This is a genomic window from Saliphagus sp. GCM10025317 (assembly GCF_042663665.1).
Classification (GTDB): domain Archaea; phylum Halobacteriota; class Halobacteria; order Halobacteriales; family Natrialbaceae; genus Natronosalvus.
Window position 1 is genome coordinate 451,813 of sequence record NZ_JBHTAQ010000007.1, and the last position, 881,423, is coordinate 1,333,235.

Annotated in this window: 875 protein-coding genes, 9 tRNA genes and 17 pseudogenes (1 of these 901 running past the window's edge); 440 read left to right on the top strand and 461 right to left on the bottom strand. The window is 65.0% G+C overall.

Annotated features, from left to right (window positions below; translation table 11 throughout):
• Positions 1 to 298: 298 nt before the first annotated feature.
• Positions 299 to 496: a hypothetical protein gene (locus ACFQS4_RS16765; RefSeq protein ID WP_008013187.1), complete on the bottom strand. Its 198-nt coding sequence runs from the start codon at positions 494 to 496 to the stop codon at positions 299 to 301.
• Positions 497 to 735: 239 nt separating this feature from the next.
• On the opposite strand from ACFQS4_RS16765, the gene ACFQS4_RS16770 reads away from it, so the two are divergent.
• Complete coding sequence (locus ACFQS4_RS16770) at positions 736 to 1,044, top strand: non-histone chromosomal MC1 family protein (RefSeq protein ID WP_253430680.1); 309 nt, start codon at positions 736 to 738, stop codon at positions 1,042 to 1,044.
• A gap of 55 nt (positions 1,045 to 1,099) precedes the next feature.
• On the opposite strand, the gene ACFQS4_RS16775 is transcribed toward ACFQS4_RS16770, so the two are convergent.
• On the bottom strand, positions 1,100 to 1,345 hold the full coding sequence (locus tag ACFQS4_RS16775; RefSeq protein ID WP_254158452.1) for a ferredoxin: 246 nt from the start codon (positions 1,343 to 1,345) through the stop codon (positions 1,100 to 1,102).
• Between the two features lie 230 nt (positions 1,346 to 1,575).
• Here ACFQS4_RS16775 and ACFQS4_RS16780 point away from each other — a divergent pair, with 230 nt between their 5' ends.
• The gene (locus ACFQS4_RS16780; protein ID WP_500194607.1) at positions 1,576 to 2,325 is read left to right on the top strand and encodes a class I SAM-dependent methyltransferase; all 750 of its coding nucleotides are present in this window, start codon (positions 1,576 to 1,578) and stop codon (positions 2,323 to 2,325) included.
• A 44-nt stretch (positions 2,326 to 2,369) separates the two neighbouring features.
• On the opposite strand, the gene ACFQS4_RS16785 is transcribed toward ACFQS4_RS16780, so the two are convergent.
• Positions 2,370 to 3,539 carry a CBS domain-containing protein gene (locus tag ACFQS4_RS16785; RefSeq protein ID WP_500194610.1) on the bottom strand — a complete coding sequence of 390 codons (1,170 nt, stop codon included), beginning with the start codon at positions 3,537 to 3,539 and terminating at the stop codon, positions 2,370 to 2,372.
• A 212-nt stretch (positions 3,540 to 3,751) separates the two neighbouring features.
• Between ACFQS4_RS16785 and ACFQS4_RS16790 the strand changes: the two genes are divergently transcribed.
• Complete coding sequence (locus ACFQS4_RS16790) at positions 3,752 to 4,282, top strand: 50S ribosomal protein L16 (protein ID WP_254158449.1); 531 nt, start codon at positions 3,752 to 3,754, stop codon at positions 4,280 to 4,282.
• 169 nt (positions 4,283 to 4,451) lie between these two features.
• On the opposite strand, the gene ACFQS4_RS16795 is transcribed toward ACFQS4_RS16790, so the two are convergent.
• A complete protein-coding gene (locus ACFQS4_RS16795) occupies positions 4,452 to 5,105 on the bottom strand; it encodes a ribonuclease HI family protein (protein ID WP_500194613.1) in 654 nt (217 codons plus the stop codon).
• 396 nt (positions 5,106 to 5,501) lie between these two features.
• Here ACFQS4_RS16795 and ACFQS4_RS16800 point away from each other — a divergent pair, with 396 nt between their 5' ends.
• A complete protein-coding gene (locus ACFQS4_RS16800) occupies positions 5,502 to 6,083 on the top strand; it encodes a metal-dependent hydrolase (RefSeq protein WP_500194615.1) in 582 nt (193 codons plus the stop codon).
• A gap of 63 nt (positions 6,084 to 6,146) precedes the next feature.
• On the opposite strand, the gene ACFQS4_RS16805 is transcribed toward ACFQS4_RS16800, so the two are convergent.
• Complete coding sequence (locus ACFQS4_RS16805; protein ID WP_500194617.1) at positions 6,147 to 6,989, bottom strand: beta-keto acid cleavage family enzyme; 843 nt, start codon at positions 6,987 to 6,989, stop codon at positions 6,147 to 6,149.
• A complete protein-coding gene (locus ACFQS4_RS16810) occupies positions 6,986 to 7,177 on the bottom strand; it encodes a hypothetical protein (RefSeq protein ID WP_500194619.1) in 192 nt (63 codons plus the stop codon). The genes ACFQS4_RS16805 and ACFQS4_RS16810 overlap by 4 nt, the downstream gene beginning before the upstream one ends.
• Positions 7,178 to 7,305: 128 nt before the next feature.
• Between ACFQS4_RS16810 and ACFQS4_RS16815 the strand changes: the two genes are divergently transcribed.
• From ACFQS4_RS16815 to ACFQS4_RS16825, 3 genes are all read left to right on the top strand, one after another.
• On the top strand, positions 7,306 to 8,277 hold the full coding sequence (locus ACFQS4_RS16815) for a ring-cleaving dioxygenase (RefSeq protein WP_500194620.1): 972 nt from the start codon (positions 7,306 to 7,308) through the stop codon (positions 8,275 to 8,277).
• Position 8,278: 1 nt separating this feature from the next.
• Positions 8,279 to 9,481, top strand: a complete 1,203-nt coding sequence (locus tag ACFQS4_RS16820) for an iron-containing alcohol dehydrogenase family protein (RefSeq protein WP_500194622.1) — start codon at positions 8,279 to 8,281, stop codon at positions 9,479 to 9,481.
• A 65-nt stretch (positions 9,482 to 9,546) separates the two neighbouring features.
• Positions 9,547 to 10,413: an ATP-grasp domain-containing protein gene (locus ACFQS4_RS16825; RefSeq protein WP_500194625.1), complete on the top strand. Its 867-nt coding sequence runs from the start codon at positions 9,547 to 9,549 to the stop codon at positions 10,411 to 10,413.
• A 213-nt stretch (positions 10,414 to 10,626) separates the two neighbouring features.
• On the opposite strand, the gene thsA (ACFQS4_RS16830) is transcribed toward ACFQS4_RS16825, so the two are convergent.
• From thsA (ACFQS4_RS16830) to ACFQS4_RS16840, 3 genes are all read right to left on the bottom strand, one after another.
• A complete protein-coding gene (thsA, locus tag ACFQS4_RS16830) occupies positions 10,627 to 12,294 on the bottom strand; it encodes a thermosome subunit alpha (protein ID WP_500196640.1) in 1,668 nt (555 codons plus the stop codon).
• A 186-nt stretch (positions 12,295 to 12,480) separates the two neighbouring features.
• Positions 12,481 to 12,708, bottom strand: a complete 228-nt coding sequence (locus tag ACFQS4_RS16835) for a hypothetical protein (RefSeq protein WP_500194627.1) — start codon at positions 12,706 to 12,708, stop codon at positions 12,481 to 12,483.
• A gap of 23 nt (positions 12,709 to 12,731) precedes the next feature.
• Positions 12,732 to 13,274 (bottom strand): hypothetical protein, encoded by a 543-nt coding sequence (locus tag ACFQS4_RS16840; protein ID WP_500194629.1) that lies wholly within the window; start codon positions 13,272 to 13,274, stop codon positions 12,732 to 12,734.
• Positions 13,275 to 13,530: 256 nt separating this feature from the next.
• Between ACFQS4_RS16840 and ACFQS4_RS16845 the strand changes: the two genes are divergently transcribed.
• Positions 13,531 to 15,543 carry a cation:proton antiporter domain-containing protein gene (locus ACFQS4_RS16845; protein ID WP_500194631.1) on the top strand — a complete coding sequence of 671 codons (2,013 nt, stop codon included), beginning with the start codon at positions 13,531 to 13,533 and terminating at the stop codon, positions 15,541 to 15,543.
• Between the two features lie 55 nt (positions 15,544 to 15,598).
• Here ACFQS4_RS16845 and ACFQS4_RS16850 read toward each other — a convergent pair whose 3' ends face one another.
• Together ACFQS4_RS16850 and ACFQS4_RS16855 are read right to left on the bottom strand one after the other, a co-directional pair.
• Positions 15,599 to 16,156, bottom strand: a complete 558-nt coding sequence (locus tag ACFQS4_RS16850) for a KH domain-containing protein (protein ID WP_500194633.1) — start codon at positions 16,154 to 16,156, stop codon at positions 15,599 to 15,601.
• A gap of 104 nt (positions 16,157 to 16,260) precedes the next feature.
• Positions 16,261 to 17,070 carry a sulfurtransferase gene (locus tag ACFQS4_RS16855; RefSeq protein WP_500196642.1) on the bottom strand — a complete coding sequence of 270 codons (810 nt, stop codon included), beginning with the start codon at positions 17,068 to 17,070 and terminating at the stop codon, positions 16,261 to 16,263.
• A 239-nt stretch (positions 17,071 to 17,309) separates the two neighbouring features.
• On the opposite strand from ACFQS4_RS16855, the gene ACFQS4_RS16860 reads away from it, so the two are divergent.
• The 3 genes from ACFQS4_RS16860 to ACFQS4_RS16870 all read left to right on the top strand — a co-directional run bounded on the left by ACFQS4_RS16860 (position 17,310) and on the right by ACFQS4_RS16870 (position 19,478).
• Entirely contained in the window at positions 17,310 to 18,176 is an 867-nt protein-coding gene (locus ACFQS4_RS16860; RefSeq protein WP_500194635.1) for a sulfurtransferase, read from the top strand.
• A gap of 152 nt (positions 18,177 to 18,328) precedes the next feature.
• The gene (locus ACFQS4_RS16865; RefSeq protein WP_500194637.1) at positions 18,329 to 18,967 is read left to right on the top strand and encodes a rubrerythrin family protein; all 639 of its coding nucleotides are present in this window, start codon (positions 18,329 to 18,331) and stop codon (positions 18,965 to 18,967) included.
• 187 nt (positions 18,968 to 19,154) lie between these two features.
• Entirely contained in the window at positions 19,155 to 19,478 is a 324-nt protein-coding gene (locus tag ACFQS4_RS16870) for a 4Fe-4S dicluster domain-containing protein (protein ID WP_312910084.1), read from the top strand.
• Between the two features lie 22 nt (positions 19,479 to 19,500).
• Here the strand turns inward: ACFQS4_RS16870 and ACFQS4_RS16875 are convergent, their stop codons facing one another.
• Entirely contained in the window at positions 19,501 to 19,665 is a 165-nt protein-coding gene (locus tag ACFQS4_RS16875; protein WP_253430648.1) for a DUF6757 family protein, read from the bottom strand.
• Between the two features lie 125 nt (positions 19,666 to 19,790).
• Between ACFQS4_RS16875 and ACFQS4_RS16880 the strand changes: the two genes are divergently transcribed.
• Complete coding sequence (locus tag ACFQS4_RS16880; RefSeq protein ID WP_500194640.1) at positions 19,791 to 20,621, top strand: hypothetical protein; 831 nt, start codon at positions 19,791 to 19,793, stop codon at positions 20,619 to 20,621.
• A gap of 12 nt (positions 20,622 to 20,633) precedes the next feature.
• On the opposite strand, the gene ACFQS4_RS16885 is transcribed toward ACFQS4_RS16880, so the two are convergent.
• A complete protein-coding gene (locus ACFQS4_RS16885; protein WP_500194642.1) occupies positions 20,634 to 21,425 on the bottom strand; it encodes a PHP domain-containing protein in 792 nt (263 codons plus the stop codon).
• 259 nt (positions 21,426 to 21,684) lie between these two features.
• Here ACFQS4_RS16885 and ACFQS4_RS16890 point away from each other — a divergent pair, with 259 nt between their 5' ends.
• Positions 21,685 to 21,972: a DUF5789 family protein gene (locus ACFQS4_RS16890; protein ID WP_500196644.1), complete on the top strand. Its 288-nt coding sequence runs from the start codon at positions 21,685 to 21,687 to the stop codon at positions 21,970 to 21,972.
• Positions 21,973 to 22,100: 128 nt separating this feature from the next.
• Here the strand turns inward: ACFQS4_RS16890 and ACFQS4_RS16895 are convergent, their stop codons facing one another.
• A complete protein-coding gene (locus tag ACFQS4_RS16895) occupies positions 22,101 to 23,114 on the bottom strand; it encodes a DUF5784 family protein (RefSeq protein ID WP_500194644.1) in 1,014 nt (337 codons plus the stop codon).
• Positions 23,115 to 23,223: 109 nt separating this feature from the next.
• On the opposite strand from ACFQS4_RS16895, the gene ACFQS4_RS16900 reads away from it, so the two are divergent.
• Positions 23,224 to 23,397, top strand: coding sequence for a DUF5786 family protein (locus ACFQS4_RS16900; protein WP_253438040.1), 174 nt, complete (start codon positions 23,224 to 23,226; stop codon positions 23,395 to 23,397).
• Between the two features lie 55 nt (positions 23,398 to 23,452).
• Here the strand turns inward: ACFQS4_RS16900 and ACFQS4_RS16905 are convergent, their stop codons facing one another.
• The 3 genes from ACFQS4_RS16905 to ACFQS4_RS16915 form a co-directional block, all read right to left on the bottom strand.
• Positions 23,453 to 24,502, bottom strand: a complete 1,050-nt coding sequence (locus ACFQS4_RS16905; RefSeq protein WP_500194646.1) for a YkgJ family cysteine cluster protein — start codon at positions 24,500 to 24,502, stop codon at positions 23,453 to 23,455.
• A 63-nt stretch (positions 24,503 to 24,565) separates the two neighbouring features.
• Entirely contained in the window at positions 24,566 to 24,754 is a 189-nt protein-coding gene (locus ACFQS4_RS16910; RefSeq protein ID WP_500194648.1) for a DUF8028 family protein, read from the bottom strand.
• Positions 24,755 to 25,170: 416 nt separating this feature from the next.
• A complete protein-coding gene (locus tag ACFQS4_RS16915) occupies positions 25,171 to 26,298 on the bottom strand; it encodes a S1C family serine protease (protein WP_500194651.1) in 1,128 nt (375 codons plus the stop codon).
• 173 nt (positions 26,299 to 26,471) lie between these two features.
• On the opposite strand from ACFQS4_RS16915, the gene ACFQS4_RS16920 reads away from it, so the two are divergent.
• The 3 genes from ACFQS4_RS16920 (at position 26,472) to ACFQS4_RS16930 (ending at position 30,314) form a co-directional block, all read left to right on the top strand.
• Positions 26,472 to 27,866, top strand: coding sequence for a tRNA pseudouridine(54/55) synthase Pus10 (locus tag ACFQS4_RS16920; protein ID WP_500194653.1), 1,395 nt, complete (start codon positions 26,472 to 26,474; stop codon positions 27,864 to 27,866).
• A gap of 203 nt (positions 27,867 to 28,069) precedes the next feature.
• Positions 28,070 to 29,248, top strand: coding sequence for an aspartate kinase (locus tag ACFQS4_RS16925; protein ID WP_254158428.1), 1,179 nt, complete (start codon positions 28,070 to 28,072; stop codon positions 29,246 to 29,248).
• A gap of 193 nt (positions 29,249 to 29,441) precedes the next feature.
• Entirely contained in the window at positions 29,442 to 30,314 is an 873-nt protein-coding gene (locus ACFQS4_RS16930; RefSeq protein WP_500194657.1) for a hypothetical protein, read from the top strand.
• A 78-nt stretch (positions 30,315 to 30,392) separates the two neighbouring features.
• Here the strand turns inward: ACFQS4_RS16930 and ACFQS4_RS16935 are convergent, their stop codons facing one another.
• The 9 genes from ACFQS4_RS16935 to ACFQS4_RS16975 all read right to left on the bottom strand — a co-directional run bounded on the left by ACFQS4_RS16935 (position 30,393) and on the right by ACFQS4_RS16975 (position 36,057).
• Positions 30,393 to 30,998, bottom strand: a complete 606-nt coding sequence (locus ACFQS4_RS16935) for a histidine phosphatase family protein (RefSeq protein ID WP_500194659.1) — start codon at positions 30,996 to 30,998, stop codon at positions 30,393 to 30,395.
• Between the two features lie 12 nt (positions 30,999 to 31,010).
• Positions 31,011 to 31,295, bottom strand: coding sequence for a phosphoribosyl-ATP diphosphatase (gene hisE, locus ACFQS4_RS16940; protein ID WP_500194661.1), 285 nt, complete (start codon positions 31,293 to 31,295; stop codon positions 31,011 to 31,013).
• Positions 31,296 to 31,760, bottom strand: coding sequence for a bifunctional nuclease family protein (locus ACFQS4_RS16945; protein WP_500194663.1), 465 nt, complete (start codon positions 31,758 to 31,760; stop codon positions 31,296 to 31,298).
• 141 nt (positions 31,761 to 31,901) lie between these two features.
• Complete coding sequence (locus tag ACFQS4_RS16950; RefSeq protein ID WP_500194666.1) at positions 31,902 to 32,864, bottom strand: DUF7551 domain-containing protein; 963 nt, start codon at positions 32,862 to 32,864, stop codon at positions 31,902 to 31,904.
• Positions 32,865 to 32,872: 8 nt separating this feature from the next.
• Positions 32,873 to 33,145 carry a hypothetical protein gene (locus ACFQS4_RS16955; protein ID WP_500194668.1) on the bottom strand — a complete coding sequence of 91 codons (273 nt, stop codon included), beginning with the start codon at positions 33,143 to 33,145 and terminating at the stop codon, positions 32,873 to 32,875.
• Complete coding sequence (locus tag ACFQS4_RS16960) at positions 33,142 to 34,389, bottom strand: ABC transporter substrate-binding protein (RefSeq protein ID WP_500194670.1); 1,248 nt, start codon at positions 34,387 to 34,389, stop codon at positions 33,142 to 33,144. Before ACFQS4_RS16960 ends, ACFQS4_RS16955 begins: the two co-directional genes overlap by 4 nt.
• Positions 34,390 to 34,562: 173 nt before the next feature.
• Positions 34,563 to 35,141: a pyridoxal 5'-phosphate synthase glutaminase subunit PdxT gene (pdxT, locus tag ACFQS4_RS16965; RefSeq protein WP_500194673.1), complete on the bottom strand. Its 579-nt coding sequence runs from the start codon at positions 35,139 to 35,141 to the stop codon at positions 34,563 to 34,565.
• A 163-nt stretch (positions 35,142 to 35,304) separates the two neighbouring features.
• Entirely contained in the window at positions 35,305 to 35,733 is a 429-nt protein-coding gene (locus tag ACFQS4_RS16970) for an FxLYD domain-containing protein (RefSeq protein WP_500194674.1), read from the bottom strand.
• Between the two features lie 162 nt (positions 35,734 to 35,895).
• Positions 35,896 to 36,057, bottom strand: a complete 162-nt coding sequence (locus ACFQS4_RS16975) for a preprotein translocase subunit Sec61beta (protein ID WP_254158420.1) — start codon at positions 36,055 to 36,057, stop codon at positions 35,896 to 35,898.
• Between the two features lie 91 nt (positions 36,058 to 36,148).
• On the opposite strand from ACFQS4_RS16975, the gene ACFQS4_RS16980 reads away from it, so the two are divergent.
• Complete coding sequence (locus ACFQS4_RS16980; protein ID WP_500194677.1) at positions 36,149 to 36,376, top strand: DUF7472 family protein; 228 nt, start codon at positions 36,149 to 36,151, stop codon at positions 36,374 to 36,376.
• Positions 36,377 to 36,521: 145 nt separating this feature from the next.
• Here the strand turns inward: ACFQS4_RS16980 and priL are convergent, their stop codons facing one another.
• Entirely contained in the window at positions 36,522 to 37,607 is a 1,086-nt protein-coding gene (gene priL, locus ACFQS4_RS16985; protein ID WP_500194680.1) for a DNA primase regulatory subunit PriL, read from the bottom strand.
• Between the two features lie 154 nt (positions 37,608 to 37,761).
• On the opposite strand from priL, the gene ACFQS4_RS16990 reads away from it, so the two are divergent.
• Positions 37,762 to 38,655 carry an alpha/beta fold hydrolase gene (locus tag ACFQS4_RS16990; RefSeq protein WP_500194683.1) on the top strand — a complete coding sequence of 298 codons (894 nt, stop codon included), beginning with the start codon at positions 37,762 to 37,764 and terminating at the stop codon, positions 38,653 to 38,655.
• Between the two features lie 73 nt (positions 38,656 to 38,728).
• A complete protein-coding gene (locus ACFQS4_RS16995) occupies positions 38,729 to 39,754 on the top strand; it encodes an HNH endonuclease (RefSeq protein WP_500194685.1) in 1,026 nt (341 codons plus the stop codon).
• 12 nt (positions 39,755 to 39,766) lie between these two features.
• On the opposite strand, the gene ACFQS4_RS17000 is transcribed toward ACFQS4_RS16995, so the two are convergent.
• Positions 39,767 to 40,189 carry a CBS domain-containing protein gene (locus tag ACFQS4_RS17000; RefSeq protein WP_500194687.1) on the bottom strand — a complete coding sequence of 141 codons (423 nt, stop codon included), beginning with the start codon at positions 40,187 to 40,189 and terminating at the stop codon, positions 39,767 to 39,769.
• Between the two features lie 172 nt (positions 40,190 to 40,361).
• Here ACFQS4_RS17000 and ACFQS4_RS17005 point away from each other — a divergent pair, with 172 nt between their 5' ends.
• Entirely contained in the window at positions 40,362 to 41,600 is a 1,239-nt protein-coding gene (locus ACFQS4_RS17005) for a digeranylgeranylglycerophospholipid reductase (RefSeq protein WP_500194690.1), read from the top strand.
• A 47-nt stretch (positions 41,601 to 41,647) separates the two neighbouring features.
• Entirely contained in the window at positions 41,648 to 42,055 is a 408-nt protein-coding gene (locus ACFQS4_RS17010) for a hypothetical protein (RefSeq protein WP_500194693.1), read from the top strand.
• Positions 42,056 to 42,243: 188 nt separating this feature from the next.
• Here the strand turns inward: ACFQS4_RS17010 and ACFQS4_RS17015 are convergent, their stop codons facing one another.
• Positions 42,244 to 42,744 carry a protein-tyrosine phosphatase family protein gene (locus ACFQS4_RS17015; RefSeq protein ID WP_500194694.1) on the bottom strand — a complete coding sequence of 167 codons (501 nt, stop codon included), beginning with the start codon at positions 42,742 to 42,744 and terminating at the stop codon, positions 42,244 to 42,246.
• Positions 42,745 to 43,010: 266 nt separating this feature from the next.
• Between ACFQS4_RS17015 and ACFQS4_RS17020 the strand changes: the two genes are divergently transcribed.
• Positions 43,011 to 44,639: a hypothetical protein gene (locus ACFQS4_RS17020; protein ID WP_500194696.1), complete on the top strand. Its 1,629-nt coding sequence runs from the start codon at positions 43,011 to 43,013 to the stop codon at positions 44,637 to 44,639.
• A gap of 95 nt (positions 44,640 to 44,734) precedes the next feature.
• Here the strand turns inward: ACFQS4_RS17020 and ACFQS4_RS17025 are convergent, their stop codons facing one another.
• The 8 genes from ACFQS4_RS17025 to ACFQS4_RS17060 all read right to left on the bottom strand — a co-directional run bounded on the left by ACFQS4_RS17025 (position 44,735) and on the right by ACFQS4_RS17060 (position 53,755).
• Entirely contained in the window at positions 44,735 to 46,420 is a 1,686-nt protein-coding gene (locus ACFQS4_RS17025) for an aldehyde ferredoxin oxidoreductase family protein (RefSeq protein ID WP_500194698.1), read from the bottom strand.
• Positions 46,421 to 46,511: 91 nt separating this feature from the next.
• Positions 46,512 to 46,913 (bottom strand): DUF7344 domain-containing protein, encoded by a 402-nt coding sequence (locus ACFQS4_RS17030; protein ID WP_500194701.1) that lies wholly within the window; start codon positions 46,911 to 46,913, stop codon positions 46,512 to 46,514.
• 276 nt (positions 46,914 to 47,189) lie between these two features.
• Positions 47,190 to 47,471, bottom strand: a complete 282-nt coding sequence (locus ACFQS4_RS17035) for a HalOD1 output domain-containing protein (protein ID WP_500194704.1) — start codon at positions 47,469 to 47,471, stop codon at positions 47,190 to 47,192.
• 328 nt (positions 47,472 to 47,799) lie between these two features.
• Positions 47,800 to 48,591 carry a helix-turn-helix transcriptional regulator gene (locus ACFQS4_RS17040; RefSeq protein WP_500194706.1) on the bottom strand — a complete coding sequence of 264 codons (792 nt, stop codon included), beginning with the start codon at positions 48,589 to 48,591 and terminating at the stop codon, positions 47,800 to 47,802.
• A gap of 153 nt (positions 48,592 to 48,744) precedes the next feature.
• Entirely contained in the window at positions 48,745 to 49,731 is a 987-nt protein-coding gene (locus ACFQS4_RS17045; protein ID WP_500194708.1) for a hypothetical protein, read from the bottom strand.
• A gap of 168 nt (positions 49,732 to 49,899) precedes the next feature.
• Positions 49,900 to 50,700: an N-acyl homoserine lactonase family protein gene (locus ACFQS4_RS17050; RefSeq protein WP_500194710.1), complete on the bottom strand. Its 801-nt coding sequence runs from the start codon at positions 50,698 to 50,700 to the stop codon at positions 49,900 to 49,902.
• A gap of 102 nt (positions 50,701 to 50,802) precedes the next feature.
• On the bottom strand, positions 50,803 to 51,939 hold the full coding sequence (locus tag ACFQS4_RS17055) for an ABC transporter ATP-binding protein (protein WP_500194712.1): 1,137 nt from the start codon (positions 51,937 to 51,939) through the stop codon (positions 50,803 to 50,805).
• On the bottom strand, positions 51,929 to 53,755 hold the full coding sequence (locus ACFQS4_RS17060) for an ABC transporter permease (protein ID WP_500196646.1): 1,827 nt from the start codon (positions 53,753 to 53,755) through the stop codon (positions 51,929 to 51,931). Before ACFQS4_RS17060 ends, ACFQS4_RS17055 begins: the two co-directional genes overlap by 11 nt.
• A 221-nt stretch (positions 53,756 to 53,976) precedes the next feature.
• Between ACFQS4_RS17060 and ACFQS4_RS17065 the strand changes: the two genes are divergently transcribed.
• The gene (locus ACFQS4_RS17065; RefSeq protein WP_254158403.1) at positions 53,977 to 54,294 is read left to right on the top strand and encodes a thiamine-binding protein; all 318 of its coding nucleotides are present in this window, start codon (positions 53,977 to 53,979) and stop codon (positions 54,292 to 54,294) included.
• A 142-nt stretch (positions 54,295 to 54,436) separates the two neighbouring features.
• Here ACFQS4_RS17065 and ACFQS4_RS17070 read toward each other — a convergent pair whose 3' ends face one another.
• The 4 genes from ACFQS4_RS17070 to ACFQS4_RS17085 form a co-directional block, all read right to left on the bottom strand.
• Positions 54,437 to 55,594, bottom strand: a complete 1,158-nt coding sequence (locus ACFQS4_RS17070; protein WP_500194716.1) for a thiamine ABC transporter substrate-binding protein — start codon at positions 55,592 to 55,594, stop codon at positions 54,437 to 54,439.
• A 126-nt stretch (positions 55,595 to 55,720) separates the two neighbouring features.
• On the bottom strand, positions 55,721 to 56,035 hold the full coding sequence (locus tag ACFQS4_RS17075) for a hypothetical protein (protein WP_500194718.1): 315 nt from the start codon (positions 56,033 to 56,035) through the stop codon (positions 55,721 to 55,723).
• A 28-nt stretch (positions 56,036 to 56,063) separates the two neighbouring features.
• Positions 56,064 to 56,483 (bottom strand): HIT family protein, encoded by a 420-nt coding sequence (locus tag ACFQS4_RS17080; protein WP_500194719.1) that lies wholly within the window; start codon positions 56,481 to 56,483, stop codon positions 56,064 to 56,066.
• Between the two features lie 186 nt (positions 56,484 to 56,669).
• Positions 56,670 to 57,332 (bottom strand): uracil-DNA glycosylase, encoded by a 663-nt coding sequence (locus tag ACFQS4_RS17085; protein ID WP_500194721.1) that lies wholly within the window; start codon positions 57,330 to 57,332, stop codon positions 56,670 to 56,672.
• A gap of 29 nt (positions 57,333 to 57,361) precedes the next feature.
• Between ACFQS4_RS17085 and ACFQS4_RS17090 the strand changes: the two genes are divergently transcribed.
• Positions 57,362 to 57,523 (top strand): hypothetical protein, encoded by a 162-nt coding sequence (locus tag ACFQS4_RS17090; RefSeq protein ID WP_500194724.1) that lies wholly within the window; start codon positions 57,362 to 57,364, stop codon positions 57,521 to 57,523.
• 19 nt (positions 57,524 to 57,542) lie between these two features.
• On the opposite strand, the gene ACFQS4_RS17095 is transcribed toward ACFQS4_RS17090, so the two are convergent.
• Positions 57,543 to 57,839, bottom strand: a complete 297-nt coding sequence (locus ACFQS4_RS17095; RefSeq protein ID WP_500194725.1) for a DUF6432 family protein — start codon at positions 57,837 to 57,839, stop codon at positions 57,543 to 57,545.
• Positions 57,840 to 57,943: 104 nt separating this feature from the next.
• Between ACFQS4_RS17095 and ACFQS4_RS17100 the strand changes: the two genes are divergently transcribed.
• Together ACFQS4_RS17100 and ACFQS4_RS17105 are read left to right on the top strand one after the other, a co-directional pair.
• Entirely contained in the window at positions 57,944 to 58,888 is a 945-nt protein-coding gene (locus ACFQS4_RS17100; protein WP_500194727.1) for a DUF7093 family protein, read from the top strand.
• A 239-nt stretch (positions 58,889 to 59,127) separates the two neighbouring features.
• Positions 59,128 to 59,511: a DUF5611 family protein gene (locus tag ACFQS4_RS17105; RefSeq protein ID WP_500194729.1), complete on the top strand. Its 384-nt coding sequence runs from the start codon at positions 59,128 to 59,130 to the stop codon at positions 59,509 to 59,511.
• A gap of 352 nt (positions 59,512 to 59,863) precedes the next feature.
• Here the strand turns inward: ACFQS4_RS17105 and ACFQS4_RS17110 are convergent, their stop codons facing one another.
• Positions 59,864 to 60,343, bottom strand: a complete 480-nt coding sequence (locus tag ACFQS4_RS17110; RefSeq protein WP_500194732.1) for a hypothetical protein — start codon at positions 60,341 to 60,343, stop codon at positions 59,864 to 59,866.
• Between the two features lie 98 nt (positions 60,344 to 60,441).
• Here ACFQS4_RS17110 and ACFQS4_RS17115 point away from each other — a divergent pair, with 98 nt between their 5' ends.
• The gene (locus ACFQS4_RS17115; protein ID WP_500194735.1) at positions 60,442 to 60,627 is read left to right on the top strand and encodes a hypothetical protein; all 186 of its coding nucleotides are present in this window, start codon (positions 60,442 to 60,444) and stop codon (positions 60,625 to 60,627) included.
• Positions 60,628 to 60,640: 13 nt separating this feature from the next.
• Here ACFQS4_RS17115 and ACFQS4_RS17120 read toward each other — a convergent pair whose 3' ends face one another.
• Together ACFQS4_RS17120 and trpY are read right to left on the bottom strand one after the other, a co-directional pair.
• Positions 60,641 to 62,188, bottom strand: a complete 1,548-nt coding sequence (locus ACFQS4_RS17120) for a heme-binding protein (RefSeq protein WP_500194737.1) — start codon at positions 62,186 to 62,188, stop codon at positions 60,641 to 60,643.
• Between the two features lie 169 nt (positions 62,189 to 62,357).
• Positions 62,358 to 62,861: a TrpY family transcription regulator gene (trpY, locus tag ACFQS4_RS17125; RefSeq protein WP_254158392.1), complete on the bottom strand. Its 504-nt coding sequence runs from the start codon at positions 62,859 to 62,861 to the stop codon at positions 62,358 to 62,360.
• A gap of 188 nt (positions 62,862 to 63,049) precedes the next feature.
• On the opposite strand from trpY, the gene ACFQS4_RS17130 reads away from it, so the two are divergent.
• The gene (locus ACFQS4_RS17130) at positions 63,050 to 63,901 is read left to right on the top strand and encodes an N-acetylmuramoyl-L-alanine amidase (RefSeq protein WP_500194740.1); all 852 of its coding nucleotides are present in this window, start codon (positions 63,050 to 63,052) and stop codon (positions 63,899 to 63,901) included.
• An 82-nt stretch (positions 63,902 to 63,983) separates the two neighbouring features.
• On the opposite strand, the gene ACFQS4_RS17135 is transcribed toward ACFQS4_RS17130, so the two are convergent.
• Positions 63,984 to 64,355, bottom strand: a complete 372-nt coding sequence (locus ACFQS4_RS17135) for a DUF5518 domain-containing protein (RefSeq protein WP_500194741.1) — start codon at positions 64,353 to 64,355, stop codon at positions 63,984 to 63,986.
• Positions 64,356 to 64,527: 172 nt separating this feature from the next.
• Here ACFQS4_RS17135 and ACFQS4_RS17140 point away from each other — a divergent pair, with 172 nt between their 5' ends.
• Positions 64,528 to 65,496, top strand: coding sequence for an NOG1 family protein (locus tag ACFQS4_RS17140; protein ID WP_312910004.1), 969 nt, complete (start codon positions 64,528 to 64,530; stop codon positions 65,494 to 65,496).
• Between the two features lie 185 nt (positions 65,497 to 65,681).
• Here the strand turns inward: ACFQS4_RS17140 and ACFQS4_RS17145 are convergent.
• Together ACFQS4_RS17145 and arlG (ACFQS4_RS17150) are read right to left on the bottom strand one after the other, a co-directional pair.
• Positions 65,682 to 66,965, bottom strand: a pseudogene (locus ACFQS4_RS17145) (TIGR00341 family protein); the annotation flags it as partial.
• Positions 66,966 to 67,043: 78 nt separating this feature from the next.
• The gene (gene arlG / locus ACFQS4_RS17150) at positions 67,044 to 67,811 is read right to left on the bottom strand and encodes an archaellum stator protein ArlG (RefSeq protein ID WP_500194744.1); all 768 of its coding nucleotides are present in this window, start codon (positions 67,809 to 67,811) and stop codon (positions 67,044 to 67,046) included.
• A gap of 255 nt (positions 67,812 to 68,066) precedes the next feature.
• Here arlG (ACFQS4_RS17150) and ACFQS4_RS17155 point away from each other — a divergent pair, with 255 nt between their 5' ends.
• The 3 genes from ACFQS4_RS17155 to ACFQS4_RS17165 all read left to right on the top strand — a co-directional run bounded on the left by ACFQS4_RS17155 (position 68,067) and on the right by ACFQS4_RS17165 (position 70,850).
• Positions 68,067 to 68,792, top strand: a complete 726-nt coding sequence (locus ACFQS4_RS17155; protein ID WP_500194746.1) for an EthD domain-containing protein — start codon at positions 68,067 to 68,069, stop codon at positions 68,790 to 68,792.
• Positions 68,793 to 68,795: 3 nt separating this feature from the next.
• On the top strand, positions 68,796 to 69,398 hold the full coding sequence (locus ACFQS4_RS17160) for an HD domain-containing protein (RefSeq protein ID WP_500194748.1): 603 nt from the start codon (positions 68,796 to 68,798) through the stop codon (positions 69,396 to 69,398).
• 165 nt (positions 69,399 to 69,563) lie between these two features.
• Positions 69,564 to 70,850, top strand: a complete 1,287-nt coding sequence (locus ACFQS4_RS17165; protein ID WP_500194750.1) for an MFS transporter — start codon at positions 69,564 to 69,566, stop codon at positions 70,848 to 70,850.
• 68 nt (positions 70,851 to 70,918) lie between these two features.
• Here ACFQS4_RS17165 and ACFQS4_RS17170 read toward each other — a convergent pair.
• Positions 70,919 to 72,163, bottom strand: a pseudogene (locus ACFQS4_RS17170) (sensor histidine kinase); the annotation flags it as partial.
• Between the two features lie 449 nt (positions 72,164 to 72,612).
• Between ACFQS4_RS17170 and ACFQS4_RS17175 the strand changes: the two are divergent.
• Positions 72,613 to 74,079, top strand: a complete 1,467-nt coding sequence (locus ACFQS4_RS17175) for a sulfatase family protein (protein ID WP_500194753.1) — start codon at positions 72,613 to 72,615, stop codon at positions 74,077 to 74,079.
• Positions 74,080 to 74,131: 52 nt separating this feature from the next.
• Here ACFQS4_RS17175 and ACFQS4_RS17180 read toward each other — a convergent pair whose 3' ends face one another.
• The 6 genes from ACFQS4_RS17180 to ACFQS4_RS17205 all read right to left on the bottom strand — a co-directional run bounded on the left by ACFQS4_RS17180 (position 74,132) and on the right by ACFQS4_RS17205 (position 79,628).
• Positions 74,132 to 74,722: a dolichol kinase gene (locus tag ACFQS4_RS17180; RefSeq protein ID WP_500196648.1), complete on the bottom strand. Its 591-nt coding sequence runs from the start codon at positions 74,720 to 74,722 to the stop codon at positions 74,132 to 74,134.
• A gap of 58 nt (positions 74,723 to 74,780) precedes the next feature.
• The gene (locus ACFQS4_RS17185; RefSeq protein WP_500194754.1) at positions 74,781 to 75,791 is read right to left on the bottom strand and encodes a DUF7972 family membrane protein; all 1,011 of its coding nucleotides are present in this window, start codon (positions 75,789 to 75,791) and stop codon (positions 74,781 to 74,783) included.
• Entirely contained in the window at positions 75,784 to 75,990 is a 207-nt protein-coding gene (gene sp36, locus ACFQS4_RS17190) for a Sp36 family protein (protein WP_500194755.1), read from the bottom strand. The genes ACFQS4_RS17185 and sp36 overlap by 8 nt, the downstream gene beginning before the upstream one ends.
• An 88-nt stretch (positions 75,991 to 76,078) precedes the next feature.
• On the bottom strand, positions 76,079 to 76,648 hold the full coding sequence (locus tag ACFQS4_RS17195; RefSeq protein ID WP_500194756.1) for a GNAT family N-acetyltransferase: 570 nt from the start codon (positions 76,646 to 76,648) through the stop codon (positions 76,079 to 76,081).
• Between the two features lie 211 nt (positions 76,649 to 76,859).
• Complete coding sequence (glyS, locus tag ACFQS4_RS17200) at positions 76,860 to 78,608, bottom strand: glycine--tRNA ligase (RefSeq protein WP_500194758.1); 1,749 nt, start codon at positions 78,606 to 78,608, stop codon at positions 76,860 to 76,862.
• 168 nt (positions 78,609 to 78,776) lie between these two features.
• Positions 78,777 to 79,628: a CBS domain-containing protein gene (locus ACFQS4_RS17205; protein ID WP_500194760.1), complete on the bottom strand. Its 852-nt coding sequence runs from the start codon at positions 79,626 to 79,628 to the stop codon at positions 78,777 to 78,779.
• 127 nt (positions 79,629 to 79,755) lie between these two features.
• Here ACFQS4_RS17205 and ACFQS4_RS17210 point away from each other — a divergent pair, with 127 nt between their 5' ends.
• Positions 79,756 to 79,923 carry a DUF7556 family protein gene (locus tag ACFQS4_RS17210; RefSeq protein WP_500194763.1) on the top strand — a complete coding sequence of 56 codons (168 nt, stop codon included), beginning with the start codon at positions 79,756 to 79,758 and terminating at the stop codon, positions 79,921 to 79,923.
• 66 nt (positions 79,924 to 79,989) lie between these two features.
• On the opposite strand, the gene ACFQS4_RS17215 is transcribed toward ACFQS4_RS17210, so the two are convergent.
• Positions 79,990 to 80,685, bottom strand: a complete 696-nt coding sequence (locus ACFQS4_RS17215) for an enoyl-CoA hydratase/isomerase family protein (RefSeq protein WP_500194765.1) — start codon at positions 80,683 to 80,685, stop codon at positions 79,990 to 79,992.
• Positions 80,686 to 80,745: 60 nt separating this feature from the next.
• Between ACFQS4_RS17215 and ACFQS4_RS17220 the strand changes: the two genes are divergently transcribed.
• The 4 genes from ACFQS4_RS17220 (at position 80,746) to ACFQS4_RS17235 (ending at position 83,933) form a co-directional block, all read left to right on the top strand.
• Complete coding sequence (locus ACFQS4_RS17220) at positions 80,746 to 81,693, top strand: DUF7114 family protein (RefSeq protein WP_500194766.1); 948 nt, start codon at positions 80,746 to 80,748, stop codon at positions 81,691 to 81,693.
• 90 nt (positions 81,694 to 81,783) lie between these two features.
• Positions 81,784 to 81,855 (top strand) — tRNA-Thr (locus ACFQS4_RS17225).
• Between the two features lie 164 nt (positions 81,856 to 82,019).
• Positions 82,020 to 83,336 carry an outer membrane protein assembly factor BamB family protein gene (locus tag ACFQS4_RS17230; protein ID WP_500194768.1) on the top strand — a complete coding sequence of 439 codons (1,317 nt, stop codon included), beginning with the start codon at positions 82,020 to 82,022 and terminating at the stop codon, positions 83,334 to 83,336.
• A gap of 429 nt (positions 83,337 to 83,765) precedes the next feature.
• Positions 83,766 to 83,933 (top strand): DUF1931 family protein, encoded by a 168-nt coding sequence (locus ACFQS4_RS17235; protein ID WP_253430449.1) that lies wholly within the window; start codon positions 83,766 to 83,768, stop codon positions 83,931 to 83,933.
• 148 nt (positions 83,934 to 84,081) lie between these two features.
• Here ACFQS4_RS17235 and ACFQS4_RS17240 read toward each other — a convergent pair whose 3' ends face one another.
• Entirely contained in the window at positions 84,082 to 85,125 is a 1,044-nt protein-coding gene (locus tag ACFQS4_RS17240) for an MBL fold metallo-hydrolase (protein ID WP_500194771.1), read from the bottom strand.
• A 110-nt stretch (positions 85,126 to 85,235) separates the two neighbouring features.
• On the opposite strand from ACFQS4_RS17240, the gene ACFQS4_RS17245 reads away from it, so the two are divergent.
• Complete coding sequence (locus tag ACFQS4_RS17245; RefSeq protein WP_312909927.1) at positions 85,236 to 85,394, top strand: HVO_A0556 family zinc finger protein; 159 nt, start codon at positions 85,236 to 85,238, stop codon at positions 85,392 to 85,394.
• A gap of 212 nt (positions 85,395 to 85,606) precedes the next feature.
• Here the strand turns inward: ACFQS4_RS17245 and ACFQS4_RS17250 are convergent, their stop codons facing one another.
• From ACFQS4_RS17250 to ACFQS4_RS17270, 5 genes are all read right to left on the bottom strand, one after another.
• A complete protein-coding gene (locus ACFQS4_RS17250; RefSeq protein ID WP_500194774.1) occupies positions 85,607 to 87,922 on the bottom strand; it encodes a transglutaminase TgpA family protein in 2,316 nt (771 codons plus the stop codon).
• Positions 87,919 to 89,088 (bottom strand): DUF58 domain-containing protein, encoded by a 1,170-nt coding sequence (locus ACFQS4_RS17255; RefSeq protein ID WP_500194776.1) that lies wholly within the window; start codon positions 89,086 to 89,088, stop codon positions 87,919 to 87,921. Before ACFQS4_RS17255 ends, ACFQS4_RS17250 begins: the two co-directional genes overlap by 4 nt.
• Complete coding sequence (locus ACFQS4_RS17260) at positions 89,085 to 90,074, bottom strand: AAA family ATPase (RefSeq protein ID WP_500196650.1); 990 nt, start codon at positions 90,072 to 90,074, stop codon at positions 89,085 to 89,087. Before ACFQS4_RS17260 ends, ACFQS4_RS17255 begins: the two co-directional genes overlap by 4 nt.
• 285 nt (positions 90,075 to 90,359) lie before the next feature.
• A complete protein-coding gene (locus tag ACFQS4_RS17265) occupies positions 90,360 to 90,554 on the bottom strand; it encodes a cold-shock protein (protein WP_117362766.1) in 195 nt (64 codons plus the stop codon).
• 123 nt (positions 90,555 to 90,677) lie between these two features.
• Positions 90,678 to 91,268: a DUF7573 domain-containing protein gene (locus ACFQS4_RS17270; RefSeq protein WP_500194778.1), complete on the bottom strand. Its 591-nt coding sequence runs from the start codon at positions 91,266 to 91,268 to the stop codon at positions 90,678 to 90,680.
• A gap of 18 nt (positions 91,269 to 91,286) precedes the next feature.
• Here ACFQS4_RS17270 and ACFQS4_RS17275 point away from each other — a divergent pair, with 18 nt between their 5' ends.
• The gene (locus tag ACFQS4_RS17275; protein ID WP_500194780.1) at positions 91,287 to 91,481 is read left to right on the top strand and encodes a DUF8024 family protein; all 195 of its coding nucleotides are present in this window, start codon (positions 91,287 to 91,289) and stop codon (positions 91,479 to 91,481) included.
• A 42-nt stretch (positions 91,482 to 91,523) separates the two neighbouring features.
• On the opposite strand, the gene ACFQS4_RS17280 is transcribed toward ACFQS4_RS17275, so the two are convergent.
• Entirely contained in the window at positions 91,524 to 92,603 is a 1,080-nt protein-coding gene (locus ACFQS4_RS17280; RefSeq protein ID WP_500194782.1) for a 5,10-methylenetetrahydromethanopterin reductase, read from the bottom strand.
• On the bottom strand, positions 92,603 to 93,373 hold the full coding sequence (locus ACFQS4_RS17285) for a coenzyme F420-0:L-glutamate ligase (protein WP_500194784.1): 771 nt from the start codon (positions 93,371 to 93,373) through the stop codon (positions 92,603 to 92,605). The genes ACFQS4_RS17280 and ACFQS4_RS17285 overlap by 1 nt, the downstream gene beginning before the upstream one ends.
• A 168-nt stretch (positions 93,374 to 93,541) precedes the next feature.
• Between ACFQS4_RS17285 and ACFQS4_RS17290 the strand changes: the two genes are divergently transcribed.
• The 4 genes and pseudogenes from ACFQS4_RS17290 (at position 93,542) to ACFQS4_RS17305 (ending at position 97,396) form a co-directional block, all read left to right on the top strand.
• Positions 93,542 to 94,108, top strand: coding sequence for a DUF6789 family protein (locus ACFQS4_RS17290; protein WP_500194787.1), 567 nt, complete (start codon positions 93,542 to 93,544; stop codon positions 94,106 to 94,108).
• A 69-nt stretch (positions 94,109 to 94,177) separates the two neighbouring features.
• A pseudogene (locus tag ACFQS4_RS17295) lies at positions 94,178 to 95,577 on the top strand (eIF2B alpha/beta/delta subunit family protein).
• 151 nt (positions 95,578 to 95,728) lie between these two features.
• Positions 95,729 to 96,685 carry a D-2-hydroxyacid dehydrogenase gene (ddh, locus tag ACFQS4_RS17300; RefSeq protein ID WP_500194789.1) on the top strand — a complete coding sequence of 319 codons (957 nt, stop codon included), beginning with the start codon at positions 95,729 to 95,731 and terminating at the stop codon, positions 96,683 to 96,685.
• Positions 96,686 to 96,889: 204 nt separating this feature from the next.
• Positions 96,890 to 97,396: a GNAT family N-acetyltransferase gene (locus ACFQS4_RS17305; protein ID WP_500194791.1), complete on the top strand. Its 507-nt coding sequence runs from the start codon at positions 96,890 to 96,892 to the stop codon at positions 97,394 to 97,396.
• A gap of 14 nt (positions 97,397 to 97,410) precedes the next feature.
• On the opposite strand, the gene engB is transcribed toward ACFQS4_RS17305, so the two are convergent.
• From engB to ACFQS4_RS17325, 4 genes are all read right to left on the bottom strand, one after another.
• Complete coding sequence (gene engB, locus ACFQS4_RS17310; protein WP_500194794.1) at positions 97,411 to 98,034, bottom strand: GTP-binding protein EngB; 624 nt, start codon at positions 98,032 to 98,034, stop codon at positions 97,411 to 97,413.
• 91 nt (positions 98,035 to 98,125) lie between these two features.
• Positions 98,126 to 98,296, bottom strand: a complete 171-nt coding sequence (locus ACFQS4_RS17315) for a DUF7576 family protein (protein WP_500194796.1) — start codon at positions 98,294 to 98,296, stop codon at positions 98,126 to 98,128.
• A 150-nt stretch (positions 98,297 to 98,446) separates the two neighbouring features.
• On the bottom strand, positions 98,447 to 99,586 hold the full coding sequence (locus tag ACFQS4_RS17320) for a PGF-CTERM sorting domain-containing protein (RefSeq protein WP_500194798.1): 1,140 nt from the start codon (positions 99,584 to 99,586) through the stop codon (positions 98,447 to 98,449).
• 277 nt (positions 99,587 to 99,863) lie between these two features.
• The gene (locus ACFQS4_RS17325) at positions 99,864 to 100,058 is read right to left on the bottom strand and encodes a cold-shock protein (RefSeq protein WP_006087767.1); all 195 of its coding nucleotides are present in this window, start codon (positions 100,056 to 100,058) and stop codon (positions 99,864 to 99,866) included.
• Positions 100,059 to 100,326: 268 nt separating this feature from the next.
• Between ACFQS4_RS17325 and ACFQS4_RS17330 the strand changes: the two genes are divergently transcribed.
• The 7 genes and pseudogenes from ACFQS4_RS17330 (at position 100,327) to ACFQS4_RS17360 (ending at position 106,629) form a co-directional block, all read left to right on the top strand.
• Entirely contained in the window at positions 100,327 to 101,046 is a 720-nt protein-coding gene (locus ACFQS4_RS17330) for a queuosine precursor transporter (RefSeq protein ID WP_500194801.1), read from the top strand.
• A gap of 154 nt (positions 101,047 to 101,200) precedes the next feature.
• Positions 101,201 to 102,292 carry an aminopeptidase gene (locus ACFQS4_RS17335; protein WP_500194803.1) on the top strand — a complete coding sequence of 364 codons (1,092 nt, stop codon included), beginning with the start codon at positions 101,201 to 101,203 and terminating at the stop codon, positions 102,290 to 102,292.
• 418 nt (positions 102,293 to 102,710) lie between these two features.
• Entirely contained in the window at positions 102,711 to 103,331 is a 621-nt protein-coding gene (locus tag ACFQS4_RS17340; protein ID WP_500194805.1) for a DUF309 domain-containing protein, read from the top strand.
• Positions 103,332 to 103,441: 110 nt separating this feature from the next.
• Positions 103,442 to 104,305, top strand: a complete 864-nt coding sequence (locus tag ACFQS4_RS17345) for a DUF8054 domain-containing protein (protein WP_500194808.1) — start codon at positions 103,442 to 103,444, stop codon at positions 104,303 to 104,305.
• Positions 104,306 to 104,405: 100 nt separating this feature from the next.
• Entirely contained in the window at positions 104,406 to 105,662 is a 1,257-nt protein-coding gene (locus ACFQS4_RS17350) for an aminotransferase class V-fold PLP-dependent enzyme (RefSeq protein ID WP_500194810.1), read from the top strand.
• A 164-nt stretch (positions 105,663 to 105,826) separates the two neighbouring features.
• Positions 105,827 to 106,054: pseudogene (locus ACFQS4_RS17355) on the top strand (DUF8015 family protein); the annotation flags it as partial.
• Between the two features lie 155 nt (positions 106,055 to 106,209).
• On the top strand, positions 106,210 to 106,629 hold the full coding sequence (locus tag ACFQS4_RS17360; RefSeq protein WP_500194813.1) for an iron-sulfur cluster assembly scaffold protein: 420 nt from the start codon (positions 106,210 to 106,212) through the stop codon (positions 106,627 to 106,629).
• A gap of 330 nt (positions 106,630 to 106,959) precedes the next feature.
• On the opposite strand, the gene radA is transcribed toward ACFQS4_RS17360, so the two are convergent.
• Together radA and ACFQS4_RS17370 are read right to left on the bottom strand one after the other, a co-directional pair.
• On the bottom strand, positions 106,960 to 107,991 hold the full coding sequence (gene radA, locus ACFQS4_RS17365; RefSeq protein WP_500194814.1) for a DNA repair and recombination protein RadA: 1,032 nt from the start codon (positions 107,989 to 107,991) through the stop codon (positions 106,960 to 106,962).
• Positions 107,992 to 108,142: 151 nt separating this feature from the next.
• Entirely contained in the window at positions 108,143 to 109,252 is a 1,110-nt protein-coding gene (locus ACFQS4_RS17370; protein ID WP_500194816.1) for an outer membrane protein assembly factor BamB family protein, read from the bottom strand.
• A 145-nt stretch (positions 109,253 to 109,397) separates the two neighbouring features.
• Here ACFQS4_RS17370 and ACFQS4_RS17375 point away from each other — a divergent pair, with 145 nt between their 5' ends.
• The gene (locus ACFQS4_RS17375) at positions 109,398 to 110,330 is read left to right on the top strand and encodes a metallophosphoesterase family protein (RefSeq protein ID WP_500194819.1); all 933 of its coding nucleotides are present in this window, start codon (positions 109,398 to 109,400) and stop codon (positions 110,328 to 110,330) included.
• A gap of 31 nt (positions 110,331 to 110,361) precedes the next feature.
• Here ACFQS4_RS17375 and ACFQS4_RS17380 read toward each other — a convergent pair whose 3' ends face one another.
• On the bottom strand, positions 110,362 to 111,660 hold the full coding sequence (locus ACFQS4_RS17380) for a cytochrome P450 (protein WP_500194821.1): 1,299 nt from the start codon (positions 111,658 to 111,660) through the stop codon (positions 110,362 to 110,364).
• 84 nt (positions 111,661 to 111,744) lie between these two features.
• Here ACFQS4_RS17380 and ACFQS4_RS17385 point away from each other — a divergent pair, with 84 nt between their 5' ends.
• Complete coding sequence (locus ACFQS4_RS17385; protein WP_500194824.1) at positions 111,745 to 112,392, top strand: helix-turn-helix domain-containing protein; 648 nt, start codon at positions 111,745 to 111,747, stop codon at positions 112,390 to 112,392.
• A 32-nt stretch (positions 112,393 to 112,424) separates the two neighbouring features.
• On the opposite strand, the gene ACFQS4_RS17390 is transcribed toward ACFQS4_RS17385, so the two are convergent.
• From ACFQS4_RS17390 to ACFQS4_RS17415, 6 genes are all read right to left on the bottom strand, one after another.
• A complete protein-coding gene (locus tag ACFQS4_RS17390; protein ID WP_500194826.1) occupies positions 112,425 to 112,901 on the bottom strand; it encodes an HPP family protein in 477 nt (158 codons plus the stop codon).
• Between the two features lie 157 nt (positions 112,902 to 113,058).
• On the bottom strand, positions 113,059 to 113,463 hold the full coding sequence (locus ACFQS4_RS17395) for a universal stress protein (RefSeq protein ID WP_500194827.1): 405 nt from the start codon (positions 113,461 to 113,463) through the stop codon (positions 113,059 to 113,061).
• Positions 113,464 to 113,574: 111 nt separating this feature from the next.
• On the bottom strand, positions 113,575 to 114,744 hold the full coding sequence (locus tag ACFQS4_RS17400) for a DUF7118 family protein (protein ID WP_500194829.1): 1,170 nt from the start codon (positions 114,742 to 114,744) through the stop codon (positions 113,575 to 113,577).
• 6 nt (positions 114,745 to 114,750) lie between these two features.
• Entirely contained in the window at positions 114,751 to 115,164 is a 414-nt protein-coding gene (gene hisI, locus ACFQS4_RS17405; RefSeq protein ID WP_500196653.1) for a phosphoribosyl-AMP cyclohydrolase, read from the bottom strand.
• 177 nt (positions 115,165 to 115,341) lie between these two features.
• Positions 115,342 to 115,869, bottom strand: a complete 528-nt coding sequence (locus ACFQS4_RS17410) for a type IV pilin domain-containing protein (protein ID WP_500194831.1) — start codon at positions 115,867 to 115,869, stop codon at positions 115,342 to 115,344.
• 204 nt (positions 115,870 to 116,073) lie between these two features.
• Positions 116,074 to 117,297 carry a DUF7096 domain-containing protein gene (locus tag ACFQS4_RS17415; protein WP_500194834.1) on the bottom strand — a complete coding sequence of 408 codons (1,224 nt, stop codon included), beginning with the start codon at positions 117,295 to 117,297 and terminating at the stop codon, positions 116,074 to 116,076.
• A gap of 182 nt (positions 117,298 to 117,479) precedes the next feature.
• Between ACFQS4_RS17415 and ACFQS4_RS17420 the strand changes: the two genes are divergently transcribed.
• Together ACFQS4_RS17420 and minD are read left to right on the top strand one after the other, a co-directional pair.
• Entirely contained in the window at positions 117,480 to 118,799 is a 1,320-nt protein-coding gene (locus tag ACFQS4_RS17420; protein WP_500194835.1) for a helix-turn-helix transcriptional regulator, read from the top strand.
• A gap of 188 nt (positions 118,800 to 118,987) precedes the next feature.
• The gene (minD, locus tag ACFQS4_RS17425; protein ID WP_500194837.1) at positions 118,988 to 119,899 is read left to right on the top strand and encodes a cell division ATPase MinD; all 912 of its coding nucleotides are present in this window, start codon (positions 118,988 to 118,990) and stop codon (positions 119,897 to 119,899) included.
• A 132-nt stretch (positions 119,900 to 120,031) separates the two neighbouring features.
• Here minD and ACFQS4_RS17430 read toward each other — a convergent pair whose 3' ends face one another.
• Positions 120,032 to 121,000, bottom strand: a complete 969-nt coding sequence (locus ACFQS4_RS17430) for an MBL fold metallo-hydrolase (RefSeq protein ID WP_500194839.1) — start codon at positions 120,998 to 121,000, stop codon at positions 120,032 to 120,034.
• A gap of 102 nt (positions 121,001 to 121,102) precedes the next feature.
• On the opposite strand from ACFQS4_RS17430, the gene ACFQS4_RS17435 reads away from it, so the two are divergent.
• Together ACFQS4_RS17435 and ACFQS4_RS17440 are read left to right on the top strand one after the other, a co-directional pair.
• Positions 121,103 to 124,036 carry a bacterio-opsin activator domain-containing protein gene (locus ACFQS4_RS17435; RefSeq protein WP_500194842.1) on the top strand — a complete coding sequence of 978 codons (2,934 nt, stop codon included), beginning with the start codon at positions 121,103 to 121,105 and terminating at the stop codon, positions 124,034 to 124,036.
• Between the two features lie 106 nt (positions 124,037 to 124,142).
• A complete protein-coding gene (locus tag ACFQS4_RS17440; RefSeq protein WP_500194844.1) occupies positions 124,143 to 124,286 on the top strand; it encodes a rubrerythrin-like domain-containing protein in 144 nt (47 codons plus the stop codon).
• 116 nt (positions 124,287 to 124,402) lie between these two features.
• On the opposite strand, the gene ACFQS4_RS17445 is transcribed toward ACFQS4_RS17440, so the two are convergent.
• From ACFQS4_RS17445 to ACFQS4_RS17455, 3 genes are all read right to left on the bottom strand, one after another.
• Positions 124,403 to 124,699, bottom strand: coding sequence for a hypothetical protein (locus ACFQS4_RS17445; RefSeq protein ID WP_500194846.1), 297 nt, complete (start codon positions 124,697 to 124,699; stop codon positions 124,403 to 124,405).
• Between the two features lie 129 nt (positions 124,700 to 124,828).
• Positions 124,829 to 125,851 (bottom strand): amidohydrolase family protein, encoded by a 1,023-nt coding sequence (locus ACFQS4_RS17450; protein ID WP_500194848.1) that lies wholly within the window; start codon positions 125,849 to 125,851, stop codon positions 124,829 to 124,831.
• A 91-nt stretch (positions 125,852 to 125,942) separates the two neighbouring features.
• Positions 125,943 to 127,169 (bottom strand): HD domain-containing protein, encoded by a 1,227-nt coding sequence (locus tag ACFQS4_RS17455; protein ID WP_500194850.1) that lies wholly within the window; start codon positions 127,167 to 127,169, stop codon positions 125,943 to 125,945.
• A gap of 37 nt (positions 127,170 to 127,206) precedes the next feature.
• Here ACFQS4_RS17455 and ACFQS4_RS17460 point away from each other — a divergent pair, with 37 nt between their 5' ends.
• A complete protein-coding gene (locus ACFQS4_RS17460) occupies positions 127,207 to 127,560 on the top strand; it encodes a hypothetical protein (RefSeq protein WP_500194852.1) in 354 nt (117 codons plus the stop codon).
• A 15-nt stretch (positions 127,561 to 127,575) separates the two neighbouring features.
• Here ACFQS4_RS17460 and ACFQS4_RS17465 read toward each other — a convergent pair whose 3' ends face one another.
• Positions 127,576 to 127,782, bottom strand: coding sequence for a hypothetical protein (locus ACFQS4_RS17465; protein ID WP_500194854.1), 207 nt, complete (start codon positions 127,780 to 127,782; stop codon positions 127,576 to 127,578).
• 139 nt (positions 127,783 to 127,921) lie between these two features.
• Here ACFQS4_RS17465 and purL point away from each other — a divergent pair, with 139 nt between their 5' ends.
• The 3 genes from purL (at position 127,922) to ACFQS4_RS17480 (ending at position 131,402) form a co-directional block, all read left to right on the top strand.
• Positions 127,922 to 130,153, top strand: a complete 2,232-nt coding sequence (purL, locus tag ACFQS4_RS17470; protein ID WP_500194856.1) for a phosphoribosylformylglycinamidine synthase subunit PurL — start codon at positions 127,922 to 127,924, stop codon at positions 130,151 to 130,153.
• 134 nt (positions 130,154 to 130,287) lie between these two features.
• Complete coding sequence (locus ACFQS4_RS17475) at positions 130,288 to 130,872, top strand: response regulator transcription factor (RefSeq protein ID WP_500194858.1); 585 nt, start codon at positions 130,288 to 130,290, stop codon at positions 130,870 to 130,872.
• Positions 130,873 to 130,949: 77 nt separating this feature from the next.
• A complete protein-coding gene (locus tag ACFQS4_RS17480) occupies positions 130,950 to 131,402 on the top strand; it encodes a chemotaxis protein CheW (protein WP_500194860.1) in 453 nt (150 codons plus the stop codon).
• Positions 131,403 to 131,452: 50 nt separating this feature from the next.
• On the opposite strand, the gene ACFQS4_RS17485 is transcribed toward ACFQS4_RS17480, so the two are convergent.
• From ACFQS4_RS17485 to ACFQS4_RS17495, 3 genes are all read right to left on the bottom strand, one after another.
• The gene (locus ACFQS4_RS17485) at positions 131,453 to 131,959 is read right to left on the bottom strand and encodes a macro domain-containing protein (protein ID WP_500194863.1); all 507 of its coding nucleotides are present in this window, start codon (positions 131,957 to 131,959) and stop codon (positions 131,453 to 131,455) included.
• A 128-nt stretch (positions 131,960 to 132,087) separates the two neighbouring features.
• Positions 132,088 to 133,356 (bottom strand): M24 family metallopeptidase, encoded by a 1,269-nt coding sequence (locus ACFQS4_RS17490; protein ID WP_500194865.1) that lies wholly within the window; start codon positions 133,354 to 133,356, stop codon positions 132,088 to 132,090.
• Between the two features lie 185 nt (positions 133,357 to 133,541).
• Positions 133,542 to 134,447, bottom strand: coding sequence for a cation diffusion facilitator family transporter (locus ACFQS4_RS17495; RefSeq protein WP_500194867.1), 906 nt, complete (start codon positions 134,445 to 134,447; stop codon positions 133,542 to 133,544).
• Between the two features lie 197 nt (positions 134,448 to 134,644).
• On the opposite strand from ACFQS4_RS17495, the gene ACFQS4_RS17500 reads away from it, so the two are divergent.
• The 6 genes from ACFQS4_RS17500 (at position 134,645) to citZ (ending at position 138,626) form a co-directional block, all read left to right on the top strand.
• Entirely contained in the window at positions 134,645 to 135,031 is a 387-nt protein-coding gene (locus tag ACFQS4_RS17500) for a fluoride efflux transporter FluC (protein WP_500194869.1), read from the top strand.
• Entirely contained in the window at positions 135,028 to 135,432 is a 405-nt protein-coding gene (gene crcB, locus ACFQS4_RS17505; protein WP_500194872.1) for a fluoride efflux transporter CrcB, read from the top strand. Before ACFQS4_RS17500 ends, crcB begins: the two co-directional genes overlap by 4 nt.
• Before the next feature lie 406 nt (positions 135,433 to 135,838).
• Entirely contained in the window at positions 135,839 to 136,408 is a 570-nt protein-coding gene (locus ACFQS4_RS17510) for a magnesium transporter (RefSeq protein WP_500194873.1), read from the top strand.
• Positions 136,408 to 136,992: a magnesium transporter gene (locus tag ACFQS4_RS17515; protein ID WP_500194876.1), complete on the top strand. Its 585-nt coding sequence runs from the start codon at positions 136,408 to 136,410 to the stop codon at positions 136,990 to 136,992. Before ACFQS4_RS17510 ends, ACFQS4_RS17515 begins: the two co-directional genes overlap by 1 nt.
• Positions 136,993 to 137,041: 49 nt before the next feature.
• Complete coding sequence (locus tag ACFQS4_RS17520) at positions 137,042 to 137,320, top strand: DUF7536 family protein (RefSeq protein WP_500194878.1); 279 nt, start codon at positions 137,042 to 137,044, stop codon at positions 137,318 to 137,320.
• A gap of 157 nt (positions 137,321 to 137,477) precedes the next feature.
• Entirely contained in the window at positions 137,478 to 138,626 is a 1,149-nt protein-coding gene (gene citZ, locus ACFQS4_RS17525) for a citrate synthase (protein ID WP_500194881.1), read from the top strand.
• A 40-nt stretch (positions 138,627 to 138,666) separates the two neighbouring features.
• On the opposite strand, the gene ACFQS4_RS17530 is transcribed toward citZ, so the two are convergent.
• Entirely contained in the window at positions 138,667 to 139,053 is a 387-nt protein-coding gene (locus tag ACFQS4_RS17530; protein WP_500194883.1) for a hypothetical protein, read from the bottom strand.
• A gap of 112 nt (positions 139,054 to 139,165) precedes the next feature.
• Positions 139,166 to 142,045, bottom strand: a complete 2,880-nt coding sequence (locus ACFQS4_RS17535; protein ID WP_500194884.1) for a CARDB domain-containing protein — start codon at positions 142,043 to 142,045, stop codon at positions 139,166 to 139,168.
• 242 nt (positions 142,046 to 142,287) lie between these two features.
• On the opposite strand from ACFQS4_RS17535, the gene ACFQS4_RS17540 reads away from it, so the two are divergent.
• The gene (locus tag ACFQS4_RS17540) at positions 142,288 to 143,052 is read left to right on the top strand and encodes a DUF4397 domain-containing protein (protein WP_500194886.1); all 765 of its coding nucleotides are present in this window, start codon (positions 142,288 to 142,290) and stop codon (positions 143,050 to 143,052) included.
• Positions 143,053 to 143,189: 137 nt separating this feature from the next.
• Entirely contained in the window at positions 143,190 to 143,627 is a 438-nt protein-coding gene (locus ACFQS4_RS17545) for a hypothetical protein (RefSeq protein ID WP_500194889.1), read from the top strand.
• A gap of 10 nt (positions 143,628 to 143,637) precedes the next feature.
• Here the strand turns inward: ACFQS4_RS17545 and ACFQS4_RS17550 are convergent, their stop codons facing one another.
• Positions 143,638 to 145,635 carry an ABC transporter ATP-binding protein gene (locus ACFQS4_RS17550; RefSeq protein ID WP_500194891.1) on the bottom strand — a complete coding sequence of 666 codons (1,998 nt, stop codon included), beginning with the start codon at positions 145,633 to 145,635 and terminating at the stop codon, positions 143,638 to 143,640.
• Between the two features lie 219 nt (positions 145,636 to 145,854).
• Positions 145,855 to 146,412, bottom strand: coding sequence for a hypothetical protein (locus ACFQS4_RS17555; RefSeq protein WP_500194893.1), 558 nt, complete (start codon positions 146,410 to 146,412; stop codon positions 145,855 to 145,857).
• Positions 146,413 to 146,901: 489 nt separating this feature from the next.
• On the opposite strand from ACFQS4_RS17555, the gene ACFQS4_RS17560 reads away from it, so the two are divergent.
• The 4 genes from ACFQS4_RS17560 to ACFQS4_RS17575 all read left to right on the top strand — a co-directional run bounded on the left by ACFQS4_RS17560 (position 146,902) and on the right by ACFQS4_RS17575 (position 152,922).
• Positions 146,902 to 147,756, top strand: a complete 855-nt coding sequence (locus ACFQS4_RS17560) for a hypothetical protein (protein ID WP_500194895.1) — start codon at positions 146,902 to 146,904, stop codon at positions 147,754 to 147,756.
• Between the two features lie 3 nt (positions 147,757 to 147,759).
• Positions 147,760 to 149,481 (top strand): outer membrane protein assembly factor BamB family protein, encoded by a 1,722-nt coding sequence (locus ACFQS4_RS17565; RefSeq protein WP_500194898.1) that lies wholly within the window; start codon positions 147,760 to 147,762, stop codon positions 149,479 to 149,481.
• A 5-nt stretch (positions 149,482 to 149,486) separates the two neighbouring features.
• Positions 149,487 to 150,875, top strand: coding sequence for a cupredoxin domain-containing protein (locus tag ACFQS4_RS17570; protein ID WP_500194901.1), 1,389 nt, complete (start codon positions 149,487 to 149,489; stop codon positions 150,873 to 150,875).
• Positions 150,876 to 151,017: 142 nt separating this feature from the next.
• Positions 151,018 to 152,922, top strand: coding sequence for a plastocyanin/azurin family copper-binding protein (locus ACFQS4_RS17575; RefSeq protein WP_500194903.1), 1,905 nt, complete (start codon positions 151,018 to 151,020; stop codon positions 152,920 to 152,922).
• 273 nt (positions 152,923 to 153,195) lie between these two features.
• Here the strand turns inward: ACFQS4_RS17575 and ACFQS4_RS17580 are convergent, their stop codons facing one another.
• Positions 153,196 to 154,890, bottom strand: a complete 1,695-nt coding sequence (locus ACFQS4_RS17580; protein ID WP_500194907.1) for a PQQ-dependent sugar dehydrogenase — start codon at positions 154,888 to 154,890, stop codon at positions 153,196 to 153,198.
• A gap of 186 nt (positions 154,891 to 155,076) precedes the next feature.
• On the bottom strand, positions 155,077 to 156,177 hold the full coding sequence (locus ACFQS4_RS17585) for a sodium:calcium antiporter (protein WP_500194910.1): 1,101 nt from the start codon (positions 156,175 to 156,177) through the stop codon (positions 155,077 to 155,079).
• 303 nt (positions 156,178 to 156,480) lie between these two features.
• On the opposite strand from ACFQS4_RS17585, the gene ACFQS4_RS17590 reads away from it, so the two are divergent.
• Positions 156,481 to 157,623, top strand: a complete 1,143-nt coding sequence (locus ACFQS4_RS17590; RefSeq protein WP_500194913.1) for a sodium:calcium antiporter — start codon at positions 156,481 to 156,483, stop codon at positions 157,621 to 157,623.
• Between the two features lie 17 nt (positions 157,624 to 157,640).
• On the opposite strand, the gene ACFQS4_RS17595 is transcribed toward ACFQS4_RS17590, so the two are convergent.
• Both ACFQS4_RS17595 and ACFQS4_RS17600 read right to left on the bottom strand, forming a co-directional pair.
• Positions 157,641 to 157,934 carry an ArsR/SmtB family transcription factor gene (locus tag ACFQS4_RS17595; RefSeq protein ID WP_500194916.1) on the bottom strand — a complete coding sequence of 98 codons (294 nt, stop codon included), beginning with the start codon at positions 157,932 to 157,934 and terminating at the stop codon, positions 157,641 to 157,643.
• A gap of 204 nt (positions 157,935 to 158,138) precedes the next feature.
• Positions 158,139 to 159,242 (bottom strand): sodium:calcium antiporter, encoded by a 1,104-nt coding sequence (locus ACFQS4_RS17600; RefSeq protein WP_500194918.1) that lies wholly within the window; start codon positions 159,240 to 159,242, stop codon positions 158,139 to 158,141.
• Positions 159,243 to 159,576: 334 nt separating this feature from the next.
• On the opposite strand from ACFQS4_RS17600, the gene ACFQS4_RS17605 reads away from it, so the two are divergent.
• From ACFQS4_RS17605 to ACFQS4_RS17615, 3 genes are all read left to right on the top strand, one after another.
• A complete protein-coding gene (locus ACFQS4_RS17605) occupies positions 159,577 to 159,879 on the top strand; it encodes an amphi-Trp domain-containing protein (RefSeq protein WP_500194920.1) in 303 nt (100 codons plus the stop codon).
• A 301-nt stretch (positions 159,880 to 160,180) separates the two neighbouring features.
• The gene (locus ACFQS4_RS17610) at positions 160,181 to 161,248 is read left to right on the top strand and encodes an ABC transporter substrate-binding protein (RefSeq protein ID WP_500194922.1); all 1,068 of its coding nucleotides are present in this window, start codon (positions 160,181 to 160,183) and stop codon (positions 161,246 to 161,248) included.
• Positions 161,249 to 161,310: 62 nt separating this feature from the next.
• On the top strand, positions 161,311 to 162,138 hold the full coding sequence (locus tag ACFQS4_RS17615; RefSeq protein WP_500196655.1) for an ABC transporter permease: 828 nt from the start codon (positions 161,311 to 161,313) through the stop codon (positions 162,136 to 162,138).
• 13 nt (positions 162,139 to 162,151) lie between these two features.
• On the opposite strand, the gene ACFQS4_RS17620 is transcribed toward ACFQS4_RS17615, so the two are convergent.
• From ACFQS4_RS17620 to thsB, 4 genes are all read right to left on the bottom strand, one after another.
• The gene (locus ACFQS4_RS17620; protein WP_500196657.1) at positions 162,152 to 162,916 is read right to left on the bottom strand and encodes an ABC transporter permease; all 765 of its coding nucleotides are present in this window, start codon (positions 162,914 to 162,916) and stop codon (positions 162,152 to 162,154) included.
• Entirely contained in the window at positions 162,909 to 163,664 is a 756-nt protein-coding gene (locus tag ACFQS4_RS17625; RefSeq protein WP_500194925.1) for an ABC transporter ATP-binding protein, read from the bottom strand. The genes ACFQS4_RS17620 and ACFQS4_RS17625 overlap by 8 nt, the downstream gene beginning before the upstream one ends.
• Entirely contained in the window at positions 163,657 to 164,931 is a 1,275-nt protein-coding gene (locus tag ACFQS4_RS17630; RefSeq protein ID WP_500194927.1) for an ABC transporter substrate-binding protein, read from the bottom strand. Before ACFQS4_RS17630 ends, ACFQS4_RS17625 begins: the two co-directional genes overlap by 8 nt.
• 209 nt (positions 164,932 to 165,140) lie before the next feature.
• Complete coding sequence (thsB, locus tag ACFQS4_RS17635; RefSeq protein WP_500196659.1) at positions 165,141 to 166,793, bottom strand: thermosome subunit beta; 1,653 nt, start codon at positions 166,791 to 166,793, stop codon at positions 165,141 to 165,143.
• Positions 166,794 to 167,079: 286 nt separating this feature from the next.
• Between thsB and ACFQS4_RS17640 the strand changes: the two genes are divergently transcribed.
• From ACFQS4_RS17640 to ACFQS4_RS17660, 5 genes are all read left to right on the top strand, one after another.
• On the top strand, positions 167,080 to 168,054 hold the full coding sequence (locus ACFQS4_RS17640) for an NAD-dependent epimerase/dehydratase family protein (protein ID WP_500194930.1): 975 nt from the start codon (positions 167,080 to 167,082) through the stop codon (positions 168,052 to 168,054).
• Positions 168,055 to 168,175: 121 nt separating this feature from the next.
• Positions 168,176 to 169,312, top strand: coding sequence for a lysylphosphatidylglycerol synthase transmembrane domain-containing protein (locus ACFQS4_RS17645; protein ID WP_500194933.1), 1,137 nt, complete (start codon positions 168,176 to 168,178; stop codon positions 169,310 to 169,312).
• A 40-nt stretch (positions 169,313 to 169,352) separates the two neighbouring features.
• Positions 169,353 to 170,558: an alpha-1 4-glucan-protein synthase gene (locus tag ACFQS4_RS17650; RefSeq protein ID WP_500194935.1), complete on the top strand. Its 1,206-nt coding sequence runs from the start codon at positions 169,353 to 169,355 to the stop codon at positions 170,556 to 170,558.
• 50 nt (positions 170,559 to 170,608) lie between these two features.
• Positions 170,609 to 171,730 (top strand): substrate-binding domain-containing protein, encoded by a 1,122-nt coding sequence (locus tag ACFQS4_RS17655; protein ID WP_500194938.1) that lies wholly within the window; start codon positions 170,609 to 170,611, stop codon positions 171,728 to 171,730.
• A 4-nt stretch (positions 171,731 to 171,734) separates the two neighbouring features.
• Positions 171,735 to 173,942: an ArnT family glycosyltransferase gene (locus ACFQS4_RS17660; protein WP_500194942.1), complete on the top strand. Its 2,208-nt coding sequence runs from the start codon at positions 171,735 to 171,737 to the stop codon at positions 173,940 to 173,942.
• Positions 173,943 to 174,016: 74 nt separating this feature from the next.
• Here the strand turns inward: ACFQS4_RS17660 and ACFQS4_RS17665 are convergent, their stop codons facing one another.
• The 4 genes from ACFQS4_RS17665 to ACFQS4_RS17680 form a co-directional block, all read right to left on the bottom strand.
• Positions 174,017 to 175,027, bottom strand: coding sequence for an alkaline phosphatase family protein (locus ACFQS4_RS17665; RefSeq protein WP_500194945.1), 1,011 nt, complete (start codon positions 175,025 to 175,027; stop codon positions 174,017 to 174,019).
• A gap of 937 nt (positions 175,028 to 175,964) precedes the next feature.
• Complete coding sequence (locus ACFQS4_RS17670) at positions 175,965 to 176,825, bottom strand: dolichyl-phosphate hexose transferase (protein WP_500194946.1); 861 nt, start codon at positions 176,823 to 176,825, stop codon at positions 175,965 to 175,967.
• An 82-nt stretch (positions 176,826 to 176,907) separates the two neighbouring features.
• Entirely contained in the window at positions 176,908 to 178,539 is a 1,632-nt protein-coding gene (locus tag ACFQS4_RS17675) for a GMC family oxidoreductase (protein WP_500194948.1), read from the bottom strand.
• A complete protein-coding gene (locus ACFQS4_RS17680; RefSeq protein WP_500194951.1) occupies positions 178,536 to 179,072 on the bottom strand; it encodes a gluconate 2-dehydrogenase subunit 3 family protein in 537 nt (178 codons plus the stop codon). Before ACFQS4_RS17680 ends, ACFQS4_RS17675 begins: the two co-directional genes overlap by 4 nt.
• A gap of 103 nt (positions 179,073 to 179,175) precedes the next feature.
• Here ACFQS4_RS17680 and ACFQS4_RS17685 point away from each other — a divergent pair, with 103 nt between their 5' ends.
• Positions 179,176 to 180,798 carry an ABC transporter permease gene (locus tag ACFQS4_RS17685; protein ID WP_500194954.1) on the top strand — a complete coding sequence of 541 codons (1,623 nt, stop codon included), beginning with the start codon at positions 179,176 to 179,178 and terminating at the stop codon, positions 180,796 to 180,798.
• A gap of 137 nt (positions 180,799 to 180,935) precedes the next feature.
• Here ACFQS4_RS17685 and ACFQS4_RS17690 read toward each other — a convergent pair whose 3' ends face one another.
• Positions 180,936 to 181,793: an SOS response-associated peptidase gene (locus ACFQS4_RS17690; RefSeq protein ID WP_500194955.1), complete on the bottom strand. Its 858-nt coding sequence runs from the start codon at positions 181,791 to 181,793 to the stop codon at positions 180,936 to 180,938.
• 187 nt (positions 181,794 to 181,980) lie between these two features.
• Here ACFQS4_RS17690 and ACFQS4_RS17695 point away from each other — a divergent pair, with 187 nt between their 5' ends.
• The gene (locus tag ACFQS4_RS17695) at positions 181,981 to 182,106 is read left to right on the top strand and encodes a hypothetical protein (RefSeq protein ID WP_256498842.1); all 126 of its coding nucleotides are present in this window, start codon (positions 181,981 to 181,983) and stop codon (positions 182,104 to 182,106) included.
• A gap of 170 nt (positions 182,107 to 182,276) precedes the next feature.
• Here the strand turns inward: ACFQS4_RS17695 and ACFQS4_RS17700 are convergent, their stop codons facing one another.
• From ACFQS4_RS17700 to ACFQS4_RS17715, 4 genes are read right to left on the bottom strand one after another with little or no spacing between them, the layout of a single operon-like run.
• Positions 182,277 to 182,780 carry a DUF7500 family protein gene (locus tag ACFQS4_RS17700; protein ID WP_500194958.1) on the bottom strand — a complete coding sequence of 168 codons (504 nt, stop codon included), beginning with the start codon at positions 182,778 to 182,780 and terminating at the stop codon, positions 182,277 to 182,279.
• A gap of 26 nt (positions 182,781 to 182,806) precedes the next feature.
• The gene (locus ACFQS4_RS17705) at positions 182,807 to 183,403 is read right to left on the bottom strand and encodes a flagellin (RefSeq protein WP_500194961.1); all 597 of its coding nucleotides are present in this window, start codon (positions 183,401 to 183,403) and stop codon (positions 182,807 to 182,809) included.
• Positions 183,404 to 183,405: 2 nt separating this feature from the next.
• The gene (locus tag ACFQS4_RS17710; RefSeq protein ID WP_500194963.1) at positions 183,406 to 184,017 is read right to left on the bottom strand and encodes a flagellin; all 612 of its coding nucleotides are present in this window, start codon (positions 184,015 to 184,017) and stop codon (positions 183,406 to 183,408) included.
• Positions 184,018 to 184,019: 2 nt separating this feature from the next.
• Positions 184,020 to 184,622, bottom strand: coding sequence for a flagellin (locus ACFQS4_RS17715; RefSeq protein WP_500194965.1), 603 nt, complete (start codon positions 184,620 to 184,622; stop codon positions 184,020 to 184,022).
• A 621-nt stretch (positions 184,623 to 185,243) separates the two neighbouring features.
• Between ACFQS4_RS17715 and ACFQS4_RS17720 the strand changes: the two genes are divergently transcribed.
• From ACFQS4_RS17720 to arlJ, 6 genes are read left to right on the top strand one after another with little or no spacing between them, the layout of a single operon-like run.
• Positions 185,244 to 186,329, top strand: coding sequence for a FlaD/FlaE family flagellar protein (locus tag ACFQS4_RS17720; protein WP_500194967.1), 1,086 nt, complete (start codon positions 185,244 to 185,246; stop codon positions 186,327 to 186,329).
• Between the two features lie 4 nt (positions 186,330 to 186,333).
• Positions 186,334 to 186,777, top strand: coding sequence for an archaellum stator protein ArlF (gene arlF / locus ACFQS4_RS17725; RefSeq protein WP_500194968.1), 444 nt, complete (start codon positions 186,334 to 186,336; stop codon positions 186,775 to 186,777).
• Entirely contained in the window at positions 186,767 to 187,234 is a 468-nt protein-coding gene (gene arlG, locus ACFQS4_RS17730) for an archaellum stator protein ArlG (protein WP_500194970.1), read from the top strand. The genes arlF and arlG (ACFQS4_RS17730) overlap by 11 nt, the downstream gene beginning before the upstream one ends.
• Entirely contained in the window at positions 187,231 to 187,956 is a 726-nt protein-coding gene (gene arlH, locus ACFQS4_RS17735; RefSeq protein ID WP_500194972.1) for an archaellum protein ArlH, read from the top strand. Before arlG (ACFQS4_RS17730) ends, arlH begins: the two co-directional genes overlap by 4 nt.
• 1 nt (position 187,957) lies before the next feature.
• Complete coding sequence (gene flaI, locus ACFQS4_RS17740; RefSeq protein ID WP_500194974.1) at positions 187,958 to 189,637, top strand: archaellum flagellar ATPase motor FlaI; 1,680 nt, start codon at positions 187,958 to 187,960, stop codon at positions 189,635 to 189,637.
• Between the two features lie 14 nt (positions 189,638 to 189,651).
• Positions 189,652 to 191,376, top strand: a complete 1,725-nt coding sequence (gene arlJ, locus ACFQS4_RS17745; protein ID WP_500194976.1) for an archaellar assembly protein ArlJ/FlaJ — start codon at positions 189,652 to 189,654, stop codon at positions 191,374 to 191,376.
• A 191-nt stretch (positions 191,377 to 191,567) separates the two neighbouring features.
• On the opposite strand, the gene ACFQS4_RS17750 is transcribed toward arlJ, so the two are convergent.
• The 3 genes from ACFQS4_RS17750 to ACFQS4_RS17760 all read right to left on the bottom strand — a co-directional run bounded on the left by ACFQS4_RS17750 (position 191,568) and on the right by ACFQS4_RS17760 (position 193,175).
• Positions 191,568 to 191,714 (bottom strand): DUF1328 family protein, encoded by a 147-nt coding sequence (locus ACFQS4_RS17750; protein WP_253430255.1) that lies wholly within the window; start codon positions 191,712 to 191,714, stop codon positions 191,568 to 191,570.
• Positions 191,715 to 191,927: 213 nt separating this feature from the next.
• Positions 191,928 to 192,722, bottom strand: a complete 795-nt coding sequence (locus ACFQS4_RS17755) for an NAD+ synthase (protein ID WP_500194980.1) — start codon at positions 192,720 to 192,722, stop codon at positions 191,928 to 191,930.
• 382 nt (positions 192,723 to 193,104) lie between these two features.
• Positions 193,105 to 193,175 (bottom strand) — tRNA-Gly (locus ACFQS4_RS17760).
• Positions 193,176 to 193,273: 98 nt separating this feature from the next.
• Between ACFQS4_RS17760 and hemC the strand changes: the two genes are divergently transcribed.
• Genes hemC through ACFQS4_RS17775 form a run of 3 tightly spaced genes read left to right on the top strand, consistent with a single transcriptional unit; the run spans position 193,274 to position 196,067 of the window.
• Complete coding sequence (hemC, locus tag ACFQS4_RS17765; protein ID WP_500196661.1) at positions 193,274 to 194,473, top strand: hydroxymethylbilane synthase; 1,200 nt, start codon at positions 193,274 to 193,276, stop codon at positions 194,471 to 194,473.
• Complete coding sequence (gene cobA / locus ACFQS4_RS17770) at positions 194,466 to 195,269, top strand: uroporphyrinogen-III C-methyltransferase (protein ID WP_500194982.1); 804 nt, start codon at positions 194,466 to 194,468, stop codon at positions 195,267 to 195,269. The genes hemC and cobA overlap by 8 nt, the downstream gene beginning before the upstream one ends.
• A gap of 3 nt (positions 195,270 to 195,272) precedes the next feature.
• Complete coding sequence (locus ACFQS4_RS17775) at positions 195,273 to 196,067, top strand: uroporphyrinogen-III synthase (protein ID WP_500194984.1); 795 nt, start codon at positions 195,273 to 195,275, stop codon at positions 196,065 to 196,067.
• 33 nt (positions 196,068 to 196,100) lie between these two features.
• Here ACFQS4_RS17775 and ACFQS4_RS17780 read toward each other — a convergent pair whose 3' ends face one another.
• A complete protein-coding gene (locus tag ACFQS4_RS17780) occupies positions 196,101 to 197,411 on the bottom strand; it encodes a glycosyltransferase family 2 protein (RefSeq protein WP_500194987.1) in 1,311 nt (436 codons plus the stop codon).
• A gap of 113 nt (positions 197,412 to 197,524) precedes the next feature.
• On the opposite strand from ACFQS4_RS17780, the gene ACFQS4_RS17785 reads away from it, so the two are divergent.
• Complete coding sequence (locus ACFQS4_RS17785; protein WP_500194990.1) at positions 197,525 to 198,682, top strand: CapA family protein; 1,158 nt, start codon at positions 197,525 to 197,527, stop codon at positions 198,680 to 198,682.
• A gap of 503 nt (positions 198,683 to 199,185) precedes the next feature.
• Here ACFQS4_RS17785 and ACFQS4_RS17790 read toward each other — a convergent pair.
• Positions 199,186 to 200,304, bottom strand: coding sequence for a YhjD/YihY/BrkB family envelope integrity protein (locus ACFQS4_RS17790; RefSeq protein ID WP_500194992.1), 1,119 nt, complete (start codon positions 200,302 to 200,304; stop codon positions 199,186 to 199,188).
• Positions 200,305 to 200,421: 117 nt separating this feature from the next.
• The gene (locus ACFQS4_RS17795) at positions 200,422 to 201,879 is read right to left on the bottom strand and encodes an MATE family efflux transporter (protein WP_500196662.1); all 1,458 of its coding nucleotides are present in this window, start codon (positions 201,877 to 201,879) and stop codon (positions 200,422 to 200,424) included.
• A 433-nt stretch (positions 201,880 to 202,312) separates the two neighbouring features.
• Here ACFQS4_RS17795 and katG point away from each other — a divergent pair, with 433 nt between their 5' ends.
• The gene (katG, locus tag ACFQS4_RS17800) at positions 202,313 to 204,496 is read left to right on the top strand and encodes a catalase/peroxidase HPI (protein ID WP_500194994.1); all 2,184 of its coding nucleotides are present in this window, start codon (positions 202,313 to 202,315) and stop codon (positions 204,494 to 204,496) included.
• Between the two features lie 262 nt (positions 204,497 to 204,758).
• Here katG and ACFQS4_RS17805 read toward each other — a convergent pair.
• Positions 204,759 to 204,842: pseudogene (locus ACFQS4_RS17805) on the bottom strand (ribonuclease H); the annotation flags it as partial.
• A gap of 1,275 nt (positions 204,843 to 206,117) precedes the next feature.
• A complete protein-coding gene (locus ACFQS4_RS17810) occupies positions 206,118 to 206,453 on the bottom strand; it encodes a DUF7344 domain-containing protein (RefSeq protein WP_500194997.1) in 336 nt (111 codons plus the stop codon).
• 436 nt (positions 206,454 to 206,889) lie between these two features.
• Between ACFQS4_RS17810 and ACFQS4_RS17815 the strand changes: the two genes are divergently transcribed.
• Positions 206,890 to 208,194: a 5'-deoxyadenosine deaminase gene (locus ACFQS4_RS17815; protein ID WP_500194999.1), complete on the top strand. Its 1,305-nt coding sequence runs from the start codon at positions 206,890 to 206,892 to the stop codon at positions 208,192 to 208,194.
• Positions 208,195 to 208,321: 127 nt separating this feature from the next.
• On the opposite strand, the gene ACFQS4_RS17820 is transcribed toward ACFQS4_RS17815, so the two are convergent.
• Positions 208,322 to 208,516: a XapX domain-containing protein gene (locus tag ACFQS4_RS17820; RefSeq protein WP_253430207.1), complete on the bottom strand. Its 195-nt coding sequence runs from the start codon at positions 208,514 to 208,516 to the stop codon at positions 208,322 to 208,324.
• A 108-nt stretch (positions 208,517 to 208,624) separates the two neighbouring features.
• Here ACFQS4_RS17820 and ACFQS4_RS17825 point away from each other — a divergent pair, with 108 nt between their 5' ends.
• Positions 208,625 to 208,849 carry a MarR family transcriptional regulator gene (locus ACFQS4_RS17825; protein WP_312909723.1) on the top strand — a complete coding sequence of 75 codons (225 nt, stop codon included), beginning with the start codon at positions 208,625 to 208,627 and terminating at the stop codon, positions 208,847 to 208,849.
• 256 nt (positions 208,850 to 209,105) lie between these two features.
• Here ACFQS4_RS17825 and ACFQS4_RS17830 read toward each other — a convergent pair whose 3' ends face one another.
• Positions 209,106 to 209,927 carry an HD domain-containing protein gene (locus tag ACFQS4_RS17830; protein WP_500195002.1) on the bottom strand — a complete coding sequence of 274 codons (822 nt, stop codon included), beginning with the start codon at positions 209,925 to 209,927 and terminating at the stop codon, positions 209,106 to 209,108.
• Positions 209,928 to 210,275: 348 nt separating this feature from the next.
• Between ACFQS4_RS17830 and tatA the strand changes: the two genes are divergently transcribed.
• The 4 genes from tatA to ACFQS4_RS17850 all read left to right on the top strand — a co-directional run bounded on the left by tatA (position 210,276) and on the right by ACFQS4_RS17850 (position 212,898).
• Positions 210,276 to 210,578: a twin-arginine translocase TatA/TatE family subunit gene (tatA, locus tag ACFQS4_RS17835; protein WP_254158287.1), complete on the top strand. Its 303-nt coding sequence runs from the start codon at positions 210,276 to 210,278 to the stop codon at positions 210,576 to 210,578.
• An 11-nt stretch (positions 210,579 to 210,589) separates the two neighbouring features.
• Positions 210,590 to 210,662: transfer RNA gene (locus ACFQS4_RS17840), tRNA-Arg, on the top strand.
• 380 nt (positions 210,663 to 211,042) lie between these two features.
• Complete coding sequence (locus ACFQS4_RS17845; RefSeq protein ID WP_500195005.1) at positions 211,043 to 212,506, top strand: TIGR00341 family protein; 1,464 nt, start codon at positions 211,043 to 211,045, stop codon at positions 212,504 to 212,506.
• Positions 212,503 to 212,898, top strand: coding sequence for a DUF5518 domain-containing protein (locus ACFQS4_RS17850; RefSeq protein WP_500195007.1), 396 nt, complete (start codon positions 212,503 to 212,505; stop codon positions 212,896 to 212,898). The genes ACFQS4_RS17845 and ACFQS4_RS17850 overlap by 4 nt, the downstream gene beginning before the upstream one ends.
• A gap of 19 nt (positions 212,899 to 212,917) precedes the next feature.
• Here the strand turns inward: ACFQS4_RS17850 and ACFQS4_RS17855 are convergent, their stop codons facing one another.
• The 3 genes from ACFQS4_RS17855 to ACFQS4_RS17865 form a co-directional block, all read right to left on the bottom strand.
• Positions 212,918 to 213,589, bottom strand: coding sequence for a DUF2238 domain-containing protein (locus tag ACFQS4_RS17855; RefSeq protein ID WP_500195009.1), 672 nt, complete (start codon positions 213,587 to 213,589; stop codon positions 212,918 to 212,920).
• A gap of 110 nt (positions 213,590 to 213,699) precedes the next feature.
• Positions 213,700 to 214,350 carry a metal-dependent hydrolase gene (locus ACFQS4_RS17860; RefSeq protein ID WP_500195011.1) on the bottom strand — a complete coding sequence of 217 codons (651 nt, stop codon included), beginning with the start codon at positions 214,348 to 214,350 and terminating at the stop codon, positions 213,700 to 213,702.
• A 237-nt stretch (positions 214,351 to 214,587) separates the two neighbouring features.
• Positions 214,588 to 215,607: an aldo/keto reductase gene (locus ACFQS4_RS17865; protein WP_500195013.1), complete on the bottom strand. Its 1,020-nt coding sequence runs from the start codon at positions 215,605 to 215,607 to the stop codon at positions 214,588 to 214,590.
• A 94-nt stretch (positions 215,608 to 215,701) separates the two neighbouring features.
• Between ACFQS4_RS17865 and ACFQS4_RS17870 the strand changes: the two genes are divergently transcribed.
• Positions 215,702 to 217,027, top strand: a complete 1,326-nt coding sequence (locus ACFQS4_RS17870; protein WP_500195016.1) for a nickel pincer cofactor-dependent isomerase, group 22 — start codon at positions 215,702 to 215,704, stop codon at positions 217,025 to 217,027.
• A 64-nt stretch (positions 217,028 to 217,091) separates the two neighbouring features.
• On the top strand, positions 217,092 to 217,412 hold the full coding sequence (locus tag ACFQS4_RS17875) for a cupin domain-containing protein (RefSeq protein WP_500195019.1): 321 nt from the start codon (positions 217,092 to 217,094) through the stop codon (positions 217,410 to 217,412).
• Between the two features lie 45 nt (positions 217,413 to 217,457).
• Here the strand turns inward: ACFQS4_RS17875 and ACFQS4_RS17880 are convergent, their stop codons facing one another.
• The 4 genes from ACFQS4_RS17880 to ACFQS4_RS17895 all read right to left on the bottom strand — a co-directional run bounded on the left by ACFQS4_RS17880 (position 217,458) and on the right by ACFQS4_RS17895 (position 224,657).
• Positions 217,458 to 218,792: an RNA-guided endonuclease InsQ/TnpB family protein gene (locus ACFQS4_RS17880; protein ID WP_500195021.1), complete on the bottom strand. Its 1,335-nt coding sequence runs from the start codon at positions 218,790 to 218,792 to the stop codon at positions 217,458 to 217,460.
• A gap of 241 nt (positions 218,793 to 219,033) precedes the next feature.
• On the bottom strand, positions 219,034 to 223,302 hold the full coding sequence (locus ACFQS4_RS17885) for a DUF7282 domain-containing protein (RefSeq protein ID WP_500195023.1): 4,269 nt from the start codon (positions 223,300 to 223,302) through the stop codon (positions 219,034 to 219,036).
• Positions 223,303 to 223,871: 569 nt separating this feature from the next.
• Positions 223,872 to 223,945 (bottom strand) — tRNA-Ile (locus ACFQS4_RS17890).
• A 67-nt stretch (positions 223,946 to 224,012) separates the two neighbouring features.
• Complete coding sequence (locus tag ACFQS4_RS17895) at positions 224,013 to 224,657, bottom strand: FxsA family protein (RefSeq protein WP_500195026.1); 645 nt, start codon at positions 224,655 to 224,657, stop codon at positions 224,013 to 224,015.
• Positions 224,658 to 224,857: 200 nt separating this feature from the next.
• On the opposite strand from ACFQS4_RS17895, the gene ACFQS4_RS17900 reads away from it, so the two are divergent.
• Positions 224,858 to 225,364: a halocyanin domain-containing protein gene (locus ACFQS4_RS17900; RefSeq protein ID WP_500195028.1), complete on the top strand. Its 507-nt coding sequence runs from the start codon at positions 224,858 to 224,860 to the stop codon at positions 225,362 to 225,364.
• Between the two features lie 55 nt (positions 225,365 to 225,419).
• On the opposite strand, the gene ACFQS4_RS17905 is transcribed toward ACFQS4_RS17900, so the two are convergent.
• Entirely contained in the window at positions 225,420 to 226,526 is a 1,107-nt protein-coding gene (locus ACFQS4_RS17905; protein ID WP_500195029.1) for a geranylgeranyl reductase family protein, read from the bottom strand.
• A gap of 120 nt (positions 226,527 to 226,646) precedes the next feature.
• Here ACFQS4_RS17905 and ACFQS4_RS17910 point away from each other — a divergent pair, with 120 nt between their 5' ends.
• Positions 226,647 to 227,066: a PaaI family thioesterase gene (locus ACFQS4_RS17910; RefSeq protein WP_500195032.1), complete on the top strand. Its 420-nt coding sequence runs from the start codon at positions 226,647 to 226,649 to the stop codon at positions 227,064 to 227,066.
• Between the two features lie 24 nt (positions 227,067 to 227,090).
• Here ACFQS4_RS17910 and ACFQS4_RS17915 read toward each other — a convergent pair whose 3' ends face one another.
• The 5 genes from ACFQS4_RS17915 to ACFQS4_RS17935 are packed head-to-tail and all read right to left on the bottom strand — an operon-like array spanning position 227,091 to position 230,129.
• Positions 227,091 to 227,699 carry a GTP-dependent dephospho-CoA kinase family protein gene (locus tag ACFQS4_RS17915; protein WP_500195034.1) on the bottom strand — a complete coding sequence of 203 codons (609 nt, stop codon included), beginning with the start codon at positions 227,697 to 227,699 and terminating at the stop codon, positions 227,091 to 227,093.
• A 28-nt stretch (positions 227,700 to 227,727) separates the two neighbouring features.
• Positions 227,728 to 227,925, bottom strand: a complete 198-nt coding sequence (gene spt4, locus ACFQS4_RS17920) for a transcription elongation factor subunit Spt4 (RefSeq protein WP_500195036.1) — start codon at positions 227,923 to 227,925, stop codon at positions 227,728 to 227,730.
• Between the two features lie 2 nt (positions 227,926 to 227,927).
• Positions 227,928 to 228,500: a DNA-directed RNA polymerase gene (locus ACFQS4_RS17925; RefSeq protein WP_253430163.1), complete on the bottom strand. Its 573-nt coding sequence runs from the start codon at positions 228,498 to 228,500 to the stop codon at positions 227,928 to 227,930.
• Positions 228,501 to 228,887, bottom strand: coding sequence for a type II toxin-antitoxin system VapC family toxin (locus tag ACFQS4_RS17930; protein ID WP_254158270.1), 387 nt, complete (start codon positions 228,885 to 228,887; stop codon positions 228,501 to 228,503). It abuts the gene before it with no gap.
• A gap of 9 nt (positions 228,888 to 228,896) precedes the next feature.
• Positions 228,897 to 230,129 carry a translation initiation factor IF-2 subunit gamma gene (locus ACFQS4_RS17935; protein WP_500195040.1) on the bottom strand — a complete coding sequence of 411 codons (1,233 nt, stop codon included), beginning with the start codon at positions 230,127 to 230,129 and terminating at the stop codon, positions 228,897 to 228,899.
• A gap of 326 nt (positions 230,130 to 230,455) precedes the next feature.
• Here ACFQS4_RS17935 and ACFQS4_RS17940 point away from each other — a divergent pair, with 326 nt between their 5' ends.
• Positions 230,456 to 231,361: a DUF7351 domain-containing protein gene (locus ACFQS4_RS17940; RefSeq protein WP_500195042.1), complete on the top strand. Its 906-nt coding sequence runs from the start codon at positions 230,456 to 230,458 to the stop codon at positions 231,359 to 231,361.
• A gap of 39 nt (positions 231,362 to 231,400) precedes the next feature.
• Here the strand turns inward: ACFQS4_RS17940 and serS are convergent, their stop codons facing one another.
• The gene (gene serS / locus ACFQS4_RS17945) at positions 231,401 to 232,780 is read right to left on the bottom strand and encodes a serine--tRNA ligase (protein WP_500195044.1); all 1,380 of its coding nucleotides are present in this window, start codon (positions 232,778 to 232,780) and stop codon (positions 231,401 to 231,403) included.
• Positions 232,781 to 233,091: 311 nt separating this feature from the next.
• Entirely contained in the window at positions 233,092 to 233,331 is a 240-nt protein-coding gene (locus ACFQS4_RS17950) for a hypothetical protein (RefSeq protein WP_500195046.1), read from the bottom strand.
• A gap of 370 nt (positions 233,332 to 233,701) precedes the next feature.
• On the opposite strand from ACFQS4_RS17950, the gene ACFQS4_RS17955 reads away from it, so the two are divergent.
• Complete coding sequence (locus ACFQS4_RS17955; protein ID WP_500195048.1) at positions 233,702 to 234,910, top strand: potassium channel family protein; 1,209 nt, start codon at positions 233,702 to 233,704, stop codon at positions 234,908 to 234,910.
• Between the two features lie 15 nt (positions 234,911 to 234,925).
• Here ACFQS4_RS17955 and ACFQS4_RS17960 read toward each other — a convergent pair whose 3' ends face one another.
• The 5 genes from ACFQS4_RS17960 to ACFQS4_RS17980 form a co-directional block, all read right to left on the bottom strand.
• Positions 234,926 to 235,459, bottom strand: a complete 534-nt coding sequence (locus ACFQS4_RS17960) for a GNAT family N-acetyltransferase (RefSeq protein ID WP_500195050.1) — start codon at positions 235,457 to 235,459, stop codon at positions 234,926 to 234,928.
• Between the two features lie 133 nt (positions 235,460 to 235,592).
• Entirely contained in the window at positions 235,593 to 237,365 is a 1,773-nt protein-coding gene (gene argS / locus ACFQS4_RS17965) for an arginine--tRNA ligase (RefSeq protein WP_500195052.1), read from the bottom strand.
• A gap of 84 nt (positions 237,366 to 237,449) precedes the next feature.
• Complete coding sequence (locus ACFQS4_RS17970) at positions 237,450 to 238,331, bottom strand: class 1 fructose-bisphosphatase (RefSeq protein WP_500195054.1); 882 nt, start codon at positions 238,329 to 238,331, stop codon at positions 237,450 to 237,452.
• A 2-nt stretch (positions 238,332 to 238,333) separates the two neighbouring features.
• A complete protein-coding gene (locus ACFQS4_RS17975) occupies positions 238,334 to 239,122 on the bottom strand; it encodes a class I fructose-bisphosphate aldolase (RefSeq protein ID WP_500195057.1) in 789 nt (262 codons plus the stop codon).
• A gap of 225 nt (positions 239,123 to 239,347) precedes the next feature.
• Positions 239,348 to 239,905, bottom strand: a complete 558-nt coding sequence (locus tag ACFQS4_RS17980) for a DUF7409 domain-containing protein (protein WP_500195058.1) — start codon at positions 239,903 to 239,905, stop codon at positions 239,348 to 239,350.
• Between the two features lie 199 nt (positions 239,906 to 240,104).
• Here ACFQS4_RS17980 and ACFQS4_RS17985 point away from each other — a divergent pair, with 199 nt between their 5' ends.
• Together ACFQS4_RS17985 and ACFQS4_RS17990 are read left to right on the top strand one after the other, a co-directional pair.
• The gene (locus ACFQS4_RS17985) at positions 240,105 to 240,959 is read left to right on the top strand and encodes a 3-hydroxyacyl-CoA dehydrogenase family protein (RefSeq protein ID WP_500195059.1); all 855 of its coding nucleotides are present in this window, start codon (positions 240,105 to 240,107) and stop codon (positions 240,957 to 240,959) included.
• Between the two features lie 64 nt (positions 240,960 to 241,023).
• Positions 241,024 to 241,476 carry a hypothetical protein gene (locus ACFQS4_RS17990; protein ID WP_500195061.1) on the top strand — a complete coding sequence of 151 codons (453 nt, stop codon included), beginning with the start codon at positions 241,024 to 241,026 and terminating at the stop codon, positions 241,474 to 241,476.
• Positions 241,477 to 241,731: 255 nt separating this feature from the next.
• On the opposite strand, the gene ACFQS4_RS17995 is transcribed toward ACFQS4_RS17990, so the two are convergent.
• Positions 241,732 to 242,778, bottom strand: coding sequence for a phytoene/squalene synthase family protein (locus ACFQS4_RS17995; protein ID WP_500195064.1), 1,047 nt, complete (start codon positions 242,776 to 242,778; stop codon positions 241,732 to 241,734).
• Between the two features lie 193 nt (positions 242,779 to 242,971).
• Between ACFQS4_RS17995 and ACFQS4_RS18000 the strand changes: the two genes are divergently transcribed.
• Positions 242,972 to 244,114, top strand: coding sequence for an acyl-CoA dehydrogenase (locus tag ACFQS4_RS18000; protein WP_500195066.1), 1,143 nt, complete (start codon positions 242,972 to 242,974; stop codon positions 244,112 to 244,114).
• A gap of 31 nt (positions 244,115 to 244,145) precedes the next feature.
• On the opposite strand, the gene ACFQS4_RS18005 is transcribed toward ACFQS4_RS18000, so the two are convergent.
• From ACFQS4_RS18005 to ACFQS4_RS18025, 5 genes and pseudogenes are all read right to left on the bottom strand, one after another.
• Complete coding sequence (locus ACFQS4_RS18005) at positions 244,146 to 244,460, bottom strand: PadR family transcriptional regulator (RefSeq protein ID WP_500195068.1); 315 nt, start codon at positions 244,458 to 244,460, stop codon at positions 244,146 to 244,148.
• Between the two features lie 91 nt (positions 244,461 to 244,551).
• Positions 244,552 to 244,624, bottom strand: a tRNA-Gln gene (locus tag ACFQS4_RS18010).
• 79 nt (positions 244,625 to 244,703) lie between these two features.
• Positions 244,704 to 244,877, bottom strand: a pseudogene (locus ACFQS4_RS18015) (HNH endonuclease); the annotation flags it as partial.
• Positions 244,878 to 245,507: 630 nt separating this feature from the next.
• Positions 245,508 to 245,936, bottom strand: a complete 429-nt coding sequence (locus ACFQS4_RS18020; protein WP_253430113.1) for a metal-dependent transcriptional regulator — start codon at positions 245,934 to 245,936, stop codon at positions 245,508 to 245,510.
• Between the two features lie 67 nt (positions 245,937 to 246,003).
• On the bottom strand, positions 246,004 to 246,498 hold the full coding sequence (locus ACFQS4_RS18025) for a ferritin-like domain-containing protein (RefSeq protein ID WP_500195071.1): 495 nt from the start codon (positions 246,496 to 246,498) through the stop codon (positions 246,004 to 246,006).
• Between the two features lie 127 nt (positions 246,499 to 246,625).
• Between ACFQS4_RS18025 and ACFQS4_RS18030 the strand changes: the two genes are divergently transcribed.
• Positions 246,626 to 247,252 (top strand): DUF8526 domain-containing protein, encoded by a 627-nt coding sequence (locus ACFQS4_RS18030; protein WP_500195072.1) that lies wholly within the window; start codon positions 246,626 to 246,628, stop codon positions 247,250 to 247,252.
• Positions 247,253 to 247,343: 91 nt separating this feature from the next.
• On the opposite strand, the gene ACFQS4_RS18035 is transcribed toward ACFQS4_RS18030, so the two are convergent.
• Together ACFQS4_RS18035 and infB are read right to left on the bottom strand one after the other, a co-directional pair.
• Complete coding sequence (locus tag ACFQS4_RS18035) at positions 247,344 to 247,736, bottom strand: DUF5811 family protein (protein WP_500195074.1); 393 nt, start codon at positions 247,734 to 247,736, stop codon at positions 247,344 to 247,346.
• A 117-nt stretch (positions 247,737 to 247,853) separates the two neighbouring features.
• Positions 247,854 to 249,659 carry a translation initiation factor IF-2 gene (gene infB, locus ACFQS4_RS18040; RefSeq protein ID WP_500195077.1) on the bottom strand — a complete coding sequence of 602 codons (1,806 nt, stop codon included), beginning with the start codon at positions 249,657 to 249,659 and terminating at the stop codon, positions 247,854 to 247,856.
• A 315-nt stretch (positions 249,660 to 249,974) separates the two neighbouring features.
• On the opposite strand from infB, the gene ACFQS4_RS18045 reads away from it, so the two are divergent.
• Together ACFQS4_RS18045 and ACFQS4_RS18050 are read left to right on the top strand one after the other, a co-directional pair.
• Positions 249,975 to 250,220, top strand: coding sequence for a PRC-barrel domain-containing protein (locus ACFQS4_RS18045; RefSeq protein WP_253430099.1), 246 nt, complete (start codon positions 249,975 to 249,977; stop codon positions 250,218 to 250,220).
• 4 nt (positions 250,221 to 250,224) lie between these two features.
• On the top strand, positions 250,225 to 250,689 hold the full coding sequence (locus ACFQS4_RS18050; RefSeq protein WP_500195079.1) for an NOB1 family endonuclease: 465 nt from the start codon (positions 250,225 to 250,227) through the stop codon (positions 250,687 to 250,689).
• Positions 250,690 to 250,799: 110 nt separating this feature from the next.
• On the opposite strand, the gene ACFQS4_RS18055 is transcribed toward ACFQS4_RS18050, so the two are convergent.
• The 6 genes from ACFQS4_RS18055 to ACFQS4_RS18080 all read right to left on the bottom strand — a co-directional run bounded on the left by ACFQS4_RS18055 (position 250,800) and on the right by ACFQS4_RS18080 (position 254,222).
• Positions 250,800 to 251,177 carry a DUF8048 family protein gene (locus ACFQS4_RS18055; RefSeq protein WP_500195081.1) on the bottom strand — a complete coding sequence of 126 codons (378 nt, stop codon included), beginning with the start codon at positions 251,175 to 251,177 and terminating at the stop codon, positions 250,800 to 250,802.
• Between the two features lie 8 nt (positions 251,178 to 251,185).
• On the bottom strand, positions 251,186 to 251,446 hold the full coding sequence (locus ACFQS4_RS18060) for a MoaD-like domain-containing protein (RefSeq protein WP_500195083.1): 261 nt from the start codon (positions 251,444 to 251,446) through the stop codon (positions 251,186 to 251,188).
• An 83-nt stretch (positions 251,447 to 251,529) separates the two neighbouring features.
• The gene (locus tag ACFQS4_RS18065) at positions 251,530 to 251,808 is read right to left on the bottom strand and encodes a ubiquitin-like small modifier protein 1 (RefSeq protein ID WP_500195085.1); all 279 of its coding nucleotides are present in this window, start codon (positions 251,806 to 251,808) and stop codon (positions 251,530 to 251,532) included.
• A gap of 168 nt (positions 251,809 to 251,976) precedes the next feature.
• Complete coding sequence (locus ACFQS4_RS18070; protein ID WP_500195088.1) at positions 251,977 to 253,086, bottom strand: glycosyltransferase; 1,110 nt, start codon at positions 253,084 to 253,086, stop codon at positions 251,977 to 251,979.
• Positions 253,087 to 253,271: 185 nt separating this feature from the next.
• Positions 253,272 to 253,742: a hypothetical protein gene (locus ACFQS4_RS18075; RefSeq protein WP_500195090.1), complete on the bottom strand. Its 471-nt coding sequence runs from the start codon at positions 253,740 to 253,742 to the stop codon at positions 253,272 to 253,274.
• Between the two features lie 93 nt (positions 253,743 to 253,835).
• Positions 253,836 to 254,222, bottom strand: coding sequence for a DUF7971 family protein (locus ACFQS4_RS18080; RefSeq protein ID WP_500195092.1), 387 nt, complete (start codon positions 254,220 to 254,222; stop codon positions 253,836 to 253,838).
• Positions 254,223 to 254,445: 223 nt separating this feature from the next.
• Here ACFQS4_RS18080 and ACFQS4_RS18085 point away from each other — a divergent pair, with 223 nt between their 5' ends.
• Positions 254,446 to 255,726, top strand: a complete 1,281-nt coding sequence (locus tag ACFQS4_RS18085; protein WP_500195094.1) for an alpha-amylase domain-containing protein — start codon at positions 254,446 to 254,448, stop codon at positions 255,724 to 255,726.
• Positions 255,727 to 256,672: 946 nt separating this feature from the next.
• Here ACFQS4_RS18085 and ACFQS4_RS18090 read toward each other — a convergent pair.
• Positions 256,673 to 257,422 (bottom strand): sugar phosphate isomerase/epimerase family protein, encoded by a 750-nt coding sequence (locus tag ACFQS4_RS18090; protein ID WP_500195095.1) that lies wholly within the window; start codon positions 257,420 to 257,422, stop codon positions 256,673 to 256,675.
• Between the two features lie 83 nt (positions 257,423 to 257,505).
• Between ACFQS4_RS18090 and ACFQS4_RS18095 the strand changes: the two genes are divergently transcribed.
• A complete protein-coding gene (locus tag ACFQS4_RS18095; RefSeq protein WP_500195098.1) occupies positions 257,506 to 258,531 on the top strand; it encodes a Cdc6/Cdc18 family protein in 1,026 nt (341 codons plus the stop codon).
• Between the two features lie 68 nt (positions 258,532 to 258,599).
• Here the strand turns inward: ACFQS4_RS18095 and ACFQS4_RS18100 are convergent, their stop codons facing one another.
• On the bottom strand, positions 258,600 to 259,169 hold the full coding sequence (locus ACFQS4_RS18100) for a GMP synthase subunit A (RefSeq protein ID WP_500195100.1): 570 nt from the start codon (positions 259,167 to 259,169) through the stop codon (positions 258,600 to 258,602).
• Positions 259,170 to 259,261: 92 nt separating this feature from the next.
• On the opposite strand from ACFQS4_RS18100, the gene ACFQS4_RS18105 reads away from it, so the two are divergent.
• Positions 259,262 to 259,399 carry a hypothetical protein gene (locus ACFQS4_RS18105; RefSeq protein WP_253430069.1) on the top strand — a complete coding sequence of 46 codons (138 nt, stop codon included), beginning with the start codon at positions 259,262 to 259,264 and terminating at the stop codon, positions 259,397 to 259,399.
• A gap of 81 nt (positions 259,400 to 259,480) precedes the next feature.
• Here ACFQS4_RS18105 and pan1 read toward each other — a convergent pair whose 3' ends face one another.
• Complete coding sequence (pan1, locus tag ACFQS4_RS18110; protein ID WP_500195102.1) at positions 259,481 to 260,698, bottom strand: proteasome-activating nucleotidase Pan1; 1,218 nt, start codon at positions 260,696 to 260,698, stop codon at positions 259,481 to 259,483.
• Between the two features lie 125 nt (positions 260,699 to 260,823).
• Here pan1 and ACFQS4_RS18115 point away from each other — a divergent pair, with 125 nt between their 5' ends.
• From ACFQS4_RS18115 to ACFQS4_RS18125, 3 genes are all read left to right on the top strand, one after another.
• Positions 260,824 to 261,093 carry a MarR family transcriptional regulator gene (locus ACFQS4_RS18115; RefSeq protein ID WP_500195104.1) on the top strand — a complete coding sequence of 90 codons (270 nt, stop codon included), beginning with the start codon at positions 260,824 to 260,826 and terminating at the stop codon, positions 261,091 to 261,093.
• Positions 261,094 to 261,159: 66 nt separating this feature from the next.
• Positions 261,160 to 262,545, top strand: a complete 1,386-nt coding sequence (gene mre11, locus ACFQS4_RS18120; RefSeq protein ID WP_500195106.1) for a DNA double-strand break repair protein Mre11 — start codon at positions 261,160 to 261,162, stop codon at positions 262,543 to 262,545.
• Complete coding sequence (locus ACFQS4_RS18125; RefSeq protein ID WP_500195108.1) at positions 262,542 to 265,298, top strand: DNA double-strand break repair ATPase Rad50; 2,757 nt, start codon at positions 262,542 to 262,544, stop codon at positions 265,296 to 265,298. Before mre11 ends, ACFQS4_RS18125 begins: the two co-directional genes overlap by 4 nt.
• Positions 265,299 to 265,339: 41 nt before the next feature.
• On the opposite strand, the gene ACFQS4_RS18130 is transcribed toward ACFQS4_RS18125, so the two are convergent.
• From ACFQS4_RS18130 to ACFQS4_RS18140, 3 genes are all read right to left on the bottom strand, one after another.
• Positions 265,340 to 265,774, bottom strand: coding sequence for a DUF7346 family protein (locus tag ACFQS4_RS18130; RefSeq protein ID WP_500195110.1), 435 nt, complete (start codon positions 265,772 to 265,774; stop codon positions 265,340 to 265,342).
• On the bottom strand, positions 265,771 to 266,196 hold the full coding sequence (locus ACFQS4_RS18135) for a DUF7322 domain-containing protein (RefSeq protein WP_254158231.1): 426 nt from the start codon (positions 266,194 to 266,196) through the stop codon (positions 265,771 to 265,773). The genes ACFQS4_RS18130 and ACFQS4_RS18135 overlap by 4 nt, the downstream gene beginning before the upstream one ends.
• 107 nt (positions 266,197 to 266,303) lie before the next feature.
• Positions 266,304 to 266,468 carry a DUF7331 family protein gene (locus tag ACFQS4_RS18140; RefSeq protein WP_500195112.1) on the bottom strand — a complete coding sequence of 55 codons (165 nt, stop codon included), beginning with the start codon at positions 266,466 to 266,468 and terminating at the stop codon, positions 266,304 to 266,306.
• 170 nt (positions 266,469 to 266,638) lie between these two features.
• On the opposite strand from ACFQS4_RS18140, the gene ACFQS4_RS18145 reads away from it, so the two are divergent.
• The 5 genes from ACFQS4_RS18145 (at position 266,639) to ACFQS4_RS18165 (ending at position 274,327) form a co-directional block, all read left to right on the top strand.
• Positions 266,639 to 269,377 (top strand): DNA-directed DNA polymerase, encoded by a 2,739-nt coding sequence (locus ACFQS4_RS18145; protein WP_500195114.1) that lies wholly within the window; start codon positions 266,639 to 266,641, stop codon positions 269,375 to 269,377.
• Between the two features lie 293 nt (positions 269,378 to 269,670).
• Positions 269,671 to 270,576: an ABC transporter ATP-binding protein gene (locus ACFQS4_RS18150; protein ID WP_500195116.1), complete on the top strand. Its 906-nt coding sequence runs from the start codon at positions 269,671 to 269,673 to the stop codon at positions 270,574 to 270,576.
• Between the two features lie 61 nt (positions 270,577 to 270,637).
• Positions 270,638 to 272,068 carry a Fe-S cluster assembly protein SufB gene (gene sufB, locus ACFQS4_RS18155; protein ID WP_500195117.1) on the top strand — a complete coding sequence of 477 codons (1,431 nt, stop codon included), beginning with the start codon at positions 270,638 to 270,640 and terminating at the stop codon, positions 272,066 to 272,068.
• A 1-nt stretch (position 272,069) separates the two neighbouring features.
• Entirely contained in the window at positions 272,070 to 273,278 is a 1,209-nt protein-coding gene (gene sufD / locus ACFQS4_RS18160; RefSeq protein ID WP_500195119.1) for a Fe-S cluster assembly protein SufD, read from the top strand.
• Between the two features lie 365 nt (positions 273,279 to 273,643).
• Entirely contained in the window at positions 273,644 to 274,327 is a 684-nt protein-coding gene (locus ACFQS4_RS18165; protein ID WP_500195122.1) for a hypothetical protein, read from the top strand.
• Positions 274,328 to 274,407: 80 nt separating this feature from the next.
• On the opposite strand, the gene ACFQS4_RS18170 is transcribed toward ACFQS4_RS18165, so the two are convergent.
• Positions 274,408 to 275,064 carry a hypothetical protein gene (locus ACFQS4_RS18170; RefSeq protein WP_500195124.1) on the bottom strand — a complete coding sequence of 219 codons (657 nt, stop codon included), beginning with the start codon at positions 275,062 to 275,064 and terminating at the stop codon, positions 274,408 to 274,410.
• Between the two features lie 297 nt (positions 275,065 to 275,361).
• On the opposite strand from ACFQS4_RS18170, the gene ACFQS4_RS18175 reads away from it, so the two are divergent.
• Entirely contained in the window at positions 275,362 to 277,209 is a 1,848-nt protein-coding gene (locus tag ACFQS4_RS18175; protein ID WP_500195126.1) for an ATP-binding protein, read from the top strand.
• Positions 277,210 to 277,369: 160 nt separating this feature from the next.
• Positions 277,370 to 278,767 (top strand): FAD-dependent oxidoreductase, encoded by a 1,398-nt coding sequence (locus tag ACFQS4_RS18180; RefSeq protein WP_500195127.1) that lies wholly within the window; start codon positions 277,370 to 277,372, stop codon positions 278,765 to 278,767.
• A gap of 75 nt (positions 278,768 to 278,842) precedes the next feature.
• Here ACFQS4_RS18180 and ACFQS4_RS18185 read toward each other — a convergent pair whose 3' ends face one another.
• The 3 genes from ACFQS4_RS18185 to hemB form a co-directional block, all read right to left on the bottom strand.
• Positions 278,843 to 280,324 carry a hypothetical protein gene (locus ACFQS4_RS18185; protein ID WP_500195130.1) on the bottom strand — a complete coding sequence of 494 codons (1,482 nt, stop codon included), beginning with the start codon at positions 280,322 to 280,324 and terminating at the stop codon, positions 278,843 to 278,845.
• A 211-nt stretch (positions 280,325 to 280,535) separates the two neighbouring features.
• Positions 280,536 to 282,191: an ammonium transporter gene (locus tag ACFQS4_RS18190; protein WP_500195132.1), complete on the bottom strand. Its 1,656-nt coding sequence runs from the start codon at positions 282,189 to 282,191 to the stop codon at positions 280,536 to 280,538.
• 497 nt (positions 282,192 to 282,688) lie between these two features.
• Positions 282,689 to 283,699, bottom strand: coding sequence for a porphobilinogen synthase (hemB, locus tag ACFQS4_RS18195; protein WP_500196664.1), 1,011 nt, complete (start codon positions 283,697 to 283,699; stop codon positions 282,689 to 282,691).
• 139 nt (positions 283,700 to 283,838) lie between these two features.
• Between hemB and ACFQS4_RS18200 the strand changes: the two genes are divergently transcribed.
• The 8 genes from ACFQS4_RS18200 to ACFQS4_RS18235 all read left to right on the top strand — a co-directional run bounded on the left by ACFQS4_RS18200 (position 283,839) and on the right by ACFQS4_RS18235 (position 294,283).
• A complete protein-coding gene (locus ACFQS4_RS18200) occupies positions 283,839 to 285,359 on the top strand; it encodes a hypothetical protein (RefSeq protein WP_500195134.1) in 1,521 nt (506 codons plus the stop codon).
• A gap of 101 nt (positions 285,360 to 285,460) precedes the next feature.
• Entirely contained in the window at positions 285,461 to 286,636 is a 1,176-nt protein-coding gene (locus tag ACFQS4_RS18205; RefSeq protein ID WP_500195135.1) for an acyl-CoA dehydrogenase family protein, read from the top strand.
• Positions 286,637 to 286,771: 135 nt separating this feature from the next.
• Positions 286,772 to 287,926 (top strand): chorismate synthase, encoded by a 1,155-nt coding sequence (gene aroC / locus ACFQS4_RS18210; RefSeq protein ID WP_500195138.1) that lies wholly within the window; start codon positions 286,772 to 286,774, stop codon positions 287,924 to 287,926.
• A gap of 109 nt (positions 287,927 to 288,035) precedes the next feature.
• Positions 288,036 to 288,578 carry an NUDIX domain-containing protein gene (locus ACFQS4_RS18215; protein WP_500195140.1) on the top strand — a complete coding sequence of 181 codons (543 nt, stop codon included), beginning with the start codon at positions 288,036 to 288,038 and terminating at the stop codon, positions 288,576 to 288,578.
• Between the two features lie 218 nt (positions 288,579 to 288,796).
• Positions 288,797 to 290,698: a 2-oxoacid:acceptor oxidoreductase subunit alpha gene (locus tag ACFQS4_RS18220; RefSeq protein ID WP_500195142.1), complete on the top strand. Its 1,902-nt coding sequence runs from the start codon at positions 288,797 to 288,799 to the stop codon at positions 290,696 to 290,698.
• 2 nt (positions 290,699 to 290,700) lie between these two features.
• Positions 290,701 to 291,633: a thiamine pyrophosphate-dependent enzyme gene (locus tag ACFQS4_RS18225; protein WP_500195145.1), complete on the top strand. Its 933-nt coding sequence runs from the start codon at positions 290,701 to 290,703 to the stop codon at positions 291,631 to 291,633.
• A gap of 221 nt (positions 291,634 to 291,854) precedes the next feature.
• Entirely contained in the window at positions 291,855 to 293,681 is a 1,827-nt protein-coding gene (locus ACFQS4_RS18230; protein ID WP_500195147.1) for a Rieske (2Fe-2S) protein, read from the top strand.
• Between the two features lie 95 nt (positions 293,682 to 293,776).
• Entirely contained in the window at positions 293,777 to 294,283 is a 507-nt protein-coding gene (locus ACFQS4_RS18235; RefSeq protein ID WP_500195150.1) for a DUF367 family protein, read from the top strand.
• 22 nt (positions 294,284 to 294,305) lie between these two features.
• On the opposite strand, the gene ACFQS4_RS18240 is transcribed toward ACFQS4_RS18235, so the two are convergent.
• On the bottom strand, positions 294,306 to 294,527 hold the full coding sequence (locus ACFQS4_RS18240) for a hypothetical protein (RefSeq protein ID WP_500195152.1): 222 nt from the start codon (positions 294,525 to 294,527) through the stop codon (positions 294,306 to 294,308).
• A 115-nt stretch (positions 294,528 to 294,642) separates the two neighbouring features.
• Here ACFQS4_RS18240 and ACFQS4_RS18245 point away from each other — a divergent pair, with 115 nt between their 5' ends.
• Entirely contained in the window at positions 294,643 to 294,792 is a 150-nt protein-coding gene (locus tag ACFQS4_RS18245; RefSeq protein WP_253429994.1) for a 50S ribosomal protein L40e, read from the top strand.
• Between the two features lie 238 nt (positions 294,793 to 295,030).
• On the opposite strand, the gene ACFQS4_RS18250 is transcribed toward ACFQS4_RS18245, so the two are convergent.
• The gene (locus tag ACFQS4_RS18250) at positions 295,031 to 295,645 is read right to left on the bottom strand and encodes an MBL fold metallo-hydrolase (RefSeq protein ID WP_500195155.1); all 615 of its coding nucleotides are present in this window, start codon (positions 295,643 to 295,645) and stop codon (positions 295,031 to 295,033) included.
• Between the two features lie 237 nt (positions 295,646 to 295,882).
• Between ACFQS4_RS18250 and ACFQS4_RS18255 the strand changes: the two genes are divergently transcribed.
• The 4 genes from ACFQS4_RS18255 (at position 295,883) to ACFQS4_RS18270 (ending at position 298,317) form a co-directional block, all read left to right on the top strand.
• Complete coding sequence (locus tag ACFQS4_RS18255) at positions 295,883 to 296,290, top strand: hypothetical protein (protein WP_500195157.1); 408 nt, start codon at positions 295,883 to 295,885, stop codon at positions 296,288 to 296,290.
• A 73-nt stretch (positions 296,291 to 296,363) separates the two neighbouring features.
• Positions 296,364 to 296,537, top strand: a complete 174-nt coding sequence (locus tag ACFQS4_RS18260; protein WP_500195160.1) for a DUF5786 family protein — start codon at positions 296,364 to 296,366, stop codon at positions 296,535 to 296,537.
• A gap of 33 nt (positions 296,538 to 296,570) precedes the next feature.
• Positions 296,571 to 297,227, top strand: coding sequence for an endonuclease dU (locus ACFQS4_RS18265; RefSeq protein WP_500196666.1), 657 nt, complete (start codon positions 296,571 to 296,573; stop codon positions 297,225 to 297,227).
• 85 nt (positions 297,228 to 297,312) lie between these two features.
• Complete coding sequence (locus ACFQS4_RS18270) at positions 297,313 to 298,317, top strand: LLM class flavin-dependent oxidoreductase (RefSeq protein ID WP_500195163.1); 1,005 nt, start codon at positions 297,313 to 297,315, stop codon at positions 298,315 to 298,317.
• Positions 298,318 to 298,407: 90 nt separating this feature from the next.
• Here ACFQS4_RS18270 and ACFQS4_RS18275 read toward each other — a convergent pair whose 3' ends face one another.
• Positions 298,408 to 298,872: a DUF7992 family protein gene (locus ACFQS4_RS18275; protein ID WP_500195165.1), complete on the bottom strand. Its 465-nt coding sequence runs from the start codon at positions 298,870 to 298,872 to the stop codon at positions 298,408 to 298,410.
• Positions 298,873 to 298,982: 110 nt separating this feature from the next.
• Between ACFQS4_RS18275 and ACFQS4_RS18280 the strand changes: the two genes are divergently transcribed.
• The 3 genes and pseudogenes from ACFQS4_RS18280 to ACFQS4_RS18290 form a co-directional block, all read left to right on the top strand.
• On the top strand, positions 298,983 to 299,771 hold the full coding sequence (locus ACFQS4_RS18280) for an HAD-IIA family hydrolase (protein ID WP_500195167.1): 789 nt from the start codon (positions 298,983 to 298,985) through the stop codon (positions 299,769 to 299,771).
• 66 nt (positions 299,772 to 299,837) lie between these two features.
• Positions 299,838 to 300,896: a S66 family peptidase gene (locus ACFQS4_RS18285; RefSeq protein ID WP_500195169.1), complete on the top strand. Its 1,059-nt coding sequence runs from the start codon at positions 299,838 to 299,840 to the stop codon at positions 300,894 to 300,896.
• A 331-nt stretch (positions 300,897 to 301,227) separates the two neighbouring features.
• Positions 301,228 to 301,620 (top strand): annotated as a pseudogene (locus ACFQS4_RS18290) (class I SAM-dependent methyltransferase); the annotation flags it as partial.
• A 238-nt stretch (positions 301,621 to 301,858) separates the two neighbouring features.
• Here the strand turns inward: ACFQS4_RS18290 and ACFQS4_RS18295 are convergent.
• Positions 301,859 to 302,806 (bottom strand): NAD-dependent epimerase/dehydratase family protein, encoded by a 948-nt coding sequence (locus tag ACFQS4_RS18295; RefSeq protein WP_500195171.1) that lies wholly within the window; start codon positions 302,804 to 302,806, stop codon positions 301,859 to 301,861.
• Between the two features lie 120 nt (positions 302,807 to 302,926).
• Positions 302,927 to 303,373, bottom strand: a complete 447-nt coding sequence (locus ACFQS4_RS18300; protein ID WP_312909603.1) for an acyl-CoA thioesterase — start codon at positions 303,371 to 303,373, stop codon at positions 302,927 to 302,929.
• Positions 303,374 to 303,601: 228 nt separating this feature from the next.
• On the opposite strand from ACFQS4_RS18300, the gene ACFQS4_RS18305 reads away from it, so the two are divergent.
• The 7 genes from ACFQS4_RS18305 (at position 303,602) to purM (ending at position 309,787) form a co-directional block, all read left to right on the top strand.
• Positions 303,602 to 303,739 carry a hypothetical protein gene (locus ACFQS4_RS18305; RefSeq protein ID WP_500195174.1) on the top strand — a complete coding sequence of 46 codons (138 nt, stop codon included), beginning with the start codon at positions 303,602 to 303,604 and terminating at the stop codon, positions 303,737 to 303,739.
• A gap of 109 nt (positions 303,740 to 303,848) precedes the next feature.
• Positions 303,849 to 305,624 carry a TraB/GumN family protein gene (locus ACFQS4_RS18310; protein WP_500195176.1) on the top strand — a complete coding sequence of 592 codons (1,776 nt, stop codon included), beginning with the start codon at positions 303,849 to 303,851 and terminating at the stop codon, positions 305,622 to 305,624.
• The gene (locus ACFQS4_RS18315; protein ID WP_500195178.1) at positions 305,621 to 306,262 is read left to right on the top strand and encodes a zinc metalloprotease; all 642 of its coding nucleotides are present in this window, start codon (positions 305,621 to 305,623) and stop codon (positions 306,260 to 306,262) included. The genes ACFQS4_RS18310 and ACFQS4_RS18315 overlap by 4 nt, the downstream gene beginning before the upstream one ends.
• Positions 306,263 to 306,338: 76 nt before the next feature.
• Positions 306,339 to 307,040 carry a hypothetical protein gene (locus tag ACFQS4_RS18320; protein WP_500195180.1) on the top strand — a complete coding sequence of 234 codons (702 nt, stop codon included), beginning with the start codon at positions 306,339 to 306,341 and terminating at the stop codon, positions 307,038 to 307,040.
• 94 nt (positions 307,041 to 307,134) lie between these two features.
• The gene (locus ACFQS4_RS18325; protein WP_500195182.1) at positions 307,135 to 308,052 is read left to right on the top strand and encodes an acetamidase/formamidase family protein; all 918 of its coding nucleotides are present in this window, start codon (positions 307,135 to 307,137) and stop codon (positions 308,050 to 308,052) included.
• Between the two features lie 146 nt (positions 308,053 to 308,198).
• Positions 308,199 to 308,546 (top strand): DUF7344 domain-containing protein, encoded by a 348-nt coding sequence (locus tag ACFQS4_RS18330; RefSeq protein ID WP_500195184.1) that lies wholly within the window; start codon positions 308,199 to 308,201, stop codon positions 308,544 to 308,546.
• 209 nt (positions 308,547 to 308,755) lie between these two features.
• The gene (gene purM, locus ACFQS4_RS18335) at positions 308,756 to 309,787 is read left to right on the top strand and encodes a phosphoribosylformylglycinamidine cyclo-ligase (protein ID WP_500195186.1); all 1,032 of its coding nucleotides are present in this window, start codon (positions 308,756 to 308,758) and stop codon (positions 309,785 to 309,787) included.
• Positions 309,788 to 309,839: 52 nt separating this feature from the next.
• On the opposite strand, the gene ACFQS4_RS18340 is transcribed toward purM, so the two are convergent.
• The 4 genes from ACFQS4_RS18340 to ACFQS4_RS18355 form a co-directional block, all read right to left on the bottom strand.
• The gene (locus tag ACFQS4_RS18340) at positions 309,840 to 310,619 is read right to left on the bottom strand and encodes a DUF5803 family protein (RefSeq protein ID WP_500195188.1); all 780 of its coding nucleotides are present in this window, start codon (positions 310,617 to 310,619) and stop codon (positions 309,840 to 309,842) included.
• A 9-nt stretch (positions 310,620 to 310,628) separates the two neighbouring features.
• Positions 310,629 to 311,312: a DUF2110 family protein gene (locus ACFQS4_RS18345; protein WP_500195190.1), complete on the bottom strand. Its 684-nt coding sequence runs from the start codon at positions 311,310 to 311,312 to the stop codon at positions 310,629 to 310,631.
• Entirely contained in the window at positions 311,312 to 311,836 is a 525-nt protein-coding gene (locus tag ACFQS4_RS18350) for a transcription factor (RefSeq protein ID WP_254158196.1), read from the bottom strand. Before ACFQS4_RS18350 ends, ACFQS4_RS18345 begins: the two co-directional genes overlap by 1 nt.
• Before the next feature lie 162 nt (positions 311,837 to 311,998).
• A complete protein-coding gene (locus ACFQS4_RS18355) occupies positions 311,999 to 312,553 on the bottom strand; it encodes a tRNA (cytidine(56)-2'-O)-methyltransferase (RefSeq protein ID WP_500195192.1) in 555 nt (184 codons plus the stop codon).
• Positions 312,554 to 312,725: 172 nt separating this feature from the next.
• Between ACFQS4_RS18355 and ACFQS4_RS18360 the strand changes: the two genes are divergently transcribed.
• Complete coding sequence (locus ACFQS4_RS18360) at positions 312,726 to 312,956, top strand: DUF8119 family protein (protein WP_500195194.1); 231 nt, start codon at positions 312,726 to 312,728, stop codon at positions 312,954 to 312,956.
• Positions 312,957 to 313,090: 134 nt separating this feature from the next.
• Here ACFQS4_RS18360 and ACFQS4_RS18365 read toward each other — a convergent pair whose 3' ends face one another.
• From ACFQS4_RS18365 to ACFQS4_RS18395, 7 genes are all read right to left on the bottom strand, one after another.
• Complete coding sequence (locus tag ACFQS4_RS18365; protein ID WP_254158193.1) at positions 313,091 to 313,558, bottom strand: universal stress protein; 468 nt, start codon at positions 313,556 to 313,558, stop codon at positions 313,091 to 313,093.
• A 3-nt stretch (positions 313,559 to 313,561) separates the two neighbouring features.
• On the bottom strand, positions 313,562 to 315,280 hold the full coding sequence (locus ACFQS4_RS18370; protein ID WP_500195195.1) for a VC_2705 family sodium/solute symporter: 1,719 nt from the start codon (positions 315,278 to 315,280) through the stop codon (positions 313,562 to 313,564).
• A complete protein-coding gene (locus tag ACFQS4_RS18375) occupies positions 315,277 to 315,729 on the bottom strand; it encodes a DUF4212 domain-containing protein (RefSeq protein WP_500195197.1) in 453 nt (150 codons plus the stop codon). The genes ACFQS4_RS18370 and ACFQS4_RS18375 overlap by 4 nt, the downstream gene beginning before the upstream one ends.
• A 74-nt stretch (positions 315,730 to 315,803) precedes the next feature.
• Entirely contained in the window at positions 315,804 to 317,777 is a 1,974-nt protein-coding gene (acs, locus tag ACFQS4_RS18380) for an acetate--CoA ligase (RefSeq protein WP_500195199.1), read from the bottom strand.
• 227 nt (positions 317,778 to 318,004) lie between these two features.
• Entirely contained in the window at positions 318,005 to 320,158 is a 2,154-nt protein-coding gene (locus tag ACFQS4_RS18385) for a bacterio-opsin activator domain-containing protein (RefSeq protein WP_500195201.1), read from the bottom strand.
• Between the two features lie 186 nt (positions 320,159 to 320,344).
• Positions 320,345 to 322,309: an acetate--CoA ligase gene (gene acs / locus ACFQS4_RS18390; RefSeq protein ID WP_500195204.1), complete on the bottom strand. Its 1,965-nt coding sequence runs from the start codon at positions 322,307 to 322,309 to the stop codon at positions 320,345 to 320,347.
• A gap of 136 nt (positions 322,310 to 322,445) precedes the next feature.
• Positions 322,446 to 323,498, bottom strand: coding sequence for a KaiC domain-containing protein (locus tag ACFQS4_RS18395; protein WP_500195208.1), 1,053 nt, complete (start codon positions 323,496 to 323,498; stop codon positions 322,446 to 322,448).
• A gap of 214 nt (positions 323,499 to 323,712) precedes the next feature.
• On the opposite strand from ACFQS4_RS18395, the gene ACFQS4_RS18400 reads away from it, so the two are divergent.
• A complete protein-coding gene (locus ACFQS4_RS18400) occupies positions 323,713 to 324,543 on the top strand; it encodes an NAD(+)/NADH kinase (RefSeq protein WP_500195210.1) in 831 nt (276 codons plus the stop codon).
• Between the two features lie 7 nt (positions 324,544 to 324,550).
• On the opposite strand, the gene ACFQS4_RS18405 is transcribed toward ACFQS4_RS18400, so the two are convergent.
• The 3 genes from ACFQS4_RS18405 to aroA all read right to left on the bottom strand — a co-directional run bounded on the left by ACFQS4_RS18405 (position 324,551) and on the right by aroA (position 327,707).
• On the bottom strand, positions 324,551 to 325,273 hold the full coding sequence (locus tag ACFQS4_RS18405; RefSeq protein ID WP_500195212.1) for a DsbA family oxidoreductase: 723 nt from the start codon (positions 325,271 to 325,273) through the stop codon (positions 324,551 to 324,553).
• Between the two features lie 59 nt (positions 325,274 to 325,332).
• Positions 325,333 to 326,142 (bottom strand): DNA-directed RNA polymerase subunit epsilon, encoded by an 810-nt coding sequence (locus ACFQS4_RS18410; RefSeq protein ID WP_500195214.1) that lies wholly within the window; start codon positions 326,140 to 326,142, stop codon positions 325,333 to 325,335.
• A gap of 272 nt (positions 326,143 to 326,414) precedes the next feature.
• Positions 326,415 to 327,707, bottom strand: coding sequence for a 3-phosphoshikimate 1-carboxyvinyltransferase (aroA, locus tag ACFQS4_RS18415; RefSeq protein WP_500195216.1), 1,293 nt, complete (start codon positions 327,705 to 327,707; stop codon positions 326,415 to 326,417).
• Positions 327,708 to 327,809: 102 nt separating this feature from the next.
• Between aroA and trpC the strand changes: the two genes are divergently transcribed.
• The 7 genes from trpC (at position 327,810) to ACFQS4_RS18450 (ending at position 333,277) form a co-directional block, all read left to right on the top strand.
• Positions 327,810 to 328,595, top strand: coding sequence for an indole-3-glycerol phosphate synthase (gene trpC, locus ACFQS4_RS18420; RefSeq protein ID WP_500195218.1), 786 nt, complete (start codon positions 327,810 to 327,812; stop codon positions 328,593 to 328,595).
• Between the two features lie 140 nt (positions 328,596 to 328,735).
• The gene (trpB, locus tag ACFQS4_RS18425) at positions 328,736 to 329,944 is read left to right on the top strand and encodes a tryptophan synthase subunit beta (RefSeq protein WP_500196669.1); all 1,209 of its coding nucleotides are present in this window, start codon (positions 328,736 to 328,738) and stop codon (positions 329,942 to 329,944) included.
• Positions 329,941 to 330,783 carry a tryptophan synthase subunit alpha gene (trpA, locus tag ACFQS4_RS18430; RefSeq protein WP_500195220.1) on the top strand — a complete coding sequence of 281 codons (843 nt, stop codon included), beginning with the start codon at positions 329,941 to 329,943 and terminating at the stop codon, positions 330,781 to 330,783. The genes trpB and trpA overlap by 4 nt, the downstream gene beginning before the upstream one ends.
• A 26-nt stretch (positions 330,784 to 330,809) precedes the next feature.
• Positions 330,810 to 331,610, top strand: coding sequence for a 2-amino-3,7-dideoxy-D-threo-hept-6-ulosonate synthase (locus tag ACFQS4_RS18435; RefSeq protein ID WP_500195222.1), 801 nt, complete (start codon positions 330,810 to 330,812; stop codon positions 331,608 to 331,610).
• 142 nt (positions 331,611 to 331,752) lie between these two features.
• Positions 331,753 to 332,130 carry a helix-turn-helix domain-containing protein gene (locus tag ACFQS4_RS18440; protein WP_500195225.1) on the top strand — a complete coding sequence of 126 codons (378 nt, stop codon included), beginning with the start codon at positions 331,753 to 331,755 and terminating at the stop codon, positions 332,128 to 332,130.
• Between the two features lie 2 nt (positions 332,131 to 332,132).
• Positions 332,133 to 332,429: a DUF7521 family protein gene (locus tag ACFQS4_RS18445; RefSeq protein ID WP_500195228.1), complete on the top strand. Its 297-nt coding sequence runs from the start codon at positions 332,133 to 332,135 to the stop codon at positions 332,427 to 332,429.
• 125 nt (positions 332,430 to 332,554) lie between these two features.
• The gene (locus ACFQS4_RS18450) at positions 332,555 to 333,277 is read left to right on the top strand and encodes a hypothetical protein (protein ID WP_500195229.1); all 723 of its coding nucleotides are present in this window, start codon (positions 332,555 to 332,557) and stop codon (positions 333,275 to 333,277) included.
• A gap of 131 nt (positions 333,278 to 333,408) precedes the next feature.
• Here the strand turns inward: ACFQS4_RS18450 and ACFQS4_RS18455 are convergent, their stop codons facing one another.
• Positions 333,409 to 333,669 (bottom strand): DUF8006 family protein, encoded by a 261-nt coding sequence (locus tag ACFQS4_RS18455; protein ID WP_253429880.1) that lies wholly within the window; start codon positions 333,667 to 333,669, stop codon positions 333,409 to 333,411.
• A 30-nt stretch (positions 333,670 to 333,699) separates the two neighbouring features.
• A complete protein-coding gene (locus ACFQS4_RS18460; protein WP_500195231.1) occupies positions 333,700 to 336,783 on the bottom strand; it encodes an FAD-binding and (Fe-S)-binding domain-containing protein in 3,084 nt (1,027 codons plus the stop codon).
• A 173-nt stretch (positions 336,784 to 336,956) separates the two neighbouring features.
• Here ACFQS4_RS18460 and ACFQS4_RS18465 point away from each other — a divergent pair, with 173 nt between their 5' ends.
• The 4 genes from ACFQS4_RS18465 (at position 336,957) to hpt (ending at position 340,354) form a co-directional block, all read left to right on the top strand.
• A complete protein-coding gene (locus ACFQS4_RS18465; protein ID WP_500195233.1) occupies positions 336,957 to 337,694 on the top strand; it encodes an NAD(P)/FAD-dependent oxidoreductase in 738 nt (245 codons plus the stop codon).
• Between the two features lie 92 nt (positions 337,695 to 337,786).
• Positions 337,787 to 338,941, top strand: coding sequence for a bifunctional phosphopantothenoylcysteine decarboxylase/phosphopantothenate--cysteine ligase CoaBC (gene coaBC, locus ACFQS4_RS18470; RefSeq protein ID WP_500195235.1), 1,155 nt, complete (start codon positions 337,787 to 337,789; stop codon positions 338,939 to 338,941).
• Positions 338,942 to 339,104: 163 nt separating this feature from the next.
• Positions 339,105 to 339,674 carry a DUF7344 domain-containing protein gene (locus ACFQS4_RS18475; RefSeq protein ID WP_500196671.1) on the top strand — a complete coding sequence of 190 codons (570 nt, stop codon included), beginning with the start codon at positions 339,105 to 339,107 and terminating at the stop codon, positions 339,672 to 339,674.
• 110 nt (positions 339,675 to 339,784) lie between these two features.
• The gene (gene hpt, locus ACFQS4_RS18480; protein ID WP_312909557.1) at positions 339,785 to 340,354 is read left to right on the top strand and encodes a hypoxanthine/guanine phosphoribosyltransferase; all 570 of its coding nucleotides are present in this window, start codon (positions 339,785 to 339,787) and stop codon (positions 340,352 to 340,354) included.
• 64 nt (positions 340,355 to 340,418) lie between these two features.
• Here the strand turns inward: hpt and ACFQS4_RS18485 are convergent, their stop codons facing one another.
• The 7 genes from ACFQS4_RS18485 to ACFQS4_RS18515 all read right to left on the bottom strand — a co-directional run bounded on the left by ACFQS4_RS18485 (position 340,419) and on the right by ACFQS4_RS18515 (position 348,294).
• Positions 340,419 to 341,744 carry an ABC transporter ATP-binding protein gene (locus ACFQS4_RS18485; protein ID WP_500195239.1) on the bottom strand — a complete coding sequence of 442 codons (1,326 nt, stop codon included), beginning with the start codon at positions 341,742 to 341,744 and terminating at the stop codon, positions 340,419 to 340,421.
• Positions 341,737 to 342,783: an ABC transporter ATP-binding protein gene (locus ACFQS4_RS18490; RefSeq protein WP_500195241.1), complete on the bottom strand. Its 1,047-nt coding sequence runs from the start codon at positions 342,781 to 342,783 to the stop codon at positions 341,737 to 341,739. The genes ACFQS4_RS18485 and ACFQS4_RS18490 overlap by 8 nt, the downstream gene beginning before the upstream one ends.
• The gene (locus ACFQS4_RS18495) at positions 342,783 to 343,967 is read right to left on the bottom strand and encodes an ABC transporter permease (RefSeq protein WP_500195243.1); all 1,185 of its coding nucleotides are present in this window, start codon (positions 343,965 to 343,967) and stop codon (positions 342,783 to 342,785) included. The genes ACFQS4_RS18490 and ACFQS4_RS18495 overlap by 1 nt, the downstream gene beginning before the upstream one ends.
• A 19-nt stretch (positions 343,968 to 343,986) precedes the next feature.
• On the bottom strand, positions 343,987 to 344,961 hold the full coding sequence (locus ACFQS4_RS18500; protein WP_500195245.1) for an ABC transporter permease: 975 nt from the start codon (positions 344,959 to 344,961) through the stop codon (positions 343,987 to 343,989).
• A 61-nt stretch (positions 344,962 to 345,022) separates the two neighbouring features.
• Entirely contained in the window at positions 345,023 to 346,966 is a 1,944-nt protein-coding gene (locus tag ACFQS4_RS18505; RefSeq protein ID WP_500195247.1) for an ABC transporter substrate-binding protein, read from the bottom strand.
• 575 nt (positions 346,967 to 347,541) lie between these two features.
• Positions 347,542 to 347,616 (bottom strand) — tRNA-Met (locus tag ACFQS4_RS18510).
• Between the two features lie 411 nt (positions 347,617 to 348,027).
• Entirely contained in the window at positions 348,028 to 348,294 is a 267-nt protein-coding gene (locus tag ACFQS4_RS18515; protein WP_500195250.1) for an HAH_0734 family protein, read from the bottom strand.
• Positions 348,295 to 348,461: 167 nt separating this feature from the next.
• Between ACFQS4_RS18515 and ACFQS4_RS18520 the strand changes: the two genes are divergently transcribed.
• The 6 genes from ACFQS4_RS18520 to ACFQS4_RS18545 all read left to right on the top strand — a co-directional run bounded on the left by ACFQS4_RS18520 (position 348,462) and on the right by ACFQS4_RS18545 (position 351,447).
• Positions 348,462 to 348,746 (top strand): 50S ribosomal protein L44e, encoded by a 285-nt coding sequence (locus ACFQS4_RS18520; protein ID WP_254158165.1) that lies wholly within the window; start codon positions 348,462 to 348,464, stop codon positions 348,744 to 348,746.
• A gap of 5 nt (positions 348,747 to 348,751) precedes the next feature.
• Positions 348,752 to 348,925: a 30S ribosomal protein S27e gene (locus ACFQS4_RS18525; protein ID WP_253429843.1), complete on the top strand. Its 174-nt coding sequence runs from the start codon at positions 348,752 to 348,754 to the stop codon at positions 348,923 to 348,925.
• On the top strand, positions 348,922 to 349,722 hold the full coding sequence (locus tag ACFQS4_RS18530) for a translation initiation factor IF-2 subunit alpha (RefSeq protein ID WP_500195254.1): 801 nt from the start codon (positions 348,922 to 348,924) through the stop codon (positions 349,720 to 349,722). The genes ACFQS4_RS18525 and ACFQS4_RS18530 overlap by 4 nt, the downstream gene beginning before the upstream one ends.
• A gap of 19 nt (positions 349,723 to 349,741) precedes the next feature.
• A complete protein-coding gene (locus ACFQS4_RS18535; protein WP_500195256.1) occupies positions 349,742 to 349,921 on the top strand; it encodes an RNA-protein complex protein Nop10 in 180 nt (59 codons plus the stop codon).
• Between the two features lie 6 nt (positions 349,922 to 349,927).
• Positions 349,928 to 350,698 carry a proteasome assembly chaperone family protein gene (locus ACFQS4_RS18540; RefSeq protein ID WP_500195258.1) on the top strand — a complete coding sequence of 257 codons (771 nt, stop codon included), beginning with the start codon at positions 349,928 to 349,930 and terminating at the stop codon, positions 350,696 to 350,698.
• 131 nt (positions 350,699 to 350,829) lie between these two features.
• On the top strand, positions 350,830 to 351,447 hold the full coding sequence (locus ACFQS4_RS18545) for a J domain-containing protein (protein WP_500195260.1): 618 nt from the start codon (positions 350,830 to 350,832) through the stop codon (positions 351,445 to 351,447).
• A 59-nt stretch (positions 351,448 to 351,506) separates the two neighbouring features.
• On the opposite strand, the gene ACFQS4_RS18550 is transcribed toward ACFQS4_RS18545, so the two are convergent.
• Positions 351,507 to 352,286, bottom strand: coding sequence for a DUF7839 domain-containing protein (locus tag ACFQS4_RS18550; RefSeq protein ID WP_500195262.1), 780 nt, complete (start codon positions 352,284 to 352,286; stop codon positions 351,507 to 351,509).
• Positions 352,287 to 352,489: 203 nt separating this feature from the next.
• Between ACFQS4_RS18550 and artA the strand changes: the two genes are divergently transcribed.
• Both artA and ACFQS4_RS18560 read left to right on the top strand, forming a co-directional pair.
• Positions 352,490 to 353,461 carry an archaeosortase A gene (gene artA, locus ACFQS4_RS18555; RefSeq protein ID WP_500195265.1) on the top strand — a complete coding sequence of 324 codons (972 nt, stop codon included), beginning with the start codon at positions 352,490 to 352,492 and terminating at the stop codon, positions 353,459 to 353,461.
• Between the two features lie 4 nt (positions 353,462 to 353,465).
• Positions 353,466 to 354,245, top strand: a complete 780-nt coding sequence (locus ACFQS4_RS18560) for a metallophosphoesterase (protein ID WP_500195267.1) — start codon at positions 353,466 to 353,468, stop codon at positions 354,243 to 354,245.
• Positions 354,246 to 354,260: 15 nt separating this feature from the next.
• Here ACFQS4_RS18560 and ACFQS4_RS18565 read toward each other — a convergent pair whose 3' ends face one another.
• Positions 354,261 to 355,559, bottom strand: a complete 1,299-nt coding sequence (locus tag ACFQS4_RS18565; protein ID WP_500195269.1) for an NAD(P)/FAD-dependent oxidoreductase — start codon at positions 355,557 to 355,559, stop codon at positions 354,261 to 354,263.
• 117 nt (positions 355,560 to 355,676) lie between these two features.
• On the opposite strand from ACFQS4_RS18565, the gene ACFQS4_RS18570 reads away from it, so the two are divergent.
• On the top strand, positions 355,677 to 356,870 hold the full coding sequence (locus tag ACFQS4_RS18570; RefSeq protein WP_500195270.1) for a threonine synthase: 1,194 nt from the start codon (positions 355,677 to 355,679) through the stop codon (positions 356,868 to 356,870).
• An 81-nt stretch (positions 356,871 to 356,951) separates the two neighbouring features.
• On the opposite strand, the gene ahbB is transcribed toward ACFQS4_RS18570, so the two are convergent.
• Positions 356,952 to 358,022, bottom strand: a complete 1,071-nt coding sequence (ahbB, locus tag ACFQS4_RS18575) for a siroheme decarboxylase subunit beta (protein ID WP_500195272.1) — start codon at positions 358,020 to 358,022, stop codon at positions 356,952 to 356,954.
• Positions 358,023 to 358,175: 153 nt separating this feature from the next.
• Here ahbB and ACFQS4_RS18580 point away from each other — a divergent pair, with 153 nt between their 5' ends.
• From ACFQS4_RS18580 to ACFQS4_RS18620, 9 genes are all read left to right on the top strand, one after another.
• Positions 358,176 to 358,622 (top strand): pyridoxamine 5'-phosphate oxidase family protein, encoded by a 447-nt coding sequence (locus ACFQS4_RS18580; protein WP_500195274.1) that lies wholly within the window; start codon positions 358,176 to 358,178, stop codon positions 358,620 to 358,622.
• Between the two features lie 100 nt (positions 358,623 to 358,722).
• Positions 358,723 to 359,787, top strand: a complete 1,065-nt coding sequence (locus tag ACFQS4_RS18585; protein WP_500195276.1) for an anthranilate phosphoribosyltransferase — start codon at positions 358,723 to 358,725, stop codon at positions 359,785 to 359,787.
• Positions 359,788 to 359,882: 95 nt separating this feature from the next.
• Entirely contained in the window at positions 359,883 to 360,398 is a 516-nt protein-coding gene (locus ACFQS4_RS18590; RefSeq protein WP_500195278.1) for a peptidylprolyl isomerase, read from the top strand.
• A gap of 70 nt (positions 360,399 to 360,468) precedes the next feature.
• Positions 360,469 to 360,849 (top strand): ferredoxin, encoded by a 381-nt coding sequence (locus tag ACFQS4_RS18595; protein ID WP_500195281.1) that lies wholly within the window; start codon positions 360,469 to 360,471, stop codon positions 360,847 to 360,849.
• 63 nt (positions 360,850 to 360,912) lie between these two features.
• Positions 360,913 to 362,016: a ComEC/Rec2 family competence protein gene (locus tag ACFQS4_RS18600; RefSeq protein ID WP_500195282.1), complete on the top strand. Its 1,104-nt coding sequence runs from the start codon at positions 360,913 to 360,915 to the stop codon at positions 362,014 to 362,016.
• Positions 362,013 to 362,420 carry a DUF3006 domain-containing protein gene (locus ACFQS4_RS18605; protein ID WP_500195285.1) on the top strand — a complete coding sequence of 136 codons (408 nt, stop codon included), beginning with the start codon at positions 362,013 to 362,015 and terminating at the stop codon, positions 362,418 to 362,420. Before ACFQS4_RS18600 ends, ACFQS4_RS18605 begins: the two co-directional genes overlap by 4 nt.
• 202 nt (positions 362,421 to 362,622) lie before the next feature.
• Positions 362,623 to 363,219: a rod-determining factor RdfA gene (rdfA, locus tag ACFQS4_RS18610; RefSeq protein WP_312909512.1), complete on the top strand. Its 597-nt coding sequence runs from the start codon at positions 362,623 to 362,625 to the stop codon at positions 363,217 to 363,219.
• A gap of 147 nt (positions 363,220 to 363,366) precedes the next feature.
• Entirely contained in the window at positions 363,367 to 365,313 is a 1,947-nt protein-coding gene (locus ACFQS4_RS18615) for an archaea-specific SMC-related protein (RefSeq protein WP_500195288.1), read from the top strand.
• Positions 365,314 to 365,809: 496 nt separating this feature from the next.
• Positions 365,810 to 367,084, top strand: a complete 1,275-nt coding sequence (locus tag ACFQS4_RS18620; RefSeq protein ID WP_500195290.1) for a DNA double-strand break repair nuclease NurA — start codon at positions 365,810 to 365,812, stop codon at positions 367,082 to 367,084.
• 2 nt (positions 367,085 to 367,086) lie between these two features.
• On the opposite strand, the gene ACFQS4_RS18625 is transcribed toward ACFQS4_RS18620, so the two are convergent.
• Positions 367,087 to 367,452 (bottom strand): DUF7113 family protein, encoded by a 366-nt coding sequence (locus ACFQS4_RS18625; RefSeq protein ID WP_500195291.1) that lies wholly within the window; start codon positions 367,450 to 367,452, stop codon positions 367,087 to 367,089.
• Positions 367,453 to 367,819: 367 nt separating this feature from the next.
• Between ACFQS4_RS18625 and ACFQS4_RS18630 the strand changes: the two genes are divergently transcribed.
• From ACFQS4_RS18630 to ACFQS4_RS18640, 3 genes are read left to right on the top strand one after another with little or no spacing between them, the layout of a single operon-like run.
• Positions 367,820 to 370,072 (top strand): bifunctional metallophosphatase/5'-nucleotidase, encoded by a 2,253-nt coding sequence (locus ACFQS4_RS18630; RefSeq protein WP_500195292.1) that lies wholly within the window; start codon positions 367,820 to 367,822, stop codon positions 370,070 to 370,072.
• 41 nt (positions 370,073 to 370,113) lie between these two features.
• Complete coding sequence (locus tag ACFQS4_RS18635) at positions 370,114 to 371,337, top strand: DUF7350 domain-containing protein (protein WP_500195295.1); 1,224 nt, start codon at positions 370,114 to 370,116, stop codon at positions 371,335 to 371,337.
• Positions 371,334 to 372,164, top strand: a complete 831-nt coding sequence (locus tag ACFQS4_RS18640; RefSeq protein ID WP_500195297.1) for a cohesin domain-containing protein — start codon at positions 371,334 to 371,336, stop codon at positions 372,162 to 372,164. Before ACFQS4_RS18635 ends, ACFQS4_RS18640 begins: the two co-directional genes overlap by 4 nt.
• Positions 372,165 to 372,267: 103 nt before the next feature.
• On the opposite strand, the gene ACFQS4_RS18645 is transcribed toward ACFQS4_RS18640, so the two are convergent.
• Complete coding sequence (locus ACFQS4_RS18645; protein WP_500195299.1) at positions 372,268 to 373,068, bottom strand: aldo/keto reductase; 801 nt, start codon at positions 373,066 to 373,068, stop codon at positions 372,268 to 372,270.
• Positions 373,069 to 373,196: 128 nt separating this feature from the next.
• Here ACFQS4_RS18645 and ACFQS4_RS18650 point away from each other — a divergent pair, with 128 nt between their 5' ends.
• Positions 373,197 to 373,598, top strand: coding sequence for a hypothetical protein (locus tag ACFQS4_RS18650; protein WP_500195301.1), 402 nt, complete (start codon positions 373,197 to 373,199; stop codon positions 373,596 to 373,598).
• Positions 373,599 to 373,723: 125 nt separating this feature from the next.
• Here the strand turns inward: ACFQS4_RS18650 and ACFQS4_RS18655 are convergent, their stop codons facing one another.
• Entirely contained in the window at positions 373,724 to 374,509 is a 786-nt protein-coding gene (locus ACFQS4_RS18655) for a hypothetical protein (protein ID WP_500195304.1), read from the bottom strand.
• A 116-nt stretch (positions 374,510 to 374,625) separates the two neighbouring features.
• On the opposite strand from ACFQS4_RS18655, the gene ACFQS4_RS18660 reads away from it, so the two are divergent.
• On the top strand, positions 374,626 to 374,925 hold the full coding sequence (locus ACFQS4_RS18660; protein WP_500195306.1) for a DUF7553 family protein: 300 nt from the start codon (positions 374,626 to 374,628) through the stop codon (positions 374,923 to 374,925).
• A gap of 53 nt (positions 374,926 to 374,978) precedes the next feature.
• On the opposite strand, the gene hisH is transcribed toward ACFQS4_RS18660, so the two are convergent.
• From hisH to ACFQS4_RS18695, 7 genes are all read right to left on the bottom strand, one after another.
• Entirely contained in the window at positions 374,979 to 375,656 is a 678-nt protein-coding gene (gene hisH / locus ACFQS4_RS18665; protein ID WP_500195308.1) for an imidazole glycerol phosphate synthase subunit HisH, read from the bottom strand.
• A gap of 76 nt (positions 375,657 to 375,732) precedes the next feature.
• Positions 375,733 to 376,824 carry a phosphonate ABC transporter, permease protein PhnE gene (gene phnE, locus ACFQS4_RS18670; protein ID WP_500195311.1) on the bottom strand — a complete coding sequence of 364 codons (1,092 nt, stop codon included), beginning with the start codon at positions 376,822 to 376,824 and terminating at the stop codon, positions 375,733 to 375,735.
• Positions 376,821 to 377,642 carry a phosphonate ABC transporter ATP-binding protein gene (gene phnC, locus ACFQS4_RS18675; protein WP_500195313.1) on the bottom strand — a complete coding sequence of 274 codons (822 nt, stop codon included), beginning with the start codon at positions 377,640 to 377,642 and terminating at the stop codon, positions 376,821 to 376,823. Before phnC ends, phnE begins: the two co-directional genes overlap by 4 nt.
• A gap of 30 nt (positions 377,643 to 377,672) precedes the next feature.
• Positions 377,673 to 378,692, bottom strand: coding sequence for a substrate-binding domain-containing protein (locus tag ACFQS4_RS18680; RefSeq protein ID WP_500195316.1), 1,020 nt, complete (start codon positions 378,690 to 378,692; stop codon positions 377,673 to 377,675).
• Between the two features lie 308 nt (positions 378,693 to 379,000).
• Positions 379,001 to 379,594, bottom strand: coding sequence for a uracil-DNA glycosylase (locus tag ACFQS4_RS18685; protein WP_500196673.1), 594 nt, complete (start codon positions 379,592 to 379,594; stop codon positions 379,001 to 379,003).
• 142 nt (positions 379,595 to 379,736) lie between these two features.
• Positions 379,737 to 380,894: a methylmalonyl Co-A mutase-associated GTPase MeaB gene (gene meaB, locus ACFQS4_RS18690; RefSeq protein WP_500195318.1), complete on the bottom strand. Its 1,158-nt coding sequence runs from the start codon at positions 380,892 to 380,894 to the stop codon at positions 379,737 to 379,739.
• The gene (locus tag ACFQS4_RS18695; RefSeq protein ID WP_254158130.1) at positions 380,891 to 381,304 is read right to left on the bottom strand and encodes a cobalamin B12-binding domain-containing protein; all 414 of its coding nucleotides are present in this window, start codon (positions 381,302 to 381,304) and stop codon (positions 380,891 to 380,893) included. Before ACFQS4_RS18695 ends, meaB begins: the two co-directional genes overlap by 4 nt.
• 100 nt (positions 381,305 to 381,404) lie before the next feature.
• Between ACFQS4_RS18695 and ACFQS4_RS18700 the strand changes: the two genes are divergently transcribed.
• Positions 381,405 to 381,824, top strand: coding sequence for an acyl-CoA thioesterase (locus ACFQS4_RS18700; protein WP_500195320.1), 420 nt, complete (start codon positions 381,405 to 381,407; stop codon positions 381,822 to 381,824).
• A gap of 37 nt (positions 381,825 to 381,861) precedes the next feature.
• On the opposite strand, the gene ACFQS4_RS18705 is transcribed toward ACFQS4_RS18700, so the two are convergent.
• From ACFQS4_RS18705 to ACFQS4_RS18720, 4 genes are all read right to left on the bottom strand, one after another.
• A complete protein-coding gene (locus ACFQS4_RS18705; RefSeq protein WP_500195322.1) occupies positions 381,862 to 382,533 on the bottom strand; it encodes a class I SAM-dependent methyltransferase in 672 nt (223 codons plus the stop codon).
• Complete coding sequence (locus ACFQS4_RS18710) at positions 382,534 to 383,433, bottom strand: thiamine-phosphate synthase family protein (protein ID WP_500195324.1); 900 nt, start codon at positions 383,431 to 383,433, stop codon at positions 382,534 to 382,536.
• Positions 383,434 to 383,571: 138 nt separating this feature from the next.
• The gene (gene dcd, locus ACFQS4_RS18715) at positions 383,572 to 384,177 is read right to left on the bottom strand and encodes a dCTP deaminase (RefSeq protein WP_500195328.1); all 606 of its coding nucleotides are present in this window, start codon (positions 384,175 to 384,177) and stop codon (positions 383,572 to 383,574) included.
• Positions 384,178 to 384,317: 140 nt separating this feature from the next.
• The gene (locus ACFQS4_RS18720) at positions 384,318 to 385,040 is read right to left on the bottom strand and encodes a thioredoxin domain-containing protein (protein ID WP_500195330.1); all 723 of its coding nucleotides are present in this window, start codon (positions 385,038 to 385,040) and stop codon (positions 384,318 to 384,320) included.
• A gap of 103 nt (positions 385,041 to 385,143) precedes the next feature.
• On the opposite strand from ACFQS4_RS18720, the gene pth2 reads away from it, so the two are divergent.
• The 3 genes from pth2 to ACFQS4_RS18735 all read left to right on the top strand — a co-directional run bounded on the left by pth2 (position 385,144) and on the right by ACFQS4_RS18735 (position 387,217).
• A complete protein-coding gene (pth2, locus tag ACFQS4_RS18725) occupies positions 385,144 to 385,482 on the top strand; it encodes a peptidyl-tRNA hydrolase Pth2 (protein WP_500195332.1) in 339 nt (112 codons plus the stop codon).
• Between the two features lie 117 nt (positions 385,483 to 385,599).
• The gene (locus ACFQS4_RS18730; RefSeq protein WP_500195334.1) at positions 385,600 to 386,265 is read left to right on the top strand and encodes an alpha/beta hydrolase; all 666 of its coding nucleotides are present in this window, start codon (positions 385,600 to 385,602) and stop codon (positions 386,263 to 386,265) included.
• A 346-nt stretch (positions 386,266 to 386,611) separates the two neighbouring features.
• Positions 386,612 to 387,217 carry a hypothetical protein gene (locus ACFQS4_RS18735; RefSeq protein WP_500195337.1) on the top strand — a complete coding sequence of 202 codons (606 nt, stop codon included), beginning with the start codon at positions 386,612 to 386,614 and terminating at the stop codon, positions 387,215 to 387,217.
• An 84-nt stretch (positions 387,218 to 387,301) separates the two neighbouring features.
• Here ACFQS4_RS18735 and ACFQS4_RS18740 read toward each other — a convergent pair whose 3' ends face one another.
• Positions 387,302 to 388,276, bottom strand: coding sequence for a Gfo/Idh/MocA family protein (locus tag ACFQS4_RS18740; protein ID WP_500195339.1), 975 nt, complete (start codon positions 388,274 to 388,276; stop codon positions 387,302 to 387,304).
• Positions 388,277 to 388,595: 319 nt separating this feature from the next.
• Here ACFQS4_RS18740 and ACFQS4_RS18745 point away from each other — a divergent pair, with 319 nt between their 5' ends.
• Together ACFQS4_RS18745 and ACFQS4_RS18750 are read left to right on the top strand one after the other, a co-directional pair.
• On the top strand, positions 388,596 to 389,024 hold the full coding sequence (locus tag ACFQS4_RS18745) for an RDD family protein (RefSeq protein WP_500195340.1): 429 nt from the start codon (positions 388,596 to 388,598) through the stop codon (positions 389,022 to 389,024).
• A gap of 108 nt (positions 389,025 to 389,132) precedes the next feature.
• Positions 389,133 to 390,335: an AGE family epimerase/isomerase gene (locus ACFQS4_RS18750; RefSeq protein ID WP_500195343.1), complete on the top strand. Its 1,203-nt coding sequence runs from the start codon at positions 389,133 to 389,135 to the stop codon at positions 390,333 to 390,335.
• Between the two features lie 9 nt (positions 390,336 to 390,344).
• Here the strand turns inward: ACFQS4_RS18750 and ACFQS4_RS18755 are convergent, their stop codons facing one another.
• The gene (locus ACFQS4_RS18755) at positions 390,345 to 390,980 is read right to left on the bottom strand and encodes a DUF4013 domain-containing protein (protein WP_500195345.1); all 636 of its coding nucleotides are present in this window, start codon (positions 390,978 to 390,980) and stop codon (positions 390,345 to 390,347) included.
• 162 nt (positions 390,981 to 391,142) lie between these two features.
• Here ACFQS4_RS18755 and ACFQS4_RS18760 point away from each other — a divergent pair, with 162 nt between their 5' ends.
• From ACFQS4_RS18760 to ACFQS4_RS18775, 4 genes are read left to right on the top strand one after another with little or no spacing between them, the layout of a single operon-like run.
• The gene (locus tag ACFQS4_RS18760) at positions 391,143 to 392,465 is read left to right on the top strand and encodes an ABC transporter substrate-binding protein (RefSeq protein WP_500195348.1); all 1,323 of its coding nucleotides are present in this window, start codon (positions 391,143 to 391,145) and stop codon (positions 392,463 to 392,465) included.
• 20 nt (positions 392,466 to 392,485) lie between these two features.
• A complete protein-coding gene (locus ACFQS4_RS18765) occupies positions 392,486 to 393,529 on the top strand; it encodes a carbohydrate ABC transporter permease (RefSeq protein ID WP_500195351.1) in 1,044 nt (347 codons plus the stop codon).
• On the top strand, positions 393,529 to 394,434 hold the full coding sequence (locus tag ACFQS4_RS18770) for a carbohydrate ABC transporter permease (protein ID WP_500195354.1): 906 nt from the start codon (positions 393,529 to 393,531) through the stop codon (positions 394,432 to 394,434). The genes ACFQS4_RS18765 and ACFQS4_RS18770 overlap by 1 nt, the downstream gene beginning before the upstream one ends.
• A gap of 38 nt (positions 394,435 to 394,472) precedes the next feature.
• Positions 394,473 to 395,618, top strand: a complete 1,146-nt coding sequence (locus ACFQS4_RS18775; protein WP_500195357.1) for an ABC transporter ATP-binding protein — start codon at positions 394,473 to 394,475, stop codon at positions 395,616 to 395,618.
• 31 nt (positions 395,619 to 395,649) lie between these two features.
• Here ACFQS4_RS18775 and ACFQS4_RS18780 read toward each other — a convergent pair whose 3' ends face one another.
• Both ACFQS4_RS18780 and ACFQS4_RS18785 read right to left on the bottom strand, forming a co-directional pair.
• On the bottom strand, positions 395,650 to 397,140 hold the full coding sequence (locus ACFQS4_RS18780; RefSeq protein WP_500195360.1) for a flippase: 1,491 nt from the start codon (positions 397,138 to 397,140) through the stop codon (positions 395,650 to 395,652).
• A 433-nt stretch (positions 397,141 to 397,573) separates the two neighbouring features.
• Entirely contained in the window at positions 397,574 to 397,936 is a 363-nt protein-coding gene (locus ACFQS4_RS18785; protein ID WP_500195362.1) for a DUF7344 domain-containing protein, read from the bottom strand.
• A gap of 239 nt (positions 397,937 to 398,175) precedes the next feature.
• On the opposite strand from ACFQS4_RS18785, the gene ACFQS4_RS18790 reads away from it, so the two are divergent.
• Positions 398,176 to 401,655, top strand: coding sequence for a PAS domain S-box protein (locus ACFQS4_RS18790; protein WP_500195365.1), 3,480 nt, complete (start codon positions 398,176 to 398,178; stop codon positions 401,653 to 401,655).
• 146 nt (positions 401,656 to 401,801) lie between these two features.
• On the opposite strand, the gene ACFQS4_RS18795 is transcribed toward ACFQS4_RS18790, so the two are convergent.
• On the bottom strand, positions 401,802 to 402,548 hold the full coding sequence (locus ACFQS4_RS18795; protein WP_500195367.1) for a GNAT family N-acetyltransferase: 747 nt from the start codon (positions 402,546 to 402,548) through the stop codon (positions 401,802 to 401,804).
• 170 nt (positions 402,549 to 402,718) lie between these two features.
• Here ACFQS4_RS18795 and ACFQS4_RS18800 point away from each other — a divergent pair, with 170 nt between their 5' ends.
• The 5 genes from ACFQS4_RS18800 to ACFQS4_RS18820 all read left to right on the top strand — a co-directional run bounded on the left by ACFQS4_RS18800 (position 402,719) and on the right by ACFQS4_RS18820 (position 407,497).
• On the top strand, positions 402,719 to 403,798 hold the full coding sequence (locus ACFQS4_RS18800; protein WP_500195369.1) for a succinylglutamate desuccinylase/aspartoacylase family protein: 1,080 nt from the start codon (positions 402,719 to 402,721) through the stop codon (positions 403,796 to 403,798).
• A gap of 173 nt (positions 403,799 to 403,971) precedes the next feature.
• Positions 403,972 to 404,367 (top strand): succinate dehydrogenase, cytochrome b556 subunit, encoded by a 396-nt coding sequence (gene sdhC, locus ACFQS4_RS18805; protein ID WP_500195371.1) that lies wholly within the window; start codon positions 403,972 to 403,974, stop codon positions 404,365 to 404,367.
• Positions 404,367 to 404,732, top strand: coding sequence for a succinate dehydrogenase/fumarate reductase transmembrane subunit (locus ACFQS4_RS18810; RefSeq protein ID WP_500195374.1), 366 nt, complete (start codon positions 404,367 to 404,369; stop codon positions 404,730 to 404,732). The genes sdhC and ACFQS4_RS18810 overlap by 1 nt, the downstream gene beginning before the upstream one ends.
• A 1-nt stretch (position 404,733) precedes the next feature.
• On the top strand, positions 404,734 to 405,633 hold the full coding sequence (locus ACFQS4_RS18815; protein ID WP_254158106.1) for a succinate dehydrogenase/fumarate reductase iron-sulfur subunit: 900 nt from the start codon (positions 404,734 to 404,736) through the stop codon (positions 405,631 to 405,633).
• Between the two features lies 1 nt (position 405,634).
• Entirely contained in the window at positions 405,635 to 407,497 is a 1,863-nt protein-coding gene (locus ACFQS4_RS18820) for an FAD-binding protein (RefSeq protein ID WP_500195376.1), read from the top strand.
• A gap of 100 nt (positions 407,498 to 407,597) precedes the next feature.
• On the opposite strand, the gene ACFQS4_RS18825 is transcribed toward ACFQS4_RS18820, so the two are convergent.
• Positions 407,598 to 408,797 carry a S1C family serine protease gene (locus tag ACFQS4_RS18825; RefSeq protein ID WP_500195378.1) on the bottom strand — a complete coding sequence of 400 codons (1,200 nt, stop codon included), beginning with the start codon at positions 408,795 to 408,797 and terminating at the stop codon, positions 407,598 to 407,600.
• A gap of 482 nt (positions 408,798 to 409,279) precedes the next feature.
• On the opposite strand from ACFQS4_RS18825, the gene ACFQS4_RS18830 reads away from it, so the two are divergent.
• Complete coding sequence (locus ACFQS4_RS18830) at positions 409,280 to 409,756, top strand: RDD family protein (protein WP_500195380.1); 477 nt, start codon at positions 409,280 to 409,282, stop codon at positions 409,754 to 409,756.
• 188 nt (positions 409,757 to 409,944) lie between these two features.
• Complete coding sequence (locus ACFQS4_RS18835; RefSeq protein ID WP_254158102.1) at positions 409,945 to 410,154, top strand: DUF8527 family protein; 210 nt, start codon at positions 409,945 to 409,947, stop codon at positions 410,152 to 410,154.
• Positions 410,155 to 410,195: 41 nt separating this feature from the next.
• Here the strand turns inward: ACFQS4_RS18835 and nth are convergent, their stop codons facing one another.
• Positions 410,196 to 410,879, bottom strand: a complete 684-nt coding sequence (gene nth, locus ACFQS4_RS18840; protein ID WP_500195384.1) for an endonuclease III — start codon at positions 410,877 to 410,879, stop codon at positions 410,196 to 410,198.
• 189 nt (positions 410,880 to 411,068) lie between these two features.
• Between nth and ACFQS4_RS18845 the strand changes: the two genes are divergently transcribed.
• Together ACFQS4_RS18845 and mvaD are read left to right on the top strand one after the other, a co-directional pair.
• A complete protein-coding gene (locus ACFQS4_RS18845; protein WP_500195387.1) occupies positions 411,069 to 412,178 on the top strand; it encodes a hypothetical protein in 1,110 nt (369 codons plus the stop codon).
• Between the two features lie 117 nt (positions 412,179 to 412,295).
• The gene (gene mvaD, locus ACFQS4_RS18850) at positions 412,296 to 413,282 is read left to right on the top strand and encodes a phosphomevalonate decarboxylase MvaD (RefSeq protein ID WP_500195389.1); all 987 of its coding nucleotides are present in this window, start codon (positions 412,296 to 412,298) and stop codon (positions 413,280 to 413,282) included.
• 394 nt (positions 413,283 to 413,676) lie between these two features.
• On the opposite strand, the gene ACFQS4_RS18855 is transcribed toward mvaD, so the two are convergent.
• From ACFQS4_RS18855 to ACFQS4_RS18865, 3 genes are all read right to left on the bottom strand, one after another.
• Positions 413,677 to 413,985, bottom strand: a complete 309-nt coding sequence (locus ACFQS4_RS18855; RefSeq protein ID WP_500195392.1) for a hypothetical protein — start codon at positions 413,983 to 413,985, stop codon at positions 413,677 to 413,679.
• A 145-nt stretch (positions 413,986 to 414,130) separates the two neighbouring features.
• Positions 414,131 to 415,108 (bottom strand): flap endonuclease-1, encoded by a 978-nt coding sequence (fen, locus tag ACFQS4_RS18860; RefSeq protein ID WP_500195394.1) that lies wholly within the window; start codon positions 415,106 to 415,108, stop codon positions 414,131 to 414,133.
• A 99-nt stretch (positions 415,109 to 415,207) separates the two neighbouring features.
• Positions 415,208 to 415,837: a GNAT family N-acetyltransferase gene (locus ACFQS4_RS18865; protein WP_500195396.1), complete on the bottom strand. Its 630-nt coding sequence runs from the start codon at positions 415,835 to 415,837 to the stop codon at positions 415,208 to 415,210.
• A 194-nt stretch (positions 415,838 to 416,031) separates the two neighbouring features.
• Between ACFQS4_RS18865 and ACFQS4_RS18870 the strand changes: the two genes are divergently transcribed.
• Positions 416,032 to 416,583, top strand: a complete 552-nt coding sequence (locus ACFQS4_RS18870) for a hypothetical protein (RefSeq protein WP_500195398.1) — start codon at positions 416,032 to 416,034, stop codon at positions 416,581 to 416,583.
• Positions 416,584 to 416,593: 10 nt separating this feature from the next.
• Here ACFQS4_RS18870 and ACFQS4_RS18875 read toward each other — a convergent pair whose 3' ends face one another.
• Positions 416,594 to 417,703, bottom strand: a complete 1,110-nt coding sequence (locus ACFQS4_RS18875; protein WP_500195400.1) for a TrmB family transcriptional regulator — start codon at positions 417,701 to 417,703, stop codon at positions 416,594 to 416,596.
• Positions 417,704 to 417,790: 87 nt separating this feature from the next.
• The gene (locus ACFQS4_RS18880; protein WP_500195402.1) at positions 417,791 to 419,899 is read right to left on the bottom strand and encodes an alpha-amylase family glycosyl hydrolase; all 2,109 of its coding nucleotides are present in this window, start codon (positions 419,897 to 419,899) and stop codon (positions 417,791 to 417,793) included.
• A 138-nt stretch (positions 419,900 to 420,037) separates the two neighbouring features.
• Between ACFQS4_RS18880 and ACFQS4_RS18885 the strand changes: the two genes are divergently transcribed.
• The 3 genes from ACFQS4_RS18885 to ACFQS4_RS18895 all read left to right on the top strand — a co-directional run bounded on the left by ACFQS4_RS18885 (position 420,038) and on the right by ACFQS4_RS18895 (position 425,362).
• Positions 420,038 to 422,116 carry a DUF7997 domain-containing protein gene (locus ACFQS4_RS18885; protein WP_500195404.1) on the top strand — a complete coding sequence of 693 codons (2,079 nt, stop codon included), beginning with the start codon at positions 420,038 to 420,040 and terminating at the stop codon, positions 422,114 to 422,116.
• A 169-nt stretch (positions 422,117 to 422,285) separates the two neighbouring features.
• Complete coding sequence (locus ACFQS4_RS18890) at positions 422,286 to 423,611, top strand: cobyrinic acid a,c-diamide synthase (RefSeq protein ID WP_500195406.1); 1,326 nt, start codon at positions 422,286 to 422,288, stop codon at positions 423,609 to 423,611.
• A gap of 266 nt (positions 423,612 to 423,877) precedes the next feature.
• Entirely contained in the window at positions 423,878 to 425,362 is a 1,485-nt protein-coding gene (locus ACFQS4_RS18895; RefSeq protein WP_500195408.1) for a cobyric acid synthase, read from the top strand.
• A 68-nt stretch (positions 425,363 to 425,430) separates the two neighbouring features.
• On the opposite strand, the gene ACFQS4_RS18900 is transcribed toward ACFQS4_RS18895, so the two are convergent.
• Entirely contained in the window at positions 425,431 to 426,561 is a 1,131-nt protein-coding gene (locus ACFQS4_RS18900) for an ABC transporter ATP-binding protein (protein WP_500195411.1), read from the bottom strand.
• Between the two features lie 229 nt (positions 426,562 to 426,790).
• On the opposite strand from ACFQS4_RS18900, the gene ACFQS4_RS18905 reads away from it, so the two are divergent.
• The 5 genes from ACFQS4_RS18905 (at position 426,791) to ACFQS4_RS18925 (ending at position 433,971) form a co-directional block, all read left to right on the top strand.
• Positions 426,791 to 429,271: a glycoside hydrolase family 15 protein gene (locus ACFQS4_RS18905; protein WP_500195412.1), complete on the top strand. Its 2,481-nt coding sequence runs from the start codon at positions 426,791 to 426,793 to the stop codon at positions 429,269 to 429,271.
• A gap of 70 nt (positions 429,272 to 429,341) precedes the next feature.
• Entirely contained in the window at positions 429,342 to 430,676 is a 1,335-nt protein-coding gene (locus ACFQS4_RS18910) for an extracellular solute-binding protein (protein WP_500195414.1), read from the top strand.
• A gap of 77 nt (positions 430,677 to 430,753) precedes the next feature.
• Positions 430,754 to 431,683 carry a carbohydrate ABC transporter permease gene (locus ACFQS4_RS18915; RefSeq protein WP_500195416.1) on the top strand — a complete coding sequence of 310 codons (930 nt, stop codon included), beginning with the start codon at positions 430,754 to 430,756 and terminating at the stop codon, positions 431,681 to 431,683.
• 2 nt (positions 431,684 to 431,685) lie between these two features.
• On the top strand, positions 431,686 to 432,765 hold the full coding sequence (locus ACFQS4_RS18920; protein ID WP_500195419.1) for a sugar ABC transporter permease: 1,080 nt from the start codon (positions 431,686 to 431,688) through the stop codon (positions 432,763 to 432,765).
• 249 nt (positions 432,766 to 433,014) lie between these two features.
• Positions 433,015 to 433,971: a TIGR03557 family F420-dependent LLM class oxidoreductase gene (locus ACFQS4_RS18925; RefSeq protein ID WP_500195421.1), complete on the top strand. Its 957-nt coding sequence runs from the start codon at positions 433,015 to 433,017 to the stop codon at positions 433,969 to 433,971.
• A gap of 124 nt (positions 433,972 to 434,095) precedes the next feature.
• Here ACFQS4_RS18925 and ACFQS4_RS18930 read toward each other — a convergent pair whose 3' ends face one another.
• Positions 434,096 to 434,554 (bottom strand): SPW repeat protein, encoded by a 459-nt coding sequence (locus ACFQS4_RS18930; RefSeq protein ID WP_500195423.1) that lies wholly within the window; start codon positions 434,552 to 434,554, stop codon positions 434,096 to 434,098.
• Between the two features lie 243 nt (positions 434,555 to 434,797).
• Positions 434,798 to 436,219, bottom strand: coding sequence for a heme o synthase (locus tag ACFQS4_RS18935; protein ID WP_500195424.1), 1,422 nt, complete (start codon positions 436,217 to 436,219; stop codon positions 434,798 to 434,800).
• A gap of 292 nt (positions 436,220 to 436,511) precedes the next feature.
• Here ACFQS4_RS18935 and ACFQS4_RS18940 point away from each other — a divergent pair, with 292 nt between their 5' ends.
• On the top strand, positions 436,512 to 436,727 hold the full coding sequence (locus ACFQS4_RS18940) for a hypothetical protein (protein WP_500195426.1): 216 nt from the start codon (positions 436,512 to 436,514) through the stop codon (positions 436,725 to 436,727).
• A 2-nt stretch (positions 436,728 to 436,729) separates the two neighbouring features.
• On the opposite strand, the gene ACFQS4_RS18945 is transcribed toward ACFQS4_RS18940, so the two are convergent.
• Both ACFQS4_RS18945 and ACFQS4_RS18950 read right to left on the bottom strand, forming a co-directional pair.
• Positions 436,730 to 437,890, bottom strand: coding sequence for an ArsA family ATPase (locus ACFQS4_RS18945; RefSeq protein ID WP_500195428.1), 1,161 nt, complete (start codon positions 437,888 to 437,890; stop codon positions 436,730 to 436,732).
• Positions 437,891 to 438,010: 120 nt separating this feature from the next.
• Entirely contained in the window at positions 438,011 to 439,111 is a 1,101-nt protein-coding gene (locus ACFQS4_RS18950) for a pyridoxal phosphate-dependent aminotransferase (protein ID WP_500195430.1), read from the bottom strand.
• Positions 439,112 to 439,212: 101 nt separating this feature from the next.
• Here ACFQS4_RS18950 and ACFQS4_RS18955 point away from each other — a divergent pair, with 101 nt between their 5' ends.
• The 4 genes from ACFQS4_RS18955 to purF all read left to right on the top strand — a co-directional run bounded on the left by ACFQS4_RS18955 (position 439,213) and on the right by purF (position 442,721).
• Positions 439,213 to 439,623, top strand: a complete 411-nt coding sequence (locus ACFQS4_RS18955; RefSeq protein ID WP_500195432.1) for a nuclear transport factor 2 family protein — start codon at positions 439,213 to 439,215, stop codon at positions 439,621 to 439,623.
• Positions 439,624 to 439,721: 98 nt separating this feature from the next.
• Positions 439,722 to 440,348 carry a CinA family protein gene (locus ACFQS4_RS18960; RefSeq protein ID WP_500195434.1) on the top strand — a complete coding sequence of 209 codons (627 nt, stop codon included), beginning with the start codon at positions 439,722 to 439,724 and terminating at the stop codon, positions 440,346 to 440,348.
• A gap of 232 nt (positions 440,349 to 440,580) precedes the next feature.
• Positions 440,581 to 441,066: a metal-dependent hydrolase gene (locus ACFQS4_RS18965; RefSeq protein ID WP_254158077.1), complete on the top strand. Its 486-nt coding sequence runs from the start codon at positions 440,581 to 440,583 to the stop codon at positions 441,064 to 441,066.
• A 182-nt stretch (positions 441,067 to 441,248) separates the two neighbouring features.
• Positions 441,249 to 442,721: an amidophosphoribosyltransferase gene (purF, locus tag ACFQS4_RS18970; RefSeq protein ID WP_500196675.1), complete on the top strand. Its 1,473-nt coding sequence runs from the start codon at positions 441,249 to 441,251 to the stop codon at positions 442,719 to 442,721.
• Positions 442,722 to 442,803: 82 nt separating this feature from the next.
• Here the strand turns inward: purF and ACFQS4_RS18975 are convergent, their stop codons facing one another.
• Complete coding sequence (locus tag ACFQS4_RS18975) at positions 442,804 to 443,367, bottom strand: DUF420 domain-containing protein (RefSeq protein ID WP_500195435.1); 564 nt, start codon at positions 443,365 to 443,367, stop codon at positions 442,804 to 442,806.
• 121 nt (positions 443,368 to 443,488) lie between these two features.
• Entirely contained in the window at positions 443,489 to 444,163 is a 675-nt protein-coding gene (locus ACFQS4_RS18980; protein ID WP_500195437.1) for an HD domain-containing protein, read from the bottom strand.
• Between the two features lie 159 nt (positions 444,164 to 444,322).
• On the opposite strand from ACFQS4_RS18980, the gene ACFQS4_RS18985 reads away from it, so the two are divergent.
• Entirely contained in the window at positions 444,323 to 445,093 is a 771-nt protein-coding gene (locus tag ACFQS4_RS18985) for an alanyl-tRNA editing protein (protein ID WP_500195439.1), read from the top strand.
• Between the two features lie 55 nt (positions 445,094 to 445,148).
• Complete coding sequence (locus ACFQS4_RS18990) at positions 445,149 to 445,553, top strand: DUF7344 domain-containing protein (RefSeq protein ID WP_500195441.1); 405 nt, start codon at positions 445,149 to 445,151, stop codon at positions 445,551 to 445,553.
• 152 nt (positions 445,554 to 445,705) lie between these two features.
• On the opposite strand, the pseudogene ACFQS4_RS18995 reads toward ACFQS4_RS18990, so the two are convergent.
• The 3 genes and pseudogenes from ACFQS4_RS18995 to ACFQS4_RS19005 all read right to left on the bottom strand — a co-directional run.
• A pseudogene (locus tag ACFQS4_RS18995) lies at positions 445,706 to 446,461 on the bottom strand (DUF7001 family protein); the annotation flags it as partial.
• A gap of 107 nt (positions 446,462 to 446,568) precedes the next feature.
• Positions 446,569 to 447,483 (bottom strand): NAD-dependent epimerase/dehydratase family protein, encoded by a 915-nt coding sequence (locus tag ACFQS4_RS19000; protein WP_500195443.1) that lies wholly within the window; start codon positions 447,481 to 447,483, stop codon positions 446,569 to 446,571.
• 84 nt (positions 447,484 to 447,567) lie between these two features.
• Entirely contained in the window at positions 447,568 to 448,494 is a 927-nt protein-coding gene (locus ACFQS4_RS19005) for a sulfide-dependent adenosine diphosphate thiazole synthase (RefSeq protein ID WP_500195445.1), read from the bottom strand.
• 181 nt (positions 448,495 to 448,675) lie between these two features.
• Between ACFQS4_RS19005 and ACFQS4_RS19010 the strand changes: the two genes are divergently transcribed.
• Together ACFQS4_RS19010 and ACFQS4_RS19015 are read left to right on the top strand one after the other, a co-directional pair.
• Positions 448,676 to 449,068 carry an FxLYD domain-containing protein gene (locus ACFQS4_RS19010; protein WP_500195448.1) on the top strand — a complete coding sequence of 131 codons (393 nt, stop codon included), beginning with the start codon at positions 448,676 to 448,678 and terminating at the stop codon, positions 449,066 to 449,068.
• A 71-nt stretch (positions 449,069 to 449,139) separates the two neighbouring features.
• On the top strand, positions 449,140 to 450,657 hold the full coding sequence (locus tag ACFQS4_RS19015) for a flippase (RefSeq protein ID WP_500195450.1): 1,518 nt from the start codon (positions 449,140 to 449,142) through the stop codon (positions 450,655 to 450,657).
• Between the two features lie 234 nt (positions 450,658 to 450,891).
• Here ACFQS4_RS19015 and ACFQS4_RS19020 read toward each other — a convergent pair whose 3' ends face one another.
• The 8 genes and pseudogenes from ACFQS4_RS19020 to ACFQS4_RS19055 all read right to left on the bottom strand — a co-directional run bounded on the left by ACFQS4_RS19020 (position 450,892) and on the right by ACFQS4_RS19055 (position 456,200).
• The gene (locus ACFQS4_RS19020; protein WP_500195452.1) at positions 450,892 to 451,155 is read right to left on the bottom strand and encodes a DUF7314 family protein; all 264 of its coding nucleotides are present in this window, start codon (positions 451,153 to 451,155) and stop codon (positions 450,892 to 450,894) included.
• Complete coding sequence (locus ACFQS4_RS19025) at positions 451,148 to 451,564, bottom strand: DUF7315 family membrane protein (RefSeq protein WP_500195454.1); 417 nt, start codon at positions 451,562 to 451,564, stop codon at positions 451,148 to 451,150. The genes ACFQS4_RS19020 and ACFQS4_RS19025 overlap by 8 nt, the downstream gene beginning before the upstream one ends.
• A 142-nt stretch (positions 451,565 to 451,706) precedes the next feature.
• Complete coding sequence (locus tag ACFQS4_RS19030; protein WP_500195457.1) at positions 451,707 to 452,480, bottom strand: cytochrome b family protein; 774 nt, start codon at positions 452,478 to 452,480, stop codon at positions 451,707 to 451,709.
• Positions 452,481 to 452,486: 6 nt separating this feature from the next.
• Positions 452,487 to 453,281, bottom strand: coding sequence for a cytochrome b (locus ACFQS4_RS19035; protein WP_500195459.1), 795 nt, complete (start codon positions 453,279 to 453,281; stop codon positions 452,487 to 452,489).
• Complete coding sequence (locus tag ACFQS4_RS19040; RefSeq protein ID WP_500195463.1) at positions 453,278 to 454,156, bottom strand: ubiquinol-cytochrome c reductase iron-sulfur subunit; 879 nt, start codon at positions 454,154 to 454,156, stop codon at positions 453,278 to 453,280. The genes ACFQS4_RS19035 and ACFQS4_RS19040 overlap by 4 nt, the downstream gene beginning before the upstream one ends.
• Positions 454,157 to 454,158: 2 nt before the next feature.
• On the bottom strand, positions 454,159 to 454,563 hold the full coding sequence (locus tag ACFQS4_RS19045) for a DUF7318 family protein (RefSeq protein WP_500195465.1): 405 nt from the start codon (positions 454,561 to 454,563) through the stop codon (positions 454,159 to 454,161).
• A 2-nt stretch (positions 454,564 to 454,565) separates the two neighbouring features.
• The gene (locus ACFQS4_RS19050; protein WP_500195467.1) at positions 454,566 to 455,231 is read right to left on the bottom strand and encodes a plastocyanin/azurin family copper-binding protein; all 666 of its coding nucleotides are present in this window, start codon (positions 455,229 to 455,231) and stop codon (positions 454,566 to 454,568) included.
• A 75-nt stretch (positions 455,232 to 455,306) separates the two neighbouring features.
• Positions 455,307 to 456,200 (bottom strand): annotated as a pseudogene (locus ACFQS4_RS19055) (DUF7319 domain-containing protein).
• 84 nt (positions 456,201 to 456,284) lie between these two features.
• Between ACFQS4_RS19055 and ACFQS4_RS19060 the strand changes: the two are divergent.
• From ACFQS4_RS19060 to ACFQS4_RS19070, 3 genes are all read left to right on the top strand, one after another.
• Complete coding sequence (locus tag ACFQS4_RS19060; protein ID WP_500195470.1) at positions 456,285 to 456,944, top strand: helix-turn-helix domain-containing protein; 660 nt, start codon at positions 456,285 to 456,287, stop codon at positions 456,942 to 456,944.
• 72 nt (positions 456,945 to 457,016) lie between these two features.
• The gene (locus tag ACFQS4_RS19065; protein WP_500195472.1) at positions 457,017 to 457,379 is read left to right on the top strand and encodes a DUF7344 domain-containing protein; all 363 of its coding nucleotides are present in this window, start codon (positions 457,017 to 457,019) and stop codon (positions 457,377 to 457,379) included.
• Positions 457,380 to 457,548: 169 nt separating this feature from the next.
• On the top strand, positions 457,549 to 458,034 hold the full coding sequence (locus ACFQS4_RS19070) for a DUF7321 family protein (RefSeq protein WP_500195474.1): 486 nt from the start codon (positions 457,549 to 457,551) through the stop codon (positions 458,032 to 458,034).
• A gap of 17 nt (positions 458,035 to 458,051) precedes the next feature.
• Here ACFQS4_RS19070 and ACFQS4_RS19075 read toward each other — a convergent pair whose 3' ends face one another.
• Entirely contained in the window at positions 458,052 to 458,339 is a 288-nt protein-coding gene (locus tag ACFQS4_RS19075; RefSeq protein WP_500195477.1) for a GYD domain-containing protein, read from the bottom strand.
• Positions 458,340 to 458,457: 118 nt separating this feature from the next.
• Here ACFQS4_RS19075 and pyk point away from each other — a divergent pair, with 118 nt between their 5' ends.
• From pyk to ACFQS4_RS19100, 5 genes are all read left to right on the top strand, one after another.
• Positions 458,458 to 460,215, top strand: a complete 1,758-nt coding sequence (gene pyk, locus ACFQS4_RS19080) for a pyruvate kinase (RefSeq protein ID WP_500195480.1) — start codon at positions 458,458 to 458,460, stop codon at positions 460,213 to 460,215.
• A gap of 68 nt (positions 460,216 to 460,283) precedes the next feature.
• Positions 460,284 to 460,646, top strand: a complete 363-nt coding sequence (locus ACFQS4_RS19085) for a DUF7312 domain-containing protein (RefSeq protein ID WP_500195483.1) — start codon at positions 460,284 to 460,286, stop codon at positions 460,644 to 460,646.
• 50 nt (positions 460,647 to 460,696) lie between these two features.
• A complete protein-coding gene (locus ACFQS4_RS19090) occupies positions 460,697 to 461,269 on the top strand; it encodes an NfeD family protein (protein ID WP_500195486.1) in 573 nt (190 codons plus the stop codon).
• A gap of 57 nt (positions 461,270 to 461,326) precedes the next feature.
• Positions 461,327 to 462,484, top strand: coding sequence for an SPFH domain-containing protein (locus ACFQS4_RS19095; protein ID WP_254158053.1), 1,158 nt, complete (start codon positions 461,327 to 461,329; stop codon positions 462,482 to 462,484).
• Positions 462,485 to 462,607: 123 nt separating this feature from the next.
• Positions 462,608 to 463,225, top strand: a complete 618-nt coding sequence (locus ACFQS4_RS19100; protein WP_500195489.1) for a winged helix-turn-helix transcriptional regulator — start codon at positions 462,608 to 462,610, stop codon at positions 463,223 to 463,225.
• A 157-nt stretch (positions 463,226 to 463,382) separates the two neighbouring features.
• Here ACFQS4_RS19100 and ACFQS4_RS19105 read toward each other — a convergent pair whose 3' ends face one another.
• A complete protein-coding gene (locus tag ACFQS4_RS19105; RefSeq protein ID WP_254158051.1) occupies positions 463,383 to 463,616 on the bottom strand; it encodes a DUF7123 family protein in 234 nt (77 codons plus the stop codon).
• A 270-nt stretch (positions 463,617 to 463,886) separates the two neighbouring features.
• Entirely contained in the window at positions 463,887 to 464,402 is a 516-nt protein-coding gene (gene yjjX, locus ACFQS4_RS19110) for an inosine/xanthosine triphosphatase (RefSeq protein ID WP_500195492.1), read from the bottom strand.
• A gap of 232 nt (positions 464,403 to 464,634) precedes the next feature.
• On the opposite strand from yjjX, the gene ACFQS4_RS19115 reads away from it, so the two are divergent.
• From ACFQS4_RS19115 to ACFQS4_RS19125, 3 genes are all read left to right on the top strand, one after another.
• The gene (locus ACFQS4_RS19115; protein ID WP_500195494.1) at positions 464,635 to 465,615 is read left to right on the top strand and encodes a transcription initiation factor IIB; all 981 of its coding nucleotides are present in this window, start codon (positions 464,635 to 464,637) and stop codon (positions 465,613 to 465,615) included.
• 96 nt (positions 465,616 to 465,711) lie between these two features.
• Positions 465,712 to 466,437 (top strand): type I 3-dehydroquinate dehydratase, encoded by a 726-nt coding sequence (locus tag ACFQS4_RS19120; RefSeq protein WP_500195497.1) that lies wholly within the window; start codon positions 465,712 to 465,714, stop codon positions 466,435 to 466,437.
• A 137-nt stretch (positions 466,438 to 466,574) separates the two neighbouring features.
• Positions 466,575 to 466,979, top strand: coding sequence for a DUF7575 domain-containing protein (locus ACFQS4_RS19125; RefSeq protein ID WP_500195499.1), 405 nt, complete (start codon positions 466,575 to 466,577; stop codon positions 466,977 to 466,979).
• A gap of 15 nt (positions 466,980 to 466,994) precedes the next feature.
• On the opposite strand, the gene ACFQS4_RS19130 is transcribed toward ACFQS4_RS19125, so the two are convergent.
• Entirely contained in the window at positions 466,995 to 468,173 is a 1,179-nt protein-coding gene (locus ACFQS4_RS19130) for a 3-dehydroquinate synthase II (RefSeq protein WP_500195501.1), read from the bottom strand.
• Between the two features lie 220 nt (positions 468,174 to 468,393).
• On the opposite strand from ACFQS4_RS19130, the gene ACFQS4_RS19135 reads away from it, so the two are divergent.
• Positions 468,394 to 468,996, top strand: a complete 603-nt coding sequence (locus tag ACFQS4_RS19135) for a hypothetical protein (RefSeq protein ID WP_500195504.1) — start codon at positions 468,394 to 468,396, stop codon at positions 468,994 to 468,996.
• Positions 468,997 to 469,008: 12 nt separating this feature from the next.
• Here ACFQS4_RS19135 and ACFQS4_RS19140 read toward each other — a convergent pair whose 3' ends face one another.
• From ACFQS4_RS19140 to gdhB, 3 genes are all read right to left on the bottom strand, one after another.
• Positions 469,009 to 470,265 carry a Glu/Leu/Phe/Val family dehydrogenase gene (locus ACFQS4_RS19140; RefSeq protein ID WP_500195506.1) on the bottom strand — a complete coding sequence of 419 codons (1,257 nt, stop codon included), beginning with the start codon at positions 470,263 to 470,265 and terminating at the stop codon, positions 469,009 to 469,011.
• Positions 470,266 to 470,404: 139 nt separating this feature from the next.
• The gene (locus ACFQS4_RS19145; RefSeq protein ID WP_500195508.1) at positions 470,405 to 471,292 is read right to left on the bottom strand and encodes an HpcH/HpaI aldolase/citrate lyase family protein; all 888 of its coding nucleotides are present in this window, start codon (positions 471,290 to 471,292) and stop codon (positions 470,405 to 470,407) included.
• A gap of 43 nt (positions 471,293 to 471,335) precedes the next feature.
• Positions 471,336 to 472,622, bottom strand: a complete 1,287-nt coding sequence (gene gdhB, locus ACFQS4_RS19150) for a glutamate dehydrogenase GdhB (RefSeq protein ID WP_500195510.1) — start codon at positions 472,620 to 472,622, stop codon at positions 471,336 to 471,338.
• 234 nt (positions 472,623 to 472,856) lie between these two features.
• On the opposite strand from gdhB, the gene ACFQS4_RS19155 reads away from it, so the two are divergent.
• On the top strand, positions 472,857 to 473,333 hold the full coding sequence (locus ACFQS4_RS19155) for a MaoC family dehydratase (RefSeq protein WP_500195512.1): 477 nt from the start codon (positions 472,857 to 472,859) through the stop codon (positions 473,331 to 473,333).
• A gap of 101 nt (positions 473,334 to 473,434) precedes the next feature.
• Here the strand turns inward: ACFQS4_RS19155 and gvpM are convergent, their stop codons facing one another.
• The 8 genes from gvpM to ACFQS4_RS19195 are packed head-to-tail and all read right to left on the bottom strand — an operon-like array spanning position 473,435 to position 478,500.
• Positions 473,435 to 473,827, bottom strand: coding sequence for a gas vesicle protein GvpM (gvpM, locus tag ACFQS4_RS19160; protein WP_500195515.1), 393 nt, complete (start codon positions 473,825 to 473,827; stop codon positions 473,435 to 473,437).
• Entirely contained in the window at positions 473,824 to 474,849 is a 1,026-nt protein-coding gene (gvpL, locus tag ACFQS4_RS19165) for a gas vesicle protein GvpL (protein WP_500195517.1), read from the bottom strand. The genes gvpM and gvpL overlap by 4 nt, the downstream gene beginning before the upstream one ends.
• The gene (locus ACFQS4_RS19170; protein ID WP_500195519.1) at positions 474,839 to 475,186 is read right to left on the bottom strand and encodes a gas vesicle protein K; all 348 of its coding nucleotides are present in this window, start codon (positions 475,184 to 475,186) and stop codon (positions 474,839 to 474,841) included. The genes gvpL and ACFQS4_RS19170 overlap by 11 nt, the downstream gene beginning before the upstream one ends.
• Positions 475,183 to 475,653: a gas vesicle protein GvpJ gene (gene gvpJ, locus ACFQS4_RS19175; protein WP_500195521.1), complete on the bottom strand. Its 471-nt coding sequence runs from the start codon at positions 475,651 to 475,653 to the stop codon at positions 475,183 to 475,185. The genes ACFQS4_RS19170 and gvpJ overlap by 4 nt, the downstream gene beginning before the upstream one ends.
• Positions 475,653 to 476,639 carry a hypothetical protein gene (locus tag ACFQS4_RS19180; protein WP_500195523.1) on the bottom strand — a complete coding sequence of 329 codons (987 nt, stop codon included), beginning with the start codon at positions 476,637 to 476,639 and terminating at the stop codon, positions 475,653 to 475,655. Before ACFQS4_RS19180 ends, gvpJ begins: the two co-directional genes overlap by 1 nt.
• Positions 476,632 to 477,531: a hypothetical protein gene (locus ACFQS4_RS19185; RefSeq protein WP_500195524.1), complete on the bottom strand. Its 900-nt coding sequence runs from the start codon at positions 477,529 to 477,531 to the stop codon at positions 476,632 to 476,634. Before ACFQS4_RS19185 ends, ACFQS4_RS19180 begins: the two co-directional genes overlap by 8 nt.
• Entirely contained in the window at positions 477,524 to 477,787 is a 264-nt protein-coding gene (gene gvpF, locus ACFQS4_RS19190) for a gas vesicle protein GvpF (RefSeq protein ID WP_500196676.1), read from the bottom strand. Before gvpF ends, ACFQS4_RS19185 begins: the two co-directional genes overlap by 8 nt.
• On the bottom strand, positions 477,787 to 478,500 hold the full coding sequence (locus ACFQS4_RS19195) for a GvpL/GvpF family gas vesicle protein (protein WP_500195526.1): 714 nt from the start codon (positions 478,498 to 478,500) through the stop codon (positions 477,787 to 477,789). The genes gvpF and ACFQS4_RS19195 overlap by 1 nt, the downstream gene beginning before the upstream one ends.
• Positions 478,501 to 478,856: 356 nt before the next feature.
• Between ACFQS4_RS19195 and ACFQS4_RS19200 the strand changes: the two genes are divergently transcribed.
• Both ACFQS4_RS19200 and ACFQS4_RS19205 read left to right on the top strand, forming a co-directional pair.
• Complete coding sequence (locus ACFQS4_RS19200) at positions 478,857 to 480,557, top strand: methylmalonyl-CoA mutase family protein (RefSeq protein WP_500195528.1); 1,701 nt, start codon at positions 478,857 to 478,859, stop codon at positions 480,555 to 480,557.
• An 81-nt stretch (positions 480,558 to 480,638) separates the two neighbouring features.
• A complete protein-coding gene (locus ACFQS4_RS19205; protein WP_500195530.1) occupies positions 480,639 to 480,812 on the top strand; it encodes a hypothetical protein in 174 nt (57 codons plus the stop codon).
• A gap of 5 nt (positions 480,813 to 480,817) precedes the next feature.
• Here ACFQS4_RS19205 and ACFQS4_RS19210 read toward each other — a convergent pair whose 3' ends face one another.
• The 4 genes from ACFQS4_RS19210 to ACFQS4_RS19225 form a co-directional block, all read right to left on the bottom strand.
• On the bottom strand, positions 480,818 to 481,366 hold the full coding sequence (locus ACFQS4_RS19210) for a metallophosphoesterase family protein (RefSeq protein WP_500195532.1): 549 nt from the start codon (positions 481,364 to 481,366) through the stop codon (positions 480,818 to 480,820).
• 46 nt (positions 481,367 to 481,412) lie between these two features.
• Positions 481,413 to 482,054 carry a class I SAM-dependent methyltransferase gene (locus ACFQS4_RS19215; RefSeq protein ID WP_500195534.1) on the bottom strand — a complete coding sequence of 214 codons (642 nt, stop codon included), beginning with the start codon at positions 482,052 to 482,054 and terminating at the stop codon, positions 481,413 to 481,415.
• Positions 482,055 to 482,111: 57 nt separating this feature from the next.
• The gene (gene hisS, locus ACFQS4_RS19220) at positions 482,112 to 483,413 is read right to left on the bottom strand and encodes a histidine--tRNA ligase (protein ID WP_500195536.1); all 1,302 of its coding nucleotides are present in this window, start codon (positions 483,411 to 483,413) and stop codon (positions 482,112 to 482,114) included.
• A 99-nt stretch (positions 483,414 to 483,512) separates the two neighbouring features.
• Complete coding sequence (locus ACFQS4_RS19225) at positions 483,513 to 484,394, bottom strand: cell division protein CdpA domain-containing protein (RefSeq protein ID WP_500195537.1); 882 nt, start codon at positions 484,392 to 484,394, stop codon at positions 483,513 to 483,515.
• 259 nt (positions 484,395 to 484,653) lie between these two features.
• Here ACFQS4_RS19225 and ACFQS4_RS19230 point away from each other — a divergent pair, with 259 nt between their 5' ends.
• From ACFQS4_RS19230 to ACFQS4_RS19240, 3 genes are all read left to right on the top strand, one after another.
• Entirely contained in the window at positions 484,654 to 484,995 is a 342-nt protein-coding gene (locus tag ACFQS4_RS19230; RefSeq protein WP_500195539.1) for a DUF5789 family protein, read from the top strand.
• A gap of 6 nt (positions 484,996 to 485,001) precedes the next feature.
• A complete protein-coding gene (locus tag ACFQS4_RS19235; RefSeq protein ID WP_500195541.1) occupies positions 485,002 to 485,700 on the top strand; it encodes a CPBP family glutamic-type intramembrane protease in 699 nt (232 codons plus the stop codon).
• Positions 485,701 to 485,761: 61 nt separating this feature from the next.
• Positions 485,762 to 486,910: an AI-2E family transporter gene (locus ACFQS4_RS19240; RefSeq protein ID WP_500195542.1), complete on the top strand. Its 1,149-nt coding sequence runs from the start codon at positions 485,762 to 485,764 to the stop codon at positions 486,908 to 486,910.
• Between the two features lie 201 nt (positions 486,911 to 487,111).
• On the opposite strand, the gene ACFQS4_RS19245 is transcribed toward ACFQS4_RS19240, so the two are convergent.
• The 5 genes from ACFQS4_RS19245 to ACFQS4_RS19265 all read right to left on the bottom strand — a co-directional run bounded on the left by ACFQS4_RS19245 (position 487,112) and on the right by ACFQS4_RS19265 (position 493,638).
• Positions 487,112 to 487,867 carry a diphthine--ammonia ligase gene (locus tag ACFQS4_RS19245; RefSeq protein WP_500195543.1) on the bottom strand — a complete coding sequence of 252 codons (756 nt, stop codon included), beginning with the start codon at positions 487,865 to 487,867 and terminating at the stop codon, positions 487,112 to 487,114.
• Positions 487,868 to 487,910: 43 nt separating this feature from the next.
• Positions 487,911 to 489,338 (bottom strand): DUF373 family protein, encoded by a 1,428-nt coding sequence (locus tag ACFQS4_RS19250; RefSeq protein WP_500195545.1) that lies wholly within the window; start codon positions 489,336 to 489,338, stop codon positions 487,911 to 487,913.
• A 142-nt stretch (positions 489,339 to 489,480) separates the two neighbouring features.
• Positions 489,481 to 490,479, bottom strand: coding sequence for a signal peptide peptidase SppA (sppA, locus tag ACFQS4_RS19255; RefSeq protein WP_500195546.1), 999 nt, complete (start codon positions 490,477 to 490,479; stop codon positions 489,481 to 489,483).
• Between the two features lie 153 nt (positions 490,480 to 490,632).
• Positions 490,633 to 491,514 (bottom strand): coiled-coil protein, encoded by an 882-nt coding sequence (locus ACFQS4_RS19260; protein WP_500195548.1) that lies wholly within the window; start codon positions 491,512 to 491,514, stop codon positions 490,633 to 490,635.
• A gap of 237 nt (positions 491,515 to 491,751) precedes the next feature.
• Positions 491,752 to 493,638: a glycoside hydrolase family 2 protein gene (locus ACFQS4_RS19265; protein ID WP_500195551.1), complete on the bottom strand. Its 1,887-nt coding sequence runs from the start codon at positions 493,636 to 493,638 to the stop codon at positions 491,752 to 491,754.
• A 165-nt stretch (positions 493,639 to 493,803) separates the two neighbouring features.
• Between ACFQS4_RS19265 and ACFQS4_RS19270 the strand changes: the two genes are divergently transcribed.
• A complete protein-coding gene (locus ACFQS4_RS19270; protein ID WP_500195553.1) occupies positions 493,804 to 494,499 on the top strand; it encodes a phosphoribosyltransferase in 696 nt (231 codons plus the stop codon).
• A gap of 115 nt (positions 494,500 to 494,614) precedes the next feature.
• Here the strand turns inward: ACFQS4_RS19270 and ACFQS4_RS19275 are convergent, their stop codons facing one another.
• The gene (locus ACFQS4_RS19275) at positions 494,615 to 496,018 is read right to left on the bottom strand and encodes an MATE family efflux transporter (protein WP_500196678.1); all 1,404 of its coding nucleotides are present in this window, start codon (positions 496,016 to 496,018) and stop codon (positions 494,615 to 494,617) included.
• 350 nt (positions 496,019 to 496,368) lie between these two features.
• Here ACFQS4_RS19275 and mtnP point away from each other — a divergent pair, with 350 nt between their 5' ends.
• A complete protein-coding gene (mtnP, locus tag ACFQS4_RS19280) occupies positions 496,369 to 497,223 on the top strand; it encodes an S-methyl-5'-thioadenosine phosphorylase (protein ID WP_500195555.1) in 855 nt (284 codons plus the stop codon).
• Between the two features lie 16 nt (positions 497,224 to 497,239).
• Here the strand turns inward: mtnP and ACFQS4_RS19285 are convergent, their stop codons facing one another.
• The 5 genes from ACFQS4_RS19285 to ACFQS4_RS19305 form a co-directional block, all read right to left on the bottom strand.
• Positions 497,240 to 498,220: a DUF8108 domain-containing protein gene (locus tag ACFQS4_RS19285; RefSeq protein ID WP_500195557.1), complete on the bottom strand. Its 981-nt coding sequence runs from the start codon at positions 498,218 to 498,220 to the stop codon at positions 497,240 to 497,242.
• Between the two features lie 81 nt (positions 498,221 to 498,301).
• Positions 498,302 to 498,508 carry a hypothetical protein gene (locus tag ACFQS4_RS19290; protein ID WP_253437754.1) on the bottom strand — a complete coding sequence of 69 codons (207 nt, stop codon included), beginning with the start codon at positions 498,506 to 498,508 and terminating at the stop codon, positions 498,302 to 498,304.
• A gap of 81 nt (positions 498,509 to 498,589) precedes the next feature.
• Positions 498,590 to 499,603, bottom strand: coding sequence for a segregation/condensation protein A (locus tag ACFQS4_RS19295; RefSeq protein WP_500195561.1), 1,014 nt, complete (start codon positions 499,601 to 499,603; stop codon positions 498,590 to 498,592).
• Positions 499,596 to 503,186: a chromosome segregation protein SMC gene (gene smc, locus ACFQS4_RS19300; RefSeq protein ID WP_500195563.1), complete on the bottom strand. Its 3,591-nt coding sequence runs from the start codon at positions 503,184 to 503,186 to the stop codon at positions 499,596 to 499,598. The genes ACFQS4_RS19295 and smc overlap by 8 nt, the downstream gene beginning before the upstream one ends.
• Positions 503,187 to 503,243: 57 nt before the next feature.
• The gene (locus ACFQS4_RS19305; RefSeq protein ID WP_500195565.1) at positions 503,244 to 503,561 is read right to left on the bottom strand and encodes a DUF7518 family protein; all 318 of its coding nucleotides are present in this window, start codon (positions 503,559 to 503,561) and stop codon (positions 503,244 to 503,246) included.
• 209 nt (positions 503,562 to 503,770) lie between these two features.
• Here ACFQS4_RS19305 and ACFQS4_RS19310 point away from each other — a divergent pair, with 209 nt between their 5' ends.
• The 7 genes and pseudogenes from ACFQS4_RS19310 (at position 503,771) to ACFQS4_RS19340 (ending at position 511,183) form a co-directional block, all read left to right on the top strand.
• A complete protein-coding gene (locus ACFQS4_RS19310) occupies positions 503,771 to 505,114 on the top strand; it encodes an ABC transporter substrate-binding protein (RefSeq protein WP_500195566.1) in 1,344 nt (447 codons plus the stop codon).
• Positions 505,115 to 505,193: 79 nt separating this feature from the next.
• Complete coding sequence (locus tag ACFQS4_RS19315; RefSeq protein ID WP_500195569.1) at positions 505,194 to 506,177, top strand: branched-chain amino acid ABC transporter permease; 984 nt, start codon at positions 505,194 to 505,196, stop codon at positions 506,175 to 506,177.
• Positions 506,174 to 507,283 (top strand): branched-chain amino acid ABC transporter permease, encoded by a 1,110-nt coding sequence (locus tag ACFQS4_RS19320; RefSeq protein ID WP_500195571.1) that lies wholly within the window; start codon positions 506,174 to 506,176, stop codon positions 507,281 to 507,283. Before ACFQS4_RS19315 ends, ACFQS4_RS19320 begins: the two co-directional genes overlap by 4 nt.
• Positions 507,284 to 507,364: 81 nt before the next feature.
• Positions 507,365 to 508,060: pseudogene (locus ACFQS4_RS19325) on the top strand (ABC transporter ATP-binding protein); the annotation flags it as partial.
• Positions 508,057 to 508,797: an ABC transporter ATP-binding protein gene (locus tag ACFQS4_RS19330; RefSeq protein ID WP_500195574.1), complete on the top strand. Its 741-nt coding sequence runs from the start codon at positions 508,057 to 508,059 to the stop codon at positions 508,795 to 508,797. The pseudogene ACFQS4_RS19325 and the gene ACFQS4_RS19330, both read left to right, overlap by 4 nt.
• Entirely contained in the window at positions 508,794 to 509,597 is an 804-nt protein-coding gene (locus ACFQS4_RS19335) for an SDR family NAD(P)-dependent oxidoreductase (protein WP_500195576.1), read from the top strand. The genes ACFQS4_RS19330 and ACFQS4_RS19335 overlap by 4 nt, the downstream gene beginning before the upstream one ends.
• 191 nt (positions 509,598 to 509,788) lie before the next feature.
• Entirely contained in the window at positions 509,789 to 511,183 is a 1,395-nt protein-coding gene (locus ACFQS4_RS19340; RefSeq protein ID WP_500195578.1) for an FAD-binding oxidoreductase, read from the top strand.
• 29 nt (positions 511,184 to 511,212) lie between these two features.
• Here the strand turns inward: ACFQS4_RS19340 and hisD are convergent, their stop codons facing one another.
• On the bottom strand, positions 511,213 to 512,499 hold the full coding sequence (gene hisD / locus ACFQS4_RS19345) for a histidinol dehydrogenase (RefSeq protein WP_500195581.1): 1,287 nt from the start codon (positions 512,497 to 512,499) through the stop codon (positions 511,213 to 511,215).
• Between the two features lie 107 nt (positions 512,500 to 512,606).
• Positions 512,607 to 513,326 (bottom strand): helix-turn-helix domain-containing protein, encoded by a 720-nt coding sequence (locus ACFQS4_RS19350; RefSeq protein WP_500195583.1) that lies wholly within the window; start codon positions 513,324 to 513,326, stop codon positions 512,607 to 512,609.
• A gap of 186 nt (positions 513,327 to 513,512) precedes the next feature.
• On the opposite strand from ACFQS4_RS19350, the gene ACFQS4_RS19355 reads away from it, so the two are divergent.
• Positions 513,513 to 514,370, top strand: coding sequence for an SDR family oxidoreductase (locus tag ACFQS4_RS19355; protein ID WP_500195586.1), 858 nt, complete (start codon positions 513,513 to 513,515; stop codon positions 514,368 to 514,370).
• A gap of 190 nt (positions 514,371 to 514,560) precedes the next feature.
• Here ACFQS4_RS19355 and ACFQS4_RS19360 read toward each other — a convergent pair whose 3' ends face one another.
• Positions 514,561 to 515,529, bottom strand: coding sequence for a transcription initiation factor IIB (locus tag ACFQS4_RS19360; RefSeq protein WP_312909371.1), 969 nt, complete (start codon positions 515,527 to 515,529; stop codon positions 514,561 to 514,563).
• Between the two features lie 248 nt (positions 515,530 to 515,777).
• On the opposite strand from ACFQS4_RS19360, the gene ACFQS4_RS19365 reads away from it, so the two are divergent.
• The gene (locus tag ACFQS4_RS19365; RefSeq protein WP_500195589.1) at positions 515,778 to 516,281 is read left to right on the top strand and encodes a GNAT family N-acetyltransferase; all 504 of its coding nucleotides are present in this window, start codon (positions 515,778 to 515,780) and stop codon (positions 516,279 to 516,281) included.
• A 148-nt stretch (positions 516,282 to 516,429) separates the two neighbouring features.
• Here ACFQS4_RS19365 and ACFQS4_RS19370 read toward each other — a convergent pair whose 3' ends face one another.
• From ACFQS4_RS19370 to ACFQS4_RS19390, 5 genes are all read right to left on the bottom strand, one after another.
• Positions 516,430 to 517,158, bottom strand: coding sequence for a guanosine phosphorylase (locus ACFQS4_RS19370; protein WP_500195591.1), 729 nt, complete (start codon positions 517,156 to 517,158; stop codon positions 516,430 to 516,432).
• 346 nt (positions 517,159 to 517,504) lie between these two features.
• A complete protein-coding gene (locus ACFQS4_RS19375) occupies positions 517,505 to 517,834 on the bottom strand; it encodes a HalOD1 output domain-containing protein (protein WP_500195594.1) in 330 nt (109 codons plus the stop codon).
• Positions 517,835 to 517,960: 126 nt separating this feature from the next.
• Positions 517,961 to 518,848 carry an ATP-dependent ribose-1-phosphate kinase gene (locus ACFQS4_RS19380; protein WP_500195596.1) on the bottom strand — a complete coding sequence of 296 codons (888 nt, stop codon included), beginning with the start codon at positions 518,846 to 518,848 and terminating at the stop codon, positions 517,961 to 517,963.
• Between the two features lie 160 nt (positions 518,849 to 519,008).
• Positions 519,009 to 519,839 carry a DUF63 family protein gene (locus tag ACFQS4_RS19385; protein WP_500195598.1) on the bottom strand — a complete coding sequence of 277 codons (831 nt, stop codon included), beginning with the start codon at positions 519,837 to 519,839 and terminating at the stop codon, positions 519,009 to 519,011.
• A 68-nt stretch (positions 519,840 to 519,907) separates the two neighbouring features.
• Positions 519,908 to 520,891, bottom strand: a complete 984-nt coding sequence (locus tag ACFQS4_RS19390) for a ribose 1,5-bisphosphate isomerase (RefSeq protein WP_500195600.1) — start codon at positions 520,889 to 520,891, stop codon at positions 519,908 to 519,910.
• A 107-nt stretch (positions 520,892 to 520,998) separates the two neighbouring features.
• Between ACFQS4_RS19390 and ACFQS4_RS19395 the strand changes: the two genes are divergently transcribed.
• Positions 520,999 to 521,172, top strand: a complete 174-nt coding sequence (locus ACFQS4_RS19395; protein WP_500195602.1) for a hypothetical protein — start codon at positions 520,999 to 521,001, stop codon at positions 521,170 to 521,172.
• A gap of 108 nt (positions 521,173 to 521,280) precedes the next feature.
• Here ACFQS4_RS19395 and ACFQS4_RS19400 read toward each other — a convergent pair whose 3' ends face one another.
• Entirely contained in the window at positions 521,281 to 521,502 is a 222-nt protein-coding gene (locus ACFQS4_RS19400; protein WP_500195604.1) for a hypothetical protein, read from the bottom strand.
• A gap of 191 nt (positions 521,503 to 521,693) precedes the next feature.
• Between ACFQS4_RS19400 and ACFQS4_RS19405 the strand changes: the two genes are divergently transcribed.
• The 3 genes from ACFQS4_RS19405 to ACFQS4_RS19415 all read left to right on the top strand — a co-directional run bounded on the left by ACFQS4_RS19405 (position 521,694) and on the right by ACFQS4_RS19415 (position 525,320).
• Positions 521,694 to 523,055 carry a D-aminoacyl-tRNA deacylase gene (locus ACFQS4_RS19405; protein ID WP_500195606.1) on the top strand — a complete coding sequence of 454 codons (1,362 nt, stop codon included), beginning with the start codon at positions 521,694 to 521,696 and terminating at the stop codon, positions 523,053 to 523,055.
• 136 nt (positions 523,056 to 523,191) lie between these two features.
• On the top strand, positions 523,192 to 524,337 hold the full coding sequence (gene ftsZ / locus ACFQS4_RS19410) for a cell division protein FtsZ (RefSeq protein WP_500195608.1): 1,146 nt from the start codon (positions 523,192 to 523,194) through the stop codon (positions 524,335 to 524,337).
• A gap of 257 nt (positions 524,338 to 524,594) precedes the next feature.
• A complete protein-coding gene (locus tag ACFQS4_RS19415; RefSeq protein WP_500195610.1) occupies positions 524,595 to 525,320 on the top strand; it encodes a hypothetical protein in 726 nt (241 codons plus the stop codon).
• A 36-nt stretch (positions 525,321 to 525,356) separates the two neighbouring features.
• On the opposite strand, the gene ACFQS4_RS19420 is transcribed toward ACFQS4_RS19415, so the two are convergent.
• The gene (locus tag ACFQS4_RS19420; RefSeq protein ID WP_500195612.1) at positions 525,357 to 526,142 is read right to left on the bottom strand and encodes a helix-turn-helix transcriptional regulator; all 786 of its coding nucleotides are present in this window, start codon (positions 526,140 to 526,142) and stop codon (positions 525,357 to 525,359) included.
• Between the two features lie 214 nt (positions 526,143 to 526,356).
• Here ACFQS4_RS19420 and ACFQS4_RS19425 point away from each other — a divergent pair, with 214 nt between their 5' ends.
• A complete protein-coding gene (locus ACFQS4_RS19425) occupies positions 526,357 to 536,427 on the top strand; it encodes a cadherin-like domain-containing protein (RefSeq protein WP_500195614.1) in 10,071 nt (3,356 codons plus the stop codon).
• Between the two features lie 143 nt (positions 536,428 to 536,570).
• Here ACFQS4_RS19425 and ACFQS4_RS19430 read toward each other — a convergent pair whose 3' ends face one another.
• Positions 536,571 to 536,906: a 2Fe-2S iron-sulfur cluster-binding protein gene (locus ACFQS4_RS19430; protein ID WP_500195616.1), complete on the bottom strand. Its 336-nt coding sequence runs from the start codon at positions 536,904 to 536,906 to the stop codon at positions 536,571 to 536,573.
• A gap of 142 nt (positions 536,907 to 537,048) precedes the next feature.
• Here ACFQS4_RS19430 and ACFQS4_RS19435 point away from each other — a divergent pair, with 142 nt between their 5' ends.
• Complete coding sequence (locus ACFQS4_RS19435; RefSeq protein WP_500195618.1) at positions 537,049 to 538,455, top strand: geranylgeranyl reductase family protein; 1,407 nt, start codon at positions 537,049 to 537,051, stop codon at positions 538,453 to 538,455.
• Between the two features lie 215 nt (positions 538,456 to 538,670).
• Positions 538,671 to 539,144 carry a hypothetical protein gene (locus ACFQS4_RS19440; RefSeq protein WP_500195620.1) on the top strand — a complete coding sequence of 158 codons (474 nt, stop codon included), beginning with the start codon at positions 538,671 to 538,673 and terminating at the stop codon, positions 539,142 to 539,144.
• A gap of 239 nt (positions 539,145 to 539,383) precedes the next feature.
• On the opposite strand, the gene ACFQS4_RS19445 is transcribed toward ACFQS4_RS19440, so the two are convergent.
• The 5 genes from ACFQS4_RS19445 to ACFQS4_RS19465 form a co-directional block, all read right to left on the bottom strand.
• Positions 539,384 to 540,019, bottom strand: coding sequence for a COG4315 family predicted lipoprotein (locus ACFQS4_RS19445; RefSeq protein ID WP_500195622.1), 636 nt, complete (start codon positions 540,017 to 540,019; stop codon positions 539,384 to 539,386).
• Positions 540,020 to 540,117: 98 nt separating this feature from the next.
• The gene (locus tag ACFQS4_RS19450; RefSeq protein WP_500195624.1) at positions 540,118 to 540,420 is read right to left on the bottom strand and encodes a DUF8036 family membrane protein; all 303 of its coding nucleotides are present in this window, start codon (positions 540,418 to 540,420) and stop codon (positions 540,118 to 540,120) included.
• Between the two features lie 61 nt (positions 540,421 to 540,481).
• Positions 540,482 to 540,775: a winged helix-turn-helix domain-containing protein gene (locus ACFQS4_RS19455; protein ID WP_312909355.1), complete on the bottom strand. Its 294-nt coding sequence runs from the start codon at positions 540,773 to 540,775 to the stop codon at positions 540,482 to 540,484.
• A gap of 73 nt (positions 540,776 to 540,848) precedes the next feature.
• Complete coding sequence (locus ACFQS4_RS19460; protein WP_500195627.1) at positions 540,849 to 542,120, bottom strand: amidohydrolase; 1,272 nt, start codon at positions 542,118 to 542,120, stop codon at positions 540,849 to 540,851.
• A gap of 134 nt (positions 542,121 to 542,254) precedes the next feature.
• Complete coding sequence (locus ACFQS4_RS19465) at positions 542,255 to 542,593, bottom strand: uS10/mL48 family ribosomal protein (protein ID WP_254157954.1); 339 nt, start codon at positions 542,591 to 542,593, stop codon at positions 542,255 to 542,257.
• Between the two features lie 110 nt (positions 542,594 to 542,703).
• Here ACFQS4_RS19465 and ACFQS4_RS19470 point away from each other — a divergent pair, with 110 nt between their 5' ends.
• On the top strand, positions 542,704 to 543,141 hold the full coding sequence (locus tag ACFQS4_RS19470) for a bis(5'-nucleosyl)-tetraphosphatase (protein WP_253437843.1): 438 nt from the start codon (positions 542,704 to 542,706) through the stop codon (positions 543,139 to 543,141).
• Between the two features lie 168 nt (positions 543,142 to 543,309).
• Positions 543,310 to 544,356: a DUF5787 family protein gene (locus ACFQS4_RS19475; RefSeq protein ID WP_500195630.1), complete on the top strand. Its 1,047-nt coding sequence runs from the start codon at positions 543,310 to 543,312 to the stop codon at positions 544,354 to 544,356.
• A 112-nt stretch (positions 544,357 to 544,468) separates the two neighbouring features.
• Here ACFQS4_RS19475 and ACFQS4_RS19480 read toward each other — a convergent pair whose 3' ends face one another.
• The 5 genes from ACFQS4_RS19480 to ACFQS4_RS19500 all read right to left on the bottom strand — a co-directional run bounded on the left by ACFQS4_RS19480 (position 544,469) and on the right by ACFQS4_RS19500 (position 550,329).
• Entirely contained in the window at positions 544,469 to 544,753 is a 285-nt protein-coding gene (locus ACFQS4_RS19480; protein WP_500195633.1) for a MarR family transcriptional regulator, read from the bottom strand.
• Complete coding sequence (locus ACFQS4_RS19485; RefSeq protein ID WP_500195635.1) at positions 544,750 to 544,998, bottom strand: hypothetical protein; 249 nt, start codon at positions 544,996 to 544,998, stop codon at positions 544,750 to 544,752. The genes ACFQS4_RS19480 and ACFQS4_RS19485 overlap by 4 nt, the downstream gene beginning before the upstream one ends.
• Positions 544,999 to 545,591: 593 nt before the next feature.
• A complete protein-coding gene (locus ACFQS4_RS19490; RefSeq protein WP_500195638.1) occupies positions 545,592 to 546,731 on the bottom strand; it encodes an acyl-CoA dehydrogenase family protein in 1,140 nt (379 codons plus the stop codon).
• 65 nt (positions 546,732 to 546,796) lie between these two features.
• Positions 546,797 to 547,975: a DUF7544 domain-containing protein gene (locus tag ACFQS4_RS19495; RefSeq protein ID WP_500195640.1), complete on the bottom strand. Its 1,179-nt coding sequence runs from the start codon at positions 547,973 to 547,975 to the stop codon at positions 546,797 to 546,799.
• A gap of 86 nt (positions 547,976 to 548,061) precedes the next feature.
• A complete protein-coding gene (locus ACFQS4_RS19500) occupies positions 548,062 to 550,329 on the bottom strand; it encodes a cation:proton antiporter domain-containing protein (RefSeq protein ID WP_500195642.1) in 2,268 nt (755 codons plus the stop codon).
• Positions 550,330 to 550,603: 274 nt separating this feature from the next.
• Between ACFQS4_RS19500 and ACFQS4_RS19505 the strand changes: the two genes are divergently transcribed.
• From ACFQS4_RS19505 to ACFQS4_RS19530, 6 genes are all read left to right on the top strand, one after another.
• Positions 550,604 to 551,422: an RIO1 family regulatory kinase/ATPase domain-containing protein gene (locus tag ACFQS4_RS19505; RefSeq protein ID WP_500195644.1), complete on the top strand. Its 819-nt coding sequence runs from the start codon at positions 550,604 to 550,606 to the stop codon at positions 551,420 to 551,422.
• Between the two features lie 182 nt (positions 551,423 to 551,604).
• The gene (locus ACFQS4_RS19510) at positions 551,605 to 553,140 is read left to right on the top strand and encodes an aldehyde dehydrogenase family protein (protein WP_500195647.1); all 1,536 of its coding nucleotides are present in this window, start codon (positions 551,605 to 551,607) and stop codon (positions 553,138 to 553,140) included.
• Positions 553,141 to 553,529: 389 nt separating this feature from the next.
• Positions 553,530 to 553,904, top strand: a complete 375-nt coding sequence (locus ACFQS4_RS19515) for a DUF7344 domain-containing protein (RefSeq protein WP_500195649.1) — start codon at positions 553,530 to 553,532, stop codon at positions 553,902 to 553,904.
• A 71-nt stretch (positions 553,905 to 553,975) separates the two neighbouring features.
• The gene (locus ACFQS4_RS19520; protein ID WP_500195653.1) at positions 553,976 to 554,680 is read left to right on the top strand and encodes a DICT sensory domain-containing protein; all 705 of its coding nucleotides are present in this window, start codon (positions 553,976 to 553,978) and stop codon (positions 554,678 to 554,680) included.
• 201 nt (positions 554,681 to 554,881) lie between these two features.
• Complete coding sequence (locus tag ACFQS4_RS19525; RefSeq protein WP_500195656.1) at positions 554,882 to 555,583, top strand: phosphoglycerol geranylgeranyltransferase; 702 nt, start codon at positions 554,882 to 554,884, stop codon at positions 555,581 to 555,583.
• A gap of 97 nt (positions 555,584 to 555,680) precedes the next feature.
• A complete protein-coding gene (locus ACFQS4_RS19530) occupies positions 555,681 to 557,027 on the top strand; it encodes a cytochrome P450 (RefSeq protein WP_500195658.1) in 1,347 nt (448 codons plus the stop codon).
• A gap of 22 nt (positions 557,028 to 557,049) precedes the next feature.
• Here ACFQS4_RS19530 and ACFQS4_RS19535 read toward each other — a convergent pair whose 3' ends face one another.
• Complete coding sequence (locus tag ACFQS4_RS19535) at positions 557,050 to 557,532, bottom strand: cupin domain-containing protein (protein ID WP_500195660.1); 483 nt, start codon at positions 557,530 to 557,532, stop codon at positions 557,050 to 557,052.
• Positions 557,533 to 557,644: 112 nt separating this feature from the next.
• On the opposite strand from ACFQS4_RS19535, the gene aspS reads away from it, so the two are divergent.
• Positions 557,645 to 558,946: an aspartate--tRNA(Asn) ligase gene (gene aspS, locus ACFQS4_RS19540; RefSeq protein WP_500195663.1), complete on the top strand. Its 1,302-nt coding sequence runs from the start codon at positions 557,645 to 557,647 to the stop codon at positions 558,944 to 558,946.
• Between the two features lie 262 nt (positions 558,947 to 559,208).
• Here the strand turns inward: aspS and ACFQS4_RS19545 are convergent, their stop codons facing one another.
• Entirely contained in the window at positions 559,209 to 560,591 is a 1,383-nt protein-coding gene (locus ACFQS4_RS19545) for a WD40/YVTN/BNR-like repeat-containing protein (protein WP_500195665.1), read from the bottom strand.
• 226 nt (positions 560,592 to 560,817) lie between these two features.
• Here ACFQS4_RS19545 and ACFQS4_RS19550 point away from each other — a divergent pair, with 226 nt between their 5' ends.
• Both ACFQS4_RS19550 and ACFQS4_RS19555 read left to right on the top strand, forming a co-directional pair.
• Positions 560,818 to 561,645: a pantoate kinase gene (locus tag ACFQS4_RS19550; RefSeq protein ID WP_500195667.1), complete on the top strand. Its 828-nt coding sequence runs from the start codon at positions 560,818 to 560,820 to the stop codon at positions 561,643 to 561,645.
• 411 nt (positions 561,646 to 562,056) lie between these two features.
• Positions 562,057 to 564,957: a DUF1508 domain-containing protein gene (locus tag ACFQS4_RS19555; protein WP_500195670.1), complete on the top strand. Its 2,901-nt coding sequence runs from the start codon at positions 562,057 to 562,059 to the stop codon at positions 564,955 to 564,957.
• Between the two features lie 147 nt (positions 564,958 to 565,104).
• Here ACFQS4_RS19555 and ACFQS4_RS19560 read toward each other — a convergent pair whose 3' ends face one another.
• Positions 565,105 to 566,070, bottom strand: a complete 966-nt coding sequence (locus ACFQS4_RS19560; protein ID WP_500195672.1) for an NADPH:quinone reductase — start codon at positions 566,068 to 566,070, stop codon at positions 565,105 to 565,107.
• A gap of 142 nt (positions 566,071 to 566,212) precedes the next feature.
• Here ACFQS4_RS19560 and ACFQS4_RS19565 point away from each other — a divergent pair, with 142 nt between their 5' ends.
• Entirely contained in the window at positions 566,213 to 567,013 is an 801-nt protein-coding gene (locus ACFQS4_RS19565; RefSeq protein WP_500195674.1) for a 4-phosphopantoate--beta-alanine ligase, read from the top strand.
• 201 nt (positions 567,014 to 567,214) lie between these two features.
• Here the strand turns inward: ACFQS4_RS19565 and ACFQS4_RS19570 are convergent, their stop codons facing one another.
• From ACFQS4_RS19570 to ACFQS4_RS19580, 3 genes are all read right to left on the bottom strand, one after another.
• Positions 567,215 to 567,673 (bottom strand): DUF7313 family protein, encoded by a 459-nt coding sequence (locus tag ACFQS4_RS19570; protein WP_500195675.1) that lies wholly within the window; start codon positions 567,671 to 567,673, stop codon positions 567,215 to 567,217.
• 130 nt (positions 567,674 to 567,803) lie between these two features.
• Positions 567,804 to 568,808 carry an NAD(+)/NADH kinase gene (locus tag ACFQS4_RS19575; protein ID WP_500195677.1) on the bottom strand — a complete coding sequence of 335 codons (1,005 nt, stop codon included), beginning with the start codon at positions 568,806 to 568,808 and terminating at the stop codon, positions 567,804 to 567,806.
• Between the two features lie 13 nt (positions 568,809 to 568,821).
• Entirely contained in the window at positions 568,822 to 570,132 is a 1,311-nt protein-coding gene (locus ACFQS4_RS19580; RefSeq protein WP_500195680.1) for a M28 family peptidase, read from the bottom strand.
• 221 nt (positions 570,133 to 570,353) lie between these two features.
• Here ACFQS4_RS19580 and pdhA (ACFQS4_RS19585) point away from each other — a divergent pair, with 221 nt between their 5' ends.
• From pdhA (ACFQS4_RS19585) to ACFQS4_RS19615, 7 genes are all read left to right on the top strand, one after another.
• The gene (gene pdhA / locus ACFQS4_RS19585; protein ID WP_500195682.1) at positions 570,354 to 571,433 is read left to right on the top strand and encodes a pyruvate dehydrogenase (acetyl-transferring) E1 component subunit alpha; all 1,080 of its coding nucleotides are present in this window, start codon (positions 570,354 to 570,356) and stop codon (positions 571,431 to 571,433) included.
• Between the two features lie 205 nt (positions 571,434 to 571,638).
• The gene (locus ACFQS4_RS19590; RefSeq protein ID WP_500195684.1) at positions 571,639 to 572,838 is read left to right on the top strand and encodes a M24 family metallopeptidase; all 1,200 of its coding nucleotides are present in this window, start codon (positions 571,639 to 571,641) and stop codon (positions 572,836 to 572,838) included.
• 163 nt (positions 572,839 to 573,001) lie between these two features.
• Entirely contained in the window at positions 573,002 to 573,853 is an 852-nt protein-coding gene (locus tag ACFQS4_RS19595) for a prephenate dehydrogenase/arogenate dehydrogenase family protein (RefSeq protein ID WP_500195686.1), read from the top strand.
• Complete coding sequence (locus ACFQS4_RS19600) at positions 573,850 to 575,352, top strand: small ribosomal subunit Rsm22 family protein (protein WP_500195688.1); 1,503 nt, start codon at positions 573,850 to 573,852, stop codon at positions 575,350 to 575,352. Before ACFQS4_RS19595 ends, ACFQS4_RS19600 begins: the two co-directional genes overlap by 4 nt.
• 79 nt (positions 575,353 to 575,431) lie before the next feature.
• Positions 575,432 to 576,322, top strand: coding sequence for a 5'/3'-nucleotidase SurE (gene surE, locus ACFQS4_RS19605; RefSeq protein WP_500195691.1), 891 nt, complete (start codon positions 575,432 to 575,434; stop codon positions 576,320 to 576,322).
• A gap of 50 nt (positions 576,323 to 576,372) precedes the next feature.
• Positions 576,373 to 576,603, top strand: coding sequence for a SelT/SelW/SelH family protein (locus ACFQS4_RS19610; RefSeq protein WP_312909324.1), 231 nt, complete (start codon positions 576,373 to 576,375; stop codon positions 576,601 to 576,603).
• Between the two features lie 159 nt (positions 576,604 to 576,762).
• Positions 576,763 to 577,197: a helix-turn-helix transcriptional regulator gene (locus ACFQS4_RS19615; RefSeq protein ID WP_500195693.1), complete on the top strand. Its 435-nt coding sequence runs from the start codon at positions 576,763 to 576,765 to the stop codon at positions 577,195 to 577,197.
• A gap of 218 nt (positions 577,198 to 577,415) precedes the next feature.
• Here the strand turns inward: ACFQS4_RS19615 and ACFQS4_RS19620 are convergent, their stop codons facing one another.
• Positions 577,416 to 577,868, bottom strand: a complete 453-nt coding sequence (locus tag ACFQS4_RS19620; protein WP_500195696.1) for a hypothetical protein — start codon at positions 577,866 to 577,868, stop codon at positions 577,416 to 577,418.
• A 210-nt stretch (positions 577,869 to 578,078) separates the two neighbouring features.
• Between ACFQS4_RS19620 and ACFQS4_RS19625 the strand changes: the two genes are divergently transcribed.
• Complete coding sequence (locus tag ACFQS4_RS19625) at positions 578,079 to 578,396, top strand: hypothetical protein (protein ID WP_500195698.1); 318 nt, start codon at positions 578,079 to 578,081, stop codon at positions 578,394 to 578,396.
• Between the two features lie 106 nt (positions 578,397 to 578,502).
• Here ACFQS4_RS19625 and ACFQS4_RS19630 read toward each other — a convergent pair.
• Positions 578,503 to 578,574: transfer RNA gene (locus ACFQS4_RS19630), tRNA-Ala, on the bottom strand.
• 167 nt (positions 578,575 to 578,741) lie between these two features.
• On the opposite strand from ACFQS4_RS19630, the gene ACFQS4_RS19635 reads away from it, so the two are divergent.
• From ACFQS4_RS19635 to ACFQS4_RS19655, 5 genes are all read left to right on the top strand, one after another.
• Positions 578,742 to 579,707, top strand: coding sequence for a hypothetical protein (locus ACFQS4_RS19635; protein WP_500195700.1), 966 nt, complete (start codon positions 578,742 to 578,744; stop codon positions 579,705 to 579,707).
• Positions 579,708 to 579,918: 211 nt separating this feature from the next.
• The gene (locus tag ACFQS4_RS19640; RefSeq protein ID WP_500195702.1) at positions 579,919 to 580,386 is read left to right on the top strand and encodes a 30S ribosomal protein S15; all 468 of its coding nucleotides are present in this window, start codon (positions 579,919 to 579,921) and stop codon (positions 580,384 to 580,386) included.
• A complete protein-coding gene (locus tag ACFQS4_RS19645) occupies positions 580,387 to 581,652 on the top strand; it encodes an exonuclease (protein WP_500195704.1) in 1,266 nt (421 codons plus the stop codon).
• A complete protein-coding gene (locus tag ACFQS4_RS19650; RefSeq protein ID WP_500195707.1) occupies positions 581,649 to 581,936 on the top strand; it encodes a KEOPS complex subunit Pcc1 in 288 nt (95 codons plus the stop codon). Before ACFQS4_RS19645 ends, ACFQS4_RS19650 begins: the two co-directional genes overlap by 4 nt.
• Positions 581,933 to 582,574 (top strand): 30S ribosomal protein S3ae, encoded by a 642-nt coding sequence (locus ACFQS4_RS19655; protein ID WP_500195709.1) that lies wholly within the window; start codon positions 581,933 to 581,935, stop codon positions 582,572 to 582,574. The genes ACFQS4_RS19650 and ACFQS4_RS19655 overlap by 4 nt, the downstream gene beginning before the upstream one ends.
• A 125-nt stretch (positions 582,575 to 582,699) precedes the next feature.
• On the opposite strand, the gene ACFQS4_RS19660 is transcribed toward ACFQS4_RS19655, so the two are convergent.
• Positions 582,700 to 583,134: a cupredoxin domain-containing protein gene (locus ACFQS4_RS19660; RefSeq protein ID WP_500195712.1), complete on the bottom strand. Its 435-nt coding sequence runs from the start codon at positions 583,132 to 583,134 to the stop codon at positions 582,700 to 582,702.
• Positions 583,135 to 583,240: 106 nt separating this feature from the next.
• Between ACFQS4_RS19660 and ACFQS4_RS19665 the strand changes: the two genes are divergently transcribed.
• The 4 genes from ACFQS4_RS19665 to ACFQS4_RS19680 all read left to right on the top strand — a co-directional run bounded on the left by ACFQS4_RS19665 (position 583,241) and on the right by ACFQS4_RS19680 (position 587,311).
• The gene (locus ACFQS4_RS19665) at positions 583,241 to 583,972 is read left to right on the top strand and encodes a protein sorting system archaetidylserine synthase (RefSeq protein WP_500195715.1); all 732 of its coding nucleotides are present in this window, start codon (positions 583,241 to 583,243) and stop codon (positions 583,970 to 583,972) included.
• Positions 583,973 to 584,173: 201 nt separating this feature from the next.
• On the top strand, positions 584,174 to 585,418 hold the full coding sequence (locus ACFQS4_RS19670) for a HEAT repeat domain-containing protein (RefSeq protein ID WP_500195717.1): 1,245 nt from the start codon (positions 584,174 to 584,176) through the stop codon (positions 585,416 to 585,418).
• A 79-nt stretch (positions 585,419 to 585,497) separates the two neighbouring features.
• The gene (locus tag ACFQS4_RS19675; protein WP_500195719.1) at positions 585,498 to 586,694 is read left to right on the top strand and encodes a phospholipase D-like domain-containing protein; all 1,197 of its coding nucleotides are present in this window, start codon (positions 585,498 to 585,500) and stop codon (positions 586,692 to 586,694) included.
• Positions 586,676 to 587,311 (top strand): phospholipase D-like domain-containing protein, encoded by a 636-nt coding sequence (locus tag ACFQS4_RS19680; protein WP_500195722.1) that lies wholly within the window; start codon positions 586,676 to 586,678, stop codon positions 587,309 to 587,311. The genes ACFQS4_RS19675 and ACFQS4_RS19680 overlap by 19 nt, the downstream gene beginning before the upstream one ends.
• A 1-nt stretch (position 587,312) precedes the next feature.
• Here the strand turns inward: ACFQS4_RS19680 and han are convergent, their stop codons facing one another.
• Positions 587,313 to 589,235, bottom strand: coding sequence for a Hef-associated nuclease (gene han, locus ACFQS4_RS19685; RefSeq protein ID WP_500195725.1), 1,923 nt, complete (start codon positions 589,233 to 589,235; stop codon positions 587,313 to 587,315).
• Between the two features lie 181 nt (positions 589,236 to 589,416).
• Here han and ACFQS4_RS19690 point away from each other — a divergent pair, with 181 nt between their 5' ends.
• Genes ACFQS4_RS19690 through ACFQS4_RS19700 form a run of 3 tightly spaced genes read left to right on the top strand, consistent with a single transcriptional unit; the run spans position 589,417 to position 590,527 of the window.
• Positions 589,417 to 589,914, top strand: a complete 498-nt coding sequence (locus tag ACFQS4_RS19690; protein ID WP_500195728.1) for a Mov34/MPN/PAD-1 family protein — start codon at positions 589,417 to 589,419, stop codon at positions 589,912 to 589,914.
• Positions 589,911 to 590,039 (top strand): hypothetical protein, encoded by a 129-nt coding sequence (locus tag ACFQS4_RS19695; protein WP_500195731.1) that lies wholly within the window; start codon positions 589,911 to 589,913, stop codon positions 590,037 to 590,039. The genes ACFQS4_RS19690 and ACFQS4_RS19695 overlap by 4 nt, the downstream gene beginning before the upstream one ends.
• The gene (locus ACFQS4_RS19700) at positions 590,036 to 590,527 is read left to right on the top strand and encodes an FAD synthase family protein (RefSeq protein WP_500195733.1); all 492 of its coding nucleotides are present in this window, start codon (positions 590,036 to 590,038) and stop codon (positions 590,525 to 590,527) included. Before ACFQS4_RS19695 ends, ACFQS4_RS19700 begins: the two co-directional genes overlap by 4 nt.
• 108 nt (positions 590,528 to 590,635) lie before the next feature.
• Here the strand turns inward: ACFQS4_RS19700 and ACFQS4_RS19705 are convergent, their stop codons facing one another.
• The 5 genes from ACFQS4_RS19705 to ACFQS4_RS19725 form a co-directional block, all read right to left on the bottom strand.
• A complete protein-coding gene (locus ACFQS4_RS19705) occupies positions 590,636 to 591,520 on the bottom strand; it encodes a sensor histidine kinase (protein WP_500195736.1) in 885 nt (294 codons plus the stop codon).
• A gap of 78 nt (positions 591,521 to 591,598) precedes the next feature.
• Positions 591,599 to 592,747, bottom strand: a complete 1,149-nt coding sequence (locus tag ACFQS4_RS19710; protein WP_500195739.1) for a pyridoxal phosphate-dependent aminotransferase — start codon at positions 592,745 to 592,747, stop codon at positions 591,599 to 591,601.
• A 36-nt stretch (positions 592,748 to 592,783) separates the two neighbouring features.
• Positions 592,784 to 593,206: a 6,7-dimethyl-8-ribityllumazine synthase gene (gene ribH / locus ACFQS4_RS19715; protein WP_500195742.1), complete on the bottom strand. Its 423-nt coding sequence runs from the start codon at positions 593,204 to 593,206 to the stop codon at positions 592,784 to 592,786.
• A gap of 189 nt (positions 593,207 to 593,395) precedes the next feature.
• The gene (locus tag ACFQS4_RS19720; protein ID WP_500195744.1) at positions 593,396 to 593,620 is read right to left on the bottom strand and encodes a hypothetical protein; all 225 of its coding nucleotides are present in this window, start codon (positions 593,618 to 593,620) and stop codon (positions 593,396 to 593,398) included.
• Between the two features lie 154 nt (positions 593,621 to 593,774).
• Positions 593,775 to 594,434, bottom strand: a complete 660-nt coding sequence (locus ACFQS4_RS19725) for a GNAT family N-acetyltransferase (protein ID WP_500195746.1) — start codon at positions 594,432 to 594,434, stop codon at positions 593,775 to 593,777.
• Between the two features lie 220 nt (positions 594,435 to 594,654).
• Between ACFQS4_RS19725 and ACFQS4_RS19730 the strand changes: the two genes are divergently transcribed.
• On the top strand, positions 594,655 to 595,980 hold the full coding sequence (locus ACFQS4_RS19730; protein WP_500195749.1) for a dicarboxylate/amino acid:cation symporter: 1,326 nt from the start codon (positions 594,655 to 594,657) through the stop codon (positions 595,978 to 595,980).
• A 104-nt stretch (positions 595,981 to 596,084) separates the two neighbouring features.
• Here the strand turns inward: ACFQS4_RS19730 and ACFQS4_RS19735 are convergent, their stop codons facing one another.
• Entirely contained in the window at positions 596,085 to 596,636 is a 552-nt protein-coding gene (locus ACFQS4_RS19735) for a hypothetical protein (protein ID WP_500195751.1), read from the bottom strand.
• Between the two features lie 189 nt (positions 596,637 to 596,825).
• Here ACFQS4_RS19735 and ACFQS4_RS19740 point away from each other — a divergent pair, with 189 nt between their 5' ends.
• The gene (locus ACFQS4_RS19740) at positions 596,826 to 597,086 is read left to right on the top strand and encodes a hypothetical protein (RefSeq protein WP_500195753.1); all 261 of its coding nucleotides are present in this window, start codon (positions 596,826 to 596,828) and stop codon (positions 597,084 to 597,086) included.
• Positions 597,087 to 597,125: 39 nt separating this feature from the next.
• Here ACFQS4_RS19740 and ACFQS4_RS19745 read toward each other — a convergent pair whose 3' ends face one another.
• Positions 597,126 to 597,596, bottom strand: a complete 471-nt coding sequence (locus ACFQS4_RS19745) for an SPW repeat domain-containing protein (protein ID WP_500196681.1) — start codon at positions 597,594 to 597,596, stop codon at positions 597,126 to 597,128.
• A gap of 204 nt (positions 597,597 to 597,800) precedes the next feature.
• Here ACFQS4_RS19745 and ACFQS4_RS19750 point away from each other — a divergent pair, with 204 nt between their 5' ends.
• From ACFQS4_RS19750 to mutS, 6 genes are all read left to right on the top strand, one after another.
• Positions 597,801 to 600,644 carry an AAA domain-containing protein gene (locus tag ACFQS4_RS19750; protein WP_500195756.1) on the top strand — a complete coding sequence of 948 codons (2,844 nt, stop codon included), beginning with the start codon at positions 597,801 to 597,803 and terminating at the stop codon, positions 600,642 to 600,644.
• Between the two features lie 154 nt (positions 600,645 to 600,798).
• A complete protein-coding gene (gene gvpA / locus ACFQS4_RS19755; protein ID WP_253437521.1) occupies positions 600,799 to 601,086 on the top strand; it encodes a gas vesicle protein GvpA in 288 nt (95 codons plus the stop codon).
• Between the two features lie 9 nt (positions 601,087 to 601,095).
• Positions 601,096 to 602,145, top strand: coding sequence for a gas vesicle protein GvpN (gene gvpN / locus ACFQS4_RS19760; protein ID WP_500195761.1), 1,050 nt, complete (start codon positions 601,096 to 601,098; stop codon positions 602,143 to 602,145).
• A 49-nt stretch (positions 602,146 to 602,194) separates the two neighbouring features.
• Positions 602,195 to 602,761, top strand: coding sequence for a gas vesicle protein GvpO, halophile-type (gene gvpO / locus ACFQS4_RS19765; RefSeq protein ID WP_500195765.1), 567 nt, complete (start codon positions 602,195 to 602,197; stop codon positions 602,759 to 602,761).
• Positions 602,762 to 602,931: 170 nt separating this feature from the next.
• The gene (locus tag ACFQS4_RS19770) at positions 602,932 to 603,273 is read left to right on the top strand and encodes a CHY zinc finger protein (RefSeq protein WP_500195767.1); all 342 of its coding nucleotides are present in this window, start codon (positions 602,932 to 602,934) and stop codon (positions 603,271 to 603,273) included.
• Positions 603,274 to 603,922: 649 nt separating this feature from the next.
• Complete coding sequence (mutS, locus tag ACFQS4_RS19775) at positions 603,923 to 606,766, top strand: DNA mismatch repair protein MutS (protein ID WP_500195770.1); 2,844 nt, start codon at positions 603,923 to 603,925, stop codon at positions 606,764 to 606,766.
• Between the two features lie 118 nt (positions 606,767 to 606,884).
• Here mutS and ACFQS4_RS19780 read toward each other — a convergent pair whose 3' ends face one another.
• The 10 genes from ACFQS4_RS19780 to ACFQS4_RS19825 all read right to left on the bottom strand — a co-directional run bounded on the left by ACFQS4_RS19780 (position 606,885) and on the right by ACFQS4_RS19825 (position 616,441).
• A complete protein-coding gene (locus tag ACFQS4_RS19780) occupies positions 606,885 to 607,061 on the bottom strand; it encodes a 50S ribosomal protein L37e (protein ID WP_253437512.1) in 177 nt (58 codons plus the stop codon).
• Positions 607,058 to 607,285, bottom strand: a complete 228-nt coding sequence (locus ACFQS4_RS19785; RefSeq protein WP_254157817.1) for an LSM domain-containing protein — start codon at positions 607,283 to 607,285, stop codon at positions 607,058 to 607,060. Before ACFQS4_RS19785 ends, ACFQS4_RS19780 begins: the two co-directional genes overlap by 4 nt.
• A gap of 355 nt (positions 607,286 to 607,640) precedes the next feature.
• Positions 607,641 to 608,765 carry a phosphotransacetylase family protein gene (locus tag ACFQS4_RS19790; RefSeq protein WP_500195774.1) on the bottom strand — a complete coding sequence of 375 codons (1,125 nt, stop codon included), beginning with the start codon at positions 608,763 to 608,765 and terminating at the stop codon, positions 607,641 to 607,643.
• Positions 608,762 to 610,858 carry an acetate--CoA ligase family protein gene (locus ACFQS4_RS19795; protein WP_500195776.1) on the bottom strand — a complete coding sequence of 699 codons (2,097 nt, stop codon included), beginning with the start codon at positions 610,856 to 610,858 and terminating at the stop codon, positions 608,762 to 608,764. Before ACFQS4_RS19795 ends, ACFQS4_RS19790 begins: the two co-directional genes overlap by 4 nt.
• 69 nt (positions 610,859 to 610,927) lie before the next feature.
• Positions 610,928 to 611,989, bottom strand: a complete 1,062-nt coding sequence (locus ACFQS4_RS19800) for a metal ABC transporter permease (protein ID WP_500195778.1) — start codon at positions 611,987 to 611,989, stop codon at positions 610,928 to 610,930.
• Between the two features lies 1 nt (position 611,990).
• Positions 611,991 to 612,731, bottom strand: coding sequence for a metal ABC transporter ATP-binding protein (locus ACFQS4_RS19805; protein ID WP_500195781.1), 741 nt, complete (start codon positions 612,729 to 612,731; stop codon positions 611,991 to 611,993).
• 62 nt (positions 612,732 to 612,793) lie between these two features.
• Positions 612,794 to 614,293 carry a metal ABC transporter substrate-binding protein gene (locus ACFQS4_RS19810; protein WP_500195784.1) on the bottom strand — a complete coding sequence of 500 codons (1,500 nt, stop codon included), beginning with the start codon at positions 614,291 to 614,293 and terminating at the stop codon, positions 612,794 to 612,796.
• Positions 614,294 to 614,381: 88 nt separating this feature from the next.
• Positions 614,382 to 614,870 carry a YbaK/EbsC family protein gene (locus tag ACFQS4_RS19815; protein ID WP_500195786.1) on the bottom strand — a complete coding sequence of 163 codons (489 nt, stop codon included), beginning with the start codon at positions 614,868 to 614,870 and terminating at the stop codon, positions 614,382 to 614,384.
• Positions 614,871 to 614,979: 109 nt separating this feature from the next.
• A complete protein-coding gene (locus ACFQS4_RS19820) occupies positions 614,980 to 615,444 on the bottom strand; it encodes a DUF7988 family protein (protein WP_500195788.1) in 465 nt (154 codons plus the stop codon).
• 34 nt (positions 615,445 to 615,478) lie between these two features.
• Positions 615,479 to 616,441 carry a carbohydrate kinase family protein gene (locus tag ACFQS4_RS19825; RefSeq protein WP_500195790.1) on the bottom strand — a complete coding sequence of 321 codons (963 nt, stop codon included), beginning with the start codon at positions 616,439 to 616,441 and terminating at the stop codon, positions 615,479 to 615,481.
• 202 nt (positions 616,442 to 616,643) lie between these two features.
• Here ACFQS4_RS19825 and dpsA point away from each other — a divergent pair, with 202 nt between their 5' ends.
• Positions 616,644 to 617,189 (top strand): DNA starvation/stationary phase protection protein DpsA, encoded by a 546-nt coding sequence (gene dpsA, locus ACFQS4_RS19830; protein ID WP_500195792.1) that lies wholly within the window; start codon positions 616,644 to 616,646, stop codon positions 617,187 to 617,189.
• Positions 617,190 to 617,459: 270 nt separating this feature from the next.
• On the opposite strand, the gene ACFQS4_RS19835 is transcribed toward dpsA, so the two are convergent.
• From ACFQS4_RS19835 to ACFQS4_RS19860, 6 genes are all read right to left on the bottom strand, one after another.
• Positions 617,460 to 618,443 carry a tyrosine--tRNA ligase gene (locus ACFQS4_RS19835; protein ID WP_500195794.1) on the bottom strand — a complete coding sequence of 328 codons (984 nt, stop codon included), beginning with the start codon at positions 618,441 to 618,443 and terminating at the stop codon, positions 617,460 to 617,462.
• Between the two features lie 170 nt (positions 618,444 to 618,613).
• Positions 618,614 to 618,748 carry a transporter gene (locus ACFQS4_RS19840; protein WP_500195796.1) on the bottom strand — a complete coding sequence of 45 codons (135 nt, stop codon included), beginning with the start codon at positions 618,746 to 618,748 and terminating at the stop codon, positions 618,614 to 618,616.
• A 71-nt stretch (positions 618,749 to 618,819) separates the two neighbouring features.
• Complete coding sequence (locus ACFQS4_RS19845) at positions 618,820 to 619,314, bottom strand: DUF6691 family protein (RefSeq protein WP_500195799.1); 495 nt, start codon at positions 619,312 to 619,314, stop codon at positions 618,820 to 618,822.
• The gene (locus ACFQS4_RS19850) at positions 619,311 to 619,793 is read right to left on the bottom strand and encodes a YeeE/YedE family protein (protein ID WP_500195802.1); all 483 of its coding nucleotides are present in this window, start codon (positions 619,791 to 619,793) and stop codon (positions 619,311 to 619,313) included. The genes ACFQS4_RS19845 and ACFQS4_RS19850 overlap by 4 nt, the downstream gene beginning before the upstream one ends.
• 67 nt (positions 619,794 to 619,860) lie before the next feature.
• Positions 619,861 to 621,135, bottom strand: coding sequence for a PD-(D/E)XK nuclease family protein (locus tag ACFQS4_RS19855; RefSeq protein ID WP_500195805.1), 1,275 nt, complete (start codon positions 621,133 to 621,135; stop codon positions 619,861 to 619,863).
• Between the two features lie 109 nt (positions 621,136 to 621,244).
• Positions 621,245 to 622,042, bottom strand: coding sequence for a M14 family metallopeptidase (locus ACFQS4_RS19860; protein WP_500195808.1), 798 nt, complete (start codon positions 622,040 to 622,042; stop codon positions 621,245 to 621,247).
• A gap of 122 nt (positions 622,043 to 622,164) precedes the next feature.
• On the opposite strand from ACFQS4_RS19860, the gene ACFQS4_RS19865 reads away from it, so the two are divergent.
• Positions 622,165 to 622,641 carry an MGMT family protein gene (locus ACFQS4_RS19865; RefSeq protein WP_500195810.1) on the top strand — a complete coding sequence of 159 codons (477 nt, stop codon included), beginning with the start codon at positions 622,165 to 622,167 and terminating at the stop codon, positions 622,639 to 622,641.
• A 180-nt stretch (positions 622,642 to 622,821) separates the two neighbouring features.
• Positions 622,822 to 623,061, top strand: a complete 240-nt coding sequence (locus ACFQS4_RS19870; protein WP_500195813.1) for a DUF2061 domain-containing protein — start codon at positions 622,822 to 622,824, stop codon at positions 623,059 to 623,061.
• Between the two features lie 7 nt (positions 623,062 to 623,068).
• On the opposite strand, the gene ACFQS4_RS19875 is transcribed toward ACFQS4_RS19870, so the two are convergent.
• Genes ACFQS4_RS19875 through lonB form a run of 3 tightly spaced genes read right to left on the bottom strand, consistent with a single transcriptional unit; the run spans position 623,069 to position 626,764 of the window.
• Positions 623,069 to 623,416 (bottom strand): hypothetical protein, encoded by a 348-nt coding sequence (locus ACFQS4_RS19875; protein ID WP_500195816.1) that lies wholly within the window; start codon positions 623,414 to 623,416, stop codon positions 623,069 to 623,071.
• A gap of 32 nt (positions 623,417 to 623,448) precedes the next feature.
• Entirely contained in the window at positions 623,449 to 624,444 is a 996-nt protein-coding gene (locus ACFQS4_RS19880) for a CPBP family intramembrane glutamic endopeptidase (RefSeq protein WP_500195819.1), read from the bottom strand.
• 4 nt (positions 624,445 to 624,448) lie between these two features.
• Positions 624,449 to 626,764 carry an ATP-dependent protease LonB gene (lonB, locus tag ACFQS4_RS19885; RefSeq protein WP_500195821.1) on the bottom strand — a complete coding sequence of 772 codons (2,316 nt, stop codon included), beginning with the start codon at positions 626,762 to 626,764 and terminating at the stop codon, positions 624,449 to 624,451.
• A gap of 165 nt (positions 626,765 to 626,929) precedes the next feature.
• Here lonB and ACFQS4_RS19890 point away from each other — a divergent pair, with 165 nt between their 5' ends.
• The 3 genes from ACFQS4_RS19890 (at position 626,930) to ACFQS4_RS19900 (ending at position 629,043) form a co-directional block, all read left to right on the top strand.
• A complete protein-coding gene (locus ACFQS4_RS19890; protein WP_500195823.1) occupies positions 626,930 to 627,448 on the top strand; it encodes a nicotinamide-nucleotide adenylyltransferase in 519 nt (172 codons plus the stop codon).
• 84 nt (positions 627,449 to 627,532) lie between these two features.
• The gene (locus tag ACFQS4_RS19895; RefSeq protein ID WP_500195826.1) at positions 627,533 to 627,982 is read left to right on the top strand and encodes an SHOCT domain-containing protein; all 450 of its coding nucleotides are present in this window, start codon (positions 627,533 to 627,535) and stop codon (positions 627,980 to 627,982) included.
• A 167-nt stretch (positions 627,983 to 628,149) separates the two neighbouring features.
• Positions 628,150 to 629,043: an SAM hydrolase/SAM-dependent halogenase family protein gene (locus ACFQS4_RS19900; RefSeq protein WP_500195828.1), complete on the top strand. Its 894-nt coding sequence runs from the start codon at positions 628,150 to 628,152 to the stop codon at positions 629,041 to 629,043.
• Positions 629,044 to 629,104: 61 nt separating this feature from the next.
• Here the strand turns inward: ACFQS4_RS19900 and ACFQS4_RS19905 are convergent, their stop codons facing one another.
• Positions 629,105 to 629,482, bottom strand: a complete 378-nt coding sequence (locus ACFQS4_RS19905; RefSeq protein WP_500195830.1) for a HalOD1 output domain-containing protein — start codon at positions 629,480 to 629,482, stop codon at positions 629,105 to 629,107.
• Between the two features lie 93 nt (positions 629,483 to 629,575).
• Positions 629,576 to 631,120 carry a thermosome subunit alpha gene (gene thsA, locus ACFQS4_RS19910; protein WP_500196683.1) on the bottom strand — a complete coding sequence of 515 codons (1,545 nt, stop codon included), beginning with the start codon at positions 631,118 to 631,120 and terminating at the stop codon, positions 629,576 to 629,578.
• Between the two features lie 284 nt (positions 631,121 to 631,404).
• Here thsA (ACFQS4_RS19910) and ACFQS4_RS19915 point away from each other — a divergent pair, with 284 nt between their 5' ends.
• Positions 631,405 to 632,226 carry an amidohydrolase family protein gene (locus ACFQS4_RS19915; RefSeq protein ID WP_500195833.1) on the top strand — a complete coding sequence of 274 codons (822 nt, stop codon included), beginning with the start codon at positions 631,405 to 631,407 and terminating at the stop codon, positions 632,224 to 632,226.
• Between the two features lie 41 nt (positions 632,227 to 632,267).
• Here ACFQS4_RS19915 and ACFQS4_RS19920 read toward each other — a convergent pair whose 3' ends face one another.
• Positions 632,268 to 632,423 carry a hypothetical protein gene (locus ACFQS4_RS19920; protein ID WP_500195835.1) on the bottom strand — a complete coding sequence of 52 codons (156 nt, stop codon included), beginning with the start codon at positions 632,421 to 632,423 and terminating at the stop codon, positions 632,268 to 632,270.
• Between the two features lie 150 nt (positions 632,424 to 632,573).
• On the opposite strand from ACFQS4_RS19920, the gene ACFQS4_RS19925 reads away from it, so the two are divergent.
• Positions 632,574 to 633,638: a M42 family metallopeptidase gene (locus tag ACFQS4_RS19925; protein ID WP_500195838.1), complete on the top strand. Its 1,065-nt coding sequence runs from the start codon at positions 632,574 to 632,576 to the stop codon at positions 633,636 to 633,638.
• Positions 633,639 to 633,869: 231 nt separating this feature from the next.
• On the top strand, positions 633,870 to 634,553 hold the full coding sequence (locus ACFQS4_RS19930) for a plastocyanin/azurin family copper-binding protein (protein ID WP_500195840.1): 684 nt from the start codon (positions 633,870 to 633,872) through the stop codon (positions 634,551 to 634,553).
• Positions 634,554 to 634,662: 109 nt separating this feature from the next.
• Here ACFQS4_RS19930 and ACFQS4_RS19935 read toward each other — a convergent pair whose 3' ends face one another.
• Positions 634,663 to 635,184, bottom strand: coding sequence for an SRPBCC family protein (locus ACFQS4_RS19935; RefSeq protein ID WP_500195842.1), 522 nt, complete (start codon positions 635,182 to 635,184; stop codon positions 634,663 to 634,665).
• Positions 635,185 to 635,234: 50 nt separating this feature from the next.
• On the opposite strand from ACFQS4_RS19935, the gene ACFQS4_RS19940 reads away from it, so the two are divergent.
• Entirely contained in the window at positions 635,235 to 636,395 is a 1,161-nt protein-coding gene (locus ACFQS4_RS19940; RefSeq protein WP_500195845.1) for a sensor histidine kinase, read from the top strand.
• Between the two features lie 388 nt (positions 636,396 to 636,783).
• Here ACFQS4_RS19940 and gatB read toward each other — a convergent pair whose 3' ends face one another.
• On the bottom strand, positions 636,784 to 638,268 hold the full coding sequence (gene gatB / locus ACFQS4_RS19945; protein WP_500195847.1) for an Asp-tRNA(Asn)/Glu-tRNA(Gln) amidotransferase subunit GatB: 1,485 nt from the start codon (positions 638,266 to 638,268) through the stop codon (positions 636,784 to 636,786).
• 405 nt (positions 638,269 to 638,673) lie between these two features.
• A complete protein-coding gene (locus tag ACFQS4_RS19950; protein ID WP_500195849.1) occupies positions 638,674 to 639,732 on the bottom strand; it encodes a M20/M25/M40 family metallo-hydrolase in 1,059 nt (352 codons plus the stop codon).
• 143 nt (positions 639,733 to 639,875) lie between these two features.
• Between ACFQS4_RS19950 and ACFQS4_RS19955 the strand changes: the two genes are divergently transcribed.
• The 3 genes from ACFQS4_RS19955 to ACFQS4_RS19965 all read left to right on the top strand — a co-directional run bounded on the left by ACFQS4_RS19955 (position 639,876) and on the right by ACFQS4_RS19965 (position 642,821).
• Complete coding sequence (locus tag ACFQS4_RS19955; protein WP_500195851.1) at positions 639,876 to 640,208, top strand: hypothetical protein; 333 nt, start codon at positions 639,876 to 639,878, stop codon at positions 640,206 to 640,208.
• 187 nt (positions 640,209 to 640,395) lie between these two features.
• On the top strand, positions 640,396 to 641,355 hold the full coding sequence (locus tag ACFQS4_RS19960) for a zinc-dependent metalloprotease (RefSeq protein ID WP_500195853.1): 960 nt from the start codon (positions 640,396 to 640,398) through the stop codon (positions 641,353 to 641,355).
• 110 nt (positions 641,356 to 641,465) lie between these two features.
• Positions 641,466 to 642,821 (top strand): ATP-grasp domain-containing protein, encoded by a 1,356-nt coding sequence (locus ACFQS4_RS19965; protein WP_500195855.1) that lies wholly within the window; start codon positions 641,466 to 641,468, stop codon positions 642,819 to 642,821.
• A 59-nt stretch (positions 642,822 to 642,880) separates the two neighbouring features.
• On the opposite strand, the gene ACFQS4_RS19970 is transcribed toward ACFQS4_RS19965, so the two are convergent.
• Positions 642,881 to 643,678 (bottom strand): DUF8593 domain-containing protein, encoded by a 798-nt coding sequence (locus tag ACFQS4_RS19970; RefSeq protein ID WP_500195857.1) that lies wholly within the window; start codon positions 643,676 to 643,678, stop codon positions 642,881 to 642,883.
• Positions 643,679 to 643,953: 275 nt separating this feature from the next.
• Between ACFQS4_RS19970 and ACFQS4_RS19975 the strand changes: the two genes are divergently transcribed.
• The 3 genes from ACFQS4_RS19975 (at position 643,954) to ACFQS4_RS19985 (ending at position 647,458) form a co-directional block, all read left to right on the top strand.
• Entirely contained in the window at positions 643,954 to 644,556 is a 603-nt protein-coding gene (locus ACFQS4_RS19975; RefSeq protein WP_500195860.1) for a DNA-3-methyladenine glycosylase family protein, read from the top strand.
• A 201-nt stretch (positions 644,557 to 644,757) separates the two neighbouring features.
• Positions 644,758 to 646,833 (top strand): LVIVD repeat-containing protein, encoded by a 2,076-nt coding sequence (locus tag ACFQS4_RS19980; protein WP_500195862.1) that lies wholly within the window; start codon positions 644,758 to 644,760, stop codon positions 646,831 to 646,833.
• Between the two features lie 76 nt (positions 646,834 to 646,909).
• Positions 646,910 to 647,458, top strand: a complete 549-nt coding sequence (locus ACFQS4_RS19985) for a metal-dependent hydrolase (RefSeq protein ID WP_500195864.1) — start codon at positions 646,910 to 646,912, stop codon at positions 647,456 to 647,458.
• 9 nt (positions 647,459 to 647,467) lie between these two features.
• Here ACFQS4_RS19985 and ACFQS4_RS19990 read toward each other — a convergent pair whose 3' ends face one another.
• The 3 genes from ACFQS4_RS19990 to ACFQS4_RS20000 form a co-directional block, all read right to left on the bottom strand.
• Positions 647,468 to 650,131, bottom strand: a complete 2,664-nt coding sequence (locus ACFQS4_RS19990; RefSeq protein WP_500195867.1) for a heavy metal translocating P-type ATPase — start codon at positions 650,129 to 650,131, stop codon at positions 647,468 to 647,470.
• Positions 650,132 to 650,249: 118 nt separating this feature from the next.
• A complete protein-coding gene (locus ACFQS4_RS19995; RefSeq protein ID WP_500195869.1) occupies positions 650,250 to 651,005 on the bottom strand; it encodes a helix-turn-helix domain-containing protein in 756 nt (251 codons plus the stop codon).
• Positions 651,006 to 651,056: 51 nt separating this feature from the next.
• Positions 651,057 to 651,626, bottom strand: a complete 570-nt coding sequence (locus tag ACFQS4_RS20000; RefSeq protein WP_500195871.1) for a DUF8170 family protein — start codon at positions 651,624 to 651,626, stop codon at positions 651,057 to 651,059.
• Positions 651,627 to 651,828: 202 nt separating this feature from the next.
• Between ACFQS4_RS20000 and ACFQS4_RS20005 the strand changes: the two genes are divergently transcribed.
• The 3 genes from ACFQS4_RS20005 (at position 651,829) to ACFQS4_RS20015 (ending at position 654,040) form a co-directional block, all read left to right on the top strand.
• Entirely contained in the window at positions 651,829 to 652,266 is a 438-nt protein-coding gene (locus tag ACFQS4_RS20005) for a winged helix-turn-helix domain-containing protein (RefSeq protein ID WP_500195873.1), read from the top strand.
• A gap of 131 nt (positions 652,267 to 652,397) precedes the next feature.
• Positions 652,398 to 653,096, top strand: coding sequence for a haloacid dehalogenase type II (locus tag ACFQS4_RS20010; RefSeq protein ID WP_500195875.1), 699 nt, complete (start codon positions 652,398 to 652,400; stop codon positions 653,094 to 653,096).
• Between the two features lie 107 nt (positions 653,097 to 653,203).
• Positions 653,204 to 654,040: an alpha/beta fold hydrolase gene (locus ACFQS4_RS20015; RefSeq protein WP_500195877.1), complete on the top strand. Its 837-nt coding sequence runs from the start codon at positions 653,204 to 653,206 to the stop codon at positions 654,038 to 654,040.
• Between the two features lie 14 nt (positions 654,041 to 654,054).
• Here ACFQS4_RS20015 and ACFQS4_RS20020 read toward each other — a convergent pair whose 3' ends face one another.
• Positions 654,055 to 654,153 carry a C2H2-type zinc finger protein gene (locus ACFQS4_RS20020; protein WP_254157729.1) on the bottom strand — a complete coding sequence of 33 codons (99 nt, stop codon included), beginning with the start codon at positions 654,151 to 654,153 and terminating at the stop codon, positions 654,055 to 654,057.
• A gap of 321 nt (positions 654,154 to 654,474) precedes the next feature.
• Here ACFQS4_RS20020 and ACFQS4_RS20025 point away from each other — a divergent pair, with 321 nt between their 5' ends.
• A complete protein-coding gene (locus tag ACFQS4_RS20025; RefSeq protein ID WP_500195879.1) occupies positions 654,475 to 654,951 on the top strand; it encodes a hypothetical protein in 477 nt (158 codons plus the stop codon).
• A 354-nt stretch (positions 654,952 to 655,305) separates the two neighbouring features.
• On the opposite strand, the gene ACFQS4_RS20030 is transcribed toward ACFQS4_RS20025, so the two are convergent.
• Positions 655,306 to 656,457 carry an acyl-CoA dehydrogenase family protein gene (locus tag ACFQS4_RS20030; RefSeq protein ID WP_500195882.1) on the bottom strand — a complete coding sequence of 384 codons (1,152 nt, stop codon included), beginning with the start codon at positions 656,455 to 656,457 and terminating at the stop codon, positions 655,306 to 655,308.
• A 114-nt stretch (positions 656,458 to 656,571) separates the two neighbouring features.
• Between ACFQS4_RS20030 and ACFQS4_RS20035 the strand changes: the two genes are divergently transcribed.
• Complete coding sequence (locus ACFQS4_RS20035; protein ID WP_500195885.1) at positions 656,572 to 658,545, top strand: 3-hydroxyacyl-CoA dehydrogenase/enoyl-CoA hydratase family protein; 1,974 nt, start codon at positions 656,572 to 656,574, stop codon at positions 658,543 to 658,545.
• Between the two features lie 146 nt (positions 658,546 to 658,691).
• Positions 658,692 to 659,075, top strand: a complete 384-nt coding sequence (locus ACFQS4_RS20040; RefSeq protein ID WP_500195887.1) for a hypothetical protein — start codon at positions 658,692 to 658,694, stop codon at positions 659,073 to 659,075.
• On the opposite strand, the gene ACFQS4_RS20045 is transcribed toward ACFQS4_RS20040, so the two are convergent.
• From ACFQS4_RS20045 to ACFQS4_RS20130, 18 genes are all read right to left on the bottom strand, one after another.
• Positions 659,063 to 659,626: an NUDIX domain-containing protein gene (locus ACFQS4_RS20045; protein ID WP_500195889.1), complete on the bottom strand. Its 564-nt coding sequence runs from the start codon at positions 659,624 to 659,626 to the stop codon at positions 659,063 to 659,065. The two genes, ACFQS4_RS20040 and ACFQS4_RS20045, sit on opposite strands and share 13 nt — an antisense overlap.
• Before the next feature lie 82 nt (positions 659,627 to 659,708).
• Positions 659,709 to 660,515, bottom strand: coding sequence for a CBS pair associated ParBc domain-containing protein (locus tag ACFQS4_RS20050; RefSeq protein ID WP_500195891.1), 807 nt, complete (start codon positions 660,513 to 660,515; stop codon positions 659,709 to 659,711).
• 127 nt (positions 660,516 to 660,642) lie between these two features.
• Positions 660,643 to 662,238 (bottom strand): DHH family phosphoesterase, encoded by a 1,596-nt coding sequence (locus ACFQS4_RS20055; RefSeq protein ID WP_500195894.1) that lies wholly within the window; start codon positions 662,236 to 662,238, stop codon positions 660,643 to 660,645.
• Positions 662,239 to 662,279: 41 nt separating this feature from the next.
• Positions 662,280 to 663,887: an NADH-quinone oxidoreductase subunit N gene (locus ACFQS4_RS20060; RefSeq protein WP_500195896.1), complete on the bottom strand. Its 1,608-nt coding sequence runs from the start codon at positions 663,885 to 663,887 to the stop codon at positions 662,280 to 662,282.
• Positions 663,887 to 665,413: a complex I subunit 4 family protein gene (locus ACFQS4_RS20065; protein WP_500195899.1), complete on the bottom strand. Its 1,527-nt coding sequence runs from the start codon at positions 665,411 to 665,413 to the stop codon at positions 663,887 to 663,889. Before ACFQS4_RS20065 ends, ACFQS4_RS20060 begins: the two co-directional genes overlap by 1 nt.
• Positions 665,410 to 667,446 carry an NADH-quinone oxidoreductase subunit L gene (gene nuoL / locus ACFQS4_RS20070; protein WP_500195901.1) on the bottom strand — a complete coding sequence of 679 codons (2,037 nt, stop codon included), beginning with the start codon at positions 667,444 to 667,446 and terminating at the stop codon, positions 665,410 to 665,412. Before nuoL ends, ACFQS4_RS20065 begins: the two co-directional genes overlap by 4 nt.
• 4 nt (positions 667,447 to 667,450) lie before the next feature.
• Positions 667,451 to 667,756 (bottom strand): NADH-quinone oxidoreductase subunit NuoK, encoded by a 306-nt coding sequence (nuoK, locus tag ACFQS4_RS20075; RefSeq protein ID WP_254157707.1) that lies wholly within the window; start codon positions 667,754 to 667,756, stop codon positions 667,451 to 667,453.
• Positions 667,753 to 668,166, bottom strand: a complete 414-nt coding sequence (locus ACFQS4_RS20080; RefSeq protein ID WP_500195903.1) for a hypothetical protein — start codon at positions 668,164 to 668,166, stop codon at positions 667,753 to 667,755. The genes nuoK and ACFQS4_RS20080 overlap by 4 nt, the downstream gene beginning before the upstream one ends.
• Positions 668,163 to 668,441, bottom strand: a complete 279-nt coding sequence (locus ACFQS4_RS20085) for an NADH-quinone oxidoreductase subunit J (protein ID WP_312909216.1) — start codon at positions 668,439 to 668,441, stop codon at positions 668,163 to 668,165. The genes ACFQS4_RS20080 and ACFQS4_RS20085 overlap by 4 nt, the downstream gene beginning before the upstream one ends.
• Positions 668,442 to 668,503: 62 nt before the next feature.
• Positions 668,504 to 668,965, bottom strand: coding sequence for a NuoI/complex I 23 kDa subunit family protein (locus ACFQS4_RS20090; protein ID WP_253437332.1), 462 nt, complete (start codon positions 668,963 to 668,965; stop codon positions 668,504 to 668,506).
• Positions 668,962 to 670,080 (bottom strand): complex I subunit 1/NuoH family protein, encoded by a 1,119-nt coding sequence (locus tag ACFQS4_RS20095; RefSeq protein ID WP_500195906.1) that lies wholly within the window; start codon positions 670,078 to 670,080, stop codon positions 668,962 to 668,964. The genes ACFQS4_RS20090 and ACFQS4_RS20095 overlap by 4 nt, the downstream gene beginning before the upstream one ends.
• A complete protein-coding gene (locus ACFQS4_RS20100) occupies positions 670,077 to 671,732 on the bottom strand; it encodes an NADH-quinone oxidoreductase subunit D (protein ID WP_500195908.1) in 1,656 nt (551 codons plus the stop codon). Before ACFQS4_RS20100 ends, ACFQS4_RS20095 begins: the two co-directional genes overlap by 4 nt.
• Positions 671,729 to 672,433, bottom strand: coding sequence for an NADH-quinone oxidoreductase subunit B (locus ACFQS4_RS20105; RefSeq protein ID WP_253437324.1), 705 nt, complete (start codon positions 672,431 to 672,433; stop codon positions 671,729 to 671,731). Before ACFQS4_RS20105 ends, ACFQS4_RS20100 begins: the two co-directional genes overlap by 4 nt.
• Positions 672,430 to 672,843 (bottom strand): NADH-quinone oxidoreductase subunit A, encoded by a 414-nt coding sequence (locus tag ACFQS4_RS20110; protein ID WP_312909212.1) that lies wholly within the window; start codon positions 672,841 to 672,843, stop codon positions 672,430 to 672,432. The genes ACFQS4_RS20105 and ACFQS4_RS20110 overlap by 4 nt, the downstream gene beginning before the upstream one ends.
• Positions 672,844 to 673,122: 279 nt before the next feature.
• The gene (locus tag ACFQS4_RS20115; protein ID WP_500195911.1) at positions 673,123 to 673,755 is read right to left on the bottom strand and encodes an AIR carboxylase family protein; all 633 of its coding nucleotides are present in this window, start codon (positions 673,753 to 673,755) and stop codon (positions 673,123 to 673,125) included.
• 36 nt (positions 673,756 to 673,791) lie between these two features.
• A complete protein-coding gene (locus ACFQS4_RS20120; RefSeq protein WP_500195914.1) occupies positions 673,792 to 674,985 on the bottom strand; it encodes a 5-(carboxyamino)imidazole ribonucleotide synthase in 1,194 nt (397 codons plus the stop codon).
• Between the two features lie 70 nt (positions 674,986 to 675,055).
• Positions 675,056 to 676,000, bottom strand: coding sequence for a glycosyltransferase family 2 protein (locus ACFQS4_RS20125; protein WP_500195917.1), 945 nt, complete (start codon positions 675,998 to 676,000; stop codon positions 675,056 to 675,058).
• Positions 676,001 to 676,087: 87 nt separating this feature from the next.
• Complete coding sequence (locus ACFQS4_RS20130) at positions 676,088 to 676,792, bottom strand: class I SAM-dependent methyltransferase (RefSeq protein WP_500195920.1); 705 nt, start codon at positions 676,790 to 676,792, stop codon at positions 676,088 to 676,090.
• A gap of 91 nt (positions 676,793 to 676,883) precedes the next feature.
• Between ACFQS4_RS20130 and ACFQS4_RS20135 the strand changes: the two genes are divergently transcribed.
• Positions 676,884 to 677,021 (top strand): thioredoxin domain-containing protein, encoded by a 138-nt coding sequence (locus ACFQS4_RS20135; RefSeq protein ID WP_254157691.1) that lies wholly within the window; start codon positions 676,884 to 676,886, stop codon positions 677,019 to 677,021.
• Between the two features lie 32 nt (positions 677,022 to 677,053).
• On the opposite strand, the gene ACFQS4_RS20140 is transcribed toward ACFQS4_RS20135, so the two are convergent.
• Positions 677,054 to 677,458, bottom strand: a complete 405-nt coding sequence (locus ACFQS4_RS20140) for a PPOX class F420-dependent oxidoreductase (protein WP_500195923.1) — start codon at positions 677,456 to 677,458, stop codon at positions 677,054 to 677,056.
• A gap of 135 nt (positions 677,459 to 677,593) precedes the next feature.
• On the opposite strand from ACFQS4_RS20140, the gene ACFQS4_RS20145 reads away from it, so the two are divergent.
• From ACFQS4_RS20145 to ACFQS4_RS20155, 3 genes are all read left to right on the top strand, one after another.
• Complete coding sequence (locus ACFQS4_RS20145) at positions 677,594 to 677,875, top strand: MarR family transcriptional regulator (protein WP_500195926.1); 282 nt, start codon at positions 677,594 to 677,596, stop codon at positions 677,873 to 677,875.
• Positions 677,876 to 677,982: 107 nt separating this feature from the next.
• The gene (locus ACFQS4_RS20150; RefSeq protein WP_500195929.1) at positions 677,983 to 678,819 is read left to right on the top strand and encodes an MBL fold metallo-hydrolase; all 837 of its coding nucleotides are present in this window, start codon (positions 677,983 to 677,985) and stop codon (positions 678,817 to 678,819) included.
• A gap of 36 nt (positions 678,820 to 678,855) precedes the next feature.
• Positions 678,856 to 679,581 (top strand): YkgJ family cysteine cluster protein, encoded by a 726-nt coding sequence (locus ACFQS4_RS20155; RefSeq protein ID WP_500195933.1) that lies wholly within the window; start codon positions 678,856 to 678,858, stop codon positions 679,579 to 679,581.
• Between the two features lie 202 nt (positions 679,582 to 679,783).
• Here ACFQS4_RS20155 and ACFQS4_RS20160 read toward each other — a convergent pair whose 3' ends face one another.
• From ACFQS4_RS20160 to ACFQS4_RS20170, 3 genes are all read right to left on the bottom strand, one after another.
• Positions 679,784 to 680,266 (bottom strand): TRAM domain-containing protein, encoded by a 483-nt coding sequence (locus ACFQS4_RS20160; RefSeq protein WP_500195936.1) that lies wholly within the window; start codon positions 680,264 to 680,266, stop codon positions 679,784 to 679,786.
• A 109-nt stretch (positions 680,267 to 680,375) separates the two neighbouring features.
• The gene (locus ACFQS4_RS20165; protein ID WP_500195938.1) at positions 680,376 to 682,106 is read right to left on the bottom strand and encodes a radical SAM protein; all 1,731 of its coding nucleotides are present in this window, start codon (positions 682,104 to 682,106) and stop codon (positions 680,376 to 680,378) included.
• Positions 682,103 to 682,240 carry a hypothetical protein gene (locus ACFQS4_RS20170; protein WP_500195940.1) on the bottom strand — a complete coding sequence of 46 codons (138 nt, stop codon included), beginning with the start codon at positions 682,238 to 682,240 and terminating at the stop codon, positions 682,103 to 682,105. The genes ACFQS4_RS20165 and ACFQS4_RS20170 overlap by 4 nt, the downstream gene beginning before the upstream one ends.
• A 56-nt stretch (positions 682,241 to 682,296) precedes the next feature.
• Between ACFQS4_RS20170 and ACFQS4_RS20175 the strand changes: the two genes are divergently transcribed.
• Positions 682,297 to 682,455: a DUF7559 family protein gene (locus ACFQS4_RS20175; RefSeq protein WP_500195942.1), complete on the top strand. Its 159-nt coding sequence runs from the start codon at positions 682,297 to 682,299 to the stop codon at positions 682,453 to 682,455.
• A gap of 159 nt (positions 682,456 to 682,614) precedes the next feature.
• Positions 682,615 to 683,118, top strand: a complete 504-nt coding sequence (locus ACFQS4_RS20180) for an Hsp20/alpha crystallin family protein (protein ID WP_500195946.1) — start codon at positions 682,615 to 682,617, stop codon at positions 683,116 to 683,118.
• 45 nt (positions 683,119 to 683,163) lie between these two features.
• Here ACFQS4_RS20180 and ACFQS4_RS20185 read toward each other — a convergent pair whose 3' ends face one another.
• Positions 683,164 to 683,841: a helix-turn-helix domain-containing protein gene (locus ACFQS4_RS20185; RefSeq protein ID WP_500195949.1), complete on the bottom strand. Its 678-nt coding sequence runs from the start codon at positions 683,839 to 683,841 to the stop codon at positions 683,164 to 683,166.
• An 86-nt stretch (positions 683,842 to 683,927) separates the two neighbouring features.
• Here ACFQS4_RS20185 and ACFQS4_RS20190 point away from each other — a divergent pair, with 86 nt between their 5' ends.
• Positions 683,928 to 684,935, top strand: a complete 1,008-nt coding sequence (locus ACFQS4_RS20190; protein ID WP_500195951.1) for an NAD-dependent epimerase/dehydratase family protein — start codon at positions 683,928 to 683,930, stop codon at positions 684,933 to 684,935.
• Between the two features lie 44 nt (positions 684,936 to 684,979).
• Here ACFQS4_RS20190 and ACFQS4_RS20195 read toward each other — a convergent pair whose 3' ends face one another.
• The 3 genes from ACFQS4_RS20195 to ACFQS4_RS20205 form a co-directional block, all read right to left on the bottom strand.
• Positions 684,980 to 686,212 carry an NAD(P)/FAD-dependent oxidoreductase gene (locus ACFQS4_RS20195; protein ID WP_500195953.1) on the bottom strand — a complete coding sequence of 411 codons (1,233 nt, stop codon included), beginning with the start codon at positions 686,210 to 686,212 and terminating at the stop codon, positions 684,980 to 684,982.
• The gene (locus ACFQS4_RS20200) at positions 686,209 to 686,973 is read right to left on the bottom strand and encodes a creatininase family protein (RefSeq protein WP_500195956.1); all 765 of its coding nucleotides are present in this window, start codon (positions 686,971 to 686,973) and stop codon (positions 686,209 to 686,211) included. Before ACFQS4_RS20200 ends, ACFQS4_RS20195 begins: the two co-directional genes overlap by 4 nt.
• Positions 686,974 to 687,069: 96 nt before the next feature.
• Positions 687,070 to 687,852 carry a DUF7388 family protein gene (locus tag ACFQS4_RS20205; RefSeq protein ID WP_500195958.1) on the bottom strand — a complete coding sequence of 261 codons (783 nt, stop codon included), beginning with the start codon at positions 687,850 to 687,852 and terminating at the stop codon, positions 687,070 to 687,072.
• 350 nt (positions 687,853 to 688,202) lie between these two features.
• Here ACFQS4_RS20205 and ACFQS4_RS20210 point away from each other — a divergent pair, with 350 nt between their 5' ends.
• The 3 genes from ACFQS4_RS20210 to ACFQS4_RS20220 all read left to right on the top strand — a co-directional run bounded on the left by ACFQS4_RS20210 (position 688,203) and on the right by ACFQS4_RS20220 (position 690,487).
• Positions 688,203 to 688,805: a DUF420 domain-containing protein gene (locus ACFQS4_RS20210; RefSeq protein ID WP_500195960.1), complete on the top strand. Its 603-nt coding sequence runs from the start codon at positions 688,203 to 688,205 to the stop codon at positions 688,803 to 688,805.
• A gap of 133 nt (positions 688,806 to 688,938) precedes the next feature.
• Positions 688,939 to 689,946: an ion channel gene (locus tag ACFQS4_RS20215; protein ID WP_500195962.1), complete on the top strand. Its 1,008-nt coding sequence runs from the start codon at positions 688,939 to 688,941 to the stop codon at positions 689,944 to 689,946.
• A gap of 91 nt (positions 689,947 to 690,037) precedes the next feature.
• Positions 690,038 to 690,487 carry a pyridoxamine 5'-phosphate oxidase family protein gene (locus ACFQS4_RS20220; RefSeq protein ID WP_500195965.1) on the top strand — a complete coding sequence of 150 codons (450 nt, stop codon included), beginning with the start codon at positions 690,038 to 690,040 and terminating at the stop codon, positions 690,485 to 690,487.
• 13 nt (positions 690,488 to 690,500) lie between these two features.
• On the opposite strand, the gene ACFQS4_RS20225 is transcribed toward ACFQS4_RS20220, so the two are convergent.
• The 8 genes from ACFQS4_RS20225 to ACFQS4_RS20260 form a co-directional block, all read right to left on the bottom strand.
• On the bottom strand, positions 690,501 to 691,280 hold the full coding sequence (locus ACFQS4_RS20225) for an ABC transporter permease (RefSeq protein ID WP_500195967.1): 780 nt from the start codon (positions 691,278 to 691,280) through the stop codon (positions 690,501 to 690,503).
• Entirely contained in the window at positions 691,277 to 692,536 is a 1,260-nt protein-coding gene (locus ACFQS4_RS20230) for an ABC transporter ATP-binding protein (RefSeq protein ID WP_500195969.1), read from the bottom strand. Before ACFQS4_RS20230 ends, ACFQS4_RS20225 begins: the two co-directional genes overlap by 4 nt.
• Before the next feature lie 118 nt (positions 692,537 to 692,654).
• Positions 692,655 to 694,421 carry a bacterio-opsin activator domain-containing protein gene (locus ACFQS4_RS20235; RefSeq protein WP_500195972.1) on the bottom strand — a complete coding sequence of 589 codons (1,767 nt, stop codon included), beginning with the start codon at positions 694,419 to 694,421 and terminating at the stop codon, positions 692,655 to 692,657.
• A complete protein-coding gene (locus ACFQS4_RS20240; protein ID WP_254157651.1) occupies positions 694,418 to 694,861 on the bottom strand; it encodes a response regulator in 444 nt (147 codons plus the stop codon). The genes ACFQS4_RS20235 and ACFQS4_RS20240 overlap by 4 nt, the downstream gene beginning before the upstream one ends.
• On the bottom strand, positions 694,851 to 695,186 hold the full coding sequence (locus ACFQS4_RS20245) for a hypothetical protein (protein WP_500195976.1): 336 nt from the start codon (positions 695,184 to 695,186) through the stop codon (positions 694,851 to 694,853). The genes ACFQS4_RS20240 and ACFQS4_RS20245 overlap by 11 nt, the downstream gene beginning before the upstream one ends.
• A gap of 140 nt (positions 695,187 to 695,326) precedes the next feature.
• A complete protein-coding gene (locus ACFQS4_RS20250) occupies positions 695,327 to 697,660 on the bottom strand; it encodes a DNA polymerase domain-containing protein (protein ID WP_500195979.1) in 2,334 nt (777 codons plus the stop codon).
• Positions 697,657 to 697,992, bottom strand: coding sequence for a DUF8156 family protein (locus tag ACFQS4_RS20255; protein ID WP_500195982.1), 336 nt, complete (start codon positions 697,990 to 697,992; stop codon positions 697,657 to 697,659). Before ACFQS4_RS20255 ends, ACFQS4_RS20250 begins: the two co-directional genes overlap by 4 nt.
• The gene (locus ACFQS4_RS20260; RefSeq protein WP_500195984.1) at positions 697,992 to 698,744 is read right to left on the bottom strand and encodes a hypothetical protein; all 753 of its coding nucleotides are present in this window, start codon (positions 698,742 to 698,744) and stop codon (positions 697,992 to 697,994) included. The genes ACFQS4_RS20255 and ACFQS4_RS20260 overlap by 1 nt, the downstream gene beginning before the upstream one ends.
• Before the next feature lie 316 nt (positions 698,745 to 699,060).
• Between ACFQS4_RS20260 and ACFQS4_RS20265 the strand changes: the two genes are divergently transcribed.
• Both ACFQS4_RS20265 and ACFQS4_RS20270 read left to right on the top strand, forming a co-directional pair.
• Positions 699,061 to 699,897, top strand: a complete 837-nt coding sequence (locus ACFQS4_RS20265) for an endonuclease III domain-containing protein (RefSeq protein WP_500195986.1) — start codon at positions 699,061 to 699,063, stop codon at positions 699,895 to 699,897.
• 268 nt (positions 699,898 to 700,165) lie between these two features.
• Positions 700,166 to 700,480: a HalOD1 output domain-containing protein gene (locus tag ACFQS4_RS20270; protein WP_500195988.1), complete on the top strand. Its 315-nt coding sequence runs from the start codon at positions 700,166 to 700,168 to the stop codon at positions 700,478 to 700,480.
• Between the two features lie 65 nt (positions 700,481 to 700,545).
• On the opposite strand, the gene ACFQS4_RS20275 is transcribed toward ACFQS4_RS20270, so the two are convergent.
• On the bottom strand, positions 700,546 to 700,959 hold the full coding sequence (locus ACFQS4_RS20275) for an EamA family transporter (RefSeq protein ID WP_500195990.1): 414 nt from the start codon (positions 700,957 to 700,959) through the stop codon (positions 700,546 to 700,548).
• A gap of 300 nt (positions 700,960 to 701,259) precedes the next feature.
• On the opposite strand from ACFQS4_RS20275, the gene ACFQS4_RS20280 reads away from it, so the two are divergent.
• The 3 genes from ACFQS4_RS20280 (at position 701,260) to ACFQS4_RS20290 (ending at position 703,042) form a co-directional block, all read left to right on the top strand.
• Entirely contained in the window at positions 701,260 to 702,252 is a 993-nt protein-coding gene (locus tag ACFQS4_RS20280) for a transcription initiation factor IIB (protein ID WP_500195993.1), read from the top strand.
• Positions 702,253 to 702,474 carry a transcriptional regulator gene (locus tag ACFQS4_RS20285; RefSeq protein ID WP_500195995.1) on the top strand — a complete coding sequence of 74 codons (222 nt, stop codon included), beginning with the start codon at positions 702,253 to 702,255 and terminating at the stop codon, positions 702,472 to 702,474.
• 112 nt (positions 702,475 to 702,586) lie between these two features.
• Positions 702,587 to 703,042: a response regulator gene (locus ACFQS4_RS20290; RefSeq protein WP_500195996.1), complete on the top strand. Its 456-nt coding sequence runs from the start codon at positions 702,587 to 702,589 to the stop codon at positions 703,040 to 703,042.
• A 118-nt stretch (positions 703,043 to 703,160) separates the two neighbouring features.
• On the opposite strand, the gene ACFQS4_RS20295 is transcribed toward ACFQS4_RS20290, so the two are convergent.
• Complete coding sequence (locus ACFQS4_RS20295; protein WP_500195998.1) at positions 703,161 to 704,549, bottom strand: bifunctional metallophosphatase/5'-nucleotidase; 1,389 nt, start codon at positions 704,547 to 704,549, stop codon at positions 703,161 to 703,163.
• Between the two features lie 111 nt (positions 704,550 to 704,660).
• A complete protein-coding gene (locus ACFQS4_RS20300; RefSeq protein WP_500196000.1) occupies positions 704,661 to 706,520 on the bottom strand; it encodes a MutS-related protein in 1,860 nt (619 codons plus the stop codon).
• A gap of 187 nt (positions 706,521 to 706,707) precedes the next feature.
• Here ACFQS4_RS20300 and fer point away from each other — a divergent pair, with 187 nt between their 5' ends.
• The gene (gene fer, locus ACFQS4_RS20305) at positions 706,708 to 707,355 is read left to right on the top strand and encodes a ferredoxin Fer (protein WP_500196003.1); all 648 of its coding nucleotides are present in this window, start codon (positions 706,708 to 706,710) and stop codon (positions 707,353 to 707,355) included.
• Positions 707,356 to 707,546: 191 nt separating this feature from the next.
• Here the strand turns inward: fer and ACFQS4_RS20310 are convergent, their stop codons facing one another.
• Positions 707,547 to 707,903 carry a helix-turn-helix domain-containing protein gene (locus ACFQS4_RS20310; RefSeq protein ID WP_500196685.1) on the bottom strand — a complete coding sequence of 119 codons (357 nt, stop codon included), beginning with the start codon at positions 707,901 to 707,903 and terminating at the stop codon, positions 707,547 to 707,549.
• A 119-nt stretch (positions 707,904 to 708,022) separates the two neighbouring features.
• On the opposite strand from ACFQS4_RS20310, the gene ACFQS4_RS20315 reads away from it, so the two are divergent.
• Positions 708,023 to 708,724 (top strand): competence/damage-inducible protein A, encoded by a 702-nt coding sequence (locus ACFQS4_RS20315; protein ID WP_500196006.1) that lies wholly within the window; start codon positions 708,023 to 708,025, stop codon positions 708,722 to 708,724.
• Here ACFQS4_RS20315 and ACFQS4_RS20320 read toward each other — a convergent pair whose 3' ends face one another.
• Positions 708,725 to 708,847 (bottom strand): hypothetical protein, encoded by a 123-nt coding sequence (locus ACFQS4_RS20320; protein WP_256548169.1) that lies wholly within the window; start codon positions 708,845 to 708,847, stop codon positions 708,725 to 708,727.
• 121 nt (positions 708,848 to 708,968) lie between these two features.
• Between ACFQS4_RS20320 and ACFQS4_RS20325 the strand changes: the two genes are divergently transcribed.
• Positions 708,969 to 710,117: an ATP-NAD kinase family protein gene (locus ACFQS4_RS20325; protein ID WP_500196010.1), complete on the top strand. Its 1,149-nt coding sequence runs from the start codon at positions 708,969 to 708,971 to the stop codon at positions 710,115 to 710,117.
• 147 nt (positions 710,118 to 710,264) lie between these two features.
• Positions 710,265 to 711,296, top strand: coding sequence for a PhoU domain-containing protein (locus ACFQS4_RS20330; protein ID WP_500196012.1), 1,032 nt, complete (start codon positions 710,265 to 710,267; stop codon positions 711,294 to 711,296).
• An 86-nt stretch (positions 711,297 to 711,382) separates the two neighbouring features.
• Here ACFQS4_RS20330 and ACFQS4_RS20335 read toward each other — a convergent pair whose 3' ends face one another.
• Positions 711,383 to 711,679 (bottom strand): DUF7528 family protein, encoded by a 297-nt coding sequence (locus ACFQS4_RS20335; protein ID WP_500196014.1) that lies wholly within the window; start codon positions 711,677 to 711,679, stop codon positions 711,383 to 711,385.
• Between ACFQS4_RS20335 and ACFQS4_RS20340 the strand changes: the two genes are divergently transcribed.
• A complete protein-coding gene (locus tag ACFQS4_RS20340) occupies positions 711,653 to 711,886 on the top strand; it encodes a hypothetical protein (RefSeq protein ID WP_500196017.1) in 234 nt (77 codons plus the stop codon). The two genes, ACFQS4_RS20335 and ACFQS4_RS20340, sit on opposite strands and share 27 nt — an antisense overlap.
• A gap of 39 nt (positions 711,887 to 711,925) precedes the next feature.
• Here the strand turns inward: ACFQS4_RS20340 and ACFQS4_RS20345 are convergent, their stop codons facing one another.
• Positions 711,926 to 713,170, bottom strand: a complete 1,245-nt coding sequence (locus ACFQS4_RS20345) for an LEA/WHy family protein (protein WP_500196020.1) — start codon at positions 713,168 to 713,170, stop codon at positions 711,926 to 711,928.
• Between the two features lie 199 nt (positions 713,171 to 713,369).
• On the opposite strand from ACFQS4_RS20345, the gene ACFQS4_RS20350 reads away from it, so the two are divergent.
• From ACFQS4_RS20350 to ACFQS4_RS20375, 6 genes are all read left to right on the top strand, one after another.
• Positions 713,370 to 713,555 carry a DUF7525 family protein gene (locus tag ACFQS4_RS20350; protein WP_500196022.1) on the top strand — a complete coding sequence of 62 codons (186 nt, stop codon included), beginning with the start codon at positions 713,370 to 713,372 and terminating at the stop codon, positions 713,553 to 713,555.
• Positions 713,556 to 713,684: 129 nt separating this feature from the next.
• A complete protein-coding gene (locus ACFQS4_RS20355) occupies positions 713,685 to 713,909 on the top strand; it encodes a DUF7123 family protein (protein ID WP_253437200.1) in 225 nt (74 codons plus the stop codon).
• A 167-nt stretch (positions 713,910 to 714,076) separates the two neighbouring features.
• Positions 714,077 to 714,502 carry an SRPBCC family protein gene (locus tag ACFQS4_RS20360; RefSeq protein WP_500196025.1) on the top strand — a complete coding sequence of 142 codons (426 nt, stop codon included), beginning with the start codon at positions 714,077 to 714,079 and terminating at the stop codon, positions 714,500 to 714,502.
• 64 nt (positions 714,503 to 714,566) lie between these two features.
• On the top strand, positions 714,567 to 715,493 hold the full coding sequence (locus ACFQS4_RS20365) for a nitrilase-related carbon-nitrogen hydrolase (RefSeq protein WP_500196028.1): 927 nt from the start codon (positions 714,567 to 714,569) through the stop codon (positions 715,491 to 715,493).
• Between the two features lie 389 nt (positions 715,494 to 715,882).
• Positions 715,883 to 716,590: a GNAT family N-acetyltransferase gene (locus ACFQS4_RS20370; RefSeq protein WP_500196030.1), complete on the top strand. Its 708-nt coding sequence runs from the start codon at positions 715,883 to 715,885 to the stop codon at positions 716,588 to 716,590.
• Positions 716,587 to 717,219, top strand: coding sequence for a GNAT family N-acetyltransferase (locus ACFQS4_RS20375; RefSeq protein ID WP_500196032.1), 633 nt, complete (start codon positions 716,587 to 716,589; stop codon positions 717,217 to 717,219). Before ACFQS4_RS20370 ends, ACFQS4_RS20375 begins: the two co-directional genes overlap by 4 nt.
• 40 nt (positions 717,220 to 717,259) lie before the next feature.
• Here the strand turns inward: ACFQS4_RS20375 and ACFQS4_RS20380 are convergent, their stop codons facing one another.
• Both ACFQS4_RS20380 and ACFQS4_RS20385 read right to left on the bottom strand, forming a co-directional pair.
• The gene (locus ACFQS4_RS20380; RefSeq protein WP_500196035.1) at positions 717,260 to 717,625 is read right to left on the bottom strand and encodes a DUF5658 family protein; all 366 of its coding nucleotides are present in this window, start codon (positions 717,623 to 717,625) and stop codon (positions 717,260 to 717,262) included.
• A gap of 278 nt (positions 717,626 to 717,903) precedes the next feature.
• Entirely contained in the window at positions 717,904 to 719,691 is a 1,788-nt protein-coding gene (locus ACFQS4_RS20385; RefSeq protein ID WP_500196037.1) for an acyl-CoA carboxylase subunit beta, read from the bottom strand.
• A gap of 392 nt (positions 719,692 to 720,083) precedes the next feature.
• Between ACFQS4_RS20385 and ACFQS4_RS20390 the strand changes: the two genes are divergently transcribed.
• A complete protein-coding gene (locus ACFQS4_RS20390; RefSeq protein WP_500196039.1) occupies positions 720,084 to 721,253 on the top strand; it encodes a hypothetical protein in 1,170 nt (389 codons plus the stop codon).
• Positions 721,254 to 721,298: 45 nt separating this feature from the next.
• Positions 721,299 to 721,556 (top strand): DUF8119 family protein, encoded by a 258-nt coding sequence (locus ACFQS4_RS20395; RefSeq protein WP_500196041.1) that lies wholly within the window; start codon positions 721,299 to 721,301, stop codon positions 721,554 to 721,556.
• A 53-nt stretch (positions 721,557 to 721,609) separates the two neighbouring features.
• On the opposite strand, the gene ACFQS4_RS20400 is transcribed toward ACFQS4_RS20395, so the two are convergent.
• The 4 genes from ACFQS4_RS20400 to ACFQS4_RS20415 all read right to left on the bottom strand — a co-directional run bounded on the left by ACFQS4_RS20400 (position 721,610) and on the right by ACFQS4_RS20415 (position 724,168).
• Positions 721,610 to 722,428, bottom strand: coding sequence for an HFX_2341 family transcriptional regulator domain-containing protein (locus tag ACFQS4_RS20400; RefSeq protein ID WP_500196044.1), 819 nt, complete (start codon positions 722,426 to 722,428; stop codon positions 721,610 to 721,612).
• Between the two features lie 98 nt (positions 722,429 to 722,526).
• Positions 722,527 to 723,105, bottom strand: coding sequence for a SprT family zinc-dependent metalloprotease (locus tag ACFQS4_RS20405; RefSeq protein WP_500196046.1), 579 nt, complete (start codon positions 723,103 to 723,105; stop codon positions 722,527 to 722,529).
• A 186-nt stretch (positions 723,106 to 723,291) separates the two neighbouring features.
• Entirely contained in the window at positions 723,292 to 723,621 is a 330-nt protein-coding gene (locus ACFQS4_RS20410; protein WP_500196049.1) for a hypothetical protein, read from the bottom strand.
• A gap of 133 nt (positions 723,622 to 723,754) precedes the next feature.
• Positions 723,755 to 724,168, bottom strand: a complete 414-nt coding sequence (locus ACFQS4_RS20415; protein ID WP_500196051.1) for a DUF7548 family protein — start codon at positions 724,166 to 724,168, stop codon at positions 723,755 to 723,757.
• Between the two features lie 136 nt (positions 724,169 to 724,304).
• Between ACFQS4_RS20415 and ACFQS4_RS20420 the strand changes: the two genes are divergently transcribed.
• Both ACFQS4_RS20420 and ACFQS4_RS20425 read left to right on the top strand, forming a co-directional pair.
• Positions 724,305 to 724,640 (top strand): DUF5798 family protein, encoded by a 336-nt coding sequence (locus tag ACFQS4_RS20420; protein ID WP_500196054.1) that lies wholly within the window; start codon positions 724,305 to 724,307, stop codon positions 724,638 to 724,640.
• Between the two features lie 170 nt (positions 724,641 to 724,810).
• Positions 724,811 to 725,791, top strand: a complete 981-nt coding sequence (locus ACFQS4_RS20425; protein WP_500196056.1) for a PLP-dependent cysteine synthase family protein — start codon at positions 724,811 to 724,813, stop codon at positions 725,789 to 725,791.
• Between the two features lie 42 nt (positions 725,792 to 725,833).
• Here the strand turns inward: ACFQS4_RS20425 and ACFQS4_RS20430 are convergent, their stop codons facing one another.
• The 4 genes from ACFQS4_RS20430 to ACFQS4_RS20445 all read right to left on the bottom strand — a co-directional run bounded on the left by ACFQS4_RS20430 (position 725,834) and on the right by ACFQS4_RS20445 (position 728,522).
• Positions 725,834 to 726,244 (bottom strand): CoA-binding protein, encoded by a 411-nt coding sequence (locus tag ACFQS4_RS20430; protein WP_500196058.1) that lies wholly within the window; start codon positions 726,242 to 726,244, stop codon positions 725,834 to 725,836.
• Between the two features lie 182 nt (positions 726,245 to 726,426).
• On the bottom strand, positions 726,427 to 727,050 hold the full coding sequence (locus tag ACFQS4_RS20435; RefSeq protein ID WP_500196060.1) for an RAD55 family ATPase: 624 nt from the start codon (positions 727,048 to 727,050) through the stop codon (positions 726,427 to 726,429).
• Positions 727,051 to 727,265: 215 nt separating this feature from the next.
• Positions 727,266 to 728,111, bottom strand: coding sequence for a geranylgeranylglycerol-phosphate geranylgeranyltransferase (locus ACFQS4_RS20440; RefSeq protein ID WP_500196062.1), 846 nt, complete (start codon positions 728,109 to 728,111; stop codon positions 727,266 to 727,268).
• 228 nt (positions 728,112 to 728,339) lie between these two features.
• On the bottom strand, positions 728,340 to 728,522 hold the full coding sequence (locus ACFQS4_RS20445; protein WP_500196064.1) for a DUF7511 domain-containing protein: 183 nt from the start codon (positions 728,520 to 728,522) through the stop codon (positions 728,340 to 728,342).
• Between the two features lie 155 nt (positions 728,523 to 728,677).
• Here ACFQS4_RS20445 and ACFQS4_RS20450 point away from each other — a divergent pair.
• Positions 728,678 to 728,752: transfer RNA gene (locus tag ACFQS4_RS20450), tRNA-Arg, on the top strand.
• A gap of 519 nt (positions 728,753 to 729,271) precedes the next feature.
• Here the strand turns inward: ACFQS4_RS20450 and ACFQS4_RS20455 are convergent.
• Complete coding sequence (locus ACFQS4_RS20455; RefSeq protein WP_500196067.1) at positions 729,272 to 730,108, bottom strand: restriction endonuclease; 837 nt, start codon at positions 730,106 to 730,108, stop codon at positions 729,272 to 729,274.
• A 35-nt stretch (positions 730,109 to 730,143) separates the two neighbouring features.
• Between ACFQS4_RS20455 and ACFQS4_RS20460 the strand changes: the two genes are divergently transcribed.
• The 4 genes from ACFQS4_RS20460 to ACFQS4_RS20475 all read left to right on the top strand — a co-directional run bounded on the left by ACFQS4_RS20460 (position 730,144) and on the right by ACFQS4_RS20475 (position 734,759).
• Positions 730,144 to 730,590, top strand: coding sequence for a hypothetical protein (locus ACFQS4_RS20460; RefSeq protein ID WP_500196068.1), 447 nt, complete (start codon positions 730,144 to 730,146; stop codon positions 730,588 to 730,590).
• 284 nt (positions 730,591 to 730,874) lie between these two features.
• On the top strand, positions 730,875 to 731,378 hold the full coding sequence (locus tag ACFQS4_RS20465) for a MarR family transcriptional regulator (RefSeq protein ID WP_500196070.1): 504 nt from the start codon (positions 730,875 to 730,877) through the stop codon (positions 731,376 to 731,378).
• Positions 731,379 to 731,522: 144 nt separating this feature from the next.
• On the top strand, positions 731,523 to 733,019 hold the full coding sequence (locus tag ACFQS4_RS20470) for a restriction endonuclease (RefSeq protein ID WP_500196072.1): 1,497 nt from the start codon (positions 731,523 to 731,525) through the stop codon (positions 733,017 to 733,019).
• Between the two features lie 207 nt (positions 733,020 to 733,226).
• A complete protein-coding gene (locus ACFQS4_RS20475) occupies positions 733,227 to 734,759 on the top strand; it encodes a restriction endonuclease (protein ID WP_500196074.1) in 1,533 nt (510 codons plus the stop codon).
• Here the strand turns inward: ACFQS4_RS20475 and ACFQS4_RS20480 are convergent.
• A complete protein-coding gene (locus tag ACFQS4_RS20480) occupies positions 734,756 to 735,778 on the bottom strand; it encodes a DNA-methyltransferase (RefSeq protein WP_500196076.1) in 1,023 nt (340 codons plus the stop codon). The genes ACFQS4_RS20475 and ACFQS4_RS20480 overlap by 4 nt on opposite strands.
• Before the next feature lie 331 nt (positions 735,779 to 736,109).
• Between ACFQS4_RS20480 and ACFQS4_RS20485 the strand changes: the two genes are divergently transcribed.
• Both ACFQS4_RS20485 and ACFQS4_RS20490 read left to right on the top strand, forming a co-directional pair.
• A complete protein-coding gene (locus ACFQS4_RS20485) occupies positions 736,110 to 736,475 on the top strand; it encodes a hypothetical protein (RefSeq protein ID WP_500196078.1) in 366 nt (121 codons plus the stop codon).
• 2 nt (positions 736,476 to 736,477) lie between these two features.
• A complete protein-coding gene (locus tag ACFQS4_RS20490; RefSeq protein WP_500196081.1) occupies positions 736,478 to 736,738 on the top strand; it encodes a hypothetical protein in 261 nt (86 codons plus the stop codon).
• A 185-nt stretch (positions 736,739 to 736,923) separates the two neighbouring features.
• Here ACFQS4_RS20490 and ACFQS4_RS20495 read toward each other — a convergent pair whose 3' ends face one another.
• Positions 736,924 to 738,546, bottom strand: coding sequence for a hypothetical protein (locus tag ACFQS4_RS20495; RefSeq protein WP_500196083.1), 1,623 nt, complete (start codon positions 738,544 to 738,546; stop codon positions 736,924 to 736,926).
• Positions 738,547 to 738,785: 239 nt separating this feature from the next.
• Between ACFQS4_RS20495 and ACFQS4_RS20500 the strand changes: the two genes are divergently transcribed.
• The 5 genes from ACFQS4_RS20500 (at position 738,786) to ACFQS4_RS20520 (ending at position 741,455) form a co-directional block, all read left to right on the top strand.
• On the top strand, positions 738,786 to 739,055 hold the full coding sequence (locus ACFQS4_RS20500; RefSeq protein ID WP_500196086.1) for a hypothetical protein: 270 nt from the start codon (positions 738,786 to 738,788) through the stop codon (positions 739,053 to 739,055).
• 355 nt (positions 739,056 to 739,410) lie between these two features.
• A complete protein-coding gene (locus ACFQS4_RS20505; protein ID WP_500196089.1) occupies positions 739,411 to 740,019 on the top strand; it encodes a tyrosine-type recombinase/integrase in 609 nt (202 codons plus the stop codon).
• Between the two features lie 204 nt (positions 740,020 to 740,223).
• Entirely contained in the window at positions 740,224 to 740,733 is a 510-nt protein-coding gene (locus ACFQS4_RS20510) for a hypothetical protein (protein WP_500196092.1), read from the top strand.
• A complete protein-coding gene (locus tag ACFQS4_RS20515) occupies positions 740,730 to 741,014 on the top strand; it encodes a hypothetical protein (RefSeq protein WP_500196094.1) in 285 nt (94 codons plus the stop codon). Before ACFQS4_RS20510 ends, ACFQS4_RS20515 begins: the two co-directional genes overlap by 4 nt.
• Before the next feature lie 135 nt (positions 741,015 to 741,149).
• Positions 741,150 to 741,455, top strand: a complete 306-nt coding sequence (locus ACFQS4_RS20520) for a hypothetical protein (protein ID WP_500196096.1) — start codon at positions 741,150 to 741,152, stop codon at positions 741,453 to 741,455.
• Here ACFQS4_RS20520 and dcm read toward each other — a convergent pair.
• Positions 741,436 to 742,650 carry a DNA (cytosine-5-)-methyltransferase gene (gene dcm / locus ACFQS4_RS20525; RefSeq protein ID WP_500196099.1) on the bottom strand — a complete coding sequence of 405 codons (1,215 nt, stop codon included), beginning with the start codon at positions 742,648 to 742,650 and terminating at the stop codon, positions 741,436 to 741,438. The two genes, ACFQS4_RS20520 and dcm, sit on opposite strands and share 20 nt — an antisense overlap.
• Positions 742,651 to 742,824: 174 nt before the next feature.
• Here dcm and ACFQS4_RS20530 point away from each other — a divergent pair, with 174 nt between their 5' ends.
• Both ACFQS4_RS20530 and ACFQS4_RS20535 read left to right on the top strand, forming a co-directional pair.
• On the top strand, positions 742,825 to 743,079 hold the full coding sequence (locus ACFQS4_RS20530; protein WP_500196101.1) for a hypothetical protein: 255 nt from the start codon (positions 742,825 to 742,827) through the stop codon (positions 743,077 to 743,079).
• Between the two features lie 529 nt (positions 743,080 to 743,608).
• Complete coding sequence (locus tag ACFQS4_RS20535) at positions 743,609 to 744,760, top strand: hypothetical protein (protein ID WP_500196104.1); 1,152 nt, start codon at positions 743,609 to 743,611, stop codon at positions 744,758 to 744,760.
• Here ACFQS4_RS20535 and ACFQS4_RS20540 read toward each other — a convergent pair.
• Both ACFQS4_RS20540 and ACFQS4_RS20545 read right to left on the bottom strand, forming a co-directional pair.
• Positions 744,757 to 744,969, bottom strand: a complete 213-nt coding sequence (locus ACFQS4_RS20540) for a hypothetical protein (RefSeq protein WP_500196106.1) — start codon at positions 744,967 to 744,969, stop codon at positions 744,757 to 744,759. The genes ACFQS4_RS20535 and ACFQS4_RS20540 overlap by 4 nt on opposite strands.
• A 273-nt stretch (positions 744,970 to 745,242) precedes the next feature.
• Positions 745,243 to 745,494 (bottom strand): hypothetical protein, encoded by a 252-nt coding sequence (locus ACFQS4_RS20545; protein ID WP_500196108.1) that lies wholly within the window; start codon positions 745,492 to 745,494, stop codon positions 745,243 to 745,245.
• A gap of 184 nt (positions 745,495 to 745,678) precedes the next feature.
• Between ACFQS4_RS20545 and ACFQS4_RS20550 the strand changes: the two genes are divergently transcribed.
• Positions 745,679 to 746,836, top strand: a complete 1,158-nt coding sequence (locus tag ACFQS4_RS20550; RefSeq protein WP_500196111.1) for a tyrosine-type recombinase/integrase — start codon at positions 745,679 to 745,681, stop codon at positions 746,834 to 746,836.
• On the opposite strand, the gene ACFQS4_RS20555 is transcribed toward ACFQS4_RS20550, so the two are convergent.
• Positions 746,833 to 747,843, bottom strand: a complete 1,011-nt coding sequence (locus ACFQS4_RS20555; RefSeq protein WP_500196114.1) for a tyrosine-type recombinase/integrase — start codon at positions 747,841 to 747,843, stop codon at positions 746,833 to 746,835. The two genes, ACFQS4_RS20550 and ACFQS4_RS20555, sit on opposite strands and share 4 nt — an antisense overlap.
• A 622-nt stretch (positions 747,844 to 748,465) precedes the next feature.
• On the opposite strand from ACFQS4_RS20555, the gene ACFQS4_RS20560 reads away from it, so the two are divergent.
• Together ACFQS4_RS20560 and ACFQS4_RS20565 are read left to right on the top strand one after the other, a co-directional pair.
• Positions 748,466 to 750,667, top strand: coding sequence for a TP_0783 family beta-propeller protein (locus ACFQS4_RS20560; protein WP_500196116.1), 2,202 nt, complete (start codon positions 748,466 to 748,468; stop codon positions 750,665 to 750,667).
• A 231-nt stretch (positions 750,668 to 750,898) separates the two neighbouring features.
• The gene (locus ACFQS4_RS20565) at positions 750,899 to 751,039 is read left to right on the top strand and encodes a DUF8139 family protein (RefSeq protein WP_500196687.1); all 141 of its coding nucleotides are present in this window, start codon (positions 750,899 to 750,901) and stop codon (positions 751,037 to 751,039) included.
• A 9-nt stretch (positions 751,040 to 751,048) separates the two neighbouring features.
• Here ACFQS4_RS20565 and ACFQS4_RS20570 read toward each other — a convergent pair whose 3' ends face one another.
• The 4 genes from ACFQS4_RS20570 to ACFQS4_RS20585 all read right to left on the bottom strand — a co-directional run bounded on the left by ACFQS4_RS20570 (position 751,049) and on the right by ACFQS4_RS20585 (position 754,754).
• Positions 751,049 to 751,819, bottom strand: coding sequence for a hypothetical protein (locus ACFQS4_RS20570; protein ID WP_497901570.1), 771 nt, complete (start codon positions 751,817 to 751,819; stop codon positions 751,049 to 751,051).
• Between the two features lie 216 nt (positions 751,820 to 752,035).
• Positions 752,036 to 752,626, bottom strand: coding sequence for an NUDIX hydrolase N-terminal domain-containing protein (locus ACFQS4_RS20575; RefSeq protein WP_500196118.1), 591 nt, complete (start codon positions 752,624 to 752,626; stop codon positions 752,036 to 752,038).
• 285 nt (positions 752,627 to 752,911) lie between these two features.
• The gene (locus ACFQS4_RS20580; RefSeq protein ID WP_500196121.1) at positions 752,912 to 753,598 is read right to left on the bottom strand and encodes a hypothetical protein; all 687 of its coding nucleotides are present in this window, start codon (positions 753,596 to 753,598) and stop codon (positions 752,912 to 752,914) included.
• A 955-nt stretch (positions 753,599 to 754,553) separates the two neighbouring features.
• The gene (locus ACFQS4_RS20585; RefSeq protein WP_500196123.1) at positions 754,554 to 754,754 is read right to left on the bottom strand and encodes a hypothetical protein; all 201 of its coding nucleotides are present in this window, start codon (positions 754,752 to 754,754) and stop codon (positions 754,554 to 754,556) included.
• A 405-nt stretch (positions 754,755 to 755,159) separates the two neighbouring features.
• On the opposite strand from ACFQS4_RS20585, the gene ACFQS4_RS20590 reads away from it, so the two are divergent.
• The gene (locus ACFQS4_RS20590; RefSeq protein WP_500196125.1) at positions 755,160 to 755,957 is read left to right on the top strand and encodes a hypothetical protein; all 798 of its coding nucleotides are present in this window, start codon (positions 755,160 to 755,162) and stop codon (positions 755,955 to 755,957) included.
• Positions 755,958 to 756,084: 127 nt separating this feature from the next.
• Positions 756,085 to 756,231: a hypothetical protein gene (locus ACFQS4_RS20595; RefSeq protein WP_500196128.1), complete on the top strand. Its 147-nt coding sequence runs from the start codon at positions 756,085 to 756,087 to the stop codon at positions 756,229 to 756,231.
• A gap of 447 nt (positions 756,232 to 756,678) precedes the next feature.
• Here ACFQS4_RS20595 and ACFQS4_RS20600 read toward each other — a convergent pair whose 3' ends face one another.
• Complete coding sequence (locus ACFQS4_RS20600; RefSeq protein WP_500196131.1) at positions 756,679 to 758,151, bottom strand: PAS domain S-box protein; 1,473 nt, start codon at positions 758,149 to 758,151, stop codon at positions 756,679 to 756,681.
• Between the two features lie 256 nt (positions 758,152 to 758,407).
• On the opposite strand from ACFQS4_RS20600, the gene ACFQS4_RS20605 reads away from it, so the two are divergent.
• Positions 758,408 to 758,878 (top strand): PaaI family thioesterase, encoded by a 471-nt coding sequence (locus ACFQS4_RS20605; protein WP_500196689.1) that lies wholly within the window; start codon positions 758,408 to 758,410, stop codon positions 758,876 to 758,878.
• Between the two features lie 137 nt (positions 758,879 to 759,015).
• On the opposite strand, the gene ACFQS4_RS20610 is transcribed toward ACFQS4_RS20605, so the two are convergent.
• The 4 genes from ACFQS4_RS20610 to ACFQS4_RS20625 form a co-directional block, all read right to left on the bottom strand.
• Entirely contained in the window at positions 759,016 to 760,365 is a 1,350-nt protein-coding gene (locus ACFQS4_RS20610; RefSeq protein WP_500196134.1) for a M24 family metallopeptidase, read from the bottom strand.
• Positions 760,362 to 762,308: a UvrD-helicase domain-containing protein gene (locus ACFQS4_RS20615; RefSeq protein ID WP_500196137.1), complete on the bottom strand. Its 1,947-nt coding sequence runs from the start codon at positions 762,306 to 762,308 to the stop codon at positions 760,362 to 760,364. Before ACFQS4_RS20615 ends, ACFQS4_RS20610 begins: the two co-directional genes overlap by 4 nt.
• 225 nt (positions 762,309 to 762,533) lie before the next feature.
• On the bottom strand, positions 762,534 to 762,692 hold the full coding sequence (locus ACFQS4_RS20620; RefSeq protein WP_425499167.1) for a DUF7563 family protein: 159 nt from the start codon (positions 762,690 to 762,692) through the stop codon (positions 762,534 to 762,536).
• Between the two features lie 247 nt (positions 762,693 to 762,939).
• Positions 762,940 to 763,125 carry an HVO_0416 family zinc finger protein gene (locus tag ACFQS4_RS20625; RefSeq protein WP_500196141.1) on the bottom strand — a complete coding sequence of 62 codons (186 nt, stop codon included), beginning with the start codon at positions 763,123 to 763,125 and terminating at the stop codon, positions 762,940 to 762,942.
• Between the two features lie 127 nt (positions 763,126 to 763,252).
• Here ACFQS4_RS20625 and ubaA point away from each other — a divergent pair, with 127 nt between their 5' ends.
• A complete protein-coding gene (gene ubaA / locus ACFQS4_RS20630) occupies positions 763,253 to 764,098 on the top strand; it encodes an SAMP-activating enzyme E1 (RefSeq protein ID WP_500196144.1) in 846 nt (281 codons plus the stop codon).
• Between the two features lie 249 nt (positions 764,099 to 764,347).
• On the opposite strand, the gene cofG is transcribed toward ubaA, so the two are convergent.
• The 3 genes from cofG to ACFQS4_RS20645 all read right to left on the bottom strand — a co-directional run bounded on the left by cofG (position 764,348) and on the right by ACFQS4_RS20645 (position 767,648).
• Positions 764,348 to 765,523: a 7,8-didemethyl-8-hydroxy-5-deazariboflavin synthase subunit CofG gene (gene cofG / locus ACFQS4_RS20635; protein ID WP_500196146.1), complete on the bottom strand. Its 1,176-nt coding sequence runs from the start codon at positions 765,521 to 765,523 to the stop codon at positions 764,348 to 764,350.
• 92 nt (positions 765,524 to 765,615) lie between these two features.
• On the bottom strand, positions 765,616 to 766,251 hold the full coding sequence (cofC, locus tag ACFQS4_RS20640) for a 2-phospho-L-lactate guanylyltransferase (RefSeq protein WP_500196149.1): 636 nt from the start codon (positions 766,249 to 766,251) through the stop codon (positions 765,616 to 765,618).
• Between the two features lie 215 nt (positions 766,252 to 766,466).
• Entirely contained in the window at positions 766,467 to 767,648 is a 1,182-nt protein-coding gene (locus tag ACFQS4_RS20645) for a tubulin/FtsZ family protein (RefSeq protein WP_253437123.1), read from the bottom strand.
• A 285-nt stretch (positions 767,649 to 767,933) separates the two neighbouring features.
• Here ACFQS4_RS20645 and ACFQS4_RS20650 point away from each other — a divergent pair, with 285 nt between their 5' ends.
• Positions 767,934 to 768,116 carry a hypothetical protein gene (locus ACFQS4_RS20650; RefSeq protein WP_500196154.1) on the top strand — a complete coding sequence of 61 codons (183 nt, stop codon included), beginning with the start codon at positions 767,934 to 767,936 and terminating at the stop codon, positions 768,114 to 768,116.
• A pseudogene (locus tag ACFQS4_RS20655) lies at positions 768,092 to 768,259 on the top strand (formate--tetrahydrofolate ligase); the annotation flags it as partial. The gene ACFQS4_RS20650 and the pseudogene ACFQS4_RS20655, both read left to right, overlap by 25 nt.
• A 22-nt stretch (positions 768,260 to 768,281) precedes the next feature.
• Here the strand turns inward: ACFQS4_RS20655 and ACFQS4_RS20660 are convergent.
• Positions 768,282 to 769,220, bottom strand: a complete 939-nt coding sequence (locus ACFQS4_RS20660; protein WP_500196158.1) for a complex I NDUFA9 subunit family protein — start codon at positions 769,218 to 769,220, stop codon at positions 768,282 to 768,284.
• 126 nt (positions 769,221 to 769,346) lie between these two features.
• Between ACFQS4_RS20660 and tmk the strand changes: the two genes are divergently transcribed.
• Positions 769,347 to 769,976 carry a dTMP kinase gene (gene tmk, locus ACFQS4_RS20665; RefSeq protein WP_500196160.1) on the top strand — a complete coding sequence of 210 codons (630 nt, stop codon included), beginning with the start codon at positions 769,347 to 769,349 and terminating at the stop codon, positions 769,974 to 769,976.
• Positions 769,977 to 770,009: 33 nt separating this feature from the next.
• Here the strand turns inward: tmk and ACFQS4_RS20670 are convergent, their stop codons facing one another.
• Positions 770,010 to 770,330: a DUF7991 family protein gene (locus tag ACFQS4_RS20670; protein WP_254157515.1), complete on the bottom strand. Its 321-nt coding sequence runs from the start codon at positions 770,328 to 770,330 to the stop codon at positions 770,010 to 770,012.
• 109 nt (positions 770,331 to 770,439) lie between these two features.
• On the opposite strand from ACFQS4_RS20670, the gene pdhA (ACFQS4_RS20675) reads away from it, so the two are divergent.
• Positions 770,440 to 771,486 (top strand): pyruvate dehydrogenase (acetyl-transferring) E1 component subunit alpha, encoded by a 1,047-nt coding sequence (pdhA, locus tag ACFQS4_RS20675; RefSeq protein ID WP_500196163.1) that lies wholly within the window; start codon positions 770,440 to 770,442, stop codon positions 771,484 to 771,486.
• A 78-nt stretch (positions 771,487 to 771,564) separates the two neighbouring features.
• Here the strand turns inward: pdhA (ACFQS4_RS20675) and ACFQS4_RS20680 are convergent, their stop codons facing one another.
• From ACFQS4_RS20680 to ACFQS4_RS20700, 5 genes and pseudogenes are all read right to left on the bottom strand, one after another.
• Entirely contained in the window at positions 771,565 to 773,052 is a 1,488-nt protein-coding gene (locus tag ACFQS4_RS20680) for a dihydrolipoyl dehydrogenase (RefSeq protein ID WP_500191726.1), read from the bottom strand.
• A gap of 70 nt (positions 773,053 to 773,122) precedes the next feature.
• Complete coding sequence (locus ACFQS4_RS20685; protein WP_254157509.1) at positions 773,123 to 773,353, bottom strand: Lrp/AsnC family transcriptional regulator; 231 nt, start codon at positions 773,351 to 773,353, stop codon at positions 773,123 to 773,125.
• 60 nt (positions 773,354 to 773,413) lie between these two features.
• A pseudogene (locus ACFQS4_RS20690) lies at positions 773,414 to 774,097 on the bottom strand (potassium channel family protein); the annotation flags it as partial.
• A gap of 113 nt (positions 774,098 to 774,210) precedes the next feature.
• A complete protein-coding gene (locus tag ACFQS4_RS20695) occupies positions 774,211 to 775,359 on the bottom strand; it encodes an MFS transporter (RefSeq protein WP_500191731.1) in 1,149 nt (382 codons plus the stop codon).
• Between the two features lie 213 nt (positions 775,360 to 775,572).
• Complete coding sequence (locus ACFQS4_RS20700) at positions 775,573 to 776,169, bottom strand: winged helix-turn-helix transcriptional regulator (protein WP_500191734.1); 597 nt, start codon at positions 776,167 to 776,169, stop codon at positions 775,573 to 775,575.
• Between the two features lie 440 nt (positions 776,170 to 776,609).
• On the opposite strand from ACFQS4_RS20700, the gene ACFQS4_RS20705 reads away from it, so the two are divergent.
• From ACFQS4_RS20705 to ACFQS4_RS20730, 6 genes are read left to right on the top strand one after another with little or no spacing between them, the layout of a single operon-like run.
• Positions 776,610 to 778,211: an ABC transporter substrate-binding protein gene (locus ACFQS4_RS20705; RefSeq protein ID WP_500191736.1), complete on the top strand. Its 1,602-nt coding sequence runs from the start codon at positions 776,610 to 776,612 to the stop codon at positions 778,209 to 778,211.
• Positions 778,212 to 778,241: 30 nt separating this feature from the next.
• Positions 778,242 to 779,189 (top strand): nickel ABC transporter permease, encoded by a 948-nt coding sequence (gene nikB / locus ACFQS4_RS20710; protein ID WP_500191738.1) that lies wholly within the window; start codon positions 778,242 to 778,244, stop codon positions 779,187 to 779,189.
• Positions 779,186 to 780,112 (top strand): nickel transporter permease, encoded by a 927-nt coding sequence (gene nikC, locus ACFQS4_RS20715; protein ID WP_500191741.1) that lies wholly within the window; start codon positions 779,186 to 779,188, stop codon positions 780,110 to 780,112. Before nikB ends, nikC begins: the two co-directional genes overlap by 4 nt.
• Positions 780,113 to 780,114: 2 nt before the next feature.
• Positions 780,115 to 781,185, top strand: coding sequence for an ABC transporter ATP-binding protein (locus tag ACFQS4_RS20720; protein ID WP_500191743.1), 1,071 nt, complete (start codon positions 780,115 to 780,117; stop codon positions 781,183 to 781,185).
• Positions 781,182 to 782,237: an ABC transporter ATP-binding protein gene (locus tag ACFQS4_RS20725; RefSeq protein ID WP_500191746.1), complete on the top strand. Its 1,056-nt coding sequence runs from the start codon at positions 781,182 to 781,184 to the stop codon at positions 782,235 to 782,237. Before ACFQS4_RS20720 ends, ACFQS4_RS20725 begins: the two co-directional genes overlap by 4 nt.
• A complete protein-coding gene (locus ACFQS4_RS20730; protein ID WP_500191749.1) occupies positions 782,234 to 782,842 on the top strand; it encodes a hypothetical protein in 609 nt (202 codons plus the stop codon). The genes ACFQS4_RS20725 and ACFQS4_RS20730 overlap by 4 nt, the downstream gene beginning before the upstream one ends.
• A 39-nt stretch (positions 782,843 to 782,881) precedes the next feature.
• On the opposite strand, the gene ACFQS4_RS20735 is transcribed toward ACFQS4_RS20730, so the two are convergent.
• The gene (locus tag ACFQS4_RS20735) at positions 782,882 to 783,079 is read right to left on the bottom strand and encodes a heavy-metal-associated domain-containing protein (protein WP_500191752.1); all 198 of its coding nucleotides are present in this window, start codon (positions 783,077 to 783,079) and stop codon (positions 782,882 to 782,884) included.
• Positions 783,080 to 783,240: 161 nt separating this feature from the next.
• On the opposite strand from ACFQS4_RS20735, the gene ACFQS4_RS20740 reads away from it, so the two are divergent.
• A complete protein-coding gene (locus ACFQS4_RS20740) occupies positions 783,241 to 783,471 on the top strand; it encodes an Lrp/AsnC ligand binding domain-containing protein (protein ID WP_253437094.1) in 231 nt (76 codons plus the stop codon).
• Positions 783,472 to 783,652: 181 nt separating this feature from the next.
• Here ACFQS4_RS20740 and ACFQS4_RS20745 read toward each other — a convergent pair.
• A pseudogene (locus ACFQS4_RS20745) lies at positions 783,653 to 784,194 on the bottom strand (DUF5813 family protein).
• Between the two features lie 209 nt (positions 784,195 to 784,403).
• On the opposite strand from ACFQS4_RS20745, the gene ACFQS4_RS20750 reads away from it, so the two are divergent.
• Positions 784,404 to 784,550 carry a hypothetical protein gene (locus ACFQS4_RS20750; RefSeq protein WP_500191755.1) on the top strand — a complete coding sequence of 49 codons (147 nt, stop codon included), beginning with the start codon at positions 784,404 to 784,406 and terminating at the stop codon, positions 784,548 to 784,550.
• 6 nt (positions 784,551 to 784,556) lie between these two features.
• On the opposite strand, the gene ACFQS4_RS20755 is transcribed toward ACFQS4_RS20750, so the two are convergent.
• Positions 784,557 to 784,946: a DUF7522 family protein gene (locus ACFQS4_RS20755; RefSeq protein WP_500191701.1), complete on the bottom strand. Its 390-nt coding sequence runs from the start codon at positions 784,944 to 784,946 to the stop codon at positions 784,557 to 784,559.
• A 166-nt stretch (positions 784,947 to 785,112) separates the two neighbouring features.
• Between ACFQS4_RS20755 and pan2 the strand changes: the two genes are divergently transcribed.
• Positions 785,113 to 786,339 carry a proteasome-activating nucleotidase Pan2 gene (gene pan2, locus ACFQS4_RS20760; RefSeq protein ID WP_500191757.1) on the top strand — a complete coding sequence of 409 codons (1,227 nt, stop codon included), beginning with the start codon at positions 785,113 to 785,115 and terminating at the stop codon, positions 786,337 to 786,339.
• A gap of 97 nt (positions 786,340 to 786,436) precedes the next feature.
• On the top strand, positions 786,437 to 786,967 hold the full coding sequence (locus tag ACFQS4_RS20765; RefSeq protein ID WP_500196165.1) for a pyruvoyl-dependent arginine decarboxylase: 531 nt from the start codon (positions 786,437 to 786,439) through the stop codon (positions 786,965 to 786,967).
• A 67-nt stretch (positions 786,968 to 787,034) separates the two neighbouring features.
• Here the strand turns inward: ACFQS4_RS20765 and ACFQS4_RS20770 are convergent.
• From ACFQS4_RS20770 to ACFQS4_RS20780, 3 genes and pseudogenes are all read right to left on the bottom strand, one after another.
• Positions 787,035 to 788,953: pseudogene (locus tag ACFQS4_RS20770) on the bottom strand (aldehyde ferredoxin oxidoreductase family protein).
• 232 nt (positions 788,954 to 789,185) lie between these two features.
• Entirely contained in the window at positions 789,186 to 789,368 is a 183-nt protein-coding gene (locus tag ACFQS4_RS20775; RefSeq protein WP_253437063.1) for a DUF1328 domain-containing protein, read from the bottom strand.
• 141 nt (positions 789,369 to 789,509) lie between these two features.
• Positions 789,510 to 791,081, bottom strand: coding sequence for a bacterio-opsin activator domain-containing protein (locus tag ACFQS4_RS20780; RefSeq protein ID WP_500196167.1), 1,572 nt, complete (start codon positions 791,079 to 791,081; stop codon positions 789,510 to 789,512).
• Between the two features lie 87 nt (positions 791,082 to 791,168).
• Here ACFQS4_RS20780 and ACFQS4_RS20785 point away from each other — a divergent pair, with 87 nt between their 5' ends.
• Positions 791,169 to 791,378: an HVO_0649 family zinc finger protein gene (locus tag ACFQS4_RS20785; protein ID WP_500191764.1), complete on the top strand. Its 210-nt coding sequence runs from the start codon at positions 791,169 to 791,171 to the stop codon at positions 791,376 to 791,378.
• A 149-nt stretch (positions 791,379 to 791,527) separates the two neighbouring features.
• Positions 791,528 to 792,157, top strand: a complete 630-nt coding sequence (locus ACFQS4_RS20790; protein ID WP_500191766.1) for an HAD family hydrolase — start codon at positions 791,528 to 791,530, stop codon at positions 792,155 to 792,157.
• On the opposite strand, the gene ACFQS4_RS20795 is transcribed toward ACFQS4_RS20790, so the two are convergent.
• The 3 genes from ACFQS4_RS20795 to ACFQS4_RS20805 all read right to left on the bottom strand — a co-directional run bounded on the left by ACFQS4_RS20795 (position 792,154) and on the right by ACFQS4_RS20805 (position 796,299).
• Positions 792,154 to 792,801, bottom strand: coding sequence for a helix-turn-helix domain-containing protein (locus tag ACFQS4_RS20795; protein ID WP_500191770.1), 648 nt, complete (start codon positions 792,799 to 792,801; stop codon positions 792,154 to 792,156). The two genes, ACFQS4_RS20790 and ACFQS4_RS20795, sit on opposite strands and share 4 nt — an antisense overlap.
• An 80-nt stretch (positions 792,802 to 792,881) precedes the next feature.
• Positions 792,882 to 794,756, bottom strand: a complete 1,875-nt coding sequence (locus ACFQS4_RS20800) for a molybdopterin biosynthesis protein (RefSeq protein WP_500191708.1) — start codon at positions 794,754 to 794,756, stop codon at positions 792,882 to 792,884.
• 85 nt (positions 794,757 to 794,841) lie between these two features.
• A complete protein-coding gene (locus tag ACFQS4_RS20805) occupies positions 794,842 to 796,299 on the bottom strand; it encodes a molybdopterin molybdotransferase MoeA (RefSeq protein ID WP_500196169.1) in 1,458 nt (485 codons plus the stop codon).
• Between the two features lie 91 nt (positions 796,300 to 796,390).
• Here ACFQS4_RS20805 and ACFQS4_RS20810 point away from each other — a divergent pair, with 91 nt between their 5' ends.
• From ACFQS4_RS20810 to ACFQS4_RS20830, 5 genes and pseudogenes are all read left to right on the top strand, one after another.
• Positions 796,391 to 797,215 carry a GIDE domain-containing protein gene (locus ACFQS4_RS20810; protein ID WP_500191772.1) on the top strand — a complete coding sequence of 275 codons (825 nt, stop codon included), beginning with the start codon at positions 796,391 to 796,393 and terminating at the stop codon, positions 797,213 to 797,215.
• A gap of 71 nt (positions 797,216 to 797,286) precedes the next feature.
• Positions 797,287 to 797,694, top strand: a complete 408-nt coding sequence (locus ACFQS4_RS20815; protein WP_500191719.1) for an Hsp20/alpha crystallin family protein — start codon at positions 797,287 to 797,289, stop codon at positions 797,692 to 797,694.
• 75 nt (positions 797,695 to 797,769) lie between these two features.
• Positions 797,770 to 799,372, top strand: a pseudogene (locus tag ACFQS4_RS20820) (ABC1 kinase family protein).
• Positions 799,373 to 799,455: 83 nt separating this feature from the next.
• Positions 799,456 to 800,538, top strand: coding sequence for an enolase-like domain-containing protein (locus tag ACFQS4_RS20825; protein ID WP_500196171.1), 1,083 nt, complete (start codon positions 799,456 to 799,458; stop codon positions 800,536 to 800,538).
• 85 nt (positions 800,539 to 800,623) lie between these two features.
• The gene (locus tag ACFQS4_RS20830) at positions 800,624 to 801,718 is read left to right on the top strand and encodes an aminotransferase class I/II-fold pyridoxal phosphate-dependent enzyme (protein WP_500196173.1); all 1,095 of its coding nucleotides are present in this window, start codon (positions 800,624 to 800,626) and stop codon (positions 801,716 to 801,718) included.
• Between the two features lies 1 nt (position 801,719).
• On the opposite strand, the gene ACFQS4_RS20835 is transcribed toward ACFQS4_RS20830, so the two are convergent.
• Positions 801,720 to 802,283 (bottom strand): DUF8102 family protein, encoded by a 564-nt coding sequence (locus tag ACFQS4_RS20835; protein ID WP_500196175.1) that lies wholly within the window; start codon positions 802,281 to 802,283, stop codon positions 801,720 to 801,722.
• 112 nt (positions 802,284 to 802,395) lie between these two features.
• Between ACFQS4_RS20835 and ACFQS4_RS20840 the strand changes: the two genes are divergently transcribed.
• The 6 genes from ACFQS4_RS20840 to deoC all read left to right on the top strand — a co-directional run bounded on the left by ACFQS4_RS20840 (position 802,396) and on the right by deoC (position 806,911).
• Positions 802,396 to 803,190 (top strand): DNA polymerase sliding clamp, encoded by a 795-nt coding sequence (locus tag ACFQS4_RS20840; protein ID WP_500196177.1) that lies wholly within the window; start codon positions 802,396 to 802,398, stop codon positions 803,188 to 803,190.
• A 113-nt stretch (positions 803,191 to 803,303) separates the two neighbouring features.
• Positions 803,304 to 803,678, top strand: a complete 375-nt coding sequence (locus tag ACFQS4_RS20845; protein ID WP_254157457.1) for a translation initiation factor IF-5A — start codon at positions 803,304 to 803,306, stop codon at positions 803,676 to 803,678.
• Positions 803,678 to 804,526, top strand: a complete 849-nt coding sequence (locus ACFQS4_RS20850) for an arginase family protein (protein WP_500196180.1) — start codon at positions 803,678 to 803,680, stop codon at positions 804,524 to 804,526. The genes ACFQS4_RS20845 and ACFQS4_RS20850 overlap by 1 nt, the downstream gene beginning before the upstream one ends.
• A gap of 267 nt (positions 804,527 to 804,793) precedes the next feature.
• Positions 804,794 to 805,513, top strand: a complete 720-nt coding sequence (locus ACFQS4_RS20855) for a DUF8832 domain-containing protein (protein ID WP_500196182.1) — start codon at positions 804,794 to 804,796, stop codon at positions 805,511 to 805,513.
• 122 nt (positions 805,514 to 805,635) lie between these two features.
• Complete coding sequence (locus ACFQS4_RS20860; RefSeq protein ID WP_500196184.1) at positions 805,636 to 806,136, top strand: DUF5797 family protein; 501 nt, start codon at positions 805,636 to 805,638, stop codon at positions 806,134 to 806,136.
• A gap of 136 nt (positions 806,137 to 806,272) precedes the next feature.
• Entirely contained in the window at positions 806,273 to 806,911 is a 639-nt protein-coding gene (gene deoC / locus ACFQS4_RS20865) for a deoxyribose-phosphate aldolase (RefSeq protein ID WP_500196186.1), read from the top strand.
• A gap of 36 nt (positions 806,912 to 806,947) precedes the next feature.
• Here deoC and ACFQS4_RS20870 read toward each other — a convergent pair whose 3' ends face one another.
• The gene (locus ACFQS4_RS20870) at positions 806,948 to 808,336 is read right to left on the bottom strand and encodes a M28 family peptidase (protein ID WP_500196188.1); all 1,389 of its coding nucleotides are present in this window, start codon (positions 808,334 to 808,336) and stop codon (positions 806,948 to 806,950) included.
• A gap of 214 nt (positions 808,337 to 808,550) precedes the next feature.
• On the opposite strand from ACFQS4_RS20870, the gene ACFQS4_RS20875 reads away from it, so the two are divergent.
• From ACFQS4_RS20875 to ACFQS4_RS20900, 6 genes and pseudogenes are all read left to right on the top strand, one after another.
• Entirely contained in the window at positions 808,551 to 809,015 is a 465-nt protein-coding gene (locus ACFQS4_RS20875) for a universal stress protein (protein WP_500196191.1), read from the top strand.
• An 82-nt stretch (positions 809,016 to 809,097) separates the two neighbouring features.
• Positions 809,098 to 810,861 carry an archaeosine synthase subunit alpha gene (gene arcS, locus ACFQS4_RS20880; protein ID WP_500196193.1) on the top strand — a complete coding sequence of 588 codons (1,764 nt, stop codon included), beginning with the start codon at positions 809,098 to 809,100 and terminating at the stop codon, positions 810,859 to 810,861.
• 73 nt (positions 810,862 to 810,934) lie between these two features.
• Positions 810,935 to 811,045 (top strand): annotated as a pseudogene (locus tag ACFQS4_RS20885) (ArsR family transcriptional regulator); the annotation flags it as partial.
• Between the two features lie 13 nt (positions 811,046 to 811,058).
• On the top strand, positions 811,059 to 811,271 hold the full coding sequence (locus ACFQS4_RS20890) for a hypothetical protein (protein ID WP_500196195.1): 213 nt from the start codon (positions 811,059 to 811,061) through the stop codon (positions 811,269 to 811,271).
• Positions 811,272 to 811,498: 227 nt separating this feature from the next.
• Entirely contained in the window at positions 811,499 to 812,407 is a 909-nt protein-coding gene (locus ACFQS4_RS20895; protein ID WP_500196197.1) for a universal stress protein, read from the top strand.
• Between the two features lie 11 nt (positions 812,408 to 812,418).
• Complete coding sequence (locus tag ACFQS4_RS20900) at positions 812,419 to 813,648, top strand: inorganic phosphate transporter (RefSeq protein ID WP_500196199.1); 1,230 nt, start codon at positions 812,419 to 812,421, stop codon at positions 813,646 to 813,648.
• Between the two features lie 37 nt (positions 813,649 to 813,685).
• On the opposite strand, the gene ACFQS4_RS20905 is transcribed toward ACFQS4_RS20900, so the two are convergent.
• Positions 813,686 to 814,117, bottom strand: coding sequence for a universal stress protein (locus ACFQS4_RS20905; protein ID WP_500196201.1), 432 nt, complete (start codon positions 814,115 to 814,117; stop codon positions 813,686 to 813,688).
• Positions 814,118 to 814,266: 149 nt separating this feature from the next.
• Between ACFQS4_RS20905 and gatD the strand changes: the two genes are divergently transcribed.
• The 3 genes from gatD to ACFQS4_RS20920 all read left to right on the top strand — a co-directional run bounded on the left by gatD (position 814,267) and on the right by ACFQS4_RS20920 (position 816,811).
• Positions 814,267 to 815,535, top strand: coding sequence for a Glu-tRNA(Gln) amidotransferase subunit GatD (gatD, locus tag ACFQS4_RS20910; protein WP_500196204.1), 1,269 nt, complete (start codon positions 814,267 to 814,269; stop codon positions 815,533 to 815,535).
• A 3-nt stretch (positions 815,536 to 815,538) separates the two neighbouring features.
• On the top strand, positions 815,539 to 816,540 hold the full coding sequence (locus ACFQS4_RS20915) for a GNAT family N-acetyltransferase (RefSeq protein ID WP_500196206.1): 1,002 nt from the start codon (positions 815,539 to 815,541) through the stop codon (positions 816,538 to 816,540).
• 136 nt (positions 816,541 to 816,676) lie between these two features.
• Complete coding sequence (locus tag ACFQS4_RS20920; RefSeq protein ID WP_256548168.1) at positions 816,677 to 816,811, top strand: hypothetical protein; 135 nt, start codon at positions 816,677 to 816,679, stop codon at positions 816,809 to 816,811.
• Positions 816,812 to 816,903: 92 nt separating this feature from the next.
• Here the strand turns inward: ACFQS4_RS20920 and ACFQS4_RS20925 are convergent, their stop codons facing one another.
• The 3 genes from ACFQS4_RS20925 to ACFQS4_RS20935 are packed head-to-tail and all read right to left on the bottom strand — an operon-like array spanning position 816,904 to position 819,741.
• Positions 816,904 to 817,179: a ubiquitin-like small modifier protein 1 gene (locus ACFQS4_RS20925; RefSeq protein ID WP_253437948.1), complete on the bottom strand. Its 276-nt coding sequence runs from the start codon at positions 817,177 to 817,179 to the stop codon at positions 816,904 to 816,906.
• Positions 817,180 to 817,234: 55 nt separating this feature from the next.
• Complete coding sequence (locus ACFQS4_RS20930) at positions 817,235 to 818,461, bottom strand: DUF8167 domain-containing protein (RefSeq protein WP_500196209.1); 1,227 nt, start codon at positions 818,459 to 818,461, stop codon at positions 817,235 to 817,237.
• Positions 818,458 to 819,741: a DUF8167 domain-containing protein gene (locus ACFQS4_RS20935; RefSeq protein ID WP_500196211.1), complete on the bottom strand. Its 1,284-nt coding sequence runs from the start codon at positions 819,739 to 819,741 to the stop codon at positions 818,458 to 818,460. Before ACFQS4_RS20935 ends, ACFQS4_RS20930 begins: the two co-directional genes overlap by 4 nt.
• Positions 819,742 to 819,877: 136 nt before the next feature.
• Between ACFQS4_RS20935 and ACFQS4_RS20940 the strand changes: the two genes are divergently transcribed.
• On the top strand, positions 819,878 to 821,065 hold the full coding sequence (locus ACFQS4_RS20940; RefSeq protein ID WP_500196214.1) for an NAD-binding protein: 1,188 nt from the start codon (positions 819,878 to 819,880) through the stop codon (positions 821,063 to 821,065).
• 86 nt (positions 821,066 to 821,151) lie between these two features.
• On the opposite strand, the gene ACFQS4_RS20945 is transcribed toward ACFQS4_RS20940, so the two are convergent.
• From ACFQS4_RS20945 to ACFQS4_RS20955, 3 genes are all read right to left on the bottom strand, one after another.
• A complete protein-coding gene (locus tag ACFQS4_RS20945; RefSeq protein ID WP_500196217.1) occupies positions 821,152 to 821,406 on the bottom strand; it encodes a hypothetical protein in 255 nt (84 codons plus the stop codon).
• Between the two features lie 101 nt (positions 821,407 to 821,507).
• Complete coding sequence (locus tag ACFQS4_RS20950) at positions 821,508 to 822,563, bottom strand: sensor histidine kinase (RefSeq protein ID WP_500196219.1); 1,056 nt, start codon at positions 822,561 to 822,563, stop codon at positions 821,508 to 821,510.
• A gap of 84 nt (positions 822,564 to 822,647) precedes the next feature.
• Positions 822,648 to 823,592, bottom strand: coding sequence for a calcium/sodium antiporter (locus tag ACFQS4_RS20955; RefSeq protein ID WP_500196221.1), 945 nt, complete (start codon positions 823,590 to 823,592; stop codon positions 822,648 to 822,650).
• Between the two features lie 136 nt (positions 823,593 to 823,728).
• Between ACFQS4_RS20955 and ACFQS4_RS20960 the strand changes: the two genes are divergently transcribed.
• The 6 genes from ACFQS4_RS20960 to ACFQS4_RS20985 all read left to right on the top strand — a co-directional run bounded on the left by ACFQS4_RS20960 (position 823,729) and on the right by ACFQS4_RS20985 (position 829,326).
• A complete protein-coding gene (locus tag ACFQS4_RS20960) occupies positions 823,729 to 824,538 on the top strand; it encodes a shikimate dehydrogenase (protein ID WP_500196224.1) in 810 nt (269 codons plus the stop codon).
• Positions 824,539 to 824,616: 78 nt separating this feature from the next.
• Complete coding sequence (locus tag ACFQS4_RS20965; RefSeq protein ID WP_500196226.1) at positions 824,617 to 825,318, top strand: helix-hairpin-helix domain-containing protein; 702 nt, start codon at positions 824,617 to 824,619, stop codon at positions 825,316 to 825,318.
• Positions 825,319 to 825,487: 169 nt separating this feature from the next.
• Positions 825,488 to 827,173, top strand: a complete 1,686-nt coding sequence (gene pabB / locus ACFQS4_RS20970) for an aminodeoxychorismate synthase, component I (RefSeq protein ID WP_500196227.1) — start codon at positions 825,488 to 825,490, stop codon at positions 827,171 to 827,173.
• On the top strand, positions 827,166 to 827,876 hold the full coding sequence (locus ACFQS4_RS20975) for an anthranilate synthase component II (RefSeq protein WP_500196229.1): 711 nt from the start codon (positions 827,166 to 827,168) through the stop codon (positions 827,874 to 827,876). The genes pabB and ACFQS4_RS20975 overlap by 8 nt, the downstream gene beginning before the upstream one ends.
• 30 nt (positions 827,877 to 827,906) lie before the next feature.
• Positions 827,907 to 828,806, top strand: coding sequence for an aminotransferase class IV (locus ACFQS4_RS20980; protein WP_500196231.1), 900 nt, complete (start codon positions 827,907 to 827,909; stop codon positions 828,804 to 828,806).
• Between the two features lie 103 nt (positions 828,807 to 828,909).
• Positions 828,910 to 829,326: a Rieske (2Fe-2S) protein gene (locus ACFQS4_RS20985; protein ID WP_500196233.1), complete on the top strand. Its 417-nt coding sequence runs from the start codon at positions 828,910 to 828,912 to the stop codon at positions 829,324 to 829,326.
• Positions 829,327 to 829,388: 62 nt separating this feature from the next.
• On the opposite strand, the gene ACFQS4_RS20990 is transcribed toward ACFQS4_RS20985, so the two are convergent.
• A complete protein-coding gene (locus tag ACFQS4_RS20990) occupies positions 829,389 to 829,796 on the bottom strand; it encodes a DUF7344 domain-containing protein (protein WP_500196236.1) in 408 nt (135 codons plus the stop codon).
• A gap of 330 nt (positions 829,797 to 830,126) precedes the next feature.
• Positions 830,127 to 830,417, bottom strand: a complete 291-nt coding sequence (locus ACFQS4_RS20995) for a transcriptional regulator (RefSeq protein ID WP_312909065.1) — start codon at positions 830,415 to 830,417, stop codon at positions 830,127 to 830,129.
• Positions 830,418 to 830,516: 99 nt separating this feature from the next.
• Here ACFQS4_RS20995 and ACFQS4_RS21000 point away from each other — a divergent pair, with 99 nt between their 5' ends.
• The 3 genes from ACFQS4_RS21000 (at position 830,517) to ACFQS4_RS21010 (ending at position 832,680) form a co-directional block, all read left to right on the top strand.
• On the top strand, positions 830,517 to 830,834 hold the full coding sequence (locus ACFQS4_RS21000) for a nucleoside triphosphate pyrophosphohydrolase (RefSeq protein WP_500196239.1): 318 nt from the start codon (positions 830,517 to 830,519) through the stop codon (positions 830,832 to 830,834).
• Between the two features lie 113 nt (positions 830,835 to 830,947).
• Positions 830,948 to 831,928 (top strand): nucleotidyltransferase family protein, encoded by a 981-nt coding sequence (locus ACFQS4_RS21005; RefSeq protein ID WP_500196241.1) that lies wholly within the window; start codon positions 830,948 to 830,950, stop codon positions 831,926 to 831,928.
• A 65-nt stretch (positions 831,929 to 831,993) separates the two neighbouring features.
• Positions 831,994 to 832,680 carry a hypothetical protein gene (locus ACFQS4_RS21010; protein ID WP_500196242.1) on the top strand — a complete coding sequence of 229 codons (687 nt, stop codon included), beginning with the start codon at positions 831,994 to 831,996 and terminating at the stop codon, positions 832,678 to 832,680.
• A 20-nt stretch (positions 832,681 to 832,700) separates the two neighbouring features.
• On the opposite strand, the gene ACFQS4_RS21015 is transcribed toward ACFQS4_RS21010, so the two are convergent.
• Together ACFQS4_RS21015 and ACFQS4_RS21020 are read right to left on the bottom strand one after the other, a co-directional pair.
• Positions 832,701 to 833,480 (bottom strand): hypothetical protein, encoded by a 780-nt coding sequence (locus tag ACFQS4_RS21015; RefSeq protein ID WP_500196244.1) that lies wholly within the window; start codon positions 833,478 to 833,480, stop codon positions 832,701 to 832,703.
• 572 nt (positions 833,481 to 834,052) lie between these two features.
• Positions 834,053 to 834,292 (bottom strand): glutaredoxin family protein, encoded by a 240-nt coding sequence (locus ACFQS4_RS21020; protein WP_500196247.1) that lies wholly within the window; start codon positions 834,290 to 834,292, stop codon positions 834,053 to 834,055.
• Positions 834,293 to 834,398: 106 nt separating this feature from the next.
• Here ACFQS4_RS21020 and ACFQS4_RS21025 point away from each other — a divergent pair, with 106 nt between their 5' ends.
• Together ACFQS4_RS21025 and ACFQS4_RS21030 are read left to right on the top strand one after the other, a co-directional pair.
• A complete protein-coding gene (locus ACFQS4_RS21025; protein WP_500196249.1) occupies positions 834,399 to 835,427 on the top strand; it encodes a Gfo/Idh/MocA family protein in 1,029 nt (342 codons plus the stop codon).
• Between the two features lie 262 nt (positions 835,428 to 835,689).
• Positions 835,690 to 835,905: a hypothetical protein gene (locus ACFQS4_RS21030; protein WP_254157391.1), complete on the top strand. Its 216-nt coding sequence runs from the start codon at positions 835,690 to 835,692 to the stop codon at positions 835,903 to 835,905.
• 35 nt (positions 835,906 to 835,940) lie between these two features.
• Here the strand turns inward: ACFQS4_RS21030 and ACFQS4_RS21035 are convergent, their stop codons facing one another.
• Positions 835,941 to 836,258 (bottom strand): hypothetical protein, encoded by a 318-nt coding sequence (locus ACFQS4_RS21035; RefSeq protein WP_500196252.1) that lies wholly within the window; start codon positions 836,256 to 836,258, stop codon positions 835,941 to 835,943.
• Between the two features lie 109 nt (positions 836,259 to 836,367).
• Here ACFQS4_RS21035 and lrpA1 point away from each other — a divergent pair, with 109 nt between their 5' ends.
• The 5 genes from lrpA1 to ACFQS4_RS21060 all read left to right on the top strand — a co-directional run bounded on the left by lrpA1 (position 836,368) and on the right by ACFQS4_RS21060 (position 839,590).
• Positions 836,368 to 836,796 (top strand): HTH-type transcriptional regulator LrpA1, encoded by a 429-nt coding sequence (lrpA1, locus tag ACFQS4_RS21040; protein WP_500196254.1) that lies wholly within the window; start codon positions 836,368 to 836,370, stop codon positions 836,794 to 836,796.
• Between the two features lie 180 nt (positions 836,797 to 836,976).
• Complete coding sequence (locus ACFQS4_RS21045) at positions 836,977 to 837,456, top strand: SRPBCC family protein (RefSeq protein ID WP_500196256.1); 480 nt, start codon at positions 836,977 to 836,979, stop codon at positions 837,454 to 837,456.
• A 103-nt stretch (positions 837,457 to 837,559) separates the two neighbouring features.
• On the top strand, positions 837,560 to 838,495 hold the full coding sequence (locus ACFQS4_RS21050; protein WP_500196258.1) for a DMT family transporter: 936 nt from the start codon (positions 837,560 to 837,562) through the stop codon (positions 838,493 to 838,495).
• A gap of 29 nt (positions 838,496 to 838,524) precedes the next feature.
• Complete coding sequence (locus tag ACFQS4_RS21055) at positions 838,525 to 838,809, top strand: HalOD1 output domain-containing protein (RefSeq protein WP_500196260.1); 285 nt, start codon at positions 838,525 to 838,527, stop codon at positions 838,807 to 838,809.
• Between the two features lie 70 nt (positions 838,810 to 838,879).
• On the top strand, positions 838,880 to 839,590 hold the full coding sequence (locus ACFQS4_RS21060) for a J domain-containing protein (protein ID WP_500196261.1): 711 nt from the start codon (positions 838,880 to 838,882) through the stop codon (positions 839,588 to 839,590).
• Here ACFQS4_RS21060 and hflX read toward each other — a convergent pair whose 3' ends face one another.
• The 7 genes and pseudogenes from hflX to ACFQS4_RS21095 all read right to left on the bottom strand — a co-directional run bounded on the left by hflX (position 839,591) and on the right by ACFQS4_RS21095 (position 843,649).
• Positions 839,591 to 840,919, bottom strand: coding sequence for a GTPase HflX (gene hflX / locus ACFQS4_RS21065; protein ID WP_500196263.1), 1,329 nt, complete (start codon positions 840,917 to 840,919; stop codon positions 839,591 to 839,593).
• A gap of 413 nt (positions 840,920 to 841,332) precedes the next feature.
• Positions 841,333 to 841,593, bottom strand: a complete 261-nt coding sequence (locus ACFQS4_RS21070) for a DUF3194 domain-containing protein (RefSeq protein WP_500196265.1) — start codon at positions 841,591 to 841,593, stop codon at positions 841,333 to 841,335.
• Positions 841,594 to 841,989: a prefoldin subunit beta gene (locus ACFQS4_RS21075; protein WP_253436928.1), complete on the bottom strand. Its 396-nt coding sequence runs from the start codon at positions 841,987 to 841,989 to the stop codon at positions 841,594 to 841,596.
• Positions 841,990 to 842,080: 91 nt separating this feature from the next.
• Positions 842,081 to 842,854, bottom strand: coding sequence for a hypothetical protein (locus ACFQS4_RS21080; RefSeq protein WP_500196267.1), 774 nt, complete (start codon positions 842,852 to 842,854; stop codon positions 842,081 to 842,083).
• Between the two features lie 103 nt (positions 842,855 to 842,957).
• Positions 842,958 to 843,203, bottom strand: a pseudogene (locus tag ACFQS4_RS21085) (KEOPS complex subunit Pcc1); the annotation flags it as partial.
• Between the two features lie 10 nt (positions 843,204 to 843,213).
• Positions 843,214 to 843,348 (bottom strand): DNA-directed RNA polymerase subunit P, encoded by a 135-nt coding sequence (locus tag ACFQS4_RS21090; protein ID WP_252700721.1) that lies wholly within the window; start codon positions 843,346 to 843,348, stop codon positions 843,214 to 843,216.
• A gap of 28 nt (positions 843,349 to 843,376) precedes the next feature.
• On the bottom strand, positions 843,377 to 843,649 hold the full coding sequence (locus ACFQS4_RS21095; RefSeq protein WP_253436920.1) for an eL43 family ribosomal protein: 273 nt from the start codon (positions 843,647 to 843,649) through the stop codon (positions 843,377 to 843,379).
• Positions 843,650 to 843,993: 344 nt separating this feature from the next.
• Here ACFQS4_RS21095 and ACFQS4_RS21100 point away from each other — a divergent pair, with 344 nt between their 5' ends.
• Positions 843,994 to 844,335, top strand: coding sequence for a hypothetical protein (locus tag ACFQS4_RS21100; RefSeq protein ID WP_500196269.1), 342 nt, complete (start codon positions 843,994 to 843,996; stop codon positions 844,333 to 844,335).
• A gap of 165 nt (positions 844,336 to 844,500) precedes the next feature.
• Here ACFQS4_RS21100 and ACFQS4_RS21105 read toward each other — a convergent pair whose 3' ends face one another.
• Together ACFQS4_RS21105 and ACFQS4_RS21110 are read right to left on the bottom strand one after the other, a co-directional pair.
• Positions 844,501 to 844,902, bottom strand: a complete 402-nt coding sequence (locus tag ACFQS4_RS21105) for a hypothetical protein (protein WP_500196272.1) — start codon at positions 844,900 to 844,902, stop codon at positions 844,501 to 844,503.
• A 266-nt stretch (positions 844,903 to 845,168) separates the two neighbouring features.
• Positions 845,169 to 845,891, bottom strand: a complete 723-nt coding sequence (locus tag ACFQS4_RS21110; RefSeq protein WP_500196274.1) for a DUF2103 domain-containing protein — start codon at positions 845,889 to 845,891, stop codon at positions 845,169 to 845,171.
• Positions 845,892 to 846,063: 172 nt separating this feature from the next.
• Between ACFQS4_RS21110 and ACFQS4_RS21115 the strand changes: the two genes are divergently transcribed.
• On the top strand, positions 846,064 to 846,330 hold the full coding sequence (locus ACFQS4_RS21115; protein WP_500196276.1) for a DUF7967 family protein: 267 nt from the start codon (positions 846,064 to 846,066) through the stop codon (positions 846,328 to 846,330).
• Between the two features lie 86 nt (positions 846,331 to 846,416).
• Here the strand turns inward: ACFQS4_RS21115 and truD are convergent, their stop codons facing one another.
• Positions 846,417 to 847,835 (bottom strand): tRNA pseudouridine(13) synthase TruD, encoded by a 1,419-nt coding sequence (gene truD / locus ACFQS4_RS21120; protein ID WP_500196277.1) that lies wholly within the window; start codon positions 847,833 to 847,835, stop codon positions 846,417 to 846,419.
• Between the two features lie 201 nt (positions 847,836 to 848,036).
• Here truD and ACFQS4_RS21125 point away from each other — a divergent pair, with 201 nt between their 5' ends.
• Positions 848,037 to 850,001: a PAS domain S-box protein gene (locus tag ACFQS4_RS21125; protein ID WP_500196279.1), complete on the top strand. Its 1,965-nt coding sequence runs from the start codon at positions 848,037 to 848,039 to the stop codon at positions 849,999 to 850,001.
• Positions 850,002 to 850,040: 39 nt separating this feature from the next.
• Here ACFQS4_RS21125 and ACFQS4_RS21130 read toward each other — a convergent pair whose 3' ends face one another.
• A complete protein-coding gene (locus ACFQS4_RS21130) occupies positions 850,041 to 850,613 on the bottom strand; it encodes a HalX domain-containing protein (protein ID WP_500196281.1) in 573 nt (190 codons plus the stop codon).
• A 567-nt stretch (positions 850,614 to 851,180) separates the two neighbouring features.
• On the opposite strand from ACFQS4_RS21130, the gene ACFQS4_RS21135 reads away from it, so the two are divergent.
• Positions 851,181 to 852,350 (top strand): ABC transporter ATP-binding protein, encoded by a 1,170-nt coding sequence (locus tag ACFQS4_RS21135; protein ID WP_500196283.1) that lies wholly within the window; start codon positions 851,181 to 851,183, stop codon positions 852,348 to 852,350.
• The gene (locus ACFQS4_RS21140; protein WP_500196285.1) at positions 852,347 to 853,132 is read left to right on the top strand and encodes an ABC transporter; all 786 of its coding nucleotides are present in this window, start codon (positions 852,347 to 852,349) and stop codon (positions 853,130 to 853,132) included. The genes ACFQS4_RS21135 and ACFQS4_RS21140 overlap by 4 nt, the downstream gene beginning before the upstream one ends.
• Before the next feature lie 73 nt (positions 853,133 to 853,205).
• Here the strand turns inward: ACFQS4_RS21140 and ACFQS4_RS21145 are convergent, their stop codons facing one another.
• The 4 genes from ACFQS4_RS21145 to ACFQS4_RS21160 form a co-directional block, all read right to left on the bottom strand.
• On the bottom strand, positions 853,206 to 855,692 hold the full coding sequence (locus tag ACFQS4_RS21145) for a DNA topoisomerase I (RefSeq protein WP_500196287.1): 2,487 nt from the start codon (positions 855,690 to 855,692) through the stop codon (positions 853,206 to 853,208).
• A 148-nt stretch (positions 855,693 to 855,840) separates the two neighbouring features.
• Positions 855,841 to 857,478 (bottom strand): winged helix-turn-helix transcriptional regulator, encoded by a 1,638-nt coding sequence (locus ACFQS4_RS21150; RefSeq protein WP_500196289.1) that lies wholly within the window; start codon positions 857,476 to 857,478, stop codon positions 855,841 to 855,843.
• A gap of 63 nt (positions 857,479 to 857,541) precedes the next feature.
• On the bottom strand, positions 857,542 to 858,447 hold the full coding sequence (locus ACFQS4_RS21155) for a phosphatase PAP2 family protein (protein ID WP_500196291.1): 906 nt from the start codon (positions 858,445 to 858,447) through the stop codon (positions 857,542 to 857,544).
• Between the two features lie 64 nt (positions 858,448 to 858,511).
• The gene (locus ACFQS4_RS21160; protein ID WP_500196294.1) at positions 858,512 to 859,192 is read right to left on the bottom strand and encodes a LysE family translocator; all 681 of its coding nucleotides are present in this window, start codon (positions 859,190 to 859,192) and stop codon (positions 858,512 to 858,514) included.
• A 197-nt stretch (positions 859,193 to 859,389) separates the two neighbouring features.
• Here ACFQS4_RS21160 and ACFQS4_RS21165 point away from each other — a divergent pair, with 197 nt between their 5' ends.
• A complete protein-coding gene (locus tag ACFQS4_RS21165; RefSeq protein WP_500196296.1) occupies positions 859,390 to 860,349 on the top strand; it encodes an SDR family oxidoreductase in 960 nt (319 codons plus the stop codon).
• A 72-nt stretch (positions 860,350 to 860,421) separates the two neighbouring features.
• On the opposite strand, the gene ACFQS4_RS21170 is transcribed toward ACFQS4_RS21165, so the two are convergent.
• Both ACFQS4_RS21170 and ACFQS4_RS21175 read right to left on the bottom strand, forming a co-directional pair.
• Positions 860,422 to 861,501 (bottom strand): DUF3267 domain-containing protein, encoded by a 1,080-nt coding sequence (locus tag ACFQS4_RS21170; protein WP_500196299.1) that lies wholly within the window; start codon positions 861,499 to 861,501, stop codon positions 860,422 to 860,424.
• Between the two features lie 80 nt (positions 861,502 to 861,581).
• On the bottom strand, positions 861,582 to 862,256 hold the full coding sequence (locus ACFQS4_RS21175) for a cupredoxin domain-containing protein (RefSeq protein ID WP_500196301.1): 675 nt from the start codon (positions 862,254 to 862,256) through the stop codon (positions 861,582 to 861,584).
• A gap of 159 nt (positions 862,257 to 862,415) precedes the next feature.
• On the opposite strand from ACFQS4_RS21175, the gene ACFQS4_RS21180 reads away from it, so the two are divergent.
• Entirely contained in the window at positions 862,416 to 862,733 is a 318-nt protein-coding gene (locus ACFQS4_RS21180; RefSeq protein WP_500196303.1) for a DUF7111 family protein, read from the top strand.
• Positions 862,734 to 862,749: 16 nt separating this feature from the next.
• On the opposite strand, the gene ACFQS4_RS21185 is transcribed toward ACFQS4_RS21180, so the two are convergent.
• The 3 genes from ACFQS4_RS21185 to ACFQS4_RS21195 form a co-directional block, all read right to left on the bottom strand.
• Positions 862,750 to 863,496 carry an alpha/beta hydrolase gene (locus tag ACFQS4_RS21185; RefSeq protein ID WP_500196305.1) on the bottom strand — a complete coding sequence of 249 codons (747 nt, stop codon included), beginning with the start codon at positions 863,494 to 863,496 and terminating at the stop codon, positions 862,750 to 862,752.
• Positions 863,493 to 864,482, bottom strand: a complete 990-nt coding sequence (locus tag ACFQS4_RS21190; RefSeq protein WP_500196308.1) for a VOC family protein — start codon at positions 864,480 to 864,482, stop codon at positions 863,493 to 863,495. The genes ACFQS4_RS21185 and ACFQS4_RS21190 overlap by 4 nt, the downstream gene beginning before the upstream one ends.
• Positions 864,483 to 864,555: 73 nt before the next feature.
• Complete coding sequence (locus tag ACFQS4_RS21195) at positions 864,556 to 865,494, bottom strand: alpha/beta fold hydrolase (RefSeq protein WP_500196310.1); 939 nt, start codon at positions 865,492 to 865,494, stop codon at positions 864,556 to 864,558.
• A gap of 121 nt (positions 865,495 to 865,615) precedes the next feature.
• Here ACFQS4_RS21195 and ACFQS4_RS21200 point away from each other — a divergent pair.
• Positions 865,616 to 865,687: transfer RNA gene (locus ACFQS4_RS21200), tRNA-Gly, on the top strand.
• A gap of 321 nt (positions 865,688 to 866,008) precedes the next feature.
• Here ACFQS4_RS21200 and ACFQS4_RS21205 read toward each other — a convergent pair.
• On the bottom strand, positions 866,009 to 867,031 hold the full coding sequence (locus ACFQS4_RS21205) for a hypothetical protein (protein WP_500196313.1): 1,023 nt from the start codon (positions 867,029 to 867,031) through the stop codon (positions 866,009 to 866,011).
• 280 nt (positions 867,032 to 867,311) lie between these two features.
• On the opposite strand from ACFQS4_RS21205, the gene ACFQS4_RS21210 reads away from it, so the two are divergent.
• Positions 867,312 to 868,184, top strand: coding sequence for an NAD-dependent epimerase/dehydratase family protein (locus ACFQS4_RS21210; protein ID WP_500196315.1), 873 nt, complete (start codon positions 867,312 to 867,314; stop codon positions 868,182 to 868,184).
• A gap of 32 nt (positions 868,185 to 868,216) precedes the next feature.
• Here the strand turns inward: ACFQS4_RS21210 and ACFQS4_RS21215 are convergent, their stop codons facing one another.
• A complete protein-coding gene (locus tag ACFQS4_RS21215; RefSeq protein ID WP_500196317.1) occupies positions 868,217 to 868,513 on the bottom strand; it encodes a DUF8072 family protein in 297 nt (98 codons plus the stop codon).
• 77 nt (positions 868,514 to 868,590) lie between these two features.
• Positions 868,591 to 869,241 carry a class I SAM-dependent methyltransferase gene (locus ACFQS4_RS21220; RefSeq protein WP_500196319.1) on the bottom strand — a complete coding sequence of 217 codons (651 nt, stop codon included), beginning with the start codon at positions 869,239 to 869,241 and terminating at the stop codon, positions 868,591 to 868,593.
• 191 nt (positions 869,242 to 869,432) lie between these two features.
• On the opposite strand from ACFQS4_RS21220, the gene ACFQS4_RS21225 reads away from it, so the two are divergent.
• Complete coding sequence (locus ACFQS4_RS21225; RefSeq protein WP_500196321.1) at positions 869,433 to 869,831, top strand: hypothetical protein; 399 nt, start codon at positions 869,433 to 869,435, stop codon at positions 869,829 to 869,831.
• Positions 869,832 to 869,961: 130 nt separating this feature from the next.
• Here the strand turns inward: ACFQS4_RS21225 and ACFQS4_RS21230 are convergent, their stop codons facing one another.
• Both ACFQS4_RS21230 and ACFQS4_RS21235 read right to left on the bottom strand, forming a co-directional pair.
• The gene (locus tag ACFQS4_RS21230; RefSeq protein WP_500196323.1) at positions 869,962 to 872,046 is read right to left on the bottom strand and encodes a type II secretion system F family protein; all 2,085 of its coding nucleotides are present in this window, start codon (positions 872,044 to 872,046) and stop codon (positions 869,962 to 869,964) included.
• A gap of 28 nt (positions 872,047 to 872,074) precedes the next feature.
• A complete protein-coding gene (locus ACFQS4_RS21235; protein ID WP_500196326.1) occupies positions 872,075 to 874,033 on the bottom strand; it encodes a type II/IV secretion system ATPase subunit in 1,959 nt (652 codons plus the stop codon).
• Positions 874,034 to 874,225: 192 nt separating this feature from the next.
• Between ACFQS4_RS21235 and ACFQS4_RS21240 the strand changes: the two genes are divergently transcribed.
• Both ACFQS4_RS21240 and ACFQS4_RS21245 read left to right on the top strand, forming a co-directional pair.
• Positions 874,226 to 874,699, top strand: coding sequence for a DUF5793 family protein (locus ACFQS4_RS21240; protein ID WP_500196328.1), 474 nt, complete (start codon positions 874,226 to 874,228; stop codon positions 874,697 to 874,699).
• A 94-nt stretch (positions 874,700 to 874,793) separates the two neighbouring features.
• The gene (locus tag ACFQS4_RS21245; protein ID WP_500196330.1) at positions 874,794 to 875,978 is read left to right on the top strand and encodes an ABC transporter ATP-binding protein; all 1,185 of its coding nucleotides are present in this window, start codon (positions 874,794 to 874,796) and stop codon (positions 875,976 to 875,978) included.
• 26 nt (positions 875,979 to 876,004) lie between these two features.
• Here the strand turns inward: ACFQS4_RS21245 and ACFQS4_RS21250 are convergent, their stop codons facing one another.
• Complete coding sequence (locus ACFQS4_RS21250) at positions 876,005 to 876,355, bottom strand: VOC family protein (RefSeq protein WP_500196332.1); 351 nt, start codon at positions 876,353 to 876,355, stop codon at positions 876,005 to 876,007.
• 78 nt (positions 876,356 to 876,433) lie between these two features.
• Here ACFQS4_RS21250 and ACFQS4_RS21255 point away from each other — a divergent pair, with 78 nt between their 5' ends.
• Both ACFQS4_RS21255 and ACFQS4_RS21260 read left to right on the top strand, forming a co-directional pair.
• Positions 876,434 to 877,942: a hypothetical protein gene (locus ACFQS4_RS21255; protein ID WP_500196335.1), complete on the top strand. Its 1,509-nt coding sequence runs from the start codon at positions 876,434 to 876,436 to the stop codon at positions 877,940 to 877,942.
• A complete protein-coding gene (locus ACFQS4_RS21260; RefSeq protein ID WP_500196337.1) occupies positions 877,939 to 878,616 on the top strand; it encodes a DUF998 domain-containing protein in 678 nt (225 codons plus the stop codon). Before ACFQS4_RS21255 ends, ACFQS4_RS21260 begins: the two co-directional genes overlap by 4 nt.
• Here the strand turns inward: ACFQS4_RS21260 and ACFQS4_RS21265 are convergent.
• On the bottom strand, positions 878,591 to 881,423 hold the 3' portion of the coding sequence (locus tag ACFQS4_RS21265; RefSeq protein ID WP_500196340.1) for an outer membrane protein assembly factor BamB family protein. 1,526 nt of this gene lie beyond the right edge of the window; the window shows 2,833 of its 4,359 coding nt (coding positions 1,527-4,359); its start codon lies beyond the right edge, outside the window; it ends in the stop codon at positions 878,591 to 878,593. The genes ACFQS4_RS21260 and ACFQS4_RS21265 overlap by 26 nt on opposite strands.

Consider the following 881,423-nt stretch of genomic DNA (forward strand, 5'->3'; position numbering starts at 1 on the left):
TGGGATCTGTCACCAGGCACCTGATACCTGGCACCGCCGTCGGTCACAGCCGGGTTCGGTCGGTTCGATTCAGACGATGCGGGCGGGGAACGGGACCGCGGTCACAGCCGAGCCCCCGGTACCGAGGAGCCGACGCGACGTTGGCGTACCCGTTCGATAGCCCACTCTCTCCGGGAGTACACCAACGAGTAGAATATAACCACCACCCTGCGATGACAACCGCCGGGATGTTATCGACCGCATACTCGACGACGAGCGACGCGCTCGAGGGTGAGTCGAAACCGGCCGGCAGTGTGCGTTAGAATTCGTGTTCGACGTCGTCCTCGTCGGCTTTCTGGATGATGATCTTGCCGTCCCTGACACGGACGAAAACCTCGTCGCCGATATCCATGCCCGCGACCGCGAGTTCGTCTTCGTGGAGGTTCAGGTGAACGTTGTGATAGTTGCCGTCGTCGTCTTTCGCACCGCTTGGACTCAGCTTCTTTTTCCGTACCATCGCGGGTTTCTAGCACGAACTTCGCCGTAGGATATACTTAAGTGTTTTCTACGCCACAACCACTGTCTCGCGTTCACACGGGAGAGAGAATCAGTCAGTTCGCTTACCACGGCGTCGTCTACGAGTCTTGCCGAGAGGTGGTGTTCGCTATCCACTTAAAGATACCGGCGCCGTCGGTCGGTTTTCGGGGATATCTTTATAGTAAACCGTGTGCTGGGTTGACACGGAGGTCGAAAACCATGGTACGTGAAGACGGTAAGCGAAACTTTGCACTGCGCGAAAACGGCGGCGACGAATCGAGCGTCTTCTCGGGCAACACGCCCCGACAGGCCGCGTTGAAGGCCGCTCGACGACTCGATCCCGGAAGCAGCGAGGATAGCGCCGACCGCGTCGAACTCCGACTCCGCGAGAAAGGGACGGAGAAGGTCCACATCTACGACGGCTGGGCCTGGGAGGAAGAGGCGCCGGACGACAAGCCGGACTGGATGCCGAGCGATATCACCGAGGCGAACGTCTCGAAGAAGGGCATCGAGCACCTCGACGAGTAAGTCGCACACCACGACGATTTCTTGGCCGACGATGAGCGCTCGAGCGACGGCGTCGTCAGGGGATCAGTTGCTCGCCGTCGTCGTCGTAGATCGTGATCGCGTCGACGGGGCAGGTCCGAGCGGCGAACTTCGCGTCGAGTTCAGCGTCCTCGGGTACGTCGCGGGCGAAGATGCCGTCTTCGACCTCTTCGGACTCCAGCAGGACGGCCTTTCCCGCCGACTTGTCCTTCTCGAAGGCACTCCACTCGGCGACGCACTGGTACATTCCGATGCACGTCTCTTCGTCGAACTCGACTCGCATGCTCGACGGTTCGAGCGGCGAGCGTATATCGATGACGGACGGAGGACGAGAGTGGGTTCACGAACGGTGCCCCGTTCGAACGAACTCGAGGCGGAGGTGAGCGGTTCGGCAGATGGCGGTGAGCGGTTCGGTCGGCGGCGGCAAATACGTGTTGGTTGGTGACGTGTCACACGTTACTTGGGGCCACATATCATCGTGATTTTATCACCATCCGACTCGTCGCCTCGAGCATGGCGATCGACCCACAGCGAGCGAACGATCCGCTCGGTCGGGCGATGTACGATTACCATCGCGGGGTCGACGGAACCCTCCACTATCGCGACGGGACCCGTACTCGGGACGGCAACGTCGAGGGATTCTACTTCCAGCCGCGATCCAAATGGGCCGATCAGACGATCGAACGGCTCGAGCGACTCGCCACCCATGGCGACCCGGTGCTCGACGTGGGGTGCGGGTCGGGCCAGCACGTCCGCTGGTTTGAGGATCGGAGGTGCGTGACGACGGGAATCGACGTCGACCGATGGGCCGTCGCGACCGCTCGAGCGCGCGGTGCCGACGACGTGCTGGTCGGGGACATGTTTGACCTCCCGTTCGAATACGGACAATTTCGGTCACTTCAGTGCGTGGGGACCCAGCTCGGACTGGGCGGCTCCCTCGAGGGGATTTCGGCGCTTCTCGAGGAATTCGCACGAGTGACCGACGACCGCGCGCTCGCGGTGGTCGATAACTACGATCCGCGAGGGCTCGACGAGTCGTTCCTGGGATACCGGTCCGACCCCCGCGACGGGGTCGCCCACCGGTGTTTTCACTTCGAGTACCGTCCGGTGGGCGACGACTCGCAACTGGTCGGCCCGACGCTGCACTTCCTGCTGTGTTCACCCGACCGGTTACGGGAGGCCACGATCGGGACGCCCTGGACGCTCGTGGAGACGCTCGAGCGCGAGGCACACTACGTGGCGTGTCTCGAGAAGGGAGCCTGATATCGCTCAGCCACATGGTTCGTGGTCTTCTAACCCGCGAGCCGTCAGTCGGCCGTACTGACCTCGGCCGACGGGTTCAACGCCCCGCTCTCGCGGATGATGTTCAGCGCGGTCATCAGGTCCGTTCGCGTAATCAGGCCGACGAGATCGCCCTCGCCCCCGGCGTCGACGACCAGGAGCCGACCGATGTCGTCCTGTTGCATCCGCTCGAGGGCCGTCATCGCGTCGGCGTTCGGTTCGATGGTCTTTAACTCGGTGCTCATCACATCCGAGACGGTGAACGCGTCGCGCTCGACGGGCTTGACGTCCCGGGCGTCAGAGAGGGTGACGAGACCGACGAGGTAGCCGTCCTCCAGGACGGGGTAGCCGGTGTGGCGTTCGCTGAACATGCGGCGGATGAGGTCGGCGACGCTGGTCTCGGGAGCTACGGTGTGGAGGTCCGTCGCTGGCGTCATGATATCCGAGACGGTGACGCCCTCGAAGGCGGCCTTCATCGTCACCTGCCGGGACTCGCCGGAGGCGGCGATGTAGACGAAGAAGGCGACGGCGATGAGCAGGACCCGAAAGGTCAGCACGCCGAAGAGGGCCATGAGCACGGCGAACAGTTTACCGACGCTCGCGGCCTGCTGGGTCGCCCTGGCGTAGGGCTGGTTGCGCGCCAGCAGCGCCCGGAGCACCCGTCCCCCGTCCATCGGGAACGCGGGGACCATGTTGAAGATCGCCAGGCCGACGTTCAGGACGGCCAGGTAACCGAGCACGAAGCGTACGCCGTCGAGCGACGTCGGTGTCACGGTAAAGAGGCCGTAGGAGGCGAACCCGACGAGGACGGAGACGATCGGCCCGGCGATCGCGATCGCGAGTTCCTGGCGCCAGTCCTCGGGCATCTCCGAGAGCGCCGCGAGGCCGCCGAGCAGCCAGAGGGTGATCGACTCGATCGGAAAGCCAAAGCGCTGGGCCGTCAGCGAGTGGCCGAGTTCGTGGAGCACGACGCCGACGAAGAGCCCAATCGCGGCCACGAGGCCGAGTATCCACGGCGTCGTCCCGGTGGTGATGGCCTCGCTCGAGATGCCCGCGCCCATCACCTCGTTCAGGAGGTCGGCGACTGGCTCGATCTGGACCCCGATCAGGTACGCGAAGAAGGGGAGCACCAGGAGAAAGGTCACGTCGAGTTTGATGGGAATGCCGAACAGCGACCCGATCCGGAAACTCGTCATGACAGTGACTAACGGGGCAGTCCCCTTAAACGCGCCGTCGATCGGCAGTCGGTGGGGCGTATTTCGGTCGAACTGACGCGCATTTCGGAGCCGAATCGACGGAACGATTGTGAGCGTCCTGGACCGAATCCCGGCCCGTTACACCCGACGGTACCGCAGGAACGGTTCGAAGCCTTTATTCCCGCGGTGGGCCTCGTTCCCACCAAGTAACCATGTCCGACAAACCTGCCTCGATGTACCGGCAAATCGATAAGCCGGCCTACACGCGACGCGAGTACATCACCGGGATCCCCGGTTCGAAAATCGCCCAGCACAAGATGGGCGACACCAGCGCCGAGCCAGAAGACTACCCCGTCCAGATCAGCCTCGTCGTCGACGAGGAGTGCCAGATCCGCCACGGGAGCCTCGAGGCCGCCCGCCTTTCGGCGAACCGACACATGATCAAGAACGCCGGCGAGTTCCAGTACAAGATGATCCTCCGGAAGTTCCCCCACCAGGTCCTGCGCGAGAACAAGCAGGCGACGGGTGCGGGCGCCGACCGTGTCTCCGACGGGATGCGCCAGTCGTTCGGGAAGATCGTCGGCACCGCCGCCCGCATCCAGCGCGGCGAGCGCCTGTTCACCGTCTGGTGTGACGTCGAGGACGCCGATTTCGCGAAGGACGCGTTCCGCCGGGCGTACAACAAGATCACGCCCCCGTGCCGGATCGTCGTCGAGCGCGGCGAAGAGAAGCTGATCTCCTGATCGGTTCCTCGATTTTTGGCGGGTTCGGGTGCTCGAGCGGTCGCTTTCTCGTGTGCGTCGGCTTTCGGATCGTACAACGTTCAATGGACGCCACGGTGAACGAACACGACGAATCTACAGGGGGCATCGTGACCTGTTTGTCACCCTTTCTGTCTGAGAGAATCAACTGCTATCCAGGTCCGAAGGCCGCGATATCAGCTCCCACTGTCGCCAGTGCGTCGGCGGGGTTCGGGTCGCTGTCGGCCAGGTGTGTGTACTGGTGCTCCGGGATGCTCGACAGTGCCGCCGTGACGGCCTCGCTATACGTCTCGACGCCCGGTTCCGTCGGGTCCTCGTCGCCCCAGACGTCTCGGATGACCGTCATCGAGTCGATGTGCACGTCAAGCCTGCGTGGCTCGTAGCGAGCCACCAGTTCGGCGAGCCCGAGCTGGAGGGCGACGTACTCGGCGGTGTTGTTCCCCGTTCGGGAGCCAACGGGTCGGCCAAGACGGGCGAGTTGGTCCCCCGCAGCGTCCACGATGACGGCGCCCGCCCCTGCAGGGCCGGGGTTGCCGCGTGAACTGCCGTCGACGTAGAGGACGAACGTGTCGCTCGTCGGTTCGGGGACGGGTGGACGGGTGAGTCCTGACGCCAGCAGGCTCTCGAGCGCGCGACGCAACTCGGCCGAAGTGGTTTCGGGGTCGAATAGACCACCGTAGCCGGGGATAGCGTCGTCGATGGCGTCGATGGCGGCCGCCATCTCGTAGCCGACGCCCGCGAGCACCTCGTCGACGAGCGTGGCGAGCGGTGAGAGGTGTCCGGCCGAGAGGGGGTCTTCAGTCACGCCACGTGCCCCTCCTGGCTTCGGTTCCGGGCGCTCACACTATCGCCTCCGGATAATCCTGTTGACTGGTCGCACCACTGCATATCGGTCCTCGATGCTCGAGCGGGATAATCTCTTCAGGTGACTCCGGTGGCGGGCCGTTTTGAATCAGTCGCCTCCTCGAACTTCACAGCGGCCGATACAAACGGCCTGCTGAATATAGAGGATTCGTGTAGCAGCGCGCTATCCCGTCGCAATGGCAGTGGCAACGTTATCACTTATTATTTCCCACTATGACTTTCTACGCGAATGGATCGAGCATTCCGCGACAGTGACCGAGAGAATGAAGAGTCGAGAGTACCAATTCTCTCGGTACCTCCCCTCAGTAGACGCTAGAAATACCAGATGGTACAACCATTGGGACACGTTGCTGTCGGATTGCTCTTCGCACTGCCCGCGTGGATTCTCTGGGATGGACGGACGAGCGTCGCATTTATCGCGTTCGTCCTGGTGACGTCGCGCCTGCCAGACATTGACCTCACGTTACAATCACTCGGCCTCCCAGTGAAACACCACGGCGTGACCCACACCGTGGTGTTCGTGGTCGGGTTCGCCATCGTCGTCGGGTTCCTCCTCACTGCTGTGCTCAGTCCGCTGCTCCGTCGGTGGTGGCAGACGTCCGAGGGAGAGGATGTGAGCCGGGAAACGATGTATGTGTTCGTGGTCGGCGGGCTCACACTGGGCGGACTCGGCCACCTGTTGGCGGACGCCCTCGCATCGGACTGGGCCGAACCAATCGAACCGTTCTGGCCGATCTTCGAAACCTCGTTCGAAATCGGCGTCGTCTCGTATGACTCGATGTTGGCGAACCTAGGACTGCTGATCGTTGCGGTCGGACTCCACCTCCCGCTCGTCGCCACGGACGTGTTCCCCCTGGAAACCCGGTTCCGGGAGTGGACGGTGGAACTCCCGGACCTCCAGGACAACGACGGCTATTGATGCTCCACTCTCTACCGAGCGATCACTCCTCACCCGAGGCCAGCGGACCAACACTCGAGGCGTCTACAACCCGAGAATCTCCCGTGCCTGCGCCGGCGTCGCAACCGCCCGCTCGAGTTCCCCAGCGATGCGAACGACCCGCTCGACCAGCTGGGCGTTGCTCGTCGCGAGTTCGCCCTGGCGGTAGTAGACGTTGTCCTCGAGACCGACCCGGACGTGCCCGCCGAGGAGAATCCCCATCGTCGTGAGCGGCAACTGGTGGCGGCCGAACCCGAGCGTGTTGAACAGCGTCCCGTCGGGGAGGTTGTCGACGGCGTTCAGCAGGTTTCGCGGCCGGGGACGCGTGAGCGTGCCGCCGCCGAAGATGAGCGTGGCGTACACCGGGTCGGTCAGGTCGCGGCGCTCGAGCAGGCCGTGGACCTCGTTCAGGTGGCCGTCGTTGAACACCTCGAGTTCCGGTTTGATCCCGCGGTCGTGCATCTCTTCGTGGAGGGCGTCGACCATGCCGCGGGTGTTCTCGCTCGTCAGGTGGTCGTACCGGTTGAGCGGCCCCATGTCGAGCGACGCCATCTCCGGCGGTGGGTCCGTGCGAAGCGGCAGGTGGCGATCCGTAGCGGGCGCGCCGGTCCCGCCCGTCGAGTGCTGGATGACGACGTCGTCGGCGTGCGCTCGCACCGCGTCGTCGATGGCCTGGAACCGCTCGGTGGAAAACGAGCGCTCGCCGTTCGGTTTCCGGGCGTGGAGGTGGACCACGGCGGCCCCCGCCTCTTCGGCGGCCGCGGCGGCGCGACCGATCTCCTCAGGCGTCTCCGGGAGGTTCGGGTTCGCTTCCTTGCCGTGGACGCCGCCGGTCAGCGCCGCGGTGACGATCAGCGGCTCGCCGGCGAGGTAGTCCGCGTAGCTCACGGCTCCGGCACCTTGGCGTGCTCGCGGTAGATCTCGCAGTGAGCCTCGTGCTCGAGGGCGTACCGGTCGTTGCAGATGTCGGCGCGCATCGGCTGGACGAACCGCTCGGCGGCGGTGCAGTACGCCCGCGGCTGGTCGAACCGTCGACCGTCGGCCTCGTCGTGGTACTCCAGGTACGGGCAGGTCATGTGAACCCTTCTCGGGCTGCCCCAATAACGATTCGGCGACGCCGATGTCCGGTACTAACCGCCCCGTCACCCGATAACGCTGGCGTCCGAACAATCATACGTACCTCCAGCCCCTACCAGGACGTACGATGTCACCAACCACGCCGGGAATTCACCACGTGACCGCCATCGCGGGCGATCCGCAACGAAACGCCGAATTCTACGTCGAGACGCTGGGGCTGCGGTTCGTCAAGCGGACGGTCAACCACGACGACACGGGCACGTATCACTTCTACTTCGGCGACGGCGAGGGGACGCCTGGGACGAACGTCACGTTCTTCCCCTGGACCGACAGTGGCCGACGGGGCCAGCTCGGCGCGGGGCAGACCCGGGAGACCGCCTACCTGATTCCCCCCGACTCGGTCGAGTTCTGGATCGACCGCCTCGAGTCGGCGGGCGTCGAGGTCGATCAGAACGAGCGTTTCGGCGAGCCAGTTCTGGGGTTCGACGACCCGGACAGGATCGGCCTCGAGTTCGTCGCCTCGGAACAGGCGCTCGAAGCCGACGCGCAGCCGTGGCCGGAGAGCCCCGTTCCGGCGGAGTATCAGGCACGAGGGTTCCACAGCGTCACGCTCGCCGTCTCGGCGTTCGGGCCGACCGCATCGGTCCTCACGGACGTCCTCGGATTCGAACTCGAGGCCGAGGCGGACGGGCGCCGGCGCTACCTCGCAGCGGGCGGCGGTCCCGGATCGGTCGTCGATCTCGTCGAGACCGACGTGGGGCGCGGGCAGATGGGCGTCGGGACCGTCCACCACGTCGCGTTCGAGGCGGCCGACCTCGAGGAACAGGAGCGCTGGCGGGAGGCGTTCGCCGACCACGGACTGAATGCGACCGAGATTATCGATCGCAAATACTTCCGCTCGATCTACTCCCGCGAACCCGGCGGCGTCCTCTTCGAGATGGCGACGACGGAACCCGGATTCACCGTCGACGAGGACGTCGACGAGCTTGGCTCGGGACTGATGCTCCCGGAGTGGCTAGAAGGCGAACGCGACCGGATCGAGGAACAGCTTCCCGAGTTCGATCCCGAGGCGATTGGGTCCGGGACGGGGGCGAACTGACGTGGCGCGCGACGACCAGTTTCGGTTCGAGTACGAGCCGGGGGTACTGCGGTTCGGCACGGGCTCTGTCGACACCCTGTCGGACGAGCTCGCCGAGCAGGGGTTCGACCGCGCGCTGGTCGTCTGCGGGTCAACAGTCGGCAGTACACCTGAGGTGATCGACCCCGTCGAGCGGGGGCTGGGAGAGCGTCTGGCTGGCGTCTTCGCGGAGACGACCGCGAGCAAGCGTCTGTCGACGGCTGTCGACGGCCTCGAGGCGATGCGCGCGTGCGACGCGGACGTCCTCGTCGGCCTGGGCGGTGGCAGCAGTCTCGACGTGGCGACGGTGATCAGCGTGCTCGCCGCGGACGACCGCGACCCCGCCGAGGCCGGCCGAGAACTCGCCGAAACCGGTTCGATCTCGGTCCCCGACGGCTCGCTGCCGCCAATCGTCGCGGTGCCGACGACGCTCGCCGGCGCCGAGCAGTCGAACGTGGCTGGCGTTACCGCCTCGCCCGAGTCGGGGTTGGTCGACGAACCGGCGAGCGGCGGCGTCTCCGACCGGCGACTGATGCCGCGGGCGGTCGCGTACGACCCGGCGTTGTTCGCGACGACGCCAAAGTCGATTCTCGCTGCGTCCGCGATGAACGGCTTCGACAAGGGCCTCGAGACGCTGTACGCCCGCAACGCGACCCCGATCACCGACGCGACGGCGATGCGCGGCCTGCGATTGCTCCGTGACGGACTGGTGGACCTCGGCGAGCAGCCCGTCGACGAGAACCTTCTGAAGCCGGTCGTCGAGGGCATCGCACTCGTCCAGTACGGCGTCTCGAGGCCCGGGGAGACGACGCTCTCGATTATCCACGCGTTCGGCCACGGGCTGACCCGCACCTACGAGGTCCAGCAGGGCGCCGCCCACGCTATCGTCGCCCCGCGGGTGCTCCGGTACCTGTTCGACCGCGTCGACGCCCGGCGCGACCTGCTGGCCGACGCGCTCGCCCCCGACCGCGATGGCGAGCCGGCGGACGCGGTCGTCGAGGCGGTCGAGGATGTCCGCGAGGCGCTTGCCCTTCCCTCGCGGTTGCGCGACGTCGACGGGCCCGAACCCGAGGAGTTCCCCTCGGTGGCCGAGACGATCCTCGAGGACTCGTTCATGGGCAACGCACCGCCCGGACTCGAACCGACCGCGGACGAGCTCGAGGCAGTCCTTCGGGACGTGTACTGACCACCCGGTGACTGACGAAATCGACGAGGCGCTGGACCTTTTATCGTCTCGCACCCACTACCGGTATGATCGACCTCGCCGTCGCCAACCGGCAGGAGACCTTCAAGCGAATGTGCGACCCTCTCGCCGAACGGGGAATCGCCTGTCACCACGTGCCGGTTCGCGAACGCACGCTCTCGCTGGCCGAGCCGCCATGGACGCCCGACGAGTACGACCTCGGCTTCGTCTACCCCGGTCGGCTGATGGAAGGCGGCGTCGCCGACGCCCTGCTCGAGGTGCCCTGGCTCAACGACATGGAGGCCGTCGTCACGTCCCGGAACAAAGCGGGGGTGCTCGCTCGCCTCGAGCGCGCCGGCCTCCCGGTCCCCGACTCCGTCTACGTTTCCAACCCGGTGAGCGACGAGGAACTGGCGGCCGTCTTCGACCGTTTCGAGCCGCCCGTCGTCGTCAAGCCGAACTCGACGACCCGGGGCGTCGGCGTCGCGAAGGCTCACGACCTCGACTCGTTCCTGGGTATCTGTGAGTACCTCTCGCTGGTCCACGACTACCGGGCGACCGGCGACAAGTCCTTCCTCGTCCAGGAGTACGTCCCCGGCGCGAGCGACTACCGCGTGATGGTCCTCGAGGGCGAGTACGTCGGCGCGGTCGAGCGACGCCTCCCCGAGGGTGCTCGCGCCGACGGCCGGTGGAAGCACAACGTCCACCGCGGTGGGCAGGCCACGGGTGTCGATCTGCCCGACGAATTGCGGGACCTCGCGCTCGCGGTCGCCGACGAACTCGAGATTCCGTTCCTGGGGGTCGACCTTCTGGTGTCGGATGCTGGGGAGGCCGTTGTCAACGAAACCAACGCCCGTCCGACGATCGACGCCGCGACGAAGTACGAACCCGGGTTTTACGACCGGCTGGCGGCGGCGCTCGAGAAGCGGGTTTGAGGCGACCACCGCGAGCGTAGGTACTGCGCGCTCGAGGGGTTAGTTGGCAGCCTGGATTATAACTATAGGTTTTATAGTTGGGTTCGAGGTGACCTCGACGAATCGAGGACGCCAAACGAACCGTTGTCAGATACGAAAATCGGAAAATACGGGCCGACTACGCGGGCGGTACTCGAGAGCGGCAGTGATGGGGAGTGGTGGTGTTGGCCTCGCCTACATCGCGCCGCCCATTCCACCCATGCCGCCCATGCCGCCCATGCCGCCACCCATACCGCCGCCGGGTGGCATCTCGTCCTCGTCGTCGTCGCTGCTACCGCCTTTCAGCTCGCCGGCGGCGATCACATCGTCGATGCGCAGCAGCATGACGGCGGCCTCGGTGGCCGACTCGATGGCCTGAGTCTTGACGCGCAGGGGTTCGTAGACGCCCTCCTCGGCCATGTCGATCGTCTCGCCCGTGTAGGCGTCCAGTCCGGCGGCCGTGTCGCCGCCGTCGTGGGCGCTGCGAAGCTCCACGAGGGAGTCGATGGGGTCGAGTCCGGCGTTCTCGGCGAGGGTGCGTGGGATGACTTCCAGCGCGTCAGCGAACGCCTCGATGGCCAGCTGTTCGCGGCCACCGACGGAGTCGGCGAAGTCGCGCAGGGCCAGCGAGAGTTCGACTTCGGGGGCGCCACCGCCGGCGACGACCTTGCCGTCCTGGAGGGTCGTGCGGACGACGCCCAGGGAGTCCTCGATGGCGCGGTCGATCTCGTCGATGACGTGCTCGGTGCCGCCGCGGAGGATGAGGGTGACGGCCTTCGCGTCCTCGACGTCCTCGACGAAGAGGCGCTGGTCGCCGGCGACGTCCTTCTGGGCGACGCTACCCGCGAAGCCGAGGTGGTCCTCGGTGAGGTCGTCGACACTGTTGACGGCTCGAGCGCCGGTCGAGCGGGCCAGGCGGTTCATGTCGCTGGACTTGACCCGGCGGAGTGCGATGATGCCCTCCTCGGCGAGGTAGTGCTGGGCCATGTCGTCGATGCCGCCGTCGACGAAAACGACGTCGGCGCCGACGTCGACGAGCTGGTCGACCATCTCCTTGAGCTGGGCCTCTTCCTGCTCGAGGAACTGCTGCAGCTGGTCGGGGTCGGTGACGTTGACTTCGGCGTCGATCTCGGTCTCTTTAATCTCGAGGGCGCCGTCGATGAGGGCGACGTTGGCGTCCTCGGCGAAGTAGGGCATGCTGTCGCTGACGCGCTCTTTGTCGATGATGACGCCCTCGACGAGTTCGGAGTTCTCGACGGAGCCGCCGACGACCTTCTCGACTTTGACGTTGTCCGTGTCGACGCCGTCCTCGTCGGCGACGGTCTGGACCGCGCGGACGACGAGTTCCGAGAGGAGGTCCTTCGCGTTCTCGGCGCCCTTGCCGGTCATCGCCGTCGCGGCGATCTGCTCGAGGATCTCCTCGTCGTCTTCGTCGACGTCGATGGCGATCTCCTCGAGTGCGTCGCCGGCTTTCTCGGCGGCCTGGCGGTACCCCTGGGCGAGGGTCGTGGCGTGGATGTCCTGCTCGAGGAGGTCCTCGGCGCGCTTGAGCAGTTCACCGGCGACGACGACGGCGGAGGTGGTGCCGTCGCCGACTTCTTCCTCCTGGGTCTCGGAGACTTCGACGATCATGTTGGCGGCGGGGTGATCGATCTCCATCTCCGTGAGGAGCGTGACGCCGTCGTTCGTGACGACGACGTTGCCCGTCGAGTCGACGAGCATCTTGTCCATCCCCTTCGGGCCGAGTGTCGTGCGTACCGCCTGGGCGACGGCTTTCCCGGCCGTGATGTTCATCGACTGTGCGTCCTTGCCGGACGTCCGCTGGCTGTCGTCGGAGAGGACGATGAGGGGCTGGTTGCCCATTTGCTGCTGTGACATAGTCATGGATGGATTGTTTGCTATTCTATATAAAAGCTTCGCTATTGAGTTTGTCAAATCGACACACAGCGCTCGAGTCTTGCGTTTGTGTGTGACGTCGCTGGCGAGTATATATGTGGCCTGTTGCCGTGCGTCTGGATGGGGTGATGTGGCGACTGGCCAATGGGCCGCTCACTCCTCCCTGCCGTCCGCGGGCACCCAGTCCGGTCGCTCGAGATCGATTACCTCACCGACGCGGTCGACGGTCACCCGAATCGTGATCTCGACTGGTTCACCTCGTCGCGTTCCGTTGCCTCGCAGGACCAGCTGTTCGATGTACCCGTCGTCGGTAACGACGATGGCGAACTCGGCGTTCCGGTAGGGAAACACGTTGGCACTCCCAGTCAGGACGTATCGCATCCCTCGATCGGACCTCGTCGGCGTCACCGTCTCGACGGCGTCGAACAGGGCCCCGGTTCGACCAGCAGTCTGGTGGCCGGGTCCGAAACCTGGGCTCCCGAGTGAACCGTCGTTCGGTTGCCCTCGGTCAGGCGGTATGCGGTCTCGTTACCGCCGGTCCACTGCTCGATCGTTCGCGTCGTCGTCTCGTTCGCGTCTTCGTCCCGTTCGGTGACCTCGACGGTGATTCGTTCGGGGCCGTTGCTCGTGACGACCGCCTCCGATCGTCTGGCCTCGAGCACCGTCCCGTTCGAGTCGGCGTACTCCACCACGGCGGTCGCTTCGTACGATGTCCCCTCGAGACGGTCGACGTGACCGGACCAGAGCGCGATCCAGTCGGTGACGTTGTCCTCGTCGAGTCCGGCGACGTCGGGTCCCTCCGCGGGCTGTACCGGTTCGTCGACGCCGTAGACCTCCCTGTCAACGGAGTCACCGCCGGTCAGGCCGGTACAGCCGGCGAGGAGAACGCAGACGGCGACGAGGAGCACCTGCGAACGGACGGAAGCCCGCGCCCGTGAATCGATCATCGAGTAGCCTCACGAACGACACGCACAAATAGATGGTCACGGAAGAACGGTACGTATAGAGCAGGATCGGGTCGCCATCGAGACGAAACGACACTGTTAATTCCGTTTGGACGAAAGCGGGGCCGAAAGCCGTTGGAAACGTGAACCGACTCGCTTCGCTCAGAAATTGGTAGTCAGTTTTCCGATGCTCGTTCCCCTCTCTTCCGGCCATCCCGGAGTTGTCACGGTTCCAGATTGGCCGCTCGAGGAGCCCGTAATGGTCTTCACCGTCGCGCTGGCGACGTTTCTGTTCGGTCCGCTGGTGATGCGACGGCTCGGTCAGCCGGGCATCGTCGGCATCGTTCTGGCGGGTGCGATCCTCGGGCCGGGCGGGACGAATCTCGTCGCCCACAGCGACGCGATCGTGCTCCTCGGGAACGTCGGACTCATCTACTTGCTGTTTACCGTCGGACTCGAACTCGACCTTCGCCGGTTTCTCGAGGATCCCCGGAGCGCAGCGCTATTCGGGGTTGTGAGCTTCGGACTCCCATTTATCGCCGGCTCGGCGCTCGTGATCGTCGTGCTGGGACTGGACGTACTAGCGGGATTGCTCCTGGCTGCGGTGTTCGCCTCGCACACGCTGCTCGCCTATCCGGTCGTTAACCAGTACGGGATTACCAAAAACCGGGCCGTCACCGCCGTTTTCGGCGGTATTCTCTTCACCGATACGCTCGCACTTCTCGTTCTCGCGCTCGTCAGGGCGGCCGTCGAACAAGGTGGGCTGAGCCTTCTCGTCGCGCTCTCGAAGGTTCTCACGCTCGTGGTCCTGATCGGCGGCATCTGGCTCGTCGTCCCCCCGATTGCGCGATGGTTCTTCCAGAACTTCAGCGAGGAGAGTTACTTCGAGTTCCTCTTCGTCGCCCTCGTCTTCTTCGCGGCGGCGAGTATCGCCGAACTGCTCGAGGTTGCGGCGATCCTCGGCGCGTTCGTCGGCGGCCTGGCGCTCAACCGGCTCGTACCGGAAGCAGGGACGCTGATGCGACGAATCGAGTTCGTCGGGAACGCGCTTTTCATCCCGTTTTTCCTGTTACACGTCGGGATGTTCGTCGACTTCTCGGTCCTCTTCTCGGGAACGCGGACGCTGTTCGTCGCGGCGGTCATTATCGGAGTCATGGTGGCGCTGAAATGGGTCGCCGCGTGGCTCGTCAGCCGGGTACAGGGCTACACCCCGGAGGAGCGAGGCGTGATCTTCGGACTCTCGATCGGACAGGCCGCGGCGGCGCTCGCCATCACGCTCATCGGCTACGACGCGGGGTTGTTCGACGCAGCGATCCTCAACGCCGTGGTATTGATGTTGCTGGTGACGGCCGTCCTGAGCCCGTGGGTGACCAAGCGAGCGGGGAACCAGCTCGCGCTCGCGGGCGACGTCGAACCCGAGGACGAGGTCGACATCGCCTCGCGAATTCTGCTTCCGGTTACCCACGCTGGGGAGCGACAGCGACAGTTGCTCGAGTTCGGGTTCTTACTCCGGGAGTCCACGGCGGCGGATCCGATCCACCTCCTCACGGTGGTCTCGCCCGGTGAGGGGGACCCCGACGACGCCGTCGACGACGTACAGGCAGATCTCGACGAGCTGGCCAGGGTCGGTAGCGGCGCCGAAATTCCGGTCGACACGGAGGTGCGCGTGAACCACAACCCCGCTTCAGGTATCGTCAACGGGGCGATCGAGACACGGGCCGATCTCGTTTTGATCGGGTGGTCGCCGGCCGCTTCTCGGTCGCTCAGCCGGTGGATGTTCGGGAACGTGATCGACCGCGTCTTGCAGGGGACGGAGCTCCCGGTCCACGTCGCTCGGCTGGATACGCCGATCAACACGACGGAGGAACTGTTCGTCGTCCTTCCCCAGGGAATCGACCACCACGAAGGGTTCTTCGAGAGCGTCTACCACGCCAAGAAGCTCGCGAGCGATCTCGGGATCTCGCCGACCGTCCTCGCGGTCGGCGGTCGCGCACGGCAGTACGAGCGGCTGTTCGACCTCGTGGAACCCGACCTGTCGGGGACGTTCGAGGCCGTGGAGTCCTGGGAGGCGCTCCGCCGGACACTCGCCGAGGAATCGGGGCGGAACGACCTCGTGACCGTCGTCTCGGCCAGGCGGGGGGACGTCGGCTGGCACGAGGAACTGGTGTCGCTCCCCCAGCATTTGATCGACCTTCCGCCGCGTTCGTTCGTGCTGATTCACCCACGACGGGACGATCCCGAATACGACCGGCGGTTCCTGCGGTTCGAGTGAGTGCGGGCTCGAGCGAATAAAGAGGGTTGTTCTGCAGACGACACGGAGACGGCGCTCAGGACTCGCTCCCGGGGAAGCGGTGGTACTGCATTCCCTGGTGTTTCATCTCGTTGTGCCGGTCCTCGAGGAACGAGTAGACTGCGCCGTGGGGGGCGCCGTCGAGCAACATCTCGGCCGCAGTCCGGGCGGCGTCGACCTCCGGGGGAGTGCCGATGATGCCGAGCGTCGACCCATAGATGACGACCGAGGCGCCCGAGAGTTCCTCCATGAGTTCGCGAGTGCGCCCGCCCTCGCCGATGAGTCGGCCTTTCTGTCGCTGGAGGTCGTTCTTGTTGCGGGCGGCGGCGTCGATGTCGACCAGATCGAAGAGCATCATGTCGTCGGCGAGCAGGCGGAGCGCGTCGTCGGGGGCGAACCCGCGGCCGATGGCCCGGACGATTTCGGGCCCCTTGAGGCCGCGGACGGGGTCGCCGACGGTCTCGACAGCGACCGATCCGTTCTCGGAGTCGATGTCGAGACGGACCTCGGCTTCGGACTCGATCCGACGCATCGTCTCGCCACCCTCGCCGATGAGAACGCCGATCCGGTCCTGCGGAATCTTCACGTGCTGCATGCCTCGAGTGTACTTCGTCGGGCCGGTTAAGCCCTTTGTCCGTGCGGGACGTCTCCGCACGGTCCGGTTTCGCGTCGTGCACTCACGTGCTCATGAACGTGCGCTCACCCGCTTGCGCCCCGCTCGATCACGCCGTCTCGAGCCTCCCACTCGGTCAGGCTTCCCTCGTAGAAGCCGACGCGCTCGAACCCGAGCCAGCGGAGGACGACGTACGTGTGGCTGATCCGGCGTGCCGTGTTGCAGTAGAGGATCACCCGCCTGTCGGGCGTGATTCCGTGGTCGGCGAACAGGTCCTCGAGGTCGTCCCTGGACTTGAGCCGACGGCGGTCCTCGTCGACGGTCGAGCGCCAGTCGAAGCGGACGGCGCCGGGCAGGTGCCCCGTTTCGAACTCCTCGCGCTCGCGCGTGTCGACCAGGACATGGTCGTCCGAGTCGGGGTCCTCGAGCACGGCCTCGATGGTCTCGGCGTCGACCAGGGGGCTCGTCTCGAGGTCGAGCGGTCGCGCTTTGTAGGTCGTCTCGGTGACCGTCTCGGTCTCCTGGGACGTCTCGTGCTTGCGGGCCCAGCCGCTGTAATCTGTCTCGAGCAGGCGGACGTCGTCGTGACCGTAGAGCTGGAGGGTGACGAGCACCCGGGCGGCGAAGACGCCGTAGGTGTCGTCGTAGACCACGACGGTGTCCGCGGGCTCGACACCAGCCGAACCCAGGAGGGATTCGACGACCGAGTGCCCCGGAAGCGTCCCCGGGTCGTCGCTCTCGCGGTCGCGAAACGCGTCGAACGGGACGTTTAGCGCCCCCGGCAGGTGACCGATGCCGTCGAACTCCCAGGCGTCGCGCACGTCGAGGAGGCGGACCGACGGGTCCTCCTGGTGGGCTTCGAGCCAGTCGACCGAGGCGACGATGGTCTCGCTCATCGACGAGGATTCGTCGTCGAGGCTCCAGAGAGCACCGGTCACGGCAGGTGTCCCCGTCTGACCGAGGTAGCGGCAACAATTTCCGAACCCCGAACTCGATCGGTCGGAAACGCCTCGAGAACGCCGGTCGCGGTCCCGAGGCGCTTCGAAGTGGCGGCAAGATTGGCCAGTATGGTCGAGCGACGACCGTATTGGCCGATTCGCCAGTCGCTTTCTGTGCCGTCTCCATAGTACCGGCCATGGCAGACGACACTTACGCCAACGACGTTCTGGTCACCGCCGACTGGGTGGCCGACCGACTCGACCAGTTCGAGAGCGACGATCCCGAGTACCGGCTGCTCGAGGTCGACGTTGACACCGAGGCCTACGACGAGAGCCACGCCCCCGGCGCCATCGGGTTCAACTGGGAGACCCAGCTCCAGGACCAGACGACCCGCGACATCCTCTCGAAGGAGGACTTCGAGGACCTGCTGGGCAGTCACGGCGTCAGCGACGACTCGACAGTCGTCCTGTACGGCGACAACGCCAACTGGTTCGCTGCCTACACCTACTGGCAGTTCAAGTACTACGGCCACGACGACGTCCGCCTGCTCGACGGCGGCCGCGAGTACTGGCTCGAGAACGACTACCCGACGACCGACGAGGTCCCCGAGTTCTCCGCCGTCGAGTACGATGCGTCCGGCCCGCGCGAGTCCATCCGCGCCTACCGCGACGACGTCGAGAACGCCATCGACAAGGGTCTCCCGCTCGTCGACGTCCGCTCGCCCGAGGAGTTCTCCGGCGAGGTCCTCGCGCCCCCGGGACTGCAGGAGACCGCCCAGCGCGGCGGCCACGTCCCCGGCGCGAAGAACATCTCCTGGGCGGCCGTGACCGACGACGACGGCACGTTCAAGAGCCGCGACGAACTCGAGGAACTGTACGGCGAGGAGGGCATCGACGGCGACGAGACGACCGTCGCCTACTGCCGTATCGGCGAGCGCTCCTCGGTCGCCTGGTTCGCGCTGCACGAACTGCTGGGCTACGAGGACACCGTCAACTACGACGGCTCCTGGACCGAGTGGGGCAACCTCGTCAACGCACCGATCGAGACCGGCGACGGGAGCTGAACGGCGCTGTACTGATCTCGACGTACTCGCGAATTCGAAAGGACGGACGCTCGAGCGCTCGAGTTCGCTCGATTCGCCCATCGCCATGATCGGCGAGAGCCGAACACAGCGATAGAAACACGATTCTCCGCGTCCATCGTTTACGCAGACCCATGACCGACACCGACACCTTCCTCGAAACCATCGAAGACGAGAACCGGACTCCCCTCTCGCGACTCGGCTCCTCGAAGTCGCTGTACGCCGCGACGGAGGGCGACATCGACACCGAACCCGTCCTCCGGGCGGCCGCCGACGCCGAGTACGCCGCCTGGCAGACGTTCGAGACGTGGGCCGACGACGAATCCCACGACGGTGCTCGCCAGGTCTTCGCGGCGGCCGCGAGCGACGAACACGACCACTACGAGACCGTTACCGACCTCCTCGAGGACGACCACGACCCCGAGGACGCGGAGACGCCCGCGCTCCACGAGTTCCTCCGCGGGCGCGAGGACACCGCCTCGCGGCTGGGCGGCCTCCTCGGCCGCATCCTCGCCAGTGACCGCTCGAAGAGCCAGACCGTCGGCTTCTTCGTCGGCAGCGCCGACCCACGGACCGCCCAGGTCTTCCGGGACTTCGGCGACGACCTCGAGACCCAGCGCGAGGCGACGCTCGAGGTGCTCTCGACGGTCTGTGAATCCGAGGACGACTGGAACCGGGCCCAGGACGCCGCGACGGGAGCGATCGAGGCTGCCTACGGCGAGTACGTCGAGACCCTCGAGGGGCTGGGAGCGAACCCGAAGCCGGTCTGTTGAGATCATCGGTTAGCCGGTCACGTTCCCTTCTCATCCAATATATAGGCCACTGCAGCGAAGACTAGTCAAAAACTCGAGAGACGTTCCCGTCCTGCACTTTTAGGCTTGCCTAACTCGAGAGTTCACGACGGAGTATATAAATGGAGGGATACAGTTAAGGGCCCGTCGGACGATGTGGATGTTAGCAATGGCCATTGATCCGCAGTTCCACGAGAATCGAGAGAAAGTCGGCGAGGAGAACGGCGTCGCCGTCTGGGGGCCAGTCGACGAACCCGAACAACTCGGGATCCACGGCACCCACGTCGCCGTCGACTACGACATTTGCATCGCGGACGGGGCCTGCCTCGAGGACTGTCCCGTCGACGTCTTCACCTGGGTCGACACGCCAGGTCACCCCGAGAGCGAGCAGAAGGCCGAACCGACGAAGGAGGCCCAGTGCATCGACTGCATGCTCTGTGTCGACGTCTGTCCGGTAGATGCGATCGACGTAGACGCAGGTCGCACGGCTTGAGAAGGGACGCAAACGGCGTTTTTCACTCCGCGCGATCGACGTTGACCCGTTCTTTCAGCGTCTCGAGCCCGTCTGCCTCGGCGAGCTCCTGCAACCGCTCCCGGAAGTGCTCCTCACAGAGGCCGACCCTGAGCCCGTCGGACTCGGCGGCGAAAGCGGCTTCCTGGTCGCAGTAGTGGCAGTTCATACGGCGTAGTATGGCACCAGTTGCATTGAACCCTCCGTTCTCGTCCGGCGGGCCCACTCCACGTCTGCCGACACGACGCCCCCCAACCCAAACGCGTAAGATGACACCCCCAATACAGGTCAGTAATGCAGGGTGCCCTCCGTGCTGGTCTCGTGATTCTCCTGGTCGTCCTCCTCGCCGGTTGCAGCGCGTTCGGCTCGGGTGTCGAAGACCCCGACCGGGAACCCTACGGCGTCGACGAACCGGTCGATCCGGAGCCCGCGGAGCCGGATGAACTGCTTCCGGGACTCACGAGCGAGGGCGTGACGGATCCACACGGACTGGCCGCGAGTCACGAGAAAACGCTATCCGAACGCAGTTTCAGGATCAACCAGACCGGCAGATGGACCCGACCCAACGGCTCGGTCGCTCGAGAGTACCGGTTAAACGCGACCGTCGACGCTGACGGGTCGACGCTCGGCCACGAGTACGTCAACCCTCTCCACGAGGATTTCGTGATCAGACTGGATTTTTGGCGGGAGAACGAAACCTACGTCCGCGCCCATCGGATGGATGGATCGGTCGCATACGACCGGTCTGATACCGTTCCCGGGCAACTGTTCGGATTGGGAACGATTCGATCGGGTCTCGAGTCGATGGAGAACGTCTCGGTTTCCCGCGCAACTATCGAGGACGACACGTACTACGTCCTCGAGTCGACGGATCCTGACGAGCGCACTTACGACACGGAGAACGTCTCGATGCGGATGGTCGTCCACGAAGCGGGCTACGTGCGGGACTACCGCCTCGAGTACGAGGTCGAGCGTGAGGAGACGCTCACCGTCGTCACCGACCTGTCGACCGCTCGCGTCGGTGACCCCGACCTGAACGTCACGGTTCCGGAGTGGCTCGAGGACGCGAAGGAGGCGACTCGAGACGAGTTAGACGAACCGTCCGAAAACGAGACCGGGCGGTAAGTGACCAGCGGCTCAGACGCTCTCGATGGGTTTCGGTAACTCCAGGGCCTCGTACTCCGCCTGCGACAACCCGGCGACACCCAGTTCCGTCTCGTGAGCGTCCGTCCCCCCGGTCGCGAGCAGGTCGTAGCGCTCGATGGTTTGCTCGACCGGCTCGAGGTCGACCTCGCGACCGTAGGGGTAGGCCAGCTCGACGGCGTCGAGGTCGGCCGCCAGCGCGAGTGCGGATTCGGGATCGGAGTACCGGAGCGGGTGAGCCAGCGAGACGATCGAACAGGCTTCGACGAGAATCTCGCGTCCCTCCGAGAACGACGTGACGTCTCGCGGCACGTAACACGGCCCGTCGTTCCCGATGAGGTGGTCGAACGCTCCCCCGTAGTCGTAGCCCGAATCGGGATGGCTGGCGATGGCTCGAGCGACGTGTGGACGGCCGAAGCCGGTGTCCACCTCGAGACCGAGGTCGATTCCTAGTCGTTCCTCCACGTTCTCGACGATCTTCCGCCCGCGTTCGCGCCGATTCCGCTGAATGCGTTCGGTTTCGGCGACCAGGGCGTCGGTTCGTTCGACGCCGTAGCCGAGCAGGTCGACGCGCTGGCCCCCGTCGGTTTCGACGCGGAGTTCGATCCCCTGGACGAGCGTAACGCCGTCGCGCTCGACGGCCGTTTCGTCGAACGGCTGGAGGCGGTCGTGGTCGGTGATGGCGACGACGTCGACGTCGGCGCGGCGGGCAGCCGCGGGGACGTCGGCGAGCTCGAGGCTGCCGTCCGAGCGCGTCGTGTGCACGTGAAGGTCGGCGTAGGGCATAGTGGGTGCTGACGGCCTGACGTTAAAGCGGTTGTCAGTTCGGACGGACAGCCCGCTCGTCTCGAGGGCCATCGATGAGCACGTCGATCAGACACCGTTACTATATCTTCTATACCAATGGCTAATTCCTCCCTCGAGCAAGAGCGGGGTCGACCGACGGCTACACTCTAGGGTCATTAATGAATCAAAGGAATACGACCCTCCTGGGGGATGTTTATGGACAATATTTATAATTATTGTTCAGGTTGGTCTGGGTGTGATGTTCCGTAACCGAACCGGCGAGTTCATCGACGCCCACGAGTACCCCGCGACCACGGAGGAACTGATCGAGGCCTACGGCGACCAGGACCTCGAACTCCCGAACGGGTCCGAGCAACTCGGCGACGTACTCGGCCGCCTCGAGGGCGAGACGTTCGAGTCCGCCGATGACGCCCAGCTGGCGGTCTACTCCGCGGTGAGCGACAAGGCGGTCGGCCGAGTGGGTTACTCCGACCGGGATCCGACGCCGCTCGGCAGTCCGTACGCGCCCGTGCCGATGTCGTTCTAGGTGCCGTTCGAGCCCATCGTTTTTGGCGGATAGCGAAAGTTGATCGTTACCGAGAATTAGACTCGTTCGAGCATCAGGCTTGTTCGAGTATCAGTCCACGCTCGAGAATCAGACTCGCTCGTAAAGAGTCAACCGACGAACGAAATCGCGTCCTCGAGGTCGAGCGGTACCGACCCCTTCTGATACCCCTCGACACGCCCGTCGGGGCGAGCGCGGTAGACCACCGCGGGCCGGTGGCGGACGTCCGGCTGTTCGCCCCGGACGGCCGCCCAGGCGTCGTCGGGGAAACTCGAGCAGTCCACGAAGAGCGTCGCGCCGCCGCCGTGATTTGCCAACTGGCCGCTGGTCTTCGTCTCCGCGGTGTCCCTGACGGCGGCGACGGGGCCCGCGGCGGCGCGGTTGGCCGGGGGCTGGGGACGGGTGACCTCGACCAGCACGTTCGTGCCGGTCGCGGCGTCCTCGGCCCGGTAATCGAGCGAGTGGCCCGTCGTTACCTCGATTTCGGGCGTGATCTCGTAGCCGGCGTCGACGAGAATCTTCGCCGCGATGAACTCTGCCATCGCCGCGCTCATGCGAACTCGGTCGACGTGTGGGCTCGTGCCGAGTTTGCCCGCCATCACGTCGCGGTAGGGGTCGAGCGCGCCGGTCTCGAGGATTTCTTCGATAAAGCGTGTCGCTTCTCGCCGGCCTGCGTCCGGGAAGCCTGCGGCGTGTTCGCGGAAGAATGCCCGGGTCGACTTGCGGCCGTCTTTGGACATGAATACTGGGAGGAAGAACCACGAGAGGTAGGGGTAGTCGGCCAGCCAGGATTCGCGCTCGTGAAGCGTCGCGAGGAGTTCCCGCTGGGCCCACCGGGCGACCTGGTAGGGGACGTCTTCCCAGGCGAACTTGTCCGTTCGCCACAGCGAGGACGGGGTCTCGGTGTTGCCCATCCAGTAGGCGTCGTCGTCCGAGCGAGCGAAGAGGGCGACGTCGCCGTTGGCCATCTCGAATCGGTGGGTGTCCCACGAACCGCCGATGGCGTACCACGGACCGGCGTCTCGAGCCCCGATATTGCCGTTCAGCGGGTTGAAAATCTCCTGTCTAACGCGCTGGTCGGACCAGCGCTGGGGCGAGTATCGAAAGCGAAGCGGCCGTGCCACGAGCGATCCTACGGACCGAACCGGCATACGTCTTCCTTTCTTCCGAAGTGGTGATGTGAACGACCGTTACATTCATATGGCGATCGTTCCTACAATGAGTGTACTTGCCATGTCAATGGGTGCCTATGACGAAGACGAACACGAGCGCCGCGAACGCCAGGTGTCCCGGGTTGACACCGACTTCGACGACGAACGAACGATCCACGAGGGAACGATCGAGTACGACTCCGGCGACTCCGCCGATGCGTTGCTCGATAAGTTCCGCGAGATAAAGTCGAACTGAGGGCCGCGGCCCATTTTCGACGTTACCGCCCCTCGAGAGCCGTCCGTAGCGACCGCTACTCCTCGCTCGAGTCGGGCCATCCCGGCGTCTCGGGAGCGCCGCGAGCGACTTCGACGGCCTCGCCCTGGGACGGGTCGGCCGACGTCTCCGACGCGCGCTGTTCCCATTCGCGGATGGCCGAACCCGCCCAGGAGTCGGCTTCCAGGACCAGCTCGTACGCCTGGTCGTAATGGGTGTCGGAAATCGCGAGCGTCCCGGGCGCGGAGGCGGCAGCGACGGCGACGAAGGCCGCCCGGTCCTCGGTCGTGAGGTCGCCCGACACGAGGCGCTCGAGCCGTCCCTCGAGGGCGTCGGGATTGGGGTGGACGAACAGCTTCTGGCCGATCGCCTGGGGGCCGAGGAGCAGGCCGTCGGTGGCTTCGACGTCGACGGTGACGCCTTCTTTTCTCCCGCTCCCTTGCTCATCGTCGCTCGAGTCGGCCACATCGTTGCCGCTCGAGTCCTCGAACCGTATCCGCTCGCCACCGATTGCCTCCTCGACGCGTTCGCACTCGGTCTGTTGCTCGAGCGCGACGTTGTGAGCGGGGTACTCTGCACACTCGTCAGGATACAGGTCGTCGCCGTGGATGCGACACTGGAGGGTTTCGGGGTCGAGAAACGTACAGGTCGGCAACCAGTCGGCGTCCTCGCGGCCGAACGGGGCGACCGGCTTCGGGGGCTTCCTGAGTCCGACGAAGAATGCCGGGCGGCCGGCGATGGCGGCGACGTCGTGGCCATCGATCGAGACGGACTCGTCGACCGCGTCGGCCTCCCACAGCCGTGGGATCAGTACGTCGCCGAACCCGGCCTCGAGGAACGCCCGGACCTCGTCGCGGGTGAGCGGCACGAGGTTGTAGACATCGTCGATTGCGTTTCGACGGCGAATCGGGGTGCCATCCGTTCTGGTTTCCGTTCCCGCCTCCGTCTCCGTTTCCTCCGCAGTCTCCTCGTCCGGAACGACGCCCAGGCCACGTCGCTCGTGCTCGATGGCGTCTCGCTGATCGGACTCGAGCAACGGTCGCCAGTCGATGCAACAGCCAGCACAGCCCTGGCAGTACACCTGCATATCGTGTGGTTGGCGGCCCAGGACTATCAATCGCCCACCGAAAATTGGAAAACCGGAAACCCGCTACTGGGGCTGAGACCCCGGATAGTCGTGGCCCACGACGAGCGCGAGCACGTTGAACGCGACGAGCGCGAAGAAGACGCCGAGTCGGGTCGTCGAGTTGAGGCCAGTGAGAAACACTGGCAGGTAAACGAACGGCAGGAGGGTGCCGACCCAGAATCCGACGGTCGTCACGGTCTCTCCGAGGTACATGGTCACGGCATCTCCTGTTTCGGGGGGAATGCGGTCACTGTCGCGTCGGTGGCTCGACGGGTGCGGGGCCCGTCGACCGAACTGGCGCGAGCAGGCGGTACGGTACGGCTCGAGTGAGGGGGATTCATGGCTGAGGCGGGAGCGACAGTTCGAAGTGTCGACACCGGGTCCTATTGTTATCGACCGGTTAACGGACGTCCTCCGTGGATTTCTCTCAGCAACCGGGCGTTTCGAATCCGTTCGTCGACCGATACCGACGCTCACGAGAACTGATCTGTACGGGTGGCTTACTCGAGCGAGGGCCGCGTACTCGAGCGTAGGGATTGCCTTCTCCGGGGGATCGGCGGGTTTCGTTTGAGCCGGTTTGGTCCGATCCGGTTCGATTTGAACGAGTTCAGAACGGATTCAGAACGGATTCAGAATGGACCCAGATCCGGCTCGGGTCGCTCGCCGAGGGTCAACTCGACGGTTCGCTCCTCGCCGTCGCGCAGTACCACGATCGAGACCGTATCGCCGGGGTCGGTCTCGAGGGCGAGATACGTCGAGAGCGCGTGATTGTCCGGGATCGGCTCGCCGTCGATCTCTCGGATTACGTCGCCGCCGACCGGAATTCCGTTCTCGATCTCGCTCGGTTCGAGGACGCCGTCTGCGGGCCCACCGTCCGGCGTCTCGACCACCAGCACCCCCTGGGCGCGCTCGAGGTCGTTGGCCTCGGCGAGCGTGGGATCGACCGGGACGAGACGAATTCCCATGTGAGAGTGGCGGAACTCGCCCTGGTCGACGAGCGCGGGGACCACGCGACGCGAGAGCGCCGCGGAGATGGCGAAGCCGATGTTGTCGCCCTGGGTGGCGTGGACGACGCCGACGACCGCGCCGTTCATGTCCACGAGCGGGCCGCCGCTGTTGCCGGGGTTGACCGCCGCGTCGGTCTGGACGACGTTCGGGTAGGAGAAGTCGTGCCAGCCAGGGGAGACGGCCCGGTTGACGCCGCTGACGATCCCCTGGGACATCGAGCCATCGAGACGGACCGGGTTACCGATGGCGAGCACCTCCTGGCCGACGACGGGCCGTTCCTCGGCGAACGAGAGCGGCGTCACCGACTCGGGAACCTCCTCGAGTTCGACGACGGCCAGGTCGCTGTAGAAGTCGGTACCGATCACCTCGCCGCTCGTCCAGCGGCCGTCGGCGTACTGGACGGAGACGTCGACGTCCGTGTTGCTGAAGACGACGTGGTCGTTGGTCACGAGGTAGCCGTCGCCGTACAGGAACCCCGATCCCTCGCCCTGTGTTGGGATCCGGCTCCCGTCCTGGCCGTTCTCCGCCACGCGGACGAGCGTCACGGCATCGCCCGTGGCCTCGTACACCTCGGTGTACGCCGAGCCGTCGGCCCGGTCTTCCTGGTCGACGTCGATGGTCGTGTTCCCCTGGTCGAACGGCACCGCGCTCGAGGACGAGCCGGGTTCGGCGCAGCCCGCGACGGCGGCGAACGCGCCGGTGGCGGCCATCGAGAGGACGCGGCGACGGCTCGGTCGTGGGTCGGTCATACAGGAGAGACGGGCCAGAGGCGTGTAAAAGTCATCGCCTATCAGTGAACTGGCTTTCCGCGGGGTGTCGGATTATGCTCTCCAGTTTCCCATTCGTGGTCCACGGTTTTGTCGCGACTCGAGTCCGAACGGGAAGGGAAAGCGTGTTACCCCCGGCCTCCCCATACCGGGACATGACGCTCACGGAAGACGCCCGGGCGCTCCTCGCGTCGGGACCGGTCTGTGACGCCTGCCTGGGCAGGCCCGTCGCCGACCGGAGTTTCGGGCTGACCAACGCCGAACGGGGGCGGGCGCTGCGGACGACGGTCGCGCTGGCCGACGACGAGGACTTCGAGCCAGTCGACCCGCTCGACTGCTGGGTCTGTGAGGGGTACTGCGGGACGTTCGACGCCGTCGCCGACACCGTCGTCGCGGCCCTCGAGGGAATCGACTTCGCCACGTACCAGGTAGGAACGCGCGTTCCGCCGCTGGTCGAGGAGAACGACCGCTTGCTCCGCGAGGACGCCGGCTTCGACCTCGACGCGGGCGAGCCGCTGAAACGCGAGTTCAACCGCGAGGTCGGCCGCCGGGTCGGCGCTCGGACCGGGGCCGCGTTCGAGGTCGAGCGCCCCGACGTGCTGGCGGTGATCGACCTCGAGGCGTTCGATCCGTTCGAGGTGCTCGAGAGCGAGAGCGAGATTGAGAGCGAAAGCGCGAGCGAGGGCGACGCAGGGGTGTCCGTGACGAGCCACGCCGTCGACCTGCAGGTCAACCCCGCGTTCGTCTACGGCCGCTACCGCAAACTCGAGCGCGACATCCCCCAGACCGAGTGGCCCTGCCGGGAGTGCGGCGGCGACGGCGTCCAGCTGGGCGACGAGGGCGAGGAACCTTGCGAGTACTGCGGCGGCTCGGGCTACCTCTACGACGAGAGCGTCGAGCAGTTCGTCCGTCCCCACGTCGTCGACGCGATGGACGGCGAGTCCGGCACCTTCCACGGTGCTGGCCGGGAGGACGTCGACGCCCTGATGCTCGGGACGGGTCGGCCGTTCGTCCTCGAGGTGAAACACCCGCGGATACGATCGCCCGATCCGGAAGCGCTCGAGGCGGCGATCAACGAGTCCGCCGACGGGTCCGTCGAGGTCGAGGGACTGCGCCTGGCGACCTACGAGATGGTCGAGCGCGTCAAGGAACACGACGCGAGCAAGCGCTACCGGGCGCAGGTCACGTTCGAGGAACCCGTCGACCAGGCGACGTTCGACGCGGCCCTCAAGGCGCTCGACGGAGCGACCCTCGAGCAGTACACGCCCGAGCGGGTCGACCACCGGCGGGCGAGCCTCACCCGAGAGCGCACCGTCCACGCCATCGAGGGCGACCTGCTTGAGCCGACCCGCGCGGAGGTGTCGGTCCACGGGGAGGGTGGCCTCTACATCAAGGAACTCATCAGCGGCGACAACGGCCGGACGGAGCCGAGCCTGGCGGGCCTGCTCGAGGTCGGCGCCGAGGTGACGGCCCTGGACGTGATCGCCGTCGAGGGCGAGGACGAACCGTTCGAGCGCGACGAGTACTTCCGGGAGTCGTCGTCTGCCTGAGGTCGTTCGCTTTCGTCGTGAGGTCAATTTCCCGCGCCGATTCGACGGACGAAGGCGATCAGTGACGGGGGTCGAGGGGGCTGCTCGAGGCAACCAGACGACGGTAAAAATGCGACGGAGGGACACAGTTATCTGGCCGCTCTGGTAACGGTCTGGCATATGAGCGATGCCACCGTGACGCCGTCGACCGCGCGGGTGAGTCGATGCGCGTCGTAGCCAAGTTCGGCGGGACGAGCCTCGGCAGCGGCGACCGGATCAATCGCGCGGCCGACTCCATCGCCGCCGCCGTCGCCGACGGCCACGAGATCGCCGTCGTCGCCAGCGCCATGGGCTCGACCACCGACGACCTGCTCGAGGAGATCACCTTCGAGGCCGACGACGCCGACCGCGCCCAGATCGTCAGCATGGGCGAGCGAACCTCCGTCCGGATGCTCAAGGCGGCCCTCTCCGCTCGCGGGGTCGACGCCGCCTTCTACGAACCCGGGAGCGAGGGCTGGCCCGTCATCACCGACGAGTTCGGCGAGGTCGACGTCGAGGAGACCAGGCGCCGCGCGGCCGCCCTCTCGGCGGAACTCGGAGACACCGTGCCGGTCATCACGGGCTTCCTTGCGGAGGGGCCAGACGGCTCCGTGACGACCCTCGGCCGCGGCGGGTCGGACACGACCGCGGTCATGCTCGGCAACTACATGGACGCCGACGAGGTCGTCATCGTGACCGACGTCGAGGGCGTCATGACGGGCGATCCGCGGGTCGTCGAGGGCGCCCGTAACGTCGGCGAAATATCCGTCGACGAACTTCGTAACCTCTCGTTCCGCGGCGCGGAAGTCGTCGCCCCCTCCGCACTTTCGTACAAGCACGGACAACTCGGCGTTCGCGTCGTCCACTACCAGCACGGCGACCTGCTGGCCGGCGGGACGAACATCGAGGGCCAGTTCCAGAGCCTCGTGGACATGCGCGAGGAACCCCTGGCCTGTCTCACCGTCGCCGGGCGCGCGATTCGGAACAAACCGGGCGTCTTCCAGTCGCTGTCGGCCGCCCTCGGGGAGAGCGACATCAACATCGACGCCGTCGCCAGCGGCCTCGACTCGGTGACCTTCTACGTCGACGAAGAAGCATCCGAGCGCGCCGAGAACATCCTCCATCGCGAGGTCATCGCCCGGAACGAACTCTCGAGCGTCACCGTCGACGCCCCGCTCGCCGTCGTCCGCGTCACCGGCGGCGAACTCCCGAACCAGCCAGGGGTCATCCAGGGAATCGTCGGCCCGCTCGCGGACGCCCGCATCAACGTCCACGACCTTATCACGTCGGCGACCAGCGTGGCCATCTTCGTCGACTGGGACGACCGGGAGGAGACGCTCGAGATTACGCAGGATCTGTTCTAACGGCGTCACCGAACCGGTAGTAGTCGAGATCGACGACGACCGAATTTGGTCGAGCCGGAAGTGCGGTACGCGAGTCGGACGGTGCAGTACGCGGGGCGCGTTCGGTGGAGCGACGGTGACCGTCCGGACTGACCGACAGTTCGATCGATCGCCGATACGATTTACAATCCGCACCGCTGTGCTAACAATCAGCATGGTCAGCGAACGTGACGCCTCGACGATTCGGCGCCGGACGCTGCTCGCGGCCGCCGGTTCGGTAGGCGGTTCGTCCGTGATCGGAACCGCGTCGGCGACGCGGTCCGAACGCTCGAGTCGACGCTGCCCCGAGGCGACGATCGAACCAGACGCGGCCCCGTGCGACGGTGCGAGCACGGACGGGTGTGCGGACGACCATTCGAAAACGGTCGAACTCAGGGAGCGAGCGAGGGCAGCGATCGAACGCCGGTACGCCACCGTCGGCGACCTGATCGATCGGGGTTTCGTTCCGTACTTCGACGCCGCACGCCTCGAGTCCGAGAACGGGTGGTCACACTGGCTGCACCCGGGCCACATCGGCGACGACGTCGTCCTGGATCCCGACCGTCCCGAGGCGGTCCTCGTCGACAACGAGTTCTGGCGACCCATCGGCGTCATGTTTATCGCCACCGTCGACGGCGACCCGCTCGAGCGGCCGCCCGCGCTCTACGCGCGAGAGGACGCGGAGAGCGAGGGAACCGACGACTCGCCCGCCGCGGAGCGTCGGTGTTCGCCCTGGCACCACCACCGCGGCCTCCCCGGCCGCTTCGCGTGGAAGTACTACCGTCAGGTGTACGAACGCGACTACCGAGAGGGGAACCTCTCGCTCCCGTGTCGGACGCCGTGCATGCTGCACGTCTGGACCGTTCCACACCCCGACGGTACCCACGCTCACGACGCGCCGCCCCCGGCCGAACGCGGCGGCCCGCCGGCCAACGACCCCGGGTTCGAGACCGACGCCGATCCGGACGAGACGCGCCTCGACTGGGACATCCTGCCGGACGACGTGATTCCGGACCGGAAGCCCGGCGAATTTCTCGACTTCTGGTGATTCCCTGCGGAGGGCGCTCGTCGCCCTCAGCTGTTTGGTTCTATCGGCGATCCTCGCGAGATGGGCGCGTCCGCCCCATCAATCGCCAGCGCCTCGAGCGCCGGGGTCGATCCTCGTAATCTGCTCCGGGGTTCCGCGCCGGTAGGTCACCCGGTACACGTCCGGCATCGCCATTTCGCGCCAGAAGTCGAAATCGTATCGGTCGTCGTAGGCACGCAAGATCAGCGCCAGGAGATTTCCGTGGGTGCCGACGATCACGTGGTCGCCGGGCCACCGCTCGAGCGTTCGCTCGACGGCCTCGAGGCCGCGCGCCTGCGCCTCGTCGTTGGATTCGCCACCCGGCCAGGCGAACGTGGGCTCCGTCCAGACTCGCTCGATCGCCGCCTCGAAGTCCTCGACGTGGTCCCCCGCCAGCGCCCGCTCCCGAAACCCGTCATCCGTGACGACGCTCGTTCCGGCGGCGTCGGCAATCGGCTGGACGGTCTCGACTGCCCGTGCGTAGGGGCTCGAGACGACGGCGTCGACGGTGCGGTCGTCACGAGCGAGCACGTTGGCGACCCGAGCGGCGTCCCGTCGCCCGCGCCCGGAGAGTCCTCGTTCGGCCTCCCGGTTCGGCACGTAGGGGGAGTGGGCGTGGCGGACGAAGGTGAGCGTCGTCGGTTCGGTCGTCGGAGAAACAGTCACGAGAAACGGGCGTCAGCGGCGTGCCTCGAGTTCAGCCTCGAGTTCCGAAAGTTCCACGTCCTTCATCGAGAGCAGGACGAGCAGGTGGTAGACGATGTCGGCGGCCTCGTGGGCAATCTCCTCGCGGTCGTCGTCTTTGGCCGCCAGTACGAGTTCCGTCGACTCCTCGCCGAGTTTCTCGAGGACGGCGTTTTCCCCCTTCTCGTGGGTAAAGAGCGACGCCGTGTACGAATCTTCCGGGAGCGTTTCTTTGCGATCCTCGATCACCGCGAACAGGGCCTCGAGCGTGTCGTCCATCTACAGGTCACCGGTCTCGTCGAGGGATTGTAACTGTTCGAACTTCTCGCTGTCGTCTCGCCCGGCCTCGAAGACGCCTTCGGTGACCTCGATCGGGACGTTCGTCCGGGCGGCCAGCGCCAGCGAGTCGCTCGGCCTGGCGTCGACGACGACCGTCTCCCGGGGTGTCTGGACGTGCAGGTCTGCGATGTAGGTGCCGCCCTGCCCGTCGTCGCGCTCGGAGAGTTCGCTCACGACGATCCGGTCGACCCGGCCGCCCAGCTCTTCCATCACGTCGAGCAACAGGTCGTGGGTCAGGGGCCGGCCGATGTCCTCGGCCTCGAGGCCGCGGACGATGCTGGTCGCCTCCTCGAAGCCGATGAATATCGGGACCACGTCGGTCTCCCCCTCGACCCCCAGGACGACGACCGGGACCGGTCCCTGCGGGGTTCCCGCGACGCGAACCGCGTCGATCGATGCCTTCATACGGTCTCTCACGACGGCGGGTGAGAAAAAGAGTAGGTACGCGCTGGCTTCGCCGATTTCGGATGGCCGACGAAGCGATACAGCGTCCGGCGACCGCGTTCGAACGCGGTTCGCGTTTGCGGTTCCTGACTGTGAGGGAGATCAGGAGATGAGCGGCGCGAGCGGGCTCTTCGACCCATCCACACCCGCGACCTCGAGACGCTCGAGTCTATCGACGACCTCGATCCGCCACCCGTTCGTCGAATCGCTCGCGGTCGCGGACACGGGGAGCCACGCCTGCTGACAGCGGAACCACTCGACGACGACGGGCAAGAGCGGAAGCCGACCGCCGTTGGGCGACAACGCGTACTCGCCGAGGCTGATCACGGCCCGTCTCGAGGTACGGGTCGCCGTCTCGGCGGTTCCCGTTCGCACACACTCGACCGTCTCGAGGATGCCGACGGCCCGCAGTCGCGAGAGCGATTCGTCGATGGACCGTTCCACTCGAACGGGGCTCGGATCGTCGCTCGCGTTCAGTCGAGCCGCCGTCGCTGAGAGGAACGTCACCTGCTCGGCCGGCGACAGCTTAGTAGCGAGTTCGATCGCTGTACTCTCGAGCAAGCACAGACAGAGCCCGTCGGGACTCGAAAGGCGTTTGGCGAGCGCGAGGTAGGCGTCCATGACCGCGGATTCGAGGGCGTCGTAGCCGTGAGTCGACATCGTTTCGAACGCGGCACCGACGACGCGATGGCAGAACCCGACGAGATCGCGTCTCTCGTCGATTCGTCGTTCGGCATCCGATTTCGAACGAGCGTTCGCAGCGAAGCCATCAGTTGCACGGGTGCTCGAGTCCCGTTTCCCGACCACGTCCCAGTTGCCTGGCGGGTGTTCCTGACGAACGATCACGTCGTAGTACGGCAATTGCGGGTCGTACCGGCGGAGCGTTTCCCGATACTGTTCGGTGGCCCTGGCAGCCAGTCGGGCGGTCGCTCGACTCTCGAACCGGAGGTCCGCGGCCGGTACCGGACGGTCGCCGTACCGGGCGCAGACGAGCGAATACTCGCCGCCCTCGCTGGCGAGCCCCTCGAGGTGGGTTCGGATGGCCTGGAGCGTCGTGCCGACCATCGCTCTCGTTACCGCCGCACGATCGCTGGCCGTTCGGCGCGGATGAACGGCTCGGCGCCGTCCGCGGCGAACGCGATGCCACCTGACTCCGGCTCGAGGACGGTCCACGCCGGTACCGTCGGGACGTCGTAGTCGACCGGGTCGCCGAATCGGGCCGCTAGGACCCACGTCCGGGCCAGCATGCGGGGGCAGTCGTCGGTCGACGGGCCGGATCTCGTTTCCGCTCGTGCCCGGTCCGATCGGCGCTGTCGTTTCCGGGGACGTGAGTCGTCGCTGCTCACGCGTCGCTCCCCTCCGTAACGATAGTGCTCACCCGCTGGCGATCGAACAACTGCTCGTCCGCGTCGAAGTCGGGATAGCTGTCGCCGTCTTCGTACCCCGGCCACTCGCCGAACTGCTCCGGATAGAGCTGTTTGGCCGTCATCTCGAGCTGGAACAGGTTCATGAGCGGTCCCTGGAACCGCGTTCCCTGCGTGTACACTCGCCCCTCCTGGACCGCGGAGAGGTGGCCACCAATGGAGTGATCCTCGAGATTGGCGCGCAACGCCTCGAGATCCACCGAGGACGTCATCCCCCAGAGCACGAGGAGGACGTCGGGGTCGGCCTCGAGCAGCGTCTCGAAGTCCACCGCGGCGAACTCGCCGGTAATCTCGAGGTCCGCGAACGCGTCGGTCGCACCGAGCGGTCGCGTGTGGGCGTTGTAGTAACCAGCGGCGTTCAACCGGAGGACGGAGACGGCGCTGAGGTCGGTCGGGAGCTGGAGGTAGCCGACGGTCGGACGATCCGCTTTTGTCGGCCGGTCGCGCTCGATCCTGGCGAGGAGGTCAGCGTGGACCGACGCCAGCGCCTCGTATCGGGCTCGTTCCCGGTAGACGGCTGCGACCTGTTCGAACAGTTCCCAGAGCGTGTAGTACTCGTAGTCGGCAGCCCACGCTTCGGGCGGCGTCTGGTGGAGGTTACTGTACTGGTTGCCGAACCACGGCGCGACGGTGTCGGCGATTCGATCGACGGCGTCGCGGTCCCAGCCGTCTTGGGTCGACAGCCAGGCGGGGTCGACGAGGTGGAGGTCGCTGTCCAGTTCGTACAGTCGCTCCTCGTTCGCCCCGTACTGGCCCTCGAGGTCCGCCCACGAGACCGACACGCCCTCGAGGTCCGCGGTGAAGTACTGCATGATCGAGTCGAACTCCTCGGCCCACCACAGCGAGTTGATGCTGTCGCCGTGTCCGAGCGCGACCGCCATGTCGGCGTACCAGGGGAAGACGGTGAAAACGGACTCCGGAACCGCGTCGAACGTCACTTCGCCCACGGGCGCCAGCGTGGCGGTGTAGGATTCGCCTTCGGACCGAGTGGCTTCGCCGTCTGGATCGCCTTCGGTACCCGATCCGGTCGACGTGGACGAACCCCCGTCTCCGTTCCCCTCTTCGGCTAGACAGCCGGAGAGTACGCTACCGCCGAGGACGGTTCCACTGTACGCGATCGCCTCTCGCCGGGTCAGCCCTCGGCGAGTCGCTGCTTCTCTCGACATACGAGTTAGGCTCGCCTAAACCAATATAACTCCCCCGATCTTTAGGCAGACCTAAATATAGTGGATTTGTCGACTCTCCCTCGTGGAGACGGCTCCTCTCGAGCGAACCGTCTTCCTGCGGCGGGAGACGGCGCTGGCCGACTACCGTAGCTGCTGACCCACGTTGTCTCCGCTCATTCGAAAAACGCCAGTTCGTGGATTCGGTCGTCCTGCGTCAACTCGGGGTGAAACGACGTGGCGACGACCGACCCCTGCTGAACTGCAACCGGGCGCCCCTCCCACTCGGCGAGCACCGTCGCGTCGCCGACTCGGTCGATCACCGGCGCGCGGATGAAGACGCCGGGGAACGGTTCCTCGAGCCCTGTGACCTCGAGCGGAGCCTCGAAGCTGTCTTTCTGCCGGCCAAAGGCGTTGCGCTCGACGTGGACATCGAGGAGGTTCAGCGTCTCGACGCGGTCGTCCTGGGCGTCGGCCGCGGCGACGATCAGGCCCGCGCAGGTGGCGAGCAACGGCTTCCCGGCATCGACGTGGTCGACGATTTCCTCGGCGATTCCCTCGCGGTGGACCAGCCGCGAGATGGTCGTCGACTCGCCGCCGGGCATCGCGAGCAGGTCGCACTCGGGCACCACGCCGGCGGTTCGGATCTCGTGGACGACGACGTCCTCGCCTCGAGCCTTGCAGGCGCGTTCGATGGCCGTCGCGTGTTCGCTGACGTTCCCCTGCACCCCGATAACGCCCGCAACCAGTGTCATAGTCGCGGTAGTGGGGGTGGGGAGAAAAAGGACGCGTCACGAATGCGAGACGGCGGACGAGATTCGAGGGAACGACCATTGCGTACGGATTCCTCACCGTGGCGCTCGAAAAATCGAAAGCACCAGAGAACACACGAACGTGCTACAAACACGGAAACAGTGCTCAGTAGCTCGAGACGTCGGACTCGATATCGTAGGTATCGACGCGTTCGGGGTCTTCCGCAGGATACGGCACATCGAACTCCCACTCGCGGTTGGATTCCAGATTGTTCGTCGTATCTTGCCCTTCCGTGATTTGCGTGCCCTCGTCGCCGACGAAATGCACCTCGACAGTCACAAGGTGGATTTCCTCACCCGAAACGTTCTCGAGACGACCGGAGACGCCTGCATCTTCCGCGTCAGCGTTGTACCACTCGTGCTCGAGAATTTCGACGAGGTCGTCGTCCGAACTACTGTCAGATCCATCATCTTCAGGGCTCTCGTTGTCTTCGCCGATTCCGTCTCCATCGTTTCCGTTTCCGGTGTCGTCTGTCGAGCCTTCCCCAAGGTCGCTCCTTCCGTCATCGCTAAACGTACAACCGGAACTCACCATCGAGAGCACAGACCCGCTATACATCAATAGTCTTCGACGATACATATTTGAAGAAAAAACGCCTATGTCAAACCAGTCTCTAACTTTCGTTGCTTACGACCCGCACACGCTGCAAGGCGATGGCGACGTGAACTGGCGTAACGTTGCTCGTCAACGCAGCACTTACGCGACGAACGTCAACAGCTGTACGAGCACGCCGAGCAGGACGCCGAAGGCGATGACCGTCTTCGGATCGATGCGGATCCCGCGGTCGTCCTCGGAGTCGAAGTAGCGAACGAGTCCGGCGCTGGACATCAGCCCGCCGGTGTTCTGTCCTTTATCCATACCTGACCTTACGTCAGCCCCACACTAAGTCTTTCGACCCCGACCGACCCTTCGAAGCACTTTTGATCGCAGCGACGAAATCCACGCTATCATGCTCGAGCGCGAGCGACTCATCGAAATTGGCATCGCGATCCCGATGGTGGCCATCATGATCGGCGCGATGATGGTCGTCGGCGAGAACTACAAGACGAACGGGACGCTCACGCCCGAGGGCGGACAGCTGCTCGTGGGGACGATCATCGGTTTCGTCGTGCTCATGCTGGCAGTCGGCATCGCGCTCGCGTACGTGACGAACGATTCTACCGACGCGTCGGCCTGAGCAACTGACACGTCAGCCTGTAACTCGAGTCGGTTCGTCCCCGTTCGAACCGCCACGCTTCGCGCTCGCTTCTTCGCGTTCGTCTTTTCGCGCTCGTTCCGTCGAGGCACGATCTCCGAGAACCCGCGACGCCAAAAGTCAGTCGTCAGTCGCCTTCGGCCGACTGCCCGCTCTCGGCGCGCCAGTCCTCGAGGTCGTCCTCGTCGGCGTCGTCGAGTCGGTGCTCGTAGTAGGCCATTGGGTGGGGAATCCGCTCGCAGAGGTCGTCCTTGTTCACGCAGTCGCCGTACGATTGCATAGTGGCACACGACGGCGGCGAGTACTCCGTCGGGGAGCTATCGCCCCGGATGTGGTCGGTCTGGTAGCGCGTCATCTCCTCGCCGAAACTCGAGTTGACCCGGTAGAGGTCGACGATCTGATCGGTGGTCATCCCGATACTCGTCAGGAAGGCGGTGATCGCGAACCGCGAGTGGTGAGGCAGGTGCTCGCCTTTCTGGACGTCGTCGAGCAGCGCCTTCATACACGGTGGGAACAGGTCCGGGACGACGGTGTCGATCTCCCGGGTGAGGTCCATCTCGGCCAGCACCTCGCGGATTTCGGCGGCCTCGTCCTCGAGCGCGGCCGCGATCGGTTCGGGCACGTCGAAGGGGAGGCCGTCCTCGACGCGGGTCCGGACGGCCTCGCGGACGAGCGTCAGGAGTTCGGCCTCGGTGATCGGCACCTCGCCGTCGGCGAGCGCTCGGTTGACCAGGCGCCACTCGTCCGCCCAGAGGTCGTCCGCGAGCGGGAGGTAGGCGCCGACGTCGATCCGATACGTTGGGGGGTCGTCGGCGACCGACCGCACCGACGGCCCGAGGTCGAACTCCGCGAGCAGCGTCTCGAGGTCGACCCCGGTCGACTCGACGCTCTTGAGTTCGGTCGTGTCCGTGAAGTCGGCCGTGAACCGATCGAACGCCGTCTCGGCTTCCGCGCGGGCGTACTTTCGAATCAGGACGTTCTCGGCGACCAGCGATACGAGGACGCGCGCCACTGGATAGGAGAGCAGTTCGACGCGGGCGTCGCGACTCGGCTCGCCCGTTCCGCCGTCCTCGAGGGCGGCGACGACGCGCTCGCGGGCGCGCTCGACGACCGCCTGATCCTGCTCGACGACCGTCGCCAGGTCGACCGCCTCGGTGGCGACGGCCTCGCGGGCGGCCTCGAGGAAGGGGTAGCGAGCGTGGAGCCGTTTCATCAATCCATACATTCCGCCGGGGGTGGTTAAACACACGGTTTACCAGTTCGGCCATTTATTTTGCCAGGCCGATGCCAGAACGCGCTCGACCTGGGCCCGGGTCGGCAGTCGGCAGTGGTGTCCGTTCAAGAGGCCCGACGTCGTACCCCGAGGCATGCCACGGGTCACGCGAGACGGCGTGTCGATTCACTACGAGCGCGAGCGAGGGGACGGACGAGGTGAGGGCGTGCCCGTCGTCTTCCTGCAGGGACTGGGCCTCGGGCGCTGGCAGTGGCGCTGGCAGCGCGAGGCGCTCGCCGATGCCGGCGAGTACGACCTGATCGCCCCCGACACACGGGGTACGGATGGCTCCGACGCCGGACTCCTCCCGCTCGTCGGTCGACTCCCGCGGCGCCTCCGGTCGCCGCTCCTGCGATCTCGCCTGAGCTACTCCGTGGGCGGACTCGCCGCCGACCTCGAGGCCGTGCTCGAGGACGCGGGAGTTCGAGACGCCCACCTCGTCGGCCTCGATCTGGGCGGGATGGTCGCCCAGCGCTACGCGCTCGAGTACTCGCGCGCGGCCTCGCTCACCCTGATCGGGACGAGCCACGGCGGGGTCGACGCGATGGCAATGGACGAGGACGTCCTGTCGGAACTCCTCGCGAGCGCCGATTCGCCGCGCGAGACCGCTCGCGAGCGCCTCCGGACACTATTCAGCGAGCGATTCACCAACCGCAACCCCCACCTGCTGGATCGACTGGTCGAGTGGCAACTCGCACAGGCGCCGTCGAACCCGGCGCTCGAGTCCCAGCTGGGAGCACTGACCGGGTTCGACGTGGGCGACCGCCTCGAGGGCATTCGCCTGCCGACGCTCGTGATCCACGGGAGTGAGGATCGGATCGTCCCGGTCGAGAACGGTCGTCTGTTCGAGGCGAAACTCCCGAACGTCCAGTTCCTCGAGCTCGAGGGCGGCTCCCACGCCTGCTTCCTCGAGCAGGCCGACCGGGTGAACGATGTGCTCGAGTCGTTCCTCGCGGAAGTGTCGACGACCACGACGGCGACAGTCTGACGTGACGACGAAGCGCCCGGTCTCGTGCACCGACAGCCGGAGCGTTTTTGCGCCGCCGGCGTGACCACCAGTCGTGGAACCCGACGCTCGACCCTGGCAGGCGGATCGCGAGGCGATCTTCGAACGCGACGATCACGCGTGTCGATACTGCGACAGCGACTCCGGCTCCCGTACCGACTCGTCGTCCTGCCGCGTCGCGGCGGTCGGCGACGTCGCCCTCGAGGGCACGGTTCACGAGAGCGCGCTCGTCACCGTCTGTAACGACTGCTTTCAGACGCTGAACCGCTCCCAGGACGCCGTCTTCGACGATCGAGCGCGCCTCTTCGAGACGATTCGAGACGTGACGAGACGACAGAGCGACGCCATCTCGACCGTCGCCTCGTTCGCCTCCCTCGCGACGCAGTTGCCGGCGGCCATCGAGGACGGCGAGAACGACCGCGCGACCTACGTCACCGCTCGCCAGGACGCCTGCCTCGCACTCGCGATGGTCGACGCGACCCTTGACCCGCTCGAGCGGGCGCCGGCCGAGTCCAATCTCGAGGCGCTCGCGGCGGGGACGGCCGACAGGACGGGTGACGGAACGAGTGACGCGGAGACGGCCGACAGAACGGATGACGGAACGAATGACGCGGAGACGGCCGACAGAACGGATGACGGAACGAATGACGCGGAGACGGCCGACAGAACGGATGACGCAGTGACGACCGACGGCAGCGAAGCGAGCGACGACCCGCCAGCCGAAACGCTCTCGACGGCACTCGAGTCGTTCTGTACCGCAGCACGGAGCCTCCAGCGTGACCTCCGAGAGGTACTCGAATGCTCCGACGGCATCGCGGTCGGACTCGGGTGCTGTTACGGCTGTTTCACGGGGCTCGAGGGCGCGGACGACCCGGTCGTTCTCGACCCGGATTCGTCCCGCCAGTGTCCGACCTGCGGCCTCGAATCGCCTGCCCTCGAGGACTGGCGCGATGGGGACGGCGATCTCGCGTTCGACGCGCTCTACGGCGCGATCAACGACTCGCTCCAGGCGAGTTCGAAGACGACGACGGCGCTCACGGCGCGGACGCAGGTCGTCGCCGAGTGCCTCTTCGAAAAGTGAATGTGAACGCGATCAATACGGCGCGCGCTGCTCCCGAATCACGCCGACGAGTTCGCTCTGTTCATCCGCCAGCAGTTCGCTCAGGTCGTCGAGCGTGATGATCCCCACGAGGGAGCCGCCGTCGTCGACGACCGGCAACCGCCGGACGTTGCGTTCGTTCATTCGTTCGGTCGCGTCGTAGAACCCCGCGTCGACGCCGATCGTGTGGACCGTCCCGGACATGACGTCTTGGACGGTTGCCGATTCGGGGTCGTCGCCGTCGACCAGGACCGCGAGCGCGAGGTCGCGGTCGGTCACGATGCCGACCGGTTCGTCCCCCTCGGTGACGACCACGCTGCCGACCATCTCCTCGTCCATCATGGCCGCAACGTCTCGAATGGAACTGTCCGGCGACGCGGTGACGACGTCGCTCCGGGCGAGCGTCTCGAGTGACATACGTTGTGTTACGGTGTCGAGATACGTAGTACCGCCACCGGTGAGTGCAGGCGTGGCGGCCGGTTCGTTCGAGCGATGGGTGCCAGCGAGTCCATATTCACACGCGACCGTGATGTTCTGCTTGCGAACATAACTGGGTATACTCATAATGCTCCAGCACACTCTGTGGGTTATGAACGGAGATTGCGACGTAGTGATCGCCGGGGCTGGGCCCGCTGGTGCGCAGTGTGCGCGGGACCTGGCCGCCCGCGGGTACGACGTCGTCGTCCTCGAGACGGAGGCGGAAGACGAGTTCCCGAAACAGAGCAACAAGTCGACGGCCGGCACGTTCCCGTCGATGATGGCCTCGTTCGGGATTCCCGACGACGTCGTCCAGCAATTCACCGAATCCGTGGTGCTCGAGTCGCCGAACGACTACTACGTACAGGACCAGCCGGGTGCGGTACTGGACTTCGGGAAGTTCAAGCGGTACCTGGTCGAGGACGGCCGCGAGAAGGGCGCGGAGTACCGCTTCGACTCGAGAGCGACAGCACCGATTACGGAGGGCGGCGAACCCGTCGGCGTCACCTACAGCGGGTCCGAGAAACTCTACGCCGACATCGTGATCGACGCGACGGGCCCCGCGGCGCCGCTGGCGAAGAAACTCGGCGTGAGCGACCTCAAGCGGGAGAACCACGCCATCGGGATCGAGTTCGAACTCGAGGGGATCGAGGTCGACCACCCCGACTACGCCGACCTGACCGACGCGATGATGCTGCGCCTCGACCACGACCTCGCGCCGGGGGGCTACTCGTGGATCTTCCACACCGGCGAGGACACCGCCAAGGTGGGTCTCTGTTACATCCAGAACGAGAGCCATCGCCAGCACGGACGGAACAGCTTCAACATCGATGACTACCTCCAGCACTGGATCGACACCGACCCCCGGTTCGCAGAGGCCGAGCGAATCGAGGGTCGCCAGCACCGCGGATCGGCCCACATCCAGCCCCCCGGCCAGATCCACACCGACCGGTTCATGGCCATCGGTGACACCGTCCCGACGGTCGACCCGCTCTGGGGCGAGGGGATTCACACCTGCATGAAGTCCGGGCGGGCGGCTGCCGTCGCCGCCGACAGCTGTCTCAAACACGGCCAGATCGAGCCCACCGCCGACAACCTCGCGGTCTACGACACGCTCTGGCACCGCGACGTCGCCCCGAACGTGGACACGCGGCTCCTGATGACCCACCTGCTCTACCTCGCCTCGAACGACCGCTACGACGACCTCATGGCGGACCTGAACCGCTTCGACACCGATACGCTGGCCCAGGCCAACAAAGGGAGTCGGCTCGCGCTCGCGAAACTGCTCGGCGTTCGGGACCTGCCGCTGATCGCCCGCGTGCTTCGGGCGCGACGGGAGTGGTACAACTAGGTATCGGGAGGCAATCGGTTTAGGGGCCTCGAGCGCCAACGACCGATATGGATCCGCTGGCGCTCGTTGCGCTCGTTCTCGCCTCGCTGGCGTTTTTCGCCGGCCTCGCCGCGTACGTCTACCGCGACGCCCGCGAGGTGGGAATGTCCAACCCGCGGAAGTGGGCCGTGATCGTGTTCGCGGTGCCGGTCTACGGCGCGATCGTCTACCTGCTCGCTCGGAGCGAACTGGACTACGACCCCGAAACGGATCCCTACCGGGGCGGCGCCGTCAACGTTCATCCCTCGCGGGCCGACGAAGTACCCTGGACGGTTCGGTCGGGAAACGACGAGGGCGTGGGCGAGGGCGAGGGCGGAGACGACGGCGACGACACCGCAGACGAGTGGAACGACCCCGTCCCGCTCGAAGACCTCGAGTCGGCAGACAGTGGTGACCCCGACTGGAACCACGAGTGATCGCAAACCAGTGGCCGCGAGTTGGCGACCGAGAACACGTGTGGCGATCAGCGGTACCTTCACTCGAGACCGCTGCTCGACCTTCGCCGCTGCCTTCTCGCCGGGAACGGTACGCCGAAGCCGGGGCGCAACACGGCGTCTCTTTCGACAGGTACCCGAATAGCTACAGAGCGTCCTCGAACCGGCGCTCAGTCCGATGATTCAGCAGCGAGGTATACGACGGCAAGTTCGTGCAGGGCAGGATTCGGAACCGCGAACGGGCGAGCGTCCTGGACGATCGAGAGCGCAGTCCGGAGTGAACGGTTCTCTTCGACAGCGAGTACCGTCGCGATGATCGTACTACTTCGGGAGATTCCCGCTTTGCAGTGAATCAGGACGGAACCGCTCCGTCGGTAGACTGAGCGGGCAGTATCCACCGCCTCCGCGAATACTTCCCACTCGTTTCCTGAACCGTCGATTAACGGGTGGTGATGCGTCGTGAGCGGGTATCGTTCCGTCGAAACCGACAGCACGAACTCGAATTCTCTCTGGTGGTGTTCCGGAATCGCTGCGAACTTATTGCCGAGGAAGAGGTTTCTGTCGCCGATCCGTCGAATAACCGGACCGTCCTCGACGTACCCGAACGGTCTGATAAGCGGTTTGGAACTACTCTCACGCTCTGCTGAGCCGTCGGGCGTACGGGACTCCACGACAGCTAGTGTTCGAGTCGAAGAAATAAGTGTTCTCGGTACGTCCTCACCGGTAGCGTCGTCCAGTGGACAGGGGTACTCCTTTGCTGTTCAGCAACGCTGACCGGAATAGGGGAGTTCTCGTAAGGAACGCTCCGCTCTTCAGCACGAACCATCTATCGAACGCTGAAACTCGGGAGACACTGCCTTTTCTCCACGACTACAATTCGTATAGTTGATGCGTCGAAACCGTGAGAGTGAACCACCCCCCGGTGCAACCTCGAGCAGTGACCTCCTCGAGTCAGCGCGTCCTCGCCGCCGCTCGCGCCGCGGGGCAGATTGCGGCGGTTCGCCACCGCGTCGAACTCCGGCGCCGTCGTCGCCACCCGCAACTGGCGGCCGCGGTCGTCCTGGGTGCGACGTTCGCGACGCTGTTGCTCGTCGGCACCGTTCCGGTCCCCGTCTACGAGTCCGTCTGGCCAGAACCCGGCGCCTACCACTACGGTACCCTCGTCGGCACCGAGAGCGACCGCGTCCTTGAGCGCACGCGCGAACTCGCGGCAACGGGACTCGTTCTGACGGCGGGCCTGGGCGTGCTGGGGGCGACGACGAGCGACGGCTGGGAGACCCCGCCGACAGAGGCCGTCACCGCGGTCCCGCTCCCGTCGGCCATCGGCGGCGTCCTCGGGGCAGCCCTGCTCGAGCACGGCTGGTTCGTCGCGCCGGCAACCCTGGGAGCTGTCCTGGCGTTCACGGTTGGGACGGGGTCGCCCGCGACGTTCGTCGGCGCAATCGTCGGCGGCGGCGCCATCCTCCTGACCGGCCTGCTGGTCGGAACCGCCGTTGGCGTCACCATCCGGGCCGCCATCCGTCGATCCCCGCGACTCTACAGCTCCCGGTACGCCGTGAGCGTCCTCCTCCTGTTCGTCACGTTCGTCGGGCTCGCTGTCAGCCGTCGGGCCGCCGGCCTGCTCGGCTCGACGCCGCTCGGCTGGTACGGCGACCTCGCGCTGGCGACCACGCCCGGCCTCGAGGCGGGGGCCGTCCAGGCCGGGGCTGCACTGTTCGTCGCTGCCAGCGTGATCCCGCTCGCCCTGGGAACGACCCTCGTTTCCGGCCGCTCGCTGTGGTTCGCCGAGACCGTCCTCGACGACGGCACCGTCTCCGACTCGCGTCCCGGCCGACGAACGCGGTTCGTGGGGCGGGCGCTCGAGGCGCGATTCGGCCGGGCAACGGCGGGAGCGACGGCAGTGGTGTGGCGTCGAATGCGCCGGTCACCGCGGGCGATGCTCTACGTCGTCCTGCCGCTGGCGTTCGTGGGGCCGGTGACCGCCGACGTGTCGTCGACGGCGCCCGCGCTGCTCGCGCCGCTCGTCGTCCTGTACGCCGCCTCGGCCGTCGGCCTCGGGACGACGCTCAACCCCCTCGGGAACGAACGGGTCGCCCTGGCGCTCGTGCGGACGACGCCCGGCGGGCCGGACGCCATCCTCCGCGGGCACGCCCTCGCCGCGCTCGTTCCGGGCGTGCCAGTCGTCACAACCGCTGCGCTCCTCGTCGGTGCCGCCGCCGGCTATCCGCCCCTGACGAGCGTCGGGTTCGCGGCCGCCGCGACGCTGGTGACGATTGGCGGGACGGGCCTCTCGCTCGCCGTCGGCGCCTTCCTTCCGAACCTCGAGGGGCCGACGCCCGCCTCCCTGTCGCCGCCCGAACTGTACGCCATGCTCGCCTACCTCGCTGCGATGGTCGTCGTCGCGAGCCCACTCTTCGTCGGGTTCGGGACGGGGGTCGCCGACTCGCCCGCAGGAGTCGCGGCGACAGTAGCCCTCTGTGGCGTCTTCGGAGGAGTCGTGGGGCTCGGTGGCTATCGATACGCGAGACGGCGGCTCGAGGCGTTCGAACCCGGTGTCGACAGCTGAAACGGCGAAAACGGCGAAAACGGCGAAAACGGCGAAAGTGACGAGAACGGCGAGAACGGCGGAAACGTCGGAAACGGCAGAAACAGCTGAACCCGTCAGTCGTCGCTCGAGACTGCCTCGCCTGCGCCGACGGCTTCCGCCGGGACGGTGCCGTCGTCGTTCCAGCCGCGCTCGGCGTAGTATGCCGAGAGGGCGTCGTCGAATCCCGGAAGTTCGTAGGGCAGTCGGTCGTCAGCCCGGTCCATGCCGCGCCGGTTGTTGAAGTGGCGCTCCATCGCGACGACCTCGCTGCCGACGGCGAGCAGGTCGTCGTAGTCCGCGTCGAGCAGCGTCTCGAGGCGGTCGGCGTCGACGAAGTCCCGGGAGAACTTACACAGGACCGCGCTGTCCTTGATGACGTTGAGGTTCTCCTTCTCGACGACCTTCGGGGGTTTCCCCTCGAGGCCCTCCTTGTCGATGGCCTGGTCCTGGTCGACCAGCGGGTACTCGAGCGAGTAAAACTCGGCGTACATGTGGTCGGCGCCGCGGTTCGAGGTGGCGAAGGACAGTCCCTGGCCGTTGAGCGTGCGGCCGTCGTGGGCGGGGAACTCGAGGCCCTTGACCGACCAGTTGTCGACGCCCAGTTCGTCGTGGATGCGGTCGACGCCCTCGGCCAGGGTGTCGCCGATTCCCTCCCGGTGGGCGATCTTCTCGACGGTCTCGTGGATCAACTCGGCGTCGCCGAATGCGTCCTCGCTCGCGAGGTACGCCGAGACGACGTCGCCCGCGGAGATGGTGTCCATCCCGAGTTCGTCACACAGTTTGTTCGACTGCATCACGTCGACGATGTCGTCCACGCCGGCGTTCGAGCCGAACGCCATCACCGTCTCGTACTCCGGGCCCTCGGTCTCGAGGCCGGATTCCTCGTCCCTGGTCGGGAGTTTGCAGGCGAACGCACACGCCGAGCAGGTTCCCTTCTTGTACTTCTTCTCTTCGACGCGGTCGCCGCTGATGCCCTCGGCGCCCTCGAAGCTCAGTCCCGAGAAGTACCGCGTCGGGAGGGCCTCGACCGTGCTCGCGAACTCGGTCATCGAGGAGGTGCCCTGTCGTTTCATGATGTGGTCGGACTGGGCGGCCTCCCGGTGGACGTCCATCTGAAGAGACGGAATCTCGACGTCGTGCGCCGAATCCCCGTCGAAGGTGATCGCCTTGACGTTCTTCGCGCCGAGCACAGCTCCGAGGCCGCCGCGGCCGAACGCGCGCTCGCGGGAGGTCATGATCGAGGCGAAGCGAACCCGGTTCTCGCCCGCTGGGCCGATGGTGACGGTGTGTTCGGCCTCGAGGCCGTGTTCGGCCTCGATGTACTCACAGAGCTCGCTCGTCTCGGCCCCCTCGAGCGCCGACACGTCCTCGAATTCGACGCCATCGTCCGTGACGTGTACGATCACGAGGTCGTCGCTCTCGCCTGCGACCTCGACGGCGCCGTAGCCCGTCGCCGTGAAGTTCCGCGAGAGGAAGCCCCCGGCGTTCGAGGAGAGCAGGCCGTCGGTTAGCGGCGAGAGCCCGGTCGCCGACATCCGCCCGGTGAAACTCATCGTCGAGTGCTGGAGCGGTCCCGTCGCGAAGAAGAGGCGGTTCTCGGGCCCGAACGGGTCCGCGTCGAAGGGAATCCGATCGTGAGCGAGTTTCGTTCCGACTGCGCGACCGCCAACGTAGCGCTCGAGTACGTCGTCGATCGATTCGGTCTCCCACGAACGGTCCTCGAGGTCGATCGTGAGCAGCGGTCCTCTGGCGTGGTTCATACCTCACTGTGTCACGCGGCCGTGCAAAACGGTACCGGTTGTCGAGTTCGGTCGTAGAGGCTACGACGAGCGGTCGTTGGGGTCGTGGAGGCTACGACGAGCGGTCGTAGGTATCCCGTGGCTCGCCACAGATTGCGTCCATCCGGGCGGCGATGCGTTCCCCGGTTTCGGTGAGGAGGGCCGTCTTCGTCTCCGGGTCGTAGTCGATCGCGTCCGCGTCGGCGAGTTTGGGAATGTGTACGTGGTGGAGCGAGATCGTGATCGACCGGAGGTGGTCGTGCTGGGCGTCCGCGTGGTCGGAGATCGAGTGCAACCGACCACTCGATTCGCGAGCCGAAATTTCCTCGGCCAGTTCCTCGAGGGTCGCCGGGCCGGTCGTTTCCTCGAGGTATCGTACCACCACGCGGCGCCGCTGGTCGGCCAGAAGGTCGAACGCCGAGGTAACTTCGCCGGCCTGCTCGAATAGCGCTGGTGATGGGATGTTCGTCGTCATGTGCTGATCGTACGCTGGGGTTGGGTGGTGACGGGAATAATCTCGGTTCCTACGTGTTTTGATCGGATTTTCCGTACTGTTCGAACCACGTGAACGTTCTTCGAGGACCCGATGATCGACGACTCCCGGACCCGTCGGCCAGAAACCGGGGGCTATTCGTGAACGACGAGTCGCGCTATGCACGCCAGTTGCAGCTCGGAGGGAATCTGTTTGCTTCCCGTTGTGCGTTCGGACGCGCGAGTGCTCTACCTCTCGACCGCCCGACCGCTCGAACGATCAGTCCAGGCGTTCGATTCGAACCGTCCCGGTGCCACTGACGGTGACGTCGAAGCCGTTGCTGACGAAGTGAAACGACTGTCGACTCGACCGGGAGCCGACGCGTTCGAGCAATGCTGGATCGACGTCGTGGTAAAGTGGTCGCAGATCGATCGACGGACAGCCTCGAATCGTCGCCATGGCCTCGGCGATCGACACCGTCGTTTCGCGATTGTCGTCGAGTCGAAATTCATACGTGTCCGTGGAGGGGTCCCGTGCCACGATATCGAGATTAGGGTCCATACTGGTCATTGGTGGATTCCTGTGAGTAGTCCGTTCGAAGGGACCGACGTCCCATCGTTCGAGAGGGACACCAGCGAGTTGTATATACTCGATGGAATAATTCGGCGACGAATCGGCTGAATAGCACGAACGGGAGGCGTTCGAACGCTCGACGGTTTTGTACCAGTCGAATGAATTGCATCGATCGAACAGCACACACTGGTTCGGTAATCTCGAGCGACGAACTCGAGCGACTTTGAAACGATGTCGAACCGCCGAGGACGGCCGTCTCGAGACGGCAGCAGTCACCGATTCCAGCGTCTCGCGTGGCAGAATCGGGGTTTCCCCGTCACTCCATCCGAAACGCGTCCGTGTCCGCCGCGTACTCCGCGTAGAGCGATTCGGCCCACGACCGCGCCTCGGCATCGGTTGTCTCGACGAACGCGCGGGCGATGCCCGACTCGTCGTGGGCCGCAAGGCCCACCCGCTCGTCGAAGAGAAAGAGCTCGAACGGGACGTTTTCGGCGACGTAGACCTCGAACCGGCCGGTTTCGAACGCCTCCATCGCCTCTTCGACGTGTTGTTCGAGGATGATCTCGATGACCTGCTGGTCGAAGATCACCTCGATTTCCGTGCCGTCGAGAATTTCCCGTCGCGCCACGTCGACGTACAGTGGCGAGATGATGCTCGAGAACATCCGGAGGGAGTCCGTCGCTTCGATGAGCTCGGTGATGCGCTTGATGCCGACGTGTGCCTGCCGGTGGCCCGAACAGGTCACGGTCGCGTCGGTGAAGTGCTCGATCGGGAGTTCCGGCGCCGAGTCGTCGATCGTGTTCAAGAACGGCTCGATCCGTCGTGCGGCCTCGAGGTTCGTTCGAAACGTGCGGAGTTCGTCGGCGACGACGTCGCCGAGGCCAGTGCTCTCGAAGCGGTCGGCCGGTTTCTTGACCAGTCCGTGCGCCTCGAGCGCATCGGCCGCCCGGTGGACGGTCGACCGGGCCATCTCGAGCTGGTCGGCCAGTTCGCGGGCCGTCCGCGGTCGGTCGGCCAGCAGTTCCAGTAGCTCGGACCGGGTCATCACCTCCTGGACGAAGTCTCCATTCGAGGGGGGTTCCCGATCGGTTCGCTCTCGGTCAGTCACGTCCGATCACCATCAGAGTGGAACGTTCGTGGGAGCAGTTGCATCCCGGTCGTGGCGAGTCGGCGTCCGTCCGACGGTGCGGTGACGACGTCGCTCTCCGGGCGGTCGTTCTCGCCTTCGCATTTGCGTTCGCTTCCGTTTTCACACGTCCCGTCATTTTCGCCCCCGGCTTTCCAGATGGCACGCGAGCACCGTCTCGAGTCCCTCGAGAAGCGCCCCGACGTCGACGCTCTCGACGTCGGTGGCGTACCCCTCGACGTGTTCGTAGTGCTCCGACCACCGTTCGAGTAATCGGTCTTCGATATTCGCCTCCTGGATCCGCGCGACGATCTTGTCCCGATCGGCGGTCGCGGGATCGGCCCGCAGTCGCTCGAGTTGCTCGCGTGAAACGACGCCCCGTTCCACGGCGGAGACGACGACGCCGGAACTACAGTCTCCCTCCTCGAGTTCGCGCTCCCACGTGGTGACCCAGTTGCCGATGCGGGTCATCTGCTGGGCGCGTCTGAGTACCTCCCGCAGCCGTCCGAGTTCGGAACGGTCGAACGCCGGCGAGTACAGCAGGTCGATGGCGGCGTAGGTGAACAGCATCATGTTGTGACTGTCGTAAATGGCAGTTTCCTCGAGGGACGCCAGCTCGAGGTGGTGGTTCAGCAGGTAGGTGTACTCGATGGCGGTGGTGGTCCGGTCGAGATCGAACCGGAGGAGGTCGCGAAATTCCGGGTACCTGGGTGCCGACTCGAGCCTGTCGTCCACGTGCTCCCAGACCTCGTGGGCGAGTGAGACGGCCGCCGCGTCGATTTCCGGACGCGTCTCGTCGGCCACCCGGTGGTCGAACGGCGCTTTCGTGGCTTCCCGAAACGTGTGTACGTCCTCGTCGCGTTCCGCGAGGTCGTCGAGGATGGTGACGTACAGCGACACCAGCAGCTTGCTCTCTCGGACCTGCTGGCTGTCGTCGGGGCGGACACACGAGAGGGTAATCTCCGGAAAGAGGTAGTAGAGCCACTTCCAGAGGAAGCGATCCCGTTCGTCGACGGTTTCCTCGTAGGTCTCGAGGAGGGCCGAAACGGACGCGGGAAGGGCCGTTCGCTCGATCCGCTCGAGGTGGGTCGTGCCGGTGAGATTTGTGTTCCGTGTGGTCATTATATAGGGAGTCGGTACGACGAAGGACGTTTTTCGGCCCGAGGCGTCACCGAGGGTGCGACTCGTTGGTGTCGTCTACAGAGCGGCGGGTGCGCTATGGGCCATAGTAGCGTGTGACAACCTCATAAATATAACCATGTGTTATTTTGTATTCCCAGGTGACACGACTCACTCGAGCGCGTTCGGCGGGTCCGGAAGGCGTCGCTGTTCGTCTGGATCGTGGTGGACGATAACGTCCGCGTCGGCGACGCGGGCACGATCCTTGATCGCGGCGATCGAGTCGACCGACGCCTCGAGCGACCACGCGAACGAGGCGGCGAGTTCCTGCTCGTAGCCCGCGCGACTGTTCGCCGCGTCGGCCGCGAGGATCGTGGTCCCCGACGCGAGGTCCACCTCGAGCGACTGGTGACCCGGCGTGTGTCCGGGCGTCGGGAAGGCGACGGCCGATCTGTCGCCGAAGACGTCGTACTCGTCCGTGATCGCGATGACGTCCGCGTCGAGTTCCCGGAGGTGGCGGAAGTCGCCCTCGAGGTAGAACAGTCGCTGGGGGCCGTCGGGCCAGAACGCGTAGCGCAGTTCCTCCTTCCGGACGACGACGGTCGCCTCGGGGAACGAATCGAGGTTGCCGGCGTGGTCGGTGTGGAGGTGTGAGAGAACGACCGTGTCTACGTCCCCTGGCTCGTAACCCAGGTCCGCGAGGTGCTCGACCGGGGGCTTCCCCGCCGAGAGATCGATTGTCTCGGCGAACTCGGCCATGTGGGGCGCTCCCTCCGGACCGTACTCGAGCGGCGCCGTCGCCATCTCGTGGCTCACGCCCGTGTCGAACAAGACGAGTCCCTCTGGGTGCTCGAGCAGGTAGCACGGACACCAGCCCACGTAGGGCTCGCCTGGGTTCTGTAGCTGGGTCGCGGCGCTGTTGTCGAAGGTCCACGTCGCCGTGTTCAGCCGGTAGAGTCGCTCGACTGGCATACGTGTCCCTTCGACTCGAGGGTGATGAATCTATCCGGGTGATCGGGTACGGCTGCGTTCGACGCCGTCTGTCTCTGCTCACGCGAGTTTGCCGCTCACCGCTCACTGACCGACGACGTGCGCGTCCCCCGGATCGAATCCGACTCGAACCTCGCCCGAGAGCGGTTCGCGCGTTCGCAACACGACGTCCCGGCCCTGCCAGGCGAGGCGGACGCGCGTGGTCTCCCCGAGGAACTCCGCGCTCTCGACGGTTCCCGCGAACGCGTTGGCCGGGGCCTCGAGCGAGAGGTGTTCGGGTCGAACGCAGAAGGTCAGCGATTCGCCTCGATTCGGCTCGTCGGTCCGGTCAGTCACGACGTCGAACTCGGTTCCGGCGACATCGACTCGAGCCCGCGTCTCGCCGCCATAGCCGTCGGCGTCGACGCCGACGACCTCGCCGTCGAAGACGTTGTTGTCCCCGACGAACTCGGCGACGAAGCGCGTCTGGGGGCGGTGGTAGATCGTTCGCGGCGGGGCGACCTGCTCGGGCGCCCCCGCGCGCATGACGGCCACGCGGTCGGAGATGGCGAGGGCCTCCTCCTGGTCGTGGGTCACGTACACCGTCGTAATCTCCATCTCCCGCTGGATCGCCTTCACTTGGACGCGAAGGCGCTCTCGGAGTTGCGCGTCGAGAGCGCTCATCGGCTCGTCGAGCAAGAGCACGTCCGGGCCGGGTGCCAGCGCGCGGGCGATGGACACGCGCTGTTGCTGGCCGCCGGAGAGTTCGTCCGGGTCGCGGTCGGCCATCCCCTCGAGGTCGACCAGCTCGAGCAACTCCCGAACCCGTTCGTCGTGCGAGACGTTTCCTGGCGGGTCGGTGAAGTTGAGCCCGTAGGCGACGTTCTCGCCGACGGTCATGTGCGGGAACAGCGCGTAGTTCTGGAAGACGACGCCGACGTCGCGATCCTCGGGCGGAACGTCGGTCACGTCCTCGCCGCGGAATCGGACGGTCCCCGCACTCGGCGCCTCGAACCCGGCGACGAGTCGGAGCGTGGTGGTCTTCCCACAGCCCGAGGGGCCGACGAGGGTGAAGAACTCGCCCTCGCGAACGCGGATCGAGACGTCGTCGACGGCCGTCGTCTCGCCGTACGTCTTCGAGACGTCGTCGAGCTCGAGCGCGACGGGAGTGTCCGCGTCGACCGCGTCGGCCTGGTAGTCGGCCACCTGCGCTCGCTCGAGTCCGTTGCGCTCAGAGGCCAACGCGATCACCTCCGAGGCGGTCGATGACGACGAAACTGAACGCGGTGACGACGAGCAAGACGACGCCCATGGCGGTCGCCGGTCCGAGGCGACGTCCGATGAATCGTTCGATCGCGATCGGCATCGTGTACTGGTCGGTGCCGGTCGCGAGGATCACCGTCGCGGAGAACTCCCCCATCGAGATGGCCACCGCGAACGCCGCGCCCGCGACCACGCCGGGCCAGACCAGGGGCAACTCGACGTCGAGCAGTGCCCTGGTTCGAGAGGCCCCGAGTGCGCGAGCGGACTCGAGGAGACTGGGATCGATCGACTCGAGTCCCGGCGCGACGGTTCGGACGACGAACGGGTAACAGGCGACGGCGTGGGCGGCGACGATGGCCACCGCACCCGTGACGGTGATCCGGTAGTGCCAGATTTCGAACCCGAAAACGGGACCGCGGAGCAGGCCGATGCCGACGATGATGCCGGAGACGGCGAGCGGGGCCATGGCGACCACGTCGACGAGTTTTCGCCCGCGGTAGCGCCGCGTCGTCAGTACCGAGACGACGACCCCCATTGGGAGGGAGACGGCGAGTGCCGCGGCGGCGAACAGCAGGGAATTACGGATGGCGGGCCAGGGTCGTACCTGGAACGCCGCCGCGGACGCCTGGCGCTCGAGGAGGAAGCCGTAGTGGGCCAGGGTGAACTCGCCGCCGGGGGTGGTGACGCTCCGGACGAGCAGGCTCGCGATGGGGGCGACGAAGACGAACAGGGCAATCACGCCGTAGACGGCCAGGCCGACCCGCGGGATGAGTTCGCGCGCGGAGAACGCTGGCGGCGCGAGCGACTTTCGGGGGAGCGGTCGGATCGCACTCGAGCGAACCGTGTGTTTCGCCTCGTAGCGGAGGTAGCCGTAGAGTACGCCGAGCGAGATTACCAGTTCTACGATCGCCAACGCGGCGGCTTCGGCGTAGTCGAGGTCCTGGACGAGCTGGTAGACGAACACCTCGACGGTCGACAGCCGGATCCCGCCGAGTGCGAGGACGATGGGAAAGGTGCCGAACGTGAAGACGAACGTCAGGGCCGCGCCCATCAGCGCTGCGGGGTACAGTTGCGGAGCGACCACGTCTCGGAAGGCTCGGAACGGCCCGGCCCCGAGGCTACGGGCGGTCTCGAATGCACTCGCGTCGACGGACTCCCAGGCTGCCGTCGTCACCCGCGCGACCAGCGGTGCGTTGTAGAAGGCGTGGGCGATCAGGATGGCCTCGAGGCTGCCCACGAGCGAGATCGGTCCCAGCCCCAGGGGCTCGAGGACGGCGTTGAGCGTACCGCTCCGGCCGAACGTGGCGTAGAAGCCGACGGCGACCATGATCGAGGGCATGACGAAGGGAAGAATCGTCAGCGAGCGCAGCGTCCGCCGTCCACGAAACCCGTAGCGTGCGAGGAGGTAGGCCATCGGCAGGCCGAGCGCGAGCGAGAGGAGCGTCGAGAGGAGCGCCTGGTAGGCGGTGAAGCCGACGATGCCCAGACGACGGTCGCTCGAGAGCAGGTCCCGGAGGACCTCGAGCGGGGGTTCGCCGGCGAGGAACCGCGCGAAATCGCCGAAGTAGAACGGATCGGTCACCAGATCGGCGAAGACGGTGAGCGTGAGGACACCCTCGACGACGACCGATTCGACGAACACCGTCGCCACGGGGTAGTAAAACATCGCGAGCAACAGGCCGACCGTGACGACGGCCCCGGCGGCGAGCGCCCGGCGCTCGAGGCGGTCGCGGACGGTCCGGTGGCGGATGGGGGATTGACTCGACACGCCGTCGGCGGAGGGCGCCCCTGGCATCGCCGCGCTCGCGTCACCGCCGTCGGGACTCGCACGGTCGGAATCGGTCGTCACGTTGGTACCTCCGTCGGTTGTGGCCGCGTCCGGACTCGAGTCCGGACACATCCGCGCTTCCGGACTCGAGCACGGGGCCGAGAGCGACGCCGGACGCTGAACCGTCCAGAAGGGAACCGACGTCGGCGACCGTCACCACTAACTCCCGCTCGCGCCAACGCTCGACTATGACCGTCTTTGCACTGCTCCGCGTCTCGCCCATCACCGAAGACGACATCACGCCCGACGTGGCCGCCGCCATCGACGCCCTCGAGGAGTTCGACGTCACCTACGAGACGACGCCGATGGCGACGACGCTCGAGGCCGACGACGTCCACGAACTGTTCGCGGCGTGTGCGGCGGCCCACGAGGCCGTCGACCGTGCGCACGTCCAGACGCTCGTCCAGGTCGACGACAAGCGCGAGGTCGAGATGACCGCGAGCGACAAGGTCGACGCCGTCGAGGGCGAACTCGGGCGCGACGCCAGGAGCCAGCGCGAGGAGTGAGGTCGTCGGTGGCGGTGACGGGACGCTCGAGGTGCGCACTGACGCCACGCTCGAGATACGCACCGGCGCTACGCTCGAGGTACGCGGCGAGGGGACGCGATACGGCGGAACAGGGGCGAACATTTCGATTTTCGTTTCGCGCTCAGCGACCGCCGGCGGCCATGCGACTCCAGTCCTCGAGCCACCCCGAGAGGTTGCCGCTGAGTTCCTCGTAGTCGTAGAAGACGGGCTCTTCGGGCTCTCTGGCGTACTCCTCGAACACCTCCGGCAGTTCCGTCTTCTCGTTGGTCGGCCCGGTGACGTTGCGCTCGGCGACGACCGCCTGCACCTCCGGATCGAGGACGAAGTCCATGAACTTGTGGGCCAGGTCGTCGTTCGTCCCGCTCGAAAAGCGGACGACGCCGGAGTAGTTGGCGTAGGACTGTCCGTCGAGCAGCGCGACCCGGTGTTTCTCGAGGTCGTTGCCGAAGCGCTTCGCGTAGACGCGATCGTTCGCGTAGGAAACGATGACCGGGAGTTCGTCGTTCTCGAACTGGGTGTAGACGTCGCTCCAGGAGTCGAGCACGCGGGCGCCGTTGTCGAGCAGGTCCGACCAGTAATCGAGGTAGTCGTACTCGCCGCCCTCGCCGAACTCGTTGAGCGTCCACAGCAAGAACAGGAGTCCCGTCGTGTCCTGCGGGGTCGGGATCCCGATCTGCCCCTCGTAGACCGGATCGAGCAGGTCCTCGAACGTCTCCGGCGCCGGGACGTTACGACCGTCGTAGACGATCGCACAGAGAGCCCGGTAGGTCGGGATCACGCGCCCCTGGGGATCGAACTCGTGTTGCTCGCCAATGTCGTCCGCGTTCTCGAGCTTCGAGCGGTCGGTTTTGGCGAAGAGGCCGCCGTCGGTGTTCTCGTCGACGCGGACGAGGTCGTGGGGACTCGCTCCGTAGTAGAGTTCGGGTTCGATCTCGGCGCCCTCGTTGTAGCGTTCGACGTAGTGGGTGAGTTCGCGCTGGGGCGTGTGCCACTCGAGGGTGGCGTCGTAGCGCTGCTCGAACTCCTCTTTGATCCAGACGCCGGGGCTGTCGCTCGGCGCGTCGACGAACGACGTGTAGGTGGCGACGTGGAGCGTGTTGTCGCCACCGTTGCCGTTGGTATCGCTGTCGTTCGCGTCGCCGTTTCCGTTGGCGCCGTCCCCGTTTCCATTTCCGTTCCCGTTCCCGTTCCCGTTTCCATTCGACGTATTCTGAATGCATCCGGCTACGCCGGCCACCGCGCCGCCAGCCGTACTCGTCAGAAATGCTCGTCGTCTCATTATCCTGTGGTTGAACCGGGTGGTATGTAAGTAGCGTGGTCTCCGAACGACGTGGCACGGCGTACCGGCGTCGCGTGAAGTGACCGGAGTCGTCTAAAGTAGTGTTGCCCCGCGAACGTTCGGCTATCAGAGCAGCTGTTCGTACAGCGGCACGACGAGCGTCCAGAACAGGACGAAGAAACCGCCGGCGGCGATCACGACAAGCCACAGCCGATCGCCGGTGACGGTCCCGGTCGGCGGCCCGCCCGCGACGGCCGCGACGGTCGCGAGCAACAGGAGGAAACAGGTCAGAAAGCTCCCGAGCTCGATCGCTGTGGCGACCGGGTGGGCTCGAAACCGCGCACCGATACCGGCGATCCCGCGCATGGCTCGAGGCTCGCGGTCGAACGAGATAAGATTCCCGGCCTTCGGTCGCAGGCCGGTACGGCCAGCGGTACGCACTGTCCGATGTCGGTTCGCCGCAACGGCTTCAGACCCGTTCGTCGATCGCGGCCGCGATTTCGTCGAGTTCGTCGTCCTCGAGGTCCGGCGTCTCGCCCGCGACGGCGTGAATCGGGCCGCCCCCGTCGCCGTCGAACCGCGGGACGATGTGGCAGTGGACGTGGGGAACCTCCTGGCCGGCAGCCTCACCGTTGTTGAACGCCACGGTCGTCGCCTCGGCGTCGACGGCGTCTTCGACCACCGGCACGAGGCGGTGGATGGTGGCGTACAGATCCGCGGCGACGTCATCGGGGACGTCGTTCAGCCGCTCGTACTCGTCTCTCGGAATCACCAGGGTGTGCCCCGGCGCGAGCGGGTTGGCATCGAGGAAAGCGAACGTCGTTTCGTCTTCGTACACGACCCGCGCGGGAATGTCGCCCGCGACGATCTGGCTGAATATCGTCGACATACGAGACGATGCGACGGCCTGGTCAAAGAACGTTGCCACCGCCGGCGATGGCGGGGTCGGCTCGAGCGGCAACTCTCACTCCGCTCGAGTCGCAGCGGTGCATTCTGGACAGTGGCTTCGCGCTCAGGCAGCAGCTTTGAATCCGGCCAGTAGCTTCGCGTCCAGGCAACGGCTTCGCCACGACAGTCAGCCGTCGACGAGCGCATCGAGTTGCGCCCGCAGGTCCGCACGGTACTCCTCGGGGTCGTACCCCAGTCGGCCGAGCCAGACGTCCTGGTACGAGGGGTGCAGGATCGGCAACAGCCACGCCTCCAGGCGATCACACCACCTGGGCTCGAGCACCGTCTCCAGAAACCCGTCGAGCGAGTCGTCCTCGAACGCCAGCACCGTCGTCGTCGCGTGCTTGCCCGTCGCGAGGATCACGGCGGGGTCGACCTGCTCGAGTTCGGTCAGCAGGTGCCCTCGGCAGGCCGACCGTTCCTCGGCGGTCGGCTCGCGATTCGTCGTCGGATCCTCGGGATCCGCTGGAAAGCACTTCACCGCGTTCGTGTAGAAGGCGTCGTCGCCGTAGCCCACCGCCTCGAGCAGCTCGCGAATGCGTCGACCGGAGTGTCGTGAGGTGTAGGCCATGCCGGTCCAGTTGCCGCCGCGCCAGCGCTCGGCCTCCGGGTTGCCCCGGCCGGGAGCCTCGCCGACGACGAGCACCGAGGCATCGAGCGGGCCGGTCCCCCAGGAGATGCACTCGCGGTGGTCCACGAGGTGGGGACAGCGCGCGCAGTCGGCTTCGAGGACGTGTCGTTCGCTCGGGAACGCGGGGTCGGCGTCGGTCGGCGGCGTCGTGTCTGACACGTTCCGGTGGAGGGGTCGGTCGGGTTTAGGTGGCGCGTTTTTCGCTCGAGATGGATGGGGTTCTCGCGGGGCTCGAGTCGATCAAACTGACCGAGACACTCGAGGTGAGCGAGGTCCTCGAGCCGACCGACGTAATCGAGACAGACAGCTGCCTGACGTCTTCGCCTCGTTCTGGCGCGGTCGGGAGGTAGAAGCGAGAACGCCAGCCACCTAGAACGAAAAACGCTCGCGCAACCGCTCGAGCAGGGAGTCCTCCTCGTCGAGGTCGTTCTCGTCGGGAACGACGCGCTCGTCCGGTTTGATGACCGTCCGGCTCGTCTGGTTGTCGATCACGATGAGCCCGTCGTCCTTGAGCGTCGCGAGCGCCTCCTCGAGGTCGTCGATGCTGACGGCGACCTCGGCTCGAAGCTCGAAGACCGTCATCCCGTTCTCGGTTCGGTCGACGAGCGCGTCGAGCACGGCGACCTCCGTCGTGGACCGGTCCCGAAACTCCCGTTTCGCTCTCATCCGGTCTGCCCTTCGTGACGCTGGGATTTGACGTTTGCCGTTGTCCCACTCGACGGCGGTTCTTGCAGTACGTTTTTTATGGCCTGGGTTGGAACGGTCTCACAATGGCCCTTCGATGTTCGCTGCTCGGACACGACTTCGACGAGACCGAGGTCGACCGCGAGCGCGAAGAACGGGGAAGCGAGGTCGTCGTTACCGTGACCGAGTATCAGCGGTGTCAGCGCTGTGGCGAGAAAAACGTCACCAGCGAGAACACCGAGGTTACCGCACTCGGGCCCGACGCCGCCGCGCGTTCCCCAGACGAATCTGCACCCGACCAGCCCCCGTCTCCCGGGATTGACGACGCATCTGGCGCCGGTCTCGAGGACGGTGAATCGACCGAGGAAGCGGCGACGAGCGCGGGGGATCCCAGTGATACGGCCGAAGTCGAAGCTGAAGCCGGGGCTGCAGACGAGACGACGGATGGGGACGGAGACGCAGACGCAGACGAAGACCTCGAGATCCCCACGGACGAAAACGGCGAACCGATCACCGACGACGCCGAAATTCTGACCGAACCCGACTCCGATGACGGCGACCGGGAACACGGCGAGTGGCCCGAGTCGGACGACGTCGGGCCGCCGGTCGGTTCGGAGGCCGAACCGACCGCCTGGCCCGAGGATGAAGGCGGGGACGGGAACGACTCGTCGGTCGAGTCCGATGGCATCGAGACGACGTTCGTCGAGGAGGACGTGGGCGCGAGCTCGAGCGCGAAAACAAGCGAAACCGAGACCGAAAACGAAGCCACTCGAGACGAATCGGTCACCGACGACGCGGTGTTCGTCGACGCCGAACCGGAACCCTCGCCCCAGCAGTCGGAGTCCTACACCGGCATCACCAGCGCGCAGGCTGCGCCCGACCCGAGCAAAGCCACGACGCAGGGTGGCGCCAACACCGAGTTCTTCTGTCCGCAGTGTTCGTTCGTCGCCCCCGGCGACCGCGGTTCCCTTCGCGCGGGAGACATCTGCCCCGAGTGTCGGAAGGGCTACCTCGGCGAGCGCGAGCGGTAACGCCTCGATCGCCCCAGGTTCGATTTTCCTGATCTCGCTGCGCTCGAGGCCACTCCGTACCTTGCTGTGCTCGAGGCCTCGAACACTGAACAAACCGCTCTCGACGACTCGACCCTCGAGCCTCGAGCCTCGAGCCAGGCGACCTAACCGCGACCGGGACGACGCCTGAACGGACCCCCACCTCACAGCCGCTGGTGGCGATGAAAAGAGGTAAACACTACCCCGTATATGGCTCTGCCATGAAGGAGTACAAGATGCGCCGCGGCGAACATCTCGAGGACCGAATCCCCGACATGAAAGCCACCGTCGAAGACTACTTCGGCTCGATCACGGACACCGAGGAGTTCAAGGGAAGCGACCTCTACGTCGTCGAAGAACCCGACAATCCCGTCTTCGAGCGCATCACAGTCGGCACCGTCCAGTACTCCGGCAAGAAGGACAAACTCGCCGTCGACTTCGTCGAGCGCGACCCCACCGAACTCGGCCCCGACGAACTCGAGGCCGCCGGCGAGGCTGTCTCCGCGAAGAACGACTTCCTGCTCGAAGCCACCGGTCGCGACGCGAAATCCCGACGCGAGTCGCTCAAGCGAGCCGTCGAGGACGATCCGGACCACGATTTCTAACCACCTTTTGCGCTGCGTTCTGGCTCACCGACGGTAGCATAGCTACCGTACGGTTCGCCGTCACTCGGCAAAAGCTGTCTGGCGAGCATACATGCTCGCTGACCTGGGCTCGCTGGGCTCGCCAAGAGACCAAAAACACTCCTCCTTCCCCTGCGGGTCAGTCGTCGGTCCGCTCGCTCGGCGACGCCTCGCTCGCGGTGCAATTACTGGGCCCCACGGCGACCGACCGCCTGCCCTTCCCCGGCTCGCGACCATCGCCTATTCGGCGATGCTCGCTCGCGGCCACGCGGTGGTGATCGCTGTTACTGGGCCCGGTAGGTCGTTCGAGAACTCGAGCCCAAACTGTCCCGATTCACCGATCCTCGCGTCGTTGGTGGACCTCGAGCAACCCGATTCCGTCGTCGCTCTCGCGCACGTCGATCACGTCGCCGACGCGAACCTCGTCGAAGTCCTCGCTCACGATCGAGACCGAGCGACAGCCACTCGCGGCGTCGGGGTCCTCGAGCGGCGCCGAATCGCAGACTCGAGCGCGGAGCCGAATCTCGGGGTGCGTTGACCTGAGTTCCTGGCGAAGGTCGCCCTCGAACGCAAGCGGCTCGTCGTCGGAAACCGTCCCCTCGAGGTCCTCGTGAACGGTTTCGTAGGTCGGCCCGTCAGGGCCGTCGCGTCTGGTGAGGAGCGTGACCGTCCGACGCTCGCCCGTCTCGAGGTCAACCTCGACCCCCTCGATCGTCTTCTCGAGGACGACGACGCGCTCGGCGAGCCCGAGACGATAGAAACAGCCGGCGAGGGCGACGGCGGGGACGCAGGCGAGGAACGCGCGGCGGTTCACACCCGACTCTCGAGGGCGGATCGAAGTGTACTTTTCCCTCTCGTGCTTACCGAGTCGAAATCACTATCACTATCCGCTCGCGGTCGAACCTCCGAGCGATGGACATCCAGACGTTCCTCGCGGCAACCCTCAGCGCTCACGTCGGACTCACGATTTTCGTCACGATTCACGCGAAGTTCACGAATAGAGAACTCGGGAAGTGGCCCTTCGTGACCCTCGCGCTCGGTCTCGCGGGGGTCGCCGGCTACTTCTTTTACGACGAGTCGCCCGACGCGCAGGTATAGGTATAGACCGCACTCAGGCCAGGAACACGTGGCGTGGCCGCTCGGTCAAGATATCGCGGCCCCACTCGACGGTCTCGGCGAACGCGTCGCTGCGGAAGAACGCCATCGCGTCCTCGCGGGCGTCCCAACGGCTAGCGATGAACATGTCGTTCTCGTCCTCGAGATTCGCCAGTAGAGTAGTCTTTCGGTGGCCGTCCATGTCCGCGAGTGCGTCGCCGACCTCCTCGAAGGTTCCGACGAAGTCCCCGCGGTGGTCCGGCTCGACGGCGTAGAACATCCCCATCGTCCCCCAGGAGTCGCCATCGTCGCCCGCCTGTCGGACGATCTCGGGGAGGTCCCCGAGGAAGCCCGCGGCGGTGTTCGCGGCGCGTTCGGTCTCCCAGAGGCTGACGACGGCGGCCTCGCTCTCGTCGCTTCCGTTGCCTTCGGCGTCGTAGACGGCCGTCTTGACATGACTGTCGTAGTGATCGAAGTTCGCCCGGAGGCCCTGGACCTCCTCGAAGAGGTCGTCGACGTCGGCGGCGGAGTAGAGCACCACCGCGTGGACGTCCTCGCCGTGGGGTTTCCCGGCGTAGACGCCGAGGTCCTCGAGTTCGTCGCGGACGTCGCTGTCGTCTCCGTCGTTGCTCCCGTGTGCGTGCCCGTGGCCGCTCGAGTCGCCATGGTGGCCGCTCGATCCATCGTCGCCACCGTGGCCGTGGTGGCCGTGGCTCGAGCCGTGGTCGTGTCCACGTCCGTGTCCGTGCTCGTGCCCGTCTCCCTCGTCCACTTCCTGTGACACTCGCTCGCCCGCCAGGAGCGCCCCCAGATTCTCGGGGGCGAACCGCCGCCCGAAGCGGAACCGGCCGAACTCCCCGAAGCGCGAACTCGAGGGGTCGAACCGCATCTCGTAGAGCAGTTCCTTGATGTCGGCGGGGTCGTCCGCGAACAGCGTCACGCCCCACTCGTGGTCGTCGAGGCCGACGCTCCCGGAGATGATCTGAGTGACGCGACCGGCGTACTTCCGACCGATGTCGCCGTGGCCGGACATGTACTCCGCGCGCTCGTCGAACGACAGGTCGTACCAGTTCCACTCGGCGTCGCGGCGCTTGTCCATCGGGTAGAACGAGACGTACTCGGCGTCGGGAATCTCGGGCTCGAGCCGGGACTCGATGTAGCGGGCGATGCCGGAGTCTGCCTCCCCGTTCTCCTCGAAGTACTCCTCGGACATGTAGCCCGAGACCTCCGTGACCGAGAGGTAGGAGTCGGTGTGCTCGGTAAATTCGGCGAGGGCCGTCCCCTCGAACCGGCGCTCGAGGGCGTCGAGATCGGCGATCGTCGGCCGGAGGTGAAGCACCATGAAATCGGCTTCGTGGCCGATCACGGAGAAGACGGCCGAACCGCCCTCCTCGGCATCGACGTCGGTCAGGGACGTCGCACTCGAGAGGTAGTCGACGCCCTCCTCGAGCGCGCGTGCGCGTCGGCGTTCCGGGGCGTTTCGCCAGGCGTCCCAGTCGACCGACCGGAAGTCGTGCAGCACGTACCATCCTTCCTCGGTCTGTGGCGGTCTGCGTCGGTCCATACGTGGCGCTTCGAGTGCAGCGGTGAATAACGAACGGTTTCCGATTCGTTGGACTGCCCTTGCTATATTTGTTGTATCATAATACTATACGTCCTATAGCAATATTGGCGATCGAATCGGCGCAGAGACGGCGACTCGAGGCGGTCCGGAACTCGACGACTCGAACGAACTACTGCAACTCGATCGAGCGCACGAACGACAGCGCGCGGATGTCGGTGATGACCTCGCCCGGCAGGTCCTCGTCGGTGACGAGGTGGAGTCGGGGTTCGTCGGTGAACTCCGGGTCCTCGCTGATCGTCTGACGGATCGAGATGCCGTGGTCGGCCAGAATCCCCGTCACCGAGGCGACGATGCCCTCCTGTTCGGCGTCGGCGACCTCGACGGAGAGCACCGTCAGGTCGAGGACGGGCGCCAGGTCCATCAGGCTCGGCACCTGCGAGATGTTCTGGAAGATCCGTCGCAACTCGGGGTCCTCCAGGATGACGTCCGTCGTCGAGTCGACGACGCGCCGGTCGACGTCGATTTCGCGAGCGATGCCCGTGTTGGGGATTTCGATTCCGCCCGAGACGACCCGGCCCTCGTCGTTGACCGAGAAGCCCCGCTCCAGGAGGAGGCGGATGACCGCCTGCTGACTCGGCGACCCCTCGAATTTCTCCATGATCTCGTCGAACATGCGTTTTCGCTGGCGGACAGTACGTGCGCCGTCGTATAATGGTAGGTGATCGGCCAGCGGTACCGTCCTCGTGCGACGGTAACGTCCCCTCGAGCCCCGACAGCCACTCGATATCAGACCTATATTCAAAATTCCTATATTTGAACAGACAAAAATTATTTATTTCATTATCTTATATGTGGGATTGCATGGATGCAAACAGGCGAACACTCCTGAAAGCGGCCGGCCTCTCGGTCGGCGGCGCGGCATCGCTCGCGGCGACCAGCACGTCGGCACTCGCGGCCGAGGAGCCGGTCGATCGCTGGGTCGCGGCCGACTCGAGCAACTACTCGTGGGCGGACCGCGGCGTGAACGACATTAACTGGATCGTCGTCCACACGACGGTCGGCTCGTACTCGGGTGCGATCAGCTGGTTCCAGAACCCGGACGCGAACGTCTCTGCCCACTACGTGATCCGAAACTCGGACGGGCACACGACGAAGATGGTCGACGAGTCGAACGTCGCCTGGCACGCCAGCGGCTTCAACTCGAGCGCGATCGGCATCGAACACGAGTGGACCGAATCGCAGGGATACATCTCAGACACGATGTACCAGCGGTCGGCGGCCCTCATCGACTACCTGGCGGACACCTACGACATTCCGAGGAACTACTACACGTCGATGTCGGCGCCGTGTAACGCCAGTGGCGGGATCATCGAGCACCGCCACGCACCGACCAATAGTTACTGCTCGAGTTCGAACGCGACGGCCTGTCCAGGACCCGACTGGTCGGGGTCGCGGCTGATGGACTTCGTGGGCGATGGCGGTGGTGGCGGCGGCGGAAAATTCGAGATGGACCAGACCGTCTACACCACGGCCAACCTCAACGCCCGCGAACAGCCCGGCACCGACTCGACCATCGTCGCGACGATGCCCGAGGGGTCCGCCGGCCGGGTCATGAACGGGCCCGAGTCCGCTGACGGCTACACCTGGTGGGGGCTGCATTTCGAGGCGGACAACATCTGGGGCTGGTGTGCCGAGCCGTGGCTCGAGGCCTGATCCACGGCCACGTCCTCCCACGGCACTCGCGGCGATTATCTGCGGATGGCTGATGGGTCCGAGTGGCGATCCGGGAGCCGCTTCAGGGGTTAACCGCGGCCCCAAGTGCCCCCGCGAGGGCGCTCTCGAGCGCCATGACGAGTGCGAGCACGACGGCGACGAGGAAGATCCCCGCGCCGACTACACTCGAGATGGCGGCCCCGGCGGGGCCGAGCGTGACGCCCGCGATGGCGACAACGAGCGCGAGGATCACGCCGGCGATGATGCCGCCGAGCGAGCCGGCAAGGAGGCCGTGCCAGAACCCGGAGCCGAGGCCGCCGCCGGCGAGGTAGCCCGCGACGAAGCCGCCGATCAGGCCGGCGGTCAACTGGCCGAGGCCGGGGGCGACGACGCCGAAGACACTCAGGACGACGATCGTGAGGAAGCCGATGCCGGCTGCACGCCAGTCTGTCATACCCGGAGAAAGGGGCTCGAGGCGGATATATCGTCCGCCGGAACCGATTGTTCGCCCCGCGAATTCGAGGCCAGTGGTGATTGCGGCGGGGCGAACTGCTCGAGACCGCACCGCTCGCGAGCGACCGCCGCGTATCGAACGACCTTTTAGGCTCCCAGGGGCTAGTATGGGTATGATTTTCGAAGACCTTCCGACCACGCCCACGTCGGAAGAGCTGATCGACAAGGCGTTCTCCCGGGCCTCGCGGGCCGGTCGGGCTCAGAAGGGGCTCGACGCCCAGCAGTCGATGCTCCAGACGGCGGCGAACATCCTCTCGGACAACCTCGAGAACGTCGTCACCTCCTGGCCGGACTTCGAGTACGACGTTCACCCGTTCTACGAGGAGCTGGCCGACGCCATCGTCGACGTCGACCGCCTCCGCCAGAGCCTCTCAGAGGTGATGTGGGCCAGCCGAAAGACCCGCGAGATCCACCAGGAGTACCAGCCGAAGCTGCGAAAGACCGACGTCGACACGGCCAGGAAGTACCGCAAGCAAGCGTTCGCCCGCCTGGCGGACATCGTCGAGCAGGTCGACGACGAACTGCGCTACATCAACGACTCGCGCAACGACCTGCGGGACCTCCCCGAGATCAACCCGGAGGAGCCGACCATCGTCGTCGCCGGTTACCCCAACGTCGGCAAGTCCTCGTTCGTCAACGCCGTCACCAACGCCCGCGGGGAGACCGCCGCCTACCCGTTCACGACGCGGGGTATCGGTCTTGGGCACTTCACCAGCGATCACATACGCCACCAGATCGTCGACACGCCGGGGCTGCTCGACCGGCCGCCACAGGAGCGAAACGAGATCGAGTCCCAGGCCGTCAGCGCCCTCGAGCACCTCGGTGACTGCGTCCTCGTCTTCGTCGACGCCAGCGAGGAGTGTGGCTACCCACTCGCGGACCAGCTCGAGTTGCGCGACGCCATCGCCGACCAGTTCGCGGACCTGCCGGTATTCACGGTCTGTAACAAGGCCGACCGCTCCCGCGACGTCGAGGCCGACTTCTACATGAGCGTCGAGACCGGCGAGAACGTCGACGCGGTGCTCGAGGCCGCCGTCGACGCCATCGGATACGAACCGGAGTTGCCGTCTCGAGATCGCTGACTGGCTCTCCCCTCTCGCGTCTTCTCTCGCGTTCGCTCTTGCGTCTCGAGCGACACGGGTTGCTGGAGCGACGCCGACTGCTGAATCGAGTTCGGTTGCTGGACCGACGTCGTTCCGTCTTCACCCAGGTCCGTCTCGTCGCCGTCGGTCGCCTCCTCGTCGCTGTCGTTTTGCGGACCGATGGAGATGACGTCGACGTACCGGACGTTGACCTCGACGGGGTCGTCGGTCTGTGCCGAGATGCGTTCTTCGAGGTCGGCGGCGATGTCGACGGGGGCCTCTTGTGGCGGGCCGCCGATCGTGACGATCACCCGTTCGGGTCCGCGGAAGGGGAAGTCGTCGGTGAGTTCGATATCCAGGGCGATTAGTTCGTAGGCCGCGTACTGCTCTTGCTCGAGCACTGCCTCGGTTTCAGTGCGGGCGTCGTCCTCGAAGGTGGCCGTCGTGAAGTTCGAGTAGGTGATCCCGCCCAGGAACGTCGAGAAGAGGAGGACGACGATAATCAGGCCGACGACCTGTTTGCGAACACGACGCTCGGCGAGGCCGCGGTCGAAGAGCCGTTCGGGGCGGTAACCGGCGTACCAGAGGGTGAGGAGCCCGGCGAGGTTCACCGACAGGACGTTTACGAGGACGAGGACGGTCGAGCCGACGGCGGCCATCGGTTCGCCCCAGGCGATGGCGATGCCGGCCGCGGCGGCCGGCGGGATGAGGGCGGCGGCGATCATGACGCCGACGAGAGCGACGGAGATGCCCGTCGTGATGCTCACTACGCCGGCGACGCCGGCCCCGAGCGCGACGGCCAGCGAGAGGAGATCCGGGGTGAGGCGCTCTTCGATCTCGCCGACGCCGCTGATGGCGAGCCCCGGCGGCACGATGTTCCCCAGCCTGACGAGCCAGGCGAAGACCGCCGCCGCGACGATCGACAGGGTGACTCCGAGAAGCTGGTACTTGACGCTCTCGGCGAGCAACTCCTCGTCGTTGATCACGGAGCCGACGCTTGCACCCAGGGCGGGCCCGATCAGCGGCGCGATCACCATCGAGCCGACGACCACGGCCGCCGAGTCGAGGAGGAGCCCCGCCGTGGCGACGACGGTGCTGACGACCGTCATTACGACGAACACGTCGAGCGGCGGCGTCAGTTCGGCGGCCTCGGTCCGTAGCTCCTGTCTCGAGATGCGCTCGGACTCGACGTCGCCGGCGTTGTTCTCGTCCTGGAGTGCGTCGAACTCCTCGGATATGACCGTCTCGGCGTCCACGACGACCGTGTAGGCCTCCTCGCCGATGCCGCGGGCGCGCAGCGTATCGAGCGTCGATTCGACCATCCCCGTCGGCAGCGGGATGTAGACGAGCGCCTCGTGGCCGCGGCCGCTGGTTTCGTCCGTGACGACGTAGGGGAGTTCGTCCTCGTCGAGGGCCTTGCGGACGGCCTCGAGTTTTCCCTCCGGAACCGATAGCTGGACGAGTCGCACAGGTGACCCTCAACGGCCGGTCGAATAACCGCTTTGCAAGCGGGTGGCAGTCAATAGCGCTGCAGGCGGCGAAGGCCGTTACCTATCGGACTCGATCCGGACGACCAGCGTCTGCGTATCCCAGCCCGCGTCGACAGTCACCAGCACCGATTCGGAGACGCCGGTCTCGTTGGCCAGCGGGCTAAAGTCGAGTACGGTGGCGTTCTCGCCGCCTGCGTCCGTCGTCCCCGTGGTGTGCTCGAGCGTCACGTTTTCGTTCGCGGAGTCGTTCAGCGAGTAGGTCACGTCGACGCCTTCCTCGACGGGATCGGTCCCCATCGTCAGCGTCAGGGTCTCCTCGCTGGCGTTGACGACGCACTCGTCGGCCGAACACGTCGCTGGTGGCTGGCTGTCGAGCCAGAAGACGACGCGGTGGGCGAACTCGAGCGTTTCCCGCGCTTCGTCGAGGGAGACGGCGACGCGGTGATCGCCGCGCTCGAGCGGGCGGTCGATCCTCACTTCGAGGACCGTCCCCTCGCGCCAGCGGTCGCCGTTAACGACCCTGGTTTCCGGTTCAGCGATGTACTCGCCGTCGAGGACGACCTCGAGGTCGTCGGGCTCGAGGGTCTTGCCGCCGACGTTCTTGACGTAGATCGTGGTCGTTCCGGTCCCGTCGTAGGTCGCGCCCGACTCGGGATCGTTGACGATAGTCAGTTCGGTCGCCAGGACGTCGCGCTCGCGGTCACTCTCGTCTTCGAGGGCGTCCGCGTAGAGGCCGGATTCGGTGACGAGCACGCCGACGGCGAGGGTGGCGACGCTCACGACCGCGATGAAGAGCACGAGGTGGACGAGGGCGGTGCGAGCCATGATCTCGGGACCGTGCCGGGGCTGGTCGCCGCGGCGTTCGCTCGAGAAGCCGAGCGCGACGGGGTTAATCCTACCGGCCGGTCTCGAGGGCCGAGTACGTCGGTCGGACGACGACGGGAGCGCCCGACCGCCACCTCCCGGATGCGTTACGTCCGCCACCCCGGTACGCCACTCCTGACACCCCGGATTCGCCACGCCCGACCCCGACCGCAGTTCAGCACCTTTTTTGAACGGACGCGCCGTCTCTCGAGACGTATGTACAAACACGTCGCGTTGCTGGTCCGGAAGGACGACCTCGGCCACGAGGAGTTCGTCGACTACTGGCAGAACGAGCACACGCCCATCGCCCGCGACATCGAGGGCGTCGTCCGCTACCAGACCGTGCTCCCCACCGAACCCGAGCACGCCGAGTTCGACGGCCTCGCCGAACTCTACTTCGAGACGCTCGAGGACCTCCACGACGCGCTGGGAAGTTCCGGCTCCCGGGACTACGACCCGACGAAGGAGGTCGCCGCCGAGGCCCGCGCGGACGTGGACAACTTCCTCGACCTCGAGGGTCGCCCCCGCTTCATCGGCGAGGAGATCGTTCAGAAGGACGAGACCGACGGCGATACGACGGGCCTGTACAAGCACTCGGCGTTCCTCGTCCGCCAGGAGGGGATGACCCACGAGGAGTTCGTCGACCACTGGCAGAACAACCATACGCCGATCGCCCGCGAGATCGAGGGGGTCGTCCGCTACGCGACCGTCCTCCCCGCCGACCCCGAGAACGCGGAGTTTGACGGCATCGCGGAACTCTACTTCGAGGACCTCGAGGCGCTCTACGACGCCCTCGGGAGCGAAGGCTCCCGGGATTACGATCCCGACCGCGGAAAGGCGAAGGAGGCTCGCGAGGACGTGGACAATTTCCTTGCCATCGAGGAGCGGCCGCGGTTCATCGGTCAGGAGACGCTGCAGGTCGACCGGACGGATGGAGACTGACGGATGAGTGACGACGCCGACCGCAACTACGAGAGCCAGGTCCGCGAGGCCTTCCCCGAACTCGAGGCCATCGCGGACGACGACCTCCGCGAGCAGGTGATCGAGGCGTGGATGCTAGCGCTCGAGCGCGGGGGCTGGCAGGATATCCACGACGTTCCCTACGCCTGGAACATCCACGAGGTCGACAACGTCGAGCACGTCCGCGGGACGACGAAAGTCGCCCTAGAGTCCGCCGAGATCCAGCGCGAGTTCCACGGCGCCGACCCCGACGAGGACGTCCTGGTCGCGGCCTGTCTGCTCCACGACGTTGGCAAGTGCTACGAGTACGTCGACTTCGTCGACGACGACCTGGTCGACCCGGATCCGACCTACTGCAGCGAGGAGATTCCCCACTCGATCTCGGGGTACGCGCTGGCTCACGAGGTCGGCTGTCCGCTCGCGGTCCAGCGGGCGATCCCGCACTTCCTCGGGGAAGTGCCGACCCGGACGCTCGAGGCGGAACTCCTCAAGAGCGCCAACTCGGCGAGTTCGAACGCGATCACCCAGGCGACGATGGGGATCACGCTGAAGGAGTGGGTGGCGGAGTACTCCCAGACGACGGGGTAGGGAATCGGTGCTCGAGTCAGCGCCGTGGGTTCCTGTCACGGTGACGGCCGACGAGTGCTCGCTGCCGGCCGAACTCGCGGCCGTTGTCGGCCGGACGGCTGCTGGCGGACGAACCTGCTGCCGCAACCGATGCGTACTCGTGGCTGGCCCGTCGAGGGTCGGAAAATGGCTCGAGCCGGGGCGGCGCTGTCGCGATCATCACTGGCGGGGCTCGCCCGCTACGACGCACTCGTCCTGACCGCCCTGATCTGGTTTCTCGCGAAGTTTCTCCGGTACGCCTTCCCGCCGCTGTTCGACGCCTTCCAGGCAAGCTACGGGGTCTCGAACGCCGTCCTCGGCACCGCGTTCACCGGCTTCATGCTCGTCTACGCCGCCATGCAATTCCCTTCGGGCGTACTCGCGGATCGAATCGGCGCCGTGAGGGTGATCGTCGGCGGCGTTGTCCTCGCTTCCGCCGGGGCACTCGTCCTGGTCGTCGACTCCCCGTTCGTCGTGCTCGTGGGCGCGATGCTCGTCATGGGGGCCGGTACCGGCGCGCACAAGACCGTCGCCGTCCGCCTGCTGTCGCGGACCTACCCGGAGCGGACGGGCCGCGCGCTGGGGTTTCTCGACACGCTCGGCACCTACGCGGGCGTCGTCGCGCCGACCGCAGTCGTCCTCGTCGCGGGGCTGTCCCTCGCGATCACCGGCTGGCGACTCCTCTTTCTCGTCGCCGGCGCGATCGGGCTCGTCCTGGGGGCGCTCTTTCTCGTTCGGGTGCCGAAGCGGTTGCCGGGGGCTGCTCGAGGCATCGACTCGAGTTCCGGCGAGTCCCGGACGACCGCCTCGAGTTCGCCGTCCGACCCTGGCCTCCGTCGATACGCGAGCCTGTTTCGCGACCGTCGGTTCGCCGCGTTCGTCCTCGCGACGATCTGTTTCTCGTTCACCTACAACGGCCTCGTCGCGTTCGCGCCGCTGTACTTGACGAACGAGGCCGGCCTCGAGTCGGCCACGGCGAACCTCCTCTACGGCGCCCTGTTCGCCGTCAGCATCGTTCAGCTCGCGAGCGGCGAACTCAGCGACCGGGTCGGTACGCTGCCGGTGATCGTCGCCGCGCTGGCGCTGGCCACGGCTGCCACGGTCGCGTTCGTGGCCCTCACGGGAACCGGATCCGCGCTCGCGCTGGGCGTTGCGCTCGTCGGGATCGGCCTGGGGTCTCACGGATTCCGGCCCGTCCGCGGGGCCTACCTCGTCCAGACGATTCCCGACTCGATCGCCGGCGGCAGCCTCGGCGTCGTCCGAACCCTGTTGATGGGTGCCGGGGCGGTCGCGCCTGCCGTCGTCGGCGTCCTCTCGGAAACCGCTGGCTTCCGGCCGGCGTTCTGGCTCCTCGCGGGGACCGTCGCCGTCGCGACGCTCGTCTGTGCTGGCTTGCTCGTGACCGGCTCTGGTGAAACTTTCAACCGTTTATAGGAACTGTGTGCTGCATTTAGAGGATGAGTTCAACACGGCGACCTCGTTTGGTTCATGCCGAATCCGTACTACGCGTCGGGGAGCGTGAACGAGAACGTCGCACTCTCACCGGGGTCCGAGTCTACCCAGATATCACCACCATGGCGTTCGATGATCCGCTCACACACCGCGAGTCCGATGCCGGTTCCATCGTACTCCTCGTGGCTATGTAGTCGATTGAAGACCTCGAAGACGCGATTCGTGTCGCCGGGATCAATACCGATTCCTTCGTCGTGCACCGAGATGATCCACTTGTCTCTCGTTCTCTCAGCCGAGATGTGAACGCGTGGGGGCTCGTCGCCGCTGTATTCGATTGCGTTGTCCAGCAGATTCTGAAACACTTGCCGGAGCTGGTTAGCGTCACCCTCGACTTGCGGGAGCGACTCGGACGTCACGTCGGCGTCGCTTTCTTCGATCCGTAACTGCAGGTCTTTGAGGACCTCGTCAAGAATCGAATCGAGATCGGTCGGTTCGAACGGCTCGCCCTTAGTCTCGATCCGTGAGTACTGAAGCAGCCCTTCGATCATCCTACGCATCCGGTCGGCGCCATCGACGGCGAACGCGAGGAACTCCTCGGCGTCTTCGTCGAACGTGTCACTATAACGTCGCTCGAGCAATTGCAGGTAACTCGATACCATCCGGAGTGGTTCCTGGAGATCGTGAGAGGCTGCGTACGCGAACTGTTCCAACCGCTCGTTGGACTCCTCGAGGTCGGCGACTAACTGTTCGAGTTCCTGCTGAGACTGCTGCAGTTCGATCGCATCCGCGAGAATGTTCGCAACACTCTGGACGAAGGTCACGTCCTCCTCGGAGTACTCCCGCTTTTCGATGTCGTGGGTGCCGAGGATGCCCCACGGGTCGTCGAACGGTCCGATGATGGTGCTGAGACCGCTCTGGACGCCGTGGCTCGTCAACAACTCCGGACCGCTAAAGCGTGATTCCCTCTCAAGGTCTTCGACAACGATGGGATGGTTGTTCGCCAGCGTGTACGCCGCCTGGGAGTCCGCTTCGATTGAGGAGACGGTTGCCTCGCCGACGATCCCGTCGCGCCAGCCGACGCCCTGTCGGAGCAAGAGTTCCTCAGCGTCCGGATCGAGGTCGAGTACCTTGCAGTACTCATTGTCGAGGACGTCTGCCACCTCGCGTGACGCCCGGTCCATGAGTTCATCCAGATCGTCGGTTTCGAGTGCAAATTGCCCGAGATTGGCCACGGTCTGTTGCTGAATGGCGCGGCGTTCAAGTTCGCGTTCGCGTTCCCTGCGGTCGGTGACGTCGGTGACGAGCCCCTCGAACTCGGTGGCTGGCTGCCACCAGACGCGTCCATTGCCGCCGATTTTCTTGGTTTCGAGCCGACCGTGATCGACGAGGCGTTCGAGACGCTCGTAGGCGCTTCGACGGCCGAGGTTGAGTTGGTCGGCTACCTCGGCCGTCGTCAGAGGCGCTCCTCCCACTTCGAAGAGAGTAAGGGTCTCTCGAAGTACGCCCGTCAACTGTGAGTCGGTCATTACTTCAGTTTATTCCGATACCAGCGGATAAATTTTCCGCCGTTGGAGGAAGTATCATTGGTTGAAGAGATTTGGAGGGGCACTCCGTGCAAGATATGCGCTGTGTATTCAGCACGACTGCTTGAACTCATCATCGCTCGAGGATTTCGATACGGCCTCGTGACCAAGTGACCGAGTGACCGACCAGGCTTTTCCCTCCGCTCGATGTATCGAACTCGATGACCGACTCGCCGCCGAACCCGAACGTCCTGTTCGTCCTCACCGACCAGGAGCGATACGACTGTACGGCACCCGACGGCCCACCGGTCGAGACGCCGACGTTCGACCGCCTCTCGAGCCAGGGCGTCCGGTTCTCCCAGGCCGTGACGCCGATCAGCATCTGCACGAGCGCCCGCTCGTCCCTGCTGACGGGGCTGTTTCCCCACGCCCACGGCATGCTCAACAACAGCCACGAGGCGGACGCGATCCAGGCGAACCTCCCGCCCGAGTTGCCGACCTTCTCGGAGCGGCTCCGCGAGAACGGCTACGACCTGACCTACACCGGCAAGTGGCACGTCGGACGCGATCAGACGCCCGAAGACTTCGGGTTCGAGTACCTGGGCGGCAGCGACGTCCACCACGACGACATCGACGAGGCGTTCCGGGAGTACCGCGAGCGCCGCGGCACCCCTCTCGAGGAGACCGACCTCGAGGACGAAATCTACACTCACGGCGATCCCGATAACGGGACCCTCGTCGCCGCGAAGACGCCCGTCGATGTCGAGGACACGCGGGCGTACTTCCTCGCCGAGCGGACGATTGAGGCACTCGAGGCGCACGCCGAGGGCCGAAGTGAGTCTGCAGGCGACGGCGGGTCTCCCTTCTTCCACCGCGCCGACTTCTACGGCCCCCACCACCCCTACGTCGTCCCCGAACCCTACGCTTCGATGTACGACCCTGAGGCACTCGAGCCCTGGGACAGCTACGCCGAGACCTACGCGGGCAAACCGGCAGTCCACGAGCAGTTCCTCCACTACCGGGGCGTCGAGGACTTCGACTGGGACACCTGGGCCGAGGCCGTCGCGAAGTACTTCGGTTTCGTGACGCTCATCGACCAACAGGCGGGACGGATCCTCGAGGCGCTCGAGGACCTCGACCTCGCCGAGGAGACGGTCGTGGTCCACGCCTCTGACCACGGCGACTTCACGGGCTCACACCGTCAGTTCAACAAGGGGCCGCTGATGTACGACGAGACCTACCACATTCCGCTGCAGGTTCGCTGGCCGGGCGTCACCGACCCCGGTACGACTCGCGACGAGCCGGTTCACCTCCACGACCTGGCGGCGACGTTCCTCGAGATTGGCGGCCTCGAGGTGCCTGAATCGTTCCACTCCCGGAATCTCGTCCCGTTGCTCGCGGGCGAGAACCCGGCGTGGCCCGACTCGACGTTCTCCCAGTACCACGGCGAGGAGTTCGGCCTCTACACCCAGCGGATGGTTCGGACGCGCGAGCACAAGTTCGTCTACAACGGCCCCGATCGGAACGAACTGTACGACCTCGAGGCCGATCCCGCCGAACTCCAGAACCTCGTGGATCACCCGGATTACGCTGACGTCCGGGACGCGATGGCCAATCGACTCGAGGAGTGGATGGAGCGAACCGAGGATCCGAACCGCAAGTGGGTGCCGGATACGTTTCGCCGGTAACGGCGCTCGCGACGGATAGCGGTCGGCGCAACCGTCGGCGATACCCGCCGTCTCAGGCTGGCACAATCGCGAGCGCCACCGAACCGAGGACGGCCGCGTACAGCGGAATCGTCAGGTTGTCGTCGACGACGAACTCGCGGACGCGGATGGTGATCCCGTCAGCGATCGTTGCTCCGAGGGCAGCAGCGACGGCGACCAGCGGCGTCTCGAGGAAGAACGGCAGTGCCAGCAGGGTGCTGACGACGAACATCGTGACGAGCGTCTTGCGGTCCTTGAACCGCGTGAGGGTGTCCGCGGAGACGTAGCCCGCGATTGGGTCGCCGATGGCGAGCATCAACATCGCCGGCAGGGCGATGTCCTCGGGAAAGAGGAGGACGACGACCGTCATGCTCACCATGTAGTAGCCGTAGCCCGCGAACTGGTCTTGCTCGTACTCGCGGGTGAGTTTGTCGTAGAGCCACCACTCGAGGCCCGCGTACAGGCGAAGAACCTCAAGGACGACGGCACCGAGTGCGAGAACCACCATCAGGACCTGAAACCGGGGCCACGTTAGCCCCAGCTCGAGGGCCTCCGCGAGAAGATAGAGCGCGACGAGTCCCGACCCGCTGGCGTGGACGAGCCGTCGCTTGAGTTCATCGGCCATCCCGTGGGTGCTCACCGGCCGGCGTATTTAGTTCGTCGATTACGACATCGGTAATTGGTCACCGCTGGGAATCACGGAGGATCAGCGGCCCGATGGCGAGCGTCCGCTTGGCCACCGTCGTGACGCGAAGTATGTACGCCAGCAAGAGGAAGAACGGGACGAGCGTGAGCGTGAACGCGGCGGCGACGAGCCAGAGCAGGTTCTGTACGCCCTGGGTCGTTCCGACGATCGTCATCGCGTCGACGAACGTTACCATCATGCCGCTGACGAGCAACGCCGGCACGCTCGCGTAGAGGATCAGCCGCGAGAGGTTGATCAGTTCCCACTGAAAGTACAGCGTCTTGACGTGCTCGCGAGCGGGGCCGAACATCGCGAGCGACTGGCGAAGGTCCTGGAGGGCGGTTCGCTGGTCCTCGTCGAGTACGTCGGCGTACTCGTCCTCGAGGCGTTCGGTCTGGAAGACCTTCCAGCCGTAGTTGAAGTCGAGGGCGGCGTGGACGACGTCGAACGTACCGAAGCGGGCCCCGTCGAGCTTGTCGGTGACGGTGTCGGCGTTGCCGAGAATGCTGTCGACGAACTCCTCGAGTTCGCCCCTGGCCGTCTCGTTCGACAGATCTGCGGTGGCTTCCTCGAGTGCGGTCGCCCGGTCGCGCGTCGCGACGACGAGCGCCCGGAGGAACGCCGAGGGGTCGGCGGGGGCGGGGTGGCCGGTCAGTTCGGCGACGTAGCCTCGAACGTCCATCGTCGCGCTCATGCGCTGCCGCTGCTCGCCGAGGGGCCCGTTCTCCTGGGAGACGATTAGCTGGCCGATGGTCACGACCAGGGTGGCGGTGGTGATGACCGCCGTGAGCATCGAGGTGAACAGCCCCTCGATGACGGCCCGGTCCTGCATAATCGTCGAGAGCCCTGGCTCGAGTAGTGCTCCGAGCGAGAACAGGGCGAAAAACGCGGCCGTCAGGACCGCGGTGACGACGAGTCGGTTGGCGCCGACGAGCAGCCAGAGCTTGATCCGACTCTCGTCGGCGCGCTCGCGCATCGTGTCGGCGGTGCTGACCTGGTCGTCAGTCATCGTCGTCACCGGTAGGCCGTCGCTTGAAGACGAGGTACTTCGTGCCGCCCTCGGCGTAGTCGATCGTGTCGACGAACTCCCACCCCTTCTGGCCGAACTCGTTGAGCAGGTCTTTCGGATCGGCGGCTTCGCGCATGGTGACCTCTCGAGGCGGCCTGACCGTCTCGTACTCCCACGTCGCGTCCGAATCCGTCACCATACCAGGAATATCGACGAATTCGAACAAAACGGTTGGCCTTGCGCCCGGTCTCTTCCGGTTTCGTCGTCCGCCGTAGGTTCCGTTCGCCTCAATCGGCGTCCAGCACGGCGTTCGGCCCATTCCACTCCCGCTCGAGCAGGCCGTATCGCTCGACGTCGACGTAGTCACCGTCGGCGAACTGCGCCTCGCGGGCGGTCCCCTCGTGGGCGAATCCGAGGCGCTCACACAGACGCCGGGAGGCGTCGTTCGGCGCCATCGCCGTCGCCGATACGCGGTGCAGACGGAGTTCCCGGAAGCCGTACTCGAGGAGGTGGGCGCTGGCCTCGAGGGCGTAACCGTTCCCCCAGGCTTTCGGGTGGAACCAGACGCCGAGGTTGGCGTAGCCGTCGTGCTCGATCAACGGCGAAAGCGAGACGGAGCCGACGGGGTCGCCCGCGAACTCGCCCGGTTTCGGAACGACGAGCAGCGTCGGATCGGCATCGACGTCGCGGTCCCACCGCTCGTCTCGGTAGCGCTCCTCGCTGTAGGGCGTCCTGAAGGCGCTGATGTACCGGCGTACCTTCGGGTGATTCACTCCCTCCTGAAGGAAGGGAACGTCCGATTCTTCGGGCGGTCGTAGCTCGAGCCGATCGGTGCTGATGAACGCCGGTGGTGACATCTGTGTGGATCGATCGCTGCGGTGGCGGTTGGCTCACGAGACGAGGTCACTGGGTGCTCGCGTCGGTACAGTCGACGGGCGTCGAGCGGGTCGAAAACGGCCTCAACGGTCAACGGGGAAAACGGTCATCGGTCAGCTCTACCGTTGGACTCGAGGGATCGCGAGTTAAGTGCTGTGGTGAACGGAGACGGAGCGCCAGCCCTGGTCGAGCCTACGCGAGATCCTCGAATTCGACGTCGCCGGCCCGCAGCGCCGACAGCGCCTCCGGAAGGTCGTCGATGGCCAGTCGCGTCTGGGTCGTCGAGTCCCGTTCCCGAACCGTCACGGTGCCGTCCTCCAGGCTCTCGTAGTCCACCGTGACGCAGAACGGGGTACCGACCTCGTCCTGGCGGCGGTAGCGCCGGCCGATGTTGCCCGAGTCGTCGTAGGTGACCGAGAGGCCCTCGGCTCGAAGGGCCGCGGCTATCTCGTCGGCCGTCGTCTCGAGCTCGTCGTCGTTCTGTAGCGGGAAGACGCCGACGAAGGTCGGGGCGATTTCTGGCTCGAGGGCGAGGTAGGTCCGGTCCTCGCCGTCGACCTCGTCCTCGGCGTAGGCGTGGTGGAGCACGGTGTAGAGCAACCGGTCGACGCCGAAGGACGGTTCGATGACGTGGGGGGTGACGTGTTCGCCCGCGATGGTTTCGTCCTCGACGGCGAAGCCCGTCTTCTCGACGGGGATTTCGTGGCTCTCGCCCTCGAGATCGACCTCGACGATGTCGCCGGAGAACGCCTCACGGTCGCGTTCGGCCAGCGACTCCAGGGCGTCGGCGACTGCGCCGGCGTCGCCGCCGAACTCCGGACCCAGGTAGCTCATGTCGGGGTCGACGGTCGCGCGTTCGACGGTCTGGGGTTCGTCGTACTGGCGGAAGACGGTGAAGCGCTCGCCCGAGCCCTCGGCGTGTTTCGAGAGGTCGTAGTCGCCCCGGTCGGAGAAGCCGGCCAGTTCAATCCAGTTGCCGTCGATCAGGCCCTCGGCGTCCCAGCAATCGCTCGCGTAGTGCGATCGCTCGCCGGCGAGGTGCTGGCGGAACCGGAAGCGATCCACGTCGACGCCGACGGCGGCGTACCACTCGCGGGCGACGCCCAGGTAGTAGGCGATCCACGGGCTGGCGATGGTGCCGCGTTCGGCGGCCTCGCCGATGGTGGTCTCGAGAGTTTCGCCATCATCGGCCTCCTGCTCGGTCGCCGGGTACAGGCGGACGGGAACATCTTCGACCGGTGAGAGGTCCGGGTCGTCGCCCTCCGGATCGACGAACAACTCGAGTTCGGCCTGGGTGAACTCCCGGGTGCGGATGATCGAGCGCCGGGGACTGATCTCGTTGCGATAGGCGCGGCCGATCTGGGTGACGCCGAAGGGGAGCGTGTTGCGGGCGTACTCCTTGAGTCGCGGGAACTCGACGAAGATGCCCTGAGCGGTCTCGGGGCGGAGGTAGCCCGGCTGGGAGTCGCCTGGGCCGATGTTCGTCGCGAACATGAGGTTGAAGTCGTCGATGGCCTGGCCGGCCAGGCCGGCGCCACAGGACGGACAGACGAGTTCGTACTCGGCGACGATCTCCTCGACCTTCGGGATCGGGAGGCTTTCGGCGTCCTCGTACTCGGTGTTGTCCTCGACGACGTGGTCGGCGCGGTGGCTCTCGCCGCACTCGGGACACTCGACCAGCATGTCGTCGAAGGTGTCGAGGTGGCCGGAGGACTCGAAGACGGGTTCGGGCATGATCGTCGGCGCGTCGATCTCCATGTTGCCCTCCTCGACGGCGAATCGATCTCGCCAGGCGTCCTCGAGGTTGCCCTTCAGCGCGGCACCTTGCGGACCGAACGTGTAGAATCCGCCGACTCCGCCGTAGACGTCTGATGACTGGAAGAAATAGCCGCGGCGCTTGGCGAGTTCGGTCAGTTTCTGGCTCGTAGCCTCGTCGCTCATACTCGTCTCGAGCCCCGCCGGACAAAAGTCACTTTCGAGGCTGCGTCACGGGTTCACAGTCGATTCTCGGCGGAGCGACTCGAGCAACTCGCGCAACTCGCGCAACTCGAGGAACGATTGTGGGGTTGGTCGCCTGTAACTCGCCGAATCGGAGGCTGTCGAGGAGTCTCAGTCGTACAGCGACCGCACGAGGTCGATGTCACGGACGATCCCGACGAGGTCGTCGCCGGTGACCATCGGAATCTGCTCGATGTCGTTGCTGATCATCAACTGGGCGGCCCCCTCGACGGGCTTCGACCGCGAGACGGTCACCACGTCCTCGGTCATGAACTCGCTGACCGGACTGGTCGGCAACTCGATGTCGCGAGTGGGAAGCGATCGACTGCCGACACCTTTGACTCCTTCCCAGGAGTAGTCGGCGTCCTGATCCGGGAAGTTGTTGCCCGTCTCCTCTTCGCCTTCGACGATCCGGGCGACGTCGATGACGTCGACCTCGGTGATGACGCCGCTCATCCGCCCGTCGTCGTCGAGGACGACCGCGTACGGGGCGTTCGCGTAGTGGAGTTCGCGCTCCGCGACGGGGAGGGGAACGCCCTCGTAGGTCGTGTTCACGCTCCGGGTGGCGTAGTCGCCGACTTCGCCGTCGGTCTCCGCTTCGCCCGTCGCAATCGCGTGGACGACGTCGGTGACCGTGACGATCCCCTCGAACTCGCCATCCACGACGGGAACGCGCCGCGCACCCTTTTCGACCATCACCCTCGCAACCTCCTCGAGACTCGTCTCCGCCGTCGTGGTCGGTACGTCCTCCATCAGCATGACGAGCTGGTCCTCGTCGGGCTGTTCGATCAGCGTCTCTCGAGAGACGAGTCCGCGGTATTCGGCCGTCCCGTCAGTCGACTGGATGACCGGAACGGAGGAAAACGCCCGCTCCTGAAAGTACTCGAGCACGTCGGTTCGGGTTCCCGGTAGCGAGACGGACACCACGTCGTCGCGGACCGTCATCGCGTCGGCTACGTTCATACCACCTGGGTACGGTCAAAATCGGTATAAAGGCAGTGCTTCTGTGGTTGCTCGCCGCGAGGCTCGACCTCGAGCCTCGTGGACCACATCCGACGAGTTTATATTCGTGTGCGAGTGAACTACTCGCATGGTGGCGAATAACATCTCTGGTGCAGCCGTGTCGGACGACACGGTTCTCGGTTCGATCGACTCCGACGGACGCCGCGATGAGTACGTGATCGCGGACATCTCCGTCGACGATGCGTGGCTCTCGATGCGAGCGGAAGACGCGCCGACGCTCCCGACCTGGCGATAACCTCGCCGTCTGCGACCTCTTCGATTCGACGATTCGACCGTTCGACCGTTCGACCCTTCGCCAGCGCTATCGACGCGTGGCGATTTCGTGCACGTGCGCCTCGAGCAACCGCCCAAATGCCGTCGCCTCGCGTGCCTCCTGTGTGTCTCGATCGGCGTCGTCGCGCAGGCGTTCCTTGAGCACCCGGAGGGTATCGGCCGGATGTGTCGCGATCGACGCCGCGACCGCATGCGGATCGGACTCGATTCTCGACAGCAGCCCCATCCGGAGGGCCTCCTCGGCCTCGAGCACCCGCCCCGTACACGCGACATCGAGCGCGTTCCCCTCGCCAACGATTCGCGGCAGGCGAACCGTCCCACCCCAGGCGCCGAACAGGCCGAACGTGACTCCTGGCTCGCCGAGCGTCGCCCCCGGCGTCCCCACGCGGACGTCGCAGGCCAGTGCCAGCTCGAGTCCCCCTTCCCTGGCCGGCCCGTCGATCCCGGCAACGGTGACGGCGTCCGCGGTCTCGAGCGCTCGCGCGACCCGCTGGCCCAATCGGGCGAACGCCTCGGCACCCTCGCGGTCCAGGTCGGCGACGGTGTCCAGGTCGGCGCCAGCACAGAAGGCCGGCCCCGCTCCCTCGAGGTAGACCACCGGTTCCTCAGCGGCGCGTACGGCCTCCTCGAGGGCCTCGAGGCCGTCGACCGTGAGTGCGTTTCGCGCGGCCGGGCGGTTCAATCGAATCGTCCGAACCGATCCGTCCGATCGACTGTCGATCATGCCACTCGTCGGTGGCACCTTTCCAAAGGTCTTTGCCTGCTCCGCCGTAACCATGCGATGATGGATCGGGTCGATACCTGCCGAGGAGCCGCTCGTGACGCGCTCGCGGACGTCGAACCGGCAGCGCTGCACGACTTTCTCACCGACACCCTCGAGACGACCTCGATGACGCCCGGCGTGTTGACGCTCGCGTCTGCGTCCGTCCTCGAGCGCGCGGAGCCGCGACCGGCGGGCGGCCGGGACTCGAACGGTGGGAAGCACGAGCGAAGCGACGGCAACGCCGAAACGAACGGCGAAACCGCGAGCAGGAAGGGTTCAGGAGTACCCGAGACCGAGGACCGATCGGCCGCCGAATCGGTATACGGCGACTCCGGCAACTCCCTCGAGGGAATCGCCCACCACGCCGCCGGCGTCCAGCTCATTTACGAGGGCCTGCGGCTGACCCGGGCGCTCGCCCACGATGAACCCTGGGCCGAAACCACGGGCGACAGCCCCGCCGACCTCGAGATCCTCGCCGCCGACATTCTCGTCGCTCGCGGCTTCTACCTCCTCGCTCGCACCGACGCCGCCGACACCGCCGTCCGAACCGTCCGCCGCTTCGGTCGCGACCAGACCGCCCGCGCGGACGCCGACGAGACGGACGCCGCCGCTCTCGACGCGAATCTCGAACAGGATGTCCTCGAACTCGCGATCCGAACGGGTGCGACGGCTGCCGACGCCGACCCGACGCCCGAACTGCTCGCGGTCGCCACTGACGTCGCCGACGCCACCGCTACCACCGACACCGGTCTCGCGTTCCTACCGGCTGCAGAGTGCCTCCCGGACCTCGAGGCGCTCGAGGTCGGTTTCGATGATGAGTACGATAGTGAAGGTGAAGAGGAAAGTACAATCGAGGACACGGAAGAAGACGCAAGCGAAGACAATCGCGAACGCAAACGCGACCTCGAGCGACCGCCGGTCGAAACGGAGATTCCGACCGACCGCGTGACGTCCACCGGAGACCACTGAACGGTTCGTTCAGAGACTCTGTCATCCCGACACACACTCAGAGGGGAATCGAAACCCATAAAGACGACTCCGGTCAACCAACGCATGCCTGCCTGGGTAGCTTAGCGGTAAAGCGCGTCCTTGGTAAGGACGAGAGCCCGGGTTCAAATCCCGGCCTAGGCTTCTCACCGATTCTCGAGTTCTTTTCCGAGCGGTCACCTGTGGCGCCACCCTGCGGGATTTTATCAGACTCACAAGGGGACTTTTTCACAATTGAAACGGTTGTTCGACGCGAAAGTTACGGTTAACAGGCCGATAGCAATACGGAACTCCGTGATGGCTGATGTATGCCGAAATTCGACAGACGAAGCGTTATCGTATCCGGATCGGCCCTGTTGACGACTGGCGTCTTCGCGACGGTGGGTTCGGGAAGCGCCGAGAACGACACGGAGAACTCGAGCGACGCGGGTACTGACGGCGACACGGCAGTCGCCGCCGAATCGACGTTCGACGCCGAACCGTCCGACGGCTGGTACTCGTTTTACGCGAATAGCGGCAGTACGCGTGCTGTCTCCGCCGCGAACGAACCGAGCGCACTCGAGGGGGTCGCCTGGAGTTACGGAAACGTAGAGGCGCACGACGGGATTGCCATCAGCGACGGGCGCGTGTACCGCCACGATGGCAACGGTCGGATTCACGCCCTCGATGCCGAAACGGGCTCGCTGCAGTGGGTGAGTCCCGACATCGGAGCCGACGACGGTCCGAACCTCGCACCGGTCGTCGTCGGGGACTGGATCTTCGTCGGCGGCGAGGCGCTGACTGCCCTCGACGCCGACACCGGGTCCGTTCGATGGCGGCAGTGGTTCGGCGAGGGCGACGAGACGCCGTCGGTCTACCAGCCGGAGTTCGCCAACGGGCTGCTCTACGTCTGTGGTGACGACGACGAACGCCTGTACGCGGTCAACCCGGGCGACGGATCGATCGCGTGGGAACGCCATTCGATCGACGAAATCGACGAAGGCGATTCCCTTCTCGGCCGGTTCGACACGTTCCATGCGTACTCGCTGGCCGTTACGGACGAGGCGGTCTACGCGACGGTCGGCATCGGTGGAGACACGGCTCACGTCGTCGCGCTCGACCCGGAGACCGGCGAAACGCTGTGGGTATCCGAGACCGGCTGGTCGTGGCAGATGCGCCCCGTGGCGACCGGTCAGTACGTCCTGATTCACGACGGAAACAGCAGAGAAGTGTTGCTTCTGGACCCGGAAACGGGCGAGACCGTGGGCTCGATTTCGTCCCGCAGGAGCACCTTCGCCGCCACCGACGTCCTCGCGTTCGGGACGACCGGCGAGGACCAGACGCTCCGTGTGACGGACCTCGATACCGAGTCCGGCGGCCCGAGCGAGCGCTGGTCCGTCGACGAGATGCGCCTGTACGGCGATCCGGTCGTCGTGGGGGATACGGTCATCACGATCACGGTCGACTGGAACGGCGACGAGTTCCTCAAGGGGTACCGCGTCGAAGACGGCAGCGAAGCGTGGTGTTTCCACCTCGAGGACGTGCCGAAGTTCGAAGGCAATCACGACTTCCTCCGTGATCACCTCGCGGTCAGCGACGGGACGATCTATCTCGGCGGGGAGGACGGACTGTTCGCGGTTCGTTGAATTCGCCGAGGCGGAGTCGCTTTCACGACCTAGCCGTCTCTCGATACCAGTCGACTCTCGTCGGTGCAAATTGGTTGTCTGTGCCGTCGCTCGTACTGCCCGGGGCTTGAGTCTCGAGTCTCGAGTCTCGGCCCTTGATTATTGGCTCTCGAGTCTCGAGTCTCGAACCGAGTAGCGGAATCGTCTGCTACCCCTGTCGACCAGGTGCCGCGTTCGTGGTGACTCAGAGACCGTCTCGAGAGCGCGCGCGAGCGCGTTCGAGGGCAGTTTGGGCCGATTCGAGGGGGTCCGACGCCCGCCGGAACTTCATTCGACATATACTTTCTGGTGGGTGGTGTGCGTAAAGACGGTCTATCGGGCCGCTCGAGCCCGAATTCGCCGCTCACAAACAGAACCTTTATAGTAGGGAAACGGGAACGGGTATTCTGTATGGCAGACCTTATCGTCAAAGCCGCCGTAAAGGAAGCACTCGATGACAAGAACGTCGCTTCGGACTTCTACGAAGCACTCGACGAGGAAGTGTCCGAGCTGCTCGAGGACGCTGCCCGACGTGCCGAAGACAACGACCGGAAGACGGTCCAGCCCCGCGACCTGTAAGGAACGCCACTGACTATCATTTTATCGAGCGCTACCCGGTGAGCGACGGTTCCAGCTAGCCTGTGTTAGTTTCTATCGAGGAGTGACACGATCAGTTCGACCCTACTCACACGTTGGACGCTCGTCCAGCTCGGGGTGAGATGTGAGGTTAGCGAACGGCGTCCGAGAGCGGCCACCGGCCGTCGGTCAGGGACTCGAGTCGGGATCGCCCGTCGTCCGTGAGTCGGTAGTGGACGCTCGAGGCATCGTCGTCAGCCTCATCTCTTTCGCCGTCGGCGGTCACGGCGCCGCGTTCACGCAGGTGCTCGAGGTGGGCATACGCCTCGCCAGGTCCGTGGAGGATGTGGATGTCCACGAGGTCGCCGAAGAGTCGGGCGCTGATCGTCCAGGTATCTGCGGAGCCGGCGTCGGCCAGCGCGTTCGCGACCCGGTAGGCACGCTCCTCGTGGTGAGCCAGGATGTAGCGAGCGCGTGCTGCGGGGTCGTCGATCGGCTCTCGGTGACCCGGCCAGGCGCGTGAGTAGTCGGACTCGACCAGCGTCTCGAGTGTCTCCACGTACGCCGAGAGCGCTCCTTCGAGGCGGACGTCGGCGCCGCCGACGTTCGGGGTGTACTCGGGGAGGAGGGCGTCGCCGGTGTAGATCTCGTCGGGTGCGTCGGCGGGTACGAAACAGCTTAGGCCGGCCGTGTGTCCGGGTGCGTGACGAACTTCGAGCGCCAGATCGCCGAACGAGAGGTGGTCGCCGTCCTCGAATGCCATCACGTCGACGGATTCGCCGTAGATCCCCATCCCCTCGCCGGCGTCGAGGAACGCGAGGAGTTCCTCGCGCGCGTCACTCGGCATACCCCAGTCGGCGAACAGCCGTCGTTGGCGGGCCTCGAGGTCGTCCCAGGCGTCCTCGTCGTGGGCGATCAGCGGTGCGTCGGCGGCGTGAGCGTGGACGGTCGCCCCGCTCTCGGCCTGGAGCTCGCCGGCGAGGCCGGCGTGGTCGGCGTGGTAGTGGGTGAGGATTATTGCGTCGAGGTCCGCGAACTCGACCTCCAGTTCGCGAAGGCCCGCATTGAGTTCGGCCCGGGTGTCCGGGACGGCGACGCCCGTATCGAGCAGGACGGTCGCCTCGCCGTCGAACAGATACGCGTTGTTGGCCCCCTCGAAGACGGTGTTCCCGAGGGAAATCCGGTGAAACGTCATCAGCTGAGGTTTGGACTCGAGGGGCTACCCTGTTTTGATCTGTCGCAGGCAGCTAGGTCGTTGCACTGGCAAGCCCAATCGGTTTTCTCGACGGAGGCGACCCCCACGATATGGCAACACGCATCGACGACGGACGGCAGTTATTGGTCGCTCTCGAGGGGGAGCCCTGTCCGTCCTGTCGGGCTGGCTCGCTCGTTCGAACGGAGTACAAGGGCAACAGCGCAGTCTGTTGTGAGGAGTGTGGGACGCCGCGGGTTCAGCTTTGGTAATCGCGACGCACTACTGTTTCAGGACGTTGATCGATCGGATCGATGGGACGAACCGAACACGAGGTCTCGGTTCATCTCACCGCTCCGGATACGAGACGTCGTCTCGTCTCACCACTACAGGCTCGACCCACCACTAGTGCCCCTCCAGGCGCCGACTGACGAGTGAAATTGGATGAACGCTATCGGTTTCACCCATAAGGCCTGGAACGGCACTAGCGCCACAGCCGACCGACGAGCGGCGCCTGTTCGCGGGCGAGTGCCGTGACCAGCGAGACGGCCTCGTCGGCCGTGGATTCGTCGACCCCACCGCCGTAGCGAGCCTGCTCGTAGGCGTCCAGCACGCGTCTCGCGCGCGGGTCCGTCAGGCCGACGCGCTCGAGCGAATCGACGTACTGGCGTGGTGATTCCCCACGTTTGCGGGCCCGGAAGCGACGCGCGAGGACGAGCTCGAGGCGCTCGTAGGCCCGGACGGTGTCCTCGGTCGGATCGCCGCGGAAGCCGTGCCAGTAGCGGTTGACCTCGCGGCTCACGAGCGAGCCGACACCGGCACGATGGCCTCCGGCGGCGAGACCGATCAGGAGTGCGACGCCGACGAGGAGGTCGCCGGGAGCGAGCGGGATCAGATCCTCTTCGTCCTCGTCGCTCGAATCGACGCCGCCGGTCCCGCCCGTGCCGTCTCCAGACGGGTTGCCGGGCTGGAGCGGATCCCGGGGACCGCCCGGTCCGCCGGGGGTATCGTTGGTGTCGTTGGTGTCGTTCGTCTCGTTCCCCGACGGGTCGTCGTCGGTGTCGTTCTGATCGAGCAGGTCGTCGATGTCGCCATCGACGTCGGGCACCGACTCGTTCTCTTCCGGGCCGTCGACGGGGACGTCCTCGCTCCCGTTCGTGTCGACGCCCGATTCGTTGTCTTCGCGGGCCTGCTCGAGTCGTTCCTGGTGGGTCGCGTCCCGGGACGAGGAGGGCGTCGGCTCGAAGACGACCCAGCCCTGGTCGGGGAAGTAGACCTCGACCCAGGCGTGGGCGTCGAGCCCGCGGACGACGTACTCGTTGTCGTCGACCTGCTGGCCCGTGGTGTAGCCGGTGGCGTACCTGGCGGGGATACCTTCCGAGCGCAGCATCTGGGTCATCGTCGTCGCGAAGTAGACGCAGTAGCCCTCGTCCATCTCGAGCAGGAACGCCTCGGCGGCGTTGCCGCCGGGGCGGTCGACCTCGAGGGTGTAGTCGTAGCCGTCCTGGAAGTACTGCTCGATGGTAGCGGCCTTCTCGTAGGGCGTTTCCGCGTCGGATTCGGCGAGGATCTCGTCGGTTCGCGCGTCGAACTCGTCCGAGCGGCTCTCGGGCATCTGGAGATAGTACTCCGTGATCGGCTCGGGATACTCCGTCCCGGCCTCGTTGAGGATGGTGGGATCGGCCTCGAGGACTGCGCTCTCGACGTTGTACGTGTCGCCGGCGATGAGCGGTCCGTCGGGCATCGGCTGACCGTGATCGGACACGCGCGTGTGTGCCGTCACGTCGCCGTCGAGTGCGGTCGGATTGGTGGCGACCGGCATCACCTCGAGCTGACGCTCGATGGTAATCGTATGCCTGGCCGTCTCGTACCCCCCGTCCGGTTCGGGGAGGCCGACGTCGTCGTAGGTTGCGTCCGGGCCGCTCCTGATCCACGAATCGCCCGTGTAGCGGTCGTACACCCCCGTTCGCCAGTAGGTGGGCTCCTCGGTCACGACGGTGAAGTGGACCTCCGGCGAGAGGTCGACGCTGCCGGTGATCGTCGACCGATCGGGGTCGCCGTCGACGGCGCCGTCGAGCGTGCCTGGCTCGCTCTCGAGCAAGAACGTGGGGCTGGCGGCCCCGCCGGGGACGAAGGTGATGGTCATCGAGAGGAAGACGATGATCGCGAACATGATCGCCAGGACGTCGGCCTGGGCGATCGAGCCCTCGTGTCGGTCGAGTTCGCCGAACCCGACCGCGGCGATGCCGCCGACGACGCCCACGAGGGTTACGCCGATGCCAGCGTCCGTCGTCAACACGAGAAACAGGAGAGCTACGCCGCCGGGAACGACGCTCAGGACGTACCGTTCGCGCATCGCGAGGTACCACGTGAGAAAGACCGGGGCGGGCGCAAAGCCCAGCGTCCAGATGCCCGCCTCGAGCATCTGAATAAGCGGCATTCCGGTCGCGAGCGTGATCGTGTCCGAGAGGAACTTGCCGGCCTGACCGACTGCGGCTCCCGGCGCGTACCCGGCGGCCTCGAGGTAGTACAGGAAGCCAATCGCCGTCGCGCCCAGACCGATTGCGAGGGCCGTCCGCGGTCGGATCGCGTGGGCGAGAATCGTCGCCGCGAGTATCATCGTGAGCACGAGGAGGTACAGTGATTCCGTGCCGCCGACGGTTCGCGTAATTTCGCTCAGCGTGAAGACGATGGCCGCGAGGAGGACGAGAATGCCCGCCAGTGCGAGGGTCCGAAAGAGCGTCGTCGTCGACCCCTCGAGCGAGGTGGCGATCGAGTTCGGGAGGGTGCGCGTGCTCATGCTGACACCCCCGTGCCGGGCTCCTCGAGGTCGTCACTGGAAGCACTGGAGGAACCAGTACCATCGCTAGTGCCGAATTCACCAGACCCGTCGGCGCTCGAGCCACCGGACCCACCAGACCCGTCGGCAGCTATCGCCGTCGATCCGGCCGAGGGCTCGTCGACGGAGCCGCCGCGACGCCCGCGACGTCCGCGAAGCCGGTCGAACGGAATTTCGTGCCCGTCGACGAGCACCAGGACGCCCGACGCGTCCGCCTGGATGAGGACGTCCGCCTCCCGTCGAATGCGGTCGTCGAGTTCGCCGGGACCGACCACGGCCAGCTGTCGCAACATCTCGAGGTGATGACGTTCGCCCGCATCGGCCTCGAGGGCGCCCTCCACGGTCGAGATGCCGACGGCGACGTCCTCCCTGAGGAGGTACGTCGCCACGCTGGCGACGGCGGCGGCGAGGTCGTCGTCGCGTCCGGGAATGCACTCGCCGACGAGTTCGACCGAACCGACGCGGCCGTCGGCGACGAACTCCTTCACGACGAGTTCGTCGTCGGCTCGTTTGGCGGCGGACTTCCAGTGAATATCTCGAAGCGAATCGCCGCGCGTGTACTCGCGGAGGTGGTCGAACTCCTCGCGGTCGTAGGCGCCAATAGCGTCGTGAAGTAACTGTAAGTCGTGTTTCGCGCCGCCCCGGAGGTCGTGGACCCGGGGATAGACCAGCACCTCGTCGGTCCGGTCGTACTCGAACCGTTGCTCGACGAGTCCGAAGACGTCGCTGACGACGACCGTGACCGGACCGATTTCGTGGACGCCGCGGCGCTCGAGGTCAATCTCGTAGGTGAGCGAGTTGCCGTCGACGAGGGTCGTTTCCCTGACGTTGCCGTCGTCGACCGCCGACACGCCGTCGGAGAGGTCGTCGCGGACGGTAGCCGATAGCGGCGACTCGACGTCGACGGTGAGTTCGACCGTCCGTCGCTCGCCCGGATATCCCTCTCCGGTGGGAACCCGGCGAATGCGCGGGCGGTCGACCCGCGCGGCCGTAATCACACCGGCGACGAGGACGAACGCCAGCGGCGCGACGACCGCGTTGAGCGCTCGCGAGCCGAAACTGGCGGCCATCCAGAGACAGAAGCCGACGACGGCGACGGTCCCCCAGCCGCGTCGCGTGAGTCTCATGGCACGCGGACGTGCTCGAGGGCGTCCTCGACGACGGCTGCACCGTCGGTCTCGCGCCCGTTCGCGTTCGTCTTGATCCGGTGAGCGAAGACGTATGGCGCTTCGTGCTGGATGTCGTCCGGGATGACGTACTCTCGTTTGTCGAGCACGGCCCGGGCCTGGGCCGCTCGCAGGAGGGCGATGGTGCCGCGCGGGCTCGCGCCGATGTGGGCGTGCTCGCGGGTGTAGCCGGCCAGTTCGCTCGCGTACTCCCGGACGGGGGGCTCGACGGCGACGTTGGCCACCGTCTCGCGCGCGCGGACGATTGACTCGAGGTCGGTGACCGGCTCGAGCCCCTCGATGGGGTGGTGACCGACCGTACGACCGAGCATCTCGGCTTCCTCGTCGGTATTCGGGTAGCCGAGCGAGAGTTTCTTCATGAAGCGATCGACCTCCGCGAATGGGAGTTCGTAGGTCCGGTTGGGCTCGATGGCGTTCTGGGTGGCGATGACGACGAACGGGTTCGGCAGCGGGCGGGTGTCGCCGTCGACGGTCACCTGGCGTTCCTCCATGGCCTCGAGCAGGGCCGACTGGGTCTTCGGCGGGGCGCGATTGATCTCGTCGCCGAGGACGACGTTCGCGAAGACGGGGCCGTGCTGGAACTCGAACTCGCGGGTCTTCTGGTTGAAGACGTTGACGCCGGTGATGTCGGAGGGGAGGAGGTCGGGCGTGAACTGGACGCGTCGGAAGCTACAGTCGATCGAGCGCGCGATCGAACGGGCGAGCATCGTCTTGCCGACGCCGGGGACGTCGTCGAGGAGCACGTGACCGCGAGCGAGGATGGTGGTGATGACGTGGTCGACCTCGTCGTCGTGACCGATGATCACACGTGTCACGTTCTCTCGAACCGTCTCGACGAGGTTCGCGACGGCTGAAACGGGGAGTGGGTCGATGGTTCCGAGCTGATTCGTCGTCTCCGGCTGGGATGAAGGATTGGCGTCGGTCATGGTGGCTGCGTGTGTGGAGGCCAGCGTAGCGGGCATACCCTGGATACACGGTCGATAGTGCTTCTTGTGCGATTGATCGACATATGTTTTGTGTCTTTCAGGTAGGATTCAGTCTGTCGACAGGCGCTCGACGGCGCGCCGCGACGCCCGGACGGCTGGATGATAGTGATAGACTCTCGGATTGCCAGCGGGAAATAGTTGTACCTGCCTATATCCGACCCGCAACGCTGTCGGCACTCACAGTGTAACGATCAGAAAACGATACCTCCGTCTGGCTCGACTGACTCAGAGTCGCTCGAGATTCGTCGCGCGCGGGCCTTTGTCGGCCTGCTCGATGTCGAACTCGACTTCCTGCCCTTCCTCGAGGTCAGGGCCGCCAACGTCTTCCATGTGGAAGAACACGTCGTCGTCCGCGTCGTCAGTTTCGATGAATCCGTATCCGCCAGTGTCGTTGAAGAATGCGACCGTACCTTTCGCCATTGCGTTCGTACTAAGTGAGGACGGAAGCATAAAGCTTCTGGAGGTGACACCCGGTCGGTTCGTCACTGCTAATCGCGTGAAGATGGCCTCGAGAGGGGCTGTAGAGTCACAACCGGCGTCAAGTCACCACTCCTTACACGACGGACACACCAGGTCATCCTCGTCTCGCCAGACCCGGTCGACGCTCGAGTCACAGCGATTGCAGGTGTAAGTCCCCCAGGCGTACGTCGAGAGGCCAGCGTCGTGGTCGCTCGACGACGGGTCGGGTTCGTCCGCGTCGACCGTGTTCTGGCTGCTCGAGGCAGTCGTTTTGTTCGACGAGACGGCGGCGGCTGTTTCCTTGGTACTCGCTTCCTCGGTATCCGCTTTCGTGGCAGCTGCCTCCTCGGTATCCGCTTCCGCGGTGTCCGCCGCCGACCCGGACGACCCCTCGTCCTGGCCGTAGTCGGTGAGTCGGCTATCCTCGGTCACGCGTACCGATACGAACGCCCGGGGTTTATATTGTTTGTCGAAGCCGAATCGCCGTTCCCAGACCATCGTTTCGATGCTCGTGATCCGAACGCCGACGAGCGCTGCCCTGGAGCCGGGTCCGAGTTCGAGTTCGAGTTCGAGTTCGAACCCTGACCAGAACCGGTGATAGACGACGCCCCTCGAGCGGCGCCGATCACGCAGGTCCGGACGACCATCGACCAGACCGATATCACCAAGTACCATCGTTGCCAATCGTCGCACATGGTTTCCGCTCCGTTCCTCGACCCGATCGTCAGCAACCTGGTCGAAATGATCAACCTGTTCTCGAACGTCGCCACCGGCGAGGGGCTCGCTCCCCTCCTCTTACTGATCGGGGCGATCCTGGTTGCCTTCAGCATGGGCGTCTTCGGCGTGCTCACCCTCGGCGGACTGGGCAGTCTCTTCTCGCTCGAGTAGGGCGTTTTCTCGCCCAATCCTCGACCTTCCGGCCGGCCCGTCTCACTCCTGTGCCTGCTCGAGCCCCCGCGCTGCCTGCTCGACCGCCACCTCGAGGTCCGGCCCCAGCGGCGACCCGACGACGACGCCGTCGACGAACTCGAGGATCGCCTCGAACCGGTCGGCCACCGTCTCGGGGGTGCCGGCGACGGCGAACGCGTCGATCATCGCGGGGGTAACGGCCTCGAACGCCGCCGAGAGGTCGCCAGCTTCGAGGTGCCGACCGACTGTCTCCACTGCCCCCTCGTCGAGCCCGTGACGCTCGATCACGGGCGGGGCGGCCCCGCCGGCGATGAACGCGACCGGCGGACGGGCGGCCTCCCGCGCTGCGGCCTCCTCGTCGGCGACGCTCACGCTCGAGAAGGCGAGCGCCTCGAACGGGCCGCGGTCGTCGGGACGGTCCGCGAGCCCGAGCTCGAGCTGGTCGGCGGCCCACTCGAGGTCGCGAGGATGGGAGGCGTTGACGAGCACGCCGTCTGCGTGTTTCGCGCTCATCCGGAGCATGTGAGGGCCCTGGGCGCCGACGTAGACCGGGATCTCGGCCGGCTCGAGATTGAGCGAGGCGTCCTGCGCGGTGAACGTTCCGTCGTGGGTGACGGTCTCGCCGGCCCAGAGGTCTCGTGCCACCGAGAACGCCTCGAGGACGCGCCGGAGGGGGCGATCGTGCTCGAAGCCGAGGTTCGACAGTGCCGATCGGTCCCCGGCACCGATGCCGTACACACCACGACCCCCCGAAACCTCGTCGATCGTCGCCATTCGGGCCGCGAGCGTCACTGGGTGATCCTGGAACGGGTTGACGACGCCGGGGCCGAGGGCGATCGAGTCGGTCCGCTCGGCCATCCGCGAGAGTGTCACGAACGGGTCCCGATTGAAGTAGTGGCTGCTCGAGAACGCGACGTCGAAGCCCTCGGTTTCGGCGAGGGCCGCGAGGTCGGAGATCCGGTCCGGCGGATGTTCGGGGGTGAGTTCGATTCCCCAGGTGGGACTCGAGTCGCTCGCGCCGGTCGCGCCGGTCGAGTCAATCGAATCGTTCGAATTTCTCGATCCGCTCGAGTCGCTCGAGGTGGAGTTTTCGGCCGTCATCAGCCGTCGTACCTCCAATCCCGCAACGCCTGGCGAACGAAGTCGCTCTCGAGATCGCGAAAGAGTGCGTCGCTTCCCTCGTGGTTTCCGAAGTCCCAGTCGCGGACGACCACGGCGGGCGTGCCGCCCGCGCCCTCGCCGGTCACCAGGTTCGCCGCCGACGCGAGCTCGTCGACGACCGACTGGACGGTGACGCCCAGTTCGCGGCCGTCACGGTCACGTTCACCCCGCCAGTCGCGACTCGCCGGCATGCCGTCCCAGCCCAGGGCGACGCCGCGCTGGCCGTGGCGAAACGGCCGGCCGCAGGTGTCGGTGACGATCACGGCGACGTCCTCGATCCCGCGCTCGAGCAGTCCGGTCCGGATTCGCTCGGCGCTCGCCGTCGGTCGCTTCGGCAACAGGAGCAGGTCGTGCTCCGGGACGTTCGAGCGATCGATCCCCGCGTTCACGCAGACGTGGCCGAAGCGCGTCTCGGTCAACAGGAAGGGCGCCTCCATCACGAGTTCCGTGCTCTCCTCGAGGACCGCCTGGGCGAACCGGGGATCTTTCTCCTCGCCGGCGATGTCCTCCAGCCGCGCCGCGATCTCTCGGGCGCGCGGGCCTGCTGGGAAGTCGCCGAAGTCCGCCGCCCGGCCCTCCGCTTTGGAGACGACCGTGCTCGCCACCGTCAGCACGTCGCCGGCCTCGAGGTCGACCCGATCGGCGACGAGTCCTGCCAGGTCGTCTCCCGGGCGGATCTCGGGGAGGTCCGGCACCGCGTTGAGTTCCATACTCGAGGGTGGGGTCAGGAGGGTGAAAAACGCACCGTCACCGGCCGCTGTCTCCGGTACGGGGCGGCTTCGCCGAGGGCCGGTACGTTCCGGCCGAGTGACCGATGTCGGAAGGTGCACGCCTCGCGATTAAGGCAACGTCCGTGGTAGGTCACCGTCGTGACCACGATGGCTGTGGCTGACCACCTCCGACGGCTGCGTTCGATTGCCAAGACCGAGGGCCGCTCGAGCGAGGCGGACGACCGTCCACGCGAGTACCACGTCGCCGACGCCGTCGCTCGAGGCGTCCAGGCTGGCTTCGTCGCGACGCTGATCATGACCGCCTTCCGACTGCCGATCCTGCGCTCGCTGCCGCCGTCGGCTAACTTCTGGTCGAAGTACGTGACCGGCGACGATCCGAGCGACCACCCGGTCGCCGGCCTCGTCTTGCACTTCGTCTACGGAATCCAGGCGGGCGCGCTCTTCGGTGCGCTGTTCTCGCTGTACGACGCCGACCGGGCAATCGAACCCGAACAGCGCGGCCTCGTCTGGGGTGCGGTGTACGGGATGGCGCTGTCGGCGTTCGGCTCGCAGGTGATGCTGAAGGAGATCCTCGACATCCGCCTCGAGTCCGACGAACTCGCGCTGTTTCACGCCGGCCACCTGGTGTACGGCCTCTCGCTGGGTGCCTGGGTCGGCTCGCGAACCGAGGGCGTCGAGGATCCCGAGGAGTACGAGTACGGCGACGGCAACTGAGGGGTCGGGTGACGGATGCAGATATTGATCTCCGAAAATGCTACCCCACGAGCACGCCTCGTTTTTCGCATGACCGATTCGACGAACGGCGACGGACCGAGCCACGTCGTCACCGCCTTCCTCCGCAACGCCGGCGAGGTCCTGCTGGCGCGTCGGAGCGACGCCGTTGGCACCTACACAGGGAACTGGGGTGCCGTCTCTGGCTTCGCGGAAGGCGACCCCGACGCGCAGGTTCGCCGCGAAATCGCCGAGGAGACCGGCCTCGAGGACGCCTGCACGCTCGTTCGGTCGGGTCGACCGCTCGAGGTGACCGACGCCGAGATCGGCCGGGAGTGGGTGGTTCACCCCTACCTGTTCGACTGCGACGCCCGCGAGGTCGACCTGAGCGAGGAACACGACGCCCACGAGTGGGTCCACCCGACGGCAATCCTCACTGGCGAGTACGAGACGGTTCCCGGCCTCTGGGCGGCATACGAACGGGTCGCACCCTCCGTCCGCTCGATCGCCGCGGACGCCGACCACGGTGCCGCGTGGCTCTCGATCCGGGGCCTCGAGGTCCTGCGAGATCGAGCGGGACTGCTCGTCGCCGAACGCGAGGACGGGGAACAGTCGCTCGAGGGGAGCGAACCCGAGGGCGGCGTCGACGGAAAAACGGGAGACGCCGAAGACGAGTGGGACGAACTCGCGGCCCTCGCCGAACGCCTGCTCGAGGCCCGCCCGTCGATGGCCGTCCTCCGGAACCGGGTCGATCGGGCGATGGGGACGGCGCTCGAGGCCAGTCGAGAAGGCGACGACGGCGGCGAGGCGAGCAAGGACGAAACCCCGGCCCCGGACGTCGCCGCAGTCCTCGAGGCGACCACCGCCGGCCTCGAGCGCGCCGTGACTGCCGACGACGAGGCCGCGACCCGGGTGGGCCAGCGCCTCGAGGGAACCGTGATGACGCTCTCGCGATCGGGAACCGTGCTCGAGGGGATTCGAGCGAGCGACGCGCGTCGCGTCTACGTCGCCGAATCCCGCCCGGCCTCGAGGGCGTCGGCGTCGCCGAGTCGCTGGCCGACGAGCGCCCCGTGACGCTCCACACTGACGCCGCGGCGGCGTCGCTCCTCTCGCGCGAGTCGATCGATCGAGTCGTCGTCGGAGCCGACACGATCCGTCCCGACGGCGCCGTCGTCAACAAAACCGGCACCAGGGGGCTGGCGCTCGCGGCCGCCCATGAGGAAATCTCCGTGACGGTCGTCGCCGCGAGCGACAAGATCTCGACGCGCGAGGACATTTCCCTTGAGTCCGGCTCCAGGGACACGGTTTACGACGGCGACGCCGCAATCGACGTCACGAATCCGACTTTCGACGTGACGCCCGCCGAGTTCGTGACCGAGGTCGTCACCGAACGCGGCGTTCTCGAAGTTGACGACGTCACGGCCCTCGTCGAGGAGGCACGAGAATTCGCGGTCTGGCGGGAGAAACGATAGACCGAAACCCGCTCGGCTCATACCGACGAGCGGGCGGCGGTGACGAGGAGTTACCCCCACTGAGCCCCGTGTGACGAGGGATTCTATCCTGAGCCGCCCACTCCTACTCGCCGCAGGAACGTTGAACTACCAGTCGTCCGTACCGCCAGTCATGGCTGATTTCGATGCCGCGCCCGATATCGACCTCGAACACCTCGGCGTCCACGCGTCCGTTTCGGCCGTGTTCCCGCCCGAGAAACTGATCGAAACGCTCGAGGACCTCCCCGTGACGGTATCGCTCGTCGAGGACGAGGACCGCAACGACACCGACTGCGAAGCCGTCGTCACCTTCGAGCACCGGGAATGGTTCGCCGACCTCGAGTGGGTTCACTCGGTCCAGGCGGGCGTCGATCGCTTCCCGATGGACGTCTTCGAACGCGATGGCGTGGTTCTCACCAACAGCACCGGCATCCACGACCGAACGGTCGGCGAGACGGTGGCTGGCTACCTGCTGGCGTTCTCCCGACGACTCCACCGTCACGTGGCCAATCAGCAGCGCCGGGAGTGGACCCAACCCGACTGGGACGAGGCGTTCACCCTTCCCGGAACGACGGCCTGTGTCGTCGGCACCGGCACCCTCGGCCAGGGCGTCGCCGAGGTCGCGGGCCCCCTGGGCGTCTCGATGCGCGGCGTCCGTCGCACCCCCGAGGACGTTTCCGGATTCGACGACATCTACACGACCGACGCTCTGCTCGAGGCCGTCTCCGGCGTCGACTTCGTTGTCTCGACGCTCCCGCTGACTGACGAGACACACGGCCTGCTCGACGCCGCCGTCTTCGAGGCCATGGACGATGACGCCTACGTCGTCAACGTCGGTCGCGGCCCGGTCGTCGACGAGGCGGCCCTGATCGACGCACTCGAGGCGAACAAAGTGGCGGGTGCGGCCCTCGACGTGTTCGAGACCGAACCGCTCCCGTCCGACTCGCCCCTCTGGGCGATGGACGAGGTGATCGTCACGCCCCACAGTGCGGCGTTCACTGTCGATTACTACCGGGACATCGCCGGCCTCGTTCGGGAGAACGTTCGTCGACTCGAGGCGGGCGAGGCGTTCACGAACCGGGTGGTGTGAGGAGGTCGACGACGGTGGTGGGGTGCGACGGTGGCGAGACACCACGGTGACGGAGAACCGACGGTGACGAGACACCACGGTGACGGAGAACCGACGGTGACGAGGAACCGACAGTGACGAGGTGCCGATGGCAGTACCGACGACGATGACAGTCGAGTCTGCCTGATCGACAGGCACAGTGGTACCCGTCCCGTACCGATCAGTATGGTCGAAATCCGCCCTGCTCAAGCGACCGACGGCGAGGCCCTCGTGTCGGTCCACGTCGCCGCCGTCCGCGAACTCGGGGCCGCCGCCTACGAGTCAGCGCAGGTCGACGCCTGGGCGGCCAACAAGTCGCCTGACGGCTACCCCGTCGACGTGGATACCGCACACTTCGTCGTCGCCACGCGAAACGGCGCGGTCGTCGGCTTCGGCCACCTCGAGTTCGGCGTAGACGAGGTTCAGGCCGTCTACGTCCACCCCGGCCACGCGCGAACGGGGGTGGGGCGAGCGCTCCTTGACCACCTCGAAGCAACGGCCCGCGCGACCGGACTCGAGCGTCTGACGCTGCTCGCGTCGAAAAACGCCGTCGAGTTCTACGAACGCCACGGCTGGCAGGGGCTCGAGTGGGTCGACCACGAGTCGACCGGTGGCGTCGTCCTCGAGTGTTTGAGGATGGAGAAATCGTTCACTTCGTTTGCCAGGGGAGACGGCGGTGAGACGGACAGCTGACGGCGGACTGGCGTTCAGAAGAATCGGAATAAGTCGTCCCGTTTTTGCGCGTGAAGGTGCGTACGAACCGCCTCCTCGAGCGCGTCGATCTGCCCCCGTTTGGCCGTGATTGGGGCGATCGTGTCCTGCCACTGCTTCCACGGCGGGAGTAGCCCCAGTCGGTCACACAGCTCGTCGAGTCGCTCGTCCCGGTCGTCGACCTTGTCCATCTTGTTGACGGCGACCACCGTCGGCACGTCGAGTTCCCGGAGGAAGTGGAACATCTCGACATCGTAGGGGATCTCGTCCTCGCCGGAGTGGCGGTCGATGATGTCGACGACGCTCTTGCCGTCGACGACGAGGATGCCGACGAGGATCGAGTCAGCGTGGGCCTCGAGGTACCGGACGATGTCCGTCTTGATCTGGTCCTGGCGATCCGCTTCGACGCCGCTCATGAAGCCGAACCCGGGGAGGTCCGTGATGACGAAGTCCTCGGCCGTCCAGTCGTAGTGGTTGGGCGTCCGGGTGACGCCGGGCTTGCCCCCGGTGTCGAATTTGTGGCCCGTAAGCTCTCGCATCAGCGTCGACTTGCCGACGTTCGACCGGCCGACGAGGACGACCTCAGCGTCGCGGTCGGGTCGCGTCTCGAAGGGATTCACGTACTCGCCATCGGGCGGGGCGGGTATAAACGCGACGAGAGCGGGTGAACATGACTGGTCGAGAGTGGGCGAGGCTGGTTCGCCACCGGTGCTACTCGAGCCAACGCTCGAGGCACTCGTCGCTACAGAAGTGCCGGTGGACCACCGCTTCGTCCTCGACGGCAGTGAGTACCCGCTGATCTGGTGTGTCAGCGAGGGACTCTCCACACGTCCGACAGTCCCGTTCGTCGGCCGTTCCGCCATCAGTTCGACACGTGGTCATGCTATTTCGTACCAGGGGCGTGTCACACTTGAACGAACCTGTTGCGGCGGTATCGGCCACCGTCAGGGCCAGGTGCGCTCGAGTGCGTGCGAATCGGGATTTACGATTCCCGACGAGGCGCTTGCTGATTCACGATGAAACCGTCCCGATTCACGACGAGGCTCGACGCCGCCCGATCGCCGCGATCACCAGCGACGTTATCGCGAACCCGGCTACTCCTGCGCCGAAGCCCGGCTGAGCGTCGTCGTTCGCGCCGGCAGTCTCGTCGTCCTCGGGGTCGTCTTCAAGGACGGGGCCGTCGCTCGAGCGGTCGTCTGTCCCAGTCCCGTCGTCGTCCGTTTCGTTGTTGTCGGCGCCATTAGTTTCGTCGCCCTCGTCGTCACCCTTCGTCTCCTCACCATCGGCATCGGATCCATTCCCATCATTCTCGTCTGAATCCGAACTCGAGTCGTTCGTTCCGTTTTCGGATCCTCCATCGCCGTCACCGTTTTCTTCGCCCTCGCCATCACCATCATCGTTACCAGCCGTCTCGTCGACGAGTTGCAAGACGACCGTCACCTGCCCGTGGGAGGAATCGGGCGTGAACGTCCAGCCGCCACCGGCTTCCTCGTACGAGACCGCGTCCGCGACGGGGTCGACGCTCGAGTCCCAGCCGGTGCCGGCGGGTTCCTGCTGGATGTAGCCGACGACCTTGATGCGGTCGGCGTGCTCGCCCTCGACGATGGCCTCGCCGTACTCGACGCTGTCACCTTCTTCGGAGAGGCCGTGGATCTCGATGCAGTGGCTGTCCAGGTAGCCGTCGCCCTGTGGCAGGTCGGAGACGCCGAACTGGTCGGCGTCCAGCGGGCGCTCGTAGTGGTCGTTAAGTGGATACTGGGTGACGAACGGGTCGGCGTGGGAGTGCCACGCGACGGACTCGCCCATCGGGAGCGTGACGGTCGTGTTCGGGACCGTTTCGCCCATGATCGGGTCGCCTGCCTCGTTGACCAGCGTCGTACAGACTTTCGAGGAGCCGTCCCCGAGATACGGGGTTCGGTACTCGTCGCGCGGATTGACGTAACTGATCCAGCTCCCGTCGGCGGCGGCCGCTTCGAACCAGGGGTCCCCACGTTCGGGAACCGGTTCTTCGGCGGCCGGTTCGCTGACGTTCTCCGGACCTGGATCGACGGGGCCAGTGGCAGGTGTGAGCGGCCCCGCGCCAACGAGAGCGCCAACGGTGAGGCCGGCGAGCAAGAGGGTGAGGCCGGCGAGCGATACGACTTTCCAGCGATCGGGTGGCGTGTGCGACATGAGCGTGATTCTGACTCGTCGCCGCTCGAGACTCCTGCGAGCGCGAGCAAGCGGATCTCGAGGCGACGAACGTGGATCAGCCCACGACAATCACCGGTTTGGGTATATCACGCGTACCTGACCGTACGGACTTGATACGTGACGGTACGCCGCGGCTACCGGTCGCTCGAGTCCTTTCAGCAACTGCGTAACTGCGTCCCTTCGAACCTACGGACGCGTCGCTCGCCGGTCGAAAATGGTAAAATGTGAAATCCGGGCGTCGGAACGAAAAGCCGTGTTACAGGCGGGTGACGTTCGTCGCGCGGGGGCCCTTGGGGGCCTGTTCGATGTCGAATTCGATGTCTGTGCCTTCTTCGAGGTCCGGGCCGCCGACGTCTTCCATGTGGAAGAATACGTCATCGTCTGCGTCGTCCGTCGAAATGAAACCGTAGCCGCCTGTGTCGTTGAAGAAATCAACGTTTCCTTTCGCCATTGCTTTTGAACACAGCGCCGATAGACGGATAAGACTTGCGTGGGCCCCGTTCACTCGGGCCTCGATGTAAAAAATTCGATGCCATCGGAATCTCCATTCGTTGTGCCCGATTCGGAACGTGGCACGTTCAGAGGCTCAAATACAAACGTTCTGTCGTCGCACGTAGAAATAATCGCTCTGGCGGGCAAACCCTCCATCGATATTCTCTGAATCACACTCGAGGAAGCGTTTCGCTACGACTTTATCCGCGTACTCGTGAGAAGTGGGTATGACTCAGTCACAGCCTCGGGCCGGGCCGACGGTCGTCCAGGTCTCGCTCATCGCCGTGTTCGTCACGGCGCTGGTTACGGCCCAGGTGACGGCAGCGAAGGTGCTCGCGTTCGAACTGCCAGTAGCGCTCCCGATAGCAGGCAACGAACTCTTCCTGCCAGGGGCCGCGCTCGCGTACGCGCTCACCTTCCTGGCGAGCGATTGCTACTCGGAACTGTACGGACGGAAGGCCGCCCAGGTCGTGGTCAACGTCGCGTTCGCGATGAACTTCCTCCTGCTGGCGCTCGTCTGGTCGACCATCGCGGCCCCCGCCGCGCCGACGAGCATCGATCCGGGGACCTTCGAATCGGTCCTCGGTGCATCGACGAACATCGTCGCCGGGAGCCTGCTCGCGTACCTCGTCAGCCAGAACTGGGACGTCTGGGTGTTTCACGAAATCCGTGAGTACACCGACGGAGACGCCCTCTGGCTGCGCAACATCGTCTCGACGGCGAGCAGCCAGGCCATCGACACCGTGATCTTCGTCTCGGTCGCGTTCGCGCTCGCACCAATGGTCCTCGGCGTCGGTCCCGTCCTCCAGCCCGGGGACCTCGCCGCCCTGATCGTTGGCCAGTACCTCCTCAAGCTCCTGATCGCCCTCCTCGACACTCCCGTCGTCTACGCTGTCGTCGGGTTCGTCCGTTCGAGGGACTCGAGTTCGCCGTCGACTCCCGTCTGAACGACGTGCTCAAGGCCGATCTCGAGCATGCGATAGATTCGGCAAAACTATACTTTCTATAGCAATGGCGGGCGGCTGGTAGTGTCGATACGGACTGCCGGCCCCTCGAGTCGAACCACTGGACGTTTAGTGCCCGACTCGAGTCAGGTGAGGTATGGACGAACGCGTACGCGAACACGCATCGGTGCTGGTCGACTGGAGTGCTCGGATCGAGGCGGGCGACGACGTGGTGCTCTCGGTCGGACCAGAGGCACACGACCTCGCGGTCGCCGTCGCTGCGGAACTCGGCGAGCGGGGAGCGAACCTGCTCACGACCTACGGCTCCGGGGAGGTGAGTCGAGCGTACCTCCAGGCGCACGACGGCGACTTCGACGAGGACCCGGAGTACGAACGCCGCCTCTACGAAGCAGCCGACGTCGTGCTCTCGATCGGGGGCGGACGAAACACGGCGGCGATGGCCGACGTGCCGAGTGAGACCCGCCAGACCTACCGCACGGCGCGCTCGGGGGTCCGCGAGGCGCGCTACGACACCCGCTGGGTCTCGACGGTCCACCCGACGCGCTCGCTCGCCCAGCAGGCCGGGATGGCCTACGAGGAGTATCAGGACTTCGCCTACGACGCCATCCTCCGGGACTGGGAGGCTCTGGCCGAGGAGATGGCGAAGATGAAGGACGTCCTGGACGCCGGATCGGAGGTCCGACTGGTCAAGGAGGGGACGGACCTCACCATGTCGATCGAGGGCCGAACGGCGGTCAACAGCGCCGCGTCCGTCGCCTACGACTCGCACAACCTCCCGAGCGGCGAGGTGTTCACCGCGCCCTACGATACGGAGGGAATCGTCACGTTCGACGTCCCGATGACCATCGACGGCGAGGCCGTCCGAGACGTCCGCCTCGAGTTCGAAGCCGGCGAGGTGGTCGACCACGAGGCCGCCCAGGGCGAGGACGTGCTCACGGACATCCTCGAGACCGACGAGGGTGCCCGGCGCCTGGGCGAACTCGGGATCGGCATGAATCGCGGCATCGACCGCTTTACCGACAGCATCCTCTTCGACGAGAAGATGGGCGACACCGTTCACCTGGCGGTCGGTCGGGCCTACGACGCGTGCCTGCCGGAGGGCCAGACGGGCAACGAGTCGGCCGTCCACACCGACATGATCACAGATATGAGCGAGGAGTCTCGCCTCGAGGTGGACGGGGAAGTTGTGCAGCGTAACGGGACGTTCAGGTGGGAACGCGAGACGTGAGGGAACGAACGTCTCGGAAATCCGAACGGGGAGGAACGACCCGTGAGGAGCGCGAGTTCGAGGCCTGAGCAGGTACTTTTTGATCCAGCTTTTGCGAACGAGTCGCAAAGCGAGAGTGAGACGGTGGGTGCGAGCGAGACGCTCGAGGCAACTGGCAAACGCACGGTTGGGCGGTCCCTACCATCCGCAAACGACCCCATACTCTTGTGATGCGTCCTCGTCGGTTTCCTCACCGCTCGATCGGCGGCGGTGGCCGTCGGCGTGCTCGAGGCGGCTCGATCCGAGGCGACCGACGGCCAGAACAGCCGATCAGTCGATACGGACGGTGGGCTGCTCGTCCCCGCATCGCTGACCTGTCCGCCCCGCCGGAGGCGGCACGTATCCGGCTTTTTATGCGCTCGACCCGATACTTACGGCTATGCGCGACGCGCTCCGGGCCGGCATCGCCATCTACAACGACGGCTACTACCACGCCGCCCACGACGCCTGGGAGGCCCACTGGCTCGACCTCGAGGCGGGCACCGACGACGAGCGCCTGCTCCACGGACTGATCCAGTTCACCGCAGCGATCTACCACGCGCGGAACCGCAACTGGGCGGGGGCGACGGGGCTGGCCGCGAGTGCCCACGAGTACCTCGAGGACCTTCCGGCGGACTACCGCGGGGTCGACGTGGCTGCCGTCTGTCGCTCCCTACGAACCCTCGCGAGCGATCCGGAGGTGATCGAGCGCCGCCGCCCCCCGACCCTCGAATACGCCGGTGCGGCGCTCGAACTGGCGGATCTCGACCTCGAGGCGACGTTCCTGGCAGCGGGCGTCCTGGTCGAGGAGTTCGGCTACGACGAAGCGATCCTCGAGGACGGGGTCGTGTTCGCCCGGGCGGACCTCGAGGACGGACGGGCGACCAGTCGCTTCCTGGCGCTGGTCCAGGACTTCGTCCGCGAACCGGCCGACCGCGCGCTGGTGTACGATCGGCTCTCGGCTCACGTCGAGCGCCGTCGAACGAAGCGGCGGGACGTCGAGGGATTGTTCGATCCGTGATCGTGACCCGTAACCCGTGACTCGTGGCCGCCCAGACGGGCGCGGAGCGAACTGATCTGCACTATTGTACCACCGACGTATTTTTTATCCCACCAGTCGACGTGACGAACATGTCTGCAGGCCTCTCTCGAACGATCGATCGACTGCGCCAGCCCGAGTACACGGGCGAGAATCGGTGCACACCGTGTACCGCCGTCAACGTCGTCATCGCCGGCGTTCTCGCGGTCGCTGTCGGCGCGGTCGTCCCGCTCGCGGGCATCGCGGTGTTCGCCGCGTCCGCCTTCGCGATCTACGTCCGCGGCTACCTCGTTCCCGGGACGCCCGCGCTGACGAAACGGTACTTCCCCGACTGGCTCCTGGCGAAGTTCGACAAGGCGCCGCCTGGGTACGGGCTCGAGACTGACTCCGATCCCGACCCCGACACGACGGCGGGCCACGGACCCGACCCCATCCACGAACGCGAAACACGCCTCACCCCGGAGGAGACGCTGCTCGAGGCGAACGTCGTCGAACCCTGCGTCGACGAGGACGACCTGTGTCTCCGCGAGGACGTCCGACGCGAGTGGCACGAGCGCATGGACGTGGTCCGGGACGGTGACCGGCCCCAGCAACTCGGCCCCCTGCTCGAGGCCGACCCCGGGGCCATCGAGATCAGCGGCGAGCGCCCGGACGATCCGGTGGTCGTCCGCGTCGACGGCTACGTCGCCGCCCGCTGGGAGTCCGACGCCGCCCTCGTCGCCGACCTCGCCGGGCTTGAGGTGCTCGCCGAGCGCGTACCGGGGTGGGAGTCCCTGCCCGCCGACCAGCGGAGCCAGCTCGCGAGCGGACTGCGCGCGTTTATCGACACCTGTCCGGCGTGTGGCGGGGCCATCTCGATCGACGCCGAGACCGTCGAGTCGTGCTGTCGCTCCTACGAGGTCTACGCCATCACCTGCGACGACTGCGAGGCGCGGTTGCTCGAGGTCGACGCCTGATTTCGGGCCCGCTCGAAATCTACCCGGTACCCGTCTCGGGTTGCGGCGAACCTGCAACCGACCGAAGGAGTGTTTTGTCTCCAGCGCCTGTCTTCGCGTAATGAGCCACCAGCACCAGCGCGAAGGCGTCGACCCCCTCGACGTCGCGTCCGTCCGCGAGGACTACCCCATTCTCGAGCGCGAGTTCGACGGGAGTCGCCTCGTCTACCTCGACAACGCGGCGACGACCCAGACCCCGGACCAGGTCGTCGACGCCATGAGCGACTACTACCGCGAATCGAACGCGAACGTCCACCGGGGCATCCACCACCTCAGCCAGGAGGCCTCGATTCTCTACGAAGAGGCCCACGATCGGGTCGCCGAGTTCATCGGGGCGGAGGGCCGCGAGGAGATCGTCTTTACGAAGAACACGACCGAGAGTGAGAACCTGCTCGCCTACGCCTGGGGATTGGCCGAACTCGGTCCCGGCGACGAGGTCATCCTCACGGAGATGGAACACCACGCCTCGCTGGTCACCTGGCAGCAGATCGCCAGGCGCACCGGTGCCGACGTGAAGTACATTCAGATTACGGGCGACGGCCGCCTCGACATGGACCACGCTCGGGACCTCGTCACCGACGACACCGCGATCGTCTCGGCGGTCCACGTCTCGAACGCCCTCGGGACCGTCAACCCCGTCTCGGAACTGGCGGATCTCGCTCACGATCACGACGCCTACGCCTTCATCGACGGGGCACAGGCCGTCCCGAATCGGCCCGTCGACGTCGAGGCCATCGATGCCGACTTCTACGCCTTCTCGGGGCACAAGATGGCTGGCCCCACCGGGATCGGTGTCCTCTACGGGAAACAACACCTGCTCGAGGACCTCGAGCCCTACCTCTACGGCGGCGGGATGATCGAGAAGGTCACCTTCGAGGACTCGACGTGGGCCGACCTCCCCTGGAAGTTCGAACCCGGCACCCCGCCCATCGCCGAAGCTGTCGGCCTCGAGGCGGCGATCGATTACCTCGAGGACATCGGCATGGACCGCGTCTGCGCTCACGAGGAGGAACTGGCGGAGTACGCCTACGATCGGCTGAACGAGTTCGACGACGTCGAGGTGTACGGCCCCGAGCCCGGCCCCGACCGCGGCGGCCTCGTGAGTTTCAACCTCGAGTCCGTCCACGCCCACGACCTGGCCTCGATCATGAACGATCACGCGGTCGCCATCCGCGCGGGCGACCACTGCACGCAGCCGCTGCACGACAAACTCGGCGTCGCGGCCTCCGCGCGAGCATCGTTCTACGTCTACAACACGCGCGAGGAGGTCGACGCGCTGGTCGAAGCAATCGACGGCGCGCGCGAGTTGTTCGCCTGATTTTTCGGCTCGAACGCTCTCTCACGCGAGCGGCACCGTTCGTTACCCTCAGACGAGCGAGTGCGGGTGCCCCGTCGCCTGGGAACGAGTGCCAAACCGAGAAACAATGCAACGATTCGGCTTTTCCCTCGAGCGACGGTAGGTCGGGTGCCGCAGTGAGTACGATGATAGAGACGACTCGCGAGCGACCGGTCGGCAGTCGAATCGTTGCGGCCCTCGAGACCGCCGCTAATGGCGGTTCGAGAGCCTCAAGGTTCGACCTCACGCTTGGGATTATCCCGCTGGCTTACGCGTCCGCGCTCGCCGCGACAATTCCGACCGCATTGTCAGTTCTCCAGTCGCTAGCGGCGGCCTCGACTGTCGGCCTCCTCGCTATCGCCGACGCGTGTTACGTGCGTCCGCCCGAGACGGACGAGCGAGTTGGCGACCACGATCACGACCACGACCGCTCATCTGAAACCCCACCGACCCGCGAACCGGTTCCAGGCCGTTCGCTCCCGAGCGCCCCCGGAACCCTTTTCCACGCCACCGACCTACGTCTCGGCAAATGGGACTCGGCTCCGATATGTACCGGCAGCAGATCCTCGATCACTACAAGAGCCCTCGCAACTACGGGGAACTCGAGGACCCCACGTTCACCCACGTTGGCGAGAATCCGATGTGCGGTGACGAGATCCGCATGGACGTCGTCCTCGCCGACGACGGCGAGACGATCGAACGGGCCGCCTTCTCCGGCGACGGCTGTGCGATCAGCCAGGCGTCGGCGAGTATGCTCTCGACGGAGCTGCCGGGCACCACGATCGACGAATTGCTCGAGATGGACCGCGACGACATCGTCGACATGCTCGGCGTCGAAATCTCGCCGATGCGGATCAAGTGCGCGGTGTTAGCCGAGAAGGTCGCCCAGGACGGCGCCGAGATCTACCGCGGCGAACTCGAGAAGGACAGGACGACGACCGAAGACTGAGCACGCGCGTTTTTACTCGAGTTCGACCTGCAGGCGCCCGCTACTCGTTTGAGACGTTACGAATCAACCGAACGGCGACGATAGGCTTCTGACAACAGATACAACCCCGCCAGAATCGCTAGCACGGCACTGAAGAGTGACAGCGGCCAGAACGTTCCGCTCTCGAAGCCACCTTTGGATGCGAGAGGGCCAGCGAGGAGCATCAGGCTGCCCGCCACAACGGGGATCAGTCCTGCACCTCTGGTGTTTTCCATCGGGAATTTTGATTAGGTATAATTCCGTCAACTGGAAAATTGCTGGGCGTTGGATCGAAGAGAGCTGTAGCCGTGATTACTCGGGCATCAGTCCGCCGTCCTGGACGCGCATGACGGCTTCGCCGTCGGCGAGGTTCGGCGCGTCGACCAGCTTGACGATCCGCTTGTCGCCCTTGGACTTGCGGAGGTACATTCGGAAGGTGGACTTGTGGCCGAGGATGTTGCCACCGATGGGTTTGGTCGGGTCGCCGAAGAACGCGTCGGGGTTCGAGGTGACCTGGTTCGTGACGATGACGGCGGCATTGTAGAGGTTGCCGACCTTGTCGATGTCGTGGAGGTGCTTGTTGAGCTTCTGCTGGCGGTTCGCGAGGTTGCCACGGCCGACGTACTCCGCGCGGAAGTGGGCGGTCAGCGAGTCGACACAGAGCAGGCGAACGGGGAACTCCGAGTCCTCGTGCTCGCCGGCGATCTCTTTGGCTTTCTCGGCCAGCAGCATCTGGTGGTTGGAGTTGAACGCCTTCGCGACGTGAATCTTCTCGAGCATGTCCGCGACGAGTTCGTCGAGTGCGTCCTCGTCGCCCGCCGATCCCTCGATCTCACGGTCCTCGAGGGCGGCGTCGATGGCTTCATCGGGGAGCCCGCGGACCATGTCGTCGATTCGCTCGGGGCGGAAGGTGTCCTCGGAGTCGATGAAGATGACGCTCCCGTGGAGGCCGCCGACCTCTTTGGGAAGCTGAACGTTGACGGCCATCTGGTGGGTGACCTGGGACTTGCCGGCACCGAACTCGCCGTACACCTCGGTGATCGACTGGGTTTCGATACCGCCGCCGAGGAGGTCGTCTACCTCGTCGATGTTCCAGGTGAGTTTGCCGATCTGGTTTCGGCGCTCGAGGACGGTCGATCCGGTCTCGAAGCCGCCGATGTCCGCGGCGTCGCGGGCCGCGCGGACGATGTCGCCCGCGGTGGACTCGCCGACGTCGGCGGTGTTCGACAGTTCGGAGGGTGAGGCGACGGCCAGACTCTGGTAGGAGTCGTAGCCGGCTTCGGTGAGCTTGTCCGCGGTTGCCGGTCCAACGCCGGGAAGGGATTCGAGGTCTACGTCTGCCATACCCGGTCGTTGTGGCGGATGGGGTATAAACCCTCGTTAACAGTAGAGTGGAAGTGAAAGTGATGGACGTGAAGGGGGCGTTCTCGAGCGGGAGGCGAGAGTTTCTATAGGAAGGGGCACGCCGAGGGGCGTACGAGGCGGTACTGTCGGTTCACCGATCGGCGTCCCACGCGAGACAGCGAAGCCGACCCGCCTCGTCCCCGACGAACAGGCGGACGCTCGAGGGTTCGTCGCCGAACGAGTTCGCCTCGAGGGCGGGCGCGGGCGTGCTCGCGATTCCCGCCTCGAGCGGGAGGTGCCAGATAAAGTCCGGATCGTCGGCGTCTACGCCGTAGAGTCCGCCCGACTGGTCGCCGAGCAGGACGATGTCGCCGACCACGATCGGATCGGTCGCGGGCGCGTCGTCGAGCGGGAGGCCGGGCTTCGAGAACAGGAGTCCGCGGAGTTTGCGATTGCCAAACGTCGTGTCGGTCACGTGGAGAGTCTCGTCGTCGGCGGCGACGAAGAGCGTGTCCGCGCCCTCGAGGACGGTCGGCGGCGAGGTGAACGCTCCGTCGATTTTGTAGGTGAACCAGGTCTGGCCCGTCTCCGCGTCGAGTGCGAGGACCGTCCCGCTCTCGTCGGCGACGTAGGCGCGGTCGTCCGCGAGCGCTGGGCCGCCGACGACGACTCCGTCGGCCGGAGCGCGCCAGACTTCCTCGCCCGAGTCACGTTCCATCGCGGCAACCGACTCGTCCTGAACCGCTACGTACACTCGCTCGTCGTCGACGGCGATGGCGCCGACCGGGGGCGCCTCGAGGTCGTTCGTCCAGATTCCCGCGCCCGTCTCTGCGCGAATCGCGGTGATGCCCTCGGCGTCTCCCATCAGCAGCAGACCGTCCGCGAGCGTCGGCGGCGTCGTGTAGAGCCCCGTTCCCTCGCGCGTCCAGGCAGGGTCGCCCGTTTCGGCCTCGAGCGCGACCAGCGCGTCCTCGAGACAGCAGTAGATGCGGCCGTCGGCGGTGGCGGGGGTCAGGAGCGTCGACGCATCCGTCTCGTACACCCAGCGACGCCGGCCCTGGAAGTCGAGCGCGTAGAGGTCTCCACCGGTCGTGCCGACGTAGATACCGTCTCGATCGACGATTGGCGGACAGGCGACGGTCTCTCGGAGGTCGGCCGTCCATCGCTCGACGGGCCGTCGATGAAGTTCGTCGAGGCTCGCATCCACCTCGAGTCGAGCCGTCTTGCGCTCGTTGCCGCGGTACTGGTTCCACTCGGTCACTGCTCGATGCATGTGAGGCGGGGACGATAAGACCGACGGAACGGAGGCTCGCTGCTGGCATCTCGAGTCTCGACCGTCTTCGAGGCTGCCCGAACGACCGCTCCCGCGCGAAGCGTTATCCCGCTCCTCGTGGTTCGCCAGCACGATGGCTCGCCTTCACGCCGGCCAACTGCTGGCTCGCCTCGAGCGCCCGCGGACCCCGGAGCCGACCGTTCTGGCGGTGGGTTCGGACGTACACCTGGCGACCGACGCCACGGGCACGTGGAAGGTCTTTCACCGGACCGAACGCCACCTCCGTGCCGCCGTCCGGTGCGTCAACGAGCGCGACGTCGACGGCGTCCTCCTCGCGGGCGACCTGACGCGAAACGGGACGCAGGCGGAGTTCGATCGCTTCGACGAACTCGCGACGTTCGACCCGCCCACGGTCTCGATTCCGGGCAACCACGACGAGCCGACGACTTTCGACGAACGCGAGTCGCTACCGATCGAGGTTTTCGAGGCGCGTTACACGCCTGACGGTCTCCCGTTCCGGATTCGCGTGGGCGGCCTCGAAGTGATCGGCCTCGACAGCCACGCCGCCGAACCCGACTCGCCCGCCGAGACCTGGGACGGGCGCGTCGACGCCGAGACGCTGATGTGGCTCGACGAGACGCTCGAGACGACGCCCGCCGACTCGACGCTCGTCGCCATCCACCACAACCTCCCCGCGACCGGCGAACTCTACGAGCGCTGGCGCGACGAGTTGCCCGTCGAGGGGCGCGTCCCCGGCTTCTCGAACCCCGAACCCCTGCTCGAGGTGCTCGCTGACCACGACGTCGGCCTGGTGGTCACCGGCCACCTTCACTTCCCGGCGATCGAATCGAGCGGTGGCGTTCGGGAACTCACCGTTCCGGCCGTCTCCTCGTTTCCCCACGCCCTGCTCGTCCTCGAGGTCGACGAACGCGGCACGACCGTTCGCCAGGTGCCCCTGACCGACAGCGACGGCATGGTCGAGTCGATTGCCCACGGCTACGAGAAGGATCGGGTCCTGCTCTCGGCGGCCCAGCACGCGGCGTACCCGCTGCTCGAGGAGTGGTGACCTGGGAACGCGGTGGCACGGTACGTTCCAGCTATCGCCGGACGCGAACCGGGACGGGCCCATCTGGGCGAGACGTCAGCGCCGGCGTCGGCGACCACTGGGTTTCGGGCGTCGCCTCGAGCGAGACCGTCCGCAGGATCGTCGCCAGCGCGAGTCGTAACTCGAGGAGGGCGAACCGGCGGCCGATACAGGCACGCGGTCCGCCGCCGAACGGGAAGTACGCGAAGTCGGGGTAGGCGTCAGGCTCGAGCCACCGATCCGGACGGAACGAACGGGGCGCGTCGAACAGGCGTTCATCCCGGTGGATGCCCCACTGAGGCAGGCAGATTCTCGTACCCGCCGGAATCTCGTAGCCGGCGACCACGTCGTCGACGACGGCCTGGCGGAAGAGGAGGTACGTCGGCGGGTAGAGCCGAAGCGTCTCCTGGATAGCCCGGTCCGTGCGAGGCAACGCGGTACTGGCGTCGACGGTCTCCGGTTCCCGTACTTCCTCGAGCACGCGCGCCTGCTCGTCCGGGTGGGTCGCCAGCAACGCCATCGCGTACGTGAGCGCGATAGCGGTCGTCTCGTGACCGGCGAGCAGCATGGTGAGGAGGTGATCGCGCACCTGCTCGTCCGACATCGCGCCACCGTCGGCCGCCGCGAGCAGCGTCGCACAGAGGCCGTCTCCGGAACCCGGCGACGCCCGTCGACGGTCGAGCAGATCCGCGATGACGTCGTCCAGGTCGTCGACGGCTCGTCGGTAGCGACGATTCGCCGGCGTCGGCACCCAGAGCGGGACCTCGAGGGGCACGCTCGAGGGTTCGAACCGGCCCGTGATGGCGTCAGCGGCGCGGGAAATCGTCCGTATCTCCTCGACGCCATCGACACCGAAGACGACCGACCCGACGATCGACAGGGTGAGCCCTCGCGCCCACTCGTACGCGTCGACGCGCTGGCCGTCAGACCAGCGCTGGACGAACCCGTCCGTTCGTTCGAGGATGACCTCGCCGTACGCCCGCAGCCGACCGGGATAGAACGCTGGCTGGACCTGCTCGCGCCCGCGCTCCCAGGTTTCACCTCGCGCAGTCAGGAGGCCGTCGCCCAGGAGCGGACCGAGCAGGTTCCGTTCACGGGGGTCCTTCTCGTAACGGTCGCGGTCGGTGACGAGGACCCGTTCGACGAGCGCGGGCTCTGCGTAGCAGACGAACGAGAGCCCCGGCACGGAGACGCGAAAGACCGGGCCGTGGTCGGCCACGTCGTCCTCGACGAACCCGAACGGGTCTCGACCGATCGACAGCACGTTCCCGAGCAATGGGAGGCCACCGGGCACGGGTATCGACTCGTTCATACTCGAGCGTGCCGGCGCTCGAGGCGTATCCCTGGTGCCGGTTTGGCACGGTAGTTTATATGTGATTGACGAGCACTTTCCCTCATGCACTACGCTCGCGTTCGTATTCGCGCCCCGGATCCGGAGACGCCCGTGACGGCCCTGGCGGCCCACGAGGACGTCGACGCGGTTCACCTGCTCGCGGGCGGCGTCGCCGACACGGACACGCCGACGTACTCGCTCTCGATCGACGGCAACGCGGCAGCCGTCCGCAGCGTCCTCGAGGCCGAATCCGACACCCTCGAGTGGGACGTCGCCAGCGCCGAAGCGGGATCGGTGTTCGCCTACGTCAGGTTCCGCGCACCGCCGGCGGTCGGCGCGCTTCGAGAGCGACTCACCCGCAAGAGCCTCGTCGTCCTGCTGCCGGCGACGTTCCGGGCGGACGGGAGCGTCGAGCTGACAGTCGTTGGCACCCAGACGGACCTTTCGACGACGCTCACCGACCTTCCGGACCCGCTCGAGGCGACGATTCTCGAGGTCTGCCCGTATCGCGCCGATCGGCTCGTGGGCGGCCGGGCGTTGACCGCTCGTCAGCGGGAGGTTCTGGCCGCCGCGTTCGAGCACGGCTATTACGACGTGCCGCGAACAGCGAGCCACGAGGACCTCGCGGCCGTCCTCGAGTGTGCGCCGAGTACCGTTGGCGAGCACCTGCGAAAGGCCGAGCGACGCCTCGTCGAGAGCGCACTCGAGTGAGCGACTGCACGCGTTCGAGTACGCGAAAGTCGTCAGCTGGTGACAGCCAGTATCGATCGATGGACCCCGACCAGCACCGCCACCGCGAGCACGATGAACGCCCCCTCGAGGACCGTCGAGAGCAGTCCAAGCGAGACGATTAAGGTGGTCGCGCACGCGGGTGGGTGACGGGTGTCTGTCGCGAGCATGCCGCCCGCGGTGGCCGTCGTTGCGAGCACGCCGCTGGTCGCCAGGCGCAGTCCCTCGAGCGAGCCGGGTTCGTGCGCGACGGTCATGGCGGAGTCGCCGGCGACGACGTGGTAGGCGAGCAATCCGGCGACGACGCCGATGAGGTGGCCGCCGACGACGCGCCGCGGACGGGTCGCCTCGCTGCGTTCGAAGAGTGCGAGGACGAACGCCGAGGGGCCCAGGCTCGGAAAGAGGAGGGGGAGGCCAGAGAGCCACGCGAGCGTGCCGGTCACGGCGAGTAACAGGCCGGTGTGAAGCGTCGTCCCCACGCGGTCGTCCATCACCCGCCCTTTCGGACCGGGATAAAAAGGACCGCCGGTTTCGTCCGTCGCTCGAGGGTGGAACCACTATAAAATCTATAGCATTCGCCGCGTGCTCGAGACCCGACCATACCGGAACGACTCGAGGGTGGGCGACGAGTCCGATCCCGGATTCGAGTCAGACGATTGTCACCGGAACTTCGACGCGCCGGGCGACGCCTTCGGCGACGCTCCCCAGCAGCATCCGCGAGACGCCGGAACGACCCTCACTTCCGACGACGACGCCGTCGACGTCGTTCGAGCGCACGTACTCGAGGATGGCGTCGACGGGGGTCCCCTCGAGCACCTCGAGCGCGACGTCACCCGCGTGGCCCTCGGCGAGTCGGCGGGCGTCCGGGAAGAACGCGGGTTCGTCCTGGTCGCGGGCCGCCTCGGCGGTCGGCCCGCCACCGTAGCCCGCCTCGAGGTCGTCGACGACGTGGACTACCGTGATGCTCGACTCCGGAAACGCTGAGAGCGCGTACTCGAGAGCTGCTCGGGCCGGCTCGGAGTCGTCCATGGCAACGAGGAGGTGTCGACTCACATCCGAACCGTCGAGCGCCGCGGTCAAAAATCCTCGCGGGATCCCTGTATCGTTGGGACGGTCGCCGAGCTCGAGGGCTATCCGTTTGTCAGTACTACCCGTCCACGACCGCTACTCCTCTGCGAGCAGTTCCTCGAGTTCCTCGCGTGCGTCTCGAACTCTCTCGAGTTCCGCGTCGATGTCTCGACGCTGGAGGCGTTCGCGTTCGGCCGCCGAGAGCTGATCGAGCGCGCTCGCGGCAGTCTGGAGGCGGTCGTAGTCGTCGTCGAACGTTCGCTCTCGAACCGCGAGCAGGCACTCGACGAGTTCCTGTCCGCCGACGCGTTCGACCAGCGGTCGTCGGTCCCGGATCGCGTACCGCAGGGTCGTCGCGTCCGCGGGCGGCCACGACAGCGTCAGCGGCGTCGCGTCGATCCGCTCGAGGTACGTCTGGCGTGTGGCGATTCGGCGCTTGAGTTCGTCCGGGTCATCGACGTAGTGATCTAGTTTCGACCGGGAGTACCCCGCGTACTCGAGGAGGTCCGGGACCGAGTAGGTGCCCGCGTCGTTTTCCTCGACGTACTCGCGCAGCTCCGGCGGCGGCGTCTCGAAGTCGACGAACGGCCGGAGCCGGCTGCGCTCGAGCAGGTCGAACACCGCCCGTGCAGATTGGTCGTACAGGAACGACTCGAAGGCGTCCCGGATCGACTCGTTGTAGGCCTCGATGGGGTCTCGAAGGCGCTCCACCGGGGCCTCGAGGTCGGCGTCGGCGAGCGAGCGCAGTCGCTGGAGATCGCTGATCTCGTCCTCGAGCGCGTCGACCTGGTCGATCGCCGCCTTCCTCGCGAGCGTCAGTTCTTCCTCGGCGGCCGCGTGCTCCTCGAGCAGGTCGACGAAGCGCTCGGCCGGTTCGAGCGCCGCTTCCGCTCGCTCGAAGTCCGACTCGTGCAGTCGACGCTTGTCGACGGCCTCGAACGACGCCTCGAACGCCTCGCGGTGGGGGAGGTCCGCCGGCAACCCTTCGACCAGCGTCGAGTACTCCCCCTCGAGGTTGATGTAGTGTTGGAACGTCTCCCGGCCGGTGCCGGTCGCCAGGTCGACGTACCGCTCGAGGAGCCTCGCGGCCGTTCGGTAGGCCTCGGCTCCCGTCCCGACGGTCTCGCGGCCGCCGGCCTCGTCGATCGCCGTCTTCGCGGCCTCGAGACGCTCGCTGGCGCGCTCGAGTCGCTCTCTCGCCGCGTCGGCGTCGGCTCTCGGGTCCGATCCGTCGTCCGTCGTCGGATCGTGAGCGGCGTCTGGCATCGGTCCTCAGTCGCCCTCGCTGTCGTCTTCGATGCCATTTTCGCTGTCGCCCTCGCTGCCGTCCCCGTCGTAGACCACGTCCGGATCGAACACCTGCTCACCGACGTGTTCGCCCTCGACCGTCCGATAGAAACACGACCGGTGGCCGGTGTGACAGGCACCCCCGGTCTGGTCGACGAGGTACAGGAGGGTGTCGGCGTCGCAGTCGACGCGCACCTCCTCGACGGACTGTGTGTGGCCGCTCGTCGCCCCCTTCTCCCACAGCTCCTCGCGGCTCCGCGAGTAGTAGTGGGCCGTGCCGGTCTCGAGGGTCGCCTCGAGCGCCGCCGGCGAGACGTATGCGAGCATCAGCACTTCCCCGGAGTCGATGTCCTGCGCGACGGCGGGCACGAGGCCGTCGTCGCCGAAGTCCACGTCGATCCGCCCCTCGAGGCCGGTCTCGTCGGCCCCGCCAGTCCCGCCGCTCCCGCCTCTGGCCGGAGTCGGTTCGGTCATACTCGCTTCGATGACCGTTGGGGCTATGGGTCTTTTGCTGACCGTTGGAGCTCTGGATCTTTCGCTGACTCGCGATGGTCATTGGCAGGTCTTCGGTGGCTATCAGCAGGCCTCGGCCACGACTCGTGCGACCGTCCCGTCCGCATCGGCGAGACGAACCCGCACGACGGCACCCTCAGCGAGCGCCGGCGAGTTCGTCGCGGCGAGACGAATCGTCGCGCGTTCGCCGACAGTCCAGGTCGGATCGGTCGCGGCGTTGAACGGCCCCGAGGGAGAACCGCGAAACCCCGTCGCCCCGACGAACGGCACCGGCGGCTGGTGGGCGAGCGGTTCGCCGTCGACGGTCACCTCGAGCGTCAGGTGGCGGACGTCGAGTGCGTCGCCGCCTGCGTGTTCGAAGACGAGTTCGTTCCGGTCGGCGTCGACCTCGAACTCGATGGCTGCGGTGGCGCTCGAGCCCGACTCGAGCGAGAGCGACCCCATCGCCGTCGCGACGGTTGCCGCCAGCAAGACCGTGATCGCGACGAGCAAGATCGTCCCGACGAATGGGCTGACGGCTCGGTCGCGGCCGCTCTTCAGGTCGGCCGGAGGAGTCAATCGAGCGCCCGGTACGGATCGAGGCGTGGACACGGGCCATCCTGGCCGCGCCATTGGATATAAATGGTCGGACGACTCCCTCAGGAGAGATCGGCACGGCGAGGCGGCGAGTTTTGTGGCACCGCTCGCGCCGATTTCCGGTGGTACTGGCCTGCTGTGGGATGGATTTCTCGAGATAGAGGGTCGACGATGGGTTTCTCGAGGTGCTGGATGGACGAACGGTGTCGCGGCGGGGTGTTACGTGGCCGGCGCGATCGTCACCGTCTCGTCTGCCGTCTCCACTTCGATTTCGTAGTCGCCCGCCGGCGTCGCGAGCCAAAGGCGTCCGTTGCTCCCCGTCTGTCCGACGGCGACGCCATCGAGACGAACGGTCGCCTCGACCGGTTCGCTGGTCTCGAGGTCGGTCACGCGGATCTCCGCGGGCCCGTCTCCGGGGGTTCTGTTCAGGGTGATCGCGACGGTATCTCGCTCCCAGGTATTCTGGTGTTCGATCGGAAGCCGCGAAAGGTCGAGCGACTGGTGTTCGCGGGCGACGGCTTCGGTCGCGCCGTCGATGTAACTGTGCAGGTCGCCGTGACTGTGGGAGAGTTCGATCAGGTAGAGGTTGGGGCTGAACGTCGTGGAGGCAAAGCGGGAGTTCGTGTTGCTATGCACCCACGGATAGCGCTCCTCCGCGTGGCTCTCCGCGTCAGTGAGCGAGTCGAACTGGGACTCACCGTCTCGGTCCCGGTGATCGAAGCGAGTCACCTCCTGGTAAAACTGGCCTCCTGAAACCAGCGAGAGCCGATACCCTTCGGCGCTCGTTTCGATGGTCACTGACGGTGACCGGTCCGCGGTTGAGGCGGCAGCGATCACGGCGCGGGCCTGGCTCTGGTGGGTCGCGATGGTTCCTGCTAGGGGGCGGATGTTTTCGCTCCTGTATCCAGGAACTCGATTGACGTACTCGTGAAGGTCGCGGTACTGCGCTTCTAGCGCGTTCGCCTCGTTGTAGTTGCGCAACACCATCTGCGTGAACTCCTGTTCGGTGATGGTGCCGTTCGCGTACGCCTGGGCGGCCTCTCGCTCTCGTTCGTTCAGGGCCTGCACGCGCGATTCCAGTCTGTCGCGAGACGCGTCGATGAGCTTCGCGCGTTCGTTCGAGTTGGTCGTCTCGTCGAACGCTTGCTCGAACGCGAAGTGGCCGGCGTCCGCGCGGACCTCGTCGTCGGCCGACGCGACAGCCGTTCCGAAATCTTGCGTCGGCGAGGTATACGTGCGCTTACTCTCCTCGGGAACGGTGAGTCGATTCGCCGTGTTCTCGAGTTCGAGGAAGGGGCCGTTCGAGTCGTGCGGCGTCAGGGTCGTCGATTGCGTCTCGGTTCCGGTCGTCGACCCGGGAGCGGGGGCGGCAGCGACCAGCGTCACCGCCGGAAGCGCACAGACCAGTAACAACGCCAGGAGGGCGGGGGACGCCTTGGTCATTAGCCACTGCTATAGAACCCCTGGTACAAAAACCCGCCCGTCTCCGGATCGGTCTGGTGTAGCGACAGATAAAACCGCGTTACGAAACGCCTCGAGAGCGTCGGAGACGGTTTAGAAGCGGAAATAACGTTTTATTGGGGATGGAAAGGGTTTTTTGCCCTGGGAGATACCCGTTGAGACGTATGCGGTTTCCCCGCGCGAGTGTCGTTGCCCTCACGGTCCTCCTCGTGGCCGCCGTCAGTGTCGGCGTCGTGGCCGCGGCCCCGCCCTCCGACCACTCGGCTCACGGACCGTCGTCGCTCGAGCAGTCGTCGCCTGCCCTCCAGGACGACAGCGACGACGATAACGACGGCGACCAGCACCAGCCAGCCGACCCGAAGCAGGTGATCCGGATCAACGTCACGGACAGCGGCGACGCCCGATGGACGATCGAAAGTCGCTTCCTCCTCAAGGACGCCGAGGACGAGGAGGCGTTCCAGTCGTATGCCGCCTCGGTGGCCAACGATGAGCGCGACGTTGGCTACGACGTATCGACGTACGAGCAGTACGTGGCCGCGGCCTCGGAGGTGACCGGCCGCGAGATGGCGCTCGTCGACGCCGGGTACGACGAGCCGCGAATCGAGGAGGTCAATCGAAGCGGTCCGATGGGCGAAGAATCGACCGATCGCGTCGGAGTCGTCGCCTACTCGTTCACGTGGGAATCATTCGCGACGACCGAGGGGAGTGAGATTCACGTCGGTGACGCGTTCGAGACACCGGAGGGTGACGGCTCCTGGCTTCCGGCGCTGAACGCCGACCAGCAACTCGTCATGGATATTCCGTCCAACTACGGGTTCCATTCGCTTCCAAGCGATTTCTCAAGACGGTCCGATGGCGCACTCGTCTGGGACGGTCCGGTGGAGTTCGTCGATGAGGAAGGCGACAAACGAGAATTCGTGTTGCTGCGGGGAGAATCTTCTGGCGACGGGACCGACGGGCCCGACGGGACCGGCGGCGAGACACCGCCGCCCGAGGACCCGGAATCGTGGGCCTCGACAGGCGTCCTCCTCGGCGGCGCCGCCCTCGCGTTGCTTACCGTCGCCGTCGTCGGTGGTTACCTCGTGACTCAGCGCTCGAGTTCGGGTTCAGGTTCGGGTTCGTCCTCAGTTCCTGCCTGGCTCCCGGCCCCCGTTCGTGCCCGAATCGAGGATGACGAACCGGACGCGCAAGACTCCACGACCCCGCCCGTCGCCGCCCCACCGGACGGACCCCTCGAGGAACCCGACGACGGGGGCGGGATCGATCCCGACCTGCTCAGCGACGAAGAGCGGGTGCTTCGACTCCTGCGGGGCAACGGCGGTCGGATGAAACAGGCCTCGATCGTCAAGGAGACCGGCTGGTCGAACGCCAAGGTCTCCCAGTTGCTCTCGAAGATGGACGACGACGACGAGATCGAGAAACTCCGTATCGGTCGGGAGAACCTCATCACGTTACCCGAGATCGATCCGACCGAACTCGATTGACACTCGCGACCTTCTCGACGCTCGCATCCCTTCGACACTGACTCCTTGCGGATCGTCTCGAGCTCTCGACTACTGCTTCCTGCGTCGAGCGCGTCAGTGATCTCGTACTCAGTCGAATTGACACGACTCGAGGCGGTGTGCTCACGATTTAAGGTCCTCCCGCTACACTGTCTGGCTAGTAATCGAGTATGTCTCAAGAGACGGTATACGCCATCGCGAGTGGAAAAGGCGGTGTCGGGAAGACGACGACGACGGTGAATCTCGGGACGGCCCTCGCTCAGGCGGGCAAACGTGTCGCCATTGTCGACGTCGACCTCGGCATGGCGAATCTGGCCGGGTTCGTGAGCCTGAGCCCCGAGTCGACGACGCTCCACGACGTGCTGGCATCCAACGCGTCGATCGAAGACGCCACGTACAACCTCGCCGAGAACATCGTCGCGATCCCGAGCGGAACCGGGCTCGACGACTACGCCGAAACGAGCCCCGAGGGGCTTCGCGAGGTCGTCGAGACGCTTCGTGAGCAATTCGAGTACGTCCTGCTCGACGTCGGCGCGGGCGTGAGCCACGAGACCGTCCTCCCGCTGGGGCTCGCCGACGCCGTCTTTCTCGTCTCCACCCCGGAACCGGCCTCGGTTCACGACGTCAAAAAGACCATCGAGTTGACCGAACGGGCGGGCGGTTCGACGGCCGGGCTGATCGTTACCCGGACGCGCCCGGCGGGTGACGTCTCCTACGAGGAGATCGCCGACCGACTCGACCTGGCCCTCCTCGGCACGATCCCAGACGATCCGCTCGTTCGCGAGAGCGTGTACGCGGGAACACCTCTCGTCGTACACGACTCGGAGAGCCCAGCTGCGGTCGCCTATCGCCGGCTCGCCGCGGATCTCGCCGGTATCGAATCGCCTGACATCCCGGACGACGCCTCGGACGAGGACGCCGAATCCGACGAGTCGACGACGCCCGATCCGTCCTCACCGCTCGCCTCGTCCTCGTCATCCTCGTCGTCCCGGCCGTCGGACGAGGACGCCGAATCGAGCCAGGCGGCCTCCCACGACGATGTCTCGAGCGCGATCACCGAGGCGGAGTCGGACTCGAGCTAGGGGCCGCTGGTTTACCCGTTCAGCAGGGTTCGGTGGTGAGTTTACCTCCTGACGGGGAATACCTTCTCGTCGAAACGGGCTCACTCGAGCGCGTTTGGACGATTGACCGGCCCGCGAACGACGAGTGCTCCGTCAGTCGGCCACGTAGTCGAGATAGCCCAGCACGCCGCGGGCGTTCATCGCGGTCTCGGCGCGCGTCTTTCGCTCGCCCCAGACCTTGACAAATCGCTCGTCAGCGCCTTCGGCGAGTGCGTCGACGACGACCTCGTCGTTCTCGTGCTCGTCCCGCGCGCGCTCCACTCGAGCGACCCACGACTCGAGGACGTCGCCGTAGGTCTCGAGCGCGGCCGCCAGGTTGTCGACCTCGCGTGGGCCGAAGTGGGTGTAGAGGAGGACCGACGGATCGATCTCGCGGATCGTCTCGAGGTCGTCCAGGCAGCCCTCGAGGTCGAACTGTGCGGGCGGGGAGGTCTCGCGAATCGTCTCGAGTGAGGGGACCCAGATGCCAGCGGCGTCGCCGGTGAAGACGGCGTCCATCTCGGGGACCTCGAAGATGGCCTGGTGGGGCGCGTGGCCGGGCGCGTCGTGGACGGTTAATGAGTAGTTTCCGAGGTCGATGACGTCGCTGTCTTCGAATTCCACCACCTGCTCTTCGGGGACGGGTTCGGGGTCGACGTAGAACTCCCACTGGTCGCCGACGGCGGCTTTCGTCCCGGCGACGAGGCGCTCGGGATCGATCAGGTGGGGGGCGCCGACGTGGTGGGCGTAGACGTCGGCGTTCGGACAGGCCTCGGCGAGGAAGCCGGCGCCGCCGGCGTGGTCCAGATGGATGTGGGTGACGACGATGGCCTCGAGGTCCGATCGATCGATTCCGATGGCGTCGAGGGCCTCGAGGATGCGCTCGTGGTTGGTTCCGATGCCCGTCTCGACGACGGCGGGGCGGTCGGCGTCGAGGACGTACGCCGCGCCGTACTCGCTCGTGTCGTACATGCCGGTGTCGAGGAAGTAGAGGTCGTCGCAGTCGCCGGTGTCGACCTCGCGGACGGTTCCGATGTCCGTGTCCGCATCCGTATTCGTATTCGTATCCGCATCCGTGACCATACGGAGACGGCGAGGCCGCGGGCGATAAAACCTGCCCTCGAGGCGGTTCCTGAAACGGCCGTCAGGCGGACTACTATAGTGACTCGACGAGAAGGGCCACCGATGGAACGCGGTACCGGTATCGACGAATCCGCACTGAACACAGCGCTGCTGATCGGCGCCCCGGACTGGATCGAGTCGGTGCGCGCGACTCTCGAGGCGACGGTCCCGGAACTCGAGCCTGTGGCGGTTTCGACGGCCGATTCGGACGATCCGCTCGCGACCTGGGACGGCGGCACACCGATGGTCGTCATCGTCGACACGACCGCGACACCGGACGACGGGTGCTCGCTCGTCGAGCGCGTGCAGTCGCGCTGGCCGTCCCCTCCGGTGGTGACCGTACCGGTCGAGGGCGACGAACGCCTCGCCAGCCAGCACCTCGCGGCGGGCGCGAGCGGCTACGTACCGTTCGACGACCGGGAGTCGCTCCTCCAGGAGATGCTCGACGCGGTCCTCGAGGGCCGGGATGACTCTGGGAGCGACCGCTCTGCGTCTGCCGCTCGCCAGCGGGCTCGCCAGTTCGACGCCATCGCCGACGGATCAGCGGGTGGCGATGGCGGCGAGGCGTCGGTCGCCGGAACGTACCTCTGGGTGCTCGAGGCCGACGGAACGATCGCCGACACCAACCCAGCCGTCCGCGAGCGCCTCGAGACGGGGGCCGATCCGGTCGGCCGCTCGTTCGTGGATCGACGCTACTGGGCGCTCGAGGCTGTCAGCCCGATCGAGTCGGGGCTAGAGGCCGCCCGATCGGGTGCGTACGCGGAGCGAGAGGTGACGCTCTCGCGTCAGAACGGCGAGGAACGAGCACCTGCGGACGGCGAGAAACGAACGTTCGAGCTCTCGTTTCACCCCGTCGAGTCGGGCGATCAGGGGGTGGTGATTCTCGGCCGCGACGTCACCGAACGCGTCGAAACGATCCGCGAACTCCGGCGCTCCGAGGAACTCCACCGGGTGACGCTCGCGCACATGACCGACACGGTGTTGCTCACCGACGAGGAAGGGCGCTTCACGTACGTCTGCCCGAACGTCCATTTCATCTTCGGCTACACCGCCGCGGAGATCCACGAACTGGGAACCATCGACGCCCTGCTGGGCGAGTTCTACGACGAGGAGGCGCTCGCCGAGCGGGGCGTCCTCACGAACGTCGAGTGCACGGCGACCGATCGCGACGGTGACGAACACGCGCTGCTCGTGAACGTCCGCGAGGTCTCGATTCAGGACGGCCGCCGGCTGTTTAGCTGTCGCGACGTCACCACGCGCAAGCAGCGCGAACGCGCGCTCACGTCGCTCCACGAGACGGCTCGCGCCCTCCTGTACGCCGAGTCGGAGGTCGAGATCGCCCAGCGCGTCGTCGACGACGTCGAGGCCGTCCTCTCGCTCCCGTCGGCGGCGGTCTACCGCTTCGATACGGCGGCGAACGCGCTCGAGGCGGCGGCCTGTGCCGGTATCGGCGACCGTGACCGACTCGAGGCGATCCCGTTGGGAGCCGACGACGCGGTCGCGAACGCGTTCGTCGAGGACGATACGCACGTCTTCGAGAGACTCGACCCCTCCGATTCGCCCGTGGACGGGCTTCGAAGCGGCATCATCGTCCCGCTCGCCGACCACGGCGTCTTCCTGGCCGGAACCACTGATCCCGTTACGCTCGACGACGTCACGATCGAGGTCACGGATCTGCTGGCGGCGACCGCTGAGGCCGCCCTCGACCGGGTCGAACGGGACTCACGACTCAGGGCGCGAGATCGGGAACTCAAGCGGCAGAACCAGCGCCTGAGTGCGCTCGATCGCATCAACGAGATCATCCGCGAGATCGGACGGGACCTCGTCCGGGCCGACACCCGCGACGACATCGAGGACGCTGTCTGCGGTCGCCTCACCGACGCCGACCGATTCGCGTTTGCCTGGATCGGATCGCTCGACCCGCGAACCGACGAGATCACGCCTCGTGCCTGGGCCGGCGATGGCCAGGGCTATCTCGACGCACTCGAGACCCTCGCGGCCGATTCGACGGAGTCGGAGCCAACCTCGCGCACGCTCGAGACCCGGTCGCCGACGGTCGTCGAGAACGTCGCGAACGCCCTGCGGGCGGGCGAGTGGCGTTCGCCGGCGCTGACCCGCGGGTTTCAATCCGTCGCCAGCGTCCCCCTCGCGTACGACGAGTTCAGCTACGGAGCACTAACGGTCTACGCCGACCGGCCCGACGCCTTCGACGAGACCGCGCGTGAAGTGCTCCGGGAACTCGGCGAGACCATCGCCTCGGCGATCGGTTCGGTCGAACGAACCCACGCCCTGCTGGGCGGCCGCGTAGCCGAACTCACCTACGAGGCCGACGTCGAGAACACGGGGACGGCGATCGATCGTCTCGCCCGAACCCTCGAGTGCCGGCTCGACCTCGAGGGGGGCATCCAGCGCCTGGAATCGGGCGTGTTGACGTTCGTCACCGTCTCCGGCTGCTCGCCCGAGGCGGTCGTCGACCGAGCCTCGTCCCTGACTGGCGTCGAGGACGCGCACGTCGTCAGCGCGAGTGCGAGTACGAACGCGGACGGAGGCCTCGTTCGGCTCACGCTCTCCGAACTGGCGCTCGCGACCCGGCTGGCCGAACACGGCGGCGTCGTCCGCCGACTCACTGCCGACCCCGACGGCACGACGCTCTCCGTGGACGTGCCGAGTCCGGTCGAAACCGCGTCGGTCGACGACCTCGTCCGATCGACCTACCCCGACGCCTCGCTCGCGACGCGCCGGGAACGGACCGGGCCCCCGACGACCGGTGCCCGCCTCGAATCCGCGGTCCTGGAGTCGCTCACCGACCGCCAACTCGAGGTGGTTCGGACGGCCTACCACGCCGGGTTCTTCGCGACGCCGCGAGTCCAGACCGGTTCGGCCGTCGCCGACTCGCTGGACATCTCTCCGACGGCCTTCTCGAACCACGTCAGGGCGGTCGAGCGAACGCTCTTTTCAATCCTGTTCGATGACTCGTACGCGACGAAGGTTCAATAGTAAACCTGGTGTGTCGAAGAGGGGTTTAGAAATAAACCACCACGCCCATCGGCGTCGGGCAAATATTGCACTACGTGGCCACCGACCGTCGCGTGGCCGACTACCAATGAAGGACGCTCCATACGATCCAGCGGCCGAATCGACCTACGAGTGCCTTGAGTGCGGGGACACGGTCACCACGACGACGAACCCTGGAACCTGCCCCGCGTGCGGGGTCGCCTATCGGAATACGGCGATGCCGATAGAGTAACCGTCGGAGAGTCGCGGAGCCAGCCGACAATTATCGACGTCACGCGACCCGAACGACGAAAACGAACGATCCGCCGTTCTCGCCACGCGGTGCGCGCCGACTGTTGCGGAATCACCTCACGTACCGTCCCCTTGCAATCCCCCGCCTTTACCCGCCTCCACCTCCATTTCACGTTCGTTCCGTCGCTCTGAACGCGTCGATTTCCGATCCGTCGGGTACTCTCGCTTCTCCTCGTCGGGGCGGTTTCGATACATCGCCAGTGCGACGGTAACCGCGGCGATACCGAACAGCACGACCGCTTCGTAAGGATAGGGCGGGCCGCCGACGATGAGAAGGACGATCAGGCCGAGACACGCGCTTCCCATCGCGACTTTCCCGTAGACGTTGAGTTGTCGCAATCCAGCAAGTACCATAGCTTTCGTTACACGTCTCTCGTCAAAAAGATTCCTTCGAGCTGTCAGTATTGGTCCACCGCTCGCTCGAGCGACGGCCGACGGACGACAGCCTCGAGGCGGGTTCAGCCCGCCATTCTCGCAAGACCCTCAGTCGGTGAAGACGACTTGTTTCACGTCGTCGACCCCGGCTCGTCGGACCACCGCCCGGACGGGGTCGCGGACGCCGTCGAGATTCGGCGAGTCCCCGTCGAGGACGAGGACGCGAGCGACCCGTCCCGGCTCGAGCGAGCCGTACTCCAGATCCATCAGGGCGGCCCCGTTGACCGTCGCCATTCGCAGGATTTCGCGCGCGGGGAGGTCCGAGAGTTTGGCGAGGAACTCCATCTCCCGGAACATCGACGGCGAGTTGAGCATCACGTTATCGGTGCCCAGCGCGAGCGTCGTTCGGTCGATCAGTTCCTCGATGGGCGGGAGGCCGACCCCGGTGACGAGGTTCGAGCGCGGACAGACCACGACGGGAATCTCCTCGCGTGCGATCCGCTCGAGGTGGTCGTCCTCGGGGTGGACGACGTGGACCAGGAACTCCGGCTCGAGGTCCATCGCCGGGTGGAGGTCGCTGGGGTCGGCCTCGCCCGCGTGGATGGCGAAGGGCTTGCCAGCGTCGCGGGTCGCCTCGCGCTCGCGGTCGAAGGTGTCGTCGTTGGCCCCGCTGGCCCCGAACCCGTCGCCCGCCTCCATCGCCTCGAGCGATTCGCGGGCGAACGCGTAGGCGTCGATCGCCCGATCCGAGGCGGCCTCCCGCAGCATCTCGACGCCTTCGACGCCGCCCTCCCGGAAGTCGAAACAGGCCGCCGTGCCGCCGCGTTCCATGTACTCGAGCGAGGTTCGGACGGCCGAGACGAGTTCCTCACGGCTGGCGTCTCGAAGCAGGCGATGTTTGAGGCCGTCCGGCGGCGCGACCAGTTCCTCGAGGGTGAGCCCCCCGCCGGCCTCCTTCGCGATGGAGTCGCCGATGTGCGTGTGGGCGTTGACAAACGCCGGGAGCACGACGTCGTCGCTCTCGACCGTTTCCTCCTCGATGGCCTCGATTCGGCCGTCGTCGCCGACGATCAGTCGGCCCTCGACTGGCTCGAGGTCCGCTCCCCGAAGGATCGTTCCGGTGAGTTCCATACCGGTCGTTTCGGTCCGGAACCCTTCAACAGTTCGCGTTTCGATGGGGGTTTCGAGCCCAGTTCATGTGCCGCCCTCGCTCGAGGTGACCTCACTCCACGAACTGATCCAGCGTCGCGTACAACCCGTCGCGCACTTCGGTGACGAGCGGGCCGTCAATGTCGAGGCCCAGCACGTCGACGGCGGCCCGGCCGACGGGTTCGCGGACGTCGTCGGAAGAGTAAACGCCGAGTCGCCACTGGGAGTACTGGGCAGCCCGGAGCGCATCCACGAGCGGGGACTGGCGACCCAGCTGGCGGACGTCGCCGTTGACCAGCACGCGCGTCGTGGACTCCTTCATCGACGGACGAGCGGGGACGTCGATGATGACCGTCTCGGGATCGACGTTCGCCAGGTCGGCGATCTCGCGCTCGAACTCGCGAATCGCCTCGTGGTCGGCCTCGATGATCCCGCCCGGCACGTCGTCGATCTCGGCCCAGACGGCTCGCTTGTACAGGTCGCGGTGGTCGAGGCGCCGGGAGAATTCTTCGGTGGCGTCGCTCGAGCGCAACGCGACGATCAGATCGTGGTCGTCCATCCGTTGGAGGGTGTGAGCGTCCGTCTCCTCGGCCTCGAGCAACTGTTCGCCCGCGCGTCGGAGCATCGCCTTGCTGATGCGAGCGACGCTGTGGCTGTAGACGGTCGGGTTCATCAGCGCGCGAGCGACCAGGAGGCTCTCGGCGGTCTGGACGTTCCCCTCCGCGAGGACGAGTTCGCCGTCGGCGAAGCGAAGTTCGCGAACCAGCCGTCCGTGGTCGATCGTCCCGTAGGGAACGCCCGTGTGGTGGGCATCGCGCACGAGGTAGTCCATTCGGTCGACGTCCAGTTCCCCGGAGACGATCTGCCCGAAGCGGCCGTTGCCGGCGACCAGGTCCGCGACGGCGTCGGGTTCGAGGTCGTGCTCGCGGAGGACGTCACCGATCTCGCCCGCGGCCAGCAGTTCGTGGACGTCGTCGTGGTATCGGCCCGTCTTCCGGTGGGTCAGCTCCTCGAGGTTGTGGCTGAACGGGCCGTGGCCGACGTCGTGGAGGATGGCGGCGGCCTGGACGCGTTCGGCCTCGATGCCGCCGATGCCGAGGTGCTCGAGCGCCTCGCAGGCGAGGTGATAGACGCCGAGGCTGTGCTCGAAGCGGGTGTGGTTCGCGGAGGGGTAGACGAGCGAGACGGTGCCAAGCTGGGCGATGTTCCGGAGGCGCTGGACGGCGGGCGTGTCGAGGAGGTCCCGCGCCACGCCGTCGACCACGATGTGGTCGTGAACGCTGTCCTTGATGGTTTTCATGCCATCGCATTCGGCGCTCTCGTACAAAAATGGACGTATGTGCGGTTCGCGCGAGTCTCCCGGTTTTCTCCCGCGGCCACCGAACCGATACATACCGCTCGAGGCGACGCCATTCGCCCTGCTCCCGTCGCCGCCCGAAATCGCCGCCATCGTGCTGGTGCCAGTCCTCGCCGTGACAGTTCTGGCGTCGCTCGTGTCCCTCGACGCCGCGAAAAACGGTCTCGAGAACCCCGCGAAGTGGTTCGCAGTCGTTCTGGATTCGGCCGGATTCGGCGTCGTCTTCTCCGTGCTCAAGTGGGCGGACTCCACGCGAGACGAGGCGTTTCGGGACCGCACACGCTTCCGGGCGGCTCGGAGAACGGGGATTCGGTGTCGGAACGCGAGGGGGTGAACCGCCAAAGGGCGATTACTGTTCGGCTTCCATCGCGTACTCGAGGAACTTCGGCATCAGGACGGCGTCGAGGACGGCGAGTCCCAGCGCGAGGTAGCGAACGAGGCCCTCGAGGTAGACGATGGCGACGAAGGCGATGATCGCCGCCCCGGAGAGGCCGAGCGCGTAGCGGACCATTGGATTCTCGAACGGGTTCGCCTGCTGCGTATCGGAGGTGCTCATACGAGAGAATCCAGGATGGCCCGGCAAAAGCATACTGGTTCTAACCAGTCGCCAGTGAATAAAAAATCGACGACCCGAGACGATGCACGAACGTGGATATGGAAACCCCTTTACTGTCCCACTTTCACCACCTAGGTGAATGAGCGAAGCCGATTCGGACCACGAACTGATCGTTGCCGAGCTGGGCCGGGAACCCACCCCAGCTGAGGCGGCGCTGTTCGAGAACCTCTGGAGCGAACACTGCGCCTACCGATCCTCGAGACCACTGCTGTCGGCGTTCGAGAGCGAGGGCGAACAGGTCGTCGTGGGGCCGGGCGATGACGCGGCGGTCGTCGCGCTGCCCTCGAGCGGCGGCGCGAGCGAGGACGGAAGCGAGGATGGCGAAACCGAGCGAGGCGAGGATGTCTACATCACCCTCGGCATCGAGAGCCACAACCATCCTTCCTACGTCGACCCCTTCGACGGCGCCGCCACGGGCGTCGGCGGCATCGTCCGGGACACCCTCTCGATGGGCGCCTACCCAATCGCGCTCACCGACAGCCTCTACTTCGGCCCCTTCGAGAACGAGCACTCTCGGTACCTCCTCGAGGGCGTCGTCGAGGGAATCAGCCACTACGGGAACTGCATCGGCGTCCCCACCGTCGGAGGCAGCGTCGACTTCCACCCAGACTACGAGGGGAATCCGCTGGTGAACGTCGCCTGCGTCGGCCTCCTCACCGAGAACCGCCTCGTGACGGCCGTCGCCCAGGAGCCCGGAAACAAACTCGTGCTGGTGGGCAACGCCACCGGCCGCGACGGCCTCGGCGGCGCGAGTTTCGCGAGCGAGGACCTGGCCGAGGACGCCGAAACCGAGGATCGCCCCGCAGTCCAGGTCGGCGACCCCTACGCCGAGAAACTGCTGATCGAGGCCAACGAGGTCATGATCGACGAGAACCTGATCGAGTCGGCTCGCGACCTCGGCGCCGCTGGCCTCGGTGGCGCCTCGAGCGAACTCGTCGCCAAAGGCGGTCTCGGCGCCGAAATCGATCTCGAGCGGGTCCACCAGCGCGAGCCGAACATGAGCGCGCTCGAAATCTTGCTCGCGGAGTCACAGGAGCGGATGTGCTACGAGGTCGCCCCCGAGAACGTCGAACGCGTTCGCGAGATTGCCGAGCGCTTCGATCTGGGCTGTTCGGTCATCGGCGAGGTCACGGCCGACAACTACGTCTGTACCTTTGACGGAGAGACAGTCGTCGACGTTGACGCCGGGTTCCTCGGAGACGGGGCACCGATGAACGACCTGCCGTGGGAGGAGCCGACCGAACCCGAGACCGATCTCCCCGAGACCGACCTCGAGGACGCCTTCGAGGCCGTCGTCGGCTCTCCGAATACCGCCTCCAAGCGGTGGGTCTACCGCCAGTACGACCACGAGGTGGGGGTCCGGACGAGCGTTCCGCCGGGTGACGACGCGGCGGTCGTCGCCGTTCGAGAGACCGATACCGGAATCGACGGGGGAACCGGAACTGGACTGGCCATCTCCGCCGGCGCCGCCCCGAACTGGACTGCCGCGAACCCGAGAGACGGCGCACGCGCAGTCTCCCTCGAGAACGCCACCAACCTCGCCGTCAAGGGGGCGACCCCCCTCGCAGCCGTGGACTGTCTCAACGGCGGAAATCCCGAGAAACCGGACGTCTACGGCGGCTTCAAGGCCATCGTCGACGGCCTCGCGGAGATGTGTGCCGAGCTCTCGGTGCCGGTCGTCGGCGGCAACGTCTCCCTGTACAACGACTCGGTGAGCGGCCCCATCCCGCCGACGCCGACGCTCGCGATGGTCGGCACGAAGGCGGGCTACGACGCGCCAGGCCTCGAGGCGCGCTCCGAGGAGTCGTCGCTCCTCCTGGTCGGCGACGACGCCCTCGAGCGCGATTCCTTCGCCCTCGGGGGCTCCGAACTCCTGGCGCAGTTCGGCGGGAGCGATCGGTTCCCCGACCTCCCCGAGACGCCCACCGAACGGCTCGAGACGCTCGCCACCGTCGCGAACGCCGACTCGACGCTCGCCACCCACGACGTGAGCCACGGCGGCCTCGCGGTGTCGCTCGCGGAGATGGTGACCGCGGACGTCGGTCTCGAAGTGGCGCTGCCGACCGACGACCTGGCGGCGGGACTGTTTCACGAACTCCCCGGACGGGCGGTGATCCAGACGACCGACCCCGACGCCGTGGTCGAGGCGTTCGACGGCGTCGCGCCCGTCGTCGAGCTGGGCTCGCCAACCGCCGACGGGACGCTGTCGATGACAGTTGCGGCGGAGGGCGGAGACGAGACGACCGTCCTCGAGCGAACGGCGGCCGACATCGCCGCTCTCCGTACCGTGCTCGAGACGGAACTCGAGTAGCGACCCGATTGGTTCCAGCTACGTTCGGACCGTTTATTCAGTTCAGCAGCGTTTTCCAGGTCCAACCGCCCGATATATTCATATGGCTCCGTGAGAAGTCTGTCAATCGTCAGCCGATACTGGAGACTATCCCGATGCCATCTGAACCCCACGTCCTGATCGTCGAAGACGAACCCGACCTGGCGACGCTCTACAGCGCCTGGCTCGAGGACGAGGTGTCCGTCGAGACTGCCTACGACGGCACGGACGCCCTCGACGCCATCGACGAGACGGTCGATATCGTGCTCCTTGACCGCCGAATGCCGGGTCTCCCGGGCGACACCGTCCTCGAGACGATCCGAGACCGCGACCTCGACTGTCGCGTGGCCATGGTGACGGCGGTCGAACCGGACTTCGACATCATCGGACTGGGGTTCGACGACTACCTCGTCAAGCCGGTCTCGAAGACCGAGCTCACCTCGCTGATCGACCAGTTGCTGTTGCGCTCGAGCTACGACGACCAGCTCCAGCAATTCTTTGCACTCGCGTCGAAGAAGGCGCTCCTGGACGGGCAGAAAACCGCCGCCGAGCGACGGGCCAGCCAGGAGTACGCCGTTCTCGAGGACCGCCTGGCGGTGTTGCGGGCGACCGTCGACGATACCATGATGGAATTACTGGAGCGGGACGTCTACCGCCGCCTCTGTGAAGATATCTCCAGAACGCCGGTCGCTACCGAGTAGTAGAAGGAAACCGGACGACTGCGACCTGATTAGTTGTCGGAACAGTTATTTTCCAGTGGCGTCTCCGTCTGAACTGAATGACGGAGACTGGCGGCTCGAGCGAGCCGACCGACCGCGTTTCGATACTGCCGTTCAAACTGCAGACGGACGACTACTGCGTCGAATCCGACCGAGTCTCGTCGGTGCTGGGCGTCGGTGACATCGGCGTCGTCGACGACGCCGAGGACCCCTGGAACGCAGGCGAAATCGATGTCGGCGGCGAGCAGATTCGGGTCGTCGACCTCGCTCGCGTGTTCGCGGCGTCGACGGCGTCGATCGATCGATCGAGCGATCCGATGCTCCTCGTGTTCGGCGTCACCGACGACGCCGGCGCCTACTACGGGTGGCTAGTCGACGACGTCGGCATCACTCGGCGGGTCGACCGGGACCGCCTCGAGCCAAATCCGCGGGGTGGTGCGTTCGTCGCGGGTCACCTTCCGCTCGAGGAGGAGACGTACCGCTGGCTCGACGAACGAGCGATTCACGACTAGTTGGGACAGTCGTCGCTGGCCCCAGTTCAGTCTGGGAGCACAGGCTCCAGTCAGCCCCGGAGTCGCCGCGCGACTCGTTGGATTGTCTCGAACTCTCGCTCGTCGTAGGCGATGAATCGCACGTCCTCGAGCGTACTCGGTTCGTAGGCTTGGATCTCTCGAGCGATGATCTCGGCGCCCTCGGCGAGATCGAAGCCGGCGACGCCACAGCCGAGGGCCGGGATCACGAGCGACTGACAGTCCAGCTCGTCGGCGCGCTCGAGGGCGTTCCGGGTGGCGTCCCGAATGCTATCCTCGGTGGCTCGCCCGTCGCCGTAGTGGGGCATCGCCGCCGCGTGGACGACGTACTCGGACTCGAGGTCGTAGGCGTCCGTGACGGCGACTTCGCCGAGGTTGATCGGCCCCTTCGCCATCGCCTCCTCGTTGATCTCGGGGCCGGCCCCGCGCCGAAGCGCGCCGGCGACGCCCGATCCCATCCGGAGGCTCGTTCCGGCGGCGTTGACGAGGGCGTCGGCGGAATGGGCCGCGATGTCGCCCTGGATGACGTCGAAGTCCATGCTCGCGGTACAGTCGTCCTCGTCAAAAATCGTGGGCCGATGCCGGTCCGCTGGCCGTACGGAGGCCGGCCCCCTCGAGTCTCGAGGTCGGAGAGTCGAGACTCGAAACCCGCTCTCGAATCGAGCAGTCAGTAGTCGATGCGCGTAATCTCTTCGACCGGCCACTGGCTCAGGATCTCGACGCCGTTCTCGCGGACGACGACCATCTCCTCGACGCGCACGCCCTGGTTCTCCGCGGGTTCCTGGGTCTCGACGGCCATCGTCATCCCCTCCTCGATCTCGATCGGGTGTTCGGGGGAGAGGCCGCGCCAGATCAGCGGCACCTCGTAGAGCTGGAGGCCCAGGCCGTGACCCCAGTGGTTGGTCGTCATCTGCCAGTGTTCGTCGGCGTCGTAGAAGTCGGCGTGCTCGCCTTCCATGTCCGGGAACCCCTGGCAGATTTCGTCGGTCGTCGCGCCGGGTTCGATGCGCTCGAGGACGTCGTAGAGGTTGTCGCGGGCGATCTCGTAGGCGTCTTTTTGGGCCTGGGTCGGCTCGCCCATGCTGAAGGTGCGGTAGTAACACGAGCGGTAGCCCAGGTAGCCGATGTTGTAGAAGTCGGCGTAGACGAGGTCGCCGGGACGGATCATCCGGTCGGTGGTGTTCGCCTGGTGTTTCGGCCAGGTGTTCGGGCCGGAGGTGACGTAGCCGCCGCCGACGAACGCTCCCTGCTTCCAGAGTTCCTCCGCGGCGGCACCCCAGAGGTCAGTCTCTTTCGCTCCGGGGCGGGCGGTCTCGGTGATTCGCTGGAACCCGGCCTCGCAGATGGCCGCGACCTGGCGCAGACACTCGATCTCGTCGCGGGTTTTGATTTTGCGAGCGTCCTCCATCACCTTCGGGACGGTCCCGGTGTCGACCTCGATCCCGCGGTCCTCGAAGGCGCTCACCAGGCCGGCGTTCCCGACGTCGATACCCAGCACCTCGTCGTCCACGCCGTACTCCTCGAGAGCGGTCGCCACGGTGTCGGCCATCTTCGCCTTGAGGAAGTCACGTGCGGAGTCGCGGCCGGACGCACGGGGGACGTTGCCGAGTCCGGGGCAGGCGTAACGGATGTCCTGGAGCCACGGGCAGTTGAACCGCTGGTTGCTCGCGTGGTCGGCGGTGTCCCAGTGAATTACGTTGCCTTCCTCAGTGAGGACCGTGTAGTGGTCGGCCCCGCTGCCGCCGGTCATTGCCAGGCCGGTAACGTAGCGGATGTTCGGATCCGAGACGAGGAGCATGGCGCCGAGTTCGGTCTCCTGGAGGCGCTCGAGGGCGCGCTCTTTTCGTTCGCGGCGCATCCGTTTGACGTCGATGCGCTCCTCCCAGTCGACGGCCTGAGTCCCGCGCGTTCCCTCCATGAAGTCCCGCTGGTACATACTCGTAGGTCACGAACGATCCCTAAGAAACCTATCGACACGTGGACGGCGTGGATATTACTATATTTTCTATAGTGTAGCGATGCGTTCGAAAATCGACCTCGTCGTCCTCACTGCCCTCGCCACCCTCGAGGGGAGACGGAAGAAACTCGCGGTCGCGGGCTAAGTTCCGAAGGCGAGACCGGTCAAGACTCGACGTGGTCCTTCCACTCACCGATCCCCGAGGGATCGAGGTGAACGTGGGCGTCCCCGACGTCGTCCTGTTCGCGCAGGGCCGTCACGAGCGCCGTCTCCAGGTCGTGGGCGTCCCGCAGGGGCATCTCGCCGTCGACCTCCACGTGGACCTCCACCTCGAGGACCGTCCCGTCGTAGTAGACGGTGAGGTCGTGAATCCCCTGTACGCCCGGGTGGTCTCGGAGCGTCCGGGAGATGGCCTCGCGCTTCTCGCTCGAGGGGGCGGCGCCGACGAGGTAGTCGACGTTCTCGCGGGCGATGGAGACGCCCTGGGAGACGACGATCAGGCTCACGAGGCCGCCCGCGACGGCGTCGAGTTCAGGAACGCCGAAGACGACGCCGAGGACGCCGATCACCGCCGCGAGGGAGGTGTAGATGTCGTTCAGGCAGTCGACCGCGAGGGCGTCGAGTGCGGTCGACCCGATCTCGCGGTTGATCGCCTGCGTGTATCGGTAGACGAGGTACATGTCGGCGATCGCAAACGCCAGCGCGCCGAGCAGGAGGGGACTGAAGCTGACGTCGGTGCTATAGAGGAGCCCCCGAACCGACTGGTTGAGCAGAGAGAGGCCCAGCAGGGCGATGACCGCGCCGACGAACAGCGCCGTCAGGGGTTCGATCCGGTCGTGGCCGTGGGGGTGGGTGTCGTCGGGTTCGTCGTAACTGCTCGTCCCCCACACCAGGACGACGACGCTGGCCACGAGGTCGGCCAGGGAGTGGGCGGCGTCGGCGAGCAAGGAAAAACTGCCGAAGGCGAGACCTGCGGCCCCCTCGACGGCGATTTTGGCGGCGTTGCCGAGGACGTTCACCCAGGCCGCTCGCCTGAAGTCGCGCCGGTGTCGGTGTGTGCCCTCGCTCATACCCGGTTTAGAGTGAGTCTATCCTTCAACGTTGTCACTCGAGTTCGGGACGCCCCGATACGTTCGAATCCACGTGTTTCGACACGCTCATAGGACCCGCATCCAAATCACGGCGTAGTTGGGCGATGGGGCCCGCCTGATCCAACCGCCGACCGTCGCTCGACGACGATCGGCTGACGGTCCCTGGATCAGCCAGCATGTCCGACACCGCACTCACTCGACTCGAGACGCTCGCCCTGATCGCCATCGGTGGCTTCGTCGGGTCGAACCTTCGATTCGTCGCGTTCGGCGCGCTTCCCGAAGAACTCGCCCTCCTCACCGTCAATGTCGTCGGGAGCGCCGTCCTCGGCTTCCTGGTCTACGAGGCCCAGTACCGGGGGCGGATCGACCCGGCGACCCGGATCTTTCTGACGACAGGCTTTCTCTCGTCGCTGACGACCTACAGCGGTTTCGCGCTACAGGCCGGAACCGCCGACGGCCCGCTGTTGTTCGGCGCCGTCGTCGTCGGCAACTACGTGCTCGGCTTTGCCGGCGTCCTCGTCGGGCGGTCGCTGGCTCGAGCGACGGGCGGTGATCGCTCGTGAACGCCGACCTCCCGCTCGTGTTCGCGAACGCGCTGGCTCGACTCGCGGACGGCCTCGAGCCAGCCCACCTCGTCGGCGTCGGTGGTGTCGTTGGCGCGCTCGCTCGTCACTGGGTGTTCCAGCGCCTCTCCTGGGACTCGTTCCCCGTCGCGACCCTCGCGGTCAACGTGCTGGGGAGTTTCCTGCTGGGGCTGGTCACGTTCGCCAATCCTGGACCCGCGACCGCCCAGTTCGTCGGGACGGGAATATGCGGCGCGTTCACGACGTTCTCGACGTTCTCGGTGGAGACCGTTCAGTTGCTCGAGCGCGGAGATCGTCGCCCGGCAGCCATCGCAGCCGGGTCGAACCTGCTCGCCTCGGTGGGCGGGATCTGGCTGGCGTGGTGGCTGGTCACGCTCTGAGCAACGGATCGACGACGGTCGAGCGTACACTGTCGGGTGTTACCACGGACTGTGCGGAGGAAAACGCCTATCAGACTCGTCTCAGTAACGAACGTACATGTTCACGTGGGCCGCCACTCCCGTCGACCGACACCGACGCCGAACTGGGCATCCGGTATGTCCTCACGCACCGGCGGACGGTTCCGTCGGCGAGAGACGCGTCGGTCCGCGTCGCCATCGCTGCTCGCACGTCCGGGGTGAAGTCTATGGGGGCCGCTAAACGGCGATCACCGGGGCCGAGCGGGCGAGAAGTGTTCGAAACCGAGACCAGTGAGGATCGACGTGGGGCGTTCGAGGCCGAAACGAGTGAGTCCGGTACCGTACGCGACGCTCGAGCAACGCCGCGCGGTCGCCCGGAGGCCACCCCATGAGCGCTCGCGAGGAGTTCGTGTCGATCTATCGGGAGACGCTCCCGGTCCTGCTAATCGCGCTCGGTGGCGGGCTCGTGTCCGGCGTCGTCCTCGAGAACCTCCTCGCGAGCGTCGAACGGTTCCCCGGGCTGCTCGTGATGGTTCCAGTCTTTCTCGCTACCCGTGGGAACGTCTACGGCGCGCTCGGGGGACGACTCGCCAGCGGCCTCCACCAGGGGCTGATCGAGCCGCGCTTCTCGTGGGACGAACGCCTGGTCAACGCGGTCGTGGCCTCCTTCGTCAACGGCATCGGCATCTCGGTTGTCATCGCCGTGCTCACGCGACTCGCGCTCGCGGTGCTGGGCTGGGAGTCCGCGGCGCTCTGGGAGTTTCTCGCCATCATGCTCGTCTCGGGCGTGCTCACATCGACCGTGTTGATCTTCGGCCTGCTCCTGGTGCTCTTCGGCGGGTACAAGGCGGGCTACGACCCCGACAACCTGGTCGGCCCCATCGTGACGACGCTGGGTGACATCTTCGGCATGCTCTTTCTCGTCTTCGCCGTCACGCTCGTCGGGGTGATCCCCTAATGTCGATACTCTCCACGAGCGACTCGCTGGGCTCCTGGAGCGCCCGATCGATCGTTACCACGATGTTCCCCCTGCTGGTCGTGCTCTCGATCATCGTCCTCGCGGCTGGGATCACCCTCGACCGCGCAGAAGCGCTCCTCGAAGAGTATCGCGTGCTCGCGATCATGGTTCCCACCATGGTCGGACTCGGCGGTAATCTCGGCGCGATCTTGAGTTCGCGGCTCTCGAGTCGCCTCCACCTGGGCGTCGCGACGTTCGACGTGCGGGATACCGGTCTCTGGGCGAACATCGCCGCCATCCTCGCGCTGGCGGTGACGGTCTTCACGGTGCTCGCGATCGGGTCGTACCTGATCGGTCTCGCGCTCGGTATCGCCGTCGCGCTCCCGACGCTGCTGTTCATCGCCCTGGTCAGCGGACTCTCGATCGCCGTCATCGCCGTCGTCTGCAGTTTCGGTGCGACGTACGCCTCCTATCGGCTCGGGATCGACCCCGACGACCTGACGATCCCGGTCGTGACGAACGTCGTCGACGTCTTCGGCATGCTCATCTTCGTCGGCGTCTCGTGGGTCGTGCTCGGGTTCTGATTTCGTCGAATCCGACGCGACTTTGTACGGCCGGCCGAAAGATCGAGACGTGTCACCGTCACCGGACCGCCCGGAGCGCCCGCCGACAGCGGCTCTGGTCGAGGCCCTCGACGTCAAGCGAAACGCCGTCATCTCGCTGCTCGTCGGCGTCGCGTTTACCGTCGCGGTCTTCGCCTTCTTCGTCGTCATCCCCGGCTCGAGCCAGCAGTCGGGGTACCTGCTCGCGCTCGCGTTCGTCCTCGCGACGACCAGCGCCGGTACCGTCTGGATCGCGCTGACGGTGTACGCCGCCGTCGGTCTCTCGCGGGAACTATTAGCGGACGAATAGTATAGGTCGAATCGATCGTCGACCGAGTGAGAGCCGACCCGAGGCCGACCGTTCGAAATTCTGATCCGATGGATACCGACGCAGGCGTCGGGACGAGTGGCGTGGTGCCAACAGGCAAACGGCAATACTTTTCCAATCCCGCACGAAAGTTCCTGCTATGGCTGACGATCTGAAGAAAGGGCTCGAGGGTGTGTTGGTCGCCGAATCCCAGCTCAGCTCGATCGACGGTGACGCCGGTCGACTGATCTACCGTGGGTACTCGATCGAGGACCTCGCGGAGGGGGCCAGCTACGAGGAGGTACTCTACTTGCTCTGGCACGGCCAGCTCCCCGACGCGGGCGAACTCGAGTCGTTCACCGACGCGATGGTTGCCGAGCGGGCCGTCGACGACGCCATCCTCGAGGCCGTTCGCAGCCTGGCCGAGGCCGACGAGACGCCGATGGCCGCACTCCGGACCGCGACGTCGATGCTCTCGGCGATGGAATCCGAGAGCGACGTCGACGCCGAGGACGCCGAGGCCTCGCTGCGAAAGGGACAGCGGATCACCGCCAAGATCCCGACCGTCCTGGCCGCCTTCGAGCGGTTCCGCCAGGGCGAGGAGCCGGTCGACCCCGATCCCGACCTCGGACACGCGGCGAACTTCCTCTACATGTTCACGGGCGAGGAGCCCGACGACGTCGCCGCCGAGACGTTCGACCAGGCGCTCATCCTCCACGCCGACCACGGCCTGAACGCCTCGACGTTCACCGCGATGGTGATCGGTTCGACGATGGCCGACGTCTACAGTTCGCTGACCGGCGGTATCGGGGCACTCTCGGGCCCGCTCCACGGCGGCGCCAACCAGGACGTCATGGAGGTCCTCTTCGAGATCGAGGAGAGCCACCTCGATCCGCGCGACTGGGTCGAGCAGGCGACCGACGAAGGTCGACGCATTCCCGGCTTCGGCCACCGCGTCTACAACGTCAAGGACCCCCGCGCGAAGATTCTGCAGCGACGAAGCGAGGAACTCGCCGAGACCGGCGACGATACCTGGTACGAGATCACCACGACCATCGAGGACTACCTCACCGAGGAGAAGGGCCTCGTCGAGAAGGGAATCGCCCCCAACGTCGACTTCTACTCCGGGTCGGTCTACTACCAGCTTGGCATCCCAATCGACACGTACACGCCCATCTTCGCGATGAGCCGTGCCGGCGGCTGGATCGCCCACGTGCTCGAGTACCAGCGTGACAATCGACTCATCCGCCCGCGTGCGCGCTACACGGGTCCCGAGGACCAGACGTTCGTGCCGCTCGAGGAGCGGTAGCGGTAGAAAGTTCGATCCGTTTTCGCTCTGACTTTTCCCATCACTCGAGTTGCGTCGCCCGATACCCCGATACGGATTCGACGGCGAGGTAGACCAGGGCCGTGAGCGCGAGTACCGCGAGGCCGACCTGTCGGACGGTGACGGGGCCGAGTGCGGCGTCGCCAGCGACCCACAGGAGCGCGCCGACCAGGAGGAAGACGGCGACGACGGCGACGTACCGCCAGCGGGATTCGGCCGGGACCATGCCGTCGTCGCCGCGCGCAGCCAAGTAGAGGTGCGCGCCGCCGAAGATGATACCGTAGCTCACGAGGAAGGCGACGAGGTATTCGGGACCGTCGGTCGCGAAGTCGAACCTCGAGACAACGGCGAAGATCGCGATCGCCAGGACGACAGCGACGAGATGGACGCGGGTGTCGCGAGAGACCATGAGATCGTATTGTATTTCAGACTATTTGACGTTTTCGAGGACGTGGCCTCGAGAGTAGTTCGGAGGTGTCGGTGTACTCGAGTGCACGGTGACCCCCCCCTCGAAGTGGAGATTATCCGTCGCTCGAGGCGTTGTCGTCTGTGTCTTCGGTTCCATCGTCGGCACTCTCGCCGTCGCCACTACCTTCGGCGTCTGTGCCATCCGTTTGGCCACCTCCTGTGTCGCTCGTCTCGTTCGTATCGTCGGTTGCGTCGCCGTTTTCACTACCTTCGCCATCGGTCTCGCCATCGCCGTCCGTGTTCGCTCCGTCGGCGGTCTCACCACCATCGTCAGTTTCCGCGCCGTCGCCACTACTGGGCTCCTCGCCGTCACCGTACGCACTCGCCGCCTGCGTCGCCACCCGAACCGGCTCCTGATTCCCGAACGCCGACAGGTCGACTGTCCACTCGAGGCGCTCGTCCTCGCTCTGGGGCGTCCATCGGGTGGTGAACGACCCGCCGCCGGCCGCGAGTTCGTTCGGGGGCTGGCTGGACGCAGTCCCCGCGGTGAACGAACTCCCAACGATTATCGGTACCTCGTTGTCGTTCGTGTAGCCGAAGGTCACGTCGTAGCCGTCCCCCGTGGGTGAGACGGACACGACCTCGAGTTCCGGCGGAACCGGGGCGATCGACCCGCTGCAATCGTGGGGGTTCGAGTGGGTCGTCTCGGGACCGACGGCGCTCGGGCCGCCGATTCCGGTGATCGTCGTCCCCAGGACGCCGTAGTCCTGGACGGTGACGGTAGCGCTCGAGTCGTCACCGGAGACGCCGCGTTCGTCGCCGATTTCGAAGACGACGGTGCCGGAGAAGGTGGCGGGGACGTGTTCGCCGATGGTGACGAAGTCTTCGCCGGAGGTCGTTCCGATCCCGTGGTCGGTGTTGAACGCGGTGTGGGCCATAATCGTGTCGCCGTCCTCGAAGGTGCCGGTGACCTCGACGCGCGAGCAGTCGACGAAGGTGACCTCGAGGTCGTCGTCCGCTCCGTCTTCGCCCTCGCCGTCGTCTTCGTCCTCGCCGTCCCCGTCGTCCTCGTCTTCGTCATTTTCGCTGCCGTCGTCGTCCCCGTCTCCACTACCGCCGCCGACCCCGTGAACTGAGACCGTCCGCTCGTCTTGCTCCTCGCCCGCGACGACGGTGATTGGGAACTCGACGTCCTGGCGAACGGGGTACGTTTCGTAGCCCAGCGCGAGCGTCTCCGTCTCTCCGCCGTCGACGGTCACCGACGCCGAATCGACGGTATCGCCGCCGACGACCAGCGAGACGTCCTCGGTCGCTCGCCCGTCGCTCCGGTTCTCGAGTTCGATTGTCGCCTCGAGGCGCTCGCCTCCGGTGACGGGGTCGTTCACCTCGCGAATTCGCGGGACGAGCGCGGGGAGTCCATCGGCGTACACTCGCACGAGGCGGCGGTCGCAGGCCCCGTCGGTCTCCACCGACACGAGAAATTCCACGTTTCGGCGGACGGGATAGGTCTCGTACCCTAACTCGAGGGTCTCGACCGCACCGGGTTCGAGAGACACTCTCTCGCTCGCGACTCGGTCGCCGGCAGCCAGGTGGATGTCTCGCGTGATGGATTCGCTTCCCACGTTCTCGACCTCCGCGAGCACCGAGAGCACCTCGCCCGCCGCGACCGGCGCGTTGGTCTCGAGAATCCGGATCTCGAGGTCGGCCACGCCGTCGGCGTACACCGAGACGGTTCGGTGGTCGGCGTCGTCGCCGGTCGTCACCCAGACGGGAAACTCGACGTCCTGGCGGACGGGGTAGGTGTCGTAGCCGAGGGTCAGCGAGTCCGTCCCGCCGCCGTCGACCGTCACCGAGCGAGCGTCGACCACCTCGCCGCCGACGACCATCGCGACCTCCCTGGTCGCCGCCTCGGAGCCGACGTTCTCGAGGTCGAGGACGAACTCGAGAGGGTCGCCGGCGCCGACCGGGTCGTTCGACTCGCGGATCGAGACGTGCAGGTGGCCGCCGTTGGGTTCGACGGGCGTCCACGGCTGGGCCGTCGTCACGGTACCGTCGCTCGAGCGAACCCAGACGATCACCGGACAGCCGTGGCAGAGCGAGGCGCCGTCGACCTCGAGCGTCGCGGTGTCCGAGGACCCCGAAACCGAGGAGATATCCAGGATGCGGTCGGCGTGGCCGAGCCACCAGACGACCTCCTCGAGGCGCCCCTCGGCGTCGGTCACGTCGATGGCGAGTTCGACCGTCTCTTCGTTGCCAACGGCGAGCCGGCCGGGCACGGGGCGGACCTCCTCGACGGCCGGGCCGCCGTGCCCGCCCTCGGCGACCTCGACGGTCCACTCGGCGGTCGCGTTCGCCCCTTCCTGGACGACGCTCGCTCGAACGGTGTACGTGCCGGGCTCGTCGAAGGTGTACTGCCAGTAGTCACGACCCGTCCAGCCGAAGTACTCCGCCTGCCACGGCCCCATCGACCAGCCGGCGTACTCGTCGTCGACGTACCAGTGTGTGACCCCGCCGTAGCCCTCGGTGTCGTCGGGTTCGGTCTCGAACTGGACCGTCGATCCGGGCGCGACCGTGACCTGCGAACCGGGTCGCACGCGGTCGGCCGGCAGGTCGTCGATGCCGGTCACGGTGACGAGTCGCTCGTCGCTCCCGTCTCGTGTCTCCACGCGGACAGGGAACTCGACGTCCTGACGGACGGGATAGGTCAGGTGGCTGAACTCGAGGTCGCGGGTCTCGCCGCCCTCGAGTTGGAAAATCCACCGTCCACCCACCGGATCGTCGCCCACGAGAAACTCGGCCGTGACCTCGAGTTCCGATGCCGTCGTGTTTGTTACCTCCGCCGTGACGGTCAGGTACTCGCCGGCCTCGACGGGGTCGTTCGTCTCGAGGATTCGCACCGACAGGTCCGTGGCCGTCGCGAGCCCCCCGTCGGTGACCGAGACGAGCACCCCCACGCCGGTGCCGAGTCCCACCAGATAGCCTCTTCGGCGCATGCGAGTGGCTACGCGGGTGAAAGGCAATATATCCCTCTGAATAAATTAGAAATTAACCACGCGACGGTGAGTTTCACGGTCGATGACATCGGTTCGACGAGCCTCCCGTGGCCGGAAACGCGAGTACGTCCTCGCTACGCGAACTGTCACCATCGAGCGACGGTCGTAGGGCGAGACTGCGTTCCGACTGTCACCGCAACTGACGTAGTAGTTTATCCGTTCGCCGTCCGCCGATTCCGACTATGCCACTCTCACGACGACGAACGCTCGCCGCCCTCGGCATCGCCGGCGGGACGGCCACGACCAGCGGGATCGTCTTCGGACGCGGGGAACACGACGACGACGAACGGGAACGTGACCCGGACGACCAGGAGACGAACGGCTCGAGCGAGCGAGGGGCGCCGCTGACTGCCGTCCGCGTCGCCCACCTCTCCCCTGACGCGCCGGGCGTCGACGTCCTCGTCGACGGCGAACGCGTCGTCTCGGGCCTCGAGTACGACACCCTGACACCGTACCTCGAGCTCGAACCGGGCACCGCCACCATCACCGTCACGGCCGCCGACGACGCCGACACCGTCGTCTTCGAGCGCGAGTACTGGTTCGGACAGGCGTTCTACACCGTCGCCGCCATCGGCGAACTCGAAGCCGGAACCATCCGCCCGCACGTCCTGGTCGACGACGGCTCCGTCCTGTTCCGGGCCGTTCACGGCTCGCCAGACGCGCCGGCCGTCGACCTCTACGCCAACGACGGCGACAACCCGATCGTCGAGAACCTCGCATTCGGCGAGACCTCGAACTACGTCGCGATCCCGGCCGCCGAGTACGCCCTCGACGTGCGGCCGGCCGACGATCCCGAAACGTCCGTCGCCTCGGTCGATCTCGACCTCGAGCGTGGCGGCGCTTACACCGGGTACGCGATCGGTGCCCTCGAACCGGGTGACGGTGACGCCGAGTTCACCATTCGAGCGACCCTCGACGGCCCGATGGCTGCGGCGAGCGATCGCTAATCGATGCTCGAAACCGCCGTCACGCGGTTCACTCCTCGGCTGGAGCGCTGCTCCGCCCCCTCGATACCCACTGACGGACTCGAGCGAACCAGGCTCGTGGAAATGTTTTTACGCTTATCTGACGAGTGAGAAACGAGATGGTTCGCCCGCCCGGCGCCCTGTATCGAGGGAGCGAAGTCGCGCTCGCGGTCTTCGTGCTATTCGTCGACGTCGTCCTGCTCGTCAATCGGCCCCTGCCGTGGCCGTCGTGGCCGAAACTGGGTTCCGTGCCAATCGACCCCGAACTCGTGTTACCGGGTGTGCTGGCAATCCTCGTCATTGTCGGCGTGGTGAGGGAAGGACTTGGGCTCCGCGTCGATCAGTTGCTGGCGCTCGGTCTCGGGGCGCTGACGCTCTGGTGGGCGTCACTCAGCCTCTACACGCTCTACGCCGGAACAGGCGGCGGCGTCTTCTTCGGCGGCCTGTTCACCCTCGTCAGCGCCACCCCGCTCGCCGTCGTCGTCCTCGCTCGAGCGGGTATCCGCCGAGACCTCCACCGGCGCCTGGTTGCGTCCGTTCGACGGGTGGGGACCTGACCGATCCGTCTCAATCCCCACCGTCGGCCATCGCCTCGAGCGCTTCGTCGAGCGTCCCGGCCTGAGCCTCCCACAGTGTCGCATAACGTCCCCCGGCCGCGAGCAGTTCCTCGTGGTCGCCGCGCTCGACGACCCGGCCGCCCTCGAGGACGAGGATCACGTCCGCCTCGCGAATCGTCGAGAGACGGTGGGCGATGGCGAGGGTGGTCCGCCCCTCCGTCAGGCGGTCGATCGACTGCTGGATCAGGAGTTCGGTCTTCGTGTCCACTGCGCTCGTCGCCTCGTCCAGGATCAGTATCTCGGGGTCCTGCAGGACCGTCCGCGCGATGGCGATCCGCTGGCGCTGGCCGCCCGAGAGTTTGACGCCGCGTTCGCCGACCCGCGTCTCGTAGCCGTCGGGGAGGTCCTCGATGAACTCGTGGGCCTGGGCGGCCTTCGCGGCCTCGCGAACGGCCTCGTCGGAGGCGTCGAAGTGGCCGTACCGGACGTTGTCCGCGATGGTGCCGTCGAAGAGGAACGTGTCCTGGCTGACGTAGCCGACGGACTCCCGGAGTTCCGCGAGGCGAACGTCGCGGACGTCGTGGCCGTCGACCCGAATCTCACCGTCGTCGACGTCGTAGAGTCGCAGGAGGAGTTTGAGCACGGTCGACTTTCCGGCGCCGGTCGGTCCGACCAGGGCGACGGTGTCGCCCGGTTCCGCCGTGAACGAGACGTCCTCGACGACGATTTCTGCGTCGTCCTGGCCGTCACCGGTGCTGCCGTCGCCGGCACTGCTACCATCGTTCCCGAGACCCCCGTCGCCGGACGCCTCGCTCCCGCCGACGGCCCGCCGCTCGCCGCTCGCGTAACTGAACGTCACGTCGTCGTACTCGACGCGACCAGCGACGTCCTCGAGCGGCTCGGGGTCGTCGGGGTCGGAGACGTACACGGGAATGTCTCGCAGGCCGAAGACGCGCTCGCTCGAGGCCTTCGCGTTCTCGTACTGGTCGACGATGTTCGAGACCTCTGCGAGTGGGGCGACGATCCGCTGGGTCAGAAAGAGGAAGGTGACGAAGTTGCCGACCGAGAGCGTCCCCGAAAAGGGGCCCGGCGCCGCGCCGTTCGTGAGCCAGAGGCCGCCGACGAGGAAGGTCGCAGCGAAAGCGAGGCCGGCAAGCAGTTCCATCCCCGGTCGATAGACGTACGAGAGCTTGAGGACGGCCATCGTGTCGTCGAACAGCCGCTTCGAGGCCTTTCGAACCCGTGAGACCTCGTACGCCTCGCTGGCGGTCGTCTTCGTCAGATCCATCCCCGAGAGGCTGTTCTCGAGGCGGGTGTTGAGCCACCCGACCGAGGACCGCTGACGGACGTACCGGGGCTCGATGACGCGCATGAACCACAGCGTGAAGGCGAACATCACCGGAACCGCGACGAGCGTGACGGTCGCCAGTTGCCAGTTCAGGTAGAAGAGGACGCCCGCGATGCCCCCGACCATCACGAGCAGTCGGGCGGAGTTCATCAGCGCGTTGTCCAGAAACCGCTCTAAGTTTTGGGTGTCGTTGTTGAGGACGGCCATGACCTCCCCGGTCTGCTTGTCGTCGAAGAAGGTCATGTCGAGGTTCTGCATCTTCCGGAAACAGTCGACCCGGACAGCGTGCATGACGCTGTGGGCGAAGAGGTTCGCCGACACCCCGTAGATCCAGGTAAAGAAGGCGACGGCGACGAACGCGCCCGCGATGGCCGTTATCGAGAACCAGAACTGCTCGAGGCTCTCCGTCGGGAGCCACGCGTCGGGGACGACGGGGAGGCTGTAGGTCCCGCCACCCTCGGTGAAGATGGCGTCGATAGCCGCCCCCAGCACCAGCGGCGGCACCAGGCTGGCCATTCGGGCCAGGAAGTTGGCGACCATGCCGACGCTGAACCAGCTCAGCCGACCTGGCCCGTACTCGCGAAAGAGTCGCCAGAGCGGCCGGTCGACGTGCTCCCGGTAGGCGTCGAACGGGGTTTCGTCTTCGTCGTGGGTACTCACTACATGGCCGAACCGCTTCGGAACGTAAACGGATCACGGTTTCGGAAGGACGTGCCTGTTCGATATGGGCTGCCCATCCGTGGAAAATACGCGCCGACGTCGAGGGAGACGCGGCGGCGCTCGGACGGTACGTGTCGGGATCGCGGTCGGGTCCCTGGAAGCCGACGCTGCCTTCTTCGAACCCGGTACGCCCCCGCTAAACGCGACGGAACCCGTCTCCTACCGTGTCTGGGCGTACCCGGCGTACTCTGCGTTTGTGATGACGTCGTGGCGGAGTAGCTCGGTTGCCTCTTCGATCGTCGCCGTGCCCTCGTTGAATCGGCGTCGCAGTTGCTCGAAATCCCGATCTCGATCGAACTCAACGGTGAACTCGAACTCGTCCAGCGTCCAGCCGTTTCGTCTCGCTACCCGCTCCATCGCGTTTCCGAGGGTGGCTTCGAAGCCCTCCGTTTGCCGGTCGGTGTTTGGCTCCTCCAGACCGAGGTAGAGGAACGCGAGGAGGGCGGCCGCTCCGGAGCCGACGGGGAGGGCCTCTCGGCGGTCCTCTTTCCGATCCTCGTCGGCGTCTGCCGACCTGTCGACCGATCCGTGATCCGTCGATCGGAAAACCCACCGTCTATCGTCGGGCTGAAGGTTCTCCCACAGGACCAGGGCGTCCCGGGCGATGGCGTTTCGCACTTGCTCTCTCACGTACCGTCGTTCCGTCTCGTCGTGTTGGGATTCCCCCTGAAGATTTTCGCGCTGGTCGGCAGTGAGGATTCCCGTGTCGGTGGCCATGCCTAAAGATGGCACGTAATACCGCATAATCCTGTGGACCGCTAGAACGAGCTAGATGTCGCGTCACGGGCATCCGAAACGGAGTGACGGTGACTGCGAAGATCACAGTGTCAGCCACGGTCGATCGCTTCGATGAGCACGAAGGTATGGACTGCGAAACAGCCTTCTCGTCGGTTTCGGCTAACGGATCCCTCTCGGCAGTTACGGCCGGCGTTCGGCAGTGTGCCGTTCGAACGGTGCTCATTTCGCGTTCGCTACTCGAGGAAGGCAGTAACTACCTGAACCATAATCAATAAATAAATGTGCTAGTCGTTCACTGAATCAATATATTACACATTGTGTGTGGATGGAAATTACTAATACGCTCTGCATGGCGAGTTAGTATGTGCCATGGCCTACGGTACCAATCCTAAGAAAAGATACAGTTACGGGGTCGTAAACGAAGCTAATCGCCGTCAATTCCAGGAGGCGCTAGGGATCTCGACGCCCGTGGCAGTTTCCGGGCCCGTCCTCGCCGACCTTCGGTCGGAAGTCGAAGACGAGGCGACGGATGAATTAGCGGCGATGGGTCGGAAAGTTGAGGAGGGACTCTCCGAACCGCTCGACGCAGCGTTGCTCGCCACGGAGTTGTCGGAGTTGAAAGACGAGTTCGAGCGGATTCCTGAACTCCGCAATCTCGGCGTCCCGGAGTACGGAGAGACGCCGTACCAGGACCTGACGCCGGCGGCCTGGCGGATCAACGATCACCTGGTGGAGACGGGGTTCTTCGAGAGCGCCGAGGAAAACCTCCCGGCGTTCACATCCGAACATATCCACGCGACCACGAGACAGTTGCTCCGAATGGACTCGTTACCCGGGATGTTGTCCGAACTCGGATTCCCCGACGACGAGCAACTCGCTGTCGTGACGAACATCGTCACCGCCCGCGAGCAACTGTCGTGGTGGCAGCCGACGCCCAACTACCCGCCAGTCGAAGCCGAGGACGATTACGACGAAGGTGTCGCCTACGAGACCGTCGCGCCGCTGCACCACCGCGCGATGGAGGGGGCGCTGCTGTGGATCGACGGACTCGACTGGTGGATCTGGCAACACGAGGTGCTCGTGACCGACGAGATGATCAATCGCGGCGTCTGGGACGTCAAATCGATGCTCGCCGGCGCCTACCTCATGGGCGACGCTGCCAGACGCCTCGCTGAGGGGACGGTCGGCGACGAGGACCTGACGACGCTGATCACCGTGGGCGCTGCGATCATGATCATCGGTCAGGAGTTCCTCGCCGAGGACATCGCCTGGATCGACGACGAGATGCGAAAACCGCTGGACGAAGCGCACGAGGAGGTGTGAACAATGAACCGAATGCTGCAAAACGGAATGGATCACCTGGAGGACGTTGAGGCAATCCGAGAGGGCCCGTACCAAGAGAAACCCGGCGAGTCGAATATCGAACAGTTCGACACCGATCAGATCACCGAGGGAGAGATCACGGAAGAACACCTCCACGAGACGGGCGAACGAACCGACAACTGGCTGATCATGGGCGGCTCCTATGACAGCCAGCGACGGTATCCAGGTGACGAATTGAACCCGGAGAACGTCGGGGACCTCGAGGTCGAGTGGGAGTTCGAGCACGGGGACCCGCCGATGACGGCGTACCAGAACTCGCCGATAATCGTCCAGGGCGATCCCCCGATCATGTACCTCACGTTCGGGCCCGACGAACTACACGCCCTGAATGCACGAACCGGCGAGTTCCTCTGGTCGCACATCTACGAGCCGACCGTCGGGGCGAGTCCCGACACCGCCCCCGCCGAGCGCGGCGCGGCCGTGTTCTGCGACTGGGTGATAAAGAGCACCCTCGATCTCGGCGTGATGGCCGTAGATCGGTACACGGGCGAGGACGTGTGGTACTACAACGGCGCGTGTGCGTACCGGGGCGAGCCCGCCGACGACCTCATGCACGAGGAACTCATGTGGGAGCGCTCCCGCGGGACCACTTCGTCGTGGCCGCCGCTCATCTACGACGGGAAGATCATGAAGGGCAGCTTCGGCGGCGAGTACGGCGTCAGCGGCTTCTTCGACGCGATATCGCTCGAAGGCGAGCCGCAGTGGCGGGTCAACATGACCCCCGAGGAGGAGTGGGTCGGCGACTCCTGGAAGCACGGCGGCGCCACCGCCTGGGCCTCCGGGGCCGTCGACGTCGAGACCGACCAGGTCATCATCCCGTCGGCGAACGCGGCGCCGTGGTACGGTACCGTCCGACCGGGGTGGAACCCTTACTCCGCCGGCAAGGTTGCGGTGAGCACCGAGGACGGCGAGTACCGGTGGCACCACCAGGACGCGCCGCACGACTACTGGGACTACGATTCGCCGAGCCCCGCGCTGGTCTACACCGCCGAGGTCGACGGCGAGGAGCGACGACTCGCCTCGTGGGCCCCGAAGTCCGGCTGGGTCCACACAGTCGACGTCGAGACTGGCCAGCTCGTCCAGCGCAGCGAGGAGTACGTCCAGCACCACAACATGTGGACGATCCCGGGCAAGGAGGATCTGGACAAGATGCCCTGGATCATGCCGTGGCTGGGCGGCGGAACGAACCCCCAGCCCAGTTCCTACCACCAGGAGAGCCGAACGATGGTCGTCACCGGACACAACGAGCCGTGGCGGTGGGCCTGGGAGGACACGTGGTACGAGCCGCCGGGTGAGGGCTTCTCCGGTGTCGCCGAACTCGAGACGACCGAGTACCTCGAGGAGTGGAACGGGTTCTACGGCGTCGTCGCTGGCATCGACCCCGTCAGCGGTGAGGTCAAGTGGCAGGACTGGCACGACGAAGTCGCCCGAGGCGGAACGCTGTCGACCGCGTCCGGCGTGTCGTTCGCCGGAACCCGCGGTGGGGACTTCATCGCCTACGACACGGAAACCGGCGAACGGCTGTGGGCCGACCAGCCCGGCGGCGAAGACGGCGAGGTCGACGGATCGCCCGTCGCCTGGCACGATCCCTACGAGGAGAAGGTGTTCGTCTTCGTTTCGACCCAGCAATCCGGCGTCGCGACCGCGTACTCGGTCGAGGTGTGACAATCATGACTATGCACGATCAACGAGCCGACGACACAGAACTGAAGGTACTCCGGCGAACCGTCCTCAGATCGACCGCGGCGGGCGCGGGACTCGCCGCGCTGAGTGGACGAGCTCTCGGAGACGACGAAGGGGAAGCCGACGAAGATGGGGACGAGGCAGCCGACGAAGCGGAAGGCAACGGCGGCACGGAGGCGGAGTTCGCCGAGGTCGTCGTCGACACCCAGGTTACCGATGGGTCCTCCGTCGAGGTCGAATCGGTGACGCTGCCCGATGGTGGCTTCGTCTCCCTCGTGGATCCCGTGGCCGCTCACGACGAACTGCCGCTCGAGACCATGCCCGATCTGGGGCAGGTCCTCGCAGTTCAGGTTCAAGGCGCCTCCGAGTTCCTCGAAGCGGGCACTCACGAGGACGTCGTGATCGAATTCGAGGAACCCCTGGAAGGAGAGCGGCTCTACCAGGTGTGGGCCCACCAGAATACCACCGGCGACGAGACGCTCTCCTTCATCGAGAGCGCTGGCGAAGAGGACGGACGGTATCCGGAGCCCCAACCCGCAGCGGAAGGGTTCCAAGAGGCCGACGAGATCCTCCTCGAGGGGCGGATCGAAGCGTGGACCGGCGTCGAACCCAACGTGATCAGCGGCCAGTCCAACCCGACCCTCGTCTTCGTCGAAGGGGAAACCTACCAAATTACGTGGGAAAACGCCGACGGGGCGGGACACAACATCGAAATCCGAGACGAGGGCGGCGAGGTCGTCGACGACTACTCGACTGACGTCATGGCCGAAGAGGGCGAGACGCAGACGCTCGAGTTCGAGGCCACCAGCGAGATGGCGCAGTACGTCTGTGACCCCCACGACGATACGATGGTCGGCGATATCGAGATCGAAAGCGAGGAAGATGCGGCGGAGAACGGCGAAGACGGAGCGGAGGACGAGGAGAACGGCGAGGACGACGAGGGGACGGCGGACGAAGAAGCGGAAGAGGAAGCCGAAGAGGGGGATCCAGGCGAGGCGCAAGCGGGCGAAGAGGAGAACGGCGAGGACGAGGAGAACGGCGAGGACGAGGAGAACGGCGAGGACGGAGCGGACGACGGCGAGGAAGCGGAGAACGGCGGGGACGACGAAGGGACGGCGGACGAAGAAGCGGAAGAGGAAGCCGAAGAGGGAGATCCAGGCGAGGTGCAAGCGGGCGAAGAAGGGAACGGGGAGGAAGCGGAGAACGGCGAGGAAGAAACGGAAGATGAGGAGAACGGCGGGGACAGAGCAGACGACGGCGAGGAAGCGGAGAACGGCGGGGAGGGTATCCACCCCACCCAGGAGCCGCCCATCGTCATGGGCGACGTGTACCTGCATCAGCTTCAAGAGGGAATCGAGCTGTCTGACGAGGAATAGGTCGATAAAACACCTCTTTTGTACGCAGATGGAACCCAGCCAGGCCAGCAAAAACGGCGGATAACGGACCACGACAGGCGCGTCGAACGTTACTGACCCAGTAATCGAGCGACCTCACGACACGAACGAACACGATGTGACAATGACCTACCAAAACGACTGGAGCGGTACACTCAGGCGAACGTTCATGAAAGCAGCCGCGGCCACGGGCGTCGCGGTCGGGGCGGGTACGGCAGTCGCGACCCAGGGGGATGCCCTCTCGACCGACATCGAACTCGACGGAGACAGAGGCGGTTGGGAGGGGGCTTCTCCCGACGAGATCAGCGGGGAGACGAATCCGACGCTCGTCCTGGAGGCCGGTACGACGTACACGGTCACCTGGGAGAACGGAGACGGTGAACCCCACAATTTCGTTATCGTCGACGAGGAGGACGAACGACTCGTCTCGACCGATATCATGAGTTCTCGCGGCGAAACGCAGACCGTCGAGTTCGAAGCCACCGAGGAGATGGTCGAGTACTTCTGTGCACCGCACAGGGGATCGATGATCGGCGACGTCGAGATCGTCGGGGGTGACGAAGGGGCTGACGAAGCGGAAGCGGAGGAAGAAACTGACGGCCCGGACATCGAGACTGTCGTCGACATCTCGGGCGAGCCGACGGCAGAGAACCTCGCGGTGGACCCCGACGGCTCGCTGTACTTTAGTATCACCGCCGGTGAGATCCGACGGATCACCGCGACGCAGACCCAGGAGACGGGACTGTCCCTCGACGACGCCGAACTGGTCGGCGAGCTTCCCGGCGATACGCTGGGCGTCGAGGTCGCTCCCGACGGGACGGCCTACGCCGCGGTGCAATCCGGAGAGGAAACGGGCGTCTGGCGAGTGCCCCGTGACGCGTCGGGAACGGAATCGGACGACGGGGGCGAGACCGACGGCGAGGACGAAGCTGACGCTACCGTCGCGACGAGTTCCCACGACGAGTTCGGCGAGATCCTCGTCGACTCGGAGGGAATGACCCTCTACATGTTCGACGAGGACAAACAGGACGCAGGGGAAAGCGCGTGTTACGACGACTGCGAGGAGAACTGGCCGCCGCTGACCGCCGAGGAGGAGCCGGCCGCCGGCGACGGCATTTCGGCCGAACTGACGACGTTCGAGCGCGAGGACGGGGAGACGCAGGTTGCTGCGAACGGCTGGCCGCTTTACTACTTCGCCCAGGACGAGGAAGCCGGCGATGCGAACGGACAGGGCATCGGCGACGTCTGGTGGGTGCTCGACGAGGCCGGCGAGCCGGTGCGCGAGACCGACGACGAGGCGGCGAACGGAGACGAAGCGGAAGACGACGAAGCCGAGGGCGAGGAGGCCGAGGAAGACGAGGAAGCGGAGGTGGACGCCGACGCGGAGGATGCGGAGACCGACGACGAACTGGACGAGACCGCCGACGCGGAATTGTTCGCCATCCTCGGCGTCGAGGACGAGGCCGTCCCGAACGGGATCGCGCACGATCGGCTGCGCGATCGGCTCCTGGTCACGGAGTCTTTCGGCGGGGTGGTCTACGAGGTCCCGCTCGACGCGGACGATCCCGAGAACGCAGCGGCGGTCTGGTTCGAGGACGATCGCCTCTCCACCGAGACGTTCGGCGTCAACGGGCTCACCATCACGCCGGACGACGACGTGTTCCTCGCGGTCACCGACGACGAGGTCGACGGCGAGGAGGCCGGCCGGATCATGCGCGTCCCCGTCGAAGACGACGGAAGCGCGGGAGAGGGCGAGACGTTCGTAGAGGGGCCGGAGGTGCACGGCGCGGACGGGCTCGCGTATCACCCCCTCGACGAGCTACTCTACGTCGCCGCAATTCTCCAGAGCGCGGTCGTACTAGTCTCCTCTAACGGGGAGACCGAATCGGTCGCGACGGCCGACGACGGACTCGTCTTCTGTTCTGACGTGGCGTTCGGAACGGTCCCCGGCCAGTGTAACGACCTGTTCATCTGCAACTTCGCTCCCGAACAGCCGGAGGAGTCGGCGATTCTCCGGTGGTCGCCGTAACCGATCCCCGAGCCGTTCGGGGAGGTTCGGTTATCGAACGGCGATCGAACCGCCGCCGGCGGACTGCTCACTGGATTCCGCGAGCGGACTAACCCGACCGTCACCGTCTCTTCGCTGTCTGGCAGCGCGATTGATAGCTCTTCGGCGGTTCCGTTTTCGCGAAGAAAGAACCACGAGGAGGGCGGGTGCTAAACCCGGATCTGTGATCCGACCTACAGGAACGCGTCGTCCCCGTCGTCGGTTTCGTTGCCGCCGAAGTCATCATCGGTCTCGTTACCGGCCCTCCTCTTTCTCTTCCTCCGCTTCCTCGGCTTCCTCGGCTTCTTCATCCTCGCCCTCGGCACCGGCGTCACCGTCGCTACCGTCGCCATCCGCCTCGACGATCCGGTGGACCTGGCCGGTCTCACCGGTGGGGCCGGTATTTTCGGTAGTGAGTACGTAGACCTCGCCGTCGGAATCCTGGCCGAACGCGAGGATGTTCCGATCAAGCGCGCCCTCCGCGGCGAGATCGTCCGCCTCGACGACTAACCGCTCCATCGGCCAGAGCTCGTCCTCGCCGTCGCCGCTGGCATCCATATCTCCGTCGCCGCCGGCGTCTGTTTCGTTACCTGCGTCGTCGGTCTCGTTGTCGTTGCCGTTGCCGATGTCGTCCCCGTCGCCTTCGTCGTCCATTCCCTCGTCCTCGAGCCACCCTTCGGGCGGTCGTGCGAGGAACAGTGGGCCGCTCCAGTCGCCGAAGACGTACGTTTCCTCGAGGCCCGAGACGGTATCGCCGTCGTAGAGGTGGCCGCCGATGATCGAGACACCGATAGGTTCGCCCTCGTACTCCTGCGGGTACTCGATGACCGGGTCGATCAGTTCCTCACCGCCGCGAACGTCGTCGGGCGTCTCGTCGGGGCAGTCCTCCTCATCGGGAACCTCCTCGGGCGATTCGGTGCTGAAACAGTGAGTACCTTCCTTGACGTTCCAGCCGTAGTTGCCGCCTTTCTCGATCGCGTTGACTTCCTCGAACAGGTTCTGTCCGACGTCGGCCAGCAGCATCCGATCACCGTGGAAATCCATGCTCCCCCAGGGGTTGCGCAGCCCCCAGGCGTACTGCTCCGGAAGTCCCTCGTCGGAATCGAACTCCCCTTGCTCGGCGAAGGGATTGTCCTCGGGAATACCGTACGCCCGGTCGTTGGTCCCGTCGCCGGCGTCGTCGTCCTCCCCCTCGCCGGTTCCTTCGTCGACGTCGATCCGAAGGACGGCACCGAGGAGGTTCTCGGTCGTATCCTGACCGTTGCCGCCCTCGTTCTCGTCGTACCAGTCCTCGACGTGGCCCTCATCGTTGTCATTCGCACCGCCGCCGTCACCCGTGGAGACGTAGAGGTAGCCGTCCGGACCGAACGCGACCATGCCGGAGTTGTGGTTGGGCTGCGGCTCGTCGATCTCTAGGAGCACCTGCTCTGAGTCGGGATCGGCCGACTCGTTGTCGTCGCCCTCGGTCTCGAACTCTGAGAGGACGAAGGTGTGGGACCACTCCTCGGGCGTCTCTTCCCGCGGGGGTGCGCTGTAGCGGACGAAGAACCTGCCGTTCTCCTCGAAGTCGGGGTGGAGCGCGAGTCCCAGCAGGCCGCGCTCGTCGAAGTCCTCCCTCAGGTCGACCATCCGGTCCGAGATGTCGAGGAACGGTTCGTCCTCGAGGCCGTCCTCGCCGTGGACGTAGATCTGGCCGGTCTGGTCGACGACGAACCGTCGGTCGGTCTCCTCGTCGGCGACCTGGAAGTCGACCGGTGCCGTCAGTTCCTCCGCGACGGTCTCGAGTCCGACGGTCGGTCCTTCTTGCAGGAAACCGTCCTCGTTGTCGTCCTGTGCTACCGCCGCCGTCGCCCCGAGACCGGCCACGGTGCCGATCGCCGCCGAGCGGAGCAGCGTCCGCCGGGTCACGTCCGGAACCGTCGGCCGGCCTGTGTTCTCTTGTTCTGACATTATATGTCGGATACGTTGTCGGATGAGTGTCGTCGTCTGCCGATTTGCGTGCGGATCAGTCTGGACACGATTCGGGATAAACAGCGCCGATCGTTCCTCGAACAAGGATCTGTTGTTCGAGACGCTATCGTCTAATAGGGCGTTGAGAACGCCGTATACGGCGCGTACCGGCGGAGTTTTCCGTCCTCAGGCGTAGTTCGCGATCCAGTAGACCCCGTAGAGTGCAAGCAGGAGCGCCCCGCCGGATCGGGTCACCCGTCCCCGGGCCAGCATGGCCGCGACGACGATCAGCGACGCCGCGAAGATCGGCCAGTGGACGGTTAGAACGGCGCCGCCGGTGTCGATCGGGGCCAACAGGGCGACGATTCCGACGTTGGCCGTCACGTAGAAGACCGTACTCCCCACGACGTTTCCCACCGCAAGGTGCGGCCGACCCTGCCTGACCGGTTCGACCGTCAACGCCAGTTCCTCGATCGAGGCGATAAAAGAGAGCACTGTCGCGCCGAACGCGAGTCCCGAGACCCCGAGCGAGACGAAAATCCCCTCGGCGCTGACGACCGTGATTCCGGACCCGACGGTCATGCCGACGGCCGCGAGGACGGCGACGCCGAGCGCGAATCGGCCGCTCCGGCCCTCGAAGTTCGGGACGAACTCGTCCACGTCGAGGTCCACGTCGGCCAGCCACTCGTCGGCCACCGTCCCGTCGCCGTCCGGCTCCACCGCGGGCCCGGCCGCGTCGTCCGGCCGAACGGCCGGCTCGGCTCCGGAGCGGTCCTCCGCGAGGTCGACGACGTTCTCGACCTCCTCCGCGAGCAGGTAGGTCGTCTCCGACCGTCGCTCGAGCCAGTAGATGGCGGCGAGCAGAGGGGCGAACAGGACGAGCAGCGCGGCCCCGCCGGCGCGGCCAATCGTCCCGTCGATCGACAGCGCGAACGCGGGGAGGGGAACGACGAGGATCAACAGGAGGTAGATACGGGGGACGTCCATCCGGAAGGGCACGAACAGCCCTGCGATGCCGACGGCGACCGCGAGGACGAACAGGGCCTCTCCGAACACCGTCCCCAGCGCCAGGGCCGGAAGGTCGACGAAGGCCGCGGTGACGCCGAGCACCGCGTTCTCGAGGTCGACTCCGGCGAGGATGACCGCGAGAAAGAACCCGGAGACGCCGAGCGAGATGGCGCTCTGGGCGACGGCCTCGATGAACACCTCGACGCTGTAGATGACCGTCGCCACGCCCACCAGGAAGAGCGCGACGAGGATCACCAGTTCGGAAGCACCCGCGACCATACGGGCGCCTAGATGCGGAGCGCACACTTAATTCGGCGCCCGCGACCGACCGGAACCGCACCGACGCGCACCGCGTACTGTCACGACGGCACGCGTTCGAAACGTCGATCCGCACCCGTTCCCGATGCGAGTCGCCGGCGATTGGCGTTTGCCCGATGATCTCCGGCAATGGCGGGCCGGCGTCAGGGCCCGTGTATACTCGTTCACTGAACGAGTATACACGCATTTCCGTGTACGATCGTCCAATGAACGTCGCTATACGGGACCAAATCGATAAGGTTGTTTCCGTCGTCTAAAGGCATCATGACGACTGAGGGCGTTCGAATCGGCGCTGTGTTGGTCGCCGCGGTACTCCTCGTCGCTGCGGGCGGGGGCGTCGCCGTAGCGCAAGAAGACGTCGAGTCCGGCGAGGACGAACTGGTCGAGGTGTCGGGCTGGACCGCGGTGGCGGTGCTGCTCGCCGGAACGATCCTCCTGATGGCGAGCATCGAGTTGCTGATCCACGCGCTCGTGCGGACCGCCGTCCGGTTCGGAATTTCGGCGTTTTTGCTCGCGGTGGTCTTCTCCGGTTGGGAGTTCGACAACGTCGCGTTCGGCATCTTCACGGGGTTTCGAGAGATGCAAAACGTCGCGTTCGGACTCGCGATCGGCAACGCCGTTTCGATCTTCGGCCTGACGCTCGCCCTCGGTGCGCTCCTCTTTCCGTTCGTGATCGACGTTCCGAACGATTATCTCGCAATGATGGCTGCTGCGCCGCTCGTGTTGATCCCGGTGATCGTCTCGGGGACGCTGACGCCCGCGCTCAGCATGATGTTCATCATGATGTACGTCGTGATCTTCGCGTACGTTCTCCAACGCGAGCGCCAGATAGACCGGACGTTCATGCAGTCTGAGGAGGTCAAGCGGGCCGTCACGGTTCCGGACGGGCAACGCGACGTCGCGGGGGATCTTCCGTCGCCGCTGCGGCGATTCGCCCGAAAGAAGTGGTTCTGGCCGTCAATGTTGCTGGTTTCTGTCCTTGGAATCGTCATCGGCGCAGAGGGGGCGGCGATCGGCGTCGAGGGAATCCTCGAGACGTGGCACTTGACAGGTACGTTCGTCGGCGTCACTCTCATCACGATCCTCTTCACCATCGACGACATCCTGCTCATCGTCGAGCCGCTTCGGCTGGGGTACCCAGACGTCGCCGTCGGGGGCGTCATCGGCAGCCTGCTCTTCTTCGTGACCGCAAACGTCGGTATCGTCGGCCTGCTGGGCGAGATCCAGTTCCGATCGGAGACGGTGTTCTTCCACCTTCCCGTCCTCCTCGGGTTCACCGGACTGGCGAGTTACTTGCTCTGGCGGGGGAAACTGACGCGCAAACACGGGGTGCTCCTCCTCGGGCTGTACGTCCTCTATCTCCTCGTCAACGTCCGGTTCTTCGCGACGGTACCTCTGGGAGAGTAATCTCACCGTTCGCCTCGCTACTCGGTCGACTGCGCTTCCTGAGACAGCTCCATAGTCTGAAGGACGAACGTTCGTTCGGGCGGCGGAGCGATCCGCAACTCGAGCGACCGGTTCAACTCGTAGTACTTCCGGTTGCCGCGCATGTACCAGTTCACCATCCCGGCCTCCTCGAGGGTCGAGAGGTGGTGCACCGCGGTCTTTCCGTCCATCCCGACCGAGTCCGTCAGTTCAGTGACGTACTTCGGTCGCTGCGAAAGCTCTCGAAGGATCTTCAGCCGCGTGCCGTTTCCAAGCGCGTCGATGAGCGTCATGACCGTGGTTCGACGCCTGCGATACAAAGGATTTTGCCGGTTTTCGTGACTGTTTGAAGTGCGCGCTGGTCGCGCCCGAGGTCGCCGAGCCCGGTTGTTGCCGCTACCGTGTCGCGGGACTCCTCGAACTAAGTCGAGTGGGATAGTAACAGTCTGCGCGTGGTGAACCGCGGACGGCAGAGATCTCTTGCCGTTTTCAGTACGTTAGAGGGGATCGGGGATGGGGACGCCGCCGAAAATGAGGAGGGCGATCCCCCAGTAAGCGACGTACAGCCCAGCCAGCACGTAGCCGTGCCAGCGTCGGATTCGCCCGCTCGAAATGAAGTACGCGGCGAGCCCCGTGAGGATGAGCACCGCGGGGAGGTGGAAGACGAGCACGGACCGGGGAATCACCACGTCCGCGACGAACATGATGATTCCGACGTTCGCCGTCACTGAGAAGATCACGCTCCCGATGACGTGTCCGATCCCGATTTCGGGGATCCCGCGACGGACCGGTTCGAGCGTTAACAGCAGGTTCTCGAACGTCAACGCGAGTGTCATTACGGTCGCGCCGAAGACCGTCTCCTCGATACCCCACGACTCGAGGATCACCTCTGAACTGGCTTCGAGGAGAGTTGCTCCCGCAACGACGCCGATCAGCGCTACCAGCGATAATCCGAGCCAGAAAACGCCTTCGTACGGCTGACCCGCAACGAACCGGTCTTCTGGAATGTCCTCGAGTACCGTCCGAATGTCCACGTCCTCGAGAGTGATTCGATCGATCGGAACGCCGCCGTCGGCTTCGATCCGTTCGGCGATCTCCGAATCCCGGAAGACCGGGACATCGCGTTGGAACTCGCGGATGACGATGTACCCGAACAGGGCAACGAAAATCGCTGTGAGAACGAACCCGTGGACGATCGTCAGCGTACTCACGAGAACGAACGGGGCCAAGACCAGCGGTGACAGCGCGAACAGCAGGAGGTAGTCGCGAGGAATCTCGACCGGAAAGGGCTCGACCAACGCGGCTACTGCCAGCGTGATGCCGGTGATCGCGAGCCCCGTTCCGAGTGCGGTTCCGAGCGCAACCTGCTCCAGCCCACCGGCTCCAAAGACGAGCGCGATGGCCGTATCGTCGAACTCGAAACCGGTGAAGACGATGGCGAGGGCGAAGACGGATACCCCGAGCCCGAGCGCCGCTCGAGTGAGATAACTGATGAGCTTCTCGACGCTGTAGGTCAATAAGACCGCCCCGGCGAGCAGGACGAGGTACGCGAACCACGCTCCCTGCGATTCGACGAACGCTTCGATCAGTTCCCCGACCATGGGGCCACGCACGTCGAGTGCCACCAAATACCTATCATGCCGGGTATAGTCCTCCGCTGAAAATCTCTACACGGAGACGAACGGCGAGCCGACTGATTGGACTAGAGTGATCCGCTCGACGTCTCCACACCGTCAACTATCGGCCATGTCTCCGGTAGACAGCTGAAATCGGTCGCTGGCCGTACGTCTCCCCCACGCCCGACTGGATCGACTCTGGTCCACGTCCAACTGGAATGACACCGACTCGTGATTAGATATCATCTATCTTGTAATTCATCATCCTTTCGTAGGTCACTCGACCATATTTATACCGACAGTCGTGTTATACTATTGTATGAGCGACCGCGTGACGCTTCCCGAAGATCGCGACGACGACAGACGGACAATCACCGATGGGTTCTTCGAGCGAGAGGTGTATCTTTCCCGTCGAGAAACGGCGGCATTCCTGCGCGAACTCGCCGACCAGATCGAATCGGACACGTCGCTGACGATCAGCGCGTCCGACTGGGAGATTCCGTTCGAGTACCGCGAACCGATCGAAGTCGAGATCGAGTTCGCGAAACGCCACGAGGGGGAACTCGAGATCGAACTCGAATTCTCCGAGTCGGTCGAAAACCGGAACATCTCCGTCCGATAGCGCTTTTTCGCGACGGTTGCGAGCACAAGCGGTGTCGACGGAGCGTCCGCTCCTATCGCGACGCGCGTCAGGGCAGCGCTCCGAGGCTGCTCCGAGCGGGCGATGCGGACGTCCGCCAGGACCGCGAGCCGCGGCGCCTCTCGAGATTCGACTTCCAGTAATTACTGCAGAAAAAGATCATTAAACGTTCAAGAATGTGTTGCATAGTAGCATACAACGCTACGAATACCCTCGATAAGGCGCTGGCATTTAAACATTCCACGAAATCGTTTTTTACCCCTCCGGGTGGTCGATTGGCACTATGGGACTCGAGAGACGAACGATCCTCGCGGCGACGGCGGGGGGAGTCGCGAGCACCGTCCTGGCAGGGTGTCTGGCCGAGAACGGTCCGAGCGCGCAGGAATCGCTCGAGCCCGACGTCGACAGCGTCGGGCTGTTGCTCAACTGGAAACCGAGCGGGCTTCACGCGCCGTACTTCGTCGCGGCGGATCGGGGCTTCTACGAGGCGGAAGGGATCGAGGAGGTGACCATCGAGAGTGGCGATGGGTCGGACTTTTCGGCCCAGCAAGCCGGACTGGGGAACGTCGAGTTCGCGATCACGAGCAGCGATCAGATCCTCAACGTCAACAGCCGCGAACTCTCCCCGCTCGCGGTCGGAATCGTGATGCAGCACAACCCGGTGGTTGTCTTCGCGCCCCGGGAGCGCTTCGACGGGCTGTCGGATCCCTCGCAACTGGAGGGGACCACCATCGGTAGCGGTCCCGGAATGGTCCGCCAGATGACCGAGGCGTTTCTCGAACACCACGGCGTCCGCGAGTCCGTCGAGTACGTCGACAGCGGATTCGACACCGTCCAGCAGGTGCTCACGGGCGAAGTCGACGCCGCGGGGGGCGTGTTCGGCGACGTGGTCGACGCCGAGCAGCAGGGGGTCGAGATCGACTCGCTCTCGGTTCAGGAGGCGGTCCCGTCGTACGGCCACCTCGTCGCGACGAGCGAGGAGTTCGCAGTGAACGACCCGGACGCGGTACGGGCGTTCCTGCGTGCGACCGCTCGAGGCGCCGTCTGGGCGACCCAGAACCCGGACGATGCGATCGACGTCGTGGTCGACGCACAGCCCGAACTCGAGGAGGTCCGCGAGAACCAGCGCGAGAAGTGGGAGCTGATGCGCACCGAGTACATGCTTTCGGAGGCCGTTCGCGATCACGGCTGGGGATGGAGCGAGCCCGAACCGTGGGAGTCGACCTACGAAACGCTCGCCGCCGCCGACTTCTTCGCGGACGAGATCGACCCCGGGTCAGTGTGGGAGAACGAGTATCTCGACGGTGACTACGAGCACATCGGCGAGTACGCGGACCTCGCCACGGAGTGATTCGGCGTGCCAACGACGACGCTACCGACCGGCCCGACGCGGCCCGGAACGCTCCTCGAGTCATGACCGACGGGAACCGCGAACGGCGTACCCGGCGAGAGGCGGTGATTTCGACGCCGGAACGCCGATCGATCGTCGTCGACCGGGTCCGTCCCGGCCTCGTTCGTGTCGGACCGCCGCTCGCGACGCTCGCGTGCGTGCTCGCGCTCTGGCAGGGAGCGACGGTCGTTTACGACGTGCCCACCGTCATCCTGCCTTCGCCGATCGACGTCGGCGCGGCGCTCGTCGAAGGGTATCCGACGCTCCTCGCCGACGCCGCCGTCACCGCTGCGACGGCCGCGCTCGGTCTGGGAGGGGGCGCCGCCGTCGGACTGGTGCTAGCGTTCGCGATGACTCGCTCGAGATCGGCCGCCAGGACGATCCTCCCGTACGTCGTCGCGCTACGCATCGCTCCGCTGATCGCCGTCGCGCCGCTGCTGTTCCTCTGGTTTGGGCGGGGAATCCCCGCGAGGGCGCTGCTCGTCGCGACGCTGACGCTGTTTCCGATGACCATAGCGACGCTCGACGGACTGCGCTCGACGCCATCGGCGTTCCTCGATCTCGCGGCGTCCGTCGGCGCGTCGTCGCTCGAGACGTTCCTGCGGGTTCGAGTTCCGGCGGCCGCCCCCAGCGTCTTCGCGGGCCTCAAGATCGCCGCGACGCTCGCAGTCGTGGGAGCGGTGGTCGCGGAGTTCGTCACCCTTCGATCGGGAATCGGTTATCGTGTGTTCTACAGCGCGACGCGGCTCGAGACCGCGACGTCCTACGCCGCGCTCGCAGTGCTCTCGCTGGTCGGCGTCGGATTCTACCTCCTGCCGGCGTTGCTCGAACGGCGCATCTGGACGACGTGATCGGGCGGTCGCCTCAGGCGGCGGCGTACCGATCGACGCCGCGCTGGAGCGCGACCACGCCGCCGTAGAGGACGAGTCCCTCGGCGAGCAGGACGAGTAGCGCCGCGAGCATCGTATCGGTCCGCACGTTCTCGGCAGCCAGCAGGATCAAGAAACCGAGTCCGCCGTCGGCGACGAGCCACTCGGCGATCACCGCCCCCACGACCGCGAGCGTCGTGGACTGCTTGAGCCCGGCGAACACGTCCGGGAGGGCGTACGGGAGCCGAACCCGAACGAACGTATCGACCGGGTGAGCGTTCACGGACCGCAACAGGTCTCGCTGTTCGTCCGGCGTCCGGCCGAGTCCGGCGACCGTGTTGAGGACGAGCGGGAAGAACGCGATGAGCGCCACGAACACGACCGCGGCCCCCATCCCCGTGCCGAGATAGATCAACAGCAGCGGGGCGATCGCGATCTTCGGGATCACGCGCACCGTCACGAGGTAGGGGTAGACCGACCGCCGGAACCAGGGTAGCGAGTCGATCAATATCGCGAGGACGAACCCGGCAAGCGCACCGAGGCCGCCGCCGTAGGCGACCTTCTCGAGCGTGAGCCACGCGTTGTCGAGGTAGAGGTGCGGGTTCGCGACGAGCCGCGCCGCGACGGCGTCCGGCGGCGGTAACAGGAACTGCGGCACCTCGAGCACCGCTACAGTCGTCCACCAGAGCGCGGTGCCGACGGCGAGCGCGCCGACGGGATAGAGGACGTCCGCCGCCGTGGTTCGCACGCGCTCACCCATCGCCATCGTCGTCGACCTCGTGAAGCATCCGCCGTACGGTTGCGACCCGTTCCTGGAACGCCCGCGAGCTGAGAACCGCCTCGTCGCGGGGGCTGGGCAAGTCGACGTCGACGATCGCTTCGATCTGACCGGGTTCGTCCCGCATCACGACGCAGCGATCGCCCAGAAAGACCGCTTCCGGAACGCTGTGGGTGACGAAGACGACGGTCTTGCGCTCCCGGCGCCAGAGTTCTCGAATCTCGACGCCGAGTTCGTCCCGGGTGATCTCGTCGAGTTCGCCGAACGGTTCGTCCAGCAGGAGGACGTCAGCGCCGAGGTGTAACGCCCGCGCGATCGCGACCCGTTGTTTCATCCCGCCCGAGAGCGCCGCCGGGCGCGCCCCTTCGAATCCCTCGAGGCCAACGGTTTCGAGCAGCGATCGCGCCTCGTCGGTTGCCGGCTCTCGGCCCGCCATCGTCCGGAGGAAGGTCACGTTCTGGAGCGCCGTTTTCCAGGGAAACAGGGTGTGTTGCTGGAAGACGAATCCGACGTTCGCTTCGCGCTGGGAGGACGCCGGATCGCGCCCGGCGATCGACACCCGCCCGCGGGTCGGCTCCTCGAGTCCACCGATCGTCCGCAGCAGCGTCGTCTTCCCGCACCCAGAGGGTCCGACGACGGTCACGAACTCCCCGGCGTCGACCTTGAGGTCGACGTCCCGAATCGCGGTCACGCTCTCGTAGGCGACGGCGACGTCGGCGACCTCAATCACGGTCGAACACCCCGCCCTGGGAAAGCGCGGTTCGAAGGTCGCGCCATGCCGCCGGCGAGTGCCACCCCCACCCTCGCTTTCGCACCGTCTCGGTCGCGCCGAAACGGGCCGCCGCTCGGTCGAACGTCCGCTCGATCCGGTCGGGCGATTCCGCCGACCACTCGGCGGCGTCGGCCGCTGCCACCGACGGGTCGGCCCTCGCGGTGGCCCACCCGTCAGTCGCCGCGGCGAGGAACGTCGTCAGGCGCTCCCGGTCGGCGGCGAGTCCGTTGCGGGTCGCGATCAGCGTCGGACCGTACACGGGGAACTGGTCCGCGATCGTGAGGGCGTCGGTCGTCCGTCCGTCCCGATCGAGGCGCTGTGGGTCGGGGTACATTCCCGTGACGGCGTCGACCGTCCCCGCTTCTAGCGCCTCCCGCTCTTCGCCCTCGAGTGAGACGATTTCGACCGCCTCGCGAACGCCCGCCTGCTCGAGCATGAGTCGGCCGAGCAGTTCCGTCTCCGAGGACGCCGACGTTCCGAGGCGCCGGCCGCGTAGTCGGCCGATCCGATCGAAGGGGCCGCCGAACGCCTCCCGCGTCGCGTAGATGACGGCCGTCGAGCGCGGAAAGAGGACGCCCACGGGGACGATCGGTCGACCGAGAGCGCGCTCGCGCAGAACGGTCGCGGCGCCGGCGACGCCAAGGTCGACGTCGCCGGCCGCGACGGCGCTGGCCGCGGCGCTCGAGCCGTCGTACTCCTCGAACGAAATCGCGAGGCGTCCGGCGTTGCTGGTTTGCGCGGCGAACAGGGGGAGGTGAAGCGCGTTCGCCCGCCAGTTGAGTCCGACGACGAATTCGTCGGGCGCCTCCGTTCCGACTTCGCTACACCTCTCGCGATCCGTTCCCGCGTCGCGCTCGTCGAAGCGCCCTCCCTGCTCGAGCAGCCGGTCCGCGTGTCGGTCGAACGCTCGGCGGATCGTCGGCACCGGCCGGTCTCTCGCGGACCAGGCGTTCGGCGGCCGCCCGGCTGACGCCGTTCGAACGGTCGTCCGATCGACGACCCTCGCCGACTCGAGTTCGTCCAGCCCCTCCCTGGCCGCCGACTCGCTCAGTCCGGTCCCGATGCGGATCTCGGTCGACGTCGCAGCGTTTTCCAGGTTGGGGTCCTCGTACCGACACAACAGGTACGCCAGAACGCGACCGGCGTTCTCGCCGAGGCCCGCCGAGAGCCGGTCGACCAGCGCTCGATCCCCGTCACTCAGGACGGGAAACTCCCGGACGTCCATCGAGTCGGGCTACGACGTCCAGCGCCATAAAATCGGAGCGGTTACCCGACGGATTTCGGCGGGTGTTCGTCTCGAGTGCGTTTCGCGAAGAGCTCTCTCTTTCGACCGCCGTTACAGTCGACGATACCGATCGCTGGTTACGTGTCGAGGCAAAAAACGTGATCGGTCGCGAGCGGTTCGATCGAGCAGTAGGTGTCGCCGGGCGAGTTCTACATCATGCCGCCCATGCCGCCCATGCCGCCGCCCATGCCGCCGGCACCGGGGGCGCCTCCCTCGTCGTCGCCCTTGTCCGTCGACAGGTCGCCAGCGGAGATGATGTCGTCGATCTTGAGCACGAGGTTCGCGGCCTCCGTGGCGGAGGTCACGGCCTGCTCTTTGGCGTGGGCCGGTTCGACGACGCCAGCCTCGAACGTGTCCTCGACGTCGCCGCTGAAGACGTTCAGGCCGGCGCGGATCTCGCCGTCTTCGTGGGCTGCGCGGAGGTCGACCAGCGTGTCGATGCTGTCCAGGCCAGCGTTTTCGGCGAGTACGCGGGGGACGAGTTCGAGCGAGTCCGCGAAGGCCTCGACGGCCAGCTGCTCGCGGCCGGAGACGGAGTCGGCGTAGTCGCGCAGGCGCGAGGCGAGTTCGACCTCGATTGCGCCACCGCCCGCGAGGACGCGGCCGTCGGAGACGGTCTGGGCGACCACGTCGAGGGCGTCGTTGACGCCGCGCTCGAGTTCGTCGACGACGTGCTCGGTGGAGCCGCGAAGCAGGAGGGTGACGCCGTGGGCGTCGTCGCCCTCGACGTAGAACAGGTCGTCCTCGTCGTCACGGGTGACGTCACCGAAGCCGAGGTCGTCCTCGGACGCGCTCTCGAGGTCGGAGACGATCGAAGCCCCGACGACCTCCGTCAGGAACTCGAGGTCGCTCTTCTTGGCTCGGCGGACGGCCAGGATGCCCTCCTTCGCGAGGTAGTGCTGGGCGAGGTCGTCGATGCCCTTCTGGCAGAAGACGACGTCCGCGCCGAGGTCGACGATGTGCTGGACCTTGTCCTTGAGCTGTTTCTCCTCGCGGTCGAGGAACTTTTGGAGCTGGTCGGGGTCGGTGACGGAGACTTCGGTGTCGACGTCGGTCTCTTCGACCTCGATGGGGTCGTTCAGCAGGAGGATGTTCGCGTCCGTCGCCTCGGTGGGCATGTTGTCGTGGACGGGATCCTTGTTAACGATGGCTCCCTGGAGGAGTTCGGACTGGTCGACGGCGCGACCGGTCTGGGTCTCGATGTTGAGGAACTCGAGATCGACGACGCTGTCGCCCTCGTCGGTCTCGACGGTGACGCCGGAGACGGCGTCGACGATGAGCTGGGCGAGGTGTTCCTTGTTGACCTCGGCGCCCTTGCCGGTCATCGAGGTTTCGGCAGTCTTCTTGAGCAGGTCCTCGTCGGAGGTGTCGATCTCGGTCGCGATGTCGTCGATCTCCTCGCGGGCCTGCTCGGCGGCCATGTGGAAGCCCTTGATGATGGCCGTCGGGTGGATCTCCTGCTCGAGGAGGTCCTCGGCGTTCTTGAGGAGCTCGCCGGCGATTGCGACGGCGGTAGTCGTGCCGTCACCCGCCTCGTCCTCCTGGGTCTCGGCGACTTCGACGATCATTTCGGCCGTCGGGTTGTCGATGTCCATCTCCTGGAGGATGGTGACCCCGTCGTTGGTGATCGTCACCGAGCCCATCGAGTCGACGAGCATCTTGTCCATCCCTTTCGGGCCGAGTGTGGAGCGTACGGCCTCCGCGACCGCTCGAGCGGCCTGGATGTTGTAATCCTGCGCGTCGCGGTCTTTGACGCGCTGGGAGTCCTCGCTCATCACGATCATCGGCTGTCCCTGTTGCATTCGCTGACTCATAGTCGCTCGAATCATTGTTTGCCCTTCTATATAAAAATACCGTTTAACGCGTACTCGAGTTGCGTTCCCTCCGGCCGATCGAAATCGATAAAACCGCCGGAAGGAGTGGCCCGTGTCCGCAGACCTTGCTACTCTCTGACGCAGTCAATCGTAGCAATTGGAGGTCTAACCCGCCGTCTTTTATATAAGTGCACCGGACGGTCGTCGGGCGAGAAGATGGCGTTCCCCCCGCTCGAATCGGCAGCGATTACTGTCGCTCCCATCAACGGCACCCATGGAACGCGCTACGCGCCACTCGCTCGTGACGGGAGGGGCCGGCTTCATCGGTTCTCACCTGACCGAGTCCCTGCTCGAGGCCGGCGAGACGGTGACGGTCGTCGACGACTGTTCGAACGGCGACCGCGACCGCGTCCCGTCCGAGGCCGAGTTCGTCGAGGTCGACCTGACCGCGTCTAACTCACTCGAGGGCCTGCTCGACGACGTCGATCGCGTCTATCACCTCGCGGCCTCGAAACACGTCGACACCGACCGCCCGCACGGCCAGTACGACGACAACACGCGGATGACCCGGACGGTCATCGAGGCGATGGCCGATGCCGACGTTCCCGAACTCGTCTACACCTCCTCGTCGACGGTCTACGGCGAAGCACCCCGGCCGACCCCCGAGGACTACGCGCCGCTCGAGCCGATTAGCGCCTACGGGGCGAGCAAACTCGCCGACGAGGGGCTCCTCTCGGCGTGCGCCCACATCCACGGGCTCACCGTATGGAACGTCCGCTTCGCGAACGTCGTCGGCCCGCGACTCCGGGGGGCCGTGATCCCCGACTTCATCGAGAAACTTCGGGACGACCCCGAGATACTCACCATCCTCGGCGACGGTCGCCAGGAGAAGTCCTACCTGCACGTCGAGGACTGCCTGACTGCGATTCAGCACGTCGTCGCTCACGCCGGCGCAGTGGACGGGGACGGGGACACCTCGAGCGAGGGCGACGAGGAGGGAGCGATACACACTTTCAACCTCGGTACCCGGACGACCACCTCCGTCGACCGCATCGCGGCCATCGTCGCCGACGAACTCGGTCTCGATCCAACGTTCGAGTACACCGGCGGCGACCGGGGCTGGACTGGTGACGTCCCGAAGATGCGCCTCTCGGTCGAGAAACTGTCCGCGCTCGGGTTCGAACCCAGGCGCTCGAGCGACGAGGCCGTCCGCGCGGCCACGCGGGAGATTCTGGCCGAGTTCGAGTAACCGCTGTTGCTGGCCGAACTCGAGTACCCCTCTCGCCGGTGAACGCCCTCAAGAACGATTCTCGACCGACGTTCGCCGAGTTTTAGGTGAGCTTAAATATCTGGGTCCTGCACGAGTTCGTATGGACGGCGGACGGCACCGGCTCGAGAACGATTCGACCGCGCGCCTACACCGATCAGCGTCGAGCGACGGCCCAAAAACTAGCTCGCTCGAGGCCGGCCTCCGGCGATACGGACCGTTCGTCGTCGCGATCGGCATCGTTCTCGGCCTGCTCGTCGCGTTTCGATCGATCGAACTCGAGACAGTGCTCGCGGAGGTCGCCCGCGCCGACCGCCGACTGCTGGTGGGAGCCGTCGCGGTCTACCTTCTCTCGTGGCCACTTCGCGGGCGGCGCTACGGCGACGTGCTGGGGACGATGTACTACCGCGTCGGAACCGCGCCGCTGACCGCTGCGATCTTCGTGAGTCAACTGGCGAATCTCGCACTCCCCGCACGGGCTGGCGACGGCGCGCGTGCGTACATCATCAAAAATCGGTGGGGCGTTCCCTACTCTACCGGCGGCGCGTCGCTGGTCGTCGAACGCCTCTTCGACCTGGCGACGATCAGCGCCCTCGCGATCGGGGCGACCGCCTGGCTCGCGCTCAGCGGGACCGCGTCCCCGCTCGAGGTGTTCACCACCGGCGGCGCTCGACGCGCAGTCCTGGCCGCGTCCGTCGTCAGCACCGCCACCGTCGGCGTCGGGGTCGTACTCGCGGCCTCCGCTCGCTACGGCTCCCCCACGGGTCTCGGCGCACGACTGCGTTCGCACACCTGGGGTGATCGACTCGAGCCCGCGCTCGAGGCCGGATTCCAGTTCGTCGGCCACCTCCAGGCGATCACCCGACGGCCCCACTCCCTCGCGGCCGTCGCGACGACGAGCCTCGCGATCTGGTCGCTCGACGTGGTGACCGCCGTACTCGTGCTCGCGGCGTTCGGAACCGGGCTCGAGGTCTTCCCCTTGCTGGCCGTCGGGACGCTCGCGGTGAGCGTCGGCAACCTGGCGAAGGTGTTACCGCTCTCACAGGGCGGCGTCGGACTGTACGAGGCCGCGTTCACGGCTCTCATCGTGTCGATCACCCCCATCGGTGCCAGCACGGCGCTGGCTGCGGCACTCGTCGATCACGCGCTGAAAAACGGCGTCACCCTCGTCGGCGGCTGCCTGAGCGCCGGAGCGCTCGGGTTGTCGGTTTCGGGGCTCGCCGACGAACGGTCGGAATGAATCGGTACTGTTTTAGGCCAGCCTAAAAAATTACGAGTCAATGAGTCAGCGTACGGATCGAGACCGGGTCCCCGATATCTGCGTCGTCGTGCCGACCATCCGCGAGTACGAGTGCGTGCGCTCCTACCTCCAGAACGCCCGCGACCACGGCTTCGACCTCGAGCGCCTGCACGTCGTGCTCGTCACCGAGGACTTCTGTGATACCGACGCCATGGCGGCGATGCTCGAGGAGGAGGACGTCTCGGGCGAGGTGTTCGACGGCACCCGTCGCGACGAGTGGTACGAAGCGCACGGAATCGCCGAGTACGCCCACCTCGTGCCGGCGGCCAGCCACGCCGAGACGAGTTTCGGACTGCTCTACCTGTGGGCCCACGGCCGCTTCGAGTACGGCGTGTTCATCGACGACGACACCCTGCCCCACGATGACGTGGACTTCTTCGGTACCCACCTCGAGAACCTCGCGTTCGAGGGCGAGGTCGAGTCCGTCCGCTCCGACCAGCAGTGGGTGAACGTCCTCTACCAGAACGCGGACGAGCACGGCCTCTACCCGCGGGGCTATCCCTACGCCGCGATGGACGAAACCGTCGAGACCGGGACGACGACCCTCGAGTCCGGCGACGTGGTCGCCTCCCAGGGCCTGTGGACCAACGTCCCCGACCTCGACGCCGTCCGGATCCTGATGGACGGCGACCTCGAGGGACAGGCACAGACGCGGACGACGCGCGAGGACTTCGCGGGGGACTTCGTCGCTGAACCGGGCCAGTACCTGACGGTCTGTTCGATGAACCTCGCGTTCCGCCGGGAGGTCGTCCCCGCGTTCTATCAGCTGCCGATGGACGACAACGAGTGGAACGTCGGGCGCTTCGACGACATCTGGAGCGGCGTCTTCCTCAAGCGCGCCTGCGACGTCCTCGGAACACGGATCTACAACGGGAACCCGCTGTGTGAACACAACAAGGCGCCGCGAAGCACGTTCGACGACCTCAATAACGAAGTGCCGGGCCTCGAGCTCAACGAACACCTCTGGGCGATCGTCGACGACGTCGGCGGCAACCGCGAGAGCTACGCCGGCGTCTTCGAGGCGATGGGCCGGGCGCTCGCCGAGGGCGACTGGGACGAGTACACCAACGGCGCGTTCTTCAATCACGTGGGAGAGTACATGCTCGAGTGGCTCGAGTGTCTCGACCGTCTCGAGCGTCTCGAGGGATCGACTGCGACGGACCATGTCGAAGCCGTCCGCCACTGACGCCCGACACACATCGACGCTTATAAATATATTTAGGCGAACCTAAAAACATGACCCGACGATCAGATTCACCTTCTCGGCGCACCTTTCTGGCTGGTTCGGCCGCGCTCGGTACCGCGAGCGTCGGCGGCTGTCTCGGCTTGATCGGAACCGATGACGACGACGGTCCCAACACCTTTGGACAGATCGGCTCCGGGCGGGCCGGACGCCCCGAACCGGGCGGGACTCACGTCGAGGACCTTCCGGACCTCGAGGGCGAACTGACCGTCTACTCCGGCCGCGGCAAGTTCCTCGTCGGAACGTTACTCGGTGACCTCCAGGAGTACTACGAGGACTTCACGGTCGACCCGCGGTACGGTAACTCCTCGGAACTGGTCAACCAGATCGCCGAGGAGGGCTCGGGAACCTCCGCCGACGTGTTCTACACCGTCGACGCGGCGGCCCTCGGTGCGCTGGCCGACGAGGGCCGAACGCAGGCGCTCTCCGACGACGTCACCTCGATGGTCGGCGAGGAGTTCCGGACCGATCAGTGGGTCGGTACCTCCGGGCGCGCTCGAACCGTCCCTTATAACACCGACTCGCTCTCGGCCGAGGACATGCCAGACAGCATCCAGGCGTACGCGACCGACTTCGACGGCGACCTGGGCTGGGCCCCCTCTTACGGCTCCTGCCAGGGCTTCGTGACCGCCATGCGCCTGCTCGAGGACGAGGAGACGACCCGCGAGTGGCTCGAGGGCGTCGTCGATTCGGGAATCGCGGAGTACGCCGACGAGTTCGCGGTCTGTGAGGCCGTCGCCAACGGCGAAATCGACGCCGGGTTCACGAACCACTACTACGTCCAGCGCGTGCTCGACGGGTCACCGGACGCCCCTATCGCCACGTCGTTCACCGAGGGCGACGCGGGCGCCGTCTTCGACGTCGCCGGCGCGGCCGTCACGGACGCGGCCGACGACGCCGACCTCGCCCAGAACTTCGTCCGTCACCTGCTCTCGGCGCAAGCCCAGGAGTACTTCGCCACGGAGACCTACGAGTACCCGCTCGTCTCGGACGTCGACCCGGTCGGCGACCTGCCGGCCATCGACGAACTCGACGTACCGAACGTCGACCTCTCGCAGCTCTCGGACCTCGAGCCGACGATCGACCTCATGCGCGAGGTCGGCATCAACACATGAGGCGATGATCGATCCCCGCCGGCACCGATTTCGAAGCCACCTACCCTCGCGTCGCTCCGTTCGTTCCGTTCTCCGGGCCGCCACCCGCCCGCGCGAGCGCCGCTACGCGCTCCTCGTGAGCGCCCTCGCCGGTCTCGTCGTCTTCACCCTCGCGAGCGAGCTGTTTCCGTATCACTCGAGCAACGACGACGAGGCCGTCTACCTGCTGCAGGCCGCAATGTTGCTCGAGGGGCAGTTCCAGATTCACGCGGGCGCCCTCGCCGAGGCCGTCAGACCGTGGTTCTTCGTCCTCGAGGACGGTCGGCTGTATCCGAAGTACGCGCCCGTCCCCGCCGGGATGTTCGCCGTTTCGATGGCCCTGTTCGACGAACCCCGGGTCACGCTGGGGGTCGTGGCGGCGCTCAACGCGTACCTGACCTACGTCCTCGGTTCGACAGTCGCCGACCGACGAGTCGGCCTCGTCTCGTCCGTTCTCTTCGCGGCCTCACCGATGGCGCTCCTGTCCTCGTCCGTCTTCCTCCCCTACGCTCCGACGACGCTGTGGAACCTCCTCTTCGCCGTCTGCTACCTCCGTGGCGTCCGCTCCGGAGACACCAGAATGGCCGCCGTCGCCGGAGTCGCCGTCGGCATCGCGTTCTTCGCCCGGCCGTACACCGCCGTTTTGTTCGCCCTGCCGTTCATCGTCCACGCCGGCTGGCAGACCGCCGGTGCCCTCCGACGTGGCCGTCCGTGGGCCGACCCCGTCCGACGGAACCTCGTAACCGCTACGATCGGCCTCGCGTTCGTCGGCCTCGCGCTCGCGTACAACGTTCGGCTGACCGGCTCCCCCCTCGAGTTTCCGTTCCAGGCGTTCGCGCCGTTGGATGGCCCCGGGTTCGGCTATCGCGAGATCGTGGGCCACGGCGTCGAGTACACGCCCGCGCTGGCCCTCGAGGCCAACGGCTACGTCCTGTGGTACCTCACCACCCGTTGGATCGTCGCCGGTCCGGTCGGCACCCTGGCGGCGGTTGCGGGAGGCGTGCTGGCGGGTCGGCAGTGGCTCGAGGGACGCCGGACCGGGTCACGATCCCGGGGTCGCCTGGTCGTCGTCTTCCCGCTACCCGCGGCGCTCCTCGCGGGCGTCGTCGTCACCGTCGTCCTGGGCAACGTCGCCTTCTGGGGCAATTTTAACATTTTGGCGACGATGGACGACCCGACGAACGGCCTCGTCAGTCGGTCCGGTCCCTTCTATCACTTCGACCTGCTCGCTCCGTTCGCCGTCTTCGCCGCCGTCGCGATGGTGTCCGGGTGGCGTCTCGCTCGGAATCGCGTCCCCGAACTCCTCGAGCGGGTCGACGCGCCGGTTTCGCCTCGCGGAGTCCTCGTTTCCCTCGCCCTGGTGGCGACGCTCGTCCTCGCGACGACCACCGTCGCGCTCATCTCGGGACCGATCGATCGCAACGCCGACTACACCCGGAGTGCCGAGGCGGCATACGAACCGTTCGACGACCGCGACCTCGAGAACGCCCTCGTCTTCCAACCCGCGCCCTACGGCCAGTGGACCAACCATCCCTTCCAGGCGCTCAGGAACGACCCCGATCTCGAGGGCGACGTCGTCTACGTCCTGGAGGGCGACCCCGAGAGAGAGTTCGCTGTCCTCGACGCCTACCCCGACCGCGACCCTTACCGGTACACCTACCGCGGCGCGTGGGGCGCGAGCCCCGACGAGATCGAGGCCGTTCTCCAGCCGCTCGAGGTCCGCCGAGGTGCGACGATGGACGGCGAGACGACAGTTGGCGTCCCCAACCGGGTCAGCCGCGCCGTCGTTACCCTCGAGGGGGCGAACGGCTCCGTCGAGTACCACCTGGAGGACCCGACCGACGAGATCCGCGTCGCCTGGACGGTGGCGGCCGCGAGCGACGACGCCGGTAACGCTACCCTGTCGGCCCCGTCGACGGCGACTCGCACGCCGACCGAAGAGGGGATCGAACTCGCGGCCACTAACCGAATCGTCCTCTCGGTCACGCTCGTTCAGCCTGACGGCGGCACCTACACCTACCGCCAGGAGACCACGGTTCGGGTCGCAGACGGCACGCTCGAGGTCGTCTGGCCGCCGGAAACGCGAGGCTGTCGGCTCGCCACCGACTGCGGGCGAGAGGGGACGTTGCCCGAGGATGCTGACCTGCCCGAGTGGGAACGGCTCGAGGCGGAACTCGAAGTGACTGCGGATTAACGACGAACGTTCTTCACAAGCAGCGTGCTGGTGAGAGCACTGTCACTGGAACAGTATCGGGCAACGGTGCTGCGTTAGAACTTCCCGTAGCCGAGCGCCTCCAGATGTTCCTCGACGGTCCCATCGTCTTCCGTGGGATTCACCGCTGGACTCGCAATATCGTCAGTCGCGACTGATTCGTAGTCGGTCGCAGTCGTCGTCGCCCACGGAACTCGTTTCACGTGTGGGTGCGGAAGGCCGGTTGGGTGTCCCTGGATTCCCCACTCGCCGAATGCCTCGCCGTGGTCGGCCGAGAGTACGACCGTCTCCGCGTCGAGGTTCTCGAGGAGCACGCCGACCGAATCGAGCGCGTGACGAAGGTTGTTGAGATACATTCGCCACACCACTTCGTTCGGTACTGAACCTTGCTTGAGCGCTCCCCACGCACTCTGCTCGATGTCTGTCAACTCTCTCCGACCGTCGGTTGCTGCATCGGCAATGTAGGGCGTGTGTGGCTGCGCGTAGTGGACGACGAGTCGGTCGGCGTCGGCCTCTCGTCCGGCCAGGATGGCTCGGTTCGTCGTCGCTTCCGGGGGAACCGTATCCAGCCGTTCGTCTCGACAGTCACGCCACACCGGATCGTATCGGAGGAAATCGTGTTCCGAGACCGGCTCTGCACCCGGCCAGCAGAACGGGACGGCAATACCCGGGAGGTATCGGCCGTTCATGAAGATATCCCGGTCGAAGCCATTGGCCGTCACGAGCGCGGTTTCCTGGACGTCCTCGAGACGGTCCTCGTTGAACGTTTTGACCAGCCACTCCCGCGAACCACTTCCCACGGACAGTATCGAGTCGATGCTCCTCGCGTCCAGAAAGTCGTATTCGGGCGCGAGGTACCGAAGCGCATCTACTCTGCACGCATCCAGAATAATGAGTGCGTCCCACTCGAGGTCGTACACGTTCGTCCCGATGGGACGTCGAGACGTCGCCGTGAACCACGGCCCAAGATATAGACAGTAGGCCGCCTCGAGGACCGCTCGCTTCTTGTCCGACTGCCAGTTTCGCTTCGCTCGGTCGATCCAGGAGCGGACGCTAAGTTCCCTCATACGGTGCGCCCATCCCCGTTGCCCGTCCAGTGATCGTCGCCGACCAGCTCCCCAGTGTTTTCCTGGTGTGCGACCAATTGGTTTCGGTTGTCCCGGTTCAGCCCCCTGCGTGCTTGCTGGCTACAGATGTTTGAACGCGTGACCCGTGTTCCTGTACGGCGATGTGCGCTGGTAGAAAGGCGTCGAATCGTCGTCATGTGATGTCGGTGTCGGTCCTCGAGGCGCCCTGACCGATCTCGATGATCGATCGAGGGGTGTCTCGTCATAATGTGCGAAATTGTCGGTTGTAGAGGGAACTCCATTCCATACGATACCCTGGAGTATGTCCCTTTATTTATCAATTCTCTAAACACCCGACTGCGGACGCCTTTATAAACGTCTGGGAATTTGGTGACTATTCCCTACTAAACATAGCCTCTACTGGCCTCATCGACCAGACGAAGTTCTTTCAGCAGGTGAGAATTGTACGGTGACAACAGTTGAGAGAAACGAAATTGACCACGTCTTGAATTCGAGTCGAACAAACATACGTCAGCAGACGATCCAAGTCGACCGATAGATTCAGCGGACGGTTTTTCCACTCTCCTCGGCGTTCAGTGGTCGGTACCGTGCTGAATCACATTTCGCAGGATACTCCCGTGCGGTCAACGGTGGCGATACGGTACTCTGCACTGTTTCGTTGGCTGAAAATGACAGACCACGACCGTCTCCTGGTAGACCGGATTATCGAAACCCGCCCGCAGTTAATGGATAGGTCCCTCGCGACACTCCTCTCCGAACGAACCACACTGGGTGGGAGCGTAGACGTAGTCGGGTGATCCCGTATCAATATCTTCGCCCACGACCGTTCCAGTGGCAGCACTCACCAGCACGCTGTTCCTGAAGAGCGACGACGAATAGTTTCACAGTGTGGTACTCCGATGTAGTCGATGCCCGTCTATCGGTCGTGTCGCCGCGGCTCGTGTGGCAACTCCCGCATGCGCTCCTCAAGGGCGACCTTGCCGATGGATCGCGCGATCTCGTAGCCGCCCTGGATGGGGTCCAGTTTGGTCTCGCCCGCGCGCTCGGCGTAGGTGATGGGGTGTTCGACCACGTCGTAGCCCCGCATCAGGGGCCGGATCAGGAGTTCGGCCGAGAGGCCGGTGTTCTCGGACCACTCGATGTCCTCGATGACCTCGCGGCGGTAGGCACGCATCCCGGTGGTAGTGTCGTGGACGCGCGTGCCCATCAGGACGCTGGCGAGGGCCGCGAAGGCGTGATTGCCGAGTCGGTTGAGCGGCGGCATCGCCTCGGCGCCCTGGTAGAGGCGGTCGCCGCTGACGACGTCGTGACCTCGGTTGATCAACTCGAGGAACTCGGGGAGCTGCTCCATCGGGTAGGTGTCGTCACAGTCGGTAGTGACGATCACCGGGCGTTCGGGCGCCGTGATGGCCTCATGGACGGCAACGCCGTAGCCCTGTGGCTCCTGTTCGATCACGGTCGCGCCGTGTTCGCGCGCGATTTCTGGCGTGCGGTCCGAGGACCCGTCGACGCAGACGACCTCGGCGCGGCCGTCGGTCACGCGCTCGATGTCAGCGAGAACGGTCCCGATCGCTTGCTCCTCGTTGTACGTCCCCATCACGACAGCGACGTCGTCGAAGGTGTACTCGTCACTGCCGCTCCCGTCGGCCGACTCTCTCGTCGATTCGTCGTCGGAGTCTGCACCGTTGCCAGGGTCGATCGACTCCCCGGGTCGATCCGAGGGTTCGGCGTCGACCTCGAGTTCGTCGCCGTCGTCTGCGGGTGTCTCCACGCTCATTACCGGTACTCTCACCGGGTGCCACTTAATGTTTTAGGTTTGCCTAAAACAGGGAAGGGGGGAGGTGGGATGGTGGCGAGCGCTAGAGAGCGTCCTCGATCACCTCGGCTGCCCGCAACGCGAGGGCGGCGATGGTCAGCGTCGGATTCATCGCGCCACCGGTGGGGAAGACCGAACTCGAGACGAGCCAGCAGTTCTCGAGGTCGTGGGTCCGCAGCGAAGGATCGACGACGCTCTCGGCCGGGTCCTCGCCCATCCGGGTCGTCCCCATGTGGTGGTAGGCGGGTCCGGTGTTCTCCGGCCCGACCTGCCAGGTAATCTCGGTGCCCAGTTCCTCGAGGATCGATCGCTGGATCTCGTTGACCCGCTCGACGGTTCGCAACGCGCGCTCGCCGACGTTCCAGTGGACGTCCGGAATCGGAACGCCGTTGTCGTCCGTTCGCTCGCGGTCGAGGCCGACGTAGCTGTCCTCCCGGGGGAGTTGCTCGACGAGCGCGCCGACGCCGACGTGGGTGCCGTACTCCGCCTGGAGGCGCTCGAGGAGGGTGTCGCCCCAGTCGTCGCCGGTGAGCGCCAGTTCCACCGGCGAGGGGCCAGCGTAGTTGAAGAACTCGAGTTTGAACGGTGCGACCTCCTCGTCGGCCTCGTCGTAGAACTGGTGGCACTCGCTGGTGAGGAAGCCGACGTGGTTCTGCCGGGTCGGCTCCTCGAGGACGCCGCCCATCCCGGCGAAGAGGTGATCCATGAAGTACCGCCCGACGAGGTCGCTCGAGTTGGCGAGGCCGTCGGGGTAGTGATCGGATTCCGAAACCAGCAGCAAACGTGGCGTCTCGACGCCCCCGCAAGCGACGACGAAGGCGTCGGCCTCTTGGCGGTACGTGTCGCCGTCCGGCGTCGCGTAGACCGCCGCCTCGACCGCGTCGGGGCCGTGCTCGAGTCGCGTGACCGGAACCCGATCGAGCACCGTCGCCCCCGCGGCCTCCGCGCGCTCGACGTGGACGGTGGCGTCGTATTTCGCGCCGGAGGGGCAGACGGGCTGGCAGGTGCCGTAGCCGACGCAGCCGCCGCGACCGTCGTAGGCTTCGGAGTTCCGGGCGTTCGGGACCGGATGCATCGCGATCTCGAGGGCGTCGCAGGCCGGCGCGAACAGGCTATCGCTGTAGGAGGGTGGAAACGCCGGCATCGGGTGAGGTACCTCCCGGGGCGGACCGAAGGGATTGTCGGCACCCGAGACCCCGAGTTCTTGCTCGGCATCGGCGTAGTACGGCCGGAGGTCGGCGTAGTCGATCGGCCAGTCGACGCCGGCCCCACGAGCGCTCGCCGACTCGAAGTCGTCCTCGTGGAGGCGCATGACCATCCCCTGCCAGTGGAGCGTCGAGCCGCCGACACCCTTGACGCGGGCGTGATTCAGGGGATAGAACCACTCCCCGGAGGCGGCGTGAGCGTCGCGTTCGGGGTCGCCGTCCCAGACGTCCGGCCGGTCGTAGGCGGGTCGGATCGCGCGCTCCTGTCTGGCCAGTCGATCGGCCGGATCGAATCGAGGCCCGGCCTCGAGGATCACCACCTCGTGACCCGCCTCCGCGAGTTGCGTCGCAACGATCCCGCCGGCGGGCCCGGATCCGATCACGCACACGTCTGCTTCCGTCACCGGGGTCCGGTCGCCGGATCCGACCGACTCGTTCGTTGCCTCTGCGGGTGGCCGACTCCAGCTCACGAGTCTGGCCCCCGCTGATAAGTGTCGATTCCGCCCGCGTGTCCCTGAGGATTCTCGAGACCGACCAGTTTGCCCCCCGTCGGCGACGCGTACAGCGCGAGCAGGAGCTCGTTGACGACGTAGTACCGAACTCGCTCGGCGGTCGTGCCCTCCGGCGCTTCCGAGGCGGCGTCCGCCCCGAGTTCGCGGAGGAATCGGTCCCGGTCCGCAACCGACAGCACGACGAATCGAGCGCCGTGCCACGACTCGGACAACTCCTCGAGTTTCGCGACGGTCTCGTCCAACGCCGCCGCGTGGTCGGGGTCGGCCAGTCGTCCCTCCAGGAAGGCCTCGACAAACGGTTCGACGCCGTCGATTGCCGAGGGGTAGACGACCTCGGCGGCGGCGACTAGCGTCGCTCGGATGCGCTCTTCGTCGACGAGTGCTGGGTCGCTCGTCCTCCTCGAGCGGCCGTACCGGAGGGTCGCGGCGGCTCCCCCGCCGACGCCCAGTGCCGCGAGGGCGGCCACGGCGTCCCGTCGCGTCAGGTCCATCACCACGAGTTAGGCACACCTAAAACTTATACTCGTTGAAACCGGAGTGGCCGGCAAACGACACCGGCAAATACTCCGGGACTCGAGAATCGCGTACCCGCAGATGTCACGCCCGTCGATCGTCCGTCGAATCTCTGCCGACGAGGAGCTCCCGCTGGGGTTGACGGCCCTCGTCGCGGCGATCGCGGCGACCCTGCTGTTTCCGCTCTCGTGGCTCCTGGTCGAGGCCACCCGGATCGACGGCGGTCGCGCCTGGCGCCTGCTCGTCCGACCCAAGACGGTCGAAATCGTCGGCAACAGCCTCCTGTTGATGGTCGGCGTCACCGTCTGCTCGATTCTCGTCGGCGTCCCGCTGGCGTGGCTCACCGTCCAGACCGACCTCCCCCTTCGGCGCTTCTGGGCCGTCGCCGTCGCCCTGCCGCTGGTCGTCCCGAGCTATATCGGCGCCTTCGCGTTCGTCTCGGCCTTCGGCCCCCGCGGCGAGTTCCAGTCGATCCTCGAGCCCCTCGGCATCGAACGGCTACCCGAGATCTACGGTCTTTGGGGATCGATTCTCGTCATCACGCTCTACACGTACCCCTACGTCTACCTCACCACCCGCGCGGCGTTACTCTCCTTCGACACGCGACTGCTGGACGCCGCCCGGACGCTCAACCACGACACCTGGGGCGCCTTCCGCCGGGTGACCCTGCCCCAAATCCGACCAGCCGTCGTCGCGGGTTCCCTGCTCGCCGCGCTGTACGCCGTCTCGGACTTTGGGACGCCCGCGATCATGCAACTGCCCGTCTTCACACGCCAGATCTACGTCGAGTTCCAGCAGTGGAACCGGGAGTACGCGGCCTTCCTCTCCCTCCAGTTGCTCGCCATCGTCCTCGTCGTCCTCGCCCTCGAGTGGAAGGTCCGCTCGAACCGAACGGTCCACGGGGACGGCGGCGGCCGTTCGAGAACCGTCGTCGAACTCGGTCGCTGGCGCTGGCCCGCGACGCTCCTGCCCGTCGGCGTCACGGTCGTCTCCCTGCTCGTTCCGCTGTGGATCCTGGGACGGTGGCTCGTGACTGCCGACCCCTACGCCCGCCCCGAACTGGCCTTCGAGTTCGAGTACGCGTACAACTCGCTTCTTGTCTCGGGGGCCGCCGCACTCGTCGCCGTCGCGGCCGCGGTCCCGGTCGCCTATCTGGCGGCCCGGTCCGACGCCACGCTCGTCTCGGTGCTCGAGCGGGCAACCTACGTCGGCTTCGCCGTTCCCGGCGTCGTCCTCGGCCTCGCGCTCGTCTCCGTCGGGACGGACTACGAGGCGCTCGACCTGCCGTACGCCCCGGTGCTGTACCAGACGCTCCCACTCTTGATCTTCGCCTACGTGATCCGGTTTCTCCCCCAGGCGGTCGGCTCGATTCGGTCGACGACCCTGCAGGTCGATCCGACCCTCGTTGAGGCCGCTCGGACGCTCGGCGACACGCCCTTGAAGTCGTTCCGCCGGGTGACGCTTCCGCTCATCGCCCCGGGCATCACCGCAGGGGCCGCACTCGTCTTCCTGACGACGATGAAGGAACTGCCCGCGACCCTCTTCTTGCGCCCGACCGGTTTCGACACTCTCGTAACCGTGATCTGGCGCGCCCAGGAGGCCGCCTACTTCCAGTACGCCGCCATCCCCGCGCTCATGCTGATCGTCGTCTCGGGGCTCTCGATGGTCGTGCTCCTCACGCAGGGGGGTCGCGAGGGGCTTTGAGCCGCTGGGCACGAGTATCGGGTAGTCGTTCGGGCCTGACGAATTAGATCTAGCTGGAGAACCGGGTCTAGCTGGCGACCGGATCCAGCCGGTGAGCCGGATCCAGCCGACGACCCAGGTTTAGCCGGTAAATCGAATCAGACGCCCTCGAGCGGCTCCACCAGCGACGGCTCGTCCACCGTCGGACTGTTGACCGCCGTCGACACCGGATAGGCCCGCATCTCCTCGGCGGGATAGGGCTCGAGCAGGTCCCGCGGGTCGTCGGCGGTCAGCCACTCGCGTTCGCGATCCGGCTCAAGGATGACCGCCATGCGGTCGTGGAGGTCGGCGACGAGGTCGTTCGGACGAGTCGTGAGCACGGTGAACGTCTCGACGGGTCCCGGCTCACGTTCGGCGGCGCCTTCGTTTTCACGTTCGTTCGAGCCGCCGCCGAAAGCCTCGAGGCCCGCCTGGGTGGTCTCCGGGTCGGGCTCCCAGCGCTCCCAGAGGCCGGCCATCGCGAACGGGCGGTCGTCCGCGAGCGTGACGCGGTAGGGTTGCTTGTCCCCGTTTTCGGTTGTGGCCCACTCGTAGAAGCCGTCGGCCGAGACCAGACACCGACCTCGAGAGACGGGTTCCCGATCTCCTGCGTTCGATTCATTCCGTTCAGACGGTTCATTCACGTCGCCTGACCGGTCGACTGGGCTACTTTGCATCTCGTACGCCGGACGAAAACTCGGTTTCTCGGCGACGGTTTCCGCCCTGGCGTTGATTAGCCCGCTCGATCTGCTCGAACCGCTCGAGCCGCCCGAGGCCTGCAAGTCCTCGCGCCACGCCGGCCGCAGCCCCCACTTGAGTTGCTGAAACGCGGCGGGTTCGTCGTTCGTGATCATCGGGAGGCGCTGTCCCGGCGCGGCGTTGTACCGCGGCGCAAACGTTTCGTCGGCCGGGAACCTGGCGTCGAACCGGTCCTCGAGGTCGCCCTGCTCGAGAAAGAGGGTGTAACGGCCACACATACGTTCCTAGAGGGGTCCCAGGACCAAACCGGTATCGCCCCTCTGAACGATCGACTGGTGTCTTGAACGAAATCCCGATCGTTCCCCGTGGTATGCAGTCGCTAAGGACTGATTAAGAACTGGCTGCAATAGGATGGGCCGGATTAACACGTTCGTACTCATGACCCTCGCTCTCCTCGACACGAGTATGTCCGCCGAGCACACGGACGCCTACGAAGCGTCGTTCACCGACGACGGATGGTTCGAGATTCGCGAGTACGACCAGCCCGAACGCTGGATCACGACGGACTCGCCGGTCGAGTGCGAGCGGTGATCGCCGTCGCCTCCTCGAGATCGACGGTCGGTCGCCGAGCCTGGGCTCGACTCGAGTCCGTTTCAGACGGCTCGAGTTCACCCAAATGACTCGAGCGAGAGTCCGACCCATCCCGCGGAGAGCCGTCGCTCGAGGGGGTAACAGCGTGAGTAAAAACCGGCAGCGAATGCCTAAGCCTCGAGATCCGTGGTCGCCAGCAGCACCTGCAACGCGTCGGTCGGCGACATGTCGTCGTCGAGCTGCCCGGCGTACCAGGTCAGGAGGTCGGCGAACACCTCGCGAACGTCGTGAGACGTCGCGCGGTGGTGTGCGATTTCGCCGTCGGTCTTCAAGGTGATCTCGACCCCGTGGGGTTCGGACGCGGCCGCGAGCCACTCGTCGGGCTCACGCGGTGCGTCCGAACCGTTGGAACCGGTTCCGAACTCGAGCCCTCCATCGGACTCGAGACCGATATCGGCACGCTGGCGTGTGCGTTCACCAGCCGCCTCGGTCTCGAGGCCGTGTTCGCCGTCGGGTGACGGTAACGAGGGGGACTCGAGGTCGGAACTCGAATTTGACTCCGACCGCACGACGTACCGATTCTCACCCAACTGTGTGACGGTCTCGTTGTCAGGCGTGACCTCGAGGTCGTCGGGGGTGAGTATTGCGTCGTCGTGTGTTGGATCGGGGGTCATGCGTTAGTAGTTGTAGGCGTGGGTGATCAGACGTTGACGACTGTCTGATCGGAGCTAACCGTCTGCGGCATCGTCACGCCGTAGGTGAACTTTGCACCGGACTGGTCGACGATTTCGACCGTCGCGCTGTCACCGGTGTTGAGTGCGGATGGGTTCACCGATTCATTCAGATTGATCGCGATGACGACTCGGTCGGACGTGTCAGTTAGCGAGCTGGGGTCCGAGCTGGTCGTCGCTGCGGTAGTGTTGAAATGAGGTTCGGTGGTACCGACCACATCCGAGTGGGCCAGCGTGGTCGAATTCTGCCCGTCCGTGTACTGTACGGTCACGGCCGTCAAATCGATTACATCGGAGCCAGCCGATTTCTTGACCGTCAGGTTGAGCTGCTCAAACGGCTCGTCGGGTTCATCTGTTTCCGCGACGGCGTGGACGACTTCGATCTGGTTCGCTACTGCCTGCTGGGTCTCGGTTCCGGTGTCGGACGCCTGGCTCTGCAGCGAGCCAGCCGTGTTGATCAGGACGCCGGCAGCAATCGCTGCCACCAGCACCATCGCAATGAAGACGATGAGGGTACCGATACCCACCTGCCCGCGTTCGTCAGCGTTGGTTAGATTCTCGAACATGATTAGACCTCCACCACGCTCTTGTCACCGAAGGTTACCGGGGCAGTCACGCCGTAGGTGAACTGTGCACCGGACTGGTCAGTGATGGTGACCGTTGCGCTGTCACCTTCTCCGAGATTAGTGGAACCCTCGATGGTATCTGTGTCCAGTCGGAGGACAACTCTGTCTTCAGTGTCCGTGAGGGATTCACTCTCCGCCGTACTGGCGTCGGAGCTGCCGACCTCGACCGTACCGAACGTGGTACCGGTTGCTGCATCATCAAGGTTCGTATTGCTCGCGTACTCAAGCGTCTGATCCGTCGTCGTGCTTGTGTACTGAACGGTCATAGACGTCAAATCGATTACGTCGGAACCGGCCGACTTCTTGATCGTCAGGTCGATGTCCGAGATGTTGCTATCGTTGACATAGCCAACGGCGTGGACGACTTCGATCTGGTTCGCTACTGCCTGCTGGGTCTCGGTTCCGGTGTCGGACGCCTGGCTCTGCAGCGAGCCAGCCGTGTTGATCAGGACGCCGGCAGCAATCGCTGCCACCAGCACCATCGCAATGAAGACGATGAGGGTACCGATACCCACCTGCCCGCGTTCGTCAGCGTTGGTTAGATTCTCGAACATGATTAGACCTCCACCACGCTCTTGTCACCGAACGTCGCGGGTGCAGTCACGCCGTACGTGAACTTGGCACCGGACTGGTCGACGAGGCTGAGCGTCGCACTGTCACCCTCTTCAAGCACGGCGTCGTCAGTGAATTGTGGATTGGCGGCGGTGAGATCGATCTCGATCCGGACCCGGTCGTCCGTATTCGTCAGCGAGTCGCCCGCTTCGTCGGTGCCGGCGATTCCCGTCGTGTTAAATCCGTCGTCGTACAGCAGCGCCTGCGATACGTCGGAGCTCGTGAACTGGACGGTGACCGACGTAAGGTCAATCACGTCAGAACCAGCCGATTTCTTGACGATGATATTGAGGTCCGTAATGTTCCCGTCGTTAGCGTCGGACTCGTTCTGCACTACGTCACCCGTCGCGTGAATAACCTCGATTTGATTCGCCACCGCCTGCTGGGTTTCGGTTCCGGTATCGGACGCCTGGCTCTGCAAAGAGCCAGCCGTGTTGATCAGGACGCCAGCGGCAATCGCCGCAACCAGCACCATCGCAATGAAGACGATGAGGGTACCGATACCCACCTGACCGCGTTCGTCGTTTTCTGTTATTGTTTCGAACATGTATGCGTACACCCTGTGTGCCCTCTCGAGCCGCCGATCGCAATAGTAGTCAACCCACCATTGTCCCTCGAGGCACCCTGTCGGTCCCTCGAGCCTGTCTCCGCCGACTCGACGGGCACAGCCCGTCGCTTCCTGGGGGGACGTAGCGACGGGGTCGTGTGGACGCGAACGGACGCGTCTGAACCCCGTCGAAAGTCGGCGTGCGGCGATATCGTTGGCATCACAGATTCTGGGGATGTACCCCGTTCGACTCATAGCCTAGTTGGGTAATCAACCTCTGTAGAATATCGAGTGGCGTATCGAACGCCGACTCACGACTCGATACGCGGGCCGAATCGGGGGGCGAACTCGAGCGTACTACTATACCGCTACTGTGACTACTGAGTGATGAATGACTGTAACTGCGCGACGTGACGATGGGCTCGCCGCCGGCCCGCGTCACTGCCTCTCTGGTGCCTGTGGCCGTCGTCAGGGTTCTGGCCGCAGTCCCGTTTTCGCTTTCGGTTCCGTTTTGGAATCTGCTTTCGCTTCCAATCTCGCTCTCGCTCTCGCCCTCGCCCCCATACCCATTCTCGCTCCCGTTTCCACCCACACGCGACGCCCCACACGCGCGGTGATCCAATGAATCTCGGCCTCGGGAACCTCCGCGAGCTGCTCGAGAACTTCCTCGGGAACTCCGGGGGCCGACGAGGACGGGATCGGGAGGCAGAGCGGCAGGCGAACGCGGAGGCCGAAGCCGGAGCCGCCGACACTGACGCCGTACACGACGGCGACGAACCCGGACCCGACGAAGCCGCGACCGGCCAGTCCGAGGCCACGACCTTCGAACGCGAGCCGCGGCCCGACCCCGACGAACTCGACGAGGACGAGGTCGTCGACGACCTCTACCACCGCATCGAGAACCTCGAGGACGACCTCGAGCAGAAGGGCAACACGCTGGGCTCGATCCAGGACTCCACCCAGCACGTCTCGAGCCAGGTCGAGGATGTCAACGACACGATCCGCCAGCTGCTGGGGATCTACGATCGGCTGACCGACGACGTGAACCCCTTCACGGGGAGCGGCGAGGAGCGCCACGGATTCGGGGTCTTCGACGACGAGGACGAACCCGAGGGCTTCGGTCTCGGCCAACCGGCGACGGAGGCCACCGACGCAAACGATGACGGCCTCGAGATGGATGCCAATCCAGAAGCGGAATCCGTCTCCTTCGACGACCTGAAGGGGATGATCGAGGACGCGGCGGCCGACGCGTCCGCCGACGAAACTGGACAGACCATCACGTTCGACGAGGACGACGTCGACGACACGCACGTGGAGGTGCAGGCGACCGATAGCGTCGATGGTGCGGACGGAGAGGTAGTCGAGGACGAGGACGACGCCGACACCAGCGACGCCACCCTCGCGCGACTCTCGAACACGTACGCCAGCGATATCATCGTCTTCGAGTGGCTCACCGCCCTCGTGCGGACCGGTGGCCCGGCCGCTACGCTCCGGGCCATCTCGTACTACCGCGAGATCGGCTGGATCAGCGAGGACGTAAAGGACCACCTCGAGAGCGTCCTCAGCGGGCCGGATCTCGACATGCACGTCGATCCGGAGACGACGCCCGACGAACTCACCGCCGAAGACCACGCCGACAGCTACACGTACATCATGAAACTCCAGGAAATCCACGAGACCAAGCGGGAAGTAACCCCCCAGAGGTGACAGGATGGGATTCAGCACCAGCGGGGCCGTGGCGATCCTCTTCATCGGACTTCTCGTCGCCGTCGGTATCGTCTACCCGACCGTCGAGACCGCCCACGAGCGACGGGCCGACGCCATCGACGAACGGAACGAGCGCGCGCTCGACCTGCGGAACTCGGATATCGCGCTCGGGGCGACCTACGACGACGCGAGCGACGAACTCCGCGTGAACGTGACGAACACGGGGACGACGACGCTGTCGGTGACCGAGACGACGTTGCTGGTGGACGGAGCCGTTCGGACGGACGCCGAAACCAGCGTCGAGGGCGACGCGACGCGAGAGCGCGTTCACAGCGGAGAGGTACTCCGGTTCACCGTCGCGGACGTTACCGACGCCCCGAACCGGGTCAAGGTCGTTACCGAACACGGGCTCGCCCGGCTCCTCATGGAGGTGACCGATGGCCAGTGAATCCGTCTCGACCCTGATCCTGTTCATCGCCGCGATGCTCGTCGCGGCGGGAATCGCGGGCACGCTCGTGGCGAACGTCAACGAACTCAGCAACTCGATCGACACCCAGAGCAGCAGCGTCAAGCAGGAGATCGACACCGACGTCGAGATCATCAGCGACGCCGGAAGCGACGCCGCCTACAACGACACCGCGGGCGAGGAACGAATCACGCTCCTCGTCAAGAACACGGGCGAGCGAACGCTCCCCACCGACGGCGCGAGCCTGGACGTCCTCGTCGACGGAACCTACGTCCAGAGCGACGGCCTCGAGGTGTCGGTCCTCACGGACGGCCCGACCTGGCGACGCGGCGAAGTCGCCGAACTCGTCGTCGCCGTCGACGGTGGGCTCGACCCCGGTGACCACCGCGTCGTCGTCGACGTCGGCGGCGACAGGGAGGTGTTCGAATTCTACCTATGACCGACCACTACTCGCTCGGATTGACGGAGACGGACCGCGTGGACAACGCCATCGGCGGCGGCCTGCCGGAGGGGAGCGTCGTGCTCATCGAGGGCGAAGACGGCGCCGGCAAGAGTGCCCTCTCCCAGCGCTTCTCCTACGGGATGGCCGAGGAGGGGACCTACGTCACCTACATCTCGACGGAACTCGAGTCCTGGGAGTTCGTCCAGCAGATGCACTCGCTGTCCTACGACGTGGTCGATCACCTGCTCGGCGAGCAGATGCTGTTTTTGCACGCGAACGTCGACACCCACTCGAGAGGGAAGAAGCGCCAGTTGTTGGCGCGACTGGCCGACGCCGAGACGCTCTGGCGGGCGGACGTGGTCTACGTCGACACGCTCTCGGCGCTGTTGCGAAACGATCCCAACTTCGAGGCGGCCGACCCGGCCGACACCGACCACGTCCTCCAGCGACTGGTCACGTTCCTCCGGCAGGTCACGCTCCAGGACAAGACGGTCGTACTGACGGTCGACCCGACGAGCGTCGACGACGACGCCCTCCGACCGCTCCGAAATGTCGCAGACGTCTACTTCGACATCGAGACGTCAGCGGTCGGCCAGGAGATTCGCCGCCAGATCAGGGTGCGTCGCTTCCAGAACATGAAGAGCCCGGTGGACGACTCCATCGGGTTCAACGTCCAGCAGGGCCGGGGCGTCTCGATTGTCAGCCGGACGGTGGCCTGAGATGGCGGACTTCGGCACCGCGCGACTCTCGAACGAACTCGAGGCGCTGGCGAACGAGTATCCCCACCTCCGTGAGCACCTCGAGTGGTTCCACGAGGAGTACGGCGAGTACCCGACGCTCATCGAGGAGCCGTCGGGCGAGTGGGAGTCACACCGCCCGAACGTGATCTACGAGGCGGAGGCGCCCATCTTCTGTCACGTCTACGGCGACGTGGGCATCGACAAGACGTACTACTGCGTCGAGCCGATCCTGGACGAGGCCGACAAGGCGCTGTACAACCAGATCAGGCAGCGGATCCTCGACAAGAGCGTCACCCGGCCCGCCCCGAGCGACAACGAGGAGTTCGAGGCCCACCTCGACGAACTGCTGGGCGAGGTCGCCGAGGTGACCTCGGGAATCACCGGCCAGTCGATCGGTCGACTGCGCGCGTTCGGCGGCGGAAAGATCAGCCTCACCCGGGCACAGTACGACAAGATCCGCTACCAGCTCCAGCGAGATATCGTGGGCCTCGGTCCCCTGGAACCGGTGATGGTCGACACGGCCAACGAGGACATCCACGTCATCGGTCCCCACCAGTGTTACATCGATCACGGCACCTACGGGATGGTCGAGGCGACGGTCGACTTCGGTTCCTCCGAGGAGTTCGAGCAGTGGCTCCGGAACATGGGCGAGCGGATGAACCACCCCATCTCGGACTCGGACCCGGTGATCGACGCCACCCTGCCCGACGGCTCGCGTATCAACATCATATACTCCGACGACGTCTCCGTCCAGGGGCCATCGCTGACGATCCGCCAGGGCGAGGAGATTCCCCTGACCATCCTCCAGATCACGAAGTGGGGGACGCTCAGCCCCGAACTCGCGGCCTACCTCTGGCTCTGTCTGGAGAACGAACAGACGGTGTTCGTCGTCGGTGAGACGGCGTCCGGGAAGACGACGACGCTCAACGCGATGCTCTCGTTCATCCCGCGAGACGCCAAGATCTACACCGCGGAGGACACCGCCGAGGTCGTGCCGCCTCACAGCACCTGGCAGCAACTCCTGACTCGAGAAGGCTCGAGCGACGGCAACGCGGACGTCGACATGTTCGACCTGGTGGCGGCCGCCCTGCGTTCTCGCCCCGACTACATCATCGTCGGTGAGGTTCGTGGTGCGGAAGGGCAGATGGCGTTTCAGGCCGCTCAGACGGGCCACCCGGTCATCCTGACGTTCCACGCGAGCGACATCGTCTCGATGATCCAGCGATTTACCGGGAACCCGATCAACGTCCCCGAGACGTTCATGGACAATTGCGACGTCGCACTGTTCCAGAACCGGGTGAAACAGGGCGACGACATCCTCCGACGGGTCACCTCGGTCCAGGAGATCGAAGGCTACTCCGACTACGAGGGCGGCGTCGTCACCCGCGAGGCCTTCAGTTGGGACCCCAGGGACGACAACGTGACGTTCACCGGGCGGAACAACTCCTACGTCCTCGAAGAACAGATCGCGACCCTGCTCGGTTACCAGGACACCCGCGACATCTACAACGAACTCGACCGTCGCGCGGAGATCATCCGCCAGCTCATTGACGCCGACGTGCTGGGCTACAACGAGGTCAACAAGGCCATCACGGACTTCCAGCGCGACGGCGTCCAGGGGCTCCCGATCCAGGTTCGCGGCCTCGAGCAGTTCGCGTAACGATCACCGAAATCATGGCGACCGACACCCAGACCCAGCAACCCGACTTCTCCACTCGCTCGGCACTGGCCTCGATCAACGCGGCCTACGAGACCATGGAGATGTCCGTCGAGCGGTACCTCCTGCTCGTCGTTCTCCCGGCGTTTGCCATCTTCGTCGCATCGATCGTCGTGCCGTTCGTGCTCGGCTTCTCGCTCACGGTGACGGTTCCCGCCGTCGTCTTCGGGCTGTTCGCCGTCGTCGTCGCCGTCGTCTACCCGAAGATTGCCCAGGATCGCAGGCGCAAGGAGGTCCGCCAGCGCTTTCACCTCTTCCTGACGCACATCACCGTCCTCTCGACGACCAACGTCAACCGCGTCGAGGTGTTCCGCATCCTCGCGGAGGAAGACGAGTACCAGGCCATCGCCGAGGAGATGGGCCACCTCGTCGCGCTGGTCGACACCTGGAACCTGAGTCTCGACGACGCCTGCCGAATCCGGGCGAAACAGACCCAGAGTCCCCTGCTTTCGGACTTCCTCGAGCGCCTGGCGTACACCGTCGGCGGCGGCCAGGAGATCAGCGACTTCCTGATGGACGAACAGGACACGATCATCCAGCAGTTCGTCACCCGGTACGAGGGCGACCTGACCAAACTCGACGTGATGAAAGAGCTGTACCTGTCGATGATGCTCTCGGTGGCGTTCGTCCTCGTGTTCGCCATCATCCTCCCGATCCTGATCGGGACGAGTCCGACCCTGCTCATCGCCGGGACGATCGTCATGTTCGGCTTCGTCCAGGCCGGCTTCGTCTACGCCGTCCACACCATCTCCCCGTACGACCCGCTCTGGTACATCGAGGAGACCGACGGCGAGGGGCCGCTCGTCCGGATTCCACGGGCGCTCGTCATCGGCGTCGGCGCGAGCCTCCTGCTCGCTGTCCTCGTCATCGCCGTCGTTCTCGGATTCACGCCGCTCGCGCCGGATCGGGTTCCACTCCCGATCATGGCGGCGATTCCGGTCACCCCGCTGTTCCTCCCCGGGTGGCGCATGCGCCAGGAAGAGAAGAAGGTCAAGAATCGCGACAGCGAGTTTCCGAGTTTCATCCGTGCCCTCGGGGCGGTCGAGAGCGTCAAACAGACCTCGACCGGGAGCGTCCTCGAGAGCCTGCGCCACAAGGACTTCGGCTCGCTCACGAAGAACGTCGACGCGCTCTACAAGCGGCTGAACATGCGGATCGACGACGTCCGATCGTGGCGACTGTTCGCCGCAGAGACGGGGTCGTACCTGATCCAGAAGTTCGGCGACATGTACGTTGTCGGCCGGCAGATGGGCGGCGACCCGAAGGTGCTCGGCCAGGTCATCAGCAAGAACCAGAACCAGGTGCTGAAGGTGCGCGAGAAGCGCCAGCAGGCGACGACCACGCTCATCGGCGTCCTCTACGGGATCACCGCCTCGAGCGTCTTCGCGTTCTTCATCGGCCTCGAGGTCGTCGAGATCATGATGGACATCACCGCCGAAATGGACCTCGATCAGGAACTGGTCGGCGACCTGCTCAACACCAGCCAGTACAACCTCGTCGTGATGGAGTACCTGTTGATCACGACGATCTTCATCAACGCCGCGCTCTCTGCCATCATGATCCGGCTCACCGACCGGGGACACATCCTCAGCGGGCTCGTCCACTTCGTGTTCATGTCCTGGCTGGGTGCCATCGTCGCCGCGATCACCACCTACGTCGTCAACGCGGTCGTCGCCGTCTGAGGGGCTCGATTTCGCTCTCGAGTTGGCGACTACAGGTCGGTACCCTTGCCCGATATCGCTCGAGAGCGCCGACGCTCACGAGCACTCTATCTCGACGGAGAACAGCAGTCGCTGGCGATTGGTGCGTACTGCGCCGAAGGGCACCGACCACCCCGCTGGCGGTCGACCCCCGGCCCGGGACCGCCCCCGGGCTACAGTAACAGCGACGCCACGGCCAGTACCAGGAAGATCAGGACCAGCCACTTGGCGATGGTCATGCTCAGGCCTGCTACACCACCTGCCCCGAGGGCGGCGGCGATCAGTGCTATCACGAAGAACAGCAGTGCCAGTTCGAGCATACCATTTATGCGAACCACGGATTTCTGCAAACCAGTGCGGCCTGCAGGTGCCACTAACTCACAAGGGGGGAGATAGTACGTGTCCAGTGACCGTCACGATCGATGACGAGAACCGTTTTCGTTGTCGAGTCGCCGATCGCTCGCATCTCGTGTAGCGGACCGCCCGCGACTCGAGATTGAATACGACACGCTAGCGTGGCCAGCGAACCCCGATCACTCGAGCGGTTCCGGCGCGGGAGGGGCTCGGCGTTTGTGCGCGCTGGCCTCGTACAACCCGCGGACCATCTCGACCGTTTCGGGATTGACCTCGAGGCGCCGAGCCGTCGCCGCGACCGAGAGCGGCCCATCGACGTGGCTCACGAGTATCGCGTCGAGGGTGTCGTAGTCGATACCGAGTTCGTCCTCGTCGGTCTGGTCGGCCCAGAGCTCGGCCGTCGGCGTCTTCGTCACCAGGTCCTCCGGAGCGCCCAGGGCGCGGGCCAGCTGGCGAACCTGCTGTTTGTACAGGTTGCCGATCGGGTGACAGTCGACCGCGCCGTCGCCGTACTTCGTGAAGTAGCCCACGGCGGCCTCGCTGCGGTTGCCAGTCCCCAGCACCAGTCGCCCGTCGTGGTTCGCCACCAGGTAGTTGAACACCGCCCGGACGCGAGCGCGGGCGTTGCCGACCGCCAGGTGGTCGCCCTCGGCTTCGGGGTAGGCCGCGAGCAGCGCCTCGACGACGGGTTCGACCTCGATCACGTCGTAACTCATCTCGAGGTCCCGCGCTACCCGCTCGGCGTCGCTCATGTTGTCCTCGCTGCTGACGCGAGCAGGGAGGACGAGGCCGTGAACGCGTTCGGCGCCGAGGGCCTCGACGGCGAGGTAGGCGACGGTCGTGCTGTCGATCCCGCCAGAGAGGCCGAGGACGACGCCGCCGACGCCCGCGGCCTCGACCTGGTCGCGGACGAACTGCACCATATGTTCGCGTCGCGCCTCGAGTTCCGCCTCCGAGAATCGAAGATCGATCATCGCGCGTGTGTTTGCTCGAGAGCGACTAATAGGCTCGCCTCGAGCGGGAAAAGTGGACGGGCGTTCGATTTAAATCGGTAGACGGGATGCGCTGTTTTCGATGTGTCGTTCTCGAGCCGGTTCGACAGCGTTTCGGGTGTCCTGGGCCAGGTATCCGTTCTATGTCTGATGGCACAGAATACACAGTATGGGGTTTCCATGGTGGCTCGAGCGGTTTCGAGGACGTGGTTTTCTCCGGCGGAGCGATATCTGTCTAGTCGTGCCGGAATCTAGAATGCGCGGTCCGGGAATTGAACTCGATGGCGAGACCTCACTCCGTTCGGTCTCGCGTAGTTCAATTCCGTGAGCACACCTGCGGCTCACGGGTTTGTTCGCCGCAGGATGCGCGGTCCGGGAATTGAACCCGGGCTATTAGCTTGGGAAGCTAATGTCCTGCCACTGGACCAACCGCGCTCGCCCACTCCTACCACCTCCTCGTTTAAGTGCATTCCTTTCTGCGTCACCGACTCGAGAGCGTGCGCTTTTCATACTCGAGGCTCGGACTCATGGATATGCGAACCAAGGGGACGGTCACACTGGCGACGCGAGGGTCCACCCTCGCCCGGCGTCAGGCGGACCTCGTGGGCGAGGCCCTCGAGAACCGCCGCTACGACGTCGCGTTCGAGACCGTCGAAACCACGGGCGACCAGCTACGAGACGAGTTGATCCACCGGCTAGGGAAAACCGGCGCGTTCGTCCGCGAACTCGACGAGCGCGTCCTGGAGGGGAGCGCCGACGGCGCGGTCCACTCGATGAAGGACATGCCGACCGAACAGCCCAGCGACCTCGTCACCGCGGCGGTGCCGGAACGCGCCCGCCCTGGCGACGTGCTAGTGACTCCCGACGGAACGAGCCTCGAGGACCTCCCCCATGGTGCTGTTGTGGGAACGTCGAGCTTGCGCCGACGGGCCCAGCTCCTCTCGGAGCGCCCGGATCTCGAGGTCGAACCGATCCGCGGCAACGTCGACACCCGTCTCGAGAAAGTGCTGGCGCCCGCGCTCCAGGCCGAGCGCGAGGAGCGACGCGAGGCGGACAGCGAACGGAAGGGGAACGCGGGTAGCGACGGCGGGGGGTACAAGCCGTCGTACGACGACTCTGACGACGACGCCGAGAACGGAGACGAGGACGACGAGATCGTCACCGTCGACGACTGGCACGCGACCCTGAGCGACCTCGAGCAACGCGCCCTCGAGCGCGAGGTCGACGTCGCGTACGACGCGCTCGTCCTCGCCGAGGCCGGCCTCGAGCGCAGCGGACTGAACGAGTACGTCGAGTACCAGCGACTCTCCCCCCAGACGTTCGTCCCCGCACCCGGCCAGGGGGCGCTCGCGGTGACGGCCGTCGACGGCGAGACCGCCCGCGAACTCAACGAGGTTCTCGACCATCCCCGGACTCGCGTCGAGACGACCGTCGAGCGATCGATCCTCGCGGAACTCGGCGGCGGGTGTATCGCCCCGGTGGGCATCTACGCCGTCCTCCAGGGGGAGTACGTCCACGCGAACGTGCAGGTGTTCGACGAGGACGGCCAGGAGTCGGTAGTCGGCAGTCGTGACCTACCGGTCGAACGCCACGCCGAGGCCGCCCGACAGTTCGCCCGTGACCTGGCCGAACGGGGCGCCGCCGAGTTGATCGAGGCCGCTCGAGACACAGAAGACGGAGCAAACGAAGCGGGCGCAGCGGACGTCCAGGCCGAAGAGGGCCGCGATGACTGAGGTCGAGGCCGAAGCCGACGTCGGCACCGTCTACCTCATCGGCAGCGGACCGGGCGACCCCGACCTGCTCACCGTGAAAGCGAAACGGCTGCTCGAGACCTGCGACGTCGTCCTCCACGACAAGTTGCCGGGCCCCGAGATCCTCGAGTCGCTTCCCGACGACGCCGAGGACGTCGGCAAGCGCGCTGGCGGCGAACGCACGTCCCAGACGGAGATCAACGAACGGCTGGTCGCGCTGGCCCGGGAGGGTACGGACGTCGCCCGCCTCAAGGGTGGCGACCCGTTCGTCTTTGGACGAGGCGGCGAGGAAGCCGAGTACCTCGCCGAGCACGGAATTCCGTTCGAGGTCGTCCCCGCGGTCACCTCGGCGGTCGCCGCGCCCGCTGTGGCCGGCATCCCGGTCACCCACCGCGACCACGCCTCTTCGGTGTCGTTCGTCACGGGCCACGAGGACCCTACGAAGCCCGAGTCGGCCGTCGACTGGGAGGCACTGGCCGCCACGGGCGGGACCATCGTCGTCCTGATGGGCGTCGGCCGGCTCCCCGACTACACCGCGGCCCTGCTCGAGGCCGGTATGGCGCCCGAGACGCCCGTCGCCCTCGTCGAGCGCGGCACCTGGCCCGGTCAGCAGGTCGCGACGGGAACCCTCGAGACCATCATCGACGTTCGCGACGACGCCGAAATCGAACCGCCGGCGGTGACAGTCATTGGCGACGTGGCAGGTACGCGCGAGCGGGTGCTCGAGTTCCTGGCGAACGAGCAGGGTGGCGACCGGATCGAGGACGGGGGGAACTGAACCGTGCGCGACCTCACCGTCGCCGTCTTCCGTCCCGACGACGACCGCCTCGAAGACGCCGTCGAGTTGCTCGAGTCCCTCGGCACGACGCCCGTTCCCGACCCGATGCTGGCCGTCGAACCGACCGGCACGAGCCCGCGCGACGACGCTGACTACGCGATTCTGACGAGCAAGACGGGGGCCGAACTCGTCGCTGGCTCCTACCCGGCTACCGACTCGGACGGTGTCGACGACGGTGGCGCGCGAACGGACCGCTGGAACCCCGGCGAGGCTACCCTCTGCGCGGTCGGTCCGAAGACCGCCGACGCCCTCCGCGAACAGGGCTACGACCCCGAAATCGTCCCCGCGAAGTACACCTCGAGCGGCCTCGTGGCGGCCCTCGAGGACCGCGTTGACGGCGCTCGCGTCGAGGTTGCCAGGAGCGATCACGGGAGTCCGGTCCTGCTCGAGGGGCTCGAGGCCGCCGGAGCTTACGTCCACGAGACCGTCCTCTACCGACTCGTCCGGCCCGAAGGGAGCGGCGACTCCACGGAACTCGCCGCCGCGGGGGACCTCGACGTGGCCTGTTTCACCTCCTCGCTGACGGTCACCAACTGGCTTGAGGCCGCTGACGAGCGGGGTATTCGGGACGCGGCGCTCGAAGGACTCTCGAATGCCACGGTCGGCGTCATCGGCGAGCCGACGCGCGAGACCGCAGCCGCGGCAGGAATCGACGTCGACCTGGTCGCGAGCGAGGCGACGTTCGAGACGCTGGCGACCGAGACGGTCGAGCTGGCTGCGCCGACGTACTACGAGTGATTGGTCGTCACCACCCTGGCCGACCGCAGCCGCCTACGCTCCCGTTTTCGTCACCCGGTACCACTCGCCGTTCCAGCTGATCGTGTACTCGAGAGCGGCCTTGAGCGTCAGGACACCGAAGGCGGGCACGACGAAGATGACGAAACAGGCACTCCAGTGGAGTCCGTCGATGCGCCCGTCCCGGACGTCCCTGAGCGCGACCCCGCCGATCAGCGTCAGGAGGCAAGCCACAGGCACGAGCAGGGCCGATTCGGTGTCGAGCATGAGTAAGAGGGCGATTTTGCCGGCCAGCAAGAGGACGGCGAGGGTGCCCAACAGGGCGGACGACAGGCGGCCGACCGAGACCAGGCCGCGCCGATCGATCCCTTCCTCGAAGGCCTCGCGGAGCGTTCGGTGGAGCACCTCGACCTGGCCGACGCGCCAGCGCTTGCGCTGGCCCCACAGGTCCCGGAGGGTGTGGGGCGCCTCCATCGTGTTCGTCCATTGGCGTGCCTGGGTGACCGAACAACCCGCACAGTAGCAATCGTGGGCGAATGCCAGGTCCTCGGTGAGCACGTCGTCGAAGCCGTCGACCCGGTCAAACGCCTCGCGGGTGAAGACGGTCGAAGAACTTCGGCAGTTCGCGAAGCCGAACAGTTCGACGAGCTTGTAGCTCGAGTGAAAGAGGACGCGCTCGCAGTAGGCCAGCGTCTCGACAGGGCCGGTCGCTCGCGGGACGCGACGGCCCTGGAAGACGTCTGCGTCGCTGTCGCCGTCACCGTCGCCGGCCAGTTCGGCCATTGCCCGTGATAGAAACGCCGGGTCGACCCACTCGTCGGCGTCGAATACGGCGAAGTGGTCGGCGTCGCTCTCGGCGACCGCCCAGTTGATCGCGCCTGCCTTCGAGCCTGGACGGCCGTTGACGCGACACCGAACGCGGTCGTGGCGGGTGGCCAGTCGGCGGGCCACTGACCCGGTGGGCTCGTCGTTCGGCTCGACGACGACCGTCACGGTCAGGTCCTCGTACTCGCTCTCGACCAGGCTCTCGACGCTGATCGAGAGCGTCTCCGCGTCGCCGTAGACGGGCACGATGGCCTCGAGTGGCGGCCCGTCGGTGATTCGCGGGTCGTCGTCGCGTGAGGCCCACACTTCACGAACTAGCAGCGTGCCCGTCGCGACGAGAAACGCCGTGAAGAGGGCGACGGCAGGCAGGGCTTCGAGGTAGACGACCTGAACGGTCACTAACAGTAACTCGACGGTGACCGTCTGGATGTCCGCCCCCTGGTAGAGGCCGGCGAGGACCAGCGATCCGGTCCCGACTCCCGTCCCGAACCGTTCGATCACTCGAGAAATCGGGGAACCCATACAGGGCAACGTTCCAACCGACCCGCCTTCAATATTATGAACGAGCGTTCACACTGCACGCAACCCCTGCTCGAGGCTGAAGGTTTTTGTCAGTTTGCTCGGTAGGTCGAGCAATGACTGAGCGACGGGTGACGCGCCGACGGTCAGTTCTCGCGACCGGCGGCGCAGTCGTGCTCTCGGGATGTGCGTCGGTTCTCGACCGCGACCGTTCGGATCAGAATGAGGCACGGGGTGCGAACGAGAATGGGTCGCGTCGCGAGGAGAAGGCGGACCAGGAGCGAACCCGCATTGGCTTCGTCGGCGACGTCATGCTGGCACGAAGCGTCGAGGCCGAGCACGTCGACGGTGATCCGTCCGACCCCTGGGAAGCCGTCCTCCCGTACCTCGAGTCGCTCGACGGCCTGGTCGGGAACCTCGAGTGCTGTCTCTCGACTCGCGGCGAGCGGTTCCCCGACCGAGCGTTCTACTTCCGGGCAGACCCGTCGTGGGCGGCGCCGGCGCTCTCGCGGGCCGGATTCGACGCGCTCTCGCTCGCGAACAACCACCTGCTGGATTACGGCCCGACGGCGCTGCTCGACACGCTCGAGGCGCTGGACGAGGAGGGAATCGCCCACGCCGGCGCGGGCGAGGCGCCTGACGATGCCTACGCGCCGACGCACGTTTCGGTCGACGGGGCCGACCTTGCAATCGTTTCGATCGCCGACCACTTCCAGTCCTACGGCGTCACCGACGACCGACCCGGAACGGCCTACCTCGAGTGCGATCCGACGGAAGCCCGGACCCGGGTTCGGCTGCGGGAGGCGCTCTCGCAGGTGAGGACGTTCGACCCCGGCCCCGATCTCGTCGTCGTCTCGGTTCACTGGGGGCCGAACTGGGTCGAGTACCCCGAAACGAGGTATCGAAAGTTCGCTCGCTACCTGATCGATTCGGGCGCCGACGTCGTCCACGGCCACAGCGCCCACGTCTTCCAGGGCGTCGAGACCTACAACGGCGGCGTCATCCTTCACGACACGGGCGATTTCGTCGACGACTACGTGATCAAGGAGGAACTGCGAAACGACCGCAGCTACTGCTTCGAACTCGTCCTCGAGGCGGGCACGCTCGAGGCGGTCCGACTGGTCCCCATCGAGATCGACGACTGCCGGGTCCACCACGCAAACGACGACGCGGCCGACTGGACGCGAGACACCATGCGCGAGCGCTCCGACCCGTTCGACACCGACTTCGAACGCGACGACGACGCGCTGGTAGTCACGCTCGAGCGGGAGTGACAGCCTCGAGCGGTGTTGCTCTCGAAATCGCTTGTAACGAGTAACACTACATTTTCTATAGTATAGATCTTGCTCGAGAGATCTTCGACAGGTCACGACGGTCAGAAACGCGTGCTGGCCGGAAGCACACAGTGGCCGAAAACGCGCGCTGTCCGGAAGCGCACAGTGGCCGGAAGCACGCGCTCGCCATTGCGAGCGCGTGCGACCCGGGGAAGGGCAGGCGGCCGTCTCGGTGCGGTTCGAGGACCAGTTGGCGACAGCAGCCCGACCTGGGGCGGCCTTCCCGACCTCGAGGACCCAGTTCCGCCTCGAGCGTACCGAGGTCGCGGTCGCCGATGCGGAGTTCGATCACCATCCGACTGTGACCTTCCGTCCGAGGTCGTCCGATCGCGGTCCCCCGCCCACGATCATCGCTACTGCATCATCTCTGCCGCGACCACCTCGTCCACGACCACCGTTTCCACGATCAGACCGATCCCAACGGCAGCGTCCCCAGGGGGGACTCAGGAGTCGCGTGATCGACGGACGGTACCTACCTTCAACGTCTTGACCCGTCTCAGCGCCGCCCCCAGCACCTGTCGCCAGGGCGGCTCCTCCCGGCGCTCGAGTTCACGCCGAAGTTCTTCGTTCTCGCGCTCGAGTCGGTCGACGTCCGACGCGAGCCGATCGACGCGGGTCTCGAGGTCACTCCGGCGTGACCGCTGGGCGCGCAGGGTCGATCGAAGCTGATCGCGCTCACGCGCGAGTCGGTTTCGCTGCCGTTCGAGTTGCTCGAGTTCCCGCTCGCGGGTGACCTGCCTGGAGGGTGCCCGATCGAGGTCGTCTTCGTCCTCGAGGGTGAGCCGCCCCGCCGTCGTAGCATTGACGACCGCACCGACGAGCAACACCAGGCCACCGAAGTACAGCCAGGTCAACAGCAGGAGGATGGCACCGATCGCCCCAGCGGAGTCGGTGCTACCCGAGAGAGCGACGTACACCTGGAACAGCGCCTGGAGCGCCGCCCAGCCGACGGCGGCGACGACGACCCCCGGGAGAATCTCGCGGACGCCGACGTCGACGTCGGGGAAGAAGTAGTACATCGGAAGGAAGGCGAGCGTGAACCCGACGACGAGCATGAGCGGGTTTGCGATCCCGAGCAGCGGACTGTCGGGGAGGTACGCGAAGACCGCCGTAGCGACCGCGGCGGCGAGCAGCGCGAGCCCGATCGCGGCGAAGACGACGAACGCGTCGCGAAGTTGCTCGAAAAAACTGTTCTCCGCGGCCGACTCGTAGATCTCCGAGAACGCGGTGTCGAGGCCGCGGAAGATCTTCAGCGACCCCCACACCAGCGTCACGAGGCCGATGATCGACGCGCCTGCACTCTCTACGGAGCCGGCGATCGCCTCTTCGAGCAGCATCTGGCCACTCTCCGGGAGGACGCCTTCGGTCGTCGCGGCGACCTGTTCGGCGAGCTGTTCGTCACCGGCGATCGAGACGAGGAAGAACACGAGGACCAGCAGCGGGATCAGCGAAATGAACGCCTGGTAGGCGATGCTCGCCGCCATGAACGTCACGTTCTTCTGCTGGATGCCCGCGACGACGTCCTTTCCCGTCGATATCCTTCGGCGAACGTCGAGAGCCATATCTATAGGCGGACGCACCACGGCACCGTCGATAACGGGTTTGCTTGCACGCGTTCTGCGCTCGAGCGTCGCCGGCGCGGCGAACGCGATTCCAGACGGAGGACGACTGTCGAAACCCTACTCGGTCGGCGCGTCGGACTCCCGGTCCACGTCCGTCGCGTCCGCTCCGCTCGCCGACGCTCGAGGCCCGCCTGCGTCGTCCTCGATGACCGCCTCGCGCCACGTGCCGAGTCGGAACCAGACCACGGCGACGACGAACGTGGCGGCCATGCCGACGGAGAACGCCCACCAAATGCCGTCGACGCCCCACTCGAGTCCCGAGATTGTGATGCCGAGGCCGGGGACCGTCACCGTCCAGGCGAACGCGAGCACGAGCGCGACGGGAACGCGAAAGATCCAGCGCGAGAGCATCGAGAGCGCCATCGCCTCGCGGGTGTTCCCTGCGCCGCGGAACGCACCCTGGATGACCATCACGCCGGCGAAGATCGCCCAGAAGGGGGCGTTGATACGGATGAAGACGATCCCCTCGGCGATCACGTCGGGATCGTCGACGAAGATGGCCATCGCCTGGGCGGGGAACGCGAAGACGACGGCAGCGATCGCGAAGATGAATCCGATCGTCCCCGCCGTCGCCGTCTTCGCCACTGTCGCCGCCCGGTCGGGCGTTCGCGCGCCGAGGTTCTGGCCGACGCCGGTCGCGGTCGCGTCGCCGACGGCGCCCGCGACGGACCACGTCACGGACATGAGCCGGACGACGATTCCGTAGGCGGCGGTCGGCGTCGCGCCGAAGCGGGCGACGAACGCGGCCATCGCGACCGACGCGAAGCTTCGCGCCCAGCCGTCGAACGTGGCCGGGTAGCCGACGTCGATCAATCGGTACTGGATCGTCAGGTTCGGGGTGAGGTCTCGAAGCCGGAGTCGAACTCCGTAGCGACCGTCGAGGAGGATGACGATTCCGGCGATCCCGGCGACGGCACGCGAGAGGAAGGTCGCGATGGCCGCCCCCCGCGTCCCCCATTCAGGGAACGGCCCCCAACCCAGGATGAGAAACGGGTCCAGGACGACGTTCAGCCCGGCCGATGTCAGGACCAGCCACATCGCCGTCTTCGTGTCGCCGGCGCCCTGCAGGGACGACCGGAACGCAAAGAATAGGAACGTCAGCGGCAGGGCGAGGAAGATCACCTCGATGTACGCCAGCGCCTCGACGAACACCTGGTCGCGCGCGCCGATGAGCTGGAGCAACGGTCGCCGGAACGTCAGGCCAAGCGTCGCCAGGGCACCAGAGACGACCACGGCGAGGAGGATGGTCTGGCCGACGACCCGGTCGGCCGCGCGCTGGTCGCCGGCGCCGACGTGCTGGGAGACGAGGGCGATGGTCGCCGCCGTCAACCCCATCGCCGTCGAGACGAACATCCACGACAGCGGAAACATCAGCGAGACGGCCGCGACCGCTTCCGAACTGACGCGCCCGACCCAGAACATGTCCGCGAGATTGTAGACGGTTTGCAGGAGGTTGCCGAGGACCAGCGGCCAGGCCAGTTGCGCGAGTTTCGGCGGAATCGACCCGGTCGTCATGTCGATTCCTTTTCGTGCCTCGACCTCCACCTCGGCGTCGCCGGAACGGGAACCGGGCCCAGCCTCGAGCGAGTCCGCTTCGCCGCCGCTCGTCAACGAGTCGGGCTCGAGCACGTCGTCGTTATCGTCGGCTCCCGGAGACACCACGTCGGTGATTCTCCTCGGGGAACTATCAAAAGGGCTCCCGTCTCGTTCGACGTTGCCGGCTTCTTGGCGCGGGTTGGACACAATTCTTCCTTACGGGGTCAGCCAGGACGCGACCGGGCCTGGTAAACCGAGATTACTAACGTGTCTCGATGGCCGTAGTGGACGCACAGCGCGGATCCATCGCCGACGGGCGGATTTGCAAATTCGGAATATTGCTTTGGCTGCAGCCAAGAGTTCCTTATCGGTTTAGACAATCTTATTAGGCGAAAGTAGCAATTACCGGGTGATGACGAGGTCCAACCAAGACTGGTGGCCGAACCAGTTGAACCTGAAGATTCTCGACCAGAACGCCCGCGACGTCGGTCCGATGGGCGAGGAGTTCGACTACGCCGAGGCGTTCCAGGAACTCGACCTCGAGGCCGTGAAGGCGGACCTCGAGGACGTGATGACGACGTCGGAGGACTGGTGGCCGGCCGACTACGGCCACTACGGTCCGCTCTTCATCCGGATGGCCTGGCACAGCGCCGGCACGTACCGCACCAGCGACGGTCGCGGCGGCGCCTCGGGCGGCACCCAGCGCTTTGCACCCCTCAACAGCTGGCCCGACAACGCGAACCTCGACAAGGCCCGCCGACTACTCTGGCCGGTCAAGCAGAAGTACGGCGAGAAGCTCTCGTGGGCCGACCTGATCGTCCTGGCCGGGAACGTCGCCCTCGAGTCGATGGGCTTCGAGACGTTCGGCTTCGCCGGCGGGCGCGAGGACGCCTACGAACCCGACGAGGCCGTCGACTGGGGCCCCGAGACCGAGTGGGAAGCCTCCGAGCGCTTCAGCGGCGACGACGAACTCGCAGAGCCTCTCGCCGCCACCGTGATGGGGCTCATCTACGTGAACCCGGAGGGTCCGGACGGCGAACCGGATCCGGAGCGGTCGGCGGAACGGATTCGAGAGTCGTTCGGCCGAATGGCGATGAACGACGAGGAGACGGCCGCGCTCATCGCCGGCGGGCACACCTTCGGGAAGGTCCACGGCGCCGACGACCCCAACGAACACGTCGGCCCCGAGCCCGAGGCGGCTCCCATCGACCAGCAGGGGCTGGGCTGGGAGAGCAGCCACGGCTCCGGCAAAGGCGCCGACACGATCACCAGCGGCATCGAGGGACCGTGGAACGCCACGCCGACCCAGTGGGACATGGGCTACATCGACAACCTGCTCGAGTACACGTGGTGGCCCCAGAAGGGCCCCGGCGGCGCCTGGCAGTGGACCACGCAGAACGGCGAACTCGACGGCGCCGCACCCGGTGCCGAGGAGCCCTCCGAGAGGGAGGACGTGATGATGCTGACGACGGACGTCGCCCTGAAGCGCGACCCCGACTACCGGGAGATCCTCGAGCGCTTCCGGGAGAACCCCGACGAGTTCCAGGACGCCTTCGCGAAGGCGTGGTACAAGCTGATCCACCGCGACATGGGACCGCCGGTGCGGTTCCTCGGCCCGGAGGTTCCCGACGAGGAGATGCTGTGGCAGGACCCCGTCCCTGACGTGGACCACGACCTGATCGGCGAGGCAGCGGTCGACGATCTCAAGGAGACGATCCTCGCATCGGACCTCTCGGTTTCCCAGCTTGCCAAGACCGCCTGGGCAGCGGCGTCGACGTACCGCGACAGCGACAAGCGCGGTGGCGTCAACGGCGCTCGCATCCGTCTCGAGCCCCAGCGGAGCTGGGAGGTCAACGAGCCCGAGGAGCTGGAGACGGTGCTCTCGACCCTCGAGGAAATTCGCGAGGAGTTCAACGGCTCGCGATCCGACGACGTGCGCGTCTCGCTGGCCGACCTGATCGTGCTGGGCGGCAACGCGGCCGTCGAGCAGGCCGCGGCCAAGGCCGGCTACGACGTGGACGTGCCGTTCGAACCGGGCCGTACCGACGCCACGCAGGAACAGACCGACGTCGAGTCTTTCGAGGCGCTCGAGCCGGAAGCCGACGGGTTCCGCAACTACCTCGGCGACGGTCACGACCGTTCGGCGGAGGAGTTGCTGGTCGACAAGGCCGACCTCCTGGACCTGACGCCGCCCGAGATGACGGTGCTGGTCGGCGGCATGCGCGCGCTGGGCGCGAACTACCGGGACTCCGACCTCGGCGTCTTTACCGACCGGCCGGAGACGTTGACCAACGACTTCTTCGACACCGTCCTCTCCATGGACTACGAGTGGGAAGCCGTCTCGGACGCGGACTCCCAGGACGTCCTGGAGTGGGAAGCACCCTCGGAGGGCCACGACATCTACGAGTTGCGCGACCGCGAGACGGGCGACGTCGAGTGGGCGGGGACCCGCGTGGACCTGGTCTTCGGCTCGAACTCCCGGCTTCGAGCCATCGCGGACGTCTACGGGTCCGACGACGCCGAGGAGAAGTTCGTGCACGACTTCGTCGATACCTGGGGCAAAGTGATGCATCTCGATCGCTTCGACCTCGAGTAATCACGGCTGCGGGTTCGGGTCGGTAGTCGTATAGGCCGTCTCGACGACACACGGCGCCCTTGCCGGCGTGAACAGTGCGGGACGACCTTGCTGAACTCCTCAGTATTTGAGAAGATCTGTCCGTCGAATAGCGGTAAGCAGCGCGTGGTTTGTACGAACTTCTGCGGAGTTCATCAGCGGTTGAGGCAGATACCCCGACCCTTGAGGTCGGGGTTGTTGACCGAAGCCGGAGATTCGACTGGTAGATGACGTAGCACTTCTATCACGGTCCGAGGGCCGCGATATCGGCTCCCACCGTCGCCAGTGCGTCGGCGGGATTCGGGTCGCTGTCGGCCAGGTGCGAATGGAGGAATTCACAGAGGCATGAGCGCTTCTATGATCGCATGGGCCAGAACACGCGATGGTCATAACCACGACAGCTGTCCGGAAGATGTGTGTAGAGGTGGTCTATAGACGAATCTAGGAAGTGATCATGTAGTAGGGCGATTATCGCTCGAGATGGCGTCTAGGATGGACCCAGGCGTGAGCAGGACATAGAGAATAGCCCGAAAAGAGGGGGAAATTACGCTCTCAAAAGTTCATAATCGGTTTCCGTCTTGCGTTTTCCGGGTTGGCGGTAACCAGGAAGAGAAATGCTACGAAGAGAGCCTCACCCCAATCTCACGAAATTGGATTCGCTGGTTTAGAGCCTTCTCTACAGGGATCTCACTCACCCACTCGAGTCGAACGTGTGGCCGACCAGTACACGACTCGAAAGTTCATAATCGGTTTCCTGCTATCGGTTTTGGGGTACTAGACGACGCTCGAAATTCCGAACAGGTTGAGACACTTTTCGAGAAGGGAAACGCACCATAGAGTGTGTCCCGAACCGGTTATGCACGTTTGACGCCTCGAGACTTGCATCTACGCAGCGAGTACCGATTACGAAACGGACCTCGCTCGCCCATCAGTCTCGGAAATCATCGAGACACACACGAAAGTATCCTAATCCCCTCGAGAAGCCTCCTACTCGACGATTGGGACACAACTCATGCTCTCGAGGAAGATCCTCATCGTGCAACCGTTCCTAGACTATCTTCATAATCGGCCCTCGAAACAGAGACCATACCCACTCTTCCGGACAGAGAACCCGATTATGAGGTATCTGAAACGCGATTAGTACGTTTTGTTGTAATCCTCAGTAGATAACAAGAGTTGTCTGCTGCATACAGAGAATGAGTTCAGCAGACCGGTAACGATAGGGTACAGCGTTAACGGTAGGATTCGTGGCCAACAATAATAGGCTGTGACCTTGTTAATTTATCCCATGGCCAAATGTGCTCGATGCGGCCGTAATGTGCATGATCTTCAAAACATCTCGCCAGATGTTATCACGAAAGAACTAATCGACTCAATCGATCACGGCGAAGAAGATTTTGCCGGGGAGGGTGATCTGAAAGTTTGCACCAAGTGTATGGATGAACTGACAGGGGACTGAAAACGAAACTGGTGTCATTACTGACGGTTTCAGCACGATATGGATTACAAGGTTCGCGCTGTGTAATATAGAGGGTGGACAGAACATGGCGACTGTGTTTATTTCCCTCCCTCAGGAAGGGATTATCCGCCACTGAAATATCGGTCAGAAAGGTTCCGCTGTTTCAGGAGCCATGGCTTCTATCTCCTCAGCACTTTCAAGTAGAGACTTTCTCGCCTCAGAGGCGGTAAGTACTACATCTCCATTTCTACTATCGTACTCGATTATTCCGTAATCTTCCAGCCGTGGTAGGTGGTTATGTACTAACCTGATCTTTGCGTTTTCGAGCGCCTTGTTGGTTTCTACGCGAGTCTCCGAGTGGTCGGCTAGTCGTCTAGCGAGATCAGAAATTGTGGTAATTCCGTCGTTTTTGAAAAGTTCGTTGAGGATGTGCCGCCGATCAACATTAGCCAGGATCTCGTGGACATCCTGCGTATTCATGTTGATTCGTTGATGGTGCTCTGTATCTAAAAGTCGAGACCCTACTCTATTAGGAATCGTTACAAAAGTCACCAATATGGGTGAATGTTAGTTACCTGTCACAGTACTTTGTCTGGACTGAATGACCAGCACCTCTAAATAGAAATCTGCAGTCTGTGTCCCAATCGCGCTCTGTATTCAGCACAGTCGCTAAATCCTATCACCATTCGAGAAATTCAACGATACTTGGGGCACAGAAATTCTTCGAGCAGTCGGGCTTTTCCGACTGTACCAATGTTTCGGGTCGAATGATTCGAGAGTCCCTCGAGACGAGTCACCTTTCGTCGCAATTCGCGTACTCCTCGCCGACGTGACCTTTGCCCACCCCAGGCGCTATCGCCGCTCCTCGAGAGAGAACGCCATAGCTAAGGCGCCGGCGACGCTACCCGGTGTCGGTATGTTGATCGCGGGAACGGTCGTCGTCGACGCCGAGACGGTCATCCAGGACGGAGCCGTCGTCGTCGAGGGCGACCGAATCGTCGCCGTCGGCCCTCGAACCGAGTGTCTCGAACTGTACCCCGACCACGAGCGTCACACCTGTGACGTCGTGGCTCCGGGGACCGTCGGTGCGCACGTCCACTCCGTCCAGAGCCTCGGCCGCGGCATCGCGGACGACACGGAACTGCTGGAGTGGCTCTTCGAGTACGTGCTCCCCATGGAGGCCGAACTGGACCCGGAGGCGATGCGCGTCGCCGCCGAACTCGGCTACCTCGAGCTACTCGAGAGCGGGACGACGACCTGCATCGACCACCTCTCGGTCCGTCACGCCGAGGAGGCCTTCGAGGCCGCACGCGACATGGGCATCCGAGCGCGCCTCGGCAAGGTCATGATGGACACCGAGTCCCCGTCCGGTCTACTCGAGGACACTGACGAGGCGCTGGCCGAGAGCGAACGCCTCATCAGGCGCTACCATGGGGTCGACGACGGCCGAATTCAGTACGCGGTCACCCCCCGATTCGCCGTGAGCTGCACCGAGGAGTGTCTGCGGGGGGCGAGGCGGCTGGCCGACAGTTACGACGGCGTTCGCATCCACACCCACGCGAGCGAGAACCGGGGCGAAATCGCCGCGGTCGAGGAGCGGACCGGCTTGCGAAACGTCCACTGGCTGGACGAGGTCGGCCTCACCGGCGAGGACGTCGTCCTGGCTCACTGCGTCTGGACGGACGAATCCGAACGCGAGGTGCTGGCCGAGACGGGAACCAACGTCACCTACTGCCCGTCGTCGAACATGAAGCTAGCGAGCGGCATCGCGCCCATCGTCGACTACCTCGAGCGCGGGATCAACGTCGCGCTGGGCAACGACGGGCCGCCATGTAACAACACGCTCGATCCGTTCACCGAGATGCGACAGGCGTCCCTGCTCCAGAAGGTCGAGGCCCTCGAGCCACGAGCGCTCCCCGCCGAGACGGTCTTCGAAATGGCGACGGTGAACGGCGCGACGGCCGCGGGATTCGACCGCGTCGGCAAACTCCGCGAGGGGTGGAAAGCGGACGTAATCGGCCTGCGGACGGACCGCACGCGGGCCACGCCGATTCACGACGTGCTCTCGCACCTCGTGTTCGCCGCCCACGGCGACGACGTGACGTTCACGATGGTCGACGGGGAGGTCCGGTTGCGAGACGGGGAAGCGGTCGGTATCGACGCCGAACGGCTTCGTGCCCGCGCGGCCGAAATCGCGTCGGGACTTGAGGCGGCGCCGTAGCGGGCCGGGCGTCGATCACTCCCTAGAACTGCGTCCGCTCCGCTCGCGGTCGGTGACGAGGCGTCCGAAAGCATCCGGACCCACCGCTCACACGTCGGTGCGAGTACGGACTCGAACTCTGTCGCGCTTACAATCCGAGCGTTTCGAGCACGGTCGTGCCGAGTCCGGCCGTCTCCACGAACTTGTAGCCGAGGTAGATTCCCACGATGCCCAGTAGCCCGGGGAGTTCGGGCGGGGCCGGGATCGGCACGTCGACCAGCGCGAAGAACGCTCCGGTCAGGAATCCTGTCAGCAGTCCCAGCGCGATGAGCTTCACTGTCATACCGGACACCGGGTCGGCGGTACCAAAAAGGGCTCTGAGTCCGCCCCGATAAGTTACGTCAATTGCCGATACAAGGTTTTAATATCGTCGAACACTCGAGCCTGTAGTATGCAAACCGACGTTCGACAGCAGTCCCCGGTGGCGGTGCCACCGGATATCGAATCGGCGCAGGCGAAACTCATCTACCTCTCGCTCGCCGTCTGGGAGGGAACGTCCGTCGACGACCTCTGTACGGAACTCGACGTCGAGAAAGGCGCCGCGCTCTCGATCCTCGGAACACTCAGGGAGCGCGGCCACGTCGAACGCCTCGACGGTCGGTATCGCGTCTGCTGAAGGCTCCCGGTTTCGGAGTAAGTACACGCCGTCGTGCCACCTCGACGACCGTCGATACTGGACGGGGAGGCCACCACCCATCGCCTGGCAGAAATGAGACTGAGGCCGGCCACGCACAGGACAACGAGCCTCGAGGACTGACCGAGCTGGCTCGTCGGCGAAGACGGTAGTTCGAGGCCTCGAGCAATCTCCTTCGAAACGGCACCCTGGACGATCAGTACGTCGCCAGTCTATCCCCGCTTCGCAGCGGGTTGTCTCACAGTTCGATACGTTCGACGAGCTGTTCGCGGTTCTCGTTCGTGTTCACGGCGACGATTCGAATATCGTCCTCGAGCCCCGATCCCTTGAGCTTGGCCTTCAGCAGGTTGTCGACCTGGTAGACGCCGGCGGCGTTGGTCATCGCAATCTCGACCATCACGGGGCTGGATTCGCCCTCGTGAAGCGAGACGCGGCTGATCGCCTGGCTCGAGAGCGTGTTGATCCCGCGGCCACCCTGTTCGTACGGGATCCGCGAGCGGCCACGTTCCATGTCGAGGGCGTCCGAAACCCGGATGACGCCAGCCTCGGTCGTCAGGGGCTTTTCGGCCGTGTGGTGACAGAGAATCGCGTGCAGGACCTCGCCCTTCACGCGGACGCGGTCGGCGATGTCGTAGAACTCCGGCAAGATCCGATCGAGAATGTCGGCGGCCAGCGGGATCGAGTAGTAGGCGTGCTGGTCACGGTGGACGATGTGGCCGACGTCGTGGAGCGTGGCGGCCAGCGCGATGATCACGGATTCGTCGGCCTCCTCGAGGCCCTGCTGTCTGGCCCCGTTGAAGTCGACATCGCCCGCTTTCAGCAGGTCGTAGAGACAGAGCGCCCGGTGGCGAACGATCTCGATGTGTTTCGTCCCGTGGTCGTTGTACCGTTTTCGATCGACCGCGTTGACGTTCTGAGCCTCGAGATAGGTCTGGATCTCCTCGTCGGACTCGACGAACTCGAGTACCGCGTTCAGTTTCTCGTCGGGAAAGTGGTGGTCTGCGTCGGGCTCGTAGACGCGGCCGGCGGAGGGGCTCTCGACGCGTTCGCTGTCGCTCATAGCCTAGCCGTCGTCGGGCAAGCAAAAAAGCCCTCCGCCAGCGGCGTGTACGGGTCGACTCGTGGTCGTCGCTGACTCACGGACGTCCCGGCGGCGCTGCATCACGTCGCTCCCACAGGGGTGGTCTCGATGGTGAGAATCGTTCGGCCTGACCGACGGTCGTCGCTGGAGCCGAGGTGACGGAATTAACCGGTCATACCAACTACGGGCGAGTCAATGGTGGAGATGTCTCATCTGTGCCCGCTGAACTGGGCGTACAGCGCTTCTCGACCCCTTCTGTGGCTTCCTGTGGCTTCACTTGCCGGTCCAAAAAGGTTATAATTGCCAGCGGGTAATCTGCGGACAGAGATGGTAGCCGAAATCGCACCGCTTGTCATCCCCGGCGTCCCCGGGGGTCCGGAACTCCTGATCATCCTCTTCATCGCCATTTTGCTCTTTGGGGCGAACAAGATCCCCAAACTGGCACGGTCGACCGGAGAGGCCATGGGGGAGTTCAAGAAGGGTCAGGAAAAGGTCGAGAAAGAACTCGAGGAGATGCGCGAAACGGGGAACTACGACGACGAGGAAGAGGAGTTCGTCGACACGGAGCCCGTCACGGCTGAAGACGAGGAGACGGAAACCGAAACGCAAACGGAAACGGAAGCCAACTAACATTTTTCTCGGGGCGAGTGGCCTAGCGGAGAGGGCAGGAGGTTCCTAACCTTCTGATCGCGGGTTCGAATCCCGTCTCGCCCGTTTTCCTGCGAGCGTCAGCGAGCAGTGAAAACGGCACAGCGGATTCAAAGTAGAGAACGGCGAGCAACGCGAGCCGTTCGCGTGGTTCGAATCCCCGTCTCGCTCGCCGTCGCCTCGAGCGATACAAGGCCGTTGACTGAGCTCGAGCCGTCACCTCTTCGTCTCCATCGATCACTCGTGGCCTTGCCGACGTCGAAAACCAACAGGTGTACTCAATCCAGTCTCGTCAGGTCTCGTGAGCATCTCGAGTTACACCCCCGAAGATCTCAATTCCCCGTTTCGTCACCGCTCGAGACGGCCCAGTCCACCGCTTACCCGCCGGCTGTCCTGTCCCTCTCGACCCTGCGGCCTATACGTCACTCTCCGTGGTCGGAGTCTCCATGCGGTACCTCGAAATCGCCATTCCGGAGGGTCGTCGCCGGGCCGTACTTGATATCCTCGAGGACGAGGGAATCGACTACGTCGTCGGCGACGAAACGAGCGGGCGAGGGTACGCGGCCGTCGTCCGGTTTCCCCTCCCGACGCGAGCCGTCGAACCCCTTCTCGACCGATTGAACCGGGCCGGCATAGACGACGAGGCGCGCGTCGTCGTGATCAACGCCGAGACCGTCATCTCACGGAGTTTCGACGGCCTGCTGGACCAGTACAGCCACGGCGGCACGAAGGGGGAGCGGACCTCGAGACAGGTACTCCGAACCAAGGCCGACGAACTCACGCCGTCGTTTTCGATCTACGTGGTGATGTTGCTCATCAGCGCCGTCGTCGCGACCGCCGGACTCCTCGCGGACTCGCCGGCGGTCGTCGTTGGATCGATGGTCATCGCGCCGCTGATCGGCCCCGCGCTGGCCGCGAACGTCGGCATCGTCACCGGCGACGATGAACTCACGTCGACGGGTTTTCGCTATCAGGTCGTCGGCGTCGCTATCGTCGTCGCGGCGTCGATCGGTCTCGCGACGCTCGCTCGGCTCGCCGGTCTCGAGCCCGCGGGTGTCGACATCGTCGTGGTCGCCGAACTGCAAGAGCGGGTGTCTCCGAACCTGCTCTCGCTCGCCGTCGCGCTGGGAGCTGGCGTCGCCGGTATCTTGAGCCTCACGCGAGGATTCTCGGAGGCCATTGTCGGGGTGATGATCGCCGCCGCACTCATCCCACCGGCGGCCGCGGTCGGGATCACGGTCGCCTGGGGAATGTACGGCGCGGCGCTCGGTGCCGCCGTGCTCGTGACCGTCAACGTGCTCTCGATCAACCTCGCTGCGCTGACCACGCTGTGGATCGCCGGCTACCGTCCGCAGGGGCTGTTCGAGGTGTCGCCAACCCGACGGCCAACCTACGCGTACGCGGCGGTTTTCGGGGTCGCGTTGCTCGTGCTGGCCGCACCCCTCGTGAGCATTACCCTGCTCGACTTTCACACGACGGAACTGCGATCGAGCGCGACTGAAGAGGTCGACGCCGCGCTCGAGGAACCGCAATTCGACGGTCTCGAGGTCGAGTCGGTCGAGGTGACGCTCGACGACGACTACCCCGTCCGGTCGGTCGACCAGGTTGTCGTCACCGTTTCCGGAGACGACTCCGACCAGGTGTCGACGTTGACCGATCGGCTGCACGAGAGGATCGCGGACCGCACCGACGGGGAGGTCGTGGTCGAAGTTCGGTTCGTCGTGTCCGAACAGCGAGGTGGCGATTCCGCCGGACGCGTCGATTCAGTCTCGAGAGACACCGACGAACGACGACCGGGAGCACGAAGCGATCGCTCCGACGGTGGGGACGACCCGCGGATTCGCCGACTGATCCTGGAGCGTTCACACACCAACGCTTTTCATCACGGGGTCGGTACGCCTCTGGTATGACTGCCGACACGTCCTCGAGGAGACCGGCCGACGAATCAGCCCGAGACGACTCCAGCACCCTGATCAACGCGCTGGTCGGTGCGGCGGCCGGAATAATCCTCTCGTTCATCCCGCTCTCGACGCTTCTCGGCGGAGCGGTTGCCGGATATCTCGAGGGTGGTGAGCCCAACGATGGGGTGAAAGTCGGCGCCATCGCCGGACTCATCATGCTGATCCCGATCGTCTTCATGGGTATGTTCTTCGGGCTGTTCTTCCTCGGATTCGGTGCCAGAGGCGCACCGATCGCGTTCGGTCTGATGGCTTTCTTCATGCTTGCGTTCGGGGCACTGTACACAGTCGGGCTGAGCGCCGTTGGCGGCTACCTCGGCATCTACCTCAAGGACGAACTGTAGTCCGCTGACGCACGTCCGATCACGACTCCCCGCTCCGGGCATCGAGGCCGAGAACGACGAGCGCGACGGCGAACACCAGTACGCTGGTTCCTATCACCGTCACGCCTCGTGGCTCGAGCGACCGGTCGGCAACCGGAACGAACAGCCGCAGGTCGAAGAGCACGACCAGCAGCGCCCCGAGCACGTCGAAGACGAGGTCGAACGCCGTGTCGCGCCAGCCGTAGTGGACAAGGACGGGTTCGACATCGTACCGAATCCCCGCCCGACGTGCGATGATCTCGAGCAGTTCCCACAACACGCCGACGACGAACGTGACACAGATGGTCAGGAGCCCGATTTGCCACCACCCGAGCGCAGGGGTCAGAACCAGGAACCCGGCGTAGACCAGCGCCGCAACGAGGGCGGCGGACACCAGGTGAGTGAGGTGATCCCACCACCAGACCGAATCGTACGGACCCAGCATCCCGACGGCGTGTAAGAACCCCGCAACGGCGATCCAGAAGGGCAGGTCCGTTCCGAACGCGATCGATGCGCCGAAGCCGGCTTCCGCGACGTACTCGACGGCTGCCGGAAGCAGCGTGACGGCGAACGACACGAGCGCGTTCGTGGCAGCGGCGGCGTCTCGGCGATGAAGCGCCTCCAGTAAGATGGCGAGAATCCCGACCTGGAACGAAACGAGTGCAACTGTCATCCATCCAGTCATCGCAAACGCCTTGCTGATGACTGATGCCGAGTTGATATGATTCTTTGGTCGTTGTTACTATACATTCTATAGCGAAACCGTCGTTCGCGTACTCGAGTCTACCGAGACTGCGTCGAACCGCGTTCGGCGCTGGCTTCCAGATACCGGGTTGGAACGTACGCCAGGACGCGACTCGAGGCGTTCGGGACTACGAGGTCGCCGATCAGTCGACTGGCGACTGCGGGCAGGATCCGTCGAACGGCCGTGTACGTGACCGCGATACCCAGGAACGCGATCACGAGCCACTCGAGCGCGCCCTCGAGGGCGACCACGAGCGGCACGGCGAGGACGACTGACAGTGCCAGGTCCTCCGGCGCCCCATCGTAGCGTACCCAGCGCAGGGGAGCGATCCATCGGCGGTTGTGGTGGTCGTAGACCGCACGGTTCGAGGTGGCTTCCCAGGGGCGAAGCTCCAGCCCGCCGCCGAAGACGTCGCTGACGCTATGGAGGGCGGCGCCGACCAGGAACCACGCGGTGAGGACCGCGGGGAGGGTTGGCTGCAAGAGGGCGATTGGGACGACGAGCGTGGCGACTCCCAAGTAGTACACCGGGTAGTGCAGCGTCTTCCGGTGACCGGTGTACAGATCCAGGTCCGGAACGATCCCGCCGAGAAATCCGGCGAGCAGGGCCACAGGGCCAAATTCGGGGAACGCAAGTGCGTACGGGAGGGCAATCACCATTCCCGCGAACGCGTGGGTCGGCAGCATCATTTTGTCGTTTATGAGGGGACACGACAGTATGAATCCGTCGACCGCCTCGAGTTCGTATCCATGTCCGCGTTCGTGACTGCGTCCACGCTCACGTTCGTCTTTGGGTCGCTCTTCCTGGCACCGTTCGCTGCCTTCGCGGACCCTCGGTCGCCGACCTCTCCGGTAAAGTCGAACGATCCACAGTGAGGAACGAAGAATCGGTACTCGAACTCGAGTCGGCGAGCGTCCCCGGGCTCCTTACAGTCCCTCGTAGGGGCCCGCCTTCGCGGTCGTCAACCGATCCATCTGCTCGTCGGAGAGGTTGACCGTCGCGGCCGCGAGATTCTCCTCGAGTTGCTCGACCGTCCGGGCGCCGACGATGGGTGCACTGACCCCCTCTCGGTGGGAGAGCCACGCCAGCGCGACCTGGGCCGGCGACGCGTCGACCTCTTCGGCGACCGCGTCGAGTTCGTCGTGCAGGTCGAAGTTCTTCTCGGTGAGGTAATTCTCCCTGAACCGACTCGACTCAGCGGACTTCGAGTCCTCCGGGACGTCCTCCTCTCGGGAGTACTTCCCGGTCAGGAATCCCTGCCCGAGCGGGCTCCACGGACAGACCGCGAGGTCGCGTTGGCGGGCGAACTCGAGGTAGTCGCCCTCGATCTCTCGGTCGACGAGGTTGTATCGCGGCTGGAGGATGGCGAAAGGCTCCCAGCCCTGTGCGTCGGCGATGGCGTTCGTGCGAGCCACCTTCCAGGCGTTCGGCCGCATGGTTGACGCGCCGAGGTAGTGGACCTTCCCGTCCTCGACGAGCCTGTTCAGCGTCTTCATCAGCTCGCGGGTCGAGGTCGCGTCGTCCCAGCGGTGGATGTAGAGGACGTCGACGTAGTCGGTGTCGAGTCGGTCCAGAAGGGCGTCGATGCGATTCCGGACGGTCTTCCGGTTCGTCCCCTTGCTGTTCGGGTCGCCGTCGCGGATCTGCCAGTAGATCTTCGAGGCGATGGTGTAACGCTCGCGATCGCGGTCACCGTCGGCGAGCCAGTCGCCGATCCAGCGCTCGCTGTCGCCGCCGCCGTAGACGTCGGCCGTGTCGATGTACCGACCGCCGGCCTCGGCGTAGGCGTCGAGCAATTCGTGGGCACGTTCTTCGGTAATCTCGAGGTTCCCCTCCTCCGTCGTACGGCCGAAGCGCCAGGTTCCGAACTGGAGTTCGCTGGTCTGGATGCCGGTTCGACCGAGCGAAACGAACTCGAGGTCGACGTCGTCGAACGAGTCAGTCATACACCGGTCGTTCGCGGCCAGGAGAAAAAAGCCCTGAGGAAGCGGCGATCACCTCGCCCACACGCTTTTGACGGTCACCACCGTCTACGCGCCCATGATCGACGAACTCGCGATCGGCGAGTCGACCGTCCAGGACGCCTGTGGAGACGTCGTGCTTCCGCGGATGGGCGTCATCGAACAGCGGTGGGAGACCGACCCGATCCCGCCCGAAGACGTCGCGGCCGAGGCAGCCGAGGCGGTGGCAGCCCTCGAGTTCGGGGACGTCCCCGCGGGCGGCGAGGTAGCCGTCGGCGTCGGCAGCCGCGGCATCGACAACCTCCCCGAGATCGTTCGCGGCGTCGTCGGCGCACTCAGTGACCGTGGGTACGAGCCCTTCGTCGTTCCCGCGATGGGGAGCCACGGCGGGGCGACCGCTTCCGGCCAGCGCGATAAACTCGAGACTCTCGGCGTCACCGAGGCGTCGATCGGCTGTGCGATCCGGGCGACCATGGACGTCGTGCAGGTCGGCGAGACGCCGGATCGCGGAGTGCCAGTGTACGCCGACGCGTACGCGGTCGAGGCGGACGCCATCGTGCCGATAAACCGGATCAAGCCCCACACCGGCTTCAGCGGCGACGTCGAGAGCGGCCTCTCGAAGATGCTCGTCATCGGGATGGGGAAACAGCGCGGCGCGAAACTCGCCCACGACTGGGCGGTCGAGTGGAGCCTCAGCAACATGATTCCCGAGATCGCCGACCAGTTGCTCCGGACGCTGCCGGTCGCTGGCGGCATCGCGGTCGTCGAGGACCAGCACGACGACACCAGCCTCGTCGAGGGCGTCCCGCCGGAGGGATTCCTGACTCGAGAGGCCGACCTCCTCGACCTCGCCCGAGAGCGCATGCCGACGCTGCCGTTCGACGACCTGGACGTCCTCGTCGTCGATCGGATCGGCAAGGACGTCAGCGGGCAGGGGATGGACCCAAACGTCACGGGTCGGCGCCACTTCACGATCAACGAACCCGAACCGGACTCGCCCGAGATCAAGCGCGTCTTCGCTCGCGGCCTCACCACGAAGACGAAGGGGAACGCGATGGGGATGGGCCAGGCGGACGTCGCCCATCGCGACGTGCTCGCCGAACTCGACTGGTCGAAATCCCTCATCAACGCCATCACCGCGAGCACGGTGCGCGGGGTCCGTCTCCCGCCGGTGGTCGAGACCGACCGCGCAGGGCTCGTGGCCGCCCTCGGTACTATCGGCCCCGTTCCAGGTGAAGACGCTCGCGTTCTCAGAGTGACGGACACGATGCGCCTGAAGCGGTGTTACGCCTCGAGTCCGCTCGTCGAAGTCGCGCGGGAACGCGAGGACCTTCGCGTCGTCTCGGAGCCGACTGCGCTCGAGTTCGACGACGACGGACAGTTCGTCGCTCCCTCCCCTGAATAACGATTGTCGGCAGTCAATTCCCGCTTCGCGTGGTTTCATAGGCGACGAGTGCGAGGGTTCTCCTATGGGGTACGACGCAACCTCGTACGAGGATGTCGAACCGCGCGCGCCGGGTATGTCCTTCCTTCGGGACGCCCTCGACTGCGAGACCCACGGGCTAACCGTCATCGAAGCCGACGAGGGCTGGGACGGGCTAGAACACGACCACGAGGACGACGGCCAGGAAGAAGTGTACCTGTTGCTCGAGGGCGAGGCGACCATCCGAATCGACGGCGACCAGGTGGACCTCGCGTCCGGTGACGCCGTGCGGATCGACCCGGAGACGACGCGCGAACTGCGGTTTACGGCGGACGACTCGCTGATGGTCGTTACGGGCGCGCCTTGACATCCACCCACGACTGAAGGTCGTGGAATTCCTCTCGTGGGAGTCTCAGTCGTCTGAGTCCCCGAGAGCGAGATTCCCGCTCGACGCGGTACTCTGGTCTGTGTACGCCTCGTTGGCCGTTGTCTCCGCGAGGGAGGGCGGTCTATGGTGTTCCCGCCAACTGTGTTTGTTCCACTTGAGGTACACGGGCCGTGCCATCGACCCGGCTGTGTTGTTCTGTCGTCTCAGGAACGACTCCGATGCAACGAGATCAGCGTGCCCCTCGAACCCACACGGGCACGTCAGCGTATCCTCGTGACGAACGGTCTCGTCACGCTCGCCACACTGGGGGCACTCTTGACTCGTCCACGCCTCGGACTTCTCGTCGACCGCGATTCCATACTCTTCACAGACGCATTCGAGACGGTTGATGAACCGCCGGTACGCCCAGAAGGTGTGTGTCTTCTCGTTCACCCATGCTGACCAGTGCCTGGAAAGGATGCCTGTGAGGTCGCCAACGTACAGCGTGGATACACCTTCGGAGTATAGACGCTCCACGAGGTCTCGGACGAGTGCATCTTGCGCGTGGTTGCGTCGGTTTGTACGCTTGCAATACAGGCGGTCGATGCGCTTGCTCAACGTGCGCTGGTCTTCGAGGAGTGCTTGCAGGTCTGCGATTCGCTCAGTGGTCTCGCGGAACCGCTCGAACTCATCGCGGCCGCTGAACAGGTATTGTGAGCCAGTCGTGGTTGTGCAGGCGACGAGGGTGTTCGCGCCAACGTCCAGAGCGGCTTCTTCCGAAGCCAGTGGTGAATCCAGTCGAGAAGTGTCGATGGTGACTGGTTGGAAAGCCCTGAACGTGTCTGCGAGTTCGTCGTACACGATCTCTAACCGACCCGGCTCGCCGCTCCACTTCGAATTGCCTGAAATCTCGAGGCGAAGGCGTTGATTTCGGTTCAATCCCAGTTTGTCCTTGAGTTCGGAGCCAATCGGCACTTCGAGGCGTGATCGTTCTCCGAACTCGAGGGTGTACTGGTCGTTGCGGACGTAGGTGCGAAGTACACGCCCGTCTTCCTCGTTTCCCCAGTACCCCGGTGGCGACGGTTTCTCGCTGAGTTTACCCGCGTGGTGCTTCTCATTGAGCGAGAAGAAGGATCGCCACGATTCGGAGTTCCTCCGAATGATTTGTTGGGCGACCGAACTGCTGAGGACGCCTTTGTATTTACCTTCGAGTGCGCCGGTATCGGCGTCCCAAATGCTCTTACCGTCTGAGAGGAAGGCCTGGCGGCGAGCGTAGTTAGTCTCGTTCCAGAGACTGGCTGAAGCGTCCAACCAGCGAACGAACGCCTCACGCTCTCGCGTAGAGTGTGGGCGAACGCTGAACTGGTTGGCTCGCTTCATCGTCATTCGCTACGAGACAAGTGATTGTAAACCTATGTATTCGCGTTGGAGACTCGGGCTTGCTATCGAACGTGCAGTGTTCACGAGTTGTCGAGTTCATCCCACGACTGAAGTCGTGGGCTTTCTCCTCGACCCTCTGTAAGCGGACGCGACGGTCGCTGTTTCTGCACAATCCGGCGAAATCACGAGGGCGATCGAGTTTTGACGCCCTTCGAGCGCTACGACCGGTGGTTTCGGACGGCTACGAATCCATCCGATCGACCGAGATCAGACCGCTCGGTACGTACGCGGACCCCGGGGCCGCTGGATCTGTCTCAGCCGTCGGTCCCACTCGAACGCTCCGTCGATCGGTCGTAGACGACTCGATCACCTCGACAGTCGTCGACGTCCGGTCGTCGGCCGTGCGAACCCCGATCTCGAGGTCGCCGACGTCGCCCGGGCCGGTCTCGACGGTGACGACGAGCGTCGCCGTTTCGTCGGGAGAGAGCGAGACGAAATCGGTAGCGGCGTCGAAGCCGTCGATGTCGAACACTACTTCGGCTTCACCGGGAGCCTCACCGACATTCGTCACCTCCGCGGCGACCTCGATGAACTCGCCCGGCTCGACGGTTTCGGGTGCGTCGAGGGCCGTCACCTCGAACGCCGGTTCGCCGGCCTCCTCGACGGTGACGGTCACCGAATCGCTTCCCTCCTCGGGTGCGGCCACGTCTGGATCGTCGACGCGAACTGTCACCTCGAGTTCGCCGACGGCGTCGGTCGGCGGGTCGACGGCCACCGTGAGCGTCGTCGTCTCGCCGGGTGAAAGCGTGACGGACTCTTCGACGACCGCCTCCTGCGCGCCGACGTCGATCACCACGGGCGCCTCACCGGATCCGGCGCCGCGGTTCTCCACCTCGACGGCGAGTTCGATCGGCTGGTCGGGCTCGACGGTTTCCGGCGCGTCGACGATGGAGACGGCGAACTCGGCCGAGAGGAGGAGTTCGGCCTCGTCGGCGACGGGGTCGCCGTCCGCGTCGAGGTACGGGCCGTCGTGGACGCCGATCGTCTCGACGCTCTCGAACGTAAACTGGCCGTCGCCGGTCAGGTCGCGGTGGACGATCGCGACGAGCGTTCGGTCCTCGTCGATCGATTCCGCGAGGTCGACGGTGACGTTCTCGTGCTCGCCGGGCTCGAGGTACTCGGAGACGCCGAGGACGGTCTCGTTCTCGACCGGCGCTCCCGCCTCGTAGAGGGCGACGAAGCCGCCTTCCGAGAGGGAAACGGCGTCGACGGTCGCGCTCGTCCCGTCGGTCTCCTGGTCGCCGAACGCGACGTCGGCGGTCGGGCGCTCGCCGAAGCCGAGTTCCTGACAGTCCTCGACGGTTGCCGAATGCGGATTCTCGACCATGTTCTCGTCGTCGGCTTCGGAGAGGGACGCGAACTCGACGTAGTGGGTGAACTCGCTGAAGGGGTACAGATCGGCTGTCGAGAGGACGGTCCCGTCTTCGATCGGGCCGTCGACCGTCTCCGCGAGCACTTCCTCCTCGAGTTCCGTCTCGTTACCCGCCAGGGCCCCCTCCAGGTACGAGACGCGTAGCGAGAGGCGATCGATTTCGGCCGCGTCCCGGACCTCGAGCGCGGTACAATTGAGGAACGCCACCGGAGCCTCGACGGCGTACTCGATCGTCTGACCCGTCAGTTCCGAATCGTCGTCGTCGGCTCTGATGACGACCTCGACGTCGCCGGTCTCCTCGAGAGGTGGATCGAGTTCGAGCGTCAGGTTCTCGACGACCTCGTCTGCGTCGAACGATTCGCTTTGCACCACCTCATCGTCGTAACGAGCCTCGACGAAGAAGTCGACGGTCGCCGTGGCGTTTTCGACGGCGAGGGTCCCCCCGTCGCCGGTCTGGTTCGTCACCTCGAGATCGGCTGTCGGCTCGACCGGTTCCGCATCGACGGCGTACTCGATCGCTTCGACGGCCAGGTCCTCGTCGTCTTCGGTCGTGACGACGGCGATCTCGACCTCTGCATCCGCCTCGAGGGGCGGATCGAGCTCGAGCGTCAGGTTCTCGACGACCTCGTCGGCATCGATAGCGTCGGTTCGTACCACCTCGCCGTCGTAGCGCGCTTCGAGTGCGAACTCCTCGTCCGCAGTCGCCCGGTCGACGGACAGCGTCTCGCCGTCGCCGGTCTGGTCCGAAACGTTCAGGCTCGCCGTCGCCTCCACCGGTTCGTCCGCTGGTTCATCGGCGCCGGTGGTGTCGACGTCGTACGCGACCTCCGCCGACTCGAGTCCCTCGCCGTCCTCGACGGCACGGATCGTCACCTCGAGATCGGTAGCCTCCTCGAGCGGCGGGTCCAGGACGAGCGTCAGATTGGCGGCGGTCTCGTTCGCCCCGAAGCCCTCGCTCTGGACGACCCGGTCGCCGTCGCTCGCTTCGACGTAGAATTCGACGTTCGCCGTCGCGCGCTCGACGGTCACCGTTTCACCGTCCCCGGTCTGGTCGGCGACCTTGAGGTCGGCGGTGCGTTCCTCGGCGACCGTCGCCTCGAGCGATGCCACCACCGGTTCGCCACCCTGCCGGACGTACAGCGGATCCGCCCCGTCGTCGGTGTCGATGCGATCGAACTCCTGGTCGTCGTCGCCGTCGCGATACGGGACGACGAAGAGCGAGTGCTCGCCGGCCTCGAGCGCGTCGACTTCGTACTCGGCTCCGGGAACGTCTTCGAACAGGGGAACGGTCACCGATTCGTGTTCGCCGGGCTCGAGGTACTCGGAGACGCCGATCACGCTGTCGGCGCGTTCGCCTTCCAGCCACCTCCCGTCGTGGACGGCGACGAATCCGCCCTCCGAGAGCGTCACGTCGTCGATCGTGACCGTCTCCCCGTCGATCGTCTGACCGACGGTGCTCACCGTCGCCTCCCCCTCCGCAGGCTCTTCCTCGGCGGTTCTATCGGCCGCGCTCGCCTCCGCACGATTGCGAATGTCGACCTCGCGGTCGAGGTCATCATCGACCGTCTGCTGGGTCGTGTCCACGGCGGTGCGTTCGCTGATCCGCTGGACCTGCTCGACGGTGACTCGCTGGTCCTGAACCGCCTCCGAGACCGACTGGCACGATACTTCGGCCACCTTCTGTATCTGGAGGATCGTCACGCGCTGTTCCTGGGCGACCGACAGGACGCCTTTCGCTGCGCCGCGGGCGATGGTCTGTACCTGCTGTACGCGCACCGTCTGCGTCTGTTCGACGGCGCCCTTTCCGGCGCCCATCGACGCAGCCTGGATCTGCGTAACGGTGACGGCCTGGTACTGGATCGCGGATTCGACGGCACCCATCGCGGCGCCGCGAGCGGCGTACTGGACCTGCGTCACGTGTATCTCCTGTTTCTGGACGATCGTTCCCTTCGCTGCGCCGATCGCCGCTGCCTGGATCTGTTCGATCGTCGCCTCCTGACTCTGGTAGATTGCGCCCGTCGCGGCGCCAGTCGCCGCCGCCTGGATCTGCGTGATCTCTACCCTCTGGATTTGCGTAACCGATAGCACGCCCTTCGCGGCACCACGTGCGGCGACCTGCGTCTGCTCGACGGTGACCCGTTGCTTCTGGACGAGTGCACCCTTCGCGGCGCCCATCGCAGCCGTCTGGATCTGCTTGATCGACACGTGCTGTCGCTGCTCGACCCTGACGTGCTGTTCCTGGTGCCCGTCGACGACCCCCGCTGCCGCCCCTGCCGCCGCGTGTTGAATTTGCTCGACGGTTATCTCCTGGCGCTGGACGACGTGCTGTCGAGAGGGGTGCTTCTGCTTCTTCGCGGCCTCGAGCGCCCCGTGGGCCGCACCCTGGGCCGCCTCCTGGATCACGCCGACGTGACCGACTCCCTTCTCGCCGGCCTCTCGTGCGGCGCCTGCGGCGGCCCCGCGAGCCGCGTACTGGATCTGCTCGACCGTCACCGCCTGGTACTGGTCGAGCGCACCGTGAGCGCCGCCCCACGCCGCGTTCTGCATCTGCGTGACGTTGGCCGACTGGTGCTGGCTCAGCGCGCCGTCCGCGCTGCCGACCACGGCCGACTGTAACTGCGTAACGTTGACCGCCTGGTGCTGGAGCAACGCGCCGTGAACCGCCCCCGTGGCGGCGCGCTGAATCTGCTCGACGGTCGCGTTCTGGTGCTGTTCGGCGGCTTCGATGGCCGCAGACGTCGCGGCCTCCCGGTGTTCCTGGGTGACGTTTACGCCCTGTGCCTGGGCGAGTTCGATCCCTCGGTCGGCACCCTCCTCGGCCGCCTCTCGCTTCGACTGGGCAGTCGCTTCGTCCTGTCGTGCGCTCGAGTGCGTCTCGTCGAACTCGACGAGTTCGACACCGTCCTCCGAGACGTCGCTTGTTCCGTCGATTGCCTCGCCACCAGCGGGGGATTCGGGTCGTGCCTCGCCGTCTCCGGGACCGACGAGCGGAGCGCCCCCGAGCGTCAATCCGGAAGCGCCGACGATCAGTCCGGCCACGACCGTGCCGACGAGAAACGCGAACAGAAGTCGCTTCATCGCTCGAAGCGACCCCCACGCCGTGAATCGATCATTGCATCGATAGACGGTGAAGCGCGATTTGCGGGGTTTTCACGACGCGGTTCCGTGCACCAGGCGCGGAGGTTCGGAATCATCTCCCTATCCAGACCGCTGTGCGATAAAAACGGGGTCCATCGTTCCCCGACGGCTCGAGCCGGTAACCGTGCGTTCCGTTACACCAGCGCCTCGAGGAGTCGACTGCGACCGCTTCAGCCCGCACGGTGGGGCCGAGAAAGAAGGGTGAAATTCTTCGACAACCGCCACGGACTCTGAAACTTCTCCTCGAGTAATGCCCAGTTGCGAACGACGGAAACCACTCGCTGGGCTATCACCTAGTCGCTGATGCCCAAGAAAAACTCCCCACGGCAGTCCGTACTCTCGGCTCACGAAATTGGTCGCTGAGAAGAGTGGGCCAACTCGGATTTGAACCATCTCGAGACGTTCCGGGTCGCTCGCTTCGCTCGCTTCCCGGGCTTGCGACTCGCGTCATTCAAATCCGAGTGACGTCACGGGTTGCTGGCTCACAACGGTGTTCGCCAGAAAAACAGTGGGCCAACTCGGATTTGAACCGAGAGCCTCCACCTTATCAGAGTGGCGCTCAACCTGATTGAGCTATTGGCCCGCGTCGCATCTGTGAATTGCGCGGAGGGACGTTTAAACGTTTCTTTCTCTGGGGGCCGTGAGAACCGCTAGCGAGCGGAGGGGTCGTCGCGGTCGCCTCGGCTATCTCCCTCGTCGTCGAACCCAATGTGGCGACCACTCGAGCCGGTATCGACCGAGTAGTCGTCCTCGTCGAGGTCGACTGTCGTGGCGTCGTCGCTGCGAGTTTCGGTTCCGGTTCCAGTTCCGGTTCCAACTCCCGCGTCCGCTCCAGAGCTACTGGACCACGAAATGCCAGTCGACCTCTCTCCGGGGAACCCGCCCGTCCAGGCAACGCCGCTGGCGAACCCGTCGCTCTTCTTGTCGAGGTAAGGGACGATGACGAATCGCTTGAGCGCGGCGCGAATCGGCACCCGCGTGAGTGGAATCACGAACAGGAAGCCGATGAGGTCGGTCACCAGTCCAGGGGTGAGCAAGAACGCGCCGGCAGCGATCAACAGGGCCCCGTCGAGGAGCTGGTTGGTCGGCGGCTTGCCCTCCGCGAGCGACCGCTGGGTCTTCCGGAGCGTTCTGCGACCTTCGGCGCGCACGAGCAACATGCCGACCAGGCCGGTGAGGACGACGAGGGCGACCATTCCGATCCAGCCGATGTACGTCGTCTGGCTCACGACGACGGCGAGCAACACGGCGTCGAGAAACGGAATGAGCAACAGCGCGAGGATCCACCGAAGCATTACTCGAGATAGCCGCTCGAGGGTGAAAACCCTTTACTCTCGATCGGTCCGGTCCGTTGCTCGTTCGATCGCCGGCCCATCAGCCGTCGATGAAAGGCCATAAACATATAATACGAACATGTTCGACGATATTCCCGCCGACTGGTAATGACCGAGCAACTGACCCGTTACCCGGACATACGCTCTGATAGCGACGAACAATGACTTCACAGACTAGCAGTCGACGGACGTTCTTGCAGGTATCGGGCGGAACACTGGCGCTGGCTCTCGTGGCCGGTTGCGTCGAGGAAGACGAGCCGAGTAGCGACAACAGTGGGAACGGAAATGGGAACGGCAACGGAAACGGCGACGGCAATGACGGCGGCGACTACGACTTCGACGGTTACCTTGATGACGCCAACAACTACGACGGTGTCGAGGACCACACCGGCGAGTCCGAGGTCACCGTCGACGTCGGCGCTGGTTCGGACGGCTTCGGGTACGGGCCTGCGGCCATCGTCGTCGACTCGGGAACGACCGTCGTCTGGGAGTGGACCGGCAAGGGCAGCCCGCACGACGTCATCGCCGAGGACGGAAGCTTCGAGAGCGAGATGCTGAGCGACGAGGGCGAAACCTTCGAGCACACCTTCGAGGAGACGGGCACCTTCACCTACCACTGCTCGCCCCACGTCAACATGGGCATGAAAGGCGCCGTCGTCGTCGAGTAACCCCTCGTTTTCATCCGCGCCCTCCTCTTTGCCTGTCGCCGACGGTCGACGTGCGTTACCGACTCCCGGAGAGCATCGCCTTCAGATGCTCGAGGCTGGCGACCGACGTCGGTCGGTCCATGTGAACGCCGATTTCGCCGGCCGTCGCTGCCAGCCCGAGGCGTTGAACCGGTTCGGGGAGCGAGTACGCCCGCCGGAGCCAGTGGCCGAGTCCGATCTCTCGCTCGAGGTCGTCCCGCCAGGCGTGTTCGTAGGCGGCGAGGCTCGCCGGGCGGTCGGGATCGATCCGGTCGGCGGCGTGATCCGCGCAGGTCATTCCATAGAGGATGCCCCCGCCGGTGAAGGGCTTGGTCTGGGCCGCCGCGTCACCGACGAGAAAGCCGCGACGACTCGTGACTCGATCCGGCGGGCCGATGGGGATCAGGCCCGAGCAGCGGTGTGAGACCTCGACGTCGTAGCCGTCGATCAGGTCTTCGAAGTGGCGGTTGACGTGGGCGCCCGGCGGCGCGGCCAGGCCGTACTCGACGCCGGCGTCGGCGCGCGGAATGCGCCAGGCGAAGAATTTCGGCGCCGTGAGGTGGACGTCGACAAAGTCGCCGGGGTCGTCCTCCGCGGAGAAGGCGAGCACGCCGTGAAGCAACTCGTCGGGCTCGGGAAGCGAGAGCGCTTCCCGGACTCGCGAGCGGGGACCGTCACAACCGGCGACCATCTTCACCTCGACAGTGTCGGTGCCATCGGGGCCTTTGACCGTCACCTCGACGGACCCTTCGCACTCGTCGACGGCCGTCACGGTGTGCCCGTCTCGAACGTCGGCCCCGGCCTCGCGAGCGAGGTCGGCGAGGTGGCGGTCGAGGCCGACCCGATCAATCACGTTCGAGACGACCTCGCGCTTGTAGAACTGGTAGCTGTCGCGTCCGGCACCGTCGGCCTCGTGAGGACCACCGACGTGAAATCGGGCGCCGTACACCTCGTTCTGGAGGAGCTCCTCGCGTGCGCCGTCGCCGGTGAACGACCAGACGTCGGTGCTGACGTGTCCAGAACACGCGAGTGGCTCGCCGATCCGACCCTGCTCGAAGGCGACGACGTCGTATCCCGATTCGGCGGCGCGCCGGGCAAAGCGCGCTCCCGCCGGGCCGACGCCGACGACGGCGAAGTCGTACATACCCGGGACGTACTCATCCGACGGTAAATAGCTTCACGAAGCGCGGTAGCACGGGTTCCGGAAACCTGCCATCCGCGGCGTAGAAACAGTGATATCCTCCTCCCGCGAGCTATCGGGTACATGGACGTTCACGAACGATTCAACGAAACGTACCCGTTCGGCGAGTACCTCGGGCTCGAGGTCACCCGCGTTGAGGAGGGGTACGTGGAAGGGAAGATCGAACTCGAGGCTCACCACTCGCTCTCGGAGTCGACGCTGCTCGCCCACGGAGCCGTCCCCTTTGGACTGGCTGATTCTCTGTCGGCGGCTGCTCTCGCGTCGGTTGAAGGCGCCCCCGGACCGACGCTCGACGTGCGAATCGACTACCTTCGACCGGTGACCGGGGACATCTACGGTTCCGCCGAAGTGGTACGATACGGTGCCGAAACTGGCGTCGTCGAGGCCGAAATCGTCGATGCGGACGATCGAACGCTCGCGACGACTCGAGGCGTGTACAAGACGAATATGGTCGACGGAAACAATCCGTTCGTCGACTCCTGAGTCGGCGATCCAACGGAACCCCGACTATCCTTCGAGCAACGCCAGCGCTCGGTCGACGTCGCCGTCGAATCGCTCGAGCAGGCCTCGCGCGCTCGCTCGCGTCTCCGCGTCGACGGTGACGTGAACCATCCCCACGTCGGGCTGGCCGTAGACGACGCTCGCGCCCTCGGGCGCCGCAAGCAGGGCCGGGAGGACGGCCAGATCCTCTTCGCCGTCGACCACGATGGTCACCGGTTCCGGTCGCTCGAGGCCCTCGACCAGCGCCTCGAGCAGGGATCGGGACAGCACGGCGGGTGGGCTCGCGACCTCGAGGATGGTGTGGTCGTCCTCGGAGCGTTCGTCGTTGACGACGCGCTCGACCTCCGCGTCGACGGTCTCCCGCTTGGTGTAGCCGTCGATCAGGGCGACGTCCGGCGTGCGTCCAGCCTCCAGGAGGTGGTAGGTCACGACGTCGCCGACGGCGATCAATGGTCCGTCGACCGCCTCGAGCAGGATTCTGGGGTCGGTCTCAATGGGCCCCATCGGGTCTTTGAGCTCGTGGCGAAGCGATTCGGGGAGCAAGAGCAGAGGCTGGTCGTCGTCGGGATCAATGCCGTCCGCGTCCACGTCCACGTTCGCGTCGTCTCGAGTCACGGCTGTCGAGTTACGTTTACGAGATCGACTACCGAACCTTGAGGGCGTACGAGCCCGGTTCGGTGACCTGCATCTCCGTCGCGATCTCGCTCTGTTCCGGGTGGGCGATGACGACGTAGCCGGCCCAGTCCTCGGTGAGCGAGGAGGAGGCACAGGCCTCGCAGGTGGTGGCGTCGGCCGGATTGACGAGGTGGCACTCGCGACAGACGAGGCGGTTCGACGCCACGATTATTCACCCGCCGTGACTTCTTCGCGCTGCTCGAACTCCTCGGTCAGCCAGCCGTGTTTGCCCAGGCCGGGCTGTTTGGCCGTGAGACCGATCTTCGAGTCGCGCGGGTTGCGTTCGTCGATGCTCTTCGTCACGATGCGGGCCCGAACGGCGTCGTCGACGCCGATGGCCCGGTCGGACTCGCTCGAGGCCAGTCGCTGATTTTCCCGATCGAACGCGAGGTACTCGTCGGAGATCTGGGAGACGTGGAGCAGTCCGTCCACGGGGCCGATGCCGACGAAGGCGCCGAACTCGACGACCTCGACGATGGTCCCGTCGACGACCTCCTGCATCTGCGGGTCGAAGGTGACCGCGTCGAACTCCGCCTCGTAGTAGACGCCGGGTCGGTTGGGCAGGACCGTCCCCTCGCCGATGTCGTGGACCTCGGTGATGGAGACGACGCTGCCGACTTCCTCGTCCATGCGTCCCTCGAGTTTGTCCTGGAGCAGTTGCTTCACGAGCCCTGGCGAGACGTCGCCGAGGGCTTCCGGGGGCACTTCTACTGTATCCTTTAGTTTGACCCGTTTGTACATCTATGGTTGAGTGGTTGCTAACTTGTTTCTCCCGCGTAATGCAATTACCGGTATCCCTGCCTCGAGGACCCGGTCGCGAAGCGCGAGGTCGTTCGTGACGACGTAGTCGGCGACGCCCTCGCGGGCGAGTTCGACCAGCGCGTCGTCGGCGTACGATTCCTCGGTGTCGACCACGAGACAGCGTTCGGTCGCGAGGTCGTGGCCGACCGTCGCCGCGGTGCCTTCCTCGCCGCCTCGTTCGGACAGGCGCCTGAGTTCCTCGAGAACCGGCTGGGGCGTCGTCGGTTCGTACGAGCCGACGACCCGGTCGAGTTCGTCGAACAGACGCACGTCGAGTTCGACCGGCATCATGAGCGCGCTCGTGTCGAGGACTACCGTCGTGGTCATCTCTCCGGACTATTCCTGGAGCGTGCCGAGGCCGATCAGACGCCATCGGGCGCCGATCCGGCGATTGATGGCAATCTTCGCGCCGGGTTCGGCACAGACGGGGCGCTGGAGGTTGACCTCACATTCGCCCTTGCGGGCGCTGGTGACGGCGCCGACGGTCGTCGAGGTACCGACGGTCATCATCAGCGGTTCGCCCGTGCTGATCGGGTCGATAGTCTCGCTCCCCTCGGCGCCAACGACACGCTCGAGCAGGTCGACGCTCATGGTGAACTGCTCCCAGGTCGGCGGGAGCGACCCCGGCGGACCGGCGATGCGGCCCGCGAGGGCGTCGCCCTTCGTCAGTGACGGGTCCAGTCCGGTGCCGACGCCGAGCAGGCCACCCGGCGTCGCCGTGTCGACGGACTGTCCGGCCGCCTGCAGCGAGCGGACCGTCGTCTCGATTGGAACGTACTCGGACTGGCCGCCCTCTTCGACCTGTCGGCCGGGACGGACCTCGAGTTCGTCGCCGACGTCGAGCTGTCCGGCGACGAGGCTGCCGCCGAGGACGCCGCCGGTGATGTTCTCGTAGGTCGTCCCGGGTTTGTTGATGTCGAAGCTCCGGGCGACGTGCATCCGGGGGTCGACGTCGGGGTCGCGCTCGGGCGTCGGAATCTCCTCCTCGATGGCGCCGATGAGGTAGTCGATGTTGACCTCCTGGCCCGCAGAGAGGGGGACGATGGGAGCGTCCTCAGCGACCGTTCCCTCGACGAACTCTTTGATCTGCTGGTAGTTGTCGCGGGCGGTTTCGGCGTCGACCAGATCGACCTTGTTCTGGGCGATGACGATGTTCTCGATGCCGATGATGTCCAGCGCCATCAGGTGCTCCTCGGTCTGGGGCTGTGGCACGGGCTCGGACGCCGAGACGACGAGCACGGCACCGTCCATCAGCGAGGCGCCCGACAACATCGTCGCCATCAGGGTCTCGTGTCCCGGGGCGTCGACGAACGACACGGTCCGGACGGGCTCGCTTTCGGAGCCGTCCGGACACTCCTCTTCGACGGTGAAACACTCGGGTTCGTCGACCCCGGGACAGCGACGGAACGTCGCGTCCGCGTAGCCCAGCCTGATGGAGATGCCGCGTTTCATCTCCTCTGAGTGCTGGTCGGTCCACGAGCCGCTCAGGGCCTGCACCAGCGTCGTCTTGCCGTGATCGACGTGGCCGACGAGTCCGATGTTCACCTCCGGTTGTCCATTTCCTGCCATAAGACGGTAAGTAATTCTACTAGGGCTTCCGCCCTGCGATTGATAAACCTACTGTTCTGCAGGTGCGTGCGCCAGTCCCTGCCAGCCTCGCCTCGTCGAGCGATGGCGGGTGCCCAACCCGCTACCTCGACACCGCTCGAGTGGTTTGCGTTCGGGCCGACTGCTCGAGGGAGGCGCAATCGAGAGCGACGGGTGGGGCGAGAGTGGCGGGCGCGACAGACGCGACGGGCATGGTGGGAGGACGGGCACGGTGGCGAGAGTTTTCCGATCTCTTACAAAAAACAGATTCAGCGAACGTTTTAGTCGTTCCTAGTCGATCATCCGATATGAGCAAACCCGACGTCTCGAGCGACTCTACGATCCTCGAGTGTACGGACTGTCTCGGACCGGCGGAGGCGTTCGCCCTCATCGGCAACGAGACGCGCCTCTCGATCCTCGAGGCGCTGTGGGCCGCCGACGAGCGCCCGGTGGCATTTTCGGACCTTCGACGAGCGGTCGACATGCGCGATTCCGCGCAGTTCAACTACCACCTCCAGAAGCTCTCGGGCCAGTTCGTGGTCCAGCGAGACGGCGGCTACGACTTCAAACACGCCGGCGAGAAGGTCGTTAGATCTGTGATCGCCGGCACGTTCAACGAACACCCCGACCTCGACCCCTTTCCCGTACAGGGCGGTTGCGTCACCTGCGGCGGCCCGCTCCAGGGCGTCTACGACGACGAACGACTGGCCATCGAGTGCGCCGACTGCGGCCAGCGCCACGGTGAGTACTCGTTCCCGCCGGGCGGCCTCGCCGACCGGACCCACGAGGAAGTCGCCGAGGCGTTCGACAACCGGGTGCGCCACCTGCACTGTCTGGCCGCCGATGGCGTCTGTCCGGAGTGCAGCGGTCGGATGGAAACCCACGTCGTCGAGGAGGGTGCGTGTTGTCTCGGCGTCGACGTTCGCGTCGACCACGAGTGCGTTCAGTGCGGGCACACCCTCTGTTCGGCCGCCGGTCTCCGCCTGCTAGATCACTCTGCCGTCGTGACCTTCCACCGCGAACGCGGGATCAACCTCGACGAGCGCCCCTACTGGACGCTCCCGTGGTGCGTCAGCGACGAGTTCACCCGCGTCGTGAGTCGCGACCCGTACCGACTCGAGGTCCGGATGCCCGCTGGCGAGGACGTGATGACCGTCCGGCTGGACGACGACCTGGACGTGCTCGAGACGAGCGTCGACTCGCGGTTTTGTTGAAACGAACGAACGCCTTCTCGCAACCGAACGACTACCCGCCTACTCCCGCTCGCCCGCACCCAGCGCGCTCTCGCCCACTTTCTCGTGGCCCTCGATAACTTCCTGACCGCCCATGTACGGCCGGAGCGCCTCCGGGACGGTGACGGTGCCATCCTCGTTCTGGTAGTACTCGAGGATCGCCACCATCACGCGCGGCAGCGCCAGCCCCGAGGCGTTGAGCGTGTGGAGGTATTCGGCCGACTCGTGACGCTCGGGCCGGTAGCGCAGGCCGGCCCGGCGGGCCTGGAAGTCCTCGAAGTTCGACGCGCTCGAGACCTCGAGCCAGCGTCCGCCTTCCGCGGGGCCATCGTCCATGTCGTCGCCGGGCGCCCAGACCTCGATGTCGTAAGTCTTCGCGCTCGCGAACGTCAGGTCGCCGGTGCAGAGTTCCAGGATGCGGTAGGGGAGTTCCAGTCGCTCGAGGACTTCCTCGGCCTCGCCCAGCAGGGCCTCGAGGCGGTCGTAACTTGTCTCGGGTTCGACGAAGTTGACCAACTCGACCTTGTTGAATTGGTGAACGCGAACGATGCCGCGGGTCTCGGTGCCGTGTTCGCCGGCTTCCCGCCGGAAGTTGGGGGTGACCGCCTGGTGTTTCAACGGCAGGTCGTCCTTCAGGAGGATCTCGTCGGCGTACATGTTGGTGACGGAGACCTCAGCGGTCGGGCAGAGCCAGAGGTCCTCGTCCTCGTACGCGTCCTCGTTGCTGCCGCCGAGGCGGTAGGCGTCGTCGACGAATTTGGGGAACTGGCCCGTCCCCCGCATTGACGCACTATTGACCGGGACCGGCGGCAGGAGGTCGACGTATCCCTGTTCGCGGTGGATTTCGAGCATGAACTGGATCAGCGCGTGCTCGAGGCGGGCGCCGTCGCCCTTGAGGAAGTAAAAGCCGGCGCCGGTGGTCTTGGCTGCCCGGGCTTCGTCGATGACGTCCAGGTCCTCGCCCAGGTCGTAGTGGGGCGTCACCTCCGCGGGCAGGTCGCGCAGGTCGTCGAAGCCCCACCGACGGCGCTCGACGTTCTCGTCCTCGTCCGCGCCGACGGGAACGCTCTCGTCGGGAATCTGGGGCAACTCGAGGATGCGCTCCTCGAGTTCGGCCTCGAGGTCGGTCGCCCGGTTCTCGACCTTCTCGATCTCGGCCTTGAGCGACTGCGAGCGCTCGATGGCTTCCTCGGCCTCTTCGTCCTCGCCGGCCTGTTTCAGTTCGCCGATTTTCGAACTCACCTCGTTTCGCTGGTGGCGAAGGTCGTCGCCGCGGGCTTTCAGATCGCGCCACTCCTCGTCGGCCTCCAGGATTGCCTCGAGGTCGACGTCGGTCCCCCGGTTCTCGAGGGCCGTGCGGACCGCCTCGGGGTCCTCGCGCAGGATCGTCCGGTCGAGCATTGGGCGTCGATTCCCGCCCCCCGGCAAAAACCGTGTCGGATGTGTGTGACGGTGAGACAGTCGATTCCCGTCTCCCGTCTGAGGACGGCCGACTCGAGCCTTCGGCCGTTTCGCGATTTCGTCGTATCGAGCTTTAGCCGTCTCTAGGAGCACACGGAGACAGTCCGTCTCGTGTTCAAGGCTCTCCGGCCGGGATTGCCCGGGCAACGTTGTCGTTCGAAAGAACTGATCGGGTAACTCTGTCAGTCAAAAACTGACAGTCGCAACGTCACTCGAGGGCCGTTCCCCCGAGTCGTGGGTTAGCGATCAGCTCACCGGACCAGGCCGGCGAGCCAGAGGAGGACTCCGGCCCCGACCATTATCATGCCCGTCGCCGAGGTGATGGGTTCCGGGAAGAGAACGAGGACGACCCCGGCGGCGACGAGCAGCGTGCCGAGACCGTACTTCGCCCTCGCCCGACTCAACCAGCTGCCCGACTCGTCGTCGACCGTCTCCGATTCCGCACTCGACCGGCCGAACCAGCTTCCTCGCTCGTCCTGCCCTGGCCGCATGGAGTTCCACCGTCGCCAGCCGGATCGGCCGCTCGATTCATCCGGTGGCTCCTCCGCCGACCGCCGCCGTACTCGATCGAGCCAGGTTCTCGATTCGTCTTCGGCACGGACTGACGTTTGTCTTCCTCGCATGTGCTATACTCACGCATCGTGACCGAATAGCGACTCGCTTTCTAGTGCCAGCCATTGAAAGTCACCCCGATAGATAGGACACGAACGAGAGGGGTGTCGTTCAGTTCGCTCTGATCGTCACGGTTCGTTGAAATCAAATGACCGGGCGCTCGAGCCATCGAACGCGTCCCAGTCGATGCGCGACCGCTGCGACTGCGGGCGGGAAACGCTTTTTTCCACGCGGTGGGTCTGTTCGGACATGGACCCGCTCGCGGACGAGGCGCCGTCGACGCCCATCGAGTACGAGCCGATCAGCGTCAAGGACGTGTTGATCGAGATGAAAGACACGGCCGAACTGCTGATCGACCTCGCGTACTCCGCCGTGCTCCACCGGAACGAGGACCTCGCGCGCGAGGTTCTTCGCCTTGAGTCGCGCATGGATCGCCTCGAGATGCGTGGGCGGATGAGCCTCATGATGGCGGCCCGAAACCCGGACGACGCCGAACAGCTCGCGCCGGTGCTGGGCATCGTCGTCGCGGCCGACCAGATCAGCGACGCCGCCGGCGACATCGCGAAGGTCGTCCTGGAGGACATTGGGCTCCCGGAGGCGATGCGCGCGGCGCTTCCCGAGGCCGTCGAGACGCTCGTCCGCGAGGTCGTCGCCGACGACTCGGCCTATGCCGGGCGAACCCTCGAGGACATCAACATGGAATCCGAGACGGGGGTCCGAGTCATCGCGCTCCGGCGTGGCGACAAGTGGATCCTCAACCCCGGTCCCCAGACGACGGTCGAAGCCGCCGACGTGGCGTTCATGCGCGGGCCCGACTCCGGGATCAAGGAAGTCTGTGAGACTATGACCGGTACGCCCCACGAACCTCCGGTCGCCGCGACGCCCGACCTGGCGGACCTCGAGCGGGCCGTCGACGCCATCGTTCACATGAAGAACCTCTCTGAGCTGGCCGTCGACCTCGCCTACAGCAGCGTCCTCTTCGACAGCGACGACCTGGCCGAGGAGGTTCAGAACCTCGAGGTCGAGGTCGACGCGCTCGAATCGCGCTTCGAGGCGTGGGCGCTGCGAGCGGCCGCCGACGCCTCGGATCCGGTGCGACTACGTGGCCTGATCCACCTGAGCAAGGCGTCGGAGGTCATCAGCGACGCCGCCGTCGACATCACCGAGGGCGTCTTTCGCGAGATCGACGTCCACCCGGTGGTGCAAATGGCCGTCGAGGAGAGCGACGAGATCATCACCCGCCTCGAGGTCGAGCCGGGGAGCCAGTTAGACGGCCAGTCGATCGTCGACGGGATGCCCGACACCGAGTCGACCATGTCGATCATCGCTATCCGTCGGCCCGAGGACGGCTGGTTGCTGGTCGGGGACGCCGACGCGAGCCTCCAGGCGGGTGACGTGCTGATCGCGAAAGGAACCAGGACATCGGCGTCGGCGTTCGAGGACCTGGCTCGAGCCTGATTCGTTTTCCCGGCCTTACTGGCGTTCACTCCACTCATCCGCCAGCAACCCGTACCGAAGGAGGTCCACGTACTCACCCTCGACGAACGCCTCCCGGCGAAACTCGCCTTCCTTCTGGAACCCCGCCTTCTCGAGTACACGTGCCGAGGCACCGTTCGTCGCGTAGACGCTCGCGTACACCTTGTTGAGCCGTCGTTCGGTGAACGCGTACCCGCAAAGAGCCTCGACTGCGTCGGTGGCGTAGCCGTTGCCCCACTCGGCCGGCGCAACCATGTACGCGATTTCGGCACAACCCCAGACGTCGTTCGGGGGCTCGAGGGTGACGATGCCGACGGCCTCGCCGTCGACGCAGATCAAGAGTTTGACGGCGTCGTCCTCGCCGATCGATTCGATCCACTCTTGCTCCTGGTGGCCGGCAATGGGACGGTGGGCGAACAGGCTCGTCCGGACGGCCGGGTCGTTGATCAGTTCCTGCAAGAATTCGGCGTCCTCGAGTTCGACGGTTCGCAGTTCGACGCGCTCTCCCTCGAGGAATACGGCTCCGGGCATACGCTTCACTCACGGACTACGTACTTCAACGTCGCCGTCGTGTGCTACGAATTCACTCTGGCCGGACGACCGGGATCACGCCGCCCGAACGGCCGGGATCACGCTGTCTCTAGTTGAGGAGTACGCGTCCAACTCACATCGACTCCGGTGCCTCGACCCCGAGCACGGACAGCGCATTGGCCATCGTGTGTCTCGAGGCAGCGACCAGCGCCAGACGCGCCTCGCGCACGTCGGGTTCGACGTCGTCGGCGAGCACCGGACACTCGCGGTAGAAGGCGTTGAACGCCTCGGCGAATTCGCGGGTAAAAGTCGCCACCTGGTGGGGCTCGAGGTCGTCGGCGGCTTCCTCGATGACAGCCGGGAAGCGAGCGATGGTCTCGAGGAGGTCGCGTTCGGCGTCCGTGGTGAGCAGGTCGGCATCCACGTCAGTTTCGAACTCGCCACCGACGCCGACACCGGCCTCGTCCAGGATCCCACAACAGCGCGCGTGGACGTACTGCACGTAGGGGGCCGATTGGGCCTCGAAGTCGAGCGCCTGGTCCCACTCGAAGGTGATCCCCTTCGTCGGCTGTTTCGAGACGATGTCGTAGCGGACCGCGCCGATGCCGACCTGGTGAGCGATGCGCTCGACGTCCTCCTCGTCGAGGTCGTCGTCGCGGATGCGGTCGTCCATGCGGCTCTCGACCTCCTCGCGGGCGCGGGCGATGGCCTCGTCCAGCAGGTCGTCGAGCATGATCCCCGTTCCGCGGCGAGTGGACATCCCTTCGCCGCCGGGGAGGTTGACCCACGAGAAGTGGATCGAGTCCAGTCTGTCGGTGTCGTTGTCGAGCAGATCCAGGGTCGCCTCGAGCTGATTCGCCTGGAGCTTGTGATCCTCGCCGAGGACGGTCACGGCGCGGTCGTAGTTGTCGAACTTCCACTCGTGGTGAGCCAGGTCGCGGGTCGTGTACAGCGAAGTGCCGTCCGAGCGCAGGAAGACGAGTTTCTTCTCGATACCCCACTCCTCGAGGTCGAGCTGCCAGGCGCCTTCCTCGAGGACGGCGTACTCGGTGTCCTGGAGGCGGTCGGCGATTTCCTGCGTGCTTCCGTCGCGCATGAACCGGGTCTCCTTGACGAACTCGTCGAACTCAGCGGGGAGGCGGGCCAGACACTCGCGCATGCCGCCCAGAACCTGATCGACGACGGTCTGGACGCGCTCGTAGGTCTCCTCGTCGCCTTCCTCGAGCCCCTGCAGGATCCCCTGAATCTCGGCTTCGGCCGCCTCGACGGCGTCCTCGTCAGCCGCTTCGAGGTAGGCGTTGCCCTTCTGGTAGTAACGCACGAGGTCGTACTCGACGCGGTTGCGCTCGGGTTCGGTCTCGAGGTCGCTCTCGTCGAAGGTCTCGTAGGCCCAGGTGAAGACGGCCATCTGGCGGCCGGCGTCGTTAACGTAGTAGTGGCGCTCGACGTCGTACCCGGCGGCGTCGAGGACGTTCGCGACGGCGTCGCCGACGATTGGGTTGCGAGCGCGGCCGACGTGGACCGGGCCGGTGGGGTTGGCGCTGGTGTGTTCGACGACGACCGAAGTGTCGCGGTCGGGCAGGTGGCCGTAGGCCTCGTCGGTTCCCGCCGCGAGGGTATCGGCGAAGTAGGCGTCGCTCGGCAGGAAGTTGAGGTACGGCCCCTGGGTGTCGATCCGGCCGACGTACTCGAGGTCGTCGACGTCGATTTCCTCGGCTAGCTGGGCCGCGACCTGGGGCGGGGCCGCCCCCATCTCGCCGGCCAGTCGGAAGGCGACGCTCGAGGCCAGGACGGCCGGGACGTCTTCCGGCGGCTCTTCGATGCCGAGGTCGTCGGTTGGGAGGTCGAGCGTAGAGAGCGCCCCCTCGAGGGCGGCCTCGACCTCCGTACGGAGTGAACGGAACATACCACCCCGTTTTCGGGGCGCGAGTAAAGGGGTGTCGGGTTTCTCCGAGCGCCGACGGAGTCTGAGCCACTCGCCGCTAACGTGCTACGCGTCGGCGAGAACGTCCTCGATCAGATCGACGTACGCCTCGTTCCCGACGTACAGCGGCGTCCGCTGGTGGAGTTCGGTCGGTTCGACGGCGAGCAGGGAGCCGTGCCCGTCGCTCGAGCGGCCGCCCGCTCGCTCGAGGATGTACCCGATGGGGTTGCCCTCGAACTGGACGCGCAGTTTCCCCTCCGGGCTCGACTCGAGGGTCGGGTACGCGAAGAGCCCGCCGTAGGTCAGCACCTGGTTGACGTCGCCGATCATCGCGCCGCCGTACCGGAGTTTAAGTTCGCTCTCGAGACGGCTCACGTAGGCTTCGATCGCGGGCGGCCAGTCCGGGACGCGCCCGCCGACGCCGTAGACGACCGGATCGTCGGGGAGGGTCACGTCGGCCTGGACGACCGTCGCCTCGCCGCCGCCGAGTTCGTACTCAGAGACGCCGTCCTCGGTGGCGACGACCATCGTGGTGATCGGTCCGTAGAGGACGTAACACGCGCCCAGGAGGGCCTCTCCCGGGGCCGGGAGTGGCTCGTCGTAGATGCCGACGATGGTCCCCATCGTGTTGTTCGACTTCAGGTTCGAGGAGCCGTCGAGCGGGTCGAGGGCGACGGCGACGCCGTCGTCCACGTCGTCGCCGCAGTCGAGTACCTCCTCGCGCTCCTCGCTCGCGTACTGGGCGACCCCCTCGAGTCGCGAGAGGCGATCGTAGAGGAGGTCGTCGGCCCAGACGTCGGCCTCGAGCTGGGTCTCGCCGCTGGGGTTCTCCTCGGCGGCGCTGCTCCGGCGGCCGATGAGGCCCTGGCGGATCTCGGTCGCCGATCGGGCGACCGTCCGAATAATCGAATCGACCGGCTCGACCGCGCCGTCGAGCGCCGTCGCCATCGTCACGCCTCGAGCGCGGCGTCGGCCGTCTCTTCCTCGTAGATGACCTTCTCGAGGGCGTCGAGTAGCCGTTCGGGGTTCTCGCGCTGCCAGACGTTCCGGCCCACGGCGAGACCGTTGCCGCCGGCGGCGATCACGGCCTCGACCGTCGAGAGGAAGTCGAGGTCGTCGGTCTTCGAGCCGCCGCTCATAACGACCTTCATGTTGCCGGCACACTGGACGGCGTGTTCCATGGCGTCGGTACTACCGGGGTACTTGACCTTCGCGATGTCGGCGCCCAGTTCGAGAGCCAGTCGGGTCGCGTAGGAGATCGTCCCCGGTTTCGTGTCGTTTTTCAGCCCCTGGCCGCGCGGGTACGACCACATGACGACGGGGAGGTCGTACTCACGGGCGGCTTCGTGGATTTCGCGGAACTCCTCGGCCATCTCGACTTCGTTGTTCGACCCGCCGTAGAGGGTGAAGCCGACGGCGTCGGCCCCGATTTCGGCGGCGTACTCCACCGAACAGTTGAGCGAGGAGTCCGGTTCGCCCATCCAGAGGTTCGACGTGCCGTTGAGTTTGACCAGGAGGTTGACGTCGTCCTCGTAGCTCGGGTAGTAGCCCTCGGCGATTCCCTTCTGGACGGCGATGCACGTCACCGCGTCGTGGGTCGCCGTCTCGAACACGGTCGCGGGGTCGAGCTTCTCGGGCACCTCCTCGAAGTCGACCGGCCCGTGCTCGAGGCCGTGGTCCATCGCGAGAATGCAGGCGTTTCCGTCGCGAACGATCGGTGAGTCGTCGATGGGTCGCATCTGCCTGCAACTCCACCATCGACCCATATATCGTTGGCGGTCCTCTCAGCTGAAAAATACTTTCTCGAGTAGTAAATTCGATGCTCCCCGGCCCGCATCCGCTGGTCGTCGTCCTGCTCCGAACTTCACACTCGAGTATCTATCCAATGGGTGATACGTGCGTGGGTCACCCTCGCAGTCTCGAGCCGTGTGGCTCGGATGGCTCGAGCGACTCGAGTGACTCGCTCAATCGACTAACTCGCGAGCGTTGTGACGCCACGTCCGAACGTGGAGGACGCTCAATTCGAGGACCTTCGCAACTTCGGTCGCGTGAATCGTCGCCAGCCGTTCCGCGGAGGTGATCCCAGCCTCGGCCAGCCTCGCGGCGTTTTCGGGACTGACGCCGGTTACCGCCGTCACCGGCGTGGGTCGGGGCCAGGGACGACCGGACGCGTCCTCGGCCCCGGTTTCTGCCCCGCTCGAGGAGACGGGCTCGAACGCCTGCCAGCCCTCGTCGGCGCTCGCGGCGACCCAGGCGCGTTCGGCCTCTCCCAGGCCGCGAACCTCGCTCGAGCGCCGGTCCAGGTCGCCGTCGGTCTCGAACGACCACGGCAGGGAGAACTGGCGGCGGAGCGCGTCGGCGACGCCTTCGTCGAGGCCGGCGTCGAGCAGCATCCGATAGGAGCAACTCTGTCTCGAGACGATTGCCGGTTCGATACCCGCGTCCTCGAGGGCCTCGCGGTGGCCTGGCTCGAGAAGCCGTGCGGCGCCGTCTCTCGTTTCGGCCACGTTTTCCTTGCTCACGCGATTCACCGGAACTATCGGTACCTCACACGCCCGGAACTTGAACCTTCCCCTCGAGAAAATCGCCAGCAGTCGCGACGTCTGACGCCGCAGTCGTCGGCTGTTTTTCTCACCGAACTCGGCGAGGGGACGGCCCTCGGCCGGCCTCTCGTTCCGACGTATCGCTACACTTACCAGCGAATCGCAAGTATTGCCCGCCATGGTACGCCAGGACATCGAGCGAATCGGCGTCGTCGGCGCGGGGACGATGGGAAGCGGCATCGCACAGGTCGCCGCCACGACCGGCTACGACGTGGTCATGCGCGACATCGAATCCGAGTACGTCGAGGGCGGATTCGACGCGATTGCCGACAGCCTCGAGCGCCTCGACGGGAAGGACGCTCTGCCCGACGACCCCGAAACGATTCGGGAGCGAATCACGGGGACGACGGACCTCGCGGACCTCGCCGACTGCGACCTGGTCGTCGAGGCCGCCGTCGAAAATATGGATATCAAGCGCGACATCTTCCGTGATCTCGAGACCCACTGCGACGAGGACGTCGTGCTCGCGACCAACACGAGTACGCTCTCGATCACTTCAATCGCGGCGCCGCTCGAGCACCCCGAGCGCGTCGTTGGGTTGCACTTCATGAACCCCGTCCCGATCATGGAGGGCGTCGAAATCGTCGTCGGCGAGAAGACGACCGCCGCCGCCACCGACCTGGCGCACGAAATCGCGGAGGACCTCGGAAAGACGACTTGGGAATCTGACGACAAGCCTGGCTTCGTCACGAACCGCATCCTGATGCCCTGGCTCAACGAGGGGATCAGGGCCTACGACGAGGGCGTCGCGAGCAAGGAAGACATCGACGCGGGGATGGAACTGGGGACGAACGTCCCGATGGGACCGCTGAAACTGGCCGACCACATCGGCCTCGACGTCTGCCTGCACGCCTCCGAGACCATGTACGAGGAACTCGGGGACCGGTACAAGCCAGCGTACCTCCTCAAGCGCAAGGTCGAGGCGGGCGACCTCGGCAAAAAGACCGGACGGGGCTTCTACGAGTACGACTAGCACTCGCACACCTCTTGGCGAGTCAACAGGTATATCAGTAGCGCCGTTGAAGTGTTGGATAGCGATGCCCTCCACTCCAACGTACTCCCGCCGAACAGTCCTCGGTCTCGGACTCGGCGGGCTCGGCACGACCCTGACCGCCGCCGTCGCCTGGGGCCAGCGTTCCGATCCCGGCACCTTCCGGATCGCCTCTCTCCACGTCGCGAACGACTCGAACGAGCGCGCCACGGTCGAGATCGCCGTCGGCACCGACCTCGAGACCGCTCGTGGGACCACTCGCTGGCTCGACCCCGCCGGCCACGAGAGCGGCCACGACCGCCAGGCCGTCCGGGGCCCGTGGGACGAGACCGCCCGCCCCTACGGCATTCGCGCGCGCCTCGACGAGGAGTCGATTCGCCTCTCGAGCGATGAAATCGCCGACCAGCTCGAGGACGGCTGGGGCGTCACGGAGGCCCATGTGACGATTACCGTAACCCCCGACCGTCGGCTCGAGGCGAACGTCTTCGCGCTCGAGTAACGTTTGCTCAGGAGTGTCAGCTCTGCATCGTCTGCTCTGCATTTCCTTTCCTGGTTTTCCTCCGAATCTCGAGGCTACTCGAGCCGAAGTACTGCAATTGCCGATGAGTTATAGACACTCGAGTCGTTCGTGCCGATCAAATCTATCACTATAGGACCGATAGTAATACAATATAATTTCTGTAGTAAGATTCGGGATGTCGGATATCTCCCCTCTTCCGAAACTCCCGAGCCCGCTACCGCCGACGCAAACCCGTTACTGGTGGAGCGGCTTCTCGGACATCTCACGTCGCAACTCCTCGAGTGCCGACCTCGAGAGGTCCTGTTCGAACTGTTGCATCACGGCGAAGACCTCCGCGCGCGAAATCTTGACGTTCCCCTCCCGGATGACGTCCTCGGGCCGTTCGCGGAGTTCCCGCAGGGTGCCCACGGCCAGGAGATACGGAATCGCCCAGGCCGACAGCGTGTTACCGTGTCGTTCGGGCAGTACCTCGAGGTAGCGCTGGGCACCGTCGAGGTATCCCTCCGCTCGCCCGGTCACCCGACGGATGACGTTCGTGACGCCGCCGTGGTGGGCCTCGTCGGTGACGCGTTCGACGGCGACGTCCTCTTCTGCGAGCCACTCGGCCGGCAGGTAGACGTTGTTCTCCTCGTGGTAGTCGGTCTCGACGTCCTTCGCGATGTTGACCAACTGCAAGAGCAGGGCGAACGACCGGGCGTTGTCGCGCAGCACCTCGGCGCGCTCGGGGGAGGTGCCGCGGGCGACGAGCCCCGTGATGAGCGTCCCGACGGTCCCGGCGGCGTACCAGCAGTACTCCTCGAGTTCCTCGAGCGTCTGGAGACGGAGACCGCCCTCGTCGGCGTACCGGCTGGTGAACATCGCCATCCCGTCGACGAGTTCCCTGACCGGTTCGCGCATGATCTCGCGAGGTTCGTCCTCGAGGGACTCGAAGGACCTGACGACTCGCGGGGTGTGAGCGACGACGTCCCAGTCGCTGGACCGCTCCTCCGGAATCCAGGGTTCGACAGCCTCGCGGAAGTCCTCCGCCGTCGTGTCGGCGTCCGGATCGAGCACCCGGTCGAACGCCTCGAGCAGGGCGGTCTGCTCGGCCGGTGGGATGTGACCGGCGTCCTCTATCGTGTCGGCAATTCGACACAAGAGATACCCCAGGCAGATGTGACGCGCCATCGGTTCCTCGAGTCGGTCGATGGTGATCGAGAAGGTGCGCGAAACGCCGTGGACGGCGTCGTAGCACCACTCGATGTCGGATTCGGTGGCGGGAGGGGAGTAGCCCGTAGTCATCTAGACCCCCTATTAGTCGTCGTTCCGGAAAAGCACCCCGGTCGCGGACGATCCTGGGAATACAGGAACCGAACCGGCCGGTTCAGCCTCGACGGGCCCGACTCACCGGGTCTCGAAGGGCGGTCGAATACACGCGATTCAACGGGACGAGCGTACAACAACAATAAAGCGGGGGCCTCTCGATGGATCGATCATGGACTTCAGCCTCTCGCCGGAGCAGGCACAGATTCGGGACATGGTCGCGGAGTTCGTCGACGAGGAGATCGTTCCCGTCGCGAGCGATATCGACCACGAGGACGAGTTCCCGCAGGATCTCGTCGACCAGATGGCCGACCTGGGCCTGATGGGCATGCCGTTCCCCGAGGAGTACGGCGGTGCCGGCCTCGACTACCACTCCTACGCGATCGGGATCGAGGAGATCTCCCGGGGCTCGGGCGGACTGGGAACCGTCGTCGCCGCGCACATCTCGCTGGCGGGGAACATGCTCTACGAGTTCGGCGACGAGTCCCAGAAGGAGACGTACCTGACGCCGCTCGCCGAAGGGAAAGACGTCGGCGCGTTCGCCCTCTCCGAAGCCGGAGCCGGCAGCGACGTCCCCTCGATGACGACGACGGCCGATCGCGAAGGAGACGAGTACGTCGTCAACGGCGGCAAGCTCTGGATCTCGAACGGCTCGGTCGCCGACACAGTCACCCTCTTCGCGAAGACCGATCCCGACGCCGGCAACCGCGGCATCTCCTCGTTTGTCGTGCGCCCCGAGGAGGACGACGGCTTCTACGTCGAGGGCACGGAGGAGAAACTCGGCGACAAGGGCTGTCCCACCGCCGAGCTCCGGTTCGACGACCTCCGGATTCCCGCCGACCGCCGACTCGGCGAGGAGGGCGACGGTTTCGTCCAGGCGCTCAAGACGCTCAACGGCGGCCGCATCACCATCGCGGCCCGCGGCGTCGGCATCGCCCGTGCCGCCTTCGAGGAGGCCCGGTCGTACGCTGGCGAGCGCGAGCAGTTCGGCCAGCCCATCGGCGAGTTCCAGGCGATCAAGCACAAACTCGCGGACATGGACACGAAGATCCAGGCCGCGAAGCTGCTGATGCACAAGGCTGCCGACAACAAGATCCGCGGCGAGGACTACATCACCGAGGCCGCCCAGGCCAAACTCTACGCCAGCGAGGTCTCGCGCGAGGTCGCCAACGAGGGCATCCAGATCCACGGCGGCTACGGCTACACCAAGGACTTCCCCGCCGAGCGCTTCTACCGCGACGCCAAACTCAACGAAATCTACGAGGGCACGAGCGAGATTCTGCGAAATACGATCGGAGATCGGCTGCTCGAGTAGGCCGTCGCGCTTGAGGACGCGAGTGGCGGCGTTACTCCGACGACTCGCTCTCGCTCTCGGTCTCGGCCTCGCACCCGAGACACTCACACACCCACGACCCGTGTTCGCGGACGCGAGCATCGCCGGCGTCGGTCAGGCGATAGACGTCGTGGAGTCCCTCGACGTCCTTCTCGACGAATCTCACGTCGACGAGCGCCGATAGGGAGCCGTAGAACGCCTTCGGCTCGAGGCGCTCGTCGTAGTGGGACTCGAGGGCCGACTTGAGTTCCTGGCCGCGCGCCGCCTCCATCGCTGCGAGGAGAAAACAGATGTCGCGTCGCCGCCCGCTCTGAAGCCATCTCGCCATACCGGACGTGGTGTGGACGAGGCTACAGTCGTTACGGTTCGTGCTCGAGCGTGGTGACCTAGCTCGACGAGATAATGTAAGTTATTTGCCATAGTCCCGGGCGGATTCGAACCGCCGTCCTGAGCTCCAAAGGCTCAGATGATTGGCCACTACACCACGGGACTTCGTATGAAACAGAGTTTCCAGGGAATACAAATCCTTCGGGTTGGAGACGCCAATGAGATGACCAGCTGTACCAAGGCTTCAGGTACTATCAATTGGATCTGGGCAAGGTACTTTCCCAATTTCTACTAATTTATGACAGCGCTTACAGAGGCAGATGAGATTTGACAGCGTATGTGATTCTTGTGGGTCGTCAAATTCACGCACGGGTACAATATGGTGGACGTCTGGTTCTCGTCCCATTTCTTCTCTATCTTTACCACATCGGCGTCAACTGTGCTGATCTCTTCGTAGCACTTTCCGACGGACCTCTCGCCACCGGCCGTTGTACGAGACATCGGGTTGACTTCGCTGGACCATCATCGACTTTGCCAGACACGCCTGGCTACAGAACCGACCCTGACCTCTCTCAACGGCCGATTTGAGCACGGTCATTGTTGAGTCACAATGTTCACAAGCTCGTTCGACACGCTCGATAGGATGGACTTCCCAGTAAGGGTCCCCAAGAAACTCATCACTTTCTTCCACGCACGACGGACAGTACACGCCCTCCTTGTTCGAGGGATAGTACTCGAACGTCTCGTCACAACGCACGCACGAGGCCTCCTCCATGGCATCCTTCCAGTTGCCATTGTTCGACCCGCCGCTCGGATTGCAGTCGTCGCAGTAGACTCGTCTCGACTTCGGGTCGTAGAACTCGAGGCCACAGCCCTTACACGTCCGGTTCGGCAGTGGCTCTCCGTGGACCTTCGTGTGGTGTTGTCGCATTCCCCGCTCCGTCTGCAGGGACTTCTCACAGGTCGGACAGCGCACGCCGGGTCTGCCCGCCCGATCTTATATAAACTCCCGGGCGTCCACGAGCGACGCCGTCACGCCGCCACGCCGTCACTCCGCGAGCGACCCTGCCTCGAGGTAGGCACAGCAGTCCTCCTCGGCGTCGAAACAGTCCGGGCACTCCTCCCGCCGGTCGATAATCGTGTCCAGTCGGTCTGCGACGGTCTCGTCGATCACGCTCTCGAGGGCGCGAGCCTCCTCGCGGAACTCCTCGACTTCGAGGACGTTCGTGAGAAATCGCTCGATGATACAGTACGTCTGGAGGGCGTTGTGTGCGCGCTCGAGTCCTTCGTCGGTGAGCGTCGCCCCCTTGTACTTCTCGTGTTCGACGAGTTCTCGTTCCTCGAGTTTTCCGATCATCTCGTTGACGCTCGCCGGGCTGACCTCGAGTAACTCCGCGAGGGTGCCGGTGGAGGCCGGGCCGTCTTCGAGACGCTGTGCCAGGTAGACCGCCTTCAGATATTGATCTGCCGTGTTCATCGATTGCCACCTCGCGTCCGCAGTGCGCGCAATGGTCGTGATGTACGCGTTCCGTTCGGCTCCCCGCTCATGCTCGTCGCTCCATGATATCTGTTACCGCTTCGACACCCTCGGTCTCCTCCGCGCGGATCGCTTCGAGGGTGTCGAGGACGCGCTCGCGGTCGACGCTGAAGTCTGTCTCGGAGGCCTCGATCGCCGCGATGAGGTCGTCGTAGAACTTGTACGCCGTCTCCTCGTTACACAGCTGGTCGTAGAGGACGCCGTCGGTGTCCTCGGGTGGCCCGTATCGGGCGTCGACCAGCGTGTTAATCTCCTCGTAGGAGACCGTCTCGGCCTCGAGCTCGTCGACGAGCGCCTCGAGGCGCTGGCGGTGCTCGGCTGACTCTTCGGCCGCCTCGGCGAGTAACGCTCGCACCTCCTCGTCGATGGCCTCCCGTTCGGCCTCGGGCAACGACTCGAGGTGGTGGGCGGCACGCGACTCGACGACCTCTTCCAGCACGATCCCGATCTGTAGCAGTCGGGTGAGCTGGTGGTCGCTCGAGACCCGCTGTCCCAGGCTCATACCCCCGATTCGGGGCGGATCATACTTAGTCTCCCGCTTTTTGTTTTGGCGCGTTCTGCACACGCTACTGACACCTCGACCTCGTGTCAGCGAAGGAACTATCCCGCTGTCGCCCCTCGAGGACAGTATGAGCGAGCGTTCCGAGGAGGTGTCGGTGGACGACGGCGAGACGCGGTCGTCCGGCCAGCGCGAACCGGGCGCCGATACCGACGACCTGCTGGCCGAAACCGACCGACTCCTGGAGGGCGGGCCCGGCGCGAGCGCCACTGCTAGTGCGACCACCGATGTCGAAACGCAGTCGACGCCATCGAGCGAATCGACGACGGACTCGAGTCGGAAGCGAAAGTGGAACCCGCTCTCGCAGTTGCGACGCGGCGGCTCGATCCGCGCCCGCCTCTCGCCGTCGCGGTACTTCTCCCCGAAGAGTCTCCTCGCAATTGTCCTCACACTCGGGTTCGGCATGGTAGCTGGGGGCATCGTCGTGCCGTTTTCCGGTATTGGCCGCCTGCTCGGCCTGTTCGCAATGGCGTTCGTGATCGGTCTGGCCACGTCGAGGCGTCGCTACCTCGAGGTCGGACTCGGCGGTGCCGGCATCGGCGCGCTGGCTGTCCTCCTCGATTTCGCCCTCTTTCTGCCGACGGACTCGGGTCGGTACTTGCTCGCCATCGGTGCGGGTGCGGGCCTCCTCGCGAGCGTGATCGGCTACTACTTCGGTCGCGATCTTCGGGCAGGACTGGCTCGCGACATTGAGTGATCGGATCGCTAGAATCGAGAGGATTGACGCTGCGCTCGAGGGGATCGACGGACGGAAGGCGGCCGAAGACGGCAGAAACCAGCTTCGACGGCTAGCGTGCCGTCGGCGTCACGTCGTCGCTCACGGCCTGTTTCACCTGCAAGGCGGCGCTCGCAGCCAACCCCCGGGCGACCTCGTCGCGGTCGTCGGCGCTGATGAGGTCCTCGGGCGTGTTCTCGAGGTCAGGCGTGAATCCGGCGCTGACCGGGTGACCGATGGGTGGCTGGACGGCCACGAGCGCCTGTGGCCCGGAGACGCCGTCCGCAACGTCCGCGTCGACGACGTACTCGTCGGGGAGGAACTCCCGCGTCCGGGCGGCGATCTGGCTGACCGTCCGCTGGAGCGTTCGCTTTTGCTCGAGTGACAGTTCGGGAACGTCCGCCGCGGCCCGCTGTCCGGCCTGTGTAACTCCCGGCAACCCACCGTACGGCGTATTTCCGTTCATGAGAACTCGCTACTTCCGATTGGGGATGGCGCCTAAAAAACGTTCCCTTCGTGACAACTGGTCTCACGACCGGCTACGGGGCGGATCAGGGCCGTCTCGAGCCGTCCAGCGGGGTCGCTACTTGCCCCAGAACGGATCTCGCTTCCGGTGTTTCTCGAGGTACATGTTCAGCGCCTCGAGTTCGTCGGCGGGGATCTCGCTGGTGAGTTCTTGCTCGAGGATCTTGGCGTGTTTCTCGGGGACCTCCGTCCACAGGAGGTCGCCTTCCTTGACCTGTCGGCCGATGGTTGGTCCGTCGATGGCCACCGACACGCGCTCGCCCGCGCGGGCCTCGTCGACGTCCTCACCCTGCTCCTGGATGCCCTTGACCTGTCCAACGCGCGTCGGTTCGTTGTCTTCCCACTTCGCGACGAAGGAGTTGTTCTGGAGCGTCCCGGAGTAAATCTCGACGCCGACGACGGCGGGATCGTTCTGGCGGAAGACGTGGTCCTCGAGCACGCGGAACCGGGACGGGCGGGTGATGTTGTCGAGGATGGTATCCTGCTGGGCGCGCTCGATCTCCTCGATGTGCTCGGTGTAGCCCTCGACGAGCTGGTAGATCACGTCGTCGGTGAACAGTTCCACGTCGTCGATCTCGGCCCGGCGCTTGGCGTCGGCGAGGACGTCGACGCTGAACCCGAGGACGGCGCGCTGTTTCGCGTCGTCCGCGGTCGAGGCGACCGAGATGTCCCGCGGCGCGACGTCGCCGACCTCGGCCCGGACGATCGGAATCTCGGCCTCGCCGAGGGCGTCGGCCATCGCCTCTAGGCTGCCCAGGGTGTCAGCTTTGACGACGACACCCTCCTCTTCGGTGTCGACGGCGATGTCCGCGAGCTCGGACTCGACTTCGGCGATGACGTCCTCGAGGGGGCGGTCCCGGACGACTCGAACGGGAGCGCCGGCCATTGCGTCCTCAAGGTCCGGCGCGGCGACCTTGATCCCGGCGGCTGCGCCGACTTCCTCGACGTTGTCGAAGCGGCTCTCGGTCCGAATTTCGGCGAGCGGCCGGGGCTGGAGCAGGGCGCGGACCTCGGTGACGATGGGATCGTTCAGACCGCCGACGACGATGGTGTCGTCGCTCCGGATCGTTCCGTCGTAGAGGACGGTGTCGATCGTGGTGCCGAATCCTTTCTCTTCTTTGACTTCCAGTACGGTGCCGACGCCGGGGCCGGCGACGTCGATCTCCATCTCCTCTTTCATGTAGCGCTGGGAGAGCCCCATCATCACGGCGAGTAAGTCGGGGACGCCCTCGCCGGTGAGCGCGGAGACGGGGACGACGCCGACGTTGCGCTGGAAGTTCTGGACGCGCCAGTAGAGGTCGGCGGAGAAGTCGTGGTCGGAGAGGTTGCCGATAATGGTGTAGAGGCTCTCGTCCAGTCGCTGGCGGGTTCGATCGGACTGGGACTCGTAGGTCTGGGTGATCGGGGCGTCCTCGTGGACGTTCCAGCCGGGGACGGTGTCGATCTTGTTCGCGGCGACGATGAACGGCGTCTGGGAGCGCTTGAGGATGTCGAGCGCCTCGAGCGTCTGGGGCTGGAAGCCGTCGTTGACGTCGACGACGAGGATGGCGATGTCCGCGAGCGCGCCCCCACGCGAGCGAAGCGTGGTGAACGAGTGGTGGCCGGGCGTGTCGATGAAGAGGAGACCGGGGAGGTCGAAGTCGTCCGGATCGACGAGTTCGCCGGCGATCGAGGAGACGACCTCGAGCGGGACGGCGGTCGCGCCGATGTGCTGGGTGATCGCCCCTGCTTCGCCCTCGATGACCGCGGAGCCGCGGATCTTGTCGAGGAGACTGGTCTTGCCGTGGTCGACGTGTCCCAGGACCGCGACGATCGGGGTCCTGAGGGCCGCTGGATCGTGTGTATCCGAGTCAGTGTCCGACATAGTGAACCACCCGAGAAGGTCTTATCCGTATCGTCCGCTGCCCGGTAGTTAAACCCATCGTCACCGGCTTCTCCGCGCGTCAGTTGCTCAGGAGGTCGAGATGGCCGTCTTCGAACCGCAGTGCCTCTCGAGTTCTCGAGCCCTCCACGACTGAGTTCTCGAGCATGCACGCACGTAACTCGCGCCACGGTCACAAGGCTCCGCCTCCTGGCTACGAGCCTCCGCCCCTCGGCCACGAGCCGCCGTCTGCTCGAGGGGCGACGTCCGTCTGACGGCTCCCATGTCTTTAATAGTCACTAGTCAGTACGAGGGGGTATGAGCGAGATACTCGCCGAGAACCTCTCGGGGAAGTCCGTCATGGGCTCTGACGGGACTGAACTGGGGCTGCTCTACAACATCACGATGGACATCAACTCGGGCAAACTCCACGACCTCGTGGTCGACCCCGACGAACAACTCCCCTCCCGTTCGGTCGACTTCGACCGAAACGACGCCGGCCGCTTTCTCATCCCCGTCAGCCGCGTGCAGGCGGTGAAAGACTACATCGTCGTCCAACGCTAACGGTATGTACATTCTCGATTCGTCAGCCTTTATTCACGACTTTCACACCACCGAACAGACAGCCACGATTCCGCTCGTCCGCGAGGAACTCGAGGGCGAGAGCGTCTACCGCTACGACGCCATGGAGGGGTCGGGTATGCACGTCCACATTCCCAACAGTGACACCACCGAGAAGGTTCGCCGGGCCGCGAAGGAGTCGGGCGACCTCGACGTGCTCTCGGACACCGACGTTCGACTGGTCGCCGCCGCGTTCGAACTCGACGCCGTGCTCGTGACCGACGACTACGCGATGCAAAACGTCGCCGAGCGCCTGACCGTCACCGTCGAACCGATCGCGCGCGAGGGCATCGAGGAGGAGCGCGAGTGGACCTTCCAGTGCCAGGGCTGTGGACGGGAGTACGACGAACAGAAAGACCGTTGCCCGATCTGTGGCGCCGAACTCGCCCGGAAGAATCCGGGCTCGAGGTAACGTCCGGTTCGAGCTGGTCCTTCTCTCGTGCATTCGAGCGCATCCGAGCGCGTACGGTGCACTTCGGTACTCTTCGGTGGTCGTTCGACGCGTCGTCAGCCAGTCCTGTCTCACTCGTCAGCGGCGGGACGGCCGATACAGACCGCCTCGCGAATCTCCAGCGCCGTCTCGAACTCGTCCTCGCGATCGCGGCGGCGCCCGATCCGACGAAACTGTTCGGCGTGTGCGCGCGAGACGGCGTCCCACTCGCGCTCCTCGAGTGCGAGCGCCGACCTGATCCGCTCCCAGAACCCGGTTTCGAACAGTAACACGATCCGGTCGTCGTCCTCGTAGGGGCACTCCGCCGATCCACGATGTCGGTCGAGGTCGGCCGCGAGGTAGTGTTGAACCCGTTCCACGAGATCCGGAAGCCGTGACGGCGGGACGCTCGCTTTCGCCGCCGCGAGCAGGAGGATCTGACCCTCGATCGGCTCGCCGGCGTCCGTCATCGCCACTCTCACCCCCCAGCCCGCATCGCCTTCTGGGCGAACGCGGGAACGAGTTCCTCGAGAACGTCCTCCTCGCCGTCGAAGATGACGGTCACCTCGGTCAGCGTCAACGTCGGCCCGACGCCGATCGTTTCGGCGTCGAACTGGGCTCGCCAGCCGTCTCCCTCGACGACGTCGTCCGCCACTCGTTCGCCACCCAGGTTCTCGAGGTAGCGGACGGCGAGTCGTTCGGAGATCCCTCGGAAGGAGCGTTCGACGCGCGTAGTCATTGGATCAGTTTCGTGGAGAGTGCCCATAAACGTGCGTTCGGCGGCAGTCGTCCGCCCGCGCTCGACTTACCCGTTCGAGCGAATCAGCCGCCCGCGACGGGGGGAAAGACCGATACCCGGTCGCCCTCCTCGAGGTCGGTGTCGACGCCCGCCATGTGGACGACGTCCCGGCCGTTTTTCAACACGCTCAGTTGCGGCCGAATCGCGCCGTCCTCGAGTAGTTCTCCCTCGAGGCCCTCGTACTCTTCCTCGAGTCCCGCGAGCACGTCGCCGACGGTCGCGCCGTCCTCGACCGTCCTCGAGAGATCCTTCTGGCCGACGGCTTCGCGAAACGTGGCGAAAAATCGAAGATCGAGTTCCATGCGCTCGAATTGACGCGACGAGACTTAAGTGCCCGCGGTCGGGCCTGTTGGGTATCAGTCTCGAGCAGAACGTTCGCCGCTTCCCGCGACTGCCGCAGAGGCCGTTTCTGGAGGTCGTTCCTGAAGGCCGTCCCTAAGGCTGTTCCCGAGGCCGCTTCTCGAGACCGCTCAGACGAGCCCATCGTAAATCTCCGATAACTGCTCGATGGAGTGGTCGACAGAGAGCATCGCCCGGCGACGGCGACAGAGATCGGCCAGGCGGTCGTGTTCGTCGAGACAGCGCGTAATCGCCCACTGGAGGTCCCCGATCGATCCGCGCCGGTAGCGGTAGCCGGTTTCGCCCTGGATCACCGAATCGGTCAACGCCCCCTCGTCGACGGCGACGACGGGCGTCCCACAGGCGGTCGCCTCGAGTGCCACGAGCCCCTGGGTCTCGACCGGGCTCGGGAAGATGAACACGTCGAGGGCGGCGTAAAACGCCGGCAACTCCTCGCGCTCGAGGAAGCCGAGGAACCTGACGTCGGCATCCACCTCAGCCGCACGCTCCTCGAGGGCTTCGCGAGCGGGTCCGTCGCCGCCGAGGACGAGCGTCATCCGCGTTCCGTCCACGGCGTCGATCGCTTCTTCGAGGTTCTTCTCCTCGCCGTGGCGACCCGTGTAGCCGAGCAGCGGGCGGTCGTCGGGGAGGTCGTACCGGGTGCGAAACGAGGTCGGATCGACGGGCCGGAAGAAGTCGGTGTCGATGCCGTTCGAGACCACCGTCACGTCGACGTCGGCCTCGACGGTCTCGAGCAAGTGGTCGCGGGCGAAGGAAGTCGGCGCGGTGACGTGGTCGACGCGCTCGAAGAACGTGCGCTCGTAGAGTCGGCAGGTTCGCTTGACGCCGTCGAGGACGTTGCCGGAGACGTGCTGGCTGGCCCGGTCGTCAAGGAGGGTGTGGTAGGAGGCGACGACGGGTACGTCGCGCTTGCGAGCGAAGCGAATCCCGGCGAAGCCGATGGTGAACGGCGTGTGGACGTGGACGACGTCCGGCGTCTCGAGGTCGTTCGGAATCGAGGGGAGCCCGAGGCGGTACTGCGGGTACAGCGGCGCGCGAACGCTTCGAATCGGGTGTTCTCCGGGGCCCGCCTCGTAGCCGTCCATCTCCGGGTAGACGATGGGCATCGCCGTCCGTTGCTGGCGCCAGCGCTCGCGCCAGAGCTGGATCGTGTAGGTGACACCGTTGACCGTGGGGAGGTAGAGGTCCGTGAAGGCGGCGACCGTCTCCGTCCGGGTCATGAGTCGTGGTTCGAACGCGGGGGTCGAATAGGTTGCGTTGTCGATACGTTCTCGCAATCTTCTCGAGAGGTGAAGCGAGACATCTCGAGGCACGGTACGAAATGTTTCGAGACGCCTATCGGGACGTCTCGAGGCACGGTACAGGACGAAAGGTCTCGAGGCGCGGACCGCCCCGCTGGCCTCGTCTAGTCCACGACGAACTCGATCCCGTGACCCCGCAACAGCGACCGCATCCGGTCGACGCCTCCTGACGTATCCCACCCGTCGCCGACGTAGTGCTTGTACGGGTGGCGAAGCCAGGAGTACTCCCGGTGGGCGAACACCTCGACGGCGTCTCGTCCGTCCTGAAACAGCGTCACGTGTAGCTGCCAGTCGGCCAGCGGCGACCGCCGCCGCACCCAGCTTCCAGCCGAAAAGCGGCCGTCCTCGTGGACTTTCAGCGAGGCGATCGGTTCGGGTGCAAACGCCATCGCCTCGAGGTCTGGCCGAAACGCTCGCAGGTCGCGTTCGATGGTTCCGACGTACTCAGACGGGTGCTGGGTACACGTGGCGAACCCGCCCAGCGGCTCTTTGATTCGGTGCAGTGTTGGGAGCACGCGCCGGCGAAGCCGCGTCGTCGCGTCCAGGTCCGCGCCGTCCTCGTCCCTCGCGTTCACGCCCCTCTCTACCGTAGATACGAAGAAAATCGTTGCGTCTGCATTCGCAACGGACTGTTTCGAACGGAAGACTATCTGATCGACTGTCAGCACTCACCGGTCCCGGAGACGAATTCCGTCCTGGACCAGTCGGGAGTTTCGCTCACGGTCGAGGTACGTCGCCAGGTCGTCGTGTTCGTACAGTTGCGCGATGACGTCCGCGTAGAGCGTTCGCCACGCGATGGCGTAAATCGGCGACTGCCCCCACGCCCGCAGTTCGGGGACGAACGCGTCGTAGGTCTCGAGTCGGTCCTCGAAGTGTTCGATAGCGTCGAGGACGTGGCCGGCAGCTTCCGCGTCGTCGTCAGCGTCTTCGATGATGCGATTCAATCGGCTCTCCCAACCAGCGACGGCCTGTTGCATGTCCATCGCCGCGTCACCGCTGTCGTCGGGCAGTCGCTCGAGCACCGGTTTCGGGACGCCGAGTGAGATCTCGTCCATACCGGAGGGTGTCGGTGAGTGGTAAAGAAACCACGGTGGATACACTCCGATTTAATCGGCGCTAGGACGACAGGTTCCGGTTTCTATCCTGCTCGCTCACGGCTTACACGCTCTCCTCGAATCTACACGGTGAGGTCGCCAATACTCCTTCCCCGAGCAGTCGTTAATTGTAATCCAAAATTACAAAATACATATGTTGGGTGTAATAGTACCTCGTAATTGCATGTCTGAGAAAGACACTCACGGCGAACGTGAACAGGAACCACTGACGATCAGCAGGCGGAACGTCGTTCGTGGAGCAGCGACGACCGGGTTGGCACTCGCTGGTCTCGGGTCGGCCTCGACGGTGTCGGCTGCCGGGGAACGAGCGTTCTTCCAGTACTTCCACGAAACGTGGCCGACCATCACCGACAACCTCTGGAAGGTCGCAGATCGCGGGTACGACGGTATCTGGATCCAGGCGCCCCAGGAGAGTGAACTGACCTGGGCGGACCAGGACGGCCGGAACGACCCGCCGCTCGGCTACCAGCCCGTCGACTTCCGGTCGTTCGATAGCGAGTTCGGCACCGAAGCCGACTTGCAACGACTCATCGACACCGCCCACGACAACGGCCTCGAGGTGTACGTCGACTGCGTGATGAACCACATGGCCGCCAACCGGGGGTACGACTTCCCGCAGTTCAACGAGGAGCACTTCCACACGCACGTCGGCTCCATCGACGACTGGGACGACGAGCACCAGGTCGAACACGGCGACCTGCTCGGGCTCAAGGACCTCGCCCAGCTCGAGGCCCACGGCCACGAGGACACGGCGCCGTACGTCCGCGAACAGTTGTACAACTACATGCAGAAAATCGCAAGCTTCGGCGCGGACGGCTACCGGTACGACGCGGTCAAACACGTCGAGGCCGAGTTCTGGGACCAGTACGCGAATCCCTGGGCCGACGAGTTCGGCATGAACCGCGTCGGCGAGGTGTTCGACGGCAGCGTCGACTACGTCCAGAACTACGTCGACACCGGGATGGACGCCTTCGATTTCCCGCTGTACTGGACGCTCGAGTCGGTCTTCGATTATGGCGATATGAGCCAGCTCGAGGGGGCCGGACTGAAGGCACAGGACCCGTGGCACGCCTGGCCCTTCGTACAGAACCACGACGAGGGTGCACCACCGCAGTACCACCTCGCTCACGCGCACGTCCTCACGATCGAGGGGACGCCGATGGTGTACAACCTCTATCCCGATAGTATCCTCGACGACGACGCGATCAACAACATGGTGTGGGTTAAGAAGAATTTCGCGGGCGGAGCGACTTACTGGCGCCACACCGACTCCGATCTCGCGATTTACGAGCGGAACAACAACCTGCTCGTCGGGTTGAACAACAACACGAACGACTGGAAGGGCCAGTGGGTCTACACGACCTGGCGCAACGAGACGCTCAACGACTATAGCGGGAACGCCGGCGACGTCGAGGTCAACGGCGACGGCTGGGTCGAAGTCTGAGTCCCCCCGGAGGGATGGGTGTTCTACGCGCCGTACTGACTTCCCTCCGCAGTCGGCTATTTTTTCGGTCGCGCTCGAGTCCCGAGCTGTGTCCACGGCCTCAAATTTGATATACCATAATGGGATTTATTAGGCGCTCACCGGCCTGCCCGATTCGTCGAAATCGAACGCGAAATTCACTCAGAGATGACCACGACTGGTAAGCGGCACCTGCAGATTGGCGATCTTCCTCCACTATATCTCGAGTGTGCATCTACGGTTCGTCGAGTCGGTGCCCCGTTTCGGCGTCGGCTCCCGACCCAGGATCGATTCGTTGACTCCCCCACCTGGGGTCGAAATGTGCCTTCGGCCGGTTGCGTTCCGGTTGGATTACCGGGCTCGAGAGGGGATCCGGACCGAGAACTTCTCGAGACCGTGACGCCGATTCGGCGTCGGTAGCGACTCGACGGCGCGAACGGAGCGACCGAAGGCTGGAAAGGTCTCAGGAGAGGGTGTCCTGTCGTCGGCTAGTAATGTCATATTCGCACGCCCCGGACGACGGTGTCTCTCGAGTGCTATCAGATGGCTGGCTGTCGATTCTCCGTATCTCGGATTCGGAGATACTACTGCCCTCTCCCTCACGGCCGACGAAACGGGCCCCGAGCAAGGGCGAGTTCGACTCGAGACCCAGGGGGTCGCGGCCGCGAAACCGGGTTCGACGTTCGCAGCTATGAGTATATGATTGACATTCTCACATTCGTGTACGCCGATCGAGGCACGCTCACTTGCCAGTATCGCGTCAGCCTGCAATTGTGGGGTCCATCGCCCGTCCGCGAACGTTCTTCACTACTATCGCTCGACGGTGATTAACTGTCCTCTCCTCGGTTTCTCGGGTATTCACCGTCACGATATACTGCATTTCGGTATACAAATTCGCCCTGGTCAGCCCGGGAGGACGGGTCCCGTACTATCGGCCGAGCAAGTCCACCATGGTTTCGGCGTCGTGGTCGAGGGCCCGTTCTGGATCCGACGGATTGTCGTGTTCGTAGACGAGCCACTCTACGCCTGCTTCCCGGGCGGCGTCGACGCAGGCCTCGAGCGGGACCGAGCCCGCTCCGAGGGCGGACGGCTCGTCGCCGTCGACGTCTTTCAGGTGAACCAGCGGAATCTGCTCGCCGTAACGCTCGAGGAGGGCAACGGGGTCACGACCCGCGGCGTGAGCCCATCCCACGTCTAGCTCGAGCGTCACGGGAGTTCCCGCGAGTTCGTCGACGAGGAGGTCGAAGGCGTCCCGTTGCTCATCTTCGGCCGATTCGATCGATACGAACTCCTGCGTGTGATTGTGGTAGGCGAGGGAGAATCCGAGTTCGGTGAGTCGTTCGCCCAGCCTCGAGAGCCGCTGGGCCGTCTCCTCGACGGTGCACCGGGACCCAAACGCCTCGGAATCGAGCCATGGAACGACAATTCGATCACAGCCGATGGGTCCGTAAGGTTGGACAGTCGCCTCGAGGTCGGCCTCGAGGTCCTCGATTGGCACGTGGGCGGCCATCGCCTCGAGCCCTGTCCGCTCGAGCGCATCGCCGACGGACGAGGGATCAGCGTCGTCGAATCCCGCCAGCTCGACGCCCTCGAGCCCAGTTTGCGCCACGAATTCGATCCGTTCGGAAAGCGATCGGTCGAGCCTCCGCAACGAGTACAGCTGGACGGCGGTGTGCATACGTCGCGTACGGACGCCGGCGTAAAGAGTGCACGCGGCGAGCCACGACCGTTTATAGTCCTCGAGCGCACACTCGTCGTATCGTGATCGTCGATCCGCGCGTCCTCCAGGAGGACTTCGTCCCGAGTGAGGTGGTCCACCGCCACGACGAGGTCTCCCACCTCTCGGAGACGCTCGAGCCGATCCTTCACGGAGATCGCCCGGAAACGACCTTTCTCCTGGGGCCGACGGGCGTCGGCAAGACCTGCATCGCGCGGTACACGCTCGAGCGCTTGCAGGAAAAGCGGCCCGACGTGCGGGTCGCCTACGTCAATTGCTGGCAGGATCACACCCGATATCGCGTGCTGTATGCGATTCTCGACGCGCTCGGACTCGCGCTCGAGATCCATCGCTCGACGCCGAAAGACGAACTGTTCGACCGGCTCGCAGCGGCGAACGACCAGCCCGTCGTCGCTATTCTCGACGAGGTGGATCAACTCGAGGAGACGACGGCCCTGTACGACCTCCACCGGCTCGGGCACGTCTCGCTGGTGTTGATCGCCAACCGCGAGGCCGAACTCTTCGCCGGGTTCGACGACCGCGTCCGCTCTCGCCTGCGCGCCGGGACGCGAGTACAGTTCGACCGCTATTCGACCGAGGAACTGGTCGCAATCCTTCGAGAACGGGCGAAGCAGGGCCTCGAGCCAGGCGCCGTCGAGGACGACCAGTTTCATCGGATCGCGCAGGCGGCGGGCGGCGACGCCCGCGTCGCCATCGGCATCCTTCGCTCGGCGGCTCGACTCGAGACACGCCGCGGCGGGGGGACGCTCTCGGAGGACGCGCTCGAGGAGGCGATTCCCGACACCAGGGAGGCGATTCGTCGGGAAACCATCGACGGCCTGATCGAACATCAGCGAGTGCTCTACGACGTCGTCGACGAGGCGGGCGAAATCGAACCGAACGCGCTCTACGCCGAGTACGAGCGACGGGTGGACGATCCCAAGACGTCGCGGACGCTCCGGAACTATCTGACGAAGATGGTTCACTACGACCTGATCGAAGCCGTCGGTAGCAAGCGGGGGCGGACGTATCGAGTGGTTGCCGATCGCTCGAATGGGGGAGACGAGTAGATCGGAGAGTGAGTAGCCTCGAGCCGTCGAGAGCCGTCGAGAGAGGCGCCAGATTGGTATGGCGGACGTCAGTGCGTCGCTTCCGCCGACGCCAGACAGATCTCGAGGAAGTTCTCGAACACTTCCTCGCCCTCTTCGGTGTGGGCCACCTCGGGGTGCCACTGGACGCCGTAGAGGTCCCGGTCCGTGTCGCTCATGGCCTCGACGCCGCAGACGTCGCTCGAGGCCGTGCAGGTGAACCCCTCGGGTAGCGTTTTGACTTCGTCGGCGTGACTCGCCCAGACGCGCGTTTCGGGGGCCAGCGAGCCGACGAGCGGGTCGTCCGCCTCGAACACCTCGACGGTGACGTCGGCGTAGCCGCCGTAATCGCCACCCCCCACCTCGCCGCCGAGTTCGACGGCCATGAGTTGCATGCCGAGACAGATGCCCAGGACGGGGCGGTCGTCCTCGAGGTAGGCGGCACTCTGGCCGATTCGGTCCATGTCAGGGCCACCCGAGAGCACGATGCCGTCGGCCTCGACGTCTCCGGGCGGCGTCTCGTTGTCGACCAGTGTGCAGTCGACCCCGAGGTCGCGCAGCGCGCGCTGTTCCAGGTGGGTGAACTGTCCGTGATTGTCCACCACGGCGATTGTCGTCATTGCAGCGAGGTAGCCACTCGAGCGATAAAAACGGTCCGAACGATGACTGGCGTTCCCGATACGTTTATGCCCGTGTCGGCGGAGAATCGGGTATGGCACTCGATCTCTCGGCGTACGAGCATCCGACGTGGCTCACGGCCCTCGGGACGGGCGCGGGCTATCTGGCGATACTCGGACTGATGACCGTCGCGCTGTTCCTGGTTCCCTGGGCCCTTTTCGCGACGCTGTAGGCTCCCGTTCGTTTTCACTGCGGGTACTCACGGATTCGACTATCGATTAAACGCGAACGCGAAAAGAATCTCGCTCGAGGCTCAGGCGAACGTCTTCGAGACTTCGGGGTCCTCGGTGGACTCGGCCTGGACTTTCTCCCAGGCGTCGTAGAAGTCTTTCATCCGGATTTCCGTGCGGTCGTCGCGGATGGCGAACATCCCGGCCTCGGTGCAGATGGCCTTGACGTCAGCCCCGGAGGCCTCGGGCGTCTCGGCGGCCAGCTGGGCGAAGTCGACGTCGTCGGCGACGTTCATGTTCCGGGTGTGGATCTGGAAGATCAGCTCCCGTCCCTCCTCGGTCGGCTTCGGGACCTCGATGAGGCGGTCGAACCGACCGGGGCGGAGGATCGCACGGTCGAGCATGTCGAAGCGGTTCGTGGCCGCGATGATTCGAATGTCACCGCGCTCCTCGAAGCCGTCCATCTCGCTCAGGAGCTGCATCATCGTCCGCTGGACCTCGGCGTCGCCGGAGGTCTTCGACTCGGTACGCTTGGCAGCGATGGCGTCGATCTCGTCGATGAAGATAACCGCAGGTTCGTGCTCGCGGGCGACGTCGAAGAGGTCCCGGACCAGCTTCGCGCCCTCGCCGATGAACTTGTGGACGAGTTCGGAGCCGGCCATCTTGATGAACGTCGCGTCGGTCTGGTTGGCGACGGCTTTGGCGAGCATCGTCTTCCCCGTACCCGGCGGTCCGTACAGGAGAACGCCACTCGGTGGGTCGATGCCGACCTCGTCGAACATCTCGGGGCTCTTCAGGGGCATCTCGACGGTCTCGCGGACCTCCTGCATCTGCTCGTCGAGGCCGCCGATGTCCTCGTAGCTCACGTTGGGACTCTCCGTGACTTCCATCACGCGGGCCCGGACGTCGGTCTCGTTCGAGAGGGACTTGACGATCGATAGCGAGTTGTTGACGGCGACGCGGGCGTCGGGCTCGAGGTCGCCGCGCATCTCCTCGGTGACCTCGGTCAGCGCCTCCTGGTTGTTGCCGTGTTGCTTGATGATGACGCCCTCGTCGGTCATCTCCTGGACGGTGGCGACGAACAGCGGCGACTGCTTGAGCTTCTTGTTCTCGTGGGTCAGACGCTCGAGTTTCTGCTGGTACTTGTTGTTTTCGGCGTTCGCGTCGAGGAGCTTGTCCCGCATCTCCTCGTTCTGGGACTCGAGGAGTTCCAGGCGCTCCTCGAGGGCCCGTATTTTCTCCTGTTGAGACGCCTCGTCCTCGTCGTACGGGACTTCGACGTCGTCCACAGTATCGGTCATTACGCACTGGTAGGGCATTCCATCATAAGAGACTTCGGGTAGATACACCCCCTCCGTGGAATAACCATGAGGAATATTACGAAACAGAAAATATTATCACGCTGTATGCGGAAGGTGGTCGTGTAATGAGTATCTCAGAATCGTTTCAGGGAGAGGAGCCGGAGCGAGGGACGTGGGAGGACGTCCGCGACCTGCCGCCCAGTGCGAAACTCGTCGCGAAGGTTCTCGAGTACAACGACACGATGACCCAGCAACAGATCGCCCAGGAGAGCCTGTTGCCGCCGCGAACCGTCCGCTACGCTCTCAGCCGGCTCGAGGAGCAGAACGTCGTCGCGTCTCGTTTTTCCTTCTCGGACGCCCGCAAGCGCCTGTACTCGCTCGAACTCGAGCGCTAGTTGACCGCTTCACTTTCGGTCCGGTCGCGGAACCCCTTTAGTCGACGACGCACAATGTCGTCGTAGATGACGCGGGTGATACACACGGGCGACACCCACATCGGGTACCAGCAGTACAACGCGCCCGAGCGACGACGGGACTTTCTCGAGGCCTTCGACAGCGTCGCGACGGACGCCATCGAGGACGACGTAGACGCCGTAATTCACGCCGGAGACCTCTTTCACGACCGCCGGCCCGGTCTGGTGGACCTCCAGGGGACCGTCGAGGTGCTCCGCCGCCTGGCCGACGCCGAGATTCCGTTCTTGGCGGTCGTCGGCAATCACGAGGGGAAACGGGACGCCCAGTGGCTCGACCTCTTCGCCGACCTGGGACTGGCGACTCGACTCGGACCCAGCCCGATCGTGGTCGACGACGTGGCCTTCTACGGCCTCGACTTCGTCCCCCGCTCGCGGCGCGAGGACCTCGCCTACGACTTCGACCCGACCCCCGACGACGTAGAGCACACCGCCCTCGTGAGCCACGGATTGTTCGAACCCTTCGCCCACGCCGACTGGGACACCGAAACCGTCCTCGAGGAAGCGTCGGTCGACTTCGACGCGATGTTGCTCGGTGACAATCACGCGGCCGACACCGCGGAGGTGGCCGACACCTGGGTCACCTACTGCGGGTCGACCGAGCGTGCGAGCGCGAGCGAGCGCGAGGACCGGGGATACAACCTCGTCACGTTCGACTCCGACGTGGCGATCAGCCGCCGGTCGATCCCCGGTACCCGCGAGTTCGTCTTCGTCGACGTCGACCTCGCGGACGAGGAGGGCGTCGACCGGGTCCAGGAACGGGTGCGGGAGTACGACCTCGAGGACGCGGTCGTGATCGTCACCGTCGAAGGGGAGGGCCGACCGATTGCCCCCGCCGCCGTCGAGGAACTCGCCCTCGAGCGCGGCGCGCTCGTCGCGCGGGTCAACGACCGCCGGGAACTGGCCGACGAGGACGCCGAGATTTCGGTGAGCTTTGCAGACCCTGACGCGGCGGTCCGCGAGCGTGTGCGCGAACTCGGACTCAGCGACGCGGCCCTCGAGATCGACCGAACGGTTCGCGACGACGACGTGGTCGACGCGAACGTTCGCGAATCGACGAGGCGGCGGGTCGAGGACCTCCTCGAGTCCGACGACTCGGCGTTTGCCCCGGCCCCGGAACGGGACCCGGAGGACGTCCAGACCGTCGCCGACGCGCTCTCGGGTGGGGACGACGTGGCGGAGGCGCTCGAGGAGGGCGACGCGCTACTCGAAGAGGATGAAACGCCAGTCAGCGCCGACGAGGGGGGCCCGGCCGACGTTGCAGCAGAGGGAACGGAGGCAGCGGCGGAAGCGCTCGAGGAAGCGACGGAGGAGGCTGAAGCTAGCGACGAATCCGCGGACGAAGCCGACACCACTTCCCTGGGTGATTTCGCGTGAGAGTCGACTCTCTTTCCCTGCGAAACTTCAAGTGCTACGCCGAGGCTGACCTCGGCCTCGATCACGGCGTCACCGTCGTCCACGGCGTCAACGGCAGCGGCAAGTCGACCCTGCTCGAGGCCGTCTTCTTCGCGCTCTACGGCTCGAAGGCCCTCGACGATCGGACCCTCGACGACGTGATCACCATCGGCGAGGACGAGAGCGAGGTCGACCTCGCCTTCACCCACGACGGGAGGAGCTATTGCATCCGCCGGGAACTCAAACTCCGGGGCGACCGGGCGACGACCACGAAGTGCGTCCTCGAGACGCCCGACGACACGGTCGAGGGCGCCCGCGACGTCCGCCGGGAGGTGACGAACCTCCTGCGGATGGACGCCGACGCGTTCGTCAACTGCGCGTACGTCCGCCAGGGCGAGGTCAACAAGCTGATTCACGCCTCCCCGCGCGAGCGCCAGGACATGATCGACGACCTCCTCCAGCTCGGCGCGCTCGAGGAGTACCGCGAGCGGGCGAGCGAGGCCCGCCTGGGCGTCAAGGACGTCCTCGACCGTCAGGAGGGCGCCCTCGAGAAATTGCGAGAGCAGATCGAGACGAAGGAGGAGAAGGACCTCCCCGAGCGGCTCAACGCCCTCGAGACCCGGCGGGCCGACGTGGTCGCGGAGATCGACAACTTCGAGTCCCAGCGCGATGCTGCCCGGGAAACGCTCGAGAACGCGACGGAGGTCCTCGAGCGCCACGAGGAAACCCGCGAGGAGATCACGGCGCTCGAGCACGACGTCGAGGAACTCCGGGAGACGATTTCGGTGACCGAGCGTGAGCGCGAGGAACTGCTCGAGACGATTCAGGACCTCGAGTCCGAGCGCGAGAGCGTGCTCGAGGAACGAGCATCGTTGCTCGAGGACCTCGAGGAACCGGTTTCGCTCTCGGCAGGTGGCGCTGGCGACTCCGGCAGTGCCGATGGCGTCGACGGTTCCGATGGTTCCGACGATACAGACGAGGACGCACCAACCGTCGACGCCCGCATCGACACCCTCGAGTCACGAGACGACGAACTTCGTGACCAACTCGAGGAGATTCGCGTCGAGATCACCGAGACGACCGGCGAGGTCGACCGCCTCCGAACGCGCGCGGACGAACTCGAGGCGGAGGCCGACGAGAAGCAGGCGACGATCGACGATCTCGCCGAGACGCTCGAGGCGGAGGCCGAGACGATCGAACAACGTGAGGCGACGCTTTCGGAGGTCGAGGACGAGATCGAGGCGCAGCGAAATCGCTTCGAGGACGCGCCGGTCGCGTTCGGCGACGCGGACGGCCACCGGGACGAACTGGCGGCCCAACGGGATGAGTACAAATCCGACCTCGCCACCGTGACGGCCAGAATCGAGGCCGTCGAGGCGTCGATCGAGGAGGGCGAGGCCCTGCTTGAGGAGGGGAAGTGTCCCGAATGTGGCCAGCCCGTCGAGGACTCGCCCCACGTCGACGTGCTCGACGAACGCCGGGAGGAACTGGCCGACCTCGAGGCCGAGCGGGACGATATCGAGGCCGACCTGGCAGATGCCGAAACTAGACTCGAGCGCGACGAGGAGCTGGTCGAGGTCGAAGGGGAGGTCGCGGATCTCGAGGGGAATCGCGAGAACGTCGCCCAGTTGCTCGACGAGAAGCGTGAGACGATCACGGAGCGCCGCGAGCGGCGCGAGGAACTCGAAGGGCGCGTCGAGGACCTCCGGGAGTCGGCGGCCGAAAAGCGCGACGAAGCGGACGCGCTCGAGGAGGGGCTGGCCGAAACCCGGAAACGCCTGGGCGAACTCAACGGCGAGCGCGCCGAGATCAAAGCCGAACTCGAGACCCTCGAGTCGGTGGACTCGCTCACCGACCGGCTCGAGGAACTCGCGGGCGACCTCGAGCGCGCCCGCACGGAACGGGCGAACAAGGCCGAGTTGAACGAAGAGCGTCGGACCCGTCTCTCGGACAAACGGGAGCGAAAGCGAACCCTCGAGGACGAGTTCGACGAGGGCCGAATCGAGGACGCCCGCGAGAAGAAACGCAATGCGGAGCACTACCTCGAGCAGGTCGAGCCGAAACTCCAAGAGCTCGAGGAGAAGCGCGAGGGCATCCAGAACGCGATCGGCGCCGTCGAGCAGGAACTCGAGGATCTGGAGGATCTCCGAACAGACCTCGAGCGCGTCGAGGATCGGGTGGCGGACCTCCAGTCGCTGTACGACGAGGCCGAGACGCTGCAGGCGACCTACGGCGACCTCCGGGCCGAGCTGCGCCAGCGAAACGTTGAGACGCTCGAGCGCCTGCTCAACGAGACGTTCGACCTGGTCTACCAGAACGATTCGTACGCCGCAATCGACCTGGACGGCGACTATCGGCTGACGGTCTACCAGAAGGACGGGGAGGCGCTCGAGCCCGAACAGCTATCCGGGGGCGAGCGGGCCCTGTTCAACCTGAGCCTCCGCTGTGCGATCTACCGGCTGCTGGCGGAGGGCGTCGAGGGGTCGGCCCCGATGCCGCCGCTGATCCTCGACGAGCCGACCGTGTTTCTGGATTCGGGCCACGTCACCCAGCTCGTGTCGCTCATCGAGTCGATGCGCGACCTGGGCGTCGAACAGATCGTGGTCGTGAGCCACGACGAGGAACTCGTGGGTGCGGCCGACGACCTCGTGAGCGTCGAGAAGGACTCCACGTCGAATCGCTCGCGCCTCGAGCGGGGCGAACCCCCGGAGGCGGCGCTGCTGGCGTCCGATTAGCGACTGTGGTTGGTCGTTACTCTCCGCCCGACGCCGTCTTTTCACGATAGCGTTCCCCCGGTGAGCACCTCGAGCCCGCGTCGCGCGGCGTCGCTTATCGCGTACCCACGCTCGCCGCCGACCTCGGTCTCCTCCAGAACCCCGCCCGCCGTGAGGACGGCCAGCCGGCCGTGGAGGTCGCTCTCGCAGAAGTCGCTGTACTCGAGGATCTCTCGAACGCCGAGAGGCCCGCGTCCGGCGATTTCGAGGACGAGTCCGAGCGTTCGTTCGTCGTGAATCGACAGGACGAGGGTACGGACGTCGCCGTCGACCGCCTGTGCGGCCAGCTCGAGCGTGGATTCCTCGGGAAGAGGCTCGAGTCGGTCGTTCGCGACGTAGCGTTCCTCGCCGGTAGTGGGGTCGCGAACGAGACTCGAGTCCGACGAGCGTTTGACGAGCAGGTAGCGGGTGCCGTCGTCGCTGCGGATGGGTTTCACGGCTGGTCCTCCGCGGTGCTGTTCGCCGAACCCTCGGTCGTTGTCTCGTCGGAAGGTCTTCCGGCATGGGCGTCGGCTCCGGAATCTTCTGAAACACCGTCGTCGTCGCTCGAAACGGCCGACGGATCGAACGTCCGGTACCGGTAGACGGCGAACCCCGCGAGCACGACTCCGGCCGCGAGCGCCGCCAGGCCGAACTGCGGCATGACGTCGAACGCGAGCAACAGAATCCCGAGTGAGGTCGTGAGAATCGAGGCTTTGACGACGAGTACGAGCGCCCAGAACATCGTAACCAGTTTCGGATCGGCGTCGCTGGCGTCAGTCTCGACCTGTGGGATCGTCAGCGAGTCGGTGGTCGGATCGTAGAGGTCGCTCTCGGGGTCGACCTCCTCGGGTTCATGGTCGCTCGGCTCGAGATCCACGACTGTTCTCAGGGGAGTACCGCAAAAAAGCGTTCGCGTTGGGTTGTCGAGGGGTGTGCACCGCGCACCCCGGAACCGTGCACCTGGAAACGCTCGAGGCCGTCAGATCAGGCGACTTCCTCGAGCGAGAACGTCTGGGTCGTCTCCATCCAGGCGAGGGGGTTTTCGGCGTCGTAAAAGACGGTTCCGTCGTCGGTTTCGTAGCTCTCGATCGTGGCGGTGCCCGCTGGTTCGCCACGCGGTTCGCCACCGTCCGTCGTATCGTCGTTCATATGGATAGACACGGCATGTACCTCGTTATGTGCTATGTGTTACCACGTTAAATGTCTTGTTGCCCACTGTCAGAACACTACCACGTCCGGATTGTGAGCAGGGAAGACGAGTTCGGCCCCGAAAGCCGATTCGCGTGGGTTTTTATCCGGTGACTGCCAAAGCCGACACCATGACTGACGCGGGCCAGGCAGGGCTGGATGCGTTCTCGGCGTCGGACGACGAGGCCGACGAACGCCCCGACGAGGAAGCCGTACACGTCGCCGGCAACGGCGGCGCGCTCGGCAGCGAGGTGATCGACGTGCAAGCGGAAACGCTCCCGGAACCCGACGGGACGCTCGAACTCGCCGTGATGCAGGTCGACTACACCGTGTCGGGCTACGGCGACGACGAGTTCCCGATCGTGCACGTCTTCGGACGTACGCGCGAGAACGACCTCGAGCACGTCAAGGTGCTCGGCTTTCGGCCGTACTTCTACGCGCCGACCGAGACGCTCGAGGAGGACGATCTCGAGCGTCACGACCGAATCACTGGCTGGGAAGAGACGGGAGACAACGGTGAACCGTACGAGAGTATCCGTGGCGAGCAATTGACCAAGATCTTTGGGCAAACGCCCCGCGACGTCGGCCAGATGCGCGACGAGTTCGAGCACTACGAGGCGGACATCCTGTTTCCGAACCGCCTGCTGATCGACAAGGACATCCGGAGCGGGATTCGCCTGCCCGAGCGACGAGCGGACGACGGGAGCCTCGTCGTTCCCCACGACGAACTCGAGGCCTACGAGGTCGAGGCCGACCCGCGCGTCCAGACGTTCGACATCGAGGTCGACGACCGGAACGGCTTCCCCGAGGACGGCGAGGAACCGATCATCTGTCTGGCCAGCCACGATTCCTACCGCAACGAGTACATCCTGTGGATCTTCGAAGCCGACGACGGTGACGGCGAGTCGCCAACGGCCCTCGAGAACTACGACCCAATCGAAGGCGACATCGACCACGAGGTTCGCGCGTTCGAGGACGAGGAGGCGATGCTCGAGGCGTTTCTCGACTACATCGACGAGACCGACCCCGACGTTCTGACCGGATGGAACTTCGACGACTTCGACGCCCCGTACTTCCTCGACCGCCTCGAGGTCCTCGAGGGACCGCATCACGACTACGACCTGGACCCGGACCGACTCTCGCGAATCGGCGAGGTCTGGCGGAGTAACTGGGGTGGCCCCGACATCAAGGGTCGGGTCGTCTTCGACCTGCTCTATGGCTACCAGCGGATGGTCTTCTCGGAACTGGACTCCTACCGTCTCGACGCGGTGGGTGAGGCCGAGTTGGGTGTGGGTAAGGAGCGCTATGCCGGCTCGATCGGCGACCTCTGGGAGGACGATCCCACCCGCCTGCTCGAGTACAACCTCCGGGACGTGGAACTCTGCGTCGAACTCGACCGCCAGCAGGAGATCGTCGCCTTCTGGGACGAGGTGCGTACGTTCGTCGGCTGCAAGCTCGAGGACGCGCCCACCCCCGGCGACACCGTGGACATGTACGTCCTCCACGAGGCCCACGGGCGGTTCGCCCTCCCCTCGAAGGGTCAGCAGGAAGCGGGTGAGGAGTACGAGGGCGGGGCCGTCTTCGAGCCGATCACGGGCGTTAAGGAGAACGTGACCGTGCTCGACCTCAAGAGCCTGTACCCGATGTGCATGACGACGATCAACGCCTCTCCCGAGACGCGGGTCGATCCCGACGAGTACGACGGGGAGACGTTCGTCGCGCCCACGACGCCGGAGCCGACCCACTTCCGGCAGGAGCCCGACGGCGTCATGCGCGAGATGATCACCGAGTTGCTGGCCGAGCGCGAGGAGAAGAAGTCGCTCCGGAACGAGCACGAACCGGGCAGCCTCGAGTACGAGCAGTACGACCGCCAGCAGGGGGCGGTGAAGGTTATCATGAACTCGTTGTACGGAGTGTCGGGGTGGGAACGTTTTCGCCTATATGACAAAGAAGCAGCATCCGCAATCACGGCCACTGGGCGCGAAGTCATCGAATTCACGGAGACTGCTGCAAACGAACTGAATTATCAGGTTTCTTACGGTGACACCGACAGCGTCATGCTCGAGCTGGGTCCCGAGGTCACCAGGGAGGAAGCCATCGAGCAGTCGTTCGAAATCGAGGAGTACGTAAACGGTCGGTACGACGACTTCGCGCGCGAAGAACTCAACGCCGACGAGCACCGCTTCCAGATCGAGTTCGAGAAACTGTACCGGCGATTCTTCCAGGCCGGAACCAAGAAGCGCTACGCCGGCCACATCGTCTGGAAGGAGGGCAAAGACGTCGACGACATCGACATCACCGGCTTCGAGTACAAGCGCTCGGACATCGCACCGATCACCAAAGAAGTGCAACACCGGGTGATCGAGATGATCGTCCGCGACGGCGACATCGAGGGCGTCGAGGCGTACGTCGCCGAGATCATCGAGGACTTCGAGGAGGGGACCGTCAGCCTCGAGGAAATCGCCATCCCAGGCGGGATCGGCAAGCGCCTGGACAACTACGACACCGACACCGCCCACGTCCGCGGGGCGAAGTACGCAAACCTCCTGCTGGGGACGAACTTCGACCGCGGGAGCAAGCCAAAGCGATTGTATCTCGAGCGGGTCGACCCCGCCTTCTTCCGGCGCGTCGAGGACGAGCAGGGACTGGATCCCCACACCGATCCCGTCTACGGCGCGTTCAAGCGCGACCCGGACGTGATCTGTTTCGAGTACGACGACCAGGTACCCGAGGCGTTCGCGGTCGACTACGACAAGATGCTCGAGAAGACGCTCAAGGGACCGATTGAACGGATCCTCGAGGCGCTCGACATGTCCTGGGAGGAGGTCAAGTCGGGACAGACTCAGACGGGTCTCGATTCGTTCATGTAGGTTCGCGGGGGTATCATCGTCTCGAGCGAAATCGAGACCGGAGTCTCCGTGTGAGTGCGACGAATATGCTAGCCCGTTCGGTTACCAGTTATGCGAACGACGGTGTACTTATCGTGCTCGGCTAATACAGCGTCGGGCCCCGCGTTCCAGAACGGATACGGACGTTCTCGACCCCTCGCCAGTCCTTTCTCTTTCAGAAAATTATCTTCCCAAATCAGCACATCATCCACTCAGATACGAAACCATTATCAGGCTCACGCCCCACTCTCGAGACGACAGAGGTATCCGATCATATGGCACGCCTAGAACTCAAAAATCTGCACGCGAAAGTAGCTGAGGGCGACGAACAGATCCTGCGCGGCGTCGACCTCGAGGTCAACTCGGGCGAGATCCACGCTCTGATGGGGCCCAACGGCTCCGGGAAGTCGACGACCTCGAAGATCGTCGCCGGTCACCCGGCCTACGAGGTCACCGAGGGCGAGGTCCTGCTCCACCTCGAGGAGGGCGAGTTCGGCGACGAGATCGACATTCCCGAGGACAAGCGAACGTGGAACCTGCTCGAGCTCGAGCCCAACGAGCGCGCGGCGCTGGGCGTCTTCCTCGGCTTCCAGTACCCGGCCGAGATCGAGGGCGTCACGATGACGAACTTCCTGCGGACGGCGCTCAACGCGAAGATCGACGAGCGCGAAGAGCTGTTCGAAGAAGGCGAGAGCGACGACGAGGACGAAGACGACACGCCCGCCACGTCGCCCATGGAAGGCCCCGCCGACGACGGCGAGATCGGCGTCTCCGAGTTCCAGGACCTCCTCCGGGAGAAGATGGAACAGCTCGACATGGACGAGAAGTTCGCCCACCGCTACCTCAACGCCGGCTTCTCCGGCGGGGAGAAAAAGCAGAATGAAGTGCTCCAGGCCGCGATTCTCGAGCCCTCGATCGCCGTCCTCGACGAGATCGACTCCGGGCTCGACATCGACCGTCTCCAGGACGTCTCCAACGGGATCAACTCCCTGCGCGACGACCAGGGTACGGGCATCCTCCAGATCACGCACTACCAGCGCATCCTCGACTACGTCAAACCCGACCGCGTCCACATCATGCTCGACGGCCAGGTCGTCAAGAGCGGCGACGCCAGCCTCGCCGAGCAACTCGAGGACAAGGGGTACGACTGGGTGCGCGAGGAGGTCTACGAGACCGCGTAACCGAATCTGCCTAGGCGAACCGTCATAACGCCAGGGCCGCAACCAACTACATACACCAATCATGAGTTCAGAACAAGACCACCTCAAAGACACCGACACCGAAGCCAGGTTCGAGTTCAAGAAAGAAGAGCGCTCGGCCGTTAAATCGGGGAAGGGGTTGACCGAAGAAGTCGTCAACCTCATCAGCGACGACAAGGACGAACCCGACTGGATGCGCGAGCGCCGCCTGCGCGCGCTTCGGCAGTACCACGCGATGCCGCTCCCGACGGACTGGCCCGGCCAGCCGGACCTGACCGAGCTCGACATCGAAGAAATCGTCCCCTACATCCGCCCGGACGTCGACAAGCGCGAGGGCGTCGACGACTGGGACGAACTCCCCGACGACATCAAAGACACGTTCGAACAGCTCGGTATCCCGGAAGCCGAGCGGAAGGCGCTCTCGGGCGTCGGCGCACAGTACGAGTCCGAGGTCGTCTACCAGAACATGCAAGAACAGTGGGAGGAGAAGGGCGTCATCTTCATGAACATGGACCAGGCGGTCAAGGAGCACCCCGAGATCGTCAAGGAACACTTCATGACGACCTGCGTCCCCCCGAGCGACAACAAGTTCGCCGCGCTCCACGGCGCGGTCTGGTCGGGCGGTTCGTTCGTCTACGTCCCCGAGGACGTCACGGTCGAGATGCCCGTCCAGGCGTACTTCCGGATGAACAGCGAGGGCATGGGCCAGTTCGAGCACACGCTCATCGTCGCCGAACCCGGTTCGGAGGTCCACTACATCGAGGGCTGTTCGGCTCCGAAGTACGGCAAGCACAACCTCCACAGCGGAGGCGTCGAGGTCTTCGTCAAGGAGGGCGCACACGTCCAGTACTCCACCGTGCAGAACTGGTCGAAGAACACCTACAACCTCAACACGAAGCGCGCCATCGTCGAGGCCGACGGGACGATGGAGTGGGTTTCGGGCTCGATGGGCTCGAAGGCCACCATGCTCTACCCGTGTTCGATCCTCAAGGGTCGCGGCGCGACGGACACCCACATCACCATCGCATTCGCGGGCGAAGGCCAGAACATCGACACCGGCGCGAAGGTCTACCACAACGCGCCGAACACCAAGTCGACGATCGAGTCGAAGTCGATCTCGAAAGACGGCGGCCGCACCAATTACAGAGGATTGGTCCACATCGCCGACGGCGCCGAGAACTCCTCGACCGCCGTGGAGTGCGACGCACTGATGTTCGACAACGAGTCGACTTCCGACACCATGCCGTACATGGAAATCGAGGAGTCGAAGGTCGACGTCGCCCACGAGGCCACCGTCGGAAAGATCGGCGACGAGGACATCTTCTACCTCCAGAGCCGCGGCCTGGACGACGACGACGCCAAGAAGATGATCGTCGCCGGGTTCATCGAACCCATCACGGAGGAACTGCCCATCGAGTACGCGGTCGAACTTAACCGCCTCATCGAACTCGAGATGGAGGGAAGCCTCGGATAACATGAGCACGCAGGTACACGCCAATCTGACGCCAGAACAGGTACGCGAGATTTCGGGGGCCCTCGAGGAGCCCGAGTGGATGCTGGAGACCCGTCTCGAGGCCCTCGACGCCCTCGAGGAGCTGGACATGCCGGACGTGATCCGTACGCCGGGCCGCAACTGGACGAACCTCCACGGACTGGACTTCGAGTCCCTGGTCGACCCACTCAACGCAGCTGAAGAGAAGGACCAGGTCGGCCCCGAAGACGTCGACGTGCTCCCGTGGGCCGAGGCCCTCGAGGAACACGAGGACCTCGTGCGCGAGCACTTCGGCTCCATCGTCGATCCCCAGGAGAACTACCTGACGGCGCTGTCGACGGCGCTGTTCAGTACGGGTACCGTGATCTACGTCCCCGAGGGCGTCGACGCCGAAGACGTCACGATCCGGACCGAGATGCACTCCCGGTCGCTGTTCAACTACACGCTCGTCGTCACCGAGGACTCGAGTTCGGTGACGATTCTCGAGCGCCAGTCTACCGGGACCGAACTCGACGAGGAGCAGTACTACAGCGGTATCGTCGAGATTGCCGCCGGCGAGAACAGCTACGTCCAGTACGGGAGCCTCCAGAACCTCTCGGAGGACTCGTACTGCTTCAGCGCTAAGCGCGGCGAGACCGACACCTACGCCACGATCAACTGGATCGAGGGCAACATCGGGACGAAGCTGACGAAGACCGAGACCTCGACGCTGCTCTCCGGGGACTCCTCGGAGACCCAGATCGTCGGGGCCTTCTTCGGCCACGACGACCAGCACTTCGACATCGACGCGAAGGTCTGGCACCGCGCCGAGCACACGACCGCGGACCTCGTGACCCGTGGCGTCACCGACGACACCGCCCGTTCGGTCTACGAGGGCGTTCAGGACGTCGGCAAAGACGCCTGGGACACGAGTTCCTACCAGCGCGAGAACACCCTGATGTTGAGCGACGAATCGGAGGCCGACGCCTCGCCGAAGCTCATCATCAACAACCACGACACCGAGGCCAGTCACTCCGCGACAGTCGGCCAGATCGACGCGGAGGATCTGCTGTACATGACCTCGCGCGGCGTCTCGCCGCGACTCGCGCGCAACATGTTGGTGGAGGGCTTCTTCGTACCCGTACTCGAGGAAGTCGCCGTCGACGAGCTGCGCGAGGACCTCGAGGACCTGATTCAGGCGCGCCTCGAGTAGGTCGCTCCTCACTCACTTACCACACTGTTTCTCGGACACTGTTCGCTGGTCGCTTCTGTTCCCTCGAGTTTCAGGTAATCACGGCGCTACTCTTACTATCGAATGTATAGTAATGTGGCCTACACGCTGGAGTGGTGTCCACCGCGTTGCGGTGGCGCCAGAAGTCGCGTACTGCTCGAACGATCGTTCCCCTCTCGTCCTCCTCCGCTGGTATCTCCGAGACGAGCGTCACATCGTTCACCCGATCGCTGCTGCTACAGGAACCAGCGTGTCCTCATTCTCGTCGTTCCCCCGACACTACCCCGCCCGAAAGCGAGCGCTCGAGCCACCTGAAGACTTATGACGTCATGTTAGGAATTTTGAATATGGCGACGAACCCCTTCCGCCGCACGCTCCTCGGGAGCGTCGGTGCTGTCGTACTTTCGGGCTGTCTCGGGGAGCGAACCGGGAACCCCAGTTCGGAGCGAACCGCTGAGCCGAGCGAGTCCGACAGTGCCGACGATGACGGCTCTGGTGACGACGGGTCCCCCGAGGCTGAAGAAACTCCCGAGGGGACAGACGCGCCCGGAAACGACGACGCCACTCGAGCCGATTCGTCCTCCGAAGACGACGAATCGTACGAAGACTCTAGATCCTGTCGTCAGTACAATCAGCGACGGTCCCTCGGCCAGGCGGGTCCAATCGAGGAAACGATCACCGTCGAAGAAACGGATCGCCTCCATCAGGAGTGTGCCAGGGCGGCCGCCGATATCGCCCTCGAGGCGGCGGACGAACGAGTCGACCTCGAACTCACCGACCCGGATACGTGGTGGATTTCCGCGGGTGCTTCGGGATACGGCGAGGACTGGGACGCCGGTATCACCGTCCGGACCGAGACGGACAGCGACGGCGACTACATCGTGTGTCCGCCCGCCGAGTACGACTTCGACGAAATTGTCGAAGCGGTCCCCGAGGAGGCGACGGTCACGCTCTCGCCCGAGACCGACGACGAGTCGTTCACCTGTACGCACCGGATTCCGGTAGAGGAGGTTCGCTCGAGTCTCGATTAGCCGTGAGCGAGTAGGGCGGAATAGTTCGCGTGGTGGCGGCGAGTTCGGAGTCTCGAGCCACGACCGAAGTGAGAGCGACGCTACGCCTCGTGGATCACTATATCACCGGTCATCGATTCGGTGTGAATTCCGCACTGGTACTCGACCATGTCCGCCGTGGCCTCGAAGGAGAGGGCGTACGATTCGGACTGTTCGTCGTCGGCTTCCGTCCCCTCGAGCGGTCCCGTCTCGCCAACGACGACGAACTCGTGTTGTTGGCCGTCGTTGTTGATCCAGGTGAGTTCGTACTCCCGTCCGGCGTACAGCTCGAGGGTCGGATTCGTCTCGCCCTCGATGAGGCCAGGCGAGCGGCCGTTCCACCCGTTCTCGTTCGCGCCGAGGGTTATGGTGTCGACGTCGCTCCAGTCGTCGGCGCTGGTTTCGTTTCCATCGGCGCTGGTTTCGTTTCCGCCGCCGTCCGTCTCGTTTTCGGCGCCCTCGGTCTCGTTCTCCGCCTCGCGTTCGGCATCCGTCTCCTCCTCCGCGCCGACCGCGTCGCCCGTGCCGTTCGACTCGTTTTCCTCGGTCGCCTCGTGTTCGTCGTCCGCGTTCCGGTCCTGGCCGTTTCCGGTACCCTCCTCGGCCTCCGGTTCGTTGTCGCCCGACGGTCCGGCGCACCCGGAGAGGGCGATCAGCGCGCTCGCCGCAGTACCGAGTTGAAGGAACCGTCGACGGGTCTGTACATCCGGTGAAGTCATACGGCTTCTCGGCGTCCGCCTCGGTTAAGTCGACGGCAGACACTCGCCTGTTGGAACCGAAAGCGGCCGCGTCACGCGCTCGAGCGACCGCGCTCGCCACTTCGTCGAGGGCGTCGATGCCCGCTCGTTATTCTCGCCTCAGTCTCGAGCGACCGGTCAATTGGCCGTTCTCCGAATGCCGCACGGATTTCGGCGCGTCGGGGCCCCTGATGCGGTTGTCGGCCGGGCTGAGCCTTTTTCACTCGTGAACGTTCGGAGGGAAACGTGTTTGTAGCTCCCATCAGTTGACCTGAGTGTATGACTGACCTGGGTGACTTCGAGGCGTTCGACGCCGACGCCTCGAGCGAGGCGGCCGACGACGAGTCGGAAGCGGCGGAGTCGGCGTCTGCGAGCGCGACCGCGGGAGCGGACACGAGTAGCGGGACGACCGATAGCAACTTCGAGCGAACCGCCGTCGAACCGCGCGGCCGAGAGAGCGGCATCGGGACCATCTGCGTCTCGCAGGGCCTGCGCGTCTCGACGGACGGCGACGAGACGACCCTGCGGGCGTACGTCACCGCCGACAACCGCTCGGACGTTCGATTGGGAACGTACGTCCTCGCGAGTTACCCCGACGGGGAGCGCCTGTTCTGCCAGATCGCGGGCCTCGAGTACGCCCAGCAGTACCACGCCGACGACGCGACCGAGATCCACGCCCGGCGGGCGATGCATGGCGGCGGCTTCGACCCCGACGACGAGGCCGACTTCAAGTTCGTCGCGGAACTCGAGCCGGTCGCTGTCCTCTACTCTGACGACGGCGACCTCAAGCGTCGGATGACCGACCGCGTCCCAAAGCCCCAGACGGTGATCCAGGAAGCGAGCGACACAGACGAGATCAAGACCGGATTGAAGATGCCCGAGGAGGGTGTCTTCCTCGGCCACCTCTCGGTCGGCGGGGAGAAGGTACGCACGAACGCCTCGCCGCCGACCATCGATTATCGGCTCAAGGACGACTACGACTCGGGCGACCCGCTCGTCTTCCGACACACGCTGATCGCCGGCGGGACGGGCTCCGGGAAGACCCACGGCGCGAAGAACATCCTGCGGCAGTACCTGACCGAGGAGCGGCGGTACCCGATGGCCGACGGCCGGGAGGTCACGCCCGCGGTCGTCCAGTTCGATCCCCAGGACGAGTACGCCCAGATGCACGACGACAACCCGGACCTCGAGGAGGACTTCGCCCGCCGCCTCGAGCGCGAGGGCATCGCCTACGGCGGCCACGACGACACGACGGCGTTCGTTCCGAAAGTGGGGGACTCGAACTATGCCGCAGGTCACCACCGTGCCGAGCAGGTCGAGTTCACCATCCCGTTCTCGATGTGCCGTTCCCGACCCTGGCTGGTCTCGGGCGGGTCGCTCAACGACAACCAGTACGGGGGGCTCACGTACCTGCTCGACCGGTACTTCAGGGAAACGTCGAGCGCGAGCTACGCGGGCTTCAAATCGTTCCTCGACGACCCGGCCCTGCGGGAGGAACTCGACGAGTCCGGCCGGGTCCACGAGGCGACCTACGACGCCGTCAGGCGGCGCGTCTTCGGGTTCGACGACGTGTTCGACCAGGACGCGCGGCCGATCACGGACCTGATTTCGGAGTTCGTCGCGCCGGGGCAACTCAGCGTCGTTCCGACCTACCACATCAACGACTCGCGGGCGACAGAGGCCGTCGTCCTCGCGCTCTCGAGCCTGCTGATCGACCAGAAACTGTCGAACGACCCGGACTTCGACCGGATCAAGGAGACGCCCCTGATCTTGGGGATGGACGAGGCGCACAACTTCCTCACCGACGCCGATAGCGTGCAGGCCCGGAAGGTCATCACGAAGTTCACCGAGGCCGCCAAACAGGGCCGGAAGGAGCGTCTGGGACTCTTCTTGATTACCCAGGACCCCCAGGACATTCACGACGCGGTCTTCAAACAGATCAACACGACCGTCGTCCTCAACCTGGGCGACGAGGACGCGATCAAGAGCGTCAACATCCCGAGCGACCTCGAGTCGAAGGTCCCCTACATGGAGAAGGGGCAAATGGTGGTCTACTCGCCGGACAACTCCGAACCCGTGGAGTTGATCGGGCTCTCGCGGTGTGTTACCCGGCACGGGCGGGACTGACCTGTTCGATCGTCGGAGCAGACTGACCGTTCGGACGTCGATTGCCGTTTCTTCTACGATCGTCGAAACGCCTTCTGACGATCGTTGATGGCACACGTGCCGATAAAACATGACTTAAACCGGAGCAGGTCCGTAATTCAGACAACCACCAGTACCACGCATGTCAGGCAAATACGACCTCGTTATCGTCGGCGGTGGAATCAGTGGCGCGTCGCTCCTCTACACGACCGCGAAGTTCACCGACATCGAGTCGATCGCCTTACTCGAGAAGGAAGCCGAAATCTCGGCGATCAACTCCCACCACACGAACAACTCCCAGACCCTGCACTTCGGGGACATCGAGACCAACTACACCCTCGAGAAGGCCGAGACGGTCAAAGAAGGGGCCGAAATTCTGGCCGGCTACCTCGAGCACCACGACCCGGACCGCGAGATTCACTCGAAGCGCTCGAAGATGGTACTCGGCGTCGGCGACGACGAGGTCGCCGAACTCGAGGCCCGCTACCACGACGAGGGCTTCGGCGACCTCTTTCCGAAGCTGCGCCCGATCGGTCGCGAGGAAATCGGCGAACTCGAGCCGAAGGTCGTCGAGGGTCGCGATCCCGCCAAAGACCTGCTGGCCCTGCAGACGCCCGACGGCTACGTCGTCGACTACGGCGAGGTCGCCAAATCGCTCGTCGACAACGCCCGCGAGGAAGCCAGCGTCGACGTCTTCACGGGCACTCAGGTCACCGACCTGACCGAGACGTACGACGGCTACACCCTCGACACGGCCCGCGGCAAGTTCGATTGCGATGTCGCGGTCGTCGCCGCCGGCTCACACAGCCTCCAGATCGCCAAGGAACTCGGCTACGGCGAGGACAAGGTCTTGCTCCCTATCGCGGGTAGCTTCTTCCTGGCCGAGAACTTCCTCAACGGTAAAGTCTACACCCTGCAGATGAAGAAGCTCCCCTTCGCCGCGGTCCACGGCGACGCGGACGTCCACGACCCCTCGATCACCCGCTTTGGACCGACCGCGAAGCTCGTGCCAACGCTCGAGCGCGGCCGACTCTCGACGGTCGAGGACTTCCTCGACGTGTTCGGTCTCAACGTTGCGGCGTTCGCCAGCTACGCCAACATCCTCTCCGATCGCATCCTCCTGCCGTACGTGCTCCGGAACCTCGTCTACGACCTCCCCGACGTCGGCCCGAAGTCGTTCCTCCCGCACGTCCAGAAGGTCGTCCCGAGCGCGGAACTCGAGGACATCGAGCGCGCGAAGGGTTACGGCGGCGTGCGCCCCCAGATCGTCGACACGAAGAAAAAGTCTCTCGATATGGGCGAGGCGAAGATCGTCGGCGACGACATCATCTTCAACATCACGCCCTCGCCGGGGGCTTCGACAAGCCTGAAGAACGCGATGCAGGACGCGAAGACGGTTGTCGACTTCTTCGAGGAGGACTACACCTTCGACGAGGAGGCGTTCCGCGCAGACACCATCGGTCACTTCCCGCGACTCGAGGACGACGCGTTCGAGACCGGAGCGGGTGCCGATCCTGAACCGGCGCAAGCGGACGACTGAGTCGCGTTACGCTATTTTCCGCCTCGAAGCCTTCGCCCTTCGCTCGGCCTCGAGTGCTGGCTGACGGCGCCGCGTTCAGAAGTACCCGAACAGCGTGCCGACCAGCACGAGCCCCCACATCGCGACGCCGACCAGCAGCATGTCGTTCAGGACGCGGTCCCGAGTCGCTCGTCGGGCGGCCCCGCCGGCGATGAGCCCGATGGCGACGATCACGAGCATCCGCTGGAGCACGACGTCGATGGGGAGTGAACTGACGCCGACCATTCCGTAGTCGATCCACATCGCTGCCGCAAGCGAGATCGAAGCCGCGACGGCCGCGTCGAGTCTGGACTCGAGGCCGCGGGCGATCAGATAGGTAGCGACGGGAATGCCCAGTGCGATCACCGGGTACAGGATCGCCGCGATGTTGTGCATCGTGAGGAACGTGGCCCACTGCTCGAGGGCGATGCCGGCGACGCGAACGCCGAGGAACAGCGCGATAATGGACCCCGCCAGGATGGGATGGCCAACCTCGATCCGGTCGTAGGCGGCGGCGAGTCGGCGCTTGTCGACCTCCGTGAGACGGTCCTCGAGGGGCTGGGGGGTGCGTTCGACGAGCTCCCGTCCGGCGGCGAGCCCGAAGATTGGAAGGACGAAGAGACCCACCAGGTCGACTTTGGTCGCCCAGCCATCGGCGTCGGAGGGGCCAGCGTTGTCCACGTTCCGGCGGACGACGTCCTCCTTCGGATCGACCTGTGGGAGGGCCATGAGTTCGCGTTCGACCTCGAGTTGGGCGTTCTCGACGCCGTCGACGCGGTGGCGGAGGGTGAACCAGTCGAAGTGCTCGCTGTGGGCTTGCATGGCGACCCACTGGTCGTCGGGGTTGGGACTCGCGTAGACCCTGATGTGGGTCCGCTCACCGTAGTAGGTGCCGTCGTCGAGTTGTACCGTTTCGGTGGTCCAGTAGGCCGGCTCGTCTGGGCCGGGGTCGACCCAGGCGTACCGAGTTCCGCCTGCAGTTTCGCCCCAGTTCGTGGTAGTGGCGATCTGCCGGTTGATGGACTCGAGTCCAGTTTCGTTCGCGCTTTCGTTGGTTTCGTTGGTTTCGTTGGTTTCGTTCTCGTCGATCTCGTTGGTACCGTCGACTTCGTCGGTTTCGTTCGCGGTTTCGTTGGTTCCTCCGATTTCGTCAGTTCCGTTAGTTCCGTTGGCTTCGTCGGTATCGTTCGTTTCGTTCCCCCCGAACACCGCGTAGGTGTCGGCGTCGGCGTCCTGTTCGTCTTCCTCGAGTTCTTGCCAGTCGCCGTCGGCTTCCTCCTGGAGCAGGCGGACAACCTCGTCGCTGTCGCCCCGAACGAAGACGTTGAGCGGGCTGTGTTTCTTGTGCGTCTTGCTCGGGCTCATGTACGCCCAGATCGCGCTCTCGGAGCCCTCGAAGGTGACGAGTTCGATCTCGGGGTCTTCGCTCGTCTCGGGTGCGACGTCTTCCGTCGACGGCGAGAGCAACGCCGACGGACCGCCGACGAGGACGAGGCTCAGCGCGACGAGCAGGAGACCGATGGTGAGCGAACGGCGCATCGGTTCGACGTATTTCGCACGCCCTCTTGAAACGTAGTGTATACTGACAGTCGACGTTCACGACCGGTTCCAGTGCCGAACTATCGAGCGAGAACGCGCGAGGGGCGTTCGAGATTCGTCTCGATAGGCCTTCGGAATCGTTTCGAGGTGTGTTCAAAATCCGCCACGGGGAGCGTTCCAACGTTGTCTCGGAGACGGCCGCGATCCGCCGTCAGACGGCTTCGGGGCCAGTCGCCCCCGTACGAACCTGACAGGCGTCCTCGACCGGGATGACGAAAATCTTGCCGTCGCCCGGTTCGCCCGTGTTCGCGGCCTCGCGGATCGCGTCGACGACCTCGGTGGCTGGGACGTCGGCGACGACGCACTCGATCTTGACCTTCTGGTGGAGGTCGACGGCGTACTCCTCGCCACGCCACTGGCCAGTCTTTGCGGGCTGGGAGCCGCGACCGGAGACGTTGGTGACCGTCAGCGAGGGGGCACCGATTCCGGCGAGGTTCGTCTTCACGTCGCCCAGGCGGTCGGGGCGGACGATGGCTGTGACCATCCAGATGCCGCTGTCTGCAGTACCGCCGTCCGTCCGGATCGGACCGCCGTCGGCCGCGACTTCGGGCGTGCCGAACTCGGGATAGGTGTCGACGCCGTGTTCGCTCACGTCGAGACCGTCGCGTTCGTGCTCGGGCGTGACTCGAGCCTGACCGACTGCTTTGAACGCGCCCCAGACGAGGCCCGTGGCGAGGATCGTCCAGCCGGCGATGACGACCACGCCGACGACCTGTGCGGCGAACGCGTTCGCGACGCTCTCGACGACGCCGGGTGCGGCGACGAACGGGTACAGGAGCGTCCCGAGGACCCCGGCCGAGCCGTGGACGGGGAACACCGCGCAGACGTCGTCGATCTTCAGGACGTTCTCGACGAAGCTGAAGACCAGCGGGAGCTGGGCGCCGGCGAGACCGCCGACGACGAACGCGCCCCACCACGCGGTCGTGTGGGGGATCGCGGTGATGCCGACGAGTCCGGCGAGCAGGCCGTTGGCGACGTACAGCGTGTCGACCTTGCCGGTCTTGAGCCAGGCAACGAGCCCGGCACCCATGGCGCCACAGCCCATCGCGATGGTCGTCGTCATGGCGACGCGACCGACGGTGGCGAAGTCCCCGAGGACGAGTTCCCCGCCCTCGAGCGCGAAAACCGTCGCCGCGGTGCCGACGTTGAAGCCGTACCAGCCGAAGGCGAGGACGAGCGTGCCGAGCACGGCGAAGGTCATCGAGTGGCCGGGGATCACGTTGACCGTCCCATCCTGGTTGTAGCGGTCGAGGCGCGGGCCGAGGACCCACGCGGCGGTGAGGCCAGCGATGCCGCCCATCCCGTGGACGATCATGCCGCCGGCGAAGTCCTCGAAGACGACCCCACCGACGGCCAGGTGACTCCCGGCCCAGGTGAGGCCGGTGACGACCGGGTAGATGACCGCCGCCAGCAGGAAGGTGTAGCCGACGTACGCGCGGAGTTTCGCACGGCCGGCGACGGCTCCGGAGACGATGGTCGCTGCCGTCATCGCGAAGACGGCGCCGAACAGCCAGTCGACCCACGCGTTGGGTTCGGCCACGTCGAAGGCCGGCACGAATCCGTCACCCGCGACGAGACCTTCGACCCCGGCTCCGATCAGGAAGAAGACCGTGACGCCGACGCTCCAGGTCAGCAAGTTCTTCGTCAGCTGATTCGCGACGTTCTTCGAGCGCACCTGGCCGGCCTCGAGCATGGCGAAGCCCGCGTGCATGAAGAAGATCAGGAAGGTGACCGTCAGCACCCACGCGAGGTTGACGCCCTCGACGAGCACTGCGGGATCGACTTGCAATGGTACGGCGTCGATCATAGTAGCACCCTCGATGAGCTGGGATTGTTCTGTAGACGTTCGTTCGCTTCAAACCACCTTCTGTGTATGCTTGGACTGGACTTCACGTTCAATGTGGATGAAAGGGCAGTGTATAAGGATTAGTGTTGATGAATGTCTAATATCTATCGCTGTAGGGTGAAAACCTGAAACATATTATGCGCCTTTCACTGATTTAAGGTGTCCGTCCCTCCAGGAGCACGGCTCTCGAACGACCGAAACTGGACAATTGCCGGCGTCCGTACGCGGCAAATACGGTGGAATCACCGCCGTAGGTGTTCGGAACGGCTGGCTCCAGACTCGCGCGCGGCAAACGTTGCCAGTCGTCACGGCCACCGAAACTCTGACTGGACGAACGTCCGACCGACCCCCCGCTCGAGTGCGATGAACCGCCGCCGAGACGAACCATCGGTTCGATCCGTCCACACTCGAGATGTCGTTCGAGTGCGACGAATCCTCCGAGCAGCGGGGAACCCGGCTCAGAGGCGCGGGGCCACGTCCTCGGCGAAGTACGTTAGAATCAGATCGGCACCCGCCCGTTTGATCGAGAGCAGCGACTCGAGGGCGGTCGCCTCGAGGTCGAGCCACCCCTTCTCGCCGGCGGCCTGGAGCATGGCGTACTCGCCGGAGACGTTGTAGGCGGCGACTGGGTGGTCGAACTCCCTCCGGAGGTCGCTCACGACGTCGAGGTAGGGCAGGGCGGGTTTGACCATCAGCACGTCCGCCCCCTGCTCGACGTCGAGGCGGACCTCGCGGGTTGCCTCGCGGCGATTGGCCGGGTCCATCTGGTAGTGGCGGCGGTCGCCGAAGCTGGGCGCGCCGTCGGCGGCGTCCCGGAAGGGGCCGTAGAAGGCACTCTCGTACTTCGCGGCGTAGCTCATGACCGCCACGTCGGCGTGCCTCTCGCGGTCGAGGGCAGTCCTGATGGCGCCGACCATTCCGTCCATCATGCCGCTCGGGGCGACCATCTCCGCGCCCGCGTCGGCGTGAGAGACGGCGATTTTCCCCAGGGCCTCGAGGGTGACGTCGTTGTCGACGGTGAGGCCGCCGCTCGCGCCCGAGGAATGCTGTCCGCCTTCGAAGTCGCGTGCTCCCGCCTCGAGCGGCCCGCAGTGGCCGTGCTCGGTGTACTCGCAGAGACAGACGTCGGTGATCACGTAGGCGTCCGTCTGGGCGGTAATCCGACGGGTGGCCTCCTGGACGACGCCGTCGTCGGCCCACGCGCGGGTTCCCTCGGCGTCCTTCGACCGCGGGATGCCAAAGAGCATCACCGCCTGGACGCCGGTTTCGAGCACCTCCTCGACGCGGGGGACGGCCTCCGCAATCGGGACGCGTTCGTGACCGGGCATCGACTCGATGGGAACGCGCTCGTCGGTCGTCGCGTCGACGAAGATGGGTGCGATGAAGTCCGACGGCTCGAGGCTCGTTTCGCTGACGAGTCCCCGAACCCGGTCCTTACGGAGGCGGCGGGGACGGTGTGTGAGGTCCACGTTCATACTCACCACTACCGACGGCACGGCCAAAAGCCGTGCGCTCGAGGCCGCGCCGTCTCCCAGTAGCGGCGACTTCGGTGAAATCGAGCTTTGAGCTAGCCCGAAGCTTATGGCGTTCTGGTCAGTGGATCGTCACATGAATCGACGCGCGTTTATCGGTGCTGCGGTCGGTGGAAGCGCCCTCCTGGCGGGGTGTACGCAACTGTTGTCTGGTGAGTCGCCGTCCTGGTCGATGGCTGATCCCGATGGAAACAGCGATGGGAACGGTGACATTGGTGAAAACGACGACAGGGACGATGACGGTGGTGAAAACGGCGATGGAGGCGGTCCTGGCCACCCGAACGAAGCCGTCACCGTCGTCGATTTCCGGACGGCTCCGCTTTCGGCCGCGGTCGTCGACGGCGGAGTTTCGACGGACGACCGCCTCGCCGCGCGAATCGACTTCCTCGAACCTGCGACGCTCGACTCCCCGGCGAGACTCCGCGCCGAGGTGACAAACAACAAGCCCTACGAGCAGACATTCGCGGCCCGGCGATTGGTCGTTCTCGACGATCCGCCGGTCGGTCAGTCCAGCGATCGGAACGCGATCTACCTGGCGCCCGTCGAGGGCCATCCGCTCGCCGAATCCATCCCCGGGTACGCCCGTGACGAGAACGGGCGCTGGCGACTCGAGGACGTTCGCGACGACTGGTTCCCCGACACGGTCTCCCTCGAGGCCGAAGAGACGATCACCGGCGAGTACCACCTGCTGGGCCACCACCTGGCGGACGAACCGCCGATTCGGGCGGGGCGCTATCGCTTCGGCTGGCGCGAGACCGCGTTCGAGGTCGCCGTCTGGTCGACCGACGAACCCGGACCCGATGGGGCGTCGCAGTTCGCGGGCGAGAGCGTTGCCGACTTCCCCGACGCCGGGGAGGTTCGGTGGTACCACGACGCGACCCCCGCAACCGAAGCCTATCTCGAGCCCGACGAGGAACGGATCGAAGCGCCCGGCAAACTCGAGTTCACGCTGGTCAACCACAGTCGCGAGGCGATGGGTGGCAATCCGTACCAGTGGCGACTGTACAAGTCGGTCGGCGGCGAGTGGCTGCCGGTGTACCCGTGGGCCTGGAACGCACCGTACGCGACGCGGGGTCCCGGCATAGTCGACGAGACGACCCTGCAGTGTTACCACGGCGATCCCGTGCCGTGCGAGGGAAGTCGGACCGTCGGCTACCTCGGCGGCGGTCGGTACGCGTACTCCGTCGGATACAGCCGTGACGAGGAGACCCACGCCGCGATGTTCGACCTCGAGGCGCCCGCTCTAGACGTTGCCCTCGAAGCGGACGCCGACGTCGACGACGGCTGGGAGGAAACCGTCGTCACGCTCCCGAACTACGCGGACGCCCGAAAGCCGGCGACGTTCACCGTTACGCGCGTCGATGCAAAAGGCGAGGATCGACTGATTCCCGAACAGCTCCCGCGACGCCCCTTCCGGGCGTTTCGAAACGCCTTACCGCTCTTTTCCGATGAGGACCGGACCGCCCTCGAGCGCGTTCGCGTCCGAACCGACCGCGGAACCGCTCTGGGCCCCTTCGACTACGAGGAAGGCGAAACGCGAATCGTCGAGTTCGACGGGCAGACATTAGCGGTGACGGCCGAACTCGAGGACGGGTGACGGGCGGATCGACGATCCCTCCCCAGTCGTTCCGGGGAACACTCGGCAATTTTCGCGACGGGATAGGAGTTCTTTTCACGCCTTCTCGCGGACGTACACCCATGCTCGATTACCTCTCCCTCGAGGCCGACCTCGAGGCGGAAGAACGCCTGATCCGCGATACTGCCCGCGAGTTCGTCGAGACGGAAGTTGCGCCCGACATCGGCGACCACTTCGAGAACGGGACCTTCCCCACCGACCTCATTCCGGAGATGGGCGAGATGGGCTTTTACGCCCCGAACCTCGAGGGCTACGGCTCCCCGAATGTCTCCGAGACGGCCTACGGACTGTTGATGCAGGAACTCGAGGCCTGCGATTCCGGCCTGCGGTCGATGGCCTCCGTCCAGGGCGCCCTGGTCATGTACCCGATCCACGCCTACGGGAGCGAAGCGCAGAAAGAAGCGTGGCTCCCTAAACTCGGCGCGGGCGAGGCCGTCGGCTGTTTCGGGCTCACCGAACCCGAACACGGGTCGAATCCGTCGGGAATGGAGACCCGCGCCGAGAAGGACGGGGAGGGCTACGTGCTCAACGGCTCGAAGACCTGGATCACCAACTCCCCTATCGCGGACGTGGCGGTCGTCTGGGCGAAGGACCGCTCGAGCGACGCGACCGGCGGCGACGCAGTCCGGGGATTCCTGGTCGAGACCGATCGCGACGGCGTCTCGACGAACAAGATCACCGAGAAGCTCTCCCTGCGGGCGTCGATCACGGGCGAAATCGGCCTGAACGACGTGCGCGTCCCCGAGGAGAACGTCCTTCCGGGAGTCGAGGGGATGAAAGGGCCGCTGTCGTGTCTGACCCAGGCCCGATACGGTATCGCCTGGGGTGCGGTCGGTGCGGCGCGGGATTGCTTCGAGACTGCCTGCCAGTACGCGACCGACCGCGAGCAGTTCGGCGGGCCGATCGGTCGGTTCCAGCTCCAGCAGGACAAGCTAGCGGAGATGGCGACCCAGATCACGCTCGCGCAGTTGCTCGCCTACCGGCTGGCCGAACTCAAGGAGCGCGGGGACCTGCGTCCGCAACACGTCTCGATGGCCAAGCGCAACAACGTCCGGATGGCCCGCGAGCAGTCACGGGTGGCCCGCGAGATGCTCGGCGGGAACGGTATCACGACGGACTACTCGCCGATGCGCCACCTGGCGAATATGGAGACGGTCTACACCTACGAGGGGACCCACGACATCCACACGCTGGTGCTGGGTCACGATCTGACGGGCATTCCGGCGTACGAGGGGTAGTGCGAGGCTCGAGGCTCGACCTCCAGATGGAAATCCAGTTCGGCACTCGAGAGCGATCGACCCCAACGACCATCGGTATCGCCTCTTCTTGCACAATCCTGCACCGATAAGTACGCCCGCCACGGAGAGCCAGCCATGAACGGAAACCGCTTCGGTCGCCTCTTCCAGGTGACGACCTTCGGGGAGAGCCACGGCGAGGCGATGGGGTGTACGATCTCCGGCTGTCCCGCCGGCCTCGAGCTGACCGAGGACGACATTCAGGCGGACCTCGACCGACGAAAACCCGGCCAGTCGATGATCACGACCAGCCGCGGGGAACCCGACTCGGTCTCGATCAAATCCGGGATCCAGGACGGCTACACCACCGGGACGCCCATCGGGCTCGTCATCGAGAACAAGGACGCCCGCTCGGGGAAGTACGAACCCTTCATCACCGCACCGCGACCCTCCCACGGCGACTTCACGTACTCCGCGAAGTTCGGCACGCGCAACTGGGGCGGCGGCGGGCGCTCGTCCGCGCGCGAGACCGTAAACTGGGTTGCCGCGGGCGCGGTCGCGAAGAAACTGCTCGCGGGCGAGGGAATCGAACTCAAGGCCCACGTCAATCAGATCGGGGACGTCGAGGCGCCCGAGGTCAGTTTCGAGGACCTTCTCGAACACAGCGAGGAAAACGACGTGCGGTGTGCTCATCCCGAGACCGCGGAGGCGATGCAGGAACTCATCGAGGAGTACCAGGAAGCCGGCGACTCCATCGGCGGGAGCATCTACTTCGAGGCTCGAGGCGTCCCCGTCGGCCTCGGCGCCCCGCGGTTCGACTCGCTCTCCGCTCGACTCGGGCAGGCGATGATGGCGATTCCGGCGACGACGGCCTTCGAGTTCGGGCTGGGACGGGAGGCTCGAGAGTACGCGGGGACGGAGCGAAACGACGACTGGGAGTTCGGCGACGACGGCAACCCGACGCCCGTCGAAAACGACCACGGCGGCATCCAGGGCGGCATCTCGAGTGGTGAACCGATCTACGGCGAGGTCACCCTCCACGCGCCCACCTCGATTCCGTCGCCCCAGCAGACCGTCGACTGGGAGACCGGCGAGGTCGTCGAGGACGCCCAGGTCATCGGGCGCCACGACCCCGTGTTGCCGCCGCGTGGCGTGCCGGTCGTCGAGGCGATGCTCGCGCTCACGCTTGTAGACTTCATGTTGCTCTCGGGCCGGCTCAATCCCGACCGGGTAGATGGGACGCCCGGCGAGTACGATACCGACTACCACCCGACCAATCCGCGGAACGAGTGAGGCGCGTCCTGCGCCCGCCCTCGCTCGCGTTCGAACTCGTACTCGTACTCGTCCATCGTCCATCACTCGAGCGAAATTACTAACTGGGCGGCACCATCAGTACCGCGAGATGGCCGCCCCCGTCACCGAACGAACCAGGAGCCGAGTCGAGTCGTCGATTGCCGACCTGCGGGGCGAGTACGGCGAGTTCGAAACGATCGACAAGATGTGGGAGCACGCACCCGAGCGGTACCGTCGCGTCCGCGAACGAGCGGACGAGGAGGCACTCGGTGGCGCGGGCGTCTGGCTGACGAACGCCGACGGAGCGGTTCTGCTGGTGCGAAACGAGGGAGACGAGGGCTGGGGCGACCCCGGCGGCAAGCGCGAACGCGAGGAAACCTATCGGGAGGCCGCACGCCGGGAACTCCGGGAGGAGACGGGTGTCGAGTGCGAGATCACGGGCGTGCTCGAGGTGCACGTGATCGAACATCGCTCGGTCGAAACCGACGATCCCCCGGTATTCGACCTGATCGTGATCTTCGCCGGCGAGTACGCCGGCGGCGAACCGCGTGCTCGAGACGGCGAGATCGCCGACGTCGGCTGGTTTTCGGAGCCCCCGTCGACGGTTCTCTACGACGAGGTCGCGACCAGGCCGTTCGGGGATGGAGCGTGATCGGCCTTCACCCGTAGGGCTAGACCTCGAGCGTCGATATGACTGGTATCTGTCTACAATTCTGAACGCGTTTTCCGTACGTACACCCGGAAACGGGGGAGATATCCTGCCCGGACCCTCATTCTTCACGAAAGTTTCTTGGTAATCTATAGCAAAGGCTTTAGGTTCGCTGGAGCAAAATTCCGCATACTGCTGGCCACCGAGGCCGCTTATCCACCATGAGCGACCATGAACTTATCTGGCGAATCGCAGGCGGTTCCGGAGACGGAATCGACTCGACGAGTCAGAACTTCGCGAAGGCCCTCATGCGGTCGGGCCTCGACGTATTTACCCACCGACACTATCCGTCTCGGATTCGCGGTGGCCACACCTACGTCGAGATCCGCGCGGCGGGGCACAAAGTACAGTCTCGGGGGGACGGGTACAACTTCCTCCTCGCACTCGGTGACTCCTTCGCCCGGAACCCGAAGGAAGGCGCCTACTACGGCAACGAGGAAATCAAACCCCTCTCGGAGAACTTAGACGAGCTCAACGAGGGCGGAATCATCGTCTACGACTCGGGGCTGCTCTCAGAGGACGATGTCGAGACCCTGAACCTCGAGGAGCGTGCCGAGGAGAACGACTGGCACGTCTTCCCGATCGACCTTCGGGCGATGGCCAAAGAGCACGGCCGCGAGGTCATGCGCAACACGGCGGGGGTCGGCGTCACGGCAGCGCTCCTGGAGATGGACCTCGAGCACATCGAGGACCTGATGCGCGACGCCATGCCCGAGAAGATCCTCGAGCCGAACCTCGAGATCCTCCACGACGCCCACGACATGGTCACGGAGGAGTACGACTTCGAGCACGACCTTCGCATCCCGAAGGGCGAACACGAGGACGAGCAGGCGCTGCTCTCGGGCTCGAACGCCATCGCCTACGGGGCACTCGACTCCGGCTGTCGGTTCATCGCCGGCTACCCGATGACCCCGTGGACGGACGTGTTCACCATCATGTCCCAGAACCTGCCCGACATGGGCGGAATCTCCGAGCAGGTCGAAGACGAGATCGCGGCCGCGGCGCTCGCGGTGGGCGCGAGCCACGCTGGCGTGAAGGCCATGTCCGGCTCTTCCGGCGGCGGATTCGCCCTGATGAGCGAACCCCTCGGCCTCGCGGAGATGACCGAGACGCCGATCGTACTGCTCGAGTCGATGCGGGCCGGCCCCTCGACGGGGATGCCCACCAAACCCGAGCAGGGCGACCTCGAATTCACCCTCTACACGAGCCAGGGTGACTCCGCGCGCGTCGTCTTTGCGCCCGCTAACATCGAGGAGGCCTACGAGCAGACGCGCCTGGCGTTCCACATCGCCTACGAGTACCAGATTCCGACGATCATCATCTACGACCAGAAGCTGAGCGGGGAGAACGAGAACGTCGCCGTCAGCTTCCTCGACCGCGAGCCCGACCCGTCGCTGGGCTCGACGCTCACCGAGGACGAACTCGAGGACCTCCCGCACGACGAGTCCGGGAAGTTCCACCGCTTCCAGCACGACGTCGAAAATGGCGTCAGCCCGCGCTCGCTGCCCGGCCAGAAGGGCGGGCGCTTCCTGGCGACCGGGAACGAGCACACGCCAGCCGGCCACATCTCGGAGGACCCCGACAACCGCGTCTTCCAGATGGATCGGCGCCTCGAGAAGCTCGAGGCCATCCGCGCCGAGCTCGACGAGGAACACGACTCGAACCAGACCTACGCGGGCGACGAGTCGGCCGACTTCGGCATCATCACCTGGGGATCGGCCCAGGGGGCCGTCATCGAGGCGACCGAGCGTCTGAACGATCAGGGCCACTCGGTCAAGGCCGTGGGCGTCTCCGACATGATGCCGTTCCCCGAAGCCGAACTCACCGAGTTCATCGAGAGCGTCGACCAGGCGATGGTCGTCGAGATGAACGCCACGGCCCAGTTCCGCGGCCTGATCCAGAAGGAACTCGGGCGCTACGGCGAGAAGCTGACCAGCCTGCTCAAGTACAACGGCAACCCGTTCGAACCCGCCGACGTCGTCGAGGGCTACGAGCTCAACGTCGACGGCTCGGACGCGGAACCGGACGCGCAGGTTCGAATCGAACCCGCTGCAGGTGACTGACTATGAGTGCATTCAACGCAATCGGCGACGAACGCGAGATCGACCGTGACGAGTTCACGCCCGGTCTCGAGCCCCAGCCGACCTGGTGTCCGGGATGTGGCGACTTCGGCGTCCTCAAGGCGCTGAAGCAGGCCCTCCCGGAGGTCGGACTCACCCCGGAGGAAGTCCTGACCGTCACCGGCATCGGCTGCTCGGGCAAGCTGAACAGCTACCTCGACACCTACGGGTTCCACACGATCCACGGCCGCTCGCTGCCGGTCGCCCGCGCGGCGAAACTGGCCAACGACGGCCTGACCGTGGTCGCTGCGGGCGGCGACGGCGACGGCTACGGGATCGGTGGCAACCACTTCATGCACACGGCTCGAGAGAACCACGACATGACCTACATCGTGTTCAACAACGAGGTCTTCGGCCTGACGAAGGGCCAGACCTCGCCGACGAGCCCGAAGGGTCACACGTCGAAGACGACGCCTCACGGCAACGCGAAGTCCCCGATCCGGCCGCTCTCGCTGGCATTGACCTCGGGTGCGACCTACATCGCTCGCACGGCGGCGGTCAACCCGAACCAGGCCAAAGAGATCATCAAGGAGGCCATCGAGCACGACGGCTTCGCGCACATCGACTTCCTGACCCAGTGTCCGACCTGGAACAAGGACGCCCGACAGTACGTCCCGTACGTCGACGTCCAGGAGTCCGACGACTACGATTTCGACGTCCACGACCGCAAGGAGGCCCAGGAGATGATGTTCGAGACCGAAAACGCGCTCTACGAGGGCACCGTCCTCACCGGGCGGTACTTCGTCGACGAGCGTCCGTCCTACCAGCAACAGAAGAAGGAACTGGGCGAGATGCCCGAGGAACCGCTCGCGGAGCGGTACTTCGACGATGACGCCGAGTGGGAGCGTAGCTACGACCTGCTCGAGCGCCACAAGTAACCTCGCGTTCGAATTCGATCCCGGTTCGCTTTTCGAACCCGTTTTCGACGATCGTGCTCGAGGCCCGATTCTCGAGAGCAGTTGCTCGAGTCACAGCGCGTACTCATGCTTCCGAGCCCACGTTCACGACACGCACCCGCGAAGAGACGCGTTCCTCCCGCTCGTCGTGCTTAAATTGATTTCAGGGAACGCCTTTAGGACTCCTCGTCCATCGTTCTCGTATGTCATCCGATACCGAATCGGGGTTCGTCGAGGCAGTCCCCCTCGAGGACCTCCAGGAGAACGGTCGCGAACTGCTCTCGAAGAACGGCACGGCCATCGCCCTCTTCTACCACGAGGGCGAGGTCCGGGCGGTCGACAATCGCTGTCCGCACATGGGTTTCCCCCTCTCGGAGGGAACCGTCGACGACGGCATCCTGACCTGTCACTGGCACCACGCTCGGTTCGAACTCTCCTGCGGGGACACGTTCGATCCGTGGGCCGACGACGTCCGCACGTACCCCACGGAGGTCCGCGACGGCACCGTCTACGTCGACCCGAACCCCCCGCTCGAGACCTCGCCAGCCGAACACTGGGCCGAGAGGCTGGAGACGGGTCTCGAGGAGAACCTGCGGCTGGTGACCGCCAAGTCGACAATCGGCCTGCTGGACGCGGGGGTCGACTACGCCGAACCGATGGCGACGACGCTCGAGTTCGCCACCCACTACCGGGACGTGGGCTGGTCCTCTGGCGCGACCATTCTCGGCTGCATGGCGAACGTGATGGACGACCTCGCACCAGAGGACCGTAAGCGGGCGCTCTACACCGGCGTTCGTCACGTCGCGAGCGACTGTGCGAGCGAACCGCCGAAGTTCGACCAGCCATCGTTCTCGACGAGCGAGGTGTCCCTCGAGCGCCTCAAAGACTGGTTCCGCGAGTGCGTCGAGGTGCGCGACGCCGACGGCGCCGAGCGCTGTCTGCGGACGGCTATTGCGGCCGGCCACGCCGAATCCGAAGTCGCGGAGATCGTCTTCGCCGCGGCGACCGATCATCCCTACCTCACGACCGGCCACGTGCTGGACTTCGCTAACACGGCCTTCGAGTCCCTCGAGCACGTTGGCTGGGACCTCGCGGGAGACGTCTTCGCGTCGCTGGTCGAGCCGCTGGTGACCGCCACCCGGAGCGACGAGTCCTCGGCGTGGCGCCAACCGGTCGACCTCGTGGCCCTGCTCGAGGACGTATACGGCGGCGACGTGAGCGAGACGAGCGGACTCGAGGCGCTGGCCGCGGAGGGCGCGGACGCTCGCGAAGCGGGCGAGTGGGAACCGTCGGGCGACCTGGAGGCGACGCTGCTCGGCGACGACCCCGAAGCCATCGTCGACGCGCTGGCCGACGCCGTTGCCGACGGCGCGTCGACCGAGGACCTCGCGGCGGCCGTCACGCAGGCGGCCACGACGCGGGTCGCCCAGTTCGGCGTCGCCAACGAGTTCTCCGACTGGAACACGGTCCACCACACCCTCACCTACGCCAACGCCGTTCACCAGACGACCCGGCGAACCGACGCCGTCGAACTGTACCGCGGCGTGTTCGACGCCGCGATGAGCGTCTACCTCGACCGGTTCCTTAACACGCCGCCCGCGCCGGTGCCGGAGCCGGGGAACAACGAGACTGGACGAGAACCTGACGCGATCCTCGAGGCGCTCCTCGAGATGTTCGACCGCGAGGGCGGGGTCAACGAAGCGGGCCGACTCGTCGCCGAGTTCTTCGACTGCGACGGCGACCCTGCCGACCTCAAAGAGACGCTCGGGCGCGGACTCCTCCGGGAGGACGCCGGCTTCCACACGCTACAGAACGTCGAGGCGGCGTTCCGACAGTTCGACCTGCTCGCGGCGGAGGGAGCGGCCGATGCGGGGGCCGGCGACCCATCCGTCGACGAGCGTACGCGACGGATGCCCCTGCTCGCGACGGCGCGGTACATGGCCGCCCACTTCCCGACGAACCGCGAGGCCGAGCAGACGTTCCGGATCGCCTCACGGCTGAACCGTGGGGAGGCGATCCACGAGGCCTGAGATCGACTCGAGGCTGGTCCTGTCCCTGATTAGAGCGCTCCAACGGGAACGCAAAGACCGACCCCCTTTTGGTCTCCTCGCCCCTCTCTCGGGGCGTGGAGTGTCACGTCTACTACGAGGGCGACGACGACCCGAAGAAGTGTACGGCCCGGCGCCTCGAGCGCTTCGACCGGACGATCCTTCACCGGTCGATGCGGGCCGTCCCCTACGGCGTCGTGCTCAACCCCCACGCCGAGCGGGCGCTCTCGCCGGCAGACGCCGACGACGCCCTCGACACGCTCGTGGCGCTCGACTGCTCGTGGGAGTCCGCCGAGCAGGCCGCGTTCTCGATGTCTGGTGTCCACCGCGCGCTTCCCTTCTTGGTCGCCGCGAATCCGGTGAACTACGGCCGGCCGTTCCGGCTGACGACCGTGGAGGCACTTGCCGCGGCGCTCCGCATATTCGGTCACGCCGAGGCCGCCGCCGACCTCCTCGAGCCGTTTCGCTGGGGCGAGACGTTTCTGACGCTCAACGAGGAACCGCTGCAGCGGTACGCCGGATGTGCGGACTCGAGCGAAGTGGTCGCCGTCCAGGAGGAGTATCTGGCGGACGAGGACACGTGAGTCGGTTTCTCTCCCGGATCCATCAGCTCCCGCTCGAGCTTCGACGCCCGACGAGCACCAGCAACAGGACGCCGACCCCGCAGAGAACCAGCGGCGGGATGGCGACGACGCCGAGTGCCACGCCGTCCTGGCTGGCGAGCAGCGCGCCGACGCCGAGCCCCGAGAGGAGGAAGCCGATGCCCATCGCCTGGAGGCCTCGGTGGACCAGCATCGCTCTCATCGAAGTCGCCCTGTCGTCGCTCACGGTCGGCGAAACGTCCGAACTGGTTGTAAGCGTACCGTTCGACGGCTCGAGCTCCGTGGTCGTGGTACCAAAAATGGATCACAGCCGTTATATGGCCCTCTGGCTAACGACCGGTATGGCCAGTTTCGACGCCGCGGAAAAACGGACGCTCGAGAAGATGATCTGCATGCGCTGTAACGCCCGCAACTCCCAGCGAGCGACGCGCTGTCGCAAGTGCGGCTACAAGAACCTCCGCCCGAAGGCGAAGGAAGCCCGCGCAGCCTGATCGACTCGGTTCTCCACTCGAGGTCATTTGCGTAGCAACAGCGACATCTAGCGTTACTGATCGCGGTGACCGTTTCGTCCGTCCGGGGTCACGGCCCGTCTGATGGTTACAGGGGAAGGTGGGTTCGCGACGACGCGGAATCGCTGCGGCATCGCTATCCGAACAGTGCGTCTAATATAGAATTTGTAATTACTATATTAGCCATAGTAACTACAATAGTTATACCAATGGTGCCGGATTACTGCTCGTCGGGATACTTCGGCTCTCGCTTCTCCGCCCGCCCGAGCGCCGTCTCGATTACGTCCCTGACGTCGCCGTGAAACACCTCGCCGTGGCCCGCGTAGAGGTGCTCGACGCCGTCGGGAAGTCGCTCGAGCAGGTGCTGGAGGCTCTCGATGAGCGTCTCCCGGGACTGGCCCGGCATGTCGGTCCGTCCGAAACTGCCGTAGTCGAACGCGCCGTCGTCGTGGACGACGACGTCGCCGCTGAACAGGGTCGTCGCCGAGACCAGCGAGACGTGGTCGTCGGCGTGGCCCGGCGTGTACACCACTTCGAAGTCCTCGTCGCCGATTCGAACCCTCTCGCCGGCCTCGAGCGCCTCGGTCCGGAGCGGGTGATCCGCGTAGGCGTAGACCGCCGGGTCGAACGCGTCGACGACGGTCTCGAGTTCGGCCACGTGGTCGCCGTGTTGGTGGGTCAGGACGACGGCCTCGAGGTCGTCGGTGTGTTCGCGGATCGCGTCGACGACGCCGTCCATCGCGCCCGCGTCGACGAGTGTCGTTCGGCCGCCGGTGACCAGGAACGCGTTGCAGGTGAACGTGTCGGCCTCCTCCGTGACGTGGTGGACATCCATATACGAACGACTCCATGCCGACGGACAAAAACGCTGGCCTCGAGGGACTCGTCAGTCGAGAGCCGACAGCATGTTGCTGGCGAGAGGGCTGCCGACTCGAGCAGGAGTAATGGGACCGACAATATCGTTCGATACGCTCGAATTGGGGTTCTCATCGCCACTATCTGCTCTCGTGACCGATCAACTGCTGATTGATTAGGTTGGTCGCTTAAGTACTACCGGCCCCCACGTGATGATATGACAACGGTTCGATTCGAGAATGGCACGGACACGATACGAAACTGGGACAACGTATTCGAAGCCCTCTCGGCCGAACCGCGGCGTCAACTCATTATCTCGCTCATGGATGCCCCACGAGACGAGGCGATTCCACTCCCTGAGCGAGCGATCAATCCAGACGCCCCTGCCGACCCCGACGTGCTCCGGACCGAGCTCTTCCACCGTCATCTGCCGCTCCTTGACGACCTGGGGTTCGTCGAGTGGGAGTCGGACCCGTTCGTCGCCTCTCGCGGTCCGCGGTTCGAGGAGGCGGCCGCGGTATTCGAGGCACTCCAGTCCCACGCTGCCGAACTCCCCGAGTCGCTGGTCCTGGGCTGTCGGCGACTGGAGCGGGAACGGGAACGAGAGATGTCGGTCAGCGACTGACGCGCTCGAGTCGGCGAACGTATCGTTCTGGTGCCAGTATCCTTATTTGGCTTCGGCCTGTAGTTTACTCCATATGGGGTTCGGAAGCTACGACGAGTCCGAACAGCGAGACGTCGATGCGGATTTTGACGAGAACGACGCGGTGGAGTCGGACGAGACCAACCACCAGGGGAGTATCGAGTTCGAAAACGGTGCCTCGAGCGAGGAACTGCTCGACCGGCTCAAGGACATTAAGGACCGCAACTAGCGCGGCAGTTCACAGGGCAGGACCGCGATGAACTTGAAACCCGGGACGCGAGCACTCGGTGTCGCCGAGTCGTACCGGCCCGGGGCCAACGAGAGCACGCTCGCCGGGGCCGTCGTCCGCGCCGACCGCGTGGTCGACGGCGCGATTTTCAACCGGTGTACCGTCGGTGGCCTCGACGCGACCGATGCGGTCGTCTCGCTCGTCGCCGGTCTCGAGCGCCCCGACGTTCGCGTCTGTTTCGTCGGCGCGGTCGCTCCCGCCTGGTACAACTTGCTCGACCTCGAGGCGATCCACGACCGGACGGCCGTTCCCGTCGTCGCGGTCACCTTCGAAGAGAGCGAGGGGCTCGAGTCGGGGCTTCGCGAGGCGTTTTCCGGGGAGGCGCTCGAGATGCGCCTCGAGCGGTATCGGTCGCTCCCGCCGAGGCGGTCGGTTCGTCTCGGGAGCGAGTCGGGTTCGGACGAGACGGGTCCTGACCGAACGGGTTCGGACGCGGCAGGTTCAGACGAGATAAGTTCAGACGGAGCGGAGACCGTCCACGTTCGCGCAGTCGGCCTCGACATGGACCGGGCTACGTCGTTCGTCCGGGCGTTCACGCCGGAAGGCGGTCGTCCGGAGCCGATTCGCGTCGCACGTACGCTGGCTCGAGCGGGCGACGCGTACTGCCACGAACGAGGCGGTCACGAGTAGCCGTTGATTGACGTTCATGTGTCGGGCGTTGGGCGGCGCGCCGTCGTTAGAAACGACTTTACCTCCCTCGGGCAATTTTCACACCATGCAACTCGGCACCGGACTGTTCACGTGCCAGCAGCGGCCGGACGACGACCGCTCGATGAGCGAGCTCTACGACGAGGTCCTCGAGCTTGGCCGGGCCATCGACGACGCCGGCCTCGATAGCGCGTGGGTCTCGGAACACCACTTCGCCGAGGACGGCTACCTCTCGGCGACGATGCCCACCCTGGGTGCGCTCGCCGCCGCAACCGAGAACGTCGAGATCGGGACCTGCATCGCGCTCGCGCCGCTGTACGACGGCGTTCGCCTCGCGGAGGACGCCGCGACCGTCGACCTGCTCTCGGGCGGGCGGATGATCCTCGGACTCGCCATCGGCTCCAATCCCCGGGAGTTCGACGCCTTCGGCGTCCCCCGCGAGGAACGGGTCGAGCGCCTGGCCGACCAGGTCGACCTGTGTCGGGCCGCCTGGTCCGAAGGCCCGCTCGAGTACGACGCGCAATTTCACGACGTCTCCCCCGACGTGACCGTCACGCCGAAACCGGACGGCGACGTGCCGATCATGCTCGGCGGAAAGGCCAAGCCGGCCGTCAGGCGGGCCGCGCGCACCGCCGACGCCTGGTGTGCGCCCTCGTCGCTCTCGCTTCGGGGCCTCGAGAAGCGCGTCGAGGACATTCGAAACGTACGCGAGGAGGAAGGCTTAGACGACGACTTCGGCATCTACGTCATCAAGCACGGCTTCGTCGGCGATTCCCGCGAGGAGGCCTGGGAGACCATGCGAGACGGCTACCTCTACATCCAGCGACGCTACGCCGAGATTTTCTCGGGTGAACCCGTCGAGGAACTCCCCGCAGAGCGCACGCAGGAACTGAAGGAGCAGGCGATTTTCGGCACGCCCGAACAGGTCACCGACGAGCTCGAGGCCCATCGGGAGGTGCTGGGTGACGACGTCCACGTGATCTTCCGGACGTACCACCCGGGCACCGACACCGAGGCCATGCGCGAGTGCATCTATCGACTGGGCGAGGAGGTCGCGCCCGACCTCCGCTGACGCCTTTCTGGACGCTTCTAGCGCGGTTCTGTAGCTCGCAGTCGCTGTTCCTCGGTACTCCTCGGAGCTGTGAGTGGCTGACTCAAGCGTCTAGAAATCCGGAAGGTCCTCCGGCGGCTCGTACTCGGCTTCCCAGTCGATGTACTCGTCCTTGAGGATCTCACAGACCAGTTGCCCGAACTCCGTGAGTTCGGCGTTGATCGAGGAGACGGTCCCCCAGGAGTCGAGTTCCGAGTGATACTCCTTTTCCTGCCAATCCTCGGGAATGCCCGGCGCGTGGTAGCCGACGCGGTCGGCGAAGTCGTCCCAGAAGAAGTCGAATTGCGAGAACAGGCCGAGGTCGGTCGCAATCTCGAACGCTCGCGGCTCGAGGTCGGCGTCCTCGCGCCAGGCGTCGAAGGCCTCCTCCCAGGCGCCCTCCTCGAGGAACGCCTGGAGTTCCTCGCGGCGGTAGTCGATGTCGTCGGGTTCGCCGACGACGGTCGCGTCCTCGTACTCGTTGGGGTCGACGTAGGTGAGTTCGGGCGGATCCGGGGGCTCGACCTCGAGTGTCATGGTCGGTGGTACGGCCGGAGTGCGAATAAGGATTGGTACGTCCGTCTCCCGTCGTTCGACTCGATACCGCGACCCGAAGGCTCAACACCGTCGCGTGCCAGGTGCCGGCCATGACGCGCTACGAGGCGGTGATCCTCGACGTCGACGGAACCCTCGTCCGCGGCGACCGACTGCTGCCGGGCGCAGCCACGGGCATCCGAGCGATCGACGACGCCGGCTGCGACCGCCTGCTGTTCTCGAACAACCCGACCCGCGGGGCGGCCCACTACGAGGAGCGATTGTCGGCGCACGACCTCGCCGTCGACCCGCGTCGCGTGCTCACGTCCGGGACCGTCGCCGCCGAGTTCCTCGCGGACACGCACCCGGAAGCGTCCGTCTTCGTCGTCGGGGAGTCGCGACTCGAGGCCCTGCTCGAGGCGGGATCGCTCGCCGTGACCGACGATCCACGGGAGGCGGCCGTCGTCCTCGGGTCGATCGACCGTGACCTGACCTACGACGACCTCGGCCGCGCGCTGACGGCACTCGAGTGCGCCGACGCGTTCTACGGGACGGACCCGGACGTGACGATTCCGACCGACGGGGGGATGGTTCCCGGATCCGGAACGATCATCGCTGCGATGGAAGCGGTTGCGGAGCGCGAGGTCGACGGCATCCTCGGCAAGCCCTCGAAAATCGCGGCCGACGCCGCGTTCGAGCGCCTGGGACTCGAGGGGGGCTCGGAGCGAACCCTCGTCGTCGGCGACCGGTTGAATACGGACATCGAACTCGGCGTGCGGGCTGGCACGGACACTGCGCTCGTGACGACTGGTGTGGCGAGTCGCGCCGACGTCGCGGCCGCCGATCTCGAGCCGACGTACGTCCTCGATTCGCTGGCGGAACTCGAGGACGTGCTCGGCTGAGCCGGTTCGTGCTAACGTCTCGCAAACCTGGCATAGATTCTTGAGCCGACCGGCACAGTCACACCTATGGACGATCAGGAGTTCGTCACGCCACCGCCGCTCGAGCGAGGCAGTCAGATTGCGGTCGTCGCCCCGGCGTCGAACCCCGCACTCGAGGCGCCTCACGTCTACGAACTGGGACTCGAGCGCCTGCGAACCGTCTTCGACCTCAAGCCGGTCGAGTACCCGACCACGGAGATGGGCCGGGAGGAACTCTACGAGAATCCCAAAGCCCGGGCGAGGGACGTGATGGACGCCTTCGCGGATCCCGACGTCGACGGGGTGATCGCCGTCATCGGCGGCAACGATCAGATTCGAATGCTCTCTCACCTCGAGCCGGACGTCCTCCGCGAGAATCCCACGCGGTTCTACGGCTACAGCGACAACACCAACCTCGCGACGTACCTGTGGAACCTCGGAATCGTCTCGTTCTACGGCCCCGCCGTGATGGTCGAACTGGCGATGGACGGCGAAATGTTCGATCACACCGTCGCGTACGCCGAGCGAGCGTTCTTCGAGGACTCCATCGGGACGCTCGAGCCGGCCCAGCGGTTCACCGACCAGCCCGGTAACTGGGCCGATCCCGAGGCCCTCGAGACGCCCCGGGACACCGAACCCAGTCCCGGCTGGCACTGGTCGGGCGGGACCGACGCCGTCTCCGGACGGGTCTGGGGCGGCTGTCTCGAGATCATCGACCAGCAGTTCCTCGCGGACCGGTATTTGCCCGAGGACGACGCCCTTGAGGGGACGGTACTCGCCCTCGAAACGTCCGAGGAAGTCCCCGTCCCCGAGTGGGTCGCCGGCGTGTTGCGCGCATTGGGTGAACGCGGTCTCCTCGAACGCTTCGCGGGCGTGCTCGTCGGTCGACCCGCGTCCCGGTCACACGAGGAGGACCGACCGCCCGAGTGGCGCGAAACCTACCGAGAGCAACAGCGCGAGGTCGTCGCGGACGTCCTCGCGGAGTACAATCCCGACGCGCCAGTGGTGCAGGGACTCGAGTTCGGGCACGCGTGGCCGACGGTCCCCATCTCGATCGGCGGACGGGTCGAGATCGATCCCGCCGAAGAGACGGTTCGGTTTCCGTAGGCTCGACCATTGCCGCTCGAGCGCACCTCTCGATTGGTTCGGTTCACTGCTCGAAGTGGGCCACGCCGCGCTGGAAAGTTCGTCTACGACGAGGACTGACCTATCAGCACGAATTCGAATGAACCGGGCCGCGTGAACGGGTAGCCGTCGGTTGCACCCGTCGTTGCGACACCCTCACGAACGTTCGTGGTAAAAATGACTATATTCCAACACCTGATTGGTATGGTGTGGCATGTCTGACGAGGATGCGTTTCGCGTGTACGGCCGCACCGCTGAGAACTACGCCGAGACGAACCCCCACGTCGAGCCGCGAGCGAGCTACGAGTGGCCGATGGTTCGTCGCCTCCTTCCGGAGGTATCGGGGAAACGAGTGCTCAACGCCGGCACGGGAACGGGACACTACGCCGCGCGCCTCGCGGAACGAGGCGCCGACGTCGTCGGTATCGACGCGAGCGAGGGAATGCTCGTGGAAGCCCACGCCCGTCACGGGGAGGCGGCCGCGTTTTGTCGGGTAAACCTCCGCGAACCGTTGCCGTTCGCCGACAATCGGTTCGATGTCGTTACCTGCCAGCTCACTCTCGAGCACGTTCGGGATTGGGACCCGTTGGTGGACGAATTCGCCCGAGTGCTCGACGCCGGTGGACAGTTGGTCGTCTCGACCGACCACCCGTTCAGCACGTACTTCGTGATCGAACACGAGCCGCCGGAGATCGGTTCCGCCGACGCGGAATCCGCGGATTACTACGCCGTAGAGCGGTACAATCGCAACTGGGGCGACGAGGATGACCCGCTGTGGATGCCGTTCGTGAGACGACCGCTCCACGAGGTCTTTCGACGACGAATTGCCCCGGTTCCTGGCGTTCAGAGCACGACTCGGGGCCGAGTGACGCTCGTTCCTTGTCGGGTCGTGACGGGCCGTCACTGGACCGAAGTCTGGCGGAAACTCGGCCTGCATCGGCCCGTCAGGGCCACCGAAGGTCCCCAACGCCGAACGGCTCCAGGCGAGGGAGTCCCGCCGCGATTCGCCGCCTCGAGCACGGCCGGGTTGGCTCGAGGTCTTCCGGCAAGGGATCGCACATGGCATCCGGCGCCGGCTCCGTCGCCTCCTCGGCGAGCATCCTGACGCCAGCGGCCGTCACGATCGGCGTCTCGAGTACCCGTTCTTGCATCCAGGCCGAGACGAGGTGTGCTCGAACCGGCGCGGGGACGACGATAGGGTTTCGTCCGACCGCGTCGCCCACTCGCTTCACGAGTTCCGCGACCGTCAGTTCCTCTGGACCCGTGACAGTGACCGTCGTCTCCGAGAGCCGATCCTCGACGATCGATGCCGCCAGCACGTCGACGAGGTCCTCGATCGCCACGGGACGAATCCGGCGCTCGCTAAGCCCGACCCGTGGAAACACCGGAACGGTCACCAGCGAGCGGGCGATCCCCCACAGCATCCGATCCCCCGGCCCGTAGACCACGCCGGGTTTGACGACTGTGTGCTCGAGTCCCGACTGGCGGACGATCCGTTCGGCTTTCCACTTCGATTCGTGGTACGCCCACCCGCAGTCCGGACGTGCGCGCAGGTAGCTCGTGAGGAGGAGTTTCGAGACGCCCGCATCGGCCGCCGCCTCGACGACGGACCTCGTCCCGTCGACGTGGACGGTCTCGTACGTCTGTGTCCCGCGCTCGTAGTTGATCCCCGCGAGATGCGCCACGACGTTGCAGTCGACGAACGCCTCGCGTAGCGCCCGCCGGTCGGTCACGGCGGCTGGGACGAATTCGACGGTCTCACGCTCGAGCAGGTCGGCGTTGCGCTCGTCGATCCCTCGAGCGATCAGTACGAGGTCGTGCCCGTCGTCGCCGAGACGCCGGGCCAGGTGGGACCCCACGAATCCGGTGCCACCCGTGATCGCGATTCTCATCGTCGGGTCCGACGGCGTTCGTCGGGTTAGTAGCGTCGGTCGTGGTCCGTCGGTGGGGCGACGGGGTGGTCCGGTACTGCCGCCGTAGAAACGAATCGTCGCACCGGGTGTTCCGGGTCTTCAGCGATCGCCGGTATCGTACTCGAGTGCCTCCCGACGCAACTCATCGCCGCGCTCGGACTCGACCGTTAGGTCCGGAACCGGCGTCGGCTTGCCGTCGTCGTCGACGGCGACGAACGTGAAGACCGACTCGGTCGTCTTCTCCCGTTCGCCCGTCCGGAGGTCCTCGCGGTAGGTCCGGAGTCGCGTCTTTATGCTCGTCCGACCGGCCTCGAAGACGTACGCCGAGATGAACGCCACGTCGCCGACCTGGATCGGCCGTTCGAAGTTCATTCGGTCGACCCGGGCCGTGACGCAGGTCTCGCCCGAAAACCGCATCGCCGACATCGCGCCGATCTCGTCCATCCAGAGCATGACGTTCCCCCCGTGGGCCGTCTCGAGGTTGTTCGAGTGATTCGGCTGGACCATCTCGCGGTTTTCGATCAGCGTCTCGAGGAGTGCGGTCATCGCTACTGGCTTCTCCGCCCGGGAATCAGTTTCTTTCGATCAGTCGTGGCCGTCCAGGAGCCCCCTCGAGCACCAGCACTTATCACGGTCGCGTGTGGACTCGGGACGAACGAACCGATGGGCGCTCGAGACAGCGGTAGAGGTAGAGATAGAGACAGCTACAGAACCCTACGCCGATGGCTTGGGGTTCCCGGTCAATTACTCGTCGGCGGCCTCGTTCTCGCCGCCATGCTCGGCCTCGCGTGGCTTGCCGCGCGTTCGATCCACGGCCTGACGTTCCGCCTGGCGGGGGTCGTCGTGCTCGGTCTCGTCCTCCCGGCACTGCTTCTCGAGGTGGCCGCGCTGACCGGCACTCAGCGACGGTGATCGGGCGCACTCGAACCGGGAACCGGTATCGTCATCGCTCGCCTACCGCTCGAGGAACATTTCGTTACCCTTCGATACTGGTAAAAGCCGTGAGCGAGTTACCCCGACAATGAGCGATGCAGGTGACGCGACCGTTCCGGACCCGCCCGAACCACCGGAACACAATCGTGGCTCGATTCACGTTCTCGGGACGGCCCACGTCTCCCAGCGGAGCGTCGACGACGTTCACGAGACGATCGACCGCGAGGACCCCGACGTCGTCGCCGTCGAACTCGACGAGGGGCGGTACCGCCAGATGCAGGGCGGAACGCCCGACGACATCGAAGCGAAGGACCTCCTGAGCGGCAACACCGTCTTCCAGTTTCTGGCCTACTGGATGCTTTCGTACGTCCAGTCGCGCCTCGGCGAACAGTTCGACGTCGAACCCGGTGCCGACATGAAGGCGGCCATCGAGGCAGCCGAACGAAACGGCCACGGCGTCGCCCTCGTCGACCGGGACATTCAGGTGACGATCCAGCGGTTCTGGGCACGGCTCACCGCCACCGAGAAGCTCAGGATGGTCGGCGGACTCGCCCTCGGGGTCACTGACCCCCGGACGCTGTCGGTCGCCTTCGGCGGGGTGTTCGGCCTCGCCCTCGGACTCCTCTTTGGAACCCTGTTCGCCACCACGGCCGGCCTCGAGAGCGCACTCGGCCTCGGAATTACGAATCCGACGATGCTCCAGTACGTGGGTGCGCTCGGCATCGGGCTGATCGGCGGACTCTTCGTCGGGTTGCTCTTTCTCCCGTCGCTCGAGCACGCAGACGAGTACACCGGTCGCTTGCTCAGCGGCTCTTCGCTCCGAGTGGTTACGGGTGCCGTGCTCGGCGTCGTCGGAATGGGGGCCCTGGTAGCCACCGAGACGTACGTCGGCCCGTTCGACGCCGGCGCGCTCGAGGCGGCCGGGGACTTCGCTATTCGTGGCGTCGTCAGCGGACTCGTCGGACTCGGGATCGGGGTCGCCATTGGTGCGGCCGTCGGTCTCTTGCTCGACGCGCTCACGGCGGACGTCGACAACATCGAGGAGATCGACATCGAGGAGATGACCGACGGGGACGTCGTCGCCGCCATGATGGAGGAGTTCCGCCGGTTCAGTCCGAGCGGGGCCAACGCGCTGATCGACGAGCGAGACGCCTTTATCGCCCACAAACTCCACACGCTCAGGGGCCAAGGCTACGATGTCGTCGCCGTCGTCGGCGCCGGTCACAAGGCCGGCATCGAACGCTACCTCGCGGCGCCCGAAACCCTGCCGGCTATGGAGTCGATCACCGGAACGGCATCCAGTCGCCGGTTCTCGATCTTCAAGGTCATCGGCTATCTCGTGATGGTCGCGTTCGTCGGCTTCTTCTTCCTCCTGTTGATGGCCGGCGTCCGGGACGCCTTCCTCCTCAAAGTGTTCCTCGCGTGGTTCCTGTTCAACGGCATCTTCGCGTTCACGCTGGCTCGTCTGGCCGGTGCACGCTGGACCAGCGCCGGCGTCGGCGGCGCCATCGCCTGGCTCACGAGCATCAACCCGCTGCTGGCTCCCGGCTGGTTCGCCGGGTACGTCGAACTCCGGTACCGCCCGGTGAACGTCACGGACATCAGGACGCTCAACACCATCATCGGCGACACGTCGAAACCCATCACGGAGTCCATCGAGGAGATGTTCGACGTGCCGCTGTTCCGACTCATCATGATCGTCGCGCTGACGAACGTCGGGAGCATGATCGCGACGTTCCTCTTCCCGCTGGTCGTCTTGCCGTGGCTGGCCGGCGGCGAACTCGGCGGGGTCGACGCGTTGATGAACGAACTCATCAGGGGCGCACAGAACAGCCTCGAGTTGATCTACGAGGTCCTCTCGTGAGCTACGAGCGACCCTCCTCACTCACGTTCAGCGATCGGGAACTCTTCGACCTGGCGCTCGCGTGGATCGTCCTGAGCGTCGCGTTCGCCCTCCTGCTCGCCCCCATCCACCTCGGACGGGCTTCGCCCGGTCACTTCGCGACGATGATCGCGCTGAGCTTCGTCACCGTCGGCGTCGCGTTCTTGCTCCACGAACTCGCTCACAAGGTCGTCGCGGTCCGCTTCGGCCAGGTCGCGGCGTTTCGGGCCGACTACCAGATGCTCTTTCTGGCGATCATGAGCGCGCTGATCGGCTTCCTCTTCGCCGCGCCGGGCGCCGTCTACCACCGGGGACGGATCACCTATCGCGAGAACGGGCTGATCTCGGTCGCCGGTCCGGTGACGAACCTGATCCTCGCCGGGCTCTTCTTGCCGGTACTCGTCGGGACGCGGGCGCTCGAGGGACCCGCACTCCTCCAGCAGATCGGACACATGGGCGTCGTGATCAACCTGTTCCTGGCCGCATTCAACATGATCCCCTTCGGTCCGCTCGACGGCAAGTCCGTCCTCGAGTGGAGCAAGCCGGTCTTCGCGGTGACGTTCGCGACGTGTGCCGGCCTGCTCGCGCTGTTTTACCTCGAGTTCGGCCTCCCGTTCTGACGACCCGTTCTTGTAAGCTAAAACGTCGATTTTAGCCTTCATCGACTTTTTCACCCCTGTTTTCGTACGAACGAGTATGAACAGGCGAGCGATACTGGCCGCACTCGGTGCCACGACGGCGGCCGCGTCGGGCTGTCTGGCCGACGGAGCCAGGCCCTCGAGTGTGGACGACAGAAACGGCGCTGAAAACGGTGGAAACGGTGACAACGATGAAACTGACGGCGGTGGCGGGGACGAGAGCCGCGTCCTCGAGGCGTTCGACGGCGAGCCGACCCGGCCCGAGTGCGACGTCGAGTCGGAGACGGTCGAGGTAGAGTACGGAAATGACCGCGAAGAGCACGAGACGGCCGAAACGATCCCCTACCCCGTCATGCCGGAGGGATTCGACGAAGAGGCGGTGATCGACTACCTCATCGCGTTCGACGAAGCGTACCTCACTCACGACCTGCTGTGTGACCGATCCGGTTCGGGTCGAATCCTCCGCATCGGTCACAACGTTCGAGAACGTGAAACCTTCGACTGGCACGAGGGAGTCACGACCGTCTTCTTGCTGCGTGCAGCCGGCGCGACAGCGGGTGTCTCCGATGACGGAGCGGTCTGGGAGGCCGACATCGGATTCAGCGCGGTCGTCTACGCCATCGACAGAGGTGGCGTCGCGAGAGCCGACCACCGGGACGCGGGTGCTGCCTTCGACCCGGACGAGCGCGAGGCCACGGCTCCGGACCAGCTCGAGGACGGGACGCTGGTGGCGACGTTCGAGGGCGGGGTGACGTTCTGAGCACTCGAGGGCCACCTCATCGAACTGGAACGGTCGACCGCCGCGAACGACCACGCGGTTTGATGGCCGGGCCATCCCTCTTTGTACTCGAGCCATGACCGATATCGATACCGACCACACGATCAGCTACGAGGACGGCAAACTCTACGAGTTCACTCCCGATCTCGAGCCGGCTATCACCGTCGACTCGGGCGAGAGTCTGACCGTCGAGACGGCCGACAGCCTCGAGGGCGCGATCCAGGACGACTCGGACGTCCTCGAGGCGGTCCCCGAGGAGGTGAACGCAGCGACGGGTCCCATCGCGGTCGACGGGGCCTCGCCAGGGGACGTACTCCGGGTCGAGATCGAGGAAATTCGCATCGCGGAGGACGCGGGCCGGGTCGTCACGATCGACGGCTTCGGGTTGCTCGACGGCCACGAGAACGTCGATGCGCCGCGATCGAAGATGACGCCGGTCGAGGACGACGCGCTCACGTTCGAGGACCTCGAGGTCCCGCTCGCGCCGGTGATCGGAACCATCGGCGTCGCCACCGCCGAGGACGGCTACAGCACGCTCGTGCCCCACGACCACGGCGGCAACCTCGACACGACCGACGTCACGGCCGGCAACGCGGTCTACTTCCCCATCTTCCAGGAGGGCGCGATGCTCGCGATGGGCGACTGCAAGGCCGCGATGGCCGACGGCGAGATGTGTGGCACCGGCGCCGAAATCGCCGCCGAGATCGACGTCACCCTCGAGGTGCTCTCCGACCCCGCAACGAGCCTCGAGCGCCCGCTGATCGAGACGAGCGACGCCTGGAAGCCCCTCGCGAGCGCCGAGACGCTCGAGGCGGCCTGCGAGCTCGCGAACCAGGACGCCATCGCCTTGCTCGCCGCCGAGCACGACTTCGACGACACCGAGGCGTATATGTTCTCGAGCCTGGTCGGCGGCCTCGAGATCAGCCAGGTCGTCGACCCGCTGGTCACGGTTCGGAACGCGATCCCGAAGGCCTACCTCTCGAGTCCGTTTTGATCGGGTAGCGATTCGACGGGTTCGCGGTTCATCGTCGCTCTCGTTGCGTGTTTCGCCGTCGACAGTGTTTGGATGCGACCTCCTGTCGACACATCTGCATGGTTAGGCGCAGTCCTCACCTCGATACTCGAGAAGGGACTGGTACGATGTCGAAGACACGACCGACGGTTCGCAATCAGGAGGTCGCACATCGGATACTTGCGAATCCACGACGACGACGGCTCCTCACTACACTCACGGAACGAGGACGGGACACAGTCGACGGTCTCGCCGAGGCGATCGCGAGACGGGAATGCCTGTCGGACGACGACGCCGATGATCGTCGACGCATTCGACGGGACGTTCACGTTTCGCTCGTCCACGTGCACCTGCCGATGGTAGCGGATCAGGGCCTCGTCGAGTACGACAGGGACGAGGGCGACGTTGTATTACTCGAGGGATCGGAGTCCGTCACGTCTGAGGACGCCCTCGAACTGGCTGTCGGTGACGCCTGATCTCTCGAGCGGTTGATCGAACTGCCGCACTCGGCACCGCCGCACGCGACGCCCCCGGACTCGACGCGGCAAACGTGACACCGTCGAACGGACGCGACCGAACGTGACACCGCCACGCGCCATACCGCTACACGCCGTGCCGTCCGTCGACCCGCCCACTCCGACGCTGGACCGGTGACCTTTTGCCCTCGCCCCGTGCTGTCTCGAGCATGACCAACGAGGCGAACGAGGCGGGGGGTGGTTCCGGCGGTGGCGATGGAGACGGTGACGGCGAGCCGGAGGAACTCACCTACGCCGAGACGGGCGTCGACATCGACGCCAGCGAGGACGCCACGGCCGCGCTCCTCGAGGCGTTCGGGAGCGGCATAACGACCGAGTACGCCGGCCTGCTCGACATCGGCGACCGCTACCTCGCGCTGGCGACCGACGGGGTCGGCACCAAGCTCCTCGTCGCCGAGGCCGTCGAGGACTTCTCGACCATTGGCATCGACTGCATCGCGATGAACGTCAACGACCTCGTCGCCGCGGGCGTCGAACCGGTCGCGTTCGTCGACTACCTCGCGGTCGACGAACCCGACGACGACCTCACCGCCGAAATCGGCGAGGGGCTGGCGACCGGTCTCGAAGAAGCGAACCTCACCCTGCTGGGCGGGGAAACCGCGGTCATGCCCGAGGTCGTCACCGGCTTCGACCTGGCCGGAACCTGCGCCGGTCTCGCGCTCAAAGACGAGATTCTCGATGAAGACGCCGAAGCGGGCGACGTCCTCGTCGGCTTCCCCTCGAACGGCATCCACTCGAACGGCCTCACGCTCGCTCGCGAGGCTGTGACCCGGAACCACGACTACGGCGACACCTTTCCGCTGGACCCCGAGGTCACCATCGGCGAGGAACTCCTGCGCCCGACCCGGCTTTACACGCACTTGCTCGAGCCGATGCGACGCCACGACGTTCGAGCCGCCGCACACGTCACGGGCGGCGGGTGGACGAACCTGCTCCGAATGGGCGAGAATCGGTACGTGATCGAGGATCCCCTGCCGGCCCAGCCGATCTTCGAGTTCGTCGCCGAGGAGGGGAATGTCGCCGACGAGGAGATGCACCGCACGTTCAACATGGGGACCGGCTTCGTGGTGGCTCTGGACGAGTCAGACGCCGAGGCGCTCGTCGACGAGACCGACGGGGAGGTCATCGGTCGCGTCGAGGACGGCGACACGGTCGAGATCCGCGGTCTGTCGCTGTCCTGAGCGTCACGCCTCGAGAGCGGCCAGTATTCACTGTATCCACGCCTCGAGCCGCCTACATCCCCGGCGGCGGCCCCTTTCCCGAGTCGTCCTCGAGTTCGACGTCGAGGCCCATCGACTTCCGTTTATCTTCGAGGGCCTTGATCTTCCGGTAGTAGTAGGCGACGCCAGCACCACCGACGGTGACGACCACGAGGACGACGCCAGCGAAGATGAAGACGTCCCGTCCTAGGTAGTACCGGATCGAGATCGAGCTATCGACGTGCTCCCACCGGAGATGCTCCCGATCGTCGACGACCTCCCGTTCGTGCCCGCCCGGGCTCACCGACCCGAAGAGGTAGTTCGTCGATCGATATCCGGCAGGGAGGATGACCTCGTAGGACCCCTCGACGTACGCCGGCAGGTAGAACTGACGCTGGCTCGCGGGCCCGGTGAACGCTAGCGTCCCGTTGCCGTCCGGAACCCGGATGTCGGTGCTCGAGCGGTCCTGATCGACCTCGAGTTCGGAGCCGGTGAGTTCGGTGCCGTTCGGGTACCAGTAGCGGACGGCCCGAACCTCGAGTGGTTCCTCGCGGTAGAGGGTCGACCGGTACAGCGACACGTCTTCGGTGTCGTTCAGGTCGTAGACGGCGCGGAACTCCCCGTCGCTGATGAACGATCCGCTCTCGATGTCGATGGCGACGTCCGCCTCGCGGTCCCGGAGGTCGTCGTACGACTGGGACTCGTCGAGGGTCTCGTCGGAGATGCCGCCGAAGAGCATCGTACACCCGGCGGTCGTCGCGAGCAGGGCGACCGCGAGCGTTGCGAGGACGAGGCGACGGTTGACCGTACTCATGGCTGGCGGTCAGGGAACGACGCAGCGCAACTCCGCCGGCAGGTACGAGCCGATGCTCGAGAGTAGCCCTGGCGGGTCCGTGTCGTCCGTACAGATGACGCTCTGCTCGAGTAAGCCCAGCCGTTCGATCGTGACGTAGTCCTGGGCGTGGCCGGCGCGGTTGAGCGTCGCCCGGACCTCCGCGCGGGTCGCGCTGTTGACGTTCAGGCGACCGGTCCCGCGCGTCCACTCGAAGAGGCGGTCGCGTTCGGCGTCGGTCAGCCGCGATCCGTCCGCCTCGTCCGGTCGGTAGACGAACTGCAACGGAAGGTGTTGGATCAGGCCGAAGCGCTCTCTGACCTGTGCGGGCGACCCCGGTCCCAGACCTAGCTGGTCGGCGGGGATTCGAACCCCGGTCTCGGTTCCGACGTCCAGGACGAATCCATCGTCGTCCCAGGATTCGAGCGTGCCGACGTAGGTTTCGCCGGCCTCGAGGTCGGGGACGATTTCGCCCCACTCCTCGCGGAGGACGTTGCGGGCGACGACGGCGTCTTCGCCCTCGATCGTGACGGAGGGGAAGTCGTCGTGTCGGACGCCGATCTCGAACTCGACGTCGAGTTCGCCGATCTCGTTGTCGACCAGCGATCGCAGGGAGTCCAGCGCCCGCTGGCGAGCGTCGCCGTCGACGTACAGTTTGGTTGCGAGGACGACCATCAGGCGGTGGATTCGACGTTGAGTTCGTCCTCGAGGGCGTCGAGGCGGTCGTCCATCGCCCGGACGAGCCGGCTGTTGTCCATCGATTCGACGGGCGAGCCACACTCGGGGCACTCGAAGCCGAAGTCCATCGCTTCGCCGAACTCGAAGCGGATCGAACAGATCTCACAGAGGTAGAACTCGTGGTTCTGCTCGTACTCCCGGCGGTCGAGGAGGGCGTCGTAGAGCCGGTAGAGTTCCTCCTCGAGGTTCTCCGGGATGTTCTCGTACTCGAACGTCCAGAGGTAGGTGAGCCAGCCGGAATCCTCGTCGCGGAGGCGGCGATAGGTGGCGAGGTCGTTCTCGTACAGGATGAACAGCGCCCGCCGCACGTCGTTCAGTTCGAGGTCCAGCGTCTCGGCGAGTTCCTCGTCGGTCACCTCTCCGTCCGGCGGCGCTGCCGCGACGGGCATCCCCTTGGGACCGACGAGCTCGTGTAAGTACTTCTGGATAACCGGGTCCTCGAGCAGGTCCTCAAAAGCCATTACCCCGTAATAATCGCATGCGGCCATTAAGTCTTGTTACTCGGTTCGCCGACGGCGCGGAGCGTATCGGCGTCGAAATGCGAGCCCGTGCCGCTCGAGTTTAGATGTCTTCGGGGCTGCCCGTCTGCCGACACTCCCCGTCGACCGTCCGTCTGCCGACACTCACTCCTCGTCGGTCGATACGACCCGCTTGCCCGTCTCCATCGGAACCACGCGCCGATTCGCGTCCTCCCACTCGCGCTCGAGCTCGCGCCCCTCGAACAGGCGGTCGAGAAACACGGCCAGTCCCGCGACTTCGGAGTGTGGCTGGTTGGTCACGCCGACGTTCCAGTCGGCTTCCTCGTAGACGTCGAAGGGCACCTTCTCCGCACCGACGACGATCAGGAGGGGGTCGCCGTCCTCGTGGTGGGCCGTTCGAACGCCGTCCTCGACGTCCTGGACGCGCTCGCCGTACATCGTGAGGTGGACGACTTTTCCCTCCCATCCGCGGACGACGCCCTGGGGGGAATCGGTTAACTCGACTGCAAACGGCCCGCCGAAGCGCTCGGTGATGTCCGCGACTGTCTCGAGGGACTGGCCGGCGTTGTCCGGGAGGAGGACGCGGTCGGCGCCCAGCGCTCGGGCTGTCAGGCCGACGTGGGTCGTCATCCGCTCGTCTCGCCCGGGTCGGTGGCCGAGCCGGAGGACGGCGACCTCGGGGTCGCGATGCTCGTTCATACGAACGCGTAGCTGGCTGGGGCATATGTGCGTTCGGATCCGCAATCGCTCCGGCTCGAGACCGCTCGTGGACGCTGGCCGAGAGTCGCTTTCGGCGGTAGCTTTTTGCTCGCACCGGGACACACACCGGCATGCACTCGACGGGACCGCTGGCGGCGCAGGGTGACTCACGATGAAGCCAGGAGCGTGGCTCGAGACCGCTCGCGAGGAGCGGTGGGGAATGCTGGTCGACTTGCTGTTCGCGATTATCTGGGTGACGATCGTCGAACTTCTGTTCAGTTTCCTCGAGGGACCGACGTGGGCGTACTACGCGCTCATGCTCGCTGGGATCGTCGCCTACTTCGCGTTCGTCTGGAACCTCGAACTGGCCCGGGAGTGGTACGGCTCCGGCGAGAAGCGGTGAACGCGGGATTCTCGAGGTCGTCGCCAAACGCGAACCTGGGGGTCGTCACGAACGCGAGATGAGGCCTCGAGACTGCTGCGAGCTGCTACTGAGCGATCGAAACGCGAAAATCGTGAGCGGTAGTGAGTCGACCGTTACTCCTCGACCGACTTCCGGGCGTCGACGACGAGCACCGGAACGGTCGTCGACCGCAGGGTTCGTTCGGTGACGCTACCCAGCAGGGCGCGCCTGACGCCGGAGCGGCCGTGGCTGCCCATGACGACGAGGTCGATGTCGTTGTCCTCGACGTAGTCGGCGATCAGGGCGTGCGGCCGGCCGCCCGAGTAGTGTTCGACCACCGAGAGACCTTTCGCCTCGGCCAGGTCGCGAACGTACCCGGTCGCGGCTTCCGCCTTCTCGCGAAGCTCGGTCATGCCCTGGAAGTCGCCCTGCCTGAGGCGGTCGACCTGTTCCGTCCCGAGCCCGTAGGCGACCGCGTCGGTGTCGACGACGTACAGCGCGTGTACCTCCGCGCCGTACTTCTCCGCGTGGTCGAGTGCGTGCTCGACCGCTACTTCCGCCACGCTGCTACCGTCCGTCGGGATGAGTATGCGTTCGTACATTGATCAGTCGTCCGCAGGGGTGGGTCCGTTTCCGTTCCGTTCCCTGACGACGTCGGCCGCCGTCTTATCTTTGGGCATCGGATCTGGGCTGTGACACTGCCGGACCATCTGCTTGGTCTGGAGGGGCGGTTCGGGCGTCACCAGCGACACGATGATCGTGACGGCGAAGACGACCGGCACGCCGATCAGACCTGAGCCGATGGCAGGCATCCAGGTCTCGAGGAACTCGATTCCCAGGGGTGCGATCTGGAAGTGACCCTCGTTGAACATCGGGATGAGCCAGAGGATCAGCCCGGTGGACATCCCGGCGAGCGCGCCCTGGCGGTTCGTCTTCTCCCACCAGAGACCGAGGAAGAACATCGGGAACAGCACGGTGGCTGCCAGCGAGAACGCGAACGAGACCAGTGCGGCGATTGGAGCCGACGGGTCGAGCGAGAACAGGATCGTCAGCACGCCGAGCGCGACGATGCTCAGTCGGCCGACGAGGACCTGCTGGCGCTGGGTCGCGTCGGGGTTGATGATGTTCGCGTAGATGTCGTGGGAGATCGCCGACGAGCCGGCGATGAACAGTCCGGCGACCGTCGCGACCGCCGCAGCGATGCCGCCTGCCGCGACGAAGCCGACGAGCCAGGTGGGCAGGCCGGCCAGCTGGGTCGCCAACACGACGATGACGTCACCAGCCTCGGCGCTCATGCCCGGGTCACCGTATGCTGGCTGGACCTCGCTGCTGTAGAGGTCGGTCCCGAACGCCGCGTACGCTGGTGCCGAGAGGTACAGCAGACTGATGAAGAACAGTCCCCAGGTGCACGACCAGCGGGCAGTCCGCTCGTTCTCGACCGTGTAGAAGCGAACGAGGACGTGCGGGAGCCCGCAGGTCCCGAAGATCAGGCTGAACGCCGTCGCGATCCAGACGTAGTAACTCTGGTTCACGAACGGCTCGGAGAACTCGGCACTGAGTTCGCTGATCAACATTCCGTACTCGAGCTGAGGGAGGAATGTCGAGTAGCCCGCCGCCCAGCCCGTCACTAGCAGCCCGATCAGGAACGCGCCGATGAGGATGACGTACTGGAGGACCATCGTTTTGGTCGCCCCGAGCATCCCCGACAGCGAGAGGTACGCGATCGTGATGACCATGAAGATGACCATCATCGCCTGATAGCCGCTCAATCCCGGGATTCCGGGGTCGCCGAGGATGTAAAGGCCGACCAGCCCCATCCCACGGGCTTGCCCGAGCGCGTAGACGAATCCGATGAGGAACGTCGTGATCGCCGCGATGGCGCGGGCGGCGTCGGAGTTGAATCGGTCACCGATGAAGTCGGGTGCGGTGTACTTCCCGAACCGGCGCATCTGGGCGGCCAGGAAGATGAGCAGCACGAAGTAGCCGGCGGTCCAGCCGACGACGAACGCCAGGCCGTAGATCCCTGATAGCGCGATTAGTGAGGCCATTCCGAGGTACGACGCAGCCGACATCCAGTTGGAGCCGATGGCCATCCCGTTCTCGACGTTCCCGATTGATCGACCAGCGACCCACATGTCTGCCGTATCCGCCACTTTGTAGAAGACGCCGGCCGCCAGGAACAGCCCCATCATCGCGATGACGATGATTGCCGGGAGCAGCTTGAACCCGATGTTCAGCCCTTCGGGAAGCAACTCCTGGTCAGACTGTAGTACGACGGATGCGTCCCCGAGCAGCGAGAGTGCCGCCAACGCGAGGCCGTTCATCGATTGACACCTCCGTCGGTCGCCGCTGCCTCCGAACTGGTATCGGTACGCCCTGTCTCCGTCGCCTGTATCTGCTCGATTCCGTACTTCTCGTCGATCTTGTCGCGCTTACGCACGTACCAGACCGACAACAGTAGTGCGCCGCCCGGACCGCCGATCGCGATCAGGAAGTAGTGAAGCGGGAATCCCAGCCCCGGAATCGGCTGGGTCATCAGGTCCGGCGCCAGCCGTGTCGCGGTGATCGGTCCGAAGACGATCACCGCCCAGAGGAAGAATCCCGTCAGGATGACCCGGTTGTGATCCCGCATGAACGGGGTTCCCGGCTTCAGCAGGTTTATCTCGACGTCCAGGTAGTCGATCTCTTTCTCTCGTTCGATGTCAGAACGGCCGCCGTCTGTCGCGACGGTCCGTTCCTCGCGCTCCGATTCGTGAGTGGTATTATCTGGCATTGTATCGTTCGTGTATCGTGTGCTGTGATTGTGGTCTCGATAATCGATAAGCGGTGATCTACCCAGGCCCCTCCTCAGTCGTCCCCAACCTGGGCAGCGATGTCCTCGACGACGTCGGGATTCCGGAGCGTCGAGGTGTCGCCGAGTTCGTTGCCCGAGGCGATGTCCTCGAGCAACCGGCGCATGATCTTGCCCGACCGAGTTTTGGGGAGTTCGGGCGTGACGATCACTTCTTCGGGCCGGGCGATGGGTCCGATGGCATCCTCTACCCCCTCGACGATGCGCGACTCGAGACTGTCGTCGTCCGTGTAGCCGTCCTCGGGGATGACGTAGGCGTAGACGGCTTCGCCTTTGATGTCGTGGTCACCGCCGACGACGGCGGCCTCGGCAACGCCCTCGACGCCGACGATGGCGCTCTCGATTTCCATCGTCCCCAGGCGGTGCCCGGAGACGTTGATGACGTCGTCGACGCGCCCGAGGATGGTGATGTAGCCATCCTCGTCGATTTTCGCGCCGTCTTCGGGGAAGTACAACCACTCGTCGGCCTCCTCGTCGGAGTACTCCTGCCAGTACTCGCTGAGGAAGCGCTCGTCGTTGTTGTACAGCGTGCGCAGCATCCCGGGCCACGGGTTATTGACGGTGAGATAGCCGGCATTCCCCGCCTCAACCTGATCGCCGCTGGCGTCGACGATTCTGGCGTCGATGCCGGGCAACGGCGGCCCGGCCGACCCGGGTTTCATCTCGCCGACGCCAGGGAGCGTGGTGATCATCATCCCGCCCGTCTCCGTTTGCCACCAGGTGTCGACGATGGGACACTCGGCGTCGCCGATGTGGTCGTAGTACCACTGCCAGGCGCGGGGGTTGATCGGCTCGCCCACGGTCCCGAGCAGGCGCAGACTCGAGAGGTCGTGCTGATCGGGGTACTGCTTGCCCCACTTCATGAACGCCCGGATGGCGGTGGGGGCGGTGTAGAAGATATCCACATTATTTTTCTCGACGAGTTCCCACAGCCGATCTTTCTCGGGGTAGTCGGGCGTCCCCTCGTACATCACGGTGGTGGTCCCGAGCGCGAGCGGACCGTAGACGATGTAGGAGTGGCCAGTGATCCAGCCGATGTCGGCCGCACACCAGTAGGTGTCCTCGGGCTTGACGTCCAGAACGGCGTGAGAGGTCCAGGCGGCATAGGACAGATAGCCCCCCGTGGTGTGTTTTACCCCCTTGGGCTGGCCGGTGGTACCCGAGGTGTACATCAGGAACAGCATGTCCTCGGCGTCTCGAGAGACCGGCTCGACCGTCTCGCCTTCGTGAGCCTCGACCAGGTCGGCGTAGTCTCGCTGGTTCTCACTCAGCGAGTGCGACTGGTCGTCGCCGAGGCGGTCGACGACGACCGTCTCGACGTCGTGATCGACGCCCTCGAGTCCCTCGTTGGCTTTCGAGAGGTGGTCGAGCGGATCGCCACGGCGGTAGTAGCCGTCGCAGGTGAGCAGGTACTCGCTGTCGGCGGCGTTCATCCGGGTGGCGAGCGCGTCAGCGGAGAAGCCGGCGAAGACGACGCTATGCGGCGCCCCAATGCGCGCACACGCGAGCATCGCGATGGGCAACTCCGGAATCATCGGCAGGTAGAGGGTGACGACGTCGTCCTCCTCGACGCCGAGTTCTCGAAGGCTGGCCGCAAACGCCTCGACCTCGTACAGCAGGTCGCTGTAGGTGTACGTTCGGGTTTCCCCGAGTTCACCCTCCCACTTGATCGCCGCCCGATTCTTCGCGCCCTCCTCGACGTGGCGATCGAGACAGTTGTACGACGCGTTGAGTTCGCCGCCGGTGAACCACCGGTAAAACGGCGCGTCGTCGTCCTCGAGTACTGTCTCATACTCCTGGTTCCAGGAGAGCAGGTCTGCAGCGCGCTCCCAGCACTCCGGCCAGTTCTCCTCGAACTCCTCGTAAACCCCCGGATCGCTCACGTTCGCTTGCTCGACGAACGCCTCCGGCGGGTCGTAGGTCTCCCCCTCGGCCAACCGTGCCTCGAGTGCAGGTTCTTCCTGTGCCATGTTACACTACAGCAATACGAGATAAGGGGGGTAAATACCGACTCTAGGTGAGCAAAATCACGTCGGGTAGGGAACTCGAGTAATCAGTTGAATGAGGTTAATTTGACGATTATTCGGGGTATTCACGGATGGAATATATTCTGGACGCAACCCGAACGTGTTCGAGACGAAGATTTCCAACTCCAGAGCAGCGTATGGGCGGCGAGCGACTCGCCGTATCTAGATAGTTAGGGCCGGTCGTCGAAGAACGTCCGCAGCAGTTCGTGCTGACCTTTTCTGAGGTGGTTGTGCAGGGTTGGCGAGGAGACGTCCATCGCGTCGGCAATCTCCTCGGCCGTGCTCTCGCGCGGCCAGTCGTAGTAGCCGCCGAAGTACGCCGCTCGAAGCGCGGCCTCCTGGCGGTCGGTGAGTCGTTCTTCCAGGCCCGTTCGGAACGCGCGGGCCGTCTGGACGGAACGCTCGACCTGGCGCTTCCCGACGAGTTCCGACGCGGGAAACGCGGCACGCAGGCCATCGACGACGGTTCTGACGTCGGTATCACTCGCACATTCGGCCGTGATCGTCGTCGTCCCGTCCCGGGTCACCGACTCGAGCACGGTCACGCCGTACTCCATCAGCGTGAGCGCCGGCGAGGAGCCCTCGACGACGAACTCGAGGCGGCTCCCATCCGCGTAGGTATCGATTACCCGGCACTCTCGAATGCCGGCGTCCGATTCGGCGTGCTCGAAGACGGCTGCCGGAGTGGCGTCGGTGACGTGGACGTAGTATAGCTGGGTGTGATCGTTGATGGGGACGAGCGAGTCGAGTTCGAACCGACAGCCGAGTCGAGCGCTCACGTCGACGAAGAACGACGCCGCGTCTCGGCAGGCGAACTCGAGTTCGATCACTGCGTCGGAGAGCAGGAGGTTGCGTCGTCGGACGGCCGCAATGGTGTGACCGACCTGGGAACCCAGGGTCTCGAGCCAGGCCCGTTCCCGTTCGCCGACCGTCTCGCGCGCCGTTCCGAGGATCAGCGTCCCGTAGACGGTGTCGCCGTAGCGGACGGATACCGCCAGGAGCGTTCCGCCGAAATCCTCGGTCGAGACGTTCGTCTGGACGCTTCCGTCGTCCAGGTCGTCGTGGTCCACGCCGTTGGCTTCCTCGAGAGCTGCCTGCAAGCGTTCGATCGTCGCGTCCTCGAGGCCGCTCGCGGCGTACCACTCCCGGCGGGTTCTCGAGGCGGTCGTTCGGTCGATCCAGGCGAGTTCGTACGGCCCCTCGTCGACGAGCGCGCGACAGACCGCCGTTTCGACGGCCTCGTGCGTAGAGGCCTCGAGCAACGCGTCCGTGACCGCTCGAGCGGGTTCGAACCGGTGCCGATGGCCGAGAGTCGAATCCTGGCACGCGAGAACGACGAACCCACGGCTTCCATCAGCGTCAACGGGGACGATCGTTTCCCACACGCGCGTCCGCGACCCGTCTGCTCGGCAGCGCCAGCCGTCGGCGTCGACTCCGTTTTCGTCGCGCGCGGTCTCGAGCAGCCGATCGGGAACGCCCTCCTCGACGGCTGCGTCCGGAAAGAGGATTCGGACGTGCGAGCTGATCACGTCCTCTTCTGTGTAACCGAAGCAGTCGGCCGCCCCCTCGCTCCAGCGGTCGATGCGTCCGTCGGAATCGAGGTGGAACCAGGCGTATCGGTCGGACCCCTCGAGTACGTCCTGCAGTGCCTCTACCGTCGAGTTCTCGGCCGGTTCACTCGCTCGTTCTTGCATCGGTCGACCACCGTTCGAGAGGGCCGAGAGGGTCGACGAACGGTCCGGCGTGCCACCCGTTTCGAGCGGTTCGAACGCCCGAACCAGCTCGTCGGGCGTTGGGCTGGGGAGGTAGGGCTCGAGTGCTTCGAAACTCTGCCAGCCACCGGCGGCTTTGACGGCTCGCGGGTTGCGTGTTTCGCGAAGCGCACGTTCCGCGAAAAAGCGGCGTAAATCACTCGAGGAGACGGTTTCGAGCGCCGAATCGTCGAACCGCTCGCTCGCTCGGGTGCTCACCTCGGCGACGAGCATCTGGACGCGACGCGGCGTGACGGGAACGAGGCGGTCGTCGTCGCCGATACCGTTGCCGTGGGCGTACTGGCGAAGCGCTCGTTCGACCCGTGTTGGGAGGTAAGCGACTCGAGCGGGGTCGTCGACTGATTCCGTCGAGTCGGGGACGGCGAGCCCGTATCGTGGTGGGTCGGCGCGAAGTTGCCGGACGCAACTCGGCGTCAATCGGACGACCTCCGCCGGGCGAAGGCCGACGTCGCCGCACAGCCGAACGACGAGGGCCTGACGGTGAGTTTCGGCGGCGTTCAACAGCGCCTCGTACCGAGTCGCCGTCAGCACCGTCGATACACCATCGGCCATGTTTCGTGTTCTCGAGTAACGCGAATATAAGTATGTCCTTCTTTCGCCGTTACCACTCATTGTGCGTCGTTATCGCTGGAGTGGGTGTCGTTCCCTCGAGGCGTCCTCGTTATCACTCGAGTCGGTTGTAAACGACCAGAATCCGTATGTACCGTCGATCTTCGCTTCTCCGGAAATAGCGAAATACTACTGGTCACGAACTGCCGACTGGATCTCCCCGACGATCTCCGGATTCCGCAACGCGCTCGTATCACCCAGCGGTTCGTCGTTCGTCACGTCCTCGAGGAGGCGGCGCATGATCTTGCCCGAGCGGGTCTTTGGCAACTCGGGCGTGAACACGACGGTTTCGGGCCGGGCGATGGGCCCAATTTCGGTCTCGACGGCCTCGAGAATCCGGCGTTCGAGGGCGTCGCCGTCGTCGGTGGCCCCTTCGGTACTCACGTAGGCGTAGACGTCGCCGCCGTTGGACCCGCCGACGACAGCCGCCTCGGCGATGCCCTCGACGCCGGCGATAGCGGATTCGAGTTCCATCGTGCTGACCTGGTGGCCGGCGATGTTGAGTACGTCGTCGACGCGCCCGAGGATCGTGAGGTAGCCGTCCTCGTCCGCCCGGGCAGCGTCGCCGCTGGCGTAGCGCCACTCGCCGGCGTCGGGGTCGGAAAACTGCCGCCAGTACTCCGCGACGTACCGCTCGTCGTCGTCGTAGAGCGTCTCGGCCATTCCTGGCCACGGACGCTCGAGCGTCAGGTAGCCCGTCTCTCCGGGGTCAACTCCAGTTCCGTCGCTGTCGAGCAGGTCGACCTGAATGCCCGGCAACGGCGGCCCCGCGGACCCGGGCTTCATCTCGTCGACGCCTGGCACCGTCGAAATCGCGATGCCGCCGGTCTCGGTCTGCCACCAGGTGTCGACGATGGGACACTCGCCACCGCCGACGTGCTCGCGATACCAGTGCCAGGCGCGGGGATTGATCGGTTCGCCGACGCTCCCGAGTAACCGGAGGCTCGAGAGGTCGTGGCGCTCGGGGTACTGTTTCCCCCACTTCATGAACGCGCGGACGGCCGTCGGCGCCGTGTAGAAGACGTCGACGGCCATCCGCTCGACGATCTCCCAGAGCCGGTCGCGGTCGGGGTAGTCGGGCGTCCCCTCGTACATCACACTCGTTGTACCCAGCGCGAGCGGACCGTAGACGATGTAGGAGTGACCGGTAATCCAGCCGATGTCCGCCGCACACCAGTAGGTGTCCTCGGGTTTGACGTCGAGGACGGTACGGGCGGTCCAGGCCGCGTAGGCCAGGTAGCCGCCGGTGGAGTGGACGACGCCTTTCGGTTCGCCAGTCGTGCCCGACGTGTACATCAGGAAGAGCATGTCGTCGGCGTCTCGCGAGACCGGTTCCACGGTTTCCCGGGAGTGGGCCTCGAGCAACGCGTCGTAATCGTACTCGTTCGAGCCGAGGACGTGGGGGAGTTCGTCCCCGAGGCGGTCGACGACGACGGTCGTGACGTCCGCGTCGATCGAGAGGACGGCATTGTCGGCCTTGCTCTTCTGGTTGAACGCGTCGCCGCGGCGGTAGTAGCCGTCGCAGGTGAGCAGGTACTCGCTGTCGGCGGCGTCCATCCGGGTCGCCAGCGCGGCCGCCGACAGCCCGGCGAAGACGACCGAGTGGGGGGCGCCGATTCGGGCACAGGCGAGCATCGCGATCGGGAGTTCGGGAATCATCGGGAGGTAGATCGTCACGACGTCGTCCTCTTCGACGCCCAGCTCGCGCAGGGCTGCCGCACACTCGTTCACCTCGACGTAGAGTTCCCGATAGGTGAACGTTCGACGCTCGCCGTCTTTTCCCTCCCAGCGAATCGCCGCGTGGTTCTTCCGGCCGGACTCGAGGTGGCGATCGAGGCAGTTGTACGAGGCGTTGAGCGTTCCCCCGGGGAACCAGCGATAGAAGGGCGGGTTCTCGTCGTCGAGGACGGCCGCGTAGGGGTCGTCCCACTCGAGTAACTCGCCGGCCCGGTCCCAGCACTCGGGCCACGTCCGCTCGAAGGCGTCCGTGAGATCCTCGTCGACGTTCGCCTGCTCAACGAAGGACGCCGGTGGCGAGTGGCTCGACTCGTCGTTCGAGGCCCCGTCGCTCGGAACCTCGTCTCTGTCTCCCATTCTATGTGAATCTGATGGAAGTGATACGAATAAGCGTTCTGTCGGCGGCGAACGAGAGCGTCGACCGATACCAGCTTACCGGGCGCTCACAGAGAGAAAGGGGGAGGGGCAGGGACGGGGGAGGAGGGTGAGAGGATCAGAACAGGTTGGCCTGCTGGTAGACCGACAGCCCCTCGCCCGTGATCTCGTAGGGCTTTTTCTCCCGGGAGTGATTCGCGTCCCGAATCTTCTGGATCTCGATCGCCAGTCGCGTCTCGCGGAAGTCATCCGGGCGCACGTACTGCAGGACGAACACGGCGTCGGTGAGGTACTCGACGATTCCGTACCGGGAGGCGTACGGCGAGGTTTCCGACACCTCGCTCGTCAGCATCGCCGTGACGCCCGCCTCCTTGAGGCTGCGCGTGAAGTCGTAGATTTCGTTGCGGCGCTTCGCCCGGTCCTCGTACATCATCTCGAGCAGCGAGACGGAGTCGAGGACGAGCCGCGACGCGCCGAAGTCCTCGATGAGTCGGGGGAGGTCGTTCCGGATCGACGTGAGGCTATTCGCCATCTCGATCGGGTCGACGCCGACGACCGCGAGCTGGCCCGTCTCGACGTACTCCTCGAACGGGTAGCCCTTCTCGGTGGCGCTGTTGATCACTCGTTCGCGGCTCTCCTCGAGTGTGATGAACACGGCGTTCTCGCCGTTCTCGAGGCCGTAGTGGAGGAACTGGAGGCCGAACGTGGTCTTGCCGGTGCCGGCGGGGCCCATCGCGACCATGAGCGTGCGTTCGGGGATGCCGCCCTGGATCATTCGATCGAGGCCGTCGATCCCCAGGTCGATCCGCGGTAACTCGCTGTCGACGTCCGCTTCGAAGTCGGTTTCCTCTGGCCCGCCGAGGTCGAAGTCGAGGTCGTCGAAGCCGTCCGGCCCTGCCAGGGTATCCCCCGGAGGCGCCGTTCCGGTGCCGACGTCCGGCATCTCGACGTTGTCGAGGGCGCTGCCGAAGTCCTCGTCGAATAGCGAGGTCGAGGAATCGTCCGAGTTGTCGCCATCCTCGGTTTCCGAGGCGTCGACATCGTCTTCTGCTCGGTCGCCGTCACCCTCTTTCGCCCGGTCGTCGCCCTCCTCTTCCTCGCCGTCGTCGGTCTCGTTTTCGCGTTCCTCGAGGGCGCGTTCGAACCAGTCGTCCTCGAGCTCTTCACCCATCGTAACCACTCCGCAGGGGGGTTCGCGTCCGGGGTTGGAGGTCGGCAGGGTGGTCCATGGCTGTCGTCGCGTTCGGGCGGCGACGTTCGTTTCCGGGGAAACGCCCCAGAACGATGAATGTTGTTGCCGTCCCGGCCAGCCTGGAACTCGTTGCCGTCCCAGCCCGAAACTGGATAGGGTGGGTTTTTGCCCGCGGAGACGCTACCCGGCAGGCATGGGAGTCGATGTCGGCATTGTCGCTCAGCGAGGGAACGACCGGGCACAGCGACTCGCGGCCTCGCTCATCCGGACCATCCACGACCACGGCGACCATGCCATCGTCGACGAGGCGACCGGACAGGCCATCGACGCGGATTCCACCCCGCTCGAGGCGATGAACGACTGCGCGTTCGTCGTCAGCATCGGCGGCGACGGGACGTTCCTCTTCACGGCCCGCGAAACCGGTGGCGCCCCCCTGGTCGGCGTCAACCTCGGCGAGGTCGGCTTTCTGAACGCCATCTCTCCCGCCGATGCCGTCGAGACGGTCGAGACGTTGCTCGAGGAAGCCCACGAAACCGGATCGACCACCGGTCGCTCCGTCGCTCGCCTGACGGCCACCGGAGACAACTGGACGCTCGCACCGGCGCTCAATGAGGTCGTCGTCCACGGCCCGAAGCGGGGTCCGGCAGGCGGGGTCGACGTCGAGGTCGCGATCGACGGCGAAACCTACACCTCAAGCCGGGCCGACGGCGTCCTCGTCTCGACGGCGACCGGTTCGACGGCCTACAACCTGAGTGAGGGCGGCCCGCTGGTCCGACCGACCGTCGACGCGTTCGTCGTCACGCAGATGTGTGCGACCGAGGCGATGCCGCCGCTGGTCGTCGGCACCGAGAGCGAAATTACCCTCACCGCTTCCGGCGCCGAGACGGCCTGGGCGATCAGCGACGGGCGCAATCGACAGCCACTGGACCTGCCCGAGACGGTGACGGTCCGGGCCGCCGACGATCCGATCACGTTGGCGGGGCCGTCGGTGAACTTCTTCGACGCGCTCGAGAAACTCGAGTGAGCACGGACTACCGTCTGCTGACTTCCGCTCCGTCCTCGCCTTCGACCAGCCGCTCGAGATGTTCGGGCGGAACCGCACCCTGGGCGGCGTAGCCCTCGTAGACGAACGTCGGGACGCCGCGCACGCCGGCTCGGCCCGCCTCCGAAAACAGTTCCTCGAGGCGTGATTGGAGGCTCTCGTCTTCGTCATCGAGCGTCTCCCGAACGACGTCGATGACGCTGGCCTCGTCGGCGATTTCGAGCAGGACGTCGCGGTCGCCGATGTCGCGGCCGTCCTGCCAGAGGGCGTCGTAGATCGCGACGTCGAACGCCTCCCAGCGCTCGGGCGCGGCAGACGCGACGGCCAGCGAGGCGAGTTGGGCGTCGTAGGAGTCAACCTCGACGGCGAGGTCCTGGACCATCTCGGCGTCGTAGCGCTCCTGGAGTCGGCGGACGTTTTCCCTCGCCTGCTCGAAGTACTCGTCGTCCTTACCGTCGTCGACGTCGTGATCGATCGAGCCGTCGGGGTTTCGCTTTCCGCGTCGGAGGTCGAACGGGTGCCAGTCTATGGCGAGCGGTTCCTCCCGGGACTCCCGGTAGCGCTCGAGGGACTGGCGTCCGAGGTAACAGAACGGGCAGACGTAGTCCGCGTAGAGAGTGATTGTGTCCGGGCCGTCGCCGTCACTCGCTCCGGAGTCGTTCGACTCGAGGCCGCGCTCGTCGTCGATCGGGCTCGACTGGTCGGTGGTCATCGTGCGTCGTAGGGTCGCCGTCCACAAAAGGGCCGTCCTGCTCGAAGCCGTTGCCGGTATCACTCGTCGTGGAACTCGTCGCCCGTGCCGTCGACGCCGTCGGTTTCGTCGTCACTCGTTGCGTCCGCTTTCGCTCCCTCGCCCTCCGCTTCGTCTCCGTCGACGGGCTCCGTCACGCCCGTCGGCAGGTTCGGATCGCGGTAGGGTGCCCGTCCGTAGGCCGGGAGCTCCCCCTCGAGCTGTCCCTTGAGTACGCGGCGAAGCCGGTTGAGACTCGTCGTATCGAGCCCGTGACGGGCCGCGAGTCGCTCGAACGTCGGGTCGTCGGTGATGTCGTGGGCGCGGTACTGGCCGAACAGTTCCTCCATTCGCTCGGGCGAGAGGTCGCTCACGTCGACGTCGTCGAGGCCGAAGTACGCGCGCCGGTCGACGTCGACGACGTGACGAATCACTACCAGCGCGACCGTCGCGATGGCGCGCTGGCTCCCGAACGCGGTGAGATCGATCTCGTCCATGACGCCCAGCGCCAGATCTCGCTGCCACGGCGTCAACTCGAGGGCGTTACAGAACGCCTGGGTCGTCCGTAACCGGTCGAGTCGGTGGGCGCGTTCGGCGTATCCTGGCGTGGCGGGGTGTTGCTCGTCGTGGAGTCGACGGACGCTCGACGAGAGGTCCGTCTCGGGCGAGTCGGGCCGGCCGATGACGGTCGCGCTCGGCGTGATGACGCCCCACTGGCGAACGGTGGCGTCGCGCTGGTGAGCGGCCCGCGAGAGCGACCCCGAGCCGGGACGGGTTTCGATTTCCCGCTCGCCGTCGTCGCCACTCGGTCGCTCGAGCCTCGCTCCCTGTGGCACGCCGTTCGGACTCATCCTCGTGCGTGGATGGAACGTAGACGGTGAAAAACCCTCGCTCGTGTTCTCCTCGAGTGATAGGTTCGTACTCTGGCCGCGAAGCCACCACTATGGAGAGTGAAACGTCGACGCCGCCAAAATCCCCTTCATAGCTCTACCTTGTGACGAGAGGTACTTAAAGGAACTCGCGTACTGGCGACCCGTCGTTTGGCCCGCTCTGTCGAGTCGATCAACCGCTCGAGACCGTCTCACGCTCGAGATTCGACGTAGCTGTTCTCTCGAGGTTCGACCTACGCTGACCGCTCGAGGCTCGCTCCCAGGTCGTAGAGCACGTCGAAGAACGACGGGAACGAGACGTCGACGTGTTCACTACCTGCGATGCGCGTCTCGCCCTCCGCCTGGAGAGCCGCGACGGCCAGCGACATGACGATTCGGTGGTCGTGCCGGCCGTCGACCGCCGCGCCCTCGAGCGAGGAGTCGTCGCCGTGGACGGTCAGGGAATCGCGCTCCTCCGTTGTCCGCACGCCCATCTTGCCCAGCTCTTCGGCCATCGCGCTCACGCGGTCGGTCTCCTTGTAGCGGACGTGTTCGGCGTTCGTGATGTGGGTATCACCGTCGGCGACGGCGCCCAGGACCGCGATCGTCGGTAGCAGGTCGGGCGTGTCCGCGACCGACACCTCGACGCCCTCGAGGTCGCTCCTGGAGACCTCGAGGACCCCCTCCTCTCGGTCCCAGGCCACGTCGGCGCCCATGCGCTCGAGGGTCTCGAGGATGGCGCTGTCGCCCTGTGCGCTCGGATAGACGCCACGGACGCGGACGCTTTCGTCGCCGGCGACGGCGCCCGCGGCCGCCAGGTACGAGATCGAGGAGAAGTCGCCGGGGACGTGGTACGAACCGCCTGCGGCCTGGTAGGACTGCCCGCCGTCGACGGCGAAGCCGTCGCCTGTGCGTCGGGCGGTGACGCCGAAGTCCTCGAGGACCTCGAGGGTGACGTCGACGTAGGGCGCCGACTTGAGTTCCGTTTCGAGGGCAATCTCGAGGCCGCCCTCGAGCAGGCCGCCGGCCATCAGCAGGGCCGAGACGTACTGGGAGGAGACGTCGCCGGGGATCGAGGCGCGGTTTCCGGAAACGGGACCGGTGACGACCAGCGGCGCCTGCCCGTTCCCGCGCGTGCTGAACGCCTCGCCGCCGAGGTCGTCGATCGCCTCGAGCAGCGGTCCCTGCGGGCGCGAGCGGAGCGATTCGTCGCCCGTGAGGACGGTCGTCCCGTCGGCCAGCGCCGCGGTCGCGGTGACCAGGCGCATCGTCGTGCCGCTGTTGGCGCAGTCGATCACGTTGTCCGGGACGTTGGGCCGACCGCTAAAGCCTGATACCTCGAGGCGGCCGCCGTCCGCCCAGAGGACGTCCCCGCCGAAGGCCTCGACGGCGCGCGCGGTCGCCTTCGTATCGGCCGACCAGAGCGGATCGTGGACGGTCGCCTCGTCGGCGTAGCCCGCAGCCAGGATGGCCCGGTGAGTGTAACTCTTCGACGGCGGCGCGCGGGCGGTCCCGCGAACGCTCGAGGGCGAGAGAGTGACGTGCATGGTCGTCGTGTGGTGGACGGGGCATAATACGATACCGGTGGACTGGATATTTGCACGCGTCCCGCAAGCCTTATGTATAGATTAGTACATTGATGTACGATAATGGAAACCACTGGCGACCTCGCGGCGTCCGTCCGGTCGATCCTCGAGTCGGCCGGCGAACGCGGCGGGGCCGACGCGGCTCTCGACGTCGACCCGCGCTCGTTTGCACGCGCGCTCGAGCGGGCCGAAGCCGACGGACGTGTACCGATCATCGCGGAAGTAAAGCCGACGAGCCCCACGAGCGACGGGGTTCGGGACGACGACCCGGCTACCCTCGCCCGGGAGATGGTCGCGGGCGGGGCGACGGCCATCTCCGTCCTCACCGAACCGACTCACTTCGGCGGTTCCGCTGACGCGCTTCGAGACGTTCGAACGGCCGTCGACGTCCCTGTGTTGCGCAAGGACTTCGTCCTCGAGGAAGCCCACCTCGACCTCGTGGAAGCCGATCTCGTGCTCTTGATCGCCCGCTTCGTCGACGATCTCGCAGGACTGCTCGCTGCCGCGCGGGAACGGGGTTTTCAGGTCCTCGTGGAGGTCCACGATCGGGCGGAACTCGAGGCGGCCCTCGAGGCGGGCGCCGATATCGTCGGCGTGAACAACCGCGACCTGGCTCGCCTCGAGGTCGACCTCGAAACCTTCGAGTCGGTCGCGCTCCACGTCCCCGACGACGTGACGCTGATCGCAGAGAGCGGCATCTCGACGCCGGCGGACGTTCGGCGAATGCGCGAGGCGGACGCCGACGCGCTGCTCGTCGGGAGCGCGATCATGGATCACGCGGGCGAAACGGACGGCGACGTGCGTGCGAATACCCGGCGGCTGACGACGGCGGAGACTGATACGACATGACCGAGCTAGAGGCGAGCGACGACGGCACCGAACGCGCCCCAGCTGGGCGCGAGAACGAAACGGAACACGAGGGGGACGAGCAATCTCTCGAGGACGGTACCTTCGGCCGCTTCGGCGGCCAGTACGTCCCTGAAGCGCTGATGCCCGCCCTCGAGGAGCTCGAGGACGCCTACCAGCGATACGTCCTCGCGAACGAGGACGGCTTCATGGACGAGTTCCGCCGACGGCTCCGTGAGTTCGGCGGACGACCGACGCCACTCCAGCGGGCCGACCGACTCAGCGAGCGCTACGACCGGGACGTGTACCTCAAGCGCGAGGACCTGGTCCACGGTGGCGCGCACAAACTGAACAACGCGCTCGGGCAGGTCCTGCTCGCGAAGTACATGGGCAAGGAGCGAATCATCGCCGAGACCGGCGCGGGCCAGCACGGGACCGCAACCGCGATGGCCGCCGCCCACCTGGACGTGCCCTGCGAGATCTACATGGGCCGGACGGACGTGAACCGCCAGCGACCCAACGTCTTCCGGATGCGGATCAACGGGGCCGAGGTGAACCCGGTCGATGCGGGTCGCGGAACGCTCAAGGAGGCCATCTCGGAGACGATGCGCGACTGGTCCCAGACGGTCGAGGACACCCACTACGTCATCGGCTCGGTCGTCGGTCCTCACCCGTTCCCAGCGATGGTCCGAGACTTTCAATCGGTAATCTCCGAGGAGGCCCGCGAGCAGTGTCTCGAGCAGGTTGGCTCGCTTCCCGATTCGGTGCTCGCGTGCGCGGGCGGTGGATCGAACACGATGGGGGCGTTTCACCACTTTACCGCCGACGAATCCGTGTCGCTCTACGCCGTCGAAGCCGGCGGCTCCTCGCTCGAGGTCGACGAAGATGCAGGAGTCGCGCCCAACTCCGCGACGCTCTCGACGGGCACCGAGGGGGTCCTCCACGGTGCGCGAACGCACCTTCTGCAGGACTCCCACGGCCAGATCATGGAATCCCACAGCGTCTCCGCCGGCCTCGACTACGCCGGCGTCGGCCCCGAACTCGCCCACCTCGTCGAAACGGGGCGGGTGACGCCCGTCACCGTCGACGACGACGCCGCGCTCGAGGCGTTCCACCGGCTCTCGACCGAGGAGGGGATCATCCCGGCGCTCGAGACGGCCCACGCCTTCGGCTTCCTCCACGAGGCCGCCGGGCGCGACGACGCCGACGAGGTGCTGGGCGACTCGGTCGTCGTCACCGTCTCCGGTCGCGGCGACAAGGACCTCGAGACGGTGATCGAGGAGACGGAAAAACGCGGCCTCAAGGCCGCGCCCGACCTGTCGGTCTTCGCGAGCGAGGGGGGACTACGATGAGCGACCGCATCGACGCGGCGTTCGCCGACGGCCCAGCGTTCGTCCCGTACCTCGCGGCGGGCGATCCGACCTACGAGGCTTCCCTCGAGTACGTCGAGGCCCTGGACCGGGGCGGCGCGGACGTGATCGAACTCGGCCTCCCCTTCTCGGAGCCGATCGCGGAGGGACCGACGATCCAGGAAGCCGTCGTTCGCGCGCTCGAGGGCGGGATGACGCCCGAGCGCTTCTTCGCGTTCGTCGAGGACCTCGAGGTCGAGGCGCCGCTGGTGTGTATGACGTACTACAATCTGATCTACCAATTTGGCGAAGAACGAGGGCCCAGACCGTTCGTCGAACGCGCCGCCGAGGTTGGCCTCGAGGGATTCGTCGTCCCCGACCTCCCGGCCGAGGAGGCCGACCCGCTGCGCGACGCGTGCGACGAGTTCGGTCTCGACCTGATCTTCATCGTCGCGCCCACCACCCGCGGCGAGCGCCTCGAGCGGATGCGCGAGCGCGTGTCGGGGTACGTCTACGTCCAGGCGCGACTCGGGACGACCGGCGCGCGCGAGGACGTCTCCGATCAAACCAACGCAAGCCTCGAGCGACTGGCCGACTGGGACGTCCCGAAGGCGGTCGGCTTCGGCATCAAGACCGGTGACCACGCCGAGCGCATCGTCGCCTCGGGGGCCGACGGGGTCATCGTCGGGAGCGCCCTGGTGGACATCGTCGCCGAGGGCCACGAGAACGACGAACCGACCGCCGAGACTGCGGCCCGCCTCGAGGCGAAGGCTCGCGAACTCGCCGAGGGCTCCGCCCGCGGCGCGAACCCGGAAAACGTACCGCAACCAGAACAGACATAACCACCAGTTTGCTACACATTCGCAATATGACTTCGACAGCCGGACTCGACGCACGACTCGACCGCATCGGAACAGACAAGCGGTACGTCATCGTTCCGATGGACCACGGGATCACCCTCGGCCCCGTCACGGGCCTGAAAGACATCGAATCGACCATCGACGCGGTCACCCGCGGCGGCGCCGACGCCGTCTTGACCCAGCGCGGTATCGCCCCGCGCGTCCACTCGAGCAAAAACGACGCGGGCTACATCGTCCACCTCAACGCCTCGACGACCATCGGGCCGGACGAAAACGACAAGCGCCTCACGGGGACCGTCGAGGACGCGATCAGGGCCGGTGCCGACGCCGTCTCCTTTCATATCAACGTCGGTTCGACCCACGAACCTGGCCAGCTCGAGGACCTCTCGAAACTGACCAGCGCGGCCGACCGCTTCGGCATCCCGGTCCTCGCGATGGCCTACGCGCGCGGCCCCGACGTCGCGGGCGACGACCCCGAGGCACTCGGTCACGCCGTCCGTCTCGCCGAGGAGGTCGGTGCCGACGTCGTGAAGACCGGCTACAGCGGCGACGCCGACAGCTTCGAACACGTCGTCGAGGCCACCCGACTCCCGGTCGTCATCGCTGGTGGCTCCCGCGGCACCGACCGCCAGACCCTCGAGATGGTTCGCGGCGCTGTGGACGCCGGTGGTGCGGGCGTCTCGATGGGTCGGTCGATCTTCCAGCACGAGGACCCCGAGGGGATCGCCCGTGCCGTCGCCGCGGTCGTCCACGACGACCGGGGCGTCGACGAAGCGCTCGAACTCGGCGGACTGGCGCTCGAGGTGTGAGTAGACGACGAGGAACTCGAACTCGATGGACTGGCGCTCGAGGACCACGTGATCCGCGACACTGATCGCCACGAACGTATTCGGGTCGTGTCGCCTTCTCGACCGATGGGATTAAAAGCTCCTTCTTCGAATTTCCACGCGAATGGTTCGGGATCCACTCACCTCGGACGTCGCCCCCTCGGCCGAGGACATCTGCGCCGCCCTGGACGATCCCGATAGCCGCGAAATCATCCGCCACCTCGACGAACCCATGACAGCCGCAGAACTCAACGCCCGCTGTGACATCCCACAGTCGACGCTGTACCGAAAACTCGAGTCGCTGACCGAGGCAACCCTGCTCGAAGAGTCGACCGAGATTCGACGCGACGGCCACCACGCGAGCAAGTACGGGGTCGCCTTCTCCGAAATCACGCTCGCACTCGAGGACGACAACACCCTGAGCGCCAGAATCGAGCGCCCGCCGCGGACGGCCGACGAACGTCTGGCCGACCTCTGGTCAGAGGTTCGGGAGGAACTCTGACTATGAGTCCGAACGCGGTCGACGACGTGAGCGTGATGATCGCGCTGACCATCGTCAAGACGCTGATCCTGGTCGTCGGCGGGGCGATTACGTTCCTGACGCTCAAGGCCTACCGCCGGACGAGGCGGCGCGAACTGGGGTTGCTGGCGGTCGGGTTCGGTGTCGTGACCCTCGGGTTCGTCCTCGCGGGGGTGCTCTTCGAGGTGCTCGAGGTGCGACTGGCCGTCGGAATCCTGATCGAGAGCCTGCTGGTGCTCGGCGGATTTCTGGTGATTGCGTACTCGCTGTACGTCGATTGAGCGGGTGGCGCCACGTGGAGAGAGACAGCGAAGTCGTCGGAGGTGCGTCACACGCGGCGTCGGTGGGTGAAACGCGGGTTTTAGCTTGGCACAATTATATGGGCTTTCTAACATATTTTTCGCTCATGCACCGACGAACGCTGGTCGCTGCTGTCGGCGCGACAGTCGCTGCCGCCGGTTGCCTCGACCAGTCGCCTGGATCCGATTCCACTGGTGAGCCGGGAGACGGAACCGATAGCGATGGATCGAACGAGAACGGGACCGATGGTGAGAACGGAAACGACAGCGACTCGAACTCCACTACCGACCCCGACGGGGGCCCACGAACGGTTGACGTGGAGTCCGTCGTCGCCGCCTTCGACGGCCAGGTGGAACGGCCGGAGTGTACGAGGGAATCGGAGACCGTCGAACTCGAGCGCGGCGACGAGACGAGCGAGTACGAAACCGAGGCGACGATTCCGTACCCCGATCCGCCGAACTCGTTCGACGACGACGCGATCTTCGAGTACGTCGCGGACTTCGAAGAAGCCTACATCACCCACAGCGTCCTGTGCGAATCGAGTGCAGAATACGTTTTCGACGTCGCCAACAGCGTGCGAGAACAGCACCTCCTCGGGTGGGACGACGAGATCACGGTGATGTTTTGCCGTCGTCTCGCGGGCGCTACCCACGGCGCCGACGAGGACGGCAACGAGTGGCAGGCGGACATCGGGGACGACGGGGTCGCCTACGCGATCGACGAAACGGGCGCGGCCAGGGTTCGCGTCGGTACTCACGACGTCGAGGCGTACGAGGCCGACGGCCCCAGTCCGCTCGAGGAGGGAGATCTGGTCGCTGTCTTCGAGTAGCCCGGTGGCCGCTCTCGCCTCCGTCGACACTACAAAATCGATAGGTAGATGCTATCGAACCGGTAGCGGCGGCTCGAGTCGCCGGCAATCTCGAGAACAGAAGCGAGACAGAATCGATCGGGGACTCGAGGCTATCGGCCGCCGGCGTAGAGAATCGGGCCGACCAGCACCAGCACGACGCCGATCAGGCGGAAGACGACCATGTTGTCGGTCAGGCTCGTCGGTACCAGCAGGAACAGCGCACCCAGCGCGGCGAGGTTGATGCCCATGATCTTCATCGACTTCAGCGGGAGCGTCCCGAGGATCGCGAGCACGAGCAACCCGATGAGGGCGTGGCCCATGTGGATGGGGCGCAGCAGGTTGTCGATCGTCTGGAGAGGTACCTCGATCATTCGTGTACGTATCTCCCCACGATTCGGCCTTTAATACTTCGATTGTGTCTCCAGGGCCTCTTCGAGGCACTCGATGGGCGTCTGCGGGCTGGCGCGTCGCCCCTGGCGTGCCGTTAACTGAGTGCGACAGGAGGCACCGGGGGCGACGACCCGCTCACCCGGGCTCTCCTCGACCTGGTCGTACAGAATCCGCCCGATGGCCGCGCTCATCGAGGCGTGTTCGGCCTCGTAGCCGAAACTGCCGGCCATCCCGCAACAGCCCGAGTCGAGCGGATCGACGCGGTAGCCCGCCCGCCGGAGGACTCCGACGGCGTGGTGGTCCTTCCGGGTCGCCTTCTGGTGGCAGTGGCCGTGGTAGGTCAGCCTCTCGTTCCCCGGTGCGAACGAGAGGCCCTCGTCCAGGTCGAACGCGTCGAGGTACTCACAGACCCCGTAGGTCGCCTGTGAGAGCGGACGGGCGTCCTCGCCGAGGAGGTCGAGGTAATCCGACTGGAACATGATGGCGTCGGAGGGCTCGATGACGACCACGTCCCAGCCGTCCTCGAGAGCGGGTTCGAGCGTCTCCACGTTCTCTCGAGCGGTTGCCTTTGCCTGCTCGAGAAAGCCCTTCGAGAACGCGGGGCGGCCCGTATCTCCCAGGTCGTCCGGCACCGCGACGTGGACGCCGGCAGCCTCGAGGACTCGCACGGCGGCTTTCCCCGCCTCGGGGTTGTTGTAGGTCGTGAACGTGTCCGGGTAGACGACCGCCTTCCGGTTCGCTCCCGACAGCGGCCGCAGGGTGCCGCCACGGTCCTGGAACCAGTTGGTGAACGTCCGCCGGTGGAACCGGGGCAGCGGTTTGTCGGCGCTGATGCCGGCGACGGCCTCCATCATCCGCCGTGCGCCTGGGAGCTTCGGTCCGAGGTTCGACAGCGGAGCCAGCCGGGAGCCCCACCGCGAGAGGTCGTGGACGTTCGCGAACAGGCGGTCGCGCAGGCTCGCACCGTGTCGGCGGTGGTGCTCGTGGGTCACCTCGGCTTTGAGCTTGGCCATGTCGACCTCGCTGGGACAGTCGATCGCACAGCCCTTGCAGCCGATACAGAGGTCGAGGACTTCGTCGAGGAATTCGTCGGTGAAGGCCTCGCCGGGCTCGAGGTCGCCACTCATTGCCTGCCGAAGCGCGTTCGCCCGCCCGCGCGTGCTGGTGATCTCCTCGCGGCTGGCCCGGTAGGTCGGACACATCACGCCGCCGGTCGTCGACTGGTCGCCCCGACAGCCGCCACAGCCGTGACAGAGTTCGACCATCCCCTGGAAGCCGTTGTCGACATCCCACTCGAGTTCGGGTTCGAAGTCGGCGTCGAAGGCGTAGTCGGGGCCGAAGCGGTGGTTCTCGGTCATCGCCGTGGGGTCGTCCTCGCGGAAGACGACCTGGCCGGGGTTCAGGAGCCAGTCGGGGTCGAACGCCGTCTTCAGCCGTTCGAAGGTCTCCCAGAGCTCGTCGCCGTACAGTTTGTGGTTCCACTGCGTGCGGGCGCGCCCGTCACCGTGTTCGCCCGAGACCGAGCCGTCGTACTCGACGACCAGGTCCGTCGCGGCATCGGCGATGGACTCCATATTCTCGACTCCGGCGCCAGTTTTGGTGTTCACGAGCGGCCGGATGTGGAGGACGCCGGGGCCGGCGTGGGCGTAGAAACTCGCGTAGGTGTCGTGGGCTTCCAGCACTTCCTGAAAGTCGGCGACGAACGCGGCGAGGTGTTCGGGCGGGATGGCGGTGTCCTCGATGAACGCGACGTGTTTCTCGTCGGTCGTTCGCGAGAGCAAGATCGGGAGGCCTGACTTGCGGAGCTTCCAGACGTTCGTCCTGGTGTCTTCGTCGTAGGCCTCGAGGGCGTCGAACGCGCGAACGTCGGCTTCCAGGACGGGCCGTTCGTCGGCGGGGTCGGCGTCGACGGCCGTCGCGACGGCCGGACAGCGATCGGCGAGGAGGTTCGCCACCTTCCGTTTCCCGTTGGCGTCGTCCTCGGCGTAGAACTCCACGAGGAGGACTGCACCTGTGCCCTCCGGAAGCATCTCGGTCACCTCGACGAACTCCGCGGTCCTGCGCGCGAGGTCGATCAACACGTCGTCGACCAGTTCGACCGCGGCGGGGTCGTGTGCGACGATGGGTTCAACGTCGGCGACCGCCTCGAGCACGCTGTCGTACGCCAGCAGGGTCATGCTTTTGGTTTCGGGAATCGGCTCGAGGGCGACGGTGGCCTCGGTGACGATGGCGAGCGTGCCCTCGCTGCCACAGAGGAGTTTCGCGAGGTTGATCGTCCCGCCGTCGGCGTCGCGTTCGCCGGCCTCTCGAATCGCTCCGCGGGCGTCCTCGAGCAGCCAGTCCAAATTGTACCCCGAGACGTTTCGCTTGAGGTCGGGGTACCGATCCGCGATCAGGTCGCCCTCCACCTCGAGAATCCGCTCGACTTCGGCGTAAATTCGCGACTCGAGGTCGTCACCGTCGGCGAGGTCGGGGAGGTCCGCGAGGGCGACCTCGCCGAAACGGGTGACGGTGCCGTCGGCGAGGACGACTTCCACCTCCTCGACGTAGGCGTCGGTCTTGCCGTACTGCAGGGAGTGGGCCCCCGTCGAGTTGTTGCCGATGGCGCCCCCGAGGGCGCTCTTGTCCCCCCAGGCGGGGTCGGGCGCGAACTTCAGGTCGTGGGGGGCGACGGCCTCGTTGAGTCGTCCCAGCGTGATTCCGGGCTGGGCGGTCGCGCGCTGAGCGTCGAGGTCGACCCCGAGGAGAGCGTCCATGTCGGTCGTGAAGTCCAGGACGACGGCCTCGTTGACGCTCTGGCCGGCGAGGCTGGTGCCGCCGCCGCGGGGGAGGACGGGAATCTCGCGGCGAGCGCAGTAGTCCATCACGGCGGCGACGTCGGCCGTCGAAGTCGGGAAGACGACGGCGATGGGCGTCATCTCGTAGATGCTCGCGTCGGTCGCGTAGAGGGAACGGGAGTACGAGTCGGCGCGGACGTCGCCCTCGACGACGCGCGCGATGTCCTCCACGAGCGCGGGGCGGTCGACGTCGTCGCTCCGGTAGTCGTAGGTCGCTCGAGAGTCGGCGGCGGGGTCGGCGCCGCGCTCGGTAGCCATACCTCTCTGTTTGCCGTCGATCGTATAAAGCGTCGGGCATGCGGCGAGGTGGTGCGTCGGCGTCCGTCTTCCCAAAACCGCCGACACGCCGACCCATCGCCCTCGCTACACCGCTGCTGTCGCGCTCGTCTCGAGTCGGAGCGTTTCTATACTGCTCTCGTCCACACTCGAGTATGCGAGACATCTGCATCGTCGGCGGCGGCGTCGCCGGCCTCTCGGCGGCCATCTACACTGCCCGCAACGGACTGGACACCCTCGTCGTGGACGGGGGCGAATCGATCCTGGCACGCAATGCCAGCCTCGAGAACTACCCCGGGTTTCCCGACGGCGTCGACGCCCGCCGGTACCTCGCGCTCGTTCGCGAGCACGCCGGGAACGCCGGCGCCGAGTTCGAACTCGGTTACGTCACGAGCGTCGAGCAACACGATTCCCAGACTCCTGAAGCGGGATTCGTCCTCGAGACAGACGGTGGCGAACCGCTCGAGGCACGCCGAGTGATCGCCGCCTCCTGGGCCGACAGCGAGTACCTCACGCCCCTCGACGTCGGTCGCGAACAACGCGGGAGCAAATACGTGGTGAGCGTCGACGAAGCGGGTCGGACGGCCGTCAACGGCGTCTACGCCGCGGGGCGACTCGCGGGTGAACCCCACCAGGCGATCGTCGCCGCCGGCCACGGCGCGAAGGTCGGCCTCGCTACGATTCACGACTCTGGCGTTCCGTTCTACCACGACTGGGTCGCCCCCGAGGGCTACTTCACGGGCCGCGACAGGGACGTGCCGCCGGCCTGCGAGGAGATCGACGAGGCGGAGCGGCGCGAGCGAGATGAACGGGCGAGAGAACGGATGCTCGAGGCGTTCGCGGAGCCGCTCGAGGCCGAGCCGACGATGCACCCGAGCATCGCCCGCGACTGATTCGGCCGTACATCACAAACATCGTCGGCAATCGTCGGCGCTCGACGGCGATCCATACGCATTTTACACCTCCCGCCGAAGATCAACCGAGAATGCTCGAGGGAGTCAACGTCGCGCTCGGGGTTTCGGGGTCGATCGCGGCCGTCAAGACGGTCGAACTCGCCCACGAGTTGCGCCGGCAGGGGGCGAGCGTCCGCGCGGTGATGACCGACAGCGCCCGCGGGATCATCCACCCGTGGGCGCTCGAGTTCGCGACCGACCGCGAGGTCGTCACCGAAATCACGGGCGGGGTCGAACACGTCGAACTCTGTGGGAACGACGGCTGGGCCGACATCCTCTTGCTCGCGCCGGCGACGGCCAACACCGTTGGCAAGATCGCCGGTGCGGTCGACGACACCCCGGTCACGACCTGCGCCACGACGGCCCTCGGCGCCGGCATCCCCGTCGTCGTCGCCCCGGCTATGCACGAACCGATGTACGATCACCCCGGCGTGCTCGAGGCCATCGAGCGCGTCGAGTCCTGGGGCGTCGACTTTGTCGACCCGCGCGTCGAGGAGGGGAAGGCCAAGATTGCCACCGAGGAGGCCATCGTTTGTGCGGTCGCGCGGGCCACGAGCGATCGGCCCCTCGAGGGGCGTCACCTCGTCGTCACCAGTGGCGCGACCAGTGAGCCGATCGATCCTGTTCGCTTACTGACGAATCGCTCCTCGGGGAAGATGGGACGAGCCGTCGCCCGTGCGTGTTACGTCCTCGGGGCCGACGTGACGCTGATCCACGACGGCGACGACGTCCCCTACGCCGACGTTCGCACGATCAAAAGTGCGTCGGAGATGCTCGAGGCGACGCTCGAGGCCTGCGGCGAGGCGGACGCGATCGTCTCGGCCGCTGCCGTCGGGGACTACACCGTCGATGCCAGCGACACGAAACTCCGTTCCGGCCAGGAGCTGACCCTCGACCTCGAGCCGACGCCGAAACTCATCGATCGGGTACGCGAGGCACGTCCCGACCTGCCTATCGTCGCGTTCAAGGCCGAGACGACCAGCGAGGACGAGGCGATGATCGACGCCGCGCGGGAGGTGCTAGAGCGCGTCGACGCGGCCTTCGTCGTCGCCAACGACGCGAGCGTCATGGGTGGCGACCGGACTCGAGCGCTCCTCGTCCACGCCGAGGATGTCGCGCAGTTTTCGGGTGTGAAGGCCGATCTGGCGGACGAAATCGCTCGGTCGCTGGCCGTCGTCGTCGGCTGAGAGACGGGAGGATTTCGATCGGCGTTATCTTCCGCCGCTCGACTGTTCTTTTCAACCGACAAACCTGTCGTCGAAAGCGACCGTCACGAGAATTATATACGTGGCGTTCATGCCGTCAATCGATGACGACCTCTCCCCCCAAGGCTGGTGTCGCGAGGTGACGATGAAGATGGACCGACCCGGCCGGCCGAGCCCGCTCTCGAAGGGCGAAATTTTCGAAGTCCTCCGCAACCAGCGACGGCGCTACGTCCTTCAGTTTTTGAAACAGGACGACCGACCAGTCGAACTCGGCGACCTCGCCCAGCAGGTCGCTGCCTGGGAGTACGAGACGACCCTCGAGGGCGTCACCCCGGAGCAACGAAAGCGAGTCTACACGACCCTCCAGCAGACGCACCTCCCGAAGATGGACACCGCCGGTATCCTCCGGTTCGACTCCGACGACGGGGTCATCGAACCGACCGATCGGACCAGCGATCTCAACGTCTACCTCGAGATCGTCCCCGGCAGCGAGTTCGCCTGGCGCGAACTGTACCTCTCGCTGGGCGCAATCGGCTGTGCGCTCGTGGCCGCGCTCTGGCTCGGGATCTACCCGCTCACGATGCTGTCGGAACTCGCCTGGGCGGGCCTCCTCTCGGTGACGATCACCGCTACGGCGGCCGCTCACATCTACTACGAACGGAACATGCGCGTCGGCCACGGCGACGAGCCCCCGGAACTGAGTTACGGACGGTAGCGGAGGAATCGGCGGTCTGTGGCTGTCCCGGGTACGATGTCCGTTTCGAGGGTGACTCGAGGCGCGGCGCGTATCGTCACCTTTTACTCGATATCTCCCTCATCCACGACATGGATCAGTTGAAACGGTCGCTCCTCGAGGCCCCCATCATCGAGAAGAACGGCTACCACTACTTCGTCCACCCCATCAGCGACGGCGTCCCCAAACTCGAGCCCTCCCTCCTCCGCGAAATCGTTATCCGCATCACGCGCAAGGCCGACCTGGAGGACGTCGACCGGATCGTCACCCCGGCCGCGATGGGTATCCACATCTCGACGGCCGTCTCGCTCATGACCGATATCCCGCTGACGGTCATCCGCAAGCGCGAGTACGGCCTCGAAGGCGAGGTCTCTATCTCCCAGAAGACCGGCTACTCGGAGAACGAGATGTTCATCAACGACGTGTACGAGGGCGAGCGCGTGCTCGTGCTCGACGACGTCCTCTCGACCGGCGGCACGCTCGCAGCCGTCCTCGGGGCACTCGACGAAATCGGGGCCGAGGTCGTCGATACCGTTGCCGTCATCAAGAAAGAAGGTGGCGAGAACAAGGTCGCGGACGCGGGCTACGACGTGAAGACGCTGATCAACGTCGACGTCGTCGACGGCGAGGTCGTCATCGTGGACGAAGACGGCGACGACTGAGGCCGCACTCGAGTGACAACGGTCCGTCTGCATCTTGTCCGAAACCGAGACCCCGAAGCGGGCCCTACCGAACGGTCGTTTCGACCCTGTGCTCGTCCTCAGTTTCCGAATGGAGAAGACACATCGACTTGTGGTCGACACCGTGTTCGGTAAACTGCGGATGTTCCCGTTCACAGGGCGTCACGAACGTGGTTTCGACCAGGTCCCGTGCGGCATCGTCCTCGCCGGAAACGAGGTGAGAGAGCACCGAGTCGAACTGTTCTTCGACCTCGCCCGAGGAGAGGGCGTCATCGAGATCGTACTCCGCCCGAAGGTGCGCTTTGAGGCGTTCGTCAGAGATACCGTCGGCCCCGCTCACGTCGGCCTCGAGGGCGTCTCTGAGTTCTTCAACATCGAAGCCGCCGGAGAGCACCTGCTCACGGAAGTTCAGTAGGCTTCGCCAGTTCGACTGCTCGAGGTCGAAGTCCGGGGGTTGGATGACGCGGTGGCACCTGGTATGGAACCGACAGCCCGATGGTGGATTGGTGGGGCTCGGAACCGTCCCCTTGAGTTCGACTTCGTTCATCGACGCGCGGGGATCCGGTGTCGGGATCGACGAGAGCAACGCCTCCGTGTAGGGGTGCTGTGGCGAATCGAAGACGACTTCGGTAGGACCAATCTCGACGATTTCGCCCAGGTACATCACCGCTACTCGGTCACACACCTCTCGGATGACGGACATGTCGTGACTGATAAATAGGAGGGACAGGTCGAACTCCTCCTGCAGGTCGTTGATCAACGCGAGAATTTCCGCTTTCACCGAGACGTCGAGTGCGGAGACTGGTTCGTCGGCGATGATCAGGTCGGGATTCAACACGAGCGAACGAGCGAGCGCGAGACGCTGTTTCTGTCCTCCGGAGAACTCGTGGGGGTACCGGTCGTGATCCGATGGACTGAGTCCGACTCGTTCGATCAGGTCGGACACGATCGCCCGACGTCGAGAGCGGTCCTTCATGCCATGGACTTCGAGCAGTTCGCCAATCGTATCGCCGACCGTCATCCGCGGATCGAAACTCGAGGACGGATCCTGAAAGATCATCTGCGCTTCTCGACGAAACGCTTTCAGTTCCGATCGGTCGTACTTCGTAATGTCTTCCGGGCGGGAGGCATCTCCCCCGCCGTGGAACAGAATTTCGCCGGACGTCGGTTCCTCAAGTCGAATGATAGAGGTTGCAGCGGTCGACTTGCCACACCCAGATTCGCCGACGAGTCCCAGCGTTTCGCCTCGACCGAGATCGAAACTGATGCCGTCGACCGCGCGGGCAGCGCCGACCTGTCGATTGAAAAAACCCTTTTTGATCGGATAGTGTTTCTTCAGATTTCGGACCGACAGTAGCAGATCGTCAGTCATTGAGCGAGTTCACCTCGTTTGGCGTCGTATCGTGCTGTGTCGTTCCTGGATCGACGACCGAACTGTCGTACCCGTACTGATAGTAGATGCACGATACGCGATGATTAGACTGGAGTTCGACTTCCTCGGGTTGATCCCCCACCTGACAATCGTCGGTCGCATGCTCACACCGGTCGGCGAATCGACAACCACTCGGTGGATTGATTGGCGATGGAAGTGTTCCGGGGATGCCACCAGTCGTTCCGTTTCGACCGGGAAGACAGTCGAGTAGCTGCTGGGTGTACGGGTGTCCTGGCCGATCGAAGATATCGTAGACGCTGCCGCGCTCCATGACTTTCCCGGAGTACATAACGACGATTCGATCGGCGATCTGGGCGACCACGCCGAGGTCGTGCGTCACGAAGAGAATCGCCATTCCGAACTCCGCTTGCAACTCCTTGAGCAACTTGAGAATCTGTCCCTGAACCGTGACGTCGAGTGCCGTCGTCGGCTCGTCTGCGATGAGGAGGTCAGGGTCGCCGATGAGCGCCATGGCGATCATAATGCGTTGTTTTTGCCCACCCGAGAACTCGTGTGGATAATCGTTAAACCGGGCGCTCGCGTTGGCAATCCCGACGCGGTCGAGGAGGTCGATGGCCTTCGCTCGCGCGTCCTGGGTGGAGATGTCGGTGTGGACTTGCAACGCCTCGACGATCTGCCAGCCAACCGTGTAGCAGTGGTTCATCGCGTCTTGTGGGTTCTGGAAGATATGGGAAATATTGTACCCGCGGATCGACCGCAACTGTTCTTCGGTCATCTCCAGCAGGTTCTCTCCCTTGAAGCGGACTCTCCCCTCGACCGTCCCGGGGGGAGACTTGATCAACCGCGTAATCGATTCGGTCGCTACGGTCTTCCCAGAGCCGGATTCGCCCACGATACAAACGGTCTCACCCGCGTTGATCGTGAAGTCGACTCCGTCGACGGCGACGAGTTCGCCGTGATCGGTGCGGAACGTCGTTCTGAGGTCTTCGACCTCGAGTAAGGGTTTGTCAGTCGTCATTATTCGGACTCAGCCTCCGCCTGCGGATTGAGCGCGTCGAGCAGTGCGTCACCGAGGAAGTTGAACGAGAGGATGGTGAGAAACAGGACGATACCAGGGGCGAGAACGATCCACGGTGCGAACGAGAGGTCGCTACGCCCGGCTGCGATCAGCTGGCCCCACGACGGAATGTTCGAGTCACCCAGGCCGAGATACGCCAACTGCGCCTCGGCGAGTAAGAACCCGGGAATCAGTAGAGTCAGTTGGGTGATAATACTGCTCGCCGTGTTTGGGACGACGTGCCGGCGGACGATCTGGTAAGTACTCGCACCGCTAATCCGGACTGCCTTGACGTACTCTTCCTCGGAGACGGACAGTGATTTGCTCCGTACGTATCGAGCCGTACCGCCCCAGGCGAAGAGGGAAAAGACGAGAATGAACATGCCGAGGCCGGCGCCGTAGATGTACAGGATCAGCAGGAAGAACATCAGCGTCGGGAACGACAGTACGATGTCGACGATACGCATGAGGATTTCGTCGACCCACCCGCCCGCGTACGCGCTGAACGTGCCGACAGAGATTCCGATGGCGGCGACGATTGTCGTCGTGATGAACGCGATCTGCATGCTGATCGTCATCCCGTAGACGATGGAGGTAAAGACCCCTTTTCCACCACGCGTCGTTCCCAGCGGATACTCCCACGTGCCGTGACACTGGCCGTTGGCGGTTTCACCGACACAGGTCGCGACGTTCGCCATGTCGACCGAGAGGAAGACCGGTGGCTGGTGGCCGGCCATGATGTTCTGTTCCGGGGCACTCAGGACGAACGGTCCGAGAATCCCGCCGACGAAGACGATGCCCAGCCAGCCGAGGCTGACGACGGCCGGTCGATTGCGCTTGAACTCGCGCCAGTAGTACTTCGTCCGCCGCGGATTCTGGTAGAGCGGCAAGACGAGATAGAACACGAACAGGAACAGCGTCAGGATGAAGTAGTACTCGAGCGTTTCGATGTTCGCATCGAAGCCGAACGGTTCGAACGTCGGCGTTCTGTGATCGAGGACTCGCCAGTCGTACAGCGCGAGGAGGATCACCGGGAAGCTGCACAGGAGCATCCCGAGTGAGTTGATCGAGAGTCCAAACCCGCCGGAATCGGAGATGGAATCCCAGTCGATGTCGTCGAATCGATCGTGACTTTCTGTTGCCATTGTGTGTTGAATATGTGCGTTATCTGTCGTCGTAGCTAATCCGCGGGTCGAGCACGGTGAACACGAGGTCCTCGAGGAGGTTCCCGATCACGGCGATAAATGTGAAGAACAACGTCGTCCCGAGGACGAGGTTCGTATCCTGTGCGACCAGCGCGTGGTAGGTTACTCGTCCGAGCCCAGGAATCCCGAAGACGACCTCGACGAGTAGCGACGCTCCGAGGAACAGCGCGAGGAGCTGCCCGACGAGCGTCGTCGAAAGGGGAACGAGGGTCGGCCGCATCACGTGATACGCGTACGCCCGTAGCGGCGATACTCCCTTTGCCTTCGCCGTCTTCATGAAGTCGGCGTTCTGGAACTCGGCCGACTCGTTCCGGGAGACGCGCATGATTCCGCCGATCGAACCGGTCACGAGCACGAACACCGGGAGTGCGAGCTGTCTCGCGTTTTCCAGGCTAAACACGGCGGCGTTCGTGTTGTACGTGACGGGGACCAACTCGAACCAGACCCCGAATATCAGGAGTAACACGATTCCAAAAAAGAAGTTCGGGATCGCGTACCCGAAGAACGCGAAGCCCGTGGCCACATGATCCTTCCAGCTGTACATGTTCGCCGCCGAGTAGACGCCGATGAGCGGCCCGAGGAGGATCGTCAAAATCGTCCACGGAATCGAGTACTGGGCCGTGTAGTACAGCGACTGGTAGACCGCCTCGGTGACCGGTTGACTGCGGTATTCGGACCAGCCCCAGTCGAGCGTGTAGACCCCCTGAACGAAATCGAAATATCGCACGTGAAGCGGGTCGTTGAGTCCCCGAAGTTCGCGTTGCTGTTCGGCCGCAACGTTTGGATCCCCACCCTCGAGTGCGGCTTGCGTCGCCGCCTGTTGAACGGTCGGATCCGGCGATGCAGCCAGCAGGATGAACGTTACCGTGACGATAATCCACGATACGACAAACGCCCAGAGCACCCGCCCGGTGATATATTTTCCAAGTCCCATGTATATGTCTGTATCTCTGTATGTCTGTTATGCAAATAATCCCGCGAGAGACCCTGGCGCCTTACTCCTCGTCGAAGTACCAGGCTGCGAAGTCCCACCCGTTCGAGAAGTTCTCGATCGGTCCTTTGAGGTCTGCGTTGTACCCTGGCGTGTCGTCACCGAAGGTCAGCATGATGTAGGGCTGTTCCTCGGCGAGATTGATGAAGAGGTCCTCCAGCGCGGTCGCCAGCGTCTCCCTGTCCGAGGCCTGCCTGGCCTCTTCGAAGATCGACTGTGCGTCGAAGCCGGGATAGTAGCCGACGGGATTGTAGAACGCCGTTGGTCCGTCGAAGAACGCGTCGTTGGAGAGCGGGTTACGCGGGTAGGTGTTGAGCCCATAGATCAGCGACATATCCCACCCCTGGTTGCTCGTGGCCGACCGCGGTCCCGGGTTCGTCGCCGTGGAGGTTTCCCAGGTAACCTCCTCGCCGTTGACGGTGTCGGTCAGTTCCTCCTCGCTGGGGTCCTCAAGCGGTTCGGCGCTCCAGTACTCGGTGTCGAAGCGGATGGGATCCATCAGGTTCAACTCGACATCGATGCCGAGGTTCTCGCCCAGTTCCTTCTGAATGTGCTCGGCCAGGAGTTGTTGCGTGTCAGCATTGGCGTTGACACAGATCTCGAGATACACCTGGTTACCGTCGGGGTCGACCATCGTGTCGCCGTCGAACGCGTAATCGTACTCGGATTGACCGAACGCCTCCTCGGCGAGGCCGCGGGCATACTCGGAACCGTACTGGTCACCGGATCCGAACTTCGGAATCTCGTCGTCGCCCGGATAGAACTCGCTAAATCGGGGTTGCCAGGTGTAGTGTGGGCTGGCAAATCCGCGGTAGATACCCTCGACGATCTGTTCCTTGTCGATTGCGGCGTTGATCGCCTGGCGGAACTCCTTGTATCGGAACAGGTTGCCTGGTCCCTCCATCCAGCCGTTGTCCCGCATGTTTACGGAGATGATGTTGTTGTACGGGGTCGGAATCTCGTACACGTTGACGTTGTCGAGGTTTCGGAACTCATTGACTCGCTCCGGGGGGACGGCAGCGGTGTCGACGTCGCCGGTTTCCAGCGCATTGAGTCGGGAGGACTGTTCCTCCATGACGTTGATTGTCGCGCCCTCGAAGTAGGGGGCGTTCTCGAACAACCGTCGACCACCGTCGATGTTCTGCAGGTAGTAGTCCTCGTTGCGACTGTAGGTCGTCCCTGCGTCTCGCTCCCACTCGTCGAGGACGAACGGTCCGAGATTGCCCGTAAACTGGAGCTCGAGCAACTCCTCGTCCTTCTTGAGTCCTTCGGCGTCCTCCTCTTCAACGTAGGGCTCGATCAGGTCCTTCGGGATGGGATACAGGAGCGGACCGTAGCTCTCGGGCCAGAGCAGTTGCGGTTCCGGCAGGGTCGCCTCGAACTCTAGCTCGCCCGTCTGTTCGACCTCGATTCCGGCCCAGTAGACGCTGTCGGCGGAGTTCGCCCAGCTGCTTTGGTGAATCTCCTGAATGAGATAGACGAAGTCCTCGGCGGTGACCGAACCGTATGGATCGCTGAACTCGAGCCCTTCGCGAACCTCGAACGTCCACACTTCACCGTCTTCGGTAGAGAGGTCGTACAGCAGCGGGAACAGTTCGTTGTTCTCGTCGAACGTGTACCCCATGTCCAGAACGCGACCGATCGCGTTTCCGGCTCCGTTTTCCGTGTTGTAGATGGGGTTCAACGTCGTGAACGACGAGGCGACGGCCGTGTCGTACGTTCCAGACACTTCCGGTAACTCCTCGAGTTCGTCGTCGATGCCGGACCCACCATTTCCGTCATCGTCGCCGTTTCCGTCGTCGTCGTCGCCGTTGCCGTTGCCGTTGCCGTTCCCACCACTCGTACAGCCGGCCAGGGCGGTCGCGCTCCCGAGTCCGAGAGCAGCAAGCCACTGCCGACGATTCATGTGTGAGGTTGCACCAGTTGTTGCAATGCGTTGCCGTGGCATGACCTACCACTTTCAGCAGACCCCTATAAAACTTTGCATATACCCTACACACTGTCCAGTGAATCGGAAGAGCAGTCTCCACACGCAGTGAACGATTCCAGAAACTGCCATTAATTACGAAAATCACCGTGTTTTCTGAACGATTTTTCTAAACCTATCCGAGGGGAAAATCCAAACGACGCAATTTTATCGGCTTCACGAACAATAGTTATACTTGTCGGGCAGGTATTGCGAAAACAGTGTCTGAGAACACTTCCTAATAAATGGTCACCATCCTTGTTCTGGATGGCGTGGGTTGTTTTCACAACGAATAGTAAATTACGCACCTCTCAGCCGTCTCGTAACACTTCTGGCCGGCGTCTGCATTCGAAGCAGAGAGCGCGACGCTTACGGCCTTCTCTCGTTCAAACTACTCGTGCTATCTCCGTCGCTCGCGAATTTGCTCGCGACAAAACACAGCGGGAGGTAGATTTGAACACGGTCGCGGCGAAGCCGCTCCCTACTTCAAATCTACTTGTCGTCTTTTCAGAGATACAGCTTCCTCACTCCGTTCGTCAGTATGCATCTCAGAAAAGTAGCGGGAGGTAGATTTGAACTACCGATCTGCGGGTTATGAGCCCGCCGGAATCTCCTGGCTATCCCATCCCGCTGGCTCATGATAACCCGGTACGATAGTTAAGGGTTGTGATTCGGGTGCCGTGTGTGGGTTTCTATCGGTCGCCTCGAGCACGCTGGACCGGCTGGCACCGACTCGTCGATATCGAGGGAGTCCTCTAGATAGAGTACTTCACGGACGCGCGAACGAACCGACTCGCCGTCTCCATACCGCCAGGTTCTCGCACGACCGGTGCACCACCGCGAGAACGCCGAACGCTCGAGCGATTCGTCGAAGCCGTCCGGGAACGACGAAGTGACTGACGTGGATGGACTCGTGCGGGGAGGACGAGTCAACGCCGTACGAGTATGCGAGAAAGCCAAACGACGGGTTCCCACGGCCACGTCGGTCGACGAGGCGACGGTCGAGCGAGTAGTTCTGCTACGTGCCTTGCGAGACTAACTGCTCAGACGAACAGGTCGCCCTTCGGCTCGAGAACCGTGACCTCGCTTGCGTCCGCGCGAATGACCTCGAGCCAGTGGGGGGTGAAGTTGCGGCGCTGGAAGTCCTCGTATTCGCCTTCCTCGCCGACGGTGCACCAGAGCTGGACCCGGTCGGGTCCGTGCCACTCGCCGTTGCGACTGATGCCGAAACACACCAGTTCCTCCCCGTCGTGTTCGACGACCGCGCCCTTTCGAATGCCGGGGTCCCCGTGGATGATGAGCCGCTTCATGCCCGGCGGTTCGCACGATGGGGAATTAAGCGCTTCGAAGCACCCCCTGGCTCCCGTCCCACGACGTCCCGGTCGGCGTCGGCTCCCGCGAGACGAGTACGGTGCGTCGACGGCGAACCAAACGGGTTTTAAACGGGGCTCTCTTAGCCCACTCCAAGTGAGTTAACATGCAGATGCCACGCCGTTTCAATACGTACTGCCCGTACTGCAAATCCCACCATCAGCACGAGGTCGAGAAGGTCCGAACCGGCCGTCAGACCGGCATGAAGCAGGTGGCCGACCGACAGCGCGCCCGCCAACTTTCGTCCATCGGGAACTCCGGGAAGTTCTCGAAGGTGCCCAGCGGCGACAAGCCGACGAAGAAGACCGACCTCAAGTACCGCTGCAACGAGTGCGGCAAGGCCCACCTCCGCGAGGGATGGCGCGCCGGCCGACTCGAGTTTCAGGAGTGATTTCGATGGCAGGAAGCTACTACCGCGTCCGATGCAGCGACTGTGAGAACGAACAGATCGTCTTCGGCAAGGCGGCCTCGGAGGTCGCCTGCGCCGTCTGTGGGACCACGCTCGCCGTCCCCACCGGCGGGAAGGCCGAGATCGACCACGAAATCCTCGAAACCGTCGAGTCACGATGAAGTACAGCGGCTGGCCCGAACCGGGCGAACTCGTCGTCGGCAAGATCGACGAGATCGAGGACTTCGGCGTCTTCGTCGACCTCGAGGAGTACCAGGACAAACGCGGCCTGATCCACATCTCGGAGGTCGCCAGCGGCTGGATCAAGAACGTCCGCGATCACGTTCGCGAGGGCCAGATCGCCGTCTGCAAGGTCCTCGACGTCGACGAGTCCCACGAGCAGATCGACCTCTCGCTCAAGGACGTCAACGACCACCAGCGCTCCGACAAGATCCAGGAGTGGAAAAACGAGCAGAAGGCCGACAACTGGATGGAGATCGCCTTCGGCGAGGATATTGCCGACGAGGAGTACATCAGTATCGCCAACGAACTCCTCGGCGCCTACGGCACGCTCTACGACGGGTTCAAACAGGCGGCTATCCACGGCGACGAGGCCCTCGAGGACACCGACCTCGACGACGACGAGCGCGACGCCATCGTGGAGACGGCTCGCGAGAACGTCTCGGTGCCGTACGTCAACGTCACGGGCTACGTCGACCTCGAGAACCCCTCACCGAGCGGCGTCGACGGGATTCGGTCCGCACTCGAGGCCGCCGAGGGGAACGGCGAGATTCCCGAGGGCGTCGAACTCGACGTGACCTACGTCGGAGCGCCCGAGTACCGGATCAAGGTTCGTGCGCCGAACTACAAGACCGCCGAGAGCGTCCTCGAGGCCAGCGCCGAGCGGGCGATCGGCGCGATCGAAGCCGAGGGTGGCGAAGGCGAGTACCACCGCGAGCGCCGAACTGACGACGAGTAGCCGTTTTCGTTTTTCGACGATGAAATCCGACATCCGCATCTGTTCGGCGTGGGAGGACGTTCACGACCGGCCGGTCTACACTCTCTCCGACGAGTGCCCCGAGTGCGGTGCCGACGCCGTCAACAGTGCCCCGGCGCCGTTCGATCCCGAGGACCGACACGGCGAGTACCGACGTGCTCTTAAACGTCGCGTCCGCTGATACGGTATGGACGAACTCGATATCGAGGCGGTCGCCGAGACGACACTCGACGAACCGGTGTTGATCGAGGGACTTCCCGGCGTCGGCCACGTCGGGAAACTCGTCGCCGACCATCTGCTCGAGGAACTCGAGGCCGAGAGCACCCTCGTTCGGCGGATCTACTCCCAGGAGTTCCCGCCGCAGGTGACGGTCGTAGACGGCGTCACCAGTCTGACCTGCGCGGAGGTCCACGCGGTGACGCCCGAGGAGGGTCGAGACGTGCTCGTCCTGACGGGCGACCACCAGGCCCAGACCAACGCGGGCCACTACGTCCTCACGGACGCGTTTCTCGACGTCGCCGAGGAGTTCGACGCGACGGAGCTGTACGCCCTCGGCGGCGTCCCGACGGGCGAACTGATCGACGAGTACGCCGTCCTCGGTGCGGTCACCGACGAGTCGCTAATCGAACCGCTCGAGGACGTCGGCGTCGAGTTCCGCGAGGACGAACCGGCGGGCGGCATCGTCGGCGTCTCCGGGCTGTTGCTCGGCCTCGGGGAACGCCGCGGGTTCGAGGCGACGTGTCTCATGGGCGAGACCAGCGGCTACCTCGTCGACCCCAAAAGTGCTCGCGCCGTCCTCGAGGTGCTCGAAACGCGACTCGGGTTCGACGTCGACTACGACCCCCTGGACGAGCGTGCCGACGAGATGGAGGAGGTCATCGGCAAGATCCAGGAGATGGAACAGCAACAGCAGGCGATGGACGTCCCGAACGACGACGACCTGCGGTACTTCGGCTGAGACTCTCTCCGTCACCCCCGTCCTGTGCCAGAATCGTCCCCATCGCGTCTACCTCGCTGACGCCCCCGTCCGGGCCCCTTCCGACACTCGCGAGCGAGTGGTTCTTTATCCTCCGGCGAGTACAGTGGCCCGTGCCAACGAGCGTCCTCGAGGCGATCCCGCCGGCGATTCTGTGGGGGCTCGTCCTCGGCGGAATTTTCACCGGGATCGCCGCGACGCTCTTCGTCGTCGGCGAGCGGCTGTTCCCGAGTCGCGTCGTCACCGGCGAGAACACGTACTCGAGCGAGCGACGACGCCGCGGCGAGATTCGAACGTATCTGCAGGCGATCGACGAACGCTACCTCGAGGAGTGGGAACTCGAGGACGCGGGGGAGACAGTGGCGTTCTATTTGCCTGACCGTGACGTTGCCGTTACCTTCGACGCGGAGGCGTTCGTTCGACTCCAGGCGCACACCGACACGCACCTCATCCTGGCCGAACACGAGATGCCTGGCGTCCACCTGGCCGATCGACTCCCGTTCGAGGTGCCGCCGCTCGAGCGCGAGCGCGAGTACGGGACGATGACCGTCGAGGACCGCCTGAAGCGGGCCTACGAAGCCCTCGGCGTCTCGACGACGGCGGACGCGGAGGCGATTCGCGAGGCCTACCGCGAGCGGGTCAAAGCCGTTCACCCCGACCACGGCGGCGACGAGGAATCGTTCCAGCGGGTCCAGGAGGCGTACGCGACGGTGCGAGAACACGCGGACTAGTGCTGTCTTAACGACGATTGAAAGCGTACTAACGCCCCGGTTTCGTGCCGACGACTTCCTCACCCCTCGAGCACTTCGTAGGTCACGTCGCCGTCTCTGAGCACGTCGGTGACGCGGCCCACGGCGTCGGTGGTGGCGACGACGGCGACCTCGAGGCCGCGTTCGGCGGCGTCGGCGGCGACGGCCCCGACGGCGAACGTGGTCGCCGGTTCGACGGTAGCCTCGCGGAGGGCCACGATGGCTTCGACGCCCGTCGCCAACACCAGGTCAGCGTCGGCACAGCCGTCCGCGATGGCCTCGAGGGTCGCCGACTGGCTGCCGCCTGCTCGGACCGGCGGGACCTGCCAGACCGTCACGGAGCCGGGCTCGAGGTCGATGACGCCCTCGAAGCTCGTGACGCCGACGTCCGATCCGGCGGCAGCGTCGGTGGTCGCGACACCGGTCGCGGGGCCGGCCTCGCCAGGGGCCGCGTGGAGGAGGCCGTCTTCGACGGTGAGCGAGACGGGGTCGCCGGCCTCGAGGTCGGCACTCGCGATGGCGGCATCCTCGCCCATGGCGCCGAGGACGTCCTCGGTGACGTGATCGGCGAATCGGCGGACGTCACCGGCGGCCTGGAAGAGCCAGTCGACGCCCTCGTTCGTGACGCGGTAGCGAGAGCGCCCCTCCTTCTCGACGAAGCCGTCCTCGACGAGGTCGCGGATGTACTCGCTGACGGCCTGACTGGTGACGCCGACCTCCGCGGCGATCTCGCCCTGGCTGACGGCCGGTTGTCGTTCGGCAATCTCGACGAGGATTCGAAACCGCGTCGCGGCGCGTTTGTTGTCGAGAACGTCGACCATGTGCACGCGTTCTCACGACACGGCCAAAAATGGCGCGGTCTCTCAGACGCTCGTTTCGATGGATAACTGTGGCCGCTCGTTTCGGCAAGTGGAGTGTGGCAGTCCGTTTCGGTGGGTAGACCGTGACCTCGAGTACCGCGGTTGTGTCCGACCGACACACAGCGTCAGGTTGATACCGCTCGAGTCCGTCAATTCGCGTGACAATGTCCTCCCCGCCCGTATCGGTCCTGCCAGCGGCCGTAGGGTCGTTCGGCGCCACCGACGCGCTGGCGTGGGTCGCGATCGGCGCCTTCGTTCTCGCACTGGCCCTCCAGTGGCAGTCTCGCGAGGACGCCGCCCGCTACCTGGCCGCCGGCGCCTGGGTCGTCTTCGGTGTCTTCTGGTTGACGATGATCCCCTACTACTACGGCGAGGCCCGGAGCCCGATCCAGACGATGTTGAGCCTCGCTGCCCTCCCGCTGTGTGCGTACACGGGGTATCTCCTCTATCGGGGCCGAACGTCCCTGCTCGTGCTCACGAAGGCGGTCGCCTTCATGGGAATCATCTACCTCCCCGTCGAGACGATTCCGTTCGCCAGGACCTGGCTGATCGAGACGACGGCTGCCCAGACCCACTACGGGATGGAACTACTCGGCCACAGCCCGGGCCTCAACGAGGGTGCGAACGGCTACGAGAGTCGCTTCGACTTCGACCCCGACGAGACGGTGACGGGACGGACGACCTACATCGTGCTCGCGTGTACCGGCATCGGAAGCATGGCGATCTTCGGCGGGTTGATCGCCGCCGTGAAGGCGCCACTCCGGCGAAAGGCCACCGCGTTCGCCCTCGCTATCGGCGTCATCTGGTTCCTGAACCTGATCCGGAACGTCTTCATCGGTCTCGCCTCGCCCTTCGGCTGGTTCCAGTACGACCCGCTGATCTACATTACGACGACGTACATGGGATCGCCCGCCGACCGGACGTCGTTCCTCGTCGCCCACAACTTCGTTGCCCAGTCGCTATCGATCGTCGCCCTCGTCGGGATCACGTACCTCGTGATTCGCATCCTTCCGGAGGTCATGGAACCGCTCGAGGAGGCGCTGTTCGTCCTCACCGGGACCGAGTACGACCTCGCCGATGCCCTCGGCAAACCCGACCCCACGGGCGAGCAGCTCACGCCCTCGAGCGACGATTGAGGCGATGGCCGGCGCTTTTCCCGACTCTGTTCGAGTGGACGCCCCCGTCGAGTTTCTCGAGCGCGCCGTCTTCGTCCCGGGAGCCAACGCGCTCGTCCTCTCGGACCTCCACGTCGGAAAGGCGGCGGCTTCCCGGGTCGAGGCACCGATCGACGACGGCAGCGACGTGATCGACCGCCTCGAGCGCCTGCTCGGCCGTGTCGATGCCGAAACGGTGGTCGTCGCCGGTGACCTCTTGCACTCGTTTTCGACCGTGCCCCGTGGGGCCGACTGGACCGTCACCCGCCTCGAGCGGGTCGTTGCCGAGACCGATGCGGAACTGGTGGTCACCCCCGGAAATCACGACAAGATGCTCGAGTCGGTTTACGACGGACGCGCTCCCGACGCGTACGTGCTGGCCGACGGGGAGACGCTGGTTTGCCACGGGCACGAGCAGCCCGACATCGAGCGAGTGGATGCGGAACCCGAGACGGAATTCGAGAACCGCGAGGGCTCGAACCTCGAGCGAGTCGTCGTCGGCCACGACCACCCTGCGCTCTCGGTCGGCGGGCGGAAGCTCCCCTGCTTTCTCTACACGCGCGACGCCTGGTGCGGTCTCGACGTCTTGATGCTCCCGGCGTTCACCCGGAGCGCGTCGGGCGTGACGATCAACCGGGCTCGAGGATCCGACCTACAGTCGCCCGTGATTCGGTCGCTCGAGCCGTTCCACCCCGTGATTCGCGACGAGGGCGCCGACGAAACGCGCTGGTTCCCGCCGCTCGAGGCGTGTCGGCACCTGCTGTAGCGAGCCGACGCGCGTTCAGGACTCGAGGTCAACGCGAACCGCGAGCGCTGCCCGTCGCCCGCTTTCGAGCGCCCCCTGGATCGACGACCACCTGGTGTACTCGCCGGCCAGGTAACAGGCTCCCCTGGGCGCCCGCGGTCCCGGCAGCCCCTCGTGGACGCCCGGCGGCTGGGCGAACTGCGCGAAGGGGATCCGTTCGGTGTGCACCGTCTCGAGGTCGTCGAATCGGCGATCGGGGTACCACGACTCGAGGGCCCGTCGGGTTCGCGCCGCGAGCGCCTCGGCGTCGTCTTCGGGGTAACCGAGGTAGGTCGCGCTCAGGAGCGTCGAGCCGTCGGGGGCGTAGGCGGGGGCGACGGCGCTGTGCGGGACGACCTGGTTCGGCCCCGAACCCCCGTCGGCGTTGAGGAGTAGCCGTTTTCCCGTCTCGAGGTCCGTCCACCCGGGGAGCGTGTAATACTGGGTGACACAGCCCTTGGCGGTCGTGGGAATCGACTCGACGCCCGTCAGCTCTCGAGCGGTCGGCGGATCCGTCGCGACGACCACCGCGTTGGCCTCGACGATTTTGTCGCCGGTGTTCCCCACGGTCTCGAGCGTGCAGTCAACCTCGTCGTCTCCGGTATCGATTTCGGTCACGGTGACACCCGTTTCGATCACTACTCCCTCGGACTCGGCGCTCGCGGCGAGCTGGGACGGAATCCGGCCCATTCCTTTCGCGGGAACTGCGATCGATCCCGCTGCGAGGGCCCGGAAGGTGTACTCAAAGATTCGCTTCGAGGTCGAGAGGCTTCGGTCGAGGGTGATTCCGCCGTAGAACGGGGCGGCGAAGTTGTCGATGAACTGATCCGAGAATCCCTGGTCCCGCAGGTACTGACCGATGGTCGCGTCGGGCCCCTCGAAGATTCGGTCGGGATCTCGCCCGGCGAACTGGTGGCGGAGTCGGAGGATCCCCAGTTTGTCCGTGAGCGCGACGGCGGAGTTACACAGCGTCTCGGGTAATCCTTCGGGGTCGCGAAACGGGTCCGAAAGCGCCGATCGACGGCCGTCTCGAGCGATGACCGCGCCGGGGGCGAACTCGCGAAGGTCCAGGGCGGGCAGGTCGAGTTCCGCGCGAACGGCAGGGTAGGCGGTAAAGAGCACCTGGAAGCCGCGGTCGAGTCGATAGCCGTCGCGTTCGGTCGTTCGAACGCGACCGCCGACGTCGTCGCGGCGCTCGTACAGCGTCACGTCGAAGCCGTCCCTCGCAAGCGTTCGCGCCGTGACGAGGCCGGCGAGGCCGCCGCCGACGACCGTCACCGACGCCGTTCGTGTCATACGGTATCGTTCGGAGTCGAGATACTAAGTCGTCGTCCCTACGGCAGCGGGCCGACCGTCGGAGACCGCACTCGAGGCGATGAACAGGAATTTGGTCTCGCCGTCACAAGGCCCGGTATGGACACCACGGACGCGTTCGTCGGCCTCGAGTGCATCGACTGCGGAGCGTCGTTCGACGCCGAAACCGGCACCCACCGCTGTCCCGACTGCAACGGGATTCTCGACCCGACCTACGACTACGACGCGGTCGATCTCGGTCCCGTCGCCCTCGAGGCTCGCCCGTTCGACTCGATGTGGCGCTACGAGGAACTGCTTCCGTTCACCCGCGAGTCGGCAGTGACGATGGACGAGGGCGCGACGCCGCTGGTCGAGTGTGAAAAACTCGCCGACGAACTCGGCGTCGGGCGCGTCTTGATCAAGGACGAGGGCCGAAACCCGACGGGGACGTTCAAAGATCGCGGTCAGACGCTCGCGATGACGGCCGCGAACCAGCACGGCGCGAGCGACGTCGCGCTGGCGTCGGCGGGAAACGCCGGACAGGCCGCCGCCGCGTACGCCGGCCGTGCCGACATCGATTCGCACGTGTTCCTCCCGTCTCGAGCGGGCTTCACGACCAAGGCGATGGTGAACGTCCACGGTGGCGACATGACCGTCGTCGGCGGGCGAATCGGCGACGCGGGCGCGGCCTACGCCGACGCGATGGCCGAGCACGACGACTGGTACTCCGTGAAGACGTTCGTGACGCCCTACCGCCACGAGGGCAAGAAGACGATGCTGTACGAGATCGTCGAGCAACTCGAGTGGGAGGTCCCCGATGCCATCGTTTACCCGACTGGCGGCGGCGTCGGCCTCGTGGGAATGTACAAGGCGGCCGAGGAGTTCCGCGACCTGGGGCTCATCGACGACGTACCGGCGCTGTACGCCGCCCAGGCGGCGGGCTGTCAGCCGATCGTCGAGGCGTTCGAGGACGGCCGGGAGCGCCACAATCCCGTCGAGTACCCCGACACCATCTGCGGCGGCATCGAGATTCCCGACCCCGGCGCCAGCCCGTGGATCCTGGAGGCCCTGCGCGAGAGCGATGGCGGTGCGGTCGCGACCGACGACGACGAAATCCTCGAGGCGGCCGTCGCCGTCGCGAAGGGCGAGGGCCTCGAGATGGCGCCGACCTGTGCGGCGGCGGCCAGCGGAGCCTGGGAGCTGGGCGAGCGTGGAGCGTTCGACGACGACGCGACGGTCGTGATCCTCAACACGGGGGCCGGAAACAAGGACGCCGACGTGCTGCGCAGTCACCTGATGGGCCAGGGCGTCTGAACGTCGCTCGAGGGCTGGCGATGCTTGATGAGAGGGAAATGGTCCTCTTCAAAACCACGGTTTCCAGACGGGGCGTCTCCCTCAGGACGTCTCGACTAACGCCTCGTACTGTGCCCCCGTCTGCTTCAACGTCTCCGTCGAGTACAGGCGCTCGTGGGCGACCGGCAGGTACTCCCCGGCGAGTTCGTCGATTTTGGCGTCTACGGCGGCTTGGTCGCGGCCGTGAATCATCGTGAACAGGTTGTAGGACCACTCGAGGTCGGGTCGCCGCGGTCGGTGGTAACACAGCGTCACGTAGGGGAGCGAACCGGCGCGTTCGCCCCACTCGTCCAGCCGGTCGTCGGGGACGTCCCAGACGACCATGCAGTTGGCGTCGAAGCCGGTGACGACGTGGTTGACGATGCAGCCGATTCGCTTGATGCAGCCCTCGTCCTGCAGCCGTTCGACCGCTCCGAGCACCTCCTCGACGGGGACTTCGCGTTCGAGGTCGGCTGCGAGCTCGTCCGCGATGTCGCCGTAGGGCGTCCTCGAGAGCGGGAACCCGTCCTGGATCGCGAGTAAGAGCGCGGCGTCGAATGCCGAGAGGTCGCCCGCGGCGTCCTCGCTGATACGAGTGGCGGAGGCGTCGGTGCCGTCCTCGAGGCTCTCGCGTGCGAAACTGTCGGCGTTCACCACGGGAAACTCGAGGTCGATGTAGTAGTCGGTGAGCATCGGGAGCACTAACACAGTGCAGCCGGTTCGCTCCTCGATCTCCTCCAGGATGCGGTCCCGCGTCTCCCGGGAGCCGGCGGTGACGACGAACCACATGTTCCACTCGTGGTCGCGGGCGTAGTTGTGGTTGACCTGTCGGTAGCCGTTGATCACCTCGGCAATTTCGTCGAACCGATCCTCGGGTGCCTTGACGGCTGCGAGCGTCGAGGAGCCGATCACGGGCGGGTTGAGGACGGCGCCGAAACGACGGAAGATGCCGGCCTCGCGCAGCCGTCGGACGCGCTCGAGGGCCTCGTTCTCGTCGATCCCGAGAGTATCGCCGATGACGCGGAATGGACGCTCGGCGATCGGAAACCCGCTCTGGTAGCCATCGATGATCGCGGCGTCCGTCTCGTCGATCGTCTCGCGCCAGTTGTCCGCGGCCGATCGAGTGGAACTCATTGGTCGGAGTAGGGACGACCCGCACCTATCGCTTTCGGGTTTCTCGAGCGCGGGCGGTACGTACTCGAGGGTGGTTCCTCCGAACCCGCCCCACAGTCGAGCGAGACGCCCGGGCCACGCGGGAACTCTCGCCTCGGAGCACGAACTGAGACCATGTCTCGCATCGAAGTCGCCGAACTCGAGGAGGCCGAACGGGCGTCGGTACTCGGCACCGGCGGTACGGGCGTGCTGTCGTTTTCGACCGAGGGCGACGAACCGCCACGCACCGTCCCAGTCTCGTACGGCTACGATTCCGTCGAGTCGGTTTTCTACTTCCGGCTGGCGACCTCACCGGAGCACCCACCCGAGACGTTCGACGGCCACGCCGTCTCGTTCGTCACCTACGACGCCAACGACGAGTGGTGGAGCGTCGTCGCGAAGGGCCGCCTCGAGGACATCGAACGCGACGACGTCGGTACGGACGCCCTCGAAGGCCTCGAGCGCGTCGAGATTCCGCTGATCGACATCTTCGGTACTCATACTCGAGAGATCGACTTCGCGTTCTGCCGCCTCGAGCCGACAGCGTTCACAGGTCGCCGGGAGTCGAGCACGGCGCAGTGAGCGGCTCCGGCCGCTGTCAGTTTCTGACTTAGTCGGCCACCACACCGCTTCGACCGGACCAAACGGGAGGTTTTTCCCCGACCCATCCCAACCTCGAGCCATGGCCCAGGCTACCCAGGACTTCGGCGAGTGGCCGCTGAAACGCCTGATGACCGAAATCGTTGGCTCCGGTCCCAAATCGGCCGATGACATGACCCGCGAGCAGGCTCGAGAGGCGTTCCGACGGATTCTCGCCGACGAACCCGACCCGACCACGCTGGGGGCGTTCTGGCTGGCGAATCGCTGGAAGAAGAACACGCCCGAGGAGCTGGCGGCCTTCAGCGACGTCATGCGCGAGGAGAGCGTCGTGACGGCCGAACCCGACTGCGACCCCGTCGACTGTGGCGCGAACTACGACGGCAAACACACCACGGCCGTGCTCGGCGTGGCCGCCGGCATCGTCGCCGCCGCCGCGGGCACGCCCGTCGTGACCCACTCCGGCGACCGCGTCCCGACCCAGAAGGCCACGGCGTACAAGCACGTCCTCGACGAACTGGGCGTCCGGACGGAGCTCGAGCCCGACGAGTCGGCGGCGATGGTCGACGAGACCGGCTTCGGCTTCTACTACCAGCCGAATTTCAACCCCGGCGTCCACGCCCTCTACGACCGTCGCGACCAGATGGGCGTCCGGTCATTCGTCAATACGATCGAGACCGTCGCCAACCCGGCCAACGCCGACGTTCACCTCGGCTCGTTCTACCACCTGGCGTTCGCGAAGAAGACGTGCGACCTGGTCGCCGAGAGCGAGGCGCTCGAGTTCTCCCGCGTCGTCATGTTCCAGGGGATGGAGGGCTACGACGACATTCGCCCCGGGTATACGAAAGTCGCCGACTGGCGAGCCGGCGAGTTCGACGACTTCGAAATCGAAACCGCCGAGTACGGCATGGAGATGGAGAACGACGACCTCGCCGTCGACGACGTCGACGCCGACTCCGCGGCGATCACCGAGGAGGTTCTCGCCGGCGAGCGCGACGACCACTTCGCCGACGCCGTCGCGCTCAACGCCGCGTTCCGGATGTTCGCCCGCGACGACGTCGAGGATCTCGAGGCTGGCCTCGAACGCGCCCGCGAAGTCATCGACGACGGGAGCGCGGCGGCGGTGCTCGAGCAGTTGCGCGCGTTCTGACCCTCCCGTGGATCGACGGGACTACGCGGGAATACTGCGACGCCCGCCGCCTCGAGACCACCACTGTTTTCACCACGCCCCTCGTCGGCCGTGGTATGGCAAACCCAACAGCGACGCTTCACACGAGCGAGGGCGACATCACCGTCGAACTGTTCGAAGAGCGAGCACCCCGAACGGTCGGGAACTTCATCGGCCTCGCGACGGGCGAGCGCGAGTGGACCGACCCGGAGACCGACGAGCGCGTCACCGACGAACCGCTGTACGACGACGTCCCGTTCCACCGCGTCATCGAGGGATTCATGATCCAGGGCGGCGACCCGACCGGCACCGGCCGCGGCGGCCCCGGTTACACCTTCGACGACGAGTTCCACGACGATCTCACCCACGACAGCCCCGGCACCCTCTCGATGGCCAACGCCGGCCCGAACACGAACGGCTCGCAGTTCTTCATCACCCTCGATGCGACGCCCCACCTCGACGGCCGCCACTCGGTCTTTGGTGAAGTGACCGACGGGATGGACGTCGTCCGCGAGATCGGTTCCGTAGAGACGGACGGGAACGACAAGCCAAAACGCGACATCGTTCTCGAGTCGGTGTCCGTCGATCGGTAGGATCGATCGTGGGGTCGATCGCACCCTCGAAACCGTAACGCGAAAGACCGTCGCCTCCCGAGGTGACGATATGAGCGACGCACGCGAGGAGACCGCTGAAACCGACGGGGCCGACGGAAGCGACGGTCGCCCCCGCCCCAGCGACGTCGGCTCGAGCGACGGGCCGCCAATCGAGGACAAGCCCTACAAGATCATCTTCGAGGCGAACAAGTGCTTCGGCGCGGGCAAGTGCGCCGAGGTGAGCGACAACTGGGAGATGGACCTCCAGACGGGCCTCGCGCGGGCGAATTCGTACTTTATCGGCGAGGACGACCTCGAGGACAACGTCCGTGCGGCCGAGGTCTGCCCGGCGAAGAAAGACCAGGGCTGTATCCACGTGATCGATCGGCGGACGGACGAGGAGATCGCGCCGGATCCACACGGCGACGGCACGCTGAGCGTCGACTGGTAGTCACGACGGAACCCTCCTGCAGTGACGACAAGGTCCATATGCGTTCGAATCGAAGGGTGGTGCGTGCGACCCGTTCGTCTCCTGCTTTTGATGCTCGTCGTCGTCGTGCTCGTTACCGGCGGCTGTCTCGACTTCGGGACGTCGACGGGTCCTCGAGACGTCGATGGTGGCGACGGTGACGACGGCGGCGAACTCGAAGACGGTGACGACACTGACGACAGCGACGACCACTCCAACGACGGCGAAACGGAGCGGAATGCGGGCACACTCGAGATCCACCACATCGACGTGGGACAGGCCGACGCGACTCTGCTGATCGAGCCCTCGGGAGAGACGATGCTCGTCGACAGCGGCGACTGGCGAGACGACGGCGAGTCGGTCATCGCCTACCTCGAGGAGCGGGGAATCGACCGCGTCGACCACCTCGTGGCGACCCACGCTCACGCCGACCACATCGGCGGCCACGCCGCGGTGATCGAGCACGTAGAGACGAACGGCGACGGCGTCGGCGCCATCTACGACTCCGGCGTCGTCTCGACGAGCCAGACCTACGAGCGCTACCTGGACGCCGTCGAGGAACACGACGTCGACCTCTTTCCGGTTCGGGAAGGAGACGCCGTCGACTTCGGTGAGGCGGAAATCGAGTTCTACAACCCGCCGGCCGAGGGTCCGGACGACGAGGACGGGCTCAACGACAACAGCGTCGTCCTGACGGTGACCTACGGCGACGTCTCTTACCTGACGACCGGCGACGCCGAGCGCTCGGTCGAGTCGCGTCTGGTCGAGCGCCACGGTGACGACCTCGAGGCGGAGATCTACCAGACGGGTCACCACGGGTCATCGACCAGTTCGTCGTCGGCGTTTCTCGACGTGGTCGATCCCGACGTGACGGTCGTCTCGGCTCCCCTCGAGAGCCAGTACGGTCACCCACACGACGAGGTACTCGCGGCGTTCGGCGAGCGCGGAATCGAGACCTACTGGACGGGCGTCCACGGACACGTGGTCGTCACCACGGACGGCGAGTCGGTCGCGGTCCAGGCGGAGCGATCAGGCCCAACGGATGGGTACGTTCTCCTCGAGGAGTTCTCGAGCGATGAGACGGAGACGTCCGAGCGATTGGCTCAACGCGTGACCGGAATCCCGACGGAGGTACTCTCACTCCCATGACCAGCGCAACTGTCACTGCCGTCCTCGACCGCATCGTCGACGGTTCGGTCGCGGTGTTGCTACTCGAGACCGAGGCCGGCGACGAAGGCGAAGACAACGACGAACACGGTAACGACGTCGATGGCATCGAAGACGAATCACTCGATGGCGAAGCCACCGAAGCCGACAGCGGCGGAGCCACCGAAGCCGATGACGGTGAAGACACTGCGAAACGCCAACAGCTCGAACTCGACCTCGAGTCGCTCCCCGAGAACGGTCGCCACGAGGGGGCCGTCTTCGAGGTCGTTCTCGAGGACGGAGCAGTACGCGAGATGCGGTATCGGCCGGACGAGGAGGCCGACCGTCGCGATCGACTGCGGGATCGCTTCGACCGGCTCTCCGATCGGCTCCCGGATCGGGACTAACTATCAAAAATCGCCTCGTTCGACGCTTGTCTCTACTTTTTCACACATCTCCGCCTGAAAAGCTCCTGGCTTCGATATACGACCTCGCTGACCACATCAAAGCCACGCGACTTCGCTGACCGCGTCCCAGCCGATACTTTCACGTACCGGACACACCCATACCCGATAATGATAGACCGACCCGTCAGGAGGCGGAGAACGTATGCCGACTAAGGTCGCTCGTCTGCTCGAGACCTACGACCTCGAGAGCCTCGGGCTCGAACTCGAGCAGCGCTGGCTCGGGAAGGGATACGAACGGGAGAGCCTTCGCAAGTTGGCGAGACGATTCAACGAACGGCTCCTCGGTGAACGGATGACTCGCGCCGGTCTGTCGCCGCTCGACGGCGAGGTCGAGAACACGTACCGACTCCTCACCGACGACGACGTGAGCGCCGGGATGCGAACCCAGGCCGAACGCGAACTCGAGCGGGCCGGCATCGATGTCGACGCGCTCCGCCGGGAGTTCGTCTCCCACCAGGCAATTCACACCTACCTGACGAGCGACCGGGAACTCGAGGGGCCCTCTAGCCAGACGACTCCGGAGGACCGCCTCGAGCGGGATGCTGCCTCTATCCAGCGCCTCTCGAGTCGGTTGACCGCGGTCACGGAGGACACCGTGAAACGATATCGGGAGACGGACCTCCTCGAGAGCGGCTCCGTGTCGGTACTCGTCGACGTGAACGTCCTCTGTGAGGAGTGCGGGGAGCAGTACGACGTCGCGACGTTCCTCGAGCGCGGCGGCTGTCGCTGTCGCGAGTGATCGATCGTCCGTCGCGAGTGTTCGACCGGTTTTCTCACGCGTAACCAGCTCGCTCGAGTAACCAGGGTCCAGAGCCAACGGTCGCTGACCGTCCGAAGCGAGCGATAGACGATGGCATATAAATACGTGGTGCCCCAAGTGACGCCAATGAGCGCAGGCGAGACGACTGGACAGCCACGAGTGTCCGTCGAAAACATCGGCGGAATCGACTCGACGACGGTAGAATTGACGACAGGCGTGAACGTCCTCACGGGCCGAAACGCGACGAACCGAACCTCCTTCCTTCGATCCATCATGGGCGCACTCGGAAGCGACCGCGTCTCCCTCAAGGCAGACGCCGACCACGGCTCGGTGACGCTCGAGCTCGAGGGTGAAACGTACGAGCGCCACTTCGAACGGCGAGAAGGGGGGATCGTCAGTTCGGGCGACCCCTATCTCGAGGACCCGACGCTGGCGAACCTCTTCGCATTCCTGCTCGAGTCGAACACCGCGCGCCAGGCCGTCAGCCAGCATGATGACCTCCGCGAGGTCATCATGCGGCCGGTCGACGTTGAGGAGATCGAAGCCGAAATCTCCCAGGCCGAAGCGGACAAACGACGCCTCGACGACGAAATCGACCGTCTCACGTCGCTCAAATCGTCGCTTCCCTCGCTCGAGGAACGTCGCCAGTCGCTCCGAAAGGAGATCGAGGAAACGGAGGCTGAACTCGAAGAACGACGCGCGGACCTCGAGGCCTCGCGCGCGGACGAATCCGAGACCGACGACGACGAACTCGAGGCCAAACTCGACGAACTCCAGTCGGCGCGAAGCGACCTAGAGGACGTCCAGTTCCAGCGCGAGACCGAACAACAGAGCATCGAAACCCTCGAGTCGGAACTCGAGGAGATGCAGGACGAACTCGAGGAGCTTCCCGACGGCTTCGAAACGGATCCCGACGCGCTCGAACAGGAACTCGAGACGCTTCGTGACCAGCGATCGACGCTCGATTCGAGCACGAACCAGCTCCAGAGCATCATCCAGTTCAACGAGGAAATGCTCGAGGGGACGAACCAGCGGATCACGCAGGCGTTACAGGGCGAACAGTCCGAGACCGACGGTGGTGCGGTGACCGAACAGTTGCTCGAGGACGACACGGCCATCTGCTGGACGTGCGGGTCCACGGTCGAAACTGACCAAATCGAGTCGACCATCGAGCGCCTTCGCTCCCTGCGGCAGGAGCACGTCCAGGAACGCAACGAACTCCGGCGCCAGATCGACGACCGGAAGGCGACGTTGCGGGAGGCACGGGAGACGAACCAGCGCCGACAGACGCTGACGCAGCGAATCGAGAGCACGGAGAACGAACTCGAGCAACGCCGCGACCGGCTCGAGACGCTCGACGAGCGCGAGGGCGAACTCCAGGAACGCATCGACGACCTGGAGACGACGGTCGACGAACTCGAGGAGGAGAGCGAGAGCGAAACGCTCGATCACCAGAAGGAGGTGACCGAACTCGAGTTCAGTCTGAATCGGCTCGAGGACGACCTCGCGGACGTTGAGGACGAGATCGAGGAAGCCGAGACCGAGATCGGTCGGATCGACGACCTGCGAGCACAGCGAGAGCGGGCGTCCGAACGACTCACCGACCTCCGGACCCGAATCGATCGTATCGAGCGGGAGTCGGTCGAGGCGTTCAACGACCACATGGCCTCGGTGCTCGACGTCCTCGAGTACGAGAACCTCGAGCGCATCTGGATCGAGCGAACCGAGCAGACGGTCAAGGAGGGGCGGCGGCGCGTCGACCGCCCGGTCTTCGAGTTACACATCGTCCGCCAGGCCGACGACGGGCGGACCTACGAGGACACGATCGATCACCTGAGCGAGAGCGAGCGAGAAGTGACGGGGCTCGTGTTTGCGCTAGCTGGCTACCTGGTCCACGAAGTGTACGACGAGGTGCCGTTCATGCTGCTGGACTCGCTCGAGGCCATCGACTCGAATCGGATCGCCCGACTCGTCGATTACTTCAGCGAGTACGCAGAGACGCTCGTGACGGCGTTGCTTCCGGAGGACGCGGCGGCCCTGGACGAGGAGTACACGCGGATCACGTCGATCTAGCTCGGCCGAGGTGCGAAACCGCGCTCCAACCGATGTCGCGTCCAATTGGTATCCGGACTGATGTCGTCGACGGTGGTCGGTCGTAGCTCGAGCGTTACACGGATAGGTGTGTAACGTACGGGCTGGAAGGTACCGCCCTCCTTGAGACGACGTGATCGACCTCTCTAGCACCATTCATAGCTATTTCCCTGACACGTATCGAACTGCTGCCGATGGCGCCGGTCGGCGGTTCGGGACCGAAGACTGACCTCGCGAGTGGCTGAACGAGAGGCAGAGGGCCCTCGGAAGCAGGGAGAATCGGTGAACGCCGACGTCGAATTCGTCCACCACCGGTACCGATTCGGACGCGACGAGGGGGTCTCGAGAGACGAGTACCAGCAACGGCCACGACGACGCGATTCATGTCTCGCTACCGCTGTCCGCCCTCGTCGACCCACACCGTACTCGCGCTCGAGCGACCACTGGCTTTTTGCTGATTGCCTCGGTGGACTCGAGCATGACACTCGATCCGGTCCACTTCGACGGCATCGCGCGACTCGCGCGACGGATCGATCACGGGGCCGACGAGCGCGACCACCGGGCGCTCGCCGAGACGGTCTGGGCGGACTTTCTCGACCCACTGATCGACGACGACGGCCGATTCGTCCTCGAGCCACTCGATTCTGTCTCGAAACATCTCGTCGACCGGGAGGCTATCGCCCTCTGTGACCGGCCGTTCGCGACCGAACACGGACTGGACGCCGGGACGATCAACCCGACAGTGTTCAAGAACGGCCTCGTGATCGACATCGCCCAGGCGTCGATGAGCGCGACGCCCTCCTCGCTCGACCTCCACCGCTCGCGGACGATGATCGCGACGGTCCACTCGAGCGATCAGACGGCCCACGTCGACGAGACGTGGGACGAGTTCGACGACGACTACAGCCGCTCGCGGGCGATCAAGGTCCAGCAGCGACTGCCGCGGTTCGCCGAGGGCATCGTCCACGCGCTGGCGCTCTATCTCGCCGAGAGCGAGCACGCGCTTGCTCACGCCAAGGACGTCTCGGACCTGCTGATCCTCGACGGGCCGCTCTACCCGCGAGGGCTCCTCCGGTGGTCGGACCAGCATCCGGACCTCGCGACCTTCCTCGAGGAGAACGCCAGGCCGAAACAGGTCGTCCAGAACTACGTTCGGCTGGTCGAGACGTTCCTCGAGCGCGAGGTCCCGCTCGTCGGCTTCGTCAAGAATCCAGCGACGCGGGCGATCACCCGCGCGGTCAAGTCGAAGGACATCGAGGCGCCGTGGGGCGACGACGGGACGTTCTTCACCCGGATCCTCGAGCGCGGCGAGTACGTCTCGGACGTCGACGGGGAGCGCTGGGAACGCGACACCGAGAGCCTGACCTACACGGGCTGGTTCCGTTCGCGGGGCGGCGTCGACAGGCCCCTCTCGCCGGAAGGAGACGCACTCGGCGTCGACCGGAAACTCGACCTGGAGACCTACGAGGTGACGTTCTTCGTGATCTACGATCCGCGGGACGACCTGGTCTACCGGGTGGAAGCGCCGTACGGGGTCGTTCGCGACGAGGAGCGCCGGGAGCGACTCACCCGGCAGTTGCTCCAGGACGTGGCCGTCGCGGGCGGGCCGCCACAGACCATCGAGAAGGCCGACGAACTCGCCAGGATCAGCGCGTCCGAAAAGCGTTCGCTTCGGGAGGCGCTCGAGACGCAGTTCGAGACGGTCGAGCGGCGAACGTACGACGACAAGCGGTGGGGCGAGGAGTTCGCCTGAGCTCAGGTTGCGTCCCGCTCGAGCACGTCGGCGGCGTCGAGTTCGTCCTTCTCGATCTCGAGGTCGACGGCCTCGCGGTCGACGCCGATGCGGGCGAACTGGGTCTGGATGTGCTCGGTCGCGGCCTCGAGCGCCTGTTCGCGGGTGTCGAATCCGCGCGGCATCGGCGACTCGAAGGCGATGTGTACCTCGCGGCCGTCGATGAGTTGCGCGGTGCCACCACTATCGACCTCATAGAACTCGTCGCAGATCCAGACGTACGGGGCACCTTCGTCCGGCGCACCGCGGAACGAAGGGGCCTGCTCGCCCCGCTCGTATAGCGTCCCGGTGAGTTCGGTCCCGCCGGCACGGCCGCGTATGAGGAGCATACGATACGGTAGGGTATCGAAACGGAAAAACCGGATGGTTGCAAGATGGCCCCGAGCGGCCGTCTCGAGGAAACATTCGGAAAATCAGTAGTGTCTCCGATTCGTGACAACCGGGGAACTACGTTAGGTTACTTTCGCCTGGGTAGGGACCGTTCGGACTCGAGTGGCGGGTTGGGTGTCGCTTTTGACGGCGACTTTCTATCTGACATCTATACAGTCCGTACTATACTAATTATAGTAATTGATCGGATTGGGCACTCGAGTCGTCAGTACACGCCTGTCGTTCTCCGGAGCGCTCCCGACGGCGATTGAGACGTCGTGATGAAAATTAGAAAGGTATTAGTTACCCGTTTCGAAGGTTGCATCCATGGCGAAACACCCACGGCGAAAGAATTGTTCGTCGTCCGAACACGATTCCCTAGTTGACCGAAGCCGCCGTCGCTTTCTCGGCGCGACGGCTGGCGCCTCACTCGCTGCGCTCGTCCCCGCCAGTGCGAGCGTCGTGGCGAGCGGCGAGACGGTGACGATCGTTCACGACACGCACTTTCACGGGCGGTTTCGCAACGCACAGGAGTACGACCTCAACATCGCTCGCTACTACACCGTCGTCGAGGACGTCCTGGACGACGCCGAGAACTCGCTCTTCCTGGGCAACGGCGACGACATCGCCCCCTCGATGCTCGGCCTCGAGTACGAGGGCGAGCACATGATCGAGGCGCTCAACTATATGGACATCGACGCGGTTGGCGTCGGCAACCACGAGTACGACTTCGGGGCCGACATCGCGACGACGCGCTTCGAGGAGAGCGAGTTCCCGTGGCTCGTCGCGAACCTGCTCGACGACGCTGGCGACCCAGTCCCGGGGACCGAGCGCTGGACCACGCTCGAGGAGGGCGGACTCACCGTCGGCGTCTTCGGCTTGGTCTCGACGAACTTCCACTCGCTGACGGACTACCCGGCGGAGTGGCAGGTGCTCGGTTACGTCGAGGGCGCTCAGGAGGCCGTCGACGCCCTGCGAGCGGACGGGGCCGACGTCGTCGTCTGTGCCTCCCACGTCAGCACGGGAATCCACGACACGCTGGCCGCAGAGGTCGACGGACTGGACGCCATCGTCGGGTCGCACTCGGGCGTCGTGTACGACGAACCCGAAATCGCCGACGGAACGGTCGTCAGCGAGTTCGGCGACGAGTTCGCCCACGTCGGGTCGATCACGCTCGACGCCGACGGCGACCTCGTCGACTGGCGGCGGGTCGACCTGATCCCCGAGAACTGGAGTCCGAGCGACGCGGTCGACGAGTACGAGCAGATCACGGCCCGCGAGACGGCCGACATCGAGGAAGATCCCACGCTCGTGGACTTGGCCGAAGAGTGGCAGGGCGAACTCGACGAACGCCTCGGTCAACCGTTCTTCGAGAGCGAGACGGACCTCAACGGCACGTTCGACAACTATGCGATCGAAACCGGCTTCGGCAACCTCATCACCGACGCGATGGCGACCATCGGCGACACCGCCGACATCGAGGTCGACGTCGCCGTCCAGAACGGCGGCGGCATCCGCGGCGGCTACTACGAGGCCGGGCCGATCACCGGCGCGCAGGTCATGGAGACCCTCCCGTTCCCGAACGAGATCGAGGTCGTCGAGCTCACCGGTCAACAACTCGTCGACTACCTCGAGAGCGAGATTCGCCCGCACCCGAGCGAGGACTACGGCACGCAGCCGGCGATCCAGGTCTCGGGGGTCTCCTACGAGTGGTGGGGCCACGACGAGGAGACGTGGATCGACAACGTGTTCGTCGGCGGCGAACCGGTCGACCTCGGGGCGACCTATTACATGGCGAACAACGACTACGTCGTCGGCAACGACCCAATTCTGAGCGAGGCCAAGACCGTCCTCGAATCGGGTCAGTTCCAGGGGCCGTACGTGCTCGACGTACTCGAGGAGTGGGGTACCGTGGCTCCCGAACGCGAGAACCGGATGATCCGGGTCGACGAGGACGTCGGCGCGGGGTCGGTCGCACGCGACGACGGCGAGATCGCGATCACCGTTCCCTTCCCCGAGGGTGGTACCGCCGTCGTCGAGGACTCCTTCCGCGCCATGATCCGCACCGGCGAGGACCTCGCGGCCGAGTCCGTCGCCGAGGGCGACGATACCGTCGAGGTCGTCTTCGACGCCGAGGCGCTGTGCGAACTCGCCTCGAGCGTCGAGAACCCCGTCCTTCGGGTCTTCGGCGGCTACGATCCGGACGAGGAGTACTGGGGTTACGGCTTCGAGTTGCCTACCTCGAGCGGCTACGACTACTTCAAATTGAAGTCGAGCGTCGACGCGGCGGCCGTGCTCGAGACTGGCGAGGGTGCGGACGGTGACGACGGCGACGACGGCGAAGACGACGACGGTGGAAACGGCAACGGTGAGGATCAGAACGGAGATCAGGACGGCGACGATCAGGACGGCGACGAACAGGAGAACGAGGACGTCGTGGACGAGGATACCGACGTCAGCGGCGAAGAAGACGGTATGCCCGGATTCGGTCCATTTGCCGCCCTCGCCGGCGGCGCAGGTGGGACTTACCTCTACTCCCGTGTGCGCGGTGCTGACGACGAGGAATCCGACCGGGCTTGAAGGACAAACCGTAAATTGCTCTCCGCCTAACTCCCCTACAGATGCGCGGAACGTCCCCGCTTTCGCGACGCCGCCTCCTCCAGCGAGCGACCGCCGGGGCCGGCACACTCGCCATCGCCGGCTGTCTCGAGCGCGGTGAGGACGACACCCCGGAATCGAACGGAAACGCCGAGCCGAACGGGTCGAACGACACCAACGACTCCGACGACCTGCTCGCGTTCCCCGAAATCGAGGACCCACCGGACGCGGTGTACCGCCCGACCCACCGCGAGCGTATGCGGATGCTCGAACCCGTCGATGCCGGCGACTACCGCGTTGCCGGGATGGTCACCTATCCACACCCGTTCTGGCTCGTCGACGGAAGCGGCGTCGAGAAGGTCGAACCCGACCGCGACGACGTCCACCTGATGGTCACCGCCTGGGACCGCGAGACCAAACAGGTGGTTCCCGTCGACTCGAGTCCCGCCCTCGAACTCTCCCGGAACGGCGAGTTCGTTCGCGAGGTTCGTCCGTGGCTCATGCTCTCCCAGCAGATGGGCTTTCACTTCGGGGACAACCTCTCCCTCGAGGGTGACGGCACCTATCGCGTCGAGGGCCGATTGAGCCCGGTCTCGATCCGGAAAACTGGCGCGTTCGTGGATCGACTCGAGGAGCCCGTCTCGTTCGAGCTCGCGTTCGACTTCGACGACGACCTTCGCCGGCTCGCGACCGAAATCGAGTACTTCCCCGAGGACGAGTGGGGCGAGCGTGGCGCGCTCGAGCCGATGGGGCACGGAGACGGTGAGGGCGGCGGCGGGGGCAGCAACTCCGACAACGACAATTCCGAATCCGATCACGACGGCCACGCCATCCCGTACTCGAGCGCACCGTCGGCGACGGGCCTCCCCGGAACACTTCAGGAACCGCTCGAGAGCGGCGACGCCGTCTTCGAGGTCGCGATTCTCGAACCGGGTTCCAGATTCGTCGACGTCGATCCCGAGGCGGGCGCCGACGACCACTACCTCGCCGTCTCCCCGCGGACGCCTTACAACCACTGCGTCCTCCCGCTGATGGGCCTCGAGGCGACCATCGACGGCGACTCCCAGCGGCTGACCGAAACCCTCGACCACGAACTCGGTCTCCACTATGGGACGGCACTGGCGACCGATCCGAACGAGGCAACCCTCGAACTCGCAGTACGAACGCCACCGCAAGTCTCGAGACACCGGGGCTACGAGACGGCCTTCCTCGAGATGCCGTCGATGTCGACGGTAATCTCGCTATGACCGGCCGCAGCCTCCTCGTCGCACTTCTCGCGCTGGCACTGGTAACGTCCGCCGTCGCTCTGGCCGGTTTCGGGGTCGGGACGGTTACCGCTGGCGACGCCGTCGCCACCATCTCGCCGACGCCCTACGAGGTCGAGGCCCAGCCCGGCGAGGAGATTGAAATCGACGTCGTCATGCGCAGCCAGGGTGCCCACGGCGAGGGCGTCGCCTCCTACGAGTTGATCGCCCAGTACCACCCCGACTACCTCGAAGTCACGGACGTCGAGGCCGGCGACTGGCTCGAACAGGGCGAGGAAACCGAGATCCGCGAGGAACGGGTAATTGTCAACGAGGCCGGAACGACGATCCTCGAACAGCGGCGCGATCCGGCGGCCGGCGGGGCGACGGGGCAGGCTCGCGTCGCCACGATTACGGTCCAGGTCGCGGAAGACGCGCCGGCGGCACAGACGACGCTCTCCTTCGGCAACTCGGAGGTCTACCTCGAGCGCGAGTTCCCGCTCGCGGTTCACGATCGGGAGGTGACGATTTCGATCGACGGTGAGGAGGAACCGCACGAACCGTTCGACCACCCAGATCCGCAGGATCGCGACGCACTCGAGGCGATGGCGGACAATTCGACCGGAGAAAACGACACCGCTGAATCTGGGGACGATCCGGACTCGAGCGACTCCGACGACGTAGACGAGAACACCTCGGGATCGGCGAACGAATCGGGCAGCGACGAGCCTCGCGAAGCGAACGACGCCGATTCGGTGCCCGGATTCACGGCCGTCTCCCTGCTCGTGGTACTTCTCGCTCTCGCTGGGTTCCGTCGGGTCCTGGATTGAGAACGATAACAGCGTCTCGAGTCGTGTCGCGAATCCTTCGAGCGGTCACCGATGTCGATTGACTCGAACATTCACCAACGTCAATTCTCCGAACAGTCCTCGATCAGCGATTCCACGCGGCCGCATCCGGATCGACCAGTCGTTCGCCACGGTCGAGTCCGGCGATCCGATCCAGCTCGTCGTCGCTCAACGCGAGGTCGAGCGCCGCGTAGTTCTCCTCGACGTGGTCGCCGGTCGCCTTCGGGATGGGGACCACGCCCTCGTGGGAGTAGTGCCACGCGAGCGTCACCTGGACGGGCGTGGCGTCGTGGGCGTCGGCGATCGCCTCGAGCGTGTCGTCGCCGGCGACGTTGCCCTTCGCGATCGGGCAGTAGGCCACGGTCGTCACGTCGTGTCCCTGTCCGTACTCGACCAGGTCGCCCTGCTGGAGGAACGGGTGCAGTTCGACCTGATTGGCGGCGATTGGCGACTCGAGGATCTCGCGGGCCTCCTCGAGCAACTCGACGGTAAAGTTGCTCACGCCGACGTTTCGCGCCCACCCCCGGTCGCGAACCTCGTCCATCGCGGGCAGCGTCTCCTCGGGGTCGTAGGCGTCGGTCGGCCAGTGGACGTACAGCAGGTCCACGGCGTCGACACCGAGTCGCTCGAGGCTCTCCTCGGTCGTCTCGAGGACGTCGTCGTGTGCGAGGTTTGAGGGGTGAACCTTCGTCGCCAGGAACACGTCCTCGCGGTCGACATCGCTTCGCTCGAGCGCAGCCCCAACTGCGGCCTCGTTGTCGTACATCTGGGCGGTATCGACGTGGCGATAGCCGGCCTCGAGCGCTCGCACGACGCTCTCGGTGCAGGTCTCTCCTTCGTGACCCGACGTTCCAAAGCCGGGCTGGGGGATGGGTGTCTCGCTCATACGCGACCGAACGGCGGCCGAGTACTCGAGTGTCGGGGAAGCGGCAAGTGGTCGGCCGTCCCTCGAGTTGGTTTCGCGCCTCCGTCGTGCGCCTCGAGTTTATATACGATCGGGCGGCCAGACCGCCCATGGCTCGACAGCCCACTCGAACTCGCCGCACCGTACTCGGAACGATCGCCGGCCTCGCCACGGGCGCTACTGCGGGAACCGTTAGCGGGAGCGGTTCTGGCGCACCGTCTCGGGACAGGGTCACCGAGGCTTCAGAATCGCACACCCAGCCAACGGCTCCTGCCTCAAGCTCGGGGCTCCCGTTCGAAACGTTCGTCGCGACCGTCGACCGAATCGTCGACGGCGAACACATCGTCATCTTGCTCGAGGAGGGCGGGCGAACTGTCGATCAGCTCGTCGTTCCTCGCGATCGTCTCCCGACCGTCGAAGAACGGGATCGACTCGTCGTGCTCGTTCGCGACGGGGACCTCGCCGCGGCCTGGCCGCTTCCCGAGCGTCTCGATCCTCGCTCGAGGGAGTAGCCACGGGCGCTAATTCCAGCGGAGCTCGACAGGGCGTCTCGAACGAATCGACTCGCCGTCCGCTCGACGTCGCCTGAGCCGAACGGGTGCTGCACTCGAGAGTCGGTGATCGAGGGATCGAAACGTCACTCCTCCTGTTCGACGCCGTCATCCGCATCGCCGCCATCGCCCTCGTCGTCGCCCGCCTGCGACGCGTCCGGGTCGGTCTCGTCCTGACGCATTGCGTCGCCCGTGTCGGCTTCGCTCTCGCTGTATTCGTCAGCGTCGGCTACACTCGAGTCGTCGCCGTCCAGGGCACCGGGTCTCGGTCCACCGGTTTCGGGGTCGACCTCGCTATCGATCGACATCGTCGGTTGTGCCTGTTCGGCCGACGGACCGGTCGCTTCGCTCACTTCGTCCGCGACTGCGGTATCCGAGAGGTCTGCCTCCTCGGCGTCGTCCTCGTCCAGCCGTGGATCGGCCTCTGCCGACGCCTCTTCGGCCGATTCGTCGTCGACGGCCGGCTCGAGCGAGGACGTCTCGTCGTCTTGCCAGTCGAACTCGTCGCTCGAGGCGTCGAGCCCGGTTTCGCGACCCTGGTCTTCCCGCTGTGCTGCCGCGTGAGCCTCGTCCGACGTGGATTTGTCCGATTCCCCGGTGCTCGCGCGGCGTCGCTTGACGCCGGCACCGACGGCTGCCGTGCCGATGGCGGCCGGGATGACGCCACGTACTCGACCCCGCCGAAGCGATCGGAGGCCTCGCCAGAGGACCACGGCGCCAGTCGCCATCGCGAGCGACCCGTCGCTCGCACCTCGTCTCGCCAGCGATAGCGCCCGATCGATCGTCGACCCGCCGTCGAGCGGCGCGTCCGACTCGAGGGCTCGTTCGGTCAGATCGCCCGTCTGATTTCCACCGTCTCCTGTGTCGACCATTGGATCGGGAGCTACACCGTCGATGCAAGTGAATCTTAGCCCGGCATACCAATCCACGCTCGATGCCGTCGCTCGCCGGCCGACGATTGTTGAGGACGGCGCCCGATACCGGAGACGTGACCGCCGAAACGTCACACCTCGAGCGCGCTCGCGAGCACCTTCGACGCGCGAGCGACGCCGCCGACCGAACCGTCCAGGAGCAGGCCGATTCGATTCAGGAGGGGCTAGACGAGGAACTCGAGGGCCACCGCACGCAGGACGAACCCGGACCGAAGACCGACCGGATCGCCGAACTCATCGAAAAACTCGACGGCCTCGAGTCCGAGACGTCGGGCGAGGCCGGCGAGCGGCTCGCTCGTGCCCGGGAGGCCTGCGTCGAGTACCAGAAGTCACAGGCCCAGGACGACGAGACGTAGCACCTGGGGCGCGGTCGCCGCTCCCGACTTCGCCAACCTCGTCCTAGAGGCTCTCACTCGAGATCCGCACAGATCCCGACGAAGTTCCGCAGAATCTGGAGCCCGGTCTCGCCGCTCTTCTCCGGGTGGAACTGGGTCCCGAAGACGTTGCCCGCCTCGTTCGCGACGATCGAGGGGAACGGCCGTTCGTAGTCGGTGGTCGCGACCGTCGCCGACTCGTCGTCGGGGACGGCGTAGTAGGAGTGAACGAAGTATGCGTAGCGGCCGTCGACGCCCTCGACGAGCGGGTGTTCTCGTTCGACGGCGAGTTCGTTCCAGCCCATGTGAGGAATCTTTTGCCCTTCGGCGAAGCGGACGTTGGTTCCTGGAATCAGGTCCAGGCCGGTGACGGCGGACTCACCGTCGGTTTCGCCCTCCTCGCTCGAGGTCAGGAGCATCTGCATGCCGAGACAGATCCCGAAGAGTGGCTGGCCGCGGTCGGCGACCGCCAGCAGGTCCTCCCGGAGCGGATCGGCGTTCTCGACGCCCTCGCGGAACGCGCCGACACCGGGCAGGACGATGCCATCGGCGTCCTCGAAGTCGGCCGGGTCGTCGGTGATTTCGACGGCGGCGCCCGCCCGCTCGAGGCCGCGCGTGACGCTCCGGAGGTTGCCCAGGCCGTAGTCGACGATGGCGACGTCGGCGAGGGTCTCCTCGCTCTCCACCGGGGACGATAGCGTGGTCTTGGTCATACATACGGGTCGGCGACGAGCGAGCAAGTGCGTTGCCCTTCGAGAAAGAACGGCCGCGGTTGGTGAGTGAGGCGGCTTACTTCGCGAGCGAACGGGCCATCCGCTTCGGGAAGCCCTTCAGCAGTTCCCACAGCCCCATCGGCTCGGTGTCGTCGGCGCGGAGCCGTGCGCGAATCCGCTGGCTGAACATCTCGACGGAGATGATCATCACGAGGATGACGAGGATGGTCGCCATCGCGTTCGTATAGGCGAACAGTCCCATCTGGACCTCGAGCACTTGGCCAAGTCCCCCACCGCCGACGATGCCGAGCGAGACGGCGATGCGGACGTTGATCTCGAAGATGTAGAGCGTCCACGCGATGAACGGCGTGTGGACCTGACTCAACATTCCGAAGGTGATCGTCTGTCGACGGCTCGCCCCCGTGGTCTTCATCGCCTCGATGGGTCCGTCCTCGATCTCCTCGAGTTCGTCGACGAACAGCCGTCCGAGGTTCCCAATGGTGTCGACGGCGATGGCGATGGTTGCGGTGACCGGACCGATTCCCGCCAGCGGGATGAATATCAGAATCCAGACGAGCGCGGGAATCGCCCGGATGGTGCTCATTGTCCCGCGGAAGATGAAGTTGAACGGGAACGGCGTGACGCGTTCGCTCCCGAGAATGCCGAACAGCAGGGCGAAGGGGAATCCCATGACCGTTCCGGCGACGGCCATCGACAGCGTCGTGCCAGCTTCTCCAAAGAAGGGCAGCGGGCCGCCCTCGGAGACGAAGATCGCGAGCAGGAGGCTCGGGATCGAGAGCAGGAAGCCGATCGGGTCACCGAACGGGCTCGGGTATTGGCCCAGCAGCTCCTTGTCGTACAGGAGGTTCCGCTCGTGGATGTAGGACGTGTACTCGAGGAACCCGCTCGGGTCGAAAAACGGCGGTTCGGTCAGCAAGAACGGGAAGAAGTCCGTCGCCCGCCGGGCGAAGGTGCCGTACTGCTTGTTAGTGGAGAACCACTCGACCGAGGTGAGTGCGCTCAGGAACAGGTATCCGAGGACGCCGACGAGGATCCCGTAGCCGATCCACCGGACGCGGCGCCGTCGCTTGATGGCCTCGAAACGTTCGACGACGCGGGAATCCGTTTCGGTGCCCGTCTTCGTTCCCGTACCGGTATCCGTACTCATACGTACTCACCCGAGGTCGGCGACGTCGCCCCATCGGTCTCGTCGCTCGGGCCGTCGTCCCTAGCGCTCGCCGACTCGGAGGCCTCGAACATCCCTTCGGTGTCGATGCCGCCGTAGATTTCGTCGATGACCTCCATCGTGAAGTCCTCGCGGTAGCCGTCGAAGACCAGCTGGCCGTTTCGCAGGCCGATGAAGCGCTCTCCGAATTTCCGAGCGAGGTTGACCTGATGGAGGCTGATCAGTGACGTCAGTCCGCGCTCTTTGGCGGCCCGGCGCAGATAGCCCATAACCTGCTGCGAACTGCCGGGATCGAGGCTCGCGACGGGTTCGTCGGCGAGCATGATCTGTGGGTTCTGCACCAGTGCACGAGCGATACCCACGCGCTGTTGCTGGCCGCCGCTCATCTGACGAGCCCGTTTCTGGGCGTGATCGAGGAGGCCGACCGTGTCGAGGGCCTCGAGCGTCTGGATCTTCTCTTCTTTGTCGTGAAGCTGCAACAGACTCTCGAGGTAGTTCGACCGATTCAGCGCCCCGGTGAGGGCGTTCGAGTACGCGGTCATCTGGCCGATGATGTTATGTTGCTGAAATATCATGGCCACGTCCTTGCGCGGTTCGGTCACCTCCTCCCCGTCGATGGCGACGGACCCTTCGGTCGGCGTCGTCAGCCCGTTCATACAGCGTAGAAGCGTCGATTTCCCCGAGCCAGAGATGCCGAGTACGATGACGAACTCACCGTCGGCGATCTCGAACGAGACGTCGTCTAATGCGACCGTCTCGCCGAACACTTTGGTTAGCCCGTCGACTGTTATCTCACTCATGCACGATTCTAAAGAGTATTTCAGACAGGACTATTCAAGGTCTTCGAACTCGAGGCCGAGCTCGTCCATGACTGTCTGGATCGGTTCGTAGTCGTTGATCGAACCCTCCTGGACGCCGGTGAACCAGAGCGGCTCTCCGTCGTAGCCCTCGTCGTGCTGGAGGTCCTCCTCGGTGACGTTGAGGATGGCCTCCTCGACGTCGGAGCGGACGTCCGATTCCCACTCGGAGCGAACCATCAGGGGCGCACGCGGGAGGGGATCGGAGACCGCCAGCAGCTTGAGTTCGGCGTTGGGGTCGGCATCCTCGTTGCCGATGTCTTCGCCCGCACCGTCGTACTCGGCGGAAATTTCGGCGAATTGTTCGTACTCGTCGAACTGCTCCTGGGGGACCAACGGTGCAGACACGAACGCTCCACTGAGGGCCGCTTTGACCTCGTCCCGGTTGATCAGCTGGTTGCGGGCCGTCGCGTGATCGTCGTACCCGATCTCGAAGTCGACCGGGTCGCCGTCGGGCGCGGTGCCGGTGTCGAGACCCGCTTCCTTGAGCATCGTGAGGGGAACGAGGGTTCCGCTCACGGAGAGGGGGGAGGCCGCGTTGACGACCTCACCCTCGAGGTCCGCCAGCTCCTCGATGCCGCTGTCGGGCGTCGTCGTGATCGTCGAGAAGTACTGGGCTGCGCCGTAGGCGACGCGGATCCCGATTACTTCGGCCACGTCTTTTCCGGCGACGGCTGCGGAGGGCGACGTGTCGGCCACATCGGCCTGATCGTCGCGGAGCGCCGTCAGCGTTTCCGAGTACGACTGGGTCGTCACGGGGTCGATCGTCGCGTCGGTTTCCGACTCGAGGTAGTCAAACATCGGCTGGTACTGGTCCTCGATCGAAACGTCGGATTCGGCCGGATTGAGCACGAATCGGACGGTGTTCTCGTCGTCACCGTCGCTCCCACCAGTCAGATCACCCAGACAACCCGCCAGTCCCGCCGTCGCCGTCACACCTGCACCTTTGATGAACGTTCGCCGCTTGTTTGTCCACCGTGTCTTATCGGACATGGATGACACTATGAACGCCACCATTTAGGAGTTTCTATGTCGTCTACATACTCATCCATCGGTATCCCAATAGAGCCGCGCTTTGTACACAAACCCGCCGAGTTTATCCGATATTTTGGGTCCCGATCACTATTATTAAACAAACGAATATTGAAATATTCTGTCGGTTTTCTGTATTGCTCGTTCGAACGAAATGTGACTCGCCCGAACGAAATACGAGTTTGTACGCACACAAATCACCGATCAGACCTCGAGTGACTGCGAAAGCGAGAGTGAACGCGACCGTCGGCATCCATCAGTCGATACGGTTAGTCGAACCCGTCGAGTCGTGCTTGCCCGCTTCCCTCGCTTCCCTCGAGCCCCGCCAACTCGGCCGCCATCTCGAGCGTCTCGGCGAACGTATCGGTCTGGCTCCGGTCGTACAGCGTCGCGGCCGGGTGGAGACAGATCAGAACGCGTCTCGCGGTTCCGCCGATACGGGCGTCCTCGACGGTTCCGGCTTCCTTCGTCACCGCGACCGACCGCTCAAGCAGGTGTTCGCTCGGCACCTTGCCGAGCGTGACGATCACCTCGGGATCGAGTCGGGCGATTTCGGTCTCGAGGTAGCCCCGACAGTTCGCGAGTTCCGCCTTCGTGGGATCGCGGTTCTCGGGTGGCCGACAGCGCACGCAGTTCGTGATGCGGACGTCCTCCCGGAGGAGGCCCACGTCCCGGAGGTGGTCGTCGAGAACGGATCCGCTCCTGCCGACGAAGGGCTCCCCTTCGCGGTCCTCGGTCGCGCCGGGCCCCTCCCCGACGAACAGGAGGTCGGCGTCCTCGGGTCCGGCTCCGTTGACGATCTGACTCCGCGACTCGACCAGGTCGCCACAGCGCGTACAGCCCGTCACCTCGAGGCCGTCCATGTGTTCGGCGTCGGCGTCTTGCTCGGGGTCAGTCGACAGTTCACCGTTGGCGTCACCGTCGTCTGCGGTCATACGCTTCGCTCGGAGAGCCACCTACTAGAACCCTTCCACGCGCGTTCAAAAATCGAAGGGGAGCCGACATCTACCGCGAGACCGACTCGAGGCGCTCTCCCTCCAACTCCTCGAGGCACCGCTCGAGCGAAGCGAGCGCCTCGTCGGCGATCGTGTACGGGTCGGTCTCACCCGTCCGGACCGCCTCCGCGAGCGCGTCGACGCCGCCGGCGCGCTCGAGTTCGCCCTGGAGCAGGTCGTGGACGTCCTCCCGGAGCAGGGTTCGGATCTCCTCGCCGTAGCGTCGACGAGTGCGCTCGGCGAGGGTCCCGGAGCGCTCGAGGTAGTGGCGGTGGTGTTCCAGATCCTCGATCAGGTCGTCGACGCCGGTTCCGTCGGTGGCGACGGTTTCGACGACGGGTGGGACCCAGGTCTCGGGTTCGGCTGATTCGGCTGATTCGGCTGATTCGGCTGACTCGTGTGCTTCGTGTGCTTCGTGTGGTTCCCCCTCACTGCCGTCCTCGCTCGAGTGAGAATTCGAGGCACCCTCGCCCATCGCGTCCACACCGTGGTGCCCGCCTCCCGAACTCGAGAAGCCGCCACCGTCGCCCAGTTCGATCATCTCGAGGAGTTCCTGGACCGTCCTGTCGGCTCCCGGCCGGTCGGCCTTGTTCACGACGAAGACGTCGGCGATCTCGAGGATGCCGGCCTTGAGCGTCTGGATAGAGTCGCCGGAGCCCGGCGGGACGAGCACCGCGACCGTATCGGCCGTTCGAACGATGTCGATCTCGTTTTGCCCGGCGCCGACGGTCTCGATGATGATCCGGTCCTTGCCGAAGGCGTCCATCGCCTTGACGGCGTCGGCGGTCGCCGTCGAAAGTCCGCCGAGGGTTCCCCGGGCGCTCATCGAGCGCACGAAGACGTCCATGTCGCCGACCGTCGAGGCCATGCGGATGCGGTCGCCCAGCACGGCCCCGCCGGTGAAGGGCGAGGAGGGGTCGATGGCGATCACGCCGACGGTCTCGCCCCGCTCGCGGTAGGTCTCGGCCAGTTTGTCGACTAGCGTGGACTTGCCTGCGCCCGGACTGCCCGTGATGCCGACGATTTCGGCGTTGCCGGTGTGGGCGTACAGGTCGGACACCAGTTCGCGGTAGCCCGGTGCCCGATTTTCGATCTTCGAGATGACGCGCGCGAGCGCCCGATGTTTTCCGACCAGGAGGTCCTCGAGCAGATCGTCGTCGCCGCTCATCGCTCGGGGGCGTTCTCGCGGACGAACTCGACGGTCTCCTCGATCGACGTGCCGGGTCCGAAGACGGCGGCGACGCCTTCCGCTCGCAGGGCCGCCTTGTCCTCCTCGGGGATCACGCCCCCGACCAGGACGAGGGTGTCCTCGGCGGCGTCGTACTCCTCGAGGCCGTCCATGATCTTCGGGACCAGCGTCTTGTGGGCTCCCGAGAGGATCGAAATGCCGAGGACGTCGACGTCCTCCTGGACGGCCGCCTGGACGATTTCGGCGGGCGCCTTGTGCAGTCCGGAGTAGATGACCTCGAAGCCGGCGTCGCGGAACGCTCGAGCGATGACGTGGGCCCCGCGGTCGTGGCCGTCGAGGCCGACCTTCGCCACGAGACACCGGATCGATCGCGTTTCCTGTTCGCTCATGCCCGTTCCTTTTCCGCCGGTCGGTTTGACTCTAACGGAAGTTCGTGGGGTTCGTGCGCCAATCGACGCGCACAAATCGCCGGCGCACGAGTCACCTCCAATGACTAATCTCGCTACCGACCTCCCGTTCACCGTCGACGTCCCGATCCGCTATCGCGACCTCGACACCTTCAGCCACGTCAACAACGCCGTCTACGTAACCTACCTCGAGTCGGCCCGGGCCGCGTACCTCGAGGCCGTCGCCGAGCTCGCGGTCGAGGACTACGGGTTCGTCGTCGCCAACCTCGAGATCACCTACGAGCGGTCGATCACGATGGGCCAGGACGTCGTCGTTGCGACGGGGACCACCGAGCTAGGTACCTCGAGCTGGACGATGAACTACGAAATTTACGCCGACGGGACTCGTGCGGCGGCCGCGGAGACGACCCTCGTGTGCGTCGACGCCGAGACGCGCTCGTCGGCGCCGATGCCGGACTCGTTGCGTCAGCGGATCGTCGAGTACGAGGGGCTCGAGGGCTGACGGCTCGCTCGAGCGACGGAATGGGTCGATTCGAGGATCAGTCGATTCGCCCGCCCGTTAGCCGCACGACGCCGCCAGTGTGGGTCTCGTGGGCGACCGCACTCGCCCGCACCCGGAGCCGATCGTGGGCGTCTCGCACCTTTCGATCGAGCTGTCCCGAGAGGTCGCGGTCGTAGCGAAGCCGCGTCGTCGGTGGCGTCGACAGGGCGACGACGATCCCGAAGAGCGCGTTGACGGGCGGTGCGTACCAGTGCTCGCTCCGACCGGCGTTGACGAGGACGAGGTGGCCCCCGGGCGCGAGCGTGTCACACCATTGGTCGACCGCTCGAGCCGGCTCGTCGAGCATGCCGACGACGAAGGTGGCGAGGATCGCGTCGACCCCGTCTTCGTCGGGGATCGGCGGCTGGGTCGCATCTGCTCGGACGACGTGAACGTTGTCGTACTCGGCCGTCGCTACGCGCGCTCGCTCGAGCACGCCCCGGGTGAAGTCGAGGCCGACGACGGTGCCTCCGGGGCCGACCTGCTCGCGCAGGTAGGGCAGGTTGGCGCCCGTGCCACAGCCCATCTCGACCACGGTGTCGCCCGGCTCGAGTCGGCAAGCGAGGGCGGCTTGGCGCCTGAGTGTAACGATGCCGGGCGTTCGCGTGGCCAGCAGGTCGTACAGGCGCGACCAGCGGCCGTAGAACGCCTGTGCATCCTCGTCTGCCATTCAGACCAGCTCGCGGATCGTCCTCGCGACCGCCTCCGCGTCCGGACCTAGCACGTAGGTGAGGGGTTCGATGCCCTCGCCGCCGGTCTGGTAGAGGACGGTCGCCGCCGGCGTCTCCTCGATGGCCGCCCCGACGCTCGAGGCGACGTCGCCCGATTCGTCGAACTCCGCGAGGCCGTGGCCGCGTTCGGCCAGTGTGTCCAAGAGCGCGGGCTCGTACCGGACGTTCACCGCGGCCGTTGCGTCGCTGCCGTGGCGTCGCGCGGCGAGGAGCACTGTGGCCACGTGCTCGGAGACGCCGAACTCGGGCTCTCCGGGGACCGTCGCTCGCCCCTTGACGTCGAAGATTCGTCCGGGGACGCCCGCCACGTCGTCGACGTCCTCGGCGTCGGGGACGCAGGCGACGAGATTCGACCCCACCGCCGGGATCAGGCCGGCGAACCCGCTCGCGTTCTCGAGGATGCGCAGCCCGCGCCGGAGCGAGGATCGAACCCGCTCGCTCGAGCGGACGGCGCTCTCGGGGTCGTGGACGCGAAAGCTCGCGTCGTGTTCGGCCAGTTGCGGGACGGATTCCTCGTGGAGCGTCGCCAGCAGGTCGCCGGGACTCTCGAGGTCGCGCACGAGTACCTCGATTTCGACGAGCGCCTGGACCGGCGACATATCGCCGCTCGAGAGTCCCTCGCCGAGTCGCGTGACGAGTTCCTGGACGCGGTCGTCCTCGGCGATGCGGTCGTTCGTGGCCACGTCGCCGTGGGCGTACTTCGAGACGGCGCTCTGGCTGATGCCGAGGACCTCGGCGACCTCACTCTGGGTCAATCCCCGCTCGCGGAGCTCCCCCGCGAGCTGTGAGCGGATCGTCGGCAGGAACTCCTCGACGACGATCTCTTCGACGAATTTCATCTGCCCGGGCCTAGGTGCCGGGGTGCAATAACTGTGGGGATCGTCCTGGCCGTACTTCTCGTAGCTCGCGGCTCCCGTCGCTCGAGGCGCGCGGCTCGGTCTACGGGAAGAAGCCTCGTGGCTTGATCCCGAGGCGGTTCACTCCTCGTGACGGTCGAGCTGATCGCCGCCGAACTCGTCGTCGCGCTGGATTCGGGAGGCCTGCGGGCCGTCCTGGTCCTGGTACTTCGAGCCGCGTTCGCTCCCGTAGGGGCGATCCGCCGGCGTCTTCAGCTCCGTGAAGGTGAGCTCTGAGATCCGCATCCCCGGCGAGAGGGCGACCGGCGCACTGCCGAGGTTCGACAGCTCGAGGGTGATCTGCCCTCGATATCCGGGGTCGCACAGACCCGCGGTCGCGTGGACGACCACGGCAAGCCGTCCCAGCGAAGAGCGGCCCTCGACGTGAGCGATCAGGTCCGCCGGAATCTCGACGCGCTCGTGGGTCGTCCCCAGCACGAAGTCGCCGGGGTGGAGGATGAAGTCCTCGCCGTCCTCGACGACGGTCTCGGTGACGTAGTCGTCGACCTCGCGCTCCTCGTTCGGGTGGATGCAGGGGATGTTCGTACGCTGGAACTCGAGGAATCGACTCCCCAGCCGGAGGTCGACGCTCGCCGGCTGGATCTGCAGGTCGTAGTCGTCGATCGGTTCGACCACGAGGTCGCCCGCCTCGAGTCGGTCGAGGATGTCCGCGTCCGAGAGGATCATGTACGGGGACTCGCGTGCGGCGTGGTAAATGGTTCGGATCTGCGGGCGCTCTGGTTTGGCCCTTAGGCGTTTTGTGGCGGGGCTGATGGTGGCGCGGGTGCGATGGTAGCCAGAGCCGTGTCTATCCTGCAGTCGACGCGTCAGTCGTCCGCGAGCGCCTCGTCGATCGCGCCGACGATCGCCGCCGTGTCGGGCTCTACTCGCTCGCCGTCGACGACGATCCATGGGGTTTCATTGATACCTTGCTCCATGCCGTAGGCGCGCTCGGCCTCGAGGCCGTCCCGGTAGGTCACGTCCTCGGCGTCCGCCCGAACCTGCTCGGCGTCGAAGCCGAGGTCGCCCGCGACCTGTTCGATGAGGTCGTAGGAGTACCCGTCCTCCCAGTGGGTGAGGATTTCGCCGGTGAACTCGAAGAACGCCTCGTTGCCCTCCTGATCCTGGACCGAGCGGGCCGCGCTCGCGACGGCGTAGGACCACTCCTCCTGGACGGGGATGGGAAAGTCTCGGTGTTCGTATCGAATCTGCTCTGCGTCGACGTACGCTTCCTTGATGTCCGGAAAGATCTCTGTGTGGTAGATAGCGCAGTGGCCGCAGCCGAAGTCCTCGAAGACGGTGACCGTAACGTCTGCGTCCGGGTCGCCGATGACGGGTATCTCGAGAAGGTCGTCCTCGTCGACGCCGGAGTCAGACCCGTCGCCGTTGCCGTTGCCGTTGCCGTTGTCGTTGCCGTTGCCGCCGTCGTTTCCATTCCCGTCGCCGTCGCCGTTCCCGTCGCCCTCCGCATCACCGCCACCGAGACAGCCAGCACCGGCGACCGCCGACCCGGCGGCGAGTGCGGCGAAGTGTCGTCGCGTCACGTTCATGCCCCATCGTATCGAGTCCGTGCGCAAATAGGTGTCGCAGTCGCCATCCTGTAGCTCGAGCGTAACCGCGGGCATTTTACCGGTCGTCCACCTCGTCGTCCCCATGAAACAGGCAATCGTCGCCCGAACGGACATCGGTATGGGAACGGGAAAACTCGCCGCGCAGGTGGCACACGCCTCGCTGTCGGCCTACGAGAAGGCCGACGATCGGTCGCGCCGACGCTGGAAGAACGGCGGCCAGAAGAAGATCGTGCTGAAGGGCTCGAGCGAGCGCGAACTCCACGAACTCGCGGCGATTGCCGACCAGGAGGGACTGCCGAACGCGGTCGTCCGCGACGCGGGCCACACCCAGCTCGAGCCGGGGACGGTGACGACGCTGGCCGTCGGCCCCGGCGACGAGGAGCTGGTCGACCGGGTGACGGGCGAGCTGTCGTTGTTCTGATCGACGGGGTCTGCCTCGCGATGCGATCCCGAGGACGCCCGTCCGACGGCGCGCTCGAGTGCACCCCAATTCGCCGCCTCGAGAACGCCTTTCACGCTCGAGGCCGTTCGTTCACCTATGAGTGGAACGCCGACCCCTAACGCCGGCGACGACCCGCACGGCGACCAACCCGTCGAACGTGCCGGCGCGGACCTCGAGGACGCCAGCGCCGCGATGATCCTGGTCCACGGTCGCGGCGCCCGCGCCTCGGGAATGCTCGAGATGGCCGCCCAGTTCGACCGCGACGACGTGGCCTACCTCGCGCCCCAGGCCGCCCGCGGGACCTGGTATCCCCAGTCGTTTCTCGCCCCGATCGAGGCCAACGAGCCGTACCTGACCTCGGCGCTCGGCCTGCTCGAGTCGACGCTCGAGACCGCGAACGAGTCGGTCCCAGTCGAACGGACGATCCTGGCCGGCTTCTCACAGGGGGGCTGTCTCGCCAGCGAGTTCGCCGCCCGAAATGCCCGCGAGTACAGCGGCGTCGTCGCCTTCTCCGGCGGGCTGATCGGTCCCGAGGGAACCCCCCGAGAGTATGACGGCTCGCTCGAGGGCACGCCAGCATTCTTCGGGTGTAGCGACCAGGACCCCCACATCCCGCTCGAGCGGGTGCACGAGTCCGTCGAGGTCTACGAGGGACTCGGAGCAGACGTCACCGAACGAATTTACGAGGGGATGGGCCACACGATCATCGAGGACGAGATCGAATTCGTTCGTGAGATCGTCGACGACGCGGCCGACCAGTAGCCCGAGAAGCCGCTACTATGGCGTTCGACGCAGTGGCCGTACAGCGATGACGAGCGGCAGTTTACACTATACTTTTTGTAGCGAATCCTGATTGCCGACTCGAGCGGATCGTTCTCTCTCCACCAGCGGCGTTCGGGACGGCGGTTTCCGCACGCGGCCTGAAACCGATCGCCCGCCGCGGCTTCGCTCGTCCACCGTCGATCGCTTCGAAGTCCGCGCACGGTCGGTAAATATGCGGTATAAACCGAAATAAATGCGCAATTAGCGGTCTTTATTCCGATTTTATTATGAATTTGGCGGCAGTCTTAGATAGATCTGAAGCCAATTACGTGTGTGACCATAAACCATGTCTAACGTCAGCGAACGAAATCTGGCATCGCGTACCATCGAGGGAGTGGAAGCACTGGTTAGCACGGAATCCGGCGAGGTTTTTATCGACGTACCAGCCGCGAATCCGCGCTACATCCGCGTCGAGGAGGGCGACGTGATTCAGGAAGGAGACGCCCGCTCGCGAACGGAAGAAGAACTCGCATCCGACTCCCTTAGAAAATGGACGGTAGATACGATTGGACCGGAGACGGTCATCGGGACGGATCGAGAGACGGATGAGCGACGCGAATGGGATCGCGAGTCGCTCGAACAGAAACTCGCGATCGGCAGTCTCTCCACGAACCTCACCGATTTTGAACGAGTAAACGTTGGGGAACCCCGCACGGCGGATCGGGACGGCGGACGGTCGGACGAGCAACTCGTGACCGTGACCACGTATGGGAACGACAGCCGAAAATTCACCCAATCGTACCGCCTCGTCGACGTCGATGAAGGTGGCGACGAACGCCGCCTCGAGCTGGCCAAATCGGACAAACGGATCGAGGGGTTCGAAGACGATTTGCGAAAGGAGTTCAACGAAGCGGTCGAGCTCGCGCTGCGAAACGAAGGGTACGCGGTCTGACCGGCGTTTCGCTTCGACTCGGCGTTCCTTTCAGCGGTGTTTCGAGGCAGACCTGTCGTCGGTTTTCGTTTCTCGGCCTCTGACTCACTCCACGGACACCGGCTCTCCACGCTCGGCACTTTCGTACAACGCGTCGATCACGCGCATGTTCGCGATCGCTTCGTCGCCGTCGGTTCGCGGCCGGGTCCCCGTCTCGACGCAGCGGGCGACGTGCTCGACCTCGAGTCGGTACTGGTCGACCGGTTCGAACGTCTCGACGCCGCGCTCGCCGTCAATCTCGTACTTGAGTTCGAGTACGCCGTTGGGCACGTCGAAGGCGTCGTCGACCTCGATCCAGCCGTTCGTCGCCTCGACGCGGTAGCGCTGGTGTTTCGGTGTATCGAACCCCGAGGCGATTCGCGCCGTCGAACCATCGTTGTACTCGAGGACGCCGGTCAGGGCAGTGTCGACGCCCACCTCTCGTGAGTCGTGAGCGTGAGCGTAAACGCGGTCGGGTTCGCCGAGGAACTGCCGGACGGCGGAGACGGGATAACAGCCGACGTCCATCAGGGACCCGCCGGCGAGCTCCGGATTCAGCCGGACGTCGTCGGGGTCGCCGCGCAGGGAGAAGGTGAACGACGCGGTGACCGAACGCACGTCTTCGAGCGCCTCCCGTGCGAGTTCGATCGCCCGCTCGGTTCGCGGGTGGTAGCGGTACATGAACGCCTCCATCAGGACGACGCCCTGGTCGTCGCAGTGGGCAACGACCTCGCGCGTTTCGCCGGCGTCGACGGCAAGCGGTTTCTCACACAGGACGTGGAGGCCCGCATCGGCGGCCCGCTTCGTCCACTCGCCGTGGAGTGCGTTGGGCAGGGGGACGTACACCGCGTCCAGGTCCGAATCGGCGAGGAGGTCGTCGTACGAGCCGTACGACCGCGGGATTCCGTACTCCTCGGCGACCGATTCGGCCCGTTCGGCGTCGCGGGAGGCGATGGCGCCGACGCGGTGCTCGCTCGAGTCGATCGCCGGGAGCAGCGCCTTCTGAGCGATTCCGGCCGTCGACAGCACGCCGAATTCCATACGCGAATCGCCGCCGAGGAGGGGCAAAAAGCCAGCGGATGCAGTGACGAACGGGAGGGTCACGGATACTGATCGGATCTTCGAGATAGTACTCGAAAGCGAGAACCCACCGAGATGGAGTTAGTGACTAGGTTTCATCGGCCACTCTGGTGTCGCTCTTCGTTCCCCAAAATCGACCTCGAGATGGCGATTGATCCGATGGGGCTAGCGTTTTCCGACAGCGGCACTCGGAAAGCATTCTACCTCCCCGTTCAATCCTCATCCGAACACCGTCTAGGAAGTTCAACAGTTATTTATGGAACCGTTCTGGAATTCACTTATGGGACGAAAGAACTTTAATTATGCAGGCGTTCTCGAGCGCGGTCTTGCATTGCTCCTCGATGGTCTCATTACGTTCGTGCTCCTGCTTGCAGTCTTACTCCCACTGATATTCGTCTTCCAGCCCGAATCCCCGGAATCGGCTGAAGCGCTGGCAGGTTTCGTCGGGATCGTTGGAAGTGCCGTGTACTACGTGGGGACTGAAGCAAATTGGGGTGCAACAGGCGGAAAGATGGTTATTGGTTTGCGAGTGGTCAATCGACACGGCGAGCGGTGTTCACCTGGAGAGGCCATCATACGGAATATCACGAAGCTCCTCGGTTCAGGGACGCTTTTGGCGGTCATCGTTGCTATCCTCCTCATTGTCTCGTCGGAGGACAACCAGCGTCTCGGGGATATGATGGCCGACACGATGGTCGTTCGAGACTAACTGACAGCGGCACGCACGAAACGATCCGCCTCACCGTTTTATCCTCTTTCGAACACCGCCAGGACACGAGACCGAATCACTATGTCGCCGTGCCCGGTAGGCACCGCCATGAACGTCTACCGTACTCGAGCCGGCCTGTTCCACCAGTTCCGGGACGTCTTGCAGTTCTACTATCCCGCGATGATCGACACCCGAATTGGCGGGTACGCCGCCCAGGTCGACGAGCGGGACGGCTACGTCTACGACGCGCGGACGAGACACCTCGTCGCCGCGGCCCGCGGCGTCCACAACTTCAGCCTGGGCGTCCTCGAGAACGGCCCGGACTGGTGTCGCTACGCTGCCGAGCACGGCCTCCGGTTCCTCTCGACGATCCACTGGGACGACGAGTGCGGCGGGTACGACTGGGTCCTCGACGGCTACGAGGCGACCGACCGTACCCGCTACTGTTACGGACACGCGTTCGTCCTGCTCGCCGGGGCGCGGGCCCACCAGGCCGGCATCCCCGGTGGCCGCGCGGAACTCGAGCGCGCGTTCGACGTGCTCGAGGAGCGGTTCTACGAGGCCGAACACGAGTTGTACGCCGATCGAGCGGCGCCCGACTGGGACTCGCTCCCACCCTACCGCGGGCAGAACGCAAATATGCACGCCTGTGAAGCGCTGCTCGCGGCCTACGAGGCCACCGGCGAGAAGCGATACCTCGAGCGGGCGTACACCGTCGCCGATCGGTTCACCCGCGAGGTGACGAGCACGACCGACGGCCTGCTCTGGGAGCACTACAACGAGGCGTGGGAACCGGATTTCGCGTACAATGAGGATCAGCCGACCCACCAGTTCCGGCCCCCCGGCTACCAGCCGGGGCACCACGCCGAGTGGGCGAAGTTACTCGCGCTGCTCGCCGAACATCGATCGGAGGGCTGGCTCCTCGAGCGCGCCAGAGAACTGTTTGACGCCGCGGTCGACCTCGGCTGGGACGACGAGCACGGTGGGCTCTATTACACGGTCCAGGACGACGGCGAGCCGATTGTCGCGGACAAGTACGGCTGGGTGCACACCGAGGCCATCGGCGCGAGCGCGTTGCTGAGCCGGTTCGACGACGCGTACGCCGAGTGGTACGATCGCCTCTGGGCGTACTCGCGCGAGCACCTGATCAATCCGAAGTACGGCAACTGGTACGCACGACTCACGCGCGCCCACGAGCGCGACGGTCCGAACCGCGGGCCGGCAGTCGAACCGGGCTACCACCCACTGACGAACTGCTGGCTCGCGATGCGGGCGCTCGAGGCGGATCCGCCGGCGTTCGGTAGCAGTTGAAGGCCTCGACTACCGCCGACCCGCAGCGTACCCGCGGCCGATTCGCCGACTCGAGACGAGCACCGCGTAGGCGCCGATCAGGGTGCCGGCGACGAGGGCGACCCCGCCGCGAGAGACCAGCGCGCTCGAGAGCGCGAGTCCGACGAGCAAGAGTGTGATCCCCGAGGCCCAGCCGACGAAGTACGCGCCGTGACTGGCGACCGAGACGATATCCGCGAACCCGGCGCGGATCGATCCGGCCCGTCCGTAGTTCGCGAGGGCGATCGGCAGGAGGTAGGCGGTCACTCCGAGAATCGCGAGCACCGCCGTCGAGCCCACGAGGACGGCGAACGTCCCGCCACCGGTCGGCACCTCGTCAGTCTCGGTGAGCAGGCGAATCGTACCAAGCGCGAGGACGAGGGGAATCGCCCCGTAGGCAATCGCGATTCCGGCGGCGCCCAGCGCCTGGCGAAGAACGGTGCGCTCGAGAAACGGCGGCGGATCGCGCTCGGAACCGAGGACGAGCACCGAAACGACGTATCCAAGGAGCGCCACGAGCGGGAGAACGGGGACGACTAGCACGTGGACGAGGACGCAGAGCCAGGCGGCGACCAGGGACGTCTCGGCGTGATCGCCCCGGAGCGGATACGCGAGGGCGTCGTCCATGCCCGTGAGTCGAGTTCGCCGAGGTTTACCTCTTGCGAGACCAGGGTTGCCACGTGACGATTCGGCCGCGCACCCGACTCGAGCCACCTGTCTCGAAATAAACTCGCTACCGAGTGAAATATGCACACATTTATTATAATGACGAACCCATTTTCAGTCGATATGGGAAACCAGAACGGAGTTACTCGTCGACGGTATCTGGTGACGACTGGTGCGATCGGTACCGCTGCCCTCGCTGGTTGTGCGGACGACGAGGGGGGTAATGGAAACGGGAACGCGACTGGGAACGGGAATGGGAACGGGAACGGGAACGGTGGTGGCGACGGCGACCTCGAGATCGTCCACTGGTGGACCGCGGGCGGCGAGGAAGAGGCGTTCAACGCGCTCGTGGACGGATACGAGGAGAGCACGGACTTCACTGCCGGCCCTAACCCGGCTCCCGGCGGCGCTGGCTCGGGGATCGACCAGACGATCCAGGCTCGCGTGATCGACGAGGAGCCGCCGGGAACGTTCCAGATCTGGCCTGGCGAGGCGCTCAGGACGTACACGAGTGCCGACGCGCTCGAGCCGGTCGGCGACCTGTACGAAGACGGCGCCCAGGACGCCTACCTCGACAGCGTCGTGGAGGCGGCCACCATCGACGGCGACGTCGTCTCGGTCCCAATCAACATTCATCGACTGAACAACATCTTCTACAACGTCGAGGTGCTCGACGACGCCGGTGTCGACGTCGAGAGCATCGACGGCCCCGAGGGGCTACTCGAGGCGTTCGAGACGGTCGATAGCGCGGGCTACGTCGGCATGGCCCAGCAGACCCAGGAACCATGGGGAACCCTTCAGCTATGGGAGGTCGTCTTCACGGGCCAGCACGGCGTCGACACGTTCCAGCAGTTCCTCGACGGCAACGCGGCCGACCTCGAGAGCGAAATCAACGACTCGCTGTCACTGGTCGCCGATTACAGCGAGTACTTCAACGAAGACGCAGGCACGGTCTCGTGGGACGAGGCCAACAACGCCGTGATCACCGGCGATGCGGCGTTCCACCACAACGGCGACTGGGCGGCCGGCGAGTACCAGACCGCCGAGGACTTCGAGTACGGCGAAGGGTGGGACTACGCCGCCTTCCCCGGCACCGAGGGCGTCTACACGCTCGTGATGGACTCGTTCGTCATGCCGGCGAACAATCCCACGCCAGACGCGACCGAGGCGTGGATCGAGTACTGTTCGACGGCCGACGCCCAGGAGCGGTTCAACCCCCCGAAGGGGTCGATCCCGCCGCGAACCGACGTGCCGACCGACGAGTTCCCGCCGTTTCTGCAGGACCAGATGTCCGACTTCGAGGATTCCGACGAACAGATCACGTCGATCGCTCACGGGAGCGGGCTCCAGCCGGCCCAGGCGAGTGAGGTCCAGGAGGCGTTCGCGGTCTTCACCGACAACTGGGACCCGGACGAGACGACCCAGGAACTGATCGACATCTTCTGAGAACTCGCTGAACCTAGTTCATGGACTTTGACATACGTCGAACACTGACGCGTCTCGCTCGCGGGCCTCGTGGAGCGGGTTCCGAAGAGGAACGAACCGACGAGCGACCCGTCCGAACCGACGGCGGCGCCTCGAGCGCGAGCACGAGTGCAACCACAAGCAGGCGCACCAGTCGCTGGACCCGACTCCGTCACAGCGAGGCCGTGCAGGCGATCCCGTTCTGGCTCCCGCCGGCGCTACTGATGGGCCTGTTCGTCTACGGGGCGATCAGCTGGAACCTGCTCATCTCGCTTACCGACTGGAGCAGTCTGCTGGGGCCCGATTACACGGACCTGTCGCTCGATATGTACCGCCAGATGCCGGACGATAAGTCGTTCAGGGCGGCGTTTCGGAACACGGTCGTCCTGCTGGTCGCGTTTACGGGCGTTTCACTCGCGATCGGGCTCGTGTTGGCAATTCTCGTCGACCAGAACATCCGCTTCGAGAACACGTTCCGGACGATTTACCTGCTGCCGATGGCGCTGTCGTTCGTCGTCACGGCCATCTTTTGGGCGTGGATGTACAACCCGACGACGGGGACGATCAACGTTTTCCTCCGGGGGCTCGGGCTCGATTTCCTGACGAGAAACTGGATCGGTAACCCCGATACCAGGCTCTGGGCGATCATCTTCGCGCTGACCTGGCAGTTCAGCGGCTACGCGATGGTCGTCTACCTGGCCGGGCTCCGGGCGATTCCGGACGCCCACTACGAGGCCGCGAAAGTCGACGGGGCCAGTACGTTTCGCATGTACTTACGCGTCATCGTCCCCCAGTTGAGCGCGGCGACCACGTCGGCGGCAGTCGTGCTGATGGTGTTCGCGCTGAAAGCGTTCGACTTCATCTACGTCATGTTCGGGGACAACCCCGGTCGATCCGCGGACATCCTCGCAGTGATGATGTTCCGGGTGGCCTTCTCGCGGACTCAGTGGGCGTACGGCGCGGCCGTCGCGACCGTCCTCTTCCTGCTGGCGCTGACGGTCGTCGGTCCGTACCTGTATCTGCAGTACAAGCGAGGTGATCTGTAATGGCACACGCCGAATCCGAAACGGCCGACGAAACGCCCGCCGGAACGCTCGAGCGCCTCGACACCCAGCGAATCGCGCTCTACGTGATCCTGGTCGGCTTGATCGCGTTCTACCTCTCACCGCTGTGGGGCGGGGTGACGACCGCGTTCAAAACCGACGCCGGGTTCGTCCAGACGACGCCGCTGATCCCGCCGACGCCCGAGTGGTTCACCCTCGCGCCGTGGCAGGAGGCGTTCGGCCGATTGCAGGGCGGACTCCTCAACAGCGTCACGTTCGTCGTTCCGGCGACGGTCCTGTCGGCGCTGTTCGGCAGTCTCGCGGCGTACGGCCTGACGAAGCTGTCCTGGCGCGGCCAGGTCGGCGTCCTCGTAATCTTCCTCGCGGGGGTCTTCCTGCCGTATCAGTCCGTACTGGTGCCGCTCCGGCAGTTCTGGTCGATGGTCGGCCTCACCGACCTGCTCTCGTTCGCGCCCTTCCTCGCCGAGCGGGCGGACCTGATCGAACTGACGATCACGCACACCGCTTACGGGATTCCGATCTGTACGATCCTGTTTCGATCGTACTACAAGGGGATGGACGACGATATGATCGAAGCGGCGAAGATTGATGGCGCGAACGCGTTCGGCATCTACAAGCGGATCGTGTTTCCGCTGTCGCTGCCGATGTTCGCGGTGACGCTCATCTACCAGTTCACCCAGGTCTGGAACGACCTGCTGTTCGCGCTCGTCCTCGTCAGTTCGCGCTCGAACTACGTCGTCACGCAGTCGTTGAACGAACTGCAGGGATCGCTGGCCCAGGAGTACAACATCCAGATGGCCGGCGCGTTCATCGCCGCGTTGCCGACGATTCTCATCTACGTGGTCTTCGGCCGCCAGTTCGCGCAGGGAATCACGGGGGCATCGTAACCGACCACACCTGGCACACCAGCACACCAACACCAACAATGGCCAACCTCACACTCGACACCGTAACGAAACGCTTCGACGACGGCGACGACGTGATCGTCGCGGTCGACGACGTCTCGATCGACATCGACGACGGCGAGTTCCTCGTCCTCGTCGGCCCATCCGGCTGCGGGAAATCCACCACGCTCCGGATGATCGCCGGCCTCGAGACCGTCTCCGACGGCGCGATTTCGATCGACGGCGAACGCATCAACCACGTTCCAGCCCAGCAGCGGGACATCGCGATGGTGTTCCAGAGCTACGCGCTGTACCCGCACATGACCGTCCGGGAGAACATGCGCTTCGGTCTCGAGGAGTCCACCGACCTCGACAAGGATACGATGAACGCCGCCGTCGAGGAGACCGCGGAACTGCTCGAGATCGCCGACCTGCTCGATCGCAAACCTAGCGAACTTTCCGGCGGGCAACAACAGCGCGTCGCGCTGGGCCGAGCGATCGTTCGCGATCCTGCCGTCTTCCTGATGGACGAACCGCTCTCGAATCTCGACGCCAAACTTCGGTCGGGAATGCGCATGGAACTCCAGCGCCTGCAAAACGACCTGGGCGTGACGACGGTCTACGTCACCCACGACCAGACCGAAGCGATGACGATGGGCGATCGAATCGCAATCCTGGACGACGGGAAACTCCAGCAGGTCGCGACGCCCCTCGAGTGCTATCACCGCCCGAAGAACCTCTTCGTCGCGGGCTTCATCGGGGAGCCGGCGATGAACTTCTTCGACGTGACGCTCGAGGGCGAGCGACTCCTGCTGGAGGGAACCTCCCTCGAGTACCCACTCTCGTCGACGGTCCGCGAGGACCTCGGCGACGCGACCGAACTCGTCCTCGGGATTCGTCCGGAGGACGTCGAACTGCTCGAGTCGGGCGGCAGCGTTCACGACTTCCCGGTCGAGGTCGACGTCGTCGAGCCGATGGGCAACGAGAACAACCTGCTGGCGACGTTCGCGGGGACCGACCTGTCGATCAACGCGATCACCGAGGGGATGCGCCTCGTGCGCGACGGCGAGCGGTACGCGGCGCGGCTCCCGGAGTCGGCGATTCACCTGTTCGATCGCTCGAGCGGGCAGGCGCTGCACAACCGTCAGATCGAGGACGAAGAGGAGTTGCTCGAGCCGCGGGTCTGACCCGCTTAAAGCACCGCCACGAGTTCTCTAGTCAGACGTCGCTCCCCGAGCCCAGCACCGTCCGCACGTCCTGCGGGTCGATCAACCCGCTGGCGAAGGCGAGTCCGGCCCAGACGACCACGCCGACGGCGATACTCGCGAACAGCATGCCCAGGCTCGAGATGAAGGGGGCGAGGACGACGACCAGCAGCCCCATCACACCGGTGATGGCGACGATTTTCCCGACCGTCGCCGCGAGTTCCTCGAGGCGCAAGGAGAGTTCGGCGTGGACGACGTAGAGGTTCACACCGACGTAAATCGAGTGGGTGGCGACCGTCGCGATGGCTGCGCCGACGACGCCGATGGTCGGGATCAGGACGACGTTGAGCCCGAAGTTGGCGAGGGCGGTTCCGCCTTTGGCCATCGCTCGAGCGCGAGCGCGTCCGAGGTAATCTAAGCTGTCGCTCGTGAGGTTCGTGATCGCCTGCAGGACGACGAAGACGCAGAGCACCTGCAACACGGGGACGGCCCCGGCGTACTCGCCGCCGAAGACGAGGGTCACGAACGGGTCGGCGACGATGGCCAGGCCGACTGCTGCGGGGACGTAGAGCAACAGCGTGTTCGTCAGCGCCGTTTCGTAGAGCGTTCGGGCGTACTCGATGTCGCCAGCGGCCTTCTGTTCGCCAAAATTGGGCGAGATGGTGAACCCGAGGGAATCCGCTGGCGCGAGGACGAAGTCGACGACCTGCTTCGCGAGGGTGTAGAAGGCGACCGCTACCGGGTTAAGGAAGAATCCAACGAGGACGATGTCGATCTGTTTGTCGATGACGTTCGCCCCCCGGGTCGCGGTGAGGGGAACGCTGTACTCGAGCACTCGGCGGGGGAGGCCCGGTTCGAACGACGATGCTCGGTCGAAGACGCGATAACACTGGAGGTAGAGGACGGTGATCCCGAAGACGGCGGCGACGGCGTAGCCGACGACGTAGCCGAAGAAGGCCCCGAGCGCGCCGAAGCCGGCGACGACGAACGCGACGGCGAACAGGAGCCGCGAGACGCCACCGATCGCCTGGACGGCGGCGCTGTACCCGAGCATGTTGAACCCCTGGAATGTGATGATGGCGAGGCCGTGAAACGACATGGCCAGGACGTAAACGGCTCCGGCGGCGAGAAACGGCGCGACGGCCCCGTCGCCGAGCATCGCGGCGATCCGATCGTGGCCAACGAGCAGGATGACCGAGACGGCCGCGATGCAGAGCACTTGCACGGCGACGGTCAACTCGAGAACGCGAGGGATCTGGTCGGGGGCTTTCTCTCGATACTCGGCGAGGTAGCGCGCGGCGGACTTCCCGAGGCCGCCGCCGGCGATCAACTGGACGACACTCAGTACGCCGATCGCCCAGAACAGCGTGCCGTAGCTGTCGGGATCGAGGAGGAACCGCGCCAGAACGACCATCAATACCGCGCTCGAGGCCATGTAGATCGCTCGAGCGACGAGCATAGCCTTGAAGCCGCGGACGATGTGATTCAGCGTGCGTGAACTCATTGTATGGGTGTCGTAGCAGTGGATGGAGGCAATGTGTGGGTCGTAGCAGTGGGTGGGAGGCGATGTGTGAGTCGTGACAGCGGGCAGACGGCGGCGTCGCGAGGCGACCGTCGTCCGTCCGACTGGTCGATTTCGGTTTGTAGCGGTCGACGGTCACCGACACGAGGCGGCCCAGTGGTCGACAGTCGGCGTCGAACCCACCGGTTGCTCGAGTCCAATGCCTGAATAGTGGTTTGTAATGCGGACCGTTCGCCCTCGAACGAGCGGGCTACCGCCGGGGGATTCGAGCAACGCCTTTCGCCGTCAGTGGGAGGCTCGAAACCGACGTTCGAACTCGAGCAGTGGCCAGTAAGCGGACCCTACGCGGCGACGCCGACGAGCGCGACGACTATCCGGCGACCGATCGTCGCGAGAACCCGAGAACGAGGATCGATTACTCGAGGTCGACGTCGCCAGGACGGACGACGTCGAGCGAAATCCCCGATGGCCGAATCACGTTCGTCTCAGGATCGTACTCGAGCACGTGCATATTGGCCATCTTGGGGAGGTGATGGTGGTGGAGGGAGATTTCTATCTCGTTGTGGTCGACGCTCGCCTCGTCCTGGGCTTCGCGGTCGTCCTCGCGGGCAGCGACCTTGCGGGCCAGTTCCTCGAGTGAGACCGTCTCAGAAGTCTCGGTGAGAACGTCTAGCGCCAGTCGACGACGGTCGGCGGCGAGCAAACGATGGCGATCACTGGTGCTGAGTTCGACTCCGTCCGAGCGTTCGTCCATCTCGGTGTTTGATGGGGAAAACATTGATTTACACCGGTCGGCTGGTGATTGCCAGCACGTACGGGTAGAGCGCGTCGACCCCTGTAAGGGCATACTAGAAGTGGTTAGGTATCTGCCGGCCTCGTGACGTAATCGATCTGACGCGTTCGCCTCCGGTTGGCTAAAAGAAGTCGTGCCGGAGTCGGCGGAAAATTGTTAGATGTTTGAACGAGGGAAGACTCCGTCGACGGAACGTTGATGCCCGAGTGTCTGGTATACGGGCTATGCCCTCGGAACTGCTGACACCCGCCCTCCGGGAAACCCTCGCCGTCTTCGACGGTGCAGGAGAACCTCGGACGACGCCCGAGGTCGCCACGGCGATCGAACTCGGTCGGCGGAGCACCTACGCCCGACTGGAGCGACTCGCCGAACAGGGTCGACTCGAGACGAAGAAAGTCGGCGCCAACGCACGCGTGTGGTGGCGACCGTCTCGACCATCCGAAAACGTCAGCGCGACGGCTCCGGATTGGCCGGCCGTCGCGGAGTCGCTGGTAACCGACGCGCTCGCCGAGATCGAGGTCGGCGTCTTCGTTCTCGACGAGGCCTTCGACGTCGCCTGGGTCAACGCCGCGACGGAACGCTACTTCGGCCTCGACCGGAAGCGAGTCGTCGGCAGTGACAAACGGCGTCTCGTCGACGAACGTATCGCGTCGACCGTCGCGGATTCGGCGGCGTTCGCAGAGACGGTCCTGGCGACGTACGACGAAAACACGTATGCCGAACGCTTCGAGTGCCGGGTGGAGGCGGCCGACGGCCGCGAGGAACGCTGGCTCGAACATCGGAGCAAACCGATCGAGTCCGGCGAGTATGCCGGCGGGCGGGTCGAACTCTACTACGACGTCACCGACCGGAAGCGATCGGAGCGCGAACGCCGCGATCGGGTGCGCCAGCTTCGCGAGGAACGCGACCTCACCGAACGACTTCTCGAGACCGCGCCGGTCGGACTCGTGGTCGCGGGAGCCGACGGGTCCGTCGAGCGAATCAACTCCCGGGTGAGAGACCGTCTGGGAATCGACGAAGGGGACGTCTCGGAATTGTCCGTCGAGGATTTGGCTGTCTACGAGCCCGACGGGGACCCACTCTCGGCAGCGGATCACCCGATTTCACGCGTGATCGAAACCGGCGAAACGATCACCAATCGACTCGTCCGCTACGACGGCTCGGGCGAGAATCGTCGATGGGTTTCTCTCACGGCGGCGCCGATATTCGGTGAGGGCGGGAGCGTCGAGCGGGTCGTCGTCGCCGGCAAGGACGTCTCGGACAGCAAACAAAGGGAGCGAGAACGGGAACTCGAACAGTACGAACGAATCGTCGAAACGATCGACGACGGCATCTACGTCCTCGACAGCGACCGCCGGTTCACGATGGTGAACGACGGATTCGCGTCCCTGACGGGATACGATCGGGAAGAACTCATCGGCGCGCACGCGGAGACGGTGTTCGAGGCGGTGTCCGTCGACGTCGCGAACGAGAAACAGGTCGAACTCGAGTCCGGGAGCCTGGACGTCGCCGCTCTGGAGGAAGAATTGTGTCGAGCCGATGGAACGTCGTTCGTCGTCGAGAGTCGGTTCGATCGCTTCGAGTTCGACGACGGGGAGACGGGCCGAGTCGGCATCGTTCGCGACGTTAGCGAGCGCGTCGAGCGCGAACGGGAACTTGAGGAGGTGAGGCGTCGCCATCGAACGATCGTCGAGCACTTCCCCAGCGGGGCCGTCGCCCTCGTCGACGAGAACCTGCGCTACACCACCTTCGGCGGCACGCCGGAGGGGGAGTCGGGCGTGACGAGGACCGACCTCGAGGGTAGCCCGGTCGAGGAAGTGCTCCCGCGGAACCTCGCCGATGTCGTCGTCCCTCGCTACGAGGCGGCGCTCGACGGCGAGCCCTCGACGTTCGAGGAGACGGTAGACGACAGAGTCTACCAGTTCCACTTCGTCCCGGTTCGAGACGACGACGGCGACGTCTTCGCCGCGACGGCGATGTCCCAGGAAATCACCGAACGAAAGCGATACGAGGAGCGACTCCGGGCGCTCTACGAGTCTTCGCGCGGATTCCTGACGGCCGACACGGCGTCAGCCATCGGCGAAATCCTGGTCGAGACGGCCCAGGAGGTCCTCGATCTCCCCGGCATCGTGGTCTACGACTACGACGACGACCGACTCGTTCCCGGAGCCTCCTCCACCGAGTCCGGGTTCATGCGTGATAACTTCCCGGTCGTTGCCCTCGACGAGCGGAGCCTCGCGGGTCACGTGTTCGATTGCGGCGAGAACCGGTACTACGAGAACGTCCTCGAGTCGCCCCACCGGCAGGTTTCACCCGAAGCAACCGAGATGCGTGCCGGTCTCTTCGTCCCGCTGGGATCGGAGGGGCTGCTCATCGTCGGCTCGCGAGAGGTCGACGGGCTCGACGCGAGTACCCGCCAGCTGGTGACGTTGCTGGCGACGAACGCCGAGGCGGCCTACGAGCGGGTGAACAAGGAACGTGCGCTCACGCGCCAGCACGAGCAACTCGCGGCCCTGAACAGCCTCAACGAGGTCGTCAGGGAGATCACCGACGCCGTCATCGACCAATCCAGGCGAGAAGAGATCGAGGCGACGGTCTGTGAGCGCCTCGCCGAATCCGACTCGTACCTGTTCGCCTGGATCGGCGACGTCGACACCACCCAGACGGTGAACCTGCGGACCGAAGCCGGCGTCGACGGGTACCTCGACGGCGTCACGATCACCGTCGATGCCGACGACGACCGGAGCGAGGGGCCCACCGGCCGGGCCCTTCGAACGGGCGAGGTTCAGACGACGCACGACATCGATGCCGACGCTCGTTACGAGCCCTGGCGTGACCGCGTCGAGCCCTACGGTTTCCGCTCGTCGGCGGCCGTCCCAATCGTTCACGAGGGAACGGTGTACGGCGTCCTGAACGTCTACGCGGAGCGGGCGAACGCGTTCGAGGGCCAGGAGTGCGCGCTGATCGGCCAACTCGGCGAAATCGTCGGTCACGCGATTGCCGCTGCCGATCGGAAACAGGCCCTCATGAGCGACGAACTCGTCGAACTCGAGTTCCGGATTCAGGACTTCTTCTCGACGGTCGATGTGTCCGTCGAAACGGCGGGAACGATCACACTCGATCAGGCGGTTCAGATCGAAGACGACGAGTACCTCGTCTACGGCACCGCGACGCCGGATGCGGTCGACGCGGTGACTGGTCTCGTCGAAGTCATCCCCCACTGGAACGACGTAACCTTCCGCTCGGCTGGCTCTCCGACGGGATTCGTGCTCCGCCTGTCCAGCCCACCGGTGCTCTCGGTCGTCGCCTCCCTCGGCGGCGTCATCGAGGGGGTCGTCATCGAAGACGGCGACTTTCGGATGACAATCCACCTCGCCCCGACCGTCGACGTGCGCCAGGTGATCGACGTCGTCGAGGCGGCCTACCCGAACGTCGAAATGGTTAGAAGGCGACAGATTACTCGACCGCACGACGACCCACAGCGTATCCAGCGCCGTCTCGTTGCGGACCTCACCGACCGACAGCGCGCCGCCCTGGTCGCCGCCTACCAGGCGGGTTACTTCGAGTGGCCGCGCGAATCGTCGGGCGAAGACGTCGCGGCGTCACTGGACGTGGCGCCCCCGACGTTCCATCAGCACCTCCGAAAGGCAGAACGGAAAGTGCTCGATTCGCTGTTCTCGAACGAGGGACAGGCTGAAGGGTAACCGACCTCGAGAGGAGCGTGGAGTCGCGAACGGGCCGTCTCGTTTGGGTGAAAGACGGCGGCCGGTGGCTGGAATACTCGGCGGTCGGTTGCGGGGATACAGAAGACTGCACTCGAGCCAGAACGAAACCGAAAACGCAGACTCGATCAGAGGTACGACGCGTCCCAGCGCGTCGCCTTCCGCCGGTTGTCACAGCTGTTACAGATAATCCGTCCCATCGAATCCATCGCATTGTCCAGCGAGTCACAGTTGCCACAGAACCAGCCGTATCGCTTGCTCGCCGCCTCGTTCGCGTACACCGTGTAGAAGGGCGCCTTCGACCCGCGCGCAGGCTCCCCGTAGCTCACGTAGCGCGTCTGCCCGTCGTCCTCGATCGTCTCGAGTGCACGCCAGGCATCGTCGCCGTGGTCGCTCTCGACGTAGACGTTCTCGGCGTGGGTCTCGTCCCCGACCTCGAGTTCGCGGGAGCCCACTCGATCGAATCCGTGGGTGTCGTAGAACTCGTTGCCGGCCTCGTTCGCCTCGAGGACGACGCTCTGAATCTGGTCCGCCCCGGCGTCGAGGAGGGTCTCGCGCGTGCGAGCCAGGAGCCGCGGGCCGATTCCGCTCCCGCGGTGGTCCGGATCGACGTGGATCCACTCGATGCGCCCAACGCCGTGGCTCTCGCCGACGAGTTCGCTCTGGGAGAACCCCACGGTTTCGCCGTCGTCCTCCGCAATGATATACACCGCGTGTTCGCGTTCGACCGCGTCCTCGAGGTCGCCATACCAGTTCCCGACGGCCTCGTCGATAGTTTCGTCGTCCAGGAAGTGGGTGTAGGACTCGGCGAGCGAGCGCTGTGCGACCGACCGGATTCTCTCGCTGTCTGCGGACGTGGCTTCGCGTAGGTCCATACCCGCCGCTACCACGGCCTCCATGAAAACTTCTTGCTCGAGTGACGGCGCGCGAAGGTGTTGTGAACGGCTCGACACCGAGAGTATGGAGAGGGGGAATCATCAGGCGTGACCGTCGCGGGCGGGAGTAGGTCACACCAGTTATACCGATCCCCCTCTTCTTGCCGACTATGAGCGAGGATCGCGCCGACTCGAGTTCGGCCGATGGCGGGCCCGGCGAGGACGTGTTCACCTACAACGGTGGGCGCGTCGACCCGGGTGAGTCGGCGAACATTCGATACGGAATCAGCGAGACCTACCTCGGCGACCCGGTTCGCATCCCCGTGACGGTCATCAACGGCATCCACCCGGGACCGACGGTCTTCCTGTCGGCGGCGGCCCACGGCGACGAACTGAACGGCATCGAGGTCGTCCGCGAGGTGGCCCACGACTGGGACCACGCCGACCTCCACGGCACGCTGATCTGTCTCCCCGTGATGAACGTCCCCGGCTTCCTGGCACAAGAGCGGTACCTGCCGATCTACGACCGGGACCTGAACCGGTCGTTTCCCGGCCGGGAGGACAGCACCAGCGCGCGGCGGATGGCTCACCGGATCTTCACGAACTTCATCGAGCCCTGCGACCTCGGCATCGACTTTCACACCTCGACCCGCGGGCGAACGAACATGCTCCACGTGCGGGCGAATATCGACGACGCCGACGTCGAACGGCTCGCGAAGGCGTTCAGTTCGAACGTCATCATCGCCGGCCAGGGGCCGTCCGGCACCCTCCGTCGGGAGGCGACCGACGCCGGGGTTCCGACGATCACGGTCGAAATGGGGGAGGCTCACCGCTTCCAGCGACGCCTCATCGACCGGTCGCTGACGGGCGTTGCGAGCGTGCTCGCGGAGTTCGGCCTCCACCCCCACTCTTCGGTCCACTGGCCCGGCTGGCGCGTGATCATCGACGACGCGGGCGAGAAGACCTGGCTCCGGGCCGACGCCGGCGGCATCGTCGACATGAAACACTCGAGCGGCGACCTCGTCCGGGAAGGGGAGACCATCTGTGCGATCACGAACCCGTTCAAGGAAGAAGACGTCATCGTTACGGTCGAAGCGCCGTTCACGGGCCTGCTCGTTGGCGTCCTCGAGAATCCGGTGGTCTACCCCGGTAATCCGCTGTGTCACCTCGTCAAACTGGACGACACCATCTTGCACGCCCTCGAGCGCGAAATCGAACGACAGGACCCGTTCCTGGAGACCCTCGAGTAGCCGCCGCTCGGGCGCACCCGAACGTATTCGACCTCTCGAGAGCACCCGAACGTATTCAGCATCTCGATCGAACCGGCACGAACGGTGCCAGGCGACCCATCGCTCGCGGCGGGCGACGCGGCAGGATAAAAGTAACTTCTATAGCCCCAGGGTCCAACCCTCGAGATGAGCGCATGAGTCAGTCTTACAATCGCGGCCTCATCGAGGACTTCGGTCGCTGGAAGGAGTTCTCGGCCGGGATGTGGGCGTGGATCTTCCACAAGTTCACCGGGTGGATCCTGATCGGCTACCTGTTTACCCACATCGCGGTGTTGAGTAGCGCCATCTCGGGAGAACAAGCGTACAACACCACCCTCCAGGGACTCGAAGCACTGTTCCTCGTCCGACTGCTCGAGGTCGGCCTGCTGGCGGTCGCCGTCTTCCACATCCTCAACGGGATCCGCCTGCTGATGGTCGACCTGAACGTCGGCCTCGAGGCCCAGGACAAGACGTTCTACCTCTCTTTGCTCCTCACGGGCGCGATTACAGTCGCGAGCGTCCCGACGTTCATGACGGAGGTGGGCTTCTAATGGCCGAACGCTACTCCTCGTTCGCGCCGGGTGGGACCGCGTGGTTCCTCCAGCGCGTCACAGCGGCGTTCCTGATCGTCGTGTTAGCCTTTCACTTCTTCCTCTTACACTTCGTCAACCACGCGTGGGAGATCGAGTTCGCCGGCACCCAACAGCGTATGCAGAACGTCGGCTACTTCCTCACGATGGTCCTGTTCCTGATCACGGCCACGTTCCACGGCGTCAACGGCGTCTACAACGCGCTGGTCAATCAGGGACTGACCGGCACGTCGAAGAAAGTCGTCCTCGCGATCCTCGTGATCGCCGGGGGCGCACTGATCGCCCAGGGAATCTGGGTCGCACTCGTCATGCAGGGGTTCATGTAACATGAGTACGCAACAACAAGAGCAACAGAGCGAACCGGACGAACCGGAGACGCAGGAGGTACCGGCCGACCAGGAGATGAGCGGCCTGACCTCACCACAACAACAGCGACTCCAGCGCAAGGATTCTGCGCGAGTCGACCGCGAGCGAGCCGCCGAGACCGAAGACTTCGAGGAGGACTCCGTCCACCTCAAGGTGTTCCGGTACGACCCCGAAGTCGAGGCCAAGCAGGAACCGCGCTTCGACGACTTTCACGTCCCCTTCACGAAGGGGATGACCGTCCTCGACGCGCTCATCTACGCACGCGACGAGTTCGACTCCTCGCTCACGTTCCGCCACTCCTGTCGCCAGGCGGTCTGTGGCTCGGACGCCTTCTTCGTCAATGGCCGCCAGCGCCTCGGGTGTAAGACCCAAATTTCGGCGCTCGAGCAGCCGGTTCGCGTCGAACCCCTCCCCCATCAAGAGGTCGTCAAGGACCTGGTCGTCGAGATGGAACACTTCTACGAGCAGATGCACGCCGTCGAGCCGTACTTCCAGCAGGAGGACCTGCCAGACGGCGACCTCGAGGAGCAACGCCAGACTCGCGAGAACCGCGAGAAGATCAAGATGTCCAGCCGGTGCATCTGGTGTGCCGCGTGCATGTCCTCGTGTAACATCGCCGCCGGTGACAACCAGTACCTCGGTCCCGCGGCCATCAACAAGGCCTACAAGTTCGCGATGGACGACCGCGAGGACGAGGAGATTAAGGAGCACCGACTGCGCATCCTCGAGCAGGAACACGGCGTCTGGCGCTGTCAGACCCAGTTCTCCTGTACAGTGGTGTGCCCGAAGGACATCCCGCTCACCGAGCACATTCAGGAGCTCAAGCGTGAAGCGGTCAAGAAGAACCTGAAGTTCTGGTAATATGTACGAACACGACGTCATCGTAGTCGGCGCCGGCGGTGCCGGCCTCCGAGCGGCGGTCGCAGCGCACGAGGCGGGAGCGGACGTGGCCATGGTCACGAAACTCCACCCGGTTCGCAGCCACACCGGAGCGGCCGAAGGTGGCATCAACGCGGCCCTCCGGGAGGGCGACGACTGGGAACTCCACGCCTACGACACCATGAAGGGGTCCGACTACCTGGGCGACGCCCCCGCCATCGAGACCCTCGCCAAAGACGCCCCCGAGGACACGATCAAACTCGAGCACTGGGGGATGCCCTTCTCCCGCGAGGAGGACGGCACGGTCTCCCAGCGGCCGTTCGGCGGCCTCTCGTTCCCACGAACGACCTACGCGGGCGCCGAGACCGGCCACCACCTGCTCCACACGATGTACGAGCAGGTCGTCAAGCGCGGCATCCAGGTCTACGACGAGTGGTTCGTGATGAACCTCGCCGTCAGCGACGAACCCGACCCGAACGACCGGACCTGCCACGGCGTCGTCGCCTACGACGTCCAGTCCGGCGAGATTCAGGGATTCAAGGCCCGCCAGGGCGTCGTCCTCGCGACCGGCGGCCCCGGCCAGGCGTTCGATCACACCACCAACGCCGTCTCCTGTACGGGTGACGGCCAGGCGATCGCCTACCGCGCGGGCGTCCCGCTCGAGGACATGGAGTTCGTCCAGTTCCACCCGACGACGCTCCCGAGCACGGGCGTCCTCATCTCCGAGGGGGTCCGCGGCGAGGGCGGTATTCTGTACAACGAGGACGGCGAGCGGTTCATGTTCGAGCACGGCTACGCGAACAACGACGGCGAACTCGCGAGCCGGGACGTCGTCTCCCGCGCCGAGTTGACCGAGGTCAACGAGGGTCGCGGCGTCAACGACGAGTACGTCCACCTCGACATGCGTCACCTGGGCGAGGAGCGCATTCTCGACCGTCTCGAGAACATTTTGCACCTGGCTGAGGACTTCGAAGGTGTCGACGGTCTCGTCGAACCCATGCCGGTCAAACCCGGTCAGCACTACGAGATGGGCGGCATCGAGACCGACGAGAACGGCCAGACGTGCATCTCGGGACTGTATGCGGCGGGCGAGTGCGCCTGCGTCTCCGTCCACGGCGCGAACCGCTTAGGCGGGAACGCGCTGCCCGAACTCATCGTCTTCGGCAAGCGCGCGGGCGCTCACGCCGCCGGCGCGGACCTCGGGGACCCCGAGATTCAGACGGGGTACGCCGACGACGTCGAGGACGAGACCGACGCCGACCTCCCCGTGACGCCCGGCGAAGCGGGGCTCGAGCCCGCCGGGGCCGAAACGAGCGAGAGCGAGGACGTCGCCGCCGACGGCTCCGGCCAGGTGACCGACGCCGACGGCCTGCTCGAGCGCGCCGTCGAGACCGAACGCGAGCGCGTCGCGCACCTGATGGGGCGCGACGACGGCGTCAAACACGCCGACATCCGCGCGAAACTGCAGAAAGCGATGACCCGGGACGTGAACGTCTTCCGCGAAGAGGAGGGGCTCAAACGCGCCCTGAAGGCGATCCGGGAGTGCCGGGAGATGTACCAGGACGTCTACGTGGAGGACCCCTCACGGACGTTCAACACGGACCTGCAGATGACCTACGAGACGCGCAACCTGATCGACGTCGCCGAGACGATCACCCTGGGCGCGCTCGTCCGTAACGAGTTCCGCGGCGCTCACTGGCGCCTCGAGAACCAGGTCCGCGACGACGAGAACTGGCTCAAGCACACGCTGATCTCCTGGAACGGTGGCAAACCGTCGATCTGGTACCGACCCACGATCCTCGAGGGTGAAGACGAGACCTACGAGCCGAAGGTTCGTAGTTACTGATCGGCTTTCGACTCGCCTCCGCCGTTATACCCTTCTCGCTCGACGACGGTATCCAGGACGCTATCGAAACCGGGGTTTTGCACTCGACTTTGACCTGCTGCTACGGACTCGGTGCTCCCGTTTCCGGTTCTGGCCGCTCGCCCAGCGTGACGGTAACCGTCTCCTCCTCTCCGCCGCTACGCACCGTGAGCGATACCTCGTCCCCAGGTTCCGTCTGGGAGACGAGGTAGCCAACGAGTTCTTCGCCGCTCCTGATCGGCTGATCGTCGATTGCAATGATCACGTCGCCGCCGACGGGGACGACAGTCCCGTTGACCGACTCGCCCTCAGTGGTTCCCTCGAGTACCTCGGCCGCAGGCCCGCCGGGAACCGTCTGGTGAACGTAGGCGCCGGTAGTCGACTCGAGGTCGTTCGCCGCCGCCAGTGACGGGGAGACGTCCACGGTCGACACGCCGAGGTACGGGTGAGCGTAGTCGCCGGTCTCGATCAGTGACGGGGCGACCCGCTCGAGCAGATGAGCGCCGATGGCGAATCCGATGTTTTCCCCGCCCCCGGCCCGGTTGACGCCGACGACCTCGCCGTCGCAGGTGACGAGTGGACCGCCGCTGTTACCTGGGTTGATCGGTGCGTCGGTCTGGATCGCGTTCGGGATGGTAAAGCCTTGCTGGAGCGGCATCGATCGATTGACTGCGCTGACGATTCCCTCGGTGATCGTCCCCTCGAGGCCGAACGGGCTACCGAACGCGGCGACGCGTTCACCCGGGGGCGGGAGTTCAGACGCGACGGGTAGCACCTCTGCCGACTCAGGGGGACTAGAGACGGCGACAACCGCGAGGTCGCTGTAAACGTCCGTACCGACGACCTCGCCGTCGCGAGACTCGCCATTTTCGAACTCGACGGTTACGGTGGTCTGGTTCGTGACGACGTGCTGGTTCGTCACGACGTAGATCGTCTCGTTTCCGTCGGCCGTGGCATTCGATTCGGCGTAGACGAACCCGGATCCGAGTCCGCCGCCACCGCCGGGGGCCTCACCGTCGGTCGTGTTCGCCGGTCGAACCTGGACCTGGACGACCCCGGGCGTCGTCTCCTCGTACAGCGAGACGTAGTCGCAGGTCGCTTCCGTCGCCTCCGATTCGTTCCGTTCGTCCTGGGCCTCCAGTGGGAGTGCTGCGGCGGCGCCAGTATCCCTCTCTGAATCTGAGATGCGTTCGCTCGTCAGTCCACTCGTGGGGGCCGCGAATGCGATGAGCGACGTCACCACGACGAGTGCTACGACGACGCTTCGTACGGTAGATAGCATACCGGTGAGGATACAGGAGAACGAATAAACCGACACGACCGTTTCACCGGAACGGTACCTTCACGATTGATTTCGCCGGACGGATCTCCGAAGTCGAAGCAAGGAACGTGCTAACCGGTCATTTCGGCGGTGTGCTTTCGCGGAGATTTTAACGGCGCTGAATCATCCATTGCGCCCTCCTCCCGCGGTAATTGGGACTTGTGGTGACCGAACGCTCGATGAAGACGCTAGCGATGACGGGCTCGAGGGCGGGAAGGGGGCCGACGGGCCGAAGGTCCACCGCTACCGATCTGTTTCTTCTGTTTTTCGCCGAGGCGGTCGCCCTGGCCGCCGGTCGCGGATCGGTACCGTCGGCATCCGGTTTCGCGCGGCGTGCAATTCGGCCTGCTGAGGATATAACGCCACGTCACCCCCGAGATCGGTGGGCTACGCGACGATCATCGAACGGTACTGATAACTTCACACCGGCCAGTATACGGGTCATGGATGAGACACTGGCAACCGAGAGGACGCTCCACCTCGCGTCCTGGGAGGATCGCTTCTGGGCGTGGCTGATCGACGTGCTCCTCGTAGGGGCGGCCCTCTCCGGTCTGGGCGAAGCGGTGGGGACGCTCTCGCTCGTCACCGACGACCTGTCGTTTTCGCCCTCGTTTCTGGGCACTAGCGGCCTCGGGATCTGGCTCTACTGGACTGCCCTCGAGGGGTACAACGGTCAGTCAGCCGGCAAGCTCGTGATGAACATCGCGGTCACCGACGAACGCGGCGACCCGATCGACTACCCCACGGCGGCGGTCGAGAGCTTCGGCAAGGCGTTCTTGCTCCCGCTCGACGCGTTGATCGGCTGGATCGCCATGGAGAGCGAGTACGTACGGCTGTTCAACAGGTTGTCCTCAACGATCGTCGTCAAGGCTCCCGAGGAAGACGAACCCGCGGGCGTGACGTACGTTCCTCCGGAGTGATTTGAGACGCGACCGTCCCGAGTGATTCGAGACGCGATCGACGCCGATCCCGACGCGATTTTGCCCCTCGAGCACCAGCGGTAGCATATGAGTGGCGTCCGTTTCGTCGAGCGCAGTTGTGGACTCGAGGTCGAGCGCGAGTACGGAGACGAGTGCGGAATCCGCGGATCGGCTAACCGGGTGCGACCATGAGCGGCCCGCGCCGACGACCTCGACAAACTGGCGACGTGTCGGGCGGTCGCCGCCTCAAACTCGGATTTTTACTGCTCGTCGCCCTCTCGGGGGCCACGATGGCATTTCAGGGTGGTGCGTCGCTTCCGGTCGTCGCCCTCGCAACCCTCATCGGTGGGCTGGCGGGCGGCGCGCTGTTGTGGTACGTGTCCTGGATTACGCGGTGAACTCGAGGCTCTCGGTTCAGGATTTCCGCGACTTTCACGAGTCACCACGGCTCGCCAGACGCCAGGTCGATTTCGCTGTCACCCTTCTCGGACGGACAGATGTCGGCGAGAACGCACGCCTCGCAGTCGGGCGACCGGGCCGAACACACCGCGCGCCCGTGATCGATGCAGAGGTGGGTGAACTGCTGCCAGTACCCGTCGGGAACAATTTCCATGAGCTCGCGCTCTATTTGCTCGGGGTACGCCTCCTCGGTCAGACCGAGTCGTCGTGAGAGCCGCTGGACGTGCGTATCGACGACGATCCCCTCGACCACGTCGTGCCCGTGCTGGAGGACGACGTTCGCCGTCTTGCGACCGACGCCGGGAAGATCCGTGAGTTCGGCCATGGTGTCGGGGACCTCGCCGTCGTGTTCGTCGACGATTTTCTCACAGGCAGTGCGGATGTACTTTGCCTTGTTGTTGTAGTAGGTGATCGAACTGAGGGCGCCGGCGAGTTCCTCCTGGGGCGCGTTCGCGTAGTCCTCGGGCGTCTCGTAGGTCGCGAAGAGGTCCTTTGTCTCCTGGTTGACGCGCTCGTCGGTACACTGCGCCGAGAGGATCACCGCGATCAGCAACTCGTGGCGGTTCGAGTACCGAAGCGAGATGGTCGAGTCGGGGTACTCGTGCTCGAGGCGGTCGACCACCTCGGCGGCCTGCTCCTGGCGGGTCTCGAGAGGGGTTCCCATCGTCTGTGGGTTTCGAGAGCGATCATTTCAGGCGTTCGGTTCCGTAGCGGGAGTTGCAGAAATGCAAACTGAGGGACACTCTTATCATCCTCCACTTCGAGTCTCTCGAAAAGGCTCCGGGGGGAGTCCGCCAGGTGAGCGGGTCAGTTGCCACCTGACGACGACAGCGACAGACGGGGAACTCAGGTCATGACCGAAGCCAACGAACCACTCACGATTTCGGACGAACCGTACGACAGATTCGGCGACGACTTGCTCGACGCCCTGCTCGCCCAGCTCAGCACGGACGAGGGCGGGGCCAGACGTGATGCGCTCCGGCGAGCCCTGAACATCGATACTAACACGAGCAACGAGGTTCGCCTCGAGCACGTCGAGTCGTCGCTGACCGAACTCGAGGCCTACACCGACGCCATGCGCGAGTTCTTCGACGAGAACGGGACCGCCGAGGACGTCCTCGAAGCGGTCCAGGACGGTCTCGAGGCAGCCAGAACGGACCTCGAGTCCCTTGAATCCGACGTAAGCAACCTCGAGGCATCGGACGAGGCACTCGAGGGACGCGTCGACGGACTCGAGGAGACGCTCGAGCGCCTCGACTCCCGCCTCGAGTACGTCGGGACGGAGACGTCGGAACTCCGTGACGACTTCGAGGCCGCGCGGGACTCGCTCGAGGATTCGGTCGCCGAGATTGGGGCGACCACTGACGGGCTGGCCGACGACCTCGAGGCCCAGTTCGAGACCATCCAGAACCTCGACGCGCGTCAGGAGGACCTGGTCGACCGACTCGAATCGATGGCAGAGCAGCGGGAGGCCGATCGTACGGTGCTTGAGGCGCGGATCGACGAGCGAGCGGTCGAACTCGAGGCACAAATGGACGACCGGGTCGACGACCTGGAGGGCCGAATCGACGAGCGAGCAGGCGAACTCGAGGAGCGAATCAACACCTTCGAACGGCACGTCGACGACCGGCTGGCGTCGCTGCGCGAGGACCTCTTCACGGAACTCGAGTCGGTAGACGACTCGCTGACTGAGGACGTCGACGCGCTCGAATCGGGAATGACCGATCTCGAGGAATCCGTTGATGATTCGATCGCCGACGTGCGGGCGGCCGTTGAGGACGACCTCGAGTCACTCGAGGTCGACATCGGAACGCTCGAAGAGACGACCGGCGGCCGGATCGACGACCTGCGGTGCGCGCTCGAGACCGACGTCGACGACCTCGAGGGACGGGTCGACGAACTCGAGGCGACAGCGGCCGAGGCCGAGGAGTGGCGCCAGTCGTTACAGCACGCCTTTCAGTGAGCGAGGCAGCCCGCCTTCCAGTGAGCGGGGCGTCGATCGGGACGGCTACAGACGGGCGCACCTGACGACCACTCCGATGCCGTGACCTTTAAGCGGTCGTCACACACCTGTGGGGGTATGAAAGCGACGGCGATGGCCCACCCAATCCAGGGCCTGATCAAGTACCACGGGATGCGCGACGACATCGAGCGACTCCCGTATCACGACAGTATCAGCGTCTGCACCGCCCCGAGTCACACCCGCACCACCGTCGAGTTCTCGATGGACCACGACGAGGACGTCTACGTCGTCGACGGCGAGGAACTCGAGGGACGGGGCTTCGAGCGCCTCGAGGCCGTCGTCGACAAGGCCCGCGACATGTCGGACGCGGCCCACACCGTCTACCCGGTTCGCATCGAGAGCGAGAACAGTTTCCCCTCCAATGTGGGATTGGGCTCGTCGTCGTCTGGCTTCGCGGCCGCGGCCCGAGCCCTCGCGGAAGCCGCCGAGCTCGACGCCTCTCTGCAGGACATCTCGACCATCGCCCGCGTGGGGTCGGCCTCGGCCGCCCGGTCGGTGACGGGGGCGTTCTCCCAGCTCTACACCGGGATGAACGACGAGGACTGTCGCTCCCGGCGCGTGCCAAGCAACCTCCACGAGGAGCTGAAGATCGTCGTTGGGCTCGTTCCCTACCACAAGGAGACCGAGGACGCCCACGACGAGGCCGCCGACAGCCACATGTTCCAGGCGCGAAACGCCCACATCCACGGCCAGATCGCAAAGATGCGCGACGCGCTCCGCAACGACGACTTCGACCGGGCGTTCGAACTGGCCGAACACGACTCGTTGTCGCTGGCGGCGACGACGATGACCGGCCCAGAGGGGTGGGTCTACTGGCAGCCGGCCACCCTCGCCATCTTCAACAAAGTGCGCGAACTCCGCGAGGAGGAAGACATTCCGGTGTACTTCTCGACTGATACCGGCGCGAGCGTCTACGTCAACACCACCGAAGAACACGCCGAAACCGTCGAGGAGGCCATCGCCGAGACCGGCGTCTCGACTACCACGTGGGGCGTCGGCGGCCCAGCGCGGCTGCTCGAGGACGAGGACGATCACTTGTTCTAAAGAACCACCTTCTACGCCCACCTTTTGCGCTGCGGTCTAACGCGCTGACGCCAGCGTAGCTGGCGCACAGCACGTCGTCCCTCGGCAAAAGCTGGACCAAAAACACTCCTCCTTCCCCTACGGGTCAGTCGTCGGTTCGCTCGCTCACTGCGCTCGCTCGCGGTGAGCATCGGTGGACCGCCTGCCCTTCCCCGAGTCGCGAGAAGTCGCCGCTATGGCGACTTCGCGCTCCCGGCCGTTCGTTTTTGTAACGAAATCACGCGTGTTTACCGCTCTCACATACAATTGCTCGAGAGCGTCGGCGTCGCCATTCGTCTCCTCGAATCGAGCGACGGGCTGTTACGGGTATGCGCCACTATCACGGCATCTCAACAAAATGGGGTCGTCTGATCGATCACGCTCGGATAGCGCTGAACGACACTGCTCGGAGCGCCGCTCCCGTGAACAGGAGGACGACGAACGCGATGGCCAGCCACATGCCGACCTGCGTTCCGAGCGCGCCAGCGATAACACCGAGGAGATCGACACCGAATGCTTGCCCGAGCGCGAACAGCACGATCGTCAGGCCGACGACGGCGACCGCCGTCTGCAGTGCCGTCGAGGCGGCCCAGGCCCCCGCAGCGCTCTCGTCGTGGCGCTCCGCGGGTGGTCGCTCGTCACGAGCACGTGTTTCGGATCGATCGGCAGTGCGGTCTCGAGTCATCGGTCTAGTACCCCATCTGAGGCCACAAGACGGCTACACCTCAACGCTCACCCGGCAGGTGCATGGCGTACTTTATCTGGCGGACAGAAATCGCCGAGGTACCAATCCGGAATTACCGGTGGAAAAAGGTGATTACCCCTGAATCTCACGTCCACTTGTCCAATCCGGTCTGCGTGACGCTCTCCTCGATCCGCTCGAAACCGCGTTCGACCTCTCCGGCGTCGACGTCCCACTCGTCGACCACGTAGGCGCGGGCCGCCTCGAGGTCCGGGTCCAGGCTCGTCTCGAACTCGTAGTCGTCGGTGACGTCAGGGTCCCGGAAGAGCTGTCGAACCCGGTCGCCGTACTCGACGTGGTCGCCGCGGGCCTCCAGGACGCTCCAGAGGTCGCCGTGTTCGGCTATCTCTTTCAGGGCCGTCTTGGGGCCGATGCCGTTCACGCCCTCGTTGAAGTCCGTCCCGATCAGTATGGCCGCGTCGATGAGCTGTTCCTGCGTGAGGTCGTGTTTCGCGAGGGTCGCCTCGAGGTCCATCAGTTCGGGGTCCCCCTTGCTCGTCAGTTGCCGGAGCGTGTAGGGGGCGCCGAAGAGGAGCGCGTCGTAGTCCTCCGAGCCGACGTAGTCGGCGTCTCCGCGGCGGGCCATGTGCGCCGCCTGCGCCTCGCCCTCGGCGGGCGCCTCGACGATGGGCACGTCGAGCAGTCGGAGCAGTTCGCGACTCGTCTCCTGGATCGTCGACGTCAGCCGCTGGGTTCGAGACTCGAGTTGGGCGATGGCGACCGTGTCGCCCCCCTCGCGGGCGCGCTCGAGCTGGGCTTCGTAGGTCTCGCGCTGGTCGCGCCGGGATTCAATCTCGTCGGCTTTCAGTTCCGAGGGGCCGCCGTCGAAGACCATCACGGGGACGATGTCGTGTTCGAAGAACTTCGGCAGGCCCTGGACGATGCCGATCAGGTTCGCGACTTCGGTGCCGTCGCTGGTCGTGTACTTCCCGCTTGCGGTCCACTTGACGGTCGTCGTCAGGTACCGGTAGAGCCAGTTGTGAGCGTCGACGGCGACGACGCCCTCGACGTCCGAGAACGGAATCGACTCGATGACGGCGATGTCCCGGAGTGCTGCGTTTCCCATTGGGTGTTCTTGGAAGGAGAGGGATTTGAAACGTTCCCTCCTGGTTTCGTTTTCGTCGTCTGTCTCCGACAGGAGCGGATCCCCTCTCGCTCACCCACGCTATGGCGAATCGATCCGCGAGGGCGGCCCCTCCTCGAGTCGGTGCGCTACGAACGCGCGTTCGCCCTCGGAGAGGTCGCGCTCGAGGAAGCGTTCGAGGCCCCGGCGATACGTCTCCGTGGTCGCTCGCGTCGGGTGCTCGAGGACGAGTTCGGCGATACCGGTGGTCTCACCGGTGAATCCGAAGTCGGCCTTCCAGAGGGCGTCGTAGGCGTAGGGGTTGTTGACGGCGATCCGAAGGTGATCGTAGCCGCGCTCGAGGGCCGCATCGCGGACGAAGGCGACGAGTTCCGGGCCAAGCCCCCGGCCGCGGTGGGCGCGATCGACGGTGACGTACCGCAGCCAGAGCGTCGAGGCGTCGGTCCGATCCTCGTTGAACGCGACGGCGGCGAGGACGTCGGTCGCGTAGGGCAGGTCGGCGCGTTCGCTCGAGTCGAGGTCAGCCAACTCTATTCCTGCGTCGGCGTCCTCGAACTCGTCGTCGCCTGCTCGAGCGCGAGCGACCGCTTTCCCGGTCGACGACATCACGAACTTGCCCGCGTAGCTGAACCGCTCGTGGTGAAGCCTGAGCGTGGGCCCGTCGGGCGGCCAGCCGAGCAGTTCGAGGGCGACCTGCGATTCCTCGGGCATTGCGTGCAATTCGCGCGCCTCGCGGAAAAACCCGCGTGTTCGGTGAATCGAACGCTTCGCTCGAGTGTCGTCTCGTTCCAGACCGGGGCGGACGCAAGTTGTGAGTGGCCCGTGATCGTCGAGTTAGCCCCGACTTCAACGACCGGGCGGTCGCCAGCCGTTCGCTTTTGCCGCCATCCGTGCTAGCACACGACATGAGTGCAAACACAGACACGACCAGCGGGTTCGGCGTCGGCGGACGCATCGGCTGGCCCATCGGTGGCGCGATTGGCGGCGCCGTCGGCGCCGCCGCGTTCGGTCTGCTCGTCTGGTTCTTCAGCCCCGACGTCATCGAGGCGACGATACCGACGGCGTACGGCCTCGAGGCGGCGGGCGCGACCGGCTGGGCGATTCAACTCGCACACGGGGCGGTACTGGGCCTGATCTTCGCGTTCGTCGTGACTCGCCAGGCCGTTCTGGGGCTGCTCCGGACGGACGTCGAGACGGACGCGATCGCTCGAACCGGCCTGACGGGTCGCTTCGTCGCTGCGGGACTCGTCTTTGGATTTGCCGTGTGGGCCGTCCTCCCGATGCTCATCCTCCCCGTCTGGCTGAACGCCGTCGGTGCCGGCGAAACCACGCAGTTCTCCGCGCTCGCGACCAACGGCCTCGTCGGGCACCTTCTGTTCGGGACGGTCCTCGGTGCCGTGTTCGCGTTGCTGGTCGACGTGACCAGCCGCACGTCGCGAGACGTGCTCCAGGAGTGATCTCGAGCGCTTACGACGCCGGCTCGAGGGTCACCGACTTCGTCTCGTAGTCCTCAACGAACGCGCCCTCGCCGCCGAGGGTGACGGTGTGACTGTCGCCGTCTTCGCCCTCGCTCTCGCCTTCACCCTCGTCGTCTCCCGCTCCATCGGCGGCTTCGATCTCGACGATCAGCGCGTTCTCGACCGCGAACGTGTCCCTGGTCGGCTCGAGGAGGCTCTGTCTGACCCCGACGAGTCGCCCCTCGACGGTGGCGTACTCGTCCGTCCGAACGGGACGGGCCTCGGCCCTGACGACGAGCTCGCGCCCGGCCTCGAGGTGGAGCGTCGATTGCAAGACGGCGTGGCGGAAGTCGGTGTAGGTCCGCGGGAGGTCGTCCGGGTCCGTGACGTACACCTGCTCGGCCATCGGCCAGTAGTTGCCGAAGAAGGAGCCGACGATGATCGGCACGAGCTGGGCCTGCGAGATGGCGATCCCCTGCGCTCCGGCGTTCGAACGGACGATCATCTCGTTCGGGGCGAACAGGCCGAGACGGCGCTCGGCGGTCACGATGAGCGGCGCGTTCTCTCCCCAGACCCTGACGACGCTCGCGATGCCCTCGAAGCGTTCGGCGGGAAGGGTGTCGTCGCCGGTCACGAGCAGGATGACCAGGACGTCGCGGTCGACCGTCTCCCGCAGTTCGTCTTCGACTTCCTCGAGCAGCGAGGCGGGGATCGAGAGCGTCACCTCCTCGGTGGCGCGCTCGAGCAGTCCTCTGATCCGCTTCATGATGGTCGTCCGGGTCTTGATGACCTCGAACTCCCGTTCCTGTTCGGAGACGTTGCCATACCGGGTGGTGAGTTCGGGCTGGAGCGACTCGAGGTCGCTCGTGAGCGCCGCGACGACCTCCTCCGGCGGGTTCGCCCGGATGGTCGTCGGCACGACGTGGTCGATGACGTCGACGAAGCCCCGTTCGTCGAGCTTCTCGCTGACGCTGTAGACGTAGCGCTTCGAGACGCCCGCGTCCTCCGCTACCGTGCTCGCCTTCGCCTCCCCGTGCTCGAGAATAGTGAGATACGTGTCGATTTCCTTCTCCGACAGGCCTAGCTGTCGGAGGTTGTCCGCGACCGTCTCGTCGTCCATACGCACTGTTGGTTAGTCGGGTACAATGAGTGTTCTGCTCGGCGGTAGAGTGAACGAGGGTGGGTGGTGGAAGTCGGCCCGCGGCGCTTACGCCGTCTCGAGGACGACCACGTCGTCCACCGTAACCATCGTCTCGCTACCGTCGGTCTCGCAGTCGACGGAGTTCCCGGTGACGAGGTCCGTCGGATCGACTGCCACGTCGAACGTGATCGTCGCGGGTCTCTCGCTAAAGTTCAGGGCAACGACGACACGCTGGTCCCCGTGGTCGCGAGCGAACGCGACGGCCGCGTCGGTATCGGCGTCGTACGCGAGATCCCGGAGCGCCCCGCGAGAGAGCGCGGGTTCGGATCGTCGGGCGGCCACGAGTCGCCGGTGGAACGCAGTGGACTCGCCGTCGCCCTCCCAGGGCATCGGTTGTCGGTAGCCGGTCGCACCCCGCTCCTGGCCGTAGTAGATCATGGGGACGCCAGGGAGCGTGAGCACTGCCGCGGCGGCCGCGCGCTGGGCGTGCGGGCCGCAGGTCTCGAGGTAGCGATCCTCGTCGTGATTCTCGACGTAGCGCATGTGGAGCGACCAGTCGGGGAACCCCTCCTGATCCGGTGCGCGGGCGGCCTCGAGAATCGACTCGGCGGGCGCTTCACCGGAGCCGACGTCGACCAGCGTCCAGTAGAGGGTGGTGTCGTAGTGAACGTCGAACTCGGCCTCGGCGTACGCCGGATCGCGGGGAATTGTCTCGTCGAGTAAGAGGAACTCGGGGTCCCGGCCCTCGAGCCGGTCGTGGACCTCCTTCCAGAAGCCGTGAGGGACGCCCCAGGCGACGTCACAGCGGTAGCCGTCGACCACGTCGGCCCACTCGTCGACGACCGCGAGCATGAACCGTCGAACCGCGAGCGAGTCGTAGTTGACGTTCGGGATGTTTCGCCAGTTAAAGTAGTACTGGGCGACCTCGGTGCCCCGGTCGGGGAGGTACCGTCGCGGGGGCCCGTACTCGTCTCGCCCTTTCTCGAGGTCGCTCTCGGTGAGGTGGCTCTCCGCGAACGGCTCCCAGACGTACCAGTCGGCGTAGTCGTCGACTCCGGCGGCGCTCAGGTCGAAGTTTGCGTGCTCGCGGGCGGTGTGGTTGATCACGAGGTCGAAGACGACCCGGATGCCCGCTTCGTGACAGCGGTCGACGAACGACTCGAACGCGTCTCGAGAGCCCAGATCCGAGGCCGTGTCGAAGTAGTCCGTCGTGTGGTAACCGTGGGTCGTCGGGCTCTCGAGGACCGGCGTGAGCCAGACGCAGTCGACGCCCAGCGACTCGAGGTAAGGGACGCGACGTTCGAACGACTCGAACGTCCCTTCGTCGGTGAACGAACGAACGAACACTTCGTAGACGACGGCGTCGCGAATCCACATCGGCGGGTCGTTCACGCGGTCGACCGACCCGTCCGGTGAGATGGCGACGCAGTCCGCGACGCTGGGGCGTTCGCCGACGGCGACGGCGTGGACGCGAACCGTGTCGTCAACGGCCACGGACTCGAGGGCCCGAATCGGAAGGCGGGCCTCGTGGCCGTCGACCTCGAGCACGCCGTCGTCCAGGCCGTCCCGGTCGTCGACCAGGAACTCGACGGACAGTTCGTCGTCCGCGAACTCGCTGTCGAGTCCGGCGGTCGCGTGGGCGCCGATTACGACCGCCTCGTCCTCGACGCGGCCAGCGAGGCGAATCCGCGGGCGGGCGGGGCCTGGAACCGTCGTCTCGGTCCAGACGTCGTGTTCGCTCCCCTCCCCGAGGACGAACCCGTGGCGGTGCTCGCCCGGCGGCAGTTCGACGTCGAAGACGTAGGTGCCGTCCTCGATCCTGGGCCGATCGCGGCCGGCGAGGTGTTCGTTGAACGGCCCGATGACCGACACGTCCGCCGGGTCGTGCTCGGGGAGGTCGTCGCGCTCGAGTTCGAAGGTCGTCTCGCGGCGAACGTCGGGGAACGCCCTGACGCGCTGGACGGCGGTGCCGTCGGGTCCCGCGCACTCGAATCGGTAGGTTCCGGGCACGTCGGGTTCGACGTGCCATACCGGCGCGTCGGGGGCCGTGAGGTCGCTCCCGTCCGGTTTTTCGAGGACCCGCCACCGGTAGGTGGCTGTCGGGTCGGGATCGCGAGGGGCGAGTTCGACGGATTCGCCAACGGACGCGAAGCGAGGTGGTCCGGGGTGTCGCATACCAACGCCATTTGGGGCCCCGCTCTTACGCCTTTGGTCTCCGGCCGATTTCCGATGGTCTCCCGCCCGCTACGCAGTGAACAACTGTGAACTAATTTTACAACATATTTTTGTACCCACCGTTCGTGGTGAGAGTCAATGACGTTACGCGCCGCGCTCGACGACTACAAGCGACACCAGGGGTCCCCGACCGTGTTCCCCGGCGAGCGCCGGACCACGAGCGGCCGTTTCTCTGGACTGGCCGGCCGAACTGTCCACGTCGGCCGAGATGGAACGCTCCGAGACTTCTCCTATCCGCTCACTGGCTGCTACGGAATCGACCGCTCTCGATTCGGCGTCCGGGTCGACGGCGAGATACGGTGGCTCGACGAACTCGAAACGACGTCCCAGTCGTACGTCGACGACACGGCGCTGGTCGAGACGACCTTCGCCGACGATGGTCTCGACACCAATTTTAACCTCGAACTCGAGCGCCTGGACCTCACGCTCGATGAGTTGCACGTGACCCACGTCACCGTCTCCGAGGGGAGCGCCGACGCGCTCGCGGCGTTCGTCTCGTTCGCGCCAGGGGGACGCGACGACCGGATCGGGCAACTTGTCTACGACGACCCGGGCGTCGTCGAGGTGTATCACCGAGCGGAACACGACTTCCTGACGAGCGAACCCCGCTTCGAGACAATCGGCGGCCAGCTTCCCGAACGACTGGCGGACGTTCTCAACGACGAACCCGTGGACTACCCCAGTGGCGAGGAGACGGGCCAGTACGAGGACGGTCGCCTCGGTGGATACGTGCTCGGCTTCGTGCCGCTCGAGAACGGGAGCGCGACGGTCGTCAGCCGTCTCACCGACACCCCCGACTCGTCGGCCGTCGTCGACGACCTCGTCGAACGAACCGCGACGCTCGCCGACGTCGAATCGATTCGAGCGGCGGCGCCCTCGATTTCCGCGGGTCGGGAGGGAAGCGCCGATGCCGGGACAGGGACCGGAACCGGGACCGAGACCGAGACAGCGGACCTCGAGCACGCGACCGTCGTCGACGACCTCCGCGTCCTCGGCGTCCTCTCGAGCGAACGCGGCAGTCGCATGGCCGGCCCCGACTTCGACCCCCACTACGAGTACTCCGGGGGCTACGGCTACACCTGGTTCCGCGACGACGCCGAAATCGCCCGCTTCCTCCTCGAGAGCGCGGACGCCCTCGACCTGGACCTCGAGACCGTGCACGAACACAGCGCGGCGTTCTACGCCGACGTCCAGCTCGAGGACGGTACCTGGCCCCACCGGGTCTGGCCCGACGACGGCTCGCTCGCACCCGGGTGGGCAAACGACCACATCGGCGGCGACGGCGTGGACTACCAGGCCGACCAGACCGCCAGCGTCCTCTCGTACCTCGCGACGTACGCGGAGACGAGCAACGAGCGAGCCCGCGAGGTCGAACCCGTGATCGAGCGGGGCCTGGCGGGTCTCGATGCTACCCTCGCCGAGGACGGACTACCGGTCGCCTGCCAGAACGCCTGGGAGAATATGGCTGGGCGGTTTACTCACACCGCTGCGACCTTCCTCCACGCCTACGCCGCCGTCGCGGCGGCCCCGATCGACGAGGAACTGCGAGCACACGCCCGCGAACAGGCGCGAGCCGTCTACCGCGGCCTCGATCGACTCTGGGACGACGACCGCGGCATCTACGTCCTCCGGGACCGCGACGGCGACGGCGACCTCGACTCCCGGTTGGACTCGAGCACGTTCGCACTCGTCGACGCCCATGCGGCCTACGACGGGCTCGAGTCGGTCGACGACGAGCGCCGGGCACGCCTGCGCCAGCACGTCGACGCGACGCTGGACGGACTCGCCCGGGAGACCGATGCCGTTTCCGGGCTGATCCGCTTCGAGGGTGACGACTGGCGCACTCGCACGCAAGCGGACGAGAAGATCTGGTCCGTCTCGACGGCCTGGGGAGCCAACGCCGCCGTCTCGCTCGCTCGACTCCTCGAGGACGACGCGTACCTCGAGCGCGCCCGCGACCTCCTCGCGGAACTGTTCCCCGGGGGGAGTCTCTGCCTCGAGTCGGGCTACCTGCCCGAGCAGGTCTTCGACGACGGCACCCCCGACAGCGCGACGCCGCTCGGGTGGCCCCACGCGCTTCGGCTGGCGACGGTCGCACAGTTGCGCGAGCTCGACGAGCCGGTTCGTCCGGAGCGCTCGACGCCGGTCTCGAACTGACGGTGACGACGCCCGGGCGTGCTCGCCTCGATACCTTTTTTCTTCGGGCTGTCCAACCGCGAACGAACTGAGAATCGATGCACGAACCGAAGCCGACCTGCGTCCATCCGCCCGCAACGTCGGCGACCCCGACGCCGACCGAATCCCTCCCGACCGGGGTCGATCGATCGTGAACGGGTTCGTCCTCGCCGGCACGAGTTCCGGCGTCGGCAAGACCGTCGCGACGCTCGCGACGATCCGGGTCCTCGAGAACGCCGGCTACGACGTACAACCCGCGAAAGCGGGCCCGGATTTCATCGATCCGAGCCACCACGAGGCCGCGGCGGGTCGCCCCTCGAGAACGCTCGATCCGTGGCTCGAGGGCGTCGAGGGGACACGCCGAAATTACCACCGTGGCGAGGGCGACGTCTGCGTCGTCGAGGGAATGATGGGGCTGTACGACGGCGACGTCTCGAGTACGGCGATGCTCGCCGAGGCGCTCGACCTTCCCGTCGTCCTCGTGGTCGACGCCGCTGCCGGGATGGAGAGCGTGGCTGCGACGGCGCTCGGGTTTCGGCGCTACGCCGAGATTGCCGAACGCGACGTCGAGGTGGCCGGAATCGTCGCCCAGCGCGCTCACGGCGGCCGTCACGAGAACGGAATCAGGAATGCGCTTCCGGAAGACCTGGCGTACTTCGGCCGCGTCTCGCCGCATCCGGACCTCGAGATTCCCGACCGTCACCTCGGGTTACACACCGGGGAGGAGGCGCCGCTCGAGGCGGACGCGCTGCGGACGGCCGCCGACCTCGACGTCGACCGGTTGGTTTCGCTCGCTCGCTCACCCCCGAAACCGCGGTCGGTCGACGAACCCGCCGCCGGGGGAGACGCCCGTATCGCGGTCGCGTCTGACCGAGCGTTCTGCTTTCAGTATCCGGCGACGATCGAGCGGCTGCGTACACGTGCTGCCGTCCGAACCTTTTCCCCTGTAGCGGGCGACCCGGTCCCCGACTGCGACGGCGTCTACCTCCCCGGCGGCTATCCGGAACTCCACGCCGCTGACCTGTCCGCCGGGGGCACGCTCGCGGAACTCGAGGCACGGGCAAGCGAGGGGGTCCCGGTGTTCGGCGAGTGTGGCGGGTTAATGGCGATGGCGGAGTCGTTGACGACGGTCGACGGCGAACGCCATCGAATGGCCGGGATTTTGCCGGCGAACGTGACGATGTGTGAGCGCTACCAGGCGCTCGATCACGTCGAACTCGCTGCCACGCGAGACGGACTCACCGCTCGGGCCGGCGAAACCCTCCGCGGCCACGAGTTTCACTACTCTCGGGCGGACGCGGCCACCGACGCGCGGTTCGCCTTCGAGGTGCGACGCGGCGAGGGGATCACCGGCGACGCCGACGGCCTGCTCGAGTACGCGTCCCTCGGGACGTACGCGCACGTCCATCCCGAGAGCGGCGCGTTCGACCGGTTTCTCGAGGCGGTTGCGGCGAACGGCGGCGGTTACAGCCGCTGAACCGCGGTCTCTGCGGACGCTCGGGCCGTCAGTGTGGTGGTCGCGAAGGCCGTAGACGTCGGACATCGGGCATCGAGCATCGGGCATCGGGTATCTTCGAGCAGCTGAGAGAACACGTCCAGTTCAAAAACGGGAAACGCCACCATTTTGCGCCCGCCAGCCGAGCGAGTCGGTAATGCGTCGGACTGTACCACCAAACGGTACGAACGTGGCCGTCGGACAATCATGGGTTCGTGCCGCCCCGTTCTCGAGGGGATCGAACACGGATGACTGAAACCGTCCTCGTCGCCGGCACCGCGAGCCACGTCGGCAAGAGCACGCTCGCGGCCGGACTCTGCCGGCTCCTGGCTCGACGGGGCGTCTCCGTGGCTCCGTTCAAGGCCCAGAACATGAGCAACAACGCTCGAGTGGTGCTCGCGCCCGACGGGACGTGGGGCGAGATTGGGGTGTCCCAGTACGTCCAGTCGCGGGCGGCTGGTGTCGTTCCGACGACCGACGTCAACCCAGTCCTGCTGAAACCGAGGGGGGACGGCGAGAGCCAACTGATCGTTCACGGCGAGGCGGTCGCGAACGTCAGTGCCGGGGGGTACTACGACGACCACTGGTCGGTCGCCCGACGCGCCGCCGAGGAGTCCCACGAGCGTCTCGCGGCGGATCACGACGTAATCGTCGCGGAAGGGGCCGGAAGCATCGCCGAAATCAACCTCCACGACCGGGACCTGGCCAACGTCGAAACCGCGCGGTTCGCCGACGCCGACATCGTGATCGCCGTCGACATCGAGCGTGGCGGCGCGTTCGCCAGCCTGTACGGGACGCTCGAGCTCCTCCCAGACGACCTCCGGGAACGGGTCGCTGGTGCGATCATCACCAAGTTTCGGGGCGATCCGTCGCTCCTGACCTCCGGCATCGAGGAGCTCGAGGCCCGGACCGGCGTGCCGATTCTCGGGGTGGTCCCTCACGACAACCCCGGACTGCCCGCAGAGGACAGCGTCTCCATCCCCGACCTGAACGCGAACGAGTCGCGTACCGTCGGCGACGACGGCGTTCCCACTGATCGATCGGTGACGATCGGGGTTCCCCGACTCCCTCGGATCTCGAACTTCACCGACCTCGAGCCCCTGAGTAGCGAACCGGGCGTTCGCGTGGAGTACGTGCCGCTCGAGGCGGAACTGACCGACGCCGATGCGATGATCGTTCCGGGTTCGAAGAACACCGTCGACGATCTGGAGGCGCTCGTCGACGCCGGGTTCGACGACCATATCCGGGCCTTCGAGGGACCGATCGTCGGCCTGTGTGGCGGCTATCAACTACTCGGCGAGCGCCTCGAGAACGCCGGCCTGGAGAGCACGCGGGACATCGACGCCGTCGAGGGGCTCGGACTCTTACCGGTCGAAACGCGGTTTTCGTCCGAGAAGCGCGTCGAGCGCGTTTCACGGTCGGTAAGCGGCGACGGACCGTTCGGCATCGCGGGAACCGTCACCGGTTACGAAATCCGGATGGGGCGCACCACGCTCACGGCACCGTCCCCTCAGCCGTTCGGTCCGGAGAGCTGTGCCTCGGGGCTGGTGGTCGGAACCTACTTGCACGGCCTGTTCGAGAACGATTGCGTCCGCGAAGCGTTCCTCGCATCGGTGTTCGCGTCAGCGAGCGTGCCTCGGCCGCGTTCCCAGGTCGACGACGAGGGGTCGCCGTACGACCGAGCGGCGTCGCTGCTCGAGACGCACGTCGACCTCGTATCGATCGGGTTCTGATCGACGACGGTAACGTCGAACCGTTCGACAGCACTGCGGAAACGGGGCGAGTGGCTAAAAAACCGAGTTCAGGCTTCCGGGGTCGCCGGTTCACGTCGCTGGGGGTGGAGCAACGATTCGCCGGTGTCCCGGTCGAAGAGTCGGATCTTCGATTCGTCGAACGTGATCTCGATGGTCTCACCCACGGCGGGCTTGACGTCGGCGTTGACGCGAGCGATGAAGTCGTCGTGGATGTCGAGGTAGAGGTAGTTGTCACTGCCGATCGGCTCGAGGACGTCGACCGTCGTCTGGATCCCGTCCGAACCGGGATCGGCCGTATAGACGTCCTCGGGGCGAATGCCGAGGGTGACCGGCTGTCCGTCCTCGACGTCGATGTCGGCGGCGTACTCGGGCGACAGCGAGTAGCGGAAGTCCTCGCCGTCAGTGAGGACGAGCGAATTGCCGGATGTGCGGGCGACGACGTCGAGGAAATTCATCGACGGCGAACCGACGAAGCCGCCGACGAATTCGTTCGCGGGTTTATCGTAGACGTGGGTTGGCGCACCGACTTGCTGGAGTTCGCCGTCGTTGAGGATGACGATCTTGTCACCCATGGTCATCGCCTCCTCCTGGTCGTGGGTGACATAGACGGAGGTGATGCCGAGTTCGTCCTGGAGGCGCTGGATCTCGGCGCGCATCGTGGTCCGGAGCTTCGCGTCGAGATTCGAGAGCGGTTCGTCGAACAGGAACAGTTTGGGTTCGCGGACGATGGCTCGGCCGAGGGCGACGCGCTGTTTCTGGCCCCCCGAGAGTTCGTCGGGCTTCTGGTCGAGGAGTTCCTCGATGTCCATCATCTCGGCTGCCCACTGGACTTTCTCCTCTCGCTCGGCTTTCGACAGGTCCGTGCTCATCCGCAGGCCGAAGGCCATGTTCTGGAAGACCGTCTTGTGCGGATACAGCGCGTAATTCTGAAACACCATCGCGATGTCTCGATCCCGGGCACTCTGGCTCGTGACCTCCTCGTCGCCGAGGTAGATCGACCCGGTCGTCGGTTTCTCGAGGCCGGCGATCATACGCAGCGTCGTCGTCTTCCCACACCCCGAGGGCCCGACGACGGTGACGAACTCGCCGTCTGCGACCTCGAGACTCAGATCGTCGACGGCGACGATTGCTCCGCGGTCGTACTCCTTTCGGAGGTCCTCGACTCTCAGACTCGCCATTTCCTAGGTGTGGGTGAATCGCACATATAATTCTTTTCCTCGATTTCAAACGAATGATGCACTATTTCGTAGTATTTTTATCCGTGGCCGGGTGAGATTCGCTATCGTATTCCACTGGCTGCTGGCAGTTTCGGCCGGCGACTCCGCCTCACCAGTCCTCGAGAGCGGCCGCGGGTAGGTCGTCCATCGTCCGACAACGCGCACGCGAGCAGTCAGCATTGAGATACCCATGACGACACCGAATTCGACCCACGACGACTCGAATCGATTCCCCGCCGTGAACTGGGCGAGCGGCGAAACGTACGGGCTCGAGACGCCCCACGACTACGACGCCGACGATCCAACGCGTGTCTGGTGTACTCTGACCGACGGAGCGATCACCGAACCGCGATTCCCGCGCGTGGACGTGATGAACCTGCGAACGCTGTCGTTCGTCGTGACCGACGGCGACGGCTACGTGGCGCGAACGAGTCGACCGGCCCAGCGTGCGAGCGATTCGCTCGAGCGCACCGTGACACCAACGGCCGACGACGCACTCGTCTACGAGCACCGGTTTCGTGAGACGGCGGCGGGCCACGACTGGACGCTGACCGTCGAGACTGCCGTCGATACCGAGAACGAGGCGCTGTGCTGTTCGCTCGCCTTCGACGCGGGCGACGCACCCACTGAGTACGACGTCTACGTCGTCGGCCAGCCGACGCCATCCGCACGAGGCGTCCACACCCGCGCCGAACGCCGAGGCAAGACCGGCGACTACGGACTCGTCGCCTCCGACACCGGCGGCGGGTCGACCGTCATCCACGACCAGGACGGCGAGCCCTACCGCGTTGCGCTAGCACTCGAGGCCGCGGACGGCTTCGACTGGGCGGCGGTCAGGGAGGGCGGCGAGAACGGGGCGGAACCGCTCGAGGGGGACGACGGGGCCGCGGCTTCGGGCGAGGGAATCGTCTCGCTCGGCGCTCGCGTCGGGACGGATGTTTCTGCCCTCGAGACCGAGGTCGCACTCGGATTCGCGACCGACGCGGACGTGGACGCGGCACGAGCGGAAGCGACGCGAGCGCTCGAGCGCGGCTTCGAGACGATTCGCGAGGACTACGTCGACTCCTGGCGGTCGTATCTCGGCGACCTCGACGTCCCCGAGAGCGTCGCCGACGATCCGGACCGACGCGTCCAGTACGACTTCGCGGCGATGACTCTCAAGGCCGTCGAGGACAAGACGTTCGTCGGGGCGGGCCTCGCCTCACCCTCGGTCCCCTGGGGAACCGGTGTCGAGGCCACCGAAGCGGCGGACTACGGCTACAACTTCGTCTGGTCGCGCGACCTCTATCAGGTCTCGACCGCCTTCGAGGCGATGGGTGACGTCGAGAGCGCGATCGACGCCACGGCGTACCTCTTTCGCTACCAGCTCGAGGACGACGGCTTCCTCCCGCAGAACACCTACCTCGAGGGGACTACGCGATGGGGTGGCGAGCAACTGGACAACATTTCGTTCCCGATCGTGATGGCCTACCAGCTCGCGAACCGCCACGGCCACGGGCTCGAGTCGGCGAGCTACGACTACGACGACATGCGGACCATCGCGGAGTATATCCTGCGAAGCGGGCCCGACAGCGAACAGGAACGCTGGGAGGAGGAGGCGGGCTACTCCCCGAGCACGATCGCTGCCGAAATCGCGGGACTCGTCTGTGCGGCCTGGTTCGCCGACCGCGCGGGCGCGGACGAAGACGCCATCCGCTACCTCGCGGTCGCCGACGATTGGTCGCGCGGCGTCGAGGAGTGGTGCGCCACGGACTCGGGAACCGACGAGCACGACGCGCCCTACTACGTTCGCGTGAGCGCGGACGGGCGACCCGACGAAGCGAACGAGCGGACCCTCGCCAACGGCGGCCCGACGCTCGACGAGCGCGACATCGTCGACGCGGGCTTTCTCGAGCTCGTTCGGTTGGGAATCCTCCCCTGGGACGACGAGGTCGTCCGCAACTCGCTCGCCGTCGTCGACGAAACGATCCGCGTCGACACGCCCCACGGCGCCGCGTGGTACCGCTACAACGGAGACGGCTACGGCGAACAGACCGCCGACGGACCGGACGGCGCGGGCGCACCCTGGTCGCTCACCCACGCGGGCAAGGGGCGACTGTGGCCCATCTTCACGGGCGAACGTGGCGAGTACGAACTGCTCGCCGACGAGACCGACGCCGACCTCGAGCCGACGGCCCTCCTGGAGACGATGACCGGCTTCGCCAACAGCGGCCGAATGCTTCCAGAACAGGTCTGGGACAGCGAAGCCCCGACCGAGTTCGGCTGGACGTTCGGCAGCGGAACGGCGGCTGCGACGCCTCTAGCCTGGAGTTGCGCCCAGTACGTTCGGCTCGCTCACTCGATCGACGCCGGTCGCCCGGTCGAGACGCCCGAAATAGTCGCGGACTTCTTCCGCGAACGAGGTCGTGGTCGCACCTCGAGGGACTCGGCGACCCCGACGCTCGAACTCGAGGCCGATGGCGAGACGGTGTCGGGTACCACCGATGGCGACTACGTCGTCGCGCAGACGGATGCAAGAGTCGAGACGAAAGCGGTCACGGACGGGCGGTTCTCGCTCGTGAAGGACGATGCACCGTCACCGATGCGTGTCATTGCCGTCAGCCTCGAGGAGACCGTTTGGGACCTCGACACGGCGACCGTGTTCCTCCGACCGAATCGGGACGCGCCGTGACCACGGGTGTGGTTGGCATCCGCATCCAAAGGACTAAATAGGTGAAGTCATAATTCATCACGTATTCACCATGACAATGGATAGGAGGACGCTGGTGAAGTACCTCGCGGGTGCCTCGGCGGCAGGCGCCCTGGCAGGATGTATCAGTACCGAAGATCCCAGCGGCAACGGCGATGGGAACGGGGACGGCAACGGGGACGGCAATGGAAACGGCAACGGGAACGGCAACGGAGACTACGAGGAGGACGAAGACTGGCCGACCGTCGAACCCGAGGGCGTCTCCGGCGAGGCCGAACTCTGGCACGACCTCAGCGAAGGCGAACAGGACTCCTTCACCTCGTACGTCGAGGAGTTCAACGGCAGCTACGACATCACGATCAGCCCGAACGCGGTGTCGGAACTCGAGGATCAAACGACGGCGTCGATCCCCGCCGGCGACGGCCCCGAACTGTTCGTCTGGGCCCACGACTGGGTCGGGAAGTACTACGAAAACGGCTTCCTGAGCGACCAGAGCGACAACATCAACATCGATCCCGAGGAGTACTTCGGGGAGAACGCGAACTCGGCGCGCTACGACGGCGCGACCCTCGGCCTGCCCTTCGCGGCCGAAACCGTCGCCCTCGTCTACAACAAGGAGTACGTCGACGAGGCGCCCGAAACGTTCGAGGAAGTGCTCGAGATTGCCGAGGAGCACCACGCTCCCGAGGACAACACCTACGGGTTCACCTGGCCGATGGACGCTTACCACGTCAGCGCGTTCCCACACGGCTTCGGCGGCTACTACTACGACGAGGAGTCGGGCGAACTCGGCCTCACGAACGACGAGACCATCGCCGGCTTCCAGTACGTCATCGACAACGTCTGGGACTACATGCCGGCCGATCCCGGCGGAGAGGCCCAGCAGTCGGTGTTCATCGAGGGCAACTCGCCGTTCCTCATCACCGGTCCGTGGAACCTCGGCAACTTCGAGGACAACGACCTCGACTACGGCATCGCACCGTGGCCCGAGGTCGAGGGCAACGAGCCCAGCCCGTTCACGGGCGTCCAGCTGTTCTACTTCGCCGCCGCGATGGACGAAGACCAGGAGCGAGCCGACTCGGCGATCGGCTTCGCGGAGTGGTACACGACCAACACGAGCCTGATCGCCGAACAGGCGGACAAACACGGGTTCATCCCGGTCCACAACGCCTTCGCGGACGACGGCGAGGAATCCGATGCACTGTCCGACAACCTGCAGGGCTTCTCCGCGGCCGTGAACCAGGGCAACCCGATGCCGACCGCCGCCGACTTCCAGGCCGTCTGGGAGCCACTCGAGACCGAGTGGTTCGAGGCCCTCAACGGCAACAAGTCCGTCGAGGACGCGATGGCCGACGCCGAGAGTCAAATTCAGGACGCCTGGAACTGAACGTCTGACCACCAATGAGCCTTTCTTCAGTCGGAGCGCGCTCACGGGACGGGTACCGTGCGGTAGTACCGGAGTTGATGCGAGAGTGGATCAGTGACAACAGCGCGTTGTTCCTGGTCTTGCCGGGCCTGTTTTTCTTCTCGCTGTTCATGTTCTTCCCGCTCCTGTTTACGATCTACCTCTCCTTTACGGACGCCGAACCGGCAACCGTCTTCCAGGACGGCCCCGGCGGAATAATCGGCTTCTTCGGCCTGCGCGGGGTGGAGAACTTCGTCGGGCTGGAAAATTACGTGTCAGTTCTGTCCGACCCCGCCTTCTGGAATTCACTCGGAATCACGTGGCTGTTCGTCGCGATAAGCGTCACGCTCAAGGTGGCCTTCGGCATCTTCCTCGCGATGCTCGTGACGAGCGACCGTGTCCGCGGGAAGCGGTATCTCCGGTCGATCATCATCATCCCGTGGGCTCTGCCACCGATATTCACGATCACTATCTGGAGGGGGGTGTTCAGCTCGGCTCGGTTCGGCCTGGCGAACCAGGCAATCGCCGTCTTCGGCATGGCGCCGAAATCGTGGTTCAACGACCGGTGGCTCGCGTTCGGGACGTACCTCCTGACCGAGATGTGGCTGGCGTACCCCTTCATGGTCATCATCACCGTGAGCGCGCTCCAGGCTGTCCCGGACGATCTGATCGACGCCGCGAAGGTCGATGGGGCCAGCTTCGTTCACCGGTTCCTGAACGTGACCGTGCCGTCGATCAAACGGCCCGTGATGTTCGCGGCGATCCTGACCGCTGCGGCGTCGTTCACCCAGTTCCTGATCCCCTACGTGTTCAACCGGGGTGGACCGGGTCGAGCGAACGAACTCATCATCCTGTACGGCTACCGTGAAGCGTTCACGTTCGACGCCTACGGGGCCGGGGCCGCGATCATGATGACCGCCGTCGTCTTCATCGGCATCTTCATGCTCGCCGCGGTCTGGAAAGGGCAGCTGGCGGAGGGGGTGAACTAACCATGACGATGCTCGAAAGCATTCGCCGAAAACTCGCACGCGACGTACGCACGGCAATCGACAAACCGGCCGAATTCCGGGCCGACGTGGAGTACACGATCGAGGGGGTCAAGCGGGGAACGATCTCGCCGCGGGACGTGTTGATTCCCGCCCTCTCGACGCTCGCAACACTCGTCTTCGTCTTCGTGCTGTTGATCCCCATCTACTGGGTACTCATGATCGCCCTGCAGGGAGACGGGGCCACGCTTTACTCCACCGACAGCGCGGGCCTGATCCCCAAGGAATTCAGCCCGGAGGCGTTCGTCTGGGTCGTCGGCGACCTGTACATTCCCGGCGCAATCGTCCGGATCGCCGTTCCCTTCACCGACGTCGTGTACTACTTCGAGTGGCCGCGCATCGTCTTCCTCGACGCGAGCAACTACGTCGACACGACGTCTGACTTCCCCAGGTACTTCTGGAACAGCCTGTACATCGGCGTCGCCACCGTCGTGATCGCCATGTCGCTCATCGTCCCGGCCGCCTACGCGTTCTCCCGCCGGGAGTTCGCCGGCCGGATGAAACTGCTCTACGGCTACATCCTGTTCACCCAGATCGGCGGTGGCCTCGGCATCGCGGCGCTGATCGCCCTGTACACGATCTTCTCGAGCACCGGGCTCACCAACAACAAACTCGTGCTGGCGGTCTACTACGCGGCGATGGCCGTGCCGTTCAACACCTGGCTGTTGAAGACGTACATGGACTCGATCCCGGTCTCCTACGAGGAGGCGGCAATCATGGACGGAGCCTCCCCGTTCCGCGTCGCCTGGGAGATCGTCCTGCCGCTGGCCAAGCCGGGGCTGGCGACGATCTTCATCTTCATCTTCCTCACCGGGTGGATGGAGTTCATCGTCGCCCAGCTGGTGTTGCGCCCCGAGAACTACACGCTCCCCGTCGGGCTGTTCAGCCTGGTCGACACCTACACGGTGCCGTGGGGGCGGTTCTCGGCGTTCGCACTGGTGTACGCCTCGCCCATCGTCTTCGTCTACATGTTCGCCCAGCGCTACATCGAGAGCGGGCTCTCCTTCGGCGGAGTCTCGGGGTAGCTCGCGCTCGAGCGACGTTCTTCAGTTTTCACGTCCCAAAGCGTCCTCAATTTCCACGTCCCATAGCATGACGCTCGCGCGAACGAGTTCCGACACTATCGCGATTCACATTGCGGGCCAGACCCGCTCCGGATTGCCGAATTCGTCCGAATCGGCTGCTCGAGTCCTGGCGACCCTCGAGACAATCACCGCCGGCGAGTGGCGATTGCAAGTGAAGCGACTACGCACGTCCCGGTGAAATTGGCGACTATGACCCAGTTTGGGTACACCCTCTCGAGCGAGGAACAGGGCCCCGACCGACTCGTTGACCTCGCGGTCGCCGCCGAGGAGGCCGGCTTCGACTTCGTCTCCATCTCAGACCACTTCCACCCCTGGATTAGCGCCCAGGGCGAGTCCCCGTTCGTCTGGAGCACGCTCGGGGCGATCGCCCGGGAAACCGAGGAGATCGAAATCGGCGTCGGCGTCACCTGCCCCATCGTCCGCATCCACCCGGTCAACGTCGCCCAGGCCGTCGCGACGGTCCAGGAGCTGGCCGACGGCCGGTTCACCTTCGGGGTCGGAACCGGCGAGAACCTGAACGAACACGTCGTCGGCGAGCGCTGGCCCGAGCACTCGGTTCGCCTCGAGATGCTCGACGAGGCGATGCACGTCATGCGCGAACTCTGGACGGGTGAGCCGATCAGTTTCCACGGGGAGCACTTCACGGTCGAGGACGCGAGGCTCTACACCGTGCCCGACGAGGACCCCGACGTCGTCGTCTCGGCGTTCGGTCCGAAATCCGCCAGGATGGCAGCCGCGGAGGGTGACGGTCTCTGGACCGTCGGCCCGCAGGAGGAGGTCATCGAGGCCTACGAGGACGCCGACGGGGACGGACCGACCTACACCCAGCTCGACGTCTGCTACGCCGACAGCGAGGAGGAGGCGATCGACACGGTGTGCGAAATGTGGCCGAACGGCGCGCTCCCGGGCGAGTTGAGCCAGGCGCTTCCGAGTCCAGCCCACTTCGAGCAGGCGACGCAGATGGTCGAGAAGGAGGACATCGCAGAAGGGTCAACGGTGACCGACCCCGACCCCGACGCGCACGTCGACTCGCTCGAGGAAGCGGTTGACGCCGGGTTTGACCACGTCTACGTCCACCAGATCGGCGACGAGGAGGAGCGCGCGATCGAGTTCTACGCGGAGACGGTGCTGCCCGAGGTCATGTAGATTTGGGTCCGAGCGCGGTGCCGGGTCGCGTTCGGTGCGATCGGTCTCTCTCGAGGCTCCTCGGCCGTCTCGGCCGGTAGACACTGTCAGCTGCACCCACGGCCGTCTCGGCTGATAGCCACCGTCACCGGGAACCTTCGGCCGCGTCCACTCCGGCTGCGGTCGGCGTACGACTCCCGGCGTAGGCGACGTACCCGGCGAGCAGCGCCGTCAGGGCACCCGAGACGATAGTACTCCAGTATGCGCCACCGGAATCGGTCCCGTACGCGAGCACGAACGGCGAGAGTAGCAGCCACAGTCCCAGGATCGTTACGAGTGCCATCGCGGGCGTACTCGAGGGGTGAGCCGTCTGGATCCGGTAGTAGTTGTAGCCGGCGAGCAGGAAGATCGACGCGCCCACGAGCACGTTGTTCCAGATGGCCGTCTCCGCCGTCCCGTAGACGAACGGCGAGACCGCGATCCAGAGACCGATCAGCGAGACGAACCCGCTGAGCCACTTCTGGCCGCTCGCGTCCCCTCGCGCCGTTCGCGTTGTTCGATCGTCGCCTCCCGCGTCCATCGAACCGCGTGATGAGTCGCTCATGGTGGTCCTCGAGTCGGCTCCGACCAGAGCGCCAAAAAAGGCGAATGACTGTTCGAGCCGCTGGTTCGCGGTCTCGAGAGTCCGCGCTGCTGGCTGTGACTGCCACACGAGTCGACGATCGACTGTCTGGACGACTAATCCGGGATTATCGGCGACTCGAGGTGCCACGAAACCGGAAGACTCGGCGTGGACGGTCGTCTCGAGCGCGTCGGGATCGATAACGCCGTGTTACTGTCCCTGGGATCACGCGCCAACGGCGACGAGCGCGTCGACCAGGATCGCCACGAGAACGGCCCCGAGGAACGCGTTCGAGGCGTGGAACGCGCGGAACGCGGCCCGTTCGGTCTGCTCGAAGTGAAGGTCGACGGCGAACCAGAGGAAGAGCCCGCCGAAGCACACGACAGTGACGGAGTAGAGCGCGCCGAGGTCCGTGAGCCAGACGAGCGCGACCGCGCCGACGAGTGTCGCCCCGATGTAGTAGAGGATGTGCTTTCGCGTGACGGTTTCGCCCCGGACGACGGGCATCATCGGGAAGCCGCCGCGGGCGTAGTCGTCCTGGTAGGCCAGCGCGAGGTTGTAGAAGTGCGCGGGCGTCCAGAGGAAGATCAGGCCAGCCAGCGCCAGAGCAGGGACGCCGATCTCGTTGGTGACGGCCGCCCAGCCGATGAGTGCCGGAAGCGCACCGGCGAATCCGCCGATGACCGTGTTCTGGACGGTGTTCGGCTTGAGCAACAGCGTGTAGACGACGCTGTAAAAGAGGATAGCCACGAGGCCGAGGGCGGCCGCCAGCGCGTTGATCGACAGGAAGACCGTCATCGACGCAGCTGTGAGGAACAGCCCGAACAGCAGGGCGTTCCGAACCGGAACCAGGTCGGTCGCCAGCGGCCGGTCGGCCGTCCTGGACATCTGCTTGTCGATGTCGCGCTCGAGGACGTGGTTGAACGTCCCCGAGGCGCCGATGGCGAGGACCCCGCCGCCGAGGGTCGCGACGATGGTCGAGGCCTCGAGGTCCGGCCCAGCGGCCAGCGCCATGCCGGCGGCGGCGACCAGACAGAGCAGCCACATGAGCCGTGGCTTCATCATCTTGAAGTAGGCGTAGGCGGTGAGTCGGGCTCTGGCGAGTCCGCCGTCGGGAAGTTGTCGTGGCGAGGCGTCGCCGGTATCGATCGGTTCCGGCGGCTCCATCCGGTCGTCGCTCGAGCCGGTGGTGACTTCGAGGTCCCACGCGAGAGCGAGGACGACGAACGTGAAGATGGCGACGCCGATGGTGAGGTGCAATCCGGGGATCAGCACCTGTGGTCCCATCGTCGCCGTGAGCGCGCCGACGGCGACCTGGACCGGGTACAGGGCGACGGCAGAGTATAGGGCGTAGCGGACGCGCCGGGTGGCGTCGCCGATTGCGGCCACGAGGGTCGTACCGACCAGGAGGAGGCCGACGAGGACGGCGGCGACGCGGTGGCCCCACGCGATCGCGAGCTCGGTCTGGCTCAGCGGGTCGGTGGGCGGGGCACACACCGGCCAGGACGTGCACGCGGTGACGGCGTCCGTCAGCGACGTGGTCGCGCCGACGATCACCAGGAGGTAGACGCCGACGGCAGTCGCTGCCAGCAATCCGGCGAACCGCGAGCGCGTCTCGATCGGACGCGGGAACGGCGGCGATGACACGTGTCTCTAGAGGAGGGTTCGTCTCCGCGTATTTAGGGGTCCCGCTTTTTCCGTCCGCCCGTCCATCGTTCGCACTCGCTCGAGTCGGCGCCTCCGCTCGGCCGTCCGATTCGTCACTCGGCTGTCTGTCCACTCACCGCGACGACCGTGCGTTCGACGAACGGTACTCGATATCGGGACGCATTTGCCCCTCGAGATGCCCCGTCGAGACACGTATGTTCGCTCGACGAAACCCTCGCTCCTCGAGATCCGTAGCAACCGGAGAAGCACCCCGAACGGAGGCCGACCATCGATGAACGTCCTCGCCGTCATCGGCGCGGCGCTGGTGGTCAGCGGCGTCGTCGGGATCCGGATGGCGCCGCGGATGGTAGACACGCAGGCCGAACGCGGGGTCGGGGCGGCAGCCTCGGCCGGCGTCTCGCGAGACGACCGAATCCGCGTGATGAAAGGGTCGGGCGTGGTGATTACACTCGTCGGGTTCGGACTGGTTCTCCTGGGAGTTACCTGAGCTCACCGCAAGCAGGCCGCCACGACCTCGAGCATCGACTCGCCCTTGACCTCCTCGGCGAACAGCGGCACTCGCCGCACGTCGGTCGCGCGAAAGAGGTCCTGGGCCTCCATCAACGCGTTCTGCTGGACGTCCCAGCGGCGCTGGCAGAAGGCACAGGACTCGAGGTCAGGCTGCAGAAACTCGCCTTCGACGTCGTCGGTGACCTCCGCCAGCGGCTCCATCACGCGGTTGACGACGACTGTCCCGACGGGGATGTTGAACTCGTTCAACTGGGCGCGCAGGCGCTTCGACTCGAGGACGCTCATCTCCTCGGGGACCATGACGATCCGGAAGTCGGTTCGCTCGGGGTCCTGCAACACGGCACGAAGGCGTTCGATGCGCTCCCGGAGGATCTCGAGGTCCTGGAGGTCGTTTTCCCCTGCTTCGCCAGCGCCGCCGAACATTCCCTTGATGCCGTCGACCATGCTTCCGACGCGCTGGCGGAAGCTGATGATCCGGCCCATCATGGTGTCCATGATCTCCGGCAACTGGAGCAATCGGAGGGTGTGGCCCGTCGGTGCCGTGTCGACCACTACGCGGTCGAACCGATCGTCGTCGAGGTACTCGAGGAGGGTCTGCATCGCGGCGGCCTCGTCGGCGCCGGGCATCGTTCCCCCGAAGAGCATGTCCATCGGCGTGTCCTCACCCATGAACTGGCCGAGGCCGCCCAGCGCGTCGGGGCCGCCCTCGGCCATGAACGCGGCCTGGCCCTCCTCTAAGGCCGCGTCGGGGTCGATCTCGGCGGCGAACAGCGGAATGTCCTCGCGGAGGCGCTCGGGCCGGGTCCCGATCTCGGTCTCGAAGGTGTCCGAGAGGGAGTGGGCCGGGTCGGTCGAGACGACGAGCGTCGCGGTTCCGCGGTTCGCGCTGTCGAGTGCCGTCGCGGCGGCCATCGTCGTCTTGCCGACGCCGCCTTTTCCGCCGTAGAGGACGTAGGCAGGGCCGTCGACGGGTTCGTCGGATGGCTCGACGTCGATGGTCCGTCGGTCTGTGTCCGAGTCCCCGGCCACATCCTCGTCGGCCCCGTCGTCGACCGATTCCGTCGGCGTCACTTCGATCGTGTTGTCCTCGTCTCCGGCCGCGTCGGTCTCGTCGACGGGATCGACATCGAGTCCGCTCATGCTCGAGGCTATCGGACGAAGCCACGAGTACTCGTCGGTTGCGAGCGCCCGGGTCGAGTAGCGATTAGCGAGTTTCGAGTAGCGAACAGCGAGTAACGATCAGCGCTCAGGGAGCAGCGATCAGCCGAAGTACTCGGCCAACCGATCGGCCGCCTCCTCGAGTCGCGGCGTCACGAGCGCGAACCGGAGCCAGTCCTCGCGGGCGGTGCCGAAGGCCTCCCCCGGCATTCCGGCGACACCGGCCTCGTCGATCAGGCGCTCGACGTTCTCGAGCGTGCCCGGATACCCCTCGAACCTGGCCAGCACGTAGAACGCGCCGTCCGGACGGGTGTACTCGGCGCCGGCCTCCTCGAGCGCCGCCGTGAACGTGTCGACGCGCTCGCGGAGGAGTTCGCGGTTGGCCTCGTAGTACTCCGGACCGGTCTCTCGGAGCGCCTGGAGGACGGCGTACTGGGCCGGGGCGCTTCCGGCGACGTTCACCAGCATGTGTCGACTCTTTGCATCGTCGACGAGATGGGGCGGGAAGATGGCGTAGCCGACGCGAAAGCCCGTGATCGCCAGGGACTTCGAGAACGCGTTCGTGACGATCCGGTGATCCGAGTCGACCTCGAGCGCGCTCGAGAACGTCCCGGAGAGGTCGTAGTGGTCGTACACCTCGTCAGCGACGAGGATCGCGTCGTACTCCTCCGCGATGGCGACGAGTTCGCGAACCGTGGGCTCGGGGTAGACTGCACCGGTGGGGTTGTTCGGGGTGTTGACGACGATGGCGGCCGTCTCCTCGCTCGCCGCCTCGCGGACCGCTTCGGGCTCGAGTTGGCCGTCCTCGGCCGCTTCGACGTAGCGGGGCTCGCCGCCGAGCATCGTCGTCTTGCCCGGGTAGTACGAGTAGACGGGATCGGTCAGGATCACCTCGGACCCCGCGTCGCGCTCGAGCGCCCGGGCCATCGCCAGGTAGTTCGCCTCGCCGGCCCCGTTCGTGACGACGATCTGCTCGAGGTCGACACCGCGGCGGGTTGCGATCTCCTCGCGGAGGCTTCGAAGCCCTTCGCTGGGCGGGTACTGGAAGTACTCGCTCTCGAGGTCGGCGTACTCGTGGAGGCCGTCCCTGAGTGCTTCAGGCGGCTCCCAGTCGGGGTTGCCACTGACCATGTCGACGACGTCCCGATCGGCCTCGGCGGCGTAGCCCATGACGTGAAAGAAGAGGGGCGTTTCGTACTCCATGTGCGCTCGTGCGCCGTCGGAGATGGTGATTCTTTCGTCACGCGGTTCCGACCGGGGGCCGATGCCATAGAACCATTGCCCTCGAGTGCGTGTGATGTGCCATGCCTCCGCTGGATGACACGCCCGACGGAACTGACCCCGAGGCGCTCGTGCGCCGCTACTACGACCGCGTCGACGCCGACGACGTCGAGGGACTGCTCGAACTCTTCTCGGGGACGATTACCTACGAACGCCCTGGACAGGATCCGATCGAGGGCCTCGAGGAACTTCGAACCTTCTACGAGCGCGACCGCCCCCTTGAGGACGGGGAGCACAGCCTCGACGCCGTGATCGTCGACGGTGAGGGTGACGATGGTGGAAACGACGACGGCAACCGGGTAGCCGTTCGCGGACGGTTCTCGGGCGTCCAGGACGGCGAACCCGTTTCGTTCGGCTTCGCGGACTTCCACGAACTGAACGCCGACGGCGTAATCGAGAACCGCTGGTCGTACACGGATCGCGACACGGTCTAGCGCTCGAGTCGCCGTCCGGTTCGGACCCGAGCGACCCCTTCCCTCATCTCGACTCGTCAACCCCACTATTCACGGCAGTGGCTCCCATCTGGGAAGACATGAGCAACGCTAACGTCGATTCGGAACGACCTGCCGAATCGTCGCCGACGGATCCAGCCACCCGCACCGATTCGGCGTCTGGAGCTGTACAGTTCGAAGCGCCGCTCGACCTCGTTTCCGGAGTGGGCGAACGGCTCCGCGAGCGCGGTGACACCCTCGCCGTCGCCGAATCCTGCACCGGCGGTCTCCTCGGGGGCGCGATCACCGCGGTTCCCGGGTCTAGCGACTACTTCGACAGCGGCCACGTCGTCTACGCCTACGACGCCAAACGCCGCCACCTCGGCGTCTCCCGGGAGGCATTGGACGAACACGGCGCCGTCTCCGAACCCGTGGCCCTCGAGATGGCTCGCGGGGTGCGCGACGTCACGGATGCTACGTGGGGGCTCTCGATCACGGGCGTCGCCGGCCCGAGCGGCGGAACCGCTGAGACGCCGGTCGGGACGGTCTTCGTCGGGGTGGCCTACGCTGGCCCCTGGGGGACCGAAACCTCGTTCGCGACGGCGACGCGCCACCAGTTCGACGGCGACCGCCACGACGTTCGCATGCAGACGGTTCGAACCGCGCTCGAGCGGTTGCAGGCGGTGCTCGACTCCGACTCCGACTCCGAGTTCGAATCGACCTCGTGATTTCACTATACTTTCGATACTAATTCAATATATTATATATAGTAAGGGAGAATCACCTGGTGATATGGGCGGGATCTCGAGTGAACGGTAACGAGAACACCTGAGAGAACGGTGACCGGTACACCTGGCACCACTCGAGGCGGCTCGCAACCGGTCGAACGCGAAGGCGGCACTAACCGCTCTGACCGTCACGAAGACAGGTTTTTCTCCCTCGGCTACACAGGGCGAGTCGATGAACAAGAAAGGACACGTGCTCAACGCCGCCCTCCTGGGGATCGGGCTGGCGTACCTCCTCGAGCCAGCCGGGGACGAGACGACCTTCGCGACGGTGCTCGAGGTGGGCGTGCCCGTCACGCTCGGGGCGCTGTTCCCGGACGTGGACACGGCGTTCGGCCGCCACCGCAAGACGCTGCACAACCTGCCCATCCTGGTGGGGTTCGCCGCCTTTCCGTTCTACTTCGGCAACCTCGAGTGGGTCTGGCTCGGCATCCTGACTCACTACGTGCTCGACGTCGCCGGCAGCAAGCGCGGTATCGCCCTGTTCTACCCGGTCTGGAAGCGGGAGTTCGGTCTCCCCGTCGGCGTCGCCGTCACGAGCCGGCAGGCGGATCTGGTGACCGTCCTCGTCACGGCCGGCGAACTGCTGATCGCTGCGGCCGTCATCTACCGGGCGGACGTCTGGGCGAGCGAGACGGCACGCGCGATGCTCGGTCTATAGTCGGCTCGCGGAAACTCGACGACGGTCGGAAACTCGACGACGACGCGTACATATGCACGAACGCGCATATTCTTCCTCTCGAAATCGCGGATGCGAGCACGAACACGGGGGATTTTTATCGCCCTGGCCCGGTAGGTTCAGCCATGACTGATGGGCGGGGCGAGACACCCCGGCGAACAGGGATGACTGAGAAGTGCGGCGTCGTCGGTATCGCACTCGCAGACCGCGACGTCGCGCGCCCGCTCTACTACGGACTCTACGCGCTCCAGCACCGCGGCCAGGAGTCCGCCGGCATCGTCACCCACGACGGCTTCCAGCAACACAGCCACGTCGAACTGGGACTCGTCGGCGACGCCTTCGACGAGGCCGACCTCGAGTCGCTCGCGGGTGCGGCGGGGATCGGTCACGTTCGGTATCCCACCGCCGGGAGCATCGACACCTCCTGCGCCCAGCCGTTCTCGGTCTCGTTCAAATCGGGTTCGCTCGGACTCAGCCACAACGGCAACCTCGTCAACGCCGACGAAATTCGGGACGACCTCGCTGCACTCGGCCACGCCTTCACCTCCGACGGCGACACCGAAGTGATCGCCCACGACCTCGCGCGCAACCTGCTCGAGGAGGACCTGATCCGAGCGGTCAAGCGGACGATGCAGCGGATTCACGGCTCGTACTCGCTGACGATCATGCACGACGAGACCGTCATGGGCGTTCGCGATCCGCAGGGGAATCGCCCGCTGTGTCTCGGCGAACTCGAGGACGGCTACGTGCTGGCCTCCGAATCCGCGGCGATCGATACCCTCGGCGGCGAGTTCGTGCGCGACGTCCGACCCGGAGAACTCGTCGTCCTCGAGGAGGACGGCTCCGGGTTCGACTCCTACCAGCTGGTCGAGGCCGAGGCGACCGCTCACTGCTTCTTCGAACACGTCTACTTCGCCCGTCCGGACTCCCAGATCGACGGCACGCTGGTCTACGAGGCCCGACGCAGACTCGGGCGCAAACTCTGGGAGGAAAGCGGCGTCGAGACCGACGTCGTCATGCCGGTCCCCGACTCCGGGCGCGCGTTTGCCTCGGGGTACGCCGACGCCGCCGACGAGACGACTGCCCAGGGAGAGCCCCGGGAGGAGGACGACGACGGCGTCGAATTCGCGGAGGGCCTGATGAAGAACCGCTACGTCGGCCGGACGTTCATCATGCCGACCCAGGACGAGCGCGAGCGCGCCGTGCGACTCAAACTCAACCCGATCACCTCGACTGTCGAGGGCAAGACCGTCACCCTCATCGACGACTCAATCGTCCGCGGGACAACCTCGAACCAGCTCGTCGAACTTCTGAAGAACTCTGGGGCTGAGGAGGTCCACATGCGCATCGGCGCGCCACCGATCGTCGCCCCCTGTTACATGGGGATCAACATGGCGACCCGCGAGGAACTCATCGCCTCTGACAAGACGATCCCCGAAATCGGCGACACCATCGGTGCCGACAGCCTCGCGTACCTCTCGCCAGACGCCGTCGCCGAGGTGCTCGAGACCGACCGGGACGACCTCTGTCTGGGCTGTGTCACCGGCGAGTACCCCTACGACATCGACGGTGAAGCGACCGACCGCGACGTGACCCGCCCGCAGATCGGGCAGGTGACGGCCGACGCGGACGACTGATCGGGCGGCTGTACTCGAGTCGCACTGTTGTGTCGGGTGTCGGTCTCGAGTGAAGCTGGTGTGCGCGTTCGTCGGGCACCGGTCAGTAGATCACGTGCAACAACACGTAGACGACGACGCCGAGGCTGAACGAGACGAGCCAGAGCGCCGCGGCGACTCGCCCGACACGTGCGTGAGCGGTTCGCCGAAGCTCCGGCACGCTGTGGCTCGCCGCGAGCAACAGGACGTAGTAAAGCAAGGGAATGCAAACGATCGCCAGCAGGATGTGGATCGCCAGGACGGGCAGGTAGACGTACAGTCGGATCGCGTCCGAGCCCGGAAACGGCTGGGAGCCGCCGAGGACCACCAGCCGGTACAGGTACAGGACGAGAAAGGTCGCGAACAGCACGGCCGAGGCCATCATCAACAGGCGGTGGCGGTCGACGTTCCCGCGTCTGATCGCGCGCCACCCCGTCGTGATCGTCACGATGGCGGTCAGGCTCACGAGGACGTTCACCGTGGGAATCGCCTCGAGGAGCCACGCGGGCGGCCGCGGAACGGCCGACTGTGGAATCACGCCGCCAGCGGCGCCGAACACGAGCGCCAGGGAAACGAGTGAGAGCAGGGCCGTCAGGTGGGGAACCCGATCTCGAGCAACGGCAGTCATAGTCGGGACTCTGGCCCGAATCCCCAAATCGCTACCGTTCGCACGGCGGTGACGGGACGCACGGCTGGCGACGGGCGATATCGATCACAGACCGAGGCCGAGAGCAGGGGCCAGCTATCGGCTACTCGCCCAGCGCCGCAATCTCGTCCTCGAGCCACTCACGGAACCACTTCACGCGCTTGAGTCGACGGTGGGCGATCGAGTCGGCGGTGTCGCTCCGGACGCGCGAGGCGGCGTCGAGGCCGCGCTCGAGAACCCGGTCGACCATCTCGTCGGCGTCCATGTGCGTCCGCGCCTCGTAACCCATCCGCAACAGCATCAGCGCCGTCCCGTTGGCACCGATCTTGTCGAGCAGGTCGGCCTCGATGACGCACTGACTCTCCATCGAGAGGTCGGTCACGTCCCCCTGGTAGGAGTGATACTCGATGGCGCGGGTAACCTGGGCGATGAACGACTCCGGGTACTCGCCCTGGGCCTCGAGGTACTCGCGGGCGACGCGAGCGCCGGCCTCGGCGTGGAGTTCCTGGTCGGTCTCGAGTTTCGCGACGTCGTGAAACAGCGCGGCGACGCGCGTGACGTCGACGTCGGCGCCCTCCTCCTCGGCGATTTCGGTCGCCAGGTCGACGACGTTGAGGATGTGGTTGTGACGGTACTCGGCGGAGTGCCAGGGGTACCACCGCATCCGGCCGCCCTCGTCTTCCTTCTCGACGCTAGCGGCGAGGTACTCGAAGACGAACTGTTTCATGGCCTCGAACTCGGCGTCGGTGACCGTGGTCTCGGTTATCTCGACACCCACGATAGATCCCTCCGCAATATACGAACGATAGTCATTACACGAACATTAGCGTGATTCACTCTTTAGCCTTTGGTTCGGGGCGATGGACAGACGTTGGGTTTTTGTCTCTATCGACGACACTCGCCAGCATATATCTCCCTCGAGCCCCTGGGCTCGCCTATGACCGACCTCCTGTATCTCGAGGACTCGAGCGTCCGAACGTTCGACGCCTCCGTCGAACGGGTCCTCGAGGACGGCCGCGTCGTCCTCGATCGAACGCACTTCTACCCCGAAGGTGGGGGTCAGCCGGCAGATACGGGGACTCTCCGCGTCGATTCCGACGGAGAGGCGCTCGAGTGGCCCGTCGCTGACGTCCAGAAACGCGACACGGTGTACCACGCCCTGAATCTCGAGACGGGTACGGATTCGACGGACGGGCCAATCGCGGACGTCCTCGAGCCTGGAACGACCGTAACCGGCGAACTCGACTGGGATCGACGGTTCGCGCACATGCGCTATCACACGGCCCAGCACCTCCTCTCGGCGTACCTACTGGACGCCTACGACGCGCCGACGACGGGCAACCAGCTCTACGCCGACCGGGCCCGCCTCGACTGCGCGTACGAGCGCTTCCAGGACGACGACCTCGCGACGATCGAGGCGGCCATCAACGACCTGATCGCCGACGACCTCCCTGTTCGCTGGTACGAACTCGAGCGCGACGTCGCTGAAGCCGACCTGGACCTCGAACGCACGCGCATCGATCTCCTGCCCGACAGTATCACGGAGATCCGAATCGTCGAGATCGGAGACGCGGACGACCCCCTCGACCGGGTCGCGTGCGCCGGCACGCACGTCCAGTCGACCGCGGAGCTCGGCACGCTCGAGATCACCGGCCGCGAAACTGCTGGGAGCGGTGAGGAACGCGTCAGGTTTCGGCTCCTCGAGTAGCTACCCAAATATTTTTGGCGAAATTACTGAGGTGGAGAGGGTCCCGGTAGTAGTTATGTCAACCGCACGAACACCGTCGGTGGAGGCGGTCTTCGAGGCGCTTTCGGACGCCCGTCGCCGGTACGTAATGTCGCTGCTGCTGACCCGTCCGCGGATGGGCGTCGAGGAACTCTGCGACGAGGTCGTCGGCTGGGAGCGAGCGGGGGCCGACGGCGCCGTCGTGCGAGACTCGATGATCACCGTTTCGCTAGTGCACAATCACTTGCCGAAACTCGACGACCTGGGGCTTATCGACTACGACGCCGAGAACGGACGCGTCGTTCGACCTGACCTCGACCTCGAGACTCGGCGCATCGTCGAGCGAGCGATCGAACTGGACGAGTCGGTACCGGTGGCACCCGCCTCGCCGGTCGGCAGCGATTACCGTCCGGAGTCGTCGCTCGCGCTCGACGACGAGTGATCGCTCGAGCGGGTGCGAGCGCGACCGCGAGCGACGGTATTCGCGACTGAATCCGCGCCGTCGCCCGCATCTTTGTCAGTATCCGCATTCACGCCCGCACCATCGACCGCGTCCGCCTCAGCGCCACCATCCGCCTTAGCGTCCCCATCCGCGTAAACCGCGGCGTGGTCGGCGCAAAACGCCGTCCCTGATAGCTGAGCCCGAACGACGCCCTCGTGGGTGTGGGCGTTGTACAGCCGACAGGTCGGCTCCGCACAGAACGGCTCGCCAGTCTCGAGGTAGTGGACGGCCTGGAGCACGTACCCGCAAATCGTGTCGGTCGTCCGGGGGTCGTCCTCGAGGAGGAACTCGTCCGCGACGTCGCGCTCGAGAATCTCTCTCGGCGGCACGTCGCCCGAAACCAGCGCCCGACGCTGTTGTTCCTGGTAGTACGATTTGGGTTTGGCCGGCGCCTCGTACAGTCCAGGAATCGAGACGAGCGCCGGCTGACCGGGAACCGTCACCCGCTTGTGCCAGCGTCCGTCGTGGTCGCCCCACGTCGCGAGTGCTCGGTCCAGAAGGACGACGTGGGCCCACTCGAGTCCTCCCTCGTCGGCCGGCAATTCCCGGTTGAGAGCGCGAGCGATCTGCGCGCCGTCGTAGAGCACGCCGCCTTCCCGCTCGGGATGCTCGAGGGTGCGCTTCTCGTAGCGAACGGTTCCGAGCATCGTGTTTCCCGTCTCTCGCTCGCGCGGCCCTCGAATTCGGGCAGCCGCGAACCGCTCTGCCAACTCGTCGCCGCCAACGTCGTTCAGAAACCGTTCTCGTACCGTTATCGACGCCTCGAGTCGCGGCTCGAGCCACGCGGCGACGGCGTCGGCGTCGACGACGGTGGTCGGTGCGCGATAGATGGCGACGTGCTCGACCATGGTACGACGTAGTGGTACCATCAGGTGTAACCGTTGTGGTCGATCCTCGAACGGGCCGAGATATGAAGGTCATCGGGCGGACCGAGATACGAACCTGATCGCGTCGCTCACTCCAGAAACAGCGGCCCCGGCACCTGCTCGAGTTCGGCGTCCTCCCACGTGTGCTCGGGCCGCCAGTCGAGTTCCCGCCTTGCCTTCTCGGTACTGAACGCCGACTGGTCCTCCTCGAGGGCACAGGAGTCGGGCAGGTCGCCGAAGACCGTCTCGATCACCTCGGCGGTCGGACGGCCGAGGAAGTTGTTCTCGGCCGCTGCGAGGTACGCCTCGTGGCTCCCACGGTCGTGTCCGTCGAGTCCGGCCTCGGGGTCCGCCTCGAGCACCGCTCGAACGATCGAGACGACGTCGCGAACGTCGACGTACGACCAGAAGTTGCCGTTCGGGTCCGCCGTCTCCGGATCGAACGTCTCCCGGCCCCGGGCCGTCTGCTGGCTTCCCGGATACGTGATCCATGAGGGTCGGATCGACGTCACCGAGATGCCGTATTTGCGGGCGGTCGCCGCGGCGAGGTCCTCGCCGACGAGTTTCGACGTGGCGTAAGGATCCTCCGGCCGCAGCGGGTGGTCCTCGTCGATCGGGAAGTACTCGGGGAGCCACGGTTCGTCCGCGAAGACCGATCCGTAGATGCTCTCGCTCGAGGCCCAGACGACGTCCGCACCGACTCGGCCCGCGGCCTGGAAGACGTGGTAGGTGCTCTCGACGTTCGTCAGAAACGTCTCGGCTCCCGGTTTGATCCCGTTACGCGGAATCGCGGCGAAGTGGACCACGGCGTCGGGTTCGTACGTCTGAAGAAGTTCCCACGTCTGGCCCTGCTCCCTGAGATCGGCCTCGAGGAACGTGACGTTTTCGCGGGCCCGTGGCGGACGCTCGAGGTCGACGCCGACGACGTCGTGGCCGTCTCGCGCGAGGTCCTCGACGATCCAGCTACCGGCGCCGCCGGTCGCGCCGGTGACGATGACGGTCATATCGACCGTTTCTCGAGCGGCCCCTAAATGCTGTAGCTTTCGGCGCTGATCACCGGCTCCGGAACGAGGCGGTGACTGACCGTCTCAGTCGTCCGCGGGAACTCGACTCGTCAGTTCCACCGGGTCGGCGTCGACCTCGAGCTCATCGAGGGCGACCTGGGCGGCGCGTTTGCCGGAGACGAGCATGGCACCGAAGGTCGGGCCCATTCGGGGCAGGCCGTAGGCGGTCGCGGTCGCCATACCCGTCGCGATGAGTCCGTCGTGGACGAGGCCGGTGTGTTCGACGACGGCGTCCTCGCTCTTGCCGACCCACATCGAGTCGTGGCCGGGCGAGTCGTGGCCGGGGGCGCCGTAGGTATCGCCGTCGGTCTGGTCCATCACCGTGCCGCGCTCCCGGGCGTCCCGAATACCGGGCGCGTCGAGGACGCCGCGCTCGTCCAGTTTGGTGATCGCCATCGCGTCGTGGCCCGTCGCGTCGATCACCAGGTCCGCCTCGACGGCGATGGGGTCGACGCAGGTAATCTCGCGGGGCAGAGCGTGGACCGGCGTCCAGTTCATCACGATACCAGCGACGCGGTGATCCTCGCGGATAACGATGTCCGTGAACTCCGTCATGTTCTGCATCTTGGCGCCTGCGTCACAGGCGGCCTTGATCAGCGCGGAGCAGGCGTGGGGGCCGTTGGCGACGTACAGCCCCTCGGTGTCGGCCGCCGGCTTGTACTCGACGTCCAGTTCCTCGAGCACCCGCTGTGCGGGGGAGCGGACGGTGACCTTGTTCATCAGGAAGCCGCCGAGCCAGAACCCACCACCGAGGTAGTTGTTCTTCTCGACGACCATCGTCTTCACGCCGCGCTCGGCGAGTTCCTTCGCGGCGGTCAGCCCGGAGGGGCCGCCACCGACGATGATGACGTCCGAATCGGAGAAGTCCATGAACTCCTCGGTCCACTCCTGTCCAATCGCTCGGGTTACGTCTGCTTCGCCAACGTCACTGAACGGTTCGAACTCGCTCATATTCACAGGTGGTACGACCAGGTAGTAAAACGTATCGAATCGGCTCGAGCGCACACCAGTCGCCGCAAAGCCGCTCGTTCGACTCGAGACCTCCCACGACGGGCGGTCGGCGTCGTTCACTCGACGCGGCCGTTCCCGAAGGCTGAAGAGTCGACCCGTCGAACTGGTAGCTGACTCGCGTATGAAACGCCGCGCGCTCCTCGCGTCGACCGCCCTCGCCTCGCTGTCCCTCTCGGGGTGTCTCGACCTCCTGACGGACAGCGGTGAGGACATCCTCGAGCCGACGGATCTGGTGGTCGTCTGGTCGGACCTCCTCCGGGAGAACCCCTGGACCGACGAGGAGAGCGTCTCTGTCTGGGGACTCATCCGCAACGAGGGGGAACGTGAACCGACCTACGTCGAGATTCGGGCGACGTTCTTCGACGCTGACGGCGAGGAACTCGACACCGTCATCGAACACATCGACGACACGACGGAGGGAACCGATTGGCCGTTCGAAGTGGAGTTTCCGCACTTCGGCGAGGCGGCCAGAGAGGTCGCCAGCTACGAACTCGAACCAGCGACGAGCGTCTGAGCGGGTATCTGTGACCGACCCGAGCCGAATCGCCAACCCAGCAGTCGACTCAATACACGACTCTCGAGGACATGACCGAACACGATTCAGGGGTTTCCACGCTGGCGAAACAGGGGAGTATCACGTTCGTCGGGAACGTACTCAACGGCGTCCTCGCGTTCGCCATCGTGATGCTGATGACGCGGTTCGTCAGCCCCTCTGTCTACGGACTGTGGGTGCTCGCGACGTCGGTCATCCTCTTCATGCAGGTGTTCGCGAACCTCGGATTACCCCTGGCGATCGATTACTTCGTCCCCCAGTACCTCGAGGCGGACGAACCCGGGAAGGCAAAAGGCGTCATCGTGCAGGTGACGGCGACCGTCCTGGTCACGTCGTCGCTGGTCGCGCTCGCCCTCGCGATGACGGCCGAACAGTTCGGCGTCTTCTTCCGAGAGCCCTCGCTCGAGGTCGCACTCCTGTTGCTGGCGGTGACGATTCCGATGCTCGCGATGTACAACGTCCTGCTCAAGTCCTTCTACAGCATCAAGAAGCTCCAGTACCGGGTCGTGATGCGCGACATCGTGCGCCCGGTGGTTCGGTTCGTCGTCACTGCAGCACTCCTCTTAACCGGCTTCGGGTTACTCGGACTCGCAGGCGGCTACGTGGTCGGTCTCTTCGTGTGCATCGTGGTCGGTGCCCTCCTCTTTATCTACCGCGCCTGGGAGATCATGTCGGCATCGTTCGAACCCGTCGCGCCGGGGCCGATGATTCGTTACTCGGTGCCACTGGCCATGACGAGCGTCGTCTTCGTCCTGATGGGCCACGTCGATTACTTCGTCCTCGGGTACTTCCTCGACTCGGGCGAGGTCGGCATCTACCGCGTCGGCTACATGCTCGGCTCCGGGTTGATGATCATCTTCAATTCCCTCTCGCCCGTGTTCAAACCACTCATCGCCGAAACGCGAGACGACACCGCCCTCGTCCAGGAGCGCTTTCGTGTCGCCGCTCGCTGGATCGCGGGTATCACCCTCCCGTTCGCGATCATCATCTCCCTCGGCGCAGAAGCGTTTCTCTCCGTGATGTACACGCCACAGTACGGCGAAGCCAGCGCCGTCGTCGCCCTCCTCGCGATGGCCTTCCTGTTCAACGTCACCTTCGGCGGCCCTGACGGCACCCTCCTGCAGGGGATGGGCTACTCCCGCATCGTCTTCGCCAATACTCTCGCGCTCTTTGGCACCAACCTCGTCGTCTCGTTCCTCCTCGTTCCGATTTACGGCATCAACGGGGCCGCCATCGGATCGGCGTCCGCGCTCGTGGTCGTCGGCCTCCTGACCCTGGGCGAACTCCACGTCGTAGACGGCATCCACCCCTTCACTCGAGACTTCGGTACCGTCGTGTTCGCGGGGATCCCGGCCGCTTTCGCCGGGCTTCCGATCGTCCTCCTCGTCGACTCGCACCTCGTCGTCGTCGCCACGCTCCCGCTCGTGGTTCTCTTCGTATACGTGGCCACCCTCGTCGTCACTGATGCGTTCACGGACAAGGACATCCAGCTCGCCAACGAGTTCGGGTTCAATCTCCGATCCTGGTTACCGAGACGCGGCGAACAGTGACGGGTGATGGCCGTGACCGCTCGAACTGATTCGTCTCGAGCTATTGTCTAATCTATTGACTCGAGCCAGCGGCTCCGATCCACTGACTCGAGCCACTGACTTTCAGCACCGACTCGAGTCACCACGAGTACCAGCGTAACCGTCGGTAGACCGTCCTCGAGAACGCAGACCCTCGATGGACAGATGAACAGAAAACCGAGCGGGAGCCGGAAAAAGATGCGATGAGAGGGGCGTTCAGTTGTTCTCGGCGTAGTGGGTTCGTACGCGACGGCCGGCCGGGATGAGCGCCCAGAACGTGACCGCGCCCAGGATGCCGAAGTAGAACGCCGCTTCCTTGACGACCAGTGCCAGCGTCGTGTACGTACCGGGGTCTTCGGGGTTCGGTCCGACGAGCTGGGTGTCGTAGAACGACGGTGTGTTGTACCAGCCGGCGAACGTCATCCATATCAGTATTCCGAGGGACAGGATCACGAAGCCCTTGACGAATTCGTCAGCCATTATGTGGTCCTTCGTCGGCGTCGTCTTTAGCGTTTCCCATTCCCGCCGTCCGAAATCGCGTCGAGAACGCGTAGGCTCCGGCCCCGCCCGCGATCAACGCCACGCCGAGCAACGCCAGCCCGATGCTCACGTCCGAGGCCGCCGCCTGGGCTCGATCGGTCGCGACGTCGAGCACGATGAACCCGCCGAGAATGCCGATTACCGCCAGGAGCGTCGAGAAGACGGTGACAGTCTTGTACAACCGCATGGGAACGACGACCTCGCGCTGGCCCGAGGCGCCGACTCGAGGTCCTTCGGCGTCGTCATCGCTTTCGCTCTCGACTTTACCCCGATCATCGGGGCCACCCTCGCGCTGTCCCGTCCGTGCCTCTTCCGCCGGCGGGTCTGACCCCGATTCTGAGCCGCTCATAGTCAGGCTACGCGGCGACGGAAAATGAGTACTGTGACTTCACTCCATTACGTCTCGAGTCGAGCGGCTCGACTGGATGGGTAACACGCGGCTGGTTGGACAACACAGCGAACGACGAAAATAACAGTCCGTACGCGACGACCTACCGCGGCGGTCGTAATCGGTAGTACCGCTTGTTGAGGTTGTACATGTACCCCTCCCGCATCGTCTTCAACACCGCGTAGGTGAGGATGGCGCCGATGACGGGCAGGAAGAACGCCATGTCGAACGTGATGTGAACGTCCCAGGGGAACATGGCCTCGATCGGTAGGAGCGACAGCGTGAACGCGAAGATGACGCCGCCGACGCCGATCGACGCCCAGAACGGCTCCTCGACGGGCCGCCGGGCGCTCCCCTTGTTCAGGAACGGAAGGATTGCGATCGCGCCGAAGACGGCGCCGTTCGCCAGCACGCCGTAGAGCTGGTCGGACATGATCTTCTCGCCACCAGCGAGCGCCAGTTCGGGGTTCAGCGACTCGAGGTGCAGCAGGCCGAACGACCAGTAGAGGTACCAGTCGGGCAGGATGACCGACGGCGTTTCAGCCGGATTCGCTGGACTCTCGATCGTCGGCGGCAACAGCGCCGCGAGGAACAGCAACATACCGACGAAGAAACTCGCGAGTGCGAGGTTTCGGATCGTCTCGTGGGGCCAGGCGGGGAAGCCGAGCACGTCACGCTCGATGTAACTCGACTCCTGGCGGAGGTCCTGGTCCTCCCGGCGGGCCCGCTCGAAGTACTCGTAGGTGAGCCGCGAGAGCCCGGTCGTTCGCTCTTTGCGTTCGCTCCAGGTCGGCACCTCGTCGTCGGGGGCGACGATGCCGGTGCCGCTTCCGTCGGTTCGGACGTCGTCGTTTGCGTCGGTGTCTGTATCAGTCATGGTGGATCAGTGTGGTTCGGCGATGCCCTGCACCCAGACGATGCCGATGTGAAGCGCGATGAGCGCCGTGACGACGAACGGCAACACGAACACGTGCAGGATGTACATCCGTTGGAGCGTCGGTTGTCCCAGGCTGAGACCACCGAACAACAGGTTCGCGGCCCACTCGCCGACGATGGGGACCGAAATCGCCATCTCGACGCCGATCTGTCCCGCCCAGAACGCGAGCTGGTTCCAGGGCAGGAGGTAGCCGGTGTACCCGAAGAGCACGGTCAGTGCTAAGAGTACGACGCCGAGCAGCCAGTTGACCTCTCGGGGTTCCTTGTACGCGCCCGTGAAGTAGACGCGTAGCATGTGCAAGAAGACCGCGGCGACCATCACCTGGGCCGCCCAGCGGTGGATGCTCCGGAGCATGAACCCGAAGTTGAGATCTGCCATGATTGACTCGATCGTCTGGTAGGCAACCGGCGTCTCGCCGGCCGTCGACGGGGAGTAGTAAAAGCCCAGTAACGCGCCACTCAGTGCGGCGACGATGTACGCGAGCAGTGAAAACGAACCGAGTGCGTAGAGCGGATACCAGTACCAGAACTTGTTGTCCAGGTTGTACTGCTCGGTGTGGCTCTTTGGCATCTGGAGGTTGATCTTGTAGTACATGTCCTCCAGCAACTCGAGGTAGTCGACGAGACGGAGCCGTCGGTCGAGCCAGATCAGCATCGTCAGGTAGGACTTTTCGATGAGTGAGAGGTCCTTCTCGGCGAGCCACGCGTCGTGATCATGTTCGTCCTTGCGCTCCAGGCTCATTCATCATCACCCGCCGGTCGCGGGAGCGCCACGAACTGCTGTTCGATGATGTTGAAGGGTTTGTAGACGGAGTTGTGGCAGTTGCAGTAGATTTCGTTCGCGGCGCCGAACGCCGCTGCGTCGTCGAGCGTTCGGTAACCCGGCGCACAGCAGAAGTGCGTACACTTGTTGACGTAGCCGAGGTAGCGCCCGCCGTCTTCGTCCTCGGGGCAGGACGCTTCGACCCACTCGCGGGTGGCGTCGTCCATGCTGTCGACGTCGAGTTGATCCGTCTTGATCACCAGAATGGGAACAGTCTGTTCCGGGGGAACGTTCTGTGATCGCCAGGTTCCCGTCGCGGGTTTGCCCTGGCCCGGTTCACCGATGTCGTTGGTCCACTCGTCGTAGTCCTCGAAATGTTCGGTGAGCATCGGGTCGCCGTTCTCGACGTCCGACATCCAGTCGTAGGAGCCGGCGTCGTAGCGAAGGACCTGATCCTCGCCATCGGCGTCGGGTTTGATCCCGCCGAACGTCTGAACGCCGCAGTACTGGTACCACTCGGTCGTGTACTCGATGCCGCCGAGTTCCATGCTCGCTTCGGTGAATTCGCTCCCGTCGGGGAGGGTTTGCGTTTCCGGCTCGGGCCAGATTCCGAGTAACTGCCCATCGTCGTCGATCTCGATGGGAATCTGTGGAAGTCCGCGGGGGGCCGGACCGGCGGTTCGTTCCGCGCCGAAGTAGTTGACGAATCCACCGCCGCCGCTCGAGGGGGCGGTCGCGCTGGAGACGGCGACCGCGCCGGTCGTCAGCATGCCGGAGAGCACGGAGCCACCGACGACGCCCTTGACGAAGCGGCGACGATCGGATTCGACTGGATATTTGTCGTCGTTAGCCATTGTTATCGTTTGTAGTAGGGGTAGATTGCGCGTTTGATCGTGTCCCATGCACCGGCTTCGTCGGAAAGCGACTGCCCTTCGACGTCCGACTCGCGGACGTAGAGGTCCTCCCACTTGCGACGGCGCTTTTTGACGATCATCACGTCGGGCAGGAACTCCTTGCGGTACAGCAGGAGGATGAACCCGAGGTTGAGGAAGATCGCCGACAGCAAGAAGCCGAGGAGCGTATTCCCGACGCCAGCGTCGAGTCCGGCGACCCCCCAGTTTGCCGAGAGGCCGTACACGAACAGCGAGACGAAGATGATCTGGACGAACGTCAACAGGACGATCGCGATTGCCGCGGCGGTACTCTCGCGCGCGGGTTCGTAGCGGTGAATGTCGCCGTACGTACTTCCTGACGATGACATGGTTATTTCCTCCCTGGACTGCTGGTGTTGGCCGATTCACCGTACTTCAGCAGGTAGAACGTGAACGTGAGGGCGATGAAAATCGCGAAGAACGACGCGACCCCGACGAAGTGCTTCTGGATCGGGACGCCGAGTTCGTGGATGTCGACGTCGGCGGTCGCCGGGCCTCCGCCGCCTGCGTCCGAGGTCACTTCGATGGAGCCCGTCATTCCGACGCTCACGTGGGGGTCACAGACGTACTCGTAGGTGCCCTCAGTCTCGAACGTGTGTTCGTAGGTCCCTTCGGCCTGGAGGTCCGTCTGGCCTTCCCAGTTCGCGTCCTCGGGCTGGCTTCCGGGGTTGATGTTGTGCTGGTTGGAGCCGACCCACTCCCAGGTGACGGTCGTCCCGGGCTCGATGGTTAACTCTGCGGGAACGAACTCGTTGTCGTCGACTTCGACGGTTTCGGTGCCGCCGCCTCCACCGCCGCCGGCTGACTCGTTGCCACCGTCACCGGACGACTCGTTACCGCCTCCGCCGGCTTCGGTGTCGTTTCCTTCGCCACCGTCACCTGTTTCGGTGTCGTTACCGTCCTCTTCTTCCTGGGCTACGACGGGTGTCGCAGCAGTGGCGGCTACGGCACCCCCGGACACGCCGCTGGCCGCTACCATAAACTCCCGCCTCTTCATACAGTGTGGACTCAGGAACGTGTTCGCTTAAACCCACCGATGCAGACGCTGACCGTGCCCCGCGGTATCGTGGGGTTACTCCTCGAGCGGCGACCGATTTCGGGGTGGTGCGTCGCGCTCGAAGGCCTCGTCGTCGATGGGGAGAAACGAGGGTCGGTCCCCGGAGCCGATCGTTCGCAGGCGCGATTCGTACGCTTCGGTCCGGAATCGATCCGAGAGTCGGGCGTTCGCCACCATCAAGAACAGCACGAGCGAGATGACGACGAGCACGATGCCCACGACGCCGAGGATGAGCTAGGACTGGAGCCCCTGCACGAGCCAGATCCCGATCGCGATGACCCCAATGACGAGCTGTGCAATCGCGAGCAACTGGAGCATCCAGTTGCCGAGTTCGCTGTGTTCGCCTTCGAGGTCGGCGGGCTCGGGGAGGTGCCAGTCAGCGGGCGGTTCCTCGACGTCGTAGCTCTCCATCGAGCACAGGGCGACCGTGGGTTTGACGTCGCGAACGACCGTTCCGCGACCCTCGACGGTCCCGTCCGGGAAGATAATCGCGTAGTCGGTGTCGGAATAGGCCACGAGACTTCGTCGGCCGTCGACGACGGCGTACTCGAGCATCGCGAACACCTCCCGGTAGGCGATTCGGGTTTTGAGCTCCCGTTCGACGCGCTCGAGGAGCTCGTCGCCGGTGATCCAGGTGTCTGCGTCGAAGGCGACGTCCCACTCCTCCGGACTTATCTCGGCCATGTCGGCCTCGCTAAAGTTCTCGAAGTCGTACTTCGCCTCGACCTGCCGGCGGAGATCCTCGACTGACTGGTCGTCGTCTTCCGTAGCCGAAGCGTCGGCCGACGGCTCGGTCGTTCGGCCGGCGGGCGGTTCGTCCGAAGCGTCGGTCATCGTTCGACGATGGGACCCGTAGCCGCATAAGCGCCGCGACGTTCGCTGACAGCAATGGTGGTGCCGCCGAGTCATCTCTGACCGGGGGTGATAGACAGAGCAGGGACGTGGTATCAGGCAACATCAATACGTACGTGGCCGTGATACCGTCGGCTAGCAATGAGCGTCACGCTGGAGTTTACCGTCGAGAACGACCAGTTCACCCTCGGGCAGGTGCTGTCCGGGCCGCCGTCGATGCGCATCGAACTCGAGCGGATCGTGCCCACGGGAACCTCCGCAATGCCGTTTCTGTGGGTGTCAGGTGAGGACTACGCCTCGTTCGAGGAGAAGGTCGTCTCGCACCGCTTCGTCGAGGACATCATCGCCATCGACCGCGTCGAGAACGCGGTTCTGTACCGCGTCACGTGGCACGACGATCACACCGACCTGATCCGGGGGATCACGGACGCACAGGGGACGGTGTTACAGGCTTTCAGCAACGGCGGCTGGGAGTTCCACGTTCGATTTCCGGACCACGACAAACTCTCGCAGTTTCACAACTACACCACCGACAGCGGCATCTCTATCCACATCAACCGAACCTACACGGTCACCGAGCGAACCGAAAGCGTCCACCAGTTCGGCCTCTCCGACGAGCAACGTGAAGCCCTCGTCCTCGGACTCCGTCGCGGGTACTTCGACACGCCGAGCGAGGCGAGCCTGGACGAACTCGCCGACGAACTCGGCATCTCCCAGCAGGCCGTCTCCAATCGCGTTCGTCGGGGCACGAAGCAAGTGCTCAGTGAGATATTACTCTCGACTGCGGCCGACTTCGACTGATCCCCGTCTTAAGAGGGTTGTCTCAACAATAATGACTCCTTTCTCCATGGATCAAATACGGCTAGCTAGGCCATGTCGAGACCAACCCTCGAGGACGAGTTCGACCCCGAGACAATCGACGATCTGCAATCCATACTCTCGAACGGGTACACCCGTGGAGTGGTAGACTACTTCCACCGCTGCACCGACGACGTCGCCTCGCTCGATGATCTCGCCGACTACATCGTCGACGGCCAGTTCGACTGCGCGGCGGAATCGTCGCGAGATGCCGAGATCTACCTGCACCACGCCGGACTCCCGAAATTAGCCGACGTCGGTCTCCTCGAGTACGACGAGCGGAGCAACCACGTCAGACGGCGGGACCATCCTGTGCTCGAGGCTTCCAGGGCGTTCCACGAGTCCACCGAGTGCGACGAGAACGCCGGCGTGGCGTGATGGCGATTTCGATTCGCGAGGCGACGTTTCACACCCGGTGAACGCACGTTTCGTTCACGAAGGTCGGAATCGACCTCCCTCTCGAGGGCCCTGAATCCGACGAGTCAACCCCGTCCGCGCCCCGGAACGCTTTCGCTTCGTTTATTCGTTCACCCTCCCGACATCCAGTATGGTCTCTGAGCTGGCGACGGCCACCGTCGCGCTCGTGATGGTCACCGCCAGTTTCCCCTTCTATCTCTACGGCGCCTGGATCATGATCGACACGGAAATCGTCACCTGGGACGTCCTGGTCTACCACCTGAAGGTCATCGCCGTGGGCCTGACCTTGAACACGATTCCCGTCCTCCTCTGGATGGCGCCGCGGGTGCTCGAGCAGATAAGCGGGCTGGCGGCCGTGCACGCGTTCTTCGGGCTCCAGGCGTACGCGATGTTACTCGTCGCACTGACTGGGATCGTTCGCATCCTCCAGGTCAAACTCACCCACGACCTCTACGGCAATCCCGACCAGGACGTCGACCTCGACGATCTCCACGAGCACATGGGTGCCTGGCGACGGCGACTTCGCGTGGGCGTCTTCGGCTACGTGTTCTTCTGGCTGGTGGCGTACCTGCTCGGGGTGGTTCGCTATCTCCTCCGATACGAAGTGTTCCGGTGACCAGGGGCGGCGCGTACTCAGATCTCGTCGACGATCGACGCGAAGTCGTCGGTATCGAGAATCTCCATCGTCTCGCAGTCCAGTCCGTGGCGGTGGAGAGTCAGTGCCGCCGTAAACGCCTTCTCGTGGTCCGGTACCTCGAAGATGACCAGAAAGTCGTGACTCCCGAGGACGGCGTAGGAATCTCTGAGCTCGGCGTTGTGTTCCTCGAACTCCGACTGCATCTCCCCCCAGATCGATGCGAGTTCCTGTGCGTTCTGGACGTCGCGGTCGCCGACGTCGACGAACGATGCATAGAGCGGCATGTGTCCGACAACTTTGTCACGGAAGAAAATCGTTTGGCAGGCAGGTGCCACCGCGACCGCCCCGTCGAACGTCGTCCAGGACGCACCTTTTTTCACAGCGCTCGGCCAACTGACGGCCATGCGAAACGCGAAAATCGTCTGTACCCTGGGGCCGGCGACGAACAGTCGCTCGGCTATCCGGGAGCTCTCGGAGGCGGGAATGGCCGTCGCCCGATTGAACGCCAGCCACGGGTCGCTCGAGGACCGCGCGGAGTTGATCGACCGGGTTCGACGCGTCGACGAGGCGACGCCGAACCCCGTCGCCGTGATGCTCGACACGAAGGGACCGGAGATCCGGACGGCGCCGCTCCCTGGCGGAGAGACGGTGACCCTCGAGACCGGGAGCGAGATTCGGTTCGTCGAAGGGACGAACGCCTCCGCCGAAGAAGTCGGCCTGTCCGTGCCGCTCACCAGCGTCGAACCCGGCGACCGAATCCTGCTGGACGACGGGTTGATCGAGACGACCGTCACCGGGGTCGACGGGGAGGCGGTCCTCGCCCGCGTCGAGACCGGCGGCGAACTCGGCGGGCGAAGGGGAGTCAACCTGCCTGGCGTCGCCCTCGACCTCGACGTCGTCACCGAGAAGGATCGCCGTGACCTCGAGTTGGCCGCCGAGAAGGAAGTCGACTTCGTCGCGGCGAGTTTCGTCCGCGACGCCGACGACGTCTACGAGGTCAGCGAGACTCTCGAGTCCTTCGGGGCCGAGATTCCGATCATCTCGAAGATCGAACGCGCGGGTGCCGTCGAGAATCTCGACGAGATCATCGAGGCCTCCTACGGGATCATGGTCGCCCGCGGGGACCTGGGCGTCGAGTGTCCGATGGAGGACGTCCCGATGATCCAGAAGCGAATCATCCGGAAGGCCAGGGAGGCGGGACGGCCGGTCATCACGGCGACGGAGATGCTCGACTCGATGGTCCACTCCCGCCGACCGACGCGAGCGGAGGCCTCCGACGTAGCGAACGCGGTCCTCGACGGGACCGACGCGGTCATGCTCTCGGCCGAAACTGCCGTTGGCGACCACCCGACGGCCGTCGTCGAGGCCATGGACAGCATCATTCGCCAGGTCGAACGCTCGGGGGAGTACGCCGAACTGCTCGAGCAGCGCGTGCCGACCGCCGGCGAGGCCCGGACGGACGCGCTGGCGCGCTCGGCGCGATACCTGGCGCGTGACATTGGCGCCGACGCCGTCGTCGCGGCGACCGAATCCGGCTACACGGCACTGAAGACGGCGAAGTACCGGCCCGGCGTCCCCGTGGTCGCCTCGACGCCGAGCCACCGCGTCCGGCGCCAACTCGCGCTCTCCTGGGGCGTGACGCCGCTCTACGCCAGCGTCTCGGACCAGGGGGCCGACGCCGTCGTCTCGCGGGCGGTTCAGGCGGCCCTCGACGCCGGAGTAGCCGAGAGCGGCGACACCGTCGTCGTCCTCTGTGGCATGATGACCGAACTCGAGGGCGCGAACACGACGAACATGATGAAGGTCCACGTCGCCGCTGACGCCCTCGAGACGGGCCGCGTGGTCGTCGACGGTCGCGCGACGGGACCGATCGCCCGCGTCACGGACGGTGACCTCGCAGCGATTCCCGACGGCGCGATCATCGCCCTCTCTGCGGACTTCGACGCCGAGTTCACCGGCGACGTCGGGAAGATCGGCGGCATCGTCGACGCCAGGCCAGGCATGACGGGGTATCCGGCACTCATCGCGCGCGAGACCGGCGTCCCGATGGTGAGCGACGCCGACGTCACCGACCTCGAGGACGGGCGGACGGTGACGATCGACGGCGAGCGCGGCGTCGTCTACGACGGCGACGTTCGCGGTCGACCGTCGCGGGACTAGGCGGATCGAGTCGAGGACGACGAAGCGTCGAACCGCGGCTTTTTGCCTGCCGCGACCGAAGACGAGGTATGGACGACAGGGACTCGGATCGCGGCTCGGACCGTGCGAGCGAGCGGACCGAGCGCGCGCAGGCCGAACCCGACGGACTGGAGCGACGAAGTGACGCAGACGACGAATACGAAGCCGGGGTCGATGACGATCAAGAAGACGCGTGGGGCCGCATCCCTATCTCAGACCCAACATCACGACGCCAGCGAGCCGAGGACGACGGTCCCGCCGCCCCCGACGATCCGTCCGCTTCCGAACCCGAACCGAACAACCAGCCGGTCCGATCGGGCGATCCGTCCCTCGAGGGCGCCGTCTTCGTGCTGCTCGGGGCGATCGCCATGGTGCTCGTGATGGTGAGACTCGGCTCGATCTTCGCCATCTGAGTGGCCGGCCGCGGTAAACCTTTAATCGGACTGAGACCTAACCCTCACGCATGGTCGAATTCCTCGTCGACAATCTCCCCGTGGTGCTCCTGGCGGCCGGGCTCGGATTGATGGTGCTCGAGGCGATCTCCCCGGGCGCACACCTCATCGTCATCGGCGTCGCCCTCGCTGGCGCAGGTCTCGTCGGGATGCTTCTCCCCCTGACGCTCAGCCCGTTCGTCCTCGTCGCGCTGACGCTGGTCATCGGTGTGATCGCGACTTACGTCTACCGCGAGTTCGACTTTTACGGTGGGAAGGGAACGGCCCAGACCCGCGACTCGGATTCGCTCGCGGGGTCGACCGGCTACGTCACCAAGACGGTCACGAACCGGAGCGGCGAGGTCAAACTCGAGGACGGCGGGTTTGCCCCGTACTACTCCGCGCGATCACACGACGGGACGATCGAGGAGGGCGAGGAGATTATCGTCCTGGATCCCGGCGGCGGGAACGTCCTGACCGTGGCGTCGCTCGAGGCGCTCGAGACTGACAGCATCGACCGAGAATTGGCCAGGGAAGCCAGGCGGGCGGACGCCGAAAACGCCTCGTCTCGAGATACCGTCTCCGAGACGGAAGGGTCGGGCTGAGAGAAATGTTAGCGAAATAAGGGAACGCTTTTAGTCCCACCGACATAAGTTCCGCGTATGGTTCCGGAGCTGATACTCGCACAAGCGGCAACGGTTGGGCTCTTCATCGGTGCCCTCCTCCTGATCGTGGTCCTCGCGGCGCTCCTGAGTGCCATCGAGATCGTCAACGCGTACGAAAAGCGCGCGCTGACGGTCTTCGGGGAATACCGAAAACTGCTCGAGCCCGGTATCAACGTGATTCCGCCGTTCGTCTCCCAGACGTACACGTTCGACATGCGGACCCAGACGCTCGACGTCCCTCGCCAGGAGGCGATCACGCGCGACAACTCGCCGGTGACCGCCGACGCCGTCGTCTACATCCGCGTGATGGACGCCAAAAAGGCGTTCCTCGAGGTCGACAACTACAAGACCGCCGTCTCGAACCTCGCCCAGACCACCCTGCGGGCCGTGCTGGGTGACATGGAACTCGACGAGACGCTGAACAAGCGCCAGGCGATCAACGCGCGCATCCGTACGGAACTCGACGAACCCACCGACGAGTGGGGGATCCGCGTCGAGTCCGTCGAGGTCCGCGAGGTCAACCCCTCGAAGGACGTCCAGCGCGCGATGGAACAACAGACTTCCGCCGAGCGGAAACGCCGTGCCATGATTCTCGAGGCGCAGGGTGAACGCCGGAGCGCCGTCGAGAAGGCCGAAGGTGACAAACAGAGCCAGATCATCCGCGCACAGGGTGAAAAGCAGAGTCAGATCCTCGAGGCCCAGGGTGACTCCATTTCGACCGTCCTTCGTGCCCGCTCGGCCGAGTCGATGGGCGAGCGCGCCGTCATCGACAAGGGGCTGGAGACGCTCGCGGAGATCGGTCAGAGCGACTCGACGACGTTCGTCCTGCCTCAGGAACTGTCCTCGATGGTCGGGCGCTACGGCAAGCACCTCACCGGCAGTGACGTGAAAGCCGACGGCGAGAGCCTCGATAGCCTCGAGTTCGACGAGGAGACGCGCGAACTCATCGGCCTCGACGACATCGCGGAGATCATCGGCGAGATCGACCAGGAAGCCGAGATGGACCTCGAGGCGATGGAACAGCAGGCCCAGGCGATCAAAGAAGGGAAGGACACCGGGACGATCGCGGAGACCGAGACCGAGGAGAGCATCGGCGGAATCGACAAGGACTTCGACTCCTCGAGCGAGGAGCCGACCTCGCCGGAAAACGACTGAGTCGAAGGACCTGCCTCGTCTGGCGGCAGACGTGAGTCAGTGTGGTCACCGCTCGATTTTCTCTACACGCGGTGGAGCGAAACGCGTTTTACCCTCCGCCGCTTTTCAAACGATACGCAGCACATGACAGGGTCCGATGGGGTCGACGAGAAGAAACGAGCCACGCTTCGGCGGTTCGCCGCCGTCGGCGCGGCCTCGCCGCTCACGCGGTTTTCGGAGTCAGCCGCCGCCGACACGGGCGAGAGCGACGCCCGAGACGCCATCGTCGGCTACCTCTCGACGACCCCCGGTGCACACTTCTCGAAGATCAGGGACGACCTCCAGCTCGGAACCGGCGAGACCCAGCACCACCTGCGCCGACTCGAGGAACTCGACCTCGTCGAATCCTACAGCGACGGCGACTACAAGCGGTTCGTCCCCGCCGCCCGGTTCGACGGCTTCGAGAAGAACGCCCTCGGGTATCTCCGGCGAGCGACCCCCCGAGGCATGCTCGTCGAACTCCTCTCGAACCCAGACGCGACGGCGAGCGATCTGGCGGCCGCCCTCGAGGTGTCCCCGCCGACGGTGAGCAAGTACGCGGGCGAACTCGAGGAGGCCGGTTTGCTCTCTCGGGAAGACGGGTACGCGGTCGAACGACCCGAAACCGTCCTGTTGTTGCTCGTTCGCTACGCCGATTCGTTCGGCGAGCGAGCGGTGACACTGGCGCGGGACGCGGACGCGTTGATCAGCTACGACGGGTAGCCTGGTCGGAGCTATGGCTCGAGGCAGGTATCGGCGGGTCAGTTTCGGTTTTGATTTCGATTTCCAAATGTGCTCAATGCAACGAGCCACGCCGCTATCGAGCACGTGAGATGTAAACGACGTGGCGAGAATTTCGATCTCTTGCTACCGAGCCCGGTTACAGGAGCACTTTCCAGGTCGTACTCGAGGAGTAGCCCCACTTCTCGATCTCGATGTCGTAATCGCCGTCCTGAATCGCTGTGATGTTCGCGCCAACTTCCTTCGCGGTCATCCCGAGTTCCTCGCCGATCAGTCGGGACTTGAAGTACGTCTTGGTCGTGGCGCGTTCGCGGAGGTACCGCAGGATACGGGTTTGTTTGCTCGTGAGGTCGGCGGCGACTGCTGTGCTCATACTGCACCCGAGTACCGGTGTCGACTTAGGGGGTTTGGTACACCCGGTTAACCCGTTGCAGTCTATCGGTTTTTGGGTCGGTAAACCGGCCACTACTCCACCCGGCGGTCGCTCTTGGTACGGCCGGTTAATACGTTCTTTTACGCGACGATCACTGGTAATTGAACGATACCCGCGTTTGCGAACGGGAGCGTCCGTCGTCGAGTTAGTCGACAAACGATTCAAACAGACCGAGACGACGCGAGCGTCGGGTAATCGTGGCTTATCCGACTACTCGTAGTACGGCGTCACAAACGGCCCCGCGGCACAGGAGACGGCGGCCGCGAGTGCCGTCGTTCGGTCGGTCAACCCGTCGGTGAGCGCGCCGGCGGCACCGTCGGTTTCGGCGATGTTGGTCGTTCCCAGCAGGTCGTTCATCACGGGTCCGAGTTCGGCACCCTGCTCGAGGCGTTCGGCGACGGTGGTCGGAAGTCGAAGGCTGGGCCCGCTCCCGAGACCGTCCCGTTCGCCATCCGTGACGGCCGCCCACATGATCAGGTACAGGCCGTCGGCCCCGTCGATTCGGGCGACACCGCCCTCCAGGCCGACGCCCCAGTCGGCGTCGGATCGCTCGAGGGCGCGCTTCGCTCGCGTTTTCGCGCCGGTCACGGTTTCACGCTGGCCGGTCGGCTGTTCGGCTACGCCGGAGTCGACGGCGATGCCGACGACGGACGGGTCGTACCGCTCGAGAGCGCGTTCGGTAGCCTGGACTTTGACCGGGTTCGTGCTGCCCACGGCGACGTGCATCGGTTCGAGGGTAGCGGCGGGAACTTAAAGGCGTGTCCGAAACCGTGCGAGTGGGCCGCACGCACATATTTTAATGTTTGGATTGATAATGCCATTCCCGACGAATAACCAGGTTTCGCGCACTCTTGGCATATGTTTTCGAAATGTTTATATATAACACCTCTGAACCCAGTAGGTAACGAATCCGTCCGAGCTTTTCCGATTTCGTTCGGCCGGGGAGAGTTATCATCGTATGACCAACGCACGACTATCCGCTAGAGCCCGACGCACTGAAACCGAAACCGAAACCGAATCTGAGGACGTCGCAGACAGCGACCTCGCCTGTCCGGAGTGTACCGGCCAGCTGGTCGTCGACGACGAACACGGCGAGACCATCTGTGAGGACTGTGGCCTCGTCGTCGAGGAAGATTCCGTCGACCGCGGTCCGGAGTGGCGCGCGTTCGACTCCGCCGAGAAGAACAAGAAGTCCCGCGTGGGTGCGCCCACGACGAACACGATGCACGACAAGGGCCTCTCGACCAACATCGACTGGCGAAACAAGGACGCCTACGGCAACTCCCTGGGCAGCCGCCAGCGAGAGAAGATGCAGCGCCTGCGAAAGTGGAACGAGCGCTTCCGCACTCGCGACAGCAAGGAGCGCAACCTCAAGCAGGCCCTCGGCGAGATCGACCGCATGGCCAGCGCACTCGGCCTCCCGAACAACGTTCGCGAGACTGCCAGCGTCATCTACCGGCGAGCGCTCGACGAGGACCTCCTGCCCGGTCGATCCATCGAGGGCGTCTCCACCTCCTGTGTCTACGCCGCCGCGCGCCAGGCCGGCGTCCCGCGCAGCCTCGACGAGATCGCCGACGTCAGCCGCGTCGAGAAGAACGAAATCGCGCGCACCTACCGCTACGTCGTCCGCGAACTCGGCCTCGAGGTTCAGCCGGCCGACCCCGAGAGCTACGTTCCCCGCTTCGCCTCGGGACTCGAACTGTCCGACGAGGCCGAGCACCGCGCCCGCAGCCTCCTGCGAAACGCCAAGGAGAAGGGCGTCCACAGTGGCAAATCGCCGGTCGGCCTCGCGGCCGCCGCGGTGTACGCTGCCGCCCTGTTGACCAACGAGAAGACCACCCAGGCTGCCGTCAGCGACGTCGCCGACATCTCCGAGGTCACGATCCGCAACCGCTACCACGAGCTGCTCGAGGCCGAGGAGACGCTCGGTGTGGCCTGATCGCGGTTCCGGTTCCATTTCTCCCGTCTCGATTACTCGACGCGCGAGCATCGCCGTCGACGCGTCTTTTTTCACCGCTGCCCTCGAGCGACGCACATGGTCACGAACAGGGACGGGGACGGAGGTGGGGACGAGAACGGGAACCTCGCGTTCGAGACGTTCACGCTCGCCGCCTCGACGGCCGATTTGAGCGAGGAGCCGGCGGCTCGAGGCCGTGCGGACTGCCTCGAGTTTCGGATGGACCTCGCCGACGCGCCGCTCGCAGCGCTCGAGTCCTACGACGGCGAGCTACCGATCCTGGCGACGAATCGTGCGGCCTGGGAGGGCGGCGAAGCGGACGACGAGGGGCGACTCGAGGCGCTCGTCGAGGCGACCGCCATCGAGGCCGTCGGGGCGGTCGACGTCGAACTCGAGTCAATACTCGCAGGAGACGCGGACGACTTGCTCGAAGTGGCCCGCGAGCGCGGCGTCGCCGTCGTCGCCTCGACGCACGATTTCGAGGGGACGCCGCCGAGATCCGAGCTGGTACGAACGCTCACCGAAGCGGGGAAGTACGCCGACGTGGCGAAGCTTGCGGTGACGGCGGAGACGAACGCCGACGCGCTGGCGTTGCTCTCGGCGACCGAACAGCTGACGGCGCACGGGGATTCAGTGGCGACGATGGCGATGGGGGAGGTCGGCCGGCACACCCGAGCCGTGGCGCCGGTGTACGGGTCGAAGATTGGGTACGCGCCGGTCGACCCCGAGCAGGCGACCGCACCGGGACAGTACGACCTCGAGACGCTTTCGCGGCTGGTCGCGGCACTCGAGTCGACGGATTGACGCCGCGTTGGCGGCAGTATCGGGTATCGAGCATCGGGTATCAGGTATCGGGTATCGGAAATGGGCCCAGGAATCGCACCGCGGAATCTCGAGCGAAACCGGAATGTTAACGGAGTCGACACCGAACGCACACACGAATGACGCTGGTCCGTGCCCTCGTCGCCGCCGCGTGTTCGCTGCTGTTCCCCGGGGTTGGCCACGCCGTTCTCCGTGAGTGGGTACGTGCGCTCTTCTTCTCGGGATTGTTCGTCACGGCCGTCGCGCTCTCGTTCTCGACGGACCAGCTGACCGCGATGTCGTCGCTCGAGGGGACCTGGACGGTCGTGACCGAGGAGACGAGCGTGGTCGATCGGTTCGTGCTCGCGTCGATTGCCCTCTTCACGGCGACTGACGCGCTCTTTCGTGGGCTCGGTGCAATCGGCCGCGACGACGACGAGGGACCGACCTGTCCCCACTGCGGCCGCCCGCTCGATACGGATCTCGAGTTCTGTCACTGGTGTACGACGCGTCTCGAGCCAGTGGAGCCGGATTCGGCGCCATAGCTCGTGTGGAGCTCGTCACTTCTCGATGATGCTCTCCTCGACGGCCTCCCCGAAGTGGCGCGCGGTGTCCTCGTAGTACAGCAGGAGTTCGTCGCCGGCCGAGAGGTCGGTTACCGCTCGGCGCCCGTCCCTGGTCGCCACCTTGATCGTCTCGGCGTTCTGGAGGAGCGTCTCGATCCGGTCGCCGGAGCCGGTCTCGAGGGCGACGCGGAACATCGGGCGCTTCTCAATCTTTACTCGGCCGACGATTGCCTCGCGGGTATGGCCGTTCGTATCGACGACCTGTACTTCGTCGCCGCTGGTGAGTTCCGAGAGGTACTTCGTGCCGCCATCGGGCGTTCGGACGTAGGCGTGGACGGCGCCCGCGTTGACCCGGAACGGACGAGAGGCGACGTACGGCGACTCGGCGGTCTCGGCGTGGACGAACACGAGGCCGCGAGCCATCGACCCGACGAGCATCCCCTCTTCGTGTTCGAACAGGTTTCCGGTGTCGACGCAGACCCGGTCGGCCGAGCCGACGGGTTCGATCTCGACGACGGTGCCCCACTCGAGGTCGAGCGATTCGCGGTCGGCCTCGTCTCGAACCTCGACGGTCCGGCGGATTTCGTCGGGATCGTCAGAATCGAGCAGGACGGCGTCGGCACCGCGCTCGAGGGTTTCGAACGCGGTTTTGGCCTCCGCGGCGTCCGTGACGCCCGCGACGAGGGTCGTCTCGTCGCCGATCCGGGCGATCAGGTTCTCGAGGGGGATGATCGTCCAGTCGTCGCCGATGACGATGGTGTACTCCGCGGTCTCGGCGGCGGCTTCGGCGAACGACTCGTAGTCCGTCCCGAGGATGCGAACGTAGGCCGCCTGGTCGACGGCGCCGTTTCGACGTAGCGTCGAGAGGTCGGCCGACCCCGAGAAGTCGTTGGGGAGGTCTATCGTGCCGTCGCCCTCGCCGTCCTTGCCGGTGACGTAGGCGTCCGGCCGTTCCTCGCGCTCCTGATTCTCGGCGTCGTCGATCAACGTCACGTCGCCGTCGGTTCGAAAGGCGGCGATCGAGACGTCGCCCAGTTCGCGCACGCGGGCGACGTCGCCCTCGTCGACTAGTACCCAATCGGCGCCGGCCTCGAGGGCGGCGGTGATTCGTCTTCGGCGGGCGTCCCAGTCGCCGACGGTGCCGTCGGCTTTCACCCAGACTGCTCTCGTCATGGCTCCACCCTCGAAGGGAACTGGCTTCAACGTGGCGGATTCGTCAGTGCTCGCCGTCGCTCGCTGTCACGGTCACGGTGATCGATCGCTGCCGGTCGTGCTCGAGATTTGCTATTCGGAGGCTCTGTGTGCCGATGAAGGTAGAGAAAGTATCGATAGTTACGATGGTAACGATACTATCACAGATATCAATAATATACGGTGGAAACGAGATGGAGATATGCTGTGGAATACCGAATCGGTGCCCACGGACGACTCGACCGTCGAACGCATCAGCCGGGTCCTGGGGTGTGCCGGCGTCGCCGACGACGCTCGAGCCCTCGTCGCCCGCGCCGAAGCGGTACTCGGGTGCCAGTACGATCGCGAGGTGTTGACCGTCGCCGCGCTATCACTGCTCACCCGCCGCAGCCGGGGTTCGCGTCCACCCCTCGAGCGGGCGGCCGCCTGCGACGCGCTCGCGATGGACCCCGAAGCGGTCGCCGAGGCCGAAGCCGCCCTCGCGGCGACCCTCCAGTCTCCCGCTGACGAAACCGACATTCGCGCCCTCCGACGGACGGTCATCACCCTCCAGGAACTCCTCGCCGCGATCGAGGCCGGTTGCTCGTGTGCCCCCTATCGGCCAGGCTCGAACCTGGTCGGGCTCGATCCCGCGCTGGCGAGGCTTCTCGAGCAGCCCCTCGACGAACTCGACGCCGACGCCCTCGAACGTCACCTCGAGCGACTCGAGGCGGACCTCGAGATGGCGCGGCTGGGCGTCGAGCTGTACGCGTTGCTCGAGGGTGAGGCGGGATCGGTTGACGACGAGGACGACGAGAACGACTAGCAGAACCGAACGTCAGGGGAAGGTGCCGCCTTCCTCGAACGCGTTGACGACCCGCTGCATAGCGACGACGTAAGCCGCCGTCCGGAAGTTCTCGAGGTCGTTCGCCTCGTAGGCGCTCGTCAACTCGTCGAAGGCGTCGACGATCATCGTCTCGAGTTCGTCGTTGACGCGTTCTTCGGACCAGTAGAACCGCTGGCGGTTCTGCACCCACTCGAAGTACGAGACGGTGACGCCGCCGGCGTTCGCGAGGATGTCGGGGATGACGTAGACGTCGCGCTCGGCCAGCACGTCGTCGGCCCCTGGCGTCAGCGGTCCGTTCGCGGCTTCGACGATCAGGTCGGCCTCGACGTCGCGGGCGAGGTCCTCGTCGATTGCGTTCTCGAGGGCGGCCGGGATCAACACGTCGACCTCGAGCGTGAGCAGATCTTCGTTCGAAAATTCCTCATTGGCGCCCTCGTACCCGTCGACCGTTCCGGTTTCGTTCTTGAACGTCTTGACGGCCGCCGTGTCGAAGCCGTCCTCGGCGTAGATCGCCCCGCTCGAGTCCGAGACGGCGACGACGCTCGCTCCGAGCTCTTCGAGCAGGTTCGCGGCGATCCAGCCGGCGTTGCCGTAGCCCTGTACCGCCACGGTGGCGCCCTCGACGTCCCGACCGAGGTAGTCGTAGGCCTCGCGGGTCGCGAGCATCGTCGAACGTCCCGTCGCCTCGACGCGGCCCTCGCTGCCGCCCGATTCGAGCGCTTTCCCGGTGATCACGCCCGGTTCGGTCGTGTTCTCGAGAGTCTCGTAGGTGTCCTTGATCCAGTTCATCTCGCGCTGGCCGGTGTTCACGTCGGGTGCGGGAATGTCCCGGTCCTCGCCGATGAACGGGCGCAGTTCCGTCGCGAACGCGCGCGTGATCCGCTCGAGTTCGCTCGCCGAGTAGTCGGCGGGGTCGATGACGATGCCTCCCTTCCCGCCACCGTAGGGGATGTTGACGACGGCGCACTTGTAGGCCATCCACCCCGAGAGCGCCTTCACCTCGTCGCGGGTGACACCCGGGTGATAGCGGATGCCGCCCTTGTACGGCCCGCGGTCGCCGTTGAACTGCGACCGGAACGCTTTGAATCGCTCGAGCGTGCCGTCGTCGAGTTCCACAGTGAGGTTCGTCTCGAGCACCCGTTCGGGATGTTTGAGGCGGTCGAGCACGTCGTCACCGATATCGAGGTGGGCCGCGGCGTCGTCGATCTGTGACCGGAGGCTCTCGAATGGATTCGCGGACTCAGTCATACGGTCATATTCTGGTGAAGCCGGTAAAAGCGCGTCGACAAGGGTGAATATTAGGCGAGAAGACTGTGCTCGTCACCGACACCGAATACTCCGTCGACGGAACGGCGCCTGCAGCACTGTACGTGCACCTGAGACGGATTCACTCGCCGCCGTCGGAATCGGCTGCAGCCTCCGCACGCTCGAGGATTCGCTCGGCCTGGGCGATCAGCGGGGCGTCGATCATCTGCCCGTCGACCTCGAAGACCCCTCGACCGTCCGCGTCGGCTTCGCGTTTCCCCTCCAGGACGGCCTCGGCCCACTCGACCTCGGCGGATTCGGGGGTGAACGCCTCGTTGATCGGCCCGACCTGTGCCGGGTGGATCGCCATCTTTCCGTCGTACCCCAGTTGAATGGCGAACTCGGTTTCCTCGACCAGTCCGCGCTCGTCGCCGAAGTCGGTGTAAACGGTATCGATGGCGTCGACGCCGTTCGCCGCTGCGGCGATCACCACACGCTCGCGAGCGTAGAGCACCTCGAGCCCCTCGTCGGTCCGCGTCGCGCCGATGTCCGCCGAGAGGTCCTCGGCGCCGAAGACGAGGGCGTCGGTCGCCGCCGTCGCAGCGACGTCGGGTGCGTTCAGGATGCCGCCAGCAGTTTCGATCAGTGCCAGGATCGGGATAGAGGCGTCGTACGTGTCCAGTACGCCCGCCAGCTGGTCGACGTCCATCGCCGACTCGACTTTCGGCTGCATGAGAGCGTCGAGTCGCAGCTCCGCGTCCGCGTTTGCGCCGTCGTCTCCACCGAGGACGGTCTCGAGGTCGGCTCGCGCCTGATCCGGCGCAGCGTTGACCCGCACGCACACCTCGCAGTCGGGATCGAAGTCCGGATCGGTGAGCACGTCGCGAACGACCCCCCGTGCCTCGGCGGTTCGGGCGGGTGAGACGGCGTCCTCGAGGTCGAAGACGAGGACGTCGGCACCGGCGGTCGGCGCTTTCCGTAGCATCTCGGGTCGATCACCGGGCGTGAACAGGACGCTTCGACGTGTCATATTCGTCGTTTCGGAGAGAAGGAACGTGAATCTGCGGATCCGGTCAGGGCCAGAGGCCGCGAGCGTCGTGGGCCTCGGCGATCCGCTTGAGGGAGACGATGTACGCGGCGTCGCGCCAGGTGACGTCGCGAGCCTCGTACTCCGTTCGCACGGCGTTCCAGGCCTGGAGCATTTCCGTCTCGAGTTCGTCGTGGACGCGCTCGAGCGACCAGGCACGTCGATTCGTATTCTGGAGCCACTCGAAGTACGAGACAGTGACGCCGCCGGCGTTCGCGAGGATGTCGGGGATCACCGGAATCTCGCGTTGCTCGAAGACCGAGTCCGCTCGCGAGGTGGTCGGCCCGTTGGCGCCTTCGACGATCATGTCTGCCTGGACGTCGTTGGCGTTGTCGGCTGTCAGAACGTTGCCGATTGCCGCGGGAATCAGGACATCGACGTCCAGTTCGAGCAGTTCGGCGTTGGTGAGCTGTTCGGGGGCGTTGTATCCCGAGACCATCCCCGGACGAGCGTCGTGGTCCTCGACATCGTTGGTGTCGAGCCCGTTAGGGTCGTAAATCGCCCCGTCGACGTCGCTGACAGCGACAACATTGGCACCGCGATCGTCGAGGTAGCGTGCGGCGGGGGCGCCGACGCTCCCGAAGCCCTGGACGGCGACGGTCGTGTCCGTGATGTCCCAGCCGTAGTGTTCGATGGCCTTCTCGGCGATGATCCCGACGCTCCGTCCGGGCGCTTCCTCGCGTCCTTCGCTGCCGCCCACGGCGGGCGGCTTCCCGGTGACGATTCCGGGCTGCGTTTCGCCTTCTTGCATCGAGTAGGCGTCCATGAACCACGCCATCATCTGTGGGTTCGTGCCCATGTCCGGCGCGGGGATGTCCTTCATCGGTCCGATGACGGGGCGCAGTTCTTCCGCCAGGCGTCGCGTGAGTCGCTCTTCTTCCGTCTCGCTCAGATCCTTGGGATCGACGACGATGCCACCCTTGGCGCCGCCGAAGGGGAGATTCATGACGCCACACTTCCAGGTCATCCACATCGAGAGCGCGACGCACTCCTCCTCGGAGACGTCCGGATGGTACCGGATACCGCCCTTGTAGGGGCCGCGAACGTCGTCGTGGTGGGCCCGGTAGCCAGTGAGGATCTCGGTCGTTCCGCTGTCGCGCTTGAGCGGAATCGCTACCCGGTAGACCGAGTCGGGGTGCCGGAGTCGCTCGATGATGCCGTCGTCGACGTCGAGGTGTGCAGCGGCACGCTCGAGTTGCGCACGAGCGGTTTCGACAGCTGACTCTGCCTCGGTTTTGCGTTCTGGTTCGGACGTGGATTCAGCGGTTACCATGGTATCTCTGGGAACGGACACGGTCCATCACGGACGGTGTCTAGACCAACCCGTCGACGACATCGTCGAGAGTGGACGAGCGCGCCGACGCATTCGTTCGGATTTCCCGAGGCCGACGCTTAATCCTTGCTATTACTCCCCGGATTGGGCAATACTTGCATCCCGGAGTCGGCTGCAATGTCGAGTAAGGATCGATCGGTGTCATTTTAGTCGCTCCCGTCGACGCTCGAGTCGATGACCGGCCTGTACTACGAGGAGTTCGAGGTGGGCGAGACGATCGAACACGAGCGCCGACGGACGATCTCCGAGAGCGACAACCAGCGATTCTGCGACATGACGATGAACCAGCAGCCGTTGCACCTCGACGAGACCTTCGCTGAGGGGACCCAGTTCGGCGAACGGCTGGTCAACGGCATCTACACGATGGCGCTGGCCGTCGGCATCTCGATCCCCGAGACCACGGACGGCACGATCGTCGCGAACCTGAGCTACGACGACGTCGAGCACCCAACGCCGGTGTTTCACGGGGACACGATCCGCGTCCAGTCGACGGTGACCGACAAGCGCGAGACCAGCGACGGCGAGCGTGGCATCGTCACGATGAACGTCGAGGTCTTCAACCAGGACGACGACCTCGTCTGTTCGTTCTCGCGAACCGTCCTTTCGCTCAAGCGCGAGTTCGCGGAGACGGACGCTGATTCGGACGACTGAACTAAAACTGGAGCGGCCGCTCGAGTTCGGTTCGATTCAGTTCGTTAGTCGTGTATCCAATTCACGAGTCGTCCGTCGACCGACGTCGGTCGCTGTCGCGATCACTCCTCGGAGACGGTGGATGGCTGCGGACGTTCACGTTCTCGTTCGTCCTCCGGCGCCGGCGTCCATCGCCGCGGTTCCCCCTGCGGGCGCATCGTGGGATGGTCCTGGAGTTCGCGGGCCTCGTCCGCGTCGACCTCGCGGTCGTCGCCTCCACGCTGATGGCCGTACTGACGGCGCTCGACCGCTCGAGCGCGCCGCGTCGTGTCCCAGTCCTCGAAGAGTCCGTAGTCGGTCATCGTCTCCATGCCGGCGATCGCGGCGGACAGTTTGATGCCCACGAGCGGAATCTCCGCGACGGAGACGATCACGTCGGCGCGCACGATCGCGCCGTCGCGCAGGAGCACGTCGAGGACGTCGACCAGCGCGTCGTCGTCTCGGTCGGGTTTCATCGCTGGCGATCACCCGCTTCGGTGCTCGTTCTCGTCTCCGTGCTCGCACCCCGACTCCCACTCGCGGCAGCGTCCGTCTCCTCCCCGAGCGTAGGCGCGAACGAGTACGGCGGCCACGGCCCGGTGAACCGAACCTCGAGCCCCGGTTTCTCGGCGACGTCGTCGAGTACCGAACCGATCGTCTCCTCCTCGCTCTCCCGGGCGAGGACGGTCAGTCGGCAGAGCCGGGTTCCGTCAGTCGGTTTCCCTGCCCCGCCGGAACCGCTGGAGAGACTCACCGACGGCTGGCGCTCGAGCACCTGCACCTCCCGCGCACACGACTCGAGTGACTGGCGCAGGGACTCCCGAATGGACGCTCGCCGGTCGCGCCGAAGGTCCCTGATCCGCTGATCGAACTGCTTCTCGAGGAGGAACGCCCGTCCCTCCGAGGCCTCCTCCCGCTCTTCGGCCAGTGACGCGAGTTCGTCGTCACGCTCGATCAGCGTCTCTTCGTCCGGCGGATCGGTCTCGACGACCTCGATCCGGTACTCCGCGTGGCCAGCGAGGTCCGCGAGCGCCCCCTCGAGCTGGGTCCGCTGGTCGGCGAGCCACCCCCGGACGGCGTCGTCGTCGCCCCGGACGATGGTATCGAACTGGAACGGCAGCGGCGTCCCGAACCGCTGGCTCGCCCGGTCGATGACCGTCTGGTGGCGGACCAGCCAGCGCTTGACCTGTGCAAGGTCGGCCGAGTCGTACAGCGAGTCACACGCGTGCACGACTGCGGCAAGGGTCGTGTTCCCGTCTCCGTCCCCGTCCTCACTTCCACGATCGAGCGCGACGACCGAGACGGGTTCGTCGTCGATCCCCTCGACGTCCAGGTCGGCCTCGCCGCTCTCGAGCGTGACGACGCAGTAGACGTACCGTCCCTCGTCGAAGTCGGGGGTTGCGTCGGCGTCTGGAACTGGTTCGGCGTCGCGACCTGCCGGGTCGTCGCGGTTCGCTTTCCGTTCCTGGGCAGTGGTTTCCCGCTGTTCACGACCCATCGTCGTCACCCCCAAGGACGGCGTGGCCCGGTTCGACGTTCGTCGGATCGCCCTCGAGTTGCCTGATCGCGTCGCTGACCAGACCGTCGAGGTCGTTCCGGAGGTCGGCGACGCCCTCCTCGATCCCCTCGTCGGCTTTGAGTTGCTCGAGTTCGGCCTCGATGGACGCGAGCTGGCGCCCCAGACGGTCGATTTCTTCGTCGGTGAGATCCGGGGACTCCATCCGCCGGATCGCCTCCCGCTCGAGCGCTTCGACGAGGAGTTCAACGACGGTGATGACGAGAGTCATCAGTCCCTGGCGCGCGTTGCCGTCCTCGCCGACGTCGATCGTGGTCACGTGGTCTCGCCTCCGTCGGTTTCGGCTTCGGCCTCGGCCTTGGCTTCGTCTTCGGTCTCCTCACCGTCGTCAGTGTCTGCCCCACTCGAACCGTCAGTATCGTCGTCCGATTCGTCCTCACTCGAGTCGTCCGCGTCCGAACGCTGCATCTGGTCGTCTTCTCCCGTCACGTTCACGCCGTGGACTGGTGCGACGGGTGGGATCAGGCGCCGATCCTCCTCCGCGAGCTCCGGTTCGCCCGCGGCCTCCGCCACGCGGCGCATGTCCGTCCCCTCGGGGAACTCGAGGCCGTACTTTGCGGCCGTCTCGAAGGAGGCGATGGCGGCGCGAAGCTGGATGCCGAGTAGCTGGGTATCGCCGATGGAGACGGCGATGTCGGCGTTGATCACGATCCCCTTGTCGAGCAGCATCTCGACGACGTCCGCGAGGTCGGCCTGCTGACGGCTTGGCTGGACGGCGTCGACCATCAGCGCTCACCCCGCTGGCGTTCCCGTTCGATCTCGAATCGTCTGCCGTAGATCCGCCGTCGGGCGGGTGCCGTCGACAGCTTGACCTGCTGGGGAACCGTCGAGTAGCGGCTGTCACTCCCGAGGTCCGCCCGGGCAACCGGCATGGTCGACGCCGCGGTCGGGTTCCTGGACGTGGTTCCTCGATCCTGGCGCCGCATCCGTTCCCGGTTGAACTCGTAGAGCTTCTCGAAGTGCTCGTGGGTCTCGAGTAGCGTCCAGCGAACGCCGTCGATGGCCTCCATCGCGGCTCGCTGGATCGAGACCTGCACGTACTCGGGGTCCTCGAGCACGTCGACGTCGAGGGCGTCCATGGTTTCCTCGGCGCTGATGTCGAGTTCGTCCTCGAGGAGGTCGTCGTCATCGTCGTCATCGTCGCCATCGTCGTCCGTTACCGTCGACGCCGCCGCGCCGACGGCCGAATCCTCCTCGCTCACGTCCTCGAGGGTGTCTGTGAGGTCGTCGCCCTCCCTGAGCACGTCGGTCACGTCGGTCGCGCCCCACGCCTCGAGCAGGTTGAGCGCGTCGAGCAAGGCGGTCACGTTGACCGCGTCGGCGATTTCCCCCGACTGCAGCGCATCCGGGATCTCGCCGACGTTGATCGCGTCGAGCAACTCTCCCGGTTCGACGACCTCGGCCAGGTCTTCGAGATCCATCGCCTCGATGAACTCGGCGAGGGCCGTCGTCACGTCCTCGAGCGCGTCGAGGTTCTGCCGCACGTCCTCGAGTGCGTCGTCGTCGAGTTCGCCGAGCGCGTCGACGTCGGCGAGGTGGTCCTCGAGCGCAGTGAGCGCGGCGCTGCCGGTTTCGACGACCGACTCGAGGTCGTCGGCCTCGATGTCGATTTCGTCACCTATTTCGCTCGTTTCACTCGTTTCGTTCGTCTCGCTCGTTTCGTTCGTTTCACTCGTTTCGTTCGTCTCGCTCGTTTCGTTCGTTTCACTCATCGATCTCACCATCCGCGGGCTCAGGGGAATCTACCCGGGTCACCCGCACCGTAAGGATGCCGTTGTTCACCGTCGCGTCGGCCTCCGTCTCCGGCCACGGCAGACTCACGCGCGACAGTTCGTGGTCGTCGTTGTCGGCCAGGACGAGGTCTCCGTCTTCGAACCCGACGCGGACCCGATCTTCCCCGACCGCCGAGACGTCGGCGACGATCTCGAGTTCGGTCCCGTATCGTCGCTTCGCGACGTCGATCGACGGGACCGCGTCGCGCCGAGCGCGTTCGGGCGAGCGCTCGTCGTGCAATCCGTGACGCCGATTTCGACGGCCGTCGTCACCGGCAGGTTCGATCGAGCTGAACGTCAGGTCGACGTCGGTGTCGAACCTGAAACGGCTACCGTCGTCGCGTCGGCTCGAGTCGCCGAAGGGCGCGTTTCCGTACGCGCCGCTGAATCCGGTCCCGCTCTCGGCGCCCGACTCGAGGAGCCGAAAGAGCCGCGACAGGAGCTGTCCGCCCGGCCTGGCCTCGAATCCGGACTCCGACTGGTGCCGACGGGAGGACGGGGGCGACGGACGACGCTCGTCTCCGTGTTCGTGTTCGCGTTCACGTTCGCGTTCGTCGGACCGATCCACTCGCTCGTTCGGTTGGCTGTCGGATTCGCTGGATTCGTCGAATCGCTCCTCCTCCTCGTCCTCACTCGCGTCCATCTCGTCGACCTCGTCGACTTCGTCGTCTCCCGCGGTCGACTCCTGGTCGGACGGCTGGCTCGAGTCGGACACCGAATCGTCGTCGCCGTCGTTCGGTGGCGTCTCGGGTGATTCTTCGGATGGTTCTTCAGACGGTTCCTTGGGCGGGCCGTCGGGTGAATCTGGGGGATCTGGTGGTTCGTCAGTCATTGGTTCGGATCTCCACGCGTCCGCTCGTGAGTTCCTCGTGGACCTCGCGAGCGAGTTCGAGTTCGTCTTCGATCTCGGCTTTGCGCTCCTCGTACTCGGCTTCCGACCGTTCGCCGAGTTCGTAGAGGAGCCGGTTTTCCTTGCGTTCGTCCTCGAGGGCTTCGATGTCGTACAGTTCGTCGATCGCCATCGTGTGCAACGTGTTGACGAGACCGACGAACGGGCGGATGAGCAGGTCGTCGACGATGATCGCCATCATCGCTGGGCCCCGATCTTGACGTCGACGAAACTGTACGGCGCGAACGGCCCCGAGTACCGGATCATCACGTCCTCGAGGTCGGCCTCGAGTTCGCCGACGGCGGTGTCGAACGCCTCGCGCTCCGACCGGTCGACGAGATAGGAGCGGTTGAGTACCAGCCGATCGCTGAACTCACCACTGTCGACGCTGCTCGTGGCGAGTGGCTCGAGTTCGTCGCTCACCCGCTCGACGATCGTCTCGTCGTCGACGGTCGCGTCCTGCTCGCGAACGACCTTCAGGCCGAGTTCGACCCTGTCGTCGATGTCGTGAAGCGTCCGTCTGAACGCGCCACGGCCACCGCGGAGGACGTTCTTCAGCGCGCGCTCGCTCTCGAAGACCATGCCGAATCGCATCGGAACGATCGTCCGACCGCCGTTCTCGGTCAACAGCGCGCGGAGCACCGCGTCGTGGCGTTTCGCGTCCTCGTCGGTCTCCTCGGGATCGGTCACGTCGATCGGCGACGCCAGCGCGGCGAGTCGCCCGTGGGATACCGGGTACAACTCGGTCGCCCCGGCGACGCCCGTCCCCTCCACGGGCAGCGTCTCCTGGTCCGAATCGTCGTCCTCCTCGAACTCCTCGGACTCTTCGACTTCCTCGAGCGAGATCACGTTGGCGTCGCTCGAGGCGACGATCCCGTACACGTAGTGGTAACTCGAGTTCGAGTCAGCCACCGTGCCACCTCGCGGATCGTCGTCGGTCCCGGTGACCGCGACCGATCGCTCGCGGACGGTTCCACCGGCCGTCTGCGTCTGCGGTCATCGATTGTTGTCGTGTATGCATACGTCTCACCCTCTAAATGCAGCGGCGACTGTGGCCGCCGCTCACTCACTGAGAGGTTCGAGCGGGCCGTGCGTTACCATGCTGCTTGCAGATGCAGCCTAGGCTCGTCGACGTCGTTCCGCTTCAGGATGTGCGGATCGGATGGTGCGAGCAAATCGCGCTCCCACATCCCTCAACTCCGCCAGTGGCACTGGCGTATCGACCATTCCCGGAATCCTTAATGGACCGTCCGGCAATACTTACGCTCATGTACGACGAGGAGGAGCTCGACGCGATCCGAGACGGCGAATCCGAGTGGGAATCGGAGACGCTCGAGCCCGTGATGGACCGCTTCGGGGAGCGCAAGGATCGGTTCGCGACGGTCTCGAACCTCGAGGTCGACCGACTGTACACCCCCGACGACGTCTCGGACCTGGACTACTTCGAGGACCTGGGCTTTCCCGGTGAGGAACCCTACACGCGAGGGCCGTACCCGACGATGTACCGCGGCCGGACGTGGACGATGCGTCAGTTCGCCGGGTTCGGGACCGTCGAAGAGACCAACGAGCGCTTTCACTACCTGATCGACCAGGGGCAGACGGGGCTGTCGACGGCGTTCGACATGCCGACGCTGATGGGGCTGGACTCTGACGACCCGATGAGCGACGGCGAGGTCGGCAGGGAGGGCGTCGCCGTGGACACGCTGCGGGACATGGAGGTGCTGTTCGACGGCATCGACGTCGGCGAGGTCTCGACGAGTTTCACGATTAACCCCTCCGCGCCCGTCATCTACGCGATGTACGTCGCGCTGGCAGACCAGCAGGGCGTGCCCCGCGACCAGGTCCGAGGCACCCTCCAGAACGACATGTTCAAGGAGTTCATCGCGCAGAAGGAGTGGGTCATCCCGCCCGAACCCGCCCTGGACCTCGTGACCGACGTCGTCGAGTTCTCGACCGAGGAGACCCCGAAGTTCCACCCCATCTCGGTCTCGGGCTACCACATCCGCGAGGCCGGGTCGACGGCCGTTCAGGAACTCGCCTTCACGCTGGCGGACGGCTTCGGCTACGTCGAGGACGCGATGGACCGCGGGCTCGAGGTCGACGAGTTCGCGCCGCGTCTCTCGTTTTTCTTCAATTGCCACAACTCCTTCTTCGAGGAGATCGCCAAGTTCCGCGCCGCGCGGCGAATCTACGCCCGCGTGATGGACGAGTGGTACGACGCCGAGCGCGCCGAATCCAAACGGCTGAAGTTCCACACCCAGACCGCCGGCCAGTCGCTGACCGCCCAGCAGCCGATCAACAACGTCGCTCGCGTCACCGTCCAGGCCCTCGCCGGGGTGCTGGGTGGAACCCAGAGCCTCCACACCAACAGTTTCGACGAGGCGCTCGCCCTGCCCAGCGAGAAGGCCGTTCGCGTCGCCCTGCGGACCCAGCAGATCATCGCCGAGGAGTCCGGCGCTGCCGACATCGTCGACCCGCTCGGCGGTTCGTTCGCCGTCGAATCCCTGACCAACGAGGTCGAGGAGCAGGCGATGGAATACATCGAGCACATCCGCGACCTCGGCGACGGCTCCGTGCGAGACGGCATCTTGCAGGGCATCGACGACGGCTACTTCCTCCGGGAGATTCAGGAGGCCTCCTACGAGTACCAGGAGCGCGTCGAGCGCGAAGAGGAGGTCGTCGTCGGCGTCAACAAGTTCACCATCGAGGAGGACACCAGCCCCGAGATCCTCCACGTGGACGAGGCCGCTCAGGAAACCCAGCTCGAGCGCCTCGAGCGGACGAAAGCCGAGCGCGACGACGTGGCCGTCGAGGCCGCCCTCGAGGACCTGGAGGAGGCCATCGGGAGCGACGAGAACACGATGCCAGCCATCGTCGACGCCGTCAAAGCGTACGCGACGATGGGCGAGATCATGCAGGTGTTCGAGGACCACTACGGGGCCTACACCGAACAGATCGGGCTGGCCTGAACGAGGCTCGAGTCATCGATCCTGTTCGAGTCGTCTGCCCTCGTCGAAATGTATTTAGTGTTTTAGAACCGAGTCGAAATAATGTCCGACGACCCCGTCATATTTCGTCTCAACGTCATCATCGCCCTCTTGGTCGCGATTCTCATCGTTCTGCTGTGGCCGGTACTCGCGACGTTCGTCTACCTCGCCAGCGCGCTGTTCGTCCTCGTCGTCGCCGCCGCGATCGGATGGGCGATAGTTCAGGGCGCCCGGTAACCGAATCAGGCCTCGTGGAGCGTCACCTCGAGTTCACCGTCCTCGACGTCGACGGTCATCATCGTCGCCTTCTCGGCAGGGTCGGCCCCCGTCACCGAACCCGGGTTGAGCAGCCGAATCCCCTCGTGGACGCGGTCTTCGACCCTGTGGGAGTGGCCGCCGATGCCAACGACTCCCTCCCCGTCCCACGCGCGAGTTCGGGTGCGAGCGGTGTCCGCGATGGCGTTCGCCCAGTCCTCGTCGGTCATGACCATCCCGTCGTGGCCGTAGACGGCCGCCTCGACTGGGTTCAGTGTGCCGTGGGTGACGACGAAGGTGACGTCCTCGAGGGTCACGTGAGCGACCGCTGGCAACTCGAGGTCCGCTGGATCGGCATTGCCGTGGACGGCGGTCAGGTCCGACGCGAGGTCGCGAATATCCGCGAGCGCTTCGTGGGTCTCGAAGTCGCCGGCGTGAATGGTGTGGTCCGCGTCGGCGATGCGATCGCGAAAGTCGTCCGGGATGGCGTCTGCTCGCTCGGGAATGTGCGTATCGGAAATGACGGCGAGTCGCATACCTGTCGTGCGGTGGACGGCCAAAAAATAGTTCTGGTCGCTCGAGTCAGGGGACGCGGAACGTCGGGAACCACTCCCCGTGTCCGGACTCTCCCTCCATGGGCTCCCCCGGTCGGTGGCCGACCAGGGTCACCAGCCGCTCACCGTCGACCTCCCGCTCGGCGTAGTACCGAATCTCGAGCCTCGAGCAGGCCTTGAGGAGTTCGTTCGGTTCGAAGCGGTAGCGGTTTCCGGGGCTTCCGGGGCTGCCGCCGTTCGTGTCGTCCAGATAGTGTTCGTAAACGAGGATACCACCGGGGGCGACCGACTCGAGAATCGCGGGCAGACGGTCGCGGGCGTCGAAGAAACTGATCGTGACCAGGTCGTAGGCGCTCGCACGAAACTCGTAGCGATCCACGTCGGCCAGAATCCAGTTGATCGTCAGCGTCCGCTCGAGCGACCGCTCGCGATCCTGCTCATGCTCCCGAGCCCGCGAAAGCACAGTGCTCGAGATATCGATAGCGTCGACCGTCCACCCGCACTCGGCGAGGAAGCGGGCGTTTCGTCCGCCGCCGGTGGCGACGTCGAGCGCCCGACCCGCGGGGAGGTCGTCCGCGAGGGCTTCGAGAACGGCCGACGGATCGCCGGGCGAGCGGTGTGTCGAGTGCTCGTAGCGGTCGTTCCAGCGTCGTCGTTCCTCGTCGGTCACGGCTCGTTCTTCGACCCGCTCGAGCAAGAAGATCCGGTCACAATGGACGGCGCCACCTCAGGCGTCGAAATCGTCGATGGTCGGCCGCTCGAGGTCGCCGGGGAACGCGGTAACTGGAACCTGGACTTCGTCGCCCGAGGCCATCTCCTTGACCGTGATCTCGTCGTTCTCGAGGTCACGCTCGCCGACGATGACCGTCGTCTCGGCGTTGATCGAGTCGGCGTACCCCAGCTGGGCGCCGAAGGAGCGCCCAGCGACGTCGCTCTCGACGACGTGGCCCCGGTTTCTGAGGTCGCGAGCGATCCTTGCGGCCTCCGAGCGGGTGTCGCCCACCGAGAGAATGTAGTAGTCGGTCGTCACCTCCTCGGCGGGCCAGACGCCGGCGCGTTGCATGAGTAGCGGCAGGGTCGCGTGGCCGGGGGCGACGCCGACCGCGGGCGTCGGCTGGCCGCCGAAGGACTCGATCAGGTCGTCGTAGCGTCCGCCGCCGAAGATCGACCGCGAGACGTCACCCGCTGAGTCGAAGCACTCGAAGACGACGCCCGTGTAGTAATCGAGCCCGCGCGCCGTCTCGAGCGAGATAGTGCAGTACTCCCGGGCGCCGAAGTCCTCGGCCGCCGCGAGCACGTCCTGCAGGTTCTCGACGGCAGCCGTGACGCGCTCGGTGTCGGCGAACGCGTCGACCGCCTCGAGGTCGCCCCCGGCGATCAGATCGGCGACGTCTTCGGCGTCTCCCCGGTCGAGGCCGGCGTCGGCGAGCAACCCGTGGTACTCGGCGCGTTCGAGTTTGTCCGACTTGTCGACGGCCCTGATGGCCGCTTCGACGTCGACGTCGTCGCCGTAGGTCTCGAAGATGCCGCCGAGGATGTCGCGGTGGGAGACGCGGAACTCGAAGTGCTCGTTTGTCAGGCCGAGGCCGGTGAGCGCGTCGGCCGCCCACGCCAGGATCTCGGCGTCGGCCTCGGGTTCCGAGGAGCCGAAGATGTCGACGTTGGTCTGGTAGAACTCGCGCTGGCGGCCCTGCTGGACCTGTTCGTAGCGCCAGAACGGGCGCGTCGAGAACCACTTGATCGGCTTCGAGAGCTCCTGCTGCTTGGCGACGACCATCCGGGCGACCGTCGGCGTCAGTTCCGGGGTGAGGGTGACGTGGCGGCCGCCCTGGTCCTCGAAGGCGTACAGTTCGTTGACGATGTCATCGCCACTCTTGTCGGTCCACATCTCGGCGCGTTCGAGCGCTGGGGTCCCGATTTCTCGAAAGCCGTAGCGACGCGCCGTCTCCTCGAAGGTATCGATCGCCTGGCGGCGAGCGGCCATCTCGCCGGGGTAGAAGTCGCGAAAGCCCTTGATGCGGTCGTACATGGAATGAGGTTCACGGACGGGACACTTCTACTCTTTCGTTCGGCGCGGCCGCTCGAGACTCGAGGGAGCGACGATATAGCGAAAATGATGAGTCGGCGGCTACCGGCGATTCGGCGTCCACTCCTCGCAGGCGTCCATGTCGTCCATCGTCTCGTCGAAGCGCCCGCAGTAGGGCGTCATCCCGTTCGACGTTCGGACGTACTGGAAGTGCTGGCAGTTCCCGCAGTAGCGGTCGGTCGGATCGGCGGCCGTCGGTCCGTCGACGATGACGCCGTCCGATTCGGTGGCGTCTGCCGAGGCCCCGTCGTCGAGCGGCGACCGAATGTCCTGCGTGGTCGAGCCCCCGTCGCTGGCTGCCGAGGCTGGGTTCCCGGGGGTGGATGGTCCGTTCTTCTCGGCAGTCTGCGTCTCGACCTCGCCGTCGGGCGTCCCCCCGAGGAAGCCGATGCCGCCCAGGCCGCCCTTCGAGGACTCGACCTCGACGACCTTCGTCTGGTTTCGACGGGTGACGTTCATCTCGAGCATGCCGCCCGGGTCGTTTCGCGTCTTGAAGTTGACGACGCCGGTGAACAGACACCACATCGCGGTGAAGAGGCCGAAGAGGTAGACGACGGACACCTGGAGCGTGAGGTTCTGGCCGTGATTGCGCCAGTGGTCCGGGTAGGCGTACGAGAAGAAGACGACGCCGAGCAGGCAGATGGTCGTACCGATCACGGCAGCGGCCTGCACGCGACGACTCGCCGGAAGGACGGCGAAGACCCCCAGCAGCGCCAGCGGAACACCGGTTCCGGCGAGCACCCCCGCCCACAGTACCGGACCGTACTGGTCGGTGAACATGCTCGCGAACGTCGAGGTCGTCGCGACGACGACGGCGACCACCGAGAGCAGTGCCCCGACGGCGACGAGTGCCGTTCCGGCGTACAGCCGCCGGTGGCTCGTTCCCGTTCCGGCCCCGTCGTAAACGTCCGTCAGGCTTGTCATGTCCGCCCAATGGGGCTCATTCCACAAAACGATACGTCAGACGTATGTAAAAAATCAGAGATGATTTCGATGCGAGGGGCGACGCTATCGCGTCGTCTCGTGCGACGACCCGAGGAGCGATGTCGACGCGTCGGTTCGTGCGACGACCGACGTTAACTCGAGCGACACGAGTGCACGAGCGAGCGATCGTTTGCAGTACCGCCGACGGCAGTCCTCCGGAAACGAAAGCTTGAATCGACGGGCTCGCGAACGCTCGCCTATGAGTGACGAGGAAGACGATTCGACGCCCGCCGTCGAGCTCGGTGAGCACACGCCCGTCGAGGGAGCCCCCCTCGCGCGCGTGACCTCTCGCCTGCACTGGCCCATCCAGAAGAGCGAAATCGACCGACTCGAGGGCGACAGCGAGATCCGAACGCCCGACGGCCCCCGAACTATTTCGAGCGTCCTCGAGGACGTCGACGAGACGTACTTCGAGCGCCACCAGGAGTTCGCAGAACACGTCCGTGACGTCGTCGGAACCGGTCCGGTCGCGACGGCGGACTCGGCCACGACGGCGGGCTCGAGCGCGTCGACCGCCGACGAACCGGCCTCGAGCGAGTAACGAATCGTGGAACAGGTGGACGAATCGGGCCCTCGCCGGTGGGTGCGCGAGTATCTCGGTGACCGATCCTGGGTTCAGAAGTCGCTGATCACGGGAGCAGTTCTCACGATTGTCTGGATGACCGGCGTCCCAGAGTCCATCGGCCGACGGGCGCTCTTCGACTCGGTCGTCCTGATCGGTGGACCGCTCGCGCTCGGCTACACCCACGGGCGCCACATCGGTTGGCACGTCGACCGCGTCGCGATTCGCAACGCCGTGTTGCTCGCAATGTTCGTCCTCCCGATCTACCTCGTCGGCTCGACGCTCCCCACGATCCGCGCGTACTACCCGATGTGGGAAACGTCGCTCGCGATGGGCGAGTTTCTCCCCCACGCAATCCAACTGTTTACGCTCGCGCTCGCCGCCGAGACCTACTACCGGGGGCTGCTCTGCGTCGGCGTCAAGGAGATCGGCATCGTGGCCGTATTCATCAGCCCCGTCGTCTACATGATCCACCACGCCGCGAAGCCACCGATCGAGTTCCTGCTCTCGGGGCCGACGGACGTCCTCTTCGGCGCCGTCGACTACCACTCGAACTCGATCCTGCCCTCGGTCGTCGCCCACGGCGCCGGGCTGGTGCTCCTGGACTGGCTGGTGCTCCGAGAGCCGCTGTTCGACCCCACGGAACTGCTCGAGACCCTCGAGTGGCTCCCGATCCCGCTGTAAATCGTCACTGCCGGCCCCGCTGAAAGTGAAGACTTATGGGACTGTCACGTTAGCACTCGCTATGGATATTCGAGCCGGGTTCTTCGTGCTCTCGCTGTTAATCCTCGGCTACATTGCCGCGCTGATGGTTCTCCCACTCTTTCCGTACGTGATGGCTGCCTGTCTGCTCGCGTTCGTCCTCTTTCCCGTCCAGCGCCGTCTCGAGGAACGACTCGAGCCGACGTGGCTCGGGAATCGCTACGGCACGAAACTCGTCGCCCTGGCGTTGACCGTCGTCGCCGTCGTCACCGCCGTCGTACCGCTGCTACTCTTCTCGGTAATCCTCTTTCAGACCGTGTTCTCGTTTCTCCGCGACCTGGACGGCCGCAACCTGCTCGAGGGAGCCCGCACGACGGCCGAAGACCTCGGCCTCGACCCACAGACGGTCGCCGCCCTCGAGGAACAGGCGCTCACCGGCGTCGAAACCGACGTCCTCACCCGCGTCATCAACCTCCTGCTGGACGAATCCGTCCGCCTGCTCAACTCCGGCCTCGAGATGGGCGTCGGCATGGTCGTCCTCGTCTTCTTGCTCTACTACTTCCTGGTCGACGGCGACCGGTTCGTCGACTGGGTCGGCGCCATCGTCCCGCTCGACCCCGTCGTCCGGGACGAACTGCTCGAGGAAATCCGGGTCGTCACCTGGGCAGTCATCCGCAGCCACGTCCTGGTCGCGCTCGTCCAGGGTGCCCTCGGCGGGCTCGGTCTCTGGGTCGCCGGCATCTCCAACGTCGCCTTCTGGACGCTGGTCATGATCGTCGCCGCCTTCCTGCCGGCCATCGGCGTCTGGCTCGTCTGGGGCCCGGCCGCCGGCTACCTCCTCGCCAGTGGCGAAACCGGCGCCGGCCTCCTCCTGCTCGCCTACGGCGCCGCGGTCCTCTCGGTCGTCGACAACTACCTGCGCGCCATCTTCGTCGACCGCCAGTCGGGCGTCCACCCGGCGGTCGTCCTCGTCGGCGTCATCGGCGGTCTCTACCTGCTCGGGATCATGGGCCTGTTCCTCGGGCCGGTCCTCCTCGCGGTGTTCAAAGCCGGCCTCAACGTCTTCGGGGAGGCCTACGGCAACCTCGAGCCGCGACCCACGCTCGCAGAGGAACCCGCCCAGGCTCCGACGACGCTCGAGATGTCCGCCGCGACGGCCGCTGGCGAGGAGCCGGCGGGCGAGACGGATTGAAAACCCACCTTTTACACCCACCTTTTTCCCGCTCGGGTTCGCTTCGCTCACCCTCGCGGCAAAAATCTGTCTGGCGAGCGCTCGCTGACCGTTGGCTCGCCGTGCTCGCCAAGAGACCAAAAAGGCCGCTCGCTCGTTTCACTCGCTCGCGGTACAGTTCCCTGGGCCCACAAGACGCAAACAGCGACCGCAAGACAGCCACTACTCGAGTCTCGCTTCACTCACCCGAATCCGTCCACGAGTCCCTTCCCACTCGGTCTCGTACTCGAGATCCAGTCGCCGATCCATGTGCGGCCCGTCCACGACCAGCGTCTCGAACTCGCCGCCTTCGCCGAGGATGTGGACGCCGTACTCCTCGTTGAGCGCCTCGAGTTCCTCCAGCGCGGCGTAATCGAGCGTTCGACCCAGCCACGACTCGTCCAGGCCCGCCGCTGCCACCTGGACGATCACGATCTCGAACCCGGCCTCGAGCATCGACTCGGCCAGTTCCCGGGGATCCTCTCGCCAGAGCGGTGCGAACAGGTCACACTCGAGGCGCTCGCACATCGCCACGAGGCGACTGGTCTGAAACTCGCTTTCGACGGCGCCTGCGGTGACCCCGGCGAGCCCGCCATCGTCCTCAAGGTCGTCCGCGAGCTCTGCCAGTGCCGCCTCGAGTGGCTCGAGTTCGTCGTCACCCTGTTCGCTCGAGTCCGCCGCCGACTCGGCGCCGAACGAGTCGGGTTCGACGTCGATCAGCGGAATCCCCATGCTCTCCGCGACCAGCGCCGCCAGGCGCGTCTCGGGGACGTGGTACATGTAGGAGTCGCCGGGCGGGTGGACCGTCAGGAGCCACTCGACGGGGAGCCCGCGCTCGAGCGCTCGATACACCGCCCACGCGGAATCCTTGCCGCTCGAAAAGAGGCCGACCCAGGCGCCCGTGCCCGTCGAACCGTCGGCGTCGTCCGGTGGTGTCATACTCGATGGTTCGACTCGAGAGCCATAGGGGTGGCGAGTTGGGTCACTCGCGGCCACGTTGGCTATCGGTGTCCGTGTCGTCCCCGGTGTCGGTGTCTTCGTCGCCTCCGGTGTCGGTATCGCTATCGGCGTCGGTATCCGTGTCTTCGTCGCCTCCGGTGTCGAGGTAAACATTGGCGCCAGTTTCGTCCTCTACCATTGGCTCCGAGTCGGCGGAACCGTCGTCATCGCCCATCGTCCCCTCGTCTCGAGGCCGTGCGGATTTCGATCCGCCGTCGGTCAACTCCGCGTCCGCCAGTCGCGACGGCTCTTCTTCGGTTGCTGACTCGTCGCTATCGGCGTACTCGTTTTCAGCGGCGGAGTCAGAGAGACGCGAAACGGTGAAGACACCGACCAGACTGAGCAGAATAGCCAGGCCGACGAAGAGCGCCAGCCGTTGACCAGGCGTGAGCGCGAAACTGCCGATTCCCTGTTGGTTGATCCGGATCGAAGGAACGACTAGCGGATCGGTCCACCCCTGTTGCTCGAGGAAGAAGCCGCTGAACCCGCGGACGACTAGCCCAACGGAGACGACGAGCGACGGCAGGTGGAGGTAGGAACTGCGAAGGGGACCGTCGTCGATCAGTTCGTCGAACAGCCGACCCAGGCTGGCGGTGAGCCCCGCAGCGGCCAGCCAGGGGACGCTGTCGAAGACGAACCGCATCGTCGGCACGAGCACCCCCTGCGTGTCCTCGAGGGTCGAGACGCCGAGCGCGCCGACGAAGAGGCCTACGAGGGTCAACCCGATGGCGACGACGTAGGTGACGACCGAGACCTGTCCGGAGTACAGCGACTCCCGGAGTCGTTTCGCCGTCCTGGTCAACCGTTCGTCGATGCTGAATCCCTTGTACAGCAGGAACAACCCGATCACGGCCGTGATCGTGGCTGCTCCGACCGCTGGGGTGAACACGCTGGCGAGTATCGGAAAGACGAGCAGGGTCAACCCGAGGGGCACCAGAATGGTCTGGCGAAGCTCCTCGTCGGCCAGGAATTGCTTGAGCAGGTAGTACGTCGACTCGATGTCCCTGGCCTGTCGAACGACCACCCGGTCGACGGCGTCGACCTGCAGTCGACTCTCGACGATCGGGACGAGTCGCTCGTCCTCGGCACTGTCGATAACGACGACCGCGGAGTCCGGTTCGTACTCGGTCACCAGGTCGTCCAGCTGGCGGGCGACCGCCCGGTCGGCCGAGACCATCGACTCGCGGTCCCCCGAAACCACCGCGACGACCGTCTCCTCGTCGTCGTCACGGAGGCTCTGGGCGACCCGCAGGGACTCGAGCAGCGTGTTCACTCCGGAGTCCTCGGGGTCGGCGAGGCCGACGTCGGTCACCAGCGCGCGGACGGCTTCCCACCCCACGATTGGCGTCCGAAGACCGGTCCGTCGACCGACGTCGTCGGTTCGGTCGAGACAGACCACCAGCGTTGTCACGGGTTCTGTTGCATTCTCTGCGACGATAAAACCACTCACTCGTTTGGCGGGTCGAACGGCCATCGGGCCGCGGTTCCGAGTTCGTCGGCCCTACCGCCGGCCGTACGGCCCCTCGAGTCGACGGTGGCTCCTCTGGGTGGAATCAGGTCCGGAGCCGAAATCCGCGTTCGTGAGCGGTTCCGGAGAGTCCGGCCCCGAACGCGTACGCCAGCGACCGGGCGCCCACGCCCACGCGAGCCATCAACGGTCGTTCGGGCTCGAACGCCTCGACGACCACGTCGTCGTCCCCGATCCCGAGCCGATCGGCCACGGCTTCCTCGACGTCCTCGCGTGTGCCGAGAGCGTCCACCAGCCCGAGGTCGAAGGCGTCGGCTCCGAGGTAGACACGGGCTTCGGTCTCCCTGACCAGTTCGGGATCGAGCCCCCGGCCGTCGCTCACTCGTTCGACGAACGACTCGTAGTACCCGTCGACGATCCCCTGGAGATACTCCCGCTCGTGGTCCTCGAGGGTCTTCAGGGGAATCCCGGCGTCCTTGTACGTACCTGCGGTGAACTGCTCGTAGGACAGTCCCACCCGATCCACCAGTTCGGCGGCGTTGACCCGCGAACCGACGACGCCAATAGAGCCGACGATACTGGCGTCTCGGGCCCAGAGTTCGTCGCAGCCGCTGGCGATCCAGTAGCCGCCGCTGGCACAGAGATCGGTCGCGTACGCGATCGTCGGGCCGTCGAAGCGTTCGGCCGCGAGTTTGATATCGTCGCTCGGGACGACCTGCCCGCCAGGCGTGTTGAGTTTCACGAGCAGGGCGTCGACGTTCCCGTCCTCGTCCGCCCGCTCGATCTGGTCGACGACGTCGTCCGCCGGGGTCGAGCCAGGACTGCTGAGGCCGGATCCGCCGCCATCGCGCGTGATCGGCCCCTCGACGGCGACCTCCGCGACGTTGTACGCCGGAAACACGGATCTGGCGACGTTACTCACGAACCGAAACCCGACCAGCGTCGCCGCGAGCGCGAGCACGACGCCGAGAACGTCCGCCATCGTCGTCGGAACGACGACGAACAGGCCGACGCCGGCAGCTGCGACGATCACGGTTCCCAGCAGAACGATTCCCAGCCGAACGACGGTGTGGCTCCCCTTCATCGGTACTCACTCACATCCGAGTCCACCTGCTGCGGGATAATGGTTGACCACGTCCGGTAGCGGGCGCACTCGAGCGTCTCGCGAATACTGCTGTCGCACAGCCGTCGCTCGCGGCCGAAAAACGAAGAAAATCTCGAGAGAGAACCGTCGGACTTAGAGCAGGCCGGTCTTCTGGAGCTTCATCAGGTCCTCGGTGTCGAGCGTCTCGCCCTCCTTGAACTTCTGATAAATCTCCTCGGCTTCCTCTTTGGCTTCCTCCTTCTTCTTGTCGCGAGCGGACTGGCGCTGTTTCTCCTCTTTCTTGTCCATCTCGCGCAGGCGCTTCTGGACGCGGACGAAGTCCTCGTGGTGGCGGTCGGCGGCCTCCTGGGCCTCGACGAAGGACTCGTGCATCTCGTCGGCCTCGTCGCGGATGTCGTCGGCCTCGCGGTAGGCCTCGATCATCTGGTTGTGGTGCTCCTGAGCCTTGTCGGCCAGCTCGGTCACCTTCTGGTGGTGCTGGGAGGCCTCGGAGCGAACCTCTTCGGCTTCCTCGACGAGTTCCTCGAGGCCGTCGTTGTCATCGAGTTTGTCCTTGCGCTCGGCGTACTCCTCGCGCTTGGATTCGATCTTCTCGATGAGTTCGCGCTCCTCTTCGGTCGAGAGCACCTCGGTCTGCTGTTTGAACTCGAGCTGTTCGATCTCGGACTCGAGCTGCTCGAGGTCCTTGCCCTCGTCGAGTTCCATGTCGGACTTGAGCGTCTCGACTTTGTCGAAGAGCTTGTTGGCCTCGGCGTTGAGTTCGTTGCGTTTCTCCTTGTGCTCCTGGACTTTCTCGTTGAGCTCGTCGCGCTTCTCGCGGTGTTCCTGGGCCTCGTCGACCTTCTCGCGAGTCTTCGCGTTGAGGTCGTCACGCTTTCCGGCGCGTTCGGAGGCCATCTGGTTCAGCTCGTTTCGTCGGTCCCGGAGCTGGCCGGCCTTCTTGATGAGCTGTCCTTTGGAGTCGTTCTCGAGATGTTCGTCTGTAAGGTCGATGTTTTTCGATTCGTCTACCATGTGTAGTTACCTTCGGTGCCATACCCGCACCGGCCGGCGCAATCGCTCATGACTCGCGAAAACCCAGTGATAAGATTTCCTGTCATCGATCATCGAGCGATACGCGCCCCGGTGGCGTTCTGGTACCCGATACTACTGGTGCGTACCATTTAAATGTACCGGTCCGCCCAACTGTGAAAATCGTTACCAGGGGGCCCGATACGGTGTGTAATTCACTCGCACAGTCGAACGAGCGACTTATAAACCGTACCGGTTCTCGACCGTTCGATTCGGCAACTCGAGTGATAGGACGACGTCGTCGGCGTCCGGCGGGACGTCGACGGTTCCGGCTGAGGCACAACCCGTCGCGTTGACGGTCACCGACGTTTCGCCCGACCGGTCGCCCGCTCGCCAGGAAACCGTCGTCTCGAGCAGCTCGGGGCCGTCGTTGACGACGGTCACGCCGACTTCCTTACCACGGACCCGCGCGTCATCGAGCACCGCCTGCACCGGTTCGTAGGCGGACGCAAGCGCTTCGAACGCCGGTTTCGCCTCGCCGTCGACGGTCACCACGCCCGTGCCGCCGCCTGGCGCGCTATCGCGAAGGCTCGAGGCGACGAGCAGCCGACTCTCGTGACGACGAAGGGCTTCGGCGACCGTCCGTACCGTCCTGGCCTGTTCCGCGAGGGATTCCTCGGGGCTCGCCGCTCGTCGCTCGAGCAGCGTGGCATCAACGCCCGCGACGACCGCCGGATCGACGTCGTCGGTGAGCGACCCGCTGCCGAACGCGCCGACGAACCGCCCGAGGGACGGGTATCGGTCGAGGAGCCACTCGACGTCGATCGCCTCGAGGTAGCGCCAGCCCGGGTAGAGCGTCGTGGCGGTGGCGTCGAGTCCCGGTGCTCCCGTCAGGGGGACGGTCGCGACGGAGTCGGGTATCGAGTCAGCCACCTCGAGCGCCCCGCGCTCGTCGACGTCGGCGCGCCAGGTTCGCCAGCGAAACGCCAGGCGGGCCCGCCAGCCGCTCCCGAGCGGGTCCGCGAACGGATCGACCGGTTCGTTCCGAACGCCGACGAGGCCGAGACTCGGGTGCGAGCCGTAGTGCTCGAGGAGCGCCTCGGCCAGTTCCGTCGCGCGTTCGACCTCGAACTCGGGGTCGGACCCGGTGATCGGCAGGTCCTGCCAGACGAGTACCCCGGCCTCGTCGCAGGCGTCGTAGAACTCGGGACGCGGAACGTGGCCTCGCGCGCGAACGAGATTCGCGTTGCAGTCGACGGCACGCTGGACGTCCTCGAGGGGTTCGCCGCCGGGGAGGCGAGCGACCCCGCGAGCGCAAATCGGTCGGTCGTTGACGAGCAGTTCGTCGTCGGTGCGCTCGACCGTTCGGAGCCCGACCGTCCGTTCGGTCGCGTCCTCGCCGAGCTTCGCCCGCACCGTGTAACGGTGCTGGTCCCCGTATCCTTGCGGCCACCACAGCGACGGGTCCCGAACCTCGAGCGTCTTCGAAACCGCGACTCGCTCGCCGGGGTCGCCGTCGACGCGGACGCGGTCCATCGTCCCGCCGCCGCGAAACCCCTCGGGGCGGAGCGAGAGCGTGATCGAATCGTCGAGCGGTTCCTCGCCGACGTCGACAACGAGTTCGACGTCGATGTGGGCGGTCTCGCCCTCGAGTCGAGGCGTCACCGACAGCTCGTCGATGAACGTCTGTGGGCGCACCTGCACCGCCGCTCCCCACCAGATTCCCGGCAGGCCGAGTTCGGGCGGTACTTCGTCGGTGTCGTAGATGCCGCCGGCGGTTCGCGCCGTCGCGAACTCGAGGTGGAGTTCGGTTTCGGATTCCGGCTCGAACTCGAGTTTCGTCGGGACGAAGTACGGCGATCTCTGATCAATCTCGCGTTCGATACCGTCGACCCGGACCGACTCGAGGCCCGAGGCGCCGTGTAGGGCGAGCAACGTGCGATCTTCGGGCGTCGTTCGGGGATCGGCGATCGTCGTTCGATACGCGAGGCGCTCGTCGGCCGAACGAGCCGCCTCCGCGAACCCGCCTGGTCGACCGGGGACCGAGACGGGCGTCCACCGATCGACAGTCGGCGGCCCGTCGTCCGAACGCGATTCGACGACGCCAGCCATCCACTTGCCAGCCATTACCACTGTTCACTGAACGGGGACCTGATAGGTGTTGCGACGGTTCAGGCCGGTCGAGGTCGCGACATTCGTCGCTCACCCCGAGGCCTCGAGCAATCGCGCGAATCGGATTCAGCCGACTTAAGGTGGATGGCGTCATCGACTCGAGGTAGGTGGCCACACGCAATGTCCGATCTACCGGACGACTTCAAGTGCACGATCACGAACTGGGAGTACATCTACAGCCTCTGTCGGGACGTCAGCGACGACGTTCGCCGCGACGCGTTCGAACCGGACGTCATCGTCGCGCTGGCTCGGGGGGGCTGGTTTGCGGGTCGGTGTATCTGTGACTTCCTCGGCCTCGACGACCTGACGAGCCTGAAGATGGAACATTATGTCGGCACCGCCGAGAAGTCCGGCGAGCCGACCATCCGGTACCCGATGCCCGAAGGGAGCGTCGAGGACAAGGACGTCCTCATCATCGACGACATCGCCGACACCGGCGGCTCGATCAGGCGAGCCCAGGAGTACGTCGAGGATCGCGGCGCTGGCGAGGTCCGGACGGCGACCTTGCAACTGCTCCAGACCAGCGAATTCGACCCCGACTACGTCGGCGAGCGCCTCGAGGAGTGGGCCTGGGTCGTCTACCCGTGGAACTTCATCGAAGACATGGTCGACCTCGTCTCGGGCGTCATGGAGAAAGCCGACCAGCGATCGTTCACGAAGGCGGACGTCCGTCACTACCTCAAGGAGTACCACGACGTCGACCGGATCGGGATGGAGATCGCCCAGCCCAACCGGCTGACCGAGGTGCTGACCGAGATGGAGCGACGGGAGGTCCTCGAAATGACGGCGCCGGGCGAGTGGGCGCTGGCGGAGTAGCGTCTCGAGACTGACACCGTCGACGCGCTCGATGACGATTTTCGGTCTGGAACTCTCGAGGAGGCGGTCGACGCCTCGATCGAGGATTCGCTCGTTCACTCGTCGATATCCTCGTTCAGTCGTCGCTCGAGGACGCGCTCGCCGGTTCTGGCCCCGCCTGCTCGGGTTCGTCCTCGCCTTCGCCCTCGTCATCGACGATCGATCCTTTCCAGGTGCCGCGGGTGAAGTAGGCGATGGCAGCGAGCGCGCCGACGACGTCGCCGGCGACGACGCCGATCCAGATGCCCGTCGTTCCCCAGCCGGCGACGAAGATGAGGTAGTAGGCCACCGGAACCCGGGCGATCCAGAGGGTGACGACCGAGAAGACGAGCGCCGTCTTGGTGTTCCCGGCCCCGCGAAACGCGCCGAGGAGGACCTGCAGGACGCCCATGAAGACGAACATCGAGGCGGCGATTCTGAGGTACGTACTGCCGTGGGCGATCGTTTCGGCCGCCCCCTCCTCACCGGACGTCATGAACACGCCGACGATCGGTTCCGGGGCGACGAACGCAATCGCTCCCGCCGTGAACATGATTGCGGCGACGACACCGGAGGCGACCCAGGTCGCCCGGCCGGCGCGGTCGGGCTTTCCCGCGCCCAGGTTCTGACCGACGATCGTGTCCGTCGCCTGCCCCATCCCCATCGCCGGGAGAAAAGCGAGCGAGATGAGTCGGTTGCCGAGGCCGTAGGCCGCGACGACGGCCATGGGGAACGTCGCCACCATCGCCGTCATCGCGATCATCGCGAGCGAACTCATCGACTGCTCGAGTGCCGTGGGAACGCCCAGTCGCGTGATCTTCGAGACGTACTCGCGCCGTGGCCACAGGTGTCCGGCCTCGATCTTCGGGCCGACGTCCGTCCCGAACAGGACGTAGAGGCCGATGGCGGTCGCCACGGCGCGCGAGAAGACCGTCGCGACGGCCGCCCCTTCGATCTCGAGGGCGGGAAACGGCCCGACGCCGAAGATGAGCAGCGGGTCGAGCACGAGGTTGATGACGACGCTGACGGCCATCACGCGCATCGGGGCCCGCGTGTTCCCGTAGCCGCGCATGAGCGACGTGAAGATGAAGAAGCCGAACAGGAACGGCGACCCGAGGAAGAAGATGCGCATGTAGTCGGCTGCCAGGGGAATCACGACGGCCTTCGTCTCTGGATCTGCTGGAAGCAAGGCGAGCATCGGATCGGTCACGAAGTAGCCGAGCACGCCGAGCACGACCGCGACGATCGAGATGAACGAGAGCGTCTGTCCGGCGATCAGTCCGCCCTTGCCGCTCCCGGCGCCCGTGTGCTGGGCGATGAGGATCGCCCCCGCCGCGGTGAAGCCACCGCCGATCGAAATGAGAAAAAAGATCAGCGGAAAGGCCAGGCTCAGCGCGCCGACCGATTCGGGCGACAGCGCGCCCAGCCAGAAGGTGTCGCCGATATTGTAGGCGACCTGCAGCAACTGGATGACCATGAGCGGCCACGCGAGCCGAAACATGGGCCGGAGGAGCGGGCCGTCGGTGAGGTCGCTACTGTTCGCGGTCGTCGCGGTCGTCGCGGTCGTTCCCGGGGAGTCGGTGTCGGTCGTCTCGCTCTCGCTCGCACTCGAGTTCGCGTTCGCACTCGCGTTCACGCTCGCGTCCGTACCTGCCGTCTCCTCGAGGGGCTCGGTGCCGGAATCGTCCTCGGGAGGCATTACGAATCGAAATAGTTCTCAGGATACTTGAACTCTCGTACGACGTGATAGCGTGTCGCATCGCCCTATCGTCTCGAACGAGCGGCAGTCGGTGGTGAGCTGGGCCGCACAGATTCCACACCGTTTAGGAACCTCCCCGTCGACGTCGAGGTATGACCATCGGCGTCATCGGCGGAAGCGGTATCTACGAAGCACTGCCACTCGAGAACGTCTCTACGGAGTCGGTGACGACGCCCTACGGCGAGCCGAGCGACGACCTGACGATCGGCGAACTCGCCGGTCAGGAAGTCGTCTTCCTCCCGCGTCACGGCGAGGATCACCAGCACACCCCGACCGAGGCGAGCTATCGGGCGAACATCTACGCGCTCAAGGACGCGGGCGTCGACCGCGTCATCTCGACGAACGCCGTCGGCAGTCTGCGCGAGGACCTGCCACCACAGTCACTCGTGATCCCGGACCAGATTTTCGACCGGACGAAACACCGCACCCCGACGTTCTTCGGCGACGGGATGGTCGTCCACATGGGCTTCGCCGACCCGTACTGTCCGGCGATGGTCGATCACCTCTCGACCGCCGCCCGGGAGGCGACGGAGACCACCGTCCAGGAGGGCGGCACCTACGTCTGCATCGAGGGACCCCAGTACTCGACCAGAGCCGAGAGCGAGTTCTACCGCGACCAGGGCTGGGACGTCGTCGGCATGACCACCATCCCGGAGGCCAAACTCGCCCGCGAGGCCGAGATGAGCTACGCGACGGTGACGGGAATCACCGACTACGACGTCTGGAAGCAAGACAACGAGGTCACCCTCGAGGAAGTCCTCGAGAACGCTGCGGCCAACCAGGAGTCGATCAATGCGGTGATCGAGCAGGCGGTTCGGACGATGCCCGAGGACTTCGAGAGCGAGGCCTGGTCAGCGCTCGAGGGGACAATCAACACGCCCGTCGAATCGATTCCCGCGGAGACCCGCGAGCGCGTCGAGTTGCTGGCGGAGCAGTACCTCGAGTAGTCGGTCTCACCGCGCGTCAGTCGTCGAATTCTCGAGCCAGTTCGCCACGCCCGCTCGATTCGTTCGTCTCCCGAGCACTCGAATCGAGCACTGCGCTGCTCGCCTCGCGCTCGAGGCAGTCCGGGCAGTAGACGTTCTCGCCCCACTCGGGGACGGCGACGGTCGTGCCGAAGAGGACTTGCCGGGTCGCGTACCGGCGCCGCTCGCCGCCTGCCGCGTCGGCGCTGCACTCGTCGCAGACGCTCGCTTCGTCGGTCACCCGCTCGCTCGAAACCTCGCGGCGTTTGCCGATGACGTAGACGGGATGGGTCGAGGCCGCCGCGGCCTGCCAGCAGAGCGCCAGTCCGAGGAAGAACAGGAGCGCCCCGATCCACCAGTAGCCGAGCCACGTCGGGACGAAAAACAGCGAGACCAAGAGCCAGCCCCACAGCAGGGTGAACCCGAGGTTGTCCGCCAGCCGACGGACCTGCCGGTCGAGACTGGTCGGGCGCTCAGCCATCGTCCTCGAGCGCGCGCTCGAGTTCGCGTTTCGCGCTGGTGTCGTTCGTTCGGACGCGCCCGACCTCCGAACTTCGGTCGACGCCTGGGCCACCGCCGGACGGGCGCACTCGAGGCAGTAGTCGTTGATGCCCCACTCGAGGGTGTGTAGCGGGACGCCGAAGCAGACGAACTGGCGGGTGTACCGTCGCCGGAGACCCTGGTGGCAGGTGGTTCCGCAGTCGGCGCAGTGCTTACGGGGACCGTCGAAGGTGTCCTCGTCGACGCGGTGTTCGACGCCGAAGGTGTGAGCGGGGTAGAGGGGAATCCCGCGGGATATCCAGAGGACGAAGAGACCGAGGAGGAGGTTCACCCAGCTGAGGGCGAAGGCCCACTCGGCTCCGAAGACGATGGGTGGCCAGACGAACAGGAAGACGAGCGCCACGACCGGGAAGAGCTTTCGAAGGAGGGTGAACGCGCCGAGGCGGGCACGATAGAGTACGTCGTCAGGTCGCGACATCTGTTTATTTGTTTTCTCGTGACTTCCTAAACTATTGTGATTGACTCGATTCGCAGATCGTCGCTCGCCGAACCCCTGCCGTCAGTGACGCCGCGGGTCGTCGCTCACACCCCAGAGCACCCGGTAGGCGACGTAGCCGACGAGCAGGGCGAACGCGAACATCGCGACGGTCTCGGTGAACCAGACGATCGCGTAGAGCGCTCGAGTGAGCGTCCGCACGAGGACGTACCCGCCGTAGAGGGCGACGACCACGACCAGTCCGCCGAGGGCCGCCTGCACGCGTTCCATACGCTCAGTGTGGGTGGCCACTACAAAAATTGGGGCGTCGCGCGACTCGAGCGGTACGACGTTCCACGTATCGTGCCCCGATCAATCCGCGACCGCTTCCTCGACCTCGGCCTCCGGCGTGACGGGTGCGATCCAGAGGTCGCCAAAGAGTTCGTCCTGCTCGAGCACTAGTCGCCCGCGGTGGGCCAGAAACAGCAACGCGAGGTAAGTCATCACGCGGGTGCCGCCCACGTGATCGATCTCGGCGTAGAGCACCTCGTCGCGCCCCTTCTCGTAGTGGGCCTCGAGTTCGGCCTCGACGTCGTCGATGACAGCCTCGATGTCCTCCTCGTGGGCCGTGTGGGTCACGTCGTCTGCCGTCGGCTCGTCGTCCACCCGGAAGTCGTCCCCCGAGTGGTAGCTCAGCTCCTGCATCCCGCGACCGTACCCGTGCGGGGAGCCGCTCGTGTCGTAACTCCTGGAGGACTTCCACCAGGTGCCGCGCTCGGCGTCCCGGAGCTCTCGCACCAGTTCGTCCAGCGTCTCGGGCTTCCCGCGGGCGTGTTTGCGCTCGAGGCGACGATCCATCTCGGCCTCGAGGCTCTCGATGGGGTCGAAGCCAGGGGCCGCGTCCTCCATCGCCGCCTCGTCGGCGAAGGGGGCTTCCCACGGCGGGAGTTCCTCCTCTTCGGGCTGGTCGGGGGCGAACAGTTCGTCGCTCTTCATCCGGAGGAGGACACTCGCGTAGAACAGCGCCCGACCCGACGTTCGGAGGTCGGCGTCGTCGAGCACCTCGAGGAACTTGTCGGTGACGGCGACGATGTCGATGTCCCAGGGGTCGATCTCGCCGTCTTTGGCGAGCTGGACGAGGAGTTCGACGGGTTCGACCTCGTCTTCGCCTTCGCCTTCGTTCCCAGCCTCGCCTTCGCCCTCGCCCCCGTCGTCTCCGCCATCGCCCGCCGTCTCGAGGTCCTCCCTGGTATCCGAGCCAGTGATCTCGCTTTCGTCGAACGCGAGGACCGAGTCCCCGGCTCTCGAGTTTCCGTCAGACCCCGGCCGTTCGCGATCCTCGTGACCGGCGATCTGCAGGGGGATGTCGTCCTCGCCGTCAGTCATCTGCAGGGACCTCCTCACCGTCTCCGTCTCCGTCGCCGCTCAGGTCGATCCCCGTCACGGCCGAGACGTTGTCCTGTTGCATCGTGACGCCGATGGCTCGCTCGGACCGATCGAGCATCGCCGAGCGGTGAGAGACGACCACGAACTGGGCCCGACCCGCGAGTTCGTCGACCATCTGGCCGACGCGCTCGGCGTTGACCGCGTCGAGGAACGCGTCGACCTCGTCGAGGGCGTAAAACGGCGCCGGGTTGTGACGCTGGATGGCGAAGATGAACGCCAGCGCGGTCAGGGACTTCTCGCCGCCGGACATCGCGTCCAGGCGCTGGATGGGCTTGTCGCCTGGCTGGGCTTTCATGGTCAGCCCTCCTTCGAACGGATCGTCCTCGTCCTCGAGGTGGAGCGTCCCCGTTCCCTCCGAGAGCTTCTCGAAGATGTCGGTGAAGTGCTCGGCGATGGCGTCGTAGGACTCCATGAACGTCCGCTTCTTTTGGGTCTCGTACTGTTCGATCCGCTCGCGGATCCCCTCCGCTTCCTCGACCAGCGTCTCCCGTCCCTCCTCGAGATCGTCGAGGTCCGAGCGCACGTCGTCGTACTCGTCGATCGCCAGCATGTTCACCGGTTCGAGCGCTTCCATGTCGGCCTCGAGCAACTCGACCATCTCGACGACGGTGTCGTGGTCGGGAACGTCTTCGGGATCGTACTCGCCGACTTCCTCCTCGAGGGCGTCGATCTCCCACTCGAGGGCGCCGGCGCGCTCGCGGGCGGACTCGAGTTTACTCTCGACGGCGTTGACGCGATCCTGTTGCTGGTCCCGGGCCGTTCGGGCCTCCGAGACGGCCTCCTTGACCTCCGACCGTTCGCCTTTGAGTTCGGCCAACTCGTCCTCGAGTTCCGCGACGGCCTCGCGTTTGTCCTCGAGTTCCCCGCGTTTGTCCTCGATGGCGTCTTCGCAGTCGTCGATCGTCGACTCGAGTTCGGCCTTGCGGTTCTGGGCCGTCTCGATGTCGTCGTGAAGGTCCTCGATGGCGTCCTCGGCGTACTGCTTCTCGAGGCCGAGTTCGTTGAGCTTCGTGTTGAGGGCGTCCATCCGCTCCTCACGTTCGTCGATCTCGGCCTCGAGTTCCTCGATCTGGGCGGTGAGTTCGGGGATCTTCGAGTCGGCGAGTTCGGTCTCGAGGTCGTCGATGTCGGCCTGAATCTCGTCGATCTCTCCCGTGGTCGCTTCGATCTCGTCGGCGATCTCGGTCATCCGCTCGTCGACGGACTTCCGGTCGTCCTCGAGGTCGTCGAGTTTCGTCTCGAGGTCCTCGACCTCGCCCTCGATGCGCGCTCGTTTCTCGTCTAACTTCTCGAGTTCGGCCTCGATCGAGCGCACCTCGTCGGCGGCGTCGGTCTGGCGGTCGCGGGCGTCGTCGAGGCGCTCTTCGACTCCTCGGAGATCGCTCCGGACGGACTGCTTTTCGTCCTGGAGCTGGGTGATCTGGGTCGCGACGCGCTCGATTTGCCCCTTCCCGCCGCTGGTGAACGAGTACCTGGACCCTTTCCGGGAGCCACCGGTCATCGCGCCGCTCTTCTCGACGAGGTCGCCGTCGAGGGTGACCATGCGGTAGTCGCCCATGTACGCCCGGGCAGTCTCGATGTCCTCGACGACGAGGGTGTCTCCGAGGACGTACGAGAAGATGCCCGCGTACTGGTCGTCGAAGTCGACGAGGTTGTACGCGAAGTCGACGACCCCCGGATCCGAGGGCGCGTTCGGCAGCCCTCGCGAGCGCATCTTCGTGATCGGGAGGAATGTGGCTCGCCCGGCGTTTCGCGATTTGAGGTACTCGATGCACTGCTGGCCGATCACGTCGTCGTCGACGACCACGTTCGCCAGCCGACCACCAGCGGCGGTTTCGCAGGCGACGGCGTACTCGCCGCTCACACTGCCCAGCTCCGCGACGGGGCCGTGGACGCCGTCGATGGCCGCGTTCTGGATCGTCGTCACCGCTCGACCGAACGAGGAGTCGCCGCTCTCGCCAGCGTTGGCCTCGAGTTCAGCGTACTCGGCCTGTTTGGCCTGTAACTCGTCGTCGATCTCCTCGAGTTTCGCCTGCAGTTCGCGCTTCTCGTCACGCAGGTCCTCGACGACGCCAGTGATGTTCTCGCGGTTGGCCTCGGCCTTCTGGAGTTCGCGCTCGAGGTCCTTGCGCTGGGTCTCGATCTCGGGGATCGACTCCTGGAGAGCCTCGATCTCGGCCTCAGTTTCGCTCACCTCGTTCGAGCGACGGCGGGCCTCGTCGAGCAGGCGGTCCTGCTCGCGCTGGAGGTCGTTCTTCTCGGTCTTCGCGGCCTCGAGGGCGTCCTTTTGCTCCCGGAGTTCGGCTTTGACCTCGTCGTACTCCGTGTCGACGTCGTCGATTTCGGCCTCGAGGCGCTCGACCTCGTTCTCGCGCTCTTGCACCTCGGACGTGAGCGAGGCCTTCTCGAGTTTGTACTCGCGCATCTCGTCCTCGAGGTCGGCGACCTGTTCCTGTTTGCGATCGATCTGGACGAACGCCTCTCGCCGAGTGGATTCGGCCTCCTCGATCCGCTCGGTCGTCGCCTCGATGCGGTCCTCGAGGCGGGAGATGTCGCCCTTGACGGACTCGATCTCGCTCTTGATCCGCAGCTGTTCGTCCTCACCCTTGCGCTCGATTTCGGCGTTGAGGTCCTCGAGGTCCTCCTCGAGCCTGAGTACCGTCCCCTGGCGTTCGTCGAGTTCGCGCTGGAGGTCCTCGAGGTCGCCCTCCAGGCCGTCGATCTTCTCCTCGACGCCCGCGAGTTCCTCGCGCTTGTCCTCGAGTTCGCTCGCCTTGAGATACCCCTCGTACTCGTCCTTCTCCTCGCGGAGCCGTCGGTAGCGAAGCGCCGTCTGGCGCTCGTCCTCGAGCTGGGCGAGGCGGTCGCGCTTCTCGCCGATGCGCAACTCGGCCTCGTCGATGCGTTCTTGCACGATCTCGAGTTCGCCGAAGGCGTCTTCCTTCTTGGCGTCGAACTCGGCGACGCCGGCGATCTCGTCGATGATCTGGCGCCGGTTGTACGGCGTCATGTTGATGATCTCGGTGACGTCGCCCTGCATGACGACGTTGTAGCCTTCGGGGGTGACGCCGGCCTGAGCGAGCAGGTCCTGGATGTCCGAGAGGTTGACCGAGCGGTCGTTGAGATAGTAGTAGGAGTAGTAGTTGTCCTCGGTGCGCTTGATCCGTCGACGGATGCGGATCTCCTCGCAGTCGCCGACGTCGTCGCTGCCGGCGGCGTTGACGATCTGCGAGCGCGTCAGCGTCTCGTCGCTATTGTCGAGGATGACCTCGACGATGGCCTCGCGCGGGCTGGCAGACTCCTCGTCCCCGTCGTGGCCCGGGTTGTAGATCAGGTCGGTGAGTTTCTCGGCTCTGATCCCGCGGGTGCGTGCCAGGCCGAGTGCGAAGAGGACGGCGTCGATGATGTTCGACTTGCCGGACCCGTTCGGGCCCGTAACGACGGTGAAGTCCTCGTAGAAGGGAATCTTCGTCTTCCGGCCGAAACTCTTGAAATTGTCCAGGACGAGCGCCTTGATGTGCATTCGAGATCTCCGTAGAGCGGGCGTCGACCGCCGACGCGAGTCGGGCGAGTCGACGAGTTATGCGACAATAATGTCGTCGGTACCTGAGTCTTCTGGTTCGCCCTCGAGCGCTTCCTCTTCGTCCTCGACGTCGTCGGCTTCCGCGGCCGCCTCGGCGACGTCGTTCTGGGCGGCCTCCGGCGTCTCGTCGCCCTCGACTTCGGCATCGGCCGACTGGCGTCGCTCCGGGACGCGCGTCGGAATCTCGGTATCCAACTCGGCCTCGAGCACGCGGATGCGTTCTTTCGATTCGACGAGTTCTTCGGTCAGTCCCTCCACGGTGGACTCGAGTTCCTTCACGGTCGCCTCGAGTCGCTCGACGCGGTTTTTCGGCATACCTACTAGGGACTGTTCTCGCTACTTAAACGTACGTCAGACACGAGTGTTTTTTCTGTCATATGAGCGACGGCGAGCATCATTCACGTTTCGCCGGTCCGTTCATCCGAGACTGTGGGACGCCATTAACATGTTCACGTTTGGCTATTTGCAGTGATGCTTGCTACCATACCTATGGCAATACAGCCACGATCGGGGGTTCCTACGCAATGACCGATGCGACTACTCCGGCGACGAACGGTGGTATCGACCGACGAGACGCACTGAAACTGTTCGGCGGGTCGGCGCTCGCGGTCGCGCTCGCTGGCTGTACCGAACTCCTCGGCAACGGCGATGGCGACGATTCCTCTCCGTCCGAGACCGGCGACGGGGACGTTCCGGACGAGCCGATCCAGGCCGGGTTACAGACCTTCAGAGAGGGTGCACCCGCCGTCCTCGGCGTACAGGCGGAGTACGGGGCCGAAACCGCCGTCCGCCGAATCAACGAAAACGGTGGCGTGGCGGGCCGGGAGATCGAACTCGACATCGTCGAGGAAGGCTCCGAACAGCTCGAGAACTACCAGCAGTTCGTCGACCAGGGCAAGGACGTCACCTTCGGCCCGATCTCGAGCGGCGGCCACGAGGCAATGGTGCCCGAGATCGACGACCAGGGCGTGATCAACGTCGCGACCGACGGCACGGTGACGACGCTGTACGAGGAGAACTTCCCGGATACGACCTACTCGTTCCGCTTCCAGAACCACGACGTGATGGAGGCGCTGTCGGCCGCCAAAGAGGCGGTCGAAGTCCTCGGCGCCGACAACATCGACACGTACGCTGGCGTCAACCCGAACTACGCCTTCGGCGAGGACGAGATGGCGCTCTTCTCGGCCGGGATCGAGAAGCTCACCGGCGCCGAGGAGGTCTACAACGGGACGCCGGACCTCGCTACGGACGACATGTCGACCCACGTCACCAACATCAACAGCGAGGAACCGGACGTCGTCTTCACGAGCTGCTGGGGCGGCGACGCCACCTTGCTCCTCCAGCAGGCGCAAGCGAACGACATGCTCGACAACACGGAACTCGTCGTCGGCACGGTGCTGTACGGGTCGGCGAACGACTACGAAGAGGGCGACCTCGAGGGGCCGATCCACGGCGGATCGCGAAACTTCTACTGGGACCAGCCCACCACGGACCAGTGGACGCCCGCCGCGGACCTCTTCGACGAGGTCCAGAGCGAGCACGGCGTGATCCCGACCGCGCACTTTATGAGCGGCTACGGCGCGGTGACCGCCTGGGCGACGGCCGCCGACAAGGCTGTCAGGCTCCTCGGGCGCTGGCCCGAACAGGAGGAACTCGCGATGGTGCTCGAGGAACACGGGTTCTACACCCCGGCTGGCTATCACGTCATGTCGACCGATCACCAGGGGTACTCGAGCGCCCACTTCGGCGAGATGGCGTGGTCCGACGAGGTCGGCGGGGCGGTCCTCGAGAACGTCAACGTCTACGCGGCCGAAAACGTCTCGCCGCCGCCGGGAACGACCTCGCTCGACTGGATTGACAGCTGGTAGAGGTACTACGACGCACTTCACTATATGATATTCTCAGCACAAGTACACCGGAAAGCGACCGGCGAGGGGGTGTAACGAGATGATCGAATCGCTCGTCACCCACACGCTCAACGGACTCTATTACGGCCTGATACTGTTCATGATCGCGTCCGGACTGACGATCATCTTTGGCGTTCTCGGGATTTTGAACCTCGCTCACGGCGAACTGTACGCCTTTGGCGCGTTTCTCGCTGTCAGTGTCGTCGGATTCCTGGTCGGATCGCTAACGGGGTCCGTCGCCAGTATCGCCGACTTTCTGTCCGGATTCCTCCCCGTAGCGACGGAGCCGGTAGCCGCGCTCGTTTTCGGCGTGGTGATTTTGCTCGGCTCGCTCGTCGCGGCCGCGATCATGTTACCTGTCGGCGCCATCCTCGAGGCGGTGTTCGTCAGACCGATTTACGAACGCGAGGACGTCTACCAGCTCCTGTTGACCTACGCACTGTTGCTGATCCTCGTCGACGTGATGAAGTTCTTCTGGGGGACGTCCCCGGTCAGCACCTCGTCGTACAGCCGACTCAACGAGATTCCGACGACCGAACTCGTCGGGTTCAGCTACCCCTCGTACAACGTGATCGTAATTCTCGTCGGCGTCGTGGTCTTCGCGTGGCTCCTCTGGTTCTTCGACCGGACGAAGACCGGACGCATCGTCCGGGCCACCGCGATCAACCGTGAGATGTCGACCGCCATCGGCGTCAGCACGGACCGGACGTTCACGCTCGTGTTCGCCATGGGGGCGTTCTTCGCCGCCTTCGGTGGCGCGATGAACAGCATCGGCCCGAGCGACGCGTACCTCGAGATGGGGCTCGACCCCCTCGTGCTCTCGTTCGTCGTGGTCGTCATTGGCGGCCTCGGTAGCCTGAAAGGGGCGTTCGTCGCCGCGTTGCTCGTCGGCGTCATCAGCCGGTGGACCGTCGGCGTGTTCAGCCTGCCCCAGCTCGAGCTGGCGGCGCCGTTCATCCTGATGGCCATCATCCTGCTGGTCAAACCCGAAGGCCTCTACGGGACGTGGGGTGAGATCGAATGACTCGCGTTTCCAGAAATGGGGTCCTGGCGGTGCTGGGCATCGTCGTCCTGCTGGCCGTCCCCGACATCGCCAACGTGACGCCGCTGTCGTTCTCGATCATCCACCAGGGGATCCTGTTCGGCATGGCGGCGATGGGACTGAACCTCCTGTTGCGCCACACCGAACTGGTCTCGTTCGGACACACGGCGTTCTTCGGTGCCGGTGCCTACGGCGTCGCCGTACTGACGGCCCACTACGAGGTCTCGAGCGGGCTGCTGTTGCTGCTTGGGGCAGCCCTGGCGGCGACGGGCATCGCTCTGCTTGTCGGCTACCTCGTCGCTGGCTACCTCGACATCTACTTCGCGCTGTTGACGCTCGCGTTCAACCAGGTGCTGTTCGCGTTCGTCCTCCAGAGCGGCTTCTTCAACTACAACGACGGGCTTCGGGTTCGCGTTGGCGCCGACCGGCCGTCGTTGCTCGGCATCGACCGCTGGCTCGTCTCGACGTTCGGGGCCGACCCCATCGTCGCCTACGACTACGTGTTGTACTACCTGACTGTCGTCGTCCTCCTCGTCATGGTCGCGGTGACGTGGAAAATCGTCAACTCGCCGTTCGGGCGAGCGCTCGACGCCATCGGACAGGACCGGACTCGAGCACGGTTCATCGGCATTCCGGTCGACCGGTACGTCTGGATCGCGTTCACACTCTCCGGCCTCTACGGCGGCATCGCGGGCGGGCTGTTCGCCCTCCTGCAACTCCACGTTCGGCCGGAGCCGGTTCTCTTCGTCTTCGTCTCCGGCGAGATCCTGTTCATGGCGATCATCGGCGGCATCGGGACGCTCGTCGGACCGATCGTCGGCGGCGTCGTACTCATCTACTTACTCCGGCTGGCACGGTTCTACTTCGAGTACTACCATGCGCTGACGGGACTCGTGTTACTGGTCGTCGTCTTCTTCCTGCCGGAGGGGATACTCGGCTCGCTGCCGACGCTCAGAGCGGGCCTCGAGCGGCGCCTTCGCGACCCGACGGTCGTTCGCGGGGACGCCGCCGTCGTCTCGACGACGATCCGCCAGCGACTGTACCGCGCCGCGACGACCGTTCGCATTCTCATATTCGGGGTGAAATAGATGCTCGAAGCACGCAACTTACGAAAGGAATTCGGAGTGCTCCGCGCCACCGACGACGTCTCGCTCACGTTCGGGAAGACCCCCGGCGAGATGGTGTTCATCGTCGGTCCGAACGGCGCCGGAAAGACCACGCTCATCAACCTTCTCACGGGGTTACTCGAGCCCGATCAGGGGTCGGTCGTCGTCCACGAGGACGACGGCAGTGGCTCGACGGTCGAGCGCGACATCACGGACACGCCGCCGGAAAAACGCGTAAACGAAGGACTCGTTCGGAGCTTCCAGATCGTCCACGTCTTCGAGGAGATGACCGTTCGCGAGAACCTTCGCGTGTCCGTCCTCTCGCGTTACGGCAAGACGCTGAGCATGCGAACCCGCGACGATTCGCACAACGAAGTCGAGGGAACCGTCGACGGTCTGCTCGAACAGTTCCGCCTCGAGGACGTCGCCGACGAGGTGGCGGAGACGCTGCCGCACGGCGACCGAAAGCTCCTCGACGTGGCGATGTCGTTCGGCCTCGATCCGACGTACCTGCTCCTCGACGAGCCGACCTCCGGGGTCGCCACCCGGGAGAAGGAGTACGTCATCGAAACCATCGTCGAGGCGAGCGAGGCCGACGGCGTCACCACCGTCACGATCGAACACGACATGGACCTCGTCAAGGAGTACGCCGATCGACTGGTCGTCCTCCACGAGGGAAGCGTGTTCCGGGAGGGCAAACCCGAACTGCTCGAGACCGACAGCGAACTGCGGCGGGTCCTCCTGGGGGTGGACGAATGAGTTCGTCGCACCCGCTGCTCGAGGTCTCGAACCTCTCGGCGACCGTCGAGGGATTCGAGGTCACCCACGGCGTCGATCTGACGGTGCGCGAGGGTGAAGCCGTCGCGCTCGTCGGACGAAACGGCGCCGGGAAGACCTCGACGTTCCGGGCGATCATGGGGCTGACGCCGATCGCGAACGGGTCGATACGACTTCACGGCGAGGAACTGACGACGCTCCGACCGGAACTCATCCCGCGACGTGGAATCGGGTACCAGCCGGAAAATCGCGACCTGTTCACGGGCATGAGCGTCGAGGAGAACTTCCGGCTTCCGATCTGGACGGCGGGCGACGCCCGCGGCGTTTCGGACGAGGACGCCATGGTCGAGGACATCTTCGACCTGTTCTCCGAACTGGAGTCACGCCGCGACGCCGAGGTCCAGAACCTGAGCGGCGGCCAGGGGAAGATGACCGCGATCGGTCGGGCACTCGCGCTCAACCCAGACCTCCTCATCCTCGACGAACCGCTCGAGGGACTGGCGCCGGTCGTCGTCGAGAACCTCAAGACCTACATCCGGGAGATCATCGACCGGGACATCTCCGTGCTCGTCGCGGAGTCGAACGCGAGCCACGTCCCCGACATCGTGGACCGAATGTACGTCATGGAGCGCGGCGAGATCGTCGACAGTGGCGATCCGGACGTCCTGGTCGAGGACGAGGACATCCAGATGCTGATGCAGGGCGGTGGCGGGGAATGACGGCGGCGAACTCGAGTCCCACTACCGAGATGGCCGACCGCACCGTCTTCGTCACCGGCGCCAGCCAGGGTATCGGCCGCCGAATCGCCCTCGCGTTCGCCGACCGCGGGGCGAACGTCGCCCTCGCGGCGCGTGGCGACGGAATCGAGGAAACCGCCGACCTCGTCGGCGACCCGTCGCGGACGCTCCCCGTTCGAACCGACGTCACCGACGAGTCGTCGGTGCGCTCGTCGATCGCCGAGACCGTCGATCGATTCGGCGGCCTCGACGTCCTCGTCAACAACGCGGGGATCGCCGGACCGACGGCGCCGGTCGAGGCCGTCGAGCGCGACGACTGGGACCGGACGATGGCCGTGAACGCCACCGGTCCCTACCTGGCGACGAAACACGCCGTCGCCCACCTCCGCGAGAGCGACCGGGCGAGCGTCGTCAACATTTCGTCGATCAGCGGCAAGCGGCCGCTCGAGAACCGGACGCCCTACGTCGCCTCGAAGATGGCGGTGATTGGGCTCACCCGGACACTCGCGTTCGAATTAGGCGAGGACGACATTACGGTCAACGCGATCTGCCCGGGCGCGACCAGCGGTCCGCGGATCGAGGCCGTCATCGAGGCACAGGCCGAGAGCCTCGGCGTGGAGTACGAGGAGGCGAAACGGCGGGTGTTCACCGACGACGCCGCGCTCGAGACGCTGGTCGACGCCGACGACGTGGCCGAGATGGCGGTGTTTCTGGCGAGCGACGCGGCCCGCCACGTGACGGCCCAGGACGTCAACGTCGACGGCGGCACCACCTGGTACTGACGAGTACCTGGGGAACTCCGTCGACGTCCACGACTGAGCGAACTCGGCCACATTCCGAGGTAGCGTACGGAGACCGTCAATTTGCAGTCCGTGAATTTCTTGCAGCCTGTGCTCGACCGTCAGTGGCTGCACGAACGTCACTGCGTAGCTATCTGACCCTCGGGTCCGTACCACCCTCGAGGACGTGTCCAATGACGATCAAAACACCAGTAGACCACCCGGACTACGAAACGCTCACCGAAACGATCCGCGGCGAGGTGCTCCGTCCCGAAGACGACGGCTACGACGAGGCCCGATCGGTCTGGAACGGAATGATCGACCGCCGACCGGCCGTCGTCGTTCGGCCCACCGGCACGGCCGACGTAATCACCGCGGTCGAGTTCGCTCGCGACCACGACCTCCCCCTCGCCGTGAAGGGAGGTGGTCACAACGTCGCCGGAAACGCCGTCTGCGACGACGGCCTCACGATCGACATGTCTCCGCTTTCGTCGGTGCGAGTCGATTCCGCGGCCCGAACTGCCCGGGTCGGCCCCGGCGCGACGATGGGGGACCTCGACCACGAAACGCAGGCGTTCGGCCTCGCCACCCCGGGCGGAGTCATCTCGACGACCGGAGTCGCCGGACTCACGCTCGGGGGCGGGGTCGGCTGGCTCAGCCGCAAGTACGGGCTCGCGATCGACAACCTCCGGTCGGTCGACGTCGTCACCGCCGACGGAAACCTGATCACCGCGAGCGAAGCCGAGAACCCGGACCTCTTCTGGGCGATTCGCGGCGGTAGCGGTAACTTCGGCGTCGTCACGTCGTTCGAGTTCGACCTGCACGAGGTCGGTCCGGACGTGCTCTTCGGCCCGACCGTGTACGCCTACGAGGATGCCCCCGACGTCCTCTCACACTACGCGGCGTTCGCTCGAGACGCGCCGCCGGAGTGTACCGTCTGGGTGAACAGCGTGGCCGCACCACCGCTTCCGGTCATCCCGGAAGAAATCCACGGAACCACGGTCCTGGTGCTGGTACAGTTCTACGACGGCGACTTCGAGGAAGGCGAGGCGGTGCTCGAACCGCTCCGCGAATACGGCGACCCTATTGCCGACGCCGTCGCACCCACTCCCTACACGGAGGCCCAGCGTCTCCTGGACGATCTGTACGCTGAAGGCGCTCGCAACTACTGGAAGGCGCCGAATTTCACGGAACTCACCGACGCGACGATCGACACCATCGTCGAGTACGCTGAACGGTTCCCGACGGGACAGTCCGAAATCCTCCTCCACCAGGTCGGCGGAGCGGTCAACGAGGTCGGACCGAACGAGACCGCCTACCCGCACCGGGAGACGGCGTTCATCGCGAGCGTCGCCGCGCGGTGGGAGGATTCGACGAACGACGACGAGTGCATCGCTTGGGTGCGGGAGTGCCACGACGCGCTCGAGGAAGGGGCCACCGGCGGAACGTACGTAAACTTCGAGGGCGACCAGGAGGGCCGCGAGCGAAACGCCTACGGCGAGAACTACGATCGTCTCGCCGAGACGAAAGCCGAGTACGATCCGAAGAACGTCTTCCGGATGAATCAGAACGTCGAGCCGGCGAGGTAGGGTTCGGTGAGGGGTGGTTTCTCGCCGAATTACTGCCGCTCCGTCTCGCCGTCGAACCGCTTCTCGGCAGAGAGTCGGTGCGCGACCGTCCCCTCGAGTTCGCAGATTTTGGCCGCGTGCGGCGCGATCGAAGCCGCTCCCTCGGCGGTCAGTTGCTGGTGGGTGAGCGTCTTCAGGTAGGTACCGATCCAGATGCCGCCGGTGTACGTCGACACCTCGAGCGTCGGTAGACAGTGGTTCGTCCCGACGGCCTTGTCCCCGAAGACGACCGGCGAGTGGTGGCCCAGAAAGAGCGAGCCGTAGTTGACGAGGTCGTCGACGTACTCGCGGGGCTCGTCGCACATCACCTGGAGGTGTTCCATCGCGTAGTCGTTCGCGACCGCGACGGCGGCATCGCGGTCTTCGGCGACGATCACCTCGCCGTTTTCCGCCCAGCAGGTTCGGGCGGTTTCGGCCGTCGGCAGGTCCTCGAGTTGCGCCTCGACGGCGTCGATCGTCTCCCGGGCGAGCGATTCCTCGAGCGAGACGAGGACTACCCGGGAGTCGGTGTCGTGTTCGGCCTGGGCGAGCAGGTCGGTCGCCACCAGGTCGGGGTCGGCGGTGTCGTCGGCGATAATGAGCACCTCAGTCGGTCCGGCGAGGAAGTCGACGCCGACGTGGCCGAACACCTGTCGCTTCGCCTCTGTCGTGTAGGCGTTCCCGGGGCCAGTGACGACGTTCACGGTCGGCACGGATTCGGTGCCGTAGGCCATCGCCGCGATCGCCTGGGCGCCGCCCACGCAGTAGATTTCGTCCGCGCCGGCCCGGTCCATGGCGTGCAGCTGTGCGGGCTGGACGCTCCCGTCGTCCTGGGGCGGCGCGCAGGCGACGACGTGTTCGACGCCGGCGACGACGGCGGGAACGATCGTCATCGCCGGCGACGCGACGAGGGGGTATCGTCCGCCCGGGACGTACACCCCCGCTCGCTCGATAGGGACCACCCGCTGCCCGAGTCGAATCCCGTCGTCGAACTCGCGCTCGAACCCTTCGAGGTGGTCGCGCTGTTCCTCGTGGAATTCGCGGACGTTCTCGATCGTCGCGTCGATCACGTCCCGATCCTCCTCGGAGAGGTGCTCTCGAGCCGTCGCCAGTTCCTCGTCCGTCACCCGAATCGACTCCCGCTCGACGCCGTCGAACCTGGCGGTGAGTTCGCGGAGGGCGTCGTCCCCGTCGCCTCGGACGGCGGCGACGATTTCGGAGACGGATTCGGTCACTTCGGGTGGAAACTCGAGCGACGGCCGTTCGGCGCCCTTGATGTGCGTGCTATTTTCTATCACGATATTGATTGACGCGGCTCCTTCGGATAAACTCCGATGTTAACACGGAAACACGGGGAGAAATGTCGCAGGTCAGTGCGTTCGCGAGAGTGGTGTCGCCATCGCCCCTAGAGCGGATTCTCCTCGTCGTCCAGATCCGAAAGCGCCGATAGGGCCGCCCCGAGCAGTTTGCGCTCGCTCCGCCGAAGGTTCATTGAGACGGCCGTCTTCGAGACGTCGAAGTGATCCGCGAGTTCGTCGAGGGTCGCCCCTCGAGGCGTCTCGTAGTAGCCGAATTGAGAGGCCGTTTCGAACGTCTTCCGTTCGGTTTCCGTGAGCGACCGGCAGCCGTCGAGCAACCGCCTCGCGCTGTCGGCGTTCTCGAGGAGATCGAACAGCGTGGACGCGCCGAACTGGTCGCGGTTTTCGACGTCGTAATCGTTGTGGCGCTCGAGGTCGGCGAGCGTTCTGTCCTCAGCGTCGTCGTCGTCGAAGCCGACATGCCAGTGCTCGCGACCGTTTTCGATCTGGAACGGACCGGTAATGTACCCTCCGTGTCGCTGGATCGTCCTCATCGCGTTCGTCTGTTCGATCACCGTCCCGATCTGGGCGACGTTCCCCCGCCGCGAGAGCAGGTAGTAGTCGGACATGTTCCGGTGCTCTCGAAGTGTCTGGAGTCCGGTATCCAGCGTCCCGGGGGAATTTCCCCTGGCGATGAGGCGAGTCTCGAGTTTTTCGGCGTCCGTATCCAGTTGCCACTGGACGGCCGAGAACGCGATATCGACGTCGTCAGTGGTGTCGATGAACGGACAGTCGTACTGACGCATGTCGATATTTAGGTCGATCATCGCAGGTCAATACCCGAATGGGGCCCACCCACATTAATTGTTAGCATCTCCCTCACAGCGTTGCGTTTCCTCTCACCGGTCGTCCTCACGCGGCCACCCTGTTCGTACCCCCTGCGACCGCGCCCATTGATATGTTAACATTCGAGTTTTAGCGTGACTCGGGTCAACTAGTCACTCGAATCAACGATGACTCAGGATCAGGTCGCTGTCCCGGCGGTCACTCGAGAGACGATTCATACGGTAGATGACGATTCGTTCGCCGAGGAGAACGTCTGTATCGTCACCGGCGCCGCCTCTGGCATCGGCCAGGCGGTGGCCCTCGCCGCCGCCGAGAACGGACTCACCGTCGCCGCAACGGACTACGACGAGGCCGGCCTCGAGGAAACGGTCGACCGCGCCGACGAAATCGGTGTCGCCGGGTCCGTAGCGCCGGTGGTCGGCGATCTCACCGTCGACGAAGACATCGAGTGGATCGTCGAGGAGGCGGCGAATCTCGGCTCCGTGAAGTACCTCGCCAACGTCGCCGGGATGCAACACATCGACGCCATCGAGGAGTTTCCGATGGACGCCTACGACCGCATCCACCAGATCATGCTCAGAGCACCGATCTATCTGACGAAGCTCTGTATCCCACACTTTCGAGAGACGGCGGACGAACGTGGGTGCGTCGGGAACATGGCCTCGGTTCACGGACACTACGTCACGAGCGACAAAGTCGCCTACAACGTCTCGAAGTTCGGCCTGCGCGGCCTCACGCAGTCGATCGCTGCCGAGGGCGGGGGTGACGTTCGATCGTTCTCGGTCAGTACGGGGTACGTCAAGACCCCCCTCGTCACGAACCAGCTCCAGGACACTGCCGAACAGCGCGGGATCAGCGTCGACGAGGTCATCTCCGACGTGATGCTCGGTCAGTCCCGCGTCAAGGAGATGATGGACCCGGTCGACGTCGCCAACCTCTTCGTCGTCGGGTTCTCGAAGCTCGGGCGCCACCTCGACGGTGGCGACTTGCTCTTCGACGGCGGGATGACCCTGACCTACGAGTGATCGCGGATGAAGCGATGCGGGTGAGCCTCGGGGTGTGGACGGATGGCGTCCGCTCGAGTGCTCGAGTAACGTCGGTGCCACGAGGGGAGAAGTCGACGAGATAACGGTGACAATTCACTGATGGGGCGATCGCCACGCTCACCACGTTGACGGATCCGAAAACATCGCCTCGAGAACGACCGTTCGCCGATCAGTACAGCCCGACTGCCTCGATCTGCTCCTGGTATCGGTTGCGGATCGTCACCTCGGTCACCTGGGCGACGTTGGCGACCTCCCGCTGGGTCTTCTTCTCGTTACAGAGCAGCGAGGCAGCGTAGATGGCTGCGGCAGCGTAGCCAGTCGGCGATTTCCCGGAGAGGAGCCCCTTCTCGGCGGTGACGTCGATGATCTCGTTGGCCTTCGCCTGGACCTCCTCGGAGAGCTCGAGTTCTGAACAGAACCGGGGGACGTACTTCTTCGGGTCGACGGGCTCCATGCCTAGACCGAGTTCCTGAGCCACGTAGCGGTAGGTGCGGCCGATCTCCTTGCGGTCGACCCGCGAGACGGCGGCGACCTCCTCGAGACTCCGCGGGATGCCCTCGATTCGGCAGGCGGCGTACAGCGCCGAGGTGGCGACGCCCTCGATGGACCGCCCGCGGATGAGGTCCTCCTGGAGCGCCCGGCGATAGAGCATGCAGGCGACCTCGCGGACGGATCGTGGAATCCCCATCGCCGAGGACATCCGGTCGATCTCGGAGAGCGCAAACTGGAGGTTGCGCTCGCCCGCGTCCTTGGTCCGGATGCGTTCTTGCCACTTGCGCAGGCGATGCATCTGGCTGCGTTTCTCCGAGGAGAGCGAGCGGCCGTAGGCGTCCTTGTCTTTCCAGTCGATGGCTGTCGTCAGCCCCTTGTCGTGCATCGTCTGGGTCGTCGGCGCGCCCACGCGCGATTTGCTGTCGCGCTCGGCCGCGTTGAACGCCCGCCACTCTGGCCCGCGGTCGATCCGGGATTCCTCGACGATCAGTCCACATCGCTCGCAACTGATTTCGCTCCCCCCATCGCTCGTCACGAGCGACTCGGACTCACACTCCGGACACTGTTTGACCGTCGACTGAGTCGAGTCCGTTTCTTTCGTCGCCGACGTCGCGGATTGCTCTCGTTCGCGGGTGGGGCGTATCATCGGATACCTCCCTGAATGCGACGGGGAGGGTTAAGCCCTCTGTCCGGTCTTCTGACAGTTACTCACCGAAACTCGCTCGTTTCCGCTCTCGAACTGTGGCCGTCGACTGCTCCTCGAGTCAACTGCCCTCGCAGCTCGAACGATACACGTGGAACCGACGGATTCGCCGTATTGACCCCGTAGACCTTCGTCTCCCAGGGACTGGGAACGCGAGCCAGGCTTAGGACCATGTCGCCCGAAGCGAACGTATGGTCACCGCCACCGATCAGCACCGACGACCCTCGCCCCCGACGACGTTCACGGATCGCGCGGAGCGACCGATCACTGTCGATGCCTACGCTGGCGGCCCCGAACCAGTGGTCGAGATGTATACCCACTTCGACGACGAATCGCGGTCCCAGGGGCTTCCACCGCGGGGCGAATCCCGGATACGCGAGTGGCTTAGCGGACTCCTCGACGGTGGGCTCCACGTCGTCGCGCGCCATCGAGGCGACGTGGTCGGTCACGCCGTCCTGGTTCCGTTCGATGACCGAGCCGAGCTGGCGATCTTCGTCCGGCCGGCGTACCAGTCGGCGGGGATCGGGACGCGGCTCATCAGCCGTTTGCTCGAGTACGGCCGGGAAAACGGCGTGACCCACGTCTGGCTGACCGTTGACCGGAACAATCGCATCGCGATGAACCTCTACCGATCGGCCGGGTTCGAGACGACGGCGCGCAACCGCGGCGATTACGAGATGGAACGATACCTGTGAACGCGGGGCGCGCGGACCCGGCCCGTCCCACTTCGGAACCACACTCGAGTATGCGGTGACGGGGTCGTCGCTCGAGAACGCGATAACGAAGTCGCCGAACGAAGAGAGCATCCGCGATGGGACTCCCGACTATCGCAGTGACCCTCGTCTACAGGTTCGTCGTCGCCTCGAGTGCGATGTCGATCGCTCGAGCGACGTTGTTTTTGGCCTTCTCGGGCAGTTCGTCGTCCTCGGTGTCGGTTCCCTTCTGGGTGCCTTTCACGAGGTTCCCGTCGACGGTACAGATGGCGCCGGCGCGGAGCCCCTTGCGTCGCGCGAGGGTGAACACGGCTGCGGCTTCCATCTCGACCGAGAGCAGGCCGGCGGCCTCCCAGTTCTCGACGTACTCGTCCGTCTCGGCGTAGTAGGCGTCGTCGCTGGCGATGGGGCCGACGTGAACGTCCTCACCGTTTTCCTCCGCGCCATCGACCAGCGCCGAGAGGACCTCGTAGTCCGGTACGGCCGGGTACTCCACGTCCTCGTAGCGCTTCGAGGTCCCCTCGTTCTTGGCGGCGCCGGTCGCGACGACCATGTCGCCAATCTCGATCTCTCGCTGGAGAGCGCCGGTCGTTCCGACGCGGACGAACGTCTCGACGCCGACGTTCGACAGTTCCTCGAGGGCGATAGCGGCGGAAGGACAGCCGATACCGGTCGAACAGATGGTCAGCTCGCGGCCGTCGTAGACGGCGTTGACGACCTTGTACTCGCGGTTCTGAGCGATCGTCTCGGATTCGCCGCAGTGGCTCGCGATGCGGTCGACGCGTCCCGGGTCGCCTGGAATCAGCGCGATGTCGTGGACGTCACCGTCGTCGACGAGCAGGTGCGGTTGAGTTGCCATGGACGGCGATTCTCGGACCGGCCGCAAAAAGGTCGCGTTCCGTCCGGCGGAAGCCGATCGGTTCGTGACACCACTCGAGGCAGGGTTCCTCGGTGCTCGGCGCTTGGTAACCGGCACTCGGTGCTCGCCAGTACCGACAACTCGAGAGCTCTACCCTTATCCGACGCCGACGCTCGGAGCGTTCGAGTTCGGTCCGCGACCAGCCGATCCCCCCCCTTACTGTCTTACTGGCTGCTCGGTCCCCTTACTCGCTGTCGCTACCTGCTATCGCCGCCCGTCGTATCGCCGATACGATTCGTCGCACAGTGTTCCGCTGGGCGAAGCTTGAGCTTTGGCGTACGCGCGGTTACGACGTGATCTCCTGTCGCTCGTCGTCAGGCGTGACGTGAATGGACATCGACGTGATGACGACCAGCCCGTCGGGGAGGTCGATCGTGATCCGGCCTGCTTCGCGGGGCGTCCCGTCGTGTCTATTGGCGAACAGTGCGTCGAGTGCCTCCGGGTCGACGTACTCGTACAGCTGTGTCGACGACGAAAGTACCTCTTCGCCTCTGTACATCGCGATTGCGGACGCCGTGGCCACGCTCAGTGGCTCGTCGTCGTCTCGCTCGTACCGAACGTGATGTCGTGCCCCAGTCCCCCGGGACCGAACGGCCCCTGCTGTTCGTTCGTTCATGTCTATCAGGTATACGTCTCCGTGACGCTACTCGAGTTGCCAACGACCAGCGCCATATAGCTACCGTCAGACACCACTGCCTGCAATAGTTTGGCAGTGAAGAACGTGATAAAAAGTGACACGAACTCAGCGGGTGCGGGCGTCGTCGAGTAGCGCCTCGACTGCACCAACCGTCGGCGCACACCGTGCCCCCTCGACGCTCGCCGCGAGCGCGCCACAGGCGTTCGCGAACTCGAGGATCTGCTCGACGTCGTCGGTCTCGAGGTACGTCGCGAGAAAGCCGGCCGCGAACGCGTCGCCGGCACCCGTCGTGTCGACGGCTTCGATGTCGAATCCGGGATGGTGAACCGATCCACCAGGCGTATGGACTTCGGCCCCGTCGCCGCCGTACTTGACGGCCAGGATGCGGTCGCTGAAGTCCGACGTGGGGTAGGTCTCCTCGATCATCGCCTCGATCTCACGGTCGTTGGCGAAGATCACGTCCGCGTGGGCCAGCGCCTCGTCGTAGTCGCGTTCTGCCAGCCGCCGTCCGGGATCGATGCTGACGGTCACGCCAGCGTCGCTGGCGAGTCGAGCGAGGCGGCCGGCCGTATCCGGTCGCTGGCTCGTCAGGTGCACGTGATCGGCGCGCTCGACGCGATCCGGTTCCAGATCGGACGGCCGGACGGCCTCGTTGACCCCGTCGTTCCCGAGGACGGCCACCTCGCCGTCGTCGTCGACCAGGATGTACTTGACCGCGGTGTCGGCGCCCTCGATGATCCGAACGCCGTCGAGGTCGACGCCTGCGGCATCGAGTTCGCGCCTGGCTAGGAGGCCGTTGTCGTCGTCGCCGACACTTCCGATGAGGCCGGCCTCGACCTCGAGGGTGGCGAGCGCGGCGGCGACGTTCGCGGCGCTTCCGCCGCCGGACTGGAGTTGTGAGTGGATGGCGGCCTCGCCGTCGGGTTCGGGGAAGCGGTCGACGCGGAGGGTGACGTCCCAGTTGACGTGGCCGGCGGTGAGTACGGTGACCATTCGACGATGGCGGAGAGACGAGAGCCGGTCAAAAAACGTTGTCGTCTCCTCTCGATCTGTGAGCGGTCGTCGGGTTTTCTCGCTACACGGGTGTTCGTCAGGTTTTCCCAGTCACTCGAGCAGTCGACACGATCTGTCGGTCACCCAAGCCAACCCGACCTCACGCCCCCACACCCACGGTAAACAGGAGGACGTTGTGGACGCCGGGACCGAGTCCGACGGCTGCGATCAATCCGAGGACGATCCGGGCCTGTCGCGGTTCCTCGCGAACGTACTCCTCGAACAGCGAGACGATGATCAGTGCGAGGACCACCTTCACGAGGACGAACAGCCAGCCGCCACCGATGTACCCCGCCGTCGGGAGCATCTCACCCACCTCGAGGATGAACGCCGAGGCGGGGACGTCCTCGCTGACGCCGAGAACGTCGTAGCCGATGGCCGTCGACACGCCGTCGAGGGCGTGGGCGAAGACGACCAGCGCGCCGGTCACCCCCGTCACGGCCGCGACGTCGGTCCGCCAGAGGCTGAGCGCCACCCAGGCGATGGCGGCGACGACGCCGGTGACGACGACGGTGATCACCGGCCAGAAGGGTTCGAAGGTTCCCAGCTGCCAGCCGATCAGGACGGTGAACGTGGCGAAGACGACGGCGAAGCCGGTCCCGACGATGCCGACGAAGCGTTCGATCGATCGTTGCAAGCCGGCGGCGTACAGAAAACTCCCGGCGATCCAGGTCAACCCGGCGACCGCCGCCGTCGTCACGTACACCGTCGGCGCGCTGAACAGCGCCTCGAGGCTCGCGGGAAACTGCTCGAGTTGGTACAGGACGTACAGCGTCGACCCCAGCATCATCCACGGGACGAACGCCATCACCGTCTCGTCGGTCACCGGCGGCGCCAGCACCCACAGGAGCGCCACGGTTCCCAGAAGTACCACCGCCAGCGGCACCACCACGTACCACGGCGGCAAGACGAAACCCTCGGGTACTACCATAGCACTACTGGGACAGACCAGCGTGAAACAATTTCCGGTTATCGGCGACGTTCGGCCGTAGCGCGGCCTCAGACCGCCCAGGGATCGGTCGTCGTCTCGCCGAAGAGGTCGCGCATGAGCATCACGATGCTCTCGGGCGGGTACTGCCCGTGTTCGGTGACGATGGCGTCGACGTGGCGGGGCGGCGTCACGTCGAACGCCGGGTTCTCGACGGTGAGGCCGTCGTCGGGTACGTCGCCGTCGGCCGCGACGTCCGCGTAGGCCGTCTCCTCGAGCACTTCCCGTTCGTCACGCATCTCGATCTCGACGGTGTGGCCCGTCATTGTGTCGGGGTGGAGTTTGATCGACTGGGCGGCGACCATCACCGGCACGCCGCGCTCGCGGGCGTTGACGGCCAGGCCGCTGGTGCCGATTTTGTTGATGACGCTGCCGTCGGCGGCGATGCTGTCGGCCCCGACGAGCACGTGGTCGGCCTCGTCGAGGTACCGCCGGGCGGCGTTGTCGACGATCAGCGTGACGGGGACGCCCATCGAGCGCAACTCGCTGGCGGTGATGTGCCCCTGGAGGCGTGGCCGGGTCTCCTTGACGATCGCCTCGATGTGCTTGCCGTCCTCGATGGCCGCCTCGACGCAGGCAAGCGCGTCCGTCGAGTGGCAGTGGGTCATGACGACGTCGCCGTCGCGAAGTCGGTTCGCGCCGACCTCGCCGAGGGTCTCTTGGGCCTGCTCGAGGTCCTCCTGAAAGGCCTCGGAGCGGGCGACCGTCGACTCCCGCATGACCTCGACGGTCTCGCCCTCCACGCCACGGAGAACGTACCGCAGGGCGTTGGGCAGGCTCACCGCGGTCGGTCGCGTCTCGTACAGCGCCGAGGCCGCCGCCTCGAGTTCCTCGCGGAACGCTTCCGGCGAGTCCGCCTCGGAGCGCTCGGCCTGGGCGGCGAGGGCGGCCGCCGCGGCGTCGGCGATTGTGGCCGCGCCGCGAACCTCCATGTCGGCGATGTCGGTGGCGGTCTCCTCGACGACGGGGGCGACGTCGGGCGTCTCGTTGCTCATGGGTCGACGTTCGTCGGCCGAGGCCAAAAGTCCGCGGGCGTAGTCGGCCGCTGTCGTCTTAGGCGGACCAAAACCTATATAGGTTTAGGCTCGCCTAACACCTGCTAATGGACGTTCCCGTACAGCGCGACGATGGTCGCTCGCTCGAGCGCTCCGACGACGCGGACGCCGACTGCCTGGTGACCTGTCACGAGACCCGCCCCGGCAAAGCCGTTTTCACCGAGTGGAACAACACCGACGCCTGGATCGCGACCGACCTGACCGTCGACCTCGAGCCCTGATCCGGTCCTAACGGCGCCCGGCGCCATTCTCGCACCAACCCGCCGCCTGCGACTCGCGGCCATCGGGTGACGAACCGCGCGTCGATTCCGCCATAGATTCCAGTTCCTTCACTCTCCAGTCGTCTGGTATTTCCCAAACACGCACTCCAAAGAGAACATCACGAGTCCCATCGTGAGTGCCTGGACGAGGAGGAACTCGTCACTCAACGTGACCCCGACTACGAGAACGCCGACACCTGCCGACATCCCCAACAGGGCTGCATACTGTACGTGAGAGAGTCCCTTCGCCCACTCGTCAGTGCGCCTGTAGAGGCGAGTTACAGCGTTCATACTGACGATACGGGTACTCCGAATGAAATATGTTGCGCAAGTGATGAACGTCATCGACCCACCCCAGTTCCAGGTACTGTTTCTGATCCACGAAACCGTCTTCCGGCCCGTCGAATGCACGTGTAGTTCGCAGTGCGAACTCTCGGATCGAAAACGGAGCCTATTCGGTCCCCCGCGGCCGACGACCCACCGTGATCGCCATCGTCGAGAGTCGTGCCGACCGCGCCTCGAGTCACATCTGCTCCCACCTTCGCGAGCTGGGTGACTGGGAGGAACGCGTCGACCCGGAGACGCCCGACGCCGAGGGCGGCGGCACCTACTATCGCACCGACGGCGCCGAGTTGCGGTCGTTCGACGCCCTCCACCTGGACCTCGAGCGGCCCGTCGACGCCTTCGACGCGGACCCCGAACCTGACCTCCTCGTCTTCGCCTCGCGTCACTCCGGAAACACCGGCCCGCTGCTGACGGCCCACACCACCGGCAACTTCGGCCCTGCGGAGTTCGGCGGCGAGCCGAACGCCGTCGCTGAGGCGGCTCCGAACGCCCTCGCCGAACTCCTCGAGGCGTTCGATCGCTACGCGCCCGAGGGGTACGACACCGGCCTCGAGTGTACCCACCACGGCCCGACCGACGTCGGCTGTCCCTCGCTGTTCGCGGAACTTGGGAGCGACGACGCGCAGTGGGACGACCCCGAGGGCGCCCGCGCCGTCGCGAAGGGGATCCTCGAGTTGCGGGACGTCGCCCCGCACCGGCGACGGACCTTCGTCGGCTTCGGCGGCAACCACTACGTCCCCCGGTTCGAACGGATCGTCAGGGAGACCCCCTGGCGCGTCGGCCACGTCGCCGCCGACTGGGCGCTCGAGGCGATGGGCGATCCGGCCGACCACCACGATGTGATCCAGGCGGCGTTCGACGCGAGCGACGCCGACCACGCCGTCGTCGACGGCGAGTGGCCTGACCTCGAGGACACGATCGAGGACCTCGGCTACCGCGTCGTGAGCGAAACCTGGCTCCGCGAGGTCAGCGACCGACCGCTGGACCTCGTCGACGCCGTCGAGTCTCGGCTCGGGATCGTCGACGACGGCGTCCGGTTCGGTTCCCGTCGTACGGCCGACTTCGCGGTCGCCGACCTGCCCACGGAACTGCTCGAGGCCGCGGAAGCCGTCGACGCAGAGGCCGTTCGGGCTGCCCTCGAGTCCACGGCGGTCGCGTTCGAGACGCGAAACGGCGGGAGCCGAGTCGGGAGACGAGCCGCCTTCCCAACTACCGGCCCAGATGGTGAGGACCCGCTCGAGTCCATCGTCCGGACGGCCGCAACGGTGCTCGAGGACCGCTACGAGACCGTCGACGTCCGCGAGCGAGCAGTGGTCGTCCGCGAGGTCGCCTTCGACCCGGCGCTCGCTCGCGAGGCGGGCGTCCAGGAGGGCCCGAAGTTCGGACGACTGTCAGCGGGTGAAGACGTGACCGTAGACGGGACGACCGTCCGGGCCGAGGACGTGTCTCGAGAGCGAAGCAAATCGTTCCCGTGGAACCGTCTCGAGGACGAGAAGTAACGATCGATTACGGAATTTCTGCTGTCGATACGTCGGTGACACTTCGATTACCTGTAAGAATCTATTACTATGTCTGACGTCTGACTGACGCGTGGGGGAAAGATAATAATACTCCATCCTCTAGAACGGAACAAGAATGGACTCAATTGTCGAAAATGCCATCGACGAGGCCGAGGAGGACGCCGCCGAGGGCGTCCCCGGGGCCGAGGAACCCCACGAGGGCGGGGCCGACGCTGGCGCGAACTCCGGGACGATGACCGACGACGAACTGCTCGACGTGCTTGACGACCTCCAGACGAACATCACGGTCGTCGGCTGTGGCGGTGCGGGCGGCAACACCGTCGATCGGATGAACGAGGAGGGCATCCACGGGGCGAAACTGGTCGCCGCCAACACTGACGTTCAGCACCTCGTCGAGATCGACGCCGATACCAAGATCCTGATGGGCGAGCAGAAGACCTCCGGGCGGGGCGCGGGATCGCTCCCGCAGGTCGGCGAGGAGGCCGCCCTCGAGAGCCAGCAGGACATCTACGACGCCATCGACGGCGCCGACATGGTGTTCGTCACCGCCGGCCTCGGCGGCGGCACCGGTACCGGCTCGGCCCCCGTGGTCGCGAAGGCAGCCCGCGAGTCCGGCGCGCTGACGATTTCGATCGTCACGACGCCCTTCACCGCGGAGGGCGAGGTTCGTCGGACCAACGCCGAGGCCGGCCTCGAGCGCCTGCGGGACGTCTCCGACACCGTCATCGTCGTCCCGAACGACCGCTTGCTGGACTCGGTCGGCAAACTCCCCGTCCGCCAGGCGTTCAAGGTCAGCGACGAGGTCCTGATGCGCTCGGTCAAGGGCATCACCGAACTCATCACCAAACCCGGTCTGGTCAACCTGGACTTCGCCGACGTTCGCACCGTGATGGAACGCGGTGGCGTCGCCATGATCGGTCTCGGGGAGTCCGACTCCGAGGCGAAAGCCGAGGACTCCGTGAAGACTGCCCTCCGCTCGCCCCTGCTCGATGTCGACATTTCCGGCGCGAACTCCGCACTCGTCAACGTCACCGGTGGCAACGACATGTCCATCGAGGAAGCCGAGGGCGTCGTCGAGGAGATCTACGACCGGATCGACCCCGACGCTCGCATTATCTGGGGGACCTCGATCGACGAGACCCTCGAGGGATCGATGCGTACCATGATCGTCGTCACTGGCGTCGAATCCCCACAGATCTACGGCCGGCCGGACGGCGAGGCCGTCCAACCCGAGGGCGACGACATCGACTTCGTCGACTGAATCGCCGATTCTCCCGCGTTTCGTTCCATCTAATAGTCGATTCTGAGGATACCGATTCGGCTCTTTGAGATTCTCGAGCGGAGGTCGTGGCCAGACGATCGCGCTTTTCGGTCGTTTCGCCTCCGCTCTTCGCTCATCTCGTAACGTTCTCACTCTTCGGTCACTCCCGTCACTCCGTAACGCTCTCACCATCCGTTCACGCCGTGAATTCGTCTCACCGAGTGAGTACAATATCCCCGGGAGCCAACGATCGGGCGATGCAATCACGTGCGAATCGTGGCTTCTCGAGGCGACGACTGCTTCGGACTGCGGGTGTCACCGCGGCCCTCGTTCTCGGCGGCTGTCTCGACGACGTACCGATTGGGGACGTAGAAGCCGACGAGGACGGTGACGATGGCGGCGACAGCGACGGAACCGATAGCGGAACTGACTCGAGCGATCGCTCACAGACCGGTGATCCAGGCGACGCGTCCTGGAACCCCTTCAAGTTCGACCGCCCGATCACCTACACCTACGAGACCTACTCGGCCGACGAGGGTGCGGGAACGCTCGTCTGGGACGTCACCGACGTAACCGACGAGGAGGCCACGGTCACGCTTGAGTACGAAACAGCAGAAACCCAGTTCGAGACGACCGTCAGCGGGACGAAGGAGGACCTCCAGAGCGACCTGATTCTTACGCCGGCGGGCACGTTCGTCCTCGCGACGCTCTTTTCGCCAACCATGGGCTACTACGAGGGACGTACGCTTTCGGTCGGCGACGAGTGGTCGTACTCCTCGTTCGACGGCTCGATGCGGTTCGCGATCACCGAGCGGCGGACGTACGCGGGCGTCGAGTGTTACGCCTCCGTCACCGAGGTTGACGGGCGGGCCGTCCACGAGGGCTGTTTCGCACCCGACCTCGGACTGGCGCCGTACACCGTCTACTACGACGAGAACGGCGAGCGAACCTTCGAGCTAACGCTGATTTCGGTCGATACGTAGTGTTGGAGGAAGGCTCGAGTCGCTTTTGGAGACAATTCAGACGAGGCGATCCGCATCTTTCCGATAGCGCTCGAACAACTGTTCTCCCCACGCGTACGCGTCCTCGTTATCGGTGTCGACGAACACCTCGAGGAGCCCCGTCTCGTCGTCGTACCCTCCGATTCCGACCCGGTCGTCGAACAGCGCGAGGCCGAACGGGACCTCCTCGCGGACCCAGAGCGTGAAGTTGTCCCGGTCGAACGCGTCGGTCGCGAGGTCGGTGTACTCGGTCGCCAACCGTTCGACGACCGCCTGGTCGTAGACGAGTTCGACCGGCAACCCGTCTGCGATACGGTCGTAGACGTCCTCGACGTACGTGGGTGAAACCGACGTCGTGTCGATGCCGCGGATCGAGGAGGTGGCCTCGAGCAATTCGATGAACCGATTCAGCGGGCGGTACGGATCGTGGGGCTCGACGAGGGTGACGGTCGCGTCGTCGAACCACGCGAAGTCGATCGGCGCCGACGGCGTGGCGGCCGTGACCACGTCGTACAGTGGAGCCAGTCGGTGCGTCTCGGCGACCGTTGATCGGTACGTCGCGGCGGCTCGTCCCAGCGCCTCGCCGAACGGGGTCAGCGCGTAGCCTTGAGCCGTCCGCTCGATCCAGTTCTTCTCTCGAAAGGACGTGAGAATCCGATGGGCAGTCGCCGGCGATACCTCGAGCGCCGCGGCGAGTTCGGGTTTCTCGAGGGGTTCGTCGGCCAGCACGTCGAAAACGTCGTGCCGCCGGATCAGTTCGACGAGCACGTCCTCGGTGTTCGCTTCGGCCGAACGAGTATTCATTAGTAGTGTATCATATTCACGGTATAAAGTCTTTTCAGAGATTGAAATCCGATCAGGGGGTGAGTATAGATAAATCACCCTTCGCACATATCGCATGCAACGACTGTTGGGGGGAGTGATAGCAGTGCTGGTCGTACTTTCGACCATTGCCACGGGGCCCACGGCACTCGCATTGACTGGTGACGGTGATTCGTATTCGGACGAGCCGAGGCCAGTGATAATTGACCAATTCGATCGAGCTGATCTTGCGACCAGCCAGGTAGGGCGAGTAGAATCGACAGTTGAAACCGTCGATGGGAACGCCATCTTCGGCGGGAACGATGGCGAAATCGCGGCGATCGGGACCTCGGCAATTGTCGACCTCGTCGACTCTGTATCGATACTTGACGCTGGCGACTGGGGAACCGCTGGTCGCGACTCGGCTCGCACGGGACATAATCCGGATACCACTGGACCGGCGACCGACGTCGATGTGCTGTGGGTGTACGAAGCCGACAACGAGAGCCAGCACGAGCCGGCAGTCGTCGCCGACGGTCGAGTGTTCGTGCCGACTCGAGACGGGCTCCAAGTCTTACACAACGAAACTGGCGAGTTGCTGTGGAACGACACCGACATCGAAGTCGAGCGCGTCGCCGTCTCCGACGGGGTCGCCGTCGTCACCTCTAATACCATCGACGATGAAATCCGCGCCTACGACGCGTCAGACGGCACGGAACTGTGGAACGTCACCGACTTCTACGCGGGATCGATGGTCATTCTGAATGACGCGCTCTATGTCGAGCGCACGACGTACACCGGTCACCGACTGTACGCCTACGACCTCCAGGACGGAACGGCGCTGTGGGATGTCGAGTACGCTGACGACGAATCCGGCGGTATGGCCGCTTCGGATGACACTGTCTACGTTACTGGATGGCTCTCCGATTCCTTCGACAGAGAGCGCGCGGTGTACGCGCTGAACGCCTCGAGCGGCGAGGAGCGCTGGCGATTCGAGACCGAGGGCCACATCGAAATGGCTCCTGTGGTCGACGACGGGACAGTTTACGTGGGCGCTGGGGAAGAAGGATCCTACGGGGGTGAGACCTACGATCCGAAGTTCTACGCACTGAACAAGACGGACGGCCACGTCGAGTGGATCTACGACGCTCACGCGAGACCGATCGGCGCCGCCATCGCCGACGGTACGGTGTACGTCTCGATGGGCAACGGTATCCACGCTCTGGACGGGACTACCGGCGAGCGCCAGTGGGTTCACCGGATGGACGGTGACGTCGACTACGGACTCACCTACACGAGAATGACCGCGAACCCGCCGGCCGTCGCCGGCGACGTGGTTTATGCGACAAACGACCGGGGGTTCGTCGACGCCCTCGACGCCAGCACTGGCGACCTGCTGTGGACCGAACGGGTCGACGGACGGCTGACGCAACCGGCGATCGCCGACGACCGGCTCTACGTTCACGCCCCGGTAACGGCGAGCAGTGAAAACGTCGTCCGCGTCTACGCTTTCGAGGAGGAACAGTTCGCGTTCTCCGGACTGACGCCGTCGGCTACGGTCGTCGCTCCCGGTGAGGAACTCACGGTAGACGTGACCGTCGAGAACGTCGACGACGTGGCCCGCGACTACAACCTGTCGCTGATGGCCGAGAACGTCTTCCCGGACGACCGGCGAGCCGTCGACACCGAGACCGGACAGCTCGCTCCCGGACAGTCGGCGACGCTGACGTTCGCGACGCGGTTCACCACGTCCGGCTCTTGGAACCTCTCGGTCGAGCGTGAACTCGAGCGCGAACCGGCCATCGGACCGGTGACGGTCGACGTCGCCCACCCCGATCCGGTCGACGACTGGCCGATCCGCGGATTCGACCGCGGCGCGTCGGGGTCGAACGCGGATACGGACGGACCGAAACGGCACGTTCAGGAGCGCTGGAACGTCTCTAGCTACGATGATCGCTTCGAGCCGGTCGTCTCGGACGACACCGTCTACGTGATTCGCGACCGCTTCAACGGTCCGAGTCTGTACAGCCTCGAGGCCTACGACTTCGAATCGGGAGCTCGTCTGTGGAAACACAATTTCTCGGCGGATCATCGGATTCCCGCCGGATCGGTGACGGTGGACAACGGCACGGCGTACGTCTACGCGACGACGTCGTACGGGTACGGAGACGGCGCGCCCGATCCCGCGGTGGGTACGGTGTACGCCTTCGGCGCGGCAGACGGAAACGTCACCTGGTCGCAGGATATCGACCTGAACCGGTCGATCACAGCCGATCAGGCCCCCGTCATCGCGAACGGACACGTGTACGTCTCCGGTGCGATAACGGAGTGGAATCCGGACAACGCGAACGCGTCCGTCTACGCCCTCAATGCGGCTACCGGAGGCATCGAGTGGACGCACACGATCGGTTCGGAGAACGAACTCGAGTACTTCTATCCGCTCACGTACGAGAACGGCACGGTGTTCGTGGGGCTCACCGACGAAATCGAGTCGAGCGGCACCGAGTACGTTCAGTCGGTCGTTGCGATCGACGCATCGAGCGGCAATCAGGTGTGGAAGAACTCCGCCCTTGACCTCGATCTGGACGATCGGATCGTCGTTCGAGACGACCTCGTGTACGCGATCGACAGATCGCGCAACGGGGACGGCTCGCTGGCCGAAGAACTCGTCGCCGTCGACGCTACCAGCGGGAGCGAAGCGTGGCGGTTCAGCCCACCGAACGTTTCGACGTCGTCGGCCGAGTACGACGAGTGGTATCTCTTCGAACCGGTCGTCACCGACGACGCCGTGTTCGTCCGCCAGCGGGAGACGAGCTCGTCGTACAGTTACCAGCGGCTGAATCGGGTGAACGCCTCCACGGGTGACCTCGAGTGGCGACGGAGCTACGGCGACAGATACTCGTTCACGGTCGTCGACGGGCTCGTGTACGCGTCCGGACACAACGATCGGACCTCCATCTACGACGCCCTCACGGGCGAATCGATGGGGAGCACCGACATCACGTCGGGCGCCACCGGCGCCGTCGTAGCCGTCACGAACGGCACCATGTTCGGAACCACCGACCAGGGTCAAACCCTTCGAGCCCTGAGCGAGGGCGGTCACTTCGAGTTCTCGAACCTCGCGGTCGAGTCCGACCGCCTCGCCAACGGCGAGAACGCCACGGTCACGGCGACGGTGACGAACGTCGGCGACCTCGAGCGATCGTGGAACGCGAACCTCCGCGTGTCTCCGGACTCGAGCCGCCAGAACCACCACATCTGGAACTACTCCAGCCAAAGCGGGACGCTCGCACCCGGCGAGAGCGAGACGATCACCTGGGAGGTCCGTCTCGACGATCGCGGAGACTACGTGTTCACGCTGCAGTCGGATTACGAGAACACGGGGATGAGCGCGTATCTCGACGATCTGACCCACGGCGTCACGGTCAGCGTCGGGGACGGTCGCGACGGCGAGACGATCTCGTTCATAGGCCCGCGCGAGATGCCGTCCGGGCCGGACGCCTGGCCGAAGGAGAGCGCCGACGCTGGGAACACCGGTAACAACACCGGAACCGGGGTGCCGACCGCGGTCGGCCCGGATGTTGAAGCGTGGGCGGTGAACCACTCCTACGAGTGGACGACCGGCCCGACGGTGGCGAACGACACGGTGTTCGTCGGCGGCAACCACATCAGCGGCGGCGAGTTCGTTTACGCTCACAACGCGACGGACGGCACGCTTCGGTGGGAGTACCCGACCCACTCCTCGACGGACCTCGCAGTACCGTCGACGTACGCGGGCGGGTACCTCTACGTCGGGACGACCGACGGGCGGGTCTACCAGCTCGACGCAGTGACCGGCGAGTGGATCTGGACGTACAACGGGCTAGACGACGTCGGTGGGATTACCATTGTCGACGACGTCGCCTACGTCTCCGGACAGGCGTACGTCGACTCGGCAAACTCCGGCACCGTTCACGCGCTGAACGCGTCCACCCGGGAGGTCCTGTGGACGTTCATCCGGGCGAGTTCGTACTACGGGATGAACGTGAAGCCAGCCGTCGAGAACGGAACGGTCTACGTGACGAGCGACGACGGTTACACCTACGCGCTCGATGCGGATACGGGCGAGGTGGAGTGGAGTCGAGACGTCGCAGGCACCGGATCGCGCCTCCACTCTCCCGTCGTGAAAGACGGTGTCGTCTACGTCGACGACGCAGCGTACGGCAGCACCGACGCGAACCTCTACGCACTCGACGCGACGGACGGCAGTACCATCTGGAGCACGCCCGCGAACGTCGACGGCTATACCGGGTCGTCACCTGCGCTAGCGAACGACACGCTGTACTTCACCGCCGACGGATCCGTGCAGGCGGTCGACGCGACCGGGGATTCGACTGGCGGAGATCGGTTGTGGAGCACTTCGGTTTGCACGGCCACCCGGTACTCGCCCGTGTACACCGATGGGGTGGTGTACGTTCCGACGACCGACAGCGCCATTCGAGCCTACGACGCTGACACCGGCGACCTCCTCTGGCGCTACGACAGCGACTACGGTCGCTCGTTCACGCCGGCAGTCGTCGACAGCACGCTCTACGCAACCGGACTGGAGAACGACGACGGCACCTACCCGCTGCTCGCCCTCGAGGGCGGCACGACCGACGAGCCGAAGACGCTGCTGAGCTACTCCGGGCTCTCCACCTCTTCGACGAACGTCTCCACCGGCGAGTCGTTCACCGTCTCAGCTACGGTGCAGAATCTGGCCGACGCGAGTTGCGGATACGTGGTCGACTTCGAGGTCAACGGAACGGTCGTCGACACCGCTACCGGTTCGATCGGGACGGGATATAACGATGAGGAGACGGTAGAGTTCACCCACTCGTTCTCGAGTACCGGAACCTACGGCGTCACCATCGCTGACCTCCCGCCCGTCACGGTACAGGTGACTGAACCGGAACCCGAAAAACCCGACGTCGACGTGTCTCCTTCGAACTGGGACTACGGTACCGTCGACGTCGACGAGTGGGTGTACAATGACTTCGAAGTGACGAACCTGGGACGAGGGGACCTTCACTGGAACAAGTCGGTCATCACGGGTCCGGACGCCGACGAGTTCTCCATCACGATGGACGACTCGACGAAGTACGCATATCTCTGGTGGGGCGGATCCGGCTACGTCAGGGTGTACATAGCGCCGGAGACGCCCGGAACCAAGACCGCTGCGCTGGAAATCCATAGCGACGACCCGGACGAACCGGTCGTCACCGTCCCGCTCTCGGGGAACGTGTCCGGGGAGCCGGATGTCGACGTCGCGCCGGAGACCGTCGACTTCGGCGCCGTCGAGGTCGGGGAGAACGTGACGGCGAACGTGACCGTCTCGAACGTCGGCGGCGGACCGCTCACCGTCGACGACGCGGCGGTCACCGGTCCCGACGCAGGCGTCTATACCGTCACGGACGGCGGATCGTCGACCACGGTCGCGGCGGGTGAGTCCTCCACCGTCACCCTCAAGTTCGCGCCGACCGCTACCGGATCGGCGGACGCGACGCTCGAACTCTTGACTGACGACCCCGACGAGCCGTCCGTGAGCGTAGCGCTCTCGGGCAACGGCACGATCACGAACCCGAACCACGCACCGATCGCGGCCGCAAACTACTACACTACGATCGAGGGCCAGAACCTGACTGTGGACGCGCCGGGCGTCCTCGCCAACGATTACGACCCCGACGGCGATTCGCTCATCGCGAGCAACTACGGCGATCCGAGCAACGGGACGGCCTCGATGGTCGTCAACGGGAAGGTCACCTACACTCCCGACCCGGGATTCACCGGCACGGACAGCTTTACTTATATCGTTCAGGACGACCACGGCGAGTACTCCTCATCCGGCACAATCACCGTTGAGGTGCTTCCAGATCCGAACAGAGCACCCGTCGCCGTCTCAGACAGCTACTCGATCGTCGCAGGAGGGAACTTGACCGTGGACTCGCCGGGCGTCCTCGCCAACGACTACGATCCCGACGGTGATTCGTTTATCGCCAGCAACTACGGCAGTCCGAGTCACGGCAATGTGTCGATGGTGGTCAATGGGAAGGTCACCTACGTCCCAGACCCGGGATTCATCGGCACGGACAGCTTCACTTACATTGTTCGGGATGAACATGGCGAGTACTCCTCATCCGGCACAATCACCGTGGAAGTACTCCCCGATCCCAATCGAGCGCCGGTGGTCGTCGACGACCGCTACTCGATCGTCGTGGGGGAGAACCTGACCGTTGATGCGCCGGGCGTCCTCGCCAACGATTACGACCCCGACGGCGATTCGCTCATCGCGAGCAACTACGGCGATCCGAGCAACGGGACGGCCTCGATGGTCGTCAACGGGAAGGTCACCTACACTCCCGACCCGGGATTCACCGGCACGGACAGCTTCACGTACATCGTCCGGGACGAGCACGGCGAGTACTCCTCATCCGGCACGATCACTGTCGAAGTCGTGGCAACGAACCGTGCGCCGACGGCGGTCAACGATCACTATGCCACCCTCCGTGGTCAGAATGTAACGGTGGACGCGCCGGGGGTCCTCGCCAACGACTACGACCCCGACAACGACTCGCTCATCGCGAGCAACTTCGGCAGCCCGAGCAACGGGACGGCGTCGATGGTGGTCAACGGGGAGCTCACCTACGTCCCGGATCCGGGGTTCACCGGCACGGATAGTTTCACCTACCTCGTCCGGGACGAACACGGCGAGTACTCCTCGTCCGGCACGATCACCATCGAAGTGATCGATCCCGCCCGGGCGGCGCCGGTGGCCGTCGACGATTACTACACTACGCTCGAGGGTGAGAACCTGACCGTGGACGCGCCGGGCGTCCTCGCCAACGACTACGATCACGACAACGACTCGCTCATTGCCAGTAACTACGGCAGTCCGAGCCACGGAACGGCGTCGATGGTGGTCAACGGGAAGATCACCTATGCCCCGGATCCGGGTTTCACCGGCACAGACAGCTTCACCTACCTCGTCCGGGACGAACACGGCGAGTACTCATCGTCTGGCACGATTTCCGTCGAGGTGCTTCCGGATCCTAATCGAGCACCGACGGCCGTTTCGGACAGCTACTCGATCTACGAGGGCGAAAACCTGACAGTGGACGCACCGGGCGTCCTCACCAACGACTACGACCCCGACGGCGACTCGCTCATTGCCAGTAACTTCGGCAGTCCGAACAACGGAACGGCGTCGATGGTCGTCAACGGGAAGATCACGTACACCCCCAATCCCGGCTTCGTCGGTGTCGACAACTTCACCTACCTCGTCCGGGACGAACACGGCGAGTACTCCTCGTCTGGCACCATCACCGTCGAAGTCGTGGCGACGAACCGAAAACCGAGTGCGACCGACGATCACTACTCGATCGTCGAAGGAGAGAACCTAACCGTGGACGCGCCGGGCGTCCTCGTCAACGACTACGACCCCGACGGCGATTCGCTCATCGCCAGCAACTTCGGGAACCCAGGTGACGGAACGGCCTCAATGGTGGTCAACGGGAAGATCTCCTACGTCCCCGATCCGGGGTTCACTGGCACGGACAGCTTCAGTTACCTCATTCGAGACGAACACGGCGAGTACTCCTCGCACGGCACGATCACCGTCGAGGTGCTTCCGGATCCGAACCGAAAACCCGGCGCCGTTCCGAACCACTACGTCGTTCGCCAGGGTGAAACGCTTACCGTCGAGGAACCAGGCGTCCTCGCCAACGACTACGACCTCGATGGAGACTCGTTCATCGCGAGCAACTTCGGGAACCCGGGGAATGGAACGGCGTCGATGGTCGTCAACGGGAAGATCACGTACACCCCCAATCCCGGCTTCGTCGGCGTCGACAGCTTCACCTACCTCGTTCGAGACGAACACGGCGAGTACTCCTCCTACGCCCCCGTGACGATCACCGTGGTCGACGCCTCGACTACCGAGTTGGCCGCCATTTCGGTGGCCCGTGGCGACATCGACTTCGGCACAGTCGCCGCTGGGACGACCGCCACAGAGACGATCACCGTGGCCAACGTCGGCGATCAGAATCTGACGGTCTCCGGCGCGACGATTTCTGGTGCGAACGTATCCGACTTCGAGGTGACCGCGGGGAACGCGTCGGCAGAACTCGGATATGGGGAAACTCGTACACTCACCCTCGAGTACGTGCCAGCGGCCGTTGGGACGGCGAATGCGATACTAACGATCCACAGCGACGACCCGAACGAACCGACTATCGACGTCGAACTCACTGGGACCGGTTACGACGACGGTGCGCCGACCGTTCACGCGGTCGACGTCACCGCGACGTCTCACGACGGCTCGCGCGTTTACTTGAACGGAACGGACGATATCGACGTCGTGATGAACGTCACCGACGCGTTCGGCTCGGTCAGCGGCGTCGACGTTACGCTGCAGTCACAGTTTTCGCCGTTCCGACTCAAGGAGTCCGCCTCCTACGACACGAGCACCGGAAACTGGACGGCGTCGTTCGACGGAAACGCTATCGTCGACGACGGCGAGTACGCCGTGATCGTCGAAGCGACCGACGACCGCGGAAACCGTGACGACGCTGCGGCATCTACACCGGTCGTCGTGGACAGGATGCCGCCACAATTCGCCATCGTCGCTGACCGAGTGGACGGATCGACCGGGAACCTGACCGTCGACGCGAGCGAATCGATCCAACTCGGGTCGCTCTCGGTCGAGCTCGAGCGCCCGGACGGCAGCGTCACCCCTGTTAGTCTGACCGACCGGAACGGGACGTTCGCGCTGCCCGACGACGGGCAGTACAACGTCACCGCGACGGGCCTCGACCTGGCCGGAAACCGCGGAACTGGCGAGGCCAGAGCATCCTTCGTGAGCGGAGATACGGACGAGAACAATACCATCTTGCTGAAGATGGTACCTTCGGGACTGTTCGTCGAATTCATCACAGACCAGCCGGTCAACGGCACGTTCGCCACGGTGACGACGAGCGAAGTTCCCCTGAAGCCGCTCGGCACCGATCAGTTGGGCGTGAACTTCCTGGACGCTTCGCTCGAGTCGCGCCTCTCGAATAATCTCAGTCACGGCGTCATCGGCGTCCCGGTCGATCAGTCGCTTCTCGGTCCCGGAACCGAAGTCGAAGACGTGACCATCCGATACTACAATGAGACGTCGGAAGCGTGGGAGGACGTACCGACCGCGGTCGAAACTATTACCTTGCCGGACGGAACGACCGGCGAGTACTGGGTGGCAACTGTCACCCACTTTTCGACCTACGGCGCGGTGACGACCGACGTCACCCCGCCCGCGATCACCGCCAGCAACCCGGCCGACGGACACGAGTTCGCCGCCGGTACGTCGTCGACGACGCTCCGATTCGAATTCGACGACGTGGGTAGCGGTGTGGACATCGACGAAACAGTTGTCCTCTTCGACGACGCGCTTGTCACGTTCGACGATACCACGACGGTCACGAGCGAGTACGTCGAGTATCGGGCGACGGGACTGGTCGACGGCTCGACCCACGAGCTCGAGTTGATCGTCACAGACGCGGCGGGGAACGGACATACAGAGAAGATCACGTTCACGGTCGCGACGCCGTCTGCGGGAGAAGATGATTGCACCAACGGTGATGACGATGACAACTCTGAGGACGAAGATAGATCCGACGACGGAGATTCCAGCCCGGGGAGCGCCGACATCGTCGTCACCGACCTCGCGATGCAGTCGACCGATGTCCGAGCCGGCGAAACGGTGGCCGTGATACTCACCCTCGAGAACGTTGGCGACGCTATCGGGAATCACGTTGCCGAATTGTGCGTCGACGGCACGGTCGTCTTCGAGGAGTCTGTCACCGTTTCCGCCGGCAACTCTGAGACGGTGACGGTGATCCATACGTTCGAGAAGGCGGGTACCTACACTCTATCGGCCGGCGATCAGCGAGCGACCCTCGAGGTGTCCGACGATGAGACCGAGACGGACGAGGAACCGGACGGTTCGGACGATCAGGACGATAGCTCCGCTAAGGACGACGCTGACGGTGCAGACGACCGATCCGACAATCCAAACGGCCAAGACGACCAGTCCGACGGTCGCGACTCTCCCGACGAGACCGATGGGAACGACCGTGTAGGCGAGGACGACCGACCGGACGACGAACCAAAGGATGACCCCGGAGACGAAGCCGACGACACGATACCCGGGTTCGGAATCTCGGCGACGCTCGCCGCGCTGCTTGTAACACTCCTGGTCTCGTCTCGTTTCGTCGCCCTCGAGGAACGCCGATAGCGATAACCGGGCGGTTCAAACTCTCTCTCTCTCTCTCTCGAGGAAGGATCTCTTCGGAACGACCTTTTGAAGCACCGTCGTAGGATGGACTATTGAACTGAAATTCTAGGTCAGGAATCTGGTGTCTGTCGTCGTCCTGTCGATCAGTCGTCGGCAGATGCTGTACTCCCGTCTGCGTTCGAGTCGATATCGGCCTCGATGCTCGGCGGATACTTCCCGCGCTCGAGTCGCAGATCCGACTGTGGTCGAGCCATGCAGGTCAGCGCGTAGTTCTCGGCCTCCTCCTCGGTCAACCCGCGGGCCGCCGGCTGGGTGACCTCGCCCTCGAGGATCTCCGCCGAGCACGCCAGACACATCCCGACGCGGCAGGAGTACTCCTGGGCGATTCCTTCCTCGAGACAGCGACTGAGAATCGTCTGGGTGTCGGAGCAGGTGATCGTCTCGCCCGTGCCGACGAATTCGACGGTGTACTCGGTCATACTGGCCGGTACGAAAGACCGTACTAAAACTCTTTATCCCTCTCTGTCGTTTTCCTCCCGACAGAATCGGAGACGGCGACACTCCGGAGCGGTCGCCGGCGCACGAAAAACGTTTTCTTACCCCAGTGTGGAGAGTCGAGTTATGAGCAGCATGGAGCAGTCGGCCGCGACGACGGGCCAGCGCGAGCAGTCACCAGACGTCGTCGTCGTCGGCGCCGGCACGGCAGGGTGTTACGCCGCCGCGACCGTCGCGAAGGCGGGCTACGAGGTCGTCGTCCTCGAGCGAAAGTCCGAGGAACAGGCTGGACACATCGCCTGCGGCGACGCGCTGAAGGGCGCGGACGCGTTCCCCGAGGCGATCCCCAAGTCCCAGCTCGAGCCGGCGTTCACCAACACCGACGTCACCCACGGTCGCTTCGAGATTCCCCAGGAGGACACCGTCCTCGAGATTCCGGTCCCCGGCGAACTGGCTGTCGTCGATCGCTGGGAGTACGGCCGCCGGATCATCGAGGGGGCGAAGCACGCAGGCGCGACGTTCCACTATAACACCGTCGTCCAGGACGTGATCCAGACGGACGACGGGCGGGTCACGGGCGTCCGGGCGATGTCCCACGGCGATCCCTACACGTACGAGGCCGACATCGTGATCGACGGCGCCGGGTCGCTCTCGCTCCTCCAGGACAAGGTCGACTTCTCGGACTCGACGTTCGACACCAACGTCACCTACTCGCAGTTCTGTTCGGCCTACCGGGAGATCGTCCACGTCGAGGAGCCAGTCGAGTGGAGCGACGCTCTCGTCTTCAAGCCGACCGAGCGCGCCGCGGGCTACCTCTGGTACTTCCCGCGGACGGACACCGAGATCAACGCCGGCCTGGGCTTCCAGATGACCGAACAGCCGATGAAGCTCGTCGAGGACCTCAAGCGCGACCTCCGGGACCGACCGGAGTTCGCAGGCGCTCGCGTCGAGGACAAACTCGGCGCCGCGCTCCCCACCCGACGGCCCTACGACTCCGCGGTGCACCCCGGCTTTATGGCCGTGGGCGACGCTGCTGGCCACGTCAACCCGACCACCGGTGGCGGTATCGCGGGCGCCGCCTACGCCGGCAAGTACGCCGGCGAGCAGGCGATCGAGGCGATCGAGGACGGCGACGTCAGCGAGCACGCCCTTTGGGCGTACAACGAGCGCGTGATGGACCACTACGGCGCCCGCTACGCCGCTCTCGACGTCTACAACATCCTCTCGACGGCCGTCGACGTCGACGACCTCATGGGCCTTCTCGCGGCCATGCCCGGCGACAAACTCGCCGAAGCCCTCTACTCGGGCAGTACGGACATCGGCATGAAACTCAAGCTCGAGGCACTGGTCAAGAGCCGCGGCCACTGGGGGACGATCCTGAACCTCTACCGGACGAAGCGCCGGGCCGACGAGGTGCTCGAGCAGTACGAGGGGTATCCCTCGAGACCCGACGCGCTCCCGAACTGGCAGCGCCAACGCGACGACCTGATGGAGACGGTGTACGAAACGACAGGTGCGGATCCCAAGTATTGATCGTCAGGGTCCACAGACACAATCGTAGATTTTACCGAACAATTGCAACTGTCGATAACGATTGGTACGGTACTAACGGTCGTTCTCAGCCATCAACGTTGTCGTTTCTCTACTCGTGTTCCCTTCACACCCACCATATTTCACGGATGCATTAATGTGAAATAGAAATTTGAATCTACACAAAGTATTCATATCACTTGTCATATGCCGTATGTATGTACCGACGGAAACTACTCGCTGGTGTTGGAAGCGGCCTCGGCACGCTTGTCGCTGGCTGCCTCGGCGACATCCCCACCGCTGACGGAAGTAGTGACGACAACGACGAGGCCGCGGGTGAGACGGCGATCACTGATACGAAGTTCGAGACGGACATCGACGTTCAAGCGGAAGCAACGGATCCACCGTCGGTAAGCTACGAACGAGAGGCGGGAGAAATCTACGTCCAGGGGCAGTATTCAATCGGGAGCACGTGCTACGAAGCGGCGTACGACGACCCGACCTACGACGCCGAAGAGCGGGAATTACAATTTCGCGTCTCCCGAGAGCACGACGCGAGTGACGAATGTGATGACATCGACCAACTGGTAACCTATCGAGCCACGATTACCGTCGACGGGCCGTTTCCAGACGCCGTCGTAGCAACTGAAGACGGTACTGGATCAGCAACAACTCGAGAGCAAATCGAGTGAGTCCACTGGAACGCAAATGCACCGCGATTATCCGTGTTGGGTGACGTAGCCGTTCTCAAGCAGCGTATAGACGTTTAGGTAGTCAGCATCGAGCAACGACGCGGGGCTACTCGAGGTTGATCTCTTCGATTCCGCTCGCCAGTAGTCCACGCCGTGACCCAGACTCTCCTCGTCGATGTCGAATGTCGAGGTGTGGTCCTTCCAATCGACGGCTCAGGTGGCGGGGGATTCACGCACCGTCAGTAACCGACTCCGTCGTCGCCATCGTCGCCATCTGGGTCATCCGAGCCATCGCCATCGTCCGGCCGAATCGGCGTTCCGTCGGGCTCGAGGACCCACCAGACGTCGTTGACGCCCTGGCCATTCACGTCGCCCGGTTCCTCGTCAGAGGCGAAGTAGTACAGCGGCCAGCCGGCGGCGGCCACCTGTGTTTCCCCGTCGTCCCGCTCGAACGTGGTCAGCGTCGCGGCGACACCGTCGCCGGCGGTGGGCTCCCCGTCGACCGTTAGCGGCGGCCACGCATCGGCACAGCCGTCGTAGCAAGTGCTCGCCATCTCGTCTCGGGTGTCCTGGTCGAAGTTGTACAGCGTCAGCCCCTCCGGCCCGACGAGAACGTCGCCGAGGTCGGGATGAGACCGAACTCGAACCGTCGCGTCGGATTCGCCTTCGCCGTCGGTCTCGTTTTCGTTCTCACTCTCACTCTCGTTCTCGCTCTCACTTTCGCTATCGTCGTCACCCGAACCGTCGCTATCGTCTGTCTGCGTCCCGTCCGTCGAATCTTCGCTCCCGCTGTCCGATTCCTCGTCGCCGAGACAGCCGGCGATGGCGACGCTTGAGCCGACCGCGAGCAGGACCGTTCGTCGTGGTATCGACATACCACAACCGACGCTGATATGGTAGATGAGGATTTTCCGAACTCCGTCCATAATTCGTCCCCAATCGCCCCGTCACGACCTCGTGTCCAAACACCCCGTCAGGACCAGGTGATGCGAACGAGGAACGCCAGGGCGACCGTCTCGAGGCCACAGAGGAGCACCATTCCGGCCTGCACATCGACGCCGGCGTTGACGAACCACCCGATGTACCCCTCGTGGAGGCGGTAGAAGTACAGCCAGACCCCGTTCTGGACGAGGAGTAACGACGCGAACACGAGCAACCCGAGGGTGTGACTCGCGCCGTGTCGGCGGTAGCCCTGCACCCAGACCCAGCCCAGAGCCGCCAGTAGTACGACGTTCACCGCCGCGGCGACCCAGGCGATCGTGAACAGGGTGCTCATCTATCCCCACCTTTCCAGTCGACGGTTATCCGTGTTGTCCAAAATTGATCCATGATTACGATTACCTCGCCTCCGAGTCCGGATCGACCGCCTCGAGAACGGTCTCGACGGTGTCCCAGTTCGACCGCACCTGCTCGGTGAACAGGTAGACGGCCGCGTAGTCGTCGTCGGTCCGGCGGACGACGTTGTTCTCCATCAGGACGTCCAGGTGATGGCGAATCGTCGTGTAGTCGAACTCGAGGTCAGTCGCAAGCTGGTTGGCGTTCCGCGGTCGCTCCTCGAGCGCCCTGAGGATCCGGACGCGCGTCGGACCCCCGCGGGAACTCGCGAGGACGTACCACAGAACGTCTTCCATCGCTCTCCCGTTCTCACACGAGGGTTGTAAAGTCGCTGGTCGCTGGAAGTCTCTGACGCGTTCTCCCAGTCGTTCAGGGTCGCTCGAGTCCCACTCGCTCGATCGTCCCCGCCAGGACGTCGACGCCGTGGCGCAGACTCGCCTCGTCCACGTCGAACGTCGAGGTGTGGTGGCCGCCGGGGTGATCCGTGCCGACGCCGACGTAACACGCCAGCCCGCCGTGTTGCTGGACCTCCCGCATCAGGAAGGTGGCGTCCTCGCTCCCGCCGAGTTTGTCGCGTTCGAGGACCCGCTCGACGCCGTCGGTCGTGCTCGCCACCTCCGCAACGAGGTCGGCCAGCTCCGCGTCGCTCGTCGCGCTCGGCGCTTCGGCACCGAGTTCGATCTCGAGGTCGCAGTCGTGCATCTCGGCTGCGGACCTGAGTACCCGCGTGGCCTTCTCGCGCATGTACTCCATGAGTTCGGTCGTCTCGCCACGCACCTCCGCGACCAGGCGGGCCTCTTCCGCGATGATGTTCGCCGCGGAGCCGCCTTCGATGACGCCGGCGTTGACTCGCGTCTCTCCGTCGGAGTGGCGCGGGATCGCGTACAGTTTCTGGACGGCCGTTGCGAGCGCCTGATTCGCGTTACGCCCTTCTTCCGGACGAGCGCCCGCGTGGGCTGGTTCGCCGTGGAACGTCGCCTCGAGGTGGGAAACGGCGAGGAAGCCGTCGATGCCGGCGACGATTTCGCCGGTCGGGTGGTCGAGGCCGACGTGCATCGCCAGCAGGTAGTCGACGTCCGCGAGGTGGTCGCTCTTGGCCATCGCCTTCCCGCCGCCGATGACTTCCTCGGCGGGTTGAAAGAACACTTTCAACGTGCCCTGAAAGCCGCTCTCGGCGACGGCGTCGAGCACGCCGATACCGATCGTCGCGTGGGCGTCGTGGCCGCAGGCGTGCATGGCCTCGTGTTCGGACGGGAACCCTTCAGCCGCGGGTTCGTGATCCTCGCCGTCGGCTTCGATTCGTGGGAGGCCGTCGATGTCGACCCGGAGGCCGACCGTCGGACCCTCGCCCTGCTCGAGGACCGCGACGGCGCCTGTGTAGCCGCCCTCGAGCGAGGCCAGCACGTCGGGGTCGACGTCGTACTCGCGGGCCTGTTCGTACCAGGCGTCGATCTCGCCGTCCTCGGGCAACGCCAGGCGGTGGTCGCCGTCGATGGCTTCGGGCCCGACGTACAGGTCGAGGTCGGCCTCGAGGCTCTCGAGGGCCTCGACGATTCGCGCGGTGGTGTAAAATTCCCGCCAGGCGGGTTCGGGTTTCCGGTGGAGGTCTCGGCGGAGCGAAACGAGTTCGGCGTCGTGCATACGACCCTCTTCTCGGGAACGGTAAAAGGATTGATGAACGCGGCGATGTGCGTGTGCGTCAGAACCGTGACGACGAGAACGATGACGAGATTGTGACGGCTACAATCGCAAATCGGAACCGACAAAGACGACGCTCAGCTTCGGCCCTGACCGACGCCCCGGACCTGCTCGACTTCGGCCTCGATGTGCACCGAATCGGGGAAATTCTGCGAGGCGATGTTCCGGGCGAGGTTGTCGTGGCCGTGAATCTCGAGCTCGCGGGTGAAGACGGTGTAGGTCCACGCAGAAAAGCGGCGGTCGTCGTCCGCGTGAAGTCGGCGGTGCTGTGGAACGGTGTACTTTTCCGGCGGATGGGAGTGTGGTCCCTTCAGCGCGGCTCCTTTCTTCTCGGCGGTCGCCTTGATGTCCTCGACGATGCCGTCCAGGGCGGCCCGATCCCCACTCTGGAGTCTGAGACGGGTGACGAAGGTCATGGTTGTATTATGCACTAATCCACGACGGGGACAGAAAAAGGTGCTGAGTCGCGTTCACCGGAGACGAACAGTCCGATATTCTCTTAACGTCCGGCCTGCTATTTCTGGCAATGGCAGTCGAAGCTACGAGCGCAGGCGCGATCCTCTTCCGCGACACGCGGGGCCGGCGCGAGTATCTTCTACTCAAGAGCCGCCCGGGCGACTGGGAGTTTCCGAAGGGCGGTGTCGAGGGAGAGGAAGAACTACAGCAGACGGCGATCCGCGAAATCAAGGAAGAGGCAGGTATCGAACAGTTCAGACTACTCGACGGCTTCCGCGAGGACTACGACTACGTCTTCGAGGCGAACGGGAAGACGATCCACAAGACCGTCCACCTCTTCGTCGCGAAGTCGTTCGAAGCGAGTGCGGAACTCTCGAGGGAACACCGGGACCTCCAGTGGCGTGACTACGAGCAGGCGGTCAACACGGTCACCCAGGACGGGCCCCGCGAGATCCTCGAGCAGGCCCACGTCTACCTCGACGACCTCGAGGAAGACGGCGAGATTTAGGTCTCGCTGAGCCGCCATCGAGAGCCGCCCCGGGGAGCGGTTGCGCCGTCTCCGAGAGTCGTTCAGCACTCCGTAACCGTTCAGCAGCGAATTCGGATGCGACCCCGGTGTCCGCCAGCCACGGCTCGAGTAACGAGCGTTTTTGATCCCCGACCTCCTACGACGGCCGTGAACCGGGTCGCGACCGAGAGTGAGAGTGAGTTCCACTTCGAACTGCGGACCTGCCGCTGGGCCGAACGCGAGTGGGCGGCCGACTCGAGCGACGCTGCCGTCCTGGTCGCCCGGCAACTCGGGACGAAGCGGCGTCGCTGGGATACCATCGTCCTCGAGTGTGACCCCGACGCGCTCCGCCACCGCGCGAAGTTCGGCGAGAAACGCCTCGACGGGGACCTGCTGCACGTCCTCCGAAACGCGCCCGAGGAGTGGGCGTACTACCGCGACTGTCTCCCCGACCCCGGCTACCCGTGGCGCTACGTCCGCGAATCGATCCACGAGGCCGACGACCGCGGAATTCTCGAGACGCGCCGGAACGGCAACCGGATCGAGATCCGACGCAAGTGGCCCTACCGCAAGTGGATACGCCGGATCGTCGCCATCGAGAACAAGCCGGACCTCGACGCGAGCGCCGCACGCGCCCTGCGCCCGCAACTCGAGTACGACGTGGCGATGGCGCTGGCCGACGAGGTGTGGGTGGCCACCCGAAAGACGGGCGAACGGATCGAACCCGCCCTGCTCGAGCGCCTACCGGTCGAGGCGGGCATCCTGACGCTCGATCCCGACTCGCTCGAGAGCGAGGTGGCGTGGTATCCCCGGCGTCTCGACGTCGACGGGCCGGGTACGCGCATCCTCGAACGACCGACGGGTGGCCCGCGAGACGCGTCACCAGCACAGTTCGAGTACGTCGATCCCGAAGCCAAGGCGCGAAAACGGCTCGAAATCGCCGAGCGCGCGTACGAACGCGGCTGGCGGGCGTTCGTCGACACAATGCGTTCCGATTGCCGACACTTCGAGTTACGGTCGGCGGGTCAGCTCCTGCCGTGGTGTGCGGCGAAGGGGCGCTGTCAGACGGCCGCGGAGTGTAGCAGTCGCTGTTCGCACGTCGAACCCGAACCGCCCGCGTGGCGGACCCGCGGCTGGCCGATCGAGGGTGGGCCCGGCAAGCGAGCGAAGGCACTGCTCGAGGAGCGGCGACGACGGCGGCGCCCTGGGCTGTGAGCCGCCGTGCGTGGCCTGGATGCGGATAGCTCTCGAGTTGCTCGATCAGCGTCGCTGCTCGAGATTCAGGTTAAGACCGTTGCCGGCTCAGAATGGGTTTTCGTTCGACACACTACAGCTGTGGCGAACGGATTGACGTCGCGTCGAACTCCCCGAGGAGGTACGCCCGCCCGCGATCGGTGATCCGAAATCGCAATGCGTCGGAAGCGACCAGCCCGGCGTCCTCGAGCGTCTCGAGTCGCTTGTCGACGTAGTCGAGACGGAGCGCGATTCCGAGATCGTTCAGTTCGTCTCGAACGTCTCGAGGGCGGCACCGATCGGTGGAACACAGCAGTTCGAGTATTCGCTCGTCGTTCTTCGACATCCACTCGCCCTGTCTCCTGACGGCGATCGTCATGGGCCGACCACCGTCCGACGATCCGGCGTCCGCGTCAGTTCGTGGAAGTGTTCGTCACAGAGACACGGGACGTCGCCGTCCTCGAGCACGCTCGTCGAGACCAGCGACTGATCCCGGGTCTCTACCTGGGAGAGATATCGCGGGAGGGAAATCTGGCCGTCGCGTCGACAGAGTTCGCACTCGGTGCCGTCTCGGCGGCTCGCGTACTGGAGCGTCTTGCCGAATTCGTCTTTCTCGCAGTTCATACACAGCCGACCGATTTCTGCGCCGCTGTATAGATCGATCGCAGCCCTGTTGTACCCTGCCTCATTCCCACATATCACACAATTCATACATGATCCCTGTTTCACCTTCCGGGAAATCGAGTTAAGCACCAATTTCACTTAAAGGAGGCCAGCGTGGCGAAATTGAACGGACGTGCGCGTTCACAGAGGTGTGTATATCTGGTATCGATGCACACCCGTCTATCGATTCCGAGTCGGAAGACGACCGGTTCACGTCCAGACCATTACATGTTCGATTTATGGTGGTGTCTCGGTTCTCGCGGGAGCAGTGACGTCAAAGTCCGCCACGTCTGGTGGTTTCTCGCTGTTCGTCCAGTAGAAAGTTCGGTTCAACGCCCCTACGTGTGTCGATTTGAACGTTTTATATACCCCTCCGTTTCGTGTACTCGTTTGGCATCCGTCCGATTGTCTGATCCGTGACCGGACGGCTCGTCTCCTCGCACAGAGAACCTCGACAATAGATCGTTACCTTTGGTGAAACCAATTTTTCGGGACGGATGACTACCCGATCGAGTGACGTTGGAGTAACCGAACGACGTCGACACTCGAGGGCGCTACAGCCCGATCTCGCGGCCGATCACGAGGTGCTGGATCTCGCTCGTGCCCTCGCCGATCTCCATCAGTTTCGCGTCGCGGTAGAAGCGCTGGGGAGCGAAATCAGTCGTGTAGCCGTAGCCGCCCAGCACCTGGACGGCATCCTCAGCGACCTTCCGGGCCGCCTCGCTGGCGTCGAGTTTGGCGAGAGCCGACTCCTTCGTCACCGATTGCCCGTTGTCGTACCGACTGGCGGCCTTGTGGGTCAACAGTCGGGCACGCTCGGTCTTGCGGTGCATGTCCACGAGTTTGTCCCGGATTGCGTCGAACTTACAGATCGGTTTGCCGAACTGTTCGCGCTCTTTGCTGTAGGCGTGGGCGTGCTCGTAGGCGCCCTGGGCGAGCCCCGTCGAGATTGCCGCGATGGAGATGCGGCCGCCGTCGAGGGTCTTCTTTGTCTGGTCCCAGCCCTCGCCGACGTCGCCGAGGAGCCGATCCTCGGGGACGCGAACGTCGTCGAGGGAAATCTCGCAGGTTGGGGAAGCGTTGAGCCCCATCTTGTCCCACACCGTCGTCACCTCGAATCCGTCGTCCTCGGGGTCGACGATGAACGTCGAGATGCCGTCGTAGCCCGCCCCGGGGTCAGTGACAGCCTTCACGAGCACCGAACCCGCGACGCTCGCGTTCGTGATGAACTGCTTTGTCCCATTGAGCACCCACTCGTCTCCTTCTTTCACGGCTCGAGTGTCCATGTCCGACGCGTCAGAGCCACTGCCGGGTTCGGTGAGCGCCCAGCCACCGAGGTACTCGCCCTCCGCGAGCGGACGAAGCCAGCGCTCTTTCTGTTCCTCGGTACCGAACAGCTCGAGCGGCTTCGAGGCCAGCGAAGTGTGTGCGACGTAGGAGAGCGCGACCGAACCCGACACCCGACCGAGTTCTTCGGCGACCACAGCGTACATCAGTGTGTCGCCGCCGAGTCCGCCGTACTCCTCGGAAATGGGGACGCCCATCACGTCGAGTTCGCCGAGCTGGGCGAAGATTTCCTCGGGGAAGCGGTGTTCGTCCTCGATCTCCTGGGCGATCGGCTCGATTTCCTCCTCGCAGAACTCCCGGACGGTGTCCCGGATCATCCGGTGCTCGTCGGGCAGATCGAACTCCATGCGCAATACTTGCCGACCGGTGAAATAAACGCTCCGAAGACCAGCCGGTCGGCGGATGTCAGGGGTTACCAGCCGCGGTCCCGGTCCTGGTCGCGGTCCCGGTCCTCGTCGTCGTCACGTCCGCTGTCGAAGCGCCAGCCGTCGTCGTCGCTCGTATCGTCGTCCCACGAACTCGAGTCGTTCCAGTCGTCTCCGTCGGATCCGCCGTTTGAGCCGGGACCGGAGCCGGGGCCGACGGGCCCGCCCGTCCGAACCGCGTTTCGCCGCTCCGGGATCAGATCGAGGTCCGGGCTCGTGTCGCCGAGCAGCAGGAAGCCGTAGTACCGGAAGTACGAGTCGATAGGGACGCGGAGCAAAAGCGCGGCCAGGAAGATACAGAGGAGGCCGACGGCGGCGACGACGGCAGCGAGATAGATGGCCGGGCCGCCGACGACGACGAAGATCGCCCCGACGACCACGAACGGAATCGCGACGACCACGGCGACGATGGCGGCCAGGATCCCGTAGCCGAAGCTCACCACGAGCTGCAAGATCCACACCAGGATCACGTAGACCGCGTACTCTGCCAGGTTCGATCGAAGCGTCGGCAGGAATCGGCTCCAGCCGGAGAGCACTCCGCGGTCCTCGAGCACCATGATCTGGGTGACGAAGATTGTGGTGAAGCGATTGACGAGCGCGTACGCGAGCCCCAGGACGATCGCGCCGAAGACGTACAGGGCGCCGAGGGCGGCGAGTCCCGCCGAGAACTCGGTCGCGCTCGCCACCACGTACCAGATCGGGACGAGGAGGGGAACGAGTACCGCGAGCAGCAAGGCGAGTCGAAAGCCGAACAGCCGCAAGCCGTCCCCGAGGTGGCTCCGCGTGTACCGTCTGACCTGGACGGCGTCCGTCCGGAGCGATTCGATGAAGACGAACTCCATGATCGACCCCACCAGCACGTAGAGGAGCCAGAGGAGGAACAGACCGACGATGAGGGCAGCGACGGCGTACAGCACCGTCTCGAACGGAGGACCGTCGGTGACCTGCGACTCGTACTCGGCCTCGAGGTCCGCGAGGGAGTCGATGTCGGTCGTCTCTTCCGGCGCAGTGTCCGTGCCGGTCGAGGGCGCGCCCGGTCCACCGAAGGTAGCCCCGCCGATGAAAAACAGGACGAGCGCCAGTTTGATCCACGTACCGGCGTCGATTGGCGTCAGTCGGTCCCGCGTGACGTCGATCGCGTCGCCGAGATTATCAATCGCGTGCATGGTTTTCTGGAATTACGATTCGAGGCCGTAAAATACTGCGGTATTCGAGCGAAGAAGGGCCGGACCCCTCCGGTGCCGCTGCGCTTTCACAGCGAACTGAGCACGGCGACCGGACAGGGAGCGTTCTGTATGACGTGCTCGACGTTCGGTCCGAGGAAGGCTCGTCCGGAGATCGGTCGCGTATTCGATCCCATCACGATCACGTCGGTCCCGTTTCGACGGGCAATTTCGACGAGCTTCGCACCGGGATCGTCCGATACCGCAACTGTCGTCACTACCTTTGCCCCGAGTTGCCTACCCAGTTCCGCCTCACGGTCGACGATCCGGCCCCCGACCTCGATCTCGCTCGAGAGGTTCGGATCGGCGGCAAACTGGTCGTCCGACTGCGGCCTATCGACGACGTGGACGACTTCGACCAGCGCGCTCTCTTCGGCCGCGATGGTAAACGCCAGTTCGGCGGCGTGTCGACTGGAGAGCGTGCCGACGGTCGGTAGGAGGATTCGGCGAATCGGCTCGTCGATCCGATCGGGTACTCGATCCATCGAGTACGGCGTGCTGACGACCATCGCTGGACACGGCGTCCGCTGGACGACTCGATCGACCGTCTCGCTGTACAGCGGTTCGCCGGGGTAGCCGCCGAGGCTTCGCTCGCCGAGGACGACGAGATCGTAGCCCACGTTGACCTCCTCGAGAATCGCATTCGACACGCTCGCGTCGGTCCGTCTGGTGAGGCGTCTGGGCTGGCGGTCCTGCTCGCCGAGGCGCATCTCGACTCGAGAGAAGACGCGACCGATTTCGTCTGATCCCGTTGGCGTCGGCACCGTTTCGGACGACTCGTCTCCGCCGCGGGCGTAGCGACCAGGTTGGAGCCACCCCGGAAAGCCAGCCCGCTCGCGGGTTCGTCTCGATTCGTCGGCCGGGTTCACACAGAGCAGATCGAGTTCGACGTCGAGAGTTCGAATTAGCGATCCGATCAGACGGGCGGCGTACTGGGTGTCCGCGCCGCCCTGGGTCGGCAACAGGATTCGAGTGAGGTTGTTGACGAAACTCTCCTGTAAGTACTGTTCGCGCTCGAGGCGCGTTCGTTCTTCCTCGCGCATTTCGATCTTCGGGATCGACCAGCGCATGATCGCCGGGGCCATCAGCGACGTCGCGATGGCGACCGCGACGATGATGCTGTACATGTTCGTCGTCAGGATCCCGAGTCCGAGGCCGACGGTCGCGACGATGATCTCCATCGCGCCCCGGGCGTTCATCCCGCCGCCGATGGTCACGCCCTCCCACCGCGAGAGTCCGGCAAAGCCTGAGACGCCCATGATACCGGCGAATTTGCCGAAACAGGCCACCGCAAGGACGACGAGCCCGACACCGAGGACCGCCGGATCCGCCAGGGCGACGAGGTCCATTCGAAGACCGGCGATGGCGAAAAACAGCGGCGCGAAAATGGAGAGGGTAATCGTCTCGAACGCGTGACGAAGCTGGTAAGTGAACCGTTTGACCTGTCCGACCAACACCCCCACGACGAATGCACCGAGGATTGCCTCGAGCCCCAGGTACTGTGTAATCGCCCCTGCGGCGAGCGCGAAGATCATCAGCGTCGACAGCAGGGCGGTGTCGCTCCCGAGGACGTTGTCGACCCACCTGATCGCGCCGGCAACGAGGGGACGACCGACGGCGAACGCGAGGCCGAGGAAGGCCAGTACCGACAGAACGGTCGTCAGTGCCGAACTGAGGTCGACCACACCGGTTCGGGCGAGCCCGGCGACGGTCGCCAGGAGGATCCAGCCGATCGTATCGTCGACCATGCCGGCGGCGAGGATCAGCTGGCCGATGTCGCGACGGATGGCGCCGAGTTCGATGAGTACCTTCGCAATGACTGGGATGGCGGAGATGCTCATCGCCGTGGCGATGAACAGGCTGAATACGAGGCGCTGGTCGGGAGCGGCGATGAACGGAGCCGGAAGCACCCATCCCAGCGCGAACCCCGTCGAAAAGGGGACGACGATACCGCCGAGCGAGAGTATCACGGCGGTTCGCCCCTTGCTGACGATGAGATCGATGTCCGTCTCGAGGCCTGTGACGACCAGCAGCATGATGAGGCCGATCCAGGAGATGATTTCGAGGAGGTGAAACTGGCTCTCCGAAACCGCGAACACCGACTCGTAGACGCCGGGGACGACCAGGCCGAGCAGGGAGGGGCCGAGAACGACACCGGCCAGGAGTTCGCCGACGACTGCGGGCTGACCGATCGAACTGAAGGCCTCGCTGAGAACCCTGGCGACCAAGAGCAACAGCGTAAGCTGAACGATGACGAGAAGTAGTTCGTGATGCCCGATCGGGTCGATAGCCTCCATGGATTCGGTTCGGACGGTCACTGACGTCGCCGTCTCGTCACGTAATCCGCTGCGAGGGTACTTCGAACCACAGTGCTCGAGCCCGTGATATAATCGAGACGTTACAGTTCTCGTCGAGAGCCTTGAGACCGGACGGGCGCTCTCGGCAGTGGTCGGCCGATCGGGGGTCGGTCGACGTGACAATCGGGACGGTGAACCCGTTCGTCCTCCAGAAGCAGGCGACGGTCTACCGAGTTCGGGAGGCATTTATGATCGTCGCGTCTGTACCACCGGTATGGATATCCGCCAGCTCGCTCGCGGTACGGTGGAGTGGGATCGACTCGAGCGAGTCGTCCGGACCCTGGCGGATCGATACGACCTCGCGGACGTTCGCGTCGACTTCTTCGAGGCCAACAACTGGCTCTCGACGCCGTGCGTGCTCGACGACGAGTACTTCGTCAAGATCGTCTCGCGACAAAACGCCCTCGTTCACGGACTGTTGACCACCGGGCGCAACGTCGGCGCGTTCTCCTCGGGAACGGAGGGCTTTTTTGACCGATTCGAGACGCCCCGCGAGATGGTCGAACACGAGTTCGAGGCAACCCGGCGAATGCGCGAGATTGGGCTCAACGCGCCGCGTCCGATCGACGCCTTCGAGGTCAACGGCCTCGGCGTCCTCGTCCTCGAGTACCTCCCCGACTTTCGAACGCTCGACGAACTCACGGACGACGAGTTCCGCGACGTCTCCTCGACGCTCTTCGAGATGCTCCGGACGCTCCACGACCACGGACTCGCCCACGGCGACCTCCGCGCGGAAAACGTCCTCCTGCTCGAGGGGGACCTCTACTTCATCGACGCGACGAGCGTGAACGAGGGCCGGGTTCGCGAGACGAGGGCGTACGACCTCGCGTGTGCGCTCGCGATGCTCGAGCCGCGAATCGGGGCTCGAGCGGCCGTTGCCGCGGCCGCGGGCGTCTACGACGCGGAGACGCTGTTGTCGGCGCGGTCCTTCCTCGACTTCGTCAGGTTGCGCCCGGATCACGAGTTCGACTCGACGCAGTTGCGAAGCGAGGTCGAGAAGGTCGCCGACATCGGGTATCCCGGCGACGGTTGACGACGTGCCGTGGCCGGGCTCCGCCGCTCGAGAGTCGTCCGAGCCGAGTTTCGCCGCTCGAGAGCCGTCGGCGAGCAACCACCAGGCACCAACCATCCGAAGTCGGTGACCTCGACGCACACTCGATCGCTCGCCTCGAGTAGCAGGCTTTTTCATACCGCTCGGCGAAAATATTGCCGAGCATGAGTCAAGACGACCCTTCGCAGACGTACGGCCACTACGTCGGTGGCGAGTGGACCGACGGGACCGGCGACGACACCTTCGGGAGCGAGAACCCGGCGACGGGCGAGACACTCGCCGAATTCCACCGTGGAACCGAGGCCGACGTCGACGCCGCGCTCGAGGCCGCCGACGAGGCGTTCGACGAGTGGCGGGAACTCTCTTACATCGACCGCGCGGAGTACCTCTGGGACATCTACCACGAGCTGCGCGACCGGACCGACGAACTCGCCGAGATCGTCACGAAAGAGTGTGGCAAGGAAATCTCTGAGGGCCGTGCGGACGTCGTCGAGGCCTACCACATGGTCGAGTGGGCCGCGGGTAACGCCCGTCACCCGCACGGGGACGTCGTCCCGAGCGAGGTCGGCGCGAAAGACGCCTACATGCGGCGCAAACCGCGGGGCGTCATCGGCTGTATTACCCCGTGGAACTTCCCGGTCGCCATCCCGTTCTGGCACATGGCCATCGCGCTGGTCGAGGGCAACACCGTCGTCTGGAAGCCCGCCGAGCAGACGCCGTGGTGCGGCCAGATCATCGCCGAGATGATGGAAGACGCCGGCGTCCCCGAGGGCGTCTTCAACATGGTACAGGGCTTCGGCGACGCCGGGGCCTCGATCGTCGACGACTCCCGGGTCGACACCGTCCTCTTTACGGGCTCCGCCGAGGTCGGGCACGAGATCGCCGGCAAGGTCGGCGGCGAACCCGGCAAACTCGCGGCCTGCGAGATGGGCGGGAAGAACGGAATCGTCATCACCGAAAACGCCGACCTCGACATCGCCGTCCACTCGGCGGTCATGTCGAGCTTCAAGACCACCGGCCAGCGCTGCGTCTCGAGCGAGCGCCTGATCGTCCACGAGGAGGTCTACGACGAGTTCAAGGAGCGCTACGTCGAGCTGGCAAAGAGCGTCGCCGTCGGCGACCCGCTCGACGAGAACACGTTCATGGGCCCGGCGATCGAACCGGAGCACGTCGAGAAGATCCACAAACACAACGAGTTGGCGGAAAAGGAGGGCGCCGAGGTCCTGGTCGACCGTGCCGACCTCGAGGCGAGCGAGATTCCCGACGGTCACGAGGACGGTAACTGGGTCGGCCCGTTCGTCTACGAGATCGAGTACGACACCGACCTGCGCTGTCTGAAAGAGGAGTGTTTCGGTCCCCACGTCGCTTTGCTGAAGTACTCGGGTGACATCGAGGAGGCCGTCGAGCTCCACAACGACACGCCCTACGGACTCGCGGGCGCGATCATCTCCGAGGACTACCGGCAGATCAACTACTTCCGCGACCGCGCCGAAATCGGGCTGGCATACGCCAACCTGCCGTGCATCGGTGCGGAGGTCCAGTTGCCGTTCGGCGGCGTGAAGAAATCCGGAAACGGCTACCCCTCCGCTCGAGAGGCCATCGAGGCCGTCACCGAGCGCACTGCCTGGACGCTGAACAACTCGAAGGAGATCCAGATGGCCCAGGGGCTCTCGGCGGACATCACGACCCAGGACGACTAGTGCTGTTCCAGACCTGAACGGCTGGACGAAACCGGATTCGGGTGCCGGTTTCTCGGCAGGCGACGCCCTGGAGAGGACGAGCGACTCGTCTGACCGAACGAAAGCGTCGAACGACGGATCTCTCTATTCTCACCCACGAATCGGTAGGGAATGAGCCGTCGTGCCTCTTCTCGAGGCCGGTTTCGGGTCCTGCGCGCGTTGCAGTATAATTTACGTGTCTCGTTTACGTGTGCGACCGAGAACGTCACGTGTGGCGGGGAAATCGCTTATTGCGTGTCGTCTGTAACATTCGCGTGTTAACAGGCCACGCGATCCCTGACGTCTACAGAACAGCCTGGCGAATAACGGTCGAGCACTGATCCACGCTCGTACTCGACGCCGGTGAATACATGCCCGAAGACGAACCCGCGATAGACGAGGAAGACTACGTCGAAACGGCACCGCTACTGGCCAGCGATTCGTTCTATCGAGCCCTCGCCGAACGCCCCCGCCGTCGCGTGCTCTACCACCTGCTCGAGCGAGACGAGTGTTCGGTCGACGAACTGGCGGACATCCTTGCCGGGTGGGAGACGACGACCGAAACGATGGTCGCTCCCGACCGACGGCGCCAGCACGAGCTCTCGCTGGTCCACAGGCACCTCCCCCTGCTTTCGGAGGCTGGACTGGTTGCGTACGATACCGTGAGCAGGGAGGTCTCGCTCGCGACCGTTCCGGAGCCGGCGAAGGTGCTCCTCCGTCGCGCGATCGAGGCCGAGACCGCGTAGCTCGTCGGAGTGCCGCCGTCGCCCCTCGAGCGGCCGGTTTCGGAACTCACCACCAGCACCATCGACGACCCATGCTCGATACCTACATCGAAGCGGTCGAAGAAGGGCGCAAGTGGCTCACCGTCTACAGCGACGATGACTCGACGGACCTCTCGGATCGGCTCGCCGCGCGAAACGCGACGGTCATCACCCGGCGGCTGCCGCCTCGCGGGCCGCCGCCGTTCGTCACCATTCACGACGGACCGACCTTCGTCGGTGCGGTCAGCCTCGAAACCCTGGAGGAACTGCTCGCGCCGCCGGTAATTCGCCCGACGGATCGGACGGGCCTGTCCGAGGGGTACCGCGCACTCCTCGAGGTGCTCGAGGAAACGCTGTTTACCGCTCTCGATCGCCGACAACTGTTGGCAACCAGCCGCGAGATCGAGGACCGGGCCTTCCGCGTCGGCAACGGAACGGTTCGCGTGGGTTTCCAGCGGCTGTCGGCCTTCGAGCACCAGGTGCCGCTCTACCGACGACTCGGCGAGACAACCAGGCTCGACATTCACGTCTACGGCCGCCCAGACTGGGAGCCGCCGTCGCTCGAGAACGTGCGCTACCACCGGGACGAAGAAAGCGTCCTCGCGCCGTTCTGGTGTCTGGCGTTCGACGGCGGCGAGGACCCGATGCAGGCGTGTGCGCTCGTGGCCCGCGAACGCGAGTCGGGGTTCCTCGGGTTCTGGACGTACGATACCGACTTGGTCGGGGAGATTTTGGAGGCGCTCGAGGCCGTCGAGTAGTCTGTTTGTATCACTCGCGCGAGGTCCAGATACTACCGCCCATCTTACTATGCCTTTTATAGTGATTGGTCGATCCTCTAGACTACGCTGATTGGCCGATGACGGCCGGATCCCGCCGGCGGCTCGTTAACCTAATTCCAGAAGCCGACGGAGAGCCGCCGATTCGCAGAACTTTTGCTCGAGACCGAGAAACGGGTCGGTATGACTGCACCCTGGGCGGACTGGAACCACATCCTCAAACTCGACCCCGACAAGGACCTACCCGAGGGCGTGACCTACGGCGACCTCTGTGCGACCGGCACCGACGCCATCGAGGTCGGCGGGACGATGGGGATGACCGAGGAGAACATGACGGCCGTCATCGAGGCCTGCGCCGAGCACGACGTGCCGCTCTACCAGGAGCCCTCGAACCCGAGCGTCGTCGTCGAGAACGACGGCCTCGAGGGCTACCTCATCCCGACGGTCTTCAACGCCGGGTCGCCGTTCTGGATCACCGGCGCGCACAAGGAGTGGGTCCGCCTGGAGGGCGACCTCGAGTGGGATCGAACGTACATGGAGGCCTACATCGTCATGAACCCTGAGGCCGACGTGGCGACGCTGACGGAGGCCGACTGCGACCTCGCAGCGGACGACGTGGCCGCCTACGCCACCATCGCCGAGCAGATGTTCGGCCAGGAGATCGTCTACGTCGAGTACTCGGGCACCTACGGCGACGTATCGGTCGTCGAGGCAGCCGCGGAGAGCCTCGAGGAGTCGGCGTTGTTCTACGGCGGCGGGATTCACGACTACGACTCGGCCCACCGAATGGCCACCCACGCCGACGTGATCGTCGTCGGCAACCTCGCGCACGACGAGGGCGTGGACGCGGTTCGCGAGACGGTAAAAGCGGCGAACGACGCCTGATCGGTGGACGGCGATTGCCCTCGAGTCACATCCGCTTTCGACCACACGCGACGCTTGGACGACAAGAGGTAACCCGTCAGCCTTCCCTAACTACCGTATGGCCCCATCGACGCATTCGACCGACCGCAGACGACCGCCCGGCCCCGACGGGTTGCCGTTCGTCGGGACGCAGCTCTCCTTCCTCCGCCGACCCTACGAGTTCATGACCGAGACGGCTCGCGAGTACGGGGATATCGTCTCCTGGGACGATCCCATCGGGCCAGTCTACCAGCTCAACCATCCCGATTACATCGAGCACGTGCTGGTCCGAAACAACCAGCACTACGTCAAGGGGACCCTGTTCCAGAACACCCTCCGGCCGATCACCGGCAACGGCATCCTCAACAGCGAGGGTGCGGTCTGGCGGCGCAACCGGCACCTCCTGCAGCCGGCGTTTCACCCCGACCGGATCCGGGAGTACGCGACGATGATGACCGACATCGGCCTCGAGACGACCGATTCCTGGACCGACGGCGAGACGATCCCGTTCCACGAGGAGATGTCGACGCTCACGCTCAGGATCGTCGCTCGGGCACTCTTCGGCGTCGGCATCGACGAACGTCTCGGCGTCGTCTCCTCGGCGCTCGACGACTTCATGCTGGCCTCCGAGACCCTCTCGCACTACATCCTGCCGCCGGGCATCCCGACGCCCTCGAGACGGCGGATCGAGCGCGCACGGGAGCGGCTCGATTCGCTCATTTACGACCTCATCGACGAACGGCGGGCGAACCCGACCGAGAACGACGTCATCTCGAAACTGCTCGAGGTGGAGACCGAGGGCGGCGACCGGCTCTCCGACAAGCAGATCCGCGACGAGGTGACCACCCTCCTGCTCGCGGGCCACGAGACGACGGCGCTCTCGCTGACCTTCACGGCGTACCTGCTCTCGACCCATCCCGCCGTGGAGCGACGGCTGGTCGAGGAACTCGAGGCTGTCCTCGAGGGTGAACCACCGACGATGGCCGACCTCGAGAACCTGACCTACACAGAGCGCGTCGTCGAGGAGTCGATGCGGCTGTACCCGCCGGTTCCGAGCATCGTCCGCGAGGCGGTCAAGCCGGACCTGGTCGGCGGCTACGAGATTCCGCCGGGGGCGACCGTTCAGATGCACCAGTGGGTTGTCCACCGGGACCCGCGGTGGTACGACGATCCGCTGGCATTCCGGCCCGAGCGCTGGACCGACGAGATGCGATCGGCGTTACCGAAACTGGCCTACTTCCCGTTCTCCGCGGGACCGCGACGCTGTATCGGCGACCGGTTCGCGATGCTCGAGGCGCGGCTCCTATTGGCGACGATCTATCAGCGCCACCACCTCGAGCTGGTCCCCGGTACCGAACTGGACCTGATGGCGACAATCACAGCGCGGCCCAGGAAGGAGATTCCGATGACGATTCGGGAGCGGTAACCTATCCGTCGCCACCGGCAGCCTACGTTTCGTCGTCCCAGTACTCGACCTCGTCCTCGAGCCGGTAGTAGCCGTGAACCGACCGTTCGTCGCGCCCGCCGGGCGGTGAACCGGCGTAGACGCCGATCTTTCCCATTTCTGGATAGACCGTCACGTCCGGCTCGTTCATCGTCGAGAAGAGCAGGTATCGGAGCGGTTCGTCGCCGTCGTTGACGATTCGATGGCCGCCCGCCTCGCTCGCCGGAAACGCCGCGAAGTCACCGGACTCGAGCGGAACGGGCCCGTCTTCACACCGGAGCGTCCCCTCGCCGTCCAGGACGAACAGCGCCTCCTCGTTGCCGGTGTGGTAGTGGTACGGCCACGAGCGCTCGCCCGCCGGGAGTTCGTAGAGGCTACAGCCGAGGTCGATGGCATCGGCGGCTTCCGAGAGCTGTTTCCGGCGGAATCGCGCGTCGCCGCGGTCGTAGTCGGTCCACTCGAGGTCGGTATCGTTGATCGGTTGCATACAGTGTCTTCCGGTACAAGCGGGAGTGTCAAAAATGAGAACGGGCAGAGTCTCGTTTCCGACTCGAGCACGAAAGATTGCGCTTAAGTCCCGCCTACGAGAATCGGTGGGTATGCAGGACCGAACCTACACGGCAGACGCCGAGCCAGGCGACCACGTGACGGTCGCCGGCTGGGTCCACGAGGTACGCGACCTCGGCGGAATCGCCTTCCTGATCCTCCGGGACACCTCGGGCAAGATCCAGGTCAAGTTCGAGAAGGACGAGATGGACGAGGACCTCGTCGAGACTGGTCTCGACGTCGCCCGCGAGAGCGTCATCAGCGTCACCGGCGAGGTCGCCGAGGAACCGCGCGCGCCAACGGGCGTCGAAATCACCCCCGAGGATCTCGAGGTCGTCGCACCCGCCGACCCACAGCTCCCGCTCGACCCCTCTGAGAAGGTCGACGCGGAGCTGTCGACACGACTCGACAACCGAACGCTGGACCTCCGCAAGGACGACGTGCAGGCGATTTTCGAGATTCGCGCCGAGATTCTGCGGGCCGTCCGCGAGCACTTCCGCGAGGTCGGCTGTACCGAGATCACGACGCCGAAGATCGTCGCCACCGGGACCGAGGGCGGCACCGAACTCTTCCCGATCACCTACTTCGGCGAGGAGGCGTTCATGAACCAGAGCCCGCAGCTGTTCAAGCAGCTGATGGTCGGCTCCGGCCTCGAACGCGTCTTCGAGATCGGGCCCATCTTCCGCGCCGAGGAGCACAACACGCCCCGTCACCTCAACGAGGCGACGATGATCGACTTCGAGTCGGCGTTCATCGACCACCACGAGGCGATGGACGTTTGCGAGGGTACGCTCAAGGCCGCCTACCAGGCGGTCGCCGAGAACTGCGAAGCGCAGCTCTCCCTGCTCGGCTACGACGACTTCGAGCCGCTCGACGAGGCGTTCCCCCGCCTCACCTACGAGGAGGCCATCGAGCGCGTCAACGCGACGGGCGAGGTCGACGAGCAGCTGGTCTGGGGCGACGACCTCTCGACGGAGGCTGAGAAGGCACTCGGCGAGGACATCGGCAGCCACTACTTCGTCACCGACTGGCCCAGCGAGATCAAGCCGTTCTACATCCAGGACCACGACGACGACCCCGACCTCTCGAAGGGGTTCGACCTGATGCACCCCCGGATGGAACTGGTCTCGGGCGGCCAGCGCGAGCACCGCTACGAGAACCTCGTCGCCGGCTTCGAACAGCAGGGCCTCGACCCCGAGCAGTTCGACTACTACACGAAGATGTTCCGCTACGGGATGCCGCCCCACGCCGGGTGGGCCTACGGCGTCGAGCGCGTCGTGATGACGATGCTGGGGCTCGAGAACATTCGGGAGGCTGTTCTCTTCCCGCGAGATCGCCAGCGTCTGAGTCCGTAGGACGAAGACCTATGAACAGCGAGACAAGCGAAGCGACGTCTCGCCGGACCGACAGCGGCTGAGCCCGTACGGGCTCGCCGAAGTCAGTCGAGCGACAGTTCACATATCGAGACTGTCACCGTCCACCCCCACGAGCGAGGTGTCTAGACGCGAGCGAGACCGTAACTTCTCCTCTCAGAAATTGGCCCATCCTCTCAGGATTCGGTCCTCGAGGCTTCGTCTCTGGCGTTTCGAGTGGAAATGGAACCAAAAACGAATACGGTCACCGCCGCTCGAGCACAGTCCCACCTTCTCCGACGGCAACTGCTCGATCGGGACCGATCGCGACGCCGTGGAGGGGGCCGCTCGCGCCGGTCACGGCGTGTTCCCAGTCGGCCGTGCGGTCGGGACGGTCGTAGACGCCGCCCTGGTCGTCGATCGCCACGAGGTGGTTCCCCGCTCGAGCGAGGGCGGTGATCGCGTCGTCGCCGACGCGGTCGGGCGTCCACGCGGGCGGAGATTCGTCGTATCGGTAGACGAAGCCGGCGTCGGTGCTCGCGTGGCACGCCGTTTCCCCGCCTTCGCCCTCCCCATCGCCTACGTCCTCGCCCGCCACGACGTCGGTCAACGTCCCCTCCGATCCGTCGATGCCAATCGTGTCGAACGTGCGGCCGCCGTCGTCGGTCCGGAACACGCCGTCGTTGGTGTCACAGCAGTACCCGGTCTCGTCGTCGCGCAAGGTCACACCGGACAGGCTCGAGCCGCTGCCGGGCGTGACGGGTTCGGCCCACGCGAGGTCGCCGTTCCGGTATCGGCCCCTGACGACCGCTCCCGACCCGGTGATCAGGAGGACGGTCTCGTCGCCGGTCGGGCCCGCGGCGGCCAGACCGGCCAGGTTGTCGGTTCGGTCGTCCGGGGCGGAGAAGTCCGTGTGGCGCCCGGTCGCCATCTCGAGGCGGGCGACTGCGCCGCCGCCGCCAGCGATCCAGGCTACGCCGCCGTCGTCCGTCACGTCGACGCCGTGGAGGTCCTGGTCCTGGCCGGCGGGACCGTGCTCGAGGACTGCTTCCCACTCGTCGTCGGTAGCCAGGAGGGCCGTGCCGCCGGTTCCGACGGCGACGGCGCCCGTGCCGACGGCGACGTCGTGGAGAGTGGCGTCGGTCGGGCTGTCGACGGTGGTCCAGTGTGCCTTCTCGGGACGGCTCGAGGGGCCCGAGGTGCCATTGGCGGCAGTATCCACAGCGCTGTCAGTGTCCGTGTCGGTGCCCGTGTCCGAACCGACATCTGCGTTCGTGTGCTCGTCAGCGTCCGAACCGGCGCCGGTAGACGTGCCCATCCCCGAGTTCGTTTCAACCCTCCGTGTCGACCGCGTGTTCCCGCCGCTCGAGACTGGTTTGGGCCGGTCGGCACGCGGGTCGGTTTTCGCCCTCGATCGAGACACGTCGCCGTCCGTCGCGGTCACGGCTCCGGATCGGCGTCCGCGAGCGACGTAGAGTACAATCGGTGGAACGACGTAACTGGCGAGCGCCAGGACGGCGAACCCACGGTAATAGATGGTCAGTGTGCCGAAGGCGGTCAATCCGGCCGTCGCGACAGCGTGGACCCAGGTCTTCGTATACCGTCTGAAGAACGCGCCGAAATTGTCGGTCTTCGTGTTCGTGGCCATCGTGAGGGGTGGTTGGGCGGATCGCCCGGTTCGGGGCTCGAGGCTCGAGGTTCGAATGTCGAGTTCGGTCGTGGCGACATTTCCCCCGGGAGCGAGGCAACTCGCCCAGTCGTCGTACCGGTACTGGGCGCTCGGGACGGAAAAGCCACGCCCATGTGTTTGCCGGAACGGCTCCCGTTGGGCAGAATCTTCAACGTTATATCCGCCGGGCCGAAACGACGACCGTATGCGCGAGGAGGCGACGGCGTTCGTTCCCGGCCACATCACCGGGTTTTTCAGCGCCCACCCGGACGACGACCCGACGAAAGCCGGCTCTCGAGGCGCGGGGCTGACGCTGACCGACGGCGTCGACGTGACGGTGACACGGGCCGACGACCCGGCCATTTCCCTCGAGGGCGAGCGCGTCGACATCGACCCCGTCTATACGGTACTCGAGACGCTCGAGGCGCCGGCGCGAGTCGACGTCGAGTCCTCGCTCCCGCTCGGATCCGGGTTCGGCATCTCCGGGGCCACGGCGCTGGGTGCGGCGCTGGCCGCCAATCATGTCTTCGATCGACGCCTCTCGTACAACGAACTGGTGACGATCGCCCACGGCGCGGAGGTCCAGGCCGGGACCGGACTCGGCGACGTCGTCGCCCAGGCCCACGGAGGGATTCCGATTCGGCTCGAACCGGGCGCGCCAGCCCACAACGTTCTGGACGCGATTCCCGCGCGAGCTCGCGTGGAATACCTCTCGTTCGGTGGGTTATCGACGGCGGACGTCATCACGGGCGACACGGACGTGCTGTCAGCGGCCGGGCAGGAGGCGCTCTCGCTGGTCGTCGACGAACCGACGCTCACGTCGTTCATCTACGCCTCCCGCCGGTTCGCTCGCGAGGCGGGGCTGCTCACCGACGAGGTGCGCGAGGTCCTCGAGGACGTCGCAGCCGTCGAGGGTCAGGCGTCGATGGCGATGCTCGGCAACACGGTGTTCGCGCTCGGCACGGGTCTGTCGGATGCGGGCTACGAGCCATCGGTGTGTGGGACCCACTCGGCCGGTGCCGTACTGAAGTGACGAATTCGATTCCTCGTTCTTTCGTATCACCGTCGAGCGAAGCGTCCGTGGCCGACTGGAGCAGGGGAATCCAATCCGGAAGCGGCGGAGAGATACGACACCAGCTTTAGTAACGGCTGAAGCTATCAGTTTCCCGGCACAGTCTCCGAAACTCGAGGCCGCGATCGATGCGACCCGCTCGATCGAACCGCGTCGCTGGCTGGCCGCCCGCTCGACGGTGCGGTTCCGACCGCGACGTCTACGGCGTCTATGGCGTTTCCGGTCACCGTGACGGCCCCGACCGAATCGGTGACCGACCGGTTTCGAACCGTCCAGGGCCGCGTCGTCCGTCGGTTTCCGAATATGTAATGTCAATTATTGGTAGCCAGAAGTTTATTATGGTTGAGTGTGGTGATGCACTCGAGTTTCAGAATGTCGTCTCTCAATGACTTTCACCAGAATTTGTTTCGACTGTACGAACACTACGTCGGCGAGCCCGATTCACCGAAGGACGTGTACGGATTTTGGGTGTTCATCGCCGGCTATCTCCTCGGCGCAGTCGGGGTCATCGTCTTCGTGGTCGGCTACACGGGACAGGTCGCCCAGTTCGAGTTCCGCGTGTCGGGCGTCCTGGCCGCCATCGGCCTCGCGCTCTGTCTCTTCGGCATCGTACTCCTGTTACCCGTCCGAAGACGGGGGATCCAGGCGAGCGTCGTCGGCCTCTTCATCGCCCTGGCGGGCGCCGCATCCTTCGGTGCCGTCTATCCCGACCACTGGTACTCCCACGGCCGCGAACTGACCGTCGAAGTCGTCGGTCTCTACGCGACCGGCATCGCAATCATCGCCGGCGTAACCGCGCTCGTCCCTATCGTCACGGGGCGCAAGGGGATGTTCGTCGCGGAAGAAGGCGCGACGGAAGAGCCCCCGATCATGACCGGTGACTCCCTCGAGGGCGCCCAATTCGCCGTCTTCCGCGACGAGGAGGGCGACTGGAAGTGGCACGTCCTCCACCTCGAGGCGCTCGCCGAGAGCGTGTCTAGCGCGGTCACCCGTCCGGAGACGGAGTCGGGCATCGAGAATGTCAAATCCCAGATTGGCTCGGCGGGCCTGATGGAGCTGACGACTTCGGCGTTTCGCCTCCACGAGGACCGCGAGGGGACCTGGCAGTGGACGCTGGCTCGAGACGACGGGAGCGTCGTGGGGACCTGCGCGAGCGAGTTCGACCGACGCGACGACGCCGAACAGTCGGTGAGCTTTCTCAAGGACCGCGGTCCGGGCGCGGACGTGATCGAGATCGACGGCGCGGCCTTCACTTACACCGAACGGCGCGACCAGTGGTACTGGCAACTGCTCGACGACGACCGGCGTCCGCTGGCCGAGAGCGAGGAGGGCTACGCGTCGATGGATCGGGCCGAGGCGGCCGCCCAGACGTTCGCCGAGCGGTTCGACCGGGCGCGACTGCTCGACGTCGACCACGTCGGCGTCGAACTCCTCGAGGAGGCCGACGGCTGGACCTGGCGGTTCGTCGACGAGGCCGACGAGGAACTGGCCCGGGCGACGACCGACTTCGAGACCAGGCGCGCCGCGGAGGACGGCGTCGAGGCGCTCCTCTCGGAACTCGAGTCGGCGTCGGTGACCGTCGCGAGCGAACCGACCTACGAGTGCTACGAATCCGAGGCCGAAGACGGCTGGAACTGGCGACTGGTCGACGAGAACGAACACGTCGTCGCACACAGCCCGTCGGCTCACGAGAGCGAAGCGGCGACCACCGAGGAGACCACCGCGTTCGCCGGCCACGCGGCGGCCGCGTCCGTCGTGGAGATCGATGATGCCGAGTACGAGATCTATCCGACCCACCGGATGGCCGCCGCGGATGGCGGCGAACTGCAACCCGTGGACGCCGACGACGCTGACGGCGCCAACGGCATCGACGACGAATCGACCGGTACCGACGAACCGTCGGTGACCCAGGACTGGCACTGGCGCCTCGTCACGGAAGATCGGGAGGTCATCGCGGCCAGCACCGAGGCCCACGTCGGTGAGGACGCTGCCGGGAGCGCCATCGAACGCGTCCGCCAGCAGGCCAGCGAGGCCGATCTCATCGAGTTCGAGAACGCCGCGTTCCAGGTCTACGAGGCCGACTCCGGCGAGTGGCGCTGGCGGCTGATCGACGAGGACGGCAACGTGCTCGCCGACTCCGGTGAGGAACACACCTCCCGCGGGGACGCCGCGGAGGCCATGATGACGCTCAAAGAGCAGGCGCCCGAGGCCGAACTCCTCGAGATCGACACAGCCGCGTTCGAAATCTTCACCGAGGACGGCGAGTGGGGCTGGCGGCTGATCGACGAGGCCGGCAAAATGGTCGCGGAGGACCCGGCCAGCCACCCGACGCGGGCGGCGGCCAAAGAAGCCATGGAGCGCCTGCTCGCCCATCTCGATTCGAGCGTCCGGACGATGGACGACGCCATCTTCCAGACTTACGCCGACCAGGACTGGCAGTGGCGATTCGTGCTTCCATCGGGCGAAACCGTCGCTGTGTCCGCCGAGGAGACCTCAACTCGCGACGAACTCGAGCGGGCCATCGACGACGTCCGCGAGACGGCAGCGAACGGCCAGCCCACGACCGTCGGCGACGTCTCCGTCCAGCTGTACGGCAGCGGGAGCGGCGAGTGGCGCTGGCGACTCCTCGACCGCGAGCGGACGATCGTCACCGACGCCACCCGGACGTACGACTCGCGCGGTCGCGTGATGTCCGCGGTCAAGGGCCTGAAAGCGCGCGCGGCCGACGCGCCGATTTTCACCATCGAAACGGCAGCCATCCGGCTGACCGACGACGGCGGCTGGGCCTGGGAACTCATCGATGCCGATCGGGAGGTACTCGCGAGCGCCGTCGAGACCGAGCGCACCAAGGCGGACGCGATGTCCGTCGTCGACGAGGTCAGGCGTCGAGCACCCATCGCCGGTCGCGTCGACTTCGACGTCGCCTCCTTCGAACTGTTCGCCGACGAGGACGGGCGGTGGCGCTGGCGGCTGATCGACGAGAACGGACGCACCGTCGCGGTCGGGTCGGAGGGCCACGCCTCGAGCGAGTCCGCCCAGGCGGCCCTCGAGGACGTCCGCGGGCTGATCGCGAACGCGAGCATCCTCGAGATCGATAGTGTCTCCTTCGAACTCCACCGCGCGGAGGACGGCTGGGTCTGGCGGCTGATCGACACCTACGGCGACGTGCTGGCCGAGAGCACCCAGAGCTACAAGCACCGGACGGACGCTCGGGAGGCGATGATGGCGGTGAAATCGCACGCACCAGAAGGCTGGATCACGTTCACCGAGTGATCGCCGGTCCCTGAGGCGGATTTCGTTTTACTGCGAATTCTCCTTCGGAGCGTTCGGTTCGCTCGAGGGGGATGAGTCTCTCGAGGCCGAAAGCAAGAACGAAGACGAATTTCGAGAACGAGGCCGAGATCGGGAACGGGCGAGAGCTTACGGTTCGATCACGAGTTTCCCGAACACGCTGTCTTCCATCACGGCACGCTGGGCCTCGCCAGCCTCCTCAAGCCCGTACGTCTCGGCGATTTCGATCGACAGGTTCCCGGTCTCGAGGAGGTGTGCGACCCCACGAAGTGGCACGCGGAGGTCGGGCGTATTGAACATGCTCATGAACTGGTAGTTGACGTCCTTCGACCGGGCGGCCCCGTCGTTCGTGAAGCCGGGGTCGGGGCTGTTCTCCCCGATGCCGACCACTCGTGCTCCGGTCGCCGCCACGTCGGCGTCGAACTGGAGGTAGTCGTCGAGGCGGTGATCGAGAATCGCGTCGACGCCGCCGTCGCTGGCCTCGAGGACGGCGTCGGCGAGGTCCTCTCGACCGTAATCGAGAACCGTCTCGGCGCCGAGGTCGGCCAGGGCGTCGTGGTAGTCGGGGCTCGCGGTCGTGAGGACGCGGGCGCTCACCGCGGCGGCAATCTGGACGGCGGCGTGACCGACGCCGCCGGAGCCGCCGTGGACGAGGCAGTACTCGGCAGGGTCGAGGGCGGCGTGGTCGATCAGGGCCCGCCAGGCGGTAACGGTGGCGACGCCGGCCGCGCCCGCCTGCGTAGCGTCGACGCCGTTGGGCAAGTGAACGACGCGGTCGGTCGGAATCGTGGCGTACTCGGCGTAGCTCCCCTGGGCCGTCGCGTTGCCGATCCCGGTTCCGAAGACTCGGTCGCCCGGTTCGAAGCCCTCGACGGCGTCGCCGGTCTCGACGACGGTTCCCGAGACGTCCACGCCGGGCGTAAACGGCAGGGAGACTGGTTCGTAGGACCCGTCCCGGAAGTAGGTGTCGACGGGGTTGACGCCTGCCGCAGCGACCTCGAGGAGGAGTTCGTCGCTCCCCGGGTCGGGGCAGTCGGCGTCGACTACTTCGAGGACGTCCAGTCCACCGTGGGTTTCGAGTCGTACGGCGCGCATGTGCCTCGAGACGGCGCAGGTTGGCATAAATGGTGGCCACCGTTTACCGTTCCCCGGTCTGGACCGGCGTCGGTGGCGGTATCGGTCCCACTCGAAGCCCGCAATCGCGTCGTTTTTGTCCGACCCACTCGAGGTGACCGGTGTGAGCGACCACGAGACCGTCCCGGCGGAGGTCGAAGACGAGTCGGAGATTCCCGAGGACCACCCCCGGTACACCGACCTGGTGACCCGGCACCGAATCGAACGCGGCATCGAGAAGGGCATCACCCACCTCCAGGGTATGCACGCCGAGGGCCGCGGAAGCGCGTTCGACTACCTCCTGGGCGAGGAGACGACCCCGAGCGCCGACGACGCCGAACGAGCGGCCGCGGCCCACCTCCTGCTGGCCGACCGACCAGTGCTCTCGATCAACGGCAACGTCGCCGCGCTCGTCCCCGCCGAGATGGTCGCGCTCGCCGACGCCGTCGACGCCGACCTCGAGGTCAACCTCTTCAACCGGACGCCCGAACGCATCGACGCCATCGCGGGCCACCTCCGCGAGCACGGCGCCGAGGACGTCAAGGGGATCGAGGCGGACGCCCACATTCCGGGTCTCGAGCACGAGCGCGCGAAGGTCGACGCCGACGGGATCTACGCGGCCGACGTCGTCCTGGTCCCGCTCGAGGACGGGGACCGGGCGGAAGCGCTCGAGGCGATGGGGAAGACGGAGATCGTCATCGACCTGAATCCGCTCTCGCGATCCCCGCGTGTGGCGGACGTGCCGGTCGTCGACAACATCGTCCGGGCGGTGCCGAATATCACCGCCCACGCGCGGGATCTGGCCGACGCCGACGAGGCGACACTCGAGGCCATCGTCGCCGACTTCGACGCGGAAGCGGCGCTCGAGGCCGCCGAAGCGCGGATCCGGAACGGTTTCTCAGGAGAGACAGGGAACGGTCTCTGAGGAGAGACGGGGAACGGTCTCTGAGCGAGCTATCTGAAACGATCTCTGAGCGGTCTTCAGAGACCGTGGGGCACTCGAGTGCTTCCACAGTTGCTCGAAGCGGCACTACTGAGAGCGGGGGCCGCGAGACCAGATGCTCCTCGATGGCGAATCGGGGGTAGAATCGGCACGCAGACGCCGATTCAGAGACGGGCTTACGGCCTACCAGGCGACCGAGTCCCAGAACGGGTCGAGCAGGAAGAACAACGACTGGTAGGCGATGTACGCGAGGGCGACCGCCGAAGCCGTCATCGCAGCCTTGGGTCGCTCGAGGGGCAGTTCCTGGCGGGCTTCGACCAGGCGCGCCTCGAACTCGAAGAAGTCCGCGATGAGCAGGGTGATGGCGAGGGAGGTGAAGATGACCCCGGGGTGGAGGTCGACCGTCAGATAGTAGAAGCCGCCGAGGACGATCAGGAACGACGAGACGTCGAGGATGAGTGGGCGTGCGATCGCTTCGGGGTCCTCCTCGCTGGCCACGGAGACGGTTCGGCGGTGTGCGACCGCGCGGACGAACAGGTTCGCGACGACGAGCCCGAGCAGAACGAACTCGATGAGCATGACGCCGCCGACGACCTCCTCGGCGAGGACGTCGACCGGGCCGAGCAGCGCTGGTGATAACATACTCGAAACACAGTGGTTCGTGCATTAGAATTTTTCCAATGTCGCGCGCGACTGTCCGAGAGCGCTCGAGTGGCGAAAACGCTATTCGTGAGGTTGCTACGGCAGGTATAGCACGATCGGTCGATGCCGACTAGGGCTGCGGGCCAGCGAACGGCCCACGACTCACCGGCGACTCGAGACACGCGAGCGCGCGTTCGGGCTCGACCCGGATCGAGACAGACGCACCGACGCTGATCGTCTCGAGACAGCGATCGTCGACACAGAGCGAGACGGCGACCTCGTCGCGCTCGACGGCGAGCGTGAGGTCGTCGTCGGGCACCACCCAGTGGCGCGTTCGGGTGGTGAACGGGGCGATCGGGACCACCGAGAGGGCGTCCACGGCCGCCGACAGCGAGGGGCCGGAGGCGGCGGCCGCGTAGGCGTGGCTTCCGGCCGGCGTCGCCGCGACCACGCCATCCGCGCGGAACGCCGCGAGCGTGCTCCCGCGGCTGTGAACGCTGTACTCCGAAATCTGGGCCGGTTCGTCGGTGACGAGCGAGACGTCGAAGACGGCCCTCGAGACGACCGAATCGTCGGCGACGACCGAGACCAGTGGGTGGCGCATGATCGTCGCGTCGCCGCGAGCAAGAGCGTCGACCGCCTCCCGAAGGTCAGTCAGGGCCACCGGAGCGACCCCGGCGCTGGTCGCCACGGGGAGGATCGGCGCGTCGACGGCGTTCTCGAGCCTGGCGAGCGACGAGAGTGCGCGATCACCGACCGCGACGACGAGGTCCGGAGCGGCGTCGTGAACCTCGTCTGGCGATCCGGTGACGACTTCGAAATCGCCGTCGAATGCGCTGAGCGCGTCTTTGAGTGCCTCCTCGCGTTCACCAGCCCCTGCCCCTGCGCTCTCGTCCGTCGCTCCGTTCCCGCTGGCGATCGTGCCGGAGCCGGCCGCTCGAGTCGAATCACCCGTCACGTCGTCCGCGACGATCCCGATCCGGGGCGCGTCGCCCAGCGTCAACCCGTCCTCGTCCATACGACTCTGTTGCCGGGGATCGACCAAAAACGTGCGGTTCCGAGCGCCGCCGTCGCACTCGCCGTCGTCCTCGTCGTGCTCACCGTCGCTGTCGTCGCCAAACGTGTCGGCGGTCACACCACCCTCGCCGTCACTCGTCGTAGGGCCAGTCGCCGGTGATCCGCATCCCCTCGGCGAGATCTTCGGCCTCGAGTCGTTCGACGATCTCGTCGGTCGACTTCGGCTCGGTGGTCACGTCGTCGCTCGCGAGCGTGACGACGTACTCGGTGAGGAGGATAGCCTGCTCGAGGAGGTCGCGTTTCTCGAGTTTTTCGAACGTATCGGCGAAGGTGTGGCCCCAGCCGCGACCGACCTCGTCGGACGTGCTCATCACGTGGGTGCCGGGGACGCCCCACCGGACGAACGGCCAGTGATCGCTGTGCGGGCCGAGTTTGGGGATCGTCTCGATGGGGTGGCCAAAGCGGTCGGACACCTCGTCGGCGACCTCCTCGAGGGCGTCGAAGCCGTGGGTGGTCAGTGAGAGTGTCCGTCCGCGCACGACTCCATCGTTGTTGACGATGGCCTTGATTTCGTCGTGGTCGGCGGTGTCGGCGTGGTGTGCTGAGCCGACGAGTCCGACCTCCTCGGCGCCGTAGGCGACGAACTCGACGCACGTCTCGAGGTCGTCCTCGCGGGCGGCGAGAGCGTTCGCGAGTTCGACCACCATCGCGGTGCCGGCGCCGTTGTCCAGGGCGCCCTCCGCGATGTCGTGGGCGTCGACGTGGCTCGTGACGAGCACGCGCTCGTCGGTCTCGGGACCGAGTTCAGCGTGGACGTTCTGGCTCTCGGCGTCCTCGACTGTGGCCTCGACGGCGACCTCGATCTCCTCGCCGTCGAACCGCCGGGCCAGCCTGGCACCAACCTCGCTCGAGACGCCGACGGCCGGAATCTCGCCGACGGGGTTTTCGGGCGTCCCGACGCTTCCCGTGGGCGGGAGACAGCCCTCGACGTGATTGCGGTAGACGAATCCGGCCGCCCCGTTCACGACCGCGTGGTAGTACTTCTCGCGCCGGTGGACGTACCGGTCGTAGTAGTCCGGAATGTCGCTTCGAACCATGACGACCGCGCCCTCAAGGTCGGCGTCCTCGAACTGTTCGGGGAGGCCGTACTCGAGGTCGACCAGCGGGGCCGTTGCCGACGCCGAGGGGCTGCGGGGAAGCGCGATACACTCGAGTTCAAGGCCGTCCGCCCGAATCGCACTCGAGCCGCGTTCCCAGCCCTGAATCTCGTAGGGTTCGAGTCTCGCATTTCGAGCGCCGGCGGCCTTGAGCGCGTCGCGCGTCAGTTCCGCTGCCTCGCGTTCGCCCGACGAGCCGGTCATGCGATTGCCGACGTCGACGAGGGCCTCGAGGTGGTTCCAACCACGGTCACTGGTGAATACGTCGCCGATCCACGTGGACATGTGCCGGAGTAGGTCGTCCCGGTAGCCTAACTGTTGGGAATCCGTCGTCCGGAACGAGGCGAGGTCGACGGATCGTCAAAAATTGCCCGAATCTTCGGATTATTCTCGACGAATCGTTGTGCTCTTTTAAGGATAGTTGGCGTATCTTTACCATACCGGGGTAAAGCCCATCATTTATTAGCTAGTACAGCATCTTCCCTGATAGACCGTTGGAATCTACTATGGCCAGTCACGTCGATGAAATCGTTCGTGTGTTGCCGGAACTCGAAGCCGATGCCGACGAGGACGAGGGTCCACAGTACTCCCTCACCCACTCCGAGGAGACGCTCCTCGAACTCTACGAGACACAGGTACTCGCCCGAACGTTCGACGACAAAGCGATCAGCCTCCACCGACAGGGGCGGATCGGTACCTACGCCCCCATGCAGGGCCAGGAGGCCGCCCAAATTGGGGCCGCGATGGCCCTTAGCGACGAGGACTACCTCTTTCCGACCTACCGCGATCACGCGATGTACCTCTCGCGTGGCCTCCCGCTCTCGGAGGTCATCCGCCACCTGATGGGTCGAGGAAACTACGTCGACCGCCAGGACGAGGCGGACCTCCGGACGTTCCCGATCACCATCCCCATCGCGACCCAGCTCCCACACGCCGTCGGCATGGGCATGGCCTCGAATCTCAAGGGCGACGACGTCGTCTCGATGGCCAGCCTGGGCGACGGCGCCACGAGCGAGGGCGACTTCCACGAGGCCCTCAACTTCGCGGGCGTCTTCGAGGCGCCGACCGTCTTCTTCTGTCAGAACAACGGCTACGCCATCTCGGTGCCACGGGAGCGCCAGACGGCGAGTGCCACCATCGCCCAGAAGGCCGACGCCTACGGCATCGAGGGCGTCCGCGTCGACGGCAACGACGTCTTGGCCGTCTACGACGTCGTGAACGAGGCCCTCGAGCGCGCGCGGAACGGCGGCGGTGCGACCCTCCTCGAGGCCGTCACCTACCGTCGCGGACCGCACACGACCACCGACGACCCTGACGTCTACCGGGACGAGGACGAAGCCGACGAGTGGACCGACCCCCTCGAGCGAACCCGCGAGTACCTCGAGTCGACCGTCGGCTGGTCCGACGAGGACGAACAGGCCGTTCGCGAGCTGGCCGAGGAGCGCGTCCAGTCGGCGGTCGAGACGGCCGAATCCGAGTCCGACCCCGACGCCGAGACGATGTTCGATCACGTGTACGCGGGCGAGCACCCGCGCTACGCCCGTCAGCGACGACAGCTTCCCGACGACCCGTCGCTCGGACACTGAGCCGGTTCCGGGCTGTTTTCCGGCGTGTCGCCGTCGCCGCCGATTCTCGAGCGGGTTTTCGAGATCGCGAGCGTGCTCGTTGTCTCGAGCCTGCGGTGCCGACGGCGGCGCTCGAGCCTTCGCACTGTTCCGCTTTCCCGCGCTCGAGCCTTCGCACCGTTCCGCTTTCCCGGTAATTATTAGCGCGGCACGCCCACGCTCTGGCATGGAGATCGATCTGTCACCGCTCACAGACTTCCTCGCCGACGAGGAACTCGACGCCTACCTCATCGACGACGACGCGACCGACTCCGACCAGCGCTACGTCTCCGGGTTCTCCGCGCCCGACGCCTACCAGACGCTCGTCACGCCCGACGGCGAGGTCCACCTGCTCGTCTCGGGTCTCGAGTACGGCCGGGCCGTCAAGGAGTCGGGAGCCGACACCGTCACCCGGTATGCGACGTACGACTCCCAGGAACTCATCGCCGAGCACGGCCGCTACGAGGGGTTCCTCCGCGTCCTGGAGCGGTTCCTCGACGACCGGGAGGTCGCCTCGGTCGCCGTCCCGCGCAGCTTCCCGACCGGGACGGCCGACGGCCTCCGCGAGCGCGGCCTCGAGGTGACCGTCGAGTCAGACGGAATCGTCGGCGAGATTCGCTCGGTCAAACACGACGAGGAGGTCGAGCACGTCCACCGCACCCAGCGGGCGAACCAGGCGGCGATGGCCGTCGCCGAGAGCCTGATCGCCGGGGCAGACGTCGAGGACGGCGTCCTCCACCACGAGGGCGAGCCCCTGACCAGCGAGCGCGTCACGGAGGAGATCGAGGTCGCGCTCCTGCGAAACGGCTGTTCGCTCGACGAGACCATCGTCGCGTGCGGCGAACACGGCGCCGATCCCCACGACCGCGGGAGCGGCCCGCTCGAGGCGAACGAGTTGATCGTGGTCGACATCTTCCCGCGCGACAAGGAGACGAAGTACTTCGGGGACATGACCCGGACGTTCTGTCGCGGCGATCCGACCGACGAGATGCGCCGGCGCTACGAGGTCACCCGCGAGGCCTTCGAGGCCGGCCTCGAGGCGATCGAACCCGGCGCGACCGGCGCGGCTGTCCACGACGCCGTCTGCGACGTCATCGAGGACGCCGGCTACGCCACCTTCCGGAGCGATCCCGGCACCGAAACGGGATTCATCCACAGCACCGGCCACGGCGTCGGTCTCGACATCCACGAATCGCCGAGTCTCTCGCCCTCGGGTGAGGAACTCGAGGTGGGCCACGTGGTCACGGTCGAACCCGGCATCTACGACCCGGCGGTCGGCGGCGTCCGCATCGAGGACCTCGTCGTCGTCACTGAAGATGGCTACGAGAACCTCACCGACTATCCAATCGACCTCGAGCCATCGGTACGCGCTGAACCGAGCGAGTGAGCGCAGGCCGAATCAACCGAGTGAGGTGGTCGTGCCGAACCGACTCGAGTGAGGTGGTGCATCCAAACCAGCCGAGCGACTCGATCGGCGCCCCACACCGACTCGAGCGACGGGCCGCCGCCCACCGAACCGTTTTTGCGCCGGCGACGGGTAGCGGTCCCCAATGGAGGTTCTGATCGTCGGCGCCGGCGCGATGGGAACGTGGTTCGGGGAAGCGATAGCCGACGATCCGTCCGTCGACGCGACGCTGGCGTTCGCCGACGTCGACGAGAACGCTGCCGAGCGCGCCGCCGAAACCGTGGGCGGCACCACCGCCGACCTCGAGGGAACGACGACCTACGACGCCGTCTGCGTGGCCGTCCCCATGGGTCGCGTCGAGGCATCGATCGAGCGCCACGCGAGGCGGGCTGAACGCGCCGTGCTCGACGTCACCGGCGTGATGACGACCCCGCTCGAGGCGATGGCCGCGTACGCCGACGACCTCGAGCGAGTGAGTTTGCACCCGCTGTTCGCCCCCGAGCGGGCGCCGGGGTCGATCGCGACGGTTCGCGCCCGCGAGGGGCCGGTCACCGACTCGCTGCTGTCGGCGCTCGAGTCAGCGGGCAACCGCCTCGTCGAGACCACGCCCGAGGAACACGACCAGGCGATGGAGTCCGTCCAGGCGGCGGCTCACGCCGCCATCCTGTCGTTCGCCCTGGCGGCCGAACGCGTCCCCGAGGGGTTCCAGACGCCGATTTACGACGACCTCGAGCGACTCGCGACCTACGTCACCGGGGGCAGCTCCCGCGTGTACGCGGACGTCCAGCGAACGTTCGACGGCGCCGACGCCGTCGCCGAGGCCGCTCGAGCGATCGCCGATGCCGACGGCGAGGCGTTCGAGTCGCTGTACGACGAGGCGGCGGACCGATGGAGTGGCCGAGACCGACTCGAGGACGGCAAAACGGACGTCCAGAACGACGGCGAAACGAGCGTCCAAAACGACGCCGAGAGCGCAAACGGAGGTGACCGCGAGTGACCGACCAGCGCGAGGCCATCCGGTCGAACGCGAAGTACCTGCGCCAGGTCCGACCGATCGATCCCGAGGAGATCAGCAGCTACGTCGAGGGCGAACCACACCCGGCCGTCGTCGCCCAGATCCTCCGCGAGGAGGCGCTCGATCTCGGCCTCGTCGAGCGCGAGGACGGGACGTTCGCCCCCGTAAGCGACGAACCGGTGCCGCCGCGGTCGGCGGCCACCACCGATCCCGTTCATCGACTACCCGAGCGGTACGTCACCCGTCTCGAGGAGAACCTGGTCGACCGCTACGGCGTGGACTGGCACGAAGGCCCCTCGGGTTCGCTCCTCCGGTCGACGATTCGGCGGATGAAGTCCCAGTACCTCGAGCGACGGTCCGTCTCCTACGACGAGGACGTCGCCGCCGGCTACGCCATCTACCACCTGCCGGGCTACTACGCAGCGATCCAGTACGCCCTGGACGACCTCGCCGAACGAGGGCTGCTCGAGCGACGGTTGCGCGTGCTCGACGTCGGAGCCGGCGTCGGCGGCCCCGCGCTGGGGCTGTTCGAATTCCTCCCCGACGATTCGCTGGTGGATTATCACGCCGTTGAACCGGGTGAAGGCGCCGACGTGCTCGAGGCGTTGCTCGAGGAGACGGGGCAAAACGTCCACGCGACGATCCATCGAACGACCATCGAGTCGTTCGACCCGGGGTCCCTGGACGATAGTCGCGACTCCGACGCGGACGACGCGGACCCCGCGTTCGACCTCGTACTCGCCTGTAACGTCCTCAGCGAACTCGAGGACCCCGAAGCCGTCCTTCGACGGGCGCTCGAGTGGCTCGCGCCCGACGGCTCGCTGGTGGCGATGGCGCCCGCCGACAAGAACGCCAGCATCGAACTCCGGGAACTCGAGCGAACCCTCGAGGCCGACGGCGTCACCGTCTACGGCCCGACCGTTCGGCTGTGGGGCGGCGAATCGCCCACGGATCGGGGCTGGTCGTTCGACGTCCACCCGGACCTCGAGGTGCCGTCGTTCCAGCGAAAGCTCGACCGAGCGGCTGGCGAGGGTGCGGAGGCCGGCGAGTTCGTCAACGTCGACGTCCAGTTCTCCTATTCGATTCTCCGGCGGGACGGAACCCGACGGATCGCGATCGGGCTCGAGGGGAGCGGACAGGCGAAGATGGCCGAGATGGAACGCCACGTCACGAATCGGATCGACCTGACGGCCGCGAAGTTGAGCCACTCCCTGAGCGAGGCTCGTGGAGGGGACGGCAGGCCCCGGGAGCACGATGCGGACGACCGGAAACCGAACCCGATCTTTAAGATCAGCGACGGCAGCGAGGCCGTCGACCACTACGCCGTCGTGACGAACGAAACCGCGCTCAATCGGCCCCTGCTCGAGGCCGAGTACGGCGACGTACTCGCGTTCGAGAACGTGCTCGTCCTCTGGAACGACGACGAGGGCGCGTACAACCTCGTCGTCGACGAGGAGACGATTGTCGACCGGATCGGGTGAATCGGCTGACAGGGCCGAACCGGGAGGTCCAACGTTCCCCAAACGGAGCACTTTTCGATCACGACGCCGACGGATGGGTATGAGCGAGCGCGAGAGCGAGCGACATCGAGACCGGAACCAGGACCGGAACCGGGACCGGGACGACGACGGCCTCGAGATTCTGCTGACGAACGACGACGGGATCGACAGCCCCGGCCTCCGAGCGCTGTACGACGAACTCTCCGCCCTCGGCACCGTGACGACGGTCGCCCCGGCCACCGACCAGAGCGCCATCGGTCGCGCCCTCTCGAACGACGTCGACGTCGAGGAGCACGACCTCGGCTACGCCGTTCACGGCACGCCCGCCGACTGCGTCGTCGCCGGCCTCTCGGAACTCTGCCCGACCGATCCCGACCTCGTCGTGTCGGGGTGTAACAAAGGCGCCAACCTCGGCGAGTACGTCCTCGGGCGCTCGGGCACCGTCAGCGCCGCTGTCGAGGCCGCGTTCTTCGACGTACCCGCAATCGCCGCGTCGATGTACATCCCTACCGGCGACCTCGCGTTCACCGACGTCGAGACGACCACCGAGGACTACGTCCTCGCCGCCGACGCGACCCGTTACCTCGCCGAACGCGGCCTCGAGTCCGGGGTCTTCGAGACGGTCGCGTACCTCAACGTCAATGCCCCGATGCCCGACGGCGCGACCGAGAGCGTCGACCTCGCCCCGCTCGAGCTCACGCGCCCGTCGAAACGCTACGAGATGGACGCGAGTCGCCACGAGACGGGCGTCACCCTCCACGACCGCGTCTGGGAGGATATGGACCCCGACGTCATCCCCGACCCCGAGGGGACCGACCGGCGAGCCGTCGCCGAGGGTCGAATCAGCGTCTCCCCGCTGACGGCTCCCCACACCGTGGCCGATCCAGACTCGCTGTCGGAACTCGTGGCGTCCTACGGCCGACTCGAGGAGCGTTCGCGTCCGGAGTTTTGAGTTCGACTGGGGCCGCCACCACTTTCCGTATCCGGAACGCCAGTTGTGACATGACCTCCCTCGAGATCGAGTACTGTCACCCCTGTGGCTTTCTCGACCGCGCGCTCGACGTCCAGGCGGCCGTTATGCGATCGTTCGGCGGCGAACTCGAGTCGGCGACGCTCACCGTCGGCGACCACGGGGTGTTCGTCGTTCGCGTCGACGACGCGGTCGTCTTCGACGTCAGCGAGGAGTCGTTCGACGTCGACGAGATCGTCAGGGCCGTTCGAGCCGACCTGTGACCGGCGGGCTGATCGCCAAACCGTGGCCAGCGGAGATGTCGGACTCGATGCAATTCTCGAGAAGCGACTCGACACCGGACACATATAATCCTGCGAGCACAAGAGAAAGGTAGGAGCACATCCTATCAGCGATATCAACCGAGGTTGGTGATCACACAAATGGTATTCAATTCACTTCGAGACCGTCTTTCGTCCCTCTTCGGATCGGAGACTGCAGACGCTGAATCGGTCGACGGCCAGTCGGCTTCCGGGACGCCCTCCGATCCCGATGCGACCCCCGAGGAACCGACCACAGGACCGGCCGCTCGAGAGAACAAGGAGACGTTGAGTTACGCCGAACAGGTCGAATACGGCGCCAGCGATCGCGAAATCGCTGACGAGGACAAAGTTCTTCGCCTCCTCGTCAAACGCGGCGGGCGCGTCGACGAAACGACCATCCTGGAGGAAACGGGATGGAAGGAATCACATCTCTCGGCAGTCGTCGAGGAGATGGAAGACGACAATCAGGTCAGTGCGATCACGGTCGGGCGAAAGCGCGTCATCTGTCGGCGCGGCTTCGAGCCCAAGGGGTACCGGTCGCATCTGAACGAGTAACTGAGGGATTTTACGGGGGTCGGGGACTTCTCGAGAGCAACCGGCGCGAGCGCTGGCTTTCCGATTTCGCGTCCAGGTCGGTATTTCGGACGGAACATCGTCGAGCTCGAAGGGGTGCGATGTAGCCTGGTTCTGACGGGGCGCTCCTGGTCGAACCGTTCCACCACGGACCGACGTTCGTGAGACGACTGGTAGGAGCGAGGACAGAGTAGATGCAGCTACGAGATCGCCGCAGGTACACGCTCGAGCGCGTCATCTAACTGGGATTCGTGGCGGCCGAGCATCTTTCGCATTACCGCTTCCGCAGCCATGTCTGCAACGACCCCGTCTGGGATCCAGTTCTGGTCCGTCGGCGTCCCTCGACCCTGTAGTTCCAACACGGCGAATTCGGCTATGTGAGCGTGTTCGATGTAATGGGTGGCGAGGTTCGCGTACTCCCATGCCGTCCGCGGGTCTTCGAAATCCACGAGCGGTTTGCGTCTCTCGTACCCCGATTCGATCCCCGTCCGGAACGAAACTGAGTAGACGGTTGTGTCTGCCTCCGTGTCGCGAACTCGAGCGTAGTCCACCCTGTCTTTCGAAACGGCGTGTGTGGGGGTAACGAAGACACCTATCTCCCCATTTTTGTAGCCGTCCTCAGTATCTTCCCACGTTGCATGATGTGACACCATTTAGCGTCCACTCGGTTTCCCATCGCATAGAGTTTTTGGACTGTCAATCCACTGTCGGTGTTCTAACTGGGTTTGTGGCGTGTTGGCTCGAGGGCCCCTAAAAGGGGTTTCCTCGAGATCGACCAGAGACGGACTACTACTCGGTCCACTATCTTCAGTTCTACACCATTATTCACCAATATTATGTATCAAAAGGTGATTTGCTCAGATATGCCAAAACGGATCACGGATTATCACGAGGCAGGAGAGAAGACACAGATGGCTATGAATTACTGTGCTCTGAATAAAGTCGTTCCCAGGAAATCGGATGACCCCTATCTTCCAGAATCCTGGAAAGGAATCCCATCTAGCGAGGTGAGGGAAGGGATTGAACGGGAATTCGGCACCCAGGTAGCAAGTGGGACCGGGACGTACATGTGGCAAAGGATTGGTGCAGACCACGATATCGAAGCGGCACTATCATTTCTACAGGAACGTCGTGAGGAACTCTTAGATGGTGACCTGCAAGAATTGGCTGATTGGAAGTAGTAGCCAACATCTGGAAGAAGAGTGCGATTGATTCCTGCTTCAAGTATTGTGTACGTAAACCAAGAGGAAAAGCAATTCAGGATTTAACGAGCTGAAAATTCACACATGGACTTGCCGGGATTTGAACCCGGGGCCTCTCCCATGCCAAGGGAGTGATCTACCGCTGATCTACAAGCCCTCGTACGCACCTTCTGCTTTCCGGCGGGCATAGATAAACCCCTCGAATTCTCCGCAGGGACGCTACGCTGGCACATGGTTTTCGGGCGCTCGAGCCCTCCTCCACCCGACAATCCAAACCCGCCCGCTCCTCGAGTTTAAATACCGTACCGAAGCCAGAGCCGGTGTATGAAACTACACTTCAGGCTGGCGACGGGCATCTACCTCCAGACGTTTCCGTTCGTCCTCCTCCGACTGGGCATCGGGCTCGCACTCGGTATTGCATCGCTCCTCTACTTCGGCGCCATCGGCTGGATGGCCTACACGTTCGTCGACGCGGGGACCATCTCGGGGTGGATCGCCATCGTGGGCCTCCTGGTCGCGCTCGCGCTATTCGTGAAGGCATGGCGGCTCCTGGTCAGGTACGTCCTCTACCTGGTCAAGGCGGGACACATCGCCGTCATCGCCCACGTGATCGACACGGGCGAGGTTCCGCCGAATCAGGTCACCTACGGGATCGAGCAGGTCAAAGCGAACTTCACCGAAGCCAGCGCCCTGTTCGCCGTCGATCAGGTCGTCAAGGGAGTGCTCGAGCAGTTCAACCGTCGCCTCCTGTCGGTGTCGAACCTCGTCGACTTCGCCCCGAGCCTCGAGCAGATCGTGGAACTCCTGGGGCGGGCCCTGGCGCTCGCGGCGACCTACATCGACGAGGCGATCGTCGCTCACCTGTTCGTCACCGAGGAGGACAACCGCTGGCAGGCCGCGGGCGATGGACTGGTGTTGTACGCCAAGACCTGGAAGTCCGTCCTGGGCTCGACGCTCCTCATCGTGGTGGGAATGTACGCCGTCACGGGGGCGCTCCTCCTGGCGCTCACGCCCCTAGCGGGTGCGTTCGGTGGCCTCTCGACGACGATCGAGTTCGCCGGCTGGCTCGTCGTCGGGGCCATCGTGTTGACCGTCTACACCGGGTTGCTCAAACCGTGGGTGAAGACCGTCGTCATCACGACGTTCCTGCTCGAGTCGCGGAATCACTCGCCGGATGCGAAGACCCGGGCGCGGATCGAAGCGCGCTCCGAGAAGTTCCGCGAGTTACTCGGGCGGGCCGACGCGGAGGACGAAACGAAAGTACGGGACGGCCCGGCGGCTCCGGCCTGATCGGAGCGCTACCGAGTCCAGACAGTGCGAGCCGCAGGTCGCAACGCTTTTGCCTCCGACCGAGAAGAAGGAAGTGGGAAGCGCACGGCCGCAAATCTGACTTCGTCACCCCGCAGTTGTCGGGTGACTCGGGATTGCGGAAGTGCATCCAGCGAGAGCTGACAGTTGCAACGGTACGCCTCGCGGTCAGTGCGGTTCCTATCCTCGACCAATGGCACGAATGCACACCCGCCGCCGTGGCACGTCCGGTTCGGACAAGCCGGCGGCAGACGAACCACCGGAGTGGAGCGACGTCGACGCCGAGAAGATCGAATCTCGCGTCGTCGAACTGGCAGAGCAGGGGCACGATCCGAGTCAGATCGGCCTCAAACTTCGCGACGAGGGCGTCACGGGGACGCCAATCCCGGACGTCAAGCTGGCGACCGGCAAGAAGGTCACCGAGATCCTCGACGAGAACGACGCGAAAGGCGACCTCCCCGAGGACCTCCACAACCTGATGGAACGAGCGATTCGACTGCGCGAGCACGTCGAAGCGAACCCCCAGGACGCCCAGAACAAGCGCGCCCTGCAGAACACCGAGTCGAAGGTTCGACGCCTCGTCTCGTACTACCGCGGGACGGAGATCGACCCCGACTTCGCGTACTCCTACGACGCGGCCGTCGAACTGCTCGAGGAGTAGATGACGATGGAAGGTCGCGCCAAGGTCGATTCGTCCGCCTCGTCGGCACCGGCGCTCGAGCGTCTCGAGAGTGCCGACTTCGTCCGCATTGTCACGCGGGCGGACGGCGACGGACTGGCCGCGGCCGGCCTTCTCGCCAGAACCCTCACCGACCGCGAGACGCCGTTCCAGGTGACGGTCGGCGAGACGATCGGTGATCGGACGGCGCGCCTGCAGCCGAGTGATGATCGCACGCCGGGAACGGTGTCGGTCGCGATCGGTCCGCACGACGCCGGCGCCGATACCGATACCGACACCGACGCCGACGCAGCGGACGTCGTCTCCCTCGAGACCGAGACCCGCCCGGCGACGCTCGCCGCGGCCGAACTCGCCCGCGACCTGGAGGGGTCAGCCGACCCCGTGCTCACCCTCGCCGGAACGATCGCCGCCGGAATCGAACCCGGTGCCGGCGAGTCCGAGTGGGTGCTCGAGTCGGCCCTCGAGAGCGGTCAACTGGAGCGACGACCCGGCGTCGGCGTTCCGACTGCGGACGTCGTCGACGGCCTCGCCGCCTCGATGGGCTGTCTCGCGCCCTGGTCGGGTGACGAGGGCGCGGTGGTGGACGCGCTCGAGGGACTTGGGGTCGACGTCGCCATCGACGGTGACGACAACGGCGACGCTATCGACCCGGACTTGGACCCAAACACCCACCGAACGATTGGCTCGGCCGTCGCCCTCGACGTCGTGGGCGACGACGACGCCAGCGAACACGCCGCGACGGCAATCGGGCGGTTCCTTCGCCCGTACGCGATCACCGACGGCCGACCGTTCGCCACGCTCGAGGGCTACGCGGACGTCCTCGAGGCGACGGCAGCGCTCGAGGCCGGAACCGGCGTGGCCCTCGCGATGGGCCACGAGGCCGGAAAGCCCGCGCTCGAGGCCTGGCGGACCTGTGGACGACGCGTCCACGCGGCCATCGACGACGCATCGACGGGTCGGTACGACGGCCTGTTCGTCGTCGACGTCGGTGACGCGCCGGTCCGACCGGCGGCCCGCCTCGTGCTCGCCTACCGATCACCCGAGCCTGCCGTACTCGCGCTCGGAGACGGGGAAGCAGCGCTCGCGACGCGAGACGCCAGCGGCTTCGGGCCGACTCTCGAGGCCGTCGCTCGCGACCTCGAGATCGGCACGGCGTACGACGTTGGTCGGCGTGGCGGAACGCTGCGATACGGCGACCGCGAGCAGGACAACGAGACGGTCATCGCGGCAGTGAGGGAGCACCTATGACGGAGCCGAGCTCGACGCGACGAGCGACGATTCGGACGCGACTGGCAGGCGACTCGGCGACGATTGCGGCGGCCATCGCTCCGGACAACACGTCGGAGATGGCGACGCGACTCGAGTCGGCAGAAGACGGGTCGACGGCCATCGTCACGCGGATCGAACGCGAGACGACGGGTGGCCTCCACTCGACGGTCGACGATTACGTCGTCAACCTGGACGTCGCGACGGACGTCGCGACAGTAGCACAGCACGGACGAACGAACGACACAGATACTAACACACAATGAGCGAACGATCAGTTTCACGCGCGAAACAGGAGAAGCGGTGGTACACCGTGCTCGCCCCGGAGCAGTTCGACCGGGCAGAGCTCGGCGAGACCCCCGCCGACGAACCCGAACAGGTCTACGACCGAACCATCGAAACGACGCTCGGCGAACTCACGAACAACGCCAGCGAGAACAACACGAAGCTCACCTTCCAGGTGAACGACGTCGGTAGCGACGCCGCGTACACGGAGTTCAAAGAGCACTCGCTGGCTCGCGACTACCTGCGCTCGCTGGTCCGCCGCGGTGCCTCGAAGATCGAGGCCTACGTCACGGTCCTGACGACCGACGACTACCGCCTCCAGATCCAGCCGGTTGCCTTTACGACGAAGAAGGCCGACGCGAGCCAGGAGAAGGCCATCCGCCAGCAGATGGTTCAGATGGTCGAAGAAGCCGCTACCGACCGGACCTTCGAGGAACTCATCGACAGCATCGTCGAGGGACGGCTCTCCTCGGCGATCTACGGCGAGGCGAAGACGATCTACCCGCTTCGACGCGTCGAGATCCAGAAGACGACGCTCGAGGCTCACCCCGAGGAAGTCGCCGAAGAGGAGGCGACCGCGGTCGACGTCGACGAAGAAGACGTCGCCGTCGACGAGTAGACTCCCTGTCGATCGATTTTTCGAGCGCTTCGGCTATAGCGGTGCGTAGGCTGTGTGCCGGGTGTTTGCTCGAGTTGTGCGAGTTGTGCGAAGCGACCTCGAAAAGCGCACTGGCGAATCGCGATTCACTCGGTGACGACGACGCGGCCGACCATGCCACCGCCGACGTGGGGAATGCAGATGTAGTGATAGGTTCCGGGAATCTCGAACGTGTACTCGTAGGTCTCTCGAATGCCGATTGCGCCGCCGTGATTGTCGTGCCAGGCGTCCTCGGCCGATTCCTGATCGTCGTAGTCTCCGGTCGCGAAGTACTCGGCCTCGTCGGGCAGCCTTCCCTCAATCGCGGTGATGGTGTGGATCGACTCGCTCGTGTTCTTCCAGACGACGGGTTCGCTGCCGGTCGTCTCGTACTTGGCGGGGAGGAACTCGTTTCGGGTCATTCCGATGTCGTACTCGGATTCGCCGAAGACCTGCTCGCCGACGTCCCCGACGGCCGTACAGCCCGCGAGCCCCGCCAGGGCTGCGCTGCCAGCCGTGGCGAGGTAAACGCGCCGGTGCATACCGGACGTTCGGACAGGCGAGACATAACCCGCTCGGTTGCTCCCGCTGTGCTGGAATCGGGCAAAACGGAAACACGTAAGAGCGCTGCCGGTCGAACCCGGGTGTATGCTGCCCCGGTTCGTCGGCCGACTCGGAATCGCCGACGCAGTGACCATCGCCAACGCGGGCCTCGGATTCGTCGCCGTCGTCGTCGCGTTCGTCGACATTCGTCTCGCCGCCCGGTTGATCCTGCTCGCGGCGATCGCCGACGGACTCGACGGCATTCTCGCGCGCCGGTACGGCGGGACGGCGGCCGGCCCCTACCTCGACTCACTGGCGGACGTGGCCTCCTTCGCCATCGCGCCCGCCGTGCTCGCGTTCGTCGTCGTCAGCGATGGACTCGGAATCGGCTTCGAAGCGGTGTCCGTCGAACTCGGGATCGTCACCGCCGTCTGTGCCCTGTTCGTCGCGATGGCCGTCGCCCGACTCGGCCTCTACACGGCCTACGACACGGCCGACGACTACACCGAAGGTATCCAGACGACGCTCGCGGCGACGATCATGGGTGCGGCGATTCTGGCCGGTCACCCCGTCGACGACCCCTGGCTCGTCCTCGCCGTCACCGGCGCGTTCTGTTACCTGATGGTTTCGCGGATTCGGTACCCCGACCTGCTGGCTCGAGACGCGCTCATCATGGGCGTCGTGCACGCGCTGGCCATGCTCGTCCCGAACACCGCGGGCCGGACGTTCCCCTACGCCCTGCTCACGCTCGGTATCGCCTACATGACGCTGAGTCCGTGGTTCTACTGGCGCAAGGAGCCCCATCCGGTCGAGGAGCGTGCCGCTGGTGTGGAGTAGCCGACGCGCGAGGGCGAGGGGGAAGGCGAGAACGCGGACGAGGGAGATCGAGGGCACGACCCGATCGATCACGCTTCACAATCATACCTCGAGTGGCGCACTCCGTAGCCAGATGGAAACGCTTAGGAGCATCCTGACACGATTCTCCGGTATGAAGACGGAACTGCGTCACCGCACGTCGACGGGTCACCGGGTGGTTCCATGAGCGACGAGGAGTCTGAAACGGCCGACGAACACGAACACGAACTCACCGTCGAGTCACTCCGCGAGCGCCTCGAGTCCGTCGAGGCTGCCCTCGAGGACGCCGAAACCGAGTCCGATCTCGACGAGGTGGAGGCCGCACTCACCGACCTGGAGGCGGACGTCGAAGCGGCCGACCTCGAGGAGGAAGACGAGTCGCTCGAAGACGACCTCGACGTACTCGCCACCGACCTCGAGGACGCTCGAGGCCCCTACGCCGAGGACGTCGTCGCCGAAATCGACGACGCGAAGGGCGAAATCGCCGAGACGCGCTGGACTGAACAGGGCGAGTCCGAACTGGTTGACGTCGTCGAAACCTTCGTCACCGACGTCAACGAGGTTCTCGGGACGAACCTGAGCCTCGCCGACGGCGAGGACACCATCGCTCAGCTGACCGCCACGCTCGAGAACGCCGGCGTCGCCGTCGAGGAAGCCGACCTCGATCCCGACGACGACGCCGACGACATCGCGGCGCTGCTCGAGGCCACCGAGGCGCTCACCGACGGCATCGACGACGCTCAAGCCTGGGAGGACCTCTCGGTTCGCCAGCAACTCCGCGCCCAGGGATTCTACGACGTCCTCGAGCACGTCAAGGACTACCCGCCGGAGTGGCACGCCCTCAAGGTTCACGAGAAGCAACACAACGTCGACATGATCTTGCTGTCCCTGGAGACGTTCGACTCGGACTTCATGGAGGAACACGCCCTCGAGGCTCTCGAACGAATGGGCCCCGAGGAAGCCCTCGAGCCGATGCTCCAGCGAGCGACCCGTCGTGACCAGGATGCGATCACCATCATCGGCAAGATCGGCGTCGCCGACGAGGAGGTCGTCGAGACGCTCGTCGACTACGTCGACAACGATTCGAACCCGCTGCTCCAGAAGGTGACGTTCAAGGCCCTGGGCGAAATCGGCGCCGAGGACGCCGTCCAGCCCCTCGCGGATCAACTCGTCGCCGAGAACGGCGAGATTCGAAGCGCCGCCGCACGCGCGCTCGGCCTGATCGGCGACACCCGCGCGATCTCCCCGCTCACGGACCTCCTCGAAGAGGACGACGACGACACCGCCCGCGCCTCCGCCGCCTGGGCGCTCAACCGGATCGGCACCGAAGACGCCCTCGAGGCACTCCTCGAGTACGACGACGACCGCGCCTACCTCGTCCAGGCCGAAGCCGAGAAGGCGGGGCCGGCGCTCGAGCCGACGGCCTGAGACCGAGACCCTGTCCAAACCTTCTTCGCCGTCGCCGTAGGACGAGAGTTTATATACGAACGCGCGGCCAGAGCCGACCGTGCGCCCCGTCCTGGTCGTCCTCCTCGTGATCGTGCTTCTCGCCGCCTCGGTGGGTACCGTCACCGTTGGAACCATAGGAACCGTCGGCACCGTCGGCACCGCCAGCGCCAGCGTCGACTCGTCGGCGAGCCACCGTCACCTCCTCGTCGACTCGAGTGACGGCCGAGTCGGGATTCCCGGGACGTTCTCGGGAACGTTCACAGGAAATCGGTCGCTGGACACACGCGACGACAGCCGGGCCTGTCCGGTTCGGGCAGCAACGGCATTTTCTGGCGATGGGCATCTCTCCGACGCGATAGAGACGTCCGACAGCGAACCCCGAACTGAACCACACGTTTCGGCCGTCTATCCGAACCCGACGACCCACGGCAATGTCGGCGAGTTCTTCGTCCTCGAGGTGCCGGCACAAACGCGACTCGAGAACTGGACGGTAACCGACGGTCACACGACGGCAGCGATTCCGAACGCGACGGTCTCGGGTCCGGTCGCGCTCTCGATGGACCCCGACGAGACGGCGTCGATGACGACCCTCGAGGTGCTCGAACTCGAGGGACACCTCCGGCTGGCGGCCGACGGGGACATTCTCCGAGTGCTCCAGGACGGCACGCTCGTCGACGAAGTCACCTACGACCGGGCGCGAACGGCCAGGGTCTGGTACCGGTCGGAGCCGGACGCGACCGCCGCGTCCACCACTCCGGACCAGGACGCGTGGTGGCCTCGAGGCGCGACCTGTCTGCCTGTAGCCGCCTACGGTGAGACGGCGGGAACCGCGTTCGTCCTGCCGGATGCACCCGACGTCGCACGCGAACGAATCACGGACGCCGATGACCGGATTCGCCTCGCCGGCTACACGTTCACGTCTCCGGAGGTCGCGACGGCGCTCGAGGGCGCCCTCGAGCGCGGTATCGATACCACCATCCTAAGTACGCCGTCGTCGACGAAACGGTCCTCGTCACCACCGAAAACTGGTCGCCATCGGGACTGGGCGGTGCCTCGAGTCGTGGCTGGGGCATCGTCGTCGAGAATCGTACGCTCGCCCGCGACCTGGAGGCGGTCTTCCGGGCCGATGCGGACGGCTGGGACGTCACTCCGTGGGCCGAGCACCGGCAATCCGCGACGTTCGTCGAGCCCGATCCAGCACCCGGGACCTATCCAACCGTCCACGAACCGGAACCCGTGGCTCTCGAGCGAGTAGAACTCCTGCTCGCACCGGACAATGCCGAGGGTCGGCTCCTCGAGATGCTCGAGGGCGCCGAGGAGTCGATCGACGTCACTCAGGCCAGCATCGGCAACGACGCGTCGGCGCTCGAGGCGACGATCGAGGCGGCCGAACGCGGCGTCGAAGTACGCGTCCTCCTCGACGCCAGTTGGTACAACGAGGAGGCGAATCGCGAGGTAATCGAGCGACTCGAGACGGCCGCGGCGAGAGACGACCTGCCACTCGAGGCTCGACTCGTCGAACCTGGCGAGCGATTCGAGAAGATTCACGCGAAGGGGGTGATCGTCGACGGCGACACGGTCGTTCTCGGGAGTTTGAACTGGAACCGGAACTCGCTGCGGAACAATCGCGAAGTCGTCCTGGCTCTCCACGGCGAGTCGGTCGCGTCGTACTACACGACCGTCTTCGAGGCCGACTGGGAGGGAGAGGACACGACGCCGCTTCCCGTCCCGCTCGAATTACTCGGTGCGGTTTGTGTCGGCGTGGTCGCCGCGGGCGTACTCGGGTGGCATCGGCTCGCGTTCGAGGGTCGGAGTGGAGAAAGACAGCGGAAGCAAGAAGAATCGGTCGACGACGAGCGGATCTACTTCTAGACTAGTTCTCGAGCGGCGCCGCGCTCGAGAGCGCCTCGTCGATGTCCGCGGCGGCCATCTTCTCGACGAGGGCGTCGATGACTGCCTCGCGCTTGCCCTTGACGAACTTGATCGAGCCGACGACGAGGTGGCCGCCGCCGGAGACGCCGCCGCCGGGGATTTCCTCCTCGAGTTCCGAGACCATCCGCGGGATGTCGAGGCGGACACCGTCACTGCGGAGGACGGCGAAGTCGGGCCCGTAGCCGACCGTGATGACCGGGTCGCCGGTCTCCTGGATTTTTCGGTCGTGGATCTCGCCCGTGGTCTTGCCCGGGGCGGGGTAGGTGAACCGGTGGGCGTGGTTCTCGACGTCGATCCGGTAGAGGTGGACGCCGCTGTCGAGGCGCTCGTGCTCGACGTGGTTCATGGCGGCGTCGAGCTGGCGGTCGACGTCCCGGCGGGAGCGGTCGGCGAGGAACGTGACCAGGCGTCGGTGACGGTCCTCGTCGGCGTCGGAGAGTTCGAGGACGTCCTGGATCAGGTGATCGCCGGAGTTGTAGCGGAGCCAGAAGGCGGCGTAGTCGAGGGCCTCGCTGACGTCTCGCAGCCGGTCTTCGTCGTAGCCGTTCTCGGCGGCGAGTTCGAGGTACTGTTCCATCGCGTCGGCCTTCGATCGATCCGAGACGCCGGCCACGGCGGGGACGTGTCGCAGGTCGTCGGTGAGGTCGGGGTCGATCATCCGAGCGAGTTCGACACAGAGCATGCCCGTCGTGATCCGGTAGTCCTCGTCGTGGAGGTACGGGTTGACGTGGGCGTCGAGCAGGCTGCCGACGGCGTCGGGGTCGGGGTGGTGGTGGTCGATAGCGACGATGGGGATGTCGTAGTGGGCCAGCGTCTCGTAGGCGGGTACGTCCTCGGCCGTCGAGCCGTTGTCGAGCATGAGGACGAGGGGGAGTTGCTGGCCGTGTCGCTCGCGGTCCTCGAGTGCGAAGTTGAGGTCGCGCGTGGCGTCTTCCATCTCGTAGAACGGCGCCTTCGCGGGCAGGCGCTTGATCAGGTGCTGGGGCGCGCTCTCGTCCTGGTGCACCTCGGCGATGAAGTTCTCGAGGGCCAGATGGAGGGGAACGGCTGCGCACATGCCGTCGCCGTCGGCGTGGTGACGGACGCGGATGGGTCGCCCCTCGAGGACGGTTCGCCGGAGGAGGGTCGCGACCTCCATGAGGTTTGGACGGAGTTTCTCGAACGCGGGCCAGTCGATGAGTGGGTCGACCTCGTGGGGCTGGGCGCGCTCCTCGAGGGCGGCCTCGAGTCGCTCGCGGGCCTCGGTCGCGTCCTCGCCGTCGAGTTTCGAGAGGCCGTCGACCTCAATCTGGACGCTCTCCTCGCGGGTTTCGGGAGTCCCGGTAACGCGAACGATGTCGCCCACCTCGACGGAGGGGTAGGCGCGAACGCCGGCCTTCTCGAAGGCGGCACAGGGGACGACGCCGTACTCGTCGGCGATGTGGAAGATCGTCGGGCCGCCGGTCTGCTTGATCTGGACGATTTCGCCCTCGAGATGAACCTGTTCGCCGACGTTCGCCTCGAGGCGGTCGGTCCCGGTCAGGGGATAGTCGTGGGCGACGGGTTCGACCACGTAGTCGTCCTCTTCGAGGTCGACGTCGGCCGGCTGGAAGGCCATGTCGCCGTTGTCGCGAACCTCCTCGAGTTCGACGGCGAGTTCCTGGCCGACGCTGAAGGTGCCCTCCAGGACGGATTCGTGGACGAGGCCGGAGACGTTCTCCGAGAGATCGACGAAAACGCCGTACTCGACGATGCCGTTGATCGACGCGAGGTAGGGGCGGTCGGGTTCGACGTCCGAAGCGGTGCAATCGGGAGCGAGATCGTAGACGACGGAAACATCTCCGTCTTCACTGTCGCCGGAACCTCCGGCGGAGTCACGTGTCATCGGTGACGGTAGTTTGGTTTCGCCGCGTATAACGCTTGCCAAGGCGATCTGTGGGCGCTTTCGATGGGTACGGGCGCAGAACCCACGGCCGGTATCGGTTCGGACCGCCGGAGATACCGACCCGGGACGCCGGGCATCGGCTTCCGGAACGTTTAGCAATGTCAGGGCCGGACGTAGGGGCATGGGTCTGCTGGACGCGCTCTTTCGCTCGAGCGAGATTCTCGGTATCGCCGAGGAAACCCTCGAGTTCGCCCTCGAGTCCTCCGAGGCTGCCCACCCCGACGAGTACATGGGGTTTCTCCGGGGGACCGAGGCCACGGAACTGGGACTCGACCAGGAGGGACTGGTCATCACCGACGTGCTGATCATCCCCGGAACCGAGTCCAACAGCGTGAGCGCGACCGTTCAGACCAGTTCGATTCCGAACGACGTGAAGGCCCTCGGCAGCGTTCACTCCCACCCGAACGGTGTGATCCGGCCGAGCCAGGCCGACCTCGAGACGTTCGGCCGGGGCAGCGTGCACGTCATCATCGGCGCTCCCTATCGGCGAAACGACTGGAAGGCGTTCGACTCGCAGGGACGGCGGACGCACCTCGAGGTCATCGACGTCGAGTTACCCGACAGCGAGTCGTTTTTCGACTTCACGCAGGCGGACATCGACGAGGAGCTGCGCGGATGAGCGACGCAATCGAAGCGAGCGATACGAGCGCGGGGAGCACAGTAAACACGGTGAGCAACGCAAGCATGGCGGACGCGACGAGCAGTGACGGCACCAACGCGACTGACGGTGAGAGACTACCATGACGGACACGCGAGACACCGACCGAACGGCACGAATCCGGGGACGAGAGGATCGATCCGACGGGACACTCGTCGTTGCGCAGGGAACCTTCGACCTCCTTCACCCCGGTCACGTCCACTACCTCGAGCAGGCCAGGGCGATGGGCGACGAACTCGTCGTCATCGTCGCCCGACCGACGAACGTCGACCACAAGGAGGCGCCGATCTGTGCTGCCCGACAGCGCCGGGAACTGGTCGCTGCCCTCGAGGTGGTCGACGAGGCCATCCTTGGTGATCGCAAGGACATCTTCCGGCCGATCGAGGAACTCGACCCCGACGTGATCGCGCTGGGTCACGACCAGCACCACGACCCCGGGGCGATCGAGGCCGAACTCGAGTCCCGCGGCATCGACTGTACGGTCGAGCGTGCGTCGGGGCGAGAGCCGAAGTACGACGACGAACTGCTGTCGACGCGGTTGATCGTCGAGCGGATTCTTCGGCGCCGCGGGTAGCGGGATTCAGGTTACAGGATTCGGGCAACGGCTCGAGTCAGGTCCCGAAGCGCTCGAGTCCGGGCCTCTGCTCGAGTTCTTGCCGATGGGTGCTAGGACCAAACGTAGTCAGAACACGGCACGGACGGTCGTCCCACCGGCGCCGGCGCTGCCGACCTCGAACGTCCCACCCGACTCGAGGACGAGAATCTGGGCCAGCCAGAGGCCGACGCCGCTGGCGTGGACGAGTTGATCCTCGATAGCCGTCTCGAGTGCCTCGCGCTCGGCAGCCGGGATGCCAACCCCGTCGTCGGCGATCTCGAAGGCGACGTGCCCGTCCGCGGACTGTTCGACTGCGAGTCGCACCGTCGGCTCGTTGGATCCGTGGTGGACGATGGCGTTCTCGAGCAACTCGTCGACGGCGAGTTCGACCTTCGGGTGTGCCTCGAAACGGGCGGTCTCCGGGACGTCCGTTTCGATCCGGGCGGACGGGTACCGCTTGCGATAGATCTCGGCGTACTCTTCGACGATCTCCGCCAGATCGACTTCCGTTCGAGAGTGTGGGCCCGTTTCGATCACCGACTCGAGCGACCGCGATTTGTCGCCAATCGAAACCAGCCGCTCGGCTTCGTCCTCGATGATATCGAGGGATTCGTCGACGTCCTCGGTTCGATCGTGGAGCGTCTCGGCGGTCCCCTGGATAACGTTGCAGGTGTTCCGAAGGTTGTGCCTGAGCACGCGGTGGAGCACGCTCGAGTGTCGAAGCGCGAGATTGAGGCGGCGGTTCGTCTCCTCGAGTTCGCGCCGACTCCGGGCGACGAGAGCGTAAATGATGGCCGTCGAGGCGAGGATGAAGACGAGCCCTTTTGCCGTCTGTGCGACGGACATGGCCGCGATCGTCGGAAACAGTGCTTCGAGGATCCGATCGGTGAGCACGACCCACAGCCCGCTCACGATCGCGTAGATGCCGGCGATCTGTACGGCTGTCAGCGATCGACGATTCTCGAGAGCCATATTCTCGCTACGGAGACAATATCAATAAAACTAGGTGTGTGGCTGAAAAACGTGGCGGCTGCGCCGTCTCGAGGCCGATCAGAGGTAGCCTTCGGCCGCCAGCCGCTCGATTCCCTCCTCGAGTCGCTCCTCGCTCGCCGCGTAGGAGATGCGGGCGTACCCGGGCGTTCCGAAGGCGCTGCCGGGGACGGTCGCGACGTGGGCGTCCTCGATGGCGCCCTCGCACCAGGCCTGATCGTCGTCGTCGACGGGGAGCATCATGTAGAACGCGCCGTCCGGGACGGCCACGTCGACGCCGTGGTCCTCGAGCAAGTCGACGACCAGGTCTCGTCGGTCCTCGAACGCTTCGACCATCTCGGTGACGGCATCGTCGGTGTTCTCGAGAGCCTCGATTCCGGCGTACTGGACGAAGTTCGTCGCCGAGGACACCGAGTGGCTGTGGAGTTTGCCGGCCTGGTCGATCAGGTCTTTTGGCCCGGCGAAGTAGCCCAGCCGCCAGCCAGTCATCGAGTAGGCCTTCGAGAAGCCGTTGACCGTGATGGTACGATCGGCCATCCCCTCGAGGGTTCCGAGACTCGTGGGGTCGACGCCGTAGGTGATCTCCTTGTAGATCTCGTCGGAGATGACCGTGAGGTCGTGCTCGACGGCCAGGTCGCGAACGCCCTCGAGCGCCGCGTCCGAGTAGACCGCGCCCGTGGGGTTCGACGGCGAGTTGACGATCAGCAAGTCGGTATCGTCCGAAACGGCCTCGGCGAGGTCGTCGAGGGCTGGCTCGAGCTGGAAGTCGTACGGTGAGAGGTCGACTCGCGAGAGCGAGCCGCCGGCCATCTCGACCATCGCCTCGTAGGAGACCCAGGCGGGGTCGAGGAGGACGACTTGGTCATCTGCCTGGATCAGCGATTGGACGATCTCGTAGAGCGACTGTTTCGCACCGGGCGTGACGATAATCTCGTCCGGGCCGTGATCGAGGCCGTCCGCGGCGAGTTTCTCCGAGATAGCCTCGCGAAGCTCGAGGTGGCCCGCGGGCGTCGTGTAGCCGGTGTGGCCAGCGTCCATCGCGTCCTTGCCGGCCTGGACGACGTTTTCGGGAGTCGGGAAGTCCGGTTCGCCGACGCTCAGGTCGACGACGTCGACGCCGTCGGCCTCGAGTTCGGTGGCGAGCGCGGAGATGGTGAGGGTTGCGGACGGTTCGACTCGGGAGACGCGGTCAGTGAATTCCATGGTCATGGCTGTGGGTTTGGCTGTGGTGGGTTTCGCTGTACGTCAGTCGGCTGGTTCGTCTGCTGGCAGTTCCTCGACGAGGGCGAGCGCTCCATCGACGGCCTTTGCGGCATTTTCGACGCGCTCGCGGGCCTCCGCGGCGGACATGCCGGGACCCGTGACGCCGAGAGTCACCGGGGTATCACGCTCGAGGCTGACGTCGGCCAGGCGGCCGGCGGCGGCGTCGGTGATCACCTGGTCGTGGTCGGTGTCGCCGGTGATGACCGTCCCGATCACGACGACGGCGTCGACGGCCTCGAGGCGGGCGAGTCGGTCGGCGGCCAGCGGCGCGTCGTAGACGCCGGGGACCGACACCACGTCGTACACGTCGGCCTCGGCGGCCTCGGCGGCTTCCAGGGCGGCGGCTTCCATCCGTTCGGTGATCGGGCGATTGAACTGGGCGATCACCAGCCCGAGCGTGGTCATACTCGAGGCGTGGCGTGGGCGAGTAAAAGAGGTACCGTTATCTGCGAGTTTTAGCGAGCAGATGGCTCGAGCGATTCGCGACGCGTAACCGAACGGTGCGGCGTCGAAATGGCTGTTGACTCTCTCGAGCGGCGGGCCTGGTTGGTGGTGGCGGAGTGGTACGTCGCTGTTCGTCGATGCTGGTAGCCGTTAGCTGTTGTGTGGCGGTTCGTCCCGGTGATTGTCCGGGTTCTCCTGCTCGAGCGCCTCGTTCTCGCGCTTGGTCGACCCGTGTTCGATGTCCTCTTTTCGCTCCTCTTCGGCTCGTCGACGGCGGGCCTCTTTTTCCTCCTCGGTGAGTTCTTCGTCTTCATCCGCCTCGGGATCCTCTTTGGCCAGTTCGACGTCTCGGCCGTGATCTGTCTCTTCGGACATAGGCTTCACCGGTTCGTGGTTGACGGTTCGCCCAAAAGGTCGTTGGGCTTGCAACCGCCACCGCCTCGCTGCCCCGCGGCCCCACGGTCAGACGGAACGTCGTTCGAACGCAGGTAACCTATTAATATATACTCTGTAGTGTTATACTATAATATTATTCGCCGGAACTGCCTCGAGTTGGTGGCATCTCCCACTCGATGTCGAAGTCGAGCGTCTCGAGTTTCATCGTCGCTTCCTCGTACTCCTCTCGCACGATGGTGAACCGATGTTGGTCAGTTACCGACCCATCCGGCCGCGGCGAGTGCTGGCGCAGCAGTCCCTCGTGGCGGCCACCGTACTTCCCGACGTACTTCTCGATCATCCGTCGGGACGGCTCGTTATCGGCGGCGCAGGTCGTGTAAAACGCCTCGAGGTCGTACCGCTCGAACGTCAGTTCGACGAACGCCGAGGCCCGCTCGAGGCCGTACTCGCGGCCCCAGTACGCCGGTGCGAGGACGATATCCGATCCGGCACGGCGGGCGTCCCACTCGGGTTTGTAGGCCGTGGTCCCGACGATGTCGCCCTCTTCGTCGCTCGATCGAAGGAGGTACCGCGCCCGCTCGCGGTCGGCCCACTGCTGTTCGGCCCGGTCGACGAACTTGGCGACCTGGTCGAGTCGCTGGAGTCGGAACCACGGCATGTGTTCGGTCGCATCGATTTGCCAGTCATCTCGGCTCACGAACGCGTACAATTCAAACGGGTCGACGGTTTCGTGGCTGATTCGTTCGGAAATCAGTCGGTCCGTCTCGAGACGCGTGGGAAACAGCGTGTGCATCGTGTTATCCGTGTATTCGTCGAATCCGAGGGGTACAAGGTGTGACGGTACCGTTCAAAACCACCGTAACGCTCAAGGGCTTTTTACGCGTAGTAGTGAGTGACTCTTTGTGCAGCGGAGTGAACCGCGGGGTAGGCTCCCGTGGCGTTCACCGTCACAGGTGGCGGAGAATCTCACCGACAGCGACACCGATTGATAGCCTCAGCTAGAAACGAAGCCAATGAGCCAGACCCGCGCGCCGATTCACCGGCGCCTGTGGAGCACGTATCGATCCGTCCCACTCATCTACCGCATCGCCGTCGCGTTCGTCCTCGGCACCGCTCTCGGCGCGGTCGCCGGGGAGCGAGCAGGCGTTCTCAGCCCGCTGGGGGATCTCTTCTTGCGTCTCCTCGAGATGCTCATCATCCCCATCATCGTCTTCACGCTGCTCGGCGGGATCCGCAAACTGACGCCGTCTCGGCTGGGCAAGGTCGGCGGACTCACGGTCGGGCTCTACATCGCAACGACGACGGTTGCGGCCGTCATCGGCCTCGCGGTCGCGAACCTGTTCAACCCCGGCACCGGTGTGGAGTTGACCGGTGGCGAGGCTCGAGAGGCTGAGCCACCGACGGTCACGGAGGTCCTGCTGGGGATCGTCCCGGAGAACCCGCTCGGGGCGATGGTGGAGGGCGACATCCTCGCGACGATCTTCTTCGTGATCGTCTTCGGGCTCGCGCTGACGTCGGTCCGCGAGGCCACGAGCGACGAATCCGTCGAGGGGGCGATCGGCGGCTTCTTCGCGTTCATCGAGGCCGGAACGCAGGCGCTGTTCAAGATCATCTGGGGCGTCCTGGAGTACGGCGTCGTCGGCGTCTTCGCGCTGATGGCTGCGTCGATCGGGACCGAGGGACTCGGTGCGATCGTGCAACTCGGCGCGCTCGTGGGCGTCATCGCGGTGGGTATCGTGATCCACATGACCGTCACCTACCTCGGCGTGATGACGATCGGGATTCTCGGGCAGTCACCGCTCGACTTCCTCAATGGGGCGAAAGATGCCATGCTGATGGCGTTCACGACCCGATCCTCAACCGCCACCTTGCCCGTCACGATTACGGACGCCGAAGAGAACCTGCGAATCGACGAGTCGGTCTACGGCTTCGGGTTGCCCCTCGGGGCGACGATCAACATGGACGGCGCGGCGATCCGGCAGGCGGTCACGGCCGTCTTTGCCGCTAACATGGTCGGCATCTCGCTGGGACTGGGCGAGCAGGTGCTCGTCCTCTTTACGGTGATCCTGATCAGCATCGGGACGGCCGGCGTTCCCGGGGCCGGGCTCATTATGCTCACCGTCATCCTGAACGCGCTCGGCTTGCCGCTCGAAATCGTCGGTTTCGTCGCGGGCGTTGACCCGATCCTCGGTCGGATCGCGACGACGAACAACGTCACCGGCGACCTCGCGGTCTCGTCGGTCGTCGGCAAGTGGACCGGGGCGATCGACCTCGCGGACGGGGCGTGGGCCGACGCGCCTGTTGACGGGGGGCCGGAGGAGACCGTGACGACCGATTGACGGACGGGCTCGACCTCGTCGATTGTATTCGTCAAGTATCTTGTTAACCGTTCTCCTCGAGTTTTCTCGCTAACGTCTCTCGTGATAGATGACGACGGCGCTCGCTACATGAACCCGCGATCGACCGCGTCCTCCTCGATCAGGTCCTCGAGTTCCGAATCCAGCAATTTCTCGACGTCCTGGAACTCGTCGGACAGCCCCTCGAGTTCGTCGGGACGGTCGTACTGGTCGTAGGCCATCGGCCCGAACGCGGGGCTCTCGAGGGCGCCCATCACGTCGTCGAAGAAGTCCTGTGGCCGCGTGGGCGCGTCGGCGTGCGTCTGGACGACGGTCTCGAGGCGTTTGGCGACCGACTGGGCGTGATCCTCGTCCTCCGGCGGGGACTGGACGGCGAACCGGCTTGGCGTCTCCTCATCGGGGAGGTACGAACCAATCTCGTCGTCCAGCCGTCGAGCGACCCGGCTCCCAACGCCCCTGACCTCGTAGGGGTTTTTCGCATAGGTCTTCAGGACGAACAGCCCGACCCGGGGGTGGGCGAGGTACATGTCCTCACCGACCCCGCGAGCACGGTCGCCGGCGACCGCGCGCCAGCCCTCGGGGTCGACGTCCCGTTCGACGACGTCCTCGAGCACGTCCTGCCAGTCACGGATCCGCATACTCGAAGATTCGCGCCAGGAAGAAAATACGTGTCGGTCAGGGCGACCCGCGCCCCGTCCGCCGCGTAAGGCGACGTTTCCAGACAAACGCGGGATTGAACCGCCGTGTCGTGATCGGTTTCGGGATCGCTCGAGAACCACAAGAGCTACGAAACCCCCGTTCCGGTGTCCGGTAAGAACGGATTTCGTATGCCCGCTACCGATACATTCCCGTTGACGGAACTGTTTCGAACTGCACCCGTCGAAACCGCGCTCGTCGTCGTCGTACCGGTGGTCCTCGCGGTCGCCCAGCTCGCGGTCGGGGTGCTCACCGACGGACCGCTCCTCCCCGCTATCGGCTTCGCGGTCGCCATGAGCGCGTTCGCCGCTGTCGCCGCTGGCTTTCTCGAGGCGACCCATCGACGGCGGCGACTCGAAATCGAAGTCGAACGAGCCTCCCTCGAGCCGTAACGCGGATCGAATGAACTCCCCTCGAACCGTGACTTGGGCTCAGAACCGCGACCGCACATCCCCGGTCACGGTTCGCGCGTCTCGAGCCGAGTAGACGGTCCAGCCCGAGAGACCGACGACGAGGAGGCCGGCGACGAACGTACTCCAGAACAGCGCGCCGACCATTCCGAGGGCGGGAGCCGCGACGATCAGCCAGAGGCCGAGGATGGCGACCAGAGAGGCGACGACTGGGCTCAGCGGGACGTCGTTTCGGACGCGATAGTAGTTGTATCCAGCGGCAAGTGCGATGACGAGGCCGACGAGGAGGTTGTTCGTGACCGCAGTCGACGTCACTCCCGCGTCGAGGAGGAGTCCCGAGAGCGCGACCCAGAGCCCCAGTCCGGCGATGATCGCGCTCAGAACCGGCGTCTGTTTCCGCCGCTCTTCGTTCGCGATCTGGGTCGACTCGTCGCGTGGGTCACGCTCCATGGTTCGATGGCTCCCAGTCGATTCGGCGTGGCGATCGGCCATGATCTCGAGCGGGGTGGGCGCTCGTCGGTTCGACTGTCTCACGGTCTCGTCGGTCGGCGAGGATCGACAAAAGCCCGTTCTACCGTTACGGCCTTCTGTGGGCAACTACTCCGGTAATACGCTGTTTCCGGGCCAGAAACGATCGTGGGAGCGACGCGAGAGCGACCGATAGCGTTTTTCCCTCCCGGGTCCGTCAGAATAGCCGTGAACGTACGCGGAACCGTCGCCGGCGAGGTGTCGATCCGAACGGTGTCGACGAGTTACGGCGAGAGCGAACTCGCGGAGGTGCCCGTTCGCGTGGAGTCGCTCGAGGACGAGGCGACGGGTTCGGAGGCAGTAGCCGACACGGATATTGCGGCCGATACAGATGAAGCGGACGACGTTGCGACTACAGTCACGGTCACCTGCTGGGGCAAGTGGACCGAATCCGCCGAGCGCCTCGAGCCGGGAATGGAACTGCTGGTCACGAACGCCGAGGAGGGCGAGTACCAGGGTGAGACGCAGTACTCGACGACGAAGGAGTCCTACGTCGTCGTCGAACCGAGCTTTCTCGTGAACGTCACGGCCATTCGAAACTGGGTCGAGTGTCCTCGCCTGTACTACCTGAACAAGCTCTCGGGCGTCCCGCTCAACTACCCGGTGGTCAGGGGGACCATCGTTCACGAGGTGTTCGGCGATCTGCTCCGGGGTCGCGACCTCGAGGCCGCGATCGACGAACGGATCGACGACCGCGGCCTCGAGTTGGGTTTGCTCGGCGAGTCGCCCGCAACAGTCGAGGAGGACGTCCGGAAGAACGCCGCGGCCATCGAGGGATGGCTCGAACAGGGTCGGCTTACGGGTGGGGATGGGGCGGCCACTTCCACCGAAGACGGGGCGACCACTGCCGCTGAAGATGGGGCGACCGCTGCCGACAGCTCGTCTCAATCGTTCGCCCCCGAAGCAAACGAGTGGCGCTCCGAGCAGTTGCTTATCAGCGAAACCTTCGGCATCCGCGGGCGGGCCGACGCCATCCGCCGCGGGGCGCCCGTCGAACTCAAGACCGGAAAAAACCTCCGGAAGGAACCCCGGTTCAAGGACAAAGTCCAGGCGGCCTGCTACGCGCTCCTGCTCGAGGAACACGGCGACCCCGTCGATACCGGAACCCTGCTCTACACCAAAAACTCCGCGCTCGAGCGCGACGAGGAGACCGGCGACCTCACGCCCGCGAAGGACTTCTCGATGGGGCACGGGCTGCTGAAGTACGTCGTCCGCCTGCGAAACGAGATCGCAGCAATGGAGATGTCGGGGTCGATCCCAACCGGAAAGGAAGCGGACGCGAAGTGCGAGTACTGCTTCGAGCGCGACACCTGCATGGTCGTCTCCGGGCGCCTGGACCAGGAGTCCAAGGCCGGGTCCATCAGCCAGGCGCTCCCCGACGAGGAACTCGAGCACTTCGATCGCTTTTACCGCGCCATCGAGGAGGAACGCCGCGAGGTTCACCGGGAGTACGCCAAGCTCTGGGAACAGACCGCCGAGGAACGCGCCGACGACGACCGGGCGATCATCGACCTCGAGTTCGACGGCATGCGTGAACTCGAGGGCGGGCGCTGGGAGTTGCGCGCACGCCAGCGCTCCCCGGCGACCTCGAAGATCCGCGAGGGCGACCTGGTGCTCGCGAGTGACGGCCACCCCGTTCGCGGGGAGGCCGAACTCGCCCGCATCGAACGGCTGGACGAGGAGGTCGTCCTGACCGCCGACGAACCCGTCGAGGTGACTCGGCTGGACATCTACCCCTCCGAACTCACGACCGATCGACTGCTGACGGCCCTGCACGACGCCCTGCTGAAGGGCGACCAGCGGCGAAAGGACATCCTCTTCGGTCGCGTCCAGCCGGAGTTCGACGACCTCGAGGAGACGTTCGTCGACAACAACACCGCACAGGACGAGGCGGTGCGAAAGGCCGTCGGCGCCCGGGACTGTGCGCTGATCCACGGTCCGCCGGGGACCGGGAAGACCTACACCATCGCTCGCGCGATTACCGAGATGGTCGAGCGCGGCGAGCGCGTCCTCCTGTCGGCGTTCACCAACCGCGCCGTGGACAACGCGCTCGAGGCCGTGCTCGAGTCGTTCGACGAGGCGGGCATCGACCCCAACGCCGTCGTCCGGATCGGCAGCGAGAGTGGCGTCCGTGAGGACATGCAGCGCTATCGCCTCGAGTGGTCGGGCGACCCCGAGGAACGGCTCGAGGAACTCCAGAGCGCCCGAGTGGTCGCGGCGACGACGGCCTCGTGCGGTTCTCGAGTGATGGCCGAGCAGTCGTTCGACGTGGCGCTGGTCGACGAAGCGGCCCAGCTCACCGAACCGGGGACGTACGCTGCCATCGAACTCGCCGACCGGTTCGTGCTGATCGGCGATCACGAGCAACTCCCGCCGGTCGTGCGTGCGGAGAACGACCTCTCGACCTCGCTGTTCGAGCGCCTCGTCGACCTCCACCTCGACGCCGGCGTGATGCTCGACCGCCAGTACCGGATGAACCAGCGCATCCAGTCGTTCGCCTCGCGGGAGTTCTACGACGGGGAACTGCGTCCGGCGACGCCCGAGGTGGCCGGCCGGACGCTCGACGACCTCGAGGGCGTCTCCCGCGACGCTCTCCCCGAATCCCTCCGCGACCCCGTCGCGTTCGTCCCGGTCGAGGGTGACGGCGAGCAATACACGGACGCCGTCGAAGCCGAACGAATCGCCGAGTTGATCGAGACGTACGAGCGAGCGGGACTCGACCGGAGCCAGATCGGCGTCATCGCCCCCTTCCGGGCGCAGGTCGCGACCATCTCGAACGCGGTCCCCGCCGACGTCACTGTCGACACCGTCGATCGATTCCAGGGCTCGAGCGAGGAGGTGATCGTCATCTCGTTTACGGCGACCGGCGACCTCGAGGGGCCGATCTTCGAGGACTATCGGCGGATCAACGTCGCACTGACGCGGCCCAAACGGGCGCTCGTGCTGGTCGGCGATCCGACCGCGCTCGAGTCCGATCCAGTCTACGCACGGTTGCTCGAGTGGGCACAGTGAGCGAGAGGGGGTCGATATGCAGACGATTCACCGGTCATCGGTCGCGACGATTCGGCCCGAACCCACGGACGGAGAGACGCGTATCGAGTTCGAAGAATAGGCTTGCAGTTGCAGTGCAAGCCGTGAACCCAGTTCCCGTCCATAGTCCGGGTGTATGGCAGCACCACAACGCAGACCCGACTCCTCAAGTCTCGCCGAAGTACTCGACCGAATCCTCGACAAGGGTGTCGTCATCGACATCTGGGCTCGCGTCTCGGTCGTCGGGATCGAACTCCTGACCGTCGAGGCCCGCGTGGTCGTCGCCTCGGTCGACACGTTCCTCCACTATGCGGAGGAAATATCGAAGATAGAACGGGCGAGTTCCGAAGGCGATCTCGAGGACCTCGAGGAACTCGAGATCGAGCAGCGTCCCGAATCGTCGCCGCAATCGGCGGCCGAGTGATCACCACGAATGGGCTCGGACTCCGGACGCAAGCGAAAGGTTCGCGGACGGAAGATCAGGAGCGACCGATCCGTCAAGGAACGACGGAAGGCAGAAAAGCAACGCCGTCGGGCAGCGAAGGAAAACGGTAACGGGAGCGGCGCCACTGGCACAACCGACGCCAGCACCGACGTCCTTCGCTCGCCCCAGTCGGCAGCACCGGAGCCGTTCGTCTCGACGGACGCCGTCGAGGACCTGACGACTCGCATCGGGCGCTGGCTCGAGGCCGACCAGCCAGTCCACGTCGTCGGACCGACCGGCTGCGGGAAGACCGCGCTGGCGCTCTCGGCGGCGGCCGAACGCGGTCGTCCGGTCGTCTGGATCGACGGCGACCAGGCGGTCGACACAGGTACCCTCGTCGGCGAACACGCCGGTGGCGAGAGCTACGTCGAGGACGACCAGTACGTCAGCGGCGTCCACAAGCGAACCGAGGTCGTGCGCGAGCGCTGGGTCGACAACCCGCTCTCGGTCGCCGCCCGCGAGGGCGCGACGCTCGTCTACAACGAGTTCTCCCGGAGCGACCCGCTCGCCCACAACGTCCTGTTGTCGGTCTTCGAGGAGGGCGTCCTCGAGCGGCCGGGAAAACGCGGCGACGACCGGAAGATCGACGTCCACCCGGAGTTCCGGGCGATCCTCACCTCGAATACGGCCGAGTACGCGGGCGTCCACGAACCGCAGGACGCCCTCCTGGATCGAATGGTTGGCGTCCACGTCGACTACTACGACGCCGAGACCGAGCGTGAGATCGTCGCCGCGCACGTCGACCTGCCGGACGACCAGATCGAGCGGGTCGTCGACGCGACGCGCGCGCTTCGTGAGGAACTCGACGTCGTCGTCGGGACCCGCGTCGCCATCACGGCGGCGAAGGGACTCGCGGTCTTCGGTTCCGGGAACGACGACGCCATCGACGACGAGGTACTCGTGACGGTCTTCACCGACGTCCTTGCGCCGAAGTTCGCCGGTCGCGAGGACGGGTCGGACGTCGCCACCCTCGAGGACCGCGTTGCGGACGTCATTTGACGACGAGACTGACACCAACCACTAACTCGCTCGACGACGAAGAAAACCTATGGCCGAAGCAGAATCCGCGTCAACCGACCAGTGTAAGGCGATCACGTCCTCCGGAGAGCGGTGCTCGCGACCCGCCCGGGAGGATGGGTTCTGCCACCAGCACGGGCCGGACGACGAGACGGTCGACGAGGAGGAGGCGAGCGAGAACGCCGACGAATCGGCTGCGGAGGGATCGACTGCGGAGGAAACCGACGAAACCGGCGATACCAGCGAGGACTCACAGATGAACCAACAGGAAGCCACTGATCCGGAGGCGGTCGACACCGACGACGTCGACCTCGAGGCCGAAACGGACGACGACCAACTCGAGGGATTCCTCGCGATCCGACGACGGATCGAGCGCGCTGCCGATTCGATCATCGGCCACCCCCTCGACACGATCAGCGAGATCTCGCCGACCGACGAGGGCTGGGTGGCTGTCGTCGACGTGGTCGAACGGCGAGCAGTACCCGACACCCAGGACATCCTGGGGCGGTACGAACTCACCCTCGATTCGGATGGCGCGATCCAGGGCTACCAGCGCCTCGACCGGTTCCGTCGCGGCGACACGGTCGCGTTCGACTGAGCGGACGCCCCACGAGTCTGGTGTCCTGCCGTAGCCTCGAGTCCTGCCGATACCGTCGTGTCCTGCTGGTAGCCTCGAACCCGGTCAGCAGCCTCGAGTCCTGCAACTGTCGATCCCCTCGAAACCCCGCCGACGCAACACTCTCCTTTCCAGAACTCGACGTCTCGAGCGTGAGCGACTCCGATCGCGACGTGCCCGTTCAGGGCGTCGACCTCGACGACCAAACCCGTTGCGCCCACTACCGGAGCGACCGCGACGTCGTCGCCCTCCGGTTTGGCTGTTGTGAGAACTTCTTCGCGTGCTACCGGTGTCACGAGGCCGTGACGGACCACGAGGCGGTCCCGTGGCCGCGCGACCGGTTCGACGAACCCGCTGTCTACTGCGGCGCCTGTGGGGCGACCATGACGGCCCCCGAGTACCTCGAGCGCGAGCACACCTGCCCACACTGTGACGCGCCGTTCAACCCGGGCTGTCGACGACACGTCCACTTGTACTTCGAAGAATCCTCATAACCGTCCGAAACGCAAAAATCATCTTATGGGTAATAGATCCTCGTCTATACAATCATCGTGAACTAGTAGCCCACCCCCAGATTGAAGCCGAATCGTCCATCCGTGGGTTTTCCCGTCTTTGGTACACTCAGCTACGACATGTGTCGACGTCGAGTCCCCACTGTTCGTATCGACCGATAGTTGATACTCGACTTCTTCTTTGACTAACTCGTGAATAATCGCAACCGGCCAGTATGAATTCCCATCGTCAGTATCTCCACTCGAGGGATTGACCTCTGTGGTCTGTTCGAAAACCGTGGCGTCATTTCGTGTTATTTCAATTTCGACGGTTTGCATTTCCACTCTGTTATTAATCACTCCAATCGCTACGGGAATTTCAGACTTGGTGAATTCGAGGCATCCCGATGCACCGCAGGCCGACCCGGATACTGCGATACCAGTAAGAAAACGTCGCCTGTTCATAGTACCAACACTTTGGGTTTGAATTTAATACTATTGGTTATTCTTCGTAATTAGGCCGCATCTTTTCGAAGGAAGTTCTAGGATCATTAAATAGACTGCCGGTACGTCTCCTCTGGCGTTTTAGCGACCGGTACCAATTTGGAGCCAACCCAGCAGGTATTTTTGCGTGCGGGCGCCGCTATCGAGTATGGACTCCGCGCTTGGTCCCCCCGAATCGATGTCCGAGCGGCGCGCGGAACTCACGCCGATGATGGCCCAGTACCACGACCTCTGTGCCCGGTACGACGACGCCATCGTCCTCTTCCAGGTCGGTGACTTCTACGAGACCTTCGGTGGCGCCGCCGAGACGACTGCGCGGCTGCTCGAGCTCACCCTCACCAGCCGTGAGGACTCGACCGGCGAGTACCCGATGACCGGGATTCCGGTCGACAACGCCGCTACCTACGTCGAGGACCTGCTCGAGGCCGGGTACCGGGTCGCCATCGCCGATCAGGTCGAGGAACCGGGTGAGTCGGCGGGCGTCGTCGAACGGGCGGTGACGCGAGTGATCACGCCTGGGACGCTCACGGAGGACGAACTGCTCTCGAGCGACGACAACAACTTCGTGGCGGCGGTGGCCGTAGGCGACGGTTCCGAGGGTGCGAACGCGGACGTGGACACCAGCCCAGACACGAACGCGAACCCGGACGCAGACGTCGCCCTCGCCCTCCTCGACGTCTCGACCGGCGACTTCCTGACGACTAGCGCCAGCAGCCCCGAACGAATCGCCGACGAGATCAGCCGATTCACCCCCGCCGAGGCGGTCCTCGGCCCGAACGCTCCCGACGATATCCTCCCGGAGCGGTGTATGGTTACGCCGTTCGACCCCGAGGCGTTCGACCTCGAGCGCGCCACGGACCTCCTCGAAACGTACGTCGCTCGAGCGGAGGCGCTCGTCGCGAGCGATGCGGAGGTTCGCGCCTGCGGCGCCGTGCTCGCCTACGCAGAGTACGTTCGCGGAGGCGTCGAGGGAGCCGTGGACGAGGACGGTTCCGACGGGTCGCACGACGGCGAAACGGACGAGAGGTACCACGAAGACGAAGACGGCGACGGAGACGGAGACGACGAACCAGACCGCCCACGCCTCGAGTACCTCTCGCGACTCCGCCGGTACGACCCCCGCGAATACCTGCTACTCGACGCCGTCGCCGTCCGAAGCCTCGAACTCTTCGAACCGCGAGGCGTTCACGGCCGCGAAGAGGCAACCCTCGTCGGCGTCCTTGACCAGACGGCGAGCGCCCTCGGCGGTCGCAAACTCAGGGACTGGCTCCGGCGACCGCTGCTCGAGGCCGAGCGAATCGACGACCGTCTCGACGCCGTCGAGGAACTCTCCCGAGACCCCCGCACCCGAGAGGCGATCCAGGGCGCGCTGACGGGCGTGTACGACCTCGAGCGCCTCATCGGACGCATCTCCCGGGAGCGTGCCAACGCTCGCGACCTGCGCTCGTTGCGCGACACACTCGCCGTGGTCCCCGAGATCCGGGAGGCGCTCGAGGACGTCGAGGCCGCCCGCCTCGACCGAATCCGCGAGGCGCTCGACCCGCTCGAGGACGTCCGCCGACTGATCGACCGGGCGATCGTCACCGACCCGCCCCACGAGATCACCGAAGGCGGCATCGTCGCCGACGGCTACGACGAGCGCCTCGATACCCTCCGGGAGACCGCCAGAGACGGCAAGCAGTGGATCGACGCCCTCGAGGACCGCGAGCGCGAGCGGACGGGCGTCGACTCGCTCAAGGTGGGCTACAACTCGGTCCACGGCTACTACATCGAGGTGACGAACCCGAACCTCGAGGCCGTCCCGGAGGACTACCAGCGCCGACAGACGCTCAAGCGCTCCGAGCGCTTCGTCACGCCCGAGTTGAAGGAACGCGAGGACGAGATCGTCGGGGCCGAGAGCCGGGCCGACCAGCGCGAGTACGACCTGTTCTGTCGGGTTCGTCGCGACGTCGGCGCGGAGGTCGAGCGCGTCCAGACGCTCGCCGACGCCCTCGGGACACTCGACGCGCTGTGTTCCCTGGCGACCGTCGCCGCGGAGCACGATTACTGTCGGCCCGAGGTGCTCGAGCGTGGGAGCGGTGACGACGATGACGGCGGCGACAGCGACAGCGACGGCAATGCCCCCCGCATCGAAATCGAGACCGGCCGTCACCCCGTCGTCGAACGAACCCAGGAATCGTTCGTCCCCAACGACGCCCGCTTCGACGCTGAGGATCGACTGGCGATCATCACGGGACCCAACATGTCCGGAAAGTCGACGTACATGCGCCAGGTCGCCCAGATCGTCCTGCTGGCGCAGGTAGGGAGCTTCGTGCCCGCTCGAGGCGCGACGCTCACGCCGGTCGAGCGAATCTTCACCCGGGTCGGCGCCAGCGACGACATCGCGGGCGGGCGCTCGACGTTCATGGTCGAGATGGACGAACTCGCGACGATCCTCCGGGAGGCCGACGAGCGGTCGCTCGTCCTCCTCGACGAGGTTGGCCGGGGCACCTCGACGAGTGACGGTCTCGCCATCGCTCGCGCGATCACCGAACACCTCCACGACGAAATCGGGGCGATGACGCTCTTTGCGACCCACCACCATCCACTCACCGAACTGGCCAACGACCTCAAGGGCGCGTTCACTCGTCACTTCGAGACGACCCAGGAGGGCGGCGACGTCACCTTCGACCACGAAATCGCTCCTGGCGCGGCCGCTGGCTCGTACGGCGTCGAAGTGGCGACGTCGGCGGGCGTTCCCGACCCGGTCGTCGAGCGCGCCCGCGCGCTGGTTGACGGCGACAGCGACGGTGATTCCGGTGATCGGATCGACGCCCCCTCAGATTCCGCCTCGAGCCCTGCCGTGCCAGCTTCCACGTCGCCCGTGAGTTCAGACGGCGGCGACGACCCCAGCGACGTCGCGAGCGAACTCCGGGCGCTCGACCTGGCCCACCTGACTCCCGTCGAAGCGCTCACCGAACTCGACCGGTTGAAGCAGTTGCTCGAGGAGTGAGTAGGGGTCTACCGGTGAAGCGTACCACTGTGAGGACCGAAATGCAATCGATGATCGACAAACGAGAAGTGGCGCGATCACCGAGTCGATACCCGAAGAGTCGTTAGATCGTCTCCCGTCAGTTGTCGCCGGTTTTGCCCTGCCAGGCGTACGAGCGGCGTTTGGCCGATTTGCCGAAGCCACACGACGAGCAGACGCTCTTCTTGACGTGGTAGGATTTCTCACCGCAGCGCCGGCATTTGACGTGCGTCGTCTTGTTCTTCTTTCCTTGGCTCGGGGTTCCTGCGCCAGTCATGGAGTGATCGAAACGACGTTATCGCCGCGTATAATGGTTGTGTCTTGGACCGAGGGCTCGTCGGTCGGATCCGTTTCCTGGGAGACAGCGACGTCCTCGAGGACGAGATTCATGTGCTGGTCATAGCCGGCGAGATCGCCGACGTACTCCTCGCCGCTCTTGAGCCGAACGCTGACCCGGTCGCCGAGTGACGCTTCGAGGACATCTAGCGGTCGTCCACTCATACACGTGAAGGCAGTTGTTGGACACTTAACCGTACCGGTCCGGCGGCTCGAGTGGAACCCCTCCGAGGGCCACCAACCTCGAGTCGAACCCAGTCGAAGCGACGCGAGTATTTAAAGCATGAAAATTATTAAATACTAGTAATCGAAATCTGGGATCCAGAGCGACGAGTGAGGGTTTACCGCTGGCTACGTAATATAACCAGTGCCGGAGTGCCTCTGACAACCGGCGATTGCGGCGGGTCCCCGTGCCCGGGGGACGCGCCGTGGTGCTACCTTTTGACCGGCGTGATCAACAGCAGAGCGGTCACGTTCGATTCACTCGTACCCGAAGGTCTCGAGTGCCGGTTCTGGCCGCTCAACGAAGCGACTCGAGGTCGGCGTGGTCGGCGAGAAGCGCCTGCATGCGTTCGACGGTCGTCTCGTCGCGGGTTCGACCGCTGCGGACGATCTCCTCGGCCCGCTCGACGGTCGTGAGCGTGTCCGACTGGACCATCAGGACGGGGACGTGCTTTTCGGCCGCCTGGCCGAGGATCGCCCCGGACGGGCGGTGGCCGCCGGTCAGGATGAGACACTTCACGCCGCGTGCCTCGAGCGCCGCGGAGTGGATGTCCGCGCGGTCGCCACCCGTGATGACGGCGGCGTTTTTCGTCCGCCGGAAGTGCCTGAGCGCGCTGTCGGCACCCATCGCCCCGACGGAGAAACGCTCGACGTACTCGTCGAGGCCGTTCTCGGAGAGCACGCGCCCGCCGAGTTCGTCAGCCAGGTCCTGGACGGTGATGCCGGCCAGTGTCTGGTCCCGCGGCAGGACGCCGTGGACTGGTACGCCCCGCCCCTCGAGGAAGGGCGCGACGTCGGACTCGAGCTGGTCCCGGACGGAGTCGGCGACGGCGTTGAAGAGGACGCCGTCGAACTGGTCACCGAACGCCTCCGCCGCGGCCAGCACGTCGTCGACGTCCCCCGGGGTCTCGTAGGGAGCGATCACCAGCACGCGCGCGTCGACCAGCGACGCAATGTCCGCGTCGGTCAGGTCCACGATGGCCCCCTGCTCGAGTCGGCCCGCACCCTCGAGGAACATTCGGTCGCGGTCCGCCGCGAGGGCGTCGTAGGCCTCCGAGACGCGCTCGCGCAGTTCCTCCGGGTGTTCTCGTCCCCGAATCGCCTGTTCGATGAACGTCGGCGAGTAGACTACCGGCTCGAGGTCGTGCATCTCGGCGTCCAGGCCGAGGATTTCGCGTGCGAGCATCGGATCGGTGTCGAGGGTCTTGCCGACGTTGCTCTGGAGTCGGGTCCCCTTGGGTTTCATGTAGCCGACGTCGTCGCCGGCTTCCGCGGCGTGGTTGGCCAGCGCGAGCGTGATCGCCGTTTTGCCCGTGCTCTCCTCGAGGGAGGCGACCAGGATCGGCCGGGTGTCGTTCGTCTTCACATTCGCCGTGGTGTCGGTGTCGGTTTTGGTTTCGGTTTCCGTGTCTGAGTCGGTCATAGCTCCTCCGTGTCAACGGTCAGTCTGAGGTCGATCGCCTGTACGCCGTCGGATCCGGCGACGAGGGGGTTCACGTCGAGTTCGAGGATCGCCGGGAAGTCGGTCACCAGCTCTGAGAGCCGCTGGATCGACTCGACGACGGCGTCGACGTCGGCCGGGTCGCGCCCTCGAGCGCCGCGCAGGAGCGGCGCCGCCTTGATCTCGTCGACCATCTCCCGGGCCTCGCTCTCGCCGATCGGCGCGACCCGGAGCGAGGTGTCCTCGAGGATTTCGACGAAGATGCCGCCCAGGCCGAACAGGAGCAGGGGACCGAACTGCGGGTCCCGGTTCATCCCGATGATGGTCTCGGTCGAGGCCTCGAGGTCGAGCATCTCCTGGACCTGGACGCCGATGATCGTCGCGCCGGGCTGGTAATTTCGCGCCTTCGCGACGACGTCCTCGTAGGCGTCATAGACCTCGTCGTCTGCCACCCCCACGCGGACGCCGCCGATGTCGGACTTGTGGCTGATGTCCGGGCTGACGATCTTGAGGACGACGTCGCCGTCGATCGACTCCGCGACCGACCGCGCGTCCGCCGGATCGTCGACGATCTCGCCCCGCGGCGTCGGAATGCCGTAGGCCTCAAGCAACTCCATCGCCTCGACGCCGAGGCGGTTGTCCGCCCGGTCGCGGGCAGTCTCGAGGATCTCGCGGGCCCGCTCGCGGTCGACGTCGAAGGTCGCGGGCTTGTCGGACGTCGCCTCGCGAATCGAGCGATAGCGCTCGAGGGCGTCGAGCCCCGAGACGGCCCGGGCGGGGTCGAAGTAGTTGGGGATGCCGGCCTCCCGGAGGATCGCCTCCGCGTCGCGCGAGCGACTGCCGCCCATCAGGCTCGTGACGATGGGTTTCTTGTGCTCGTTTCGCTTCTCGATCACGATTTCGCTCAGGTCATCGTACGCGAGCACGGCCGTTGGGGCGCTGACGACGACGGCGCTGCCGACGTTGGGATCCGATAGGGCGATGTCGAGCGCCGTCTCGAACCGCTCGACGTCGGCGTCGCCGATCACGTCGATCGGGTTGTAGACGTTCGCCTCCTCGGGCATCGTCTCGGCCAGTCGGTCGATCGTCTCGTCGGTGAAGCCGGCCATCGACAGCGTCGAGTCGCCGACGGCGTCGGTGGTGAGCACGCCTGGCCCGCCGGCGTTCGTGACGACGGCGACGCCGTCGGTCTCGGGCGTCGGCAGTCCGGAGAGCGCTCGCGCCCAGTCGAACAGTTCCTGGACCGATCGCGCCCGGAGGACGCCCGCCTGCTCGAGGCCGGTCTCGTAGGCGGCCTCACTGCCGGCGATGGCGCCCGTGTGCGAGGAGGCCGCCTGGGCCCCCGCGTCCGTGCGACCGGACTTGACCAGCACGATCGGCGTGTCGTCGCTGACCTCGCGGGCGACCTCGAGGAACTCGTCGCCGTGGTCGATTCCCTCGAGGTAGCCGATGACGACGTCCGTCTCGGGGTCGTCGCCCCACTCGCTGACGAAGTCGGTCTCGTCGAGTACCGACTTGTTGCCCAGCGAGACGACGTCCCGGAAACCGATCCCCTGCTCGTTCGCCCAGTCGAGGACGGCGGTGATGAACGCGCCCGACTGGCTCATGAACGACACCGAGCCCTCGAGGGCGTTCTCGGGACCGAACGTGGCGTTCATCCCGGTCTGTGTGTTCATAATCCCCAGACTGTTCGGGCCGACCAGATTCAGGTCGTACGACGCGGCGAGGTCGCGCAACTCGCGCTCGCGAGCGGCGCCCTCGCTACCGGTCTCGGCAAACCCGGCCGTGATGACGACGACGTTCTCGACACCCGCCTCGGCGCTCTCCTCGATCGCTTCGAGGACGATCGACGGCGGAACGACGATCACCGACAGGTCGACCGGCGGCGCGCTCGCGACGTCCGGGTAACTCTCGAGACCCAGCACGGACTCCCGGTTGGGGTTGACGGGGACGACGTCGCCCCGAAAGTCCGCCTGCAGATTCTCGAGAATCGCCCGTCCGACGGCGCCATCGCGGTCGGTCGCGCCGACGACGGCGACGGTCTCGGGTGCGAATAGATCGCGTAACCTTCCCATCGAATGTACTGTTCCCCGGGAAGGGAGTTAAACGTGGGGCCGTTCCCTGCGGGTGGGATTCACCGGAGACTAGTGGGTCGAAATCGCCGCGACCGACCGACTCGAGAGCGCGATCACCAGCAGGTAGACGGCGATGGCGACGACGATGATCGAGCCGCCGGAAGGGAGCCGCTGCGAGATGGCCAGGCCGAATCCGCCGGCGATCGAGAGTTCTCCGAACAGGACCGAGAGGACCACCGTTTCCCGGAATCCGCGGGCGATCTGGGAGGCGGCTGCCACGGGGATGACGAGCATCCCGGCGACGAGGATGACGCCCAGGACCTGGATCGAGCCGACGACCACGACTGCGGTCATCACGACCAACAGCGTGTTGTACGCAGTGACGTTCAGTCGCGCGACGCGGGCGGCCTGCTCGTCGAACGTGATGAGCAGGAGTTGTTTGTACGTGTAAGCGACGACCGCGACGACCGCGACGCTGAGGACGGCCATCAACCGGGCGCTCGAGGCCGTGACGATCGAGAGGTCGCCGAAGAGGTAATCCTCGATGCTGATGCCGCGCCGGCCCCGGCCCCAGCTGACGACGAGCGTCCCGACGGCGAAACTGCCCGTGAGCATGATCGCGACGGGGACGTCGCCGTAGGCGTTCGTCCGCTCGGAGAGCCACTGGACGCCCAGCGCACCCAGAATCGCGACGACGAGAGCCGCGTACATCGGCGAGCCGGCCCAGCCGACCAGCGAGGCCGCGGCGAAGCCGATGGCGACGCCGGCGAAGGCCGTGTGCGCGAGCGTCTCGCCGATCAGCGCCATCTCGCGGTGGACGAGAAAGCTGCCGATGAGCGGGCCGACGACGCCGATCAGGACGCCGGTGGCCATCGACTGCCACATGAACGACCACTTGAAGACGTTCGTCCCGAGGTAGTAATCGAGCCACTGGCCGGCGATCATGAACTGTTCGTAGGCGCCGGCGGCCAGCGGATACTCCCGAAGCCAGTAGAGGACGACGAAGCCGATCATGACGGCGGCGACGAGGCCGGTGACGGCGAGGCCGACGGCCTCGAGTCCCCGGCGAAGACCGGCGTCGCGGCTCGTGGGGGCGTCGGTCGCCGTGGCAGTGTCTGTCCCTTCGGTCATCTCAGTGATCGTGGTGGACGATCTGTCCCGTTGCCCCGTAGGCCTCGGCGAGCGCGTCGCTCTCGACGAACGACTCGGTGTCGCCGTGGTGGTACAGTTCCGTGTTGATGCAGGCGATGCGCGAGGCGCGGTCCGTGACGACGCCGATGTCGTGCTCGATGAGGATGATCGTGATTCCCGACTCGTTGAGTGACTCGAGCAACTGGTAGAACGCGTCCCGGGACTCGGCGTCGACGCCGACGGTCGGCTCGTCCAGGGCGAGCAGGTCGGCCTCGCTCGCGAGCGCACGAGCGATGAACGCCCGCTGGCGCTGGCCGCCCGACAACTGGGTGACGCGCCGGTCTGCGATGTCGGTGATGTCGACCGTCTCGAGTGCGTCTTCGACGATGGCGCGGTCTTCGTCGGTCAGTCGCGCGTGGCCCGCGTGGGCGAACCGCCCCATGGTCACCGCCTCTCGGACCGTGACGGGCATCGACCCGCCCTGCTCGGTGGACTGCTGAGAAACGTAGCCGATGCGCTCGCCGTCGGCGAACTGATCGACCGGTTCGCCGAAGAGGTCGATCGAACCGCTGTCGGGCTCGAGCAGGCCGAGCATCAGGTGCAAGAGCGTCGTCTTGCCGGAGCCGTTGGGGCCGATCAATCCAAGGAACTCGCCTTCCTCGATAGTCAGCGAGACGTCTTTTACGACCGGCGTCTCGCCGTAGGCGAACGACACGTCGCGAACGTCGACCGCGGAAGTCACTGTCGACTCTCCGCCCGCGAGGGAGTTAGTTCTTGCACTTTTGTGCTGGTACTCGAGAGACATCACTCGGATTTGAGGGCCGCCCGAAGCGACGGCAGGTTCACTTCCGTCATCTGTTCGACCCAGCCCCAGTCGCGGTCGTTCCACTCGGCCATCGTGCCTCCGACGGGCGTCAGTGGCGCCGTCTCAGTCGCCTGGCTGTCCTGGACGATGGTCTCGGCGAGCGGCGATACGTCGCCCTCGGGAACCTCGAACGGATCGTAGAGGATCGTGTCGATGGCGCGTTCGTCGACGAGTTCGATCGTCTCGGCGATTTCGCCCGCGCTCGGCGATTCGTCGGGGGAGACCCCGACCGGCGAGTGGAGTTCGAAGCCGTAGCGGCGCTCGAGGTACCGGAACGAGTCGTGGCCGGCGAGGACGGCGACCTCGAGGTCGGCCTCGTCGACGAGCGCCCGGAACTGCTCGTCGACCTCGGCGAGGCGCTCGGCGTACGCCTCGGCGTTGGCTTCGAAGGTGTCTGCATCGTCGGGCGCGACCTCGCCGAGTCCGTCGGCGATGGTGTGAACGACGTCCGCGGCGAGCACGGGGTCGAGCCAGACGTGCGGGTCGTGGAACGCGGTCATCCCCGATCCGGCGTCGGCGGCGACCTCGACGCGGAGCGGGTCGGCGCTCGAGTCCCAGACGCGTTCGTCGTCGCGCCGGAGTTCGAAGATCACGCGCGTCTGCCCGCTCTCACGGCCACGTATTTCGACGGCGTCACCGTGGGACTCGATCTCGAGGACGTCTGTCGATCCGTCGTCGGCGACTCGAGCCCCGAGTTGGTGGGATTCGTTCGCGCCGAGCGCGAGGTCCTCGCCGTCGACCTGGACGGCTGCCTCGAGTTCGATCGATCCGTCGGCGGGGACTGGCGGAACGCCGCCGTCCCAGTGGTCGTCGTGCCAGGTTGCGGTTACGTCGCCCGAGGAGGTCAGTAGCTCGAACTCGTCGACGGAGAGCGACTCCGAGTCGTCGTCGTGTTCGCTCTCGTTGTCGTCGTTGTCGTGCTCACTCTCGTGATCATCGCCGTCGTCGTGTTCACCCTCGTGATCGTCACCGTGACTATGGTCGTCCTCGTCGTCGTGGCTCCCATCGTCACCTTCGTGTCCGTCGTCGGAAAACGAGAGGAAGCGGTCCTCGCTAATCCCCTCGAGTGCGTCGATGACGACGACGTCGGTCGAGTTGGATTCAGCCTCGAGCTGGCCAGCGATGTCCTGGGCCCAGGTGAATTCGGGACTGTCGAAGTAGACGAACACGTCGGTTTCGGCGACGGTTCGAACCAGATCGCCCTCCGGGCTCCACCCGTGTCCGAGCTGGCCGGTGTCGACGGGGTTCTCGAAAGACCCCGCGTCGCCAACCACCTGGTTCGTCCAGTCCCAGAGCGGGAAGAAGGCGGCGTACCCGGAGAGGTCGCCGGCATCGCCGCCGTCGCCGTCGGCGCCCGGTTCACTCAGGCACCCTGCGAGCGCGCCGACGCCGAGAGCCGATGCCCCGTGGCCGAGCACGCGGCGTCGTGTCAGGTTCATATGCTCCCCCAGCGGCGTCACCGATAAAAGTGTTATTATCTCGGGCGCACTAATTATTAACTCGAGCCAGTCTAGGGGGGGTGAATTATTATCGAGACGATCCGTCGACCAACGAAACCACCCGGGCGTTCGTCAGGTCCTCGAGTTCTGTCGGATCGATCGGAAACACCGCCGTAGGCGTTCCGGCCGCCGCCCAGACCGTCTCGAACTCGAGCAGCGTTTCGTCGAGGTACATTGGGACGGGCCGGTCGTGACAGAACGGCGGGACGCCGCCGATCGACCAGCCCAGCCGAGATTTGATTCGCTCCGGATCGGCCATCTCGATGGTATCGGGCGCGACGCCGACGGCCTCGGCCAGTGCACCTTCGTCGACCCGATTCGCGCCGCTCGTGACCGCCACCACGAGGTCGCCGTCGGCGTCGAATGCCAGCGAACTCGCGATCTGGACGACGTCGCAGCCGACGGCCTCGGCGGCGTCGGCAGCCGTCTTCGTCCCTTCCGGAAACTCCTCGACGGCCGGATCGAACCCGTACTCCTCTCGAGCCTGTGCGACGAAGGTCGCTGCACGCGGATGCATTAGCCTGAGACTCACACGCACGGGTTTAATAGGTAGCGGTCGCCCACCCAGTCTCGTAGCGGTCGCCCGGCTTTCGTGACTGCCTCGGCGATCCGAGCGAGCACCGCAATCAGTGCAGTTCGACAGCCACTGAGACGGACTCGAGCCGACGGTACGCCGGCCCTGAATCTCGTTCGTGTTCGCACTCGTACTCGTACTCGTACTCGTGCTCACGCTCGCGCTCGAGGCCGAAGACGTCGAGGCGAACGACGAGTCGTCCCGGTTCGACGGTCGCCCGGAGCACCGGACCGCGACTCGTCACGACGACGTACGGCGGGGCCGCAACCGGTCGTGCAGGCAGGGCGTACCCCGCCGATTCGACCAGGTCGACGAGGATCGGCGGAAAGGCCCACAGGAGTCCAGCCGCCTCGAGTTCGGCTTGCAAGGGCTCGACGACGGCCACTCGTTCGGTGACTGTCTCGGCTGGCCATGCCTCGGAGACGGCATCCGCAGACGCCTCGAGACGCCGCAGAACCCCTCCGTGCTCGTCGCAGAGCCGTCTCTCGATCGCTCGCGTCGTGGCTCGGCGGTTCAAGGACGACCACCCGCCGTTGCTGTGAGTCGGGGCGTCACGAGTCCGCAGCGTCCAGCCACTGCCTAACCTCGTCCCGGGTCGGGAGCGCCGTCATTGCCCCCGGCTCGGTCGTCGCCCGGGCGGCCACCGCGCTGGCGAACGCCAGGGTCTCTTCGAGTCCCCGCCCCTCGCGAAGTGAGGCAACGAGTCCGGCGACGAACGCGTCGCCCGCGCCGGTGGTGTCGACGACGTCGGCCTCGAAGCCGGGATGCTCGAAGACGGCCTCGGGCGTCGGTGCCGTCGCGTCCGTGACGACTATCGCGCCCTCGCTCCCACGCGTGAGGAAGACGGTGTGGGGGCCGTAGTCGAGGGCGTCGCGGGCGACGGCTTCCGGCGTCTCGCCTGCACAGCCGAGGGCCTCGAGTTCCTCGACGGTGGCTTTACAAACGTCGGTCGCCGCGAGTGCCTCTCGGCCGATTCCCTCGAACGTCTTCGAGTCCGGCCAGAGTTCGGGTCGGTGGTTCGGGTCGAAGGAGGTCGTACAGCCCGATTCCTGGGCGCGCTCGAGTAACTCGAGGGTCGCCTCGCGCGAGCGGCCGCTCGAGAGGGTGACGCCGCCGGTGTGGACCCACTCGAGCGAACCGAGGGTCTCGTCGTCGACGGCCCCCGGTGCGAGGCGCGTGTCTGCGGTCCCGTCGCGGTAGAACGAGAATGTGCGATCGCCTGACTCGTCGTGGGTGACGAACGCGAGCGTCGTCTGTGCGTCGGGATCGACCTCGACGAAGTCGTCGGGGAGGCCGTGATCAGCGAGGACGTTCACCAGGTAACGCCCGAAGGGGTCGTCGCCGACGCGCGTCCAGAGAGCGGGGTCGTGCTCGAGACGAGCAAGCGCGACGGCAACGTTCGCCGGCGCGCCGCCTGGTCGTCGTTCGAACTGGCCGACAGCCGAGAGCAGTCCCGGCCGGTCGGGGAGGAAGTCGACCAGCGTTTCGCCGGCGACGAGGACGGATGCGTTCATACGGGCGGATCGGTGGGCCTCGAGTATAGTGTTCCGGGTTCGAGCGATTGGCCGGCGCTTGAGCGGCAGGTGGGAATCCGGGGCCAAAAATTCGATCTTGAGCAATAATTTTCTCGAAGTCGTAAAAACTGGTTCTGACTCGAGAAGAATTATTTTCTAATGGAAAGGCTTTAAGAGGGATGACGACGTAGTTGGACGTGAGATGAGCACCCAAAAGACCGTCCGTCAGCAGGCCGACACCGTCGAGGAGAACGCACTGCGACTCGACCAGGAGAAGGCCGAGCAGGTCGTCGACGCGCTGAACACGGAGCTCGCGAACTCGTACGTGCTGTACCACCAGCTCAAGAAGCACCACTGGGTCGTCGAGGGCGCGGAGTTCCGCGACCTGCACCTCTTCTTCGAGGAGGCCTACGAGCACGCCGAGGTGGGCGCCGACCTGATCGCCGAACGCGCACAGGCGCTGGGCGGCGTCCCGGTTTCGGGTCCCTCGAACCTCGAGGATCGAGCGACCGTCGAGTTCGAGGGCGAGGACGTCTACGACCTACGCACGATGATGGAGAACGACCTCGAGATCTACGGGGAGATCATCGAGTCGATGCGCGACAGCATCGAACTCGCGACGAACCTCGGAGATCACGCGACCGGCCAGATCCTCCGGGAAATCCTCGTCGACGTCGAGGACGACGCCCACCACTTCGAGCACTACCTCGAGGACGAAACCCTCGTGCTCGAGGACGCGACCCACTGAGGCAGTCGCGAGGCTGAACCGGCGAACGATCTCGTCGACGACCACTTTCTCATCGTTTTTCGCTTCTCGTGAGCCTCGGGACTCGAGGCTCAACGCACGAGGCTCGACACACGAATATCCCCAGGAATTCTACGTCTACGGATGAGTCGGGTTCTCGGCCGTGAACCGGGATTCACCCACCGGCCGTCGTAGTACCGCTGACGACCTGGTTCAGACTTCGAGTACCGCTGACGACCTGGTTCAGACTTCGAGTACCGCTGACGCCCCGCCTCAGGCTTCGCGTAGTTCGCGCAGTTTTTCGCGACCCGGCGCGATCAACTCGTCCAGGTAGCTCGCGAGCGTTCCCTTCGCGTCGGCGGGGTGGAGTTCGCCCGACTCGAGGTCGCTCGCCAGGTCCTCGTAGCTCCCGTACTTGAGGTCGCCGCCGTACTTCTCGGGGCGTTCGACGAGCACGGTCTCGAATCGCGGGAAAACGTGGTACTCGAACAGTTCGAGGACGGGGTTCTCGAGGTCGCCCTCCGGGTCGCGGGTCGGCGGACAGAATGCCGAGTTCACCTTGTCATCGAGGTCGTCAGCCGAGTCCTCCATCGAGATGGTGACGCCCTGGCTCGAGGACATCTTGCCCTCGCCGGTCGTGAGGTCGGCAACGATGGGCGTATGGAGACACGGACGGGCCTCGTAGCCCAGCTCGGGAAGCTCCTCGCGCATCAGCATGTGGACCTTGCGCTGGTCCATCCCGCCGACGGCGAGGTCGAGGTCGAGGTACTCGATGTCCAGCGCCTGCATCAACGGGTAGACGACGTGGCTCACTTTTGCCGTCTCCCCCGACTGCAGCTCGGCCATCGCTCGCTGGGCGCGATTCAGCGTCGTCGAGAGCTCGAGTTCGTGGAGGTCCAGCACGTAGTCGTCCTCGAGCTGGTAGCTCGAGCCGTAGACGAACTCGGTCTGGGACTCGTCGAGCCCGTAGGCGAGGAACTGCGCGCGCATCTGCTCGGCGGTGTCCCGAATTTCCTCGAAGGTTCCCTTCCCGTTGAGGTAGGCGTGGACGTCCGCGAGCAGGACGACGACCTCCATGCCGGCGTCCTGAAGGTCGATGAGCTTGTTCGCGGTGAGCAGGTGTCCCAGGTGCAAGACGCCGGAGGGCTCGTAGCCGACGTAGACGCGCTTGCCAGCCGGGTCGGCGGCGAGTTCACGTACCTCCTCGTCGGTGACGACCTCGTCGACGTTCCGCGTAATCAGGTCGTAGGTGTCCATACGTGGACGGTACCGGAGCAGGGATTTATGCGTTCTTGAACGATGCGAACGCGACTCGAGACGTGCTACAGTTCTTATAGTAATATCTGGGGGCTCGAGTGCTTACCCTGGCGTGCTCGCCTGCCGATTACGAAGCGGCGTGCTCGCCTGCCGAATACGAAGCGACGTGCTCACTTGTCGAACACGAAACGAAGCGGCAACCCGATCGCGAAACAGAGCGCGGCCAGGATCATCCCGACCGGTGGGATCGGCGCGATCACGAACACGATACCGAGCAGGATGAGCACCGTTGAGAGGCGAACCATACCAGTATACTCGAGCGACAGCCGTGTAGGGGTGATGCCGGCAAACGCAGCGTCCACCAGCACGAGGTCCGTCAATCGGCCGTCGTCGCGTCGGTCCCTGCACTCGCTGGCGACGACCGCCAGTAGGCCTGGGCGTACGCACCGACGAACATGCCGGCGATACCCCAGAGAATCGCGTAGTTGCCAATTCCCAGGCTGGCGTAGGCTGCACCGGGACAGATTCCGGACAGTCCCCAGCCGACCCCGAATATGCCGCCGCCCAGCAGGACGTTCCTGTCGAGGGACTTGAGCCGCCGCCCGTAGCGCACGCCGGTCAACGGGGCCATCCCGAGGAATCGAGGCGCGCCGAAGAAGGCGAGGCCGGTGACGGCGGCGCCGCCGAACATGACGAACAGGAGGCCGAAGTCCTCGAACTGGAGGAACGAGAGGACGACCTCCGGTTTCGCCATCTCGCTCAGCGCGAGGCCGACGCCGAAGACGAGGCCACCGAGGAAGACGACGGGCAGAAACAGCGGATGCTGCTCGTGGTCCTGGACGACCGCGGCTGGCTCGGGGCTGGTGCTCACGGCGACACCCCCGCGGCCATCGCCAGTTGCGCGGTCACGATTGCGACGAGGAGGAACGAAAGCACGCCGACGAACGACGTGCTCGAGGCGGAGCCGACACCGCAGACGCCGTGACCGGAAGTACACCCCTTTCCGAGACGGGTACCGACGCCGATGAGCACGCCGCCGACCAGGAGTCGCCAGGGCGCGACCGCCGTCACCCAGGCTCCGCCGCCGGTCGCGAGCGTGTAGAGCGCTGCCCCGGAGACGATGCCGAGGGTGAAGACGACCCGCCAGTCTCGAGAGGCGCGATAGCGGTCGAGTCTCGAGAGTGACGAGCCGTAGGATAGCGTCGACTCGAGGAAGGTGCTCGCGCCGGGAGCGATGGCGGTCGCGAGGTAGATGGTAACGACGCCGAGACCGACGAGGACGCCGCCGAGGGCGTAGTGATCGATCCCATTGGGAAACGGTGCGGCCGGGAGGAGCGACTCGAGTGGCATTGGTGTACTCCTCGAAAGGGGGCGGCCCCAGATCAATGTTTCAACTGGACCGCCCTCACGAGCCTACTCAGTGCTCGAGGTTCTCGAGGGCCTCGTTCAACACGTCGTCGACGACCGCGGCGACGGGCAGGTGTTCCTCGAACGCGGTCGAGAGCGTCGCGAAGTAACTTTCTGGAAGTCCAGACTGATCGACATCGTAGGTCTTGGCCGTAATGTCCCGCTTGTTCCCCTTGTTGGTGATGTTGCGCTCCGCCAGGAGGGGTTTGAGCGTCTGCTGCCACCGCTCGCTATTATACACGTGGTAGAACTCGTCACGAAGCGGGACGTTCGTCGGGCAGACCAGGTAGTAGGTGAGTTCTCCACGGGTGAACGAACGGTTCTTTCTGATCGGGTGGCCGAAGTGAAGCCTGAATCCCGTCTCACCCCACGTCGCTTCGTTGTCGGTCGTCGGTTCGAGGTTCTCGTCTCTGTACCAGCCGTGGCGGAAGAGACAGCCGTATTTGCCGGGATCGTCCCGCATCTGCCACTCCTCGGTCCACAGGTCGTCTTCCAGCTGATCCCGGAACAGGGTGGGCCAGTCCTCGAGCGCCCGCTGACGGAGCGCTTCGGCTGCCTCGAGTAACTCGTCGATGTCGTCTCGGTACTCACTGAGCAATCGTACTTTCTCTTTTTGAATCATAGTGAAGTCGTCTTCGTCCGTTCGCGTGACGGCCGTAATCGTCGAGAGGAAATCCTCGAGTTGGGCGACGCTCCGATCCGGATACCTCCCGTGAGACCGCCGAAGCCGCTCTCGAAACGCGTCGGCCACGTGCTGCCATGAGATGGCTCGAAATTCCGTCGCGCTCGCGTCGGCAGCGTACTGCTTCGAGAGGAAGACGTAGTGTTGTCCATCCTCGGGATATTCGTCCTTCTCCTCGGTGCCGACGTGCGTGTCTTCGACGTAGCGTTCCGTCTGTCGTCGCCCTTCCGACGCGTCGACCTTCGACTCGATCCAGAGGAACCACTCCTGTGGGGCCCGGATCAGGATGTCGAGTCGATTGTTCTGTGGCGACGTGAGTTCGGTCTCGACCGTGACGTTCTGAATGTCACGGTGGTAATACTCGAGATCGGTCGTCGTCTCCCGACGTACCGTCTCGAGGAAGCTCTTCAGTAGGTCCGCTCCGAACCCGTGCGGCTGGGAGGGGTCGAGGAAGTACGCCAGGAACGTATTCCAGTGCTGCTCCGAGCGTGCCGAGCCGAGAATCCTGAACGTCGATTTCGGCGGTTCGGGGACCTCGGGCAGGGCGTCGAGCGAGAGCCGAAGTTCCCGAAACCGGTCCGCTAGCTGGTCGTTCGTCGCCATCGGTCACGCTTACTCACGAACCGGCATAAATTCCGGCCGCGCATACTGTTACCGACGACGGGCCGTGCTCGGGGTACGGAGCCTTTCTCCAGCGACCGAAACGGATCGCTCACTCGGCGACCGTCGACGCGGTCAGCGTCTCGAGTTTGCGTGCGGTGTACCCGAAGACGTTGCGGTAGCCGTAGGGGGACAGCAAGACGGGATAGAAGGACTCGGTGGCGACCTGCTTCTCGCCGTCTGCGGCCGCGAACGCCGCGCCCTCCTCGACGCGCTCGAAGTTGTCGACGAACACCTCGTAGGTGTCGGCGGCCGCCTTGTCGATCCGGTCGACGAGCTGGTAGACCGGGAGGTCCCGCCGAACCGTATCGCCCGGGAGCGCCTCGACGGCCGTCAGGAACGCCCGCGTCAGGCGGTCGGCGTTCTCGGCTGCGGCGTCGCTGCCCTGCAGTCCGCACTCGACCTCAATCGCGTCGGCTCCGCTGAACAGCCGCCCGCCAGCGAAGGGCCCGGTTTCGACGAGCGCCGTTACCGGCAGTTGCGGACACAGGTCCCTGGTCGTCTCGCTCAGTTCGTCGACGATGGCGAACGGGTCGGCGTGGCTCTGCGTGGAGTGCATCGAGAACGTGAGACAGCCCTCGAGTTCCGCCCCGAGTTCGTGGGCGAGTCGCCCCTCGTGGGTCTCCGCCTCTGGATGGCCCGGAAAGGCCCGGTTGAGGTCCTCGTCGACGTACCTGACGCCGCGCTCGAGGGCCTCCTCGTTCGCGACGACGAGCTTCACTGGGCGTTTGACCGACGGTTCCTCCTCGATCAGCCGTTCCACGGCGCGGACGCCGCAGGGCTCGTCGCCATGAATGGCGGCGACGACCGCGAGTTCCGGCGTCCCGGTCCCGAGCTGTACGACTCTCATCGGGCCGTCCTACGCTCGTCGGCCCCAAAGGGGATTCGGTTGACGACAGTCCGCGAGAGTGACCTGTTGCCATCGTCGACGGCGGGCGAATATTCAAGACGCGGCCGTCCCTGCACTCACCTATGAACGACCTCGCCGATGCGGATGCGGGCATCTACGCGTTCGAGTCGACCTATCTCGAGCGGTTCGTCCAGGTCGGGATCGCCAGCGGTCGAGTGGTGTCGGTCTCGTTCCCGGACCAGCCGGAGGAGAACGCCACCGTCGGGGACCACCCCGTGCTGGATCGCTTCGCCGAGTACCTCGAGGGCCTCTCCGAGGTCGACTTCGCCGACCTCGAGGTGGCCCTGACCGTACCGACTGACCAGCGTTCGGTGCTCGAACAGATTCGTGGGATTCCCTACGGAGAGAACGTCGACGTCGCTACGGTAGCCCGGATGGCGGGGCTCGATCCCGACGACGAGGACGACACCATCCTCGTGCGCACGGCGCTCGACGAGAATCCGATCCCCATTGTCTTCCCCGACCACCGGGTTCGGGACGGCCCGAGCGCCGCTCCACCGCAGGTCGAACAGAAGTTGCGCTCGCTCGAGGAACTGTAGTCGCTGGCCCCAATTTCTACGAGTGCCGGTCCGCCGACGAGCACTCACGAGCGACTGTCCGTGACCGATCCTGTTTTCGGAGCGACGACTATCGGGGATGGGGTAACTGAATGTGGTTTCTTGAGACAGGATAAGATACCATGCATGGTTATTATTACCCCTCGAGTGGACCAACGGACTATGCTCGACGACGTCGTTTCGCGATCGGCTCTCCAGGCTCGAAAACGAGCCATCGCGAAGACCCTCTGTTACCGCCTGTTCATGATCCTCATCACGACGGTCGTCGCCTGGGTCGTCGTCGGTGACGTGGGCGCGGCACTCAACATCGGGATCGCGACGAACGTCGTGAAAACGGGGACGTACTACCTCTACGAGCGGACGTGGGACCACATCACCTGGGGTGTCTCCGCGTCGGCGTAGCTCGCGATCACGAGGCTGTCCAGATCGCGTAGACATAGAGTCCGATCCCGACGAAGACCGCGATCGATGCGATAGAATCGATCAAAATGTCGACGACGACGACCGCGACGAGCTGGGCGATGCCGCCGACGACGAGGCAGATGCCGGCGCCCCCGAGCGGGGAAAACGTCTCCCTGGCGTTGGAGAGGAACACGGCACCGACGCCCAGGGCGACGAATCCAAATACGGCGTTCGCAGCACGTCGAACGACGAAAACGTCGGTGACCTCGGCGTAGAAAAACAGCGCGAAGTAGAGCACGATCCCGACGACGATCGCTCGCTGGACGGTGTCCGAAACGGCCTCGAGTTGCTTCATACGCGTTCGAGGACAGCCAGGTGTTTAGATTCTTAGCTTCCGGTGATCGTCTCGAGCACCGATTCGACGGGCTCGAGTCCCAGTCCCTCGTGGACGACGAACTCGAGGGCGTTGACGAGGTAGTGAGCGACGACGACGGCGAGCAGGTTCCCCGTGACGATGAACAGCGCCGCGAGGACGAATCCCAGGAGGCCGGTGACGACGACGCCGGCGGGCCCTTGCATCCCGTGGCCGATCGCGAACGCGACCGACGAACCCGCGGCGAGCAGCCAGACCGGCACGTCGAAGCCGGCATCGAGGGCGCCGATCAGGGCCGCGCGGAAGAGAAACTCCTCGAAGAACGCGACGACCGGCAAGACGGCGACGAGCAGGACGACCCACCCGCGAGCGTCGTCTGGGGCCAGCAGTCCGCGAAGCGCCTCGTCGTGGTCGACGCCCAGGCGCGTCGCCAGCGCGGCCCCGACTTCGTTCGCCGCGTAGAGGGCGACGCCGGCGACGGCACCGACGAGCAGGCCGCTTCGCAGGTAGCTCGAGTCGAACTCGATTCCGAGCGCCTCGAGCGGGATCGCGGTGTAGACGGCGGCTCCGAGCAGAACCACGGCGAACAGCCCCTGCGAGAGGGCGACGTTTGCGAGCAAGGCTCCAGTCGAGATGTCGCGGGGATCGGTTCCAGTCTCCGACCGTGTGGGCTCTCGAGTTCTCGTCGGCTGGCGGGGTGTCCCCGCATCCGAGACGGGTGGGATGTCGTCGGACGCCGGCCCGTCCTCCACGACTGTGGACGCAGACGCTTCCTCCGGCGACGCATCTCGAGACGCTGCGTCGGTCGCCTGGTCTCTCGAGTCGGTCCGCTCGAGGGGACGGTCGAGGCGACGGTCGGTCGGCCGTTGGGACTCGGCCTCAGGCGGGTTTCGACGGCTGGCCCTCGAGCCGTTCGGCTCCTCGAACGCGCGCTGGGTGAGTACCGAGAGAACGAGAAGTGTGACGAGGACGACGCCGGAGAGTCCCGCGAACGCCGCCCACTGGGCCATTCGATTACTGCGGGCTCGGGTTTGAGCCGCCGGTTCCGGTTCCGGTCCCGGTTCCGGTGTTGACTTGGCTCTCGAACGCCGAACCGGTGATCTGCTTGAGCCGGTCGACCAGCGAGTCCTTCTTCGGTTCGCCCATCAGGGCGACGTCGAGGACCTCGCTGATGTTCGAGCACGGGATGATCTCGATCATCTCCTCGTACTCGTCCTCGATCATGACGTCCTGCTCGTTGGTCTTCGGGATGATGACCTTCGTGCAGCCGGCTTTCGCAGCGGCCTCGATCTTGTGGGTGACGCCGCCGACCGGGAGGACGTCACCGCGCACGGAGAGCGACCCCGTCATCGCGACCGACTGATCGACCGGGATGTCCTCGAGCGCCGAGATGACGGCGGTTGCCACCGTGATGGAGGCGGAGTCGCCGTCGACGCCCTGCTGGCCGGCCTGGACGAACTGGATGTGAACGTCTTTCTCCGAGAGGTTCACGTCCGAGAACTTCTTGATGATCGCGGAGACGTTCTGGACCGACTCCTCGGCCATCTCCTTGAGCTTCCCGGTGGCGATGACCTGCCCCTGGCCCTGTGCCGGAGCGATCTCGGCCATGACGGGGAGCATGATCCCGCTATCCTCGCCCATGACGGCGAGGCCGTTGACACGGCCTTCGACGCCGCCTTCGTTGACCTGCAGTTCGTAGTCCTTGCGGCGCTCGATGTAGTCGTCGGCGAGTTGCTGTTCGATCGATCGCGAGCGGCTCTTCGCCTGCAGGACGTGGTCGCGCGAGGTGAACTCGGCGTCCTCGGCCCGCGCGATGTCGCCGGCGACCCGGACGAGTCCGCCCAGGTTCCGGAACAGCAGGGTGAGGTGTTCCTTTCGCCCCGCCCGGCGCTTTGCCTCGAGGATGACCTCCTCGACGGCTTCGTGGGTGAAGTGGGGTAGGCGGCCGTCGCGTTCGACCTCCTGGGCGACAAAGCGCGCGTACTTGCGGCGCATCTCGGGGGTGTCCTCGATGGTGTCGTCCATGTAGACCTCGTATCCGTAGCCCTTGATTCGGCTGCGGAGCGCGGGGTGCATGTTCTCCATCGCGTCGAGGTTCCCCGCGGCGATCATGACGAAGTCACAGGGGACGGGTTCGGTCTGGACCATCGCGCCCGAGGAGCGCTCGGACTGGCCCGTGATGGCGAACTCGCCCTCCTGGATCGCCGTCATCAGCTTCTGCTGGGTGCGGACGTCGAGGGTGTTAATCTCGTCGACGAACAGCACGCCTTTGTTGGACTTGTGGATCGAGCCAGGTTCGACGCGGTCGTGACTCGGGGTTTCCATGCCGCCGGACTGGAACGGGTCGTGGCGAACGTCGCCGAGCAGTGCGCCGGCGTGGGCGCCGGTGGCGTCCTCGAAGGGCGCCGTGCGCTGCTCGCCGTTGTTGACGATCATGTTCGGCACCATCGCGTCCATGCCGCGGGAGGTGTATCGGAAGATCAGCCAGATGATACCCGCGGCGAGGATACCGAGGAGAATCTGTCCCGCGAAGAGCGCGTAGACGACGACGATCGCGATGATGATCCACATCAGGATCGACCGCATCTGGTTGCGCTTTCGGGCCTCCTCCTTGTGGGCCTCGATGATCTGTTCGCCCTTGCCCGCCGGCACCGTTCGAACCTTCGGTTCGTTGCCGTCGTCGGGGTTGTGATAGACGAGTACGTCCTGCAGGTCCTCCTTCGGGAGGAGCTGGCTCATCGCCTTCGCGAGCATCGACTTCCCAGTCCCGGGCGAGCCGATCATCATCACGTGGCGGCGCTGTTTGGCCGCCTTGATGATGATGTCACGGGCTTCGTCCTGCCCGATGACCTGGTCGACCAGCCGATCGGGGACCTCGATGTCGGCGGTCGAGTCGATCTGGAGGCCGCCGAGCAGATCGTCTTCGGCGATCTCCTCGTCGATCTCGACGCCCGGGTCGACCTCGACCGTACTGCCGAGGTCCTCGACGGTCTCGATCTCGTCGTCTTCGTCTGCATCGTGTGCGTCGACGGCCGCCGCGTCGGCGTCCTCGATCCCGTCCTCGAGTTTCTCGAGCGATCGCTCGAGGGGATCCTCGGGATCGGCGTCGGGTCCTGGCCCGGAGTCACCGCCGGCGTCGTCCGCATCGACCGGCGATTCGACGGCGTCCGAGTCCGTCTCGGCGTCCGTCTCGTCGGACCCACCACTGGGGGAGTCGGCGGTCGCACCGTCGTCGGCCGGGGGAACCGCGTCCGTGGACGAGTCCTCCTCGTCGGGAGGGGTTCCATCGTCGTCCGGCGACGGGCCGTCAACGTTCGTATCGTTGCTCATAAATGGCTATTCGGTATCCGAACCGAAGGGATTGCGACTGATATACTTTCTCCCTTCTCCCGATTCGTGGCCACTACTGATGAGTCGTGAGACGGCCGATTTCGCCGGTTTCGCTCCCAGGGGAACCTCGCCACCCTTAAGAGTCCGACCCTCGAGGTGTCAGGTATGACGCGGGGGTTCTACATCGGCCGGTTCCAGCCCTATCACAACGGTCACCACACCATGGTCGAACGCATCGCCGAGGACGTCGATGAGCTCGTCCTCGGGATCGGGAGCGCGGGCGACTCGCACTCGACGCGCAACCCGTTCACCGCGGGCGAGCGGATCATGATGCTCACCAAGGCGGTCCAGGAGTTCGATCTGACGACGTACGCAGTTCCAATCGAGGACTTAGAGCGCAACTCCGTCTGGGTGAGCCACGTCCAGAGCATGAGCCCGCACTTCGACGTGGCGTACTCCAACAACCCACTCGTCGTCCAGCTGTTTCGCGAGTCGGGGGTCGACATCCGCCAGTCCCCGATGTTCAACCGCGAGGTCCTCGAGGGAGCGTCCGTTCGCGAGCGGATGATCGACGATGGGGACTGGGAGTCGCTGGTTCCCGACGCCGTGGTCGAGGTCGTCGAGGAGATCGACGGCATCGAACGGATCCAGATGGTTTCGGAGGACGACTCGAACGGCGTGTGAGTGGCCCGGACGGTTGAACCCGACAGTCCGGGACGGCCACCCGAACGGAAACAGCCATAGTGACGGGACAAAACTGTGACAGTAATGGCTGGAGACGACGGTCCGCGGGTACTCACGGGCGAGATGGTCGGCCTGTTTTTCGTCCTCGCGTTCGACCTGCTGGTCGTCGTCGGCGTCCTCTGGTACGTCGGCCAGCTCTCGAGCGGGATCGCGGGTCTCATGTTCGGCGGCACCGTCGCCGTCTTTCTCGGGTGGATCTGCTATCGCTGGTGGTCGATTCGTCGGTCGAGGGTTGTCGAACCCGACGAGGACACGGCGGTGGAGCCCCTGGCGACGCTCCAGGACCGATACGCGGCCGGCGAGCTCTCGGAAGACGAGTTCGAACGCAAACTCGAGCGCATCATGGAATCGACCGAGGCAGTCGAAGACGCCGGCCGAGAGCCGAGAGGGGCCCGTGACAGAGGGACGAGCGGCCGACAGGACGTAACGACCCACGACCGGTCGGAGACGCGCCGGGATGAATTGCGCGAGTGAACCGGGCTGCCACTCCAGTGTCGTGAGCGAACCTCCCGGGTCCTGATCGGTCCTCGAGTCGCGATCAGTTTCGGCCACGAACCGGTCGCCCTCGAGACGGTCACCGGACGTACTGAGGTGAGAGACGAGTCGTATCGGCTTTGAGGGATCGACCCGTACCGACGTTCATGATCACGCTCGCTTCTGACTTCGGCTCGCCCTATCCCGCAGCGATGAAGGGGGTACTCTGTTCGCGAACCGACGCTCGACTGGTCGACGTCACCCACGACCTCCCCAGGGGCGATGTTCGCACGAGCGCGTTCTGGTTGCGCGAAACGCTGCCGTACTTCCCGCCGGCGACGCATCTCGTGGTCGTGGACCCAGGTGTCGGGACCGATCGGCGCGCGATCGTCCTCCGCGCCGGCGATCACGTTCTCGTCGGCCCGGACAACGGCGTGCTCCTCCCGGTCGCCCGTCGGTTGGCTGGCATCGAGGAGACGGCGCCGAGCGACGGTAGCAACCTCGGGACGACGAGTGACGACGGCGCCCTCGAGGAGACTGCGCCGAGCGACGACGCCAGCCTCGAGACGTTCGCCGTCGACGAATCGGGTCTCGAGACGCCCGTTCCGTCAGGTCACCACACGGCCCCGGGAAGCACGACCTTCCACGGTCGGGACGTCTTCGCCCCCGCCGCAGCGGCCGTCGAAACCTGGGACGGGGCGCTCGAGGCACTCCCCTGGCTCTCTCGACTGGCTGACCCAGTCGATTGCAGACTCCCAACGGCCGACGTCAGCGAACCGACCGCGGTGACCGGGGAGGTCCTCGCCGTCGACGACTTCGGCAACGTCATCACGAACGTTCCGGGCGGCGTTCTCGAGGAAGCCGAGAACGTTCGCGTGAATGGCGACCGCGTCCCCGTCGGCGAGACGTTCGCGGCGGTCACTCCCGGCGAACAGGTCGCGCTCGTCGGGAGCCACGGCTACGTCGAACTCGACGTCAACGACGGCCGCGGCGACAACGCCTTCGTCCTCGCGGTCGGTGACGCTGTCGTCCTCGAGCGGGTGCCCCACGTCGACGAGTAGCGACGGTGGGCCTCGTCATCTCCACTGGTGCGGATTCGCCACCCTCGCTGGCAAGGATTCGTTATCCCCGCTGGCGCGGGTCGATGACGATCTCGCCGCTTTCGTGGATTCGTATCCCGCACTCGGCGTACTCGAACGACACCACGAGCGCGTCCGTCCGGCCTCGAGATCGGGACTGAGACCGAGACCGGGACCGCGAACCCCGGGTGAAGAGGTCGTCGAGCGCTTCGGGATCGACCGCCGCCGCCAGCGGCTCGAGCGTCTCGAGGTCGGTTTCGAGGGCTTCCGAGACGGCCATCAGGACCGCGGTCGTAACCGGTTCGTATGTCCCCCCTTCGTACCAGGTGTGGTACGTCCCCCGACGGTCGTCGTAGTAGATCGGTCGGTCGGCCGTGCCCCCGGCTCGAACCAGCCGATCTGTCGGTGAGCGATGGGACATACATTCACGTATGGTATGTCACAACATAACACTATCGGCTGCCATCGGACGACGCGAACGGTCGCGAAAAACGGTAAAACGAACGCGAGGGCGTTATTCGGCGGCGATGACGTCGTCGATGCGGACGATCATGGTCGCGGCTTCGGTGGCACTTTCGACGGCTTCGCGCTTGACGTCGGCGGGGTCGACGACGCCGTGCTCGACGGGGTCACCGATGGTGACGGTCTCGCCGTCGGTAATCAGTCCGGCGCGGCCCTCGGCCTCGTGGGCGGCGCGGAGGTCGACCAGCGCGTCGATCGGGTCCTGTCCGGTGTTGCCCGCGAGCGTGCGCGGGACGATGTCGAGCGCGTCGGCGAAGGCCGTCACGGCGAGCTGCTTGCGGCCCTCAATGCCGGCCGCGGCCGAGCGGATTTCGTCGGCAATAGCGATCTCGGTCGCGCCGGCGCCGGGGACGACTTCGCCCGAGTCTAGCGCCGCGGTGACGACGTCCAGGGCGTCCTCGATGGCACGCTCGAGTTCGTCGACGACGTGGTCGGTGCCGCCGCGGACGAAGACGGTGACGGCCTCGGCGGCCGCGCCGCCCTCGACGAACGCGAGGTCGTCGTCGCCGTAGGTCTCGGTGCGGACGCGGTCGGCGTGGCCGAAGTCGTCCTCGGAGAGGTCCTCGAGGGCACCGACCCGGCGGGCACCCGTCGCGTTGGCGACCTTGCGAGCCTTCTTGTTGGTGATGTCCGCGAAGGTGAGGATGCCCTCGCTGGCGAGCAGCGAGGCGACGCGGTCGTCGACGTCGTCGGTCGTGAAGAGCACGTCGACGCCGCTGTCGATGACGTCCTGGGCGTACCGGCGGAGTTCGTCCTCCTCGGCGTCGAGCGCGGCGTTGAGCTGGTCGATCGAGTCGATCGAGTACTCGGCGTCGACCTCGCCCGTCCGGATACCGAGTTCGACGTCCAGGATGGCGACCGAGGCGTCCTCGACGCTCGTGGGCATCTCGTCGTGAGCCGGCTCCTCGTCGATGACGATTCCGTTGACCAGTTCGGTCGCGTTCGAGGATGCGCCGACCTGGGTGTGGATCTCGACGTTGTCGCGCTGGACACCCTCGTCGGAGTTGACCTGGCGGATTGCGCCGACGACGGTCTCAGCGAGCGTCTCCGTCTGGAGACCGCCGGTTCCCTTGCCGGTCATGCTCGAGACGGCGACCTGCTCGAGCAGTTCGTCGTCGACGTCGACGTCGAGAACCTGGTCCTCGATGGCCTCGAGGGCGATGCGGGCGGCCTCGTGGTAGCCTTCGACGATGGTCGTCGCGTGGACGTCCTGCTCGATGAGGTCCTCGGCCTCGGCGAGCAGGTTCCCGGCGAGAACGGCCGCCGTCGTCGTGCCGTCACCGACTTCCTCCTCCTGGGATTCGGCGACTTCGACGATCATCTGCGCGGCGGGGTGCTCGATGTCCATCTCGTTGAGGATGGTGGCGCCGTCGTTCGTGATGACGACGTTCCCACTCGAGTCGACGAGCATCTTGTCCATGCCGCGCGGGCCGAGTGTCGTGCGTACGGCCTCGGAGACCGCCTTCCCGGCCATGATGTTCGACGACTGCGCGTCGCGGCCCTGCGTTCGGTTGCTGTCCTCGCTCAAGATGAACATAGGCTGTCCGCCCATGCGTCGCTGTTGTGCCATGTGTGAAACCTCACTACTTGTATCGTCAGCACTTCTATAAAAGCGTTTCGGTGCCATCGCGCTTCCCTCTGGCGATTGTGTGACGGATGCACACGCCACCTCGCTGGATCGCTCCCATCTCACCTGACGATGAATTGCCTCGTCTCCTCAACGTTCGGTTACTCTCGTCTCTCCAACGTTCGGTTGTTCTCGCTCCGCCCGGCGGCGGAAGCCGGTACGCCCATGTGTGTCGACCGCAAACGCACGAGCGAATGCTCGAGCTGGAACACGACTTCCGCGTCGTCGACGTCCACGCTCGGCTGTCCCCGGACGGCAGGGGCGAGCCGTCGACTCGAGTCCCACCGGCGACGCCCGACCGAATGGAACGGGAGATGCACCAGGCCGGTATCGTTCGGGCGGTCGTCTTTCCCGGAACCAGGGCCGGGGAGTCCTACGTCGCCGCGAACAACGGCGTCGCCCGTCGGAGCGTCGAGCGGCCGTTCGTCGCCGTCGCCCGCATCAACGGCGTGAACGCGCTCGAGACCGACCGAACGGGGCGGTTCCGAAACGTCGTGAGCCGACGCCAGCCGTTCCACACGACCCCCGAAGACGTCGAGCAGTACGCCTACGACGACCGGTTCCACGGGTTCGTCCTCGACCCGGCGGTCGACGGCGTCCCCGACGAGGTCGTCCTCGCGGAACTCGAGGCCGCGTCCCTGCCGGTAATCGTCCGTGGCAGCGAGGACGCGCCGCCGTCGGCCCTCGTCGATCCCCTCCTCGACCGGGGGTTTCCGGCGATCGTCTCCCACGGCGGTGGCCCCTCGGTCAGTCGCCCGTCCGCCCACGCGTTCCTCGACTTGCTCGAGGCCGTCGACGACTGCTACCTCGAGACCAGCGGCGTCCGCTACCGGGAGGTCCTCGAGCGAGCGCTACTCGAGCATCCCGATCGCGTCCTCTTCGGGAGCGGGGCACCCGACTGGCACCCGAACGTGGCGATCATGGAGATTCTGACCCTCGACGTGTCGGCGGACAAACTGCGCCGCGCGTTCTCGAAGAACGCCTGCCGCGTGATCGACTCGTTGCGGCCCGAGTGACTCGAGGGCGGGACCTGCGACGAGCAAAACCAGGGGCGGCTTCAGCGCCGATTGAGCCGAACCAGCAGTCCACCGGAGAGCGCCATCATCACCGCTCCCCAGAGTATCCAGAGTACCGCGTTCTCGAGCTCGTAAACCAGCCAGAGCGTGACGACGAAACAGACGCTCAGCCCCAGGATCCGGCGATCGGCTGCCATCGTTCGCCACTCGCGTCTCGAGTATCGTGAGGGCGTCGGTTTCGCGTTCGTCCCGGACGGTCGTAATCGAGCAGCAGACGCTCGAGCACGAAACCGGCACACCGAACCCGTTCCCACGCACTTATGCGCATTCGGGCGACAGACTCGGACATGTCTCAACCGTTCGATCTCGAACTCCTGACCGAACTCACCGAGACCAGCGGGGTCCCGGGGTACGAAGACCGGATTCGCGCCCTCGTTGAGCGCGAGTTCGAGGACAGTGTCGACCGCGTACGCATCGACGCGATGGGCAACGTCGTCGGCACCATCGAAGGTGATAGCGACTACAGCGTCGCCGTCGCCGCCCACATGGACGAAATCGGCTTCATGGTCAAGCATATCGCCGGCGACGACGACGGCTTCGGCTTCCTCCAGCTCGACGCCCTCGGCGGCTGGGACGCCCGCGTTCTCAAGGCCCAGCGCGTGACGGTCCACACCGAGGACGGCGACCTCCCCGCCGTCATCGGCTCGCCACCGCCACACACCCTCAGCGACGAGGACCGCTCGAAGACCCCCGAGGTCGACGACGTCTACGTCGACACCGGCCTCCCGAAGGACGACCTCGAGGAGCGCGTCTCGGTCGGCGACCTCGTCACGATGGACCAGTCGACCGAGCGCGTCGGCGAGACCGTCACCGGAAAGGCGCTCGACGACCGCGTCTGTCTGTTCGCCATGCTCGAGGCCGCTCGCCGGATCGAAGAGCCGGACGTGACGATTCACTTCTGTGCAACGGTCCAGGAAGAGGTCGGCCTCCGCGGGGCGAAGGCCCTCGGCGTCGACGTCGACCCCGATCTCGCCATCGCCCTCGACGTCACCGTCGCCAACGACGTCCCGGGCTTCGAGGCCGCCGAACACGTCACCCGCCTCGGCGACGGCGCTGCGATCAAACTCAAGGACGGGAGCGTCATCACCAGCCCGAAGGTCCACCGCCGACTCACGCGCGTCGCCGAGGACGAGGACATCGACCACCAGTTCGAGATTCTGCCCGCGGGGGGCACCGACACCGCCGGCTTCCAGAACACCCGCGGCGCGAAGCCGGTCGGCGCGCTCTCCATCCCGACGCGGTACCTCCACACCGTGACCGAGATGGCCCACGTCGACGACGTCGCGGCGACCATCGACCTGCTCGCGGCGTTCCTCGAGTCCGAGACCGGCGAGCACGACTACCGCTACTGATCGGTTTTCGGTTCGATTCACGGGTCCTCATCTGTCAGTCGTCGCGTGCGGTTTCGAGTTGGTCTCTTGCATCGACTCGTTTTCTCGCCTCGAGAAAGCGGGCCCATTACTATATATTCTATACTTATGTTCGAATCGCGCCCTCCTCGAGCACACTGGGGGCGACAATCGTGGCGAGTGACAAACGATGGAATCGAAGATTTCAGTACCGGGCGTTGCTAACCCCCTGGTATGAGCCCATCCGAGGACGAGACACGACTCTCACGGCGACTCTTTCTCGCCGGCACGGCGGGGACGGCGGTCGCCACCGGCGTGAGTGCGAGCGCGCTCGCGCAGGAAGACAACGAAACGGATACCGGCGACGGCAACGAAACCGACTCCGGTGGCAACGAAACTGATACCGAGGACGGCAACGAAACGGCCGAGGATGGCGGTGGAGAGGGCAACGAATCTGAAGAGGGCGGAGAAGGGAACGAATCCGAAGGCGGTGGTGGCGGCGGCGCCACCGAAACCGTCGAGGTCGACGACAACGAGTTCGTCCCCGACAGCCTCTCTGTCGAACCCGGCTCCACCGTCATCTGGGAGTGGGTCGGCGAAGCCGACCACAACGTCGCCCCGAGCAGCGTTCCGGACGAGGCCAGCTGGGAGGGCCAGACGGACCTCCAGTCCGAGGGTACCTACGAACACACCTTCGACACCGAAGGTACCTACGAGTACATCTGTGAACCCCACGTCGGCGTCGGCATGACCGGCAGCATCGAGGTTGCCGAAGGAGCCGGTGGCGGCGAGGGGGGCGCCATCTCGGTGGTTCCGGACGCCGCCTGGACGCTCCTCGTCGCGACGTTGGCCGGCGTCCTCTCGACGCTCTCGCTCGTGTACGGATTCATGCGCTACGGCGGCGACTCGGGAGAGTAACTCGACACCCACGAACGCACACGTTTTCTCTCGCTCTTTCTTTCGCTCTCACGCTCGGGACCCTCGAAGCGACAGGCCCACGCTCTTCGACTCTCGGAACTCGAGTCCCCTACGGCCCCTCGTGAATGGTCAATTCAATCGATCGGTGCGTCCCCTCGACGTCCGCGACGAGGCGCTCGAGGACGCGACGGGCTTCGTTCATCAGTCGCGGACGTAGTTTGTCGATTACCCAGCCCATTGAGACGAATCGGGGGAGCGAGACGGCGTCTTCGCTGGCCGAGTGCGGGTCGTAGACGGCCTCGAAGTAGAGGCGGCTGGCCGTCTCTTCTTCCGGCGGTGCTGCGTCGGGTGCGGACTCGACGCGCCACTCGCCCTCGGCATCGAGATCCTTCGTCAGTCGCCACTGCAGTGACGTCGGCGCCGAAACGTCGGTGACCTCCGATCGCGCCGTGTAGCTGAGCTTCCACCACGCCAGCCGGAGGTCGTAGCGCGTTCCAGGACCGCCGTCGCCGTCGACGATGACCGACTCGAGGTGGTCGGCGTAGCGCGGGTACCGCGAGAAGTCCGCCAGGTACGGGAAGACCTCCCCGGGCGAGCGATAGACGACCGTGCTAACGAGGATTCGGTCCACACCTTGATTATCACGAACGGGACCGTAACTGTGACGGACCGTTCTGGGAGGTGTCACAGCCCTCGCGTTTCGTACTTCACCCCCACCCCCTCCCCAGGCCGCACGGAGACGACCATCGTCCGGTACGAATCGCCTCCCGACGGTCGCGACGAGTACGACGCCACAGCCGCTATTTTTATGCGAATGCCTCCCAATATCGTGATATCACCCCTAACCCTTCTCCCGACGCAAAGCGGTTGCGACCGCCATCGAACGGCCATCGACACGTCATCGAAAACGTCCCCAACGGTATTCTGGTACTATTCGACGACTCCCTCCGATACCGGATTGTGGGACCGCGCACCCTCCCGTTTTCAGGAAAACCGACGGCCGAGATGGTCGGTGAATCACTCGACGAGCTCTTCCCCGACGAAACCGGCTCTCGGCTCGAACCCGAACTTCGCGAAACGCTCGAGGGAACGTCCCGCTCCTTCGATATCGAGTACGACGGGCGCGTTCACCACGTCGAGACGAAACCGGTCACGATCGACGACGAGCTTTACGGCGTCTTGCTCACCCAGGAGGTCACAGAACCCCGCGAGACGGCGGCTGAACTCGAGGCACAGAACGAGCGACTCGACCAGTTCGCGAGCATGGTCTCTCACGACCTCCGAAATCCGCTGTCGATCGCGTTCGGCGAACTCGCGTTGTACCGCGAAACCGGCGACGAAGACAGCCTGGATCGCATTTCGGACGCGCTCGAACGGATCGACGATCTCCTCCTCGACCTGACGATACTGGCTCGCCCCGGCTTGCAATCGGTCGACCACGGTCCGGTTTCGATCGAGACGGTCGCCCGGGACTCCTGGACGATGGTCGAGACGAAAGACGCTACCCTCGAGGTCGACGACTGCACCGTGACCGGTAACGATGGACAGCTACAGGCGCTCTTCGAGAATCTGTTTCGAAACGCGATCGGCCACGGCGGAGCGGACGTGACGGTTCGGGTCGGTCCGTTGGCGGACGGATTTTACGTCGAGGACACCGGCTCAGGTATCGGCGCGTCGACGCGAGAGCGAATCTTCGAACACGGATTTACTACGGGATACAGCGGGTCGGGTATCGGCCTGACGATCGTCGCACGAGTCGCCGACGAGCACGGACTCGAGGTGGCACTCGTGGAGAGCGACGAAGGCGGTGCGCGCTTCGAATTTCGACCCTCGAGTGACTGAGTGAGGGAAGACGAGGATAGAGTGCTGGAAAGCACGAGCATTCGGGCATCCGATTCCCTTTGTTACGATGAGAGCCGAGCACTAGCCGTCAGCGGCCGTGATCGGTCCGGTGAGTAGCGTCACGACGGTTGCACGGGTGCCTTACAGCTCTCCGCCGCAGATGTGACACGAGTCGGGCTTCAGCGCCGACCGGTGGACGAACTCACAGTGTGTACAGCGGACGACGACGTAATCTTCTGAACAGGCCATTACTCACCCGTTTCGTATAGACAATCGTGTACGTTTGGAAGGGACACAAGAATTGCACCAATCGAGAACGAACCCGGCTCCGATTCCCGCCCGACCCACCACAGCGCCGAAGCGGACTCGAACCGCGTTTCAGTCCTTCTCAGTCCTCGAGTTCGGCCCGAAGCAATCCGTTGACGTCGCCCGGATCGGCGCTCCCGCCGGTCTTCTGCATGACTTGTCCGACGAGGAAGTTGATTGCGCCGCCCTCGCCGGCCTCGTAGTCGGCCACTGCATCGGGGTTCTCCTCGACAGCCTCGACGACGGCGGTCTGTACTTCGTCCTCGTCGGTCTTGCCCAGCCCTTCGCGCTCGACGATGGCGTCCGGATCGTCGCCGTCGTCGAGCATCCCGCGGAGGACGACCTCCTTCGCGTTCTTCGCCGTGATCTCGTCGGTCGCGACGAGTTCGACCAGTCGGGCGACCTCGTCGAGCCGTCTCTCGAGATCCGTCACGGACATGTCGCGGTAGTTGAGTTCACCGAGGAGTTCGTCGGCGACCCAGGTCGCCGCCAGATCGGGGTCGAACTCCGTGGCGACGTCTTCGTAGAAGTCGGCGACCTGCTTCGTGGAGGTGAGCTTCGAGGCCGCCTCCTCGCCCAGTCCGTACTCCTCGCTGAAGCGCTCGCGACGGGCCTTGGGAAGTTCCGGAATCGTAATCTCGTCCTTCCAGTGGGAGACTCGCAGCGGCGGGAGGTCGGCCTCCCGGAAGTACCGGTAGTCCTTCTCGGCTTCCTTCGAGCGCATCGAGACCGTGATCCCGCGGCTCTCGTCCCAGTGGCGGGTCTCCTGTTCGACCTCGCGACCGCGTCGAACCGCGTTCTTCTGTCGGGTCTCCTCGTAGGCCAGCGCCTTCTCGGCGCCCTTGTGACTCGAGATGTTCTTTACCTCGGTGCGGTTGGCCGTCTCGAGTGCCTCGCGGCCGATCGAGCCGTCGCCGTCGACCTCCTCGCCGTCGACGATCGAGAGGTTGGCGTCGATCCGCAGGCTGCCGTCGCGCTCGGCGTCGAAGACGCCCAGGTACTCCAGCACTTCCTCGAGTTCCGCGAGGAAGGCCCGAACCTCCTGAGGGCTGCGGAAGTCGGGGGCCGTGACGATTTCCATGAGCGGCGTGCCGGCGCGATTGTAGTCGACGAGCGTGTAGTCCGCAGTGTCGATGCTGCCGCCGACGTGCTGGAGGCTCCCCGGGTCTTCCTCGAGGTGGGCACGTTCGATCGTGATCTCCCGGCGCTCGCCCTCGACGGCGACCTCGAGGTCGCCGTCCTGGCAGATCGGCTCGTCGTACTGCGTTATTTGAAAGTTCTTGGGGAGGTCGGGGTAGTAGTAGTTCTTCCGGTGAAAGCGCGTCTCCTCGGGGATGTCGGCGTCGATGGCCTTGCCGATCTTGACGGCAGCTTCGACGGCAGCCTCGTTGAGGACGGGCAGGGCGCCGGGGAGGCCCAGGCAAACGGGGCAGACGTGCTCGTTGGGGCCGTCGGCGGGGTCGGTGGAACAGCCACAGAAGATCTTGGTGTTCGTCTCCAGCTGGACGTGCACCTCGAGGCCGATGACGGTGACGAGGTCCCCCTGCTGGACGGTTTGCGCGGTCATTGGAGGCGATTTGACCCGCGGGCGCTAAAGGATAACGGAGCCAGATTGGTGTCTAATGAGGACTTCTCGAGACGGAAGAGCGGCTCACGAATCCGAATATCACCCGGAACACTAACGTCCAGCATCATCCCGTGGCGGCGTGCCGCGTCTGCTGGCTAACCCTCGTGCCGGGCGTGTGCACGATTCCGATGAATCGCGACTTTTGGGACGGCGCGAGCCGTCGAACGACTGTCGCGTACCCGGGTTCGCCGAACGGTCATCGCACCCGAAGTGGGTCTACTCGGTCGGGGACTAAAGGTACGCACTCAAGCTAGGCGACGGCACTGCTTATATACTGCGGTCGGCCTTCATCTCTCGATTCTCCCTCGAGCATCCGTTGTGACGACGGCAATACTCAAGTCCTGATCAGAGATCTACCGAAAACGGCGTGAACTCGTGGGCCGAACTCGCGAACGAGCCCAGGAGGTCGGCGATGTCCTCGAGGTCCTCGGTATCGACCACCTCCACTGGGGTGTGCATGTATCGGTTAGGGACGCTCACGACTTGGGAGGGGATCGCCCCCGCGGCGGTGAAGAAGCTGTCGGCGTCCGTGCCGGTGCCGAGGCCGAGAGCTTCGACCTGGACGTCGATTTCCTCGTCGTCGGCCACCGTTTGGAGGGCGTCGAAGAGCACTGGATGGTTGGTGCTGCCGCGACCGAGTGCCGGTCCGCCGCCCAGTTCCATCTGGCTCGTCTTCTCGCTGGGTGCAGAGGGGTAGTCGACTGCGTGACCGACATCGACGACGACCACGGCGTCTGGCTCGAGGTCGAAACCGACCATCTTCGCCCCTTTCGTGCCCACCTCCTCCTGGACGGTCGAGACGGCATAGACGGTGGCGTCGGTCCCGTGCTCGACGGCCCGGCGGAACGCCTCGGCGGCGATCCAGGTGCCGACGCGGTTGTCCATGCCGCGGGCGGCCAGTCGGGTCTCGGAGAGCCAGGCGACGCTCGAGGAGAAGGTGATCGGGTCGCCGACGGCGACGCGCTCGGCTGCTTCCTCCTCGTCCTCGGCGCCGATGTCGATCCAGAGGTCCGAAATTTCGGGCTCGTCGTCGTCCTCGCGCAGGTGAATCGCTGTCTGGCCGATCACGCCCTCGACGGGCCCGTCCTCGGCGTGGACCGTCACGTGCTGGCCGCGGGCGACGGAGGGGTCGCTGCCGCCGATGCGACCGACGTTGAGGAAGCCGTCGTCGTCGATCGAGCGCACGATGAAGCCGATCTCGTCGGCGTGGCCCGTCAGAGCGATTTCGGGACCGTCGGGGTCGCCCTCGTGGACGGCGATCGCGTTGCCGTAGGCGTCGGTCCTGACCTCGTCTGCGAACTGCGAGACGTAGTCGATCCAGACGCGCTGGCCGCGGGTTTCGTATCCGGATGGGGATGGCGTCTCGAGAAGTGAAACGAGAACGTCGCGTGGCTGTGACTCCATAGTGGGTGGTTGGAGGGTCGTGGTTTGAATCTGTTGACTATCCGGTGTCGTCTGGTACTCGAGTGACGCTGTAGCCACGAACTCTCCAGCACACGGCGACGACCAGCACAACTGGTAAATGACCGCCCGTTGTGGGGCTCAGTATGGGCGATAAAAACATCACCCTCTTCGAGTTGCACCTCGACGGAGAAACCCAGTTCGGACCCAGGAGCCTCAGCGAGAAACTCCCGTTTGGCGACGAGGGAAGTCTCGAGACCGAATCGGAGTCGGAATCGGAATCGGAATCTGGACTCGAATCCGCGACTGACGACGAGGACGGAGCCGCGGCCGACGACGGCGGCAGGGGAAGCGCCCTCGGCGTCGTCGTCGCGCTCGTCGTCTTGGTCGGTATCGCCGTCGCGGTCAAGAAGTTCCGCGGCGGCGACGAGGAGGAGACGGTCGAGCCGGAAGACGAGCCGGACGTCATCGTCACGTAGGCGAACCGCTTTCGTCGGTCGTCGACTCGATCGATCCACACGCTCGTCGGTTCGATCGATCGCCAGCCCACCAGCGACTCGGCTCGAGCCAGTCGCCCCCGACCATGGCGATCACTCGAACGAAATCGACTGACCGCGAGACGCCACGCGACAGAACGCTTTTTGCTCCCGTCCGCTTACTCGAGGTGTGAATCTCTATCGCAGCGTTCGCGCCGTCGCCGGCGCTTCCGGTGACGACGCGGTCGACTGGCGCGCCGCGGCAGAGGCCGCGAAGGCCTCGACCGAACCCGGATCGCTCGAACTCGAGCCCGACGAGGAAGCCGCCTACGCTCGGGACGTCCGGGACGCCCGGGCAGGCGTCCAGGAGGCCGCGGGCCTCGAGTTCGACGTCCCCGAGGTCGTCGAGATCCAGAATCGGCACCACTGGATCGACGCCAACATCGCCACCTTCGAGCGAGTGATGGCGCCCATGGAGTCCCAGCTGGGGGCGTTCCCCGGCGCCGCCCGGACGATCAACACCGGGACGATGACCGTCCTGCTCGCCTTTCTCGGACGGAACGTCCTCGGCCAGTACGACCCGCTGTTGCTCGCGGAGACGCCCGACGAGGACCACGCGCTGTACTTCGTTCGCCCGAACATCCTCAAGGCCGCGGAGGTCCTCGACGTCGATTCTGACCGGTTCCGCCGATGGATCGCCTTCCACGAGGTAACCCACGCCGCCGAGTTCGGCGCCGCTCCCTGGCTGTCGACCCACCTCGAGTCGCGCATGCAGGAGGGAATCGACGCTCTCGCGGAGGGCTCGTTCAATCGGGACGCGTTCCGCGAACTGGACGTCACGATGACGGTCGTCGAGGGCTACGCCGAGTTGCTGATGGATCACGCCTTCGACGACGAGTACGCGGACCTCCGGCGGAAACTCGACGCCCGTCGACAGGGGCGCGGACCGATCCAGCGGCTGTTCAGGCGCTTGCTGGGCCTGGGTCTCAAACAGCGCCAGTACGAGCGCGGCAAGTCGTTCTTCGAGGGGGTCACCGACGCTCGAGACGTCGCGTTCGCGAGTCGAGTGTGGGACCATCCGGACAACCTGCCGACCGGCGAGGAACTCGACGATCCCCGGCGCTGGGTTCGTCGGCTCGAGCGCGCGTAACCATCGGCTCCTCGAACTGTTCTTCTCTCCAAGGGATCGACAGACTGAACCGTTCACACGGGCGGCGAGAACTGATAACGCTTTTCCGCGCAGCCAGAGTGTCGTCGACTATGACAGCCGCCGATTCCGTCACGGTGGGGGTACTGAGTCTGCACACGAGCAAGGAGTCGAAGGCGATTCTCAACGCGGTCGAGGAACTGGGTCACGAGACGGCGTGGCTTCGCGAGGAAAACACGGCGATCAGCGTCGACGCCGGCTCGGTCACCCTCGAGCCCGACGTCGACGTCATCGCGAACCGAATGCTGCTCTCGAACACCGAACAGCCCTGCGAGGAACTCGGGCTGGCGGACACGCTCAGTCGGCTGGTTCCGATGCTCAACGAACCGTCGGCCACGTTGACGGCGTCACACAAGCTGGCGACGGCGGCCGCGCTCGCGTCGGCCGACATCCAGGTGCCCGACGTCTTCCTCTCGCTCAGCACTGAGCGATTGAACGCGAACCGGGATCGGTTCGGCGAGGAGGCGGTCTACAAGACGGCGATTGGGACCCACGGGGGTGGGACCTGGAAGGTCGGCCCCAACGACCCCGTCAACTCGAAGGTCGGGAACCGCTACGCCTTCCTCCAGAAGCTGATCGACCGTGACGGCGAACGCCACCGCGACATCCGCGTCTACGTCGTCGGCGACGAGGTCGTCGGTGCGATGTACCGCTACGCACCCGACAACGACTGGCGGACGAACGTCGCCGTCGGCGGCTCGGTCGAGGACGCCACCGACGAACTTCCCGAAGAAGTCACCGACATCGCCGTCGACTCTGCCCAAATCGTTGGCCTCGACTACGCCGGCGTCGACATCGTCGAGGGGGACGACGGCTGGTTCGTCCTCGAGGTCAATCCGACGGCCGGATTCAAGGGCCTCTACCAGGCGACCCACGTCAGCCCGGCCCCCTACATCGCGAAACTCGCTATCGAGCGGGCGGGCGGCGAGGTCGACGACGGGCGCGTCTGGGAACTCTCGGCGAACCTGGACGACTCGACGCCCTCTGCGATGCCCGAGAGGCTCACCACGACGGACGGCGAGGCCGCGATCATCGGCTACACCGAGGAGGTCGTCCTCTCCGGTACCAGCGGCTCGAAGTCCGTCTACGCCAAGTCCGACACGGGGGCGACGCGGACCAGCATCGACACGCGCCTGGCCGCCGACATCGGCGCCGGCCCGATCAAGTCGATCACGCGGGTGAAGTCGGGCAGTAGCAAGACTTCGAAGAGTCGGCCCGTCGTCGACGTGGTCGTTGGCGTCGGCGGCAATCAGCACACCGTCACCGCGAGCGTCGAGGACCGCAGCCACATGGACTACCCGGTCATCCTCGGCCGCGACATCCTCGGGAACTACCAGGTCGACGTGAGTCGGCGCGTCGACGGCGACGTGCCCGATAGCCCGGAGGAGGAAGAAGAGAGCCTCGAGTAGTCGCGAGGGAAGGAACCTCGAGCAGTCGCCGGAAAAGAGCGGTCGAACAGCGCCACAACTCACTCTCGAGTCGACTCTGCCGGGGCGACGGTCACCTTCTCGTCGGTCACGTCCAGAACTTGCGACCGGTCGATCGAAACTGTGCCCCCTTCCTGGCGTCCCCAGCCGAGTCGCGCCCTGAGCCGATCTGTGAGCCCGGCCCCGGATTCGACGAGAAGGTGCTCGTCGGTGACGCCGGCGACGGTGCCGAGTCGCTCCCCGGCGGTATCGACGACCGGCTTTCCTTCGTCGGTTGCGCTGAGTCGGTCGCCACCCTCCGAACGTTCCGTTCGCCGGCCTGCTCGAGGCGTCGAGCGCGCGCCGCCACCCATAGCTGCCTGTTCTTCGCGAACGACGACGCCGCCACCCATCGCCTCTTCGTGGTCGACTGACTCGGCGCCACCGCCCATCGGAACGATTTCGTCCGGATACTCCTCGCGAGCGGGTTCCGAGGGATCGATCTCGATCTTCAGCGCCTCCTCGTCGGCGAGCGCCTGCTCGAGCGCCGGTTGATCGATGCCGGTTCGTCGAGCCACGCGCGCTCGAGACGTGAGCGCGAAGTACCCGATTTCCTGCGGGTTCGGATCGTCCTCGAGGTGGACGAACGCCAGGTCGTACCGATCGAGGACGTCCGCGAACGCGCCCCACTCGAGTTCGCGGTGGTTCCCGTTTGGCGAAACGTCCTCCCGGTGTACGAAGGTGTACGTCCGCTCGCCGCCCTCCTCGACGACGACGGGGCGGGCGTGGCGGTCAGTAGCCCAACGTTCGATGCGGTCGGGGTCGGTCGTCACCCAGGCGGTCGCGTGGTTGTCGGCCATACGGGCCCGCCGTCGCCCACCATCCCAAATCGTCCGGACCGTTTCGGTCGACAGGCGGTGATTGCCCTGTGACCGACGCCGCGTCGGTCTCCAACTCACCGTCTCGTTTCGTTTCCAGACGGCAGACAGGGCCGCTCAGTCGGGCGGTCCGCGCACATAGTGCGATTACGAGCGAGATGCAGTGAGTAACCGTGGCTTTCCCGGGACATCGGAGACGGGTTTGCCGGAGTGCCTCGAGCAACGACCTTTTGCCCGCTCCATGCGTTATTCCGCCAATGTCGACGCAGGCAGCAGCCGAAGACGTCCTTCGACGCGATTCGATCATGGCCGGTCTCGTCGAACGGTACGACCTCGCACCGATCGACTCCTCGATGGGCGAGTTCGAACGACTCCTCGTTTCGATCATCAACCAGCAGTTGTCGACGGCCTCCGCGATGGCCGTCCGCGAGCGCACCTTCGACGTCCTGGACCAGGAGATTACGCCGAGGCGCGTCCTCGAGACCGAGGACGAACCGCTCCTCGAGGCGGGACTGAGCCGGTCGAAGGTCGAGTACGCCCGCAACGCCGCCGAGGTGTTTCTCGAGCGCGACCTCACCAGGGAGGGGCTGGCCGACCACACGAACGACGAGGTGCGAGAGGAGCTGACGGCCATCCGGGGCGTCGGCGACTGGACGGCCCGCATGTACCTCCTGTTCGTCCTCGAGCGTCCCGACGTGCTCCCACTCGGCGACCTCGCCGTCCGGCGGGGCATCGAAGCGCTGTACAACGACGGAGAGGACCTCTCTCGAGGGAAAATGCGCGAGATCGCCGAACCGTGGCGACCCCATCGGAGTCTGGCGACGCGGTACATCTGGGCAGCCTACGAATCGGACGACTAACGAGAGTAGGCGAACTGGCGCGATCGGCCGGCGCTCGAGGACGTGACGGAACGACTAGCTATATTATTTGAAGTGAATAACTACAATAGATAGAGTATAGATCCGCAAAATCGAGGCCGACCACCGTTCGACGAAAGGTGTTGACGCGTTTGTCAAAACGCACTAAAGGCGTTCCATGGTACCACGGCTCGCAGGGATACGATGCCAGCACGTGACACACCCGAGAGCGAGACCAGACGAGCGGTTCTCCGCGCGGCCGCCGGGGCGATGGGCGTGGCGGCGGTCGGCGGAACCACGGGGGCGCACAAGGAGTCGACCAACGGGGGCACCGGCGAGCAGTTCGACGGCGAGCGACGGGACGCGGCGGCAAACACGGAGGTCGTCGGCTACCACAGCGCCGGCGGCGTCGGGCCGGCTTCCCTCTCCGGACAGCCAGCGGATCCTCACTACGGCGGATTCAGCGAATTCCGGGTCCACGACGACCTGGCATTTGCGTCCGTCTTCTCCTCGCGAGACGAGACGCCCGACAGGGGGCTGGCGATCTTCGACGTGAGCGACTTCACGCGCGCCGAATCCCGTGACGACCTCGAGACGGCCGAAATCGGCTGTCTCGCCTTCTACCGGAACGAGAACGACGCGGCCGCGGTGATGGACGTCAAACTCAGCGACGACGGGCAGTACGCGTTCTGTTCGAAACAGCCGGTCAACGCGCTGTTCGACGAGTCCGACGGCTCGACCGGGACGGACGACCACGACGGCGGGGCCGACGGCGCGGTCCTTGAGGTCGTCGACGTCTCCGATCCGGGGAACCCGGAACTCGTCACCCAGACGACGCTGTCGGTGTGGGTGCTCGGCCCCCACAACGCCTGGTACCACCAGATCGGCGGTCGCGAGTACGTCTTCACCGCCCACGGCGAGGACGGCGTCACCGGCGGGATCAACGTCTTCGAGTTCGACCGCGAGCTCGGCACACTCGAGCACGTCAACTGGTGGAACTACGACAGCGAACTCGGCGAGCCCGAAACTGGCACCGAGGGCGGGGCCTACTACACCCACGACGTCGTCGTCCAGGACGATCCGCGATACGGGATCCCGATCCTCTACGACGCCAACTGGAACGCCGGCGTGCGGATCCTCGACGCGAGCGATCCGTCGGACCTCGAAGAACTGGGCGTCTTCGAGATGGACCGCGCCCACCACGCCATCCCCGCCCCGGCCCTTCTCGGCGGCAAGCGTGTGTTCGTCGCGGGTCACGAGACGCCCGCGAGTCACGAGGACCAGGGGTACGTCCGTACCGACGGCGAGTCCGGCCACTACTACCTCGTCGACGCCGACCCGCTCGACGCGGTGATCGATGGCGACGCCGATTCCGCTTACCTCGGTATTTCGACGACGCTCCTCGAAGACGGCGTCGAACCCGCGAGCAGGGAGGCATTCGAGATGTACGGCGGCGGCGTCGAGGGCGATGGACCGACCACCGAACTCGACCACTGGATCCTCTTCGAGTCGACCGACCAGACGTTCGAAGAGACGCCAGGTTTCGAACACGAAGCCGCCGACGACGTCTGGACCTACGAGGGCTTCGACGACTTCAACCTGAGCGCGCACAACTTCGACATCGATACCGACGGAACCGTCGTGGCGGGCCACTACCACTCCGGAACCCGATTCCTGCAGATTACCGACGACTTCGAACTCGAGGAGACCGGCTACTCCCGCGTCGGTCCCGACGTGCCCGAGGACGCGACACTCGCGGATTTGACCACGGGAACGCCGTTTCACTGGTCCGCCGTGATTCGAAACGGCGTCACCTTCTCGGGCGGAATCAACGCGGGTCCACAGGCAATCGCCCACGACGGTATCGATGTGGGCGGCGACACGCCGATCGACCTCGAGATCGAGCGGGAGGCCGACGCCTCGCTGTTCACCGCCGGCCAGACGAGCCAGGTTCGCGTCCACGTCGACGCCGACGAACCAGTCCGCGTTCGGGATCGGATCCCCGTCGACTGGGAGGTCGTCGCCGGCGACGTGACCGTCGAGCAACTCGACGGGTACCGCAAGGTCGTGACCTTCGACGACACCGTCGAGGAGGGCACGCTTCGATACTACGTCGAGGTTCCGGACGACGCGACGGACAGCTACGCCGTCGGCCCGCTCGAGTACGCCCGACCGACCGTCGAAGGTGACTACGGCGGCGGTGTTTCGGCGAACAACCGGCTCTGGCGGAAGGCGAACGGCGAAGTCGATATCTCGACGGTGGTCGGACTCGAGACCTGATCGGCGCGCGCGGCGGAGACGGAACGACGAGCATGCGGGCGGACCATCTTTGAACGGTCGCAGAGAAGGTCGATACGTGCAGCCCGTCGTCCACCCCGTCGTCGGCTACCTCTGTTACGCGGCGTACGCCCGATGGCGCCGCGGTGAGCCACCGCACGACGGACCGGCGCTCGTCGCCGTTCTCGCCGCTAGCCTCACCGATCTGATCGACAAGCCGCTCGCCGCCGCGGGCGTCGTTGACGTCGGCCGAACGGTCGGTCACTCCCTCCTGTTCGCCGTTCCGTTCGTGGCCGTTTCCTGGATCATCGCCACTCGAGCCGACCGCCGAGACCTCGGGGTCGCCGCCGCCATCGGGTACGGTTCGCACGTTCTCGCGGACGTCCCCTGGCACGTGCTGTCCGGGGACTACGACGAACTCGGGTTCCTGTTGTGGCCGGTGACCCACATGCCTGCGTACACGGGAGTCAAGCCACTCGGCCTCGGTGCCGTCGCGGGTCTCGAGGCGACGACGCTGTGGCTCGAGGCGGTCATCCTGGTCGCGGGAATCGTCCGCTGGTGGATCGACGGGCGACCGGGCGTTGGGGCCGTCGTGACTGCCATTGGCCGACTACACGAGCGCGGATAACCGCGCGATTCAGGCGGACGAAGCGTCCTCGTCCGGCGTCTCCGGTTCCACTCGCGAGAGGCGCAGGGCGTTGCCCGTCACGGCGAGGCTCATCCCCATGTCACCGATCACGACGGCGTGGATGATCGTCACCAGCCCGAACGGGGCCCCCGCAGCCAGCACCGCCTTCACGGCGAGGCTCGACCCGATGTTCTGGCGGATCACGCCGTTGGCCGTTCCCGAGAGCCGGTAGAGGTACGGTAGTCGGGTGAGGTCGTCGCCCATCAGGGCCACGTCGGCGGTCTCGAGGGCGGTGTCGGTCCCGGCGGCGCCCATCGCGATGCCGACGCTCGCGGTGGCCAGGGCGGGGGCGTCGTTGATGCCGTCGCCGACCATCGCGACGGTCCGTTCGGAATCGGGCGAATCGCGTCCCTCGAGGTCGCGGATCGCCTCGAGTTTCTCCTCTGGGAGCAGTTCGGCGTGGTACTCGTCGATGCCTACCTGCTCGGCGATAGCGCGGGCAGTCCCCTCGTTGTCGCCAGTGAGCATGACGACGCGAACGCTCTGCTCTTGGAGTTTCGAAACGGCCCACGCGGCCTCCGGACGAACGCGGTCGGCCACGGCGACCAGCCCCAGGAGGCGGTCGTCGGTGCCGACCAGCACGACCGTCTTCCCCTCGGACTCGAAACGGGGAACGAGCGTCTGCAGGAGGTCGAGGCAGTCCTCACGGCTACACTGAGGCTGGGTATCGACCTCTTCGGGGGACACCACGCCGACGCCCGCGCCGCCGTCAGTTCGGGTGTGCGTGTGCTCGAGGTCCAGCCCCAGGCCGTCGAACAGGTCCGGCTTGCCCACGTAGTGGCGCTCGCCGTCGAGGTCGCCTTGGACGCCGCGGCCGGTGAGCGCCTCGAAGTCCGTCACCGTCGCGTCGTCGCCGGTTCTGTCGACCCCTTGTTCGTCCGCGTAGCCGACGATGGCCTCGCCGACCGGGTGCTCGCTCCGCCGCTCGAGGGCCGCTGCCCTGGCCAGTACGTCGTCCTCGTCGGCCCCCTCGAGGGCGACCACGTCGGTCACCGAGAGCTCGCCGGTCGTCAGCGTCCCCGTCTTGTCGACGGCGAGGACGTCGCTCTCGCCCACGGCCTCGAGGTACCGACCGCCCTTGATCAGCACGCCGTTTTTCGCGGCGCTCGTGATTCCCGAGACGACGCTGACGGGCGTCGAAATGACGAACGCACAGGGACAGGCGATCACCAGCAGGGTGAGTCCACGGAGGAACCACGTGTTCCAGTCGGCGCCGACGAGCAGCGGCGGGCCGACCGCCAACGCGACTGCGGACGCCACGACGATCGGCGTGTAGACGGACGCGAACCGGTCGACCATCCGCTCGCGATTCGTTCGCTCGCGCTCGGCGTCGGCGACGAGGTCGACGATCCGGGAGAGCGTCGACTCTTCGGCCTCGCTCGTCACCTCGACCTCGAGATAGCCCGACTCGGCGATGGTCCCCGCGTAGACCTCGTCGCCGCTCGAGCGGTCGACGGGGACGCTCTCGCCGGTGATCGGCGACTGGTCGACCGCGCTGGTGCCCGCGCGGACGACGCCGTCGGCGGGGATCTTCTCACCGGGTCGGACGACGACGGTGTCCCCCGGCTCGAGGACGTCGGCGGGAACGGTCTCCTCCTCGCCGTCCGCGTGCTTGACAGTTGCCGTCTCCGGCGAGAGTTCCATCAACTCCCGCAGGGAGTCGCGGGCGCGGTCCATCGAGAACCGCTCGAGCAACTCCGCGACGCTGAACAGGACGGCGAGCATCGCCCCCTCGAAGGGGTGGTGGGCTGCGACGCTGGCCAGGATCCCGGCGCTCATCAGGAAGTCGATGTCGAGGCTCTGCGCTCGCAGGGAGTAGTATCCGCTTCGCAGCACTGGCGTCCCGGCGACGGCCGCGCCTGCGATGAACAGCAGGTGGGAGACGGCGAACTCCCGGCCCAGCACGGTGGCGACGGTCGGGTTTGCACTCGTGAGGACGAACGCCAGGGCCATCCCGACCGCGAGGAACACGGCGCCGATCGCCGTCGTCAGGGCTCGCCGGGTTCGCCAGATCGGCGTCGACTCCTCGTATTCGGTGCTCCCGTCGTCACTCGAGAGCGGGCGAGCGTCGTAGCCGGCGCCTTCGATCGCGTCGACGACGGTTTCGTCGACGTCGGACGCCGACTGAGCGATCGATCCTGCGGTGCCCGCGTTGGATGCGGACCGGGTGTCCGTCCTCGAGGCCCTCGCGTCGGCCCCTTTCACCGTCACCGTCACGCGCCCCGATCCAGGGAGCGTTTCGACCGACTCCAGACCCTCGAGGTCTTCGAGCGCTCGTTCGACCTTGCTAGCACACGAGGTACAGTCCATCCCCGGGACCGCGTAGGCTCGTTCGCTGGACCCGTCGGGGTGACTGCCGTCGTCTCGGCGGGTCGACGCCACTACGTCGTAGCCGACGCTCTCGATCCGTGCGCGAATCGCGCTCTCGTCGGTTCGCTCCGGATCGTACCGCACGAGGAGGCGGCCGCTGGCGACGGCTGGATCGACCTCGGCGATGCCGTCGACTGCCGCCAGGCTCCGTTCGATTTTCGTCGCACACGACGAACAGTCCATCTCCGGCACCCGAACCTCGAGTTCGGCCACTCGGGTGCCATCGACGGCTCGATCACTCATTACTGACGAGTACGGTCCCGGCACCTATACCGCTTATTTGGCGCACGCCAACTTTTGGTTTCGTCATGATTTGGGTCGCCCACGATACGAATGCGGGCGACAGCTCCTCGACGGACGGTTATCGAGCCGGCAACACGGCCTCGAGCGAGTCGTCGCTCGAGACCACTGACTGCGCGAGAGCGGCCTCGGCTCGACGGAGGCGATAAGAGAGCGTCGACCGCGGAATTTCGAGGTCCTCGGCTAGCTCCGAGAGTTCGACTGCCCGCGGCGTCTCGTAGTACCCGGCCTCGACGGCCGCCCGGAGGGCCTCGAGCTGGTCGGTCGACAGTCCCAGCCCGTCGTCGGGACTGGCATCGAGCGACCGGTCGGGATCGACGTCGGTCAGGCGCAACATCTCGATCCCGGTACACTCGCCGACCTCGGCGTCGAGCGCGTCGAAGAAGTCGTGGATCGGTGCCTCGTCGCCGAGGACGATCCGCCAGCGGTGGCGCCGGCCCTCGCGGTCGGTCTCGAACAGCAGTCCGGGCCCGAAGTGCTCGAGCGCCAGATGGGGAACCGAGGTACACTCCTCTGTCCGCTCCCAGAACGTGTAGACGATGCGCGTGTCGCTCGAGCGGTCCAGGATCTGGGTCTCACAGGAGGCGCCGCAGTCGTCCCTGACGAGGCAGTCCGCGAAGTAGGCGGCGTCCTGGTAGGCGGCCTCGAGGGCCTCGAGGGCCTCGGTTGGGCCGGTTGCGTGGTCGACTCGCCAGAGGCTGTCGGGGGTGACGTGACACGACAGCGACCGAATCCGCGCGTCGGGGTGGTCCGCGAGTACGTCCGCCACGGGGTTGGTCCCGGGGTCGTACTCGAGGGCGAAGACGAACTCTCTCATTGGGAGGAGTACGGGGCAGCGGACAAAAAGGGTTCCTGCGGTGTTGTGAGACTACGGAATCGAGTCCGTCCGCTCGCGGAGTTCGGATTCAGACGACCACTCGAGGAGCCGTCCGTCTTCGTCCAGCAACTCGAAGAAGTGGGCGATCATCGCGTCGAACGCCTCGTACTCGGCCTCTCGATTCTCGTACGCGCGCTTCAGCGCCCACGTCTTCTCTCGCAACGGCGGGTGCGACAGCGCTCCAGCTTCCCACTCGTGACCACCGCGATTGTGTTCGAAGACGCCGACGACAGTGTCGACCCGGCGAACGAGGACGTGAAACTTGAGTGCGAAGTTCGTCGTGAACTCGGGGACCTCCTTCATCAGGAACGCGTGATCGTTGGACCGACGCTCGTCCAGAACGTCTCGAACCGCGACCAGTCGCGTCTCTTCTTCGTCGCCGTAGCTCCCGATGACGAAGTAGGATCGGTCGCTGTAGAGCACGCGGATGAACGCGTTGTGATCCTCGAAGACGGCCCGCTTCAGGGCCTGTACGTCTTCCGGCGTCAGCGACCGGTCGGCCGTCGTCTCGAGGGTGTCGAGCACGTCGTCGACGGCCTCGAGTCGGTCGTCTCCGTCCATTGTCGTATTTATCGGACGAAATGCCGTGGAATAGTGGTGTCGATTCGTTCAGCGAGCGACGTTGCAGTGATCGATTCAGTTACAATCGTTCCAGTTGTAATCGATTCAGTCGTAACCAGTGTAGTCACAACCAATCCAGTTACGACTGTCACAGTCTGGACCCAAACGATTAAACCGGCGGTCCACGTAGCTATCGATAGCTATGTCCCACGACGCCCACGCACCAGACCCGATGACGGCGGACGGACGCGCCGAGAGCACGGAGTGGGACCGTCTGCGGCTCATCACCCAGCCGACGCGAGCGGCGCTGCTCAGCGACATCCTCGGCCACCCGAAGGAGTCTCCCAGCGTTCGCGAGTTCGACTACCGCAATCCGGACGTCAAACGGAGCACCATCGAGTACCACCTCCTGGAGCTGGTCGAGGCCGGCGTCGTCGAGAAGATCACGCTCCCGAAAGGCGAGCGGAAACGGGACCTCCCGTCGACGTTCTACGGGTTGACCGACGAGGGCTACGACCTGCTCGAGCGTCACGGCCTCCTCGAGGAACAACCGGTCTGGAAGGCGGTCGACGAACGGCTCGAGAAACCCCCCGAGATCCGGGCGGCGGAGGAACTCGAGCGACACGCGGACAGAGCGTAATCCACGACGCCGTTTTCGTGGCGCTAACTCGAGGGGATCAGCTTCTAGCCCGGTGAACCCAGTCGAGTTGAGCCGAGCGCGAGAACGGGGGCCGCCCAAGTTATTTCGACGTCGGCCGAGAATCAAACGGTATGTCCTCGTTCTTCGATCCCGACGCGGTCGAGGCGGTCGCGTTCGATTCGTACGGCACGCTCGTGGACGTCTCGGGGGTCGCCGACGCCCTCGAGCCGCACCTCGAGGACGCCGACCCAGTCCTCGTCGCGACGATCTGGCGGCAGCGCTCGCTGGCGTACGCGATGGTCGGGAACGCCATCGGCGAGTACGACACGTTCTACGCGATGAACCGTCACGCCCTGCGATTCGCGCTCGAGACGGTCGGCGTCGACCTCGAGGAAGCCGAGCGCGAGGCCGTGCTCTCGACGTACCACGAACTGCCGGTGTTCGACGACGTTCGCGACGGGATCGAGCGCGTCCGCGACCTCGGGTACGACTGTTACGTCGTCTCGAACGGTAACGAGGCGATGCTCAAGTCGCTGGTCGACCACGCAGATCTGGAGGACCTGCTCGTCGAAACGATCAGCGCGGACGAGGTCGAGCGGTTCAAGCCGGAATCGGAACTGTATCGCCACGCCGCCGACCGAATCGGTGCTCCGGTAGAATCGATCGCGTTCGTCGGCGCGGGCTGGTGGGACGTGCCGGGCGCGATGAATGCCGGGATGCAGGGCGTCTGGATCAACCGACAGGACACGCTCTGGGGGCCATACGACGTCGAACCCGACCTGACGATCGAGACCATCCACGATCTCGCAGCCGAACTCGAGAACGCGTAACTTCGGAGAACTCGTGTCCGCCCCTGTCCTCGTCGTCTGTGGCCGTCCCCTTCCGTGCGGAAGCAAGCTAAAGCACTATCCACAGTGGTGTGGCAGCGCGACACAGTATGAGGTACGAACGCTGGACGACCGAGCAGCGGGCGGAAACGGTCTCCGTCGACGGACACGACCTCGAGGTCGCCTACTACGACGAGGGCGACGGCGAGCCGATAGTGTTCTGCCACGGCATCCCGACGTCCTCGTTCCTCTGGCGCGAAACCGCCCCGCCGCTCGCCGACGACTACCGCGTGATCGCCCCCGACATGGTGGGGTACGGGAACTCGGCGATGCACGACGGGTTCGACCGCTCGATCAGGGCCCAAGAGGAGATGATCGACGGACTGATCGACGAACTGGGCGTCGACCCCGTTACGTTCGTCGGTCACGACCTCGGCGGGGGCGTCGGACTCCGGTACGCCGTCCACGAACTCGAGGCGGTCGATCGACTCGTTCTCTCGAACGCGGTCAGCTACGACTCCTGGCCGATCGAAACGATCGTCGAGCTCGGGATTCCGTCGACCATCGACGAGATGAGCGTCGACGACGTACAGGAGATGGTCGAGAAAATCTTCCGCAACACCCTCGCTGGCGAGTCCGACGAAGCGTTCCTGGAGGGAATGCTCGCGCCGTGGAACGCCGAGGAAGGGATCGTCTCGCTCTCGCGAAACGCCATCGCGACGAACACGAGCCACACGACCGAGATCGATCCCGGCGAGGTTACCGCGCGGACGCTGCTGCTGTGGGGTGGCGACGACGAATTTCAGCCGATGGAGTACGCGGAGCGACTCGAGTCGGACGTCTCTGACGCGGAACTCGTCGGCCTCGACGGGGCGAACCACTGGGTGATGGTCGACCGGCCGGAGGCGTACCTCGGTCGGCTTCGCTCGTTCCTCGAGGGTGCCTGAAAGCGCCCGGACGACTACATCTCGTCCCGGTGTTCCTCCTGGTTGTGTTCCTGTAGCTGTTCTTCGCTATCGAACGTTGCTCCACAGAGGTTGCATTCGTGTTCGTCTGCCATGGTGCGGGGTAACTGGCACCACTCAACATTATGTAATACCGGCCGTCGGTCGCAAGCACGACCGTCGTCGATTCCGTAGACGGGTACTCGACCTTTTCGTTGCATCCGCGACTACCGTCGCGCTGGTTCCCTCGTTGTAGTCGGAAAGTTGAGCCACCACACCGCGTCGCGATACGACAGTGGCGGCCGTCCAGAGCGGACTGATCGGTTCTCTCGTCGAGAGGCGAGTTTGATTGGGTGACGGGGGTCGGTAGCGGGTGATCGTAGCGGACCGCCCCTCGAAAGAGGGTTGTCGCTGGTTCACGTAGGACACACGGACGCATGAGCGATCGTGAATGGTTCCGGGGACTGTGGACGTTCTACCTCGAGTACACCAGAACGGGGATGCACACGGCGACCGCGGCGGCGTTCGCCATCTTCGCGCTCCTGGTGTTCGTCGATTCGCTGTTTGCGGTGCTCGCGATCGGCGTCTACGTCGTGCCGCCCGTGGTGTTCTACGTGCTCGAGCGGGATCCGTCGATAGCCGGTGACGTGGGCGAGAACGAGAGGGAGATACCGCGTGAAATGGTCGCAGACAGCGGTGTTGATAACCGGACCAGGGGTGATGGCGATACTGACAGCGACTCGGATTCGGATACGGACAGCGACGGTGGTGATACGGATACCGACTCTGATTCGGATAGCGACGACGGCGACACAGACACGGATTCGGATAGTGACGATGGTGATACGGACACGGATTCAGATAGTGACGACGGTGATTCGGACTCCGATTTCGATACGTCCTCACTGGAGTAATCGAACGTTCCCGACTCCCGGCTCGAGAGGCGATGCAATCGTAACCGGACGAGACGGTAGTGGCCGAGCGTGCGTCTCGAGCGACAGCGAGAGGCGGGCGCTCCGGGGAAGGGCAGGCAATTACAGTATTACTACCGCGAGCGAACGCAGTGAGCGAGCGGGCCGACGACTGATGTGAAGTGAACGGAGTGAACGAAACGGAAGGAAGAGTGCTTTTGGTCTCTTGGCGAGCGTAGCGAGCCAACGGTCAGCGAGCACGTGTGCTCGCCAGACAGCTTTTGCCGAGTGCCAGCGCGTCGTGCGCCAGCTATGCTGGCGTCGACGCGTCACAAATGCAGTGCAAAAGGTGGGTTTCTAGAACCCTTTCCCGAGCATCTCGCGGGCGATGATGTTCTTCTGGATCTCCGTCGTCCCCTCGTAGATCTGGGTGATCTTCGCGTCGCGGTAGAGCCGCTCGACGGGGAAGTCGTTGACGTAGCCGGCGCCGCCGTGGATCTGGACGGCCTCGTCGGCGACGTCGACGGCGACGCGGGAGGCGTACTCCTTGGCCATCGAGGCCAGTTGGGTGATGTCTTCGCCCTGGTCGACGTTCCAGGCGGCCTTGTAGGTCAGGTTGCGGGCAGCCTCGGTCTTGGTCGCCATGTCGGCGAGTTTGTGCTGGATGGCCTGGAACTCAGAGATGGACTTGCCGAACTGTTCGCGATCCTGGGCGTACTCGAGGGCGGCCTCGGTGGCCCCTTTGGCGATGCCGACGCCCTGTGCCGCGACGGCGGTACGGGTCTCGTCGAAGAACTGCATCTGCTGGAGGAAGGCGGCGTCTTTCGTGCCGACGAGGTTCTCCTCGGGGACGCGCACGTCGTCCAGGATCACTTCGGCGGTGTCCGACGCGCGAATGCCGAGCTTGCCGGTGATCTTCTCGGTCGAGACGCCGTCGCGGTCGGTCTCGACGATGAACTGGCTGAAGCCGTTGTAGCGCCCCTCGGCGTCGGGATTCGTCTTCGTGAGGACGACCAGGAAGTCGGCGACCGTGCCGTTGGTGATCCACATCTTGTTGCCGTTGATGACCCACTCGTCGCCGTCCTTCTCGGCGCGCGTGGAGACGGAGGAGACGTCCGAGCCGGTGTCGGGTTCCGAAATCGCGGCGCCCGAAACCGCTTCACCCAGCGCAACGGGCTCTAAGTACTCCTCTTTCTGTTCCTCGGTCCCAAAGTTCATGATCGCCTCACAGCCGAAGGAGGTGGCGACGATCGAGAGCGCGATGCCGGGATCGACGGCGAACAGTTCCTCGGTGATGATGGCGGTGTCCAGGATCGAGTAGCCCGCGCCGCCGTACTCCATCGGGATGTAGGCGCCGGTTAGGCCCATCTCGGCAGCCTTCTCGACGACGTCGTGGGGGTACTTCTCCTCGACGTCGTACTCGGTCGCGACCGGTTTGATCTCGTTTTCGGCGAAGCGCCTGACTTCCTCGCGGATCTGTTGTTGTTCGTCGGTGAGTCCAAAGTCCATGGCCCTAGGTTCCTGCCTGAACGATAAAGAACTTTGTAACCGGAACTAAACTCGAGAACAGTTGTTCCTGTCGAGAGGGAAACGTTGAAACGGGTGCCAGACGCATACGTTCCCATGGAACTGGAGGATATCAACACCATCGCAGTTCTCGGAGCGGGGAACATGGGCCACGGGATCGCCGAAGTGGCGGCGCTCGCGGGCTACGACGTCAACCTGCGTGACATAAAAGAGGAGTTCGTCCAGAACGGCTACGACCAGATCGAGTGGTCGCTCGGAAAGCTGGCCGAAAACGACCAGATCACCGACGAGGTCGCCGACGATACCCTCGAGCGGATCACGCCGCTGGTCGACGTGGAGGAGTCGGTCGCCGACGCAGACGTCGTCATCGAGGCCGTTCCCGAGAAGATGGACATCAAGAAGGACGTCTACGGCGAGGTCGAGCAGTACGCACCCGACCACGCCATCTTCGCGACGAACACCTCCTCGCTGTCGATCACGGAACTCTCGGAGGTCACCGATCGACCCGAGCAGTTCTGCGGGATGCATTTCTTCAATCCGCCGATCCGCATGCCGCTGGTTGAGGTCATCTCCGGGGCTCAAACCGCCGACGAAACGCTCGACCTGATCGAGGCACTCGCCGAGGACGTCGACAAGTCGCCGGTTCGGGTCCACAAGGACAGCCCCGGCTTCATCGTGAATCGTGTGCTCGTCCCGCTGATGAACGAGGCCGCGTGGATGGTCTACGAGGACGAGGCCACCGTCGCCGAGGTCGACTCGACCGCGAAGTTCGATATGGGTCTCCCGATGGGTCTGTTCGAACTCACCGACCAGGTCGGCCTCGACGTCGGCTTGCACGTTCAGGAGTACATGCACGAGACCCTCGGCGAGGCGTACGCGCCGTGCCCGATGACCGAGGAGAAAGTCGAGGCCGAGGAACTCGGCAAGAAGACCGGCAAGGGCGTCTACGACTACGAGGACGGCGAGGGCGTCCAGATCCCGACCGATGAAGGGAAGGAGTGGATCGCCGACCGCCTGCTCGCCGTGATGGCCGACGAGGTCGCTCAGCTGATCGACGACGACGTGGCCGGCCCGGACGCCATCGACGAGGCGATGAAACTCGGCGCGGGCTTCCCGGACGGCCCGGCGAAGATGAGCGACCAGCGCGGCCTCGCCGACCTGTTCGAGGCCCTCGAGGACGCCTACGACGAGAGCGGTGCGGCCCGACACGAACCCTCGGATGCCCTCCGGGAATCCGCCGACGAAGGCGGCTTTTACGGCTCCGACGAGGACGACGGCGAACTCGAGTTCGAGACCATCCGCCTCGAGTACCCCGGCAACATGGTCGGCCACGTCGTCATCGACCGGCCCCACCGGATGAACACGATCAGTTCGGAACTCCTCTCGGAACTGAGCGAGGCCATCGACGTCCTCGGGGACGACGACGAGGTACGAGCGATCCTCATCACCGGCGAGGGCGAGAAGGCCTTCTCCGCGGGTGCGGACGTCCAGAGCATGGCCGCGGGCGGGGCCGACCCGCTCGGCGCCATCGAGCTCTCGAAACAGGGTCAGGATACCTTCGGAAAGCTCGAGTCCTGTGACATGCCCGTCGTCGCCGGTATCGACGGCTACTGTCTCGGTGGCGGGATGGAACTGGCGACCTGCGCTGATATCCGGATCGCCTCCGAGCGCTCGGAACTCGGTCAGCCAGAACTCAACCTCGGGTTGATCCCCGGCTGGGGCGGCACCCAGCGACTCAAGCACATCGTTGGCGAGGGTCGGGCGAAGGAGATCATCCTCACCGCCGACCGCTACGAGGCCGAGACGATGGAAGACTACGGTTTCGTCAACGAGGTCGTGGGTAACGACGAATTGCTTGAGGAGGCCCTCGACCTCGCCGAGAAACTCGCTGGCGGTCCGCCGATCGCCCAGCGCTTCACCAAGCGCGCGATGCTCGCCGGCCGTGACGACACCGACGCGGGACTCGAACTCGAGGCCGCGGCGTTCGGTCACCTGATGGCCACCGACGACCTCATGACGGGGATCACCGCGTTCATGAGCGGCGACGACGCGGAGTTCGAAGGCAAGTAAGCCGTCGAAACGGCGTTCGAGCGATTCGTATTTTATCGGCGCTTCGGGCGATTCGCGTTTTATCGGCACTTCGGAACCGTGCTCGAGCGACCGTGAACAGTCAATCATCCAGAAAATATTTATCGCTAAATAGTTACTATTACAACATGAGTTCCCGCCCTCCACCCGCCCGCTCCACTCGTTCGTCGACGGCAACATCGTACGCGAGCGGACAGTCTCGACCGCTCGGTGTCTCAATCATCTGCGTCCTCGGCGGCCTCGGATTCCTGTTCGCCTGGATCCCGATCCTCCAACTGCTCGCCTACGGCGGCGTCGGTACGTTCCTCGCGTTCGTGTTCACCGTCGTCAACGTCGGCATGCTGGCCGTCCTCGTCGGCCTCTGGAACATGCAGGGATGGGCGCTGACGTGGGCACTCGTCCTCTACGGACTCAGCGCGCTCCTGGACCTGGTGACGTTCAACCTCATCGGCCTGCTCATTTCCCTCGTGATTCTGGCCTACCTGCTGAGCGTGAGCGATCAGTTCGCGTAACGCTCGAGGAGTCGCCGGAGGTCGGATTCCATCGGCACCTCGTCCAGTGCCGTGGGCTCGAGCCAGACGTACTCGGAAATGGGTTCCTCGTCGTTCGGGTTCGCCTCGATATCTACCGTCCCACTGACTACCGCACACTCGAAGACCACCGAGACGGTTCCCTGCTCACCGTCAGCCCAGGTGTAGGCGAACGCCTCGAGCGGGTCGCCGACGTCGACCTCGAGGCGCGTCTCCTCGTACACCTCGCGCACGAGGGCGTCTCGCGGGTCCTCGCCGATTCGCGCTCGGCCGCCGGGGACGCCCCAGATCGGTCCGCTCGGCATGTCGTGTTTGAGGAGGAGGTAGGCGCCCTCGTCTGCGATCAGGCCGCGGACGGAGGCATCCGCGTGGGCGTGGTCGTCGTTGCCAGGAGCGTCGCTGTCAGCGTCGACGTCGAGGTCGACGTCGATGGGGTCGTCAGCAGTCGTAGAGCCGTCTGCGGTAGCAGGGTCGCCGACGCCGCGACGGTCGCTTTCGGAGTCACCTGAATCACGGAAACCGTCCTCTCGCATACTCGAGGACGACGCGGCGTGGACAAAATTCTGCTGATCGCTGATTCTCGCTCCCAACCGACTACTGCTCGCCCCCGATCGCTCACTGCTCGCTCGACTGCAGTCGCTTGGTCGTCTCCACCAGCGGATGTCTCGCGTAATCGACTACTTCGATGTCGCAGATGGATTTGAGCCCCTCCTTTTTCGCCGTTTTGGCCATCCCCAGGTCGAGGCGCTGATCGACCACGATCACGTAGGCGTCCATCTCCTCGAGGTCGATCCGATCGGCGGCCATCACCCGGTGGTGGCCGTCGGCGAGCAACAACTCGCCAGCGTTGTCGATTACGACGAGAGGTTCGGCCAGTCCCCGCTCGAGTTCGTACTTCCGCCCCTCGAGTTCGTCCGCGTAGACCCGACCCTGGGTCGGCGTCAAGTCGGACAGTTCGATCATCCGGCGTTCCTGGCGCAATTCGACCTCGTGGATGTTCTCGAGGGTCCGCATGAGCTTGCCGACCTTCTCGGGAGTCGCGCGTTCGATCTGGCTCCGGATCACGTCAGCGTTTGCGATGATCCCCACGAGGTTGCCGGCGTCGTCGACGACCGGGAGCTTCTGGATACCCGACCGGAGGATCACCCTGGCGGCGTCGATCACCTTCATGTCGGGGTGGGCGACGATCAATTCGCGGGACATCACCCGGAAAATGGGCGCGTCGTCGTCGGCGAGCAGGAGGTCGCGTGCGCTCACGAATCCCTCGACTCGACGGCGATCACAGACGGGGAAGCCGCTGTGTTCTTCGCTCTCGGCGATCCGTTCGGCGACCGAAGCCACCGTCTGGTCGGGCGAGACCGTCACCACGTCTCGCGTCATGTAGTCCTTTACGCGGGGTTTGCTGTCGGTGACGATGTCCATGCTCGTTCCATCGTCGGTGGCCGTAAAAAACGCTCCTCTCTGCGGTTCGTCGCGTCAGTTCGACTCGTCGACTCGTTGGCTCGTCGGCTCGCGCGCTGGCTCCGTCGATGCAAGCCTCGAGCCCCGCTCACCCGTCGCGTTCGGCGTCGGCTTCGAGCTGTTCGTCCAGAAGGGCGCTCGAGCCGAACAGCATCTCGCTGGTCTGGCTGTAGATGCCGACCGGGGTCCCCGGCTGGGTATCCACCGCCTCGAAGAAACGGTCCGTGATGACTTCCTCGACGATGTTCAGGATGGACTCGCGTTCTGTGCCCTCCTCCATGTCGCCGAGGACACCCATCTCGAGTTGGGCCCCGGCCATGTCGGCGTGCCCGCCGGCGCTTCCAATCTGGTCGAATGCGTCGCGAAGCGTCTCACCGAGGTCGAGGTCGTTTCCACGTGAACGAGCCGAGACGAACACCATCTCGTCACGAAAGCCGAATACCAGGGTCGTGTCGACGCCATCCATCGCGAGCAGTTGGTCGGCTGCCTGGGGCAGCGCGTCGCGGTCGGTGATGCGACCGGCGCTGGCGGCGATCACGGATCCACGCTGGACGCGGTTCTTGATCGCTCGCGCGACGGTATCGAGGGTATCGCCTTCGACGGTCGGATACTCGATCTTTCGGAGCGTCGCGAAGTCGACGACATCCCAGAGCGTCGCGGCCGCCTCGAAGTCGGGTGGTGAAATCTCCCGGGTGAAGTCCCTGGTATCGACGCGAATCCCGTAGAGCAACGCCGTCGCAATCTGGCTGTCGATATCGATCCCGAAGTACTCGAGGTACTCGGTGAGGACCGTACTCGTCGCGCCGACGCGCTGGCGGAGGTCGTAGAACTCGCCCGGGACCGGGCCGCGCGGCGGGTGGTGGTCGATCACGATGTCGATATCGAGATCCGCCGGAAGCTGGTCGTTCACGCCGGGCCGGGAGTGGTCGACGAGCGCGAACGCGTCGTACGCCTCGAGAGAGTCCGTCGGCTCGAGCGTGCGAAGGTCAAGGTCCAGCAAGTTGACCATCGCCCGGTTCTCCTGGTGGGAAATCTCGCCGTAGTAACAGGCCTCGGCCTCGACGCCGACGCTCTCGGCGAGTTCGACCAGCGCGACGGCGCTCGCGATGGCGTCCGGGTCGGGGTTATCGTGCGCGATGACGGCGAGCGTCCCCGTGATCTGAGAGAGATGCGCCCGCAGTTCGATCGCCTTCTGGGCCCCCTGCGAGACCGTACGCTCGGCGACCCACTCGACGACGGTTTCGATCGAGTCGACGACGTGGGTCGCCTGACGCTCGATGGCCTGCCTGTCGGCCTGACGGTCCGCTTCGGACTCGCTCTCTCCCACGTACGCCACGAATATCGCGTCGGGAAATACCTCACGCGCCGTCTCGAGCGTCCGCCGGTTCTCGCCACTGTCGTCACCGGCGACGAACACGAGGTCCGGCGAGCCGGATTCGAACTCCAGCTCGAGACCTTCGAGAAGCGACCGCTCCGACGGCTCGCCCTGCCGAGCCCGCACGTTCTCCTCCCGAAGCGTCTCGACGACGTCTTCGTCCCTCGAGACGACGAACAGTTTCTCGCGGTCGCGCGCCCTCGTGGCGGAGCCGGCCGTCGATCGAAGGGGTGGCGGTGCCGAGTCCGGCTGCCGCTCGACGACGCGTTGTCCGACGTCCCCACATCCGAGGACGAGCCGGGAGATCATACCGCGGATTTCCACCGAACAGGGTAAAAGCTACCGGGTATTCAGGAGACGACGACCGCACTCGCCGCGTCAATCGCGAGGTCCGCGACCGGCCCAAAGCCGGGCAACAGGACGAGCGTCATCACGGCCGCGAAGACGATGGCCGCGTACAGTCCCGTCGGCGAGCCGCCGAAGTCCCGGTCGACGCCCGAGACGGGGTCGTCGATCCAGACGGCCTTCACGAGCCGCGAGTAGTAGTACAGCGACAGCGCGCTGTTGACCACCAGCGCGGCCGCGACGATCAACATCGCAGGGTTGGCCGACGCCGCCTCGAGCGAGCCCGTGAACAGGAAGTACTTGCTCCAGAAGCCGCCGAAGGGCGGGATGCCAGCGAGGCTGAACATGAACACGGCCAGGGCGGCACAGGCGACGGGCGCCCGGGCCGCGAGGCCGTTGTAGTCCTCGAACGTCCGGCCGACGCCCCAGTACTCCGCCAGGGCGACGAACAGGAACGCGCCGGTGTTCATGAAGCCGTAGACCAGCAGGTGCATCATCGCGGCGCCGAGGACGAGTTCGCCGCCGTCGACGGTGAGCCCCGCCAGTCCGATCAGTGCGTAGCCCGCGTGTCCGACCGAGGAGTACGCGAGCATTCGCTTGACGTTCTCCTGTGTGGCCGCCGCGAAGTTCCCAACCGTCATCGTGGCGATGGCCAGGATGATGAACGCGTGGGTCCACTCGAGGCCGATGATCTCGGCCGTCGCCTCGAGCGGGAACGCCGTCGTGAACACACGAAAGAGGATTACGAAGCCAGCGGCCTTCGAGGCCGAGGAGAGGAACGCCGAGATCGGTGCCGGCGCCCCCTCGTAGGCTTCCGGCGCCCAGAAGTGGAACGGTACGCTCGAGGTCTTGTACGCGAAGCCGCCGATGAGCATCAGGAGCCCGAGTCCGAGCAGGCCGCCCATCTCGGAGACGTCGTGGCCCGACCCTGGCTCGGCCTCGCCCGTGACGACATCCGCGATGGCCTCGAGTTGCAGGTGGCCGGTGACGCCGTAGACGAGGCTGATCCCGAAGACGAAGATGGCCGAGGAAAACGCGCCGATCAGGAAGTACTTCAGACCGGCCTCGACGCTCCCGCGGTTGGTCTTGAGGATGGACACGAGCGCGTAAGAGGGGAGACTCGCCAGCTCGAGGGCGAGGAAGATGGTGACGAGGCTGTTTGCCGCGGCCATCGTCGACATCCCGGTCGCCGCGAGCAAGAGCAGCGAGTAGTACTCGGCCTGGTAGGTGTGTCCGGCCATGTAGTCGTAGCTCGCGATTGCCACCATCGCGGTGACGACGGCGACGACGATCATGAAGAACAGCGCCATCTGGTCGACGACCATCTGGCCGCCGAAGAGGTTGATGGCGCCGGACCCGGCCTGGGACTCGCCGACAACGAACCAGAGGTCGTAGCCGGCGTCGGCGTTCTCGGAGCCGGTTCCCGCGACGGCGAACCAGACCGCGATGGCGAGCGAGACGATCGCGCCGATGGCGGCGATGCCGGCGAGTGCCGGACGGTTCGTCGACCGCGGGCTGATGCTGTCGAAGACGAACAATACCATGGCGGTCAGGGCCAGCACGAGCGTCGGTGCGAGTGCGAGCCACTCCGCCGGCACGAGTGCGTTAACCATCAGGCACCACCTCCCTGTTCGAGGATCGGATCGACTGCGTCAAGGATCATGTCGAAGATCAACTCCGGTGCGACGCCGAGGGCGATGATCAGTCCCAGCAACACGAACATCGGTGCGACGTCGTGGAACGGCGCGCGACCGATCTCGTAGTCGGTCTCGAGCCGGAAGGGGCCAAACAGCGTCCGCTGCATCGCGAACAGCAGGTAGCCGGCGACGATGACGATGCCGAACATCGCCAGGCCGGTAAACAGCGGTGCGTACGTCAGCACCTCGGAACCGAAGGTCCCGAAGAAGATGAAGTACTCCGCCGCGAAGCCACTCATCAGCGGCAGGCCCATGTAGCCGAACGCGCCGGCGATGAGGATGCCGACGGCGATGGGCATCTTGTCGGCCATCCCGGACATGTCGGTGACCATCCGGGTGTGAGTGGCGTTGTAAATCACGCCGACGGCCATGAACATCAAGCCGGAGATCAGGCCGTGGGAAACCATCTGGAAGGTCGCGCCGCCCACGCCGAAGTGGGTGAACGCGATCAGGCCGAGGATCACGTAGCCCATCGACGAGACCGAGGAGTAGGCGACGATGCGCTTGAGGTCCGTCTGGGCCAGCGCCAACATCGCGCCGTAGATGACGCTGATGACGGCGATGGCCGCGATGGGAATCGCGTACATCTCGACCTGCTCGGGGAACATCGTGAAGTTGAATCGGAGCAGGGCGTAGGTCCCCATCTTCAGCAGGACGCCCGCCAGGAGCACCGACGCCGGCGTCGGTGCCTCGACGTGAGCGTCGGGCAGCCAGGTGTGGAACGGCACCACGGGGACCTTCACGGCGAAGCCGATGAACATCGCGATGAACACCAGCGAGGCGACCGTGCTACCGGCGACGCCGGCAAAGCCCTCGGGGCCACCCGCGAGCATCGCCTGCGTGATCTCCGTGAGCGCGAACGACGAGACGTCGAGACTGAAGACGAGCGTCATGAACGCCCCGAACATCAGCAGCGAGGCGACGTTCGTGTAGACGAAGAACTTGATCGCGGCGTACTTCCGGCGCGGGCCGCCCCAGACCCCGATCAGCAAGTACATCGGGATGAGGACGGCCTCCCAGAAGATGAACCAGACGAAGAAGTCCAGCGCAGCGAAGACGCCGATCAGGTTCGCCTCGATGAACAGGATCAGGCCGTAGAACTGCGACTGGCGCGTGTCGATCGGCGTCCACGAACTCAAGATCGCGAGCGTCGAGAGGACCGTCGTCAGGACGACCAGCGGCAGGCTGATGCCGTCGAGCCCGACGTACCACGAAATCTCGTAGGCGCCGAGTTCGATCCAGGTCGTTCGGGACTCGAACGCGAGCGTGCCGCCGTCGACTAACGCGTTCCCGCTGCCGTCGAAGGCAGTGAACAGCCAGACTGACAGCGCGACCGGCACGAGGCTGATCGCAAAGGCTAGTTTTCCGGCGATACGGTTGGGCGCCAGGAACGTCACCAGCGCGCCCACAAACGTGACTGCGAGTAGCGTCTCGATCATCATACGAACCACCCTCCGAGCACGCCGAGCACCACAAGCAACGCGATGAACCCGACGATGATCAGTGCCGCGTAGTTCGTCACGACACCGGTCTGCAACCGCTTCACGCGGCTTCCGCTAAAGAGACTCACGCTCGAGACGCCGTTGACGACCCCGTCGATGACCGTCTGGTCGAACCGGTCGGCGGCGCGAGCCACCGGGAGCGTGAACTTCTCCGCGAGCCAGACCTGGTACTCGTCCTGGTAGTAGTTGCTGCGCAGGACGGTCCGTGCGCTGCCCAGGTTCTGGGTGTGCGGGACCGGGTCAGGCACGTTGTACAGGATGTATGCGAGTCCGGCGCCCGCGAGCGCGAGGCCGAGCGAGAGGCCGGCGCCGAGCAAGAGCGTGATCGTCTCGGAGCCGATGTAGCCCTCCTCGAACGCCACGGCGTCGTGGTAGGCGTGGTAGGTCAGGTCGGAGAACCCGCCGTACTCGCCGTCGAGCCAGAACTCGAGGAACGTGATCTCGGCGCCGGTGAGCTTGTAAATCGGCGCGAGGTTGGCGGCGCCGGCGACAAGCGCCAGTACGCCCAGCGTCGCGAGCGGAATCTTGATCGGCAACCCGACCGGATGTGGGTTGCGCGCGGTCTCCGTCCGGGGCTCACCGTGGAAGGTCAGGAAGACCATCCGGAAGGTGTAGAAGCCGGTGAAGAACACGGCGACCAGGCCCATCGCGTAGGCCACGAGGAAGACGGGTTGCTCGAGGCCGACGATGAGCGCGTCGTAGAGGATCTCGTCTTTCGACCAGAAGCCCGAGAACGGAACGATGCCTGCGAGCGCGAGTGCGCCCGCGAGGAACGTGTAGTAGACGACCGGGGCTCTGTCCTTGAGTCCACCCATCTTCCACATGTCCTGTTCGTGGTGCATGAGGACGATGACGGCCCCGGCGCCGAGGAACAGGAGCGCCTTGAAGAAGGCGTGGTTCATCAGGTGGAAGACGCCGGCGACGTAGCCGCCGACGCCCAGTCCGAGCATCATGTAGCCGTACTGGCTGATGGTCGAGTACGCGAGCACCTGCTTGATGTCGTCTTTGACGACGCCCATCGTCGCGGCGAAGAGCGCGGTGAAGCCGCCGGTGAAGGCGATGACCGCGAGCGCCGTCGTCGACTGGGCGTAGAAGCCGAACATGCGGGCGACGAGGTAGACGCCGGCGGCGACCATCGTCGCGGCGTGAATCAGGGCCGACACCGTGGTCGGACCCTCCATCGCGTCGGGCAGCCAGGTGTGCAGCGGGAACTGTGCGGACTTCCCGATGACCCCGCCCAGGACGAGCAGGCCGGTGATCGTCACCCAGGTCTCGGCGTCGAATCCGAACAGGGTTTCCTCGTTGCTAATCGCTTCCTCGGCGGCCGCGACGAACGAGCCGTCGCCCTGGAAGGCGAGGGTGCCGAAGGTCGCGCCGATGGCGACGACGCCGATGAGGAAGAAGTAGTCCCCGAAACGGGTCACCAGGAACGCCTTCTTCGCGGCCGACGGCGCGGATTCGGTGCGGAACCAGAAGCCGATGAGCAGGTACGAACAGAGTCCGACCAGCTCGAAGAACATGAACGCCATCAGCAGGTTGTCCGCGACGACGAACGCGAGCATGCTGAACGTAAACAGTCCCAGCTCGGCGTAGTAGCGTCGGAGCCCCGTTTCGCCCTCGGCGTTCATGTAGCCGAGACTGAACAGGTGGACGAGGAACGCGATGAGCGTCACGATGACGAGCATCAGCGCCGACAGCGGGTCGAGCAGGATGCCGAACGTGAACTCGATTGCCTCCTCGCCGGTCTGACTCAGCGCGTCGCCGGCCACCCACGTGAAGTACGTCTCCTGTCGCTGGCCGCCGGTCGCGACGCCTGCCAGCACGAAAAGCGACAGGACCAGCGACCCGGCGGTCGCGACGATGCCGGCGAGCGCGCCCTTCTTCGGCATGTAGTCGCCGAAGAGCAACGCGACGACGAACGCCGCGAGCGGCAGGAGGACGATTGCCGGCGCCAGATCGAATGCAGTTTCCATAGAATTACCACCTCATTGCCGACGGAACCGTGACGTCGACGTCACGGAAGTTTCGATACAGCACCAGGATGATCCCGAGGCCGACGGCGACCTCCGCGGCGGCCAGCGCCATCGTAAACAGGGCGAACACTTGCCCCGTGAGGTTGCCGTGGTAGGACGAGAACGCGATCAGATTGACGTTGGCCGCGTTCAGCATCAGCTCGACGGACATCAGGAACATCAGTGCGTTGCGACGCGTCAGGACGCCGAACAGCCCGATACAGAACAGGGCTATCGCCAGCAGGACGTAGGACGTGACCGCGACGGTCACCGGTCCTCACCTCCGTCGGTGGCTGCCTCGGGGCTCGTCCCCGCACCCGCACTCGAGTCGGCCGATTGGCTCTGACTCTGCGTCGAGAGCGCGGTGACGGGTTCGCCAGCCTCTTCGCGCTTTGCGAGCACGAGCGAGGCGTCGAGGGCGGCATCGAGGACGACGGCGATCAGCAGGAACGAAAAGAGGAACGGTTCGGTGTTGCCCATTCCCAGCTCGCTCGACTGCAACGCCGTGTAATCGAACATCGCGTAGCCGATCTCGGCGGTGATCGACACGCCCTCGGGGAAGCCGACCATGTTGCCGAGGCCGGCGTTCCACGTGATCAGCGCCATCATCGCAAAGAGTACCACGGCGAGCACGCCGGGTACCAGGCTCGTTCCGAGTCGGAGCTTCGGGCCCGTCGTCATGCCCGCGGCACCTCCTCGTCCGGTTCCGATTCCTTCTCCGCCTGCGTGAGCATCACGGCGAACGTAATGAGGATGAGAACCCCGCCCACGTAGACGAGAATCTGCATCATGGCGACGAACTCCGCCGCCAACATCACGTAGTAGACCGCGACGCTCGTCAGCGACACGCCCAGCAGGAGCGCCGAATGCCACGGATCCTGCATGAGCACGACGCCAACCGCACTGCCCAGCGTGACGAACGCGAACAGTGCGAACGCGATCAGCTCGTATGTCATTGGTGTTGTCTGGTGTTGTATGCCCTTTGTAGATTTCGAGATGGGCTGGTCTCTAACTGGTGTTACTGGTAGTCGACCTCTCCTTCACCCTCGCCGATCCAGCCGCCGCGGTCGGGTTCCCGGGACTCGAGCGGATCGATGTCCTTGTACCACGGGACGGCCTTCAGCTGCTCTTTGTTGTAGACGAGGTCGTGTTTCGTGTCGCCCGTGAACTCGAAGTTCTGGGTGAGCAAGATGGCGTCGACGGGACAGACCTCCTCACAGAGTCGGCAGTAGACGCACTGGCCGATGTGGAGGTTGTACTGTTCGCCGTTTCGCTGGGCGTCCGTGACAATCTGGATCGTGTCGTTCGGGCAGACGTTCTCACACTGGCGACACCAGATACAGCGCTCCTGGCTGAACTTGTGGACGCCGCGGAACCGCGGCGAGACGTCCGGTGTCGTCTCGGGGTACTCCACCGTGAAGGTGTTGCCGTCCAGTGCGTGTTTCATCGTCGTGGCCATGGATTTGAGGAGTCCGATCATGGGAAGATCACCATCGCGAGGGCGAGATCGGTCTCGAGGAGACCCACGATGATCGCCGTGAACACCAGGTTGGCGAAGGCGAGCACGAGCATCCCCTTCCAGCCGATCTCGATGAGCTGATCGATTCTGACGCGCGGAAGCGCCGAGCGGAGCCACTGGGTGAACAGGAAGACGCCCCAGATCTTGATGGTGAACCAGACGATACCCGGCAGCACCGGGCCGGCCGGACCACCGAGGAAGATCGTCGCGATGATCGCCCCACCGAGGAAGATGTGGATGAATTCCCCGAGGTAGATCAGGACGAAGTAGACGCTCGAGTACTCGGTCTGGTAGCCAGCGACGAGTTCGGTCGGTGCCTCGGGCGTGTCGAACGGGTTACGGCCGACCTCCGCCACGTTCGCCGCCACGAAGAGGACGAACGCGAACGGGTTGACGAACGCGTACCACATCGGGATGTCGAGGCCGCCGAGGCTGACCAGCGTCTCGGCCTGTGCGGCCACGATCTCGCTCATCTGCAGGGTGCCGGCGAAGATGACGACGGACATCCCCGTGACGACGAGCGGAATCTCGTAGGCGACGTTCTGGGCGACTGCGCGCAGGCCGCCGAGCATCGAGTACTTGTTCGCGGAGGCGTAGCCGGCCATCACGAGGCCGACGCTGGCGATGCCGGCGACGGCGAAGACGTACGCCAGCCCGACCTCGGGGTCCGCGAGGTGGATGCCAGATCCCATCGGGATGACGGCGAAGCCGAGCAGCGCGGACCCGGCGATGAGGATCGGTGCGAGGTCGAAAGCTGGCCGGTCGGCGTTCTCGGGAATGATGAGTTCCTTCGAGAGCAAACGAACGGCGTCGGCGACGATGATCAACAGGCCGAACGGACCGACTCGGTTGACCGCGATTCGGTCGGTGAACGCGGCCGTGATCTTTCGTTTCGCCCACGGACCGGCGAAGGCCGTCATCGTGAGCATCAGCGTGCCGACGAGGGCCGCCGCGAGTAACGTCGCGATCAGCTCGCCGCCGAATCCGAGGTTGTTGAGCCCGGTCAGGTCCCCGAGCCGCTCGGGGAGCAAGGCGCCGCTGTCGCTCTGGAGCGGTGGCAGGCCCGCCGCGGTCATCGATCCACCTCCCCGAGCACGATGTCGAGGCTCCCGAGCGAGGCGATCAGGTCCGGGATGTACTCGCCGCGCGTCATCTCGGGCAGCGCCGAGAGGTTGTGGAAACACGGACTGCGGATCTTGAAGCGGCCGGGTTTGTCCGTTCCGTCCGAACGGATGTAGATGCCGAGTTCACCCTTGGCCGCTTCGACGCCGCGGTAGACTTCCGTGTCCGCCGGCGGCTTGAGCGTCCGGGGGACGTTGCTCTGGATCTCCCGGTCGTCCTCGGGCCAGTCCTCGAGTATGTCGACACACTGTTCGATGATCTTCGCGCTCTCCTCGACTTCCTGCATGCGCACGAGCACGCGCGAGTAGTTGTCCATTCCGTCCTCGGTGATGACGTTCCACTCGAGGTTCTCGTAGTAGCCGTAGGGGTCGTCCCGCCGGAGGTCGATGTCGACCCCGGAGCCGCGAGCGGTCGGGCCGGTCGCGCCGTAGGATTTGGCGACCTCTGGCTCGAGGATGCCGGTGTCGACGCAACGAATCTGGAAGATCTCGTTGGTGACGATCAGGTCTTCGTACTCCGAGACCTTCTGAGGGAGGTCGTCGAGGAAGTCCCGCGTCTTCTCGAAGAACTCCTCGCGTGGTTCCGGCAGGTCCCAGGCGACGCCGCCCAGGCGGAAGTAATTGAACATGAGCCGCTGGCCCGTGAGGTCCTCGAGGATGTCCTGGACGACCTCGCGGTCGCGGAAGGCGTACTGGAAGACGGCGGTGAAGTCGCCGAAGACGTCCAGCGCGAAGGTGCCGAGCGCCAGCATGTGCGCGGCGATCCGGCACAGTTCTGCGCCCATCGTCCGGATGACCTGGGCGTACTCGGGGACCTTGATGTCCGCGAGGTCCTCGACGGCCCGGGCGTAGGCCCACTCGTTGAGCAGGCCGGCCGAGACGTAGTCCCAGCGGTCGGGGTAGGGCATGATCTGGTGGCGGTACGTTCCCTGCTGGCACATCTGCTCCTCACAGCGGTGGAGGTAACCGATGTCGGGGTCGACGTCGACGACCGTCTCGCCGTCGAGGACGGTCTTGACGTGTAACACGCCGTGGGTCGCCGGGTGGTGAGGCCCGACGTTCAGGAACATCGTGTCCGTGTCCGAGTCCTGATGGTCGGGCAGGAGCGGGTTGGCGTGTTCTGACAGCGTTACGACCTGTGGTTTCTCCTGGTTGTAATCGTTCGAGAGCGGGTGTCCTTGCCAGGTCTCGGGCAGGAGAATCCGTCGCGGATCGGGGTGGCCCTCGTAGTCGATGCCGACGAGGTCGAAGTTCTCGCGTTCGGCCCAGTCGGCCGCCCGGAAGACGGGTTCGGCCGTCTGGCTGACGGGGTCGTCAGTCGACGTCGGAACGACGACACTGACCTCCTGGGTCGGGTCGTCGTACTTTTTGAGGTGGTAGATAGACTCGTAACGGTCCGCGTACTGCTGGGCCGTCACGCAGGAGAGGTAGTCGAAGCCGGCCTCGTCGCGGAGGTCGAAGAGCACGTCCTGGACGGCGTCCGGTCGAATAACGAAGCCGGGCGCGTTCATGTGGTCGTCTCGCGCGAGCGCGCGATCACCGATCAGCGCCTCGAGTTCGTCCTCGGTGACCTCGAGGCCTCCTCGGGGTTCGAGTCCGGTGCTCATGGCGAGTCACCCCAGTTGTACCGCATGACGAGGTCCTCCTCGTCGATCTCGGCGGCCAGTTTCTCGACGAGTTCGTCCCGTGGCAGGTCGCCGAACTCCTCGAGTTCGTAGGGTTTGACGACGACCGGCGAGGACTCGCCGTTGGCGATGCGCTCCTGGAGTTTGGCGACGCCGTAGATGAGCGCCTCCGGGCGCGGTGGGCAGCCTGGAACGTGGATGTCGACCGGAATGATCTCCTCGGCGCCTTTCACGACGTTGTACCCTTCCTGGAACGGGCCGCCGGAGATCGTACACGAGCCCATGCCGACGACGAACTTGGGTTCAGGCATCTGGTCGTAGACGCGCTTCATGCGCGGTCCGAACTTCGAGACGATGGTCCCGGGGACGATCATGACGTCTGCCTGTCGCGGCGACGCGCGCGGGACGCCGGCCCCGAATCGGTCGAGGTCGTGTTTGATCGCGTACGTGTGAATCATCTCGATGCTGCAGCAGGCGATTCCGAACTGCAGCATGAACATCGACGACCCTCGGACCCAGTTCATGAACTGGTCGAACTTGGTGAGAATGAACGGCGATGCTCCGAATGCCTCCCGGAGCTTCGAATTCATCCTGGCGTCGACGCCGGCACCCATGCGGGCGTCGCGATCCGCCGTCGAGGGAGCGGTACTTTCGTAGATCTGTTGGGTTGGTTGGTTACTCATGGTCGATCGACCTCGGATTCGACCTGCTGGGGCGATTTCGCCCACTGTACGGCACCGTTGCGCCAGGCCCACGCGAGTCCGACGACGAGGATGGCGACGAAGAGCAACATCGGACCCAGTGTAGACGCGAGTCCGTACTCCTCGGCTCCGAGCGCATCGGCGTAGGTGACTGCCCAGGGGAACAGCAGGACGGTCTCGATGTCGAAAACGAGGAAAAGCATCGCAACCATGTAGTACTGGATGTTGAACCGAATGCGCGTCCCGCCGGTCGGCACCTCGCCACTCTCGTAGGTGGCACGTTTACTCGTCTCGGGGACGGTCGGCCGCAAGAGGTACGATGCCGCCATCATGCTGAGCGGAATCAGTAGCCCCACGAGCGCCAGCGCCCCGATAGCTATCCAATCGTTCATCTCCGTAACGTTCGGGGGTTGGAAACGCACCCATATAAGGGTTGATTCTTTATTTTTCGCCCGATTTCGACCCGCTGGAGCCCCCTGTGAACGGATCGCTCGAGTGAGAGTCAGACGCCCCGAACGGTCCTCGCCGTCGAGGCGCGAAAAAACGGCGGAATGCGGCCGGTGTGCCGTCGCTCGAGGTGCGGCTTCGGTGCGGTTCGACGAGCGGCCACCCATCGGTGTCGAGGCGCGGCCTCGGTCCGGTCCGACGAGTGGCCACCCGACGGTCGCCGGCTACTCCTCCCGGTAGGCCCTCACGCCGCCGTCGTGGAGCCGCTTCGAGACGGCACCGACCTCGAGCTGCAGGTTCTCGTGGTAGGCCACCAGCCGCTCGCGAATCTCGTCGTGCTGGCGGGCGAGTATCTGGGCGGCCGACAGCGCCGCGTTGAACGACTTGCCCGCGTCGACGGCCGTGAGCGGGGCGCCCGTCGGCATCCCGATCACGCTGTCGACGGACTTCTCCTGAACGGGGACGCCGATGACGGGCAGGGGGTAGGCGATGGAGGCCGTCATGTTCGGCAGGTCCGCGGACTTCCCGCCCGCGCCAGCGATGAGCACCTCGAGGCCGCGGTCCTCGGCCGTCTCGGCGTAGGCCGCCATCAGGTCGGGCGTGCGGTGGGCGGAGGTGACGTAGGTCTCGAAGGTGAAGCGCTCGTCGGGCGGGTTCTCGTAGTCGGTCTGTTCGCCGAAGTCGAGTTCGCCGACGAGGGCGTCGTAGGCGCCGGGTCGCCGGCCGCCGGTCAGCATGACCTCGAGGTCGGAGTCGCTGCCCATGACGATGCCCACGTCGGGGGTCTCCTCGGTGGGTTGGTCCTGGTCGGCTTCGCGGTGCAGTCGGTCGATGAGGTCGGATACGGTGTCTGCCATTTGTGTGGTGTTTCTGTTCCAGTTCCTGTTAGGCGTTCACTGACTTTCGAACGTCACTGTGTCTCGAAGCCCGCGGGCGCGCTCGAGCAGGTCCTCGCGCGTCTCGTCTTCGTGGGTCTCGTCTTCGCGCGTCTCGTCGCCGTCGGCGGTCACCGTGACGTGGCCCATCTTGCGCAGCGGGCGGGCCTCCCGTTTGCCGTACCAGTGGAGGCTCGCGGCGGGCGCCTCGAGGATTCGCTCGACGTTGGCGAGGGCGGCCGGTCGCGACTCCTCGACGTCGGCGAGCAGGTTCGTCGAGACCGTCGGTGCCCGAAGGGCGGTCGAACCGAGGGGCCACCCCAGCACCGCCCGAACGTGCTGTTCGAACTGCGAGGTGCGGGCGCCCTCGATGGTCCAGTGGCCCGAATTGTGCGGACGGGGGGCGATTTCGTTCAGTAGAATCTCCCCCTCCCGGGTTTCGAACAACTCGATCCCGTAGATGCCGCGCCCCTCCATCACCTCGAGTACGTCCTCGGCGACCCCGCGGGCGCGTTCGAGCACGGCGTCGCTCGAGCGGGCAGGAACGACGGTCTCTCGCAGGATCTCGTCCTCGTGGACGTTCTCCCCGACGGGGAATGTCGCCGTCTCGCCGTAGCCTTTAGCCGCGATGACCGAAATCTCGCGCTCGAAGTCGACGAAGGACTCGACCATCGCCGGACCGGCCACGGCCTCGAGGGCGGCTTCGGCGTCGGCTTTCGACTCGACGGGGACGTTGCCGCGCCCGTCGTACCCACCGGTTCGGGCCTTGAGCATCACTGGGGCGCCGTAGTCGTCGATGGCCTCGCGAACGTCGGCGGCGTCTCCGACTGCCCGAAACGGCGGCACCGGCACTCCGGCGGCCTCGAGTTCGCGCTTCTGGATCAGTTTGTCGTGAATCGTCCGCAGCGTCGCCGGATCGGGGTGGACGGGGACGCCGGTTTCCTCGCGGACGCGCTCAAGGGCGTCCTGGTCGGCGAGTTCGATCTCGAAGGTGAGGACGTCGGCGCGTTCGGCGAGCTCCTGAATGCGGGCCTCGTCGTCGAAGTCCCCCACGAGCTGGTCGCGGCTGACGCCCGCGGCCGGGCAGTCGGGTGTCGGATCGAGGACGATCACGTCGACGCCGAGGGGCGAGGCGGCCTCGGCGAGCATCCGGCCGAGTTGCCCGCCACCGACGACGCCAATCGTTGGGCCAGGTGACTCGAGAGTCGTCATGTCCGGCGATTCTCAGCGGTCAGGTATAAGGATTCTCACTCCGTACGCGGCGCCGGCTCGCCCGTCTCGGTCACTCCGGAGCGGCGTCCGGATTCTCGCCGTCGCTGGACCGGCGGTCGTAGACGCGGACGGCTCGATCGTGGCGCGTCGAGACCCCGTTCGGGTTCCGTCTCGGGGTCCGGTCGTCGTAGCGGGCTCGGAATCCGTCGACGAGGCCGCGGGCCGACCCCTGGAGTACGTCGACACCGTTCCCGAGCCAGTTCGTCGGCGTCCCCTCACCCGCGAGGATGCCGCGAGCACTGGCCGCAGCGTCGGCGATCGCCCGACAGACGAGGCGACCGAGTGCGGTCGGCCTGGGCCCGTAGTTCTTGGTCAGTCGGTAGCCGAGCGACTGGTACCGATCGCCCCAGTCCCGGTCGGGCGTGCCGCCGTCGGTTCCGACCTCGCTTCGGACCGCCATCTCGGGGAGCCAGGTCACGTCGAAGCCCAGTCCGGCGAGTCGATGTGAGCAGTCCTGGGCGCCCGCGGTCGGCACGTACTCGTCGAACCCGTCGAGGTCCTCGAGCACCGTTCGATCGAACGCGACGTTGGCGCCCTCGAAGAGGGTGACCGATCGGCCGACGATCGACGTCGAGTCGGTCCCTCGCGGGCCGCGATCCGTTTGACCCCGGATCGGGCCCGTAACGACCTCCGCGTGACCGGTGATGGCCGTCTCGAGGGCGTCGTACCATCCGGGTTCGACGACGTACTCGCCGGTGAGGAAGACGATCACGTCCCCGGTCGCCGCTTCGAGGCCCGCGTTCCGCGAGACGTTGAGGGCGCGATCCGAAATCTCGACGAGCACGTCGACGTCGTCGCGCTCGCGGACGGCCCCCGTCGTCCCGTCCGAGGACGGTCCGTTGACGACGATCACTTCGCTCGAGGCCGGAAGCCGGTCGGCGAGGGCGTCCAGGCACGAGAGCAACCGCTCTCGGTCGTTCAGCGTCGAGACGACCACCGAGAGCGTCGCGTCCATACGAACGTGTAAACGACACCGATACTAAAAATAGACCGGGTTCGCGTCGATACAGTCAGTTCAGCCGACACGACGGATGGCGCTGTCTCAAAGCCTGACGTTCCAGTAGGAGACTGACATCAGGTGGTCGCTCAGTGGAAGTCGACCGATCGCCCGGTCGATCGTTCGAATCGGCGAGGCGAACGCGTTCGGGATCGCCCGATAGAGTCCGTAGGGGACGAGGAAGTCGTCCTCGACGTCGACCAGTTCGAGAGCGTTTTTCGCCAGCAAGACGCTCACTTCGCTCTTCGAGTACAGTCGCGACCCCATCGGCAGCGCCCAGTTGTAGACGCTTCGCGTGCTGAACCGGTTGAACGTGTCGAAGACGATCCGCTCTCGTGAGACGCGTTTCATTTCGCTCAGGAACGCCGCCGGATCGTTCGCGAGGTGGAAAAAGCGCATCGCGACGACGGTATCGAAGTGATCGTCCGGAAACGGAAGCCGGCCCGCGTCGCCGCGGAGAAACTCGAGCGTTCCCGAGACGTCGGCGACTTTCGCTTTTCGGCGTCCCTGCTGTAACATCGCTGCGGAGATGTCGAGCCCGACGACGTTTGCCCCCTCCTGGGCCAGCATCACCGTGAATCGCCCGGTACCACAGGCGATTTCGAGTACGTCCTGATCCTCGAGCGGGCCGAGCGCGTCGAGGACGGCGGCTTTCTCCCGGCGATCGATCAACTGACCGCCACGCGAGAAGCGCTTCTCGTCGTACTCCTGGGCGATATCGTCGGCCTGGTACCATTCCTGTCCTTTCACACTGGGCGAATCTACACGGGCGGGAGGATAAAACGATACTGGAGTCAGTTCGACAGAACGAGTTTTGTGCCGTGGTACCGTAGTACATAGTATGCCAACGTGCCCGTACTGCAAGCGAACGGTCGAAACGTCGGCGCTCGTTCGTCACGAAACTGGCGACCTCCTGATCGTGCACTGTCCCGACTGCCACGGTGCCCTCGGCACCTACCGGGAACCAGGACGGTTCTGAAATCGCAGCGGGCGACTCGAGCGCGTCTCGGGTCAGTCACCGTTCGTGACCACGCGATCGGGTCGAATCCGCAGAATAACGCGTTCGCCCACTTCCTCGCCGTGGTGCGGGTATTCCTCGCGTTCGAAGTACCGTCGGGTCAACTCGTCGATGTGCTCGACAGCCCCCTCGGCCGTCACGTCCTCGACTTTCCCCCGAATCGAGAGGTACCGGTACGGATCCTCGGGATCGGGAATGGAGACGCCGACCTTTTCGTTCTGGCGAACGTTTCGCTCTTTCTGGCGATTTCGGGCCGTGTTCACGAGGACGTAGCCGTCTTCGTCACGGTCGATCCAGACCGGCGTCACCTGCAGCGTGCCGTCTGGCATGATGGTGGCGAGATGGGCGACGGTTTTCCGTTCGAAGAGGTCCGCGAACGCCGCTGGAATGGACTCCATACGCTCGACTCGAGGCGCCAGGAAAAAGGTCCTCGGGCGCCGGATAGGTATGTGCCTTAAACACCTATTATAATCTCAATTGTTCGTATCCCCATATAGGGAAGGTTTACCACTGCGTCTCGGATCGTGTGTGGTATGAGCATGAGTACCGCTGACGACCATGCCGTAGCCGCCGAGGAGGTTCTCTCCGAGGCCGAATACCGCGACCGCCTCCGCGATCTGCCACCGAGTGCGAAACTCGTCGCGAAGGTCCTCGAATCCGATTCCCCGCTCTCGCAGGGACAACTCGCCGACGAATCGCTCCTGCCCGACCGGACCGTCCGGTACGCGCTCAACCGCCTCGAGGAAGTCGACCTGGTGGACTCGCGGTACAGTTTCCGCGACGCGCGCAAGCAGGTCTACTACCTCCAGCACTGATCGCGAACCCCACTTACGTACCGACTGCGAACTCCACCCTGCCATACTCCCGGTGTCGCTCGCCGACACCGCCATTTTCAGCATCTCCGAGTGCCAACCGTGAATCGATGACGATTACGCGCCACCAGATCCCGGTCTCGACGCAGGCACCCGGCGGCCACACGAACGCCTACGTCGTCGGCGAGGACCCGGCTATTCTCGTCGATCCGGCCGGTCGAACGCCTGACCTCGACCGAACCGTTCGCGAGCGCGGAGTCGGGCACGTCGCGGTCACCCACACTCACCCCGACCACGTCGGCGCCGTCTCGTCGTACGCCGCCGAGCTCGAGGCGACGGTCTGGGCGCGCTACGGACGAGACTCTCGATTCGAGGACGCGACGGGCGTTCGAGCGGACGCCGCCCTCACTCCCGGGGACGTTCTCGAGGTCGGTGGCGGCGCCCTCGAGGTTCTCGACGCCCCCGGCCACGCCTCGGACCATCTCGCGTTCGTCGAGCGAGAAACGGGTGCGGTGATCGTCGGCGACTGCGCCGTCGCTGAAGGGAGCGTCGCCGTCGGCGCCCCCGAGGGCGATATGCGCGCGTATCTGAGTACGCTTCGACGGCTCTATGCTCGAGACCCCTCGCGACTCTATCCGGGACACGGCCCGCCCGTCGAGAACCCGCGCGAACGGCTCGCTGACCTCCTCGAGCGCCGGAAACAGCGCGAGCGGCGCGTCCTCGCGGCCGTCGACGGGGGCGCCCGGGCTATCGACGCGATTCTCGAGGCGGCGTACGACAAACCGCTCGACGGCGTCCAGGATCTCGCTGGCGCGACGGTCGAGGCTCACCTCGAGAAACTCGCCGTCGAGGGGGTGGTGACCTGGGACGGTGAACGGGCCGGTGTGCTGGGTGGAGCTGGAGAGGGAGGGGCAGGGACAGGAAGCCGGGACGCGCGTGACGAGTGACTTATCCCCCGCTGGCGCCACCGACGACACGTATCCGTGAGCAGCGAATCACCGTCGGCGTCGCTCGAGGACGAACTCGAGCGTGCCCGCGCATTGTCGGTCGACGACCTGGCGACGGCCATCGAGTCCATCGGCTTCGAGTGTACTCGCTGTGGCGCGTGTTGTCGAGGACACGGGGAGGACGAACACACTGCGACGGTGTTTCCCGACGAAGTGCGCGAACTCGGCGAATCGAATGACGCATCCCGAGATGCGTTGAGCGACGGTGACGGCGACGACAGCAGCTACGACTGGCGCGACGTCGCCCGCCCGATGCCCTACGGCCTGACCGAGGGGCTGGACGGACTCGAGGGCGAGACCTTCGAGTGGGCGCTCCAGACCGACGACTGCGGAGACTGTACGTTCTACACCGAGGACAACGGCGTCGGCGCCTGTACCGTCCACGAGGATCGCCCGTTGATCTGTCAGACATACCCGTTCAGCGTTGCACTCGCGGGAACCAGCCAGCCGATGGGCGACGCCGTCGACGAGGCCGGGATCGTCCGTGCGCACGAGTGCGAAGGGCTCGGTCGCGATATTTCGAGGGGCGAGGCCGAAGACCTCGCTCGCGCGCTGAAAACTCGGGCCGTTCGCGAACTCGAGGAGGCGATTGCGGTCGTCGAGAACTACGCGCCCGCGGACGCAGACGCTGACCAGGCAGTCGTCGTCCACGATTCGGAGGGGGCGAAACGGCCGGACGGGAGCCGACTCGAGGACGAGTAACCGGAACCACGGTAGGACGGTGTCGCTCGATGCCGAGTGCGATCCGCTGACGGCAGGTCATTGGCAATCGCTCGCCGATGTTAATCGATATTTGACGGTGATAACCGATAACTGGTGGCCAGCAGCTGGTAGCCGGCGGCTGGTAGGCAATAGCTGGTAGCCGACCGGAACCTTGAACGGGACGTGATCTCGAGAAAAGCGATCAGAAGGTCTCCTCGATAATCTCGCCGACGGCGAAATTCGACTTGACTTCGCTGACCTCGATCTTCACGCGGTCACCAACGTCTGCACCGGGGACGATGATGACGTACCCGCGTTCGACGCGAGCGATTCCGTCGCCTTGCTTGCCGATGTCTTCGATTTCGACGTAGCGGGTTTCGCCGACGTCGACCGGTGGTTGTGGTTCCGACGGCGAGGTCGTTCGTGACGACGCCGTCCCCGAGCCGTTTGCACCAGTCCCGGTTCCGGTTCCAGTTCCGGTCCCACTCGCGCCGCTCGCGGTTCCAGCGTCGGTATCGACGCTCGAGGCCGCGCGTTCGCGCGAGATAAGTGCGACGCGGAACACCTCTCCGGGTTCGACGTCCCCCGTTTCGATTTCCTGACGCGGTATTTCGATGACGTAGCGGTCGTCCTCTTCCGATACTTCTGTGCTAAACAGACACAGGAGTTTTTCAGATATTTCCACAGGTAGACCCTCGATTTCAGTCTGCATCGCATGTGTAATAGTACTACCGACCGATATTGCCCAATTACGGACTCGATTGGCCCGAAATGCCCTCGATTCGGGCTGACCGTCAGTCCAGTGCCGGGGGCTGAGAGAGGGTCGCGAACATCGAGACGTCGACCGCTGACTCGAGGTCGGGCATCGATTCGTGCGGTCGATCGACGATGATGTCGCCCGCGGTGCGGTCGCCGATGCCGGGGATCGCCGTCAGTTCGTCCATCGACGCCGCGTTGAGGTCGAGCGGGTACGGGACGCCCGTGACGGATCGGTAGCCGTGATCGACGACAGCCACGTCGATCGTCGATCCCAGCGGGCGCTCGCCGGGAATGCCGACCAGGAGGGGATAGGTCCCCAGCTGGCGGCCGAACGTGTGGCCGTCCTGGTGGTACTCGAGGTGGACGTCCGACAGCACGGTGCCGGCCGGCGCGACGCGCTCGAGCATCGGGTTGTCGACGGTCTCGCGGACCTCGCGCTTGTACCGCTTGAACAGCTTCTTGTGCTCCCTGGCAATCGAAGCCCCGGTGTCTGACATCTCGGTGCCGTCGAAGGCCATTACCTGTCTGATGTTCACTCGTCGGAGCATCAGCCCCTCGTCGTAGACCTGCCGGAGGAACTCGAGGTTGTGTTCGTAGGTCTCCTCGCGTTCCTCCAGCAGACCGTGGAGCAAGTTGATGCCGGGGAGAAGTTTCGGAAGGTGGGGCGGCTTCGCGTCGAGGTCGGCCGGCAGCGAGGGGCCGCTCCCCGGCTGTTCGCCGGGCCGCCAGCCGCCTTCCTCGTTGACGACGCGAACGGCCTCGAGACACTCCTCGGCAGTGACGTTGAGGTTGTTCGCCTCCTGGACCACCGGGTCCGCGGACTCGAGACCGAACGCGGCCGTGTCGCCGGGTGTGTTGTGCTCGGCGATGATCCGAATCCCCTCCCGCGAGGCCTCGGGCCAGTTCGCGATGGTGATCGGATTCATGTTGTCGAGGTGGAGTGTCTCGAGGTCAGGAGCCACTTCCCGGATCCCACCGTAGAGCGCCCGGAGGGCGTCGGGGTTCGGGGCCTCCCCGTCGCCGCCGTAGGCGAGGATGTCGGCCTGCCGGCCGAGGCGGAAGTGTTTCACGCCGTAGTCGGAGAGCGCGTCGACCTCGTCGACCACGGAGTCGGGCGGCCGGAACGAGGGGTTGCCGTACAGCGGCTCCGTGCAGAACGAACACCGGTAGGCACAGCCCCGTGAAGTCTCGAGTTCGCAGATGAGGTAGTTGGGATGGTTCGGGTGCTGTTCGACGATGAACGCACCTTTCCGGGCCCACCGCGTGACTTCCGGGACGTCGCGCATCCGGTTGTTGAAGCCCTCGAGGCCGCTCTCGAGGAGGTCGTAGACGGCGGCCTCGACGTCGCCTTTGGCCACGAAGTCGAAGTCCAGGTCCTGGCGCTCGGTCTCGGTCGCCCCCTCGTTGGCGTCGCCGACGCCGAATTTGACGGGGCCGCCCATCAGGCTCGTGCCGCCGGCCGTCCAGGCCAGTTTCCGGACCTCGTCGGGTTCGGCGGGCGTTCCGCCGACGTACTTGCCGGGGACGGTCATCCCGCCGAGGTAGATCAGGAGGTCGGCCTCGTCGACGTCCCGCCAGCGGTCGGGAACCTCGCGCAGGCCGTCGATCGTGTGGTAGGTGATGTGCTCGGGCGGAACGCCGGCGTCGACGAGCGCCCCGGCCGTGTACCGCGGGTACGTCGACACGTACGGCGGGACCCCGAAGTGAGCCGGTTCGTCGACGTAGCCGTCGACGATGGTCACCGCGAGCGTTTCGGGGTCGGTCATGGCTCGAGGTAGCGCCTCGAGGCGTAAAACCGTGACTGTCCGCGGGTCGCGTTCGGCTGCGGCGTCCGTGATCGCCCGAACGCGACGGTGACCGTTCCGGCGTTCGTGATCCCCCCGACGAGAGGGTAGCTCACTCGCCTCCGGTGCCGCGAACCGTGCTTTGATACCGCTGCCCGCGCTACCGTGGCGTATGCCACCGACGAAGGAGATCGCGTGCACGGACGAGGACTGCTTCCTCGACATGTTCGAGAACCACTACACCTACGACGTCCCCGAAGACCACGGCGTTGGCGACCTTTCGTGTCCGGTCTGTGGGGGGACCGACTGTCTCGAGGAGATCGAACTATAATCACTCTCAGAGTTTCTCGTCACGTCAACGACCCGGACACTGTCTGACGTTTATTTAGCAAATCCAAAAAGAATAACAAGGTGGACGTGGTAGCGGTATACAGGGGAGCCCTCCCACCCGTACAGGCCGCCCATCCCACTCCCCGCGAGGTGACAACAAGTGAGTCTCAGATCGCTGCGCGAAACCGTCGGTGACACGCTCTACCGTCAGGTCGGTCGCGCACGCAGCCACGTCCAGAAGCACCGTTCGCTACCCGTCGACGTCCTCGAGAGCGAGGAGTCGTATCTCGTCGTCTTCGACGCCGCCGGTGCCGAACCCGGGGACCTGCAGGTCCGGTACATCGACGGCACCGTCAAGGTACGAGTCGAGCGCTATCGAGCGTACCACGACGGCTTCGAGATGCGCTTTCCCGGTCGCGGGATGACCCTCGACGGCGAAACGACCCTGCCCGACGACGCGCTCGTCAACCCCGACGCCGGTACCGCGACGCTCACCGACGTCGGCACCCTGCAGATCACGATTCCGAAGGAGGGCTCTATCGACAGCGACGGGGCCGAGGAAGCCCCGGCGGACGCCGAAGACGACTCGCTCGAGGGGAATCCCGACACTATGGCGCCGTCGGATCTCAAGCCGGGCGCCGAGCAGGTCGTCGTCGACGACTAACGCGCTCGTCCGAACGCAGGTATCGAAGCTGCCCGCTGCCGTTTTTCACTGCATCGATCGAGAACCGTCCTCGACCGCAGTAGTCACGATCGTCGACTCGGCTTTCCGGAGGTGCTCGGCCGCGGTGCTCGGCGCACACTCGAGCGCCGCGGCTATCTTTCGGTGATCGGTTTCGCGCGGGACCTCGTAGTAGCCGAGTTCGATCGCGGTTCGAATCGCTTCGCGCTGCCGTTCGCTGAGTCGCGTTTCGACGGCCGGAGCAGTCGCGCGCAACCCACCGATCCCCCCGACGGTTACGTCGATCGGATCGGGGACGGCCTCGATGGCCGCCTGTATCTCGGCGTCCGGGCCGAATATCGAGAACGCCACCGAGCCGTCTTCGCGATAGCGGATCGGCGGGATGACGACCAGTCCACCCTGCGTCACGGGGTCGAACAACTCGCCAAGCGCGTCGGTCGTGTCGTCTCTGACGTAGACGTAGAACGCGTCGACGCCGTCGCGCACGAGGTCGTAATCAAGGACCTCCGGAACGTCCGCGACCGTCGCCTCGAAGGCGTCGGCATCGCCCAGGGCGTAGTGAAGGATGCCCAGCGCGTCGCCCGTAAAATTCCACTGGAGGGCGACTGCCCGATCGACGAAGGGGGCGTTGGCCCACAGGTCGTACATTGGATGGATCTCCCCCTCGCGGCCGTGGGCGGTGATGCGGACGCGAACGTGCTTCATGCGACGCTATCGACCGACGCTCGACTTAAACCCCCCGTGCGCATCCGGCGACAGCGTTTCGTCTCGCCGGCGCGACCGTTCGTCTCATGAAGGTGTTTATCACGGGTGCCACGGGCGTTCTCGGTCGTCGGCTCGTCGAACGGTTCGCGGAGCGCGATCACGAGGTCGTCGGGCTGGCCAGGGACGGCGCTGGCGAACGCATCGTCGAGCGTCGCGGAGGAACCCCACGACGGGGGGACGTCCTCGAGCCAAAGTCGCTCGAGCGTGCCATCGACGACGACGTCGAGGTGCTCATTCACGCCGCGACGGCTATCCCAGGTTCGACCAGGCCGACCGACGAGGAGTGGGCCAGAAACGACCGCGTGCGACTCGAGGGAGTGAGGAACCTGCTCGAGGCCAGCCCGTCCTCGCTTCGGCAGGTGCTCTTTCCAAGCGTCGTCTGGGTCGCTCGACAGCCCGACGGCTCTCAGTTCGACGAGACGGCCGACCGCCACCCCGACCGAGCGACCCGATCGGCCGCCGAGGTGGAGGACCTCCTCGAGCGACGCGCCAATACGGACGGCTTCGACGTGGCAATCCTCCGGTGCGGGTTCTTCTACGCCCCCGATGCGAGGGATACGCGCTCCTGGGCCGAAGGTCTGCTCGAGGGCAGGCTCCCGATCGTCGGCGGCGGTTTGCTCGGTCGACGGGACGCCGAACTCTCGTTCGTCCACGCCGACGATGCGGCTGCGGCGTTCGTCGCGGCCGTCGCCGCCGAAGCGAGCGGGCGCTACCACGTCGTCGACGACGAACCGGCCACCGGCGCCGCGTTCTTCGAGACGTTTGCGGCGCTGTTGGGAGCCGGGAAGCCGCGTCGAATTCCGGGGTGGCTCGCCCGAGTGTTCGTCGGGGAGGTCACCGTCAGAATGATGACCAGTCCGATGCCGACGACGAACGCGAAGGCGAAGCGCGAACTCGGCTGGGAGCCGGAGCATTCAACCCACCGAGACGGCCTGAAGCAGGTCATCGAGACCTGGGAGTCCGACGGAACGCTCGCCGAACTCGGTGTGGAACTCGGGGCGAAACCAGGACCGAGGGGCGAGAAGGTCGCCTGAGAACTCCTACCTGCAGTCCGAGAAACGGGTTAGTCCTCGTCGAATTACCGCGGTTCGTCCTCGATGGTCATTCCCTCGACGACGTCGAACAATTCGGTTCCCGAAAATCGGGTGGGATCGAACGCGTCGATTCCCTCGCCACCGAGGATTTCGTCCGCGATTCTGGCGCCGATGTCCGGCGCGCGCATGAAGCCGTGACCCTGGAACCCCGTCGCCACGTACAGGCCGTCGTGGCGTTCGCCCACGAGCGGGTCCCCATCGGGCGTCGCGGTGCAGACGCCGGCCCAGGCGCGAGTGGTCTTCGCCCCATCCAGTTCGGCCTCGGGAAACCGGTGGGCGACGCGCTCGCACAGTTCGTCGGCGAATCCGGGGTTCGCTCCTCGCTCGTAGTCGTCGGGATCGATCTCGCGTTCCTCGGTGCCGTTGCCCGCGAGGAGTCCGTCCGGATGCGGGCGGGCGTAGAAGCCATTCGTCGCGTCGTAACACATCGGCTCCGGGAGGTCCCCGGTCGCCGTCATCGCCTGGACGCGGTAGGGCTTCATCGCGATGGGGAGTCCCGCCGCCTCGAGGATGGCCTTCGTGTGCCCGCCGGCGGCGACCAGGACGGCGTCGAACTCGCGTTCCGTGCCCTCTCCCTCGGGAACCACACGCGGCGGATCGACGCGAACCTCGACCGGGGTGTCCGTCTCGATGGACGCGCCGGCGCCGCTGGCCGCGGCGGCGAGACAGGCCGTGTACCGAGCCGGATCAGTGTAGCCCGCGGCCCCGGCGATGCCGGCGACGGCGACGTCGTCGGTTCGCAGGTTCGGGAAGCGCTCGGCGAGTTCGTCGGAGCCGACCTCGAGGGCCACCACCCCTCGAGACTGCATCGCCTCGATCCCCTCCCGGATGTGTGCTGCTCGCCGCTCGTCGCCCTGGCGGGCGAGCCAGACGTACGGACACTCCACGAAGGGGAAGGTGTCGTCGCTCGAGAGCGACCGGAAGCGCTCGATCGCCGCCGCGCCGATTTCGGCGTCGAGGTCGTCGGCGAACGCGTTGTAACAGACGCCGGCGGCGCGGCCGCTCGAGCCGCTGGCGACCTGTCCCTTCTCGTACAGGGTGACGTCGGCGCCCTCGCTTGCCAGGTCGTAGGCGGCCGTCACGCCCACGGCGCCGGCGCCGACGACGGCGACCTCGAGGCCGGCGCCGCGGTCGACGAAGGCGTCGGCGCCGACGGCGAGTTCGGGGGTCGTTTCAGGTACCTCGTTTTTCGCGTTACCGCGTCCGTTCCCCCTCATACGTGATCCGCGGGCCAGCAGTCCTCGAGCGACCGCTCGGCCAGCCAGTCGATCAGCGCGTGGAGTTCGTCGCTGGCGGCCTCGAACAGCCGTTCGCCCTTCTCTGGGTCGGCCTGGGTCGGCTTCCCAACGGCGCCCGTTTCCGAGAAGTCGATGGTGTCGAAGCCGACGTTCGCGCCGTGGACCGCCTCGCCCCAGCCCTCGCTGGCGCCCGATTCGGCCTCCTCGAGTCGGTTCGGTCGGATCAGGTCCTCGCGGACGTGCCAGAGGACGCTCGACTCCATGGCATCGGCGTGGCCGCCGTTCTCGTCGAAGAGGTCGTCGGCGAGGTCGCCCACGCCGTCCCACCAGTTCCACGGCGGCGTGAAGGCCGTCTCCTGGTCTCGGAGCGTGCGGGCGACCCGGTTTAGCGCCGCCGAGTTCCCGCCGTGGCCGTTGACCACGACGGCCTTCCGGACGCCGTGTTCGGCGACGCTCGAAAGCGTTTCCCGAACGTAGCGCTCGAAGGTTTCCTCGGCGACGTAGAGCGTCCCGTCGAACTGGCGGTGATGGACGGAGACGCCGACCGGTACGGTCGGGAGTACGACGGCGTCCTCGCGGTCGGCGGCCGTCCGGGCGAACGCTTGCGCGGCCATGTGGTCCATGCCCAGCGGCAGGGCCGGGCCGTGCTGTTCGGTGCTCCCGGTCGGGAGGACGGCGACCTCGGCGGCCTCGAGCGCGTCGGCGGCCACCGTGGTCGTCTGTTCGGCGAGCAGTGTCATGTGCCACCGTGGGCGTCCGGGACACTTACGTGTAGGTGGTTTCTCGCTGAAACGTCGGCTCGTGCCGAACCGTCGAAAGTGGATTTGGGCCGAGAATCACTCGAGCAGCGACTCGAGTCCCTGGGCCGGATAGCCGACGACCGTGGTCGCGCCCGCCTCCCGGAGCGCGTCCGTCCGCTGGGCAACCTCGCGTTCGGTTCCCACGAGGGCGTAGTCGTCGGCGGCGGCCAGCAGCACTTCCCGCGCTCGACCGCTCGCCGTCGAATCGACGGATGCGCCCTCGGGCAGCGCTCGCGAGACGGGCCGGCGCCTCGAGATGTAGGCCCCGACCGCGTCCAGGACGGCGTCCTCGTCGTCGGTGAGGACCGTCGGCGCGTAGACGGCGATTTCGCCCGCAAAGCCGGCCGCGCGGATGGCCCGGAGCTCGCGCTCGGTCGTCCGCGAGAGCAGGTCGTACTGGGTCGCGCCGGTCGCCATCGCGACGCGCTCGACGCTCTCGGTGCCGACCCAGGCCTCCGGTGTGGCCTGAAGGGCGGCCCCGAGACGTGGGGCGACCGCCCGCTCGCGTTCGGCTTCGGTCAGGTAGGCCGGGTGACCGGCGACGAAGACGCGGCCGACGGTTTCCGGTAGCGCCGAGAGCAGGGAGTCATCCCCCAGCGGGTCGAACCCGTCGGCTCGGACCGGCGCCGTGACCCGCACGTCGGCCGTCCGGGCGAGTGCCTCGAGGGCCTCGGCACTCGGCAGGTGGTCTCGTCCCTCGTAGTCGACGGCGATCGTGTCGACGGGGACGTCTCGGGCGTCCAGGACGTCACACTCGGCGGGTTTGACGGCGATGCCGTCGAGGCCCGCTCGCGCGACGGCGGCGCTGCTCGTCAGCATCGGCGATCACCCTGTTCGACGGCGCAGTAACTAGAATACACGCGGAACTCGATCCATCGTCTGTGCGACCATGTGCTCGGTCCTGGGCGGTACGCGAGCAAAAAGGTGGCGCTCCGCGCAATTGCGACCGCGAACCCGCGCGCCAACGTGAGTGGACGCTGCGGAGATTTTGGTGCCGGGCTCGAGCCGCCTCGAGAGGCAGATCCGACGACGAACTTATTACTATGAAATATATAGTATAGTACGAGACAGACTGCTAGAGCAGAGTCGTTGGGCGTCGAGAATCGAGAGAAGCAGACGGCCCCCGAGAAAGGGCAAGACAGATACGAAACGCGTCCAAACCTCCGACAATGGCCACCGCAACCGCGACCGCGAAACGGCGGATCAGGAACAACCCGCTCCGGGCGACGATCCTCCTGACGGTCGTCGGCTACGGGCTCGTCCTGGGAACGTTCCTGCTCGACCTCCCCATCTACCCCGACCTGACGAATGCACAGGTGAACGTCTTCTCGAGCGTCATTGCACTTATCAACGCGACGACGACGGTGTTTCTCGCCGCTGGCTGGTACTGGATTCGTAACGGCGAGGTCGAGAAGCACCGCCTGGCGATGATGACCGCGTTCGCGCTCATCCTCCTCTTCCTCGTGGTCTACCTGATCCGGGTGGGCGGCGGCGGGACCAAGTCTTTCGTCGGTCCAGACCTCGTGCGGACCGTCTACCTGCTCATGCTCGCGATCCACATCCTGCTGTCGATCGTCGCCGTGCCGCTGGTGCTCTACGCGCTGTTACTCGGGTTGACGCACACCCCCGCGGAACTGCGCCGGACGGCCCACGCTCGAGTCGGACGATTCGCCGCCGGCTCGTGGCTCCTGAGCCTCGTTCTCGGCGTTGTCACCTACCTATTGCTCGACCACGTCTACAGTTACGAGTTTAGCTGGCTGGTCGTCGGTTGATCGCCGACTGACCGCTGACAGTCGGTTCGCGCACTCGAGTCGTCGCCTCGAGCAATCGTCGACCGGATAGCGGGTTCGACAGTGGGCATTGTCACGCGATCCTTTGACGGATGTCGGCGTTGTGAAAGGAGGTATGCAATGGCTGTACCTCGGTCTCGGCGCCGCTCTCCTGATCGCGGTTATCGTCGACATCATCTGGACGACCCTCTGGGTCGACGGCGGCGCCGGCCCGCTCTCAAGGCATCTGACGACGGGCACCTGGCGGATACTTCGCGTCGTGGGTCGGAGCCGGCCGCGAGCACTCAGCACGGCCGGTCCGCTAATCCTCACGCTCACGCTCGCCATGTGGATCGGCCTCCTCTGGGCCGGCTGGACGTTTCTCTTCGCCGGCGGCGACGTCGCCCTCGTGAGTACACGCAACGGGAATCCGGCGGACTGGGCGGGGCGGCTCTACTACGTCGCCTACACGATGTTCACCAGCGGCAACGGCGACTACGCGCCGACCTCGAGTACCTGGGAGATCGCGAGTTCGTTCACGACGGCGACGGGGATGGCGCTCGTCACCCTCGGCGTCTCCTACGTGATCACGGTTCTGGGCGCCGTCTCCTCAAAGCGATCGTTCGCCAGCGACGTCACGGGGCTGGGGAACAGCAGCGAGGAATTCGTCAGGGCGGGGTGGGACGGCGACTCCTTCGAGGGTCTCGAGCGCCCCCTCGAGTCGCTCGCGACGCAGTTGAGTCTGCTGGCCGAACAGCACAAGTCCTACCCGATCTTACACTACTACCACAGCGAGCAGGGAGGTCGGGCTTCCGCGATGGCAGTGCCGATTCTGGACGAGGCGCTCACGCTGCTTCGCCACGCCGTCGAGGCGGAGAACCGACCAAACCAGACGGTTCTCACTCACGCCCGCTCGAGTACGGACGACTACCTCGAGACGCTCGACTCGGCGTTCATCGAGCCAACGGAGGAACTCCCGCCGCCGCCGGATCTCGACCGCCTGCGCGAGGCTGGGATCGACACGGTCTCGAACGACGACTTCGAGCAAACCCTCGAGGAATCCGAAACGCGGCGCCGGCACCTTCTGGGTGTCGTCAGGGCCGACGCCTGGTACTGGCCGCCGGTCGAAGGAGAGGAGGAGTGACTCGAGGCGCTCGGAAGTGCCGCCGCTCCCTCCGCGGTGGAGACTCACGTCCGGTGGCGACTTTTTGTCCCGGCTCGTCGAGGGGGACTCCATGAAGATCCGTGGCTCGCTCTCGAGGGCGGAAATCGACGACTATCTCGACGAAGAGACGATTCCGCTTCGCCTCGCCTGTCACACGCCTGCAGATCGTCTCTGGATGCTCTCGCTGTGGTTCCAGTACCGCGACGGCGTCTTGCAGTGTGCGACCGGCGCGGACGCCGACGTCGTCCGGTACCTCGAGCACGATTCGAGCGTCGCGTTCGAGGTTTCGACCAACGATCCCCCGTACGCCGGCGTCCGCGGGTCGGGGACGGCGACGATCGACCCGAATCCCCAGAAAGCGGTCCTACGCGAACTGCTCGAGCGATACCTCGGCGGGACGGACTCGAAACTCGCGCGTTCGTTGCTCGAAAAAGATCGTAACGAGGTGACGATTACCGTCGATCCCGACGTCGTCTACGGCTGGGACTTCAGCGAGCGGATGGCCGACGCGGTCGAGTAGTTTTCACCTCCCGTCAGTCCGTCCGCGGAATGGACCGAGCCCCCAGTGTGAACGCCAGGACGGCGAGGGCGGCGAGGACTGCGAGGTTCCCCAGCGCGGGATCGACCCCGGCGACGCCCGCGGTGCCTGACGCCGCCTCGGGGTACGTGACCGCGCGGACGCCGCGAGCGAAGTACGTCAGCGGTGAGAGGTTCACGACCGGCTCGAACCAACCGGGAAGTTGCTCGAGCGGGACGAACGTCTCGGAGAGAAAGAGCAACGGCAGACCGAGCGCGTTACTCGCGGTGATGGCGCCGTCCTGGGAGTCGGTGTAGCTACCGATCATGGCGCCGATGCCACAGAAGCAGACGACGCCGACGAACACGTACGGAACGATCAGCGGCGAGTAGACGATGTCGGCGCCCGTGAGGAGAACGACGAGCGCGAGGATCAGCAGGCTCGCCAGGCCGATGATGATCGCGTTGACGACAGTCTGGCCGATCAGCCACTCGGTGCGCGAAAGCGGCGTCGTCGCCAGCTTCTCGAAGCGGTTCCCCTCGCGCTGGCGGGCGACCTCGCTCCCGAGCCGCGAGAACGGCGTGAAGAGGACGACGACGGCGAGGTAGCCGGGGACGTAGTAGGCCGCCGGCTCGGCGAAGAGGCCGCCGCCCGTCGGATCGGTGCGGACGAGGGCGCCGAAGATGACGATCAGGATGACGGGGAAGAAGAACGTGAAAAACACGGCGGTCCGCCGTCGGGTGAACGATCGCCAGTCGGCGCCGGTTTCGGCCCGGAGGCGGGCGAGGCGGCTCATCGAGGGTCACCTCCTCGGCCGGGGGTCTCGTGATCCCTCTCGTCGGTTGCGGCGGCGGACGCGTCGTCGACCGTCTGGAGGGAGCCATCAACACGCTCGAGGCGCCCTCCGCCAAACCTCCCCGGGGAGCCACCGTCGGTCGCCACCTCGTCGCGCGCTCGTCCGTCCCGTCCCGGTTCGCCTCCGTCGCTCACCGAGCCACCCTCGAGGTTGCCCGCCAGCGCCAGGTAAACGTCCTCGAGGCTCGGTTCGCTCCACTCGAGACCGGTGTAGCTCACGCCCGCGGCCTCGAGGGCGTTGACCACGCGGCCGATATCGGTTGGCGGGAGGTCCTGGACAATGACTTCACCGGGTCTCGAGTCGACGGGGTGGGGCAGCGACTCGAGGGCGTCGGTCGCTGCGGGGACGTCGCTATCGGCTCCGGTGTCGGCGGGCTGCCGATCGGCGCTAGTGTCGGCGTCCCGCCGGTTGGGCTCGTCGCCGTCGTCGCCACCGTCGCCGTCGTTGCCACCATCGCCAGTCGACTCGAGTTCGATTTTCAAACGGCTCGAGCCGCCGTGTTCGGCGACGAGTTCGAGGGGCGCTCCCTCCGCGAGGAGCGACCCGTTCGCGAGCAGGCCGACCCGGTCGGCGAGGCGCTCGGCCTCGGCCATGTCGTGAGTCGTGAGGACGATGGTCGTCCCGCCTGCCGCGAGGCCCTCGAGCAGGCGCCACACGGTTCGTCGACCCGCGGGGTCGATGCCGGTCGTCGGCTCGTCGAGAAAGAGCAGGTCTGGGTCGTTGACCAGAGCCGCGCCGACGCAGACCCGCCGTTGCTGGCCGCCGGAGAGGTTCTCGTACCACGTGTCGCCAGCGGTTTCGAGCCCGACGTCCTCGAGGACGGCTTCGGGGTCGCGCGCGTCGTCGTACAACCCGGCGTAGTACGCAAGCAGTTCGCGCGCGGTGAGTCGATCCGGCGGCGAGAAGTCCTGTGGCAGGACGGACAGCCGGTTTCGGTCGACGGTCGACGGCTCGGCGCCGAGGATGGTTACGGATCCCGAGTCCGGGACGGTCGTGCCGGTCAGCGCCCGGACGAGCGTCGTCTTTCCGGCCCCGTTGGGCCCGATGAGGCCGACGACCTCGCCCGGATCGACGGTCAGCGAGACGCCCGAGAGCGCGACAGTTTCCCCGTAGGATTTCTCGAGGTCGTCGGCGTCGACGTCGACGATTGGCTCTCTCCCGTCGCTCTGCCTCCCGTCCGTCCTGAACCGGCTCATACGAGCGCGTAGCCAGCGGTCGGGGGTAAGCGGTTCGATTGTGGGCTCGAAGTGCGGGTTTGATTACGGCCTCGAGTGCGTCCCGAGTGCGTCTCGACCCGGCCGTACGACACGTCGTCTACTCGCCGTCCCTGGTTGCTTCGGACGCTGAAAACACCGAATCGAAGAACTTCTGCTCGGCCGCTCGCAGGTGCTGGGTGAACGTCGCCGGCGAGATGTCGAGGCGCTCGGCGACCTCCTCGCCCGTGCTCGTTCGCGGCCACTCGAAAAAGCCCGACAGGTAGGCCGTCTCGAGGGCCTCGTACTGTCGGTCGGTCAGCTTCGTCTCGAGCAAGCCCGGGCTGGGAATCGACGGACTCGAGCGGTCGGCCGTCCGCTGGGCGGCGTAGGTCGCCCCCGGGCAGATCGACTCGACGGTCTCGATGACGCGCGCCGTCTCGCTCTGCTGGGAGAGTTCGATGACCAGCCGAAACGTGCCGTCGTCGATCCGGGCGGACTTGACGCGGCCGCCCCGGGAGGCGACCGTCTCGAACAGCTCGATATCGCCCGTCTTCGTGAGTTCGAAGTCGTACTCGTTTCGCCCGGGTGTGAGGACGCGAAACTCCTCCAGGTCGTCCGTGCGGTCGATCGCTGAACCCAGCTCCTCGTGAGCGATTCCCTCGGCGGAGCCGTAGGCCAGAATGCGACCGCCGGATCGGATGAACTGCTCGATCGAGACCTCGGCTGACTCCCTGGCCGTCGCCTCGACGAGCGGTTCGATCGCGCCCTCGACCCGGAACTCGAGTTCGAGGACGGCGTCCGAGAGGAGCGCGTCCTTTCGCTCGAGCGCCGCGATCGCGTGTCCGATGACGTCGCCGAGCCGACCGAGGAGCGTCTGCTCGTACTCGGTAAACGCGTGTGGTCGAGACGAGTACACGTTCAGGATGCCGTACCGGACGTTGTCGTGGAGGATCGGGATCGCCGCCGACGATCGGAACGAGCGCTCTCGTGCCGACTCCCGCCAGGGTTCGTAGGACGAGTCGCGCTCGATGTCTCGAACGACCTGAATCTCCTCCGTCTCGATCGCGAGGGCGGTCGGTCCGCTGCCGTGTTCGCCGTCGTCGGTAATCGTGATCTCGTCCAGGTAGCCGTCTTCGACGCCGGCGGCCGCCCTGGGAACGACCTGGGGGCCGCCGGGGCTGACGTCGCCGATCCAGACGAATCGGTAGGCGTCGTCGGCGGCGAGCCGATCGCAGACCGCCTGCTCGAGCGCCTCGCGGCTGCTGGTCGTGATCGCGTCGCGGGTAATCTCTTGGCCGATCCGGTTGAGTCGGTTGAGCGCCTCGAGTTCCTCGCGTCGGCGCTCGCGCTCAATGAGTTGCTCGTGGCGCTTGATGGCGTGGGCGATCGTCCGGACGAGCATCGGGCTAGTTACCTCGTCTTTCACGAGGTACTCCTGGGCACCTCGCGAGATGGCTTCGATCCCCGCGTCGCTGTCTTGCAGTCCGGTCAGGACGATGACCGGGGCCGTCGCGTCACTCTCGAGAACCGCCGTCAGCGTCTCGAGTCCGGCGCTGTCGGGGAGGTTCAGATCGAGGAGGACGACGTTGATCGGGGTGGCCGATGCGGATGCGGACTCGGATGCGGACGCAGGGCCGGTCGGAAGCGTGGCCCCGGAACCGTCCCCGTCGGTCGACGACGTGGCGTCGGCGTCAGGGGAGTCGAGATACGCGAGGCCGTCCTCGAGTCGCGTCTCGTGGTGAACGACCGGTGTCTCGCCGCTCGAGGGGTCCGATCCGAGTCGACGGTTCAACTCCTCGACACCCGAGAGCATCTCCTCGATGAGACGGGCGTCGCCCGGATTGTCCTCGATGAGCAGAATTTCGAGAGGGCCGTCTCCGCTCATTGTTCCTCCGCTGGCGGTAGATTGACGACCGACAGCCAGAAGCTCTCGAACGACCGGACGATCTCGATGAACTCGTCGGGGTCGATTGGTTTCGTGAGGTAGGCGTTCGCGTACTTCTCGTAGGACCTGACCACGTCCTCTTCGGCCTCGGAACTCGTCAGGACGACCGTGGGAATGCGCCTGAGCGTAGGGTCGTCCTTGAGTTCCTCGAGCACCTCTTCGCCGTTTTTTCGGGGCAGATTCAGATCGAGCAGGATCAGATCGGGACGGGGGGCGTCCTCGTAGCCCTCTCGCCGGTAGAGGAACGACAGCGCGTCGACGCCGTTACGGGCGACGTGAATCGTGTTATCGATTCGGCCCTCCTTGAACGCTTCCTTGGTGAGTCGGACGTCGCCGGGGTTGTCCTCGACGAGCAGTATGTCGATCGGGTCAGAGTGCATGAGTAGTGTCCTCGTGTGTATCGTCGTTCTCGTGGTCCCGTTTCCGTTCGTCGTGGTCGGCGGCCGGGAGCGTGAACTGGACCGTCGATCCCGTCTCGAGCGTCGTCTCGATCCCGGTATCGCTCACCGAGATGGTCCACGCGTGTCCGTTCCGCGTCGCGTCACTATGAATTCTCGGTGTCTCGGTTTCGACGTCCGTGATCGCGGTGTCGATCGGGTTCGTCAGGAGGCGTCGCGGCCGGCGTTCGTCACTGGCCACCGTCGGCAGTGATGCGACCGCCGGCAGCGACGCGACCGTCACCGCCCCATCGCGCTCCCCGGTCATCACTTCCGGTTCGACGACAGTCTCCCGTCGATCCAGGTGAGCGCCCGGTCGCCGAATGCCTGCTCCCTGCTCGCCATCGCTAGCGTCGAAAAGGTGATCTGCTCGGGTAAATGTAGCGGTCGAGACAGTCTACTGGTCGCTCATCGGGAAAATACCGACAGCGAAACCGTCCGCTCGTCCTCGAGGGCGCGCCGGATCCGCGATCGATCCCAGCCCAGGGCGCCGGTGACGCTCTCGGCCGCGCGGATCAGCAGGGTCGCGTAGTAGTCGACGTCGTATCCGTATCGCTCCTCCCCGGTGGAGTCCGCTACTGCACGCTCACGGCGTGTATCCGCATTCTCGAAGGCGAGGCGTACGCACTCTTCGGTTCGCGTCGCATCGTCATCGACGACGACGTACTCGACGGTCTGCCCCGGCCGACGGGGGACGTCGTGACGTTCGTACCGGCGCAACGCCCCCACGACGTGCGTCTCCTGGCTGTACGCCTCGAGCCGTCTCGAGCCGCGTTTCGCGATCACCAGGTCGTCGCGGTCGACCGCGCCGCGACGGAGGTCGCCCAACCGACGGGCGAGGTGGTCACAGACGGCGGCCGGGTCGCGGGTCTCGTCGAGCACCTCGAGAAACTCGCGCTGGCAGTCGGCCACGAACGCCGGCGTGTGGCGCTGCCGGCACTCGAGGCCGCGGACTTTGAACTCGCCGGTCGTCCGTTTGCCGACGTACTTCGTGAGTGCGCCGGCGCCGGCACTAGCGCCAGCCCCAGCGCCGGCGGCAGCACCGATCGTGGTTCCTGAACTGCTTCTGCTCCCACTCCGGCTTCCGCGCTCGCGCTCGCCACCGCTCGACCCCCGCAACGGCACGAAACACACCCACTCGTAGCGTCCGTCGTGCTCGATGTCGATGCCAACGTCGCGGCTAATCTCGGCGATCACACCCTCGAGCGGATCGGGCTCGTCGACTCGCGGCGTCACCCAGAGGCTGTCGACGATGCCGTGGACGATCCGCCAGCCGGCGTCCTCGAGGCGTTCCTTGGCCCGGAGGGCGATCTCGCGGGCGTGTGCGTTGATCGCTTCGTGGCACTCGATGCGCCCGAACTTCGCGTTGCGGTAGCCCTGGTAGCCGAAACAGGAGACGAGCACCCACTTGATCGCGCCGGATTCAGCACGCAGCCGAGCAGCCTCGTCCTCGCTAGGATCGTCGCGCAGTCGGCGCTTGCAGGCCGCCCGACGGTCGAGCAGGGGGCGCAACACCGTCGGGAGGAAGCCGTCGGTCCCGCAGACGTCGTACTCGAGTTCGGGAACCTCTTCGTCCTCGCGGCCAGTTCCGAGGGTCGGACGGACGTCCCAGCAGGTACCGTCGCAGCCGACCGTCTCCGGGCTCACGTTGTGTCGGCAGATGATCCGTGGGTACAGCGACGCGAAGTCGAGTTCGTGGACGTCCTCGTGGAGGCCGACCTCGGGGGCGAACGTAAATCCGCCGCGGTCGGCCGCGTGGAGCGTTGAGACGTCCTTGAACGCTTCGGGCTCCCACTTGTTGAGCGGGGCCGGGACGTCCCACGCCCGCGCCTCGCGGATCTGGATCGCCGTCAGCACTGACCCGATACTCGCCCAGGCAGCTTCCTGGAGGGGTTTTCGAGACCGCTGGACCAGGTATTCGAGGCCGGCGAGCCCGGACTGGTGCCACAGGAAGCTGTTCGACCGGTCGACGATCGCCCGGCCCGGAACCCGGTATCGCGCCGGGGAGTGGCCGACCTGCCCGTAACTCGCGTACGTGCTCTCGCCCGCTAGCTTCGTCCAGCCAGGGAGTCGTCCGAGGTGGACGCCCTCGAGGCCCGCGTCGGCCGCCGCCCGCTCGACGGTCGGTACGAGGTCGCCGTGGCTCACCACGAGCACGTCGGGGTCGCGGCGCTCGAGTCGCCGCCCGAGCGACCAGAGGACGTCCGCTGGATCGCCCGTCACCGACTCGCCGTCGATCTCGAGGCTCGAGAGGTCGCCCGACGCGAGCGCCCGGTCGTCGATTCCGATCTCGAGGGTCCGGAGGGACCGGTTCGGCGCGGGGTCGACTCCCTCGTCGACGCAGTACCGAAAGCCGGGCGTGAGGTCGACGTCGAACAGGCGGAGCGTCCCGGGGGCGTGGTGCTCGCGACCGTAGACGCCTCGAATTTCCGCGGCCAGCGTCCGAACCTCGTCGACGCGCTCGAGGCCGACGCGGAGCATCCTCGAGCGATCGTCGGCGTGGTGAGCGTGCAGGCTCGGGTACCGATCCTCGAACGTCGTCTCGCACACTTTGGGATCCGAGGCGAGGGCGTCTCGGAGCTCCTCGAGGGCCTCGAACGAGCCGTCGACGAACAGCGCGGGGACGTAGTCAGTACGTTCCTCGAAGGTCGCGCCAGGAAGGTCGTCGTCCGAATCGCCGTCCTCGCCCTCGAGCGTCCACTCCCTGACGAGGTCGTCCTCGAACTCGAGAGTGAAGGTCACGGCCGGTCGCCCTCTCCGGTGGCGACGCTCGATTCGGTGTCAGTGTCACTGTCAACCTCGCCCTCGAGCGCATCTAGTGCCGACTCGAGCGTCGCCACCCGCGCCTCGAGCCGCCGGATCGCCGTCTCGTGGGCCACCAGCAGCGACAGCACCAGCGCTCGTTCCGGGTCCGCCGCGTTCGCGTACCCCGCCGCGTCGGCCACGTTCCGCGCCCGCTCGAAGAGCCGATCGAAGTCGGCCTGGCGCTCCCGGCGCAACGCACGACGCATCGGCTTCCAGTCGGCCTCCAGCCGCCGGAGCGCGTCGCGGTAGGTAGGGTTGGTTCGCCCCATCAGGTGAGCACCCCCTCGAGCGGGTCGATCGACGGGTGGTCGGTCCCCGTCCCGCACTCCCACGGCCGCTCGAGCGCTTCGGCCCCGAAGAGCTCGACCCAGTAGGGAATCGTCGTCTGCCAGACGGGACCGTGCCAGTAGCCCATCGTCTCGAACCCCTCCCCCTCGAACCGCAACCCCTCGCGGGTGCGCGTACACTCGATGACCGAGTCCGCCGCGGCCTCGAGGCGCTCGAGGGTCGCCCCGGGGACGTCCGGTCCCGCCGTGATCACGACAGGGCACTCGAGGCCGCGACCGAGTTCGCCCAGGACGGCGAGCGTCGACGCGAGCAGATCCGTCCGCTCCCACTCGCGGAGGTCGCCGTCCTGGTAGAGCGAGGCGACGTTCGGCGCGACCACGAGCGGGGTGTCGGCGTCGGCTCGTCGCACGACAGCCCTGACCAGCGAGTGGTGCTGGTAGACGGTGAACGCCCGCGCGATCCGCAGTCGCTCGAGCGCCCGGCCGGAGCCCGGTGCGCACTCGTAGAGCGCGTGGGTCGAGGCGACGTTGCCGGCGTCGATCCAGTAGGCTCGACCGCGGAGGCCGTCCCCGGTCGCTGATTTCTCGGCCGGGCGGTCCGTCCGCCCGGGAGACGCACGGACGTCGGCCAGATACTCACAGACGAGTCGGTGAACCGCGGCCGACCGTCGTGACGGCGTTCGAAGCAGCGTGAGTCCGGACTCGAGCGTCGAATCGTGTGTGATTACCGTCATGGCTATCCGATCGGTCGAGAGCGGCCGGGATAACCATCGGGGGGTCGTTTCCGAAATTTCCGATAACTGGTGAAGTGCTCATATCGCCTCTTCCGAGGGTTCAAACGCGGGAAACGGAGTTTCCAAAATCGTTTCCGAAACTCGAGGGCAGTCGTCGACGAACCGGCGTAACGGCTAACTGGGAAACCAGCGTAACGGCGAAACGGCGCTTTGTGGACCTGACGCCCCGACGACGAACTCGAGGCGCCCGGCGAACCGGCACCCGTCGACCGCCGATTCCGGCGCCGTTTTGTGACCGTAGCGGCTACCCTCGAGCATGCCAGACGAGACCGACCCCGAACCCACGGTGAACATCAGCGGCGGCGCCGACGGCGGCGGTACGGCAGCCACCTTCGATCCCGCGACCGCGGACACGCGGGCCGAACTCGTCGTCGACCGGTTGGGGGAGCGATACTGGCAGAAGACCTACGGCGGACAGGACGCCTTCGAGTGTCTCGTCCGGACGATCCTGAGCCAGAACACGAGCGACGTGGCGAGCCAGCCTGCCCACGACGCCCTGCTCGAGCGATACGGTGGTCTGGAGACGGACCTCGCGGCCGCGCTCGCCGACGCCGAACGCTCGGAACTCGCGGAGACCATCCAGCCGGCCGGGCTGTACAATCAAAAGTCGGAGGTCATCCAGACCGCCGCCGACTGGGTCCTCGAGCGCTGGGGCTCGGCCGCCGCCTTCGATGCGTTCGTTCGCGAGAGCGACCCCGCCGAGGTCAGGCAGACGCTGCTCGAGGTCTCGGGCGTCGGCCCGAAGACGGCCGACTGTGTGCTCCTATTTGCCGGCGGCCGGAACGGCGTCTTCCCCGTCGACACGCACGTCCACCGCATCTACCGTCGGCTCGGGATCGCCCCCGCCGATGCCGACCACGAGGGGGTTCGCGAGGTGCTCGAGCGGGACGTGCCGGCGGAAAAGTGCGGCTTCGGCCACACCGCCAGCATCCAGTTCGGTCGGGAGTTCTGTACGGCGCGCAAGCTGGCATGCCTCGAGGACCCCGAGGCGTGCCCGATGGCCGACGTCTGCGACCAGGTCGGCGTCTACCCCGAGACGGGCGAGGTCGTCGACCCGGCGGACGCTCCGGAGGCAGCGGACGAGGGACCCTGACGTCCGACCGTTGCTCGAGTCTGCGGTGTAATTCGTACATTCCCATTGGTTTGGTCGGGATAATAATTAGGTGTCGTTCACTTCAGTATGTGAATCGAGAGAGGGAACGCCGTAAGACAACGTCCCCAGGGCCGTCGCCCGCACGCCCCCCGTTCGGACTTTATTTTGTAGGACAAATTCGTGTAACGCGTCTCACAAGCCTTTATTGTCTATTCCAGCATAGCAACTGGTCCGTCACACGATGTGACTGTCTCCACAGCTGATACACATGACCGCACCATCATCAACCCACCCCGGTACGCCCGCTGCAACCGTTCCACGAACGACCTCGTTCACCCACGACTGGGCGGACGGCGACGACGACCTCGCGACCAGGGTCGTTGAGGCCGTCGCCGAGATCACCGACCAGGACGAAACCCACGTCGAGCGCCTCTACGACCGACTCGATCCGGACTCGCTCAACAGCCTCTTTTCCCGGACCGACACGAATCGGTACGCCGCAGACGGCCTGGTGATGTTCACGCTCGAGGGGTGTACCGTCACCGTCTACGGCTCCGGGCTGGTCGTCGTCCAGCGGGCCTGAGAGACGAGCGACTCGTCGCTCTCGTCACGAGCGTGAGCAGCCCGCTCGAGGCAGGGGAGAGGACGTCAATTCGCGAGCAAGACGACGGCGAGGACGGCGAACCCGATCCCGGCCACGTTCTGGACCGTCAGAGATTCGCCCAGAGCGACGACGCCGATGATCGCCGCGACGACGAAGTACAGCGCCGAAATGGTGGCGACGACGCCGACCCGCCCGGCGCTCAGGCCCGCGTAGAACGCGACGGCACCGACCCCGGCGAAGACGCCGGCCGCGAGCGCGTAGGTGACGCCCGTTCGTTCGAGCGCCAGCGGTTCGTTCTGGACGGCGACGTAGCCGAGAGCGACGAGAACGCTCGCGGCGTAGGAGAGGATCATCGCGAGTTTCGGGTCGATCGTCCGGGTCGCTTCGTTCGCGAGGACCGTCCAGAGGCCCCAGGCGCACATGGCGAGGACGGCGAGGGTGATCGCGTGCTGGCTCATGGTCGTAGGGGGAACGGGGCAGCACCAGTAGTTTGCTGTCCGACGTCGCTCGAGCGATCTGGCGTCGAAGCCCCTCGATCGGTCTGCCATCGACATCTTCGAGCACGTCCGAAATCGACGTCCTTCGGGGGTCCAGTATAGACTTTCTCGAGCATCCGGCATCGACGCCACGACACGACGTTCGGGCCGGTTCCCAGTCGGTGGGAATCTGCCGTTCGTTCATGGGTCGCTCCGAAATAGCGCTAGACAACCACAGACGGCCCGGCGGTCTACCGACCGCCGACCGTCGACGATCCACCGATGAACGAGACACTCGTCACCCAGACCGACCAGGAAGCGACCGACCAGCGCGACAGGACCGGGCAGACCGACCGGACGACCAGCGACGCTCGAGTTCGGACGTGTCCGGAGTGCGACGGGCGAATCGCACACGACGCGGAGCACGGCGAACGCGCGTGTGCCGAATGCGGGCTGGTCCTCGACGACGACGAGATCGACCGCGGCCCCGAGTGGCGGTCGTTCTCCGACGCGGAGTCGAACGCGCGAAGCCGCGTCGGCGCGCCGACCAGCGATCTCGTGCACGACAAGGGACTCAGCACCGTCATCGACTGGCGTAACGAGGACGCCTACGGCAATCGTCTCTCGTCTCAGAAGCGGGCACAGCTCCAGCGGCTACGAACCTGGGACGAACGCTTCCGGACGAAGAGCGCTCAGGAGCGAAACCTCAAACAGGCGTTCGGGGAACTCGAGCGCATGGCGTCGGCGCTCGGGTTGCCGGACCCGTGTCGCGAGACGGCTGGCGTCCTCTACCGGCGGGCCGTCCAGGAGGAACTGCTCCCCGGGCGATCGATCGAGGCGATGACGACCGCGTGCCTGTACGCCGCGGCTCGACAGCACGACACCCCGCGCACGCTGGTCGAGTTCGAGACGGTCAGCCGGGTCGAGAAATTGCCGATCCAGCGGGCCTACCGGTACGTCTCTCAGGAACTTGGGCTCGCGATGGAGCCGGCCGATCCGGTTCACTACCTCCGTCAGTACGCCTCGGACCTCGAGGTCAGCAGCGACGCCGAGCGCCTCGCCCGCGAGATGCTCGAGACGGCGAAGGAACGCGGCGTCCACAGCGGGAAGAGTCCGGCGGGGCTCGCGGCCGCGGCCGTCTACTCCGCGTCGCGTCTGGCGAACGAGACAGTCACCCAGTCGACCGTCAGCGACGCCGCGAACGTGAGCGAGGTCACCATCCGGAACCGGTACCAGGAACTGCTCGAGGTTTACGGCGAACACGATGACGGATAGATGCACCAGGCACACCTCGAGCGACCGATCCTGCGTGCCCTCGAGGAGGGGTCGTCAATGCACGTGATCGACCTCGCCGAGCGTCTCGAGGCGCACCCGGTAACAGTGGACCTGGCGTGTGATCGCCTCTACGAGGAGGGCTGTTTGGCTCCGTCCACCCAGGGAACGTACGCGGTTACCGACCGCGGACGGCGGCGACTCGAGGCGAGCGTCGATGGATGAAACGGCGCTCGAGGGAGTGTGTGGTTGTTCTCGCTCACTTCCTCGTACCGAGTCGTGAACCGAAAACGAGCCCAGGCGAGCCACTTATACTCTTCCGCCGGCAGATGCAACTATGGGTAGCCGCCCCTCGCCCCCCACCGAAGCGCAACTATTGCTGGTCGAAGACAATCCCGGAGACGTGCGTCTCATCGAGGAAGCCTTCCGTGACGGCCACATCGCCAATAACCTCCACACCGTCACCGACGGTCAGGCAGCGCTGGACTTCATCCACCGCCGCGGTGAGTACGAAGATGCACCTCGTCCGGACCTCATCTTGCTGGACCTCCATCTGCCGCGAGTGGACGGCGAAGACGTGCTTCACGAGATCAAATACCACGAAGAACTGGAAGACGTCCCGGTCGTTATTCTGTCGGGAATGGACGAAGACCTCGTCAAGTCGCGCGACCTCGACCACGATGCGGACGAGGATGCGGTCCTCGAGAAGCCGGTCGATCCGGGCGAGTTCGTCGACGTGATTCGCGAGTTCGACGACTTTCACCTGTCCGTCGTTCGTACCGACGAGAACTGAGACGTCGAGAGAGTATCGTCGAACGCTCGAGCAGATCGCTGCTTACCACGCGCCGTCTTCGGTGTCGTCTCTCGAGCGTCGAGGAAACCGACGGAATCCCTCTTCCCTCGAGACGCCATCACTCCCTGAGCGACCGAACCGAGTCCGGCGCCTCGTCGACGGTCGCCGTCATGCGCTCCTCGACCGTCGAGAGCCCGTACCGGTCGACGTACTCGACCAGCGCGGGGTGACATCGGCCGTGGACGTCGACGACGCGGTCTGGCCCGAGCGGGTCGAACAGCCGGTGCTCGAACGCGAACGCCGGTGCCGCCACGATGTACGTCGCCGTCGCCTCCACAGAATCCCCGCCAACCGTCGCCGACTCGAACTCGAGGTCGCGGTCGGTTCGACGCCAGCGAACGCGCCCGCCGCTGAGGTGGCCGAAAACCTCGAGGTCGGGGCCGGGTGTCGCCAGGCTCTCGAGCAGGGTGGTGACCTCCTCACCGTCCAGTTGGGCGGTTCGGATCTCGTTGTCGAAGGGGACGGCCGATCGGAGGTCGCCGACGGTTACGTCGCCGGATAGCGGTGGCCCGGCCCGCAGAGACATCGCGTTGTACACCGCGAGATCGGCGCCCGCGGCCCAGCGGATGGCGTCGCCGACGGTGTTGCCGACCGCGCTCTCGGGGTAGCACTCGGCGACGGTCCGGGGAATCGGCGCCTGCGCCTCGGCGACCGGTTGCTCGAGGCCGAGGTTGGCCCGCAGGTCACGGTAGGCGTCGGCCACGTCGGTCGCGACCGGGACGTCGGTCACGTCGTGGAGGTCGGCTGTCGGGCCTTCGGGAGTCAGCTGCACCTCGGCCAGCAGGCCCCCACGCTGGCCGGGACGGACCACGAGGGTGCCGTCGACGCGCTCGGCTCGAACGTCGTGGATGTGCCCGCCGAGCACGAGGTCGACGCCCTCGAGTCGGGCGATATCGTCGTCGGCGTGGCCGGCGTGGGAGAGGACAACGACGGTCTCCGCGCTGCGGTCTGCCAGCGCGTCGACCGCCCGCTCGACCGCCGGAACCGGGTCCTCGGCCGTCAGCGACTGGGTGCACGGGTGCGGCCGAACGGTCTCCGGATCAGTGACGCCGACGAAGCCGATTGGAGTGCCTCCGACGGATCGAAGGGCGGTCCGTTCGACGCCCCGCTCGCTGGCGAACCGCTCGCCGGTCGCCGACTCGAGGAGATTCGCCGTGAGCCACGTCTGCGGGGAGTTCGCGACGACGGACTCGAGGGCGTCCCGGCCGTTGTCGAAGTCGTGGTTGCCGAAGGTCGCCAGGTCGGGTTCGACGGCCTCGTAGAATCGTTCGACGTGGCGTCCGCGCGTCTCCATCGAGAGCAGTCCCGGCGCGGTGGTGTCGCCGGTGTCACAGAGCAGGGTCTCGTCGTCTCGGTGCTCGCGGATCAGGTGCGCGAGTCGGCCGAGGCGAGTGGGGTCGTCGTAGGCGTTCTCGAGGTCGGAGTAGTGGAGCAGTCGGGGAGCCATCGCTTCGGGGTCGCTCGAGGTTCGTCCTTCGGAAGGGTAATTCTACCGGCGTGTTTCGGTTTTCGGTACTCGGTATCCAGCACTCGGCGCTGACACCCGAGCGTCGAGTTCCTAGCCGCTCCAGCGCGCGTCCGCGAGCGTCCGCTGGACCACGTCGTTGCCGACCGCCTCACCCAGCGTCTCGAACCCGGCCCGCTCGCTCCGGTCCTCGGCGTTAGCCACCAGTCGCGAGACGATGAACTCCGGCGTCGACCGGCCCACCGTCCCGAATCGGGGCTGGTAATCGACCAGCAACTCGAGGTCGGGGTTCAGCCCCTCGGCGAAGATGCCGTCCACCCTGGCCTCGGGCGGCAGGGGCTCGAGGTCGTCCGCGAGGTGGGTGACGAAGACGCCCAGGGCGTCGCGCTCGACGGTCAGCCGGACGAGCCCGTGGAGCAAGTCGGCGGCACTTCCGGGTTCGGTGATCGCCTCGAACTCGTCGACGAGCATGAGCGTTCGGCCGCCGCTCGAGAGCGGCGGGACGATCGATCGCAGCGTCGACTCGAGGACGCCGGCGTTGAAACTGGCGTGCCGGCGGTGGAAGACGAGCGCGTCGACGGGCGTCACCTCGGCGCGGTCGGCCGGGACGGGCAGCCCCATCGTCGCCAGCAGGACGACCTGGCACAGCGTCTCGAGCAGCGTCGTCTTCCCGCCGCTGTTGGCGCCGGTGAGGACCGCAACGCGTTCGTCAGCCGGCAGTTCCTCTGCCGTGACGGGGTTGCTCCTGGCCTCGAGTTCGATCCGGGTCGCGGCGTCGGTATCGCCGTCGGCATCGAGTTGCTCGACCCCCTCGGCCTCGAGCGCGTCGCCCGTCACACCGTGCTCGCCCAGCGCGTACGTCACCGGCTGTACCGACTCGCCTCGAGCGGCCAGCGCGACGTTCGTCGCCCGAACGACGGAAACCGCGGCCTCGTCGCCCGTCCGGAACGTCGGCCGGGTGCAGTCGTACGCCAGCGCGAACCGGGCCAGCGAGAGGTGGAAGGCGATGTCGTCGACGGCCCCGACCGCCTGGTCGACCGCCTCGCGGGCGTCATCGAGCGTGGCCTCGAGGTCGCTTCGAACGGTCGCCTCGCGCTCGTCGACGGCGCTCGTGAGATCGGATCGCAGGCTCCGGAGGGTGCCGCCGACGAAGTCCGTTGCGTCCGTCGCCTCGGTCGGCATGGCCTCTCGGACCTGGTCGATCGTGACCTGCGTCTCGGAGAGCAGTCGATCCTCGAACGCGTCCTGGAAGGCGGTCACGTCGCCGACGCCGTCCGAGCGCAGGTCCTCGATCACCTGGAGGGCGTTGGCGTCCATGTCCTCGACGGCGCCGAGCGCCGAGCGAAGCCGGTCGAGTTCCTCGTCCGCCCCCTCCTGGACGCGGTCGTCCTCCCCTTCGAGCGCGCCCAGCGCCGCGGCGGCCGCCTCGAGCGCGTCCGTCTCGAGGTCGGCGATGGTCTCGAAGGGGCCGGTCTCGACCCCGGAGTCACACAGCGCGAGCGCGGCCTCGACGGCGGCTCGCTCGCTCCCGTCGCGGTCGTCGTAGCGGGCGTAGGCTTCAAGGACGGTCTCGCGGTCGTCGTCCGCGAGCGATTCCCAGGCGTCTCGGGCCGCGAGCACGTCGTCGAGTCGGGCCTCCATCGCCTCGACGCTCGTCAGGGGCGTGAGCACGCGGATGCGGTCGGCCGCCCGGTCGGTCACGGCGTGGTCGACCGCCAGGTCGAGGAGCTCCTTGTACGCCGCCCGGGCGTCGCTCGTCGCGAGCGTGTCCATGCCGTCCCCGCCGGTCGCTCGTCGAAGGATTCGCGTCGCTCGCCCCCTGGAGAGGCCGGCGTCGGTCAGCGCCCGCACGTCGCCGCCCTCGATCGCCCTGATCGCCCGCTCGGTCCCCAGCGTTTCGGTGAGGGCTTCGCGGGTCTTCGGCCCGACGCCCCAGTACGCCTCGAGTCGCATACCTCTCGGTTCGAAGCGAGGACCGTAAAGACTGCGCTCGCCGGCGGGTATGCAACTGACGCTCGCCGGCAGGTGTGCAACCGACGCTCGTCACCGGGTATCCAACCAACGCTCACCGCCCAGTATCGCAACCGGCGGGATCGACCGTTGGGACAAAGTATACAACCGCCATCCCGCTAGCCCTACTGTGGAGTCCCCGTTCGACGTCCTGCGAATCGAACCCGGCGCGGACGACGCGGCAATCGAACGCGCGTTCCGCCAGCGGGTGAAGGAAGCCCACCCGGACCACGGCGGGTCGACCGTCGAGTTCAGGAAAGTCCACGCGGCCCGCGAGCAACTGCTCGTGGGCGATACCGGGCCGCTCGAGCGAAGCGATTTCGACGTAGACCCCGGGACGAACGGCGCGGCAGAATCCGACGACGACTCGAACACCGCCGAGGTCACCTACCTCAACTACGACGCCCTCACCGACCACGGCTGGGCCCTCGAGGACGACGCTCTCCTGGAGAAGGCGGCCGAGGCCGACCTCGCCTCGAGCGACTACGGACGCGTCCAGGTCGACCCCAGCGAGACGTTGCTCGAGGCCGCCGAGGACGAGGGATTCGACTGGCCCTACGCCTGTCGGGGCGGCGCCTGTGCGAACTGCGCCGTGGCGATGCTCGAGGGCGACCTGTCGACGCCGGTCGATCACATCCTGCCCGAGGAGATGGTCGACCGCGGCATCCGCCTCTCCTGTGTCGGCCGGCCGCTCACCGACGACGCGACCGTCGTCTTCAACGTCAAGCACCTCCCCGAACTCGACGAACTCAGGTTGCCGCCGCGGCCCTTCGAGTGACCGGCGATCGTCTGCGGTTCGTGGTCGCTCGTTCGTCTGCTCGGCTGACACTATAGATTATATAGTCTATAGCAAATGGCCCCGACGTGATTGCAGGCACAGCGACGCGCTCGAGAACAAATCTGAACTCCTCCCCACCACATCCGACGATCACGTGTTCGAACGGTCGGTCCCCTTCCCCGGCGTCGCCGTCACCGCAGTCGATCCTGGAGCCGATTCTTCGCTTCCGTCCGGCGTTTCTGAGAGAACTGTGGGCGCTCGGAGGAGAAATCGACCTCGATTTCGTCGAGCGTTCGCCGGTAGATATTCGTCCGGCGCCCCTCGTTCGAGAGCTGTCGTCCCTCGCACTCGAGCAAGCCGGCGTCGACGAGTTCCTCGATCCGGCGATAGCAGGTCGCGATCGGGACCTCGATGTCCTCGCTCAGGGCCTGTGCGGATTTGGGGGTGCCCGCTGCACAGAGAATTTCCGCGCTGTACTTGCTGCCGAGGGCCGACAGAAGCGCATCTGATTCGCTATTCCGTTGTTCCGTCCAGCCACCACGTGTCATCATTGTCTTCGCTATGTGAATTATAAGAATTGAATCTTGTGGCTGTTTCTACCCATACAGTTATATACTTGGGTGCGAGGTGACGAGCAACCTTTCCACCAGCGGTCCCAACCACGGGTATGAACGTCGCGGTCGTCACAGTTGGAGACGAACTGCTCGCCGGACGGACGGCGAACACGAACGCCACCTGGCTCTGTACCCGGTTCGACGAACGAGGAATCGACGTCGAGCGCGTGACGACGCTTCCGGACCGCGTCGGCGACATCGCCCGCGTCGTCAACGAGTACCGGGCCGAGTACGACGCGGTCGTCGTCACCGGCGGACTCGGCCCCACCCACGACGACCTCACGATGGAGGGCGTCGCCGCTGCCTTCGGCCGGTCACTCGAGCGCAACGACGAGGCCCTCGCCTGGCTCGAGTCCGAGGGCGGGTACGCACGCGAGGACCTGACCGCGGGGACGGCCGACCTGCCACGTGGTGCTCGTCCCCTCCACAATGTCGAGGGGGTCGCACCCGGGTGCGTCGTCGGGTCGGTGTACGTTCTCCCGGGGGTGCCCGCGGAGATGAAGGCGATGTTCGCGGCTGTCGTCGACGAGTTCGACGGAGAGCCTCGGCACCGCGAGGTCGTCGTCGCCGACGAACCGGAGAGCGCACTCGTCGGGCGACTCGAGGCGGTCCAGGAGGAGTTCGACGTGGTCGTCGGCAGTTACCCCGGCGAGTCCGTTCGGATCACTGTCCAGAGCCCCGACCCGGCAGTCGTCGAGGCGGCGACGGCGTGGCTCCGCGAGCGCGTTCAGGAAGTCGAGGAAGTCGAGGAGTGATCAGCGATACAGGTACAGTGCCCAGAACGCCGTGATCAGGAGACTGACGACGAGAACGGTCCAGCCGGCGATCTCGATCGGAAAGTCGCTCGAGGCGAGTACGACGTGCGTGAGGTCGACCATGCGCATACCTGTGTCGTCGCCCTTCTTAACTGTTCAGAAAGCGTCCGGGGTCTCGAGTGACAGCACAGGTCGTCGACAGCCGAGTCGCACGGCTTTTTTGCCGCGCCGTCGATGACCGACCATGGACACGCTCGGGGTCGTCGTCAATCCGATCGCCGGCATGGGCGGCCGCGTCGGACTCAAGGGAACCGACGGGAAGATCGCAGAAGCGCGTCGTCGCGGGGCCGAACCTCGCGCGCCAGAGCGGGCGGTCGAAGCCCTCGAGGCGCTCGCACGCCGCCGGCCCGATCTGACGCTCTACACCGCTGCGGGCCCCATGGGCGAGGACGCGGCTCGAGCAGCGGGGTACGACCCAGAGGTGGTCTACGAGCCGTCGGGCGTTCTCGGTGGGGGCAGTGAGAGCGATGAAGACGATAGGGGCAATGAGGACAGTGAGACGAACGCCCACGGCGATTCGCCGGAGACGTCGGCCGACGACACGAAAGCCGCCGTCCACGCGTTCCTCGAGCGCGACGTCGACCTCGTCCTGTTCGTCGGCGGAGACGGGACGGCCGTCGACGTGGCCGAGGTGCTCTCCGAGGCCGACGAGAGAGAGACGCCCATGCTCGGCGTTCCCGCCGGCGTCAAGATTTACTCCTCCGTGTTCGGCGTCACGCCGGCCGACGCGGGGCGGATCGCCGCCGAGTTCGACCGCGTCGAGGACCGCGAGGTCAACGACATCGACGAGGACGCCTACCGCGAGGGCGAGGTCCGGGCCGAACTCCGGGCGGTCGTCCCCGTCCCCGTCGCGAGCGGCGTCCAGTCGAGCAAACAGCTCTCGAGCGGCAGCGTCGACGCGCTCGCGGAGGGGTTCGCCGACGAGGTCGACCCGGAAACGACCTACGTCTTCGGGCCCGGAAGCACCGTCGGCGCGATCGAGTCCGCCCTCGGAATCGACCCCTCGCCGCTGGGCGTCGACGTCTGGCGCGGCGGCGAGGTGCTGGCCCGCGACGCGAGCGAGTCAGAGATCCTGGCGGTGCTCGAGGAGCCCGCGGTGATCGTCGTCTCACCCATCGGCGGCCAGGGGTTCGTCTTCGGGCGAGGAAACCACCAGCTCTCCCCCGCGGTGATCGAACGAGCGGAAGTCGAGGTGGTCGCCAGCGACGACAAACTCGACGGCGTCGGTCAGCTACGGGTCGATACGGACGACGAGGCGATCGACGAGTCCCTCCGCGGGTGGATGCACGTTCGCACCGGTCGGTTCACGACGCGGTTGCTGAAGGTGGTCTGAGCGGGCGTCGGGTCCGAGTCGCTCGGCTCGACGAGGCGTATAAGGTCGCGCTCGAAGGGACCGAGAGACACTAGCACACATGGACAATCTGCAACGAATAATGGATGTATAGTCAGGACTAAGGTGAGACAGCGCCTACCTCGTGCCATGGAGACGCGGAAAGTTCAGCGGCTCGGGCCGTCGACCCTGGCGATGACCCTCCCGGCGGAGTGGGCCAGCGAGCACGGCGTCGAGAAAGGCGACGAAGTCTCGCTGCGGATGGGTGGCAAGGGAACGCTGACAGTGATGCCCGAATCGGCGAACTTCGGGGAGACCGAGGCCACCATCCGAACCGACAACCTCGACGCCGACGCGGTCGAGCGTGCCATCGTCGCCCAGTACGTCCTCGGGCGACGCGTCATTCGCATCGAGTGTACCGACGGCGCCCTCGAGTCCGCCCACATCAACGCGGTCTACCGGGCGGAGACCCAGCTCATGGGCCTGGGCGTCATCGAGGAAACGCCCGAGAGCATCTCGATCCGGTGTTCGGTCGACCCCGAGGACTTCACCCTCGACAACCTCTTAGAACGCCTCGAGCGAACCGGCCGGACGATGCGCGGAGAGGCGATCAAGGCGCTCGCTCACGGCAATCCCGACCTCGCCCAGCGGGCGCTCAATCGGGAGCGCCAGGCCAACAAGATCTTCGTCCTCCTCTTGCGTTTGATCTTCACGGCCTACCAGAATCCCACGCTCGCCCGTGCCGTCGGCCTCGAGTCGGGCTTCCCCCTGATCGGCTACCGGTCGATCGCGAAGAACCTCGAGTTGACGGCGGACAACGCCGAGGACATCGCCGACATCGTGATGGAAGCGGAGGGCCACACCCTCAACGTCGAGAAGTCGGTGATGCGCGAAATTCGAGAACTCACGGAGGCCGTCGACGAGATTACGGCCCTCGCCGTCGAGTCGGCCGTCGAGCGCAACTACGACAAGACGATCGAGGCCCGCAAACTGTTTCACGACATTTCCGACCGCGAGCGGGAGATCCTCGCGGACCTGCCCGAGATGCAAAACGAGGACCTCCTGCAGGTCAGGGAGGTGCTGGTCAGCCTCCAGCAGACGGCCCAGTACGCGATTCGGAACGTCGAGATTGCGGCGAACCTGGCGCTGAACGAGGAGTCCGAGCACACGACGATCACGTAGGCGAGTCTCGCGAGCGTTCGAGCCTCGCGTGTTCGAATCGCTCGAGTATCCGAGTCTCGTGAACCCCGCAGCCACTCGAGGGACGGCTACCGTTTGACCACCTCGAGCGGCCGCCGACTCACGAGTCGGCAGTTGAACGCCGGATGCTCGACGAAGTGGCGTACCAGCATGTGGCGCCTCGAGCCCGTGATTTTCGTCCCCTGGCACCCGACCACGTCGGCGTCGAACTGGTTCGGAAGGTCGGCGTACAAGGACTCGAGCGCCTCGAACGACTCGAACACCTGCTGGTTCCCAGTCGAATCGGCGCCGCGCCGGGAGACCACGTAAGAGCCGTCCTCGCGCCGGGTGCCGGCGGTGTGGACGTACTCGCGGCGATCGGTCAACGCGTCGCCGATCGCCGACTGGACCGCCAGGGCCTCCTCGCGAGTGAGTGTCCGAGTCGTTTCCTCGAGTTGGAGGGTGATTCCGCCGCCGTCGGGGCGAATGACGATCGAGTCGTCGGCGAACTCGCGGGGCTCGTTCTGGTCGTCGTCAGTAGCGAGGCTATGCGAGAAGAACGCGATCAGGAGCGGTTTGACTCCGTTGCATGAGAAGGGGTACAGGTGCCGGTGACAAAATCCTGTCGCTGGTCAGGAGCCGAGCAGGGAGTCGTCGTCTTCCTCGTCGTCCGTACTGTTCGTGTCGCCATCGTCGCTCCCGTCGCTTCCGCCGCTCCCGTCATCACCGGTACTGTCCGCATCCTCGCCAGTTCCGCCGTCGGTATCCTTCTCGGTACCGTCATCCGTCTCGTCGTCGGTCTCGGCACCCTCGACGTCCGACTCCGTCTCGTCGGTAGCGTTCGTCTCTCCGTCGCTCGAGTTCGAGGTCGAATTCGAGTCGCCGGCCGAACTCGAGTTCGAGCCCGTCTCACCAGCCTCGTCGTTCCCCCAGATGTCAGTCTCCATCGTCTCCTCGTAGGTCATCGACTCGAGGGGAATCGTGATCGTCGTGCCGGAGGCCAGTTCGAAGGTGGCATCGAATTCGATCCGGAGATCCGAGACCTGGTCGTTCTCGATGTGGGTGACCCACCAGTCGTCGAGGTTCTCGTTCTCGATGCGCGTCGTCGTCACGATCGTCGTCTCCTCGCCGGGCGGGAGGACGTACTCGCGGTCGCTCTCGCCGAGGCCGACGGAGACGTCGTTCATCGTGATCTCGTAGCCGAGCTGGCTCGCCGGGATCGCGTAGCTCTTGGGGTTGTAGACGTCGAACTCGAGCCGAAGTTCCGTGTGTTGCTGGTCGACGCCGGCCCACTCGCCTCGCGTAGCGTTGACGTAGAGGATCGGATCCTCGACGAGCGCCCGGTCGGCGTTGATCGGTCTGGTCTCCTCGGAGTTAAAGGCCGAGAGGAGGTCCGTCTCGACGGTCTGCTCGTTCGTTACCTCGGTCGACCGGCCGACGAGGCCGCTCGAGATGGTCGCATCGATCTCGACGTGGGTCTGCTCGCCGTTTTCGATGTGGGTGACCCACCAGTCGGGAATACGTTCGTTTCGCATCTCTGTCTGGAGCGATTCAGTCGACGTTCCCGGCTCGACGGTGATGTCCTCGCCGCTCCCGTTGGCCATCTCGACGCCGTTCATCGAGACGTCGTAGTTCGCGTCGACGTCGGCGGAACCCAGGCCGATCGGGTTCGGATTGTGAATCGTCAGGTCGGTCAGGATTTCGGTCCGTTCGTCGTCGACGTCGCCGAACTCGTTGTCCATCGACTCGAGCGTGGGGACGCCGAGTACCCCGGCACCGAACGCGCCGCCGATGGTGACGGCGATGGCGAGCACGAGGGTTCCCGCGATTCGAAAGGCGCTCCCGAAGAAGAGTGATCGGATCGTCTGGCGTACCATGCGTTCGTGATACTCGTTCGAACCTCGAGACTTAAACGTGCGGGATTGTCTGGAATAGGTATCGGCGGCTTCGTCGTCGCTCGAGGCGCCTGCGAAGTGGCGTGCTGGCTCGGCTGGAAGACGGCAATTTTGTCGCGAACGAACGGACTCGCTGACGCGAATGAATGCAATTAAGGAGGCCCCCACACAACGCGCCAGCATGGCAGACCACACGCAGACGACCGACAAGGGGGTCGGAGTGGGGCTGGTGTTCGGCGCCGTTGCGATCATCAGCGCACTCGTGATGCTTACGACGGCCCCGGAGATCGCGGCGGCCTGGGGCTTCGCCGCCGCCGTCACGTTCAGCGCGCTGGCGATCGTCGGCATGCACTTTTACTGGCACTAATCGCACGTTGCTCGAGACAGCCATGGAGTGTAGACGGCGGACGACGGACAGGCGGTTCTCTTCGACCACCATCGGCTGAAACCCCTCTCAAGAGTTAAGGCCACAGACGACCTATCTTACATACGGACGATGACGGACTACTCCGACGAAGAGCAGCGGATAATCTCGTACCTCCGTGAGAGCGCCGCCCGCGGCGAGCAGTACTTCCGTGCGAAAAACATCGCCAAAGCGATCGGCCTCTCCTCGAAACAGGTCGGCGTCCGCCTCCCCCACCTCGCCGAGAAGACCGAGGACATCGACATCGAAAAGTGGGGCCGCGCGCGCTCGACGACCTGGAAGGTCACGATGAGCTAACCGCTCGGTCTCGGATCGAACGGCCCTACGGCACCACGGCGGCACGGCCGAACCACCGACACACTCGGGAGTGTGTCGCCCGGCGGCGGTCGACCTATCGAGGCGTACGTGAACGATGGTTCGCTCGATTCACCGTCTTTTTACCAGTTACCCACCGACAAAGGAGTATGACTGTCCGGATCGATCGGTCGTTCGAGTTGCAGGCACCACCCGAGCGCGTCTGGGCGTTCATCGCCGATCCGGAGAAGCGCGCTCGAGCGATTAGCGTCGTCAAAGACTTCACGACGGACGACCCCGACGGCCGACGGGCGACCTGGCACGTCGAGATCCCGCTTCCGCTGGTGACGCGAACGGTCAGCGTCGACACCGAGGACGTCATCAGGCGCCCGCCCGAGTACGTCAAGTTCATCGGCCGATCGAAGCTGCTCGACGTCACGGGCGAACACGAGATCACTGAGACGGATGGGGGAAGCCGCGTCGACAATACCTTCGTCGTCGACGGACACCTGCCGGGCGTCGAACGCTTCTTCAAGCGCAACCTCGACGGTGAACTCGAGAACCTGCAGCGCGAACTCGAGCGCGAGGTCGAGTGATCGGGGCCGACAGGCGGGTCACGGGTACGGAGACGAGACACGCACGACGGACTCACACACCACCATGACCAAAAATACCGACGCGGCGGCGGAGGCGACGACAGACGAACACGGAGCGGCCGAGCACAACCTCGAGAATGAGGGTGAAGGCAAGGACGAGGACGTGGATGATGCCGAGAGCGAGGGAATCTCCCTCGCACTCGCCCAACTAGCAGTCGAGGCCGGCGACCTCGAGGGCAACCGCGACCGGGCGGTCGCCGCGATCGAACGAGCGGCCGCTCGCGGCGCCGACCTCGTCGCTTTACCCGAACTCTTCACGGTGGGGTACTTCGAGTTCGACCTGTACGCGCGCAGCGCGGAACCGCTCGAGGGGGAGACCTTACGCCGACTTCGCGACGCCGCCATCGAGAACGACGTCGCCGTCCTCACGGGCAGCTTCGTCGAGGACCTCGCGGCGACCGAGTCGGTGGAGACGCCCGCCGACGAAGGATACGCGAACACCACGGCGCTGCTCTCCGCGTCGGGAAACCTCGAGCTAGTCTACCGGAAACACCACCTGTTCGGGTACGAATCTGCCGAAACCGAACTCCTCGTCCCCGGGGAAGCCATCGAGACGGCAACGGTCTGCGGGCTCACCGTCGGCGTCAGCACCTGTTACGACCTGCGGTTCCCGGAACTGTACCGACGGCTGGTTGACCAGGGCGTCGAGTTGATCCTGGTCCCGAGCGCGTGGCCGTACCCGCGCCTCGAGCACTGGCAGACGCTCTCTCGAGCGCGAGCGATCGAGAACCAGTGTTACGTGGCGACGATCAACGGGTCGGGGTCGTTCGAGGAGGCCTCCCTGCTCGGACGGTCGACCGTCTACGACCCCTGGGGGACGGTGCTGGCCTCGAGCGGGGACGACCCCGCCCTCGTGATGGCCGACGTCGACGCGGGGACGGTTTCGGAGGTCCGGTCTCGGTTTCCGGCCCTGCGGGACCGACGGCTCTAGTCTACGCTGCCGAGACCACTGGCTTTTTATCCGCTCGCCTACCACCTACTGATGCCGGTTACAAGACGCTTTTCACGTCACGACCGGCATTGCGCGTCGTCTCGGCCCGTCGCGCCTCGTTCCCGGGAAACGAGGCCAACTCTCCGCCTCGCCCACTCCTTTCGCCACTCGATTTCGGACGCCAGTTCGAGCGTGCGGTCTCGAACGGAAGACGAACGACGAACGACGAACGGCACCTCGAGCCGGTCGAGGGACTCGCTTGAGACGATAGCATCTCCGCCAGACGACGATACTTCGAAAAGTATAGTTTGCCTATCGACCGTGACGCATGTGTTAGCAAGGATCACGGGTGGGGCAACGCTTTTTACTCCGCGTCCATCCACGCTCGTATGACGACGCTCTTTCCCGAGACGATCGAGACCGATCGGCTCCGTCTCGAGGCGCTCCACGTCGACGAGATTGACGCCGACCAGTTGTTCGACCTCTACGAGCTCTGCTCGTCGGACCCGGGGATCGAAGAGGTGACGAGGTACGTCACCTGGGACCCACACGAGACGCCGAAAGCGACCCTCGAGTTCCTCGAGTACGTCAGCGAGCAGTGGGACGACTCGAGCGGCGGCTCTTATGCCATTTATCTCCGCGACGGCGAGGACGAGGCGAGCGCGTTCGCCGGTGACGCCGGCTTCGGGATCGACTGGGAGAAACGAACCATGACGCTCGGGGTCTGGTTCCGCAAGCGCTTCTGGGGACGCGGGTACTCCGGGGAGCGCGCAGCCGCGTTCATGGAACTCGCGTTCGAGCGCCTGGACCTCGAGCTGGTGGCCGTCACGGCGCTGGTCGACAACGAGAAGTCGAATCGCGCGATCGAGCGCTACACCGAGGCCCACGGCGGCGGTCGCGACGGCCTCCTCCGCAACTGGCGCGTCCAGGACGGCGAGCCAATCGACCTGTATCGCTACAGCGTCTCCCGCGAGGAGTACCGCGAGTGCGAGGATCGGCCGGACGTGGACGTCTCGTTTTCGGACGAGGCTCGAGGGCAACTCGACACGGGAGTACGGGAAGAACGAGCGGACGAGGGCACTGATCAGGCCCGATGAGCCACCTCTTTCCCGACACCATCGAAACCGACCGCCTCCGCCTGAAGCGACTCTCGAGCGAGACGGTCGATCCGCTTGCTTACTACCGGATCTGTGGCTCGGATCCGGCCATCGACGACGTGACGAGGTACACGCCCTGGGACCCACACGAGACGCCGGGCGAGACGCTCGAGTTCCTCGAGAATCGTGAGAATTCCTGGAACGAGTCGCGGTCGGCGGACTACGTGATTCGACCGGCGGACGGGGAAGACGGGGCCGACGAAATCGCCGGCACCTGCGGCCTCGGCGTCGATTGGGCGAAGCGAATCGGCGACCTGGGGATCTGGCTCCGCGAGCGCTTCTGGGGCCGGGGCTACTCGGGCGAGCGGGCCGACGCACTCGTGACCCTCGCGTTCGACCGCCTCGACCTCGAGGTCGTCTCGGTGCTCGTCCGGGCGGACAACGAACGCTCGCTGCGAGCCTGTGACCGGTACGTCGAGCGCCTCGGCGGGAGCCGAGACTGTCGGCTCCGGAACTGGTGGACGATGGCCGTCGACGAACCGGCCGACGCGATTCGGTACACGATCACGCGAGCGAACTACGACCCGACGAAGAGGCGGTCGGCGGTGTCCCTCGAGGCGAGTCGGTGAGCGGACCCCCGACTCGGGCCGTTGCTCTCACGCCACCGACTCAGAGAACCGACGAGATTAGATAGACGTTGAGCACCACGGCCGTCATCCACGGCAGCGCCAGCGCCGCCGGGATGATCGGCCGGTAGGTTCGTTCGAGGACGGTCCGGCAGGCTATCGCGACGACGACGGCGCCCGCTTTGAGGGCGAGCATCCCGAGGAGCCCCCAGTTGTCGATCACCCCGCGGGCGACGGGGTTGGACTCCGCGAGGCCGAGCTGGAGGCCGACGAACGTCGTGACGACGTCGCCGACGAGCGAGACGGCGACCACCAGCCAGAGGATGGTCTCGAGGCCGTCCATCCGGGCCGTCTCGAGTCGAAGGCGATGAGACTGCTGGACCCGGGCGCGGAGGCCGTCCGTGGACATACGCTCCCTGCCGGAATCGAACCGGCGCGAACCAGCGAGAGCGTCTCCCGCTACCGCGGAACCGGCTATTGTTATGGAGTCTCGAGGACAGTGTACGCTCGAGTTACTGGCGAGTAAGCGGACGCTACAGGCCGTAAGGCGGTCGGCGTCGGCTACACTCGCAGGAGATCGTAGTCGGTCGCACTCGCGGGCGATTGGCATCGCCCACACTCGCTCACGAGCGCGCTGAAATACGCCTCGAGCGACCGACTACCGGATCACAGAATGCGCCTATCGGCTCACAGAATCGTGCCGTGTTTCTTACTCGGCAGGTCCTTCTCGAGGCCCTCGTAGAACGCGAAGCGGTTGGCCAGTTCCTCCCGGAGCGAACTCGGAGGAACGATCTCGTCGACGACGACCTCGCTGGCCATGCGGTGGATGTCGATGTCCTCGCGGTACTCCTCGCGGAGCCGTGCCTCCTCTTCGGCGCGCTCGTCCTCGTCGTCGATCTCGGCCAGTTTTCGGGCGTAGACGGCGTTGATCGCCGCCTCGGGGCCCATGATGGCGATTTCGCCCGACGGGAGGCCGATGATGCTCTCGGGATCGTAGGCCGGGCCGCCCATCGCGTAGATGCCCGCGCCGTAGGCCTTCCGAACGATGACGGTCTGTTTGGGGACCGTCGCCGACGAGGTGGCGTAGATGAACTTCTTCCCCTTCTCGAGGATGGCGTCCTTCTCGACCTGGGAACCGGCCATGAAGCCGGGCGTGTCACACAGGTACAGCAGCGGAATGTTGAACGCGTCGGACTTCCAGATGAACTCGGCGGCCTTTTCGGCGGCGTCGGGGAAGATGGCTCCCGCGCGGTGGGCCGGCTGGTTGGCGACGATGCCGACGGGGCGGCCGTCGATCCGGGCGTAGGCGGTGATGATCTCCTTGCCGTAGTCGGGTCTTAGCTCGAAGTAACTGCCCGCGTCGACGACCCGCTCGATGACGTCGACCATGTCGTAGCCCCGGTTGGGGTGCTGGGGAACGATGGAGTCGATGCCGTTCGGGGACTTTTCGGGCGCTCGAGGCTCGCTTCGGGGCGGGTTCTCGTCGGCGTTGTCGGGCAGGTAGGTGACGAGCTGGGCGACGAGTTCCCGGGCGTGTTCTTCGTCCGTGGCGACCAGGTCGGCCGATCCAGACTCGCTCGCGTGGACGCGAGCGCCGCCGAGTTCTTGCATGCTGATCTTCTCGCCGGTGACCATTTCGACCATCCGCGGCGAGGCGATGGCCATCGCGGACATCCCCTCGACCATGATGGTGAAGTCGGCGAAGACGGGCGTGTAGGCTGCCCCGGCGATACAGGGTCCGTAGAGGACGCAGATCTGTGGCACGCGCCCCGAGAGCATCGAGTGGTTGTAGTAGTACTTGCCGATCCCCTCGCGATTGGCGAAGAAGCCGGTTTGCTGGTCGATTCGTCCCCCGGAGGAGTCCATCAGGTAGAGCACCGGCTGGCCGGTCTTCAGGGCGCGCTGTTGCATCCGCAGGAACTTCTCGACGCCCTTGGCGGCCATCGATCCGCGCTTGACGGTGTAGTCGTTGGCCATGAAGTGCAGGTCCCGGCCCTCGAAGGTGGCCGCGCCCGTGATCAGGGCGTCCGCCGGGAGGCGGTCGTCCGCGTCGAACTCCGCAAACTTGCCGTCCTCGAAGAGGAACTTGCTGTTCTCGCCGTCGAACCAGAGGTCAATCCGATCGCGAACGAACAGTTTCCCCTCCTCGGGCAACTGTTCCTTGTACTTCTCGTGGCCCCCCTCGAGGATCTCCTCGATTTCTGCGAGGAGTTTCTCCTCGCGTTCGGTCGGGCCGAGGTCGTCCTCCGTGGCGACAGTCTGATTGGTGGCTGGGGCGCCTGTGGTGCCGTCGCCGTCGCTCGAACCCGAACTCGAGGTCGAGGTCGAGGTCGAATCCGGCGGCGAGACGACGACGGCCGGTTCCTCCCCGTCCCCTACGTACACTTCGACTTCGTTCCCGACGTACTCGGCCAGCGCCGTCCCGATTGCCGACGCCTCCTCGTCGGACGCACCCGGTCCGATACGAACGTTCATGGCAAATTCTGCGAGGAGGGGGGAAAAACCGTTTTCCCTTTCGCCCGGTCGCGGGATCCGTGGTACCGTATCGCACCCCTCGAGACAGTCTCCTGATGTGCCGTATTGCACCCCTCGAGACAGTCTCTCGGCGCGTCGGCGAGTAGGGGAACCGAACGACTCAGAGATCGGCGAATGGACGGTGAGACGAGTGCGAACGAGTGGCGGTTCCGAGCGCCATCCCGGTAACTCCGCCACAGTAGTGCACGCTCGACGTGTATCCCGGACTCACGCAAGTACACCAGTTTAGTGGGTAAGTGTGGATTGTTCGATCTGTGCACTCGACCTGTCGATGTACGGGAGAATTAGCTTTCCCCGTAGGAGGGCCATCTACACTCGTCTCTCGAGCCACGATGAGTTCTGATACCGACGGGTCGACCGAACAGCGACTGGCGTCTCTCCGCGAGCGGGTCGCTCGCGGCATGGATCGACGCGAGTTCATCAGAACCCTCGTCGCGGCGGGGTACAGCCTCGGCTTGGCTCGCGTCCTCGGCGTCGACGACTTCCTCGCCGCAGCAGACGGCGAGGTTCCCGTCGTCACGGCCCTCGTTCGGACGGACCCCGACGACCCGTGGTCCGTCGACACCCGCACGCGATCGGTGCCGGCGTCGTGGTACGCGAGCGTCTCCAAAGCGTTCGAACTCAACGAACTCCTCGCGGAGTCGACGATCACCGGCTACCTCGGGAGCGCCGTCGTGCCGGGAACGTACGACGACGGTGGCGCGACGATCACGGTCGAGGTATCCGTCGAAGCCGACGCCGTTCGCGAGGTACTCGATCGAGCCGTCGACGGAGTGTCGATCAACGTCGATACCATTCGAAATCTGGACGGCCTCGAGGACGACGTCCAGCGCGAACCTCGTCGAGCGCGCGACCCGGCGTCGACGCTCGTTCCGGCCGGCATCTCCTGTGAGACCGATACGAGCATCGCCACGCTCGGACCAGCGCTGTACGAGCCCGGGACCAACTCCCGCTACTTCTCGACCGCCCACCACGCGTTCGACAGTGTCGAGGACGCGCGCGGGGCGACCGTCTCGCTCCCGTTCGAGAACGGCCAACGGACGGAACTCGGAACGGTCATCGAGAGCTATCCGGTTGCGGACGTCGTAACCATCGAATCGACGGGTGCGTACCGACCGAGCAGCACGATCGACGGAGACCGCCAGTACGACATTCAGGGACAGTTCACCCGGTACGGCCTGGCCGACCTGGTCGCCCGGGACGAGCCCCTCGAGAAAGTCGGCGCGCTCACTGGCCAGACGAGCGGCGAGATTCAGGGCATCGACGCCGTCTCCTGTCTCACCGGCTCGGTGTGTCGGCGCGGCCAGTTGCGATGGGGCGACGAGACGGACATGGCCGACGGCGACAGCGGGTCGGTGAGCTTTCACGCCGATCCGATCGGTGACGACGAGAGCGTCCTCATCGCGGGCTTCAACAACGCCCGAACCTGGTGGCCCGGTCAGAGTTACGTCTGGGGTATCGCGGCCTATCAGCTGACCGAACAGCACGGGTTTCACTTCTGAACGCACGTCAACGTCAACACCTGCCCACGAGAGCACCCAATACCAATGACCACCACATCACGACGACAGGACTCGACCGACAGCGCGCGAACGTATCGGACGCTCGTCCTCGGCTGGATTCGACTCCTCGCGGACCTCGCTATCCTCGCCCTCTGGACGATCTTCCTGACGCTCCTGTTCCTCGAGACGGCCTGGCCCAGGTGGGCGTTCTACGTGCTCCTCGTCGGCGGGGCAGCAGGGTACGTTGCCATCACCGCCCCCTGGATCCGCGCCGGTACGGTGACTCGACGGGCTGACGAGTAGGACAGGAGTTGCTGCCGTCGCTCGACGGTGGACGAATAGGACAGGAGTCGCCGTCACTCGCCAGGATAGTTCTCGGCGTACTCGAGTTTGTGCTTGAACGCCCGATACGCGTTTTCGCCCTGTTCGGTGAGCGTGATCACGCGGCGCCGACCCACCGACTCGATCTCGACGTAGCCGTCGGTCTCGAGCGGATCCAGGACGTGCGTGTCGAGGACGCGAAAGGCGCCCTTGTCCTCGCCGCCGGGGTGGGCCTCCGGCGGGGCGCGGTCGGCCATGAACGAGAGGCCGACGTCCCGGGCGAACTCGATGCAGTCTTTCTTCTTCGGTGGCGTCGTCCGGTCCTCGTGATAGCCGTCCCAGGCCGCGGGATCGGCGAGAAAGCCCATGATCGCGATCTGGTCGCGGGTGGGCGATTCGATCGGATAGGTCGGGAGACTGTAGACGTCCGCGGCCCCGTTCGAGATCGGTGCCATCGTCGGATCGTGCGCGTAGCCCTCGGGTTCGACGTAGTAGGCGGTCGCGTCGGTCGAGACGTCCATGCAGGCCATGGTCGCACCGATGGCCGCGATGGTGCCGCCGCCGGAGACGTTCACGGAGACGGAATCGGTCGCGTGCTCGTCGGCCAGCGTCGTCACCTCCCCGAGGACGGCGTAGACGTCCGTCAGATCACACTCGCGACGACGAACCGTGGCTGCGGCCGACTCGAGATCCGATACGAGTTCCTCACGGTAGTCGGGGGCGACTCGGTCCGGATCGTCCATCGGGTGCTCGAGGAGGTAGACGAGGTCGGCCCGCTGGTCGCAAATCGGCTCGAGGACGCGGTCGAACTCGTAGCCGAGGGGCACGATGTGTACGCGCTTGACGACGTCCATACGACGACCGCCCACGGCAGGTAAATAACTGTACGGGATTCCCTCGCCGTCCGCCGTCTGTCGAATATTGAACGCCGAGAACTGGGATCGAATTTTCCCTACCAATCGTCGCCGAGCGCGGCCTTCGCGCCGCCGTACTCGCTCGCGGTCGTCCAGCGCCGACCGCTCTCGGCGTGCTCGACAGCGTAGTCGCTCCCGCAGTTCCCACAGCGGTACCGTTCGGGCGTCGTCACCGGAGTCGACGCACGGTGGCGACGCGCCCGCCAGTCGCAGTCGTCGTTCAGACAGCGCAGCACGTACCGCGGGTCCGCGAACGAAGGGCAGTGACGCGGGGCCTCGAGTTCGGCGGCAACGCGGCAAAATCGCTCGCCGTGACCCGACTCGCCGAAGCGCTGGTACTCCCAGGCGTGGACCAGTTCGTGGCGAACGACCGCGGCGAAGGTCTCCCAGTCGTAGGCCTCGTACGCCCGCCGCGAGAGCACGATGGTCGTCATCCCCCGGTCGGCGTGCCAGCGACAGGCCCCCGCCCGGCGCTTCGCTCGCGTCGAGACGTCCCACTCGAGGCGGTCCCAGTCGACGTCGATGTCGACGTCTCGCGCGTGGATCCGGGCGCGAGCGAGGAGTTCGTCGTCGATGGTGAGCGACGGATCGGTGTCGCTCGAGTCGGCGTCGGACACGGGTTACCGACCGCGACGAATTCTCGAGACGTAATCGTTACGGTCGTGACTGCGTGTCCGCTCGAGGCTGTTATCGGTGGTCGGCGACTGGGCGTGTCACGCTAGGTATCGCGGTCGCCGTTGCCCTCGCCGTTACCGTCGGCGTCGCTGTCGCTGGTTGCACGATAGAGCGAAGAACCGAGAGGATCAGTTCGTGACGCCGTAATCGACGTGAACCGTCGGGACGCTCGTCGACTCGGGGGCGGTGTTTCCGTTCCAGTCGACGACGCGTACGTTCGCCATCTCCCCAGAGAATCGGAACCGCCTGACACCAGTGTCGACCGCACCTTCGGCGCCGCTTCCGGAGACGATGGTGGCCGACTCGGTGGGCTCGTCGTCGACCATCTCGATGTCGCCGTCGACCGTGATTTCGAAACTCGAGGGGACCCCGCGACCGACGATGGTCACGAGGTGTGGGAGGGTGGAGTGGTGTCGTGGTGTTTGTGCGTCGTCTGCTGCCGGAGTGTCACGTGCCATACCCGATAACCTGAGTAGCGCGTCATAAGCTTTCCTGTCGAAATATTGGTAGAACAGACGGACTGTGACAGCGGCGATAGTTTTCAGCCTGTTGAGGCGAGTACGCGAGCAGCGAGAACGGACCGAAGTAGAGTCAAACGAGATCGAGCGTCCAAGCGTACCAGACGGCAGCGGCGGGAACCACGGCCGAAATCGCGGTCGTGAACCAGCGATGGTACACGAACCAGTCAGCGCCGGCCTCGAAGGCGACGCTTTCGGGGACCGAAACGGCCCAGAGGGCCGTCATGGCCAACAGGACCAGTCCCAGGACGAGCGCCACGCCGGCGACCAGATCCGGTTCGGTCCTGGCCTGTCTCCCCGCCGCGAAGAGGACGACGGTGACGAGCGCGAACAGCGAGAGCAGGTTCGGGCCAGCGATCCCGGCGGCGAAGTACACCTCGAGGACGCTCGTGTCGACCTCGAGGAGGACGTACGGAGCGAGTGCGGCGAACACGTACGCGAGCGCCGCGACGACCCCGAGCGTGGGTGGTCGCTGGTGTGCGTGCATGCTCGAGGGATCGAAGGCGGATCGTTTAATTGCGGCGATTGTCGAGCCCTCACGCGAACCTGGAGGCGAGGACGAGTGGATACGCGCTACGAGATGGAAGACAACACTCAACCCGCTGGCGCTCGCATCGGCTGGTATGGGACTCGGCAGTACGGCCAAGAAGATCCAGAGCCTCTCGGATCGCGCGGAAGCCATGTATCGCCAGGTGCAGGAACTCCAGCAGCGAATCATCCACCTCGAGGAGGAAGTCGACGACACCCACAACACGGTGACGAAGCTCGACCACAACGTCACCGAACAGCGGGCGCTCCTGCTCGCGATCGCCGACGAGCACGGGATCGACGGCGAGCAGATCCTCGCCGATGCGGCGATCGACGACCCGGAGGGAACGGACGCCGTGGAATCGACGCAGACGGAAGGGGACGCGGAAGGAGACGCAGACACCGACGCGCCAGCCCAACCGAGCGAGTAACGACCGGCTTCGATCTGGCGTCGATATTCGATCCGGCGTTGGTATCGGCCACCACTGGAGTCAGGCGTTTCGGTCCAGTGCGGCTTTTTCTAGCGGTTCGCGCTCCGAACTGACGTCCGCGCCGGTGGTGATGAGAAGACCTAACAACAGGGGTAACATTTGCCAGCACGATGACGACCTACGAGCGACCGTTGGATTCGGTGCTCGAGACGATCGGTGAGACGCCGCTCGTGCGGATCCACGAGGGACCGACCGACGTCCCGATTTACGCGAAACTCGAGACGTTCAATCCGGGGGGAAGCGTCAAGGACCGTATCGGCCGCTACATGCTCGAACGGATGCTCGAGCGTGGCGACGTCGCACCCGGTGGGACGATCATCGAACCGACCGCCGGCAACACCGGCATCGGCATCACCGTCGCCGCCGGCCAGCTCGGGCTCGACGCGATTTTCGTCGTCCCCGAGCGCTTCAGCGTCGAGAAACAGCAGCTGATGACGGCGCTCGACGCCGAGATCATCAACACGCCAACCTCGGACGGGATGGACGGGGCGATCGAACGGGCCCATCAGCTGGCGGAGGAACTCGACGACGCCGTCGTTCCCCAGCAGTTCTCCAACCCGCTCAACACCGAAGCCCACTACGAGACGACCGCCCCCGAAATCTACGAGGCCCTCGACGGATCCGTCGGCGCCGTCGTCGCCGGCTGTGGGACGGCCGGGACGCTCATGGGTCTCGCTCGCTACGCCCGCGAACAGAACCCCGAAACCTACGTTGCCGCCGTCGAACCCGAGGGCTCTCTCTACGGCAAGTTCCTCGGTGAGGATCGCGAGGAGGGCGAGTACAAAATCGAAGGGATCGGTACGCACAACGTCGAGACGAACGAACTGTTCGACCCCGACCTCGTCGACGACGTTTTCGCGGTCGGCGACCGGGCAGCACACGATGAACTCACGCGTCTCGCCGCCGAGGAGGGCCACCTCGTCGCCTCGAGCGCCGGCGCGGCCAGCGTCGCCGCGCGACACGTCGCCGAGGGAATCGCCAGCGGCGAGATCGACGCCCCTCACGAGTCGGTCGTCACGGTGTTCCCCGACTCGAGCGAGCGCTACCTCTCGAAGGGGATCTATCGCTCGTTCGAGGAGTGGGAAGGGTGACGGAAAGCGGATTCGTTCGCTATTTTCTACTACTGGCCAAAACTACGCCATCAATCGCCGGTGCTCGACCTTCATACACCGATCCTGGACGACGGTTCGGCCCGCGTCCTCGGCTCGCTCGGTGGCGGCCTCGTCGACGATTCCCAATTGCGTCCAGATGACGTCGGCGTCCGCCCGCTCGAGAGCCGCGTCGACGATTCCCGACACCTCCTCGCTGGGTCGAAACACGCAGACGACGTCGATCTCCTCGTCGACGTCGGCGAGTTCGTCGACCGCCTCGCGACCGAGGAGCTCGTCGGCGTACGGGTTGACCGGGACCACGTCGTAACCGTGCTGGTGTAAGTACGTCGGGACATCGTGAGCCGCCTTTCCGGGCGTACCCGAGCAGCCGACGACGGCGATGGTCTCTCGCTCGAGAATCTCCCGCAGCGTGGCATCGTCGGTGACTGGCATAGCGTGGACTTCGTGCTGGAAGCGGGTCAACGTATCTATTTTCTGGTGCACGGGTGCCGGATAGGGTCGTGACGGGAACTTGACGGAGACTCGACGGGTACTCGAGTCGAAGACACCCCGGCAGTCTGTAGCCAAACGATGAGACTATCTGGAAAGGTGGCTCACTCGAGACGTACTCGCGATCAGGACAATCCAGCCGTCCGAATCGTCTGCTCGCCGTCGCCTCCCTCGTCGATCTCGACGACGCCGTCGAAGAGCTGTTTGAGCGTGTTCATCGTCTGGTCGTCGTGGGCCGTCGAGTCGATGACGTAGACGCCCAGGGCGTCGGCGCTCTGGATTCGGCCGGTAAAGACGTGGAGGAATCGAAACACGGTCTGGAGGTCCGAGTACATGAGCAGCGTCGAAATCGAGTGCAACAGGATTCGATTTTCGGTCAATCCGCGAACCTCGTAGAAGTCCTGGAGGAACTCCGAGAGTTTGATCCCGATTCCGGTCATGTCGACCGGCGAGGACGCGTACTTGATCCGCGGGTCGTCGTCGGCCGTACCGATCCCCCGCTGTTTGGTCACGCAGTCGACGACCCCCACGTCGGGATCGTCGTTCGTCGTTCGCGTCGTGAACTCGGTGAGAACTTTCTCGGCGCTATCTTTCGTCGTGACGATTATTGTCCCCTCTCCCCCGTCGGCGCCGCTCGCGAGCACGTCGAGCGCGAGGTTGCGCTTCCCCGTGAGCGGCGGCCCAGCAATCAGCACGTTCGTCCCCGGGGCGATCGACTCCTCCGGGCGGACGTCTGCGAGATCGTACATACCAGATACCCCGTCCGTCGGCAGCCACGGTCGACGGCACTCCCCGGTGACTGCACTGACGTATGGTATGTAGATGCAGCAACCGGGATATAGTACTTTTGATTATACAGTTGTCTACGGGTATTTCGCGTCGGAAACGAGGCTCATGGATGGCGAAGAGGACCGGAAACGCTGCACGCTCGACCGCCCCGGTCTCGAGGCGGCGTGACGGAGGACTACGTAAGGAGCAACGCGGCGCGACCGACGATGAACGCCAGCGCCGCGAGGAACATGCCATACTTGAGGTGTGATTGCCCCGCCGTTGGGTTCCGGTAACTCTCGACGGCCGCGTACAGCATGATGAGATCAGCGGGGACGACGGCGAGCAGGTACGCGAGGCCGAAATAGCCGTCCAGGTACGGAAACGGGCTCGCCACCACCGCGACGACGAGCAGGACGGTCGCTACGTGGAGCGCCGACCGTTCGCCGATCGCGATCGGCAACGTGTTGAGCCCCTCTTCGCGGTCGCCGTCGACGTCCTCGACGTCCTTGATGATCTCCCGCGTCAGCGTCGACACGCCAGCGAGCAGGAACAGGACAACCGCCGCTTGGACGTCGCCGACGGCGGCCGCACCGAACAGGAACGTACTTCCGACGAGGTAGGCCACGATCGCGTTGCCGATTCCGGGCAGGCCCTTGAAGTACTCCGTGTACGTGATCAGCGCGAGGAGGTTGATCACCGCGATGGCGATCGCAATCGGCGGTAACGTGATGGCGAACGCGACGGCCGCGAGGAACGCCACCAGGCTGAATGCCAGCGCCCCTCGTGGGGACACCGCGTCTCGAGGAATCGGGCGCTGTGGCTGGTTGATCCGGTCGATCTCCCGATCGAAGTAATCGTTGATCGCGTTGCCCGCCCCGACGGCGAACGCCGTCGCCCCGACCGCCGCGCCCAGGTGCAGCGGCGCCTCGCCGACTCCGCCGGCGACGAACCCGCCGATGAACGTCAGCACCGAGGCCGCGACGACGTTCATCGGCCGCGTCAGTTCGAGTAGCCCACGGATCGTCTCTCCCGTCGCCATGTGCTGGTGTGCTCATCGATTCCGTATAAACGGACCGATACGTCCAGCTGTGGGTGCTCGAGGACGCTCGAGTCGCTTCGAGTTTAGGTTCAGGCTCAGCCTCATTCGCTTGAGGACGAATTCGCTCGAGGGCGAATTCCCTCGAGAACGTCTGAAGACTCCACCGTCGCCACGAAAAATGCAGAGCGGACCTGGAGGACCCAGGTCTGGTATACGCCTCCGGTGTGATCAGCGCATCTCCTCGAGTTCACACAGCACGGCGCTATCGACGGAAATCCACTGGGTCATTCGCTCGTCACCGGTTGCACCCATAGGGACCATCGTCCAGGTGCCTTCCTCGTCGGTGAGCAACTCGAGTACGTCGGTTGATCGGTCGGTCGGTGACTCGACCGGGGTTTCGGAGACAGTCATGCTTACTTACGAGTTGGTTACCGTTACTGGTATCTATGCTGGTGATTATCACCACCTGGGAACAGGTGCCGGCGGCAGCCTCGAGGGTGATATCGGGTGACTCAGACGACCCGAATCGAGTGACTTATACCGAGTGGACGAAAAGCAGGTGGTGAGGGCGCTTAGCTCAGTCTGGACAGAGTGCTTGGCTTCGGACCAAGTTGTCACGGGTTCAAATCCTGTAGCGCCCATCACGAAATCTAACGTTTAGGAACCAACAGACGGCGTAGGGTTGTATATAAACAACCCCTCCTTCTCGCGGAAGAGTTCGTTATACTTCGTAACGGTGGTCTCCGCTGTCGTGCGATTCGCTAGTGCCAACGTCACAGTCTATCGATATAAACCCGCAGGTTTGGTTCAAACGCGCGGTGACTCACACGAGATGGATGAGTCAGCAAGCCCCGCGGCCACCGCGCGCGACGCGTCTTCTGCGGTAACGGGTGCTTCAGCGGGACACCCTATTGACGGTCTCCTCCTCCGGCACGAGATGACCGACCATTTTATGATTTAAATACGACGCCAGTGACATGAACCGGTCTGTCAAAGACTACCTCACCGGGATAAACGACTACATCTTCCTCCCCGGGCTTCAACGTGAATTCGTTTGGTCGCCTCCACAGATTGCCAACCTGTTCGAATCCGCCCGGGACTATATACCTGAGGTATCGAATCCCTTCTTGGACCGTGCGTCCGATAGAATGTCTTTCGAATTACTCGACATCTCTGATGAACGCTTGGAGTGCCTCTTCGAGCGAGATGTACTCTTGGGTACCACTCAATTCATTTTTGAATAAGAGGTCAACATGGTCGAGCATATCATAGGTGTGTTGCGTTTGGTTCGTTGGTCTCTCAATACGGTACGTGACCGAGTTTAGCGCGTAGAAATCCCCCTCAACGAGCACCAATGCATCCTCAAATTCATCCATATGTTCGCCTTCTTCAGCAAAATTCTGCTTCTCATTTAGCCAATCAAGGAGAGTCTCTCCAGTCGGTTCGCGGTCGGTCGTGTATATCATGCTATTCCTCTGGTTGAATGAGACTTCCAATTGCCTCCCTTCATTTTCTTCATCGGTCGCACAAAGGTCAATATCCAGCACCTCTAACTGAGGAGTAGTCATTTCAATATTCATTCGTACCTGCTGAATACGGTCTTGCAGGTCAATTTCAGGTTCAATCTGTCGCAGGGTCCAAAGTTCGACTCCCGAACCTTCAGGTCGGTCTATCGCACCCTGTTGAAAACCACTTTTGGCGATTACTACGCCTCTGTTGGCATCTGAGTGGTCTAACACCCCGATGAGACTATCGACTATTTCCTGTTCAACTGGCTCACTGTAGAACTTGCACTCAATTAGAGTCGTTGTAGTGTACCGTCCAGAGTGGTCCCATACAACGACATCAATTTCTTTCGACCCACCAGAATTCAGTTCATAATCGTGTTCGTGTTCGACTTCTACATCCTCGCTATCTAGAGCGTGAAGGCCCGCAGAAATTTTTTGGTATGTTTTCCAGTCTATGTCATCCCATCCCGTCTGCCCTTCATTTGACATATTTCAATATTGGCCATCACCAGACTTAATCATTCGTGAAGGCAACACAGGCCGCGCGGCAGAACACCGTGTGGGAACTCGGGTTGCCGCGCAACCTAGTTACTGATTATTTGACTGTTCGTATAGCCTTGTCTCCGGTGGGGTTTAGGGAGCACCTTTGCGTCATTAATGACAATATGGGAAGCATGTCGTGTGGGAACCTCAACATATCGGCTGATGAATCGCAGATGACTGTTCGCGAGAAGTTGGAGTCCGACGAGGCTTTGACTGACACTGACCGGGCATTTCTCGTGGAGCTTCTGAACGACCGAGACCTGTTGGAGAAGATGGTCGTCGGTCACGTTCAGGCCCTTCTCAGTGGAAGGGATGGCGTGGAAGTTGAGGAGGAAAACTCGTTCTCGTTCCCGCCGCGCCCTGATGACTGGGAGAGCGAGAGAGATGCCTTCGAGTTCCCTTCGCGCTCGGGAGAAACTGGTCACTGATGTCGGAGGGGGTTATCTGTCGGCTGTAAATAGCCCTGTTCCAACGTTCTCGCTTTTCGTAGTCGGATGATACTCCTTGAGTAGAGGTCGGGCTTCAAGGGCATGCTGGAGACCTCAAAATTGGTCCTGCTATAGCAGTATGACCCCTTGGCTCTCATAGAGGGGTCGGTCGGCTGTATCAGATGGTTCTGGCCCGTATCAGACCGTACTGGCGCGGCACGGGTGTCTATACGGTTATGATGGGTCGGGCAATTCCTTTGCATTCTTACCGACAAGATGGAGATATGAACCGAATCGAACTGGAGAACTGCCTCGACCGGAACGCCCGCCGCTTCCTTGCGGCAGTCCAGTACTACGGTGGTGACGCCACTACTACAGAGATTCGCGCTCGGACAGGCCTCTCCCGTACCGTGGTGAACCACCGCTTCGATGTCCTCGAAGAATGTGGCCTCATCAACGTGACGTATGCCGACTACGGCCACGGGCGACGTGACCCGCCGAAGGTCGCACACTTGACCGGCGCGGCACGGAGGGAAATCGAGAGAGGTATCCTCGGCGGCATTAACGACGAACTCTCCCGGGAGGGAGTCCACGACCTCGAAGCTGAAGTGCGCGCCGTTCGCGGTGAGAACGCCGAATTCCGCGAGATGGTCCACGCCTTCACCGATGCTCTCCGGCAACACGGGGACCGTCTTGACGACATCGAAGAGGACGTGGACGAGTTGTACGAATGGGGAGAAGAAGCAGAACGGGCGATTCGCACTCTATGGGCCGAGAGGGACGGATAGTCCGCAGGAGTTCCGGGGACTCTGAGAGGAGAAGGGTGTCATCCCCATCATAGCAGACTACGCCACACCGCCGACCTCGTGTGCCGGGACGTTCAGCTAGTCCGATAAGTTCATGCAGTGTGGGTTAACAGCTCATGCCATTAAATGGCGAGAGAAAACACGGATTTGCCGTTTGGGGACGCATTCTCTCCCGCTCAACTAGAGACCGGCGACGATGAGGAGTTAGTCGTCATTCTGGAACTGGTAGACGAGTACGAGGGCCGCCCAGACGAGTTCAATAGCGAGATTCAAGACCGATTCTATCCGTCGATGGACCGCGCGAAGAACGTACGGCTCGGTGTCGGACCAGCAGGATACCGTATCGTGGACGAGGATTTCCAGTTCACCGAGTTCGGAGAAGAACTCTACGACCTCCGCGACGACCCAGACGAACTCTACGACCGATTCGCGCAACACATTCTCCGCAACCTGCACGGGCTGAAGGGTATCGAAATCGTCGAAGACCTCGAAGCGCAGGGCCGTTCCACGACGAACGACGACCTGAAGCACGAGTTTCGAGAGCAGTACGGCTTCCACATCGACGAAACCTCGAACCACTGGTCGCAAATGCGGGCGTGGATGTCGAAGGCGGGCGTTGTCAACACGGGAACGCACATCTACAAAATCGACCGGACACGCATCGAGGAACTTATCGGCGTCGGTTCTGAGGACATCCTCGAACTTGACGGCCTGAGCGACCAGCAACAAGCATTCCTCCGCGCTCTCGCACTCATCAATCCGAAGGGGCGCATCCAGAACAGCGTCGTGAAGCAGGTTGCGGAGAGGGCCTACGGCGTCGATATATCCCAAAGCAACATCAGCCGACGTACGCTTGACCCACTTGAAGAAGCGGGCTATATCGAGTGGGAACACGTCTCTGGGAAAGCGAATTGGATTGAGACGACTGATAAGTTCGACGCCGAGGTACTCAAACCGATTCTCGACGACCTCGCGGGGCGTACTGGCGTTCCACGACACGTTCTCCGCCTCTCCTTTGACGAGCTACTTGACGACCTCAACGCCGATAGTACGCACGAGAAGGGGGTCGCCCTCGAAACGCTGGCCGTCAAGATTGGTCGGCTCCTCGGCCTGACGTTCGTCGGGTGGCGAGTGCGCGGTCGGAGGACCGGCGGCTCCGAAGTGGACGTGGTAATGGACGACATCGGGGAGCTATACAACCGGGCTCAAGTACAGTGTAAGAACACACAAAGCCAGATTCAGACGAAGCACATCGCCCGAGAGGTCGGAATCTCGCGGATGCTACAAACGAATACGATTCTGATGATTGCCCGGAGCGGCATATCTGGTGATGCTCGTCAGTTCGCGAACCGAGTGATGCGTCACGAGAACATCGCAGTGATGTTCCTCACAGGAGACGACCTTGAGGAGCTTGACCAGAACACTACCCACCTCCACCACGTCTTACAAGGCGAGTCTCGACGGATTAGTAACCTCAAGCGGCTCGGGGAGGCCGAGTACGTCGAAGATGAGGACGAAGAGGTTGTTTCGAGTAGGGAAGAAGAGGCGTTAAACGAGTATCAGGAAGAACTCGAAAAGTTCCAAGAGTCGGTGGAAGACGCTTCGTTAGGCGACTTTGGGTAATCGGTTGTCATTCTGTTTGTCACTCGCGAAGCCTCCAAAGTCGGACTGCTCGTCGTCTAGTATCTGATTGATAGCCGCTAACTCGATGAGGCGGAACTGCGAGGTATAGACGTGTCGTTCAAACGCCAGTACGGACCTCACGCTCGCCGCGACGGTCGGGTAGTCCGATAGGTTCATGATGTGTGGATTTTCAGCTCATGGTATTCGATGGAGCGGGAAAAGACGGACTTAGTATATGGCGATTTGTTTGGCCCGGGGCAACTCGACACCGACGGAGATAGGTCGGAGCTTCCGGTCGTACTGGAGATGGTCAAGGAGTACGAGGGAGACCCGTACGAGTTCGATGATGCGGTGGTTGAGCAGTTTCTGGCCGACAGTACAAATCCTGATAAAAGGAAAGGGAGTCTCCGATACGGTCTCGGCGTTGACTCGGGATACGGCCTCGTTGATGAGGACTTCTACTTGACTGACATTGGGGAGGAGTTGTACGACCTACGTGACGATGAGCGGGTACTCTTCGAACAGTTTGCTGAGTACATCCTGTTGGATTGTGATGGCCTCAAGCTGGTCGAGATAGTGGATGATATGCACGCAAACGGCGAGAAGCCAACTCTCCCTAAAATCAGCGACGCATTCAGAGAGCATTACGGCATTTACACCCACGAGACAAATTCCGATGTCAGTCAGATGCGCGGCTGGTTGAACAAGGCAGGAGTCATCGGCACCGGGCTAAACTACGATGTAGGCTGGGATGTCATCGAGGACCTAATCGGTGTGGATTCTGAGGGTCTACTTGACCTCTCTGAGCTAGCCGACGAGCAACGGGCATTCTTGAAGGCACTCGCCCGAATTGACCCCGAGAAACCGATGCCCAACAGCATAATCGGGGACATCGCGGAGAATGCGTACGGTGTCTCAATCCCCAAGAAAAGCATCGTCAAGGACGTGCTGAAGCCGCTTCAGGAAGCTGGTTACATCGAGTACAAAAACCCGTCTGACGTGTCCGGCAAACCAAATTTGGTCATCTCCACAGATAAGTTCGAGAACGAGGTTCTCGCACCACTACTGGAGGACGTTAGCGAGCGAGTCGGCGTCCCCCGCCACATCCTCCGCACGTCGTTCGAAGAGGTTCGTGAGCAAATGGACGCAGATTCGAATCACGAGCGCGGGCTCGCACTCGAAGTGCTAGCCGTTAAAATGGGCCATCTCCTCGGATTGGAATTCGAGGGCTGGCACGTTCGCGGGCGGAACACGGGTGGCGCAGAGGTGGACGTTGTGATGGACTCGACCGATGTTTCCTTCTCCCGGTGGCAAATTCAGTGTAAGAACACGAAGAATAACCTCCGTACCAGCCACGTCAAGGAGGAGGTCGGCGTCGCGCGAATGCTTCAGTCGAACGTTATCTTGATGGTCGCGCGGTCTGGCGTCACATCTGACGCCCGGCAGTATGCCAGTCGAGTAATGTATCGAGATAACCTTACCATCATGTTCATCAGCGGCGATGACCTGCTGACGCTCGACGAAGACCCCTCTCACTTGCTGACGGTGCTTCGACGGGAGACCCGCCGTATCGAGCGACTAAAGCAACTCACCGAGCGGGACATGGTGGAAGTTGAGGAAGATGAAGAACGGGTAAACCGCGAGGAGGAGACACTGGACGAATATCAGGAAGTCATCGAAGAGTACCAGAACCCCGACGAAGAGGAGCAGGGTCAGCTAACTGATTTTGACGAGAGTTAGTCGTCGTTAGGTTCGACTGTCGAGAAGTCTCCAAAATCAGATTGCTCGTCGTCAACCATCTGCTCGATGGCCGCCATCTCCATAAATCGGAACTGAGAAGTCTGAACGTACTGTTCCTGACGTTCGAACGCCATCCAGTTGCGACCGAGGTCGGCGGCCACCCGTCCAGTCAGATTACTTCCGGCGAAGATGTCCAATACGACCGGGCAGTCGTCATCCTCTTCATATGGCGGATTCTCCGTAAGGAACTTGACGAAGAACTCGGGGAGTGCCCTCGGGAAGCGCGCCGGGTGAGAGTCCACATCGAGTTCGCGACATGCCCTCAAGTAGTGAGTATTCGACGCCGTATTCGCGGCTTCGATGAGATTGTCAGGGATACTCCCGCCGCCGTTCTCGGGCTTGTCGAACTTGTCGCTGATGTCGTGACCAGAGGGTCGCTTCTTGTCTTTGTAACCGTTCTCCATCAATTCTTTCTGTGAGTCACTATACTCGTTCAAGACACGAGTGTTGTCGGCTTCTGGCCGCTCGCCATCCTCACCCTTCGAGAACCACCAGACATGGTTAATGGCGTCGGTCACACGGATTCGTTCGATAGTGACCCACTGCGCGGGCGTCGGGAGCTTTGCGGGATTGTGCCAATAAAAATCTTGGGCGAGTTCGAACAGGCCGTCCGAGCCCGCGAGAGCGGTTAGGAGTTCGAAGTGGTAGAGGTCCCGATACGGCTCTCCCTTCGTCCACGAGCCGCCGATGTCCACTACGAATGACCCATCGGGTTTGAGAACTCTCTTAACTTTCTCCGCAAATTCCAGAAACCACTCGTTGTAGTCCTCGGCGTCCTTATTCCCATACTCTTTCTTCCTCTTGAGAGCAAACGGCGGCGAGGTCATCACGAGGTCGATAGATTCGTCAGGGAGTTCGTCGAGAAGTTCACGGCTATCGCCGTGATAGCAGGCTCCCCCCTCGCCGGTATAATACGGTTCAGAGGTCATCAAATTCGTTACGGCGGGTACTTCCTCCATCAAACTGGTCCTCGTGGGCTCTGTAGTAGATTGTGCCATGTCTAACTTAAGGTTTCTACCTTGGGCTCGTCGCATCGTTGTCTTGTGATTCCATGCGAATTACCCGTATTCGGTATGTCCATCCCGATGAGCTGTCCCTAGTTAAATATTTCTCACTTGAGTTGGTACGGCACTCAATTGACACTATACTGAGATGATTTTGCCTGAATTGTAGATGCCGAAGATATCGCCTCTTCAGCGCTTAAAGTCGCAGATTCTGCTATAAATCGACCCGTTTATATCAGCGTAAAGATAGCATCCTTTTCTACTCCATCAAAGTATAATCGTTCTGATGCTCGAACTCGCATACGTATTCGTCGTCGGCGTAATCGGCGTGTTCTTTATCGGATACTGCACGCCCAAATTCGCGCTCTGGGGGTCTATCGGGACCGCGATGATGTGGATGACTGCGTTCCTCGTCCCCTCCTTCTCGCCGGGTGAGGTCATCGATACCGTAGGGCCGCACATCCTCAACCTGTTTATGGTCTACCCGAAGGCAGTCGGATTGGCGTGGGACTCGCAGACCGCCGATGCAGGTCTCCTTGGAGGTTTGGCCGTCCTCGTATGGGCAGTCATCCTGCTCGTTCCCTACATTTACGGGCTGATTCTCGGCGTCACGACGTGGCCGGAGTTGTTCGTATTCAGGGTGTTATTGTAACCATGAGAGACGACATCGAAACCACTCACTGGGAGCATACGGCGTGGATGTGCCAGCGCTGTGGCGACGGCGACGGACATCCGTCGCGTCTGCAACTGGTAGATTCCCGCGACTTGTCGATTTCGTCCCGGGATGTCTGGGAAGATGACTACGACCGCGAGTTGTACCAGCGGCGGGAGGTTACTGAGACAGCGGTTGTCTGTCCCGACTGCGAGACTGTGTTCGACGTGGAGTTCGTGCCGCGCGAGGACGCTGAAGAGTAGGCCGGGCGACGGTACTCCTATAGGAGTATTCTCGATTATCTGATATACGGCGACAGTAGCCTACGAACAGTGTGGTAAATGCGATTCTCTACTCATCGACCACGGCGATGACGTGTTCTCGTGCCCCGAGTGCAACACTCGGTTCCCCAAGACGACGATGCGGATTCCCTCCGGTGGTACGGTGGCTAGGATGGGGTCTCGATGAAGCTAAAGTCAACCCCCATCTCGCTCTTGATGCTGAAAACGAGAGCCAGACACTCGTCTTCCCGAACCGGGAGCGTTGAGAAGTTGATAGTGGAGTGGTTGCCATTCTTGTCGAGTAGCGACCCTCGGATGTCGTCATCACGGTCAGGGTCAAAACGACTTCGCGCGATAGGTCGAATTTTCTGTTCGTCCTCTATCCCGCCGATTAGCAAGGTCGTATCGTTCTGTATCTCCTTAGTGATTTTATCGGCTAACTCGTCGTTGTCGATTCCGCTGAACCAGTCTCGGGATTTGTACTCGATGATGTTCCCCTCCTCAGGGATTACCACTCCTTCTGCGTCGAAGTTCTCGACGCATTTCTCGCCCAACTGGTCGAAAAAGAGTGACTCGGGGCCGTCGAACCATTCGGAAGCGGTGTCGAATATGACGTACGACACGATATTCGCCATCGTATCCCCGGTGTTGAAGTTCGAGATTATCTGGTAGAGTTCGTTCAGGCGCTCAAAGTCACCATCGGCCTCGTTGTACACGAGGAACGGCCCGACGGCATTCGGCTCCTCAGTGAAACCCGACCCCACGTGGTAAAGCCGAGTCTCTTCGCCGCCGATAAACTTCGAGAGGAGTTCCAGTCGCCACCCTGCTGAGAGGTTGATGAGCTTGTCCGCGAAGACGATATTGAATTCATCGTGTTCTTTCTTCAGGACGATTTCACCGTCCAGCCCATTCGTTACCTTCGATTTGTGGTCGATGATATTGCTGTTCCACGGTCCCCAAGATTCGGTGAGGTTCCCGTACTTGGTCCGGTAGGTCTGTAGGTCGTAGTAGATGTTGTAGAACCCTTGGAGGAACTCGTCCACAGTCTCATACGAGCGGCGTCCGAGTTTCACTTGGTCAACCGGGAACTCCTCACCGTCGGGAAATCGCAGAATTCCTGAGACCAGAGTGTGTGACTCCTCCAGTAGGAACTTGTCCACGAATTCGTCGCGAGGATACTGGAAGATGCTCGTTGCGTCCTTCTGGCGGCAGTATATTTTCACATCGCCCGCTTCCTCAAAGGCGATTTCCTCCGGTTGGAGGCCGAGCCAATCAGAGAAAGATTTCGTGTTCCGATTCCGCTCGAAGTGATAGGCGTTGATACCGTCTCGCTCCCTTTTGAACCGGACGTACTTATCTACGTTGTCCGTGTCCAAGAGACGTTCAAGCACGTCCGCCTCCGTCGTAATCGTCTTCTCCTTAGAGTCGGTGTGGCAGATAATGACCGAGTTAGCCACCACAAGGAGTGCGGCGTATTTCCCGGGTTGGCGGGCCGAAGTGTAGAGGCTGTCGCAAAAATTGTTGATGAGCGAGGAGTCGAACACCTCCGGCGGGTCGGGATAATTATCGAGGAGGTGCGAAATCCACATATCGGGATTTGCGTCCAGTTCGAGGTCGGATTCGACGGAACTGGTCTTCGTTTGACGGTCCAGACCCTTGATGACATCAAGAACGTTCCGAACCTTCGCCTCGCTGGTGAGTGTTTGCTCGGTCAGTTCAGTCCCTTGCACCTCCTTGTAGCGGAGGTACACGGGGTCTGGGTCGGTATCGACGATGTGGGTCTGACCCATAGATTGTATTTGACAAGTCATGGTCGCACCATAATGCTTTCTGATTATCGTATCTGGGCGAATCACGGCACCTGAGGAAGAATCTTGGCGAAGGTCGTCGATACAGCTACGGCGGGCCGAGCCACGCGACTGTCACTCGAGAGGTCTCGGCGCGGGTCAAGTGCCCGGCGCGCAGACTGTAGTTTCACTTTCACTCCGTTTGCCCAACCCTTACTTGCTTTTGAGATAACTGGTATCGTATGTCGGTGTATTCAATCAACTACGACCTCCACCGTCCCGGTCAGGAGTACGATGAGTTGTACGAGGCGATTAAGGACCTCGGAGCTTGGTGGCACTGCCTAGAGTCTGTCTGGCTGGTGGACACCTCCAGTTCCGCGACTGACATCCGTGACGAGTTGAAGCAGTACTTGGATTCGAACGACGAGATACTGGTCATCCGATTGTCTGGAAGCTGGGCGTCAAGAGGCCTCAGTGATGAATGTAGTGACTGGTTGTACGACCGTTTGTAGCACAGACGTTGACCAACCAGTGTCGCATTTTGGGGTAGTTCGCGATGGGCCGAGACGCGCGACCATCGCCCGGAAGGTCTCGCCGTAGGTCGAGCGCCCGGCGTGCCGCAATCGATGTCGGGAACGCCGACCATCGGTGGAAGCCCGCTGTGCAGACCCGTTTCCTTCGCTGTGACGCATCAACCCCTACCCTCTGGTGTGTCACAGGACGCCGTAATCGAGTTGAGGGACAAGTCGCTTACTCATTTTCCCGGGAACGCTCAGACATCGAAATCCGGGCGATTTCCAACCAGTGCTCCTAGCAAATGACAGATATACTATACTTCTATAAGCGTATAGTCCTAACAACTCGATTATGGTACGCATCGATGACTCCGGCGGCCACACCAAGTGCTGGCTCTCCTTCCCGGACGAGAAGGACGAACTGATTTCGACGGCCCGCTCGCGAGACTGGGAGCGCGCCATCGCAATGCGCTTCATGGTTGAGGTCGGTTGCCGCGCGAGCGGCGTCCTGTCGGCCACCCCCTCCGGCATCGAGTACAATTCTGACGGCGGGTATTGGCAGATTGAAATCAAAGGCAAGAACACGAAGGGAGGGGAGAAGACGACGAGAGACGCCTACCTCCCCGATTCAGTGAAGCAGACGCTCAACATCTACGCCGACGAACGCGGCATCCCAGACGACGAACCCTTCGTCGCCAAGTCCGAGAGTACAGTCCGCCGTTGGGTGGACGAGGCCTCCGCCAACCTCGCGGACGAGACCGGAAACGTCCGTTGGCGTCACGTCTCCAGCCACGACCTCCGGCGCTCGTGGGCGTCGCACTACCTCGTAGACAAACAGGTGGCCGTACGTGTGATGATGGAAATCGGCGGCTGGTCATCGTACGACGCCATCGAGCCCTACCTCCGCAAGCCGTCGCCTGAGGTCATCGGGGAGGAGATGGCATCCGCGAGTCTCGTCTGACCCAAAAACATGCTTTTATGCCTATTTCAAGGTCAAAGTTATGTCTATGACCATCGTTTTGGGGATGAGTATTTATACTACCCCTCCTATGGTATGTGTATGGAAGTCAACACGACTGCCAACGACGAATCGAACGGAGGTGAGAACAACTACAGAGAAATCCAGACGGCAGACGACGCACGGTACGTTGAGGTCGGAGACACCGTGAGCGTCGAAATCAACGCACGTCCCGAGCGCGAGGACCACGACGAAGCGGTCTGGATAGACCCGCTTGTGGACAGTTATGAGGCAGAGGTTACTGCCGTGGCCAAGGGAGACCTCGTTATCGGCGGCGAGGTAGTGACGCTCACTCTCGCAACCGGAGACAAGCTCACCGTCACGACTCGGGGTGCGCGCGACATGGAGCGCGACTACGAATATTACAGCAATCGCGACTCCCACAATCCTCGAAACCGTGTCCGCATCGCGGTTGTGGCCGACGACGAGGATGATGAGGACGGCGACGAACTCGTCACCGACGGCGGCACCTGTTTTGGCGATGGCGGGTATCGCCGGACCCACCCGGTCGGTGCAGTCGAGTGTTCGGTCTGTGACCGGCGGGCGAGGAGCGGGTCTCAGGTCACTGAGCGAGATTGCCGATACGATGTCGAGAGTGAGCGGACTTACCTCGCCTGCGACGCCTGTCTCAAGCGGCTGGAGGGTGATTCGGCATGAGTGACGAAGCGACTCCCCGCGACCGGGCGTGGCTCGCGGTCATCGACCTGCTCGCTGATGCTCACCCGATGACCGTTAAGGACATCGCGGACGGTGGGAACGTCTCTACGGACACCGCGCGGGCTGTCCTCCACGTTGCGGAGGACTACGGTCTGCTCACCCGAGACAAACCGCAAGCACACACCTATCGCCCCAATATCGGTCCGCTCGCTCACGTGGACGACCCTGAGTACCGGCGCGCGATTGCTACGCTCATCGGGGAAGCGAACATGGAGGACTGACCTCTGACCGCTGTTTTTCTTTCACTGACAGAGACGACGCCCGAACATATTGTTACCAGCGAAGACGAGCGCGCGCTCTGCGGAGCAGTCTGTCAGGAAGCAGACGCCCGAGTCGTCCCCGCCGACCGAGACCCCGTGGCCGACGCCTCACTCCATCTCTGCCCGGACTGCGCCGACGGGTGGGCGCGCATCGCGGATGAGACCGAACGCGAACCTACGGTTCGGTGTGTATGCGACCGCGCTGGCGACGGACACCTGTGGAAGTGCGCCGAGGTCGTCCCCACGACGGTCGCCCGGGCGCTCAAACATCCTGCCGCCGACGGGCTCGCACCTGTCTGCCTGTCGTGCTACGAGTGGATTCTCAACCATCCGCTGAACGATATGGGCACGCCGGTCGAGGATGCACCGACGTGGGCCAGCCTCAGATGTCCCCGCGAGTGAGGCGCTCAAACGCTTCGATGGTTTCCCGGGCTTTCTTGATTTTCTCCTCTGCTTCCTCAGCCTTCTCCTCTGCGCGATAATAGAGATTTGACGCCGTTTTGAGTGCGATACCCATCTCTTCTCCGACCTCGCGCCATGAGAGACCAGCGGACCGGAGGAGGATGGCTTCAACCTCGCGCTCCGTTAAATGACCAGACAGGCTCGAAAGCTCCTTCATCGACATTCCTACAGAATCTGTGGGAAGTCTGCTCGGCTCTCCCAACGACTCCAGCAGTGCCCGCCCGATGTATTCCGCGAGCTTCGGCGGGACTGCGTTGCCGACCTGCTTCGAGGCACTCCCCATTCCTCCAGCGAAATGATACCACCGAGGGAACGACTGGAGCGATGCTTCTTCGCGCGGAGTTAGTGCGCGCGGTTTCGCCGGGTGGAAGTGCTGATTTCCCGCTGTTATTGTCCACGAGGGTTCGTCTGGATGGAGGCGAATCTGGTGTTGTAAATCACTATACGGGTCGTTTTTGTAACCACCTTCACGCCAGTTCTCGACGATGTGGGGTTGGTGGGACGATTCCTCGGAGTTTGGCCATCCGTCTCCGGGTGACGCCCCTCCCCAGAGAACCGAGCGTGCGGTCGGCGGGTTGTCCTCCGTCGTCGGGGTCGGCCACTCGAACTCACCGCCCTCCGACCCGTGGAAGCCGACGACGAATATACGGTCACGGCCCTGCGGGACGCCGTAATCCGATGCGGTCAGCACCCGATAATCGACATCATAGCCGAGGTCGTCCGCGCGGTCGAGAACCGCATCGAGGTACTCGCGGTGGCGACTCGGGAGGCCTTTGACATTCTCCATCACGAACGCACGAGGTTCGATGGCCTTAACGTAATCGAGATACGTCTGCAACAACGAGCGGAGGGCGTCAGGGTCGTCCTCTGGGGCCAGCGGCGAGAACCTCGTACAGGGAGGCCCGCCGATGATAACGTCTACGTCGTCCGGGCCGATGTCGATGAGTTCAAGGATTTCGTTCGCTGGGTACGCTCCAAGGTCCAAGCAGTATGCGAGGTCTTGGAGATTGTATCGATAAGTTGCGAGGGCGTCCTCGTCGTTATCGATAGCCGCGACCGTGCGGAAGCCTGCCCGGGAGAACCCGAGTGAAAATCCGCCCGCACCGCAGAAGAGGTCCAAAACCTTCAGGCTCATAGGAGTTATCGGGAGGTCGGTATCTTAGGCGTTCCGGGGATGACGAGAAATGATGTCTGCCGAAGGACTCTCCGACGTGGTGCGATATTGTCTATTCAGCGTCCGAAGTGGTTAAAATCGGCACCGAGAGCAATATACGAGAGTATATGTGCTGGTATTTCGTCGTCTCGGCTGATGTCAATCAGCCACGAGAAATCCGACATCTGGAGCGTGGTCATCGGAGCACTCCAGCGAGGTGGAGGAACGGACGAGGATACCGCGAACGCACTCGGAGTAAGCATCGACGAGGTTCGCCAGACGCTCGAAGAGATGGACGAAATGGAGTGGGTGGAGTGGCCCGACGACGATGATGGGACGTTCCGCCCGGGCGATAAGGCAGAGGAGTACCTGCGCATGCCGGACGACGAGAACAACCACTCAGACGAGTAGAACGAGAACGACGGTCGAGGTGAGAAAATAATTCTTCCTGCCGATGTCGCCGCGAAGGTCTAGGAGGGGTGTCCGACGCCGAACCCTATCCTGACGATTCAGCCCCTCTCTCGGCGGTTCCCCGCCTCGCTCTCAGCGGTCAACCGCTTTCCAGCCACGAGAATCCAATATTAATAATATACGAATTAACACTTACACTACTGTTTACATAGGGGTTCAACCGCCAATTCAGGGGAGGACACCCTTATTCTGACAAATGGCAAAATCTCCCCGAAGACCACACATCTCTCGAGTGGCCGAGGACTCGCCAATATCTCCCTCAGACCGCCGAATCTCCGCTTGCTCAGACCCCTCGTCAGCACCCCATACACACCTTCGGAGCGATTTCGGATTGAAGAATAATTTTCTGTATCGGTCGGGGCCAACTCCTCGGACTGGCATCGATTCTGGCTCTCCGCGCTCTCCGGCACACTCAAATCAGGGTCAAAGTGTGGAAAGGTATATAGTTCACTAAGATAAAATATTTGATATGATAGTCTCCGATACCGTCCTCCGTGACGAGCCCTCCGAGCGAACCCAACGAACAGTCCCGGGATACGTCTCGTGGGCGCTCTCCCGAACTGGAATCGACCGAATGAGCAAGGGACTTGTAGCGTATGAGGTTTTGCACCTTGCGTACGACGAATACGAAGACGCTCTCTCTCGACACGAGGCCGCTCTCTTCGAACAGCTTGACGACGAGGCCGGTACGGATACTCGTGAGATGCTGGACTACATCGTGATGTCGCGCGAGTCTACGGCACGGACAGACCTCATCAAGGAGTGTGAGTTCGAGCCCCCAGAGGAATCCATGCCAGCCGACCTCCACTTCCCTGCCGAGTTCGTAGATGCTTTGCCCTCGTACGCCCTCGCTGACCACCTCGAACACGCCATCGTGTATGCGGCGGCCTCTCCGTGGACCAGTCGTCTGGACCGGATGGACGACCTCCAAGACCTCCTCCTCTGGACACGAGGTGTTTCCCCCAACGAGCCATCGCACTTCGTCGAGGAGGTCGTCTCGGGTGAGTCGCGGAAGTGGGATGTCGAGCGTCTGCACGACCGACTGTCACCGGATGTGGAGCGGTACGAACGGTCGGACTTGACCATCGACGACCTCCGCCACTGGGGCGAGGACATCAAGCAAGTCCCATCGGCGCGGGCTCAGGCACTGGAGACTGCACTCTCCAACGAGGATACTGGTATCCCATATCAGCCAAAGGGTGTCCGAGTCAGAGCTACCGAAATCTATGGTGACGTTACCGACGAAACAGCCCACAGATACGCCGCACTCGTCGATTTGGAGACGGTAAACGAGAACGTCGAGACCATCGACCTCGACGTGGACGCCCTCATCGAACGGCTTGAGGATGAGGCATACGACGGGGCGTCAGTTGACTCCATCCGTAAGATGAAGGACATGGAGGACTGGGAGATTGCTGGCTTCGAGGATGACCCGCGCGACCACGGTGGGCTGACTCTCGTGGAGATGGCTGACGACGAGTTGGATAAACTCGACAACCTGCGAGCGGATGGTGCTGGCCCGATGAGTGGCACTATCAAAGTCGCGGGGGACAACTCGCGGAAGGTCGGTGACTGGATTCGCGAGAAACGCGCCGAAGTCGAAGAACGAACTAAGAATTAGTCGCTGACAGGGGTGACCCGCCGCTCGAAGTGGTGGAACATCTCGGCCTCGCGAACGTGCCGACACTTCTGCTCGTCCGCTGTCTCCAACGTTACGGCGCGCTGGAGCTTCGCGAACTCCTCGCATTCGCACTCGCACTCGACGGGCACTCCGTTTTCAACGGTCATCGTCACGGTCATCGCGCCGACGGTGTAACGTTCCTCAGTCATCGTTCACTTCGACGCCACGGGCCGTTATCAAGCGCGCATCTTGTTCCACCCGCAACTCCTTTGCACGGAACCGGGACGGTTGGGGCCGGTCGGCGTCTCCTCGGTATGGACACGACGCTTGACCTTGCGGCCCTCCACTACGAGCCCTGCCCAGACGACCCGGGATGGGTGCGATGCGAGTATTGTCTCGCAAAGGTGTACGCTGGTCGCGGAGAGAAGCTCGTTGACCTTGCGCGTCACAACGACCGATGCGAACATCGATGAGAGCCACCGTCACTCGTCAGCGAGTACCTGCGCACGCATTGAGAGGTTCAGGTCCTCCCTCGCCTTCGGTCCTGCACGCCAAATCTGGGCCCGGTTGTGGTCACGCGTCAGGAACTGTACTTCATCGCTCTCCATAAAACGAAGGACGCGCCGAGCAGTGTGGCGTTTCCCTTCATCTATATCGAGTTCACCGATGCGGAACTTGCCGTCCTCGATAATTCGCTCAATAACAGCTATCCATACCTCGTCACGTACTGCCATCGGTCTAAATCGTGTGAACGACTATATACCATTTTACATATAGAAGGCGGCATATATGACAATATTGGTAGTTTATTTTTCACACCGCTACTCTCACGACCATCCACCCGCCCAACTACCATATCCTCGTTGTCAGTAGTAGGAACGCGCCACAGGGCCCGACGCGCCGACCACAAAACAAAATATGAGCGATTCGAACCTTACCGAACGTGACCTCCGGGCGGCGTTGGCCGAACTGCTAGCCGAAATGGACACCGAGAGCGTTGAGAACGACTTAGACCCCCTCACCCCGAGCGAGGCAGTCGAGAAGTACTTCGAGGCGAGGGACGGCGAACTCGGGACGAGTACGGTCAATTCGCACAAGTCCAGTCTCGGATTCTTCATCCGCTGGTGTGAGATGCTGGACATCGAGAACGTAAACGACCTCACAGGGAAGACGCTTCACAACTACCGCGTCTGGCGTCGCGAAGAAGCCCCCGTGACGGTGAACCGGCTCGCGAAGAAGAGCGAGAAGACCCAGCAGGACATCCTGCGCAAGTTCATCGAGACTCTCGAAGGTCTCGACGCTGTGACCACCGGCCTCCACGAGAAGGTGCAGTCCCCCACGCTCAAGGAGGGTGAAGATGTCCGCGACGAAATGCTGGCGACCGATGCCGCCCGGGGCATCATGGACTGGCTCAGCAAGTACGAGTACGCGTCTGCTGACCACGTAGTTTGGACCCTTCTGACCTCCACTGGGATGCGGACGGGGGCGCTTCACTCGCTCGATGTCGATGACTTCCACGGAGACAGGGACGACCCGTACCTCGACCTTCACCACCGCCCTAAGACGGGAACTGAACTCAAGAACGACGAGCGGAGCGAACGGAAGGTCTCTATCCCCCCGGAGACCGCTACGGTCATCGAGGACTACCTCGAAGACGTGCGCCCCGACGTGACCGACGACTACGGTCGCCGTCCGCTTCTCGCCTCGACGCACGGGCGCTTGGCAACGTCCACGATTCGCATCTACGTTTACAAGTGGACCCGTCCCTGCAAGTACCTCGGTTCGTGCCCGCACGACCGCAACCCCGATGGCCCGGGCGGTTGCGTGGCGGCAGGGCGTGCGTGCGATGCGTCGAAGTGTCCGTCCAGCCTCTCGGGACACCCGGTTCGTCGCGGCTACATCACGCAGGAACTGCGGTCGGAGGTTCCGATGGCCGTCGTGAGTGCTCGGTGCGACGTTTCGGAGGACGTTATCGAGAAGCACTACGACAGGCGCACCTCTGAGGAGAAGATGCAGGCCCGGAAGAAGCTGATGGAGTTGGCCCACAGCGTGAAGCCGGGCTACGCGCAGGCCTAAATATCGTCCAAGAACTCGCGGCGCTGTTCCATCTTGTCGCGTTCGCTCCGCCGGTCGTAATGCTGGTCGAGCACTTCCTGTGAGACGTTAGCGCGGTCACCGACCGCTTTCTCTGGCATGCCCGATTCCAGATAGAACGTAATCGCCCCGCGCCGGATGGCGTGCGGTGAGACGCTCGACGGACACTTGGATGCGCTGTCCCGCCGTGCCCCCTCACAATCGTCGGGGTTGCGGTCGTGCGGGCACACCGTGTAGATGCAGGGGCGGGTGAAGCGATACACGTACTGCTGGACCGTAGTGACGTGAATCCGGCCCTGTGCCGTAGTAATCAGAGGTTCGCGTCCGTGCTCGTCCATCACGTCGGGCCGTACCGTCGCTATCCAGTCGTCCAGCAACTCGCACATCTGGTCCGAGAGCGCGACCATCCGTTCACCCTCGGTCTTGTTCTTGATGGGCGTTCCCGTCTCGGGCCGATGCAGGACTTCGATGTACTGCTCGTCGGGATGGTAGTCCCGCAGGTCCAAGGCCCGGACAGCGCCGCGCCGCATCATCGAGTGCCAGAGCAACGCCAGCGTAACGTGCTCGCGAGAGGCGTATTGGTACTTTTCGAGGTGCGTCAGTACTGCCTCGGCACGGTCGGTACGAAGAATCTCATCGCGCGTGTTCTCGTCCGGCGTCACGTTGGGCGACTGTACCTTCGTGTGGAGGTCCGTCGTCACGGCGTCGATGGTTTCGAGGAACCGGACGAACACGCGTAACGTGTCCATCTGGGTCTTCTCGGTGACCTTCGAGATACCGTTCAAATTCCGCCGCCAGATGCGGAACTTGTGGAGACGCCGCCCGGTGAGGTCGTTCAGGTTGTCGAGGTCTTCTTGCTCGCACCAGCGGACGAAGTGGCCGAGACGCGATTTGTGCGACCGCAGAGTGGCCGCCGAGACCTCATTCCGCCTGTATTCGATGTACAATTCGAGCGCTTCTGTCGGGGTGATGGGTTCGAGATTATCCATCGGATTTGTCCCACGAAGCGCACGTACAGCGGGTTCCACCGGAACTAGGTACCCGAGTACGTGTCCGTTAGTTCGTCTGTGTTAGACCCGTTTGCGGACGCCTGTAGCGCCCATCCTTCTTTGGGTCAACGCGAATCCAACCGGTGGAGTCGAGGCGGTTATAAACCACCTCAGCCGCGTGACCAGTGAGTTGAACACGGCCCGTGTTCCGGGTGCTTCCTATCTACCGATTTACAGATGCCAGTTCCCTCTAAGAGGATATAATTCTACTACCTACCTTTCAATAACGCGGGATTTGCGCTGATAGCAAAACTTGACAGAGGTATCAGCCGCCCCTGTTCGGAACGTTTGGTTTGGCTGGCGAGCTAATCCGTATCTGTTAACCTATAATATATCATTCCACCTGTGTAGAACCATTGTAGTGGGGATAACGGCTGGATATGGAGCCCGCAGACATCAACGTCGGGCTCAGCCAGCGGCCGGGCCACGAGGTCCGAAGTTCGAGGTGCCAACGAGGGAACGATATATAGAACCGTCAGAATATAACCACTATCCAGTTTATCGTGAAACTGCTATATGTTGCTCGTCAACGGTATCCTCCAATATGTGGCGCAGGCAACTAATGGAGGCGGGGGGCAGTCTACTGGTTGCTTCCTTGACATCCAAAATAAAGCGGCAACATTCTCAGTACCAACGGAGTAGAGGAATAGCCATTGAGCAGGCCGTATCCGACGCGTATGACGAGCCGGGTCTCACTACTGCACTTTCCGCGTCAGGTGAGCTCGCTCTATTCGGTTTCGATGACGGGAACGTGATGGTCTTCGATGGTGACCGGGATGGTAATCTCGTCTCAATCGATGTTGATCAAAGTGTCACCCACATTCTAGTGCATGAAGAGACCAACACAGCCGTTCTCGGGTGGAGGGATGCTGATCTGTTCGGCCTACTGGACCTCGAGGGTGAGACTAACTCACTGATCGAACACCCGGGTATGTGGGACATCGATTCCTCAGAGAATGCCGAGTTGATAGCCTCCGTTTCGTCCCCGATCGCCACTACGGGGAGCGTTGAACTCGTTGACAACGAAGGCGCAGTGTTATGGGAATCGAATTTTGACGACGCGACTGGTTTCACTGTTGCCATCACAGATGAAGGGGAGTATGTTACCATTGGGACAGCCCGTTATTGGGGTGGCGGCATCGAGCCCACTGGACAGCCCGGCATCCGACTGTACGACAATAGCGGCACCAATCTATGGCGTTACGATCACGACGAAAACGTCATCTCCATCGGTATTAGCTCTGAACACGAACTCGTGGTTGCAGGAACTGACGATGGCACTCTTATTGTCCTCGATATCGATGGTAACGTTCTCTGGGAGACGACCGAGTACGGTGGTTGGGTAGTGCTTTCCAATGATGGCGAGACAATTCTCACTTCGGAACCCGATGGTATGCTCTACGCAATCGACTCGAGAAATGGTGACCAGCGTTGGGAAACAGATCTTGGGATGTGGGTCGATGAAGACATCAGCGTTTCTGATGATGGATCACGGGCCTTTGTTGCCGATCGAGGCGAAGCCGAGTTTGCGGTCATCGATGAAGGCGAGACGATCTGGACTGAGTCACACGACATCGGGCCCGGACTTGGGTCAATGGCTGGAAACAAGAGTGCGTGGAGCACGATTGTAACGGATCTCGACGAAGAGTCGAGCCACGTCTATACGTATCGAGATCCCGAGGCGGTCGCTGAACCTACCTCCTCTATCGGAGAAGAGCGCACGTCTAGCGGTGAAGACGAGCCGTCTCAAGATAGCGACGAATCTACTGATACGGATGATTCCTCTGAAGGACGAGACGGTTCTGCTGATGGAGACGATGAAACGATCGATGAGAGTGGTGAGTCGACCGATGCCGACACGAGTTCCGTTTCGCTCGAGTTGGTAGGATACCACATCCTCGGTAACGACGCCAATGAAGAACAGATCACTCTACGGAATACGAGTGACGGAACTGTTGATGCCTCTTATTGGCGTATTGAGGATGCTCACATGGTGCCAGCGCAAAATCTCAGCCCATACGAATTCCCGAGGGGATTCACACTCGAACGGGGAGCAGAAGTGACGATCGTCACTGGTGAGGGCGAGAACACGCCCGATCGGCTCTATTGGGGGAAGGATCGACATGTTTGGAATGAAGAGGGCGACGTTGTCTACGTCCGTGACGGAGAAGGTGAGATCATCCTCGAGCAGCCGATCGCCGCAGACCCAAATCAAGAGGCAGAGGATCAAGATAACCCACTCGATGGACCAGTGACGGTTGCTATCAACCAAACTAATTCCCCGGTTACGGGTGGTGATCAACTGAGAGTAGAGGCAACTCTCTCGAACGGTAGTAGCGCGAGGATGGCCACGACAGTCGAACTCGTTGTTGGTGACGAAGTAGTTGATTCACGTCAAGAAACGATCCTCGGGGATGAAACGCAACGTATCGAATTAGGATACACCACATATCCCGTTGAACAAGATGTATCGTTCGGCATAACAGTTCGAACAGGGGATGATAGTGCGTCGACGACGGTAGAGGTGCTTAGCTCTCGGGATGAGACGGGTGATGAAAGCGAGCCAGAGCAGGACACGGAGGCTGAAGACCCTGACTCCGAGGCCAATAACCCAGACGAGTCAGAAGACGAGTCTGAATCAGAGGAGGCAGCAGAGCCAGCAGAAGACGAACCCGAGGAGCCAACTGAAGGCAACGATGAAGCGGACGAGGAAACTGGAAATAACGAAGATACGAATACCAGCAATAGCACAGAAGAAGAGTAGCCGTGCTTTGACTGTATTGGACGTTTAGGAGACGAATCAGTACAATAGGACTCACGACATTCGGCCAGCACCCAGATTGGGTGGTCAATTTGAATCATTTCTCTAGTATATAGCAGTTCGACTTTACCGGCTCTGTTGAACCCCTCAGAAACTGATAGGAAGTCCGTGCTAAATATAGAGCGCATATGCAGCACGAAGAGGGTCCCTGCGCTCTGTCCGGAGTGAAGGAAACTGGGCGAGGTTATCGTTATATTCGAGGATGACGCCGGGCAGGCAACCGGTGATGAGCGGGATTCCGTGCTCTATAGAGTCGAACTAGCCGAGAGTGGGAAGCGCGTGGATGTTCGGTGGCGTGATCTACGGCCAGAATAGCCCCATTCGTTATCCGAACAGTCTATCTTCAGACCCCTGCAACGCAGCTCGAGCCTCTTTCGGAGCCTTAAGTAACGCTATCTCGTAATACTGCTCGATAGAGAACCGGACTATGTCGTGGCGGACGCGTTCAGAAATGACTTGGTCCACTTCCTCCCATGGCAGTTCCATCAGTTCGTCGACCGTCATCTCCTCAGCATCTTCCATCCGCCGGTCGGCTTCCTTCTCAAAAGCATCTATAATTTCCTCTGCTTCCTTCGTGCTGATGTCGAAATCCTCGGGCTGGCTTATCTCCCCGATAATCTCCAGTACATCGCCCATCTCGACGTCAGTCTCCACATCTAACTCTTGAAGGAGTTTGTACTGGTGGCGCATCACACCTGCAATCGAATCGGCGTCTTGGTCCGGTGCCGGGAGGTGAGCGAGATGATACGCGAGCCCGGCAGCGCGTCGCGTTTTCGCGAACGTGTCGCGGTCAACCATCGACAGCACACCGGATGGAGGCGTGTTTACACGTGCATCCATGGCAGTTGTAGCTGGAATTAGTTCCTCAATCTTGTCGAGGTCTATTTTCCGGTCGTTTTGGACACGACGGCCAACGGAGCGTACGTCCGAGAGGTAATCTTGCAGTTCTCGGTGCCAGTCGTGGACTCGTTCTCTGCGACTGGAACGGCGGTCTCTCCACCAGTCGACAAGTTTTGATCCGCCGATTTTGACGGCGGCGAGAGCCACGCCGGCGACGGTGATTTCTCCCAGAGTGATGCCGAACGGGAGCGTCATTTATTCTGATAATTGTGGATGAAGTATATAAACTACTGCACACCTCGCTTCATCACTGTGCCCATATCCTCAAACCGAAGTGGATGGTTCTGTTGAAATCTTCAACAGTTGATGGGAATCGGCTGCTGAATATAGAGGGTGCATTCACCGGAGGTTCCCGTTATTCAATATACGTTCCAGAGGAAACAGCCGATGAGTAGAAGCCCGAGTCTACCACTAGGCGTTGCATTGCCACTGAGCATGCGCATCACGGGCTTGCTGTTCGTGATTTTTGTGCCAGTCGGGGACGGTATCGAGTGCCCAGTACTGTAGGTCCTCACCTTCACGTGAGATTTCAAGCGTCCCACCAGTGGCCGTACAGAGATAAACGTGAATCACTAGACAGTGAGGCCCGAATTCTCCCGGCTTTCGCGTAAAGACTCCCGCAAGGGAGTCTACTTCGACACTAAGGCCTGTTTCCTCCCTCGTTTCTCGGACAGCGGTCTCGTGGGGTGCTTCGTTCGGCTCTGTGTACCCGCCCGGAAGACACCACGTCCCATCGTCGGCGCGCTTTTGCAAGAGTACGTGGCCAGTCTCATTGAAGACCGCCGCGTCGGCACTGAGTTTTGGCGTAACTCGCCCTACCTCCTCAGCGAACCGAGAGCGAACCTCCTCTGGAGGGAGATTCACAGATTGTCCATAGAACTCACTAACGCGTGTCAGAATCTGCTCGTAGCGTTCTTCATCGTAGGGGTCGTCTGTGTACTCCAACCCGACCTGTGCGAGGATACGAAGTTCGTCCAGAAACGCATAGAAGTCAGATTCCATACCCTGCGCTTCGATAGCCAGCGTGAAAATCCCCAATGAAGTCTTACTCCTAAGCGACACGAAGGGGTCTCGCTGACCCACCCGGTAGATTCACACTCTATCCGTACCACCGAGCGGGGAACGTCGCGTGACCGACTTGCGCACTGTATTCAGCAGGGACTGAACGCTTTATTCAGGTTCTGTCAGAAAATATCTGCTGAATACAGAGGATGAGTGCAGCACGGTGGCGCTATTTATTTCACCAAATCTGGGAAGAACCAACCGATACACACAGCTGCGTACTGATCAAAAGCACTCGACGAGAGCACCATCTTCGACCGGATCGGGCATCTCCTCATCACTCACACTGTACTTGGTTCCTGCACGGACAATGCCTGTCTCGTCAACGCCGTACGCGGCAGCTCCAGCACCATCACCGGCAGCGGGGTACTTCCCATCCGTGATAGTGCCCGTACCGTTAAAAAATCGGATATAAATGATGGTAATGCCATCTTCTGTCTTTTCTATCCGTGTCTCGTCCTCCTCAACACGGAGTCCAGCATGCGTTAACTCATCCCGGTATTTTTCCACCATCGAGTTGTGGAAATACGTACCCTCATACCTATAGACGTATGATACGAGCGTGTCCTGATCGAATGAGTCCGGTGGATCCGGGTATGGTTCAACGCCATCGCTGTGAATCGTGCGTTCTTCACCACTTATTACGGGTGTGAATGTCGTACAGACATCTCCAGGTGGCTCTGGGCGCCGAGCACTCGAACAATCATAGCGACCTGCAATAGATGTTGGATCTGGATTCTTCGGACCTTTGTCAATATCGTTATTCCATTCATCCTTTTGCATGCAGTCCGGGACATCATCTTCACTGTTACCAGAGTTATCTCCTAGCCACGAATTGCCAGTTTCAAGACAGCCACCAACCCCGAGAAAAGCACTCGTGCTGATTCCCGTTAAGAGCTTCCGGCGGTTCATTATTTGATTTCTAGTTAGTATATTTATATATCTTTGCCTCCAGCAGAATCGGGATTTCTCACCCTCAAGACCTTCCTTCCCGATACTGAGCGATACACGATTCCCCCGGACTGAGCGATCACCCCTTACGCAAATCGAGCAAGATTGCGTGCCACATTCGCGCTGTGTATTCAGCACAGCTACTCGAAGTTATCAAGATTCGATGATTTCAACAAAGCCACTTTGCCGAATTTTGCACCTCACTGAGAATGCTGACCGGGTTCACCGTCAAGATTCTCTCGTCATTTTCCACCTTTCTGAAAACATGATACCGAAAGTACTTATTGAATAACCTTAATATCAGACGTAAGCATGAGTCTCCAGCAGAGAGAGGCCTTCTCATACGAAGGGCAGCTTGTTTTCAATGGCCTCCATCGAACTACAATCCTCGACCCGAGTTTTGATTTTGACCATGTTATTGAGGAGGAACTGACCGACTTTACGAAAGGCTCAATTACGCCCCGGACGTGGCTATCGAACGCTCCCGTTCGCGGACCAGCTCGCGACTGAATCAGTAGTCGACCGACAGATCGAATCCCTACTGGGTGACGTGCACGCATCTCGATATCTCGAGGAGGCGGCGACGCGTGGACCGTGAATTAGTCATACCTCCGAGAATCACTCGAACGTATTAACTTTTCAGAATTTCAAGTAGTAACGTCACTACCAGGAATGGTGGTTTGCGGGAGTGACAGAGAACAGCCACTACGATACCACAGGGTCTTGCGACCAGCCTCGCACTGTCCTCCCTCGAGGTGGTACCCACTCCTTTTGCAACAATACTGCGGTATTGGTTGTCGCCGAACGAGCTACCTCCTCCAGAAGAAGTCGGTTTGAGTTACCTCGGGCGTTCTCGAGGTCGCCTGTGTTGGTCCAGCTTCTCCCGTTTGGTTCGCTGATCGTAGTGATTCTCGACCTAGAGGGCGTCCCGGATCTCCTCGAGCACGACGACTGTCCGGTAGAGAAGGTGGGTTGCGATCAACCCGAGTCCCATCCAGAACAACACGACAAAGACACCAGGGTCATACATCGGATCACTCACGATATAGGTGATGAACAGGAAGAGGACGACTGCAACGATCAGCCCTTCTTTGTATCCTGGTTCTTGAAGTGACATGTCGGTCAGTTCTTGTTTGATTGTGATTATGTTTTCGATATTTCCACGTCGATTCGAGCGGTAACCACTGTGCACGACAGCGGGGAGTGACCGATCGAAGAGCGAGCGAGGAAGCCCGGTCGCGACGTGCTTCGGTGTACCGTCCCTGACTGTGGATGGGAAACAGTGGCCGCCGTCCTGGTGGGCCGAGGTGTTCGGAACCCGTCACTGAACTCGAGGGACCTTCGACTCGCGGAATCGACGAGCGCCAGTTGGCGAACGAGGTGTTCTACGCTCGAGCGGTGCGTTACTGGCTCGAGCACGTTATCGAGTAGGTCTATTCCATCCTCCCAGCACGATTCGTCGGGAACCACGTTCTGTATATCTCGACACAAGAGTTATTACTTTCTCACATATCGTGTCAGAGTGAAACGACGAACTGCAGCCGCCATCGTTGGACTGCTGGTGGTTATCTGTCTGGTACTTCTTCTATCGGTGGCGTATCCGTTCAGTACGTCAGAACCACATGCGGTAAAAGACGAGCAGTTCACTGCTGGCGAAGGCGACGAGTACCACGTTTCTGGCGCGATAACCATCGACGGAGATGAGTATGTGGTATTAGAGGAGGCCGTCGTCGAAGACGGTGCACGATATCAGTCTCTCACCGTGGAGAATGTGCAAAGTGTTTTATATCAGGCTGGACCTTGCGAAGCGGTCTATACGCGAAGTGAATATCCTGACGAGCTCGACGTCGATCAAATCCTCGAGAGAATCGAAGAGCGTGAGGGCCAACACATTCTTCGCGTCGACCGCGACGGAGAGGGCGTCGTTTTCGTCACTCGGGAGGAGAACACTGACGATTGCGAAATCACTGTCAAAATGACTGCTCCGGTTGTCATGGATAACCTTCGAAGCACCAACTATGAACGTGTGCAGGAATCACCTGAGGAATATATCTACGAACCCCGGAATGGATGGTCCGACGGTGGATACCGAATCACGGACTCGAGTGGACAGGTACACGTCGATCCAGATTCGTACACCGTCACCGCTGCCGACGTCTCGTACACCGTCACTCCCGAAGCGGAAACCTACGTAGAGTATCTCCATACGAGCTGGACTACCGATGAATCGTTTACGAGGGGAATCTCGTACGACTATACGTCGAATAATGTCTCTCTCGAGACGCCACAGTGGGTCGAAGAGATACAGGATGCGGACTAACGTCTCGACAACTCTGCCACTCTCGAGCGAGTTCACTACCGATCACAGCCAGGTAACCTATTCACGTCATCACTGCTGAACTTCTGCCGATTACGTCATCACTCGAGCAACGACCGAGTACGTGTTCGTGATCGAGAAGTTTCTGGCACGCATCCTCGAGGGCGAGATCGGCGAGGACACCGCCGAAAACGCCGAGAATCGGATGGTCGGCCCACCAACAACCTCTGCGGCGGTATCGCTACACTGTCGGTACTGGGGGCTCGAGCGGGTGTGAAGATGGGCCAACTCGGCCGATATGATTACGACGCTCGAGGATAACTATCTATCAGCGCGGGGAGGGGGTTTGTCGTTGCCAACGTCGCCCTCACTGCGGACCAGCTACCACATCATTGTTAGCCCCGCGCTGCTTCTTTAGCCGAGTAGACCGCTTCTGGATCGACTGAGCTCGTCTCGTTCCTCGACGAGGCCCACCATCACCACCTGCGACGAGTCCAGCCCACCGCAGGCGACCGGAAAGAAACCTGGCATCTCGCCCCCGTGGAGGACCCTCGACGCTCGAGTACGTTCACGGTCGCGCTGCACCGATTCGATGCGGACGCCAGCGTGGTCGACGCGCCCGCCTGATCCGGAACCGAGTCACAGCCGTTCGAGGGTGGTGTACTCTGTTCGTAGTCGAGAGCGTGGGCGAGCGCGAGTGTGTGTCGCAGCGAACGGGCAACACTCAGTTGGTGACGGGCTCGACTTCGGTGACGTTCTCGAACTCGAATCGAGCGCCGCCGGATTCGCTGTCGGTCACCGAACACTCCCAGTCGTAGGCGTCGACCAGCTCCTGGACGAACGTGAGCCCGAGGCCCATCCCACCGTGGTCGCCGGCCGTCGTGTACCCCGTCTTGAAGATTTCCTCGCGCTCGCTCTCGGTGATGCCGACCCCGTCGTCGGCGACGTAAAACCCGGTCGGAAGATTACCGACCGTAATCGTGACGTCGCTACCGCCGTGCTCGATGGCGTTTTCGAAGAGGTTGCGAAAGAGGTGCTGGACGTACGTCTCGTCGATTACCGCCGTCCGGTCGGTCTCGATGTCGATGGTCGCCTCGCCGCCATCGACCTCGTCCCACGCCTCGTGGGCGACCGCCGCGAGTTCCATGGGCGTGCGCTCGGCGTGGACGCTTCGGCCCTGGGTGAGCACGAGCATGATCTCGATGATGTCCTCGATGCGGTCGAAGGCCTCGGTGACGTAGGCGTGGGCCTCCGGATTCTCGTCCGCCGAAAGCTCGCGGCTGTAGATCTGCCCGATCGAGACGGGATTGCGGAGTTCGTGTGCGACCATCCCCGCGAAACTCTCGAGGCGCTCGTTCTGTTTCTCGAGTTGTCGCTTCCGGCGGTTTCGTTCGGTGACGTCACGGACGACGCCGGCGAGGTCCTGGTCGGCGTTCTCGCCCGGAAGCGGTGAAATCGTCCACTCGACGTCGACTATCTCTCCGGAGGCAGTCTCGAGCGCCATCTCGTAGGAGAGTCGGTCGTCCGATTCGTCCTCGACGTCCCGCTTCGCCCGTTCCATCAGGACCTCCGGGTCCACGTCCGAGTCCTCTATGAGCATCGAGGAGTGCGACCCAACGAGTTCGTCGCGGGAGTACCCGACCATCTTGGCGTAGGTGTCGTTGACCAGCAGGAAGTACCCGTCGTCGTCGACGACGAAGATACCATCGTTGACGGTTTCGACGATCGTCTTGTAGCGCTCGAGTTCCTGGCTGTAGCGTTCGGCTTCGCGTCGGCGTTCCCGCGCGTCCAGCGTTCGGGTCTTCGCCCGTCCATCGTGGTATCCCATCCCGAGACCGGCGGTCGCGGCGAGCGAGGTGAGGATGAGGAGGTTCGCGACGACGTCGCTGAGGCCCGAAACGACGTGGACGAACAGCAAGATTGCGAGCATCGCCCCGATCGCGCGAAGACACCATTTGGCCACGCTTCCGTACGCGTCGGGCCTGATGTCGGTGTTCGGCAGCTGGTACCCACCGTAGAGAAGCGTCAACCCGGCCAACCCTGACAGGATCGAGATGATGGTCACGTCGTCGAGCGTTCGTAACTCGAAAGCGTACGCCAGCGGAAATCCGGCGGCCACCACTGCGTAGAATCCGCCGAGATACAGGATCGTCCGCCGGCCGCCGACCCTGGAGATCAGTTTGGAAACGATTCGCATTACGTAGAGGGCTACACTGAGTCCTATTGATAGTTCGTGTTTTTGTGCACTGGAGGAGAGTGAATCAGACGGAAACCCTGGATAGAGCGTGACAGCGGGGTCGCTACTAGAGAGGGTGGTACCAATGGGGGTAGACGAGGAGAAGGGGAGAGAGGAGCGGATGGCGACAACTGCGAACGGAGAACGAGAAGAACGGACTCGACCGGGCGAACACACAAACGCAGGAACCAAATCGCTGGCTTTCCCACTCGAGGGTATGACTGCGTCCTACGACGACATCGCCACCGTTCTGCAGGGGTACATCGACCAGAACCACGAGTTCCTCTCGTGGCTGGGAACGACGGTCGAGGACGTCTCCGAGGGGCGGATGTGCATGGCCATCCCCTACGACGAGAAGCTGACGAATACGCGCCCGTCGCGGGCCGACGGAAGCGACCGCCGCCCGGACATTCACGGCGGCGTCGCCGCGACGCTCGTCGACACCGTCGGCGGCCTCGTCTTTCACACTACCTTCGAGAAGCCACTCGAGGCGGGTTCAGCGACCATCAATCTCAACGTGAATTACCTCCGGCCGGCGACGGGCGACCTCGAGGCGACCGCGACAATCGTCAGAGCGGGAAGCAGCGTCGGCGTGAGCGAAGTGACCGTCGAGAGCACGACGCCGGACGGAGAGACGCGAGAAGTCGCGACCGGCCAGGGATCCTATCGGCTCTTTCGGCCGGAGTAACTCCCTTCCTGTGGCTGTGATCAGTGATCAGTGGTAAGGATTCGCGGTTCGCCCCCGCGAATCAGGAGTGCCGGTTCGCGATTCACGAGTGTTGGCTCACGAGCCACGAGTCACGACCCACGACCACCACTGGACCGCTACTCGCTCGAGGGCTGCATCGACCACGAGGCTGACGAGAGCCACTGTGCGTCGTCTTCGGTTCGAACCAGAACGTCCGCGAGGCGAACGCGTCCGGCGTCCGCCCCCACCGCCGCATCGACACAGATCGTGGTCCCGACGGCGATTGACTCACCGCTGCCGATCGGTCGCTCTCGAGGCTCGAGTCCGATCCCCGACACCTGGACGTCGATTGCGTCCGACTCGCCGAACCCGAACGCGCGAATCTCCGCCTCGAGGTCGGCCTCGAGGGCGGAGACCGTGTGCTCGCCGGCGCTGGCCATCGTCCGGACCGACCGGAAGGCGTGGGTGAGCGCGACGTGTGCTCGCCGTTCGGCCCCGCCGTCCGGGTCGACGACGAGGGTTCGAACGAGACGGCCGTGGTAGCCCGACGGCGTCCGAACCAGGGTGTCTATCTCGATCGGTCGGTCGGCCGCTAGCCGATCCTCACCCGTTACGGTCGTCGATACCGGTCGGCATCTGGCGTCGAGAACGGCCCGGTCGACGGCGCTGGAGATGTCGGCTGGTGTGAAGGGGTTAGCCTCACTCTCGCCCTTCCCTTCTCCTTCGACCCCATCCTCGCCTTCACCCTCGACCTCGACTTCGGCCCTGGCCTCGAGCGAGCGCGTTCTGGTTTCCGTCTCCGTTTCCGATCGCACGTCGGCGCGTTTCAGGTCGGAATCATTATCCCCATCCACGACTGTCGCCGCCGCCAGCATCGACCTCGCTCGCTCGAGGCCGTCGCCAGCGGCGGTCTGGGCGCGCTCGAGCGCCGCCAGTTCGACGTCGTCTTTGGTCGCTCGCAGTGTCGACAGGACGTCGCTCGAGGCGAGGGTGAACCCGGCCCGTTCGAGGTAGCAGGCGGCATCGTGTGGGATCGTGGCTGGTGTCAGGACGCGTTCGCCACTCTCGCCGTCTCCGTGTGTCTCCGAAATCGCCTTCGCCACGGCTTCCGTGGGGTGGGTCGCTCCGTTCGCTCGCTGTTTCTGGGTCGCCGTCTCGAGGTACCAGCGCTCGTGTTCGCGGTCGACGGCGAACGCGACGGCGACCGTCGTTCCGGCAGCAATCGGTGCGTTCGCTGTTAGCGTCGAGTCGGCAGGCTTCGCCCTCCCGTTCGCATCGGCGTTCGAGTTCGCGTTCGCGTTCGCGTCCGCTTCTCGAGCGCCGTCACCGTCGGCAAGTAGACTGTATCGGATCAAAGGGTCGCGAACCGGCCCGCAGTGAACGAACGCCCTCGCCGATCGGTCCTCGAGGCGCGTTCGAATCGTCTCTCGAACCCGCGTTCGCATCGTCTCGCCGGTCGCCGTCGGGTGTGACGCCCGCTCGGTCACGGCGCTTCGACTTCGGCTTCGTCGGCGTCGACGCCGGTATCGGCATCGGCGTCGACGTCACCCTCGCCCTCGCCCTCGAGTCGCTCCGCCTCGGGTAGCTGGGCCTGCTCGACGAGTTCCTCGAGGTCGGCCCCAGTCTGGCGATTGTTGAGCAGGACGTCGATCGAGAGCGTCGGTGCGCCGTCGACGAGGTTCTCGAGGAGGACGAGGCGTTCCCGGGCGCGGGACATGCCGACGTAGAAGACGCGGCGCTCGTTGTCCGTCAGGACGGGCACGGGCGAACTGGTCTTGGTGAACTCCTCGACGCCGGGGACGTCCTCGGGGTCGTCGACCGTGGCGACCATCTGCTCGACCACTTTCTCGGTGAGGTCGGTGCCGACGAAGACGTGATCGGCCTCGCGCCCCTTCGCGGAGTGGATCGTACCGACGCGAACCTGATCGGTGGCCATCCCCTCGTAGGTGCCGATGGCGAAGTAGGCCTTGATCGACTTCTTCTGGAAGTTCGTCACCTTCCGGACCATGTCCGAGGCCGAGGCCGGACCGGGGAGGAACGGCGCGTAGTCTTTGATCACGTCGACCGGGATCATGAGTTCCTCGAGGTCGTCGATGCCCGACTCTTCCTGACGCTCGTCGATTTCGTCGAAGAGGGCGTCGCGCTCGTTGGTGCCGAACGCCGAGTCCATGAGCATGTCGGCGAGACGGCGGGCCTGGAGACCGGTGACGTCTTCGTCAGCGTCGATCGCCTCGATGGCGCGGACGTACTGGGTGAGTCGATCGGTCCACATTCGTTGGTCGGTCAGCGCGGTGAAGGGGATCCCCTCGGTGATGAACTCGTCGATGAACTGGAACATCTGGTAGCGCGCCCGGAAGAGCAGCATGATCGTCCCGTCGTCTTCGACCAGCGTCTGGCGGACCATCCGAACCAGGTCGAGCATCGACCGGTTCTGGTAGGCCTCGACGAGGCCGCCCTCCTTGCGCGGGTTGAGGTCCTTGTCCTGGCGAACCTCGATGTGGCGAATCTCCTGGTTGACTGCGTTGAGGACGTTCGACGGCAGTCGGTAGGAGTTCGGGAGGATGATGTCCTCGTCGACCTCCTCGTCGAGCAAGAGCGCGGGGTCGGCCCCCTGCCAGGAGTAGACGACCTGGTCGTCGTCGCCGGCGATCAGGACGCGCTCGACGTGGGGTTTCCACTCCTCGTAGACGTCGTACTGGAGGGTCGTGATGTCCTGGAACTCGTCGATGATCAGGTAGTCGACGTTCGGGATGAGCGAGCGCTGTTTGACCCGCTCGAGCATGTCCGCGAAGCCGATTTTCCCCTCCTGTCCCTTGTAGTTGCGCCAGGCGCGGATCGCCTCGGGGACGTCGATCCGGTCGTCGTCGGAGGGCCACGTCGGCGTGTACTTGTTCCCCTCCTGGGCGTTCGGGTCGATTTCGGGCGGGAGTCGAACTTCCTCGACGTCCCACTGGAAGGGTACGTCGTACCAGTCGGCGACGTCCCGGCGGGTGCGCTGGAGCCACTGACTCGTCGCGATGATCTTGTTCCCGATGGTCGTCGACCGCGCGGTACGTCGTCCTGCGCCGCTGTACTCGTCCTCGTACTCGAGGCCGTAGTCCTCGCAGAACTCCTCTTTGTCCTTCTCGCCGATGACGTCGCCGCGAGAGAGGTCGAGCAGGTTGTACGCCTTGGCGTGCATCGTACAGACGTTGCCCTGGAGGGCGCGTGGGCTCTCGTCGAGGCGCTCGGCCAGCCGTTCTCGAATTTCCTGGGCGGCCGCTCGCGTGTAGGAGACGACGAGGATGTCACGAAATGTCACGTCGTCTGCCTCGAGGATCTCTTCGACGTGATCGAGGAGTGCCGTCGTCTTCCCGCTGCCGGGGCCGCCGAACAGCCGAGTGACGTGTGCCCCCGCCTCAGCATCCGCGTCCGTCTCCGTTGTAGCCATTGTACCATATCAGGGACGCAACTCCTATAAGTCACGTGGGTTTCATCCGACGAACGGGCGAATAATTGACGAGTCAGGGAACCACGGTACGTTCGCTTTCTCGTCGAACTCGAGACTACAGATTCTCGGTGCGGTTCGCCGCCAGGATCCTCCGGGAAATTCCGGTAGTTGTTCCGGGGGAGGGAGTAGAGAGGGCGATTCCGGGGACGATCTCGGAAACGTAATTCAATTATTCCGGGGCGACCGTGCCCGACGAATCTCCGCACCGTCGCGTATCTTGTCCGTACACTCCGGACAGACGCGCGGGTTGTCGACGTTCCGAGGGGTAAACACTCTCGCATAGGCGTCCGTCACGAACGCACCGCAGTTCTGGCATTTCGGCATTGATGATCCCTCGTCTCTCCGTCAGCGACACGCCGTAATAATTCTATCGACTACGAATATATGAAATTATGAGGGTGAGGTGGGAATAGCGAGAGGTTGGGGCGTTGCGCCGCCGCAGCACCGCGACGTGTATCGCGGGTATCGTCCCTGCGCCACTGTTCGTCCGGTCGCGGTACGCACACCAGGCGGTGGCAGTCGCTATGGTCGATTCGAAAGCGGCGAAAAAGCGATGCGAACCTGTCCCTGGCTACGATCGCGGATCCCACCCACAGACGGTACAGGTCGTCGCGGACGTATCGTGGAGGCCGCCGCAGTCCGGACACTGTTTCTTGTTGTAGTCACGTTTCCAGCCTGTTCGCTCAGTAGAGTGGCCGTTGTCGGCGAGGAACTGGTCGAAAACGTCGTCTCCGGCACCGTTGGGTGATGATGCCATAGTCATGCTACAACACACCACACACGCACATAAAGCATCGGGTAGTGACAGTCATTATCAGTCACACTCGAGTGACGACGCGTGCGGGCCCCGCGGACTTTTCTCGCTCCCGTTCGAAGTGGGGAGCATGAGCGACCTTCGCCTCGATCCCACCCAGCTAGATCGTTACTCGAGACACGTCATTATGGACGAAGTCGGCCCCGAAGGCCAGCAACGGCTGCTCGAGGGGTCGGTCCTGGTCGTCGGGGCGGGTGGCCTCGGATCGCCAGCGATCCAGTACCTCGCCGCGGCGGGCGTCGGCCGGCTCGGCATCGTCGACGACGACGTCGTCGAGCGGTCGAATCTCCAGCGCCAGATTATCCACGGCGACGACGACGTGGGCCGGCCGAAGGTGGACAGCGCGGCCGACTACGTCGCGCAGCTCAACCCAGACGTCACCGTCGAGAAACACGAGCAGCGCCTCACCCAGACGAACGTCGCGGATCTGGTCGCCGACTACGACGTCGTCCTCGACGCCAGCGACAACTTCGCGACCCGGTACCTCCTCAACGACCACTGCGTCCTGACGGGGACGCCGCTCTCTCACGGCGCAATTTACCGGTTCGAGGGGCAGATCACGACGTTCGACAACCGGAACCGCGAGGCAGAGTCGGAATCGACGCCGCCGTGTTACCGCTGTCTCTTCCCGGAAGCCCCCGAACCCGGTACGGTTCCCGACTGCGCGACGACCGGCGTGCTCGGCGTCCTTCCCGGAACCGTCGGCTGCATACAGGCGACCGAGGTCGTGAAACTCCTCCTCGAGACAGGCGAGACGCTCGAGGGTCGGCTCATGCTGTACGATGCGATGGGAATGACCTTCGAAACCGTCGAAATCAGGCACAACCCGGACTGTCCAGTCTGTGGCGAAGAGCCCGTTATCGAGTCGGTTCGTGACGCGAGCTACGAAGAAACCTGCTCGCTACCGGCCGAGTAACCGCCACCGACGCGGCGCCTACACTTCCATCAGGTACTCTGGACAGGCGACCCAGTCGCAATCGTCACACGCGAAGCCGCGCTGTTCGAGGTCGAGCGAACTGGAACCGCACTTCGGGCAGGCGCTGACTGTTGCCATACTACTCAATTAGTTATACTCGTACATAAAACCCGGTCACACCGGTCACCGTTGCTGACAGCGCCGTTCTCGAACTCGGTTTCGAGTAAACAGCATCTTCGGAACCGCAGGTTACTCGAGCGTCGCTCGAAAGCGCCGCCCGGCGTCGTCGTCGGCCTCGAGGGCTCGCCGAATCGTCGGCGAGAGCCACGCTCGACCGTCAGCGACGCTCGCCTGTTGCGTTCCCCTGCTGACGCCGTCGACGCCGTCGGCCAGAACCCCATCGAAATCGGCGCTTCGTAGCCCGGCAGGGAGGAATCGCTCGTAGATCGGTAGCCGCTCGCGGAGCGGAACGTCGGCGTGCTCGGCGACGGCCTCGAGTTCGTCCAGTGCGGGCCAGGCGTAGTCGGGGTTGATGTGGTCGTCGGTCACCGGCGAGACACCGCCGAGGTCGTCGATGCCGCAGTCGACTAGATCCCGGGCAGGCGCGAGGTTCGGGGGCACCTGGACCGACACCTCCCTGGGGAGCGCGACCCGCGCCATCGCCGTCACCCGACGCATCGTCTCGAGGCCGGGCGATCCGTCCGTCCAGCGCTCGTTGTTCGCGACGGGCTGGACGATCACCTCCTGGACGTGATCGTAGCGCTCGTGCAACTCGCGAATCGCGAGCAGGCTCTCGGCGCGGTCGCGCCAGGACTCCCCGATGCCGACCAGAATCCCGGTCGTGAACGCCACGTCGAGTTCGCCGGCGTTCCGAATCGTCCGCAGGCGCTGGCCGGCTTCCTTCCGACGCGGCCCTGCGTGGGCGTCCACGTCGGCCGTCGTCTCGAGCATCACGCCCATGCTGGCGTTCACGTCCGCCACCTCGGCCATCTGCTCGAGCGTCTGATCGCCGGGGTTCGAGTGCGGGAGCAGTCCCTCCTCGAGGGCGACCTCGCAGGCCGCCCGCAGGTACTCGTGGATCGAGTCGTAGCCCCAGTCGGCGAGCTGGTCGTGAATCCGCGTGTACCGGTCGTCGGGGTCGTCGCCGAACGTGAACAGCGCCTCAGTACAGCCGGCGTCGGCGCCCCGTCGGCAGATGTCGCGGACCTCCTCGAGCGAGAGGAGCGAGGCCTGGCCCGGCGGATCGAAGTACGTGCAGTAGGTGCAGGTGTACCGGCAGGCCGTCGTGAGCGGGACGAACACGTTCCGGCAGAACGAGAGTTCGGCGGCGGGGTCGACGTCGCTCGGCGTCACCTCGAGCAGGCGCTCGACCTCGGATTCGGCGATGGACACCTCGACGTCGTACTCCGCAGCACCCGGTATCATCGGCTCTCGTCTGGAGGGAGTCGTCCCCGGCCTAAAACGCTTCACTTTGTCGATGACCAGGCGACGCCGATCGAAGCGAGCACCCACTCGATCTACCGGACCAGTCGAACCCGCCCCTCGGTCGTCTCGAGGTCGAAGCCGAACGCCTCGAGCGCCGCTCGCGTGTGGCCGCCGCCGTGGAGCCATCCCTCGACCAGGTCCGCTGGCTCGTCGACGTCGGTCGCGAGCCGGAAGGAGTCGACCGTCTCGAGGCTGGCGCCGATCTCGCGGGCCTTCCGCCGGTGGTCGAGAATAGACGCGCCGTGGTAGTCCGTGCGGAACTCGGGGTGGCGAACGACGAGCGCGTTGGTGCCGCCGCCGCGTCCAGGCGCGACGACCACGTCGCCGAGCGTCTCGAATAGCATCTCGAGCGCCGCGGGCGTCGCGAGCGCGAGATCCGCCATGACGATTGCGACCGTTTCGTCAACGGACTCGAGGACGGCGTTGACCGCCGGTGTGAGCGCCCGGTCGTCGACGATCACGTTCACGTCGGGATCCTCGAGCGCGTTCAGCGTCGATTCCGAAAGCGGCTCCGTCGCGAGAATCGTCGGGTTGCGATCCACCGCCCGGAGCGCCGAGCAGACGTCGGCGAGCATCGCTCGGGCGAGTCGCCGCCGCTCCTCGCGCTCGAGAGTGGGTGCGAGACGGGATTTGGGGGATTCCTCGGCGAACGGGACGACGACCTGCATTCGTCGTTCCTTTCGAACCGGAGAGCAAAAGCGCCTCGGAGTCGGCGTCGAGTCGCGCAATTCTTCTGTCGATCAGTTGGACCCGACTCGAGGCGACCGCGGTCGGTCGTCGAAGGGAACGAAAGACTGGAGTGAGAGATCGACGACCGTCGCTCGAGGTCGATCCGAACGCGTCGAAGCTGTCGCCCAAAAACGAAGGACGGGGGCCGGTCAGCTCAGAACAGCGGCTCGAGTTCGTCCTCGTCGTCCTCGACGAGGGTCTCGAGATTCTCCTTGCTCTGGGACTCGATGTCCTCCATGTTGTCCTGGGCCTCGATGGCCACCTGCTGGAGGCGCTTGATTCGCGGGACGTTCGTCACGCCCGAGAGCAAGATCGCCGCCGACACTTCGGGGACGTTCTGGGGGTAGTCCCCGCCGCGGACCTCCATGCTGCCGGTTTCCTCCTCGAGCCACTTCCGCCCGCGCTCGATGCCTTTCCGGTTCAGGTACTCGCTGGGGCCGGAGAGAACGAGCAGGGCGCGCTCGGCGCCTTCGATCTCGCAGGGCAGGGTCAGGCGGCCGAGGGCGGCCTTGCGGACGAGGCTCGTGATGCGGTTGGTCGTGTTGGCCGCGTCGAGGCCGTCGTCGGCGCCGGCGCCACCGCCGGTAAATCGGGAGAGGAGCCCACCACTGGTGTTGAGTTCGACGTCCTCGGAGGCGTATCCGACCGTCGAGACGCCGCCACCCGAGAGGGTGTTGATGATCTCTGAGGAGTCGACGACGCTCTCGGCGACTTCCTGACCCTCACCGACCTCGCCGGCACCGAAGAGGATGCCGAAGCGACGGACGATCTCCTCGTTGATCTGGTCGTAGCCGCCCTCAACGGACTCGCCGGTCTGTCGCCAGGAGTCGTTGTCGAAGACGAGCAGGTTGTCGACCTCGCGGACGAACGTCTGGAACGAACGGGCGGCGTTCAGCGTGTAAATGCCACCCTCGTCCGTGCCGGGCAGGATGCCCAGTCCGTAGACGGGTATCGTGTAGATGCGTTTGAGGTGCTTCGCGAGGACGGGCGCGCCGCCCGAACCCGTGCCGCCGCCCATGCCCGAGACGACGAGGAACGCGTCGACCTCGTGAGTCGGGATGGCGTCGACGGCGTTTTGCACCTCGTCGATGTCTTCCTCGGCGATTTCCGCGCCGAGTTCGTTGTCTGCGCCCACGCCGTGGCCCTTTACCCGGGCCTGGCCGATGAGCACGCGATTCTCCTGGGGTATATTCTCGAGTCCGATGAGGTCCGCCTTCGCGGAGTTTACAGCGATCGCCGCACGGACGATTCCGCTGTTGGTCCGGTCGTCGAAATCGAGAAATCGATCGACGACCTTCCCACCGGCCTGTCCGAATCCAATCATCGCCAACTTCATTGTTAGTAGGGGGCTCCGTTGACTCGAAAACAGTGCGATGAGGGATATAAACTTTGTGTTAGTCTGAAAGTCTCACACCCCTGAAAGTCGCCGAAAATTGGAAGACGGCGTCGGTGTGGGTGCGTCGAGAACGTCGCCGCGAAACTTCTATACTGGTCGATTATTTGAACTGAGGGGAGAGTCGCTCCGCACGTCGAAACCCGCCTCACGTCGCCGCAGTCTGCTGTTCCCAGCACGTAACAATCAACCACCTATGTTACCGCTTTGGCTGATCGAGTAGTCCCTATGGCCAGTACGGATCCACAGTTCGAAGCGATACCCAGCGACGCCGAAATCTCCAACGCCGCGACGTATCGACCCATCGAAGGCGTCGCCGCGGACCTTGGCCTCGAGCCGGCGGATTTCGAGCGCATCGGGGCGCACAAGGCGAAGATTACCCACGAGGCGTTCCATCGGGGTGGACGCTGACGGTTCGCCGGCTCTACCCCGCCGCGGGGCCGGGCTTCGTCGTCGTGCTCACCGGCGACGTGATGAAGATGCCGGGACTCCCGGCCGAACCGGCGGCGAAAACACTCGACGTCGGGCCCGACAGGACGATTACCGGGCTGTGACTACGCTGGTGGCTGGTGCCCATCAGGCGGCTTCCGATTGGTGACTCGAGGGTGACGATTCCGATCCTGACCCCGACCCCGAGAGCCCGAGGTAGTCCTCGAGCGTCCGAAGGTCGTCCTCGGTCCGGCCGAAGGCTGTCACGTCGTTGTCAGCGACGGTATTATCGATTTTGAGCGAGCGAATCTGATCCGGGCCGAACGGAACGAACGGGACGGGTCCGGCGAGAATGCCACCGAGTTTCGCCATCGCCATCGGAATCGGAAGAACGGTGACCGGGCGTCCCTCGGCTTCGTAGGCCAGTTCCGTCACCTGCTTCATCGTGAGTACTTCCGGCCCGCCGATCTGGTAGCGCTTGCCGACGTGGCGGTCGTCCTCGACCGCGTCCGCCATCATCGCGGCCAGGTCTTCGACCCAGATCGGCTGGAAGGGATTCTCACCGCCGCCGGGCAGGGCAGTTAGGTATGGGGTCGTCAGCAGTTTCGTGAATTCGATGAATTCGTCGCCTTCTCCGAAGACTACCGACGGGCAGAAGATTGTCCACTCGAGGTCGGATTCGCGCACGACGTTCTCGGCTTTTCCTTTGGTCCGGAAGTAGGCGAGTTCACTGTCGGGGTCCGCACTGAGGTTGCTCATCTGGACGAATCGAATTACGCCACCCTCTTCGGCCGCACGCACGAGGTTCTCCGTCCCGCGGAGATGGACTTCCTCGTGACTGGTCCCGCTCGGCGGTTCGAACAGCGGCGACAGCGCGACGAGGTTGACGACGGCGTCCTGAGCGGCAACCGTCTTGACGATCGAGTCGTACGCGCTCACGTCGCCCACCGCGGTTTCGACGCCCTCCGGGACCGAGTCGGGGTTCGGATCTCGAGCGAGTGTGGTCACGTCGTGGCCGCGGTCTCGCAATTCGCGACACAGGTTCGTGCCGATGAAGCCGGTTCCGCCGGCGACCAGTACGTTCATGGTTCGAAAAAGGATGTCGGACGGCTTATAAGTACGGCCTTACAGCGGACCGTCGGCGTGCGGCGCGGTCTCGAGCGACGACCCTCCGTCGACACATAATTGTACCCCACGGCAGGATATCCGTGTATGTTGGTCACGCTCGAGGGACTGGACGGCACCGGCAAGACGACGGTCTGGGAGGCGCTCCACGACGTCTATCCCGACGCGACGTTCACCCGGGAACCGACGTCGGGCGAAACCGGATCCTGGTACGGCGAGGCCGTCTACCGCTCCATCGAGGACGACGAGGCCGACTCCCTCGCCGAACTCTTCCTGTACACCGCTGACCACGCCGACCACCTCTCGCGCGTGATCGAACCGGCCCTCGAGCGCGGCGACCTGGTCATCTCCGATCGCTACTCTGACTCGCGGTACGCCTACCAGGGCGCGACCCTCGATGGGCGGATCACCCGTCCGATGGAGTACATCGTGGGCATCCACCGGGCGTTCACGATCGACCCCGACCTGACGATCTATCTCGACCTCGATCCGGAGACGGCCGCCGCTCGTGCGGGCGCGACGAACAAGTTCGAACACGCCGCCTACCTCTCGCAGGTGCGGGCGAACTACGAACGCCTGCTCGAGAACGAACCCGACCGATTCGTCCGGGTCGACGCCAGCCAGCCCCCAGAGGACGTCCTCGAGGCCGTCGAGTCAGTGCTGGCGGATCGCCTCGAGGCGGACACGGATACGGACCCGGACACAGACGCGCGCTGATCGCGCCGCGAGTTCGACGATTCGACGGGGACGTCACTTCGCGGTGTCCGGGAGCTCGACCTCCTCCGGGTGTGGCATCCAGAACACGTCGATCGTGTACCCCAGCATGATCGGCAGGGCGATGGCGACGACGAACGCCGTCACCGCCGAGCCGAGGTTCGGCCCAAGTCCCAGCGGGCCGGAGAGAACCAGCAGCGAGACGAACAGCACGACGGGAATCACGAGCGCGACGTAGACGAGCGTCCCCCAGTCGGTCTCGAGTCGAATCCTGAAGAACCGGGTCGAGACGGCGGCAAACAGCGTGTGGACGCCGACGATGACGAGGAGCCCGATCGCGTCGAGGGGCGACACCATACCTCGAGTATCGGCTGGGGGCTCTTTTCCCTGTCGAACCTGGATCCGGACTCGCGGCGAACGGGTCGGAACCAGAACCACTTTCACTTCTCCGAGTGACGCACCCGCCATGCACCGAATCATCGGGGAGTACGACCTCGAGGAGACGCCGTTTGGGGAGACGGAGGCGCTTGCGTGTTACCGGGACCTGGTCCGGACGCGACGCTTCGACGAGCGGGCGCTGGCCCTCCAGCGCCGGGGCTGGATGAGCGGCTACCCGCCCTACAAGGGCCAAGAGGCCTCGCAGGTGGGGGCCGCCCACGCCCTCGACGAGGACGACTGGGTCGTTCCCACCTACCGCTCGAACGCGCTCCAGATCGCTCACGGCGTCCCGATGAGCGACATCTTCCTCTTTCGGCGGGGCCACCCCGAGTACGCCTCGAATCACGATCTCAACGTGTTCCCGCAGGCGGTCCCCATCGCGACCCAGATCCCCCACGCGGCAGGGCTGGGAATGGCCGCGAACTACCGCACGTCCGACGAGGCCGTCCTCTGTTACTTCGGCGACGGCGCCACGAGCGAGGGCGACTTCCACGAGGGACTCAACTTCGCGGGCGTCTTCGACGCGCCAACGGTTTTCTTCTGTGAGAACAACGACTGGGCGATTTCGCTCCCCCGGGAGAAACAGACCGCGAGCGCCACCATTGCCCAGAAGGCCGAAGCCTACGGCTTCGCCAGCGTCCAGGTCGACGGGAACGACCCGCTGGCCGTCCTCGGCGTCACGAAGCGCGCCCTCGAGCGCGCCCGCGACGGCGAACCGATCCTCGTCGAGAGCCTGACCTACCGCCAGGGTGCCCACACGACCAGCGATGACCCCTCGCGCTACCGCGAGGACCGCGAGGACCTCCCCGAGTGGCGCACCGCTGACCCGCTCGAGCGCTACGAAACGTATCTCCGCGAGCAGGGCGTCCTCGACGACGACGTCGTCGAGTCGGTCCGCGAGGATGTCGAAGCCGAAGTGGAGGCGGCCGTCGAGACGGCCGAGGAGGCGCCAGCCCCCGACCCGTCGGACGTGTTCGAACCCGTCTACGACGAGCCGACGCCCCGACTCGAGGACCAGCGTGCCTGGCTCGAGCGCTTCCTCGCCGACTACGACGTGCAGGAACTCGAGCACTGACGCTCGAGCGACTTCGAGTCTCGAAAATGCGGTCTCTGTGATTGCTTCTCGAGAGCTGTCACTCGGCGGATACGGGCGTCAGTGCTGGTGGTCGGGGTCGTGCTGGTGATCGTCGCCGTGATCGTGCTGGTGATCGGGTTGGGCGTCGTGATCGTGGCTGTCACCCCGGGTGAACTGCCCGGTAAACGCGCGCTGGACGACCTCGGGGAGCGCCGGGTGAACGTGGACCGCACTCCGAACGTCCTGGACCGTCCCCGAACCGGACTTCATCGCGACGACGACCTCCTGGATCAGCGTCGAGGCGTCCGGCCCCACGATGTGACACCCCAGGATCGTTCCCTCGGGATCGATGAGCACCTTCACGAACCCCTCGGCTTTCATCGCCGCGCCGCGGGCGGTGTTCTCGTAGCGGTACGTGTTCGTCGCGTATTCTCGACCGTCGTCCCGGAGGTCGGCCTCGTGAGCGTCAACACCGGCGACTTCGGGGGATGTGAAGACGGCGAACGGCATCGCGTCGTAATCGACCGGCTGGAGCTCGTCCCCGAAGAGGTTGCGGGCGACCGCCTGGGCTTCGTGGTTCGCGCTGTGTTTCAGCAGGTACTCGCCGACGATGTCGCCGAGCGCCCAGACGCCCTCGGCGTCCGTCCGCAGGTACTCGTCGGTCTCGACGAAGCCTCGAGCATCCGTCTCGACGCCCGTCTCCTCGAGGTTCAGGGTGTCCGTGTTCGGGCGGCGACCGGCGGCGACCAACAGCGCGTCGCCGGTGGCGGTCACCGGCTGAGCGTCCTCGAGGAGTCCATCGCCGTACTCGTAGGGCTTCGCCTCGACGGTGACCTGGCCGCCGGAAGCAGAGACGGCGGTCGCCTCGTGGCCGGTGTAGACGGTGAACCGGTCGGCGAATCGGTCGGTGAACGCCTCGGCGACCTCGTCGTCGGCCTCGGGGAGGAGCGACGGCCGCCTCCCGACGATCGTCACGTCGCTGCCGAACGTGCCGAAGAAGTGCCCCAGTTCGGCCGCGACGTACCCGCCTCCAATGATCACCAGGTGTTCCGGTGGACTCTCGAGGCGTAGCGCCTCGGTACTGGTCAGGTACTCGACGTCCTGGATGCCCTCGATTGGCGGGATTGTCGGGCGAGTCCCTGCCGCGATGAGGATCGTGTCGGCCCGGAGCTGTACGCCGTCGTCCTCGCCGCCGGAGACCTCGAGCGTTCTGTCGTTGACGAACCGTCCTTCGGCCTCGAATAGGGCGTGATCAGACGAGGAGCGCAGACCGCGGCGGATCGATTCGGCGTCCGCTTTCACGTCTTCGTTGACTTCGCGGACGATACCGGCGAAGTCAACGTCGTCGACGGTCGCGTCGATCCCGAACTCGTCGGCGGACTCGATCGTCTCGAGGACATCGGCGTGATAGAGCAACATCTTCGAGGGGATGCAACCACGATTGAGACACGTCCCGCCGAGACGCCCCTTTTCGACCACGGCAACGGACTGTCCCTGGTTGACGGCCGCGTTCGCCACGTCGAGGCCCGAACCCGATCCGATGACGAGAAAGTCGAACTCCTGCATACGGGTTTCACGCGACAAAACAGTATAAATCACCGAGGTCGAACCGATCCCCTGGCGGTGAGTGGGTCGATCAGTCCATCGCGATGTACGTCTGGGTGTCCTCGACGCCCTGAATGCCCTGGATCCGCGTCGCCGAAATCTCCTTCACTGCAGCGGGCGTCTCGACGCGCGCCTTCGCGATGATGTCGACGTCGCCCGCGACGATGTGCGCCGATTCGACGCCCTCGATCGCTTCGACGCTGTCCCTGAGTCGATCCGCCTCGCCCGTATTCGCCTTGATCATGATGAACGCAGTGACCATACTGATACCTCCGTCGTGTTCGCCGTCGTTCGCTGTACCCGAGATTTGGTCGACAATTCCGCCATCGGCCGACACCGCCCGGTCCGGTGACTCACCCACGAGAATCTGTCTGACGTCGCTCAGCACGTCGAAATCCGCCAGGACGACCAGGCGGTCGCCGGTCTCGAGCGACTCGTCCTCGGTCGGAATCGCGAGCTGGTGGCCTGCCTTGCCGAACGCGAGCAGGGTTGCGTTGGCCGGCGGCTGGAGTTCGCTGATCGTGTACCCCCGAACCGGGGCTTCGTCGGTAATCGTCAACTCGACGACCTGGAGGTGCTGGGCGATGTCCGCGATGGCCCGGATCGTCCCGCCCAGAAGCGCGTTCTTCGCGCCCATCGCGCCTAGCCGCTCGGGGTAGATCACGTCGTCGACCTCGTCGGCATACTTGCGGTAGATCTCCTCGCGGTAGTCCTCGTCGATGCGCATGATCGTCCGACAGCCGTGGTGTTTGGCGATCATACAGGCCGCGAAGTTGACGTTCAGGTCGCCCGTCAATGCGCCGAGGGCGTCGGCTCGACGGACCCCCGCTTCCTCGAGGACCTCCTCGCGGGAGCCGTCGCCCTGGACGACCTCGAAGTCTTGCCCGCGCGCACGGCGGACCTTCGCCTCGTCGTACTCGACCAGTGTTACCTCGTGGCCCTCCTCACGTAAGACGCGCGCAGTGCGGAGGCCGACCCGACCGGCGCCGATGATGACGAACCGCATGGAGTGGGCTACGCCGGCAGCCGTGAATAATGTTACCCCGGTTCACGGATGTGCGGGGTGCGGATAAGCGCGGTGATTCATCAGTCTGCTTGGATTGAACCGTGAGCCGCTCGTTAGTCCGACGAAATTTTGGCTACCGCGTCGTCGCTTCGAAGCGGCGAACTCAGCGCGAGCAGTGCCGCTGAGCCAGCTACGAGGGTGACGCCGGCCAGTGAGAGGGCGATCAGCGGGCTGGCCAAATCGGAGATGACCCCACTTCCAAGCTGGAAGGGGATCACGGTGACCGAACTAACCATCGCCATCGCGCTCAATACGGAGGCGCGGCCTATTGTTCCGACGTGTATATTGACGTGCTGAATCGCGAGCGAGCGGGACGTCTCGACCACGCTCCGCGCGCCCAGAAGAACTGGAATGGCGAGCACGGGTACGAACCAGAGCACTACCAACCCCGTACCGACGAGAAACGGGACTGTGGCGAACCAGCCTTTGACGCCGATAGACTCGTAGATCCGGCCGGTGTGATAGCTCAACCCGGCAGAGACGAGGCTCACGATAGCGTAAAACCAGCCGAGAAGCGGCTCAACGGCTGACGGTGACGCTCCCAACTCGAGGACGGCCGTTTCGAAGACTGGCTGGAGAAAGATCGAGGTGACGTAGAGGACCGCCGCAAACAGGACGAAGTAGTACAGGACGAACGCTCTGATCCGCCTGGTTCCGAGGGTCCGTTTGATCACGTTCACCGATTCCCGAAACCGTAGCCGATCAGTGGTAGCGCGCCGATAGCTCCTCGGTTCGGGCATCGTATACACGACCCCGACGCCGACGGCCATCACTCCCGCGGCGAGAAAGAACGGATAGGCGAGATCGATTCCGCCGACGTAGCCCCCGATGACCGACGCGCCGGCACCGATGGCGAGCGCGAGCGCTTCGCCGCGACCACGAACGTGAGGGAAGTGATCGCTTCGATCCAGGTCTGTCAGGCTGTCGTACAGCCAGGCGTCTTCGCTGCCCGAGCGGAAATTGTATCCCATCGACCAGGTAACGAACAAAACCAGTAATTCGCGAAATGAGTTCGCGAATCCGATGGCGATCAGCGTGGTCGTGATGAGCACTGAACCGATCAACAATGACGGCCGCCGGCCGAAGCGGTCGCTCACGTACCCTGTCGGCACCTCGCCTAATAGGGTGGTTAGGTTGTACGCGGCCTCGAGGATGACGACCTGCGTAAACGAGAGCCCCTGTGAGAGAAAGTAGAGGTACATGATGGGGCGGTAGAACTCGACAGCTTTTGTCGATTTGTAGAGATAGTACTTTAGAATCGTAGGCGAAATAGACAAATTACTTTTGGTACCCATCGTAGGTAACGAGAGCGGCTACCGAGCATTAATCTTGTTATGACGGAACACGAGACAGCGTAATACTTCAGTTACCGTCGCTCGCGACGCGGTGAACGAGTCGTTACGAACAGGTCCGTCTCAGGATTCGGATTGCGGGCGTAATCGGTCGCGGCGTTCAGTAAAGTGATTCTCGCAGGAGGTACAGCAGAACTGTTTCAGCTCACCATCGACCCGCGTTACGACGCCCTCGCTGGTGACGGTGTTGCCGCACTCGGTACAGGAGAGGGCGAACTCGGTCCCGCTAAGCGTGAACGAGCGGTCGGTTTCCGTCAGCAGCGTCACTTCGTACTCGAGGATCATCGACTGATCGAACTGTGTGACGATCCACTCTCGTGGGTTGTTCTCCGGCGCGTTCGCGTAAAAGACGAAGTCGGAACTGATCGTCGAGTAGATGTGTTCCACCTCGGGGACCGTCACCAACTGCTGTTTGATGATGTCAAAGCATTCCGGACGAACGGAAAGAGTGACGAGAATCGGGAGGCTTCGCCGTAGCTGTGAGCGGTCGATGTCGATGGTAAACTGGCGAATGATCCCTTGTTCCTCAAGCTTGCTGACCCGGTCGGAAACAGCGGGAGCCGAGGGGTCAACCGCGTTTGCGACTTCGTTAAATGGGCGTCGACCGTCTTCGGCCAGTAGGCGAAGAATCTCGAGGTCCGTCTCATCGAAGTTTCTCATACTAAAGAAATTTCTAACCGACCATTATATAATTTACTTCGGTTTCATCGTTCCTGTTGATCTTAACCTGATCGGGAACGCCAGGGAGTTGGGAAGCGTACACCGAATGAACTTTTCGGCGGATATCGTGATTGTATTCACCTAATCCGTCGTCAGCAGACCAGGCTAGAAGTCACGGTGGATGGAGACGCGAACATAGATCGTTTGATTTTCATTATTCGAACTTATTGGAGTTATGCTAAATGTAATATATGCCCTGGTAAGTAAACCGTAACCAGTAATCTTGCATTGATATTGCCTCAATTTAAAAATTCAGATTATATATTAAATCTCAACTCCCTCTAAAACACGAGACTATATAAATAACCAGCCGTGCGGACATACAAGACTTATGTTTGGAGGGGCCAGATGGATGGTATCGATTCCGAGAGTGTTAGAACATGACACGCAATATGCAATTGAACGATAGACGGACAGTACTAAAGGCTCTGGGTGGCGCTGGTATTGTCTCCTTAGCCGGATGTCTTGGTGGCGATTCGGATGACGGTAACGGAAACGGGAATGGCAACCCGAACGACCAGGATCGGAATGAACAGGAGCAACTTCCGGGCGCGACGATCGCACTGAACGACGATCCGACGCGAGACGACTGGAACCACTATGGCGGAGTAATCCCCTACTGGACGAACATTCTCGAACCACTAGTCTGGGTCTCGGCGGACATGGAACTGGAACCGTGGCTCGCGACCGACTGGGAACAGGTTGAAGACACAGTGTGGGAGTTCTCACTCCGCGAAGGCGTCACGTTCCACAACGGCGAGGAAATGACCGCCGACGACGTCGTCTTCTCGTTCGAGGCTGTCCTCGAGGAGTGGGCGTGGGCCCCGGGGTGGATCCACGTCGAGTCGGGTGACATCGTGGCGCTCGACGACTACACGGTCGAGTTCACGACGACGGACCCGTTCCCGACGTTCCCGGGGACGATCGCACACAACTTGGTCGCGATACAGCACCCCGATCGAGATCACGAGTCCGGCACCGTTATCGGCACCGGACCATTCCAGGTCGACGAGATCGAGAAACAGCAGGAGGTCAGGACAACGGCCTTCGAGGACTACTGGAACGACGAACCGATCCTCGAGGAACTCACGTTCCGCGTGATCGAGGATCCCAACACCCGAACGCTCGCGCTGGAAAATCGCGAGATCGACCTCGCGCTCGCGCCGCCCCGCACGCGAGTCTCGTCGATTGAGGACGACGACTCGCTCTATCTCGAGCGCCAGAACCGCCCCGGTGCCGGGTACGTCGGCATCAACCTCTACAAGTCGCCGACCGACGATGCGGACCTCCGTCGCGCGCTGAACCACGCCGTCTCACAGGAGACGATCGTCGAGACGATCCTCGAGGAAGTCGGCCAACCCGCCCGCGGCCCGATCTCACCGGTCATTTACTGGTCCGCCCACGACGACATCGACGGGTACGAGAAAGACGACGACCGCGCTGCCGACCTCGTTTCGGATTCGAGTTACGACGGCGAGGAACTGTCGATCCTCGTGGCGAACGACATGGTCGACGGTCGCGAAATCGCTCAGGTCGTCCAGGGAGCGCTCGACGGGATCGGCGTCGACTCAGAGATTCAGGTCCTCGAGCGGGCCGCCTTTTCGGAAGCCGAACGAGACGGAGAGGCCCATCTCATCCTGAAAGAGAGCGGATCGAACAGCGGCGACGCTGACTACATCATCTACGAGGGATTCCACTCGGAGGGCGACGTCAACCAGCGCCTCTACGGGGAGGAGGGGACGGGGCTTCACAACCTCGGTGGAGAGGTCGATGAACTGATCGAACAGGGATTCCAGACGGGCGATGAGGAGGAGAAGGCGTCGGCCTACAAGGAGGCCCAGCAGCACATCGCCGACCAGGCCGTGACGATTCCGCTCTACTACAGCGAGTTCATCGCAGCGGCCCACGCGAATATCGACGGCGCCGAATTGGGTGCGATTCCTCAGTTTTCGCGCTGGACGGAACTCGAGCATTGGGAGTAGTTCACGAGTCTCTTCCAGAATAGATATACGATGTGGAAATTCATCCTCAGACGGTCAATAACGTCCTTGTTCGTCCTCTTCGGAGTGTCAGTCCTGACCTTCCTCATGGTGTTTTTCACGCCGGGAGATCCCGCGGAGACGATTCTCCGCCAGCAGATGGGTGGACGGACGCCCCCGGATGCAGCGATCGAGCAGTTTCGAATAGAACAGGGGCTGAACGACCCGATACTTGTTCAGTACGGAGACTGGGTCGCGGACATCCTGCAGGGGAACCTCGGACAGTCCTACCACAACGACGCCTCCGTCGTCCAGTTGATTCTCGAAAACCTCTGGCCGACGTTCGAACTGGCTCTCGCCGGACTGTTCGTTGCCCTTCTTATCGCCGTCCCGACGGGCGTCGTCAGCGCCGTTCACAAGGGTGGCCGACTCGACTACGGGAGCCAGCTTGCCGCGCTTCTCGGACTATCGATGCCGAATTTCTGGCTGGGTTACCTGCTCATGCTCGTCTTCGCGATTCAGTTGGGGGTGTTACCAACGTCCGGGTACGGCACGGCCGATCAACTCGTCTTGCCGGCGATCACGCTCGGTACTGGCATGGCGGCGATCGTCACCCGCCTGCTCCGGTCGTCCATGCTCGAGGTGCTCGACGAGGAGTACATCCGCACGGCGCGATCGAAGGGATTGCGCGAGCGCATCGTGGTCTACAAACACGCCCTGCGCAATGCGCTCATTCCTGTGATCACGATCGTGGGCCTCCAGTTCGGCTACCTCCTGAACGGAGCGGTCATCATCGAAATGGTCTTTCAGCGACCCGGACTCGGTCGGCTGTTAATCGACTCGATCTTCGCTCGTGACTATCCGATCGTCCAGGGGCTCGTCCTCGTGATCGCTGTCTTCTTCGTCGTAACGAACCTCCTCGTCGACGTCACCTACCGGTACGTCGACCCGCGCATTTCGTTCGAAGGTGCATCCAAATGACCGACGCTAATCTCGATGAACAAACGTCGCTCGAGGGACCGACCCGGCGCGAGCGGATTCGATCGCTGTACGACTCACGAAAGATGCGACAGTTTCGGTCGAACACGCTGAACGTCGTCGGGCTGGTGATCGTTCTAGTTATCCTCTTCAGCGCCCTGCTCGCCCCGTTTCTGACTCCGTACGAGCCGGCCGAACAGGACCTCGAGAACCGCCTCGAGTCCCCATCGGTCGACCACCCGCTGGGGACTGACCAGCTTGGCCGTGACATCCTGACGCGATTGCTATACGGCGCTCGCATCTCACTGCGAATCGGGCTTGCCGTCGTCGGTATCTCGCTGGCGATCGGCACGGCGGTGGGAGTGACGGCGGGGTACGCCGGCGGCTACGTAGACGAAGCGCTGATGCGGTTCGTCGACGTCCTGCTGGCCTTCCCCGGGCTCTTGCTCGCGCTCGTCATCGCCGGCATCCTCGGGCCCAGTCTGACGAACATCATGATCGCGCTCGCCGTCGTCGGCTGGACCAGATACGCTCGCGTGATACGCGGGAGCGTACTCTCGGTCAAAGAACAGGAGTTCGTCAAGGCCAGCCAGTTGATGGGTGTCGGTCGCCTCAGGATCGTCGGTCGCCACATCGTGCCGAACGTCATCGGCCCGGTAGTCGTCCTCGCGACGATCGACATGGCCGGCGTGATCCTCGGGACCGCCGGACTATCGTTCCTGGGTCTCGGCGCTCAGCCGCCGACGCCAGAGTGGGGAACGATGATATCCGAAGGACGAAACTACCTGCAGGACGCCTGGTGGGTCGTGAACTTCCCCGGCCTGGCGATCATGCTCGCGGTTCTCGGATTCAACTTGCTCGGTGACGGGCTTCGCGACGTCCTCGATCCCCGGGAAACGGATACGGTACAGAACGAGGGATTCTAAGCATGACAGAACCACTGCTCTCGGTCGAAAATTTACACACCTGTTTCGATACGTACGAAGGAACCGTTCACGCCGTCAACGGCGTGAGTTTCGACGTCGACAGGGGAGAGATTCTTGGCATCGTCGGCGAGAGCGGAAGCGGGAAATCCGTCACCGCGCTTTCGACGATGCGACTCGAAGACCCCGGACGAATCGCCGATGGATCAATACGGTTCAGGGACACCGAGTTGACGACGGCAAACGACCGCGAGATCCGCCGGATCCGCGGCGACGGTCTCTCGATGGTGTTTCAAGATCCGATGACGACGCTCAACCCGGTCTTTACGGTCGGCGAACAGATCGTCGAATCGCTGAAGATCCACGACGATCCGACGTCACAAAAGCTTCGAGAGTACCTACGCGTTCCCCTCTTGCACGACCGCTCCGACTGGCGAGAAAAGCGTGGGCGAGTCGTCGATCTGATGGAAGAGGTCGGCATTCCGAACCCGACCGAACGACTCGACGCCTACCCCCACGAGTTCTCCGGCGGGATGCGCCAGCGAGCGATGCTCGCGATCGCACTCGCGAGTGAGCCTGACCTCCTGATCGCCGACGAACCGACGACGGCCCTCGACGTCACGATTCAGGCGCAGATCCTTCGAATCATCGCCAGGCTCAGAGACGAACGCGATATGTCTGTCGTCATGATCACCCACGACCTTGGCGTCGTCGCCGATATCTGTGACCGCGTGATCGTGATGTACGGCGGCGAGGTCATGGAGAGCGGACCGGTCGAAGAGATCCTGCAAGAACCGAAACATCCCTACACACAGGCGTTGCTCGAGTGCATGCCCCAGGAAACCGCGCGGAAGGAGCAGTTAGAGACGATCGAGGGGCAGGTTCCGGATCAACTCGGCGACGTCACGGGGTGTCCGTTCGCGTCGCGGTGTGACTACGCTCGCGAGGCGTGTCGGTCGGGACCGATGCCGACGGTAGACTGCGGCGAGAACCACCGAGCGAAGTGCTGTGAAATTCGTCGGGTGAACGACGATCTCTCGCTGGCCTCAACCCTCGACACGGAGGGAGAACGATGAGCACGCCAGTCGAATCGGCGGAGGAACGCGAACACGAACGTGATGCGACCACGGTCGTCGAACTCGAGAACGTCACGAAGGAGTTCGCCCTCGAAGACTCCCTGATCGATCGCCTGTTCGGCACTCGGACGACGATCACCGCCGTCTCGGGCGTCTCACTGAACGTGTACGAAGGCGAGACGCTCGGCATCGTCGGCGAGAGCGGGAGCGGGAAGTCGACGCTCGCGAACCTCGTTACGGGACTTCACACGCCGACGGCAGGTGACGTCCGAATCGATGGTCGGGCCGTTCGATCCGTCAGCGGTCGCTCGAACCAACTGCTCGCGGACTTCGGAGTCATCTTCCAGAACGCCAAATCGAGCATCGATCCGCGAATGACGGTCGCGCAGGCGATCGCCGAACCGCTAAAGACGCAGGGTTGGTCGCGGGTCGAACGAAAGGACCGTATCACCGAGTTGCTTGAACAGGTAAACCTCTCAGCGCGCTACGTCGATCGATACGCCCACGAACTTTCAGGTGGTCAAGCCCAGCGAGTCGCGATTGCCAGGGCGATTGCGACGGAGCCACGGGTGCTCATCCTCGACGAACCAGTGTCGGCGCTCGACGCCTCGGTGAAAGGGAGCATTATCAACCTCCTGTTGCGCCTCCAGCGGGAACTCGATCTCACCTACGTCCTCATCAGCCACGACCTGAGCGTCGTCAAGCACATCGCCGATCGTATCGCGGTTATGTACCTCGGCGAGTTGATGGAGGTCGGCGAGGCAGAGCGACTGTTCACGTCGCCCGGTCACCCCTACACGGAGGCATTGCTCGCGTCGATTCCTGATCTCGATCCCACCACGTCGGTGCTCGACGCGACCATTCTCGAGGGTGACATCCCGAGTCCAGTGGATCCGCCGAGCGGGTGCGTCTTCCACACGCGATGTCCAATCGCCGAGGACCAGTGCCGAACGGACGTCCCCAACGTGGTCGACCTCGAGGGGACAGTTTCGAAGTGCCACTTCGCAGAGCGTGTCGCTCGAGCGAGCGACCAGGAGGACTATGGACCATGACTCGAGATAGCGACGAGAGAATGGACGGCGACTCCTCGGCGGAAACGGACGACGAAACGGAAGAAGTGTGCGATGCGACACCAGTGGACCCGTCGAACGCCGAAGCGACCGTCCGGTCGGCGATCAGCGACGAACTGGGCGTCCCCGAAACCCCGCCGGACCCGGAAACGAGTTCTCACGTCCTCCCCGACGAGAAACTCGCCTACCCCGACTTCGCGTTCGAATCGGGGTCGATGGACGCAGACGGCGGGTTCGACCTCGAGCAACCGCTCGACCGCGAGTCGATGCGCGCGTGGCTCGAGGGCCTCTCGAGCGGACTCGCCAGTCACGACGTGGGCGTCTCGACGCCGACCGATCGGGCCATCTTCGGCGTCGGCGCCGGCGACGTCTCGATGCGGTTCGACCCCGACGAAAACCACACGGGCACGCTCGAGGTCACGTTTTCGGTGAAGGCGAAGCTCATGACCTTCTCCGACGATCCCGACGAGCGCGAGGCGGGGGCTCGCGGCGGCGAGGGGTTCATCCCCCTCGAGATGCTCACGAGCGAAAAGCGGCCGGAGCACTTTCGCTGTTACAACTGGATCGACGATCCGATCGACCGGTAAAACGTGTAGAACGAGCGGGCGTTCGCGAGTGGGCCGATTTCAGGCGGAGGCGTCGTAGCCCGCGTTCTGGATCGCTTCGACGAGCGTGTCGACGTTGGCGTCACCCTCGACGGTGACGGCGTCCGATTCGTTGTCCGCCGACGCCTCGACGACGCCGTCGACGTCCTCGAGCGCCGATTCGACCGTGTCCTCGCAGCCGCCACAGCTCATGCCAGTTACCGTGATGGTTCGTGCCATACACTCACTTCGGGCTCCAGGTTTTTGCCAGTTACTGCTTCGACCTCTCGTTGTAACCACCGCGGGACTTTTGATACGAAAGTTTCGACGGGTTCTCGAGACGTCGGCGTCCGTGGCCGGGCAAACACTTTAGTCGTGCCAAGGAGTACCACACGAAAGTAATGGTTCACGCGTTCATCATGGTGAAGACCGCTGCCGGCAAATCCGAAGGGCTCCTGGCGGGCATCCGCGACCTCGAGAGCGTTTCGGACGCCCACATCGTCGCCGGAAATTACGACATCATCGCCGAGGTCGACGCCGACGAGGTGTACGGCGTCCTGAAGGCGGCTTCGGGCGATATCCAGAGTCTCGATGGGGTTTCGGATACGAAGACCTACATCGCGATGGACTGAAACGACGTTTGCGAGATTGCGTACTGCGCGGCAGGTCCGTCGCTCGAGTGGACCGGATCAAACGCGCCGGAGGAATCTATCGCTCGAGTTCGTAGGAACGAGAGATGGGGCAGTACGTCTCGAGCCACTACCACTAATGCGGACGCATCCGTTCAGCGTGAGTCGAGGCAAGTAAGCGTGATTAAAACGGGCTGTCGTACTCGTCGCCATGGTCGCCAGCAGCGCCTTCGGCAGCCCGCTCTCCCGCGGTCTGGGCGTTCTCGACCAGCGTCGCTGCGGGCCCTTCGTACTCGTACCCCGGAATGATGCCCTGCGCGTAGGTTCCCTCGACGTATTCGATCAGCGCCTTGGCGTCGTCGACCCCCCCCTGGCGTCCCAGGCGACGTACTCGAGGGTGACCGTCACGACGCCCTCGTCGCGGTCGATTCGCGGCGCGTCGTGCGTGCCGGTTTCGGCGACCGTGAACACGTCCGCGAGTCGACGCTCGAACGTCTCGAACCAGCCGTCTTCGACCACCGGGGCAACGCGGTCGGCGGTCGCCGCGTCGAGCGTCGGCAATCGGACGACGACGGTAAACGAGCCGTCTCGCCGCCCCTCGGCGGCGGTCACGCTCACGCGCGCCTCGAAGACCGTGGTCTCGAGCGCGTACGTCGCGTCGTCGAGCGGCGAAAACGCCTCGTGCGCCTCGAGTGTGTCAGCGACGGCCGTCGGTAGCTTCGTCATACGTGGGCGAAGGGTGGGTGCGAAAATGGGTGTTACGACAGCGGCACGGCCTGGGCTTGCGATGTCAGGGTTCAATAGAATCGTCCCATCATTTTTCTAACCATTTTACTGGCGTTCGATCGGTTCCCGTCCGTTTCGCCGTAAACAACGGTGGGAAACAGCGTTAATGTCGTGCATAACTACACGTGGGTCGACCGTTCGTCGGAAGCATGGCACTCGATAAGTACGCTGCGGAGAAACGACGGTTCGCTCGACTGCTCGGCACCGACGGGGAACTCGGCTCGGGATTACCGATCGGCTCCCCCGACGGACCGGGCGAGTCAGGCGACGACGACGAGCGGTCGGAAGCGTGTTAACGGCGCTTACTCGCGGTTGCGCTCGCCTAAGAACGACTCGAGACCGGTTGCGACTTCTTCGAAGTCCTTGACCGTCAGCCCGTCGGTCGTCGCGAAGACGCCCTCCCGATCGGTCGTCACGCGGATGAGAAAGCCGTTTTCGAATACGCGGATGGTGTACTCGTAGTCGCCCAGTTCGGAGCCCTCGTAGGCGGTCTGGGCGGTCTTGAAGCCGCGCCACTCGTGACCGATGAAGCTCGTGAGGTCGGCGTCGCGCTCGAGGTCGTCGCGGAGGTACAGCTGTTCGAAGTCGTCCCGGGTGAAGTACGTCACCGACCGGAGGCTGTCGCCGACGGCGGTTCGACAGGTGGTGACGATCTGATCGGCTCGTTCGTCCGTGAGCAGACCCGTGGCCATACCGGGAAAGGGAACCCCGGCCGCTTAAATGGCGCGGGCAGCGACAGACGGCCGACGGGTGCCGGGCCCGAGCCGTGGACGTTCGCCGGCGAACCGGGGCCGCGTCGATATCCTCACCGGGACCCAAAGGCAGATGTACCGTCGGCAGTTATGCTCGGTCGTCAGGATGTCTCGAAGTCCCTCGCTCCCCGACACACCGAGTCGGGAGATCGATCCCGATCTCCCGGACGAAGAACGACTCGAAGCGCTCCACGACCACTTTCTGCAGCTGACAGCGGCCAGCGAGCAGCTGTCAGAGCAACTCGACGCCGCCCGCGACCGGCGAACGCGACTCAAAGAACAGGTCGACCGCACCAAACGCGAAAACGAGGTCCTCAAGAGTTCGTCGCTGTACCTCGCGACCGTCGAAGACCACCTGGGCGACGAGGTGATCGTCAAGCAACACGGGAACAACCAGGAGGTACTCACCGAAATCGGCCCCGACTTCGCCGAGGAACTCGAGTACGGGGACCGCGTCGCCGTCAACGATTCCTTTGGTATCCAGCGGATCCTCTCGGCGGAGACGGACGCCCGTGCGCAGACGATGGAGATTACGGAAAAACCCGACGTCAGCTACGAGGACATCGGGGGGATCGACGACCAGGTTCGCGAAGTCAGGGAGGCCGTCGAGCAACCGCTCGCCCAGCCCGAACTCTTCGAGAACGTGGGGATCGAACCACCGGCCGGCGTCCTGCTCTACGGGCCGCCGGGCACGGGGAAGACGATGCTCGCCAAAGCCGTCGCCACCCAGACCGACGCGACCTTCATCAAGATGGCCGGCTCCGAACTCGTCCGCAAGTTCATCGGCGAGGGCTCCCGACTGGTTCGGGACCTCTTCGAGATGGCCCGCGAGCGCGAACCTGCCGTTATCTTCATCGACGAGATCGATGCCATCGCCGCTACGCGTACCGAGTCGAAGACCTCCGGCGACGCCGAGGTCCAGCGAACGATGATGCAGCTCCTGAGCGAGATGGACGGGTTCGACGAGCGCGGTGACATCCGCATCATCGCCGCCACGAACCGTTTCGACATGCTCGACGACGCGATCCTCCGTCCAGGTCGGTTCGATCGCCTCATCGAGGTTCCAGAACCAGACGGCGAGGGACGACAGCAGATCTTCGAGATTCACACGCGAGCCATGAACGTCGACGACGAGGTCGACTTCGAGGACCTCGCCGAACAGACGGTCGGCTTCACGGGCGCGGAAATCGAATCCGTCACGACCGAAGCCGGGATGTTCGCCATCCGCGACGACCGGACGACCGTCGGGCAGTCGGACTTCGAGGCCGCCCTCGAGAAGATCGAGGCCGGTGATCGGGAAGTCGTCACGTCGGCGAACTACTTCTTCGACTGAGCTACGCCTTCGAGCGACACACTCCCCGCAATTTACGTACCGGCACGACGACAGCGAAATCGCAAGCCCTTACGCCGTCGGTCCCCGACTCCCGCTCATGAGCACGATCCGCGTCGCCTGGGGATCGGCGACCGCCTCGACGGAGATGGCCTCCTACGACGCCGCCCTGGCCGACGCTGGCGTCGAAAACTACAACCTCGTGACGGTCTCGTCGGTGATTCCCGCAGCTGCCGACGTCGAAGCGGTCGGCACGGCGCCCGACCTCGGCCCCGCCGGGGAACGACTCACCGTGGTACAGGCCCGCGCGACCGTTCGCGGCGAAGGACGCGCCAGTTCCGCGCTCGCCTGGGCCCAGTCCGATTCGGGGAACGGTCCCGGCCTGTTCTACGAGAACGCGGGCGAGGCCGATCCGGCCACCGTCGAGTCCCGGGTGCTCGAGGGCCTGGCGGGCGGACAGACCCTGCGCGAGTGGGTGTTCGACGAACCCGAGACGCGAATCGAGACGGTTCGGGGGGAACCGGACGGCTACGCGACGGCCGTGGTGCTGGCGGTGTACGGCGAGAGCGAGCCGATCTGCTGGGGTTTTAGCCGAGTCTCGAGGCGCAGATGGAGTCAGCGAGCCGGCTGAACGCCGCTCGAGTGGGTCGATTCGCGTCGAAAAATGGCCGGTGATCGGAAACGAGTCGGCCTGGCAATCAGTCGTCCGCCGGAGCCGGCGAGTCGCCGAGCGAGACGCCGGTACCGGGGCCCATGTCGATGCCCAGTTCGTCGAGTTTCTCGTCGGGAACGACGCCGTCGACCCAGCCGCGGTGCTCGTAGTACTCTTCTTTCATCTCATCGAGCTCGCAGTACTCACCCTCGCTGGCGCCCTGGCCGCGGATGCCGTCCTCGAGGAAGCGCGCCGGCAGGGAGTCGTCCGAGCCGTCGAAGCCGGCGAGGTTGTTGTAGTAGCGCTCGAGGTTGTAGATGCGCTCGCCGGCTTCCATGAGTTCGTCTTCGCTCACGTCGAGGCCGGTCATGCCGTTGTACTGGTCGACGTACTCCTCGATGCCCTCCGCGAAAGCGTTGAACTTGCAGATGTCGAAGCTGTCGGAGATGGCGTGGAGGTCCTGGAAGGCGGCGGTCAGCTCGCCCTTGCCCTCCCACTCGTAAGGATCGACCTTCTCGGGAATGCCGAGAATTTCGGCGGCGGGCGTGTACCCGCGCAGGTGACACGCGCCCCGGTTCGAGGTGGCGTAGCCGATGCCCATCCCCTTCATACAGCGCGGGTCGTAGGCGGCGATGGTCTGGCCCTTGACCGCGAGCGAGTTGTCCTGGGCGTCCTTGCGGTCGGCGACCCGGCGCGGCCCCTCCGCGAGCAGGTCGGCGAGGTCGTCCTCGCGGCGGCCGATTCGGTCGATCATGTCGATCATCGTCTCGTAGTCGCCCCACTCGAGGTCGCCCTCCTCGAGTTTGCCTTGCTCGGACATCTCCATGGCCATCGCCATCATGTTCCCCGTTTCGATGGTGTCGACGCCCACGTCGTTACAGCGCTCGATCATGAGGGCGACGGCGTCGCGGTCGGTGTGCCCCGAGTTCGGGCCGAGCGCGTAGGCCGACTCGTACTCGTAGGACTCCGTCCGGACGTTCATCTCCTCGCCCTTGTGCATCGTCTGCACCTCGACTTCCTTCTTGCAGGCGACCGGACAGGAGTGACAGGTCGGTTCGTCGACGAGGATGTTCTCGCGAACATTCTCCCCGGAGACGCGCTCGGCGTCGATGTCGGCGCCCTCGGCCTCGCGCATGCTCTCGGTCGAGGTGTACTGAGCGTTCTTCGTCGGGAGGCCGTCCATCTCCTCGCCGATGTTCATCAGGACGTTCGTCCCGTACATCGAGAGGCCGCCCTCGTTGGGCGCGGTGACGTCCGACTCCTGGATCGCCTTCATCGCCTGCTGGTGGCCCTCCCTGAACGTCTCCTGGTCTGCGGGCTTGGGCATCTTCGTCGTCGACTTGACGACGACCGCCTTGAGGTTCTTCGACCCCATCACGCAACCGGTACCGCCCCGACCGGAGGCTCGGTCGTCCTCGTTCATGATGCAGGCGTACTTCACGCCGTTCTCGCCGCCCGTCCCGATGGCCATCAACGAGAGGTTCTTCCCGTAGGAGCCGTCTACTTCCTCCTCGGCTGGTCGCGCGTCTCGTGGACGCCGCTTCCCCAGAGGTGAGAGGCGTCACGGAGTTCGACCTCGCCGTCCTCGACGACGGCGTAGACGGGTTCGTCGGCCTTGCCTTCGAACAGCAGGCCGTCGAAGCCGGCCCACTTGAGCCGCGCGCCGGACCAGCCGCCGTGGTGGCTGTCGGTGACGGTCCCGGTCAGCGGCGATTTGGTACAGACCGCGATTCGACCGGACATCGGGACCTGCGAGCCAGTGAGCGGACCGTTCATGAACGCGAGCAGGTTCTCGGGTCCCTCCGGGTCGACGTCCGGGCCGTTCTCGAAGACGTACTTCACGCCGAGGCCGCGAGCCCCGATGTACTTCCTGGCGTCCTCGTCGTCGATCGGCTCGTAGTCGACCGACCCCGAGGAGAGATCGATGCGAGCAACCCTGTCGTGAAAACCGCCGAGTTCTGTCATGGTAAACCCTGTTCGTTATATTCGTGGTGAAGCCTGTTAGGCGTTCCCACAGGCACGTAACCGGATCCACTTACGTCGCGAAGAAGACGACGGACTCGGCCGGTGGCGAGTCCGTACACTGGCGTCGCTTCTCTGATTTTCTCTCTCTGATTTCCGGTCTCCTCTCTCCAGCCTCTTCTTTCTGGTTTCCGGCCTCGAGTCTCGGTTTCTCCGTACCGACATTCGAGGGCGGCTACAGTAACAGGGCGACGACCGCGAGGATGATGAAGATCAACACGAAGATCCGTGCGATCTCCATACTCACCCCGGCGACGCCGCGAGACCCGACCGCCGCGGCGATAATCGCCAGGACGAAGAAGATGATCGCCCAGTACAGGAAGCCGCCGCCACCGATCTGGAGTGGAATCTCGAGCATGTGTGCCTTGCCACCACAAACGAGTATATAAACGCTGGTGACTGTCCTACTCGATTTTCGACCCTAAGGGCCGACTACGGCGCAGTAAGCGAGTATAGGGTGATCTTTCTTCGCCTCGCTCGCCTTCGACGAACGTTCGCCTCACTTGCCTTCGAAAAACGCCTGACAGAGTTTCGCTTCAGCATTCCGCAGGTGTTCGTGGAACGTCGGTCGCGAGACGTCCATCGAACTGGCGAGTTCCTCGCCAGTGGTCGGACGGGGCCACTCGAAGTAGCCGCCGAGGTACGCCCGTTGCAGAGAGGCGAACTGGCGCTCGGTGAGTTCGTCCTCGAGTCTGGCGGCAAACTCCTCGCGCGTCTCGTCGCCACGTTCGTGCTGGCGAAAGGAGATGACGTCCGTTCCGTCGTACCGTGCCTGAACCGACTCGACGACGCTGCGGACGTTCGTCGAGTGCGGAATCTCGAGGGTCACGCGGGCACGGCCGTCCTCGGCCTCGATCGACTGGACGAGAATGCCGCGTTCGGAGAGCCACTCGACGAGGTCGTTCTCGGCGTCGAGTTCGATTAACATGCGGTCCGCCCGCTCGACGAGAACTGCGAGGTCGACTCCCTCGAGACCCTCGGCGACCGCGGCCAGCTCCTCGGCACCAGCGTTCGTGACCGTAAACAGCGACGCCGTGTCGTCACCCGAACCGTGAACCGACCGGCGGTACTCGAGGCGACCGCCCGTCTCGGCGCTGACCCCAACTGGTGGGAGGTCGCGGTCGGTCATCTCGAGTTCGACGGCGACGACGGCGTCGGTCGCGAGCATGCGACTGGTCTCGCGAGCGTTGATCCCGCTGGCGACCGCCCGTGCGAGCGCCGAGAGGATGATCGTCTCGCGGTCGTCGACCTCGTGTGAGTCGTCGCTGCAGACCGTCAGCGTCCCGTACTCGACGCCGTTGTAGACGAGCGGGAAGGAGGCGTGAGTCCACCCCTCGACCGTGTCGACGACGACGGACTCCGAGGCGAGGCTGGTCGTCGCGGGGTGATCGGCGTCAATCGACAAATCGTCAGGGTCGACGCCGACGCTCGCTCGCACCTCGAGCGTGTCTGTTGCGGGATTGCGTTCGCCGATCCAGGCGCCCTCGTAGGCGGCTTCCTCGGCGATTCGGCTACACACTGTGGTCTCGAGGTCGCTCCGGGAGGTCGATCCAGCGACGACGCTGGTCACGTCCTGGATCAATCCCTCGACGCGCTCGAGGATATACTCGAGTTCCTCGGTTCGTTCCTCGAGGGCAAACTCGGCTGCCTTTCTGGCCGTGACGTCGTTCTGGAAGCCGACGTAGTGCGTGACGGTTCCCGTCTCGTCGCGAACGGGAGCGATCGTCACCTCGTTCCAGAACTCGGTGCCGTCATCTCGGTAGTTCCGGAGTTCGACTGTCGTCGGCCGTTCGTCCTCGATAGCGGCCCGCATTTCCGCGACGACTTCGGGGCTCGAGTCCGGCCCCTGGAGGAATCGACAGTTTCGTCCGAGAACCGCCTCGTCGTCGTAGCCGGTGAGTCGCTTGAAGGCCGGATTGATGTACACCAGCGGGTTGTCCTCGCGTGACGGATCGGAGAGCGAGACGCCGATCGGTGCCTCGTCGACCGCCCTCGCCTTCACGGCTCGATCGACGTCGCCCTCCCCGTCTCGTCCGTCGGTGTCGTCCATGTTCACTCTGGGGCCGGTCATAAAACGCCAGTCCCTGTCGTGGTGGTGAACATTCTTCGTTCGTGACTGATGCGGACAATTATACGACCTCGAGTTGTATGTTAACACATGTCTATACAGCGAAGTCGGTCTCCGTTCGAAAGGCTGCGCCAGCGACTCGATCGAACCAGCGCCCGGTGCCGAGAGTGCGGCTACGACGGCGACGACGCGGGCTGGCACGTGACGACGTCCGGACGGTCCATCCACTACCGGTTCGTCTGTCCTTCCTGTGCCGGCGTCGAGACGAGGGAGGTCAGGCTCGAGACACCGCGCCGGTGAGTTCTGCGCTCATGAGGAAGTGACGTGTGACGGGCGACGTGAAGGACGTGTGACGGGCGACACGAATAACGTGGGAAATCGGCGAACCGAGAGCGACGGCGCTCGCGGCGACACACACTTATAAGCGGGACGACTACTGGTAGCTCCACATGGTCTCGGAGTACGACTTCTGGCTCCTCGATCTCGACGGAACCCTGGTCGACGTCGAGTGGTCCTACACCCGCGAGGTGTTCGACCGCGTCGGTGACCGACTCAGCCGGGAGTTCACCGACCGGGAGGCCGACATCCTCTGGAACGGCCTCACCGGCTCCCGCGACGCCCAGCTCAGGGCCTGGGGCATCGAGCCGTCGGCGTTCTGGGACGCCTTCCACGCCGAGGAGGATCCGCTCGTCCGCGCCGAACAGACGTACCTCCACGAGGACGCCGCCTTCGTCGGCGACCTCGAGACGCCGGTCGGCCTCGTCACCCACTGCCAGCAGTTCCTGGCCGATCCAGTCCTCGACCACGTCGGGATTCGCGACTGGTTCGACGACGTGCTGTGCTGTACCCCGGAGACGGGCTGGAAGCCCGACCCCACGCCCGTCGAACGGGTGATGACGAACCTGGGCGTCGCGAAAAACGGACACCGGGGCGTCCTCGCTGGCGACGGTGCTGGCGACGTCGGCGCTGCCTGGAACGCGGGTCTCGACGCGATCCACGTCGAACGCGTCGGCCACGACAGGCGCGGACGCTGCGTGCTCGGCGACTACCGCGTCCAATCGTTCGAGGAACTGTTCTAGTCGGTCGTCTGCTCGTTCACCGGCTGTACCTCCGCGTCGACCAGCGTCCCGTACGCGCGACGCAACCGTTCCGAGAGTGCCTGGTGGGAGATGCCGAGGTCGCTCGCGAGTTCCTCCATCGAAATCTGGCGCGGAATCTTGAAGTACCCCTTCTCGAACGCGGCCGTCAACGCCTCGTGTTGCTCCGGCGTGAGCCGCGTGTTCCCCGTCGACACCGTCGTGACGTCGGTGACGCGGATCAAATCGACCACGATGTCCTGGCTCTCGAGCGTCTCGTGGGTGTCGACGAGGTGTTCGCGCGTCCGAAACCGCATCTTGAACTGCCACCAGGAATCGACGCCGCTCGCCTCGAGCAACGAGCCGCCAGAGGATAGCAACTCGTCGTAGAGGTACTGCGCGCGCTCGGAGTCGACGTCGTAGAGGAGTCGGTCTTCGGCACTCGCGACCAGTTCGAATCGCTCGATCGTGTCGTCGGCGGCGAAGGCGTTCTCGATCACCTCGCAGGTCGTCCCCGAGACCCAAATCGACGGGAGCGTCTTCGACACCGAGGACTCGAGTTCGAGCCTGGCCTGTGGGGCGCGCTCGAACGTCGTCTCCATCGCCGTATCCGAGGCCGGGATCCGAAACTCGGCAATCGTCGACATCACGCACACTACACCGCTCGGGCGTAAAACTGCTACTTCGAAGATCCTGACTACCGGGGCCCTGAGACTGTCTCCGTGCGTTATTCGAGTTTCTCGTGGAGAGCCGACTCGAGTTCCCGAACGCCCGGTTTGTCCACGCGGTCGGCCGCCGCCCAGACCCGGACGGGTTGCTCGCCGCAGGAAACGAATCCGAGGCTCAATCGCTCCGCGGTCTCCTGGAGTCCGAGCGCGACGTCCGCTTCCCCGGCGATGACCCGTCGAGCAGGGCTCTCGTGGGCGCGTAGTCCCAAATCGAAGCCGTCGATGGCCGCGGTGAGGTCATGGCGGTCCCGGCCGCGTTCGTCCGCGAGTTCCGCGAGGGCGACGCTCAGGCTCGTTCGCAACCCCGAATCGGTCGTCCGGTTGACGAACCGCAGGTCGCGGTCGACGAGCGACTCGAGCCCTTCGACCTCGACCGGGTTCCCCGCAGGTACGATCAGCCCCCACTCTCGATTCCAGGAGCCGAGTTCGATACCTTCGGGTTCGCGATCCGGCTCGACCGGCCCGGCGACCACGGCCACGTCAGGAGCTCCCGTCCGAAGCCGCCGCAGTGCGGGGCGCGATCCGATCGGGAGGTATCGTGGTCGCTCGAGGCGATCCAGGACGCGGTTGAGGGTCGGATCGTCCTCGCCGACGCCGAACAGCGTCGGGAGCCGACGATCGGGCGAGAACAGCCGGACCTCGAGTGTTGCGCCGACCTCGAGGTAGTCCGTGTCGGCGTCGATTTCGACGACGCCGTCGGCCTCGACGAGGCTGGTCGTCGCCCCGCTCCCCTTGTCGACGGGGTAGACCAGGTACTCGCCGTCGCCGTCGGTCGTGACGCCGACCGGAAGCAGGCGATGACGGCCCTGCTCGGATCGCTCCTCTCGAGCCAGGCGGCCGGTCAACGTCGCCGTCTCGGGTTCGGGAACGCCAGCCGCCTCGCGGATGGCGGGCGCGACGAACGTCCGGAAGACCATCATCGCCGAGACGGGGTAGCCGGGGAGGCCGACGTAGGCGGACTGTCCCGCCGAATCCGACCGCTCGAGACGCCCGATCAGCATCGGCTTCCCGGGTTTGACGCTCACGCCGTGCAGCAGCAACTCGCCCTGTTCCTCGATCACGCGGTAAATCACGTCGACCGCGCTCGCACTCGTCGATCCAGACGAGAGCACGAGATCGCACTCCTCGGCCGCCTCCCGAAGCACGCGCTCCATCTCGGCGGGGTCGTCGCCAGCGTGCGAGTAGAGTACCGCCTCGCCGCCTGCCTCCTCGACGCCCGCCGCGACCGTGTAGCTGTTGACGTCGTAGATCTGCCCGCGGGCACTCTCGAGGTCGCCGCCCGGGCGAACGAGTTCGTCGCCGGTCGAGACGATTCCTACGCGGGGACGGGAACGAACGGGGACCTCGTCGACGCCCAGCGCCGAGAGTAGGCCGATCTCCCGCGGCGTCAGCTGCGTCCCCGGCCCCAGCGCGCGCTCGCCGGCGGCGACGTCAGCCCCGGCGAACATGACGTTGTCTCCCGGCGCGACGCTCGTGCGGACCAGGACCGTCTCATCCTCGATGTCCGTCCGCTCGACGGGAACCATCGCGTCGGCCCCGGGCGGCATCACCGCCCCGGTCGAGATTTCGACCGCTTCGCCGGATCCGACCTCGAGTCCCGGCCTCTCGCCAGCGTGGACCTCCCCAACCAGTTCGAGGCGAGCCGGGTCGGCCTCGTCCGCGCCGAACGTATCACTCGCGCGGAGGGCGTAGCCGTCCAGACTCGAGCGATCGAACCCGGGGACGTCCAGTTCGGCGTCGACGCGCGTCACCAGTACCCGGCCGCGCGCCTCTGACAGGGGAACGCGGTCGATGCCGCCCTCGAGCGACAGCGACCGAATCGCCTCGTGGGCTTGCTCGGGTGTCGCGAGATCCCGAAATTCCTTGCGGGCCATGGGCGTTCTTGGAAGCGATGCGGTAAAAACCTCGAGTGTCCGTCGGCGCGCTCGGCTCACTGCGCTCCGATCACTGTGAGGAGGTTTATATACGAAGGAGCGGCCAACCTCGGCGTGAACTGACTCGAGACGCGATCCGCGCGGCGGTCGTGCGACACGACGGATCGCGGTCGCAGTGTGTCGCCTGTTCGCCACAGTCCGACGCCTCGTCGATCAGTCCTTCAGAACCAGGGCTCCCAGTTCTCCACCGCCACCATCTCACCCGCCGGGATCCCCTCTCGGTCCTCTGGAACGACGACCCAGCCGTCGGCGAGCGCGACGCTCGAGAGCACGCCCGACCCGCTCGCTCGCGTGGGGGTCGCGACCAGCTCCCGCCTTCTTTCCTCTCCTCGTGTCCGTCTTCCGTCTCCTCGACTGCCTCGTCCGCCTCCTCGAGTCCCTCATTCCCCTCGAGCGATACCCGAGCGAACGTTCGCGTTCCCGGTTCCGAGGCAATCTTTCGCTCAAGACGTGCCGCCACCGTCGGATGCGGGGTCGCCTCGGTTCCCTGGAGCCACGCGAGCGTCGGCCGCAGGAACTGGACCGCGTTGATGAGACACGCTACCGGGTACCCCGGCAACGCGAGCACCGGTGTCTCCTCGACGATTCCGAGACAGACCGGGTGACCGGGTTTCAGCGCGACGCCGTGAACCAGCACCTCGCCGAGGTCGTCGATCACCTCCGGCAGGAGATCCCGCTGGCCGACCGAAGAGCCGCCGGTCGTGACGACGATGTCCTTCGTCAGATCGCGCTGGATCGCCACGCGAAGCGCCTCGGCGTCGTCCGTCACGACCTCGCGGTGGGTCGCGCGACCGCCCCAGCGCCCGACCAGTCGCGAGACCGTCAGCCCGTTGGTCTCGATCACCTCGCCGGGGTCGGGATCGGCCTGGACGACCTCCTCGCCGGTCGGCACGACGCCGACGGTCGGTCGACTCGAGACGAGCGACCGGTCGGTCCCCGCCGACCGGAGGAGGCCGAGGTCCGAGGGGCGCAGTCGATGGCCCGGTTCGTACAGTTTCTGGCCAGCCTCGACGTCCTCCCCGACGGGCGCGACGTTCTCGCCCTCGGCGACCGCGTCGAGCACCTCGAGTTCGCCCGTCGCCCCGAGCGATTCGGCGTGCTCGAGCATGACGACCGCGTCGGCGTCGGCGGGGACAGCGCTCCCGGTGTGGACCCGACGGGCCGTTTCCGGGGGGAGCGCGGTTTCGGGGTCGGGCTGATCCTCGAGGGCCAAGACCGCGGGTGAGCGTTCACTCGCACCGAACGTGACGGCCGCTCGCAGGGCGTAGCCGTCCATCGCCGCTCGCTCGTAGTGGGGGACGTCGACGTCGGCGGTGATTGGCTCGGCCAGGACGCGGCCGTCGGCGCGTGAGAGCGCCACGCGTTCCTGATCACACCGGACGCTTCGCTCCTCGAGCGCCGCCTCGAGGGTCGATCGGGCGTCGTCGACGCGGGTTCTCACTCGGAACCCCGACTCCGTGCGGTCGTGGTCGGCACCCTTCATACCGCAAAGAGGGACGGCCGACGATGAAAAACGTGCGGGTCGGCCGCGAACCCGACGACTTTTACTCTCGCCGACAAATTGGAATCCGAACATGTCCGTCCTGGTCCTCTCTCTGGCCGCCCTCGGTATGCTCCTCGGTGTCGCCCTTCTGGGCTACGGGCTCCGCGAACTGGGCTTCGCCTATCGGCTCTTCGCACGCGAGCCGCACACGGTACTAGACACGCCGAACGGCGGGTCCGTCGAACTGTCTGGAACCGTGCTCGCCTGGGACGACGTCCTCGAGTCGCCGTTCACCGAAACGGCCTGTGTCGCCGTCGAGTACGCCGTCGAGGAGAAACGCCGGAAGTCGACCAACACGGGGAGCACCACGAAGTGGGTCGAAATCGACGGCGGGACTCAGGTCGTGCCGTTCCGCCTCGAGGACGAGTCGGGGAACGTCCTGGTCAATCCGCGAGGGGCGGACCTGCGTCTTACGGCAGACGCGCGGATTCGCGTCGAGGGAGGCGAGACGCCACCGACACCGATCGCCCACTACATCGAGCGCGACGAGGATGTCTCTGACGAGAACACGAGCCTCTCGCTGGGCCCGCTCGAGATTTCGACCGGGCGGGACCGGCGCTACCTGGAGCGGCGACTGGACGTCGGGGAGTCGGTTCACCTGCTCGGGACGGCCCGGCGAGACACGACGGCCTCTCGAGAGACGGGACAGGTGAACGCCGTCGTCGAGCGGTCGGTCCCACCAGAGTCGGGACTCCTAGCTCGCGTTCGCCAACGCCTGCTCGGCCCGCCGTTTCTGCTCTTCGACGTGACCGAGCGCCGTGCGGCACGCCGCGTCGCGGTCCGGGGACTGCTCTCGGCGTTCGCGGGCGTCCTGTTCCTCGTCATCTCTCTCGCCGTCGGCGTCGGCGGTATCTGACCCGCCCGGTGGCCCGAGAACGACCGGTCGGGACCGCGGCCTTTTTCGTCGCGGCGTTCGAACCGGTCACTATGTCAGCGCTGCGCGACGCCCTCCGGGACCTCTCCGACGCCGCGTTCTTCGATCTCCTCGAGAGCGACGATTCTTACCTCCTCGTGCTCGACGTGCCAGGGGTCGCTGCCGAGACTGTGGACGTCGCCGTCGAAGACGGCCGCATTCGGATCGAGGCCCGCCGCCAGAAGGATCTCCCCGAGGAGTACCACTACCTCGAGGAGAACCGTCCGCTCTTTGTCGACGTCGACCTCCCCCTGCCCGACGACGCGACGGAGTCGAACGCCGAGGCGAGCGTCGATAGGGGGGTACTCGAACTCGCCCTGCCGAAACGGGAGGGATCCGATAGGACGCCGATCGACGTCGTGAGCGACCCCGAGGACTCGACTGCCGAAGACGCCGATGGAGACGCCGACGGGGACGTCTAACCCGGGTGACCTGACCTGGGCATCCTTCGCGCGTATCGACGGTTCGTCGTCGTCGCGTGGCACTTCCTGCCGCTGTTGCTGGCGTACGCCCGCGACCGCCGCCGCTGGCTCGTCTTCGGACGGCCACGCCGCGTCGGCTCGGAGACCCATCGCGAGCGCGCGGAAGTCCTGCTCGAGTCGTTGCTCACCCTCGGTCCGACGTTCATCAAACTCGGGCAGTTGCTCTCGACGCGCCCGGACGTCCTCCCCGGCGTACATCGACGTGCTCTCGGCCCTCCAGGACGAGGTACCCCCGGCCGACTGGGCCGACGCGCGAGTCGTGCTCGAGGAGGACCTCGGCCCGGTCGAAACCCGCTTTCAGGACTTCGATACCGACGCAATCAGCGGCGCCAGTCTGGGGCAGGTGTACCGTGCCTCGATCGACGGCGACGACGTCGCCGTCAAGATTCGGCGGCCGGGAATCGAGACGCTCGTCGAGGCCGACCTCCGGGTGATCCGGTGGTCGCTTCCGGTACTGATTCGGTTCGTCGACGAATCCCGGTCGTTCTCCCTCGAGAACCTGGCCGACGAGTTCGCGAAAACGATTCGCGAGGAGATGGACTACCATCGCGAGGCCCGGATGCTCGCCGAGATTCGCTCGAATTTCGCCGACGACGACCGGTTTCTCATTCCGGAGGTGTACGAGGCCTACTCGAGCGATCGGGTCCTGACGATGGCCTACATCGACGGGACGAAGATCAATCAGGTCGGCGAACTCGACGCGAAGGGAATCGACCGCCAGCAGGTCGCGGAGAACCTCCAGCGATCGTACCTCCAGATGATCATCGACGACGGGGTCTTTCACGCCGATCCCCACCCCGGAAACCTGGCGGTGACCGACGACGGACGGATCGTCTTCTACGACTTCGGGATGAGCGGCCGCGTCGACGAATTCGTCCAGGACAGGATCGTCGAGTTCTACATTGCGATTGCCAACCAGGACATCGACGCGATCCTCGACTCCCTCATCGCGATCGGAACGCTGAGTCCCGAGGCCGACCGGGCCGTGATGGCCGACGTGATGGAACTCGCTATCGCCGACGCGCGCGGCGAGGACATCGAGCAGTACCGCGTCCAGCAGATCGTCGGCCAGATCGAGGACTCGATCTACGAGTTCCCGTTCCGTCTCCCGAAGAACCTTGCGCTCGTGCTCCGGGTGGCGACCGTCGTCGAGGGCGTCTGCGTGACCCTCGATCCCGACTTCGACTTCATCGCTACCGCGACGGACTACCTCACCGAGCAGGGCTACCGCGAGGAGTCGATACAGCGGGTCCTCGAGGACACTGCGGGCGAGGTCAGGGACGCCAGTCGATCCGCCGTCAGGATCCCGCCGAAACTCGAGCGGATGCTCGACCGATTCGAACGGGACGACCAGTTCGTCCGGGTCGGGGTCGAGGACAGCGATCAGGTATTCGCCACCCTGGCGAAACGGCTCGTTTACGGCATGTTGTTGACCATGTCGCTGTTCTCTATGGGGGTGCTCTACGCGCTCGACGCACCCATCGCGGCGGTCGTCGCGGCAATCTTTTCGGCCGTCCTCTCGATCGTCCTCTACTGGTCGTTCCGGACGCCGAGTTCCATCTCGACGAAACCGCAGTTCACGCGCCAGAATCTCAGACAGCGTCGGGAGCAGGAGTAATCGAGGCCAGTCAGTGGCGATCGGCCGGGCTCGAGCGCCACGAGCGCACGAACGTTCATCGGTCTGGCAACCCAACGAGACGTATGGATACGGACTTCGACCGTCTCGCCGACCTCGAGGTACACGTCGCCGACGTCGAACTCGAGCGACTCGAGCGGGACACGTCGAGCGATTTTACGCGGGTGACGACCGAGGTCGCGCTCTCGGGACCGCACTCGAGTAGTGAGCAAGTCACGGGACGCGGCGAAGACGTCACCTACGACGCCGAGGAACACGACGCCCTCCATCAGGTCGGGTTGCCGACCGACGGCCTCGAGGGCGAGTTCACGCTGGCATCGTTCTCGGATCGACTCGAGGACCTGAACCTGTTTCCGGCGGGCCCACCCGACCGCAAGGACTTCCGGGATTACCGTCGCTGGGCGCTCGAGAGCGCGGCGCTCGACCTGGCGCTGCGCCAGGCCGGAACCTCGCTTGGGGACGCACTCGACCGCGAACCGAAACCGCTCCGCTTCGTCGCGAGCACCCGCCTCGGGGAGCCGCCGTCGACCGATCGGGTCGAGCACCTTCGCGATGCCGTTCCGTCCCTCGAGTTTAAACTCGATCCAACGCCCGAGTGGACCGACGCCGTGGTCGACGACCTGGTGGCGACCGACGCCGTCCGAATCCTCGACCTGAAGGGGCAGTACGAGGGGACCGAGGTGGACGTCCCGTCGGATCCGGACTTCTACGAGCGCATCCTCGAGTCGTTCCCGGAGGCCGTGATCGAGGATCCGGGTGTAACCGAGGAGACGCGCCCGCTGCTCGAGGTGCCCGACGTTCGGAACCGGCTCTCCTGGGACGCCCCGATTCACAGTGTCGAGGACGTCGGGTCATTGCCGTGGGAGCCGCGGTGGTTGAACGTCAAGCCCTCCCGATTCGGCTCGCTCGAGTCGTTGCTCGAGACGATCGCCTACTGCGAGGAGCGCGGGATTCGGTGTTACGGCGGCGGGCAGTTCGAACTCGGCGTCGGTCGCGGGCAAATTCAGTTGCTGGCCGCGCTGTACTATCCCGACGGCCCCAACGACGTCGCCCCCGGCGTCTACAACGACCCCGAGGTTGCCACCGAGTTGCCGCCGAGTCCGCTCGAGCCGCCGGCGGACGACAAGCGGGTCGGATTCCGGTGGTAGGCGAGTCGGATTCCGGTGGTAGCAAGTCGGGTTTCTCTGCGAACGAGTCGGTGCCTCTTTGCCGTCTCGTCCCTCTCATTTTGGCATGCACATCGAACCCTTCGGCCTCGAGCGCTGGTTCGCCGAGTACGAACACGAGGCGGATATCATGCTCGCCGAGAGCGGGATTCGAAGCCTGCCGGCAAGTCGATTCGACACCGATCCCGGCGACCTGGGATACGTGATTCCGACCGATGGCGATCCCGATCTCCGGGCCGACATCGCGGACCGCTACGACCGGGAGGCCGACGAGGTGCTCTTCACCGTCGGCACCCAGGAGGCGAACTTCCTGGCGTTTCTGTCGCTACTCGGCGCCGACGGGTCGGCGAGGTCGTCGCGAGCCGCAGGCGACGGCCACGCCGTCGTCGTCACGCCCACCTACCAGGCGCTCCACGCGGTTCCCGAGGCCGTCGGTGAGGTCACGAGAGTGTCGCTCGAGCCGCCGACGTGGGAACTCGAGGTCGACGCGGTCGCCGACGCGATCCGTCCCGACACCCGGGTCATCGTCCTCAACAACCCGAACAATCCCACGGGGCGGTACCATCCGCTCGAGCGAGTCGAGGCGCTCTACGACCTGGCGGCGGACAACGACGCCTACCTGCTCTGTGACGAGGTCTATCGCCTGCTCGCCGACGATCCACTGCCGCCGGTCGCCAGTCTCGGCCCTCGCGGGCTCTCGACCACCAGCCTCACGAAAGCCTACGGCCTCGCCGGCACCCGATTCGGCTGGCTCGTCGGCGACCGCGAGGTGATCGAGGCCGCCTGGACCTGGAAGGATTACACCACCATCTCGCCCTCCATCTTCGGCCAGCACGTCGCGAAACAGACCCTCGGTGAGCAAGAAGACGACATCCTCGAGGAGAACCGCGCTCTCGCGGCGACCCACCGCGACCGCGTTCGCGAGTTCGTCGACGCCCACGGCCTCGAGTGGTACGACCCCGTCGGCGTCAACGGATTCGTGACGATTCCCGACGGGTTCGAGAACGGGACCGAGTTCTGCCGGACGGTCGTCGAGGAAGAGAGCGTCGTGCTCGCGCCGGGCGACCTCTTCGGCTTCGAGGATTACTTCCGCATCGGCTTCGGCTTGCCGACCGAGGAACTCGAGGAGGGTCTCGAGCGGGTGAGCCGCGTGATCAGGTGAGTCAAAAGCTCGTCACCTTCGACTGGATTCGTCCGTCGTCGATCTCGTCCACGTCGACGTCGGAGAAGTACCGCGCCAGTTCGTCCCGTCGAATCTCCTCGCTGTCGTGGAGATAGGCGATTTCGGTGAGCGAGAGGGGTTCGCCTCGCTTCAGTTTGTGTCGCAACTGATCGACGGTGAGCGACTGGTAGGTCACGTCCAGCGAAACCGTTGCGGCGCGGTCCCGGCGCGCTTCGGCGAGGTTGATCCCCTCCGTCAACAGGGTCTGGAACTCGAGGTCGGTGTCGTCCGCGGCCAGGTAGAGGAAGGCCACGGCCGAGACCATCGCGTCGAACGCCTCGGTGCCGTCGATTTCGCCGAACCGTTTCTCGAAGACGAGTTTCCGGTCGTCGTCGGAGAGCGATTCGACGAGCAGTTCGAAGTCGCGAACGCCGTGGTAGAGTCGTTCGCGGATGCGAGCCCGCGTATTTCGCTCGGACTGGACGCTCGCGAGGTCGGACTCGCCGCGCAGGAACGCGCGGTCGGCGCTGCTCAGGATTCCGCGGGGACGACTGTCGTCTTTCATACTCGGATATGGGTTATCTACTATTCTATACACATATATAGATAACCTATTATGAGGTATCTATCAAATTCATCTAGGAACACTTATCCTTCCCATTCGAGGTTGAGGTGGTATGGTCGAGCAAACAGTTCAGGAGTCGAACTCGAGCGCTACCACGACGTTTTGTGGCGTGATCGACGCCGAAACGATCAAACGAACCGTCGACGTCGCGCACGCCGTCTTCGACGAGTGTCACCTGTACGTCGATCCCGACGGGCTCCGCCTCGCGGCGATCGACGCGGCGACCGTCGTCCGAGCGGACGTCACGCTCGAGCGAACCGCCTTCGAATCGTTCGAGGGGGCTCCCGATCACCTCGGAATCGACCTCGAGCGACTTCGCAACGTCGTCGGAATCGCTGACCGCGACCAGCTCGTCGCCCTCGAGGTGAAAGCCGAAAGCCGGACGCTGTCGATTCGCATCGACGAACTCGAGTACACGCTCGCGCTCCTCGATCCGGAGACGATTCGCTCCCCGCGAGAGGGGTCGAGCGACGCGTTCGACCTCGCGGGAGCGGTGGTCGCCAGTGCCGAGACCTTCGATCGCTCGGTGCGGGCCGCCGAGATGGTCTCGACGCACCTCGAGTTCGAACTCGACGCCGCCGACGAGGTGTTCGAGGTCCGCGCCGACGGCGATACGGACGACGTCTCGCTGACTCTGTCGGCGGCCGACCTGGTGGATCTCGAACCAGCCGACGCCGTCTCCCTGTTCTCCGTCGATTACCTCGCCTCGATCAACCGGGCGATGCCGGGCGGCGTCGACGTCGGTCTCGGGCTGGGAACCGAGAAACCGCTGTCGATCCGCTACGAGTTCGCCGAGGGAGGCGGCGACGTGGAGTACCTCGTGGCACCCCGGATCAGCGCGACCTGAACGACGCGATTCGCGGTCCCCACTATTCCGGGCCGATCGACCGCTCGAGGCCGTCGATTCGACACAGAGCGCGATTCAATCCCTTTATCACGTTCGATTGATTACCCCGCTGTATGGCGAAGCAACAGAAAGAAGTTCGCGACCTCGGAGAAGGCGGCTACGTCCTGATCGACGACGCAGCGTGTAAAATCGACTCCTACTCGACGGCAAAGCCCGGCAAACACGGCAGCGCCAAGGCCCGAATCGAGGCTCGAGGCGTCTTCGACGGCAAGCGACGGTCGCTGTCCCAGCCTGTCGACGCGAAGATCTGGGTCCCGATCATCAACCGCAAACAGGGTCAGATCGTCTCCGTCGACGGCAACGACATGCAGGTCATGGACCTCGAGACCTACGAGACCATCACGATGCGCATTCCCGAGGACGTCGACGCGTCCCCCGACGACAACATCGAGTACCTCGAGATGGAAGGCCAGCGCAAGATCGTCTGATGTACCCGGGGGCGACCGCCGATCGAACGGAGGCGAACTTCGTTGTCGTCGGTGCGCCCCTCGACGCATCGACGACCTTCGCGCCGGGGACTCGCTTCGGTCCCCGACGCATCCGCCATTTTTCGGAGACGTTCGACGACTACGACTACCGGACGGGCCGGCGATTCACCGACTGCGGCGTCCACGACGCGGGCGATATTCGAGCGTGGGACGCGGTGGACGAGTACCTCGAGTTTCTCGAGGGTACCCTGCGCGACGTCCACTGGGACGACGCCGTCCCCCTACTGCTAGGCGGCGAGCACACCGTCTCGGCGGCGGGCGCGGGCGCGGTTGACCCGGACGTGTTCGTCTGTCTGGACGCCCACCTCGACTTGCGGAGCGAGTACGACGGCAATCCGCTCAGTCACGCCTGCGTGACTCGCCGGATTCTCGATCCCGGCGACTACGAAGACGCACCCGACATCGACGTCCAGGAGGCGATCATCCTCGGCGCGCGGACAGGGAGCGAGGAGGAGTGGCAGCGGGCGAGCGAGGACGACGTGACCGTCGTTCCTCCCGAGGAGGCCGCGGCGTTCGTCCCCGAACTCGAGGACCGCCTCGAGGGTCGAGAGGCGTACCTCAGCGTCGACATCGACGGCGCCGACCCGGCCTACGCGCCGGGCACGGGGACGATGGAGCCGTTCGGCCTCGAGCCCCGGACGATGCGCGACGTCGTACGGACTGTCGCACCACACGCCACCGGGTTCGACGCGGTAGAAGTCAACGACCGCGACGATGGCCAGGCCGCTTCGCTGGCCGGGAAGTTGTTGCGAGAGTTCGTCTTCTCGCGCGTCGACGCGCTCGAGTAATGCTTACACTTCAGTTTGTGCTGCAATGGCCGCCGACCGGTGTAGATCCCCTGCTACCGTCGGCACTACGCTTCGTTGACAACTCGAATCCGAACCGATCACTCCGTTGAGGGATTCCAACGGGGTGACGACGTTCAATCGGGGCGCGGTGTCGACGTCGACGATTCTGCGCGCACCGTAATTACGTGGATAGCGACCGTTCCGAACGGTATGGAACACCACTCCGATCACGACGGTCATGACGATTCTCGAAACTCAACTCGAGAAATGGACGCCGCCGGACACGCCGTGCCGGCCGGCCTCTCGCTCGCCGCGAACGGTCTCCGACTCGTTCCGTCAGAGACGCGATTCGATCCGGGAGAGCGGACGAACTGGTCGTTCCAAATCGTCGAGGACGGGTCGGTCGTGACCGACTTCGAGACCGCCCATGGGCAGCGCGCTCACCTCATCGTGGTGCGTCGAGATTTGACCCGGTTTCAGCACCGCCACCCCGAACTGGAGTCGGACGGAACCTGGCGACTCGAGCGGCTCACGTTTCCCGACCCAGGCGTCTATCGTGCGTTTGTGGACGTGGTCGTCGACGGGCGGGCGACGACGCTCGGGTACGACCTGTTCGCCTCCGGCGACGATGGTGTCGAGCCGCGACCCGGATCGTCGCGACGCGATGCCGCGGACGGGTACGAAGTCGAACTCCTGGCGGACGACGTCGAAGCCGGCGAAACCGCCGAGCTGGAGTTCGAGGTCCTGACGGAGGACGGGGCCGTCGCCCGCTTAGACCGATACCTTGGTGCGCTCGGTCATCTCGTCGCGCTACGGGAAGGCGATCTGGCATACCTCCACGTTCACCCGGAGGAGACAGCTGCCGAGAGCGGTCACGCGGCGTTCCGCGTACGATTTCCAACGCCCGGTCGGTACCGGCTGTTCCTCCAGACCAAACCCGCTGGAACCCTGATCACGACGCGATTCGACGTTCGCGTCGAAGCGTAACGGGTACCGGAGTCTCGCCGCAGGCCTACCCCGTCGCTGGTCGAGTCCAATCGCGACTCGGGTCCCGTCCCCGTGACGCAACGCAAAAATAGCGGACCCCCGTACGTCGAGGTGATACGAGGATGACGCTCTCCGAGGAGGCTCGCGATCGACTGGCGGACGTGGTGGAGCTACAGCCGACGAAAAACAGCGAGTTGCAGGATCGATGGAACCTCGAGAGCGGGAGCGAGGTCCACCAGTTCCTCGAGAACGAGCTGGGTGACTACTACTTTCGGGACGACAACAGCCTGATCCGGGCGACCCCCGAGGCGGCAGACCTGGTCGACGTCGAACCCGGCGTCGTCAGCGAGGAAGGCGAGGGACCGCCCTCGCGGATCCGCGTCCCCGAACTCCAGGCGCAAATCGTCGAGGTACTCGCCGGACCCGAGGAGCGTTCCCAGAGCGTCGTCGCCGTCCTCCACGCCCTCCGGGACGCGTTCGACGTCGACCCCGACGTCGAGGACGTCCGATCCGGTCTCCAGAGTCTCCGGCGCAAGGACGTCGTCGACGTCGAGTATCGGACGGTTCCCACGTTCCGACTCGCCGTCGAGCGCGACGACCTCGAGGTCGACGTCTCGAGGTGACTGCCCGCGAGTTCGAGGTCTTGTACCGATTGCCGGCGAACGCGAGGTCGCCGTCTCGAGGTAACTGCCACGACCGTCGGTCCGGAGACCGCACACTACCGGGCGTCTTTTTATCCCACGAGCGAGTCGGGCCGGTATGGACCGCAGCGAACTCGCACCCCTGATCGACCACACCGTCCTCGGCCCCGAGACGACGCCGTCCGACGTCGAACGCGTCCTGGACGAGGCTGCAGAACACGGGATGAACGCCTGCATTCCGCCGTACGCGGTCGAAGGTGCCGCCGAAACCCACCCGAACGTCACGCTCGCGACCGTCATCGGCTTCCCACACGGCCAGCACGACCACGAGGTGAAACACCTCGAGGGCGAACTCGCCTGGAAGGCCGGTGCCGACGAACTCGACGTGGTAATCAACGTCGGTCTCCTGCAAGCCGGCGAGACGGACGCTGTCGAGGCCGAACTCGAGGAACTGGTCGCGGCCGTCCCAATCCCCGTCAAGGTGATCATCGAGACGGCGCTGCTGACCGACGAGGAGAAGCGCGCGGCCTGCGAGGCGGCGAAGGCGGCAGACGCGACGATGGTCAAGACGTCGACCGGGTTCGCCGACGGCGGGGCCACCGTCGCGGACGTGGAACTGATGAGCGAGTACCTCCCCGTCAAGGCGAGCGGCGGCGTCGGGAGTTACGAAGAAGCCCTGGACATGATCGACGCCGGCGCCGAGCGAATCGGCGCCTCGAGCGGGGTGGTGATTCTCGAGGGGGCCCCGGACGCCTGATCGGTGTCAGTAACCGGTCTCGAGGGAGCGTCCCGTTCAATCCCAGGCGCGAGGCCAGGTATCCGACGCGCGCATTCCCGGTTCGTAGTGCTGTTCTCGAAACGCCTCCCGGAGATCCGCGCCGTCGATTCGGGGCGGGGTTCGCCTCGAGAGTTTGCGAACCAGGGCTGCCGCGAGCATCGCGTGCGTTCGGACGTTTCGCGGATCGACCTTGTCACGAGTGTCGGCGGCCGTGTGTCCCCAGCCACGCCCTCGTTCGCCGCCGCCGGCCGGTTCGCTGTGTAACTGGAGGGCGGGCACGCCGGCCCGGAGGAACGGCCAGTGGTCGCTGAACGGATGCGGATCGGGTTCGTGAACGACGAGCTGACCGTAGCGTTCCCCGATTTCGGTCGCTAGCGCCCGCATCTCTTCTGAGGCGTGGGAGCACGCCTGCAAATTCCGAAACCGGCCCGCCCCGTCGACGTTCACGACGGCGCGGACGGACTCGAGGTCGAGGCGCTCGGCCAGGGCTTCGGCGCCCAGTAGCCCAATTTCCTCGCAGCCAACGGCGGCGACGCGGACCCGACACCCGAGGTCCGACTCGACAGCGTCAAGGATCGAGGCTGCCCCGAGGACCGTCGCGACGCCACAACCGTTGTCGAGGGCTCCTTCGGCGACGTCGTGGGCGTCGTAGTGAGCCAGCAGGAGGAGTTCGTCGTCAGTGTCCGGGCCGAGGGTGCCGACGACGTTCTGGCTCGAGCCGTCCGTGGTCGTCGCCTCGACGCGCAGGCTGGCCCGGGTGTTTTCGGATTCGTCCGCGTCAACCGCCGGCGAATCGGCGTACTCCGTCAACCAGTCGTGGGTCTCCGCACTGACGCCGATTCCGGGGATGGCTGCCTCGCGGTCGAACCGTAACGACCCGGTCGGTGGTAGTTGTCCGGGAACGTGGTTGGCGAAGACGAACCCGCGCGCTCCGGCGTCGACGGCGTGGCCGAACTTCTCCATGCGGTGGACGAAACGCTGGCCGGCCGGGGTGGTGGTACTCGCGACGACGATGGCTCCCTCGACGGCCTCGCCCGCGTCGTCGATTTCCTCCGGGGTCCCGTAGCCGACGTCGACCAGCGGCGCCTCGAGGTCCGCCGCCGGGGCGTACGGGAGCGCGAGCGCCTCGAACTCGCGTTCGACGGGCTCGGTAACGGTGAACGTCGTCTCCCCGCGCTCCCAGTACTGGATCGGGAACGACTCGAGACCGACGTTCGCCACGCTGACGCGTTCGAACGCCTCGGCGACGAGGTCGGCCGCTGCCCGTTCGCCCGGCGACCCGCCCATGCGGCTCTCGAGCTGGGTGAGTTTGGTCAACAGCGCCCACGGTCGGTCGTCGGACCAGGCCCGCCCGAGTGCCCGTTCGAGCCGACCCGAGTCGTCCGGTTCCGTCGGTGTGGTCATGCTCGACACCTGGATTCGAATCGAGAAAGTCGTTGGGTTGGCTCGAGAGATGGGTAGTGCCCAACTATCCAAATCCTTACACAAAAGTTGCTCGATTCACTCGACCGTGTCATGCCTCCCCAACCCCGTGAGACGGTCACAGACGCACGATACTGTCCCCCATGAGTCGTGTATTCACGCAAGTACTATCACAATCTCGAGCGTATCAGTAAATATGAACACAGGACTCGTCGTCGTCGACGACACGGACCGACATCGATCGCTGCTCGAGACCGCGGGCGAACTCGCCGCCGGGGCGGACGCCGAACTCGTCTTACTTCCCATGACCACGACGGACGAGGTCAACGCCGAACGCGAGGCAATCGGCCAGGTCAGCGACGCTCACGTCGCCGCCTACGGTACGGATACGATCGAAAACCGCCTCTCCCACAATACTGGCCAGCTGGCACGGGAAGCACTCGAAACCGTCGAGGGCGAGATCGACTTCACCGTCGTCCCGAAAATCGTCGACGCGAACACGGAGGCGACGGCGATTCTCGACGCCGCCGAGGAACACGGCTGCGATCACATCTTCCTCGTCGGCCGCAAGCGCTCCCGGACCGGAAAGGCCCTCTTCGGCAGTCTCGCCCAGACGATCATGCTCACCTTCGACGGGCAAGTGACCGTCGAACTCGAGTAAGCCACGCCAGCCTACGATTTTCGCGTCCCGGCGTTCGACCCGTATCGACAGCCTCTTTCACCCGCCGCGCTCGAGTGTGGATATGACCGACTACTTCGAAGTCCACGCGCGCGACGGGGCCGCGCGCCTGGGCGAACTCCGCCTCGAGACGCCGCGGACGACCCCGGCGCTCGTCGGCGACCTGCTCGAGGACGGCGGCTCGCTGTGGGCGGCCGACCGCGGCGTTCCGAACGGCGACGAGTCTTCGCTGACCGTCCTGCCCCACCGTGGCTTTCCCGGTGGGACGGCCGACCCCGTTCGCGAATCGTTCGCCGTCGACTACCCCGACGTCTCCTATCCGAGCGTCGCCGTCATCTCGAGCGCCAGCCCCGCCGACGAGGGAACCGACGCCTACGCCGTCTCCGACGTGCAGTCGGTCGTCGGCCACGGGGCCGCGCTCGTCGAGGCCGTGGTGTCGGTCCGGGAGGCCATCCCGTCCGACACCGCACTGGTCTTCTCGGGCGTCGCGACCCCCCGAAACGTCGGCCTGCTCGCCTACGCGGGCGTCGACTGCTTCGACGCCGCCAGAGCGACGATCAAGGGCACCCAGGGCAAGTACCTCACCACCGAGAGCGAGTACTTCCTCGAGGACCTCGAGGAGTTGCCGTGTTCGTGCCCGGCCTGCCAGGGTCCTCGCGAGGAGTTCACGCGAGCGGACTGCGCCGAGCACAATCGGAACGCCCTGGCCGCGGAACTCGCGATCGTTCGCCAGCGGATCCGGGACGGCCGCCTGCGCGACTACGTCGAAGGCCAGGCTCGCCAGGAACAGTGGCTCACCGCCGCGATGCGCGAACTCGACGCGCAGTGGACCTACCTCGAGGAGCGAACGCCCATCCTCCGGGAGGCGGACCTCGACGCCGCGACCGGAGACACCCTCCGGCGCGTCGAGATCCAGCGCTTCGCCGACCGCGTGACCAGTCGCTACCGCAACCGGTTCGACGCGCCGCTCGTGCTCGTTCCCTGTTCGGCCCGGAAACCCTACAGCGAGTCCCAGAGCCACAGCCAGTTCCACCGGGCAATCCAGTGGCGTGCCCACCTCGTCTCGATGACCTCGCCCATCGGCGTCGTCCCCCAGGAACTCGAGACGACCTACCCGGCCCAGCACTACGACACCGTCGTCACGGGGCGGTGGTCAGAGGACGAGAAAGGGTTCGTCGCCCGCGTCCTCCGGCGCTACCTCGAGCGCAACCCGTACCCGCGAATCGTCGCCCACGTGCCCGACGAGGGCTATCGCGACATCGTCGAGCGCGTCCAGGACGAACTCGACCTTGAGGTGACCTACACGGTCGACCGAGGCGCCCATCCGACCGACGACGAGTCCCTGGCAAATCTGAGCGACGCCCTCTCGGGCGAGTCCGCCTATCAGAAGCGCGAACGCGAGCACAACACCGTCCGGGCGCTCGCGGACTATCTACTCGGCGACGGCGCCGGCGACGACCTCTTCGAGGAGTTCCGAACGACGAGTCACTATCCGCGCCTCCAGATTCGAGATACCGATTCCGAGGAGACGCAACTGGCGACGATGGTCCCCCAGTACGGCACCCTGTCGTTCACGCTCGAGGGCGCGAGACGCTGGGCCGAGAGCGACGCGCCGACGAAGCACCTCGAGATCGACGGCTTCGTTCCGCAGGGAAGCGTCCTGGCGCCGGGGGTCGTCGACGCCGACGAGGACATCCGCGTGGGCGACGAGGTCGTCGTCGAGGGTCCGAAGGCCTTCGGCGTCGGCCGCGCCGAGATGTTCGGCCGCGAGATGGTCGAGAGCACACGGGGCGTGGCCTGTGAGATTCGCCACGTCGAGGAGAAATAAAAATCGGTAACTCGACGGTTCTCGAGGCAACAACACTGAAGAAACCACCCTTCGTAGCCACTCGTAGATGGCCTACTATCGGGCGACCGTGTTCGGCGAGGTCACGCTCACCGAAGGCGTCGACGAACTGATCCGCGGCGAGTGGGCGTTCGAGAGCCGCTACAATAATTCGACGGAGGCGTGACCCGCTCGCCGCGATGAGCACGCTCGCGTTTCTCACGTTCGGCTGTTTCGCCCTCGGGGCGAGTGCACTCGTATTCGTGCTCGTGGCCAATCTCGAGCCACAGCCGGAGTATCCGCCAATCATGACGACCACGATGCGGATTATCGGCGGGCTCATCGCCCTGTCTGGCGGCGTGCTGGGGTTCGTCTTCCTGGGGTACGCGTTCCTCTCGTACACTGGTCTGTGAGTCGTTCCGGTACGTTTGCATTTTGAAACCACCGCGACATCTCGAATGCTCGGCATGACGTTTCGATGTCCACGGTAGCCGCCAGGTCGTCGCGACGCTTGCTCGAGTTATGGTAGCTGTCGGATCGTCGCAATACTCGCTCGAGCCACGGGTACGCCGTCAGGTCGTCCCCGGGAGACCGTCACGTAGACCATAACTATTCATTTCTGCCCGTCGAACTTAGCCCGATGGACCGCTCTCCGGAGAATCGACCGGTACTGGTCGCGGTCGCGAATCCCGAACACGCCGAGCAACTTGTTCGGACCGCCAGCGACCTCGCCCGCCTCCTCGAGAGCTACGTCACCATCGTTTCGGTCGCCGTCAAACCCAGTTCCTCGCCGTTCTCGGTATACAAGGACGAAACGATCGTCGAACGCTTCGCCCAGGATACCCAGGAACTCCTCGACGCGGCAATCACGGTGGCCCCCGAGGACGTCCCGATCGAACGCGAGATCGTCGTCGGTCGGACGATCGCCGACGGCGTGCTCAAGGCGATTAGACGCACCGACGCGCGCGCGCTCGTCATCGGGTGGCACGACAGTCGGAGTCGAACCGACGCGATCCTCGGCACGAACCTCGACCAACTCATCGAGAACGCACAGTGTGACCTCTACGTCGAGCGAATCGGCTACGAAGCGAACGGTGTCGATTCGATCCTGGTGCCGGTGGCCGGCGGTCCCCACGTTCGACCGGCGACGCTCGCGGCGAAGGCCATCGCCGCCCGCAACGACGCGACGGTGCACCTCCTCTCGGTCGTCGAACCGGACGTCGACGAGGACGCCGCGCGCGACCACCTCGAGGCAGGGGTGCAGTTGCTCGAGGATGCGCCCGATTCCGTCTTCGGTCCCGATATCCGGGTCGAGACGGCGGTTCGAACCGGCGAGGACGTTCCCGTGACGATAGCGGAACTGGCACCCGATCACGACGTGATCGTCTTCGGCGTGACGCGCCAGGGGGCGATTCAGCGGCGACTCGTCGGATCGATTCCTCAGCGGGTCATCCCTCGAATCGACGAGACGGTCATCCTCGCGCGTTCGGGTGCCGTCGTTAGCCCGTCTCGTCTCGAGAAACTCAGGGGATTCTGGAGACGAGGGTAACGGTGGCGACGATGCTGGAACTGACGGTCGTACCGGCGGCGACGTTGACGTTCTGGACGTTCGTCGGACTCGCGACGATCGCGTGCCTGTTCATGGCGTGGTCACTCGGTGCGAACAGCAATTCGCCCCCGTTCGCGCCGGCGATCGGTGCCAACGCGGTTTCGACGCTCCGATCCGCCTTCCTGATTGGAATTCTCGCTGCAGCGGGTGCCGTCACGCAGGGCGGAAGCATCTCCGAGACGGTCGGCGCCGAACTCATCCGCGGCGTCGCGATCACGCCGCTGGCCGCGACGACGGGACTGCTGGTCGCAGCGACGTTCATGTCGTTCGGCGTCTACTCCGGCTATCCGGTTCCGGCCGCTTTCGCGACGACTGGCGCGATGGTCGGCGTCGGCCTCTCGCTTGGCGGCGACCCGGCGTTCGGCACGTACCGACGAATCATTACGTTCTGGTTGTTCGTCCCACCGTCGTCGGGCGGTATCGCGTTCTTGACGGCGAAACTCCTCCGCAGAGACGACATCCCGGAAACCGTCGGCGTTCCGGTGCTGGCGGCCGTCGTCGCGGGTATTCTCGCCAACATTCGACTCGGGGTGATCCCCCACCCCGACCGCTCGCAGGGGTCGGTCGCGGAACTGGTCTCACACGCGCTCGGGAGCCCGACCGTCCTCGGCGTCGATCCGTCCGTCGTCGGTGCGACCGTCGTGTTCGCCGCCCTCGGCTTTCAGTTCATCCGTCGGAAGGTGGTCGCGTCGGTCGAACGGGGTATTCGGTCCTTCCTGCTCGTCCTGGGCGCCATCGTCGCGTTCAGCAGCGGCGGAAGCCAGGTCGGTCTGGCGACCGGGCCGCTCGAGGCGCTCTACGGGACCGAACTCGGGCTCCCGAGCGTCGTGTTACTCGTCATCGGAGCGTCGGGAATTCTGGCGGGGGCGTGGATGGGGGCGCCGCGATTGCTGCAGGCGACGTCGCGAGAGTACGCCCAGCTGGGGGTTCGGCGCTCGATTGCGGCGCTCGTACCGGGGTTCGTCATCGCCCAGACGGCGATCGCGCTGGGCATTCCGATTTCGTTCAACAACATCATCATATCGGGGGTGATCGGCGGTGGACTGGCCGCCGGATCTGCCGGCGTCTCCCGGCGAAAAATCGGGGTGACGGTGCTCTTCTGGGTGCTCACGCTGGTCACGTCTATTGGGATTGGATTCGGACTCTATCGGCTGTTGTCGTCGCTTCTCGGGACGAGTTGAGGAGACGGAAGGGGCGTTCACCGTCGCCAGTCGACCGTCACCGAACGACCGTCACCGACACGGGCGCCTCGCCGACCACGGTCGTCGCCACGGTGCCGAGCAGGCGGCGAACGGCGCCCATCCTGGGGCCGCCGTGACCGCCCAGCACGACGTGATCGATGTCTTCGGCATCGACGAATGCGAGGATCGTTTCGGCCGGTTCGCCGGTCTCGACGACCGTTTCGATCGTCCGCTCCTTCGGCGAAACCTGGCGACGAGCGCGCCGAATCGCCTCCTCGGCATGGGTGCGTGCCGCCTCGAGTCGCTCCTCGTCGGCCTCCAGTACGCCGCCTTCGCTCATGGTCGCGTCGAGCGGGGTGACGACGTTCAATACAGTGACGGGGCAGTCGAAGGTCTCGAGGGCGTGTGCGAGCGCATCGTCGGCTAACGGTGAGCCATCCAGCGGGACGAGCACGTGTTCCGGAGCCACGCGTTCTCGTTCGGGGGCCACCGGCTTGTATATCCCCCTGGTTGATGCGACCGGATTCCGGGTAAACGAAAGCGACCGTTCCGCGAGCCGAACACCGTCACCCGGCCCGAAAGCGTGCTTTCAAGTCCGACGACGCGAAAGCGACCACCATGAGTCAGACCCCAGCCCCCGGCGATCGAATCCGCGTCGATCGTGCGGGCCGGACGTACGAGGGCGTACTGCTCCCCTCGAGCACCGACGAGCACGTCGTGGTGAAACTCGAGGGCGGGTACAACGTCGGTATCGACCGCGAGGAGGCAGCCCTCGAGGTGCTCGCCGAGGACGTCTACGACGTCGAGAGCGCGCAAGCGGAGTCCGATGCCACCTCCGAGATCGAGTTCGACGAGGACCTCCCCACCATCGCGCTCATCTCGACCGGTGGCACCATCGCCTCGACGGTCGACTACCGGACGGGTGCCGTCACGGCCCAGTTCGACGCCGAGGACGTCCTCCGGGCGGTCCCCGACCTGGCGGGCCGAGCGAACTACCGCGGCCGGGTCGTCGCCAACATTCTCTCGGAGAACATGGAACCGCCGATCTGGCAGGACCTCGCCGAGGCCGTCGCCGAGGAGATCGAAGACGGCGCCGACGGCGTCGTCGTCATGCACGGGACTGACACGATGCAGTACTCCGCGTCGGCGCTCGCGTTCATGCTCGAGACGCCGGTCCCCGTCGTCTTCACCGGTAGCCAGCGCTCGGCCGACCGGCCGTCCTCGGACAACGTGATGAACGCCGTCTGCGCCGTCGAGGCCGCCAAGAGCGACTGCGCGGAGGTACTCGTCTGCATGCACGCGAACGAGAGCGACACGACCTGCGCGCTTCACCGCGGAACTCGGGTCCGAAAGAACCACACGTCGCGCCGGGACGCCTTCGAAACCGTCGGCGCCGAACCGGTCGGCGAGGTCGACTACGACAGCGAGTCGGTCACCTTCCGTGGCGAGTACCGCGAACGCGACGCGGTCGACCTCGCCGTTGAGGCCGACCTCGAGGAGGACGTCGAACTGGTCAAGTTCACTCCCGGCATGGACCCCGCCTTCCTCGACGTCGCCGCAGGGTCGGCGGGTCTGGTCCTCGAGGGAACCGGGCTCGGCCACGTCCACACCGACCTGATTCCGAAGGTCGAGGAACTGGTCGACGAGGGCACGACGGTCGTCGTGACCAGCCAGTGTCTCGAGGGGCGAGTCTGTGACCGCGTCTACGACACGGGCCGGGACCTGCTCGCGGCGGGCGTCCTCGAGGGCGAGGACATGCTGCCGGGCACCGCGAAAGTGAAGCTGATGTGGGCACTGGCGAACGCCGAGGACCCCGAAGAAGCGATGCGAACCTCGCTCGCGGGGGAGATCCAGGAGCGATCCGTCCCGTGGGAGAGCCAGCGGTGAGCCATGCACGACAGTCACACCAAACCTGGCGATGGGGCCGACGCTGACGACACAGACGACGCCCTCGAGATCCGGCAGGCGACGCTCGAGGACCAGGACGCGGTCGTCGAACTGACGAGCGACATCTGGACCGACCGCGGCGGGGACTACCTCCAGTACGTGTACCCGGACTGGCTCGAGGACCTCGACGACGACCACAAGCGGACGTTCCTCGTGGATGCGAGCAGGAGCGACGCCGGCGACGTCTCCGTTGCCGGACTCGTCCAGGCGGTCATGCTCTCGCCCGACGAGGCCTGGTTCCAGGGATTGCGCATTCATCGCGACTACCGCCGTCGTGGCCTCAGCCGACGCCTCAACCGGGCGTGTTTCGACTGGGCGCGCGAAGGTGGGGCGACCGTCGGCCGACTGATGATCTTCTCCTGGAACGCGCCAGCGCTCGGAGCGTCCCGGTCGGCCGGGTACGAACCCGCGACGGAGTTCCGCTGGGCCCACCCCGCCCCCGACCCCGATGCGTCCGGTCCCGATCCGGTGTCGACCGCCGACAACGCGGCCCGGGCGTGGCACTACTGGAACCAGAGCGCGGCTCGAGACCACCTCCAGGGACTGGCGCTCGACCCGGACGAGTCGTGGGCCCTGCGCGAGCTTACTCCTGCCGACTTCGAGCGATTCGCCGCCGACGAGGGCGTGTTCACGGTCGATCGGCCGAGCGGCGTCGCCGGCGTGAGTTACCGCAATCGAACCTACGACCGGGAAACGGAGGCGGGCGAGACCGAACACTGGGTCGAATACGGCGTCAGCGCCTGGGACGACGTGGACGCCGCCCGCTCGCTGTTCGTCGCGATTGCCAGGGACGCCGCTTGCCTCGAGGCCGACCGGACGCGCGTCCTGATCCCTGAAACGGTCGAAACCGTCAGCGACGCCTCGTTCGCGGGTGCGCCGATTTCAGACGAACCGGATTTCGTCCTCGAGATAGATCTCAGCGGCTCTCACGGACGGGTCGAGTGAAGGCACGACTCGATACGGACGCGCGCTCGAGTCGGCGTTCGAATCGGAATCCACCATTTCTACCTCCGAAACACAACTTACCGTCTCCACCGCGACACGACGAAAGGGTTAACTGTCGAGACTCGGAGCCTCGAGTATGTCGCTCGGAGACACTCTGTTTACCTACGAGGAGAAACAGCTTCCACCGATCGTCGTGATTACGACGGTGCTGTTGATCGTCACGCTCGTCGCTGGAGCGGCGATTCGACTGGTGTTGACGCTCCTGTTGTGACTTGCGGGTATTCCGCAGCAGTGACTGTGACCGAAACCTCGGCTGCGACTAAAACTGCAACCGCAACCGAAACTGAAAGATCCCGGCCCCGATCAGCCGCCGCTAACCGGCGGAAACAGCGCCAGTTCGTCTCCCGCCTCGAGTTCCGTCTCGAGTCCCTCCTCCTGTGACCTGACGTCGGCACCGTTGCGAAGGAGGTTGATCTGGGAGCGCAACTCGCCGTCTTCCAGGACGCGCTCGGCCAGCGCCGGTCGGTCCTCGAGCAGGGCGTCGAGGGCGTCCCCGACAGTGTCGCCGGGTTCGGCGGCCACGGACACCTCGCGGTCACCCGCGTGCTCGGCGAGATCGGCGAACAGCTTCCATTCCATGGACGTGGATGTGGACGTGGTCATACTCGCGGCTATCGTCGCTGGAGGCAAGTAGCTACCGCTCCTGTTCCCGTTCCCGCTCTCGTACCCTGGACCGGGCCAGGGCCAGTTCGTCTGGCCGACCCATGACGTAGCAGGCGTCACCGACCTCGAGGCGCCGGTCGCTTTCGGGGAACGGTACCAGCGCAGGAGTCGTCTCCGCACGATTGCCTTCCGACGATTCGAGCACGAGCGGGAGCCCAGGCAGTGTGTCGACTCGAGCGTCGACGAGGGGGTCGTCGGCCTCGACGGAAACCGTCGCGACGGTCGCGTCGGCCGTTCGCAACAGTGCCCGAAGCCCCCGACTCGCGTCGGCCGTGCTTGGTCGCGTCACGAGTCGGAACTCGCGATCGGGTTCGAGGCCGGCGGCGTCGTCTTCGCCGATCGCGAGCGTAACGACGTCCCCCGCGGTCGCCCGGAGGTCGGCCGTCGCGAGTCGGCGACTGTCAGAGCCGTCGGCGGACCAGACCTCGACGACGTCGCCGGGGCTGGCGTCCGGGGCCGGATCGGCGCGGACCGCCATGGCGACCGACCCCGGCGCGAGGGTCGGCCCGATGCCCGACGGAACGCTCCCGACCGCGAGGTGGTCGACCGTCCCGTCCTGGCTCACCTCGAGGTCGACGTGGCCGATGCCGTAATCGGCCTCGAGGCGGTCGACGAGGCGCTCTCGCAGGGCAGCGACGGTGAGTCCGCGGGGAAACAGCAGCGTCTCACCGGCGACGGCCGCTTTCGTGTCGTCGTCGACCGGATCGTAGCCCTCGGCGTCCTCGATCTCGTCGGGGAGGTCGACGGTGATGACCCGCCCGGCTGACCTGACCAGCTGGCTCACGTCGTCGATGGTTCGGGCGGTGGCGACGGTGCCGACGTCGGCCGCCAGTCCATCGCCCGTTCGGCGGCCGCCGTCGGCTGCAATCGCGCTCGCGACGAACGACGCGATGGTAAAGGTCGCCGTCAACGGGTCGAGCACGTCCGCATCCCCCAGGATCGCGGACTGGAGCGCGGTCTGGGTGTTCAGCCACAGGGCGACCGCGACGAGCCCTGACAGAACTGCGACGCCGTCCGGGATGCCGTCGCCACTGTACCATCGGTAGACGAACGCCACGCCGGCGCCGATGGCCCCCGAGAGGACGACGAACCCGAGAATCCGCACGACCGCGTCGAGGACGAGTTCCGACGTTCCCGTCGACACGAGGGGGATTCCGTCGACGAGGAGGTCCGGGTTCGTGAGCGTGGCGTCGATCATCGTACCCCCTCGGTGACGGTCGCTCGCGTGTCGGGCTCGAGGAACGCCTCGACGTCGGGTTCGCGACCGGCGACGTACACCTCGTCGCCGGCCTCGAGCGGTCTCTCGACGTCGGTACCGAACTGCCAGTCTCGCGCGGTGCCAGCGTCGCCCGCGTCCGGCCGCCTGCGGGCGAGACAGACGAGGTCGCTCCCGTCGGAATCGAGTCGACGAGCCGTATCGGCGGTTCGGAGTACGGCCCGTCTAATCGCGTACCCAGCCTCTCGGAGGCGCGCAAACGCCTCGAACGCGTCTTCGGTCGCTCGAGCGCTCACCGTGAGGCGGACCGACTCGGCGCCGAGGACGGTTCTCGCACGTCGTCGTGGCAGGGAGACCGTGATTCGGCCGGTACCCCCGGCGGTGGCGAGTCGGGATGCGTTCGCTGTAGGCGGGGAAACGGGTTCGTCGTCGCTCGAGTGTGCGTCATTCGCGTCATCGGTCGCGGGAGCCTCAGTCGCGTCGTCGGCCGAAAGCGACTCGTCGACCTCCGTCCGAACACTACAGACAGTGCCTCGAACGAGTTCGCCATCGGCGTCGACGACGACTTCGTCGCCGCGAGCCGTCCCGGTCGGGACAAGCGTCGTGAGCGAAACCGCCCGGTGGCCGTCGGGAATCCGTTTCGAGAGGCCGCTCGAGGGCGGCGCGGCGGAGATCGTCGCCTGGCCGCGTTCATCGATGGAGACCTCGACGTCGGCGAGGTCGTGATCCGTCCGGAGGCGTTCCTCGAGGCGAACCGCCAGTTCCGAGAGCGGGAGGTCGGCGGGGAATCGCCACGAACCGGTTTTCAGTGTCGATCGGAGTGCCGGGGACAGCGGCGGGTACCCCTCGAGATCGTGAATCTCGCCGGTGGGTCGGACGGTCACCTGGCCCACGCTGCCAACGAACTCGACGACGTCCGCTGAGAGCGTTCGCTGGCGGAGCGCCGTCAGCGAGAGGTGTCGAGGGAGTTCGGCGCCGAGTTTGTCTCCCTGGTTGTGGGCGTACAGCGCGAGCATCAACACGACCAGAACGGCAACGAGCAGGCGGGGCGACTGGGCGATGTCGGGTTCCACCAGTCCGAGGAGACCGCCCTGGACGCTCGCGATGGACAGGGCCATCACCACGACACCGAAGCCGGGGAGGCCGACGCCGGTGAAGTACCGGACCAGGAAGCCGAGCGAACCGGCGGCGAACGCGGGCACGATGCCGGTCAGCAGTCCCAGGTACAGGCCGAGGAGTATCTCGAGCGGGAGCGTTGCCATGCGTTGTGACAGTCACGGATCGGATAAACCAGTACCGACCGCGGCGAGCGCCTCGAGTCGCCGCGGGCGACGAGCGGTCGGAGCAATCGGTACCGAAACCGTGTTCGTTTAATCGCTGGCCGACGACACCTCGAGTATGGTCGGCGAGCGCGTGGCCCGGCGACTGCCACAGAACTGGACCTGGATCGTCGGGACGCGAGCGGCAGTGCTTCTCTCGCTGGCCGTTGCCCTATTGTCGGTCGCGACCGGCATCGTCAACATCGAGCAACCGGCCGCGGATTTCGGGCCCGTCGCTACCTACGTTCCGTCGATCGTCCAGCAGGGCGTCGGCTTCACCGGCGCGCTGACGGGGTTTCTGATGGTCGCGAGCGCGCTCGCGCTCCGGCGCGGCCTGCGGGTCGGTTGGTACGCAACCGTCGTCTTGCTCCCGATGACGGCGATCCAGGGGCTCCTCCAGGCGAGCCCCTATTCGATTCCGCTGGTCGTCCTCTCGCTGATTTCGCTCCCGACGGTGCTCGTCACTCGCCGACAGTTCGACCGCGAACTCGGGCTGACGACGACCCAGCTAGCAGCGGGCGGGGCGCTCGTCGGCGTCCAGGCCTACGGCACCTTCGGCGCGTTCGCCCTCCGGGAGGACTTCGACGGCATCTCGAACCTCCTCGATGCCTTTTACTTCACGCTCGTCACCTCGAGCACCGTCGGCTACGGCGACATCGGCCCGACCTCGCCGGACGCACAGCTGTTCACCATGTCCGTCGTCGTCCTCGGCGTCGCCAGCTTCGGTATCGCCATCGGGGCGCTGGTCGGCCCGGCGATTCAGGCGCGGATCACGAAAACACTCGGAAAGATGACAGAATCACAGCTCGAACTCCTCGAGAACCACATCCTCGTCCTCGGTTACGGCGAGTTGACCGAACCGATCGTCGACGAACTCAACGCGGCCGGCCGCTCGTTCGTCATCGTCACGAAGGACCGCGAGGCGGCGACCGAGCTCGCCGAACGGGACATCCCCGTCGTGACGGGTGACCCGAGCGACGAAGCACCCCTCGAGCGCGCCCACATCGAGCGCGCAGTCGCCGCCGTCGTCGCGACGAACCACGACGCCGAAGACGCGCTCTCGGTACTCACTGCGCGCGAACTCGCCTCAGACCTGCGAATCGTCGCGGCGGCGACCGATCGGGAGAACACGACCAAACTCGAGCGCGCCGGTGCGGACGCCGTGATCAGCCCGGCTGTCCTGGGCGGGAGTCTGCTGGTTCGCTCGGCCCTCGGGAGCGACAATTCGGCGCTGATCGATCGGATACTCGAAGACGAGGAGTCGTGACTCGGCGCTGATCGATTACGTTCTCGAGGACGAGTGGCGACGTCGAAAAGCGAACGCCAACTACGCGTTCGAAAGTCGGTTCGGGCTCAGTGTCTGGCCGGGCGAAGTCGGTATCGACGCTTCGTTCCCGGCAGCCGGACCGTCTCGAGGGTCCGTACCATACGCACGAGTCGAGCGGCCGTGAGCGCCCCGACGGCGCCACCGATCGCCGCCAGTGCCGGAATCGGGTACGACAGCGCGACCAGGAACCCGACGAACCCGACCAGCACGGCCAGGGAGACGACGAAATGCGGGACCGACGCGACGTGGACGCGTTCGATGTGGGGGTAGTGTGGCATCATACAGGTACTGGTAGGATCGACACCCGCATAAGTGTAATCTAAAGATCATTTCTGTAACGCGGGTTACTGAAATTCGCTTCGGTAACGGGCAGTGAACGTCGTCACCTGCCCTGGACGCCCGTAAATTCGAAGCGAGCGCCGCCAGTAGCGCTCTCGGCGACCGCGACGTCCCAGCCGTGGGCGTCGGCGATGGCGCGAACGATGGCGAGCCCGAGTCCGGAGCCGTCGGCCGTGGAGGAGACGCCCTGCTCGAGGACGGACTCGCGGCGGTCCGCGGAGATGCCCGGGCCGTCGTCCTCGACGTAGAAGCCGTTTTTGAGCGCGCCGATTCGAACCACGGTCTCCGGTCCGGCGTGCTCGATCGCATTGCGGAAGAGGTTCTCGAGGAGCCGTTTCGCTCGCGCCGGATCGGCACGAATCGTCCGGTTCCCCGAGAGTTCGTAGCTCGAGTCGACCGTCTCGACGACGGCCCACGCCTCCGAGACGAGGTCCACGAGTTGAACCGCCTCTCGGTCGGTGACCTGCGTGCCGTTTCGGGCGACCGACAGGGAATCCTCGATCAACTCGTCCATCCGCTCGAGGGAGTGATCGACCGCCTCGAGGTGGCTCGGGTCGCCCGTCCGATAGGTCTCCTGGAGCCGGCCCTGGGCCACGCTCAGCGGGTTTCGCAGGTCATGGGAGACGACGCTCGCGAACTCCTCGAGGCGTGCGTGCTGTCGTCTGGCCTCGCGGACGGCCGACCGCTGGCGGATTTCGTACAGCCCGGCGACGGTTCCGGCGGCGACCCCGACGGTGCCGCTCATGAGGGTCAGGTACAGCGGCGTCGTGACGCCGGCTCCGTCGAGGCGGAGGACGTGCAGGTGGAGCGCAGTGACGAGTGCAGCGGCCAGGAAGCCGCCGAGGCCGTAGGCGAAGACGGTGAGGCGGTCGCGGACGCCAACGCCGCCCGCGACCAGTCGTCGGTCGGCGAGGACGACGGCCGTCGCCGCGAGCAGCGGGAACGCACTCTCGAGGAGCGCCCGGCTCGAGGCGTTCTCGACGGCGATTCGAAAGCCGATGGTCGCTGCGAGCAGGAGTCCGAGTGCCGAGAGCGGCGACACGGGTAGGCGTTCGCCGAGGTCGGCCACCCAGTCGTCGTCGGCTACGACGCGTTGCACGATGTGGACCTACCCCCAGGAGTGCATCAATCTACGGGATAATCGCGGGCTCGAGTCGATCGAAGAAATCGGTCCGGACGACGGTCAGACGAACAGGAACCGGACGAACACGGCGTACGAAATGACGAGGACGGCCCCGTCGACCCGCGTCAGGCGACGGCCGCGCCACATCATCCCGACGAGTACGAGCGTGAACGCGACCACGAGCGGGAGTTCGAATCGGAGCATGGAGTCCGTGACCGTAATCGGCACGGCGACGGCGAGCAGCCCCAGCACGGCGACGATGTTGTAGATGTTCGAACCGACGACGTTGCCGACGGTGAACTCGGTTTCCCCGCGAGCGGCCCCGACGGCCGAGGCGGCGAGTTCCGGCAGGGACGTCCCAAGCGCGAGGACCGTCACCCCGACGACGAACTCGGAGACGCCCATCGCCAGCAGGAGCGAGGAGCCACCGGAGATCAACCACCGAGAGCCGACGAGCAGGGTGACCAGTCCGGCGAGGACGAAGGCGACGTCGCGCGCGGCGACGCCGTCCCGGCCCCCGTCGGGCATTTCGGCGGCCGCGGGGCTCGAGTTCACGGTGTGGAGGAGATACCCGGTGAACCCGGCCAGCACGGCCAGCAGTATTCCCCCCTCGAGTTTCCCGATCCGTCCGTCGAGGGCGAGCACGGGGAGCAAGACGGCCGCGAGGACCATGAACGGGACGTGGCGGCGCATCATCGCGTCGCTGATCGAGAGCGGTCGGATGAGCGCGGAGATCCCCAGGACGAGGGCGATGTTGGCGATGTTCGACCCGACGACAGTCCCGAAGCCGACGTCCGACGAGACGTCGAGGGCACCCAAGATGGCGACGAACAGTTCGGGGGCAGTCGTCGCGAAGGCGATCACGGTGACGCCGACGGTGGCCGCCCGGAGGCCGAGGCCGAGCGCGAGGTTGCCGGCGCCCTTGACGAGGAGTTCGGCGCCGCCGAAGAGCGCACCGGCGCCGAGAACGAGCAAGAGCGTGGAGAGGAGGGTTCCGTCGACCATCGATACGGGAGTGGTACTCGAGACGGTGGTATAAGGCGTGTGAAACGCGGTCGGTGCGGGTCACCCGATCGCCGGATCGCCAGGAAAGCCTGCCGGAGTCACACCCGTTATACCCGCCCGGGAACCACTCACGCGCATGCAGGTCTTCGGTCTCCTCGGGAATCCGGTCGGCCACTCGCTCTCGCCGCCGATGCACGAAGCCGCCTACGACGCGCTCGACATCGACGCCCAGTACGTCACGTTCGAGCCGGACCCGAACCCGGACGCGCTCGAGCGGGCCATCGACGGGGCGCGGGCGCTCGGAATCGCCGGCTGTAACGTCACGATTCCGTTCAAGCAGGACGCGCTGACGCTCGTCGAACCAGACCCGCTGGCGGTGCGGATCGGCGCGGTGAACACGATCGACTTCTCGCCGGACGGGCCGCCTGCGGGGTACAACACCGACGCCGTGGGCGCCGTCCGCGCGCTCCGCGAACACGACGTCGCCCTCGAGGGAGCGTCGGCGGTCGTGGTCGGCGCCGGCGGGGCCGGTCGGGCCATCGCGTTCGGACTCGCCGACGAAGGGGCTGAGGTGACGGTGGTGAACCGGACAGTGTCGCGCGCCCAGGAACTCGCCGCAGTCGTCCCTGGCGCAACCGCCGGCGGACTCGACAGTCTCCCCGACGTGGTCCCGGATACCGACGTGCTGGTCAACGCGACCAGCGTCGGGATGGACGAGGACGTGTCGCCGGTCCCGGTGGACGCCCTCCACGGCGAACTGACGGTAATGGACGCGGTGTACAGCCCACTGGAGACGCGCCTCCTCCAGGAGGCGAGTGACGCCGGCGCGGCGACCGTCGACGGCGCATGGATGTTGCTCTACCAGGGCATCGAGGCGTTCGAGCAGTGGACGGGACGCGAGGCGCCGGTTGATCGGATGAACGAGGCGCTTCGGTCGCGCCTCTAACTGTCGCAATCCGTGTGCGTAACGGCAACTGTCCGATATCAGACGACTTTAAGTAGCGGTGGTAACTACCCTCCGATAATGGGACTCCTGCAGAAGCTACAGTCGCTTCTCGGCATCGGTGACAGCGACGCCGACGGTCGGCCGGCGGAGAGCCGTGACGGTGGCGTCACAATCGAACGCGAACGAGGCCAGGATTCGGCGACGACGTCGACCGATCTCGGGACGCCGACGGAGGAGGAGACGGCCGAATCGACGACTGGTCCGTCCGACGAAGACGCTGATGAGGACGAAGACGCCGAGACGGACGACGTCGCGGACGAACCGATCGTCGAAGCGGAAAGCGAACTCGCCGACGAAGCCGACGAAGCCGACGAAGCCGACGAAGCCGAAGACGCCACAGCCGAATCGGACGATACAGCCGAATCGAGCGACACGGACGAGGCCGCGGAAACTGCCGCCGCCGGCACCGACGCCTCGAGTTCGACCAACGCGATGACCGAGGTTCCCGACGGCGCCGAGGAAGCCGCCGAACCGGCCGAAGCCACGGGACCGACCAGCGATGACGCGACCCCAGAGGCCAGCAAGGTGCCGGACGATCACAGCCAGGAACCGGTCGACGTCATCAAGGGCATCGGCCCCGCCTACGCCGACCGACTCGAGGGCGCCGGCGTCGAAACCGTCGCCGACCTCGCGACGGCAGACGCCGACTCGCTCTCGGAGGATACGGACATCTCCGCGAAGCGACTCCAGGGCTGGATCGACCGGGCGGAAGTCCGATAACTCGACTCGTTGTTCGGTTTTCCTTTCTGCTTCGAGCGACGCCGACAGTGCAGAGATGCCGTGAAGCTGAGCCGACCCGAGAGTGAGACACCGGGAGGGTGAGACGATACGGACTCGAGCCGCCGCGAGAACCGCAAAAGCGTTAGGCCACCCGCACATCGACTCGAGCATGAACAAGCCGCGCGTCGTCACGGACGAGGAGGCGTTTCTCGAGGCCGCCAGGACGGCCCGTACCGATGCCGGCGACGGTCGCTCACCCGGACTGCGGAGAGCGGGCCGGATTCGTCTCCCCGTCGAAGTCGCGGTCATCGTCGACGACCCCTTTCTCGCCTATCGTCGCGCCCGGCGCGAGTCGGCTCCCGGCGCCTTCCTCGAGACGACCGGCGGCCAATCGGGCTGGGGCTACTTCGGGGTCGACCCCGTCGAGCGCCTGACGGTCGGGCCGGATGCAGCGGTGCGTCGCGGTCGGTCGGCATCGGGTTCGGAGCGCCTCGACTCGCCGGAAATCGGCGAGGAGCCCGTTACGACGGCGGCGTCACAGTCACAGTCGCCGACGCTCGCCGCCCTCGAGGGACTGCTCGAGGACACATTGCTCGTCCGCGGTGACTGTGACGTTCCCTATCCCTGCGGCATCGTCGGCTGGCTCTCCTACGATATCGCGCGCGAACTCGAGGACCTGCCGGGAACCGCTGTCGACGACCGCGGGCTACCCAGACTCGAGGTGGGCGTGTACGACCGACTCGCGGCGTGGGAGTGTCCGGTCGACGCGGACGAAGGGGTCCGACTCAGGGTGACGGCCTGTCCGTCGATCGACGCGTCGACGCTCGAGGATGGGGATTCGGCGGGTGATATAGAGGCGCTCGAAGCGACCTACGAGCGCGCTCGTTCGCGGGCGCTCGAACTTGCCCGACGAGCGCTCGAGGGCGACCCCACCGTTGGTCCGCCACCGGTCGACGCGACGGAGGCGACCTTCGAGAGCACCTGCGGCCGGGACGCGTTCGCCGACCGCGTTCGGCGGGTCAAGCAGTACGTTCGCGACGGCGACACCTTCCAGGCGAACATTTCGCAGCGCCTCGTCGCCCCCGCAGCGGTGCATCCCGTCGCCGCCTACGAGGCGCTTCGGGCCGTGAATCCGGCCCCGTACTCCTGTTTGCTCGAGGGCCGATCCACGGACCTGGTGAGCGCGAGCCCCGAGTTGCTCCTCGAGCGCGACGGCGCGTTCGTCCGCACCGAACCCATCGCCGGGACCCGTCCCCGAGGTGAGGACCCGGCGGCGGACGCGACGCTCGAGGCCGACCTCCGCGGTGACGAGAAGGAGCGCGCCGAACACGCAATGCTGGTCGACCTCGAACGAAACGACCTCGGGAAGGTCTGTACCTACGGAAGCGTCGAGGTCGAGGAGTACCGTCGTGTCGACCGCTACTCCGAGGTCATGCACCTCGTCTCGAACGTCACCGGGCGCCTCCGACCCAACGCGACCCTCGGCGACGCGATCGCGGCGACGTTCCCCGGCGGGACGATCACGGGGGCGCCCAAGCCCCGGACGATGGCGATCATCGACGAACTCGAGGCGACCCGGCGCGGGCCGTACACCGGCGGTGTCGGCATCTTTGGGTTCGACGGTCGGGCGACGATCAACATCGTCATCCGAACGCTCGTCCGCCACGCCGAGGCGTACCACCTCCGAGTGGGCGCCGGGATCGTCCACGACTCCGACCCCGAGCGCGAGTACGACGAGACGCTCGCGAAGGCCCAGGCCTTGCTGAACGCGATCGACGCGGCGCTGGGCGAGCGGGCAGCGATGACGCTCGAGGCCGGTGGCGGTAGCGACGTCGGCGGTGATCGCGATGACTGATTCCGATCACCCGACTCGCATCCTCGTCGTCGACAACTACGACTCCTTCGTCTACAACCTCGTCCAGTACGTCGGACAGGCCGCAGACGAGGTCGTAGTCCGCCGAAACGACGCGATCACCCTCGAGGACGTCCGCGCGCTCGACCCGACCGGCATCGTCGTCTCGCCGGGACCCGGAACGCCCGCCGACGCGGGCGTCACGACCGACCTGTTCGCCGACCTCGCGTACCCCACCCTCGGGGTCTGTCTGGGCCACCAGGCGCTGTGTGCGGCCAACGGCGCGCCGGTCGTCCACGCCCCGGAGGTGGTCCACGGAAAGCCCTCGACGATCGAGCACACGGGCGACGGAATCTTCGAGGGGCTCCCGGCGCGACTCCGGGTCGGTCGGTACCACTCGCTGGCCGTCGAGCGGGAGTCGCTCCCGGACGACCTGCTCGAGACGGCGTGGACGACGGACGAGCGCGACGTGTTGATGGCCGTTCGCCACCGCGACCGCCCGCACCTGGGCGTCCAGTTCCACCCCGAGAGCATCCTGACGGGGACAGCCGATAGCGAACCCGGCGACGAGTCGAACGAGGAATCGGATCACTCGAGTCGCGCGTACGCGAGCGGCGACCGCATTTCCCTCGAGGTCGGCACGCAGATGATCCGGACGTTCTGCGCCTTCGCCGCCGAGTACGACGCCGGTTGGGGGAGGGGATAACGATGCCTAAAGACAAATCCGGGGGCAACGATGACTGAGGGCGAACCCGCGAGCGAGCGCCTGTACCACCTCGACGGCGAACTCGTTCCCGCCTCCGAGGCGACCGTCAGCGTCGACGACCGTGGGTTTCGTTACGGCGACGGCGCGTTCGAGACTCTGCGTGCCTACGGCGGTTCGATCTTCGAGTGGGAGGCCCACGCCGACCGCCTCGAGCGAACCTGCGAGTCTATCGGGCTCGAGCACGGCCTCTCGCGCCAGGAACTGGCCGACAGAATCGAGGCGACCCTGGCTGCCAACGACCTCGCGAACGCCTACGTCCGGCTGTCGATCACCCGCGGCGTCCAGCCCGGCACGCTCGCCCCCCGACCCGAGGTCGACCCGACGGTCGTGGTGTACGTCAAACCGCTCCCGAGGGGTGGCCTCGAGGGTGAGCCAGTGTGGGACGGTCCGGCGACGCTCCAGACGGTCAAAGTGCGCCGAATCCCAGACGCCGCGCTGCCTGCAGGCGCAAAAACGCACAACTACCTGAACGGCATCCTCGCGAGACAGGAACTCCACGACGCCGACGAGGCGCTCGTTCGCGACCTCGAGGGGGACGTCGCCGAGGGGGCGACGAGTAACGTCTTCTTCGTGGACGACGGCGGGTTACACACGCCGACGACGGAGGGGCCGGTCCTCCCCGGCATCACCCGTCGTGTCGTCCTCGACCTCGCGGCCGACGCCGGGATTCCGATCGACGAGGGCCGATTCCGGCCCGAGGACGTCCGCCAGGCTGACGAGGTCTTTCTGACGAACACGACGTGGGAGGTGCGTCCAGTCGATCGAGTCGACGGGATCGCCCTCGGTGAGGGCGACGACCGTGAGCGGCCGGTGACGTCGCTCCTGGCCAGGCTGTTCGACGAGCGAGTCGAACGGGCGCACTCCGAGTGACCGGCGGCGCACTCCGAGTGACTGGCGCGATTCGACGCACACCGACCGTTCGCTTCTCGAGTTTTCGAAACGTTGACCTCCCGGGGCTCGCAACGCCCGATCGATGTCGACGAGAACCCGGGTCGCATCCCTCGAGGACGTGCTGACGGACTCGACCGCGATTTTCAGGGTGCGCGCCGCCGACGGGATCGAGCGGGAGGCGATCTGTCATCGACGGGACGGCGAGGTGTTCGGGTGGCTCAACGCCTGCCAGCACTTTACGCACATCCCGATCGACAAGGGCGACGGCGCCGCGATGCGAAACGGCGAATTCGTCTGTGAGAACCACGGTGTGTACTTCGAGGCCGACAGCGGCCGGTGTACCTTCGGGCCGTGCCAGGGCGCCTACCTCGAGACCGTCGACCTGGCCGTGACGGACGGAACCGTCTACCTGACCGACGACGAGTACACCTACGCCGGGCCGGGGCCGCTCGAGGGCGACGAGGCGGACCTTACCTCGACCTCGAACGTGAAGTTCTGACGTGCAGTTCCAGTGACGCGGAACGGACGTCCACCTCGTCACGCACCCGCGCAACGACGGACTCAAAACGAGGCCGGCGCGACCAGATCGCGCTCCTGGTCGTACTCGAGCAACCCGGCGTCGACCAGACGGGGCAGGTGGTCGTGATACAGCGAGATGTAGACGTTGGCAACGCGTTCGGCCGACAGTTCGGTGATCGGCTTGCCGGTTTCACACTGGGCGACCTCCTCGGCGGCGTCTGGAAGCGTTAGCTCCTGCCCGTGTTCGTCGAGCACGGAGAGCAACAGCCGCCTGCGCTCTGCGGCCACCGCCCGGAGCGTTTCGTCGATCGCTGCCGCCGACTCCTGGTGCCCGTCCAGCCACTCGAGGAGGTCGAACGCCAGCTCCGAACAGGCCCCGGGCGGTCCGGATTCGAGGTCTGATTCGGGTTCGGGGCCAGTATTGGGTCCGGAATCAGGAGGCTGTGTCATCGAACCCCTCCGTAAATCGCATCAGTTCGCGTCCGTGAGCGCCACCGGCGTGAGTATTGACCGAAGGGGGAACGGAATCGAGAACGAACATGGGAACGCGATCGGGCCTGAACTCGAGCGACGGGAGGCCTGCGGGATCGAAGACGAAACGGGTGCCGGTGGCCCTGATCGACGCCTATCGCAGACGCTCGATAGTCGTTCACTCGATCGTTCATATCCCGATTGTCGGTACGACGACTGATATCCGTATCGACTTGGCCATACGCCAGCGCGAGTCGACTCGCCAGCGCTACAGCCCGAATACGCCGGGTACGCCGCTCGAGCGGCCGACTACTCGATGGTGAACGTCGGTTCGTCGACAGCTTCGCTCTTGCACTCGGGGCACCGAGAGGGGAGATTCAACAGGTCGTCGTACGCGTCGAAGCCGCACTCTCGACAGGCGGGCGGGGCCACGAGAAACTGCTCGTCGGTCCCGTCGACCGAGCGGGCGACGTGTTCGGCGTGGCGGAGCACGGCCCCCGCCGTCAGGTCGAGTCGGGTCGCGAGCGCGCTCGGGGTCGCCGGTTCGTCCCGGAGCGCGTCGGCGAGGCGTTGACGCGTCGTTTCGTCGGCTTCTCGCATGGCGGTTCGTCGTGACTGAACGCCCCATCGGTTATAGGGTTTCTCTTTTGCCCCCTTCGATCCGACACGCTCGAGTGGGTGCCGTTCGACGTCCGGCGTATGCCGCGTATCTACGACAAACTGGTCCGCGACGAAATCCCGACAGTAGTCGAGGCCAACGGCGAGCGACCGATCACCCACGTCGCCGACGACGAGGAGTATGACCGCCGGTTGCTCGCGAAACTCGAAGAGGAGTGCGCAGAATACCGCGAGGACCGAAGTCTGGACGAACTCGCCGACGTCCTCGAGGTGGTTCGAGCGTGTTGCGTCAACGAGGGCTGGTCGATCGAGGAACTCGAGGAACGCCGTCGGGAGAAGGCGGCCGAACGGGGCGGATTCGAAGCGAGGGTCGTGCTCGAGGCGGTCGTCGAAAGTTAATCTCAGTCGACGCCCGACGAAAACTGAGAATTGCAGGGCAACTGTGAGGCCCGAGCATTCCGTTGCTCGAGAAAGGGCAAGTGTCTTACACCCTGCTGGTGAATTGCGAGTGTATGAAGGCCGTCGTTCTCGCCGGAGGGTACGCGACTCGGCTGTGGCCGATCACCAAACATCGACCGAAGATGTTTCTCCCGATCGGCGACTCGACCGTCATCGACCGGATCTTCGCCGACCTCGAGGCCGACGAGCGGATCGACGAGGTGTTCGTCAGCACGAACGAGCGCTTCGAAGCGGAGTTCGAGGCCCACCTCGCGGCGTCGGACTTCGAGAAACCGCGCCTGTCCGTCGAGGACACCGCAGCAGAGGACGAGAAGTTCGGCGTCGTCGGCGCGCTCGCCCAGCTCATCGAGCGCGAGAACGTCGACGACGACCTGGTGGTCATCGCCGGGGACAACCTCATCAGTTTCGACGTCGCCGACTTCGTCGACTACTTCGAGGCGCAGGGGACGCCGACGCTCGCGGCCTACGACGTCGGGTCGCGCGAGAAGGCAAAATCCTACGGCCTCGTCGAACTCGAGGGCGAACGTGTCGTCGACTTCCAGGAGAAACCGGACGATCCGAAGAGCACGCTGGTCTCGATCGCCTGTTACGCGTTCCCTCGCGAGGATCTCTCCTTGCTCCCGACGTACCTCGAGGAGGGGAACAACCCGGACGAACCCGGCTGGTTCATCCAGTGGCTGCAGAACCGCCAGCCGACCCACGCGTTCACGTTCGAGGGCGCCTGGTTCGACATCGGCACCCCCGACAGTTACCTCGACGCCGTCGCCTGGTTCCTCGACGGCGACAACTACGTTGCGGAGTCGGCGGTCCTCGAGGAGACGACCCTCGGCGAGAACGTCCACGTGATGGACGACGCGGTCCTCGAGAACACCACGCTCGATCACGCGGTCATCTTCCCGCAGGCGGAGATTCGCCACGCCGATATTCGCCGTTCGATCATCGACGAGCAGACGCGCCTCGAGAACATGGACCTCGCGGGGGCGCTCATAGGGGCGCACACGACGATTACGAACGGCGCACCCGAGGAGCCGTAGGCGTCGAAGGGGTAGCGTGGGCGGTACACCTATTTATCCCGGCTGTGTTGTCGCTGACGAGAATTATGGCCTCCCCTCAGGCGGTGCTCGATCGGTTCGCCGACGGCGTCCCGTGTGCAACGCTGGCCGATTCGTTTCGCTCGCTCGAGCGACCGGCCGGCGACGAGCCGATGTTAGCCCTCACGGCAGCGACGGCGGCCACGGGTGGCGGATCCGAGACGAGATCTGTCGTCGAAACCGCCGAGGAGCGTCTCCTCGAGCGCGGCGAGATCACGTCTTTTTCGGACGTCGCCGACCTCGAACCCGACGACGAGCGGCTCCAGGAGGTCTTTCACGCCGACCGAAAATGCCGCGTGTTCTGTGAGGTGGCTCGCGTCCTCGCGAACCGACCGGAACGATCCGACACCGAGGCGCTGTGCTCGTGGGCCGCCGAAGCCGACGTCTATCGGTACGACCGGGATCCAGTCGGCGACGTCTCGGGCGTCGGCCCGACTTCGTTCCAGTATCTTCGCCAGCTCGCCGGGATCGACACGGCCAGGCCGAACGCCGCACTCGAGTCGCTGCTCGAGTCCGTCGCGGACGAGTCCCGGACGGCCGTAATCGAGACGAGCGAGCCGCTGCGGACGCTGGCGTCGTGTGAGTGGCTCTCGCTGACGACCACCTATCGCGCACTCGAGATCGATCGACTCGCGTGGTGGCTCGAGGCGAGCGACGACGAACGAGCGCGGGCGGTCGATCCAGCCCCCGAGTGAGCGGAGGCACTTGCTTGCACCTACTCGTCTCCGCCCGTCGATTCGTTATCTCCGCCTTCCGTCGAATCGCTCGCGGAACTCCAGCCGACGCCTCGCTGGCCGCCCTGCCCGTCGGTAATCGTCGCCTTGCCGCTGGAGGGTGCCTCGCCGTCGTAGCTGACCCGGACCAGCAGGCCCAGGTTGGTGATCTGTTGGGTGCACATCTCGTCCTCGCCACCGGTATCGACCACCGCCGCGGTCATCGAAATGCCGCTCTCGGCCGTCACCTCGAGTGACTTCAACTGGAGTTCGGCGCAACCGTCGTTCCCCTGAGCCTCGAGTGCGACGAGCGAGTCCGTCTCGAAGTCCGTCGCCTCGAGGAGATCCACGATGGCGCTGCGTTCGTCGTCCTGTCGGGACTCGACCTCGAGGTAGGACTCGGCCTCCTCACGGCTCGAAAACGGCACGGCCGTCGTCTCTCCGTCGTTCCCCTCGTACTGGACGGTTTCGTAGCCGGAAACCTCGTTGCCGACGTCGGCCGATTCGTTCCCGTCGTCGCTCGAGCCGTTCTCCGTGTCGTCGTCTCCGTTACCGCTTTTCGCGTCGTCGCCGTTTCCGTTCTCGGTGTCGTTCGATCCGTTCCCGGTGTCGTTCGAACCGTTCCCTGTTTCGGTTTCGTTCTCGTCGTCGGTGTCGTTGTCATCGCCGTTGCCATTTCCATTTCCAGCGCCCAGGTCGCCACTCTCTCCAAGGCAGCCAGCAATCGCCGAGACGCTTGCGATGCCCGCTGCGGTCAACATCCGTCGTCGAGTGATCTGCATATGCAGGGGTTGTATTCGGACTCCCCTATAAATCACGGAAGGTGAAATGCGTATTTTACCGAGCGAGATAGTGCTCGAATTGGACCCGAGACGGCGGTGGATCCGGTTCTCGAGGAGTGTAACGTCAGAATCGTCAGATAGCGGCTGGCATCACGGACCTGCCACGTCGTCAGAAACGGTTCGGCCAGGTGTCACACCACCACCCGATCCGCTGTCTGGCGATGGCTCGTGGGAGTAGGTTGGGTCGAAACCGGGCGGGGGCGGGGAGCCCGCCCTGGTGAGAGACATGAGCGTACTCGAAGCGGGGGCGAGTCCACGTTCGAGTTACGGGCACGGACACAGCACTCGACTGTCAGCGCGTCGTCCCGTCGACCGCGACGTCCGAGCGAACGTCGAGTCGGCGACGGGTTTTGCACCGATCGCGCACCCGACGGGGCGTGTGTTCCCCGCATCGTCACCGAGTACCGTTTACCCCTTTGTTATTCAGTGGCACACGAGTGCGTAGTTCGTGACGACTGACGACAGGCACCGGCTACCATCGTCGTAGTCGGTTCTTACGGCCCTCGAGTCGGTCAGGCGAGCGTTCGATCGACGTACTCGAGGATGTTGTCCGATTCGGCCATCGTGACCCCGCGATCATCGTCGACGAGCACCGGAACGCCGCGCTGACCGGAGATGCGCTTGACCTCGTCGCGTCCGGAGTGCATCGCCTCCGTCCACACCGTTTCGTAGCTGACCTGGGCGTCGTCGAGCGCGTCGGCGACCTTTTCACAGAACGGGCAGCCCTCGAGCTGGTAGAGCGTGATCGACATGAGTGAGGGTTCGTGTGGCTCACCAAAAACGTCGCGGGTGACGGCGGAACCGTCCGGTTTTGCGTCCGGCCAAACACCCATATCGGTCGACGGTGTGGAGACCTCTGTGACGACTGTTAGTACCCACACACCCCTTCGCATCGGTATCGTCGGCCTCGGCTACATCGGGTCGTACGTCGGCGATCAGTTCAACCGCCACCCAGACGCCGAGGTCGCCGCCGTCTGTGACCTCGACGCCGACCGGCTGGCGTCCGTCGGCAACCAGTTCGCCGTCGACGATTCTCACCGGTACGAGTCCTACACGGCCATGCTCGAGGACGCGCCGCTGGACGCCGTCCTGGTCGGGACGCCCCACACGCTCCACTACGAACAGGTGGTCGCCGCCCTCGACCGGGGACTCCACGTCTACTGCGACAAACCGCTCACAACGGATCTCGAGCGCGCACGGGACCTCGCCGACCGGAGCGAGGCGGGCGAGGAAGTGTTGATGGTCGGCTACCAGCGCCACCTCCAGACGGCGTTTCGGACGGCTCGAGACCGGTTCGCTCCGGACGACGGCGGCGGCGGAACCGACCCCACCTGGCTCACCGCCTCGATCACCCAGGGCTGGATCGACGACTCCGCGGGCACCTGGCGGCTCGACCCCGACCTCTCGGGCGGCGGCTTCCTTTACGACACCGGCAGCCACGTGCTCGACGGCGTCCTCTGGTCGACGGGTCTGGAGCCCGAATCCGTCCAGGCCAGCATGGACTTCCACGACGACGATCAGCGGATCGACCGACGGGCACACCTCGACGTTCGGTTCACCAACGGCGCCACCGGCACGTTCTCGTTCCTCGGCGACGCTCCGGCGGTCCGCGAGCACATCCACGTCTGGGACGACGAGGGCGCCGTCTATCTCGAGGGCAAGCAGTGGCGATCCCGACGCGTCTTCGAGATCGACACCGAGAGCGCGGAGTACCACCCCTACATCGACCCGCGCCGCGAGCGCTCGCGCGCGGATGCGTTCCTCGAGAGCGTCCTGGAGGGGCGCGAACCGCCGGCGACCGCTCGGGACGCCCTCGCCGTGACGGCGCTGACCGAGGCCGCCTACACCTCGACGCGTCGCGGTGAGCGAATTCCGGTCGAAATCTGAGTCGACGGTCGATTTTTTGGCTCGAGTCGCGAGTAGCGACCTCCCGGTAAACGACCGCCTTCGCTCGAGTAGGGGCGGCTAACGGCGAGGAGACGGCTCGAGTCCTCGGTCTGCTCGAGCGGCGACGGCTTCGCACGGGTGATCAAGCAAACCTCACCCGACGATCGAGAATATCTGCCGTCGACGGTAGCGAGCGCATAGCGAGCGCGTCGAATGCGGTACCCGCTGGATAACTACGAGTGATCTCAGTGTGTCGCCAGCTATGATAGAATGTACCAACTGTGAGACCGCGCAGTTCCTGCAGATCACCCAGAGCCGCGTCTTCTTTGAGGACGGGGAGCTAATCAACGAGATCATGGAGACGTACCAGTGTACGCTCTGTGACTCGACCGGCCAGTACACCTACAGCGAGGACGCCGAGGATCCGATCGTCGACGGCTCGATCCAGGTCACTGGCGAGCGGCCGAAGTACGCCTGACCTCGAGGGCAGCCGAGGCCCTCGAGCCGATCGGTTCACTCGTCGTGCCAGCCCCAGCCCTGAGCGAATCGCTTCGTGAGCGTCGCCAGCACGAGCAACGTGACGAGCAACCCGCCGAACGCCAGCGGCCGGTAGCCAAACCGGATCTGGGCGAGTCCGTACGTAATCGTCACGACGCCCATGAGCAGGGCGGTCGTCCCCGCTCGACGCGAGACGTAGGCGGGGTCGACGCTGTCATCGTAGTGGACGTGGAGGTCGGCCCGACCGCGGACGGCAATGAACCAGGCGGGGATCAGGATGACGATCCCACACCCGACCCAGAAGAGTCCCATGGCGACGTCGAACGAGACCATCGACGTCCGTTCTGTCGCCAGGGCGGATAAGTCCGCCGGTCGACACGTCGGCCCAAACTCGGCTTTTCAGATACAAAAGATATTTTTCCGCCCGAGCAAAAGAAGGGGTATGAGCACTCGCCCGACGGAAGATCGCATTCTCGAGGTCCTCGAGGAGGACGCCCAGGCGTCCTACGCCGAGATCGCCTCGCGAGCCGAGGTCTCGAAGCCCACCGTTCGAAAGTACATCAACCAGCTCGAGGAAGACGGCGTCATCGTCGGCTACTCCGCGGACGTCGACCCCAAGAAACTCTCGAGCCAGACCATCGCGCTGGTCGGCATCGACGTGGCCAGCGAGCGCTACGTCGAGGCGACCCGGGCGCTCAAGGCCCTCGAGGAGGTCGAATCGCTGTACACCTCGAGCGGCGACCACATGCTGATGGCCGAAGTACGCGCGGCCAACGGCGACGAACTCGGGGACGTGATTGCGACGGAGATTCTCGAGGTCGAGGGCGTGACCGCAGCCCATCCATCGTTTTTGCAGGAACGGCTGAAGTGAGTGGCCTCGAGGTCCCTACACGGCTCTACCCGGACGCTTCTCGAGAACTGGTGGCGACCTACTCTCTGTGGCCTTTCGAGAATCGTTGACGAGTGGACGGCTGTCGGTTTTCGAGATAGTTCGCAATCGTCCCCCATCGATAGTCGTACTATTTTCCCTCGAGGCGTCGTATCCCCCACCATGCCAACCTACGAGCGATCGATCCGCATCGACGCACCCCTCGAGGAGGTCTGGGACTTTCACTCACGCGTCTCGGGACTCGAGGCCGTGACGCCGCCGTGGCTGAACCTGCGAGTCGAGGCGGTGATGGGGCCCGATGGCGAACGAGATCCTGACATCTTGGAGGAAGATGTGGAGATTTCGATGTCGATTCGCCCGTTTAGCGTGGGTCCGCGCGTTCACTGGACGTCGGTCATCCTCGAGCGAGATTCTCGCCCAGGACGAGCGTACTTCAGCGACGAGATGGTTCACGGCCCGTTCGCGAATTGGGTGCACACCCACTCGTTTTTCGCCGACGGCGAGCAGACGGTCCTCCGGGACAAGATCGAGTACGCCCTGCCGGGTGGCGGACTCGGCGAGGCAGTAACGCCGTTTTCGCGATTCGGCTTCGAGGGGATGTTTCGGGACCGTCACAGGCGAACGAGACGCGCGCTCGAGTGACGTATCGTGTACTGACCCGCGTCTTCGCCTCTTGCACTGACCCGCGTCTCCCCTGCTGTCCGGTTTCGCTACCCCTATAGGACTCCCCTCGAATCTGAGCCACGTGATTCCAGACGTCCGTTCCGGCGGCGACCTCGAGGTCGTTCCGGGGGTTGCGCTCGCGTTCGCCGTCCTCGCGGCGAGTACGAGCGCGATCCTGATCCGCTGGAGTGCCGCCCCGAGTTCGGTCGCGGCGTTTTACCGCGTGCTGTTCACGACGGTGATCGTCGCCCCGATCGCGGTGGGGTGGCATCGCGAGGAGTTCGGTCGACTCTCGAGACGCGACCTCCTCGGCGCGACCGTCGCGGGGATCGCCCTCGCGGCCCACTTCGCGTCGTGGTTCGAGAGCCTGTCGTACACGAGCGTGGCCGCGAGCGTCACGCTCGTCCAGACCCAACCGCTCTTCGTCGCCGCCGGCGCCGCGCTCGTCCTGCACGAACGGGTGACGAGAACTACGGTCGTCGGCATCGTCGTCGCTATCGCCGGCGCGGCCGTCATGTCGTTCGGCGACGCCGGGCAGGCCCCGGTCGCGGACGCGACGCTCTACGGGAACGCGCTCGCGCTCTTCGGCGCGGTGACGGTCGCCGGCTACGTCCTCGCGGGGCGCTCGATCCGCCAGCGCGTCTCGCTGTTTCCCTACGTCACCGTCGTCTACGCCGCCTGCGCGATCACGCTCTTCGTTCTCGTCGGCGTCCAGGGCCACGACTACGTCGCCTACCCGCCTCGAGAGTGGGCGCTCTTCCTGGCGATGGCCGTCGGGCCCGGCGTGCTCGGTCACACCGTCTCGAACTGGGCGCTGAAGTACCTCGAGTCGGTTGTCGTGAGCGTCGCCTGGCTCGGCGAGCCGATCGGCTCGACGGTGCTGGCGCTCGCTCTCCTCGGCGAGATTCCCGACATCGCGACGGTACTCGGTGGATTCGTCGTTCTCGCCGGAATCGGCTGGACCACGGTCGACCGCCGTCGTCGGAAGGTGCGACTCGAAGAGGAAGGACAGGCTTAATACCGGGACTCGGGAACGTGGGAATACGTATGGGGTCGGGGGAAGACAGCATGGTTTCGTCGTTTCAGACAGCGCCCAGCCTCGCCGTCGTCGAGGCGGTGGCTCACGCGGAGAACGTCCCTGTCGAGGAACTCGCTCCACCGGCCTACCCGCCGCTTCACGAAGCGATCGATCCGCAGGCGCTCGATCAGTTGGTCGAACCAACGTCACCGACCCGGCAGCAAAACGAGGTCACCGTACAGTTTCAGTACTGTGGCCGCCAGGTCACCGTCGATAGCACCGGTGAGATAGCCCTCGAGTCCCTCGTGGACTGATATCACGAGCTCGTCCTACCAACGAGGCGGACGGAACACTCTTTTTACCGAGTGACTTCCAGTGTGGTATATGGAGAGCCACTACGAGGTCCTCGGGGTGTCGCCGGAGGCCGACACCGAGGAGGTTCGACGGGCCTACCGGACTCTCCTCAAACGGCACCATCCCGACCAGGGTGGCTCTCGAGCGCGGTTTCTGCGAATCAAGCGCGCCTACGAGACGATCATGGGCGAGCAAGACGCCACACCGGACGGCGTGCACGTCGAGTACTACGACCCGACGACTCGAGACGGCACGCCACCGGTCGGTCCGACGGTCGACGGCTCGTTCCTGACGCTGTCGCTCGTCGGCCTCGTCGACGACGTCGGCCTCGGGGCGCTCCTCGAGCACCCCATCGAGTTCGGGACGAGGGTGACGGCCGCGTTTTTCACCGCACACAACACCGGGGATCGGCCCCTCTCGTGGCGCGGACGCTCGAACACCAGTTTCGTCGGCGACGACGGATTTCTCTATCAGGGGTCGAACGTCCTTCGCCCACACGCCGCGAACCTCCACTCGCGCTGGTGTGGTACCGACGCTGAGATTCCGCCGAATCTGGCACTCGACGCGGTCGTCGTCACCCAGACCGTCCCCGAGGGCGTCTCCATCGAAAAGGTGGTCTACACCCAGCCGGGGCCCGACGGCGAGAGCACGGAGCGATACCTGTTCGATATCCGCCCGCGACTTCGCGAGACGCTCGATCGGGTGCCCTACGAACGCGATCGGGAGGAACACCGGGAGTAGTTACGCCCGGTCAGCGGCCCCCCGAAGCCGCTCGAGGACCGCCGGACGGCCCGTACATTCCAGGACGATCGTTTCGTCGCGATACGTGACGTCCTCGACGGCCGTCCGATCGTAGGCTCGCGAGACCAGCGCCATGGCGTCGTCGCCCGCGGGCAGCTCGAGGCGAAGTCGTTCCGTCGGCAGGTGGTCTTCGATCCGTTCTCGAAGCCCCTCGAGGTTCGTCCCCTCGCGAACGCTGACCGGAACCGGGTCCAGGCCTGCTTCGTTGGCGAGGGCGACGCGAGCCTCCCGTTCACCGGCCTCGAGGCGGTCGATCTTGTTCAGAGCAGTGACGATCCGGTCGGGGTCGACGTCCTGTTCGGCGAGCACGTCGAGAGACACCCGCAACCGTTCCTCGACGGTCTCGAGCTCGTCGCTCGCGTCGACCACCAGGACGACGACGTCGGCTGCGGCCGCCTCCGAGAGGGTCGCGCTGAACGAGGCGACGAGGTCGTGGGGCAGCTCGTCGACGTAGCCGACGGTGTCCGTGACGAGCACGGGTCGGTCGCTGATCGTGGCTCGCCGGGTCGTGGTCTCGAGCGTCTCGAACAGGCGGTCCGCGACGCTGGCGGTGGCGTGTTTGTTCGAACCGTCGATGGGGTCGTCATCGGCGACGCCGGCAGACTCGGACGGCTCGACCGACAGGTCGTCCGCCAGCCGGTGCAACAACGTCGACTTCCCGGCGTTCGTGTAGCCGGCGATGGTCACGAGGTCGAAGCCCTCCTCGCGGCGACGCTCGCGGAACTGCTCGGCCGGATCCGGGAGTTCGGACAATTGTCGCTCGAGCCGCGAGATTCGGTCGCGGACGTCGTAGACCGGCGTCCCGCTCTCGGTCACTCGATTGAGCATCCCTTCGTCATTGGCGGCGATCAACCGAGGCAGGTCGTAGCGAAGTTGGGCGAGTTCGACCTGGAGACTCGCCCGGCGGGAACTCGCACCCGCCTCGAAGATGTCGAGGACGAGTCGGTAGCGATCGAGGACGTTCGTCTCGTCGGGAAGCGTCGATTCGATCGCGTGGTGTTGACCCGGTGTGAGCCGGTCGTCGAGGACCACCGTCGACGCGTCGCTCGAGGCGACCGTTTCGGCGAGGTCCTCGAGCCGACCCGCCCCGAGGTACGTCCCGGAATCGGGGTGGCCGGGCTGGGTGATCGTGTCGACGACGCCGTAGCCGGCGCTTCGGGCGAGCGATTCGATTTCGGCCGTTTCGACCGGTGTCGTCGGTTCGCGGGCGACGACGACGGCGGATTTTGGCGGGCGGTTCGTGGACGTGTTTGAACTCGGTCGTGACATACGTTGACGGTGGGTAACCGGGTCGTGGCGACCCGGCCGGAAACGGTTCGGCAGCGATAGATTCGTCGCAATCTGCGCGAACGGGAGCGCCGCCGCTCGAGACCTCCTCGAGTCCGGGGCTCTCGACGCGAATGAGTTCGCAAATGGGCGGGGAACTGGTTAGCAATCTACGGCTAGCGATCAGCGATCAGCGACTGGTCAACAGCTGACCACCGACCGATGGCACTACGGACGGTGCCGATCAGCGCCGCAGCGGCCCCGTCGGGCGAGAATCCCGGTTCAGTGAAAAGAAAGGGTCTCCATTCGTCTCGACTCGAGCCTCGACGGGTACCGTAAAAACCGTTGGGGTGGTGTGTAATCAGTTCGCACGCTCTGGTCGGGGTTCACCGTCAAAAATTCGCTCGAGGCGCCGCTCACTCGCCGAACAGGTCGTCGACCGCCGACCGGGCAGCGAGGGCCGCCTCGTCCGCGACGGCATCCGGGTTCCGTTCGCCCGCGTCGTCCGGCACGTTCAGGTAGACGTCGACCTCGAGGACGCCTTCTTCGAAGACGACGGTGACGTCGTAGTCGCGAACGGCCGACTGCTTGTACGCCGAGAAGATGACGTCTTCGGCGGCGTCAGCGGCGGTCTGGACGACCGCCTCGTCCTCGGGTTCCGATTCGCTGGTCGGCATCTACGCGCCGCCGGCGCCCGGGCCGCCCGGACCGGCGGGCCCGCCCATGCCGCCACCGCCCAGCAAGTTCTGGAGTTCCTCCTGGAGGCTCTCGAACTGCGTCTGGACGCGCTCTTCTTGCTTCTCGAGGGTTTCGAGACGAATCTCGAGGGTGTCGGTTTTCTCCTCGAGCTGGTCCTGGGCCTCGTCGTACTCGGTCTGGACGAACAGTTCGCCGACCTGACGGTACATCGTGGTGTCGTCGTCGACGTCCTCGAGTTCCTCGAGGGCGGCCTGCGCGTCGTCGAGCGAGGACTCGGCTTCCTGCTTCTGGACGGCGACGGTCTGTGCCGTCTCCTGCAGGTCCTGGAGCTGTTCGATTTTCTCCTGTGCCTCCGGTGGCAGATTGCCTTGCATGTCTCGACGGTTGCCCTCCGCACTGATAAAGCCAAGCTTTGCGTCCCGTGAGTCGATTCACCTCCCGTTGTCGCGTTCGACGGGAGACACGTCACCCCTCGAGACGGTCGCGAACGGACGGTGGGACGGCCGCGACGACGGACGCGGATCGACCGCGGTCGAGCCACACGAGTGTCGTCTCGCCCAGCGACCGCGCCTGAACCCGTTGGATCGACGCCCGATCGATCTTGAGCGTCGTCTCGAGCGCGCCGAACCAGCGACTGCCGGCAGTCCCTTCGCGGGGAAACGACGTCACGAAGAGCACGTCGTCAGTGAGGCGACCGGCGGTTGGCAGCCACCAGCGAACGGCGACGAGGATTGCATACACGCCGCCGCCGGGGAGCAGGTACCAGAACGAGGATCGCTCGAGGCCGAGAACTAGTGCGAAGCCGCCAGCGTGGGCCGCGGCGCCGATGCCGGCGAATGCGACGAGCGACCGGATCGGCACGTGTTCGACGACGGATCGGGTCGGATCGCTCGGTTCCGGCGCGCGAAGCCGAAGGAAGGTGCGGCCGTGTCGCCAGCGAACGAGTCGCGCGAGGAGCCAGCCAAATCCGGCGAGGGTGACGACGAGGACGACGACCACGCCGACTGCCAACTCTGGTGTCGAACCTGCCCACGAAGGAACCGCCGCCTCGAGAGCGAGAAACGTGGCGAGCGCGGCGAGCAGGACGACGAACCCGCCCGAAATCGTCCAGGAGGCGTACAGCAACGCGCGGAGGAGACTCGAATTCGTCGGCGTCAACTGCCAGGTTTCGATGGGCTGGGACGTCGAGTCCTCGTTCGGGGATGGATCGAACGGTGAGCGGGTGGCGTCGTCAGCCATCGCCGTCGTCGCTGTCGTGGCTATCGTGGCTGTCGTCGCCACCCGAACGATCCGTCTCGCCCGCCTCGCCCGTCTCGAGGCTCCGGCTCTGGTACCGGTACCGCTCCCCGACCGCCGTCGCTCGCTCCGCGACGTCGACCAGCGAGAACCAGGTGTTGAGTGCCGCCCGGAGCGCCGTCAGGTCGCGGGCGACGACCGAAACCGTCACCGTCTCTGTATCGCGGTCGATCGTCGTCCGCGAGCGGTCGTCGTCGATCTCGCCGACTTCGCGGGCGACGGCCTCGGCGATAGTCGTCGCTCGAGTCGGCGACTCGTACTCGAACTCGAGGGTGGCGTCGTGGGGAAACACCGGAAAATGCCTAGTTGACGTCGACAGTCTTGACGTCTCGACTGCGCTCTTTGAGGAGCACGCGGTGACCGCAGTAGGGACAGCGGACGCCCCCGTACTCGTCGAGCTGTACGTCGCGTTTGCAGCGGGAGCACTTGTAACTCATGTGAGGTGGTGTGGTCTGGGTTTCCGGACTACTCGTCGGATTCCTCGCCGAGGGCGGCCCGGATCGAGCGACGGACGGTCTCGCCGGCCGGGGTCTGGGGGCGGTAAGCGCCGCCGGTGAAGACCTCGCCGGTCTCCTCGTTCTCCCAGATGCCGGGGCCGAGGCGTTTGACGTCGTCGCCGTCGACCTTCGAGGACTGCATGTCGTGTTCGATCTCCGAGACGCGTCGCCGAGCGACGCGTCCGTATCGCGCTCCGAATCGGCCGGCACTCCCGACCTTGCCTCGCTTCTTTTCGGCCATAGTATCGGTTTCTATCCCCCTCGTTCTGATAAAGGTGTTGAGTTGGGTTCGCCGCTCTCCGACGACCGGGGGCGAATCGGCCTCGAGGGGACACAGTTTCCGATTGGTTCGACTCTTCTCTTCGAGCGCGAAGTCGCTACTGCCGTGTTCTGGAGTCGGTCGATGCGATTAATTGTTGCGTATGACGGGACATGATTGTCAGGGTCCCGAAAATATTATGCTGTTCGGTAACATGTAACATACATGTTCTCCTCGTTGCGACCACATCGACGGGCGGGGATTCGTAGGAGGGGAGAACTGGCTCAAAACACGGTAAGTACAGCGCTATCGACCGATCGAATTGTGTGAAAGACGAAACGAAACACGTACACATGCTCTTCCTCACGTACTGGAAGCTCAACGAAGGACTATCCGCACGAGAAACGAACGAAATCGCGAGATCGCTCACTGAGGAGGGGCTGTTTCCGCCCGAAAACGCCGACATCGTTCGCTGGGACGCGACCCCGGACGGATGGGGTATCGTCATCTGGGAGGCCAGCGACTACGCTGCGGTGAACGACGGACTCAATATGTGGCGCGTGGCCGCAGACGAGACGGCATTCTTCGAAGAGACGAAGACCGCACCGGCAGCGCCCGTCGAAGAGATCATCCCGCAGCAAGCCGCACTGCTCGAACGACTGGAATAAGCGACTACGGGAGCACCGCTCCCGTCCGCTTCGAATCTTTGGTCCGCCTCGAGTCCCGGAACGCTCGTCGTCTCGTCGATGAGCGCGATCGCAGGCGGGAGAGTCTCGAATTCCATTACGTGGGACCCATACTCTGGGTCTCGGTGATCGCCTTCGGACGCCTCGTTAAACGCTTTCGTCGGTAATGCGGTCGACGCCGCAGTGGACGTCGTGGACCGCCACCCGTCCGTTTCCCAGCTCTGAGGCCTTCGCTCGTAGCTGGCGGACGAGTTCGTCGTCCAGGTGGCCGTACACGTCGATTGATTCCATGTCCACGAACTCCCCGATCGGCGGGAACTTCGGTCCGGCGACCTCCATGTGTCGCTCTAGCGAGCTCTGGTCGTCGTGCACGTGAATTACCGTCATCTGCTCTTCGTCCCCGCTGAAGTAGACGTTGTAGGCCAGAATATCCGGCACGTTCGTCTCGACGAAGTCGGCCAGCTCCGCCATCGCCGGCTCGAGGTCGTCCATCGCTCCCTCCCGTACCGCCGAGCGGTCGACGTACACGATGAGATCACGTTCGGCCATTTCTCCCCTCTGGGTGACCGCGACCGAACTCCTCCATCGCGCGGGTTGTCGCAATTGCATTCGGTCTCGTTTCTGGTATAATCGCGTTCGGTCTCATTTTTGGTCTCATATCCCCACTCCTGCGCCCGACTCGGCGCCATCTCGTTCGGTAATGGTTTCTTCCAACGGGCGCGCTATCTCGCTACACGTCACCCCTTGTTAATTGTTACCACTCCTTGGTCGCGACTGACCGAGAGTCCCTTGATCGCCCCGAGCGACTCGGCCTATCACTCCTCTCGCAGGCCCGCCTCGAGCAACGCTTCGTTCAGATCGTCGCGGACGACCTCGCCCAGTTCGCGGTCCCGGGCAGTCGTCACGATCCGGTTCTCCTGGACGCTCGAGCCGTCGCGCAGGAGCATCCGGACGTTGCCGCCGTCGTCGGCCCGCGTGACCTTCGCCCGGAGCCCCGACTGCGAGCCGGTGCCGCCGGCGTCGATGGGGCCGGGAATCACCTTCTTGACGTGGGGATGGCCTGCGACGGTCTGGATCGCCCGCATGCCCGCTCGCCCGCCGATGAGGGTCGTGTGGCTCCCGCCGAGTTTGTCCGCCGGCGCCGTCTCGACCACGTCGAGCGCCCGGTCGCCGCGTCGCTCGAGGACGGCCGCGACGGGGTCGTCGTCCTCGACGCGGTAGAACGCGTAGTGGGTGTCCTCGCGAACCCCCTGGATCACGTCCCGGTCGCCCGCGGCGTAGACCTCCTCGGGACGCTTTCGGCGGAGTTCGTCCCCGAGCAGGCTCGCGAAATTCCTGAACTCGACGACCTCGAGGTCCCCCTCCTCGGGCGCCGTCGTGATCGTCGTCTCCCCCAGTCGCGTCTCGTCGTCGAGCATCGTCAGCGTCGCCCGGTCGCGCGCGGCCTCGAGGACCACCGTGTCGGTGTTCCCGGTGCGACAGACCAGACAGAAGTCGCCGGGTTTCTCGAGGGGCGATCCGCAGTGGCGACACTCCATGGGCGTGGTTGCCGGCGAGCGCCTAAAACTGCGGTGTTTCGAGGCTGGGGTCGCGAGCGGTGTTCGGAGCGGATCGCCGGCCCGGAGGGCGCCACCTGTACGGGTCGCGTCTACCGCATTCGCGGACGATGCCGGGGGAACAGGTATCAGTGACCGCCCCGTTTACGAACCCATGCCACCGGAGTCCGGCGAGGTACGCGCGTGGCTCGTCGAGCGCGGCTACACCGATCGCGACCTCGTGATCCTCAAGTACGCGACGCTCGAGGGGAACCGGGTCTACCGAAGAGAAATCGCCTCGCAGGCGCTGGGTGCGGTGACGGCCGCCAAAGACGTCTCGGCCGAGGACCTCGGCACCGTCGAGGAGCCCGACCTGCAGGAACGGTACGCCGCCGAGGCGAAACGGATGGAATCGACGCACGACCCTGACGACGAGGTCTGACCGCCGGCTTCGAGGGTGTCTTGACGCCGTTTCACGAGTCACGAGTCACGATTAGTGAGTCGTGAATCAGCCTGGTGGGACCAATCTCACCCGAGTGCGAGCGGGTCGCTCTTGAGGTACTCGCGCATCACGACCGTCGCGTACGAGCCCTTCGGTAGCGAGAACGAGAACGTCAGCGGATCCGCGTCAACGGCGAGCGTCGTCCGAACGAGGATCGCTCGCCTGGTTCCGGTCGAGTCGAACTCACCCGGCAGCTCGAAATCAGCCGGCTCGAGGTCGAGATCCGCGAGCACGCGACGTTCGATCTCGCCCGGTTCCCCGTCGGCCAGCGTCGTCTCCGTGCCGACCAGCGGCGCAGTGACGAACGCCCGGCCGCGCTCGCAGTGACGAGTCACCGACCGAACCCGGCGTTTGTCGACGCGCTGACTCCGATCGACGTCGGGTAACTCGAGCCCCTCCGGCGCGTCGCGATCGGCGAAACAGACGACGTCCCCGGCGACCGGTCTGTCGAACGGGAGGCCAGCCTCGAGGCGCTCGCTCAGGATGCGGTTGAAGACGTACGACTGGGCGGCGTGGACGAACAGCCGCTGGAGGTTCGTGGGGAGACGCTCGAGGGCGTTTCGGAACGTTTCGGGGGACGGGTTCTCGCTGCCGTCGCCGTCTCCGCTCTCACCCTCCCTGCTCCCGTCATCGCCGCCACTCTCGGCGAGCTCGTGGAGCATCGAGCGCTCGTACTGGAGGCGATTCGGAAAGCGCTCGAGCGCTTCCTGCCAGTCGCGAGTCTCCTCAACGAACGCCCGCGCCGTCTGGGTGTCTTCGGGTTCCGCGTCGGTCGGCCGGCCGAGGTAGGCCATGACGGCGCCCTCCCAGTCGCCGCGGACGATCTCGAGGCCGACCTCGTGGGTGATGGGGCGCTTGCTGCCGAAGCGCTGCTGGCCGAAGACGTTGGGGACGCCGATGGTTGGTTCACCGTCGTCGCTCTCGACCACGCCCTCGCCCTCGAGCCCCGCAAACGCCGCCAGCTCGTCCGTGATCGCCTCGGCCCGCTCGAGTGCGCCCTCATCGGGGTCGCTCACGACCAGTTCGAACGCGTTGCCCGCCAGGTCGCCGAACTCGAGGGAGCGCCCGGCTCGTCCGAGCACGTCGATTTCGGCGCGGTTGAGGTCGGGGAGGTCCGCGGGGTCGGCGCCGTAGACCGAGAACAGCTGCGTCGTGATCGCCCGCTTGTCCTTCGTTCCGGCCCAGAACACCCGCTCGCGGGAGACGCCGAGTTCGTTCGAGAGTCGGCGCGCGAAGTCGTTCGTGTCCCAGCCACGGAGCGTCGCCCGGAAGACAAGGTGGGGGTAGGCGTCGGTCGAGGCGTCGACCGGCTCCGTGGCGAACCGCTCGAGTTCACGGACCCGAAAGTGCTCGTCGCGGTCGCGGAGGTGGCCGCCGATGCCGTCGGTCTCGGAGACGTAGTGCTCGATGCCGACGGCCTGCTCTATGGGATGGGCCTGGCGCATTCGTGCGTCGTTCCGTGGCGGCGGCGCAAAGTTGCCACGGTTTTCGTCGGTTTCTCGCTCGCACCGAGACGTCACCGCAAGAGCAATTTAGTATCGCAACGCACGAGGTACCAATACCGTGAGGAGTCTCGCCAGTGGCATCCGGCCAACCCCGTTCGCCGTCGATATCAGTCTCACATCGAGCACAGGGACTCTTCTCCAATGACCGCCGACGACCGATCCCCTCGAGACCGCCCCCGCGTACTCTGTGTGAGCGGCGACCTGGAAACGCGAGCCGGCCTCACTCGAGCGCTAGCCGACGCGAGCGTCAACGTCGTGCTCGCCCGGACGAACATCGCAGCAGTCGAGCGACTTGAGCACGAACGGGTCGGCGTCGTCGTCCTCGACGTGGAGACCGTCTCACAGGTGGCGTCGCTGCTCGAGACCGTCGAGATGCGGTGGCCGGGGACGCCCGTGTTTGGTTACCGTGGCGGGGTCGACGCTCCGGGCGGCGGCGATCATGACGACGATCACCTCGAGGGCGTCGACGACATCACCGACCTACCGACGTTCGAGCAGCCAGGTACGCTCACCAGCGCGGTCGCGACACACCTCGAGGACGACGCCGCCCAGGTCGCACTCGTCACCAATCGGGTGAAACGGCGACTCGCGGACGCCCGGACCGCGAGCGAGATCGAGCAGGCGATTCGAGAGCCGTTTACGACCCGTGATCGCTACCTGTTCGCCTGGGTCGGCGAGTACGACCCCGGTGAGCGGGCGATTCTCCCCTGGATACCCACCGGTGCGACCGTCGACTGGCCGCTCCAGCGAAGTTTTTCGATCGGCGACGGCACGCACCCGCTGCTCGAGTACGTGCTCCGATCGCGAACGTCCACCGTCCGCCGCGGACTCGACGAACTGTCGACGGTGACGGCGATTCCGTTCGGAGAGGTCGCCGTCGAACGCGGAGCAACCTCCGTTGCGGTCGCCCCGCTGGCGGCCGAGGACGACCGGTACGGTGTCCTCGTCGTATACGCTGACGTCCCGTTGAGCGAACGCGAACGCGAGGCGATCGATTCGGTGGCCGAAACCGCGTCATACGCTCTCGAGTCGATCGCGATCCGAGGGCAACTCTCCCAGCAAACGCAGTCGCTTCGCCGGTACGAACGACTGGTCGAGACGGCTGGTGACGGGATGTACGTCGTCGACGCCGACGGCCACTTCACGACGATCAACGACGCGCTCGTCGAGATGACCGGCCACACCAGGGAAGGGCTCCTCGGGGAGCACCACTCGCTCCTGTTCGAGGAGCCAGACGACGAGCGCCAGGGCCAGGACGGTTCGTCCCTTCACCCGCTCGAGCGATTGCCCGACTCGGACGAAGCGGCGACGACCTTCGAGACGATCCTCGAGACGAAGGCTGGCGAGCGGATTCCCTGCGAGACGCAGGCGGCGATCGTCGGCGACGACGACACCTTCCGCGGCACGGTCGGAGTAGTTCGCGACATCACCGACCGAAAGCGACGCGAACGCAAACTCCGCGAGCAAAACGAGCGCCTCGACGCGTTCGCCCAGATCGTCAGCCACGACCTTCGCAACCCGCTCGGCGTCGCCCAGGGGTATCTCTCCCTCGCCGAGGAGACGGGCGCCCCGGAAGATTTCACACAGGTCCGCGACGGACTCGAGCGCATCGAGGCGATCATCGCCGACGTGCTCACCGTCGCGCGCGAAGGCGAGTGGGCGAGCGACCTCGAACCGATCGACCTCGGGGCCGTCACCAGGGAGGCCTGGGAGAACGTCACCGCTGAGAACGCGACCCTGACAGTCGAATCGTCGGTGACGCTCGAGGCGGATCGGTCGCCGATGCTCCGGTTGCTCGAGAACCTGTTTCGCAACGCGATCGAACACGGGTCGACCGACGACGCGAGTCCACTCACGATCCGCGTCGGCCGACTCGACCGCGACGGCGCAGTCGATGGCTTCTACGTCGCCGACGACGGCCACGGAATACCCGAATCGATCCGCAACGAGGTCTTCGATTCGTCCGTCTCGACCGGTTCGGAGGGGATCGGTCTGGGCCTCTGGGTCGTTAGGGAGGTCGCCCACGGCCACGGCTGGTCGGTCAGCGCGGTCGAGAGCGAGGAGGGTGGCGCGAGGTTCGAGTTCGAGTTCGCAGTCGAGGCGTAACAGACGGTACCGTTCCGCTTCGCTTAGAAAGCGACGCGTTCAGTTTTCGGTCTGGAGGTCCTGGAACGCGCCAACGAAGTCGTCGTGGGTAGACATTCCGGAAATCGTCTCGTCGACTTGCTCTCGGAGCGTATCGACGCGGCTATTGAGTTCCTGGTACTCCTCGTGATCTGCGAGTTCGCGATCCGCCTTCTCGGACTCGAGGAGCGCTTTCTTCGAGACCAGGGCGTAGTACTCCTGGATGTCGGTCTTGTACTCGGATCGGGTCGATACCTCCTGGACCATCTCGAGGAGTTCGTCTTTCGAGACCGGCTTGACCAGATAGTCGTCGAAGCCCATCTCGATGATGTCGAAGTCGGGGTCGACGGCCGTAACCATCACGACGCGACAGTCGTATCCATCGTCGCGGATCTGCTGGAGGACTTCGTCACCGGAGAGCCCCGGCATGCGACGGTCGAGGAGTACGACCTCGACAGAGTCGGCCATCTTCTCGAGGGCTTCCTCGCCGTCGTAGGCGGTGGCGACGGGACGGTCCGCTCCGAGCCAGGCCGCAAAGAGATCGGCGAGACGAGACTCGTCGTCGACGACGAGAACCTCGGGCTCGTCGCTCACGGAAAGACCACTCCGTTCTCGTCTTCGATTGCAGGCACGCGTCACAAATGGTGGCTCTAGTTGATAAATCTCGCGACCACTAATCAAGAATCTGATAAATATCGGCGATCTCGAGAGTGCCTGCCGAAATCCGTTTCCAGTAGGGGGCCGTGCGGTCCTCACCCGCGAGCACCGCCGTTTCCGTTCGCTTCGTCGACCAAATCGATTCTAGCGGACGAAGCCATCGATAGAACCGCTTTCAGCGCGAGCAGCGAAGAATGGTGACACACCGTGCGTCTCTGATTCCCTGCAAGCCTCTCATTATCGGCATTCCTCAAAACTTAATGGCCAACATATTTTGGATTCTCCCTCCGGTAGCGCCATCGACGCTCCGGGAATGGTGGTCGACTCGGCGCGGCGAACGTGATTGACATTGATTCCGTACGACGGATGCGACCAGCAGCAGATCGTCAGCGGTGTAGTGAGCGACATCGGCCCGCCCGACCGACGTCACGCCGCGATGTGCTACAGTCGCTCCAGATCGACTTTGGGAAATAGTTACAACAACCGGCGACGGATATGATGTCAATGAGCCAACCACTAGATCGTCTCGAGCCGTCGCCGGGAGCCGATTGCGACCCTCGAGCGAGTCGGTCCTCGAGCGACGAATCGACGGCCGATTCTCGGTCGACCGAGCCGATACTCACGGCGACCGGCCTCACGAAGACGTACGGCGATGGTGACGCCGCCGTCAGGGCCGTCGACGGGATCGACCTCGAGATCGAGCGTGGGACTGTCGTTGGCCTGCTGGGGCCGAACGGGGCCGGCAAGACCACGACCATCAAGCTCTTGCTTGGACTGATCATCCCCGATGCGGGGACGGTTCGGGTCGACGGCACCGATCCCGTCGACGACCCCCGCGCGAGCTATCGCTCCGTCAGCGCCATGCTCGAGGGGGCGCGAAACAGTTACTGGCGGCTCACCGTCCGGGAGAATCTCCGGTTTTTCGCCCGACTGGCCGATCGACCGGCTGACACCGAACGGATCGACGCCCTCATCGAGCAGGTCGGGCTCACCGCGAAAGCGGACACTACGGTCAACGAGCTCTCCCGCGGGATGAAACAGCAGGTCTCGCTCGCCTGTACCCTGATCCGGGACACCCCGATCGCGTTCCTCGACGAGCCGACGCTGGGTCTCGACGTCGAGCATTCACTCGAGTTGCGGCGCCAACTCCGGGACCTCGTCGAACGAGAGTCCCGAACCGTCGTCCTCTCGAGTCACGACATGGACGTGATCGAGGCCGTCTGCGACCGGGTGATCATCATGAACGACGGCCGGATCGTGGCCGACGGGACGGTCGACGAACTGGTCGACGTGTTTCAGACTCGCTCCTACCGCTTCACGCTCGAGGCCCCGGTTCCGGACGTGGCGAAGCGGACTCTCGCGGAACGGTTCGGCGTCGACGAGTGGACCGAACGCGGTCCGGAACGGTCGTTCGAGGTGGCGCTCCAGGGCGACGCGTTCTACGACCTGGTGGCCGTCCTCGAACGGACGAACTGTACGTTCCTCGGCGTCGAGACCGTCGAGTCCGACCTCGCGGACGTGTTCCTCGCGGTGACCAGCGGCGGGGTCGCTACCGACGATGTCGGATCGGAACGAGGCGGTGCGGGACGAAGCGGCGCGACCGAGGGAAGCGGAACCGAACGGCCCGAGGAGTCCGACGGAGAGCCGCGGGTCGGACAGGAGGGGAATCGATGAGCTCCGCAACCGGCTACGTCGGGCTGACGCGAGCCATCTTCGAGAAACAGCTCATCCTCTTGCGTCGATACTGGATCAACACGACGATGATGCTGGTCGGCTTCTACCTGTTTTTCGCCGTGATCTTCTTCGGCGGCCAGGCCGCCGCCGGGCCGGCCTTCGACGGCACCCTCGACGGACTCGTGGTCGGCTTCTTCCTCTTCTTGGTGGTGACGGCCGCCTACTTCGACGTCGCCGGCAACGTGATGCGGGAAGCCCAGTGGGGCACCCTCGAGCAGCTGTTCATGTCGCCGTTCGGGATCGGCCGGGTGTTGCTCGCCAAGACGCTCTTCAACGTGGTATTCAGCACCACTATTGCGATGGCGCTGCTCGCGATCATGCTGCTGACGACCGACCGGACGCTCACCGTCGACCCGCTGACCATCGTCCCGCTCGTGCTCGTGACGATCCTCCCGGCGATCGGGCTGGGCTTTCTCTTCGCCGGACTCTCCCTGCTGTACAAGCGAATCGAGAACGTCCAGCAGCTCCTCCAGTTCGCCTTCATCGGCCTGATCGCCGCACCCGGCGCGCTAGACTCGAGCGGCCTGCTGGTCGTCCCGTTCAGCCTCGGAAGCGACCTGCTCTACCGGGCGATGGTCGACGGCGTGCCCCTCTGGGCGATGCCCGGACTCGAACTCGTCGCGCTGGCACTCAACGGGGTCGCCTACCTGCTGGCTGGCTTCGCGGTCTTTCACCTTCTGGTTCGTCGGGCCCGGCGGCTCGGGGTGATGGGACACTACTGACGTCGTCTCGTCGAGAAGAGTGAATCGAGCGGCAGACGTCACGACTAAACTGACCGGTTTCAGAGCGGTCGTCTCAGGCCGCCGTCTGCCAGGTCCGGACGCGGTCCTCGCTCACGCCCTCGACCGCGCTGGCGAGCGACTCCGGATCGGCCTCGAGCAGGTCGTCGATCGACTCGATCCCGGCCGCGGTGAGTTTTTCGACGGTCTTCGCGCCGATTCCCTCGATCGACTCCAGGGCCGACCCGCTCTCGGCCTCTCGAGCCTGGAACTCGCGGTAGTTACAGATGGGACAGCCCAGTTCCCAGGGCTCGTCGCCGTTGTGGACGACGAGTTCGGGCAGGTCGTGTTCGTCACACCGTTCGTCGGTGACCTCGATGTCGCCTCGGCGCGGGAGGGGCAGCGAGTACTCGCAATCGGGGTAGCGGGTACAGCCGACTAGGCGCGAGCCGTTCTGGAGCGTCTTGATCGCGAGTTCGCCGCCGTGTTCGTCACCACAGTCGGGACACGCACCCAGAACGGGCCCCTCGCCGGCCTCCTCGGCCTTGCAGAGCGGACAGCCGTGAACGAACGTCTGGCGCCCGGCGAGCATCTTCACCTCGTGGAGGTCGTGGTCGTCGCAGGTCTCCTCCAGGATCAGCGGCTTACCCGTAGAGGGCAACGGCAGGGTGAACTCGCATTCGGGGTAGCCGTCGCAGCCGACGAAGTACGAGCCGTAGCGACTCCGGCGAACGAGCAGGTCCTCGCCACAGTCGGGGCACGGACCCAGTCGCTTGTCGGCCTTCAGCGACTTGCGCAGGTGATCGCCAACCTCGTCGCGGGAGGCCCGCAACTGCTCGAAGACGGCTTCGAGCATCTCGCGGGATTCGTCGGTGACGTCCTCGAGGGTGGCCTCGCCGGTGGCGATGGCGTCCATGTCGGCCTCGAGCTGGGCCGTCATCTCCTCGCTGACGACGCGGTCGGCGTAGTTCTCCGCGGCGTCGACGACCGCCATCGCCAGCTGGGTCGGCCGCGGCGGGTCGTTCTCGATGTACCCCCGGTCGTACAGTTTCTCGAGGGTGTTGTGTCGGGTACTCTTCGTTCCGATGCCGAGGTCCTCCATGGTCTCGATGAGCCGGGACTGGCCGTATCGTCGCGGCGGTTGTGTCTCCTTCTCCTCGAGTTCGACGTCGCCGATGGCGAGTTCTTCGCCCTCCTCGACGGCCGGGACGTAGTTCTCGGAGGTGTTGAAGTACGGGTAGACGTCGTGGTAGCCCGCTTCGACGAGTCGCTTGCCGTTGGCCTTGAGTTGGCAGCCGTCGGCCTCGGCGACCACCTTGAGGTGCTCCCAGATCGCCGGCTCGGCGACCGTCGCGTAGTAGCGGCGGACGACCAGTTCGTAGACCCGCCACTCGTCCTCGTCGACGTCTCCGCCGCGGGCCGGAATCTCGCCGGTCGGGTGGATCGGCGGGTGGTCAGTCGTCTCCTCGTCGCCCTCCGTGGGCACGAGGTCGCCGTCTCCCTCGAGCAAGTCTTCGGCGGACTCGCCCAGGACGGGGTGACCGACGAACGAATCGAGCAGTTCCTCGGCCTCGAGGTCGTCGGGGTAGACCGTGTTGTCCGTCCGCGGATAGGTGATGTAGCCGGCGGTGTAGAGGTCCTCGGCGATGGACATGGCCCGCTTCGCAGAGAAGCCGATGGCGCTCGCCGCGCGGATGAACTGCGTCGTGTTGAACGGCGCCGGCGGGGTGTCCGTCCGCGTTCGTGCGTTGACCGACGTGACTGTCGCCGAATCGGCACTCGAGAGCGTCTCGTAGGCGCTGTCGGCCGCCGATTCCTCCCAGACGCGTTCGGCCTCGTTGTCGTCCTCGTCGCGGTAGAAGTACTGGGCCTCGAACGGGTCGTCATCCTTGATCAGGTCGGCGAACAGCTCCCAGTAGGTCTCGGAATCGAAGGCCTCGATTTCCCGCTCGCGGTCGACGATTAGCTTGAGGGTGGGACTCTGGACCCGCCCGACGGAGATAAAGTCGTTGCCGAGCTGGCCCGACGACAACGAGAGAAACCGGGTGAGCGCGGCCCCCCAGACCAGGTCGATGATCTGACGGGCCTCGCCCGCCGCGGCCAGGTCGAAGTCGATCTCGTCGGGTTCGGCGAAGGCGCTCTGGACTTCGTTTTCGGTGATCGAGGAGAAGCGTACGCGGTCGATCGGCACCGCCTCGTTGACCTCGCGAACGATCTCGTAGGCCTCCTTGCCGATGAGTTCGCCTTCGCGGTCGTAGTCGGTCGCGATGGTCACGCGGTCGGCCTGGCGGGCCAGGATGCGAAGCGTCGCGACGATGTTCTCCTTCGTGGGGGTCTTCTCGATCGAGGCGTCGACGAGTTCGACGGGTTCGACGTCACGCCAGTCGGAGTACTCCGGCGGGAAGTCGACGCCGACGACGTGGCCCGACAGCCCAACGCAACGCTTGCCGCCCCACTCGTAGACGTTCACGCCGTTCTCGCGGGTCGCGTCGGCAGACTCGCCGCTCAGAATGTCCGCGATACGTCTCGCCGCGTTGTCCTTCTCCGTGATAATTAGCTCCACGGCGTCTCACCTCCCGGTCCTCGAGGCACGATCATTGGGCCCCGGTACGACCGAGCCCCGGATAACCCTTTCGGGGAAACCGACGGACGTCGCGGCTGTGCGTGCCCGCGAGCACGCAACGCGTCAGTCCTCAGTCATCGTCGAGGGATCAGTCGTCCGCCGGGGCCGGAGGCGACGCTGGGTCGCTCGAGTCGGCATCGGCCTCGGTCTCGAGTAGGGCCGACCTGGCGTCCTCGGAGAGTCGATTGCGGACGGCCCGGCCATCTCGCTCGCGGACGACGAAGCCCGCCTCCTCGAGCGTCGTGAGGTGGTGGGAGACGGTGCTCGGATCGAGGTCGAGCGCCTCGGCGAGGCGTCCGTTGGACGCGTGCTCGAGTGCGGCCAGCTCCTCGAGCACCCGTCGGCGGGCCGGTTCGGCGAGGATGGCGTATCGCTCGTGGTCGGCCCCGTCCGTCCCGCCCACTCCGTCCATCCCGTCTACCCCGTCCGCCTCGATCGGGAAGTAGCGTCGCTTGCCGCCGACTTTGACCGAGGTGAGCAGGTTCTCGTCCTCGAGCACCCGGACGTGGTGGCGAACGGTCGACAGGGCAACGCCGCTCCGGTCACTGAGCGCCGAGAGGTACAGTCCCGGCTCCTCGGTGATCGTCTCGAAGACGGTTCGCCGGTGGTCGTTCTCGAGCGGATCCGAGTCGTCGTAGCGGCTGTACCGGAGAAGAGCCAGCGCCTCGATCGGGAGGGCCTCCCGAAGCAGAGCCAGCCATCGACGAGGTTGTCGGCCTGTCCAGCTGGCGACCGCGCTCGGTGCGCTCGACGCCGCTCCTGCTCCCGCTCCGGCACCGGCACCGGCGCTAGCTCCCATTCCCGATACGGCTACTGCGCCGAGTAACCCAACGAGCACCCCGTTGACGGCATTTTGCGTCTCGGGGCTCGAGGGAGAGCCGAATCCGAACCCGCCATCGTCGGTGGTCGTGGAGTCGCCGTCTCGATTCTCGCCACCTTCGTCGGCTTCGTTCCCGACAGATTCTTCGTCGACCTCGGTCTCAGTTCCCTCGAGCGATCCGTCAGTGGATTCGTCGGCTTCTGCGTCCCCGACGGACGCGGCGACGCTCACGTCGGCGTCGAGTTGCGTCTCGAGCAGGGGAGTGCCCGTGAGCGTGGTCGTGGTCTCGAGTTCGATCACCGGGTCGGTGGTCGTGGTGTCATCAATCGCGTCGGTAGTCTCATTGGTCGTTTCCTCGATTGAGTCGGTCGCCTCGTTAGTCGTCTCCTCGATTACGTCGGTGGTCTCGTCGGCCGCGTCCTCGATCGCGCCGGTCGTCTCGTTAGTCGTCTTCTCGATCGCGTCGGTGGTGTTTTCTGCCGTATCGACGACCGTTTCTGTCGAGTCGGTCGTATCGTTGATCGTGTCGCCGGATTCGTTGGCTACATCAGTGGTCCCGTCGGTCGTGTTTTCGACAGTATCAGTAGTATCGTTGGTCGTCTCTTCTGTCGTATTTTCGACGGAGTCGGTGGTATTGTCAGTACTCTCGGTTACGTTTTCGCCGTCATCAGTCGTGTCGTTGACCGTCTCGTTGGTCGTCTCTTCGGGCTCGTCGTCCAAATCGTCGTCCAGGTATTCGACTGACAGGGTCGCCGAGTCAAGGTGCGTACCCACGCTCGAGTCATCGCTACTATCGTCTCCCGTGGCAATCGCCGCGGTAGCGGCGACGAATCCCGTGACACTGGCTACAGTCACGACGAAGACGAGAAGAACGCTGATGACGAGACGGGTGCTCGACGAAACCATACTTTCAGATAGCCAGTTATTCGCTACCCACTATATGTTTTCTCTAGCGGCCACGCAAACGGATCACGCGGGAACGATGTTCTCGAGGCTCGAGGGTCGCACGACGGGTGCACTGATGGCGAACGCGGTAAACAGGCCCGCAACGAGACTCGCGGCCAGCGCGGGCACCCGGGTAAACGTCACGACGGCGAGGAGTGCCGCGCCCAGCGACAGCGCCGCGATCATCGCGCGACTCGAGACGGGGCGACCGAACGGAGTCATCCGGATCCGGCTGCCGTCGATACGGGTCGCCTGCCAGCCGACGAACGCGCCGAGGGTGGCCCCGGTCAGGAGTATCGCGTCCGGTTCGGCGGCGCTGGTGTACAGGTAGAACCCGCTACACAGGATGGCCAGCCCGAAGGTCGCCGCGGGTTCGTCGGTGTCGACGCGAGAGAGGACGAGGTGCGTCCCGGCCAGCAGCGTCAACCCGAGGGCAACGCCGGCGACGACGTCCTGGAGGTAGTGGACACGGAGGACGACGCGAGTCGCCGAGACGGTGGCGACGAGGGCGGCGGCAGCGGCGTATCGCGTCCGCCGGCTTCCGACGGCGAGGACGCCCGCCAGGCCGAAGTAGAGGATCGTGCTCGTCGTGGCGTGCCCGCTCGGGAAGCCGTACCCGGTCGCGGTCGCGGTCGCCTCGTACAGCGGCTGGACCATCGTCGAGACCGTCTCCGGGTCCCGAAGCGGCTCATCCGGCCGCGGAATCGCGAAGAGTGCCTTGAAGCCGCGGTAGATACCGATACCCGAGAGCATCACCCCGGCGAGCGTGGCGACTTCGCGGCGTTTCGACGGGTGAAACCAGTACAGCCCCAGGAGGACAGCGACGACGAACCAGACGTCGCCGAGCTGGGTGAGCAGGGCGACCACGATGGCCTGCCAGTCCGGAATCGCTGACTGGATCGGATCGAGAGTATCGATTCCGAGGCTCATTGGTTCCTCCTTCTCGATGGAGCCTATAAACGCTTGTTCCAACCGGAACGACGGAGGCCCCTTCTCACACGAGCCCCATCACGCCGAGGGCGAGAAACAGCGCACCGAAGCCCGCGAGAACGAGGCCGCTCACGAGGGCAACCGCCGGGGCGAAGGCATCGACGCGTCGACCGGCCCGGGCCAGGGCCGCGGGGTAGGTCGTGATCCAGAGGACGATCCCACCGAAAAAGCCGACCAGGAGGGCGAAACTACCGGTCTCCACGACGAACGACCCGGCGAGCGCATCGCCGATTCCGGGCACGTGGGCGAGCACGTCGAGCGTGCCCGGTTTGATGAGGCCGACGCCGACGGTGAGCCAGAACCCGATCTGGAACGGGTTCGTCGCGGCGAGGACGAACGCCTTTTGAAAGCCGGTCGCTCCCGACTCGAGGTCGTCGGTGAACGACGCGGCGCCGCGGGCCTCCCGCCAGGCGCCGACCGCGAAGATGAGCATGAGGACGCCTCCGAGGAGGTAGAGCGCCGACTGGAGGGCGCCGTAGCGTTCGACGACGGCGACGACGCCGACGAACGCGAGGACGAGGAAGAGCACGTCGGCGATCATCGCCCCGAGGCCGGCCCTGAATCCGGCGCCCCAGCCTCGAAGCACGCTTTCTTCGGCGATAATCGCGTTCATCGGGCCGGGCGGTGCGGCGAGGGCGATTCCGAAGACGACGCCCGCAGCGAGTGAGGTGAGAGTCGGCGACACAGCTACCGTCTCTCGTGTCGGCAGCGATAAAAGTTCGTCGGGGTCGTCCGCTTTTCGCCTCGAGTCCGTCCTCGCCTGCCTCGAGTCCGTCCTCACACGCCCGAATCCTCTTCGCTCGGGTCCGTCCTCGCTCGAGCGATTCCACACAGCGCGACAAACCGTCGATACTTAGGCCCCCTCGCTCGAATCACTCTCCTATGACGAAGGCAGCGGCGGACGACGCAGACGGGGTGGCCACCGACGAGCCATCCGCCGACCGCGAGGGTATCGACCGGAGCACAGACGCGTCCCGTCCGGGGACGGACGAAGCCGCTCGAGACGCGGACGAGGGGTACACACGGAAGCGATGCGTCCTGATCACCGGCTGCTCGTCCGGAATCGGGAAGGCGACCGCCCGCGCGTTCCTGGACGAGAACTGGCGGGTCGTCGCGACCGCTCGCGACACGGCCGACATCGAGGACCTCGCCGACGCCGGGTGTGAGACGCTCGAACTGGACGTCACCGATCCCGACCAGGTCGCTCGCGTCGTCGAGCGAACGGTCGACATCGGCGGCGCGATCGACTGCCTGGTCAACAACGCCGGATACGCCCAGATGGGGCCGATCGAGGACACGTCGACGGCCGACCTCCACCACCAGTTCGACGTGAACGTCTACGGCCCGCACCGCCTCGGTCGCGCGGCACTTCCGCACATGCGAGCGCAAGGGTCCGGCCGGATCGTCAACGTCTCCTCCGTGCTCGGTCGCCTCTCCTTCGCCGGCACCGGCCCCTATTCGGGGTCGAAACACGCGCTCGAGGCGATGAGCGACGCGCTCCGCGCGGAGGTCGAGGATTTCGGGATCGACGTCGTGGTGATCGAACCCGGGCCGGTCGAGACCTCGTTCACCGAGCGGGTCGAGGAGGAAGTGCCGGAGGACCGAACGCCGGCGTACGAGTCGCTCTACGAGATTATCGAGGAGAGCCAGCTCGTCGGCGGTGGCGGGCCGCTCGCCTCCGAGCCCGAGGACGTGGCTGCGGCCATCGTCCACGCGGGAACGTGTCCCGAGCCGCCGGCCCGGTATCCGGTCGGCCCGCTCGCCGAGTACGGTCTCTACGCGCGTTTTCTCCCCGACAGCCTCCGGGACGCCGCCTACGGGCTCGTCAAGAAGCTGGTCTGAGCTGTGCTATTCTGAGTGCCCCAGCGCTCGCGTAGACTCCCGTGATGGTCGATCGTCGAACTCGACGAGCGCTCAACGTGGCGCCTCGAGTCCCCCGCCGACGCCGAGCCAGAGGACTCCACCCACCACTCCGAGCGCCGCGACGACCCGGTGGCCGACTTCGACCAGTACGCCCCGGTCAGCCGTCGGTTCGTGACGGAAGAGGAGCCAGTTCCCGTCGCCGTCAGCGAGTACGACGGCACCCGAATCGAAAGCGAGAGAGGCGAACACGAGGACGACGAGTCCTAGCGCGAGTACGACGACCGTCCCAACGGTCCCAACGAGAAAGGAGTGGACGACTCGAGCGGGCGGCCTCGATTGGGGGTCTGCGGAACGGCCGTAAATCGCGAGTGCTCCGTCCTCGTCCTCGTCCTCGTCCCCGTCCCCGTATTCGTCCCTATTCTCAGCCCCGTCTTCGTCGCCGTCTCCACCTTCGTTCCCGCCCCCATCGGCCGGCGGCGGCCCGACGCGAACGCACTCGGGGTACTGGAGCAATCGGCTGGCCATCCAGCAGTCCCCGACGGATCCCGCGACGTTGGCGGCGAGGAGGACGAGCGGCCATCGAGCGCCCAGGCCGACCGCGAGCGCGAATCCGACGATCGAGATGACGACGACGGGGGCGACCAGGATGGCGACCATCTGGTTGCGGCCGTAGTCGGTTCGCGTTTCGGCGTAGGCGTAGGGAATCCCGAACCGGGCCGTCCGAACGCCGTAGTGCGGTCGGCCGCCGAAGTGGCGCATGACCACGCCGTGGAGGAGCTCGTGGGGAACGGCGACGACGAAGAACGCGCCGACGACGAGCGCGACGACCTCGAGTCCGCTCGCCAGGGCCGACGGATCGATGACGACGCCGTCGAACGGACGGCCGAGAGCGGCGCCGTGGAGGTCGAGTGCGACGTACCAGCTGTACAGGAAGGCGACTGCCGAGCAGAGCGCCCAGCGGCCAGCAGCCGACCGCGGAGCCCGCAGGCTCGAGAGGTGCTGGTAGGCCCATCGGTCGTCGGTAGCGGTCACGGCTGCGAACAGGTGGCAGTTCGTGACGAACGAGTTAGGGGTATCGGTTCGGATGGCTGTCGCGTTCGACGAGACGGTGATCGACTCGAGCGCCTTCACGCTCGCTGTTCGTGCTCTCGTGTTCGTGTCTCCCTGTCCGTGTCCCTGTTTTCGCGGTCACCACGAGCCTCGAGAGCCGACTACGCGTCACCGCCGTCCGAAACGACGTCAATGGACCCGCGCTGGCCCCAGGAGGCGTGCAAATCGCAGACGTATGCCGCCGCATCCGCGGTCGCCTCGAACGTGAGCGACTGGGACTCGGCGTCCGTCGGTTCAGTTCGGTAGTCCTGGACGACGTCCTCGTTTTCGTCCCGAATTTCGACGTTGTGTACGTGTCCGTCCGCGTTGTGCCAGGTGATCGTGTACCGCTCCCCCTCGGTCAGCGAGAGCGTCGGATTCCGTTCGTCGGCGATGGCGGACGGCTCGAGCCCCGTAAAGTGAGACGTCCGGGCTTCGAAGACGAACTCGTCGACGTCCTTCGGGGCCGTCTCGTCGGAGCCATTCGTTTCCTCCGTTCTATCACTGTCGCCGTCCTCGGCATCACCGTTCGCGTCGGATTCGGAGTCCGACCGGCCGTCGTCCTCTGCCGTCTCGCCGTCGCTATCGGATTCGGGGTCGTCCGGTTCGCTCTCACCGATCTCAGAGTCGTCGTCGGAATCGGTCGATTCGGTCGTCGTGTCGTCGCGTTCGTCCTCCGGACCGTCGTCGGATTCTGGCTCTCTCTCTGCCAGACACCCGGCCACGAGTGACGAACCCGCAGTCGCTCCGAGGAGGGCCACGAACCGGCGTCGCGAAACGAGTCTCGAGTGCGTCATCGGATCGACACTCGAGAGCCGGTCGAATAAGTACGGGATCCATACTCTCGTCAAGGACTGATTATCACACGATTCGACACCACTGTCGAGACGAGTCGGTCGTCTGTTCAGGAGCCCGGAACCGATACCTTCGCGTACCCGGCCCCGGAATCGCGTCGTATGACCGACGAGCGAGCGGAAGGCGATGGCGACGGCGACGCTGACGCCGAAACACCTGCCGAGGCGAACGGAATCACCGCGACCTACAGCGAAACGGACGAGGAACGAGTGCTCGAGTTCGACCGCGATGGGACCACGGCGGCGGTCGCCCAGAACCGCGAGGGATACGCGATGCTCAAGGTTCGACCGACCGCGACGGGCGACGAACTCGAGCGCTACTACGGGTTCGACATGGCCCTCGATCACGTCGCCGAGCGTCTGGGGGTGGCGCCACACGAGCTACCGGTTCCGGAGCCTGCGGCAGACATGGGGATGTAGGCGTTCGAGTAGCCCGCTACCGAGTCGTCGACTCGAGCACTGCCTCGATCCGTCGCTCGAGCCAGGCGAACGCCTCGTCGCTGACGGCGTGGCCGGTGTCTGGCGTGGCCATTACCTCGACGTCACCGCCCGCTTCCTCGAGGATCGTTGCACTCGCTCGCGCGGCCGCCAGAGAGACGTACGGGTCGTCGTCGCCGAACGCGAGCAAGATTGGGGTGCGCTCGAGTGAGCCGTCGGGTAGCCGAGGTTGAGGACGAGGCCGGGATCGAGATCTCGACCGCGGTCGAGACCGGGACGGCGACTGTAACTGTCGATCCGACGGCTCGTCGGACTCGCTCGAGACGCCAGGAACCGTTCCAGCGAGGATGCCGGCACCGCCGTAACGTCGAGGGAACTGGCACAGAAATTCGGCTGCGACGCGAGCCCCCTGGGAGAAGCCGACGAGCACCGTTCGCTCGGCACCGACGCCGACAGCCGACGCTCGCTCGAGACACGTCTCGACGCGGTCGACGCTCGCCACGAGCCACGGGTCGTCCGGCTCGAGTTCTGTTTCAGGCGTCGGCGGATACCACCGGTCCCGGAACGCCTGCGGGGCGAAGACGGAGAGGCCGTGGCGCGAGAGCGGCTCGAAGAGGTTGATCGCCCCCTGTGCGGTCGCGCCCCGGCCGTGGACGACGACGAGGGCGGCCCGACTCGCTCCCGCTGGCGCTCCGGCCTGGAGTATCGACTCGGTTGCGTGCGAGGGGGCTCGATCCTCGGTCACGGCCGATCGCTCCGCTCGTTGGACCCCGATTTACCCTCGTCGCGATCGTCGACGCCGGGAACCGTCACCGGCGGTAACTGGCTCTCGATCAGCCCACGGTCGGCCTCGAACCGGGGTGGCAGGTACAGCGCGTCGGGGCTCGAGTCGGCGACGTCGAAGCCGGGCGACTCGGTCGCGAGTTCGAACAGGACGCCGCCTGGCCCGCGGACGTACAGCGAGTGATAGAAGTGGCGGTCTTTCACCCGGGAAGTTTCGTACCCCCGCTCACGAAACAGGTCGTGCCACTCGTAGAGTTCGTCGACGCTCGCGGCCCGGACGGCGACGTGGTGAATCGTCCCCGGCCCCTCGCGGCCGTACGGCAGGGATCGATCGAGGATGTCGATAACTCTCGCGTGTGTTCCGTTCGCGCGATAGCGAATTCGATCCCCCTCCTGGCCGACTCGCTCGAGCCCCAGGGTCTCGAGCGTGGCCGCGGTCGCGTAGGGGTCGACCGGCGTGAGCGTCACGCCATGGAGCCCGCGGATGCCGACGGCCGGTGGGACGGGGCCGTCTTCTCGGGCCTCGATCGGCGAGGACTCCGCGATCGGCGGCGACCGCTCGACGAGTTCGATCGGCGTTCCGTCGGGATCGGTGATCGAGAGCACGCGTTCGTCGAACCGGGTTTCCTCCGCGACCTCGTGTCCCCGGCCATCGAGTCGCCGCCGCCAGGACGAGATCGAATCCAGCGGGATCGCGAAGGCGACGGCGGTCGGCTGAGGCGCACCGAGGCGCCCCGGATCGACGTCGCCGTAGGGAAAGCACGTTAGTATTGCTCCCGGTGTCGCCGACGGGTCACCGAAGTAGAGGTGGTGAGCGAGGATGTCCTCGAAGTTGACCGTCCGACAGCACAGGGTCAACCCGAGCGTCTCGAGATAGAAGTCGAGCGTCGGCTGAGGCGGGCCCGTGATCGTCGTGACGTGGTGGAGTCCGGGAGTGTCGGTGAGCATCTTCGGGTTGGTTCGTCCAGTTGATTCGCGTTCGGATTCTACTCGAGTGCTATCGATTCGAGTGAACGCTGAATCAGGAATCCGTCCGTGGCAACTCCGCTGAGACGTACTCGAGGAACTTCTCGGGGTGTTCGGCGTGGGGCATCTGCGTCGCGTAGTCGATGACGACGAGGTCGAGGTCGGCGGCGTCGGCGAGTTCCCGGCCGTCCCGGAGCGGGACGAGTTCGGCGTCTCGCCCCCAGACAAGCGTAGTCGGGGTCTCGAGGGCCGCGAGTTCGGTCGCCAGGTCGAAGTCGGATTCGGGGTCGAGCGTGCCAGCGACGAACGACGCTGGCGCGTACTTCGCCCCGGGTTGGTGGGCACTCTGCCAGGCGTACTCGAGGGCTGCGGGGTCGATCCGGTCGGCGTCGTAGTACCCGTCGCGTTCGTAGAAGTACCGGGTCGAGGGCTTGCTCACGAGGACGTTGAACAGCGCGGTGCCGACGAGCGGGGTCCGGAACAGGGTCCGAATCCACGGCCGGCGCTCGGTGGTGTCGGCCAGCGGGCAGATCAGGATCAGGCGCTCGAGGTCGACCTCGGATGCGGCGTCGACGGCGAACGACGCCGAGAGCGAGGAAGTGACGACGATCGGGGTCTCGGTCTGGTCGCGGAGGAACTCCTCGAGGAACTCGGCGTAGAGTTCGGGCGAGTAGACGAGCGGCGGACGATCGGAGCGCCCGAATCCGGGGAGGTCGACGACCGTCACGCGGTAGGTGTCCGCGAGCTCCTCGACGACGTCGGCGAACTCCCGCCCGCTCGCTGCGGCGTGGATGCCGTGGACCAGCACCATGTCCGGGGCGTCCGGCTCGCCGGCGACCGTGTACCGGACGTCCATTCCTCGCCAGTGGTAGGTTCGCTCGACGCCGGGAACGGGGTTCTCGAGGGGGGCGGCGCGGGACGCCAGGAGGCGGTTCCCGAGTGCGGTCAGGCCGACGGTTCCGGCGGCCGCTCCGAGGGCGGATCGAAGCTTCATGGGGTATTCTTCGACGCGCGTGCCCTTATCGATGGGGTTTGTGTATCCCGGGTATCCCCTGTATAAGTAGCGTCCGAAAAGGGAACGCCCTTAAACCAGGGTGCCCAATAACCGGGTGCTTGCGTGGTTGGTCTAGCGGCTATGACCTCAGCCTTCCAAGCTGATGACCCGGGTTCAAATCCCGGACCGCGCATTACTGTCGCGAGCAAATTCGCGAGCGACGGCAATCGCACTGCGGGATTTGAACTACGCGAGACCGAACGGAGTGAGGTCTCGCCATCGAGTTCAAATCCCGGACCGCGCAGTCGGTGGACAACACAACTCTCAAGCAGTGGCCCTCTCTCGAGTGCGAGTGACACCTGAGAGTCCGGATCTCGAGTAATCGGGACTCGAGTAGCGCACGGATTTCGATTTCGATTTACCGGTCTTGTCGAACTCCTCTGACAGAGATACGTTTCAGCAGCCAGGCTGAATACACTCACGCAGAATCGGTTCTCGGGGTCGAACCGAATCGTTACGTCGTCAGGTCGTCGGCCCACTCCGCAGGGAGGATGCGTAGCAGTCCGTCAGTCGCGAGATCCTCGGTCGTAACGAAGAGAATGTCATCGCCACCGAGGACGGCAGTACCGCCGCCGAATACCTCGTCCCAGTGGTTGAGGACGGCGTCGGGGATCGGTAGCTCGCGGACGTCCTGGCCGATTTCACTGCTGGCAACGTACTGCATCCCGTCGCGGCCCTCGAGAGCATCGTAGTCGAGAGAGACCAACACCGCGTCGTCGTGCGCACGAATTCCCCAGAACGCCTCGGTCGAGTGGGCCAGATAGCCCTGGTTGAACGCTCGCTGTGGCGCCGGAACCTCCCGACTCTGCCTGTCGAAGGCCGCCTCGCCCAGACGATCGATATCGGCTGTTTCGGTGCTATCGCCGGCGTCAGTGTCCTCCTCGGTCGTCGTCTCGTCGCTCGTCTCTTCCTCGCCATCGGCATCCCCCGTTTCGCGTTCGGTCGCCTCCGATAGGTCCTCGCTCTCGACGCCGATGTCGACGACATCGCGCTGGCTGACCGATGCCGACTCGGCGTTAGATTCGGACTCGAGCCCCGACTCCACGTCGTCGATATCCGGGGACGTGTCAGCGACCTCCACGGCCGTTTCACCAGCGGCGTGGTCTTCCTCCGCGACGCCGCCGGCCTCATCAGCGATTGCATCGACGTCGGGCGGCGTGTCTACCACGTCGGTTTGCTCGACGTCAGGTACCTCGTCGCGGCTGCGGGACCGCCGCTGGTCGAGCGCAGCTGCTATAAACCCGGCTCCCAGGACGATTCTGGCGAGACCGCGCTCGCGCTCGCCGGCCAGGAGCGCTCGGGTGCCGCTGAGGAGGCCCGTTCCTCCGATAATCGCCGTTACTGTACCTGATTCGACGCCGTGCCGGAGATACGGTGCTGCTCTCGAGAGGTACTCACGGCCGCTTCTCGTCGCGGCCCGCACGGTATCGAGTTCTGGCTTCGACTCCGATCGTGCGCTGGTGTCGGTCTGATTCACACCGGACCGTTCGGTCGCGACACACAAATCCCCACCGTCATTCCCATCATAAATCTAACAGTAGTCACGCTCAGTTACCGCTCTGCTGAACTCATCCTCTGTATTCAGCAACCAAAGATCACTATCTACGAAGAGTTTCAACAAATCTGCTTTACCTGGTGAACAGTCTCGAGTCACAACTCTCGAGCGACGAATCGCAATTGACGGACGAGGTCACCACAAGTGACGAGGTCGCGGCTCTCGCACGGAACACTTTGTACGAGGCTCCCGTACGTCCCCTATGAACGTCCTCGTCACCGGCGCGAACGGTACCGTCGGCACCGCGATCCGCGAGCACCTCGAGTCCGAACTCGAGACCGACCTCGAGCCCACCTGGATCGACATCGAACCCCACCCCGAGTACGAGACGACGATGGGCGACGTCACCGACTACGCGACCGTCCGGGAGGCGATGGTCGGCCAGGACGCCGTCATCCACTTGGGGATGCCCGACTTCCTCGGCGGCCCGGGGTCGAACTCGCTCGCCTGGAGCGAGGGGTTCGCCGCGAGTTGCCAGGCGATCGGAAACGTCCTCGAGGCGGCAACCAACGAGGGAGTCGACACGGTCGTCTACGCGTCCTCGAATCACGCGGTCGGCATGTACGAGGTGCAGAACGCCCCCGAGATCTACGGACCGGACCACGACCTCTTGATCGATCACACCGCCCCGCTGCGGCCCGACTCTCGCTACGGCGTCGTCAAGGTCTTCGGCGAGGCGATGGGACAGCTGGCGGCGGACGCCCACGGCGTGAACTGCTACGCGATTCGGATCGGTTCGGTTCGCGACCCGGAGTACGACCACCCCTACGGGGACGCCGAGCGCGGCGTCGATCGGGGCGAGTACGAGCGAGACAGCGATGCCTACGAAGAGCAGGTCGCCCGTCAGAAGTGCATGTGGCAGTCGCGCCGAGACCTCGCCCGGGAGGTCGCTCGCTGTCTCGAGCGCGGGGCCGAGGTTGCTCGAGCCGAGGCTGACGACGAACGGGGCGAGTTCGACGTCTTCTACGGCCGTAGCGCGAGCGACCGAAGCTGGCTCGACCTCGAGCACGCACGCGAGGTCGTCGGCTACGACCCGGCCGACGACGCGACGGCGTGGCAGGGGCCGCCGGGGTGACGATCGAGGAGACCGACGGGCGGTGACGGACGCTACTCGTCCGCCGCCTCGGCCTCGAGCACGCGTCCGACCATCGACCAGCCCTCCTCGTCCCCCTCTTCCCTCGACGCCCGGCGACCGACGAGGACGGACTCGTTGTCGGCGCTCGAGACGAACCGGTACTCGATGTCGGGTTCGTCCTCGCGGCCTCCTTCGGCTTTGAACTCCTGCTGGAAGAACTCCACCCAGTCCATTTCGAACACGGCCTCGGTGCCGTCCTCGAGGGTGAGTCGAACCGGCTTGGGCGAGACGTTGTGGATGCGCTTCGCGATGGGATTCAGATCGGCCATGTGTGTCTCGAGACGGTGGGAGGGAGAAACGGTACCGGTTTCGCTCTCGACAGTCTCCGGGCCATCGCCGACCGGAGTCAGGAACGGGGGCGGACCACCGCGTAGCAGTTGCCGCTCGAGATCTCGAGGGATACGGTCTCGAGAGCACTCGTCTCGAGATCGGTCTCGAACTCGTCGGGGTCGTAGATGTGATAGAATCGGTCGACGCTCTCACCGCCGGGGAGCGTCCACTCGACGGTCGTGTCGAATCCCGCGGTCTCGTCGAAGGCGTCGTGGGCGGTGCTCCAGGCGCTCACGAGGGCCACGCTCCCGGGGGTGAGCACGCGAGCGAGTTCGTCGAGGCTCGCCACGCGCTCAGCTCTGGTCGGGAGGTGGTGAATCGTCGCGACGTAGACGGCAGCGTCCACGACGTCGCTTCGGAGCGGAAGGGATGCGGCCTCACCCTGCACGATATCCACCGAGAAGCCACGCTCGAGGGCGCGATCCCGACCGGTCTCGAGTAACCCGCGGCTGACGTCCAGGCCGACGACGCGCTGAACCCACTCGGCGAGCACCTCGGCGTGCCGGCAGTTGCCACAGCCCAGGTCGAGACCGATTTCCGGGCTGTCTGCACCGCCGACGTACTCGTCGACGAACGCCTCCACCTCCGGCCAGGCGTACTCGCGCGTGGACGCGAAGTGGATGGCGATCCGGTCGTACGTCTCCCGTACCTCGCTCCGTCTGTCCATCTGGCTCGAGGTCGGTGGCGTCGAACCAAAAACGTTCGTTCCTGCCGGTGATGGGGCCCGTTCGAACGCGTCGGTCGATGCGCAGCGTCGACACCGCCAGACGTCGTGGAACCCATCGACTACTTCAGCGGGTGGCTAACTGCTGCGTTGCAAGCACAATCCCTACACCCGCTCGTGGCGCACGTTCGCCCATGACCGACGCTGTCGACGACGACCTCGAGATCCAGCGCGATCTCGGCGAGGCCACGATCGTCTACGAAGACCCGGACGAGGGAACCGTCAGGAAGTCGATCCCGAACGAGCACGTCGCGTACTTCCAGGACCACTGGATCATCAAGACCAACGAGGACGAGGAGGGCCACGACATCGTCCGGCGGATCCCGACCCGTCGCGTCCACTACGTCGAACGATCCGTCGAGGAGTTCGAACAGGAAGTCGAGACGTTACTCGATCGGGTGCAGTCGTTCGCCAGCGAGTTGCAGACGAAGATTCCAGTCGGCGGGAGCAAGGGCGGGAACGACGAACCCGTCGAGCCACGGCAGATCACCGTCGACGATTCCGATTCCGACGGTCACACGAAAGAGGAGTGACTTGAGTACGTCGTCGTGGAGAGCGTGGAGAGGGTAACTCGAGTACGCTCCCGACGAACGGGAGGCGGTAGCGCCAGCTCCGGAATGACGTCCCTGATCGACTGTCGTTAGCTCCCGAGCGAACGCTACCTCAGATCACGACCACGAACAGCACGAACGAGAGCGCGACCATCGCCACGGCGTGTTTCACCCCGGCTTTCAGGTCTCCCGTACTCAATTGTCCAGCGATCAGCCCCGAGAACGCCCCCTGAATGAGCGTCGCGTGGTAGAACAGGAGTGTGTAGGTCGCGGCGTCGACGCTGTCGAGTCCCGACAGCCCCTCGACCTGGGACGACTCGAGCGACTCGCTGCCGCCCTCGACGGCGGCCGCCTGGAGCGTCGGGAGCATGTATCCCGCCAGGACGGCGATGATGAACAGGAAGACGAGAAACGAGATGTAGACGACGACCATGTACTCGAGCATCGCCTGCTGGCGGGCGCGCTTGAGCCGTCGGTCGGCCGCGGCCTGCCGGGCGGCGGTTCGCAACACGGTGGCGAGGTTTCCGCTGGCGTTCATTGCTTCCGTCAGGAGCGTCACGACGCGGGAGGCCGCCCGCGTCCGAACCCGGGTACCGAACCGGACGAGCGCCGTCTCGAGGTCGGCCCCCCACTGGACGTCCGCCCAGATGCGCTCGAGTTCGACGTCGAGCGCGCCGAGGTCCGAGTCGCGGAGGCGACCGATCGCCGAAACGAGCGCCACCCCGGCCTCGTTGACGCTCGCGAGGCGGTCGAGAAAGTCGGGGATAGCCGCTTCGACGGCGTCGACCCGCCGCCGGTGAATCGCGTACAGGACGGCGAACGTGGTTCCCACGAGGAGGCCGGCGACGACCAGGACGTCGTCGATGGCGGCCGCGTCGATTCCGGTCTCGGTCGTCGCCTCGGGGAGTCGCCAGGCGATCAACCCGAACGCGATCGGTCCCGTCACCAGGAGCGAGCGTGTCGGCCGGTCGAGCAGCGTCTCGAGCGGGGATCCCAGTCGGTCTCGAACCGCTCGGAGACGTCTGTAGATGTGGATTCGCTCGACGTTCGGCGGGGGTGAGGTGTCGTTTCGGAATCCACCGTCGGTTTGGGCGAGAGCCTGCTGGTCCGGTCCCGGGTCGTCGATGTCGCCCTCGTCGATCGTCCGGCCGGGGTTGACCGAGTCGGTGACCATGCTCAAGTAGACGATGAAGGCCAGATTGCCAAACGGCAGGATGACGTAGATCAACACCTGCAGGGGGCCGAGGGTGTCGCCGACGGAGATGCCGATGACGAACAGGATCGTGATGAGAAACAGCGGCCCGGCGACCAGGACGGTGACGTACGATTCCGCGAGCGTGCCGAGCAAGTCGAGCATGCGTTCTTGTTGGGACTCCGACTCCTCCTGGTAGTCGTGGTACTGGCGCTCGAGGAACGACGAGAGGCTGTGGCCGCTCTTGAGGACGCTGATCAGGTTCTCGGAGAACTCGCGGAACTGGGGGCTCGGGGAACGTCGGCTCATCGTCTGCAGCGCCGTGATCACGTCCGTCCCGAAGGTGTCCATGTTCCGGACGGCGACGCGAAATTCGCTGGCGGCCTCCCCGTAGGTGTCGTCGTGAGCGGCGACGATACGGACGACCGTGGGGAACTCCATCCCGCTCTGTGAGAGGGCGTAAATGAACGCGACGGTCGACGGCAGGGTGTACTCGATTCGTCGCGCCCGGTTGTCGGCGACGTAGCCCGGGTACCACCACCGGAACCAGTAGGTGCCGACGCCGGCGAGCACCCCGAGGGTCAGACAGGAGACGAGCAAGAGTCCGAATAGCTCGAGCGCCGAGAGCGTCGGGATGCCGGCGACGTTCGCGAGAAAGGAGAGAGCACCCGGTAGCTGCTCGCGCATCACTGCGGGTTCAATCGAGAGGACGAGCAGGAGTCCCCAGCTAACGTAGATGCCAAGAATACTGCCGACGATAGCGAGCAGGCCGGCGTAGAGGAGCGACTTCGCCCCGTACTCGCGATAGGTGGTCGGGATGTGTGCCGCTCGAAGCGCGTCCTGTCTCCCGGGGTGTTCGGACCTGAACTCCTCGACGTAGGGGCCGAAGAGCCGATCCGCTATTCGGGCGAAGAGCGTGTCGACCCCCCGGTTGACGGCCGCGAGCAGGATCGGCGAACAGAGGACGACCGCGAACGCGAGCGGGAGGAAGTTTGCGCGGGTCATGATTGTGGGTGCAGTCGATCTCTCCGCGTCACTTCGTCTCGAGCGAGTCGTCCACTCGCTTCGGCGGTGTCGCGTCCGTGTCGTTCGTGCTTTCGCCGGTCTCGTTTTCACTTGTCTCGAGTCCGTCGACTCCGTCGCTCTCGCTCGCGTCCTCGATCCGCTCGAGCACGCGCTCCTGGTCGGCGTAGTACTCGTTGACGAGCGCCGTGAATCGTCGGTAGTCCGAAATCTCGTGTTCGAGCGCGTACTCGAGGAATCGTTCCCGGTTGCGTCGTTCGGTCAGGAGTTCCCGCTGGGTCCAGCCGCGCTCGTGTTGAATCTCGGTCACGACGTGGCTGGTTTCGGCGGTGAACGTGTCCGTCTCGCCGTCCCAGGAGTAGGCGGTGGAGTAGTCCAACTCGCCCGTTCGCTGGTCGATGCCCTCGATCTCTGCGAGGACCTTGTTCCGCCGGACGCGCTCGCCGCCGAGCCTGGTGAGCGTCTGCACCGAGAGGATGTCCAGGCTCTGGACCATCGCCCGGGGCACGTTGATCGGCTCGTTCTCGAGGCGGTTGATGACCGTCTGCACGGAGTCGGCGTGCATCGTCGAGTAGGTCGTGTGGCCGGTGTTCATCGCCTGGAAGAGCGTGATGGCCTCCTCACCGCGAACCTCGCCCACGACGATGTACTCGGGGCGGTGGCGAAGCGCCGACCGCAGGAGGTCGTACATGGTGACGTTCTTCCCCTCGTGGATGCGCTCGCGGGTGACCGAGGAGAGCCAGTTGTCGTGGTGCAACTGGAGTTCGCGGGTGTCCTCGATGGTGAGGACCTTCGAGCGCGGCGGGACGAACATCGAGATGGCGTTCATGCTCGTCGTCTTCCCCGAGGCGGTCCCACCGGCGAAGAGCAGGCTCTTGTTGTGCTCGATGGCCAGCCAGAGATAAGCCATCTGCTCGACGCTGAACGTCCCGTACCGGACGAGGTCGACCGGCGTGAGCGGTTCGTCGGCGTACTTCCGGATGGTGAACGCGGACCCTCGCGGCGTGACCTCCGTCCCGAGGGCGAGTTCGGCCCGGGATCCGTCCTCGAGGGTCGTCTCGACCATCGGGTCGCCGATGGAGATGTGGCGCCCGGAGTGCTGGGCGAGGCGGACGACGAATCGATCGAGTTCGTCTTCGCCGAAGCTGACGTTGGTCTCGACGTCCGTGTACTGGTCGTGATAGACGAAAATGGGGAGGTCGTACCCGTCACAGGAGACGTCCTCGACGTGCGGGTCGTGCATGATCGGGTCGAGTCGTCCGTATCCCCGAAAGTCCCTGAAGATGTAGTAGAAGAGTCGGTAGAATGTCGCCATGTCGACCTCGCCACCGTAGCGCTCGAGGTACTCGCGGACGGTGGATCGAAGCAATTCCTCCACGTCTTCGTCGTCCGTCTGTCGGTAGAGGAGCGGATCGCGCACGTCCTCGAGCAGCGTCTCGAGCACGAGTCGTTCCTCGTCGGTGAGGGTGGGTTCGACCGTTCGATAGCGGTGGTGATTGGCGGCCTCGTCGTACTGGATCACGACGAACGAGAAGGGGGCGTTCACCCAGTAGCGGTCGACCTCCTCGAGGCCGTCAGCGTCGTCGAACGTGACGAGCGGGCCGTGTGCGGCGGGATCGTAGGCCGTCACGTCGATGTGAGAGCCCTGTAGTACGTCGACCACTCGACGTAGCGTGCGCCGAATCTGGTCGAACGTGGACTCGAGAGCCGAGTCTGGAGGGTGTGTTGCGTCGTCATCGACGTTCGAAGGGATTTCGTCGGTTTTGGCGTTCTCGGCGGTTCCGGCATCCTTGGCGTCTTCGGCGATTCCGGCGTCCTCGAGGTCCGCGACCGTCGCATCGTCGCCACCACTCTCTTCGTTCGCGTCGGTTGCCGACGACGTGTCGCTCGCGGGGGCATTCGCGTTCTCGGTAGTGTCCGCGGTGGTGTCGAGTTCGGCCCCTGCATCGGTGTCGCTGTGTGGTTCCATCGTCTCTGTTCGCAGTCTCTTCTAAGGAGAGACCGTATCGTCTTAAATCAGATGGCCATCTGCCGAGATCCGACGCGGGGATTCGACGGACGTCAGCACCGTTTCCCTGCTGGACTGTTTTGTCCGGATGTGCAGAAAACGCATAATGGGCGTTACGTTCATACCCCGTGAGTGCGAAGTCGTCGTTGCGTAATGAAGCGCGAGCACTTCACGCTAACTGCCAGCAACGTCGACTGGATCGAGACCGACAGTGATCCGAAGAAACCCGCCGTAACGATCGACTGTACCGGTCCAGCGACACTTCTCCAAGATCGTCTCACTGACCCCGATGGTGAGCCACTCGAGGCTAGCCAGACGGACGCCGCGCTTCGACTCCAGGGTCCGGTCGATGCCGGGGATACCGACGGCGTCGTCAGCGTCACGAACCGCGTGACCGGCGAGTTCGTCCTCGAGCTCAACGTCCCTGCCCAGGACGTCCTGCAGTTCATCCGGGCCGCTCGCGGCTACGGCGAGGGCACGACCGACGACGGCGGGCGCTACCACGTCACGATCACCCTCGACGGCGAGCCGTTCGTCGAGTACGACAAGCGCACGTTTCTCGTCTACGACGACGACGGCGACCTGCTCCGGCACCGGAGCCTGATCCCGAGCGGCGTCGAACTGTAGCCACTCGCAGGGGCTCAATTTCGACCTGTCGGGAACGGACCGGCAACTATAAGTGTTTTAGGGTGGCCTAAACTAACGAAGACAGCGGTTGCCAATGGCTCACGAATCCCTGCTCACGTCGACGGCCGACGACCGACTCGCGGACGCAACGCCCACCAGCGACGTCGTCCTCGAACTCGAGGGCGTCGCGAAACAGTATGGCTCTGAGGCGGTCATCGACGACCTCTCGCTCACCGTCCGCGAGGGCGAGATCCTGACTCTCCTCGGCCCGTCCGGCTGTGGCAAGACGACGACGCTTCGACTCATTGCTGGCCTCGAGCGACCGAACGGCGGCGAGATTCGTCTCGACGGAACGTCAGTGGCCGGAAACGGCTCGTTCATCCCACCGGAAGAACGCGGCGTCGGCATCGTGTTCCAGGAATTCGCGCTCTTTCCGCACCTGACGGCCAGGGAGAACGTCGCGTTCGGGCTCACCGACTGGCCCGCGGACGAACGGGAGGCCCGTGTCGACGAACTGCTCGCCCTGGTGAACCTGAGCGAGCACGGCGACGACTATCCCGAGGAACTTTCCGGCGGCCAGCAACAGCGGGTCGCGCTCGCTCGCTCGCTCGCCCCAGAACCCGAGATGTTGCTGCTGGACGAACCGTTCTCGAACCTCGACGTCGACCTCCGCGTCGAGATGCGCGAGGAGGTTCGGCGGATCATCAAGGAAACCGGCGTGACGGCCGTCTCGGTCACCCACGACCAGGAGGAGGCGCTCTCGGTGTCCGACCGCGTGGCCGTCATGAACGACGGCGACCTCGAGCAGATCGACGAACCCGAACGCGTCTTCCAGCACCCCAAATCGCGGTTCGTCGCCGGCTTTCTCGGGCACGCGAGTTTCCTGTCGGGAACCGTCCGCGGCGATCACGTCTCCACGCCCCTGGGTCGCGTCCTGCGAGCGGACGTCGACGGCCTCGTCGCCGAGTACGACGGGACCGACATCGACCTCCTCCTGCGCCCCGACGACGTGACGGCCTACCCCGCGGGCGGCCCCGAGGCCGACGGGACGGTCGTCTACCGGCGCTACCTCGGCCCGACGATTCTCTACCGCGTCGAACTCGACGACGGCGAGACCATCGAGTGCATGCACAACCACTCGGACCGGATCGACCTGGACGAGCGCGTCGCCGTCAGGGTGACCGCCGACCACGACCTGGCGTGGTTCCCCGCCGACCAGCGCGTCGACGCCGTCGAATCGGGCGTCGAGAGCGAGACGGCCTCGAGTTCGGCCGATTGAGCGTCTGTTTGGTTGTCTGACTTCTCTTACAGCGAATCAGTCTCGTGGCGAAACGTCTGAAACTCGAGCGTCCGTCCCTCCGGATCCTCGGCGAAGAACTGGTAGATTCGATAGCGGTCGTTCTCCACCGGTTCCCCGCGCGCCCGGTTTGCGAGGCGCTCGTACATCGCGTCGACTTCGCTCGCGGTGTCGAAGACGAACGTGATCGTGCCGTCCGTTTCGCCGCTCTCGCGAGCACAGAATCCGACCAGGAGATTGTCGTATGAGAGGATCGTACAATCGGGCTGTTCGAGCCACCGTTCCGCGCCGAGCTTCTCGACGTAAAAGTCGACGATCGACTCGAGCGATTCGGTGCCGAAGAAGACGATGCCGGCCATGGTCGATTCGAGTGCGGGTGACGGAAAAACCATTGGGGTGTCGGAGTATTTATGCGACGTCCATCGACAGTGACAGGTATGACGAAGTCGGGAGGGCGACGGATGGCGACGCTCGTCGTACTGTTGTCGGTGGTGCTCGCCGGCTGTGCGGCACCGATGGCCGACGCGGGCGGCGTCGACGGACCGACGGACGGCCGCGCGACCGGCGAACGCACCCTCGAGGTGCACGGGGACCTGCCCCTCGACGCGAACGCGACGTTCGAGCGCGTGCAGGCGCTCCTCGCGGTCGACCTCCGGCCGCCGACGGTGTACGTGGACGACCCTATCGAGCGGCCACCGCGGGCCATCCAGGACCCCTCGAGTTTCTACGCCGTGATGGGGATTCCGGCACCTGATCCGACCGACGGGGCCGAGGAACTGCGGGTTGGTGGCGTCTCGAGTGCGATGCAGGCGGTGTACCTCCTGCCCGAGACGGACGCCTCGCCGGCGGCAATCGAACAGGTGTTCGTCCACGAACTGGTCCACACCGCGCAGTTCCAGCGGGGAGCGCCGAGGCGAGTGCAGGCGACGATCCCGGCCGAACACCGCGGGACGACCGACGCCCGGCTGACGGTGACGAGCCTGATCGAGGGGAGCGCCGTCTACGTCTCGAGTGCGTACACCGAGGCCTACGACCTGCCCGTAACGCCCGAGGACGACCTGCTCGAGTCGCTGTATCCGAACGCGAATCCGGGAACCAGGCTCTCCTGGGGGCCGTACCACCACGGCGGTCGGTACGTCGCAACGGCCGCCGACTCGCCGGCGACACATTGGAGCGTCTACGAGACCCCGCCGGTGACGATGCAGGAGGTTCGCCGTGGCGAGCCCGCCATCGCTTCAGGCGAGGCCGAACTCGAGCCGTTCGGAATCGACGTCGACGCGGACGCCGAATCCGCTGACTGGGAGAGCGACCCCGCCAGGACGGACGTCGTGGGGTCGTTCGTCCTCGAACAGGTGCTCGCGACGGAACTCGCTCCGGACACGGCGAGGGACGCCGCCGCGGGCTGGTCGTACGATCGCGTGCGACGGTTCTCGAGTGAGGAAGTCGTGGCTGGCGACGGCGACAGCGACAGCGGCGATGGAGCTGACGGCTACGTCTGGGCGATCAGATTCGAGGACGAATCGAACACCTCGCTCGCGACGGACGCGATGGCCACGGCACTCGAGCGCCGGGCGACGAGCCTCGAGGTCGAGTCCGAAACCGACGCGGCGAATCGCACGGCGACGACGACGCGGTGGCGGACCGAGGTGTACGCCTTCAGCCTCGAGCAGGCCGACGACCGGACGCTCGTTCTGTTCGCTGGCGACGAGGCGTTCGTCGAGTCGGTGAGCCTCGAGGGGGTTTCGGCGACCGGCGACGTCCAGGTCGCGTTGGACGAGCGGGACTCGACGGCGTCGTCGGTCGACTCGAGTCGACGCCTATCCTCGAGCGGGTCGATCGAACCGGTCGAACCGGCGGTACGGCCGGCGCAGCCTTCGCCTGGCGATGCGCTGCAGGGCGTGCGCGAACTTGCTCGCGACGCCGTCCTCGCCGGAGGTGTGCGATGACCGATTGCCGAACGCTGGCGATCCGCTGTGGTATCGCCGCTCCGAACGTCGTGCTGGCCGGAATCGTCCTGTCGACGTTCGTCGCGACCCCCGAGACGTTCACCTGGCGAACGCGCGCACTTTCGGACATGGGTCGAGCCACCGCACGAACGTTCTGGCTCTTCAACGGCGGGCTGATCCTCGGCGGCCTACTCGGTACACCGTTCGTCGCCTTGCTCTGGACGCGTGCTCGCAACCGGCTCGAGCGGATCGGCATCGCGCTCACCGGCGTTGCCGTCCTCGGCATGGTCGGCGTGGGAATTTTCTTCCTCGGGCACACGGCGTACTACCTCGAGTCGAGCCTGCACGGTCTCGCCGCGCTGACGGTGTTCGGCGTGGCCCCGGTCGCCCAGCTGCTCGCCGGGACGGGACAGGTGCTGGCCGGCGATCGGTGGGTCGCGGTCGCGTCGATCTGGCTCGGCGTCGTCCACCTGGTCGGCTGGCTCGGCTGGCTCCTCGTTCGTTCCACGGCACCAGACCCGAGACACTGGTTCGCCGTTCCAGAGTTCGTCGCCGCCGTCGCCTTCGGCGCCTGGATACTTATCCTCGGAAAACGGCTGCTACTCGGTCGGGGACTCGAGGCGGGTCCTGAGGACGGCTCGAAAACGGCTACTGATTGGCGCCGAACCGGGTGAACAGCCCGGAGAACCCGATGCGATCGGCCCACGAGGACTGGTCGTCGCCGAGGGCGGCGATGCCGCCGGGGCCGGCGGTACACAGCAGGCCGCTCGCGACCGTCAGCCCCTCCAGGGCCGCCCCGGTTTCGGTGTCGTATCGCCATCGTGCCGCGCCGTCGGTCGCATCCAGTGCGTAGATGACACCCTCGTCGGTACCGACACAGCAGGTGCCGTCGACGACGGCCGGTGCGGTCGGCGTCGCTCCACCGGTGTCGAACCGGAACCGCTCGGCGCCCGAGGCCAGGTCGACTGCGTACACGCTCAGATCGCCGCTGGCGACGTAGACCGTGCCGTGGGCGACGGCCGGGGCCTCGAGGGCGCCACCGGTGTCGAATCGCCAGCGAATCGCGCCGTCGGCCGCCTCGAGGGCGTAGAGGCTGTCGCCATCCGTGGCGACGACGAGGTCGTCCGTGGCGGCTAGATAGCTGGTTCGCTCGTCGCCTGGGCCGGCGTCGCCGTCACAGTAACCGTCGCCGTCGCCCTCGACGTCGACCGCTACCTGGAGGTCGCGCGTCCACTCGAGCGAACCGGATTTGCCGTCGATGCACCGAACGACTCCGTCAGCCGTTCCGGCGAAGACGTCGCCGCTGGTGACGGCGACCTCCGCGACGGCCGCGGTCTCGTCGGTCGCGAGCGTCCACTCGACTCGTCCCGACTCGGCCTCGAGCGCGTACACCGATCCGTCGTCGTCGGCTGCGTAGACGGTTCCGTCGGCGACGACCGGAGCGACCCGACAGGTCTCGTCCAGCCGGTACTGCCAGCGTCGTTCGCCGGTCTCCCGGTCGAGCGCGCACACCGTCCCGTCCGCGCTCGCGGCGTAGACCTCGTCGGCGACGACCGCGGGCGACCCGGTTACGATGCCGTCGGTCTGGTACCCCCAGCGCTCGTCGCCGGTCTCGAGCGAGAGCGCCAGCACGCGACCGCTGTCGGTGCCGACGTACACGATGTCGCCGACGACGGTCGGTGCGGTCGTTCGCACGTCCGGATCGAACCGCCACTGGACGTCGACCGCCGACGAGAGCGGGTTGCCGTCGGGAACGGCCCCGGTCCGTGCGGCGTCGGCTCGAGCGGCGCTCCAGTCGGCCCACTCGTCGGGATCGTCGATGGGTTCGCGCGCATTCGTCGCCCGGTTCTGTGCCCGCACGGCCGCCTCGGCGACGGCCGGAACCGGATCGGATCCGAGGGGCTCGAGGATCGACGGCTCGACGCCCACGAACCCGAGAGTGTGACACGCCTGTTCCCTGACGCGGCTATCGGGATCGGCCAGTCGAGCGGCGAGGACGTCGACCGCCTCTGCGAGGTCTACGTCGCCGCGAGGCGCCAGTGCGGAGAGCGTGCGAGCCGCGAACGCTCGAACGCTGTCGTCCTCGTCCTCGAGCGCGTCGACGAGTGCCGAGACGCTGGAGTCGAACCCATTGGAGTTCTCTTCGGCGACCGCCGCGAGGGTTCGGGCCGCCGTAACCCGAACCACGGGCGAATCGACGGCGAGTCCGGCGGCGGTTTTCGAGATGGCCGTGGGTCGCAACCGCTCGGAACACTCGGCGAGCACCGACAGCGCCAGCACTGCGATTCCGGCCGCCCAGGGGTCGCCGTTGACGCGGCGGCCGAGACCCGAGAGCTGATTGTTGATCGCGTCCGTGTGCGTCGGCGTCTCCCCGCCGGCTACGAGCGACGCAGCGTCGACCAGTCGATCCTCGACGGCGTCGATCTCCGTCTCGAGCGTCGAGTCGTCCTCGAGGACGGCGACGGCCGCGAGCGAGAGCGTCGCGTAGCCGCGAACGGCCGCCGTTTCGTGTTCGAGGAGGTCGGCGACGGCATCTGCATCCTGGCTCACTGCCTCGGGCTCGCCCACGGCGAGCGTCGCGAGGTCGGCCGCGACTGCCTTCATCGGTCGATCACCTGGACGATCGAGGAGGAGCGCCACGACGGACCGACCCGACCCATCGGCGACGGCCGAGAGGGTTCGAAGGTGGGCCTGGCGTTCGAGTCGTCCAGCGTTCGCCAGTCGCTCGAGCAGGCTCGAGGCGAGCGGTTCCACGATGGCCGTATCGACGCGAGCGAGATCGGCCAGCGAACGGGCCAGGGCCGTCGTCCTCGCCGTCGACCCGTCGTCGAACTGGTCGAGGACGGCCTCGGTCGGCGTCGGGTCGGTCTCAATGGGTCTCGTGAGGAGGGTTTCGAGGGCCTCGAGCGCGGCACTCCGTTCGGCTGGTCGACAGTCGTCGGCCAATCGGTCGAGGATGGCGTCGACGACGGCGGTCGTCTCGTCGCCGGTCTCCGGGAGCAACACGCCGAGGGCCTCGAGTGCGCCGGTTCGAATCGTCGCGTCGCCGTCGGTTGTTTCGGCGACGGCCAGTGATCGGGCCGGCGAGCGAACCCGATCGCCGTCGGGACCAATCGTGGTGAGCGCGGCGACGACGTTCGTCCGGACAGTCCGGTCGGGATCGTCCACCGATCCGAACAGCGCGCCCAGCGCTGACCGAACGTCCTCGGGGTAGGCCTCTCCCAGTCTCCGGAGGGCGATCGCAGCGTTGTTGCGGACGCTCGCGTCGTCGTCCTCGAGTCGATCCGCCAGCGGTTCGACGGCCGAGCGGACGTCTCGCGGCCGTTCCGTGGCGACGCCGGCGAGGTCGCGAGAGGCCGCTCGCCGAACGGCGATGGCGTCGGCTGCGAGCCGGGTCGAGAGGGATCGAACGGCCGGATGGACGCCCGCGACCTGCGCCTCGGCGACCTCCGCCAGCGACCGGGCGGCGTGGCCCTGGCGC

What these genes read in the sequence shown, in the direction of transcription:
- ACFQS4_RS16765 (WP_008013187.1), bottom strand. Translation starts at nt 496, where the DNA reads ATGGTACGGAAAAAGAAGCTGAGTCCAAGCGGTGCGAAAGACGACGAC.
- ACFQS4_RS16770 (WP_253430680.1), top strand. Translation starts at nt 736, where the DNA reads ATGGTACGTGAAGACGGTAAGCGAAACTTTGCACTGCGCGAAAACGGC.
- ACFQS4_RS16775 (WP_254158452.1), bottom strand. Translation starts at nt 1,345, where the DNA reads ATGCGAGTCGAGTTCGACGAAGAGACGTGCATCGGAATGTACCAGTGC.
- ACFQS4_RS16780 (WP_500194607.1), top strand. Translation starts at nt 1,576, where the DNA reads ATGGCGATCGACCCACAGCGAGCGAACGATCCGCTCGGTCGGGCGATG.
- ACFQS4_RS16785 (WP_500194610.1), bottom strand. Translation starts at nt 3,539, where the DNA reads ATGACGAGTTTCCGGATCGGGTCGCTGTTCGGCATTCCCATCAAACTC.
- ACFQS4_RS16790 (WP_254158449.1), top strand. Translation starts at nt 3,752, where the DNA reads ATGTCCGACAAACCTGCCTCGATGTACCGGCAAATCGATAAGCCGGCC.
- ACFQS4_RS16810 (WP_500194619.1), bottom strand. Translation starts at nt 7,177, where the DNA reads ATGACCTGCCCGTACCTGGAGTACCACGACGAGGCCGACGGTCGACGG.
- ACFQS4_RS16815 (WP_500194620.1), top strand. Translation starts at nt 7,306, where the DNA reads ATGTCACCAACCACGCCGGGAATTCACCACGTGACCGCCATCGCGGGC.
- ACFQS4_RS16825 (WP_500194625.1), top strand. Translation starts at nt 9,547, where the DNA reads ATGATCGACCTCGCCGTCGCCAACCGGCAGGAGACCTTCAAGCGAATG.
- thsA (WP_500196640.1), bottom strand. Translation starts at nt 12,294, where the DNA reads ATGGGCAACCAGCCCCTCATCGTCCTCTCCGACGACAGCCAGCGGACG.
- ACFQS4_RS16835 (WP_500194627.1), bottom strand. Translation starts at nt 12,708, where the DNA reads ATGCGATACGTCCTGACTGGGAGTGCCAACGTGTTTCCCTACCGGAAC.
- ACFQS4_RS16840 (WP_500194629.1), bottom strand. Translation starts at nt 13,274, where the DNA reads ATGATCGATTCACGGGCGCGGGCTTCCGTCCGTTCGCAGGTGCTCCTC.
- ACFQS4_RS16845 (WP_500194631.1), top strand. Translation starts at nt 13,531, where the DNA reads ATGGTCTTCACCGTCGCGCTGGCGACGTTTCTGTTCGGTCCGCTGGTG.
- ACFQS4_RS16850 (WP_500194633.1), bottom strand. Translation starts at nt 16,156, where the DNA reads ATGCAGCACGTGAAGATTCCGCAGGACCGGATCGGCGTTCTCATCGGC.
- ACFQS4_RS16855 (WP_500196642.1), bottom strand. Translation starts at nt 17,070, where the DNA reads ATGAGCGAGACCATCGTCGCCTCGGTCGACTGGCTCGAAGCCCACCAG.
- ACFQS4_RS16860 (WP_500194635.1), top strand. Translation starts at nt 17,310, where the DNA reads ATGGCAGACGACACTTACGCCAACGACGTTCTGGTCACCGCCGACTGG.
- ACFQS4_RS16865 (WP_500194637.1), top strand. Translation starts at nt 18,329, where the DNA reads ATGACCGACACCGACACCTTCCTCGAAACCATCGAAGACGAGAACCGG.
- ACFQS4_RS16870 (WP_312910084.1), top strand. Translation starts at nt 19,155, where the DNA reads ATGGCCATTGATCCGCAGTTCCACGAGAATCGAGAGAAAGTCGGCGAG.
- ACFQS4_RS16875 (WP_253430648.1), bottom strand. Translation starts at nt 19,665, where the DNA reads ATGAACTGCCACTACTGCGACCAGGAAGCCGCTTTCGCCGCCGAGTCC.
- ACFQS4_RS16880 (WP_500194640.1), top strand. Translation starts at nt 19,791, where the DNA reads ATGCAGGGTGCCCTCCGTGCTGGTCTCGTGATTCTCCTGGTCGTCCTC.
- ACFQS4_RS16885 (WP_500194642.1), bottom strand. Translation starts at nt 21,425, where the DNA reads ATGCCCTACGCCGACCTTCACGTGCACACGACGCGCTCGGACGGCAGC.
- ACFQS4_RS16890 (WP_500196644.1), top strand. Translation starts at nt 21,685, where the DNA reads ATGTTCCGTAACCGAACCGGCGAGTTCATCGACGCCCACGAGTACCCC.
- ACFQS4_RS16900 (WP_253438040.1), top strand. Translation starts at nt 23,224, where the DNA reads ATGTCAATGGGTGCCTATGACGAAGACGAACACGAGCGCCGCGAACGC.
- ACFQS4_RS16905 (WP_500194646.1), bottom strand. Translation starts at nt 24,502, where the DNA reads ATGCAGGTGTACTGCCAGGGCTGTGCTGGCTGTTGCATCGACTGGCGA.
- ACFQS4_RS16910 (WP_500194648.1), bottom strand. Translation starts at nt 24,754, where the DNA reads ATGTACCTCGGAGAGACCGTGACGACCGTCGGATTCTGGGTCGGCACC.
- ACFQS4_RS16915 (WP_500194651.1), bottom strand. Translation starts at nt 26,298, where the DNA reads ATGACCGACCCACGACCGAGCCGTCGCCGCGTCCTCTCGATGGCCGCC.
- ACFQS4_RS16920 (WP_500194653.1), top strand. Translation starts at nt 26,472, where the DNA reads ATGACGCTCACGGAAGACGCCCGGGCGCTCCTCGCGTCGGGACCGGTC.
- ACFQS4_RS16925 (WP_254158428.1), top strand. Translation starts at nt 28,070, where the DNA reads ATGCGCGTCGTAGCCAAGTTCGGCGGGACGAGCCTCGGCAGCGGCGAC.
- ACFQS4_RS16930 (WP_500194657.1), top strand. Translation starts at nt 29,442, where the DNA reads ATGGTCAGCGAACGTGACGCCTCGACGATTCGGCGCCGGACGCTGCTC.
- hisE (WP_500194661.1), bottom strand. Translation starts at nt 31,295, where the DNA reads ATGGACGACACGCTCGAGGCCCTGTTCGCGGTGATCGAGGATCGCAAA.
- ACFQS4_RS16945 (WP_500194663.1), bottom strand. Translation starts at nt 31,760, where the DNA reads ATGAAGGCATCGATCGACGCGGTTCGCGTCGCGGGAACCCCGCAGGGA.
- ACFQS4_RS16950 (WP_500194666.1), bottom strand. Translation starts at nt 32,864, where the DNA reads ATGGTCGGCACGACGCTCCAGGCCATCCGAACCCACCTCGAGGGGCTC.
- ACFQS4_RS16960 (WP_500194670.1), bottom strand. Translation starts at nt 34,389, where the DNA reads ATGTCGAGAGAAGCAGCGACTCGCCGAGGGCTGACCCGGCGAGAGGCG.
- pdxT (WP_500194673.1), bottom strand. Translation starts at nt 35,141, where the DNA reads ATGACACTGGTTGCGGGCGTTATCGGGGTGCAGGGGAACGTCAGCGAA.
- ACFQS4_RS16970 (WP_500194674.1), bottom strand. Translation starts at nt 35,733, where the DNA reads ATGGTGAGTTCCGGTTGTACGTTTAGCGATGACGGAAGGAGCGACCTT.
- ACFQS4_RS16975 (WP_254158420.1), bottom strand. Translation starts at nt 36,057, where the DNA reads ATGGATAAAGGACAGAACACCGGCGGGCTGATGTCCAGCGCCGGACTC.
- ACFQS4_RS16980 (WP_500194677.1), top strand. Translation starts at nt 36,149, where the DNA reads ATGCTCGAGCGCGAGCGACTCATCGAAATTGGCATCGCGATCCCGATG.
- priL (WP_500194680.1), bottom strand. Translation starts at nt 37,607, where the DNA reads ATGAAACGGCTCCACGCTCGCTACCCCTTCCTCGAGGCCGCCCGCGAG.
- ACFQS4_RS16990 (WP_500194683.1), top strand. Translation starts at nt 37,762, where the DNA reads ATGCCACGGGTCACGCGAGACGGCGTGTCGATTCACTACGAGCGCGAG.
- ACFQS4_RS17000 (WP_500194687.1), bottom strand. Translation starts at nt 40,189, where the DNA reads ATGTCACTCGAGACGCTCGCCCGGAGCGACGTCGTCACCGCGTCGCCG.
- ACFQS4_RS17005 (WP_500194690.1), top strand. Translation starts at nt 40,362, where the DNA reads ATGAACGGAGATTGCGACGTAGTGATCGCCGGGGCTGGGCCCGCTGGT.
- ACFQS4_RS17010 (WP_500194693.1), top strand. Translation starts at nt 41,648, where the DNA reads ATGGATCCGCTGGCGCTCGTTGCGCTCGTTCTCGCCTCGCTGGCGTTT.
- ACFQS4_RS17025 (WP_500194698.1), bottom strand. Translation starts at nt 46,420, where the DNA reads ATGAACCACGCCAGAGGACCGCTGCTCACGATCGACCTCGAGGACCGT.
- ACFQS4_RS17030 (WP_500194701.1), bottom strand. Translation starts at nt 46,913, where the DNA reads ATGACGACGAACATCCCATCACCAGCGCTATTCGAGCAGGCCGGCGAA.
- ACFQS4_RS17035 (WP_500194704.1), bottom strand. Translation starts at nt 47,471, where the DNA reads ATGGACCCTAATCTCGATATCGTGGCACGGGACCCCTCCACGGACACG.
- ACFQS4_RS17045 (WP_500194708.1), bottom strand. Translation starts at nt 49,731, where the DNA reads ATGACCACACGGAACACAAATCTCACCGGCACGACCCACCTCGAGCGG.
- ACFQS4_RS17050 (WP_500194710.1), bottom strand. Translation starts at nt 50,700, where the DNA reads ATGCCAGTCGAGCGACTCTACCGGCTGAACACGGCGACGTGGACCTTC.
- ACFQS4_RS17060 (WP_500196646.1), bottom strand. Translation starts at nt 53,755, where the DNA reads ATGCCAGGGGCGCCCTCCGCCGACGGCGTGTCGAGTCAATCCCCCATC.
- ACFQS4_RS17065 (WP_254158403.1), top strand. Translation starts at nt 53,977, where the DNA reads ATGACCGTCTTTGCACTGCTCCGCGTCTCGCCCATCACCGAAGACGAC.
- ACFQS4_RS17070 (WP_500194716.1), bottom strand. Translation starts at nt 55,594, where the DNA reads ATGAGACGACGAGCATTTCTGACGAGTACGGCTGGCGGCGCGGTGGCC.
- ACFQS4_RS17080 (WP_500194719.1), bottom strand. Translation starts at nt 56,483, where the DNA reads ATGTCGACGATATTCAGCCAGATCGTCGCGGGCGACATTCCCGCGCGG.
- ACFQS4_RS17095 (WP_500194725.1), bottom strand. Translation starts at nt 57,839, where the DNA reads ATGAGAGCGAAACGGGAGTTTCGGGACCGGTCCACGACGGAGGTCGCC.
- ACFQS4_RS17100 (WP_500194727.1), top strand. Translation starts at nt 57,944, where the DNA reads ATGGCCCTTCGATGTTCGCTGCTCGGACACGACTTCGACGAGACCGAG.
- ACFQS4_RS17105 (WP_500194729.1), top strand. Translation starts at nt 59,128, where the DNA reads ATGAAGGAGTACAAGATGCGCCGCGGCGAACATCTCGAGGACCGAATC.
- ACFQS4_RS17115 (WP_500194735.1), top strand. Translation starts at nt 60,442, where the DNA reads ATGGACATCCAGACGTTCCTCGCGGCAACCCTCAGCGCTCACGTCGGA.
- ACFQS4_RS17120 (WP_500194737.1), bottom strand. Translation starts at nt 62,188, where the DNA reads ATGGACCGACGCAGACCGCCACAGACCGAGGAAGGATGGTACGTGCTG.
- trpY (WP_254158392.1), bottom strand. Translation starts at nt 62,861, where the DNA reads ATGTTCGACGAGATCATGGAGAAATTCGAGGGGTCGCCGAGTCAGCAG.
- ACFQS4_RS17130 (WP_500194740.1), top strand. Translation starts at nt 63,050, where the DNA reads ATGGATGCAAACAGGCGAACACTCCTGAAAGCGGCCGGCCTCTCGGTC.
- ACFQS4_RS17135 (WP_500194741.1), bottom strand. Translation starts at nt 64,355, where the DNA reads ATGACAGACTGGCGTGCAGCCGGCATCGGCTTCCTCACGATCGTCGTC.
- ACFQS4_RS17140 (WP_312910004.1), top strand. Translation starts at nt 64,528, where the DNA reads ATGATTTTCGAAGACCTTCCGACCACGCCCACGTCGGAAGAGCTGATC.
- arlG (WP_500194744.1), bottom strand. Translation starts at nt 67,811, where the DNA reads ATGGCTCGCACCGCCCTCGTCCACCTCGTGCTCTTCATCGCGGTCGTG.
- ACFQS4_RS17155 (WP_500194746.1), top strand. Translation starts at nt 68,067, where the DNA reads ATGTACAAACACGTCGCGTTGCTGGTCCGGAAGGACGACCTCGGCCAC.
- ACFQS4_RS17160 (WP_500194748.1), top strand. Translation starts at nt 68,796, where the DNA reads ATGAGTGACGACGCCGACCGCAACTACGAGAGCCAGGTCCGCGAGGCC.
- ACFQS4_RS17165 (WP_500194750.1), top strand. Translation starts at nt 69,564, where the DNA reads ATGGCTCGAGCCGGGGCGGCGCTGTCGCGATCATCACTGGCGGGGCTC.
- ACFQS4_RS17175 (WP_500194753.1), top strand. Translation starts at nt 72,613, where the DNA reads ATGACCGACTCGCCGCCGAACCCGAACGTCCTGTTCGTCCTCACCGAC.
- ACFQS4_RS17180 (WP_500196648.1), bottom strand. Translation starts at nt 74,722, where the DNA reads ATGGCCGATGAACTCAAGCGACGGCTCGTCCACGCCAGCGGGTCGGGA.
- ACFQS4_RS17185 (WP_500194754.1), bottom strand. Translation starts at nt 75,791, where the DNA reads ATGACTGACGACCAGGTCAGCACCGCCGACACGATGCGCGAGCGCGCC.
- sp36 (WP_500194755.1), bottom strand. Translation starts at nt 75,990, where the DNA reads ATGGTGACGGATTCGGACGCGACGTGGGAGTACGAGACGGTCAGGCCG.
- ACFQS4_RS17195 (WP_500194756.1), bottom strand. Translation starts at nt 76,648, where the DNA reads ATGTCACCACCGGCGTTCATCAGCACCGATCGGCTCGAGCTACGACCG.
- glyS (WP_500194758.1), bottom strand. Translation starts at nt 78,608, where the DNA reads ATGAGCGACGAGGCTACGAGCCAGAAACTGACCGAACTCGCCAAGCGC.
- ACFQS4_RS17205 (WP_500194760.1), bottom strand. Translation starts at nt 79,628, where the DNA reads ATGAACGTAGCCGACGCGATGACGGTCCGCGACGACGTGGTGTCCGTC.
- ACFQS4_RS17210 (WP_500194763.1), top strand. Translation starts at nt 79,756, where the DNA reads ATGGTGGCGAATAACATCTCTGGTGCAGCCGTGTCGGACGACACGGTT.
- ACFQS4_RS17215 (WP_500194765.1), bottom strand. Translation starts at nt 80,685, where the DNA reads ATGATCGACAGTCGATCGGACGGATCGGTTCGGACGATTCGATTGAAC.
- ACFQS4_RS17220 (WP_500194766.1), top strand. Translation starts at nt 80,746, where the DNA reads ATGGATCGGGTCGATACCTGCCGAGGAGCCGCTCGTGACGCGCTCGCG.
- ACFQS4_RS17230 (WP_500194768.1), top strand. Translation starts at nt 82,020, where the DNA reads ATGCCGAAATTCGACAGACGAAGCGTTATCGTATCCGGATCGGCCCTG.
- ACFQS4_RS17235 (WP_253430449.1), top strand. Translation starts at nt 83,766, where the DNA reads ATGGCAGACCTTATCGTCAAAGCCGCCGTAAAGGAAGCACTCGATGAC.
- ACFQS4_RS17240 (WP_500194771.1), bottom strand. Translation starts at nt 85,125, where the DNA reads ATGACGTTTCACCGGATTTCCCTCGGGAACACCGTCTTCGAGGGGGCC.
- ACFQS4_RS17245 (WP_312909927.1), top strand. Translation starts at nt 85,236, where the DNA reads ATGGCAACACGCATCGACGACGGACGGCAGTTATTGGTCGCTCTCGAG.
- ACFQS4_RS17250 (WP_500194774.1), bottom strand. Translation starts at nt 87,922, where the DNA reads ATGAGCACGCGCACCCTCCCGAACTCGATCGCCACCTCGCTCGAGGGG.
- ACFQS4_RS17255 (WP_500194776.1), bottom strand. Translation starts at nt 89,088, where the DNA reads ATGAGACTCACGCGACGCGGCTGGGGGACCGTCGCCGTCGTCGGCTTC.
- ACFQS4_RS17260 (WP_500196650.1), bottom strand. Translation starts at nt 90,074, where the DNA reads ATGACCGACGCCAATCCTTCATCCCAGCCGGAGACGACGAATCAGCTC.
- ACFQS4_RS17265 (WP_117362766.1), bottom strand. Translation starts at nt 90,554, where the DNA reads ATGGCGAAAGGTACGGTCGCATTCTTCAACGACACTGGCGGATACGGA.
- ACFQS4_RS17270 (WP_500194778.1), bottom strand. Translation starts at nt 91,268, where the DNA reads ATGGTACTTGGTGATATCGGTCTGGTCGATGGTCGTCCGGACCTGCGT.
- ACFQS4_RS17275 (WP_500194780.1), top strand. Translation starts at nt 91,287, where the DNA reads ATGGTTTCCGCTCCGTTCCTCGACCCGATCGTCAGCAACCTGGTCGAA.
- ACFQS4_RS17280 (WP_500194782.1), bottom strand. Translation starts at nt 92,603, where the DNA reads ATGACGGCCGAAAACTCCACCTCGAGCGACTCGAGCGGATCGAGAAAT.
- ACFQS4_RS17285 (WP_500194784.1), bottom strand. Translation starts at nt 93,373, where the DNA reads ATGGAACTCAACGCGGTGCCGGACCTCCCCGAGATCCGCCCGGGAGAC.
- ACFQS4_RS17290 (WP_500194787.1), top strand. Translation starts at nt 93,542, where the DNA reads ATGGCTGTGGCTGACCACCTCCGACGGCTGCGTTCGATTGCCAAGACC.
- ddh (WP_500194789.1), top strand. Translation starts at nt 95,729, where the DNA reads ATGGCTGATTTCGATGCCGCGCCCGATATCGACCTCGAACACCTCGGC.
- ACFQS4_RS17305 (WP_500194791.1), top strand. Translation starts at nt 96,890, where the DNA reads ATGGTCGAAATCCGCCCTGCTCAAGCGACCGACGGCGAGGCCCTCGTG.
- ACFQS4_RS17315 (WP_500194796.1), bottom strand. Translation starts at nt 98,296, where the DNA reads ATGACCACGTGTCGAACTGATGGCGGAACGGCCGACGAACGGGACTGT.
- ACFQS4_RS17320 (WP_500194798.1), bottom strand. Translation starts at nt 99,586, where the DNA reads ATGTCGCACACGCCACCCGATCGCTGGAAAGTCGTATCGCTCGCCGGC.
- ACFQS4_RS17325 (WP_006087767.1), bottom strand. Translation starts at nt 100,058, where the DNA reads ATGGCGAAAGGAAACGTTGATTTCTTCAACGACACAGGCGGCTACGGT.
- ACFQS4_RS17330 (WP_500194801.1), top strand. Translation starts at nt 100,327, where the DNA reads ATGACTCAGTCACAGCCTCGGGCCGGGCCGACGGTCGTCCAGGTCTCG.
- ACFQS4_RS17335 (WP_500194803.1), top strand. Translation starts at nt 101,201, where the DNA reads ATGGACGAACGCGTACGCGAACACGCATCGGTGCTGGTCGACTGGAGT.
- ACFQS4_RS17340 (WP_500194805.1), top strand. Translation starts at nt 102,711, where the DNA reads ATGCGCGACGCGCTCCGGGCCGGCATCGCCATCTACAACGACGGCTAC.
- ACFQS4_RS17345 (WP_500194808.1), top strand. Translation starts at nt 103,442, where the DNA reads ATGTCTGCAGGCCTCTCTCGAACGATCGATCGACTGCGCCAGCCCGAG.
- ACFQS4_RS17350 (WP_500194810.1), top strand. Translation starts at nt 104,406, where the DNA reads ATGAGCCACCAGCACCAGCGCGAAGGCGTCGACCCCCTCGACGTCGCG.
- ACFQS4_RS17360 (WP_500194813.1), top strand. Translation starts at nt 106,210, where the DNA reads ATGGGACTCGGCTCCGATATGTACCGGCAGCAGATCCTCGATCACTAC.
- radA (WP_500194814.1), bottom strand. Translation starts at nt 107,991, where the DNA reads ATGGCAGACGTAGACCTCGAATCCCTTCCCGGCGTTGGACCGGCAACC.
- ACFQS4_RS17375 (WP_500194819.1), top strand. Translation starts at nt 109,398, where the DNA reads ATGGCTCGCCTTCACGCCGGCCAACTGCTGGCTCGCCTCGAGCGCCCG.
- ACFQS4_RS17380 (WP_500194821.1), bottom strand. Translation starts at nt 111,660, where the DNA reads ATGAACGAGTCGATACCCGTGCCCGGTGGCCTCCCATTGCTCGGGAAC.
- ACFQS4_RS17385 (WP_500194824.1), top strand. Translation starts at nt 111,745, where the DNA reads ATGCACTACGCTCGCGTTCGTATTCGCGCCCCGGATCCGGAGACGCCC.
- ACFQS4_RS17390 (WP_500194826.1), bottom strand. Translation starts at nt 112,901, where the DNA reads ATGGACGACCGCGTGGGGACGACGCTTCACACCGGCCTGTTACTCGCC.
- ACFQS4_RS17400 (WP_500194829.1), bottom strand. Translation starts at nt 114,744, where the DNA reads ATGCCAGACGCCGCTCACGATCCGACGACGGACGACGGATCGGACCCG.
- ACFQS4_RS17415 (WP_500194834.1), bottom strand. Translation starts at nt 117,297, where the DNA reads ATGACCAAGGCGTCCCCCGCCCTCCTGGCGTTGTTACTGGTCTGTGCG.
- ACFQS4_RS17420 (WP_500194835.1), top strand. Translation starts at nt 117,480, where the DNA reads ATGCGGTTTCCCCGCGCGAGTGTCGTTGCCCTCACGGTCCTCCTCGTG.
- minD (WP_500194837.1), top strand. Translation starts at nt 118,988, where the DNA reads ATGTCTCAAGAGACGGTATACGCCATCGCGAGTGGAAAAGGCGGTGTC.
- ACFQS4_RS17430 (WP_500194839.1), bottom strand. Translation starts at nt 121,000, where the DNA reads ATGGTCACGGATGCGGATACGAATACGAATACGGATGCGGACACGGAC.
- ACFQS4_RS17435 (WP_500194842.1), top strand. Translation starts at nt 121,103, where the DNA reads ATGGAACGCGGTACCGGTATCGACGAATCCGCACTGAACACAGCGCTG.
- ACFQS4_RS17440 (WP_500194844.1), top strand. Translation starts at nt 124,143, where the DNA reads ATGAAGGACGCTCCATACGATCCAGCGGCCGAATCGACCTACGAGTGC.
- ACFQS4_RS17445 (WP_500194846.1), bottom strand. Translation starts at nt 124,699, where the DNA reads ATGGTACTTGCTGGATTGCGACAACTCAACGTCTACGGGAAAGTCGCG.
- ACFQS4_RS17450 (WP_500194848.1), bottom strand. Translation starts at nt 125,851, where the DNA reads ATGGAACTCACCGGAACGATCCTTCGGGGAGCGGACCTCGAGCCAGTC.
- ACFQS4_RS17455 (WP_500194850.1), bottom strand. Translation starts at nt 127,169, where the DNA reads ATGAAAACCATCAAGGACAGCGTTCACGACCACATCGTGGTCGACGGC.
- ACFQS4_RS17460 (WP_500194852.1), top strand. Translation starts at nt 127,207, where the DNA reads ATGTGCGGTTCGCGCGAGTCTCCCGGTTTTCTCCCGCGGCCACCGAAC.
- ACFQS4_RS17465 (WP_500194854.1), bottom strand. Translation starts at nt 127,782, where the DNA reads ATGAGCACCTCCGATACGCAGCAGGCGAACCCGTTCGAGAATCCAATG.
- purL (WP_500194856.1), top strand. Translation starts at nt 127,922, where the DNA reads ATGAGCGAAGCCGATTCGGACCACGAACTGATCGTTGCCGAGCTGGGC.
- ACFQS4_RS17475 (WP_500194858.1), top strand. Translation starts at nt 130,288, where the DNA reads ATGCCATCTGAACCCCACGTCCTGATCGTCGAAGACGAACCCGACCTG.
- ACFQS4_RS17480 (WP_500194860.1), top strand. Translation starts at nt 130,950, where the DNA reads ATGACGGAGACTGGCGGCTCGAGCGAGCCGACCGACCGCGTTTCGATA.
- ACFQS4_RS17485 (WP_500194863.1), bottom strand. Translation starts at nt 131,959, where the DNA reads ATGGACTTCGACGTCATCCAGGGCGACATCGCGGCCCATTCCGCCGAC.
- ACFQS4_RS17490 (WP_500194865.1), bottom strand. Translation starts at nt 133,356, where the DNA reads ATGTACCAGCGGGACTTCATGGAGGGAACGCGCGGGACTCAGGCCGTC.
- ACFQS4_RS17495 (WP_500194867.1), bottom strand. Translation starts at nt 134,447, where the DNA reads ATGAGCGAGGGCACACACCGACACCGGCGCGACTTCAGGCGAGCGGCC.
- ACFQS4_RS17500 (WP_500194869.1), top strand. Translation starts at nt 134,645, where the DNA reads ATGTCCGACACCGCACTCACTCGACTCGAGACGCTCGCCCTGATCGCC.
- ACFQS4_RS17510 (WP_500194873.1), top strand. Translation starts at nt 135,839, where the DNA reads ATGAGCGCTCGCGAGGAGTTCGTGTCGATCTATCGGGAGACGCTCCCG.
- ACFQS4_RS17515 (WP_500194876.1), top strand. Translation starts at nt 136,408, where the DNA reads ATGTCGATACTCTCCACGAGCGACTCGCTGGGCTCCTGGAGCGCCCGA.
- citZ (WP_500194881.1), top strand. Translation starts at nt 137,478, where the DNA reads ATGGCTGACGATCTGAAGAAAGGGCTCGAGGGTGTGTTGGTCGCCGAA.
- ACFQS4_RS17530 (WP_500194883.1), bottom strand. Translation starts at nt 139,053, where the DNA reads ATGGTCTCTCGCGACACCCGCGTCCATCTCGTCGCTGTCGTCCTGGCG.
- ACFQS4_RS17535 (WP_500194884.1), bottom strand. Translation starts at nt 142,045, where the DNA reads ATGCGCCGAAGAGGCTATCTGGTGGGACTCGGCACCGGCGTGGGGGTG.
- ACFQS4_RS17540 (WP_500194886.1), top strand. Translation starts at nt 142,288, where the DNA reads ATGCCACTCTCACGACGACGAACGCTCGCCGCCCTCGGCATCGCCGGC.
- ACFQS4_RS17545 (WP_500194889.1), top strand. Translation starts at nt 143,190, where the DNA reads ATGGTTCGCCCGCCCGGCGCCCTGTATCGAGGGAGCGAAGTCGCGCTC.
- ACFQS4_RS17555 (WP_500194893.1), bottom strand. Translation starts at nt 146,412, where the DNA reads ATGGCCACCGACACGGGAATCCTCACTGCCGACCAGCGCGAAAATCTT.
- ACFQS4_RS17565 (WP_500194898.1), top strand. Translation starts at nt 147,760, where the DNA reads ATGAACCGAATGCTGCAAAACGGAATGGATCACCTGGAGGACGTTGAG.
- ACFQS4_RS17570 (WP_500194901.1), top strand. Translation starts at nt 149,487, where the DNA reads ATGACTATGCACGATCAACGAGCCGACGACACAGAACTGAAGGTACTC.
- ACFQS4_RS17575 (WP_500194903.1), top strand. Translation starts at nt 151,018, where the DNA reads ATGACCTACCAAAACGACTGGAGCGGTACACTCAGGCGAACGTTCATG.
- ACFQS4_RS17580 (WP_500194907.1), bottom strand. Translation starts at nt 154,890, where the DNA reads ATGTCAGAACAAGAGAACACAGGCCGGCCGACGGTTCCGGACGTGACC.
- ACFQS4_RS17585 (WP_500194910.1), bottom strand. Translation starts at nt 156,177, where the DNA reads ATGGTCGCGGGTGCTTCCGAACTGGTGATCCTCGTCGCGCTCTTCCTG.
- ACFQS4_RS17590 (WP_500194913.1), top strand. Translation starts at nt 156,481, where the DNA reads ATGACGACTGAGGGCGTTCGAATCGGCGCTGTGTTGGTCGCCGCGGTA.
- ACFQS4_RS17595 (WP_500194916.1), bottom strand. Translation starts at nt 157,934, where the DNA reads ATGACGCTCATCGACGCGCTTGGAAACGGCACGCGGCTGAAGATCCTT.
- ACFQS4_RS17600 (WP_500194918.1), bottom strand. Translation starts at nt 159,242, where the DNA reads ATGGTCGGGGAACTGATCGAAGCGTTCGTCGAATCGCAGGGAGCGTGG.
- ACFQS4_RS17605 (WP_500194920.1), top strand. Translation starts at nt 159,577, where the DNA reads ATGAGCGACCGCGTGACGCTTCCCGAAGATCGCGACGACGACAGACGG.
- ACFQS4_RS17610 (WP_500194922.1), top strand. Translation starts at nt 160,181, where the DNA reads ATGGGACTCGAGAGACGAACGATCCTCGCGGCGACGGCGGGGGGAGTC.
- ACFQS4_RS17615 (WP_500196655.1), top strand. Translation starts at nt 161,311, where the DNA reads ATGACCGACGGGAACCGCGAACGGCGTACCCGGCGAGAGGCGGTGATT.
- ACFQS4_RS17620 (WP_500196657.1), bottom strand. Translation starts at nt 162,916, where the DNA reads ATGGGTGAGCGCGTGCGAACCACGGCGGCGGACGTCCTCTATCCCGTC.
- ACFQS4_RS17630 (WP_500194927.1), bottom strand. Translation starts at nt 164,931, where the DNA reads ATGGACGTCCGGGAGTTTCCCGTCCTGAGTGACGGGGATCGAGCGCTG.
- thsB (WP_500196659.1), bottom strand. Translation starts at nt 166,793, where the DNA reads ATGCAACAGGGACAGCCGATGATCGTGATGAGCGAGGACTCCCAGCGC.
- ACFQS4_RS17640 (WP_500194930.1), top strand. Translation starts at nt 167,080, where the DNA reads ATGGAACGCGCTACGCGCCACTCGCTCGTGACGGGAGGGGCCGGCTTC.
- ACFQS4_RS17645 (WP_500194933.1), top strand. Translation starts at nt 168,176, where the DNA reads ATGGACGGCGGACGGCACCGGCTCGAGAACGATTCGACCGCGCGCCTA.
- ACFQS4_RS17650 (WP_500194935.1), top strand. Translation starts at nt 169,353, where the DNA reads ATGAGTCAGCGTACGGATCGAGACCGGGTCCCCGATATCTGCGTCGTC.
- ACFQS4_RS17655 (WP_500194938.1), top strand. Translation starts at nt 170,609, where the DNA reads ATGACCCGACGATCAGATTCACCTTCTCGGCGCACCTTTCTGGCTGGT.
- ACFQS4_RS17660 (WP_500194942.1), top strand. Translation starts at nt 171,735, where the DNA reads ATGATCGATCCCCGCCGGCACCGATTTCGAAGCCACCTACCCTCGCGT.
- ACFQS4_RS17665 (WP_500194945.1), bottom strand. Translation starts at nt 175,027, where the DNA reads ATGAGGGAACTTAGCGTCCGCTCCTGGATCGACCGAGCGAAGCGAAAC.
- ACFQS4_RS17670 (WP_500194946.1), bottom strand. Translation starts at nt 176,825, where the DNA reads ATGAGCGTGGAGACACCCGCAGACGACGGCGACGAACTCGAGGTCGAC.
- ACFQS4_RS17680 (WP_500194951.1), bottom strand. Translation starts at nt 179,072, where the DNA reads ATGGACCTGACGCGACGGGACGCCGTGGCCGCCCTCGCGGCACTGGGC.
- ACFQS4_RS17685 (WP_500194954.1), top strand. Translation starts at nt 179,176, where the DNA reads ATGTCACGCCCGTCGATCGTCCGTCGAATCTCTGCCGACGAGGAGCTC.
- ACFQS4_RS17690 (WP_500194955.1), bottom strand. Translation starts at nt 181,793, where the DNA reads ATGTGTGGCCGTTACACCCTCTTTCTCGAGCAGGGCGACCTCGAGGAC.
- ACFQS4_RS17695 (WP_256498842.1), top strand. Translation starts at nt 181,981, where the DNA reads ATGTCCGCCGAGCACACGGACGCCTACGAAGCGTCGTTCACCGACGAC.
- ACFQS4_RS17700 (WP_500194958.1), bottom strand. Translation starts at nt 182,780, where the DNA reads ATGACCCCCGATCCAACACACGACGACGCAATACTCACCCCCGACGAC.
- ACFQS4_RS17705 (WP_500194961.1), bottom strand. Translation starts at nt 183,403, where the DNA reads ATGTTCGAGAATCTAACCAACGCTGACGAACGCGGGCAGGTGGGTATC.
- ACFQS4_RS17710 (WP_500194963.1), bottom strand. Translation starts at nt 184,017, where the DNA reads ATGTTCGAGAATCTAACCAACGCTGACGAACGCGGGCAGGTGGGTATC.
- ACFQS4_RS17715 (WP_500194965.1), bottom strand. Translation starts at nt 184,622, where the DNA reads ATGTTCGAAACAATAACAGAAAACGACGAACGCGGTCAGGTGGGTATC.
- ACFQS4_RS17720 (WP_500194967.1), top strand. Translation starts at nt 185,244, where the DNA reads ATGAATCTCGGCCTCGGGAACCTCCGCGAGCTGCTCGAGAACTTCCTC.
- arlF (WP_500194968.1), top strand. Translation starts at nt 186,334, where the DNA reads ATGGGATTCAGCACCAGCGGGGCCGTGGCGATCCTCTTCATCGGACTT.
- arlG (WP_500194970.1), top strand. Translation starts at nt 186,767, where the DNA reads ATGGCCAGTGAATCCGTCTCGACCCTGATCCTGTTCATCGCCGCGATG.
- arlH (WP_500194972.1), top strand. Translation starts at nt 187,231, where the DNA reads ATGACCGACCACTACTCGCTCGGATTGACGGAGACGGACCGCGTGGAC.
- flaI (WP_500194974.1), top strand. Translation starts at nt 187,958, where the DNA reads ATGGCGGACTTCGGCACCGCGCGACTCTCGAACGAACTCGAGGCGCTG.
- arlJ (WP_500194976.1), top strand. Translation starts at nt 189,652, where the DNA reads ATGGCGACCGACACCCAGACCCAGCAACCCGACTTCTCCACTCGCTCG.
- ACFQS4_RS17750 (WP_253430255.1), bottom strand. Translation starts at nt 191,714, where the DNA reads ATGCTCGAACTGGCACTGCTGTTCTTCGTGATAGCACTGATCGCCGCC.
- ACFQS4_RS17755 (WP_500194980.1), bottom strand. Translation starts at nt 192,722, where the DNA reads ATGATCGATCTTCGATTCTCGGAGGCGGAACTCGAGGCGCGACGCGAA.
- hemC (WP_500196661.1), top strand. Translation starts at nt 193,274, where the DNA reads ATGCGAACCAAGGGGACGGTCACACTGGCGACGCGAGGGTCCACCCTC.
- cobA (WP_500194982.1), top strand. Translation starts at nt 194,466, where the DNA reads ATGACTGAGGTCGAGGCCGAAGCCGACGTCGGCACCGTCTACCTCATC.
- ACFQS4_RS17780 (WP_500194987.1), bottom strand. Translation starts at nt 197,411, where the DNA reads ATGGGTTCCCCGATTTCTCGAGTGATCGAACGGTTCGGGACGGGAGTC.
- ACFQS4_RS17785 (WP_500194990.1), top strand. Translation starts at nt 197,525, where the DNA reads ATGACTGAGCGACGGGTGACGCGCCGACGGTCAGTTCTCGCGACCGGC.
- ACFQS4_RS17790 (WP_500194992.1), bottom strand. Translation starts at nt 200,304, where the DNA reads ATGGCTCTCGACGTTCGCCGAAGGATATCGACGGGAAAGGACGTCGTC.
- ACFQS4_RS17795 (WP_500196662.1), bottom strand. Translation starts at nt 201,879, where the DNA reads ATGACGACCGGGTCGATTCCGCCGAAACTCGCGCAACTGGCCTGGCCG.
- katG (WP_500194994.1), top strand. Translation starts at nt 202,313, where the DNA reads ATGACGAGGTCCAACCAAGACTGGTGGCCGAACCAGTTGAACCTGAAG.
- ACFQS4_RS17810 (WP_500194997.1), bottom strand. Translation starts at nt 206,453, where the DNA reads ATGAATACGCAGGATGTCCACGAGATCCTGGCTAATGTTGATCGGCGG.
- ACFQS4_RS17815 (WP_500194999.1), top strand. Translation starts at nt 206,890, where the DNA reads ATGTTGATCGCGGGAACGGTCGTCGTCGACGCCGAGACGGTCATCCAG.
- ACFQS4_RS17820 (WP_253430207.1), bottom strand. Translation starts at nt 208,516, where the DNA reads ATGACAGTGAAGCTCATCGCGCTGGGACTGCTGACAGGATTCCTGACC.
- ACFQS4_RS17825 (WP_312909723.1), top strand. Translation starts at nt 208,625, where the DNA reads ATGCAAACCGACGTTCGACAGCAGTCCCCGGTGGCGGTGCCACCGGAT.
- ACFQS4_RS17830 (WP_500195002.1), bottom strand. Translation starts at nt 209,927, where the DNA reads ATGAGCGACAGCGAACGCGTCGAGAGCCCCTCCGCCGGCCGCGTCTAC.
- tatA (WP_254158287.1), top strand. Translation starts at nt 210,276, where the DNA reads ATGGTAGCCGAAATCGCACCGCTTGTCATCCCCGGCGTCCCCGGGGGT.
- ACFQS4_RS17845 (WP_500195005.1), top strand. Translation starts at nt 211,043, where the DNA reads ATGCGGTACCTCGAAATCGCCATTCCGGAGGGTCGTCGCCGGGCCGTA.
- ACFQS4_RS17850 (WP_500195007.1), top strand. Translation starts at nt 212,503, where the DNA reads ATGACTGCCGACACGTCCTCGAGGAGACCGGCCGACGAATCAGCCCGA.
- ACFQS4_RS17855 (WP_500195009.1), bottom strand. Translation starts at nt 213,589, where the DNA reads ATGACAGTTGCACTCGTTTCGTTCCAGGTCGGGATTCTCGCCATCTTA.
- ACFQS4_RS17860 (WP_500195011.1), bottom strand. Translation starts at nt 214,350, where the DNA reads ATGATGCTGCCGACCCACGCGTTCGCGGGAATGGTGATTGCCCTCCCG.
- ACFQS4_RS17865 (WP_500195013.1), bottom strand. Translation starts at nt 215,607, where the DNA reads ATGACTGACTCGTTCGACGACGTCGACCTCGAGTTCGTTTCGCTCGGT.
- ACFQS4_RS17870 (WP_500195016.1), top strand. Translation starts at nt 215,702, where the DNA reads ATGATCGACGAACTCGCGATCGGCGAGTCGACCGTCCAGGACGCCTGT.
- ACFQS4_RS17875 (WP_500195019.1), top strand. Translation starts at nt 217,092, where the DNA reads ATGGGGTACGACGCAACCTCGTACGAGGATGTCGAACCGCGCGCGCCG.
- ACFQS4_RS17880 (WP_500195021.1), bottom strand. Translation starts at nt 218,792, where the DNA reads ATGAAGCGAGCCAACCAGTTCAGCGTTCGCCCACACTCTACGCGAGAG.
- ACFQS4_RS17885 (WP_500195023.1), bottom strand. Translation starts at nt 223,302, where the DNA reads ATGAAGCGACTTCTGTTCGCGTTTCTCGTCGGCACGGTCGTGGCCGGA.
- ACFQS4_RS17895 (WP_500195026.1), bottom strand. Translation starts at nt 224,657, where the DNA reads ATGCTTCGGTGGATCCTCGCGCTGTTGCTCATTCCGTTTCTCGACGCC.
- ACFQS4_RS17900 (WP_500195028.1), top strand. Translation starts at nt 224,858, where the DNA reads ATGACTTCACAGACTAGCAGTCGACGGACGTTCTTGCAGGTATCGGGC.
- ACFQS4_RS17905 (WP_500195029.1), bottom strand. Translation starts at nt 226,526, where the DNA reads ATGTACGACTTCGCCGTCGTCGGCGTCGGCCCGGCGGGAGCGCGCTTT.
- ACFQS4_RS17910 (WP_500195032.1), top strand. Translation starts at nt 226,647, where the DNA reads ATGGACGTTCACGAACGATTCAACGAAACGTACCCGTTCGGCGAGTAC.
- ACFQS4_RS17925 (WP_253430163.1), bottom strand. Translation starts at nt 228,500, where the DNA reads ATGTACAAACGGGTCAAACTAAAGGATACAGTAGAAGTGCCCCCGGAA.
- ACFQS4_RS17930 (WP_254158270.1), bottom strand. Translation starts at nt 228,887, where the DNA reads ATGACCACGACGGTAGTCCTCGACACGAGCGCGCTCATGATGCCGGTC.
- ACFQS4_RS17935 (WP_500195040.1), bottom strand. Translation starts at nt 230,129, where the DNA reads ATGGCAGGAAATGGACAACCGGAGGTGAACATCGGACTCGTCGGCCAC.
- ACFQS4_RS17940 (WP_500195042.1), top strand. Translation starts at nt 230,456, where the DNA reads ATGAGCAAACCCGACGTCTCGAGCGACTCTACGATCCTCGAGTGTACG.
- serS (WP_500195044.1), bottom strand. Translation starts at nt 232,780, where the DNA reads ATGCTCGACCGGACGATCCTGCGCGAGGACCCCGAGGCGGTCCGCACG.
- ACFQS4_RS17950 (WP_500195046.1), bottom strand. Translation starts at nt 233,331, where the DNA reads ATGCGGCCAGGGCAGGACGAGCGAGGAAGCTGGTTCGGCCGGTCGAGT.
- ACFQS4_RS17955 (WP_500195048.1), top strand. Translation starts at nt 233,702, where the DNA reads ATGGACCCGCTCGCGGACGAGGCGCCGTCGACGCCCATCGAGTACGAG.
- ACFQS4_RS17960 (WP_500195050.1), bottom strand. Translation starts at nt 235,459, where the DNA reads ATGCCCGGAGCCGTATTCCTCGAGGGAGAGCGCGTCGAACTGCGAACC.
- argS (WP_500195052.1), bottom strand. Translation starts at nt 237,365, where the DNA reads ATGTTCCGTTCACTCCGTACGGAGGTCGAGGCCGCCCTCGAGGGGGCG.
- ACFQS4_RS17970 (WP_500195054.1), bottom strand. Translation starts at nt 238,331, where the DNA reads ATGGCGACGGCGCTCGACGGCGCGGTCGAGCCGGTCGATTCGATTATT.
- ACFQS4_RS17975 (WP_500195057.1), bottom strand. Translation starts at nt 239,122, where the DNA reads ATGCGACCCATCGACGACTCACCGATCGTTCGCGACGGAAACGCCTGC.
- ACFQS4_RS17985 (WP_500195059.1), top strand. Translation starts at nt 240,105, where the DNA reads ATGGTACGCCAGGACATCGAGCGAATCGGCGTCGTCGGCGCGGGGACG.
- ACFQS4_RS17990 (WP_500195061.1), top strand. Translation starts at nt 241,024, where the DNA reads ATGCCCTCCACTCCAACGTACTCCCGCCGAACAGTCCTCGGTCTCGGA.
- ACFQS4_RS17995 (WP_500195064.1), bottom strand. Translation starts at nt 242,778, where the DNA reads ATGACTACGGGCTACTCCCCTCCCGCCACCGAATCCGACATCGAGTGG.
- ACFQS4_RS18000 (WP_500195066.1), top strand. Translation starts at nt 242,972, where the DNA reads ATGGACTTCAGCCTCTCGCCGGAGCAGGCACAGATTCGGGACATGGTC.
- ACFQS4_RS18005 (WP_500195068.1), bottom strand. Translation starts at nt 244,460, where the DNA reads ATGGCGAGATGGCTTCAGAGCGGGCGGCGACGCGACATCTGTTTTCTC.
- ACFQS4_RS18020 (WP_253430113.1), bottom strand. Translation starts at nt 245,936, where the DNA reads ATGAACACGGCAGATCAATATCTGAAGGCGGTCTACCTGGCACAGCGT.
- ACFQS4_RS18025 (WP_500195071.1), bottom strand. Translation starts at nt 246,498, where the DNA reads ATGAGCCTGGGACAGCGGGTCTCGAGCGACCACCAGCTCACCCGACTG.
- ACFQS4_RS18030 (WP_500195072.1), top strand. Translation starts at nt 246,626, where the DNA reads ATGAGCGAGCGTTCCGAGGAGGTGTCGGTGGACGACGGCGAGACGCGG.
- ACFQS4_RS18035 (WP_500195074.1), bottom strand. Translation starts at nt 247,736, where the DNA reads ATGAACGGAAATACGCCGTACGGTGGGTTGCCGGGAGTTACACAGGCC.
- infB (WP_500195077.1), bottom strand. Translation starts at nt 249,659, where the DNA reads ATGTCGGACACTGACTCGGATACACACGATCCAGCGGCCCTCAGGACC.
- ACFQS4_RS18045 (WP_253430099.1), top strand. Translation starts at nt 249,975, where the DNA reads ATGAGCGAGATACTCGCCGAGAACCTCTCGGGGAAGTCCGTCATGGGC.
- ACFQS4_RS18050 (WP_500195079.1), top strand. Translation starts at nt 250,225, where the DNA reads ATGTACATTCTCGATTCGTCAGCCTTTATTCACGACTTTCACACCACC.
- ACFQS4_RS18055 (WP_500195081.1), bottom strand. Translation starts at nt 251,177, where the DNA reads ATGACGGACGCCGGCGAGCCGATCGAGGGTCAGATCCTCCTGCTCGCG.
- ACFQS4_RS18060 (WP_500195083.1), bottom strand. Translation starts at nt 251,446, where the DNA reads ATGACTACGCGCGTCGAACGCTCCTTCCGAGGGATCTCCGAACGACTC.
- ACFQS4_RS18065 (WP_500195085.1), bottom strand. Translation starts at nt 251,808, where the DNA reads ATGGAACTCGATCTTCGATTTTTCGCCACGTTTCGCGAAGCCGTCGGC.
- ACFQS4_RS18070 (WP_500195088.1), bottom strand. Translation starts at nt 253,086, where the DNA reads ATGACCCGGACGGAGACGGTCGCCGCCTTCACGGACCTCTACCTCCCC.
- ACFQS4_RS18080 (WP_500195092.1), bottom strand. Translation starts at nt 254,222, where the DNA reads ATGGACGAGATCTCACTCGGCGTCCCGAAACCGGTGCTCGAGCGACTG.
- ACFQS4_RS18085 (WP_500195094.1), top strand. Translation starts at nt 254,446, where the DNA reads ATGTCTGAGAAAGACACTCACGGCGAACGTGAACAGGAACCACTGACG.
- ACFQS4_RS18090 (WP_500195095.1), bottom strand. Translation starts at nt 257,422, where the DNA reads ATGCACACCGCCGTCCAGCTGTACTCGTTGCGGAGGCTCGACCGATCG.
- ACFQS4_RS18100 (WP_500195100.1), bottom strand. Translation starts at nt 259,169, where the DNA reads ATGACGACAATCGCCGTGGTGGACAATCACGGACAGTTCACCCACCTG.
- ACFQS4_RS18105 (WP_253430069.1), top strand. Translation starts at nt 259,262, where the DNA reads ATGGCACTCGATCTCTCGGCGTACGAGCATCCGACGTGGCTCACGGCC.
- pan1 (WP_500195102.1), bottom strand. Translation starts at nt 260,698, where the DNA reads ATGACCGATACTGTGGACGACGTCGAAGTCCCGTACGACGAGGACGAG.
- ACFQS4_RS18115 (WP_500195104.1), top strand. Translation starts at nt 260,824, where the DNA reads ATGAGTATCTCAGAATCGTTTCAGGGAGAGGAGCCGGAGCGAGGGACG.
- mre11 (WP_500195106.1), top strand. Translation starts at nt 261,160, where the DNA reads ATGACGCGGGTGATACACACGGGCGACACCCACATCGGGTACCAGCAG.
- ACFQS4_RS18140 (WP_500195112.1), bottom strand. Translation starts at nt 266,468, where the DNA reads ATGAACGACGATACGACGGACGGTGGCGAACCGCGTGGCGAACCAGCG.
- ACFQS4_RS18145 (WP_500195114.1), top strand. Translation starts at nt 266,639, where the DNA reads ATGACTGACGCGGGCCAGGCAGGGCTGGATGCGTTCTCGGCGTCGGAC.
- ACFQS4_RS18150 (WP_500195116.1), top strand. Translation starts at nt 269,671, where the DNA reads ATGGCACGCCTAGAACTCAAAAATCTGCACGCGAAAGTAGCTGAGGGC.
- sufB (WP_500195117.1), top strand. Translation starts at nt 270,638, where the DNA reads ATGAGTTCAGAACAAGACCACCTCAAAGACACCGACACCGAAGCCAGG.
- sufD (WP_500195119.1), top strand. Translation starts at nt 272,070, where the DNA reads ATGAGCACGCAGGTACACGCCAATCTGACGCCAGAACAGGTACGCGAG.
- ACFQS4_RS18165 (WP_500195122.1), top strand. Translation starts at nt 273,644, where the DNA reads ATGGCGACGAACCCCTTCCGCCGCACGCTCCTCGGGAGCGTCGGTGCT.
- ACFQS4_RS18170 (WP_500195124.1), bottom strand. Translation starts at nt 275,064, where the DNA reads ATGACTTCACCGGATGTACAGACCCGTCGACGGTTCCTTCAACTCGGT.
- ACFQS4_RS18175 (WP_500195126.1), top strand. Translation starts at nt 275,362, where the DNA reads ATGACTGACCTGGGTGACTTCGAGGCGTTCGACGCCGACGCCTCGAGC.
- ACFQS4_RS18180 (WP_500195127.1), top strand. Translation starts at nt 277,370, where the DNA reads ATGTCAGGCAAATACGACCTCGTTATCGTCGGCGGTGGAATCAGTGGC.
- ACFQS4_RS18185 (WP_500195130.1), bottom strand. Translation starts at nt 280,324, where the DNA reads ATGCGCCGTTCGCTCACCATCGGTCTCCTGCTCGTCGCGCTGAGCCTC.
- ACFQS4_RS18190 (WP_500195132.1), bottom strand. Translation starts at nt 282,191, where the DNA reads ATGATCGACGCCGTACCATTGCAAGTCGATCCCGCAGTGCTCGTCGAG.
- ACFQS4_RS18200 (WP_500195134.1), top strand. Translation starts at nt 283,839, where the DNA reads ATGAATCGACGCGCGTTTATCGGTGCTGCGGTCGGTGGAAGCGCCCTC.
- ACFQS4_RS18205 (WP_500195135.1), top strand. Translation starts at nt 285,461, where the DNA reads ATGCTCGATTACCTCTCCCTCGAGGCCGACCTCGAGGCGGAAGAACGC.
- aroC (WP_500195138.1), top strand. Translation starts at nt 286,772, where the DNA reads ATGAACGGAAACCGCTTCGGTCGCCTCTTCCAGGTGACGACCTTCGGG.
- ACFQS4_RS18215 (WP_500195140.1), top strand. Translation starts at nt 288,036, where the DNA reads ATGGCCGCCCCCGTCACCGAACGAACCAGGAGCCGAGTCGAGTCGTCG.
- ACFQS4_RS18220 (WP_500195142.1), top strand. Translation starts at nt 288,797, where the DNA reads ATGAGCGACCATGAACTTATCTGGCGAATCGCAGGCGGTTCCGGAGAC.
- ACFQS4_RS18225 (WP_500195145.1), top strand. Translation starts at nt 290,701, where the DNA reads ATGAGTGCATTCAACGCAATCGGCGACGAACGCGAGATCGACCGTGAC.
- ACFQS4_RS18230 (WP_500195147.1), top strand. Translation starts at nt 291,855, where the DNA reads ATGTCATCCGATACCGAATCGGGGTTCGTCGAGGCAGTCCCCCTCGAG.
- ACFQS4_RS18245 (WP_253429994.1), top strand. Translation starts at nt 294,643, where the DNA reads ATGGCCAGTTTCGACGCCGCGGAAAAACGGACGCTCGAGAAGATGATC.
- ACFQS4_RS18250 (WP_500195155.1), bottom strand. Translation starts at nt 295,645, where the DNA reads ATGGATGTCCACCACGTCACGGAGGAGGCCGACACGTTCACCTGCAAC.
- ACFQS4_RS18255 (WP_500195157.1), top strand. Translation starts at nt 295,883, where the DNA reads ATGACAACGGTTCGATTCGAGAATGGCACGGACACGATACGAAACTGG.
- ACFQS4_RS18260 (WP_500195160.1), top strand. Translation starts at nt 296,364, where the DNA reads ATGGGGTTCGGAAGCTACGACGAGTCCGAACAGCGAGACGTCGATGCG.
- ACFQS4_RS18270 (WP_500195163.1), top strand. Translation starts at nt 297,313, where the DNA reads ATGCAACTCGGCACCGGACTGTTCACGTGCCAGCAGCGGCCGGACGAC.
- ACFQS4_RS18275 (WP_500195165.1), bottom strand. Translation starts at nt 298,872, where the DNA reads ATGACACTCGAGGTCGAGCCCCCGGATCCGCCCGAACTCACCTACGTC.
- ACFQS4_RS18280 (WP_500195167.1), top strand. Translation starts at nt 298,983, where the DNA reads ATGACGCGCTACGAGGCGGTGATCCTCGACGTCGACGGAACCCTCGTC.
- ACFQS4_RS18285 (WP_500195169.1), top strand. Translation starts at nt 299,838, where the DNA reads ATGGACGATCAGGAGTTCGTCACGCCACCGCCGCTCGAGCGAGGCAGT.
- ACFQS4_RS18295 (WP_500195171.1), bottom strand. Translation starts at nt 302,806, where the DNA reads ATGAGAATCGCGATCACGGGTGGCACCGGATTCGTGGGGTCCCACCTG.
- ACFQS4_RS18300 (WP_312909603.1), bottom strand. Translation starts at nt 303,373, where the DNA reads ATGACCGCACTCCTCGAGACGCTGATCGAAAACCGCGAGATGGTCCAG.
- ACFQS4_RS18305 (WP_500195174.1), top strand. Translation starts at nt 303,602, where the DNA reads ATGCTCGGCCTCGCGTGGCTTGCCGCGCGTTCGATCCACGGCCTGACG.
- ACFQS4_RS18310 (WP_500195176.1), top strand. Translation starts at nt 303,849, where the DNA reads ATGAGCGATGCAGGTGACGCGACCGTTCCGGACCCGCCCGAACCACCG.
- ACFQS4_RS18320 (WP_500195180.1), top strand. Translation starts at nt 306,339, where the DNA reads ATGAACAGGCGAGCGATACTGGCCGCACTCGGTGCCACGACGGCGGCC.
- ACFQS4_RS18325 (WP_500195182.1), top strand. Translation starts at nt 307,135, where the DNA reads ATGACCGATATCGATACCGACCACACGATCAGCTACGAGGACGGCAAA.
- ACFQS4_RS18330 (WP_500195184.1), top strand. Translation starts at nt 308,199, where the DNA reads ATGTCGAAGACACGACCGACGGTTCGCAATCAGGAGGTCGCACATCGG.
- purM (WP_500195186.1), top strand. Translation starts at nt 308,756, where the DNA reads ATGACCAACGAGGCGAACGAGGCGGGGGGTGGTTCCGGCGGTGGCGAT.
- ACFQS4_RS18340 (WP_500195188.1), bottom strand. Translation starts at nt 310,619, where the DNA reads ATGAGTACGGTCAACCGTCGCCTCGTCCTCGCAACGCTCGCGGTCGCC.
- ACFQS4_RS18345 (WP_500195190.1), bottom strand. Translation starts at nt 311,312, where the DNA reads ATGGTCGTCCTCGCAACCAAACTGTACGTCGACGGCGACGCTCGCCAG.
- ACFQS4_RS18350 (WP_254158196.1), bottom strand. Translation starts at nt 311,836, where the DNA reads ATGGCTTTTGAGGACCTGCTCGAGGACCCGGTTATCCAGAAGTACTTA.
- ACFQS4_RS18355 (WP_500195192.1), bottom strand. Translation starts at nt 312,553, where the DNA reads ATGAACGAGCATCGCGACCCCGAGGTCGCCGTCCTCCGGCTCGGCCAC.
- ACFQS4_RS18360 (WP_500195194.1), top strand. Translation starts at nt 312,726, where the DNA reads ATGAAGCCAGGAGCGTGGCTCGAGACCGCTCGCGAGGAGCGGTGGGGA.
- ACFQS4_RS18365 (WP_254158193.1), bottom strand. Translation starts at nt 313,558, where the DNA reads ATGTACGAACGCATACTCATCCCGACGGACGGTAGCAGCGTGGCGGAA.
- ACFQS4_RS18370 (WP_500195195.1), bottom strand. Translation starts at nt 315,280, where the DNA reads ATGAACGGCCTCGCGTTGGCGGCACTCTCGCTGCTCGGGGACGCATCC.
- ACFQS4_RS18375 (WP_500195197.1), bottom strand. Translation starts at nt 315,729, where the DNA reads ATGCCAGATAATACCACTCACGAATCGGAGCGCGAGGAACGGACCGTC.
- acs (WP_500195199.1), bottom strand. Translation starts at nt 317,777, where the DNA reads ATGGCACAGGAAGAACCTGCACTCGAGGCACGGTTGGCCGAGGGGGAG.
- ACFQS4_RS18385 (WP_500195201.1), bottom strand. Translation starts at nt 320,158, where the DNA reads ATGGCCGATGGTGTATCGACGGTGCTGACGGCGACTCGGTACGAGGCG.
- acs (WP_500195204.1), bottom strand. Translation starts at nt 322,309, where the DNA reads ATGGGAGACAGAGACGAGGTTCCGAGCGACGGGGCCTCGAACGACGAG.
- ACFQS4_RS18395 (WP_500195208.1), bottom strand. Translation starts at nt 323,498, where the DNA reads ATGGGTGAAGAGCTCGAGGACGACTGGTTCGAACGCGCCCTCGAGGAA.
- ACFQS4_RS18400 (WP_500195210.1), top strand. Translation starts at nt 323,713, where the DNA reads ATGGGAGTCGATGTCGGCATTGTCGCTCAGCGAGGGAACGACCGGGCA.
- ACFQS4_RS18405 (WP_500195212.1), bottom strand. Translation starts at nt 325,273, where the DNA reads ATGACCACCGACCAGTCGAGCCCGATCGACGACGAGCGCGGCCTCGAG.
- ACFQS4_RS18410 (WP_500195214.1), bottom strand. Translation starts at nt 326,142, where the DNA reads ATGAGTCCGAACGGCGTGCCACAGGGAGCGAGGCTCGAGCGACCGAGT.
- aroA (WP_500195216.1), bottom strand. Translation starts at nt 327,707, where the DNA reads ATGCACGTCACTCTCTCGCCCTCGAGCGTTCGCGGGACCGCCCGCGCG.
- trpC (WP_500195218.1), top strand. Translation starts at nt 327,810, where the DNA reads ATGGAAACCACTGGCGACCTCGCGGCGTCCGTCCGGTCGATCCTCGAG.
- trpB (WP_500196669.1), top strand. Translation starts at nt 328,736, where the DNA reads ATGCCCGCCCTCGAGGAGCTCGAGGACGCCTACCAGCGATACGTCCTC.
- trpA (WP_500195220.1), top strand. Translation starts at nt 329,941, where the DNA reads ATGAGCGACCGCATCGACGCGGCGTTCGCCGACGGCCCAGCGTTCGTC.
- ACFQS4_RS18435 (WP_500195222.1), top strand. Translation starts at nt 330,810, where the DNA reads ATGACTTCGACAGCCGGACTCGACGCACGACTCGACCGCATCGGAACA.
- ACFQS4_RS18440 (WP_500195225.1), top strand. Translation starts at nt 331,753, where the DNA reads ATGGTTCGGGATCCACTCACCTCGGACGTCGCCCCCTCGGCCGAGGAC.
- ACFQS4_RS18445 (WP_500195228.1), top strand. Translation starts at nt 332,133, where the DNA reads ATGAGTCCGAACGCGGTCGACGACGTGAGCGTGATGATCGCGCTGACC.
- ACFQS4_RS18450 (WP_500195229.1), top strand. Translation starts at nt 332,555, where the DNA reads ATGCACCGACGAACGCTGGTCGCTGCTGTCGGCGCGACAGTCGCTGCC.
- ACFQS4_RS18455 (WP_253429880.1), bottom strand. Translation starts at nt 333,669, where the DNA reads ATGATCGAGGTACCTCTCCAGACGATCGACAACCTGCTGCGCCCCATC.
- ACFQS4_RS18460 (WP_500195231.1), bottom strand. Translation starts at nt 336,783, where the DNA reads ATGGCTACCGAGCGCGGCGCCGACCCCGCCGCCGACTCTCGAGCGACC.
- ACFQS4_RS18465 (WP_500195233.1), top strand. Translation starts at nt 336,957, where the DNA reads ATGCGAGACATCTGCATCGTCGGCGGCGGCGTCGCCGGCCTCTCGGCG.
- coaBC (WP_500195235.1), top strand. Translation starts at nt 337,787, where the DNA reads ATGCTCGAGGGAGTCAACGTCGCGCTCGGGGTTTCGGGGTCGATCGCG.
- ACFQS4_RS18475 (WP_500196671.1), top strand. Translation starts at nt 339,105, where the DNA reads ATGAAGATGGACCGACCCGGCCGGCCGAGCCCGCTCTCGAAGGGCGAA.
- hpt (WP_312909557.1), top strand. Translation starts at nt 339,785, where the DNA reads ATGGATCAGTTGAAACGGTCGCTCCTCGAGGCCCCCATCATCGAGAAG.
- ACFQS4_RS18485 (WP_500195239.1), bottom strand. Translation starts at nt 341,744, where the DNA reads ATGACTGACGATCTGCTACTGTCGGTCCGAAATCTGAAGAAACACTAT.
- ACFQS4_RS18490 (WP_500195241.1), bottom strand. Translation starts at nt 342,783, where the DNA reads ATGACGACTGACAAACCCTTACTCGAGGTCGAAGACCTCAGAACGACG.
- ACFQS4_RS18495 (WP_500195243.1), bottom strand. Translation starts at nt 343,967, where the DNA reads ATGGCAACAGAAAGTCACGATCGATTCGACGACATCGACTGGGATTCC.
- ACFQS4_RS18500 (WP_500195245.1), bottom strand. Translation starts at nt 344,961, where the DNA reads ATGGGACTTGGAAAATATATCACCGGGCGGGTGCTCTGGGCGTTTGTC.
- ACFQS4_RS18505 (WP_500195247.1), bottom strand. Translation starts at nt 346,966, where the DNA reads ATGCCACGGCAACGCATTGCAACAACTGGTGCAACCTCACACATGAAT.
- ACFQS4_RS18515 (WP_500195250.1), bottom strand. Translation starts at nt 348,294, where the DNA reads ATGAAGCGGCTCATCATCCACGGGGACCCCGGCATTCGAAAGGGCGCG.
- ACFQS4_RS18520 (WP_254158165.1), top strand. Translation starts at nt 348,462, where the DNA reads ATGCAGATGCCACGCCGTTTCAATACGTACTGCCCGTACTGCAAATCC.
- ACFQS4_RS18525 (WP_253429843.1), top strand. Translation starts at nt 348,752, where the DNA reads ATGGCAGGAAGCTACTACCGCGTCCGATGCAGCGACTGTGAGAACGAA.
- ACFQS4_RS18530 (WP_500195254.1), top strand. Translation starts at nt 348,922, where the DNA reads ATGAAGTACAGCGGCTGGCCCGAACCGGGCGAACTCGTCGTCGGCAAG.
- ACFQS4_RS18535 (WP_500195256.1), top strand. Translation starts at nt 349,742, where the DNA reads ATGAAATCCGACATCCGCATCTGTTCGGCGTGGGAGGACGTTCACGAC.
- ACFQS4_RS18540 (WP_500195258.1), top strand. Translation starts at nt 349,928, where the DNA reads ATGGACGAACTCGATATCGAGGCGGTCGCCGAGACGACACTCGACGAA.
- ACFQS4_RS18550 (WP_500195262.1), bottom strand. Translation starts at nt 352,286, where the DNA reads ATGGTCGACGTTCTCGACAACAAACGCGCCGCGACGCGGTTTCGAATC.
- artA (WP_500195265.1), top strand. Translation starts at nt 352,490, where the DNA reads ATGTCCTCCCCGCCCGTATCGGTCCTGCCAGCGGCCGTAGGGTCGTTC.
- ACFQS4_RS18560 (WP_500195267.1), top strand. Translation starts at nt 353,466, where the DNA reads ATGGCCGGCGCTTTTCCCGACTCTGTTCGAGTGGACGCCCCCGTCGAG.
- ACFQS4_RS18565 (WP_500195269.1), bottom strand. Translation starts at nt 355,559, where the DNA reads ATGACACGAACGGCGTCGGTGACGGTCGTCGGCGGCGGCCTCGCCGGC.
- ACFQS4_RS18570 (WP_500195270.1), top strand. Translation starts at nt 355,677, where the DNA reads ATGGACACCACGGACGCGTTCGTCGGCCTCGAGTGCATCGACTGCGGA.
- ahbB (WP_500195272.1), bottom strand. Translation starts at nt 358,022, where the DNA reads ATGAGTTCCACTCGATCGGCCGCGGACAACTGGCGCGAGACGATCGAC.
- ACFQS4_RS18580 (WP_500195274.1), top strand. Translation starts at nt 358,176, where the DNA reads ATGTCTCGCATCGAAGTCGCCGAACTCGAGGAGGCCGAACGGGCGTCG.
- ACFQS4_RS18585 (WP_500195276.1), top strand. Translation starts at nt 358,723, where the DNA reads ATGGCCCAGGCTACCCAGGACTTCGGCGAGTGGCCGCTGAAACGCCTG.
- ACFQS4_RS18590 (WP_500195278.1), top strand. Translation starts at nt 359,883, where the DNA reads ATGGCAAACCCAACAGCGACGCTTCACACGAGCGAGGGCGACATCACC.
- ACFQS4_RS18595 (WP_500195281.1), top strand. Translation starts at nt 360,469, where the DNA reads ATGAGCGACGCACGCGAGGAGACCGCTGAAACCGACGGGGCCGACGGA.
- ACFQS4_RS18605 (WP_500195285.1), top strand. Translation starts at nt 362,013, where the DNA reads ATGACCAGCGCAACTGTCACTGCCGTCCTCGACCGCATCGTCGACGGT.
- rdfA (WP_312909512.1), top strand. Translation starts at nt 362,623, where the DNA reads ATGCCGACTAAGGTCGCTCGTCTGCTCGAGACCTACGACCTCGAGAGC.
- ACFQS4_RS18615 (WP_500195288.1), top strand. Translation starts at nt 363,367, where the DNA reads ATGAGCGCAGGCGAGACGACTGGACAGCCACGAGTGTCCGTCGAAAAC.
- ACFQS4_RS18620 (WP_500195290.1), top strand. Translation starts at nt 365,810, where the DNA reads ATGACACTCGATCCGGTCCACTTCGACGGCATCGCGCGACTCGCGCGA.
- ACFQS4_RS18625 (WP_500195291.1), bottom strand. Translation starts at nt 367,452, where the DNA reads ATGCTCCTCATACGCGGCCGTGCCGGCGGGACCGAACTCACCGGGACG.
- ACFQS4_RS18630 (WP_500195292.1), top strand. Translation starts at nt 367,820, where the DNA reads ATGGCGAAACACCCACGGCGAAAGAATTGTTCGTCGTCCGAACACGAT.
- ACFQS4_RS18635 (WP_500195295.1), top strand. Translation starts at nt 370,114, where the DNA reads ATGCGCGGAACGTCCCCGCTTTCGCGACGCCGCCTCCTCCAGCGAGCG.
- ACFQS4_RS18640 (WP_500195297.1), top strand. Translation starts at nt 371,334, where the DNA reads ATGACCGGCCGCAGCCTCCTCGTCGCACTTCTCGCGCTGGCACTGGTA.
- ACFQS4_RS18645 (WP_500195299.1), bottom strand. Translation starts at nt 373,068, where the DNA reads ATGAGCGAGACACCCATCCCCCAGCCCGGCTTTGGAACGTCGGGTCAC.
- ACFQS4_RS18650 (WP_500195301.1), top strand. Translation starts at nt 373,197, where the DNA reads ATGGCTCGACAGCCCACTCGAACTCGCCGCACCGTACTCGGAACGATC.
- ACFQS4_RS18655 (WP_500195304.1), bottom strand. Translation starts at nt 374,509, where the DNA reads ATGGTCGACACAGGAGACGGTGGAAATCAGACGGGCGATCTGACCGAA.
- hisH (WP_500195308.1), bottom strand. Translation starts at nt 375,656, where the DNA reads ATGACCAAGACCACGCTATCGTCCCCGGTGGAGAGCGAGGAGACCCTC.
- phnE (WP_500195311.1), bottom strand. Translation starts at nt 376,824, where the DNA reads ATGAGTACGGATACCGGTACGGGAACGAAGACGGGCACCGAAACGGAT.
- phnC (WP_500195313.1), bottom strand. Translation starts at nt 377,642, where the DNA reads ATGAGTGAGATAACAGTCGACGGGCTAACCAAAGTGTTCGGCGAGACG.
- ACFQS4_RS18680 (WP_500195316.1), bottom strand. Translation starts at nt 378,692, where the DNA reads ATGTCCGATAAGACACGGTGGACAAACAAGCGGCGAACGTTCATCAAA.
- ACFQS4_RS18685 (WP_500196673.1), bottom strand. Translation starts at nt 379,594, where the DNA reads ATGGACGGCCTCGAGGTGACGGGCTGTACGCGCTGTGGCGACCTGGTC.
- meaB (WP_500195318.1), bottom strand. Translation starts at nt 380,894, where the DNA reads ATGAGCGGCGACGACGATCTGCTCGAGGACCTCCTGGTCGGAAAACAT.
- ACFQS4_RS18695 (WP_254158130.1), bottom strand. Translation starts at nt 381,304, where the DNA reads ATGAGCGAACAGGAAACGCGATCGATCCGGTGTCTCGTGGCGAAGGTC.
- ACFQS4_RS18700 (WP_500195320.1), top strand. Translation starts at nt 381,405, where the DNA reads ATGACTAATCTCGCTACCGACCTCCCGTTCACCGTCGACGTCCCGATC.
- ACFQS4_RS18705 (WP_500195322.1), bottom strand. Translation starts at nt 382,533, where the DNA reads ATGGCAGACGAGGATGCACAGGCGTTCTACGGCCGCTGGTCGCGCCTG.
- ACFQS4_RS18710 (WP_500195324.1), bottom strand. Translation starts at nt 383,433, where the DNA reads ATGAAATTCGTCGAAGAGATCGTCGTCGAGGAGTTCCTGCCGACGATC.
- dcd (WP_500195328.1), bottom strand. Translation starts at nt 384,177, where the DNA reads ATGATCCTCTCGGACGCGGACATCCTCGACCGACTCGAGGCGGGCGAC.
- ACFQS4_RS18720 (WP_500195330.1), bottom strand. Translation starts at nt 385,040, where the DNA reads ATGAACGTGACGCGACGACACTTCGCCGCACTCGCCGCCGGGTCGGCG.
- pth2 (WP_500195332.1), top strand. Translation starts at nt 385,144, where the DNA reads ATGAAACAGGCAATCGTCGCCCGAACGGACATCGGTATGGGAACGGGA.
- ACFQS4_RS18730 (WP_500195334.1), top strand. Translation starts at nt 385,600, where the DNA reads ATGAGTGGAACGCCGACCCCTAACGCCGGCGACGACCCGCACGGCGAC.
- ACFQS4_RS18735 (WP_500195337.1), top strand. Translation starts at nt 386,612, where the DNA reads ATGTCTAACGTCAGCGAACGAAATCTGGCATCGCGTACCATCGAGGGA.
- ACFQS4_RS18740 (WP_500195339.1), bottom strand. Translation starts at nt 388,276, where the DNA reads ATGGAATTCGGCGTGCTGTCGACGGCCGGAATCGCTCAGAAGGCGCTG.
- ACFQS4_RS18745 (WP_500195340.1), top strand. Translation starts at nt 388,596, where the DNA reads ATGGGACGAAAGAACTTTAATTATGCAGGCGTTCTCGAGCGCGGTCTT.
- ACFQS4_RS18750 (WP_500195343.1), top strand. Translation starts at nt 389,133, where the DNA reads ATGAACGTCTACCGTACTCGAGCCGGCCTGTTCCACCAGTTCCGGGAC.
- ACFQS4_RS18755 (WP_500195345.1), bottom strand. Translation starts at nt 390,980, where the DNA reads ATGGACGACGCCCTCGCGTATCCGCTCCGGGGCGATCACGCCGAGACG.
- ACFQS4_RS18760 (WP_500195348.1), top strand. Translation starts at nt 391,143, where the DNA reads ATGGGAAACCAGAACGGAGTTACTCGTCGACGGTATCTGGTGACGACT.
- ACFQS4_RS18765 (WP_500195351.1), top strand. Translation starts at nt 392,486, where the DNA reads ATGGACTTTGACATACGTCGAACACTGACGCGTCTCGCTCGCGGGCCT.
- ACFQS4_RS18770 (WP_500195354.1), top strand. Translation starts at nt 393,529, where the DNA reads ATGGCACACGCCGAATCCGAAACGGCCGACGAAACGCCCGCCGGAACG.
- ACFQS4_RS18775 (WP_500195357.1), top strand. Translation starts at nt 394,473, where the DNA reads ATGGCCAACCTCACACTCGACACCGTAACGAAACGCTTCGACGACGGC.
- ACFQS4_RS18780 (WP_500195360.1), bottom strand. Translation starts at nt 397,140, where the DNA reads ATGAGTTCACGCACGCTGAATCACATCGTCCGCGGCTTCAAGGCTATG.
- ACFQS4_RS18785 (WP_500195362.1), bottom strand. Translation starts at nt 397,936, where the DNA reads ATGTTTTCCCCATCAAACACCGAGATGGACGAACGCTCGGACGGAGTC.
- ACFQS4_RS18790 (WP_500195365.1), top strand. Translation starts at nt 398,176, where the DNA reads ATGCCCTCGGAACTGCTGACACCCGCCCTCCGGGAAACCCTCGCCGTC.
- ACFQS4_RS18795 (WP_500195367.1), bottom strand. Translation starts at nt 402,548, where the DNA reads ATGGACCTACGCGAAGCCACGTCCGCAGACAGCGAGAGAATCCGGTCG.
- ACFQS4_RS18800 (WP_500195369.1), top strand. Translation starts at nt 402,719, where the DNA reads ATGAGCGAGGATCGCGCCGACTCGAGTTCGGCCGATGGCGGGCCCGGC.
- sdhC (WP_500195371.1), top strand. Translation starts at nt 403,972, where the DNA reads ATGAGTCAGTCTTACAATCGCGGCCTCATCGAGGACTTCGGTCGCTGG.
- ACFQS4_RS18810 (WP_500195374.1), top strand. Translation starts at nt 404,367, where the DNA reads ATGGCCGAACGCTACTCCTCGTTCGCGCCGGGTGGGACCGCGTGGTTC.
- ACFQS4_RS18815 (WP_254158106.1), top strand. Translation starts at nt 404,734, where the DNA reads ATGAGTACGCAACAACAAGAGCAACAGAGCGAACCGGACGAACCGGAG.
- ACFQS4_RS18820 (WP_500195376.1), top strand. Translation starts at nt 405,635, where the DNA reads ATGTACGAACACGACGTCATCGTAGTCGGCGCCGGCGGTGCCGGCCTC.
- ACFQS4_RS18825 (WP_500195378.1), bottom strand. Translation starts at nt 408,797, where the DNA reads ATGCTATCTACCGTACGAAGCGTCGTCGTAGCACTCGTCGTGGTGACG.
- ACFQS4_RS18830 (WP_500195380.1), top strand. Translation starts at nt 409,280, where the DNA reads ATGGATGAGACACTGGCAACCGAGAGGACGCTCCACCTCGCGTCCTGG.
- ACFQS4_RS18835 (WP_254158102.1), top strand. Translation starts at nt 409,945, where the DNA reads ATGAGCGGCCCGCGCCGACGACCTCGACAAACTGGCGACGTGTCGGGC.
- nth (WP_500195384.1), bottom strand. Translation starts at nt 410,879, where the DNA reads ATGGGAACCCCTCTCGAGACCCGCCAGGAGCAGGCCGCCGAGGTGGTC.
- ACFQS4_RS18845 (WP_500195387.1), top strand. Translation starts at nt 411,069, where the DNA reads ATGACCGAAGCCAACGAACCACTCACGATTTCGGACGAACCGTACGAC.
- mvaD (WP_500195389.1), top strand. Translation starts at nt 412,296, where the DNA reads ATGAAAGCGACGGCGATGGCCCACCCAATCCAGGGCCTGATCAAGTAC.
- ACFQS4_RS18855 (WP_500195392.1), bottom strand. Translation starts at nt 413,985, where the DNA reads ATGACTCGAGACCGCACTGCCGATCGATCCGAAACACGTGCTCGTGAC.
- fen (WP_500195394.1), bottom strand. Translation starts at nt 415,108, where the DNA reads ATGGGAAACGCAGCACTCCGGGACATCGCCGTCATCGAGTCGATTCCG.
- ACFQS4_RS18865 (WP_500195396.1), bottom strand. Translation starts at nt 415,837, where the DNA reads ATGCCCGAGGAATCGCAGGTCGCCCTCGAACTGCTCGGCTGGCCGCCC.
- ACFQS4_RS18870 (WP_500195398.1), top strand. Translation starts at nt 416,032, where the DNA reads ATGAGTGCAAACACAGACACGACCAGCGGGTTCGGCGTCGGCGGACGC.
- ACFQS4_RS18875 (WP_500195400.1), bottom strand. Translation starts at nt 417,703, where the DNA reads ATGGACGACGAGACGGTCGCGGACAACCTCCGACAGCTAGGCCTGTCG.
- ACFQS4_RS18880 (WP_500195402.1), bottom strand. Translation starts at nt 419,899, where the DNA reads ATGCGACACCCCGGACCACCTCGCTTCGCGTCCGTTGGCGAATCCGTC.
- ACFQS4_RS18885 (WP_500195404.1), top strand. Translation starts at nt 420,038, where the DNA reads ATGACGTTACGCGCCGCGCTCGACGACTACAAGCGACACCAGGGGTCC.
- ACFQS4_RS18895 (WP_500195408.1), top strand. Translation starts at nt 423,878, where the DNA reads ATGACTGAAACCGTCCTCGTCGCCGGCACCGCGAGCCACGTCGGCAAG.
- ACFQS4_RS18900 (WP_500195411.1), bottom strand. Translation starts at nt 426,561, where the DNA reads ATGGCGAGTCTGAGAGTCGAGGACCTCCGAAAGGAGTACGACCGCGGA.
- ACFQS4_RS18905 (WP_500195412.1), top strand. Translation starts at nt 426,791, where the DNA reads ATGACGACACCGAATTCGACCCACGACGACTCGAATCGATTCCCCGCC.
- ACFQS4_RS18910 (WP_500195414.1), top strand. Translation starts at nt 429,342, where the DNA reads ATGACAATGGATAGGAGGACGCTGGTGAAGTACCTCGCGGGTGCCTCG.
- ACFQS4_RS18915 (WP_500195416.1), top strand. Translation starts at nt 430,754, where the DNA reads ATGCGAGAGTGGATCAGTGACAACAGCGCGTTGTTCCTGGTCTTGCCG.
- ACFQS4_RS18920 (WP_500195419.1), top strand. Translation starts at nt 431,686, where the DNA reads ATGACGATGCTCGAAAGCATTCGCCGAAAACTCGCACGCGACGTACGC.
- ACFQS4_RS18925 (WP_500195421.1), top strand. Translation starts at nt 433,015, where the DNA reads ATGACCCAGTTTGGGTACACCCTCTCGAGCGAGGAACAGGGCCCCGAC.
- ACFQS4_RS18930 (WP_500195423.1), bottom strand. Translation starts at nt 434,554, where the DNA reads ATGAGCGACTCATCACGCGGTTCGATGGACGCGGGAGGCGACGATCGA.
- ACFQS4_RS18940 (WP_500195426.1), top strand. Translation starts at nt 436,512, where the DNA reads ATGAACGTCCTCGCCGTCATCGGCGCGGCGCTGGTGGTCAGCGGCGTC.
- ACFQS4_RS18945 (WP_500195428.1), bottom strand. Translation starts at nt 437,890, where the DNA reads ATGAGCGGACTCGATGTCGATCCCGTCGACGAGACCGACGCGGCCGGA.
- ACFQS4_RS18950 (WP_500195430.1), bottom strand. Translation starts at nt 439,111, where the DNA reads ATGGAGTACGAAACGCCCCTCTTCTTTCACGTCATGGGCTACGCCGCC.
- ACFQS4_RS18955 (WP_500195432.1), top strand. Translation starts at nt 439,213, where the DNA reads ATGCCTCCGCTGGATGACACGCCCGACGGAACTGACCCCGAGGCGCTC.
- ACFQS4_RS18960 (WP_500195434.1), top strand. Translation starts at nt 439,722, where the DNA reads ATGAGCAACGCTAACGTCGATTCGGAACGACCTGCCGAATCGTCGCCG.
- ACFQS4_RS18965 (WP_254158077.1), top strand. Translation starts at nt 440,581, where the DNA reads ATGAACAAGAAAGGACACGTGCTCAACGCCGCCCTCCTGGGGATCGGG.
- purF (WP_500196675.1), top strand. Translation starts at nt 441,249, where the DNA reads ATGACTGAGAAGTGCGGCGTCGTCGGTATCGCACTCGCAGACCGCGAC.
- ACFQS4_RS18975 (WP_500195435.1), bottom strand. Translation starts at nt 443,367, where the DNA reads ATGACTGCCGTTGCTCGAGATCGGGTTCCCCACCTGACGGCCCTGCTC.
- ACFQS4_RS18985 (WP_500195439.1), top strand. Translation starts at nt 444,323, where the DNA reads ATGACCGACCTCCTGTATCTCGAGGACTCGAGCGTCCGAACGTTCGAC.
- ACFQS4_RS18990 (WP_500195441.1), top strand. Translation starts at nt 445,149, where the DNA reads ATGTCAACCGCACGAACACCGTCGGTGGAGGCGGTCTTCGAGGCGCTT.
- ACFQS4_RS19000 (WP_500195443.1), bottom strand. Translation starts at nt 447,483, where the DNA reads ATGACCGTCATCGTCACCGGCGCGACCGGCGGCGCCGGTAGCTGGATC.
- ACFQS4_RS19005 (WP_500195445.1), bottom strand. Translation starts at nt 448,494, where the DNA reads ATGAGCGAGTTCGAACCGTTCAGTGACGTTGGCGAAGCAGACGTAACC.
- ACFQS4_RS19010 (WP_500195448.1), top strand. Translation starts at nt 448,676, where the DNA reads ATGAAACGCCGCGCGCTCCTCGCGTCGACCGCCCTCGCCTCGCTGTCC.
- ACFQS4_RS19015 (WP_500195450.1), top strand. Translation starts at nt 449,140, where the DNA reads ATGACCGAACACGATTCAGGGGTTTCCACGCTGGCGAAACAGGGGAGT.
- ACFQS4_RS19020 (WP_500195452.1), bottom strand. Translation starts at nt 451,155, where the DNA reads ATGGCTGACGAATTCGTCAAGGGCTTCGTGATCCTGTCCCTCGGAATA.
- ACFQS4_RS19025 (WP_500195454.1), bottom strand. Translation starts at nt 451,564, where the DNA reads ATGAGCGGCTCAGAATCGGGGTCAGACCCGCCGGCGGAAGAGGCACGG.
- ACFQS4_RS19030 (WP_500195457.1), bottom strand. Translation starts at nt 452,480, where the DNA reads ATGACTGATACAGACACCGACGCAAACGACGACGTCCGAACCGACGGA.
- ACFQS4_RS19035 (WP_500195459.1), bottom strand. Translation starts at nt 453,281, where the DNA reads ATGAGCCTGGAGCGCAAGGACGAACATGATCACGACGCGTGGCTCGCC.
- ACFQS4_RS19040 (WP_500195463.1), bottom strand. Translation starts at nt 454,156, where the DNA reads ATGGCTAACGACGACAAATATCCAGTCGAATCCGATCGTCGCCGCTTC.
- ACFQS4_RS19045 (WP_500195465.1), bottom strand. Translation starts at nt 454,563, where the DNA reads ATGTCATCGTCAGGAAGTACGTACGGCGACATTCACCGCTACGAACCC.
- ACFQS4_RS19050 (WP_500195467.1), bottom strand. Translation starts at nt 455,231, where the DNA reads ATGAAGAGGCGGGAGTTTATGGTAGCGGCCAGCGGCGTGTCCGGGGGT.
- ACFQS4_RS19060 (WP_500195470.1), top strand. Translation starts at nt 456,285, where the DNA reads ATGAGCGTCACGCTGGAGTTTACCGTCGAGAACGACCAGTTCACCCTC.
- ACFQS4_RS19065 (WP_500195472.1), top strand. Translation starts at nt 457,017, where the DNA reads ATGTCGAGACCAACCCTCGAGGACGAGTTCGACCCCGAGACAATCGAC.
- ACFQS4_RS19070 (WP_500195474.1), top strand. Translation starts at nt 457,549, where the DNA reads ATGGTCTCTGAGCTGGCGACGGCCACCGTCGCGCTCGTGATGGTCACC.
- ACFQS4_RS19075 (WP_500195477.1), bottom strand. Translation starts at nt 458,339, where the DNA reads ATGCCGCTCTATGCATCGTTCGTCGACGTCGGCGACCGCGACGTCCAG.
- pyk (WP_500195480.1), top strand. Translation starts at nt 458,458, where the DNA reads ATGCGAAACGCGAAAATCGTCTGTACCCTGGGGCCGGCGACGAACAGT.
- ACFQS4_RS19085 (WP_500195483.1), top strand. Translation starts at nt 460,284, where the DNA reads ATGGACGACAGGGACTCGGATCGCGGCTCGGACCGTGCGAGCGAGCGG.
- ACFQS4_RS19090 (WP_500195486.1), top strand. Translation starts at nt 460,697, where the DNA reads ATGGTCGAATTCCTCGTCGACAATCTCCCCGTGGTGCTCCTGGCGGCC.
- ACFQS4_RS19095 (WP_254158053.1), top strand. Translation starts at nt 461,327, where the DNA reads ATGGTTCCGGAGCTGATACTCGCACAAGCGGCAACGGTTGGGCTCTTC.
- ACFQS4_RS19100 (WP_500195489.1), top strand. Translation starts at nt 462,608, where the DNA reads ATGACAGGGTCCGATGGGGTCGACGAGAAGAAACGAGCCACGCTTCGG.
- ACFQS4_RS19105 (WP_254158051.1), bottom strand. Translation starts at nt 463,616, where the DNA reads ATGAGCACAGCAGTCGCCGCCGACCTCACGAGCAAACAAACCCGTATC.
- yjjX (WP_500195492.1), bottom strand. Translation starts at nt 464,402, where the DNA reads ATGCACGTCGCCGTGGGCAGCACGAACCCGGTCAAAGTCCAGGCTACC.
- ACFQS4_RS19115 (WP_500195494.1), top strand. Translation starts at nt 464,635, where the DNA reads ATGACCAACGCACGACTATCCGCTAGAGCCCGACGCACTGAAACCGAA.
- ACFQS4_RS19120 (WP_500195497.1), top strand. Translation starts at nt 465,712, where the DNA reads ATGGTCACGAACAGGGACGGGGACGGAGGTGGGGACGAGAACGGGAAC.
- ACFQS4_RS19125 (WP_500195499.1), top strand. Translation starts at nt 466,575, where the DNA reads ATGACGCTGGTCCGTGCCCTCGTCGCCGCCGCGTGTTCGCTGCTGTTC.
- ACFQS4_RS19130 (WP_500195501.1), bottom strand. Translation starts at nt 468,173, where the DNA reads ATGACGAGAGCAGTCTGGGTGAAAGCCGACGGCACCGTCGGCGACTGG.
- ACFQS4_RS19135 (WP_500195504.1), top strand. Translation starts at nt 468,394, where the DNA reads ATGCTGTGGAATACCGAATCGGTGCCCACGGACGACTCGACCGTCGAA.
- ACFQS4_RS19140 (WP_500195506.1), bottom strand. Translation starts at nt 470,265, where the DNA reads ATGACTGAGTCCGCGAATCCATTCGAGAGCCTCCGGTCACAGATCGAC.
- ACFQS4_RS19145 (WP_500195508.1), bottom strand. Translation starts at nt 471,292, where the DNA reads ATGACACGTCGAAGCGTCCTGTTCACGCCCGGTGATCGACCCGAGATG.
- gdhB (WP_500195510.1), bottom strand. Translation starts at nt 472,622, where the DNA reads ATGGTAACCGCTGAATCCACGTCCGAACCAGAACGCAAAACCGAGGCA.
- ACFQS4_RS19155 (WP_500195512.1), top strand. Translation starts at nt 472,857, where the DNA reads ATGACCGGCCTGTACTACGAGGAGTTCGAGGTGGGCGAGACGATCGAA.
- gvpM (WP_500195515.1), bottom strand. Translation starts at nt 473,827, where the DNA reads ATGAAACCCGACCGAGACGACGACGCGCTGGTCGACGTCCTCGACGTG.
- gvpL (WP_500195517.1), bottom strand. Translation starts at nt 474,849, where the DNA reads ATGGGTCGTGAACAGCGGGAAACCACTGCCCAGGAACGGAAAGCGAAC.
- gvpJ (WP_500195521.1), bottom strand. Translation starts at nt 475,653, where the DNA reads ATGGTCGACGCCGTCCAGCCAAGCCGTCAGCAGGCCGACCTCGCGGAC.
- ACFQS4_RS19180 (WP_500195523.1), bottom strand. Translation starts at nt 476,639, where the DNA reads ATGAGTGAAACGAACGAAACGAGCGAGACGAACGAAACGAGTGAAACG.
- ACFQS4_RS19185 (WP_500195524.1), bottom strand. Translation starts at nt 477,531, where the DNA reads ATGACTGACGAACCACCAGATCCCCCAGATTCACCCGACGGCCCGCCC.
- gvpF (WP_500196676.1), bottom strand. Translation starts at nt 477,787, where the DNA reads ATGGCGATCATCGTCGACGACCTGCTCATCCGCCCGTTCGTCGGTCTC.
- ACFQS4_RS19200 (WP_500195528.1), top strand. Translation starts at nt 478,857, where the DNA reads ATGTACGACGAGGAGGAGCTCGACGCGATCCGAGACGGCGAATCCGAG.
- ACFQS4_RS19205 (WP_500195530.1), top strand. Translation starts at nt 480,639, where the DNA reads ATGTCCGACGACCCCGTCATATTTCGTCTCAACGTCATCATCGCCCTC.
- ACFQS4_RS19210 (WP_500195532.1), bottom strand. Translation starts at nt 481,366, where the DNA reads ATGCGACTCGCCGTCATTTCCGATACGCACATTCCCGAGCGAGCAGAC.
- hisS (WP_500195536.1), bottom strand. Translation starts at nt 483,413, where the DNA reads ATGTACGACCGCATCAAGGGCTTTCGCGACTTCTACCCCGGCGAGATG.
- ACFQS4_RS19225 (WP_500195537.1), bottom strand. Translation starts at nt 484,394, where the DNA reads ATGACAAGCCTGACGGACGTTTACGACGGGGCCGGAACGGGAACGAGC.
- ACFQS4_RS19230 (WP_500195539.1), top strand. Translation starts at nt 484,654, where the DNA reads ATGAGTGACGAGGAAGACGATTCGACGCCCGCCGTCGAGCTCGGTGAG.
- ACFQS4_RS19240 (WP_500195542.1), top strand. Translation starts at nt 485,762, where the DNA reads ATGGATATTCGAGCCGGGTTCTTCGTGCTCTCGCTGTTAATCCTCGGC.
- ACFQS4_RS19245 (WP_500195543.1), bottom strand. Translation starts at nt 487,867, where the DNA reads ATGACACCACCGGACGACGCCGACGGTTCGACGGGCACGGGCGCCTGG.
- sppA (WP_500195546.1), bottom strand. Translation starts at nt 490,479, where the DNA reads ATGAAGGGGAGCCACACCGTCGTTCGGCTGGGAATCGTTCTGCTGGGA.
- ACFQS4_RS19260 (WP_500195548.1), bottom strand. Translation starts at nt 491,514, where the DNA reads ATGGTAGACGAATCGAAAAACATCGACCTTACAGACGAACATCTCGAG.
- ACFQS4_RS19265 (WP_500195551.1), bottom strand. Translation starts at nt 493,638, where the DNA reads ATGGCTGGCAAGTGGATGGCTGGCGTCGTCGAATCGCGTTCGGACGAC.
- ACFQS4_RS19270 (WP_500195553.1), top strand. Translation starts at nt 493,804, where the DNA reads ATGTCCGATCTACCGGACGACTTCAAGTGCACGATCACGAACTGGGAG.
- ACFQS4_RS19275 (WP_500196678.1), bottom strand. Translation starts at nt 496,018, where the DNA reads ATGTTTCGGCTCGCGTGGCCGCTCATGGTCATCCAGTTGCTGCAGGTC.
- mtnP (WP_500195555.1), top strand. Translation starts at nt 496,369, where the DNA reads ATGACCATCGGCGTCATCGGCGGAAGCGGTATCTACGAAGCACTGCCA.
- ACFQS4_RS19285 (WP_500195557.1), bottom strand. Translation starts at nt 498,220, where the DNA reads ATGTCGCGACCTGACGACGTACTCTATCGTGCCCGCCTCGGCGCGTTC.
- ACFQS4_RS19290 (WP_253437754.1), bottom strand. Translation starts at nt 498,508, where the DNA reads ATGGAACGCGTGCAGGCGGCCCTCGGCGGACTGGTCGTGGTCGTCGCC.
- ACFQS4_RS19295 (WP_500195561.1), bottom strand. Translation starts at nt 499,603, where the DNA reads ATGACTGACGGCGAGGACGACATCCCCCTGCAGATCGCCGGTCACGAG.
- smc (WP_500195563.1), bottom strand. Translation starts at nt 503,186, where the DNA reads ATGCACATCAAGGCGCTCGTCCTGGACAATTTCAAGAGTTTCGGCCGG.
- ACFQS4_RS19305 (WP_500195565.1), bottom strand. Translation starts at nt 503,561, where the DNA reads ATGCCGAAAAACCGCGTCGAGCGACTCGAGGCGACCGTGAAGGAACTC.
- ACFQS4_RS19310 (WP_500195566.1), top strand. Translation starts at nt 503,771, where the DNA reads ATGACCGATGCGACTACTCCGGCGACGAACGGTGGTATCGACCGACGA.
- ACFQS4_RS19315 (WP_500195569.1), top strand. Translation starts at nt 505,194, where the DNA reads ATGATCGAATCGCTCGTCACCCACACGCTCAACGGACTCTATTACGGC.
- ACFQS4_RS19320 (WP_500195571.1), top strand. Translation starts at nt 506,174, where the DNA reads ATGACTCGCGTTTCCAGAAATGGGGTCCTGGCGGTGCTGGGCATCGTC.
- ACFQS4_RS19330 (WP_500195574.1), top strand. Translation starts at nt 508,057, where the DNA reads ATGAGTTCGTCGCACCCGCTGCTCGAGGTCTCGAACCTCTCGGCGACC.
- ACFQS4_RS19335 (WP_500195576.1), top strand. Translation starts at nt 508,794, where the DNA reads ATGACGGCGGCGAACTCGAGTCCCACTACCGAGATGGCCGACCGCACC.
- ACFQS4_RS19340 (WP_500195578.1), top strand. Translation starts at nt 509,789, where the DNA reads ATGACGATCAAAACACCAGTAGACCACCCGGACTACGAAACGCTCACC.
- ACFQS4_RS19350 (WP_500195583.1), bottom strand. Translation starts at nt 513,326, where the DNA reads ATGATCGACCTAAATATCGACATGCGTCAGTACGACTGTCCGTTCATC.
- ACFQS4_RS19355 (WP_500195586.1), top strand. Translation starts at nt 513,513, where the DNA reads ATGACTCAGGATCAGGTCGCTGTCCCGGCGGTCACTCGAGAGACGATT.
- ACFQS4_RS19360 (WP_312909371.1), bottom strand. Translation starts at nt 515,529, where the DNA reads ATGATACGCCCCACCCGCGAACGAGAGCAATCCGCGACGTCGGCGACG.
- ACFQS4_RS19365 (WP_500195589.1), top strand. Translation starts at nt 515,778, where the DNA reads ATGGTCACCGCCACCGATCAGCACCGACGACCCTCGCCCCCGACGACG.
- ACFQS4_RS19370 (WP_500195591.1), bottom strand. Translation starts at nt 517,158, where the DNA reads ATGGCAACTCAACCGCACCTGCTCGTCGACGACGGTGACGTCCACGAC.
- ACFQS4_RS19375 (WP_500195594.1), bottom strand. Translation starts at nt 517,834, where the DNA reads ATGAACGAACGAACAGCAGGGGCCGTTCGGTCCCGGGGGACTGGGGCA.
- ACFQS4_RS19380 (WP_500195596.1), bottom strand. Translation starts at nt 518,848, where the DNA reads ATGGTCACCGTACTCACCGCCGGCCACGTCAACTGGGACGTCACCCTC.
- ACFQS4_RS19385 (WP_500195598.1), bottom strand. Translation starts at nt 519,839, where the DNA reads ATGGTAGTACCCGAGGGTTTCGTCTTGCCGCCGTGGTACGTGGTGGTG.
- ACFQS4_RS19390 (WP_500195600.1), bottom strand. Translation starts at nt 520,891, where the DNA reads ATGAGCAACGAGACGCCCGACGTCGCCCCCGTCGTCGAGGAGACCGCC.
- ACFQS4_RS19395 (WP_500195602.1), top strand. Translation starts at nt 520,999, where the DNA reads ATGGACGTTCCCGTACAGCGCGACGATGGTCGCTCGCTCGAGCGCTCC.
- ACFQS4_RS19400 (WP_500195604.1), bottom strand. Translation starts at nt 521,502, where the DNA reads ATGAACGCTGTAACTCGCCTCTACAGGCGCACTGACGAGTGGGCGAAG.
- ftsZ (WP_500195608.1), top strand. Translation starts at nt 523,192, where the DNA reads ATGGACTCAATTGTCGAAAATGCCATCGACGAGGCCGAGGAGGACGCC.
- ACFQS4_RS19415 (WP_500195610.1), top strand. Translation starts at nt 524,595, where the DNA reads ATGCAATCACGTGCGAATCGTGGCTTCTCGAGGCGACGACTGCTTCGG.
- ACFQS4_RS19420 (WP_500195612.1), bottom strand. Translation starts at nt 526,142, where the DNA reads ATGAATACTCGTTCGGCCGAAGCGAACACCGAGGACGTGCTCGTCGAA.
- ACFQS4_RS19430 (WP_500195616.1), bottom strand. Translation starts at nt 536,906, where the DNA reads ATGACCGAGTACACCGTCGAATTCGTCGGCACGGGCGAGACGATCACC.
- ACFQS4_RS19435 (WP_500195618.1), top strand. Translation starts at nt 537,049, where the DNA reads ATGAGCAGCATGGAGCAGTCGGCCGCGACGACGGGCCAGCGCGAGCAG.
- ACFQS4_RS19440 (WP_500195620.1), top strand. Translation starts at nt 538,671, where the DNA reads ATGTACCGACGGAAACTACTCGCTGGTGTTGGAAGCGGCCTCGGCACG.
- ACFQS4_RS19445 (WP_500195622.1), bottom strand. Translation starts at nt 540,019, where the DNA reads ATGTCGATACCACGACGAACGGTCCTGCTCGCGGTCGGCTCAAGCGTC.
- ACFQS4_RS19450 (WP_500195624.1), bottom strand. Translation starts at nt 540,420, where the DNA reads ATGAGCACCCTGTTCACGATCGCCTGGGTCGCCGCGGCGGTGAACGTC.
- ACFQS4_RS19455 (WP_312909355.1), bottom strand. Translation starts at nt 540,775, where the DNA reads ATGGAAGACGTTCTGTGGTACGTCCTCGCGAGTTCCCGCGGGGGTCCG.
- ACFQS4_RS19460 (WP_500195627.1), bottom strand. Translation starts at nt 542,120, where the DNA reads ATGCACGACGCCGAACTCGTTTCGCTCCGCCGAGACCTCCACCGGAAA.
- ACFQS4_RS19465 (WP_254157954.1), bottom strand. Translation starts at nt 542,593, where the DNA reads ATGACCTTCGTCACCCGTCTCAGACTCCAGAGTGGGGATCGGGCCGCC.
- ACFQS4_RS19470 (WP_253437843.1), top strand. Translation starts at nt 542,704, where the DNA reads ATGGCAGTCGAAGCTACGAGCGCAGGCGCGATCCTCTTCCGCGACACG.
- ACFQS4_RS19480 (WP_500195633.1), bottom strand. Translation starts at nt 544,753, where the DNA reads ATGACGATCGCCGTCAGGAGACAGGGCGAGTGGATGTCGAAGAACGAC.
- ACFQS4_RS19485 (WP_500195635.1), bottom strand. Translation starts at nt 544,998, where the DNA reads ATGAACTGCGAGAAAGACGAATTCGGCAAGACGCTCCAGTACGCGAGC.
- ACFQS4_RS19490 (WP_500195638.1), bottom strand. Translation starts at nt 546,731, where the DNA reads ATGGAGTTCGATCTGCCCGACGAGCACCGGATGATCCGGGACACCGTC.
- ACFQS4_RS19495 (WP_500195640.1), bottom strand. Translation starts at nt 547,975, where the DNA reads ATGCACGCGATTGATAATCTCGGCGACGCGATCGACGTCACGCGGGAC.
- ACFQS4_RS19500 (WP_500195642.1), bottom strand. Translation starts at nt 550,329, where the DNA reads ATGGAGGCTATCGACCCGATCGGGCATCACGAACTACTTCTCGTCATC.
- ACFQS4_RS19505 (WP_500195644.1), top strand. Translation starts at nt 550,604, where the DNA reads ATGGATATCCGCCAGCTCGCTCGCGGTACGGTGGAGTGGGATCGACTC.
- ACFQS4_RS19510 (WP_500195647.1), top strand. Translation starts at nt 551,605, where the DNA reads ATGAGTCAAGACGACCCTTCGCAGACGTACGGCCACTACGTCGGTGGC.
- ACFQS4_RS19515 (WP_500195649.1), top strand. Translation starts at nt 553,530, where the DNA reads ATGCCCGAAGACGAACCCGCGATAGACGAGGAAGACTACGTCGAAACG.
- ACFQS4_RS19520 (WP_500195653.1), top strand. Translation starts at nt 553,976, where the DNA reads ATGCTCGATACCTACATCGAAGCGGTCGAAGAAGGGCGCAAGTGGCTC.
- ACFQS4_RS19525 (WP_500195656.1), top strand. Translation starts at nt 554,882, where the DNA reads ATGACTGCACCCTGGGCGGACTGGAACCACATCCTCAAACTCGACCCC.
- ACFQS4_RS19530 (WP_500195658.1), top strand. Translation starts at nt 555,681, where the DNA reads ATGGCCCCATCGACGCATTCGACCGACCGCAGACGACCGCCCGGCCCC.
- ACFQS4_RS19535 (WP_500195660.1), bottom strand. Translation starts at nt 557,532, where the DNA reads ATGCAACCGATCAACGATACCGACCTCGAGTGGACCGACTACGACCGC.
- aspS (WP_500195663.1), top strand. Translation starts at nt 557,645, where the DNA reads ATGCAGGACCGAACCTACACGGCAGACGCCGAGCCAGGCGACCACGTG.
- ACFQS4_RS19545 (WP_500195665.1), bottom strand. Translation starts at nt 560,591, where the DNA reads ATGGCCACGAACACGAAGACCGACAATTTCGGCGCGTTCTTCAGACGG.
- ACFQS4_RS19550 (WP_500195667.1), top strand. Translation starts at nt 560,818, where the DNA reads ATGCGCGAGGAGGCGACGGCGTTCGTTCCCGGCCACATCACCGGGTTT.
- ACFQS4_RS19555 (WP_500195670.1), top strand. Translation starts at nt 562,057, where the DNA reads ATGTCGTCTCTCAATGACTTTCACCAGAATTTGTTTCGACTGTACGAA.
- ACFQS4_RS19560 (WP_500195672.1), bottom strand. Translation starts at nt 566,070, where the DNA reads ATGCGCGCCGTACGACTCGAAACCCACGGTGGACTGGACGTCCTCGAA.
- ACFQS4_RS19570 (WP_500195675.1), bottom strand. Translation starts at nt 567,673, where the DNA reads ATGTTATCACCAGCGCTGCTCGGCCCGGTCGACGTCCTCGCCGAGGAG.
- ACFQS4_RS19580 (WP_500195680.1), bottom strand. Translation starts at nt 570,132, where the DNA reads ATGTCCACGTGGATCGGCGACGTATTCACCAGTGACCGTGGTTGGAAC.
- pdhA (WP_500195682.1), top strand. Translation starts at nt 570,354, where the DNA reads ATGGCCAGTCACGTCGATGAAATCGTTCGTGTGTTGCCGGAACTCGAA.
- ACFQS4_RS19590 (WP_500195684.1), top strand. Translation starts at nt 571,639, where the DNA reads ATGGAGATCGATCTGTCACCGCTCACAGACTTCCTCGCCGACGAGGAA.
- ACFQS4_RS19595 (WP_500195686.1), top strand. Translation starts at nt 573,002, where the DNA reads ATGGAGGTTCTGATCGTCGGCGCCGGCGCGATGGGAACGTGGTTCGGG.
- surE (WP_500195691.1), top strand. Translation starts at nt 575,432, where the DNA reads ATGAGCGAGCGCGAGAGCGAGCGACATCGAGACCGGAACCAGGACCGG.
- ACFQS4_RS19610 (WP_312909324.1), top strand. Translation starts at nt 576,373, where the DNA reads ATGACCTCCCTCGAGATCGAGTACTGTCACCCCTGTGGCTTTCTCGAC.
- ACFQS4_RS19615 (WP_500195693.1), top strand. Translation starts at nt 576,763, where the DNA reads ATGGTATTCAATTCACTTCGAGACCGTCTTTCGTCCCTCTTCGGATCG.
- ACFQS4_RS19620 (WP_500195696.1), bottom strand. Translation starts at nt 577,868, where the DNA reads ATGGTGTCACATCATGCAACGTGGGAAGATACTGAGGACGGCTACAAA.
- ACFQS4_RS19625 (WP_500195698.1), top strand. Translation starts at nt 578,079, where the DNA reads ATGCCAAAACGGATCACGGATTATCACGAGGCAGGAGAGAAGACACAG.
- ACFQS4_RS19635 (WP_500195700.1), top strand. Translation starts at nt 578,742, where the DNA reads ATGAAACTACACTTCAGGCTGGCGACGGGCATCTACCTCCAGACGTTT.
- ACFQS4_RS19640 (WP_500195702.1), top strand. Translation starts at nt 579,919, where the DNA reads ATGGCACGAATGCACACCCGCCGCCGTGGCACGTCCGGTTCGGACAAG.
- ACFQS4_RS19645 (WP_500195704.1), top strand. Translation starts at nt 580,387, where the DNA reads ATGACGATGGAAGGTCGCGCCAAGGTCGATTCGTCCGCCTCGTCGGCA.
- ACFQS4_RS19650 (WP_500195707.1), top strand. Translation starts at nt 581,649, where the DNA reads ATGACGGAGCCGAGCTCGACGCGACGAGCGACGATTCGGACGCGACTG.
- ACFQS4_RS19655 (WP_500195709.1), top strand. Translation starts at nt 581,933, where the DNA reads ATGAGCGAACGATCAGTTTCACGCGCGAAACAGGAGAAGCGGTGGTAC.
- ACFQS4_RS19660 (WP_500195712.1), bottom strand. Translation starts at nt 583,134, where the DNA reads ATGCACCGGCGCGTTTACCTCGCCACGGCTGGCAGCGCAGCCCTGGCG.
- ACFQS4_RS19665 (WP_500195715.1), top strand. Translation starts at nt 583,241, where the DNA reads ATGCTGCCCCGGTTCGTCGGCCGACTCGGAATCGCCGACGCAGTGACC.
- ACFQS4_RS19670 (WP_500195717.1), top strand. Translation starts at nt 584,174, where the DNA reads ATGAGCGACGAGGAGTCTGAAACGGCCGACGAACACGAACACGAACTC.
- han (WP_500195725.1), bottom strand. Translation starts at nt 589,235, where the DNA reads ATGACACGTGACTCCGCCGGAGGTTCCGGCGACAGTGAAGACGGAGAT.
- ACFQS4_RS19690 (WP_500195728.1), top strand. Translation starts at nt 589,417, where the DNA reads ATGGGTCTGCTGGACGCGCTCTTTCGCTCGAGCGAGATTCTCGGTATC.
- ACFQS4_RS19695 (WP_500195731.1), top strand. Translation starts at nt 589,911, where the DNA reads ATGAGCGACGCAATCGAAGCGAGCGATACGAGCGCGGGGAGCACAGTA.
- ACFQS4_RS19700 (WP_500195733.1), top strand. Translation starts at nt 590,036, where the DNA reads ATGACGGACACGCGAGACACCGACCGAACGGCACGAATCCGGGGACGA.
- ACFQS4_RS19705 (WP_500195736.1), bottom strand. Translation starts at nt 591,520, where the DNA reads ATGGCTCTCGAGAATCGTCGATCGCTGACAGCCGTACAGATCGCCGGC.
- ACFQS4_RS19710 (WP_500195739.1), bottom strand. Translation starts at nt 592,747, where the DNA reads ATGACCATGGAATTCACTGACCGCGTCTCCCGAGTCGAACCGTCCGCA.
- ribH (WP_500195742.1), bottom strand. Translation starts at nt 593,206, where the DNA reads ATGACCACGCTCGGGCTGGTGATCGCCCAGTTCAATCGCCCGATCACC.
- ACFQS4_RS19720 (WP_500195744.1), bottom strand. Translation starts at nt 593,620, where the DNA reads ATGTCCGAAGAGACAGATCACGGCCGAGACGTCGAACTGGCCAAAGAG.
- ACFQS4_RS19725 (WP_500195746.1), bottom strand. Translation starts at nt 594,434, where the DNA reads ATGCACACGCTGTTTCCCACGCGTCTCGAGACGGACCGACTGATTTCC.
- ACFQS4_RS19730 (WP_500195749.1), top strand. Translation starts at nt 594,655, where the DNA reads ATGAGCCAGACCCGCGCGCCGATTCACCGGCGCCTGTGGAGCACGTAT.
- ACFQS4_RS19735 (WP_500195751.1), bottom strand. Translation starts at nt 596,636, where the DNA reads ATGCGGATCCGTGACTGGCAGGACGTGCTCGAGGACGTCGTCGAACGG.
- ACFQS4_RS19740 (WP_500195753.1), top strand. Translation starts at nt 596,826, where the DNA reads ATGCCCGCTACCGATACATTCCCGTTGACGGAACTGTTTCGAACTGCA.
- ACFQS4_RS19745 (WP_500196681.1), bottom strand. Translation starts at nt 597,596, where the DNA reads ATGGCCGATCGCCACGCCGAATCGACTGGGAGCCATCGAACCATGGAG.
- gvpA (WP_253437521.1), top strand. Translation starts at nt 600,799, where the DNA reads ATGGCAGCACCACAACGCAGACCCGACTCCTCAAGTCTCGCCGAAGTA.
- gvpN (WP_500195761.1), top strand. Translation starts at nt 601,096, where the DNA reads ATGGGCTCGGACTCCGGACGCAAGCGAAAGGTTCGCGGACGGAAGATC.
- gvpO (WP_500195765.1), top strand. Translation starts at nt 602,195, where the DNA reads ATGGCCGAAGCAGAATCCGCGTCAACCGACCAGTGTAAGGCGATCACG.
- mutS (WP_500195770.1), top strand. Translation starts at nt 603,923, where the DNA reads ATGGACTCCGCGCTTGGTCCCCCCGAATCGATGTCCGAGCGGCGCGCG.
- ACFQS4_RS19780 (WP_253437512.1), bottom strand. Translation starts at nt 607,061, where the DNA reads ATGACTGGCGCAGGAACCCCGAGCCAAGGAAAGAAGAACAAGACGACG.
- ACFQS4_RS19785 (WP_254157817.1), bottom strand. Translation starts at nt 607,285, where the DNA reads ATGAGTGGACGACCGCTAGATGTCCTCGAAGCGTCACTCGGCGACCGG.
- ACFQS4_RS19790 (WP_500195774.1), bottom strand. Translation starts at nt 608,765, where the DNA reads ATGACCGACTCAGACACGGAAACCGAAACCAAAACCGACACCGACACC.
- ACFQS4_RS19795 (WP_500195776.1), bottom strand. Translation starts at nt 610,858, where the DNA reads ATGGGAAGGTTACGCGATCTATTCGCACCCGAGACCGTCGCCGTCGTC.
- ACFQS4_RS19800 (WP_500195778.1), bottom strand. Translation starts at nt 611,989, where the DNA reads ATGACCGAAGGGACAGACACTGCCACGGCGACCGACGCCCCCACGAGC.
- ACFQS4_RS19810 (WP_500195784.1), bottom strand. Translation starts at nt 614,293, where the DNA reads ATGAACCTGACACGACGCCGCGTGCTCGGCCACGGGGCATCGGCTCTC.
- ACFQS4_RS19815 (WP_500195786.1), bottom strand. Translation starts at nt 614,870, where the DNA reads ATGCATCCGCGTGCAGCGACCTTCGTCGCACAGGCTCGAGAGGAGTAC.
- ACFQS4_RS19825 (WP_500195790.1), bottom strand. Translation starts at nt 616,441, where the DNA reads ATGAACGCATCCGTCCTCGTCGCCGGCGAAACGCTGGTCGACTTCCTC.
- dpsA (WP_500195792.1), top strand. Translation starts at nt 616,644, where the DNA reads ATGAGCACCCAAAAGACCGTCCGTCAGCAGGCCGACACCGTCGAGGAG.
- ACFQS4_RS19835 (WP_500195794.1), bottom strand. Translation starts at nt 618,443, where the DNA reads ATGGACACCTACGACCTGATTACGCGGAACGTCGACGAGGTCGTCACC.
- ACFQS4_RS19840 (WP_500195796.1), bottom strand. Translation starts at nt 618,748, where the DNA reads ATGGTTCGCCTCTCAACGGTGCTCATCCTGCTCGGTATCGTGTTCGTG.
- ACFQS4_RS19850 (WP_500195802.1), bottom strand. Translation starts at nt 619,793, where the DNA reads ATGCCACTCGAGTCGCTCCTCCCGGCCGCACCGTTTCCCAATGGGATC.
- ACFQS4_RS19855 (WP_500195805.1), bottom strand. Translation starts at nt 621,135, where the DNA reads ATGGCGACGAACGACCAGCTAGCGGACCGGTTTCGGGAACTTCGGCTC.
- ACFQS4_RS19860 (WP_500195808.1), bottom strand. Translation starts at nt 622,042, where the DNA reads ATGAGAGTCGTACAGCTCGGGACCGGGACGCCGGAACTCGCGGTCGTC.
- ACFQS4_RS19865 (WP_500195810.1), top strand. Translation starts at nt 622,165, where the DNA reads ATGAACGACCTCGCCGATGCGGATGCGGGCATCTACGCGTTCGAGTCG.
- ACFQS4_RS19870 (WP_500195813.1), top strand. Translation starts at nt 622,822, where the DNA reads ATGCTCGACGACGTCGTTTCGCGATCGGCTCTCCAGGCTCGAAAACGA.
- ACFQS4_RS19875 (WP_500195816.1), bottom strand. Translation starts at nt 623,416, where the DNA reads ATGAAGCAACTCGAGGCCGTTTCGGACACCGTCCAGCGAGCGATCGTC.
- ACFQS4_RS19880 (WP_500195819.1), bottom strand. Translation starts at nt 624,444, where the DNA reads ATGGCCCAGTGGGCGGCGTTCGCGGGACTCTCCGGCGTCGTCCTCGTC.
- lonB (WP_500195821.1), bottom strand. Translation starts at nt 626,764, where the DNA reads ATGAGCAACGATACGAACGTTGACGGCCCGTCGCCGGACGACGATGGA.
- ACFQS4_RS19890 (WP_500195823.1), top strand. Translation starts at nt 626,930, where the DNA reads ATGACGCGGGGGTTCTACATCGGCCGGTTCCAGCCCTATCACAACGGT.
- ACFQS4_RS19895 (WP_500195826.1), top strand. Translation starts at nt 627,533, where the DNA reads ATGGCTGGAGACGACGGTCCGCGGGTACTCACGGGCGAGATGGTCGGC.
- ACFQS4_RS19900 (WP_500195828.1), top strand. Translation starts at nt 628,150, where the DNA reads ATGATCACGCTCGCTTCTGACTTCGGCTCGCCCTATCCCGCAGCGATG.
- ACFQS4_RS19905 (WP_500195830.1), bottom strand. Translation starts at nt 629,482, where the DNA reads ATGTCCCATCGCTCACCGACAGATCGGCTGGTTCGAGCCGGGGGCACG.
- thsA (WP_500196683.1), bottom strand. Translation starts at nt 631,120, where the DNA reads ATGTTCATCTTGAGCGAGGACAGCAACCGAACGCAGGGCCGCGACGCG.
- ACFQS4_RS19915 (WP_500195833.1), top strand. Translation starts at nt 631,405, where the DNA reads ATGCTCGAGCTGGAACACGACTTCCGCGTCGTCGACGTCCACGCTCGG.
- ACFQS4_RS19920 (WP_500195835.1), bottom strand. Translation starts at nt 632,423, where the DNA reads ATGGCAGCCGATCGCCGGATCCTGGGGCTGAGCGTCTGTTTCGTCGTC.
- ACFQS4_RS19925 (WP_500195838.1), top strand. Translation starts at nt 632,574, where the DNA reads ATGTCTCAACCGTTCGATCTCGAACTCCTGACCGAACTCACCGAGACC.
- ACFQS4_RS19930 (WP_500195840.1), top strand. Translation starts at nt 633,870, where the DNA reads ATGAGCCCATCCGAGGACGAGACACGACTCTCACGGCGACTCTTTCTC.
- gatB (WP_500195847.1), bottom strand. Translation starts at nt 638,268, where the DNA reads ATGACCGCGCAAACCGTCCAGCAGGGGGACCTCGTCACCGTCATCGGC.
- ACFQS4_RS19950 (WP_500195849.1), bottom strand. Translation starts at nt 639,732, where the DNA reads ATGGAGTCACAGCCACGCGACGTTCTCGTTTCACTTCTCGAGACGCCA.
- ACFQS4_RS19955 (WP_500195851.1), top strand. Translation starts at nt 639,876, where the DNA reads ATGGGCGATAAAAACATCACCCTCTTCGAGTTGCACCTCGACGGAGAA.
- ACFQS4_RS19965 (WP_500195855.1), top strand. Translation starts at nt 641,466, where the DNA reads ATGACAGCCGCCGATTCCGTCACGGTGGGGGTACTGAGTCTGCACACG.
- ACFQS4_RS19970 (WP_500195857.1), bottom strand. Translation starts at nt 643,678, where the DNA reads ATGGCCGACAACCACGCGACCGCCTGGGTGACGACCGACCCCGACCGC.
- ACFQS4_RS19975 (WP_500195860.1), top strand. Translation starts at nt 643,954, where the DNA reads ATGTCGACGCAGGCAGCAGCCGAAGACGTCCTTCGACGCGATTCGATC.
- ACFQS4_RS19980 (WP_500195862.1), top strand. Translation starts at nt 644,758, where the DNA reads ATGCCAGCACGTGACACACCCGAGAGCGAGACCAGACGAGCGGTTCTC.
- ACFQS4_RS19990 (WP_500195867.1), bottom strand. Translation starts at nt 650,131, where the DNA reads ATGAGTGATCGAGCCGTCGATGGCACCCGAGTGGCCGAACTCGAGGTT.
- ACFQS4_RS19995 (WP_500195869.1), bottom strand. Translation starts at nt 651,005, where the DNA reads ATGAGAGAGTTCGTCTTCGCCCTCGAGTACGACCCCGGGACCAACCCC.
- ACFQS4_RS20000 (WP_500195871.1), bottom strand. Translation starts at nt 651,626, where the DNA reads ATGGACGGAGACGACCGACTCGAGGCCGTCGACGACGTGCTCGACACC.
- ACFQS4_RS20005 (WP_500195873.1), top strand. Translation starts at nt 651,829, where the DNA reads ATGTCCCACGACGCCCACGCACCAGACCCGATGACGGCGGACGGACGC.
- ACFQS4_RS20010 (WP_500195875.1), top strand. Translation starts at nt 652,398, where the DNA reads ATGTCCTCGTTCTTCGATCCCGACGCGGTCGAGGCGGTCGCGTTCGAT.
- ACFQS4_RS20015 (WP_500195877.1), top strand. Translation starts at nt 653,204, where the DNA reads ATGAGGTACGAACGCTGGACGACCGAGCAGCGGGCGGAAACGGTCTCC.
- ACFQS4_RS20020 (WP_254157729.1), bottom strand. Translation starts at nt 654,153, where the DNA reads ATGGCAGACGAACACGAATGCAACCTCTGTGGAGCAACGTTCGATAGC.
- ACFQS4_RS20025 (WP_500195879.1), top strand. Translation starts at nt 654,475, where the DNA reads ATGAGCGATCGTGAATGGTTCCGGGGACTGTGGACGTTCTACCTCGAG.
- ACFQS4_RS20030 (WP_500195882.1), bottom strand. Translation starts at nt 656,457, where the DNA reads ATGGACTTTGGACTCACCGACGAACAACAACAGATCCGCGAGGAAGTC.
- ACFQS4_RS20035 (WP_500195885.1), top strand. Translation starts at nt 656,572, where the DNA reads ATGGAACTGGAGGATATCAACACCATCGCAGTTCTCGGAGCGGGGAAC.
- ACFQS4_RS20040 (WP_500195887.1), top strand. Translation starts at nt 658,692, where the DNA reads ATGAGTTCCCGCCCTCCACCCGCCCGCTCCACTCGTTCGTCGACGGCA.
- ACFQS4_RS20045 (WP_500195889.1), bottom strand. Translation starts at nt 659,626, where the DNA reads ATGCGAGAGGACGGTTTCCGTGATTCAGGTGACTCCGAAAGCGACCGT.
- ACFQS4_RS20050 (WP_500195891.1), bottom strand. Translation starts at nt 660,515, where the DNA reads ATGGACATCGTCACCGACAGCAAACCCCGCGTAAAGGACTACATGACG.
- ACFQS4_RS20055 (WP_500195894.1), bottom strand. Translation starts at nt 662,238, where the DNA reads ATGATCTCCCGGCTCGTCCTCGGATGTGGGGACGTCGGACAACGCGTC.
- ACFQS4_RS20060 (WP_500195896.1), bottom strand. Translation starts at nt 663,887, where the DNA reads ATGGTTAACGCACTCGTGCCGGCGGAGTGGCTCGCACTCGCACCGACG.
- ACFQS4_RS20065 (WP_500195899.1), bottom strand. Translation starts at nt 665,413, where the DNA reads ATGATGATCGAGACGCTACTCGCAGTCACGTTTGTGGGCGCGCTGGTG.
- nuoL (WP_500195901.1), bottom strand. Translation starts at nt 667,446, where the DNA reads ATGGAAACTGCATTCGATCTGGCGCCGGCAATCGTCCTCCTGCCGCTC.
- ACFQS4_RS20080 (WP_500195903.1), bottom strand. Translation starts at nt 668,166, where the DNA reads ATGACGACGGGCCCGAAGCTCCGACTCGGAACGAGCCTGGTACCCGGC.
- ACFQS4_RS20085 (WP_312909216.1), bottom strand. Translation starts at nt 668,441, where the DNA reads ATGACATACGAGCTGATCGCGTTCGCACTGTTCGCGTTCGTCACGCTG.
- ACFQS4_RS20090 (WP_253437332.1), bottom strand. Translation starts at nt 668,965, where the DNA reads ATGATCGGACTCCTCAAATCCATGGCCACGACGATGAAACACGCACTG.
- ACFQS4_RS20095 (WP_500195906.1), bottom strand. Translation starts at nt 670,080, where the DNA reads ATGACCGCGGCGGGCCTGCCACCGCTCCAGAGCGACAGCGGCGCCTTG.
- ACFQS4_RS20100 (WP_500195908.1), bottom strand. Translation starts at nt 671,732, where the DNA reads ATGAGCACCGGACTCGAACCCCGAGGAGGCCTCGAGGTCACCGAGGAC.
- ACFQS4_RS20105 (WP_253437324.1), bottom strand. Translation starts at nt 672,433, where the DNA reads ATGAGTAACCAACCAACCCAACAGATCTACGAAAGTACCGCTCCCTCG.
- ACFQS4_RS20110 (WP_312909212.1), bottom strand. Translation starts at nt 672,843, where the DNA reads ATGAACGATTGGATAGCTATCGGGGCGCTGGCGCTCGTGGGGCTACTG.
- ACFQS4_RS20115 (WP_500195911.1), bottom strand. Translation starts at nt 673,755, where the DNA reads ATGGCAGACACCGTATCCGACCTCATCGACCGACTGCACCGCGAAGCC.
- ACFQS4_RS20120 (WP_500195914.1), bottom strand. Translation starts at nt 674,985, where the DNA reads ATGACGACTCTCGAGTCACCTGGCCCAACGATTGGCGTCGTCGGTGGC.
- ACFQS4_RS20125 (WP_500195917.1), bottom strand. Translation starts at nt 676,000, where the DNA reads ATGGACGCGACGCTCTCGGTGGTCGTCTCGACGCTGAACGACCGAGAG.
- ACFQS4_RS20135 (WP_254157691.1), top strand. Translation starts at nt 676,884, where the DNA reads ATGCCAACGTGCCCGTACTGCAAGCGAACGGTCGAAACGTCGGCGCTC.
- ACFQS4_RS20140 (WP_500195923.1), bottom strand. Translation starts at nt 677,458, where the DNA reads ATGGAGTCCATTCCAGCGGCGTTCGCGGACCTCTTCGAACGGAAAACC.
- ACFQS4_RS20145 (WP_500195926.1), top strand. Translation starts at nt 677,594, where the DNA reads ATGAGCATGAGTACCGCTGACGACCATGCCGTAGCCGCCGAGGAGGTT.
- ACFQS4_RS20150 (WP_500195929.1), top strand. Translation starts at nt 677,983, where the DNA reads ATGACGATTACGCGCCACCAGATCCCGGTCTCGACGCAGGCACCCGGC.
- ACFQS4_RS20165 (WP_500195938.1), bottom strand. Translation starts at nt 682,106, where the DNA reads ATGACCGACCCCGAAACGCTCGCGGTGACCATCGTCGACGGCTACGTC.
- ACFQS4_RS20175 (WP_500195942.1), top strand. Translation starts at nt 682,297, where the DNA reads ATGCCACCGACGAAGGAGATCGCGTGCACGGACGAGGACTGCTTCCTC.
- ACFQS4_RS20185 (WP_500195949.1), bottom strand. Translation starts at nt 683,841, where the DNA reads ATGAAGCACGTTCGCGTCCGCATCACCGCCCACGGCCGCGAGGGGGAG.
- ACFQS4_RS20190 (WP_500195951.1), top strand. Translation starts at nt 683,928, where the DNA reads ATGAAGGTGTTTATCACGGGTGCCACGGGCGTTCTCGGTCGTCGGCTC.
- ACFQS4_RS20195 (WP_500195953.1), bottom strand. Translation starts at nt 686,212, where the DNA reads ATGAGGGGGAACGGACGCGGTAACGCGAAAAACGAGGTACCTGAAACG.
- ACFQS4_RS20200 (WP_500195956.1), bottom strand. Translation starts at nt 686,973, where the DNA reads ATGACACTGCTCGCCGAACAGACGACCACGGTGGCCGCCGACGCGCTC.
- ACFQS4_RS20205 (WP_500195958.1), bottom strand. Translation starts at nt 687,852, where the DNA reads ATGCTGACGAGCAGCGCCGCCGTCGCGCGAGCGGGCCTCGACGGCATC.
- ACFQS4_RS20210 (WP_500195960.1), top strand. Translation starts at nt 688,203, where the DNA reads ATGGCCACCGCAACCGCGACCGCGAAACGGCGGATCAGGAACAACCCG.
- ACFQS4_RS20215 (WP_500195962.1), top strand. Translation starts at nt 688,939, where the DNA reads ATGCAATGGCTGTACCTCGGTCTCGGCGCCGCTCTCCTGATCGCGGTT.
- ACFQS4_RS20220 (WP_500195965.1), top strand. Translation starts at nt 690,038, where the DNA reads ATGAAGATCCGTGGCTCGCTCTCGAGGGCGGAAATCGACGACTATCTC.
- ACFQS4_RS20225 (WP_500195967.1), bottom strand. Translation starts at nt 691,280, where the DNA reads ATGAGCCGCCTCGCCCGCCTCCGGGCCGAAACCGGCGCCGACTGGCGA.
- ACFQS4_RS20230 (WP_500195969.1), bottom strand. Translation starts at nt 692,536, where the DNA reads ATGAGCCGGTTCAGGACGGACGGGAGGCAGAGCGACGGGAGAGAGCCA.
- ACFQS4_RS20235 (WP_500195972.1), bottom strand. Translation starts at nt 694,421, where the DNA reads ATGAGCGGAGACGGCCCTCTCGAAATTCTGCTCATCGAGGACAATCCG.
- ACFQS4_RS20240 (WP_254157651.1), bottom strand. Translation starts at nt 694,861, where the DNA reads ATGCACTCTGACCCGATCGACATACTGCTCGTCGAGGACAACCCCGGC.
- ACFQS4_RS20245 (WP_500195976.1), bottom strand. Translation starts at nt 695,186, where the DNA reads ATGACCGGGGAGCGCGATGGGGCGGTGACGGTCGCGTCGCTGCCGGCG.
- ACFQS4_RS20255 (WP_500195982.1), bottom strand. Translation starts at nt 697,992, where the DNA reads ATGGGGCGAACCAACCCTACCTACCGCGACGCGCTCCGGCGGCTGGAG.
- ACFQS4_RS20260 (WP_500195984.1), bottom strand. Translation starts at nt 698,744, where the DNA reads ATGACGGTAATCACACACGATTCGACGCTCGAGTCCGGACTCACGCTG.
- ACFQS4_RS20265 (WP_500195986.1), top strand. Translation starts at nt 699,061, where the DNA reads ATGCCAGACGAGACCGACCCCGAACCCACGGTGAACATCAGCGGCGGC.
- ACFQS4_RS20270 (WP_500195988.1), top strand. Translation starts at nt 700,166, where the DNA reads ATGACCGCACCATCATCAACCCACCCCGGTACGCCCGCTGCAACCGTT.
- ACFQS4_RS20275 (WP_500195990.1), bottom strand. Translation starts at nt 700,959, where the DNA reads ATGAGCCAGCACGCGATCACCCTCGCCGTCCTCGCCATGTGCGCCTGG.
- ACFQS4_RS20280 (WP_500195993.1), top strand. Translation starts at nt 701,260, where the DNA reads ATGAACGAGACACTCGTCACCCAGACCGACCAGGAAGCGACCGACCAG.
- ACFQS4_RS20285 (WP_500195995.1), top strand. Translation starts at nt 702,253, where the DNA reads ATGCACCAGGCACACCTCGAGCGACCGATCCTGCGTGCCCTCGAGGAG.
- ACFQS4_RS20290 (WP_500195996.1), top strand. Translation starts at nt 702,587, where the DNA reads ATGGGTAGCCGCCCCTCGCCCCCCACCGAAGCGCAACTATTGCTGGTC.
- ACFQS4_RS20295 (WP_500195998.1), bottom strand. Translation starts at nt 704,549, where the DNA reads ATGGCTCCCCGACTGCTCCACTACTCCGACCTCGAGAACGCCTACGAC.
- ACFQS4_RS20300 (WP_500196000.1), bottom strand. Translation starts at nt 706,520, where the DNA reads ATGCGACTCGAGGCGTACTGGGGCGTCGGGCCGAAGACCCGCGAAGCC.
- ACFQS4_RS20310 (WP_500196685.1), bottom strand. Translation starts at nt 707,903, where the DNA reads ATGACACGTGGTGGCTGGACGGAACAACGGAATAGCGAATCAGATGCG.
- ACFQS4_RS20315 (WP_500196006.1), top strand. Translation starts at nt 708,023, where the DNA reads ATGAACGTCGCGGTCGTCACAGTTGGAGACGAACTGCTCGCCGGACGG.
- ACFQS4_RS20320 (WP_256548169.1), bottom strand. Translation starts at nt 708,847, where the DNA reads ATGGTCGACCTCACGCACGTCGTACTCGCCTCGAGCGACTTTCCGATC.
- ACFQS4_RS20325 (WP_500196010.1), top strand. Translation starts at nt 708,969, where the DNA reads ATGGACACGCTCGGGGTCGTCGTCAATCCGATCGCCGGCATGGGCGGC.
- ACFQS4_RS20330 (WP_500196012.1), top strand. Translation starts at nt 710,265, where the DNA reads ATGGAGACGCGGAAAGTTCAGCGGCTCGGGCCGTCGACCCTGGCGATG.
- ACFQS4_RS20345 (WP_500196020.1), bottom strand. Translation starts at nt 713,170, where the DNA reads ATGGTACGCCAGACGATCCGATCACTCTTCTTCGGGAGCGCCTTTCGA.
- ACFQS4_RS20350 (WP_500196022.1), top strand. Translation starts at nt 713,370, where the DNA reads ATGGCAGACCACACGCAGACGACCGACAAGGGGGTCGGAGTGGGGCTG.
- ACFQS4_RS20355 (WP_253437200.1), top strand. Translation starts at nt 713,685, where the DNA reads ATGACGGACTACTCCGACGAAGAGCAGCGGATAATCTCGTACCTCCGT.
- ACFQS4_RS20360 (WP_500196025.1), top strand. Translation starts at nt 714,077, where the DNA reads ATGACTGTCCGGATCGATCGGTCGTTCGAGTTGCAGGCACCACCCGAG.
- ACFQS4_RS20365 (WP_500196028.1), top strand. Translation starts at nt 714,567, where the DNA reads ATGACCAAAAATACCGACGCGGCGGCGGAGGCGACGACAGACGAACAC.
- ACFQS4_RS20370 (WP_500196030.1), top strand. Translation starts at nt 715,883, where the DNA reads ATGACGACGCTCTTTCCCGAGACGATCGAGACCGATCGGCTCCGTCTC.
- ACFQS4_RS20375 (WP_500196032.1), top strand. Translation starts at nt 716,587, where the DNA reads ATGAGCCACCTCTTTCCCGACACCATCGAAACCGACCGCCTCCGCCTG.
- ACFQS4_RS20380 (WP_500196035.1), bottom strand. Translation starts at nt 717,625, where the DNA reads ATGTCCACGGACGGCCTCCGCGCCCGGGTCCAGCAGTCTCATCGCCTT.
- ACFQS4_RS20385 (WP_500196037.1), bottom strand. Translation starts at nt 719,691, where the DNA reads ATGAACGTTCGTATCGGACCGGGTGCGTCCGACGAGGAGGCGTCGGCA.
- ACFQS4_RS20390 (WP_500196039.1), top strand. Translation starts at nt 720,084, where the DNA reads ATGAGTTCTGATACCGACGGGTCGACCGAACAGCGACTGGCGTCTCTC.
- ACFQS4_RS20395 (WP_500196041.1), top strand. Translation starts at nt 721,299, where the DNA reads ATGACCACCACATCACGACGACAGGACTCGACCGACAGCGCGCGAACG.
- ACFQS4_RS20400 (WP_500196044.1), bottom strand. Translation starts at nt 722,428, where the DNA reads ATGGACGTCGTCAAGCGCGTACACATCGTGCCCCTCGGCTACGAGTTC.
- ACFQS4_RS20410 (WP_500196049.1), bottom strand. Translation starts at nt 723,621, where the DNA reads ATGGCACGTGACACTCCGGCAGCAGACGACGCACAAACACCACGACAC.
- ACFQS4_RS20415 (WP_500196051.1), bottom strand. Translation starts at nt 724,168, where the DNA reads ATGCACGCACACCAGCGACCACCCACGCTCGGGGTCGTCGCGGCGCTC.
- ACFQS4_RS20420 (WP_500196054.1), top strand. Translation starts at nt 724,305, where the DNA reads ATGGGACTCGGCAGTACGGCCAAGAAGATCCAGAGCCTCTCGGATCGC.
- ACFQS4_RS20425 (WP_500196056.1), top strand. Translation starts at nt 724,811, where the DNA reads ATGACGACCTACGAGCGACCGTTGGATTCGGTGCTCGAGACGATCGGT.
- ACFQS4_RS20430 (WP_500196058.1), bottom strand. Translation starts at nt 726,244, where the DNA reads ATGCCAGTCACCGACGATGCCACGCTGCGGGAGATTCTCGAGCGAGAG.
- ACFQS4_RS20435 (WP_500196060.1), bottom strand. Translation starts at nt 727,050, where the DNA reads ATGTACGATCTCGCAGACGTCCGCCCGGAGGAGTCGATCGCCCCGGGG.
- ACFQS4_RS20440 (WP_500196062.1), bottom strand. Translation starts at nt 728,111, where the DNA reads ATGGCGACGGGAGAGACGATCCGTGGGCTACTCGAACTGACGCGGCCG.
- ACFQS4_RS20445 (WP_500196064.1), bottom strand. Translation starts at nt 728,522, where the DNA reads ATGACTGTCTCCGAAACCCCGGTCGAGTCACCGACCGACCGATCAACC.
- ACFQS4_RS20455 (WP_500196067.1), bottom strand. Translation starts at nt 730,108, where the DNA reads ATGTCAAATGAAGGGCAGACGGGATGGGATGACATAGACTGGAAAACA.
- ACFQS4_RS20465 (WP_500196070.1), top strand. Translation starts at nt 730,875, where the DNA reads ATGAACCGAATCGAACTGGAGAACTGCCTCGACCGGAACGCCCGCCGC.
- ACFQS4_RS20470 (WP_500196072.1), top strand. Translation starts at nt 731,523, where the DNA reads ATGGCGAGAGAAAACACGGATTTGCCGTTTGGGGACGCATTCTCTCCC.
- ACFQS4_RS20475 (WP_500196074.1), top strand. Translation starts at nt 733,227, where the DNA reads ATGGAGCGGGAAAAGACGGACTTAGTATATGGCGATTTGTTTGGCCCG.
- ACFQS4_RS20480 (WP_500196076.1), bottom strand. Translation starts at nt 735,778, where the DNA reads ATGGAGGAAGTACCCGCCGTAACGAATTTGATGACCTCTGAACCGTAT.
- ACFQS4_RS20485 (WP_500196078.1), top strand. Translation starts at nt 736,110, where the DNA reads ATGCTCGAACTCGCATACGTATTCGTCGTCGGCGTAATCGGCGTGTTC.
- ACFQS4_RS20490 (WP_500196081.1), top strand. Translation starts at nt 736,478, where the DNA reads ATGAGAGACGACATCGAAACCACTCACTGGGAGCATACGGCGTGGATG.
- ACFQS4_RS20495 (WP_500196083.1), bottom strand. Translation starts at nt 738,546, where the DNA reads ATGGGTCAGACCCACATCGTCGATACCGACCCAGACCCCGTGTACCTC.
- ACFQS4_RS20500 (WP_500196086.1), top strand. Translation starts at nt 738,786, where the DNA reads ATGTCGGTGTATTCAATCAACTACGACCTCCACCGTCCCGGTCAGGAG.
- ACFQS4_RS20505 (WP_500196089.1), top strand. Translation starts at nt 739,411, where the DNA reads ATGGTACGCATCGATGACTCCGGCGGCCACACCAAGTGCTGGCTCTCC.
- ACFQS4_RS20515 (WP_500196094.1), top strand. Translation starts at nt 740,730, where the DNA reads ATGAGTGACGAAGCGACTCCCCGCGACCGGGCGTGGCTCGCGGTCATC.
- dcm (WP_500196099.1), bottom strand. Translation starts at nt 742,650, where the DNA reads ATGAGCCTGAAGGTTTTGGACCTCTTCTGCGGTGCGGGCGGATTTTCA.
- ACFQS4_RS20530 (WP_500196101.1), top strand. Translation starts at nt 742,825, where the DNA reads ATGTCAATCAGCCACGAGAAATCCGACATCTGGAGCGTGGTCATCGGA.
- ACFQS4_RS20535 (WP_500196104.1), top strand. Translation starts at nt 743,609, where the DNA reads ATGATAGTCTCCGATACCGTCCTCCGTGACGAGCCCTCCGAGCGAACC.
- ACFQS4_RS20540 (WP_500196106.1), bottom strand. Translation starts at nt 744,969, where the DNA reads ATGACTGAGGAACGTTACACCGTCGGCGCGATGACCGTGACGATGACC.
- ACFQS4_RS20545 (WP_500196108.1), bottom strand. Translation starts at nt 745,494, where the DNA reads ATGGCAGTACGTGACGAGGTATGGATAGCTGTTATTGAGCGAATTATC.
- ACFQS4_RS20550 (WP_500196111.1), top strand. Translation starts at nt 745,679, where the DNA reads ATGAGCGATTCGAACCTTACCGAACGTGACCTCCGGGCGGCGTTGGCC.
- ACFQS4_RS20555 (WP_500196114.1), bottom strand. Translation starts at nt 747,843, where the DNA reads ATGGATAATCTCGAACCCATCACCCCGACAGAAGCGCTCGAATTGTAC.
- ACFQS4_RS20560 (WP_500196116.1), top strand. Translation starts at nt 748,466, where the DNA reads ATGGAGGCGGGGGGCAGTCTACTGGTTGCTTCCTTGACATCCAAAATA.
- ACFQS4_RS20570 (WP_497901570.1), bottom strand. Translation starts at nt 751,819, where the DNA reads ATGACGCTCCCGTTCGGCATCACTCTGGGAGAAATCACCGTCGCCGGC.
- ACFQS4_RS20575 (WP_500196118.1), bottom strand. Translation starts at nt 752,626, where the DNA reads ATGGAATCTGACTTCTATGCGTTTCTGGACGAACTTCGTATCCTCGCA.
- ACFQS4_RS20580 (WP_500196121.1), bottom strand. Translation starts at nt 753,598, where the DNA reads ATGAACCGCCGGAAGCTCTTAACGGGAATCAGCACGAGTGCTTTTCTC.
- ACFQS4_RS20585 (WP_500196123.1), bottom strand. Translation starts at nt 754,754, where the DNA reads ATGTCACTTCAAGAACCAGGATACAAAGAAGGGCTGATCGTTGCAGTC.
- ACFQS4_RS20600 (WP_500196131.1), bottom strand. Translation starts at nt 758,151, where the DNA reads ATGCGAATCGTTTCCAAACTGATCTCCAGGGTCGGCGGCCGGCGGACG.
- ACFQS4_RS20605 (WP_500196689.1), top strand. Translation starts at nt 758,408, where the DNA reads ATGACTGCGTCCTACGACGACATCGCCACCGTTCTGCAGGGGTACATC.
- ACFQS4_RS20615 (WP_500196137.1), bottom strand. Translation starts at nt 762,308, where the DNA reads ATGGCTACAACGGAGACGGACGCGGATGCTGAGGCGGGGGCACACGTC.
- ACFQS4_RS20620 (WP_425499167.1), bottom strand. Translation starts at nt 762,692, where the DNA reads ATGCCGAAATGCCAGAACTGCGGTGCGTTCGTGACGGACGCCTATGCG.
- ACFQS4_RS20625 (WP_500196141.1), bottom strand. Translation starts at nt 763,125, where the DNA reads ATGGCATCATCACCCAACGGTGCCGGAGACGACGTTTTCGACCAGTTC.
- ubaA (WP_500196144.1), top strand. Translation starts at nt 763,253, where the DNA reads ATGAGCGACCTTCGCCTCGATCCCACCCAGCTAGATCGTTACTCGAGA.
- cofG (WP_500196146.1), bottom strand. Translation starts at nt 765,523, where the DNA reads ATGATACCGGGTGCTGCGGAGTACGACGTCGAGGTGTCCATCGCCGAA.
- cofC (WP_500196149.1), bottom strand. Translation starts at nt 766,251, where the DNA reads ATGCAGGTCGTCGTCCCGTTCGCCGAGGAATCCCCCAAATCCCGTCTC.
- ACFQS4_RS20645 (WP_253437123.1), bottom strand. Translation starts at nt 767,648, where the DNA reads ATGAAGTTGGCGATGATTGGATTCGGACAGGCCGGTGGGAAGGTCGTC.
- ACFQS4_RS20650 (WP_500196154.1), top strand. Translation starts at nt 767,934, where the DNA reads ATGGCCAGTACGGATCCACAGTTCGAAGCGATACCCAGCGACGCCGAA.
- ACFQS4_RS20660 (WP_500196158.1), bottom strand. Translation starts at nt 769,220, where the DNA reads ATGAACGTACTGGTCGCCGGCGGAACCGGCTTCATCGGCACGAACCTG.
- tmk (WP_500196160.1), top strand. Translation starts at nt 769,347, where the DNA reads ATGTTGGTCACGCTCGAGGGACTGGACGGCACCGGCAAGACGACGGTC.
- ACFQS4_RS20670 (WP_254157515.1), bottom strand. Translation starts at nt 770,330, where the DNA reads ATGGTGTCGCCCCTCGACGCGATCGGGCTCCTCGTCATCGTCGGCGTC.
- pdhA (WP_500196163.1), top strand. Translation starts at nt 770,440, where the DNA reads ATGCACCGAATCATCGGGGAGTACGACCTCGAGGAGACGCCGTTTGGG.
- ACFQS4_RS20680 (WP_500191726.1), bottom strand. Translation starts at nt 773,052, where the DNA reads ATGCAGGAGTTCGACTTTCTCGTCATCGGATCGGGTTCGGGCCTCGAC.
- ACFQS4_RS20685 (WP_254157509.1), bottom strand. Translation starts at nt 773,353, where the DNA reads ATGGTCACTGCGTTCATCATGATCAAGGCGAATACGGGCGAGGCGGAT.
- ACFQS4_RS20695 (WP_500191731.1), bottom strand. Translation starts at nt 775,359, where the DNA reads ATGTACCTCTACTTTCTCTCACAGGGGCTCTCGTTTACGCAGGTCGTC.
- ACFQS4_RS20700 (WP_500191734.1), bottom strand. Translation starts at nt 776,169, where the DNA reads ATGAGAAACTTCGATGAGACGGACCTCGAGATTCTTCGCCTACTGGCC.
- ACFQS4_RS20705 (WP_500191736.1), top strand. Translation starts at nt 776,610, where the DNA reads ATGACACGCAATATGCAATTGAACGATAGACGGACAGTACTAAAGGCT.
- nikB (WP_500191738.1), top strand. Translation starts at nt 778,242, where the DNA reads ATGTGGAAATTCATCCTCAGACGGTCAATAACGTCCTTGTTCGTCCTC.
- nikC (WP_500191741.1), top strand. Translation starts at nt 779,186, where the DNA reads ATGACCGACGCTAATCTCGATGAACAAACGTCGCTCGAGGGACCGACC.
- ACFQS4_RS20720 (WP_500191743.1), top strand. Translation starts at nt 780,115, where the DNA reads ATGACAGAACCACTGCTCTCGGTCGAAAATTTACACACCTGTTTCGAT.
- ACFQS4_RS20725 (WP_500191746.1), top strand. Translation starts at nt 781,182, where the DNA reads ATGAGCACGCCAGTCGAATCGGCGGAGGAACGCGAACACGAACGTGAT.
- ACFQS4_RS20730 (WP_500191749.1), top strand. Translation starts at nt 782,234, where the DNA reads ATGACTCGAGATAGCGACGAGAGAATGGACGGCGACTCCTCGGCGGAA.
- ACFQS4_RS20735 (WP_500191752.1), bottom strand. Translation starts at nt 783,079, where the DNA reads ATGGCACGAACCATCACGGTAACTGGCATGAGCTGTGGCGGCTGCGAG.
- ACFQS4_RS20740 (WP_253437094.1), top strand. Translation starts at nt 783,241, where the DNA reads ATGGTTCACGCGTTCATCATGGTGAAGACCGCTGCCGGCAAATCCGAA.
- ACFQS4_RS20750 (WP_500191755.1), top strand. Translation starts at nt 784,404, where the DNA reads ATGGCACTCGATAAGTACGCTGCGGAGAAACGACGGTTCGCTCGACTG.
- ACFQS4_RS20755 (WP_500191701.1), bottom strand. Translation starts at nt 784,946, where the DNA reads ATGGCCACGGGTCTGCTCACGGACGAACGAGCCGATCAGATCGTCACC.
- pan2 (WP_500191757.1), top strand. Translation starts at nt 785,113, where the DNA reads ATGTCTCGAAGTCCCTCGCTCCCCGACACACCGAGTCGGGAGATCGAT.
- ACFQS4_RS20765 (WP_500196165.1), top strand. Translation starts at nt 786,437, where the DNA reads ATGAGCACGATCCGCGTCGCCTGGGGATCGGCGACCGCCTCGACGGAG.
- ACFQS4_RS20775 (WP_253437063.1), bottom strand. Translation starts at nt 789,368, where the DNA reads ATGCTCGAGATTCCACTCCAGATCGGTGGCGGCGGCTTCCTGTACTGG.
- ACFQS4_RS20780 (WP_500196167.1), bottom strand. Translation starts at nt 791,081, where the DNA reads ATGACCGGCCCCAGAGTGAACATGGACGACACCGACGGACGAGACGGG.
- ACFQS4_RS20785 (WP_500191764.1), top strand. Translation starts at nt 791,169, where the DNA reads ATGTCTATACAGCGAAGTCGGTCTCCGTTCGAAAGGCTGCGCCAGCGA.
- ACFQS4_RS20790 (WP_500191766.1), top strand. Translation starts at nt 791,528, where the DNA reads ATGGTCTCGGAGTACGACTTCTGGCTCCTCGATCTCGACGGAACCCTG.
- ACFQS4_RS20795 (WP_500191770.1), bottom strand. Translation starts at nt 792,801, where the DNA reads ATGTCGACGATTGCCGAGTTTCGGATCCCGGCCTCGGATACGGCGATG.
- ACFQS4_RS20800 (WP_500191708.1), bottom strand. Translation starts at nt 794,756, where the DNA reads ATGGCCCGCAAGGAATTTCGGGATCTCGCGACACCCGAGCAAGCCCAC.
- ACFQS4_RS20805 (WP_500196169.1), bottom strand. Translation starts at nt 796,299, where the DNA reads ATGAAGGGTGCCGACCACGACCGCACGGAGTCGGGGTTCCGAGTGAGA.
- ACFQS4_RS20810 (WP_500191772.1), top strand. Translation starts at nt 796,391, where the DNA reads ATGTCCGTCCTGGTCCTCTCTCTGGCCGCCCTCGGTATGCTCCTCGGT.
- ACFQS4_RS20815 (WP_500191719.1), top strand. Translation starts at nt 797,287, where the DNA reads ATGTCAGCGCTGCGCGACGCCCTCCGGGACCTCTCCGACGCCGCGTTC.
- ACFQS4_RS20825 (WP_500196171.1), top strand. Translation starts at nt 799,456, where the DNA reads ATGGATACGGACTTCGACCGTCTCGCCGACCTCGAGGTACACGTCGCC.
- ACFQS4_RS20830 (WP_500196173.1), top strand. Translation starts at nt 800,624, where the DNA reads ATGCACATCGAACCCTTCGGCCTCGAGCGCTGGTTCGCCGAGTACGAA.
- ACFQS4_RS20835 (WP_500196175.1), bottom strand. Translation starts at nt 802,283, where the DNA reads ATGAAAGACGACAGTCGTCCCCGCGGAATCCTGAGCAGCGCCGACCGC.
- ACFQS4_RS20840 (WP_500196177.1), top strand. Translation starts at nt 802,396, where the DNA reads ATGGTCGAGCAAACAGTTCAGGAGTCGAACTCGAGCGCTACCACGACG.
- ACFQS4_RS20845 (WP_254157457.1), top strand. Translation starts at nt 803,304, where the DNA reads ATGGCGAAGCAACAGAAAGAAGTTCGCGACCTCGGAGAAGGCGGCTAC.
- ACFQS4_RS20850 (WP_500196180.1), top strand. Translation starts at nt 803,678, where the DNA reads ATGTACCCGGGGGCGACCGCCGATCGAACGGAGGCGAACTTCGTTGTC.
- ACFQS4_RS20855 (WP_500196182.1), top strand. Translation starts at nt 804,794, where the DNA reads ATGGACGCCGCCGGACACGCCGTGCCGGCCGGCCTCTCGCTCGCCGCG.
- ACFQS4_RS20860 (WP_500196184.1), top strand. Translation starts at nt 805,636, where the DNA reads ATGACGCTCTCCGAGGAGGCTCGCGATCGACTGGCGGACGTGGTGGAG.
- deoC (WP_500196186.1), top strand. Translation starts at nt 806,273, where the DNA reads ATGGACCGCAGCGAACTCGCACCCCTGATCGACCACACCGTCCTCGGC.
- ACFQS4_RS20870 (WP_500196188.1), bottom strand. Translation starts at nt 808,336, where the DNA reads ATGACCACACCGACGGAACCGGACGACTCGGGTCGGCTCGAACGGGCA.
- ACFQS4_RS20875 (WP_500196191.1), top strand. Translation starts at nt 808,551, where the DNA reads ATGAACACAGGACTCGTCGTCGTCGACGACACGGACCGACATCGATCG.
- arcS (WP_500196193.1), top strand. Translation starts at nt 809,098, where the DNA reads ATGACCGACTACTTCGAAGTCCACGCGCGCGACGGGGCCGCGCGCCTG.
- ACFQS4_RS20890 (WP_500196195.1), top strand. Translation starts at nt 811,059, where the DNA reads ATGAGCACGCTCGCGTTTCTCACGTTCGGCTGTTTCGCCCTCGGGGCG.
- ACFQS4_RS20895 (WP_500196197.1), top strand. Translation starts at nt 811,499, where the DNA reads ATGGACCGCTCTCCGGAGAATCGACCGGTACTGGTCGCGGTCGCGAAT.
- ACFQS4_RS20900 (WP_500196199.1), top strand. Translation starts at nt 812,419, where the DNA reads ATGCTGGAACTGACGGTCGTACCGGCGGCGACGTTGACGTTCTGGACG.
- gatD (WP_500196204.1), top strand. Translation starts at nt 814,267, where the DNA reads ATGAGTCAGACCCCAGCCCCCGGCGATCGAATCCGCGTCGATCGTGCG.
- ACFQS4_RS20915 (WP_500196206.1), top strand. Translation starts at nt 815,539, where the DNA reads ATGCACGACAGTCACACCAAACCTGGCGATGGGGCCGACGCTGACGAC.
- ACFQS4_RS20920 (WP_256548168.1), top strand. Translation starts at nt 816,677, where the DNA reads ATGTCGCTCGGAGACACTCTGTTTACCTACGAGGAGAAACAGCTTCCA.
- ACFQS4_RS20925 (WP_253437948.1), bottom strand. Translation starts at nt 817,179, where the DNA reads ATGGAATGGAAGCTGTTCGCCGATCTCGCCGAGCACGCGGGTGACCGC.
- ACFQS4_RS20930 (WP_500196209.1), bottom strand. Translation starts at nt 818,461, where the DNA reads ATGATCGACGCCACGCTCACGAACCCGGACCTCCTCGTCGACGGAATC.
- ACFQS4_RS20935 (WP_500196211.1), bottom strand. Translation starts at nt 819,741, where the DNA reads ATGGCAACGCTCCCGCTCGAGATACTCCTCGGCCTGTACCTGGGACTG.
- ACFQS4_RS20940 (WP_500196214.1), top strand. Translation starts at nt 819,878, where the DNA reads ATGGTCGGCGAGCGCGTGGCCCGGCGACTGCCACAGAACTGGACCTGG.
- ACFQS4_RS20945 (WP_500196217.1), bottom strand. Translation starts at nt 821,406, where the DNA reads ATGATGCCACACTACCCCCACATCGAACGCGTCCACGTCGCGTCGGTC.
- ACFQS4_RS20955 (WP_500196221.1), bottom strand. Translation starts at nt 823,592, where the DNA reads ATGGTCGACGGAACCCTCCTCTCCACGCTCTTGCTCGTTCTCGGCGCC.
- ACFQS4_RS20960 (WP_500196224.1), top strand. Translation starts at nt 823,729, where the DNA reads ATGCAGGTCTTCGGTCTCCTCGGGAATCCGGTCGGCCACTCGCTCTCG.
- ACFQS4_RS20965 (WP_500196226.1), top strand. Translation starts at nt 824,617, where the DNA reads ATGGGACTCCTGCAGAAGCTACAGTCGCTTCTCGGCATCGGTGACAGC.
- pabB (WP_500196227.1), top strand. Translation starts at nt 825,488, where the DNA reads ATGAACAAGCCGCGCGTCGTCACGGACGAGGAGGCGTTTCTCGAGGCC.
- ACFQS4_RS20975 (WP_500196229.1), top strand. Translation starts at nt 827,166, where the DNA reads ATGACTGATTCCGATCACCCGACTCGCATCCTCGTCGTCGACAACTAC.
- ACFQS4_RS20980 (WP_500196231.1), top strand. Translation starts at nt 827,907, where the DNA reads ATGACTGAGGGCGAACCCGCGAGCGAGCGCCTGTACCACCTCGACGGC.
- ACFQS4_RS20985 (WP_500196233.1), top strand. Translation starts at nt 828,910, where the DNA reads ATGTCGACGAGAACCCGGGTCGCATCCCTCGAGGACGTGCTGACGGAC.
- ACFQS4_RS20990 (WP_500196236.1), bottom strand. Translation starts at nt 829,796, where the DNA reads ATGACACAGCCTCCTGATTCCGGACCCAATACTGGCCCCGAACCCGAA.
- ACFQS4_RS20995 (WP_312909065.1), bottom strand. Translation starts at nt 830,417, where the DNA reads ATGCGAGAAGCCGACGAAACGACGCGTCAACGCCTCGCCGACGCGCTC.
- ACFQS4_RS21000 (WP_500196239.1), top strand. Translation starts at nt 830,517, where the DNA reads ATGCCGCGTATCTACGACAAACTGGTCCGCGACGAAATCCCGACAGTA.
- ACFQS4_RS21005 (WP_500196241.1), top strand. Translation starts at nt 830,948, where the DNA reads ATGAAGGCCGTCGTTCTCGCCGGAGGGTACGCGACTCGGCTGTGGCCG.
- ACFQS4_RS21010 (WP_500196242.1), top strand. Translation starts at nt 831,994, where the DNA reads ATGGCCTCCCCTCAGGCGGTGCTCGATCGGTTCGCCGACGGCGTCCCG.
- ACFQS4_RS21015 (WP_500196244.1), bottom strand. Translation starts at nt 833,480, where the DNA reads ATGCAGATCACTCGACGACGGATGTTGACCGCAGCGGGCATCGCAAGC.
- ACFQS4_RS21020 (WP_500196247.1), bottom strand. Translation starts at nt 834,292, where the DNA reads ATGTCGATCACGCTCTACCAGCTCGAGGGCTGCCCGTTCTGTGAAAAG.
- ACFQS4_RS21030 (WP_254157391.1), top strand. Translation starts at nt 835,690, where the DNA reads ATGATAGAATGTACCAACTGTGAGACCGCGCAGTTCCTGCAGATCACC.
- ACFQS4_RS21035 (WP_500196252.1), bottom strand. Translation starts at nt 836,258, where the DNA reads ATGGTCTCGTTCGACGTCGCCATGGGACTCTTCTGGGTCGGGTGTGGG.
- lrpA1 (WP_500196254.1), top strand. Translation starts at nt 836,368, where the DNA reads ATGAGCACTCGCCCGACGGAAGATCGCATTCTCGAGGTCCTCGAGGAG.
- ACFQS4_RS21045 (WP_500196256.1), top strand. Translation starts at nt 836,977, where the DNA reads ATGCCAACCTACGAGCGATCGATCCGCATCGACGCACCCCTCGAGGAG.
- ACFQS4_RS21055 (WP_500196260.1), top strand. Translation starts at nt 838,525, where the DNA reads ATGGGGTCGGGGGAAGACAGCATGGTTTCGTCGTTTCAGACAGCGCCC.
- ACFQS4_RS21060 (WP_500196261.1), top strand. Translation starts at nt 838,880, where the DNA reads ATGGAGAGCCACTACGAGGTCCTCGGGGTGTCGCCGGAGGCCGACACC.
- hflX (WP_500196263.1), bottom strand. Translation starts at nt 840,919, where the DNA reads ATGTCACGACCGAGTTCAAACACGTCCACGAACCGCCCGCCAAAATCC.
- ACFQS4_RS21070 (WP_500196265.1), bottom strand. Translation starts at nt 841,593, where the DNA reads ATGCCGACCAGCGAATCGGAACCCGAGGACGAGGCGGTCGTCCAGACC.
- ACFQS4_RS21075 (WP_253436928.1), bottom strand. Translation starts at nt 841,989, where the DNA reads ATGCAAGGCAATCTGCCACCGGAGGCACAGGAGAAAATCGAACAGCTC.
- ACFQS4_RS21080 (WP_500196267.1), bottom strand. Translation starts at nt 842,854, where the DNA reads ATGGCTGACGACGCCACCCGCTCACCGTTCGATCCATCCCCGAACGAG.
- ACFQS4_RS21090 (WP_252700721.1), bottom strand. Translation starts at nt 843,348, where the DNA reads ATGAGTTACAAGTGCTCCCGCTGCAAACGCGACGTACAGCTCGACGAG.
- ACFQS4_RS21095 (WP_253436920.1), bottom strand. Translation starts at nt 843,649, where the DNA reads ATGGCCGAAAAGAAGCGAGGCAAGGTCGGGAGTGCCGGCCGATTCGGA.
- ACFQS4_RS21105 (WP_500196272.1), bottom strand. Translation starts at nt 844,902, where the DNA reads ATGGCCGAACGTGATCTCATCGTGTACGTCGACCGCTCGGCGGTACGG.
- ACFQS4_RS21110 (WP_500196274.1), bottom strand. Translation starts at nt 845,891, where the DNA reads ATGGAGTGTCGCCACTGCGGATCGCCCCTCGAGAAACCCGGCGACTTC.
- ACFQS4_RS21115 (WP_500196276.1), top strand. Translation starts at nt 846,064, where the DNA reads ATGCCACCGGAGTCCGGCGAGGTACGCGCGTGGCTCGTCGAGCGCGGC.
- truD (WP_500196277.1), bottom strand. Translation starts at nt 847,835, where the DNA reads ATGCGCCAGGCCCATCCCATAGAGCAGGCCGTCGGCATCGAGCACTAC.
- ACFQS4_RS21125 (WP_500196279.1), top strand. Translation starts at nt 848,037, where the DNA reads ATGACCGCCGACGACCGATCCCCTCGAGACCGCCCCCGCGTACTCTGT.
- ACFQS4_RS21135 (WP_500196283.1), top strand. Translation starts at nt 851,181, where the DNA reads ATGAGCCAACCACTAGATCGTCTCGAGCCGTCGCCGGGAGCCGATTGC.
- ACFQS4_RS21140 (WP_500196285.1), top strand. Translation starts at nt 852,347, where the DNA reads ATGAGCTCCGCAACCGGCTACGTCGGGCTGACGCGAGCCATCTTCGAG.
- ACFQS4_RS21150 (WP_500196289.1), bottom strand. Translation starts at nt 857,478, where the DNA reads ATGGTTTCGTCGAGCACCCGTCTCGTCATCAGCGTTCTTCTCGTCTTC.
- ACFQS4_RS21155 (WP_500196291.1), bottom strand. Translation starts at nt 858,447, where the DNA reads ATGAGCCTCGGAATCGATACTCTCGATCCGATCCAGTCAGCGATTCCG.
- ACFQS4_RS21165 (WP_500196296.1), top strand. Translation starts at nt 859,390, where the DNA reads ATGACGAAGGCAGCGGCGGACGACGCAGACGGGGTGGCCACCGACGAG.
- ACFQS4_RS21175 (WP_500196301.1), bottom strand. Translation starts at nt 862,256, where the DNA reads ATGACGCACTCGAGACTCGTTTCGCGACGCCGGTTCGTGGCCCTCCTC.
- ACFQS4_RS21180 (WP_500196303.1), top strand. Translation starts at nt 862,416, where the DNA reads ATGACCGACGAGCGAGCGGAAGGCGATGGCGACGGCGACGCTGACGCC.
- ACFQS4_RS21190 (WP_500196308.1), bottom strand. Translation starts at nt 864,482, where the DNA reads ATGCTCACCGACACTCCCGGACTCCACCACGTCACGACGATCACGGGC.
- ACFQS4_RS21195 (WP_500196310.1), bottom strand. Translation starts at nt 865,494, where the DNA reads ATGAAGCTTCGATCCGCCCTCGGAGCGGCCGCCGGAACCGTCGGCCTG.
- ACFQS4_RS21210 (WP_500196315.1), top strand. Translation starts at nt 867,312, where the DNA reads ATGAACGTCCTCGTCACCGGCGCGAACGGTACCGTCGGCACCGCGATC.
- ACFQS4_RS21215 (WP_500196317.1), bottom strand. Translation starts at nt 868,513, where the DNA reads ATGGCCGATCTGAATCCCATCGCGAAGCGCATCCACAACGTCTCGCCC.
- ACFQS4_RS21220 (WP_500196319.1), bottom strand. Translation starts at nt 869,241, where the DNA reads ATGGACAGACGGAGCGAGGTACGGGAGACGTACGACCGGATCGCCATC.
- ACFQS4_RS21225 (WP_500196321.1), top strand. Translation starts at nt 869,433, where the DNA reads ATGACCGACGCTGTCGACGACGACCTCGAGATCCAGCGCGATCTCGGC.
- ACFQS4_RS21230 (WP_500196323.1), bottom strand. Translation starts at nt 872,046, where the DNA reads ATGACCCGCGCAAACTTCCTCCCGCTCGCGTTCGCGGTCGTCCTCTGT.
- ACFQS4_RS21235 (WP_500196326.1), bottom strand. Translation starts at nt 874,033, where the DNA reads ATGGAACCACACAGCGACACCGATGCAGGGGCCGAACTCGACACCACC.
- ACFQS4_RS21240 (WP_500196328.1), top strand. Translation starts at nt 874,226, where the DNA reads ATGAAGCGCGAGCACTTCACGCTAACTGCCAGCAACGTCGACTGGATC.
- ACFQS4_RS21245 (WP_500196330.1), top strand. Translation starts at nt 874,794, where the DNA reads ATGGCTCACGAATCCCTGCTCACGTCGACGGCCGACGACCGACTCGCG.
- ACFQS4_RS21250 (WP_500196332.1), bottom strand. Translation starts at nt 876,355, where the DNA reads ATGGCCGGCATCGTCTTCTTCGGCACCGAATCGCTCGAGTCGATCGTC.
- ACFQS4_RS21255 (WP_500196335.1), top strand. Translation starts at nt 876,434, where the DNA reads ATGACGAAGTCGGGAGGGCGACGGATGGCGACGCTCGTCGTACTGTTG.
- ACFQS4_RS21260 (WP_500196337.1), top strand. Translation starts at nt 877,939, where the DNA reads ATGACCGATTGCCGAACGCTGGCGATCCGCTGTGGTATCGCCGCTCCG.